This window comes from Streptomyces sp. RLB3-17 (genome assembly GCF_007113425.2).
GTDB classification, from domain to species: domain Bacteria; phylum Actinomycetota; class Actinomycetes; order Streptomycetales; family Streptomycetaceae; genus Streptomyces; species Streptomyces mirabilis_D.
This window is the reverse complement of sequence record NZ_CP041610.2, coordinates 7,370,560-8,293,305: the sequence shown is the minus strand read 5'-3', so window position 1 is coordinate 8,293,305 and position 922,746 is coordinate 7,370,560. Positions and strand designations below refer to the sequence as shown.

The window sequence follows — 922,746 nt, the reverse complement described above, 5'->3', positions numbered from 1 at the left end:
GACGACCGCGAGCGCGATCCAGGGGCTGAAGTGGTAGGCCGACACGCCCGCGATGGAGAGGACCAGAAGCACTTCCCCAGGTGCGTAGGCCACGGAGGAGAGCGGGTCGGATGCGAAGACGGGGAGTGCGATGCGCTTCGGCAGCAGGGTTTCCCCGAGCCGGTCACTGCGCAGTGCGCGCCCGATCAAGATCCGTTTGGGCACGTCGGTCAGTTTGGACACGCAGAGGATCGTAAGCGTTCGAACGGGGGGTCGCCCACCCGCCGCTCGACATCTGCTCTCCGAGTGAAAACGGGGAGGGGCCCCGTTGCGGATTCCGCGGCCTCGCACTTCCGCATGCCTATATGACAAAGCCCCTGTTTATCCCACTATGGAGGTTCCATGCACGTGACCGCTGAGCTCATCGGCGCCACCGCAGGACTCGTCGGCCTCGGAATCCTGACTCTTCTCAGCGTGCGCAGCTTCAATCGCCACTGATCCCCGAGAACGCACAGGCGAACGTGCACAAGGGGTGCCCCTGATCGACCGCGCGTGTGTAGCTTGGGCGGCGGTCTGAGACCCTGTTTAGCCTGAGCCGTAACCATTTACATTCGGAAGGACGGTCGTGCACATCGTCATCATGGGCTGCGGAAGAGTGGGTTCCGCCCTGGCCCAGACCCTGGAGCAACAGGGGCACACGGTCGCTGTGATCGATCAGGACCCCACCGCCTTCCGACGACTGGGCTCCGGCTTCGGCGGCCGTCGTGTCACCGGAGTCGGCTTCGACCAGGACACCCTGCGCGAGGCGGGCATCGAGGAGGCAGGCGCCTTCGCCGCCGTCTCCAGCGGTGACAACTCGAACATCATCGCCGCCCGGGTGGCCCGCGAGATGTTCGGCATCGAGAACGTCGCGGCGCGCATCTACGACCCGCGCCGCGCCGAGGTCTACCAGCGTCTGGGCATCCCGACCGTCGCCACCGTCCGCTGGACGGCCGACCAGATGCTGCGGCGGCTGCTCCCCTCGGGTGCCGAGCCGCTGTGGCGCGACCCCACCGGCGGGGTGCAGCTCGCCGAGGTGCACGCCTCCGCCGCCTGGGTCGGCCACAAGATCAGCCGCCTCCAGGACGAGACCGGGGTGCGTGTGGCCTTCCTCACGCGGCTGGGCGAGGCGATCCTGCCCACCTCTCAGACGGTGCTGCAGGAGGGCGACCTGGTGCACGTGATGATGCGCACGGACGACGTCGAGAAGGTCGAGGCGTCGTTCGCCGAGGGCCCCGAAGAGGAGAGCGGTCACTGATGAGGGTCGCCATTGCCGGTGCCGGTGCCGTCGGTCGCTCCATCGCGGGCGAGCTCCTGGAGAACGGGCACGAGATTCTGCTGATCGACAAGGCGCCGACCGCCATCTCGGTCGAGCGCGTCCCGCAGGCGGAGTGGCTGCTCGCCGACGCCTGCGAGATCACCTCGCTGGACGAGGCGGCGCTGCAGCGCTGCAACGTGGTCATCGCGGCCACCGGCGACGACAAGGTCAACCTGGTCGTCTCACTGCTCGCGAAGACCGAGTACGGCGTCCCGCGCGTCGTCGCCCGTGTGAACAACCCGAAGAACGAGTGGCTGTTCAACGAGGCCTGGGGCGTGGACGTGGCGGTCTCCACCCCGCGTCTGATGTCGGCCCTGGTCGAGGAGGCCGTGAGCGTCGGCGACCTGGTCCGGCTGCTGCGCTTCAGCCACGGCGACGCGAACCTGGTCGAGCTGACCCTCCCGCCGGAGTCGGCCCTGGCCGGCACGCAGGTCGGCGACGTGGAGTGGCCCGAGGACACCTCCCTGGTCACGATCATCCGCGGCACCCGCGTCCTCACGCCCTCCCAGGAGGACTCCCTGGAGGCGGGCGACGAACTTCTCTTCGTCGCCGCCCAGGCCCGCGAGGAACAGCTCGAGGACCTGCTCTCGGTCCGCCGCGACGACGCGACGAGCTAGTCGGCTCCGACAGCTCCGATACGACGTCGGGGGCGCCCGGAGATCTCCGGGCGCCCCCGACGTCGTACGGGGAACCACGTGGTGCGGGGAACCATGTGGTGCAGGGAACCACGTCGTACGGGAAACCCCTACGCGTCGCGGCGGTGACGGCCGGCGGTGGCCTCGTCACCGGACTCGTTCCCGAGGGCGGCCTTGCGCTCCTTCTCGGCCTGCTCCTCCGCCTCCATCTCGGCGAACACGTCGATCGGGGCGGGGGCCTTGGCCAGGAACACCCAGGTCAGCCAGACGGCGAGGAGGAAGGGCGGGATCTTCAGCGTGATCAGGACCCAGCCCAGTTGCGCCGTGTTGGCCCACCAGTAGAGCGGGAAGAGGATCGCGCACTTGGCGAGCAGGATCAGGCCCCAGGCCCAACTGGCCTTCGCGTACGCCTTCTTGCGGCCGGGGTTGCGGGTGCGCCAGGAGAGGTTCTCCTTGAACACCGGGCCGAGGATCAGACCGATCAGAGGCACGCCCGCGAGGGTCGTGACGATGTAGGCGATGGCCAGGCCGAGCGTGTAGAGCATGCCCGGCAGATAGAAGTCCTTGGCGTTGCCCGTCATCATCGCGAACACCACGCCGAAGGCGACGCCGAAGACGCCGCTGAAGGCGTGCTTGACGGTGTCCCGCATCGCGAGGCGGACCACGACCAGCAGCAGGGACACCCCGAGGGCGGCGATCGCCGACCAGTGCAGGTTCTTGTTGATCGTGAAGATGGTGACGAAGAGCAGGCCGGGCACCACCGTCTCGACCATGCCCCGCACGCCGCCGAACGCCTCGAAGAGTGCGGCCTCGGTCACCGCCCGCGCATCCTGCTGGGCGGCCTGGGCGTCTTCGGTCGGCTTGTCGAGCGACGTCACCGGCTACTCCCGTCCAAGGGGTCTGAGTTCGTACTTCGGATTGAACAGCACCCTACGGCCCCGGCTCATCGAGATCCGGCCCGAGGCGATCAACTTGCGTCCCGGCTCTATGCCCACGATGGAGCGCCTGCCGAGCCAGACCACGTCCAGGGCGGCCGAACCGTCGAACAGCTCGGCCTCCAGGGCCGGGACTCCGGCCCGTGGACGCAGAGTGACCGTGCGCAAGGTACCAGTAACCGTGACGATCTGTCGGTCGTGGCAGTCACCGATCCGGGTACAGCCCGCGGTCTCGGAGTCCTCGCGCAGCTCCTCGGACTCCAGGTCCTCCTGGGATGAGGAGAGCCGGTCGATCATGCGCCGGAACCGGCCCGCCGGCTTTTCGGAACGAGGAACAGCACTCATACCGAAAGCGTACCGGGGAGCACTGACGTCGGTTGAACGCGTGCGCCCACCAGTGCTCTTCCGCGCTGTCCTTCCTGCATCCCTACCCGCTGTGTACCCCTTCCCGCGAGGACTACTTCTCGAACCGGTATCCCATCCCCGGCTCCGTGATGAAGTGCCGAGGATGCGAGGGGTCCACCTCGAGCTTGCGGCGCAGCTGTGCCATGTAGACCCGCAGGTAGTTGGTCTCGGTGCCGTACGACGGTCCCCACACCTCCTGGAGCAGCTGCTTCTGGCTGACCAGGCGGCCGGTGTTGCGCACCAGCACCTCCAGCAGGTGCCACTCCGTGGGGGTGAGCCGTACGTCCCGTCCCTCCCGGTTGACCTTCTTGGCGGCCAGGTCGACCGTGAAGTCCTCGGTGTCGACGACGACGTCGTCCTCGCCGCCCCCGGTCGGCTCCGCGCGGCGCACCGCGGCGCGCAGCCGGGCCAGCAGTTCGTCCATGCCGAAGGGCTTGGTGACGTAGTCGTCGGCGCCCGCGTCGAGCGCCTCGACCTTCTCGTCCGAGGAGTGCCGGGCCGAGAGCACCAGGATCGGCACCCGGGTCCAGCCGCGCAGCCCCTTGATCACCTCTACGCCGTCCATGTCGGGCAGCCCGAGGTCGAGAACGACGACATCGGGATGGCGGGCGGCGGCGAGCTGGAGCGCGCCGGCGCCGTCGGCGGCCGCGTCGACCTCGTAGTGCCGTGCCTTCAGGTTGATCACGAGGGCACGTACGATCTGCGGCTCGTCGTCGACCACGAGCACCCTGGTCATGAAGCCTGCCTTTCTGCTGTTGCCGTGGCCAGGTCGGGCAGGCTGTCCACCGCCCGGACCGTGAGCACCATGGTGAGTCCGCCGCCAGGGGTGTCCTCGGCGTTCAGTGTGCCGCCCATCGCCTCGGCGAAGCCCCGCGCGACCGCGAGCCCGAGACCCACGCCCGCGCCGCGGGGAGCGTCGCCGTAGCGCTGGAAGGGCGCGAAGATGCGGTCCTTGGCCTCGTCGGGGACGCCTGGGCCGCGGTCCACCACGCGTACCTCCACCCGGTTCGCCATGGCGCTCGCGGACACCAGGACCGGTTCGTCGGTGGGGCTGTACTTGACGGCGTTCTCGACGAGGTTGGCGACCGCGCGCTCCAGCAGACCGGGGTCGACGGCGACCATGGGGAGCGTCTCGGGGATGTCCAGCTCGGCACTGTCCTCCGGTACGCCGCCCAGCGCCATCGGGACCACCTCGTCCAGGTCGATCTCGCGGATCAGCGGGGTGACCGTGCCGGTCTGCAGGCGGGACATGTCGAGCAGGTTGCCCACGAGGTGGTCGAGCCGGTCGGCGCCCTCCTCGATCGCCTCCAGGAGCTCCGCCTGGTCCTCCTCCGACCAGGCCACGTCGTCGGACCGCAGCGAGGACACGGCGGCCTTGATCGCGGCCAGCGGGGTCCGCAGGTCGTGGCTCACGGCGGCCAGCAGCGCGGTGCGGATGCGGTTGCCCTCGGCCAGCTCCTTGGCCTGGTCGGCCTCGTGCTGGAGGCGCTGGCGGTCCAGGACGACCGCGGCCTGGGCGGCGAAGGCGGCGAGCACCCGGCGGTCGGAGGCGGGCAGGACGCGTCCGGAGAGCGCGAGCGCCATGTGGTCGCCGACCGGCATGTCCACGTCCGCGTCCTCGGGCCGCTTCGGCGACCGGGGGCCCACACTGCCCGCGCACGTCCACGGGTCGACGTCGCCGGCCCGCTCCAGCAGGGCGACCGACTCCATGCCGAAGGTCTCCCGGACCCGCTCCAGCAGGGCCTCCAGGCTGGTCTCGCCGCGCAGCACGCTGCCCGCGAGGAAGGAGAGGATCTCCGACTCGGCGCGCAGCCGGGCCGCCTGGTGCGTACGCCGGGCGGCGAGGTCCACGACGGAGGCCACGGAGACGGCGACCCCGACGAAGATCGCGATGGCGACGATGTTCTTCGGGTCGGCGATCGTCAGCCGGTGCAGCGGCGGCGTGTAGAAGTAGTTCAGCAGCAGCGATCCGAAGGCCGCCGAGGCGAGAGCCGGGAAGAGCCCGCCGAGCAGCGCCGCCGCGACCGTCACCGTCAGGAACAGCAGCATGTCGTTGGCGAGGCCGAGGTCGATGGTGTTCAGCAGCAGGGCCAGCACCACCGGGCCGCCCACGCCGACCACCCAGCCCCAGATGATCCGGGAGCGGCCGAGCCGCGCACCCCGGGCGACCGGCAGGCCGCGCCCCTTGGCGACCTCGTCGTGGGTGACGATGTGGACGTCGAGGTCGGCGCCCGACTCCCGGGCGACGGTGGCGCCGACGCCGGGCCCGAAGACGTACTGCCAGGTCTTGCGGCGCGAGGAGCCGAGCACGATCTGGGTGGCGTTGACCCCGCGCGCGAAGTCGAGCAGCGCGACCGGTATGTCGTCCCCGACGACGTGGTGGAAGGTGCCGCCCAGGTCCTCCACCAGCGTGCGTTGGACCGCCAGTTCCTTGGGCGAGGCGGAGGTCAGTCCGTCGCTGCGGGCTATGTAGACGGCCATGACCTCGCCGCCCGCGCCCTTCTCCGCGAGCCGCGCGGCCCGGCGGATCAGTGTGCGCCCCTCGGGACCACCGGTCAGCCCGACCACGATCCGCTCCCGCGAACCCCAGATCTTCGAGACCCGGTGCTCACTGCGGTACTCGGTCAGGTACTCGTCGACCCGGTCGGCCACCCACAGCAGCGCCAGCTCGCGCAGCGCGGTCAGGTTGCCGGGCCGGAAGTAGTTGGACAGCGCCGCGTCGACCTTGTCGGACTTGTAGATGTTGCCGTGCGCCATACGACGGCGCAGCGCCTGTGGCGACATGTCGACCAGCTCGATCTGGTCCGCCCGCCGTACGACCTCGTCCGGGACGGTCTCGCGCTGCCGTACGCCCGTGATGGACTCCACGACGTCGCCCAGTGACTCCAGGTGCTGGATGTTGACGGTCGAGACGACGTCGATCCCCGCGGCGAGCAGCTCTTCCACGTCCTGCCAGCGCTTGGCGTTGCGGGAGCCGGGGACATTGGTGTGCGCGAGTTCGTCCACCAGGGCGACGGCCGGGGCACGGAGCAGCACGGCGTCCACGTCCATCTCGGTGAAGGCGGAGCCGCGGTAGTCGAGATGCTTGCGCGGAACCTGCTCCAGGCCGTGCAGCATCACCTCGGTGCGCGGCCGGTTGTGGTGTTCCACGAAGGCGACGACGCAGTCGGTGCCCCGCTCCACCCGGCGGTGCGCCTCCGAGAGCATCGCGTACGTCTTGCCGACGCCCGGTGCCGCACCGAGGTAGATCCGAAGCTTGCCGCGTCCCATGGCCCCATTGTCTTCCTGTCACCGCTGTATACGCAGCGTCGACCTTACGGCCAACAATCTCGACAAATGGGGTGGGAAGTCGGCGGACGGCCGTCTTTGACGCAACCCTGATGCGTCGCTCGACGCCACCCGGATGCGCCGGCCGACACCACCTTGATGCGCTGGTCCGGGCCCTGCTCGGCCCCGCACTCGGCCCCGCACTCGGCCCCGCACTCGGCTCAGTGCTCGGCTCAGTGCTCGGCTCAGTGCTCGACGATCTCTCCGTCGCAGAGCTCCAGGACCCGATCGGCCAGGTCGAGCGGGGTCGCCCGGGAGGGGGCGACCAGCGCCGTCACCTGTTCGCCGTGGACGAGTGTGTGCAGCAGCTCCATCAGGGCACGGCCGGTCGCCGCGTCGAGTCCGGCCGCGAACTCGTCGGCGACGAGGAGCGCGGGGTCGCCCGCGAGGGCGCGCGCGATCGCCACGCGCTGTTGCTGCCCGCCGGTGAGCTCCCCGGGTCGGCGCGCCGCGTGGTCGGTGAGCCCGACGAGGGAGAGCAGTCGCGTGATCCGCTCCTCGCGCGCGTGCTCCGCGATCCCGCGCAGCCGCAGCGGCACACCGATGTTCTCGGCGACGGTGAGCAGCGGGATGAGCCCGAGGGGCTGGAAGACGAAGCCGATCCGGTCCCGGCGCAGTTCCAGCAGGCCGTCCTCGCCGAGCCCCTCCAGTGCGAGCCCGTCGACGGTGATCCGCCCCGCGTCCGGTTCGTCGAGCCCGCCGACCAGGTTGAGGAGTGTGGTTCTGCCGGACCCGGGGCGGCCGGTGAGGGCGACGAGTTCGCCACGTGGCACGTCGAAGGAGACTCCGCGCAGGGCGGGTACGACGTCGGCTCCACCGCCGTACCAGCGATGCACGTTCTCGACGCGCACCATGGTCTTCGTGGCGACCTCGACCTGGCTCATGTCCCTCCCCGGTCAGCCGGGCGATTGCCTCCCCCGCCGTGCGGGCGTCCCGGTGACGGCACCGGGGCGCCCGGCCGGAGAGGGCGTCAGTTGGGGTTGTCCCCGTCGGTGAGAGTCTCCCAGGCGACGAAGAGGTTGTTGCTGCCGGACGGCCGGTTCTGCTCGGTCAGCTTCTGGGTGTTGGTCATGGCGATGCCCAGGCGGTTGTGCAGGGCGTTGTAGCCGGTCTCGGTCACCGGACCCAGCCCGAGGGTGAGGGAACCACCACACAGCCAGCTCGGCACCGCCTCGCCCAGCTGGTATTTCGACTGGAATCCGAGCGCCTGCCGCAGCCGCTCGCCGACATCGGTGCCGTACAGGTCCTCCCCCTGGATCCGGCTGGTCTCGGCGATGTGCGAGATGGCCGAGATGCCGTACCCGGTGTGCGTGAAGTCGCGGCAGGTCTCCTGAGTGAGGCCGGTGACGAAGGTGGACTGCCCCTGCCAGTAGTTGACGATCTTCGCGGTGGTGTCGAGGTTCTGGCTCGGCACGGTCTTGGGCAGCGCCCCGTCGGAGGAGAGGTAGACGTACGCGGCCGTACGGGTCCGGAACTTCGCGATGGCCTTGTCGTACGACGTCCGGTCCTCGAGGAAGACGGAGATGCCGACGGCGGCCTCCATCATCGACAGTTCCCAGTTCCCGTTGGAGTTGGAGCCGTTGATGACCTCGGGGAGGTAGACGGTGCGCAGCATGGTCGCGAAGCGGCCGGAGTTGGCCCAGGTGCCGGTGTAGGTGTACTTGATGAGCTCGGCGGCCTTGGGCCAGGAGGAGCCGGCCCAGCCGGTCTGCAGGGGCGCGTTGCTGTTGGTGTGCTCCTTGATCACGGCCGACCATGCGTCCATCAGAGCGATCGACTTCTTCGCGTACCGGTCGTCGCGGGTGATGTACCAGGCGAGGGCGTCGGTGTACGCGGCTATCGCGTCCTCGCGCTCGTCCGTGCAGCCGTAGTTGGGGTTGGAGTAGGAGCCGCACTCCACGGTCGCGCGGGGCTTCGGGACGCGGTTCAGGTCGGCGTACTTGCTCGCCATCATCTGGTCGTACGCGGCCTTCCAGGGCTGGGCCCCGGCGTTGACCTGGGTGCGGGCGAAGTCCAGCTGGCTCTTGGAGACCGTCACTCCGGGGTGCGCGAAGGTGACGGGGGCGGCGTCGGCCTGTCGGGCGGCGGGCCAGACGAGGGCGCCCGCGACGAGGGCGGTGACGGTGGCGAGGAGTGCGGTACGGCGCATGGTGGGGGGCCATCCGTTCTCGTATGTGAACGATGAACGCCTGCGTGAACATAGGCGCTGGGCCGAGACCATAGGTACAGACCAACTGCCCGTCAAGGGATCTCGCACGAGAACCCGCCGAAGGGTCCGCGCACACGAAAGGGCCGCAACCCCCGTCGAGGGATGCGGCCCTTTGAAGCCGTGTGGCTGTTCTGCCCGCGGAGTGAACCGGCGGACAGGCTCTAGCGGACCTCGGTGATCTCCGGTCCGCGCTGCAGTTGTCCCATGCCTCCGGAGAAGCGGGAACCGCTCTGCTCCTCCTGCTGGACACCCTCGGGCACCATCTGCGCGTCGTTCGGCAGCTTCAGGACGATCGGGTCGCGCGGGGCCATCGGACCCTCACCGCGTACGACGACCGTGTCCCGGAAGATCTGCTCCAGCAGGCCCGCGGCCTGCGGCTGCACGGCGCCCTGCCCGGAGATCACTCCACGCAGGAACCAGCGGGGCCCGTCCACGCCGACGAACCGCACGACCTGGAAACCACCCGTGCCGTCCGGCAGCTGCACCGGCACCTGCGCCCGCAGCTCCCAGCCCAGCGGGCCCTCGACCTCGTCGATGACACCGCCCTGCTGGGTGATGCCGGTGGCGATCTCCTCGCGCACCTCGCCCCAGATGCCCTCACGCTTGGGGGCGGCGAAGGCCTGCAACTGGATGGCGCTGTCCTTGAGGACGACGGTGGCCGCGACGATCGCGTCGCCCGCGACCTCGACCCGCAGCTCCATGCCGTCGACTCCGGGCACGAAGAGACCACCCAGGTCCACGCGGCCCTCGGCGGGGTCCCGCACCTCCGAGTCGTCCCAGGGTCCGTCGGGCCGCGGCTCCGGCTCGAGCCTCACGCGCTCCCGCTCCGCCTCGTCCGCCTCAGTGTCGACACTGTCGACGACCTGCTCGGCCTCGCCCGCCGCGTCCTCGGCGGCACTGCCCTTCTTGCGACGTCCGAACACGTCACTGTCCTTCCCGGTCGGATACGACCGAAGCGTATCGATTCCCACCCGTTGTGCCGCCCACAGCGGCATGACCGCCAGTGGACCCGAAGCCCCCTGCGGCCCGCGCCGAGTCGGGGAGTTCCGCGACCTCCTGGAAGCGGACCTTCTCGACCTGCTGGACGACCAGTTGAGCAATCCGGTCGAAGCGCTCGAACCGCACCGACTCGCGCGGGTCGAGATTCACCACGATCACCTTGATCTCCCCACGGTACCCGGCATCAACCGTCCCCGGGGCATTCACGAGGGCGACACCGCAGCGGGCGGCCAGCCCGGAACGCGGGTGCACGAAGGCCGCGTACCCCTCGGGCAGCGCGATGGACACACCCGTAGGCAGTACGGCGCGCTCGCCCGGCTTCAGTTCACGGCTCTCGGTGGTACGCAGATCGGCTCCCGCGTCACCGGGCTGCGCGTACTCGGGAAGCGGTACGTCCGGGTCGACACGGCGGATCAGCACGGCGAGTTCTTGACGGGGCTCGCGGGTCACGGGTTCACCTCGAAGGCACGGACACGGCGGATCTGGTCCGGTTCGTTCATGGCGGCCCGGATCTCCGCCGGGCGGCCGTTGTCGATGAAGTGGTCGACCTTGACCTCGACGAAGAGGGCGTCCGCGCGAACGGCGACGGGCCCGTCCGGGCCACCGATCCGACCGGTGGCGGTCGAGTAGATCTTGCGGCCGGCCACCGCCGTGACCTCGGCCTCCAGGTACAGCACCGTGTCCACGGGGACGGGCAGAACGAAGTCGGTCTCCAGACGGCCGGTGACCGCGATGGTGCGCAGCAGCCAGTTCAGCGAGCCGAGCGTCTCGTCGAGGGCGGTGGCGAGCACTCCGCCGTGCGCGAGCCCCGGGGCGCCCTGGTGGGCGGGCCGTACCGTGAACTCCGCCGTGACGGTGACGCCCTCCCCCGCGCGGGCCTCCAGGTGCAGTCCGTGCGACTGCTCCCCGCCACACCCGAAACACTGTTCGTAGTGGGCGCCGAGGAGCTCGCCGGGGGCGGGCGCGTCGGGGTGCCGCACCGGCGCGGCGGCGTCGGCGGGAGGCTGCAGAGCTGCGGAAGTACGACTCACAGCCGCAGACCTTACCCGCGCGTCCACCAAGTCTTCGCACCGTGCCAAGCTTGGCTTCATGCAGCTCTCCGCCTCCCCGTACGAAGAACGCCTCACCGCCCCCCGCAGCTGGTGGGCGATCTGCTTCCTGATCGGGATAGCGATGGCCCTGGTCTTCCTCCCCTTCGGCACGCTGCCGCTGCTGGGCGCGCTGGTCGGCGGCACCGCGGTCTCGGCGGTCGTGGCGAGTGCGTACGGGTCGATCCGCATCCGGGTCGTCGGTGACTCCCTGATCGCGGGCGAGGCGAAGATCCCGGTCGCGGCCCTGGGCGACGCGGAGATCATGGACCAGGAGGAGGCGCGCGCCTGGCGCACCTACAAGGCGGATCCGCGCGCCTTCATGCTCCTGCGGGCGTACATCCCCACGGCCCTCCGCGTCCAGGTCACCGACCCGGCCGACCCCACGCCGTACCTGTACCTGTCGACGAGGGAGCCGGAGCGCCTGATCGCGGCACTCGATGCGGCTCGGGCCACGGCGTAGCTGCGAAGAAGAAGTCGCGCCCCGCACCACCACGGCGCGCGACGGTGCGCCTTCGTGGAGCGGTTACGCACCGGCGCACACCGCTCCACGGGCAGTGTGCCTTCGCATCCATTGCTCCCGGCCACCACGAGCCGGTGACCCCTGCCCCACCGCTCGTCTCAACCAGGCGCGGGCGGGCGGTGCCGGGCGGGGCTCAGTGCCCCAGTTCCTTGGGGATCTCCCCCAACCGCAGGGGATCCGCCGGCTTCTCCAGGGGCGGCAGCTCCGCGAGTGCGTCCCACGGCACCTGGGACTTGCGCAGGTCCTTGCGGATACGCGCCGCCAGGCGTTTGGTGTCCCGGCGGTTCATGACCGCCCCCACCGCCGCGCCCACCATGAACGGCATCAGGTTCGGCAGATCCCGGACCATGCGTTTCATGATCTGCTGGCGCAGCTCGCGCTTCATCTGGCCGCCCAACGCGGCGTTGACCGTCGACGGTTTGGTCACGTCGATCCCGCGCTCGGAGGACCAGGAGTTCAGATACCCGGTACTGCGCTGTTTGAGGTTGCCCGGCGGCCGCAGGCCGTAGACCTCGTGGAGCTCGGCGATCAGCTTCAGCTCGATCGCGGCGACGCCGGTGATCTCCGCGGCCAGCTCGGTCGGCATCGCGGGCGGCACCGGCAGCATCGCGGCGGCACCGATCCCGGCGCCCACCGTGGACGTCGCGTTGGCCGCACCCGCAACGAGCTTGTCCGCGAGCTGTTCGGGGGTGAGTCCCGGGAACTGCCTGCGGAGGGTCGCGAGGTCCCGTACGGGGACGCGCGGCGCGATCTCGATGATCCGGTCGGCGAGGTGGGCCAGGCCCGCCTTGGCCCTGCTGCCGCCCTTCTGGACGCCCTTTCTGACCCCGTCCCGAAGGCCGGCCGCACGGCGGCCGGTGGCGGGAACGGCGACGTCCGCCGGAACCGAACCGTCGGACGGTTCCGGATCGTCGGCCGGCTTCACCTCACCGGCCCGCCCGAAGGCGCCTGTCGGCGCTGTGGCGGGCGCCCGCTCGAGCGAGGCTGATCCTGGTCGGGATGAGCCCCGCTCGTCGTCACGCACGCCTTCAGAGCCGTCTGAGGACCCTTCGTCCGCTGCCCGTGAGAGGAAGCGGCGCTTCCAAGGTGGGGTCGAGCCAGTCACGGCCGACCCTGCCTCAGTCGCAGTCGCGGCAGATCGGCTGACCGTTCTTCTCGCGGGCCAGCTGGCTGCGGTGGTGCACCAGGAAGCAGCTCATGCAAGTGAACTCGTCCTGCTGCTTGGGCAGCACCCGGACGGCCAGCTCCTCGTTCGAGAGGTCGGCTCCGGGCAGCTCCAGGCCTTCTGCGGCCTCGAACTCGTCTACATCGACCGACGACGTCGACTTGTCGTTCCGGCGAGCCTTCAGTTCTTCAAGGCTGTCCGAGTCGACGTCGTCGTCGGTCTTGCGTGGGGTGTCGTAATCCGTTGCCATGTCGCTCTCCCCCTCTGGGTGTCTGCGGTGTCTCAGCGCACGTAACGCGTGAGAGGCCGGACTTGTGCCCGACCTGAGGCGGAGATTTTGCCTCACATCAAGGTCTGTTACTCAATCGACACCCAACCGGACTCCTCATGAGTGATCGGCTTGGATGGCGATGCGGACCGTACACGGTCCGAAGGGCCCACTTCAAAGGCGTCCCACCGTGTACTTCCCGTGATCTAGACCCCCGAAAACCCGGATTTTCCCGGCTTTACGGCAGCCTGCGTGACCACGGAGAGTAGATGGCCAGAAATTCGCCCTTGTGATCGATCACACACGAGTCTCCCGGATGGGCGACCAGAAAATTCCGCGCAAAGCGAACATCGCCGCGTGTCCGCGACATGTTCTCAGATCGGCAGGGTGACGCGCATCACGAGCCCACCCCCCTCGCGCGGCTCTGCCGCGATATGGCCCCCGTGTGCGCGGGCCACCGACCGGGCGATGGAAAGGCCGAGGCCCACGCCCTTGTCGCTGCCGGTGCGCTCCGTGCGCAGCCGCCGGAAAGGCTCAAAAAGGTTGTCGATCTCGTACGCGGGAACCACCGGACCCGTGTTCGTGACCACCAGTACCGCCTGGCCGTGCTGGACCTGCGTCGTGACCTCGACCCAGCCGTCCTCTGGCACGTTGTACCGCACCGCGTTCTGGACGAGGTTCAGGGCGATCCGCTCCAGCAGGACGCCGTTGCCCTGGACCACCGCCGCGGCGCGCTCCCCGCGGATCGCCACACCCTTGGCCGCGGCCTCGGCGTGCACCTGGTCGACGGCCTGTGTGGCGACCTCGGCGAGGTCCACGGGCTTGCGCTCGACGATCTGGTTGTCGCTGCGGGCGAGCAGCAACAGTCCCTCGACGAGCTGCTCGCTGCGCTCGTTGGTGGCGAGCAGCGTCTTGCCGAGCTGCTGGAGCTCCACCGGGGCTCCGGGGTCGGACAGGTGCACTTCGAGGAGCGTGCGGTTGATCGCGAGCGGGGTGCGCAGTTCGTGCGAGGCGTTGCCGACGAACCGCTGCTGGGCGGTGAAGGCCCGCTGCAGCCGCTCCAGCATGTCGTCGAAGGTGTCGGCCAGCTCCTTCAGCTCGTCGTCGGGGCCGTCCAGCTCGATCCGCCGGGAGAGGTCCGAGCCCGCCACCGCGCGTGCGGTGCGGGTGATCCGGCCGAGCGGCGACAGGACGCGACCCGCCATCGCGTAGCCGAAGGCGAAGGCGATGATCGCGAGGCCGAGCAGGGCGAGCAGGGAGCGGCTGAGCAGGTCGTCCAGGGCCGTCTGACGCTGGTGGTCGATGCAGTTGCTGATCGCGACGTTGAACTCGTCGAGTGACAGGTTGCCCGCCTGGACGGCGGGGCAGTTGTCGCTGCTCACCTTGATCGACGTACCGCTGACGATCTTGAAGAGCGGCTCGGCGCCCGTGTTCAGGGCCTGCGCCGCGAGCAGATAGATGATCGACAGCAACATGATGCCGGCGATCAGGAACATGCCGCCGTACAGCAGCGTGAGCCGTATGCGGATGGTCGGGCGCAGCCAGGGGAACGGGGGCTCCGCCCTTCGGGGGTCCCAGGTGGGCTTCGGAGGCGCCGTGGGGGGCGCGGGCGTCGTGGCCACCGCGGATCAGATCCGGTAGCCGGAGCCGGGCACCGTGACGATGACCGGGGGTTCCCCGAGCTTGCGGCGCAAGGTCATGACAGTGACGCGGACGACGTTGGTGAAGGGGTCCGTGTTCTCGTCCCAGGCCTTCTCCAGGAGCTGCTCGGCGGAGACGACGGCGCCCTCGCTGCGCAGCAGCACCTCCAGGACGGCGAACTCCTTGGGCGCGAGCTGGACCTCCTTGCCGTCGCGGAAGACCTCGCGCCGGTTGGGGTCGAGCTTGATCCCGGCGCGCTCCAGGACGGGCGGCAGCGGCACGCTCGTCCGACGCCCGAGGGCACGCACGCGTGCCGTCAGCTCGCTGAACGCGAACGGCTTGGGGAGGTAGTCGTCGGCGCCGATCTCCAGGCCCTCGACACGGTCGCTGACGTCGCCGGAGGCGGTGAGCATCAGCACGCGCGTGGGCATGCCGAGCTCGACGATCTTGCGGCAGACGTCGTCGCCGTGCACGAGCGGGAGGTCGCGGTCGAGGACGACCACGTCGTAGTCGTTGACGCCGATGCGCTCCAGGGCGGCCGCACCGTCGTACACGACGTCGACGGCCATGGCCTCCCGGCGCAGTCCGGTGGCCACCGCATCGGCGAGCAGCTGCTCGTCCTCGACGACGAGTACGCGCACGTCGCTTGTCCTTCCTCTGTCCACCCGCGTAGCGCCTCTTCGGCACACGTGGGCAGGGGGGTCTGTCATGGGTAAGGCCTCCATCCTGCCCTTTTCGGCCGTAAACCGGCTGTAAGACGGGTGACGGGCGCCCGGTACGACGGTCTCGGGGCCCGGGAATGCGAGATTTTCTCGTCGGGTTGAGGTTTCTACGGAAGGGAGCGGGGGGAGGACGGCTTTACACCCCGCGATCACGCTCTGCATGTGGCAAGCCACCTTGTGGTACGTCCAACCGCTTCCGCAGAGCGGGCGTGGGTGTCCGGCACCGTCGCCGCCCAGCCCGGGCAGCGCTGGGCACCCTCTGGAGACGTGATCGCCCCTTCCCAACGGCACACCCCCGTGCCACCGACCCACGACCCAGGACGAGGGGGCGCAGCATGGACGCATTCACCGCAGGACTTCTGCAGCGCATAAGGGCGACCGAGTCCGACCTGACGCGGGCTCGCGAAACAGGCGACGACTTCCTCGCGGAGGTCGAGCAGGCCGAGCTCGAGGACCTGCGCCGCCTTGCCGCCGAGCACGGTGTGGAGGTCGGCGCGTCGCGCGTCTGAGCAGTTCGTACAAGAGCGGGGCCCCGGCATCGATCCAGTGCCGGGGCCCCGCTCCGTTGTTGTGCGTACCGAATTCCGTAGCCGCTGTACGCACAGGGTGCCGTACGCGGCGGGAACGGTGGGTGTCCTCAGTCGTGCCAGGCGCCGAACTCCTCCAGAAGCCGCTGGAGGGGCTCGAAGACGCCCGGGGAGGCCGCGACCGCCAGATCGCCTCCGGGGCGCTCTCCGGGGCGTCCACCGGTCAGGGCGCCCGCCTCACGGGCGATCAGGTCGCCCGCCGCGAGGTCCCAGGGGTGCAGACCGCGCTCGTAGTAGCCGTCGAGGCGGCCCGCGGCGACGTCGCACAGGTCGACGGCCGCCGAACCGCTGCGCCGGATGTCGCGCAGCAGGGGGATCAGCCGGTGGGCGACCTCGGCCTGGTGGACCTTGACCTCGGTCACGTAGTTGAAGCCGGTCGAGACCAGGGCCTGGTCCAGGGGCGGCGACGGGCGGCAGGCCAGCCGGCGCTCGCCGACCCAGGCCCCGGTGGCCCGGGCGCCCCTGCCGCGCACGGCGCTGTAGGTCTCGCCGCGCATCGGTGCCGCGACGACTCCGACGACGGTCTCGCCGTTCTGTTCGGCCGCGATGGACACCGCCCAGGTCGGCAGCCCGTAGAGGTAGTTCACCGTGCCGTCGAGCGGGTCGACGACCCAGCGGATGCCGCTGGTGCCTTCGCTGGAGGCGCCCTCCTCACCGAGGAAGCCGTCGTGGGGGCGGTGCTGGGAGATCAGGTCGGTGATCAGCTTCTCGGCGGCGATGTCCATCTCGGTGACGACGTCGATCGGGCTGGACTTGGTGGCGGCGACCGTGAGGTCCGCCGGGCGGCCGTCCCGCAGCAGCTCACCGGCACGGCGGGCGGCGTCGTGGGCGAGCTGGAGCAGTTCGGTGTGCAGGGGCTCGATCAAGGGGCTCCTCAGGCGTACGGGCTGTCGGCGCCCGCGGCGGCGGGCTTGGGGGCGCGGGCCGGGCAGCAGCCCACAGGGCACAGGCCGTGGCTCGCGCCGAGCGCGCCCAGGGCGCAGGGTGTCACCTGCAGCCCGTTCTCCGTAGCGGCGCGCTCCAGGACGAGGTCGCGGATCGCCGCGGCGAAGCGGGGGTCGGCGCCCACGGTGGCCGAGCGGCGCACGGGCAGCCCCAGCTCCTCCGCCTTGGCCGTCGCCTCCGTGTCGAGGTCGTACAGCACCTCCATGTGGTCCGAGACGAACCCGATGGGGGCCATCACGACGGCCGGGGCCCCGGCCCCGTGCAGCTCCTCCAGGTGGTCGCAGATATCGGGCTCGAGCCACGGGATGTGCGGGGCTCCGGAGCGCGACTGGTACACGAGCTGCCAGGGGTGCTCGATCCCGGTCTCCTCGCGCACCGCGTCGGCGATCAGCTTCGCCACGTCCAGGTGCTGCTTGACGTAGGCGCCGCCGTCGCCGTGGTCCTCGGCCGGGCCGGAGGTGTCGGCGGCCGCGGTGGGGATGGAGTGCGTGGTGAAGGCGAGGTGCGCGCCCGCCCGTACGTCCTCGGGGAGCTCGGCGAGGGACTTCAGGACGCCCTCGATCATGGGCTCCACGAAGCCGGGGTGGTTGAAGTAGTGCCGCAGCTTGTCGATCTTCGGCAGCTCCAGGCCCTCGGCCTCGAGGGCCGCCAGGGCGCCGGCGAGGTCCTCGCGGTACTGCCGGCAGCCCGAGTACGAGGCGTACGCGCTGGTGGCGAGGACGAGGACGCCGCGGCGGCCGTCGGCGACCATCTCGCGCAGGGTGTCGGTCAGGTACGGCGCCCAGTTGCGGTTGCCCCAGTACACCGGCAGGTCCAGGCCGTGGTCCGCGAAGTCCTTGCGGAGGGCATCGAGCAGGGCACGGTTCTGGTTGTTGATCGGGCTGACCCCGCCGAACAGGAAGTAGTGCTGCCCCACTTCCTTCAGCCGTTCCTTGGGGATGCCTCTCCCCCGCGTCACGTTCTCCAGGAACGGAACCACGTCGTCCGGGCCCTCGGGGCCGCCGAACGAGAGCAGGAGCAGGGCGTCGTAGGGGGTGGCGTCGAGCACATCTGGCATGTGTCCGATCCTGCCATCCGTCGCTGACTGCCGGACAACAGCCACATGACAAGCGGAATCGGGGAGTACGCGAAGGAGTGCGTTAGGGCCACCTAACCCGTAAGCTGTATCGGCCATCTACACGCCTTACCGGAGTCCGACCGCACGCGGTGACCGTGCGGCCGGGCCGAGCCCACCGGAGACCCTTCGTGCCCAGCCCGTACCGCGCCCTGTTCGCCGCCCCCGGCTCCAAGGGCTTCTCCGCCGCGGGCTTCCTCGGCCGGATGCCCCTGTCGATGATGGGCATCGGCGTGGTGACGATGATCTCCCAGCTCACCGGGCGCTACGGGCTCGCGGGCGCGCTGTCGGCGACCATGGCGCTCGCCGCCGCGGTGATGGGCCCACAGGTCTCCCGGATGGTGGACCGGCACGGCCAGCGGCGGGTGCTGCGCCCCGTCACCCTGTTCGCGCTCGCGGCGGCCGCCGGGCTGCTGCTGGCCGCGCGCTTCGAGTGGCCGGACTGGGTGCTGTTCCTCTGCGCGGCCGGGATCGGCTGTGTCCCGAGCATCGGCGCGATGATCCGGGCCCGCTGGGCGGCCCTCTACGGAGGCACCCCGAAGTTGCACACCGCGTACTCGTTCGAGTCCGTGGTGGACGAGATCTGCTTCATCTTCGGGCCGATCCTCTCCATCGGCCTGTCCACGGTGTGGTTCCCGGAGGCCGGCCCGCTGCTCGCCGCCTGCTTCCTGGCAGTGGGCGTCTTCTGGCTGACCTCCCAGCGCGCGACCGAGCCCGTGCCGCACCCGCGCGAGCACCACACCAGCGGTTCGGCGCTGCGCGCGGCCGGACTCCAGGTCCTGGTGGCCACGTTCGTGGCGACCGGAGCGATCTTCGGGGCCGTGGACGTGGTCACCGTGGCCTTCGCGGAGGAGCAGGGCCACAAGGGCGCCGCGAGCGTGGTCCTGGCCCTCTATGCGGCGGGTTCCTGCGCGGCGGGAGCCGTGTTCGGACTGCTGCACTTCAAGGGGGCGCCCGAACGTCGGTGGCTGCTGGGCATATGCGCCATGGCCGTGAGTATGATCCCCCTGCTACTGGTCGGAAACTTGCCGTTTCTGGCCGTGGCGCTGTTCGTTGCGGGCCTGTCCATCGCTCCCACGATGATCACGACGATGTCCCTCATCGAACAGCACGTACCACGCGCGAAACTGACCGAGGGCATGACCTGGGTGAGCACCGGACTCGCGGTCGGGGTCGCGCTCGGCTCCTCCGTGGCCGGCTGGGTGATCGACGCCGCCGGTGCGAAGGCCGGGTACGGGGTTCCGGCGGTGTCCGGAGCCGTCGCGGTCGCGGTCGGATTCCTCGGGTATCGCCGGCTGAGCAGGCCGGTTCCGCAGCGGGAGGGGACCCATGAGCACCACAGTGAGCGGGAAGAGCGGCACGTGGCGTAACTGGGCGGGGAACGTCACCGCCCGTCCCGTGCGGGAGGTCGCCCCCGCTTCGGTCGAGGAGCTCTCCGCGGCCGTACGCAAGGCGGCCGACGACGGTCTGAGGGTCAAGGCCGTCGGCACCGGGCACTCCTTCACCGCCGCCGCCGCGACCGACGGCGTGTTGATCCGCCCTCAACTGTTGACCGGCATCCGCAACATCGACCGCGAGGCCGGGACCGTCACCGTTGAGGCGGGCACCCCGCTCAAGCGCCTCAATGTGGCTCTCGCGCGCGAGGGGCTGTCGCTCACGAACATGGGCGACATCATGGAGCAGACGGTCTCGGGCGCGACCAGCACCGGAACGCACGGCACGGGCCGCGACTCGGCCTCGATCGCCGCGCAGATCAAGGGACTTGAGCTGGTCACCGCGGACGGTTCGCTCCTCAGCTGCTCCGAGGAGGAGAACCCCGACGTCTTCGCGGCGGCCCGGGTGGGCATCGGCGCCCTGGGGATCGTCACCGCGATCACCTTCTCCGTAGAGCCCATTTTTCTGCTCACGGCCCGCGAGGAGCCGATGACCTTCGACAAGGTCACCGCCGACTTCGACGAACTCTTCACCGAGAACGAGCACTTCGAGTTCTACTGGTTCCCGCACACCGGCAACTGCAACACCAAGCGCAACAACCGCAGCGCCGGCCCCGAGAAGCCGATCGGGCAGATCGGCGGCTGGATCGAGGACGAGTTCCTCTCCAACGGGGTCTTCCAGGTGGCCAATCTGGTCGGCCGCGCCGCGCCCGCCACCATCCCGACGATCGCCAAGATCTCCAGCCGGGCCCTGTCCGCGCGGACCTACACCGACATTCCCTACAAGGTCTTCACCTCCCCGCGCCGGGTGCGCTTCGTGGAGATGGAGTACGCCGTTCCGCGCGAGGCGCTCGTCGAGACGCTGCGCGAGCTGAAGACGATGGTCGACCGCTCGTCCCTGCGGGTCAGCTTCCCCGTCGAGGTGCGCACGGCCCCCGCGGACGACATCGCGCTCTCCACGGCGTCCGGGCGGGAGAGCGCCTACATCGCCGTCCACATGTTCAGGGGTACGCCCTATCAGGCGTACTTCACCGCGGCCGAGCGGATCTTCACGGCGCACGAGGGCCGCCCGCACTGGGGCAAGGTGCACACCCGCGACGCGGAGTACTTCTCGAAGGTGTATCCGCGCTTCGGCGAGTTCACGGCGCTGCGGGACCGCCTTGACCCGGATCGGCGCTTTGGGAACGACTACCTGCGTCGGGTGCTGGGCTCGTAGCGGAACCGTCCGTGGGCGCCGGGGAGTCGGCCGGCGCCTGCGAAGCGGCACTGGAACTCGGCGTCGGCGTAGGGGTCGCGGCACCGCCGTCACCCTGAGTGGCGCCGGTGCCGAAGCCGTCTCCGGTGCCGGGAGTGCTGTCGGTGACCGACGGCTCCCTGGACGAGGAACCGCTCGAAGGACTCGAAGGCGCCGTACCGGGCGTCGAGTGGGAGCCGGAGCCACTGCTCTTGAGCGCGTCACCGACCGTGGTGCTCGTGCCGTCGCCGCTGAAGCTCTGCCCCGACACCAGCTCGTACGTCGTGATCCCCGCCATCGTGACGCCGAAGACGAGCGCCGCCGCGACCACCGGCCGCTTCCAGCTCTTGACCCGGGCGCGATAGACGGTGCCCTCGGTGAACGCCCCCGGTACCGGAGCCTGCTCGGGCCTCGGCTTCGCCTGGACCGTGACATCGCGGAGCTGTTCGCCGGTGCGCTTGAAGAAGTGCTGGAAGACGGTGCCCCCACAGGTGGCGATCGCGCTGACCACTCCGGCGCCCAGGATCGTCCCGTACACCCCGAAGTAGGAGGCGAATTTGGCCGCCACCACCGCGGCCACGGCGCTGCCCGCGACTTGTGGAAGGCTCAGGTCCACCCGCTTCCTCCTCGGTGCCCCTTCCTTCGCCCCCGGTTCCTCGCCGGTATCCGACTTCTCACGCATCCCCGGACCTTGCCTGCCTTTCCCGTACTTCTCGACCGCTTGCACGAGAAAGGGACGGACGGGCGAAACGTTTAGTTCCATTTCCGGCGATTACGTGAAGTACGACACGTTTCAAGGTCACTAATACGGCACAGCGGACGGCCAACTAGCACCCCTCACTAGAAGTTGGGCGGCGTGCCGATCCACGCACATGGCCCGAATGGAGTACTGTTGCGAGCCCTGGGTCCGGACTCCCGCCAGGGTGTCCGGGGCCTGACAGGACCGCCGGGAGGGGGCTCGTTGCACAGGGTGATGGAGTTCGTCACTTAGCGTTGCGAATAGGTAACCGTGCCATAACGGCGACCCCGGGCCCGTGCCCGACACGCCGGGCAACTCGGCAAGGTTGTGGCAGGCTGCACCCGGGCAGGCCACACTCGACTAGCGGAAGCAGCGACGCACGTGACGTCGGCAGGCACCACCCGGGAGGTCCCCATGCCCGAACTGCGTGTCGTGGCCGTCTCTAACGACGGCACACGGCTGGTGCTGAAGGCTGCGGACAGCACGGAGTACACGCTTCCGATTGACGAGCGTCTGCGCGCCGCTGTTCGCGGCGACCGTCCCCGCCTCGGCCAGATCGAGATCGAGGTGGAGAGCCATCTCCGCCCCCGAGACATCCAGGCACGGATACGTGCCGGCGCCTCCGCGGAGGAAGTCGCCCAGCTCGCGGGAATCCCCGTCGACCGGGTGCGTCGCTTCGAGGGCCCCGTGCTCGCCGAGCGTGCCTTCATGGCCGAGCGGGCCCGGAAGACTCCTGTCCGCCGCCCCGGTGAGAACGCCGGACCCCAGCTCGGTGAGGCCGTCCAGGAACGGCTGCTGATCCGGGGTGCCGAGAAGGACACCGTCCAGTGGGACTCGTGGCGTCGTGACGACGGCACGTGGGAAGTGCTGTTGGTCTACCGGGTCGCGGGCGAGCCGCACTCGGCGAGCTGGACGTACGACCCGCCCCGGCGGCTCGTCCAGGCCGTCGACGACGAGGCGCGCTCGCTGATCGGCGAGTCCGACGACCTCGCGGCGCCCGAGCCGAGCTTCCCCTTCGTCCCGCGTATCGCACGGCTGCCGCGCGACCGCCCGCTGGACCGCGCCCTGGACCGGCAGATGGAGCGCCCGAGCCTGCCCGGACCCTCCCCCGAGCCGATCGAGGAGAGTGTGAGCGACCGCGACTCGCTCACCAGCCTCCTGGAAGCGGTGCCCAGCTTCCGGGGCGACATGGTGGTGCCCGAGCGGCCCGCCACCGCGGAGCTCCCGGCGACGGAGGAGCCACCCACCGAGCCCGAGGCGGAGGAGCCCCCGGCCCCCGCGGCCTCGGCCGGTGCCGGGTCCGCCTACGCGGACGTGCTCATGCCCCGCTCGGTCGGCAGCCACCGCGACCGTCTCGTCGGCGCGACCGACCGCCAGGCCGAAGCCGACGGCGTCCGCCCGGGCCGCAGAGCGGCGGTCCCGAGCTGGGACGAGATCGTCTTCGGGACGCGACGAAAGAAGCAGGACTAGTCAGTTGTACGGCAAAGGGGCCCGCGCCACGTTGGAGCGGGCCCCTTTGCCGTTACTCGGGGTCGGGGCCGGCCGCGACTTGCCGTTACTCGGGGTCGGGGCCCGCCGCGACTTTCCGTTACTCGGGGCCGGCCACGAGTTGTCGTTACTGGGGGTCGGGGCCCACCGCGATCGGACGGCCGCCGTCCCGCGACCACTCCGACCAGGAACCCACGTACAGCGCGGCCGGGATGCCCGCGACGGCGAGCGCCAGTACCTCGTGGGCGGCGGACACGCCCGAGCCGCAGTAGACGCCGACCTCCGAAGTGCCGGTCACGCCGAGGGACTTGAAGCGCTCCGCGAGCTCGCTCGATGGCCGGAACTCGCCGGTCTCCGTGACGTTCTCCGTGGTCGGCGCCGAGACCGCGCCCGGGATGTGCCCGCCCACGGGGTCGATCGGCTCGACCTCGCCCCGATAGCGCTCACCGGCCCGGGCGTCGAGCAGCAGCCCCGTACGGGCGAGCGCGGCGGCCCCGTCCGCGTCCAGCAGTGGCCGGGCGCCGGCGACCGGCTCGAAGGTTCCGCGGGCGGGCTCGGGGACCTCCGAGGACACCGGCCCGCTCCAGACGGCCAGCCCGCCGTCAAGCACGCGCACCGACGGATGCCCCGTCCAGCCCAGCAGCCACCAGGCCCGCGCGGCGGCCCACCCCACACCCCCGTCGTACACGACGACATCCCGGTCCGCGGACACCCCGGCGGCCCGCATCGCCTCGCCGAAGACCTCCAGGTCGGGCAGCGGATGGCGGCCGCCCTCGCCCGGCTCCCCGGCCAGTTCGGCATCCAGGTCGACGAAGACCGCGCCGGGGATGTGCCCTGCCGCGTAGGCGGCCCGGCCGTCGAAGGGGGCGGCCCCGGCGGCCGTCGCCGTGGAGAGCTGCCAGCGGATGTCGAGCACGACCGGCGGGTTCGGTCCCACCAGGTCGCTCGCGAGTTCGGATGCGGAGATGATGGCGTTCATGGCCACCATCCTTGCGAAGGGGTGGCCCCGGCGTCCAGGTCCGGCTACTCTGCTCGGCCGGGCAGGTCCGATCACCGGGCGTACGGGATCGGGCACATGCTGTACAACCGATGGACACTCCCCGGCAATCGCGCGGAAACGGATGGGAAACGGCTCATCGGGCATTCTCCGGCAGTGGACCACTACACGATGGCGCCGCCGGGGCGCGCAGGGTGACGGGTGGTGCGAGCATCGGCACGGGGCGTGCACGCGCGCGATTGCGATACGCGTGTTGGTAGGCGGAAGGTGAACGGCCACCGCGAGGGGCCGAGGAGAGAGTGACGATGACCGAGGCACGGGAGTCGGCCGGCCCGAACGGCACCACGAACGCTCGGCACGCACCCGGCGTGCCCTGCTGGGTGAGCCTGATGGTGCACGGGATGGCCACGACCCAGGAGTTCTACGGAGAGCTGTTCGGCTGGGAGTTCCAACCGGGCCCGCGGCAGCTCGGCCCGTATGCGCGGGCCCTGCTCGACGGCCACGAGGTGGCGGGAATCGGCCAGATGCCACCCGACCGGCATCTGCCGATCGCCTGGACGCCGTACTTCGCCTCGGAGGACGTGAACCACACCGCCGAGTCGGTACGGCACTGCGGCGGCACCGTGGGCGTGGGTCCCCTGGACGCCGGAGAGGCCGGGCGGCTGCTGATCGCCTCGGACCCCACGGGCGCCGTCTTCGGGGTCTGGCAGGCGGCGGCCCATCTGGGCACGGCGCTCCACGGGGTGCACGGCACCCCCGCCTGGATCGAGTTGGTGACCCGCGACACCGAGAGCGTCGTCAAGTTCTACCAGGGGGTCTTCGGACACGAGCCGGAGCCGGTGGTCTCGGCCGACTTCGACTACATGACCCTGCACATCGACGGCCGCCCGGTGGCAGGCATTCACGGCGTCGGCCACGGCCTGCCCCGCGACCGCGGCGCGCACTGGCTGACGTACTTCGAGGTCGCGGACGTGGACGAGGCCGTCGCCCAGGCCACCGACCTCGGCGGACACCTCCTCAAGGCGGCCCACGACTCGCCCTACGGACGGGTGGCCACGGTGGCGGACCCGGAAGGCGCGGTGTTCTCGGTGATCCGCACCGAGCGATGACCCACGCTGCGCGCTGAGCGTCAGGCGGAGGCGATCGGCAGTACGTCGGGCGAGAGGGCGCCCGCGCGGGCCGTCGCCGCCGTCATCCGGCGCCGGTGGTGTCGACGGCACAGGACCTCGTAACCGATGTCCTCCGCCTGATTGACGTCGCCGACGACCACCTGGGCGCCCTCGACGACCATTTCGCCGCCTATCGTGCGGGCGTTGTGGGTGGCACGGGCGCCGCACCAGCACAGGGCCTCGACCTGGAGGACCTCGACCCGGTCGGCGAGCTCCACGAGGCGCTGGGAGCCGGGGAAGAGCTTGGAGCGGAAGTCGGTGGTGATGCCGAACGCGAAGACGTCGACCCCCAGGTCGTCAACCACCCGGGCCAGTTGGTCGATCTGGCCGGGGGCCAGGAACTGCGCCTCGTCCGCGATCACGTAGTCCGCCCGGCCGCCCTGGGAGAGATGGTGGACGAGGTGCGCGTACAGGTCCTGGTCGTCCGCGACCTCCACGGCGTCCGTGACCAGGCCGAGGCGCGAGGAGAGCTTGCCCTCCCCCGCGCGGTCGTCACGCGTGAAGATCATGCCCTGCAGGCCCCGGGCCGAGCGGTTGTGCTCGATCTGGAGAGCCAGCGTCGACTTCCCGCAGTCCATCGTTCCGGAGAAGAACACCAGCTCGGGCATGGGGAGTTGAGCACCTTTCGACAAGAAGGGAGGCGGGCGGAGGAGCGACGGGCGGGGAGGGGTCAGGTACGTACTTCCAGGAGCGGAACGTGCTGCTCCACCGGTGCCATCGAACCGTGGTTGCCGACCATCGCCGACTCCTTCGGCTCCCGCTCGGTCGCGACGATCAGGACGTCGTCGCAGGCCGCCGCCACGACGTCGCCGATCCGGGCATACACCCGTTCGTCGACCTGAGGCCCGAACCAGCCCGCCGCGATCGCCTCGTCGCGTGAAGCCACCCAGAACTGCTCGCCGAGGACCTCGCGCCAGCAGGTCAGGACGTCCGCCTCGGCACCAGGGACGGCGTACACATGCCGGGCCCGGGCCTCGCCGCCCAGCAGGGCGACTCCCGCGCGCAGCTCCCAGTCCTCGTCGAAGTCGATGCGGTGCTGCTCGTCGAAGGGGATGTCGATCATGCCGTGGTCGGCGGTGATGTACAGCGCCGCGCGCGGCGGCAGTTGCTCCGCGAGGCGCTGGACCAGGCGGTCGACGTACATCAGCTGGCCGCGCCAGGGGTCCGAGTCGACGCCGAAGCGGTGGCCCTTGCCGTCCACCTCGGCGTAGTAGGTGTACACCAACGAGCGGTCGCCGACGGCCAGTTGTTCGGCCGCGAGGTCCATGCGCTCCTCGCCGGACAGCCGCCCGTGGAACGTTCCCCCGCTCAGGGCGATCTTCGTGAGCGGGGTGTTCTGGAAGGTCGGGGACGTGACCTGGGCCGTGTGCACGCCCGCCGCGTCCGCGAGCTGGAAGACGGTGGGGTACGGCTGCCAGGCGCGGGGTTCCGTCCAGGGACTCCAGCGCAGCTGGTTCATCAGCTCGCCGGTCCTCGGGTTGCGCACGGTGTAGCCGGGCAGGCCGTGCGCGCCGGGCGGCAGGCCCGTGCCGACGGAGGCCAGGGAACTCGCGGTGGTCGCCGGGTAGCCGGCGGTGATCGGGCGGCCGGTGCCGCCGCGTGAGCTTCCGAGGAGGGAGCTCATGAAGGGGGCCTCGTCCGGGTGCGCCTTCAGTTGCTCCCAGCCGAGACCGTCGATCAGGAAGACGCAGTTCCGGTCGGCCTCGGTCAGTTCCGGTATGGCGGTGGTCATGCCGGGAACGCCCATGCCGGCGGCGAGCGTGGGCAGCAGATCGGCGAGCGAGCCCGCGCCGTACTCGGGAACGGGCGCGGAATCGATGGCCAGCGGTTCCGGGTGGTCCCAGGTGGGCAGCGCCATCAGCGGGTGATGTCCGCGGTCGCCTCGGAGAGGGACTGCGCGAAGGCGAGGGCCTGGCGCACCGTCTCCGGGCCGTCCCCGGCCTCGCTGACGCGCAGGCTCAGGTCGTCGGCCGTCGAGTTGCCCGTGTAGCCGTGGTCCGCCTCGCAGTTGGGGTCGCCGCAGGCCGCGGGCTCCAGGTCGATGCGGGAGACCGCGCCCCAGCCGATGGTCAGGACGACCTCGCGGGGCAGCGTGCCCGGCGTGTACGACTCGGGGTTGGCGACGACCCGGCTGACGACGACCGACGAGATCCGGCCGAGTTTCACGGACTCGGTCGAGGTCGTGGCGTACGGCGTCGGTGAGGTCGTGTCCGCGTTCTGCTCGTCGGTGTGGCTCACGATGAAGCGGTTGCCGGTGAGGACGAGCACGGTCACGTGCCGGCGCACCTCGTTGGCGTCGAACGTCGTCTCCTGGTGGACCAGGTACGACCGGATGGTGTCGCCGCCGATCGCGGCCTCCACCGCCTCGGCCACGAGGGCCGGGTAGTAGCCGCTGCGCTCGATCGCCGCTCGCAGCCCCTGGGTCGTCGTACTGGTCTTGGCCATGACGTCCATCCTACGGTGGCCCACTGACTGCGAGGCACCGCTCGCGGGTGTCTGTCGTGGACGGATCAGAACGAATCCTCGACGGCGGCGGGCACCGGTACGGCTCGGACGACGGGCCGGCACGGCTCAGGCGACGGGACCGGTACGGCCAGACCACGGGACCGGTACGGCTCAGACCACGGGAAGCGTGCGGGGGCCGAGGTCGTCGCGGACGGGGGCGCGGGCCAGCCGCACGGTGGCGCCGAGCACGCTCAGGCCGCGCGGGGCGACCACCACCGGCTCCAGGGAGACGGCGACGACCTCCGGGTGGTCGTCGACCAGCCGCGAGACGCGCAGCATCAGCTCTTCGAGGGCCACGGTGTCGACCGGCGCCGAGCCGCGCCAGCCGAACAGGAGCGGCGCCGTCCGGATCGACCGGACCAGCGAGCTCGCGTCCCGGTCGGTGACCGGAACCAGCCGGTGTGCGGTGTCCCCGAGCAGCTCCGACGCGGCACCGGCCAGGCCGAACGAGAGCACCGCTCCGGCCGCCGGGTCGATGACGGCCCGTACGACCGTGTCGACCCCGCGCGGCGCCATGCCCTGCACGACCGGGCGCAGCACCTCCGGCGTTCCGAAGAGGTCGGTCAACTCCGTGTACGCCCTCCTCAGTTGCGCCTCGTCCGTCAGATCCAGGCGTACGCCGCCCAGGTCGGCGCGGTGTCTCAGGTGCGGTGCGGTGGTCTTGAGGGCCACGGGGTAACCGAGGGTGCGCGCGGCCGCCGCGGCCTCGTCGGGTGTCGGCGCGGGCAGTGCCCGGTGTACGTCGATGCCGTACCGCCCGAGCAGCACGCAGGCGTCCTCGGGGGCGAGCGTCAGTCCCGAGCCCCGGGACAGCAGCTCGTCGATCTGCTCGGCGGCGCCCTTCTCGTCGATGTCCTCGTACTCGGGGACCTTGCCGGGGTCGGCCACCTCGCGCCGCCACTGGGCGTACTTCACGGCCTCGCCGAGGGCGCGGACGGCGCGCTCGGCGGCGGGGTAGGCGGGGATGAGCCGGGGGCTCGCCTCCGAGGGGCCGCTCACCGCGGTGGCCGGGCGTTCGGCGGGACGGGGTGCCTGGCCCGCGCCGGGCGCCGTGGACGCCGCCTGTGGTGCGGTGCTGGCCGCCGCCGACAGGGCCTCCGCGAGCCCGCCGAGCTCGACGTGCACCACGAGCACCGGCTTCGCCGGGGCCGAGGCCGAGGCCGATCGGAGGGCCTTCGCCAGGGCCTCGTCCTGGGCCGACGTCTCCCCCACGGCCGGTATGGCGGTCACCACCACGGCGTCGCACCTGTCGTCGGCGAGGGCTTTCGTCAGCGCCCGGTGGAAGTCCTCCGCCGAGGCCGCCGTGGTCAGATCCAGCGGCGGAAGCGGTCGCAGTCCTTCGGCGAGGCACGCGTCGAACGTCAGCAGCCCCAGGGACTCCGAGTTGCCGAGGATCGCCACCCGGGGTCCGGCGGGGAGCGGCTGGCGGGCCAGCAGAAGCCCCGCGTCGACCAGCTCGGTGATCGTGTCGACCCGGATCACCCCGGCCTGCCGCAGCAGCGCGGACACGGTGGCGTGCGGCAGCCGGGTGGCCCGTACGGCATGCCCCTGGGGAGCGGCGGCGTGCCGCGCGCCCTGGACCACGACCAGCGGCTTGGCGGCCGCCGTCCGCCGGGCGAGCCGGGTGAACTTGCGCGGGTTGCCGATGGATTCGAGGTACATCAGGGCGACGTCGGTGTCCGGGTCGTCGTACCAGTACTGGAGTACGTCGTTGCCGGACACGTCCGCCCGGTTCCCGGAGGAGACGAAGGTGGACACTCCGGTCACGCCGGTGACGCCGCCGCCGCGCCGGTGCAGCCGGGAGAGCAGTGCGATCCCGATCGCGCCGGACTGGGCGAACAGGCCTATCCGCCCGGGGCGCGGCATCTCGGGCGCGAGCGAGGCGTTGAGGCGCACCTCGGGGGAGGTGTTGATGACCCCGAAGGCGTTCGGTCCGATGATGCGCATCCCGTACGTACGCGCCTGGCGGACGAGTGCGCGCTGGCGCTCGCGTCCGGCGGGGCCGCTCTCGGCGTACCCGGCGGAGACGACCACGAGGCCCTGTACCCCGTGCTCGCCGCACTCCGCGACGACTTCGGGGACGTACGGCGCGGGCACGGCGACGACCGCGAGGTCGACGGGCTCGGCGATGTCGCGGACGGAGCGGTGGGCCGGGACGCCGTCGAGCTCCTTCTCCTGGAGTGCCTTGTTCACGGCGTACAGCCGCCCGGTGAAACCGGCCGCGCGCAGGTTGTCGAGGACGCTGCGTCCCACCCCGCCGGGGTTGCGGCCCGCTCCGATGACGGCGACCGAGCCGGGCGCGAGCAGTCGCTGCACGGACCGCGCCTCGGCGCGCTGCTCCCGCGCGCGCTGCACGGCGAGCGAGCGGTCGGTGGGTTCGAGGTCGAACTCCAGGCGTACGACGCCGTCCTCGAAGTGCCGCTTCTGCTGGTACCCGGCGTCCGTGAACACCTTGATCATCTTGGTGTTGGCGGGCAGTACCTCGGCGGCGAAACGGCGGATGTCCCGCTCTCTGGCGACGGCCGCGATGTGCTCCAGGAGGGCCGAGGCGACGCCGCGGCCCTGGTGGGCGTCCTGCACGAGGAAGGCGACCTCGGCCTCGTCCGCGGGTGCCGAGGCGGGCCGACCATCGGCATTAATACGGTCATAGCGTACGGTGGCGATGAACTCGCCGCCGACCGTGGCCGCGAGTCCCACCCTGTCCACAAAGTCGTGGTGCGTGAAGCGGTGGACATCCTTGGCGGACAGGCGCGGGTAGGGCGCGAAGAAGCGGTAGTACTTCGACTCGTCCGAGACCTGCTCGTAGAAGCTCACCAGCCGCTCGGCGTCGTCGACGGTGATGGGCCTGATGCGGGCGGTGCCGCCGTCGCGCAGCACCACGTCGGCCTCCCAGTGGGAGGGGTACTCGTGCCGGTCCGACGAGGTCTGCATGGGCCCCAGAGTACGGCTCGCGTCCGACAACGGCGCGAGGCAGGCTAGGGGCACCGAAGTCGGATCCAGGCCGGGATCCGACGCGGAGTTCGGGACGGGAACAAGACCCTGCCCGGGCTCGCTTCACGTTGTGGAACACTGGTCTAGACAACCCTGAACACCTGAAGGGCAGCATCACATGGCTGAGCGCCGCGTCAACGTCGGCTGGGCCGAGGGCCTCCACGCCCGTCCCGCCTCCATCTTCGTCCGGGCGGCCACGGCCTCCGGTATCCCCGTGACGATCGCCAAGGCGGAGGGCAACCCCGTCAACGCGGCCTCCATGCTGGCGGTCCTCGGCCTGGGCGCCCAGGGCGGCGAGGAGATCGTCCTCGCCTCGGACGCCGAGGGTGCGGACGCCGCGCTCGACCGGCTGGCGAAGCTGGTGGCGGAGGGTCTCGAGGAGCTCCCCGAGACCGTCTGAGAAAGAGCCCCCGAGCGGGGTTCCTCAATTGATGGCGGGAGTGGTCTTCGCACCAAAAGACCCCGCCCCGCACGCATTCGAAGGGCTCGCCTGAAAACATCGGGCGGGCCCTTCGCTTTTCCAATTGCGGGCAGCAGAAATAATCCCCCGCGAATTACCCCTCTTTGTATACGGCGCCGGTGTTAATGACGCACGCCCGTCATGTTTACGGGATGTTGCGAAGTCCTCACACGCTCCGGACGATCTCCCCCGCCGGGAAAACGCAGCCGGTGTGCGACCGTCGCACGCTCGGCGTGCAGCGCCGTGACGGCCCGCGCCCGCTCGCTGTCGCCGCGCGCCACCGCGTCCACGATCCCGCCGTGCTCCGCCCAGGACTCCGCCGGATTGGCCGGCGCTTCGACCGCGTACATCCAGGCGATCTTGTGCCGCAGCTGGGCCAGCGTGGAGGTCAGCGCGGGGCTCCCGGAGGCCTGTGCGAGAGTCTCGTGGAACCAGCCGCCGAGCGAGCGCAGATCCTCGCTGTTCCCCCTCCTGGCCCGCTCCTGCCCCAGTCTGACCAGGCCTCGAAGCACCTTGAGGTGGGCCTCGGTGCGCCGCTGAGCGGCCCTCGCGGCGCCCAGCGGCTCCAGGAGCATGCGCATCTCGAGGAGGTCCGCGGCCTCCTGCTCGGTGGGCTCCGCGACGCACGCGCCCGCGTGCCGACGGGTGACGACGAAGCCCTCGGCCTCCAGCGTGCGCAGGGCCTCGCGCACGGGGACCCGCGAGACGCCGTAGCGTCGCGCGAGCAGTTCCTCGGTGAGCCGGCTGCCGCGCTCGTAGACACCCGCGACGATGTCGTCACGGATCGCCGTGCATACCGAGTGCGCGGGAATGCGCATGACCGGACCTCCGCCTTAATCCCCGCGAAACGCGGTCGATTGACGCTTGTTCAGTGACTCTATTGCAGAGAACCGGAATTTCCGATGGCGGGCCGGAATCCATGGATATTTTTTGGACAGACAGTCGTTCGAAACGACGAAGCCCCGGCTGGGGGGAGCCGGGGCTTCGGAAGTGTTGACGCCGGTCGTCAGACGTTCGGGGTGTGCGAGCGTCAGACGTTCACGCCGTGCGAGCGGAGATAGGCGACCGGGTCCATGTCGGAGCCGTACTCCGCCGTCGTACGGGCCTCGAAGTGGAGGTGCGGCCCGGTGGTGTTCCCGGTCGAGCCGGACAGGCCGATCTGCTGGCCCGGGGTGACCGTCTGCCCCACGGAGACACCGATGGACGACAGGTGGCCGTACATCGTGTAGGTGCCGTCGTGCATCTTCAGGACGATCTGGTTGCCGTACGCGCCACCCCAGCCGGCCGTGACGACCGTGCCGGAGCCGACCGCGTGGACCGAGGTCCCGGAGGCGGCGTGGAAGTCGACGCCCGTGTGGCTGCCGGAGGACCAGAGGCTGCCGCCGGTCTTGTAGCCGGTGGAGATGTACGAGCCGGTGATCGGCAGGACGAAGGTGTTGAGGCGCTTGCGCTCGGCGGCGCGGGCGGCACGCTCCTTGGCCTCGCGTTCCTTCTTCGCCTCCTCGGCGGCCCTCTTGCGCGCGGCTTCCTCGGCCTTCTTGCGCGCGGCGGCCTCGTCGGCGGCGCGCTTCTGGGCGACGGCCTGCGCGTCGATCTGGGCGGCGACGTTGTCGCCGAGGGTGATGGCCTGGGTCAGCCCGGTCTGCTCGACGGAGGCGTCCGCGGCGAGTGCCGGGGCGGCCAGGGTTCCGATGACACCGGTCGTGGTGAGCGCGGCGACGCCGACGGCGTTCGTGGTGGAGCGCTTCACGCGGCTCGGACGGCGGTGTTTCCCGGGGCCACAGGTGAACGCCATGTAGGGGCTGATCCTTTCCTTCCCTCTCGCCTACCGGGTTAGCTGACGGGTTCGGAGCAGGAAGGTCTCCTACGGACCCCCTCCAGGGAGGGCGTCCGATTCACCCCAGGGACTACGTGTGGGTCCCCGGCTCCCCTGGCTCGCGCCGTACGGGGACTCGGCGATGACTGTCCGGTGCCGCGGGCGCGGCGCACTGCCTGACGAACAGCCGCACCGACGCTAGACGGGGCGTCTTTCAAACAACAAACGGATCACGGCTTTTGTAGTGCATGCCACAGGGCAGACGGGCAACCTCCCTACCAATACGGACATCTTGGGGATGAAGTCCGAGCGAGAGCCCGAGCGGAAATCCGATCAAAAAGGGGCCCGGGCGACTCTTCAGTCACCCGGGCCCTGCGGAGTCACGCTCTTCCGCTCCGCGTGCGGCTCGGCTTACAGCCGGCCCCCACTGAGCCGCTGAACCTCCGCTCCGTGAACCTCTACTCCGCCGAAACTACGGTCACTTCACCGATTCCGAGGGCCTTGACGGGCTCCTGGATCTGCGCGGCGTCGCCGACGAGGACGGTCACCAGACGGTCCACCGGGAAGGCGCTCACGGCGGCCGCGGTGGCCTCCACGGTGCCGGTCGCGGCGAGCTGCTGGTACAGCGTCGCCTGGTAGTCGTCCGGCAGGTACTGCTCGACCTGGTCCGCGAGCGTGCCCGCGACGGCCGCCGCGGTCTCGAACTTGAGGGGCGCCACCCCCACCAGGTTCTGTACGGCGACGTCGCGCTCGGCGTCCGTCAGGCCCTCCGCGGCGAGGGTGCGCAGCACCTTCCAGAGGTCGTCGAGCGCAGGGCCGGTGTTCGGGGTGTCCACGGAGCCGCTGATGGCGAGCATCGCGATACCGGTTCCGTCCGGCGCGGCGCGCAGGACCTGGCCGAACGCCCGCACACCGTAGGTGTAGCCCTTTTCCTCGCGCAGGACGCGGTCCAGGCGCGAGGTGAGGGTGCCGCCGAGGCAGTACGTGCCGAGCACCTGGGCGGGCCACACACGGTCGTGCCGGTCGGCGCCGACACGGCCGATGAGCAGCTGCGTCTGGACCGCGCCGGGGCGGTCCACGATGATCACACGGCCGGTGTCGTCGGCGGCCACCGGCGGCACGGGGCGCGGCTCGGCGGACGAACCGGTCCAGTCGCCGAGCGTCTCGGCGATCAGCGCGTCGAGGTCGACGCCGGTCAGGTCGCCGACGATCACGGCGGTGGACGTGGCGGGACGTACGTGCTTGTCGAAGAAGGCGCGTACGGCGGTCGAGTCGATCTTCTGAACGGTCTCCTCGGTGCCCTGGCGCGGGCGCGACATGCGCGAGGTCGCCGGGAAGAGCTCCTTGGAGAGCTCCTTGGCGGCACGCCGGGCCGGGTTGGCCGTCTCGTGCGGGATCTCGTCGAGCCGGTTGCGCACCAGCCGCTCGACCTCGCTCTCCGCGAACGCCGGTGCCCTCAGGGCGTCGGCGAGCAGCCCGAGCGCCTTGGGCAGGCGCGAGACGGGCACTTCGAGCGACAGCCGTACGCCGGGGTGGTCGGCGTGCGCGTCGAGGGTGGCGCCGCAGCGCTCCAGCTCGGCGGCGAACTCCTCCGCGGAGAGCTTGTCGGTGCCCTCGGAGAAGGCGCGCGCCATGATCGTGGCGACGCCGTCGAGGCCCGCGGGCTCGGCCTCCAGCGGCGCGGCGAGCAGCACCTCGACGGCGACGACCTGCTGGCCGGGGCGGTGGCAGCGCAGCACGGTCAGGCCGTTGTCCAGCGTGCCGCGCTCGGGCGCCGGGAAGGCCCAGGGCTTGGGCTGACCCGCCTGGGGCTGCGGGTGGAAGTCCATGGTGGCGAGCTCGGTCACTTCGCCGCCTCCTCGTCCTCTTCGGTGGTGTCGGCAGCGACCGGCTCGTACACGAGCACCGCGCGGTTGTCGGGGCGCAGGCGGGCCTTGGCGACCTCCTGGACCTCCTCGGCCGTGATGTCCAGGACACGCTGTACGGCCGTCAGGGCGAGCTGCGGGTCGCCGAACAGGACGGCGTACCGGCACAGTTCGTCGGCGCGGCCGGCGACCGTGCCGAGCCGGTCCAGCCACTCACGCTCCAACTGGGCCTGGGCGCGCTCCATCTCCTCGTCCGTGGGGCCCTCCTCGGCGAACCGGGCGAGTTCCGCGTCGACGGCGGACTCGATCACCGGGACCTCGACGTCACCGGACGTCTTCACGTCCAGCCAGCCCAGGGAGGGCGCTCCGGCGAGCCGCAGCAGGCCGAACCCGGCCGCGACGGCGGTGCGGTCACGGCGTACGAGCCGGTTGTAGAGCCGGGACGACTCGCCGCCGCCGAGGATGGTGAGCGCCACGTCCGCCGCGTCGGCCGCGCGCGTGCCGTCCTCCGGGAGCCGGTAGGCGGCCATCAGGGCGCGCGCCGGGACCTCCTCCTCGACGACCTCGCGCAGCTGCTCGCCGATGACCTCGGGCAGCGAGCCGTCGCGCGGGGCGGGCTTGCCGTCGTGCCCGGGGATGGAGCCGAAATACTTCTCGATCCAGGCGAGCGTCTGCCGCGGGTCGATGTCCCCGACCACGGAGAGCACCGCATTGTTCGGCGCGTAGTAGGTGCGGAAGAAGGCGCGGGCGTCCTCCAGGGTCGCCGCGTCCAGGTCCGCCATCGACCCGATCGGGGTGTGGTGGTACGGGTGGCCCTCGGGGTAGGCGAGCGCGGTCAGCTTCTCGAAGGCGGTGCCGTAGGGCACGTTGTCGTAACGCTGGCGGCGCTCGTTCTTGACGACGTCCCGCTGGTTCTCCATGGACTCGTCGTCGAGCGCGGCCAGCAGCGAGCCCATGCGGTCGGCCTCCAGCCAGAGGGCGAGCTCCAGCTGGTGGGCGGGCATCGTCTCGAAGTAGTTGGTGCGCTCGAAGCTGGTCGTGCCGTTGAGCGAGCCGCCCGCGCCCTGCACCAGTTCGAAGTGGCCGTTGCCCTTCACCTGGCCGGAGCCCTGGAACATCAGGTGCTCGAAAAGGTGAGCAAGGCCGGTACGGCCCTTGACCTCGTGCCGTGAGCCGACGTCGTACCAGAGGCACACCGCCGCGACCGGGGTCAGATGGTCCTCGGAGAGCACCACGCGCAGGCCGTTGGCCAGGCGGTGCTCGGTCGCTGTCAGGCCGCCGGAGCCTGCCTCAGCTGTGGCCGTGTGACCCATGGGCATGTACGTCCCTTCGATCGCGGAAACTGCAGAATTCCTGCCGGTCCTGCCACTGTATGCAAGCGCGCCGACCGGTGGCGAAGTTCCCGCGCCTCGTACGCCGAGAGCGAGAATTCCTGAGGTGGGAGGCCGGACTTCCGTTCACCGTGAGCGAGCGGAACCGGGCTCCGCGGAGCCCCTATGGACGGGTCGCGGTCGGCGTTGTCAGTGCGGCGGTCCACAATGGTGCGCGTCAGAACCCGTTCATGCCCCGGCAGAGACTGTGAAGGAGCCGCAGCAGCGATGGCCCGCCGCAGCACGAAGACCCCGCCGCCCGACGACTCGTACGAGGAGAAGATCCTCGACATCGACGTCGTGGACGAGATGCAGGGCTCCTTCCTCGAATACGCGTACTCGGTCATCTATTCGCGAGCCCTGCCGGACGCCCGTGACGGCCTCAAGCCCGTGCACCGCCGCATCGTGTACCAGATGAACGAGATGGGGCTGCGCCCCGACCGCGGCTACGTCAAGTGCGCCCGCGTCGTCGGCGAGGTCATGGGTAAGCTCCACCCGCACGGCGACGCGTCGATCTACGACGCACTCGTGCGCCTGGCCCAGCCGTTCTCCATGCGCCTGCCGCTGGTCGACGGCCACGGCAACTTCGGTTCGCTCGGCAATGACGACCCGCCGGCCGCCATGCGTTACACCGAGTGCCGGATGGCCGACGCCACGTCACTGATGACCGAGTCCATCGACGAGGACACGGTCGATTTCACGCCGAACTACGACGGCCAGGAGCAGGAGCCCGACGTCCTCCCGGCGGCGTACCCGAACCTGCTGGTCAACGGCTCGTCCGGGATCGCCGTCGGCATGGCGACGAACATGCCGCCGCACAACCTCGGCGAGGTCATCGCGGCCGCCCGCCACCTGATCCGCTATCCGGGCGCCGACCTGGACACGCTGATGAAGTACGTGCCGGGCCCCGACCTGCCCACGGGCGGCCGGATCGTCGGCCTGACCGGGATCAGGGACGCCTACGAGTCGGGCCGCGGCACCTTCAAGATCCGCGCCACGGTGTCGGTGGAGGACGTCACGGCGCGCCGCAAGGGCCTCGTCGTCACCGAACTGCCCTTCACCGTCGGCCCGGAGAAGGTGATCAGCAAGATCAAGGACCTGGTCAACGCCAAGAAGCTCCAGGGCATCGCCGACGTCAAGGACCTCACCGACCGCTCGCACGGACTGCGCCTGGTCATCGAGATCAAGAACGGCTTCGTGCCGGAAGCGGTCCTGGAGCAGCTCTACAAGCTGACGCCGATGGAGGAGTCCTTCGGCATCAACAACGTGGCGTTGGTGGATGGTCAGCCGCTCACCCTGGGCCTCAAGGAGCTCCTCGAGGTCTATCTCGACCACCGCTTCAACGTCGTGCGCCGCCGCAGTGAGTTCCGCCGCAGCAAGAAGCGCGACCGTCTCCACCTGGTCGAGGGTCTCCTCGTCGCCCTCCTGGACATCGACGAGGTCATCCGCCTCATCCGCTCCAGCGACAACTCGGCGCAGGCGAAGGAACGCCTGATCGAGCACTTCTCTCTCTCCGAGATCCAGACGCAGTACATCCTGGACACGCCGCTGCGCCGCCTGACCAGGTTCGACCGCATCGAGCTGGAGTCGGAGCGCGACCGGCTCAACGGCGAGATCGACGAGCTGACCGGCATCCTCGACTCGGACGCCGAGCTGCGCAAGCTGGTCTCCGGCGAACTGGCCGCGGTCGCCAAGAAGTTCGGCACCGACCGGCGCACGGTGCTCCTGGAGTCCGCGGGCACCCCCGCCGCGACGGTCTCGCTCCAGGTGGCCGACGACCCGTGCCGGGTGCTCCTGTCCTCGACGGGCCTGCTGGCCCGTACGGCCAACGGCGACCCCTTCGGGGAGGCCGAGGACGCCAAGCGCACCAAGCACGACCTGATCGTCTCCGCGGTGCCGGCGACGGCCCGCGGCGAGATCGGGGCGGTCACGTCCTCGGGCCGCCTGCTCCGGCTGAGCGTGATCGACCTGCCGCAGCTGCCGGAGACGGCGTCGGCGCCCAACCTCTCCGGAGGCGCTCCGATCGCGGAGTTCCTGTCCTCCCTGGAGCCGGACGAGGCGGTGATCTGTCTGACGACGCTCGACGAGTCCTCGCCCGGCCTGGCGATCGGCACCGAACAGGGCGTCGTGAAGCGTGTGGTCCCCGACTACCCCTCGAACAAGGAGGAGTTGGAGGTCATCACCCTCAAGGACGGCGACCGGATCGTGGGCGCGGTCGAACTGCGCACCGGCGAGGAGGACCTGGTCTTCATCACCGACGACGCCCAGTTGCTGCGCTACCAGGCCTCGCAGGTCCGCCCGCAGGGCCGGGCGGCGGGCGGCATGACGGGCATCAAGCTCACCGAGGGCGCGAAGGTGATCTCCTTCACCGCGGTCGACCCGGCGGTGGACGCGGTGGTCTTCACGGTGGCGGGCTCGCGCGGCACGCTGGACGACTCCGTCCAGACCACGGCCAAGCTGACGCCCTTCGACCAGTACCCGCGCAAGGGCCGCGCCACGGGTGGCGTGCGCTGCCAGCGGTTCCTGAAGGGAGAGGACTGCCTCTCGCTGGCCTGGGCGGGCGCGCTTCCGGCCCGGGCCGCACAGAAGAACGGCACACCGGCCGAGCTGCCGGAGATCGACCCGCGCCGCGACGGCTCGGGAGTGTCGCTGGCGAAGACGGTGTCGGTGGTGGCGGGCCCGGTGTAGATCAGCCGGTCTCTTCGGGACCGTCGGGCTCCTCGTCCTGTACGTGGCTGCCCTGCAGGTAGCGGTCCTGTACGTGGCTGCCCTGCACGTAGCGAAGGACGCCCCACATGCTGTGTTCGTCGGCGTGTGGGGCGTCCTTTTCGCACGCCTCCAACTCCTTGGCCAGAGCCGAGGTGTCGATGCCGGAGCCGATCAGCACGAGCTGGGTGAGCCGCGCCTCGGCAGAAGCCCAGGGCTCCGGGTAGAAGCGCAGAAACCGCCCGACGGCATGCACGGCGTACCGGTTGTCCCTGTCCTGGACGCCGAAATCGACGTAGCCCTTGATGCGATAGAGCCCCTCGGGCCTGCTGTCGAGGAAGTCCATCAACTCCCGGGGACCGAGCGGCACCTCGGAGCTGAAGGAGAGGGATTCGTAGGCGGAGTGCAGGTGGTCGTGGTGTCCCTGGGGACCGCTCTCGTCGTGCCGGTGGAGGTCGTCGAAGGACAGCTGCCCGACGCGCTCCTCACTCGGCCTGCAGTCGAAGAGGAAGTCGGGATCGACGCGGCCGTAGGTGGCGGGCACGACGGCGGCCCGGTCGACAAGCCCGCGTACGGTGCGCAGCACGCGCTCGCCGTCCTCGGCTCGGTCGATCTTGTTGACGACGACGAGGTCGGCGAGGGCGAGATGCCGGTCGATCTCGGGATGCTTCTCGCGCGTACCGTCGAACTCGGCCGCGTCGACCACCTCGACGAGCCCGCCGTAGACGATCCGCGGATGCTCACTGGCCAGCACCATCCGCACGAGCTCCTGAGGCTCGGCGAGGCCGCTCGCCTCGATGACGATGACGTCGATACGGGCCGAGGGCCGGGTCAGCCGCCCGAGATACTCGTCGAGCTCACTGGCGTCGACGGCGCAGCACAGGCATCCGTTCCCCAGCGAGACGGTGGAGTCCCCCAGCGCCCCGGCCACGGCCATCGCATCGATCTCGATCGCCCCGAAGTCGTTGACGACGGCGCCGATGCGGCTGCCTCCGCTGCGGTGCAGGAGGTGGTTGAGCAGGGTGGTCTTGCCTGAGCCGAGAAAGCCGGCGAGGACGACGACCGGGATCTGCCGGGCGGAAGTTCCGTCGAGGTGGACCTGGTCACCGGCGGTCCGGTCGATGGGGACCTGACCTGAGGTCCGGTCGATCAGGACCCGACCTGAGGTCTGATCGATCGGGACCTGCTGCGGGCTGGGCTGGCTCAACGGGCGACCTCTTTCACACCGACGCGTGCTCCGGCTCATGAACCGGCTCTTGGACGAGGACGGCTCGTAAACCGGCGCTCGTACGGGAAATGGCTGCCGACCAAGGATACGAGTGGGAGGAATCCCCGCGAAGTGAACGATTGTTAGCGGCGCTCGCGGGGCACACGTTGGGCATGGCGCCGGGAAACGCAACCCGCACTTCCCTCCGTGCGCCTCCTCTCCGCCTCCCCGCCGATCAGAGCCGCTCGGCAAAACTGGGAGACGGCAAGCGCGCCGCCCACCGCTCGCCGGTCCGCTCCCTGTCGCCCCACAACCGACGACCGGCGGAACGGTCGCCTGATTCGGGGGTTGACATGGCCACACAGAATTCCGCGATACGGAGGCTTGGCTCAGGTGCCTGGGCCAAGCTCACCCTCGCGGCCAACGCCGTCGCGGAACGCAGCTCACGGCAGCGCAGGCGCGCCGTGCTCACCGAGCAGCACCGGCTCCATTTCGATCTGTTGTGCAAGGCCATGGACGATCCCGCCCTCGCCGCGGTCCTGAACACGTACGAGACGGAGATCAGCTCCGAGGAGCAGCGGCAGTACCTCTTCGCCAACGCGCTCTACATCAACGCCCTGTATTTCCACCGGATCGGGGCTCTGACGCGTGCGGAGCTGCACGGCCACTTCCGCATCATGTGCCAGAACCAGATCTTCCGGGCGTACTGGGAGGCGACGGAGCACCACCGCAAGAGCCTGCCCGACTCCTCCAAAGAGGCCGAACTGGGCCGGATGATGGACAGCCTGATCCAGGATCAGACGGATTCCGACACCGACGAATGGTGGGTCGTGGGCGAGCCCGACGAAGAGACGCCGTGACCCCTGGCGCGCCCCGCACACGGCTCTCGCATGCCGCCAACGGACGATGCCGACGTGCACTCCGCTGCCCAGTGTCACCTTGCGCACCGCGGGCAACAGGAGCCGATATGTTGTCGCCCGTCCGGACCTCCGGGCACTCCGACGAACACCCCTGCGCTCGGAGACACCTTGCCTCCGACGAGCATCTCCGCTCGGACTCAGCCACGCTCCGAGGACCCCACAACTCGGAGCCACCCAGCACTCCGAACCATGAGGTCGGTACCACTCCGTGGAGATCACGACATACGCCGTGGCAGTCGTGGAAAGGTGTTCCGGCATCGGACATGACGCCGCAGGCCACCACGCATCGATGGGAGGCGTGAGCCGGACACCCCGCACGCGCGGGGAGTGCGCCGCCCGTGATCTCGATGCGTACGTATCACCCCAATGCTACTTTTCGTCAAGGGGAGATGCCGAAGTTCACTCGACTGCTTGGTTGCTTTGCGCACCATGGGCAACAAGAAGCGCTAAATTGTCGCCTGCCCGGTCTACGGGCACTCCGACGAACACCCTGCGCTCGGAGACAGATCTCTTGCCTCCGACGAACATCTCCGCTCGGAGTCAGTCACGCTCCGAGGACCCGCGGCTCGGAGGCACCCATCAGTCCGAGCCATAAGGTTGGTACCACTCCGTGAAAATCGTGCGACGTGTCGGGGCTACACCACGCGAGCGCGGCAGCGCCACTGGCCAGTCGTGCCCCGACATCTTCGAACTCAGTGACGGCAGCTTCGCTGTCATTGGGCGCGAGGCCACCAAGGAACTCGACCCCGAGCTTCCGCCCGACGCCGCACGAGCCGACTATGAGCGGATCGTCATCATCACGCGCGAGACCCTGCTCCGCGCGAAGAAGGACATCCCTGATGCTTGACGTCACCGCCGCCGGGAACTCTTCCAGGAATTGATCCAGGCACGGCCCCAGGAACCGATCACGGGCAACTGAAGGTCGGATTTCCGCCCGGTACCCCTTGGGCCATGACGTCCAGGCCCGGCATCGACGTGATGCCGGGCCCTTCACGTGTCACGACACTGGATCGCGTCAGCCGGCCACCGGAACCGCCACCGGTGGAACCGGCCCCACATACCGTGCCGCCGGACGGATGATCTTCGGGTCCTCCGCCTGTTCCAGGATGTTGGCGCTCCAACCGACGACGCGGGCCGCGGCGAAGGTGGGGGTGAACATCTCCCGTGGGAGGCCGCAGAGTTCCATGACCACGCCCGCGTAGAACTCCACGTTGGTGTGGAGTTCTCGGCCGGGCTTCAGCTCGGCCAGGATCGCCTCCACCCGGTGTTCGACCTCGACGGCGAAATCGACCAGAGAACCGCCGAACTGCTGGGCGATACCGCGGAGCATGCGGGAGCGGGGGTCCTCGGTGCGGTACACCGCGTGTCCGAAGCCCATGATGCGATCGCCCGCGAGGACTCGTTCACGGATCCAGGAGTCGATGCGGTCGGAAGTACCGATCGCGTCGAGGGTGTCCAGGGCCCGGCTCGGCGCACCACCGTGCAGCGGGCCCGACAGCGCCCCGACCGCGCCCACCAGGCACGCCGCCACGTCCGCCCCTGTCGACGCGATCACCCGCGCGGTGAAGGTTGACGCATTGAATCCATGATCAATAGTTGATATCAGGTACTGCTCGACCGCCCGGGCCCGCGCCGGGTCCGGCTCCGAGCCCGTCAGCATGTAGAGGTAGTTCGCCGCGTACGGCAGGTCGTCACGCGGTTCCACCGGCTCCAGCCCCCGCCCGAGCCGATACAGCGCGGTGAGCAGCGTCGGCGCGGCCGCGCACGCCGCGAGCGTGTCCGCGCGACGCCGGTCGACGTCGATGTCGTACACGGGCCGGAACCCCAACGACGCCCCGAGCAGCGACAACGCGGTCCGCAGTCCCGCGAGCGGTCCGGACGGTCCGGTCGCCGCGGCGATCGCCGGCAGCGCCACGCGCACCTCCTCCGGCAGCCCACGCAGTGCCGCGGTCCGCGCGGCGAAGGCGGCACCGCGCGCCGCGTCCGGCAGTTCACCGTGGACCAGTAGATGCCAGACGTCCTCGAACCCGCGGGTCTGCGCGAGTTCGACGGCCGAGTACTGGCGGTAGTGGTAAAAGCCCTCTCGCCCCCTGACGTCACCCAGTGCGGTGTCGGTGACGACGACGCCCGAGAGTCCTCTCGGTACGTCGACAGGGGTGATGGACGGTGCGGTCGCGGCCGGGTTGTTCGGCATGCATTCCTCCCTGAACTTGATTCGACTGTCCATGCTTGACTGGATCGGTGTCAATATTGATTGGATCAATATGCCGATACACGGATACGGTGGCGTCCATGAGGGATCACGAACCGGCAGGGTCGACGCACGAAGGACGCGAGGGACACGAAGGACCGGGAGGACGCGGAGGCCACGAAGGCCGGCGGCTCAGCACCAGGGAGACCGCCGAGCTGCTCGGCGTGAAGCCCGAGACCGTGTACGCGTATGTGAGCCGCGGTCAGCTCGGCAGCCGACGCGACCCCGGAGGCCGGGGCAGCACCTTCGACGCCAAGGAGGTGGAGGCACTCGCCCGGCGCAACAGGCGGGACTCCAGCGGGAGTTCGAGCACCGGCGGCGAGCTGTCCGTCCGTACCCGCATCACTCTCATCGACAAGGACCGGTACTACTACCGAGGCGTCGACGCGACCGAACTGGCCGCGCGTCACTCCTACGAAGAGATCGCCGAATGGCTGTGGACCGGACAGCTGCGCCCCGGCGTCACGTTCACCGCCCCGGAGGCGTCCGTCACCGCCGCCCGCCGCGCCGTGGACGCGCTGCCCGAGCACAGCGGCCCCACGGATCGGCTCCGGGTCGCCGCGATCGCCTCCTCGGCCGCCGATCCACTGCGCTTCGACCTCTCGGAGAGCGCCGTCCTCGGCACCGCGCGCACCCTCATCCCCACCCTCGTCGCCGCCCTCCCGCCCCTGCGTCACGACCATCGCGACGAAGGCCCGCTGGCCCACCGGCTGTGGGGACGCCTCACCGGCAGGACTCCCGACGGGGCGTCACTGCGTGTGCTGGACACGGCACTCGGCCTGCTCGTCGACCACGATCTGGCCGCCTCGACGCTCGCGGTGCGGGTCGCCGCCTCGGCGCGGGCGCACCCGTACGCCGCCGTCTCGGCGGGCCTCGGCGTGCTCGAAGGCCCCCTGCACGGCGCGGCCAGCGGCCTCGCCCACCGGCTGCTCCTCGACGTCCTCGACCAGGGCACCGCGGTCCCCGTGGTCGCCGACGAGCTGCGCGCCGGACGCCGTGTCCCCGGGCTCGGCCACCGGCTCTACCCCGGCGAGGACCCACGCGCGCGTGCCCTGTTCGCCCTCCTGGAGGAGGTCCCGGGCGCGGCGCCCGCCCTGGCGGCGGCCCAGGACATCGTGACCACCACGGCCCGGCACACTCCCCTGCACGCCAATGTCGACCTGGCACTGGCCGTCCTCACGGTCTCCTCCGGCATGTCCGCCTCCGCCGGGGAGACGGTTTTCGCCGTCGCCCGAACAGCAGGATGGATCGCACACACCCTGGAGGAGTACGCGGAACGCCCGCTGCGCATGCGCCCGAGCGGTCACTACGTAGGAGCTCGGCCGCCGCAGCCACTCCCCGAGTGAGCCCCAGCGCGCCCCCACAGCACTCCGAATGCGCCCAAAGTGCGCCCCCACACTCACGGTCGGAAGTCGCCCTGGGCGAAGTCAGGTTAGGCTCACCTCTGTGAGTACGTGCACGACCGTGTCCCGCGACCTCGACGAGCCCCTCGCGGGGACCGCGGCGACCGCGAGGACATGGCTGCTCCTCGAACAGCCGGGCCCTTGGGGTGCCAAGGCGCTCACGTCGAGCCACCTGGACCCGGCGCTCGGCCGCGCGCTCGAAGACGCGGCCCAGGACACCGGGGTGCGGATCGCACTCATCCGCCGCCCCGGACGACACGCCGACTGCGGTGCGCACGCCGAGCGCCAGGTGTACGCGGCTCACACCACCCCGGGCAACGTGTGGCTGCACAGCGCCACCACGTGCGCTCCTGAGCAGTTGCTCGACCTGGACTTCACCGCGCTCGGCACGGGAGACCCGCGCACCTTCGACGCGGCTCTCCAGGGTCGGCGCCACACGGGCGACCCGCTCGCGCTCGTCTGCACCAACGGCAAGCGCGACCGCTGCTGCGCTCTCCTGGGCCGCCCCCTCGCGGCGGAACTCGCCGCCTCGGGCGTGGCGGGCGCGTGGGAGGTCACCCATCTCGGGGGCCACCGCTTCTCGCCCACCCTGCTCGTCCTGCCGTACGGATACGCCTATGGGCGGGCCGAGGCCCACGCGGTCAAGGAGATCCTCCAAGGCGTCCGGGAGGGCCGCGTCGTCACGGAGGGCTGCCGTGGCAACTCGGCGTGGGAGCGGCCCGGGCAGGCGGCGGAGCTGGCCGTGCGCAGGGCCTGCGGAGAGCACGCCGCGGAAGCCCTCGGCGTCGTCCGCACGGACGGCGCGGCGCCGCGCTGGGAGGTGACCGTCGCCCACACGGACGGGCGCCTGTGGCGCGTCATCGTCGCGCAGGGCGCCTCACTGCCGCCCCGCCCGGAGAGCTGCGGCTCGGCCCTGGGTTCCCCGGCCCGGATGGACGTGGTGGCCGTACGGGAGATGCCCCGGGCCACGATCCCCGTAGCCTGCTGACCAGGAGTCCTGAGCAGGCCGGCCCCCCTACCCGCCGACCACAGCTTCCCCACACCCCACTCGAGAGATCCACGCCACACTCCCTTCGGACCGGCGCGCGCTCCCCCGTACCGTCATGGGTATGAGCCCCACTCCCCCCGCACGACGACTGCGCCTCGGTCTGCCGCGGCGGGCGTTCTCTCAGGTGCTGCTGATGCAGGTGGCGATAGCCGCCGGGGTCGCCGTACTCGCGACGGGGCTGTTCCTCGCCCCGCTCAGCGCCCAGCTCGACAACGAGGCCATGCGCCGGGCGCTCGCGATCGCGCAGACCACGGCGGCCCAGCCGCAGATCGCCAGGGACCTGCAGACGACCCTGCCGTCCGTGAAGGGCCCCGTACAGGTCGCCGCGGAACGGATCCGCAAGGCCAGCGGGGCCGAGTACGTCGTGGTGATGAACACGCACTGGGTGCGCTGGTCGCACAAGGACACCTCGCAGATCGGCAGGGTCGTCTCGACCTCCCCCACGAAGGCCCTGGCCGGCGAGGACGTCATGGAGATCGACAGCGGCACGCTGGGGCGCTCGGCCCGCGGCAAGGTGCCGCTGCGCGACGCCGACGGGCACATCATCGGAGCGGTCTCGGTGGGCATCGAGTACGACAGTGTGCGCGCCCGGCTGATCCACTCGATCCCGGGACTCCTCGCGTACGCGGGCGGGGCCCTGGCCGTCGGCGCGTTCGCCGCGTACCTGCTCTCCCGACGGGTTCAGCGGCAGACCCGTGACCTGGCCTTCTCCGACATCTCGGCGTTGCTCGCGGAGCGCGAGGCGATGCTGCACGGCATTCGGGAGGGCGTCATCGCCCTGGACCGTGTCGGCCGCGTACGGCTCCTCAACGACGAGGCGCTGCGCCTGCTCGGGCTCGACGCGGAGGCCATCGGGCAGCCGCTCGACGACGTGCTCGGGCCGGGCCGCACGACCGATGTGCTGGCCGGAAGGGTCACCGGCACGGATCTGCTGACGGTGCGCGGTCAGCGCGTCCTGGTCGCCAACCGCATGCCGACCGACGACGGCGGCGCCGTGGCCACCCTGCGCGACCGCACGGAACTGGAGCAGCTGGGCCGTGAACTCGACTCGACCCACGGTCTGATCGACGCCCTGCGCGCGCAGGACCACGAGCACGCCAACCGGATGCACACGGTCCTGGGGCTGCTGGAGCTGGAGATGTACGACGACGCCGTGGAGTTCGTCGGCGAGGTGGTCGGCGACCACAGGGTCACCGCGGAACAGGTCACCGAGAAGATCCACGATCCGCTCCTGGCCGCCCTGCTGGTCGGCAAGGCCACGGTGGCGGCCGAGCGCGGGGTGGCTCTCTGGGTCGCGGACGGGACCCTGCTGCCCGACCGGCTGGTCGATCCGCGGGGGCTGGTCACCGTTGTGGGCAACCTGGTCGACAACGCACTCGACGCCGTCGCGGGCACCCCGCACGCGCGCGTGGAGGTCGAATTGCACGCCGAGGGACGCACGGCCGTGTTGCGCGTACGGGACACCGGGCCCGGCATTCCGACGGAGCGGCGGGAGCTGATCTTCACGGACGGGTGGTCCACGAAGAAGCCACCCGCGCACGGCAAACGCGGACTCGGGCTCTCCCTGGTGCGTCGGCTCGCCGAGCGGCAAGGAGGCAGCGCGGAGGCGGCGGAGGCCGACGGAGGGGGCGCGGAGTTCACGGTCGTACTGCCGGAAGCGCTCACGGAGGCCGGTCTCGGGCCGGCGGACAGCCTGGTTCCGGCGGAAGGCCTGGAGCCGGCGAAAGGTCTCATGCCGGGCCTGGAGGGCGAAGCCAGCCGCGGGCCCGCACCGGAACTCGTACGACAGCCGGACACGTTGTCCCAGAACACCACCGGCGCCACCGCCGCCACGACCGCCGAGGAGGAGTCGCGATGATCGAGGTTCTGGTCGTGGACGACGACACGCGGGTCGCGCGGGTCAACGCCGCGTACGTCGACAAGGTGCCCGGATTCCGTGTCGCCGGCGAGGCGCACAGCGCCGCCGAGGCGCTGCACGGGATAGAGACGCTGCCCCACCTGGACCTGGTCCTGATGGACCACTATCTGCCCGACGAGACGGGCCTCGCGGTCGTCCAGGAGATGCGCCGGCGCGGCCACCAGACCGACGTCATCATGGTGACCGCGGCCCGTGACATCTCGACCGTCCAGGCGGCGATGCGGCAGGGCGCCCTGCAGTACCTGGTCAAACCGTTCGCCTTCGCGGGCCTGCGCGCCAAGCTGGAGGCGTACGCGGGTCTGCGCCGCACGCTCGACGGCGGCGGCGAGGCCGAACAGGCCCAGGTGGACCGGATTTTCGGCGCCCTGTCGGCGAGTGTGGAGCCGGACCTGCCCAAAGGGCACTCCCCCACGACCGCGGAGCTCGTCCGGCGGGCCCTGCTGACCGCCGAGGGGCCGCTGTCCGCCCAGGAGATCGCCGAGGAGACCGGACTGAGCCGACAGACCGCCCAGCGCTATCTGAAGCTCCTGGAGCGCACGGGACGGGCCAGGCTGACCCTCAAATACGGCGACGCGGGCCGCCCGGAGCATCGCTACGTCTGGGCGACCCGCGCCTGAGGGCACGGCCGAAGAGGGGAAAATCCCGAAGGCAGGGCCACGGGGCGGGGGGAAGAGGCCGCGCCCCGCTCTGACCTGGACCAGTGGCGGCCGTCATTTCTCCGCCGGTGGTGGCCTCGGTGACCTTGGTGACCTTGGTGACCTCGGTGGCGTTCTTCCTCAGCCGGTGGCGGCCTTCTTCACGAACTCCGTGGTGTACGTCTTGCTCAGGTCCACCTTGGCGTTCTTGATGTTGGGGTTGAACGCCTTGAGCACCTTCTCGACAGTCGCGGGGCCGTCCACGGGCATCACGCCGTCCTTGGTGAACATCGGCAGCGTGCTCTGGATGGCGGTCGCGTAGAGCGTCTTGTTGCCCTGGGAGTAGTCGGCGGGCATCTTGGCGGCGATCTCGGAGGCGCTGTGCGTGGACATCCACTTGAGGGTCTTCACGAAGGCGTTGGCCAGCTTCTGGACCGTCTCCTTGTGGCCGTTCACCCAGTCCGTCTGCATGTAGAGGCTGGACGAGGGATACGGTCCGCCGAGCGCCTGCTGCGAACCACTCGGCGTCCGCATGTCGATGAGCACCTTGCCGAGGCCCTTCTGCAGGACCGTGGCGACGGTCGGGTCCGTCGTCATGCCGCCGTCGATGGCCCCCTTCTGGAGCGCCGAGACGAAGGTCGGACCCGCGCCGACGGCGACCGGCGCGAACTCGCTGACCTTCACACCGTTCTTGACCGCGAGGTACTTGGTGAGGAAGTCGGTGGAGGAACCGAGCCCGGTGACGCCGAGCTTCTTGCCCTTGAAGTCCTTGGGCGAGGTGATGTCGTCCGCTCGCTTGTTGGAGACGATCTCCACCTCACCGGGCGCGTGCGAGAACTGCACGACGGACTCCACGGCCTTGCCCTTGGTCTGCAGGTCGAGAGTGTGGTCGTAGAAGCCGACGGCTCCCTGGACCTGTCCGGACACGAGTGCGGTCTCCGCCTGCACACCGGCCGGCTCACTCAGGAGTTCGACATCCAAACCCTCGTCGTTGAAGTAGCCGAGCCGCTGCGTGAGCATCGCCGGCATGTAGATGACCTTGTCCAGGCCGCCGACCATGATCTTGACGTGCTCCCCCTTGCCGCCGCCCCCGTTGCTGCCGGAGTCGGCGGTGGTGGAGGCCGCGTCGTTGGCGCAGGCGGTGAGCGAGGAGAGGGCGAGCAGACCGGCGGCTGCCAGCGCGGAGTATCTGGCGGTCTTGCGCATGATGGGTCACGTCCTTGTGAGAGGGCAGTGCGGGAAAAGGGGTGCCCTGGGAAGCGTTGAGCGGAAAGGGAGCACCCTGGAGAGCGTTGAGAGGAAGTCGGGCACCTTGGAGAGCCTTGAAAAGTGGAAATCCGGCACCCTGGGCGGGTGTTGGCCGCCGATCAGCTCTCGGAGTCCGACGGCTTCCAGCAGAAGATGCGGCGCTCGGCGAAGGTGAGCAGCCCTTCGGCCAGCAGGGCGACGACGGCGAGGATGACCATCGCGGCGTACACACCGGCCGCGTTGAAAGTGCCCTGGGACTGGGCGACGAGCAGGCCGATGCCCTTGGTGGCGCCGATGTACTCGCCGACGATCGCACCGATGAGGGCGAAGCCGAAGCTGACGTGGAGGCTGGTGAAGATCCACGAGGTGGCGGAGGGGATGACGACCTGAAGCGTCACCCGGCGGTCGCTCGCCCCCAGGATCCGGGCGTTGGCGACGAGGTTGCGGTCGACCTCGCGGGCACCCTGGAACGCGTTGAAGAAGACCGGGAAGAAGACCAGGACCACGGCCGAGGCGACCTTGGAGGCCGGCCCTAGCCCGAACCAGATCACGAAGATCGGCGCGAGGACGATCCTGGGTATGGAGTTGAGCACCTTGATGTATGGACCAAGGACATCGGCGAGGAAGGCGATGCGGCCCAGCGCGATACCGAAGACCACACCGGCCACGACTCCGATGACCCAGCCGAGCAGTGCCTCTTGGAGCGTGTACCAGACCTGCTCGCCCAGTGAGCCGAGCGCCGTCCCGTGGGTCACCCAGGTATAGACCTGATCCCAGATCTTCGACGGCATGGAGAAGTTGAACGGGTCGATGATCTTGGCGCGTGCGAACACCTCCCACAGGCCGAGCACGGCGACCAGGAGCACCGCACGGGCGGCGGCGACGATCACCCTGCGTCTGCGGGCGGCACGAGCACGGGAGTGGGCGCGTCCCGGCTTGGCGGGCTCGGTGGCGGTCGCCGCGACGACGGTCTCGGGCATGACGTCAGGCGACATTCGCGGCGCCCCTCTCTCGGGTGATGCGGACCTCTTCACCGAGGGACTCCCAGATCTCACGGTAGATCTCGATGAACCGCGGCTCCAGGCGCACCGATTCGACCTTGCGCGGCCTCGGCAGATCGATGTCGAAGACCTGCTTCACGGTGGCGGGGCCCGCGGTCATCACGACGACCTTGTCGGCGAGCGCGATGGACTCCTCCAGGTCGTGGGTGACGAAGACGACCGAGGCGCCCGTGCCCTCCCACAGTTCCAGCAGCTCGTCCGACATCAGGGCCCTGGTCTGCACGTCGAGCGCCGAGAACGGCTCGTCCATCAGCAGGATCTCGGGGTCGTTGACGAAGGTCGCGGCGAGGGCGACGCGCTTGCGCTGACCGCCGGAGAGCTGGTGGGGATAACGGTCCTCGAAGGCCGACAACCCGACCCTGGCGAGCCATTCGCGGGCCCGCTGCTTGGCCTCCGTCTTCGGAACACCGCGAAAACGCGGGCCCGCCATGACATTGGACAGGACCGTCCGCCAGGGGAAGGTGGCGTCCTGCTGGAAGACGAAGCCGACCTTGTCGCCGACGCCCGCGACCGGCTCACCGGCCACCAGGACCTCGCCCTCGGTGGGCTCCTCCAGACCGCTCACCAGGGTCAAGGTCGTGGACTTCCCGCAGCCGGTGGGACCGACGACGGCCACGAACTCGCCACGGCCGATGGTCAGATCCAGTTCCCTGACCGCCGTGTGCAGACCCCCTGACGGGGTCTTGAAGATCTTGCTCGCGCCCCGCAGCTCAATGGCGGGGCTGGTGTCTGCGCTCATGGCCCGGGACCGTAGATGTGGCGCGGGCCACAGCATCAGTCTTCTGGGCGCAAGGCCTTCTTATGCTTGCAAGAGTCTGTTGTGCTCGTTTTGCTCGCGCTACAACAGCGGAGCCGAAACACGGGCTTAACGCTCGCCAGGCCTTGAGAGAAAGAGGCCCGATGATTGACGTCCTGGTCGTGGACGACGACTTCCGCGTCGCTGAGATCAACGCGAAGTACGTGGGGAAGGTTCCCGGATTCCGGGTGGCCGCCCGCGCGCACAGCGCTGCCCAGGCCCTGGCCGCCGTGGAGCGCGCGCCCGTCGACCTGGTCCTGCTCGACCACTATCTGCCCGACCAGACGGGCCTCGAACTGGTGCACCGCATGCGCGAACGCGGCCACGGCACCGACGTCATCATGATCACCGCGGCCAGCGACGTGACGACCGTGCAGGCCGCGATGCGTCTGGGCGCCCTGCACTATCTGGTCAAGCCGTTCACCTTCGCCGCGCTGCGCACCCGCCTCGACTCGTACGCGGCCCTGCGGCGCACCGTCGACCGGGTCGGCGGGCGCGGCGTGGCGGGTCAGGAGCAGGTCGACCGGATCTTCAGCGCCCTGCGCACCACGCCCGTCCCGTCGTCGCCGGGACTGCCCAGCGGCCACTCGGAACCCACCACGGACCTGATCTGCGGTGTCCTCCACCGCGCGAACCAGCCGCTGTCGGCCCACGAGGTCGCGGCCGAGACCGGGCTCAGCCGCTCCACCGCGCAGCGCTATCTGCGCCACCTCGAACAGGCGGGACGGCTGCGCCTCTCGCTCAAGTACGGCGACACGGGCCGCCCGGAACACCGGTACGCCTGGGTGGCGCCCTAGCCCCACGCCGTACGCCGAGCCCATGACATCGACCCGGCGCTCGACGTATGTCGTTGAGCCGTACGTCACTGGGGGCGCCCCCACTGCTGGAGGCGCCCCCGGACACTCAGCTGGGGCCGCCTCAGACCGCGCCGGCACCCGTCAGCGACCGCACCTCGGTCTCGGCGTGCTTGGCCTCGTCCGGCGGCTCCGCGGACGTGACCGTGCCCAGCCAGCCCGCCAGGAAGCCGAGCGGAATCGACACCAGGCCGGGGTTCTGCAACGGGAAGTACTGGAAGTCCACGCTCGGGAACAGCGAATCGGGACTCCCTGTCACCACAGGCGACAGCAGGACGAGCAGCAGCGCGGGCACCAGGCCGCCGTATACGGCCCACACGGCACCGCGGGTCGTGAAACTCCGCCAGAACAGCGAGTACAACAGCACCGGCAGGTTCGCGGACGCGGCGACCGCGAAGGCGAGGCCCACCAGGAAAGCCACGTTCAGATCACGGGCCAGCAGCCCGAGCGCGATCGCGACCACCCCGATACCCACCGCCGCCGTACGCGCCACGGCGACCTCGCTGCGGGGCTTCGCGTGCCGGCGGCGCATCGAGGCGTAGAGGTCGTGGGCCACGGACGCCGAGGACGCCAGGGTGATCCCGGCGACGACCGCGAGGATCGTTGCGAAGGCAATGGCCGCGACGACAGCAAAGAGAACCGTTCCTCCCGCGGAGTTCGCGCCGCCGCCCAGATCCAGCGCCAGCAGCGGAACCGCCGTGTTGCCCGCCGCGTTCGCTCCCCGCACCGTCTCCGGGCCGACGATCGCCGCCGCGCCGAAGCCCAGCACGATCGTCATGAGATAGAAGCCCCCCAGGAGCCCGATCGACCAGACCACCGAGCGCCGTGCTGCCCGTGCCGTGGGCACGGTGTAGAACCGCGACAGGATGTGCGGCAGCCCGGCCGTGCCAAGCACCAGCGCGAGGCCGAGACTGATGAAGTCGAAGCGCGCCGTCCAGTCCCCGCCGTACTTCAACCCGGGTGCGAGAAACGCGTCACCATGGCCGCTGCGCTCCGCCGCCGCACGCAGCAACTCATTCACGTCCCCGTGGAACCGCAGCAGGACGAGCACGGTCAAGGCGATGGAACCGCTCAGCAACAGGACCGCCTTGACGATCTGAATCCATGTGGTGGCCCGCATCCCTCCCAGCGACACATAGATCACCATGAGCGCGCCGACGCCGATCACCGTCCAGTTCCGCGCCGCCTCGCTCGAACCTCCCAGCAGTAGCGCGACCAGGCTGCCCGCCCCCACCATCTGCGCCACCAGATACAGAACGGACACGGTCACCGAAGAGGTTCCCGCCGCGATCCGCACCGGCCGTTCGTTCATCCGGGCCGCGACAACGTCGGCGAGCGTGAACCGCCCGCAGTTGCGCACCAGTTCGGCGACAAGGAACAGGACGACCAGCCAAGCGACGAGAAACCCGACGACATACAGCAGCCCGTCGTAGCCGTAGAGCGAGATGAGCCCCGTGACCCCCAGGAACGACGCCGCCGACATGTAGTCGCCCGAAATGGCAAAACCATTCTCCATCGGCGAGAACAACCGCCCGCCGGCATAGAACTCCTCAGCCGACCCGTGCCTGTTTCGACTCACCCACGTCGTGATCCCCAGCGTCACCGCCACGAACGCGCTGAACAGCAGCAACGCCAGTGTCTGATGGTTGCCCGTCACCGCTCACCACCTCGGACGCTCCGGGTCAGCTCCTGGGTGTCCCAGCGCAGATCCAGTGCGGCCCGGTCCCTGCGCAGCCGCGCATGCCGCGCGTACGCCCACGTGAACAGAAACGTGCTGAGGAACTGCCCGAGCCCCGCCACCATCGCCACGTTCACCGCGCCGGCGACGGGCTGGGCCATGAACCCGGGCGCCGTCGTCGCGGTCACCACATAGCCCACGTACCAGGTGAAGAACACGGCGACGCCCGGCACCACGAACCTCCGGTACCGGCTGCGCACTTCCTGGAAGGCCGCGCTGCGCTGCACCTCCAGATAGACGTCGGCCGTCCCGCCCGTGCGACCTTCGTGCTCCGGGCGCGCGAACGGCACGGCGGGTGCGCCCGTGCTGTCCAACTCACCCCAGCCGGAAGCGAGCGCGTCGTACCAGGGGTCATCGAACCGGACCTCCCCGGTATCGCGCCCGTCGTGCTTCTCCACCGAACTCTCCTTGTCCGCGACCCTTTTTCTGCCGCGTGCCCAAGGATGGACAGATCGGGAAGATCCCGGACTCTTCTCTCCGCGCTCTTCACCCCATCAGGTGACTCATCGCGTCGGTGGCCGTACGAGACCTTTCCCAAAGGCGTAACGCACCGCCTGAGCACGGTCCTTGAGGCCCGTCTTGGCGAAGAGGTTGTTGATGTGGGTCTTCACGGTGGCGGGGGAGACATGCAGTCTGCGGGCGATCTCCTGATTGGTGAGTCCCTCGGCGATCAGCAGCAGCACCTCGGTCTCCCGCGTGGTGAGCCCATCGGGCGGCTCCACGGGCGCAACGGCCGAGGGCGCCGGCTCCGACAGCCGCTCCAGCAGTCGCCGTTGGATGCTCGGCGAGAGTCCCGCGTCCCCGGACAGCACGCTTTCCACCGCGCGCACGATCTCGTCGCCGCCCGCGTCCTTCGTGAGATAGCCCCGGGCTCCCGCTCTGAGCGCGGGGAACAGCGACTCGTCGTCCGCGTACGTGGTGAGCACGACGACCTGTGTCCCCGGATGCTCGGCGCGAATACGCCGGGTCGCCTCGACGCCGTCGCAGCGCGGCATGCGCAGGTCCATCAGCACGACGTCAGGGGCGAGCTCGGCCACCAGCGCCACGGCCTCGTGCCCGTCCCCCGCCGCACCCACGACCTCGATCCCCGGCAGCAGGCCCAGCAGCATCACAATGCCTTCGCGCACCACGGTCTGGTCGTCAGCCACCACGACCCGAGCCGGCTTCCTGGTCCCCTCCTCCGTCATACGGGCACCCTCAGCGTCACCACGAACCCCTCCTCGTCCGGCCCGGCCTCCAACGAGCCGCCCAGCAGCTCAGCACGCTCCCGCATGCCCAGCAGACCGTACCCGGCCCCCGCACCGCTGAGTTCGCCCGGCGGTCCTCCCGAGTCCCGTACGCCCAGGGTCACTTCGTGCTCGCCGTACTCGAGCCGCAGGTGGACCTTGGCGCCCGGCGCATGCTTGCGGACGTTCGTCAGGGCTTCCTGCGCCACCCTGCGCACCGCCTGCGAGGCCTCGGCGGGCAGCGGCTGCCGTTCACCCGAGACGGTGATGTCGGCGCCGTCCGCCGTGGCGACCAGCTCGCTCAGGAAGTCCTCCACCGGGGACATCTCCCCCCGAAGGGCGGAGAGCGCCTGCCGGGTCTCGGCGAGCCCCTCACGGGCCATCCCACGTGCCGCCACGACCCGCTCGAGGATCTGCTCCCGGTCGCCGCCCCGCTCGATCAGCAGCCGGGCCGCCTCCAGATGCACCATCTGTGCCGAGAGACTGTGCGCCAGGACGTCATGGATCTCCCGCGCGATCCTGGCCCGCTCCGCCAGTGCCGCGGACTCCGCCTCGGCCACACGAGCCGCCCGCTCCTGAGCGAGCAACCGCTGGGCACTGCCGCGGGCCTCCGCGTCGAGGCGCAGCACGTATCCGGCCAGGGCGAGCCCCCCGGCGGTGGCGGCCGTGGTCAGCCAGACGTCGTTGTTGACCGCCGCGAACGCGCTCAGTGCCACGGAGGTGGCAGGCAGCGCCGCCGCCAGAGGCAACCTCTCTATGGCGCTGATGGCGCACCCGCACCACAGGACGATGGCCGGCACCCGGAATCCCGTGCTCGCTCCCACCGTCGCGATCGCGAGCAGCAGGGCGAGCAGCGCCAAGGACGGCAGCAGACGGTGTTCGAGCGTGGTCCGCCAGAAGGCCCACGCCGCCAGCCCGCAGACGAGGACCCCCAGAGCGCCCGCCACGATCTTCCAGGCGCCCAGATGGCCGCTCGTGAAGGTCGTCCACAGGAGCAGGCCGAGGGCGAAGAGGCGCGCGGCCCAGGCGAGCGCGCGCCTGGACTTGACCACTCCCGCTCGGGACAGCGCCTCGCGGGAGGGCCAGCGCTTCAAGGCGTTCTCCGTCACACGCGCTCCTTCCACGAGCCCTGGGGCACGTCGTCACCGTACGCCGTCGCCTGCGTGACGGCCGGGTGCAGAGACTGAGAACGCCAGGCCAGGATCCCGGAGCGGACCAGCAGAGTGGCCGCGAGGGCGAGCAGCAGGGCGGAGCTGTCCTGATGGACGCCCAGCAGGGCGCCGATGCCGAACAGTCCCAGCCGCAGGGCTATGCCCACGCCCCAGACGGCCGCGCCGGCCTTGGTGCTCTTGCTCCACACCGAGCCGTCCGGCTCCGCCCATATCCGTGTCGTCCACCCCCACGCGGCTCCGATGGCCAGCCCTATGAACAGCTCTGCCCCGAGCAGCAGAATCGCCTCGGTCCGATGGTGGATGTCGATCAGGCCCGGCTCCCGCAGAGCGATCACGACCAGGACGCCGGGCACGACCCACCAGCGCCTGTCCGTGCTGATCCTGCGCGTACGGAACTGGCGCGCGATGACCAGCACAACAACGGCAAGGATCACCAAGGCATTGACGAGCCCGGACATCACGACCTCCGTGGGCGAGGAAGAGCGGGTTCCGACAGCGAGCACTGTCGACGCCTTCGACGCTACGGAAATCGGCAGCTCAGCAGATCGGAGCCGGGGTGGATCGCGGGTGGATCCGCACCCACCCCATCCCTCCACCCACGGGTGGAGCCCCCCACGCCCCCACCGCGTGTCTCGCCCCCGCCGCCCCTACCCGTCCCATCCCTGGGGGCTGCGCCCCCAAAACTCCCCTGTCGGCCTGAACGACCTCGTCCTCAAACGCCGGACGGGCTGAAAGAGGCGCGCCAACGCTTCTCTCGGGCGCGGGGAACGGCACGCCCAGCCCCACAGCCGGGCCCCCACGGAAGGGGCCGTGGCGGTGCGTCGCAAGCCCGTCGCTCACGCCCGGATCGAGCAGCGGCTCCGTTGCCCGGCCCACGCCTGATCCAGCGGCGACGGGCTCGACGTACCGCCACGGCCCCGACCCACCACAGCCACCCGGCACCGCCGCCGCAGCGCCTACGCGTCGATACGCGACCGATCCAGCGTCGCCGCAGAGCTGGAGATGAACTCCTTACGGGGAGCGACATCGTTCCCCATCAGCAGGTCAAACACCTGCTCGGACGCCTCCAGGTCGGAGATATTGATCCGCCGCAGCGTCCGGTGGCGCGGGTCCATCGTCGTCTCCGCCAGCTGATCGGCGTCCATCTCGCCAAGACCCTTGTAACGCTGGATCGAGTCCTTGTAGCGCACGTTCTTGCGCTGCAGCTCCAGCAGCGTCTCGCGCAGCTCACGGTCCGAGTACGTGTAGACGTACTTGTCCTGGCCCTTCTTGGGCTGGCTCAGCTCGATGCGGTGCAGTGGCGGCACCGCCGCGAACACCCGCCCCGCCTCGACCATCGGCCGCATGTACCGCTGGAAGAGCGTCAGCAGCAGAATCCGGATGTGCGCACCGTCGACGTCGGCGTCGACGAGCAGGATGATCTTCCCGTACCGCGCCGCGTCGATGTCGAACGTCCGCCCGGACCCGGCCCCTATGACCTGGATGATCGCGCCGCACTCGGCGTTCTTGAGCATGTCCGTGACGGACGCCTTCTGGACGTTGAGGATCTTGCCGCGAATCGGCAGCAGCGCCTGGAACTCGGAGTTCCTGGCCAGCTTGGCGGTGCCGAGCGCGGAGTCTCCCTCGACGATGAACAGCTCGCTGCGCTCGACATCGTCGCTGCGGCAGTCCGCGAGCTTGGCGGGCAGCGAGGAGGACTCGAGGGCCGTCTTGCGACGCTGCGCGTCCTTGTGCTGACGGGCCGCGATCCGCGTACGCGCGGCAGCCACGGCCTTCTCCATCACGACCCGGGCCTGCGCGGCCGCGTCCCGCTTCGTGGTGGTCAGGAAGGCCTTGAGTTCGTTGGAGACCACGTTCGTCACGATCCGGCGGGCCGCCGAGGTGCCGAGGACCTCCTTGGTCTGCCCCTCGAACTGCGGCTCCGCGAGGCGCACGGTGACGACGGCGGTCAGGCCCTCCAGCGCGTCGTCCTTGACGATGTCGTCCTCGGCGACCCGCAGCAGCTTCTTGGCCCGCAGCACCTCGTTCATCGTCTTGGCGACGGCCTGCTCGAAGCCGGCGACGTGGGTGCCGCCCTTGGGCGTGGCGATGATGTTCACGAACGACTTGAGGTTCGTGTCGTAACCGGTGCCCCAGCGCAGCGCCACGTCGACGCCGAGCTCACGGGTGACCTCGGTGGGCGTCATCTGCCCGTGGTCGTCAAGGACCGGGACGGTCTCCTTGAAGGTGCCCTGCCCGGAGAAGCGGAGGACGTCACAGACAGGCTTGTCGGCGGCCAGGTACTCGCAGAATTCGCTGATGCCTCCGTCGAAGCGGAAGGACTCCTCGCCCTTGCTGCCGCCCTCGCCGAGCCCGTATTCGTCACGGACGACGATGGTCAGGCCGGGCACCAGGAACGCGGTCTGGCGGGCGCGCTGGTGCAGGTTCTCCAGGGAGAGCTTGGCGTCCTTGAGGAAGATCTGGCGGTCGGCCCAGTAGCGCACGCGCGTGCCGGTGCGGGTTTTGGGGATCCGCTTCAGCTTCCGCAGACCGCTGCTCGCGTCGAAGGCGGCCTCGGGACCGTCCGCCTTGAACGCTCCCGGGGTGCCGCGCCGGAAACTCACCGCATGGGTGTGGCCACTACGGTCCACCTCGACGTCCAGACGGGCGGAGAGCGCGTTCACCACGGAGGCGCCCACGCCGTGCAGACCGCCGGAGGCCGCGTACGAGCCGCCTCCGAACTTGCCGCCCGCGTGCAGCTTGGTCATCACGACCTCGACGCCCGACATGCCTGTCTTGGGCTCCACATCGACCGGGATGCCGCGGCCGTTGTCCCGCACCTCCACCGAGGCGTCGTCGTGCAGGATCACCTCGATGTGGTCACAGTAGCCCCCGAGGGCCTCGTCCACGGAGTTGTCGATGATCTCCCACAGGCAGTGCATCAGACCGCGGCTGTCGGTCGAGCCGATGTACATGCCGGGGCGCTTGCGTACGGCCTCGAGCCCCTCGAGGACGAGCAGGTGCCGCGCGGTGTAGTTGGAACCGTCCCGGTCTGCTCCGGTCAGCAACGCTGTGGACGGCACGGACGTGTCGGCGGTCACGCGGTTCGCTCCTCGCTGAATTTCAGATGGGACCCTTGTGGGTAAGGGGTCGGCTTCGGTCTCCGCTCAGAGGGTACCGAGGCCTGGTAGAGCCGTTGTAACGCCACCCTCGCATGAACTCAGACTAGTCCAGGCTCGCATGGGTGTTCGATCCCTCGATGGAGTGAAGTACATATCACGTTCCCTTCCAGGCATGAACCATTTAGGCTCCGGGCACGTCCTCATGAACAACCGGCAAGCCAGCCGGGGAGGACTGACCCTGACAGACAGCGCGAACCCGTAAGACACAAAGACACGTAATACGGCTCATTCGCCGCCACCCGGCAGCAGACAGCCGCCCCGGAAGAATTTTTCGAGGAAAAGCCACGAGCGGGAACGTTTTCGGCCTGGTTGGATGTTGACCCTGGTACGACAGCTCGTCGAGCTAGAGAAGAGGCGACGTGACTACTGTTCTGACCCCCGCGAGCCCGCTGACGGCCGCTGACCGCTGCGACCGTTGCGGCGCCCAGGCATATCTGCGCGTCGTCCTCCTCAGCGGCGGTGAACTGCTCTTCTGCGCCCACCACGGGCGCAAGTTTGAGCCGGAACTCAAGAAGATCGCCGCTGAGATACAGGACGAGACGGAGCGACTGACGTCGGTCCCGGCAACGTCCAACGACGAAGAGCACTGACACTTCGCGTCAACGACGACGAGCCAGCTCTGGCAATAGGCCGGTGTACGGGCGGTCACCCCTGCTACTCGGGGTGACCGCCCGTATGCGTACCGCTTCTTGGCGGTGCGCCACCGCCCGGAGCCTCACGGCCCCGTGCGGAGGCGACAGGCGCCGTGCTCAGGCACGTCAACGCGTCACACCCTTGCCGCGCACCTTCACGCGCCACCGGCCCGCTCCGGCGCACGTTGACGGGCCACCGGTCCGTACCGCTCCAGCGCACCTCCATTCGTCACCGGCGCGAATCAGTCCCCCCACGCGCCACCCGGTTCCTTTCACCCGGCGCCCCGTGATCCGCGACCCGGTGCGGTCCGTACCGCTTCCCCCCCACGCCCTCAGCGGCGCTTGCCGAGCGCCTTGACGACGTCCGAGACCCGTGTGTAGACCCCGGGGCTTCCGGCCTGCCCACAGCCGCTGCCCCACGACACAAGGCCGATCAGCCGCCCCTGGGCCACCAGCGGGCCACCGCTGTCCCCCTGGCAGGCGTCCCGCCCGCCCGCGGCCGCCCCGGCGCACACCATGGAAGTGGCTTGATAGGTTCCGTTCTCACTCCCCGGGTACGCCCGCTCGCAGACGGAGTCGGACAGTACGTTCACGCCCGCGGACCGCAGACCGTGCGCGTAGTTGCCGGTGCCCGTCGTATCGCCCCAGCCGTAGACCGTGGCGACCGTGCCGGGTGCGTACGCGGGATCCCCTGAGGAGGCCATACGGATGACCGAGCTCTGGGGCAGCGGGGAGGCGAGGGTGATCACGGCGAAGTCACCGGCGTTCGTGACGGCGTCGTACTGCGGATTGACCCAGGTGTCGCGCACCGGGATCTCCTTGCCCTTGTCGGACAGCAGGTCGGTGCGGTCCGCGATGATCTTCAAGTCGTGCATCTGCTGCGGCGGTACCCCCAGCACGAGCGGGCTCAGGCAGTGGGCCGCGGTCAGCACTTGCGACGGGCCGATCACCACGCCCCCGCAGAACTGCCCGGCCCGCGTTCCTCCGAACCGGTCACGGCTGGACAGTGCGACCGTCCACGGACTCTGGGCGATGTCGACCGGATGGCCCCCGATGACGATGTCGTCGGTCGCGGCCTGGGCGGGGGATGCCAGCGGTATGAGGGCCGCGGCGGCCGCAAGGGCCAGTACTGGGGCGAAAGGACGGCGCATGCGCGTTCCTCACTCTGGGATGGTCATGGAAAACCCAGAGTGATCCAGCGGACGGCAGCGCGCACTCCATGCGTGCGCCGAGGGCCCGGCTCCCCATCGGGAGTCGGGCCCTCGGCGACAGTACGGTCGAGACCTAGTCGAGGTAGTCGCGCAGCACCTGCGAACGCGACGGGTGGCGCAGTTTCGACATCGTCTTCGACTCGATCTGACGGATCCGCTCACGCGTGACGCCGTACACCTTGCCGATCTCGTCGAGGGTCTTCGGCTGACCGTCGGTGAGACCGAAACGCATGGAGACGACGCCCGCCTCGCGCTCGGACAGGGTGTCGAGGACGGAGTGCAGCTGCTCCTGGAGGAGCGTGAAGCTGACCGCGTCGGCCGGGACGACGGCCTCGGAGTCCTCGATGAGGTCACCGAACTCGCTGTCGCCGTCCTCGCCCAGCGGGGTGTGCAGCGAGATGGGCTCGCGGCCGTACTTCTGGACCTCGATGACCTTCTCAGGGGTCATGTCGAGTTCCTTCGCCAGCTCCTCCGGGGTGGGCTCGCGGCCCAGGTCCTGGAGCATCTGACGCTGCACGCGCGCGAGCTTGTTGATGACCTCGACCATGTGCACCGGGATACGGATGGTGCGGGCCTGGTCGGCCATGGCGCGGGTGATCGCCTGACGGATCCACCAGGTGGCGTACGTGGAGAACTTGTAGCCCTTGGTGTAGTCGAACTTCTCCACCGCGCGGATCAGACCGAGGTTGCCCTCCTGGATGAGGTCCAGGAACAGCATGCCGCGGCCGGTGTAGCGCTTGGCCAGGGAGACCACCAGACGGAGGTTGGCCTCCAGGAGGTGGTTCTTGGCCCGACGGCCGTCCTCGGCGATGATCTCCAGCTCGCGCTTGAGCTTGGGGGCGAGCTTGTCGGCGTTGGCCAGCTTGTCCTCGGCGAACAGGCCGGCCTCGATGCGCTTGGCGAGCTCGACCTCCTGCTCGGCGTTGAGCAGGGGGACCTTGCCGATCTGCTTGAGGTAGTCCTTGACCGGGTCGGCGGTGGCGCCGGCCGCGGCGACCTGCTGCGCGGGCGCGTCGTCCTCGTCCTCGTCGGACAGGACGAAGCCCTGGGCGCCGTCCTCGGCGGGCTCCTCGGCACCGGGCTTGCCCGGGGTCTCCTCGACCGCCTCGTCGTCGATCAGCTCGACGTCGTCCTTCTTGGCGGTGGTCTTCTTGGCGACGGCCTTCTTGGCGACCGTCTTCTTCGCGACGGCCTTCTTGGCGACCGTCTTCTTGGCGGCGACCTTCTTGGCGGACGCGTCCTCAGCCGGATCGTCGGCCATGGGCACCGCCGGGGCGGTGGTGGCGGTGGCCTTCTTGGTGGTCACCGTCTTCGCCGCGACCGTCTTGGTGGCGGTGCGCTTGGCCGGACTCTTCGCTGCGACGCTCTTTCGGGTGCGCTTGGGCTCCGCGGCACTGACCATCAGCGTCACACCCTCTTCCTCGAGGATCTGGTTGAGGCTGCGCAGTACGTTCTTCCACTGAGTGGCCGGAATCTGGTCAGCTTCGAAGGCCCGACGCACGTCATCGCCGGCGATCTGCCCCTCAGCCTTTCCCCGCTCAATGAGCGCCATGACAGAGACGGACTCGGCGATCTCCGGCGGGAGCGTACGGGATGTGCTGGCCGACACGAACAACCTCTCGGAACGTTGGAAAACGGCTTCCGGCCCCGTCCACTGCGGACAGGAGCCGACGACCGCCGACTTGGGGATGGGTCGACGGCGCGGGCGGGAGCCGGGAAGATGCACAGCGCCGCAAACGGCGTCTGTATTCCCTCCTCGGCTGTCACCTCTTAGGTCATCGCGCAGTTCCGAAGAGCGTTACGCCCAATCTGCGTGGCCCGAGTCACACCCCGTAAGTGCCCAAAAGCGGCCAGACACGTTCAGAGGAGGTCAGTCGATGGACTCATCACCTCAAACCGATGGGTTCATCACCTCAACCGATGGCTTGATCACCTTCATCACACCGCCGGATCCCGCCGGATCCCGGAAGGATCCGACGGGGTCCGGCGGGGGATGCTCCGCCGACCAAGCGATGCCACGAGAGGGCACACGCCCCCCGACCGCGCCGCCCTCGGGGCGCGATCAGTGCTCGCGCGGCGCGGGCACCACGCGCTCCACCTCGGGGTGAACGGCGAGCAACTGCCGCATGGCCGCCTCGGCCGCCGCGCCGTCAGCCTCGGCCAAGGCGTCGACGATCCGGCCGTGGTGCGTCAAGGAGGTCTCGTTCGGTCGGTCGCAGCCGGTGACGGGGCCTCCGGAGACCTGGAGCGCGGCCGAGACGATCCCGGAAAGGTGCTCCAGCATGCGATTGCCCGATACCTGGATGAGCAGCGAATGGAACTCCGCGTCGGCCCGCGAGAAGGTGAGCGAGTCACCCTGCGCCATGGCGTGGCCCATGATCTCGACCATGTCTCCGAGACGCTGCTGGACCTCCTCGCGCCCGTGCCCGGCGGCCAGACGCGCGGCGAGCGGCTCGATCGTCCAGCGCAGCTCGCTCAGCTCGCGCCGCTGGTCGTCGCGCTGCGGCCCGAAGGCCCGCCATTCGATGATGTCCGGGTCGAGAAGATTCCAGTCACTGACGGGACGCACGCGCGTGCCGACGTTGGGGCGGGCGCTGACCAGCCCCTTCGCCTCCAGGACGCGGAGCGACTCACGGACGACGGTACGGGAGACCTCGAACCGTTGTCCGATCTCCTCGGGGACGAGCGGACGGTCCGCGCCCAGGTCGCCGGAGACGATCATCTGACCCAGCTGCTGAACGAGTTGGCCGTGCAGTCCGCGTCCGCGGCTGCCCGCGGCGCGTCGGCCGACGCGGCCCAGTTCCGGGTCCGCGCCCTCCCACGCGGAGGCGCCGACGCGTTCGGCACCAGGGCCCTCGGCGTAGGGGTAGCGGTCGAGTCCGCCCGGGCCGGCCAGGCCGGAGTCTGAGGAGCGGGCGGCGGTCATCATGGTGTGCGCAAGGGTACTCACGGATCATTTGTCGGCGCTGTCTCCAACTCCCTTGAGGTCTTTGGTGAAAAGCACACGAAAGGGTGATCGCTCACCGCGTCGCAATTGACGCCTTATCGGAAAGAAATGGGCGTTCTCCGGGGAGTTGTGCGCACGGCGAGAACGGAAGGGTAAGGACGGTCGTCATCGCACCCTGCTTCGCAGGGTCGTGAGCAGATACGCGCAGAGCAGAGCGGTCAGCGACAACATCAGGGCACTGCCGACGGGTTGGGCGACAAGGCGCGCCCCGGCCGCGATATAGCGCGCTCCCCCGAACGGCCATTGCATCAGCAGGAGCTCGCGCAGTCGCTCGGAAAACCCGGCCGCTTTCCGCACGGACGGACCCGTCAAGGTCTTTTGTACGAGTGGTACGACCACGACCGGGACGGCGAGCACCGCCGCGAGCCCGGCGGTGGTGGACCGGAAGATGCCCGCCGCCAGTACTCCCGCCCAGGCGCAGCCCACCGTGAGGCCGATCCAACTCGCGCTCAGCGAAAGCCAGTCCGCGGGAACTCCGGCGAGGTCTCGCCCGTAGACGAGATAGAGCATTTCGAGGTCGCAGCCCACCGTGAGGACGGCCAGCGCCAGCGCGGTGACCGAGGCGACGAGGAGTTTGGCGGCGAGCAGTCCCAGGCGGCGGGGGACGGTGCCGCGGTCCGCGGCCAGGGCGGGGTGGCGGAACTCCTCGCCGAAGGCGAGCGCCCCGAGCAGTCCCGCCCCGAGCGCCGCGGGTGGCAGGGGGCAGTCCCGCGGCCAGGCGGCCAGGAGCCGCGGCTGGGGTGTGTGACCGATTCTGGCCAGGAGTACGGACAGCAGGGCTGAGGAGACCAGCACGGTGATCGAAGTGAGGTAGCCGGTGCCCACTCCGGTGGCGCGCCGCAGTTCGTAGCGCAGCGGACGCAGTGGGCTCGGTGCCTGGCGTACGGCGATGGGGGGCGGGAGCTGGGGCAGGTCGCGCGCGCCCGGCGAAGCGGCCGCACGGGTCCGCGACTCGGCCGTCGGCCCCGGCTCGTCGGGCGTGTGCGCCCCGGTCGCGGCTACGGCGGTGGCGGGTTCGTCGGTAGCGGGGGCGTCCTGCGTGGAGGCGTCGTCCGTGGGGGCGTCGTCCGTGAGGGCATCGTCCGTGAGGGCATCGTCCGTGAGGGCATCGTCCGTGAGGGTGGAGGTCGCGGAGGCAGAGGTCAGGAGGACAGAGGCGACTACGGTCGCGGAGGCGAGACCCTCGGCTGGGAGCGTGGCACGTGGCCCCATGTCGCCGGTCTCGTCGGCGAGTTGGTGTACGAGGATGCCGTGCCGGAAGGCGGTCTCGCCGATGTCGGCGCAGGTGCTGCCGTACACCGAGAGCCGGTTTCCGTCCTCGCGCACGACCTCGACGGAACGCTGCGCGGCGCGGGCCTCCTTGGCGAGCAGGGCTCCGAGGCGGGCGGCGTGCGGACTGCGGACGGCGACCCGGGGGCGGAGTCGGGTGCGGGCGAAGTCCGCGGCCTCCTGGTCGGCGACGAGCCGGCCTCCCTCCAGCGTGATGACCCGGTCGGCCGTCCGAGCGGCCTCCTTGGGGTCGTCCGTGCTGAACAGAACGGTGCCTCCGTGGGCCGCATGCGCCCGCAGAATCTCGTGCAGCCAACGACCTTCGGCGACGGAGAGCCCGCCGGCGGGATCATCGAGGACGAGGGCGTGCGGATCGGACAGCAGCGCACAGGCCAGGCCCAGACGGCGATCCATACCGCGCGACAGGGTGCCCAGCCGTTCGTCGCACAGGCTCACGAGCCCGACGACTTCGATCACTTCGTCGACGCGCCGAATCGGGACACCGACGGCCGCGCACACCATGCCGAGCTGTCCGCGGATCGTACGAGCGGGATGGCCCGGCACCTCGCTCAGGAGCACACCGGCTTCACGCGAGGGATGGGCGATCCGGTGCAGTGGACGGCCTCTGAAGTAGGTGATTCCACGGCCCCGCTGGAGTTCGAGCATGAGCCTCAGCGTCGTCGTCTTGCCCGCGCCGGGGGCTCCGAGGAGCGCTGTGACACGACCCGGGCGCGCCTCGAAGGACACGTCGTCGACGGCGGGGGGAAGCTCCTTGCGGGGGGTGCTGGTCAATCCGATGGCCTGGATCACTCACAGCAAGATAGCGTGACATTTACGGTTTTTCGGGCACCTTGCGGCTCATCCGAGGCAGCTCTCTCCACTCTTTCGGTGCGACGCGCCCCGTGAGCCGATCCGCCCTCGTCAGACCTCGGGGCGCAGCATCGGGGGATTGAGCAACGTGGCGCCGCCGGCGCGGAACAGCTGCGCGGGTCGGCCGCCCTGGCGCGTGGTCGTGCCGCCCGTGGGCACGAGGAACCCCGGAGTGCCCGTCACCTTGCGGTGGAAGTTGCGCGGGTCGAGTGCCACCCCCCACACAGCCTCGTACACGCGGCGCAGCTCTCCGACGGTGAACTCGGACGGGCAGAAGGCGGTGGCCAGCGACGAGTACTCGATTTTGGACCGGGCGCGTTCCACCCCGTCCGAGAGGATCTGGGCGTGGTCGAAGGCGAGGGGTGCCGCCTGCTCTCCGTCGCGGCCGTAACCGCCCTGTTGCAGCAACTCCTCCACGGGCGCCCAGCGCGCGCTGTTGGCGTCGCCTCCGGCCCTGGGCGCGGGCAGATCGGGGGCCAACGCGAGATGGGCGACGCTGACCACCCTCATCCGCGGGTCGCGCTTGGGGTCGCCGTAGGTCGCCAGCTGTTCCAGGTGCGCGCCGTTGTCCTGTGCCGGGGCCGACGGGTCGTGGGCGCGCAGTCCGGTCTCCTCGACCAGCTCGCGCGCGGCCGCCTGTGCCAGGTCCTCGTCGGGCCGTACGAAGCCGCCCGGGAGTGCCCATCGTCCCTGAAAAGGCTGTTCCCCCCTCCGTACCGCCAGCGCACACAGGGCATGGCGACGGACGGTCAGCACGACCAGGTCCACGGTCACGGCAAAGGGCGGGAAGGCCGACGGGTCGTAGGGCATGCCGCGATCATAGTCGTCTGCCTGACGATAAACACGCCCTTCGTCAGTCGCATCCACTGATGATCCACTTCCGTCCTGTACGGGTCCCACCGGCCGCCGCCGGTCGCCGTCCGAGGACGCGTCGCGCGAGGTCACACACCCAACTGCAGCCCGTCGGCCGCCTCCTCCACCATCGCGAGACCGAGTCTGCTGACACGCACGGAGAACGCGGCGCCCGCGATCCGCAGTCCCGTCAGTCCGATCTCGCCCAGCGGCGCGCTACCGACCGGGCGCAGTGTCACCGTCCGGGCCGGGGCGTCGGGGCGGATGCCCGCGAGGGAGGTGAGGAGCAGCACCCCGGCGGCCGCCGCCGTGGCCGCAGGCCGACAGGCAGCGGGGTGCGGGAGCGGGGCGCCGCCTTCCGTGCGCTGCTCTCCCGCGTACATCTCGGGCAGTCTGTTTCCGAAGGTCTCGGCGGCGGCCAGCAGCCCGCGGAGCAGAGCGCTCGCCTCCTTCTCGTAGCCGGCGGTGACCAGGCCGGTGACGGCGGTCGCGGTCTCCTGGACGCGCACGGCGCCGCCGCGATGTCCGAAGGGGTTGTACGCCGCCTCTCTGGCACCCAGGCTGCGCAGACCCCAGCCTGAGTCCATGGCCGGGCCGCCGAGCAGCCGTGCGAGCTGCTCGGTCTGCGCCTTGTCGAGGAGGCCGGGGGCGAACACGCCGGAGCCGAGCAGCCCCGTGTCGAGGAGGTGGGCGGTGCTCGCGCCGAGGTGGGGTACGAGGCGCCCGTCCGGGGCCCGGGCGGCCGCCGGTCTGCCGCCTCCCCGGTCCTCGGCCCAGAAGTCCCCGCGGAACGCGGTCCGCAGTTCCTGGGCCCACTGCACCAGTCCCTCGCCACCCGGCCGGCCGTACGTGTCGAGCAGATCGGCGCCCAGCAGTGCCGCGCGGTGGGCGTGCGCCTGCGTCTCGCAGCGGAACGGACCGCCGGGGTGCGGGTCGGGCAGATAGACGCCGTCACCGACGGTGGTACGCAGCCATGCGAGGCACCGCTCGGCCGCGGGCAGCAGTTCCTCGGTCTCCTGCTCCGGAAGTCCCCAGCGCCTGGCCTCCGCGAGCAGTACCGGGAACAGCAGGGTCGCCTCGGTGGCCGTGCAGCCCGGAGGCAGGTGCGGGCCGGCGTCCCGGCGCGGGCCGGGGATCAGGCCGGACTGCGCTCCGGGGCCCGCGATTTGGCTGCGAGCGAGGGTCCGCAGCGTGCCCGCGGCGAGCCGGGTGCCGAGTGGCAGTGTCATCCGGGCCGCGACCAGTGCCTCGGCCGGCGCCAGGCCGCATCGCCACGGCGCCCCCGCCGCGAGGTGCGTGTCCGACGGGTGGGCGGCATCGCGCAGCAGTAGCGCCCGGAGGTCCTCGACGCAGGTGTCCATGAGCGCCTGGACCCTGGGGTCGTCGCCGGTGGCCCGCGCGGCGGAGAGCGGGCTCGTGGCGACGCGGCCGACAGCTCTGGCCGGCCACGCACCGCCCGGTCGCACCCTCAACTCCACGCTCCGGGTGCCACCGGGTGGCAGTTCGAACTCCCAGCGGAGCAGTCCCGCGGAGGCCAGGGCGTCGGCGGGCGGTGGGTCGGCGGTGACGATCGAGCTACCGGTGGCACAGGACCATCGCAGGCCCGAGTCGTGGACGCTGGCGGGCAGTTCGGGCCCGGTTCGGCCCGAGGCGACGGAGCCGAGCTCCGCGAGATCCGTAGCGAGGGCGACCTCGACGGGCACGCGCAGGGCGCGGGGGGAGGCGCTGCGCAGCGTGATCCGTTCCGTGCCGTCCGCGTCGCGCGTCCGCTCCACGATCACGTCGGGATCCGGGCCGCCGTCGGCGGAGGCGCGCACCGTCCCGACGAAGCGGGCTCGGTATGCGGCGACCATCCGGGCCTGTACGGCGAGCGGTTCGCGCCCCGCCACTCGCACCTGGCAGCGGGACAGCGTCCGGCGGCCGGCGCGGTAGAACCCCTCCAGCCCGCGGCCGGTCAGCTGCCCCTGGTCCGTGGAGATCGCCAGTCCCGGCAGGGCGACGCAGATCAGGGCGTTGTGCACGGGTGGCAGGTCCGTGGTCCGGCGCGGCCCGGGAAGCGGGGTGTGGCGAGCCGCCGGACCGCCCGGGCCCGCGAAGGGGCTCAAAGTGCTCTCGACTCCTGCGAACGGGGTCTGTGAACCGGCGCGACGCGGGAAGGGTTGAGCGGGCCTGCGCGCCGGCGGGAGGGCGCCGTCGGGATCGGAGGGGGGAACGGGCAGGGGCATGTGGCTTCCTCGGTCAGTGCGCCTGGGGCACGCTCGGCGCCGGGTTGGGGGCTCCGGAGGGGCGAGGGTGTTCGGCGGCGCGGCCCAGCCACGGGTACCGCCGCACAGGTGAACGGAACGGCCCCGTCCAAGGTCACGCCCTGGGCCGGGCAAGCAGACCGAATGGCGGTGGGATGGTCGGCCGGGCATACCGCGGACGGCTGGTACGGATGCGGTGGGGGCCAAGGGTTCGGGCTTGGAGATCGCAGGCGCGCGCCGTCCGCCCGTGCCGCGCGGGTTGGGGTGTGCCGCCGCGCGCCGTCCGCCCGTGCCGCGCGCGCTGGGGTATGCCGTCGCGTCAAGTGGGGTGACATCCGGTGCCTGGGGCACCTCAGGTGTCACCCGACCCGATAATCGTCGATCCGCTCCGCTCACCCCGCTCACGTCTCCTCCCCCACAACCCGCCGACCGCCCTTGCGGTGGGCACGTGCCCTTTCGCTCGCCGCCTCAGGCGTGCGCCCAGGTCCCTCCCCGCCGGGCGCGGCCTCATCGGTGGGCCGACGCCGGCGGAGGCTGCCCGCCCCGGGGTGACGCCCGCTTCCGCGCGATGCCCCGGTCCCCGCCGTGCGTGCCCTGCGCCGACGTCGGTTCGAGGTGCCCGACGGCTCGGCGACATCGCGTGGCGTCGGGCGATCGGGACCCGATGGCTGTTCCGCTTCCGCCCCGCTCCGGCCGGTGCGCTCCGTGCGCAGGCAGCGGCGGATCGACTCCGGGTCGAGGCCCTCGTTGCACGCCTGGTGCAGAAGGCGGGCGAAGAGGTAGTCGGGATCGGCGCCGAGCGCCATGGCCAGGGCCTCGCGAGCCTCCAGTTCGTCACCGGTCGACCAGGCGACCCACCCGGCGAGGGTGAGGGGTGCCGCCGCGTGCTCGCCGTAGGGGCCGACGCAGCGGCGGGCCAGCGCCCGCCAGAGGCGCAGGGCGGGGCCGGCCTCGTCACCCTCCATCCACTCGGCGGCGCGGTCACGGGTTGCGCGGTCCTGGAGTCCGAGGATCAGGGTGGCGGCCTCGTCGTGCTCCAGGAGGCCGTCGTCGCGGAGGTCCGCCGGGCGTGTGCCGGACACGGGCGGGGCGTCGGCGAACCGCTTCACGATCTGCCGGGCCAGTCCGAGCGTCTCCTCGGCCACCTCCGCGCGGCCCTCGCCGTCGAGGATCCTGGGAACCAGGGCCATGCTCGCCGTGTCGAGCGCGGTCTGCTGATCCCGTGCGGCCGCGCCTTCCCACGGAATGAACCGAGCGGTGAACTCCCTCAGCGATCCGCGCACTTGGAGGCCGGCGTAGGTCGCGGCGGCGGCCAGGACGGAGGTGCCGGGCAGTCCCATCGGATGCCCTTCGGACGAACAGCACCCCTGGCCGGGGCAGCAGTACGACCAGAAGCGGCCGTCGGAGATGCACAGGGCCTCGATGACGGGGACGTCGAGGCGACCGCAGGCCGTGCGCAGAAACTGCGCGAGCGGCCGCAGACGTTCCATGACGTCCCGTCCCGATTCCCCGGTCCCCGGCTCCTGGCAGAGGTAGGCGACCATGCTCTCGGGCCGTGCCCCTCTGCGCTCGCTTCCCTTCACCAGTCCTTGCGCCAGCTGATCGGCGACGGACGGCCAGTCGTCCGCGTGGGCGGGGATGCCGAGCCGTGCCCGCCCGCCGAAGCGGCCGCGCCTCTCCCCGTCGTGCAGGGCCACCAGCACGATGCTGTCCTCGGGGCGGTAGCCGAGCAGGTAGGGCAGGGCATCGGCCAGTTCGGCCGGTGTGCGCAAGGTCACCTGGTGCTGACCGGGCAGGTCGCGCCCATCGTGCGCGCCCCGTCCGCCGCGCCCGCTCGGCGCGTGGCCCGCGCTGTCTCCCCCGTGCCGACCGCGCCCGCTGATGTCACGGTCACCGGACATGCCGGCCGCTTCGCTGTGATTCGTCATGCCGTGACCATCCCGCGGATCTTGAAATTCCGCTTTGCCCTGTGGATAACCCTGGCCATGACCACGACATGACTTGTCCACAACCAGGTGGCCTCGTTCGCGCTATGTCCGACCCATCGGGTTGCATGGGGCCATGAGCAACGACGACCCACTCCCCCCGACCCACACGGACCTGCCCAACGCCGACCTGCGCGCCGCGGCCGATGTCGTACTCGCCCGCCTTGTCGGCGCCCCGGCGGGCGAGGCCCGGCTGCGCGAGGACCAGTGGCGCGCCATCGAGGCCCTGGTGGCCGACAAGCGCAGAGCCCTCGTCGTGCAGCGCACGGGCTGGGGCAAGTCCGCCGTGTACTTCGTCGCCACCGCGCTGCTGCGCGAGCGGGGCGCCGGGCCCACGGTCATCGTCTCGCCGCTCCTCGCCCTCATGCGCAACCAGGTGGAGGCGGCCGCCCGTGCCGGCATCCACGCGCGGAGCATCAACTCGTCGAACACGGAGGAGTGGGAGACGATCCAGGCCGAGGTGGCCGCGAGCGAGGTCGACGTGCTCCTGGTGAGCCCGGAGCGGCTCAACAATCCCGACTTCCGCGATCAGGTGCTGCCCAAGCTGGCCGCGGCGACCGGCCTGCTCGTGGTGGACGAGGCCCACTGCATCTCCGACTGGGGACACGACTTCCGGCCGGACTACCGCAGGCTGCGCACGATGCTGGCCGATCTCCCGCCGGGCGTCCCCGTCCTGGCCACCACCGCGACCGCCAACGCGCGCGTGACGGCCGACGTGGCCGAACAGCTGGGCACCGGCGCCAGCACCGACGCACTCGTCCTGCGCGGACCGCTGGACCGGGAGAGCCTGAGCCTCGGTGTGCTGCGACTGCCGGACGCCGCCCACCGGATGGCCTGGCTCGCCGAGCACCTGAGCGACCTGCCGGGCTCGGGCATCATCTACACACTCACCGTGGCCGCCGCCGAGGAGGTCACCGCGTTCCTGCGCCAGAGCGGGCACACCGTCACCTCGTACACCGGAAAGACGGAGAACGCGGACCGTCAGCAGGCCGAGGAGGACCTCCTCGCCAACCGCGTCAAGGCCCTGGTCGCCACCTCCGCGCTGGGCATGGGCTTCGACAAGCCCGACCTCGGATTCGTGGTGCACCTGGGCTCCCCCTCCTCCCCCATCGCGTACTACCAGCAGGTGGGGCGCGCGGGCCGCGGGGTGAAGCACGCCGAGGTGCTTCTCCTGCCGGGCAAGGAGGACCAGGCGATCTGGGAGTACTTCGCGTCGATCGCCTTCCCTCCGGAGGAGCAGGTGCGCCGGACCCTGGACGTCCTGGCCCGCGCCGAGAGGCCGCTCTCGCTGCCCGCCCTCGAACCCCTGGTGGAGCTGCGCAGGTCCCGTCTGGAGACGATGCTCAAAGTGCTCGACGTGGACGGCGCGGTGCGGCGCGTCCAGGGCGGCTGGATCTCCACGGGCGTGCCCTGGACGTACGACACCGAGCGCTACGCCTGGGTCGCCAAGCAGCGGGCCGCCGAACAGCAGGCGATGCGCGACTACGTGTCGACCACCGGCTGCCGGATGGAGTTTCTGCGGCGCCAGCTCGACGACGAGTTGGCGAAGCCGTGCGGGCGCTGCGACGTCTGTGCGGGAACCCGGTTCGAGGCGTCCGTGTCCCCCACCGCACTCGACGCGGCCAACGGCGAGCTGGGCCGCGCCGGTGTCGACGTCGACCCCCGCAAGATGTGGCCCACGGGCCTGCCGGCCGTCGGCGTCGACCTGAAGGGGCGAATCCCGGCGGGCGAACAAGCGGCACCGGGGCGCGCCTTGGGGCGGCTCTCGGACATCGGCTGGGGCAACCGGCTGCGGCCGATGCTCACACCCCAGGCACCGGACGGACCCGTGCCGGACGATGTGGCGAAGGCCGTGGTCGGCGTCCTGACCGACTGGGCGAAGGGGCCCGGCGGCTGGGCCTCCGGGCAGCCCGACGCGCAGCCGCGCCCGGTCGGCGTCGTCACCATGGCCTCGCGCAGACGTCCACAGTTGATCCAGTCGCTGGGCGCACGGATCGCGGAGGTCGGCCGACTGCCGCTGCTGGGGTCCGTGGAGTACGTCGGCGAGGCCGTCGCACAGGTCTCCCGGAGCAACAGCGCCCAGCGGCTCAAGGCACTCGACGGGGCACTGGCCGTGCCGCCCGCGCTGGCAGCCGCCCTCAAGGAAGCGGGCGGTCCCGTGCTGCTCGTGGACGACGCCACCGAGACGGGCTGGACGCTCGCGGTCGCCGCGCGCATGCTGCGGCGATCCGGGGCGCAGGGGGTGTTGCCGCTGGTCCTGGCCGTGCAGGCGTGACCCACGTGTCGCGGACAAGAACAGTGGGCAGGGATATACACGACGTATAGCCGGAAAACGGTCGGTGGCCCCAATTGCTCGTTGCCGCAGCCAAGTTCGACAGGAAGAATTGAGGTCCGCTCCCCGCACGGCTCGCCCGTGATCCGGTAGGGCTCTGCTGCGGCGTGCGCTCCCCCAAGTCCGACCCCGCCCGCTGTGTGGGCGCGTAGCCGAAGGGAGGACCGTGACCTTCGGATTCGCTCCGTCCTCGGCGGCATCCATGTCGACGTCTGCCGATCTGTCCGCCGCTTCCGCCAACCCACTGACCCGTATGCTCGAACCCGCCGAATGGGCCGCTGCGGGGATTCCGCTGCTGCGCAATCCCCGGGAGGTCGTCAGCGGTTTGCACGCACGGCACCGGCCGAGACCCACGACCGCCGTCGTGGCCGTCCTCGACGCGGACGAACGGCTACGGGCGAGCGCCTCGTTCACCCGGCGGTCGGTGCCGGCCGACGGCTGGATGTTCCGCAACTCCCTGCTGGCGCAGCTGCGCCGGGTGATCCCGCACGACCTGCGGCGCCGCACCCCGGTACGCACGGCGGTGCTGCTCTACTGCCGCGAGGGCGACGCACGGTGGACCGAGGAGGACGGGGCGTGGATGTGGGGGCTGCGGGACGCCTGCACCCTCCACGGGCTGCGCTGCGGGGCCTACATCACGCTGACGCACGACGGCTGGCAGGTACTCGGCGAAGGCCGTGGCGGACGCCGTCCGAGCGCGGACTCCCCACCGGAGTCCTTCGCCCTGACCGAGGCACCGCCGCCGCTCCCGCGCACCGGGGGCGCCGCGTCGGAGGTGCTGCGCCGGGCGGCAGCCCGCTGAGTCGCCCGCGGCCGTGAGGCCTCGGCGCCCGCCCAGGCACCGACCCGCCTTGCAGGCCCCCTGAGGGGCACTCGTCCCCGGGGTCCGAGCGCGTCCGCCCGCGCCGTGGGGCCCCGCGGCGCGGCGGGACCGGGCAGGGGCAGTGCCATAGCGCTCGCGCCCGCTCCAGCGGCGTACACGCCCCTCCGGAACATGCGGACGACCACCGGGCCGTCCGACGCCGACGTGCGCCGGGGAGACACCCCGCCGTCAGAGACGGCACCGCCGTCACCACGACCTCGACGAGCAAGCACTCACTTCGGGCCATGAACCACAGGCACACTCACTGCAGGCACGCCAAAAAGACCGCCGTACAGGTGGTGCCGTAGTGGCACCACCATCACGCCCTGGGCATCACGCCCTAGGCATCGCCCCGAACCTCGCCCGAGCGAATCCCGGACGGTGTCCGGGATTCGTTCAGACCCCGGCGCCCAGCACCGAGTTGATCTGCTGCGGGTCGCCGCAGACGATCAGCAGGGCGCCGGCCCGGCCGAGGGCCAAGGGCAGGGCGGTGGCGGCGGCAGCGTCCGGACCGCCGTTGACGGCGACCACGACCACGGGACGGGACGCGGCCCGGCCCGCGACGGAGGCGTCGGCGTAGAAGACGTCGTCGCCCGCGTCGTGCTGCGCCCAGTAGGCGGCTTCGCCGAAGGAGAGTTCGTGCGCGGCCCACGGATGCGGTTCGCCGGTGGTGATCACCAGCACCTCACCGGGGGCTCGGCCCGACTCCAACAGCAGGTCGACCGCTTCTTCGGCGGCGTCCAGCGCACCCTCGACCGAGGCCGGGATCAGCTGGATCTGTGGGGTGGCGGCAGCGGGCGCGGCCGCCGAGGCGGATGACCCCGGCGTGGCCACGACCGGCTCACGCGGGGTGCGTTGGGCCGGCATCGGCCGGACAGGTCCCGGACGTCCGGGACGCGGCGGAGCCGCGGGACGGGGACCGGGTACGGGACGGGGGGTCGGCGCGGTGCGGCCACTGGCCGGAGTCGCGCGGGGACCCTGGGCACTCTCGTGAATCTGAGGCTCCTCGGGAATGAGAGGCATGAGCTGATATTTATCAAACGCCGGTGCGACTCGCGTCGGCGGGTGGCACATGAGTGCGAGCGGAACCGTCAGAAATCGAAGCCGAGCTGACCTTCGATCTCCGGACCGCTTCCGTCCGCCCAGCTGCGGACCTTCTTGAGGTGCCGCCACTGGGGCAGCGCATCAAGATACGCCCATGACAGCCGGTGGTACGGAGTGGGGCCCCGTTCCTCCAGTGCGGCCTTGTGCACCGGAGACGGATACCCGGCGTTGGCCGCAAACCCGAAGTCTGCATGGTCGACACCCAGTTCGGCCATCATTTTGTCGCGCTGAACCTTGGCGATCACCGAGGCCGCCGCGACGGCCACGCAGGACTGGTCACCCTTGATCACCGTGCGAACCCGCCACGGCGACCCGAGGTAGTCGTGCTTCCCATCGAGGATGACCGCGTCGGGGCGGACGGGCAAGGCCTCCAGGGCCCGCACCGCGGCCAGGCGCAGCGCGGCCGTCATCCCCAGGTCGTCGATCTCCTCAGGAGAGGCATGCCCCAGGGCGTACGACGTCACCCATTTCTCCAACTCCGCGGCCATCACGGTACGGCGCTTGACGGTGAGGAGTTTGGAGTCGGTGAGGCCCTCGGGCGGGCGGCGTAGTCCCGTGACGGCGGCGCAGACGGTGACCGGGCCGGCCCACGCACCACGGCCCACCTCGTCGACACCGGCAATGATCTTCGCTCCGGTCGTGGCGCGGAGGGAGCGCTCGACGGTGTGAGTCGGTGGTTCGTACGGCATGGCGCCCTCAGCCTACGCCGCCCCGAGCCTCTCGCGACACCCAGGTTTCGTCGTCGGTTCCTGGACCCTCGCGTCGTTGGTCCGCGGACGGTCGTGGGGCTGGTTCGTGCTGGTGGCGGGGCCGTGGTCGCTCAGGGCCCCGCCCGTCGCAGCAGCGGGACCATCAGCTGGTCGATCATCTCCTCCAGATCCCGCTCACCCCATTCGCTCGCGCACACCTTCGAGCGATACATCATCATCGCCGGAATGACGTCGAAGACGTAGGAGTTCGCGGCGTCCGGTCGCACCTCTTCCCGCTCGATTCCACGGTCGACGATCTCTCGCAGCAGATGCTTGGTCGGCTCGATGACCCCTCCGACGATCAGACTCTGAAAGCGTTCCGCCTGCGCCACATCGCATTCGTGAAGCACTGAGCGCAGCGCGAATCCGGGCTGCGAGTACATCGCCTCACGCACCTGTCGGCACAGTTCCAGCAGGTCGTCCCGGACGCTTCCGAGGTCGGGGGCCTCCGTCAGGCTCGGCAGTCCGGCCTTCAGCGCGTCCGCGACGAGGTCCTCCTTGGACGGCCAGCGGCGGTAGACCGCGGCCTTGCCGGTCTGGGCCCGGGCGGCGACACCTTCCATCGTGAGGCCGTTCCAGCCGACCGTACTGAGCTGCTCGAGCGCGGCGTCGAGGATCGCGCGTTCGAGCACGGCACCGCGTCGGCGCAGGGAGGCCGCCTGAGCGGGAGCGGCCGTCCAACGCGAAGTAACCATCTGAGTGTCTCCGTTGTGCATGGGGGAGCGGGGAGTTCGGGGAGAGCGGGCGGTCAAGTGGCGACACGGGGCAGCGACTTCAGTGAACGCTTGCGTTCACTGTCGGGGACTCACTACCGTTGCCGCAACAGTGAACGCGAGCGTTCACTAACGCACTTGTGGGGGAACCATAGTGACAACCTCTCAAACCTCTCAGTTGATCCAGGATCCAAAGCCAGGAGCGGCCCGCCGGGAGGGACACCCCGGCATCGCACTCGCCGTCATCGCGGCCTGCCAACTCATGGTGGTACTCGACTCGACGATTGTGAACATCGCCCTCCCGCACATTCAAGACGCGCTCAAATTCAGCACGACCGACCTGACCTGGGTGATCAGCGCGTACACCCTCACCTTCGGTGGCCTGCTCCTTCTCGGCGGCCGCGCGGGTGACATCCTCGGTCGGCGCCGGGTCTTCATGACCGGCATCATGCTGTTCACGCTCGCCTCGCTGCTCGGTGGACTCGCCCAGGAACCCTGGCAGTTGCTGGCCGCGCGGGCCCTCCAGGGCGTGGGTGGCGCGATAGCGTCGCCCACCGCGCTGGCGCTCATCACCACCACCTTCCCCGAGGGCCCGGAACGGAACCGGGCCTTCGCCGTCTTCGCCGCGGTCTCCGCGGGCGGCGGCGCCATCGGGCTGCTTGCGGGCGGCATGCTCACCGAGTGGCTCGACTGGCGCTGGGTGCTCTTCGTCAACGTGCCCATCGGTGTGCTGATCACCGTGCTCGCCCCGATGTACATCAACGAGTCCGAGCGCCATCCGGGACGTTTCGACGTGGCGGGCGCGCTCACCTCGACGGCCGGTATGGCCTCCCTGGTGTACGGGTTCATCCGCGCCGCGGAGGACGGCTGGCGCGACAGCCTCACGATCGGGTCGTTCGCCACGGCGCTGGTCCTGTTGCTGAGCTTCGCGTTCATCGAGACCCGGGCGAAGGAACCGATCACCCCGCTGAAGATGTTCGGCGACCGCAACCGCTCCGGCACGTACGTGATCATGCTCAGTCTGGCCGCGGCGATGTTCGGGATGTTCTTCTTCATCGTCCTGTTCGTACAGAACGTGCTGGGCTACAGCCCGATCCAGGCCGGTCTGGCATTCCTGCCCGTGACGGCGGCGATCGGCATCGGAGCGGGGCTTTCGCAGCGGTTCCTGCCGGTCCTCGGGCCCAAGCCGTTCATGGTCGTCGGCTCCGCCCTCGTCGCGCTCGGGCTCGGCTGGCTGACCTTCATGAGCCCGGACAGCACGTACGTCGGCGGGGTCCTCGGCCCGATGCTGCTCTTCGCCTTCGGCATGGGCCTGAACTTCGTGACACTGACCCTGACCGCGGTCTCCGGCGTCGCCCAGCACGAGGCGGGTGCCGCGTCCGGACTCCTCAACGTCACCCAGCAGGTGGGCGGTTCGCTCGGTCTGTCCATCCTGACCACGGTCTTCGGCTCGGCCAGCCGGGACGAGGCGGAGAAGCAGCTGCCGAAGTTCCTGGCCAACGGCTCGCCCGAGCAGAAGGCGGAGTTCGCCAAGACCCACCAGCTGCCCGCTCCGTGGGGCCACGACGTGCTCGCCCAGGGCATCTCGACCGCCTTCATCCCGGCCGTCGCGATGGCGGTACTGGCCCTGGCCACCGCCGCGCTGGTGATCCGGGTCCGCAAGAGCGACCTGGAGGCCCTCTCGGGCACGGCGGGGCCCGCCGCGGGCTGAGGCGGCCCGCCGAAGCTTGGCGGGGGGCTGCGGGGGCCGGTCCCCGGTCCGGGATACGGAAGGCGAGGACCACGGTCCGGCCATCCGCAGCGGAACGGCACCCCGGGGCCTGGCCTCGCGAGCAGCTGTACGGCGCCAGGGGCGGCCTTCGAGGTCTTACGGCATCGAGGGCGGCCCCTGCCGGAGGTACGGCAGGGGGTCCGGGCCTCGCAGTCAGCGGTACGGCAGGGGGTCCGGCCCCCGCAGCCAGCGGTACAGCAGCTTGTGCGGCCCCGCGAGCGGCACCACGGGACCGGGGTGAGCCCTATGGCTCGCGGCGCGGCACCAAGGGCGAGCCGTGCTGCGGGCGGGCCGACACCAAGGAAGGACCATCAGGCAGGGGTACGGCATCGCAGGCGGCCCAGCAGCGCACCGCTGTACGGCGCCGGCGATCGACCCGTGCGACGCGCTACCCCACGAGCCTCGGGACGCCCGGAGCCGCGTCCGTGCCGCACGACGCCCACCCCGGACCCTGCCCGGGCACCGCGTTCCGCAGGGGACTCTCCGGCGTCACCGAACCGTCCCCGCGGCCTACGCCCCCGCCCGCACCCAACCCGGCAGGCTCTCCGTCCGCTCCACCCACTCCCCCGGCGGCGCCCCCGCCTTGCCCGCGGCGATCACACCGCCGACGATGGCGCAGGTCGTGTCCATGTCGCCGCCCACCTGGGCGGTCGACCAGAAGCCCTCTTCGTAGTCGCCCAGGGCCCGGGCCGCGGACCAGAGCGCGAACGGCACCGTGTCGTGCGCCGTCGTACGCCGCCCGCAGCCCAGTACGGCGGCGACCGTCGCGGTGTCCCCGTAGTCGAGCATGTCGCGAGCGCGCCGCAGACCGGCTCCCACGGCGCTGCGCGGGACGAGCGCGACGACGCCGTCGAGCAGTGCCTCGGCACTCGGCGGGCTCGCCGGGTCGGCCGCCAGGGCGGCGGCCGCGGCGACGGCCATGGCGCCCACGACGGCCTCGCGGTGCTGGTGGGTGGTGTACGCCGAGATCTCCGCCTGGTGGACCGCCTGCTCCGGGTCGTCCGCGTACCAGGCGCCCAGGGGGGCGATCCGCATCGCGGCGCCGTTGCCCCACGAGCCCTGTCCCTTGAAGAGGGCAGACGCCAGCGCCCGCCAGTCGCCCCCCTCGCGGATCTGCCCCAGCAGCCGGTTGACCGCGGGACCGTAGCCCCGGTCGACATCGTGGTGCTCGGCGAAGGAGCCGGCCAGCGCGTCCTGGTCGATGCGGCGGTGCCGGGCCAGAACGGCCACTACGGAGGAGGCCATTTCGGTGTCGTCCGTCCACCGCCAGGGGCCGGACGGCAGCTCGCGTCGCTTGAGCAGCGGGTAGTTCACGGGCACGAAGAACCGCGAGCCCAGCGCGTCCCCCACCGCGAGTCCACGCAGGCTGGCCAGGGCGCGGTCCAGGCGTCCGCCGGGAGAGGAATCAGAGGTCATCGCCCTGCCACTCTATCCCGGGGTCCCCGTACGACTCGGGTACACACCAGCGTTCGAACGGACGGTCAAGCGTGTACTTCCCGTCGTCGCCGAGGACGAGCATTCGCATCTCGGCGTTCCCCGGATTCGACAGCGATTCGAACTCCGCGACCGTCCAGTGGAACCAGCGCATGCAGAACAGCCGCATGGCAAGGCCATGGGTCACCAGGAGCACGTTCGACGGGTGGTCGGGGGCCTCGAAGCTCCGGTAGAGGCTCTCCAGGAAGCCGCCGACCCGGTCGTAGACGTCGGCGCCGGACTCGCCCTGCGCGAAGCGGTAGAAGAAATGCCCGTACGCGTCCCGGTAGGCCTTCTGGAGGCGTACGTCGTCGCGGTCCTGCCAGTTGCCCCAGTCCTGCTCGCGCAGCCGCGGCTCCTCGCGCACCCGTATGAGCTCGGGGTCGAGGTGGAAGGCGCGGAGCGTCTCGTGCGTACGGCGGTACGGCGACACGTAAACGCTTACGCGCTCTCGCCCGAAGACCTCCCGCAACCGTTTTCCCGTCTCCTCCGCCTGCTGCCACCCCTTCTCGGTGAGCGCCAGAGCGTGGTCGGGCTCGCGTTCATAAACGGTGTCATCGGCGTTGCCCGCTGACTCGCCGTGCCGGACAAGGACGATACGCCGTGGTCGAACCATGCCAAGACCCTAAAACGGCTGACGGCCGATCGAGCACTCGTACGGGCTCCATACGGCGTAGGTCACATGTTCTCCGCGCGGATCACACCCGCGGACGGCACTCCGGTCAGACCGTCCACGAGGGCTCCAGCGCCACTATGTCGCCGGTCAGGGCCGCGACGTCGGCCTCCGTCTGGGCGCGCAGCGCGAGCCGTTCCACCCGCTCGGCCCGGTATTTACCGTGTTCGGCGGCCGACTGCCACATGGACAGGATCAGGAACTCATGGCCCGGCCCCTCACCGAACAGGCCCCGCACCATGCCGGGCGAGCCCGCCATCGCGGGATTCCAGACCTTCTCCTGCATCAGCGCGAAGTGTTCGGCCCGTTCCTCGTGGATGCGGCAGTGGGCCACCCGCAGCAGGTCGGCGTCCGTGAAGCGCGGCTCGAAGCCGGTCTTCACATCGAACCGGTGATCGAAGAGTTTGGCCTGCGCGTCCTTGAAGGTCCCCGACTGGGCAGCCGCGAGCCGGTCGTGCGAACGGGCCATGAAGGAGTCGTAGAAGGCACGGCTCTCCCAGAAGGCGAAGATGTGCGCCACCCCGGGCCGCCCTCGGCTCCAGCCCCCGCCCTGCCCCCGGAATCCCGGCTCACCCAGCAGCCCCGCCCACTTTCGCTGCCCCCGCTCGAAACCGCGGCGGTCCACCACGGTGCAGCGAATCCACTTGACCAGCACCGCGCCATCGTAAGGCCACGGAGCGTGGCGTCGGTCACGCTCCGGCGGAGTGCACCCGCGCGAGCGCCCCCGCGCGCGTGGCACGATGGACAACCGGCCTTGACAACAGAGCAGTTGAGGGCTGAAGAAGATGGGGAACGGGGAGGGGGAGATCCAATGACCGGTCTCAACAAGGGCATCCGCAAGGTCGAGCTCGCGGTGAAGTGGGACCCGAGTCCCGTCGGCGAGCCCGCGACCGACCTCGACATCATCGCGGCGACGTACGTGGCCGCCGATCCGTACGGCATTCCCGCCTATGTGGTGCACTTCGACAGCCGCTCCCCGGACGGCACCATCTATCTCAACCGGGACAGCAAGGACGGCAAGGGCTTCGGCTGGGACGAGGTCATGACGCTGGAACTCGACCGCCTCAACAGCGGCTACACGCGTGTGGTGGTGGGCGTACTCATCCAGCAGCGTTCCGGCCACAAGTCGTTCGTGGGCGTCCTCAACCCGGGCCTGCGCATGCGGGAGGGCTACACCGTGCTGGCCGAGGACAACTTCGGCGGCGTCCTGGGGGCCACGGCCGCGACCGTCGGCGAGTTCGTACGCGACGCCTCCGGAGAGTGGACCTTCCATCCGGGGATCCACGGCTACGACACCGACCCGGCCGAGTTCCCGCGCATCATGGGCACGCGCCACGACACCTGAAACAGCCCTCTCCGTAGGAGACGCCTGAAACAGCCTCCTCCGTAGCAGCGAGAGAACGCCGAAGGGCGGCACGACCGGTGGTCGTGCCGCCCTTCAGGGCTTCAGGACTTCGGTCAGCTGCAACCGCTGGTCGAGCCGCAGCCCTCGCAGATGTAGCAGGAACCGGCCCGCTGCATCTTCGTACCGCAGGAGAAGCACAGGGGGGCGTCCGCCTGGATGCCCAGCTGCATCTCCACCAGTTCGGCACTGGTGTGGGCCTGCTTCGGGGCCGGCTTCGCCGCCTCGACCTCGGCCTTCGGGGTGGCGACGGCCTTCAGCTCCTGCGCACGGGGCGCGGACTGGGCCAGGCCCTCGACGTCCATGTCGACATCGTCGGACGGCTCGTAGGAGCCCGTCTCCAGATGACGCTGACGCTCCTCGGCGGAGTGGATGCCGAGCGCGGAGCGCGTCTCGAAGGGCAGGAAGTCCAGCGCCAGGCGACGGAAGATGTAGTCGACGATCGACTGCGCCATCCGCACGTCCGGGTCGTCCGTCATGCCGGCCGGCTCGAAGCGCATGTTCGTGAACTTCGAGACGTACGTCTCGAGGGGCACGCCGTACTGCAGACCCACGGAGACCGCGATCGAGAAGGCGTCCATCATGCCCGCGAGGGTGGAGCCCTGCTTCGACATCTTCAGGAAGACCTCGCCGAGACCGTCGTCCGGGTAGGAGTTGGCGGTCATGTAGCCCTCGGCGCCGCCCACCGTGAAGGAGGTGGTGATGCCGGGACGACCCTTGGGGAGGCGCTTGCGGACCGGGCGGTACTCGACGACCTTCTCGACCGCGGTACGGATGGTCTCCTCAGCCTTCGCCGTGACAGCGTCCGTCGCGGACTTCTCCTTCTCCTTGGTCTTGGCGGAGAGGGGCTGGCCGACCTTGCAGTTGTCGCGGTAGATCGCGAGCGCCTTGACGCCCATCTTCCACGCCTCGAAGTAGACCTCTTCGACGTCCTCGACGGTCGCCGTCTCCGGCAGGTTGACCGTCTTGGAGAGCGCGCCGGAGATCCAGGGCTGGATCGCGGCCATCATGCGGACGTGGCCCATCGCGGAGATGGAGCGCTCGCCCATGGCGCAGTCGAAGACCTCGTAGTGCTCGTGCTTGAGGCTCGGGGCGTCGACGACATTGCCGTTCTCGGCGATGTGGGCGACGATCGCCTCGATCTGCTCCTCCTGGTAGCCCAGGCGGCGCAGGGCCTGCGGAACGGTGCCGTTGACGATCTGCATCGAGCCGCCGCCGACCAGCTTCTTGAACTTGACCAGCGCGAGGTCGGGCTCGAGGCCGGTGGTGTCGCAGGACATCGCGAGACCGATGGTGCCGGTCGGGGCGATGACCGAGGCCTGCGCGTTGCGGAAGCCGTTCTTCTCACCGAGGTGCAGCACGTCCTGCCAGGCCTCCGTGGCGGCGGCCCAGATCGGCGTGTCCAGGTCGTCCACCCGGACGGCCACGGCGTTGGCGTCGGAGTGCTGCTTCATGACGCGCTGGTGCGGCTGCGCGTTGCGGGCGTAGCCGTCGTACGGGCCGACGACCGCGGCGAGCTCGGCGGAACGCCGGTACGAGGTGCCGGTCATCAGCGAGGTGATGGCACCGGCGAGGGCGCGACCGCCGTCGGAGTCGTACGCGTGACCGGTCGCCATCAGGAGGGCGCCCAGGTTGGCGTAGCCGATGCCCAGCTGACGGAAGGCGCGGGTGTTCTCGCCGATCTTCTGGGTCGGGAAGTCCGCGAAGCAGATCGAGATGTCCATCGCGGTGATGACCAGCTCGACGACCTTGGCGAAGCGCTCGACCTCGAAGGACTGGTGGCCCTTGCCGTCGTCCTTGAGGAACTTCATCAGGTTCAGCGAGGCGAGGTTGCAGGACGTGTTGTCCAGGTGCATGTACTCGCTGCACGGGTTCGAGCCGTTGATACGACCGGACTCCGGGCACGTGTGCCAGTGGTTGATCGTGTCGTCGTACTGGATGCCCGGGTCGGCGCAGGCCCAGGCGGCCTCGGCCATCTTGCGGAAGAGCGTCTTGGCGTCGACCTCCTCGATGACCTCGCCGGTCATGCGGGAGGTGAGACCGAACTTGCCGCCCTCCTCGACCGCCTTCATGAACGTGTCGTTCACGCGGACCGAGTTGTTGGCGTTCTGGTACTGGACGGACGTGATGTCGTCGCCGCCCAGGTCCATGTCGAAGCCCGCGTCACGGAGGGCGCGGATCTTCTCCTCCTCCTTGACCTTGGTCTCGATGAAGTCCTCGATGTCGGGGTGGTCGACGTCGAGGATGACCATCTTGGCCGCGCGGCGCGTGGCGCCACCCGACTTGATCGTTCCTGCGGAGGCGTCGGCACCGCGCATGAAGGAGACGGGACCCGAGGCGTTGCCGCCCGAGGAGAGGAGCTCCTTGGAGGAGCGGATACGGGAGAGGTTCAGGCCGGCGCCGGAGCCGCCCTTGAAGATCATGCCCTCTTCCTTGTACCAGTCGAGGATCGACTCCATGGAGTCGTCGACGGACAGGATGAAGCAGGCCGAGACCTGCTGGGGCTGAGGCGTCCCGACGTTGAACCAGACCGGGCTGTTGAAGCTGAAGATCTGGTGCAGGAGCGCGTACGCCAGCTCGTGCTCGAAGATCTCGGCGTCGGCGGGCGAGGCGAAGTACTTGTGGTCCTCGCCGGCCTTCCGGTACGTCTTCACGATGCGGTCGATGAGCTGCCTGAGGCTCACCTCGCGCTGCGGGGTGCCCACGGCACCACGGAAGTACTTGCTGGTGACGATGTTGACCGCGTTCACCGACCAGAAGCCGGGGAACTCGACGCCACGCTGCTCGAAATTGATCGAGCCGTCGCGCCAGTTGGTCATGACGACGTCACGGCGCTCCCATTCCACCTCGTCGTACGGGTGCACGCCGGGGGTGGTGTGGATGCGCTCGATGCGCAGTCCCTTGCTGGCCTTGGTGCCCTTGGCGCGGGAACCTCGTGCCGGACCGCTCGCCGTCTCTGTCATGCCGCCTCCCTGTATCGGGCTAAAACGCCCTGAAGTGCCACGTTCTTCCCATGGCACGGTGTGTGTCTGGTGCTGCGGGTGCCACTACGCGGCCGCCCGCAACAGGTCTTTGGTCGCCACCGCTGGGGGCCGATCCGAGTCGGCCCTTCCGTCAGTCGGCGGCGTTGGCGGGCACGGGGACCTGGACGGTCCCTCCGGACCCGCGGTCGCTTTCCGGGCGCTCCGCTTCCGCGGCTGCCACGTCCGCATCCGCCTCGCCCGCGTCTTCCTCGTCCACGGCGGGGCGCTGCTTCGTCTCTTCCCTGAGTTCCACGATGGCGGCCTCGAAGTCCTCGAGCGAGTCGAACGCCCGGTACACGGACGCGAAGCGCAGATAGGCGACGAGGTCGAGTTCCTGCAACGGGCCGAGTATGGCCAGACCCACGTCGTGGGTGGTCAGCTCGGCGCTCCCGGTGGCCCGCACCGCCTCCTCGACCCGCTGGCCGAGCTGGGCGAGCGCGTCCTCGGTGACCGGCCGCCCCTGACACGCCTTGCGCACGCCATTGATGACCTTGGTACGACTGAAGGGTTCGGTCACGCCGGACCGCTTGACCACCATCAGCGAGCACGTCTCCACCGTCGTGAAACGACGGGAGCAGTCGGGGCACTGGCGGCGCCTGCGGATCGACGTGCCGTCATCGGTCGTACGGCTGTCGACGACACGGCTGTCGGGGTGCCTGCAGAAGGGGCAGTGCATGGCTCCAACCCTCCTTCACAGCACGACTCATAGACCTCGCGGGACCTCTCGGGCCCCTCGAAGCAGCCCCAAGCATAGGCGATGGCCGGAGGCTCGAAGACCCGGGGGACCACAACTTCTGGGCTGCTACAGCAATCCAACCACTAGATGTGGGGATCGACCCGTAAATTCACCCAGGACACGCGTGTCGCGCACGTAATGGCATGTGCCGCACGGCCATACCGATCCCGGACACACGGAGATACCGTGGTCAGCGCGCGGAAGGGGGCCGGTACCCGACTTACGGGGTGCCGGATGGCAGACTGGGCCGCGGCCCACATCTGTCGGCACGGTCATCGCCCTGGCGGTGAAGAGTACAGCAATGAGCCCTTTTGTCCGCCGGATGCATCGTTGGCTATACACCCAGACACATGATCACGACAGACAATCCGCGATTTTTCACTCGAACGTGTGTTTGGCGCAACCTTTCGAAAGCAACTACCGTTGTCCAGCAGGGAGACCATCGAGAGGGGCCGACGTGACCACCACCGCAGACAGTGCCACCATCACTGCCCAGGACCGCTCCCAGGGCCGACTCGAGCCGGTGCATGCGATGAACGAAGCCACGAATCATGAGGGGCCCAAGCGCTCCCTGCCAGGGCGACCTCCAGGCATCCGCGCCGACAGCTCGGGACTCACCGACAGGCAGCGCCGGGTGATCGAGGTCATCCGGGACTCCGTGCAGCGGCGCGGCTACCCGCCGTCGATGCGGGAGATCGGACAGGCGGTCGGCCTCTCCAGCACCTCGTCGGTCGCCCACCAGCTGATGGCACTGGAGCGCAAGGGCTTCCTGCGCCGCGATCCGCACCGTCCGCGGGCGTACGAGGTCCGGGGCTCCGACCAGTCCTCGGCACAGCCCACGGACACGGCGGGCAAGCCGGCCGCGTCGTACGTGCCGCTCGTCGGCCGTATCGCCGCCGGTGGCCCGATCCTGGCCGAGGAGTCGGTGGAGGACGTCTTCCCCCTCCCCCGGCAGCTGGTCGGTGACGGCGAGCTGTTCGTCCTGAAGGTCGTCGGCGACTCGATGATCGAGGCCGCCATCTGCGACGGGGACTGGGTGACGGTCCGGCGCCAGCCGGTCGCGGAGAACGGTGACATCGTGGCCGCGATGCTGGACGGCGAGGCCACGGTGAAGCGGTTCAAGCGTGAGGACGGCCATGTGTGGCTCCTCCCGCACAACGCCGCGTACCAGCCGATTCCCGGCGACGAGGCGACCATCCTGGGCAAGGTGGTGGCGGTGCTGCGGCGCGTGTGACGGCACACGCCGGGCGGGACACCCCGCCCCGCCCTTGACCGGGCCCCGGGACCACCTGCGCCGGTTCCGGGGCCCTGTGCGTTGCCCTCCGGGGGTCAGGCGGGGGAGTTGGCGGCGTGCGCGGTGTCCAGAGATGACCCGCCCCGACGAGACACGCCCCCGAGGGGATCTTGCTCCCGGGGGGCTTTTACTCGCTGGGGGCAGAAGAACCGTCCACAGGCTCCGAGGGAAATGCGCGGACGCCGAGCGATATGCGTAGGCGCCGGGCGACATGCCGGGCACCGGACGATGTGCGCGGGCGCCGAGCGATATGCGCGGGTGTCGGGCAATGCGCGCGGGCGCCGTCCGATACGGGCGGGCCCCGGTCGGCATGCTCGGGAGGCCAGCGACATGTGCGGGCGTCGTGCGGCATGCTCGGGTGTCGGGAGGGTCAGGGGCAGGATCGGGACGGAGATCCCGAGCCTGAGAGCACGCGCCGGCCCTGGGGCCGCCCGCAGGACCGGTAGGTCGGGTGTGGCCGTGTGGGTGGTGTTGTTTGGCCGACGGGGCATCCGAGGCGGAGCAACTCCGCCCGTAGGGGCACCGGGCAGGCCCGCCTTGGGCCAAGTGCGCGGGTTCCCTCAGCCTGTCGCCGGGAAGACCTACGCCTCGTCCGTCTCCCCCGCCCCCACCGTCTCCTCCGCCTTCCGGGCCGCCGCGTCGATCGCGGTGAGCGACCTGCGTACCTGGTTGCGGTCCGTGGTGTACCAGAAGTCGGGGAGGGACGCCTTGAGATAACTGCCGTAGCGCGCCGTCGCGAGGCGCTGGTCCAGTACGGCCACCACGCCCCGGTCACCCGTGGCCCGTACCAGGCGGCCGGCGCCCTGGGCCATCAGCAGCGCCGCGTGGGTCGCGGCGACGGCCATGAAGCCGTTGCCGCCGTTCTCCTCGACGGCCTTCTGGCGGGCGCTCATCAGCGGGTCGTCGGGGCGCGGGAAGGGGATCTTGTCCATGACGACGAGCTGGCAGCTGGGCCCGGGGACGTCGACACCCTGCCAGAGCGAGAGCGTGCCGAAGAGGCAGGTCTTGGGGTCGGCCGAGAAGTTCTTGATCAGCTCGCCGAGCGTCTCCTCGCCCTGCAGCAGGATGGGGTACTCGGGGATGCGCGAGCGCAGCTCCTCCGCAGCGAGCTGGGCGGCCCGCATCGAGGAGAACAACCCCAGCGTGCGACCCCCCGCGGCCTGGATCAGCTCGGTCAGCTCGTCCAGCATGTCCCCACGGTCGCCGTCGCGCGCGGGGCGGGACAGGTGCTTGGCCACGTACAGAATGCCCTGCTTGGGGTAGTCGAAGGGCGAGCCGACGTCGACGCCCTTCCACTGCGGGAGGTCATCGCCCTCGGTGCCCTCCGGGGCGAGTCCCAGCGACGCCCCCACTCCGTTGAAGTCACCACCGAGCTTCAGGGTGGCGGACGTCAGGACGACGGAACGGTCCGCGAAGAGCTTCTCCCTGAGGAGGCCGGAGACGGACATGGGGGCGACGCGGAGCGAGGCGCCGAAGCGGTCATGCCGCTCGTACCAGACGACGTCCCACTCGGAGCCGTTGGTGATCCGCTCCGCCACGTCGTGCACCGACTCCACCGAGGCGAGAGCCTGCTTGCGGACGGAGTCCTCGTCCTGGACGGACTTGTCGCGGGTGGAGCCGATCGCCGAGATCACCGTACGAGCGGCGTCGCGCAGTGCCATCAGCGCGTATCCGAGATCCTCCGGGATCTCCTCCAGGCGGCCCGGAAGCGCGAGCTCCATCAGCCGCTCGAAGCCCTCGGCGGCGGTCTGGAGCTGATCGGCCGCCTTCTCGTTGACAAGCTTCGCGGCGCGGCGCACCGCGCGGTTGACCTGGCCGGGCGTGAGCTCGCCGGTCGCGACACCGGTGACCCGGGAGACCAGCTCATGGGCCTCGTCGACGATCAGCACCTCGTGCTGCGGGAGGACCGGCGCGCCCTCGATGGCGTCGATCGCGAGCAGCGCGTGATTGGTGACGACGACCCCGGCGAGCTTGGCGCGCTCGCGGGCCATCTCGGCGAAGCACTCCGCTCCGTAGGCACATTTGGTGGCACCCAGGCACTCCCGGGACGAAACGGACACCTGAGCCCACGCGCGGTCGGAGACGCCGGGCGTGAGGTCGTCGCGGTCGCCGGTCTCGGTCTCGTCCGACCAGTCCCGCAGACGCAGCAGGTCCTGGCCCAGCTTGCTGGTGGGCGCGGCCGCCTCGAACTGGTCGAAGAGGCCGTCCTCCTCGTCCTGCGGCACTCCCTCGTGCAGCCGGTGCAGACACAAGTAGTTCGACCGGCCCTTGAGCATCGCGAACTCCGGGCGGCGGCGCAGCAGCGGGTGCAGCGCGTCGACGGTCCGCGGAAGATCACGTTCCACGAGCTGCCGCTGGAGCGCCAGGGTGGCGGTCGCCACGACCACCCGCTCCCCGTGGGCGAGCGCGGGCACGAGGTAGCCGAGCGACTTTCCGGTGCCGGTGCCCGCCTGGACCAGCAGGTGGGAGCTGTCGTCGATGGCACCCGCGACGGCTTCGGCCATGGTCACCTGGCCAGGGCGCTCCGTGCCGCCGACAGCAGTGACGGCAGCATGCAGGAGTTCGGGGAGTGAGGGCTCTGTCATAGCGTTGCCAGCCTACGGGGCGCCACTGACAATCGGGCGATCAAGGCCCGGCCTGCGGACGCGATCAAGACGAGAACGAGTACGGGGCGGATGATCAAGGCCGGTGGAGGGGGTTCGGGACCGTGCCGTGCACCGCGGCGTGCGGGCGCTCGGGACGGTCGCGGTAGCCGTCGAGGTGCAGTCGGTTGCGGTTGAGGCACAGGCGCTCGATACGCGGAGTGAGCAGGTCGAACATCTCGTAGCGCTCCTTGAGCTCGGGAAAGCGCGCCTGGTGGCGGACGATCTCCGCCCGGACGAGCGCCCAGAACTCGGCCTCCGGAACGCCCAGTTGTTCCTCGCAGAGCGGTGCGAGATAGCGGAAGACCCCCACGAAGAGCCCGGAGTGGATGAACTGGGTCAGGAACGCCGGCGGCTCGGTCAGCAGTACGTTCCGTACGTCGTCCGGCATGGTCGCGTGCTCGGGCAGGGGGTCCGCGCTCACGTTGACGTCGTCCACGAAGTCCTTCACCGCGAGGCGGACGGGGACGTCGTGGTCGTCGAAGACGACGATCGCGTTCTCTCCATGGGGGCTGAACACCGTGCCGTACCGATAGAGGAAGTGCAGCAGCGGCGGCAGGAGCGCGGCGAAGAGGCGACGGAGCCAGACGTTGGGGGCGAGGCCCGAGCGGGCGACGAGCTCCGCGGTGAAGGCGCGGCCGTCCGGGTCGGTGTGCAGGAGCGCGGCCAGGGTGCGCGCGCGTTCACCGGGCGCCAGATGGCGCGACACCGGCTCGCGCCAGATCGCGCCGAGCAACTCCTTGTACTGATAGGGCACTTCGGGGAGGGCGTCGTACACGGGGTGGTTCACGGTCACCGAGGCGACCTCGCCGAGCAGGATCACCCCGCAGGTGTCCCGCAAAAAGGGGTCGGCATCTCTCAGGGCGTGCATCCAGGCGGTGACGGCGGGCGCCGCGAGCGTGCGTTCCGTCGGCAGGCCGCGCCAGACCAGGGTGTTGAGCACGGACAGCGGCAGTTTCACCGTGTGCCGGTCGGGGTGCGAGACGTTGAGGAACGTACGAATCGACTGCTGCGGAAGCCGGAGGTCACCGTCGGAGGGCAGCGGCACGATCGCTCCCGCGGCCACGGAGGGCGCGAACAGCGGCAGCACGACGTCGTCCCACTGCCAGGGGTGCACGGGCAGATAGAGGTACGACTCCGGAGTGAGCCCACGCGCGCGTAGTACCCCGTCGAAGGACTCCCTCGTGGCGGGGGCGAGTTCGCGCGCGTAGAGCTGTTCGGCGGAGTGGAGGCTCGGGACGCCTCGGTAGGTGGCGAGCGTGGTGTGCACCGCAATCCAGGGAATCGGCGTCGCTCTGCGGGCCTCCGGTGCCCAGTCGGCGGCGTCCGTCGCGGAGAAGCCGAGGCGGCCCTTGTTCAGCACGATCCAGGGGTGGCCGGTCTGGTGGCCCTCCAGTTCGGCGTAGCCGAGGTCGGCCAGTTCGGCCACCGTACGGGCGTCGCGGTGGAGGCGGGCGTCCGCGGCGAGCGTCGTGCTCAGTTCACGGACCACGTGGCCGAGCGTCGCGCCGTCGATCTCCAGCGTGCCGCGGGCCCGGGTGAGGAAGCCGAGCGGGTCGGTGAAGGGGCACGGCTCAGCCCCCTCCTCGGTGAGGGTGAGCGAGGCGGGGTCGACGCGCCAGCTGTCGTACGAGGCGCGACGGGCGCGGAAGGAGAGGCTGCCGCCGGCGTCGAGGCGCAGGGCGTAGGGACGGAGGGTGTCGGTGTGCCCGGTGTTCTCGCGCCCGGTGTTCTCGCGCGGGGTGTCCCGGTACGGGGTGTCGTGGTGGGCGGAGGCGGGGCGTGGTGAGGGTCGCGAGGAGGCCGCTCCGGCGGAGGTATCGAGGCCGGTCGCCGGATTGTGCTCACTGCGGAGGGGGGCCACTTTTCCCTCCGCGCCCCGCCGAGCCTCCGAACCCGGCTCCGGCTCCGACCCCGAACCTGGCTCCGCCCCCGGATCCAGATCTGACTCCGGTTCCGGTCTGACGATCTCCTCGTGGGCGAACTCGCCGATCATTTTCGCGAGGAGTCGGCGGCCGACCTGGTCCCATCGGTCTTTGCGCAGCTCGGGCGGGTCGTACAAGGCGGGCAGCTCTCCGGATGCCGGGGTGGCGGATGGATGCGGCACGGGGACTCCTTGACAGGGAACCGGATCGGAACGAGCGGTGCGGTGAGGGCAGGGCGCTACAACAGATCGCGCAGGCTCCGGTCCCGGACCATGAGGGCGGCCCGTTTGCCGGGCAGGTCGACCTCGGCGGAGAACCGGAAGCCCGCGCTCAGGAAGGCGGCGACGGAGGGCATGTTGCGGAGGTCGGGTTCCGCGACGACGCGGGCGCAGGCCGGTCGCCTGTCCAGTACGAGGTCGGCGACGGCGCGGAGCAGGGCGGAGCCGAGGCCTCGTCCGCGGTTGGCGACACCGCCGACGAGGAGGTGAAGGCCGGTGTCGTGCGGGCGGGCGGGATAGTGACGGGCCAGGAGGTCGAGGTCCGCGCGGTAGATCTCCCAGTAGCTCATCGGGGCGCCGTCCAGCACGCCGAGGCAGGGCACACTGCGGCCGTCGCCGTCGAGCTGGCGGCGCAGATGTTCTTCCGCGACCGACTCGGGCCCTGCCAGCTCCCAGAACTCCGCGACGGCGGGGTCGTTCATCCAGCGGGAGACGAGCGGGAGATCACGCTCCACTCGGACGGGGACCAGGTGGAAGGTGCCCACGGGAGTGGCGATCGGGCCCCAGCCACCGATGCGGTCGAGCAGGTCGTCTCCCCCGGCCGACTCGACCTCGGAGCCGAGGAGCGCGAGGAGCTCGTCGGGCAGGCGCAGGTCGAGGGTGTCCTCGTTGTCCGTGCCCGGCCCGGGGCCCGGGTCGGTGCCGAGGTCGGTGACGGGGGCGGTACCGGCGTCGGTGCTCGCATCGGTGGGAGGCACGGCGACGCTCCTCTCAGGAGACGGGGTGGGACATGTTCCTCAGGGCCGGCAGGGGGTTGGCGAGGATGGCTTCGTCAGGAATGGCAGGGGGTCGGTGAGGGCGGCTTCGTCAGGAATGGCAGGGCGTCGGTGAGGGCGGCTTCCTCAGGAATGGAGCGGGTTGTCGAGGGTGACGTAGACGGACTGGGTGTCGACCGGGCCGACGAGTTCGTCGAGGCCGTGCAGCCGGGTCAGCAGGTTGGCCTTGCAGCGCAGGACGGGCGAGTCGAGGAGGTGGGCGGGCAGGGGCGTACGCAGTCGGGCCGGGCCGTAGGCCACGTCGGTGAGGAAACGGCGGAAGGCGGCGAGCAGCAGTTGTTCGTCGGCGAGGTGCTGGGAGCCGAACGCGCCGATGAGGCCGAGCACGTTGTTGATCGCCAGGTAGTAGGCGAAGCGTTCGTCGGTGACCTCGTCGGAGACGAAGGTGTCGCTGTGTTCGCCGATGCCGGGCAGCCGGGCGTCCAGCTCGGCGCGCCGGGACGCGCGGAAGTAGTAACCCTGGTTGTCGCGGTAGCGGCCACCCGTGGGCCAGCCCTCGGGGTCCAGCAGGAGCAGGGTGTTCTGCTGGTGTGCTTCCAGCGCGATGCCCGCCTCGCTGTCGAGCCAGAGCACGGGGCGTACGACGTGCTCGAGGTAGCGCAGGAACCACTCGGCGGCGACGGCGCCACGGGGCCTGCTGGTGCGTCCGGCGAGGCGGGTGACGATCTCGGCGAGCCGGGATCGCATCACGGGCCGGTCCTCGGATCCGCTGCGTGCGCCGGGTCGGGCGTGGGGCCGGGGAGAGACGAGCCCCGCGACACAGCCGGCGTCGTCGGTCGGCCCGAACGGGTTGTGGCGGATCATCACGTCGAGCCCGGCCAGGGGGGTGCCGTCCGGGGCGTTGACGGCGAGCCAGGCCGGGTCGCGGACGATGTCGAAGCCCGGGTGGGCGGACTGCCACTGCTTGGACAGGCCGCCGCGCAGCAGACGGTGGACCTCCACGCCGCGGTGGAGCTCCTTGCGGAGGTTCTCACGGCGGGAGTTGGTGATGCGCAGGCCCAGCGACTGCTTGAGCATCGCGGGGGCGCCGGAGCGGTAGAGGGTGCGGACGGAGGAGGTCGGATGCCAGGCGGAGCCGTGCGGGCCGAGGTCCCGGAGCAGTCCGGCGTCGAGCAGGGCCGCGGTCTCGGGTCGGTGCCGGACGTCGGCCAGCTGCCAGGGGTGCAGCGGCAGGGCGGCGTACCCGTCGGGCAGGGACAGCCCGGCTCCGGCCAGCCGCGCGGTGATCTGCTGCGCGGGGACGGGTCGGCCGCGCTCCGTCCACGCCGAGTCGGCCGCCAGGACCGCGGGGGCGACCGCCATCCAGTGCAGCGGGAAGGAGCCGCGCAACTCGGGTGAGTACAGCCGCGCTTCGGCGTCGGAGAGCCCTTCCCGGCTCTTCGGGGTGGGGTGCCACGGGTGCCCCAGCACGAGTGCTTGTTCGGCGGCGAGGAAGAAGTCGGGGGTGTCGGCGGGCCGTTCCCTGCGGTCGTTGATGAACACGACGGTCCGCCGCACCGAGTCGGCGACACGGCCGACCAGGTCGGCACCGTCCCCGGCGGGGCCGGTTTCGGAAACGGGCGTCGACGTCACCTCGGCCGTGCTCGTCGTCCCCTGGCCCATCGCCGCCTGGCGCGCGAGCAGCGCCGCCACGGTGACGGCGTCGGCGGGCGGTGCACCCTCGGGAGCGTCGGCGAGGTGCGGGAGGCCGAAGCGGTGCCAGCCGGTCGGGGACCAGTGGTGGACCGGCGTCAGGAGGGAGGTGCCGCTGGCCGGGAGGGGGATGCGGAGGGTGCCGTCGGTGGGGGCGGGCAGGTTGTTCTCCCGTACCCAGCAGCGCAACAGGTTCTCGACCGCCGCCGCCTGGGCCGCGGTGTGGGCGGCGGGGTGCTCCAGCAGGTCGGCGGTGGCGCCGCGCAGCCGCTCGGTCTCCCGGGCCCCTCCCTTCTGCCGGGGGACCGCGTCGGCTCCCGGAGCCGGGGGGGTCTGCGTGCCACAGGCCGCTCGCTCGTGGGTGTCGGGACGGCCGTCGGGTGTGGGGGTGGCGTTCAAGAGAGTTCCTCGGGGTCGTTCAGGCTCGTGCGGCGACGAACCGGGGCGGTACTGGCGTGCGTGGGGCGTGGGGCGTTCCAGGTCGGTCCGGGTGGGCGGACGGTGGTCCGGTCGAGTGGGGGGCAAGTGGGGCGGTCCGAATGGGGTGGTCCGAGTGGGGTGGTCCGAGTGGGGTGGTCCGAGTGGGGTGGTCCGAGTGGGGTGGTCCGAGTGGGGTCTGCGTCCCGCCCGGGCGCGGGGCCCGTCGAGGGGACCGCCATAGGGGCCGCCCGCGGCGGTCGCAGGCCCTATCCGGCGTGCTCACCGGACGCGGAACCCCGACCGTGCCCGGCCGCCCCGCCCAGTCCCGCTCGCGCCGCAGCCACCGTCGCCACCGCGTCCGCCAGTCGATCGAGCACCGCGGTCGCCTGTTCGTCGCTGATCGTCAAGGGCGGGAGGAGTCGCACCACGCTCGCGCGGCGCCCGCCCAGCTCCACGATCAGACCGCGGCGCAGGCACTCGCGCTGCACGGCGGCGGCGAGTTCGGGGGCGGCGGGCCGGGGGCCGTCGGTGGGGGTGTCCGGGGCTGTCTCGGGATCCACCAGCTCGACGCCGATCATCAACCCGCGGCCCCGTACGTCACCGATGCACGGGAACTCCTCGGCGAGTCCGCGGAGTTGAGCGAGCATGCGGGAGCCCAGGGTCGCCGCGCGCTCGGCCAGTCCGTTCTCGCGGACGTACGCGAGGGTCGCCGTGCCCGCGGCCATGGCCAGTTGGTTGCCGCGGAACGTGCCCGCGTGGGCGCCCGGTTGCCAGACGTCGAGGTCGTCGCGGTAGACGACGACGGCCAGCGGCAGACTGCCTCCGATGGCCTTGGACAGAACCATCACGTCCGGGGTGATCCCGCTGTGTTCCACGGCCCAGAAGGCTCCGGTGCGCCCGACGCCGGTCTGGACCTCGTCCGCGATCAGGGGAATGGAGCGCGCCGCGGTGATCTCGCGCATCCGGCGCATCCAGTCGTCGGGCGCGGGAATCACCCCGCCCTCGCCCTGGACGGGTTCGAGGATCATCCCGGCGGGGCGTGGCACGCCGGACTTGGTGTCGTCGAGCAGGGACTCGGTCCAGCGCGCGGCGAGTTCGGCACCCCGCTCACCGCCGATGCCGAACGGGCAGCGGTAGTCCTGGGGGTAGGGCAGGCGCGCGACCCGTACCTCGGTCGCGCCCCCGGATGCTTCGAGCGCCCCCGCGGTCATCCCGTGATAGGCACCGGTGAAGGCGAGCATTCCGGTGCGTCCGGTCGCCGCGCGCACCAGTTTGAACGCGGCCTCGACGGCGTCCGTCCCAGCGGGCCCGCAGAACTGCACCCGCGCGCGGGCGGCGAACTCCGGGGGCAGCGTGCGGAACAGCTCGGTGGTGAAGGCGTCCTTGACGGGTGTGGCCAGGTCGAGGACGTGCAGTGGCGCCCCGGAGTCGAGGACTTTTCTGATCGCCTCCAGGACCACCGGGTGGTTGTGTCCCAGGGCCAGGGTGCCCGCGCCGGAGAGACAGTCGAGGTAGCGGCGCCCGTCCGCGCCCTCGATGGTCAGCCCCCGCGCCCGCACGGGGACGATCGGCAGGGCGCGCGCGTAGGTGCGGGCCGCCGACTCGCGCGCCGACTGACGCCGCAGAATCCCCTCGTGCGCCGCGCGCGCCCCCTCGGACACTCCGGGCACCGTCTCTCGCACCCTCTCGGACACTCCGGAAACGACCTCCCGCGTCTCCTCGGGCTCGCGCCCCACCGGTACCACCGCAGACTCGGTCACGGCCACGACTTCAGGTCCTCCCGCTGTCCAGAGGCGAGTTGGCAGGGGGCTCTGAGCGCAGGCGGCAGGCCCCCGTACGTACCAACGACGCGACTGGCTCGGGGAAGCGGGTGGGTCGAAGATCCTTGCCGTGACGGAACCGTTGCCGTTCCGTGGGATGTCCCCCACAGCGAGCGCATAGTGTGTGGTGCCGTTCAGAACACCGAACGATGCACCTGTGTCCCGTACCGAGGGACTTCGGATCGGCGGATCCTGACAGGTTCTCTTACGTCCAGGGGGAGTTACACCATGCGATCCATACGCCCGCCCTTCGCCGCTCGTCGAGGGAGGAGCGCGCGCCGCAGAACCTCCCCCGTACTGGCCGCCGTCGGCCTGACGGCGGCGCTGGCGCTGACCGCCACCGCCTGCGACTCGGGCAACAGCAACGCGAGCGGCCAGGCCGGCGCGTCGGCGTCCCAGAGTGGCGACGACAAGATCAAGATCCCGGACGACATCAAGAACAAGCTCAAAGAGCACGGGATCGACATCGACAAGTGGAAGAACGGCGCCTGGAAGAACTGGAACAAGGACGACTGGCTGCGCGAGGCCAACGACTTCGTCAACCCCATCATCAAGGGGCTGTGGGACCCGGACCGGATGCGCGGCGCCAACGACCCGGACAAGAACAAGGGCGTCGACGAGAACGACCTCTCCGGTGACCAGGGCGTCACCGACGCCACTCCGGCGCCCGTGTCGGCGAAGGCCGTGAGCGCCGCCTACCACGACAACGTGCCCGAGGCGGGCAAGGTGTTCTTCGACTCCCCCGAGGGCACGATGGTCTGCTCGGCGACCGTGGTCGAGGACCCCGCGCACCCGGGCAAGTCGAACCTCGTGTGGACCGCGGGCCACTGTGTGCACGCCGGCAAGAAGGGCGGCTGGTACCGCAACATCGCCTTCGTGCCCTCGTACAACAACGCCGGCAGGACGTCCGCCCAGCTGCAGAACGCGGCGCGGACGGAGGTCGCTCCGTACGGTGTCTGGTGGAGCGACTGGGCGCAGACCTCGGACCAGTGGATCGCGCAGGGCGGCTCCACCGGCGGCCAGGGCGCGTCGTACGACTACGCGGTCCTGCATGTGACGCCGGAGAAGGGCAGCAACGGCAAGTCGCTTGAGGAGACGGTCGGTTCGGCGCTCCCGGTGAACTTCAACGCTCCGGCCGTACCCAAGGTCGCGAGCATCACGGCGACCGGTTACCCGGCGGCGGCGCCGTTCGACGGGCAGAAGCTGTACCAGTGCACCGACAGGCCCGGCCGTCTGTCGATCGCCAAGGCGGACCCGACGATGTACCGCATCGGGTGCACCATGACCGGTGGTTCGTCCGGCGGCGGCTGGGTGGCGACCGGGTCGGACGGCAAGCCCGCCCTGGTGTCCAACACCTCGATCGGCCCGGTCAGCGCGGGCTGGCTGGCCGGTCCGCACCTGGGTGCGGTCGCCAAGGGTGTGTACGACTCGGTGAGCAAGAAATTCGCGAGCCAGTGAGACAAGGGACCAGTGAGACAAGGGACCAGTGGGACAAGGGACCAGTGAGGCAAGGGGTCAGTGGGACCACGGGCCCGTGAGACGACGATGCGCAGGCCGGTGACCTGACGGGCCTGACAGGAATCGCCCACGGGCCGCACGGGCGGCGGTGGGGTGGCGCACGGAAACCTTCACCACTCCACCGCCGTACGCCCCCAATGGCCCGGGCGCCACCGCCTGCAACTCGGGCGACGACAAGGCGAGCGGGCCCAGCGCCTCCTCGTCGCGGAACGGCGACGACAAGATCAGGATCCCGGACGCCGTCAGGAGCAAGCTCAAAGAGCACGGCATCGACATCGACCAGTGGAAGAACGGCGCCTGGAAGAACTGGGACAAGGACAAGTGGCTCAGTGAGGCCAAGGACTTCGTCAACCCGGTGATCGCGGGGCTGTGGAAGCCCGAGCGCATGAAGTCCGCCAAGGACCCGGACAAGACGATCTCGGCGAAGGACGCGGCGGCCGACCAGGGCGTCAGCGACCCGGAGCCGGCGCCGGTCGAGGCCACGGCGGAGAAGGCCCCGTACCACGACCACGCCGCCCCGGTCGGGAAGGTCTTCTTCGACTCCCCCAAGGGCTCGATGGTCTGCTCCGGGACCGTCGTCAAGGACGTCAACCACCCGGGCAAGTCCAACCTGGTGTGGACGGCGGGCCACTGTGTGCACGCCGGCGGCAAGGGCGGCTGGTACCGCAACATCGCCTTCGTGCCCGCGTACAACGACCAGGGCAGGTCCGAGTCCGAGCTGAGGAACGCCTCCGCCGCGCAGATCGCGCCGTACGGCGAGTGGTGGGCCGACTGGGCCTCCACCTCGAACGAGTGGATCGCGGGCGGCGACGAGACGGGCGGCGCGGGCGCCCCGTACGACTACGCGCTCCTGCACGTGAAGTCGGCGCAGGGCTCGAAGTCTCTGGAGGAGACGGTCGGCAACGCGCTGGACGTGGACTTCTCGGCGCCCTCCGCCCGGGACGTCAGCACCATGGGCGCCTGGGGATACCCGGCCGCGCCGCCGTACAACGGTCTGAAGATGTTCACGTGCGTCGACCGGCCGGGGCGGCTGTCGCTGAGCCCGAGCCTGCCGACGATGTACCGCATCGGCTGCACGATGACCGGCGGTTCCTCCGGCGGCGGCTGGTTCAGGGTCGTCGGCGGCAAGACCGAGCTGGTCTCGAACACCTCGATCGGCCCGGCCGACAACACCTGGCTCGCGGGGCCGCAGCTCGGCAGGGGCGCGCAGGCGCTCTACGAGAACATGAGCAAGCGGTTCGGCGGACAGTAGGCGCCGCGCTCACCCGGCCACGGCGAAGGCCCGCCCCCTGCGAGAGGGTGCGGGCCTTCGTACGTCGTCCCTGCGGAAGCGGGCGGCTAGAGCGCGACGGGCGCCGGAACGTACGGCGCGAGGTCGGCCGCCAGTTCCTCGTGCACCCGCACCTTGAGCAGGGTGCCCTCCGGGGTGTGCTCCTCGGAGATCACCTCGCCCTCGGAGTGGGCGCGCGCGACCAGCCTGCCGTGCGTGTACGGCACGAGCGCCTCGATCTCGACCGAGGGGCGGGGCAGCTCGTTGTCGATGAGCGCGAGCAGCTGGTCCATGTTCATCCCGGTGCGGGCCGAGACCGCGATGGAACGCTTCTCGATCCGCATCAGCCGCTGGAGGACCAGCGGGTCGGCCGCGTCCGCCTTGTTGATCACCACGATCTCGGGCACGTCCGTCGCGCCGACGTCGCGGATGACCTCGCGCACGGCGGCCAGCTGCTCCTCCGGCGCCGGGTGCGAGCCGTCCACCACGTGCAGGATCAGGTCGGAGTCGCCGACCTCCTCCATCGTGGAGCGGAACGCCTCGACGAGGTGGTGCGGCAGGTGACGTACGAACCCGACCGTGTCGGCCAGGGTGTACAGCCGCCCGCTCGGGGTCTCGGCCCGGCGCACGGTCGGGTCGAGGGTCGCGAACAGCGCGTTCTCGACGAGCACGCCCGCGCCGGTGAGGCGGTTGAGCAGGGAGGACTTGCCCGCGTTGGTGTAGCCGGCGATGGCGACCGAGGGCACCTTGTTCCTGCGGCGCTCCTGGCGCTTGATCTCGCGGCCGGTCTTCATGTCCGCGATCTCCCGGCGCATCTTCGCCATCTTCTCGCGGATACGACGCCGGTCCGTCTCGATCTTGGTCTCACCGGGACCACGGGTGGCGAGGCCGCCGCCCTTGCCGCCGCCCATCTGACGGGACAGCGACTGACCCCAGCCGCGCAGCCTCGGCAGCATGTACTGCATCTGCGCGAGCGCGACCTGCGCCTTGCCCTCTCGGGACTTGGCGTGCTGGGCGAAGATGTCGAGGATCAGTGCCGTACGGTCGATGACCTTGACCTTGACGACGTCCTCGAGGTGGATCAGCTGGCCGGGGCTCAGCTCACCGTCGCAGATCACGGTGTCGGCGCCGGTCTCCAGGACGATGTCCCGCAGCTCGTTGGCCTTGCCGGATCCGATGTACGTGGCCGCGTCGGGCTTGTCCCGGCGCTGGACGACGCCGTCGAGCACGAGCGCACCCGCGGTCTCCGCGAGGGCTGCCAGCTCGGCGAGCGAGTTGTCCGCGTCCTGAATCGTTCCCGTGGTCCACACACCGACGAGGACGACGCGCTCCAGACGGAGCTGTCGGTACTCGACCTCGGTGACGTCCTCGAGCTCGGTGGAGAGGCCCGCCACACGGCGCAGGGCCGCGCGCTCGGAGCGATCGAACTGTTCGCCGTCCCGCTCTCCGTCGATCTCGTGGCTCCAGGCGACGTCCTCTTCCATCAGGGCATCGGCCCGAAGACCTTCGGGGTAGTTCTGCGCGAGGCTCTGCGCGTCCTGGGAAGGGGAAGAAGAGGAGGTCATTGGATCCTTACGTCGATGGGGACACCGATACGTCACTGGTGGTATCGATGGCGTCACTGGTGAAACCTGTTCGGCGACGGACACCGCCCGTCACAAGCAAGAACGTCCGGGACCACCGGGAGATTCCCGGATTCCGCCGGGCCAACCCTCCGCGGGGCCGCGCCGCCGACCTGAAGATGGTCGCACGGCACGTCCCGTCTCGTCATCCGAGTTCTCAGGCGCCCTTACGTGCCTTCGGGGCGTCGCTCTTCCAGTCCGGGTGACCGGGCATCGGCGGCGTCTTCGTGCCGTGGAGCCAGGCCCGGAAGAACCCGCTCAGGTCACGGTTCGCGAGGTCGGACGCGAGCCGCTCGAAGTCCGCGGTGGTGGCCGTGCCGTCCCGATGGAGGGCGACCCAGGTGCGCTCCAGGCGCTCGAAGGTGGGGTGTCCGATCTCCTGGCGCAGCGCGTACAGGGCGAGCGCGGCCCCGTCGTAGACGCTCGGCCGGAAGATGCTGATCTTCCGTCCCGGAGCGGGCTCCTTGGGCGCCGCGGGCGGACCTCCGGCGGCCCGCCAGGAGTCGGAGGCGCGGTAGGCCGTCTTCATACGGGTCTCCATGGGCTTGTCCGCCTTCTCCTCGGCGTACAGGGCCTCGTACCAGGTCGCGTGGCCCTCGTTGAGCCACAGGTCGGACCAGACGCGGGGGCTGACGCTGTCGCCGAACCACTGGTGCGACAGCTCGTGCACCATGATCGACTCGACGTACCACTTGGGCAGCGCGGGCTCCGTGAAGAGCTCTCTCTCGAAGAGAGAGAGTGTCTGTGTCTCCAACTCGAAGCCGGTCTGCGCCTGGGCCATCAGCAGCCCGTAGGTCTCGAAGGGGTACGGGCCGACCTTGCTCTCCATCCAGGCGATCTGGTCGGGCGTCTTCTTGAGCCACGGTTCGAGCAGCTCGCGGTCCTTGGTGGGCACGACGTCGCGGAGCGGCAGGCCGTGCGGACCCTCGCGGTGCGCCACGCTGGAGCGGCCGATGGACACCTGGGTGAGCTCCGTGGCCATGGGGTGCCTGGTGCGGTACGTCCACGTGGTAGACCCGCCGGCCCGGTGCACCCCGGCGGGCAGGCCGTTGGCCACGGCGGTGTACCCGTCGGGCGCGGTGACGTGGATGGTGAACATCGCCTTGTCCGAGGGGTGGTCGTTGCACGGGAAGACCATGTGCGCGGCGTCGGCCTGGTTGGCCATGGCGAGGCCGTCCTTCGTCCGCACCCAGCCGCCGTCCCCGTTCCCGGTGGTGACCGGATCGCTCGAGTGCCGCACGGTGATCCGCATCCAGCCGCCCGCGGGTACCGGCTCCCCGGGCGTCACCACCAGGTCCTCCCCGGCGCTCGTGAACGTCGCCGGCGCGCCGTTGACCTCGACCGATTCCACCGTGCCGTGCGTGTAGTCCAGATTGACGCGCTCGAGCCGCTGGGACGTCACGGCGTCGATCGTGGTGACGGCCGCCAGCGGTTTGTCGTTGACGCCGGGGTAGGTGAAGGAGAGGTCGTACGACTTGACGTCGTACCCGGGATTGCCCAGGTGCGGGAAGAGGCGGTCACCGATACCTAGGGGCGTGGCCGGGGACGGGGCGCTCGCGGCGACGAGACAGACCGAGACGGCGGAGGCGAGGAGCGCCCCCTGGATACGACGTTTCCTGGTGCGGGGGGTGAGCAGCATGGACCACGGCTACCAGCGCGCACCCGCCCCGCGGCGACGACTCGCACCGGGCCCACCCGATCGGGTGCTACTGCGTGGCAGCCGCCGCGTGCTGCGCCCGGCTCACGTCGTACACGCCCGGCACGTTCCGCATCGCGCGCATCAGCCCGGGAAGGCGGGCCGCGTCCGGGAGTTGCAGCGTGTACGTGTGGCGTACGCGCTGCTGGCTGGGGGGTTCGACGGTGGCCGAGACGATCGCGACGCCCTCCAGGGCGATGGCTTCGGTGAGGTCGGCGAGCAGATGCGGGCGTCCGAAGGACTCGGCGACCAGCGTGACCCGGCACTCGGTGGTGTCGCCCCAGCGCACCTCCACCTCCGCGCGCCCCGAGCTCTTCATGCGCGCCACTCCGGCGCACTCCACGCGGTGGACGGTCACCACTCCCCCGCGTACGGCGAAGCCGGTCACCTCGTCGGGCGGTACGGGCGTGCAGCAGCCCGCGAGGCGTACGGAGGCGCCGGGCTGGTCGACGACGACGTTCGCGGTGGCGGGGCGGGCGGCAAGGGCGTCGGTGGGGCGGGCGGCGGACGCGTCCGTGGGGCGGGCCGCGGGCGCCTCGGCGGACGGCCTGCGGGCCGCGGCCGGGGTCTCGCTGGTCTCCGGGGCCTCCCGGGCCACCGGTTCCTCCGTGGCGACGGGTGAGGGGTGTGCGGCCAGCCAGCGCTGGATGGCGATCCGCGCGGCGGGCGTGTGCGCGTGCTCCAGCCACTCTCTGGAGGGCTCCGAGGCGGGGTCCTGACCCATGAGGAGCTGCACGGTGTCGCCGTCCTTCAGGACCGTACTGAGCGTCGCCAGGCGGCCGTTGACGCGGGCGCCGATGCAGGCGTGCGCGTCCTCGCCGTACTGCGCGTAGGCGGCGTCCACACAACTGGCGCCCTCCGGAAGGCCCAACGAGCCGCCGTCGGCGCGGAAGACGGTGATCTCGCGGTCCTGGGCGAGGTCTTCGCGCAGCGTGGACCAGAACGTGTCCGGGTCCGGGGCGCCCTCCTGCCAGTCGAGGAGCCGGGAGAGCCAGCCGGGGCGGGTGGGGTCCACCCGCTCGCCGTCCACCGGGCGCCCGCCGACACCCGGCCGGCCCTCGGACTGCTCGTCCGACTGCTCCTCCGAAGGAGGAGCGTAGGGATTGCCGAGGGCGATGACCCCGGCCTCGGCGACCTTGTGCATCTGGTGGGTGCGGATGAGGACTTCGGCGATCTCGCCGTCGCCGCTCGCGACTGCCGTGTGCAGCGACTGGTACAGGTTGAACTTGGGGACCGCGATGAAGTCCTTGAACTCCGAGACGACCGGGGTGAGACAGGTGTGCAGTTCGCCGAGGACCCCGTAGCAGTCCGCGTCCTCGTTCACGAGCACCAGGAGACGTCCGAAGTCGGCACCGCGCATGGGCCCGCGTTTGCGTGACACGCGATGCACGGAGACGAAGTGCCGTGGCCTGATGAGGACTTCGGCCGGGATCCCGGCCTCGCGCAGGACCGTGCGCACCTCCTCGGCGATCTCGGCGAGCGGGTCGCTCGCGCGAGAGGCGTTGTCGACGATCAGTTCCCTGGTGTGCTCGTACTCCTCGGGGTGCAGGATCGCGAAGACGAGGTCCTCCAGCTCGGTCTTGAGCGCCTGGACGCCGAGCCGTTCGGCGAGCGGGATCAGCACGTCCCTGGTGACCTTGGCGATGCGCGCCTGTTTCTCGGGGCGCATGACGCCGAGCGTGCGCATGTTGTGCAGCCGGTCGGCGAGTTTGATCGACATCACGCGGACGTCGTTGCCGGTGGCGACGAGCATCTTGCGGAACGTCTCGGGCTCGGCGGCCGCCCCGTAGTCCACCTTTTCCAGCTTGGTGACGCCGTCCACGAGATAGCAGACCTCGTCGCCGAACTCCTCGCGCACCTGATCGAGGGTCACTTCCGTGTCCTCGACGGTGTCGTGGAGCAGGGAGGCGGTCAACGTCGTGGTCTCCGCGCCGAGTTCGGCGAGGATCAGGGTCACGGCGAGCGGGTGGGTGATGTACGGCTCACCGCTCTTGCGCATCTGGCCGCGGTGCGAGGACTCCGCCAGTACGTAGGCCCGGCGCAGCGGTTCCATGTTCGCGTCGGGGTGGTGCGCGCGATGTGCCTCGGCCACGTGACCGATCGCGTCGGGCAGCCGGTCGCGGGGCGTCGTGCCGAGCAGCGCGGCGCGGCCGAGGCGGCGCAGGTCGATCCGGGGACGGCTCTTCCTGCGGTGCGATGGGGGTGCCCCCTGCTCATGGGGGTCCCCCCGCTCGAGCGAAGTCGAGAGTGGGGGAGAGGCCGAGAGCTCGGGGGAGGGCGTTGCAGGGGCTGGCGTCGCGGGGTTCGTCGCCTCCGCACTCATGGGCACCTCCGGCTGCGTAGACCGGCGGACGGGGTGCCCCATGGCGTACACGGCTCAGGGGTTGGTCCCGATTCCCCCGTCCGGGCCGGTGCTTGATGCTACCGAGCCCACCACGCCCGGCTGACCGCCTCTCGCCGAGCGTGAAACGGATCACCCATTCGAGCGAAGGTTCAGGGGGTTTACGGACGCGAGGTTTTGGAAGGAACCGAGGTTACGACATCGTCCGGAACGTCCATTCGGAAGACGTCCGTTCAGAAGACGTCCGTTCAGAACTGGACGGTGCCCAGCCACTCCGCGTCGAACTCGCCCTCGGCGACGATCACCGCGGGGCCGGTCATCTCGATCTCGCCGTCCGGGCGCTCGGTGATCACCAGACGGCCGCCGGGCACGTCGACGGTGTACGTCGACGCGGTCCCCGTCACGGCCGGGTCGGCTCCGTCACGGCGGGCCGCCGCGACGGCCACGGCGCACGCGCCCGTACCGCACGACCGGGTCTCCCCGGAGCCGCGCTCGTGGACGCGCACGGCGACGTGCTGCGGTCCCCGGTCCACCACGAATTCGACGTTCACCCCGTCCGGGTAGGCCGCGGCCGGAGCGAACGGCGGCGGCGTGAACAGGTTGCCGGCGTGCGCGAGGTCGTCCACGAAGGCGACGGCGTGCGGGTTGCCCATATTGACGTTGCGCGCGGGCCAGCTGCGCTCGCCGACGCTCACGGTGACGTCCCCTTCGGGGAGGACCGCCTTGCCCATGCCGACGGTGACGGCTCCGTCCTTGGCGAGGTGCACGCTCTTCACGCCCCCGCGCGTGGCGACCGCGATGTCTCCCTCGGCCACGTGTCCGGCACGCTGGAGGTAGCGCGCGAACACCCGCACTCCGTTGCCGCACATCTCCGCGACCGAGCCGTCGCCGTTGCGGTAGTCCATGAACCACTCCGCTTCGGCCGCCATCTCCTTGGCCTCGGGGTGCGCGGCGGACCGAACGACATGCAGCAGACCGTCGCCGCCGATGCCCGCGCGGCGGTCGCACAGGGCGGCCACGGCGGTCGGGGGCAGGTCGATGGCGTTCTCCGGGTCCGGGACGATCACGAAGTCGTTCTCGGTCCCGTGCCCCTTGAGGAAGGCGATCCGCGTGCTCATCCCTCGATCCTAAGGGGTCGGTCCGACACACCCCGGTCCCGGCAGGGGACCCAGGTGAAGGAGGACCTCAGCGGAGGCGGGCGACGCGCCCGACGGCGAGTACCGCCACCGCCGCGACCACCACGACGTACGCGAGCACGACACGCCAGTCCAGACGGCGGCCGGTGCCCCGCGGCGGCAGGCCCGGCCAGACGTAGCCGACCCGGCGGGCGGCCATCATGCCCCAGCCCGCGGCGCACGAGCAGATCAGCAGGCCGAGCATGGCGACCACCGCACCGCCGTCACCGAACTCGAAGGCGAGCGGGAAGGCGAACATCAGGGAGCCCGTCGCGGCCAGGATGACGATCGGCGCGAGCTGCCAGATCCGCAGTCGACGCTGCGGGCGCAGCTCGACCTCGACCTCGGGCGGCACCATCTCGTCCGGTGCCGGCCCGTCGGCGCTCACACCGCCGGAAGGCTCGTCGGGCCCGTCGGAGCTCAGCGGAGCGGCGCCGCCACCGAGCAGCTCACCGTCGCCGCCCAGCAGGTCCCCGTCAGGGCCCAGTCGACCTCCGACGAAATCCTGACGTTCCAGCGGTTCCAGCGGTTCCAGCCGTTCGTGCGGTTTCTGCTGCTCCTGCGCGGTGTCGTGCTCCGCGTCCTGTGCGGTGTCGCGAGGGCCGGCCTCCATCGCCACGCGCCCTCCCAACTCGGACTCCACTTGGTCGATCGAAGCTCGATGATGGCACGGCGCCGAAGGCCCGGACGGCGGCCGGAGCGTCCCGATGCCATGACGTGATCAGGCTGTGACCGGTCGTTCGACCAACGCCAGGGCGAGCTGCGGGAGTTCTGTGAGATCCGCCGCAGCGCCGCTCAGCCAGTGCACCCGGGGATCGCGCCGGAACCAGGAGTCCTGACGCCGCGCGAAGCGTTTGGTGGCGCGTACGGTCTCGGCGCGCGCCTCTGCGTCGGTGCACTCCCCGGCGAGCGCCGCGAGCACCTGCTGATACCCGAGCGCCCGCGATGCCGTACGCCCCTCACGCAGTCCGTGCGCCTCCAGCGCACGCACCTCCTCGACGAGCCCCGCCTCCCACATTCGGTCGACGCGGCGCGCGATGCGGTCGTCGAGCTCGGGGCGCGTGACGTCGACGCCGATCTGCAGGGTGTCGTAGACGGAGTCGTGGCCGGGGAGGTTCGCGGTGAAGGGCTTTCCGGTGATCTCAATGACCTCGAGGGCGCGGACGATACGGCGGCCGTTGCTGGGCAGGATCGCGTGCGCGGCCTCCGGATCGGCCGTGGCCAGACGCGCGTGCAGCGCTCCGGAGCCACGCAGCGTGAGCTCCTCCTCCAGCCGGGCTCGCACCTCGGGGTCCGTGCCGGGGAACTCCAGATTGTCCACGGCCCCACGGACGTACAGCCCGGAGCCGCCCACCAGGATCGGCCAGCGGCCGTCGGCGAGCAGCGCGTCGATGCGGGCGCGAGCGAGCCGCTGGTACTCGGCGACGCTGGCCGTGACGGTCACGTCCCAGATGTCCAGGAGGTGGTGCGGGATCCCGCCGCGTTCCTGCGGCGTCAGTTTGGCGGTACCGATGTCCATCCCTCGGTACAACTGCATGGAGTCGGCGTTGACGACCTCGCCGCCGAGCCGTTGGGCGAGGTAAACGCCCAGATCGGACTTACCAGCGGCGGTCGGTCCTACGACGGCGATGACCCGGGGGGCGGGGGGTGCGCTACTCACCGCCCTAGTCTCGCAAACCTCGGGGCCTCTCCTCGAACGAGCTACGTGACGCCACGGGCCCGGGGTCGTTGCCTGTTGCGAGGTTCCAGCCGCCGGTTTTCGAGAGCCGGTGACCCGTGCGACGCAATGGGACGCACCGGGTGACGCGGAATTTCGCCCTCACGAGTAACGTATGGAGTGGATATGGGCGTTTTTGCACGACTTCTTGGAAGGTCGAAGGCTACGGAGGAGGCGTCAACCGCCGCGGTGCAGGCCGACACACAAACGGCCGATACCGAGGTGGAGGTGACGGAGGAGGCGAAGGGTTCGTCCGAGAAGTCCGAAGGCTCCGAGAGGCCGGGAGGCTCCGAGAGCGAAGGCGGGGCTGCGGCGACCGAGCCCGCGGAGGCCACCGCCAAGGATGACGTCGAGATCCCCCAGCAGCAGACCGCCGAAAAGGCCGCGGACAACGAGGCCGGCGAAAGCGCCCGCACGTAACTGTCCCGCGAGGGAAGGTGGACCATGAGTCTCCTGGACAATTTGAAAGCCAAGCTGGCACCCGCCAAGGACAAGGTCTCGGACCTCGCGCAACAGCACGGGGACAAGGTCACGCACGGTCTGGACAAGGCCGCGAAGGTGGTCGACGAAAAGACCAAGGGCAAGTACAGCGACAAGATCCAGACGGGCACGGGCAAGGCCAAGGGCGCCATGGACCGACTCGCGCACAAGGAATCCGACGGCGCCACGCCGCCGCCGGACGTGCCCCCACCGCCTCCGACGCCCTGACGGGCACACATCGGCACATATCGGCACACATCGGCGGACGGCCGCGGAGCACATCGAGCTCCCGGCCGTCCGCCGTGTCCGGGCTACCGTGTCCGGGCCGCTGTATCAGGGCCACCGAGTCCAGCCGGCCGTATCGAGGCTCGGCTCTGCCGGCTGGCGGCCTTCTCGGCCGCAGCCCCAGGACCGCTAGGCCCCCCCCCGTTATCTTCTTCGCGGTTCCGCAACGGGACCGCTGGCCTCCGGGCCCGGCATGGCTGTTCCCCCCTGTCGAACGGATGACCTGGGGGGTGGTGTCACCGGGCCCACGAGGCGCCGTTGGAGACGCTGATGAGAGGTCCGACTACCGCCTGGCCGAGCGCAATGCCCGGCCGTTTTCGGGCGGCAGGTCTGCATAACGTGGATGCGCGCATACGACGCCGAAGCCCTGGCCAGCACCGCACGAACCCCGTTCGGGAGGACGGCTTGTACGACATCGACGACGTGGGCGTCTTCCTCGGCCTGGACGTAGGCAAGAGCGCCCATCACGGGCACGGCCTCACCCCGGCCGGCAAGAAGGTCTTCGACAAGCAGCTGCCCAACAGCGAGCCGAAGCTGCGGGCCGTCTTCGACAAGCTGGCCGCGAAGTTCGGCACCGTGCTGGTGATCGTGGACCAGCCCGCCTCGATCGGAGCCCTGCCTCTGACGGTCGCCCGGGACGCTGGCTGCAAGGTCGCCTACCTGCCCGGACTCGCGATGCGCCGGATCGCCGACCTCTACCCGGGCGAGGCGAAGACCGACGCGAAGGACGCCGCGGTCATCGCGGACGCCGCCCGGACCATGCCGCACACCCTGCGCTCGCTTGAGCTCACCGACGAGATCACCGCCGAACTGACCGTGTTGGTGGGCTTCGACCAGGACCTGGCAGCCGAGGCCACCCGCACCTCCAACCGGATACGCGGCCTGCTCACCCAGTTCCACCCCTCGCTGGAACGCGTCCTTGGCCCACGCCTGGACCACCCCGCGGTGACCTGGCTGCTGGAACGCTACGGCTCTCCGGCCGCGCTGCGAAAAGCCGGACGCCGCAAGCTCGTCGAGGTCACCAGACCCAGAGCTCCACGCATGGCCGAGCGGCTGATCGACGAGGTCTTCGATGCCCTGGACGAACAAACCGTCGTCGTTCCAGGCACGGGCACCCTCGACATCGTCATCCCCTCCCTTGCCCGTTCGCTCGCCGCCGTCCATGAACAGCGACGAGCCCTTGAAGCGCAGATCGGGCAGTTGCTGGAGGCTCACCCTCTTTCCCCGGTCCTGACCTCGATGCCCGGGGTTGCGGTCAGGACCGCCGCCACCTTGCTGGTCACCGTCGGCGACGCAACCAGCTTCCCCACCGCCGCCCATCTGGCCTCCTACGCCGGGCTCGCCCCGACGACGAAGTCTTCGGGAACCTCGATCCACGGCGAACACGCGCCCAGAGGCGGCAACCGGCAGCTCAAACGGGCGATGTTCCTGTCCGCGTTCGCCGCCCTGCACGATCCCGCCTCCCGTTCCTACTACGACCGCTGCCGAGCTCGCGGAAAGACCCACACGCAGGCCCTCCTCCGCCTTGCCCGACAGCGGATCAGCGTGCTGTTCGCGATGCTCCGCGACGGCACCTTCTACGAACCCAGAACCCCACGCCTCGCTTGACGAAGGACATAGAGGCACCCCCCCCGGGACCGCTAGGACCCTAGGACTCCCAGAACCTCGACGACCCCTAGGACCCCTAGGCCCCTTAGGACCAGGCCGCCACCAGGTACCCCACCCCGTAGGGCGCGTCCTCGTACAGCAGGGCGCCGCCCAGGTCCGCACCCTCGGCCGCGCCCGCGAGGACCTGCCAGGGGGCCCGCCCGGAGACCTTCAGTTCGTACGCCAGCTCGGCGTCCAGCGCCTTCAGGGCCGCCAGGTCCGCCGCACCCAGCGCCCGCGCGACCTCCGCGTCGAAGCCCGTCGCGCGTTCGTCGAGATATCCGGGTGCCTTGAGCGTCCGGCACGCGCTGGCGTCGCCCATCACCAGCAGGGCCACCCGGTCGGCCCGCGCGACGATCCCCGCCCCGGCCTGGACGCACCGCTCGACCTCGAGAGGTTCCCCCACTCCAAGGCCTTCGACGGGGGCGTCGGACCAGCCCGTGCGCTCCAGCAGCCAGGCGGCGACGGCGAGCGAGGGCGGAAGCGGACGCTCCGGCGCCCCGGCAGGCGACGCCCCTCCCCCGAGGCGCACGTCGAGGTCCACACCGAACCCGCGGAACGAGCCCGGCGCCCCCTCCGGGAACGGCCCGCGCCCGCTCTCATCGGCCGGCCCGACGACGACCAGCAGGTCGGGGCGCGAGGCTGCCAGCACCCCCAGAGCGTCCGTGCAGGCCGCGCGCGCGGCGGCCAGTTCCGGTGCCGCACCGGCGGCGACCTCGGGGACGAGCAGCGGCGGACAGGGGCAGACTGCGGCGGCTACAAGCATGATCGGCAGCGTAACCCCGCGCGGCCGGTCCAGGAGCCCCCCGTCCCGGGGTCAGTCGCAGCCGCACCCACTGCCGGTGGCGACCGGCAGCGGCTCCGGGGCACCGATCTTCGGCAGCCCCAGCATCACACCGGCGGGCTTCGGCGCCTCGGCCGCGTTGCGCTTCTCCCAGGCGTCCCCCGCGCGCGTGCGGCGCACGTCCAGGACGGCGCCTTCGGCGAGCAGGTGGTGCGGGGCGGCGTAGGTGACCTCGACGGTGACCACGTCGCCGGGGCGTACTTCCTGGTCGGGCTTGGTGAAGTGGACCAGGCGGTTGTCGGGGGCACGGCCGGAGAGGCGGTGGGTGGCGCCGTCCTTGCGGCCCTCCCCCTCGGCGACCATCAGCTCCAGGGTGCGGCCGACCTGCTTCTTGTTCTCGTCCCAGGAAATCTGCTCCTGGAGGGCGACGAGACGCTCGTAGCGCGCCTGGACGACCTCCTTGGGGACCTGGTTCTCCATGGTGGCGGCCGGGGTGCCGGGGCGCTTGGAGTACTGGAACGTGAACGCCGCCGAGAAGCGGGCCTCCCGCGCCACGTGCATGGTCTGCTCGAAGTCCTCCTCGGTCTCGCCGGGGAAGCCCACGATGATGTCGGTGGTGATGGCGGCGTGCGGAATGGCGGCGCGCACCTTCTCGATGATCCCGAGGTAGCGGTCCTGCCGGTAGGACCGACGCATCGCCTTCAGGACCGGGTCCGAACCGGACTGCAGCGGCATGTGCAGCTGCGGCATCACGTTCGGAGTCTCGGCCATGGCGGCGATCACGTCGTCGGTGAAGTCACGGGGGTGCGGGGAGGTGAACCGGACCCGCTCCAGGCCCTCGATCTGCCCGCAGGCCCGCAGCAGCTTGCTGAACGCCTCGCGGTCGCCGATGTCGCTGCCGTACGCGTTGACGTTCTGCCCGAGCAGGGTGATCTCGGAGACGCCCTCGCCGACCAGTGCCTCGATCTCGGCGAGGATGTCGCCGGTCCTGCGGTCCTTCTCCTTGCCGCGCAGCGCCGGGACGATACAGAAGGTGCAGGTGTTGTTGCAGCCCACGGAGATGGAGACCCAGGCCGCGTACGCGCTCTCGCGGCGGGTCGGCAGCGTGGACGGGAACGCTTCCAGCGACTCGGCGATCTCGACCTGCGCCTCTTCCTGCACGCGGGCGCGCTCCAGGAGGACCGGCAGCTTGCCGATGTTGTGCGTACCGAAGACGACGTCCACCCAGGGCGCCTTCTTCACGATGGTGTCGCGGTCCTTCTGGGCCAGGCAGCCGCCGACGGCGATCTGCATCCCGGGGCGCTTCGTCTTCATCGGCGCGAGGCGGCCGAGGTTGCCGTACAGCCTGTTGTCGGCGTTCTCCCGGACGGCGCAGGTGTTGAAGACGACGACGTCCGCGTCCCCGTCGGACCCGTCGGGCGCGCGCACGTAACCGGCGCCTTCGAGGAGCCCGGAGAGCCGTTCGGAGTCGTGGACGTTCATCTGGCACCCGTAGGTGCGCACCTCATAGGTCTTGGGTTCCTGAACGTCCACTGCCTGACTCCGGTCGCTGCTGCTGGTCATGCCTCCAAGGGTAGGCGGTTTCGGGAGAGCCCCCGTCCGAGGGTTTCGAGGAGCGGGCCGAGCCCGACCACGAGGTCGGCGGCCGTCCCCACCGGGCCGAGGGGGCCCGTGATGCAATGGGGCACCACAGAACTGATCTCGGGGTGGAGTGAGGCGTGTTGAGCGACGGTGGGGCCGATGTGGAGAGTTTCCAGCCTCTGGAGGACGGCGATCCCCGGGTCGTCGGCGGCTACCGGCTGGTGGCACGGCTCGGGTCCGGGGGCATGGGACGGGTCTATCTCTCGCACACGCCGGGCGGGCGGGCCGTCGCGGTCAAGGTGATCCGGCCGGAGCTGGCCGAGAACGCCGAGTTCAGGAAGCGGTTCCAGGCCGAGGTGGCCGCCGCGAGCCGGGTGCACGGGCTCTACACGGCTCCGGTCGTCGACAGCGACACCGGAGGGTCGATGCCGTGGTGCGCGACCGCCTATGTGCCGGGGCCCTCCCTCGCCGACGCGGTACGCGATCACGGGCCGCTGCCCCTCGACACCGTGCTGCGGCTGATCGCCGGTGTCGCGGAGGCCCTGCAGGCGGTGCACCGCGAGGGCATCGTGCACCGGGACCTCAAGCCGTCGAACGTGCTGCTCGCCGCCGACGGCCCGCGGGTCATCGACTTCGGTGTCGCGCGGGCCGCGGACGCCACGTCGGTGACGATGAGCGGCACGGCCCTCGGAACCGTCGCCTACATGGCGCCGGAGCAGGTGCTCGGCGGGGATGCCATGCCGTCGGCCGACGTGTTCGCGCTGGGGCAGACCGCGGTGTTCGCGGCGACGGGCGGCGCCGCCTTCGGGGACGGGGATCCGCACGCGGTGCTCTACCGGGTGGTCCACGAGGAGCCCGATCTCAGCCGCGTGCCGGTGGAGATACGGGAGCTGGTGGCGCTGTGTCTGCGCAAGCCCGCCGCCGAGCGGCCTTCCGTCGAGGAGGTCATACGCTCCGTCCAGACCATCCAGGCGAATCTCGGTGCCGAAGCGCGGTCCGCGTCCGGGGCGTGGCTGTCGGGTGAGCTGGCGGCGGGTATCGCGGCTCGGGCCGAAGGCGCCGATCGGGCCCGGGTGGAGGCGGCTGCGGACGCTCACGCTTCGGGGACCTCCGGGGCTGCGGAGGCTGCGGGAGCTGCGGGGGCTTTCGGACCCGCTGGATCCGGCGCCTTCGGTCCCGCCGGTCCCGGTGGTCCCGGTGGTCCCGGCGCTTTCGGGCCTCCGATGGCCTACTCCCCCGCCGCGCCGTCCCATGCCGCGCTGCCCGGACCCTTCGTGATGGGGCCGGGGGCCGCGCCGGGCCCGTACGCTCCGCACCCCTGGCAGCAGCCGCAGGAACCGGACGCCGCACAGACCTCCTCGGTGGGCACGGGCGGCAAGGGCCGCAAGGCCCGGGGCTGGGTATGGGCGGTAGCCGCGGTCGTACTCGTCGCCGGTGGGGCGGCCGCCGCGCTGCTGCTCGTCCCGCGGGACGGCGGCAAGAACGACAACCGGGCTCAGGACGTCGCCGCGTCGCACTCGGCCACGTCCGCGGAGGCTTCGCCGTCGGCGTCCGGCTCCCCGTCACCCCGGGCCTCGAAGAAGCCCAAGACGGCCAAGTCCGCTCTGCCGCCCAGCCCTTCGGGGCCCCCGACGCCCACGCGGACCGCTGCCTCGGCTCCTCCGACCGTCGCGTCCAGCAAGCCCGCGGCACCGACGGCCCCCGTCCCGGTGACGTACTCCGGGATCCGGATGACCGCGAGCCACGACCTGTATCTCGCGGACACTCCGGTGCGGTCCAAGGCGGACACCGGGACCTCCGACGAGGATCTGACGTATGCCGTCTACTCCTCGGGGGCGGTCCTCGCCCCCGGCACCGACTCCGGCAGCTCCCTCGCCCTGCTGCCCGTGGGGCGGCAGGGAAGCCTGGACGCGTGCAAGGCGGCGACCGGCTACAAGAGCTACATCTGGGTCAGGGACCTCACCGTCGGCCAGCAGATGTGCGTGGTCAGCGGGACGGGGCACGTGGGGCTCGTGACGTATCGGGGTTCGTCCGGGACGACGTACGCCACCTTGGACGTGAAGGTCTGGCGCAACGCGGCCTAGGAGCGGACCTCTTCATCCCGCACCCGGTCGTCGCACCATGAAGACGTCGATCGGGTCCTGAACCTCCACGGTGAACCCGTGGCGCTCGTACAGTCGCCGGGCGGCGCTGCCCTGCAGGACGTTCAGACGGACGGGCAGGCCGTCGGTGTCGGTGCGGTCCAGCAGGGCGCGCAGGACGGCTGAACCGAGCCCCCGGCCCTGCAAGTCCGGGACGAGATAGAAGTGCTCCAGCCACAGCCCGTCCTCGGCCGGCCTCAGCGTGACACAGCCCGCGAAGTCGCCGTCGACGATGACGACCGACGTGTGCCCCGGGGAGAAGGACTCCCGCAGCCGCCGGCGGACCCGGCGCTCGTCGAACCGGCCCAACCGCTCCAGGTCCGGGCGCATCACCGTCGCCCGCAGCTCGGCGATCACCTCGACGTCCGCCTGCTCCGCGGAGCGCAGCGCCCATTCCATGGAACGGCCCGATCCTCGAACCACCGCTTGGCCTGACCCGTTCCCGGGCAGCGCCCGCCCGGGCCTTGTCAGGTCCGCCCCCGCACTCGTGTCCATGGTGGGAGTCTCTCAGTGGCCTGCCGAGACGTTGAATCCTCATCCCGAAGGGGCCGAAGTGACCGAAGTACCCGGAGTACCCGAAGCGCTCGAAGTTCCCGAAGAGACCGGCGACGGTGACGCGTCCCGGTGGTCGCGTGCCGAAGCCTTCCTGCGTGCGCGGGGAACCGCCGAGATGCCGCATCCGGGCGGCACGCTGCTGGAGCACCTCGGCCGTGTCCGACGGCTCCTGGCCGACTGGGGCGGTGACCCCGCGATCCAGGCGGCGGGGCTGTGCCATGCCGCGTACGGAACCGACGGCTTCGACCCGTACCTGCTGCCGGTCGCCGAGCGGGCGACCCTGGCGGAGCTGATCGGCGACCGGGCCGAGGCACTGGTGTACCTGTACGCGAGTTGCGACCGCGGCGCCGTCCTTCCCCGGATCGGGGGAGATCGGCCCGTGGTCTTCCGTGATCGCTTCACCGGCCGCGAGCACATCCCCGCGGACGACGACCTGCGAGCGTTCTTGGAGATCACCGCCGCCAACGAGCTCGACGTACTGGCCCACAACGCGGAACTGGCGGAGCGGTACGGCCCGTCCCTGTACCGGCTGTTCACCGGAGCGGGCGACCTGCTGTCCGCCCCGGCCCGGGACGCCTGCGCCCGGCAGCTCGGCCCGCACGCCGCGCTCCCGGATCACTGATCGCTCAGGCACTCAGCGCTCAACCTCATCGCTCATCGCTCATCGCTCATCAGTGATCGCTGATCGCTGATCGCTGATCGCTCATCACTGATCACCGAGTTCGACCGACTCGTACCGACCACGGCCGCGGGCGGAGCCCGAACACTTCAGGTCAGCGAACACTTTTACCCGTCACTGATGGCATGCCCCGGTCAAATCTGCCAGGCTTCCCGCAGCCGTAGCCCTGACCACAGGGAGACGCAACGGAAATCTCACCCCAGCGATCGCGCAAGCGATGCGCGCAGCCCCCGGTTGCCCCCGGCGCACCCAGGCCGTCAGGGCGGCCACCGAGCAGGCCGGAATCCCGGCCGCCTCAAAGGAGTTTCGTGTGAGACCGACCCCCCACAAGGCCCTCGCCGCGACCGCACTGGGCATCGCCGCGTTGGCCGCAGCCCTGCTCCCCATCACCCCGGCGGCAGCCGCGCCGCCCACGGCACCACTGGCCGCCGACTGCACTCCGGCCCAGGTGGTCACCAACGGTGGTTTCGAGAGCGGGACTTCACCCTGGACCCAGTCGTCGTCGACCGTGATCACCAGCCGTTCCGGTCAGAGCGCCCACGGCGGCACCAGCTTCGCCTGGCTGAACGGTGTCGGCAGTACGCACACCGACACCCTCTCGCAGAGCGTCACGATCCCGTCCGGGTGCAGCAGCGCCACGCTCACCTTCTGGCTGCACATCGACACCGCCGAGACGACCTCGTCGACCGCGTACGACAAGCTGACGGCGAAGATCGGCAGTACGACACTGGCGACGTACTCGAACCTCAACAAGGCCACCGGCTACGTACAGAAGTCGTTCGACGTGTCGGCGTTCGCGGGCCAGACCGTGAGCCTCGCCTTCACCGGGACCGAGGACTCCAGCCTCCAGACGAGCTTCGTCCTCGACGACATCGCCCTCGACACCTCCGGCGGCACGACCCCGCCGGCGGACTCCACGCGCACGCCGGCCGCCCCCTCGTACACCGTCAGCCTGAGCAGCAACACGAGCGGCACGGTCTGGACGGGCCACGAGAGCGCGACGTTCACCAACGCCTCCTCCACCGCGCTCAGCGAGGTGTACCTGAGGCTGTGGGACAACTACCACGGCACCTGCTCCGCGATGCCGATCGCGGTCAGCAACGTCACCGGGGGCACCGCGGGCGCCCTGTCGGTCGGTTGCACCGCGCTCCGGATCGCCCTCCCGACCCCGCTGGCGCAGGGCCAGTCGACCACGATCGGCTTCGACCTGGGGATCACCGTCCCCAGCGGCGCCGACCGGTTCGGCTACGACGGCGCGTTCAGCATGATCGGCAACGCGCTGCCGGTTCTCGCCATCAAGGACGGCTCGGGCTGGCACCTGGACCCGTACACCAACAACGGCGAGTCGTTCTACTCCCTGGCCGCCGACTTCAAGGTGACCCTCGACCACCCGACCACCCTGCTGGTCCCGGCCACGGGCACCTCGGTGGACACCCCCGGCTCCAGCGGACGCACGGTCACCACGGCCACCGCCTCCAAGGTCCGTGACTTCGCGTGGGCGGCGGGCCCGTTCAGCAAGATCTCGGGTACGTCGGCGGCGGGCACCCCGATCAACATCTACTCCGTTTCGGGGATCAGTTCGTCCAGCGCACAGTCCATGCTCACCACCGCGAAGAGCGCGGTGGACGCCCACGCGGGACGCTTCGGCGCCTACCCGTACGGCGAGTTGGACGCCGTGATCGACAACAACTTCTGGTTCGGCGGCATGGAGTACCCGGGGTTCGTCCTCGACCTGGTCTCCACCACGGCACTCACCCATGAGATCGGGCACCAGTGGTTCTACGGGATCGTCGGCGACGACGAGTACAACAGCCCGTGGCTGGACGAGGCGTTCACCGACTACGCCACCGACCTGGCGCTGGGCAGTACCGGCACCAACTGCTGGAACAGCGTCTCCTGGGCCTCGACGGCGGAGAAGATCACCAACTCGATGGCCTACTGGGACGCCCACTCGTCCCGGTACTCCACCGTCGTCTACGGCTACGGCAAGTGCGCCCTGCACGATCTGCGGCGCGTCCTCGGTGACACCGTCATGGCGAAGTTGCTGAAGGACTACGCCACTTCGCACTGGTACGGCGTCTCGACCACGGCCGAGTTCAAGGCGGCCGCCCAGGCCGCCACGACCACGGACCTGACCTCGTTCTGGACCCAGCACCGCATCGACGGCTGATTCGGCGTCGGTTCGCCGCGGTCGACCCCTTGGGATGTCATCCGCGGCGAACCGACGACCGGGCCGGCGAACGGGCGGTCCGGGGACTCCGCCGAGTCCCCGGCGAGCCGGATCGTCGTCCCGGACTACCGCACGCACGGTGTACGGCGCGGACATGTGCCCTCGCTCCTGACGTCCGCGGACGTTCGGGGACTCGTCGGCCAAGGCGACGGGGTGGGGGCGCTGCTCGGAGCGATCGCATCGGAGCGATCGCCATGGACGCTGGGTAAGAAGTTGGTAACCCTCCGCAAGCCCCGCCGACCAGGCGTTTTTGTCCGATAGTGAGGGTTTTTTGACGCTTTTCGCACAGGAATAACACCCTCGTCCGGTCGCAGGCTCGGCCCTGACGTGGATAACCTCAAAAGCGAACATTTCGCCCATATGGGCGTGATCCGTTTGTGGGGGGACCCGCCACGTCAGGAGTCACACGTGAATTCCACACTCCGCAGCCGCTGTGCCAAGGCGATCGGCGCCGGCGCGCTCTCCGTCGCTCTGCTGTCGGCCGGGACGGCGGGCGCCTTCGCCGCGTCCCCGAGCGCGGCCTCACCGAGGCCGAAGCCGATCATGACTAGCAGCGCGAAGCCGACCGGGACCGAAACCGCCAAGCCCACCAGGACTGGCACCGCGAAGCCGACCAGGACCGGCACGCCCATGGCCAACGGTTCGATCACCGCCAGGGTGAGCAAGGCCCAGGTGAAGGCCGGCCAGTCGGTGACGTTCACCGGACGCGCCAAGGGAGTGAAGGTCGGCACCAAGGTGGTGCTGCTGCGCATGCACAACGGCAAGTGGACCGCTCTGAAGTCCAGCACCGTGCTCAAGAACGGCAGCAGCTACTCCCTGGTCACCAAGTTCAACAACAAGGGCCAGGAGCAGCTGCGGGTCATGGCGGGCAAGGTCGTCTCGCCCACCGTCGTCGTGACGGTGAAGTGATCCGGCGGCACCACCAAGAGAGGGCCGACCCGTGCACGGGTCGGCCCTTTCCGTGTCCAGTGCCTGTCCAGTCCCTGTCCGGTGCCTGTCCGGTCCCTGTCCGGCCCGGGTCACGGCTCGATGAGCCCGGCCCGGATCGCGTACCGGGTGAGTTCGAGGCGGTCGCGCAGGCCGAGCTTCTGCAGCAGGTTCGCCCGGTGGCTCTCCACGGTCTTGGCGCTGATGTAGAGCAGTTCGGCGATCTCCTTCGTCGTATGGCCCTCGGCGACCAGCTTGAGCACCTCCTCCTCGCGGTCGGTGACGGTCCGCACGGGCAGGGCCTCGCCGCGCCGCATCCGCTCCAGATAGGTGCGTACGAGCGCGGTCTCGGCGCCGGGATAGATGAACGGCTCGTCGCGCATCGCCGCCCGGCACGCCTCGACCAGATCGCGGTCGGCGACCGACTTCAGTACGTAACCGCAGGCCCCGGCCTTGAGCGCCTCGAAGAAGTACTGCTCGTTGTCGTACATCGTCAGGATGAGGATGCGCAGGTCGGGAAGGCGGCGGGAGAGTTCGCGGGCCGCCTGGAGTCCGGTCATCCGGGGCATCGCGATGTCGAGGACGGCGAGGTCCACGTCCGTGTCGCGGGCCCGCGCGACCGCTTCGGCACCGTCACCGGCCTCGGCCACGACGCTCAGGTCCGGTTCGCCGTCCAGGATGAGCCGTACGCCACGGCGCACGAGCGTGTGGTCGTCGGCGAGCAGAACCCGGGTGGGCCGGCCCCCGCCGGGCCGCCGGTCGGGCACGGAGGACGTGGCCGGAACGGACGACATGGGCGGCACGGACGTCATCGGTCTCCCTCGAAAGCGGTCGCGGCGCGGAGCTGCGGCGGTACGCCGGTCTTCGGCGCGCCTGTCGTGGATGCGCCGGTCTTCGATGCCCCGGTCTTCGATGCGCCTGTCTTCGATACGCCCGTCTCCGTCGAGATGCGCAGCCGTACGTCGGTGCCCGACCCCGGCCCGGCTCCGACCGAGAGCGCGGCGCCGATCAGCAGGGCCCGCTCCCGCATACCGCTGATCCCCGCCCCCTCCCGCAGCCGGCCGGGGCCCTTGCCGTTGTCCCGCACGAGGAGCTCGACGCCGTCGCCACCGTCCACATCCACGACCCGCCGCAAGCGCAGTTCGGCGCGATCGGCGCCCGCGTGCCGGGCCGTGTTGGTGAGCCCTTCCTGAGCCACCCGGTAGACCACGAGTTCCGTCTCCTCGGTCAGCGGCGGCAGATCTCCGTCGAGGTGGTGGCGTACGGACAGGCCGTGCGTGGTGAACTCGGCCGCCAGCGACCGCAGCGCGCTGTGCAGACCGAGTTCCTCCAGGACCCCGGGGCGCAGCCGACGGGCGATGCGGCGGATCTCGTCCAGGCTGCCGCGGGTCGCCTCCTGCGCCTGCCGCACCTCCTCCCGCAGCTCCCCGGGCACCTGGTCGGCGACCCGCTTGAGCTGCAGCAGCACGGCGGTCAGGGTCTGGCCCACCTCGTCGTGGAGCTCCTGGGAGATACGTCGGCGCTCGCCCTCCTGCGCGGAGAGCGCGCGGGCCGAGCTGGTGGCGCGCTCGGTCTCCAGCCGGTCGAGCATGGTGTTGTACGTGGTGATCAGCCCGGCGACCTCCGCGGGGCCGGTGACGGGTGCCCGGGCCCCGGGATGCATCAGGTCGGCGGTGGCCATGGCCCGGCCGAGCCGTTGCAGCGGGGCCAGTCCTATCCGCAGCACGAGCGCGTTGACGACGAGCAGCACCGCGAGCCCCGCGACGACGACCAGCACCTCGCCCGGCAGTATCGGCGTCGACACGGTGACCGGGCCCAGCAGCAGCGCGGTGGCCACGGTCAGGCCCGCGGCATTGAGCAGGAAGATCCGCCGGAACAGCGACACGTTCTTCTGTCCGTCCCTTCCTGTCCCTCCGGCCCTTCCGAGCTGCGGCGACGCCGCTGTCCCGGTCAGCTTCGCGCCTGTCGAGCGGTCGTGTCCATCCGTGCCAACACCCATGTCGCCACCGTACGGGGAATGGCAGCATGACCGTTTTGCACGGGAACGCAGGACCGCGACTCGACACGACGCGACTCGACTCGACACGACACGACGCGATGAGCAACCGACTCGATGAACAAGGGGAGATCATGTCCACGCCACGCCTTCGGGCGACGCCACTGCCGGGCATCGGGGTCCAGTACGACCTCATGACGCGCGAACAGCGCCACCTGTCGGTGGTGGCGCACCGCGACGGCGCCCGCACCGTGAGCGTGTACCGCGCCGACGACCCCGACTCCTGCGCCCAGTCGCTGCGGCTGACGAGCGGCGAGGCGGCCTCGCTGATCGACGCGCTGAAGCCCTCCCACCACAGCCCGAGCCTGCTCTACACCACCGACCTCGGGCTGATCGCCGAGCGCATCGAGATCGCCGCGACCTCCCGCTGGAACGGCCGGGTGCTGGGCGAGACCCGGATGCGGACCGAGACCGGCGCGTCGGTGGTGGCGGTGCTGCGCCGCGCCGAGGCCATCCCCTCGCCGACGCCGGACTTCCGGCTGGCGGGCGGGGACACCCTGATCGTCGTCGGGACCCGCGAAGGCGTCGACGGCGCCGCGGCGATACTCGGACGGGAGTGAGCGCGTGCACTCTGCTGTTCTGCTGATCGAGTTCGGCGCCATCATCCTCTGTCTCGGGCTGCTGGGGCGGGCCGCCGCCCGGCTGCGGTTCTCCCCCATCCCGCTGTATCTGCTGGCCGGCCTCGCCTTCGGCGAGGGCGGGCTGCTCCCGCTCGGCGCGAGCGAGGAGTTCGTCGCCACCGGCGCCGAGATCGGCGTCATCCTGCTCCTGCTGATGCTCGGCCTGGAGTACACGGCCAGCGATCTGGTCTCCAACCTCAAGGCCCACTACCCCTCGGGCCTGGTCGACTGCACCCTCAACGCCCTGCCCGGCGCTGCCGCCGCGCTGCTGCTCGGCTGGGGTCCGGTGGCCGCCGTGGTCCTGGCGGGCGTCACCTGGATCTCCTCGTCCGGTGTCATCGCCAAGGTGCTGGGCGACCTGGGGCGGGTGGGCAACCGGGAGACCCCGGTGATCCTCAGCATCCTCGTCCTGGAGGACCTGGCGATGGCGGTCTACCTGCCCATCGTCACCGCGCTGGTGGCCGGGGTCGGGCTGGCCGCGGGCAGTGTGACACTCGCGATCGCCCTGGGAGCCGCCGGACTCGTCCTGTTCGTGGCCGTCCGCTACGGCCGTGTCATCTCCCGCTTCGTCTCCAGCGACGACCCCGAGAAGCTGCTGCTCGTCGTGCTGGGCCTGACGATCCTCGTCGCGGGCATCGCGCAGCAGCTCCAGGTCTCCGCCGCCGTCGGGGCGTTCCTGGTCGGCATCGCCCTGTCCGGCGAGGTCGCGGAGGGCGCGCACACGCTGCTCAGCCCGTTGCGGGATCTCTTCGCGGCGATCTTCTTCGTCTTCTTCGGGCTGCACACCGACCCGGCGAGCATCCCGCCGGTCCTGCTGCCCGCGCTCGCGCTGGCCGTCGTCACGGCTCTGACGAAGATCGCCACCGGGTACTGGGCGGCGCGCCGGGCCGGTATCTCCGTGGGTGGCCGGTGGCGAGCGGGCGGTGCGCTGGTCGCGCGCGGCGAGTTCTCCATCGTCATCGCCGGGCTCGCGGTCACGGCCGGCATCGAACCCTCGCTCGGCCCGCTGGCCACGGCGTACGTGCTGATCCTGGTCGTACTCGGCCCGCTCACCGCCCGCTACACCCAGCCGCTGGCCGAACGGCTCACCGCCCGGTTCGGTCTCCCCGAGCGTCGGGGCCCCGCGGCACAACCCGAGGGGGCGGAACCGGAACGGCCCGAGGCGGAGGATGAGGCACGACAGCAGACCGCCGTCGGGGACTGAGCCGGGCCGATCGAGCCGCGGGGTCTACGCGTCCACGCCCCTCCACCCCTGCCCCCGCAGCACCTCCGACACGTCCGGCGCCCGGTAGTGCTCCCCCTTGAGGACCTTGCCGTCGGCCCGGCGGGCGACGCGGCCGTCGGGGCCCAGCTTCGTCATGTTGGAGCGGTGAACCTCGGCGATCACCGCGTCGAGGTCGATGCCGTGGACGAGCGCGGTGCCGTACGCCACGTACACGACGTCGGCCAGCTCGTGCGCCAGCCGGTCCAGCGGGCCCGAGACCGAGACCTCGGCGACTTCGGCGGCCTCCTCGGCGAGCAGTTCACCACGGTGGGCGGCGAGCGCCGGGGAGACCTCCGTCGGCGTGCTGCGCGCGTCGAGCCCGAAGGCGAGGTGGAACTCACGGACCAGGGAAGCGGGGGACGGAGACGCGGGGCAGCGATCGGGAGACGCGGAAGAAGTGACCGGGGAGTCGGGCGAGGTCTGCATCCGCCGACCATACCGAGCCCGGTTTCCACGCCCTCGCCGACCAATCCGAGCCCGGTTCCACGCCCCCGCCGCCCCTCTCGCCCCCTCGCGCCCTCTCTCGACCCCTCTCGTCCCCCTCTCGACCCCTCTCGTCCCCTCTCAGCCCCGCCCTGGTCAGGACTGCCCCCGGCTGGCAGGATCGCGCGCATGTTCCTGCCACTCCCCCGTATCGACCGGCGCCGCGCGCTGTTCGGCTCGGCCGCCGCGCTCGTGGTGTTCGGGCTGCTGTTGTGGTGGCTGCTGCCGCTGGGCGAGGAGTCGCCGGGCGGCAGGATCACGTTCAGCACGGGCACCCCGACCGGGGTGTACCAGAAGTACGGCACGCTCCTGCAGACCGCGCTCGCCAAGGACATGCCGCGCCTGGACGTCCGGCTGAAGAACAGCGACGGCTCGCAGGAGAACGTCCGCCGGGTGGCCACGGGCCAGGCCGACTTCACCATCGCGGCGGCCGACGCGGTGGAGACGTACATCCTGGAGAACAAGCCTGGGGCGGGCCAACTGCGCGGCTGCGCCCGGCTGTACGACGACTATGTGCACCTGGTCGTCCCGCGCTCCTCGTCCGTCCAGTCGGTGGCAGACCTGCGGGGCAAGAGGGTCGCCGTGGGGCCGGACGGTTCCGGGGTACGGCTGATAGCGGAGCATGTTCTGCAGGCGGCCGGGCTCGACTCCGCGAAGGACATCAAGCCGTTTCCGGACGGCATCGGCACCATGCCGGACCTGCTCGAACAACACAAGATCGACGCCTTCTTCTGGTCGGGCGGCCTGCCGACGAGCGCGGTGCAGCAGCTCTCGAAGCGCTTCGCCGTCAGGCTGGTGCCGATCACCGGCGACCTCGTCGCGAAACTGCACGAGCAGGGCGGCGCGGCCCGCTACTACCGGTCCGCGGTGATGCCCGCCGACGCCTACCCCGAGGCCCAGCAGGGCTCGTCCGTGCAGACGCTGGCGGTGGCGAACTTCCTGATCACCCGGGAGAACTCGGACGCCCGGCTCACCGAGGAGCTCACCCGTACGGTGATCAACAGCCGCGACGGCATCGGCCGTCAGGTGCACGCGGCCCAGCTGGTGGACCTGCGCACGGCCATCTACACGGATCCGCTGCCCCTGCACGAGGGCGCCCGGCGCTACTACCGCTCGGTCAAGCCGTAGCGCCGACCACCACGTCGGCCCCGGTGGCCCTGGTCGCCCCGCTCACGACTCGGGCCGCGACCTCGGCACCGTCACCGTCACCTTGAGGCCGTGCGGCTCGTGACGGGCGTACGCGATGGAGCCGCCGCCCGCCGAGAGCAGCACCCGCGAGATGGACAGGCCGAGGCCCGAGCCCTTGATGTTCTGGTGCCCCGCGCTGCGCCAGAAGCGGTCGCCGATGCGGGCCAGTTCCTCGTCGCTGAGACCCGGACCGCGGTCGGTGACGATCACCGTCGAGACCTCGCCGTTCGACGCGACCGCCACCTCGACGTCCTCGCCCTCGGGCGTGAACTTCAGCGCGTTGTCGATCACCGCGTCCAGAGCGCTGGACAGGGTGACCGGGTCGGCCCAGGCGGTGGTGGCCGGGCAGGTGCCGGTCAGGCGTACGCCCCTGCTGTCGGCCAGTGGCGACCAGGACGCGACGCGCTCGGCCGCCAGCTCACCGATGTCGGTCAGCCGCAGGTCCGCCTCGGCGTGCTCGGCGAGCGCCAGGTCGAGCAGGTCGTCCAGGACCTCGGCGAGGCGCTTGCCCTCGGTGCGGACCGACGCGATCTCCTCATTGTCCTCCGGCAGTTCCAGCGCGAGCAGTTCGATGCGCAGCAGCAGCGCCGAGAGCGGGTTGCGCAACTGGTGCGAGGCGTCGGCGACGAAGGCGCGCTGCTGCTCCAGGACGTCTTCGACGTTGTCCGCCATCTCGTTGAACGACCGGGCCAGGCGTCTGAGTTCCGGCGGACCGCCCGCGACCGCGACCCGCGACTTCAGCCGCCCGGTGGCGATGTCGTGGGTGGTGGCGTCGAGGACACGTACGGGCCTGAGCACCCAGCCGGTCAGCCGCAGCGCCGCGCCGAGGGCGAGGAGCATCGCGGCGACCTCGCCCGCGCCGATGATCACCCAGCCGTGCAGGATCTTCGAACGCATCTGTCCGGTGGGCGAGTCGGTGACCACGACCGCGATGACGTCACCGTCCCGGATGACCGGGGACGCGACGACGAGCCGGTTGCGCTGCCACGGCCAGACCTGCTCCGGGTCGTGGCTGCGGCGGCCCAGGAGCGCCTCGTTGAAGGCCTCGCGCCCCTCGCCCTTCGCGACCACGTACCAGTTCTCGGGTGCATTGGCCATGGGCGCGAGGTCGCGGTAGAAGACGCCGACACGGATGCCGTACACCTCGTAGTACGCGACGAGTTCCTTGCGCAGGGTCTCCCCGCGCTCGTCCGTCGTGCCCACTCGGGAGCCGCCGGCCGGCTGGTCGGTGACGAACTGCGCGAGGGCGGCGAAGCGTGCCGTGTCGTCGATGCGGTCGACGACCACACGCTGTTGCTCGGCGGCCGCGACGCTCACGGCGAGCGGGACGCCGAGCGCGAGCAGCACGGCTGCCATCAGGACGATGAGCAGCGGAAGGAGGCGGGTGCGCACCGGTGCACGCTACGCCGTGGGAGCGACGAGCCGGTACCCCACGCCGCGCACGGTCTCGATCAGCGCCGGCATGCGCAGCTTGGAACGCAGGGACGCTACATGCACCTCCAGGGTGCGCCCGGTCCCCTCCCAACTGGTGCGCCACACCTCGCTGATGATCTGCTCCCGGCGGAAGACCACCCCGGGCCGCTGGGCGAGCAGCGCGAGCAGGTCGAACTCCTTGCGGGTCAGTTGGACCACCGAACCGTCGACGCTGACCTGGCGGGTGGGCAGTTCGATGCGGACCGGCCCGAGCCGCAGCGCGGTGTCCCCGGAGCCGCCGGCGTCGTCGGGGACGCTGCGCCGGCTGACGGCGTGGATACGGGCGAGCAGTTCCCCGGTGTCGTAGGGCTTCACCACGTAGTCGTCGGCGCCGAGGTTGAGGCCGTGGATCCGCGACCGTACGTCGGAGCGGGCGGTGACCATGATCACCGGAGTGCTGGTGCGTTTGCGGATCTTGCCGCAGACCTCGTAGCCGTCCTGGTCGGGCAGGCCCAGGTCGAGCAGGACCACACCGAAGCCGTCGCTCTCCGGAACCAGTGCCTGCAGGGCCTCCTCGCCGCTGCGGGCGTGCGTGACGTCGAAGCCGTGTCGCGCCAGCACCGCGGACAGGGCCGCCGCGACGTGGTTGTCGTCCTCGACGAGCAGCAGTCTCATTCCGGCCCCCTCCGGTTCATCGGTCGTACGGTCCGATCCTGTTGGATCGCGGCGCACACGCGTGTGCACCAAGGAAGTCACGCCGATGGATCACGACCGCGTCAAGAGGCTTCGGGTCGGGGAGGGCTTCCGTTACCCAGCCGGTACGCGGCCGGTACGCCGTCGCACAGCGGCTGCTACGACTCGTGTCCGATTGCTACCGGATCGTGATGCTCAAGTTCCCCTCAGATGTAATGACGCTGGTCGCACGGGGTCACTACTGTCCACCGAAACCGAGGAGGACGGAGCCCCAGAGCGATGACCGAAGTATCGGTGGCCAAGGATGCCGTGGCCGCGACCGAGGACCTGGTCGTCCTGAAGAGCGTCAACAAGCACTTCGGCGCGTTGCACGTGCTCCAGGACATCGACCTGACGATCGCTCGTGGCGAGGTCGTCGTGGTCATCGGGCCCTCCGGGTCCGGGAAGTCCACCCTGTGCCGCACCATCAACCGCCTGGAGACGATCGATTCGGGCGACATCACCATCGACGGCAAGCCGCTGCCCGACGAGGGCAAGGCGCTGGCCCGGTTGCGGGCCGACGTGGGCATGGTCTTCCAGTCCTTCAACCTCTTCGCGCACAAGACGGTGCTCGAGAACGTGATGCTGGGTCAGATCAAGGTCCGCAAGGCCGACAAGAAGGCGGCCGAGGAGAAGGCCCGCGGACTGCTGGACCGGGTGGGCGTGGGCACCCAGGCGGACAAGTACCCCGCGCAGTTGTCGGGCGGTCAGCAGCAGCGGGTCGCGATCGCGCGGGCGCTGGCGATGGACCCCAAGGTCATGCTCTTCGACGAGCCGACCTCGGCGCTCGACCCCGAGATGATCAACGAGGTCCTGGAGGTCATGCAGCAGCTCGCGAGCGACGGCATGACGATGATCGTCGTCACGCATGAGATGGGCTTCGCTCGCTCGGCTGCCAACCGGGTGGTCTTCATGGCCGACGGTCGCATCGTCGAAGAGGCCGCGCCGGACCAGTTCTTCAGCAATCCCCGCAGCGACCGGGCCAAGGACTTCCTGTCGAAGATCCTGCACCACTGACGGCCTGCGCTTCGTCATCACTGAAGTTCGTTCCTGAACCGAGGTTCTTGAACCGGCATTCATCGCTGACGTTGATCGCTTGCGTTCATCGCTGACGTTCATCGCTTGCGTTCAACGCTGACGTTCATCGCTTGCGTTCATCACTGAAGCCCATGTCTGAAGCCCATGCCTGAAGACCTGCATCTCCTCCCCACCCAAAGGATGTTCACCATGAAGCTCCGCAAGGTCACCGCCGCCTCGGCCGTCGTGCTCGCGCTCGCCGTGACCGCCACGGCGTGCGGCTCCGACAACAAGAAGGACAGCGGCTCCTCGGGCAGTGGCGGCGGCAAGATCACCGTCGGCATCAAGTTCGACCAGCCGGGCATCGGCCAGAAGACCCCGCAGGGTTACGCGGGCTTCGACGTCGACGTCGCCACGTACGTCGCCGGGAAGCTCGGCTACAAGCCCGACCAGATCCAGTGGAAGGAGACGAAGAGCGCCGAGCGCGAGAACGCGCTCTCGCGCGGTGACGTCGACTTCATCGCCGCCTCCTACTCGATCACCCCCGCGCGTCAGCAGAAGGTCGACTTCGCCGGCCCTTACCTGCTCGCCCACCAGGACGTGCTGATCCGCGCCGACGACGCCGCCATCAAGTCGCCGTCGGACCTCAACAGCAAGAAGCTGTGTTCCGTGACCGGTTCGACCTCGGCGCAGAACGTGCACGACAAGCTGGCGCCCAAGGCCCAGCTCCAGCAGTACCCGACGTACTCGGCCTGCCTGACGGGTCTGCAGAACAAGGCGATCGACGCCCTGACGACGGACGACTCGATCCTCGCCGGCTACGCCTCGCAGGCCGCCTTCAAGGGCAAGTTCAAGCTCGGCGGCTTCAAGATGACCAACGAGAACTACGGCATCGGCGTCAAGAAGGGCAGCGACCTCAAGGCCAAGATCAACACGGCTCTCGAGGCGATGGTGTCCGACGGTTCCTGGCAGAAGGCCGTGGACAAGAACTTCGGTCCGGCGGGATACAAGAACGAGCCCGCTCCGAAGATCGGCAACATCGTCAGCTGATGTAGGGCCCGCCGGTGCGCCGCCCTCGGGGGGCGGCGCACCCGGGCATCACCACACGCGGAAGCGCGGGGAATCGTGTTCGACTTTCTTCAAGGTTACGACCTGCTGGGAGCGTTCTGGATGACGGTGAAGCTCGCCGTCCTCTCAGCCGTCGGCTCCCTGATATGGGGAACCATGCTGGCCGCCATGCGGGTCGGTCCGGTGCCTCTCATGCGCGGATTCGGCACCGCCTACGTGAACATCGTGCGGAACATCCCGCTGACCGTGATCATCCTGTTCACGTCGCTGGGCCTCAACCAGACCCTGCAGGTGAGTCTCGGCTCGGACCAGGTCGAGACGGTCAACTTCCGGCTGGCCGTGCTCGGTCTGATCGCCTACACCTCGGCCTTCGTCTGCGAGGCGCTGCGCTCCGGCATCAACACCGTGCCCGTCGGGCAGGCGGAGGCGGCCCGCGCCATCGGTCTGAACTTCACCCAGGTCCTGACCCTGATCGTGCTTCCCCAGGCGTTCCGTTCGGTCGTCGGTCCGCTGACGAACGTGCTGATCGCCCTGACGAAGAACACCACGGTGGCGGCCGCGATCGGTGTCGCCGAAGCGGCCACCCTGATGAAGTCCATGATCGAGAACGAGGCCCAACTCATCGCGATCTCGGCCGTCTTCGCCTTCGGGTTCATGTGCCTGACGCTGCCGACCGGCCTCCTCCTCGGCTGGGTGGGCAAGAAGGTGGCGGTGAAGCGATGACGTCCGTCCTGTACGACGCCCAGGGCCCCCGTGCCAAGCGGCGCAACATCCTCTACTCGGCGCTGTTCCTGGTCGCCTTCGCGGCCCTGTTGTGGTGGGTGATCACCAGCCTCAACGACAAGGACCAGCTCGCCTGGGAGAAGTGGAAGCCCTTCGTCCATGGCGAGGCCTGGAGCACGTACCTCTGGCCGGGGCTGCAGAACACCCTGAAGGCCGCGGCCCTCTCCATGGTCATCGCCCTGCCGCTCGGCGCCTTCTTCGGCATCGCCCGGCTCTCCGACCACGCCTGGATCCGGATACCCGCGGCCGCGATCGTGGAGTTCTTCCGCGCCATCCCGGTGCTGGTCCTCATGATCTTCGCCGACGCCGCGTACTCCACTTACTCGAACATCAGCTCGGACGACCGTCCGCTCTACGCGGTCTTCACGGGACTGGTGCTCTACAACTCCTCGGTCCTCGCGGAGATCGTCCGCGCGGGCATCCTGTCGCTGCCCAAGGGGCAGTCCGAGGCGGCCATGGCCGTCGGTCTGCGCAAGAACCAGGTCATGCGGTTCATCCTGCTGCCGCAGGCGGTCACCGCGATGCTGCCGGCGATCGTCAGCCAGCTCGTCGTGATCGTGAAGGACACCGCGCTCGGCGGCGCGGTCCTCACCTTCCCCGAGCTGCTCGCCTCTGTCGGCCCGATGAGCGCGTACTACGGCGCGAACACCATCGCCAGCTTCACCGTCGTGGCCCTGATCTACATCGCGCTCAACTTCAGCCTCACCAGCTTCGCGAGCTGGCTGGAGGGACGACTGCGGCGCGGCAAGAAGTCGACGGGCGTCGTGCTTGCGCCGGCCGCGGTCGGGGGCACGGAGTCGACCGGCGCGGGCGGTGCGGGCGGCGGCATCTCCATCTGACGGATCCTCACCCTTCGTCGATGTCAACGGGGGCAGTGGCATGATCGCCACTGCCCCCGTCACTTGACGCAAGCACCGGCAATGGGTTGCATACGTTCTGTGATCGTGCACCCCGTTCCAACTGCCTGTTCCCGACCGTTCCTCAGGACACCGCTCCGGGCAGGGGGCCGCGCGCCGTGGACCCGGTGATCATCGTCGGCGCGGGGCCCGTGGGCCTCACGCTGGCCCTTGCGCTGGCCCGCCAGGAGGTTCCCTGCGTGGTCCTCGACGAGGGGCCGGGCAAGGACGAACAACGGCTCGCGCGGACGGTGGTGCTGCGCGAGGACACGGCCGCGCTCGTCGAGCGCCTGACGGGCCTGCCCCTCACCGATGCCGGTTTCCGTTGGGCCGGATGGCGGTCGATGCGGCGCAAGCAGGTGATGCGCGAGATCGACTTCGCTGCCCGGGCGTCCGACACGCACTCGCCGGACTTCGAAGCCGACGCGCACGACCCCGGGGGCGCGGCGCACGGCGCGGGAGGCGGCGCGCACGGCGCGCTGAGCGGCACCCAGGCCTTCGGGGGCGGCGCGCACGCCGCGGGGAGCGGCGCCCAGCGTTCCGGGGGAAGCGCACGGGACCCGAAGGGGAGCACGCAGAGCCTGAAAAGCGCCGGGCTCGGCCCGAGTACGGACGCGCAGGACTCCGACGGCGCCCACGCGCCCGCCCCGATGCACCTCGCCCAGCACGCGCTGACCGGCGCCCTGCGCGAGGCCATCATCCACGAGCGGCTGATCAAGGTCGCCGTGGGAAGCCGCCTCGACTCGATCGAGCAGGAGTCCTCGGGCGTCACGGCGCACACCCGCGGCCCCAACGGCACATGGTGGCGCGGCAGTTACCTGGTCGGCTGCGACGGACCACGCTCGACCGTGCGCAAGCTCCAGGACATCCGCTTCCCCGGACGTACAGCCGTCGAACGATACGCCGTGGCGGCGCTGCGTACGGAACTTCCCTGGCCCGGCCAGGCGTTGCTGCACCGGATGCCGCCATGGCGGACGTCGGGCCCCGCGAGCGGGGAGGTGACCGCGCGCCCCCTCGCCGACGACGTGTGGCGGCTGGACTGGCTGCTGCCGCCCGGCAAGGACCTGGTCACGCCCGACCTGCTGGTGGCGCGCATCCGCGAGACCCTCGCGGGCTGGAACGCGGGCTCCACACCCCCGTACGAGCTGCTCGACACCGGAGTCCACACCGTCCACCACCGCCTCGCCCGCCGCTGGCGGTCCGGCCGGGTCTTCCTCGCCGGGGACGCCGCGCACCTGCTCGGCGCGCTCGGCACCCAGGGCCTGGACGAGGGCCTGCGGGACGCCGACAACCTCGCCTGGAAACTGGCGCTCGCCTGGCACCACGGCCCGCACGAGGCACTGCTCGACAGCTACCAGGCGGAGCGGCGGGCCGTCGTCGCCGCCCGGCTGCGCGCCGCCGACCAGGCGCTGCCACTGCTGCGCAGCGGCGGAGGCCTGCGCTCGTACGTCCCCGGGTCGGCCCGTGGCCACGACGCGCTGCTCACGGACGGCCACCTGGGACGCGGCCCACTGGGTGCGCCGGGGGTGTACGCCGACTCGCCGCTCACGCCCGCGCACACCGAATCGGAGACGCCGGTGGACACGGCTCCCGGTGCGCCGGTCGTCGACGTACGCGTGACCGCGGAGGACGGCTCGTTCGTACAGCTGCGGGAGCGGCTCGGTCGCGGGGTGCTGCTCGTCGTACTGATCGCTCCGGGTACGGGCGTGTGGGCGCGCAAGCACTGGGTCACGGCCGGGATCATGCCCCGGCTCGCGGCCGCCGTGACCGCGCTGCCGCACCGCGCCGAGCTGCTGGTCGCCGAGAGCTATCCCGGCGCGGCGGCACACACCGTGCTCCTGGTGCGCCCCGACGGCCACCTGGTCACCGCGCTGAGCGGGGTGCGCCCGGCCGACCTGTACGCGGCGGCCGAGACGACACTGGGCGGCCCCGCCACGGCGGAGGCGGAAGCGGAGACCGCGGCCAGTAGGACCTGACGACCCCGGTGGTCCGGCCCGCCCCGGACCACCAGGCTCAGGTAGCCGAACCCGTCCGGGGCGCGGAGCCACGGCCAGCGCGGCACCCTCGGTCACCAGAGGGTCCACATGGTGACAGTGAGTTGACCGGCCCGGACCGCCATGGTGTACTCCGGATCGTGACCGACACCTGTGTGCGCCTGTGGCGGAGGGTCCATATGGACCTCGTCCGCTACGCGGGCTGCGTGTGTCGCCCGTCCTGCTGAATTCGCAGCTGTTCTCTCCCCGCGCGCCGCCCCTCCCTGTCGGCTGCCGCGCGCACCCACGCGAACGCCCAGGACGGTACCCGTGTCTGTGTCCACCCCCTCCACCACGCCTTCCGCCTCCGCACCGGTCCACGCCCCCACCCAGTCCGACCTGTTCGACTTCGTGCGCCGCACCGCCGCCGACGCCGAACTGATCGCTTCCCTCCCCCTCGACCCCGAGGGCCGCACCTGGGTGCGCCTGGAGGGCCCCGGCGGCAGCGAGGCCTGGCTCATCGGCTGGCCCCCCGGCACCGGGACCGGCTGGCACGACCACGCCGACTCGGTCGGCGCCTTCGTCGCCGCCGCGGGCGAACTCAAGGAGTACTCGCTCGCCGCCCGCCTGCCCACCGACGGCTGGAAGACCCTCGAACTCTCCGAGGACGTCGACCGCGAACGTCGGCTGCCGGCCGGCCAGGGTCGCTCCTTCAGCCGCCACCACGTGCACGAGGTGCTCAACGAGTCCACCGAGGAGCACGCGATCTCCGTCCACGCGTACTACCCGCCGCTGCCCCGGATCCGCCGCTACAGCCGCACGGGGCAGGTGCTGCGCCTGGAGCACGTCGAGCGTCCGGAGGACTGGCAGTGAGCGCACCCCGCCCGGTGGGCATCGACACGTTGCTGGCACGGGTCCGCGAGGGACTCGACCGGGTGGAGGCCGAGGAGGCCTACTCCGCCGCACAGGCCGGCGAAGCCCTCCTCGTCGACATCCGGTACTCCGCCCTGCGCGAGCGCGACGGACTGATCCCCGGCGCCCTCGTCGTCGAGCGCAACGAACTGGAGTGGCGGCTCGACCCCCACGGCAACCACCGCGCCCCGGAGGCCACGAGCCATGATCTGCGGGTCGTGGTGGTCTGCAACGAGGGGTACGCGTCCAGCCTCGCCGCCGTCTCCCTCCACCAGCTCGGACTGCACCGGGCGACCGACCTGGTCGGCGGCTTCCAGGCGTGGAAGGCGGCCGGTCTCCCGGTGACGGCCTAGCTCCGGGCTCACGATCACCGTGTGGCGGCACGTAGTTGGTCGCGGTACGTACTTGGTCGCGGTACGCAGGTGGTCGCGGTACGTACTTGGTGGGCGCCCCCTGATGTAAGGGGCGCCCACCATTGCGTACAGCTCCTTACTCCTACGCGTACCGTCCCCTACTCCTTGGCCGTGGCCACCGTGACCGGGCGCACCCGCAACGCCACCCGGCCCGGCAGCGCGGTGGCGACGAGCGCGAGCAGCCCGGCGAGCGCGACCACGGCGACGTACACCAGGGGTGTGACCGCCGGAGCCGCCTCGCCCGTCATGCCGACGCTGAACGCGGTGAGGACGGCGAGCGCGATTCCACTGCCGAGCGCGGTGGCGAGCAGCAGGACCGAGAGCGCCTCCGTGCGCAGCATCCCCAACACCTGGCGCCGGGTCGCCCCGGCGAGGCGCAGCAGCGCGAACTCGCGGACACGCTCCGAGACCGACATGGCCAGCGTGTTGACGACGGCGATGGCGGTGAAGGCCAGGACGAGTCCCATGGCGAGGTAGTTGACCTCGGCGTTCGCCTGCTGCCGTGCGGCCTGGATCGAGTCGGCGGCGGCCGGGGCGAGGACGTGGATCCCCGGGAACTCACGGAGGGTAGTCGCGAGTTGTGTCTGTGTACGGCCGGTGCTGACGAGGACGGAGGTCGCGAGCGGGTCGTCCACATGGCGGGCGACCAGGTCATGGGCGAAGGTGAGGTCGCCGAAGCCGAGGCCCCTGGCGTAGACGGCCACGACGGTCGGCGTGGCGGGTGTTCCGTCGCCCAGCGTGAGTTTCAGCGGGCTGCCGGGCTTCAGGTGGAGCTGGTCGGCGGCGAGTTCGCTGACGGCGACGGTGTCCTCGGTGAGCTTCGTCAGGGAGCCGGCGGTGACGTCCGGGTCCCAGGTGCGGGTGAGGCCCCCGGGTGTGACGCCCTGCGCCGCGTACTTGTCGAGTCCCACACGGACGGTCGTGCGGACCACTTCGGTGACGGTGTCGTGCTGCGTACGCAGCCGCCGTGCGGCCTCGGCCGGTACGCCCGGGCCCTGGGCGGCCACCACCCAGTCGGCGCGGATGCCCTCGCGGGCCTGGGCGCGGGCCGCGTTGCCCAGGGTCGGCTGAACGAAGAGAACGGTGCAGGTCATGCCGATGAGGAGGGTCAGAGGGGTGACGACGGAGGCCATCCGGGCGGCATGGCCACGGAGGTTGGCACGCGCCAGCCGACTGCTGGGTCCGGTCAGCGCGAGCGGACCTCCGAGTACGGCCACGGCCGCCCTGACCAACAGCGGGCCGAGCAGCGCGACGGAGGAGGCGAGGACCACGACGGCCAGGAAGGTCACGGGAGTCGAGGCGGGTTCCGTGCGCAGAACGCTGAGCACGGCGACGAGGACGACACCGCCGGCGAGCAGGGCGAGACCCGCGAGGATCCGTCCCCACGCCGGGCGGGTGCGCTCGGCCCTGGCTTCGGCGAGCGCCTCGGCCGGGCGGATCCGGGCGATCCTGCGCGAGGAGATACGGGCGGCGGCCCACGCACCGAGCAGCGTCGCGGCGAGCGCGGCGAACGGCGGGAAGACGCTGACGGTGTGCTGAAGCGTGGCCGGCACGGCGCCCATGGCCACGAACCGGCCGTGCAGCCAACTGCCCAGCGGCAGCCCCGCGAGCGCGCCGGCGGTGCCCGCGGCGGCCCCGACGATCAGTGCCTCACGGCCGAGGAGCGCCCGGATCTGGCCCGGCGTTGCGGCGATGGCGCGCAGCAGGGCGAGTTCGCGATGGCGCTGCTGCACGGAGAGCGCGAAGGTCCCGACGACCACGAGGACGGCCACGAGCAGTGAGGTGCCGCCCATCGCACCGCCCATGCTGACCAGCTTCGTACGCGCGGCGGCCGCGTCCAGGAACTCCACGGGCCCTCGGCCGTCACCGGCGCTGACCTGCGCGGTCGTACCGTGCGGAGCCCTGGTTCCGTGCAGCGCCGAGCTGACCGACCGCTTCAGCACGGCCGCGTCCGTGCCCTTGGTGGGAAGCACCCCGAAGGCGGTGACCTGCCCGGGGTGGGCGGCGAGGCGGCGGGCCTCGGCGGTGGAGAAGAAGAGGGCGGTCTGGTGCCGCACCTCCTGGGCGGGGGCGGCGATTCCGGTCACCCGGTAGGTCCGCGGGCTCTGCGTCGACTGGACGGTGAGCCGGTCGCCGGGCTCGAGGTGGGCGCGCTCGGCGAGACGGCGGTCGATGACGAGATCGCCGTCTGCCTTGGGGGCGGTGCCGGTGGTGAGGGTGTACGGGGTCAGCGCGGCGGAGTCCCAGGCGTGCCCGTAGGCGGGCCGGTCCTTGTCGACGGCTCCCCCGGGTGCCAAGGGTTCGGCCAGGAAGGTCAGTTCGGGGATGACCTCACGTACGCCGGGCACCTTCCGGAGCTCGGTGGCGAGGTCGCCCGGGAGCCAGGCCCGTTCGGCGATCGGCTTGGCCTTGTGTTTGACCTTGGTCTTGCCCTTCTTGTGTTTGACGGTGGTCTGGTGGACGTTCTGGTCGGCGGAGACCACGACGGGCGTCGCTGCATACCGTTCGGTGGCGATCGTGCCGCGCAGGCCCGTCTCCAGGAGGGTGCCGCAGGCGGTGATGAGAGCGGCCGCGCACATCAAGGCGAAGAAGGCACCGAGGAAGCCACCTTTGCGGGCTCGGACGGTCCGCAGGGCGTAACGCAGCATCATGAGGGTTTGCTCCCTGGTCTGTCGTGGGGCGCTGGACGGTTCTCGGGCGCGGCGTCGGGGGCCGGGAAGGCGAGGAACCGGGTGAGTACCGTGCGCGCGCCGGGCGGGGTGTCGGCCTCGGGGCGCTTGTAACGGTTGAGGAGCGCGATGTACTCCTCGAAGAACGCGCGGAGTTCGGGGAGCGTCAGCCGGATGCTGCCGCGCGAGTAGGGGAAGGCGTCGACCCAGGGATCGGCTTCGGCCACCTCCCCGTCCGCCCCCCGCGTCCGTAGCTGCCTCTGCGCCTGCACCTGCATCTGCTCGAAGAGTTCGAGGTCGGCGGCGTACGCGTGGTGGTTCAGCTCGTCCATGACGAGCCGCATCTCGGCGCTCTGCCGACTGCGCGGCGGGAAGCGGCGGTCACCGGGGACGGCCCGCCACCAGCGCTCCCTGCCGTGGCCGCCCGCCTCGGCCGGTCGGTCGACTTCCTCCACGAAGCCGTACCGAGCGAGCTCACGCAGGTGGTAGCTGGTGGCTCCGGTGTTGAGCCCGAGCGCCCGGGCCAGTGTCGCCGAGGTGGCGGGGCCGTGCACGGTGAGGTGCTGAAGCATGCGCTGCCGACGGGGCTGCGCGAGGGCCTTGAGCGTGGCGAGGTCGGAGAGCTCGGTGGAGCCGCCCGAAGTCTCCTCGCCCCGCCTCACCAAGGGTTCCGCGCCGGGTTCCTGTGCCATGCGTACACAGTCCTCTGTGCACAGACACCTGTGCATTGCGGCAACCCGGCGTCTCCCTCCGGGGGTTAACCCCACCCTCACAAAGGGGAGTTGGACAGTCCTGGGTCGGGCGAGGGTGGGAAGACGGGAGAAGGGGAGGGTCAGGGGCCGGGTTCTGGGCCGGGTTCGGAGACCTGCCCCCCTGAATGCGATCGGCCCCCCGTGCGCCCACCGCATTCGGTCCCCGCCCCCACCCTCAAGGCTCAGAACCCCTCGTCCCCCAAGCCCTCCGTGTCCTCCCCCTCTTCCTCCAGCGCCTGGCGAACCACGCGCAGCGCCATCCCCTCGGAGTAGCCCTTGCGGGCGAGCATGCCCGCAAGGCGTCGCAGCCGCTTGTCGCGGTCGAGACCGCGCGTGGAACGGAGCTTGCGCGCGACGAGCTCACGCGCCGTCGCCTCTTCCTGCTCGGAGTCGAGCTGCCCGACGGCCTCGTCGATCAGCGTCGAGTCCACGCCCTTGGTCCGCAGCTCCCGCGCGAGCGCCCGCCGGGCCAGACCCCGGCCGTGGTGCCGGGACTCCACCCAGGCGTCCGCGAAGGCACCGTCGTTGATCAGCCCGACCTCCTCGAACCGTGACAGCACCTCGTCCGCCACATCGTCGGGGATCTCACGCTTGCGCAACGCGTCCGCGAGCTGTTTCCGCGTGCGCGGGGTCCCGGTGAGCAGGCGCAGACAGATCGCCCGCGCCCGCTCAGCCGGGTCCCCTGGGGGCTCCCCCTTCTCGGCCCTCGACGAGGAAGGAGTGCCTCCGTCCTGTGGGTCGTCGGACGGCTCACCGAAAGCGCCACGCCTCCGACGCCCTCGTCCACCTCGCGGCCCCCCGTCGCCGCGCCCCCTGTCGCCGCGCCGCCCACCGCCACGGCGCGATCCACCGTCCGGAGAACCGTGACCGTCCGTCAGGCCGTCACCTTCACCGTCGCCCACCGGACCGTCACCGCCGTACGGATCCCCGCCATGAAAGCCCTCGGGGCCGTACGTGCCACCGGAGTACGTGGAGGAGCCGCCGTGCGTCTCATCCCCGTACGGCCCGTCCCCGCCGTACGCTCTTTCACCGTCTCCGGCCGAGTCGCCGTTCCCCCCGTGCCCCTGCCCCCGCGGGGGGACGGGGTAGGCGTACTCGGCCCAGTCGGTTCGTCGCGTCATGGACTAGCTCTTGGCCGCCGCGGCCTTGGACTTGGTGGCCTTGGCCGCCGGAGCGGGCACCGTCTTCGCGGCCTCGTCCGAGGCGGTCGAGACCGCCGCGTCCGCGCCCGGCTCGGCGGTGGGCTCCGTCGGCCTCACACCGACGCCCAGCTTCTCCAGGATCTTCTTCTCGATCTCGTTGGCGAGGTCGGGGTTGTCCTTCAGGAAGTTGCGCGCGTTCTCCTTGCCCTGGCCGAGCTGGTCGCCCTCGTACGTGTACCAGGCGCCGGCCTTGCGGACGAAGCCGTGCTCCACGCCCATGTCGATCAGACCGCCCTCGCGGCTGATGCCGTGCCCGTAGAGGATGTCGAACTCGGCCTGCTTGAAGGGCGGCGCGACCTTGTTCTTGACGACCTTGACGCGGGTGCGGTTGCCGACCGCGTCGGTGCCGTCCTTCAGCGTCTCGATGCGGCGGATGTCGAGTCGCACCGAGGCGTAGAACTTGAGCGCCCGGCCACCCGTCGTGGTCTCCGGGGAGCCGAACATCACGCCGATCTTCTCGCGCAGCTGGTTGATGAAGATCGCGGTGGTCTTCGACTGGTTGAGCGCGCTGGTGATCTTCCGCAGGGCCTGGCTCATCAGACGGGCCTGCAGACCCACGTGCGAGTCGCCCATCTCGCCCTCGATCTCCGCGCGCGGCACCAGGGCGGCGACGGAGTCGATGACGATCAGGTCGAGCGCGCCGGAGCGGACGAGCATGTCCACGATTTCCAGCGCCTGCTCGCCGTTGTCCGGCTGGGACAGGATCAGGTTGTCGATGTCGACACCGAGCTTCTTCGCGTACTCGGGGTCGAGGGCGTGCTCGGCGTCCACGAAGGCCACCTGGCCGCCGGCCTTCTGCGCGTTCGCCACCGCGTGCAGCGTCAGCGTCGTCTTACCGGAGGACTCCGGGCCGTACACCTCCACCACTCGGCCGCGCGGCAGGCCGCCGACACCGAGGGCCACGTCGAGCGCGGTCGATCCGGTGGGGATGACCTCGATGGGCTCGTTCGGCCGCTCGCCCAGGCGCATCACCGCACCCTTGCCGAATTGCCGTTCAATCTGTGCGAGCGCGGCGTCGAGCGCCTTCTCGCGGTCCGTACCTGCCATGGGTTCCACCCGGTTTGCTTGAGTCGATCGCTTCACGTCAAAGACGCTAACGCCTGCCACTGACAATGCGCCCCGACGCCCGTCCAGCCTGTGGATAACTCGGGTACATCTCTGTGAAAACCCTGCCGAAATCCCCGCCGAGAGCCCAGCCGGAGATTCCATGAGAATGGATGTTCGATTTTGGTGTCAAGCGCACCATGCGGCACCTCCGAGCCTACGTTCGCGGACCGACAACGGCCGGGATCCCCGCCTACTCCACAGGGCGTACCACCGGAGTCTTCGGCCGGACGACGACCTCAGGGCCCTGGCCGCCGAAGCTTGGACCTCATGGAGAGCCGCAGCGGAACCCCCGCTCCCGCCGTGACCACCGCCGTCGCCCCACCGGCACGACCGTCTCCGGTGCGCTCCGGGTGGCGTGGAGCGTGGCACGGAGTGCGTCCCACCGAGCGGCTCTGCCATGTGACCGGCGCCGTGCTGGTGCTCTCCGGGCTGGCGCATCTGGCCGTCTTCGCCGTGGACGGCGGCCCCTGGGACGGGCCCGTCTCCTGGCGCAAGCCCGTCACGTTCGGGCTCTCCTTCGGGCTGACGCTGATCGCGATCACGTGGGTCACGTCGTATCTGCGGGTCGGAACGCGTCTGCGCTCGGCGCTGCTCGTCGTGTTCGCCGCCGACTGTGTCGTGGAGGTGGGCGGGATCACCCTTCAGGCGTGGCGCCGGGTGCCCTCGCACCTCAACATGGAGACCGGCTTCGACACGGCGGTGTCGATGACGCTCGCGGTGGGCGGCGGGGTTCTCGTGGTGCTGCTCACGGTGTTCGCGGTGGCCTCCTTCCAAAACCGGCCCACGGGCCCTCTGGGGATGCCGCTCGCGCTGCGCTCCGGGTTCGCGATCCTGCTCGTCGCGCTGGCGTCGGGCGCCGCGATGATCGCGCGCGGGGTCGTCCTCACCCGCACCGGTCACCAGGAGGCGGCGTACCACTCGACGGCCCCGCTCAAGCCGCTGCACGGAGTGAGCCTGCACGCCGTGCTGGTCCTGCCCGCGCTGGCCTGGCTGCTGTCGCACACACCATGGAGCGACCGGACACGGCGGCGGGTCATCCAGGCGGCGGTCGGTTGCTACGCGGCGGCGGTCCTGGGCGCCGGGGTGTGGGCGGCCCTCACCTGGTGAACCCTGGTGAACCTCATAGGCCTCATCGGCCGAGCAGCTCCCGCAGACGGGTGCGGAAGGAGGGCGCCCTCCTGGTCCGGTGGCCGTGCACCCGGGGGTCGTCCGTGACGTCGTACCGCTTCACATAGGCCCCCAAGAAGGCCTGGAGGGTGGCGACCGCGGGGATGGCGATCAGGGCGCCGACGGCCCCGAGGAGGGCGGTGCCCGCGATGACCGAGCCGAAGGCGACCGCGGGGTGGATGTCCACGGTCTTGGCGGTCAGCTTGGGCTGCAGTACGTAGTTCTCGAACTGCTGGTAGACCACGACGAAGATCAGCACCCACAGCGCGTACCAGGGGTCGATGGTGAAGGCGATCAGCATCGGCAGGGCGCCTGCGAGATACGTACCGATGGTGGGGATGAACTGCGAGACCAGACCCACCCAGACGGCGAGCACGGGCGCGTAGGGCACGCCCAGGGCCTGCAGCAGGATGTAGTGCGCGATGCCGGAGATCAGCGCCATCAGACCGCGCGAGTACAGATAGCCGCCGGTCTTGTCGACGGCTATCTCCCACGCGCGCAGCACCTCGGCCTGTCGCGCGGGTGGCAGCACCGAGCACAACGCGCGCCGCAGCCGGGGCCCGTCGGCCGCGAAGTAGAACGAGAACAGCGTGATCGTCAGCAGCTTGAAGAGACCGCCGAGCACCTGCGCGGACACGTCCAGGACGCCGGTCGCGCTGTTCTGCACGTACTTCCGCAGCCAGTCGGAGTGCACCAGGCTGTCCCGGACGTCCACCCGTCTCACGTGGGTGTGGAAGCTCGAGTTGATCCAGTTGATCACCGAGTCCAGGTACTCGGGGAAGCCCTCGATCATCTTGACGATCTGACCCGCGAGCATCGAGCCGAGCAGCGTGACGAATCCGGCCGTCGCGATCAGCAGACCGAAGAAGACGAGGAAGGTGGCCAGCCCCCGGCGCATACCGTACGAGGCCATCCAGCTCACCGCGGGCTCGATGGCGAGCGCCAGGAAGAACGCGATCAGAATGTTGATCAACAGCCCGATGAGCTGGTGGAACGCCCAACTGCCCAGTTGGAACAGGGCGACGAGGGTGAGCGCGAGCACCATCGCGCGCGGCAGCCAGCGCGGCATGCGCGCGCTCTGCCCGGGGGCGTCCCCGCCCGGGGGCGAAGTGGGCGGCGTCGTGCCGAAGGGGGATGTCTGCTGGTCGACCTGCGCGGTCTCGTCTGTCGGGGCCACGGGGCAAGTGTCGCCGACTCCACCGACATTCTGTGCCCCGCCCCGGATCTTCGGGGTCCGTCAGCGGTTTTCGTACGGAACGTTCATGGTCGCGCACACCACGCGCCATACGTCCTTGGCCTCCCAGCCGGCGTTCAGCGCCTCGTGCACGGTCCGTCCGCCTAGCTCCGTCATCACATGATCGCGCGCGAAGGTGTCGGCGTACGCCTCACCGAAGTGATCCGCCATCCGCTGCCAGAAGACCGTCAACCGCATGACTCCAGTATCCCGCCCCTGAGAGTGGGCCCGGGCCGAGGCCCCTCGCCGAGACCGCTTTCCGTCCTACGGTCTGAGACATGGCCGAATCAGGAGCATCCCCACTCCCCCCGACGCCCCCGGCGCACACCCCGCTCTCGCGCGCCGAGCACTTCATCTGGCTCACCGCACGCGTGCTGGAGCAGCGCCGTTTCGCGTACCACTTCCTGAACAGCGACGTCGGCGCCGCCGACGCGGTGGAGACCGCGCTGGCCGCCTACCGCAACGACGACGAGGGATACGGTCACGCGCTCGAACCCGATCTCCGCGGCCCGGTCAGCCAGCCGCTGCACACCGGGCACGCGCTGCGGGTCCTGGACTCGATCGGGCGGTGCGGCGGACAGCGCGTGGAGCGCGTGTGCCGCTACTTGACCTCGGTGTCGACGGCGGACGGCGCACTGCCGGCGATCCATCCCACTCAGCGTGGCTATCCGCACGCTCCTTTCGTGCCCGTCGTCGACGACCCGCCGAGCGAACTCCTCGCCACCGGGCCCGTGGTGGGCCTGCTGCACCGCAACGAGGTGTGGCACGCCTGGCTGTTCCGGGCCACCGACTTCTGCTGGCGGGCGGTCGAGTCCCTGGACAAGTCCCACCCGTACGAGATCGAGGCGGCCGTGGCCTTCCTGGACTCCGCCCCCGACCGCCCGCGCGCGGAGGCCGCCGCCGACCGGCTGGGCCGCCTGGTGCGCGAGCACCGGCTCGCGGCACTGGACCCGGCGCACCTGGAGGCGTTCCCGGTGGCGCCCGGATACGCGCCGGACGAGCACCACTTCCCGCACGACTACGCGAAGACCCCGGGGTCGCTCGCGCGCGCATGGTTCACCGACGAGGAGATGGCGCGCTCGCTCGACTTCCTGGTGGGCGAGCAGCGTGAGGACGGCGGCTGGCCGATCCGCTGGCGCCAGTGGGCACCGGGTACCGCCCTGGAGTGCCGCCCCATGGTGACGATCGAGGCCCTGCGCACCCTACGGGCGTACGGACGGCCCATCGGTTGAGCGCCCCCGACGGTTCCCGGCCCGCACACACGCGTGCGGGCCGTCCGCGTACCGGGCGTCAGCCTGTCAGCGCCCGCACTCCCGCCGTCACGACCACCGCCGCGCCGACCACGAGCAGGAAGGGGGCGCGCAGGAGCAGGGCGACGGCGGCCGCGGCGAGTCCTGCGACCTTCGCGTCCACGACCAGGACGCGCCCGTCGGCGAAGGTCTGCTGAGCCGTGAGCGCGGCCAGGAGGGCGACGGGCAGCAGAGCGGCGAGGCGCTTGACGAGCGGCCGCTCCAGGACGCCGTCGGGGACCAGCAGGCCGATGAGCTTGACGGCGTAGCAGCCGACGGCGGTCGCCCCGATCGCGATCCAGATGTTCAACGGTCGTCCCTCGGTGCGTCGTTGTCGGCCTTCATACGACCGCCGGACTTCGGAGCGCGTCGCCCCTCTATGTAGAGGGCGGCGGGAGCGGCCAGCGCCGCCACCAGGACGGGGACTCCGGCGGGCAGCACCGGCAGCAGACCGAGCCCCAGAAGAACCGCGGCACCGGCGACCGCGCGCTCCGTGGTGGTCTTCAGCATCGGTGCGAGCAGCGCGAGGAAGACGGCGGGCCCGGCGGCGTCCAGCCCCCACGCGTCGGTGTCCCCGATGGCCTCGGCCCCGACGGCGCCCAGCAGCGTCGTGAGGTTCCACAGCACGTACAGGGTGAGCCCGGTGACGGTGAAGCCGATCCGGACACTGCGGCGGGTGGGCTGGGCGAGCGCGACGGCCGTGGTCTCGTCGATGACCCACTGCGCGGCGAACGGACGCACCGCGCGCGGGAGGGCCAGCAGTTGTGACAGCCGCAGTCCGTAGAACGCGTTGCGCACCCCGAGGAAGAACGCGCCCGCGGCCGCCGTGAGCGGGTTGCCGCCGCCTGCGAGCGCGCCCACGAGCGCGAACTGCGAGGCACCGGTGAACACCAGGAGGCTGAGCGCGCAGGTCTGCAGCACGGTGAGCCCGCTGCCGGCCGAGGTCACTCCGAAGGCGAAACCGGACAGTCCGACGGCGACCCCGACTCCCAGGGCGTCCCGGACGACGGCCGCGTCGGGTTTTCCGCCGCCTTCTTCACTGCGTATGTCTGTGAGAGCTGTCTGTTCTGCCACACCCCTGACGGTAGGTACGGCCGCCCGTCGACGTCTTGTACGTTCTTGCGCTCGCGCTGGTAGGCGCCCGGAGGCACGCCCACGATCCGGGTGAAGTGACGGTTGAGATGGGGCTGGTCGGTGAAGCCGACGGCGACGGCCGCCTCGGCGGGCGCGGAACCGGCGTCCAGGAGGTGGCGTGCCCGGCGTACCCGGGCGTCGGTCAGCCAGGTGTGGGGCGGCATGCCGTAGGTCTCGCGGAACGCGCGCAGCAGGGCGAACGGGCTGGTGCCGAGGTCGGCGGCGAGCCGTTCCAGAGTCGGAGGCTCGGCCATCCGCTCCTCCAGCACGGCACGCGCGCGTGCGGCGACACGGGCGCCCGCGGTGTGCACACCGCGCTGCGGCAGCGGACCGCCGTTCAGGCGCAGCAGCCGGGTCACCGCAACCCGGAGCAGCGTGTCGGCCGCGAGCGCGTTGCCCTCCTCCGCGGCCCGAAGCACTTCGTGCACCAGACCCGCCGCGTACGGATCGTCGAGCACCGGGCTGACGAATCCGGGGGTTCCACGGATCGTGGTGGTCTCCGCGGCGATCTCCGCCACCAGCTCGGGCGAGGGGTACACCGCCCCGTACCGCCAGCCCTCGGGAACACCCGCCCGGCCCGTGTGCGGGGTGTCGGGGTTGACCAGCGCGAGCGCGCCCGGACCCGCGTACTGGTCGGCGCCGCCGTGGTGGAAGACCTCGACACCGTCGGAGATGGCGGCGATCACGAAGTTCTCGTGGGTGTGCCGCACAAAGATCTTCTCGACGAACCGCGCTCGCAGCAGATCGACACCCGGCAGCTCCGGGTACCGCCAGTGCCGCGCCCGCTCCTGCCCCGAACCTGCCACCCATTCATTCTCCGCCATGACACCGCGGGACCGGCTCGGGTGGTGCACCCCCACGCTGCCGTCGGCACGCCCACGGCGGGGTGAGGGGGCGTGTCGGGGGGTGTCCGCCCGCAGCGGCTGGCGCGTCAACGCCGCCAAGTCGGTGATCGACCGATTCCGCGCCTGACCGAGGACGGATCCCCCCCCCGGCGCGGCCCCGCCCCGTCACCGAGCCGCAGGCGTCCCACTAGGCCACCGGCCACATTTCCGCAGGTCAGAGTGATTGTCAGTGGCGGGGTGCAGGATGGACGCATGGTCAGCTCCGCACACCGAGCCCTGGACGGCTTCTCACCCGCGACCCGCGGCTGGTTCACGGGGGCCTTCTCCGCGCCCACCGCGGCCCAGGCCGGCGCGTGGAAGGCCATCGGCGAGGGCTCGGACGTGCTGGTGGTCGCCCCGACCGGCTCCGGCAAGACCCTGGCCGCGTTCCTCGCCGCACTCGACCAGCTGGCCTCCACCCCGCCCCCGGCCGACCCCAGGAAGCGCTGCCGGGTGCTGTACGTATCGCCGCTCAAGGCCCTCGCGGTGGACGTGGAGCGGAATCTGCGCAGCCCTCTGACCGGCATCCGGCAGGAGTCGGTGCGCCTCGGGCTGCCCGAGCCCGAGGTGAAGGTCGGCATCCGCTCCGGCGACACCCCCGCCGCCGAGCGCCGCGCGCTGGCCACCCGCCCGCCGGACATCCTGATCACGACCCCCGAATCGCTGTTCCTGATGCTGACGTCGGCGACGCGCGACGCGCTGACCGGTATCGAGACGGTGATCCTGGACGAGGTGCACGCGGTCGCGGGCACCAAGCGCGGCGCCCATCTCGCGCTCACCCTGGAGCGCCTCGACGAGCTGCTGCCCAGGCCGGCGCGCCGCATCGGCCTCTCCGCGACGGTGCGTCCGGTGGACGAGGTGGCGCGCTATCTCTCGCCCCGCCGCAAGGTGGAGATCGTCCAACCGCCGTCGGGCAAGGAATTCGACCTCTCCGTGGTCGTCCCGGTCGAGGACCTGGGCGAGCTCGGCGGCTCCCCGGTCGCCGACGGCGGCGAGGGCGCGGAGAAGCCCTCCATCTGGCCTCATGTCGAGGAGCGGATCGCCGACCTCGTCCAGTCCCACCGCTCCACGATCGTGTTCGCCAACTCCCGCCGCCTGGCGGAGCGCCTGTGCAACCGGCTGAATGAGATCGCGTACGAGCGGGCAACAGGCGAACCCCTCGCGGAGGCGCACGCCCCGGCCCAGCTGATGGGGGGCTCCGGCGCGGCCCAGGGGGCGCCGCCCGTCATCGCGCGGGCCCACCACGGCTCGGTCTCCAAGGAGCAGCGGGCCCTGGTCGAGGAGGACCTGAAGGCGGGACGCCTGCCCGCCGTGGTCGCCACCTCCAGCCTCGAACTCGGCATCGACATGGGCGCGGTCGACCTCGTCGTCCAGGTCGAGTCACCGCCTTCCGTGGCGTCCGGCCTCCAGCGCGTGGGCCGCGCGGGCCACCAGGTCGGCGCGGTGTCCACCGGCGTCGTCTTCCCCAAGTACCGCGGCGACCTGGTCCAGGCGGCGGTGGTCACCGAGCGGATGCGCACCGGCTCCATCGAGTCCCTGCGGGTCCCCGCCAACCCCTTGGACGTGCTGGCGCAGCAGCTCGTCGCCATGACCGCACTCGACACCTGGCAGGTCGACGACCTGCTCGCCACCGTCCGCAGGGCGGCGCCCTTCGCCTCGCTCCCCGAGTCGGCGTTCACGGCCGTGCTCGACATGCTCGCCGGCCGCTATCCGTCCGACGCCTTCGCGGAGCTCAGGCCCCGCGTGGTGTGGGACCGCGTCGCGGGTACGATCACGGGCCGCCCCGGCGCTCAGCGCCTCGCCGTCACCTCCGGCGGGACCATCCCCGACCGCGGGCTGTTCGGGGTCTTCCTCGCGGGATCCGACCCCAAGAAGGGCGGCGGCCGGGTCGGTGAGCTCGACGAGGAGATGGTCTACGAGTCCCGCGTCGGGGACGTCTTCACGCTCGGCACGAGTTCCTGGCGCATCGAGGACATCACCCGCGACCGCGTCCTGGTCTCCCCCGCCCCCGGTGTCCCGGGCCGGCTCCCCTTCTGGAAGGGCGACCAACTTGGCCGCCCTCTCGAACTCGGCCGGGCGGTCGGCGCGTTCCTCCGCGAAGTGGGCTCGCTCCCCAAGGACGACGCCCGCCTGCGGCTGCTCGCCGCGGGACTGGACGCCTGGGCCGCCGACAACGTGCTGTCGTACCTCACCGAACAGCGCGAGGCGTGCGGGCACGTCCCGGACGACCGCACGATCGTCGTCGAGCGGTTCCGTGACGAACTGGGCGACTGGCGGGTGGTCGTGCACTCTCCCTTCGGCGCCCAGGTGCACGCCCCCTGGGCCCTCGCGCTGGGCGCCCGCCTCTCCGAGCGCTACGGCATGGACGCCCAGGTCATGCACGCCGACGACGGCATCGTGCTGCGCCTGCCCGACGCCGACGTGATGGGCCTGGACCTGCTCGACCAGGAGCCCATGAAGCTGGGCACGGAGTACGACACGGAGCAGGCGCCCGTCGGCGCGGCGGACGTCGCCTTCGACAAGGGCGAGGTCGACCAGATCGTCACCGACCAGGTGGGCGGCTCGGCACTGTTCGCGGCCCGGTTCCGCGAGTGCGCGGCCCGCGCCCTGCTGCTGCCGCGCCGCAGCCCGGGAAAGCGCACCCCGCTGTGGCAGCAGCGGCAGCGCGCCGCCCAACTGCTCCAGGTGGCCAGCGAGTTCGGATCGTTCCCGATCGTCCTGGAGGCGGTCCGCGAATGCCTCCAGGACGTCTTCGACGTCCCCGGGCTCACCGAGCTGATGGGCGACATCGAGTCCCGCAAGGTGCGGCTCGTCGAGGTCACCACGCCCGAGCCCTCCCCCTTCGCCCGCTCGCTCCTGTTCGGATACGTCGCCCAGTTCCTGTACGAGGGCGACTCCCCGCTCGCCGAGCGGCGCGCCGCCGCCCTGTCCCTGGACTCCCGCCTGCTGGCCGAGCTCCTGGGCCAGGCCGAGCTGCGCGAGCTGCTCGACGCCGAGGTACTGACCGAGCTGGAGCGGGAACTCCAGTGGCGCACCGAGGACCGCCGGGTCAAGGACGCCGAAGGCGTCGCCGACCTGCTGCGCCTGCTGGGCCCGCTCACGGACGCCGACCTGGCCGAGCGCGGCGCCGAGCCGCAGTGGGCCAAGGAGCTGGCCTCCGCCCGCCGCGCCATCAAGGTCCGTATCGCCGGCGCCGACCACTGGGCGGCCATCGAGGACGCCGGCCGCCTGCGGGACGCTTTGGGCACGGCGCTGCCCGTCGGCGTCCCCGAGGCCTTCACGGAGCCGGTCAAGGACCCGCTCGGCGACCTCCTCGCGCGCTATGCCCGTACCCACGGCCCGTTCACCTCCACCACCGCCGCCGCCCGCTTCGGTCTCGGCACGGCCGTCACGGACGGAGCACTGCAACGCCTCGCGGCGAACGGCCGCGTCGTCCAGGGGGAGTTCCATCCGGCGGGCATCGGCCAGGAGTGGTGCGACGCGGCCGTGCTGCGCAGACTGCGGCGCCGTTCGCTCGCGGCCCTGCGCCACGAGTTGGAGCCTGTGCCGCCCGCCGCACTCGCACAGTTCCTGCCGCAGTGGCAGCACGTCGACAGCGGGCACGGGCTGCGCGGCATCGACGGACTGGTGCGCGCCATCGAGCAGTTGCAGGGCGCCTCGGTGCCCGCCTCCGCCCTGGAGAAGCTGGTCCTGCCCTCCCGCGTCTCCGGTTACGCCCCCGCGCTGCTCGACGAACTCACGGCCGCCGGAGAGGTGCTCTGGGCCGGGGCCGGGGCGCTGCCGGGCAAGGACGGCTGGGTCTCGCTCTATCTCGCGGACGCGGCCCCGCTGCTCCTCCCGGACCCGCACCCCCTGGAGCTGACCGCCCTGCACCAGTCGGTGCTGGACGCCCTCTCCGGGGGCTATGGCCTGTTCTTCCGCCAGATCACCGACCAGGTCCGCGCCACCACCCACCCCGACGCCACCGATCCCCAACTCGCCGACACGATCTGGGACCTGGCCTGGTCCGGTCGGCTCACGAACGACACGCTCGCACCGATGCGCGCGCTCCTGGGTTCGGGTCGCACCGCCGGGTCCACGGCACACCGCGCCAAACGCACGGTGCCGCGCGGCCGCTACGGCTCCCTGACCGGCGCCGCACGCCCCCAGTCCCGTACGGGCCCGCCGACGGTGGCCGGCCGCTGGTCGCTGCTCCCCGCCCGGGAGCCCGACGCCACCGTGCGCGCCCACGCCCTGGCCCGCACACTGCTCGACCGGCACGGCGTGGTGACCCGGGGCGCCGTCGCCGCGGAAGGGGTCGAGGGCGGCTTCTCCGCCGTGTACCGCATCCTGTCCGCCTTCGAGGACAGCGGCCAGGCCCGTCGGGGTTACGTGGTGGAAGGACTGGGTGCCGCCCAGTTCGCGATGGACGGAGCGGTGGACCGCCTGCGCGCGGCGGCGAACGCACGGGACCGGGGCGAATCCCTGACCGCCCAGGACCCCCGGGACAGCTTCCCGGGGGACGCCTTCCCGGCGCCGGCCGGTTTCCCGGACACCCCCGGCCGCTCCCACACCAACGGCTTCCCCGAAGGCCGCGACCCCGCGCACACCAACGGCTTCCCCGGCGGCCACGACGATCCCGCGCACACCCACGCCTTCCCCGACGACCTCGACCTCGACGCGACGAGCCCCCTGGGTTTCCCCGAGGCCGAGGACTCCGCCTTCGCCGGCCACCACGGCTTCGCGAGCGACCCCGCGCTCTCCCCCAACCGGTTCCGAGCCCGTTCCTCGTCCCGGGCCACCTCCCAGGCCGTGGTCCTGGCCGCCGCCGACCCCGCGAACGCCTACGGCGCGGCCCTTTCCTGGCCCGAGCCCCCCACCGGCGCCGGGCACAAGCCGGGCCGTAAGGCGGGCTCCCTGGTGGTGCTCGTCGACGGCGAGCTGACGCTGTACATGGAGCGCGGCGGCAAGACCCTGCTGGCCTGGCCCTCGGACCCGGACGGCTCGATCATGGAGGACGCCCGTCTGCGTGCCGCCGCCGAAGCCCTCGCCGCGGCCGCCCTCGCGGGCTCCCTCGGCACGGTCACGGTGGAGCGCGTCAACGGCGCCTCCGCCCTGACATCACCGTTCGGCACCCTCCTGGAAGGTGCCGGCTTCATCGCGACCCCCCGCGGCCTGCGCCTGCGCGCCTGAGCACCCCACCCACACGCACCCCACGTACCCGCATCCCACCCGACCCCGCCCCCACCCCGCCGCACCCCCCCCCCACTCGTGCCACCCTGGAACCCATGCCCGAAGGAGACACCGTCTGGCAAGCCGCGAGGCGGCTGCACACCGCCCTCGCGGGCAAGGTGCTGACCCGCTCCGATCTGCGGGTGCCCAAGTACGCCACCGCCGACCTCACCGGCCGCACCGTCCTGGACGTCACCCCGCGCGGCAAGCACCTCCTCACCCGGATCGAGGGCGGCCTGACCCTGCACTCGCATCTGCGGATGGACGGCTCCTGGAAGGTGTACGCGAACGGCCGGCGCTGGAGCGGCGGCCCCGCCCACCAGATCCGGGCCATCCTCGGCACCGCGGACCGCACGGCCGTCGGCTACCGGCTCCCCGTCCTGGAGTTGCTCCGCACCGCGGACGAGGACCGCGCCGTCGGCCACCTCGGCCCCGACCTCCTCGGCCCGGACTGGAACCCCGACAGCGCCTTGGAGAACCTCCTCCAAGACCCCGCCCGCTCCCTCGGCGAGGCCCTCCTCGACCAGCGCAACCTCGCCGGGATCGGCAATGTCTACAAGAGCGAGCTGTGCTTCCTCCTCCGGGTCACCCCCTGGCTGCCCATCGGTGAGCTTCCCGCCGACCGCGCCACCCTGCTCCCGGCCCTGGCCAAGAAGCTCCTGGAGACCAACCGCGACCGCCCGACCCGCATCACCACCGGCCGCCGCGACCAGAACCTCTTCGTGTACGGCCGCGCACCCCGCCCCTGTCTGCGCTGTGGCACCTCGATCCGCCGGGCCGACCAGGGCGACGGCTCCCGAGAGCGCCCCACGTACTGGTGCCCGACGTGCCAGACGGGCCCGACTCCGACCCCGGGCCGTATCCCGCCCTCCGAGCGCCGGACCCTCCCGTAGAACTACCCGCCGTACAACTCCCCGCCGCTCAACTATCTCCTCGCCGTACGACCAACTCCTTGCCGTACAACTAATTGACGGACCGTCAGAAACCCTCGTACCGTCCCTTCATGCCCGTCAAGGCGTACGACCTCACCGGACGCACCGCATTCGTCACCGGCGCCGCCAGCGGGATCGGCCGCGCGTCAGCCGTCCTGCTGGCGGAGGCGGGGGCCGCCGTCCACTGCGCGGACCGGGACCCGCAGGGCCTGCACGAGACGGCGACCCTCATCAAGGCCCAGGGCGGTACGGCCCACACACATCCGCTCGACGTCGGCGACCGTGCGCAGCTCCGACAGGCCGTCGCGTCCTGCGAACGGCTCGACGTCATGGCGGCGATCGCCGGGATCATGCACAGCAGCCCGGTCCTGGAGACCCGGGACGAGGACCTCGACCGCGTGCTGGGCGTCAACTTCAAGGGCGTGCTGTACGCCTGCCAGGAGGCCGCCCGCCTCATGATCGAGAAGAGCGTCCGCGGGAGCATCATCACGATGGCGTCCGGCGCCATCGACACCGGCGGCCCCGGCCTGCTCTGCTACGGCGCGTCGAAGGCGGCCGTCGTGCAGCTGACGAAGACCCTGGCGACCGAGATCGGCCCGCACGGCATCCGTGTCAACGCGGTCGCGCCCGGCTGGACACGCACGCCGATGACCGACCGTCACGGGGACGCCCAGGCGCGCACGGAAGCGGTCATGGCCCGGCTGTCGCCGCTCGGCCGGGTCGGCGAACCCGAGGACATCGCCCACGCCGTGCTGCACCTGGCCTCCGACGCCTCGGCGTTCACGACGGGGCAGATCCTGCGCCCGAACGGCGGCGTAGCGATGCCTTGGTAGCCCCCAGCAGCACCCCCACGCCGCCGCCCCGGGCATCCGCCCTGCGACATCTCCCCCATGCACCCGCCCCCGCTGAGCCCAGCCCCTCCCGCGCCGAGCCCCAGGCACCACGCGCCCCCAAACGCGCCGCACCCGCCCCCGCCCCCTGCCACCAAGCGCCCCGCCGCTACGAAGCCCCCGGCTCGCGCCCCCCACGCGCCCCACGCCGTAGCCACCCCTCCCGCCGCCCGTGCGCCCCGGCGCCGGCGCGCACGGCCTCCGCCTTCGGCACACAGTGCACCGGTAGCAGGCTCAACCCCCATCCCCCGGCCACGACCGCCCCTTCCAGCGCCCCGGCATCAGGCGCCAGCGCGAGCCGGAGGACACCCCACCACCACAGCGCACCGAGCCCCAGCGCTGCCCCCCAGCGCGCTATCCGCCCTGCCATGGTGTCCACCTCCAGCCCGAAGCTAGACCCGCGCTCTCACCCACCGACAGGGCGCACCAACGGCACAGAGGCGCACCCAAGGCACATCCGAAGCCGGCCATGGCGCCCCGCGGCCCCCACGGAGCGCCCGGCGGTCACCACCGTGAGCCGCCCACCTCCGGGCGTCACCCGTTCTCCGCCTGGAACATCCAGTGATGCTTCTCGAGGTCGGCGGTGATCTGGATGAAGATGTCCTGACTCACCGGATCGGCTTCGCCCGTCGCGTCCACCCGCACCCGCATCCGGCTGATCACCGCGCTCAGCGCGTCCACGAGCTCCCCCACGGCGTCGCTGTCCTTGATCCAGCCCTCGGGCGTCACACCGATGCCGCTGGTGGTGGCCACGGTCGCGGCCCGTCCGTCGGGCGGGACCCCGAGCGTCGAGGCGCGCTCCGCCACCGTGTCGGAGTGCAGCCGTGCGGTGTCCACGACCTCGTCGAGCTGGAGGTGGATGGAGCGGAAACGCGGTCCGACCACGTTCCAGTGGACCTGCTTCGCGACCAAGGAGAGATCCACCAGGTCGACCAGCGCTCCCTGGAGGGCGCCGGACACGGTCTTAAGATCCGCGTCGGACAACGGGCTCTTCACGACGTACATCGGGATTCTCCGATCCACTCGACCTCATCAACAACGGCCTCATCCATCACGACCTCATCAACCATGGCATAGACGCACAATTCGGGTCACCTGGAGCGAGTGGACCCGGACACAGCGAAAGCCCCGGCCGAAACCGCTCCAGGCTTCCCTGGAGCAGCCCCGGCCGGGGCTTTCACAAGCATGCTCAGCTCATGAGCGAGAACTCGTGAGCGTCAGGCGGCGACGACGTCGACCGCCTCGGCTGGCGCCTTGATGGTGACCCGTTCCGGTGGTACGCCGGTGACCGATACGGAATTCAGCATCGGACGGCGCACCGGTGTGGGCACCGGCTCGGTGGCCGCTGCAGACTGGGCCAGCTCGGCGAGAGCGAGCTCGTCGCTCACTTCCCGCATGAGCTCGGACATCCGTACGTCCAGCGCGTCGCAGATGGCGGAGAGCAGCTCGGAGGATGCCTCCTTCTGCCCCCGCTCCACCTCGGAGAGATAGCCGAGTGAAACTCGGGCGGACGAGGAGACTTCGCGCAGAGTACGGCCCTGGCGCTGGCGCTGCCGACGCAGCACGTCACCAAGCAGGCGACGGAGCAGAATCATCGGTGGCTCCCTCCTCGGACCGCGTAGCCGCATCCTTCACGCCCCACCGTACCGCCTTGCGCCGCGGCCGTGCGGGGAGCGATGTCGTGTTCACTCAGGGCTGCAAACATCAAAACCCCCCGTTCTGTTCCGTATCCTGTGCCCGCTCATTCCCGGTCTGTTCGCCCGCCAGCTCCTTCAGGAGCAGTGCGAGTACGCTCCGTACACTCTCCATACGGATTTCCGTCCGGTCGCCGTTCAACCGCAGCGGTATCACTTTCCCGCCGCCGGCAGCATGAAAAGATGCTCGGGACGGCCCGTCGACGGCCACGAAAACGGTCCCGACCGGCTGCCCGTCCTGGGGTTCGGGACCGGCGACACCGGTGGTCGCGATCCCCCAGTCCGCGCCGAGCGCCTTGCGCACCCCGGCCGCCATCTGGGCCGCGACCTGCGGATCCACCGCACCACGCTCGGCCAACAGAGTGACGTCGACTCCCAGCAGTTCGTGCTTGAGTTCGGTGGCGTACGCCGTCACGGAGCCTCGGAAGGCCTGGGAGGCCCCGGGCGTCGCGGTGATCTCCGCCGCCACCAGACCGCCGGTCAGCGACTCGGCGACGGCGAGCGTCTCGCCCCTCACCGTGAGTAGTCGCAGCACTTCGGCGGCCGTAGAACTCACCGTTCCGCCTCCTCGGCCGCCGCCTGTCGCTCGGCGATCCCGCTCCTGCGCAGCACAACGGCCTGTCTTACGTAGTCGAGCCCGGTGACGACGGTCAGGACGACCGCCACGGCCATCACCCAGAACCTCAGGGTGGCCAGCGGCCCCGTCAGCGCCAGGACGTACATCCCGACCGCGGTGCCCTGCGCGAGGGTCTTCAGCTTGCCGCCACGGCTGGCCGGAATGACCCCGTAGCGGATCACCAGGAAACGCATCAGAGTGATCCCGAGCTCGCGCCCGAGGATCACTCCCGTCACCCACCACGGCAGATCACCGAGGTAGGACAGGCAGACCAGCGCCGCACCCATGATCGCCTTGTCGGCGATGGGGTCAGCGATCTTCCCGAAGTCGGTGACCAGGTTGTACGTACGCGCCAGGTGCCCGTCGAAGATGTCGGTGATCATGGCGACGGCGAAGGCCGCCCACGCCCAGGCACGCCAAGCGGGGTCGTACCCGCCGTCGGCCAGCATCAGCGCCACGAAGCCCGGCACCAGAACGAGCCGGATCATGGTCAGGATGTTCGCGATGTTCCAGAGGCTGGCCTGATTGACGGCCACAGCGCCCAGCTTCCCGCCCCGCGCCGGCTTGGAGCCCCCGGGAACGCCGGGAGCGCCCGCCGCGCCGTTCGCGCTGGGGGAGCCGCCCGCCGCGGACGCCGGGGCTCCGGTCATCTGGCCGCCTCCTCAGTACACGGGAGCGAGCCCAGGAGCGGCTCGGCCACCAGGTCGACACCTTCCGTACCGACCACCTTGGCCTCGACGATACGGCCCACCGTCAGGCCTTCGCCGCTCGTGAACTGCACCTGACCGTCGGTCTCGGGCGCCTGGTGCGCGGCACGGCCGACCGCACCCCACTCCTCCCCGTCGACGGAGCCGACCGACTCGACGAGCACATGGACGGTCTCACCGACGCGCTCCTCGGCGCGCTGCGCGACCAGCTCCTCGGCGAGCCGGGACACGCGCGCGAGGCGCTCGTCGACCACGTCCTGGTCGAGCTTGTTCTCGTATGTCGCCGCCTCCGTGCCGTCCTCGTCGGAGTACCCGAAGACGCCGATGGCGTCGAGGCGCGCACCCGTGAGGAAGCGCTCCAGCTCCGCGAGGTCGGCCTCGGTCTCGCCGGGGAAGCCCACGATGAAGTTGGACCGCACGCCGGCCTGCGGGGCCTTGGAGCGGATGGTGTCGAGCAGCTCCAGGAAGCGGTCCGTGTCGCCGAAGCGCCGCATCGCGCGCAGCACGTCGGGCGCGGAGTGCTGGAAGGACAGGTCGAAGTAGGGCGCGATGTTCGGCGTGGAGGTCAGCACGTCGATGAGCCCGGGGCGCATCTCGGCGGGCTGGAGGTAGCTCACGCGCACGCGCTCGATGCCGTCGATCTCGGCGAGCTCGGGCAGCATGGTCTCCAGGAGGCGGATGTCGCCCAGGTCCTTGCCGTACGAGGTGTTGTTCTCGGAGACCAGCATGATCTCCTTGACGCCCTGCTCGGCCAGCCAGCGGGTCTCGTTCAGCACGTCGCTGGGGCGGCGCGAGATGAAGGAGCCGCGGAAGGACGGGATGGCGCAGAAGGAGCAGCGCCGGTCGCAGCCGGAGGCGAGCTTCACCGAGGCCACCGGGGAGCCGTCCAGGCGGCGGCGCAGAGGCGCACGCGGGCCGGAGACCGGGGCGACGCCCTCGGGGAGGTCCGAGGGGGCGCCGTGGCCGGGAAGGGCCACCTCCTCGCCCGCGCTCTGCCGCTCGGCGGGGCTGATCGGCAGCAGTTTGCGCCGGTCGCGGGGGGTGTGGGAGGCGTGGATGCCGCCGTTCAGGATGGTCTGGAGGCGGTCCGAGATGTCCGCGTAGTCGTCGAAGCCGAGCACACCGTCGGCCTCGGGGAGGGCCTCGGCGAGCTCCTTGCCGTACCGCTCGGCCATGCAGCCCACCGCCACGACGGCCTGGGTTCTGCCATGCCCCTTGAGGTCATTGGCTTCCAGGAGGGCGTCGACGGAGTCCTTCTTGGCGGCTTCGACGAAGCCACAGGTGTTGACGACGGCGACGTCCGCTTCTTCGGCGTCCTCCACGAGTTGCCAGCCGTCCGCCTCCAAGCGGCCTGCGAGCTCCTCCGAGTCCACCTCGTTACGGGCGCAGCCAAGGGTGACGAGTGCGACGGTACGGCGTTCAGGCATGGGCTCAAGACTACTTTGTCTCACTGACAGCCCACGTCGACGGGGTTGGCCGATCTTGGCCAACCCCGTACCCGCCTGTGCGGTGAGCCCTTTGTGCGCCCGCTTCGTGAGCCCGTTGTGCGACCCTCACGGCCGTCCGAAGTCATCCGACGACGGGGTCGCCCTTCGTGTACGTCAGTCGCTCGACCTGGCCGGGCTGGAACTGGTCTTCGATCTTCTTGCCGTTCACGTACAGCTTGATGGCGCCCGCGTCGCCGAGGACCAGGTCGATCTTCGTCTTGTCCTGGAAGGTCTTCGACTCGCCCTGCTTGAGCAGACCGTCGAAGAGGAGTCGGCCGTTGTGGTCCTTGGCGGAGATCCAGCTGCGCCCGTCGGGGGCGCTCACCTGGACGGTCACCTTGTCCTGCGGGGCCGCCGCGATGGCGCTGTCGGTGGGCTCGGGCTTCGGGTCGGCGGGCTTGCTGATCTTGGGGCTGGCCGAGGTGGTGGACGTACTGGCGGTCGGTGTGGAGCCTTCGGCGACCGACGACTTCGCGTCGCTCCCACCGTTGCCCTTGACCACGGTGAACCCGACGAAGCCGATCACGGCGACGATCGCCGCGACCATGGCGGCGGTCCAGTTCGGCCCGCGGCGCTCGGGACGGATGCGTTCCGCCTCGAACATCGGGGCGGCAGGGGTGGGCGCGGGTCGCCCGCCGTGTTCGGCGTCGTAGCGGGCGAGCAGCGGGGCCGGATCGATGTGCACCGCCCGGGCCAGCGTCCGGATGTGGCCGCGCGCGTACACATCACCGCCGCAGGGGGCGAAGTCGTCCTGCTCGATCGCGTGCACGATGGCGATACGGACCCGGGTGGCGTTGCTGACGTCGTCAACGGTCAGTCCTGCCTCGATGCGGGCCTGCCGCAGGGCACGACCGACCGAGAGGCCTTCTTCGCGGTGCTCTTCGAACGGGCGCTCGTCTTCAGGGGAGTTGCCGTCAGGGAAGTTGCCGATGGACACGGGGGCGCCTTTCGAGCGTGTAGCCACCTGTGCTGGAGGTTCAGTTTAGGGGGGGTACGAAAGGGTGGGGCAACCGGGCGGTGGGACTTTGTACGCCATCAGAATGGCCGGTCACCCTGATGTTGGGACAGGGACCTGTCCCCTCGCTCAACTTGACGTACGACGAAGGGAAACGGTTGCCCGTATTTCCCTTACGGGTGAGTCACGTTCGAATATCCACGTGTCACGGAGCGAACCGTCCGCGCCATGACCGAGCCGCCGAGATCTCACCCGTACGGTGACCGACCTGTCCCGTTTTCCTCCGCCAAAAGCTCTACGCTTCAGCTTCCCCACGAATCACGGCGAGCACTCCATCCAGCTCGTCGGCCTTCACCAGAACATCACGCGCCTTGGATCCCTCGCTGGGCCCGACGATGCCGCGGGACTCCATGAGGTCCATCAGCCGCCCTGCCTTGGCGAAGCCGACCCGCAGCTTGCGCTGGAGCATCGAGGTGGACCCGAACTGCGAGGTGACGACCAGTTCGGCGGCGGCGCACAGCAGGTCGAGGTCGTCGCCGATGTCCTCGTCGATCTCCTTCTTCTGCTTGGTGCCCACGGTGACGTCGTCCCGGAAGACCGGCGCCATCTGGTCCTTGCAGTGCTGCACGATGGCCGCGACCTCGTCCTCGGTGACGAAGGCACCCTGCATACGGGTGGGCTTGTTGGCCCCCATCGGCAGGAAGAGCCCGTCACCCTTGCCGATCAGCTTCTCGGCGCCCGGCTGGTCGAGGATGACGCGCGAGTCCGCCAGCGACGACGTGGCGAAGGCGAGCCGGGACGGCACGTTCGCCTTGATCAGACCGGTGACGACGTCCACGGACGGCCGCTGCGTGGCGAGCACCAGGTGGATGCCGGCGGCACGCGCGAGCTGCGTGATGCGCACGATCGCGTCCTCGACGTCGCGCGGGGCGACCATCATCAGGTCGGCGAGCTCGTCGACGATCACCAGCAGATACGGGTACGGAGTCAGCTCGCGCTCGCTGCCCTCGGGCAGCTTCACCTTGCCGTTCCTGATGGCCTCGTTGAAGTCGTCGATGTGCCGGTAGCCGAACGCCGCGAGGTCGTCGTAGCGCAGATCCATCTCCCGTACGACCCACTGCAGCGCCTCGGCGGCCCGCTTCGGGTTGGTGATGATCGGCGTGATCAGGTGCGGGATGCCCTCGTAGGCGGTCAGCTCGACCCGCTTGGGGTCGACGAGGACCATCCGGACGTCCTCGGGGGTCGCCCGCACCATGACGGACGTAATCAGGCAGTTAATGCACGAGGATTTACCGGAACCGGTGGCTCCGGCCACGAGCACGTGCGGCATCTTCGCCAGGTTGGCCATCACATAGCCGCCCTCGACGTCCTTGCCGAGCGCGACCAGCATCGGGTGGTCGTCCTCCGCCGCGTCCGCGAGGCGCAGCACGTCACCGAGGTTGACCATCTCGCGGTCGGTGTTGGGGATCTCGATGCCGACCGCCGACTTGCCGGGGATCGGACTGATGATTCGCACGTCGGGGCTTGCGACGGCGTACGCGATGTTCTTGGTGAGCGCCGTGATCCGCTCGACCTTCACGGCGGGGCCGAGCTCGACCTCGTAGCGCGTGACCGTCGGACCACGCGTGAAGCCGGTGACGGCGGCGTCGACCTTGAACTCCATGAAGACGTTCTGGAGCGAGGCGACCACGGCGTCATTGGCTGCGCTGCGCGTCTTGCCGGGGCCGCCGCGCTCCAGGAGGTCGAGCGACGGCAGGGAGTAGGTGATGTCGCCGGAGAGCTGGAGCTGCTCCGCGCGCGGGGGCAGGTCGCGGGGCGCGTCAGGCGCGGACTTGGTGAGGTCGGGCACGACGGACTCGACGGCCAGGGCCTCCTGCTTGGGCCGCTTGGCGCCCGGGACGACCTTGGCGCGCGCGGCCGGCACCGGGGTCGTCTCCTCGTAGCCGTCACGCTCCGCCGTGACGCCCTGCGTCAGATCGGCGACCAGCGGGGAGGGCGGCATCCCGTGCAGCACGGCGCCGTCGAGCGCGGCGGCGGCCGCCGCGGCGACGTCCACCGCGTCCATGGGCCGGTTCATGTCGGGCTGCTGCACGCCGGGCCGCCGGGGACGGCCGCGGCGCTTGGTGAGCGCCTCCTCCTCCGCGTCGTACCCCTCAGGGGCGCGTGAACGCCGCCGGGAGCGGGCGGGAAGGGCCTCACGCCACTGCTCGTCGTAGCGCTCGTCGTCCTCGCCGAAGGCGTCCTCGTCGGGGTCGGCCTGGACGACGCCCAGCTTCTGCCCGAGGAGCCGCAGCCGCTGCGGGATCGCGTTGACAGGGGTCGCCGTGACGACCAGCAGGCCGAAGATCGTGAGCAGCACGAGCAACGGCACCGCGAGGACGTCACCCATCATGTACGTCAGCGGCGTCGACGCCCCCCAGCCGATGAGCCCGCCCGCGTCCCTTATCGCCTGCATGCCGTCGCTGCGCGCGGGCGCCCCGCAGGCGATGTGGACCTGGCCGAGCACGCCGATGACGAGCGCGGACAGGCCGATCACGATGCGACCGTTGGCCTCCGGCTTCTCGGGATGCAGGATGAAGCGGGCGGCGATGACCGCGAGCAGTATCGGCACCAGCAGGTCGAGGCGGCCGAAGGCACCCGTCACCAGCATCTCGACGAGGTCGCCGACGGGACCGTGCAGGTTGGACCAGGTGCCCGCCGCGACGATCAGCGCGATCCCGATCAGCAGCAGCGCGAGCCCGTCCTTGCGATGCGCCGGGTCGAGCCCCTTCGCGCCCCGTCCTATGCCGCGGAACATCGCGCCGACGGCGTGCGCGAGTCCCAGCCACACGGCGCGCACGAGCTTGTACACACCCGCGGTGGGGTTGGGCGCCGACGCGGGTGGGGCCTTCTTCGCCGCGACCTTCTTGGCGGGCGCCTTCTTGGCGGCTGCCTTTTTCGCGGGGGCCTTCTTCGCCGGAGCCTTCGTCGGAGCGGCCGCCTTCTTCGCGGGCGGCTTCTTGGCTGCGGACTGACGTGAGGCCATGAGTGTGAGGTTACCGGTGGAGACGACAGCGGACACGTGTGCCTACTGCTTCACCCGTTCGTGTCGCCCGCACCAGGGAGCAGAACTGACGCGCGCTCACCGCGAACGGCGGACTCCTCGAAGGTCAGTTCTGCGACGGCACCGACGGTGCGCCGCTTCCCGTGCCCGGCTCCAACGCGTCCAGCGCCCGGCGCAGTCCCGTGAGTTTGCGTTCGAGATGGGCCGCGGTCGCCACCGCCGCCGCGTCCGCCGAGTCGTCGTCGAGCTGTTTGGACAGCGCCTCGGCCTGCTCCTCAACGGCCGCGAGCCGCGCGGAGAGTTCGGCGAGGAGACCGGCCGGCTCCTTGGCCGAGCCGAGCGCCGTCTTGCCGCCGCCCTCCAGCTGCAGACGCAGCAGCGCTGCCTGCTCGCGCAGTTGGCAGTTCTTCATGTAGAGCTCGACGAAGACGGAGACCTTCGCACGCAGCACCCATGGGTCGAACGGCTTGGAGATGTAGTCCACCGCACCCGCCGCGTACCCCCGGAAGGTGTGGTGCGGGCCGTGGTTGATCGCCGTGAGAAAGATGATCGGGATGTCCCGAGTCCGTTCACGCCGCTTGATGTGCGCCGCGGTTTCGAAACCGTCCATTCCAGGCATCTGGACGTCCAGCAGAATGACCGCGAAGTCGTCGGTCAGTAGCGCTTTGAGCGCTTCCTCTCCGGACGATGCCCGTACCAGTGTCTGATCGAGCGCGGAGAGGATCGCCTCCAGCGCCAGCAGATTCTCCGGCCGGTCATCGACCAGAAGGATCTTGGCCTTCTGCACCATGGCCCGCCCTCCTCGCCCCGGCAGTGCACCGGGCGCCGCCCCAGAGGACGACTCCCTTGCGTCGCCCGTCCTTGTGCCGGTCATGGTAGCCGCACCCCGCCTGTCGCCACACCCTGTCACCGCGATGTCACTGTGCACGTAGCAGAAACGTAGCGGGAGACCAGAAGGTTCCCCGAATCCCGCACTTCTACACGGCCTCGGCCACCGTCAGTTATACGACGTCGGGCGCCCCGCGCCGCCGGCTCGGCGCGCACAGCACGGCCTCCCGGCCGCCGACACCACCCGGCGACACCCATCCCGCTCACTCCTCGCGCATCCACTGCTCCATCACGGAGAGCAGATGGTCGGGATCGACCGGCTTGGTCACATAGTCGGACGCGCCGGACTCGATGGCCTTCTCCCGGTCGCCCTTCATCGCCTTCGCCGTGAGCGCGATGATCGGCAGACCGGCGAACTGCGGCATCCGGCGAATCGCCGTCGTCGTGGCGTAGCCGTCCATCTCGGGCATCATGATGTCCATCAGGACGACCGTCACGTCGTCGTGCTGCTCCAGCACCTCGATGCCCTCACGGCCGTTCTCCGCGTACAACACCGACAGGCCGTGCTGCTCCAGGACGCTGGTGAGCGCGAACACGTTGCGGATGTCGTCGTCGACGATCAGCACCTTCTCGCCCTCGAACCGGATGCCTCGGCGCGGCTGCGGCGCCGCCTCCTGCTGTGCCCCGGCCGCCCACTGCTCCTGAGCGGCACCCGCGGCCCCGTTCGGCCCCGGCAGCCCCGGGCGCTGCTCGGTCGAGGGCAGCGCCCTGCGGCGCCGCCTGAAGAGCGCGGCGGGCCCGTTCTGCGTCTCCTGATACGACTTCACCTCGGCGGGCGTCTCGATGTCGACCCCGGACAGCTCCGCCTCCGAGGCGAGCAAGTCCCCGGCCTCCAGGGCGGGCGCGAGCTGCCCGTAGCCCTGCGGGGGCAGTTCGCTCGGGTGCAGCGGCAAATACAGCGTGAACGTCGAACCGCGCCCCGGCTCGCTCTGGGCGTGGATCTCACCGCCCAGCAGACGCGCGATCTCCCGCGAGATGGACAGCCCCAGACCCGTACCGCCGTACTTCCTGCTCGTCGTACCGTCCGCCTGCTTGAAGGCCTCGAAAATCACCCGCATCTTGCTGGCGGCGATCCCGATGCCGGTGTCGGTCACCGAGAACGCGATCAGACCGGCGTCCGCGTCCTGCAGCGAACCCGCCTCCAGGAGCTGCTCCCGGATCGCCACCGGGACATCCGCGCCGGCGGGCCGGATCACCAATTCGACCGCTCCGGAGTCAGTGAACTTCACCGCGTTGGAGAGCAGGTTGCGCAGCACCTGAAGGAGGCGCTGCTCGTCGGTGTGCAGCGTGGCGGGCAGTTCCGGCGACACCCGCACGGAGAAGTCGAGGCCCTTCTCCGCGGTCAGCGGACGGAAAGTGGCCTCTACGTAGTCGACGAGTTGGACCAGCGCGATGCGGGTCGGCGACACGTCCATCTTGCCCGCCTCGACCTTCGACAGATCGAGGATGTCGTTGATCAGCTGGAGCAGGTCGGAACCCGCTCCGTGGATCGTTTCCGCGAACTCGACCTGCTTCGGCGTCAGGTTCGACTCGGCGTTGTCGGCGAGCAACTTCGCGAGAATCAGCAGGGAGTTGAGCGGCGTCCGCAGCTCGTGCGACATGTTCGCCAGGAACTCGCTCTTGTAGCGCATGGAGACCGCGAGCTGCTCGGCACGCTCCTCCAGGACCTGCCGCGCCTCCTCGATCTCGGTGTTCTTGACCTCGATGTCGCGGTTCTGCTGGGCCAGCAGCTCGGCCTTGTCCTCCAGTTCCGCGTTGGAGTCCTGAAGGGCCTTCTGCCGGTTCTCCAACTCCGCCGAGCGCTCCCGCAGCTGCTCGGTGAGCTCCTGCGACTGCTTGAGCAGCACCTCCGTCTTGGTGTTGACGGAGATGGTGTTGACGCTCGTCGCGATCATCTCGGCGATCTGGTTCAGGAAGTCCTTCTGGATCTGCGTGAACGGCGTGAAGGACGCCAGCTCGATCACACCCAGCACGGTCCCCTCGAAGAGCACCGGAAGCACGATCACCTGCGCCGGGGGCGCCTCGCCGAGCCCGGACGAGATCTTCAGGTAGCCGCTCGGCGCGTTCTCCACCAGGATCGTGCGCTTCTCCTGCGCGGCCGTCCCGATCAGCGCCTCACCGGGCCGGAACGACGTCGGCATGGAGCCCATCGAGTAGCCGTACGAGCCGAGCATGCGCAGCTCGTACGCGTCCTCGTCGTTGCCCGCCTCCTTGCCGTCGACCAGCGGCATGGAGAGGAAGAACGCGCCGTGCTGCGCCGAGACCACCGGCGTCAGCTCACTCATGATCAGCGAGGCCACGTCGTCGAGGTCGCGGCGCCCCTGCATCAGGGCGGAGATACGGGCGAGGTTGCCCTTGAGCCAGTCCTGTTCCTTGTTGGCGATGGTGGTGTCGCGCAGGTTGGCGATCATCTTGTTGATGTAGTCCTGAAGTTCCTGGATCTCGCCCGAGGCGTCCACGTCGATCTTCAGGTTCAGGTCGCCGCGGGTCACCGCGGTCGCCACGCGCGCGATGGCACGCACCTGCCGGGTCAGGTTCCCGGCCATCTCGTTCACCGACTCGGTGAGGTCGCGCCAGGTGCCGTCGACGTCACGCACGCGTGCCTGGCCGCCCAGTTGCCCCTCGGTACCCACCTCGCGGGCGACTCGGGTGACCTCCTCGGCGAAGGACGACAGCTGGTCGACCATCGTGTTGATGGTGGTCTTCAGCTCCAGGATCTCGCCGCGCGCGTCGATGTCGATCTTCTTGGTGAGGTCGCCCTTGGCGATGGCCGTCGTGACCATCGCGATGTTGCGCACCTGACCGGTCAGGTTGGACGCCATCCCGTTCACGGACTCGGTGAGGTCCTTCCACGTACCGGCCACACCCGGGACGTGCGCCTGCCCGCCGAGGATGCCGTCCGTGCCCACCTCCCGGGCCACCTTGGTGACCTGGTCGGCGAACGAACTCAGCGTCTTCACCATGGTGTTGAAGGTGTCGGCGAGCTGCGCGACCTCGCCGCGCGCCTCGATCGTCACCGTACGGGTCAGATCGCCGTTGGCGACGGCCGCGGCGACCTGGGAGATGTTGCGCACCTGCATGGTCAGGTTGTTGGCCATCAGGTTCACGTTGTTGCTGAGGTCCTTCCAGATGCCCGTGACACCGGGCACATGGGCCTGCCCGCCGAGGATGCCCTCGGTGCCCACCTCGCGGGCCACCCGGGTCACCTGCTCGGCGAAGGACGACAGCTGGTCCACCATCGTGTTGACGGTGGTGACGAGTTCGAGGATCTCGCCCTTGGCGTCGACGGTGATCTTCTTCGACAGGTCGCCCATGGCGACCGCCGTCGTGACCTCGGCGATGTTGCGGACCTGGATGGTCAGGTTGTTCGCCATGAAGTTCACGGACTGCGTGAGGTCCTTCCAGGTGCCGGAGACACCCTGCACCTCGGCCTGACCGCCGAGCATGCCCTCCGTGCCCACTTCACGGGCCACCCGCGTCACCTGCTCGGCGAAGTTCGAGAGCTGGTCCACCATCGTGTTGAGGGTGTTCTTCAGCTCCAGGATCTCGCCGCGCGCGTCCACGTCGATCTTCTGCGACAGGTCACCCCGCGCCACCGCGGTCGCGACCTGCGCGATGTTGCGCACCTGGGCGGTGAGGTTGCCCGCCATGCCGTTCACGGAGTCCGTCAGGTCGCGCCACACACCGGCGACGCCGGGCACCTGCGCCTGACCGCCGAGACGGCCCTCCGTACCCACCTCACGGGCCACCCGCGTCACCTGGTCCGCGAAGGCGGAGAGCTGGTCGACCATCGTGTTGATGGTGTTCTTCAGCTCCAGGATCTCGCCACGCGCGTCCACGTCGATCTTCTGCGACAGGTCACCCCGCGCCACCGCCGTGGTGACCTGGGCGATCTGCCGTACCTGCGAGGTCAGGTTCCCCGCCATGAAGTTGACGGAGTCGGTGAGTTCCTTCCACGTGCCGGACACGCCGTCCACGCGGGCCTGACCGCCGAGGCGGCCCTCCGTGCCCACGTCCCGGGCCATCCGCGTCACCTGGTCGGCGAACGAGGACAGCTGATCCACCATCGTGTTGACGGTGTTCTTCAGCTGGAGCATCTCTCCGGAGACGTCGACCGTCACCTTCTGCGACAGGTCACCGTTCGCGACCGCCGTCGTCACCTGCGCGATGTTGCGGACCTGGCCCGTCAGGTTCCGGAACGCCGTGTTGACGGAGTCGGTGAGGTCCTTCCACGTACCGGCCACACCCGGCACCTGCGCCTGGCCGCCCAGTTCACCCTCGACACCGACCTCGCGCGCCACGCGCGTGACCTCGACACCGAACGACGACAGCTGGTCGACCATCGTGTTGACGGTGTTCTTCAGCTCCAGCATCTCGCCGGCCACGTCGACGGTGACCTTCTGCGACAGATCACCGTTGGCCACCGCCGTCGTCACCGCGGCGATGTCGCGCACCTGGGTCGTGAGGTTCCGGAAGACCGTGTTGACGGAGTCCGTCAGGTCCTTCCACGTCCCCGCCGCGCCCGGCACGTTCGCCTGACCGCCGAGCCGCCCCTCGCCACCGACCTCGTTGGCCACACGCGTGACCTCGTCCGCGAACGTCCGCAGCGTCTCGGTCATCTGGTTGATCGTCTCGGCGAGCTGCGCGACCTCGCCGCGTGCGGAAACGGTCACCTTCTGCGAAAGGTCACCGCTCGCGACGGCCGTCGTCACCTGAGCGATCCCGCGCACCTGAGCCGTGAGGTTGCCGGCCATCAGGTTCACCGAATCGGTGAGGTCCTTCCACACTCCGGCCACACCGGGCACCTGCGCCTGGCCGCCGAGCTCGCCCTCGGTGCCCACCTCACGTGCGACACGCGTCACCTCGGAGGAGAACGAGGACAGCTGATCCACCATGGTGTTGACGGTGTTCTTCAGCTCCAGCATCTCGCCGGCCACATGAACCGTGACCTTCCGGGACAAGTCGCCCTTCGCGACCGCCGTCGTCACGAGAGCGATGTCACGTACCTGAGCCGTCAGCCGGTACGCCATGGTGTTGACCGAATCCGTGAGGTCCTTCCACGAACCGGACATTCCACGCACCCGGGCCTGCCCGCCCAGTTTGCCCTCGGTGCCCACCTCGCTGGCCACCCGCGTGACCTCGTCGGTGAACGTCGACAGCTGGTCGACCAGGTTGTTGACCGTCCGTCCGACCTTCAGGAACTCCCCGCGCAGAGGATGCCCGTTGCCGTCCGCCGCCTGCGCCCGCAGTTCCATACGCGGCGACAGATCGCCCTCCGCCACCGCGGACAGCACCCGGCCGACCTCGGAGACCGGTCGTACGAGGTCGTCGACGAGCGCGTTCGACGCGTCGATCGCGGCGCCCCAGGAACCCTCGCAGGCGCCCGACTCCAGCCGCTCCGTGAGCTTTCCCTCACGCCCGACCACCCGCCGCACCCGCGACAGCTCACCCGTCAGATGCAGATTCCGGTCCGCCACCTCGTTGAAGACAGCCGCGATCTCCGACATCACGCCATCACCGGAGACCGTGAGGCGCTTGCGGAAATTGCCGTCCCGCATCGACACCAGAGCCGTCAGCAGCCTGTTCAGGGCAGCCGTATCCACCTCGGTGGTGCCATTGCGTGGTGTGCGCCGGTTGTTCAGGGACTGTCCGTCTTCTGCGCGCGTCTTACCGCCCCGCGTCGCTGCGCCAGACTCCACTGTGTCCCTCCCGCAAGGGTCGACCATTACTGCTCGGCGTACTCGGGTACTGCTTGCTCGGGTACTACTGCTCGTGCTCAGGTACTACTTGCTCGGCGAACCGGCAGGCACTCGGCCTGTCCGACCTTCTCACTGGAGCTTGCCCAGTGTTTCACCCCGGCTGAACCAGGCCATAACAGTTCGGCAGCTTCGCACATCGTCCGCACACCTCCCGGAGGCGGGCACAGCCTCGTCAGGACGGAAACACAGGCACCTGTCCGAACGGAAACTCTGCCCCTCTCCCGACGGAAACACCGGTGACCGGCATCCGCATGGACGGCGAAGGTAAGTAACCTTGCATGCGGCTGTCCAGCCACACCGGTTTGTCCGGCCTGGGCGGTGGCACAAGAACGAGCGGGCAGGCATCGGAGGGGCACCGCACCATGACCACCGGACTGCATCCTGGGGGACAGCCCCAGGATCCTCGGCCGACGGGGAACCAGGCACTGCCCCGACAGGAGCGGGTCGGCCACGGGGCCCCGCACGCCGACAACCGGACAAGGAGTGCTGTGATCACCGCGCGCGCGGCCGCCAGTTTCGATCCCGTCGGGCGATCGGTCGCGACCGCCAGATCCTTCGTCCGCGACACCCTCCAGGGCTGGGGCTTCGCCGACATCGTCGACGACGCGGTCGTCCTGACCAGCGAACTCGTCACCAATGCTGTCGTGCATGCGGGCACCTCCGCGGACGTTCTGTGTCTGCGCAGCGACGAAGGCGTACGCATCGAGGTGGCGGACCGCTACCCGGAACGTGAAATTCCACTCCAGGCGACGGCTGTGAATATGGGCAGCCCCGACCGCGAGGGCGGGCGCGGACTCCAGTTGTGCGCCGCCCTGGCCGGCCGCTGGGGCGTCGACTACTCCCCCACGCACAAGCAGGTCTGGTTCCACCTCGACCTCCCCGATCGCCCGGTCGGCACCCGCACCGCGGGCCCCTCCCTCCCCGCCCACCTCCTCCCGCTCGCCGACGGCCGCGTCCGCGTCGCGGTGATCCAGATCGACCGCGTCGGCGCCATCTCGGCCTGGAACGAGGACGCGGAGGACCTCTTCGGGTACGCCGCCGAGCAGGTCATCGGCAAGCCCCTCACCGACCTCGCGGCCTGGCCGCACACCCCGGGCACCAGCACCGGCATCGTCGAGGCCCTCCAACTCTCGCGCTGGGAGGGCACTTACGGGCTCCGGGCCGCGAGCGGCCGCGTGACCCCGGTCTACGCCTCCCACCTCCGCGTCCGCGACACGGGCGGCGAACCCTCCACGGTCTGCCTCCTCGTACGCGACCACGAACGCGCCGTCCTGCAGACCCCGTTGCGGGCGTCGGCCACCGACACGACGACCAGCTCCGAGGGTCAGGCCACGGACCCCTTCGAGGTCTTCATCGGCTCCCCCGCCCCGGACGACCTGGACGGCCTCCTCCAGCGCACGGTGGAGCGCGCCCGCGACATGCTCGACGGCGACTCCGCCTTCCTGCTCCTCGCGACCGACGACGAGACGGAGTTGGAGGTACGCGCCTCGACGGGCCTGCCCTCCGCCCGCCAGCGCTTCGCCCGCGTCCCCGTCGAGGCGGGCCCCGGCCGCTACGGCTCGGCCCGCATGCCCGCCGTCCACGAGGACCTGACGGTCGTCCCCGGCGCCGTACCGCTGCTGGCCGGCACCGGTATGCGCTCGGTCGTCACCGTCCCGCTGAAGGTCGAGGGCCGCCTCACCGGCTCCCTCGGTGTCGCGGCCGAGGGACCCTCCCGCTACTCGAACGAGGAGGCACTGCGCCTCCAGTTCGCCGCCGACCGCATCGCGCTCGCGGTGGAATCGGCCCGCCTGGGCGAGCTGGAACGCCTGCGCCGCGGCTCGCTGAGCTTCCTGGTCGAGGCCTCCGACCTCCTCGCCGGCACCCTGGACCGCGACCAGACCCTCGCCCTCATGGCCCAGATGACGGTCCCGACCCTCGCCACCTGGTGCGCGGTCTACACGATCGCCGACCAGGCCTCGGACCCGTACCTCTCGTACGTCCTGCACGAGGACGAGGAACGCATCGACGGTCTCAAGGCCCTGCTCTCGAAGATCGCCCCACCGGACCCGGTCCCCACCCCCGGCGCCCGCGTCTGGGCGGCCCCGGGCGAGGCGGCCCACCAGGCGGCCCTGCGCACCTCCATGCGCAGCCTGGGCCTCGGCGAGCCCGCCTCGGTCACCTCCGGCATCGGTACGACCCTGGCGACGGCCGCGGCGGTCGGCGGCGAGACCGTCGTCCTGCCCCTGGTCGCCCGCAACCGCGTCATCGGCATGCTGACGCTCGGCAAGCCCTCCGACGAACACTTCCGCCAGGAAATCCTGGAACTGGCCGAGGACCTGTCCCGCAGGGCCGCCCTGGCCCTCGACAACGCCCGCCTGTACTCGGAGCGCACGGCCATCAGCCAGTCCCTCCAGCGCAGCCTCCTGCCGCCCGACCTCCCGCACATCGACGGCGTCGAGGTCGAGGTCATCTACCGCGCGGCCGGCGAGGGCAACGAGGTCGGCGGCGACTTCTACGACCTCTTCCCGATCCGTGACGGCGTCTACGGCTTCGCCATCGGCGACGTCTGCGGTACGGGCCCGGAGGCGGCGGCGGTCACGGGCCTCGCCCGGCACGCCCTGCGCCTCCTGGCCCGCGAGGGATTCGGCGGCCCCGCGGTCCTGGAGCGCCTGAACTCCGCGATCCTGGACGAGGGCGCCCGCAGCCGCTTCCTGACCCTGCTCTACGGCGAGTTGTGGCCCCAGGAGGACGGCAGCGCCATGCTGAAGGTGGTCTGCGCGGGCCACCCGCTCCCGCTCCGCCTGCGCCAGGACGGCACCGTAGAAGCGGCCGCCGAACCGCAGCCCCTCCTGGGTGTCATGGAGGACCTGGAGCTGTACGAGCAGACCATCACCCTCGACCCGGGCGACGTACTGCTGTGTGTGACGGACGGCGTCACCGAACGCCGTGAGGGCACCCGCATGTTGGGCGACGACGGCCTCGCGGACGTCCTCACCACGTGTACGGGCCTCACGGCGGGAGCGGTGGCCGCCCGCATCATGCGCGCGGTCGAGCGCTTCGCCTCCGACGCCCCGTCCGACGACATGGCGATTCTGGCGATGCGGGTGCCGGGCCTTCAGCGGGACTGAGGTCGGACTCGGCTCCGGGACACTCCCGGACATGCGAAAGGCCCCCGCCCGTAAGGGCGGAGGCCTTTTCTGCTGGAGCCCCCCAACGGAATCGAACCGTTGACCTTCTCCTTACCATGGAGACGCTCTGCCGACTGAGCTAGGGGGGCCGGTCGCCTTTTCGAGGTTTCCCTCGCGGCAACGAAATAGATCATACCCCGAACAGGAGCGTGCTCCCAACCAGTCCCGTCGGATCAGAAGGCGGGCTGCAGCAATCCCCCGAGCGCATTGCACGCGGAGACGATCCGCTGCATCTCCCGCTTCGTCAACGACGCGTCCACGGGCAGCGCGAGAGTCTCGTCGGCGGCCCGCTCCGTCTCGGGGAGGTGCATGTCCCGACGGAACCCGGGCAGCCGGTGCACAGGCGTCTTCACCGGCACCCGGCACTCAATTCCCTTGGCCCGTACGGCCCGTGCGAAGGCGTCCCGGTCCGGCCGGCCGTTGCCGGGCACGCGCACGACGTACTGCTGGTACGTGTGCCCGTCGCCGCCGTCCGGCGTGCGCACTCCGCTCAGCCGCCCGTCGAGATAGGCGGCCCGCTCCCTGCGCTGCGCGATCTCGTCGAACGGCGCCTCGGACTCGCCCAGTTCCAGCACCAGAAGCCCGTGCCGCTGCCCGACGTCCCGCAGCCGCGTCATGTCGGCCGACCGACCGAAGCGGTGTACGACGACGACAGCGGTCGACCGCGGGGTCACGGCCGCCTCGACAGCACCGGCGTCAAGGCAGTACGTCACCGGGTCTATGTCGGCGAAGACGGCCGCCGCACCGACCTGGGTCACGGCCTCCGCGACCTCGACGTTCCCGAACGCCGGCACGATGACCTCGTCGCCGACTCCGACGCCCGCGGCCCTGAGCATTGCAGCTGTACCCATGCCGCGGATGCTTGTCGCGCAAAGTGAACGCAAAGTGTCGGACAACAAAAAAGAGCTGGTCCCCGAACCGAAGTTCGGGGACCAGCTCTTTTAATATGAGTTCGGCGGCGTCCTACTCTCCCACAGGGTCCCCCCTGCAGTACCATCGGCGCTGTGAGGCTTAGCTTCCGGGTTCGGAATGTAACCGGGCGTTTCCCTCACGCTATGACCACCGAAACACTATGAAACTGTAACTACCGCACCATTGCCGTGGCCCGACAACGGGGTTGTTCGTGGTTTCAGAACCAACACAGTGGACGCGAGCAACTGAGGACAAGCCCTCGGCCTATTAGTACCGGTCACCTCCAGCGGTTACCCGCCTTCCAGATCCGGCCTATCAACCCAGTCGTCTACTGGGAGCCTTAACCCCTCAAAGGGGGTGGGAATACTCATCTCGAAGCAGGCTTCCCGCTTAGATGCTTTCAGCGGTTATCCCTCCCGAACGTAGCCAACCAGCCATGCCCTTGGCAGGACAACTGGCACACCAGAGGTTCGTCCGTCCCGGTCCTCTCGTACTAGGGACAGCCCTTCTCAATATTCCTACGCGCGCAGCGGATAGGGACCGAACTGTCTCACGACGTTCTAAACCCAGCTCGCGTACCGCTTTAATGGGCGAACAGCCCAACCCTTGGGACCGACTCCAGCCCCAGGATGCGACGAGCCGACATCGAGGTGCCAAACCATCCCGTCGATATGGACTCTTGGGGAAGATCAGCCTGTTATCCCCGGGGTACCTTTTATCCGTTGAGCGACGGCGCTTCCACAAGCCACCGCCGGATCACTAGTCCCGACTTTCGTCCCTGCTCGACCCGTCGGTCTCACAGTCAAGCTCCCTTGTGCACTTACACTCAACACCTGATTACCAACCAGGCTGAGGGAACCTTTGGGCGCCTCCGTTACTCTTTAGGAGGCAACCGCCCCAGTTAAACTACCCATCAGACACTGTCCCTGATCCGGATCACGGACCCAGGTTAGACATCCAGCACGACCAGAGTGGTATTTCAACGACGACTCCACAACAGCTGGCGCTGCCGCTTCAAAGTCTCCCACCTATCCTACACAAGCCGAACCGAACACCAATATCAAACTGTAGTAAAGGTCCCGGGGTCTTTCCGTCCTGCTGCGCGAAACGAGCATCTTTACTCGTAGTGCAATTTCACCGGGCCTATGGTTGAGACAGTCGAGAAGTCGTTACGCCATTCGTGCAGGTCGGAACTTACCCGACAAGGAATTTCGCTACCTTAGGATGGTTATAGTTACCACCGCCGTTTACTGGCGCTTAAGTTCTCAGCTTCGCCACCCCGAAGAGTGACTAACCGGTCCCCTTAACGTTCCAGCACCGGGCAGGCGTCAGTCCGTATACATCGCCTTACGGCTTCGCACGGACCTGTGTTTTTAGTAAACAGTCGCTTCTCGCTGGTCTCTGCGGCCACCCCCAGCTCAGAGTGCAAGACTCATCACCGGTGATGGCCCCCCTTCTCCCGAAGTTACGGGGGCATTTTGCCGAGTTCCTTAACCATAGTTCACCCGAACGCCTCGGTATTCTCTACCTGACCACCTGAGTCGGTTTAGGGTACGGGCCGCCATGAAACTCGCTAGAGGCTTTTCTCGACAGCATAGGATCATCCACTTCACCACAATCGGCTCGGCATCAGGTCTCAGCCTTGATGTGTGACGGATTTACCTATCACACGGCCTACACCCTTACCCCGGGACAACCACCGCCCGGGATGGACTACCTTCCTGCGTCACCCCATCACTCACCTACTGCAGGTCTGGTCCGTCGGCTCCACCACTCCCCTTTGCCCGAAGGCTCCGGGGCGGCTTCACGGACTTAGCATCGCCTGGTTCAATGTTTGACGCTTCACAGCGGGTACCGGAATATCAACCGGTTATCCATCGACTACGCCTGTCGGCCTCGCCTTAGGTCCCGACTTACCCTGGGCAGATCAGCTTGACCCAGGAACCCTTAGTCAATCGGCGCACACGTTTCTCACGTGTGTATCGCTACTCATGCCTGCATTCTCACTCGTGAACCGTCCACCACTGCCTTCCGGCGCGGCTTCACCCGGCACACGACGCTCCCCTACCCATCACAGCCGCCGTTGGGCGTATTGCTGCAATGACACGACTTCGGCGGTACGCTTGAGCCCCGCTACATTGTCGGCGCGGAATCACTAGACCAGTGAGCTATTACGCACTCTTTCAAGGGTGGCTGCTTCTAAGCCAACCTCCTGGTTGTCTCTGCGACTCCACATCCTTTCCCACTTAGCGTACGCTTAGGGGCCTTAGTCGATGCTCTGGGCTGTTTCCCTCTCGACCATGGAGCTTATCCCCCACAGTCTCACTGCCGCGCTCTCACTTACCGGCATTCGGAGTTTGGCTAAGGTCAGTAACCCGGTAGGGCCCATCGCCTATCCAGTGCTCTACCTCCGGCAAGAAACACACGACGCTGCACCTAAATGCATTTCGGGGAGAACCAGCTATCACGGAGTTTGATTGGCCTTTCACCCCTAACCACAGGTCATCCCCCAGGTTTTCAACCCTGGTGGGTTCGGTCCTCCACGACCTCTTACAGCCGCTTCAACCTGCCCATGGCTAGATCACTCCGCTTCGGGTCTTGAGCGCGCTACTAAATCGCCCTATTCGGACTCGCTTTCGCTACGGCTTCCCCACACGGGTTAACCTCGCAACACACCGCAAACTCGCAGGCTCATTCTTCAAAAGGCACGCAGTCACGAGGCAAGCACAAGTGCTTGCCCGACGCTCCCACGGCTTGTAGGCACACGGTTTCAGGTACTATTTCACTCCGCTCCCGCGGTACTTTTCACCATTCCCTCACGGTACTATCCGCTATCGGTCACCAGGGAATATTTAGGCTTAGCGGGTGGTCCCGCCAGATTCACACGGGATTTCTCGGGCCCCGTGCTACTTGGGTGTTTCTCAAACGAGCCGTTGACGTTTCGACTACGGGGGTCTTACCCTCTACGCCGGACCTTTCGCATGTCCTTCGCCTACATCAACGGTTTCTGACTCGTCTCACGGCCGGCAGACCGTGAAAGAGAAATCCCACAACCCCACATACGCAACCCCTGCCGGGTCTCACACGCATATGGTTTGGCCTCATCCAGTTTCGCTCGCCACTACTCCCGGAATCACGGTTGTTTTCTCTTCCTGCGGGTACTGAGATGTTTCACTTCCCCGCGTTCCCTCCACATACCCTATGTGTTCAGGTATGGGTGACAGCCCATGACGACTGCCGGGTTTCCCCATTCGGAAACCCCCGGATCAAAGCCTGGTTGACGACTCCCCGGGGACTATCGTGGCCTCCCACGTCCTTCATCGGTTCCTGGTGCCAAGGCATCCACCGTGCGCCCTTAAAAACTTGGCCACAGATGCTCGCGTCCACTGTGCAGTTCTCAAACAACGACCAACCACCCATCACCCCGAACCTTCCGGTTCGAGTGCACTGGGGCCGGCACTGAAGGCAGCCAACAATCGGCCGTGCCCTCAGACACCCAACAGCGTGCCCGGCACCCCCGCCACTCATGATCAGCTTTCCACGCCCCGAAGAGCAGTACTCACAGCCTGAGATGACTGAAGATGCCGAATAATCAACGTTCCACCCATGAGCAACCACCGTCGAACGTGTGCCGACGTAATGGCCCTGGACCACCGGGCAAGCCCGGCAGCCTAGATGCTCCTTAGAAAGGAGGTGATCCAGCCGCACCTTCCGGTACGGCTACCTTGTTACGACTTCGTCCCAATCGCCAGTCCCACCTTCGACAGCTCCCTCCCACAAGGGGTTGGGCCACCGGCTTCGGGTGTTACCGACTTTCGTGACGTGACGGGCGGTGTGTACAAGGCCCGGGAACGTATTCACCGCAGCAATGCTGATCTGCGATTACTAGCAACTCCGACTTCATGGGGTCGAGTTGCAGACCCCAATCCGAACTGAGACAGGCTTTTTGAGATTCGCTCCGCCTCACGGCTTCGCAGCTCATTGTACCTGCCATTGTAGCACGTGTGCAGCCCAAGACATAAGGGGCATGATGACTTGACGTCGTCCCCACCTTCCTCCGAGTTGACCCCGGCAGTCTCCTGTGAGTCCCCATCACCCCGAAGGGCATGCTGGCAACACAGAACAAGGGTTGCGCTCGTTGCGGGACTTAACCCAACATCTCACGACACGAGCTGACGACAGCCATGCACCACCTGTACACCGACCACAAGGGGGGCACTATCTCTAATGCTTTCCGGTGTATGTCAAGCCTTGGTAAGGTTCTTCGCGTTGCGTCGAATTAAGCCACATGCTCCGCTGCTTGTGCGGGCCCCCGTCAATTCCTTTGAGTTTTAGCCTTGCGGCCGTACTCCCCAGGCGGGGAACTTAATGCGTTAGCTGCGGCACCGACGACGTGGAATGTCGCCAACACCTAGTTCCCACCGTTTACGGCGTGGACTACCAGGGTATCTAATCCTGTTCGCTCCCCACGCTTTCGCTCCTCAGCGTCAGTAATGGCCCAGAGATCCGCCTTCGCCACCGGTGTTCCTCCTGATATCTGCGCATTTCACCGCTACACCAGGAATTCCGATCTCCCCTACCACACTCTAGCTAGCCCGTATCGAATGCAGACCCGGGGTTAAGCCCCGGGCTTTCACACCCGACGTGACAAGCCGCCTACGAGCTCTTTACGCCCAATAATTCCGGACAACGCTTGCGCCCTACGTATTACCGCGGCTGCTGGCACGTAGTTAGCCGGCGCTTCTTCTGCAGGTACCGTCACTTTCGCTTCTTCCCTGCTGAAAGAGGTTTACAACCCGAAGGCCGTCATCCCTCACGCGGCGTCGCTGCATCAGGCTTTCGCCCATTGTGCAATATTCCCCACTGCTGCCTCCCGTAGGAGTCTGGGCCGTGTCTCAGTCCCAGTGTGGCCGGTCGCCCTCTCAGGCCGGCTACCCGTCGTCGCCTTGGTGAGCCACTACCTCACCAACAAGCTGATAGGCCGCGGGCTCATCCTTCACCGCCGGAGCTTTTAACCCACCCGGATGCCCGGGCAGGTGTTATCCGGTATTAGACCCCGTTTCCAGGGCTTGTCCCAGAGTGAAGGGCAGATTGCCCACGTGTTACTCACCCGTTCGCCACTAATCCACCCCGAAGGGCTTCATCGTTCGACTTGCATGTGTTAAGCACGCCGCCAGCGTTCGTCCTGAGCCAGGATCAAACTCTCCGTGAATGTTTTCCCGTAATCGGGACGACACCACGAGAGCGGAACCAAGAGGAGGAATAATCCCCTCGGTTCACAGCGTCCTCGCTGTGCGCCCACCGAGACCATGCCCGGCAGGACTTTTTCAAAGGAACCTCGCCCCAGCCGATCGGCCGGAGACGGGGTATCAACATATCTGGCGTTGATTTTTGGCACGCTGTTGAGTTCTCAAGGAACGGACGCTTCCTTTGTACTCACCCTCTCGGGCTTTCCTCCGGGCGCTTCCCTTCGGTCCTGCTGTCCTGCTTTGTTCTTGCGTTTCCGACTCTATCAGACCGTTTCCCGATCCGATTTCCTCGGTGCTTTCCAGGTTTCCGCTTTCGCGTTTCCCTTTCCGGCGACTCCGACTTTATCAGAGATTCTGAGTCGGAATTTCCGTCCCGCTCGGGGTGGTTCCTGGCACACGGTCGTGCCGGGTTCCCGTTCAGGCGGAGCCGTAAACGTACTGGAGCGGGGCGCCCCGATGCAAATCGAGGGGCCCCGCTCCGGAGTTGGCGCGTGCGAGGGGTCAGACCTCGACGACGACCGGCAGGATCATCGGGCGGCGGCGGTAGTTGTCCGAGACCCACTTGCCCAGCGTGCGGCGGATGAGTTGCTGCATCTGGTGGGGCTCGACCACGCCGTCCTGGGCCGAGCGCTCCAGGACCTCCGTGACCCTCGGGATGACGTCCGCGAAGGCGGAGTCGTCGATGCCCGAACCACGCGCGTGGACGTGCGGACCGGCGGTGATCTTGCCCGTACTCGAGTCGATCACCACGAAGACCGAGATGATGCCCTCGTCGCCGAGGATCTTGCGGTCCTTGAGCGCCGGCTCGCCCACGTCACCGACCGAGAGGCCGTCGACGTACACGTAACCCGCCTGGACCTTGCCGGAGATCTTCGCCTTGCCCTCGATGAGGTCGACGACGATTCCGTCCTCGGCGATCACGATGCGGTCGTGCGGGACGCCGGTGAGGGCGCCGAGCTCGGCGTTGGCGCGCAGATGGCGCCATTCGCCGTGGACCGGCATCAGGTTCCGCGGCTTGCAGATGTTGTAGAAGTACAGCAGCTCGCCCGCGGAGGCGTGGCCGGAGACGTGCACCTTGGCGTTGCCCTTGTGGACGACGTTGGCGCCCCAGCGGGTGAGGCCGTTGATGACGCGGTAGACCGCGTTCTCGTTGCCCGGGATGAGCGACGAGGCCAGGATCACCGTGTCGCCCTGGACGATCCGGATCTGGTGGTCCCGGTTGGCCATCCTCGACAGGGCCGCCATCGGCTCGCCCTGCGAGCCCGTGCAGACGAGGACGATCTCGTGGTCCGGGAGGTCGTCGAGCGTCTTGACGTCCACCACGAGGCCCGGCGGGACCTTCAGATAGCCCAGGTCGCGTGCGATGCCCATGTTGCGGACCATCGAGCGGCCGACGAAGGCGACCCGGCGGCCGTACTCGTGGGCCGCGTCCAGGATCTGCTGGATGCGGTGCACGTGGCTGGCGAAGCTCGCCACGATGATCCGCTTGCGGGCGCTCGCGAAGACCGTGCGCAGTGCGTTCGAGATGTCGCGCTCGGGCGGGACGAAGCCCGGGACCTCGGCGTTCGTGGAGTCGGAGAGAAGAAGGTCGATGCCTTCCTCGCTCAGACGTGCGAACGCATGCAGGTCCGTGAGGCGGTTGTCCAGCGGGAGCTGGTCCATCTTGAAGTCGCCGGTGTGGACGACCATGCCCGCGGGAGTGCGGATGGCGACCGCGAGGGCGTCCGGGATGGAGTGGTTGACCGCCACGAACTCGCAGTCGAAGGGGCCGATGCGCTCGCGGTGGCCCTCCGCGACTTCGAGGGTGTACGGGCGGATGCGGTGCTCCTGGAGCTTCGCCTCGATGAGGGCGAGGGTCAGCTTGGAGCCGATCAGCGGGATGTCCGGCTTCTCGCGCAGGAGGAACGGGACAGCGCCGATGTGGTCCTCGTGGCCATGGGTGAGGACGATGCCCTCGATGTCGTCGAGGCGGTCCCTGATGGACGTGAAGTCCGGCAGGATCAGGTCGATTCCGGGCTGCTCCTCCTCGGGGAAGAGCACTCCGCAGTCGACGATCAGCAGTCGGCCGTCGTACTCGAAGACCGTCATGTTCCGGCCGATTTCGCCAAGGCCACCGAGCGGGGTGACCCGCAGGCCTCCCTTGGGGAGCTTCGGCGGCGGGCCAAGTTCAGGATGCGGATGACTCAAAAGACTCTCCTCACCACACGCGCCACGTACCTGGCAAGGCACGTGGCGCGCATGACGTTCGTGCAGTAGCAGTTGTCTGTGTGGGGTGCAGGCCCCTGGCCTGCGTTGTCGTGCATATTCAGTTGTGAAGTCCGTATTTAGAGTTCTACCCCGCCGGCGGCAAGATCGATCTTGAGCTGGGCGGTCTCCTCGGGCGACAGCTCGACCATCGGGGCGCGCAGCGGTCCGGCGGGCAGGCCCTGGAGGGCGAGCGCGGCCTTGGTCGTCATGACGCCCTGGGTGCGGAACATGCCGGTGAAGACGGGGAGCAGCTTCTGGTGGATCTCGGTGGCCTTCTGTACGTCGCCCGAGACGTACGCGTCCAGCATGGCGCGCAGCTCCGGGGTGACGACGTGGCCGACGACGGAGACGAAGCCGACCGCGCCCACGGAGAGCAGCGGCAGGTTCAGCATGTCGTCGCCGGAGTACCAGGCGAGTCCGGAGCGGGCGATGGCCCAGCTGGCTCGGCCGAGGTCTCCCTTGGCGTCCTTGTTCGCGACGATACGCGGGTGCTCGGCCAGCCGCACGAGGGTTTCGGTGCTGATCGGTACGCCACTGCGGCCGGGGATGTCGTACAGCATCACCGGCAGCTCGGTAGCGTCGGCGATGGCCGAGAAGTGACGGTACAGGCCCTCCTGCGGGGGCTTGTTGTAGTACGGCGTCACGGTCAGCAGGCCGTGCGCGCCGGCCTTCTCGGCGGCGCGGGCGAGCTCGATGCTGTGGTGGGTGTCGTTCGTCCCGACGCCCGCGACGATGTGGGCGCGGTCGCCGACCGCCTCGAGTACGGCTCGTACGAGATCCGATTTCTCCGCGTCACTGGTGGTCGGTGACTCACCGGTGGTGCCGTTGATGATCAGGCCGTCGTTGCCTGCGTCCACCAGGTGGGTGGCGAGCCGCTGTGCGCCGTCGAGGTCGAGTGCGCCGTCCGCCGTGAAGGGCGTGACCATGGCGGTGAGGACCCGCCCGAAGGGGGTCTGCGGAGTGGAGGTCGGAGCCATGGGTAACACGCTACTCGCTGCTCAGGGCGGGGTCTGCCCTCGGGGGACACGACAAAGCGCGACAAATGCGGAGCCCGGCACTGCCTGCTCGGGGGTTCAAGCAGTGCCGGGTCCGTTTGATCAGGCTAGATGAACTTCTCGAAATGCCGCAATACGGACACCTCGCTCGGTTGATCCGCACATCTGTGCCGAACGGCGCGCGGGAGCGCCTTACGGCGCCACGCGCCCGTTGGCATTGAAGGCCGCGTAGGTGAGCGGCATGAGCTTGGCCCACTCCGCCTCCATCTTCTCGCCGACCATCTCGATCTCCCGCTGCGGGAAGGACGGGACCTTGGCGAGCTCGTGCTGGGTGCGCAGACCGAGGAAGTGCATCAGGGAGCGTGCGTTGCAGGTGGCGTACATCGAGGAGAAGAGGCCGACGGGGAGGACGGCACGGGCCACCTCGCGGGCCACACCGGCGGCCAGCATCTCCTGGTACGCCTCGTACGCCTGTCGGTAGGAGTCCTCCATCACGCGGCCCGTGAGCTCCTGCTGCGCCTGGGTGCCCTCGACGAAGACGTACTTGCCGGGGCGGCCCTCCTGGACCAGCTTGCGGGACTCGTCCGGGACGTAGAAGACCGGCTCGAGCTCCCTGTACCTGCCCGACTCCTCGTTGTACGACCAGCCCACGCGGTGCCGCATGAACTCGCGGAAGACGAAGATCGGGGCGCTGACGAAGAAGGTCATCGAGTTGTGCTCGAAGGGGCTGCCGTGCCGGTCCCGCATCAGGTAGTTCAGCAGGCCCTTGGAGCGCTCCGGGTCCTTCTGGAGCTCGTCGAGGGACTGCTCACCGAGGGTCGAGACCCGGGCGGCGAACAGCACGTCCGAGTCGGACGCGGTGTGCTTGACCAGCTCGACGGTGACATCGCTGCGGAAACTGGGCTTGAGGTCGTCGGCGGGGGTGTCGGTCACGGTGCGGAGGGTCCTTCCCATCACATCTCTCGGGCGGCGCCCACTCTACGGCCCGCCACTGACAACGGGGCGTTCGGTGCCGTGCCGCGACATTCGTCGGCGAACTTCAGCGAATTCGGTGATTCCGGGCACCTCTTGGGGCAATCGCTCGTCTGTATTGGTGACAGTGATCCGTTCGAGCCTCCAGAGGAGAAGCAACCCCCATGTTCCGTCGGCGCGAGCCCGTACCGTTCGCCTTCATCGCAGAAGCCGACCAGTTCCGCAGCAATGTCGCTCCCCCACCCCGCCGACGCTCGTCGGCCGGCGAGATATTCGGCCGCTGGCTCCTGGGCCTCACCGTGGTCGCCGGGCTGGTGGGCGCGCTGATCATCGGGATGCCGGCCCTGTCGCTCGACCAGTCGTCCGCGACGACCCAGCATTCCGAGGCCTCCAACGGCCGCTGACCCTCCCCCGCTGCCCAATGGGCGTGGGGGCACCCCCATGGCCCCCCAAGGGTGGTGAGCGGGGACCCCGCTCGATAGCCTCACCGGGCACAGCCCATGCGTGGATTGAGTGAGGATCAGTCGTGCCCCTGCCCTTCCTGACGGCGGACCGTGACTTTGACGAGGCGGCGGACGAACTCGCCCTGCCCTTCGACGACCGCGGCCGCTGGCGGCGCCCCTACCGGCCCGGGCCCTGGCGGGTGGCCCTCGCCGCGCTCGTGCTGCTGCTCGCCTCCTACGTGCTCGTCGCGGCCGTGCTCGTCGCGCTCACGGGGAGCCGCTCCGCCGCCCTGGTCTGCTTCGGTGGGTCCGTGCTCGTGATCCTGTGCGCGTTGCGGCTGCTGCGGATGGGCGTCTGGGTGAGTGCGCGGGGGCTGCGCCGCGTGGGCTTCCTGAGCACGAGTACGGCGTCCTGGGAGCAGGTCGTCGCCGTACGCACCGTCCAGCAGCCGGTGCGCTGGCTCGGGCTGCCGCGCACCGTGCAGGGGCAGGCACTGATCCTCGTACGCAAGGGTCGGGCGGCGGACAGCGTGCCGCCGCTGCTCACCTCGCACAACTCCGACTTCCTGGCGCGCCCGGAGGCCTTCGACCGGGCGGCGGACGCCGTCGAGGTGTGGGCCGACGAATACCGGCGGGATTGAGCCCCAGCGGTCATGACGGGGTGCCGTGGCAGGGCGTCGTGGCCGGGCATCTCGTAGCAGGGCGAAGGGGCCGGTCCGCACTCCGCGGGCCGGCCCCTTCGACGTCCTTCTCGCCGTGCCGCTCGTCGCACTTCTCGTGTGCGTCGTGGCTCTCAGGCCTCGGCGGGGCGCCTGCCCTCGCGCAGGGCGATCGCCCGCTGCATCGCCTTGCGGGCACGCGGGGTGTCGCGGGCGTCGTGGTAGGCGACCGCGAGGCGGAACCAGCTGCGCCAGTCGTCCGGGGCGTCCTCGGTCTCGGCCTTGCGCCTGGCGAAGACCTCGTCGGCCGAGTCACGGTCGATGCGGCCGCCCGGGGTGCGCTTCAACTCGTCGACGGGCAGGCCGCCCTCGGCGTCGAGCTCGGCGGCGAGCCGGTTGGCCTTGCGGACGAACTGGGTGTTCTTCCACAGGAACCAGATGCCGATGACCGGCAGGATCAGCACCGCGACACCGAAGCTGACGGTGATCAGGGTGCCGTTCTCGATGAGCAGCACGCCTCGGCTGCCGACCAGGACGAAATAGACGACCAGGACGGCTGCCGTGACGGCGTAGGTGATCTTCGCACGCATGTCTGCCGACTATCTGTTGTACGTCCCTCGGCTCAGCCGAGGTCCAGGAAGTTTTCCAGGCCGAAGGTGAGGCCAGGGGCGGTCACCACGCGGCGGACGCCGAGCAGGATGCCCGGCATGAAGCTGCTGTGGTGGAGGGAGTCGTGGCGGATGGTGAGGGTCTCGCCCTCACCGCCCAGCAGGACCTCCTGGTGGGCGAGGAGCCCGCGCAGACGGACCGCGTGCACCGGTACGCCGTCGACGTTCGCGCCGCGGGCGCCGTCCAGGGCGGTCGCCGTGGCGTCGGGCTGCGGGGCGCTGCCCGCGCGCTCCCGGGCCGCGGCGATGAGCTGGGCGGTGCGCGTGGCGGTGCCGCTGGGGGCGTCCACCTTGTTCGGATGGTGCAGCTCGACGACCTCGACGGACTCGAAGTACGGCGCGGCGACCTCGGCGAACTTCATGGTCAGTACGGCCCCGATGGAGAAGTTGGGCGCGATGAGCACGCCCGTCTCGGGGGACGCCGCGAGCGAGGCGTTGAGCTGCGCGAGCCGCTCGTCGGTCCAGCCGGTCGTGCCGACCACGGCGTGGATGCCGTGCCGTACGCAGAAGTCGAGGTTGCCCATCACCGAGGCCGGGGTCGTCAGTTCGACCACGACCTGGGTGCCGGTGGCGACCAGCGCTTCCAGCTCGTCGCCGCGGCTCAGCGCGGCCACCAGCTCCAGGTCCTCGGCGGCCTCGACGGCTCGTACCGCCTCGGCCCCGATCCGGCCCTTGGCACCGAGGACCGCCACGCGCAGCTTGCTCATTGCTTCGTTCCTTACCGAGACGGGAATTACGCGACCGCGTCGTGCAGACGCGAGGCCTGCTTGTCCTTGAGCGGGCCGATGACCGACAGCGAGGGCCGCTGTCCCAGGATGTCGCGGGCGGCCGAACGGACCTCGTCCGGGGTGACCGACGCTATCCGGACCAGCATGTCGTCGACCGACATCTGCTCGCCCCAGCACAGCTCGCTCTTGCCGATACGGTTCATCAGCGCGCCGGTGTCCTCCAGGCCGAGGACGGTGGAGCCCTGGAGCTGACCGATGGCGCGGCCGATCTCGTCGTCCGAGAGGCCGTGCTCGGCGACGTGGTCGAGCTCGTCGCGGCAGATCTTGAGCACGTCGTGGACCTGGCTCGGCCTGCAGCCCGCGTACACGCCGAAGAGGCCGCAGTCGGCGAAGCCCGAGGTGTACGAGTACACGCTGTAGGCCAGGCCGCGCTTCTCGCGGACTTCCTGGAAGAGGCGGGAGGACATGCCACCGCCCAGGGCGGTGTTCAGGACGCCCAGGGCCCAGCGGCGCTCGTCGGTGCGGGCGAGGCCCGGCATGCCGAGGACGACATGGGCCTGCTCGGTCTTGCGGCCGAGGAGCTCGACGCGGCCCGCGGTGCGGATGGCGCGGCGGCCGTCGCGCGGGGCGATCGGCTCGACGGCGCTCTCCTTGAGGGAGCCGGCCTTCTCGAAGGCGGCGCGGACCTGGCGTACGACCTTGTTGTGGTCGACGTTGCCCGCGCAGGCGACCACGAGGTGCGTCGGGTCGTAGTGCTTCTTGTAGAAGCGGCGGATGCGGTCGGCGCTGAGGGCGTTGACCGTGTCGACCGTGCCGAGGACCGGGCGGCCGAGGGGGGTGTCGCCGAGCATGGTGTGCGCGAACAGGTCGTGCACGCAGTCGCCCGGGTCGTCCTCGGTCATCGCGATCTCTTCGAGGATCACGCCGCGCTCGGCGTCCACGTCGCCCTGCTCGATCAGTGAGCCGGTGAGCATGTCGCACACGACGTCGATGGCGAGCGGGAGGTCGGTGTCGAGCACACGCGCGTAGTAGCACGTGTACTCCTTGGCGGTGAACGCGTTCATCTCGCCGCCGACGGCGTCGATGGCGGAGGAGATGTCCAGGGCGCTGCGCCGGGAGGTGCCCTTGAAGAGCAGGTGCTCCAGGTAGTGCGTGGCGCCGTTCAGCGTCGGCGTCTCGTCGCGGGAGCCGACGTGCGCCCAGATCCCGAAGGTGGCCGAGCGTACGGAGGGGAGGGTCTCGGTGACGATGCGCAGGCCGCCGGGGAGGGTGGTCTTACGGACCGTACCGATGCCGTTCTCGCCCTTGATGAGAGTTTGGGTACGGGCGACGGCCCGCGCCTCCGAAGAGGTGCGGGCCGTCGCCGTGGAGCTACGAGACGTCACTGGTCGGTGTCGTCCTTCTTGTCGTCGTCGCCTTCGCCCTCGATCACGGGGATGAGGGAGAGCTTGCCGCGGGAGTCGATCTCGGCGATCTCGACCTGGACCTTCTGGCCCACACCGAGGACGTCCTCGACGTTCTCCACGCGCTTGCCGCCGGCGAGCTTGCGGATCTGCGAGATGTGCAGCAGACCGTCCTTGCCCGGGAGCAGCGACACGAACGCGCCGAAGGTCGTCGTCTTCACGACGGTGCCCAGGTAGCGCTCGCCGACCTCCGGCATGGTCGGGTTGGCGATGCCGTTGATCGTGGCGCGGGCGGCCTCGGCGGCCGGGCCGTCGGCGGCACCGATGTAGATGGTGCCGTCGTCCTCGATCGTGATCTCGGCGCCGGTGTCCTCCTGGATCTGGTTGATCATCTTGCCCTTGGGGCCGATGACCTCACCGATCTTGTCCACGGGGATCTTGACGGTGATGATCCGCGGGGCGTTCGGGGACATCTCGTCCGGCGTGTCGATCGCTTCCATCATCACGTCGAGGATGTGGAGGCGGGCGTCGCGGGCCTGCTTGAGGGCCGCGGCCAGGACGGAGGCCGGGATGCCGTCCAGCTTGGTGTCGAGCTGGAGGGCGGTCACGAACTCCTTGGTGCCGGCGACCTTGAAGTCCATGTCGCCGAAGGCGTCCTCCGCACCGAGGATGTCGGTGAGGGCGACGTAGTGCGTCTGGCCGTCGATCTCCTGGGAGATCAGACCCATGGCGATGCCGGCGACGGGGGCCTTCAGCGGCACACCGGCGTTCAGCAGCGACATGGTGGAGGCGCAGACCGAACCCATGGAGGTCGAGCCGTTGGAGCCGAGGGCCTCGGACACCTGACGGATCGCGTAGGGGAACTCCTCGCGGGTCGGCAGGACCGGCACGAGCGCGCGCTCGGCGAGGGCGCCGTGGCCGATCTCGCGGCGCTTCGGGGAGCCCACGCGGCCCGTCTCACCGACGGAGTACGGCGGGAAGTTGTAGTTGTGCATGTAGCGCTTGCGGGTCACCGGGGAGAGGGTGTCCAGCTGCTGCTCCATGCGGAGCATGTTGAGGGTGGTGACGCCCAGGATCTGGGTCTCGCCACGCTCGAACAGCGCCGAGCCGTGCACGCGCGGGATGGCCTCGACCTCGGCGGCGAGCGTACGGATGTCCGTGACGCCGCGGCCGTCGATGCGGACCTTGTCCTTGATGACGCGCTCGCGGACCAGCTTCTTGGTCAGCGCGCGGTACGCGGCGGAGATCTCCTTCTCGCGACCCTCGAACTGCGGGAGCAGCTTCTCGGCGGCGATGTCCTTGACGCGGTCCAGCTCGGCCTCGCGGTCCTGCTTGCCGGCGATGGTGAGCGCCTGGGCGAGCTCGCTCTTGACCGCGGCGGTCAGGGCCTCGAGGACGTCGTCCTCGTAGTCGAGGAAGATCGGGAACTCGGCGGTCGGCTTGGCGGCCTTCGCGGCGAGGTCCGACTGCGCCTTGCACAGGACCTTGATGAAGGGCTTCGCGGCGTCGAGGCCGGAGGCGACGACCTCCTCGGTCGGCGCCTCGGCGCCGCCCTTGACCAGCTGGATGGTCTTCTCGGTGGCCTCGGCCTCGACCATCATGATCGCGACGTCGCCGTCCTCCAGGACGCGACCGGCGACGACCATGTCGAAGACGGCGTCCTCGAGCTCGGTGTGCGTCGGGAACGCGACCCACTGGCCGTTGATCAGCGCGACGCGGACGCCGCCGACCGGGCCGGAGAAGGGCAGACCGGCCAGCTGCGTGGACGCGGAGGCGGCGTTGATCGCCACGACGTCGTACAGGTGGTCGGGGTTGAGGGCCATGATCGTGGCGACGACCTGGATCTCGTTGCGCAGGCCCTTCTTGAAGGACGGGCGCAGCGGGCGGTCGATCAGACGACAGGTGAGGACGGCGTCCTCGGAGGGACGACCCTCGCGGCGGAAGAAGCTGCCGGGAATCTTGCCTGCGGCGTACATCCGCTCCTCGACGTCCACCGTGAGGGGGAAGAAGTCGAGGTTGTCCTTGGGCTTCTTGGAAGCACTGGTGGCCGACAGCACCATGGTGTCGTCGTCCAGGTACGCCACGGCGGAGCCGGCGGCCTGCTTGGCCAGGCGGCCCGTCTCGAAGCGGATGGTGCGGGTGCCGAAGGAACCGTTGTCGATAACGGCCTCGGCGTAGTGGGTCTCGTTCTCCACTAGCGTTTTCTCCTCGTCTTCGTCCCGGCCTGCCCGTGTGGCAGGGGGACGGTGGCGGAGAAGCGCTCCGTCTGGTGCGGGCCGGTCTTCGATCGAAGCACCCGGGATCTCATTCCCCCGGGGGCCACTACCGAGGACCGGCGGCGGTGCGGTGCGCGTCTCCTCGTTCGTTGACGTGACGGTCCCTACCCGGCGGGTACGGAGTCATCACGCTGTGTCGTACGTGCTGTGTCCTGCGTATTGCGTTGTGCTACCACACTACAAAGCGTCGGTGACACTCCGCACGTACAGAGACGTACGGCAGTGCGTACGGCAGTGCGTACGGCAATACTCACGGCATCGGCACGTACAGCAAAAGGAGCGGCTCCCAAGAGGTGGGAACCGCTCCCTTCACGGCGTCTTACTTGGCGCCCGCCGCACCGCGGCGGATGCCCAGGCGGTCGACCAGCGCACGGAAGCGCTGGATGTCCTTCTTGGCCAGGTACTGCAGCAGCCGGCGGCGCTGACCGACCAGGATCAGCAGACCACGACGGGAGTGGTGGTCGTGCTTGTGGGTCTTGAGGTGCTCGGTCAGGTCCGAGATGCGGCGCGAGAGCATGGCGACCTGGACCTCGGGGGAGCCGGTGTCGCCCTCCTTCTGACCGAACTCGCTGATGATCTGCTTCTTCGTAGCGGCGTCGAGCGACACGCGTACTCCTCGTAGTCTCTGAGTAGCCACCGAGTGCCCCTGGTCCACATCTCAGGGGAGCTTCCGTTACTCGGGAGGCGGGGATCCGCTGGGCGCGGCCTCCAGAACGATGGGCTCCGGGGGTGCGTACACAAACGGCCGTCACACAGCGTACCAGCCTGGCCGGATGCGTCTGTCCGGGTCTCCGAACCTTCCTGGTGACGCGGGCCTGGCCACTAGGGTGACCGCACAGGTCATTCGTACGTGGGGAAGGGGCCGCTTGAACATGGCCGAGGCAGCGGACGCAGCGGGCGTAGCGGACAAGGACAGTGCGGCGGAGACGGCCGCCGACGTCAAGGCGCGCAAGGAGCGGGAGAAGGACGAGCTCTACGCCCTGGACATCTCCGACGTCGAATGGCACAGCGCGCCGGGCACGGAGGAACACGAGGAGCGGGTCGAGATCGCGCACCTGCCCGAGGGCGCGGTGGCCATGCGTTCGTCCCTCGACCCGGACACGGTCCTGCGGTACACGGAGGCGGAGTGGCGGGCCTTTGTGCTGGGGGCGCGCGACGGGGAGTTCGATCTGGAGCCGGCGCCGCACAGTGGCGGGCTCGCGGCGCAGTAGGCGACGCGCTGAGCGACAGAGACGGGGAGGGCGGTCGGCCGGTGAGTCGACCGCCCTCCCCGTTCTCGGCTCGGTGATCAGCTGGTCATGGACCGGGCCGCGCCGTACACGTCGAAGACGGCGAGGGCCAGCGGGATCAGGGTGAGCAGCACGAAGCCTTCGGCGACTTCCAGGAAGCGGCCCCAGAACGGGGTGAGGCCGCCGCGCGGCAGGATCAGGCCGAGTGAGGTGACCAGCGCTGCCGCCGCCGCGATCGCCGCGACGAGCCAGATCGTGCGGATGTCGAGGTCCGCACGGTCGCCGGTGAGGGCGTCGCGCATCAGAGCGTGCGGCGGGTTGAGCGCCAGGCCGAGGCCGAGCAGGACGAGAGCGCCGAGGCCCGCGGCCAGGACGGGCGCGACCTGGGTGGTGTAGCGGAAGAGGTGGGCGCGCATCAGCATGGCGACGCCGGTGGCGAAGGCGAGCAGCTGTCCCCAGACGTTGTCGGAGAAGCCGAGCACCACCGAGGCGCCGACGGCGAGCAGCGCGCAGCCGCCCACGAGCCCGACTAGGAGTTCGTGGCCGCGGCGGGCCTGCGCCTCGATGCGTTCGGCGTCGACCGGCTCCGGCGGGGCGGGATCGGCGGCGTACGCGCTGCGCGGAGTGGCGTTCGGCGGGTCGAAGCCGATCGGCAGGCGGGCAAAGCGCATGGACATGCCCGGCAGGAAGGCCAGTGCTCCCACGGCGACGGGCGCGCACAGCGCGGCGATCTCGGTGGGTGTCCAGTGCACGAGCAGTGCCACGAACACCACGACCAGGGCGATGGCGGAGGCGAACACGAAGGCGACGAACGGGCCGTCGCCGCGCGGCGAGCACAGGGTGAGAACCACCGAGGCCACCAGCACCGCGGCGCAGGCGAGCAGGAACTGCAGCTTGCCGATGCCCTCGCCGCCCGCCAGCGACAGCAGCCCGGAGCCCGCCACGCCCACGTTCGGGAGCGCGCCGAGTCCCAGCGCGACGGCGGAGGCCCGGTCGTCGTAGATCCGTGCACGGATCGCGGCGAGGACGACAAGAAGTACACCGGTGACGCCCGCGAGGATGCCGGGCAGGCTGTGCATGTCGTGGCGCGGATCGGCGGTCCAGGCAACGAACGCGAGCAGCGTCGGCAGGACGCCACCGCCGACGAGTCCCGCGGCGCGCGTCAGATCGCCGCTCCACAGGGTGCGTTCACGGGTGACCGCGGACGCGACCGCCTCTGACACGTCGTCGAAGACGGCGGGGGGCAGCGACTCGGAGAAGGGGCGCAGGGTGAGGAGTTCGCCGTCGAGAATCCGCTGCGCGGCGAAGGAGCGCGAGCTGTCGAGGACAGTGCCGTCGCGGCGTACGAGGTGGTAACCGACCGGAGCGCCCTGGGCGGGACTCTGCTGGGAGAGCCTGAGGATCTCCGGATAGATGTCGGCGACCGGGATGTCGTCGGGCAGCGCCACGTCGATCCGGCTGTCGGGCGCGACGATGGTGACCCGGCAGAAGCCGAGGCCCGTGCCCGCCCCGTGAGGGGCTCCGGGTCCCGGCCCTCCGGCTCCGGTGGTTGTCGCGGAGGCCGTCATGCTCACCTGCTGCTCCCCCTCAATGATGGTCCTGCGTCTGCGATTTCGGTCATGCTCGTGCGTCTGCGTCGGTTGCGCGGACGTAACGGCGCGCGCGGCCGCGGTGGTTCTGCGGCCATGGTGTGAAGGTCCTGCGTCTCTTTGTCCGGACCGCCCGGCCGACGGTGCGGCAAGGCGGCGGAAAGAGGTCCGTGCGGCCGGTTCCCGGGTTCCGCACACCACCACATCGCGCGGAATGCCCTGATTTTCCGGCCTCGTTCGCGTGTGCTCACGCGAACATCCGGCACCCTACCGCCCACCCGTCTCCCATGAAGTCAGTAGTAAGTCAGTAGGATCACGCGGCGGCCTGCGTCCGCCTGACACGGGGCGGCGGGCGGAAGACCCTGGGGCCGGCAAGGGAATTGGTGAGCAGTGAGCCAAATCATCGTCAAGCGCCCACCTCGGGCGCTGCCGTCCGAAGTGCCCACGGAAGAGGTCGTCCTTCAACCGCCGCCGGAGCTTCCGCGCGGGCACCAGGAGAGCGTCCTCATGCAGCTGCTGCCGACGCTCGGCATGGGCGGCTCGGTGGTCTTCTTCTTCACGAACGGGCAGCCGTTCATGAAGATCATGGGCATGGTGATGATCGCGTCGACGGTGGCCATGTCCATCGCGATGGTCGTCCGCTTCCGTCGCGGCTCCCAGGGCCAGCTCGCGGACTTGCGCCGCGACTATCTGAGCTATCTGTCGCAGACCCGGCGCACGGCCCTGGACACGGGGAAAGCACAGCGCGACGCCCAGTACTACCTGCATCCTTCTCCCGAGCAGTTGTGGGCGCTGGTCGCCGAGGGCAGCCGGGTGTGGGAACGGCGGCCGGGGGACGAGGACTTCGCCCAGGTGCGCATCGGCCTCGGTCCGCAGTCGCTGGCCACCCCGCTGGTCTCCCCCGAGACAGGTCCGGTCGACCAGCTGGAGCCGCTGACCGCGGGCGCGATGCAGCGTTTCGTGGCCACCCACGGCGTCCTGGACGCGCTGCCGATGGCCGTCTCACTGCGCGCCTTCTACCACGTCACGGTCAGCGGCGATCCGCAGTCCGTGCGTGCCTCTGCGCGTGCTCTGGCCGGTTCGCTGGCCTCGCTGCACTCGCCCGAGGACCTGGTGATCGTGGTCGCGGCCGGGCGTGCGGAGCTCTCGCACTGGGAGTGGGCCAAGTGGCTGCCGCACGTGCAGCTCTCCGACACGGTGGACGGCGCGGGCAGCCGCCGGCTGATCGGCAGCGACTCGCGCGAGCTGGAACAGCTGCTGGCCACCCGGCTGACGGGGCGCCCACGCTTCCACCCGAATGCCTCCCCGCTCCCGGACGAACCGCACATCGTCGTCGTACTCGATGGCCTGTCGCTACCACCGGACTCCGTCCTGGCCGCCCCCGAGGGACTGCAGGGGGTGACGGTCCTCGAGGTCGTCCCCGAGGAATTGTCCGGAGCGCGCGGTGACCTCTCCATCGTCGTGCAGCCGCACGCGCTGCATCTGGAGTCCGGGCACGGCATCGTCTACGAGGGCACACCGGATGCCCTCTCGTACGAGTCCGCGGAGGCGCTGGCGCGGCAGCTGGCGCCGCTGCGCATGGCCTCGGGCGGGGACGACGACGAACCGCTGCTCGCCAACCTGGAGTTCACGGATCTGCTGAACCTCGGAGACGCGGCCTCGGTGGACACCAAGCGCACCTGGCGGGCGCGTTCGCTCGCCGAGCGGCTGCGCGTGCCGATCGGCGTCGGCGAGGACGGGCGGCCCGTGATGCTGGACCTCAAGGAGGCCGCGCAGGAAGGCATGGGCCCGCACGGGCTGTGCGTGGGCGCGACGGGTTCGGGCAAGTCGGAGCTGCTGCGCACGCTGGTGCTGGGTCTGGCGGTGACGCACTCGTCGGAGACGCTGAACTTCGTCCTCGCGGACTTCAAGGGCGGTGCCACCTTTGCCGGGATGGCGCAGATGCCGCACGTGGCAGCCGTGATCACCAACCTCGCGGACGATCTGACGCTGGTCGACCGCATGGGCGACTCCATCCGCGGTGAGCTCAACCGCCGCCAGGAGATGCTGCGCGACGCGGGCAACTACGCGAACATCCACGACTACGAGAAGGCGCGCGCGGCCGGGGCGCCGCTCCAGCCGATACCGTCCCTCGTGCTGGTGATCGACGAGTTCAGCGAACTGCTGACCGCCAAGCCGGACTTCATCGAGATGTTCGTGCAGATCGGCCGCATCGGCCGTTCGCTGGGCGTGCATCTGCTGCTGGCCTCGCAGCGCCTGGAGGAGGGCCGGCTGCGCGGTCTGGAGACGTACCTCTCGTACCGGATCGGCCTGCGGACGTTCTCCGCCGCCGAGTCGCGTGCGGCGCTGGGCGTCCCCGACGCGTACGAACTGCCGAACGTGCCCGGTTCCGGCTTCCTGAAGTTCGGCACCGACGAGATGGTGCGTTTCAAGGCGGCGTACGTCTCCGGGGTGTACCGCACGGGTCCGACCCGGTCCGCGCTCGGCGGCGCGCTGCCGGTGGACCGGCGGCCGGTGCTGTTCACCGCGGCGGAGGTGCCGGTGCGGTACGCCGCCGTGCCCCAGCAGCGCGAGGAGACGCCGGAGACGGACGACGCCCTGGCCGACACCGTGCTCGATGTGATCGTGCGCCGTCTGGAGGCGCAGGGCCCGGCGGCCCACCAGGTGTGGCTGCCGCCGCTGGACAGCCCGCCGTCGCTAGACGGGCTGCTCCCGGGACTGGCCGCGGTGCAGGGGCGCGGGCTCACCCAGCCCGGCTACGAGGGGGCGGGGCGGCTCGTCGTACCCGTCGGTCTCGTCGACAAGCCGTACGAGCAGCGCCGCGACCCGCTGTGGGTCGACTTCTCGGGCGCGGCCGGCCATATGCAGATCGTCGGCGGTCCGCAGTCCGGCAAGTCGACGCTGCTGCGCAGCCTGATCGCCTCCTTCGCGCTCACCCACACCCCCCACGAGGTGCAGTTCTACGGTCTCGACTTCGGCGGTGGCGGCATGTCGGCCGTGGCCGGACTGCCGCACGTCGGCGGTGTGGCCTCGCGCCTCGACCCGGAGAAGGTGCGGCGTACGGTCGCCGAGGTGTACGGCGTCATGACGCGCCGCGAGGAGTACTTCCGCTCCTCCGGCATCTCGTCGATCGCCGAGTTCCGCACGAAGCGGGCGCGCGGCCAGATCTCCCTGACCGACCAGCCGTGGGGTGATGTCTTCCTGGTCATCGACGGCTGGGGCAACTTCCGCGCGGACTACGAGGCCGTGGAGAGCATCGTCCTGGACATCGCCGCACGGGGCCTCGGCTACGGCATCCACCTCGTCCTGACCGCGTCCAGGTCGATGGAGGTCCGGGCGAACCTCAAGGACCACCTGATGAACCGCCTGGAGTTGCGCCTCGGCGACACGATGGACTCCGAGCTGGACCGCAAGGTGGCGGTGAACGTCCCCACGGGCGTGCCCGGCCGCGGCCAGGCGCCGGGGAAGCTGCACTTCATGGGCGCCGTTCCGCGCATCGACGGTCTGATGTCGGACACGGACCTCGCCGACGCGACGGCTGCGCTGGCGACGGAGGTGTCCCGCCACTGGCAGGCGCCCGGCGCCCCCGAAGTCCGGCTGCTCCCCCGCGAGTTCCCGGCGCGGCAACTGCCTCCGGGTGACCACTCCCCGCACCGCGGCGTGGCCTTCGCGCTCGACGAGGACAACCTCGAACCCGTCTTCGTCGACTTCGAGCAGGACCCGTTCTTCCTCGTCTTCGGAGAGAGCGAGTCGGGCAAGTCGAACCTGCTGCGCCTGCTGATCAAGCAGCTGACGGAGCGCTACTCGGGCGACGACTGCAAGCTGTTCGTGGTCGACAACCGGCGCTCACTGCTGGACGTCACCCCGTCCACGCACCTCGCCGAGTACATCCCCATGTCCAACGCCATGGACCACCACATGAGCGCGCTGGCGGAGCTGATGCAACGCCGGACACCCACGGCGGACGTGACCGCGCAGCAGCTGCGGGAGCGGAGCTGGTGGCGCGGCCCGACGGTGTACGTCGTGGTCGACGACTACGACCTCGTGTCCACGTCGAGCGGGAACCCGCTGGGCGGTCTGACGGAACTGCTCCCATTCGCGCGGGATGTGGGCGTGCGCTTCATCATCGCCCGGTCGACCGCCGGCGCGGGACGCGCCTCGTACGAGCCGTTCATGCAGCGGATGAAGGAGCTGGGTGCGCAGGGTGTGGTGCTCGCCGGCGATCCGGGCGAGGGAGACGTCCTGGGCGGAGTGCGGCCTCGGGCGATGCCTGCGGGTCGGGGCGTCTTTGTCTCTCGTAAGCGGGGAAAGCCATTGGTTCAGACCGGGTTGATGAGTGTGGAGTACTGATGAGTGTGGAGTACTGATGAAGTGCGCGCGAAAGTCTTCGCACTCGACAGCTCCGCGGCGACAGATCTGTTCCATTGGTACGTTGAAGTAGCCCGGCGGCCGTCGGTCCGACGGCCGCGTACACGGGAACAACGGGGAGGATCCGTACGTGGCTTGGGACGAATGGGAGCAGCTGAAGAACCAAGCAGCGCAGAAACAATCCGCGCGCATGCAGCTCAATCAGCTGCCGGCCGACGGTGGCGGTGGCAGCACCCCGCAGGGTGATCTGACCGTTGACCAAAAAGATCTCGCCGCGATCGGCGACCGGGCGTTCAAGCTGTGGGAAGACTTGGGCCGGTATGGGCGTGACGCCTGGTCCAGCAGCCAGACAGCGGCGTCGGATCTCAAGACCCAGGGCTTCACACTGGGTGGAGCCATCGACCGCGTGCAGAGCCGCTGGGAAGAACAACTGACGTCGCTCCTCGACGCGTGCGCCCATATCTCCAACCATATGGACTTCACGAAGAAGGTCCATCAGGGCGACGAGTACTACATCGGCGGCCAGATCAGCAGCATCTCCACGCTCGACAAGGGCTTCGACGGGGGGAAGGGGCACTGATGGATCTGGATACGCTCCGTTTTGGGAACTTCGCGTCGCTCGGTACCGCCATAGCCGACTGGACTCGGGTTGTGGGGAACCTGGAGACCCTTGAGAAGAACGCCCGTGGGGGACTCAAAGGCCTGGCGGACAAGGCCAATTGGGCTGGCGTGAACGCCACTGTCTCGCGCGAGTTCATCACCAAGACGGCGGGCGAGTTCACTGACGCCCACACCGAGGCCAGCACCATCCGCAACATCCTCAAGGACACTCACGAGGAGCTCGTCAGCTACCACGAGCAGCTCAACGAGGCGATATCACGCGGGCTCAAGAAGAACCTCACAGTGATGGACACCGGCAACGGCTCCTTCACCGTCACCATGAACATCCATCCTGATCGTGCGGCCAGGGGAACCACGGTCCCTGATCACAGCGAACAGGATGTGACCGAGCTACGCGATGACGTCCAGCGCATTCTCGGCAGAGCCACGCACAGCGACGAGACCGCGTCCGAGGCGCTGCGCGTAATCGTCGAGCAAGCCGAGTACGGGTTCTCCGGCGCCTCCTACGGCGACAGGGATTCGGCGACCAAGGCCCTGGAGGACGCCGAGAAGTACGCGAATCTCATCAAGAACAAGGGAGATTCGATGTCTCCCCAGGAGTTTGACGAACTCAACCGGAATCTCGCCGGCTACAAGAACGACCCGCTCTTCCAGGAGAGGTTCGCCACCACCCTCGGCCCGAAGGGGACGTTGGATTTCTGGGCCGACCTCTCCGATCCCTCGGACGGCGGCGATCTGCAGCGGGCGCGCCTCGATCAGCTCGGCGAATTCCAGAAGAATCTCAGTCTCACTCTCGCAGGAGCGACACAGTCGGATTCCCCCGCGATGCGGCACTGGGAGGACGACATGGTCCAGTTGGGTGACGATCGCATCCAGACCCGTGGAACACAGGTCTACGGTTTCCAGCTGATGAGCAACCTCATGCGAGTCGGGGACTACAACGACTCGTTCTTGAACAAGTACGGTGACGCCCTGGTGTCGACCGAGAAGAAGATGAAGCTACCGGACCACTACTGGAACGGTGGCGTGGGCGGACCCGCCATGCCCAAGATGAACTTCATGGGCGACGAGTTCGGCCGGGATCCGATGACCGGATTCATGACGGCTCTCTCGAACAGCCCTGACGCGGCCACCGACTTCTTCAACAGGACGGATCCCCAGGACAACGCCGAGTGGGTCCTCAAGGATCGCCCCACATTCGACGACACCCCCCTGAACAGCAACGATGGAAACCAGTCGCGTGACGCGACAGGGAATGCCCTCGTCGCCGCCGCCACGGGCGTCAATCCCAACGACCCCCACGCCGTTCCCGTGGAGCACACGGCCGAGAACCGGCACGTCCTCGATCGCTCACTGAAGATCATCTCGGGTGTGGGCGACGACTTCGCTCCCGAGATGCGCGATGACATGGCCAAAGTGCTGGTGAACTACGGCGACGAGGTCAATCACACCGCGAGTTCCCTCGCGGACGATCACGGCGACCCGAGACAGCTCGATCGACATCAGCTGTTGGAAGTGACGAAGCAGGTGTCACGTGATCAGAACGCCTACGGAATACTCAACGACGGCCTGAACCGGGAGATGGTGCGCGACATCTACGCGGACCATCCGAGCGACCCGAAGGAAACGCTGCTCCGGGCAGGCCACACCGTCGGATTCCTCGAAGAGGCCCGCTATGAGGCCCTCAAGACGGACAAGCACGACCCTTCGTGGGACGCCAAGTGGCTGTATCACGGCTTCGGTGGTGCCGTGAACTTCATCCCGGTGGTCGGTGATGCCGCGCAGCGAGGCGTCGACGCCCTTGCCTACCAATGGCAATTGGACGAGCAGGCACGCATCAACGAGGAGACCGCCCGGCAGAACGGCGAGGTCTTCACCGCGCGGGAGAACCAACTGCAGAAGCTGGCCGACCTGTGGATGGACGCCAACCCGAACCACGGCAACAACAACAGGTACACGATTACATCGGAGATCAACGGCGCCGCCTTCGACGGCAATGGCCGTGCTCAGGGACTGGCAGGCGATCAGTGAACAACGGTACTTCTCTGCTTCCGGGTCGGCTCGCGGCACGTACGGGAGGATCTCAGCGCTGTACGCGAAGTGTCGCCGCCGCTGCTGTGACCGTGGTCCTTCTGACGGCGACGGCTTGTTCGGGATCTCGCGACTACGCGGTCCCGGACAAGGCATGCGGTGTGACCGTCGATTCCGACTCGCTGTCCCCCCTCCTTCCGAACGGGAAGAAACTCACCGAGAAGTCGTACGACGCCGGCCCGGAGAGTCCACGCTGCCGTCTGCTGGTGGACCAGAAGCTGGTCGTCTATCTTTCGGGAGATGTCGTTGCCGGCGACACCGATCCCATCAAGGTCCAGGATCGGGCACTCGTACGCCTGGGGAGTCCCGCGGCTGCCGACATCGGCGACGAGGCCGTGATCGCCGACCGTGGAGCAATGGCGGTCGCCGACTGCGCCTACAAGGGAAAGCAGCAAAAGTTCGCCGTGCTGGTTCAGCTGCAGAAGAACGTTCCTGAGAAGGTTTCGGAACGGCGCGATGCCCTGCGCTCCTTCCTCCGTTCCTATTTCCCGAAGGCCATGGAGAAGCAGGGCTGCCAGTAGCGCAGCGCGCGGAATGCCGCGAGTGTCCGGCCGTGTCCGTGTGAGCGCCCGTGGCTGCCGATGCGGGGGTCAGCGATAACGGATGACGTGCAGACCACGGATTCCGACCTGATCGAACGCCACGGCAGAATCCGTGGAACCGTCGACCAGCATCACGCCGTGCGCGGTGTGCACCGCGTTCAACAGTCGGCCGACAGACTCCCGGCCGCTCGCGTCGACGCGACGGACCCAGATCACGGCTCGGGCCTCGACCGGGTAACCCGAGAGTTCGTCCATCACCGTTGCCCAGTCCGCGTGTTCGGTCGCGGAGAGCACGGACCCCAGGCCGGACAGGGTGGGTTCGAACCATGCCGCGTGACCGGGAGGCGGCGAGACGGGGAATCCCGCGGATCCGGGAGTCCCGCCGGCGTCCCAGCGTTGCAGCCAGGTCCATGGGTCGGAGTTGGGAAGGCCGAACGGAGCGGTTGCTTCCCTGGGTACGACCAGCGTGGCGTCGAGCATGGCGTCCTGCCAGCGTCCGTCGCGCAGATGGCGTTTTGTGTTGCACGCGAAGACCCAGCCTCGCCGGATCTCGTCCTGCGGTGCGGGATCGACCAGTTCGGCCTCTCCGTGATACGCCTGGTCCAGCCAGAGTTGCGCCTTGCGGAGCGCGGACGAGTAGTCGTGTGCCTCCGCTTCCCAAGGCCGGCGCGGGGGCTGTGCCCGAGGTACGGCCCGCATGAGGACCAAGTCGCGCAGCGCGTCGGACGGGTCGAGCTTCGCCAGACCCCCTACCTGGGCGTCCAGGAACACGACCTGGCCCTTGTGGTTGTGCGCGTACAGCAGATTGCCGGTCGCCTCGGCGCCGCCCAGTTCCCGGCGGACCCAGACGAGGCCTCGGGTGTCCGGGCCCGGTTCGGCCACCGCCCTGATCACCGAGTCCCAGTCGCTCACCGCCACCTGCTCGAAGGCGGGGAAGTAGCGCCGCGTGAGCCTGGCCCACCAGCCGGGGGCCTCGTCCGACGGCTGCCAGGGCAACGGGGTCGACTGAGCACCGTCAATGGCGGAGTGCACGGTCACCACGCAACCGCGTGCGTTGATCCTGCGGGCCTGGTCGGTGACCCTCGCGGCCGCTTTCTGCCCGTCGGCCGGGTCCAGATCCGCGAGGGGATCGCTGGCCGACGGGTGGAACGGCGAACTCCCGTCCTTCGGGACCACGACCGAGGCCGCCAGCATGGGGGTGGCGGGGTAGCCCGGTTGGTTCAGGGTGCGGCAGGCGAACATCCAGGCGGTGGGGGTCTCGTGCACCGGATGGGGGACAGACAGTTCGACGAGGCCGCGGTAGGTGTGGGCCAGCCAGACCGCGGCCCGCTGGTCGGGGCGGTCCATGTCAGTAACCCCCGGAGCGCCGGTCGACGCTCGGCCAGTCGCCCACCTCGCGTCGGCGCATGTACTCCGCCACGGGAAGTGCGGTCGGCGGCCAATGCGCCGCCTCACCATCGTGTGGCACGACGACGACGGAGGTGAACGGCGCGTCCACGGGATTCCCGGTCTCGAGGTGCTCCTTCCAGTCGAACCGAATGGCCCAGCCGAAGCCGTATTCCTCGCACTTGTCCGGGAGCATCACCAAGGAAGCCACCTTGTCCGGGTACATCGCCCTGACGAATTCGGCGGCCAATTCGACTGCTTCGGACTTGCTCAACATTTACTTGACTCCGTCGCGATATGGAATATGGCCGATCGACGACACATTCTTTTCGAGTACTCCCAGGGTCCCGGACTGGCCGTCGAGGAAAACCACTCCGTGCGGGGTGTTCACCGCGTTGAACACATGCGCCGAACCATCGGGACGGCTGATGTACATGACGCTCCTCGAACCCTCGCCCCTGGCCTGCAGGTCGCGAATGACGTCATCGTAACTGTTGACCATGTCGTAGTGGCCCTTGGGCCTGTCCTTGAGCCCGAGCACCTCAGGCGGCACGTGATCGGGACTCTGCTTCGGGGCCGCGCCGACCTGTTCGCCGTCCAGGTTCCTGTTCACGGCATCCACATTGTGACTGCAGTTCTGGGTGTAGCCGGGATGTCCCGTCCGATTGACGTCCTTGAGCCAGGGAAACTGATCGTCGGTGAATTCCTGGGCGAGTTTCGGATCCACCGAGTCGGCGTGGATCGCCTTCTCGGACACATGGTCCGTGCTGCGGGCGAGATTGCTCCAGTCCTTCGGCGCGGCGGCGAGTTCGTCGCCGTACTTCAGCCCGTTGGTGGCCATGTTCGCCGCACCGGTCTCCACCCCCTCCCTGACCGCGGTCCGCAGACCTCCTACCGCCAGCCCCGCGCCGTCGGTGCCGATGAGCTGAGGAACGAGCCTGCCGAGCGCTTCCGAGGGGTCCTTCTTGAAGCTGTCGATGAGGGCTTCGGGAACGCGCTCCGGGTGCGCGGCCGTCGAGACCAGACCGGACAGGGTCATGCTGACGTGCTGCAGGTAATCGGCTGGGTGAGTGATGTTGTAAGGGTCTTGGGGGTTCAGACCGCGGACAAAGTTGATCAGCCCCGCGCTCCCCTTGATCACTCCGCCTGTGAAGTGGAGGACCTCGGTGTTGACCGCGCCGTAGCCGTCCAGCGCGTCGGACTCCAGCCGGTCGAGCGGCGGCGGCTCGGCCGGGGCGTGCTTCAGGGCCGCGGTGACCGCCTGCGTGGCGACACGACCGGCTTCGTCCCGCTGGCGGCGCGCGTCCGCCAGGATCTGGCGGGCGCTCTGGATGTCGCTGCGGCCGGGGTCCTTGAACTGCTCCAGAGGGGGTCCGGGGTCCTTGTCCGCTTTGATCGCGGCGTTGTACGCGTCGACGCGCTTGTTGTAGGCCTCCACCGCCTGCTCGGAGGCCTTCTTGCCCTTCTTGTAGAGGCCTATGGCCTCCTGGGCCCGACCCTGCGCCCACTTGACCGTGTCCGCGTAGCCGTCCAGCGCCTTGCCGGCGGCCTCGCAGGCGTCCGCGGCATGCAGCCACTTGGGGGGATGCATGGCGAACTTCTCGCGGAAGGTGTCGGCGGACTCGCCCTGCCAGTGCGAGGAGTCCAGCGAACGCATTCCCTGGCCGACCGAGTCGAAGGCGGTGTGAAAGCCCGTCAGGTGCTTGGCGGCGGCCCGGATGGACGCCGGATTGCCGTGCACCAGCTCGTTCGCCTGGTCGGTCTCACCGAGCTGCTGCTCTCCGACGCTCGCGCCCAGGTCGGAGGCGATGTTGTCGCCGAGGTCCTCGACCTTGTCGGCCCACCCGTCGGCCCCGACGGCCTGCAGACCGTCCCCGACCTTGTGGGCGCCCCACTCGACGCCCTCACCGACGAGCTTCTTGCCCGCGTCGACGCCGTCCTCAAGCTTGCCCAGCCCGGCGTTGACCAGATCCCCGAGCCCCATCAGCCGCCGCTCCCGCCCTGCTGTGCCTGCTGTTGAGCCGCCGCCTGGGCCCGTTCCTCGGGCGACGGGCCGAAGGTGTCGTCGAGCACCTGGTTGTACTCGCTGTCGCTCACCCCGAACGCGCCGTGCAGGTTCTCAGGATTCAGTCCCATCGGCCCCAGCGTGTGCGAGGTCATCACGTCCCGACCGGCGTCCTTCCAGCCCTGCTCGCTGTTCTGCAGGGCCCGATCGAAGGACTCCTTGCTGTAGTCGGCGTGCGCGAGCGCGTTGTTCTGGGCCAGCTCGCCCCAGCTCATCCGCGTGATCTCGTCCTCGGAGGCGTTCGGGTTGCCCATCAGCGAGTTCGCGCCGATCTTCAGCGTGCCCTCGACGTACTGGTCGGTCTCGTACAAGGTGCCGGCCGAAAGACCCACGGCCTGGGCGAAGTGGTTGCCCTCTCCCACCAACGCCCGCACACCCCATTCCCAACGCTCGCAGAACGACTTGAAGGCCGACGTCAGCCCGTCGTGGCCCAGTTCCAGACCGGACAGCTCGAGGTTGGAGAACCCTCGGCCGAACCCGGCCGCGCTGTCGATGCCTATTCCCTTGAGCTCGCTCAGGGTCAGCGTGATGCCCTGCGCGATCTCGTTCAGACCGGTCGCCTTGATGTCCTTGCCGCCGCCGTTGTTCACCACGGTCGCTCACCGCTTCCGTTCGCTTCGGCGTCCACCGCAGCCGCGTCCGGCACGATGCCCACCACCGGCGGCAGGAGCACGCCGTCGTCGCCGCTGCCCACGTCCAGGGCGACACCGCACGGCACGCCCATTGCCGGGATCACCACGTCCAGCAGGCGCCACCCCCGCACCGCCATGAAGTCTCGCCGGGCCTTCGGGGCGCCCTGCGCCTCGTCGAACCTGGCGGCGGCCGACTCGTCGGTGAAGACATGGATCCACCGCACGCCGCCGAAGTCGGCCGTGAGGAATCCCCGGCCGCCGCCGTCGAGCGGAACGAGGGGGACCAGGACGGTGGTGTCCTGGAAGCGGTCGATCGTGTGCCTGATCCGGTCCATCCGCCGCGCTGCCCCGAGTCCGTCGGGTGCGGCCGTGTCGGAGTCGACGGGGCCGGTGGCTGCCTCGGCCTCCGGGGAGTCGCCCGTGAGATGCACATCCGGCTGCCGCCGGGCGTCCCCGGGCTCTTCGGCGGTGCCTTTCCGCAGGGCGCCGGTCACATGGTCCGGGCCGGGTTCGGCGCGCTCAGCGGCTTGCTTCTTCAGTTGCTCCCACTCGTCCCAAACCACGTGTGGATCCTCATGACGTTTCGAAGGTGACGGTCTGTCTGGAAGGGGCCTCGATGACGCAACGCGGGGTGGGCACCTCCCGTGCGTGCCCACCCCGGTGCCTTTGAGCCGGCCCGCCTCATTCGAAGAAGCTGGCCGCCTTCTTGTCGCCGCCGCGGTAGTCGCCGCCGGCCTGGTGCACCTTTTGCGTGATGGAGAGCAGTGCCTGGTGGATGGCGCTGGTGTGGTTGTCCCACTCCCTCGACTTCCGCTGGAAGGCGTCGTAGGCGTCGCCGGCCCAGCCCTCTGCCGCGTTGTGTACGCCCTGCTTCAGCTCGATGAGATCGCTCTCGAGTTGCTTGGCCAGGCCGCCGAGTTCAGTGGCGAGCGCGTCCAGGACGCCGTACTTGACGGCAAGATCCTGGAGGTGTGGCGTGCCGGTCATATTTCCTCATCTCCTTGACGATGTGAGAGGGACCTCACGGTCCGGGGGCGCGACTCGGGGCCCGTCAGTAAAGGTTGAGCGCCGACGTCTTCGCACCGGCGTCCACTTCGATGCTGGAGATCGTGGAGTGGAGTTCGTCCTCGAGCTTGTTCTTGTCCTGCTTGGTGAGCTGGATTCCATTCAGGAAGTCGTCGAGCATGCGCCCGATCCCGGCCATGTGCTCGTTGATTTCGTGCTGCTTGGTCTTGAACGCGTTGGCGCCGAAGCCCGTCCAGTTGGCCTCGATCATGTCGATGCATCCCTGGAGCTTCTGCAGGTGCTTCTTGACGTTGTCGTACCGGTCGATGACGTTCGTCTGGAGCTTTTGTACGTGTGCGTCATCTAGCTTGCGGCCGTCAGTCATCTCGGCGCTGCCTTTCGTGAGAAGGATTGTGTTCCTGGCGCTACACCGGGTGGTGAGGCGCCCGTTCATCGCGCGGCCCGTTGTCCATCACGGGTGGTGGGCCGTGACAGTCATACGCCTCGCCGTGAGCGAATCACCGCGAAGGCCCCGCCGCCGATCACCACGACCGCCGCCGCGGCTCCGAGAGCGACCCACAGCGTGGTGTTGCCGGAGGAATCCGAGCTTGATCCTGCCGCTGAAGTCCGGGCGTTAGAAGTGGAGTTCGAGGCTTGTGACGAGGTTGATGCGGAAGCGGAGGGCGAAGCGCCGACGGACAGGCCGGGCGTCTTCTTGTTCGTGACGGGGTCGACGTCGGCGGCTCCGGGAACCCCCTTGCCCTTCAGGAGAACCTGCGCAGGGCGGATCGTGCCGTAGCCGAGGTACCGGCTCGGAGTGCTCTTGGGCCAGTCCCGGCCCGCGGTGTCGATCATCACGCGGAGGACCTGGTTGGCGGTCCACTTGGGGTGGGCGGCCCAGATGAGGGCTGCGGCACCGGAGGTGATGGCGGTGGCTTGGCTGGTGCCATTGCTCTGGGGGCAGTAGGACTTGAAGGTCTTGTCACACCAGGTCGGTACGTCCACGCCCGGCGAGGCAAGGTCCACGTACGCGCCGTCCTGCGAGAACTTGGCTACCTCGCCGTTTTCGTTGATCGCCGAGACTCCGACCACGCCGGGGTATTTGGCGGGATAGCCGATGTAGTTCTTTGCGATATCGGCGCTGTTACCCACACCGGCGATGAGCAGCTTTCCCTTGCTCTCCGCATACTGCACGGCCTCAAGTCCACCATCGAACGCGGAAAACGTTTCGAATGACATGCTGATGATCTTTGCGTCGGAATCAGCAGCCGCTCGGATGGCCTTCGCGGAAGTGTCGCCCTGCTCTTCGCCCTTCTTGCCGATGCCGAGGAGCACCGTACGGATCGGGATGATCTTGGCCCCGGGTGCGACGCCCTTGATCCCGTCGCCACTGCCAGTCCCTGCGATCAACTCGGCCATCGACGTGCCGTGACCGGTGTAGTCGTCCGTTTCATCACCGGTGCTTCCCGTGACGTCGACTCCGGGCAGCACCTGGCCCTTCAACGAATTCGTGTTCGGGTTCACGCCGGTGTCGACGACAGCGACCGAAATGCCCTTGCCCGTACTGACTTTCCACAGCCCCTGGGCGTTCATCGCGTCCAAGTACCACTGCTGCGACTGGACGCCGTCGGCAGCCGCGGCGGGGGCCGGCCCAAGGGACATGACGGCCAGAGCACCCAGCGTCGCGCCCACGGTGGTCACATGTCTCCGGGCATGCCTGGCCCACAGCGCGGCCCGCATTCGGCGTACGCCACTCCCTGACTTCATGCTTGTGTACGTCCTCGGTCGTTTCGGTCAGTCGGTCGCCGACGGCGCATCGCCGCGCCGCGCGTCATCACGTGAGCGCTTCTTGTCCTCGGCAGAGTGCTGCTGACGCTGCGTTCTCCCGCCGGCCGCACGATCAGGGCTGCGGCCCTCCGCGGAACCGGACACCAGGCCAGAACCACCGGACGCGGCTCCGTTGCCCCTGCCGCCGGCCCCACGCGCGGGCGCGCCGGCCACACTGTCCGCACTTCCTGGAGACCGGCGCTGAGACTGTCCCTGCCCCGTGCCCGACGCCGGGTTGTTCGCACCGATCACTCCGCGCTGCCCCGGTCTTTCACCCGCTGCGCGAGCGCCGGTCGTGCCCTCGCCGCCGATGACCGTGCCGCGTGGAACCCTGGCGCCAGTCGCCCTCGGGCCGACTTCAGAAGTGGGCCTGCCACCGACCACGCCGCCCGTACGCGCAGCGCCCGTGGCTCCGGGGCCGGTCCGTGCCGCAGGCTGACCGGGCACGCCGCCCACCCGCCCGCCCGGCGTGCCGCCGGTGCGTGAACCGGTCGTACCCGCGCTTCTGGGCATGCCGCCGGTGACACCCCGCCCCATGGGCGACCTGCCCGTCGCGGATGCGGGCCCACGGGCACCCTGCTGGCCAATCGCGGATGCGCGGCCGATCGGTCCCGCGGGGCCGCGTCCTGTGCGGCCTCCGGCAGTGGTTCCCTCAGAGGTGGTGACCCGTCCCTGAGCCGATGCGGAGGTCCTACTGCCCGTGGCCCCGCCAAATCCACCGGCGCGCCCGACCGGCCCTCCGAAGGCAGGAGGTACCGCACCGGTTCCCACGGGAGGAAGCGTTCCCCCAGAAGGTCCGTTGGGACCCGTCGCAGCAGAAGGAGGAACCACCGGCGCAGGCTTCGCAACTTCCGGCGGCAGCGTGCCAACACTGTTGATCTCTGTACCGACAGTGGGCCGATGCAGTTCGACGTGCGTGTCCGCAGCCGGATGTCCGGAGGACGGAAGGTTGTTCCTGGAGCTTTCTTGGGACACATCGACGTGTTTGGTCTCGCCGGCACTCGTCACGACGTGGTGACTCGAACCCGAGGTTGAGTCGACGACACCCTTGCGTGAGGCCCCACCAACGGTGGGGTCGTCGATCGGCACCCCCACGTTGGGCATCGGCTCAAAAGCTGGCGGGGCCTGCTTTTCCAGCTTCGCCAATTCGGACCCGGACACCGAATAGAAGGAGGCGAGGCGGTTCATCTGGTTGATCGCCTCTTGCCGGTCCTTCTCGACCTGGACCGCCTCGGCATACTGCTTGTTGCCCTCGAACTGCTGGAGTAGCGGGAGCTGCCCCGGCTTCTTCTGGTCGAGGGCGGGGCGGGTGTCCCGGGGCGGCAGCGAGCTGCGCACGGATGCGAGCCCCGTCGCGGCGGCCGTGACCTGCACCCCGGCGCCGTCGGCGTACGTGGCCAGGCTCTCGGTATGCGTGGCGAGGCTCTCTCCCCACTTCTGGAACGCCTGGCCGGCCTCGCCCTGCCAGTCCTCACCCGCATGCTTGAGGTGACGTCGGAGCTCCACGGCGGCTTCGTTGATCGCCTTGCTCGCCTTCGCCAACGTCTCGCCGGCATGCTCCAGGTCGGCGGGGTTCGCCTGATGGACCAGGTCGATCATGGCGTTGAGCTGATGGTCCTCGAAGTCCGTGACCTTCCCGTACGTCAGGAGGCGGACGCGCTTGAATCCGAACGCGTCGTGCATCACGTTCGACACTCCGGACACCGCGTCGACCTGGCCGACCTGAACGTCGACGCGCTGCTGGTCAGTCAGCTCCTTCGGCGCCTTGTCGTCCCCGCTCACTACTGGAGTCCCTTCGTGGACTTCTTCGCGTCGCTCAGCTTCTTCTCACCCTCGCCGGACTTCTCCTGCTGGGCTTCGCTGTACAGGCGGTCGGTCTCGATCTGGATCTCCCAGAAACGGCGTCGCTGGTCGTCGTCGAGGCCGTCGAAGCCGTTCTGCGCGCCCTGCGTCGCGATGCCCATGGCCTCGATCTGGAGCCCGAGCGTCTTGGAGAGCTGCGTGATGTGCTCGTGAACCTGTTCGTACTGAGTGAACAGGGCGTCAGCCTCATGGAAGGGGCTGCCGTGCCCGCTGAGAGAAGTGCGCGAGACGCGGTGCGCACCCACCTTGGACGCGCTGCCCGCCGAGTCCTCGAACTCGGACAAGAGCTTGTCGATGCGCTGCTTGAACGTCATCAGCACGTCGGCGCCGACCTTGAGGTCCGCCGCGGTGCTCGGCGACGCCCCGCCTGTCATGTCCGCAGGAAGCATGATGCCTTCCCTCCCCGTTTTCGTCGCTCGCTCCGGGCGACTGCACCCCTCAAGCGTTCATCTCCGCAACGAAATCACTCTAGTCGCTTCCTATGACAGTCCCAACTGCCATATGCAACAGGTGTGCTACCACTCAGCGAAGCTTCACTGCTTCTTCACCGCGCCCTCGCGCTCGCCCGAGCCCGTGCCGCCACTCGACACTACGTGGCCCACAGGGCGAAGGACCTGAGTACTCCTACTCATTCGGCGTTGCTGGGTAGCCATTGCGAACTCGCAAGGGAGGGGCACCCGCTCGACGATCTACCCCGCACTCCCCACCCCGAGAACCAGCCACTCCCACACCTTCTTCTTGCCAGTGCTCGGCCCGCTCGCCTGCTTCGTGCCGAAGAAGAGCCGTCCGTTCTGCACGATGACGTCGTTCAGCGTGGGGGCTGTGAGCGTCCAGGCTTCGGAGGGCAGATCGAAGTAGAGGTACGGGGTTTCCTTGCCGGTTCGCGGGTTCAGGCTGACGAGTCCCATGGGCGTGATGTGGTCGCTGCTCTCACGAAGTGCCAGGAGCTGGTCACCGCTCATCCGTAGGGGATACAGCAATTGGTCACGACCTGATTCGAACTTCTTGACCGTCTTCCCCGTCGCGAGGTCGAATCCGATGATCCAGTTGGAGTTGTTCACGATGGTTCCGTCGGGGTCCTCCCTGCTCATCAGGAAGACCTGGCCGTCTCCGACCACGATCGTCGGGCAGTTGTCCACCGCCCCGTCCTCCTCGCCGTCGACACAGTCGGCGACGTAGTGGCCCCCTTCGACGCGAATCGTGGCGCGGTACTTGCCGTGGCCGTCGAGGGAGATCAGGTCGGTGATCTCGACGTCGCCCGCCGCCACGGCGAGGACGGCGGGTTCGGCGGACACCAGGTAGACGCTCTGGACGCCCTCGGCGACCTGATACGTCCATGTGACCTTGCCCGTGCGGGGGTCCACGTTCCGGACCCGATACGACTCGGCGAGGCTCTTCTCGTCGAAGCAGTCGGTCCGGATGAGCAGGGCACGTCCGCCGGCCAGGCCCCCGTCCTTGCACTTAGGGGGAGGGGTACTCGTCCAGAGGAGTTTTCCCTGGTCCATGTCATACGCCTGCGAGCCCTTGCCCCACGCCACGACGACCGTGGCACGCGTCATGGTCACACTCGGCGTGTCGTAGAGGGCGTTCACCTTGGAGAACCGGGCCTCCCAAAGCTTCTTGCCCGTGTCGAGGTCGACGAAGGCCAGGTGGTCGCAGGGTGCATGGGTGTCGACACCGGACCGGAACAGGACAGCCGTGCGGTCCCCGACGGTCACATGACGCGTCGTACCGCAGATCGGTCCGGCGAGTCGGATGCGCCAGTTCTCGTCGCCCGTGGTGGCATCCTTGCCGATCTTGAAACCCACGAGGGTTCTGTTGATGCCCTTGGCAAGGATCTTGTCCGTCGCCCACATGCCCGGCATCGCGTGCGATTCACCGGCCTGCATGTCATCGGCGGAGAACCGGAAGGCCATGCGTCCAGCTATGTTCGCGGGTCGGTTCTCGACCGTCTCCCTGATGTCCAGGGGGCCTTGCTTCGCCAGGGCCGCCGCTTTGCCGGCCGCCCCGGCCGAGTGGTCGTCACCGCGCCAGAGGAGCCAACTGCCCACGCACAGCGCCCCGATCAGGAGGACTGCCACGCCACCGAACCGTTTCCAGCGGCGCTTCTTTCGTATGTCGTCCGCTGCCACAGCGGACTGTGTGTACATGGAAGGAGGTGGGCCGAAGCTCACGCGGAAAGGTCCTTTCGATGACCGCGATGAATGGGTGACAAGTCAGTGGCCAGGAAACGGAGATGTTGAGAACAGCCATGTCCCAGGCCGTCACTCCGCCCCCGCCACCCGCCGCTTCCTCCGCCGCGCGTCCCGCACCGCCACCGCCGTCCCGCTGAGCCCCGCCAGCAGAACCGCCGCCCCCACGGCCACATACGTCGCCAGTCGTGCGTTCCGTTCGTCCGGGGTTTCGCCCAGTTGCAGTTTTGCCGGGGTCGGGGCCTCGGCCTTCGAGAGGCCCTCGTGAGGGTCGGGGGACTCGATGGGGTGGTCGTCCTCCGTCAGGGCGCGGACCGGGTCGACCACTCCCCAACCGACCAGGCGGTCATGGCCCGCCACCGAGCGTTCGGCGGTCTGTTCGATCTGGGCCACGATCTGCTGTTGGGTCCAGTCGTGGTGCTTCGCCTTGATCAGAGCGGCGACTCCGGCGACGTACGGGGCCGAGAAGCTGGTGCCGTTGTCGGAGCAGTGGCCGCCCTTGGGGACGGTGGAGATCATGTCCACGCCGGGGGCCGCCACGCCCACGAAGTCGCCGGACTGCGAGAAGGAGGCGCGTTCGTTGTTTCGGTCCGAGGCGGCGACCGCCAGGACGCCGGGGTACGAGGCCGGATAGGTGTCCTTGTCGTTGCCGCCCAGGCCGTCGTTGCCCGCCGAGGCCACGACCACGATGTCGGCGGCCAGCGCCTCGTCCACCGCCCGTTGCAGGTCCGGGGCCGGTTTCACCGCGTTCGAGGTGTCCTGGGAGATGTTGATGACGTTGGCCTTGGCCCGGATCGCGTCGCGGATGGCCTCGGCCAAGGTTTTGGCCGTGCCGTGCCCCTCCGCGTCGTTCTGCTGGATGGGGATGATCGTCGACTCGGGAGCCAGGCCCACGAATCCGGTACCGGAGAGGGGCCGGGCCGCGATGATGCCCGCCACGCGGGTGCCATGGCCGACGGTGTCCGTCGTGCCGTTCTCCTTGCCGCGCGGGATCGGGTTTCCGCTGTCGTCCTTCAGTTTCTGCGGGAGGAGGTTCAGACCGGCCGCCGTGTCCACGGCACGGGTGAGCTGCGGGTTCTTCACGTCCACGCCCGTGTCGATCACGGCCACCCGTACGCCCTTGCCCTTTGACTGGCTCCACAGTTCGTCCAGCAGGACGCGTTGCAACGCCCAAGGGCGGCCCGCGTACTTCTTGTTCGGGAAGGTGCACTGGTCCGTGGACGTGTCCGCCGCCGCGAGCGGTGCGAGGGCGACGCCGGCAGTGGAAGCGAGCAGCGTCGCGGCCATGACGACCACGGTACGAAGAGGCCTTGCGGCCGGTGCGTACGACATGGACTCCCCCTACGAGCCCTGCGGCTGGCGTGCCGCCGATGTCGACAGACGGGGGCCGGTGGGCAGGAACTGGGACCAGGCGGCCGGGATGGGCGCCGGGTCCACGTCGGAGTAGCCCAGGCTGATCTGGGCCAGGCGGGCCTCCTGCTCGAGTTGCTTGCGCTCCTTGGCCGTGGTGCCGATGCCCGCGTCGTTCGTGGCGCTGTCGTCGTTGGACTGCATCGCGTAGCGCAGTCCGGTGTCGGTGACCAGGAAGACACCGCCCGCCGTGGTCTCCTCGCCCTGGAACTGGCGGTAGAGCTGCCCGGATCCAGGCGTGACGTACGCGCTGGAGGACCCGGTCGGGAGGGTGGCCGGGAATTCCGTGCCCGCCCAAGTGCTGAGCGTCGTCCTGCCCTTGCCCTTGTCCACGTCGCGCAGGACGTTGCAGACGGTGTTGCGATGCCCGTCCGACGCGTCCGCCTCGTTGACGGGGACGGGCATACGGCTCGGCCAGGTGTGGTCCGCGGCGAACCCGGCCGTACTGGGCACGAAGGCTCCGGCGCTGACGTCGAGAGCCGTGCCGGCCTGGCCGAGGCCGACCAGGTCACTGCTGTTCAGAAGCAGCTTGGCGGTGAAGTCCGAGACGGGAGCCACCTTGCCCTGCTCGACGAGGTAGTACTGCTCGCTCGCGCCGTTGGGCGCCTTGAGCACCATGCCGACCTTGTTCGCCTCGGCGGACAGGCTGCCCTGGACACCGGCGGCGGTGCCGATCTGCCCCTCGACCTTCGGGAAGGTGATGGGGTCGCCCTGGTGCAGGGTCTCCAGCCACTCCTTGGACACCCGCTGCGGTGCGCGGCCGGAGCCGACGAGCGTGCGCAGCAGCAACTCGTCGTTCTTGTCCACCTCGTACGACGTTCCGCTCGCGTCGACGATGTAGCGGGTCTTGTCCGGGCCTACGACGTACAGCAGTTCGCCGCCGGCCAGCTTCTGCTTGCTTCCTTCGGTCTTGTCCATGTCGCGTGAGGCCAGGACGAACGCGGCCTTCTGGATGGACCCGCCGCCCGCGCTCGGGCGTTCGCAGACGGCCCAGCGCTTCGCGGAGCCCGCCTCGGACGCGGCGGGAAGCCGGTCGGGGGCGTAGGGGATGCCGATGGTGACCCCGCGCGGGATGGTGCCCCTGTCGAGGATGGACTCGTCGACGGTGACGACGTCACCCTTGCCCGTCTTGAGCAGGAGCTTCGCGGAGGCCATGTTGAGGACCGGGTGCAGTTGGACCTTGCCGTCGGTCTTGAGCACCACGTAACGGGTGGTGGACTTGCTGGCGATGATCACCTTCTCGCCGACGGCGTTCCAGCCTTGCGGCGCGGTCGGTTTGAACATCCCCCACGCTCCGAACGCGGCCATGATGATCACGCCGACGAGGGCGCCCGGCAGCACGGCACGCAACGGGCGCGGTGCCCCTTCCTCCGAACCGTCGGGAGACGACTGGACGAAGGACGCCAGCATGCGTCGCTTCGCGAAGGTGTAGGCGTTGAGCTGGTCCCGCCGAGATGCCATGTGTGCCTGTTTCTCCCCGTGTATCGCCCGGCGGCGCTGGGGGGTACACCGTCCCCCGCCCTCCGTTGTCAGACCGGCCCCCTACTATGCCTGGTAAGGGATCGGTCTTGTGGAGCGGGTAGGGTATCGGGGCCCTCAAGGGCCCTGTGTGGTGGCGTTGTTCCAATGAGTTGTGAGGAAAACGGGGGGATGCAGTGATGGCTTCCGGAACGCGGTTCCGGTCGCGTGACCGGTCGCGGGAGCAGGGCTCCTCGGCACCCCGGTCGCAGCGGTCCGCGCCGCCCGCGCAGGCGCAGGGACAGACGGGGGCGCTGCATCTCAAGGTGCGTCCCGGGCAGTCGGGTTCGTTCCGGTTGCAACGGATCGTTCTGTTGGAAATCGCCGCCGCCGCACTGCTCGTCGGGTGGATCGTCGGTCCTTTCGCGCTGATGCCGGCCGCTGTCGTCGCGGTCGCACTCGTCCTCCTCGCCTTCGTACGGCGCCGGGGCCGCTCGTTGCCCGAATGGCTCGCCACGGCAAGGGCGTTGCGAGCGCGGCAGCGGCGCGCGGCGAGTACGCCGATACCGCCTGGGACGGAGCCCGGTCTCGCCCCCGCCGTGGAGTGCGATCCGGGCCTGCGGACCTCCGCGTACAGCGCGCGGGACCGACGGCCGGTCGGCGTGATCGGGGACGGTACGTTCGTGACCGCCGTCCTTCAAGTGGAGGCCGACGCGACCGCGTTGCGCGCCGAGCGGAGCCGACAGCCGCTCCCCCTGGGGCTGGTGCGGGACACGCTGGACGTGGACGACATCCATCTGGAGTCGGCGCAGATCGTGCTGCACACACAGCCCGCGCCCGCGCTGCACCTGCCCCAGCAGTCCGTGGCCGTCAGCAACTACGCGCCGCTCCAGGAGCAGACGGGGGCACCCGCCGTGCGCATCACCTGGATCGCGTTGAAGCTCGATCCGGAGCTGTGCCCGGAGGCCGTGGCCGCGCGCGGGGGTGGACTCGTCGGTGCGCAGAAGTGCGTCGTGCGCGCCGCGGACCACCTCGCGAGTCGGCTCACGGGGGCGGGTTTTCGTACCACGGTGCTCAATGAGGAGGAGTTGACGGCCGCGGTGGCGACCTCGGCGTGTGCCAACCCTCTGGTGACGGCCGAGGCGGGACGCACTGACCTGCCGGCGCGGCGGACCGAGGAGTCCGGCCGCAGCTGGCGCTGCGACAACCGCAGACACACGACGTACTGGGTGCGGCGCTGGCCCCAACTGGGCGGTGGCGGCGGGCCTTCCCTGCCGCAACTCGTCGCGCTGCTCACGGCCGTGCCCGCGCTGGCCACCACCTTCAGCCTGACGCTGCGGCGTGGAGAGCGCCAAGAAGTGTCGCTGTGCGGGCACATGCGGGTGACCGGCCGCAGCGACGACGAACTGGTCGCGGCGCGCCGCTCGTTGGAGCACGCCGCCCGCCAGGCCGGCACGGGGCTGGCCCGACTCGATCGCGAGCAGCTGCCCGGCGTGCTCGCCACGCTGCCTCTCGGGGGTGTTCGCTGATGGCCATGACCACAGGTGGAGCCACCGCCTCGGGGGCGTACGGGAACGGGAATTCGGGCGGGTTCGGGGCTTCGGGACCGCACGGGGCTTCGGGGGCTCGTGGAGCCGCGGGGGCCGGCTCGGCCGGCTCCCCCGGCTCGGCCCCGGAGCCAGGGCGTGGGCGTCTGCGCAGCGGGTTCGGGCTGCTCGGGCCTCGGCACGGGCGGCACTCGCTGTCCGTGGAGCAGGTCGACTCCCTCGCGCTGCCCATCGGGGACGACGGGGTCGTCATCGGGGTGGACGCCGAGGGGCAGCCCGCCGTGCTGGGGCTCAACCGGCCGACGCCGTACGACGTCGTCCTGATCGGCGGCCTCTGGACCGCGCAGGTGCTCGCCCTGAGAGCGGCGGCCACAGGAGCGCGCGTGGCCGTGGAGACGGGGCGCGCGCCGGCCTGGATGCAGATGGTGCACGCCATGGGCGGCGGGCAGAACGGCATGAGCGTGCACGACGTGGGGCGGGTTCCGCCGCAGGGCTCCTCGGCCGGCAACCCGGTGCTGGTGGTGCGCGACTGCGGGATGCGGCCGCCGCGCGGGCGTGTGGTCTCCGGCCCCTGGCAGTCGGTGCTGACGCTGTTGCCGTATCTCAGCCCGGTGGCCCCCCGGTTGCTGCGGCAGGCGCGGCTCGTCGGCGTGCAGCGGGTCTCACCGGACGAAGCCGCCGAAATAGGGCGGGCGTTGGCACTTCCCCGAGGCGATGTGGACTCACTGCCCACGCTCGCCGACGGGGTCACGCTCTGGTGCGCCGACCGCGACCGGCAGTACGTGATGACTCAGCCCACGGACGCCGAGACCGGATTGTTCGGTACGCCGCGCAGGATGGACTGACCGAGCGTCCCCGAGCGTCGCCACCTCAACATCGGTCCGTAATTGGACCTTTGGGAACGATTTCCCCCTGGTCGTGCCCGGTTCGTTCACCACGATTGCCCGGTTTGTCAACTCCCTTGATGCGTGCGCATTCCGCTTCTGGGCAAGGTGTGACGGAGCGGACCCGTGCGGAGGGGCGGACGGGCCTGCCGTCGTGGCGCTCGTGGTGATTAGGCTGGGACCGGGCGCGACCCGTATCCCTCGACCCACCCGTCGACGGACCCGCCCACGCTTCGCACGAAGAGACGCGAAGACGGACGCGAAGCGAACGGTCGCGTCAGCACGGCATTTGAGGGTGCTTGACCACACCAGGAGGAATTGTGAACAGCGATCGGGACGGGATCCGCGGGGGCTGGGCCACACCCGGCGATGACCAGTCCGACGCGGAGTCCGCCGTCGAGGCGACGGGCGAGTTCACCATCGACTACGCGCCGCCCGCCTGGTACACGCAGAACGCGTCGGGCCATTCGGCCCAGGCCTCGCCGACCCCACCTCCCCCGGCTCCTCCCGCGCCGTCCGCTCCGCCGGTGTCGTTCGACCCGGCCGCACCGGTTGCTCCGGCCGCGCACGTTCCGCCGGTGGCACCGGTGCCACCGGCCGTGCCCGCGTCCGGACCGCAGCCCGCCTGGACGCCGCCGACCGTACCGGCCGACGAGGCGGGTCTCGGGAACGGTGACATCGAGAGCGGCGCGACCATGCGGTTCTCCGCCGCCGCGCTCAAGCGTGAGTTCGCGGAGCGGGAGGCCGCGGCCCGACCCGCCGAGGAGACGTCCGCGGGCCCGACCGAGGACGCGGGTGTCGCCGAGGGCGCGCCGGTCGGTGACGGATCGGACGGCGAGGACACGACCGGCGGTGACTTCGAGTTGAGCGCGCCCGCCGTGCCGGCCGGGGAGCAGCAGTCCGCCGAGGCCTCCGGTGAGGTCGCGGCGGACGGCGAAGCGCCCTCGCCGGCGGAAGGCGTGAACGCGGGCACGAACGAGCACGACGGCACCGGCGCCGCCGCTGCGGGCGACGGTTCCGACAACAGCCCTGTGGGCAGCGGCTCCGACGCCACCTACTCCGCCGCGGGACACGGGCAGGAGGCCACGGACGTCGGGGCCGATGTGGCGGATCCGACCGCTGGTGAAGACGACCCGCACGGTGAGGTCGAGGCGTCGCAGGTTCCGGCCGACGCGGGCGACGACGACTCCGAGGACGCCACAACCGCAGCCGCAGCCGCCACCGCTGGTGGCCTCGAGGAGCCCGTCGGTGCCCCTGACGGTGACGTCGAGGGTGCCGAGGGTGCCTCCGACGCGGAGGGCGAGCCGCCCGTTGCCGCCGCGACGGCGGAGACCGCGGCTCAGGACTCCGCTCCCGAGGCCCCCGTATCCGAGGACGCGGCGCCGCACGAAGCCGATGACTTCGACGACTGGCCCCAGGACATCGCGCCGGACACCTCGCCGGGCGCCGGGACCGACGTACCGCAGGACGCGCGGACAGCCGCACCCGCCTGGGCTCCCCCGCCGCTGCCGCAGGGCGGACTGCCGCCACTGCCGCCCGCCTACCAGCCCGCAGCCCCGGCACCGGCGGCCCAGTGGCCCTCCCCCCAGCCGGTCGTGCCACCGCAGCCCGGGCCCCCTCAGCAGCCGCAACCGACGGCCGCGCAGGGTCAGGCACCCGTCCCGCCGCAGCCCTCGGCCGCGCAGGGACAGCCGACCGTCCCGCCGCAGCCGACCGCCGCGCAGGGACAGCCGCCCCTGCCGCCGCAGCGGGGTGGCTACGGCTTCCCGCATCAGCAGCCTCAGCAACCCCAGCAGCAGCCCTACCCGGGGCCGCCGCCCGCCCAGCCGACGGCCCAGCCGACCGTCCCGCCGCAACAGCCGGTTGCCCAGCCGCAGCCGCCGTTCCAGCCGCAGGCTCCGCAGCCCGCGCCCGCCGCCTGGCATCCGCAGGGCACGCCGCCCGCGCCGGGCCCCGTGGCCCCTCCGGTCGCCGACGCTCCCGTACCCGCGCCGCCCGCGCCGCCCGCGCCGCAGGACGGTTACGGCTTCCCGCACCCCGGGATTCCGGCTCCCGCCGCGCCCAACCCCCCGGCACCGCCTACCGGTTACGGGTTCCCGCAGACGGGCGCCCCCGCTCCCCAGCCGACCCCACCGCAGGCCGGCGCGCCCCAGCCGCCCGCACCGCAGGCCCCCGGCCCGCAGTCGGGCTACGGTTTCCCCCAGCCCCCGGCTCCGAACGCACCCCAGGAGGGCGGCTACGGCTTCCCGCAGCAGCCCCACCCGGGACCGCAGCCAGAAGCGCAGCAGGCGCAGCCCCAGCCGCCGGTGGACCCCCGTACCGGAGCCGGCTGGCCGCAGCCCATCCAGCACGACCAGCGTCAGCCCACCAACCCGGCCGCCGCCCCGCTCGGGTACACGGCCGCGGTGGAGTTGTCCTCCGACCGGCTGCTCAACAACAAGAAGCAGAAGGCCAAGAGCGGTCGCCCCTCCGGCGGCTCCTCGCGGTTCAAGCTCGGCGGCAAGAAGGAAGAGGCCGAGCGGCAGCGGAAGTTGGAGCTGATCCGGACGCCGGTGCTGTCGTGCTACCGGATCGCCGTCATCAGCCTCAAGGGCGGTGTCGGCAAGACGACGACCACCACCGCGCTCGGCTCCACGCTGGCCACCGAGCGACAGGACAAGATCCTGGCGATCGACGCCAACCCGGACGCGGGCACGCTCGGGCGCCGGGTGCGCCGCGAGACCGGGGCCACCATCCGCGACCTCGTGCAGGCGATCCCGTACCTGAACTCGTACATGGACATCCGGCGGTTCACCTCGCAGGCCGCCTCCGGTCTGGAGATCATCGCCAACGACGTCGACCCGGCCGTCTCCACGACCTTCAACGACGAGGACTACCGGCGCGCGATAGACGTGCTGGGCAAGCAGTACCCGATCATCCTGACCGACTCGGGCACCGGTCTGCTGTACAGCGCCATGCGCGGGGTGCTCGACCTCGCCGACCAGCTCATCATCATCTCCACGCCGTCCGTCGACGGTGCCAGCAGTGCCAGTACGACGCTGGACTGGCTGTCGGCGCACGGATACGCGGATCTGGTCTCGCGGTCCCTCACCGTCATCTCCGGGGTGCGCGAGACCGGCAAGACGATCAAGGTGGAGGACATCGTCAGCCACTTCGAGACGCGCTGCCGCGGTGTCGTGGTCGTGCCGTTCGACGAGCATCTGGCCGCGGGCGCCGAGGTCGACCTCGACATGATGCGGCCCAAGGTGCGGGAGGCGTACTTCAACCTGTCCGCGATGGTCGCCGAGGACATCGTGCGGCACCAGCAGTCGCACGGGCTGTGGACGAACGACGGCAACCCGCCGCCGGTGGCCGCCCCGCCGATGCCGGGTCAGTACCCCTACCCGCAGGGCCAGGGCGCGCCGGGAATGCCAGGAGCGCCGATGCCGGGGCAGCAGCCCCATCCCCAGCAGCCGGGCCAGCCGTACGCGGGGCCACCGCAGGCCGGCCAGCCCTATCCGGGGCCTCCCCAGCCGGGCCAGCAGTTCCACCCGGGTCAACCGGGTCAACCGGGCCAGCCCTATCCGCCGTACCAGGGCCAGCCCCCTCAGACCCCTCCCCCGCCCGCACCCCCACAGCAGTGACCGGACATCGAAGCCGGACGTCGACAACCGGACATCAGTAGCCCGATCGGGCCCTTCAGGGGCACCGTTTCTCGCCGAGGCCCGCGCCCTTCCCCCAGGGCGCGGGCCTTCGCGTGTCCAGGCAGGAAACAGGGCGTCACCCCCTGGCCAGGAGGGCTTCACCGGTCTGAACCAATGAGCGAATAATCCGCGCCAACTCGTTATTTCCGCAGGCCACACGGGGTTCACGCGCCGTTGACGCGCCGAGACCGCCGCTGATAGACACACACATCAATCCCGCCGGCGTCCCCCGATCACCCTGATCCAGTAGGTCAACCAGCCATCCCTGTGCGAGCGATGACGCGAGGTCACCGACCCATGAACAGACACGATCAGCCCAACAGAGGACGTCTGCGCCCCCGGCTCCTCGCCGCCGCAGCCGCCGCGCTCACCCTCACCGCCGGTCTCGCGACCCCGCTCAACCCGGTCCCGCAACAGGCCCAGGCCAAGGGGAGCCAGCAGGCCAAGGAGAGCAAGAAGGTCCTCACCGTCGCGGTCGCGCAGAGCGTCGACTCGCTGAGCCCCTTCCTGGCCTCGCGCCTGCTCAGTACGAGCGTCCACCGGCTCATGTACGAGTACCTGACCAACTACGACCCCGCGGACAACCACACGGTCCCGGGCCTTGCCACCAAGTGGGAGCCGTCCGCCGACAAGCTCACCTGGACCTACACGATCCGCTCGAACTCCAAGTGGTCGGACGGCCGACAGGCCACCGCCGCGGACGCGGCGTGGACGTTCAACAAGATGATGACGGACCAGGGCGCGGCCACCGCCAACGGCAGTTTCGTCACCAACTTCAAGAAGGTCACCGCCCCGAGCCCCACCCAGCTCGTCATCGAGCTGAAGAAGCCGCAGGCCACGATGGGCGCGCTCGATGTGCCGATCGTCCCCCAGCACATCTGGGAGAAGGTCAAGGACTTCTCGAAGTTCAACAACGACCAGAGCTTCCCGATCGTCGGCAACGGGCCGTTCGTCCTGACCGACTACAAGCCTGACAGCTATGTGCGGCTGAAGCCGAACAAGACCTTCTGGCGCGGCGCCCCCAAGTTCGACGAGCTGGTCTTCAAGTACTTCAAGGACCAGGACGCCGCGGTGGCCGCCCTGCGCAAGGGCGAGGTCTCCTTCGTCGCGGGCTCCCCCGCGCTGACCCCCGCCCAGGCGGCGTCCCTCAAGGGCGAGCCGAACATCAAGGTCAACGACGCTCCGGGCCGTCGCTTCTACGCCCTCGCCACCAACCCCGGCGCCCAGGCCAAGGACGGCAAGCACTTCGGTGACGGCGCCGAGTCGCTGCTGAACCAGAAGGTGCGCCAGGCGCTCTTCATGGCGATCGACCGCAAGACCCTCATCGACAAGGTCTTCCAGGGCCACGCCGTCGAGGGCGAGGGATACATCCCGCCGCGCTTCTCCACGTACCACTGGAAGCCGTCGGCGAGCCAGGAGCTCGCGTACGACCCGGCGAAGGCGGCCCAGCTCCTCGACGCGGCGGGCTACAAGAAGAACGCCGACGGCAAGCGCGTCGAGAAGAACGGCAAGCCGATCGACTACCGGATCCTCTGCCACGCCACCGACCCGAACGACAAGGCGGTCGGGCAGTACGTGAAGGAGTGGTTCGGCAAGCTCGGCATCGGTGTCACCCTCAACTGCCTCGACAACGTGACCGACCCCTGGCTGGCCGGCAAGTACGACCTGGCCTTCGACGGCTGGTCCGTCAACCCGGACCCGGACTTCGTGCTGTCCATCCACACCTGCGCGGCACTGCCCGCCACCGCCAAGGACACGGGCGCGACGGACAACTTCATCTGCGACAAGAAGTACGACGAGCTGTACGACCAGCAGCTCGCCGAGTACGACACCGCCAAGCGGGCGGACCTCGTCAAGCAGATGGAGTCGCGGCTCTACGACACCGGGTACATGAACGTCATGGCGTACCCGAACGCGGTCGAGGCCTACCGCACCGACCAGATCAAGTCGATCGAGACGATGCCCAAGGCCGCGGGCAACATCTACGGCCAGGACGGTTACTGGAGCTGGTGGTCGGCGGTTCCGGCCGACGCCTCCGGTGCGTCCTCCGACGGATCGAGCTCGACGGGCGTCATCATCGGCATCGTCGCGGGCGTCGTCGTTCTCGTGGGCGTCGGGGCGTTCTTCGCGATGCGACGCCGCGCCACGGCCGAGGACCGCGAGTAGACCTCCCCGTCCGCCGTCCCCGTACCCCGTCGCCCGACACCCACGGGGACCCCATGAACGTACGAGCGAATGAGTAGTTCATGACCGCTGAGGCAACACCCTCGCTGGTCGAGGCGACCGACGGTCCGGCCCAGGCCGGGCCGTCGGTCCGCGGGCCACGGGCGCGCACCACCACCGCGTATCTGCGTTACGTGGCGGGCAAGTTGGGCGGCGCGGCCGTCTCGCTGCTGGCCGTCCTCGTCACCAGCTTCTTCCTCTTCCGGCTCATCCCCGGCGATCCGGTGAAGTACATGACGGGCGGCCGTCAGGTCTCCGCCGGGCAACTCGCTCACTACCGCGAGGAGTTCGGGCTCGACCTGCCGCTGTGGCGGCAGTTCACCGACTACTGCGGCAAGGCCCTCACCGGCGACCTGGGCACCTCGTACCAGTTCCGGGCCCCCGTCATGGACAAGATCTCCGAAGCGCTGCCGAACACCCTCCTGCTCACCGGCACGGCGTTCGTCCTGTACACCGCGCTCGGCATCTTCCTCGGGACCCGCTCCGCCTGGCGCAACGGCGGCACGAGCGACCGCCTCAACACCGGTCTGGCCCTGACGCTGTACTCGATCCCGTCCTTCTGGCTCGGTCTGCTGCTCATCATCGTCTTCTCGGTGGGCATGGGGCCGATCCCCGGCCTGTTCCCGACCGGCGGCATGGAGTCGGGGGGCAAGGAGGGCTTCGCGTACGTCCTCGATGTCGCCCACCATCTGATCCTGCCGGTGGTGACGCTGGTCGCCGTCGAGTACGGGCAGACCCTGCTGGTCACGCGCTCGGCGCTGCTCGACGAGATGGGCAGCGACTATCTGACGACGGCGCGCGCGAAGGGCCTTCGGGACGATCTCGTCCGCCGTCGGCACGCCGTGCCGAACGCGCTGCTGCCGACCGTCACCCTCATCTTCATCAACCTCGGCCGGACGGTAGCGGGAGTGATCCTCGTCGAGACCGTCTTCTCCTGGCCGGGGCTGGGCGGGCTCTTCTACCAGGCGCTGAGCGTGCCCGATCTGCCACTGGTCCAAGGTCTGTTCTTCGTCTTCGCCTCGGCGGTGATCGTGATGAACACCCTGGCCGATCTGATCTATCCGCTGCTGGACCCACGGGTGGGCCGATGACCACGACCGAGTCGGACGGGCCGATGACAACCGAAGCAACCCCGCAGGTGGCCGCGGTCGGCCCGCGCGCCCTCGCCTGGCAGCGCCGCCGCCACTCCGCCGTCCGCTTCTGGCGGCAGTACCGCACCCACCGGGCGGGCGTCTTCGGACTGGCCGCCCTCTCCCTCTTCGGGCTGATCGCCCTGACCGCGCCGCTGACCGTCGGATCCGACGTGCAGAGTGTGACCGACGCGCCGGGCGGCCCGATGGAGAGCCCGAGCGCCCGATTCCCACTCGGCACCGACCAGTTCGGGCGCAACCTGCTCGGGCTCGTGGTGTGGGGTGCCCGGGTCTCGCTGCTCGTCGGGCTGCTCGCGGCCGTGCTCTCCGTCGCGATCGGCGCGCTCATCGGGATCACCGCGGGCCACTTCCGCGGCTGGTACGCGACCGTGATCATGCGGATCACGGACTGGTTCCTGGTGATGCCGACGCTGGTGCTCGCGATCGCACTGATGACCGTGATGTCGCGTTCGATCGGCACGATCATCCTGGCGATCGGCGTCACCACCTGGCCGACGACGGCCCGGCTGGTGCGGGCGCAGACCCTCGCCGTGGAGTCGCGGCCCTACATCGAGCGGGCGAAGGCGCTCGGGGGCGGGCACTGGCACATCATGTCCCGGCACGTGCTGCCCAACGTGATGCCGCTGGTGCTGGCGCAGACCACCCTGATCATCTCCTCCGCGATCCTCGCCGAGGCGACCCTCGCCTTCCTCGGCCTCGGAGATCCGACGGTCGTGTCCTGGGGCGGCCTGCTCCAGGACGCGCGGGAGGCGGGCGCGGTCAGCGCGGGCAAGTGGTGGTACCTGGTGCCGCCGGGCGTCGCGATCGCGGTGGTGGCGCTGGCGTTCACGCTGTGCGGACGCGCGGTCGAGTCGGTCCTCAACCCCAAGCTGGGGGTGACCCGATGAGCACTCCGGCGAAGCGGCGTCTGCTGGAGGTCAGGAACCTCAAGGTGACGTACGCGGGCGGGGCTGCCGCCGTGCGCGGCGTGGACCTCTCCCTGGACGCGGGCCAGAAGCTCGGTATCGCGGGCGAGTCCGGCTGCGGCAAGTCCACACTGGCGCTCGCGCTGCTGCGACTGCTGCCCACGGGCACCCGTACGAGCGGGGAGATCCTGCTCGACGGCGAGGACGTGCTGACGATGAAGTGGGGGCGGGTGCGGGCGGTCCGCTGGGCGGGCGCCTCGATCGTCTTCCAGGGCGCGATGCACTCCCTCAACGCCGTGCACCGCATCGGCGACCAGATCGCCGAGCCGATCCTGCTCCACAAGAAGGCGACCCCGGCGGGCGCGAAGAAGAAGACCGGCGAGCTGCTGGAGCACGTGGGTCTGCCCGCCGCCCGCGCGAACGCCTACCCGCACGAGCTGTCCGGCGGGCAGCGCCAACGCGTCATGATCGCCATGGCCCTGGCCTGCGACCCCCGGCTCGTCATCGCCGACGAACCGACCACCGCCCTCGACGTGATGATCCAGGCCCAGATCCTGCGCCTGATCGAACAGCTCGTCGCCGAGCAGGAGTTGGGCCTGATCATGATCAGTCACGACCTCGCCGTGCTCGCCGACACCTGCGACCGGCTCGCGGTGATGTACGCGGGCCGTGTCGTCGAGGAGGGCCCGGCCCGGCAGGTGTACGAGGCGGCCCGGCACCCGTACGGCAAGGCGTTGTCGGCGGCGTTCCCGCGCATCGGCGACGCCGCCTCGCGGTTCGCGCCGCGCGGACTGCCGGGCGATCCACCGGACCCGTCGGCGCTGCCGTCCGGCTGTACGTTCCACCCCCGCTGTGCGGTGGCGCTGGACAGCTGCGCCACCGAGGATCAGGCACTGCGGGAGGCGGGTGCGGGGCGGTGGGCCGCCTGTGTGCACGCCGGCGTGACCGTCCCCGAGCCGGGCACCCCGGCGGAAGAAGCCAGGAGCAGCGCCCCATGACCACCACCCCTGCGACCTCGCCCCCCGTGACCGCGGCTCCCCTGCTCCGGGCCGAGGGCCTGCACATCGCCTTCCCCGGACGTCACGGCGCCGCCCGCGCGCGTGCCGTCGACGGGGTCGACCTCGACATCCGCCCCGGCGAGATCGTCGCCCTGGTCGGCGAGTCCGGCTGCGGCAAGACGACGCTGGCCCGCTCCCTGCTCGGTCTGGTCCCGCCGACCGACGGCCGTGTCACCTTCGACGGGGCGCCGCTCGACTACTCCGCCCGCGCCCTCAAGGCCTACCGCAAGCGCGTCCAGCTGGTCCTGCAGGATCCCAGCGGCTCGCTCAACCCCCGGCACACGGTGTACGACGCGGTGGCCGAGGGGCTGCGCATCCACAGGTACGGCGGCGACGAACGGGCGGCGGTCGCCGAAGCCCTCTCCCGGGCCGGTCTGCGCCCGCCGGAGCGCTTCTTCCTGCGCTACCCGCACGAGCTGTCCGGCGGCCAGCGCCAGCGCGTCGTCATCGCGGGCGCGCTGGTCCTGGAGCCCGAACTCATCGTCGCCGACGAGCCGGTGGCCTCCCTCGACGCGTCGGTACGCGGCGAGATCCTCGCCCTGCTCCTGCGGCTGCGCACCGAACTCGGCCTGTCCGCCCTGGTGGTGACCCACGACCTGGGGCTGGCGTGGAACATCGCCGACCGGGTCGCGGTGATGTACCTGGGCCGGATCGTGGAGACCGGCGAGGTGGAGCAGGTCCTGACCGCGCCCCGGCACCCGTACACCCAGGCCCTGTTGTCCGTCCTCCCGGAGGCCCCGGGCGACCCCGTGGTCCTCACCGGCGAACCCCCGGACCCCTCCCGCATCCCCGCCGGCTGCCGCTTCCACGCGCGCTGCCAGATCCTGGCGAGCGGAGAGGCCGAACGGGCGGGCGTTGCGGACGCGTGCCGGGGCGAGGACCTGGAGGTACTGAACGGCGGCGGCGAGGCGCAGGTGGCGTGCCACTGGGCACGGCTCGGTACGTGAAGCGGACGGCGTGCGGACGGGCACTCAGTACGTGAACCAGGTGGAATGCCGCTGGACGCCCAGTACGTGAAAAGGGGCGCCCGGTGCCTTTGAGAGCACCGGCGCCCCTGTGCCGTACGACGAGTCACTCCCCGTCGTAGGCCTCGATCAGCTCGCGCGAGCGCTTCACATCGTCGGCGATGGCTTCCAGCAGCGCCTCGATGGAGTCGAACTTGGCCATGCCGCGGACGTAGGCGAGGAAGTCGACGGCGACGTGCAGGCCGTACAGGTCGAGGCCGACGCGGTCGATGGCGTACGCCTCCACCGTGCGCTCGGTGCCGTCGAACTGCGGGTTGGTGCCGACGGAGATCGCGGCGGGCATCGCCTCACCCTCGACGTGCAGCCAGCCGGCGTAGACGCCGTCGGCGGGGATCGCGGTGTGCGGGAGGGTCTCGACGTTGGCGGTGGGGAAGCCGAGCTCGCGGCCACGCTGAGCGCCGCGGACGACGATCCCCTCGACGCGGTGCGGGCGGCCCAGGATCTCGCGCGCGCCCTCCACATCGCCCTCGGCGACCAGCCGCCGGGTCAGGGTGGAGGAGAACGGCTGACCGCCCCCGGCGGAACCGCTCACGTACAGCTCCACCACCTCGACGTCGAAGTCGTACGTCTCGCCCTGCTCGCGCAGGAAGTCGACATTGCCGGCCGCCTTGTGGCCGAAACGGAAGTTCGGGCCCTCGACGACGGACTTGGCGTGCAGCTTGTCGACGAGGACCTTGGCCACGAAGTCGGCGGGCGACAGCTTCGAGAACTCGGTGGTGAAGGGGAGGATGAGCAGCGCGTCCACACCCAGATCGGCGCACAGCTCGGCGCGGCGGTGGTGCGGGGCGAGCAGCGGGGGGTGGCTGCCGGGGCGCACGACCTCGCTCGGGTGCGGGTCGAAGGTCACCACGACGGAGGGAACGCCCAGCTCACGGGCGCGGTCCACGGCATGCTTGATGATCAGCTGGTGTCCGCGGTGCACCCCGTCGTAGGAACCGATGGTGACGACGCTGCGCCCCCAGTCCTCGGGGATGTCCTCCAAGCCACGCCAGCGCTGCACTGTGACCGCTCCTTGTCGAACCCGTGTCCGTGATTGCCTCATTCGCAGCTCTAAGGGTGCCATGCCGAGTGCGCTCGGTTCGCATCGGCATCGGGGTGTGACGCATCGCGCACGGTTCAGGCCGGAACCCGTGGCCCGGCGAGGTTCTCGATCACGCGGCGGGTGCTCGGGCCGACGACCCCGGCCCACTCGTCGGGGGAGTCGGCCAGCCAACGCGCCATCAGAGTCGCGAAGCCGGGAACCCGGCGGGCCAGCTCGACCAGACCGCGGTCGAATCCGGTGGCTCCGGCCGGGGTGCGGACGAGGAGCAGGCCCGTGCGGTGCACCAGCTCCCGGGTGGGTTCCTCGCCCCGGCGGGCCGCGCCGTCCGCGGCGGCCCGCAGCAGGGTGTCGAGGACGGCCGGGTCCTGCTCGTGCGCGAGCAGCAGGTCCAGCAGCTCGCGCCGCAACGGGCCGCAGTCCCGGCTGCCCGGCGCCGCCAGGACGGCCGCGAGGGCCGCCCGCACCGGAGCCGGGCAGCCGACCAGCAGACCGCTGACCAGCGGGAAGAGGACGGATCGTGCCGCGGAACCGTGTTCGAGGCGCCGGTCGACATACGCGGCCACGTGCGCGGCGGCCTCGGGGCACAGCTCCACCACTTCCCCGACCAGCACGCCGACGCGGCGGGCGAGCGCGGGCGTGGTGACGTCGGCGAGCGTGCGCAGTGCCTCCGAGGTGTCCGCGCCCGGCCGTCGCAGCCGGACCCGGAAGGCTTCGAGCACCGGGTCGGGATGCGTGTTCAGGGCCGCGACCAGCGCGCCGGCGGGGAGCTGCGGATCGCCGGCGGCGAAGCGCTCCAGCGCCTGCGGCAGGTGCCGGGCCCGGGTCCACGGGTCCCGGACGAGCAGGCCGAGCGCGGCGCCGTGCAGCATGCGGTCGGCGGGGCGGGCGAGCAGGGTCAGCGCCGCGAAGCGCAGCAGCTCGCGGTCGGCCTCGGAGCGTGCGTGCGGCGCGGCGCGCAGCCCGTAGGCCATCGCCGCCACCCGCCGGGCCGGGCGCTCGTCGTGCGCCCACCGGTCCACCGCACGGCACACGGCCGAGGGCTCCTCCTCGGCGAGCGCGGCCAGCAGCTCGTCCCCGCGCCGGTGGGCACGGTCGATCAGGGCCTCCGTGAGGTCGTCCAGGGCGCGCCGCCGGTGTGCGTACAGCAGGGCCTGCGCGGCGGTCGCCACGGTCGCGTGGGGCGTCGCGGGCAGCGGCCGGTCGTCGTCGAACCAGGGGATGAGGTGGGGCTGTACGGCCGTGGGGTCGGCGGCGAGGAGTCGGGCGACGGCGTCCAGGTAGCGCGGGGCCTCCGTGGGACGGCGGCGGTGGGCGCCGGAGGCGGTGCGGGACCCCTCGGCCGGGCTCGCCTGTCGCGGCGCCCCGTCCGCCACGACCAGGCGCCTGAGCAGATCGAACCGCTCCGCCTCCGGCAACGGCAGCGCCTCCCAGAAGGAGGGCCCGAACTCCGCCGGCACCCCCCGGCCTTCGGTCCGCCACGCCACGATCCGCTCGGCGAGCAGCCTCAGCACCCGGGTGTACGGAGTCGCGTCGGGCACGCGCACCAGGACGTCCACGAGGAGGTGGGTCGCCCACCAGATGCCGTCCCCGGCCGGACCATCCTCCCCGGCCGGACCATCCTCCCCGGCCGGACCATCGTCCCCGGTCGGGGCGGACTCCTCCGCCAGCAGGTCGTCGACGGCCTCGACGAGGTCTGCGAGGCGGCGGGCCGGCGCACCGGCGCCCTGGTGCCGGGCCAGCAGGAGGAGGGCCTGCACGACGGGGCCGATGCGGTGGCGCGGGACGGGCACGGAACCGCTCTGGGCGGATGGGTCTACGGGGCTCCGCTGGGCCGGCACTCGCTCGGTACGCCAGGCTTCGCGGCGCCGGTGGACCAGGGCGTGCAGGGCCGGGTCCAGGTCCAGGTGGGTGCCCTGGATCCAGTCGGCGAGCTCCTCGTGGGCGAACCGGTAGCCGCTCCCGGCGGGGACCAGGAGGCCCTCGGTGAGGACGGCGGAGGCCCAGCCGGAGACACTCCCCGGGCGGCCTCCCGGGGCGGGCCCCCAGGGGAAGACGGCCTCGAAGGACACCCGGTCCAGCCGACCCTGTCCCGGCCCCAGACAGCGCCGCGCGGCCTCGTGCACCTGGCCGGAGACCTGGGCGGCGAGCCTTCGTACGGCCGTGCCACGCAGCCCGTTCGCCGCCGCGAGCCGGACCGCGACGCGCAGGCACATCAGGTCCAGATGGGCGGTGAAGACCTCCTCCCGGTCGAGTGGCCGGGTCGGCGGGTCCGGCAGCGCGGCGCGCAGCTCGGCCAGCAGCCGCAGCGTCAGCGGATGCCGTGCGTCGGCGGCCACCAGCGCGTCCTCGGGGATCCCGGACCGCGACCGCAGCCGCCGCGCCTCCTCCTCGGTCAAGTCGCCCAGCCTGACCCAGGGCGGAAGCTCCGGGTCGGCGCCGGCCCGGTGCAGCGACTCCGCCGGGAACCGGGTCCCCACCTGCTCCCAGTACTCGGCGCGGCAGGCGACGACGAGCCGCGCCCCGCTCGACCGCAGCCACTCGGCCGTGCCCGCGGTCCACTCGGGCAGCCGGTCGGCGAGGTCGGGCGGCATCTCCTCCGGTCCGTCGAGCAGGAGCAGCAGCGGCCGTCCGGCGGCCCCTGCCAGCCGGGCCAGCCGGTCGGGACCGATGTCGCCGAGCTCTCCGTCGTACCCGCCGGGCGGCAGTACCCCCGGCTCCCGGTGCGCCCCCTCCGCCGGGGCCGCCACCATCCGCCCCGCCCGCTCCAGCGCCCGGGTGGCCGCGTCGGCGACGGAGGTGTCCGTGGCGAGCAGGTCGGCGCCGCGCAGCCAGAGTGTGGGGGCCGGTTCGGTGCCCCGGGTGCGGCGGGCGGCGAGCGCCGCGAGCTCCGTCGTACGGCCGCTGCCGGGTGGGCCGACGAGTCCGAGGACGGCGGCCGGGCCACTCTCGAAGGCCGTGAACTCCCGTACGACGGCGGCCCGTTCGACGGTTACGTACGCCACGCCGTCGGTGCCCGGGGAGGTCGCGGCCCCGGGGCCGTCCGAGCCCACCGAGGTCGCCGTGAGTGCGAGTACGCCTGCCGGATTGAGATCGGCCCCGTACGCGGGAACGGTGGTGGCGTTGCGGTCGAGGAGTTCGGCGAGCGGACCCGTGACGCCGGGAGTGCGCAGGGGGACCGCGAAACCCGCGGCCCGGTGCTCGGTGTGCAGCGCGGTGCCGAGCACCCCGATCACCGCTCCGGTCGAGGCGTCGAAGACCGGTCCCCCGGCCGCCCCGCCGCCCAGCCGGAGCGCGTCCGCGCCGGCCGTGCCGATCGCCAACTCCAGTGCCTCGTCCAGGAGATGGAGGCGATCGGTCGCCGTGTACGTCACGGTGGTGCTGCCCAGCACCCGGGCCTCGCGCCAGCCGCCCGCGGGGATCAGGACATACGTGCCGGTCTCGACCCGCTCGCGCACGGTGACGGGAAGCGGGTCGAGGCCGAGGCCCTCGGTGCGTACGAGCGCCAGATCGGTTTCGGGGAGCGGGGTCACGGCGTCGGCGGTCACCACACAGCTGCGGCCGCCGGGCGCGTGCAGCACGAGGCGGGCCAGACCGTCGACGGCCTCGTGGCTGGTGATCACCGTGCCGTGGTGGTCGGCCACGAAACCCGTGCCGCGCGGACGTCCGGCCAGGTCGCAGACGCGCACCAGAGTCTCGTCCCGCGCGCGGCGGTCGTCGTCCGGTGTCTGCTCGTTCCCGGTCCGCAGGCCTCGTCCCGCCATGCTCGAGCCTCCCCGCCGTGATCCTTCCTCCGACGGTAGGCGCGAAATGATCAGCGGGACAGATCACGCGAGAAACGCGCCCCCTTCCGCTCCCTCGGTTCACTCCGAGCGCCTGCCCGAAGGGGTGAATAGGGCAGGGCGGATGGATACACCCTTGGGTGGGGGAACCGAGGGGGGACCGTGGAGCGGCGGGCACGAAACCCCGTGACCGCCGCTCCACGGGCTGGCGCCCGAGCATGAACGGGCCTCAGCCTGCGCCTCAGCCGCAGCCTCGGCCTCAGCCGAACACGGCGAGGCTCTTCGCCTTGCCCTTCTCTTCCTCCACCAACGCGAGGAACCTGCCCTCGGCGTCGAACACGGCCACCGCGCCCACCCCCGCGTACTCCTCGGGGATCTCCAGGCGTACGCCGTTGAGCAGCAGCCTGGCCCGCTTGGCGTCCACGTCCCAGCGCGGGAACGCGGCAGCGGCGGCCTCGGCGATCGGCATCACGGTCAGCTCCTCCTGGAGCTGGTCGAGGGTGCGCGCGGAGTCGAGCTTGTACGGGCCGACGCGGGTGCGGCGCAGGGCGGTGAGGTGACCGCCGACGCCCAGGTCCGCGCCCAGGTCCCGGGCGAGCGCCCGGATGTACGTCCCGGACGAGCAGACCACGGAGACGACCAGGTCGAGCACCGGAGTGCCGTCCTCGGCCACGGCGTCCCTGATGTCGTACACCGCGAAGGAGGAGACCGTCACCGGGCGGGCCGGGATCTCGAAGTCCTCGCCCTCGCGTGCCCGCTTGTACGAGCGCACGCCGTCGATCTTGATGGCGCTGACCTTGGACGGCACCTGCATGATCCGGCCGGTGAGCTTGGCGACCCCGGCGTCGATGGCCTCCCGGGTCACCCGAGAGGCGTCGGTGGACGAGGTGATGTCGCCCTCGGCGTCGTCCGTCAGCGTGTCCTGGCCGAGCCGGATGGTCCCCAGGTACTCCTTCTCGGTGAGCGCGAGGTGCCCGAGGAGCTTGGTCGCCTTCTCGACGCCGAGGACGAGCACGCCCGTCGCCATGGGGTCGAGGGTGCCGGCATGTCCGACGCGGCGGGTCCTGGCGATCCCGCGCATCTTGGCGACCACGTCGTGCGAAGTGAAGCCCGACGGCTTGTCGACGATGACAAGCCCGTCGGGCGTCTTGGTCTTCTGCGTCATTCCGCGGCGTCGCCGTCCGTCTCGTCGTCCTCGCCCGGCTTCTTGTACGGGTCCGCGTCACCGGCGAAGGTGGCACCGGCCGAGACCTCGCGCACCTTCGCGTCCGAGGCCCGCGCCTTGTCGAGCAGGTCCTCGATCGTCTTGGCGGTGTCCGGCAGGGCGTCCGCGACGAAGGTCAGCGTCGGTGTGAACTTCACGCCCGCCGCCGCGCCGACCGCCGAGCGGAGCACGCCCTTGGCGCTCTCCAGGCCCGCGGCCGCGGCCGCGCGCTCCTCGTCGTCCCCGTAGACCGTGTAGAAGACGGTCGCCTCCCGGAGGTCCCCGGTGACCCGGGTGTCCGTGATGGTGACATGGGTGCCGAGCCGCGGGTCCTTGATCCCACGCTGCAGCTTCTGGGCCACCACCTCTCGGATGAGGTCCGCCAGCCTCTTGGCACGCGCGTTGTCGGCCACTGGTCCGTCTCCTTCTTCGCCTTGCTTGTTCCGTCAGTCTTCGTCTGTATGAAGTCTGCGCCGTACCGACAGCAGCTCCACCTCCGGTCGCGCCGCGACGAACCGCTCGCACCGGTCCAGTACGTCGGTGAGGTGCTCGGTGTCTCCGGAGACCACCGCCAGGCCGATCTCGGCCCTGCGATGAAGGTCCTGGTTGCCCGTCTCCGCCACGCTCACCGGGTACTTCCGCTGGAGTTCAGCGACGATCGGCCGGACGAGAGAGCGTTTCTCCTTGAGCGAGTGCACATCGCCGAGGAGCAGATCGAAGGACAGCGTCCCCACATACATGTGTAACCGGATGTCCCGCCGGTACGGGATAGATGGCCTGCCAATGCGCTTGGCAGGGACATCAGAACCGTACAACGAACCCCTGGCTCGCTCGACGGAGTTTCGCCCGCGCACCGGCGAGGGCCGTTCACACAGTTCCCCGCGTCCCTGAAAGGGGCGCGGGGAACTGCGCGATCTTCCAAACGGCAAGCTGGCCGACGGTGACTTCTCACCGTCGGCCAGCTCGAGCCACTGCTTACGCCCGCGGCTTCTCGCGCATCTCGTACGTCGCGATGACGTCGTCGACCTTGATGTCGTTGAAGTTTCCGAGGTTGATACCACCCTCGAAGCCTTCGCGGATCTCGGTGACGTCGTCCTTGAAGCGACGCAGCCCGGAGATGTTGAGGTTCTCCGCGATGACCTTGCCGTCGCGGACGAGTCGCGCCTTGGTGTTGCGCTTGACCTCGCCCGAGCGGACCAGGACACCGGCGATGTTGCCCAGCTTGGACGACTTGAAGACCTCGCGGATCTCTGCCGTGCCGAGCTCGACCTCCTCGTACTCCGGCTTGAGCATGCCCTTGAGGGCCGCCTCGATCTCCTCGATGGCCTGGTAGATCACCGAGTAGTACCGGACGTCGACGCCCTCGCGCTCCGCCATCTGCGCCGCGCGGCCCGCAGCGCGGACGTTGAAGCCGATGACGATGGCGTCGGAGCCGGTCGCCAGGTTGATGTCGGACTCGGTGACCGCACCCACACCGCGGTGCAGGACACGGATGTCGACCTCGTCGCCGACGTCGAGCTGGAGCAGCGAGGACTCGAGAGCCTCCACCGAACCGGACGCGTCGCCCTTGATGATGAGGTTGAGTTCCTGCACCAGACCGGCCTTGAGGGCCTCGTCCAGGTTCTCCAGGGAGAACCGGACACCCCGGCGGGCGAAGTTGGCGTTGCGCTCACGCGCCGCGCGCTTCTCGGCGATCTGACGCGCCGTGCGGTCCTCGTCGACAACCAGGAAGTTGTCGCCGGCGCCCGGGACGTTGGTGAGACCCAGGACCAGGACGGGGGTCGACGGACCCGCTTCCTCGACGTTGTTGCCGTTGTCGTCGAGCATCGCCCGGACACGGCCGTACGCGTCGCCGACCACCATCGTGTCGCCGATGCGCAGCGTGCCGCGCTGGACCAGGACCGTCGAGACGGCACCACGGCCGCGGTCGAGGTGGGACTCGATCGCGATGCCCTGCGCGTCCTGCTCCGGGTTGGCCCGCAGGTCGAGCGAGGCGTCCGCGGTCAGGACCACGGCCTCCAGCAGCTGGTCGATGTTCAGACCCTGCTTGGCGGAGATGTCGACGAACATCGTGTCGCCGCCGTACTCCTCGGCCACCAGACCGAACTCGGTGAGCTGACCGCGCACCTTGACCGGGTCCGCGCCCTCGACGTCGATCTTGTTGACCGCGACCACGATCGGCACGTCGGCCGCCTTGGCGTGGTTCAGCGCCTCGATCGTCTGGGGCATCACACCGTCGTTGGCCGCCACCACGAGGATCGCGATGTCGGTCGACTTGGCACCACGGGCACGCATGGCGGTGAACGCCTCGTGACCCGGGGTGTCGATGAAGGTGATGCGACGCTCTTCTTCGTTGACCTCGGTCGTGACCTGGTACGCACCGATGTGCTGGGTGATACCGCCGGCCTCGCCCGCGACGACGTTCGTCTTGCGGATGGTGTCGAGAAGGCGGGTCTTACCGTGGTCGACGTGACCCATGACGGTCACGACCGGCGGACGCGCGACGAGGAACTCCTCGCCACCCTCGTCCTCGCCGAACTCGATGTCGAAGGACTCGAGCAGCTCGCGGTCCTCCTCCTCGGGGCTGACGATCTCGAGGACGAAGTTCATCTCGTCCGCGAGGAGCTTCAGCGTCTCGTCGGAGACGGACTGCGTGGCAGTGACCATCTCGCCGAGGTTCATCATCACGCCGACGAGCGACGCCGGGTTGGCGCCGATCTTCTCCGCGAAGTCGGTGAGGGACGCACCGCGCGACAGGCGGACGGACTGTCCGTTGCCGCGAGGCAGCATCACGCCGCCGACCGACGGGGCCTGCATGGCCTCGTACTCCTGGCGCCTCTGCCGCTTCGACTTGCGACCACGACGCGCCGGACCGCCGGGACGGCCGAACGCACCCTGCGTGCCACCACGGCCACCGGGACCACCCGGACGACCGCCGAAGCCGGGACGGCCACCGCCGCCACCGCCGGGACCACCGGGGCGACCGGCGAAACCGCCGCCGCCACCGCCGGGACCGGCCGGACGACCGGCGAAACCGCCACCGCCGCCACCGGGACGACCGGCGAAGCCGCCGCCACCGGGACGACCGCCGCCGCCACCGGGACCACCGGGACGACCGCCGCCGCCACCCGGACCGCGGCCGCCGGGGCCACCGCCGGGACGCGGACTGCCCGCAGCGGGACGCTGCGGCATCATGCCGGGGTTGGGACGGTTACCGGCGGGGCCACCGCCGGGACGCGGAGCGCCACCCTGCGGACGAGGCATGCCGCCCGGAGTCGGACGGGCACCGCCCGGACCGCCCTGCGGACGCGGAGCGCCGCCGGGACCGCCCTGGGGACGGGGACCACGGTCCTGACCCGCGCCCTGCGGACGCGGAGCGCCGCCGGGACGGTCACCACCGGGACGCGGGGCACCGCCCGGACGGGGCGCCTGCGGGCGCGCCATGCCGGTGGAGCCACCAGAGGTGAACGGGTTGTTGCCCGGACGCGGGCCGGCCGGACGAGCGCCGGGACGCGGGGCCTGGCCGCCGGGACGCGGAGCGCCCTGACGGTCGCCGCGCTCGGGACGGTCGCCGCGACCCTGACCACCCTGACCGGGACCACCGGCCGGACGGGCACCGCCCGGACGCGGAGCCTGGCCACTGGGACGCGGGGCGCCCGGACGGGGACCTGCGGCGGGAGCCGCGGGAGCCGACGGGGGCGCGGTGAACTCGGCCGCGACCGGAGCCGGAGCCGCCGGAGCGGGCTTCGGGGCGGGCTTGGGACCCGGGGTCGGGCGCGGACCCGCAGCAGCCGGGGTGACCGGAGCAGCCGGAGCTGCCGGAGTGACCGGAGCAGCGGCCGGGCGCTCGGCCACGGCCGGCTTCGGGGCCGGCGGGCGCGGGGCGGCCGGACGGGCAGCCTGCGCCGGAGAGGGGGCACCCGGCTTCGCCGGGGCAGCCTTACGTGCGGGGGCGGGCTTGCCGCCACCGCTGCCCTGCTGCAGGGCGTCAGTCAGTTTGCGTACAACGGGCGCCTCGATCGTCGAGGACGCCGAACGGACGAATTCACCGAGCTCCTGGAGCTTGGCCATGACGACCTTGCTCTCAACCCCGAACTCCTTGGCGAGTTCGTATACCCGGACCTTAGCCACTTCGCTCCTTTTAGGTCCGGGTTGCGTCCGGACCGTCGCTACTTCATGGGCGTACTCATCGCGTGCTCATCGAGTGCTCATCGCAATCTCGACCTACTTCCAACTCGCGGGGTACCAGGGCCGCACGGGGGTTCCGTACGACGCTCCTTACGGTGTTGCCTGCTCGACGTAGAGGCGCAACGCCGCTGTGTCGAGCGGTCCCGGGGCACGCAGCGCCCTTGGGAACGCCCGGCGGCGTACCGCCAGGTCGAAACAGACCAGGGCGGGGTGCACATAAGCGCCCCGGCCGGGCAGCGTACCGCGATGATCGGGGACGCATTCACCCTCGACCGCCACGGTCCGCAGCAGATCAGTCTTGGCCGCTCGCTCCCGGCACCCCACACAGGTGCGTTCAGGGCATGCGCGGGCTCGCGTCCGGCCAGACACTCTTAAGTCTACCTCCCCGCACCGACCTCACCCCTTTGGGGCAAGAATCGAACAGTTGCCGCGCATATAACTGACGTGATCTAAGCCACCTACGGCTCAGAACTATTCCCGGTGCTGGTCCGCGCCGCGCCGAGCGGTCTCGTCGGACGGCTGCTCGGTGTCCGGGCGGATGTCGATGCGCCAGCCGGTGAGGCGGGCCGCGAGGCGGGCGTTCTGGCCCTCCTTGCCGATCGCCAGCGACAGCTGGTAGTCCGGGACGGTCACGCGCGCGGAGCGGGCCGCGAGGTCCACGACCTCGACCTTGGAGACACGGGCCGGGGAGAGCGCGTTCGCCACCATCTCGGCCGGGTCGTCCGACCAGTCGACGATGTCGATCTTCTCGCCGTTCAGCTCGGCCATCACGTTGCGCACCCGGCCGCCCATGGGGCCGATGCAGGCGCCCTTGGCGTTCAGACCCGAACGGGTGGACCGGACGGCGATCTTCGTACGGTGACCGGCCTCGCGTGCGATCGCGGAGATCTCGACGGACCCGTCGGCGATCTCCGGAACCTCCAGCGCGAAGAGCTTCTTCACCAGATTGGGATGCGTACGCGACAGGGTGACGGACGGACCGCGTACGCCCTTCGCCACCCGAACGACGTACGAGCGCAGCCGCACCCCGTGCTGATACGTCTCTCCCGGGACCTGCTCCTGCACCGGCAGGATGGCCTCCAGCTTGCCGATGTCGACGAGCACGTTCTTGGGGTCGCGCCCCTGCTGCACGACACCCGTGACGATGTCGCCCTCACGCCCGGCGTACTCACCGAGCGTCGCGTCGTCCTCGGCGTCCCGCAGGCGCTGCAGGATGACCTGCTTGGCGGTGGTCGCGGCGATCCGGCCGAACCCCGACGGGGTGTCGTCGAACTCGCGCGCCTCCTGCCCCTCCTCCAGGTCCTCGGGGTCCTCCTTCGCCCACACGGTCACATGGCCGGTCTCCCGGTCGAGCTTGACGCGCGCGTGGCGGCGGCTTCCCTCGGTGCGGTGGTAGGCGATGAGGAGGGCCGACTCGATCGCCTCGACCAGCAGGTCGAAGGAGATCTCCTTCTCCCGCACCAAGCCCCGCAGGGCACTCATGTCGATGTCCACGGCTACGCCTCCTCTGCGTTCTCTTCGTTCTTGTTCTTACGGTTGAACTCGACCTGGACGCGGGCCTTGGCGATGTCCTGGAAGACGAGCCGCCTGGCGGTGGGCTTGCGCCCCTTCACGCCCGGCACCTCGACATCGACTCCCTCTTCGTCCACGTCGAGGATTCTCGCGACCAGTTCGCCGCCGTCCCCCAGCTGGAACTTCACCAGGCGGTCCATGGCGCGTACGTAGTGACGGTGCTCCTTGAGCTCGCGCTCGGCACCGGGGGTTCCGACCTCGAGGGTGTACTCGCCCTCGCCCATCGCGTCCGTCTCGTCGAGCTTCGCCGAGAGCGCGCGGCTCACATCGGCGATCGCGTCGAGGTCGGCGCCTTCGTCCGAATCGACGACTACACGCAGCACACGCTTGCGTCCGACCGAGTCCACTTCGACCTCTTCGAGGTCGAGTCCCTGAGAGCTGACGAGCGGTTCCAGCAGTACTCGCAGCCTCTCGCTCTGGGTGGTGCTCATCCGGGTGACTCCTCGGCCGCGTGTGCTGTTGTGGGTTGGTCGTGTGTCTGCTCAAAGGGTATCCGGTCGCGGAGGGTGTTGCCGTCCACCGTCCCCCGCCCCCGACGGGTCTCTCCCAAGGGGCGCGGGGAATGGCGCACCCGACGAGTCCGGGGCCGAACGACGGTGGCGAGCCCATGGGGGTCGATCGCGTGGGGCACGGGTACCGTGATCACGGGCGTGCCGCCCTCCCTTTCGTACGAGCCTTCCGAGGACGTCTGCCGTGCCGTTCACCCTGCCGCCGCGCACCCCCTCGGGGCCGCGCCGAAGGAGCCTGTTCGCCTCCGCCGCGGGCGCCTTCGTGCTCGTGGGCTGTTCCGCCCCCGAGCCCTCCACCGTCACCACGGTCCGGAGCCCCTCGGCCGCCGACCTGACACGCGCGCGTGCGGCCCGCGACAGCGAGTCGCTCGCGGCGCGCTACGCCGCCGTGATCACCGCCCATCCCCCATTGGCGGGCCGGCTGAAGCCACTGCGGGCGGAGGTCGTACGGCACGCGCAGGCGTTCGGGGGCAGCGGAACCGCCGGCAGTCGGCCCTCCGCCTCCGGCTCGCCCTCGGCCTCCGCCTCGGCGCACCCCAGCCCCTCCCCCACCGTGCCCGCCCAGGAGAAGGACGCCCTCGCCGACCTCGCGACCGCCGAGCGCACCTTGGCCGACCAGCGGACGAAGGCCCTGCTGACGGTCCCGGGCGAGCTGGCCAGGCTGCTCGCCTCGGTGGCCGCGGCCGGAGCAGCACACGCGTTCCTGCTGACGGAGGGTGCCAAGTGAGCACGACCGAGGACACGAAGAGCGCCAAGGCCGCCGAGCTCGGCGCGTTGCAGGCCGCGCTCGCCGCCGAGCACGCCGCCGTCTACGGGTACGGCGTCGTCGGCGGCAGGATCGACGAGGCTCGCCGGGGCGAGGCCCGGTCGGCGTACGACGCCCATCGGGCGCGGCGCGACGAACTCGCGCGCGCCGTACGGGACCTGGGCGGCAGGCCGGAGGTCTCGGCGGCGGCGTACGCGCTGCCGTTCGCCGTGAAGGACTCCGCCGCGGCCGTACAGCTCGCGGCCGACCTGGAGGAACGCGTGGCCGGGGTGTACTCCGACCTCGTACGCGCCTCCTCGGGCGATCGGCGGCGCTCGGCCGCCGAGGCGCTGCGGGAGGCGGCGGTGCGGGCGGTGCGCTGGCGCGGCGAGAGCGTAGCCTTCCCTGGTCTCGCCGAGCGGGCGGCCCCCTCGGCCACCCCTGCCGCGGCGACGCCGTCGCCCTCGTGACACGCCCCTGACGACCTGGACGAGACGACCCGGACGACTTGGACGACCTGGACCAGCTGGAAAGGAACACCTCGCGCAATGGACTCGCGCATGGCCTTCGAACCGCCGCGGCGCCTGGTACGGGCACTCGGCGAGACGCAGCGGAGCGGGTCCAACGGCTCCGGCGGGTCCAACGGGACGGGCGAGTGGCTGGACAAGCTGCCCGTGCTGGCGCAACAGGCGGTCGATCTACGCGAGTTGACGGTGGAGCGGGTGCAGGCACCCGGCGGTCGCAGCAGCCTCGTCCTGCTCGTCCGGCAGACCGACGGGACGCCCGCCGTGCTGAAGCTGGCGCCGCCGCGGGCCCGTCCGGAGAGCGAGCGGGCCGCGCTCGCCCACTGGGACGGACGGGGCGCCGTACAGCTCCTCAACCCCGCCGACGCGCAGGGCGACACCCACGGCGTACTGGTGCTGGAGCGCTTGCGTCCCGATCTGTCCGTGCGTTCGCTGCCGGAGGCGAAGGCCCTGCTGGAGGCCGCCGGGACGCTGCGGCGGCTGTGGGTCGAACCGCCCGCCACCCATGTCTTCGAGACCGTCGCCGAGCGGACCGGGCGGCAGGCCGAGGCGATGCGGGCGGCGGCGAGTGCCGACACCGAGGTCGCGCCACTGGTCGACGCGGCGCTCGCGGCCCGCGAGGAACTCCTCGCCGGACCGCCCGAGGAGCGGCTGCTGCACGGCACCTTCCGGCAGAGCAAGGTGCTCGCCGGTGAGCGCATGCCCTGGCTGGCCGTGGGCCCGGACCCGGTGGTCGGCGAGTGCGCCTTCGACCTGGCCCGGCTGGTCCGGGACCGGGTGGAGGACCTGATCGCGTCCCCTTCGGGGTCGTCGATCACACGGCGACGGGTGAAGCGGCTCGCCGAGTCCCTGGAGGTGGACCAGGATCGGCTGCGGGGCTGGACGTTGTTCCGGGCGGTCGAGTCCGGCGTACGGGCGGGGCGGGTCGGGCGTCCGCAGGACGCGGAGCTGTTGCTGGAGTTCGCGGGCTGGCTCTGACCGCCCCGACCCCTAACTTCCTTGTGCGGTGGCGAGTTTGAGGGCCAGTACCGGGCAGTCGGCGGCGGCTCTGCGGGCGCGTTTCAGGGTGGCGGGCGGAAGGGGGGCCTCGCCCAGGAGCGGGTAGCCCCACTCGTCGAGCGTGATGTGTTCGGGGAGGAGTTCCGCGCACAGGCCGTGGCCCCGGCAGGCGGTCCAGTCGACCTCCAGGCGGTGCGTGCGATCCAAACGGTCGGTGCGGTGGGCGTGGCGGGCCATGTCAGTTCCTGTTCGCGGGGACGGGCAGCAGCGGGGAGTGGTCGGTCGCCGTGCAGTGGCCCGCGGCGTGCGCGTCGAGTTCGGCGGCGAAGGTCGTGAGTGCGCTGCGCACCAGGCGGACCGTGCCGTCGGGGTGGTGGCAGGCGCCACGGCCCTCGCCGAGTCCGGCCCAACGCGCGATGTCCTCGCGGGTGCCGCCCTGCGGCCCCGGTGCGGCCAGGGTCTGGAAGGCGGCGGCGATACGGGGCAGCCCGTTGAGGCAGGGTCCGCACTGGCCGGCCGATTCGAGGGCCAGGTAGCGCAGCACACGGGCGGTCTCGGCGAGGCCGCAGCGGCTGGTGGGCAGCGCGGCGAGGACGCCCGCGCCGAGGTCGGCGACGGTCAGCGTGCGGGTCGCGGCCTCGGCGGCCGGGAGCCAGGTGCCGTGGTAGCCGCCGACCAGGACCGCGCCGATGCCATCGAGCGGAAGGAGACGGTGCAGCGGCATGCCGAAGGGGGCTTCGAGGACCCGTATCCCGCGACCGGGCACATGCACCGTGCACAAGGCGCTGCCCGGTTCGGCCGGGGTGCCCAGCGAGCGGAACCAGTCGGCGCCGTAGCGGGCGATCAGGGCGAGATGGGCGAGCGTCTCGACGTTCTGGACGAGCGTCGGCGCGCGGTGCGCGCCCTGCTCGCGGACCGGGGGCCGCTGGTGGCGCGGCAGGGCCGCGTGTCCGGAGACGTACTGGGTGAGGGCCGAGGACTGGCCGGACAGGAAGCGCTTCGGGACGCGTACGGTGCGCACCCGCAGCGGGTCGCGTCGCTCGGCGAGCGCCGCTTCGAGGGGCGTGGCGTGGTCCTCGACCGCGAGATACGCCTCCCCCGCGCCGACCAACTCGGCCACCAACTGCAGCCCGTCCAGGACGAGATGGGGCGACAGTCGCAGCAGGGTCTTGTCCTTCGCGCTCGCGGGCTCGCCCTCCGCGCCGTTGGCGACGACGACCGGGGTGCGACCGGTGCGGCGGCCCGCCTCGGCGACCGAGACCAGCTTGCGGTACGTGGGGAAGGCGGCGCCGCCGCGGCCCGTGAGCCCGGACTCGGCGAGCGTGCGCAGCAGTTGGGCCGGGTCGCCGTGCGCCACCGGGCCGTAGCGCTGCTCGTGGGTGCTGAAGCCGGCCGGGGCGCCGCCGGGGGCGAGCAGACGGGGTGGCATGTAGATGTCCGTAGAGGTGGTGGCCACGGTCGCCGTCGCCGTCGCGGTCACCGTCGTGGTCGTGGTCATGGGCGGGCTCCTTCGGGCGTACGGGATTCGGCCGTACGGAGCAGGGTGGACGGGGTACGGCCGGATGCTCGGGCCGCGTGGGCGACGCGGATGCCGAAGGCAGTGAGGACCGCGGCCAGACAGGAGAGCGTCAGCCACAACATCCAGCCGGCGCCGGTGTCCGTGCCGATGCCGATGCCGTGGATGAGCGCGATCGGCCAGGAGGCCCAGGCCAGCCAGTGGACGGCGCGCCAGGCGCGGTGCCCGATGCGGGCGCGGAGCAGGCTGGTGATCAGTACCGCGAGCATCAGATCGAGGGCCACCGTGCCGAGGCCCAGCCAGAGGGGTTGGTAGGTGGAGGCGAACGGGACGAGGACGTCGAGGAGGCTGATGCTCACATAGCTGTCGACGACGGCCGCCGTGATGTGCAGGGCCAGGAAGACGACGGCGGAGAGGGAGAGGGTGCGGTGCAGTCGGACCGTCCCGAACCTCGGGAGGCCGGGGAGTCTGCCGCGCAGGCGTACGGCGATGCCCAGGAGTACGACGACGGTGAACAGGACCAGGCTGACCGCGCCGGTGGCTCTGTTGGCGTACCAGAGAAGGCCGGAGTCGCTCATGCGGCGGCCTCGGGTCCCGACCAGGCCGGGGCGGAAGGCGGCCAGCCCGGTGTCGTCACCACGGTGCCGTCGTTCGCCACCAGACGTGCGGGCAGGCCGAGCCCTGCCAGCCACCGTTGCGCGCCCGCGCCCTTGACCAGGGCCGCCGTGCCGGCCGCGTTGGCGTCCGCGCAGGTCGCGGCGGCCACGGAGACCGTGCGCCAGGGGGTCTCGGCGGGCAGGCCGGTGTACGGGTCGACGATGTGGTGGAGGTCGTGGGCGCCCCGGCGCCAGCGGCGGGAGGTGGTACCGGAGGTCGCGAGACCGCCGCTCCGGATGGAGACCGTGGCGTACGTGCCCGGCGCGGGTGTCTCGTCGACCGGGCCCGTGGCGTCCTGGACGCGGACGCGCCAGCCGCCCGCCGGGGGTTCGCCGGCCACGGCCGTGTCACCGCCGAGGCTCACCAGGACTCCGCAGCCCGCCGCCTCGGCGAGCAGCGCGGCGGCCTTGTCGGCGGCCCAGGCCTTGGCCGTGGCGCCGAGGTCGAGGCGGACCCCGGCCGGGACGGTGACCGTGTCGGTCGCGCGGTCCAGGGTCACCGCGCGCCAGCCCGGGACCGGGCGGACGGTGAGCCGGATCGGGCGACCGTCGTCCTGGATCAGCCGGAAGTCGCGGTCGTAGCCGAGGGCGCCGATGGCCGACCCGACCGTGGGATCGACCGCCCCGTCGGTCGCGGCGGCGGCGCGCAGGGCGACGGCCAGCGCCTCGGCGAGCAGCGGGCTGACCCGGACCGGGCGGCCCCGCGCCTGGTCGAGGGCCACCAGCTCCGAGTCCTGACGGAACCGGCTGCACGCGGCGTCGACCTCGGCGAGGTGCCGGGCGAGCAGCAGGTTGCAGGAGTCCAGCAGGGCCGGGTCGGTGGTGACCAGGCGGACGCTGGTGCCGAGGGCGCGCCAGTCGGCGGCGGCCGTGGTGCGGCGGGCCGCAGTGGCCATCACGACGCCCCCGAGGTGGAGTCGGCGGAGCCGCTGCCGCTGGAGGAGGTGGGGTTGTCGGAGGGCGCCTGAAGGGTCGAGTCCGTACTGCCGCTCGAATCGCTGTCGCTGCCCGTGGTCGACAACCCCGAACCGGACGACTCCGTACTCGTCGCACTCGTCGCACTCGTCGCACTCGTCGTGCCGCTCGCAGCCGTGTCCGCGTCCGCCTGCATCGTGCCGACCAGGGCGAAGACCCCGGCCGCCGCCGCCAGCGTGACCGCCGCCGCGGCCGCCGCCGTACGCCGTGCTCCTCTGCGGACCGCCGCGGCGGCCCCCCGCTCGCTGCCTGTCATGGCTGCTCCCCTCCGAATGACGCTCTGTCACGTCCTACGGTCGGGGAGCAGCCTGAGAGAAGTCTGTGAGGCAGCCATACGCCTCGGAAGAAGTCTCTGAGAGACGTCTTTGAATGCAGACTTCAAGCAGTTTGGCTACTCGGCCGGTTCTGCTACTCGGCCGCCAGGCGGGCGATCGCCTCGTCCACGGTCAGTTCCTCGCGCTCGCCGGTGCGGCGGTCCTTCAGCTCGAGGACGCCCTCGGCCGAGCGGCGCCCGGCCACCAGGATCTTCGGCACGCCGATGAGCTCGGCGTCCGTGAACTTCACGCCCGGGGAGACCCCGGCGCGGTCGTCCACGAGGACGCGTACGCCCGCCGCGCCGAGCTTCTCCGACACGTCGAGGGCCAGCTCGGTCTGCAGGGCCTTGCCGGCGGCGACGACGTGGACGTCGGCGGGAGCGATCTCCTTGGGCCAGCACAGCCCCTGCTCGTCGGCCGACTGCTCGGCGAGCGCCGCGACCGCGCGGGAGACACCGATGCCGTACGAGCCCATGGTCACGCGGACCGGCTTGCCCTGCTGGCCGAGGACGTCGAGCTGGAAGGTGTCGGCGTACTTGCGGCCGAGCTGGAAGATGTGGCCGATCTCGATGGCGCGGTCCAGCTTGAGGCCGGTGCCGCACTTGGGGCACGGGTCGCCCTCTTCCACCACGACGACGTCCAGGTAGTCGTCGACCTCGAAGTCGCGGCCGGCGACGACGTTCTTCGCGTGCGTGTTGACCTTGTTGGCGCCGGTGATCCAGGCGGTGCCGGGGGCCACCCGCGGGTCGGCGATGTAGCGGACCTTCTCCAGGCCCTGCGGGCCGACGTAGCCGCGGACGAGGTCGCCGCGGCCCTCGAAGTCCTCGGCGGTGACGAGTTCGACGACGGCGGGGGCGAGGTGCTCGCCCAGCTTGCCGAGGTCGACCTCGCGGTTGCCGGGGACGCCTACGGCCACGATCTCGCCGTCGACCTTGACCAGGAGGTTCTTGAGGGTGGCGGAGGCGGGGACACCGAGGTGCTCGGCGAGCGTCTCGATGGTGGGGGTGTCGGGGGTGTCCAGCTCCTCGACCGGGCCGACGCCGGAACCGTCCACCGGCTTCAGGGCGAAGGTGACGGCCTCCGTGTTGGCCGCGTAGTCGCAGGACGGACAGTCCACGAAGGTGTCCTCACCGGCCGCGGCGGGGGCGAGGAACTCCTCCGACGCCGAGCCGCCCATGGCGCCCGAGACGGCCGACACGATGCGGTAGTCCAGGCCCAGGCGGGCGAAGATCTTCTGGTAGGCGGCGCGGTGCAGCGCGTACGAGTGCGCGAGGCCCTCGTCCGTCGTGTCGAAGGAGTACGAGTCCTTCATCTGGAACTCGCGGCCGCGCAGCACGCCGGAGCGCGGGCGGGCCTCGTCGCGGTACTTCGTCTGGATCTGGTACAGCATGACCGGCAGGTCCTTGTAGGACGCGACCTGGTCCTTCACGACGAGCGTGAAGATCTCCTCGTGGGTCGGGCCGAGCAGGTACTCGCCGCCCTTGCGGTCCTTCAGGCGGAAGAGGAGGTCGCCGTACTCCTCCCAGCGGGCCGAGGCCTCGTAGGGCTCCTTGGGCAGCAGGGCAGGCAGGAGGACCTCCTGCGCCCCGATGGCGTCCATCTCCTCGCGTACGACGCGGGAGATGTTGTCGAGGACCTTCTTGCCGAGCGGCAGCCAGGTCCAGATGCCGGCGGAGTTGCGGCGCACGTAGCCGGCGCGGACGAGCAGCTTGTGGCTGAGCGTCTCGGCGTCCGCCGGGTCGTCACGCAGTGTCTTGACCATCAAACGGGACATGCGCTGGACCTGGGCCATGGTTCTCGACTCCTGCTGCGTAAGGGTGATGGCTAGGAGGTTAGCCGGGCGGCCCATCCCGGTGGAAATCGGTTAGCGCCTGCGGAGGGGCAGAGGGGCGCCCATGACGGCGTACGGCTTGGGTGCGCTGGGGAAGAGAACCTGCCGCGCGAGGTCCTCGTATCCGAGCGAGCGGTAGAGGCCGCGGGCCGGGCTGTCGGTGTCGATGGCGGAGAGGATCGAGCGGGGTTCGGTGGCGCTGTCCGTGATGCCGGTGATCAGGGACCGGCCCACGCCGTGGTTCTGGTAGTGCGGGAGGACGTGCAGTTCGGTGATCACGAAGGAGTGGTCGAGCCAGGCGTCGCGTCCCTGGGCGCGCAGATACGGTTCCACGACGGTGGACCACCAGTGGGTGCGGTCGTTGGGCATGCCGTAGACGAAGCCGACGAGCCGTCCGTCGACCGTCGTCGCGCCGAGTGCGCGTGCTCCCGGGTAGGTGAGGTGACGCAGCACGATCTGCCGGCGTACGGCGACCTCGTCGGCGCCGAGCCCGAAGGCGAGGGCCTGCACGGCGAGCGCCTCGTCGACGCGCGCCGCGAGATCCAGCGGGCCGACGACCACGTCGTCGGGGTTGCGGGGGCCCTGACCGGGAAAGCGCAGCATGCCGGGGAGACTACCGGGGCGGTTCGCCGGATTGCGCCGGGACTACGGGAGGTTGTGTCGGGTGCGGCCGGGTCGGGGGCCGATCGGGAGTCGGCCTGGGGCCGGTCCGAGGTCGGTCGGGGGCCTTTCCGAGGTCGGTCGAGGGCCTTTCCGAGGTCGGTCGGGGGCCTTTCCGAGGTCGGTCGGGGAGTTCCCCGGGCCTCTGCGAGCGCTAGAACAGCACGCTCATGAACGCGCCGACCTCCTGGAAGCCGACACGGTGGTACGTCGCCCGGGCCGGGGTGTTGAAGTCGTTGACGTAGAGGCTGACGAGCGGGGCGATGTCGGCGAGGGCGTAGCGCATGACGGCCGCCATGCCCGGGGCCGCCAGCCCCTGTCCCCGGTACTCGGGGTCGACCCACACCCCCTGGACCTGGCAGGCCTGCCGGGTGGCGGCGCCGATCTCGGCCTTGAAGACGACCTTGCCGTTCTGGTCGAGACGGGCGAACGAACGGCCGGTGCCGACGAGTTCGGCCACCCGCGCCTGGTAGAGCAGGCCGCCGTCACCGGCGAGCGGTGAGACGCCCACTTCCTCGGTGAACATCGCCACGCACGCCGGCATGATCGTTTCCATCTCGTCCTTGCGGATGCGGCGGACGTACGGATCCGGGGCGATGTCGGCGGGGAGGCGGTCGGTGACCATCAGGGGCTGGTGGGCGCGGACCTCGCGGGCCGGGCCCCAGCTGGGTTCGAGCAGCCGCCACAGCTGGGCGGTGGCCTCGACGGGGCCGACGATCGAGGAGCAGCGGCGGCCGGCCCTTCGCGCCCGGTCCGCGAAGCCGCGGACGGCACGGGGGGTGGCGCAGATCGGGACCAGGTTGGCGCCCGCGTAGCAGAGGGACCGCAGCATGCCGTCCTCGTACCAGCCCCACATCTCGCCGCCGAGCCGCCAGGGGTCGAGGCCCGCGACCTGTACCCGGGACGCGACGAATGCGTTCGCGACCGGGTCGCGGTCGAGGACGGCGAGCGCGGCGTCCAGGTCACTCGGTTCGAGGACCCTGGTGGTGGTCTGGGTCAACACGTGCGGGGGCCTCACCATACGGTCTGCTGATCTCCGCACTGTACCTGGCGAGGTTGTGGCTCGCCGCCCCTTGTACCGGCCCGGGCTTCTTGTACCGGCCCGGGCTACGGCCGCGGGCCGGCGTGAACGGTGCGCGCAGTTTCCCGCGCCCCCTGGACCGGGGCTCCGCCCCGGATACCCGTTCGTCCGGGGTCGTTTGTCCGCGGCTGGGTGGGGGCTGGTCGCGCAGTTCCCCGCGCCCCTTGGGGCCGGGCTGCGCCCCGGATACGACGACGGCCCCGGATCGCTTGTCTGCGGGTGCGTGAGGGCTGGGCGCGCAGTTCCCCGCGCCCCTGAAAGCCCCGGGTCGCCCGGCGTTCGAGAGCGAGGGCCGCCCGCCGTCCACCCCGGCCCGCGCCCTTCAGCCCGGCCGGCGTGTGAGGACGAGGTCCTTCAGGCCGTTGCGGGGGTCCAAGGGGCGCAGCGCCCCTGGCGGGGTGGAAGGGGCGGAGCCTCTGGGGATGATGGGGGTCCCCCCTGCTCGAGCGAAGCCGAGAGCAGGGGGGAGGGTAGGGGCGGCGGAGGCGGGACGCGGTGGTTCCGCCCGTGGATCAGCCTGCCACCGACACCGAAGGCTCGCCGGAGGCGATGCCGTCGGCCTCCATCTGCTCGGCGAGCTTCATCGCTTCCTCGATGAGCGTCTCGACGATCTTCGACTCGGGGACGGTCTTGATGACCTCGCCCTTGACGAAGATCTGCCCCTTGCCGTTGCCGGAGGCGACGCCGAGGTCGGCCTCGCGGGCCTCGCCCGGACCGTTCACGACGCAGCCCATGACGGCGACGCGGAGGGGGACCTCCATGCCGGTGAGACCGGCGGTGACCTCTTCCGCCAGCTTGTACACGTCGACCTGGGCACGCCCGCAGGACGGGCAGGAGACGATCTCCAGGCCTCGCTGCTTGAGGTTCAGCGACTCCAGGATCTGGAGACCGACCTTGACCTCCTCGGCGGGCGGCGCCGACAGGGACACCCGGATCGTGTCGCCGATGCCCTCGGAGAGCAGCGCTCCGAACGCCACCGCCGACTTGATCGTGCCCTGGAAGGCGGGGCCCGCCTCCGTCACACCGAGGTGCAGGGGGTAGTCGCACGCCGCCGCCAGCTGGCGGTACGCGTTGACCATGACCACCGGGTCGTTGTGCTTGACCGAGATCTTGATGTCCCGGAAGTCGTGCTCCTCAAAGAGGGACGCCTCCCAGAGGGCGGACTCGACGAGCGCCTCGGGGGTCGCCTTGCCGTACTTCTGGAGGAGCCGCTTGTCGAGCGAGCCCGCGTTGACGCCGATCCGGATCGGGGTGCCGGTGTCCTTCGCGGCCCGCGCGATCTCCTTGACCTGGTCGTCGAACTGCTTGATGTTGCCGGGGTTCACACGGACGGCCGCGCAGCCCGCGTCGATCGCCGCGAAGACGTACTTCGGCTGGAAGTGGATGTCCGCGATGACCGGGATCTGGGACTTGCGGGCGATCGTGGCGAGCGCGTCGGCGTCGTCCTGGGTCGGGCAGGCCACCCGCACGATCTGGCAACCGGAGGCCGTCAGCTCGGCGATCTGCTGCAGCGTGGCGCCGATGTCCGACGTACGCGTGGTCGTCATCGACTGCACCGAGACGGGTGCGTCTCCACCCACGGCCACGGTTCCGACCTGGATCTGCCGGCTCTTCCGACGCTCGGCGAGCTTGGTCGGAACGGACGGCATGCCGAGAGAAATCGCAGTCATCTGCTGTGCAACCCCAAGTTGTGGATCAAGGTCCCGGAATCGTGGGCTCCAGGCTCCGAGATTACGGCACCGGCGCACGCCCGAGCACATCACGCCCCTAAACCCACCCAACGGATGGCGGCCGGGCACCCAGGGTGCCCGGCCGCCACGAACGGTGTCCTGCCAAGAGACCGTCTAGGAGATTTTCACCGGGTTAACAACGTCCGCGATCAGGACGAGGATCGTGAAGCAGACGAAGATTCCGGCCACCACATAGGCCACCGGCATCAGCTTGGCCACGTCGAACGGGCCCGGGTCCGGCCGCCTCAGCACCTTCGCCGCGTTCCGCCGCAGCGACTCCCACAGCGCGCCCGCGATGTGACCGCCGTCGAGCGGGAGCAGCGGGAGCATGTTGAACAGGAACAGGGAGAGGTTGAAGCCCGCGACCAGCAGCAGCATCATCGCGACCTGCTGCGATGCCGGGATGTCGAGGGTGAAGACATCACCGCCGATACGGGCCGCGCCGACCACGCCCATCGGGGAGTCCGCCTTGCGCGGTCCGTCGCCGAAGGCCGCGTTCCACAGGTCGGGGATCTTGCCGGGCAGCGAGACCAGCGACTCGACGCCGTTCTGCATCATGTCGCCCATACGGTTCACGGACTGGCCGAACGACTGCTGGACGATGCCGGAGGCGGGCGTGAAGCCGAGGAAGCCGGCGTACACGTACTTGCCCTCGACATAGCCGCCGTTGCCGTCGGTCTTGCTGACCTGGTTCTTGATCAGGTGAGCGGTCAGGTCGACCTTCTGGCCCCCCCGCTCAACGGTGAGCGTGACGTCCTTGCCGGGGTTGGAGCGGATGTCGGACTGCAGCGCCGCCCAGTCGTCGATCACCTTGCCGTTGAACGCGACGATCTTGTCGCCGCCCTTGAGCCCGGCGGCCTTGGCCGGCGCGGCCTGGTCGCTCGCCGCGCACTTCGACCGGTTCTCGCTCTGCTGGATGACACAGTCCGAGACCTTGCCGACCGTGGTGGTCTGGGTCTGCACCCCGAACGTCATCATCACGCCGAGGAAGATCGCGACGGCCAGGACGAGGTTCATGAACGGGCCCGCGAACATCACGATCACGCGCTTCCACGGCTTGCGCGTGTAGAAGAGGCGGGTCTCGTCGCCGGGCTGGAGCTCCTCGAAGGCGGCCGACCTGGCGTCCTCGATCATGCCCCGGAAGGGGGAGGTGGAGCGCGCCTCGATACGGCCGTCCGGGCCGGGCGGGAACATCCCGATCATGCGGATGTAGCCGCCGAGCGGAACCGCCTTCACCCCGTACTCGGTGTCGCCCTTCTTCCGTGACCAGATGGTCGGCCCGAAGCCGACCATGTACTGCGGCACCCGGATGCCGAAGAGCTTGGCCGTCGACAGATGTCCCAGCTCGTGCCAGGCGATCGAGATGAGCAGGCCGACCGCGAAGACGACTATGCCGAGGATCATCATCAGGGTCGTCATGCACGAGCCTCCGCGGTTGTCGTCTGTGCCATGGGCGCTGTCGGTGCCGTCTGTGCGGTCAGTTCACGGGCCCGGGCGCGCGCCCAGGTCTCCGCTTCGAGGACGTCCGCCACGGTCAGGGAAGTTCCCGTTCCGGGTGTGCCGTGTTCCTCGACCACCCGGGTGACGGTCTCCATGATCCCGTTGAACGGCAGGGCGCCGTTCAGGAACGCGTCCACGCACTCCTCGTTGGCGGCATTGAACACCGCCGGGGCCGTACCCGCGAGCTGCCCCACGTGCCGGGCGAGCCCGACGGAGGGGAACGCGTCGTTGTCGAGCGGGAAGAACTCCCAGCTCGACGCCTTGGTCCAGTCGAAGGCGGGCGCCGCGTCCGGGACGCGTTCGGGCCAGCCGAGACCGATGGCGATCGGTCCCCGCATGTCGGGGGGCGTCGCCTGGGCCAATGTCGATCCGTCTGTGTACTCAACCATCGAGTGGACATACGACTGCGGGTGCACGACCACCTCAATGCGATCGAAGGGAATGTCGTAGAGGAGGTGCGCCTCGATGACTTCCAGCCCCTTGTTGACCAAGGTCGCGGAGTTGATGGTGATCACCGGGCCCATGGCCCAGGTGGGGTGCGCGAGCGCCTCGGCGGGAGTGACGTTCGCCAGCTCCGCCTTCGTACGCCCCCGGAAGGGTCCGCCGGAGGCGGTCACGACCAGCTTGCGCACATCGGCGCGCGTGCCGGCCGCCAGTGCCTGGAAGAGCGCCGCGTGCTCGGAGTCGACCGGGATGATCTGACCGGGCTTGGCCAGCGCCTTCACCAGCGGGCCGCCGACGATGAGCGATTCCTTGTTGGCGAGCGCGAGGGTGCGGCCCGCTTCCAGGGCGGCGAGGGTGGGGGCGAGGCCGATGGAGCCGGTGATGCCGTTGAGGACGGTGTGGCAGTCGGAGGCGGCGAGCTGGGTGGCGGCGTCCGCGCCGGCCAGGATCTCGGGAAGGGTCTCGCCGGGTGCGTACTCGGCCGTGAGCGCCTCCCGCAGTGCCGGTACGACGTCCTCGCGCGCGACCGCGACCGTGCGTACGCGCAGCCGGTGGGCCTGCTCCGCGAGCAGTGCGACCCTGCCGCCGGCGGCGGAGAGCGCGGTGACCCGGAACCGGTCGGGGTTGCGCAGCACGAGGTCGATGGCCTGGGTGCCGATCGAGCCGGTGGAGCCGAGGATCACGACGTCCCGGACTCCGTCCACGGGGTCGAAGACGAGATGCGGATCAGCGAGGGGGGCTGGACTGTCGCTCATCCCCCCATTGTGGCCGCTGCGCGACCCGCGCAGGACAGGGCTCCCCACTTCTCCTCCCTTCTCCTCTCTTCTGGCCCCATTAGCACCCCGACGTACCGGAGGAAGTGAAATCACCCTTTGTGAAACCAGCGTGAAGATCATGTGATAGCACTTCATGCACGTCGTCACTCTCACTGGCCGGTGGACGACCGGCCGGGGGGCGACACCCTGGGGGGTTCTCATGCGGATACGCGCTGCCCTGCCCGCGCTCGCGGGCGCCGTGGCACTGACGGGCACGTTCCTTCTCAGCACTCCGGCACAGGCGGCCGGCGGTGTGACCATCTACCACGTCTGGTTCGACAGCCCCGGCTCGGACAACCGCTCCAACGCGAGCCTCAACGCCGAGTGGGTACAGATCAAGAACACCAGTTCGACAGCGATCTCGCTCAAGGGCTGGATCCTGAAGGACGTCTCGAACCACAGGTACACCTTCCCGAACGTGAAGATCGGGGCGCACAAGACCATGAAGGTGCACACGGGCAGCGGCCGGGACACCGCGGGGGACAAGTACCAGAACCGCCGCGCGTACGTCTGGAACAACACCAGCGACACCGCCACGCTCACCAAGGCGAACGGCGGCAAGGTCGACGCGTGCTCGTGGACGACGCGGGACCCCAGCGACAAGTACTGCTAGCCCCTGCCGTCGCCGCCGGCCCCCGCGCCCTCACCGCTTGCGGCGGCGCCGCGCCTTGGACCTGCCGGGGCGCGCGCCGCCGCGTGACGGCGCGGCGGCCGGCGCGGGGGCGGTCGCGGGCGCGTCGGCGTCCGCCGGGGCGAAGCCGCCCTCGACCACGCCCTCCGCCGTGTCCATGGTGGGGGCCGTGAAGTGCAGGTCCTCGACCCGGTCGCGGCGTTCGAGGGCCCCGGGCCCGCCGGAGGCGTCCAGGTTGAAGACGTAGCCGACGGACTCCTCCTTGATGGCGTCGGTCATCGCGCCGTACATGTCGAAGCCCTCACGCTCGTACTCGACGATGGGTTCCCGGCCGAGCGTCCAGCGCAGACCGATGCCGTCGCGGAGGTAGTCCATCTCGTAGAGGTGCTCGCGCCATTTGCGGTCGAGGACGTTGAGGACGACCAGGCGTTCGAGGTCGCGCAGGGCCTCGGCGCCGAGTTCGGCCTCGCGGTCCTCGTAGCGGTCGTGGATGTCCCGGGTCACGGCCTCGACCAGGTCCTCGGGGGTGAGGTTCGCGCGGTCGCCGGCCGCCTCCTCCAGGCCCTCGATCGTGACCCGCACCGGATAGAGCTGTGCGAAGGCGCCCCAGAGCCGCTCCAGGTCCCATTCCTCGGGGAAGCCCTCGCCGGTCTCCTGTCCGATGTACGCCCGCACGGTGTCGTCCATGAAGTGCAGGAGCTGTTCGCGCAGGTCCTCCCCCGCCAGGACGCGGCGGCGCTCGGCGTAGATGAGGGTGCGCTGCCGGTTGAGCACCTCGTCGAACTTCAGGACGTCCTTGCGGGACTCGAAGTGCTGCTGCTCGACCTGGGCCTGGGCGGAGGCGATGGCGCGGGTGACCATCTTGTTCTCGATGGGGATGTCGTCGGGGACGTTCGCCATGGCCATCACGCGGTCCACGACCTGGGCGCGGAACAGGCGCATCAGGTCGTCCTCCAGGGAGAGGTAGAAGCGGGAGGCCCCGTTGTCGCCCTGGCGCCCCGAGCGGCCGCGCAGCTGGTTGTCGATACGGCGGGACTCGTGGCGCTCGGTGCCCAGCACATAGAGCCCGCCGAGCTCCTTGACCTCCTCGTACGCCGCCCCGACCGCGGCGGTGACGCGCTCACGCACCTCGCGGCAGGCGTCGGGGTGCTCCTCCTCGGTGAGTTCGCTCTTCTCCAGCTCGGCGGCTATGAGGGACTCGGGATTGCCGCCGAGCATGATGTCGGTGCCGCGGCCCGCCATGTTGGTGGCCACGGTGACGGCGCCCTTGCGGCCCGCCTGAGCCACGATCTGGGCCTCGCGCTGGTGGTTCTTGGCGTTGAGCACCTCGTGCCGGATACCGCGTTTCCTGAGCAGCGCGGAGAGCAGTTCGGACTTCTCCACCGACGTGGTGCCGACGAGGATCGGCTGCCCCTGGGCGTGCCGCTCGGCGATGTCCTCCACGATCGCGGCGTACTTGGCGTCCGCGGTGCGGTAGATCTGGTCGGGGTCGTCGGCGCGCCTCGGGGGCCGGTTGGTCGGGATCGGCACGACCTGGAGCTGGTAGATCTGGTGGAACTCGGCCGCCTCCGTCATCGCCGTGCCGGTCATGCCGGCGAGCTTCTCGTAGAGGCGGAAGAAGTTCTGCAGGGTGATCGTGGCGAGGGTCTGGTTCTCGTCCTTGATCGTCACCCCTTCCTTCGCCTCTATCGCCTGGTGCAGCCCCTCGTTGTAGCGGCGGCCCGCGAGGATGCGGCCGGTGTGCTCGTCGACGATCAGCACCTCGCCGTCCACGACCACGTAGTCCTTGTCCCTCTTGAAGTGCTCCTTGGCCTTCAGGGCGTTGTTGAGGTGTCCGATGAGGGAGGTGTGGTCGGACTCGTACAGGCTCTCGATGCCGAGCTGGTCCTGGAGGTACTCGACGCCCCGGTCCAGGATCGCGACGGTGCGCTTCTTGGGGTCGTACTCGTAGTCGTACGTGGCCCGCAGCGCCGTCAGTTCCTCCTTCTCGGCCGGGCGGGTGAAGAGCTCCTCCTGGACGCGGACGCCCTTCATCCGTCGTACGAGCCCCGCGAACGCCTCGTACCACTGGGTGGGCTGGTCGGCGGGACCGGAGATGATCAGCGGGGTGCGGGCCTCGTCGATGAGGATGGAGTCGGCCTCGTCGACGATCGCGAAGTGGTGGCCGCGCTGCACGAGTTCGTCCCTCGACCAGGCCATGTTGTCGCGCAGGTAGTCGAAGCCGAACTCGGTGTTCGTACCGTAGGTGATGTCGCAGGCGTACTGGGCGCGGCGTGCGGCGGGCGTCGAATCGGACTTGATGACACCGACGGTCAGGCCCAGGAAGCGGTAGGCACGGCCCATCCACTCGGCGTCGCGCTCGGCGAGGTAGTCGTTGACCGTGACGAGGTGGACCCCCTTGCCTGCCAGCGCGTTCAGATAGACGGGGAGGGTGGCGACGAGGGTCTTGCCCTCCCCCGTCTGCATCTCCGCGATGTTGCCGAGGTGCAGCGCCGCGCCGCCCATCACCTGGACGTCGAAGTGACGCATGCCCAGGGTCCGCCGGGCCGCCTCGCGCATCGTGGCGAAGGCCTCCGGCAGCAGGTCGTCCAGGCTCTCGCCGTCGGCGTGGCGCTGTTGGAACTCCGGGGTGAGGGACTGGAGATCCTCGTCGGACAGGGCCCTGAACTCCTCGTCCAGGGAGTTGACCTGATCGACGACGCGCTGGAGCCTGCGCAGCACCCGGCCCTCGCCGGCCCGCATGATCCTGCCGGTGATGACGTCCAGACCTTTGCCCGGCATAGGAATTCCCCCAGAACTAAACGGCGTCCGCGAGCAGCCGAATCCAGTGATTGGCTCGTTGCAGAATGTGGACGCCCTGCTGATTCGCTTTGATCACCTCGCGCAGGACGGGATCGTCGACCACGTCGAGCGCGCTCTTGAAGAGTTGTTGGATGACGGGCCGTTCCCCCGGCCGTCCGGCGTCCAGCAGACCGTCGACGTCACGGAGGTCGATGCGCCGGATCCGTACGGCGTCGAAGGAGGGCACCGGCGGGCGCGGCTCCGTGTCGACCAGGGCGAGCGCGCAGTCGTTGAGGAGAACCGCGAGGGCGTCGCGGTGCGCCTCGAAGGTCTCGGGCGCGACTTCGCGCAGCTTCTGCGCCAGCGGCCGCACCTCTTTGCGGACGGTCCGCAGGGCCCGTACGAGATCCGGTTCGTCGAGCTGGAGCCGGGCCTCGGCGCGGGCGCGCGTCAGCTGCGCGGAAAGGCCGTGACCGTGTTCTTCCCCGATTCCTTGGCGCATCTGCCGTCCCCGTTCGCCATTCTCCTCATTGTTGACGCACATATTCGGTGCGGCAAGCGGCGGAATGGCGAACCGGGACGGGAGTGAATTCCTGGGGAAAAGGTCAGCGAATGGGGCGGTGGACGTTTTCCTTCCGGCTCGGGCCGGGCGTCGCGTCGGCGATCCAGGGGCCATCCCCGGACGGGTCGATCACGCCCTGCTCCAGCCATTCGTACGTGCCCGCCAGTACGCCCTTGACGACCTTGCGGTCGAGGTCGTCGGTGTTGCTCCACAGGCGGCCGAAGAGTTCGTCGACGCGGATGCGGGACTGGCGGCAGAAGGCGTCGGCGAGCTGGTAGGCCTCGCGGCCGTGCTGCCCGGTGAGACGCAGGTGCTCGGCGCGCACACAGGCCGCGCTCATCGCGAAGAGCTCGGCGCCGATGTCGACGATCCGGCCCAGGAAGCCCTGCTTGGTCTCCATCCGGCCCTGCCAGCGGGACATGGCGTAGAAGGTGGAGCGGGCGAGCTTGCGGGCGTTGCGCTCGACGTAGCGCAGGTGCGGGGAGAGATCCACGTGCCGGTTGAACTCGCCGTACGAGCGCGGGAGCTGCCCCGGGCCCGCGACCAGTTTCGGCAGCCACTTGGCGTAGAACACGCCCGCGTTCGCGCCTGCCTTCGCCTTGTCCGAGAGGGACTTGTCGGGGTCGATGAGGTCACCGGCCACGGAGAGGTGGGCGTCCACGGCCTCACGGGCGATCAGCAGGTGCATGATCTCCGTCGAGCCCTCGAAGATGCGGTTGATACGCAGGTCGCGCAGGATCTGCTCGGCGGGCACCGCCCGCTCGCCGCGGGCCGCGAGCGACGCGGCGGTCTCGAAGCCGCGGCCACCGCGGATCTGGACGAGTTCGTCGGCCATCAGGCAGCCCATCTCGGAGCCGTACAGCTTGGCGAGGGCGGCCTCGATGCGGATGTCGTTGCGGTTCTCGTCGGCCATCTGCGACGACAGGTCGACGACGGCCTCCAGCGCGAACGTCGTCGCCGCGATGAAGGAGATCTTCGCGCCGACGGCCTCGTGCAGGGCGACCGGCTTGCCCCACTGCTCGCGGGCCGCCGACCATTCGCGGGCGATCTTCAGACACCACTTGCCCGCGCCGACGCACATGGCGGGCAGCGAGAGGCGGCCGGTGTTGAGGGTGGTGAGGGCGATCTTCAGGCCCGCGCCCTCCGGGCCGATCCGGTTCGCCGCGGGGACCCGGACCTGGTGGAAGCGGGTGACGCCGTTCTCCAGGCCGCGCAGCCCCATGAAGGCGTTGCGGTTCTCGACGGTGATGCCCTCGGAGCCGGCCTCCACCACGAACGCCGTGATGCCGCCCTTGTGGCCCTCGGACTTCGGGACGCGCGCCATGACGACGAGCAGATCGGCGACGACTCCGTTGGTCGTCCAGAGCTTCACCCCGTCGAGGACGTAGTCGTCGCCGTCCGGAACGGCGCTCGTGGCGAGCCGCGCCGGGTCGGAACCCACGTCCGGCTCGGTGAGGAGGAAGGCCGAGATGTCGGTGCGGGCGCAGCGCGGCAGGAAGACGTCCTTCTGCTCCTGGGTGCCGAAGAGCTTCAGCGGTTGCGGTACGCCGATCGACTGGTGCGCGGACAGCAGGGCGCCGATCGCCGGGTTCGCGGAGCCGACGAGGGCGAGCGCCTTGTTGTAGTACACCTGGGTGAGGCCGAGGCCTCCGTACTTGGTGTCGATCTTCATGCCGAGGGCGCCGATGTCCTTGAGGCCGTCGATGACCTCGTCGGGAATCTGTGCCTCGCGCTCGATCCGGGCCGAGTCGATCTTCGTCTCGCAGAAGTCGCGCAGCTTGGCGAGGAACTCCTCGCCGCGCTGTACGTCGTCCTCGGCGGGCATGGGGTGCGGGTGGATCAGGTCGAGGCGGAAGCGGCCGAGGAACAGTTCCTTGGCGAAGCTGGGCTTGCGCCAGTCCTGCTCGCGGGCCGCCTCCGCGACCTGTCGTGCCTCACGTTCAGTGACGGTGGGCTGGTGGGGTGTTGCGGACATGAGGCTCACCTCGCCGCGCATAGGGATCTTGGGGACCTTCGTTACCGATCGGTGCTACTCGATCGTATTTACCCGAATACGGGTGACCCCACCAGTCCTCGCGCGCGTTCGCGTGAACGTGTACCCCATAGGTTTGAGCCGATGCCGGCCGATGCCGGCCGGTCTCAGCCGATGTCGACGGAGTACGCCTTGGTGTCCAGCCGTCCCGAACCCCGGAAGACCTCGCTGCCCGACTCGATGCCGGAGAGGTACTTGTCGTTGCCGAGCAGCTTGCGGCGGACCAGGGCCTGGGTGAAGTCGTCGAGGTCGAGGGAGGCCTTGGTGGTGTTGGCGCGGCGGACGAAGGAGTACACCTTCCAGCCGATGTCGCCCTGGTAGATGTCCCACATGGCGCCGTCGAGGCTCACACTGCCGTACTTGGTGCCGAGGGGGCCCGCGCCGCCCTGCCGGTTGAGCCAGACCATGACTTCGTCGGTGGGCCGGTCCTGCCAGTCCGCGTTGCCCTTGGCGTGCAGCCACAGGTCGTACGCGACGTTCATGGTGCCGGGGTCGGAACCGACCGAGAACTCCCAGCTGGTTCTGACCGGCTTGCGGTCGCCGACCCGGACCGGCAGTTCGGTGGCCGCCTTGTCGGTCTTCCAGCCCCAGTGCCAGCCGAGCACGGTACTAGCGTACGACTTGACGCTGTTCTCCTTGCCGGCCTTGCTGGTCCAGGTGTAGTTCGTGCCCCAGCCGACGGTGTCGCCGGAGCGCGAGGTGTCCCAGACGCACTGGGTGCCCGTGCCGTCGTCCTGCCCCCAGAGGTTGTTGTTGACGTAGTACTTGCCCATCGTGACGGTGTCGAAGGCGCCGCACTTCTTGTCGGCCTCGCCCGCCTGGGCGACGGTGACGCCCGCGGCGGCCGCGAGCGCCACCGTTCCCGCGAGCATCGTCTTCGCCTTCTTGGACAGGCGCGGTCGGCGGTGTTGCATCGGAGGTCCTTCCGGAAAACGGTCTGCGTACGCCTTCTCAGTGATCACCGGTCCTCAAAAGGTTGCCGCCGCGTGCAAAAGGTTGCCGCCGCGTGGCGAAGTCCGGCGCGGGAAACGCGCCGACGCACGACACTGGAGACACGCCTGAGCGCGGCACCGCGTACATGCCGCCGCGCGGCACGACAACGACTCCCGACCCGCACCGCAAGAATCCTGTCGAAGCGCTTCGACAACCTATGGACACCCACCACCCGTCGGGCTACTGTCGAGCCACCCTCACACGCCCTTATCCGCAATGCGCACTGTCGAAGCGCTTCACACAATGCTTGGAGAGCTGGATGGTCACCCTCGCCGAGGTCGCCCAGCACGCCGGAGTCTCGGCGAGCACGGTGAGCTATGTCCTCAGCGGCAAGCGGTCCATCTCCGCGGGCACCCGGCAGCGGGTCGAGCGGAGCATCCAGGAGCTCGGATACCACCCGAACGCGGGCGCCCGGGCCCTGGCGAGCAGCCGGTCCAACATCATCGCGCTGATGGTTCCGCTCCGTACCGACATGTACGTACCCGTGATGATGGAGATCGCCATCGCGGTGGCCACCCACGCCCGCACGCACGGCTACGACGTGCTCCTGCTCACCGGCGAGGAGGGTCCCGACGCCGTGCGCCGTGTCACCGGCAGCGGGCTCGCCGACGCGATGATCCTGATGGACGTGGAGCTCGACGACGAACGGCTCCCGCTGCTGCGCCAGACGGACCAGCCCTCCGTACTGATCGGCCTGCCCGCCGACACCTCCGGCCTGACCTGCGTCGATCTCGACTTCGGCGCGACGGGCGCGCTGTGCGCCGAGCACCTCGCGCTGCTGGGCCACCGTGACATCGCTGTCATCGGCGAGGCCCCCGCGGTCTACGAGCGGCACACCGGCTTCGCCGAGCGCACCCTCGACGGACTCCGGTCCCGTTCACGGGAGTTGGGCCTGCGCGTGCTGCACCGCCCCTGCGAGGGCGGGTACGACGCGATGGCCCTGACTCTCGCCCGCATCCTCGACGAGCGCCCCGGCACCACGGGCTTCGTCGTGCAGAACGAGTCCGCGGTCGAGCCGCTGCTCGCGCTGTTGCGTCAGCAGGGCCGGGCCGTCCCCGAGGATGTGTCGGTGATCGCGATCTGCCCGGACCAGGTCGCGACACAGGCCTCGGTGCGGCTGACCTCGGTCGCCATCCCGGCGCAGGAGATGGGCCGACTCGCCGTGGAGCATCTGATCGCCAAGCTGGAAGGGCACGGCAAGGACGAAGTCGTGCTCATCGCACCCGAGTTGACGGTACGGGCGAGCACGGGTCCGGCGCCGACCGCCGCCTGACCGGGGCCCGGCCACACCATTCCCCTGCCCGGCCTTCACCGCACCGCATCACACCGCACTGCACTGCACTGCACTGCACTGCCCCAGCCTCAGCCCCCCCGGCCCCAGCGTTGTGCCCTCCTCGCCGGGCACCCCCATGTCCGCATGCCTGCATTCCTCATGTCTGCATTCCTTCAGGAGCGCCCCCGTGAATCAGCCTGCCGAAAACCAGACCCAGTCAGGCGCGGTCAGCCTCGCGCAGTCCTCCCCGACCGTCGGCACGTTCCGTGAGCGGGACGGCGCGCTGGAGTGGAGCGGCCGTCAGGAGACCGTCCGTATCGAGCCCTGGGGCCCTGACGCGGTCCGGGTCCGCGCGCGCCTGGGCGGCGCGGTCCTCGAAGGCCTCCCCGGCGCGCTCCTCGACGAGCCGCAGGTGACCGAGAGCACCGTCAAGATCCAGGACGGCGAGGGCCGGTTGACGGTCGGCGCGCTGACCGTCGAGGTCGACGCCGAGGGCCAGGTCCGCTTCCTCCGCACGGCCGACGGCACGGAACTCCTCGCCGAGGAGCGCGCCCACTTCTGGTGGCCGGGCCCGCGCCTGTACACCCCGACGGGCAACGGCCACCACCGCCTGGAGCAGCGCTTCGCCGCGTACGAGGGCGAGAAGCTGTACGGCCTCGGCCAGCACCAGCACGGGCTGTTGGACCAGAAGGGCGCGGTCCTGGACCTGGTCCAGCGCAACGCCGAGGTCACCGTCCCGGTGCTCACCTCCAGCCGCGGCTACACCTTCCTGTGGAACTCCCCGGCGATCGGTCGGGTCGAGCTCGCGGGCAACGGCACCCGCTGGGTCGCCGACTCGGCCCGCCAGCTCGACTACTGGATCACCGCGGGCACCCCGGCCGACGCCCAGCGCCGCTACAGCGCCGCCACCGGCCGTACGCCGATGCTGCCCGAGTGGGCGGCCGGCTTCTGGCAGTGCAAGCTGCGCTACCGCACGCAGGACGAACTCCTCGACGTGGCACGGGAGTACAAGCGCCGGGGCCTGTCCCTGTCCGCCATCGTCTGCGACTTCTTCCACTGGACCCACCTGGGCGACTGGAAGTTCGACCCGGCCGAGTGGCCGGACCCGGCGGCGATGCAGCGCGAACTCGCCGAACTCGGCGTCAAGCTGGTCGTGTCCGTGTGGCCGTCGGTCTCCCCGCTGTCCGAGAACCACCCGCTCATGGAGCAGCGCGGCTACTTCATCGGCACCCAGTACGGCCCGATGGCCCACGCCGACTGGCCCGACAAGGAGGTCGCCTCCACCGTCCAGGTGGCGTTCTACGACGCGACGAACCCCGAGGCCCGTGACTTCCTGTGGTCACGTGTGAAGGACAACTACCTCGATCCGTACGGTATTTCGGCCTTCTGGCTGGACGCCTGCGAGCCGGAGCTGAAGCCGGGCTTCCAGGAGAACCTGCGCTACCACGCGGGTCCGGGTCTGGAGGTCGGCAACCTCTACCCCCGTGAGAACGCCCGCACCTTCTACGAAGGCATGCTCGCGGCGGGCGAGACCGAGGTCGTCACCCTCAACCGCTCGGCATGGGCGGGCAGTCAGCGCTACGGCGCCGCCCTGTGGTCCGGCGACATCGGCACCGACTTCGCGACCCTGCGCCGCCAGATCGCCGCGGGCCTCAACACCGCGCTCTCCGGCATCCCCTGGTGGAACACCGACATCGGCGGCTTCCACGGCGGCGACCCCGACGACCCGGCGTACCGCGAGGTGATGGTCCGCTGGTTCCAGTTCGGCGCGCTCTCCCCGCTGATGCGCCTGCACGGCTTCCGCGACCCCGGTATGCCGCTGGGCCCCGACATGACCGGCGGCCCCAACGAGGTCTGGTCGTACGGCGAGGAGGTCGGCGCGATCCTGGAGAAGTACCTGCGGCTGCGCGAGCGGCTGAAGCCCTATGTGCTGGACGTCATGCGGGAGGCCCACGAGGAGGGGCTGCCGGTGATGCGCCCCCTGTTCCTGGAGTTCCCCGAGGACCACGCGGCCTGGTCGGTCGACGACTCCTATCTCTTCGGCTCCGACCTCCTGGTCGCGCCGGTGCTCACGGCGGGCGCGACGGTGCGTACGGCGTACCTTCCGGCGGGCGCCCGGTGGACCGACGCGTGGACCGGTGAGACGTACGAGGGCGGCGCGGCCGTCACCGTCGACGCCCCGCTGGACCGCATCCCGCTGTTCCTGCGGGACGGGGCCCGACTGCCGGTGGCGGAGTAGCCACGCGCGTGTGGGGGAGGCCAGGCCGGCCTCCCCACACGCCCTGTGACCGCGCTGTTGCCGGAACTGTGGGCTCCATCACAGCCGAGGCGACCTTGGACTGCTGAAGTCACCGGATGGTGTACCTGCTCCTGCTACTCGTCCCCGGGGGACTGGTCGCGGCCTTCGCCTTCGTCGGGTACTGCTTCGGCACCCTCGGCCGGATCGGCCTGCGGCAGGCCGACCGCGTGGTGTGGCTGCGCGTCGTCGCCGCTCTCATGGGGGCCGCCACGGCCCTCCTGTACGTGTGGGGCCTGGCCCATCTGGTCGGCGCGGTCATGGACGCGGCGGAGAACGGCGCCGACTCGGCACCGCTGCGGCCCTGTCGCGCACCGGGCCGGGAGCAGCGGGCGCAGGACCCCGGCAGCGTCGACTACACGGTGCGCTACCTGCCCATCCGGTTCGTCTGCGAGACGGGGGACGGCGAAGGCCATGTCACCGACGCCGTCCCCGACTACCTGAACCCCGGCGTGCTGGGCTTCGCGCTGGCCGGCGCCGGGTGCGCCGGTGCCGCGCGGCTCATATCGCGACGGCCCGGCCCCCGCGCGACGCGGGAACCGAGCCACTGATGCCGCTGGGGCGTCGGTCAACTACTGCTGACCGAGAGGCTGTTGGTCACGAAGTCCAGGCCGCCGGACGAGGACGTAATCTCGAAGCCGAACTGGAGGTCGCCGATGGTCACGTTGCCGAACCAGCCCTTGGTGTCCTTGATCCACTTGAGGATCGGCAGGACGTCGACGGTGCCGGAGCTGGAGTTCGAGGTGCGCACGAAGGAGAACACGTCGTTGGATCCGTTGTTGCCCTTGTAGACGGTCCAGGTGTGGCCGCCGAGGGTGAGGGTGCCCTGCGAGGTGCCGAGCGGGCCGACGGCTCCGGTCTTGTTCACCCAGAGCATGATCTCGTACTTGTAGCCGGTGTCCCAGATGTCGTACGACGTGTTGTACGCGCCGGACGACGGGACCGTGACGTTGTAGCCGCTGGTGAGCGAGCCGAGCGAGGTGATCGACTTGTTGATCACCTTCTTGGCGTTGGGGTACGACTTGATGCCGCCGGTGTTGGGGTGGTTGGCCCACACTCCCCAGTTGGTGCCGGAGTTGGCCCAGATGCACTGGCTGCCCGCGCCGGAGCCCCAGATGTTGTTGTAGAGCGTGTACCCGTTGAGGCTGGTGTTCCCGTACTGCTCGCAGGAGTTCCAGACGGCCGCCTGGGCGGGGGCGGAGGCGAGGCCGACGGTGGCGCCGAGCGCGAGCGCGGGGGCCAGCAGGGCCTTGGCGGCCCTGCCGAGTGTCCGTGGTGCCATGGTGTCCCTTCCATGGGTGGGGGGAACTGCGGGTGCTACTGCGGCCCCAGGGTGAGGACGCAGTCTTCTCCGGCGCTCAGGGAGAGCGGTCGCGCGCCGGCGGAAGTCCTGAGATCGATCCGCGTGCTGCGGGTGGGGCGGATGACGGCCGTGCGCTCCTCCGGGCTCCAGGTCAGGTCGACCTCGGCGCCGAACCGGGTGCGGATGCCGTGGAGCCGGCCGCTCGGGTACGCCGTGGGGAGCGCGGGGAAGAGGACCAGCCGGCCGGGCGTGGAGTGGACGAGCGTCTCGATGAGCACGGCGGGCAGCGTGTGGGCGGCGTCCGCGTTGTAGACGTGCCGGTTCGGGTAGTGGCCGCTCATCAGGGAGACATGGAAGAAGTCCCCGGCCAGGACGTTGTCGAGGGCGCCCGCCACCCGCGCCGCGTCCCGTAGCCGGGCCGCCACCAGGGCGTGGTGGAGGTGGCCGTGCGCGGAGTCGTTCTCGGCGCCGCGCAGAACGAGGGCGCGGTGGGCCGCCGCGGCGAGCTCGGGGGTGTCGTACGGGTTGATCTCGTCGAGCGGCCAGACGCCGTAGAGGTGGCTGAGGTGCCGGTGGTCGTAGGTGTCGTCGAGGCCTGGCCAGGCCCACTCGGCGAGTGCTCCGTCGGCGTTGACGCGGTGCGGCGGCAGCCGGTCGGCGAGGGCGCGCCAGCGCTCGGCGTCGGGTCCGGGGTGGTGGTCGGCGGCCGTGCGCAGGGCGTGGCGCGCCGCGGAGAGGTCCATGGCGGCGTTGAGGGTGATCCAGCGCGCGGTGGCGGGCCGGTTCTCCGGCGAGTACGACGGCACGATCACGACGTGGCCGTTCTCGTCGGTCCGGGTGAGGAAGTCCTCGTAGAACCGGGCCACTTCGGCGAGCGCGGCGGCCAGGCGCGGGTCGCGTGCGCCGCGCGTCTCGTCGTGGTCCACGAGGGGTTTCAGCAGCCAGTCGGCGCCCGCGGTCCACACGTGCAGCGGGTACTCGCGGCTGAGGTGGTAGATGTGACCGGACTCGCCGTCGGTGTGCGCGGGGGCGACGACGCCCCGGGCGCCGAAGATCGCCCGGGCGTTGTCGCGCCAGTGCGGCAACTGTCCGTGGATCAGGGCGGCATGGGCCTCGGACACCTCCGGGAGCGCCGCCGCGGCGGCCGACGCCGTCTGGAGATTGACGTTGGCGTCGGTGGTGAAAGCCCCGGACCAAGCGGTGTCCCAGTCGCCGGTCCACAGCCCGGTCAGCCGTGGCGGCAGCATTCCGGCGGCGGACAGCAGGTGGTAGCGACCGGCCGCGAAGAGCCGTTCCAGCAGGGCGCGGCTCTTCGGACGGCGGACCAACTCCGATCCCGGGAGCGCCCGTTCGGCCGGGTCCGCGCCCAGCTCCAGGCCCGCCCGAAGGTAGGCGCGGCGGTGCAGGGCGGTGTGCCGGGCGAGGAGACGGTCGTACGCGTCCTCGTCGCCGTCGGGCAGCAGGGCGCGCAGCTCACGGGCCTCGGCGAGCGTGTCCCACTCCCCCTCGTGCCGCCGTACCCGCGTGAGCAGCAGCACCGAACGCGCTCCCTCGACCCGTATCCCGGGCGGCGCGGTGAGTGTCCGGCCCCCGGTGACCACGGCGAGCGTCACACCGGTGTACGCCCGCTCGCTGCCCGGATAGCGGGCCCGCAGGGTGAGGAGAGCGCCTTCGGGCGTGCGCACGCAACCGTGGCCCACCCCCAAGTCGACGGGTACGCCCGGCAGTCGGTGGTCGAGCGTCACGTCGACGGTGAGGTCGGCCTCCGTCACGTACTGGACGATGACGTCGTCCGCGCGCGACACGAAGACCTCGCCGCGCCGGCCCCCGCACTCGGCGCGGACGACGCCGGTGGTGAAGTCGACCTCGCGCCGGTACGCGCGCGACTCCCGTGGCGCCCGGCGCAGCCGCACCTGGAAGGCCGGGTGGAAGGGCTGTACCCACAGCAGGGGTCGCCCGTCGGTGAAGTCCTCCCCGGCGTCGACGTCACCGGCCAGCAACCGGTCCTGGACGCTCCTCAGCCGTTCGGCCAGCTCGGGCGGCCGGGCGTGTTCACTGCCGTTCGGGCGGACCAGGGAATGGTGGTTGACGATGACCCGGTCGTCGTTCGGATCACCGAACACCATGACGCCGTGTCGGCCGTTCCCGCTCAGGAAGGCGTCCTCCCAGCGGGCGGCGGGGGCGGGCTCCCAGGTGCCGTGGACGGGGGCGTCGATGGAGCCGTGGACGGGAGCGTCCGTGGGGCCGTCGGCGGGATCGTCGGTGGGGCCGCCCGCGGGTTCGCTCATGGCGCTGCCTCCAGTACGACGACGCCGTACCGCCCCAGCTCCACGGCATCGACGACGTCCTCGCCGGTCAGCAGGTCGCGGTGGCGTCCCGGCACCGGCACGGTCACCGTGTCCCGCCCGTGGTGGAGCAGGAACAGCAGTTCGCCCCGGCGTACCGCCTCCACGTCCGCCGGGAGGTGGTCGAGTGGCGGCCGTACGCCCGCGTCCTCGGCGATCCCGGCGAGCAGCGGCCACAGCGCCTCGGGCTCGGGAAGGGTGGACAGGTACCAGGCGCGGCCCTTGCGCAGTACGGCCGGAAGACCGTCCAGCTCACCGCCCTTGTACCGGACGACGGCGTAGGTGTCGTCCGCGGCCTCGATCTCCTCGGACCACAGCGTGCCGCGGAAGCCCTCGGCCTCGACCTTCTCGTCGGCGTCGAGCGGCCACCACTCGTGCAGGGTGCGGATGCCGAAGAGCGCGCGCAGCCGCTCGTCCATGCCGCCGGGCCGCACCCGGTCGTCCTGGTCGGCGACGCCGGTCAGGAAGCCGGAGACGAGGGTGCCACCGCCGCGTACGTACCCGACGAGGTTGTCGATCGCCCTGTCCGTCAGCAGGTACAGCTGTGGGACGACGACCAGCTTGTACCCGGACAGGTCGTGCTCGGGGTGGGCGAAGGAGGTGGTGGTGTTCGCCTCCCACAGGGCGCGGTGCCAGGCGCGTACGACGCTCTGGTGGTCGACCTCGCAGGACAGCCGCCCGTCCTGCTGACTCGCCCACCAGGCGTTCCAGTCCAGCAGTACGGCGACGTCGGCGCCGACGACCCGGGTGCCCGTCACCTTGTCGCTCAGCAGGGCGAGTTCGGCCCCGATCCGCTTGACCTCCTGGAAGGTGCGGCCCCGCTCCCCCGCGTGGCTGACCATCCCGGAGTGGAACTTCTCGGCGCCCTGCCGGGACTGCCGCCACTGGAAGTAGCAGACGGCGTCCGCGCCGCGCGCGACGGCCTGGAGGGACCAGAGCCGGTTGAGCCCACGGGGCTTCGGGTGGTTCACACCACGCCAGTTCACGGGCCCCGCCGCCTGCTCCATGACCATCCAGGGCCCGCCGTGGGCCTGTGAACGGGTCATGTCGTGGATGAGCGCGCCGTACTGGGCGCCGAGCGGGTCGCGCGGGTCCGGATAGATGTCGACGGAGACCACGTCTTCCCGCTCGGCCCACGCCCAGGCGTCCTGGCCCTGCCAGAACGGCATGAAGTTGGTGGTCACGGGGATGTGCGGGGTGTGCCGGGCGACGATGTCGCGTTCGGCGAGATAGCACTCCAGGAGGGCGTCGGAGGTGAAGCGCTTGAAGTCGAGGACCTGGGTGGGGTTGTTCATGTAGTGGGCGTGGCGCGGCGGGAGAACGCCTTCCCAGTCGTCGTAGCCCTGGCTCCAGAAGACGGTGCCCCAGGCGGTGTTGAGCGCGTCGAGCGTGCCGTACGTGTCCTGGAGCCAGCGGCGGAAGGCGGCGGCCGCCTCGTCGCCCCAGTCGTAGGTGCAGTACTCGTTGTTGATGTGCCACATCGTCAGGGCGGGATGGCCGCCGTAGCGGGCGGCGAGGTCCTCGGTGATGGCGGCGGCGTGGCGCCGGTAGGCGGCGCTGGAGTGGGCGAAGTGCTGGCGGCCGCCCCACCACTCGACACGGCCGTCCGCGTCGCGGGGCAGGGTCTCCGGGTGGAGCCGGCCCATCCAGGGCGGGGGCGAGGAGGTGGGGGTGGCGAGGACGACCCCGACGCCGTTCTCGTGCAGCAGGTCCATGAGCCGGTCGAGCCAGCCGAACTCCCTCGCCCCGGGCGTCGGTTCGAGCTTGGCCCAGGAGAAGACGCCGACGGTGACGGAGTTGACGCCGGCCTCCTTCATGAGCCGTACGTCCTCCCGCCAGAGCTCCTCCGGCCACTGCTCGGGGTTGTAGTCGCCGCCGAAGAGGATGCGGCCACGCGTGGCGTCTGCGAGCGTCGGCATCAGACCGGCTCCCCGTACTGGATGCCACGCCCGTTCGTACCGAGGTACACCCGGCCGTACACGCGCGGGTCCCCGGTGATGACCTCGCCGATCCAGCCCCACTGGTGGAACACGGTGTCGCCGTCGTCCCACCGGTTGTTGGTGGAGACGACGACCGTGCCCGCGCGGCGGGCGTCGACGGCGACACCGCCGCAGGCGAAGGTGTCGCTGCCGCCGGGCTGGACGGGGGTGACGTCAGTCCATCGGTCGGTGGCGGTGGCGAGCTTGTGCACGCTGCCGGCCGACTGACCTATGAGCCCGGGGGCGTCGGCATACGTCACGTACAACTCGCGGGTGTGGCGGTCGTGGGCGGCGCGGATCGGGACCTTGGCGGAGGTGCCGGTGGGCTGCCCGGGGACGGGCTCCCAGGTGGTGCCGTCCGTGGTGCGGTAGAGGTTGACGGCGGTCGCGGTCCCGTCGCCGTCACCCCACCCGGCGTAGACGGCACGGCCGACGGCGACGAGGAAGGTGACACCCTGACCGGAGGCGCTCGCGGTGGCCGGGAAGCCGCTCGCGACTGCCCAGGTGGCTCCCCGGTCGGACGACTTGAGCAGCCCGTCGTGCCGGGTGCCGAGCCAGAGGGTGCCACTGTCACGCGGGTCGACGAGCAGCCGTTCCCCCGCCCCGCGTCCGTCTTCGTTGCCGCCCAGCTTCACGGTGAGATCGGTGCGGGTCCAGGTGGCACCGCGGTCCTCGGAGCGCAGGACCGCGCCGTTGCCCGCCCATGCCTGGGCGTAGGTGCCGAGGGCGAGGTAGAGCCGGTCCGGGTGCGCGGGGTCGACGGCGAGCGACTCGACACGGAGCAGGTTCCAGTCGTCCCAGCCGAGGTGGTCGGTGATCGGGGTCCAGCGGGCGGCTCGCTCGTCCCAGCGGTAGGCGCCGCCGATGTCGGTCCGGGCGTAGGCGAGCCCTCGTACGGCCGGATGGAACAGCACGCCGGTGATGAATCCGGTGCCGCCGATGACGGCGTTGCGCCCGCGGTAGGAGGGGGTGGCGGTGACCCCTGCGGCGTGCGCGCGGCCCTGGAGGGGCGGCTCGGTGGTGAGCGCGGCGGCGGCCGCAGTCCCGGCGAGAACGGCCCGGCGGCGAAGTCGGGACGCGTGCATGACATACCTCGTTCTACGGAGAGACGGTCAGGGAAGTTACCTGGGGAGCGCGGGGCTGTATCGACATGCGGCTCCGCCGCGTGGGCGCGGCCGGCCATGAACAACCCGCGGTCGCCGAACAGCCGCAAAGCCCTCTTCAACAGGCGCCGGTCAGCCCTTCACCGCGCCCGTCAACATGCCCTTCTTGAAATGTCGCTGCACGAACGGCGACAACACGGCCACCGGCAGCAACGCCATCACCATGACCGCCATCTGCACCGCCAAGCCGGACAGTTGGCCGGTCTTGATGGCCTGGCCGAGGCCCACCGGGGCCTCCTGCTTCTGCACGAGCTGGATCATGACGTTCTGCAGCGGCATCATGTCCTGGTCGCTGAGGTAGAGCGAGGCGTTGAACCAGGCGCTCCAGTACCCGACGGCGTAGAACAGGGTGATCACCGCGAGGACCGCGCGGGAGAGCGGCATGACGATCTGCCACAGAATGCGGACGTCACCGGCGCCGTCGATGCGGGCGCTGTCGATGAGTTCCTGCGAGATGCCCATGAAGAAGCCGCGCAGCACCAGGATATTGAAGACGCTGATCGCGCTCGGGAGAATCAGCGCGAGATAGCTGTCGGTCAGGCCCAGCGACTGCACCAGCAGATAGGTCGGGATGAGGCCGGCGCTGAAGAACATGGTCGCCAGCAGCGCCAGCAGGATCCAGCGGTGGCCGAGCGAGCCGATGCGCGAGAGGCCGTAGGCGCACAGGACGGACACCGCCATGGAGAACAGCGTGCCGACGAGGGTGATCAGAATGCTGATGACCGAGGCGCGGGTGACCTGGCCGCCGCTGAGGAGTTCCTTGTAGGCGACGAAGGTGATGCCCTTGGGCACCATCACCAGGCCGCCGGCCTCGTCGATGGTCTTCCGTGAGGAGAGGCTGGTGACGATGACGATCCACAGCGGGAAGAAGATCCCCAGGCAGGCGAGGGTCAGCACGAGTCCCTTGCCCGCGAGGCCGGCCTTGCTGGGCTCCTCCTCCCACGTCGGTCGGGGCGGCGCCGCCCAACGACTGGGGCCCCGCACGGGTTTGTCGATGACTGCGGTCACTTCTTGTACACCCCCTGCTCGCCCATGAGATGGGCCACCTTGTTCGCGGCGAGGACCAGGCCGAGGCTGACCACGCCCTTGATCAGTCCGGCGGCCGCCGCGTAGCCGAAGTCCTGGTTGCGGACGCCGTTCCACCAGACGAAGGTGTCGAGGACCTCCGCCGCTCCTGGTCCGACGGCGTCGCGCTGGAGCAGGATCTGTTCGAAGCCGACGGTGAGGGCGTCACCGACGCGGAGCACCAACAGCAGGGCGATCACCGGGCGCAGCGCGGGCAGCGTGATGTGCCACATGCGGCGCCAGCGACCCGCGCCGTCCATCGCGGCGGCCTCGTACAGGTCCGGGCTGACCGAGGACAGCGCGGCGAGGAAGACGATGATCCCCCAGCCGGCGTCCTTCCACACGCTCTGCGCGGTGATCAGGAACTTGAAGGTGTTGGGGTCGGTCATGATGTCGAGACCGTCGTACCCGTGCTGCCGCAGCAGTTGCGAGAGGATTCCGGCGCCGCCGAAGAGCTGCTGGAAGACGGCGATGACCAGCACCCAGGAGAAGAAGTGCGGCAGGTAGAGGATCGCCTGTGAGAGCGCCCGGACCCTGGGCCTGACCACGCTGTTGATGAGCAGCGCGAGCGCGATCGGGATCGGGAAGTACAGGACGAGCTGGAGGAAGAACAGCACGAGGGTGTTCTGCACGGCATCCCAGAACGCCGAGTCCTCGAAGACCCGTTGGAAGTTCTCGATGCCCACCCAGGGGCTGTGCAGCATGGAGACGATGCCGTTGTCGCTGATGTACGGGTCGTAGTCCTGGAAGGCGACGATGTTGCCGAGGATCGGCACGTAGTTGAAGAGCAGGACCAGCAGGACCGCCGGCAGCGTCATCAGGAGCAGGACGCGGTCGCGTCTGAACCTGAGCCGCAGGCTCACCTTTCCGGAGGGGCGTTTCTCCCGGGAGCCGGTGGCGCCGCCGGATGCCACCGGGGTCTTCTCTGTCGTGTCGGCCTCGGTCCCGCTCCGAGGCACCGTGCTGTGGGACACGGCCGTTCTCCTTGCCTCGGTACCCGGTCAGCTCGCCGCCGGGCCGTTCTCGTCGAGCAGCTTCTTGTACCAGTCGCGCAGTTGGTCGCCGCCCTTGCTCTTCCAGTCGGAGACGGCCTGCTGCATGTCGCTGATCTTCTTGCGGCCGCGGACGATGTCGTCCTCCAGCTGCTCGAAGTCGTTGGAGAGGTTGGTGTAGCGGCTGGGTTCGGTGATCTGCATGCCGTAGAAGGAGGACTTCTTGGTGAAGGCGCCCATCCGCTGCTGCCACTCGACCTGCGCCTTGGCGACCTCGGGGAAGTCGGGGTGGGCGATGGTCGCGGTGGGGCTCGCGACCATGACGTAGGCGTTGATGACCTCGTTGTTGCCCTGGTCGGTCTTGGTGGGAACGCCGTTCTTGACGGTGTAGTGGGTACCCTCGACGCCGTAGTTGGTGAGCATGTACTCCTTGGTGCCGTACGGCGCGGCGGTGACGTTGGCGACGGCCAGCACGTCACGGATGACGGACTCCGAGGCCTTCTTGCTGACGAAGGCGAAGATGCCTGCCGGCTGTTCGGCCCAGAGGGTCGGTGAGCCGCCGTCGTGGCCGAAGATGTCCATGCCCCAGATCTTGTAGTCCGGGTTCTGGGTGGCCTGTTCGGCGGTGCGGCTCCACCACTGCGAGATGTTCTGGGCGTAGATGAGGAACTCGCCGGCCGCGAACTTGGGGCCCGGGTCGGTGGCCGCGCTCTTGCCCAGCTTGGCGTCCGGGTGGACGTATCCGGCGGCGAAGAGCTTGCGGGTCCACTCCAGCGCTTCGAGGTACTCCTGGGTCTCGATGCGGTAGACCAGCTTGCCGTCGACGAGGTTCCAGCCGAGCGGCTTCTCACTGCCCGAGAGCACACCGAAGGACTGGAAAGCGGTCCACTTCATGTCGAGGCAGGCCCACCGCTTGGCCTTGGCGTTGGTGATCTCCTTGCACAGCGCCATGAACTCGTCGGCCGAGGTGGGGACTTGGTACCCCTCCTTGTCGAAGATGTCCTTGCGGTACAGGGGCACGATGCCGGTGACGTACGGGGACGGCTGCGGCAGACCGCGCAACTTGCCGCCGAAGAGGGAGCGCTGCCAGGCGTCCGTCGGGATCGCCGCGAGGTTCGGGTACTGCTTGATCGCGTCCCCGGAGAGGTACGGGCCGAGGTCCGCGAACTTGCCGATGATGGCGCTGGGTATCTTGCCGCCCATGTTCCAGCCGGGGATGACCACGACGTCCGGGATGTCGCTGGAGGCCAGGACCGCGCCGAGCTTCTGGTCGTAGGTGTTGCCGTCCTGGTTCTGCCACTCGACGTCGACGCCGATCAGGTCGTTCATCGCCTTGTAGTAGGCGTTGTCCGACTTCGGCGGGGACCCCCAGAACGGGGACATGATGCTGACCTTGCCGCCCTTGCCGAGCTTCTTCGGCACCGAGGTCTTCAGGGAAGCGATGTCGAGCTTGCTGGTGAAGCCGACCGCGGAGCCGTTCTTGGCGGCGATGTCAGGGGTCACCACGTTGGTCGCGACGTAGGCCGGCAGCAGCTTCTTGGCGCTCTTGCCCGCCGACGTCCCCCCGCCCGAGCCGCTGTCCGAGCCGCCGCAGGCGGCGAGCAGCGGCATCCCTCCCGCGACCGCCGCGGCGGCGACCGCCGTGGAGGCGAGGAAGCTTCTCCGGCTGGGAGCGGAGGGGGCGGTGTTCGGCGTCATTGCGTCAACCCTTCGTGGCGCACAGCAGGACACCCGGCGGTGGAGCCGTCGGCTGCGGTGTCTCGAGTGGAACTGGCTGAGCTGAAGCGGTCCTCGGAGGACTACGTGGAAGACTGCGTGCCCCGAGGGAGCCGCTCCAGTAGTCGAAGCGCTTCGATGTTGCTGCGAGGTTAAGTGAACACCTGGGGGTGCACAAGAGCCGATTCCAAGATTCCTCGGAGGTGTGGGGGACGGGACCGGCCGCGTCGGGCGCCTGAAATGCCAATGAGGAAACGGAGTTGTTGCGTCGAGGTGTCTTGACACCTGCCCCTCGGGCCATCGAGCATCGAAGCGCTTCGAAAGCACCCCGTCGCACCACCGCAGAGGGATCACCACGTGACCGCACAAACGCCGCCTACGCCGCCTTTTCGCGATCCGCAGCTGCCGTTCGCGAAGCGCATCGACGATCTGCTGGCGCGGCTCACGCTCGACGAGCGCATCGCGTTCCTGCACCAGTTCGCGCCCGCCGTGGAGCGGCTCGGGGTGGCCGCGTTCCGCACCGGCCAGGAGGCGCTGCACGGTGTGGCCTGGATGGGGCCGGCGACGGTCTTCCCCCAGGCCGTCGGCCTCGGCGCGACCTGGAACGACGAACTCGTACGCCGCGTCGGTGAGGCGGTCTCCGCCGAGGTCCGCGCGATGCGCGCCCGCGACGACCGGGTGGGCCTCAACGTCTGGTCCCCCACGGTCAATCTGCTGCGTCACCCGCTGTGGGGCCGCAACGAGGAGGGCTACTCGGAGGACCCGAAGCTCACCTCCGCGATCGCCACGGCGTACACCCGGGGCCTGCGCGGCGACCACCCCGACTACTGGCGCACGGCCCCCGTCCTCAAGCACTGGCTCGCCCACAACAACGAGACGGACCGGGACACCACCTCCTCCTCGGTCCGTCCGCGCGTGCTGCACGAGTACGACCTGCGGGCCTTTCGCGCGACCGTGGAGGCGGGCGCGGTGGCGGGTGTGATGCCGGCGTACAACCTGGTCAACGGCCGCCCCAACCACGTCTCCCCGTACCTCGGGGAACACCTGCGCACCTGGACGGACCAGGACCTCCTGGTCTGCTCGGACGCGGGCGCCCCCTCCAACCTGGTCGACTCCGAGCACTACTTCGACACCCACGAGGAGGCGACCGCCGCCGCGATCCTGGCCGGGGTCGACAGCTTCACGGACCACGGCACGGACGGTTCGAAAATCGTGGACCGGGTCCGAGGGGCCTTGGAGAAGGGCCTGTTGAGCGAGGCGGACATCGACACGGCGGTCCGCCGCCAGCTCGCGATCCGCTTCCGGCTCGGCGAGTTCGACCCGCACACGGACCCCCACGGCGGCACCTCGGACTTCGACACCCCGGCCCACCGCGCGCTCGCCCGGGAGGCGGCCGAGCAGGCGATCGTCCTCCTCAAGAACGACGGCCTGCTGCCACTCGGTCCGGGCGTGCGCGTCGCCGTCGTGGGCCTCCTCGCCGACGAGTGCAAGCTCGACTGGTACAGCGGCACACTCATCCACCGCTCCACACCGCTGGAGGGCCTGTACGAGCGCTTCGGCGCCGAGCGCGTCGACTTCGCCGAGGGCGTGGACCACGTACGCCTGAGGACCTCCTCCGGTACGTATCTGTCGGTGCCCCTCGCCGGGGACGCGGACGACGAGGTGCGCGGCGCCGAGGGCGCGCTGGACCCGGCCCTGCTCGCGGGCCGCACGGACCTGCCGCCCCTCACCACCGACGCCACCGGCACCGACCTCGCGCTGATCGACTGGGGCGAGGGGCTGTTGACCCTGCGGGCCCCCGACGGGCGCTACCTCTCGGTCGCCGAGGACGGTTACCTCCGCGCGTCCGCCGACCAGCCGGGCGGCTGGGTCGTCCAGGAGACGTTCCGCCTCGAACCGGCGGGTTCCCGCTCCGGATCCCATGGGAGCGGCCACCTCCTGAGGCACGTCGGGACGGGTGGGCATCTCTCTGTCGCCGCCGACGGCGTCAGGGTTGCCGACGACGCCCCGGAGATTTTCGAGCTGGAGTTCGCCGAGCGCGGCGAGGACGCCGTGGCCCGGGTGGCGGAGGCGGCCGACGTCGTCGTGGTGGTGGCGGGCAACGACCCGCACATCAACGGCCGCGAGACGGAGGACCGCACCACCCTCCGGCTCCCCGCCCATCAGGAGCGCCTGCTGCGCGCCGCCCGCGCCGCGAACCCGGACACCGTCCTCGCCCTGGTCTCGGCGTATCCCTACGCGGTGGACCCCACCGACCTCCCCGCCGTCCTGTGGACCGCGCACGCCGGCCAGGCGGCGGGCACCGCCCTGGCCCGCGTCCTGGCCGGCGACGTCTCCCCCGCCGGCCGTCTCCCGCAGACCTGGTACGCCTCCGACGCGGACCTGCCCGACCTGCTCGACTACGACGTGATCGGCGGCCGCCAGACGTATCTGTACTTCGAGGGCAGCCCGCTGTTCCCGTTCGGCCACGGCCTCGCGTACACGACGTTCGCGTACGAGGATCTGGAGGTCACCGAGGCGCGGGCCGCGCTGAAGGTCTCCTTCACGGTCACCAACACGGGCGCGGCGCCGGCGGACGAGGTGGCCCAGCTCTACGCGCGCGCCGTGGACCCGTCGGTGCCGCGCCCCCGCCGCGAACTGCTGGCCCACCGGCGCCTCCACCTGACTCCCGGCGCCTCGGAGCGTCTGACCTTCGAACTCCCCCTCTCCGCGCTGGAGTTCTGGGACGTGGCGGTCGGCAGGACCCGTCTGGAGCCGGGCGCGTACGAACTCCTCGCGGGCGCGTCGAGCGAGGACATCCGGCTGCGCACCACGATCACCCTCACCGGCGAGCCCGCCACTCCCCGCCCGGTGCGCGAAACGGGCCTGAACGCGGCCGACTTCGACGAACAGCGGGACACCGAGATCGTCGACCGTACGAAGGTGTCGGGTGACGCGGTGTCGCCGAGGGCCGACGCGACGGGCGAACTCGTCCACCGCGGCTGTGATTTCGGAACCGGTGTCACGCGGGTCGAGGTCGAGGCGTCGGGCGAGGGAGTCGTCGAGGTGTCGCTGGACGGGGGCCCCTCACTCGCGACGGTCGCCTTCGACGGGACGAAGAGCCCGTACGACTACACCACCATCGGCGCCGAGTTCGCGGCCCACGGTGTGCACGACCTGCGTCTCAGGCTGCGCGGCCCACTGCGGCTCGCGCGGGTGGGCTTCTCCGGCTGAGGGTCCGGACAGGCCGACCACCAGGGGCCCGGCACCGGAAGGCATCGGTGCCGGGCCCCTTCGGGAGACTGTCTGAAAATGGTTGTCGTTAGCCAGAGGGTGACGCGGAACGCGCCACGCCCTTAGAGCGCGAGGCCCGTCAGGACGAGGACCCGCTCGTAGGTGTAGTCGTCCATCGCGAACTTGACGCCCTCGCGGCCGACACCGGACTGCTTCACACCGCCGTACGGCATCTGGTCGGCACGGTAGGACGGCACGTCGCCGACGACCACGCCACCGACCTCCAGCGCACGGTGGGCGCGGAAGGCGACCTGCAGGTCGTGCGTGAACACGCCCGCCTGGAGGCCGTACTTGGAGTCGTTGACGGCGGCGAAGGCCTCCGCCTCACCGTCCACCTTGCGCACGGTGAGAACCGGTCCGAAGACCTCCTCGCAGGAGATCGTCGCCTCGGCCGGTACGTCGGTGAGCACGGTCGGCGCGTAGGAGGCACCGTCGCGCTTGCCGCCGGCGAGGAGGGTGGCGCCGGACCGGACGGCCTCGTCGACCCAGGACTCCACGCGCTGGGCGGCGTCCTCGCTGACCAGCGGGCCGACGTCCGTCTTGTCGTCGGACGGGTCGCCGGTGACCTGGGCCTCGACGGCGGCGACGATGCGCGGCAGCAGCCGGTCGTACACCGACGCGTCCGCGATCACGCGCTGCACGGAGATGCAGGACTGGCCGCCCTGGTAGTTGGAGAAGGTCGCGATCCGCGTCGCGGCCCAGTCCAGGTCCTCGTCGCTCGCCCAGTCGGCGAGGACGACGGCCGCGCCGTTGCCGCCGAGCTCCAGGGTGCAGTGCTTGCGCGGCACCGAGTCCATGATCGCGTAGCCGACCTTCTCGGACCCGGTGAAGGAGATGACCGGGAGCCGCTCGTCCTGGACGAGGGCGGGCATCCGGTCGTTGGAGACCGGGAGGATCGACCAGGAGCCGGCCGGCAGCTCCGTCTCGGCGAGCAGGTCACCGATGATCAGGCCGGAGAGCGGGGTCGCGGGCGCCGGCTTCAGGATGATCGGCGCGCCGGCGGCGATGGCCGGGGCGATCTTGTGGGCGCACAGGTTGAGAGGGAAGTTGAAGGGCGCGATGCCGAGGACGACGCCCTTCGGGAAGCGGCGGGTGAGGGCCAGGCGGCCCTGGCCGCCGAGGTCGGTGTCGAGGCGCTGGGCCTCGCCGCCGTTGAAGCGGCGGGCCTCCTCGGCGGCGAACCGGAAGACGGACACCGCGCGGCCGACCTCGCCGCGGGCCCACTTGATCGGCTTGCCGTTCTCGGCGGAGATGAGCTGCGCGATCTCCTCGGTGCGCTCGACGAGGCGCTTGCTGACGTGGTCGAGGGCGGCGGCGCGGACGTGGGCGGGGGTGGCGGCGAACTCGTCGCGCACGGCGTACGCGGCGGCGACGGCCTCCTCGACCTGTGCCTCGGTCGGGACGCTGACCTGTCCGACGACCCGGCCGTCCCACGGCGAGGTGACATCGAAGGTGGTCTCACCGGTGGCCTGGCGGCCGGCGAGCCAGAAGGCGTGGGTGGAAGTCATGTCGAGTCCCGGCCCTTCCGAGGTTGAGGTGTCCTTGGCGTTCGTGGTCCACGGTAGGGCCGGGGCGACGGGAGGTCGTTTGTCCGGGACGTAGCAGTGGCGGGGCGGGGCACTCCGCTTTGGCACGATCGAGGTGACCGCCACGTTTCCCTCGCCCCCGCCGCCCCTACCCGTCCCACCCCCGGGGGCTACGCCCCCGGACCCCCAAAAGACCGCGCAGTTCCCCGCGCCCCTGATCCCGGGGCGGGGGGGGGGTGGGGGGGGGGCCACCCCCGCCCCAGCCGCCCCCCCCACCCGCAGCCGAACAAACGAGACCGAGCGGGAAATCCGGGGCGCAGCCCCGGCCCAAGGGGCGCGGGGAACTGCGCGACCAGCCACAGACACCCCGCAGCCGAACGAATCCGAGCCGGTGAGGCACTCGGGGCGCAGCCCCGGCCCAAGGGGCGCGGGGAACTGCGCGACCAGCGACAGACGGCCCGCAGCCGAAGAACCCACCGGGGGGTCCGGGGGCGGAGCCCCCGGGGCGGCAACAGTCACCACCGGCCCGCGGACGTGGAACCCACCCGGGGTTCCTACTCCCCCGCCGCCGCCGTCGCCTTCAGCGCCAGCCACAGTTCCATGCGGACGTCGGGATCGTCGAGGGAGCGTCCGAGGATCTCCTCGACGCGCCGCATCCGATAACGCAGGGTGTGCCGGTGCACACCCAGGTCGGCGGCCGCGGCGTCCCACTGACCGTGCCGGGACAGCCACGCCCGCAGCGAGGCGACCAGATCCCCCCGCCCGGTGGCGTCGTGCTCGTTCAGCGGGCGCAGCAACCCGTCCGCGAACGCCCGCACCGCGTCATCGGCGAGCAACGGCAGCACGGACCCCGCGGCCAGCTCCTCGTGCTCGACCAGCGACCGCCCCCGCCGCCGGGCCACGGACAGCGCCTGCTCGGCCTGCTTGTAGGCGGCGGCCGCGGCGATCGGCCCGGCGGGGGCCGACAGTCCGACGACCAGTTCGTCCTCCTCGCCCACGGGCTGCTCCCGGGTGGCGATCCGCGCGGCGTCCAGCGCGGCCGCGTACTCCCCGCACGCCGCCACCGCCGCGCCTCCGTCCACGGCGAGCACGACCAGCCGCTCCCCGTCGGGCACGACGAGCACGGACTCACCGGAGCGGGCGGCGGCGGACTCGACGATCTCGGCGAGCCCGCCGAGCGGGTCGCCGTTCGTCGGGTCCGGCACCACGACGGGGGCCTTGGACGGCTTCGCGGCGGCCACGCGCGCGTGCCCGTCCGCGTGCGCCCGCGCGGCCGAAGCGGACGCCGACTCGGCGAGGATCAGCCGGAAGGGCGCGTCGAGCAGTTCCCCGTAGAGGTCCCCGGCCACGGTGCGCGCGTGCTCGGGCTGCCCGGCGAGCAGCATGCGCAGCACCGCCGCCCCGATGCGCTGCTCGGCGGCGTGCAGCGACCGTGAGCGTTCGGTGGTGAGGGTCAGCAGTGCGATCGCGGAGTGCACGGCGTAGCGCTCGGCGGTGCCGAGGGCGGCGGCGGTTCCGACGGCGAGCGCGGCGCGGGGGCGACGGCCGGTGCCGAGGGAGTGGAGTTCCACGCGGTCCTCGCCGCCGACGACGGAGCTGGCGGGCGCGGGACGCTCGCGCAGCCGCTCCACGTCGGGGGTGATGCGTGCGGCCCGCCGTCCGGCCCACTCGGGCGCGGTGGCGACGACGGCGCCGGACGCGTCGTACAGGGCCGCCCAGCCGTCCACCTGTCCCGCGAGCGCCGACAGCAGCCCCTCGGGGCCGTCGTTCAGGGCCTGCTTCGTCAGTTCGCGCTGCGCGGCGAAGCCCGCCGTCACGGCCCTGTACTGGTCCGCGGCGATCGCGGCGGACACCGCCTTGCTGATGGCCAGGAAGGGGGTGCGGCGGGGGACCTCCAGGAGCGGCAGGCCCTCTTCCTCCGCCGCGTCGACCAGGGCCTTCGGGATCTCGTCGTAGTTGACCCCGACGGCGAAGCCGAGCCCGACGACGCCGGCTCCCACCAGCCGCTTCACATAGCGCCGCATGACGTCCGGATCCTCCGCGTCCAGCTGGAGCGCGGTGATCAGCAGCAGTTCCCCGCCCTCCATGTACGGCACGGGGTCGGCGAGCTCGCTGACGTGGGCCCAGCGGACGGGTACGTCCAGACGGTCCTCGCCCGCCCGCACGGTCAGTTTGAGCGCGGAGTGGTGGACGATCGAGGCGAGCGTGGGGCGCATGGGACCTTCAGGTCTTCACAGGATCTTCGACGGTCACGGGCAGTGTGATCTTTTGGCCGCAACGTATGAACGACCTATGTCGATTCTGCCTCACCGTACGGTCGGCCGGTGACCTTGTGTCCAGACACCCAGCTCCGTAGGTCCCACACCTAGCTCCGTAGGTCCACCAGCAACGGCGGCGCGTGTTCTCCCCCCACCGTGGTGAGCGACAGCACCGCGTGCCCCGGCGGCACCTCGTGCGCCAGCTCGGACGCCGACCACCGCTCCCGCTCGACCTTCCTTATGGTCACCGCGTCCGTGGTGACGGCCTTTCCGGTGACCAGCTTGCGCAGGGCGTGGATGGCCCGGGTCATCGGCTGGTCCGCGAAGACGGTGTGCTTGGCCACGTCACGGGTCTCGACCCACTCCGTTCCCCAGGCGTGGGCGAAGCGGCTGCCGTCCCAGGTCGTGACGCCGGAGAACGCCATCCGGCAGCCCACGGCCCCGTACAGCGGCCCGTGCAGCGCCTCGGGAATGTCGCCGATCGTGCGCAGGGCGAGCACCACCCCCGCGTTCTGGGAGCGCAGGCGCTGGATGCGGCGTACGGAGTCGGGGGTCAGCGTGCCGGTGGCGTCGTCGAGGACCAGGCAGACGAAGTGCGGGCGCTCGCCGCCGCGTACGACGGCGGTGAACTGGGCCAGTACGAGCCGGGTGAGCAGCCTGGCGGCCTCCTCGTGCCCGTGCTCGGGCAGGTCGATCCGTACCCGCAGCGGGTGGTGGGCCACGGCGCGCAGCGAGAAGGCGCGGGTGGTGCCGCCCGCGCCGAAGAAGTCGGCGAAGGCCGGCCGGTCCAGGAGCGCCAGCCGGTCGGCGAGAGCCGGGCCCGCGTCGGCCGGGCTGCCGACCTGCCGCATACGTGCTTCCAGTTCGCGGCGCATCCCGGCGTGCTGCGGCCCAGAAAGGGCTTCGTGCAGGGCGGTCAGGGCCTCCGGCACGCCTTCCAGGAGTTCCCGCAGGACGGACATCGGCGGGAACGTGCCGTGCACCGCCCGGTAGGGGCCGAGGAGTTGGGCGAGCGCGGTGGTGGCCCGCTGACCGGCCACCGCGTCGAGGTCCCCGGCCAGCCCTTCGGCGAGGAAGGAGGCCGCTTCGTCGGGGTCGTCGGAGTCCGCGTACAGATCGAGGTCGTGGACGGAGGCGGGGTCGCCGATCTTCACCACGACGTCGAAGGCCGAGTCCGGGCCGAGCGGCGTCCCGGCGGCGGCGACCGCGACGACGGCGCACCGCCCGGTGAGCGCCTGCAGGGCGAGCGACTCGACGACGGGTCCGACCAGGTGCCGGGTCTTCCCGGAGCCGGAGGGACCGACGGCGAGCAGGGAGGTGCCCAGGGCTTCAGGGTCGAGGGCCGCGCCCCCACCGTCGTAGGCCTCCGGGGTACGGTCCCCGGTCGTCCACCGCCCGATGCGCACCTGTCCCACGAGCACGTCGTGCGCCGCGGTGCGCGCGGGCAGGTCCCGGGCCCCGGAGGGGTGCGTCCAGGCCGCCCCGCCCCGCCGCAGCACGGTGTCGGCGAAGGCGGCCAGGCGCGTGGCGTCCCACTTCGCCGTGGTCCACGCGCGCCGCACCCGGGCGCAGTCCACGTCGTTCATCCGGCCGCCGAGCACTTCGGCGGTGAGCAGGTCCGCCGCCTCGTGCTGTCCGGCGTCACGGAGTTCGGGCCACTGGGCGGCGGGCAGGTCCGGCGCGAACTTCGCGGTGCCGGCCTCCTGTGCCTCGTTGCGCGCGGCTCGGGCGGCGAGCCACTCCCTGGCGTATCCGCGCCAGGCGCCGATCCGGGCGAACGGCCACAGGACGAGCAGGGTGATCAGCGTGTAGAGCCCGTCGGTGATCAGCTGCGACTGGAACAGGTCGTAGCCGCCGGAGACCAGGGCGACGAGGGAGAACAGCGGGGCGACGACCGGGAGGGCGTCCCAGCCGACCCCGGGGAAGGCGTCCGGGAAGACGAACGTCAGGGCGATCAGTGCGCCGAGCCCGGCGAGGGCGGCGCGCAGGGGCTGGGGCCGGGCGGTGACGTAGTGGCGGACGACCTCGGGCCAGCTCCCCAGCCGGCCCATGGTGTACACCAGCACGCCGAAGAAGACCCCGTTGTAGACCTCGATGGCCTCCACCCCCTGCCACACCTTGGGCGAGGTGGTGCCGCTCCACCACCAGCCGTCCGGTGTGAACACCTTCAGCACGACCCACATGTAGGGGACGCTGCCGTGGCGCCACAGCGACCAGACGACGAGTGCCACCACGAGCGGGACGGCGAGTCCGACGATCGTGACCGGCGAGAGCCGCTCCCGCCCCTTCGACGGGCGCCGCACCCGGTATCCGTACCGCCAGATCCCGGGTCCGGCGGCGGGTCGCGGCCTGTCGAGCCAGTCGGCGACGGTGGGCCGGGGGGCCGGGGACTGCTCCGGCACGGACGGCAGACCCGCGGGTCGGGGCGGTGTCCCCCTCAGCACCGGGGGTACTCCGGGTGGCGGAGACGCGGGTGCCCTGCCGGGTGGCGGCGGCACGGCGGGTCCCGGCACGGCACCGGTATGCCCGCCCCGTGCGTCCTGCGTCCCGTCGCTGTCCATCGCCCTGCCCCCTGACCAGCCGCTCCGCGCTTCGTCCGCGAGTCAATCTAGTGCCCCTGCGGGGGGAGTTCACCGTTTACGCGGCCGGGCCCGCGCCTTGCCCGGGCGGAGCGGCGGCGGACCGGCGACGGACCGGGACCATCGGTCCCTCGCCCCTCTATGTCCACCGCGGACAACGGAATCCTCCGACAACGCCCACATGGAGCATGCCGACCCTCCGTTCCCGGCCCTAGCCTGCGAAGAAAGAAGTCAAGAGTCCGAAAACACCCCGCCCGGCACACCCCGTCCGCCGCGGGGACCGTCCGGTTCGCAAGATCATCAGGGAGCCCCTCATGACCGCACTTCCGCAGGAGCGCCGCGTCGTCACCGCCATCCCCGGCCCGAAGTCGCAGGAACTGCAGGCCCGACGCATCGCCGCGGTCGCGGCCGGTGTGGGTTCGGTGCTCCCCGTCTTCACCACGCGCGCCGGCGGCGGCATCATCGAGGACGTCGACGGCAACCGTCTGATCGACTTCGGCTCCGGCATCGCCGTGACCTCCGTCGGCGCGAGCGCCGAGGCCGTCGTACGCCGCGCCTCCGCGCAGCTCCAGGACTTCACCCACACCTGTTTCATGGTCACCCCGTACGAGGGCTACGTCGCCGTCGCCGAGGCGCTGGCCGAGCTGACCCCGGGTGACCACGCCAAGAAGTCGGCCCTGTTCAACTCGGGCGCCGAGGCCGTCGAGAACGCCGTCAAGATCGCCCGTGCGTACACCAAGCGCCAGGCCGTCGTCGTCTTCGACCACGGCTACCACGGCCGTACGAACCTCACGATGGCGCTGACCGCCAAGAACATGCCGTACAAGCACGGCTTCGGCCCGTTCGCGCCCGAGGTCTACCGCGTGCCGGTGGCGTACGGCTACCGCTGGCTGACCGGCCCGGAGAACGCCGGCGCCGAGGCCTCCGCCCAGGCGATCGACATGATCAACAAGCAGATCGGCGCCGACAACGTCGCCGCGATCATCATCGAGCCGGTGCTCGGCGAGGGCGGCTTCATCGAGCCCGCGAAGGGCTTCCTCCCCGCGATCAGCAAGTTCGCCAAGGACAACGGCATCGTCTTCGTCGCGGACGAGATCCAGTCCGGCTTCTGCCGCACCGGCCAGTGGTTCGCGTGCGAGGACGAGGGCATCGTCCCGGACCTGATCACCACCGCCAAGGGCATCGCGGGCGGTCTGCCGCTCGCCGCCGTGACCGGCCGCGCCGAGATCATGGACGCCGCGCACGCGGGCGGCCTCGGCGGCACCTACGGCGGCAACCCGGTAGCCTGCGCGGGCGCGCTCGGCGCGATCGAGACGATGAAGGAGCTCGACCTCAACGCCAAGGCGAAGAACATCGAGGCCGTCATGAAGGCCCGCCTCGGCGCGATGGCCGAGAAGTTCGACGTCATCGGCGACGTCCGTGGCCGTGGCGCCATGATCGCCATCGAGCTGGTCAAGGACCGCGCCACCAAGGAGCCGAACCCCGAGGCGACCGCCGCGCTGGCCAAGGCCTGCCACCAGGAGGGCCTGCTGGTCCTGACCTGTGGCACTTACGGCAACGTCCTCCGCTTCCTGCCGCCGCTGGTCATCGGCGAGGACCTGCTGAACGAGGGCCTCGACATCATCGAGCAGGCCTTCGCCCGTATCTGACGCCCCACCCGCCCCAGCCCCGGACTCAAGACGACCGCCCCGAGCGGATTCCGCTTGGTTCCGGGGCCGCGGCGACCGGGGTCAGAGCGTGTGAAGAACGTGTGCGAGGTACATGACGGGACGCGATTGCGTCTGTCGGAGCCGGATCCCCTGCCGTAGGTTCTACCCAGATGAGAGATACACCCCGCCCACAGGGGACTGTGGGTGACACCGGGTCGAGGCCTCCCCAGCTTCGCCCTGGTCGTGCCCTCGCGCACACACCCGGAGCTTCCGGCTCCGGATCTCCTCACCGATCGGACAGTCGCTCGCCCCAAACCCCCCGGGGCGCGCGACGACCCGATCTGGACGGCCGCCTCGGAACTACCCCCCCTGTTCCGGGGCGGCCGACCTTCCTCCGCGGACGTCTCGGCCTCTTCGGACCTCTCGGCTTCCTCGGCCTTCCGGCCCTCCTCTTCGCGCTGATCACCTGGCAGGTCGCGGCCCACGGCCCCCTCGCCCGCGCGGACGAACACCTCAGCGACCGTCTCGTCCACCCCGACCGCGTCTCCGGACTCCTGGCCGACCTGGGCGATGTCACCGTCGCGGTGCCGGTCCTGGCCGTCGTGCTCGCGTACGTGGCGTGGCGGGCCCGCGCGGCCGGGCGGGAGCGCTGGTGGCTGCCGTCCCTCGCGACGGCCGCCTTGATGGCGGTCGTACCGGCATTGATCGTGCCTTTGAAAGAACTGGTCGCCCGGCCGGGCCCACCGGTCATGGGCCCAGGTACGGGCTTCTATCCCTCGGGCCACACCGCCACCGCCGTCATCGCCTACGGCGGTGCGGCCCTGGTGCTGATTCCGTGGCTGCGGGGCGCCGGGGCCCGCCGCGCCCTGCTCGTCGGCTGCCTCGCCCTCAACCTCGGTGTCGCCTTCGGCCTGGTCCGGCGGGGCTACCACTGGCCGCTGGACGTGGCGGCCAGTTGGTGCCTCTGCGCGGTGCTGCTGCTCTCGCTCCGGCTCCTCCTCGGCCGGAACGGCCGTCAGCCGAAATAGCCGTCGAAGGTCCGCTGGAACTCCCAGCTCCCGTAGCGGTCCCAGTTGATCGACCACGTCATCAGGCCGCGCAGTCCCGGCCAGGTGCCGCGGGTCGTGTACGAGCCGCAGTTGGTCTTCCTGGTCAGGCAGTCCAGGGTCTTGGTGACCTCGGACGGCGCCACGTAACCGTTGCCCGCGTTCGTCGACGCCGGCATGCCGATCGCCACCTGGTCGGGTCGCAGCGGCGGGAAGACGTTGTTCGCGTCGCCCGCGACGGGGAAGCCGGTCAGCAGCATGTCGGTCATCGCGATGTGGAAGTCCGCGCCGCCCATGGAGTGGTACTGGTTGTCGAGGCCCATGATCGAGCCGGAGTTGTAGTCCTGGACGTGCAGCAGGGTCAGGTCGTCGCGCAGGGCGTAGATGACGGGGAGATAGGCGCCGGCCCGCGGGTCCTGGCCGCCCCACTTGCCCGTGCCGTAGTACTGGTAGCCGAGTTGGACGAAGAAGGTCTCCGGGGCCATCGTCAGGACGAACGTGGATCCGTACTTGGCCTTCAGGGTCTTCAGGGCCGAGATCAGGTTCACGATCACCGGCGTGGTCGGGCTCTTGAAGTTCGTGTCGGCGGCGTCGAGCGAGAGCGAGTGGCCCTCGAAGTCGATGTCCAGGCCGTCCAGGCCGTAGGTGTCGATGATCTTCGAGACGGAGGACACGAAGGTGTCGCGGGCGGCCGTCGTCGTCAGCTGCACCTGGCCGTTCTGGCCGCCGATCGAGATCAGCACCTTCTTGCCCGCGGCCTGCTTGGCCTTGATCGCGGCCTTGAAGTCGGCGTCGCTCTCGACCGTCGGGCACTCGGTGACGGGGCAACGGGTGAAGCGGATGTCGCCGGAGGTGGTGGAGGTCGGCTCGCCGAAGGCCAGGTCGATGATGTCCCAGCTGTCGGGGACGTCGGACATGCGGGTGTAGCCGGAGCCGTTGGCGAAGCTCGCGTGGAGGTATCCGACGAGGGAGTGCCCGGTGGAGCCTCCCGAGCCCGTGGACGTCGTCGCCGTGACCGTCGCCGACTTCGCCGACTCCCCCGCGTCGTTCACCGCCGCGACCTGGAAGGCGTACGCCGTGGAGGGCGCGAGGCCGCTCACGGTGGTCGAGGTGCCGGTGGCCGTCTGCACTTTCACCCCGTCGCGGTAGACGGCGTAGCCCGTCGCACCGGTGACCGGTGACCAGGACAGGGCGACGGTGGAGGACGTGACCGTGCCGGTGGCCAGGCCGGTGGGCGCGGCCGGGGGCTGTCCCGGGTCGGCGCCGGGGCCCACGAGGGAGACGTCGTCGGCGTAGTACGCGCCGGTGCCGTACCAGCCGTGGGTGTAGAGGGTGACCTTGGTGGTGGACGGGCCGGTGCGGAAGGTGGTGGTGAGCTGCTGCCAGTCGGGGGCGGACTGGGTCCAGGTGGAGACGTCGGTGGTGCCGGTGCCGCTCGAGCCGAGGTAGACGTAGCTGCCCCGGACGTATCCGGCGAGGGTGTACTGGGAGTCGGGTTTGACGGTCACCGTCTGGGAGCACTGCGCGTTGTCGCTGCCGGCCGGGGTCGCCCGCAACGCCGAACTTCCACTGCGTACCGGTGAGTTGACGACGGCGCCCGCAGTGCAGGTCCAGCCGTCGAGGCCCGCCTCGAAGCCGCCGTTCCTGACCAGGTCCGCGTCGGCCGCACGGGCGGCCGACGAGAGTGCGGCGAGGCCGGGTACGGCCAGAACGGTGGCCGTGCACACGGCGAGCAGCCTTTGACGCGTGGACGGTCTGGTGCGTTCGGTGCGATCCACAACTGCCTCCGGGCATGGGGGGATTCAGGAGGGTGGAGCGCGCCCAACTTGGTCCAGACCAATTCTGTTGTCAAGACCTTTGACCGTCAACGGGGGCCGTGACCCGGGTCCGTTACCGGAGTCCGCCCCGTGGTGGCTGTCGACCCTCGTTCCCGGCGATGCCCGCCGCCGCCTCGTGCATGGCCAGTTCCAGCAGCGCCGGATCGGTGAGCGTGCCGGTGCCGTCCGGCGGGACCAGCCAGCGGACCCCGCCGTGGGTCCGTCCCGGGTACGGCACCACGATCCACGTACCGCGCCCCGCCGTGCGCACCCCCGTGCCGAGCCAGCGCGCAGCGGTGCCGGGCGGCACGAAGAAACCCATCCGGGCGTCGCCGAAGTCGACGAGCACCGGGCCGAGTCGGTCTATCACCCGGGTCAGCACGTCGAGCGTGGGATAGCCGAGCTCGCCCGGCAGGATCAGTACGTCCCAGAGCCTGCCGGCCGGCAGCAGCGCGACCCTCTGCGGATTGGTCTCCCATTCCCGGCGGCAGGCCTCGGGATCCGGCGCCACGGATGCCAGCCACTCGACCGCCGTCTTGGCCCCTGTCATGGCGGAACCGCCCTCTCTCCTCGTGTCGACGCTGGTCGCGTCACAGAGGGGAGGGAGGTTCGGCCCGGGCATTACGCGGGTTCCGCCATTTTTTGGTGGTGCGCCGCATCACAGTGGATGAGCTGGGCGTACGCCTGTGGATCAGCCACCGCGGCGCACGCCCCGCCGGCGCGGCTCAGCTGTCGAAGCCCAGTCCCAGCTTGTCCATCGTCCTCAGCCAGAGATTGCGCCGTCCGCCGTGCGCGTCCGCCCGCGCCAGCGACCACTTGGTGAGCGCGATGCCGGTCCAGGCGAAGGGCTCGGGCGGGAACGGCAGGGGCTTCTTGCGGACCATCTCCAGTTCCGTGCGCTCGGTGCGCTCCCCCGCCAGCAGGTCGAGCATCACGTCCGCGCCGAACCGGGTCGCGCCCACGCCCAGACCCGTGTAGCCGGCCGCGTACGCGACCTTTCCGTGGTGCGCCGTGCCGAAGAAGGCCGAGAAGCGCGAGCAGGTGTCGATCGCACCGCCCCAGGCGTGGGTGAAGCGGACGCCCTCCAACTGCGGGAAGCAGGTGAAGAAGTGCCCGGCGAGCTTCGCGTACGTCTCCGGGCGGTCGTCGTACTCGGCGCGCACCCGGCCGCCGTACGGGTAGATCGCGTCGTAACCGCCCCACAGGATGCGGTTGTCGGCGGAGAGCCGGAAGTAGTGGAACTGGTTCGCCGAGTCCCCGAGGCCCTGCCGGTTCTTCCAGCCGACGGACGCCAGCTGGTCGGCGGTCAGGGGTTCGGTCATCAGCGCGTAGTCGTAGACCGGGACGGTGTACGCGCGCACCCGCTTGACCAGGTTCGGGAAGATGTTGGTGGCGAGCGCCACCTTGCGGGCACGGACGGAACCGTACGGAGTGCGTACGGCCATGCCGGCGCCGTACGCCTTCAGGGCGAGCGCGGGCGTGTGCTCGTACACCCGCACCCCGAGCCGCAGGCAGGCCCGCTTGAGACCCCAGGCGAGTTTGGCGGGGTGGAGCATGGCGACGCCGCGGCGGTCGTGCAGGCCCGCGAGGAAGGTCGGCGAGTCGACCTGTTCGCGGACCGCGTCGGCGTCCAGGAACTCGATGCCGTCCGCCAGGCCCCGCTCCCGCAGTTCCTCGTGCCACTCGCGGAGTTCGGCCGCCTGGTGCGGCTCGGTGGCGACGTCGATCTCGCCGGAGCGCTCGAAGTCGCAGTCGAGGGAGTAGCGGGCGACGGCCGCCTCGATCTCGTCGAGGTTGCGGGCGCCCAGCTCCTCCAGCTTCCTGATCTCGTCCGGCCAGCGGGTGAGTCCGTTGGCCAGGCCGTGGGTCAGGGACGCGGCACAGAAGCCGCCGTTGCGGCCCGAGGCGGCCCAGCCCACCTCGCGGCCCTCCAGGAGCACCACCTCACGCTGCGGGTCGCGCTCCTTGGCGATCAGCGCGGTCCACAGTCCGCTGTAGCCACCGCCGACGACGAGCAGGTCGCAGGTCTCGGCGCCGGTGAGGGCGGGCTCGGGGTGGGGCTTGCCCGGGTCGTCCAGCCAGTACGGAACCGGCTGGGCTTCGGAAAGAGACGTGGTCCAACGGGTCATGGCGCTCGGGGCCATGATTTCAACTCCCTACAGCTGAATTACCCACCGAAATTTCTCTGTGGGTGATGCCGTCCGCGATGTCTTTTGCTATGCCTTTTGCTTGCTGCGACGGTTGCTGACGACCATTCCGGCCAGGACGAACAGTACGGCGACGATGAACATGGCCGTACCGATGACATTGATCTGAACGGGTGTTCCGCGCTGCGCCGAACCCCACACGAACATGGGGAAGGTGACGGTCGAACCCGCGTTGAAGTTGGTGATGATGAAGTCGTCGAAGGAGAGCGCGAAGGCGAGCAGCGCGCCCGCCGCGATGCCGGGGGCCGCGATGGGCAGGGTGACGCGCAGGAACGTCTGCACCGGGCCGGCGTAGAGGTCCTGTGCCGCCTGCTCCAGGCGCGGGTCCATCGACATCACACGCGCCTTGACGGCCGTCACGACGAAGCTGAGGCAGAACATGATGTGGGCGATCAGGATCGTCCAGAAACCCAACTGAGCACCCAGGTTGAGGAACAGGGTGAGCAGCGAGGCGGCCATGACGACCTCGGGCATCGCCATCGGCAGGAAGATCAGCGAGTTCACCGCGCCGCGCGCCCGGAAGCGGTAGCGGACGAGGGCGAAGGCGATCATCGTGCCGAGGATCGTGGCCCCGATGGTCGCCCAGACGGCGATCTGGAGGCTGATCGAGAGCGAGCCGCACATGTCGGCGACCCCGCACGGATCGCGCCAGGCGTCGAGGGAGAACTGCTGCCACTCGTAGTTGAAGCGCCCCTTCGGTTTGTTGAAGGAGAACACCGTGACGATGACATTGGGCAGCAGCAGATATCCCAGCGTCAGCAGTCCACCGATGACGACGAGATTCCGCTTGAACCAGCGTACGAAGGCCATTTAGACCAGATCCTCCGTCCCGGACTTGCGGATGTAGAGGGTGACCATGATGAGGATCGCGGCCATGAGGATGAAGGAGAGCGCGGCGGCCGTCGGATAGTCGAGGATTCGCAGGAACTGCGTCTGGATGACGTTGCCGACCATCCGGGTGTCCGTGGAGCCGAGCAGGTCGGCGTTCACGTAGTCACCGCTGGCCGGGATGAAGGTCAGCAGCGTGCCGGAGACAACGCCGGGCATCGACAGCGGGAAGGTGACCTTGCGGAAGGTCGTGAACGGCTTCGCGTACAGATCGCCCGCCGCCTCGTGGAGGCGTCCGTCGATCCGCTCCAGCGAGGTGTAGAGCGGCAGGATCATGAAGGGCAGGAAGTTGTACGTGAGGCCGCAGACCACCGCCAGTGGTGTGGCCAGGACGCGGTCGCCGGAGGTGAAGCCGAGCCAGTTGGTGACGTCCAGGACGTGCAGCGTGTTGAGGGCGCCGACGACCGGGCCGCCGTCCGCGAGGATCGTCTTCCAGGCCAGCGTGCGGATCAGGAAGCTGGTGAAGAACGGCGCGATGACCAGGATCAGCACGACGTTGCGCCAGCGGCCCGCGCGGAAGGCGATCAGATACGCCAGCGGGTAGCCGAGCACCAGGCACAGGATCGTCGCGGCGCCCGCGTACAGCACCGAGCGCAGGAACTGGGGCCAGTAGTCGGCCAGCGCGTTCCAGTACGTCTGGAAGTGCCAGGTGACCTTGAAGCCCTGCTCCAGGGAGCCCGTCTGCACGGACGTGGAGGCCTGGTAGACCATCGGCAGCGCGAAGAAGATCAGCAGCCAGAGGATGCCGGGCAGGAGCAGCCAGTACGGGACGAGACGGCCGCGCTTGCGGGGCGGCTTCTTGTCGGGCTGCGGCGCGAGGAGTGGCGCCTCGGTGACGCTGGCCATCAGGCGGCCACCCCCTCTTCTGGCTCCACCGTTTCCACGCCGGCGTCGATGTCCTGCGCCGCGTCGAGGCCGAAGGTGTGCGCAGGGCTCCAGTGCAGGACCACCTCGGCGCCGGGGGTGAGCCGGGCGTCGCGGTCGATGTTCTGGGAGTAGACCTCGAACTCGGGGCAGACGGCGCTGTCGACGACGTACTGAGTGGAGACGCCGATGAAGCTGGAGTCGGCGATCCTGCCGGTGATCCGGTTGCGGCCGGCCGGTATCTCGCCCGCGTCGTCGACGTGTGTGAGCGATATCTTCTCGGGGCGGACTCCGACCAGGACCTTGCCGCCGGTCGTCGTGGGCGCCGAACATCGCGCCTGCGGCAGGACCAGCTTGCCGCCGCCCGCCGCCAGGACGATGTCGTCGCCGTCCTTGCTGTCGACGGCGGCCTCGATGAGGTTCGAGGTGCCGAGGAAGTTGGCGACGAACGTGGTCTGCGGGTTCTCGTAGAGGTCGGCGGGGGCGCCGAGTTGCTCGACGCGGCCCGCGTTCATCACGGCGACCGTGTCGGCCATCGTCATGGCCTCCTCCTGGTCGTGCGTGACGTGTACGAAGGTGATGCCGACCTCGGTCTGGATGCGCTTGAGCTCCAGCTGCATCTGGCGGCGCAGCTTGAGGTCGAGGGCGCCGAGCGGTTCGTCGAGGAGCAGCACCTTGGGGTGGTTGATCAGGGCGCGGGCCACGGCGACGCGCTGCTGCTGGCCGCCGGAGAGCTGGTGCGGTTTCTTGCGGGCCTGCTCGCCGAGCTGGACGAGCTCCAGCATGTCCTCGACCTGCTTCTTCACCGACTTGATGCCGCGCCGGCGCAGACCGAAGGCGACGTTCTCGAAGATGTCGAGGTGCGGGAAGAGGGCGTAGGACTGGAAGACGGTGTTCACCGGCCGCTTGTACGGGGGCAGGTGGGTCACTTCCTGGTCGCCGAGGAAGACGGTGCCGGAGGAAGGTTCCTCCAGACCCGCGATCATCCGCAGGGTGGTGGTCTTGCCGCAGCCCGACGCCCCGAGAAGGGCGAAGAAGGAGCCTTCGGGGACGGTCAGGTCGAGGGGGTGGACGGCCGTGAAGGAGCCGTACGTCTTGCTGATCCCGGAGAGGCGGACGTCGCCGCCGTTGTCTGTCGTCATGGTGTGGTCCCTGGATGTCGGGGTCGTAGGGGTGTCCGGGGCGGACTACGGTCGCTGCGCCGGTCGGGGCCGCGCGGCGGAGCCGGCGCAGGTCTCCTCGGGCCCCGGGCAACCGCCCGGGCGGCCCGGCCGGACCACCGCCACCGCTCAGCCGCCGGAGGCGTCACGCCCCGGTGAGCTTGGCGAACTTCTCTTCGTAGGCCGTCTCTTCCTTCTGCGTCAGGGAGCGGAAGGCGTGGGACTTCGCGGCCATGGCCTTGTCGGGGAGGATCAGCGGGTTGTCCGCCGCCGACTTGTCGATCTTCGCAAGCTCGTCCTTGACCCCGTCGACGGGACAGACGTAGTTGATGTACGCGGCGAGCTGTGCGGCCGGACCGGGCTCGTAGTAGAAGTCCATGAGCCGTTCGGCATTCGTCTTGTGACGGGCCTTGTTGGGGATCAGCATGTTGTCCGTGGACGTCAGATAGCCGCTGTCCGGGATGATGAAGTCCACGTCCGGGCTGTCCGCCTTGAGTTGGACGATGTCGCCCGCCCAGGCGACACAGGCCGCGAGGTCGCCCTTGGTGAGGTCGGACGTGTAGTCGTTGCCGGTGAAGCGGCGTATCTGGCCCTTGTCGACGGCCTTCTGGAGGCGGGCGATCGCCGCGTCGAAGTCGTCGTCGGTGAACTTCTCCGGGTCCTTGCCCATGTCGAGCAGCGTCATGCCCATGCTGTCGCGCATCTCCGAGAGGAAGCCGACGCGCCCCTTGAGCTTGGGGTTGTCGAGGAGGTCGGAGACCGACTTCACCTCGATGCCGTTCAACGCCTTCTTGTTGAAGGCGACGACGGTCGAGATGCCCTGCCAGGGGTAGGAGTAGGCGCGTCCCGGGTCCCAGTCGGGGCTGCGGAACTGGGCGGACAGGTTGGCGTACGCGTGCGGCAGGTTGGAGGCGTTCAGCTTCTGCACCCAGCCGAAGCGGATCAGCCGGGCGGCCAGCCAGTCGGTGACCACGATCAGGTCGCGCCCGGTGTCCTGGCCCGCGGCGAGCTGCGGCTTGATCTTGCCGAAGAACTCGACGTTGTCGTTGATGTCCTCGGTGTACTTGACCGAGATGCCGGAGCGCTTGGTGAACGCGTCGAGCGTCGGGTGGTGCTTCCCGCTGTCGTCGACGTCCATGTACTCGGTCCAGTTGGAGAAGTTGATCGTCTTCTCCTTGGCCGAGTGGTCCTCGGCGGAGACGCCGCCCTGGGTCTGGCCCGCGGCCGGGATCCCGCAGCCGCTCAGCGCGCCGAGCCCGCCGACGGCGAGCGCGCCGCCCGCGGAGGCGCGCAGCAGCGAGCGGCGGCTGAGCGCGGCCCTGCCGTTCCTGAAACTGCGCCGCATGGCGGCCACTTGGGCCGGGGAGAGGCGGTCGGGCTCGTACTGCTCCATGCTCGTGATGCCCTTTCGGAAGGGTCGCGGCCGTGGTCTGGCGGCCTGGTCTGCCACTCGGCGATAGTCGGAAGCCGACGCGCGGCCGGCTCCGGATCGACTAGGGCCGGTCCCCGAAGATCGTGCGGTGCCAGTCCTTCCTGGCGACCGCGGTGTTGTCGAACATGACGTGCTTGATCTGGGTGTACTCCTCGAACGAGTACGCCGACATGTCCTTGCCGAAGCCGGACGCCTTGTAACCGCCGTGCGGCATCTCGCTGATGATCGGAATGTGGTCGTTGACCCACACGCAGCCCGCCTTGATCTCGCGGGTCGCACGGTTGGCCCGGTACACGTCCCGGCTCCACGCGGAGGCGGCGAGACCGTACGGGGTGTCGTTGGCGAGCCGGATTCCCTCGTCGTCGCTGTCGAAGGGGAGCACCACCAGGACGGGACCGAAGATCTCGGACTGCACGATCTCGCTGTCCTGAGGAGCGTCGGCGACGAGCGTGGGCCGGTAGTAGGCGCCGTCCTTGAGCTCTTCGGGGATCTCTCCGCCGGTCACCACGCGCGCGTAGCCGCGGGCCCGGTCGACGAATCCGGCCACGCGGTCGCGCTGGGCGTGCGAGATCAGCGGGCCGAGGTCGGTGCCGGACGCGAACGGGTCGCCGAGGCGGACGCTCGCCATCAGGGCGGCCGTCCTGGACACGAACTCTTCGTAGAGGGGCCTTTGTACGTACGCGCGTGTGGCGGCGGTGCAGTCCTGCCCACTGTTGATGAGCGAGCCCGCGACCGCGCCGTTCACGGCCGCGTCCAGGTCCGCGTCGTCGAAGACCACGAAGGGGGCCTTGCCGCCCAGTTCCAGATGGAGTCGCTTGACGGTCGAGGTGGCGATCTCGGCGACGCGCTTGCCGACCGCGGTGGACCCGGTGAAGGAGGTCATCGCCACGTCGGGGTGGCCGACGAGGTGCTCGCCGGCGTCCCTCCCGGCCCCGGTCACTATGTTGATCACGCCGTCCGGGATGCCCGCCGCGGTGGCGGCCTCGGCGAAGAGGAGCGAGGTCAGCGGGGTCAGCTCGGCGGGCTTCAGCACGATCGTGTTGCCCGCGGCGATCGCCGGGAGGATCTTCCAGGCGGCCATCTGGAGGGGGTAGTTCCAGGGCGCGATGGAGCCGACGACACCGATGGGCTCACGGCGTACGTACGAGGTGTGGTCGCCGGAGTACTCGCCCGCGGACTGCCCTTGCAGATGCCGGGCCGCGCCCGCGAAGAAGGCGATGTTGTCGATGGTGCCGGGCACGTCGAACTCGCGGGTCAGCTTGAGGGGCTTTCCGCACTGGAGCGACTCCGCCCGGGCGAACTCCTCGGCGCGGTCGGCGAGCACGGCGGCGAAGCGGTGCAGGGCGTCGGAGCGTTCGCCGGGGGTGGCGCCCGCCCAGCCGGGGAACGCGTCGAGGGCGGCGGCGACGGCCGCGTCCACGTCGACGGTGCTCGCCAGCTCGTACGTGTAGACCTCGTCGCCGGTGGCGGGGTCGACGACCGCGTGCGTACGGCCCGAGGTGCCCTTGGTCAGCCGGCCCGCGATGTACTGCGCGCCGTCCGCGAAGCAGTCCTGCGCCTGGAAGCGATGGCCCGGATTGTGCATGTCGCTCTCCTCCGCCGTTCTCCCCGCTGCCGCAGGGGTGGGCGTAGCTCCAGCTCGATTTGAGTGCCGATCCTGACAGAGCAAAGGGACTCCAACAAGTGATTCCGTTGTTGCCTTTTGGTTACGCGACGGAATCTGTCGACCAGGTGTCGAGTCCCCATGGAAAAGGCGGGACGGAATGTCAGTGGTGCGTGCCACAGTGGCGTGCATGGCGAAGATCGATTCTTGGGAAGCGCTGGTCAGCGCGGTCCGCTCGGGGGCAAGGGTCAAGTACCTGCACTTCTGGGGGCACCGCCCGCGACCGGACGGTCAGGTGAGTGCGAGCTGCCTGAGCCAGTGGTGGCCGTCACCGTTCGTGGTGGACGGTGTCTCCTACGCGACCGCCGAGCACTGGATGATGGCGGGCAAGGCACGGCTCTTCGGCGACGCGGAGGCGCAGCGGCGCGCGATCGAGGCGTCCAGCCCCGCGCTCGCCAAGAAGGTGGGGCGGCTCGTGCGCGGCTTCGACGAGGCGACCTGGGAGCGCGAGCGCTTCGGGATCGTCGTCGAGGGCAGCGTGCACAAGTTCGCCGCCCATCCCGAACTGCGCGCGTTCCTGCTGGGCACGGGCACGCGGGTGCTGGTCGAGGCCAGCCCCATGGACCGGGTCTGGGGCATAGGACTCGCGGCGGACGACGAGCGGGCGGCGGATCCCGAGCGGTGGCGGGGGCCGAACCTGCTGGGATTCGCCTTGATGGAGGCGCGGGAGCGACTCCTGGGGGACGACTAGTCGAGGCGCGGGAGCGGTTGGCGGTCTAGCCGAGGTGCGGCACGACGAGTGAAGTGGAGTAGCCGTCGTCTCCGCTGAACGGATCGCTGTTGCCGCTGTTGTCCGGGAGGACGAAGAAGACCACGATCATCGCGATGCCGAGCGCGATGCCGACCGCTCCGCAGATGATCCCGGCCAGCGCCTGACCGGGGTTGTTCGCCTCGCCGCGGCGCGCCCTGCGTCGCCCCAGCACGCCGAAGATCACCGCGAGGATCCCCAGGATGATCGCGATCGGCCACAGACAGAACACGACGGCCGAGATGATGCCGAGCACCAGCCCGGCGGTGCCCATGCCGTTGCTCGGCGCCGGGGGCATCATCGGCCAGCCGTAGCCGGCGGCGCCCGGGTAGCCGGGTCCCGGCGTGGGGTAGGCCGGGTAGCCGTATCCGTAGCCGTACGGGACCTGGCCGGGGCCCTCGGGAGCGATGGGCGGCGGGGGAACCGGCTCTCCGGGGGCGGGCCGCGGGTGGGGCGCGGGTGCGGCGGCGGGAGACGCGAAGGGGTTGTCCCAGGACTGGGGCGGGGACTGGGGGTGGGGCTGGGGGTGGCCGGGGGTGCCTGTTCCGGGGAGGGCGACGACCGTCGGCTGGTTGTGCACCGAGGGGGGTGTGGGGGCACCGGGCGCGTGGGAGGGTGCCTGGTCCACGGGCGGGGCCCAGGGGTTCGGCTCGGGGCGCGGTCCGGCGGCGTTGTCCGGGGAGCCGCCGGGCGGGGAAACCGGCTGGGGGTTCCCGCCGGGTATCGCGTCCTCGGGACCGACGGCCGACGGCATGTCGATCTGGGTCGGCGGCGGAGCCGACTGGTCCGGGGATGCCCACGGGGTCGCGGCGGCGTCCTGCGGCACCTGTGGCGCCTGCGCGTCGTCGGACATGCGTGAGGTCCCCTCCTCTGTCGTACCTGCCGTCATGCTACGGCCCGGGGCTTCACCCCGTGAGCGGCGGCCTACGATGATCCCCGAATCACCGATCAGCCGATCACCCGCGTCGCCCGACCACGGTCCGGGGACGCCGTTCCGGGGAGGAATCCTTGACCGACCAGCTCAGCACCCGCGAGGGCGTCCGCGACCTGCACGCCTTCATCGCCGGACTGCCCAAGGCCGAACTGCACGTGCACCACGTCGGATCCGCCTCCCCCCGCATCGTCTCCACCCTCGCCGCCCGCCACCCCGACTCCCAGGTGCCGACGGACCCCGAGGCCCTCGCGGACTACTTCACGTTCACCGACTTCGCCCACTTCATCCAGGTGTACCTGTCCGTCGTCGACCTGATCCGCACCCCCGAGGACGTACGGCTGCTGACGTACGAGGTCGCCCGGGACATGGCTCGGCAGCAGGTCCGTTACGCCGAGCTGACCATCACCCCGTGGTCCTCCACCCGCCGCGGCATCGACGAGCGCGCCTTCATGGACGCCATCGAGGACGCCCGCAAGGCGGCGGAGGCCGAGTTCGGCGTCGTCCTGCGCTGGTGCTTCGACATCCCCGGCGAGGCGGGGCTCGAGGCGGCCGAGGAGACCCTGCGGCTCGCGACCGACGACCGGCTGCGACCGGAGGGTCTGGTCTCCTTCGGACTCGGCGGGCCCGAAATCGGCGTACCGCGGCCGCAGTTCAAGCCGTACTTCGACCAGGCGATCGCGGCCGGACTGCGCTCGGTGCCGCACGCGGGTGAGACCACCGGGCCGGAGACCGTCTGGGACGCGCTGAACGAGCTGCGCGCCGAGCGCATCGGACACGGCACCAGCTCCGCGCGCGACCCGAAGCTGCTCGCCCACCTCGCCGAGAACCGCATCGCGCTGGAGGTCTGCCCGACTTCCAACATCGCCACCCGCGCGGTCCGCACCCTCGACGAGCACCCGATAAAGGAGTTCACCCGGGCCGGGGTCCTCGTCACGATCAACTCCGACGACCCGCCGATGTTCGGCACCGACCTCAACAACGAGTACGCGGTCGCCGCCCGTCTTCTCGACCTCGACGAACTCGGCCTCGCCGCGCTCGCCAAGAACGCGGTGGAGGCGTCCTTCCTCGACCCGGCCGGCAGGACGCGCCTCGCCGAGGAGATCGACACCTACGCCTCGGCGTGGCTCACGCCCTGAGCGACCAGCACAATGGGCCCATGCGCACCGTGACTGCCGTGGCCCACCGCGGCGACCCCTATCGCGTCCGCGAGAACACCATCGACTCGCTGCGTTCCGCGCTCCAACTGGGCGCGGACGCGGTCGAGATCGACGTACGGCTCACCCGCGACAAGGTGCCCGTGCTGCTGCACGACGAGACACTGAAACGGCTGTGGGAGTTGGAGCGGCCGCTCGGGTCGCTCTCCTCGGACGAGGTGCGCGGGCTCACGGGCGGCGGGGTGCCGACGCTCGCGGAGGCCCTCGATGCGACCAAGGACAGCCGGGTCCTGGTCGATCTGCCGGGAGAGCCCGACGGCCCGGCCGTACGCAGGATCGTCGAGGTCATCCGTGAGTGCGGAGCCCAGGACCGGGTGTACTACTGCGCGGGCGCCCCGGCCATGCTGGCCGTGCGCGCCACCGACCCCGCCGCCGAGATCGCGCTGACCTGGACGAGCGTCGCACCGCCACGCCCGGCGCTCCTCGAAGCCGTACGGCCGCGCTGGCTCAACTACCGCTTCAGCCTGGTCGACCGCGCCCTCACGGCCCGCGTCCACCGCGGCGGCCAGCTGCTCTCCGTCTGGACACCCGACACCCGCCGTTCCATGCGCCGGCTGCTGGACATGGGGGTGGATTCGATCACCACGAACCGTATCGACGCGCTGTGCGCGCTGCGCAGGGCCTGACGCGCGCTGCGCGAGGCCTGCGGGGGAGACGCGGGCGGCACGGTCAGGAGGTGACCTGCGAGCGCGGGCTCACCGTCGCCGGGTCGGCGGGGGTCGAGCGGGTCAGGTACTGCGGCACCGGGGCGGTGTCCTCGCCGTTGTCGCGGACGAGGCCGTAGCGGATCACGCCCTGGGCGGGACCGGTGCGGACGTCCTCGGTCACCTTGTCCCAGGTCGAGGTCTGGACGAAGAGGTTGTAGTCGGCGGGGCCCTCGTTCTGGTGGAGGGTGACGGTGCCGTCGATCCAGAAGTACTCGTTCTGCCACATCTGTTGGGTGCCGGAGGGCAGGACGGCGTAGCCCACGGACGGGCCGCCCATCCAGGTCGTGCCGTCCGTCGAGCCCGACTGCACGTCGTCCATGCGGTGACCGCCGCCCGAGGCGACGTGGAAGAGCTTGCCGCTCAGCCCGGTCCAGGTCGGCATGAGCAGGGCGCCGGTGCGCTGCTGGGGCAGGACCTGCCAGCGGACCCGGAAGTAGCCCTGCCCGCTGAGGGTGACCGTCTCCCCGCGGTGGGTGAGGCCGGTGGCGGGCGCCCCGGTCGCGGTGACGCCCTTCTCTGCGCGCCGGGGCAGCGCGGCCGGGAGCGCGCTCGCGGCGGGCGCGCTGTCGACGGCGTCGACGACGGTGCCGTACAGCTGGACGCGGGTCTTCGAGGGCGACGGCGAGGGCGACGGGGAGGCGGAGGGGGACGGTGAGGGGGTCGCGGAGGCGGAGGGCGCTCCCGTACGTCCCGACGGTGGACGTGCGGTGCTCGCCGCCGTGGGTGCGGCGAGGGCCGGGGGCGGGTCGTCGGGCGCCCGGGTGACGACGTACAGGCCGCCCGCCGCGAGGGTGGCGCCGGCCGTGACGGCGACGGCGGGCTTGGTGAGCAGTCCGAGGACCTTGGCGGACCAGCCGACGGAGGTGGCGGCGACCGCCGTCTTCCCGCCGAACGCGAGCGACAGCGTGAAGCCGACCGGCAGCGGGACGAGGGCGATCCCGACAAGGAGGCGTTCGGCCGGTACGACGGCCTCGCGGGCGCCCGAACAGTACGCGCAGCCCCGGATGTGCCGGGCCAGCCGCTTGCGCCACACCGAGTCGGGCCGCCCGTCCCAGCGGGCGGTCACCAACCGCAGGTCGGGGCAGGGGGAGTTGCCCGCGCCGGGGTGGTGGCCGTCGAGCGCCCGCACGATGTCCCGCGCGATCTCCAGCCGCTGCTTCATCCGCTGCACCCGTACCGCCGCGTGCTGTCTGCTGATCCCGACCGCCGCCGCCAGCTCGCGCCGGGTGAGTTCGCCCGCGACCTCCAGCCACCACAGCGAGAGCAGTTGGCGGTCCTCGTCGTCGAGCCAGCGCACCGCCTCCGCGACCTCTCGCCGCTGCCCCTCCAACTGGAGCCGCAGCACGGTCAGTTCGGCGAAGTCGGCGGCCTGTTCACCGGCGCCGTCGGCCAGCGGCTCGGCCGTCCGGCGGCGCGAGCGCTCCCGTATCTGCCGCATCGTGATGGCGACCAGCCAGGACCGGAAGCTGTCCGGGTCGCGCAGCGAGCCGAGGTGGTCGACGGCGCGCAGCATGGTCTCCTGCACGACGTCGTCGACGTCCGCGTGGCCGTTCAGGGCGCGGCCGACAATGTTGTAGACGAGCGGGAGCCAGCCCGCGACGAGTTCGTCGAGGGCGCGCCGGTCGCCGGCCTGCGCGCCCTCGATGATGGAGCGCCACTGCCGCCCGTCCACGTACGTCCCTCCGATGCCACGGTGACCGCCCGTGCCACTGGGCACACACGGGCGGGAGTGCAGGATCCCCCACCCCGGCGAGCCTGTCCGCGCGCTATGTCGCGGATCACAGCCGTTCGTCGGGTCCTGACACACAGGAGACGGAGGGCCGCCCTCCGCGATAACAGTTTTTTGTCCTTCCCTGCCTTCGAAACTTTCACCGCGCCCCACCTAAGGGGGATCCCCCACAACACCCTTACGCAGAAGTGCAGTTGGGCCGGGTCAGCGCCAGGGACCGGGCCGTCCCCGGGGAGGATCCGCCGACGGGTGGGCGACCTCAGGATGATCTCACCGTCCCGTCCGCACCAGGAGCCGCAGATGCCCGCCCGTACCCGAACCGTCACCGCCGTCGCCGCCGCCCTCGTGCTGGGCCTGGCGGCCGGCCCGCTGGCCGTGCCCGCCGTCGCCGCGTCCTCCACCGCGCCACGGACGGCCACGGCGGGCACGGTCACGACCGGACCGGACGCCGCCGCCCTGCGCGCCGCGCTCGCGGGACTGCCGGACGCCGACGCGACGGCCGCGCTCGTACGGGTCGGTGGCACCGACGGCCGCTGGCTCGGGAGCGGCGGAGTGCACGATCTGACGAGCGGCCGCGCGGCGGACCCGGACGCGCTCTTCCGGGCCGGTTCGACGACGAAGGTGGTCACGGCGGCGGTCGTGCTGCAGCTCGCGGCCGAGGGCAGGGTCGATCTGGGCGCGCCCGTACATCGCTATCTCCCCGGGCTGCTGTCGCCCGCCTTCAAGCCCGTCTCCATACGCCGGTTGCTGAACCACACCAGCGGGATCCAGGCGGGTGACGGCTTCGGCGACTCCTTCGAGGACGCGTACGCGCACCGCTTCGACACCCTCACACCCCGGCAGGTCGTCGCCTCCGCCGTGGCGAAGGGGCCGGAGTTCCGCCCCGGCGGGCGGCAGCACTACCTGAACATCAACTACACGATCCTCGGCATGCTGATCGAGAAGGTCACGGGGCACTCGTACGCCTCCGAGGCCACCCGGCGCGTACTGCGGCCCGCCGGGATGCTGCACACGTACTTTCCCGGTACCGATCCGCGTATCCGGGGTCCGCACAACCTCGGCTACCAGGCGGTGAAGCGGGCGGGCGGCACGACGGAGTTCGTCGACGTCACCGAGTGGAACCAGGCGGACCGCTGGGCGGCGGGCGACATGATCTCCACGACGGCGGACCTGGAGCGGCTGACCGTCCACCTCTTCCGTGGCGAGCTGGTCCCGGAGCCGCAGCTGAAGGAGATGTTCACGGTTCCGTCGGGCATCGACGGGGCCACCATGAGCGCCGGGCTCGAGCGCTTCGAGTACGGCGGGCGGGTCTACTGGCTCAAGTCGGGCGGGCGGTACGGATACACCACGGTCATGGCGGCCACCCGCGATCTCTCCCGCACGCTCGTCTACTCGGTCAACGCCACGGACGCGAAGGGCGAGGAGATGAACCCGGTCGCCCTGCGCATCGCGATGGCGGCGCTCAAGCAGTAGCGGTTCCGGCCGCCGGACGCGCCGCTGGATGCAATTCCGGACTCGCTGCCGCGTTCGCCGCCGAATGCGTCCTGGGACTCGCTGCCGCGTTCGCCGCCGGACGCGTCCTGGGACTCGCTGCCGGATTCGCCGTCAGATTCGTCGTCACGAGATGCACGTTCATGCCGCACGGGACGATCCCGTTCGGCGCCGTGAGCTTCTTCGCACCGGCGAGGAAGTCCACACGCAGGGACTCCACGGTGGCCGCGTCGAGCGGGCCGACGTCATAGACGCCCGCCAGGGCGTCCCACACCTGCTCGACCGGTCCGCTCAGGTCGATGGGGACGGTCTCCCAGTCGACCGGAGCGAATCCCGCCGGCGCGAGAACGCTGTCGAGTCCCGCACGGCTGCGGGTCCTCCGGTCCCCGAGAGCGGGGATGCGCTGCTCGGCGGGGGCCGTCCCGATCGCGGACCGCAACAGCCCGACGAACAGCTCGTACGCCTCACCACCCACGGCTCCGCCGCCGATCACGCAGGCCAGCATGCCTCCGGGGCGCAACACCCGGGCCACCTCCGCGGCCACCTGTTCCACCTCGCCCATCAGCATCAACGCCATGTGGGAGACACAGGCGTCGAAGGTGTCGTCGGCGAAGGGAAGGTGCTGGGCCCGGCTCTCCGACAGCGTCGTCCCGGCGGGCAGCGGTCGGCGTCGCGCCAGCGCCAGGGCTTCCGGGGAGAGGTCCACCCCGGCCGGCCGGCACCCCTCGGTCCGGGCGAGCAGTTCGAGCAACAGGCCGTCGCCGCAGCCGAGATCCAGTACCCGCCCGTGTCCGGCGACCCGGTCGCGCAAGATCTCGTAGCTGGACCGGCCGTCCGCGGCGCGGGCACCGGCGAACGCGTCCGCCGTCACCGCCGGCCGTTCGGCGTGGAAGGCCCGCAGGAAGGCTTCTTGCGATGTCGTCGTCATACCCGCGAACCTATCCGCCGCGCGGGTCGCCAGGTCGGCGGCCTCACACCTCCTGACAGCGATCACGGAAATCCCGGGAAACCGGGTGCGGAATGTCGAATTTCCCGGTTTCCCCCGCCGTGGCTGGCTCCGGCCCGCAGGCGGCCCCGAAGGTGAGCGCCGTATCAAGCGATCGCGGTGCGGTGCGCCGCAGGGGAGAGGGAGTTCCGTGAACGTCACGACAACGGCGCACGAGCCGCGGGAACGGCGGGCGGCCACGCTCGTCATGGCCTGCGTGGGCGTGTTCGTCGCGTATCTGCCGGTGACCACCGTCTCGGTGAGCCTGCCGGCCATCCAGCGGGCGCTGAACGCGTCGACCGCCCAACTGTCGTGGGTCTCGGACGCGTTCGTGCTGCCCATGGCCGCGCTGATCCTGACCGCCGGTGTCTTCGGCGACGTCCACGGCCGCAAGAAGGTCTTCCAGGCGGGCCTCGCGTTCAGCGCGGTGGGGGCGGCGATCGCGCTGTGCGCGCGGTCGATCGAGGTCCTGTGGGTGGGCCAGGCGTTCGCCGGACTGGGCGCCGCCGCGCTGCTGCCCACGACGCTGGCGCTGATCAGCCACGCCGTGCCCGACCACCGCGAGCGCGGCAAGTTCGTCGGGCTGTGGGCCACCGCCCTGATGGCGGCGCTGGCCGTCGGCCCGGTGATCGCGGGACTGATCCTGGAGCACTTCTCCTGGCGCTGGATATATCTGCTGCCCGTCCCCGCCTCGCTCCTCGCGACGGCCTTCGCGGCCCGGCTGGTGACCGACTCGCGCGCCCCCGGCTCACGACGTCTGGACTGGCCCGGCCAGATCACCGCCGCGGTGGCGATCACCGCGCTGGTCTACGGCGTCATCGAGGGCGGCGCCGGCTCCTTCACCGACGGGAAGGTGATCGTGGCCCTGGTGACGGCGGCGGTCGCGGCCGTCGCGTTCGTCCTGGCGGAGCGGCGCAGTGACAGCCCGATGCTGGACCTGACGCTCTTCCGCAGCCCCGCCTTCACCGCCACGACGCTCGTCGCCATGATCAGCTTCCTGGGCCTGATCGGCTTCTTCTTCGCCCTCAGCCTCTACTTTGGCATGGTGCAGCAGCTCAGCACCCTGGAGGCGGCGGCCCGGATGCTGGTGGTCACGCTGATGTGCATCCTCGTCGGGGCACCGGCCGGGCGGCTGATGCACAAGGTGTCGCCCCGCGTCCTGATCACCGGCGGGCTGCTGGTGACCGCGGCCTCGCTGCTGTCGTTGACATCCATCGACGCCGGTACGTCGTTCGGTTCGCTGGCCTGGCGGCTGGCCCTGCTGGGCCTCGGCCTGGGCTTCGTCATCACGCCGATGACGGCCGCGGCCGTCGCCTCCGTACCGTTCCGCCAGGCCGGTATGGCGGCTGCCGGGAACAGCGCGTTCCGGCAGGTCGGCGGCGCGCTCGGCCCGGCCGTCCTCGGCGCCGTGCTGTCCACCAAGGCCGGGCACACCCTGCCGGGTCACCTCACCGACGTCGGTCTGCCTGCGGCGACGGTCCGGAGCGTCACCTCCGTGGTGGACGCGAACGGCCTGGGCGCGGTCGCGGGCATGAACCTGGGCGCCGACCGGGGCCGCGCCCTGGGCGCCCTGTCCGAGGCCTTCCTCGACGGCCTCCACCTGTGCCTGATCATCGCCGCGGCACTGACGCTGGTCGCCGCGGCGGTCGGCGCCGTCCTGCTGCGCAGCCCGCGGCAGCCGGCCACCAGGCCGGTGGCCGGATCCGGCACCGCCCCGGCGGCGCCGCGGGAGACCGGGGCGGCGGAGCCCCGGCTGGGGCAGCGCGGCTGACCCCGGCGCCGGGGCGCGTCTGCGGCACGGTCCGCCGGACAGTCCCTGGGGGCGCCCTTTCGTGGGGACGGAACGGGCGCCCGTACGAGGCCCGGGACCACACTGGTCCCGGGCCTCACCGTCATGCTCGATCATTGACTCCGGGAGTCCGCATGGAGCGAGAGGAGGCGGAGCCGATGCCGTCCCGCGCGCTCGACGCACTCGACCTGAGACTGCTCCAGTGCCTCCAGATCGACGGACGGGCACCGCTCTCCCGGATCGCGGAGGTGCTCGGGGTCTCCGACCAGACCGTCGCCCGGCGGCTGCGGCGGTTGCGCACCACGGCACGGCTGCGGGTGCTCGGCGTGATCGACGAGAGCCGGCTCGGCCGCACCAACTGGATCGTCCGGCTGCGCTGCACCCCGGACGTGGCCGAACAGCTGGCGGGCGCGCTCGCCCGGCGCCCCGACACCTCGTACGTCTCGCTGATCTCCGGCGGCACCGAGGTGATGTGCGCGATGAAGCCGCGCAGCCGGCAGGCCCGGGACGAACTGCTCTTCGACCGGTTGCAGCGCACCCCCCGTGTCGTCTCGGTCAGCGCCCACTGCGTGCTGCACTCGTTCTACGGCGGACGGCTGGACTGGCTCAACAAGGCCAACGGGCTCGCCCCCGACCAGCAGGCGGCCCTGCGCCCACCGCCGGTCGAGCCCGTCACCGACCCCCTCACACTGGAGGCGGCCGACGAGGCGCTGCTGGCCGTACTCGTCCGGGACGGGCGCGCCACGCTCACCGAACTCCAGGCGGCCACCGGCCAGTCGGAGTCCGTGGTCAAACGGCGTCTGGAGCGCATGCGGACCACCGGGGTGCTCTACTTCGACGTCCAGTTCGACCAGGAACCCCTCGGCCACGAGGTGGAGGCCATGCTGTGGCTCACCGTGGCCCCGGCCGCCCTCGCCGACGTCGGACGGGCACTCGCCGCGCATCCCGAGGTGCGTTTCGCCGCGGCGATCACCGGCCAGGCCGGCATCGTCGCCTCGACCGTCCACCGCAACAGCGCGGAGCTGTACACGTATCTGAGCGAGAAGATCGGCGCCCTCGACGGCGTCCAGGCCGTCGAGACCGCCCTGACCCTGCGCCTGGTCAAGCAACTCGCCTACGACCCGGGCCGCTGACTTCGCCCAGGACGGGCACGGGGTACCGGGAGCGTCAGCCGCGGGCCGTGGCGCCGAGGGCCTCGGCCCGCTGGTCGAGACTCCTGAGGACCGTCTCGCCCCACTGGAGGTTCGCCTGCTCCAGGGCCATGCCGCCGAGCAGGGTGAGGTAGGGGCCCACGCGTTCGACGCTGACGAGGTACTCCTCCTCGCTGCGACCGGCCAGCATGCGTTCCTGCGCGCGCCGGTAGCGGGCCAGTTTGACGCCCGCCCGCTCCACACGCTCGACGACCCCGGCCCGTACGGCTTCGGCGTCTCCGATGTCGACGCAACTCACCTTGACCATCAGCTCGTCCCGGATCGCCGTCGGCTTGCTGGGGACCTCGGCCGTGTAGGCCCGCATCGCGTCGAGTCCGGCCTCGGTGAGCGAGAAGAGCCGCTTGTTGGGCCGACGTTCCTGCTGGACGACGCGGGCGGAGACGAGCCCTTCGCCCTCCATGCGCTCCAGCTCGCGGTAGATCTGCTGAGGGGTGGCCATCCAGAAGTTGGCGACCGAGGCCTCGAACCCCTTCGCGAGGTCGTATCCGGACGCCTCGCCCTCCAGAAGCGCGGCCATCACCGCGTTGCGCAGAGCCATTTCCCCAAATTAACACCCTGTATCGACACTCCATTGATTAGTCAACGGAGTGAAGGCCGTCCGGTCAGCGGCGGGGAGAGCCGCTCGGCGCGATCGACGGCTGGGCGACGGGCGTGGTCGGTGTCGCCGACGGCGTCGACGACGGTGCCGGGGTGGGGACGGCCGGCCGGGTCGTGGCGTGGCCGGTCGTCCGGGGCGCCTGGGTGGGAACGGGCGTCCGGTTCCCCGGGGTGGGAACGGCCGTCCGATGCTCCGGGGTGCGGCTGGGGTCGGCGGGCGCGGGGGACGCCGACGGGCTGGGGGGCACGGACGAAGGACGGCCCTCGGAGGGCGGGGCGAGCGGGACCGTCGGGGACGCGGGTGCCTGGGACGTCGACAGGCCGATCGGCAGCGCGACGAGGGCGGCGACGGCGCACACCGACCCGACCCCGACCGCGGTGCGCAGCAGCCGGCGGCGGGCCGCGCCGCGGCGGATCGCCTCGTAGTGTCCGGGCGGTGGGCCGAGGTAGTCGGAGGCGGGCCGCAGGATGACGGCGAGCGGATCGTCGGGTTCGAAGTCCGGACCCTCGTCAGAGTGTGTGATCAAGGCTTCTCCTCAGGTGGGCGCGGAGCAGTTCGCGGGCCGCGTGGAGGTCGGCCTTGATGGTTCCTTCCTTGCGTCCGGTCAGCACGGACACCTCCCGGATCGGCATGTCAGCGTAGTAGTGCAGGAGGATCGGGACGCGCAGTCGTTCCGGCAGCGACTGCACGAGCAGGCGTACGGACGGGTCGGACTGTTCGGTGTGCGGGCGGACGGCGGCCTCGGCGGTGGCACGGTGTACGGCTCTGCGTTCGCGCTCCAGCTTGCGCCAGTGGTCCCGGACGAGATTGGCCGCGGTGACGTAGAGGAACCCCCGGGGCTCCGCCACGGAGGTCCAGCGGGCCCAGAGCCGGGTGAACGCCTCGGAGGCGATCTCGTGGGCCGTCTCGTCGTCGTCGACGAGACGGCGGCACCAGCCGGCGAGGCGCGGATAGAGGGCGGCGAACAGCTCGGACGCGGCCTTCTCGCGGGACCGTTTCAAAGCTCTCCATGGTCGTGACGTCGTGCGGGCACTCGTGGGAAAGAGCCCGGGCCGACGGTGTGCGTTCCATCGGCCCGGGCTCGGACCCGGCGGGTCAGGGCGTCGCCGAGCTCAGTGCGGCGAAGACGATCACGTTGTCGAGGTAGCCCGTACCGGTACGGGCCCCACCGCACGTGATGAGCCGTAGCTCGGGACGGTCCACGTCCCCGTACACCTCGTCCGAGGGGAAGTCGGCCTTGGCGACCGTCCGTACGGCGTCGACCGTGAACTCCGCCGTCCTGCCGTTCTCCAGGCGCGCCACGATCCGGTCGCCCTTCCGCAACTGCGCGAGACGGCGGAAGACCCCGTCCCCGTAGGAACCGACCGTGACATGGCCGAGGATCACCGACGGACCGGTCTGACCCGGCGTCGGCGAGTTCCGGTACCAGCCCGCCCGGTCGTGCGCCGTGATCGGGGGCACCTGGACGCTGCCGTCCGCGGCCAGCCCCAGCTGCATGACCGGGGTGTCGACCCCGATGGCCGGGATCCGCAACCCGACCGGCACCGAACGCCCGAGAACGTGCGCGGCCTTCGCGGAGGTCCGCGAGGGCGCCGGCGTACTCCCGGGGTGTTCGGGTGGGGTCGAGTCGGTCCCGTGGCCGCCGCAGCTCACGAGCAGCGAGGCCATCGCCGCGGTGACGAACGCGCGCCTGGAGAGCGAGGTCATTCCCCGGTCGCCCGCCGGCGACGTACGACGAAGACCGCCGCGCCACCGATGGCGAACGCCGCGGCGGCACCCCCGCCGATCAGGCCGCCCTGGCCTCCGGACTTCGACGCCGTCGGCGCCACACCGGTGTCGGGCGCTCCCTTCGGCACGACGGCGACCTGCGCCGGGGACGGCGCCCGGGTCGGCCTGCCGACGCTCGGAACCGGGGACGGGGTGCCGGAGGCCGGACGGGTGGTCGGCACCGCGCTCGGGGCGGCACTCGGGGTGGCGCTGCCGGTCGGCGCCTGGGACGGGGCGGCGGTGGCGGTCGGACGGACCGTCGGGACCGGGCTCGCCCCACTGGCGAAGGCGGGCACCGTGCTCGCCAGCACGGCGGTACACGCGAGTGCCATGGTGCTGAGGACAGTTCGGCGCATGAATCGCTCTCTTTCGTCGGTCCGCCCGCCCGGTGACCCGGCGGGCTGAGTTACGGATCGTGCGAAGAGACGAGGCAGCGGGGGACCGGGTTGTAAAGAGATGGCAAAGCCGTCAGAGTCCCGCGATCGCGTTCCAGCGCTTGGCGAACTCCGAGCGTTCCGTGGACGTGATGTCGCGCGCGATGGCCAGCCGCTTGCGCATGGTGGCGTCGGGGAAGATCAGCGGGTTCTCGGCGAGGGCGGCGGTGTCCTCGTCCTTGGAGGAGGCGAGGACGTGCTGGGCGGCCGGGACCGGGCAGACGTAGTTGACCCAGGACGCCAGTTCGGCGGCGACCTCGGGCTCGTAGTAGTAGTCGACGAGCTTCTCGGCGTTGGCCTTGTGACGGGCCAGGTTGGGGATCATCAGCGAGTCGGACCACAGCTCGGCGCCCTCCTCGGGGACGACGAAGCGGATGTCCGGGTTGTCCGCCTGAAGCTGGATCACGTCGCCCGAGTAGGCCTGACAGGCCAGTACGTCACCGCTGACCAGGTCCTTGGTGTAGTCGTTGCCCGTGAAGCGGCGGATCTGGCCGCTGTGCACGTACTTCTCGACCTGGTCGCAGATCTTGTGGAAGTCGTCGGCCTTCCACCGGGTGATGTCGACGCCGTTGCCCTGCATGAGCAGCGCGAACGCCTCGTCGAGGCCGGAGAGCAGGGTGACCCTGCCCTTGAGGTCGGGGGCCCACAGGTCCGAGACGTGGTTGATCTCGCGGCCGAGCTTGCGGTGGTTGTACGCGATGCCGGTGATACCGGACTGCCACGGCACGGTGGACTTGCGGCCCGGGTCGAACGCGGGCCGACTCAGCAGCGGGTCGAGGTACTTGGCGACGTTCGGCTGCCCGGCACGGTCCATCTCCTGCACCCAGCCGAGCCGGACGAAGCGCGCGCACATCCAGTCGCTGATGACGATCAGGTCGCGGCCGGTCTGCTGGTGGTTCATCAGGGACGGGCTGATCTTGCCGAAGAACTCGTCGTTGTCGTTGATCTCCTCGATGTAGTCGACGGAGATCCCGGTGCGCTTGCGGAACGCGTCCAGCGTGGGCCGCTTCGTGTGGTCCTTGTCGTCGGTGTCTATGTAGAGCGGCCAGTTCGCCCAGGTCAGCTTCTTGTCACGGGCCGAGAGGTCGGCTCCGGCGCGGTCGCCGGGTGACACGTACGCGGCGGGCACCCCGCAGCCCGCGAGTGCCCCGAGCGCCGCACCCCCGCCCAAGGAGCGCAGCAGGGACCGGCGGGACAGCGGCGAGGTCTTCCGAATCTCTGGCACCCCGGCAGCATGCCTGCTGCGACTCGGCTCGAACAATGGACGCTGCGTCGAGCGGTCGCGCGCCGACCCGACACCCTGTCGATCGCCTCATTTCCGGGCGGTTGCCTCGGGCCGGCCCCGCAGCTCAAGGAGCGTCCGGTGGCCAACCTCGTCGACAACGCCGTACGCCACAACCAGCTGGACGGAGCGGGGACTTCGGGCCCTGGCACGTCCCCGCACATCGAGCCCGGAACCCCCGGCGACCCGGGCCTTTCGTCACTCACGACCAGCGGCATCAGGCACGCCCGACCACCACGAGGGGGGAACACCGCGGCCCCGGACGGGATCAACTCCCGTCCAGGGCCGCGCGGTTCACACCGTACGCACTACGCGTCCAGCGACGTCATCACATGCTTGATCCGCGTGTAGTCGTCGAAGCCGTACGCGGAGAGGTCCTTGCCGTAGCCGGACTTCTTGAAGCCGCCGTGCGGCATCTCGGCGACCAGCGGGATGTGGGTGTTGATCCACACGCAGCCGAAGTCGAGGGACTTCGACAGACGCATCGCGCGGCCGTGGTCCTTCGTCCAGACCGAGGAGGCCAGGGCGTAGTCGACGCCGTTGGCCCACTCGATGGCCTGGGCCTCGTCCGTGAAGGACTGGACGGTGATGACCGGCCCGAAGACCTCGTTCTGGATGATCTCGTCGTCCTGCTTGAGGCCGGAGACGACGGTCGCGGCGTAGAAGTAGCCCTTGTCGCCGACCTGCTGGCCGCCCGCCTCGACCTTGGCGTGCGCGGGCAGGCGCTCGATGAACCCGGCGACCTGCTTGAGCTGGTTCGGGTTGTTCAGCGGGCCGTAGAGCACGTCCTCGTCGTCCGGCTGACCGGTCTTCGTCTCGGCGGCGGCCTTGGCGAGCGCGGCGACGAACTCGTCGTGGATGGACTCCTGGACGAGGACGCGGGTGGCGGCCGTACAGTCCTGGCCCGCGTTGAAGAAGCCCGCGACCGAGATGTCCTCGACGGCCTTGGCGATGTCGGTGTCCTCGAAGACGACGACCGGGGCCTTGCCGCCCAGCTCCAGGTGGACCCGCTTGAGGTCCTTGGACGCCGACTCGGCGACGGACATGCCCGCGCGGACGGAGCCGGTGATGGAGGCCATCGCCGGGGTCGGGTGCTCGACCATCGCGCGGCCGGTCTCCCGGTCGCCGCAGATGACGTTGAAGACGCCCTTGGGCAGGATGCCGCCGATGATGTCGGCGATCAGGACGGTGGAGGCGGGGGTGGTGTCCGAGGGCTTCAGGACGACCGTGTTGCCGGCCGCGAGCGCCGGAGCGAACTTCCACACCGCCATCATCATCGGGTAGTTCCACGGCGCGACCTGCGCGCAGACGCCGATCGGCTCGCGGCGGATGATGGAGGTCATCCCCTCCATGTACTCGCCGGCCGAGCGGCCCTCGAGCATCCGCGCCGCGCCCGCGAAGAAGCGGATCTGGTCGACCATGGGCGGGATTTCCTCGGACCGGGTCAGTCCGATCGGCTTGCCGGTGTTCTCGACCTCGGCGGCGATCAGTTCCTCGGCCCGCTCCTCGAACGCGTCCGCGATCTTCAGGAGGGCCTTCTGGCGCTCGGCGGGGGTCTGGTCGCGCCAGGCCGGGAAGGCCGCGGCGGCGGCCGCCATGGCGGCGTCCACGTCGGCCTGACCGGACAGCGGCGCGGTCGCGTACGCCTCGCCGGTCGCGGGATTGACGACCTCGGTGGTCCGCCCGTCGGCGGCGTCCCGGAACTCACCGTCGATGTAATTGCGCAGACGACGCAGCTCGGTGCTCACTGCCGGCCCTCCAAGTTCAGGTGTCCAATCGCTGAGACACCCACCCTAATCCGTGGGCCCACGTTTTCAACACCCCCAGTCACCCCTTGACTGCGAAATCCGCAAGCTACGTCCTCGTAAACAACGAATTTCATCGCTACAGCCTTGCGGAACCGTCGAGACCTCGTGCACAGTGAGCTCGTGGCCAGTCGAAGCGCAGACCCCAGGGACTCCACCCGCGAGTCCAGGAACGGCAGTCCCCAGCTGGACTCCGTATCCCTCGCCATCATCGAGCAGCTCCAGCAGGACGGACGCCGTCCGTACGCCGCGATCGGCAAGGCCGTAGGCCTGTCGGAGGCGGCCGTGCGCCAGCGCGTCCAGAAGCTGCTCGACCAGGGCGTGATGCAGATCGTCGCCGTCACGGACCCGCTCACCGTGGGCTTCCGCCGGCAGGCGATGGTCGGCGTCAATGTCGAGGGCGACCTCGATCCGGTGGCCGACGCGCTGACCGCCATGTCGGAAGTCGAGTACGTGGTGATGACCGCGGGCTCGTTCGACATCCTCGCCGAGATCGTCTGCGAGGACGACGACCACCTGCTGGACGTCATCAACAAACGCATCCGGGCCCTGCCCGGGGTGCGCTCCACCGAGAGCTTCGTCTATCTGAAGCTCAAGAAGCAGACCTACATGTGGGGAACCCGATAGCCGTGAGCACACAGGACCTGAGCAAGACCGCGTACGACCACTTGTGGATGCACTTCACCCGCATGTCCTCGTACGAGAACGCGCCCGTTCCCACCATCGTCCGTGGTGAGGGCACCTACATCTACGACGACAAGGGCAAGCGCTACCTCGACGGTCTTGCGGGCCTGTTCGTGGTCCAGGCGGGCCACGGCCGCGTGGAGCTGGCCGAGACCGCCTTCAAGCAGGCGCAGGAACTGGCCTTCTTCCCGATCTGGTCCTACGCCCACCCGAAGGCCGTCGAACTCGCCGAGCGCCTCGCGCACTACGCTCCGGGCGACCTGAACAAGGTGTTCTTCTCCACGGGCGGCGGCGAGGCCGTCGAGACCGCGTGGAAGCTGGCGAAGCAGTACCACAAGCTCACCGGCAACCACACGAAGTACAAGGTCATCTCGCGTGCGGTCGCCTACCACGGCACCCCGCAGGGCGCCCTGTCCATCACCGGCCTGCCGGCCCTGAAGGCACCCTTCGAGCCGCTCGTCCCGGGTGCGCACAAGGTGCCGAACACCAACATCTACCGCGCCCCGATCCACGGCGACGACCCGGAGGCCTTCGGCCGCTGGGCCGCCGACCAGATCGAGCAGGAGATCCTCTTCGAGGGCCCCGAGACCGTCGCCGCGGTCTTCCTGGAGCCGGTGCAGAACGCCGGTGGCTGCTTCCCGCCGCCGCCCGGCTACTTCCAGCGCGTGCGCGAGATCTGCGACCAGTACAACGTGCTGCTCGTCTCGGACGAGGTCATCTGCGCCTTCGGCCGCCTCGGCACGATGTTCGCCTGTGACAAGTTCGACTACATCCCGGACATCATCACCTGCGCCAAGGGCATGACCTCGGGCTACTCCCCGATCGGTGCCACCATCGTCTCGGACCGGATCGCCGAGCCGTTCTACAAGGGCGACAACACCTTCCTGCACGGCTACACCTTCGGTGGTCACCCGGTCTCCGCGGCCGTGGCGCTCACCAACCTCGACATCTTCGAGCGCGAGGGCCTCAACCAGCACGTGCTGGACAACGAGGCGAACTTCCTGCAGACCCTGCAGAAGCTGCACGACCTGCCGATCGTCGGCGACGTCCGCGGCAACGGCTTCTTCTACGGCATCGAGCTCGTGAAGGACAAGGCCACCAAGGAGACCTTCACGGACGAGGAGTCGGAGCGCGTGCTCTACGGCTTCGTCTCCAAGAAGCTCTTCGAGTACGGCCTCTACTGCCGCGCCGACGACCGCGGTGACCCGGTCATCCAGCTGTCGCCGCCGCTGATCGCCGACCAGTCGACCTTCGACGAGATCGAGGGGATCATCCGTCAGGTGCTGACGGAGGCGTGGACGAAGCTCTGATCTTCCTCCGGGATGATCAACAACGGCCCCGGTGGCGCCCGTTCGAGTGAGAATGGGCGCCCCGGGGCCGCGTGCTGTCCGGCCTCCCGGCCCCGACTCCCTAGCGTGCCCAGTGACCGATCGGCCCTGCCTTCGTTCCCTCGTCCGGAGGATCGGCAGTGCAAATCAGATCTGAACCGAGGTGTACGCGATGGTGGCCCCGCCGGACAACGACGTGCTCTGGGCACGCGCCCTGCACGTCAAGCACAACGGCTCGCCCGCGCTCAGCGGTGTCTCGCTCGGCATCCGCGACGGCGAGATCCTCGCCGTCGGCGGCCCGCGCGGCAGCGGCAAGACGACCCTGCTCCGGTGTCTGTCGGGGCAGCTGCTGCCCCAGCAGGGCGAGGTCTGGTTCAACAGCACACCGGTGCACACCATGGACCCCGTCACCCGCGAACGGCTGCGCCGCGACCGCTTCGGCTGGATCGACCCCACGCCGGTCCTCGTACCGGAACTGAACGCCTGGGAGAACGCGGCGCTGCCCCTGATGCTGCGCGGCTGTGGCCGCCGGGCCGCCAAGACCGCCGCCCTCGAATGGCTGGAACGCCTCGACATCCGCGACTGCGCCCGCAAACGCCCGCACGCCCTGCTCCAGACCGAGCGGCAGCGCGTCGCCATCGCCCGGGCGCTCGCCCTCTCCCCCAAGGTGCTCTTCGCCGACGAACCGTCCGCCCCGCTGCACCGCGCCGACGGCGCCCACGTCCTGCGCACCCTCACCTCGGCGGCCCGCTCCCACGGCATCACGGTCGTCCTCGCCACGCACTACGCGGACACCGCGGCCCTCGCCGACCGCACCATCTCGCTGCTCGACGGACGGCGCGTGAACACTCTCCACCTGCCCCCGGTCGTCGAGGCGGAAGGCCGGGCCGCGTGCTCGCTCTCCGTCTAGCCCGCGGGGCCCACTCCCTCGTCCAGCTGCGCAGACTCCTGGTCGCCGCCGCCTCAGCGGGCACCGGCTTCCTGCTGCTGTGCACGCTGGGGTACGCGCTGGCGCACCCGGACCCCTCGGCCGGCGCGCTGCTCCGGCTCCTGTGGTGCCTCGCGCCCGCCGCCGCCACCGTGCACTTCGCGGTCGCCGTCGCCCGTACGGACCCGGGGACCCGGCCGCGCCCCGGGCTCTCGGCGGTCGGACTCGGCCCCGGCCAGCTGATGGCGATCTCGGCGGTCACCACCGCCCTGTCGACCACGCTCGGCTCGGTGCTCGCGCTGCTCGTCTTCCTGCACCTGCGCGGCGACCTCCCCGGCAGGCCCTTCGACGGCGACCCGGCGGCCTTCCTCGCCTCCGACCACGCGCTGCCCCTGCCCGCGGCCCTGACACTGCTGCTCCTGGTCCCGCTGGCCGCCTCCTCGGCGAGCGCGGTGGCGCTGCGACCGCGCGGTGCCCGGCCGAGCCGTCCCCGACGGCCGGGCGCCGACGGGGACTCCCCCCGTGAGCGGTCCCGTAGGCGCGCCGAGTCCGGCCCGTACGCCGACCAGGCGGGGCACCCGCTGGATCCGCAGCAGCCCGCCCCTCCGCTGCCCACCCCCGGGGGACTGCCCTGGGGCACCGCCGTCCTCGCGGCGGGCCTTGCCGTGGAGGCGTACGCGAGCCGTTCGGGACCCGGCCTTGTGCTGCCCGGCCGTTTCACGGGCGGCCCCGCCCGGGTGTTCGGCGGCTGGTCCCTGACCGCGCTCGGGCTGATGCTGGCCGCCCCCGCGATCACGCACCTGTGCGGGTGGCTGCTCCAGGCCGTACGCCCCGGCGTGCTGCGGCTGCTCGCCGGGCGCGTCCTGCAGGAGGAGGCCCGGCGCATCGGGCGCCCGCTCGGCGTGGTGTGCGCGGTCGCGTCCGGCGCGTACGCCATGGCGACGGTGTACTCGGGGGCGCGGCCCTCGTTCGGTCCGCTCAGCACGCTCGGGGCGCTGCTCGTGGCCGGGTGCACCGTCGCGACCCTGCTGACGGCGGCGGTCGAGGCCAAGCACGCGCGCGCCGACACCACGGCGGCGCTGCTGCGCATGGGGGCACCGACCACGGTGCTGCGAGGCGCCGCGCTGCTCCGCGCGGGCGCGCTGCTCGCCGCGTTCGGCCCGCTGACCTGGGTGGTCGCGGAACTGGCGGCGGTACCGCTGGTGCGCTGAGCAGGCGTACCCGCTTCCTCCTTGCTTCCTCCTTGCTTCCTCCTTGCTCCTCCTTGCTCCTCCTTGCTCCTCCTTGCTTACTTCCCGCTTCCTTCCGCTACTTTCCCGTTTCTTTCCCGCCGGGCGATGAGTTCCGCGCGCAGTGGCGGTCTACCTCTGCGAACGGCACCACATCACTTCACCCTCACCGGGAGAGACCCCTCATGTACCAGCAGATGATCTTCGTGAACCTCGCCGTGAACGACGTCGACACCTCGAAGAAGTTCTTCACCGAGCTCGGCTACACGATCAACCCGCAGTTCACGACGGACGACTGCGCCTGTGTCGTCATCAGCGACACGATCATCGCGATGCTGCTGAGCAAGCAGCGCTACGCGGACTTCACGAAGAAGGAGATCGCGGACGCGACGAAGACCAGCGAGGTGCTGCTGTGTCTGAGCGCCGAGAGCCGCGAGAAGGTCGACGAGCTCTGCGACAAGGCCCTCGCGGCGGGCGGCTCGGGGACTCGGGAGGCCCAGGACCACGGCTTCATGTACGGCCGCACCTTCGACGACCTGGACGGCCACACGTGGGAGGTCATGTGGATGGACCCGGCCGCGGTCCAGAGCTGAGCCCCCCCCGGGGGGCACCTACGCGCGTGTCCCCCTCAAAGGGGGGGGAGCCCCACTCCGGAGCGACAGCCCTCTCCGGAGCAGGAGACCGCCGCCCGCCGCCGAAGGACACACCCCTAGCATGGCCGCGTGCAGCCAACTCCCCTTCACTCCGCCCATGACCGCGAGATCGAGTCCCTCGCCGAGTTCGACAAGGTCGTCTCGGAGCACGGCTCGCTGGCCCGTTTCCGCGTCCAGGCCGTGGATCTGACGGACCGTACGGACACCCTGCTCGCCGTGGACACCACGGATGCCGTCTTCCTCGGCTGCCCGATGGACTCCGAGGCGGCGGCACGGGTACGGGTCACCGGCGCGCTCGTCTTCCCGCCCATACCCGGACTGCCCTTCGACCCCTACCGCGGGCTGCTCTACTCCCCAGACGAGCTCTTCGCGTCGCTCGACGACGGCTACGAGGCGACCCCGGACGCCCGCGCGTACACCTGGTTCCAGCAGACCAAGGCCGACGGCGACGTCTACGCGTCGATGCTGCGCGCGATCCACGACGACTCGGTGTCGGACGCGCTCGACGAACTCCTCGTCGGCACCCGAGTGGTGGGCGTGATGGGGGGTCACGCGATGGCACGCGGCACGGAGGCGTACGAGGGCGCCGCCCGCCTGGGGCGCGAACTGGCGCGTGCCGGGCTCACGGTCGCCACCGGCGGCGGCCCCGGCGCGATGGAGGCGGCGAACCTCGGCGCGTACGCCGCCCCGTTCGACGACGAGATGCTCACCGAGGCGCTCCGGCTCCTCGCCGAGGCACCCTCGTTCACCCCCTCCATCGGCGACTGGGCGCGCGCCGCCTTCGCCGTGCGCGAGCGCTGGCCGGACGGCGGCCCCTCCGTCGGCATCCCGACCTGGTTCTACGGCCACGAGCCGCCGAACGCCTTCGCCGCCCACATCGCCAAGTACTTCGCCAACGCGACCCGGGAGGACGGTCTGTTGGCCCGCTCGAACGCGGGTGTCGTCTTCCTGCCGGGCGCCGCCGGGACCGTACAGGAGATCTTCGACAACGCGACCCCGAACTACTACGAGTCGCGCGGTGAGCCCACCCCCATGGTTCTCGTGAACCGTGCGCATTGGACCGAGAAACACCCCACTTGGCCCCTTCTCCAATCCCTTGCCCACGAACGGTCGATGGCGTCCCGGATCGCACTGGTGGACCGGATCGAGGAGGCCCCGGAGGCGCTCAAACGCCTCGGCGGTTAATGACAAGGCAAAGCCGGTGACACGGCTAGGCATATGCATTGACAGTCCTTAGGTGGCACTTATAAACCTGTGAGGCCCGAGGGGGCCCTGTTGACACAGCAGAACCCCCCTTAAACCCCCCGCAGTTGCGCATTCTGTGAAGGGCAATCGTGTCCATATCTCGCCGTACCGCACGTTCCGTGCGAATCCTCGGTGTTGCCTCCGCCACGGCCGCGCTCGCGCTCGGCGCCGCGGGCAACGCCCTTGCTTGCAACATCAGTGAGTTCTCCGCCGAAGCCAAGTGCGACGGCACCAAGGGCATCATCTCCGTCACCGACGTGGATGCCTCCGGCACCAAGGCGACCGTCTCCGTGTTCCTGGAGTCCAACGGCGCCGACGCTAAGAAGGTCGGCGAGCAGGACGTCGAGGGCTCGCGCCAGGGTGTCACCATCACCTTCGCCGAGGACTGGAAGCCGAACGCCACGTACCGCGTCCACGTCAAGGCCGGAAACCAGGTCGACAAGGACATCCCGACGAACGTGACCGCTCCGTCCACGGCCTGCGCGACCGAGTCGCCTTCGCCGTCGACCTCGGAGACCCCGAAGCCGTCGGAGACCCCGTCGTCGCCCGCCTCCTCGGGGACGCCTTCCGCGAACCCGTCGGAGTCGGAGAGCAGCGCAGCGCCCGCGACGCCGGGCGACAACGCCCCGTCCCCCGCGGCCGGTAGCTCCAACCTCGCCGAGACCGGTGCGAACTCCAACACGCCGATGATCGCCGGTATCGCCGGTGCCCTCGTGGTGGTCGGCGGCGGAGCGGTGTTCCTCGGCATGCGTCGCCGCGGCGCCTCGAAGTCGAGCTGAACCGCACACCGTACGTCCGCGTGAAACGTGTGGCCCGTCCCTCTCGAAGGGGGCGGGCCACACGCCTGTCCGGGGGCGCCGGCTAGCCGAAGGTCGCCCGCTCCAGCCAGAAGTCCAGCAGCTCCCGCTCCCCCAGCACCTCCAACCGCCCGTCGTCCAGCGGCAGTCGGCGGTAGAAGGCGAGCAGGATGTCGGTGAGCGGGCCGCGCAGCGCGACGGTCGCCTTCTCGTGGTCCCGGCGCCAGAGGACACCCTCCTCGGTGAGCTCGACGACCCACTCGGCGTCGAGTTCGGGCGGGGTGTCGGTGGCGTGCAGGTGGATGCTGCGGCCCGGTCCGCGCAGTTCGGCCGCGGCGGCGTCGTGCGGCCGCGTCCGCTGCACGAACTCGATGATCCCCAGCCACTCGTCGATCGCGTCCGCGGCCACATCGGGCGCCACCTCGTACGGCAGCCCGGCCGCCAGCGTCGCGTCGGCCCGGTGGATCACCAGCTCGTGCGTCATCCGGCGGGCCCAGAAGCCGGAGCTGAGGTCCCCGGCCCAGGCCCACACCTTGGTGTCGGGCCCCGCCTCGCGCAGCGCGGCGACGAGCATCTCGCCGGTCTCGGCGAGCCAGGCGTCCAGCGCGGCGGGGTCGCCCTCGGCGGCCGGTCCCTCGAGGAGCGGCACCTGCTCGTCTGGGACGTTCTCCTGCGCCTTCGTGCGGACGATGAGCTCGACCCAGCGCAGCGCTCCGCCCGTGTGCCGCACGAGCCGCTCCAGCGACCAGTCCGGGCAGGTCGGCACGGTCGCCGACAGGTCGGCCCCGGACGTCACCACGTCCCTCAGCCGCCGCACCTCCAGCTCGATCGCGTCGCAGTAGCGGTCATGTGCGAGTAGCGTCATGATCCGCAGCCTATGGCGCCGGGCTCCCCGAGCATCACGATTTCGGCTGCCTCGAACGCCACACCGACCTCGTCACCGGGCGCGGGCGCCTCCCGCAGCGCGCACGCCGCCTCGATGAGCGGCGCGCCTTCCGGCTTCAGCTGTACGGCGACGTGGGTGCCCCGGAAGGTGCGTGCGGCCACGGTGCAGCGCAGCCCGTCCGCGGGGTCGACCAGCCGCACCCCAGCGGGCCGTACGAGAAGCGTGCCGGGGCCCTGCGCGGTGCCCTCCGGCACCGGGACCTTCCCCCACGGGGTGTCCGCGAGCCGATCGCGCACCGTCGCCGCGACCACGTTGTCGAAGCCGAGGAAACGGGCCACGAACTCGTCCGCCGGGTACTGCCAGACCTCAAGTGGCGTGCCGGACTGGGCGATCCGTCCCTCGCGCATCACCACGACCCGGTCGGCGAGCGCGAAGGCCTCGCCCTGGTCGTGGGTGACGGCGAGCACCGTCGTGCCCAACTCGCCGAAGAGCTGCCGGAGTTCGACGACCAGCCGTTCGCGCAGCGCACGGTCCAGCTGGCCGAGCGGCTCGTCGAGCATCAGCAGCCGGGGGCGCGGGGCGAGCGCACGGGCCAGCGCGACCCGCTGCTGCTCACCGCCGGAGAGGGCGGCGACGGCGCGTGCCCGGGCTCCGGGCAGCCCCACCAGCTCCAGCAACTCCTCTACCCGTGTGCCCTGTTGTTCCTTCGACGCGCCATGCATCCGCAGCCCGAAGGCGACATTGCCGCCCACGTCCCGCTGCGGGAAGAGCTGGTGGTCCTGGAACATCAGCCCGACACCCCGCTTGTGCGCGGGCACCCCGGCCTGGTCGCGTCCCGCCAGTAGCACGCGGCCCGTGTCGAGCGACTGCAGTCCGGCCACCGCCCGCAGCAGCGTGGACTTGCCGCTGCCGCTCGGTCCGAGCACACACACGATCTCGTGCTCGGCGACATCGAGGCCGACGGCGTCGAGCACCGGCCGACCGCCGAAGCGTACGGTCGCGGCCTCGACCCTCAGCAGGGCGCCGTGCGTCCGGGTCTGGGTCTCGGTCTCGGTCCAGGTACGGGTCCGGGTCCGGGTCCGGGGATGCTCCGTTGTCCCCTCCTGTGTCTCCTCCGTCGCCTGCTTCGCGAATCGCGCCATCAGAACTCCCCCGTCCGGTCGGTGCGGATGCGTTCCAACAACAGCAGGGCCACCGCGCACACCACCATCAAGATCGTCGAAAGGGCCATCGCCTGGCCGTAGTTGAGGTCACCCGCGCGCCCGAGCAGCCGGGCCACGGCGACCGGAAGGGTCGGGTTGTCGGGCCGCGCGATGAAGACCGTCGCCCCGAACTCGCCCAGCGACACGGCGAAGGCGAACCCCGCCGCGATCAACAGCGCCCGCCGCACCATCGGCAGATCGACCTCCCGCCACACCCGCCAGGGCGAGGCTCCGAGGACGGCGGCGGCCTCCCGGAGCCGTCCGTCCACCGCCCGCAGCACCGGCAGCATGGTGCGTACGACGAAGGGGACGCCCACCAGAGCCTGCGCGAGCGGCACGAGGATCCAGGAGGAGCGCAGATCCAGCGGCGGTTCGTCGAGCGCGATCAGGAAGCCGAACCCGACGGTCACGGCGGACACGCCGAGCGGCAGCATCAGCAGCGCGTCGAACCCCCGCACGAGACGCCCGGTCATGGAGGTCCCCCCGGTCGAGCGATGCCGAGACTGGGGGAGGGTGAGCGCGGCGGCCGCCAGACCGCCGATCACGACGGCGATGGCAGTGGCGGCCAGCGCGTACTCCAGCGAGTTGCCGATCGCCGCGATCGGCGCCACCAGGAAGATGCCGCTGTCGGCCGAGGTCAACGCCTTGTAGTACGCGAATCCGTAGCCGCCGGGTGCGTCCAGGGACCGCTGGACCAGTACCCCGAGCGGCAGGACGAGAAGAACGAGGATGCTCGCCAGGACTCCGCCCAGCAGCGCCCACTGGCCGGCACCGCGCGGCCTGCGCACGGTCGCCTCCGGAGCCACCAGGCGCAGGGCGGTCTCCCGGCGGCGTACGGTCCAGGCGTGCACGGCGAGGATCGCGCCGACCGCCACGAACTGGACGATCGTCAGCACCGCCGCGGTCGCGAGGTCGAAGATCTCCGAGGTCTGCCGGTAGATCTCGACCTCGAGGGTGGAGAAGGTCGGGCCGCCGAGGATCTGCACCACACCGAACGAGGTGAAGGTGAACAGGAAGACCATCAGCGCGGCGGCGGCCACGGCCGGGCTCAGCGCCGGCAGCGTCACCTTGCGCCAGGCCGCGAACCGCGAGGCACCCAGCATCCGCGCGGCCTCCTCCTGACGCGGGTCGAGCTGCGACCAGAGCCCGCCGACGGTCCGTACGACCACCGCGTAGTTGAAGAAGACGTGCGCGAGCAGAATCGCCCAGACGGTGGTGTCCAGCCGTACGCCCCACAGCTGGTCGAGGAGTCCGCCCCGGCCCACCAGGGCCAGGAACGCCGTACCGACCACGACCGTCGGCAGTACGAACGGGACGGTCACCACCGCCCGCAGCACCTGCTTGCCCCTGAAATCGAAGCGCGCGAAGACATACGCGCCGGGGAGCGCGATCAGCAGCGTGAGCGCCGTGGAGGCGAATGCCTGCCAGGTGGTGAACCACAGGACGTGCCGGATGTCGGACTGAGCGAGCACCTCACCGATCCGTCCGAACCGCCAGGCCCCGTCGGTCTTGAGGCCACGGGCGACGATCGCGGTGACGGGATAGGCGAAGAAGACGGCGAAGAACGCGACGGGCAGGGCCATCAGCCCCATCCGCGTCGCGCTCTCCTTGCGGCTCCTTCGAGGCGCTACTTCAGTACGAGCGAGGTCCACGACTTGACCCACTGGTCACGGTTGTCGGCGATCTTGGCGGGCGCCAGGGTCTCGGGGTCCTTGGCCTGCGGGCCGAACTTCACGAACTCCTCGGGCACCTGGGCGGTCTCGCGGACCGGGTACACGAACATGTTCAGCGGCATGTCGTCCTGGAACTTGACGCCGATGAGGAAGTCGAGAAGCGCCTTGCCGCCCTTCGTGTTCTTCGCGTTGCTCAGCAGCCCCGCGTACTCGACCTGGCGGAAGCAGGTGCCGCTCGCGACCCCGGTCGGCGCGGTCTTCGGCTTCGGGTTCGCGTAGATCACCTCGGCGGGCGGGGAGGAGGCGTACGAGACGACCAGCGGCCGGTCGGCCTTGGCCTTCTTGCCACCCGCGGACCCGGAGAACTCGTCGTTGTAGGCCTGCTCCCAGCCGTCGACCACCTTCACGCCGTTGGCCTTGAGCTTCTTCCAGTAGTCCGGCCAGCCGTCGTCCCCGTACCTCGCGGCGGTCCCGAGCAGGAAGCCGAGGCCGGGCGAGGACGTGGCCGCGTTCTCGGTGACGAGGAGGTTCTTGTACGCGGGCTTGATCAGGTCGTCGAAGGAAGCCGGCGGGGCCAGTTTGTGCTTGCTGAAGTAGGCCTTGTCGTAGTTGACGCAGATGTCACCGGAGTCGATGGGCGTGACCCGGTGCCTGTCCTGGTCGATCCGGTACTGCTGGACGATCTGGTCGGAGCCCTTGGCCTCGTACGACTGGAACAGCCCGTTGTCGAGCGCGCGGGACAGCAGGGTGTTGTCGACGCCGAAGAAGACGTCGCCCTGCGGGTTGTCCTTGGTGAGGATGGCCTTGTTGACGGCCTGCCCGGCGTCGCCGTCCTTGAGGACCCTGACCTTGTACCCGGACTGCTTCTCGAAGTCCTCCAGCACGCTCTTCGACACGGCCCACGAGTCGTGGCTGACGAGCGTGACGGTCTTGGAGTCCCCGGCACCGGCGCTGTCGGAGGACCCGCACGCGGACAGCGTGACGAGGCCCAGTCCGATGACGACGGCCGTGGTCGTCCTCTTGGTGATCACTGAATTCCTCCTGGGATGACCAGGAAGAGACGCGGCCCTGCCCGGGATCCTCGGAAGGTTCCCGGGCAGGGCGCAACAGCTTGAGTGATGCCCGAACTTCCTACCCAGAATGACCTGGGCAAGGTTCAGAGGGTCTGCGGTCCACCGGTGCTCCGGCTACCGCACTCTCAGCGCTGTGGCGCTCCCCTGTCGGAATATGAAGATGTGGTTGGACCTCGCCACATTACCGCTCGGTGGCGGCGAGCTGACCACAGGCTCCGTCGATCTCCTGGCCCCGGGTGTCCCGGACGGTCACCGGCACCCCGTGAGCCGCGATCGCCTCGACGAACGCCTTCTCGTCCTCGGGCCGCGAGGCGGTCCACTTCGAACCCGGTGTCGGGTTCAGCGGGATGAGGTTGACGTGCACGGGCTTGCCCCTGAGCAGCCGCCCGAGCCGGTCACCACGCCATGCCTGGTCGTTGATGTCCCGGATGAGGGCGTACTCGATGGACAGCCGACGCCCGGACTTGGCCGCGTACTCCCAGCCGGCGTCCAGCACCTCGCGCACCTTCCACCGCGTGTTGACGGGGACGAGGGTGTCGCGCAGCTCGTCGTCCGGGGCGTGCAGCGAGATCGCGAGGCGGCACTTGAAGCCCTCGTCGGAGAACCGGTGGATGGCGGGCACCAGCCCGACCGTCGACACGGTGATCCCGCGCTGCGAGAGCCCGAGCCCGTCCGGCTCGGGGTCGGTGAGCGCGCGGATGGCGCCCACGACCCGCTTGTAGTTGGCGAGCGGCTCACCCATGCCCATGAAGACGATGTTGCTCAGCCGCGCCGGGCCACCCGGGATCTCGCCGTCCCTGAGCGCCCGCATCCCGTCCACGATCTGGTGCACGATCTCGCCCGTGGACAGGTTCCGGTCCAGGCCGGCCTGTCCGGTGGCGCAGAACGGACAGTTCATCCCGCAGCCCGCCTGCGAGCTGATGCACATGGTCACGCGGTCCGGGTAGCGCATCAGCACGGACTCGACGAGTGTGCCGTCGAACAGGCGCCACAGCGTCTTGCGCGTGGTGTCCTGGTCGGTCGACAGATGCCGCACGACCGTCATCAGCTCGGGAAGCAGCGCCTCCTGGAGCTTGCCGCGCGCGGCGGCCGGGATGTCCGTCCACTCCGCGGGGTCGTGCGCGTACCGCGCGAAGTAGTGCTGCGAGAGCTGCTTGGCGCGAAACGGCTTCTCACCGATCGCGGCAACCGCCTCTTTGCGCTCGGCGGGCGTGAGGTCGGCGAGGTGCCGCGGCGGCTTCTTGGCTCCGCGGGGGGCGACGAATGTGAGTTCTCCGGGCTTAGGCATGGCCATACCAGTGTCGCAGATCGAATTGCGTGACCTGGGCCGCGAGCCGGGCAGGGGTCCGCCCTTGCGATCAGATCCACATTCCGCCGAGGACAGAGGCTTTCGTCTGATCACGCGTCCGGCCAGGCGTCCGGCGCGGTCGGGGCGGCTGTCGGCGTGGTCGAGGTGGCTGTCGGGGCGGTCGGTTCGTTGGGGAATTTGAGGGTATTTGCCTTATATGAGTACTGCATCGATGTATTTGGCGGAGCCCAGCGGTCTGATCAGCCTCGCGCTGTTCTTGATCGCCGTGGCACTCATCACACTCCTGGGCGGCAGCTTCTGGCTGAGCTGCCGTATGCGGACCCGCGCACCGCGTCTGCCACGCGCCGAGGAACAGCCGCATGTACCGCAGGGGGGTCCGGTCCGCGAGATGCGGGAGGTCCGGGAGCCCGCCGAGGTACCCAAGGTGGCCAAGGGCCAGCACGCTCTCACCCCGTACGAGCTGACCCACATGTCGACCCGTACGAGCCCGTCGCAGAAGCGCGAGCGCTGGCACGACGGCGGCAGCGGCTCGTTCGGCAGCGGTGGACTGGGTCACCACTGACCCGGGGCCGTCGGCCACCCGGCGAGAAGTCGTCCGGCCGCCCGACGAAAAGGGGCCCGCCGTCCTGTGGACGACGAGCCCCTCAGTAGCATGCGCGCAGGTCAGCCGGATCCCACGAAGAGCACCAGCAGCAGCCAGACCACCGGCGCCGTCGGCAGGAGCGAGTCCAGCCGGTCCATGATCCCGCCGTGGCCCGGCAACAGGGTGCCCATGTCCTTGATGCCCAGGTCCCGCTTGATCATGGACTCGCCGAGGTCGCCGAGCGTGGCGGTGGCCGCGACCGCGAAGCCCAGGATCAGCCCCTGCCACCACGTGCCGTCCTCGATCAGGTACTGCATGCACAGCGCGCCCCCGACCATCGCGAAGGTGACCGCACCGAACAGGCCCTCACGGGTCTTGCCGGGGCTGATGCGCGGCGCCAGCTTGTGCTTGCCGAAGCGCCAGCCGATCGCGTACGCGCCCGTGTCGCTGACGACCGTCAGCAGCAGGAACGTCAGGACGCGGCGGGGACCGTCGTCGGCGGTCAGCATCATGGCCACGAACGTCGCCAGGAACGGTACGTAGAAGGCCGCGAAGACGCCGGCCGTGACGTCCTTGAGATAGCCCTCGGGCGGTTCCGTCATCCGCCAGACCAGGACCGCCAGCGCGGTGAGCGCCATCGCCACCCACGCGCCCTCGGCGCCCCGGACGTAGCCGGAGACGACCATCGCCGCACCGCCCACCGCGAGCGGGACGAGCGGCGCCTTGATGCCCTTGCGCTCCTCGAGCCGTGACGTGAGCTCCCACAGGCCCACCACCACGGCGACCGCTATGACCCCGACGAACACGGCCTTGACGACGAACAACGACGCGACGATCACCGCGCCGAGCCCGACGCCGACCCCTATCGCGGCACCCAGATCGCGTCCCGCACTCTTCTTCTGCGGTGCGGGCGCGGGCTGTGGGACGGGGCTGGGCATGGGCTCCTGCGGCTTCTGCGACGGGGCCCCGAGGGATCCCGCCGACGGGGTGTCGTCGCGGAACAGGGGGCCGCTCAGCCGAGCGGCCCCCCGGTCGTCATCCTGGTCTCCGCCATGTGCGGGTACGTCGGGCACGATGGGCATGGGGCGAGTCTGCTGCGCGTTATGCGCATCGTATGCGGGACCCGCCGGGGCTGCCCCCTGGACAGGCCCCTGCTCGGACGGCCCCCAGTACCCGGCTTGTGGCGGCGCCCCCCAGGAAGAGTCGTTCATCAGACCTCGAGCAGCTCCGCTTCCTTGTGCTTCAGGAGCTCGTCCACCTGAGCGACGTACTTCGCGGTGGTGTCGTCGAGTTCCTTCTCCGCGCGACGGCCCTCGTCCTCGCCGACCTCGCCGTCCTTGATCAGCTTGTCGATGGCGTCCTTGGCCTTGCGGCGGACCGAGCGGATGGACACCTTGGCGTCCTCGCCCTTGGTCTTGGCGACCTTGATGTAGTCCTTGCGGCGCTCCTCGGTCAGCTCGGGGAACACCACTCGGATGATGTTGCCGTCGTTGCTCGGGTTGACGCCCAGGTCGGAGTCGCGGATCGCCTGCTCGATGTTGCGCATCGCGCTCTTGTCGAACGGGGTCACCACGGCCATGCGCGGCTCCGGCACCGAGAACGAGGCCAGCTGGTTGATCGGCGTCAGCGCGCCGTAGTAGTCGGCCACGATCTTGTTGAACATCGCCGGGTGCGCACGGCCGGTGCGGATCGCGGCGAAGTCCTCCTTGGCGACCACGACGGCCTTCTCCATCTTCTCCTCGGCCTCGAGGAGGGTCTCTTCGATCACCACTTGCTCCTGCGTGTCTTGAGTAGGCCCGGCAGCTGCTCCTCGTCGGGGTGGCGGCCGGCTGCGTCGCGTCTTATTCCTGCACGGTTCCGGACCGGCAGGACATTGTCCATCCCCCGGTCAGGGTCCATCCTCGGCCCGGACTTGTCCCCGGCCGAGGTCGGTCCCGGTCAGGCCCGGCCGCTTTGGTCACCCACGAGTGTGCCGATCTTCTCACCCTTGACGGCCCGAGCGATATTGCCCTCCGCCAGGAGCTCGAAGACCAGGATCGGCAGCTTGTTGTCGCGGCACAGCGTGATGGCGGTCATGTCGGCGACCTTGAGGTCGCGCGTGATGACCTCGCCGTAGCCGAGCGAGTCGAACTTGACGGCCTCGGGGTTGGTCTTGGGGTCGGAGTCGTAGACCCCGTCCACGCCGTTCTTGCCCATCAGCAGGGCCTCGGCGTCGATCTCCAGGGCGCGCTGGGCGGCGGTGGTGTCGGTGGAGAAGTACGGCATGCCCATACCGGCGCCGAAGATGACCACACGGCCCTTCTCCAGGTGCCGTACGGCGCGCAGCGGGATGTACGGCTCGGCGACCTGGCCCATGGTGATGGCGGTCTGCACACGGCTGTCGATGCCTTCCTTCTCCAGGAAGTCCTGGAGGGCGAGGCAGTTCATGACCGTGCCGAGCATGCCCATGTAGTCGGACCGGGCCCGGTCCATGCCGCGCTGCTGGAGCTCGGCGCCGCGGAAGAAGTTGCCGCCGCCGATGACGACGGCGATCTGGGCGCCGCCGCGCACGACGGCCGCGATCTCGCGGGCGATCTTGTGCACCACGTCGGGGTCGACGCCCAGTCCGCCGCCTCCGGCGAACGCCTCGCCGGAAAGCTTCAGCAGAAAGCGGCCCGCGCCTTTGCCGTCGTCGGTCTTCTCGCCCTTGTCGGCCTGGGTGGTGGTCATGGAGATCTCCTCATGGTGCACATACGAAGAAGGCCATTGCCGGTGGGGTGTTGTCTCCCATACGCGGCAATGGCCTCCTCGTCAGATCTGCTGTCGTCCGTCACGCACGCGCGCGTGTCGGCGTACGCGGACGACTGCTGCCGACCCTATAGGGGCCGCGCGTCGATCGCGGTACGGACTCAGATGCCGACCTTGATGCGCACGAAGCGCTTCAGGGTGACACCGGCCTCGTCCAGAACCTTCTGGACGGACTTCTTGTTGTCGAGCGCGTACGGCTGACCGAGGAGGGTGGCCTCCTTGAAGAAGCCGTTGACGCGACCCTCGACGATCTTCGGGAGGGCGGCCTCGGGCTTGCCCTCGGCGCGGGTGGTCTCCTCGGCGACGCGGCGCTCGGACTCGACGACCTCGGCCGGGACGTCCTCCTTGGAGAGGTACTTCGGCGCGAAGGCGGCGATGTGCTGCGCGACACCCTTGGCGAGGTCGGCGTCGGCCTTGTCCAGCTCGACCAGGACACCGATCTGCGGGGGCAGGTCGGGCATGGTGCGGTGCATGTACGCGGTCACGTAGGCACCGGAGAACTGGGCGAAGCGGTCCAGGACGATCTTCTCGCCCAGGTTCGCGTTGGCCTCGTCGACGAACGCCTGAACCGTCTTGCCGGGCTCGATCTCGGAGCCGAGCAGCGCCTCGAGGTCGGCCGGCGACGTCTTGACGACGTGCTGGGCGATCTCGTTGGCGACGGTCTGGAACTTCTCACCCTTGGCGACGAAGTCCGTCTCGCACTTCAGCTCGACCAGGACGCCGGAGGAGTTGTCGTCAGCGATGATGGAGACCACGGCGCCGTTCTCGGCGGAGCGGCCTTCGCGCTTGGCGACGCCCTTCTGGCCCTTGATGCGCAGCGCCTCGACGGCCTTGTCGACGTTGCCGTCGGCCTCGTCCAGCGCCTTCTTGCAGTCCATCATGCCGGCGCCGGTGAGCTCACGGAGCTTCTTGACGTCGGCGGCGGTGTAGTTCGCCATGATTCCTGGAATCTCTCTCGGAGTCTGAAGATCTACGGGCCGAACGGCGGGGGCTCGATGTGCCCCCGCCGTTCGTGACCCGAAGGGGTGAGGGGTCAGGCCTGCTCGGCGTCCGCGGCCGGGGCCTCGGCGACGGGGGCCTCGGCGGCCGGGGCCTCGACAACGGCCTCGGCCTCGGCCTCGGCGACAACCTCGGCCTGCTCGGCGTCGGCGACCTTCTCCGTCTCGGCGGAGGTCTGGACCTCGGCGTCGTCGGCCTTCTTCTCGCCCTCGAGCAGGTCGCGCTCCCACGCGGCGAGCGGCTCGCCCGCGGCCTTGTCACCCTCGGCCTTGCCGGCACCGGAGCGGGAGATGAGGCCCTCGGCGACGGCGTCGGCGATCACGCGGGTGAGCAGGGTGACGGAGCGGATCGCGTCGTCGTTGCCCGGGATCTTGTAGTCGACCTCGTCGGGGTCGCAGTTGGTGTCGAGGATGGCGACGACCGGGATGTTGAGCTTCCGGGCCTCACCGACCGCGATGTGCTCCTTCTTGGTGTCCACGATCCAGACGGCGCTGGGCACCTTCTGCATCTCGCGGATACCACCGAGGGTCTTCTCCAGCTTGGCCTTCTCGCGCGAGAGCACGAGAAGCTCCTTCTTGGTCAGACCGGAAGCGGCGACGTCCTCGAAGTCGATCTGCTCGAGCTCCTTGAGGCGCTGCAGACGCTTGTAGACGGTGGAGAAGTTGGTGAGCATGCCGCCCAGCCAGCGCTGGTTGACGTAGGGCATGCCGACGCGGGTGGCCTGCTCGGCGATGGCCTCCTGCGCCTGCTTCTTCGTGCCGACGAACATGACCGTGCCGCCGTGGGCGACGGTCTCCTTGACGAACTCGTAGGCGCGGTCGATGTACGACAGCGACTGGAGCAGGTCGATGATGTAGATGCCGTTGCGCTCCGTGAAGATGAAGCGCTTCATCTTCGGGTTCCAGCGACGGGTCTGGTGACCGAAGTGGACGCCGCTTTCCAGCAGCTCCCGCATCGTGACGACGGCCATGGCCGTTCTCCTTGGTGTTCTCGGTTGTGCCGCGCGTGCCGGACGGCACTCGCGCCTGACGCCCGCGATGCGCCTTGCCACGAGGGACCGAGGGGCGCTGACACCGGCTTTTGATGGCCGGGTGTCGGGGCGTGCGAAGTCGACCCGGTGACCCGGATCGCCACGAGAAGTGTACGGGACCCGGAAGGTGCAGGGTGACGCCGCTGTCCACAACCGGCCGGTGGTCCACAGATCCCGGCCATGATCCGTCAGATGCGGGACCGTTCTCGCATGCGAGCGAAACGATGTGTGCGTACGTGGCTGGGGTTGCTGTTGGGAATGGCGGTGACCGTGCTGGGTGCGCTGCCCCCCTCAGCCCTGGCCCGGGCGAACGGTCCGGCGCCGCCGTCCGCCGCCGGTCCACCGACGCCCGACGCGACAGTTCCGCCGCTCGCCCGCCTCTGGCCGGTGGGTCTGCGCCCATCGGTCCTGCGGGGTTGGGACCCGCCTGCGACGCCGTATGCCCGCGGCCATCGTGGGGTGGACCTCGTGGCAGCCCCGGGCGCCCCGGTCCGCTCCGTCGCGGCCGGCCGCGTCTCCTTCGCCGGGCGGGTCGCGGGGCGTGGCGCGATCGCCGTCGAACTGACGGGCACGGGCGCTCCGCCCCTGCGCACGACCTTCACCCCGGTACGGGCGACGGTGCACCAGGGTGACGAGGTGGCCGCGGGCGAGGTACTGGGCACGCTCGAACCGGGCGACGCCCACTGCGGGACGCCATGCCTGCACTGGGGCCTGCGAAGAGACAGAACCTACTTGAACCCGCTGTCCCTGCTCCCGCCCTGGCTCCTGCGCAGGGACCCGTCCCGGCTGCTCCCGGTGACGAACGCGCTGCCGTGAGAAACGCGAGAACCACGGGCCACGGCCACGCTTCAGGCCTGGCTGCCCGGCTTGCGCGGACTCAGCCCCGCGTCGGCATGTGCGACGAACCCCCGAAGCTCCGCCCGCCGGCCGGCACGTACGGGGTCAGGACACGCGTGTGTGGGGCCAGGACATGTGTGGGGCCAGGCGAGGCGTATCCACCCGCGGCAGGAGAGACACATCCATCCGCGGCAGGAGAGACATCTCCATCCGCACGGGGGAGCAACGCCTTCGCACAAAGCCCGCCGCCCGGGCCGGGCCGTCCGCCCCGTCGCCCCCGTCGGCGGGCACCCGATGCGCAGGGGCTCAGCCGCGTACGCCCCGTAGTGCCATACCCACCGCGGCGTCCGTGATCACGCCGGGCTCCTCCGCGGCCCCCAGTTCGATCCTCCGGACCGCCGCGTCGACCACGCCCTGAAGGAGCATCGCGGCCAGCCGGGGCTCGGCGTGGCCCATCTGCCGCAGCGCGTCGACGATCATCGCCACCAGCCCGCCGTGCGCCGCGCGGATCTTCTCCCGGGCCCCGGCGTCGAGCTCACTCGCGGAGATGGCCACGACAGCCCGGTGCCGCCGGTCCCCGACCAGGGCCAACTGCTGCCGAACGTACGCCTCGACCTTGCCCTCGGGTCCGTCCGCCGCGGCCATCGCCGCCGAGACCTCCGCAGCCCAGACCGGAAAGTCCACCTCGCACAGCTCTTCGACCACGGCCGCCCGGGACCGGAAGTACTCGTACACCGAGGACCGCGCGAGCCCCGTGCGCTCGGCGAGGGCCGGGAAGGTCAGCGCCTCCGTCCCGCCCTCGGACAGCAGGGACCGGGCCGCGTCCAGCAGGGCGGCTCGCTGCATCGACCGGTGCTCGGCCACGGAGGCCGCTCGAATCCTTGGCACGCCCTCCACTTTACGGACGGACCGCCCCGGACGGCAGTCACTCCCACCACCCGACAGGAACGCGCCAGCGAGGGGTGACGACCAGGCAGGGACGATTCAGCAGCTTGCCCCGCTCGAGCTCAGCGCCCGAAACTCGCCAGCTTGGCGCGCAACTGCAGCACCGACTTGGTGTGGATCTGGCTCACCCGGCTCTCCGTCACTCCCAGCACGTTCCCGATCTCCGCGAGCGTCAGGCCCTCGTAGTAGTAGAGCGTGACCACGGTCTTCTCCCGCTCCGGCAACGTGTTGATCGCCCGTGCCAGAAACCTCCGCAGCTCCCGGTCCTCGGCGACCTCCACCGGATTGTCCGCCGCGGTGTCCTCCAGCGTGTCCATCAGGCTCAGCCGGCCACCGCCCTCACCGCCGACGTGCAGCAGCTCCTCCAGCGCCACCACGTTGGCCAGCGACAACTGGCTGAAGATCGCATGGAGTTCCTCCACCCCGATCCCCATCTCGGAGGCCACCTCACCCTCCGACGGCGTCCGCCGCAGCCGCGCCTCGAGCGTCGCGTACGCACGCTCCACATTGCGCGCCTTCTGCCGCACCGACCGTGGGATCCAGTCCAGCGCCCGCAACTCGTCGATCATCGCGCCCCGGATCCGCGTGATCGCGTACGTCTCGAACTTGATCTCCCGCTCGATGTCGAACTTCTCGATCGCGTCGATCAGCCCGAACACCCCCGACGAGACGAAGTCGGCCTGCTCCACATTGGCCGGCAGACCCACGCTCACCCGCCCGGCGACGTACTTCACCAGCGGCGAGTAGTGCAGGATCAACTGCTCGCGCAGCCGCTCGTCCCCCGTCGCCTTGTACGACCGCCACAACTCGTCGAGCGTCGAGGGAGCGGGCGGGCGCACGCTACCGCCGTCGCGGGCGGCTGGGGGGATCGCCGCCCGATCGGACCCGGAGGTGTGCTGGGGCATTCGTCGCCTTGTGCCGTTCTGCCGTGAACTGGGGCTACCTGAGTGAGCTGTCGCGCTGATGTCGAGTTGCCTGTCCTGCGTCGGAATCCACGTGAGCGTAGCGTGACTGGAGCGTCGCAGTGCGCGAAGGGGAGCGGATCAACCGTGCGCAGATACGTTCCGCTGTGCGTCCCTCGGGGGCATGTTCGTCGCGCTCCGTGATCGCCGAGAGACATCAACTGCGGGAATTGCCAAGGCTGTCGGCGTTCGCCCGGACGGCCGAACACGCTCGGTCAACACCCGTGGCGATCGCCGCGGACCGAGATCATTGCCTGGCGTGTCAACTTCCAGCCGTCGCCGTGTCGTTCGACGAAACCAAGTGATCGGAGTTCGTACAGCCTCCCGACCGCGTCGTCCGTGGTGGTCCCCGCCCCGCGGGCGATGTCCTCCGCTCCCGCCAGACCGCGCGCCGGCAACGCGGCCAGCACACGTCCGGCGCCCGGATCCAGCAGGTCACGCGGCAGCACGGGCCCGCGCCGGTCCGGGGCCAGCTCACCGATGTCGCCCACCAGTTCGGCGACGTCCGCGGCGTCCGTGACCAGGACCGCTTCTCCGCGCAGCAGCTCGTGCACCCCGGCCGACAGCCCGCTGGTGACGGGGCCCGGCACCCCCATCGCGAACCGTCCCAGCCGCTGCGCCGCCCGCGCCGTGACCAGCGCGCCACTGCGGTACGCGGCCTCGACGACCACGGTCCCCCGGGTGAGCGCGGCGATGACCCGGTTCCTGAGGATGAATCTGCTCGGCGTGGGATGGTCACCTGGGGGCAACTCCCCCACGACCAGCCCCTGTTCGGCAATTCTGGTGATCAACTCGGTGTGTCCGCGCGGATAGGGCCGGTCGACTCCGCAGGCCAGCACGGCGACGGTGGCGCCGCCCGCCCCGAGGGCGCCCCGGTGCGCGGCGCCGTCCACCCCGTAGGCACCGCCCGACACCACCACCCAGCCCCGCTCGGCGAGCCCGGCGCCGAGCGTGGCCGCCATATGGGCCCCGTACTCGGTGCAGGCCCGGGCTCCGACCACGGCGACCGAGCGCAGCACCCATATCCGCAGGCTGGGCCGCCCCCGTACCCACAGGCCGATGGGACGTGTGTCGCCGAGGTCGTCGAGTTGCGCCGGCCACTCGGGGTCCCCGGGGCACACGAACCGGGTCCCGGCCTCCCGCGCCACCGCGAGGTCCCGCTCCGGATCCGCCCGCTCCGCCCGGGCCCGCAGTCCTGCCCAGCGCTTGTCCGTCACTCCCCGTGGTTGCTCGCCGCCCGCGACGAGCCGCCGGACCGCCTCCGCGGCACCGACCGCCCGCAACCAGCGCCCGCAGACCTCGTCGCCCGGTTCGATCACCCGCGCGAGGAAGGCCCGCTGGAGCCTCTCGTCCTCCTGGCTCACGACAGCGCGCCGATCGCCATCGGTACCCCACGGGGGACCCCGGTGCGCAGTTGCAGGGCGAGGGCGACGTCCGTCGCGCCGGGTCGGTCGTGTCCCACCAGGTCCGCGACGGTCCAGGCGACACGCAGCACCCGGTCGAGGCCCCGGGCGGTCAGGGCACCTCGCTCAAGGCTCCGCTCCGCCTCGTCCATCGCGCCCAGGGACGCGTACCAGCGGCTGCGCAGCTCCCGGCCCGGCACTTCGCTGTTCGTCCGCCAGGGCGTGCCCGCCAGCCGCACGGCGGCCCGCTCCCTGGCCGCCCGCACCCGGTCGGCGACCGTCTCGGTGGATTCGCCCCGCGCACCTCGCTCGGTCAGCTCGGACCGGGTGACGCGGTCCACCTCGACCCGCAGGTCGACGCGGTCGAGCAGCGGCCCGGAGAGCCTGGCCTGGTAGCGGCGGATCATGGAGGGCGGGCACTCGCACAGGTCGTCCCGCTGCGAGAAACGGCCGCAGGGACAGGGGTTCGCCGCCAGCTTATGGGGGTCCTTCATCTCTGTCCGTTGTCCGTTCTAGTCACAGCCCCACTCACCCGCAGCCCGCATACGTCGGTCCGTACTGACAGCCGACTCAGCTCGTCCTCTCGCTTCACCCATCACTCAGCGCGACCGCGATTCCCGGCGAGGCGTACAAATAGGACTAACTTCCCCAAGTGGGTGACCGTGATCATTAAAGGCCTCCAGAGGCTCGGGAGCGTCGATCGAATACGCGCCCACGTCACGGCCGGCGAGCCATGCACCACCGGTAGCCGCTGACGATGCCCTTCGCCGCAAGTACCCCCGGAGTGTCAGTGGCTGCGGATAGCCTTCGAACCGTCAGCTGGGCTAAGCAGAGGGGGAGTAGAGCTCTCGTGGTCGATCTTGATCCTCGTCGATTCTTCAGCTCGTCACAGCGGCAACGGCTATATGAGAACGCTGAAGGCCGCTGTCAGCGATGCCTCGAGCCTCTGAATGAGGGGTGGCACGCGGATCACCGCATCCCCTGGGCCGACGGCGGGCGGACAGAAGTAGAGAACGGGCAAGCCCTATGTAATCCCTGCAACCTGCTCAAAGGACGTGATATGCACTACCGCGACGCCTTCGTCCCCCGCCCGTTTCAGGCCAACCTGATCGACCGCGTCCTTGAACGGATCTCCGCCGGCGAGGACCGCACGGTGGTGCTCGCGTCCCCCGGATCAGGCAAGACCCTCGCCTACCAGTCGTTGGCTACCCGGCTGATCAGGGAGGGGATGATTGACTACATCGCGGTCTTCGCCCCTCGAACGGCACTGGCGGAGCAGTGTGAGATCGGCTGGATGACGACGGACACCAGCGGGAACGTCACCGGCGGCCTGTGCGAGCTATTCGACGCCACCAAGCGGCTCGGAAAGATTCGCCACGTTGTCAACGAGGTACCGCTCATCCCGAGCAACAAGCGCAACAGCGGCTTCGTCGCCACCTACAGCGCGCTGGTCACGAACGAGGAGACCTTCGCCCGGTGGGCCACCCGTCACCAAGGACGCTTCCTCTTGGTGGCCGATGAGGCCCAGTTCTGTGGGGACGACACCGACGGTGGCGGAACCCGCGCTGGCGAGCTGATCAAAAGGCTGCACGAGTACGCCCTGCACACCTTGCTGCTGACCGGTACACCCTACCGAGCCGACAATCAGAAGCTGATCCTCGCCGACTACGAGCCGCACCAGGACTCCGGAAAGGAACGGCTGGTCCGGCACGCGGAGGCTACCTATATCGACGGCATCGCCGAGAACTACCTCCGAACCTTCGAGATGAAGCTCACCGACGCGCGGATTTCCAAGCGCACCATGAGCGACCCTGAGACTGGCCGCGGCGACAGCCTCTTGGAGTTCAACCTGTCTGACGACGGCAGCGAGCTGAAGGCGGCACTGAAGGACGAGCGGACCTGGCAACCGCTGGTCGACCTGGTGGTCAAGTCAATCCGGGACAAGCAGAAGTTCAACCGGGCCTACCGCGGCCTGATCTCCTGCATGCAACAGGCCGAGGCGAAGAAGGTCCTCAAGTACCTGCAGGAGACCTATCCCGACCTACGGGTCGGCCTGGCGGTCTCGGCCGACGCTGGGGCTGCCGGCCAGGCCTTGACCGACTTCAAGTTCAAACCGATGGACCTCCTGGTGACCGTCCGCATGGCGTTCATCGGTTACGACTGCCCGGAGATCACCGTGGTTGGCGTGCTGACCAACTACCGCGACGAGGGGCACCTGCAGCAGTTGGTCGGCCGTGGCCTTCGGGTGTGGAAGGAGGGTCCGCGGGCTCGTCAGCAGTCGTGCATCATCGTCGCTCCCGACGACCCCAAGATGCAGAACTTCCTCAACGTTCTGCGCGACGAGGAGATGCAGGGCCTGCGAATCCTCCAAGAGCGAGGTGAGGCGCTGGACGAGCGGGAGCCGGGCGAACCCATCCAGGAGGCCTTCTCCTACGTGGAGTCCTCGGTCGCGACTACTACTCGAGCGGCCAGCAACGATACGGACGTTGAGGCGGACGACTTCCTCCTGATCGAGGGCTACAAGGTGATGGCGGACTCCGGCGAAGACGCCACCAAACTGAAGAAGATCCTTGAGTTCGCTGGGGTGAGCGTCCAAAACGAAACTGTTCCCCCACCTCGGTCTGAGCCTTCCGCCGCCACGCCGGCCGCAGCTCCGAAGACGGAGCGGGCCCAGATCGAGGTTCTCAAGTCGAAGGCTGCCGACGCGGTTAAGAGCGAACTCGCACGGCGCGGCGTGACACCGGACAAGCCCGGCTACGCAGATGCCATGACCAGGGCGAACTTCGCATTGAAGCAGGCCTGCGGATTTAGCGCGGACGAAACGAATACGCTCCAGAGGGCGGAGAAGCGGCTCCAGGTGGCTCTGAACATCAGCAAGCACCTGGCTTAGGAGACCTAGATGACCGTGCGAGTCGAGTCCAACAGCTATCTCACGGAGGAACAACAGCGGGTCTACCAGCTCCGCACCAGCCTTGAGCGCAATGGCGGGACCCCCGGCGGGTTCCTCGACTTGCTCGCGGCGGTCGTCGAGGAGGGTACCTGGCGGCAGGTTCCCTCCGGCGTCAATGTCGGCCAGCCTTTCGCCTCCTTCACGGAGTTCATCGAGGCCAAGCCGCCCTTCGGGCTGGGGCACAAACCTGAGTACGTGCTGAAAGTTCTCCAGGTTCCCCATCCCAATGAGGGTGTCCCTGAGATCCGTCGACGCATGGAAGCGATGCGGGGCGCGGTCCGCGCGATGCTCGCCGAGGACGGGATCACGGGATACAGCGAGGAGCAGCGGGACCGGGACATCAAGGCGTGGTCCGCCCTAGACCGGTCGGGCGGCTGGTGGCTTGCGTTTTTCGTGGCCTGTCAGGTGTCCAAGGGCGCGGACGGCAAGCAGCCTGCAGCCAGCCGCCCCGCGAAGATCTCCGCTGCCGAGTTTGCGCGCCGGTCGGGGACCTCACCGGAGCGTGTCCTGCGCTATCTGCAGGCCTGGGAGGCAGCAAGGGAAGGTGGTGTGGTCCAGTCCGGGACCGCTGACCTTTTCCCCGGGCACGAGCCAGTTGACCTTCCTGATGAGGACGTCTGGGGCCAGTTCTACAGCTCCCGCCGAAGCTCTACTTCGGAGCGGAGCGCCTTGGTTGCCGCAGCGGCCGAGGTAGCCGGCATCCGGCCCACCAAGGCGCTGGAGGTAAAGGAAAATCCCACGGCGCTGAAGGTAGCGATCATCGCCGATCAGCGGACCGCTGAGGCAGCGAAGCAAGCGTTGGAGGTACGAGCAGCCGAGACGCGGAAAGCCGAGCGCGTCGAGTACATTCGGCGGGTCGCAGATGAGGGCAAGGTCAAGTCTCCCGCTGGTCTATCAATGGACCTGCCCGCCCAAGCCAAGGAGAAAGCCGCCACCTACGTGGCGGTGGTCCAGGACGAGAAGGCCACTCCAGAGGCGGTCGCCGAGGCATATGAGGCAGTTCAGGCGCTCATCGTCGAGACGGTCGCCTCGGACCCGGAGATTTCGATCCGGGAGCAGCGGACGCGCTTCACCAAGGCGATCACTACCACTGTAAAGAACATCGAATCCATCGACCCTGATGACCTGATCGCGGTCGCTGACGACGATCTTCGGGCTGTCATTGCCGCCGCGCAGAAGCGGATCAACGACCTAGCCGCACTCATCTCACGCCCGTGAAAGAATCCAGCGGCAGCTAAGTGGCAAAGGCCGTGGATCCCGTGCGAGAGTCGCAGGATCCACGGCCGTCTCACGTCTGCGGTGCCTCTGGCCCCGATCAGCCAACTCCCGCAATGCGGCCGAAAACAATCTCGGCTATGCTCCGCCGGGTTTTCCAACGGCGCATCAGCTCTCAGCCGCCCGGACGAATCCGATTCTGCGTGAGACGGTTGATGACTTGACTCGGCAGGCACCCGTGTTCCGTCATCACCGACCGGACGTACTGTCGCAGCGTCTGCTCTGCCTGGATGCCTGACGCACCGGTGAGCAGATCACTCCACACGGTGGATATGTCGCCGGCGATCTGCTCGACGATCTCGGTCGAGGCGAGGTAGACGTTTGCGTTCGCGGCCGGGGCGTGCTCTGGATCAACAGTGAGGCGGTCCGACACGATGATTGCTGGACTGCCAGCGGGCGGGTGATCCATAGAGCGATCCGCCGCCAGCTGGTCGAGCTGGGTATTCGCCTGCCGGATATCGTGGAGCGGCAACAGGCCGTCGGAGTGCTGTTCGGACTTGGCCTCAATGGTCATCCATATTGCGGTGCCCCATACCCAAGCCGAGTCGCATCGCCCCTTTCCCTTGGGCTTGGACGCCTCAGCCCCGAGGAACAAGCCGAGGCTGGTAAGCCCGCCCTCGTAGACCGTTGAGTCGTCCTGCGCAAGCGCCTCACGCATCTTCTGCAGGTCATCATTGACGCGATTCGGGCGAAGCTGGCCGCGGAGGCGTGCCACGATCGCGTTCACGGCGACCACGTCCATGCTCACGAGCGGGACTTCCTCGGTCCCGGGTAGTGCGGGCATCTCTTTGAGCCAGGTGCCCCGCACGTTCGACGCGGCTGCCGCCTGGCGTACGAGCTCCCTCGCCCGCGCTCGCTGGATCTCATCCTCCGCGCCGAGATGCAGCCAGATGCCCGAGAGATACAGCAGGAGACCGCGATAGCCACGGGTGCTGTCACCGCCAGCACCGACCTGTCGCGCCGCCTCTTGAAGCTGCTCGCTGGCAGCGACCCACTCACCGCGGAAGGCCAGGTGCCACCCCTCGACCTCAGTAGCGGCCGAGGATCCCAGAGCGTCCGCACCCGGCGACTCGACTTTTGCGGCGTCCCGTCTGAACTCCGCCACGAGCGGCTCGCCGTCCTCACGCCAGGCGGCGTCGTGCTCAAGGAACATCTCAACGTTCTCGACGACCTCGTCGGGATCGGTACCGCGACTGTTCTGCCAACCGAACTCGACCTCAGCCTGCAACTCAGGCTCAAGAGCCTCACGGTTGTCCGGCCGACTGAAATACCTCGTGATGTCCGATCCCAGCACCACGACGACGGCGTAGTCGTTGGGGCCGCGGGTACACCGTCCCGCTCCCTGGACGATGCGTGTCCGAAGACGTTCGGCGAGCGCAGCGCTCGCTTCGGCACGCTCGCTGAGGAACTTATCCTGCAAACCGACCGCGTCCGGCTTCCCACCGAGCACTACAATCCGGCAGGCTCGACCGGGCAGGTCTAGGCCGTCGTAACGGTTCGCCAACCCGAGTACCCCCGTCGGCGCCTTGGCGAAAGCGTCGAGGCCTCGTTCGACGTCGTCCCGGCCCAGCACGGGAATGCTGTCGCCCGCGAATGCTGCTGCAGCCGCTTCTGTCTTCGCCGAAGTCTCTTGGCTCAGCACCAGAGCCTTATTCGTGACACCGACGATCCGTTTGGTCAGACCGAGCGCATCCCCACCCGCTGTGAGGTCGGGAAACACAAAGAGTCGACGTCCGGAGCGCGGTGGAGTCTTGGTGGGGAGCGGCATCCTGACGATCTGCGGACGACCAAACGCTCGCTCTAGTTCTCCCCCGGATCCTAGTGTCGCCGAGAGGTAGATCCGCTGCCCAGCGCGCGAGAAGATCCGATTCTCAAACGTCGGCGGGATCATCGGACGGATCTGTATCCCGCCGTACGACAGGTACACGCAGCACGACGCCAAGCCCGACCTGATCATCGCGAAATCGAACTTGTATGGCTCCGGAAGTGTCGCGAGCACGGCATCGAACTTTGCGAGCGCCTTCGGATTGATGGCGGGAAGGAGCAGTCGAACCTGGTGGTGTGCCCCTGGGTCAGGTTCGCCCCTCAGCCGCTGGAGCAGCAGCCCGGATAGGAACGGGGACAGCGCGGCGAGGACCACTTCGTAGGTTTCGGGGTCCTTGTAGCGGTGGATGGCGACGCCGTACTCTGCGCCGACGAACTGCTCGCCAGCGTGCGCGTCGTCGAGGACGATCAGACGGGGTTCTGGAAGCTTTGGGCTGCTGTTGAAGATCGTGCTGTAGGTGGTGATGCCGATCGCCTCGGCGCCTTCCACGTCACTCTGTTCGGCGGTGTCCCAGCCCTTGTGGCTCCCGATGAGCAGATGACTTGGCACGCCCTCGCGGCGCGCTGTCGCGAGCACCTGCCGCGCCAACTGCTTAGTCGGAGTTGCGAAGATGACGGGCCCTTCGCTCTTCTGACGCACCCACTCAGCGACCAGAAGTCCGGGAATCGTCTTGCCGGATCCCGTCGGGAGCTCAAGCGCGAGGTCTGGCGTCTTGTGATGGTGTTCGGCGTACGCCCGGATGACATCGCCTTGGTGCAACCACAGCCCATCGACCGCGGCGGTAGTCCGAGGCAGCGTGCCACTGAGGTAGAGCTCCTCCGGCGAAGGGAACTGTTGCTGGGCGCGCTTGGTCTTGCCTTGAAACGCCAAGGTCTGGCTCCCGTCTGTCGTTGTCGAGCCCTTGGTCCTATGGATGGTGGGTAGCTGGTCCTTGGAGCGGCTTCTGGGGCGCGAGTGCCAGCGTGGAGGGCTTTGTACTCAGAGGGCAGAGAGTGCCCCGGGCCCGCCGTGTGAGCGTCGCAGGTCGAACCAGTTTATGTACTGGGCAACGGCGATCGCTGAACTATTGGAGAAGACCCGCTTGCCCTTGCATCGTGACTGCCGGGTCGAACTCTGCCATGGCTTCCTCACCCGCCTAGCCTGCAGCCTCAATTGTTGGCGTCCGCCTCCGTTCTCCGCTCTGGCCCGGCGATGCACGGACTCTGTTCCCTCCGGATCGAAGCTCATAGCCTGACCGGCATGACGATCAACGACGTGTTCCTGGAGCATCACGACGGTGCGGAAACCGCTGCGCTGCTGGTGGAGTTGTGTGATGTGTACGCGGACGCGTACGGCGTGGAGCCGGGTGGGGAGAAGACGGCTGCGTTCCGTCGCCGGTCGGAGAAGCAGTTCGAGCGGCCAGGCTTTGGCCTGGTGACAGCGCGGGGCGGGGGCCGGCTGGTCGGGTTCGTCTTTGGCTACACGCTTCCGGCCGGGGATACGCACTGGTGGGGCGGGGTGCAGCCGGAGCCGTCGGTGGAGTTCTTAGAGGAGACGGGGTCACGGACGTGGGTGTTGTCGGAGATCGAGGTGCGGCGGGCCTGGCAGGGCAGGGGGGTGGGCCGGGCGCTGCATGACGCTGCGCTGGGCGCGCGGGGTGAGGAGCGGGCGACGCTGGCGACGGGCCCGGATGCTGCGGCGCAGCCGGTGTATGAGTCCTGGGGGTGGCGGCGGGTGGGCCGGATTCCCGGGGATGAGGGGGACTTTTACTCGGCTTACGACTTGTTCGTGCTGGAGTTGCCGGTCAGCCGGTAGTGGGCCAGGAGGTCGTCGAGTTTGCGGACGGCGCGGCTGCGCTGCCAGGGGGTGAGGGCGGTGCGGAGGTCGGCGATGCGCTGGGTGATGCGCGGGGAGCGGTTGACGCCGGAGATGTGGGCGATGTCGCCGACGATGGCGCTGGCCTCGGCGATATCGCCCTGCTGGAGGTGGGCTTGGCTCTGCAGGGCGAGGGTGTGGGCGTAGTTGTGCACGTTGGTGGGGTCGATCATCGGCAGTGAGGTGCGGGCCGCAGCGAGGGCCTTCTCGGGGGTGCCGAGGACGAGGGCGCATTCGGCGTTGGTGCCCCAGTAGAAGGACTCGTCGTAGAAGTACCACCAGGAGGCGAGCGGGGTGCTGGCGGCCATGCCGCGTACGGCGGCGTGTTCCTGTTCGAGGGCGCGGTGGGCCTTTTCGTTCTGCTGGGCGGCGGCGAAGGCGCGGGCGGCGACGTCGGCGGCGTAGCCGCGGGCGGCCGGGCTGTCGGTCTGGACGGCCCAGGCCTGGGCGGCGATGGCGTGGTCGATGCCGACGCGGGGCTTGTTCTGCCAGGTGGCCAACTGGCTCATGGTGCACAGGACGTAGGTGACGAGTTCGGTGTTCTCGGCATCGTGGGCGGCGGTGCGGGCGTCGTCGTAGTAGTACTGGGCGGCCCGGTAGTCGCCGAGGTTGTATAGCTGCCAGCCGACCATCTGACTGAGCTCGGCGTACACGGTCAGTACCCGGGGACGAAGGGCTTCGGGGGCGCTGGTGACGAGGTCGGAGATGACCTGGCGCTGGGCGAGGGCGGTCTGCAGGGCGATCTGCGGGCCGAGGACGTCGCCCTGGCGGCGGTAGTGCTGAAGGACGCGCTCAGCCTGGGTGATGGTGGCTAGGTCCAGGCGGCTGGGGTCGTCAAGGACGGCGGCGACGCGGTCGCGTTCGTCGGCGTCGGCGATGTCCAGCAGCGGCGCCGCGGCGGCCACGGTGAGCGCGGTGCTGATCTTCAGGAGCAGTTCGCGGCGGTTGAGCCCGGGGTTGGCCTGCTGTACCCACATGATCAATGCCTGTGCCAGTTCCTCGAAGCGTACGTCGTGCAGCCGGTGGACCAGGGTGCTGGCCAGCTGCGGGGTGAGCATGAGCGGTTCGGCGGCCAGGCCGTCCAGGAGGTCGGCGCCGGCCGCCGGGGCGGGTGCTGCTGGGGCCGGTGGCGAGTGTGGCGGCGGGTGGCCGTGGTTGGGGAGATCGGTGAGCAGGTCGGGGACGGCGCATTCGTAGAGCTGGGCGAGCCGGTCCAGGGTGTCGAGTGAGGGGGCGTGTCCGGTGCTGGACGGCCAGAGTTCCCAGGTGGAGATGTTCTTGAAGGTCTTGGGGTCGTCCGGCCAGTGCTGGTTCCACAGCTCGGCGACCTGGCGCTGGCTCAGGCCGCGGGCCAGTCGGGGCGCCACGCGGGCGTTGACCCGGTAGCGATGCCGGACGGCGGCGGCCACGTCGGGCCAGGTCTTGCCGGCCGCCCGCAGCTCGGTGGCGAACTGCACCTGTTCTTGCCTGCGGCTACGGGGTTTTGCTGGCACCCATCCCCCTCTCGGCCGTGTGGGGATCACACCTTGTTCAGCACGGTAGCGCGGCGCGGGGCGCGTCAACACGCCTGTGTTCTTTCCCGGTTGAACCGGGAGACCGTGGCCGCAAGTTGGCGGTCGGACGGGATGGCCCTGCATGCTGCGACAGCGCAACAGTAGGGGCCCGCTTCACTAGCGAACTTGGTTCGCGGTGTCGCCCGTTCCTGCCGATGTGCCTCGGGGTGATGCAGCGTCATGCACCTGACTACCCATACCGATCCTGGCCTGACACAGGCCGGTTCCTCCTCCGCCGCGGTCCGGGCCCTGGAGATAAGCATCGCTTCGGACAAGGCGCTGGTCGCCGAGGTGCGGCGGTCGGTGCGGGCGACGCTGGCGTCCTGGGGCGCAAGCGAGATCGCCGATGACATGGCGGTGGTGGCGTCCGAGCTGGCCTCCAATGCGCTCAGGCACGCCGGCGGTGAGGCCACCTTGCGGCTGCAGCTGGCGGAGGGCCGGGCGCTGCTGGAGGTCAATGACGGCTCCGCACAGTGGCCTGTCCCGCGCCGGGTCGGCGCGGAGGCAGAGGAGGGCCGCGGCCTGCTCCTGGTGCAGGCCCTAGCCGCGGAGTGGGGGTGGAGGCCCAGGGAGAGAGGCGGCAAGACGGTGTGGGCGTCGCTTCCTGCGCCTGCGGGGTGTGAGGCATGAGGGCGCCTTCCGACGGCAACGCGCTGCCGAGCACCGCCAGCACCCAGCCGGGGTTCTGGTGCGAGTGTCTGCTGACCTCCACGGAGTCGGACAGCACGGTGCTCGTCGGCTCTCTCGACGCCTATGCCGCCCTCGATGCCGTGCGCTGGATCCGCATCGCCGTACGCATGCTGGTCTCCGTGGCCGACGAGGCCGAGGCCGAGCCGGTCCACGAGTGGCTGCTGTTCGGTTCGAATCCCACCGCTGCCGCGCTGGAGCGCGGCAAGCCGTTCGCCATCGCTTTGCGGCACGAGCAGCTCCGGCTGGCCTGGAGTGCGCGACCCGTTTCCTTCCTGCCGTTGGCCCACCGTGCCGACCGTGCGCTGCCGCCGTGCGCCCAGGAGTGGTCCCAGCCCGCCACGCTGCGGGCGGCCCTGACGGCTTCGCAGAACACCCATCTGCCCGCACGCCGCTGACGCGGCCTGCCGAGCGCGAAGGAGTCATTCGTGAGCACAGCCGCAGTAAGCACGTCCCCGGGGCCGGTGCCGGACGTGGCCGAGGTCTTCGCCTTCGCCCGCGATGAGATCTGCTCGGCCGCCGCTGAACTCTGGCCTGGCGCCAGCGTGGAGTTGTCCTCTCACATCCCGAGTGTCACCGGCTACGTGCACCGCATCCGCGTGGGCGGCCGGGAGCTGTACGCCAAGCACTCCTTCCTGGGGATGTCGCTGGTGTCGATCCTGCGCGGCGTCGCCGGTGACTGGACCGAGGTGCAGCGCGCCCAGGCCGGGTATGTCCAGCGGCCAGATGCCCTGCTTGTACGGGAGGCCGCGCAACTGCGGCTGCTGGCCGACCTGGGACGGCCCCAGGTATGCGAGGTTGCCGGGCTTGCGCACGGGGTGCTGTTCACCGCGCCGGTACCCGGGCCGACGCTGGCCTCCCTGCTGTTACGCGACCCGGCGAGTACGGCCGGGCTGTTCGAGTCTGTCTTCGCCGACCTGCACCGGCTCCACCGCTCGCGCACCGCCCAGCGGCTGGCCCCGGCCGGGGCGATCTCCGAGCGGAGCGTGGCAGCCACGTTCCAGCGGAAGTTCAACGGGATCAGCGGCCAGACCTATCTGGGACGCCTGGGCGCTGAGCGGTGCACCGAGGCCGAGCGGGCCGAGGTGGCCGCGCTGCTGCGGGCGGTGGTCGCAGGGCTGCACCGGATGCGGCCGACCGTACTCGCGCCGGGCCAGGCCGTTCTGACGTACGGCGATCTCAAGCCCGAGCACCTGGTGTTTCCCGACGGGCCTGGCGGGCGGCCGGTCCTCATCGATCCCGGTCTGCTGCGGGCGAGGGCCTCGGTGGACGCCGCCAAGCTGACCAGCCGCACCGTGCTCCTGCTCGCCTCCGCCCGCCCCGGCGCTGCGGCGGTCGAGCAGATCGTGCAGGGGCTCGGGGCGTTCGCCGAGCAGCGGATGCGGCCGATGGCGCCCAAGGCGGCCCGCTCGTGGCTGCGCGAGGTGCTGATCGTGTGGCTGATGGACACCGTGAATATCCTCACCACCTTCCTGTCGGCCCCGGCGGTGCTGCCGCTGCCGCCGCGAGGGTGCCCGCTGGTAGAGCGGGCTGTGGCGGTGTGCACCATGGCCGACCGCATCAGCGCCGCTCTGGGTGGCGGTCTGGACGCGCACCGCGTGTGGGACACCGCGCTGGCCCAGGCCAAGACGGTGACCGGATGACCCCGACACCCGTCGTGGACGTGATCGGCCTCGTAGGGGCGGGGGCGGTCGGCCAGGCCGTGGCCACCACGCTGTGCTCGGCCGGCTTCTGCCGCCGCCTGCTGATCGCCAGCCGCACCCCGGAGCAGGCCGCCGCCCTGGCCGCGGACATCGACGACATGCGGCAGGCCACCGTCTCACCCCTGCATCCCCGCGCTGGTCGAGTGGTCGACCTGGCCGACTGCCAGGCAGTGGTCATCGCCGTGCGGGCGGCCTTCACCAACACCCATCGCGCCGACGTCCGCATGGGCGGTGCGGCGGCGAACGCGCCCGCCATCGGTCAGCTGGCAGCCGCGCTGCGCGGCTACACCGGGACGGTGCTGGTGGTGACCAACCCGGTCGACGTGATGACCCGGCTGTTCGCCGAACTCTCCGGCTGCGAGCAGGTGTTCGGTATCGGCTCGAACCTGGACAGCGCCCGCTACCGGGCCGCCCTCGCCCGCCACCTGCACGTCCCGGCCGCCGTGGTGTCCGGGCACGTGATCGGCGAGCACGGGGACGCCGCCGTGGTGTGCGCCTCGGCCACCACGGTCAACGACCAGCGGATCCCGCTGCCGCTGCAGCAGCTCCGTGACGAGCTCGCCACCAGGGCCAAGGGGATCAGCGCGGGCATCGGCCGCACCCGTTCCGGGCCCGCCGGCGCCGTGCTCTCCGCGCTGCGCAAGACCCTCTCGGTGGAGGACGGGATCGAGGAGCTGTCCGCCCCGTATGGAGGCGGCTGGCTGGGAATTCCGTTGCGTTTCACCCGAGGTCGGCCCGTAGCGTGCCTGCCCTCCCTCGACGCGGCCGAGCAGCGGCAGTTCACCGCGGCCGACACCAAGCTCCGCACCGTCTACCAGGCCGTGCGGTCCCTGCCCGAACTGGAATCTCCTGACAGAGAAAGGGCTTCATGAACACCCTCACCGCCACGCGGCTGCACGCCGCGGACGTCAATATCACGATGGTCAGCAACACCCCCGCGGTCACCGACTACGCGCGCCGCTACTTCGGCTCGTGGTGGAGCGCCTTCGAGGTGCCGCCCGCCAGTGTGTGCGCCGCACCGGTGGTCTTCGCCGACGTCGACGCCGACCAGTACGCCCAGCTCCAGGCCCTGGTGGAGACGTGCCCGCACGAGGAGACCACCTACGCCAAGGCGGCCACGCTCGTGGCCCGCGACTCCGAGGGCACAATCACCGCAGTCAGCCCCACGCAGCAGCTGGCCTACCGGCACGAGCCGGCCACTGGCCGCCTGTCCGTGATCGGCGTCGAGAGCGAGCCCGTGGCGCTGGCCGCAGCGCGGATCGCCCGGGATGCCATGCGCGGCCTGCTGCTGCAGGGCGGCTGGACCCTGCTGCACGCCTCCGCCGTGACCGACAACTGCCGCACCGTGCTCACCTTCGGCGAAAAGGGTGCAGGCAAGACCACCACCGCGCTCGCCCTAGCGAATCTGGGCTGGCAACTGCTGGCCAACGACCGGATCTTCGTCCGTCCGGACGACAAGGGCCAGCTGCGCGTCCTGCCCTGGCCGTCGGCCGCCGCGATCGGCCTCGGTCTGCTGGACGCGCTGGGCTGGTACAACGTCGCCCGCAAGCGCCTTGAGGCCGGCGAGGCCCTCCACCCCACCCAGCACCCAGACGTCACCGACGCAGTTCTGGCCGGGCGGCGCGAACCGCTGTGGGAGCCCGGTGGCAAGCGCGAGCGCAAGGTGCAGGTCTACCCCGACCAGTTCGCCAGCTGGTTCGGCCTCAAGCTGGCCACCGGCGGCCTCGCCCAGGCCCTGCTGTTCCCACGGATCCGGCACGACGCCGCCCCGGCCGTCGAAGGCTGCCGCCGCACGTTCAGCGACGCGGACTTCATGCACGGCGCGACCGAGGACCGCTACCCCGACATCCTCGGCCTCGCCCCGGCTGGCGGCAGCGGCAGCAGCGACGCCCGCAAGAGCGTCGCCGACCACCTCGCCAAGCTGCCCCAGCACACCGTGGCCCTCGGCCACGATCTGGCAGCCAACGCCGCCTTCCTCCACCAGCTGCTCACCGAGTAGCCCCAGGCCCCCGCCGAGCTCTGCCCTCCCCGCACCCGGCGGGACACGCTCCGCCGTCTCCCTAATCTTTGCGAAGAAGGGCAACGGGAGACGGCGGAACCAGGGGCGGGCGGCGAAGCCACCCCCGACTCCCCGCCCGCCCCGCTCACGCGCACAGACACCATCGTCGCGTCGCACAGCCGCCTGCCAGGACCGTCCTGGCGGGGCCGGCTGCCCGTACACCTGAAGGCGCTCAAGAAGGGCGGACACGTTCTCGCCCTGTCGGCGGTAGAACGGCCGCTCCGGAGACCCGGCCGTCGTGTAGTCGACGCCGGCGGGGGCAGCACTGCCGGCCATCGCCGGGCCGAGGGTCGGGGTCGTAGTGCGTGAAGACGCGCCCGCCCGAGACCGTGTTCCGCCACAGGTCGAGTTCCAGCATGTCGGGGTAGTGGCGGACTCATTGGGGATCTCGATCCATCCCTCCGCCTCACCGTGGATGTCGTCGGACGACTCGTCCGGGAAAATGCTGTAGCCGGTGGCCGGGATCCCGTCCTGCACTAACTGGGCGACGACAGCGGCCAGATAGGGCTCTGCCGCAGCCACGACGATCTTGCAGACGGCCAGCTCACTCCTCGCCACGGGACTGCTCCAGGTAGCGATTCGCCTCGGCCAGGACGTGTCCCTTGTCGCCGTACAGGGAGGCCAGCAGCACCGTGACGGCCGCCGTGTCACTGAGCCTGAGCTCTTGGCCCGTGACGCTGTCGGGGGCGAAGACCCACTCCTGAACATTCCTGGCGGCCTGGTCCCAGGGACCGGCGTCCCGGTCATGGAAGGCGACCGTGGCCAGGGCCGCTTCTCCGAACTACGAAGCGCTGGCTCCGGCTACGCACACACGACAGCCCTGACCAAAGTGCGCATATCGATGGACGCCCAACCTGCTCACGTGCTTCGATGCGATCAACGTCGCATGATGGGAGGCAGGCTTGAAGCAGTCGACGCGGGTGCTGAAGCGAAAGGCTCTGGCCTCGCTCAAGGGAATGACCGTCGCCTTCAACTCCGTTGACGACGAAGGTCGCACCTCAGCTGTCTTGCTAAGCCTCCAGCACTCCTTCGAGATGCTCTTGAAAGCGGCCCTCGTCCATAATGACGTGCAGGTTTTCGACAAGAGCCTTGGGCGGTCGATCGGCTTCGAGAAATGCCTCCAACTGTCTCGCCAGGAACCGAACATCAAGATCACGGATCCAGAGGCAGGAACGTTGCGGGCAATTGACGCCCTTAGAGATGACGAGCAGCACTGGTTTAATTCCGTCAGCGAGCCCATCTTGTTCGTTCACGCCCGCGCCGGCGTCACTCTTTTCGATGATCTCCTGACTAGGGTTTTTGGAGAGCGGCTGGCGGATAGCCTTCCACTGCGAGTCCTTCCTATTTCGACTGAACCTCCGATGGGGCTCGAGATTCTAATCGATCAGGAGTTCACTCAGATTCAGGACCTCCTACAGCCTGGGCGCAGGGCACGGAACGAGGCTCGGGCCAGGATTCGCACCCTCTTGGCGATCGAGGGGCACGCCTCCGAAGAAAGCCTCGTCAGCGAGAGGGACGTAGATCGAGTCGAGAAGGGGATATCTCAAGGGAAGTCTAGGGATGCCGTCTTCCCCGCTCTTGCGCAAATTTCTACCGAGTTTTCGGGAGAAGGGCCCACCTTGACTGTCCGATTCGATAAGAAGGGACCGCCAGTCAAGTTCGCCGACGACTCGTCGGATGCGGCAGCAATTCGAGAAGTTGACCTCCAGAAAAAGTTTCACTGGTCGGCAACTGAGCTATCCAAGAAGCTCAACATCTCGCCTCCTAAAGCGTTGGCTTTGCGGCAGCACCTAGGAATCGACGAGGACCCGAAATGCTTCTACGTTTTCGTCATGGGATCACAAAAGCATCCACGATTCTCTGATAACGCACTCAAGCGCATGCGGGATTCCATGAAGAATCTAAGCATGGATGACGTGTGGGAAGCACACAAGCCGATTGGCCGCGGGAAGAGTCCTCGTCAGTGCCCCATCGATGGGTGCGCCCAGGTCAGGGATAACGAGTCTTCTTGAATCAAGACTTCTTCTTGTCGGCTGCCGCCGGCCACGAGGCGTTATAAGCAATTGACTGCGGTGGGCGTTGGGAGGCTATCGGCTCCTTGACCTGCTGAGTGCGCAGATGGCCGCAGAGCCGGGCGCCGGCGGCGTCACTTGCTTTCAGCGCCCGCGGACGTCCTGGGCTGCCTCGTGCGCGCGGCGGAGCTGGTCGGCGAGGTTCGTGGCGGTGGTGGCGGCCTCGCCGATGGCGCGAGCCAGGCTGGTGGCATCATCCCGGTCGCGGGCCATCCGGTCCACTGCGGCGGAGGTCTGCAGCAGGATCTGAGGCAGGTGCTCGGCAAGCTCGTGAAGATCGCGCAGGACTCCGGCCGCGCTGCGCGGGCTGTCGTACTCGGCCTTGCCGCTATCGAGGTCCCGGGCGATCTCGCGCAGGGTTTTCGCGGCGTCCCGTGACAGGGGGCTGGGGTCGTACGGCACCGGTTATTTCCTCCCGCTCACGGTGGTCAGGGTTCCCAGTCTGCCGCCCCTGACCTGCCCGTACAGCCGGTTCGGCGAAGTTGGCGGCCTGGAGGGCAGGGCAGCACCCGAGGCACCCGCCCCAATGAATAGCACCTGGCGACAAGATAGTTTGCATGCGGGGCAGGCAGGCTGCCGATCACGCCGCGACGGCAGGATGCACCGCAGGCCGACAGCAGCAACGATCAGGGAGTCGTGTCGTGGCAGATGCCAAAGGACAGCAGCGTGTGATCACCACCCAGGAGTGGCGGGACGCGGAGCTGATCTGGGACTACCACCAGATGCACCACGAGCTGCGGCCGTGCTCCGCGGGAATCGGCCTGGGCAGCCACGATCTGGGCGTCGCCTCGCACACCGTGGACCTCTACCGCCAGGGCCTGTTCCCCGTGTTGGTGTTCACCGGCGGCAACAGTCCGACGACCAAGGCGCGCTTTCCGCGCGGCGAGGCGGTGCACTACCGCGAGCACGCGCTGCAGCTCGGCGTGCCGGAAAAGGTGGTGCTGGTGGAACCGAATGCGGCGAACACCGGGCAGAATGCCGTCTTCTCCCGCCAGGTGCTGGCCGCTGCCGGGATCGTTCCGGAGTCGGTGCTGGTGGTGTGCAAGCCGTACGAGGAGCGCCGCTCGTACGCGACATTCAAGAAGGTGTGGCCCGGGGTGGACGTGGTGTGTGCGTCGGAGCCGGTGGGGCTGGCCGCGTATGCCGAAGGTATCGGGGACGCGAAGCTGGTCATCGACATGCTGGTGGGCGCGCTGCAGCGGGTGATGGTGTATCCCGAGCAGGGCTTCACGATCCCCCAGGAGGTTCCGGGGGACGTGGCCGCAGCCTTCAAGCAGCTGGCGGACGGTGGCTTCGACAGCCGACTTCTACGGCGCTGACCTGCCCAGATAGGGCTGGAAGAGCGGGTTAACCGCTTCGTCGGAGTCGGTGAGGTCGCGTTCGGCGGCCCATACGTCGCGCGGAAGTGGATCACCGTTGAGGTGGCGGCGGGCCACGTTGCTGAAGATGGCCATGGCCCTGATGACCCGGGTATCAGCCTCCCTGCTGCCGAAGGCACCCAGGTTCATCTGCGCGAGTTCTTCGGCGTTGCCCGTGCCTATGACCGTGGCGTCATCGTGGACGGCGTGAGCGCGGCGGACGAGTTCGCTGGCCACGGCCGCCACTTGCTCCGGTCCTTCAAGGCCGACCACGATGCTCGCGAGGTGCAGAGGGCCGATGCTGACACCGACCCGGAGTTCAGCGGCGCGGCGATAGATGCCCTCGGCGTCCGACGACGTTCCGGATTCGGTTAACTCGCGTTCGACCCTGGCCACGCAGGACGGCCAGCGTGACGAGGTACTGAACGCGTACGCGGCTTCGAGGAACTGGGCGTATGCATCGCGTTGGGCCTGGCGTCGCACGGCGTCGAGACTGGCGCGCCCTTGTGCTTTCCCTGCGGCGTAGGCGGCTGCGGCGGCCAGGACGGCGGTCGGCGCGGAGACGAGTGCGGCGATGACGGCGGGATCCATGACGGCTGATCATGCCGCACGCCCGCAAATGGGCGGTGCCCCGTGGAGGAAGTATTACCTTCACGGGGCACCGGTACGTGCAGGGAGCGAGTGCTATCCGGCCAGGCGGAGAGCTTGTGCATGCTCGGGCTCGTCGAGGTCCGCCGCCCAAGCGATGTAGGCGGCCCTGGCCTGGTCGGCGGAGAGCCCGGCAGCTGTGCCAATCTCGCTCCAGGCGCGGCCGTGCCGCAGGGCCTCGCGGAACAGGAGCGGCTGCTCGTCTGCGAGTTGCACGGTGATCGCGGTGCCCAGGACCAGGGCCGCGATGGCGTCGGAGCCGTCCGCCGTGACGGTCTCCTCCGGGGGCAGGCCGCGGACGGTGCCCGCGAGGCGGTCCTGGTGCCGTCGGCGGCGGTGGGCCATCTCGACCACGTCGGCGGACGGCACGTCGCCCGGGGCGGTCAGTTCGGCCACATCGAGCGCGCGGGGCTTTCCTTCACTGGTCATGATTCCTGCCTTTCGGCCTGGTCACGGGCGGAGTCGGGCATCTGAAAGCTGTAGCTCCAGCTGAAGCGGCTGGCGGCATGGACGCCGAGGGCGTACTCGATCACGGTCTCGTCGGCGGTGTAGGTGGTGCGTTTGAGGATCACGACCGGTTCGCCGGGCGGCAGCTCCAGCTGCTCTATCTCGGCGGGGGTGGGCATGCGGGCCCGCAGTTCCTCGGTCATGTGGTCGGGTTCCAGACCGAGCTCGTAGAACACGCGGAAGCCCCCGCCCTTTCCGGCCGGGCCGGGGGTGGGGTCGACCAGCCGGGTGCCCTCCACGTGGCTGGGCCGGTAGTAGCTGGTCAGCGTGTGGGTGGGCTGGCCTTTCTCCTTCACCAGGCGGGCCCGCGCGTAGACCTCCGAGCCCTCCGGGATGCCCAGTGCGGCGGCGATCTCTCGGGTGGCTGGCACCCGGCTGACGGCCTGGGTCTGGTCGGTGCGGTTGTACTCACGGCCCGAGGCGACCCGATCGGCGATGAACGCCACCTCGTCGTTGTCGCGCCATTTCGCCTTGTCGTAGCGCTGGATCCCGAGCCGCTTGAGCGGCGGGCGGTCGCGGGCGTAGACGCCGCCGCCCTGCCTGCTGGTGACCAGTCCGGCGTTCTTCAGCCGGAGGATCGCCTGGCGGACGGTCTCGCCTGTCACCTGGTACTTCGCCACAAGCTCGCGCGTGGTCGGGAGCTTTTCTCCCGGCTCGATGGCGCCGGATTCGATCTCTGCTCTGAGATCGTCGGCGATCCGCTGCGCTCCGCGCGGCCTCGGGTCCTTTGCCGTCATGGGCTCAGAGTAGAGCACCTTCACTAGGCAAGTCACAAGCACTTCACTAGTGAACTCTTGACCGGGTTGCCGATCTCCGGTTACGGTCGATCTCACCAACTTCACTAGTGAAGTCGACGGGGTGTTGGGGCTGTTTTGCCCTGCGTCCGTACAGCACTGCCTTGCCCGAAACGCGCGAAGGACCCCCGATCTCCTTCCACCGATCTCAGGGGTCCTTGCGCGGAAAGCCCACCCGATTCGAGGAGTGACTTCCGCATGCCCAAGCGTACGAGTGCGCCTGCCGCCGCGGTACGGCGTTCGCCCGGTTCGTTACTGCGACTGCCGTTCGGCGCATCGCCCGTGGATGCCGGGGGCCGGCCGCAGGCTGCCTGCACGGGGCTGGACACACAGATCTTCTTCGCCCGCCCGTCCGAGCTGGACCAGCTGCCCAACAAGGGCGAGCGGTCGGCGCTGGCCGTGTGCGCGGTATGCCCGGCCCGGGTTCAAGCGGTGTGCCTGGAGCGGGACCTGGCCCAGTCGGAGATCACGCGCATCAACGGGGTCTTCGGCGGGGTGCGCCAGGAGGAGCGGCGGGAGATCTACCGGACCCGCCAGCAGGCGCGGAGCGGGGGTGCGGTGTGAACGCGTACAACCGCGAACTGCCGCAGCGCGCCCCCACGTTGACGGAGCCGGTGTTCCCTGAGCTGGCCGAGTACATGCGGATGGCGTGGAACGGCCTGGCCGCCGCGTCCCCGGCCGCACGCCGGGTCGAGGCCGCAGAAAGCGCCCGTGACCTGCTGTCGGAGGCCATCGCGCTGCCGCTGAAGGAGATGGACGCCGACGCACTGGTGATGGCGATCCTGCAACTGCGCGCGGGCCTGGCCCGGCTGCTGGCCGCCACCATCCCGGCCGCCGTCCCGCCCGCTCCGTCCGCCGGCACCGTGCTGGACGACGCCGACCTGGTCGCGCACCTGCTCGACCTGTTCAGCGACGCGGCCCCGCTGGACGCCGATGTCGCCGTGCATGTCGGCCGCCCGCTGCCCGCCCCGCTCATCTACACCCTCGCCCAGGCGATTCACGCCCCGGGGCTGCGGCCCAGCGGCGACTACCTGGAGGCCCGCGGCATCTGTGGCAGCTCCACCATCCACATCACCGCGATGACCTCGGGAGGTGCGTGATGGCGTTCTTCGGACTCATCGGCAACGACCGGCAGATGGCCGCCACCACCTACGCGGGCAAGGAGTCGGCCAGCCAAAAGCGGGAGCGCGCGGAAGCACAGCGGTCCGCGCGGCGCCGCGAGCGCCACCACCGCAGCGTCGTCGAGACCGACCGCAAGGGCTGGAAGTGGGCCGACCAGGAGCGCGAGCGGCAGGAAGGCCGCCAGGGAAGCCGGAGGCGGTCCTCGTGACCCGCGTGCGCACCTGGCAGGCGGCCATCGGCCGGGCCGAGCAGGCCCGCCAAGCCGCCACCGACGCCGAGCAGACCACCGCCCGCATGAAGCAGGCCCTGAGCAGGACGGATGCGGCCCAGGCCGCCGACCGACTCGCCGCCACCTGGACACAGCAGAAAGAAGACCCCCGGTGATCGAGCACCACCGCGTACCAAACATCCCGGGCGCCCACCGCGCCCACATCATCGACGCCCCGGCCCCGGAGCCGACGGCCGCCGACGTCCTGGAGGCGGCCCACGCCGAGGCGGCCGATCTGCTGGCCGGTGTCCACCGTGAGGCCCAGACCCTGCGGCGCGAAGCGGTCACCGCCGCCGCCCAGGCCGAGGCCGACGCCGAGGGTGCCGAGCAGCGCAAACTCGTCGCCGACCTGCACGTCCAGCAGTCGCACCGGGCGGCCGAGAAGCAGATCGCCGCCGCCCGGGCGGTCCTGTCCCAGGCCCGCGAGGCGGCCGAGGAGATCCTGGCCGACGCCCGCACCACGGCCGCACGCATGCGGGAGGCCGGCCAGGACGAGCTCCGCCGCATCGAGCAGCAGACCGATGCGGGGGCCCGCCGCCGCGAGGAGACTGCGGAATCCTTCCGCCAGGCCACCGAGGCGGAGGCCGCCCGGCTGCTTGAGGAGGCTCAGCGCCGGGCCGAGGCCCTGGTGACCGACGCCCAGCAGCAGGCCGAGGCCACCGGCCGGAAGGCGGACACGGCCCTGGCCCGGGCCCGCCAGGAGAAGGAAGAAGCGGACGCGCTGCTGGATCAGGCCCGCACGGAGGCCGACCAGCACCAGGAACGCGGCGAGAAGCTGACGAAGAAACTGCCGACGTTCGCCCTGTTCGCCGCGATCGGGCTGACCGCGTCGGGCGAGTGGTCGCTGGCGATGCTGGTCGGTTTCCCGGTGTGGGTGGCGCCGCTGCTGCCGATCGCGATCGACGTGTACGTGGTCGCCGCGTTCCGGCGCCACCGCGACGCCTTCACCGCCATCAGCCTGATGGTGATCGCGAACGTGCTGGTCCACCTCGCCGAGGCCGGACTGTTCGGTGTCACCGGCACCGGTGACGACATCAAGCCCACCTGGTGGCTGGTCGCTCTCGTCGTCTCCATCGGCCCGTTCGTGCTGTGGCGGGTCCACGCGCTGCGCGACCAACCCGCCACCGCTGCCACACCGGCGGCGACGGCACCGGCTGTGCCCGCCGCCGTACCGCCCGCGCTGCCGCCCGGTACCGGCACCGGTAACCCGAGCGGTAACAGCCCCGCTGTCGCCACCGGTATCGCGACCGGTGAAGCCCCCGCTACCGATATCGGTAACGCGAGCGATGACGGCCCGGCTACCGGTAGCGGTAACGCCGCACCGGCTACCGGCAGCGCGAGCGGTAACGGCAGCGGTAAGGACGCTGGGGCTCCAACCGGTAGGCCCGCCGCCACCGGTGGTGGCCCGTCCGGGAGGCCCGGTGCGGCGGCCGGTAGCCGCCAGCGCCGTACCGAGCGCCGGGCCTCCCGCAACGCCGGTACCCGTGCATCGCGAGGCACCGGGCGCGAGGAGCTGCGCGATGCGGTGCGGACACGGATCACCGCTCTGCTCGCCGACGGCGATACGCCGTCGCCCACCGAGCTCGGCCGCGAGTTCGATGCGGACGCGGAGTGGGTCCGCAACCAGATCCGCGCGGTGAAGAAGACCCTCCCGGCCGAGCCGGTCACCGTCCCCGCCCGCCCCGACACGGAAGAGGAAGCCTGATGTTCTTCCGCCGTTCCCACCGGCCCGCCGTCCGGCTGATCATCCCCCGCCACCGGTCCCGGCCGCAGCCCCCGCTGCCGCCGTTGCCCGAGGACTGGCAGCCCGGTCCGGTGGCCGGTGCCGAGCCGGACGAGGACGAGATCAAGGTGCGCGAGCGGCTGCTGGCCCTGCTCGGGGAGGTCGTGCGGTGGCCTCGCTGAACAAGGACACCAGTGCCGACGAGCCGTGGTGGGCCGGTGCCCAGGCGGCCGAGCCGACCCCGGTGGGCTGCTGCTCCCTCTGCCCGGTGGCCGCTGGCTGTCCGCTGCGTGCCGACAGCGCGGTGCGGTGCGCGGTCACCGGCGAGCAGCCGCCCCCGGCACCGCCCGTCATCGCCCCGGGCCTGGCCGAAGCCGTCAGCCAGGACCTGGCGGTGGCCGTCGCCGAGGCGGTCAACTGGGCGGACGTCACCGCGACCGCCGCCGAACGCGCCCCCAGCCGCGACGACGGCAACGACGTGGACTGGGGACGGCTCCAGCCCGTCCGCAACCTGCTGTCCATCGCGGTGGTCAGCTTCGCGCCCTTCGGCCACACCACCGCCGCCCTCTGGGTCGCCGACACCATCAGCCGCGGCGGGATCACCGCCCCGGTCTTCATCCCGCTCGGCGCCGTCCTCGCCGGCACGGGCGCCGTCCTCCTCGGCCGGATCGCCCCGGGCCTGCTCGGAGTCGTCTGCGAACTGGCCTGGAAGTCACTGACTCTCACCAGCCGGGGCCTGTGGCGCCTGGTGCGCTCGCCCCGCGGCTGGATCATCACCCGCCCCGCGCTGTGGGCCGCCGGAATCGGCGTCCTGATCGTCTCCTGGCGCGCTGTCACCCACTTCCTGACTGGAGCCTGACCATGTTCGACAACTCCCCCGCCAACGCCGGTTTCGGCGCCCTGGTCTTCGGCGCCGTCGCCACCGTCGCGATCATCGCCGGGTTCAAGTACAAGCTGCTCCGCAACAAGAAGACGCTGATCCTGGTGGGCTTCTTCATGCTGCTGATCACCGTCAACTCCGGCGGATTCCTCGGCGAGATCGCCGGGGCCCTGCGCCACGGCATGAACGTCGCCGGGCAGCAGGCCGTGGACAAGACCGCCGGGGCCTCGGTGACCGCCAACCCGCCCCGCACTGCGGTCACCCCGGTCTCCGCCGGCGGCGCGGCCATCGGCCTGACCGGCATCACCTGGTACGTCATCAAGCTCATCGCCGCCCGCGGCAAGCCCAAGGACTGGAAGGAAATGGTCGGCGGCACGCTCGTGGCCGTCTGCTACGGCACCAGCCTCGGGTTCATGGGCTGGATCGTCAGCGCCACCACGCTGACCGGCAACAACATCGGCCTGTACGTCTTCGGCGGCTGACCCGCGAAGGCGCCAACGGCCTCCCGGCCGTGCGCCCGCGACTCCTTCCTTCCTGCCCTCCTTGCCTACCCCGCCTTTCTGGAGTACCCCGCCATGACCAGCCACGACGACAGCGTTCTTCTGCCCGAAGTGATCGTGTACGAAGGCGAGTTCATCGACGACGATGAGCCGCAACCCGGCGCCGGACCGGCACCGGCGGCCCGCCGCCGAGCCGCCCGGCGCGTCGCCCACACGGCGGCCACCGCCGCCCGCTTCATCGCCGTCCGCACCCTGCCCGGCCTGCGCCACGCCTGGGCCCTGACCGTGCACTGGGCCGCACTGCGCTACATGACCGGCGACGAGATCCGCCGCCGCATCGTCAAGAAGCAACTCGACCACTACACCGAGCGCCGCGACGACGCCCGCACCGCCCGGGACACCACGCTCAAGCAGCTGTCGAAGCTGGTGGACAAGGCGGGCGAGGACGGCCTCACGAGTCCGGAGAAGAACCGGCTGCGCGACCTGGGGGCCGAGGCCGACCGCCGCCGCAACGGGCTGGCAGTCCTCAACGCCATGCCGTTCACCCCGGCCCAGCCCACCGCGGAGCAGATCACCCGGTGGCGCGGGACACTCGGAGCCGTCCGGTTCACCCTCGTCGTGGTGCCCGCCCTCGGCGCTCTTGTCACCGTCACCGCCACGGCACCCGTCTCCGGCTTGGTCACCGGCCCGGCCCTGCTCGGCGGCGGCTGGTGGCTCACCCGCCACCCAATCCCGCTCACCACCCGGCCCGCCCCCGCCGAGCTGCTCATCCCCGAACTCGACGCGCCCGCCGACTACCAGCTCGACGAACCCCGCACCGCCGCGCAGAAGGAGGACAGCCCGGCCGCGTCCGCCGATCCCCAGGCCGCGGCGGCCGAGGACCTCGCGGCCGGAAATGAGCAGGTCCCCGGCTCGCTTGCCGAGGCCAGCACGTCCGAGCAGGCCGCCGCCGTGCTCGCCGGGGCCGTCCGGGCCGAGGGCCGGGATCTCGCCGAGGTCGCCAGGGCGGTCGAGGAGCCGTGGGGCTGGTCGTTCTACGTGCGGTTTTCCACCGGCAGCCCGGACGAGCTGAACAAGGACGACATCTACAAGGCCCTGATCACCCGAATGCGACTGCGCCGCAACGGGCTGCTGATCGAAGGCGACCCGGACGCCGGGGACAGCGCGTTCGTCCGCGCGCTGCTGCGCGACCCCTTCTCGCCCGAGGCGGTCGGCCCGCTGCCGTACCGGCCGCCGCTGTCGATGTCGATCGTGGACGCGGCCGACTTCGGCGTGGCCATGGACGGCAACCCGCTCGTGTTCTCCCTGGCCGGGCTGATGCTGCTGATGGTCGCCGACTCCGGCGGCGGCAAGTCCGGCGTCATGCTCGCGCTCGCCGAAGCCGTCACCGCCTGCCGGGACGCCGTGGCGTTCAACCTCGACCCGGTCGGCACCGGCGTCGGCGCCCTGGGCGAGGCCATCACGCTGTCGGCCTGCATGGACGACGAGCTGATCCAGGCCGTCCTGGACTTCCTGCTGGAGCTGTGCTCGGCCCGCGCCCGCCAGCGCGCCCGCTACGGCTGGGGCAACAAGTGGCGCGTCAGCGAAGAGCACCCGGCCATCGTGGTGTTCACCGACGAGTGGCCGCAGCTGAGCGACGAGGCCAAGGCGAAGCTGGTGCGCGGGCTGCTGCTCGGCCGCAAGGAAGCCGTCTGGTTCGAGGCAGGCAGCCAGTTCGGCACCCGCGACTACCTCGGCCAGGCCATCGGCCCCAAGCTGTCCGCCCGCCTGCTGGGAGCCTGCCGCCGCGTCGACGTCACCGAACTCCTCGGCGGCGGCGCCATCGCCGAGGGCTACCGCGCCGACCTCCTCCAGGCCGCCACCCACACCCAGATCAACGACGCCGGCCAGATCTACGCCCAGGGCCTGCCCGGCATGCCCAACCGGCCCATCCGCTACCAGGTCCGCGAGGTCACCGACGCCCAGGCCGCCCTGCTCGGCACCGACCGCGCCGCCGCCGGACTGCCGGACCTCGCCCACACCCTCACCGAGGCCGGGCTGTGGCAGAAGTACCAGGACCTGCTCGCCCGCTGCCACGCCGACAGCACGCCACCGCCCGCCATCCTGCTCACGGTGCGCGAAGCCTTCCGCGCCGAACAGGACCCCGACGCCCTGACCGTCGCCCAGCTCGCCCAGCATCTGCATGCCGACGACGCGGACCGGTGGGGCCGCTGGGACAACCGCGCCGACCGGCTCGCCATGATCGGCCGCCACCTCCGCAAGGCCCTCACCGACGCCGGCGTGGAGCTGTCCTCCACCCGGCTGCGGCACCTGCCCGGCGAGCCCACCGGCTACCTCCTGGCCGACGTGAAAGCGGCCCAGGAGGCCTTCTCGTGACCTGCCCGTGGCCTGCCGCCCCAGCACACCTCCGGCAGGCCGACGGCAGGCCGTCGTACAGGCCTTGAACTGCTACGACAGGTCAGGCAGGCCGATTGCCCCCACCCACGTCCCCGGCCGGTTTCGACCCTCCCGGACCCGCATTCCGGGCTGGCCGTGACCGCCCGGCCACCCCGCCCGACTCGAACGAGCCCCCGCCGTCCACTGCGAGGAAACCGTGCCCGACCACGCCCACACCGACACCCCGTACGAGACGTGGAAGTCACTGCAACAACCCATCACCCGCCCCGGCGACGTCCCGTTCGCCACGCCCATCGCATGGATGGAAAACCGCCGCGGTGACCACTCCCTGGCACTCCTGCTCAGCCGCAGCGCCCCCGACCGGCACGGCCCCACCGACGCCCTGTCCTGCCTCGCCCTCGGTGAGGCCATCCGCACCGAGCTGGGCCACCACCGCGGCTCGCTCGTCCATGACGCCCGTCGCCTCGGCGCCGACTGGCAGCAGATCGCCGACGCGCTCGACACCGGCATCCCCGCCGTCCAGCAGCTCCTTCGCGACTGGGCCGACGGCCAGCGCCGCCTCCACCAGTCCTACGCCAGCGCCGACGGCTGCCGGATCGCCCTGACCGCCGCCGAGCACCAGGCCGCCCTGGACCTCATTCCCGACCACTGATCCCAGACGGAGAACGCCATGAACCCCAAGCCCCCGGCCGTCCCTGCGGCCCCTGGCCGTGCCCAGCCGGTCGACGTCCGGCTGATAGGCGACGACCAGGCCGTGCGCACGCTGGTCACCGCCCTCCAGCAGGCCGCCGCCTGCGGCCCGGCCACCTACAAGCCCATGCGCGACGGCACCGGCACCCGCGCCTACCTGTCGGTCATCGTCCCCGCCGACCCGGCCCGGTGACCCACAGTCCGCGCGCAGCTGGCGCCCAGTTCGTCCGGCGACCTTAACCGGACCCGACCGCTCACCCCCATCTGCGGCATTTGCCGCCCAACGGAAAGGTTCCCCATGTCCGAGAACTCGACCAGCCCCGTTGTCCGCTTCCGACCGGCTGTCGGACGCGAACGCACCTACGACTTCGCCCCGCTGCCGTGCCCGCCGCTGCACACGCCGCTTGCCGCCGCTCTGAAGGCCCGCCTCACACCGGCCACCGGTGACGGGCACACGCTCACGGCCGCGAGCGCGGACACCTACTTCGGCACCATCCGCCGCTTCCTGGCCTTCCTGAGCATGCAGGACAAGCCGCTGACCTGCCTCGGCGATGTGCACCCCGACCACCTGTACACCTTCCGGGACATCGAGGGGGCCACCCGCACTGCGGCGGGCATCGGACGTGAACTCGCCCAGCTGTGCCGCCTGCTGCAGGACGCCCCGTACGGCTCCCTCCACCCCGCCGTGTGGGACCTGGTCAAAGCACCCCGGAAGGTCATCGGCCCGCAGCCTCCCCGGAATGCGGTGCCGGTGTACTCCCACCGCGAGTACACCGCCTTGCTTCAGGCGGCCCGTACCGACGCAGCCCGGATCATCTCCCGTCTCACCGCCTCCGAGCGGCTCCTGGCCGCCTTCCGTGCCGCCCCGCACACGCTCAACGAGGAGGACCGGGACACGGCCCGGCTGCTGGACGTCATGGACCGCACCGGCCGCATCCCCCATGTCGAAGGCCAGCGCAAGCAGGACACCGCCCGGCTGCTCTTCCTCACCCCGGCCGACGCGGCCCCGCTGTTCATCCTGGCTCTGGCGCTCGGCCACCTGCGGGTCACCGAGACTGCCGAGTTGCCCGCCCATCACACCGTCACCCGCGATGGCTCTGTCGTCGTCCGGCTCGACGAGCACATGGACAGGAAGCGGGGCACCACACCGGTGAGGTGGGAACTCCGCGGCGAGGGCCACGACCCGCTGCGCTCCGCCGGCGACTTCTACCTCCTGCTGCACCGGCTCACCCAGCGCAGCCGTCACTTCTCCGGCACACCGCAGCTGTGGAACCTGTGGACCGGCCGCAGCGCCAACCTCAGCGGTCACGCCCCGCTCTCCCGCCACTCCGCCTCGCCGCTGCTGCACACCTGGGCCCACCGGCACCACCTGACCGAGGACGACGGCCGTCCGCTCACCGTCCAGATGCACCGTCTGCGGGCCACCGCACGTGCCCAGGCCCAGCACTGACCCGACCGATGCGCCCCGCGGGCCCACCCTGGGTCCGCTTCCCGACCAACCGACTACAGGAACCATGACCGAACGTGACTGGCGGGTGTTCTACACCCGCCGCGACCTGCCCCGGCCGCAGACCGCCGACCCGCTGATCGACACTCTGTGGGATCTGGACGAGTGGCTGGACGAGCACAAGGTGCTGGACGGCACGCCGTATCTGATCAGCCCCGACGGCCGCTACGACATCGAGCTGAACGAGTTCTTCACGCAGCTGGCCGCCGCGCCCGAGGGCACCCAGCGCGCCCACGCCTCAGACCTGAAGCTGTGGCTGTCCTTCCTGTGGCGCAGTCGCGGCCGCAAGGACTGGCGCCACGCGACCCCGCAGGACCGGGCGGCGTACAAGCAGTGGCGTACGGCGGACCCGCGCGGCCCGCACGTCGACTGGCAGACCTGGGACCGCGAGGTCGCCACCGTCAACTCCTTCTACAACTGGGCCATCCACCCCCGCCGGAAGTACGCGGCAGAAAACCCGATCCTGCAGCGCGAGAGCCGGGCCCGCGACAGCCACGGCCGCCGCCGCGGCGGCACGACGCCGGCCGAGGCCTCCCACACCGGGCCACGCAACCAGATCGTGTGGCTGACACCGGAGATGTACCGCGCCTGGCGGGACATCGGACTACGGGGCTACACGCACCAGGGGCTGCGCGACCGCTCGTTTCGGGGCCGGTTCGGCACCCGTAACGCCACCTATTCCGACCTGATGATCCGTACCGGGCTGCGGCTGTGCGAGCAGACCTCGCTGTCGCTGTTCGAGGTCCCACACCCGGTGCCGGGCAAGGCCAACCTGCGCAGCTGGCTGCCCTGGACGATCGCCAAGTACGGCTCGGCCCGCTGGGTGTACTTCCCGGCGTCCTCGCTGAAGGCGGTGTGGGACTACATCGAGGAGGAGCGGGCCGAGGCCGTCGAGTACGCCCAGGAAGACGGGGTGTACGAGCGCATCCGCAACCCGCTGATCATCACCGACCGGGCCAACCTGAAGGTCGTCGTCGACGGGGAGAGGCTGACCGTCGACCAACTCGGCCATGCCGAAAGGCGACGGCTGCTGATCGACACCCCGGACGGGTTGGAGCCCGCCGCGCTGTGGCTCAACGAGCGCGGGCTGCCCAGCGGCCGGTCCTGCTGGCAGGAAGTCTTCAAGGCCGCCAACCGGCGCTGCACCCGCCACGGGCAGCAACTGCGCTCTCACCCCCATGCCCTGCGTCACAGCTTTGCCGTGATCACCCTGGAACAGCTCTGGCGCGGCCACATCGAGGACATGGCCGCGATGAACCCCGGTCAGCGCATGACTCACCAGATGGTCTTCGGCGACCCGCTGAACTGGGTCCGCATCAGGCTCGGTCACCAGAGCGTGGTCACCACGATGCGCTACCTCCACGCCCTGGAGGAGCTGGAGATGGAGACCCGCCTGGCCCTGATCCCCACCGCGTGGGAGCCCGCCGGCGTCGACTCGTCCGAACTCAACAAGCCCGCTTCGGAGGCGAAGACCGCATGACCGCGCCCCTTGCCCACCCGTCCGACGCCCTGCATGCCGCGAGCGAGCCCGGCGTGCTGAAGGTGCTGTTCACCGCCGCCGACGGCACGCAGGAGGTCTTCTCGTTCGCCTCGCTGTCGATGCCCGCCTTCCATGCCGACCTGGCCGCCGCCTTCCGGGCCCGCTGCGAGGCTCTGCACTCGGTCAAGTCGGCCAGCAGCCTGTTCCGGTCGACCGCACGGTTCCTGTCCTTCCTCTCCGAGCAGGAGCAGCCCCTGGGCTCCGTCGGCGATCTGACGCCCGAGCACATGAGACAGCTGCTGCACTTCCGCGCTGCCAGCACGACCCTCACCACGGCCCGCACCGTCTTGTGGGACGTGTGCCGCCTGTTGCGGCACGTCCACCCCGGCGAGCGACTCACACCCGAGATGCGCGGCTACCTGGCGCTGTCGAGGAACGCGTCCGACTTCGGCGCCGGCGAGGCATGGCCGGGCCTGCAGGAGGAGCGCCGGGACAAGTACGCCTACCGGCGCCACGTGGACGACCCGGACAACCCGCTGATCGTTCCTTTGATCACCCCGGACGGCACCCGGCGCGCGTTTGACTTCACCCCGCTGCCGCTGCCCGCCCTGCACCGGGACATGGCGGCGGCCTTCCGGGCCGAACTCGGCCCCGCGGGCAACGGGGTGTCATTCACCATCGGCGCAACGATGTTCCTGGCCGTGCAGTCCTTTCTGGCACACCTGGCCGAGCACGACCAGCCCCCGCGTTCCATGGCCGAGCTGGTGCCCGCCAACCTCGATGCGTTCCACATCAGCCTGCAGCAGGCACGTGTCCGGAAGTGGGCGAACCGCCACCTGATGCTGGTCCGGCAGGTGCTGCAGCACGTCACCCCGTACGAGCAGCTCTCCGCGGAACTGCGAGCCCGGCTCGACGGTGTCCCCCCGTCGACCGACAAAGCCCCGTCGGGGCCCGTCGCGCCAGCGCGGCCCGGCAAGGGTCGCGCCTCGGCGATGCCCGACGGCCCCTACGAAGCCGAAACGGCCCGCGCCAGCGTCCCCACGACGCTGACCGTGCCGTTCACCGGCGAGGACGGCCGCCGCAGGCACTACTCCTTCGCCCAACTGCCCTTCCCGGCCTTCCACGCCGAGTTCGCAGCAGCGTTCGCAGTCCGCATCGGCCCGACGGGCACCCTGCGCACCGAGGCCAGCGCAAACCACGGCTTCGGCGCCATCAGGCGGTTCCTCACCTTCATGGACACCCTCGCCCGGCCCCCGAAGTCCCTGAGCGACCTCACGGTGCGGCACCTGGAGCGCTACCGCCTCCACCGGCTTCAGACCACCAAGGAACCCGCCGTACACTCCGAACTGACGAGCGTGCGCCAGCTCCTGCAGGAGGTCACTGCGTCCACGCTGCTGTCCCCGGAGCTACGCGACTACATCCGCCGCCCCGGCCACACGCGCCGCAGCACGCCTGCCCAGGGCGTCCCCGGCTACTCTGACCGTGAATTCCGCGACCTGATGGCCGCGGCCCGCAGCGACGTCGTGGCCATCCGCGACCGCATCCGCAAGGCCGAGCGGCTGCTGGAGACCTTCCGCACCACACCCGAGACACTCAGCCCGGACGAACGGCTCCTGGCCGAGCACCTGGACACCATGGACCGCACGGGACGGGTCCCGGCCGTGCGCACCCATCTGCGGCAGCACATCATCGCCGGGCGCATCGAGCTGGCCCGGCAGCTCTTCCTCACCGATGCCGACCTGGCCCCGCTGACCGTGCTCGCCGTGGGCCTGACCGGCCGCAACGTCGAAACCATCAAGGAACTCCCGCACGCCCACCGCATGCTGGACAACCGCGCCGTCGCCGTGAACCTGACCAAACGGCGCCGCTCCAAGGTCATCACGCGGGAGACCGTGCACTGGGAGACCGGCGGCAACGACAGCCGCCAGCTCCACGCACCCGGCGGCTGCTACCTCCTGCTGCACCAGCTCACCGCCCGCGGGCGCCGCTACTCGGGCGGCGAGCGGCTCTGGAGCATCTGGACCGGGGCCAGCGGCACCAAGGGCGTCGACTGGGAGACCAAAGCCGCCGCCTTCGGCCACATCGACCCCTACGCCGCCCGGCTCGGCCGCGCCCTGCGGCTGAGCCAGTGGGGACAGCGCCACGGCCTGCTGGATGACTCCGGCACCCCGCTGCCGATCGACATGAACCGGCTCAAGACCACCGTCGAGGTCCGCACCACCAAGGCGATGGGCGGGCACATGCCCTCTGCGTCCCGCACCAACACCCTCGACGTCTCCTTCGCCAACTACCTCAAGGGCGACCCCACGGTGCGGGAGTGGGCCGACGAGATCCTGACCACCGCCATCAACCAGGCCGAAGACAACGCCCGCGGCTTCAAACCCCACGTCCTGACCAGTGCCCAGACCCAGGCCATAGCCCACGCCCCCGAGCAGTCCGCCGCCGCCCTGGGCACCACGCCGCAAACCCTGCACCAAGCCCTGGACGGGCAGCTCGACACCGTCGCCAGCTCCTGCCTTGACATCAATCACAGCCCGTTCAGCGACGGCAACCGGTGCGACGTGTCGTTCCTGACCTGCCTGCGCTGCCCCAACGCACTGATCACCCACGACCACCTGCCCGTGCTCCTGGCCCTCGTCGACACCCTGGAGGCCACCCGGCAGTCCATGGACATCGACACGTGGGTGCACGAGCACGGCCGGACCTGGCTCGCGCTGACCCGCCTGATCCTCCCGCAGTTCACCGACGCCGAGCGCGACAAGGCCGCCCTGAACAAGCCGCAGGACCTCGGCCTGGACCTGCTCGACGTACCGAAGGACATCTGATGACCACCGCAACCGCCCGCGCCCTCATCCGGGGCATCCCCGACGACGCCCTGGTCCTGGCCAAGCGCCCACTGGTCGCCGGCGTCCGGCTGACCGACACCGCACACTTCGGCGGCGACAAGTGGGACCTGACCCCAGCCGTGCACCAGCAGCACCAGCAGGCCCTGAGCCTGAATTTCCTCACCCTGCCCGCCCAGTTCCGGCACACCGCCAAGGAATTCTTCTTCGCGCTCCTGCGCCACGACCATCCCGACGGACAACCCGAGCTCAGCATCGTCACCATCCGCGGCCGGTTCAGCCAGCTCAAGGAGTTCTTCCACTGGGCCGACCAGCGCGGCGTAACACGGCTGAGCGCCCTAACCCTTGAGGACTTCGAGGACTACCGCGCCTTCCTCGACGCCACCCGCAAGTCGCTGCTCAACCGATCCAACAAGCGCGGTGCGGTCCGCCAGCTGTGGGTGTACCGGACCAAGCTGACCGGCGACACCCTCTCCGTCGACCCGTACATCCTGTGGGACGACCCCACGACGTACGGGAACCGTGGACGCACCCGTCGCGGCGCCCGCGAGAACACCACCGACCGGATCCCTGAAGAAGTCATCGGGCCCCTGCTGACCTGGGCCCTGCGCTGGGTCGAGGACTTCGCTGACGACATCCTGCGCGGCCTCAACGACTGGCAGCAGTCCCGCTCCGCCAAGCTGTCCAAGGGCATGGTCGACGGCGAGTCGCCTCGCGAGCGGCTGCTCGTCGTCCTGGACCGCTACCGCCGTGAGGGCCGGCCGCTGCCCCGCACTACCTACGGTCCCAGGGCCGTCAAGGTGCCGGTGACCGTGAACTTGAAGCAGCTCGCCCGCGAGGCCCGCGTGCATACCAGCACCCTCAGCAAGCAGTCCGAACACCGGCAGCTCATCGACGATGTCATGGACGAACTCGGCCTCGATGACACGACGTACCTGCGCACCCCCATCCGCGGCACGCTGGACGGCCAGCCCTGGCTGCCCGCCCTGCGCTGGGACACCGCGGAGGACTACGCCCGGCTGCTCCAGGCCGCCTGCTACATCGTGATCGCCTACCTGTCCGGGATGCGCGACAGCGAGGTCAAGCACATGAAGCGCGGCTGCCTGAGTATCTGGCGCGATGAAGAGGGCCGCCCCGTCCGGTACCGGGCCACCAGCCAGGCCTTCAAGGGGGAGGGCACCCCCGAAGGCGTCGAGGCCACCTGGATCGTCAACGCCGCGGTAGCCAAGGCCATCAAGGTCCTGGAAGAACTCCAGCCCGCCGAGCAGCCGTTCCTGTTCGCCGTGCCGCCCTCCTCCCGCGCCCACCCCAAGACCAAGACCAACTCAGCCCAGACCAGTGAGACCACGCGGCGGAATCTCGCCTTCCTGGTCCAGTGGACCAACGACTACTGCGCCCGCCTCGGCCGCCCCGACGGCATCCCAGACGTCAACGGGCGCCCCTGGAAACCCCAGACCCGGCAGTTCCGCCGCACGCTGGCCTGGTGCATCGCGCGGCAGCCCGGCGGCACGATCGCCGGCGCCATCCAGTACCGCCACCACTCGATCCAAATGTTCGAGGGCTACGCAGGCACCTCCACCTCAGGCTTCCGCCCCGAGGTGGAGGCCGAGGAGGCCATCGCCCGTGGAGCAAAGCTCGGCGACATCATCCTCAGCCCCGCCCCGCAGAAGCTCACCGGGCCGGCCGCCGACGAAGCCGAAGCCCGCCTCGCCGCCCTTGAGGACGAAGTCGACTTCCTCGGCAAGGTCATCACCGACGACAAGCGGCTGGCCCGCCACATGCGCCGCCATGATCCGCACATCTACCCCGGCAAGTTCGTCACCTGTGTCTACAACCCCGACCGGGCCCTGTGCCGACGGGGCGACTCCGACGGGCCGTCCCTGCCGGACTGCCAGCCGCTCAAGTGCCGCAACGTCGCGCTGACAGCCGAGAACGCCGACGCCTTCATCGCCTGGCTCCAGCGGCTGGAACGCGCACTCGCCAACGGCGTCATCCTCGCGCCCTACGTACGCAACCGCATGGAACAGCGCCGCGCCGAGCTCGCCGAGTTCCTCGAAGCCAACAACATCCCCACCAGCACGACCAAGGAGACCGCACGGTGACCCGGCCGACCCTCACCGACGACGAAGTACAGCTCGCCATGGACCTGGTGCTCCGCGAGGCCCAGGAGTCCGGCCGACGCCCCACCATCACGGCCGTAGAGCGGCGGCTGGACGTCAAGCACGCCACCTTCTACCGGAACTTCCCCCACCTGATCGCCTCGTTCCAGGAGCGGGCCGACGCCCAGCGCAACATCCCCAAGCCGGAACAGGACACCAAGCACAAGAAGACCCCCGAAGACACCATCGCCGACCTGCGCCGCGAGAACGCTCAACTCCGCCGCACCCTCGGCGTCTACGCCGAGGCCCTGCGTCAGCTCACCCTCGACTACGCGGAAGTACGCAGCCAGGCCCAGCAGACTGCACACGTGACCGACCTCGCGGCCCACCGCAGCCGCCGGCCCTGAAACCGAGCCAAACCGAACAGCGCGGAGGCGCCGCCCAACGGTTAGGCGGCGCCTCCGCGCTATCGAGATCAGCGAGAACTGCTGACGGTGGCCGAGGACCGCCTTGTTCGCCGGGCACTTGAGGCGAAAAGATCAGAAGCCAGTGATCACACCATCAAGGGGGAAGAGCTCGGTGAGCACCTCACTGCTGTCACCGGCCGGATGGCTCGTGCTGGGGCTGCCCTGGCCGGCGGAGACCCGCGACGGCTGGGGGGAGTGCGCGGTCGCCATCGCGCCGCCGATGATTCCCCGCTCTCTCGTCAGCCAGGGCGCCGGCATCGCGCTCGACTCCGCCACCGGCCTGGCCCGTGACCCGAACCACGGCCCGGGCAAGGCCGTGTTCTTCTCCGACGTCACCCTGTGGCTCGACAAGCAGGGCAAGACCTGGTCCGATCTTGGCATCGACTACGAGGCCGTCATCGACGAGCTCCTGAACGCGCAGGTCCCGCAGCTCTACCTCACACTCACGAAGAAGGCCCACGCCATCCTGTGTGACGCCAGCCGCGAAGGCCTGCGCTTGCACTACCCCAACGGTGACGTCGAACACGTCACCCCGCAGGTCCGACGCGACGTCCACGACGGCATCGCCCAGAGCCTCACCCGGGACTGGCCGCCCTACATCCAGGGCCTCATCGACAGCGGCGCCCTGCAGACCCGGTGAACCTCATACACGCGGGCGGTCCCATCCTGGCCTTCCTGAGTGACGATCCCCGGCTTCGCTGGCCTGGCTGCGGTTTCCCTGGCGACCGCGGCGACTGCTTCGGTGTGCCGTGGGAGCCGTACGACCGGTGCCTGGCCCATCTGGAACCGGAGGAACGCAGGCAGGCGCTCGGGGCGTTATCGCCCGGCGCCGCGGTGGACTGCCGCGGCGTGCCCTTCACCCGCGAACTGCTGGAAGAGCTCAAAGCAGCGGTCGGCAACACCTTCGGTGAGGCAGACTTCGGCCGCGCCCGCTTCCCCGAGCTGGCCGACTTCACAGGCGTCACGTTCACCGGCGAGGCCTTCTTCTGGCTCGCCCACTTCGCCGATGACGCTCTCTTCTACGAGGTCACCTTCAACCGCGACGCTGTCTTCGAGGAAGCCGTCTTCGAGATGGGAGGCGCCTTCGAACACGCGGACTTCCAAGGCTCCGCGTGGTTCCAGGACACCCTCTTCGGCTCGGACGCCGCCTTCGAGCACGCCAGGTTCTCCAGCGGGGCCCTGTTCTCCCGCGCCCAGATGTTCGGCGAGGCTGCCTTCCTCGCCGTGACGTTCACCGACGGGATCGTCTTCGTCTCGGTACAGGTCGAAGAGAGGGCACGATTCAACGAGGTGACGTTCGGCCGTGACGCCGTCTTCGCCGGGGCCCGCTTCAAAGGCGACGTCGACCTCCCCGACACGACGTTCACCGGGCCCTTGGTGGGCCCCATCGTCTGCGGCGGTGTGCTGGACCTGAGCCGGGCCGTCCTGACCTGCCCGATCCGCATCCGGATCGCCGCCGCGCAAGTTCTCCTTCAGGCGGCGCAGATCAACACGGCGCTCACCCTCGACGTCCGCTACGCCGACGTCAATCTGCAGGACGCCGTGCTCTCCCAGCCCGTCGCCATCAACTTCCACCCCCGGCCGTTCTCCTTCAACGACGGCCCGCTCCCCGAAGACCCGCTGACCGGGCAAGACCCACGGCCGCTGATCGTCATGCTGGCGGGCGTGGACGCCGCCTTCCTGGCACTGTCCGGAGTGGACTTGTCCGCCTGCCTGTTCACCGGCGCCCATCACCTCGACCAGCTTCGCTTCGAAGGACACGTCCCCTTCGACGAACCGCCGGCCCCCTGGACCCGCCGCCGGACCATCGCCGAAGAGCACCACTGGCGCGCCCTGCCCCTCCCCGGCCGCCGTACCGCACAGACCCGGGGCTGGCAGCCCTGCCCCAACCACCCCGACCCCGCTACGACCCCCGGACCCAAGGACTTAGCCGCCACGTACCGGCAGCTGCGCAAGGCCCTGGAGGACGGCAAGAACGAGCCCGGCGCCGCGGACTTCTACTACGGCGAGATGGAGATGCGCCGCCTGGACCACGACACACCCTTCGGCGAACGCATCCTGCTGCACGCCTACTGGCTGGTCTCCGGCTACGGTCTGCGCGCCTCCCGGGCCCTGGCCGCCCTCGGGGTGGCGATGGCCCTGACCGTGTTCCTGATGATGCTGTGGGGCCTGCCCAATCCGACGCCGAAGCAGACAGCGACCGGAACCATGCCCACCCCCGGCAGCCGGATCCACCTGGTGATCGACAAGGACGACCCCGCCCTGTCCGGACCACTCAGCCAGCGGTGGACCGCCGACCGCGCGAAGGACGCCGGGCACGTCGTGCTCAACTCCGTCATCTTCCGCTCCAGCGACCAAGACCTCACCACCGCTGGCACTTGGATCGAGATGTTCAGCCGATTCAGCGAACCAGTCCTCCTCGGGCTGGCAGCACTGGCGGCCCGCGGCCGGATCAAACGCTGATGCCGGCCCCGTGCACCGCCGGCATCTGGGCCCTGGCCGCCTCTATTGCGGCTCGAGGTGGCCGTGGCGGCTCAGAAGGCGGTTGAAAAAGTCGGTGAGCATCGCTTCCGCAGCTACGTGGTGGCGCAGCTCGTGGCCGCCGATGCGGTAGACCTCGTAGCCCTGCAGCGTGAGTTGGCGGTCCTCCGCCACCATCGCGGCGTGGCGTACGGGGTCAGTCGGCCGGACGGGACGGTGACTGTCTGCTGCATCGCCGCGCGGTCAGGCTCGCGGGAGTAGTGCCAGTCGATCCCGCACCCACATCGCCGCCGTGCCCCGCGGGTTACTCGCCCTCGCCATCCGCACCGTCAACGGCGGGACCAACCGACCCCGGCCAGACCGCATTGCCACCGCGGCCACCCCTCCGACCGCTCGTTCTGCCCCGCTCCAACAAGGCCAGCACACAGACAGGACGATTAGCCGGACCACCGAAGAACTTCACTCAACAGAGCGAAGATCACCAACAGCATCCGAAACTGCGGACAGAGCCATTTTCGGGCATCCCCATCAGCAGTCAATGCCCGCGCACGGCGACGCCGGGCGCCAGGTCCGCCAACTGCACCCCGCCGACCGGACACTCCCTCACCCGTGGCGCTGCCAGTCCAGCCACCACTGCGGGTTCCAGTCCGGGTCGATTGCTGCCAACGCCTCCGCCCGCTCCGGGTAGCCAGCCAGCGCCCCGGGACGCCGCGGGCTGGACAGCCACGTACGGCACCGCTTGGAAGAGCAGTGCACCGACCTGACCAGCTTCCTCGAAGTCCACAACCTCCACATCGCCGAGAACGAGGACAAGCGCAGTGACCCGGCCAACACTCACTGACGATGAAGTACAGCTCGCCATGAAGACGGTGCTGCGCGTGGCCCAGGAGAACGGCCAGCGCCCGACCATCAGAAGTCGTATCTCAACCCAACGTGATCATTTGATTCTTGCTGGTCAGGCATGGTTTCTCTCCCTCCGTCCGCCTTCCAGCTGCCAGCCCTTGCCGATCAGGGCGTAGACCTGAATGTCACTCTGCAGCGTCAAATGAGATCTTCTTCGACCAGCAGGACGGCTGCGGGTGTGCCCGCGGCCGGGTCAGCCGGCTTAGCTACTCGGCTCGATCACGGGACGCACCCTCGATGTCGCATGCCACGTCCTCCATCGTGGACGCTGTCGACATGATGTACATGATTCGAACATAGGGGAATTGCTGTTCAAGACGGTCAAGATCCACGCCCTGATCCGTTGCCGCGCCTTTCAGCTTTTCCGGTGGGACGGAATTCTCGAGCCTCGCAAGCAGATCGGAGTCGCGATTTCTGCGTACCGCTGCTTTGAGAGCTCTCACGTCGGTGGAAATCTCTGCGAGATCGAGCAGCGCGTGTATCTGGAGTCCGACGTCGAGTGTCATACGGCAACGCACTGCAGCTGGAGAAGGCAGAAGGTCTTCCAGATCAGTGTCCCTAACATTTCCCTCACTCATCGCTGGCCTCCGGACTCTTTCCGCCGCTTGGTCGCCGCGAGCGAAGCCTTCGCTCCCATTCCTCCGCGAGGCCATAGCGTCCCAGGCTCACCGCAGCTCTCCTGCCGAGTTCCAGAATGTAGTTCTGCTCGTCGACATCTTCGTCGAGGATCGAGACGTCGTCCATGTCCCACAGCCACGAGCCCGGGTTTGTGGGAGTTCCCCGACGGTAATAGTCATCCCCAATGTCTAGCGCGAACTCCGCATCGCCCCTGAGCAGACGAAGCAACATGCGGTTGGCGACGTTTACGGCGAACGGCACCGCGAATAGCTCAGCCGCCCGGTCGAGTGTACGCAGCGCAAGATCCCGGTCCAGGGGGATCTGACAGAACCCAAGGTTGTTGATAAATCGGGCATTGTCTGGTGACTCTGCCACCGCCGCCTCGTAGACGGCAGCGGCAACGTCCGCCCGCCCTCTCTTCAGTTGTGTCGCAGCGATGTCCGCTAGTACCCACGACCACTTCGGGGTGCCCTGAAGTGACGGTGAGTCCAGCATCACCGGCGGCCAGGAGGTGAAGAGGGCATTGGCCCGGCGAGCGGCCACGGCGCGGGCGTGCTCCAGGCGCTCAGTGAGCGTCGGCGAGGCGTCGAACTGTCTCACAGCCTGCAGGAGTACAACCACCCGCATACAGCCCGACCACGACATAACCTGCTCGAACGCCTCGTCGCTGGCCAGGCCCGCGGCGATCCGCAGCCCGGCCACGTCCGCGGACGAGCGCATGTAAGCGGGAAGCATGTCGAGCAGCTGGGCGACGTGGGTGTAATCCTTGTTCGCTGCCGACAGCCAGGCAGACAGGACGACCCGGCTCCCCGCCGGGAGCGACTTCAGGTAGGAATCTACCTGCCGGTGCGTACTCCAGGTACGGCCGGAGGCGCCACCGGCAGCAAACAGGACTGACACTGCATCGGAGGTCGGACGCAGCCCCTCCGCCTGCCGTGCGCCGATGGACGCCAGCGCCATCGTCGCAGCCTCATCCAAGTCATTGGACAACAGAGCGGCCTCGGCCCGAGCGTCAAGTAGTTTGGCGCTGAACGTCGCCTGGGTGTGAACCACTTCTTCTTGTCGCTCCGGCCAGCGGGCGCGCAGTCGGGCCAATTCGATGTCTGTGAGCTGGTGCCGGATGGCGACCAACCGTGACTCGGCCAGTGGTGCCACGCGCGGCTGGACATCGATCCATGTGGTCACCGTCCCCACCGCGACGACGTTGGTCAGTGCGGCAGCGCGAATCCTGTCATCACCGTCCGCCGGTATGGCCCGGCGCAAAGCGCGCAGCAGTTGGTACTGAACAACTGATTCATGGTCCGAGTCGAGCACCTCGGCGATGGTGGGCATAGCCGCCGACTCGGCTCCCTGATCAGACATATTCGGGTTCGGCTGGTCCTTCGCCGCCCTGGTGTCCACCTGGCGCACAGTCTCCGGAGCCGGGCCGAAGGCGCCGTCCGGTTCTCCTAGCACCTGGACGAGCGGGCCGAATACACCCTGAGCGATGGCGGAGCGCAAGCGATCACCGAACTCCTTGGGCAACCGGTCTGCTTCCTCAACGAGGAACTGCCCAACACCCATCACATCGTTGTGGCTTAGGGGCCGCGCGAAGGATTCCCAGACGCCGACGACGGTCATTGTCTCGCCATCGTTGATCTCCCGGGCCAACCGCCAGCGCAAGTCGGGCCGACGGTCGGCGTCGAGGATGTAGCGGGCCAAGACGATGAGCAACGGATCGTGCCGGGCGACGGCGCGTACCCGTTCGACGGCGTCCGACAGTGCATCGACTGCCGCGCTCTTCGGTAGGCCCTGTACGAGAGCCTGCTCGCCGCGTTCGACGGTCCCCGGACCCGCCGTCAGAAGCAAGGCGGCACAATAGGGATCGGTTACGTGCAGGGTGCCCGCGACCAACTCCCCGGAGAGCGGCCGCGCGACATCAGTGCCCAGAAGGCGTTCAGTGAGCGCTCGCCGGCTCGTTCTTGAGTCCTCCTCCGTACCTTCCAGCAAATGCCGCATAGCCATGTCCGAATCGAAAGACCGCAAAGCGTGGGCGGCGGCGGCAGCCCGTACGACAGGTAGCATCTGCACATCGGCGGCCAGCAACTCCAGGGCGGTGAGCGCGCCATTTGCACCTGTCTCGGCCAGTGCTTCGACTGCCGCCTCACGCTCGTCCGGCGTGAAGTCGTCCCGGCGGGCACAGTCGATCAGGGCTTGCAGGGACTCCGCCGACGAGCCGCTCGCGATAGTGCGCATGGCGGCAGCGATCACATGAGAGGGGAGAGAGGGGTGCAAGAGATTGCGCACCAGCCCCGCCGTCTGCTGGTCCTGCAGTGAGGAGAGCAGCATCGCACTGCGGCTCCTGTCGATGGCGTCGTCGGAGCAGAGCAGGATCAGCAACTCATCGCGGATCGACTCACGCTTGTCCGCGCTCACCGCGCCACCTGCAGCGAGTACCAAGCCCGCCGTGAAACGGGCAGCGTTGAGGGGGTCGTCGGGGAAGCGGATCTCCAACTCCCGAACCAGCTTGTCTGGGTCGTCCAAGAATGCCCCAGTCGCCCCGATGACCTGTTCCCACTCGGGTTGCGACCATATCCGCCAGATCTCATCCGACCAGCTGTTATGTCGCGCCAGTAGCTTGGCCAGCAGGTGGTCGCGGATCGCGTCGTGCAGGAATGCAAGCGCATGGTGGTGTTTCCACTTGACCTTGCGCACCACTCCCGTTGCCACGAGATCGTCTATTACAGAAGCGCATGACGTTAGCTGCCGCAGTTCCTGCCAGGCCGGATCGCTAGCAAATTGGCGCTCAATGTCGGTAATCGGTACCTCGGCGAGGAGGCCCGTGTCACTTTGGAAGAGCGACGCGATCTCCTCCATGAGCTGTTTCCGTAGCCGCACCCGTTCGTCGTTGGCAGTCAGCTCCTCATCCCGGCCCTCGCCTCGGGTGAGCCGGTCTAGGGCAAGTTCCCACAGCTCGCGTTCGGTGCGCGGCGGGGCAGCATCGGGCGTGTCGGAGACCTTACACAGCAGTGCCAGCAGCAGCGGAGAACGGAGTAGTTCGAGCCGCCGTTCGATCACCCAACGTCGAACCCGGCGGGCCGGCTCTGGGCGGTCGGTGAACCAGGCACCGACGAAGTGGAGCTGTTCCGGCGTACCGAAGGGCTGCAGCTCGCAAAAGGCTGCGTACTTCGCGAAACGATGCTGCGGTATGGCCGACGGCCGGGTGGTCAGGACGAATCTGCTGTGTTTCGGGTTAAGCAGGCTGACGATCTCACCAAGCCTCTGGGCCAGCCGTGGCTGCTGGTTGCGCACCTCGTCGTAGCCATCGACCAGCAGCTCAACCGCTGCCTGCTCTTCCAGAAGCCTGAGGACCGTGGGCACTGCACCGGGCGCCCAAGCGACATCCGGCGGCAGCGATTCGGCCAGGGCCTTGGCGAGTTCGGACCGGTCACCTACCCGCGGCATGCCTTCGCCGAGGGTCGACTCCAGCTTCGGGGCAGTGATCAGAATCGGGATCCGCCCATCGGACTGACCCTCCAGCCGCTCCTGGGCGAGAGTCAGCGCACGCCCGCGCACCGCCCAGCTCTTACCCGATCCCGGTCCGCCGACGAGCAGCACCCGGCGGTACTGGTCAAGCGCGCTAGTCCACGGCACCCGCCGCGGCATGCCTGCGGTATCGCTCTTGTCCAACCACCTTAGCTCTGTGGCCTGTTGGTAGGACGTTTCACTCTCCGACTCGCCGGAGGCGGCCGGTGGTGTGACGGTCACTTCCTGCAAGAGGGTTGTGAAAGGGACTTGCGGAAACCAATTCGGCAACTCGGCGCAGTGGTCAGCGAGCTGTTCGAGATAGTCACGCAGCCCCTTGTCCTCCACATCGGCGCCCGGTCGCCCCTCCTCCGCCATCACCCACGACGCGATGCGAACTGTAGCCTCGCTCATCCAACGCGATCCGGTGCTTCCGTCGCGCGCGTCCTCGCCGTCTCCGAGTTGCCGCACCGCATCTGCGATGGTCATGCCGGCGAGCACACAACGCAGCACCTTCGACTGGTGAATGTCCAGGCCCAGTAGCTCGGCCAGCTCCCCATGCCTGTCGGGCAACTGCCGATAGAGGGCTGTCCGGATGGCCTTGCATGCTCGCCTGGCATCAGTGCCGTCCTGCACCTCGGGAACCCCGTCGAGCGCATCCTTCATGAGGCTGAACCGCCGGACGCCTGTCAGCGCTCTGACCAGCTCTTCGGGTGGCTGCTGCTTGCGCAGCACGACGGCCAGGACGGTTTCAAGTTCCCCACGTCCATCGTCGTACCTAGTGCCCACATCACCAACGTACTGGAAAGGAGCCGTCTTCGCCTGAATAGTCACGAAGTGTGACCGCCTACCGTCTGCGCACTCATGCAGAAATGCATACGGATGCATCGCAGCGTGCAGCGTCAGTGCACAGCGCTGGGATGAAGCTCATCCCGCTCGCCGAAAGACGGCGAGGCCCCGGTCGGTTCGGGAGAGTTCCGGGAAGGAGCCGCCCATGAGCGTCTTCATCATGTTTACGCTCATCGTCATCACCCCCCTCGTCCTCACCATGTCTTTCATCCTCATCCGCGGCTCGCTGAAGGCCAAGGATCCCGCACAGTATGCGATCGACGTGCTGAAGCGGATTCCGGCGCTGATCCGCGTGCTATGGGACGGGCTGCGCACACTCGGGCGCTGATACTGCCGAAGCTGCGGGTTCGAGAGCTGTTAGATGGAGGTGCTGGCCCTCCGCCGCCGCCGCAACGGGCAAGTACCCCAGAGAGGTGGCCAGCGCCACTGGCTGAATACTCGTCGACACATCAATCTTCAACGCTTGTCACCCCCAGCAGGCGCAACAGCGTCCTCAAATACGAAGCGTCACTTCTCGTTGCGTGGCAACACCCCCAGACAGGCCTTCTCAACGACCGTCATCGCTCGCTTGCGGAAGCCTCGCGCGGTGATGGACATGTCCGCCCCCGCATAAGCCAGCACCATCAGGAACCGCGCCGGAAACCGCACCACCCCCGCACTGCGCGCGATCACCACATGCCCCGCCTCCAGGGGCTGGCGCAGCGCGTCGAGGGCCTGGCTGCTAAATTCGGGCGTTTCGTCCAGAAAGAGCACCCCGCGGTGCGCCAGGGACACCGCGCCCGGCCGTGCGATTCCCTGGCCGCCGCCGACGAGGGCCTGCATGGTCGCCGAGTGGTGCGGGGCGCAGTAGGGAGCGATGTCGACCAGGGGTTTGCCCGGTGGCAGCAGGCCGGCGACCGAGTGGACGGCGGTGACCTCCAGGGATTCGCCCTTGGTGAGCCGCGGCAGGACGGCCGGCAGCCGCTCGGCGAGCATCGTCTTGCCCGCTCCCGGGGGACCCTCCAGGAAGAGGTGGTGACCGCCCGCCGCCGCGACCTCCACGGCGGTCCGTGCCGAGTGCTGGCCCACGACGTCGGCGAGGTCGTGACCGTGGTCGTGCTGGGCCGCGCCCATGCCGTGCATGCCGGTGGCGGCGCCCGTGCCCGGCATCCGCAGTCCCGCCATCAGCGGATCCGGTCGCCCCTGCTCGTCCGGATCCTCCTCGGGCACCGGCTCGTCCGTGAGCACCGCGATCAGCTGGCGCAGACTGCGCACCCCGAGCACCGAGATCCCCGGTACGAGCGAGGCCTCGGCGGCCGCGCACTCGGGCACCACCACCTGCTCGTACCCGGCGTCGGCTGCGGCCAGGACCGCCGGCAGCACGCCCCGCACCGGCCGCACACGTCCGTCCAGGCCCAGTTCGCCGATCATCACGATGTCGGAGAGCACCCGGGGATCGATGCGCTCGGCGGCTCCCAGCACCGCGCAGGCGACGGCCAGGTCGAAGCCGCTGCCGCCCTTGGGTACGGATGCCGGGCTCAGGCCGACCGTGAGCTTCTTCTGGGGCCACGCCGAGCCGGAGTTCACCACCGCCGCCCGGACCCGGTCCTTGCTCTCGGTCAGGCTCTTGTCGGGCAGGCCGACCAGGGTGAAGGCCGCGACGCCCGGCTCCAGGTCCGCCTGGACCTCGACGACCACGCCCTCGACGCCCACGAGGGCCACCGCACAGGTACGCGCGAATCCCATCAGGCCACCCCCCGCGCGTGCTCGACCACGGGCGCGCCGCGATCGGGGAGGACGACGCCGATCAGATCGATGCGGACGCCGCCGGGTGGTGCCCCGCCGTGTTCCTGGAGCCAGCGTTCGGCCAAGCCGCGCAGGCGCTGTGCCTTGGCCGGCGTGACGGCCGCCATCGGGTGCTCGAAGGCTCCCGCCTTGCGCGTCTTGACCTCGCAGACGACGAGCGCGTCGCCGTCCCGGGCCACGATGTCGATCTCGCCGGTCCTGCCGCCGCGCCAGTTGCGCGCCAGGACCGTCATCCCGGTCTCGGTCAGCCGTCGTGCGGCCAGATCCTCGCCGTACTTGCCCAGTGCGTTGCGTGCCTCGGGTGTGTTCATGTCGGCACCACCTCCGGCGCCAACACTGAGGCCACTTCGACCGGCTATTGGATCTTGGTGGACAAACGGCCGACTGTGGACAGCCCTCTCACCCACACGAGGGTTCCCGGCCCGCTATCGGTCGCTCGACCGGCCGCCCGTCGTCAACCGCCTGTCATCAACCGCCCGGCAGTTCCAGATCGCTCTTGTTCAGCTCCTCGATATTCACGTCCTTGAACGTGAGGACACGCACCTGCTTCACGAAACGAGCAGGTCGGTACATGTCCCACACCCAGGCATCCGCCATGGACACCTCAAAGAACACCTCGCCCTGGACCGAGTGCACCTGCATCTCGTAGTCGTTGGTGAGGTAAAAGCGCCGTTCGGTCTCGATCACATATTTGAACAGACCGACGACATCGCGGTACTCCCGATAGAGCTTCAGCTCCATCTCGGTCTCGTACTTCTCGAGGTCCTCGGCGCTCATGGCATGTTCCCCTTCAGCCGTGCGTCCCCCTATTGTGCGCCAGCCCCGCGAGCCTCTAGACGATTTCGGTGTCGAGGATCTCGGGCCTGGCCGGAGGACCCTCGTCGAGCAGCCTGCGCAGCAGCCCGGCGAGTCTGGTCGGATACACCGTCTCATGTGCCTCGGTCAGTTCCCGGCACGTCCACCAGCGTGCTCCGGCGACACTGCGCCGTTCCAGCTCCGTCAGCCCGGCGGCGACGGTTCCCTTCTGGCTCGTACGGGCCAGGAAGTACCACTCGTCCTGGTCCCAGCGCCGTCCCGCGAACGGGAACGAACAGCTCCGCCGCCACAGCACCGGGCCCAGCTCGACCTCGGTGATGCCGGTCTCCTCCACGAGTTCCCGCAGCGCGGCCTCCTCCCGCGTCTCGTCGCCCTCGAGGCCTCCGCCGGGTGTGAACCACCAGTCGTCCGCCGGATCGTCCGGCTCGTGGCCGTGCAGCAGCAGAATGCGGTCCTGCTCGTCGAGCAGCACGACCCTGGCCACCTTCCGGGGCCCGCCGTCGGAGTCCTCGATCGGACCCCCGTACGACGCCTCAGGCGGCACCGGCGAGCTCCGTACGCGTCCGGCCGCGACGCCTCAGCCGCGTGGCGATCGGCCCGTACGCCGCTCCGCCCAGCACCAGCACCGCGCCGACCACGATGGCGGTCAGGACCAGCCGCAGCGGCCCGGGCGACGAGATCCCGCCCAGCGTCTCGAAGCCCGTGGGGCGCGCCAGCATGCCGTCCATCGGCCAGGCGATGGCGTCCACCCGGCCCTTCACCGCGCTGCGCGCGACGGTGCCGTTGAAGGCCTCGGTGAGGTGGGCCGTGGAGTCCAGTGAGCCGCTGCGCTCGTCGCCGAGCAGGAAGAGCCGGTCCTTGGGCACCTCGACGGTCGGGATCTGGGTCGACTCCGCGGCCTGGCCCTTGGCGAGATACGGCTCGTCGATCTGCTTGCCGTTGACGGTCAGCTTGCCGTTCGTGCAGCACGCGACCGTGTCACCACCGACCGCGACGACCCGCTTGACGAGGAGCATGTCGCCCCAGCTCTTCTGCTTGAAGACGATGACATCGCCACGCTTGATGTCACCGCCGTCGATCCGCTGGGCCAGAATGCGATCGCCCGCCTTGATGGTCGGCACCATCGACTCGGTCGGCACGGTGTACGGCTGGTATTCGATCGCACCCCAGGCGAAGCCGCCGAGAAAGAGCACACAGCCGAGGGCCACGGCCAACCCCGACAGCACACTGCCGAGCCGCCCGCGGCCCTCGTCCGTACGACCTGACGTCCTGCTCATCCCAGTGCTCCCCCAACTCGGAGAATCGATCCCACGGCCCCACCTGCGGGCCGCGGAAGATCGGCGATCTGGGACGGCACCCTACCCGGCGGTACCCCGACCAGAAACCCTCGGGTTTCCGGCGGTAAGGCGACGCCTGCGCCACAGCACCAACGGCACCGCGCCGGCCAGCCCGAGCGCGCCCGGAGCGGCCGCGCTGAGGTTCTGGTCGAAGGTGTCGGGAATCGGCAGCGTGTCCCAGCGGGTGGGCGGCCAGGCGATCACGATGGCGCGGCCGACGACATTGCCCACCGGCACGAAGCCCTGGTGATCGTCCTGCTGGTGATAGCGCGAGTCCAGCGAGTTCTGCCGGTGGTCACCCATGACCCAGATTTTGCCCTTGGGTACCGTCACCTTGAACTGGCCGCCCTGGTCGTCGACGCTGCACGGGGTGTTCCCGGCGTAGACGTAGGAGTCCTCGTTCAGTGCCTTGCCGTTGACCGTCACCGGGCCGGTGCCCTTGCACTCGATCGTGTCACCGGCGACGCCGATGACACGCTTGATGAGGTCCTTCTCGTTGGCGGACGGCATCAGGCCGATCTTGCTGAGGAACGTCTGCACGGCGTTCGGGTTGGGCGTGGGCTCGCCCGCCAGCCAGTTGTCGGGGTCGTGGAAGACGACGACCTCGCCGCGCGAGGGCTCCGAACCGAACCACGGGGTGAGCTTGTCGACCAGAACCCGGTCGCCCTGCTGAAGGGTGTTCTGCATCGAGTCCGAGGGAATCGAGAACGCCTGGACCAGGAAGGTCTTGATCAGCAGCGCGAGAACGAGCGCGATACCGATGAGGAGCGGGAGTTCCTTCCAGAAGGAACGTGGCTTCTTGGGCTTCGGCTCCTGCTCGCCCTGCTCCTTCGTACTGCCGCCGCCGTCCCCGGAGTCACTCCCGGAGCCCGTGACGTCGGTCGTGGCCGGGGTGGCCGATCCGTCGGGTCGCTCCGGCTGCTCCTCGGGGCCATCGTGTCCGGATCGTGCGCCGACCGCCAAATCCCCCACATCCACTCCTCACTCCGTGCCGCCGCCTGCGCCGGATCCGGCGCAGGCCCACCACTCCCATAACGAGCGGGAGTTCCGCAGGGCTCGGGAGCGGGATCAATCGATTGAGATCCGCGGACGCCACCCTATGCGACGGGCCGAGGGCGGTTGCCGACCCGCTCGGTACGGACGCGAACGTGTCCGGTTCCTTCAGACGGGTCCAGTGCCCGAAGGGCCAGGCGATGACCATGGCTCTGCCGACGACCGAACTCTCGGAGACGGTACCGCCGTATTTCTCGGTGCGGTGGTAGCGGGAGTCGGCCGAGTTGGCTCGGTGGTCGCCCATCACCCAGAGACGGCCCTTGGGCACGGTCTCCTCGAACGGGAAGTCCGACGGCTTGTTCCCTGCCTGGATGTACGGCTCGTTGAGCGGCATGCCGTTGACGGTCACGCGCCCTTGGGTGTCGCAGCACTTCACGGTGTCGCCGCCGACCGCGACGACCCGCTTGATGAGGTCCTTGTCGTTGTCGGAGGGCAGCAGACCGATGGCCGTCAGGCCCTCTTTGACCTGCTTGACGACGACGGGGTCGTTCTTCTTGGTGGTCTTCTCCCCGGCCAGCCAGTTGCCGGGGTCCTTGAAGACGACGACGTCGCCACGCTGGGGCTTGGAGCCGAACCATGGCGTGAACTTGTCGACGAGCACACGGTCGCCGATCTGGATCGTGTTCTCCATGGAACCCGACGGGATCACGAAGGCTTGGACGAGGAAGGTCTTGAGGACCAGGGCTATGAGCACCGCGACGCCCACGAGGAGGGGTATCTCCTTGATGGCGGAGCGCCGTCGGCGCCGCTTGACCTTGCGCTGCAGCTTGCGGCGCTCGGCACGGCCGGGCCGTACGGCGCCGCCGGCGGCGCGCCGGGTGCCGGTGGGCAGCAGGTTGTCGGCGGCGTGGTCGGAGACCCCACGTGGCCTGCCGCGGTTACCCATGGACACCGTCCGCGGTGGGCACACGCGCGTAGGCGGCGGCACGCTGCAGCCGGGTCCAGTGACCCGCGGGCCAGGCGATCCAGTCGGCCCTGCCGATCACATCACCGACGGGGATCATGCCGCCGCCGGGAGACCCCAGGTGGTCGCGGGAGTCGCTCGAGGCGCTGCGGTGGTCTCCGAGGAGGAACAGGCTGCCGGTGGGCACCACGACGTCGAAGGAGACGTCGGACGGGCTGTCCCCCGGGTACAGAAACGTCGACTCGTCGACCGACCGGCCGTTCACCTCGAGCCTCCCCTCCTTGTCGCAGCAGACCACGTGGTCTCCCCCCACACCGACGACGCGTTTGACGTAGTCGGCGTTCCCGAAATACCCGGTGCCGTCGAACACGACGACATCGCCGCGCCGCGGCTCAGCACCAAAACGGTACGCCAACTTGTTTACGAGAACGCGGTCTCCGATCCTCAATCCGCGCTCCATCGAGCTGCTGGGAATCTCGAACGGCTGCATCACGAAGTTGCTGAACAGCACCAGGAACAGCAGACAGACCAGCACGGTCAGAGTGATCCGCCCACCTGGGAGCCAGTCGGCGGCCCGGTCCACCAACGCGAAACGCGACCGTCCCTCCGGCCCCTCGTCGTCCGAGATGTCCTCGGACTCGGTGGGGCGGGAGGAGCGGTCGCGCTCCGTGTGCTGTGCTTCGGTGTCCATCGGAGCCAGATGTTATCCGGCGTCCATGTGAACCCCTTCGCGAGCTCAGTTGTCGCGCTTCTCCTTGATCTTCGCGGCCTTGCCGCGCAGGTCACGCAGGTAGTACAGCTTCGCGCGACGCACGTCACCACGGGTGACGAGCTCGATCTTCTCGACGATCGGGGTGTGCACCGGGAAGGTACGCTCGACGCCGACCGAGAAGGAGACCTTGCGGACCGTGAAGGTCTCGCGGACACCGGCGCCCTGGCGGCGGATGACTACGCCCTTGAACTGCTGCACACGGGAGCGGTTGCCCTCGATGACGCGGACGTGGACGTTGACGGTGTCGCCCGGGCGGAAGGCCGGGATGTCGCTGCGCAGCGACGCGCTGTCGACGGAGTCGAGCAGGTGAGACATTTCGTCTGCTTTCTTCGCTGATGCCACAGGTCATCAACGGGAGCTAGTTTTCCAAGAGGGTGCCGCCGCGTCGGGACGGGCGTCGTGTCCCCCTGTGGCAGGGGCGCCCGGTCTACGCAGACAACAGCGGCCTATTCTTCCACGGCCTCTGGTCTGCGCCAAAATCGACCGTCGGGTTCCGGCTGCCAGCCCAGGATCGAGAGCATTTCGCGGTCCTTCTTGTCGAAGACGGAAGGGTCGCAGCGCTCGATGAGGTCGGGCCGGTTCGCCGCCGTACGGCGCAGGGCCTCGTCGCGGCGCCAGCGGGCGATCTTCCCGTGGTGACCGCTGACCAGCACGTCGGGGATCTCGCGGCCGCGCCACTCCGGGGGCTTGGTGTAGACGGGCCCCTCCAGGAGGTTGGCCATGGCGCCGGGGGCGAACGAGTCGTCACGATGGGACTCGGCGTTGCCGAGAACACCCGGCAGCAGCCGCGCCACGGCCTCCGTGACGACGAGTACGGCCGCCTCTCCGCCGGCGAGTACGTAGTCGCCGATGGACACCTCGTAGACGGGCATCCGGGTCGCGTATTCGTCGATGACCCTGCGGTCGATGCCCTCGTAGCGGGCGGGCGTGAAGACCAGCCAGGGGCGCTCGGAGAGTTCGACGGCGAGTTCCTGGGTGAAGGGGCGTCCGCTCGGCGTGGGTACGACCAGGACGGGCCCGTGGGAGCCGGTCTCGTAGCCGTCGGCCAGGACGGAGTCCAGGGCGTCGCCCCAGGGCCCGGTCTTCATGACCATGCCGGGGCCGCCGCCGTACGGGGTGTCGTCGACCGTGTTGTGGCGGTCGTACGTCCACTCCCGAAGGTCGTGCACGTGCACCTTCAGCTGCCCACGCGCGCGTGCCTTGCCGACGAGCGAGACGTTGAGGGGTTCCAGGTACTCGGGGAAGATCGTGACGACGTCGAGCCGCATCAGGCGTCGGCCCCCGAGGAGTCCTCGTCGTCCTTGGCGGAGGCGTTTTCCGTGTCCCTGGAGGAGACGATTTCCGCCTGGTCGTCGATCAGGCCCGGCGGCGGGTCGATGACGGCCCGCTGCTCCTCCAGGTCGATCTCGGTGACGATCTCCTCGACGAAGGGGATCAACACCTCGGTCCCGTCGGGCCGCTCGACGACGAACAGGTCCTGCGAGGGCAGATGGGAGATCTCCGTGATCCGTCCGACCTCCGTCCCGTCCTTGGTGACCACGTCCAGGTCCATCAGCTGGTGGTCGTAGTACTCATCCGGGTCCTCGGGCTGCTGGTCCGGGTCCACCTCGGCGATCAGGAGGGTGTTGCGCAGCGCCTCGGCGGCGTTCCGGTCGCGTACGCCTGCGAAGCGCAGCAGCAGACGGCCGCTGTGCACCCGGCCGGTCTCGATGGTCAGCGGTCCGGCGGAGGCCGGATCGGTGAGCAGGACGGCGCCGGGCCCGAGCCTGAGTTCCGGCTCGTCCGTACGGACCTCCACGGTGACCTCGCCCTTGATGCCGTGGGCGCGGCCGACGCGAGCGACTACCAGCTGCACTGTGCTTGATCTCCTGTCGATGTACCTACGGCATGGGGTTCGGGGACGACTACGGGCCGGGGACGGCTCGAAAGCCCTCCCCGGCCCGAGCCGGTGCTGCCTGTTACGTCAGCGGACGTGGTCCACGTCGACGAGATCGACGCGGACACCTCGGCCGCCGATGGCACCCACGACGGTCCGCAGAGCGCGGGCGGTACGGCCGTTGCGGCCGATCACCTTGCCGAGGTCGTCGGGGTGTACCCGGACCTCGAGAACGCGCCCACGGCGCAGGTCGCGCGAGGCGACCTGCACATCGTCGGGGTTGTCGACAATGCCCTTCACGAGGTGCTCGAGAGCCTCCTCGAGCATGCTCAGGCCTCGGTCGACTCAGACGAAGAGGACGCGGCCGGGGCCTCGTCCTTCTTCTCAGCCTTCTTCTTCTGGGTGATGGCCTCACCCTTGCCCTCGTCGTCGCCGCCCAGGGCGTCGAACGACGGGCGCGTCGCCTTCGGCTCGGCCACGAGCAGCGGAGCAGGGGCGGGCTCGCCCTTGAACTTCTGCCAGTCGCCGGTCAGCTTCAGGATGGCGAGCACGGGCTCGGTCGGCTGCGCGCCGACACCCAGCCAGTACTGCGCGCGGTCCGAGTCGACCTCGATGCGCGAGGGGTTCTGCACCGGGTGGTACAGACCGATCTCCTCGATGGCCCGACCATCACGGCGGGTACGGGAGTCGGCGACGACGATGCGGTAGTGAGGCGAACGGATCTTGCCCAGACGCTTCAGCTTGATCTTGACTGCCACGGAAGTGGTGTCTCCTGGTCTTGACGTGGTTGGGCACGGCGAGATGGCCGCGTGGGGTTGCGGTACCCGAGTGCCCGATGGACGCGTCAGCCGGAGGAGAGAGGGGTCCTGTGCGGCTGTCGAGTACAGCTAGCCATTGTGCCACACCCTGGCGGGTCGCCTTCACGGGGCAGCGTGCGGTGACCCCCGGCGCCGGATGCCCGGCACCGGGGGTCACCGCCGAGGTCGGCTGCGCACCCGGCTCGGACCGGGTGCCGCCGCGCGGGGCTGACTCCGACTGAGTACGGCTGCCACGAGCAGCCGTCCGCTCAGCTCGCCGCGGCGCCCACGACCTCGGGGATGCGGAACGGCTTCCCGCATCCTCCGCACACGATCGGCGCCTGCGCCAGCACGGACGGGACCACCCGTACGTTGCGGCCGCAGTCGCACACCGCCTTGACGCGGACGCCTCCCCCGGAGGAGCCGTGCCGGGCAGCCGGGCCCCGGAACGAGCGGGCCGTGTCCGCGGCGGTCGCGGCGGTGTGTGCCTTGAGGGCGCGTTGCAGCCGCTCGATCGTCGGGCGGTAGCGACGCTTCGCCTCGGGGTTGAGCGTGACCAGGGAGAAGCCACTGCTGGGGTGCGGCTCCTCCGGGTGGTCGAGGCCCAGCTCTTCGGCGATGGCGAGGAATCTGCGGTTGTGGTACCGGCCGGCGCGCGAAGTGTCGCGGACTCCGCGGGCGGCGGCGATGCCATGGACTGCCTCATGCAGCAGTCGTTCGAAGGAGAGTTCGTGCCCGCAGGCGGACGACGACTCTCCGATCAGGGACTCTGGCGCGGCAAGATCGGGCAGTTCGGGGTGGTGCCGCTGAATGTCGGCCCACGCCCCTGCCAGCTCTGCGGCGAGAACAGGTGGTGTCGTGCTCACGTAATGACAACGAGCCGGGGGGCCTCTGTGTTCCTATTCCGGGGCATCCCAAATAATTTGCACGTACCCGTCAGTTGCCGCTGATGCGTCCGGACGAGGGCGGGTGCGCTGATCTGCGGAGAAGCCTCACAGCTCACACCAAGCCGGTACGTAGTAACGCGTACGCCCCGGCGCGTAGAGGGTGTCCGCGCGCCGGGGCCCCTGTGGTCATCAGATGCGCAAGAGGCGTTTCGGCCTCCCTGCGGGCCTACTCAGTAAGCGCGCGCGACGACCGCGACGTTACCGGGTGCGTCGTCGGTGTCGGGCACCGACCCGTCCTCGGCGACCAGACACCGTACGGTCACGGAGTGCTCGGCGAGCTCGGCCTCGCCCTCTTCTCCGAGGTCGGCCCACGGAATGCGCGCCCAGCCGCCGGCGGTGGCCGTCTCGACGGCCTCCTGGATCGTCGACACCTCCGCGGTGCGGGACTCCCTGCGCTCACGCGACTGCTTCAGAAGCAGCGCCTGGTCCTCTTCGAGGACGGTGGGGAGCAGTTCCACCAGAGCGTCGATGGCGACCGGCTCCTTGCCGCCGGGGATACGGCGGGCCAGCATCGCGGTGCCGTTCTCCAGGTCACGGGGACCGACCTCGACGCGGACGGGGACGCCCTTGAGCTCCCAGTCGACGGCGCGCCGCCCGAACGGGACGTCGGTGCGGTCGTCCACGTGGACGCGTACACCCGCCGCCTTCAACCGGTCGCCGATTTCGCGGACCTTGGCCAGAACCGCCTCGTCGCCCTTGATCGCGAGGACGACGGCCTGAATCTGCGCGAGCCGCGGCGGGACGCGCAGTCCGTTGTCGTCGCCGTGCATCATCACCAGGGCGCCGATCATGCGGGTCGTCGAGCCCCAGGAGGTCTGCCAGACCAGTTCCTGCTTGCCTTCCTTCGACAGGTACTGGGTGTTGAAGGCCTTGGCGAAGTTCTGGCCCAGCTCGTGGCTGGTGGCCATCTGGAGGGCCTTGCCGTCGCCCATCATGCCTTCGAGCGTGAGGGTGTTGATGGCACCCGCGAAGCGCTCCTTGACCGTCTTGCGGCCGGGGACGACATCCATGCCGAGGACGTTCAGCATGAAGTCCTCGTACACCTGGCGGTGGATGTGCGCGGCGAAGTCGCGGGCGTCCTCGTACGTGGCGTGCGCGGTGTGGCCCTCCTGCCAGAGGAACTCGGACGTACGCAGGAAGAGGCGGGGCCGCAGCTCCCAACGGACCACGTTCGCCCACTGGTTGATCAGCAGCGGCAGGTCGCGGTAGCTCTGCACCCACTTCGAGAAGTATTCGTTGATGATCATCTCGGAGGTGGGTCGGACGACCGCGGGCTCCTCGAGCTCCTTGCCGCCGCCGTGCGTGACCACCGCGAGCTCCGGCGCGAAGCCCTCGACGTGGTCGGCCTCCTTGGTGAGGTACGACTGCGGGATCAGCAACGGGAAGTACGCGTTCTGGGTACCCGTCTCCTTGATGCGGGCGTCCATCTCCGCCTGCATCCGCTCCCACAGCCCGTACCCGTACGGTCGGATGACCATGGAGCCGCGCACCGGTCCGTTGTCGGCCAGTTCGGCCTTGGCGATCAGATCCTGGTACCAGCGCGGGAAGTCGTCCGCCTGGGGCGTGAGAACGGGTGCCTTTGCCATGGCGCGATGGTACGGGCACACGTTGCCGGCATGTGAATTCTTGTGCCGCGCGCGGACAGCGCGCAAGCAGCGCGCCACAACCCCTGGACGGCGCGACGAGTGCGGAGTTACCTGACATACGGGGGAAGAGCGAGCGCACTGCACGGGGGCAAGGGAAACGGGGCGCAGCGGCAACTCTCGGCGGATTGGGGCGCTTTCGATGACACCTACGCTCGTGCGGCATCACCTACCTCACGCGGCTGCGCCGCCCCGGGTGGATCCGTGTGCACGCGCGCGTGACTGGGCCGAGATCCAGGAGCGGATGCTGGTGCCGCTCTACGAAGCCGTCTACGAGCGGCTCGAAGTGGGCGCCGGGACGCGGGTCCTCGGCCTGCGCTGCGGTACGGGGCTGGCCCTTCTGATGGCGGCCTCCCGGGGAGCGGCGGTGACCGGCGTCGACTCCTCTTCGCCCGAACGGGTGGCGCTCGCGCGGGAACGGTTACTGCCGGACGGGTGGGGCACACGCGCGCGTGGCGACGCCCGGATCGTGGAGGGGTCCCCCTCGGACCTCGCCGACCCGACGGCGGCCGCGTACACCCTGGTGACCGCGTTCGAGCCGATCGGGTGCGCGCCCGGGGACGCCGAGGAACTCGGGGAGCTGCTGTCGGCGGCGACTCCGCTCGCCGAGCGGGGGGCGGCCGTGGTGCTGGTCGGATGGGGGCCGCCTGAGCGGTGTGCCACGTCCGCGGTGCTGCCGGGCCAGGGGTGCGGGCAGGCTCCTCGCCGGGACGACCTGGAGGAGGTGGCCCAGCGGGCCGGGCTCCGGCCGGACGGGTCCGGGCGGGTGGCGTGTCCGTTCGGGTACGCGGACGTGGAGAGCGCGGTGCGGGGGTTGTTGTCGACCGGGCTGTTCGACGCGGCGGTCGGTGCGACGGATGTGGTGCAGGTCGGCAAGGAGCTGACGGAGGCGCTGCATCCGTATCAGCGCGGGGACGGCACGGTGTGGATGCCGAACGTCTTCAGGTACCTGATCGCTCGCACGGGCTGAGGTCGCCGGGTCCACGCCCCCGCCACCCCTGCCCGTCCCATCCCTGGGGGCTGCGCTCCCAGACTCCCGCCAAAAGATCGCGTAGTTCCCCCCGCCCCTAACAAGGGGCGGGGAACTACGCGAGCAACCCGCGGCCGAACAGATCCGGGGCGGAGTCTCACACCTCCTCCTTCTTCACGCGTGTCACGCCCGCGATCCGGTACGCCTGTGCCTCCTCCAGCGTCTCGTTCGCGAGGAGGGCCTCCGCGAGGGCGTTCAGTTGGTCCCGGTGGTCGCGGAGCTTCTGGCACGCCTCCTCGTAGCACTCGTCGACGATGCGCCGCATCTCGTGGTCGATGGAGTCGAGCGTGGCCGGCGCGGCGGCGAGGCCGTAGGCCTGCTGGGCGTCGCTCGGGAGGGCGGAGAGGCGGCCGACCCGTTCGCTCATGCCCCAGCGGGCGACCATGCCGCGAACGACGTTGGTGACCTGTTCGAGGTCGTTCTCGGAGCCGGTCGTGACGACTCCGTAGACGACGTGTTCGGCGGCCATGCCCCCCAGGGCACCGATGATCCGACCGCGCAGGTACTCCTCGGTGTACGAGTACCGGTCGGTGTCCGGTGTCGAGAGCGTGACGCCCAGCGCGCGCCCGCGCGGGACGATGGTGATCTTGCGAACCGGGTCGGCACCCGGCTGCAGCATGCCGAGAAGGGCGTGGCCGCTCTCGTGGTACGCGGTCCGGCGGCGCTCCTCGTAGGGCATCACCAGGGAACGCTCCGCACCGAGCTGCACCTTCTCCAGCGCCTCGGAGAGGTCCGGCGGCGCCACCTCGGCCTGCTTGCGCTTGACGGCGAGCAGCGCCGCCTCGTTGGCGAGGTTGGCCAGATCCGCACCGGTCATGCCCGGCGTCGTGCGGGCCACCTGGGCCAGGTCCACTTCCGGGGACAGCGGGATCTCGCGGGTGTGGATCCGCAGGATCGCCTCACGGCCACGGCGGTCGGGGGGCGCGACGTTGACGATCCGGTCGAAGCGGCCGGGGCGGGTCAGCGCCGGGTCCAGGATGTCCGCACGGTTCGTCGCCGCGATGACGATGACGCCCTCGAAGCCCGAGAAGCCGTCCATCTCAGTGAGGATCTGGTTCAGGGTCTGCTCGCGCTCATCGTGACCGCCCATCGCCGAGCCGCCGGCCCGGGACCGCCCGATGGTGTCGATCTCGTCGATGAAGATGATCGAAGGGGCCACTTTTCGGGCCTCGGCGAAGAGTTCTCGGACCCGGGACGCGCCCACGCCCACGATCATCTCGATGAACTCCGATGCCGAGGCCGAGAAGAACGGAACGCCCGCCTCCCCCGCCACGGCGCGCGCGAGCAGGGTCTTTCCCGTGCCGGGCGCACCCGCGAGGAGCACACCGCGCGGCATCTTCGCGCCCATCTTGCGGTACTCGTCCGGATTCTTGAGGAAGTCGACGATGTCGTTCAGTTCGCCCTCGACCTCGTCGATTCCGGCCACGTCGGCGAAGGTCGTGCGCTGGGCGCCGGGCTGCAGTTCGACCGGTTTCGGGGGTGCCTTGCGGCCGAGCATGCCGCCCGGGCCTCCGAGGCCCGTCCGCAGCCGCCGGGCGAAGAACATCCACAGCACTACCAGGAGCACGATCGGGGCCAGGGAGATCAGCAGGTTGGAGAGGAAGCTGCGCTGCTGGACCACTGGTGAGGCGGTCACCGTGACCTGGTGTTTCTCCAGGTTCTGCCAGAGCTTGTCGTCCGCGAAGGACGGGCGCTGGGTCTTGAACTTGGTGTACTTCCCGCCGCCGTCCGGATTGGCCTGGGCCGTCTTGAGCTGGCCCTGGATCGCGTCGCCCTTGGAGTAGATCTTGGTGATGTTGTTGTTGTCGACCTGCTTGCTGAACTCCGTGTACGAGATCGTCGGCTCGGTGCCCTCGTTGAAGAAGGACAGCGCCAGGAGGGCGATCACGAACACGACCAGGACGGCGACGACGAGGCCGATCCAGCCCCCGGGCATCTTCCTTCTCCCGGAGGGCGGACCGGTCGAGTCCGGTGGCGTTCCCTCGGTACGCCACGGCTGGTCAGGGTCCTTGCGCGGCGGCACAGGGTTACTCATATGAGGACGTTACGACACGAAATACTCGCCAGCATGCGCAAAAAATGCCACTGGGGGCACTCCTCCGACGAGGGGTGCCCCCAGTGACGTATGAGAACGACCCCGTACCGAGGAAGCCGTACGGAAGCCCCCGTACGGAAACGAACCGTCAGCCCATGAACTTCTTGAACTCGTCCGGAAGCTCGAAGTCCTGAGCCTGCTGCCCGGCCGGCAGACCGAAGGCGCCGCCCGGCTGGGCACCGGCCTCACGGCGGGCCGCGGCCTCTTCCTCCTGCAGCTTGCGCTTCATCGGGTTGCCGGAACGCTGCTTGCCCTTGGCCACCTTCTGCTTCTTCTTGGCCCGGCCGGGGCCGCCACCCATGCCCGGGATTCCAGGCATGCCGGGCATGCCGCCGCCCTGGGCCATGCGGGACATCATCTTGCGGGCCTCGAAGAAGCGCTCGACCAGGTTCTTGACCGCGCTGACCTCGACACCCGAGCCCTTGGCGATACGGGCGCGGCGCGAGCCGTTGATGATCGTCGGCTCATGGCGCTCGCCCGGCGTCATCGACTTGATGATGGCGGCCGTGCGGTCGACGTCGCGCTCGTCGAGGTTGTTGATCTGGTCCTTGATCTGGCCCATGCCCGGGAGCATGCCGAGCAGCTTGCTGATGCTGCCCATCTTCCTGACCTGCTCCATCTGGGCCAGGAAGTCGTCCAGGGTGAAGTCCTGGCCCTTCTTGGACGCCAACTTGGAGGCCATTTTCTCGGCCTCTTCTTGGCTGAACGTCTTCTCCGCCTGCTCGATCAGGGTGAGCAGGTCACCCATGTCGAGGATGCGGGAGGCCATCCGGTCCGGGTGGAAGGCGTCGAAGTCGTCGAGCTTCTCGCCGTTCGACGCGAACATGATCGGCTTGCCGGTGACCGAGGCGATGGAGAGCGCGGCACCACCGCGGGCGTCACCGTCGAGCTTCGACAGGACGACGCCGTCGAAGCCGACGCCGTCGCGGAAGGCCTCGGCGGTGTTGACCGCGTCCTGACCGATCATCGCGTCGACGACGAAGAGGATCTCGTCCGGGGAGACGACGTCGCGGATGTCCGCGGCCTGCTTCATCATCTCCTGGTCGATGCCGAGGCGGCCGGCGGTGTCCACGATCACGATGTCGTGGACCTTGGTCTTCGCGAACTCCATGGAGTCCTTGGCGACCTTGACCGGGTCACCGACGCCGTTGCCCGGCTCGGGGGCGTAGACGGCCACACCGGCGCGCTCGGCGACGACGCTCAGCTGGTTCACGGCGTTCGGGCGCTGGAGGTCGGCGGCGACCAGCAGCGGGGAGTGGCCCTGGTCCTTGAGCCACTTGCCGAGCTTTCCGGCGAGCGTGGTCTTACCGGCACCCTGAAGACCCGCGAGCATGATCACGGTGGGCGGGTTCTTGGCGAACCGCAGGCGGCGGGTCTCGCCGCCGAGGATCGTGACGAGCTCGTCGTTCACGATCTTCAGGACCTGCTGGGCAGGGTTCAGCGCCTTGGAGACCTCGGAGCCGAGGGCGCGCTCCTTGACGTTCTTGATGAAGGTCCGCACGACCGGCAGGGCCACATCGGCTTCGAGGAGCGCGATACGGATCTCGCGGGCCGTGGCGTCGATGTCCGCCTCGGAGAGCCGGCCTTTCCCGCGGAGGTTTTTGAAAGTCGCGCTCAGGCGGTCTGAGAGGGTATCGAACACGGTGGCGTCGGTCCTCGGAGTCGGGGGCGGTTGGGTTGCCCTCCAGGGTATCTGCCCGAAAAGGGTTGGTGTCCCCTGCCCGGTGTGAATACCCGACAGGGACCACGCTCGATGGACGGAGAAAGGACCACGAGGTCACTCCCGCAGCATCTGCCACGAGGTCATCCCCGCAGCATCTCCTCCAGCCCACGCGCCACCGAAACCGCCTCCTCCGCCGGCAGGGGCGCGCCCTTGGGGCCGGTCACGTAGAAGGCGTCCACGGCGTTGGCGCCGAGGGTGGAGACATGCATGCTACGCACCCATACGCTCGCGTCCTCCAGGGCTCGCCCGATGCGGTGCAGCAGGCCGGGAGCGTCGTGGGCGCGGACCTCGATGACCGTCGCGTGGCGGGAGGCGGCGGAGGCGACCGTCACCCGGGGCGGCGGCGCGATCGTGCCCCGGCGGCGCGGATAGGCGGCGTCGCGCTCGGCGAGTCGGGCCGCGATGTCCAGGGAGCCGTCCAGGGAGCGCACCAGGTCGGCGCGCAGCCGGGCGGCCTGTGGCAGGGAGCCGTACTCCGCGGCGACCCGCCAGTTGAGCAGCAGCACCGAGCCCTCGACGCCGTCGGGGAGGTCCAGGGCGCGCAGCTCGGCCGTGCGCACGGTCAGGCGGTGCATCGCGAGGACACCGGCGACCGCGGGGAGCACTCCGGGCTGGTCGGGCACGGCGATGAGCAGTTCCACGCCCAGGGGCTCGGGATCGCCGGTGGGCTCCTCCTCGGTGGGCGGTTCGGTCTGCGCGCGCAGTGCCAGTACGGGGCCGCCGGTGCGGAACGCCTCGATGGCGAGCCGCTCCTGCTCGGCCGTGGGCGCGGCGGCCTCGGGCTCCTCGGGGGCGCCGCCGGCGAGCACGGCGGCGACCCGTTTGACCAGGTCGGCGACGAGGGACCCGCGCCAGGAGGACCAGGCCGCGGGCCCGGTGGCCAGCGCGTCCGCCTCGGTGAGGGCGTGCAGCAGTTCGAGGGTGCTCTGCGATCCGACGGCCTCGGCGACCGAGCGGACGGTCGCCGGGTCCTCCAGGTCGCGTCGCGTCGCGGTGTCGATGAGCAGCAGGTGGTGGCGTACGAGGGTGGCGAGCACCGCCACGTCGGCGCGGTCGAAGCCGATGCGGGCGGCCACGTCCCGGGCGATGATCTCGCCGGCCACGGAGTGGTCGCCGGGCCAGCCCTTGCCGATGTCGTGCAGCAGGGCGGAGACGAGGAGAAGGTCGGGGCGGCCCACACGGCGGGCCAGCTCGGAGGCGCGGACGGCCGTCTCGATGAGGTGGCGGTCGACGGTCCAGATGTGCACGGCGTTGCGCTGCGGGCGGCAGCGCACCCGCTCCCAGTCGGGCAGGAGCCGGGTGATCAGGCCCTCGGCCTCCAGTGCCTCCCAGACCTCGATGGTCGGGCGGCCCGAGCCGAGCAGCGTGACGAGCTGTTCCCGGGCCTCGGCGGGCCAGGGCGTGGGCAGTGGGCGCGCGACGGCGGCCATGCGCCGTACGGCGTGCAGGGAGAGCGGGAGCCCGGCCTGTGCGGCGGCGGCCGCGGCACGCAGCGGGAGTACGGGGTCGCGCTCGGGGCGTGCGGCGCGGGCGAGTACCACCTCGCCGTCCATCTCGACCACACCCTCGGCGAGCGGTGAGCGCTCCACGGCGGGCTTGGCACCGCCGCCGAGCATGGCGCGCAGCCGTGGCCGCACAGCGCGCGACTTGAGCACGCGCCCCACCTCGCGCCAGGTGACGTCACTGGCGTACGACACGACGCGCGCGGCCTCGTACACCTGGCGCAGCAGGGTGTCGGCGTCCAGGAGTCCGAGTTCGGCGGCGACCTGGTCCTGCTCCTGGAGCGCGAGGCGGTCGGTGGCACGGCCGGTGGTGAGGTGGAGGGCGTCGCGGACGTCCAGGAGCCTGCGGCGGGCGTCCGCGAGGCCCTCACGGGGCGCGTCCGCGAGCCAGGAGGCGGCGACGGCACGCAGGGCGGTGGCGTCGCGCAGGCCGCCGCGAGCCTCCTTCAGGTCCGGTTCCAGGAGGTACTGCAGCTCACCCTGGCGTTCGGCGCGCTCGGCGCACAGCTCCTGGAGTTCGGGGAGGCGTTTCGGCGCCTGGTTGCGCCAGTCGGCGAGGATGGCCGTACGCAATCCGGCGGTGAGGCCGAGGTCGCCCGCGATGTGGCGGGCGTCCAGCAGGCCGAGCTGCACCTTGAGGTCCCCGCCCGCGGTCTTGCGTGCCTCGCCGGGCGTACGCACCGAGTGGTCGAGGGCCAGGCCCAGGTCCCAGATGGGGTACCAGATGCGGTCGGCGAGCGCGGCGACCGTGCCGGAGTCGGCGCCGTCGTGCAGGAGCAGCAGGTCGAGATCGCTGCGTGGCGAGAGTTCTCCGCGGCCGTAGCCGCCGACGGCGACGAGCGAGACGCCGCGCAGTCCCTCGGCACCCGCGCCGAAGAGGCCGGTCAGCCATTCGTCCGTGAGTTCGGCGAGGGCGGCACGGCGCGGCGGCCCGGACTGCGCCCCCTCCTGGAGGAGGCGCAGCCGGGCCGCCGCATAGCCGCTGGGTCCCGAGTCCTCTGCTTCCGTACGCATCTCCGTACTCGTCACCCAGTGGCTCCTGTTCTGATCTTCTGTTTAGAGCGCGTCCGGGCCGCGCTCGCCGGTCCGGACCCGGACGGCCGTCTCGACCGGGATGGACCACACCTTGCCGTCACCGATCTTGCCGGTGCGGGCCGCCTTCACGACGACATCGATCAGCTGTTCGGCGTCGTCGTCCTCGGCCAGCACCTCGATGCGGATCTTGGGGACCAGGTCGACGGTGTACTCGGCACCACGGTAGACCTCGGTGTGTCCCCGCTGCCGACCGTAGCCGCTGGCCTCCGTGACCGTGAGACCGTGCACCCCGAAGGCCTGCAGGGCCTCCTTGATCTCGTCGAGCCGGTGGGGCTTCACGACGGCGGTGATGAGCTTCATGCGTCCACCTTCTTGCTCTCCGTACCCGCGAGGGCGGAAACCGAGCCGCCGACGATGCCGCCGCCCGCTCCACTGAAGTCGTATGCGGTCTCGGCGTGCTCGGCCTGGTCGATGCCTGCGATCTCCTCGTCCTCGGTGACCCGCATGCCCATCGTCTTGTCGATGATGAAGGCGAGGATCGCGGAGACGACCAGGGAGTAGCCGAGGACGGCGAAGACACCGGCGCACTGCTTCCAGAACTGGGTGAGTCCGCCGCCGTAGAAGAGGCCCTCGACGGTGGACTGGCCCTTGCCGCTGGCGAAGAAGCCGATCAGCAGGGAGCCGATGACACCGCCGACGAGGTGCACGCCGACCACGTCGAGGGAGTCGTCGTAGCCGAACTTGTACTTGAGGCCGACGGCCATGGCGCACACGACACCGGCGATGGCGCCGACGGCGATCGCGCCGAGCGGGGAGACCGCGCCACCGGACGGGGTGATGGCGACCAGACCGGCGACCGCGCCGGAGGCGGCGCCCAGCGTGGTGAACGCGCCGTGGCGGATCTTCTCGTAGATGAGCCAGGCCAGCATGGCGGCCGCGGTGGCGATCTGCGTGTTGACGAACATCAGCGCGCCGACGCCGTCGTCGTTGCCGAGCCACGAACCGGCGTTGAATCCGAACCAGCCGAACCACAGCAGACCGGAGCCGAGCATCACCAGCGGGAGGCTGTGCGGACGCATCGGGTCCTTCTTGAAGCCGACGCGCTTGCCGATGACCAGGATCACGCCGAGGGCCGCGGCACCCGCGTTGATGTGGACCGCCGTACCACCGGCGAAGTCGATCACGCCGAGGTCGAACGCCCAGCCGCCGGTGCCCCAGACCCAGTGCGCGACCGGGAAGTAGACGACCGTGGCCCACAGCGCGATGAACAGCGACCACGCCGTGAACTTCACCCGGTCCGCCAGCGCACCGCTTATCAGCGCGGGCGTGATGATGGCGAACATCAGCTGGAAGACCATGAAGACGAAGATCGGGATGGTGTAGCCCGGCCACAGCTCCGTCAGGCCGATGTTGCTGAGGCCGACCCAGTCCGAGGTCCAGCCGATGAACGAACCCTTGTCCGCGCCGAAGGCGAGCGAGAAGCCGTACAGCACCCACAGGATCGTGATGATCCCCATGCTGATGAAGCTCATCATCAGCATGTTCAGGGTGCTCTTGACACGGACCATGCCTCCGTAGAAGAAGGCGAGGCCGGGGGTCATGATCAGCACCAGGGCGGAAGCGATGAGCATGAACCCGGTGTTGGCGGCCGAGAGCTTGGGAGCTTCTGCGGCTAGCGTGATGGCTGGTGCCATCGGCGTCTCCTCGTCGTTGGTACGGCCCCGTGCGGGCGAAGCCTGAGCGGTCATGAGGGGTGGGCCGGTTATGCGCCATGAGATTGACGCAGCGCGGTTTCCGTCGACGCCCCTCGATGTTTCGCCGCAGTGACGAAGGCACCTCGTGTGTTACGCCTCCATGAACTGGCTGATACCGGGCGGAGCGATCGTTATCGTGGCGCAACCTTCCCAGAAGGCAAACGAACCGGCCACGGCTGGTCGTCCGATGACCTGGCATGGGGGAGCCGAGTCGGGCGGTTCGGGACGACCGGCCGTGGCCGGGGTACTGGGATCGGACCGCTTCCGCGGCCTGGGCTCAGACCGCTTCCGCGGTCTCGGGAAGGTCGGCGGCGAGCTGCTCGGTGAGGTCCACGACCTCGGCGAGGTCACCGAAGTCGCGGACGGCCGTGTCGACCGTCTTTCGGATACGAGTGTTGACGCGCTCGGAGCGCACCTTCTTGGCGATCGCCATCGCGTCCTTGGCCAATACCGCACTCTGCTCGGGCTCGCGCCGCAGCAGGTGCACGGTGGCCATGCCGATGAGATTGAGTGCGTACGAACGCTGGTGCTCGCCGTCCTTGGCGAAGAGGTCGACGGCCTGCTGCATCAGGGGCTCGGCGAGCGAGGCGTACGTGGGGCTGCGGCCCGCGACGTAGGCCAGGTCGCGGTAGGAGTGCGAGTTCTCGCCGTGCAGCTCGGCCAGCGAGAAGAAGCGGATCCAGTCGGGGTCCGGATCGTCCCAGTCGTGAACGTCCTCGAAGCTGTCCTCGGCCATCCGGACGGCCCGCTTGCACTTTCCGGGCTGGCCCATGTTCGCGTAGGCGCGGGCCTCCATCGCATACAGCATGGCCTGGGTGCGCGGGCTCGCGCAGTCACGGCTTCCGTACTGCGCCAGATGGATGAGTTCGAGCGCGTCGTCGGGCCGGCCGAGGTGGATCATCTGGCGGCTCATGCTGGAGAGGATGTACGAGCCCAGGGGCTTGTCTCCCGCCTCCTTGGCGGCGTGCAGGGCGAGCACGAAGTACTTCTGCGCGGTGGGCTGCAGCCCCACGTCGTAGCTCATCCAGCCCGCCAGCTCGGCCAGCTCGGCGGCGACCTTGAACAGGCGTTTGCTGGTCGCCCCGGGCTGCGGCTCCTGGAGCAGGTCGGTCACCTCGTGCAGCTGGCCGACGACCGCCTTGCGGCGCAGACCGCCGCCGCACTGGGCGTCCCACTGGCGGAACATCACCGTGGTGGACTCCAGGAGGTCCAGCTCGGGCTGGGAGAGCCGACCGGGGCGGCGCGCGGCGGCCGGGGACTCGGGCTCCTCCTGGGGCGCGGCGGGCGAGGGCACCAGCCAGCGCTGCATGGGCTCGATAAGGGCGGGGCCCGCGGCGAGGGCCAGCGAGCTGCCGAGGAAGCCACGCCGCGCCAGCATCAGGTCACTGCGCGAGTACTCGCTGATCAGCGCCACGGTCTGCGGGCCGGTCCAGGGCAGGTCGACACCCGACACGGACGGTGACTGGTGGGCGGCGCGCAGACCGAGGTCCTCGACGGCGACCACACAGCCGAACCGCTCGGAGAACAGCTCGGACAGGATCCGCGGAATCGGCTCGCGCGGATTCTCGCCGTCCAGCCAGCGGCGCACCCGCGAGGTGTCCGTGGAGATGTGATTGGCCCCCAACTGGCGGGCCCTTCGGTTCACTTGCCGTGCCAGCTCGCCCTTCGACCAGCCACTGCGCACGAACCACGAGCCCAACAGCTCATTCGGGCGCTTGTCAGCGTTCGTACCGCTTCCGCCGTTGCCGCCCACTGGAACGCCCCCATCCCTGAGACCACTTGTACGCTGCGTGCGCCAAGCCCTATCAGAATGCCGGTAAATACGGCCGCGCGTCCGGCAGTTCTCACCCTTCGAACGGGAAGCCGACTTGCCTCCGGCATACCCACGAGTGCATACGTCCCCAGGACTCGTGCACTCAAAGTAATCCTACGATCACGCGTCCAGCCATGGCGATCCCGGAAACGCCACCATTCGCCACCCCTTCGAATGAACTCCTGATCGCCTGTACGCGATTCACTTGACATAGGACAGCCAGAAGTGGCGAAACGATGCATTCGGGGGCGCACGCCGCCGGGTACACCACCCGGGACGCTTCCGGGCGCCGCCGGGACCACGTCGCCAACCACGTGACATCCGGGGACGGGAACACACTGAGTGATGTTCCGCGTTCATGGCGTAACCGTTGACGCGTTGGACCCGTTGGAGGGGGCATGGGCTTCACGATCGGCAGCAGTCGGGGAATGCGCGAAAGCCGGCCCGGCACCCGTCGCCGCGGCCGCTCGTCGGAGTGCACCGCGGTGGCCGAGTTCACCGGGCTGTGGGGCTGGGACGTGGTCCCCGGCGCCCGGGCCGCCGCGGGCGCGTGCTCCTGCGGCAAGGCCGGCTGCCCCACGCCGGGGGCGCATCCGCTGGACTTCGCGCCGTTGCTCGAAGCGGGCGCCACGCTCGACGAGGTCTCCGAGACCTGGGGCGAGTTCCCGGGTGCCGCGGTGATGCTGCCGGTCGGCCGCGCGTTCGACGTCATCGAGGTCGCCGAGGCCGCCGGGCGCCGCGCGCTCGTCCGCCTCGAGCGGATGGGACTGCCCACCGGGCCGGTCACCGCGACCCCGGACGGCCGCGCCCACTTCCTCGTCGCCCCCGGCGCCGCGGCCGAGCTCCCCGAGCTGCTCTACCGGATGGGCTGGGACGACGCCTCCCTCGACCTGCACGGCCTCGGCCCCGGTGCGTACATCACCGCCCCGCCCTCCGACCGCGCCGGCCTCGGTCCGGTCCGCTGGCTGCGCTCCCCCGCCCTGGACTCGGCGACGAAGCCGCCGCAGGCACGGTTGCTGCTGGGGACGCTGGCATACGTGGCACACCGGTCGCGGGCGTAGCGACACCGACACCTACACCGACGTCCACAGCAAAGCGCCCGCACCCCGAACTGCACCTCGGGGGCGGACGCTTCCTGGACCACCTACCAACTTCGGGAGGTGGGGGTCACTCTCCGATAAGGGCGTCAACGAACGCCTCCGGCTCGAACGGCGCCAGATCGTCCGCGCCCTCGCCCAGACCCACCAGCTTGACCGGCACCCCCAGCTCGCGCTGGACCGCGATCACGATGCCGCCCTTCGCGGTGCCGTCGAGCTTGGTCAGCACGATGCCGGTGATGTCGACGACCTCGGCGAAGACGCGGGCCTGCACCAGACCGTTCTGGCCGGTCGTGGCGTCGAGGACCAGCAGCACCTCGTCGAGCGGGGCGTGCTTCTCGACGACACGTTTGACCTTGCCGAGCTCGTCCATGAGCCCGGTCTTGGTGTGAAGTCGTCCGGCCGTGTCGATGAGGACGACGTCGGCGCCCTCCTCGATGCCCTCCTTGACCGCGTCGAAGGCGATCGAGGCGGGGTCGCCGCCCTCGGGGCCCCGCACGGTACGGGCGCCCACGCGCTCGCCCCAGGTCTGCAGCTGGTCGGCGGCGGCGGCACGGAAGGTGTCGGCGGCGCCGAGCACCACGTTCTTGCCGTCGGCGACGAGGACGCGGGCGAGCTTGCCGGTGGTGGTGGTCTTGCCGGTGCCGTTGACACCGACGACCATCACGATGCCCGGGGTGTCGAGGTTCGAGTCGGTCTTGACCGTACGGTCGAACTCGGGGACGAGAAGCTGCAGCAGCTCCTCGCGCAGCAGGGTGCGCAGCTCGTCGGGCGTCCGCGTACCGAGCACCTTCACGCGCTCGCGCAGCCGCTCGACCAGCTCCTGGGTGGGCTGCACGCCGACGTCGGCGGTCAGCAGCGTGTCCTCGATCTCCTCCCAGGTGTCCTCGTCGAGGTGCTCGCGCGAGAGGAGCGTGAGCAGCCCCTTGCCGAGCGCGTTCTGCGAGCGCGAGAGGCGGGCGCGCAGCCGCACCAGGCGTCCCGCGGTCGGCTCCGGGATCTCGATCGCGGGAGCTTCGACAACGGGTTCGGGTTCCTCGACGACGACCGGCACGGCCGAGCCGCCCGGGAGATCCACCTCCTCTATCGTCCGGCGCTCTTCGTCGTGCGGGATCTCGGCCTCGTCGCCGATGTGCGGCTCGGCGGGAGGGGCGGTGATGTCGGGCGTGGTGGGGGGCGCCGGGGGCAGCGGCTTCTTGCGGCGACTGCCGATGACGAGCCCGCCGAGTGCGCCGATCACGACCACGGCGATGACTACAGCAAGGATGACGGTTTCCATAACGCTCCCCAGTATCAGTCATCCCCCTCCCGGGAGGGGTTCTCCGTGTCATCGGAGGGATTCCGTGGCTTCCTCCGAGAACACGCTTCGCGAAAGAGTAAAAAACGACACAAAGTATGCTTAATTGCCATGAGGACCACCGACCGCTCCGATGGCACCCTCGACACATCCGCGCACCACGTTCTGGAAACCCGGGGCATCGAGCCCGTCCCCGACGCCGAGCGACACCCGAAGACCCGCGCACTGCTTCCCACCTGGATCGCCGCCAACATCACCGTCCTGCTGCTGACCATGGGCGCGGCCCTGGCCGTCTCCTACGGACTCAATTTCTGGCAGGCGCTGGCCGTCGGCCTCGCGGCGCCGGTCGTCTCGTACGGCCTGGTGGGTCTGGTCGGCATCGCGGGCAAGCGGGGCGGGGCGCCCGGCCTGACCCTGTCCCGCGCGGTCTTCGGCCAGCGCGGAAACCTCCTGCCGGGTTCACTGATCTGGATCGCCCGCTGGGGCTGGGAGACGATCAACGCGGTGACGGGCTCCTACGCCCTGCTCACCGTCCTGAACGTGCTCTTCGGCATCAGGAGCAACACGTTCCTGATCGTCGCGACGCTGCTGGCCTTCGTGGTCGCGACGTTCGCGATCTCGGGCCTCGGCATCAGTGCCGTCCGGACGTGCGGCACATGGGCGACGTGGCTCTTCGGCGGCTTCTCCGTGCTCGTCCTCGGGCACCTGGTCGCGGACACGGACTGGGGCAGGGTCTTCGGACAGCCCGCCGGCCCGACAGCCCTGATGATCACGGGGGTCGGACTGATCGCGGCGGGCGGCATCAGCTGGGCGCCGTCGGCGCCGGACTTCACACGCTATCTGCCGCGTACGGCCTCGTCGGCGGCGATCGTGCGCAATTCGGTGGTCGGCGCCGGCATCGTCGTACTCCCCCTGATCCTGATGGGCGCGGTGATGGCGGTCTCGACGCCGGAGCTGGCCACGGCGGCCGACCCGGTCTCCTTCGTCGGCGCGATCCTGCCGCTGTGGATCGCGGTGCCCTACCTGCTCATCGCTCTGGTCGGCATGCTGCTGATCAACGCGATGTCGATGTACTCGGCGGGCTTCACCGCGCAGACCCTCGGCATCAAGGTGTCGCGGCACCGGGCGGTCGCGGTCAACGCCGTGATCTCACTGATCCTCGGCGGCGTCCTGATGCTGGTGGCGACCTCCTTCATGGGCTCGTTCATCGCGTTCCTGTCGCTGCTCGCGGTCGCGTTCTCGGCCTGGGTCGGCGTCTTCGGCGCGGACATGCTGCGCCGCGAGGAGTACGACGCCGGGGCCCTGCTCGACACCACGCGCACCAGCGCCTACTGGTACCGGGGCGGCTTCAGCCCGGCCGCGGTCGCCGCGTGGGCGCTCGGGCTCGGCTCGGGCCTGCTGTTCAGCACGTCCGACTGGCTCACCGGTCCGCTGGCGTCGAACAACCCCGTCGGCGAGTACGGCCTCGGCTGGGTGGCGACCGTCGCGGTCTCCTTCCTGCTGTACGCGGTGCTGCCGAAGCCCGCGGTGGCGCCTGTGGCGCAACCCGCGAAAGGGTCCGCGACTATGGCTGTCTGACGTACCGTCAGCTACCGTCCCCCTCCACACCGAAGGGGGGCTTCCATGCCCGTAACCGTCGTGCGCTTCAACCTCGTCGACCCCGCCGCCACCCCCGCGTCGCTGAGCGCCCGCTACAAGGCGGCCATCGAGATGGCCGCCCACGCCGACGACCGCGGCATCACCACCGTGCAGACCGAGGAGCACCACGGGGTCGCCAACAACTGGCTGCCCTCGCCGTTCGCCTTCGCGGGCGCGGTCTTCGGAGCGACCCGGCACCTCGCGGTCACCGTCTCCGCGGTCATCGGCCCGCTGCACGATCCACTGCGCCTCGCCGAGGACATCGCCGTGCTCGACCTGCTCAGCGGCGGCCGCCTCGTGACCGTCGCGGGCATCGGCTACCGGCCCGAGGAGTACGCCCTCTTCGACGTCGACTGGAAGCGGCGCGGGGCACTCCAGGACGAGCTCCTGGAGACGGTGCTGAAGGCGTGGACCGGCGAGGAGTTCACCTACCGGGACCGTACGGTACGGGTCACACCGCGCCCGTTCTCCGACCCGCACCCGCTGCTGCTGGTCGGCGGCTCGTCCAGGGCCGCGGCCCGGCGCGCCGCCCGGCTCGGGCTCCCCTTCTTCCCCAGCGCGCACCTCCCCGACCTGGAGGCGTACTACAAGGAGCGGCTCGTCGAGTACGGCACCGAGGGCTGGACCATGATGCCCGCCGCCGAGACCCCGCTGCTGCACATCGCCGAGGACCCGGACCGGGCGTGGGCCGAGTACGGCGGGCACTTCCTGCACGAGGCACGGACGTACGCCTCCTGGCAGTCCGGTGACATCCGCTCGGCGGTGAAGTCGGCTGCCACGACGGTCGAGGAACTGCGCGCGGAGGGCGTGTACCGGATCCTGACCCCCGACCAGTGCGTGGCGCAGGGTCTCGACAACCACGTGCTGCACCCGCTGTCCGGCGGGATGCCGATCGACGAGGGCTGGCGCAGCCTGCACCTGTTCTGCGAAGACGTACTGCCCCGGCTCGGGGATTGAGCCGGGGCAGTACGTCTTACGGGTACGAGGAGAGGGGCAGCGGGGACTTGGCCCTTCTCCTCGAGTCTCGGGGCCTCTTCAGGAGGCTCAGCCCATTTCCTCCAGCGTCTTGCCCTTGGTCTCCTTGACGTACTTGAGCACGAAGGGGATGGAGAGCGCGGCGAAGATCGTGTAGATCACGTAGGTCGCGGAGAGGTTCCAGTCGGCCAGCGACGGGAAGCTCGCGGTGATGGCCCAGTTGGCGATCCACTGCGCGGAGGCGGCGACGCCGAGGGCGGCGGCGCGAATCCGGTTCGGGAACATCTCGCCGAGGAAGACCCAGACCACGACACCCCAGGACAGGGCGAAGAAGAGGACGAAGACATGCGCGGCGATGAGGGCGACCCAGCCCTGCGTCGCCGGCAGCTTGCCGTCCACGAGGTCGTACGAGAAGGCCCAGGCCTCCAGCGCGAGACCGATGGCCATGCCCACGGAGCCGATGAGCGCGAGCGGCCGACGGCCGATCCGGTCGACGAAGATCATGGCGATCACGGTGCCGATGATGTTGATGATCGACGTCGTGAACGAGTAGAAGAACGACTGCGAGGGGTCGACGCCGACCGACTGCCACAGCGTCGAGGAGTAGTAGAACGCGACGTTGATGCCGACGAACTGCTGGAAGACCGAGAGGCCGATGCCGACCCAGACGATCGGCTTGAAGAAGAAGCTGCCGCCGAGCAGGTCCTTGAAGGTCGACTTGTGCTCGCTCTTCATGGCGTGCTCGATCTCGGCGACGCGGGCCGTCAGATCGATCCTGTCGCCCTCGACCTCCTTGAGCACCTCACGGGCGCGGTCTTCCTTGCCCACGGAGATCAGGAAGCGCGGCGACTCGGGGATCGCGAAGGAGAGCAGACCGTAGAGGACGGCCGGGACGACCATGACACCGAGCATGACCTGCCAGGCCTCGAGGCCCATCAGCTTGCCGCGCTGGTCGCCGCCGGCGGCGTTCAGGATGCCCCAGTTGACCAGCTGCGAGATGGCGATGCCGATGACGATCGCGGCCTGCTGGAAGGAGCCCAGGCGTCCGCGGTACGCGGCCGGCGAGACCTCGGCGATGTAGGCGGGGCCGATGACGGAGGCCATACCGATGGCGAATCCGCCGATGATGCGCCAGAAGGCGAGGTCCCACAGCGCGAACGGCAGCGCGGAACCGACGGCGCTGACCGTGAAGAGGACGGCGGAGATCTGCATGCATCGGATGCGGCCGATGCGGTCGGCTATGCGGCCCGCGGTCGCCGCGCCGATGGCGCAGCCGATCAGCGCGATGGCGATGACCTGGGCCAGGGTCGCGGAGCCGATGTCGTATCGGCTTCGGATGGCCTCGACGGCACCGTTGATCACGGCGCTGTCGTAACCGAAGAGGAAGCCGCCCATCGCGGCCGCCGCAGCGATGAAGATGACATGCCCGAGATGTTCGGGGTGAGCCGTCTTGGCTCCTGGCAGGGGTGCCTGCGCGGTGCTGGTCACGTGTAACTCCTCGGGCCACCCGGCCTCGCTGCCGGGGGTGTGGGGGCAAGCCCTTCGGTGGTGGTACCAGTGGCGCACGACTTCGCAGCCCCCACCACCTGAAGGTAAAAGCAACGTTGCAGAGACTATGCCTTCAAGTTTCGAAGTCAACAGTTCGACTGCTGTGAATTTTTCGTACCCAAGCGGTCATCAGGTGTTCACTACTTGAACTCAGCTAGAAGCCCAGGTCATGACCGGTGTGCACTACACGCATCTAGCGCAGCCGCTGACTGATGACCTTCGACACACCGTCGCCCTGCATGGAGACGCCGTACAGCGCGTCGGCGACCTCCATCGTCCGCTTCTGGTGCGTGATCACGATCAGCTGCGAGGCCTCCTGCAGCTCCTGCATGATCCGGATCAGCCGCTGCAGGTTGGTGTCGTCGAGCGCCGCCTCCACCTCGTCCATCACATAGAACGGACTGGGCCGCGCCTTGAAGATCGACACAAGGAGCGCGACGGCGGTGAGAGACCTCTCCCCACCGGACAGCAGGGACAGCCGTTTCACCTTCTTGCCGGGGGGCCGTGCCTCGACGTCCACACCCGTGGTGAGCATGTTGTCGGGGTCGGTCAGGATCAGTCGCCCGTCCCCTCCCGGGAACAGCCTGCTGAAGACGCCCTCGAACTCACGCGCGGTGTCCCGGTACGCCTCGGTGAAGACCTGTTCGACGCGCTCGTCGACCTCCTTCACCACCTGCAACAGATCGGCCCGCGTCTTCTTGAGGTCCTCCAGCTGCTCGCTGAGGAACTTGTGACGCTCCTCCAACGCGGCGAACTCCTCCAACGCCAGCGGATTGACCTTCCCCAGCTGCGTGTAGGCCCGCTCGGCCGACTTGAGCCGTCGCTCCTGCTCGGCACGGTGGAAGGGCCGGGGCTGGTTGCGCGGGTGCTCCGGGTCCTCGGGCAGTTCCTCGCCCTCGGCGGGGAGCGAGGGCGGCACGAGCTGGCCCGGACCGTAGTCCGCGACAAGCCCAGCCGGTTCGACACCGAGCTCCTCCAGCGCCTTCGTCTCCAGCTGCTCTATCCGCAGCCGCTTCTCGGCGCCGAGTACCTCGCCGCGGTGAACCGAATCCGTGAGTTTGTCGAGCTCCGCCTTGAGATCGCGGCCTTCGTTGCGCGCGGCGACAAGATCCTGCTCACGGCGGGCCTTGGCGGTGTCGGCCGCGGTGCGCTCCTCCTCGGCCCGGCGCAGTGACACCTCGACATGCGCCAGGAGTTGCCGCGCTCCGGAGGCGACGGCCTCGGCGACCGCCGCCTCGTGCCGCAGCCGGGCCCGCCGCTGCTCCGCACGCGCGCGTGCCTCACGTTCCGCCCGCGCGGCCCGGTCGAGCCCGTCGGCCCGGCCCGCGAGCCCCTTCACCCGCTCCTCGTGCGTGCGCACCTGGAGCCGGGCCTCCATCTCGGTCTGCCGCGCGTTGGCGCCGTCCGCGGCGAGCCGGTCCCGTACAGCCGTGTCGGGCTCCTCCTCGACAGGCATCTCCTCGGCCACGGCGAGCCGCTCCGCCAGTTCCTCGGCCTCCTCCACGGCCCGGTCGAGCGCCTCCTGCGCCCGCGCCGCGGCGGCGGTGCTCCGCTCGGCCTCCCCGGCAGCGCCGCGCGCCTGCCCGGCCAGCCGCCCCAACTGCTGCGCCACGGACGACTTCTCGCGCTCGGCGGCCCGCCGCCGCTCCCCCAGCTCCTCGACGAGCGCGGCCCGCTCCCCCCGCTCCTCGGCGGCCCGGTGCTGCGCCGCGCCGAGTTCCTCGCACCGCACGGCGAGCTCCTCGAGCTCGGCAGCCGCCTCGTCTACGGACGCCTGCACCTCGAGGAGGCTGGGCGCCCCGGCGGACCCACCGTGCGCGAAGTGCGCTCCGAGCAGGTCCCCCTCCGCGGTGACCGCGGTCAACTCCGGCCGCGCGTAGACCAGGTCCTCGGCGTCCTCAAGGGTGCCGACCACGACGATCCCGCGCAGCAGCCGCCGGACGGCGGGCATGAGCTCGGCGGGACCACGGACGAGGTCGGCGGCGTACGGCGGCCCGGTGGGGGCCGTCCGCGGCGCTACGTCACCGGAGGCGGCGTTCGGAGGCAGAGCCCCGGAGGCTGCCCTTGGGGTCACGTCGTCCAGAGAGGCCACGGAGCGACCCGCGCCGCCGGATGCGTCACGCCCGTCGGGGTGACCGCCGATGGGCACCGCACCGGAAGCGCTGTCACCCGCCGCGCGGTGCTGGCCGGTGCCGTCGACGCCCTTGGCCTCGCGTGCCCCCGCGTCCTCCGGAGCCCCGGCCAGCAGCAGGGCCGCGCGGCCGGCGTCCTGCTTGCGCAGCAGGCGGATGGCTTCGGCGGCCGAGGCGGGAGTGGTGACCGCGATGGCGTCCGCCGCGGCGCCGAAGGCGGCGGCGAGCGCGACCTCGTGGCCGGGGGTGACGGACAGCAGCTCGGCCGCGGGGCCCAGGAGCCCCGTGAGGCGGTCCCTGGACCCCAGGAGCGCCCCCGTGCCGTCCTTGCGGCGCAGACCGAGGGCGAGGGCCTCGTGGCGGGCCTGGGTGGCGGCGCGCCTGCGTTCGGCCGCCGTGGCCGCCTCACGGGCGGCGCTCAGCGCGGCCTCCGCCTCGGACAGCGCCCGCTTGGCCGCCTCATGGCGCTCCGTCAGTTCCGCGTCGCCCGCGTCCAGGCCGTCGACCTCGGCCTTCAGCTGCTCGTACTCCTCCTGCGCGGCGAACGCCCGCTCCTGGGCCTCGTCCCGGGCGACGGCGAGCCGGTCGATCTCGGCCTGGGCGGAGGCGGCCCGCGAACGGGCGGCATTGACCTGGCCGTTGAGGCGGGCCAGTCCCTCACGGCGGTCGGCGATGGCGCGGGCCACGTCCTTGAGGCGGCGCTCCTCGACGGCGAGCTCGCGCTCCAGTTCGGCCCGGTGCGCGACCGTGTCCTCCAAGGCGTGCTCGGCCGCCTCCAGGGCCGCTTCGAGCTCGGCCTCCTGTTCACGGATCCGCGCCGCCTCGCGCTCCATGTCCTCGGGGTCCCGCCCGCGCCGCTCCTCGGCGGGCGCCGAAGTGGCGCTCTTCACCCGCGCGTCGGCCAGCGAGATCGTGCCGCGCACCCGCTCGGCGAGCTGCGAGAGCTCGTACCAGGTCTGCTGGGCGCGCTGGAGCCGGGGCGTGAGCTGCCGGACCTCCTCCTCCAGGAGCGCCTCCCGCTGGAGCGCCTTCTTCAGTTCGGCCTCGGCGCTTTCCTTGCGTTGCTTGAGCGCGGCCTCGTCGGCGATCTCGGACTGGAGCGCCTGCCGCAGTCGTACGAGATCGTCGGCGAGGAGGCGCAGGCGGGCGTCGCGCAGGTCGGCCTGGATGACGGCGGCGCGACGGGCGACGGCGGCCTGCCGGCCCAGTGGCTTGAGCTGGCGGCGCAGTTCGTCGGTGAGGTCCTGGACGCGGGCCAGGTTCGCCTGCATCGCGTCCAGTTTCCGCAGCGCCTTCTCCTTGCGCTTGCGGTGCTTGAGGACGCCCGCCGCCTCCTCGATGAACGCGCGGCGGCCCATCGGGTCGGCGTGCAGGACGGAGTCGAGCTGGCCCTGCCCGACGATGACGTGCATCTCGCGGCCGATGCCGGAGTCGGACAGCAGTTCCTGGATGTCGAGGAGACGGCAGGTGTCACCGTTGATCTGGTACTCGCTGCCGCCGTTGCGGAACATGATCCGCGTGATGGTGACCTCGGCGTACTCGATGGGCAGCGCGCCGTCGGAGTTGTCGATGGTCAGGGACACCTCGGCCCGGCCGAGCGGCGGCCGCCCGGTGGTGCCGGCGAAGATGACGTCCTCCATCTTGCCGCCGCGCAGCGACTTGGCCCCCTGCTCACCCATGACCCAGCTCAGGGCGTCCACGACATTGGACTTGCCCGAACCATTGGGGCCCACGACACAGGTGATGCCCGGCTCGAACCGCAGCGTGGTCGCCGAGGCGAACGACTTGAACCCGCGCAGGGTCAGGGCCTTGAGGTGCACGCCGCCGGACTCTACCTTTCGGGCCGGTCTCACTCCATGAACCCGCGGTTTCACCCATGAACGTGCAGGGCACACCAGACGTTAAAGAGGGCGGGAGGGCACACGGGGGAAAGAAGAAGGGACGCCGAAGAGGCGTCCCTTGCAATTCTGACAGCTGACAACTTAGCGGTTGACACGGGCAGCCCAACCACTGCTGTCGTAGTGCGGTGCAGTGATCAGGTGAGCGCAGGCTCCGCCTGGGGTACGTCGATGCTCTCGAGAAGCGAGTCGTGAGAAGCGGCAGCCGCGAGCGCGTCGTTCTCGGCCTGAATCCGTACGAGCTCGGATTCGAGGTCCTGTACACGCTGCTGGAGCCGTCGCATCTCGGCGATGAGTCGCGGGTCGGAACCGCCGACGTAACCGAGAAGCGCCTTTGCCATGATGGATGGTCCTCCACACTGAGTGACCGACCGAAGCGGTGTGGGTCGTGAGGGAATCGCACCCGCGATGCTTGACACTTACTAAATTTTTGCTGCGGTTCCACATGCCAAACAGCTAAGGTGCGCGGGGCTTTCAGCGTCTCACCAAAAAGTTTGACGGTCAACACGATCACGCCCCGTATTGGCGGGCAACCCGCTGTCGCGCGGCCCTTCGGACGGCTGCGCTGCGACTCCTGCGAGACCCGGGGGGCGTGGAGATCATCCTTCTCTGCGGAGCCTGCCACGCCGAGCCGTTCTTGGCAACCACCAGGTCATTTCTGCTTCTGGCAGGTGCCGGTGGCATGCCATACCGCTTCCGCCAGGGCCGTTGCGCACGTCGCCGTCACCGGATCGCGAAGCCGTCGTAGATCCCCCGGGGCGTGTCCCAGATCTCAGTGACTCCGTCCACACGCCCGGGTGTGTCGTCCCCCTGGAGCCAGTCGAGCAGACCCTGGCATCCGGCCCGGGTTCCTTCCGCGACCACCTGGACCCGTCCGTCGTCCAGATTGAGAGCAAAGCCACTCAGGCCGCCGATCTCCAGCGCCTTGGCCCGCGTGAACCAGCGGAAACCCACACCTTGGACACGTCCGCGTACCCAAACGACCAGCCGCACAACCTCGTTCATGGGTGCACGCTAACCGGACAAAGTCTCTCGCAGCACTTCCTCCCCTCCCGCCATGCGGTACCGTCCCGACCCAATGAGTCTCATATGAAACTCACTCTTTCGAGTGAGGGACGCTGACCAGGAACGAGGAAGGCCAGGAGATGGGACGCCACGGACGCTCCGCCGTCGGCCGCGCCGCCACGGGCCGCGCCGCGGGGGTTACGGAGAACCACGGACCGCTTACGGAAAGTTACGGTCCGGAGAACCTGTACGGCTACGCCGCCGTCGCCGACCTCCCGCCGACCGCCGCCGCCCGCTCGCACCGCAAGCGGAAGACCGCGACGCCGGTACGCACCGGTCTGCTCGGCGTCTCCGCGGCCGTGGCACTGGGCACCGTGGCCGTCGCGTCCGGCGTGCTGCCCGGCACCGAGAACTACTCGCTCGGTGGTGGCAGCAACAACTCCGACAGCGTGCAGGCCGTGGGGTCCCCGTCCAGCCAGGAGACCCAGCAGGGCGGTACGTCGGGCAGCGCGAGCGCGGACGGCCGCGAGGGCACCTCGACGAGCCGTGACGCCGACCGCACCGCGTCGCCCTCGGCTTCGGCACCGGCGTCGACCGCTCCCGTGACCTCGCCGGCCGCGCCGACGACGGCGCCCTCCCAGGCGCCCACCACCACCAAGCCGGGCAAGTCCGCCAACGGGAACAAGCCCGCGACTCCGCCCGGTCAGGCCTCGAAGACCAAGGCGCCCAAGACCACCGCCCCGGTCGACGTCTCCGCCGTAACGGCGGCCGAGACCGAGGTGCTCAAGCTGGTCAACGACGAGCGGGCCAAGGTCGGCTGCAGTCCGGTGGCGGCGAACAGCGCCCTGTCCGACCTCGCCCAGGCCTTCAGCGAGGACATGGCCGCGCGCGACTTCTTCGACCACACCGACCCGAGCGGGCTCAGCCCCTGGGACCGGGCGGCCAAGGCCGGGATCACCAGCCTCGGCGGCGAGAACATAGCCCGCGGCCAGGCCGACGCCGCCGCCGTCATGGAGGCCTGGATGAACAGCCCCGGCCACCGCGCCAACATTCTCAACTGCGACTTCAAGACCCTGGGCGTGGGTGTGCACCTCGGCACCGGCGGACCCTGGTGGACGCAGGACTTCGGCTACTGAGATAGCCGCAGGTCAGCGCCCTATTCACTGCCCTGGGCCGTCTCGGGGCCGTCATCCGCAGGTTCACCGTCTCTGAAGACGCGATCGACGGCGGCCCGGGTACGGGTCCCGCTCGACGGCATCAGATGCGTGTACGTACGCAGCGTGAAGCCGGGATCATGGTGTCCCAGGTACTCGCTGAGCGCCTTGATACTCTCCCCCGCATCAAGAAGGACTGAGGCGTAGAAGTGCCTCAGGGCGTGCATGCCGTTATCGCGTCCGGTCTCGACATCCACGGCTCGCAGGGCAGGCCGCCAGACGCGGTCATTGAAGCGATTGCGATCCAGCGCCAGGCCCATGGAGCCGGTGAAGAGCAGCGCTGCCGTGGCCGGCGGGCCGTCGAGGGTCTTCCACGGCAAGGTGATCTCGGTTGCCGGGAAGTTCTTCAGGTGCCCGGCCAGTGCGAAGGCGACGGATTCAGGCAGATGGACATCACGCTCCTTGCCGCCCTTCGGCGGGGCGAACACCGCCCGGTGGCGTTGGAGCAGCTTGACTTGCCGCACGACGTGCACCACCCCGCCGAGGAAGTCCACGTCTTCCACGGCCAGGCCGAATACCTCTCCCTGGCGCAGACCAAGGGCCCGCGCACGGCGCGGGCTGGCCCCCTGAGCCGAGACCTGAACGAACGCAGCCACGGCGAGAACGAGCCTCCGGCGGGGGCGCTCAGGCTCCGAGATGGCGGGGGCACCGTTCGCGAGTGCCGGCGGACAGTGGCGTGCGCGGGGGTGCTCCCATCCCGCCTGCCGTCGTCCCAGGCAGAGCCGAGCAGACGCGGCCCATGGCGTCCAGGTCGTTCGTACAGTGGCGCGCTCCACCTGGACGCCATGGACCACGCCCGCTCCACGGTGTGTGGGTCGATGGCAGACGGGTTGGGAGCTGGGAAGGGTTGTGGTTGAGGAGGTTGATCGGCTGCGGAACCGGCTTTGATCTGACAACTGGAAACGCCCACGTGATGGGCTTGATCGTTCGCGGCGTTAGCATCCCCGGATGGGTAACTCCGGGTGTCCGTGCATCCTGTGCACGAAGTCGTCAAACGAAGCCTCGTGGAATCCCCGCGACCAGTCTGTGGCCGCCAGCACAAGAGACTACGGCTGGCATGTGATGGGAGTTCACGCCGACAGCGAAGCCCCAGCAGGGTGGGCCTACTCCATAGGCATGTGGCACACGCTGCGCAGCCCGGAGGTGTGCATCTTTGGGCTGGACGTCGACGTCATGATGCCCCTGGTCAATGATGCGGGCGATGCCGTGCGCAACGGGCCTCCGCTCATGCCTGACCAGCGCCGGGACGATATCTACGACAATTACCCCGCTGTCATCCGGCCCGTTCACGAGAGCTGGTGCCACGACTTCTTCGGCGCGGGGCTGGACTTCTACCAGGTTTCACCACTGCCCATGGCGCAGCTCTTCTGGCCCGACCGGGAAGGCCGCTTTCCGTGGGAAGACGATGCAGCTGACTACTGTCGAGAGAATCAACCCCTGCTGTGGATCCCCAAGTCAGATACCGCCGGTCCTTGGGGAACGGTCTGAGGACCCGTAGCCCCCTCTGTACAGCAAAGAAGTACAGCAACCAGTACGACGGCATGGGAGACGACCCCGGCACCTGCTACCCGAGTGACCGGCCCAGCAGACCTCAGCGACCGCCCCGCCCATAGTTCCCATCGAGGGGCCCCGGGCCGTGCCACTTCCGTGCCAGAACGGACGGGGACTCACGGGGAGTCGAGATTCGCCAGGGTGTGGACCACCCCACGCTACCCAAGGTAGGGATTCCCAGGTCACGCCCGTGATCCACCAACCTCGCTCCTAAAGCGGTGCTCACTCTCTAGATCGCTCAGTACCCCGGCGTGAAGCCGGCGGACTGGTCGAGGCGGAATGCGGAGCCCGGAGCCGTCGGAGTCCAGCCCGCTCGCAGGGCGAACCGAACAGCCGCAGCAACACCGGACGGCAGTGCAGGCTCAGCCTCACGACCGATCCAGTTGCTCGGATGTGGCTGGTTGGTGGTGACCACAAGGGTCGTACCCGGGTTGTCCGCATGCTCGACCGCGAATGTGCACGGCGACCAGGCCAGGCCCTCGGAGTACGTCGGCCTGCCTCGCAGCCGCCAGCGATAGGCCCTGCCGTCGACAACGATCCGTCGTGATCCCCTGCGGACCAGCGCCATGACACCCCCTCCAACAGCGAAGATGCAAACGAGCCCAGCCCCGCCGTCCGTCTCAGTTTCCGTCTCATTCAGCGCCGTTCGCGGCCGTTCAGACAGGACCGGAGGCGGTAGCCGCCCAGATGACTGGCCGCCCATGAACGCAGGTGAACGGCCCCGAACGTTACGCACCACCCCACCACCACAGTTGGAAAGCGTGTTGGCCAGGTGATGAGGGGGGTGGGGTCTGGGGCCTGCAACATAGTCCCGAAGTGGCTCCCGGGGACCTTTATGCCCACCCCCCTTGACCGCGGACCTCGAAGGTTCTCTGACCGGTCTCACTCCGCCAGGCAAGCTAGCAGGGGGGACTGACAACGGGACGGCGGCCGGGAGTTGCGGTACAGCAGAGAAGTACAGCAACCCCAGCAACCGGCAGTACCCCGCAGCGGCCGCCATGGGCTTCCGGACAGCCTGTATGGCCTTCAATGACCGATCTCTGTAGAGCTACGGATCAGAAGGCGCCCGTGCCACACCCGTGCCAGATCCGGAGGGGAACCCCGGGGAACGGCAGTGGCCGGCGGGTGAGTGCCCCTCGATCGACCCACCTGGACAGTTCGCAGGCCAGAGCGGCACTCGCCTCACCTCGCTCCTTAAAGCGGCGGCCCGCGGGGCCCTCTCTACGCCTGTCGAAGAAACTCCAGGTCAGAGCGCTTCTTTCGACGGCGTGACCGGCTCGCCGGACTTACGTACTACAGGCAGCACTCCAACGAAGGTTCACCTATAGGTTGATGTAGATCCGGCGCTCTCCGGAAGCCTGGCGCTCACGGCATGACCCGAAAGACGGGGCCTGCGAGCCAGGACCGACTCACCGGGCGGCCGGCTCCGGGGCCGAGACGGCGGGGCTGCGGGAATCGGCGAGACGGGTCTTCAGAGTCTGGGCGCCGAGGGCGAGGCAGACCCCGAGCAGCAGGACGTAGAACACGCCGATCTTGCGCAGGTCGTCGAGGAAGTACCACACCGACGTCAGCCCCGTGAACCAGAACGCCATCAGTGCGAACCCGCCCGTGCGCTCGTCTCGGTAGCCGGCGGTCAGGCACGCCCCGGCGACGAGCCCCAGCAGCAGGGCGATGACGACGTACCGCGTCTCCCAGCCCATATTGGCGCGGGAGAACTCCGACCACACCGCCACGGCCTCCGCCACCGGAGCCCAGGCCACGGCACACGCCAGGCGGGCCGACCACAGCAGCAGTACACACCCCGCGAGGCCGCTGAGCAGCGCGACCAGAGGGAAGTGCTCAGTGGCGATCATCTCGGACCGCGACACCACCACCGCGAGGGTGCTTCCGAGGAGTGCGACCATCCCCTCCGGCGTGGGCTGGAACACCACCCGGCCCAGGGACCTGATCCCATCCGATCGCCTCGCAGCCCGGTCGTGTCGCGGAGCCTCCGCCGGCTCGGGCCGGTCCGCCTGAGCACGGGGATCCATGGCGGTCGGGGTCGGCATCGCGGGCGCCGTGGGTATCTGCGCGTACTCCGCGACTCGATCCAGTTCCGCCTTCATCTCCGCCGCGTCAGCGAACCGGTCCTCCCGGCGCTTGTGCAGCGCCCGCAGCACGACCGCGTCCACGCCTGGCGGCAGTCCCGGGCGCAGCCGCGACGGTGGTACAGGTTCCTGCGCCAGGTGCTGGTGCATCACCGAGAACGGCGACTCCCCGGTGTACGGAGGGCGGCCGGTCAGCAACTCGTACAGCAGGCAGCCCACCGCGTACAGGTCCGTCCGGTGGTCCGTGTCGCGGCCTTCGATCTGCTCCGGCGCCAGATAGGCGGGCGTACCGACTGCCACGCCCGTCCCGGTCAATCGGGTCGCCATCTCGCTGAGCGCCTTCGCGATACCGAAGTCGAGGACTTTGGCTATCCCGGCCCGGGTGAACATGACGTTCGCCGGCTTGATGTCCCGGTGCACTATGCCGTGGCCGTGGCTGTGCCGCAGGGCCTCAAGCACCTGCCCCGCCGCGTCGACCGCCTGCTCGGTCGGCAGCGGTCCGTCTCCCAGTACCTGGGCGAGGGTCCGACCCTCGACGTACTCCATGACCAGATACGGCACGGCGAAGCCGTCCACCGCGTCCTCGCCCACGTCGTACACGGTCGCTACGCCGGGATGGTTGAGCGCGGCGGCCGCGTGTGCCTCGCGCTGGAACCGGGCGAGGAACTGCGGCTGCCGCACCAGCTCGGCGGAGAGCGTCTTGACCGCGACGGTACGGCGCAGGCGGTGGTCAACGGCCCGGTGCACCGTGCCCATCCCACCCTGGCCAAGCTGCTCCACCAGCTCGTACCGCTGCCCCAGCGTCCTGTGCTCCACCGCGTTCCCCCAACGGGCCGTCCACGTCCTCTGCGTGTCGACGCCGGCAGTCCGCGGTTCGCAGATCGCGTTCGACACATGGAAGGAGACGCTGAACGCCGGGTACCGTTCCCATCGGATGACGTGATCAGAGCCTCATACGCAGGCGACCACGAGGCACAGGCCTCTTACAGCGCATCTTTCGATGGTGTGATCGGCGTGCCAGACTTACGGCATGGGGGCAAAACAGACCACGGGAAGTTGATCCACTCACCGTTTGGACAGCACCCCGCCCGCCTCGGACGACCGACTGACCTGCCGAGCAGATCCCAGACCGTCCAGCCCGTAGTTCGCATCGAGGGGCACGCACCACAGCACCCCCGCTCGGGCCGTCTCTGGGCCGTACGGGGGTGCTCGACAACAACCAACGCTGACAACCGTCGACAGCTAAGTCGCAGGTCGCGGCGTTGGTCGATTACATGACCGCAGGTCACAGACCCGGCTCGTCACTTCTTCGGCTACTAGCCGACGGCCCACCTCTCACGACACGACGAAGCCGCGCCCCTCGCTGAACGATGGGGGCGCGGCTTTGTCGTGCGGGCGTGTGGGCCTGTGCCGACGTGCGGGGGTACCGGCGGCTTCGTCGTGTGTGCACAGGAACGTGGTGCGGGGGCGTAAAGGCTTGCGTAAACGCTTACGCAAGCCTTTGCGCGAACGTCGACACGGGCTCACTCAAGCCCTTGCGCGACCGTTTGCACCGCGCCGCGCGCAAGCGTTTACGCAAACGATTACGCGAGCGCTTGCGCAAACGATTGCGTAAGCGTTTACGCCGCCGCCCCGGCCACCGCCGCGCGTCCCAGCGCGACCACCCGCGCCGCCTCCGCGACCCGGCGCCCGAGGTGCTCCGCCGTGGCGATGTCGGCCTTGTGAACCGTCTCCGGACCCTCGTCGACATTGGTCTGGGCGGCGGCGCCGGCGAAGACGCCGAGGCGGTTGAGGTCGTGCTCGGAGGCCGAGGAACTGTTCCAGCCCGGGTGCAGACCGAGGTTGACCCAGTTCATGCCGTGCTGGGCGGCCAGGATCTGGAAGAACTGCAGGGTGTGCAGCTTGTCGCCGCTCTTGGAGCCGGAGTTGGTGAATCCGGCGGCGAGCTTGTCGCGCCAGTCCTGTCCGAACCAGCGCTTCGAGGACGCCTCGGCGAAGACGTGGAAGGCGCCGGAAGCGGTGCCCATGTAGGTGGGCGAGCCGAACACGATCGCGTCCGAGGCGTCGAGCAGTTCCCACTGAGCGTCGGTGATCTCGTCGACGTTGATCAGGTGCGCCTGCGCACCGGCCTCGACGGCGCCGGAGCGAACGGCCTCGGCGAGGACGGCGGTGTGGCCGTAGCCGGAGTGGTAGGCGATGGAAACGACAGGGGTATTCGGGGTGCTCACGGTGGGGACTCCTCCAGGTGGTGACAACGAACCAAAGGAAAGCACTAACTTCTAGATAGTGCAACCCGCTGGTTAGCGCTGTGTCGGAGTATGGTGAGCGCATGGAACCCAGCGTGCAGACCGCCGAGCGCGGTGAGTGTCAGGATCTGCCGTACAACGTGTTCGCACGCAGCTGCCCGTCCCGGGGCACGCTGGAGCACGTCACCGGACGCTGGGGATCACTCACGCTCGGAGCGCTGCACGAGGGCACGTTCCGCTTCAACGAGCTGCGGCGCAGGGTCGACGGCGTCAGCGAGAAGATGCTCTCCCAGACACTGCACGCGCTGGAGCGCGACGGCCTGGTGCACCGCGAGGCACAGCCCACGAACCCCCCGCGCGTCGACTACACCCTCACCCCGCTCGGTCGCGAGGTCTCCACGCGCCTGCTGACCCTCATCCACTTCGTCGAGGGCCGCATGGACGATGTCCTGGAGGCCCGCGAGCGCTACGACGAGACCCGCGCGGCTACGGAGTGACGCGCGGCGGACGCTGGCAGCGCGGGCAGAAGTAGCTGGACCGGTTCATCCAGGCACGCCGTCGCATCGGCGTCCCGCACCGGCGGCAGGGCTCGCCCTCGCGGCCGTACGCGTCGAGCGAGCGGTCGAAGTAGCCGGACTCGCCGTTGACGTTGACGTACAGGCTGTCGAAGCTGGTGCCGCCGACGGCGAGGGCCTCGTTCATGACGTCGCGGATGTGTCCGAGGAGTTCGGCGGTGCGCGGCCGGGTGAAGCCGGCCACGGGGCGTTCGTAGTGCAGTTTGGCGCGCCAGAGCGCCTCGTCCGCGTAGATGTTGCCGACCCCGCTGATCAGCGACTGGTCGAGCAGGGCGCGCTTGATCGTCGTACGCCGGGCGCGCAGGGCCGTGTGGAAGGCCGCGTCGTCGAAGAGGGGGTCCAGCGGGTCGCGGGCGATGTGCGCGATGACGTCCGGCAGACCGTCCGGGGTGTTCTCGTGGAGGGAGAGCCCGCCGAAGGTGCGCTGGTCGACGAAGCGCAGCTCGGTGCCCTCCGCCCCGGCGGGGGCGGGCGTCCGGGTGTCGTCGAAGCGGATGCGGATGCGCAGGTGCTTCTCGTCCGGGGCGTCCTGTGGCTGCACCAGGAGCTGGCCGCTCATGCCGAGGTGCGCGAGGACGGAGAACGGGGAGTCGTCGAGGGGCAGCCAGAGGTACTTGCCGCGGCGCATGGCCGGTCCTACGCGGTGGCCCGCGAGCGCCTTCGCGAACCCCTCGGGTCCGGCGAGATGCCGCCGTACGGCGCGCGGGTGCCGTACCTCGACCGAGGTCACGGTCCGCCCGCTGACCCACCGCGCCAGGCCGCGCCGCACGACTTCGACCTCGGGCAACTCGGGCACGGGACTCCTCCGGAGGGGCGGGCGCGGGAACGACGCCCGAAGGTTACCTCGTGCTCGTGTCACCCGGACGGGGGCCCAGGACGCACGGACACCACACGCGTCAGGCCCCTGTCGCGGCGCGGACGCTGCGACAGGGGCCTGATGCTTACGAAGGTGCTGTTCGAAGGTGCTACGAAGGAATCAGGCCGTGGCCGAGTCGCTCGTCGGAGCCGAGGGGGCGTCGGTGGTCCCCTCGGCGGCCTGGGCTGCCTGCTCGGCGGCCTGAGCCGCTTCCTCGGCGGCCTGGGCCGACTTCGCGCGTTCGTCCGCGGCGGCGCGGATGGCACGCCACGCGGACTCCGCGGCCTGCTGCTCCGCTTCCTTCTTGCTGCGGCCGGTGCCGGTGCCGTACGAGACGCCTCCGACGCGGGCGGCAGCAGTAAAGGTCTTCTCGTGATCCGGGCCGGTCTCCGAGACCAGGTACTCGGGAACGCCGAGCCCCTCGGTCGCGGTGAGTTCCTGGAGACTGGTCTTCCAGTCCAGGCCCGCTCCCAGATTCGAGGACTTCTCGATCAGTGGGTCGAAGAGCCGGTGGACGAGTTCGCCCGCCGCGTCCAGACCCTGGTCGAGATAGACCGCGCCGATCACCGCTTCAAGGGTGTCGGCGAGGATGGATGCCTTGTCCCGGCCTCCCGTGCCTTCCTCGCCCCGGCCGAGCCGGATGAAGAGGCCGAGTTCGAGGCCGCGCCCCACTTCCGCCAGCGCACGCGAGTTGACCACCGCGGCCCGCAACTTGGCCAGCTGGCCTTCGGGCAGGTCGGGGTGGGTGCGGTACAGCGTGTCCGTGACCACGAGGCCGAGCACGGAGTCCCCGAGGAACTCCAGGCGCTCGTTGGTCGGCAGACCGCCGTTCTCGTACGCGTAGGAACGGTGGGTCAGCGCACGCACCAGAAGGGCGGACTCGAGCTTGTACCCGAGCCGCCCTTCCAGAAGCGTGTGGGACGAGGCTGTGTTGTCCGCCTTTTTCTTGGCGTTTGGGTCCGCCTTGGCGTCAGACATCAGACCTCTCACCAGCCGCTCAGACCTCGAGGACCTGGCGCTTGTTGTAGGTGCCACAAGCAGGGCACGCGATGTGCTGCAGCTTGGGCTCGTGGCAGCGCTCGCACGCAACCAGGGTGGGGACCGCAGCCTTCCACTGCGACCGGCGGTGGCGCGTGTTGCTGCGCGACATCTTCCGCTTCGGAACAGCCACGGCTACTTCTCCTGCTTCTCGTCGGCGTGCGCTGATGGAAGCGCGCCGCCGCTCATCTCGTCCTTCTCGCCATCTTCAAGTGAACCGGCGAGTCCCTGCAGTGCCGCCCAACGGATGTCGACGGCGTCGTGGTGGTGGTCCGGGTCGTCCGCGAGCCGGGCTCCGCATTCGGAGCACAGGCCGGGGCAGTCGTCCTGGCACACCGGCTGCATCGGCAGTGCGAGCACCACCGCATCCCGCAGCACGGGTTCGAGGTCGAACAGGCCGTCCTCGATGAAGAGCCTGTCCTCGTCTTCCTCGGCGTCGTCGGCCGGCTCCGCTTTCACACGGCCCCGGTCGTCGGCGTCAGGGTACGAGAACATCTCCTGGAATTCCGCTTCGAGCTGCTGCTCGAGCGGCTCCAGACACCTTACGCACTCCCCCTTGACCCGTGCACGGGCGGTGCCTGTGACGAGCACCCCTTCCATGACCGACTCAAGGCGGAGTTCGAGCTCCACCGGGGCGCCTTCCGGCACTCCGATGACTCCTTGGATCCCGAGATCCTTGGGGGCGTCGATCGTGCGGGTCAAGCGCTGCAGTGCACCAGGACGCCGCCCCAGCTCGTGTGTGTCGAACACAAGAGGGTTGCGGTGGTCGAGGTGGGTGTTCAGAGCCATTCCTGCTTTCGATCTTCGAAGCTCAAGGGGATGCCACCCCTGGAGTTCCGTGGGCAGCGTTAATCGCGGACGTACACGCGACCGAAGAGCCAGGATACTGGACCTTTCGCTCTCGGCCCAATCCGGTGCCCAGCCGATGCCCGGACAACGTCCGTCCGGCGTTCGTACGGGGTCAGCGACCCTGTTCGTACGCCCGCAGCTGCTCGGCGCTGATCATGGTGGTGTCGAAGAGGCTGGTCTCGTCCAAGGCGTTCGCCATCGGGTTCAGGGCCCCCGGCTGCTGCTGCGGATAGGCCTGCTGCCCGCTCTGGTCGTACGCCGCCTGCTGGTCGTAGCCCTGCTGCTGCGGGTAGGCGGCGTACGGGTCCGCCTGCTGGTAGCCGTACGCGTCCTGCTGGGCGTACTGCTGCTGGTAGCCGTAGGGGTCGGGCTGCTGCTGGTACGCGTAGGCGTCCTGCTGCTGTCCGTAGTTCGGCTGGGCCGGCACCTCGGGGGTCTGCGCGGGCCGCTCGGGTGTCTCCGAGAGCTCGGCGAGGCCGGCCAGGTAGTCGGAGTCGCTGGTGTGGTGGCCGGGCGTCCCGTCCTCCGCGAAGGTGCCCAGCTCGCCCAGGTCGTCGCTGGCGATACGGCCGTGCAGCTTCTGGCGCCCCTTGCCGACGGCCTCCAGGGTCTTGGCGAGGACCGCCTCGAAGGCGCCGAGCTTGACGTCCACGTACGCGTCGGCGTCCCGGCGCAGGGTCTCCGGGTCGTGGCTGCGCTCGGGGGCGTCCTCGTCCTCGTAGCCCTGCTCGTCGGTGCCGGGGCCGGTGCCGAGGAGCTTCTCGCGGCCACGGCCGACGGAGCCGAGGGTCTTGGTGAGGACGACCTCGAAGTTGGCGAGCTTGGAGTCGACGTAGTCGTCGGCCTCCGCACGGATCTCCTCGGCCTCCTGGCGGGCCTCGGCGAGGATGCGGTCCGCCTCGTTCTGGGAGCGACGGGCGACCTCGGTGTCGGAGATCAGCGAGCCGCGCTGGGCGTGCGCCGACTCGATGATCCGCTCGGCCTCCTGGCGGGCCTGCTCGACCATCTGCTCGCGGCCACCGATCAGCTCCTCGGCCTGCGCGAGGGAGCCGGGCAACGCCTGGCGCACCTCTTCGAGCATCGAGAGCAGCTCGGCGCGGTTGACCACGCACGAGGCCGACATGGGCATCGAACGGGCGCTGCCGACCGCCGCGACGATCTCATCGAGCTTCTTCTGCACGTCCACCGTGTGCTCGCCACTCTCTACAGCTGTGATGGAGACGGACGGGTCGACTGTACGACCACTCCCACCCCGCCCGACACCTGGTGACGCACTGTCAGGCCGTCAGCTCTTTCCGAGCCGTCCCTTGAGTGCCTCCAGGACGACCTCCGGCACCAGGTGGGAGATGTCGCCGCCCCACTGGGCGACCTCCTTCACGAGCGAGGAGGACAGGAAGCTGTAGGTGGGGCTGGTCGGGATGAACAGCGTCTCGACGCCCGAGAGGCCGTTGTTCATCTGGGCCATCTGCAGTTCGTAGTCGAAGTCGCTGACCGCCCGCAGACCCTTCACGATGGCGGGGATGTCGCGCTGCTTGCAGAAGTCGACGAGGAGGCCGTGGTAGGCCTCGACCTGGATGTTTCCGTACTCGGCGGTGACCTCGCGGATCAGCTCGATCCGCTCGTCGACGGTGAACAGGCCCTGCTTCGACTGATTGATCATCACCACGACGTGCACGACGTCGTAGAGCCTGGAAGCGCGGGCGATGATGTCGAGGTGTCCATTGGTGATGGGGTCGAATGACCCCGGACAGACGGCGCGGCGCAACTGTGGTCCCTCGCTCTCCGGTCCGGTCATCGTGCGTCTTCGCACGTAGAGGCGGCGCGACCGTACCAAAACGTCCCCTCGCCGTAACGACGGGCCCGGATCGCGTCGAAACCGTCCGGCCAGCTGAATTCGCCGCCCCTGGTGCTGCGCTCCACGGTGACGAGCGCTTCGGCCGCGAGCCAGCCCTGCGTCCGGAGTGTGAGCAGAATCTCGCGAAGATCGTCGTCGGACACGGCGTACGGGGGGTCGAGGAAGACCAGGTCGTACGGATCCGTCGGCGCCGATCCCTGGACGATCTGCTCCGCTTGGCCCGATCTGACCTCGGCGCCGGGCAGGCCCAGCGTTTTCACGTTCTCGCGGATGATCCGGGCCGCGCGGGCGTCGGCCTCGACGAGGAGGGCGTGCCCGGCGCCGCGGCTGAGCGCCTCCAGGCCGACGGCGCCCGAGCCCGCGTACAGGTCGAGGACCCGCTCGCCCTCCAGCGGGCCGCCGAGCAGGGACTGCCAGGTGGAGAAGAGGCCCTCGCGCGCCCGGTCGGAGGTGGGGCGGGTGCCGGTGCCCGGCGGGACGGCCAGACGGCGTCCGCCGGCCCGGCCGGCGATCACGCGGGTCATGAGGGTCCTTTGCGCTGGAGGTGTGTCGGGGCCAGTCTCTCAGCCCTTGTCCAGGTACTGCTCGCGCTCCTCGTCGAGAAGGGCCTCCAGGGCCGTGCGCAGGCCGGGGAGGGCGGTGAGCTCGGGGTCGGCGGCGACGACCCCGGCGGCCTCCTCGCGGGCCTCGGCGATGATCTCCTCGTCCTCGATGACGGCGAGCATGCGCAGCGAGGAGCGGACACCGGACTGGGCCTGGCCGAGCACGTCGCCCTCACGGCGCTGTTCGAGGTCGATGCGGGAGAGCTCGAAACCGTCGAGCGTGGACGCCACCGCGGTCAGCCGCTGGCGGGCCGGGCTCGCCTCCGGCATCTCGGTGACCAGGAGGCAGAGTCCGGCGGCGGAGCCACGACCGACACGGCCCCGCAGCTGGTGGAGCTGGGACACGCCGAACCGGTCGGCATCCATGATCACCATGGCCGTGGCGTTCGGCACGTTCACCCCGACCTCGATCACCGTCGTGGCGACCAGGACGTCCGTCTCGCCCGCGGCGAAGCGGCGCATCACGGCGTCCTTGTCGTCGGGCTGCATACGGCCGTGCAGGACCTCGACCTTGAGTCCTTGGAGAGGTCCCCCGGCGAGCTGCTCGGCGATGTCGAGGACGGCGAGGGGCGGGCGCTTCTCGGCCTCGTCCTCGGGGGACTTCTTCTTGGCCTTCTTCGGGTCGGCGGGTTCGTCGATGTCGTCGCCGATGCGGGGGCAGACCACGTACGCCTGATGGCCGTTCTCCACTTCTTCGCGCACGCGCTCCCACGCGCGCGTGAGGAAGTGCGGCTTGTCGGCGGCGGGGACGACGTGGCTGGCGATCGGCAAACGCCCGGCGGGAAGCTGGTCGAGGACCGAGGTCTCCAGGTCGCCGAAGACGGTCATCGCGACCGTGCGCGGAATGGGCGTGGCGGTCATCACCAGGAGGTGCGGCGGCTGCTTGCCCTTGCCGCGCAGGGCGTCCCGCTGCTCGACACCGAAGCGGTGCTGCTCGTCCACCACGACCAGTCCCAGGTCGTGGAACTGCACCTTGTCCTCGATCAGCGCGTGGGTGCCGATCACGATCCCGGCCTCACCGGTGACGAGGTCGAGCAGCGCCTGCCGCCGCCCCGCCGCCCCCATGGAACCGGTGAGCAGCACGACCTTGGTGGAGTGCTCGGACCCGCCGAGCATGCCGCCCTCGGCCAGCTCGCCCATCATCTCGGTGATCGACCGGTGGTGCTGCTGGGCGAGCACCTCGGTCGGCGCGAGCATCGCGGCCTGCCCGCCCGCGTCGACGACGGCGAGCATGGCGCGCAGGGCGACCATGGTGTTGTGAGTGACGGTGAAGTTGTCGGTGACGTAGGCGTGGCTCGGGTGAGCGACGCTGATGCACTGGACCTGCTTGCGCCCCACGTACTCGACTGCGCGAATCCCGCGTCGGAAAGTGGTGTATTTCGGCCGGGGGCGCATCCGGTCCGCCTTCCGGGCGAGCCGAAATGGGCCGTACTCCTCGGGCAAGGCGATCGATACGTTGAAGGCGGCCTGCTTCGGCAGGACCCGCGCACGTCCCCCGAGCGACCGGACGAGCCAGGCCACGTCATCGGCCAGCCGCCTGGAGACCGAGCGGAACGAGACGCTCATGCCCTCGGCGTCCACAGTCCCGTGCGTGTCCATCAGCCCCTGCAGTACGGCGAGACGGTCCTTGATCGAGGTGTTCTTGAAGACGGGAGGAAGGAATTTGTCGTGCGAACCCGCCCCCCAGAGCCCGAGCGCACGCAGCGCACTGATCACCGGATTCCTTCGTGTGCCCCCCTTTGGCCCCGAAAGCCTGAGGGTGTAATCACAGCGCGAGCCGGGCACCGCCACCAGTTCGCAGTCCGGAGGCGAGGCGAAGCGGACAGCCGCCAGAATCTCCTCGTCGTTTGTCGACATACGGAGGTTGTGCCTGAAGGATCCATCCCCCAGAAGCAGCCCGAAGAGATAGGGATCCAGAGGCGGCGTCGTTCCCTCGCCGAGATCCACTGGCGTGACCGCCGGGAGGTACCACTTCGACGAGCCGTTCGCCTCGTGGATGTCCGCTCTGATCTCCCGGGCAGTGAGCACCTTCGGCTCCTGACCTCGGTCCCAGGCGCTACTGGTGCCGACGATCCACAGATGCTCGTCATCGCACTCCACCGTGGAGTCGTCGGACAGGACGAGCTGCCAGACATCGCGTTCGCCCTGCGGAAAGACTCCGTCGACCAGGGCGATGTCACCCACGGGAGTGACAACAGCGTCCCCGACTGAGACATCCCCCATTCTCTTGAAGCCCGCAGGCGTCAGGACCAGGGAGTCAAGCGGCTGAGCCTTTCCCGAACCGACCTCTCCCTGGAGCAGCCGGTGCATCGGGTGCTCGGTGGCGAGGTCGTCGAAGATCTCCTTGGAGACCTTCTGCTGGCCCTCGGTGAGGGTGAAGGGCAGCTTGGCGTCGAAGGCGGTCAGCAGCCCGTCCGGCTTGGGGAGACGGGCCACGGCGGGGAGTTGGGCGTCGGCGTGGCGGCGGCGGGCCAGGGCGACCTGGAGGACGAAGGCCTCGTCCCACTTGAGACGGGCGCGGGCGTCGTGGATGTCCGCCTTGGTGTGCGGGCGGTGGATCTTCAGAAGGGCCTCGGGGAGGGAGACCAGGCCGCGGCCGTCCCGGAGGGAGTCCGGCAGCGGGTCGACGGCCTCCTGGGCGCTGAGCAGCACCGTCTGCACGGACTTGGCGATCTTCCAGGACTCCAGCTTGGCGGTGGCCGGGTAGATCGGGATGAGCGCGCCCGCCCAGGAGTCGACGGTCTCGGCGGCGTCGTCGCTGTCGGCGCGCAGCGGCTCGTACGCCGGATGGGCCAGCTGGAGGCGGTGATTGAAGACGGAGACCTTGCCCGAGAACATCGCGCGGGTGCCGGGCAGCAGGTCCTTGTGGGGTTTGTGCACACCGTTGCCGAAGAAGACCAGCTGGAGGCGGCCGCTGCCGTCGGTGATGGTCACTTCGAGGCGCTGGCCCTTGCCGCGGGGCGCCTTGGCGGAGGCGAAGGTGAGCAGGCGCGCGTCGGCGACCTGGGCGACCACCGTGACGTGCTCGTCCATGGGCAGGTCGGCGAGGTGGGTGAGCTGCCCGCGCTCCTCGTATCTGCGCGGGTAGTGGTGCAGCAGGTCACCGACGGTGTGCAGGCCGAGGTGCTCGGCCATCACCTTCGCGGTGGGGGGACCGAGCACCTTCTTCAGTGGTTCATCGAGCGCGGGCACGAGATCCATTGCACACCACACCACTGACATTGCCGTATACGTCCCGGAAATCCGCTGGTCAGACGGCTCGTTCCGGGCCTAGGATGACGCGCTCCGGCCCTCTTCGCGGTCACCGTCCCCCGGGACCGCCCGACCCCGCGCCGTCGCACGTCCCCCCACCCTCGGCGCAGCGACGATGGACTCCCAGACCTCACAGCCATCACAGGCATCCCAGTCACCTCACACCTTCCAGGTCGACCTGCGTGGTCTGGTGGACCTGCTCTCCCATCACCTCTACTCCAGCCCCAAGGTCTACCTGCGCGAACTGCTGCAGAACGCCGTGGACGCGATCACCGCCCGGCGGGCTGAGCAGCCGGACGCCCCGGCCGCCGTGCGCCTGTACGCCGAGGGCGGCACCCTGCGTGTGGAGGACTCCGGCATCGGGCTCACGGAGTCCGACGTGCACAGCCTCCTCGCCACGATCGGCCGCAGTTCCAAGCGGGAGGACGGCCTGCAGGCGGCGCGCTCCGACTTCCTGGGACAGTTCGGCATCGGGTTGCTGGCGTGTTTCGTGGTCGCCGAACGCATCCGCGTCGTCAGCCGCAGCGCGCGTACGCCCGACGCGGCGCCCGTGGAGTGGACGGCGACCGACGACGGCTCGTACACCGTGCGCACGCTGCCGCACGAGGCCCGTACCGAACCGGGTACCACCGTGCACCTGGTGGCGCGCGCCGGAGCCGGCGAATGGCTCACCGAGGAGCGGGTCCGCTCCCTGGCCCGGGACTTCGGCTCACTGCTGCCGTACGACGTACGCGTCGGCGACGAGGCGATCGCGGAGCTTCCCGCACCCTGGGACCGCGCCCATCCGAGCCCCGCCACCCGCAGGGTGGCCCTGGCCCGTCACTGCCACGACCTGTTCGGCTTCACCCCGCTGGACACGATCGACCTGAACGTGCCGCTCGCCGGAGTCCGCGGCGTGGCGTACGTCCTGCCGTCCGCGGTCAGCCCGGCCCAGCGCGCGAGCCACCGGGTGCACCTGAAGGGCATGCTGCTCACCGAGCGGGCCGAACAGCTGTTGCCCGACTGGGCGTTCTTCGTGCGCTGCGTCCTGGACACGGACAGCCTGCGGCCCACCGCCTCGCGCGAGTCTCTGTACGAGGACGAGACCCTGGCGGCCGTACGCGAGGCCCTGGGCGAGCGCATCCGGTCGTGGCTGACGGGGCTCGCGGCGGGCGACCCGGAGCGTCTGGCGGCCTTCCTGTCGGTGCACCACCTGGGCGTGAAGTCCCTGGCGCGGCACGACAACGAGATGCTGCGCACGATGCTGCCGTGGCTGCCCTTCGAGACGACCGACGGACGGTTGTCCCTGGAGGAGTTCGCGCTGCGTCACCCGGTGGTGCACTTCACGCGGACCGTGGAGGAGTACCGGCAGGTCGCGCCCATCGCCTCCGCGCAGGGCATCGGGGTGATCAACGGCGGCTACACGTACGACAGCGAACTGGTGGAGGCGCTGCCGTCGGTGCGTCCGGGGACGGTCGTCTCCGAGCTGGACGCCGACACCGTGACGGCGCACCTGGACGCCGTCGACCCGGCCGAGGAACTGGCCCTCTCGGGCTTCCTGATGGCCGCCCGGGCCAAGCTCGACCCCCTGGGCTGCGACGTGGTGCTGCGCGCCTTCCACCCGCTCTCCGTGCCCGCTCTGCACCTGGACGACCGGGCGGCCCGCCACGAGCAGGCCCGCGCGGAGGCCGAGGATCAGGCCGACGACCTGTGGGCGGGCATTCTCGGCTCGCTGCGCGGCAGCGCGCCCCGTGCCCGCCTGGTCCTCAACCACCTCAACCCGCTGATCCGAAGGATCAGTTCACTGCGCGACCCGGAGCTGATAGGCACCGCCACGGAGTCCCTCTACGGACAGGCCCTCCTCATGGCGCAGCGCCCGCTGCGGCCCGCCGACTCCGCGCTCCTCAACCGCGCGTTCATCGGCCTCCTGGAGTGGGCCACCCACACCGAGCCCGGGAAGGACGACCTCCGATGAGCCAGGCCATGGGCATGGACTTCGACACCCTGCGCCAGGCGATGGCGGACAACCAGGAGCAGCCGGAGGGTCCGGCACGCAACGCGCGCGCGGAGCAACTGCTCGTCGAGGCCGAGAAGCTGAACATCCCGCTCGCCGTGATCGAGGCGCTCGGACACCAGCTGAAGGTCTACAACTACAGCTCCGAGAAGGACAAGATGTTCGTCCCCTTCGCGCGTCTGCTGCGCATGTGGGACGAGCACCCCGAGGACTTCGACGAGTACGAGACCCACTCCCTGCACTGGGTCTTCAAGTGGATGTCGGCCGGCATGCTCGACCAGCCGCACATCCCGCTCGCCTCCATAGAGAAGTGGCTCGGCGAGATGGAGCACCGCTACCGGCTGGCCGGGCACTCCGAACGGGCCGTGCGCGGAGCCGAGTTCAGCGTCGCCGCGCACCTGGGCGACCTGGGGCGCGCCGAGCGGGCGTACACCGCCTGGCTGGCCGCCGACCGGGACACCATGGCCGACTGCCACGCGTGCGAACTCCACAGCCAGGGGTGGTGGCGGGCGGAGCGCGACGCCGACGAGGAGGCGCTGGAACTGTGGCGCCCGGTTCTGGAGGGCGAGTACACGTGCGCCCACGAGCCGCACACCGTCCTGGCGTCCTCCCTGGTCCCCCTGCTGCGTCTGGGCCGCCTGGACGAGGCCCGTGCCCATCACCTGCGGGGCTTCCGGCTGGTGCGCCCCATGGAGAGCATGCGCGGCGCGTACGCGGACCACGTGGAGTTCTGCGCGCTCTCCGGCAACGAGGCGCGCGCGCTGGAGCTGCTCGCGGAGCGGCCCGCCTACTTCACCGACTCCGGGGACCCGCGCAGCAAGCTCGACTTCATGGCCGTGACGGCCCTCCTCATGGACCGCCTGACCGGGCTCGGTCTCGGCGATCAGCCGGTGCCGGGACCGGCGGGCCGGGACTGGACCGCGAGCGGGCTCGCTGTCCACGCGCGCGAGGAGGCTCTTTCCCTGGCGGCGCTCTTCGACGCGCGCAACGGCACGTCGTACGTCAGTGAGCGGGCTCGTGGGCGGATGGATCAGCGGCCGTTGGTCGAGCGCTTGCCGCTGGGGGTGCGGTCCCGGTCCGCGCGACACTTGTCGCCTTCGGGTTCCGCTGCGGGTTCGGGTTCCGCGGCGGCTTCGGCTTCGGCTTCGGCTTCGGCCCGATCGTCGGCCGCCTTCGTGGAGTCGGATGCCGGCTCGGACCCGTCCTCGCTCCCGGCGCTGCTGGCCGAGGCGCGGCGGCTGTCCGCGACCCGGAGCCCGGACGCCGTCGAGGCGTGGGCGGCGGTCTCACGGGCCGCCGAGGGCCAGGAACTGGACGTCCGCGACCGCGCGGAGATCGCCGACCACGCGGCGATGGAACGCGGTCCCGAGGGCATCGAGCTCTTCCATGAGGCGGCCGCGCTCTACGCCGAGGCGGGCGACCCCGGCGAGGCGCTCGCGGCCCGCGCCCGTGCCGCGTACGTCCTCGCCCTGACCGGCGGGCCCGAGGATGCGCTCGCGACCGTCTCGGAGCTGTACGAGGGGGTGCTCGCCCTCCTCACGGACGGCGGGACGGGGGTGTCCCAGGCGGCGTCCGTGCTGGTGGGGCGGGCGCGGATATTGATGCTGTTGGTGCAGGAGGACGCGGACGAGGGCGAGTCGGGGGCGACGGCTTCCGAGGGGACGGCTTCCGGGACGGCCGGTTCCGGGACCGCCGATTCCGGGACCGCCGCGGACGAGGTCGTGGGCGCCGCCGAGGCCGCCGTGCGGGAGCTGCTGGCGCTGGCCGAGCCGCACCTCTCGGACGTGCGGATGGCCTCGCGGGCCGCGGAGGCGCGGGCGATGCTCGGGGAGCTCGCGGCGCGCGCCGGGGACGCCGAGGCCGCCGCGGAGCTGCTCGGACAGGCCGCGGCGGCGTTCGTGGCGGCGGGGTTGCCGTGGTTCGCCGTCGAGTACGAGTCCCGGCTCGCCGGGATCGCCCGGCACCTGGGCGACGCGGCGGAGGCCGAGCGGGCCGCACGCGCGGCGCTGGAGCACGGAGGGCCTCGCCTGGAGCCGATGGGCCACGCGCAGCTGCACCTGCAGCTCGCCGAGGTCCTGGGCGCCGCAGGGCAGTTCGGGCCCGCCTCCGAACACGCCCTGGAGGCCGCGCACTGGGCCGACGAGGCGGGCGAGGGGCCCACACTCGGCGCCTGGGCCCGGCACCAGCTCGGCGGGTTCCTGCTCCGTCAGGGGCGGTGGGCCGAGGCCGCGGAGATCCTGGAGTCGGCGCTGCCCGACCTGACCACAGACATGCACGGCGACGGTGCGATCGTGCAGACGCGGTGGTGGCTCGGCGACTGTCTCACCGAGCTCGGCGAACACCGTGCGGCGGCCGAGCACTGGTTGCGGGCCGCGGACGTCGCCCGGCACTGGCCCGAGCAGCGTGACCACGCGATGCTCGCCCATCTCGCCGCCGAGGCACTCGGCCACGCCGAACTGCCCGCGCAGGCCGAGCAGGCGTACGCGCGCGCCGGTGACCTGTGGCGTGACCTCGGCAACGTCCACGGTCTGATCCGGTCGCTGCGGGCCCGGGCGTGGGTCGCGTTGCATACGGACTCGGGGCTGGACGGGGCGCGGGAGTCGATGGCGGCGGCGGTGCGGGAGTGCGAGGAGGGGCTTCGGGCGGTGTCGTCCTCCGTTGGGGCCGAGGCTGTGGAGGCCTCGGCTGCCGTGGCGGGCTCCGATGCCCCGGGGGGCTCCGACGCCGCGGAGCGCCGTCATCGCCTTGTCGCCGAACTCGGTCACACCCATCGGCAGTTCGGTGACCTGGTCGCCCGTGCCGTTCCGGACGACGCACAGGAGGCTCTGGCCCACTACACGCGGGCCATCTCCGTCTTCGCGTCCCTCGGAGACGACGCCCTCGACGCGCGCACCGGGGCCGAGCTCGCGGCGGGGTGGCTGGAGGCCGATCTGCTCCGGCCCGCGGCTGCGGCCGCACGCGCGCGTGCGGTGCTTTCCGCGTACGCGGGTGTGGACGGGGAGGCCGCGCGGGCGCGTCGGGCCGAGGCGGAGAACATGCTGGGCATGACGGAGAAGGCGTGATGGAGAAGCAGCGGGACCAGTGACGGGGCGGGGCGAGTCGGGGGTTGCGCGGAGTTGTTCGGCCGCGGGTGGGTGGGGGCTGGTCGCGCAGTTCCCCGCGCCCCTGAGGCGGGGGCTTCGCCCCGCATTTCCCCCGCCGCCCCTCCCCGTTCCCGTCCCCCGGGGGCTACTCCACCCCGATCAGCAACAACGCGCCCTGTCGACCGCCCCGGTACGCCACCGTGTCCACGGCCAAGTACGACTCCCGGACCCGCGCTTCGAGGTGGGCGGCGATGGAGCCGGGAGCGTCGTCGCCCAGGACGAGGGTGACCATCTCCCCGCCGGCGGCGAGCATGCGGTCGAGGACGGTTTCGGCGGTGGCGGTGATGTCGGAGCCGATCACGGCGACATCGCCGTCGATGAGCCCGAGGACGTCGCCCGCCTGGCAGATGCCGGCCATGGTCCAGGACTGACGCTCGGCGACGGCGACCTCGGCGTAACGCGTGGCGCCCGCCGCCGAGGTCATGGCGACGACGTCCTCGTCGAAGCGGCGTTCGGGCTCGTGGACGGCGAGCGCGGCGATGCCCTGGACCGCGGAGCGGGTCGGGATCAGCGCGACCCGGACGCCTTCCGTACGGGCCTGCTCGGCGGCGGCCGCCGCGGTGTGCCGCAGGTCGGCGTCATTGGGCAGCAACACCACCTCGCGCGCGTGGGCCCGGCGTACGGCCTCGACGAGTTCCCCGCTCGCGGGCGGTTCCCCGGGCCGTGCGAGCACGGTGGTGGCCCCGGCCTCGGCGTACAGCCCGGCCAGCCCTTCGCCGGGCACGACCGCCACCACGGCCCGCTGCGCCCGCTCCCGGGGCGGCCGCCCCGCCGCGCCCGCCGTGTGGGCGTCGTCGAGCCCGAAGTGCGTGATCCGGATCCGGTACGGCCGCCCGGCCTCGACCCCCGCCTCCACGGCGGCACCGGCGTCGTCCGCGTGCACATGGACGTTCCACAGCCCGTCCCCGCCGACCACGACGAGCGAGTTGCCGAGGCGGTCGAGCCGGGCCCGCAACCGTGCCACGTCCGCGTCCTCCGCCTCCAGCAGGTAGGTCACCTCGAAGGCCGGGCCTTCTTCCCCCGGCCGGCTGTCCACGCACACGCCGTTCACATCCACACGGGCCACGCCATCCACACGGTCCACCCCACTCACGCCGTCCATGCCATTCACGCGCGTGTGGACCTCGCCCGCCACTCGTCCGGCGCCCGGGGACTCCCCCGTGAACGTCTCCGCCAGGGCCGCCAGCACCGCCAGCAGCCCCCGCCCACCCGCGTCGACCACACCGGCACGCTCCAGCACGGCCAGCTGGCCGGGGGTCGCCATGAGGGCCGCCCGTGCTCCCTCGTAGGCCGCGCACGCGACCGTGCCGCAGTCGCCCTCCGTGCCGGTGGCCGCCTCGGCGGCGGCCGTGGCGACCGTGAGGACCGTGCCCTCCACGGGGTGCGCGACGGCCTCGCGTGCGGAGTCTGCGGCCTGTCGCAGGGCCAGCCGGAGGGCCTGTCCGTCGGTGTGAGCGCTCTCACCATCGGTCGCACCGTCGGTCTCACCACCGGCCGCACCGTCGGCCTCACCGTCGGCGGCTAGGACCTGCGCCATGCCGCGCAGCAACTGCGCGAGGATCGTCCCGGAGTTCCCGCGGGCCCCGATCAGCGCCCCGTGCGCCATCGCCCGCACGGCGTCGGCGAGCGTGGGCAGACCAGCCCCCGTGACCTCCGTGGAAACCGCCCCGGAGGCAGCGGACCCCGTGGGGCCGAGGACCCCCGTCACGGTCTCGTAGCCCGCGAAAACCGCCTCCACCGCCGCTGCCGCCGACTCCACCGTCAGATACAGATTCGTTCCGGTGTCCCCGTCCGCGACCGGGTAGACATTGATGGCGTCGATCTCCTCGCGCGCCCGCCCCAGCGCCTCCAGCGCGAGGCCGCACCAGGTGCGCACCGCGAGAGCATCCAATGTCTGCGGCACCTGCGGCACCTGCGCCTCCTTGAGCATCTGGACGTGGCACGCAGCGTAGTACCCGAATGGGTTACTGGCGGTAGGGGACCCCAAGGAGGGCCGGGGTGAGCCCCGGGGCAGCCATGGTAGTTTCGTTCTCCGGACGCAGTCGTTGTATGCTGCTCCAGTTGCCCGATTCGATCGGGTCTTCCCCCTGGCACCGCCACTCAGATCCTAGATCTCGATTCCGGCATGCCGGGATCAACCGTAAGAGCATCTGAAGTCTTTGGAGTGACCCGTGGCTGCCAACTGCGACGTCTGCGGCAAGGGGCCGGGCTTCGGCAACAACATCTCGCACTCGCACCGCCGTACGTCCCGTCGCTGGAACCCCAACATCCAGCGCGTCCGTACCGTGGTGGGCGGGACGCCGAAGCGCGTGAACGCTTGCACCTCGTGCATCAAGGCCGGCAAGGTCTCGCGCTGACGCAACGCTAGCGCGCGGCCACTGCTGGTTCGCTTAAAAACCGGTCCACCTTCACGGTGGGCCGGTTTTTTGTTGTCTTCTTGCTTCCATCCGCTGTGCGGTATCGGCCATGGGGTGTCCCACGCGCGCGTAGCCCCCGAGCTCTCCTGGTTCTGGCGGTTGCTCGGTCTCTACGGAGAGCGGGCGGCCACGGCCCGGGAGCTGCTCGCGGCCGTGGGCGCCGAGCCGCCCGCGGGTCTCGCGGAGGAGTACGTCCTGTGCGTGATCAACGCGCTCTCGGGTCAGAGCGGCGATCCGGCCGACCAGCGGCGCCTGGCCCGTGTCGAGGACGTACTGGCCGGGCTGAGCCGACCCCTGCGGCAGGAGCAGTTCGCCGGGCGTCCGACGGCGTCCGAGGAGTCGTTCGCACCGTCTCTGGCGGGTTTTCGCGCGACCGGGGACCACTGGGACCTGGCGAACTGCCTCGACCCGCTGGGCATGTTCGCCGACTGGCGTGGGGACCACCGGCACGCTCTCGAACTGCTCGACGAAGGGCTCTCGTACGTTAGGGAGTTGGCCGCTCCCGAGGAGACCTCGGACCTCCTGCGCACCCGTGCGACCGTGCTGCTGCACCAGGAGCAACCGGTCGAGGCGAGGGAGCACTTCAGCCAGGCCCTGACGCCGGCCCGCACCGTGGGCCTCGCCGACAAGGTGGCGGGTGCCCTGCGGGGCCTGGGCGACGCCGCTCGGCTCGCCGGAGACACCGGCCACGCGCGCGTGCGCTACGAAAGCGCCCTGGAGGCCTGCGCCGCCAACTGGTTCAGCATGGGGGAGACCGTGCGCATCCTCATCGGTCTCGGCCGTTCCGCGGCCACGGAGGGGCGCCTCGACGAGGCGCGTGACGGGCCCCCTCCAGGCGGCCGACCTCGCCGTCGGGAGTCCCGGAGCACGGGAACCCGCCGAGTCCGCGGAGGCGTTGCCGGTCCTCGCCGACTCCCCCGAGCGCGCCACCGTCCCGCTGAGCGCCGCCGTCGGCCTGCGCGGGGACCGAGAAGGCGGCCACCGGCATGGAACTCCGCGCATACCCCGCCTGACGGGGTGGGCGGCTACGACTCGATGTCCCCGAAGTGGTCCCAACCGCCCTTGCTGGTCCAGGGCGCGCCGTCCACCGTGACCTGGGGCAGCGCCGAGGGGTTGAGGACCTCGCCGATCACCTTCCAGCGCGCGGGCAGCTTCACGTCCGGTGGGAAGGCAGCCACGATCGCGTGGTCCTCCCCGCCGGTCAGCACCCACTGGATGGGGTCGACGCCGACGGCCTGGCCGATGTCGTTCATCTGGGAGGGGATGTCGATCGCGCCCGAACGGATGTCGATCCGCACCTTGCTCGCCTCGGCGATGTGGCCCAGGTCGGCGATCAGCCCGTCGCTCACGTCGCACATCGCCGTCGCGCCGAGCCCGGCGGCGGCGGGACCCGCGTGGTACGGCGGCTCGGGGCGGCGGTGGGCCTCTACGAAGGCGCGCGGTGAGCGGAAGCCGCGGGAGAGCACCGCGTGCCCGGCCGCGGACCAGCCCAGCCAGCCCGTCACGGCGATCACGTCACCGGGCTGGGCGCCGCCCCGGGTGACCGGCTCGTGATTGCGCAGATCGCCGAGCGCGGTGATCGAGATCATGATGGTGTCGCCGCGCACGACATCGCCGCCGACCACGGACGCGCCCGCGACCTGGCACTCGTCGCGCAGCCCGTCCATCATCTCGGAGGGCCAGGTGGCCGGGAGTTCGGCCGGGACGACCAGACCGAGCAGCAGTGCGGTCGGTACGGCGCCCATCGCGGCGATGTCCGCGAGGTTCTGCGCGGCCGCCTTGCGCCCGACGTCGTACGCCGTGGACCAGTCACGGCGGAAGTGCCGCCCCTCCAGGAGGATGTCGGTGCTCGCCACCACCCTGCGGTCGGGCGCGGCCACCACCGCGGCGTCGTCGCCCGGGCCGACCCGGACCGCCGGGGTGGTGGTGAGACGCGAGGTGAGCTCCTTGATGAGCCCGAACTCCCCCAACTCGCCCACGGTGCCCTTCATGATCGTACTGCTCCCTCTGCCGCTACCCGTGCCCGGTCGCGAGCCGTCTCTGTACTCGGTACGGTCGAGTTGACCGTCAACTTGTGCAGTCCGTGCACCCCGGCGCGCAAGCCCCAGCCACCGCGGGTCTCCCCGTGGCGAGCGGCGACGCGATACCGTGGCGTTCCTTTTCCCCACATGATCCTCGTGGCCGCCCTGGAGGTTCCGTGGTACAGGCGTACATCCTGATCCAGACGGAGGTCGGCAAAGCGTCGACCGTCGCCGAGACGATCAGCAAGATCCCGGGGGTGATCCAGGCCGAGGACGTGACAGGACCGTACGACGTGATCGTGCGCGCCCAGGCCGACACGGTCGACGAACTCGGCCGCATGGTGGTCGCGAAAGTCCAGCAAGTGGACGGCATCACCCGTACGCTGACCTGCCCGGTGGTGCACCTCTAGCCCCCGTCTACCCTTGGCCGGTGAACTTCTCCCGTCACCGGCACACCGCTCTCTTCGGGCCGTCCGTTCTCGCCCTGTTGATCGCCGCCACAGGCTGCTCCTCAGCAGACGACGGCGGATCGGCCGCGGTTCCCAGCCCGGGGGCGAAGGTCACCGGGCTGTGTCAGAACCTGGACAAGGTGCTGCCGAAGAAGATCGACGGCCTCGACCGGAACGATCCCGAGCCCCGGTCCGCGCTGACCGCGGGCTGGGGAAGCCCGGCGATCATACTGCGCTGCGGTGTCGAACGACCCGCGAAGATGAGCGACCAGAACGCGCTCAGCGGCGAGGTGAACGGCGTCGGCTGGCTCATGGAGAAGCAGAACGACGGCTCGTACCGCTTCACCACGAGCCTGCGGCGCGCGTATGTCGAGGTCAGCCTGCCCAAGAAGTGGGTCCAGCGGGACGGGTCGAACGCGCTCGTCGACCTGGCCGCGCCCATCAAGAAGGCGATCCCCGAAGGGATCGCCGACTGACGTACACACGTGCGCGCGGGGGCGTGTGCCCTGGAGCGGAGCCCCGGTGTCCCAGGTCTACCGAAGCCCCGTCGGGCGGCGCAGCGCCGCCCCGATCAGGCGGTCCACCAGCTCCGGGTAGGCCACGCCGCTCGCCTCCCACATCTTCGGGTACATGGAGATGGGCGTGAAGCCCGGCATGGTGTTGATCTCGTTGATCACGAACTCGCCGTCCTCGGTGAGGAAGAAGTCCGCGCGCACCAGGCCCTCGCAGGAGGCGGCCTCGAACGCGTCGACCGCGAGCCGCTGGACCTCGGCGGTCTGCTCGGGGGTCAGCGGGGCGGGCACGAGACCGGGCGTCGAGTCGATGTACTTCGCCTCGAAGTCGTAGTACGCGTGCGACTGCACGGGCGGGATCTCCGCGGGCACGCTGGCACGCGGACCGTCCTCGAACTCCAGCACCCCGCACTCGATCTCGCGGCCGCGCAGCAGCGCCTCCACGATGATCTTCGGGTCGTGGCGCTGGGCCTCCTCGATCGCCTCGTCGAGGCCTTCGAGGGAGTCGACCTTGGTGATGCCGATCGAGGAGCCCGCGCGCGCGGGCTTGATGAACAGCGGCCAGCCGTGCTCACCCGCGAAGTCGATGATCTTCTTGCGGGCGGCGGACTCGTCGCGCTCCCACTCACGGGGCCGGATCACCACGTACGGGCCGACGGACAGCCCGAAGGAGGTGAACACCCGCTTCATGTACTCCTTGTCCTGGCCGACGGCCGAGGCGAGCACACCCGCACCGACGTACGGGACTCCGGAGAGTTCCAGGAGGCCCTGGAGGGTGCCGTCCTCGCCGTAGGGGCCGTGCAGCACGGGGAAGACGACGTCGACCTCGCCCAGGGCCTTGGGGACCGATCCGGGCTCGCTGTAGACGACTTCGCGGTTGGCCGGGTCGACGGGGAGGATCACGCCGCCCTCGCTCGACTCCGCGAGCTGCTCCACGTCCGGCTGACGCCGGTCGACGATGGCCATCCGGTCCGGTTCGTCGGCGGTGAGCGCCCAACGGCCGTCCCGGGTGATGCCGATCGGCAGGACGTCGTACTTCGTCCGGTCGATGGCGCGCAGGACGGCGCCGGCCGTGACCACGGAGATCCCGTGTTCGGAGCTGCGGCCGCCGAAGACGACGGCCACGCGCGGCTTGCGAGGCGGCTGCTCAGGGCTCTGGGGGAGGTTCTCGGTGCTCATATCGCGTTGAGAGTACCCGTTGGTACGGCGCTGAGTCAGCGCCCCACCGCGGCCGTTGTCCAACGTCGCACGGGTGGTCGCTCAGCGTCGTACGAGCCGTTGCGGAGCGTTGATTCCCGGCGCCGCGGCGCCGCTCCTCAGCGGCGCTCGGCCTTGGCGCTGCGCCCCATCAGCTCCTTGACCGCGACGACCGGCGACTTGCCCTCGTGGACGATGCCGACGACCGTCTCGGTGATGGGCATGTCGACGCCGTGCCTGCGGGCCAGATCCAGCACCGACTCACAGGACTTGACGCCCTCGGCGGTCTGCTTGGTGACCGCGATGGTCTCCTGGAGGGTCATGCCCCTGCCGAGGTTGGTGCCGAAGGTGTGGTTGCGTGACAGCGGCGAGGAGCAGGTGGCCACCAGGTCGCCGAGGCCCGCGAGTCCGGAGAAGGTCAGCGGGTCGGCGCCCATGACGACACCGAGTCGGGTGGTCTCGGCGAGTCCGCGCGTGATCAGCGAGCCCTTGGCGTTGTCGCCCAGGCCCATGCCGTCCGCGATGCCGACGGCCAGACCGATCACGTTCTTCACCGCGCCGCCCAGCTCGCAGCCCACCACGTCGGTGTTGGTGTACGGGCGGAAGTACGGGTTGTGGCTGGCGGCCTGGAGGCGCTGGGCGACCGCTTCGGAGGTGCAGGCGACCACGGCGGCGGCCGGCATCCGGGCGGCGATCTCACGGGCCAGGTTCGGTCCCGTGACCACGGCGATACGGTCGGCGCCGACCTTGGCGACGTCCTCGATGACCTCGCTCATCCGCATCGCGGAACCGAGTTCGACGCCCTTCATGAGGGAGACCAGGACCGTGTCGGGCTCCAGCAGCGGCGTCCACTCGGCGAGGTTCCCGCGCAGGGTCTGCGAGGGCACGGCGAGCACGGTGAAGTCGGCGTCACGCGCGGCCTCGGCGGCGTCGGTCGTCGCCCGCAGGTTCTCGGGGAGTTCGACGCCCGGCAGGTAGTCCGGGTTCGTACGCGTGGAGTTGACCGCCTCGGCGAGCTCGGTGCGCCGCGCCCACAGGGTGACCTCGCACCCCGCGTCGGCGAGCACCATGCCGAAGGCCGTACCCCACGATCCGGTCCCGAAGACGGCCGCCTTGACCGGCTTGCTCACGTGCTCTGCCCCTCTTCCTGCTGTGCCTGTGCCTGCTGCTGGGCCTGTGCCCGCTCCTGAGCCCTCTCCTGGGCCCGGGTACGCCTGCGCTGTTCGATCCGTACCTGGCGCGGGTCGTAGGGCGTCTCAGGGGCCTTCTCGCCGCGGAGCTCCTCCAGCTGCGCGGTGATGGCGGCCATGATGACCTCGGTGGCCTCCTTCAGGAGGTCCGGGCTCATCTCCTTGTCGTAGAAGCGCGACAGGTCCACCGGAGGGCCGGCGAGAACGTGGTGGGTCTTGCGCGGAAGGAGGTTGGGCTTCTTGGCGTACGGCGGCAGCAGTTCGTTGGCACCCCACTGGGCGACCGGAATCACCGGGCACTTGGTCTGCAGGGCGACCCGGGCGGCACCGGTCTTGCCGGTCATCGGCCAGCCGTCGGGGTCGCGGGTGAGCGTGCCCTCGGGGTAGAACGCGACGCACTCGCCGCGCTCCACGGCGTCGATCGCGGCCCGGAACGCGCTCAGCGCGTCGGTGCTCTCGCGGTACACGGGGATCTGTCCGGTGCCGCGCATCGCGGCCCCCACGAATCCCTTCCTGAAAAGCCCGGCCTTGGCCAGGAAACGCGGAACACGCCCGGTGTTGTACTGATAGTGGGCATACGCGAACGGGTCCACATGCGAATTGTGGTTCACCGCGGTGATAAATCCGCCCTCAGCCGGAATGTTCTCCATTCCGCGCCAGTCCCGCTTGATCAGAACCACCAGTGGCGGTTTGCAGAGGACCGCTGCGAAGCGGTACCAGAAGCCGATTCTGCGGCGGGGCACGCGGACACCTTCCTCTTAGGGCCTGGGGGGCCGCACAAGTGTCGCCCCAGGCCGCCTGTCTGTCGAGAACACCGTACGCCCCGACGTCCGGACCGCCAGGGGTGCCGGGTCACAATGGGCGCGACAAGGGAGGAACGGAGCGCTCGTGCAGTGGACCTTGGTCATCCCCCTCAAAGCCCTCTCCCGGGCCAAGAGCAGGCTCTCGGACACCGCCGCCGACGCGGTGCGCCCCGGACTCGCCCTCGCCTTCGCGCAGGACACCGTGGCGGCCGCGCTGGCCTGCGCGGCGGTCGGCGATGTGGCGGTCGTCACGGACGACGCGCTGGCCGGGCGGGAGCTCGCCGCACTGGGGGCGTGGATCGTGCCGGACGAGCCGGGAGGCGGTCTGAACGCCGCGCTGGCGCACGGAACGGCGGCCGTACGCTCGCGAAGTCCCGAATCCGCCGTGGCCGCCCTGAACGCCGATCTGCCCGCGTTGCGTCCCCTGGAATTGGCCCGGGTACTCGATGCCGCCGCCGAATTCCCGCGTGCTTTTCTCTCCGATGCGGCCGCAATCGGCACCACTCTGCTGGCCGCATCTCCCGGCCGGGAATTGCGTCCCGCCTTCGGCACCGATTCCCGAGCACGTCATCGCGCCTCGGGAGCCGCGGAACTCCTCCTCACCGCGGTGGATTCCGTACGCCAGGACGTGGACACCGGCGACGATCTGCGCGCCGCGCTCGCCCTGGGGGTGGGCCCGCGCACGGCCACACTGGCGGCGAAACTCCTGATCCCGGGCCAACCGGGCACCTGAACGCCCCTGGGGCCTGTCCGGCGGAGCACACCGGATACGCGGGCCCCAGCCGCGTGAATCTGCGTTCGCCGAAGCCCGGTCCGCCGGGCCCACCGGCGGCGTACACCGGCGCTGGATAGGCTTTCGGCATGCAGGCGACCGCGTACACGTACGACCCCGACACCCGTAGCGGACAGGTGCTGCTCGACGACGGCACGCCGGTGCCCTTCGACGGCGCGGCGTTCGACGCCGGCGGGCTCAGGCTGCTGCGCCCGGGACAGCGCGTGCGCATCGAGACCGAGGGCGACGGCGAGGCACGCCGGATCACGCTGGTGACGCTCCAGACCTTCTGACCAGGCCCTCCCACCAGGTCCCGGACACGCCGCGGGCCGGGCTCCCCGTGGGAGTCCGGCCCGGCGCGTGGGTTGCCCTGCGTCCCTGCTTCTAGCGGGCGGTGGCCTTCTTGGCGGTAGTCTTGCGAGCCGTCGACTTCTTGGCGGGGGCCTTCTTGGCGGTCGCCTTCTTCGCCGGGGCCTTCTTGGCCGTCGCCTTCTTGGCGGTGGTCTTCTTCGCCGCGGTCTTCTTGGCGGTCGCCGTGGTCTTCTTGGCGGTCGTCTTCTTGGCGGTCGCCGTGGTCTTCTTCGCCGCGGTGGTCGTCTTCTTCGCGGCCGTCTTCTTCACGGCGGCGGTGGTCTTCTTCGCGGCCGTCGCCCTCTTGGCGGTGGTGGCCTTCTTGGCCGCGGCCTTCTTCACGGTCGCCGCGGCGCCGCCGGTCAGGCTGCCCTTGGGCGCCTTCTTGACCGCGACCTCGCCACCACGCGGGAGCTTCTTCGAGCCGCTCACCAGGTCCTTGAAGCCCTGACCGGCGCGGAAGCGCGGCACAGAGGTCTTCTTGACCCGAACACGCTCACCGGTCTGCGGGTTGCGGGCGTAACGAGCCGGACGGTCTACCTTCTCGAAGGAACCGAAGCCGGTGACCGAGACCCGGTCCCCGCCGACAACTGCACGGACGATCGCGTCCAGTACGGCGTCGACCGCGTCGGCGGCCTGCTGACGCCCGCCGACCTTGTCGGCAATCGCTTCTACGAGCTGCGCCTTGTTCACGTCTTCCCCTTCGGAGACATTGCCCGAACGAATGCGTTCAAGCTTTTTCGCACGTTAGGCAGATATATACCGCAAATCAAACACGAAACGGGCTAATCACCCTTGTGCCGCAACGAACTCGGGCTGTCGCGGAGTTCCTCAGCGATCCCCTTCGAGGAATCGACCCTCGTCGAGGTCGGTGGTGAACCGCTCCAGCCGCCTTGTCGCGTCGGCGAGATCGTGCTTGGCCACGGCCGTAATGACCAGCAGCTTCCGGGTCAGCGCCATCCGTACGCCCTCCGGGACTTGCAGTGCGCGCACTCTTGTGTGCGCTTCCTTCAGTTGGGCCGCGACTGCCGCATAGAGCTCGAGTTGGCCGTCGTGTTCCATGCACAGATTGTGCCATCTGGGGCGAGTTGTCGCCTGCCCAGGGGGTAACTGCCGCCCCTGGAGAGGGTCCTGGGCGCCCCGGAGCACCGCGTCCCCAAGAGGCGCGTACCCAGGCAATCTCCTTTGTAACTAGGGGAGTTGGAGCCTCCCGAAGGGGCGTTCCGGAGGCGTCCGGGGGCAGACACAGCTGTACCCCCAACCGTCCACGATTGGGGGTACAGAGGGGTGTTGCGGTGGCTGAAATCAGCCCTGCCTCAGCCGCGAAGCGGCGCGGGCGTCAGACCTGGAGCGTCTTCGGCTTGTGCGACGGCCGCTTGGCCTCGTACTCCGCGATGTCGCCCTCGTTCTGGAGGGTGATGGAGATGTCATCCAGCCCGTTCAGCAGCCGCCAGCGGGCGTTCTCGTCGAGCTCGAAGGCGGCGGTGATGCCCTCGGCGCGCACTTCGCGGGCCTCCAGGTCGACCGTGATCTCGGCCTCGGGGTCCTTCTCCGTCAGCTCCTGCAGCGCGTCCACGATCTTCTGCTCCAGAACCACCGTGAGCAGGCCGTTCTTGAGCGAGTTGCCCCGGAAGATGTCCGCGAACCGGGACGAGATGACGGCCTTGAAACCGTAGTTCTGCAGCGCCCAGACGGCGTGCTCGCGGGAGGAGCCGGTGCCGAAGTCGGGGCCCGCGACCAGGACCGTGGCGCCCTTGCGCTCGGGCTGGTTGAGGATGAAGGACGAGTCCTTGCGCCAGGCCTCGAACAGCCCGTCCTCGAAGCCGTCCCTGGTCACCTTCTTGAGCCAGTGGGCGGGGATGATCTGGTCGGTGTCGACGTTGCTGCGGCGCAGCGGAACGGCCCGGCCGGTGTGCGTGGTGAATGCTTCCATGACTTCTCAGACTCCAGCGGGCGTGCGGGCGGCAGACGAGTCGGCGAGATCGGCCGGGGAGGCCAGGTGGCCGAGTACGGCGGTGGCGGCGGCGACCTGCGGCGACACCAGGTGCGTACGGCCGCCCTTGCCCTGCCTGCCCTCGAAGTTGCGGTTCGAGGTGGACGCGGAGCGCTCACCGGGGGCCAGCTGGTCGGGGTTCATGCCCAGACACATCGAGCAGCCCGCGTGCCGCCACTCGGCGCCGGCCTCCTTGAAGACCACGTCCAGGCCCTCGGAGACGGCCTGCAGACCGACCCGCGCGGAACCGGGGACCACCAGCATCCGTACGCCGTCGGCGACTTTGTGGCCCTCGACGATCGCGGCGGCGGCGCGCAGGTCCTCGATGCGGCCGTTGGTGCAGGAACCTACGAAGACGGTGTCGACCTTGATGGCGCGCAGCGGCTGTCCGGCGGTCAACCCCATGTACTCCAGGGCCTTTTCGGCGGCCATGCGCTCCGAAGCGTCTTCGTACGAAGCCGGGTCGGGGACGGACGCCGAAAGCGGCGCTCCCTGGCCGGGGTTGGTGCCCCAGGTGACGAACGGCGCCAGCGACGGGCCGTCGATGACCACCTCGGCGTCGAAGACCGCGTCCTCGTCCGACTTCAGGGTCTTCCAGTACGCGACCGCCGCGTCCCACTCCTCGCCCTCGGGGGCGTGCGCACGGCCCTTGAGGTACTCGAAGGTGGTCTCGTCGGGGGCGATCATGCCCGCGCGGGCGCCGGCCTCGATCGACATGTTGCAGATGGTCATCCGGGCTTCCATCGAGAGCTTCTCGATGGCGGAGCCGCGGTATTCCAGGATGTAGCCCTGGCCGCCACCCGTACCGATCTTGGCGATGATCGCCAGGATCAGGTCCTTGGCGGTGACGCCGTCGGGCAGCTCGCCGTCGACCGTGATGGCCATGGTCTTGGGGCGGGCCAGCGGCAGCGTCTGGGTGGCCAGCACGTGCTCGACCTGCGAGGTGCCGATGCCGAACGCCAGCGCGCCGAAGGCGCCGTGCGTGGAGGTGTGGGAGTCGCCGCAGACCACGGTGGTGCCGGGCTGGGTCAGACCCAGCTGCGGTCCCACCACGTGGACGACGCCCTGCTCGACGTCACCCAGCGAGTGCAGCCGTACACCGAAGTCGGCGCAGTTCTTGCGCAGGGTCTCCAGCTGGGCCCGGGAGACCGGGTCCGCGATGGGCTTGTCGATGTCGAGGGTCGGGGTGTTGTGATCCTCGGTGGCGATGGTGAGGTCGAGACGGCGCACGGGACGCCCCGCCTGGCGGAGGCCGTCGAAGGCCTGCGGGCTGGTCACCTCGTGCAGCAGGTGCAGATCGATGAAGAGGAGGTCGGGCTCGCCCTCGGCGCGCCGGACGACATGGTCGTCCCAGACCTTCTCCGCGAGTGTCCTACCCATCGCTTTCCCTCCGGCCGGCCTGTGTGGCGCCGGCCCAACTAGAGATTTCCGGGGCGGTGGCGTCCGCACCCCTCGTCCGGACGCCCTCCACCGGGCCCGTTGGTCCGCGGGCCGCTGTGTCTACAAGGGTGGCGCGTTCCACCGAAAATTGAACTTGCGTTTCACAGAGTGAGACGCGAGTATCGTTGCATGGACAACAGTAGCGGCGTCGGCGTTCTGGACAAGGCAGCCCTTGTCCTGAGCGCTCTGGAGTCCGGTCCGGCCACCCTCGCGGGACTGGTCGCGGCGACCGGACTGGCACGACCCACGGCACATCGCCTCGCCGTGGCACTTGAACACCACCGCATGGTGGCGCGTGACATGCAGGGCCGTTTCATTCTCGGCCCCCGCCTCGCCGAGCTGGCCGCGGCCGCGGGCGAGGACCGCCTCCTCGCGACGGCCGGCCCGGTGCTCACGCACCTGCGCGACGTCACGGGCGAGAGCGCCCAGCTCTACCGCCGCCAGGGCGACATGCGCATCTGCGTCGCCGCGGCCGAGCGTCTGTCCGGCCTTCGGGACACGGTCCCGGTCGGTTCGACGCTCACGATGAAGGCCGGTTCCTCGGCGCAGATCCTGATGGCCTGGGAGGAGCCGGAGCGTCTGCACCGCGGTCTCCAGGGCGCCCGCTTCACCGCCACGGCACTCTCGGGCGTACGGCGCCGGGGCTGGGCCCAGTCGATCGGCGAGCGCGAGCCGGGCGTCGCGTCGGTCTCCGCGCCGGTGCGCGGACCCTCGAACCGGGTGGTCGCCGCCGTCTCGGTCTCCGGTCCGATCGAGCGCCTGACCCGGCACCCTGGCCGTATGCACGCCCAGGCGGTCATCGACGCCGCCGCCCGCCTCTCCGAGGCCCTCCGCCGCACGGGCTGAGCCACACCTCCAGTACGACACCGGTCCAGCACGACACCGGGGGACGAGCCGGCCTCAACGCCGCGGCAGGCTCACCCCCCGAACACCTCCCCTCCCTGCGCCGCCCCCAGGGGCGCGAGGAACCGCGCGCTCAGCCACACACAACCCGCACAGCCCGACCGACGATCACCCCCCCCCCAGGGGCGTGGGGACCTGCGCAACCAGCCGCAGCCGGCCCGCACCATCCGATCAACCCGCCACTCCCCCGGCCTCCGCTCCCGCCTTGGGCGACCGATGAGCGAACCGGTCCGCCGCCCGCCGTCCCCGCTTCTCCACGGGCAACGCCCCGTACGCGGCCGCGAGCCCGAAGGGCGGCATGTCCGCGTAGATCGACTCGTACGACCCCTCCGGCACCACATACGCCTCGTGCCAGATCCCCACGTGCTGCCGCACCTTCCCCGCCCGTTCCTTGCGGTTGATGATCGCCCACACCTTGTGGTGGAACATGTCGGGCGCCGACGCGTAGGCGTACAGCTTCTCCTTGGACTCCCAGTACTGGACGACGTAGTACGTCCGTGGTGACGCCGTCAGCAGAACGCGGCCGAGCAGGCCCCGGCTGCCGTCCTTCTCCAGGTCCCGCACCATGCGCAACATGGCGAAGAACACCGGCACCCACTGGTGCACCGCCCAGAAGTGGTTGACGCGCATGCCGATCAGCAGGACGACCACGTCCCCCTCGGCTGCTGCGGTGGTACGGCCTGCGGTCACCCGGGTACCGGACATCTCGTCCCCTCCATTGGCGAGCGGCGCTATCCGATGGCGCCATGCTTGGATAGTGGCGCCACCCAAGGAAGGGCGCAAGAGATGCGGCTGTCGGAGTTGAGCGAGCGGAGCGGGGTGTCCACCGCGACGATCAAGTACTACCTGCGGGAAGGACTGTTGACTCCCGGGCGCCAGGTCAACGCGACGACGGCGGACTACGACGAGAGCCATCTGCGCCGGCTGCGGCTGGTGCGGGCGCTGATCCAGGTGGGCCGGGTGCCGGTGGCCACGGCCCGGGAGGTTCTCGGACACGTCGACGACGAGTCCCTGGGCCGGACGATCCGGCTGGGCGCGGCCCTGTGGGCGCTGCCGCAGGAGCCCGAACCGGACGATCAGGACCCGGCCGTCCGGTCCGCGCGCCGCGAGGTGGACCAACTGCTGGCTAACCTGGGCTGGGAGACCGCACGGGAGCTCGCGCCCCTCTCCCCCGTGCACCGTTCGCTGGTGGCGGCGGTGGCCACGCTGATCCGGCTCGGGTATTCCTGGGACGCCGAACTCCTCGCGCCGTACGCGGAGTTGATGCACCAGGTGGCGATGCGGGACCTGGACTACCTGGAGACGCACACGTCCGACGCGGAGCGGGTGGAGACCGCGGTCGCCTCGGCCGTGCTCTTCGAGCCGGTGCTGCGGGCGCTGCATCGGCTGGCGCAGGAGCAGGAGTCGGCGCGGCGGTACGGCATCGAGTGAGCAGTCGTACGGGCCGGGCGTGTCGGGCCCGTACGACGGGGCACGGGATCGGCCGGGAAACGCCTACGGACCCCCACCGAAGTGGAGGCCCGTAGGACTCTGTACCCCCGACCGGATTCGAACCGGCGCTACCGCCTTGAGAGGGCGGCGTGCTAGGCCGCTACACAACGGGGGCCTAGATCCTGCGTTTCCGCAGATCAAAGCTGGTCTACCAGGACTCGAACCTAGAATGACGGTACCAGAAACCGTAGTGTTGCCAATTACACCATAGACCAAGGTGATTCAAGGTAAAGCGTACCCCCGACCGGATTCGAACCGGCGCTACCGCCTTGAGAGGGCGGCGTGCTAGGCCGCTACACAACGGGGGCCCTAGCGATCCTGCATGAGAGACAGCGGGTGCGACCCGGACTGTCTTCCTGGGACGGATCTGTACCCCCGACCGGATTCGAACCGGCGCTACTGCCGTGAGAGGGCAGCGTGCTAGGCCGCTACACAACGGGGGCGTTGCGGAATTGATCTCCGCATGTGCAGATGAGCTCTGCGAGCTGGCCTACCAGGACTCGAACCTAGACTAACGGAACCAGAAACCGTCGTGCTGCCAATTACACCATAGGCCACTGAAACTCAATCCCTTGCGGGATCTTGTTTTAGCTAGCGCCTCCGAGTCCCGGCCTTTCGGCCCGCTCTCGGCGGCGCAGGAAGAACATTACCTGAAGGTGGACGACGCTCCAAAACGGGTATCGGCGCCGAGGATCGCGGGGAGTTCGGCCAGCGAGGCGATCCGGTGCGGACCCGTCGGCGGATCACCCGCGGCGGCGTGAGTGCCGTCCCGGTCGATCCAGACGGAGAACAGGCCGGCCTCGGCGGCGCCCCGTCCGTCGATCTCCGGGTGGTCACCGACGTAGGCGACCCGATGCGGCGGCAGTTCCAGGGCTTCGCAGGCCGCGTGGAAGGCGGCCGCGGCGGGCTTGGAGACGCCGAGCTCGGCGGCGCACAGGATCGCCTCGAAGCGGTCGTGCACACCGAGGACCCGCAGCTTGCGGTCCTGCACGAGGAGGCTGGAGTTGGACAGGACCGCGTGCCGGTGGCTGGTGACGAGGCTGTCCAGGACGGGCAGGACGTCCGGGAAAAGGCTCCAGGCGGACTCGTAGTGCGTGATGTAACGGTCGAACCAGGCGTCGGCCTCGGTGTCGCTCAGCGACTCCCCCAGGAACACCCTCACGCGTTCCCTGCGCTGGCCCTGCCAGTCCGTCTCACCCGCCGAGAACCGCGCCCACTGCGCGTCGGTGACCTCGCGCCAGCGCGCGAGGGCCTGCTCGACGGACGCGCCGCCGAGCAGGCCCTCGGCCGCCAGATGGTTCCGCATGCCCGCCCGGTCCGCGGCCGTGTAGTCGAAGATCGTGTCGTCGATGTCCCAGACCACCGCGTCGATGCTCATGCACCGAACCGTATCCCCGGGCGCGGGCGGCTGTCCCTCAGCCGGCCGTGGTCGTACCCGTCAGAGCGAGGGCCGGCCCCTGGCCGTCGCGCGGCTCGGCGGTCAGCTTCCAGGTGTAGGTGCCGGACGGAACGAAGGCGCCGGAGTCCGTACGGGCGTCCCAGGCGGGGCGGACCGCGGCGGCGGTGGAGGCGCCGGTGAGGGTGCGCACGACGGTGCCGGAGGCGTTGCTCAGGGTCAGCCGCCATGTGGAGGGCTTGTTCAGCTGCCACACGGGCCGCCAGGGGTTCGCGGTGGTGGGGCCGCCCGGCCGCGGGTCGGTCTGTGCCTCCATCTGGGCGAGCGCCGAGGTCGGCACGCCCGCCGTGACGATCGCCACCTGACGCCTGTCCGTGAGGTAGGCGACGTTGCCGCCGAACCGGTCGACCGCCCAGCGGCCGGTGCTGCCGCCGGTGTTCTGGTCCGCGGTGGGCAGCACGGCCACGGTCCGGGTGGTCGCCGTGCCGGTGTGGAAGTCGGTGAGCAGCAGCTCGTGCGTGGTGCGGTTCTCGCGGACGAGATAGCCGTCGGCGAGGCGGGCCTGCCCGGACGGAACGGTGACGGCGCGGTTCGCGGCACGGTCGTAGACGCCCGCGGGGCCGGCCGAGCCGCAGCTCCAGTACAGCCAGGCGTTGACGGCCTGGATCTCGCTGGGTGTGCAGGGGGCGCCGGTGTCGACGGTGGCGACGTTCTTCTTGGCCTTGAGGTCGTACGCCACGACGGTGCCCTGGGTGCTGCCGGGGGTCCACAGGCGCTGGCCCCAGACCGCGGCGGCGGTGCGGGTGCGGTCGAGCGCGGTCCCGCCGGAGGTGGCGTCGCGCGGGAAGTCGGCGGCCCGCTGGCTGCCGGGGGTGCCGCCGTTGTAGAGGACGTAGCGCCCGGTGCCGGTGCCGATGCGACCGCCCGCGTCGCCGGTGGGTTCGTCGGCGATGGTCGTCGCGTCGAGCCCGACGGCCAGGACGTGCTCCTCGCCCTGGGCGTCGGTCCACAGGTAGGCCACCCGGCCGTCGCCCAGTGCTTCGAGCTGCGGGCACGCGGCGTCGCCGCCCGGGCAGGTCGAGCCCTGGAGCGTCGGGCCGCGACGGGACTGCAGGCCGGTGGGCCTGCCGGCGGTGTCCAGCGGGATGTCGTAGAAGCCGTAGACGCCGCCGGTGTGCGTCGTGTTGCCGTACATCAGCAGCTCGCCCCCGGCGAGCGTCATGCCGTCCGGCGCGGCCTGCCAGGCGGGCAGGTCGAGCGCCTTCTCGGTGGTGGCGGAGCCGTCCTCGGCTGGGGTGACCCGGTACACGTGCCAGTCGACGCTCGACGGTCCGGCGGTGGCGAGGGCGCCGCCGTCCGGGGTGGCCAGGAAGGAGCCCTTGGAGTTGGCGAGCAGGGTGCGGGCCGTGTTGTCGGCGAGCGAGACGGCCGTGAGTTCGGGGATGGCGCCGCCGGGCAGGAACATCGCGTTGCCGGTGAGGAGTTGGTCGCCGACCACGGCCTGCGCCTCGCCCAGGAAGGACGCCGTGATGGTGCTGGGGGCGGTGCCGGGGGCGGAGTCCACACGGATCGCCTTGGTGCCGTTGACCAGCCAGCGGTCGTTGAAGACGATCCGGGGCGAGTTGCCGACGCCCGTGAGGTACGTACGGAAGGTCCCGTCCGCGAGGTCCACGAGCCCCACGTCGGTGGAGCCGTCGCGGGTGTAGACGACGGCGAGGCGGCGCACCGAGCCGCCGGTGACGAAGGTGCCGGTGAGCTGGGCACCGTCGGGGAGCCCGGTCACCGGAAGGTCGGTGGTGGTGCCGTCGGCGGCGGCACGCAGCACGTGCGGGGCTCCCGCGGCGTCCTGGGTGAGCACGCTCCAGCCGGAGGCGGCCCGGTACGTCTGGCCGGACGGGACGGTGACCGTGGCGGTCGCGCCGGTGGAGCGGTGCTGCTGGGTCACGGTGGCACCGGAGACGCCGGTGATGACGTCGGTGCCGGTGCTCAGGTCGTCCGGGCCCGCGTGTGCGGGCGGTGTGACACCCGGGTAGTCGGCCCACTGGAGCGTTCCCGAGCTCTCGGGGAGCCGGTAGCGGAACCCGGAGGATCCCGCCCAGGTGTAGTCGATCTCGGTCGGCAGCGTGCTGCTCAGCTGGACGGTGGCCACGGGTGTGTCGACGCTCGGCGCGGCGTGCGCGGGCGCGGTGAGCACGGCGCACGACAGGGCCACGGCCCCGCTGAGGGCCACTGCGGCAAGTCTTCGTGAACGGGTCACGTTCCCCTCCCCTGAAACATGGTGCACAGACGCATCATGAGCACGGGGGACATACAACTGGCCCGCCAGAGCGGGAGTTGACAGGAACGGTGAACTCCGGGTGACGGGTCGGCGCACACAAGGGGGGCGGCGTCCGAACCGGACACCGCCCCCCTGTGCGTACACCGTGTGCCTACGCGGCGAGCCGCTCCAGTGCGGCGTCGACCCGGGCCAGCGTCTTCTCCTTGCCCAGGATCTGCAGGGACTCGAAGAGCGGCAGGCCCACCGTGCGGCCGGTGACGGCGACGCGGACCGGCGCCTGGGCCTTGCCGAGCTTGAGGCCGTGCTCCTCACCGGCGGCCAGGACGGCCTCCTTGAGGGACTCCGGGGAGGACCAGTCGGCGGCGTCCAGCTTCTCGCGGGCCGTGCGGAGCAGGGCGTCGCTGCCCTCCTTCATGGCCTTCGTCCAGGAGGCCTCGTCGACGGCCGGCTCCGGCAGGAACAGGAAGTCGACGTTGTCCGTGATCTCGGAGAGGACCTTCATCCGCGACTGGGCGTACGGGGCGATCGCCTGCCACTTCGCCTCGTCGAAGTTCTCCGGCGCCCAGGGGGCGAACGGGGCCCGCAGCCAGGGGGCGCAGCGCTCGGTGAAGTCCTTCACGTCGAGCAGGCGGATGTGGTCGGCGTTGATCGCCTCGCACTTCTTCAGGTCGAAGCGGGCCGGGTTCGGGTTCACGTCCGTGACGTCGAAGGCGGCGACCATCTCCTCGATGGAGAAGATGTCGCGGTCCGCCGAGAGCGACCAGCCGAGCAGGGAGAGGTAGTTCAGCAGGCCCTCGGGGAGGAAACCGCGCTCCCTGTAGAGGTTGAGCGAGGACTCCGGGTCGCGCTTGGAGAGCTTCTTGTTGCCCTCGCCCATGACGTACGGCAGGTGGCCGAAGGCGGGGGTCTCCTTGGCGATGCCCAGCTCGATCAGCGCCTTGTAGAGGGCGATCTGCCGCGGGGTGGAGGAGAGCAGGTCCTCACCGCGCAGGACGTGGGTGATCTCCATCAGGGCGTCGTCGACCGGGTTGACCAGCGTGTAGAGCGGCGCGCCGTTCGCCCGGACGATGCCGTAGTCCGGAACGTTCTCCGGGAGGTAGGTGATCTCGCCGCGGACCAGGTCCGTGAAGGTGATCGCCTCGTCGGGCATCCGGAAGCGGACGATGGGCGTGCGGCCCTCGGCCACGTAGGCGGCCTTCTGCTCGTCGGTGAGGTCGCGGCAGTGGCCGTCGTAGCCGGAGGGCTTGCCGGCGGCGCGGGCGGCCTCGCGGCGGGTGTCCAGCTCCTCGGTGGAGCAGTAGCAGTGGTACGCGTGGCCGGCGTCCAGCAGCTTCTGGGCGACATCCTTGTAGATGTCCATGCGCTGCGACTGGCGGTACGGCGCGTGCGGGCCGCCGATCTCGGGGCCCTCGTCCCAGTCGAAGCCCAGCCAGCGCATCGAGTCGAGCAGCTGGTTGTACGACTCCTCGGAGTCGCGGGCCGCGTCGGTGTCCTCGATGCGGAAGACCAGAGTGCCTTCGTTGTGCCGGGCGAACGCCCAGTTGAACAGGGCGGTGCGGACCAGGCCCACGTGGGGGTTGCCGGTCGGGGACGGACAGAAACGTACGCGGACGGTCGCGTTAGCCACGCTTGATCACCTTGTTGGTGAGAGTGCCGATGCCTTCGATGGTGACGGCGACCTCGTCGCCGACGTTCAGGGGGCCGACCCCAGCCGGGGTGCCGGTGAGGATCACGTCGCCGGGGAGCAGCGTCATGGCCTCGGTGATGTTGACGATCAGGTCCTCGACGGAGTGGATCATCTCGCTGGTGCGGCCGAGCTGGCGCTGCGCGCCGTTGACCGTGCACTGGATCGTGATGCCCTCGGCGATCGCGGCGAGGTCGAGGTCCGTCTCCACCCAGGGGCCGAGCGGGCAGGAGTTGTCGAAGCCCTTGGCCCGGGCCCACTGCTTCTCGCGCTTCTGGACGTCACGCGCGGTGACGTCGTTGGCGCAGGTGTAACCGAGGATGACGTCCTTGACGCGCTCGCGCGGGACCTCACGGCACATGCGGCCGATGACCACGGCGAGTTCGGCCTCGTGGTGCAGCTCGCTGGAGAAGGAGGGGTACTGGATCTCGTCGCCGGTGCCGATCACCGAGGTCGACGGCTTGAAGAAGGCGAACGGGGCGTCGGGCACCTCGTTGCCGAGTTCCTTCGCGTGCTCCGCGTAGTTGCGGCCGAAGGCCACGACCTTGTTGGGGAGCACCGGCGGCAGTAGCCGCACCTTGCTCAGCGGGACCTTCGTACCGGAGAGCTCGAAGTCCGCGAACGGAATGCCCTTGATGATGTCGAGGACGAGCTCGTCCGGCTTGTCGCCCTCGACCGCGCCGAAAGCGACGTTGCCGTCGATGGAGAACCTGGCGATGCGCACGGGATCCTTGCGCCCCTCACTGAGCTGGCTGGAGTCTGACGCTCCAGGCTAACGCGGGGAAGGGGGCGAGCCTCGCGTATATCCGCCGGTGGGCCGCAAGCCGTGTGCGCTCCGGCGGCTGTCCACCATGTGTGCCGGTCGGCTGTCCGGCGCAGGTGGCCGCCGCCGGCCACCAGCGCCGGGGGTCATCCTCCACATCCCCCCGGCCATCGGCCGTATGTGGCGGTCGGTCGCCGCCCGTGCGCGCGGGGCGACCGGCGACCATCCGTGCCGTCCGTCGGCGATCGGCGCCTGGCGGCCCATCAGCCACCCGCGTCGCGCGACGCTCGGCCCTGCGCGGCGGCCGGCCCCGGCGCGGTGAGTCGGCGGCGGTCCGCGTGCGTACTACTCGGCGACGGCGGCCGCGACCGGGGCTTCCATGAGGATGGTGCGGCGGGGGTTGGCGGTCTGGGTGGGGAGGTCGACCGAGTGCTCCGGCTGCTCCGGCGTCTGCAGCGCGTCGGCGTCCTCGAGGTGCGCCAGCGTGGTGCGTCGCGGGTTGGCTATGTTGCGGAACATCATCGTCGTCTTCACTGTTGTCCTAGACCTCGTGGTGGTGGGCGCCGCGGGAGGTCAAGGACCGCCTGGTCGGCGCGGGTTGTCGGATTTGCCATCCATGTAAAGCGTCAGGCTAAACATGCAATTCCCGGTCGGAGCCGTGAAGACCTCATGATCGCCATGTGAGTTTGCTCACTTACTAGCAGGCAAACCGGTCAATTCAGGCCGCCAACTCACCTCGACGAAACGGACATTGCTCCACTGAACCCAACATTCCGCTCCTGATCATCGCGACTGGGACACCCCTCGCACGCCCATGGCTCGTAGGCATACGCCCCTTATGTACGAGATCACTTTCTACGTCTCGTAACGCATCCCTCACAAGGTGTCACGGTGGTCACAGCCTGGTACACGGGCCTTGTTGGAGATCCTGCACTGTGCTGGAATTCCACGGACCGCCGCGGGATCCAACCGGCGCACAGGGGGCGCGACTCAGCGCCGGGTGGCGGCGGGAAGGGGGAGCAGCGCCGGTCACTCACGACCACACCTGGGGGCGTATCTGCGCCCCTGAACGACGCCGACACCGTCCCGCCGTTTCCGCGGAGGGGCGCCTGGTCCAGAGGTTGCGACGCTAGTGCAGGGACGTTTCAAGAGGGATGGCAGCGCTTCGGCGGAGCCGGAGCCGCACGGCGGGACCGACCGCGGTTCCTCGCCCCAGCACGCCCAGAACCCGGGACAATCAGAACTCGGCGGCGGTGAGCGCTCCGCGCGCCCCGGCGCGACGGCTCCCGACCAACCACCCGCGAAGCCGAAGGGTCCCCCCGGCCCCGGCTCCCGAATAGCTCTGCGCAACTGGCGCATCTCCACGCGTCTGGTGTCGCTGCTCGCGCTCCCCGTGGTCGCCGCGACCACCCTGGGTGCCCTGCGCATCAACCAGTCGATGGACGACATCCAGCAGCTCGACAACATGAAGCTGCTGACCGACATGACCAAGCAGGCGACCGAGCTCGCCGCCGCCCTCCAGAAGGAGCGCGACCAGTCGGCCGGCCCGCTCGCGCACGGCGCGAAGCCCAACGACATCACGGTCAAGGGTGTCCGCGACGCGACGGACGTCGCCAAGCAGCAGTTCATCACGGGTACGCAGGAGATCGACACCGCCAGCGCGAACGGACAGCTCACCGGTGTCCGTGACAGCCTCGTGGCCATCGCCGGCGAGCTGAACAAGCTGAGCACCATCCGCAACGGCGCCTACAGCGACCCCAAGAACTCCTCGCAGACGGTCGACGGGTACCACCGCCTCATCACCCAGCTGATCAGCCTCTCCCAGGACATGGCCGAGGCGACCAGCAACCCGGAGATGATCTCGCGCACCCGCGCCCTGTCGGCCTTCTCCTCCGCCAAGGAGTACGCCTCCGTCCAGCGCGCCGTCATCGCCGCCGCGCTGCCCGCGGGCAACACGACCTTCGGCCAGCTCTCCGAGAACGACCGGCTGTACGCGAACTCCGCGCAGGACAGCGAGGCCTCCGAGCGCACCAGCTTCGCGAGCATCTACGGCTCCGGCGCGGAAGACCTCACCAAGCCGATCGACCAGGGCAACCCGACCATCCAGGCCGCCGACGCGTACTCCAACCGCGTACTCGGCTCGACGGGCGGTCTGAACACCCAGGACAAGCGCTCGTACAAGGACTGGGTCGACGACGACACGGCCAAGATCGAGCAGATGTCGAAGATCGAGCTGACGCTGCTCAACCAGATGGAGCAGAAGGCCCGTGAGCTGAAGAACGCCTCCCAGCAGGAAGCGATCATCTCCGGTGCGCTGATCCTGCTGGTCCTCGGCGTCTCGCTGGTCGGCGCCTTCGTCGTGGCCCGCTCCATGATCCGCTCGCTGCGCCGGCTCCAGGACACCGCGACCAAGGTCGCCCAGGACCGTCTGCCCGAGCTGGTCAAGCAGCTCTCCGAGTCCGACCCGCAGGACGTCGACACCTCCGTCGAGTCGGTCGGTGTGCACTCCCGGGACGAGATCGGCCAGGTGGCCGCGGCCTTCGACGACGTGCACCGCGAGGCCGTGCGACTGGCCGCCGAGCAGGCCCTCCTGCGAGGCAACGTCAACGCGATGTTCACCAACCTCTCGCGCCGCTCCCAGGGCCTCATCCAGCGTCAGCTCTCGCTCATCTCCGAGCTGGAGTCCCGCGAGGCCGACCCGGACCAGCTGTCCTCCCTCTTCAAGCTCGACCACCTCGCGACCCGCATGCGCCGTAACGGTGAGAACCTCCTCGTTCTCGCCGGTGAAGAGCCCGGCCGCCGCTGGACCCGCCCGGTCCCGCTGGTCGACGTGCTCCGCGCCGCCGCCTCCGAGGTGGAGCAGTACGAGCGCATCGAGCTGTCCTCGGTCCCGACGACGCAGGTCGCCGGCCGGGTCGTCAACGACCTCGTGCACCTGCTCGCCGAGCTCCTCGAGAACGCCACCTCGTTCTCCTCCCCGCAGACCAAGGTCAAGGTCACCGGTCACGCGCTGCCCGACGGCCGCGTACTGATCGAGATCCACGACACCGGTATCGGCCTCTCCCCCGAGGACCTGGCCGCGATCAACGAGCGGCTCGCCTCGCCGCCCACCGTGGACGTCTCCGTCTCCCGCCGCATGGGTCTGTTCGTGGTCGGTCGTCTGTCGCAGCGGCACGGCATCCGCATCCAGCTGCGTCCGTCCGACTCCGGTGGCACGACCGCGCTCGTCATGCTCCCCGTCGATGTCGCCCAGGGCGGCAAGAAGGCTCCGGGCAAGCCGGGTCCGGGTGGTTCCGGTGGTCCGGCCGCCGCACAGGCCTCGGCCGGTGTCGCGGCGGCCCGCCGCGGCGGCCAGGGCGGCGGTCCGTCCCTCGGGGCGGGTGCCCCCGCCGGTGGTGGCGGTCTGCTCGGTGCCCCGCCGCAGCGCGGACAGGTCGGCGCCGGTCAGGGTCAGCGGGCCGCGCTCCCCGGCAGCAACCAGGGCGGTCGCCCGGGTGGACCGCAGGGTCCCGGCAACCAGGGCCGGCCGGCCCCGGCCGGTGCGGGTGCCTTCGGTCAGGGCCCGCAGGGCCTGCAGGCCGCCGGAACCGGTGCCCCCCAGGGCTTCGGCGACGGACCCGCGACCCGCCAGGGCTTCGACTTCGGTGACAGCAGTGCCCCCGCGGCCACTCCTCCGCAGCAGCCCGCGGGCAACAAGGGCGGCGGCCGTCGCAGGCCGCAGCTGCCCGGACGCGGTGGTCCGCGCGCCGAGCTGCCCGGTGGCAGCCCGCAGCAGTCCCGGCCGAGCTGGAGCGACGACAACGCGCAGCCTCCGGTGCCGCGCGCGTCCCTCGACACCCCGCGTGGTCACGAGGAACCCGACTCCACTTCGCGCATGCCGCGGATCGACGACCGGCAGGACCCGGCCGCGACCTCGGAGATGCCGCGCATCGACGACCGCCAGGGTCCCGCAGCCACCGCGGGGTTCCCCCGTCCGGACTTCGACGCCCCACGCCCCGGCATGAACACGCCGCAGAACAACGGACAGAACAACGGTCAGTTCGTCCGCCCCGACGTGTACGGCTCCTCGGGCACGGCTCCGGCCGCCCCGAACCCGTCCGCCACGGGCCAGTTCGCCACCCCGGGCTACGGCGCCTCCCAGGGCCCCTCGTCCACGGGCCAGTTCGCGACGCCCGGCTACGGCGCCTCCCAGGACCCGTCGTCCACCGGCCAGTTCGCCCAGCCGGGTTACGGCAACGGCCAGGACCCCTCGTCCACCGGCCAGTTCGCGACGCCCGGCTACGGCAACCGCCAGGACCCCTCGTCCACCGGCCAGTTCGAGCGCCCGGCGCCCCCGCAGCAGCGGCCCACGCGTCCGCAGGAGCCCGAGGCGCTGCCGCCGGCGACGGGGCCCGGTGACGGACGTACGCCGCTGTACGACACGCTGGAGACCAACTGGTTCCACGGTCAGGCGAACGGCTCCCAGAACGGCTCCCCCAACGGAGCTCACAACGGCGCCCAGAACAACGGCGTCCACACCAACGGCTCGCAGCCCTCGCAGCAGCCGCCCCAGACCCCCACAGCACCACCGCAACGGCCGGCCGCCGCACCGGCCTCCGCCAACTGGCGCACCTCGCCGAACGACGACCTCGTCCGGCAGGCAGAACGCGTCCGTCAACCGTCGGCGGGCGGGGTCACCACCTCAGGCCTGCCGCGCCGCGTCCCGCGAGCCAACCTCGTCGCGGGCACGGCACAGCAGCAACAGCACCAAACTGGTCCGCAGGTCTCCCGTGCGCCTGATGACGTACGCGGCCGGCTGACCAATCTCCGTAGGGGCATTCAGCAGGGTCGACAGGCCGGTACCGGCCAGACCGGCAGCTTCCCCAGCCCCACTCACCAGCAGGAGCGTTAGTTGAGCCCGATGAGCCAGGCGGCACAGAACCTGAACTGGTTGATCACCAACTTTGTGGACAACACCCCCGGGGTGTCCCACACCGTCGTCGTGTCCGCCGACGGGCTCCTTCTGGCCATGTCCGAAGGATTCCCACGCGACCGCGCCGACCAGCTTGCGGCCGTCGCCTCCGGCCTGACCTCGTTGACCGCCGGGGCTTCCCGGATCTTCGAGGGCGGCACGGTGGCCCAGACGGTCGTCGAAATGGAGCGCGGCTTCCTCTTCCTCATGTCCGTCTCGGACGGCTCGTCCCTGGCGGTCCTCTCCCACCCGGAGTGCGACATCGGCCTTGTCGGCTACGAGATGGCGCTGCTCGTCGATCGGGCGGGTGCCGTACTCACGCCGGACCTGCGCGCTGAACTCCAGGGAAGTCTGCTCCACTAAAGGGCCCTGGTTCTAGAGACTGCACGAAATCACCGTCCGGCCGCCACAATCCCCCCACCGGCCCCAACAGACGGCACGAATGACCGACTTGCTGTCCCGCCCGGAGGATTCATGACCCCGCCCACCGCCTCTCATGATCCGTACGCACAGCCGTACGGGGACGAGGGCGACCAGCCGCTGGTACGTCCGTACGCGATGACCGGCGGCCGGACCCGGCCGCGGTACCAACTCGCCATCGAGGCGCTGATCAGCACTACGGCCGACCCCGCGCAGTTGATGGGGCTGCTCCCCGAGCACCAGCGGATCTGCCACCTTTGCCGTGAGGTCAAGTCGGTGGCCGAGGTGTCGGCCCTCCTGTCCATGCCGCTCGGCGTGGCCAGGATCCTCGTCGCGGACCTCGCGGAGGCCGGACTCGTCGCCATTCACCAGCCTGGCGGCGATGAGAACAACGGCGGCGCGCCGGACGTGACTTTGCTCGAAAGGGTGCTCAGTGGACTTCGCAAGCTCTGACGGAGGTCGGACGACCACCTCCGCGAAGATCGTGGTGGCGGGCGGCTTCGGCGTGGGCAAGACCACGTTCGTCGGCGCCGTCTCGGAGATCAACCCGCTGCGCACCGAGGCCGTCATGACGTCCGCGTCCGCCGGCATCGACGACCTCACGCACACCGGAGACAAGACGACGACCACCGTCGCCATGGACTTCGGCCGCATCACCCTGGACCAGGACCTGATCCTGTACCTCTTCGGTACGCCGGGTCAGGACCGCTTCTGGTTCATGTGGGACGACCTGGTCCGCGGCGCCATCGGTGCCGTCGTCCTGGTCGACACCCGCCGTCTCGCCGACTGCTTCCCCGCGGTCGACTACTTCGAGAACAGCGGCCTGCCGTTCGTCATCGCCCTCAACGGCTTCGACGGACATCAGCCGTACAACCCCGAAGAGGTGCGCGAGGCGCTCCAGATCGGACCGGACGCCCCGATCATCACGACGGACGCCCGGCACCGTGCGGATGCGAAGAGCGCGCTCATCACGCTCGTCGAGCACGCGCTCATGGCACGTCTGCGGTAGCACTCAAGTCGACAGCTTCATAAGACAGTTGTCGTAGGGACATTGGAGCCGGCTGTGTCGTTTGACACGGTCGGCCACAGTGTTCATAACGTTTCGACATGGAATTCGGTGGACACCGACACGCATCGCGGTCACTCGGTGTCGCTGCGCTCACAAAAGCCCCGTCTTTTGACGGGGCTCGCTCTTTATGACCGTTTTATCTAGGGGATACGTCACCCGGAACCAGCGGTTCCGAGTGTTTGGAAGGGCGCTGCCTGACGTGCTGGAATGCGCTGAACTGCCCAGTAGTCAAGGGCGCTGGAGACACCGCGGCACAACGTAGGTGCCGACGCCGAGAGGTTGTTGGTCGAGTGAGGCGAAGCAAGAACGGTCCCGAGCCGTCGGCACGGGGCAACTTCACCCCGCCGCCGCGCGGCGCGGCGCCCGCACAGGTGCCCGTCCCGGAGCCCACGCCGGCGCCCCCGCCGAGCGGCGGTCGTCTGTCCCCCCGTAACTGGCGTGTGCCCACCAGGCTGAACGCGATCCTGCTCATACCTGTGATCGTCGGCCTCATCATGGGCGGCTTCCAGGTGAAGAACTCGATCGACACCTGGCAGGAGGCCCGCGACGCCGAGAAGGTCGCCAAGATCGTGGCGGCCTCCAGCAACTACGCGGAGGCGCTGCTCAACGAGCGTGACGTGTCCGCCGAGCCGCTGCTCAAGGGCGACCGGAACAACGCCACGGTCAAGCAGGTCCGCGCGACCACCGACCAGATGGCCGACGCCTTCCACAAGGAAGTCGTCGGCATGCCGGCCAAGCAGGGTCTTGAGCGCCGGCTGAGCCTGGTGGTGAAGGCGGAGCCCCAGCTGGACCAGATCCGCAAGGCCGCCTTCACCAAGTCCATGGACCCGGTGAAGACCGAAGAGGGCTACGTCACCGTCGAGCACCTGCTGATGGAGTTCTCGAACGAGCTCGGCCTCGGCACGGGCAACATCACGAGCTACGGCCGTTCGGTGTACGCCATCGCGCTCGCCAAGGGCGCCGAGTCGCTGCAGCGCTCGATCGGCACCCACCTCCTGGTCAAGCCCAGCACCAACACGAAGAACCACGCCCTGCAGGTCACCTCCTTCACCTCGTACGCGTACCTGGAGAACATCGCTCTTCAGGAGTACGTCTCCGGTGGTACCGAGGCGGACGCCGCCCGGCTCACCACGGTGATGGAGCAGAAGACCGCCGAGGGCAAGAGCCAGCTGGCCGCGGCCAAGAGCAAGACCGAGGCCGCGGGCGGGACCTTCGTGGCGCCGCCCGACATGAATGGGATGATCCAGGCCATCGCCAGCGGCGCCACGCCCACCCAGCTCGCCGCCCAGGGCATCACTCCCGAGACGTGGATGGCCGCCGCCACCCTCAAGTTCCAGGGCTACAGCCAGGTCGAGAAGGAACTCATCGACCGGGCCGTCAACGACGCCGGAAGCATCGCCTCCGACGCCCAGCGCAAGGCCTACATCAACGGCGCCATCGTCGTGATCGCCCTGCTCGCCGCCTTCATCCTGGCCGGGCTCATGGCCCGCCAGATGAGCCGCGCGATGCGCCAGCTGCGCAACGCGGCCTTCAGTGTCGCCGAGCAGCGTCTGCCGATGCTGGTCGACCAGCTCTCGCGCACCGACCCGGGCCGCGTCGACACCCGTGTCACGCCCATCCCGATCACCACCACGGACGAGATCGGCGAAGTCGCCCGCGCCTTCGACCAGGTCCACCGCGAGGCCGTCCGGCTCGCCGCCGAGCAGGCCCTCCTGCGAGGCAACATCAACGCGATCTTCACCAACCTGTCGCGCCGCAACCAGTCCCTGATCGAGGGCCAGCTGACCCTGATCACCGACCTGGAGAACAACGAGGCCGACCCGGACCAGCTGGAGAACCTCTTCCGTCTGGACCACCTCGCGACCCGTATGCGCCGCAACGGCGAGAACCTCCTCGTCCTCGCCGGTGAGGAGCCGGGCCGCCGCTGGGACCAGCCGGTGCCCCTCGTGGACGTCCTGCGCGCCGCCTCCTCCGAGGTGGAGCAGTACGAGCGCATCGAGCTCTCCGGTGTCCCGGAGGCCGAGATCCACGGCCGCGCCGTGACCGACCTCGTGCACCTGCTCGCCGAGCTCCTGGAGAACGCCACCACGTTCTCCTCCCCGCAGACCAAGGTCCGCGTCACCGCGACCCGGCTGCCCGACGGCCGCATCATGGTCGAGATCCACGACAAGGGCATCGGCCTCACCGCCGAGGACTTCGCGGACATCAACCACAAGCTGGCCAACCCGCCGACCGTGGACGCCGCGATCTCGCAGCGCATGGGCCTGTTCGTGGTCGGCCGGCTGTCCGACCGGCACGGCATCCGCGTCCAGCTGCGCCCCTCCGGCGAGCAGGCCGGTACGACCTCGCTCGTCATGCTCCCCGACGCGATCACCCACGGTGGTGGCGGCGGCGAACAGCAGCTCCAGCGCGACGAGTTCACCGTCTCGCAGATCATCCCGGAGCCGCAGAGCTTCCAGCCGGAGCAGGCCTTCCAGTCCCAGGCCCAGCCGATGCGCACCGCCGCCGAACTCGGATTCGACGACAGCCGCTACACGGAGGTCCCCGACGACATCCGGGAGCTGGACCCCGTCGGGCGCTCGCTGATGCGTGAGGAGCGCCGTGCGGCCCTGGAAGCCCAGGCACAGGGCCAGCCGGAGGCCATCGAGCCGCCGAGGTACCAGGAGGACTTCGAGGCCCCCCAGCCCGCGTACGACGACGCTCAGGCCTCCTACGGCAACGGGCAGCCCGGGTACGACAACGGCCAGGGTGCCTTCGAGGAGCAGCAGGCCTCGTACGACCAGCAGACGGCGTACGAGGAGCCACGGCAGGGGACGTACGACGAGACGTACTTCCCGTCGAACGGCGGCTACCCGGAACCCGCGTATGCGGAGCCGGCCCAGGAGGAGCACACGGGAGCCCGGAGTTCCGCTTCGGACACGTTCCCGACCTTCGACGAGCCGTCCTACCAGGACGACTGGCCGCAGCAGGACTCGTACCGGAACGGCTACCCGTCCGAGTACGCTCCCGAAGCGGAATCTTCGCAGGCCGCTGACGTGGGTGAGCAGGACCGCGTAGGCTTCAGCCGTCCGGGACCGACCTCCTCCGCCCCCCATGCGCTGACCGACGCAGGGCTGCCGCGCCGCGGATCCACCGCGAGCGGCACCAACGGCCAGCGGCCCGTGGACCATGGCACCCAGGGGGTTCAGGCACCGCCCGCGGCCACCGCGAGCAACGGCGACGGCGACTGGCGTACGTCCAACGACAACCGCTGGCAGCGCGCCGAGCAGCTCAAGAAGCCCAAGGCGGGCGGGGTCACCTCGTCCGGTCTCCCCCGGCGGGTGCCCAAGGCCAATCTGGTCGAGGGAACCGCGGAAACGACCCCACAGGGCGGCCCCCAGGTCTCCCGCGCTCCCGAGGACATCCGGGGCAGGCTGAGCAACCTGCGCCGCGGCGTCCAGCAGGGACGCAATGCAGGTAGTGACACGAACGGCCAGGGCTTCGGTCCTGACAGCACCTACAACCAGGAGCGTTAGTGTGAGCCCGATGAGCCAGGCGGCGCAGAACCTCAACTGGTTGATCACCAACTTCGTGGACAACACCCCCGGGGTGTCCCACACGGTGGTGGTCTCCGCCGACGGACTCCTTCTGGCGATGTCCGAAGGCTTTCCCCGTGACCGCGCCGACCAGCTCGCGGCCGTCGCGTCCGGGCTGACCTCGTTGACCGCGGGCGCGTCCCGCATCTTCGAAGGCGGCGGCGTGAACCAGACAGTTGTGGAGATGGAGCGAGGATTCCTCTTCCTCATGTCCATTTCTGATGGTTCCTCGCTCGCGGTCCTTGCACATCCCGAAGCGGACATCGGTCTCATCGGGTACGAGATGGCCCTTCTGGTGGACCGTGCCGGTACGGTTCTGACCCCGGATCTTCGAGCGGAGCTCCAAGGGAGCCTTCTCAACTAACAGACAGACCGTGCGTTTTGGCGTCCCGGGGCCGTAAGGTTTCGGGACGCGGTCCCACAGTGATGGGTGCCCGGCACAGTCGGAGGAGGAGAAAGTGGCAACACCCCCAGGCGGTTCGTCTTCGGGCAACTGGTCGTACGGCCCCGGCCAGGGGCAGGGCCAGGGTGACGGTTCACAGAACCCGAACCGATACAACTTCCCCTCCGCGCCAAGCCACCGACGCCAGCAGCCGTACGCACCGCAGGGCCCCGGCCCCTCGCCGTACGACCAGCCGCCGGCGCCGCGCATTCAGCCGGTGCAGCCTCAGCGACGCACCCCCGAGGCGGCGCCCGCGGGATCGTCGAACAACCCTCTGGTGCGCCCGTACGCGATGACGGGCGGCCGCACCAGGCCCCGCTACCAGCTCGCCATCGAGGCGCTGGTGCACACCACCGCACAACCGCACCAGATGCAGGGCCAGTTGCCCGAACATCAGCGGATCTGCAACCTCTGCCGGGAGATCAAGTCGGTGGCCGAAATCTCGGCGCTGCTGACGATCCCTCTCGGTGTGGCCAGGATTCTCGTCGCCGACTTGGCGGAGGCGGGCCTGGTCGCCATCCATCAGCCCGGCGGCGACGAGAACGCCGGCGGCCAGCCAGACGTGACTTTGCTCGAAAGGGTGCTCAGTGGACTTCGCAAGCTCTAGCGGAGGGCCTTCCCGCTCCACCACGTCCGCGAAGATCGTGGTGGCGGGCGGCTTCGGCGTGGGCAAGACCACGTTCGTCGGGGCCGTCTCGGAGATCAACCCGCTGCGTACCGAGGCCGTCATGACGTCCGCGTCCGCGGGCATCGACGACCTCACGCACACCGGAGACAAGACGACGACCACCGTCGCCATGGACTTCGGCCGCATCACCCTGGACCAGGACCTGATCCTGTACCTGTTCGGCACCCCCGGTCAGGACCGCTTCTGGTTCATGTGGGACGACCTGGTCCGCGGCGCCATCGGCGCGATCGTCCTGGTCGACACCCGCCGTCTCGCCGACTGCTTCCCCGCGGTCGACTACTTCGAGAACAGCGGCCTGCCGTTCGTCATCGCCCTCAACGGCTTCGACGGCAACCAGCCCTACAACCCGGACGAGGTCCGTGAGGCGCTCCAGATCGGCCCCGACACGCCGATCATCACGACGGACGCCCGGCACCGCGCGGATGCGAAGTCGGCGTTGATCACGCTGGTCGAGCACGCGCTCATGGCACGTCTGCGGTAGCGCCTCCGCGCGGCGAAGCAAGAGAAGGGGCGCCCTCTCCACCGAGTGGAGAGGGCGCCCCTTCTCTTGCTCTGGGACAAAGACAAAGGGAAGGGCCCGCTCCTCACAGAGCGGGCCCTTCCCTTTGCTGAGGCGCCGGAGGCTAGCCGTGCCAGCTGTGCGGGGCGCGGAAGCCGGGCTCGCGCTCCAGGCGGCGCCAGCCGGCCTTCGCGCGGCCACGGTGGGTCGGAGTGGTGTCCGGCTGGGCTGCGGCGCGGGCCAGGAGGACGGCCGTGATGGCGGCGACTTCCTCGGGCTCGGCGTGGCCCTTCTCGACGCGGATGTCAGGGGTGTCCATAGGTGTCAGTCTCCGTGAGAGAGGTTTCCGCGGCGGTACCGCGGAGGATCCGCAGGGTTACTGCGGGGGGTTGCCGTGCTTGCGGGAAGGCAGGTCCGCGTGCTTGGACTGCAGCATGGCCAGGGAGCGGATGAGCACCTCGCGGGTCTCCGCCGGGTCGATGACGTCGTCGACCAGGCCCCGCTCGGCCGCGTAGTAGGGGTGCATGAGTTCGGCCTTGTACTCCTTGACCATGCGTACGCGCATGGCCTCGGGGTCGGCGGCCTCGGCGATCTGCCGGCGGAAGATGACGTTGGCCGCACCTTCCGCACCCATCACGGCGATCTCGTTGGTGGGCCAGGCGTAGGTGAGGTCGGCCCCGATGGACTGGCTGTCCATGACGATGTAGGCACCTCCGTACGCCTTGCGCAGGATGAGCGAGATCCGCGGCACGGTCGCGTTGCAGTACGCGTACAGCAGCTTGGCGCCGTGCCGGATGATCCCGCCGTGCTCCTGGTCAACCCCGGGCAGGAATCCGGGAACGTCCAGGAGGGTGACGATCGGAATATTAAAAGCGTCACACATCTGGACAAAGCGCGCAGCTTTTTCGGAGGCCTCGATGTCCAGCACGCCCGCGAGGGACTGCGGCTGGTTGGCGACGATGCCCACCACCTGGCCGTCCAGACGGGCCAGCGCGCAGATGATGTTGCGGGCCCAGCGCTCGTGGACCTCCAGGTAGTCGCCGTCGTCGACGAGTTCCTCGATGACCTTCGTCATGTCGTACGGCCGGTTGCCGTCCGCCGGGACCAGGTCCAGGAGGACGTCCGAGCGGCGGTCCGCGGGGTCCTGCGAGGTCGCGTGCGGCGGGTTCTCGCGGTTGTTCTGCGGAAGCATCGACAGGAGGTAGCGCACCTCCGCGATGCAGGTCTCCTCGTCGTCGTAGGCGAAGTGACAGACACCGGAGGTCTCCGCGTGGACGTCGGCGCCGCCGAGCCCGTTCTGGGTGATCTCCTCGCCGGTGACCGCCTTGACGACGTCGGGGCCGGTGATGAACATCTGCGAGGTCTCGCGGACCATGAACACGAAGTCCGTCAGGGCGGGCGAGTACGCCGCACCGCCCGCGCACGGGCCGAGCATCACGCTGATCTGCGGGATGACGCCGGACGCCTTCGTGTTGCGCTGGAAGATGCCGCCGTAGCCGGCGAGCGCGCTCACGCCCTCCTGGATGCGGGCGCCCGCGCCGTCGTTGAGGGAGACCAGCGGCGCGCCGGCCGCGATGGCCATGTCCATGATCTTGTGGATCTTCGTGGCGTGGGCCTCGCCCAGCGCGCCGCCGAAGATACGGAAGTCGTGCGCGTAGACGAAGACCGTACGGCCCTCCACCGTGCCCCAGCCGGTGACGACACCGTCGGTGTACGGCTTCCTGGCCTCCAGGCCGAACCCGGTCGCCCGGTGCCGGCGCAGCTGCTCGACCTCCTGGAAGGACCCGGGGTCGAGAAGCAGCTCGATGCGCTCCCGGGCGGTCAGCTTGCCCTTGGCGTGCTGCGCCTCGGTCGCCTTCTCGCTGGGTCCTCGCAGCGCCGCCGCACGAATCGCGTGCAGTTCGGCCACGCGCCCGCGTGCGTCCGTGGGTTCGCCTGAGGGTGCGGCCTCATCCAAAACGGTCATGTAGCGACCATACGAAGTCGAACAAGAAAACCGGGCCGTCGACTCCGTACAGTCTCCGGCCCGTTTTCCTGGTACCCCTGAACAGAACCGAGACGGCATGCAGGCGATCTGACTGCTCAGAGGGCATCTGGCTTGTAGAGGTCACACAAAGCCGCGGGCTGAGAGCCCGCTCACATTCGTGAGGGGCCCATGCCATCCCTAGAGTGACACGGAGCCTTGGACGAGACCCGTTCGGCGTACACCGCGCCGTCGGCCCGACCCCCGTCCAGGTGTAGCGAGGATACGCAGACCGCCGCGGGAAAGCGGAGAGTGACCGCCGGGAAGCGGGTCGACGAAGCGCGACGTAACGTCGTAAACACATGGCGGATGATGTTGAAACTTGAACGGAATAGGTCTACTGTCTCCCTTGTTGGCCTCGTTGAATCTTCAACAAACTCTCTGCCGCGGTTTTCGGCTTCCCGACGAATCCGCGACCCGTCCCCCTAGGAGCACGTCATGGGCATCTTCGGCCGCAAGACCACCGACACCCCCGCCGCGACCACGGCCCCCGCCGCTGTGAGCCCCGAACTCGCCGCGCTCACCGGCGAATACACGATCGACCCGTCCCACTCGGAGATCGGCTTCGTCGCCCGTCACGCCATGGTGACGAACGTCAAGGGCTACTTCAAGGACTTCGACGGCACCCTGCACCTGGACGGCACCGACCCGTCCAAGTCCACCGCCACGATCGACGTGAAGATGGAAAGCATCGAGACGGGCTCCGCGGACCGTGACGGCCACCTGAAGAGCTCCGACTTCTTCAAGATCGACGAGTTCCCGACGATGACCTTCCGCTCCACCAAGGCGGAGGCCCTCGGCGGCGACGACTACCGGATCACCGGCGACCTGTCGATCCTCGGCGTCACCAAGCCGCTCTCCATCGACCTGGAGTTCAACGGCTCCGCGAAGGACCCCTTCGGCAACGAGCGCGTCGGCTTCGAGGGCAAGGCGGAGATCCTGCGCTCCGAGTGGGGCCTCACCTGGAACGCGGCCCTGGAGACCGGTGGCGTCCTCGTCTCCGACAAGATCAAGCTGACCTTCGACATCTCGGCGATCAAGAACGCCTGAGCCCTCGACTCACGCCGGTGCCCTGAGCGCGCCCGCCCTCTGACTCCCCCAGCGGGAGGGCGGGCGCTCGGCATGCCCGGGTACGCCGCCCCGCCGCCTGGCTAGTCGGGTGGGTTCGGGTGGGCGAGGCCGAGGTCGTAGGCGAGGATGACCGCCTGGACGCGGTCGCGGGCTCCCACCTTCGCCAGGACCCGGCCGACATGGGTCTTCACGGTGGATTCCGCGACGACCAGACGCTCGGCGATCTCGCTGTTGCTCCAGCCCTGGCCCATGGCGACGAAGATCTCGTACTCCCGTTCGGTGAGAGCGCGCACCCGGGGGTCGTCCGCCGTCCTTGGGCCCGACGCGCCCGGTCGCCCGGGCGCGTCCCGGGGTAGGTGCTTGGCGTAGGCGTCGAGGAGGCGGCGGGTCAGTGCGGGGGCGATCACCGCGTCGCCCGCCGCGACCGCGCGGATGCCGGCCAGCAGCTCCTCGGGGTGGGCGTCCTTGAGGAGGAATCCGCTGGCTCCCGCGCGCAGCGCCGCGTGGGCGTATTCGTCCAGGTCGAACGTGGTCAGGATGAGGACGCGGGAGCGGTCACCGGAGGCGACCACGCGACGGGTGGCCTCGATGCCGTCCATGCCGGGCATCCGTACGTCCATGAGGATCACGTCCGGGCGCAGTTCGGCGGCCCTGCGCACGGCGTCGGCGCCGTGGGCGGCCTCGCCGACGACCTCGGTGTCGGGGGTGCTCTCCAGGAGCATCCGGAAGCCGAGGCGTTGCAGTGGCTGGTCGTCCACGATGAGCACGGTGGTCACACCGCACCGCCTGTGGCGGCCGGCGGGGTGACGTCGGTCTCGGCCGGGGTCTCGGCCGGGCTCTCGGCCAAGGTCTCGGCCAGGGGGGTGAGGTCGAGGGTGGCCCGCACCGTCCATCCCCCGCCGGGGGCGGGCCCAGCGGTGACGGTCCCGTTGTACAGGGCTGCGCGTTCTCTCATGCCGGCGAGTCCGTGTCCTTCCTCCTGGGACGGCCCGGGAGGGACGGTACCGCCGTCCCGGCCGGTGTCGTGGACGTCGATGTGCAGCCGCGTGTCCTTGACGCCGACCGCGAGCTCGACGCGGGTGTCGTGGCCCGCGTGCTTGAGGGCGTTGGTGAGTGCTTCCTGCACTATGCGGTACACCGTCAGCTGGACCCCGCGGTCCAGGGTGTCCAGCTCGCCGCCCGTGCGGTAGACGACCTGGGGACCGGCGGCGCGGATCCGGGCACACAGGGCGTCGATGTCCGCGATGCCCGGCTGGGGGCTGAGCCGGGGCGCGGCGGGGGTCTGGCTCTGCTCGCGCAGCACGCCGAGCATGCGGCGCAGTTCGCCCAGCGCCTGACGCCCGGTGTCACCGATGAGCAGCAGGGCCTGCTTGCCGCGTTCCGGTGCGATGTCGGTCGCGTACGCGCCACCGTCGGCGAGCGTGATGATGACGGAGAGGTTGTGGCCGACGATGTCGTGCATCTCGCGGGCCACCCGGGTGCGTTCGGCGGCGGCGGCGAGCTTGCTGCGCTGGTCGCGTTCGATCTCCAGGCGGGTCGCGCGGTCGCGCAGGACGGCGAGCTGGGCGCGCCGGATCCGTACGGCCAGACCGAGCGCGACCGCCGCGGTGATCGTGCTGAACAGGAAGAACAGCGCGTCCAGGACGGACACCGCGGACGGCAGCCGCAGGGCGACCAGGCCGAGGGCGGCCGCGGTGACCGCGCAGGCCACCGGCAGCCGCCGGAGCTGTCCGTGCAGCACCAGGCTGTAGAGGGCGATCAGCAGGGCGACATCCGCGCGCAGCCAGACTCCCAGCGCCACCTGGAGGAAGAGCACCGCGGCGATCACGGCGAAGGCGAGTGACGGCCTTCGCCGCCGCCACAGCAGCGGCAGGACCAGTCCGGCCTGCAGGGCGACGGTCACCGGCCAGGGCAGGTGGGTGACCTGGGTGTCGAAGGCGCGTCGTCGGCCGTCGTCGTCGTGCACCAGGTCCGGCACGCAGAACATCAGCGCCACGACCACGATCACGCCCGTGTCCAGGACCCACGGATGCTTCCGGTCGCCCTGCTTGAGCCGTCGGCCGAGCCGGGACAGCCCACGGGCCAGGGGGTGGTTCCACGGGAGCTCCGCCTCCGCGAAGGGCAGGTCGGAGGGTGCCCCGGGGTGGGTGTCGTCGATGCTCATGGGGGTCACTCGTCCGCGTTCATGGGTGTCACCTGTCCATTGTGTGTCCGGCCGCCTCCCCGTCCGCATGTCTCTCCGGGTGCTTCTCCATCAGGCGTCAGGCGTCGGTACGCAGGAGGCGGTAGGCGGCGCCCGCCAGGGCCAGCACGGTCCAGCCGAGGAAGACCAGGAGCCCGGCCGTGGGCGCGAGGGTCGTCGAGTCGTGGGTGAGCGCGAACATCGACTGACCCGCGTTGCTGGGCAGGTACGGGCTGATGTTGTCCTGCCACGAGGTGGGCAGCAGCGAGATCAGGCCGGGGACCAGCATCAGCGAGGCGACCAGGACCGATATGCCGCCGGCGACCGAGCGCAGCAGGGCGCCCAGGGCGGTGCCGATCACGCCCACCAGGCCGAGGTAGAGGCCCGCGCCCAGCAGGCTGCGCACGACACCGGAGTGGGAGATCGTGAGGGCGGCCGGGGTGCCGGAGACGATCCCGCTGGTGATCATGAACGCGATGAAGACGCCGATGGTGGAGACGACCAGGGCGACCAGGCCGAACACCACCGACTTGGACCACAGCACCGGCAGGCGGCGCGGGACGGCGGCCAGCGTGGAGCGGATCATGCCGGTGGAGTACTCGCCGGCGGTGACCAGCACGCCCAGGACACCGAGCGCCAGCTGGGCGAAGTTCGTGCCGAACACGGAGAGGCTGAGCGCGGTGGCCGTGGCGTCGTCCGGGCGCAGCCGCTCACCGGAGTTGATCTGGGACTTGTAGTGCGCGGCGGCGATCACGCCGAAGGCGACCAGGAAGAGCAGGCCCAGGCCGAGGGTGATCCAGGTGGAGCGCAGGGACCACAGCTTGGCCCACTCCGCGCGCAGCACGCGCCGGCCGGTGACCTTGTACTCGGGACGTGCGGTCCGCGCCGGTGCGGGCGCGGAACTGTCGGTGACGGTGATGGTGGTGCTCATGCCGCCCTCCCAGGGGCCTCGACGGTGGCGCTGGCGTGGTACTCGACGGCGTCCCGGGTCAGGTCCATGAAGGCCTGTTCCAGCGAGACGGTCCGGGAGCTGAGCTCGAACAGGGCGATGCCGTGCTCGGCGGCCTTGAGACCGATGGCCCGCGCGGACAGGCCCGTCACGTGCAGTTCCTCGGAGCCGACCTCGCCGGTGATCTCGACGCCGGGGCCGGCCAGCACCTCGCGCAGGCGGGCCGACTGGTCGGAGGCCACGGTCACGGTGTCGCCGCCGGCCCGCTGGACCAGCTCCTGCACGGTGGTGTCGGCGAGCAGGCGCCCGCGGCCGACGACGATCAGGTGGTCGGCGACCAGCGCCATCTCGCTCATCAGGTGCGAGGAGACGAAGACCGTACGGCCGTCCGCCGCGAGTCCGGTCAGCAGGTTGCGGATCCACAGCACGCCCTCGGGGTCCAGTCCGTTGACCGGCTCGTCGAGCATGATGGTGGCCGGGTCGCCGAGGAGCGCCGCGGCGATACCCAGCCGCTGGCCCATGCCGAGGGAGAAGGCGCCCGCGCGCTTCTTGGCCACGGACTGCAGACCGGTCAGCTCGATGACCTCCTCCACCCGGCGGCGCGGAATGCCGTGGGTGTAGGCCTGCGCCATCAGGTGGTCGAACGCGGAGCGGCCGGGGTGGATCGACTTGGCCTCCAGCAGCGCGCCGACCTCCTGGAGCGGCGCGGTGTGCTCGGCGTAGTGCTTGCCGTTGACCGTCACGCTGCCGCCGGACGGCGCGTCCAGCCCGACGATCATGCGCATGGTGGTGGACTTGCCCGCGCCGTTCGGGCCCAGGAAGCCGGTGACCGTGCCGGGCCTGACGACGAAGTCGAGCCGGTCGACCGCCGTCTTCTCCCCGTACCGCTTCGTCAGCTGATGTGCCTCGATCATCGTTCTTCCTTCACGCTCGGGGGGTCTGACCCCGCCAGACTGCTCACCCGCCACGCTAGGGGCCCGCGGACCGGGATCCGTGGTACCCGGGAGCTCAATGAGGTGCGGCCCGTAGTACCGAGGTACCACGGGGCCGTGCCTGGGGGATGACGTCACCTCCCGCATACGCCCTGGTGGTTACGGAGGTCATGGGCCCTCCCCTACAGTCGCCCGCGTGACTGATCTCGCCTACCTCGCCGCCGTTCGGGAGTCGTACGACAGGGTCGCCGCCGACTACGCCGAACAGGTCAAGACACCGGCGCAGCTGGATCCGCTGTCGCGCGCGATGCTCGTCGCGTTCGCCGAGATGGTGCGGACGGCCGACGTCGGCGCACTCGCGGACCTGGGATGCGGGCCCGGCCTGGTGACGGCTCATCTCGCCGACCTGGGGGTGTCCGCCTTCGGCATCGACCTCTCCCCCGCGATGGTCGAGCTGGCCCGTCGGGCCCACCCGGGTCTGCGTTTCACCGTCGGGTCGATGACCGAGCTTCCCGTCGAGGACGACGAGCTCGGCGGCATCCTCGCCTACTACTCCGTCCACCACACGCCACCGGAGTCGTTGCCCGTCGTGTTCGCCGAGTTCCGTCGCACGCTCGCGCCCGGCGGCCGTCTGATGATCGCCGGTTATGTGGGAGCCGGAGAACGTCTGCGTCCGACGCAGGCGTACGGCGGCCATCCGGTGTCCTACGAGTCCTACTTGTTGCCGCCGGACCGGGTTGCCGAGCTGTTGGAGCAGGCGGGGCTCGTCGTCACCGCGCGGCTGGTGCAGGAGCCCGACGGGGGAGCCAAGAGGACGGTCGCCACGTTCCTCGCCCGAAAGCCGCAACGGTCATGAGCTCGGATGCCGACAACACTCCGGCGCCACAGACCCAGCGCTTCAGCCGCTAGCCCTTCAGGCGTTCCCGCAGTTCCTCGACATCGGTGAGGAACCAGGTCTGCCGCCCCCGGTTGCACTCACGGACGAAGTCCCGCAGCGCCGAACTGGCCTCCGTGTGACGGGAGATGTCGCCGAGGACGACGAGTGCCATCCGGTAGTTGGCGAACTTCTGGACGATGCCACCGGCCACGCGGGTACGCAGCTGAAAGAACGTCTCGTCGAACCGCTCGGCGGGAATGACCACGCACTGGGCACCCTGGTAGGAGGCGTTGCCGATGAGATCCAGGACGTCGCCCTCGCCTTCGATGACCTCGCCGTCGGCGGCACACATCATCACGGGCACGTCATGGATCGTCTGCAGGGTGCTCATGAGGACCGAGGCTAGGCGTGAAGGCGCTGTGTGGGCCAGGGATTTCTCGGCTACGCGTCCCGGCGTGTGAATATCGCGCCGCCCACCAGCAGCACCCCCAGCGCGTATGCCGCCAGCACCCCCAGCCCCGGCCAGGGGCCGATCGGCAGACGGGCGAGGTCCTTCGTCGCGCGGATGGCGAGGCCCGCCGGTATGGGCGCCCAGCGTTCGAGGCGGTCCTTCCAGGTGGGTGAGCCCAGGAGGTCCGACATGAGCGGGACCACGTAGAGGACTCCCAGGCCCGTGGTGATCACGGCCGCGCTGTCGCGGAGCAGAGCCGCCAGCCCCAGGCCCAGGAGGGCTATGAGGATCAGGCAGAGGGTGGAACCGAGGGCGGCGCGGAGGGTGGGGGTGTCGGTGAGGGAGAGGAGGGGATAGCCCGCCTCGGGGGTGAAGCCGTTGCCCGGGAGGATCCAGCGGGCCGTGGCGAGGGAGGCGAGGATCGCCGTGCCGGCCGCGATGCCCGTCGCCGCGGCCAGCACCGCCGCCTTCGACGCCAGGACCGTCGCCCGGCGCGGGATAGCCGTCAGCGTCGTCCGCACGGTGCCCGTGCCGTACTCCGCCCCCATCGACAGGGCGCCCAGGACGAGGACGGTCGCCTGGCCGAGCCACACACCCGTCAGGGCGAGCTTCACCGTGTCCTCGTGGCAGGCCGCGGCGCTCGCGCACTCCCGGGTGCTGACCGAGGACACCGCGGCCGTGCCCACCGCGAAGGTCAGGGCCACCGTCGCGGCCAGCAGCAGCCAACTACTGGGCAGCGTGCGGAGTTTGGTCCACTCGGCGTGGAGTGCGCGAAGTGCGGGCCGTGTGCGGAGGACGGGGTGGGGTGCGGGGCGGGGTGCGGGGCGGGGTGCGCGCCCCGCGGGGTGGGCGCGGAGTGCCGGCCTCGAGCGCCTCATACGTCCCTCCTGCGCAAGCGCCAGGCCGCGAGGGCGAGCGCCACGGCCACGTACGCACACAGCACGGCGAAGCCGTTCCACGGGGCCATGGGGTAACAGCCGCTCTCCGGGAGGCAGTTGTGCGGCACCTGGGGGTAGTACGTTCTGCCCTGCTGGACCGCGAAGGCCGCCGCCGGGGTCGCGCGCAGCAGCCAGTGCGCGACCGGGAGCGGGAGGGCGAAGGCGAGGATCTGCGGCAGGATCACGAGGACCACGACGGCCGTGATCGCGCCCGCGCTGTTGCGGAGTATCGCTCCCAGGGCGAGGGCGAGGACCGCCACCAGCGACAGCAGCGCCGCGCTGCCCACCACCGCGCGCAGGGCGGGTGAGTCGAGGAGTGACAGGTCGGGGTAGGCGGGTGGTGCGAAGCCGTGGGAACGCATCGTGCTGTGGGCCAGGACGAAGGCGATCGCCGTGGCCGGAAGGCTGATGGCAAAGGTGACGCCCCCGATCACCAGGGCCTTCGCGGTGAGGACCCGCACGCGGCGCGGGGTCGCCGTGAACGTCGTACGGATCATGCCGCGCTTGTACTCGGTCGTGATGAACAGGGCCCCCAGGGCGACCATGAAGAGGACGGCCACGAAGACGCCCTGGAAGCTCATCTGGACGATGTCGCTGCCGGTCTCGTCGGGGGCGATGTCTCCCTGGCCGGTGAGGGTGTAGACACCGGACGCGGAGACGGTGGTGGTGCCCGGCTCGGCGCGGGCGGGGCCGGATTGCGGGGTGTCCGGGGCGTTCGGATCGGGGGCGCCCACGTCCGTGCTCGTCCAGGCCCCCGAGCCGGTCGCGGTGGCTCCGCTCAGGGCCAGGTGGTCGAAGGTCGCCCGGGCGGTCGCGCCGCCGGCCGTCTCCGACGTGCCGCCGAACGAGCGGCGCAGGTTGCTGTGCAGCGGTGAGGCGACGAACAGGCCCGCCTGTGCCGTGTTCGGCAGCTCCGGCAGGGTGACCGAGCCGACCTTCGTCCAGTGTGCGCCGTCGGAGGACTCGTATCCGGTCAGGCGGGTGCCCGAGCGGGTCATGCGCAGCCAGTGCGGGGCCGTGCCGGAGGCGGCGCTGCCCGCCTTGTCGTGCGTGAAGTTCCACTGGAGACGGACGCCGTGGTCGGGGGTGAGCATCAGGGCCGCGTACGGGCTGCCGGCCTTCGTGCTCGCCTTGACCAGCAGGCCGGCCTTCGCCCACGGCTCCGGGTCCCGGCCGCCGCCGCCCTTCAGGTCGGACACGCGGACCGTCACGGCGCCATCCGCCGGGAGGGACCGGTGGACGTAGTGGAAGCTGTCGTTGACGCGGGTGCCGTCGGGCCCGACGGTGACCGGGTGCTCGTTGGAATCGTCGACGGAGCCGCTCGCGGCGAGCTGGGAGATGGCGACCGTGACCGCCGCCGCCACGACGAGCGCCAGCACCCACACGCGCACCGTCCAGAACTTGCTCCATTCCGCGCGCAACAGGCGCCCGAATCCCTCACGGGCGGGCTTGAGCGGGGAACGGTAGGGAGTGAAGGTCGAGGTCATCGGGTCACCTCGCCGTCCGTCAGGTCCGGAGTCGACGTGAACTCCGCCGCGTCCCTGGTGAGCTCCATGTACGCCTCCTCCAGCGACGCCCGGTGCGCGCCGACCTCGGCGAAGGGGACGCCGGCCGCGGCGAGCAGCGCCACGATCCGCTCCGCGGGCAGACCGGTGACCGTGAGGGTGTCGGCGCCGGTGACCGCGACCGTGCCGCCCTCCCGGGTGAGCAGCTCCATCGCCTCCGTGCGGGCGCCCGTGCGCAGGGCCACGCGGTCGCCGGACGCGGCGGCCAGCAGGGTGGCGACGGAGGTGTCCGCGATGAGGCGGCCGCGGCCGACGACCAGCAGGTGGTGAGCGGTGTCCTCCAGCTCGCTCATGAGGTGGCTGGAGACCAGGACGGCGCGGCCCTCCCCGGCCAGCCGGCGCAGCAGGCCGCGGATCCACTGGATGCCCTCGGGGTCAAGGCCGTTGACCGGTTCGTCGAGCAGGAGCACCGGAGGGTCTCCGAGCAACGCGGCCGCTATGCCCAGCCGTTGGCGCATACCCAGTGAGTAGCCGCCCGCGCGGCGGCGGGCGGCCTGGTCCATGCCCACCTGTTCGAGCACCTCGTCGACCCGGCGCAGGGACAGCCCGTGCGAGTGCGCCAGCCAGCGCAGATGGTCGCGTCCGCGCCGACTGGGGTGCAGGGCGGCCGCGTCGAGGAGCGCACCGACCTCCAACAGCGGTGAGCGCAGGGCGTGGTAGGGACGGCCGCCGATGAGCGCGCGCCCCTCGTCGGGAGTGTCCAGGCCGAGCACGGCCCGCATGGTGGTGGACTTGCCCGCCCCGTTCGGACCCACGAAACCGGTCACCTGTCCCGGCCGGACGGTGAAGGTGAGTCCGTCGACCGCGACGGTCCGCCCGAACCGCTTGCGCAGGTCCTGGACTTCGATCGTTGCATCGCTCATGCCAGCGAGATTAGGGACGGGCGGGCCCCGACGTCGTCCCGCCACGGAGCCGTCTTCGACGCCCCTGTCACGAGGGACGGATCGTCGGCCGGGTCCCCCATGTGAGGGAGAAACCCCAGGGTGACGCGCCGCGGCTCGTCCGACGGCACAATGGCGGCATGGGCGAGGACACGGCGCGACGCGGCGAAGGAATCGCGGGGGTGCGGAAGTTGCTGCGGCACTTCCCGGCCTCCGTGACCTACCCGGTTGCCCTCGCGTTCCTCGCCTGCGCCGAGGTCCTGATCCGACTCGGGGGCCCGCACGAGAACCTGTCGCTCGCCCTGCTGCTCGGGGTCTGCACCACCCTTCCGCTCACCTTCGTGCTCGGCGCCGACCGGGCCCTGCCGGCGCGGGCCGGGGCCGCCGTGGCCGTGACCTCGGCGGGCGTGCTGGCGCTGGCGCCGTTCCGCACCCTCACGCTGGCGGGGGTGGCGGCCCAGCTGGCCTCGGTGTACTGGCTGGGACGGGCGGGGGCGCCCCGGCTCAGCGGAATACTCGTCGTGCCGTATGTCGTGCTGGCTCTCGTCAGTCAGGACGACCTCACCACCCGGGTGATGGCCGTGCTGGTGGCCACGCTCGCCTCGGCGGCGGCCGCGACGGGCATCACGCACCACGTCCGCAGCGCCGCGCTGGCCCACAGCGCGACGGAGCGGGCCTTCGCGGACACGCTCCTCGCCCACGCCGCACGGGGTGAACGGGCGCGCATCGCGAGGGAGTTGCACGACGTGGTCGCGCACCACATCTCGATGATCGCCGTGCAGGCCGAGACGGCCCGGCTGACCACAGCAGGGCTCCCGGCCGACGGCGCCACCCGACTGCTCGCCATCGGGGACACCGCGCGGACCGCGCTGACGGAGATGCGGCGCCTGCTGGGGGTGCTGCGGGAGGACGCCGACACAGCGGTCAACCGGCGTCCGCAGCCGGGGCTGCGCCAGCTCCTGGAGCTCGTCGACGAGTCCCGGGACGCCTCCGGCTCCCGTACGCGGCTGATCGTCAGCGGGCCGGTCGCCCCGCTCGACCCGGGCATCGAGGTCACCGCGTACCGGATCGTGCAGGAGGCCCTCACCAACGCCCGCCGGCATGCTCCGGGTGCCGCCGTCGACGTCGAACTTCGTTACGCGGAGGACGACTTGGCGATCCGTGTGCGTGACAACGGGCCGGGGCCCGCGTCCCCCACCGCCGGGCACGGCCTGCTCGGCATGCGCGAGCGGGCCGCCACGGTCGGCGGTACCCTGCGCACCGGTCCGGCGCATGGCGGAGGCTTCCTGGTCGAGGCGTGGCTGCCGGTGCGGGCGGAGGCTCTCGTATGACGACCGCCGTAGAGGCCTCGGAAGCCGAAGGGCGGGTCCCGGCCGTGCGGATCGTGGTGGCCGACGACCACGAGGTGGTGCGCGCCGGTTACGCCGGACTTCTCGCCACCCAGGCGGACTTCACCGTCGTCGGCACGGCGCGCGACGGCGCCGAGGCGGTGCGGGTCTGCCGGGAGCGGCGTCCCGACGTGGTCCTCATGGACGTACGGATGCCGGTCATGGACGGGATCCAGGCCACCGCCGAGCTGATGGGTCCGGAGGCCGGGGACGCGCCACGTGTACTTATCCTCACCACCTTCGATCTGGACGAGCATGTGTATGACGCGCTCGCGGCCGGGGCGAGCGGGTTCCTGCTGAAGGACGTGACGGCGGAGCGGCTGTTCGAGGCGGTACGGGTCGTGGCCGCCGGGGAGGCGCTGCTCGCGCCCGTCATCACCCGGCGGCTGATCGCCGAGTTCGCCCGGCTCAAGCCCAGGGCGCCGACGGGGACGGCGCTCGGCGTGCTCACCCCGCGCGAGACGGAGGTGTTGCGGCTGCTGGCGGAAGGGCTGTCCAACCCGGAGATCGCCGCGCGGCTTCAGGTGGGCGAGGAGACGGTGAAGACGCATGTCAGCCGGGTGCTGTCCAAGCTGGGGCTGCGCGACCGTACGCAGGCGGTCGTGACGGCGTACGAGACGGGACTGGTCGTGCCGCGTGCGGCGGCTCCGGAGGTGTTCGGGCGGCAGGATCCGCGGGGGGAGGGCGAGCGCGGGATGAGACCGAGCGGGGAGGGACTGCGTGGACAGGGGGCGCGGGGTTAGTCAGGCGGGGCTGGGGACCGGTGTGCGGCGGCGTGGGATCGGCAGAACGCAACAGGCCGGCGCGACCGCCAGGACGAGGACGGCCGTGTGCAGTGCGGCGGCGTCCTCCGGCCAGGGGGCGAGGGAGTAGGAGAGCAGCACGGCCGTCGTGGTCAGCGGTCCGAATCAGCTGGGGGTGCTGGGGGCACTTGCGTCGGCACGGGGCGGCGACGCCCGGCGAGGTCGCGGCGGCCGAGCGGCAGCGGCCGCAGTCGTTGACCCGGGTCTTCGCCGAGCTGGAGTCGGACGGGCTGATCGCCCGGACGGCCGACGGCGCGGACCGGCGCCAGTCCGTGCTGACGTTCACCGCGGAAGGGCTGCGGGCGCTGGAGCGGGACCTGGCTGAGCACGATGCCTGGCCGGCGGCTGCGCTCGGCACCTTGAACGAGACCGGGCGTGAGGTGTTGCGACTGGCGGCGGCGCTGATGGACCGCCTTGCGGACACCGAGCCTCGGGGGACGTCGTCCGGGACGGCCGATCTTCAGAAGCCGCCGCCGAAGTCTCCTCCGCCGCCACCGAAGTCGCCGCCACCGCCGTCCCCGAAACCGCCGCCGAAGTCGCCGGAGTCGAAGTCGGAGCCGGAGACGTCACCCCCGCTGTAACCGCCGAAGTCTCCGTAACCGGAGCCGTAGTCGGACGCGTAGGAGGGGGTGGCCATCATGCTGCCGAGCAGGGTGCCGACGAGGAGGCCGGGCAGCAGGCCGCCGCCGAAGTAGCCGCCCGCCCAGGGGCCGTAGGCCGGGCCGGCGTCCCAGTACGGGCGGCGGCCGTAGTCGGTGTCGACCTCGCGGACCGCCGGGGCGCGGCCGTCCACTAGACGGGCCTGGTCCGCCGCGCAGACCGGGACCTCGCGGGGAGCGCCGCCTGCCGGGGTCCACGTCGCGTCGGCGACCGACGGGCCGTGTCGCGGGTCGAAGAAGCAGGGGGCGCGTCGTTCGGGCAGGGGCCTGCCCTCCCGACGTGCGGACAGGAGCGCGAGGGAGAAGCGGCCGTCCTCCAGGGACTGGGTGACGGCGCGTACGTCCTCCGGGCGGCGGGCCGCCGCCATGGACGACTTCGCCTGTTCGTAGGCGTCGAGCGCGCGTTCGTAGTCGGCGCGCATCGCGTCGTCGGCGCCGGCCTCGGCGGGGTGGAAGTCGAGCCGGTCGAGTTCCTCGCCGAACGCGGTGATGTCCTCGTCGACGACCACACGGAGTTTGTCCAGTGCTTCCTGTTGTTCCTGCTCCTTGCGGCGGCGGTTGCGGCGTACGAGGGTGTAGGCGCCCGCGCCGCCGGCCGCGGCCACCGCGGCCACCGCGATGAGGGCGCTGGTGGAGACGCCGTTTCCGCCGGTCGAGCCCCAGCTCTTGGGGGCCGAGCCGTTGATGTTGGCCAGGGCACGGTCCGTGAAGTTGTTCAGCTGGGTCTTCGCGGGTTCGCCCTGGACGCTGGTGACGAGGTTCTGGACGGCGGTGCGGGGCATGACGGCGGCGTCGGCGCGGGCGTCGAAGCGGGTGCCCAGTCTGATGGCGTACAGGCCTGTGACGCCGGTGTCGGTGCGAAGGTTCTGGAAGAGGTTCTGGGTGGGGAAGTCCGCGGGGAGGACGGCCACGAAGACTGGCTTGTTCGCGTTCTTGATCTTCTTGGCCAGGGTGTCGGCGTCCGCCTTGGAGAGTTGCGCGGAGGCTGCTGGGTCCACGTAGACGGGGCTCTTGCGGAGGGCTGCCGCCACTGTTCCCACGTCTGTGGTCGCGTGGGCGGGGGGTGCGGTGAGAATGAGTGCCGTGAGGGCGGCGAGTGTCAGCGCGATCAGCAGTCCGGGGAGTCCTCGGATCAGTGCGGCCTTCATATCTCCGAAGCTACCTGAACGTGCGCAAAACCGGGCATTGGGGTTAGGGCTCGTCCTCGAACGCCGGACGGGCCGAAGATGCGCGCAGCGCCCCTGAAGGGGCGCGGGGAACTGTGTGATCAGTCCCCACGCCCCGTCGTACATCAGCCTCTGTCCGTCACCTGGCTCGGTAGGCCTCCAGGAGTTTGGTCAGTGCTTGGGTGTAGTGGGCGGTCAGGAGTAGGTGGTCGGCTTCCGCGAAGGGTTTCGCGAGGGCCGGGGTGATGGTTGAGCCTGTGCTCTGCTGGACCAGGAGGCGGGCCTTGGTGACCGCGGCGCGGCCCAGTTGCGCCGAGCCGGTCCGGTCTGCCGCCCGAGCGGCGAGAGTGAGGACCTTGAGTGTGGCCTCGCCGCCCCCGGGGACCTTCGTCAGCGTGGTCAGGCCCCAGCCGTAGGGGAACTGGGGATCGTAGGACGCGTCGCCGACGTTGATCGGGAGCTGGGTCTCCGACTTGGGCCAGGTGACGGGGAGCTGGCCGGTGAAGGCGCGCTTGCCGTACAGGACGTCGGCCACGCCGTCACCCTCCGTGCCGGGCAGCCACGAGGCCACCAGGGCGTCGATCTCACCCAGGCGGTCCCCGATGAGCTGCGGGCGGCCCGACACGATCAGGACCGCGCACTTCATGGCGGCGCACACCTTGTCCACGGCGGCCTGGTCGGCGGGGGTCAGAGCGAGGTCGTTGCCGTTGCCCACATCGCCGACGCCCTCCGCGTAGGGGGTCTCGCCCACGACGACCACACCCACGTCGTAGCCGGACGTCGGTGCCGAGGCGTCCTTCGAGTAGGTGACGTCACCGCCGGCGTTCCGCATGCCCTGCAGGATCGTCGTACCGTCCGTGTGCTTCCCGGACGCCCCCTGCCAGGTGATCGTCCAGCCGCCGGTCTGGTTGCCGAGGTCGTCGGCGTTCGAACCGGCCACGTACACCTTCTGGGACTTCTTCAGGGGCAGTACGCCGGTCGCGTTCTTCAGGAGGACCTGGGACTTGGCCGCCGCCTCACGGGCGACCGCCCGATGGCCGGCGGAGCCGATCTGTGCCGCGCCGCTCGTGTCCGCGTACGGCTTCTCGAAGAGGCCGAGTTTGAACTTCTGGGTGAGGATGCGGGACACGGCGTCGTTCACCCGCGCCTCGCTGACGCGGCCCGCCCGTACCTCGTCGACCAGCGTCGTACGGAAGTCCTTGTAGGCGTACGGGACCATGATCATGTCCAGGCCCGCGTTGATCGACGTACGGACGTCGGACGCGTAGTCGCCGGGGATCTGGTCGATGGCCTGCCAGTCGCTGATGACGAATCCGTCGAAGCCCATGCGGTCCTTGAGCACGCCGTTGATCATGTCCGCGCGGGCGTGCATCTTCACCGGGCCCTGGCCGTCGCCGAGGATGTCGAGGGAGGAGTAGGACGGCATGACCGAGCCGATGCCACGGTCGACCGCCGTCTGGTACGGCGCCAGGTGGACGGCCTCCAACTGTTGCCGGGTGACCTTCGTGACGCCCTGGTCGATGGTGTACGAGCCCGTCGTGGACGAGCCGTACTCCGTGCCGCCGTCGCCGACGAAGTGCTTGGCCGTGGCCAGCACCTTGTCGTTGTGCTTCAGGTCCTTGCCGTTCGCGGCGCCCTGGAGGCCCTGGATCATCGTCTCCATGGACTGGACGAGCGCGGGGTCCTCGCCGAAGGACTCGTAGGAGCGGCCCCAGCGTTCGTCGCGGGTGACGCAGAGGCAGGGGGCGAAGTCCCAGGGGATGCCGGTGGCACGCACCTCGGCCGCCGTCACGGCGCCTGTCCGCTCGGCCAGCTGGGGATCACGGGCCGCGCCGATGCCGATGTTGTGCGGCATGATCGTCGCGCCGGTGAGGTTGTTGTGGCCGTGCACCGCGTCCACGCCGTAGATCAGCGGGATCTGGAACCGTGTCGCCTGCGCCCGGAGCTGGAAGGCGTCGATCATCTTCGCCCAGGCCTCGGGGGTGTTGGGCGTCGGGGTCGAGCCGCCGCCGGACAGGAGCGAACCGAGGTCGTACGTCGCGATGTCGCCCTGCGCGGTGAGCGCGCCGCGTTCGGCCTGGGTCATCTGCCCGGCCTTCTCCTCCAGGGACATGCGGGACACGAGGTCGGCGACCCGTTTCTTCACGGGCAGTTTCGGGTCCAGGTACGGCAGGCCGTGGGCGTCGATGACGATCTGCGGGGTCTCGGCGGGGGCCTTCGCGCCGGTGACCGTGAGCTTCAGGGGGATCGTCTCGGCGGGTTCGGCGGACTTGTCGCGCAGCGTCGGGACCTGGATGGTGCGGGTGGTGCCGGAGGTGGTGCCCGCCGGGAAGGTGATCTCGCCCTTGACCGGTGTGTAGTCCTTGCCGGGCTCGGCGGTGCCCCCCGCGCTCTCGTAGGCGACGGTCACGGGCTCGTCGATCGGGGCGGCTCCGGTGGTGGCGACGGAGAGCTTCACCGTCGCCGTCGCTCCCTCCTTCACCGGGTGGACGGCGGAGTCGGCGGTGACGGAGGCCCGCAGGGACTGGTCGGCCTTGCCGTACAACTCGACGTCGTCCATGGCGAACGAGCCCTTGACGCCGACCGGGAGCGTGAGGGCGTACCCCCACATCTGGGTGAGGCCGAGGACCTGGTCGATGCCGCCGACGGGCTGGTAGTCCGTGCGATAGGCGAAGTCGGTGAAGGGGATCTCGATCTGCTTCCAGCCGCTGAAGTCGTCGGTGAAGGACGTCGTCCACAGCTCGGAGGCCTCGCCGTTGGCACCGCCGTCCTTGATCTCGAAGGCGACCTTCTTGGCGTTGTTCTGGCCGTCCCACCAGAAGCGGATGCCCTTGTGAGCCGACCAGTCGTGGGCCGGCTGGTCGAAGGCGAAGTCGTGGGTGAAGCCGCCGTAGCCGCTGATGTCGTAGGTGCCGGTGAGGACCTTGGTGCCCTCGGGGGCGTCGGTACGGGTGGTCAGGGCGAGCGCGGGCGGGTCGTCCGCGTCACCGCCCCAGGTGAACAGGCCCCCGGCGGGAGGATTGGCGAAGGGGACCTCGCCCTCGAAGTGGTCGACGGGGACGGGGGCCGGTTCGTCGGCCGTGGCCGCTCCGGCCGAAAGGAGCGGCAGCAGCCCCGTGAGCAAAGCGGCGGAGGCGAGCAGGGCGGTTCTTCGCATGGACCTTCCCTCGACTCTACGTAGTCCCTGGTGTTCCCTGACCGGGCGCCTGAGGGCATCTCCGGTTGGTCTCTTACGACTTAGATCACGGCGTGAGTTAACTGGCGTCCCGGGAGGCCGTCAAGACTTCACGTCAGAACCGGTACACGGGCAATGTGCGGCCGGATCAGGGCAGTTGTTCTTTCACGCCCTGAACGCGAGACCCCTTGACGTGGACCCGAAGCCGTCATTTACTCACGGCTCGCACGCCCCCTCCCCCACACCCAGAAGGGCGACGCGTCATGAGGAGATCCACTCGGGCGGTCCGGCTTCTTCTCGCCGGACTGCTCACCACCGCCGGACTGACCGCCGTCACGGCGGCGCCCGCGCACGCCGCGGGCGAACCCGTCACGGCCTGGCTGACCACGACGGACGACGACGGCGGACGCCATGTCGTGCGCGGGCTGCAGGCCCAGACGCCGTTCGCCTTCCAGGCCGGTACCGGTGGCAGCGGCGAGAACATCACCGTCGACGAGAACACGCGCTACCAGACCTTCACGGGCGGCGGCGCGTCCTTCACCGACACCGCGGCCTGGCTGATGAACAGCAGCGGGGCGCTGTCGGGAGCCACCCGGGACGCGACGATGCGGAAGCTGTTCTCTCCGACGGAGGGCATCGGGCTCTCGTTCCTGCGCAATCCGATGGGCGCGTCCGATCTCGCCCGGTACGGGTACACGTACGACGACGTGCCGGCCGGGCAGAGCGATCCGTCCCTCTCGTCGTTCTCGATCGCGCACGATCTGGCCGACGTGGTGCCGCTGACCAAGCAGGCGCTCCAGCTGAACCCCTCGCTCACCGTGATGGCCTCGCCGTGGACGGCGCCCGCCTGGATGAAGGACAGCGGGCAGCTCAACGGGGGCTGGCTGAAGGCGGAGGACTACGGGGCGTACGCCTCGTACTTCGTCAAGTACCTCCAGGCGTACCGGGACCAGGGGGTGCCGGTCTCCTACGTCACCGCGCAGAACGAGCCGACGTGCTGCTCGGGGTATCCGTCGATGAGCTGGAACGCGTCGGGGCTCGCGTACTTCACGAAGAGTGAGCTGCTGCCGAAGCTGCAGGCCGCGGGGCTGTCCACGAAGGTGCTGGCGCACGACTGGAACTGGGACGTGTACGACTCGTACGCCGCCCAGACCGTCGACGACGCGGCCGTGCGCGCGCATCCGAACTTCGGGGGGATCGCCTGGCACGGGTACGGCGGGGACGTGGGCAAGCAGACGAGCGTGCACAACCAGTACCCGGGGGTGGACGCCTTCGGGACCGAGCACTCCGGTGGCACCTGGATCGCCAACCAGCAGCGCGAGGACATGCTGAACATCGTCGACTACACGCGGAACTGGGCGAAGTCGGTGACGAAGTGGTCGCTGGCCGTCGATCAGAACCGGGGGCCGCACAACGGGGGGTGCGGGACGTGTTCCGGGCTGATCACCGTCCACAACGGGGACGGGGCGAGTGGGCAGGTCGACTACACGATCGAGTACTACACGATGGGGCAGTTGACGAAGTTCGTGCGGCCGGGGGCACAGCGGGTGGCGTCTACGGCGAGTACGTCCGTGCCGAACGTGGCGTGGCGCAATCCTGACGGTTCCAAGGCGCTGATCGCCTACAACGACTCCTCGTCCGCGAAGACCGTGACCATCAACTGGGGCTCGCAGCACGCGACGTACTCGCTGCCGGGGAAGACGTCCGCGACGTTCACCTGGGCCGGGGAGCAGGTCGGTGGGGGTGGGCAGACGGGCGCGTTCGTGGGGCTCGCGGGCAAGTGTCTTGATGTGGCCGGGGGGTCGTCGGCGAACGGTACGGCGGTTCAGCTGTACGACTGCAATGGCTCGGACGCGCAGCGGTGGACGGTGGCGGGGGACGGGTCGGTCCAGGCGCTGGGCAAGTGCCTCGACGTCACGTCGGCGTCCACGGCTGATGGGGCGAAGGTTCAGCTCTACGACTGCAATGGGACTGGGGCGCAGCGGTGGTCGTACAACGATTCGACGGGTGACGTGGTCAATGCGGCGGCGGGCAAGTGTCTGGATGTGACGGGCAACTCGTCGGTGAATGGGGCTCGGGCGCAGATCTGGTCCTGTACGGGGGCGGCCAATCAGAAGTGGGCGCTGCGCTGACAGGGTTCGCCCTCTTCCCTCGCCCCCGCCGCCCCTACCCGTCCCATCCCCAGGGGCTCCGCCCCTTCAACCCCGCCAGGGGCGCCGCGCCCCCTGGACCCCCGCATCGGCCTGAACGGCCTCGTCCTCAAACGCCGGACGGGCTGAGTGATACGGGCCGGGGTGGGGTGGGCGGGTGGACCGGGGGGTGGGTGGGGCATCGGCCCCGGCCTCAGCCTCAAACGCCGGACAGGCTGAGTGATACAGGCCCGGGTGGGCGGGCGGACCGGGGGCTGCGTGGGGCGTCGACCCCGGCCTCAGCCTCAAACGCCGGACAGGCTGAGTGATACAGGCCCGGGTGGGCGGGCGGACTGGGGGGGTGGGGCATCGGCCCCGGCCTCGTCCTCACACGCCGGACAGGCTGGAGGTGTGGACCGGGGTGGGTGGGTGCGCCGGACGGCCTGAAAGATGGCGCCAGCGCACCCGAGGGGCGCGGGGAACTGCGCGACCGGCCCCCACCGACCGCCGGACAAACGAAACGGGCAGGCCGGGGACGCGGGGCGCAGCCCCCGCCCTAGGGGCGCGGGGAACTGCGCGACCAGCCCCCACCGACCGCCGGACAAACGAAACGGGCAGGCCGGGGACGCGGGGCGCAGCCCCCGCCCTAGGGGCGCGGGGAACTGCGCGACCAGCCCCCACCGACCGCCGGACAAACGAATCGGCCGGGCCGGGGACGCGGGGCGCAGCCCCCGCCCTGGGGGCCTGGAGACGGAGCCCCGGGTTCCGACCCCGGTCGAACCCCGGATCGAAACCCAGGTCCGGACACGAATCGGACCCCAGGTCCGGACACGAATCGGACCCCAGGTCCGGACACGGGTCGGACCACAGGTCAAACCCGGGGTCCGGACCTGGACCCCAGGGTCGGGCCCCGGGGACGGGCCCCGGGTGGGGGCGGCGGCTACTCCGCTGGTTCTACGCCTGCGCGCAGCAGGCCGTACGTGTACGCGTCCTCCAGCGCCTGCCAGGACGCCGCGATCACGTTCTCCGCGACGCCCACCGTGGACCACTCCCCCGCGCCGTCGGACGTGGAGATGAGGACGCGGGTGGTGGACTGGGTACCGTGCTTGCCTTCGAGGATGCGGACCTTGTAGTCGACGAGCTCCAGCTTGGCGAGCTGGGGGTAGATCGTTTCGAGGGCGACCCGCAGGGCACGGTCGAGGGCGTTCACCGGCCCGTTGCCCTCCGCCGTGGCGACGATGCGCTCGCCCTTGGCGAAGAGTTTGACGGTGGCTTCGTTGGCGTGGGTGCCGTCGGGGCGGTCCTCGACGATCGCGCGCCAGGACTCGACCTGGAAGTACGTGCGGGCCCGTCCCTCCGCCTCCTCGCGGAGCAGGAGTTCGAAGGAGGCGTCCGCCGCCTCGTACGTGTAGCCCTTGAGCTCGCGTTCCTTGACGCGTTCCACGACCCGGCCCACCAGCTCACGGTCGCCGCCGAGGTCGATGCCGAGTTCCTTGCCCTTGAGCTCGATCGACGCGCGGCCCGCCATGTCGGAGACCAGCATCCGCATGGTGTTGCCGACCTGCTCGGGGTCGATGTGCTGGTAGAGGTCCGGGTCGACCTTGATCGCGGAAGCGTGCAGGCCCGCCTTGTGGGCGAAGGCCGAGACGCCGACGTACGGCTGGTGCGTGGAGGGGGTGAGGTTGACGACCTCGGCGATCGCGTGCGAGATGCGGGTCATCTCGCGCAGGGCGCCGTCGGGGAGGACCTTCTTGCCGTACTTCAGTTCCAGGGCGGCCACGACCGGGAACAGGTTCGAGTTGCCGACCCGTTCGCCGTAGCCGTTCGCGGTGCACTGGACGTGGGTCGCGCCCGCGTCGACGGCGGCCAGGGTGTTGGCGACCGCGCAGCCCGTGTCGTCCTGCGCGTGCATCCCGAGCCGGGCGCCGGTGTCGGCGAGGACCGTGGCGACGACCGCCTGGACCTGGGCGGGGAGCATGCCGCCGTTGGTGTCGCAGAGGACGACGACGTCGGCGCCCGCCTCCCAGGCCGCGCGGACGACCGCCTTCGCGTACTCGGGGTTCGCGCGGTAGCCGTCGAAGAAGTGCTCGCAGTCGACGAAGACCCGACGGCCTTGTGAGCACAGGTGGGAGACCGTGTCGCGGACCATCTCCAGGTTTTCGTCGAGGGTGGTGCGCAGTGCGAGTTCGACGTGGCGGTCGTGGGACTTGGCGACCAGGGTGATCACCTGGGCGCCGGAGTCGAGAAGGGCCTTGACCTGCGGGTCCTCGCTCGCCTTGCCGCCGGCGCGGCGGGTGGCGCCGAACGCGACCAGCTGGGCGTGCTTGAAGTCGATCTCCTGCTGGGCGCGGGCGAAGAACTCGGTGTCGCGCGGGTTGGCGCCGGGCCAGCCGCCCTCGATGAAGCCCACGCCGAAGTCGTCCAGGTGCCGTGCGATGGCCAGCTTGTCCGCCACGGTGAGGTTGATGCCCTCACGCTGCGCGCCGTCGCGCAGGGTCGTGTCGAAGACGTGGAACGAATCGTCGAGCTCGCTGGTTTCGGTCATGGTGTTCGGCTCCTGATGTCGGATCTCGGTCTGTACCGGAATGACCGGCTCCACCGTCCTCCAATGATCCCTCGCGCTCCCTTCCCGGCTTGAGGTGGGCCAGGAAAACGAAAAACCTCTCGCGGGTGCGAGAGGTCTGCGCGCGGGTCGAGGACGACGATGTCCGCCCGTACGTGGTGGTACGTGGCGGTCACTGCGGACCGGCGCGCCTGCTGCCAATAATCATGGCGAACGAGAGCACGGGGGCAGTCTGGCACATACCGCCCCCGTGCTCACGGGTTGTCTCAGGATGCGAGCCGCGCCTTGGGCTCCGAGGAGGGTTCCCGGCCGGAGCCGACCCGGTTGAGATCCAGGTCGCGGGTCTCCCGCATGGTGACGTAGACGACCAGCGACACCGCGGCGCACCCCGCCACGTACCAGGAGAAACCGGACTCGATGCCCGCGTCCTTGAACCACAGGGCGACGTATTCGGCCGTACCGCCGAAGAGGGCGTTGGCGATGGCGTACGGGAGGGCGACACCCAGCGCGCGGACGCCGGTCGGGAACAGCTCGGCCTTCACACAGGCGTTGATGGAGGTGTAGCCGGTGACCACCACCAGGGCGAGCAGGGCCAGCCCGAGAGCGGGCCAGAAGCTGCCCACGTGCCCCAGCATCGTCATGATCGGGACCGTCAGGAACGTCGAGCCCACCGCGAAGGTGATGAGCAGCGGCCGGCGGCCGACACGGTCGGAGAGGCGGCCCGCGAGCGGCTGGAGACAGGCGAAGACGATCAGCGCGGTGAAGGAGACGAGGGTCGCGGTCTCCTTGGACAGACCCGCCGAGTTGGAGAGGTACTTCGTCAGGTAGGTGGTGTACGTGTAGTAGGCGACCGTGCCGCCCATCGTGAGCGCGATGACCAGGAAGGCCTCCCTCCGGTGCCGCCACAGCGCGCGCATCGTGCCGCGCTCCTCGCCGGACGCGGCCTCCTCGTACACCTCGGTCTCCAGCATCGCGCGCCGCAGGTAGAAGACGACGGCGGCGCCGAGCGCGCCCACGACGAAGGGGATGCGCCAGCCCCAGCTGTGCAGCGCGTCGTCGGACAGGGTGCGCTGGAGGATGATCTGCAGGCCGAGGCCGAGGATCTGCCCTGCGGTCATCGACACGTACTGGAAGCTGGAGGCGAAGCCGCGCCGCTCGGGGGCGGAGGCCTCGGTGAGGTAGGTGGCGCTGGCCGCGTACTCGCCGCCCACCGAGAGTCCTTGCAGCAGGCGGGCGACGAGCAGGACGGCCGCGCCGCCGTAGCCCGCCACCGCGTAGGTCGGCGCGAAGGCGATGAGGAGCGCCGACAGCGACATCAGGGTGACGGTCAGCGTCAGGGCGGTCTTGCGGCCTCTGCGGTCGGCGATCCGGCCGAGCAGCCAGCCGCCGACCGGGCGCATGAAGAAGCCGACCGCGAAGATGCCCGCGGTGTTCATGAGCTGGGCGGTGGGGTTGTCGTCGGGGAAGAAGGCTCCGGCGAAGTAGGTGGCGAAGCTCGCGTACACGAACCAGTCGAACCACTCCACCATGTTGCCCGCCGAGCCGACCCAGATCTTCTTCCAGTGCTCTCGTCCCGTGAGTGCCATGAGCCGTAACGTGCCCGCTGATCACTGCCGCGACAAGGGCGCCTCACGTTTTGTTCATTGCGTTCATCACGTTCGGCCGAGTGACGGTCAGCTCAGGGATTCGTCCAGAAACTCCCTTACGTGGCGCAGGATCCGCTCTCTGTCGGTGCCGCGCAGTCCGATCGCCACATGGATGGAGAAACCGTCGAGCAGGGCCCGCAGCCGGGCGGCGCAGCGGTCCGGGTCGACCGGCCGGAACTCGCCGCGCGAGACACCCTCGGCGAGCAGCGCGACCAGGTCGCGGTGCCAGGCGCCCTCGATGGCGACCTGCCGCTCGCGGGCGGCGTCGTCGGCGTTCTGCGAGCGGTTCCAGACCTCCAGCCAGAGCGTCCAGTGCGGGTCGCGGTGGCCGTCGGGGACGTACAGGTCGACATACGCGTCGAGCCGCTCACGGGCGGTGCCCCGGGCGGCGAGCAACCGGCCGCGCTCGGCGCCGAGCCGCCCCTCGCTCCACTCCAGGGTCTGCAGCAGCAGCTCGTCCTTGGAGTGGAAGTAGTAGAGGAGATGACCGCTGCTCATGCCGACCTCGCGGCCGAGCGCCGCCATGGTGAGCTTCTCCAGACCGCGCTCGGCGATCATGTCCATGGCGGCTGCCAGCACGTCCTCGCGCGGAGGCGCGTTCTTCCTCCGCGGCGTGCTGTCCCCTGCCACGTGCGACTCCTGGTTCAGATCCTCGGCTGCTGCTGGGTGATGCAGTGGATGCCACCGCCTCCGGCAAAGATCGTACGTGCGTCCACCAGTGTCACCGTCCGCTCGGGGAAGAGCCGTCGGAAGATGCCGGCCGCGAGCTCGTCGCGCGGGTCGTCGAAGCCGCACAGGACCACGCCGCCGTTGCAGAGGTAGTGGTTGATGTAGGAGTAGTCGGCCCAGTGGCCGTCGGCCTCCAGGATCGTCGGGGCCTGGACCTCGACGACCTCCAGGCGGCGCCCGCGCGCGTCGGTCGCGGCCTGGAGCCGGCCGATGACCTCCTTGGTCACCTCGTGGTCGGGGTGCGCCGGGTCCGGCTGGGAGTGCGCGACCACGACTCCGGGGCGGGCGAAGGCAGCCACGATGTCGACATGGCCGAGCGTGCCGAAGCCGTACGGGGGGTAGTCGCCGGTCAGCCCGCGCGGCAGCCAAATCGCCTTGCGGGTGCCTAGGTGGGCGTGGATCTCCGCCTCCACCTGCTCGCGCGTCCAGTCGGGGTTGCGCTCGGGGCCGAGCTGCACGGTCTCGGTCAGGAGCACGGTTCCCTCGCCGTCGACGTGGATCGCACCTCCCTCGTTGACCAGCTTCGAGGCGTACGTCTTCGCCCCCGCGAGATCCGCGACATACGCGCCGATCTTGGCGTCGTGCTCCCAGCGGGCCCAGTCCTGGGCGCCCCAGCCGTTGAACGTCCAGTCCACGGCGGCCAGTTCGCCCTTCCCGTCGATGAGGAAGGTGGGGCCGATGTCACGCATCCAGGCGTCGTCGAGTTCACGTTCGACGGTGTCGACGTCCGGGCCGAGCAGTGCCCGGGCCGCCTGCGACTGGCCCGGCCCGCACACGACCGTCACCGGTTCGAACCGGCGGATCGCGCGCGCCACCGCCGCCCAGGCCGCGCGCGCCTCGGCGAGGTCGTCGGGGTTGTCGAAGGTCGGGTTGGGGCCCGGCCACGCCATCCAGGTGCGCTCGTGCGGGGTCCACTCGGCGGGCATCCGGAAACCGTCGGCGGCAGGGGTCATGACGTGCACCTTCATCACAGGAAGTAGAGGCGGTTGAGGGAGACCGAGTCGGCGGGTTCGGAGCGCAGCGGGTCACCGTCGAGGGTGACCAGGCCCGTGCGCTGGTCGACGTCGACGGATCCGGTACGGGAGTTGAGGCGCAGGTCGGCGGGGCCGATCCCGCGGGTGCCGCGCACGGCGACCCGGCGCCGGCGGGTCGGCATGAGGTCGTTGCCCTGGTCGAGCGCGGCCTGGGCGACGAAGGCGACCGAGATCTCGGCGGGCGTCGCGCCGTGCGCCCCGAACTGCGGCCCCAGGACGAGGGGTTCGCAGGTGTCGGTGGCGGCGTTCGGGTCGCCGACGACGCCGTACGCCGGGAAGCCGGACTTGAGGACGAGCTGCGGCTTGGCGCCGAAGAACTCCGGGCGCCACAGGACGATGTCGGCGAGCTTGCCGACCTCGATCGAGCCGACCTCGTGGGCGAGGCCGTGCGCGATGGCCGGGTTGATGGTGAGCTTGGCCATGTAGCGCAGGACGCGCTCGTTGTCGTGGTCCACGTCCGCCGGTGCGCCGCGCTCGGCCTTCATCTTTCCGGCCATCGCGAAGGTGCGGCGTACGGTCTCGCCCGCGCGTCCCATGCCCTGCGCGTCCGAGGAGGTGATCCCGATCGCGCCCAGGTCGTGCAGCACGTCCTCGGCGCCCATGGTTCCGGCGCGGATCCGGTCGCGGGCCATGGCCGCGTCGCCGGGCAGGTCGGTCTTCAGGTCGTGGACGGAGACGATCATGCCGTAGTGCTCGGCGACCGCGTCCCGGCCGAAGGGCAGGGTGGGGTTGGTGGAGGAACCGATGACGTTCGGGACCCCCGCCATCTTCAGGACGTTCGGCACGTGACCGCCGCCGCAGCCCTCGATGTGGAAGGCGTGGATGGTCCGGCCTTCGAGGACGCGCAGGGTGTCCTCGACGGACAGGCATTCGTTCAGCCCGTCGCTGTGCAGGGCGACCTGGACGTCGTGTTCCTCGGCGACGCGCAGCGCGGTGTCGAGGGCGCGGGTGTGGGCGCCCATGTCCTCGTGCACCTTGAAGCCGCTCGCGCCGCCCTCGGCCAGGGCCTCGACGAGGGGGGCGGCGTCGGAGGACGAACCCCGGCCCAGGAAGCCGATGTTGACCGGCCAGGCGTCGAAGGCGCTGAAGGCGTGGCGCAACGCCCAGGGCGAGTTGACGCCGACGCCCCACACCGGCCCGAACTCCTGGCCGATGATCGTGGTGACGCCGGAGGCGAGCGAGGCCTCCATGATGCGCGGCGACAGCAGGTGCACGTGGGTGTCGACGGCTCCGGCGGTCGCGATCAGTCCCTCGCCCGAGACGATCGACGTCCCCGTACCGACCACCACGTCGACCCCGTCGAGGGTGTCGGGGTTCCCGGCCCGCCCGATCGCGCAGATCCGCCCCTCGCGGATGCCGATGGAGACCTTGCGGATTCCCTGGGCCGCGTCGATCACCACTACGTTGCTGATGACGACGTCGCAGGTCTCGCGGACGGCGGCGGCCTTGAGGTGCAGTCCGTCGCGGGCGGTCTTGCCGAAGCCGGCGAGGAACTCGTCGCCGTAGCGCTGGGCGTCGGACTCGACGCGGATGGTCAGCCCGGAGTCACCGAGGCGGACGCGGTCGCCGGCGCGGGGGCCGTGGGTGGCCGCGTACTCGTAAGGATTCATCGCGGCTCAGCTCCCTGGATTTCGCCGGTCTCCCCGGAGTCCCCGCCATCTCCGGCGCCCTCGCCATCTCCGGCTTCCCCGGCTCCGAGGTATCCGCAGGCGGCGGCCCTGCGCAGGGCCTCTTCCCTGGCCCCGGGCGCGTCCAGCGGCCCGTCGACCAGTCCCGCGAAGCCGATGGCGATCCGCTCACCGCCGATGGGCAGCAGTCCGACCTCGGCGCTCTCGCCCGGTCCGAAGCGCACGGAGGACCCGGCGGGGACCGCGAGCCGCATCCCGTAGGCCGCCGCCCGCGGGAAGTCGAGCCGCGGGTTGGTCTCGAAGAAGTGGAAGTGCGAGGTGACCGAGACGGGCACGGTCGCGGTGTTGGTGACCGTCAGCCGGACGACCGCGGCGGGCTCGGCGTGCGCCGGCCCCGGCAGCAGCGCGCCCGGCGCCCGCTCCCCCAGCCCGCCCCCGAGGGGGTCGCTGACGACCGCGAGCCGGGACCCGTCGTCGAAGACGGCCTCGACGTGCACCTCGGTGACGACGTCGGCGACGCCCGGCAGGACGTCGTCCGGGCCCAGCACCGCCCGGGCCGCCGCGATCGCCTCGGCGAGCCGGCGCCCGTCCCGGGCCGCCTCGCACACGGTGTCCGCGATGAGGGCGGTCGCCTCGGGAACGTTCAGCCTGAGGCCCCGGGCCCGGCGAGCACGGGCCAGCTCGGCGGCCCCGAAGAGCAGCAGCCGGTCACGTTCCGTGGGGGTCAGTCTCATGTCCGGGCACCTCCTTGCCTTCCTCGATTTAGAGCACCACTCTAAACGCGAGATTCATGGAACGGAAACATTGACATCCAGAATCTGGTCACAGACATTGAACGTCGCTCTAACTCTCAGGCGGCCGTCGAAGGAGACCAGCCATGCCGATCGAACAGCGCGGAGTCGACACCATCCCCGACGAGGAACGGACCAGCGGGCCGGGGGACCTCGTCTCGATCCTGCTGGGGTCGAACCTCTGCCTCGGCGTGATCATCTTCGGCTGGCTGCCACCCTCCTTCGGGCTCGACTGGTGGTCGTCGGTGAGCGCGATCGTGGCGGGCACGGTGATCGGCACGGCGCTCACCGCGCCGCTCGCGCTGGTGTCGCTGCGCACGGCGACGAACCTCTCCACCTCCTCCGGCGCCCAGTTCGGGGTGCGCGGACGGCTGGTCGGCTCGGTCGTCGGGCTGCTGCTCGCCCTCGGCTACACCGCGCTGACCGTCTGGATCGGCGGCGATGTGATGGTGAGCGTGCTCGGCCGCCTGTTCGGGTTGCCGGCGGACGGGCTGTCGTACGCCGTCGTGTACGCCGTCCTCGCCGCCGCCACCGTCGCGGGCGCGGTGTACGGCTACCGCGTGCTGCTCGCGATGTCCCGGGTCCTCGCGGTCGGCATGACCGCGCTCCTCGCGCTCGGTGTGCTCGCCTACGCGCCGCACTTCACCACCGCCGCGCTCCCGGAGACCGGCGGCTATCTGCTGGGCTCGTTCTGGCCGACCTGGCTGCTGGCGGCGGTCGCGGCGGGCCTGTCCGGACCGATCGCGTTCATCACCCTGCTCGGCGACTACACGCGCTACATCTCCCCGTCCCGGCACTCCTCCCGTACGGTTCTGCACGCCACGTGGCTTGGCCTGATCGCCGGGCTGCTGGTCCCGCAGCTCTTCGGCACCTTCACGGCGTACGCCGCCCGCGCGGCCCTCGACTACGCGGGGCCGCTGGTCTCCGCCTCCCCCACCTGGTACCTGGTCCCGCTGCTGCTCGCCGCCTCCGCGGGGTCGGTCGGCAACGCGGGCCTGATGCTGTACTCCATGGGCCTGGACCTGGACGCGATCCTGCCGAAGGCCTCGCGCGCCCGGGCCACACTCACGGTCGCCGTCGTCGCCACCGTCTGTGTCTTCGTCGGCCACTACGCCTGGAACGCGCAGTCCGCGATGACGTCCTTCGTCCTTCTCCTGACCGCCATCGGCACCCCGTGGGCGGTCATCACCCTCATCGGCTTCGCCCGCTGCCGCGGAATCTACGACCCGGACGCCCTCCAGGTCTTCAACCGCCGCTCCCGGGGCGGCATCTACTGGTACCGCGCCGGCTGGAACATCCAGGCGACGGTGGCCTGGGCACTGGGCGCGTTCGCCGGCCTCCTCGCCGTCTCCCTCCCGTCGTACCAGGGACCGCTGCTGTCCCTCACCGGTGGAGTGGACTGCAGCTTCGTCCTGTCGGGCCTGGTCGGGGGCCTCGTCTATGTGGCCCTCTCGCCGAAGCGGGCGTCACACCGGGTCGAGGCCGGGCAGGAACTGGCTCGCGCCGAAAGCGGGCTTTAGGTCGCTGAACCAGGTGGCGTTCTCGTCGTACGCGGCGAAGAACGGGCGGCCCACCAGCTCCGGGTCGCGGGCCTGGATGAGGTGGAGCACGAAGACCTTCTCACCGGCCACCTCCGTGATCCCGTCCACGCACACCTTGCCCGGCATCGCCGACATGACCGGGCCGCGCACGGTCCGCGCGAGGCCGGACACCTGGGCGTAGGCGTCGCGGAAGATCTGGTGACCGCGGGCGAGCGGCACCCCGAAGTAGCCCTGCGGACCGGTGTCCCGCTCCACGAACTGGTAGTACGGCACCGCCCCCAGCGCGGTCGTCTCGTTCCACAGCCCGGCCCACGCCTCGGCACTGTCGTTGATGCCCCTGACCAGCGGCCCCTGACAGCGGATCACGGCACCCGTGTCACGCACCCGGCGCATCGCCTCCCGCACCACCGGGGGCCGCAGCTCCTGCGGATGGGTGAAGTGGGCCATCAGCGCGAGGTGGCGGCCGCTCGCGACGACCTTCTCGAACAGACGCAGCACGTCGTCGGCGTCGCGGTCGGTGAGGAAACGGTACGGCCAGAAGGCGAGCGACTTGGTGCCGATGCGGATCGACTGCACCGACTCGATCTCCAGGAGCGGTTCGACGTAGCGGCGCAGCACCTCGGTGCTCATCACCATCGGGTCGCCGCCCGTGATGAGCGCGCTGGTGACCTCCGGGTGGGCGCGCAGATAGGCGGATGTGGTGGCGATGTCGTCGGTGGCGATGCGCAGGTCGGACTCGCCGACGAACTGGGGCCAGCGGAAGCAGTACGTGCAGTAGGCGTGGCAGGTCTGGCCCTGACGCGGGAAGATCAGCACCGTCTCCGGGTACTTGTGCTGGAGACCGGTGAGGCGCCGCCCCTCGTGCACGGGGACGTTGGCGTCGAGCTGGCCGGAGGGATGCGGGTTGAGCTTCATCCGGATCTCGTGGGCCGCGCGCAGGACGTCGGCCTTCGGCGCGTCCCGCGCCAGCAGCTCCGCCATCTGCTTGAGGTCGGGCTCGGGCAACATCTCGGCCTGCGGAAACGTCAGCCGGAAGATCGGGTCGTCGGGCACGGCCGACCAGTCGATCAACTCGTCGACCACGTAGGTGTTCGTACGGAACGGCAGGACGGCCGCCACGGCCCGCAGGGCGAGTCGCTCGGCGGGCGGCAGGGACACGCGCCGCAGCAGGCCGTCCAGGTCACGGGGCGTGAAGGCGCGAAAGCGGGGGCTCGGGTGCGAAGACCGGGAGCTGGTGTCCGGAGATCGGAGACTCAGGTGCGCGGATCCGGGTCTCGCGGGCTGAGCGGGGTGGAGCGCTGAACTCATGTGTGCCGGGGCCTCTATTCCCTGACCAGGACCAACGGCCGCAACTCGACGAAGGCGCCCGCCGACGCATCGTACTTCTCCGCGAAGCGCTGCAGGAGCAGCCCGTGCAGCTCGCTCTCGTCGTCCACGACGATCAGCTCGTGCGCGCCGGTGGCGGTCAAGGCATCGCTGTAGGCGGAGAGTTGGTCGAGGCGGTGGCGGGCCATGTACGACACGAGGCCGTGTCCGGCGACGTACAGGCAGTCGTCCACGTAGACGAAGCGACAGCTGAACGCCCGGCGGCCGTCGGTCGCGTCGACCAGGGTCAGCGGCAGATGGGTGAATCGCTCCATCGGCTTGCTCTGCTGCCACAGTTCGTCGAAGCGTTGTTCGACGAAGGTGCCGAGCGGGGAGTGGACGGCGACCTCCAGCTGGACTCCCTCGCCGGACAGGCGCCCGACGGTCAGGAAGGAGACCAGGGAGCGCTCGTCCCAGCGGTAGAGGGTCACGCCGGGGGAGGTGGAGCAGAGGCGTACTTCGAGGAGCTGACGGGAGTTCTCGTCGAGCCGGAGCGCGAACCGGTCCAGCGTGCGCAGGTTGCGCATGATGTCGCGGCGGATGTCGGCGCTCTGCTCGCCCAGTTCACGGCCGCGCAGGATGACCGCGAGGGAGTCGGGGTCGAGGAGGAGGATCTGCACGCGGGCGCCGTGCCCGGTGGCCGCCTTGATGCCGCGGAAGAGGCGCTCGGAGAACTGCGGCCCGAACACGTTGGAGAAGGTGTCGAGGACCTTCACGTTCGAGGTCGAGCCGTAGACCTGAGCGCTGAACCACTCGTAGTCCAGCCGGGTGTGTTCGCGGACCCGGCCCTCCTGGGCGCGGCTGATCAGCGGGCCGATCACGAAGACGGTGACGACGACGCCGACGATGTCGGTGCCGAGGTTGAGGGTGAGGTTCTCCTCGTAGTTGTCCATCCGCGAGCTGCTCCAGAGGAGGAGGGCTGCGACGGCGGCGAGCAGGACGAGGACGGTGAGGCTCTGGGGGCGGCGTGGGGTGCGTAAGGTGCGCAGCAGCCAGCGCAGTCGTGGTATCGGCGACCCTGCGCTCACCTGCGCTCCCTCCGTGGCCGTGCGGGCACACGGGAGGGCGGCACGCTCCCCCCGTGGAATCTGTGGATACCCGTGTCACGGAGCCGCTACGCGTCGAACGAACCGCCGGTCCCCGCACTCCTGTTGGGGAGAGAGGGACCGGCGGGAGGTGTGGGTTGCCGTGGACCCACGGGCGCGCGGGGCGCGAGGGTCGCGGGGAACGTCCTAGCCCAGCGGGTGCATCCAGCCGTGCTTGTCCTCGCTGATGCCGCGCTGGATGTCGAGGAGCGCCTCGCGCAGCTTCACCGTGACCTCGCCGGGCTCACCGCCGGACTGCTGCCACTCGGCACCGGTGCGCTTGACCGTGCCGACGGGGGTGATGACCGCGGCCGTGCCGCAGGCGAAGACCTCCGTCAGGGTGCCGTTCTCCGCGTCGCGCTGCCACTGGTCGATGGAGACGCGGCCCTCCTCGGAGGTGTAGCCGAGGTCGCGGGCGACGGTGAGGAGGGAGTCGCGGGTGACGCCCTCCAGGATGGAGCCGGTGAGGGAGGGGGTGATGATCCTGTCCCCGTACACGAAGTACAGGTTCATGCCGCCGAGCTCCTCGATCCACTTGTGCTCGACCGCGTCGAGGTAGCAGACCTGGGCGCAGCCCTGCTCGGCGGCCTCGGCCTGGGCGAGGAGGGAGGCCGCGTAGTTGCCGCCGGTCTTGGCGTCGCCCATGCCGCCGGGGACGGCGCGGACGTGGTCCTCGGAGACCCAGATGGAGACGGGCTTGACGCCGCCGGGGAAGTAGGCGCCGGCCGGGGAGGCGATGACCAGGAAGAGGTACTCGTTGGCGGGCTTCACGCCCAGGCCGACCTCGGTCGCGATCATGAACGGGCGCAGGTAGAGGGATTCTTCGCCGCCGTGCGCCGGGACCCAGGCGCAGTCCTGCTGGACCAGCACGTCACAGGCCTCGATGAACGTCTCCACGGGCAGCTCCGGCATGCCGAGCCGACGGGCGGAGGCCTGGAAGCGCCGGGCGTTCTTGTCCGGGCGGAAGGTGGCGACGGAGCCGTCGGGCTGGCGGTAGGCCTTGAGGCCCTCGAAGATCTCCTGCGCGTAGTGCAGGGTCATGTTCGCGGGGTCGAGCGAGAGCGGGCCGTACGGGACGAGCTGGCCGTCGTGCCAGCCGCGGCCCTCGGTCCACTTGATCGTCACCATGTGGTCGGTGAAGTGGCGGCCGAACCCGGGGTTGGCGAGGATCGCCTCGCGCTCCGCCGCGGAGCGGGGCTGCGAAGAGGGCTTGAGCTCGATCGTGGGCGTCGTCATGTGGTTGTCCTTCACCGGTTGTGTGTGACGGGCCGCGCTCACGCCTGTACTGCCAGTGGCCAGTACTAGGACGTCCGAGCATTCCCTCATTCCCGCGGCTCCGCGTTCGATTATCGCGCGCGCGAAGCCGTGGACGAAACGGGGTGAAGACGGCCCAGGGGTTGCCCAGGGGTTGTTGATGGTGGCACCCGGCGAGGGCATAGGAAAAGCCGCCGGGTGCGGATGCGACCCGGCGGCTCCTACGAGACGTAAGTGGCGCGGCGGGTCAGCCGGCTACTCGTACGGCGAGCGCGTCGCCGATTTCCTCGGTGCTGCGGGCGGGCTTGCCCACGCGCTCGGCGAGGTCGGCCGAGACGGCGTCCTCGATGCGGGCGGCCTCGGCCTCGTAGCCGAGGTGGCGCAGCAGGAGGGCGACGGACAGGACGGTGGCACTGGGGTCGGCCTTGCCCTGGCCCGCGATGTCGGGCGCCGAGCCGTGCACGGGCTCGAACATCGAGGGGAATTCGCCGGAGGGGTTGATGTTCCCGCTCGCGGCGACGCCGATGCCGCCGGAGACGGCCGCGGCGAGGTCGGTGATGATGTCGCCGAAGAGGTTGTCGGTGACGATCACGTCGAAGCGCGCGGGGTCCGTGACGAGGTAGATCGTCGCGGCGTCCACGTGGATGTAGTCCGTGGTGACCTCGGGGAACTCCTCGGCCACCTTGTTGAAGACGTTCGTCCAGAGGTGACCCGCGAAGGTCAGCACGTTGTTCTTGTGGACCAGCGTCAGCTTCTTGCGCGGGCGGGCCTGGGCGCGGGCGAAGGCGTCACGGACGACACGCTCGACACCGAAGGCCGTGTTGACGGAGACCTCGGTGGCGACCTCGTGCTCGGTGCCCTTGCGGATCGTGCCGCCGTTGCCCGTGTACGGACCTTCGGTACCCTCGCGGACCACGACGAAGTCGATCTCCGGCTGGCCCGCCAGCGGGGTGGCGACACCCGGAAGGAGCTTCGACGGACGCAGGTTGACGTGGTGGTCGAAGGCGAAGCGGAGCTTGAGCAGGAAGCCGCGCTCCAGGACGCCGGACGGGACCGAGGGGTCGCCGATCGCGCCGAGCAGGATCGCGTCGTGCTGCTTGAGGGCGTCGAGGTCGGCCTCGGTGAGGGTCTCCCCCGTGGCGTGGTAGCGCTTGGCCCCGAAGTCGAACTCCTTGGTCTCCAGCTTCACATCCTGCGGAAGGACGGCGGAGAGCACCTTCAGTCCCTGGGCCACGACCTCCTGGCCGATGCCGTCACCGGGGATCACTGCGAGATTGATGCTGCGAGACATGAAGGCACCGTACTCCGTGTCCCATGGAATGACACGAGGTGTCCGCCATCCGGACATCCTCGGGGTGTCGCGAACCGTTTCGTCGACGTGCGTTCACCCGTACGTATGGCGGGCGTTGGGACTTGCTGGGAAGTTCACCAGCATGGACCTTCCCGACTTCGGCATTCCGGAGCAGCTCGCGAGCCGGATGAGCATGGCGGAGCAGTACGAGTACCTGCGTACGAAGCTCACGCGGCGCCGCGCCCTGGTGTCGGCGGGTGCGTTCGCGGGCGGCGGGCTGCTGGCCGGCTGCTCGTCGCCGTCGGGAACGGTGAGGCGCGGCTCCGCCCCGAGCCCGAGCGTCACCGGGCAGGTGCACGGTTCCGTCGTCACCCCCTTCGGCCGTCACCTCGCCTTCGGCGCCGACCCGAAGACCCAGATGCGGGTCTCCTGGCAGGTGCCGCTCGCGGTCCGGAGGCCGTATCTGCGGGTGGGCACGCATCCCGGACAGCTGAGCCGGAAGGTCGGGGCCGAGGTCCGCGCCCTGCACACGCCGGGGGTCACGGGCGTACGGCCGACACTGGAGCAGTACTACGTGCACGCGGCCCTGGACGGTCTGCGGCCCGGCACGACGTACTACTACGGCGTCGGCCACGACGGCTTCGACCCGGCCTCACCGGCGCACGGGTCGACCGTCGGCTCCTTCCGCACGGCGCCCGCGAACCCGGAGAAGTTCGTGTTCACCGCCTTCGGCGACCAGGGCGTCAGCTCGGCCGCGCTCGCCAACGACAAGGTGCTGCTGCGCCAGAACCCCGCCTTCCACCTCCACGCGGGTGACATCTGCTACGCGGACGGGACCGGGAGCGGCAAGAAGTCGGACGGGTTCGACCCCGGGTACTGGGACCTGTTCCTCAAGCAGACCGAGCCGGTGGCGAAGTCGGTGCCGTGGATGGTGACGACCGGCAACCACGACATGGAGGCCTGGTACTCGCCGGACGGCTACGGCGGTCAGGCGGCCCGCTTCTCCCTCCCGGACAGCGGCTTCGACCCACGGACGGCACCGGGCGTCTACTCCTTCACCTACGGCAACGTCGGCGTCGTGGCACTGGACGCGAACGACGTGTCGTACGAGATTCCCGCCAACCAGGGCTACTCGGGCGGGCAGCAGACGAAGTGGCTGGACAGGAAGCTGGGCGAGCTGCGCTCCTCGGCGGCGGTGGACTTCATCGTGGTCTTCTTCCACCACTGCGCCTATTCGACGTCCGCGCACGCCTCCGACGGCGGGGTGCGCGCGGAGTGGCTGCCGCTGTTCGACAAGCACCAGGTGGATCTGGTGATCAACGGGCACAACCACGTGTACGAGCGGACGGACGCCGTCAAGATGGGTGCGGTGGGCCGTGCGGTGCCGGTGGGCGGCTCGACGGATCCGACACGGGACGGGATCGTCTACGTCACCGCGGGCGGCGGCGGCAAGGATCTGTACGGCTTCCCGTCGGGCGTGCAGGACAGTTACGAGGGGCACGTCGGCCGCCACGAGTCGGTGAGCAGCTTCCAATGGACCAAGTCGCAGGACCAGCAGCGGGAGACGGTGGAGTGGTCCCGGGTGCGGTACGCCGGCTTCTCCTTCCTCTCGGTGGAGGCGGAGGCGGGCACGACGCCCCGGCTCACGGTGTCGGCGCTCGCGGAGAGCGGCGGGCTCATCGACCACTTCGAGGTGCGGCGCGGTCGCTGAGCACACGGGGGCGGCCGAGCACTCCGAGGTGCGGCGCGGGGCGTGGACCCCGCGCCGCACCCCGTGCGGGTGCGGCTCCCGGTATGGGGGTGGTGCGGGCGGGTCAGTGACCCGTCTCGCCGCCGTTGTCCCTGCGGTCGAGGGCGCGCTGGAGGGCGGCGGCCGCGTTCTTGCGGTCGGACTCGCTCGTGCGGGACACGTGGCGGACTCGGCGGACGGTCGTCTCGGCCATGATGAATCGACTCCTTGCCTCCGGAAAGCGGCCCGGAACGGACCACCGGAAGTGCGATGAGGGAGGGATACGAGACGCCGGGGGCGGGGAGCGGTGCCGCAGGGGTTGCCTGCCAGGGGCTCCGGCTCACGACCGCCATTCGCTTGGTCTAGCGAGACGTTCGGCTCCTACAAAACTAAGCGAGGAAGGGGCATCTGTCTCCACAGTTAGTCGGACTTCCTACTATCTGAGACGGTGGATTGGGTCACACGGCCCTGAGCTGGGACAACAGTGCGCGCGGCATCGCCCGCCGCCGGGTGCAGCCGCAGGGCGCCCGCGGTCGGAACGAGACACAGCACGCCGAGCACCACGAACGCGACGGCATACGCCGAGCGCGTCCCGTCCGTCAGCGCCGCGCCCCCGCGAAGCGCGACGGCGGTGACGGCCACGCCCAGCCCCGCGGCCAGTTGGTGGGAGGTCGCGAACAGGGCGTTGGCGTCGCGCAGCCGCTCCGGCGGGGTCTCGCTGAAGGCGATGGTCGCGTAGCCGCTCAGGCCGACCGAACGGGCGACACCGGAGAGCACCGCGACGACCGCGATCACCGCGACCGGCGTCCCCCGAGTGAACAGCGCGCAGGCCGCGGTGGTGACCGCGAGCCCGAGCGTGGAGACGATCAGCAGCGGACGGAAGCCGAAGCGGTTGATCAGATACGTGGTCGCGGGCTTGACCCCGATGTTCCCGACGAAGACGAACAGCACCACCGCGCCCGACTTCACCGCGCTCCAGCCGAACACCTCCTGGAAGAGCAGCGGGAGGAGGAAGGGCAGGGCGGCGACGACCGCCATGTAGAGCGAGCCGTCGAGCGCCGACGCGCGGAAGGACTGGACGTCCAGGGTGCGCAGGTTGACCAGCGGGTGCGGGGTGCGCAGCAGATGCCGCACGGCCGCGGCGAGCGCCACGGCGGCGAGCGCGCCGACCGCCACCGTCCGCGCCCGAGCACCTCCGGCCGGGTCGGAGAGCAGGTGCGCGGTCCAGGTCAGGGCGGCGAGGCCGGTGCAGGTGAGCAGGGTGCCGACGAGGTCCAGCGGGGGTGTCTCGTCCCGTGGGGCCGGTGCGATGAGGCGGTGCGCGACGAGCAGGGCGACCACGCCGAGGGGCACGTTCAGCAGGAAGATCCAGTGCCACGAGGCGTACGTGGTGATCAGGCCCCCGAGCAGGGGCGCGAGCACCGGGGCGACGAGGCCGGGCCACACGATGTACGCGACCATGCGCGGCAGTTCCCGCTTGGCGGTGCCGGTCAGGACGATCAGCCGGCCGACGGGCACCATCATGGCGCCGCCGACGCCCTGCAGCACACGGGTTCCGACGAGCGCGCCGAGGTTCGGGGCGAACGCGCAGGCCAGGGAGGCGAGGGTGAAGACCGTGATCGCGGTGAGGAAGACCCGGCGCGGGCCGAAGCGGGCGGTGAGCCAGCCGGAGAGGGGGATGAGGACGGCGAGGGTGACGAGGTAGGCGGTGATGACCAGGCCCACGGAAGTGGGGGCGGTGTGCAGGTCCCGGGCTATCTGCGGAGCCGCGGTCGACACGATCGTGCCGTCCAGCATCTCCATGAAGAAGCAGCCCGCGACGAGGAGCGCGGTCGCGGTGCCGCGCCGGTGAGAATCCGTCATGGGTCCAGGTTCAGGGCGCCCATTGCTGCACACAAGGTCCGATTGCTTCACGTAGCCTTGCGTCCCATGCAGCATTCAGCGCATGCGTCGTCCGGGTCCGGGCTGACCGCTCCCCTTCCCGACATGAACCTCCTGCCCGCCCTCGACGCCCTGCTGCGCGCGGGCGGCGTGGCGGGTGCGGCGGCCGAACTGAACGTCTCCCCCTCGGCGATGAGCCGCACCCTGGGCCGGCTGCGCCGGGTGGTCGGCGACCCGCTCCTCGTCCCGTCGGGGCGGGGGCTGACCCTGACACCCCGCGCGCGGGAGATGCAGCCTCGGGTGCAGGCCGCGCTGGCGGGCGCGGTGGCGGCGCTGCGACCGCCGACCGATGTCGAACTCTCCTCCCTGCGCAGGGAGTTCAGAATCCGTGCCAACGACGGGGTCGCCCTGTCCCTCGGCGCCCCGTTGCTGGAACTGGTGGCCCGGGAGGCACCCGGCGTACGGCTGCGACTGCTGCCCGAGGGCGAGGAGGACCCGGCGGATCTGCGCACCCATGTCGATCTGGACGTGGGCGAGTTGCCGGACCCGCTGCCGCACGACGTGCGCGCCTCGACGCTGCGGGAACACCGGATGGTGGCGGTGGCGCGGGCCGGCGCGGAGTTCGCGGGCGGGCCGCTGACGCCGGAGCGGTTCGCCGCGCTGCCGCACATCACGGTGACACGGCGCGGCCGGGCGCACAGCGTGGTGGACGAACACCTCGCCGGGCTCGGCCTGCGCCGCGACGTCCTGGCGACGGCCCCCACCTTCGGCGCGGCCTGCTTCTTCGTCCTGCGCACCGACGCCCTGGCGCTCGTCCCGGCGGAGGTCGCGAGGGAGGCGGCACGCTGGATGCCGCTGGCGGTGCTGGAGATTCCGCTGGACCTGCCGGGGTTCTCGTCGGGCCAGGCATGGCACGTACGGCTGGACACGGATCCGGCGCACCGGTGGCTGCGGGGGGCGCTGGCGCGGGTGGCGGAGGAGGTCAGGCGCGACCTCGAAAATTGATCCTATCTCTGATGCGGTCGGACGCCTTGACAGGCCCATCGCGCACCTTCACTCTCACAATCATCGGATGACTACAGGTGATGACTGCGAGAAGGAGGGTTCCTGATGTCGGTCCAGTTACGGGCCCGCACCATCGTGTTGACGCTCTGCTCCACCCTGCTCGCCACGGCGGTGGCGGCGCTCCCCGCCCGCGCCGAGGGGACGGCGCGGGCCGCCTGGGAGGTGAAGGGGCCGCACGGCTCCCCGACGGCGGTCGTCGCGCTCGATCGGTCCGACGGACGTCCCACGCTCGCCGTCAGACGCGAGGGCAGAACGGTCCTGGAGCCCTCCCCCCTCGGCCTGGTCACCGAACAGACCGACTTCTCCCGGGGGTTGAGCCTCACCGGACGCTCCGAACGCACGATCACCGAGCACTACACGAGCCCGACCGGCAAGTCCCGCGACCGCGTCGCCCGCATGACCGAGGCCCGCTTCCGCTTCCGCACCGCCGACGGAGCCCGGCTCGACCTGGTGACACGAGTCGCCCGCGACGGCGTCGCCTACCGCTACGTCCTGCCGCAGAACCACGGCAACGTACTGCGCGAGGCCTCCGCCTTCACCCTCCCCACCGGCGCGAACGCCCTCCTCGGCGGCTACCGCGCCGACAACGAGCTCCGCTTCACCCGCTACGACTCCGCGGCGGCGGCGCCGGCGGGCGCGTACATGATGCAGGGCCTGTTCAGGACGGACGGGGGCAACGGCGCCGCCACCGACGGCGACTACGCCCTGATCGCCGAGTCGGACGTCAACGGCACCTACGCGGGGGCCCACCTGACGCACACCGCGGACTCGTCGACGTACGGGCTGAGTCTCTGGAACGACGAGCCGATCCTGACGACCGGCCCGCTCACCACCCCCTGGCGCGCGATCGTCACCGGTGATCTCGCCACCGTCACCGAGTCGACGTTCACCGACGACCTCGCCCCGGCGTCCCGGGTCCACGACACCTCCTGGATCAAGCCGGGCCCGGCGCTGTGGACCTGGCTGGCGGGCGGCAAGGAGGCGGGGCAGAGCCTGGCCGCGCAGGAGAAGTACGTGGACTACGCGGCCGAGCGCGGTTGGCGTTACGAAGTGGTGGACGCGGGCTGGTACTTCAAGACCGGCGACTGGGAGGTGATCGATCCCCGGTGGCAGACGGACAGCTGGATGCCGGAGCTGGTGCGCTACGCGGCGGCCAAGGGCGTGGGCATCCACGTCTGGCTGCACTACAGCCTGCTGACCGATCCCGTCGAGCGCGAGAAGTGGCTTTCCACGCTGGCGGGTTGGGGCGTCAAGGGCGTGAAGATCGACTTCATGGACTCGGAGTCCCAGGAGCGGATGCGCTGGTACGACGACGTGCTGGAGTCCACGGCCCGCCACCACCTCATGGTGAACTTCCACGGCTCAACAATCCCCAAGGGCATCCAGCGCACCTGGCCGCAGGTCATGTCGATGGAGGGTGTCGGCGGCGAGGAGAAGCGCAACAACACCGCGGAGCAGCTGGCCTCGCTCCCCTTCACCCGCAATGTCATCGGCTCCATGGACTTCACCCCGGGCGCCTTCCACCGCCCGTACCGCCCGAACGTCGCCTCGGACGCGGGTGAGCTGGGCCTGAGCGTCCTGTACGAGTCCGGGATCCAGAACCTCTCCGGCACCCCGGAGTCGTACGACGCGCGGCCCGAGGCCCGCCGCTATCTGGAGCAGCTTCCCGCCCGCTGGGAGGAGACCCGGCTGCTGACCGGTGATCCGGGCCGCTCGGCGGTCCTCGCCCGGCGCGCCGCCGACGGCCGGTGGTTCCTCGGCGGCACGTTCACGGGCGCGGCCCGCACGGTCGACGTACCGCTGCGGCTGGGCGCGGGCCGCTGGCTGGTGGAGACCCTGACGGACGGTCCGTCGGGCCTGGTGCGCGAGACGCACGTCGTCCGGGGCGGCGGCACGCTGACCGTACCGGTGGTGGCGGACGGCGGCTTCGCGGCGCTCGCCTGTCGCGCGCGCGAAGGCCGTACGACCTGTGAGAACTGACCCACCGAAGCGACCCGCGGCTCCCCCTGCCCCGAACGGGGTCGGGGGAGCCGTTCGTGCGCGGCGACCGCCGACGGCCGAGCGGCGGCTCGCCCACACGACTGATCCTCCGCGCGGCATGCGACATCGGGCTCCGGCAGGGGGAACGGTGACGTCATGAGCGACACGACCAAAGCACTGCTCGAGGGCGGCCCGGACGATCTGCCCGAGCGGATCGTCCCGGTCCCGCCTCCTGGAACGGACGTGAAGATCGAGCTGCGCGGTGGATACGAACACTTCAGGGCGACCCCACGGCAGGCGGACACGCCGGAGGGCAGGCTGCCCGTGTACGAGTGGTGGGAGCGGACGGAGTTCGCCGGGTAACGCCACCTCCGCCGCGGCGGGGACGGCGGCTCACCGCAGGGCCGCCGTCCCCGCCCCCCGAAAGCCCCTCGGATCCTCGACCCACGGCAGGTGCCCGGCCTCCGGCACGATCACCTGGCGCACCCGGGGCAGCGCCCGCTCCAGCGAGCCGACCGTCTCCGCCTCGGAGCGAACCGGACGGTCCGTCAACTCCTGTCGGCGGGGCAGGCGTTCGGGGCGCCCGCCCATGTCCCCCAGGCCGGGGCCGCCGTGGCACAGCACGAGCGGGGGGCCTTCACCCGACCACTCCGCAGACGGAGACGGGCCGGACATGGAGACGGGCCGGGAAGCCTGCTCGGAGGTCGGGCTTCCCGGCCCGGGTTCGGAAGGGCTGATCAGCCCATGTGCGGGTACGTGTAGTCGGTCGGCGGGACCAGGGTCTCCTTGATGGCGCGGGTCAGCGTCCAGCGCATCAGGTTCTGCGGGGCGCCCGCCTTGTCGTTGGTGCCGGAGGAACGGCCGCCGCCGAAGGGCTGCTGGCCGACGACGGCGCCGGTCGACTTGTCGTTGATGTAGAAGTTGCCCGCGGCGTAGCGGAGCTTCTCCATCGTGTACGCGGCGGCCGCACGGTCACCCGAGACGACCGAGCCGGTCAGCGCGTAGTCGGACGCCGACTCCATCTGGGTCAGCATCTCGTCGTAGCCTTCATCGGTCTCGTCCTCGTAGACGTGCACGGCGAGGAACGGGCCGAAGTACTCCGTCTTGAAGACCTCGTTCTCCGGGTCCGAGCACTCCACGACGGTCGGGCGCACGAAGTAGCCGACCGAGTCGTCGTACGAACCGCCCGCGACGATCGTGCAGGCCGGGTCGGTCTTCGCCCGGTCGATCGCCGCCTTGTTCTTGGCGAACGCGCGCTCGTCGATGACCGCGCCGACGAAGTTCGCGAGGTCGGTGACGTCACCCATGGTCAGGTAGTCGACCTCGGCCGCGAACTCCTCCTTGAACCCGGAGTTCCAGATGGACGCCGGGATGTACGCGCGGGAGGTGGCCGAGCACTTCTGGCCCTGGTACTCGAAGGCACCACGGGTCAGGGCGGTCTTCAGGACCGCGCGGTCGGCGCTGGGGTGCGCGACCAGGAAGTCCTTGCCGCCGGTCTCGCCGACCAGACGCGGGTACGAGCGGTACTTCTCGATGTTGTTGCCGACCGTCTTCCACAGGTACTGGAAGGTCTTGGTCGACCCGGTGAAGTGGATGCCCGCGAGGTCGCGGTGCTCCAGGGCGATCTTGGAGACCTCGATGCCGTCTCCGGTGACGAGGTTGATGACGCCCTTGGGGAGACCGGCCTCCTCCAGGAGCCGCATGAGCAGCACGGCGGCGTGGGTCTGCGTCGGGGACGGCTTCCAGACCACGACGTTGCCCATCAGCGCGGGCGCGGTCGGCAGGTTGCCCGCGATCGCCGAGAAGTTGAACGGCGTGATCGCGTAGACGAAGCCTTCGAGCGGGCGGTGGTCGAGGCGGTTCCAGACGCCCGGCGAGTTGGCCGGGGGCTGCTCGGCGAGGATCTGGCGGGCGTAGGCGACGTTGAAGCGCCAGAAGTCGACGAGCTCGCAGGGGCAGTCGATCTCGGCCTGCTGGGCGGTCTTCGACTGGCCGAGCATGGTGGAGGCGGCCAGCGTCTCGCGCCAGGGGCCGGCCAGCAGCTCGGCGGCGCGCAGGATGATCGCGGCGCGGTCGTCGAAGGACATCGCGCGCCAGGCGGGCGCGGCGGCGAGGGCCGCGTCGATGGCGTCCTGCGCGTCCTGCTGGGTGGCGTGCGCGCCGGTGCCGATGACGGCCTTGTGGTTGTGCGGCTGCACGACCTCGAAGCGCTCACCGCCGCCGAGCCGCTTCTCGCCGCCGATGGTCATCGGCAGCTCGATCGGGTTCTCCGCCAGCTCCTTGAGCTTGGCCTCCAGGCGGGCGCGCTCGGGCGAACCGGGGGCGTAGCCGTGCACCGGCTCGTTGACGGGGGTGGGGACCTGGGTCACAGCGTCCATGGTTTCCGTAACTCCTTTATGAGCGGGTGGTTCGGGCTCGGCCCGTGGATCAGCCCTTGGTCAGAATCGAGCGTGCGAAGAAGAGGAGGTTGGCCGGCTTCTCGGCCAGGCGGCGCATGAAGTAGCCGTACCAGTCGGTGCCGTACGCGGTGTACACCCGCATGCGGTGGCCCTCGGCGGCGAGCCGCAGGTGCTCCTCGCTGCGGATGCCGTACAGCATCTGGAACTCGTACTCGTCCAGCTTGCGCCCGGCCTTGCGCGCCAGCTCCTGGGCGATGGAGATGAGGCGCGGGTCGTGGGACCCGATCATCGGGTACCCCTCGCCCTCCATCAGGACGCGCAGGACGCGGACGTACGCCTTGTCGGTCTCGGCCTTGTCCTGGTACGCGACCTCGGCGGGCTCCTTGTAGGCGCCCTTCACCAGGCGGACGCGGCTGCCGCTCGCGGCGAGGCGGCGGGCGTCGGCCTCGGTGCGGTACAGGTAGGCCTGGATGACGCAGCCGGTCCGGGGGAAGTCCTTCCGCAGCTCCTCGTGGATGGCGAACATCGAGTCGAGGGTGGTGTGGTCCTCGGCGTCCAGGGTGACGGTGGTGCCGATGGCGGCGGCGGCCTCGACGACGGGGCGCACGTTGGCGAGGGCCAGCTCGTGGCCGCCCTCCAGCGCCTGTCCGAACATCGACAGCTTGATCGACATCTCGGCCTTGGTGCCGAGGTCCAGCTCCTTCAGGTGCTCGATGAGCTCCAGGTACGCGTCCCGGGCGGCGAAGGCCTGCTCGCGGGTGGTGATGTCCTCGCCGACGACGTCGAGGGTGACTTCCAGACCCTTGGCAACGGCGTCCTGGACGACCGGAACGACCTGGTCGACGCTCTCACCGGCGATGAAGCGGGCGACCACCTGCTTGGTGCCGGGAGCCGCCGACACGAAGCGGCGCATCCGGTCGCTGCGCGACGCGGCGAGAATCACGGGACCCAGCACGGGGCACCTCCACAACAAGGCGAGCAGAAGGCCGTATCCCGACCATTCGGGTACGGCACGGAGAACCACCGTGAAACCTAAGGATCCCTCCGATCCTGAGCCATCGACAGCTGTCACGCATCCGTGCCCTGGATCTCAGACAGATGTATGAAGGGCTGCGGAATTGCGGGAGAATGCCCGGGTGAGCGACGAACACAGGGATCACAGAGAGCACCGGGACCACCGGGAGCACCGAGATCACCGTGGCGACCACGGCGGCTATCAGGAGCTGGTCGACGAGATCTCGGCGCTCCTCGGCGTGCCCGCGACGCTGGAGAACCGGGACTTCGAGCTGATCGCCTTCGGCGCCTACGACAGCGAGGGCGAGCTCGACCCGTCGGCCCTGGACCCCGTACGGACCCGCTCGATCCTCACCCGTCGCTCCACGGCGGCGGTCCGTACCTGGTTCGAGGGCTTCGGCATCACACGCGCGACGGCCCCCGTGCACATCCCGCCCACCCCGGAGGCGGGCGTGTACCGGGGCCGGATCTGTCTGCCGGTACGCCATCGGGGTGTCGTCCTCGGCTATGTCTGGCTGCTGGAGGACGACCCCGGCCCGTCCGAGGCACAGCTCTCCGCGGCGATGGAGGTCGCCGCCCGCATCGGCGACCTGCTCGCGGACGAGGCACAGGCGGGCGCGGACCTCACCCGCGAGCTGCGGGCGGTCCTCACCGCCGAGCGCGGCTGGCAGCGGGACATGGCGGTGGCCGAGCTGCGCACCGCCCTCGGCCCGCGCGGCGACGGCCTGCACGCGGTGGTGTGCGTCGCCCCCTGGCCCTCCGCCGACCCTGACGACGCCCCTTCGGTCCGTACGGTGCCGGGCGCGACCGCGCTGTGCACGGTGCCGTGGGGGGCCACCGGCCAGAGCCTGGCCCTTCTCGTACGGCTGCGCTCGGCGGACGTCCTGACTCCGGCGCTCACGGCGGCGACACGCTTCGTACGGGAGGCGGACGGGGAGCGCGGGGGCGGGCAGGGAACGGCGGCGCCCCGGCCTTCGTCGACTCCCGGGACTTCCGGAACGACGAAGGGCGCCGGGACGACCGTGGCCGCCGGAGTCGCCGGTGCCCGGGTGGGCCTCGCCGAGCTGGGGGCGGCCTGGCAGGAGGCGTCCGCCGCCGCCCGCGCGGTCCTCGCGGAACCCCGCCTCGGTCCGGTCGCCGAGTGGGCCTCCATCGGCCCGTTCCGCCTCCTCACGGCCCTCCCCCCGGAGGCGGCCCACGACCCGGCCGTCCGCACCCTCCTCTCCCCCGCGCACCGCGAACTCGCCCGCACCGCCGAGGTGTTCCTCGACTGCGCGGGCCAGGCGGGGCGTACGGCGGCGGAGTTGGGCATCCACCGGCAGACCCTCTACTACCGCCTGTCCCGCGTCGAGCAGCTGACCGGCCTCGACCTGGACGACGGCGAGGACCGCCTGCTGCTGCACATGGCGTTGAAGGGGGCGCGACTGTGATGCCCGCGCGCGGCGATCAGCCGTAGGGTGTGCCGTCGAAACGCTCGCCCCGGGCTCGGGCGACGGTGCGCCGCGCAGGGAGTAGGGAGACCCGGGAATGCCCACGTCTCAGCAGAAGTTGACCATCAGTCAGGTGGAGGCGCGTCGGCTCGCGCTGTCGCGGCAGTGGCTCGGCGGGGTGCGTCCGTCGGGTGACGGGGAGGGGCTGCGGGCCGTTCTGCGGTCGTTGCGCTATCTGCAGTTGGACCCCATCAGCGTCGTGGCGCCGAGTCATGAGCTCGTGGTGTGGAGCCGCCTCGGGGCGGGGGCCGGTTCGCATCTCGGCGCGTTGTGGTGGGAGGAGCGGTGGCTGTTCGAGTACTGGGCGCACGCAGCGGCCCTGGTGCTCACCGAGGACTATCCGATCCACCGGGTGTCGATGGACGGCTATCCCCCGAAGAACCTGTCGTTGACCAAGGTCTGGATGGAGGCCAACGAAGGGCTCCTGGCGCACATCCTCACCCGGCTCGCCGAAGGCACCCCACTGCCCACCGACGCCTTCGAGGACCGCTCGGTCATGGAGTGGCCCTCCAGCGGCTGGACCGCGGGCCGCAACGTCGAGCGGATGCTGACGTTCCTGTGGCTTCAGGGCCGGATCATGGTCGCGGGGCGCGAGGCGGGCCGGCGGTTGTGGGGCCTCCCGGACGCCTGTCTGCCGCCCGGCGCCGACCGGGTCGCGGTGTCGGCGCGGGAGATGGTGACCACGGCCGCGGAGCACACGCTGCGCGCCCTCGGCGTCGCCCGTCCCCTGGACATCAAGCAGTACTTCCTGCGGGGCAAGTACGACGGCCTGGCCGAGGTGCTGCGTACTCTCACGAGGGAGGGTCGCGTCCTACCCGTACGGGTGGAGGGGGCGACCTCGACCACCGAGACGTGGTACGTGCACGTCGACGCGATGGCCGAGCTGGAGGCGATCCGCGCCGGTGACTGGCACGGGCGCACCGCGCTGCTCTCCCCCTTCGACAACCTCGTGGGCGACCGGCGCCTGACCGAACGCCTGTGGGGCTTCGCCTTCCGCAACGAGATGTACGTGCCCAAGGCCAAACGGGAGTACGGCTACTACCTGCTGCCGATCCTGCACGAGGACCGCCTGGTCGGCCGCATCTCGCCCCGCCGCGACCGGAACCGGGGCACCCTGCTGGTCGAGGGCCTGTACCTGGAGCCCGACGTCAGACCGACGGTGGCCCTGCGCAAGGCCGTCACCGGGCAACTCGCCGACCTGGCGACCCTCGTGGGAGCCACCGACGTCGAGTACGGCGAGACGGTACCCGAACCCTGGCGCGCGGCCCTGCGCCGGTCCTAGGACAGGTCCTCGGTCCAGGTCCTCGGTGCTAGGACCGGTCCGGGCCGGCCACGAGCCGTCCGGGCCGACGAGCGCCGGCGAGCAGGTCGCCGATCTTCGCGATGCCCTCCGTGATCGCGCGTTCCCCCACGTCACCGAAGCCCAGGACGAGTTGGGGCGGCGCCGTCGCCCGGTTCGAGCGGCAGGCGCTCATCCCGTACAGGCCGACGGACCGTGCGCGCGCCCCGTCGACGACGGCCCGTTCGGCGTCCGCGTCCGTGCCGGGCAGGTGCGCGACGGCGTGGAACCCGGCCGCGAGACCCGTCAGCCGGACCTCCGGGGCGTGTGCGGCGAGGGCCGTGACCAGGGCCGTACGCCGGGCCGCGTAGGTCGCGCGCATGCGCCGCAGATGGCGGTCGTAGCGGCCGGACTCGACGAGGCGGGCGAGGGCGAGCTGGTCGAGGGTCGGGGAGCCGCGGTCGGTGCGCAGCTTGGTCGCCGTGATCGGGGCGGTGAGCGCGGGCGGGCAGAGCAGCCAGCCGATGCGCAGCGCCGGGGCGAGGGACTTGCTGACGGTGCCGATGGAGACGACCCGGTCGGCGGCCAGTCCCTGTAGGGCTCCGACGGGTTCACGGTCGTAGCGGAACTCCGCGTCGTAGTCGTCCTCGACGACGTACGCGTCCCGCCGCGTCGCCCACTCGATCAGCGCGAGCCGGCGTTCGGGCGCGAGGACGACGCCGGTGGGCCACTGGTGGGCGGGGGTGACGACGACGGCCCGTGCCCCGGTCGCCTCCAGCGCCCGTACGTCGATGCCCTGCTCGTCGACCGGGACGGGCACCGCCGTCAGACCCGCCGCGGTCGTGGCCGCCGTCACCGTGGCGGGGGCGCCCGGGTCCTCGTACGCCACCACTCGCACCCCCGCCCCGGCCAGGCTCTCCAGGGCGAGGCCCAGGCCCTGCGCGTAGCCGGAGCAGACGACGATCCGCTCCGGGTCGGCCGCGGCGGCACGCACCCGGCGCAGATATCCGGCGACGACCTCGCGCAGCACGCGACTCCCGCGCGGATCCCCGTAGTCGAGGTCCGCGGTCGGCAGGGTGCGGCCCGCCTCGCGCAGCGCCCAGAGCCAGTCGGAGAGCGGGAAGCCGGTCAGGTCCGGCACGCCGTGCCGGAAGTCGGCGATCAGCGGCTCGGGCGCGCTCCGGTGCGGTGCGGGCGCGGGCGGAACGTGGGCGCACGCCGCGACCCGGGTCGCCGAGCCGACGCGCGTCACGAGGTAGCCCTCGGACTGGAGTTGGGCGTAGCAGTCCTGGACGAGGCCCCTGGACAGCCCCATCTCGCGGGCGAGTTCACGCGAGGAGGGCAGCCGCTCGCCGGCGCCGAGGCGGCCCGTGCGGATCGCGTCCCGCAGCTGCCGCTCGAGCTGGGCGCGCAGCTGCTCGCCGCTCTCCCGGTCGACGGACAGGAGCAGTTCGGGTGACAGACCGGCCCACTGCAACAGCATGGAATTGGAGCTTACCGGGGGTCCGGCAGCTGCCTACCGTCGTTCCCATGACAACGACCAGGCCCCGCGTCCCGGCGGCAGCTTCAAGGCCCCCTCTCCTCACCCGCCCCCTGCTGCTCCGTTTCGTGAGCATGGTCGGCGCCTCGGCGAGCTTCTTCCTGCTCCTGTCGGTCGTGCCCCGCTACGCCACGGAGTCGGGCGCGGGCCTGGCCACCGGCGCCCTGATGCTCTCCACGGTCCTGGGTGAACTGGCCGCTCCCCGCCTGGTCGCCCGCTACGGCTACCGGGTCGCGCTGATCGCCGGGCTCACCCTGCTCGGCGCTCCCGCGCTGGTCCTGACCGTCTCCGACGGCATGGCATGGATCGTGACGGTCTGTCTCGTCCGCGGCCTCGGCTTCGCGCTCACGCTCGTCGCGGGCGGCGCGCTCACCGCGTCGCTCATTCCGGCCGAGCGGCGCGGGGAGGGTCTCGCGCTGGTGGGCGTGGTCTCCGGAGTGCCGTCGCTGATCGCGTTGCCGCTCGGTGTGTGGCTCGCCGCGCACGCCGGGTACGGGCCGGTCGCCGTGGCCGCGGGCGTGGCGGCGCTGGCCGCGATCGTCGCCGTACCGGGCCTGCCGGACCGGGAGCCGACGTCCGGGAAACCGGTGGGGGTGCTGGCCGGGCTGCGCACCGGTGGTCTGATGCGGCCCGGGGCCGTCTTCGCAACCACCGCCCTCGCCGCCGGGATCGTCGTCACGTTCCTGCCGCTGGCGGTCCCTGCCGCGTACGGCACGGTCGTCGCCGTGGCCCTCTTCGTGCAGCCGGCCGCGTCGACCGCGGCCCGGTGGGCGGCGGGCCGGTACGGCGACCGGCACGGGCCCGCGCGGCTCCTCGTGCCCGGCCTGGTCCTCTCGGCCGGGGGCCTGTCGATCACGGCGGTGACCGGCAGTCCCGTCGCGGTCCTCGTCGGGGTCGCGGTCTTCGGCACCGGCTTCGGCATCGCCCAGAACGCCACGCTGACCCTGATGTACGCGCGCGTCCCTGCCACCGGATACGGCACCGTCACCGCGCTGTGGAACATCGCTTACGACGGTGGCATGGGCGTCGGCGCGGCGGGTTTCGGCGTGCTGGCCGGGGTGACGGGGTATCCGTCGGCGCTCGCCGTCACCGCCGCACTGATGCTGGTTGCGCTGATCCCGGCGTACCGCGATGCGCGAGCCGATCGCGGGTCCGGCACCTCGCCGACCGGAGTCGTGGCCGGGTGACGCCTCAGTCCCGCGGCCCGGTCGCCCCCTCGATCACCCGTCGCAGCCCCTCCGTGAGGTCGTCCGCCGTGGAGGCGCTCGCCGGGTCGAAGAGCCACTGCACCATCAGACCGTTGAGCAGCGCCTGGTAGAAGCCGCCGAGGGACTGGACGGTGCGCTCGTCGAGCGTCTCCTCGTCCAGGCCCGTGAGCATCGCGACGAGCCCGGACCGTCCCTCGATCTGCGCCTTCGCCATCAGTTTCCGCAGCTCCGGAACCCGCTCCCCCTGCGTCACGATCTCCATGCTGGCGGCCCAGACGGGCCGGAACTCCTCGAAGGACTCCAGCATCCGCGTCCACACGCTGTGGAACCGCTCCACGGAACCCCCGGGCGCGCCCTCGTGCTCCGGGTGGGGGGCGAACTTCTCGCCCCACTCCTGCACCAGCTCCACGAAGGCCTGCGTCAGCAGCGCGTCCTTCGACCCGTAGTGGTAGCCGATGGACGCCAGGTTCGTCCCGGACTCCTTCACGATGTCGCGCGCCGTGGTGCGCACGAACCCCTTCTCCAGCAGGCAGCGCTTGGCGCCTTCGAGCAGATCCTCACGGTGTCCCATGCCGGTCAGCGTACCCCCGATACAGACAAACGTCCCAGACGCTCGTTTTAAACAAGCGTACTAGACAAGCGTTTAAGACGTCCGTACAGTCCCTGTCATGACGAACTCGAAGCACTCGACGAGCACCACCCCCGCACCCGGCGGAGGCCTCGCCGGCCGCCGCGAATGGACCGCCCTCGGCGTCCTGATGCTTCCGCTGCTGCTGGTCTCGATGGACGTCTCGGTCCTCTACTTCGCGATCCCCGCGATCAGCGCGGACCTGGAGCCGAGCGGCACCCAGCAGCTGTGGATCTTCGACATCTACGCGTTCGTGCTCGCCGGACTGCTGATGACGATGGGCTCGCTCGGCGACCGCATAGGCCGCCGCAAGCTCCTCCTCGTCGGCGCCGCCGCCTTCGGCACGGCCTCGGTCATGGCCGCCTACGCCGACAGCGCCGAGATGCTGATCGCGGCCCGCGCGGTCCTCGGCATCGGTGGCGCCACCCTCATGCCGTCGACGATGGCGATCATCCGCACGATGTTCACCGACCCCGGGCAGCGCGCGAAGGCGATCGGTCTGTGGTCCGGCGTCATGACCGGCGGCATCGCGCTCGGTTCGGTGATGAGCGGTGTCCTCGTCGAGTACTTCTGGTGGGGCTCGGTCTTCCTCGTCAACCTGCCCGCGATGGTGCTGCTGCTGGTCCTCGGCCCGATCCTGCTCCCCGAGTCCAAGAACCCGGAACCGGGCCGTTTCGACCTGCTCAGCGTGCCGCTGTCGATGGCCGCCGTGCTGCCCGTCATCTACGGCGTGAAGGAAATCCCGTCCGAGGGCTGGAAGTTCGAGTACGGCGCCTCGATCGTCGTCGGTCTCATCTTCGCCGCGCTCTTCGTCCAGCGGCAGCGCACCGCCAAGTCCCCGCTGATCTCACCCGAGTTGTTCCGTGGCCGGGGCTTCGCGGCCGCCGTCGTGCTCAACCTGGTCTCCGCGTTCGGGATGTTGGGGTCGGCTTACTTCACCACGCAGTACCTGCAGTCGGTCCTCGGCAAGAGCTCCATGGAGGCCGCGCTGTGGTCACTGCTGCCGACGGTCCTGGTCGGGGTCGCCGCGCCGGTCGCCGCGCAGCTGGTGCAGAAGGGTGTCCACCGCGCCCACGTCGTCTCCGGCGGTTTCGTCCTCGGCGCCTGCGGCTACGGTCTGCTGGCCTTCACCCGGACCGACTCGATGTGGCTGGTCCTCGCCGGGGCCGGTGTCCTCGCCTCGGGGATCGTCACCGTGATGTCCCAGATGATGGATCTGGCGCTGGGCACCGTCCCCGTCGGCAACGCGGGCGCCGCGTCGTCGCTGCTGGAGACGGGTGCCGAGTTCGGCGGGGCGCTCGGTATGGCGGTTCTCGGGTCCATCGGTACGGCCGTCTACCGCCACGAGATTCCGTCCGGCGCCCCGGCGCCGGCCCAGGAGACCCTCGGCGGCGCGCTGGCGGTCGCCCACGGGTTGCCGGGCGGCGCGGGGGATGCGCTGGTGCGGGCCGCGCGGGAGGCGTTCACCAGTGGGATGCAGGCGGCGGCGATCGCGGGGGCGGTGTTGTTGCTGGGGGCGGCGGGGGTCGCGTCCGCGACGTTGCGGCGCGTGCGGGTGCGGGAGATCGGCGCCGAGGCCCCCCACCCCGAACAGGCTCCCGCCTGACACCCCTTCACCAGGGCTACGCCCTTGGAACCCCGGCTGTGCGCTCCGACTACGGGGGGCGGGGTCCGGTCGCGCAGTTCCCCGCGCCCCTCGGGCCGGGCTGCGCCCCGGACCCCCGCCCTCCCAACGTGCTTTGCCTGCGGGCCGGTGGGGGCCGATCGCGCCGTTCCCCGCGCCCCTCAGACGGGGCTACGCCCCGAAACCCCACCCACCCGAAGTGCCTTGCCTGCGGGCCGGTGGGGGACGGTCGCGCAGTTCCCCGCGCCCCTAAAAGCCCCGGGCCCGGCCCCCTCCATCCAGCCGGTCCGACGCTTGAGGACAAGGCCGAAGGGCGATGCCCCACCCACCCCGCTCAACCCACCCACCCCCGAGCCACACCACCCAGCCCGTCCGACGCTTGAGGACAAGGCCGTTCAGGCCGTGCGGGGGTCCAGGGGGCGGAGCGTCCCTGGCGGGGTTGAAGGGGCGGAGCTCCTGGGGATGGGACGGGTAGGGGCGGCGGGGGCGAGGACAAAGGGGCGGGACCGTGTCGGTGGGGCGTGTCAGGATGGGCGGCGTGGCACAGACATCCGGTACGCCGTTCATCGGCCGGGACGACGAACTCGCCCGGCTCACCGGCGTGCTGGACCGCGCCCGAGCAGGCACCCCCCGCGCCGTCGTCCTCTCCGGAGACGCCGGCGTCGGCAAGACCCGCGTCCTGACGGAAGCCGCCGCACACGCCACGCGCACCGGCATGACGGTGCTCACCGGCCACTGCGTGGACCTCGGCGACGTGGGCCTGCCCTATCTGCCGTTCACGGAGATCCTCGGCGTGCTCGGCGCAGACGAACGCTTCGCCGACGCCCTCGCGGCACACCCGGCGGTCGAGCGCCTGCTGGGCTCCGGCAGCGGGACCGACACGGACACCGGCAGCCGGCTGCGACTCTTCGAGGGCGTGGCCGGCCTGCTGGCGGACGCCGCCGACATCACCCCCCTCCTCCTCGTCCTCGAAGACCTCCACTGGGCCGACCAGTCATCGAGGGACCTCCTGCGCTTCCTCCTCAGCCGAGGCGTCCTGCAGAACCCGACCCCCGGCTCCCCCACCCACCACCTCGCCCTCTTCGCCTCGTACCGCTCGGACGACCTGCACCGCCGCCACCCCCTGCGCCCCCTGCTCGCCGAACTGGCCCGGCTCCCCTCCGTGGACCGGCTCGAACTGCGCCCCATGGCCGACGCCGAAGTGGCCCGCCTGGTCCGCGCCCTGCGGACCGACGCCCTCTCCGACACCACCGTCCGCCGCATCGTCGACCGCGCCGAGGGCAACGCCTTCTACGCGGAGGAGCTGCTCGCCGCGCTGCCGGGCGACCTCGGCCCGGCGGCGCCCGCCATGCCGAGCGGCCTCGCCGACCTCCTCCTCATCCGGATCGAGCAACTCTCCGACACCGCCCAGCAGGTGCTGCGCACGGCCGCGGTCGCCGGGCGGCGCGTCGAGCACGACCTGCTGCGTGACGCCGTACAACTGCCCGAGGAAGAGCTGGAGTCGGCGTTGCGGGAGGCCGTGGGACGGCAGCTGCTGGTCCCCGGCGACGACGCCACGTACTCCTTCCGGCACGCCCTCGCCCGTGAGGCCGTCTACGCCGATCTGCTGCCCGGCGAGCGGGTCCGGCTGCACGGCGCGTTCGCCAAACTCCTCGCCGGACGCGGTCACACGGCGGAGAGCGCGGCCGAGCGCGCCCATCACTCGCGGGAGAGCCACGATCTCGCGGACGCGCTGACCGCCTCGCTGGAAGCGGCCGACCACGCCCACCGGGTCGGCGCGCCCGCCGAGGAGCTGCACCACGTGGAGGCCGCGCTCGAACTGTGGCCCGCCGTGGACCCCGGCGCCCGCCCCCGCAAGGGCGACCCGGTCACGCTCACCCTGCGCGCCTCCGCCGCCGCCGCGCACGCCGGGGAGACCCATCGGGCGGTCTCCCTCACCCGCGCCGCCCTCGCCAGGGCGGGGTCGGACGCGGACTCGGAGCTCGCCGCCCGCGTCCGCTACACCCTCGCGGGCAATCTGATGCGCGTCGACAGTCTGAAGGCCGCCTTCACCTACAGCAGCGAGGCACTGGCCATGATCCCGGCCGAGCCCCCGTCGCACACCTGGGTGTGGGCGGCGGCCACCCATGTCATGGCCGCGCGGTACATGGGCCACGACGAGGACGCCGAGCGCGTCGCCCGGCAGGCGCTGCGCACCGCCGAGGAGCTCCGACTCGCCGACGCCCAAGCCGACTTGATCATCTCCCTGGTCGGTCTGGAGGACCACAACCGGCGTACGGCCGAGGGCCGGGAACGGCTTCGGCAGGCCCGTGACCTGGCCCGGCGCGCCGGCAATGTCTCCGTCGAGATGCGCGCGCTGTTCAACCTCGCCATCGGGGCCTACGAGTCCGGGGCCCTGGACGAGTGCCTGACGTGGCTCGCCGAGGGACTCGAGCGGGCGAACCGCTCCGGCCTCGTCTCCTCCCCGTACGCGCTGGAGCTGCGCTACCTCCAGTCCCTGATCCTCTACACCCTGGGCCGCTGGGACGAGTGCGCGCGGGCGGCCGCCGTCGACGCCGAACGGCTGCCACCGGCGGGCGGCTTCGCCGTCGGGCCCGCGTTGTACGTCGCCCTGGCACGCGGTGAGGAAGGGGCCGCCGAGCGGGCCCGCGCGCTGCTCGACGGACCGTTCGACTGGATGGCCACACTCGTCGCGGGCATCGTGCTGACCGACGCCGCCGCCCTGCGCGGCGACCCCGAGGGCGCCGTCGCCTCCGTACGTGCGACGCTCGCATCGCTCAGCGACGGCTCCGGCAACGGGCGGCCCGACATCGGTGTGCGGCTCGCGGCGCTGGCTCTGTCGGCGGTCGCGGACGCCGCCGTCGAGCTGCGCCTGACCGGCGACGGAGCGGGCGCCCGGCGCTGGGCGGACCTCGCGACCGAGCTGGTGGAGGTGGCCCGGAGCACGGCCGCGAAGGGGGAGGACGGCTCGCGGCAGGGACCGGAGGGGCTGGCCTGGCTCGCCCGCGCCGAGGCGGAGTGGCTGCGCGCGCACTCGGGTCCCGAGGTGGCCGCCTGGGAGCAGGCGGTCGCCGCGTTCGACTACGGCGATCCCTATGAACTGGCCCGCTGCGAAAGACGGTTGGCCGAGGCACTGCTCGTGGCGGACCGGCGGGAGGAAGCCGCCGAGCGGGCCCGCGCGGCGCGCGACACCGCCGTCCGGCTCGGCGCCGTACCGCTGCGCGAGGAGCTGGGCACCCTGATCCGGCGCGGTCGGCTCGCCGACTCACCGTCCGCCGCGGACCGTGTCCCGGCGCTGACCGCCCGCGAGGGCGATGTCCTGAGGCTGCTGGCGCGCGGCCGTACCAACCGTCAGATCGGCGAGGAGCTGTTCATCACGGGGAAGACGGCGAGCGTGCACGTCTCCAACATCCTCGCCAAGCTGGGCGCCTCGGGCCGCACCGAGGCCGTGGCCATCGCCTACCGGGAGGGGCTGGTCGAGCCTCCCCGGAACTCCCGCGCATGACCGACCCCCGCGCACGACCGGGGCCCGGTCACCTGAGGTGACCGGGCCCCGGCCCGCGTACTGCGCCCGCGTACTGCGAAGGTCAGACGAGGTTCACCGAGCGCGCCGAGGTGGCGCCGATCTCCTCGGCCACCTCGCTCAGCACGTTCTGCGGGACCGTGTCGTCGACGGTGAGGACCGCGAGGGCCTCGCCGCCCGCGGCGGCACGCGCGACCTGCATGCCGGCGATGTTGATGCCCGCCTCGCCGAGGATGCGGCCGACGGTGCCGACGACACCGGGACGGTCCTCGTAGCTCAGCACGACCATGTGCGCGGCGAGCGCGAGGTCCACGTCGTAATCACCGACGGCGACGATCTTCTGCAGGTGCTTGGGGCCGGCCAGCGTGCCGGAGACCGAGACCTCCTGGCCGTCGCCGAGCGTGCCGCGCACGGTGACCACGTTGCGGTGGTCGGGGGACTCCGAGCTCGTCGTCAGACGGACCTCGACGCCGCGCTCCTGCGCGAACAGCGGGGCGTTGACGTACGACACCGTCTCGTCGACGACGTCCTCGAACACGCCCTTGAGCGCGGAGAGTTCGAGCACCTTGACGTCGTGCTGGGTGATCTCGCCGTACACCTCGACGTCGAGGCGGACCGCGACCTCGCCCGCGAGGGCGGTGAAGATGCGGCCGAGCTTCTCGGCGAGCGGCAGACCGGGCTTGACGTCCTCGGCGATGACACCGCCCTGCACGTTCACCGCGTCCGGGACGAGCTCACCGGCGAGGGCGAGGCGCACCGAGCGGGCGACGGAGACACCGGCCTTCTCCTGCGCCTCGTCCGTGGAGGCGCCGAGGTGCGGGGTGCAGACGACCTGGTCGAGCTCGAAGAGCGGGGAGTCCGTGCAGGGCTCCTTCGCGTACACGTCGAGGCCGGCGCCGGCGACGCGGCCCTCCTTGAGCGCCGAGAACAGCGCCTCCTCGTCGACGATCCCGCCGCGCGCGGCGTTGACGATCCGCACCGACGGCTTGACCTTGTGCAGCGCCTCGTCGCCGATGAGACCGACCGTCTCGGGGGTCTTCGGCAGGTGCACGGTGATGAAGTCCGAGACCTCGAGCAGCTCGTCGAGGGAGAGGACCTTGACGCCCATCTGCGCGGCCCGGGCAGGCTGGACGTAGGGGTCGTAGGCGACGACCTTCATGCCGAACGCGGACATGCGCTGGGCGACCAGCGCGCCGATGCGGCCGAGGCCGACGACACCGAGGGTCTTCTCGGCGAGCTCGACGCCGGTGTACTTCGAGCGCTTCCACTCGCCGTTCTTCAGCGCCGAGTTGGCCTGCGGGATGTGGCGCGCGGTGGCGAGGAGGAGGCCGCAGGCCAGCTCGGCCGCGGTCACGATGTTCGAGGTGGGGGCGTTGACGACCATCACGCCGGCCTTGGTGGCGGCGGAGACGTCGACGTTGTCCAGGCCGACGCCGGCTCGTGCGACGACCTTGAGCTTCTTCGCGGCGGCGACGGCCTCCGCGTCGACCTTGGTGGCCGAACGGATCAGGATCGCGTCGACGTCGGCGATCGCGGGCAGCAGCTCGGCGCGGTCCGCGCCGTTGCAGTGCCGGATCTCGAAGTCCGGGCCCAGGGCGTCAACAGTCGCGGGCGACAGCTCTTCAGCGATGAGTACGACAGGTTTCGAGCTCACGTGAGTCCTCACAGGTCCAATGCGGACGGCCGTCCCGACGGCCGCATGCGGTGGAGGGTTGTAGCGGCCCCGGGGAAGTCTAGGTGCGTTCCCGCGTCGTTCGGTGCCTGCTGTCGGCGTGCCGGACGAAGGTCCTCGTAGCGGAGCTACTTGGGCCTTTGGCCGGTGCGGCGAGAGTGCGTGCCGGGCGGCGTGGGGGCGGGCCTACATTTCTTCGGGGTCGCTCGAGCCGCGTGGAAGACGCACGACGCTGTGGGCCTGACGCGTATGTTGTGCAGCAGTGTAGTGCCGCTACGGGGGCCTTCTTGCGCCTCCGTGGAAGGATCACCCGTCCGTGGCTGGACGGGGTGTCGCGCTCCCGGGCGTTACCCAGGGTTGACCGAAGGGGCCGGAGCGGATGCTCCGGCCCCTCGGCCGTACGGCTTACGCCTCGTCGTTGACCCACGACATGAGCTTGCGGAGCTCCTTGCCGGTGGTCTCCAGGAGGCTGTTCTCGTCCTGCGTCTTGTACTCGTTGTACTTCTTCAGGCCGGAGTGGTACTCCTCCATCCAGTTCTTGGCGAAGGTGCCGTCCTGGATCTCCGCGAGGACCTTCTTCATCTCGGCCTTGGTGGCGTCCGTGATGATCCGCGGGCCGGTCACGTAGTCGCCCCACTCGGCGGTCTCGGAGACCGACCAGCGCATCTTCTCCAGGCCGCCCTCGTACATGAGGTCGACGATGAGCTTCAGCTCGTGGAGGCACTCGAAGTACGCGATCTCCGGCTGGTAGCCGGCCTCGGTCAGCGTCTCGAAGCCCGCCTTGACCAGCGCCGCGGTGCCACCGCAGAGAACGGCCTGCTCACCGAACAGGTCGGTCTCGGTCTCCTCCGTGAAGGTCGTCTTGATGACGCCCGCGCGGGTGCCGCCGATGCCCTTGGCGTAGGAGAGGGCGAGCGGGAAGGCGCTGCCCGTGGAGTCCTGCTCGACGGCCGCGATGCAGGGAACGCCGCGACCCTCCTCGTACTGGCGGCGCACCAGGTGGCCCGGGCCCTTGGGGGCGACCATGCACACGTCGATGCCGGCCGGGGGCTTGATGAAGCCGAAGCGGATGTTCAGACCGTGGCCGAAGAACAGCGCGTCGCCGTCCTTCAGGTTGTCCTTGATGGACTCCTCGTAGACCTGGGCCTGGATCGGGTCCGGCACCAGGATCATGATGACGTCGGCCTCGGCCGCGGCCTCCGACGGCGTCACCACGCGAAGGCCCTGCTCCTCGGCCTTGGCCTTGGACTTGGAGCCCTCGTGCAGACCGACGCGGACGTCGACACCCGAGTCGCGCAGCGACAGCGCGTGGGCGTGGCCCTGGCTGCCGTAGCCGATGACCGCGACCTTGCGGCCCTGGATGATGGACAGGTCGGCGTCGTCGTCGTAGAACAGCTCGGCCACTGGGGTTCTCCTTGGTGTGCGGTGTTGCGTCCCACCGTACGGCGGGCGGGGGAAGGGAAGTTTTCGGGTCTCGGTATACGGGCGGTCGGTGATCGCCGACCGCCCCTACCAAGGATCAGGCTGATCGGTCGAGCGCGCGAAGCGAGCGGTCCGTGATCGAACGCGCCCCGCGTCCGATCGCGATCGTGCCGGACTGGACGAGCTCCTTGATGCCGAACGGCTCCAGCATCTTGAGCATGGCCTCCAGCTTGTCGCTGCCGCCGGTGGCCTCGATGGTGACGGCCTCCGGTGAGACGTCCACGGTCTTGGCGCGGAACAGCTGGACGATCTCGACGATCTGGGAGCGCGTCTCGTTGTCGGCGCGCACCTTCACCAGAACGAGTTCGCGCTGCACCGCCGAGCCGGGTTCCAGTTCGACGATCTTCAGCACGTTGACGAGCTTGTTGAGCTGCTTGGTGACCTGTTCGAGCGGCAGCGCCTCGATCACGTTCACCACGATGGTGATGCGCGAGATGTCGGGGTGCTCGGTGACACCGACGGCGAGCGAGTCGATGTTGAAGCCGCGGCGGGAGAACAGGGCGGTGATCCGGGCGAGGACACCCGGCTTGTTCTCGACGAGGACGGAGAGGGTGTGCTTGGTGCTCATGGTGGTGGACTCGGCTCTCTCTCGGTCTCAGTCGTCTTCGTTGTCGCCGAAGTCGGGGCGGACGTCCCGGGCGGCCATGATCTCGTCGTTCGAGGTGCCGGCGGCGACCATCGGCCACACCATGGCGTCCTCGTGCACGATGAAGTCGACCACGACCGGGCGGTCGTTGATCGAGTTCGCCTCCGCGATGACCTTGTCGAGGTCCTCGGGGGACTCACAGCGGATCGCGTGGCAGCCCATGGCCTCCGACAGCTTCACGAAGTCGGGGACGCGGGTGCCGGCGCTCGGCTGCTTGCCGTCCGCGTCCGGGCCGGAGTGCAGCACGGTGTTGGAGTAGCGCTGGTTGTAGAAGAGGGTCTGCCACTGGCGGACCATCCCGAGGGCGCCGTTGTTGATGATGGCGACCTTGATCGGGATGTTGTTCAGGGCGCAGGTGGTGAGCTCCTGATTGGTCATCTGGAAGCAGCCGTCACCGTCGATCGCCCAGACCGTCCTGTCCGGCTGACCGGCCTTGGCGCCCATCGCGGCCGGGACCGCGTAGCCCATCGTTCCGGCGCCGCCGGAGTTCAGCCAGGTCGCGGGCTGCTCGTACTGGACGTAGTGCGCGGCCCACATCTGGTGCTGGCCGACGCCCGCCGCGAAGATGGTGCCCTCGGGGGCGAGCTGTCCGATGCGCTCGATGACCTGCTGCGGGGACAGGGAGCCGTTGTCCGGCTGCTCGTAGCCCAGCGGGTAGGTCTCGCGCCAGCGGTTGAGGTCCTTCCACCAGGCGGCGTAGTCGCCGGCGTGGCCCTCGCTGTGCTCCTTCTGCACGGCCTGGACCAGGTCGGCGATGACCTCGCGGGCGTCACCGACGATCGGCACGTCCGCGGCGCGGTTCTTGCCGATCTCGGCCGGGTCGATGTCGGCGTGGACGATCTTGGCGTACGGGGCGAAGCTGTCCAGCTTGCCGGTGACGCGGTCGTCGAAGCGGGCTCCGAGGGCGACGATCAGGTCGGCCTTCTGCAGCGCGGTGACGGCGGTGACCGCACCGTGCATGCCCGGCATTCCCACGTGCAGCGGGTGGCTGTCGGGGAATGCGCCGAGCGCCATCAGGGTGGTGGTGACGGGCGCTCCGGTGAGTTCCGCGAGGACCTTCAGCTCGGCGGTGGCCTTGGCCTTGAGGACGCCGCCGCCGACGTAGAGGACGGGCCGCTTGGCCTGGGTGATCAGCTTGGCGGCCTCGCGGATCTGCTTGGCGTGCGGCTTGGTCACCGGGCGGTAGCCGGGCAGGTCCTGGGTGGGCGGCCACTGGAAGGTGGTCTGCGCCTGGAGGGCGTCCTTGGCGATGTCGACGAGGACGGGGCCCGGGCGGCCGGTGGAGGCGATGTGGAAGGCCTCCGCGATCGTCCTCGGGATGTCCTCGGCCTTGGTCACCAGGAAGTTGTGCTTGGTGATCGGCATGGTGATGCCGACGATGTCCGCCTCCTGGAAGGCGTCCGTGCCGATCGCCTTGGACGCGACCTGCCCGGTGATCGCCACGAGCGGCACCGAGTCCATGTGCGCGTCCGCGATCGGCGTCACCAGGTTGGTGGCACCCGGGCCGCTGGTCGCCATGCAGACGCCGACCTTGCCGGTGGCCTGCGCGTAACCGGTGGCCGCGTGACCCGCGCCCTGCTCGTGCCGCACGAGCACGTGCCGCACACGCGTGGAGTCCATCAGCGGGTCGTACGCCGGAAGGATCGCGCCGCCGGGAATGCCGAATACCGTCTCGGCCCCGACCTCCTCAAGCGAGCGGATGAGGGACTGCGCTCCCGTGACGTGCTCGGGGGCGGACTGCTGTCCTCCGGAACGGGGCCGCGGCTGCGGGTGATGGGCCCCGGTGGCCTGCTCGGTCATCGGCATTCTCTTCTCGATGCTGAGGGTTTTTGCGAGTTTTGTGCGATGTACGACTGGTGCCTGTGCAACAAAAAACCCCTCGTGCCGTGAGGCAAGCGAGGGGAGCGCGCCGGGTGCGGTCGCTGGGTGTTCCGGGTCCGTCCGGTGGCCACCAGCTTCAGCCGACGCGCTTTCCAAGTACGAGAATTCGGGTGCGCATGGCATTGACCCTCCCCCCGGCACGCACTGACTGTCAAGTGGGTGGGACGGGAGTCTCATTATGTGAGCGGAGGGCCGTACCGCCCCCGAAAACTGCGGGCACACCACTCGTATACACCCCCGCGCCGCCGCCCGCGAACGCGGGCTCGGCCGGGCCGTGCGGCACCGGGTAGTGGCCGCAGGACAGCGCTCTGCGCAGCCGGTACTCGTCGAGCGGACCGGAGAAGGCCATGCCCTGTCCGTGCGTGCAGCCCATCGCGCGCAGGGCGACGACCTGCTCGGGCAGGTCCACACCGTCGGCCACGGACTGCAGCCCGAGGTCGGTGGCGATCCGCAGCAGCCCGCTGGTGATCTTGTGCAGCCGGGCGGACTCGACGACACCCTCCACGAGGCCCCGGTCGAGCTTCAGTACGTCGACGGGCAGCCTTCTGAGCGTAGTGATGGCCGCGTAACCACTGCCGAATCCGTCCAGGGCGATCCGGACGCCGAGCCGTCGCAGCGCGTTCAGCCGCCGCTCCAGCTCGTCCAGGGAGACCCTGGGGTCGGTGTCGGCCAGCTCGACGATCAGGGAGCCGGAGGCGAGCCCGTGCCGGGTCAGCAGGGCCTCCACGGAGCCGAGAGGCATCGAGCGGTCCAGCAGACGCCGGGCGCTCATCCGCACGGCGACGGGCACCGTGACACCCGCGGCGGCCCGCTCGACGGCCTGCTCGACCGCTTCCTCGAGCATCCATCGGCCCAGCTCGGCGGTCTTGTCGCTGTCCTCGGCGACGCGCAGGAACTCCGCCGGTGTGAAGAGCACCCCTTGGGAGGAACGCCAGCGGGCCTGGGCGGTGACCGTCACGATCCGGCCGTTCCCTAGGCAGACCACGGGCTGGTGGAGCAGTGCGAACTCGCCGTCCTGGAGCGCGGAGCGCAGCCGGGTGGCCAGCTCCGCCTTCCGTACGACGTCCTGCTGCATCTGGGGCGCGTACAGCTCGACGCGGCCCTTTCCCGCCGCCTTGGCCCGGTACATGGCGAGGTCGGCGTTGCGCAGCAACTCGCCCGCCCCCAGGCCCGGTTCGGCGAAGCCGACGCCGATGGACGCGGCGACGCGGACATCGTTGCCGCCGATGGCGTACGGCTGGGAGAGCTTGATCCGCAGCCGGTCGGCGAGCTCCAGGATCTGCTGTTCGCGCGCGCCCCGGTCGCCGCTGCCGTCGCCGACGATGAGCGCCGCGAACTCGTCGCCGCCGAGGCGGGCGGCGGTGTCGCCCTGCCGCACCGAGTCCTGGAGTCTGCGGGCGGCCTGGACGAGGAGCTCGTCGCCGGCCTGGTGCCCGATCGTGTCGTTGACGGCCTTGAAGCCGTCGAGGTCGATGAAGAGGACGGCCGTGCCGCGCAGCGCGGCGCCGCGGTCGGTGGAACGGCGGCCGGACAGGGCCTGCTGGACGCGCCGGGTGAACAGCGCGCGGTTGGGCAGGTCGGTGAGCGGATCGTGTTCGGCGTTGTGCTGGAGCTGCGCCTGGAGCCGGACCCGCTCGGTCACGTCACGGCTGTTGAAGATGAGGCCGCCGTGGTGTCGGTTGACGGTGGACTCCACATTGAGCCAGCCGCCGTCGCCGGACTTGAAGCGGCACTCGATGCGGGTGGTGGGCTCCTCCAGGTGGCTTGCGGCCAGGAAGCGGCGCACCTCGTGCACCACGCAGCCGAGGTCCTCGGGGTGGATGAGGGAGGCGAGCTCGGAGCCGACGAGCTCCTCGGCGTTGCGGCCGTAGACCCCGGCGGCGGCCGGGCTGACGTACCGCAGGATGCCGTTCGGTGCGGCGATCATGATGACGTCGCTGGAGCCCTGCACCAGGGAGCGGAAGTGGTTCTCCTGCTGGGCCAGCTCCTGGGTGAGGGTGATGTTGTCGAGCAGCATGATGCCCTGGCGCACCACGAGGGCGAGGACGACGAGGCCGGCCGTGATGAGCACGACGCGGTCGACGCTGCGGCCGTTCAGGACGTTGTAGAGAATGCCCAGCGTGCACACGGCGGCGGCCAGGTAGGGCGTGAGTGCGGCCAGTGATCCGGCGATCGGACGGGTGGTCGGGTATCGGTTGTGGCCACCGTCCTGGGGTTCCTGAGCCCCCTGAGGTTCCTGATGCCCTTGAGATCCCTGAGACCCCTGAGGAGATCCCTGAGACCCCTGAGATCCCTGGGTGATCCCTGGTCCGCCCTGGCGGGGCCCCGGGATGTGCTCGTGCACCACGCGCGCGTGCCCGTCCCTACGGGGCTCCTCCGTGCCGTGGCCGTCGGCGACCGGCTGCCCGGGCCGGGGACCGACCCACGGGGCGTACGCGAGGAGCAGTGACCCGGCGAACCAGCCCGCGTCGAGGAGCTGCCCGGAGTGGTAGTTGTTGTGCAGGAGGGGCGAGGTGAACAGGGCGTCGCACATCACGGTCAGGGCGAGCGCGCCGATCGCGGTGTTCACCGCCGAGCGGTTCACCGACGAGCGCCTGAAGTGCAGCGCGAGCACCATGCTGACCAGGGCGATGTCCAGCAGCGGGTACGCCAGCGAGAGCGCGGTGTGCGCGACGCTCGGCCCGTCGAACTTCGCCGCCTGGGCGAGCGCGAGGCTCCAGGACAGCGTGAGCAGGGAACCGCCGATCAGCCAGGAGTCGAGCGCCAGGCAGACCCAACCCGCCTTGGTCACGGGCCTCTTGGCTAGCACGAGCAGTCCTACGATGGCGGGCGGAGCGAAACAGAGGAAGAAGAGATCGGCGTAGCTGGGACTCGGGACCTGGCGGTCGAGGACGACCTCGTACCACCCCCAGACTCCGTTGCCCAGCGAGGCCATGGTGGAGGAGAGCGCGAACAGCAGCCACGCGGGTCGAAAGCGGCTGCGGCGGCTGCGGGCGTAGAGGAAGCAGGAGACCGCGGCGGTCCCCGCGGCGGCGCTCAGCCCGAAGTCGCCCATGAACAGCGCGAGGCCCGCGGAGCCCCAGCCGAGCGCGGAACCGAAGGCGTAGCCCGCGCACACCAGGGCCAGCACCAGTTGCGGAATCAGGCCCGTCCCAGCGCCGTACAACTGCCGACGGGACAGCAGCGCCCCGGGGGAGCTCACCGGGTCCACCCGGTCCGCGCGGTGTGCGCTGGGTGCGCATGCCTTCTGCGGCCGCTGTGCCCGCGGTGGTGATGGCCACCGTGACCACCATGGCCGCTGTGGCCGCGTCTGCGCGTGGCCGCGCGCCAGGGTCGTCGGCGGCCCCGCCGCGTCGGATCGTTGGTCCATAGGCCGTGCATCGCCCGTCGCCCCCCTCGCAGTCCGAATGTCCATCCCCGGCGCCGAACGGTGCGCGGCGCAGCCCCTGTCGGGACGATACACCAGTCTCGTCACTCAGGGACATAGTGCCTCTACGCTCCGTGACGATCAGCGGCGGCGCGGACACCGCCCGCATCCGCCGGACTGCGGAGGGTGTCCGAAGCCGGCTACGCGCCCGTCGTAAGGACCACGTTGCCCAGGGGTTCCCGGTTCACGAAACGATTCAACTGCGCGGTCAGAAGCCGCTTGGCGCGCGGCAGGAACGCGGAGGTGGGGCCGCCGACATGGGGGCTGATGAGCGCGCCGGGCGTCTGCCACAAGGGATGTCCCTGGGGCAGCGGCTCCGGATCGGTCACGTCGAGGGCCGCGGTGAGGCGCCCACTGTCCAGCTCGGCGAGCAGCGCCTTGGTGTCGACGACGGGTCCGCGGGCGACGTTCACCAGCAGTGCGCCGTCCTTCATCCCGGCCAGGAACTCGGCGTTCACCAGGCCCCGTGTGCTGTCGGTGAGGGGCGTGGAGAGCACCACGATGTCGGCCTCGGGGAGCAGTGCGGGCAGTTCCGTGAGTGGGTGCACCGGACCGCGCGCCGTGGTGCGCTCGGAGCGCGCGACGCGCGCCACCCGCGCTACTTCGAAGGGCGTGAGCCGGTCCTCGATCGCGGATCCGATCGAGCCATAGCCCACGATCAGTACGGACTTGTCGGCCAGCGCCGGATGGAATCCGGCGTGCCACTCCCCCTTGTCCTGCGCCCGTACGAAGCCGGGGACGCCCCGCAGCGAGGCGAGGATCAGCGTGAGCGCGAGCTCGGCCGTGCTCGCCTCGTGCACTCCGCGTGCGTTGCACAACTGCACACCCGCGGGCAGGGACTGCACGCCCTGCAGAACGTGGTCGACCCCGGCGGAGAGAGTCTGCACGACCCGCAGGGAGGTCATTTCGGCCAGCGGCCGCTGCCCGACGCCGGGCGCCTTCATATAGGGGACGACGTAGAACTCGCAGTGCGCGGGGTCCGCGGGAAACTCCTGGTCGCCGTCCCAGAAGCGGTAGCTCAGGCCCTCGGGGAGGCCCTCGATCTCGTCGGCGTGAAAGGGAAGCCACACATCGGAAGTCATGCTCAGGAGGCTATGCCAGGCGCCTGGTCGCGCAGAGGTTAGGTTGGGGTGCCGGAAGAAGGAGGGTCAGGGCCAGGTGGAGCGCAGGACGATCGGCGCGGCAACGCTCGATGTGGGGGCGATCGGGCTCGGGTGCATGCCGATGAGCTGGGCGTACACCTGTTCGCGACAGCGCGGTGAGGAGTCGCTGCGCGCGGTGCACGCGGCGCTCGACCGGGGGTCGACGCTGCTCGACACGGCCGACATGTACGGGCCGTTCACCAACGAGCTGCTGGTGGGGCGGGTGTTGAAGGAGCGGCGCTCCGAGGCCTTCGTGTCGACGAAGGTGGGGCTGCTGGTGGGCGAGCAGCACATCGTGGCCAATGGGCGCCCCGGCTATGTGCGGCGGGCGTGCGACGCTTCTCTGCGCCGCCTCCAGACCGATGTGATCGACCTGTACCAACTGCACCGCGCGGACCCGGAGGTTCCGGTCGAGGAGACGTGGGGCGCGATGGCCGACCTGGTGTCGGCCGGAAAGGTGCGCTCGCTCGGGCTGTGCGCGGTGGGCGCCAGGTCCGCCCGTCGCGCGGGGGCGCGGCTGCACGACGGAACGATCCGGCAACTGGAGCGGGTGCAGCAGGTGTTCCCGGTGAGCGCGGTGGAGGCGGAGCTGTCGGTGTGGTCGACGGAGGCGCTGGACGCGCTGCTGCCGTGGTGCGCGGCGCGCGGGGTGGGCTTCCTGGCGGCGATGCCCCTGGGCAACGGCTTTCTGACCGGCACGCTCACCCCCGGCGAGGGGTTCGAGCCCGATGACCTGCGCGCCCGCCACCCCCGCTTCACGGCCGAGATGATGGCCGCGAACCAGCCCATCGTCGTCGGGCTGCGGCGCGTCGCCCGGCGCCACGGCCTGCTCGGGAACACGGTCACGCCGGCCCAGGTGGCCCTGGCCTGGGTGCTGGCCCAGGGACGGCACGTGGTCCCGGTGCCGGGGGCCAAGCGGGAACGGTGGGTCACGGAGAACGCCGGGGCGGCGGAGCTGCGGCTGACGGCGGAGGACCTGGCGGAGGTGGCGGCGCTGCCGGGGGCCCGGGGATCCTGGGACTGAGGCCGCCCCGCTCCGGAGGGACCGGGTGTTCGGGTTCGGGAACCCCTGGGACTCGCGCGGTGTATGAACAGTAGGACCGCCGCGTCGAAGGGACCTCTGATCGTGCAACGTCGAGTGATGAAGGCCGTGTTGGCCGCGGCAGCGCTGGTGGTGACGGCCGGCTGTTCCTCCGGTGGCGGAGGAGGGGCGCCGATCGGCGGCCTGAGCCCGTCGTCGAGCGGTGGTACGGGGACGGGGGCGTCGTCCGCCCCGCGGGCCACCGAGACGGCCGCGCCCGCCAAGGGCTCGGTGAAGGTGCTGCGCACCGTCACCGAGAACCTCAAGTCGCCCTGGGGCCTGGCGCCGCTGCCGGAGGGCGGCCTGCTGGTGTCCTCGCGGGACGAGGGGACGATCACCCGGGTCGACGAGAAGACCGGCAAGAAGACCGAGCTGGGCCAGGTGCCCGGCGTGGCCCCCGCCGGCGAGGGCGGCCTCCTCGGCATCGCGCTCTCCCCCGCGTACGCCTCCGACCACATGATCTACGCGTACTTCACGACGGCCTCGGACAACCGCATCGTCCGCATGCTGTACGACGAGAAGAAGCCGTCCGGGGAGCAGCTCGGGGCGCCGGACACGATCTTCAAGGGCATCCCCAAGGGGATGATCCACAACGGTGGGCGGATCGCCTTCGGCCCCGACCGGATGCTGTACGCGGGAGCGGGCGAGACGGGTGACCGGGGGCAGGCCCAGGACACGAAGGCGCTCGGCGGCAAGATCCTGCGGATGACGCCGGACGGCGATCCGGCACCCGGCAACCCCTTCGACAACTCGGTGGTCTACTCGTACGGCCATCGCAATGTGCAGGGCCTCGCCTGGGACGACAAGCAGCGGCTGTGGGCGTCCGAGTTCGGCCAGGACACCTGGGACGAGCTGAACCAGATCAAGCCGGGCGACAACTACGGCTGGCCGGTGGTCGAGGGCAGGAGCGACGACCCGAAGTACCACAACCCGGTCGCCCAGTGGCACACGGACCAGGCCTCCCCGAGCGGTATCGCCTACGCCGAGGGCTCCATCTGGATGGCGGGGCTGCGCGGCCAACGGCTGTGGCGCATCCCGTTGAAGGGCACGGAGGCCGCCGCCGCCCCGCAGGCCTTCCTGAAGGGCGAGTACGGCCGGCTGCGCACGGTGGTCCCGGCGGGCGGCGACAAGCTCTGGCTCGTGACGAGCGAGACGGACGGCCGCGGCAGCCCCGGCAAGGGCGACGACAGGATTCTGGAGCTGGAGGTGAAGTAGGCGCCCGGCCTCAGGACCCACCCGGCCTCAGGACTCGTCCGGCTCCGACACGGGTTCCTCCCCCGTGTCGCCCTGCCCGCCCTCCCGCTCCTGGTCTCGCTCCTGCTTGGGCAGCCGTACGACCACCTTGCCGGAGGTCAGGTCTATGGGGCCGCGGCCCGGGTCACCGTCGTTCAGGTCCACACGGCTCAGTTCGAGCCGCTTGCGTTCGTCGTTGGTGTGCTTGCGGCCTGGTGCGAAGAGCTCCTCGAACATGTTGAACACGGCGCCTCCCTCGGCCCGGGTCCCTGCCAGCGTATGCCTCAGCCCGCCGTCCGGGCCGTGGGGGCCTCCAGGGGGAACAACCGCAGTCGGTGCGCCAGCGCCGCCGCCTCCCCCCGGCCCGAGACGTCCAGCTTGGCCAGGATGTTCGAGACATGGACGCTGGCGGTCTTCGGGGAGATGAAGAGTTGCTCGGCGATCTGGCGGTTGCTGCGGCCGGCGGCGACCAGGCGCAGGACGTCGCGCTCACGGCTGGTGAGGCCGAGGGCCTCGGCGGGGTCGGCGGGAGCCGGGGCCGACGGCTCGGGAGCGCGGCCCAGGGCGAGGCGGGCCCGCTGGGCGAGGAGCGCGACGGTGTCGGCGAGCGGGCGGGCGCCGAGGTGGCCGGCCGCCGCCCCGGCCAGCCGCAGAAGCTCCGTGGCGCGGGCCCGGCCGTCCTCGTCGGCGCCCGCGATCAGCAGGGACTCGGCCAGACGGTACCGGACACGGGCGAGGTCGTAGGGGCGCTCCAGCGGTTCGAAGGCGGTGACCGCCTCGGACCACTCGTGCGGGTCGGCCGTGCCCTCGGCTCGGCGGAGCTCGGCGCGTACCCACTGTTCGTGGGCGAGCCAGACGGGCGCTCCGGTGGCCAGGGACTTGGCGGCCGTGCGCAGCCGCTCCAGGGTCCCGGCGCGGCCCGCCTCGGCGACGGGCAGTCCGCGGGCGTCGGCCTCCGCGGTGGCGGCGGCGAGCAGCAGCGGCCAGCCGTCGCGCTGGGTGCCGGGTGGGAAGCCCGCGTCGAGGGCGTCCTCCAGGGCGGCGCGGGCGTCGAGGAGGCGGCCCTCTCCGGCGGCGATGCCGATCGCGGTGCGGACCAGGGGCAGCGAGTGCTGCGGCATGGGGTCGTGGGTGCCGAAGTGGGCGCGGGCGGCGGCGAGTTGGCGTGCCGCTTCGGCGAGGTCGCCGCGGGCGAGCGCGAGGTCCGCGAGGCGCATGGCACCGCTGCCGGACGGTTTGCCGCTGAGCCCGACACCCAGCGCGTTGCGCGCGGCTTCGACGGCCTCGTCCCACTGGCCGAGCGCGTAGAGCGACTCCGAGAGGTTGCCCCACACCCAGGCCTCGGTGTCCAACAGCCCGGATTTTCTGGCGAGTTCGATGCCCTCGCGCAGGACCGTGACCGCTTCCCGGGAGCGGCCGACGGACTCCAGGTGGGAGGGCAGGTTGATGTGGACGCGCCCCGTGACCATGGAGGGGGCGTGCCGGAGCACCCGCTCCTTGACCACGTACATCTCCGCGATGCCCGTCTCCACGTCGCCCGCGTCGACCATCAGGCCGCCGAGCGTGAGCCGGGCGTTCAGCTCGATGTCCCGGGCGCCCACCATCCGCGCGTACTCCACGGCGCGCTCGGCGGCCGAGAGGGCGCCGGGACCCGGTTCGTGCAGGCTGCACCAGGCGGCGACCATGGAGAGCACCTCGGCGTGCACCTCCGACGGCGGCAGGCCGCGCACCAGGTCCTGGGCGGTGGCGAGTTCCGTCCAGCCGTCCCCGCGGGCCTGTGCCTGCACCAGGCGGGAGCGCTGGATCCAGAACCAGGCGGCACGGAGGGGGTCGTCCTCGTCCTCCAGGACGCGCAGCGCCCGCTTGGTGATCTTCAGGGCGCGCTCGCGCTCCCCGCACAGCCGGCCCGCGACGGCGGCCTCGGCCATCAGGTCGAGGTAGCGCAGGGGGGTGGTGGCCGGGTCGCAGCCACAGGGTGGGAAGACCTCCACGTAGTCGATGGGGCGCAGCTCGTCCCGTACGGCTTCGGGGGTGGCCTCCCACAGCTCCATCGCGCGCTCCAGGAGCCTGAGTTGCTCGGAGTGGGCGTGTCGGCGGCGGGCCTCGACAGAGGCGTCGAGGACGGCGGGGAGGGCCTTGGCGGCGTCGTGCGCGTGGTACCAGTAACTGGCCAGGCGGGTGGCGCGCTCGTCGGCCGGGACGAGGGTGGGGTCGGCCTCCAGGGCTTCGGCGTAGCGGCGGTTGAAACGGGAGCGCTCACCGGGGAGCAGGTCGTCGCTGACGGCCTCGCGGACCAGGGAGTGGCGGAATCGGTATCCGTCGCCGCCGGGTGAGGCGTGCAGGATGTTGGCGCCGACGGCGACGCGCAGCGCCTCGATGAGGTCGTCCTCGGCGAGCCGGGCGACGGCGGCGAGCAGCGGGTACTCGACGGTGGAGCCGCCCTCGGCGACGATCCGGGCGATGCGCTGGGCGCTCTCGGGAAGGCCTTCGACGCGGACGAGGAGCAGGTCGCGCAGGGAGTCGGTGAGCCCGGTGCGGCAGCCCTGGTGGGCGGCGACGGCGAGCTCCTCCACGAAGAACGCGTTGCCGTCGGAGCGTTCGAAGATGTCGTCGACCTGGGCGGGGTCGGGTTCGTGGGCGAGGATGCCGGCGATCTGCCGGCCGACCTCGGCGCGGCTGAAGCGGCCGAGTTCGATGCGGCGGACCGTGCGGAGGCGGTCGAGTTCGGCCAGCAGGGGGCGCAGGGGGTGGCGGCGGTGGATGTCGTCGGCGCGGTAGGTGGCGATGACGACGAGGCGGCCGCTGCGCAGGGTGCGGAAGAGGTAGGCCAGCAGGTGGCGGGTGGAGGCGTCGGCCCAGTGCAGGTCTTCGAGCGCGACGACGACGGTGCGGTCGGCGGCGACGCGCTCCAGGAGGCGGGCGGTGAGTTCGAAGAGGCGGGCCATGCCCTCCTCGTCGGGTCGGCCGCCGCGGCCGGTCTCGCCCAGCTCGGGCAGCAGCCGGGCCAGCTCGTCCTCCTGCCCGGCGGCCGCGGCGGCGAGCTCGTCGGGGAGCAGCCGGCGCAGGGCGCGCAGGGCGGTGGAGAACGGGGCGAAGGGCAGCCCGTCGGCGCCGATCTCCACACAGCCGCCGCTCACGAAGACGGCGCCCTCGCGGACCGCCGCGGTGGCGAACTCCTCGAGCAGGCGGGTCTTCCCGACCCCGGCCTCACCGCCGAGCAGCAACGCCTGCGGCTCTCCCCCAGTGCTCAAGGCCTGGGAGGCACCCCCGGTGACCGCACGGGCGAGCGCGTCGTGCAGGACGCCGAGTTCGTCGGTGCGGCCGACGAACACCGGGCTGACGGACCTGGTTTCCACAGGCCCGAGCATCGCACAGGGGTCTGACAGTGCGGCACTGGTTATCGAGCGGGCGACCGTCGCCCCCTTCGTGTGACGGGCGATCGCCGCCGGGTCGCGGCCGTCACCGCTCGCCGGGAGGCGGCCGACCCCCGTACGGCCGCCCCCCGCCCCCGCGCTCATGCGGCACGGGCGAACCGGTGCCGGCGGGGACGCGGGCTATGCGCCTGCCCCTCCGAGTCGTTCTGCCCGGACTCGCGCACGGCGGCGCGGCGGGCGGCGCGACGGCCACGGAGGGCTTCCTGCGCCTGGCGGTGGTCCTGTGCCTCGCGGATCAGCTCGTTGGATCGCATCTGCTGGAGCTCGTACTCGAACATGTCGTGTCCCTCGTGAGGAGTCGGTGTCGTCATCGCTTTCCGCGATGCCTCAACCTTCGTCTCCCAGGGGGGTGCGTCACATCGGGAGAGTTCCGCATCTTGCGCACGCGAAGGGCCTTAGGGCCGCCGTAAGTGGCTTACGGCGGCCCTAAGGCCCCTCAGAGGTACGGAGATCCAGCCGTGGTTCAGCCGGGGAATCGGCCGGGGATTCAGCCGTGGTTTCAGCTGGTGGACGGCAGTCCGAGAATGATGTCGGAGTACTTGGCGACGGCGAGGACCAGGCCGATCACGCCGAGCGAGACGCCGGCCCAGGCGACCGACTTGATCCAGGCGGCCTGCGGCTTGCCGGGGGCCCCGAAGGCAGGCCGGACCAGGACCACGACGCCGACGATCAACGCGGCGAGCGCGAAGAGGCCGCCGACCAGCGCGGTGGTCGCCCACGCGTCGCCGTAGACCTCCTTGACCTGCTTGGCGACGCTCGCGGTCGAGGAGGTCCCCAGCTGACCGACGAGGGTCTCGCGGGCGGCGGCCACGGTGGCGACCCAGCTGCCGGTGAGGGACACGACGCCAAGGCCCGCGGAGACGACGGCGGCGGCGCCCTGGCCGACGCCGGGGGTGCCCTTCTCGGCCTCGGGGGTGTCCTCGCCCTCCAGGGCCTCGGCGTCGAGGTCGTCCCGGTCCTCGGCGTCCTCGGCTTCGGCGTTGCCGGTCTCCTCGACCTCGGCGTCCGGCGCCTCCTCGGTCTTGGTGGCGTTCACGGTCTCCTCGTCGCTCTTTGCCTCGGTGCCGTTCGCGTCCACGGCTTCGTCAACTGTCTTGGTTCCCATGACCCGCACCGTACGGACGGAGTCTGAGAAGTCTCTTAATGATCGTTGCGAGCGGTGGCCAAGATCATCGTTGCTCACGCGCGCGTGCCGCCCGCCACTCGGGCGCGAGTACCGACCAGACCTCCATGTCGAGGCGTACGCCGCGGTGGGGGTAGCTCTCCCGCAGCACCGCGTCCCGGGTCATCCCGAGCCGCCGGGCGCCGTTCACACTCGGTACGTTCGCGGAGGCGGCGATCCACTCCACACGATGGATCCCGCGCTCCTCGACCGCCCAGTCGATGAGGATCCGCATCGCCCGGGTGACCAGACCGCGTCCGGTGCCGGCGGGTTCCAGCCAGCAGCCGACCTCGCAGTTGCCGTGCTCGGCGTCGAAGTTCAGGAAGAGCACCCCGCCGACGAGTTTCCCCTCCAGCCACAGGCCGTGCAGGGACCCGGTGTCGGCGGCGCGCATGTCGGCGTACCGCTGGAGTGTCTCCCGCGCGGAGGGCACGTCCGTGGCCTTGGACCCGAAGGGGATGTACTGCCCGATGAACTCCCTCCCCCGGTCCAGGTGCGCGAGGAACTCCTCCGCGTGCCAGGGCTCCAGGGGCCGCAGTTCCGCGCCGTCGTCACCCAGGGATATCGCGTACATCCCGTTGCCGCTCCTTCTCCAGCTCGTCCTCCAGTACGTCCGCCACCTCGGCGTCCGTCGCAGCGGCCAGCCTCTCATGGGCGGCGCGGCACTCGGGCGGTTCGACGCTGATGCGCGGCAGCCACCGGTCGAGCCGGCGGGGCAGCCACCAGTTGGCGCCGCCGAGCAGATGCATGAGGGCGGGGACCAGGAGGGTGCGCAGGACGAAGGCGTCGAGAGCGACGGCGGAGGCGAGGGCGATGCCGAACATCGCGATGACGCGGTCGCCGCTGAGCACGAAGGCGAGGAAGACCGAGATCATGATGACGGCGGCGGAGTTGATCACCCTGCTGGTCTCGGCGAGCCCGACCCGGACGGCACGCCGGTTGTCCCCGGTTTCCAGCCACTCCTCGTACATCCGGCTGACCAGGAAGACCTGGTAGTCCATGGAGAGCCCGAAGAGGACCGACACCATGATCACGGGAAGGAAGGGCTCGATCGGACCCGCGCGGCCGAGGCCCAGCAGCTCGCTCCCCCAGCCCCACTGGAAGATCGCGACGACCACCCCGAACGCGGCGGCCACGGCGGCGATGTTCATCACGGCTGCCTTCAGCGGGATGCCGAGCGAGCGGAAGGCGAGCAGGAGCAGGACGCAGCCGAGACCGATCACGACGCCCACGAAGAGGGGCAGTCTGCCGACGATGACGGCGGCGAAGTCGTCGTAGCTCGCCGTCACCCCGCCGACGCGCACGTCGAGCCCGCTGCCCGCCTCGACGCGTGGCAGCACCTCGGTGCGCAGCCGGTCCACGAGGTCGCTGGTCGTCTGGGACTGCGGCGCGGAGTCCGGGACGACGGTGAGGTACGCGGTGTCGCCCCCGGTGTCGTACGCCGCCGGGGTCACCGAGGCGACCCCGGCGGTCGCCCGGAGCGTGCCGTCCAGGCTGTCGAGGGCGAGTCTGTCCTCGGCGCCGCCGACGTGGGTGACCAGGGTCAGCGGCCCGTTCACGCCCGGCCCGAAGCCCTTGGCGAGGAGGTCGTACGCCTGCCGGGTGGTCGCCGACCTGGGGTTGTTGCCCTGGTCGGAGGTGCCGAGGTGGAGCGAGAGCGTGGGCAGCGCGAGCAGCGCCATGACGACCACGGCGACCGCGCCGAGCAGCTTGGGGTGGCGCTCCACGAACACCGACCAGCGGGCGGCGAGTCCGGTGGGGAGCTCCGGCTGGGGCCCGTGCTCGTACAGCCTGCGCCGCTCGCGTCGACTGAGGGCGCGCGGGCCGATGAAGGACAGCAGGGCGGGCAGCAGGGTCACGGAGGCCGCGACGGTGAGGACCACGGTCAAGGAGGCCGCGATCGCGACACCGTTCAGGAAGCTGAGCCGCAGGATGAGCATGCCGAGCAGGGCGATACAGACGGTGGCGCCCGCGAAGACGACCGCGCGGCCGGTGGTGGCGACGGCGTTGCGGGCCGCCTCGGCCACGGCCAGCCCGCGTTTCAGCCCGCGCCGGTGCCGGGTCACGATGAACAGCGCGTAGTCGATGCCGACGCCGAGGCCGATCAGCATGCCGAGCATGGGCGCGAAGTCGGCGACCGTCATCGCGTGCCCCAGGAGCACGATCGAGGCGTACGCCGTCCCGACGCCGACCAGGGCGGTGGCGATGGGCAGCAGGGAGGCGGCGAGCGAGCCGAAGGCGAGGAAGAGCACCACGGCGGCCACGACCACGCCGACGACCTCGGCGAGGTGCCCGCCGGAGGACTCCGTGAGCCCGATGGCGCTGCCGCCCAACTCCACCTGGAGCCCGTCGGTCTCGGCGGCCTTGGCGACGTCGACGACGGCCTGTGCCTCGCTCCTGGAGAGGTTGTCGGCCTGGTCGTCGAAGGTGACGGTGGCGTACGCCGTACGTCCGTCGCCGCTGATCCGGCCCGCGCCCTGCCCTTCGTAGGGGCTGACGACGGAGGCCACGCCGGGCAGCGCGGCGATCTCGTCGAGGGCGCGGGTCATGGTCTGTTCGACGGCGGCGGAGCGGACGGTGCCGGGGCCGGTGCGCCAGACGACGGTGTCGCTGTCGCCGCCGAGACCGGGGAAGCCCTGCCGCAGAAGCCGGTCGGCGCGGCCCGATTCGGTGCCGGGCACCTCGTAGTTGTTCGAGTACGCGGAGCCCGCGACGGCCGCGGCGGCGCTCACCCCGCCGAGGGCGAGGAGCCACAGCAGAACGGTGACGAGGCGGTGCCGTACACACCAGCGTGCAAGGGCTGCCAACGGACGAGCTCCCTGAGTGATTTATTGATCTTTACCGGGAGTTGCCCGCAAAGAACGCATGACGAATACGTCATCACTCTTGCAGCCAGAAGCGACCGTTCATCTCATTCGTGGGCCTGCTCACGAGAGTGCGAGTTAGTTCACACGACAATCCGATGAACTCTGTCGCACCAAGAGGCCCCGGGCACGCCTGGGGGGATGCATCGGAGCCGATGCATCCCCCCAGGTGGGTACTTGACGGGTACTCAGCCCTCGCTGACGCCCAGCTTCTCCAGGATGAGTTCCTTGACGCGGGCCGCGTCAGCCTGGCCACGGGTGGCCTTCATGACCGCGCCGACCAGGGCGCCGACCGCGGCCACCTTGCCGCCGCGGATCTTGTCCGCGACGCCCGGGTTGCCGGCGATGGCCTCGTCGACGGCGGCGGTCAGCGCACCCTCGTCCGAGACGACCTTCAGACCGCGCTTGTCGACGACCTCGTCCGGGGTTCCCTCGCCCGCGAGCACGCCCTCGATGACCTGGCGGGCGAGCTTGTCGTTCAGATCTCCGGAGGCCACGAGCTGCGCCACCCGGGCGACCTGCGCCGCGGTGATGGGCAGGTCCTCCAGGGCCTTGCCCGACTCGTTGGCGCTGCGCGCCAGTTCACCCATCCACCACTTGCGGGCGGACGCGGCGTCCGCACCGGCCTCGATCGTGGCGACGATCGGGTCGATGGCACCGGCGTTCAGGATCGACTGCATGTCGTGCGCCGAGACACCCCACTCCTCACGGAGGCGGTTGCGACGCGCGAGCGGCTGCTCGGGCAGGCCCGCGCGCAGCTCCTCGACCCACTCGCGGGACGGGGCGACGGGGACGAGGTCGGGCTCCGGGAAGTACCGGTAGTCCTCGGCCTCCTCCTTCACGCGGCCCGAGGTCGTGGATCCGGTGTCCTCGTGGAAGTGGCGGGTCTCCTGGATGATCGTGCCGCCGCTGTTGAGAACCGCGGCGTGCCGCTGGATCTCGAAGCGGGCCGCACGCTCCACGGAGCGCAGCGAGTTGACGTTCTTCGTCTCGGAGCGCGTGCCGAACTTCTCGCGGCCGTGCGGGCGCAGCGACAGGTTCACGTCGCAGCGCATCTGGCCCTGCTCCATGCGGGCCTCGGAGACGCCGAGCGCCTTGATGAGCTCGCGCAGCTCGGCGACGTACGCCTTGGCGACCTCGGGAGCGCGCTCGCCCGCACCCTCGATCGGCTTGGTGACGATCTCGATGAGGGGGATGCCCGCGCGGTTGTAGTCGAGCAGGGAGTGCGAGGCGCCGTGGATTCGGCCGGTGGCGCCGCCGACGTGCAGCGACTTGCCGGTGTCCTCCTCCATGTGGGCGCGCTCGATCTCCACGCGGAAGACCTCGCCGTCCTCCAGCTGTACGTCGAGATAGCCGTTGAAGGCGATCGGCTCGTCGTACTGGGAGGTCTGGAAGTTCTTCGGCATGTCCGGATAGAAGTAATTCTTCCGGGCGAAGCGGCACCACTCGGCGATCTCGCAGTGCAGCGCGAGGCCGATCTTGATGGCGGACTCGACGCCGGTCGCGTTGACGACGGGCAGCGAGCCGGGCATGCCGAGGCAGGTCGGGCAGGTCTGCGAGTTGGGCGCGGCGCCCAGCTCGGTGGAACACCCGCAGAACATCTTGGTCTTGGTGCCGAGCTCGACATGGACTTCGAGGCCCATGACGGGGTCGTACGTCGCGAGAGCGTCCTCGTACGACACCAGCTCGTCGGTCGTGGTGGTCACGGTGAAAACTTCCCTCTCAGCCCAGCAGGACGTCGTCGTCGCCCAGGCGCCTGAGCTCCCGGTAGAGGATGGCGAGGCCGGTGACGATGGCGGCGGCGGACACGGCCGCGTCGATGAGGCGCAGCGTGTCGTGCTCCGTACGGGCCTTCTTGGCCTGCTTGGCGACGCCGATCGCACCGAACGCGGTGCTCGCGATGGACAGGTACGTGCCGGACTTGGACTTCTTGAAGCCCTTGGCCTTGGACAGAGCCTTACTCACAACGACGGAGCCTCCTCGAGCAGCGGGTGGCCCCACTTTTCCACGAAGGCGGCCTCGACGGCGGCGCCGACCTTGTACAGCCGGTCGTCCTTCATCGCGGGGGCGATGATCTGCAGGCCGACCGGGAGGTTGTCCTCCGGGGCGAGACCGCAGGGCAGCGACATGGCGGCGTTGCCCGCCAGGTTGGTCGGGATGGTGCACAGGTCCGCGAGGTACATCGCCATCGGGTCGTCGGCGCGCTCGCCGATCGGGAAGGCGGTGGTGGGCGTCGTCGGGGAGACGATGACGTCGACCTTCTCGAACGACTTCTCGAAGTCGCGCGTGATGAGCGTACGGACCTTCTGGGCGCTGCCGTAGTACGCGTCGTAGTAGCCGGAGCTGAGCGCGTACGTGCCGAGCATGATGCGGCGCTTGACCTCGGGGCCGAAGCCCGCCTCACGGGTGAGGGAGGTGACCTCCTCGGCCGACTTCGTGCCGTCGTCGCCGACCCTGAGGCCGTAGCGCATGGCGTCGAAGCGGGCGAGGTTCGACGAGCACTCGGACGGGGCGATGAGGTAGTACGCCGCCAGCGCCAGGTCGAAGGACGGGCAGTCCAGCTCGACGATCTCGGCGCCGAGCTCCCCCAGCAGGGCGACGGCCTCGTCGAAGCGCTGCACGACACCGGCCTGGTAGCCCTCGCCGCGGAACTGCTTGACGACACCGACGCGCATGCCGGCGACGGAGCCGTTGCGGGCCGCCTCGACGACCGGCGGGACCGGGGCGTCGATGGAGGTGGAGTCGAGCGGGTCGTGGCCCGCGATGACCTCGTGCAGCAGCGCGGCGTCCAGGACCGTACGGGCGCAGGGGCCGCCCTGGTCGAGGGAGGAGGAGAACGCGACCATGCCGTACCGCGACACGCCGCCGTACGTCGGCTTGACGCCGACCGTGCCGGTGACGGCGGCGGGCTGGCGGATGGAGCCGCCCGTGTCCGTGCCGATGGCGAGGGGCGCCTCGAACGAGGCCAGCGCGGCGCTCGACCCGCCGCCGGAGCCGCCGGGGATACGGGTGAGGTCCCAGGGGTTGCCGGTGGGGCCGTAGGCGCTGTTCTCGGTGGAGGACCCCATGGCGAACTCGTCCATGTTGGTCTTGCCGAGGATGACGACGTCGGCGGCCTTCAGCTTCTTGGTGAGGGTCGCGTCGTACGGCGGGATCCAGCCCTCGAGGATCTTCGAACCGACGGTCGTCGGGATGCCCTCGGTGGTGAAGATGTCCTTGAGCGCGAGCGGCACACCGGCGAGGGGGCCGAGCTTCTCGCCCCGCTCCCGCTTGGCGTCGACGGCGCGGGCCTGCGCGAGGGCGCCCTCGCGGTCGACGTGCAGGAAGGCGTGCACCTTCTCGTCGACGGCCTCGATCCGGGCGAGGTGGGCCTCGGTGACCGCGACGGCCGTGAGCTCGCCCGCGGCGATCTTCGCGGCGATCTCGGCCGCCGTCAGCTTGATGATGTTGACGTTGGTGTCCGTCATGGTGATTAGTCCTCCCCCAGGATCTGCGGCACCTTGAAACGCTGCTGCTCCTGGGCCGGGGCGCCGGAGAGCGCCTGCTCGGGGGTGAGCGACGGACGGACCTCGTCCGCGCGCATGACGTTCGTCAGCGGCAGCGGGTGAGAGGTCGGCGGTACGTCTTGGTCGGCGACCTCGCTGACGCGGGCGACCGCGCCGATGATGTCGTCGAGCTGGCCGGCGAAGTGGTCGAGCTCTTCGGCCTTCAGCTCCAGACGCGCCAGCCGTGCGAGGTGGGCGACCTCCTCGCGCGTGATGCCAGGCATGCAGCGATCCTCTGGGTGAGAGTGTGTGGTTTGGCCCAATCCTATGGGTCCGGGGCCGATGCCCGCGCCCGGGTTTGCCTCCGCCCCTGGCGGACGGGACCGCGGCGCGCCGTCAGAGGCGCCGGGAACTGCGCGGCCCGCCACGACGGACAAACGGACACCGACGGCGACGAAGCCCCACGAACCGCCGGAACTACTCGGCGGCCGGCAGCGCGGCACGCGGCCGCTGCCAGCCGCGCGACCCCCGCGCCAGCAGCCACGCGGTCGCCTCCTCCGGAGGCATCGCCGCCGCGACCAGCCAGCCCTGCACCGCGTCACACCCGAGATCCCGCAACCGCTCCCACGTCTCGTCGTCCTCGACACCCTCCGCCACGACGAGCAGCCCCAGCGAATGCGCGAGATCGACGGTGCAGCGCACGATCTCCGCGTCCTCGTTGTCCACGGCGAGCCGCGCGACGAAGGACCGGTCGATCTTCAGCTCGCTGACCGGCAGCCGCCGCAGATGCACCAGCGAGGAGTACCCCGTACCGAAGTCGTCCAGCGACATCTTCACGCCGTGCCCGGTCAGCCCGGCCAGCGTGTCCGCGGCCCGCTGCGGGTCCTCGAGGAGCACATGCTCCGTTATCTCCAGCTGCAACGACCCCGCCGGGACCCCGTGCCGGGCGAGCCGCGCGGCGACCGAGCCCGCGAAACCGGGGGTGTGGACGTCCCGCGGGGACACGTTCACCGCGACCGGGACGTGCAGTCCCTGCGCCCGCCACCGCGCGACCTGCGCGAGCGCCGTCTCCAGCACGTACTCGGTGAGGTGCGGCATCAGTCCGGACGACTCGGCGATCGCGATGAACTCGTCCGGCGGCACCTTCCCCCGCTCGGGATGCACCCAGCGGACCAGCGCCTCGAGCCCGGCCACCTGTCCGTCGAAGCGGACCTTGGGCTGGTAGTGCAGTTCGACGTCACCGGCGTCCAGCGCCCGCCGCAGATCCCCCAGCAGACCGAGCCGGTCCGGTGTGTTCGAGTCCCGCTTGGACTCGTAGACCTCCACCCCCGTGCGGTCCCGCTTGGCCTGGTACATCGCCACGTCCGCCCGCCGCAGCAGCCCCTCCGCGTCCAGCGCGTGGTCGGGGAAGACGGCGAGCCCGGCGCTGGCCTCCAGGACGAGGGTGAGTCCGTCGAGGTCGAGCGGCGAGCCGAGGGCGGCGACGAGATTGCGGGCGACCCGCGTGGCCGACGTGGTGGAGTCGGCGACGGGGAGTAACACGGCGAACTCGTCCCCGCCGAGCCGCGCGGCCTCCGCCCCGCGCGGCAGCGCCAGCCGCAGCCGGTCGGCTATCTGAAGGAGCAGCCGGTCACCGGCGAGGTGCCCCAACGTGTCGTTCACGGAACGGAAGCGGTCGAGGTCGATCAGCATCAGGGCGGCACGCGCGCCGATGCGCTCGGCGTCGTCCAGAGCCGTCCAGGTCCGTTCGAGCAGCCACTGGCGGTTGGGCAGCCCGGTCAGCGGGTCGCGCAGTTGCTCCTCGGCCCGGACGCGGGCGATCCACAGGGTGGAGTCGAGTGCGATGAGGGGGATCGAGAACAGCGGGAGCAGCATCGGCTGGGCGATCGCGACCACGCAGATCAGCGGTGCGATACCGAGCAGCGCGACGGCGACCAGGCCCTGCCGGACCAGCGCCGTGCGGGTGGCGGTCGGCAGTCCGCCGGTGCCCGGCGCGTGCAGGTACCAGAGCAGGACGCGGGTGACCGCGAGATAGGCGGTCGCGACCAGCACCACCTCGGGTGCGGCGTAGAAGTTCCAGCTCTCCGGGTTCCAGGGCGTCTCCACGGACGGCACCCGACCGAACATGGCGAGGACCAGCGCTCCGGCGCCGATGCCGAGGATGTCGACCGCGCCGTGCAACACCCCCTGGCGCCAGCGGCCTCGGCGCGCGGCGCCGACCAGCACGACGACGGTCAGACTGACCATCCCGGCGGCCACCCAGCCGTACAGCAGCAGGACCGCGAGGGTGAGCGCGGCGCCGGAGCCCGTGCCGCCCCACCAGCGGGCGCGGCCGAGGGCGACCAGATGGCCGACGATGATGCCGGCCAGTACCGCCAGCGACCAGCCGACCGCGCCGGACGGGAAGAGGGCGTGGTGGCCGCCGAACGCCCGGTAGAAGCCAGCGCCGAGGACGAACGCGGCCACCCCGACGACCGCCGCGGGCAGCGTGGGCCAGGAGATGTGCCGTTCGGGTTCGTGACCGGACGGGCCTCCGCCACGCCCCGCGGCGAGCCTGCCGGCGCCCGGGGCGGGGGCGGCTACGGTGAGGGGTGGTGCGGAGCCCTGCCCGCCCGTGCCGGGGCGCTCCGACGAACGCCCCGTCCGGAGGCCGGCCATCCACGCGCCGGTCATCCGGCGCAGGCGCAGCCGTGAGTCCGGGGCGGCGCTCTCGGTCGGTTCCATTCCCGTCCCTCTCACAGCCGGCGGTGCCCACGCCACGCGGCCCGTTGCCGGCGACAACTGCCAACGGCACCGCGTCTGAAAACCCTTCCCCAGACTCTCGCGGAGCAGGGGATGCCCCAACCGCAGCTGGGCACGGCAGGCGCACACCTCAACAGTAGGCCGCAGAAGGCTTCTACGGGCAGCGGTCGACGACGGTTGCCCGAATGCGACCCGGCCACCCGTATGCATCTGATATGCACCGAACGGGTGGCCTTCAACCGCTACTCCTCGATCGGGAGGGCGACTTCCGCGGCGGCCTCCGGTCCCTGTTCGAGCAGAACGGCGAAGCCGTCCTCGTTCAGAACCGGCACCTTCAGCTGCATCGCCTTGTCGTACTTGGATCCTGGATTGTCGCCCACCACCACGAAAGACGTCTTCTTCGAGACCGAACCGGTCACCTTCGCTCCCCGGCTCTGAAGGGCCTCCTTCGCGCCGTCCCGCGTGTGGTGTTCGAGCGTGCCGGTGACGACGACGGTGAGTCCTTCGAGCGGCCGCGGGCCCTCGTCCTCGCCGGAACCCTCGTCCTCCATACGGACGCCCGCCGCCCGCCACTTGCGGAGGATCTCGCGGTGCCAGTCCTCCGCGAACCACTCCTTGAGCGAGGCGGCGATGATCGGGCCGACTCCCTCGGTGGTGGCGAGCTCCTCCTCGGTGGCCTGCTCGATGCGGTCGATGGAGCGGAACTCCCGCGCCAGCGCCTCCGCCGCGACCGGCCCGACATGACGGATCGACAGGCCGGTCAGGATCCGGGCGAGCGGGCGCTCCTTGGCCGCCGCGATGTTGTCCAGCATCGCGATCGCGTTCTTCTTGGGCTCGCCCTGCTGGTTGGCGAAGACCGTGGCGATCTTCTCCTCGCCGGTCTTCGGGTCACGCTTGGGCAGGCCGCTGTCCTGGTCGAGGACGTACGCCTTGATGGGCAGCAGCCGCTCGATGGTGAGGTCGAAGAGGTCGCCCTCGTCGGCCAGCGGCGGTTCGGCCGGCTCCAGCGGCTTGGTGAGGGCCGCCGCCGCCACATACCCGAATTGCTCGATGTCGAGTGCCTTGCGGCCCGCGAGGTAGAAGAGCCGCTCACGCAACTGGGCCGGGCACGAGCGCGCGTTCGGACAGCGCAGGTCGACGTCGGCCTCCTTCATCGGCCGCAGCGGCGTACCGCACTCGGGGCACTCGGCCGGCATCACGAACTCGCGCTCGCTGCCGTCCCGCAGGTCGACGACCGGGCCGAGGATCTCGGGGATGACGTCACCGGCCTTGCGCAGCACCACCGTGTCCCCGATGAGGACGCCCTTGGCCTTCACCACGTCCTGGTTGTGCAGGGTGGCGAACTCGACCTCCGAGCCGGCCACCGTGACCGGCTCGACCTGCGCGTACGGCGTGACGCGGCCCGTGCGGCCGACGCCGACCCGGATGTTGACGAGCTTGGTGTTGACCTCCTCGGGCGCGTACTTCCAGGCGATGGCCCAGCGCGGCGCGCGCGAGGTGGAGCCGAGGCGGCCCTGCAGCGGGATCTCGTCGAGTTTGACGACGACCCCGTCGATCTCGTGCTCCACGGAGTGCCGGTTCTCGCCGTAGTACGCGATGAACTCCCGTACGCCGTCGAGGTCGTCGACCACCTTCGCGTACCGCGTGGTCGGCAGGCCCCAGGAGTGCAGCAGCGCGTACGCCTCGGAGAGACGGGAGAGTCCCTCGAAGCCCTCCAGGGCGCCGATTCCGTGGACCACCATGTGCAGCGGGCGGCTCGCGGTGACGCGGGGGTCCTTCTGACGCAGTGAACCCGCCGCCGCGTTGCGCGGGTTGGCGAAGGGCTTGTCGCCGGCCTCCACCAGGCGGGCGTTGAGCTCCTCGAACTTCTCCATCGGGAAGTAGACCTCGCCGCGGATCTCCACCAGGTCCGGGACGTGGTCGCCCTTGAGGCGGTCCGGGATCTCCGCGATCGTGCGCACATTGGGCGTGATGTCCTCGCCCGTGCGGCCGTCACCGCGGGTCGCGGCGCGGGTGAGGCGGCCGTGCTCGTACGTCAGGTTGACCGCGAGGCCGTCGACCTTCAGCTCGCACAGGAAGTGGTGGTCCGAGGTGCCCACGTCCTTGGCGACGCGCTCGGCCCAGGCCGCCAGCTCCAGGTCGCTGAAGGCGTTGTCCAGCGAGAGCATCCGCGAGCGGTGCTGGACGGAGGTGAACTCGGTCGCGTACGCGCCCGCGACCTTCTGGGTCGGGGAGTCGGGGGTGCGCAGCTCGGGATACCGCTCCTCCAGGGCCTCCAGCGAGCGCAGCAACTGGTCGAACTCCGCGTCGCTGACGACCGGCTGGTCCTTCACGTAGTACCGGAAGCGGTGCTCCTCGATCTGCTCAGCGAGCTGCGCGTGCTGCTCCCGTGCCTCGGCGGGCAGGGAATTGGGCTGTGCGTCCTTGTCGCCGGCCACCGTGTTGTCCTCCCGTTACTCTGGGTTGTCCGCGAGGGATCTCGCCGCCCGGGCGCAGTGGGCGAGTGCCCGGCGCGCGTACTCCGGGGAAGCGCCCGCGAGTCCGCACGTCGGGGTGACCGTGACCGCCTCCGCGAGAAGACCCGGATGCAGCCCCAGCCTGCGCCACAGCGTCCTGACACCCATGACGCTACCGGCAGGGTCTGACAATGGTCCGTCCGTGCCCGGCACGACACCGGCGAACAGCCGGGTGCCGCCCTCCACCGCCTCGCCGATGGCATCGTCGTCACGCTCGGTGAGCAACGAGAAGTCGAACGAGATGGCGGCGGCCCCCGCCCTGCGCAGCAGCGCGAACGGTACGTCGGGTGCGCACGAGTGCACCACGACCGGGCCGTCGGTGTGCACCCCGACGACGTCCCGCAGCGTCGCCTCCACCCGTTGCCGGTCGACGGCGCGGTGGGTGCGGTAGCCGCTGGCGGACCTCACCTGGCCGCGCAGCACCGCGATGAGCGAGGGCTCGTCGAGCTGCAGCACGATCTGGGCGCCGGGCACCCGCCGCCGTACCTCGTCGAGGTGCGTGCGCAGCCCCTCGGCGAGCGATCCGGCGAGGTCCCGGCAGGCGCCGAGGTCGGAGAGCGCCGCCTCGCCGCCCCGCAGCTCCAGCGCGGCGGCCAGCGTCCAGGGGCCCACGGCCTGCACCTTGAGCGGCCCCTCGTAGCCCTGGGTGAACTCCTCCAGCGCGTCGAGGTCCTCGCCGAGCCAGGACCTGGCCCGCTTGGTGTCGCGTCCCGGCCGGTCCCCGATCCGCCAGCCGCTGGGCTCCACGCGCGCGTAGAGCTCGACCAGCATCCCGGCGGTCCGTCCGATCATGTCCGCGCCGGGACCCCGGGCGGGCAGTTCGGGCAGGAACGGGAAGTCCTCGAAGGACCCGGTCACGGCCTTGGCGGCCTCGCGGGCGTCGTCGCCGGGCATGGATCCGACCCCGGTGGCGGGGCCCCAGGTGAAGCTCATCGTCCCGGCCGCACGGTCAGGTCGTTGACCTCCGCGTCGCGCGGCAGGTCGACGGCCATCAGGATCGTCGCCGCGACGGACTCCGGGGCGATCCACTTCGAGGCGTCGTACTCCTTGCCCTCCTGCTGGTGGACCTTCACCTGCATGGGGCTCGCCGTCCGGCCGGGGTAGACGGAGGTCACCCGGACGCCGTTCGCGTGCTCCTCGTGGCGCAGGGAGTCCGCGAGGGCCTTCAGGCCGTGCTTGGAGGCTGCGTACGCGGACCAGTCGGCGTGCGCGGCGAGTCCGGCGCCGGAGTTCACGAACACGACGTGGCCCTGGGCGACGCGGAGTTGCGGCAGGAAGTGGCGGGTCAGTTCGGCGGGGGCGATCAGGTTGACGTTGAGCTGGTGACGCCAGGACTTGGGGGTCAGCTCCCCGACGGGGCCGAGGTCGACCACGCCCGCGATGTGCAGGAGCGAGTCGACGCGCTCGGGCAGGGACTGGTGCGAGAACGCCCAGGAGAGCTTGTCCGGGTCCGCCAGGTCGCCGACCAGGGTCCGGGCCCCGGGGAACTCGGCCGCCAGTTCCTTCGCGCGGCCCGCGTCGCGCGCGTGGAGCACGAGGTCGTCCCCGCGCGCGTGCAGACGGCGGGCGACGGCCGCGCCGATGCCGGAGCCCGCCCCGGTGATCACATGTGTAGCCATGGACGCCATGCTCGCATCACCGGGTGCCCACGCTCTCCTCCAGGTAGGCCAGCGCGCCCACCGGCTCCTCGGCGAAGAAGACCAGGTCGGTGAGCGGGCACGGCAGGAAGCCCTCGGCCTCCATACGGCGGAACTGCTCCTTCAGGCCGTCGTAGAAGCCCGCCGTGTTGAGCAGGACGACCGGCTTCTCGGTCTTCCCGTGCTTCTTCAGCTCCAGGATCTCGGTCGCCTCGTCGAGGGTCCCGGTACCGCCCACCATGATCACGACGGCGTCGGCCTTGGCCAGGAGCAGCGCCTTGCGCTCGGCGAGGTCCCGGGCGATCACCATCTCGTCGGCGCCCGCCCGTGCCGTGGCCGCCAGGAAGTCCACGGAGACGCCCAGCAGCCGACCGCCCGCCTCCTGCACCCCGTCGGCGACCACCTTCATCAGTCCGACATCGGAGCCGCCCCACACCAGCGAGTGGCCGCCCTTGCCGAGGAGTTCGGCGAACTCCCGGGCGGGACGGGTGTAGCGGTCGTCGAGGTCGGCGGCGGAGAGGAAGACGCAGATGTTCATGTGCCTACGGTACGAGGGAAGAACCCGGGTCCCACGCGCGCTGTACGGGTATGGCCAATGGACACACGATCACCATCGAACAGGGCACGGAGCGGGTACGCGTCGTGCACGGCGACCAGGTGCTGGCGGAGAGCGACCGGCCCCTGGTGCTGCGCGAGACCGGCTGTCCCGTGCGCTACTACCTACCGGCCGAGGACGTCCGCCTCGACCTGCTGACGACCTCCGACACCCACACGCACTGCCCCTTCAAGGGCGACGCGTCCTACTGGTCCCTGCCCGACGCCCCCGACCTCGTCTGGTCCTACCCCGACCCCAAGCCGGACGTCGCCCGGATCAAGGACCACTTCTGCTTCTACGAAGTCGAAGTGGCGTAACCGCACCGGCGCACGCCGACGGCCCGGGTGTTCCCGGGCCGCTTCGGTGGTCAGCGGGTTCGCCGTCCACGACGGGCCCGGATCGGCCCCAGGACCCGTCGTTCGGATCAGGCCTGGGCCGCGGGGTCTGGCACGCACACCGGCACCGACCGAGCCCCGCCTCCTGAAACGACCTGGTCCAAACGACAGTCCCTAGACGCTGGCCGTCGCGCGGGTGGTCGTCGCGATCGTCGCGGAGCCCACCACGCGCGTGCCGTCGTACAGGACGATCGCCTGGCCGGGAGCGACGCCGCGGACCGGCTCGGTGAACGTGACCTCGAGTCCGCCGTCGACCAGCTCGGCCGCGACCTCCGTCTCGCCTCCGTGGGCGCGGAGTTGGGCGGTGTAGGTGCCAGGGCCGGTGGGGGCGGCGCCGCACCACCGGGGCTTGATGGCGGTCAGCCCGCTGACATCGAGGGATGCCGCCGGACCCACGGTCACCGTGTTGTTCACCGGCGAGATGTCCAGGACGTAGCGCGGCTTGCCGTCCGCGGCCGGGGTCCCGATGCGCAGCCCCTTGCGCTGCCCGATCGTGAAGCCGAACGCGCCCTCGTGGGAGCCGATGACCGACCCGGACTCGTCGACGATGTCGCCCTCCGCCTTGCCCAGGCGGTTCGCCAGGAAGCCCTGGGTGTCGCCGTCGGCGATGAAGCAGATGTCGTGCGAGTCGGGCTTCTTGGCGACGGCCAGGCCCCGGCGCTCCGCCTCCGCGCGGATCTCGTCCTTCGTCGTCACCGTGTCACCCAACGGGAACAGCGCGTGGGCGAGCTGGCGGTCGTCGAGGACACCGAGGACGTACGACTGGTCCTTGGCCATGTCCGAGGCCCGGTGCAGCTCGCGCGTGCCGTCCTCGTTCACGATCACCTGGGCGTAGTGGCCCGTGCAGACCGCGTCGAAGCCGAGGGCGAGCGCCTTGTCGAGCAGGGCGGCGAACTTGATCTTCTCGTTGCAGCGCAGGCACGGGTTGGGGGTGCGCCCGGCCTCGTACTCGGCGATGAAGTCCTCGACCACGTCCTCACGGAAGCGCTCGGCGAGGTCCCACACGTAGAACGGGATGCCGATGACGTCCGCGGCGCGGCGGGCGTCGCGCGAGTCCTCGATGGTGCAACAGCCTCGCGCGCCCGTGCGGAACGATTGGGGGTTGGCGGAGAGCGCGAGGTGCACGCCCGTCACGTCGTGACCGGCTTCCGCCGCGCGGGCGGCGGCGACGGCGGAGTCCACGCCGCCGGACATGGCGGCGAGGACGCGGAGGGGGCGGGGGCTCTGCGAGGTCTCAGTCATAGCCCCTCCAGAGTACGGGGCCGCGGGAACCGAAGCCCGCGGGTATCCGTTGATGATCGCAACGGGGACCGCTGACGGACGGGCGGGTACGGAGCACGGGGGGCGGCGCGATGGGTGAGGACGCGGAGAACACGGGAACCACCGGAGCCACGGGAACCGCCAGGACCACGGGAGCGCCACAAGCCCCTGAGGGTGCCGGGCGCACGGACGGCGTCGAGGAGGGGCGCGTCGGCCGGGACCGTGACCGGCGGATCGGACGGCGGACGCTGCTGATCGGTGGCGCCGCGGCCGCCGTGGGCACGGCGGTGCTCGCACGCGGTGAGCTCGGCCACCTGTGGTGGCGGCTGCCCGGCGTCGAGAAGCCCCGGGTGGCGGGAGCCGTCGACTTCCGGGGCGCGCAGTGGGTGGCCGCCTCGTCGGCGAACTGGCGGCGGGCGGACCGGCCCGACGACTACGGGATAGACCGGGTCGTCATCCACGTCACCCAGGGCAGCTACCGAAGCGCCGTGAAGGTCTTCCAGGACCCGGCACACGGCGCAGCCGCGCACTACATCGTGCGCGAGGACGGACACATCACGCAGATGATCCGCGAGCTGGACGTGGCCTTCCACGCGGGCAACCGGGGGTACAACGAGCGGAGCGTCGGCATCGAGCACGAGGGCTTCGTGGAGCGCGCCTCGTCGTTCACGGACGCCATGTACGCGGCCTCGGCGCGGCTGACGGCCGCCGTCTGCGGGCGGTACGGCATTCCCGTCGACCGTGCGCACATCATCGGACACGTCGAGGTGCCGGGTACCGACCACACCGACCCCGGGCGGTTCTGGGACTGGGACCGGTACATACGGCTGGTACGGCAGGCCCGCACGGCGGCGGAGCCGACGCGCACAGCCGGGGCGTAGCCGCCGGAGAGCGCTTTCGATGCGCGCTCACAGACAGCGGCGCACAGGGCTCCAGTCACCCAATCGTGATGCTGTGAGGCACCGGCGGGACGGGGCTGTCCCTTGCGTCCCCTGCTGCCGATGTGACCAGCGACACGTCAATTCTCGCTGTTTCCAGGGGAGTTGATCCTGACTTTAAGTCATCGGATTTCACAGCGACGACGGCGTTCTCCTAACTCCGGCCCAGTCTTCACATAGCCCTTAGGCCGAGAGTCCACCGCTATGACTCACACCACGGGCAAGACCCCGGGCAAGGGCACGGGCAAGGGCATGCACCGCCGCAAGTTCCTCGGCGGGATGGCCGGAGCGGGCATCGCGGCGGTGACCGCCGGCGGCACGGCCATCGCCTTACTGACGAACGCGACGCAGAACAAGGCGCACGCCGCGGGCACCACGCTGACCATCCCCGACCTCCTGGAGGGGACCACCACGGACGGCACCACGACGTACACCCTGGAGGCGAAGACCGGCACCAGCGAGGTGCTCAGCGGAGTGACCAGCACGACCGCGGGCTACAACCAGTCGTTCCTCGGCCCCACCATGAAGTGGACCTCGGGCGACACCGTCCTGCTGAACATCACCAACAGCCTCACCGAGGCCACTACCGTCCACTTCCACGGCGCGCACGTCCCGCCCAGCATGGACGGCGGCCCGCAGAACGCCTTCGCCGCGGGGAAGACCTGGTCGCCCACCTTCACGGTCAAGGACGAGGCGAAGACGCTCTGGTACCACCCGCACGCCCTGGGCACCACGGCGGAGCAGGCCACCCACGGCCTCGCGGGCATGATCATCGTCGAGGACGCCTCGGACGCGTCCGCGGCCCTGCCCAGCACCTACGGCACCGACGACATCCCGATCATCCTGCAGTGTCTGGCCACGGACAGCGCGGGAGACATCAAGTACAACCTGAGCGGCTACCTCGGCAACGGTCTCAGCTTCCCGCTGCTGTGCAACGGCACGAACGTCGACGACACCACGCTCTCCTTCACCGCCACCAAGAAGCGCACCCGCTTCCGGCTGCTCAACGCCTCACCGTCCGACATCATCACCATCCAGCGCAGCGACGGCGCGACGCTCACCCAGATCGCCACCGACCAGGGCTATCTGACCGAGGCCACCGAGGTGGCGTCGATCCGGCTGGTGGCGGGCGCGCGGGCCGAGTTCGTCATGGAGCTCAGCGACGCGGTGACGTTGGAGGCCGTGGTGACGACGGGCTGGGTGCGCGGCGGCAGCGGGACGTACGAGTTCCTGACCGTCACCCCCGACGCCTCGGACACTCCGGAGACCCTGCCGACCCTCAACACCATCACCCGCTACGACACCAGCGACTTCACCGCCCGGACGATCACGCTCGGTCAGAGCGGCGCGACGATGACGATCAACGGCTCCGCCGGGACGAGCATGTCCTCGATGGCGATGATCAGCACCACCCTGGGCGCCGAGGAGGTGTGGACGGTCAAGAACAGCACGCAGCTTGAACACTCGTTCCATCTGCATGATGTGCCGTTCCAGCTGATCTCCATCAACGGGGAGGATCCGACGGGCGTCCAGCTGGGCTGGTACGACACGTTCGAGGTCGTCGGCGGCGGCTCCATCGAGATCGCGATGAAGTTCACCGACTTCTCGGACGACACCTATATGTACATGCTCCACTGCCATCTGCTGCAACACGAGGACGAGGGCATGATGGCCTCCCTCATGGTGACGGACAGCTAGGACGACAGCCGGTACCAGGACCTGACCCCGCGTCTCCGCCGTGATAGGCCGGACAGGTCCTGGGTGAGCGAGCGCGGTGGTGTCAGGTCAGGCCTGCCGTCCGCGCCCGCTCCACCGCCGGGCCGATCGCCTTGGCCACCGCCTCGACGTCCGCCTCCGTGGAGGTGTGGCCGAGGGAGAAGCGCAGGGTGCCGCGGGCCAGGTCGGGGTCGGCGCCGGTGGCCAGCAGGACATGGCTGGGCTGGGCGACGCCCGCCGTGCACGCGGAGCCCGTGGAGCACTCGATGCCCTGGGCGTCCAGCAGAAGCAGCAGGGAGTCGCCCTCGCAGCCCGGGAACGTGAAGTGCGCGTTGGCGGGCAGCCGGCCCCCGGTCGCGGGGTCACCGCCGAGGATCGCGTCGGGCACGGCAGCGCGTACGGCGTCGACCAGGTCGTCGCGCAGGGCGCCGATCTCCCGGGCGAACCACTCGCGCTGCTCGGCGGCGAGCCGCCCGGCGACCGCGAACGAGGCGATGGCGGGTACGTCGAGGGTGCCGGAGCGCACATGCCGCTCCTGGCCACCGCCGTGCAGCACGGGTACGGGTGTGTACTCGCGGCCCAGCAACAGGGCGCCGATGCCGTACGGGCCGCCGATCTTGTGGCCGGAGACGGTCATCGCGGCGAGGCCGGAGGCGGTGAAGTCGACGGGCACCTGGCCGAAGGCCTGGACCGCGTCGGCGTGCAGCGGGATCCCGAACTCGGCCGTGACGTCGGCCAGTTCGCGGACCGCCATCACCGTGCCGATCTCGTTGTTGGCCCACATGACGGTGACGAGGGCGACGTCGTCGGGGTTTCGGGCGATGGCCCCGCGCAGGACGTCCGGGTGGACGCGGCCGTAGGAGTCGACGGGCAGGTACTCGACCGTGGCGCCCTCGTGTTCGCCGAGCCAGTGGACGGCGTCGAGGACGGCGTGGTGTTCGACCGGGCTCGCGAGGACCCGGGTGCGGGCCGGGTCGGCGTCGCGGCGGGCCCAGTACAGGCCCTTCACGGCGAGGTTGTCGGCCTCGGTGCCGCCGGAGGTGAAGACGACCTCGCTGGGGCGGGCGCCGAGGGCCTCCGCCAGGGTTTCCCGGGCTTCCTCGACCGTCCGCCGGGCGCGGCGGCCGGCGGCGTGGAGGGAGGAGGCGTTGCCCGTGACGCTCAGCTGGGCGGTCAGCGCCTCTACCGCCTCGGGGAGCATCGGTGTGGTCGCGGCGTGGTCGAGGTAAGCCATGATGGGCCCGATTCTACGGGCCGTCCGTCCGCGGCCTCGGCCCCCGTCCGGGTAGCCGCCCGTCCGCCCCTCGTTCCGCCGTGGATCGAACGCCTCGTTCGGCGGCGGCTCAGAAGTTCCAGGACACCGTGCTGTCGAACTGCATGAACGCCACCAGCACCAGCAGGTCGGCGATGCCGAGGCCCAGGCCGAGGAAGGCGCGGCCACGGCGGGCGGTGCCGCGCCAGAGGGCGACGGAGGCCAGGGCGATGGCGATCGGGCCCAGGAAGACGTTCAGGACCAGCAGGCCGAGGAGGCCGAGGATGAAGGAGGCGACGGCCATGCCGTCGGCGTCCTTGGTGCCGGTCGCGCGGGTGGGCGCGCCGGGCGCGGTCGCGCTGGACGCGGTCGCGGCGGGCTTGGTCGCGGCGGCGAGGTGGGTTCGCTCGGTGAGTTCCATGACGTGAGTCAGCTCCCAACGATCAGTTGGTGGAGGTGTGGCGCCGGCGGGCGTTGCGCTCGCGGACCGCGAAGACGGCCAGCCAGACGCCGATGACGACCGCGGCGACGAGGGTGACGGGCAGCGGGGCGTGGGCTATGGAGCCCATCACGACACCCAGCAGCAGGAGGGCGGCGACGAGGAACAGCATGAGGTGCCTCTCGACAGTGAACCCCGATTGTTTCGGGGACTTGACGACTCAGTGAACGGTTGTAGTAACACTTGTTCACTGACTCCAGAGTCTAGCGCGTCGCCCGGCTTTTCAATTACAGAGAACAGTTGTTAACTGCATGGTATGAGTCACACTCTCGGCATCCGGCAGGCCCAGAAGCAGAAGACCCGTCAGGCGCTCCTGGACGCCGCGTTGGAACTGCTGGAGGAGCAGAGCCTGAGCAGCCTGGGTCTGCGCGAGGTCACCCGCGCCGTCGGAGTCGCACCGACCGCCTTCTACCGGCACTTCCGCTCGACGGAGGACCTCGGCGTGGCTCTGGTCGAGGAGGCGCTCGGCAGTCTGCACCCGATGATCGGGGACACGGTCTCCGCGGCCGGCGACAGCGCCGGACGCATCGAGCGCGCGGTCGACCTGATCGCCCACCATGTCGAATCCCATCCCGCGCACGTCCGTTTCATCGCGCGCGAGCGGCACGGCGGCGTCCAGCGGGTGCGTCGGGCGATCAGGGAGCAACTGGAGCGGTTCGCCGAGGAGGTGAAGGTCGAGCTGGCCAAGCACCCCGAGTCGGAGGGGTGGAGCGACGACGACCTGCTGATGCTCGCGGGGCTGTACGTCGACCAGATGCTGATGACGGCCTCGCTCTATCTGGAGGCGCTGGAGGCGTCCGAGGAGGAGCGGGAGCGGGTGGCCCGTGTCGCGACCCGCCAGATGCGCCTGATCGCCATCGGCCGCCGCAACTGGCTGGGATGACACGCCCGTTCCTGAAGGACGGGGTGACGGCACCCGTTCGCCGAAGGGCGAGGTGACGCACCCGGGTTTCGAGTACGCCACCCCTGAGAGAACCGGGACGGGCTCAGCCCTGTGCCGCCTGCCCGCTGGGCTGCCCGCTCGGCCGGCCCCCGCCTCCCGGGCCGCCGCCGCAGCCGCCCTGACCCCCGCCCTGGCCACCACCCGGACCGCCGGACGGCATGCCCGAGGGACCGCCGGAGGGCATCTTGCCGGTAGGCATGTTCGAGGGTGTCCCGGAGGGCGAGCCCGTGGGCATCCCGGAGCGCCCGCCGCTCGGCATGCCCGACGGACCTCCGCTCGGCATTCCGGAGGGCCGCTGACAGTTCTGGCTCGCGTTGCCGCTGTTCGAGGAGGACGAGTCGCCCGAGCCGCAGGCCGCCAGCAACGGCGAGAGCGCCAGCAGGGCGACGGCGGGGACGAGTCGGGCACGACGGTTCATGGGGTAACTCCCAGTCAAGTCACGTGGACCGGTTTATGAAGGCCGGATGAGTGCGGGATGAGCGGTGGACAGAGGACCAGATCCACGTAGGGCCGCGCTGTGCCGAACCTGTGGTTACCTGTGGGTCAACTTCCCCCGCGCGGGGCACGATCCCCGCCGTACACCGCGCCGATCGCGGCCGCCGCCCCGGCCAGTTCCGCCCGCGCCTCCGGCGGCGACAGCACCTCCACCGTGTCCACGAAGGCCAGCAGCGTGCGGGCCTCGCGGACGACGCCGTACGACAGGTGCGCGAGGACCCACTCGCTCTCGCCGTCGTCCTCCGGAAGCGCCGTGAGGGAGGCCGCGTTGAGCCTGAGGAACATGTCGAGGCGGGAACGCCGTACCCGAACTGTGACATCGAGACCGCCCGGCCGCTCCTCGACCTGGCGTCGCAACACCTCCCAGACGTCGCCGAGTTCGACGCCCGGGCGCCGCTTCACGGGATCGTCCAGGAGCGTCGCCGAGCGCACCCGGTCCGCCCGGAACAGCTGTGGCCGCCCGCGCCGGTCGGCCACGAGGTACCAGACGCCCGCCTTGGACACGAGCCCGTACGGGTCGACGGTGTAGGTGCTGGGCTCGCTGTGCCCGCCGTGCCGGTAGCTGAGCCGCAGCCTGCGGTCGGCGAAGACCGCGTCCTGGAGCACCTCAAGGTCCACGGCCCGCTGGGGGCCGCCCTTCCAGCGCGTCGCGTCGACGAGGATCCGGCGGCTGGTCACCTCGGCGGCCGGACGGTGCGGGGCCGGCAGCGCCGCCATCACCTTGCGCAGCGCGGAACCGAGCGCCGCGTCCAGGCCGAGCGCGGCGTGCGCGCCCTGCGCGGCCAGGATGAACAGCGCGCGGGACTCGTCGGCGGTCAGTCCCGTGACGTCCGTACGGAATCCGGCGAGCAGTTCGATGCCGCCGTGCCGCCCGCGCTCGGCGTACACCGGGACGCCGGAGGCCGAAAGGGCCTCGATGTCGCGGTAGATGGTGCGCACCGACACCTCGAGCCGGTCGGCGAGTTCGTGTGCGGGGACGCGGCCGCGGGTCTGCAGCAGCAGAAGGATCGAGAGCAGGCGGTCGGACTTCACGCGCACCAGGATCGCGCACCGCGGATCACGTCCGCCGATGCCCGCGGACGCTCGTCCGAAGCCCGTCGTGGAACCCGTCCTAAATGCTGACGGAAACTGTCAGGTTATCCGGCGAACCTGAGGCGCAACGGCACGACAACGCAACGCCGACACGCGCTGTCCGATACGCGCCACCACCACACCTACGCCGACAGAGGTCCGCCATGAACATCGATCCCCGCCCCCTCTACACCCGCGCCACCGAGCAGATCGCCGCTCTGGTCGCGACGGTTCGCCCGGAGCAGCTCGCCGGTCCCACCCCGTGCGCCGAGTTCGACGTACGGACCCTGCTGTCGCACATCGCGGGCGGTACCCGCCGGATCGCCGTGGTCGGCGCGGGCGGTGACGGAATGGCCGTACGACCCTTCCTCGACGGCGTCGAGGACGACCGCTGGAGCGCGGCGTACGACGAGGTCAGGACGGAGGTCCGGAAGTCCTGGGCGGACGACGCGCGCCTGGACGCCCTCGTCACCGTGCCGTGGGGCGAGGCCCCCGGACGTATCGCCCTGTCCGGCTATGTGATGGAGGCCGTCACCCACACGTGGGACCTCTCCGAGTCCCTCGGACGGCCGCTCGTACTCGATCCGGAGCTGGCCGAGTTCGCGCTCGGGATCGCCCGGCGCGTGCTGCCGGACGAACGGCGCGACGACGAGGAGTTGCCGTTCGACTCGGCGGTGCCGGCCCCCGAAGGGGCCGACGCCTACGGACGGCTCGCGGCCTACCTGGGCCGGCGACCGCTCAGCTGAGCCGGACCCGGGCGAGCTGTCGGGACTGCGCGACCAGCCGGTCCGCGCTGTCCCACACCTCGGCGTCCTCCTCCAGGAAGCCGCCGGCGAGGTTGCGGGTGGTGATCGACACCCGCAGCGGGCCCGGCGCCGGACGGCAGCGCACATGGACCGTCAGTTCGACCGTCGGTACCCAGCCGGAGATGCCGAGTTCGAAGGCGGTGGGCGGCAGCGCGTCCACCGCGAGGAGCAGCGAGAGGGGGTCGGGGTCGCGGCCGTCGGCGAGCCCGAACCAGGAGCGCATCTCGCCCTTCCCGGACGGCGCCCCCAGGGCCCAGCCGAGGGTCGCGGGGTCGAGCTTGAGCATCAGCCGCTCGGTGATGGCGGAGCTGCCGTCGACGGGCGCCGGCCCGTCCTCCGGCCCGAAGCAGTGCTCCATGGGCGGGATCGCGGGAGGTGTCGCCGTGGTGCGGACGTCGTCGGGCAGGGCGTCGAGATCGCCGTACGAGGCGAGTACGCGGATGCGTTCGACCTCGCGGCCCTCGTCGTCGTACTGGAAGAGCGAGGCCTGACCGGTCGACAGGGTCCGCCCGGTCCGTACGACGTCCGTTCGGACCACCGCCGGGCCGGGTTGCGACGCGGTCAGATAGTGGGCGGAGACGGTGAACGGGTCCCTGTGCGGCAGGGCGTCGGAGAGGGCGCGGCCCAGGACGGCGAGCAGATAGCCGCCGTTGACGGCGCTGATGATGGTCCATCCGGCGGACAGGTCGATGTCGTAGACGCCGGGTTCGCGCAGGGTGACCGCGGTGTCGCGGTCGAACTCGCTGTCACCGATCGCGGCGCGCGCGGCCTGTGCGGTAGCTGCTTCTGACATGCCTGAACGGTACAACAGGTGATTACTAAGCGGTAGCTTTTACTGTTTCGGGGATGTGAACCCCGTCACCCGAGAGTGAGGTTTCGGCAATTTCTTAGTAAGTGTCCGAACTCTTCCGTGAACCAACGGCATCGGATCCCCCTCTCCAAGGACATAGAACCCGATGCAGCTGCAGACCGTTGATCCAGCCCGTCACAGGAAGAGCCGCACACACCGTGAGCCTCACCGGAACGCCGTTCCTCCTCACCGCCATCGTCCTGGTCGCGGTCGCCCTGATCCTTCCCCTCGTACTGTGGTCGCGCATTCCCGGCCCCAAGGTGCTGCGCAGCGCGGCCCGGATGGTGATGCTGCTGTTCGCCCAAGGCACCGCGATCACCCTCGTGTTCGTGCTCGTGAACAACGCCAACAGCCTGTACGACAACTGGTCCGACCTGCTCGGCACGGGCAACCATGTGCGGGCGGCCGCCAACCTCGGCCGTGACGGCACCGGCGGCATCTCGCTGCACAACCTCCCCAAGGTCCGCCAGTCGTTCGCGGCGGCCGACGGCCCCGGTATGTCCCAGGCGGGTGGGGTGAAGGTCACCCAGCTGCACGGCCAGGTGTCGGGTGTGGACGCGGAGGTCTACGTCTGGCTGCCGCCGCAGTACAACGAGCCCGCCTATCGCAACCGGAAGTTCCCCGTCGTGGAGCTGCTGCCCGGCTACCCGGGCTCGGCGAAGGCGTGGTTCGGTTCGCTGAAGGTGCATGAGCAGTTGCTGCCGCTGATGCGCGACGGGCAGGTCGCGCCGTTCATCCTGGTGGCGCCGCGCACGAATCTGCTGGCCAAGACCGACACCGGTTGCGCGAACGTGCCCGGCAAGGTGAACGCCGACACCTGGCTCAGCATCGACGTGCCGAAGATGGTGATGGACAACTTCCGGGCGAAGTCCGCGCCGGACGGGTGGGGCGTGGCCGGCTACTCGGCCGGGGCGCACTGCGCGACCAAGCTCGCCGTCGCCCACCCCGACCGCTACCGGGCCGCGGTGAGCATGTCCGGGTACAACGACCCGATCGGCGAACGCAACTCGCTCGCGGCGCGGAGCCTGACACTGCGCCGGGAGAACAACCCCTACCTGCTGCTCAAGGCCTACCGCACGCCGCCCCACGTCTCCCTCTACATCTCCGGCGAGGCGCACGACGGCTACGAGGCCGGCGCGGCGCTCCAGTCGATCGCGAAGGCGCCGACGAGCGTGCAACTGGTGCTGCTGCCGCGGAGCGCGGGCGGCCACAACATGGCCCTGTGGCGGCCGCAGATCCCGGAGACCTTCCGTTGGCTGACCCTGCAGATCGGGCCGGGGGCGCACGCTAAGGAGTCTCCGACTCCGTCGCCGTCGACCGGCGGTGCCAAGCACGCGGCGCTCGCCAGTGGTAGCGCATCGCGAGCAACCGCAGGACGAAAGCGGTGACGGCGGCGAGCCCGCTGGTGAACGGGGACAGCGCGTCGAAGCGGATGCACAGGACCACCATCGTGGCGCCGACGATCGCCGGGACCGCGTACAGATCGCGGTCCCAGCGCAGCAGTGAGGGCACCTCGTTGGCGAGGACGTCGCGCAGCACACCGCCGCCGACCGCGGTGGCCAGGCCCAGGGCGGCGGACGGGGTGAGGCCGAGGCCGTACTCGTACGCCTTCGTGGTGCCCGCGACGCAGAACAGGCCGAGTCCGGCCGCGTCGAAGACGTTGACCGCGACCTGGATGCGCTCCACCTCCGGGTGAAGGAAGAACACCAGCAGGGCGGCGAGCAGCGGGGTGCTGAAGTAGCCGAGGTCGGTGAACGCGGCCGGGGGTACGGCCCCGATGACCATGTCGCGGAACAGCCCTCCGCCCAGTGCGGTGACCTCGGCGAGGACGGCGATGCCGAAGACGTCGAAGTTCTTGCGGACGGCCAGCAGAGCGCCGGAGATCGCGAAGACGAAGATCCCCACGAGGTCGAGCACATGCTGGACGGAGGGGGTGAACAGTTCCTGAAGCACCCGGACATTCTCACCCGTCGCGGGGCTCGCACCTTACAAAGAAAGGCCTACAGGGTTGGTTTCCCTGTGGTGAACAGCCAGGTCCGGAAAAGGTCGTCGAGCTGTCGTCCCGAGATCCTCTCGGCGAGGTGGATGAAGTCGGCGGTGTCGGCGTTGCCGTACTTGTGGAGCCTCGTCCAGGCGGGCAGCAGTTTGAAGAACGCGGTGTCGCCGATGCGCTCGCGCAGCATCTGGAGGGTCATCGCGCCGCGCTGGTAGACCGCCGAGGCGAACATGGTGTCGCGCTGCGGGTCGGCGACGACGGTCCCCCAGAAGGCGGAGTCCGCGGGCCGCGCGTTGTACCCGGCGAGGAACGAGTCGTGCGCCGAGCGGATCCCCTTGTGCTCGGACCACAGCCACTGGGCGTAGGTCGCGAAGCCCTCGTTCAGCCAGATGTCCTTCCAGCGTTCCACCGACACGGAGTCGCCGAACCACTGGTGGGCCAGCTCGTGCACGATGGTCGACTCCGAGCGCACGGCGGAGTACGCGGGCTTCGACTGCACCTCCAGCGAGAACCCCGCCTGCGGCATGTCGTCGACGATCGCGCCGGTCTCCTCGAAGGGGTAGGGGCCGAAGACCTGCGACCAGTAGTCGGTCGCCTCGGCCGTCACGGCGTACACGTCGACGCTGTTGCTGTTGGTGAGCACCGGGTCGATGGCCACGTAGATCGGCGTCCCGGCCGGGGTCGTCCCCGTCCTCACGTCGAACTTCCCGATGGTCGCCGTCGCGAGGTAGGTCGCCATCGGCCTGCTCTCGCGCCAGTGCGCGACCGTGCTGTCGCCCTGGTCGTACGTCGATATCAGCCGCCCGTTGGAGACGCCCGTCAGGCCCTTGGGCGCCTTGATCCGGATGTCGTAGGTGGCCTTGTCGGAGGGGTGGTCGCTGGAGGGGAACCAGGTGGAGGCGGCGTTGGGCTCACAGGCGACGAAGACTCCGTCGGTGGTCTTCATCCACCCGTAGTCGGAGCCGAAGACGATGGGACCGTTGAGGGCTTCGGGGACGCCGCCGTAGGTGACCGTGACGGTGAAGGTCCTGCCCTTGTGGATCGCCCCGTGCGGGGTGATGTGGATCTCGTCGCCGTCGCGGGTGAAGTCGGCGCGTCTGCCGTCCACTTCGACGCGCGTGACCTCCAGTCTCTGGAGGTCGAGGTCGAAGGAGGAGAGGGACTGGGTGGCGCGGGCCGTGAGCGTCGTACGGCCGTCCAGGCGGTCGGTGTCCGGGTTGTACGCCACGTTGAGGTCGTAGTGGCGGGCGTCGAAGCCGCCGTTGCCGAGCTGGGGGAAGTAGGAGTCGCCGATGCCGTCGGCGCCCGGGGTCGGGGCGGAGGAGGCGGCGATGACGAGGAAGGAGGCCGCCGCGGTCGCGAGGGCTCCTAAACGTGCCGAACGGGAGAGTGCCATGAGCGTCCCTTTCGTACGTGTTCCGATCGTTCCCGATCAGTTGGACACGCGAGACTCTGCACTCTTCCCTTCGGGCATGCTCATGACTTTGCCCAATCGTCACGGCCTACCCGCCGGTTGACTCCTGACGATCGACTTCCGGTCTCCCCGAACGCGGGGAACCAGTCCGCCATTTGACCACACGAAGACCCTGGCATTTCCGAGTCTTTACCGCCCGAAGCGGCAGGCTCAATTGTTGCTCAACTCCACAGAATGTGATTGACCGGTCTCGGTCAACTTCATAGTCTCATTCCAGCTTGACGGGCTCCGCCGAAACGGAGGCCGGACCACTTGCATGGGGGAAATTCATGCGTAAGAGAACCAAGCTGGCCACACTCGTCGTCGCCGGAGTAATGCCGCTCGTCGCGGGTGCGGCGCCGGCCTCGGCGGTCGTCACCCCGAAGAGGTCGTGCCCGGTCGATTACGGGGTCCTGATCACCTCGCACTCGGCCTATCGGATTCCCGCCTCGGGGGCCTACTTCAAGGACGGACCCGGCGGCACCATCACCGCCTCCGTCACCAGGGCGTCCACCATCACGTACAGCCTCTCCGCCTCCCTGGAGGTGAGCGCGAGCTACCTCTTCGCCTCGGCCAAGGCGTCGGTGAGCGGCAGCATCACCAAGTCCGTGGCGATCACGACCGGCCACACGTACTCGCACAACATCCACTCCAACAAGTACGGGAACCTGCAGTACGGCTCCAACGGCTTCAAGGTCGGATGGGAGTCGAACCGCACGAACCCGAACTGTTCGGTGACGACGCTCGCGAGGGGAACGGCGAAGCTTCCGGCGACTTCGGTCGGCTGGCACTACTGGGAAACCAGTTCCTGATAATTCTTCAAAACAAATGCCCCGGTAACCATGTATCTGGTTACCGGGGCATTTGTTTCGGTGAATTCACACCGCCCTGCTCACTTCTGGCTGTCGGTTCCCGACTCCTCCGACGAGTCCGACTCGTCGACGGCGGCCGTTTCGGAAGCCTCTTCGGCAGCGGCCTCGTCGGTGGCGGCCTCCTCAGCGGCGGCCTCCTCAGCGGCGGCCTCCTCAGCGGCGGCCTCCTCGGCGGGCTCGGTGGTCGTCTCCGCGGCGGGCTCCGGAGTCTCCTCCGTGGATCCCAGTTCCGCGGCCACCGCAGCCGACGTCTCCGCCGACTCCGCCAGCACCTCGTCGGCCACGAGCGCCGCGGCCTCCTTCGCCGCGGACAGCAGCACCGTGTCCTGCGGCGCCTGGTCCTCGAAGTTCTCCGGGTGGTGGCAGGCGACCTGCTGGCCGGGCTTCAGCTCCAGGAGCGGCGGCTCGGTCGTCTTGCAGATCTCTGTGGCCTTCCAGCACCGCGTGTGGAAGCGGCAGCCGCTCGGCGGCGAGATCGGCGAGGGCACGTCGCCCTTGAGCAGGATGCGCTCGCTCTTCACGTTCCGGCGCTTGGGGTCCGGGATCGGCACCGCGGACATCAGCGCCTTGGTGTACGGGTGCATCGGCGCCTTGTAGAGCGAGTCGCGGTCGGCGAGCTCCACGATCTTGCCGAGGTACATCACCGCGATCCGGTCCGAGACGTGCCGGACCACCGACAGGTCGTGCGCGATGATCACGTACGTCAGGCCGAGCTCCTGCTGAAGGTCGTCGAGGAGGTTGACGACCTGCGCCTGGATCGACACGTCGAGCGCCGAGACCGGCTCGTCCGCCACGACCAGCTTCGGGTTGAGCGCGAGCGCACGGGCGATGCCGATGCGCTGGCGCTGGCCGCCGGAGAACTCGTGCGGATAGCGGTTGTAGTGCTCGGGGTTGAGGCCGACGACCGACAGCAGTCGCTGGACCTCCTTCTTGACGCCGCCCTCGGGAGTGACGCCCTGCAGCTTGAACGGGGCACTGATGATCGTGCCGACCGTGTGCCGGGGGTTCAGCGACGAGTACGGGTCCTGGAAGATCATCTGGACGTCACGGCGCATCGGGCGCATAGCGCTCACACCGAGGTGCGTGATGTCCCTGCCCTCGAACTCGACCTTGCCCGCGGTCGGTTCGAGCAGCCGCGTGATCAGCCGGCCCATCGTGGACTTGCCGCAGCCGGACTCGCCCACGACGCCCAGGGTCTCCCCGGAACGCACCTCGAAGTCGAGGCCGTCGACGGCCCGCACCGCGCCGACCTGACGCTGCAGCAGGCCCTTGCGGATGGGGAAGTGCTTCTGCAGCCCGGTCACCTTCAGCAGGACCTCACCGGGGGCGGCGTCCTTGGTGAGGGTGGCGCCGCCTTCGTCCTGTGCCTGTGCGGGAATGGTCACTTCCGCGTCCTTGGCTTTCTCGCTCACAGCTTCGGCGCAATCTCTTCGGTCCAGATGCGTTCCCGCTGCTCCTGGGTCATGTGGCAGGCGGCCCAGTGCCGTCCGCCGACCTCGGTCAGCTCGGGGCGGACCGTGCGGGTCACGTTGTCCTTGGGAACGTCCGCGTACGGGCAGCGCGGGTTGAAGGCGCAGCCGGACGGGAGGTTGATCAGCGAGGGCGGGGAGCCCTTGACGGGGATGAGGCGCTCGGTCTGCTCACGGTCCAGGCGCGGCATCGAGCCGAGCAGCCCCCAGGTGTAGGGGTGCCGGGGCTCGTAGAACACCTTCTCGGCCGGACCGCGCTCGATGCAACGGCCGCCGTACATCACCAGGATGTCGTCGGAAAGCTCCGCGACGACGCCCAGGTCGTGGGTGATGATGATGACCGCGGAGCCGAACTCCTTCTGCAGGTCCCGCATCAGGTCCAGGATCTGCGCCTGGACGGTCACGTCCAGGGCGGTCGTCGGCTCGTCCGCGATGAGCAGCTCGGGGTTGTTGACCAGCGACATCGCGATCATCGCGCGCTGGCGCATACCGCCGGAGAACTCGTGCGGGTAGCTGTCGACGCGCTTGTCCGGCTGCGGGATGCCCACCCGGTCGAGCATCTCGACCGCGCGGCGCTTCGCCGTCTTCTTGTCCACGTTGTTGTGGATGCGGTACGCCTCCACGATCTGCTGACCGATCGTGTAGTACGGGTGCAGCGCGGACAGCGGATCCTGGAAGATCATCGCCATCTCGCGGCCGCGCAGCTTGCGTACGTAGTCCTGGTCGGCGGACAGCAGTTCGGTGCCGTTCAGCCAGATCTCGCCGGAGATCTGCGCCTTGCGCTTGCCGTACTGGCCGGCCGTGTGCAGGCCCATGATGCCGAGCGAGGTCACCGACTTGCCGGAGCCGGACTCGCCCACGATCCCGAGGGTCTTGCCCTTCTCCAGCTGGAAGCTGAGCCCGTCGACGGACTTGACCAGACCGTCGTCGGTCGGGAAGTGCACCTTCAGGTCGCGTACTTCGAGGAAGGCGGAGGGCGCGGGCGAGTCCTTGACGGGCTCGGCCACCGCTCCGCTCTTGCTGAGTTCGGTCATGACAGCCTCACTCGGGGGTCGATCACGGCGTACAGGACGTCCACCACGAGGTTGGCGATCAGCACCGCGAGAGAAGTGATCAGGGTGACGCCCAGGATGATGGGCAGGTCCTGGTTCCGGATGGCGTCGAGCACCGCGCGGCCGAGGCCGGGCAGGTTGAACGTCGACTCCGTCAGGATGGCGCCGCCGATGAGGGCGCCGAGGTCCATGCCCAGCATGGTGAGGATGGGGGTCATCGTGGAACGCATGGCGTGCTTGCCGATGACGACCTGCTCCTTGAGGCCCTTGGCACGTGCCGTGCGGATGTAGTCCTCGCCGAGGATCTCCAGCATGGTGGCGCGGGTGATCCGGGCGTACATCGCCGCGTAGAGGAACGCGAGGGTGATCCAGGGCAGGATCATGCCGCCGAACCAGCCGCTGATGCTCTGGTCGAAAGGCACGTACTGCGCGTTGATCCATTTCAGGCCGAAGGCGAAGATCGCCAGGCTGAGCAGACCGGTGAAGTAGATGGGGAGGGAGACACCCGCCAGGGCGACGACCATCGCGCCGCGGTCCCAGATGGTGCCCCGCTTGAGGGCGGAGAGCACACCGGCCGCGACACCGAAGACCAGCCACAGCACGGCGGCACCGAGCGCGAGTCCCAGGGTCACCGGGAAGCGGTCGGTGAGCACCGGCCAGACGGCCTGCTCGCTGCGGAAGGAATAACCGAAACAGGGCGCGGCGCAGTGCGTGACGTCGCCACCGCCCGAGTAGGTGCGTCCGGCGAAGATGCCCTTGAAGAACTCCCAGACCTGGGAGTAGATCGGGTCGCTCAGGCCCAGCTTCTGCCGTACGGCCTCGACAGCGGCCGGGTCGGCCTGCTTGCCCACGAAGCTCGAGGCGATGTCCACGCCCGCCCACTTGGGGACGAGGAAGAAGATGCCGAAGACCACCATGACGATGACCACGAGCATCACTGCGGCGGCGAACAGCCGCCTGATGAGGTAAGCGAGCACAGCTTACGGCCCGCCGCGGGGCCGCGGGCCACCGGAGGTCATCCGATGGCCCGCGACCACGCCGCGCCGGCCTTCACCTGCCTTTCGTGCCTGTACGGCGGGTGTGCCGGTTTACTTCTTCGGGTTCTTCAGGCCGAGGTTGACGAAGTCGTACGTACCGCTGTAGTTGTCCGTCGTGTAGACGTTCGCGAGGTTGTCGCCGCGCCAGTTGATGAACTTCTCGAAGGTGAAGGGCAGGTAGTACGCGCCCTCCATGACCTTGTGGTTGATCTCGGTCGAGAGCTTGGTCTTGCCCGCGTCGTCCAGCGTGGTGACGTACTGGTCGAACAGACCGTCGATGGTCTTGTCGTTGATCAGGGCGAAGTTGTTGTTACCGCTCGGCGCGATGTACTTGCTGTCCCACAGCGGCAGACCGAAGCCCTGGACGGTCGGGAAGTCCGGACCCCAGCCCATGATGATGATGCCGTAGCCCTTCTTCTTCACGTTCTCGGGGCTGCCGATGATGCCGGTGGTCTGCGAACCGTCGAACTGGTCGATCTGGGCGTTGATGCCGATCTTCTTCAGCGACGCCTGGAGCGACTGGGCCGTGGCCACCTCGACCGGCTTGTTGTTGCGCACCGCGATGGTGGTGGAGAAGCCGTTCGGCTTGCCGCACGCCTTCAGCGCCGCCTTGGCCTTCTCGACGTTGCCGTTCTTGTCGGCGCCGGAGATGCTGTACGGGTCGTACTTCTGGCCCTCGGCGCCCGGGACGGACGGCGGGAGCATGTTGGTGCCGATGTCGCCACCGGCGACCGGGCCACCGCGCGCGGTCTGCAGCGAGACGTGGTCCGCGCCGAGGATCACGGCCTTGCGGCACTCGACGTTGTCGAACGGCTTCACGCTCTGCGGGAAGGCCGCGTACCGGATGTAACCCGAGATCGGGTTGTCCAGGTTGGCCTTGTGCTCCTTCAGGGCGGTGGTGCGGCCCTGCGGGGACATGCCGGTCTGGTTGATGTCCAGGTCCAGGTCACCGTTGAGCAGGCGCTGGTCCAGCTGGTTGGCGTCCGAGAAGAACTGGACGGTGATCTTGTCCGGGTACGCCTTGCGGACCGGGTCCGAGGACTGCTTCCAGTTCGTGTTGCGCACCAGCGTCAGGCTCTTGCCCGGGCTGTACGACTCGAACTTGTACGGGCCGGAGGAGAACGGCTTCAGGCTGTACTTGGACTTGGTGTCCATGTCCTGGCGGACCGGGGAGGCCGAGACCAGACCCAGCACCTCCTGGAAGTCCGAGTTGGCCTTCGGGAGGTGGAAGACGATCGTCTTGTCGTCCGGCGTGGTGATGGCCTTCAGGCCCAGCTTGTCCTTGGACGTGTCCTTGTAGGGACCCTTGTACTCGCCCTTGGGGTCCAGGAAGTCCTTGAGGTACGTCGGACCGCCGGACAGCACGTCCTGCGCCCACACGCGCTCGATGCCGTACTTCACGTCCTTGGACGTGATCGCCTTGCCGTCCTCCCACGTGATGCCGTCACGCAGGGTGTACGTGTAGGTCTTGCCGTCGTCAGTGACCTTGGCGAGACCGGTGGCGAGGTCCGGGGTCAGCTCGGCGCCGGCCTTGCCCGGCTCCGCCTTGCCCGTGACCAGCTGGCGGCTGTAGTAGCGCGCGAAGTCCCACATGAAGCCGTAGTAGCCACGCGTGGTGTCCCACGAGTCCGCGTCCTGGGCACCGCCGAACCGCAGCGTGCCGCCCTTCTTGACCAGGGAGGCCTGGGCGACCTTGTTGTTGGCGGCGTCGAAGCCGGCGGCGCCGGTCTTCGAACCGTTGTTGTCGCTGCCTCCACCGCCGCACGCCGCAGTGGTCAGCAGTGCGGCGACCGCAGCAGCGGCGGCAAACGCCTGCTTACGCCGCCCTGAGGTGCGTTGGGTAGTCACGATCTCGGATCCTCCGGATTTGATGAGAGACCCCGTGTCGATGCCACGGGACGCTTGGGGTGTGGCAGGTTCAGCGGGAGGCCTTCGGGTCCAGCGCGTCCCGCACGCCGTCGCCGAAAAGATTGAAGGCTAGGACGGTGATGAAGATCGCCACACCAGGGACCACCATGTACATGGGGTCGGACTCGTAGTAGTCGATCGCGCTCGACAGCATCTGTCCCCAGGACGAGGTCGGCGGCTTGACGCCCACACCCAGGAAGCTGAGTGCCGCCTCGGTGAGGATGTTCGTGGGGATCATCATCGTCGTGTAGACGATGATCGGTGCGACCAGGTTGGGCAGCAGTTCCTTGAACAGGATGTAGAAGCGCCCGGCGCCCAGCGACCGCGCGGCCTCGACGTACTCGCGCTCACGCATCGAGAGCGTCTGGCCGCGCACCACGCGTCCGATGTAGGGCCAGCCGAAGAAGCCGATGACCAGGATCATCACGAACACGCGCACGTTGGAGCCGGACAGGCCCAGCATGTTGTTCGGCATCACCGAGACCAGGGCGATCGTGAACAGGAGTTGCGGGAAGGCCAGCAGGCCGTCCATCACGCGGCTGATGAGCGAGTCCACCCAGCCTCCGAAGAAGCCCGCCAGGATGCCGAGCACGGTGCCGAGGACTACCGCGACGACGGCGGAGAGGAAGCCCACCAGGAGCGAGACGCGGGCACCGTAGAGGATGCGGGCGAGGATGTCGCGGCCGTTGACGGGCTCGACGCCCAGCAGGTGGTCGCCGCTGATGCCGCCCAAAGACCCGGTGGGAGTGCCGAACAGAGGGTCGATCAGCTTCTCGTTGAAGGTGTCCGGGTCCTGACCGAGCAGGTTGGTGATCACTGGCGCGAGCAGGGCGATCACGATGAGGACGAGCACGACGATGCCGCCGGTCAGGGCGAGCTTGTCCCTCTTCAGGCGCTCCCAGGCGATCCGGCCCAGGGAACGTCCCTGCACGACCTTTTCGCCGGCGGCGGCAGCCGCCGCTTCTTCGGCCGCACTCGGGGCCGCTTCCGCGGTCGGCTCGTGCAATGGTGCCGTCATCTGGCAGGGACCCCTCTCAACCGGCGGTAGCCGGCCCACACGTGCCGCTTGTAGCGGCGTGATCAGTCCGTCGTACACAGGGGCTAAACCCCCTGGAGCGGGAGTCTTCAACGCCTCGGCGATCTGTAGCCAGACTTGACGGTGAATGGATGCGTAAACGTGATGCTGTCAGGGGGGTTCCGTTATCCGGACGTCGGGTAACGGGGGTCGGACACGGGGCAGTTGGGACGCCGGGGGTTAATACGGGCATTACCCGGACGATCCCTAGTCATCTACGCGCGAAGACATGCAGAGCCGCGGTGAAGGACCCGTGCCGATCCTTCACGGTTCGCCGGACCGCGGATCAGTATCCGCCGGGTGCCGGTGGATAGCCGTACCCACCCGCCATCGGAGCCTGGGCGGGGGCCGCGGGGGCCGCGTGGGCCTCGCGGTCGTAGAACGGCCGCGCGTTGGCGCGCAGCCACATCGCCACCGGGTCGTACTCGTCCGACATCGCGACGGTCGACACGGGCAGCCCGTCCGGAACCGCACCGATGGACTGCTGCATCATCGCCCGCACCGAGTCGACGGCGGGCGGCGACGTGTCGTAGACGTCCAGTCCGATGGCCAGGTACGGCGCCCCGAGCGCCGGCTGCACCCAGGCGCGGCGCAGCGAGCGCACGGCGGTGGTGCGATGGGCGTTCTGCGTGAGCAGGGCGTAGAACTGCGGGATCTCGATGCCGGGTTCGGACAGTCGCAGCGGGCCGGCGGGCTGGCGCTCCAGACCCGCCGCGATTCTGCGCAGATCGAGCCAGGGAATACCGAGCCCGCCGCCCGGGGCGTGCGGATTGAGCCAGAGCCCGAAGTGGTCGGGGTAGAGGGTGCGGGCCACGTCGAGACCGTCGACGACCTCGTACGACCGGTTCCAGCCGCTGGCCGAGAGCTCCTGGGCGGAGGTGACGCACGGCGCGTAGCCGAAGCCCTCCACCTCCATGTTCCCGTACTGGGCGTCCGGGGAGCCCGCCTGGCCGTGCCAGAGCAGCATCCACACCTGACCGGACGACGGGGTCGCGAGCGCGCGAAGGAGCGCCTCGTAGGCGTCGTAACGCCCGGGCGTCACCTGGCGCAGCATGTGCTCGACCTGACCGGCCGCGGCCGTGCCCGACGCGCTCACCTTCAACCGCCCCTTCGCGAAGAAATCATGACGTCGACCAACACCTCGGCCGAACCCCGGCCGAGCCATGGAACCAGCTTAAGCGGCGAATGCGCTCCGCCGGGGAAGCCGTTGGGAGCTCGGGGCTCGCTGCGTTTGGGCCGCGGCACGTCCGTTGTGGCTGCTCGCACAGTTCCCCGCGCCCCTGACGGGGCGCTTCTACTGGCCTTGCTGATAAAAGGGCCGTACCTGGGCTCGCATCCAGTCGGCCACCGGGTCCTGGGCGACGTCGAGGAGGACGAGGTTCACCGGCCACTTGACCGCGACGCGGGCGAGGGCACGGGAGAGGGCGTCCATGGGGAGTGCCCGGAGGTCTCCCTCCCACACGGAGAGTTCGACCCCGACGAACATGACCGGGTCGTCGCCCTCGATGCTGGCCAGACAGCGGCGGGCGGTCAGGACGACTCCCGTCGCCGCGAACTCGGCCGAGGCGGCGGCGAAGAAGTCCACCGGGTCGTCCTGCCAGTCGGGCTCGTAGAGTTTCACCCGGCCACCGCTCGTGGGCCCGTCCAGCGGGGTGCGCCCGGTCCGGCACAGCTCGGCGACCGCGAGGGGCGGCAGCGGCACACCGACCACCCCGTCCGGGTTGATCGCGATGCCGACCTGCGGGGGCAGCCCGCGGGCGAACTCGACCGCGGGCGCGATCGTGTACGCCAGATGGCCGCCGGCGACCTGGCGGAACTGCTCCTCGGAGCTGAAGACCGGCACGTACGCCTGGCCCTCGATCTCCAGGGTGGGCAGGTCGAGGGATCCCGCGTGCGGTCCGCCGCCGTTGGGCAGCGGCACCCAGACGAAGCTGCGGCCGAGGACCTCGACGATGCGGCCGCCGGCCGAGGGCACTCCGAGGGACGCGGAGAGCACCTCCTCCAGTTCGTTGCCCGGCCAGCCGCCGTGCGAGTGGGGGTGGGGGCCGGGTTGCGGGTACGCCGGTGCCGAGAAGTCCGGGAAGTCGGGGATGTCCATCTGTCTACCTGTCTACCGCCTGCGGTGAACCACTGTTCTGGTGTTCTGGCTGGAAAGGTTAGTGGGCCCATATGACTTCCCGACCGCTCTCGGCCACTCGCGGCCGTTTCTCAGTCACCGAAGCCGATCCGCCGCAGTACGTCCGCCGCGTCCCGGTCGAGGAGCACCGCCGAGCCGCAGCCCTCCGGCAGGTCGCCGCGCTCGACAGAGCGCAGCAGTCGGGCGACCGCGCCCCGGTGACGGGCGAACGCGTACCGCGACACGCCCCGGCCGCGCTCGCGCTGGCCCTCCAGCGCCGTGCCGGGCGTGACGTCGAGCAGCAGCAGGTGGAGGGTGCCGCCACGGCGCTGGGCCTCGCGGGCGAGCCAGCGGCGCACCCAGGCCTGCGTACCGCAGTCGTGCACGACGAGCCCGGCGCCGGAGCGCAGGGAGCGGCGCAGGCCCGCGTAGTGCGCGAGGCGGACGAGGGGCCGGTAGACGGCGTACGGCAGCCGGCCGCCCGTCCACTCGTCCCAGCGGTCCCGGGTGTCCTGGGAGTCGATGCGCGGGCCCTCGACGGCGCGGCGCATCAGGGTCGACTTGCCGCTGCCCGGCAACCCGGTGACCACGACGACGTCGGGCGCCGCGAAGTGCAGACCGTGCGGAGAGTGTCCCGCGCGCTCCCTGAGGTCCCGGACGACGGCTGTCGGCAGCGCTCCGCACGCCTCCCGGGTCCTGGCCGGGGCACCGGGCTGCTCGGGCAGCGCGAGGCCCGAGGTCGTGGCGTACGCCGTGGTCCTGTTCACCGTGATCGTCCTCCCCTTGGGTGTGGAGTCCCATCCCCGTCGAGTGTAAAGAGAAGGTAATGCGCGGTGTCTCTCGTTTCCGTACGCGGACTGCCACAGGCCGGTTACAGATGCGGACTGCCGTGATCGGACGGCGCGTGCGATGATGTGCCCGCCAACTGCATACCGGCCGCTTGAATCCGCGCGGGAGAGTTCCGGGGACCTTCGGGTACCCGGGCGCCGAAGGAGCAAGTCCCTCCCTTGAATCTCTCAGGCCCCGTTACCGCGCGGGCGAGGCACATCTGAAAAGCGGGCCGCTGTCCAGTGGCTCCACCCAAGGTGCAAGTCAGGACCTCCGTTCGCGGGGTCGTGATGAACCTCTCAGGTTCCGATGACAGATGGGGAGGAACGACCTCGCCGTCATGCCTTGGGAGCCCCACCGATGAGCAGTAACGCACCCCGTCTCACCGCGCTCGATGCCCTGCATCGCTCGCTCGGCGCGACGATGACCGACTTCGCGGGCTGGGACATGCCCCTGCGCTACGGCTCCGAGCGCGACGAGCACCTCGCCGTGCGCACCCGGGCCGGCCTCTTCGACCTGTCGCACATGGGCGAGATCACGGTCACCGGGCCGCAGGCCGCCGGCCTGCTCAACCACGCGCTGGTCGGCAACATCGCCTCCGTCGGCGTCGGCCGCGCCCGCTACACGATGATCTGCCGGGAGGACGGCGGCATCCTGGACGACCTGATCGTCTACCGACTGGCCGAGAACGAGTACATGGTCGTCGCGAACGCCTCCAACGCCCAGGTGGTGCTGGACGCGCTCGCCGAGCGTGCCGCCGGCTTCGACGCCCTCGTGCGCGACGACCGGGACGCGTACGCGCTGATCGCCGTGCAGGGCCCCGAGTCCCCCGGCATCCTCAAGTCGCTGACCGACGCCGACCTGGACGGGCTGAAGTACTACGCCGGTCTGCCGGGCACCGTCGCGGGCGTCCCGGCGCTGATCGCCCGCACGGGCTACACGGGCGAGGACGGCTTCGAGCTGTTCGTGGCCCCGTCCGACGCCGAGAAGCTGTGGCAGGCGCTGACGGACGCGGGCGCGCCCGTCGGGCTCGTCCCCTGCGGCCTCTCCTGCCGCGACACGCTGCGCCTGGAGGCGGGCATGCCGCTGTACGGGCACGAGCTGACCACCTCGCTCACCCCCTTCGACGCGGGGCTCGGGCGGGTCGTGAAGTTCGAGAAGGAGGGGGACTTCGTGGGACGTGCCGCGCTCCAGGAGGCCGCCTCCCGCGCCGAGGAGAACCCCCCGCGGGTACTCGTCGGGCTCGTCGCCGAGGGCCGTCGCGTGCCGCGCGCCGGGTACCCGGTCGTCGCCGACGGCAAGGTGATCGGCGAGGTCACCTCCGGCGCGCCCTCCCCCACGCTGGGCAAGCCGATCGCGATGGCGTACGTCGACGCCGCGCACGCCGCTCCGGGCACGGCCGGGGTCGGCGTGGACATCCGGGGCAGCCATGAGCCGTACGAGGTCGTGGCGCTGCCGTTCTACAAGCGCCAGAAGTAGCCTCGGGGCCGAAAGGGCCCCGTCCAGCGCGCCCACGTGACGCACGCCGCTGTGTCACGTCTCGTATCCCAAGACCACTCGGTCATCCCGTTCATCCGCACTCCCCCGCGTACAGGAGAATTCAGGCCATGAGCAACCCCCAGCAGCTGCGCTACAGCAAGGAGCACGAGTGGCTGTCGGTCGCCGAGGACGGCGTCTCGACGGTCGGCATCACCGAGTTCGCGGCCAACGCGCTCGGCGATGTCGTCTACGCCCAGCTTCCGGAGGTCGGTGACACGGTGACCGCGGGCGAGACCTGCGGCGAGCTGGAGTCGACCAAGTCGGTCAGCGACCTGTACGCGCCGGTCACCGGCGAGGTCGTGGAGGCCAACCAGGACGTGGTCGACGACCCGTCGCTGGTGAACTCCGCCCCCTTCGAGGGCGGCTGGCTGTTCAAGGTACGCGTCACGGACGAGCCGGCCGACCTGCTCTCCGCCGACGAGTACACCGAGTTCTCCGGCTCTTAAGGACTTCTGACTGATGTCGCTTCTGAACACCCCCCTGCACGAGCTGGACCCGGACGTCGCCGCCGCCGTCGACGCCGAGCTGCACCGCCAGCAGTCCACCCTGGAGATGATCGCCTCGGAGAACTTCGCTCCGGTCGCGGTCATGGAGGCCCAGGGCTCGGTCCTGACCAACAAGTACGCCGAGGGCTACCCGGGCCGCCGCTACTACGGCGGCTGCGAGCACGTCGACGTGGTCGAGCAGATCGCCATCGACCGCGTCAAGGCGCTCTTCGGCGCCGAGCACGCGAACGTGCAGCCCCACTCGGGCGCCCAGGCCAACGCGGCGGCGATGTTCGCGCTGCTGAAGCCGGGCGACACGATCATGGGTCTGAACCTCGCGCACGGCGGGCACCTCACCCACGGCATGAAGATCAACTTCTCCGGCAAGCTGTACAACGTGGTCGCGTACCACGTGAACGACGAGACCGGCCAGGTCGACATGGACGAGGTCGAGCGCCTCGCCAAGGAGTCCAGGCCGCAGCTGATCGTGGCGGGCTGGTCGGCCTACCCGCGTCAGCTGGACTTCGCCGCGTTCCGCCGGATCGCGGACGAGGTCGGCGCGTACCTGATGGTCGACATGGCGCACTTCGCGGGCCTCGTGGCCGCGGGCCTGCACCCGAACCCGGTGCCGCACGCCCACGTGGTCACGACCACGACCCACAAGACGCTGGGCGGCCCGCGCGGTGGCGTGATCCTGTCCACCGCCGAGCTGGCGAAGAAGATCAACTCCGCGGTCTTCCCCGGTCAGCAGGGCGGTCCGCTGGAGCACGTGATCGCCGCGAAGGCCGTCTCCTTCAAGGTCGCCGCCTCCGACGACTTCAAGGAGCGCCAGCAGCGCACGCTGGACGGCGCGCGGATCCTGGCCGAGCGCCTGGTCCAGGACGACGTCAAGGCCGTGGGCGTGGACGTCCTGTCCGGGGGCACGGACGTGCACCTGGTCCTGGTCGACCTGCGCAACTCCGAGCTGGACGGTCAGCAGGCCGAGGACCGTCTCCACGAGGTCGGCATCACGGTCAACCGCAACGCCATCCCGAACGACCCGCGCCCCCCGATGGTCACGTCCGGCCTGCGCATCGGCACGCCCGCCCTCGCCACCCGCGGCTTCCAGGCCGAGGACTTCACCGAGGTCGCGGACATCATCGCCGAGGCGCTGAAGCCCTCCTACGACGCGGAGTCCCTGAAGACCCGCGTGTCCGCCCTGGCCGACAAGCACCCGCTGTACCCCGGCCTGAAGTAGTACCGCCTGAAGCAGTACGACCTGAAGTAGTACAGAACCAGTTCCTGCGAAAGTTCACTTTCGTACAGAAATTCGCATGGAACGTACGATTCACCGGGACGCCGCGCACACTGGAACCGGAGGTGTGCGCGGCGCCCGCCCCCATGCACCACCCCCGTTGTGAGGAGTCCCCGTGGCCATCTCGGTCTTCGACCTGTTCTCGATCGGCATAGGCCCATCAAGCTCCCACACGGTGGGCCCGATGCGTGCGGCGCGCATGTTCGCCCGCCGGCTGCGCAACGAGGAGCTGCTGGACTCGGTGGTCTCCGTCCGGGCCGAGCTGTACGGCTCCCTGGGCGCGACCGGTCACGGCCACGGCACCCCCAAGGCGGTGCTGCTGGGCCTGGAGGGCGCGTCGCCGCGAACCGTGGACGTGGAGGGCGCCGACGACCGCGTGGAGCAGATCAAGTCGTCGGGCCGCCTCTCGCTCCTCGGCACGCACGAGATCTCCTTCTCCTTCGCCGACGACCTGGTCCTGCACCGCCGCAAGGCCCTGCCGTACCACGCGAACGGCATGACGGTCTTCGCGTACGACGCCTCCGGCGCGCTCATCCTGGAGAAGACGTACTACTCGGTCGGCGGCGGCTTCGTGGTCGACGAGGACGCGGTGGGCGAGGACCGCATCAAGCTCGACGACACGGTGCTCAAGTACCCGTTCCGCTCGGGCGACGAACTGCTGCGGCTGACGAAGGAAACCGGCCTGTCGATCTCCGCCCTGATGCTGGAGAACGAGCGGGCCTGGCGCACCGACGAGGAGATCCACGAGGGCCTGCTCGCCATCTGGCGTGTGATGCAGGCGTGCGTCTCCCGGGGCATGTCCCGCGAGGGCATCCTGCCGGGCGGGCTCAAGGTCCGCCGCCGCGCCGCCGTCTCGGCCCGCCAGCTGCGGGCGGAGGGCGACCCGCTGGCCCACGCGATGGAGTGGATCACGCTCTACGCCATGGCGGTGAACGAGGAGAACGCGGCGGGCGGCCGGGTGGTCACGGCCCCCACGAACGGCGCCGCGGGCATCATCCCGGCGGTCCTCCACTACTACATCAACTTCATCCCGGGCGCGGACGAGGACGGCGTCGTGCGCTTCCTGCTGGCCGCCGGCGCCATCGGGATGCTCTTCAAGGAGAACGCCTCCATCTCCGGCGCCGAGGTCGGCTGCCAGGGCGAGGTCGGCTCGGCCTGCTCGATGGCCGCGGGCGCCCTCGCCGAGGTCCTCGGCGGCAGCCCCGAACAGGTCGAGAACGCCGCCGAGATCGGCATGGAACACAACCTCGGCCTCACCTGCGACCCGGTCGGCGGCCTCGTCCAGATCCCCTGCATCGAACGCAACGGCATGGCGGCGGTCAAGGCGGTCACCGCCGCCCGCATGGCCATGCGCGGCGACGGCTCCCACAAGGTCTCCCTCGACAAGGTCATCAAGACCATGAAGGAGACGGGCGCGGACATGAGCGTCAAGTACAAGGAGACGGCGCGGGGCGGGCTCGCGGTCAACATCATCGAGTGCTAGGCGAACAGGCCCTGACCAGCGGATTCTGACCTGTGGGTGCGTAGCACGTACGCAACGTCGAATGCCCCTCGGGCGCAGCCGCCCCGGCGGTTCGTCACAGCGAACCCCTCCCGTTCTCCGGTGCCGTGGTCGGCCGGGGCAAGATCGTGCTGCCGGGTGACCCCGGACGGGGCGCGTGCCCGCGCCCCGACAGCGAGAACACCTGGGAGAAATGACGTGCAATTCCGCTGCGCCGTACTCGACGACTTCCAGAACGTGGCGAGCGCATGTGCCGACTGGTCGACGCTGAGCGATCGGGTCGAGGTCGTCTCCTTCGCCGAGCACTTCGCCACCGAGGACGAACTCGCCGCGGCCCTCGCCGACTTCGACTTCGTGGTCACCCTGCGCGAGCGGGTGGCCTTCCCGGAATCGCTGCTGAGCCGGCTGCCCCGCCTGAAGCTGCTGATCGCCTCCGGCATGCGCAACTCGGTGATCGACTACGCGGCCGCGAAGGCGGGCGGCGTCACCGTGTGCGGCACCCAGAGCTCCTCGACGCCGCCGGTCGAACTCACCTGGGCCCTGCTGCTCGGACTCGCCCGCGGCATCGTCCAGGAGAACAACGCCCTGCGCGACGGCGGCCCCTGGCAGTCCACCGTCGGCGCCGACCTGCACAGCCGCACGCTCGGCCTGCTCGGTCTCGGCAAGATCGGCAGCCGGGTGGCCCAGGTCGGACTCGCCTTCGGCATGGAGGTCACCGCCTGGAGCCGGCACCTCACCAAGGAACGCGCGGACGAGGTCGGCGTCGAACTCGCCTCCTCCAAGGAGGAGTTGCTCGCAAGCAGCGACTACGTCTCCGTCCACCTCGCGCTGAGCGACCGCACCCGGGGCCTGCTCGGCGCCGCCGAGCTCGCCCTGCTCAAGCCCACCGCCTACCTGATCAACACCTCGCGGTCCGCGATCGTCGACCAGGAGGCCCTGCTCGCCGCGCTGCACGAGGGCCGTATCGCCGGCGCCGGCGTCGACGTCTTCGACGTCGAACCGCTGCCGGGCAACCATCCGATGCGCACCGCACCGCGGCTGCTCGCCACCCCGCATCTCGGCTATGTGTCCCGCGCCAACTACGCGCGCTACTACGGCCAGGCCCTGGAGGACATCCAGGCCTACCTCGACGGCGACCCGGTCCGGGTCCTCGGCTGACGTGCCGTCGTGAATCCCGCGGCAACGGTGGGATGGAGCTGCCGCATGTCCGGGTGAGGCCGCACCTGCCGAACGGCCTACCTGAGTGGCTTTCAGCAGGCGCGGGCCCCTCTTGCTGCATACCGTCACCAGAGGAACAGCTCCCGGTCTTGATCGTCATGGGTCGGAGGGGTGAACCGAACACGACGTTCGAGGACGAGCGGCACCGCCGTCGGAGAAGGGTTCCGGGTGCCAAGGAGGTCGGCCATGGTGACGCGAGAGCCGCGGGTCCGCCGGACACGGAGAAGGACCCGTCGCACCGTCGGAGCATGCGTGCTCGCCGCAGGGTGTGTCTTCGCAAACTCCGTGCCGTCGGCCACGGCGAGTCCCCAAGGGGGCGCGTCCCGCCGGTGCGCGACGAAACCCTTCCCCCCGTCGGAAAGTACTCCACCCCCGATCCTGTCGGGCAGCGACGTGTGGAGTTTCGTCTCCGAACCGGGCCTTCACCCCATGCGGGTGACCGTGACCGCGAACAAACCGGGAACGGCTCGCGGAGACATCTTCGTCGCCCCGTTCAGCGCGGACCAGATGGTCGGCCAGACGGGGGCACTGGTCAACGACAACTCGGGTGATCCGGTCTGGTTCCGCCCACTGCCTTCCACGAACCTCCAGAACGCCGACTTCAAGGTCCAGACCTATTACGACGGCCGCGGGGGCCGGGGACAACCGGTGCTGACCTGGTGGCAGGGGACTCTCGCCCTTCCCCCGGCGTATACGAACCTGCCGGCCGGTGCCCCGGAACCGGGCGGGTGCTACTACATCTACGACTCCCACTACCGCCTGCTCAAAACGGTCTTCGCGCATCACGGCTACTACCCGGACGAGCACGAGTTCACCCTGACCCGCAGGGGCACCGCCCTGTTCATCGCCTCCAGACCGGTGCCCATGGATCTCACGCCCTATGGGGGTCCGAAGAACGGAGCGATCGAGAACAGCGAGATCCAGGAGGTCGACCTCGCCACGGGGAGACTCCTCTATTCATGGAACGCCCTGGACCATATCGACCCCGCCGATTCCGAGGAGGCGGCCTCCAGCGCGTCGTCGTCCGGCGGAGTGTGGGACGCCTTTCACATCAACTCCGTCGACGAGGGCCCTGACGGCCGGCTGTTGATCTCGGCCCGGAACATGTGGGCGATCTACGACGTCACCAAGAAATCAGGGAAGGTCCGTTATCAGATCGGGGGAAAGAAAAGCGACTTCACCTTCGGTCCGAACGCGGACTTCTACTGGCAGCATGACGCCCGATTCCGGCCAGGAAACCGGATCAGCATGTTCGACGACGGCTGCTGCGACCTGCCCGACGGCGCCCCCGAGCAGCGCTCGCACGGCCTGATCCTCAGCCTTGATTTCCGCAGCCACAGGGCGACGGCGGTCAAGACCTACTACCACCAGCCGCCGTTGGAGTCACCAACCCAGGGAAACACCCAGGCCCTCTCCAACGGCAACGAATTCATCGGGTGGGGTCAGAGCCCGTACTACTCGGAGTACGCGGGTGCGGGGAACACCGAGGGCAACGCCTCGCGGAACCTGCTCTACGACGCGAAGCTGCCGGGCTCCGACATCTCTTACCGAGCCTTCCGGAACAAATGGATCGGCACGCCCTACTACCCACCGAGTGCGGCGGCACGGTCCGACGCCGGGCACAACGTCGTCTACGCCTCCTGGAACGGCTCGACGCAGACCGCAGCATGGCAGGTACTCGCCGGATCCGACCCCGATTCCCTGTCGGTCGTCGTCCGACACGCCCCACGGTCCGGATTCGAGACCGCCGTCACCACGCCCGAACCAGGACCGTACTTCAAGGTCAGGGCGCTGGACGCGAAGGGCAGGGTCAGCGGGGACTCCCGCGTGGTGAAACTCTCCGGCTGACCGTTGGTGGGGGCACCATGAGGGAGTCACAGCATGACCGAAGTGAGAGAACCGCGCCCGGACCCCGCCCGCCGGCCCCACCTGGGAATGCACCCCGGCGAACTCGACGGCAAGTGGTACGCCAAGTACTGGAACCCGGTGATGGCACCCATGCCGGAGCACATCAAGGAGGCGATCGGTCTTGGCCCGCAGCCGCCCCCTTTGTGCCTGAGCCCGGATGACGCGGCAACGCTGAGCGACACCGGCTATGGGGAGTTCGAGAACGGATACAGCCTCTTCAGCGACGGATCCGCGCACATCGCCACACTGACCCTTATGCCGAGAGTGTCTCCGGTCATGGTGGACTGGTGGTTCTGGTGGCATGCCATGGAGACCGAACGGTACAAGCTGTGGTATCCGCGTGCCCACCTGTACGCGGAATGGTCTGGAGGCACGGTGGACCGGAGTGCTCCCCACCGCGACAGGTATATCGGGGGTACATCGTTCGTCGACGAGTACGTCGGCAGTTCGCTCGGCGAGCTCGCCATCCAGTTCGTCCATCCCGACAAGCTGGGATTCAGCGACAACAGCGCCGATCCGGACGAAGCCACCGCGATCTGCGCCACGGTCGGGTTGTCCCGCGTTCCGCTCGACTGGGGCCACCTGGTCCACCACGTACGCCGAGTGAAGGGCGGCGCCGAGATGCGTTCGCGCTTTTGGATGGGCGGGAAATACGTCGCCCCGCGCGCAGGGGCCACCCTGACCGACGAACTCGAAACAGTCGCGGAAGGTCTGCGGCGTCTCGGAGACGGGCACGCCCGCGCCATGGTCGTGCATTGCTCGCAGGAGATGAACCATCTCGCAGCGTTTCTCCCGGATATTTTCGACGAGTTCCAACGGTCTGAATAGGCTCGCCGGTCGCCGGGGCCCGTTCTGCCGCCCGTCGGTGTTCGGCCGGGCGGGTCAAACCGTCGGCGTCCGCTTCTCGTCCGAGTTCACTCCGTCACGGTTGCGCCGGTGCACGTAGATTCCTGAAAGGAGAGGGCATGTCGACCCGGATCGAGGGCAGGGTGCTGCGGCGCGGTGACTACCGTTACGAGAGTCGGCGCCGTGAGGCGTGCTGGCACGCGGGGGTGCCGGACCGCTACCCAGAGGTGATCGTGCTGGCGAACAACGAGGACGATGTCGTCGCAGCGGTGCGGCTCGCCAGGGAGGAGGGCCTGCAGATCGCGGTGCGGTCCGGTGGCCACAGCTGGTCCGGATCACACCTGCGTGACGGCACGGTGCTCATCGACCTGTCGAACCTGCGGCACGTGACGGTCGACAGGGAGGCGATGACCGGCACCGCCCAGCCCGGAATCAAGGGGTCGGAGCTCAATGCGATGGTGGCCGAGCAGAACCTGTTCTTTCCTACCGGCCACTGCACGGGTGTCTCCATCGGCGGGTACCTGCTGCAAGGCGGGTTCGGCTGGGCCGGCCGGGACTACGGACCGGCGTGCATGTCGGTGACCGGTATCGACGTGGTCACGGCGAACGGCGAACGGATCCACGCCGACGAGACGCAGAACGCCGACCTGTTCTGGGCCGCCCGCGGCGCCGGCCCCGGCTTCTTCGCCGTGGTGACCAGGTTCTACGTCAAGCTGTATCCGCGCATGCGGGTCACGATGAACAGCGGCTACTTCTGGCCGGCCTCGGCCGCACAAGACGTCTACCGCTTCGTCCACGAGATCGGTCGTCAGACCCCGACCGAGATCAATCTCTTGTGCTGCCGCGACCCGATGACGGACGGCGCGCCTCTCATCTCGCTCAATGCGACGGCCTTCACCGATACGGAGGAGGAGGCCAGGGAACAACTGTCGATCTACGAGTCCTGTCCCGCACGCCCTCACGTGATCACGACTCGGCTCAACGAGCTGACGGACACCGAAACCCTCAGCCGATACGGCACTGATCCGCATTACGACGAGACCAAGCGCTATCTGGCCGACAGCATGTGGACCCATGCCTCCTTCGATGACCTGTGGCCCAACTTCGAGGCCATGCTGAAGACCTGGCCGCCGGCGCCGTCGCACCTGGTGGTGTCCAACTGGGGAGGATACGAGGGACAGCCCGAACGCCCGTCGATGGCGTACTCGGTGGAAGACGAGCTGTACTACGGGCTGTACGCGGCCTGGACCAATCCGGCCGACAGCCGGACTTACACGAACTGGGTGACCAACCACATGCGAGCGTGGGAGCCGTATGCCAGCGGCATCCAGCTGGCTGACGAGAACCTGATCAACCGCCCGTACCGCTTCGTGACCGACGAGAACCTCCAGCGGCTCGACGTCCTCCGCGCCGGATGGGATCCCGACGGGCTGTTCGTGTCCTGGCTGGGGCGGCCTGAACCGCGTACCGCTGCCGTGGACACCAAGGACAGCCCGGTGGCCGGCCCGAGCGAATGATCGGAGCGGAGGCCGAAGGGTCGCCGACAGCTGCGACCCCGGGTCGATCGGCCCCACCCACTTCGCGAGCGTCAAGGGGCGCAGACCTCAACAGCCGTGACCGCGACCACGCGACCCCTATCGCCTGCCATCAAACGCTCATTCGGCCGCCGCCGCCCACCGCAGCCCGTCGGCCGAGGGCACCAGTCCGCCCGGAAAGAGCGCGGCCTCCGGATCGAGGTCGCCTCCGAGCACGGCTTGGACCTGGATCTGGGTGCCCTGCTCCATCACGCTACCCATGATGTCCGACTGGTACATGGGGGTGGAATCGTCTCCGCGGGTCCGGTCGACCTGGGACACCGACCGCTCGAGTTCGCCGGCGGTGTGCTTGAACCGTGCCCGGGCCGACTCGGCGTCGACGAAGGTGCCGTCCAGGGAGGCGACGCCGCCCACCAGCTCGACGAACGCCTCGAGCTCCGACTCCGCGAAGGCGGTGACCTTCTTCGCCTGCCAGAAGTACGACTCGTGGTCGCTGTTCATGTCGTAGAACGAGACCAGGAACTCGTAGAAGAGGCCGTACTCGTGACGGTACCGCGCTTCGAACTCGGCGAAGCTCTCGTCTTCGCCGAGGTCGCCCGCCAGTACGGTGTTGATGGACCGCGCGGCGAGCAGGGCGCTGTAGGTCGCGAGGTGCACCCCCGAGGAGAAGACCGGGTCGACGAAGCACGCGGCGTCTCCGACCAGGACCATTCCCGGGCGCCAGTACCGGCTGTTGCTGTACGAGTAGTCCTTGCGAACGCGCACCTGTCCGTACACGCCTTCGGTGACGCGCTCGGCGTCGGCCAGCATGTCGTCGATCCGGGGGCACTTCGCGATGAGCCGCGAGAGCGCATCGGCGGGATCGCCCTGCACCGAGTCCGCGAACTCGCGGCTCACCACCGCACCCACGCTGGTGATCCGGTCGCTCAACGGGATGTACCAGAACCAGCCTTCGTCGAAGGCGGCGCAGAAGATGTTGCCGTCCCTCGGCGCGGGCAGCCGCTTGCCGCCCTCGAAGTAGCCGAAGATGGCGATGTTGCGGAAGAAGTCCGAGTAGATGCGATCGCCGCCGGCATCGCGGTGGATCCGGCTCTTGTTCCCGGACGCGTCGACGACGAACCGCGCGCCGACCGTGTGCCGGGCGCCGGTGGAGTCGGTGTAGACGAGCCCTCGGACCCGTTCCTCGTCCTCGGTCACCTCGACCACGGAGCACTCCTCCCGCACCTCCACCCCGAGCTTGCGGGAGTGCTTGAGCAGGATGTCGTCGAACTTCATCCGCTCGACCTGGTAGGCGTGCGAGGTCGGGCCCGCCATCCGCGGCGAGATGGCGAACGCGAACGACCACGGCTCGGGGCTGCTGCCCCAGCGGAAGGTGCCACCGTGCTTGCGCATGAAGCCGGCCCGCTCGATCTCCTCGGAGACGCCCAGCAGCCCGCAGATTCCGTGCACGGTCGCCGGCAGCAGCGACTCTCCGATCTGGTACCGCGGGAACGACTCCTTCTCGAGCAGGAGCACCCGATGCCCCTGCATGGCGACGAACGACGCAACGGTCGAGCCGCTCGGGCCGCCGCCGACCACCACGACGTCGAACTCTTCTCCGGTTGACACGGTCGTTCTCCTTCTCTGCTGGTCAAGAGCGGGACGGTGCGGGCGGCGACCGCACCGGGGCGGGGCGGGGCGGGGCAGGCCGGGATCGGACGGTCAGTCACCCTTCGGACGGGCACGCGGCCGCAGTACCGGCCGCTCGCGCCTGCGCGCCACGGCCAGTCGGCGCGAGAGCTGCTCGACGGTGGGCGCGCTGAACAGGTCGGGGATGGCCAGTTCGACTCCCAGCGTGGCCCGGATACGGGACACCAAACGCGTCGCCAGGAGGGAGTGCCCGCCGAGGTCGAAGAAGTCGTCGTCGATGCCGACCTGCGGAAGGCCGAGCAGTTCGGCGAACAGGCGGCACAGCACTTCCTCGCACTCGTTCCGCGGGCCCCGGCCGGTCCCGGCGCCGGCGAAGTCCGGAGCGGGCAACCCGCGCCGGTCCACCTTCCCGTTCGGTGTGAGCGGCAGCTTCTCCAGCACGACCAGGGCCGTCGGGACCATGTGGTCCGGCAACGAGTCCTGCGCGTGTGCCTTCACCGCGGCGACCAGGGACGCGGCGGCGGCGGACCGGGACGGGTCGTTGGTCAAGGGCCGCGGTACCGAGCGCGGCGGCTCGGCCGGCCGGTACCCGCTCGTCGGCACCCCCGTCGCCGCCCGGTCCACGAACAGGACGTCGAACAGTCCGCTCTCACCCGTCGGCAGCACCATCGCCCGGTAGCCGGCCCGATCGGCCGGCTCATGGAAGGCCTCGGGGTCGGGGACGGCCGCGTCCCGTTCCGTCAACCTGGTCCGGGCGGCCACCGGGCTGCCGCCGTCGGCCAGGATCCGGGCCGCCGCGAGCTCGTGGTCCACCCTCAGGTCGGGGACGCCGCGGAGCCGCACGGGCGCCGGGTGCGCCGACGCCAGTTCGGCGCTCAGTGCACCCAGCTCGGTCACCTCGGCGCCCCAACCGAACTCGCGGATGGCCTCGGTGTCGATCCGCTCGCACGGCTCCTTGTGGAGGACGACGTCGTACCGGTGCGCGGTCATCTCGTTGTGGAAGCTCGCCCGCTTGCCCCGCAGGTCCACCGCGGCGGGCAGTGTGGTGAAGAAGGCCGGGTCGATCAGCAGTTCCTTCTCCAGGGCCACGGCCTGCCCGACCGCCTCCCGTACCGCCTCGGGATCCGCCGTGTCGTCCGTTCTGCCCAGCTCGACGGCCGTCCGCAGTGCCTTCAGCAGGTGCAGGTTGCGGACGTCGCCCACGAGCACCCTGCCGCCCGGGGCGAGCAGCCCGAGGACGCCTTCCAGGACCTTCTCCAGGTAGGCGGCGTTCGGGAAGTACTGCACGACGGAGTTCAGCACCACGGTGTCGAAGAACCCCGACGGCAGTTCGTCGAGGACGTGGGCGGGCTGGACCCGCAGTTCGACGCGGTCCGCCAGGCTCGGGTCCCGGGCCACCTGGGCGCGGACTCCGTCGACGACCCGGGCCGAGATGTCGGTCCCCCAGTAGGTCGCGCACTGCGGCGCGACCTTCGCCAGGATCAGTCCGGTGCCGATGCCGATCTCGAGCACCCGCTTCGGCCGCAGCTCGAGAATCCGGTCGACGGTCGCGTCGCGCCACTCACGCATCTGCTCAACGGGAATCGGCAGTCCGCTGTAGCTGCTGTTCCAGCCGGAGAAGTCCTCGCCGAATTCGGCCGCGCCGGCAGCGGAGTCGGCGTGGAGCGAGTCGGAGGTGACCCTCCACTCCCCCACCTGCCGCTCGTCCCGGTCCCGGTCGACAGCCGGGTCGCCCCCGCCCGGCACGAGATAGCCGACCAGCCGTTTGCCGCCCGGCTGGTCGTCCCTGGCCACCACGACCGCCTGGTCCACGCCGGGGTGGGCGGTCAGTACCGCCTCGACCTCACCGAGCTCGATCCGGAAGCCGCGGACCTTCACCTGGTCGTCGGCGCGGCCGACGAACTCGAGTTGACCGTCGGCGCGCCACCGGACCACATCCCCGGTCCGGTACATCCGCTCGCCGGGGGCGCCGAACGGGCAGGCGACGAACCGGCCGGCCGTCAGTCCGGGACGCCGGAGATAGCCGCGCGCGAGTGCCTCGCCTGCGATGTACAGCTCCCCCGCGACGCTCGGCGGCGTGGGCCTCAGCCGGTCGTCGAGGACGTAGAGCCGGGTGTTGTCCAACGGCCGTCCGATGGGAGGCAGTTCGCCGACGACCAGCCGGTCGCTGATGGTCGCGCACACGGTGGCCTCGGTAGGACCGTAGGCGTTGACCATCCTGCGGCCGGGCGCCCAGCGGGCGACGACGTCGGCCGAGCACGCGTCACCGGCGGCGATCAGCATCATCCCGGCCGGCAGGCCGTCGTCGGCCAGGGCCGCCAGCACCGGTGGCGGCAGGGTCACGTGGGTGATGCCCTGCTCGTACATCAGCGTGCTCAGCGCCGGTCCTGGCATGGTCCTCGCACTGGGCGCGACGACCAGCGCCGCACCGGCCAGCAACGCCATGCACATGTCGGAGAACGCGCCGTCGAAGCTGGGGGACGCGAACTGCAGCACCCGGCTGTCCGGCACGACCTCCAGCCGCTCGATCTCACAGCCCATCCGGCCGGCGATCCCTGCGTGAGAGACCACGACGCCCTTCGGGACACCGGTGGAGCCGGAGGTGTAGACGACGTAGACGGCGTGACCCGGCCGCAAGGGGGCCACTCGGTCGCCGTCCGTCAGGTCCGCGTCGGACAGTCCGGACACGGCGGACCACATGTCGTCGTCGAGGACGATCCGGTCGAGCCCGGCGGGCAGCGCAACCGCGACGCGTTCGCCGGTCATCACGCATCGCGGCGCGGCGTCGGCGAGCATGAACTCGATGCGCTCCGAGGGGTAGTCGGGATCGATGGGCAGGTAGGCGGCGCCGGCCTTCAGCACCGCCAGCATGGCCGTGATCAGCTCGACCGACCGGGGAAGCGCGAGCGCGACGAACTGGTCCGGCCCCAGACCGCGGGCGACCAGCAGCCGGGCCAGCCGGTTGGCGTTCCCGTTCAGCTCCCGGTAGGTGAGCGAGGTGCCCTCGTAGCGCACCGCGATCGCCTCGGGGGTCGCCGCCACCTGGGCCTCGAAGAGCGCGGGGAAGGTCGACACGGCGATGTCCCGGTCGGTGTCGTTCCACTCGTGCAGCACCAACTGCCGCTCGGCGGGGTCGAGCAGGTCGATCTCACCGAGCCGCGCCTCGGGATTCGCCACCATCGTCTCGAAGACCTGCACCAGTCGAGACAGCATCCGGTCCACGGTGGCCGGGTCGAACAGTTCGACCGCGAACTCGACCACACCGGACAGACCGCTCGGCGCGCCCTGCTCGTCGAAGCTCTCGAAGACACTGAACGCCAGGTCGAACTTGGCCGTCTCGGTGTAGAGCTGCTCGGCCTCCACCGCCAGCCCGGGGAGCCGGAACTCCACGTCGGCCAGGTTCTGGAACGCCAGCATCACCTGGAACAGCGGGTGGCGCGAAGCCGACCGGCTCGGGTTGAGGATCTCCACCAGGCGCTCGAACGGCAGGTCCTGGTTGGCGTAGGCGCTGAGGTCCGTTTCCCGCACCCGTGCGATGACCTCCCGCATCGACGGGTCGCCGCTGAGGTCGGTGCGCAGCACCAGGGTGTTGACGAAGAACCCGACAAGGTCGTCCAGGTTCTCGTCGGTACGGCCCGCGATGGCCGAACCGATGGGGATGTCCGTGCCCGCGCCCAGCCGGCTCAGCAGCGCGGAAAGTCCCGCCTGCACCACCATGAACAGGCTCGCGTCGCTCTGCCTGGCCAGCTCGGTGAGCCGGGCGTGGAGGCTCGCACCGATCTCGAACGGAATGGTCGAGCCTCGGTAGCTGGAGACCGCCGGCCGCTGCCGGTCCACTGGCAGCGGCAGCTCGTCCGGCAGTCCGGCCAGCGCTGCCGACCAGTAGTGGATCTGACCGTTGATCAGGCTGTCCGAGTCGTCCTCGACGCCGAACAGCCGGTGCTGCCACAGCGTGTAGTCCGCGTACTGGACCGGCAGTTCCGCCGCGCCGGATTCGAGCCCGGCGCACCGCGCCTCGTAGGCCACGGCGAGGTCGTCCGCCAGCGGCGCCATCGACCAGCCGTCTCCGGCGATGTGGTGGATCACCAGGGCCAGCACGTGCTCGGTCGGGGAGAGGGCGAAGAGCCGGGCCCGCAGCGGCGGTTCGACGGCGAGGTCGAACTCCCGGCCGCAGAACTCGGCGATCTCGGCGGCCAGTCCGTCCGGGGTGACATCGGTGCACAGAAGTTCGGGCCGGACGTCGAGCACGCGCTGGAAGGGCACTCCGTCGAACTCACGGAACACTGTCCGTAGCGCTTCGTGCCGGTCGCTCACGTCGCCGAGCGCGGCCGCCAGCGCCGCCCGGTCGAGTTCACCCGAGAGTCGGAGCACGGCCGGCATGTTGTACGTCGCGCTCCGGCCCTCCATCTGGCTGAGGAACCACAGACGGCGCTGGGCGAAGGAGAGGGGCACCCGTTCGGGCCGCGTCGTACGGGCCACGGGAGGGCGCGGCGATCCGCCGACCTCGTCCAGTCGCCGCGCGAGCTCCGCCACGGTGGGCGCGCCGAAGACGTCACGGACGGTGAGTTCCACACCGAACGCCGGCCTGATCCGGGCGACCAGTCGGGTGGCGAGCAGCGAGTGTCCGCCGAGGTCGAAGAAGTTGTCGTCGATCCGGACCTTCGGCGCGCCGGTGACGTCCGCGAACAGACCGCAGAGGATCTCCTCGCGCGGACTCCGCGGGGCCCGGCTCGCTCCGGCGCCGGTGAACCTGGCGGCGGGCAGGGCTCGGCGGTCGAGCTTCCCGTTGGGGGTCAGCGGAAGCCGGTCGAGGACGACGACCGCCGCGGGCACCATGTACCGGGGCAGGACCTCACCGGCCGACCGCCGGGCCGACACCGGGTCGACCGTCCGCCCCTCGTGCGGGACGACATAGGCGATCAGGCGCTTGTCCCCGGGGGCGTCCTCCCGGACGACCACGGCGACCTCTCGCACGGCCTCGTCGCGGGCCAGCACTGCTTCGATCTCGCCGGGTTCGATCCGGAAGCCGCGGATCTTGACCTGGTCGTCGGCGCGGCCGAGGAACTCCAGTTGACCGTCGGCGCGCCGGCGGACGAGGTCGCCGGTCCGGTACATCCGCGCCCCCGGCGCCAGTCCGGCCTCGGACGGGCAGGCGAGGAACCGCTCCGCGGTCAGGGCCGGGCGTCCCTGGTAGCCGCGTGCCAGGCCCGGGCCCGCCAGGTAGAGCTCGCCGGTGACGCCCACCGGCACCGGTCGCAGCGCGCCGTCCAGGACGAACGCGCGCATGTTGTCGATCGGGCGGCCGATCGGCGGACTCTCCGTGCCGGACAAGGGGTCCGACATCGTCGCGCAGACCGTGGTCTCGGTCGGGCCGTACGCGTTCAGCAGGCGACGGCCCGGCGACCAGACCGCCACGGTCTCGGCCGGGCATGCCTCTCCTGCGACGTTGAGGGTCAGGTCCGCGGGCAGTTCGCCGGGCCGCATCGTGGCGAGGACCGCCGGTGGGAGGGTGACGTGGGTCAGGGCGTGTTTGACGGCCAGTTCGGTCAGGGCGACGCCCGGGACGAGCTGGTCGGCACCCGCGAGCACCAGTGCGGCGCCCGAGAGGAGCGCCATCGACACCTCGGAGAACGCCGCGTCGAAGCTCGGGGACGCGAACTGCAGTACCCGGCTGTGCTCGTCCACTCCGAGCCGGGCGATCTGTGCGAACGCGAGCGCCGCCACACCGGTGTGGGTGACGACGACGCCCTTGGGCACGCCGGAGGAGCCGGACGTGTAGACGACGTAGGCAGGGTGGTCCGGTCGCAGGGGGGCGAGCCGGTCGGCGTCGGTCAGATCGTCGTCGGCCAGATCGTCGTCGTGGCTGTCCTGCGGTCCGTCGAGCACGATCCTCGGGATGGTGCCGGGCAGTCCCGCCGGGGTGTCCGTACCGGTGATGACGCAGGCGGGCGCGGTGTCGGAGAGCATGAACGCCAGGCGCTCAGCCGGGTGTTCCAGATCGAGCGGCAGATACGCGCCGCCCGCCTTGGACACCGCGAGCATGGCGATGACCAGATCGATCGAGCGGGGCAGGCCCAGGGCCACCACCCGCTCGGGGCCGATGCCCGACTCGACCAGCGACCGGGCGAGCCGGTTGGCGCGAGAGTTCAATTGGGCGTAACTCAGAGCGGTGTCCTCGAAGACCGCCGCGACCGCGTCGGGGGTCCTGGCGGCCTGAGCCTCGAACAGCTCGGGCCACGTGGCCGCCGGATGCGTACGGTCCGTGTCGTTCCACTCGTGCAGAACACGCCTGCGCTCGGCGGCATCCAGCAGCTCGATCCGGCCGACCTGCGCGGCCGGGTCGTCCGCCATCGCCTCCAACACCCGCAGGAAGCCGCGCTGATGGGTGTGCAGATCCTCCCCCCGGTACAACGACGCGTTGGCGTCGAAGTCGATGCGGAGCCCCTGCCCCTCGCCCCGGTCGTAGACCGTGATCGACAGATCCTCGGCCAGTCCGCCCGCCAGGTTGTGGGAGGTCATCGGGTGGCCGCCGAAGCCGTGGTCGTAGCTGAACGGCACTACGTTGACCACCGGTCCGACGAGTGGTTCGTCCTCCAGGGCCAGCCGTTGGTCGCGGCGTATGTCCTCGTAGCGGTAGCGCTGGTGGCGCAGGGCCTCGCGGGTCCGGGACAGCACATGCCGGGCCAGCTCGGCGCAGGTCTGCTCGCCCGTCACGGTCAACCGCAGCGGCAGCAGGTTGGACACCATTCCGGCGGTTCCGGCGGTGGCGGATCCCGCCCGTGCCGTGACGGGCAGACCGAGCACGAGGTCGCGCGCGCCGGTCAGCCGGTGCAGATAGGCGGCCACGGCCGTGAGCATGACGGTGGGCAGTGCCCGCCCGGTGGACTCGGAGAGCCGGCGCTGTTCGTCCGTGCCGAGCTGTGCCGAGGAACGCACCAGTCCGTCGGCGTCGGCGGACACCCGGTCGGCCAACGTCGCGGGCTCCGCCCGGTCGGCCAACCGGGACCCCCAGTACTCCTGGTCGAGGAGGAAGGCGTCGGACACGCGATAGGCGAGATCCTCGTCGAGGAGGTCACGCAGCGGGCGGGGGTCCGGCTGGACGACCGGCGCGCCGGTGACGAGGGCCGAGTACACCTCGGCGACCCGCCGCACCACCATGGCCCCGCTGTAGCCGTCCAGGATGACGTGGTGGAACTGGAAGTACCAGAAGTAGCGGTCCTGGGCCAGCCTGAACAGCAGCACGGTGTGCAGAGGGTCTCGGGTCAGCTCGAGCCGCCGGTCGAGGTCGGCGCGCATCCGTTCCAGCGCCGCGCCCTCGGGGTCCGGCCGGCGGGAGACGTCCACCAGTTCGACGGCGGTGGTCTCGACGGGTCCGACGTACTGCCGGGGCCCGTCGGCCTCTTCGACGAACCGGACGCGCAGCGCCTCGGTCTCGCCGACGACCTGGCGCCAGGCCGCGTCGAACACCACGGGATCCACCGGGCCGCGAATGTCGAAGTACTCCGCGATCCGGTAGCGCCGGCCACCGGGGTCGAGTTGACATCCGAACCAGATTCCGCGCTGCGCGGCGGAGAGCGGCAGCGTGTCACCGCCGACGTTGCTCATTGTGTTCCCCCGGGGTAGTTGTCGGTGGACCGGCGGAACGTGTCAGGAGGCTTCGCTCAAGCTCTTCGGCCGCATGTCCGTCCAGTGCTCCTCGATGTACGCCAGGCAGGCCTCACGATCTGCCTCGACGAGCTCCGCGGTCCAGCCCGCAGGAATGTCGGCGAATGCCGGCCACAGCGAATACTGGCCCTCGTCGTTGACGAGAACCGAATAGACCGCATCCGCATCCTCAAACGGATTCGTCATTGATCTCCCCTTGTCGAATGTGGAGTGCTCACCGCAGGCTCGCCCGCGCGACGCTGTCCCAGCAAGGGGGCGGACGCCATGGGACGGAACGAGACAGCGGGCATACGTCTGCCGGAAAGGGCGGTTCCTTTTTGTTCAGGGCGTGGTTGACGACCCACAGGCCGACTTGTAGCCTCCAAATGGATCGACACCAAATGATTTCGCGCTGCCAGTGAATCCGCGTAGGAAATACCACGGGAATCGCCATCACTCGGCACTCATTGCGCGGCTGTCGACCATTCACCCCCCATCCTGAATTGGAGCCAGCACCTTGATTTCCAAGAAGAGGATCGCGCTCATTTCGAAGGCCGGTCTCACCGGCGCCGCGGCCGTCGCGGCCATGCTGGCCGTGTCGGTTCCCGCCACGGCCGCGGCCACGGCGGTCGGCGTGACGGTCACCCCCTCGACCGGTCTCTCCGACGGCGCGAGCGTCACCGTGAACGTCACGGGCTTCGGCGCCGCCGAGGCCGTCTCCGCGACCGAGTGCGCCGGCGACCCCGCGGCCGGGACGCTGGTGTGCGACGTCGCCGGAATCAAGCAGCTCACCACCGACGCCACCGGCGCCGGCTCGACGGCGTTCACCGTGAAGAAGACGTTCCAGGGCCAGGACCAGTCCGGGGCCGCGGTGGACGTCAACTGCGCCACCGTCGCCGGTGGCTGCTTCATCGGTGCGTCCAACGAGGCCCAGAACCGCGACACCGCGGCGATCTCCTTCGCCTGAGCAACACCGCCCGAGGGGCGGTCGCTCCGTATGACCGTGCCGCTGCCCGAGGTGTTCCGGACACCTCGGGCAGCGGCACACTTCGTCGATGGCCGACCGAGTGACGTACACAATCCCGGTGACGGGTGTCAGCGGCGAGCGGCACGCCGGAAGCGGTCGACCGCCAACGGCAGGAAGACGGCCAGGATCACCGCGATCCAGGCCAGCGAGACCAGCGCGGGATGCTCGGCGGGCACGCCGGCGCCACGGGCCGGGCCGGCCGGGGCGTTGCCCCACAGATCGCGCAGCGCGAGCGTGACCGTGCTGATCGGGTTCCAGTCGGCCACCGGTCGCAGCCCGGACGGAAGTGTGTCGCCTGCGACGAACACGTTGGACACGAAGGTCAGCGGGAACAGCAGGAGGAAACCGGCGGTCTGGGCGACTTCGGGGCTGCGCACGGTCAGCCCGATCGTGGCCGAGATCCAGCTCATCGCGTAGGCGAACAGCAGGAGCAGGCCCAGTCCTGCGGCCACCTGACCGAGGCCGGTGTGTGTCCGCCATCCGACGAGCAGCCCGCACAACGCCATGGCCAGCACGGTGACCAGATTGCCCAGCAGGTCGCTCGTGGTGCGACCGAGCAGCACCGCCGCCCGGGACATCGGCATGGACCGGAACCGGTCCATCACTCCGGTCTGCAGGTCGGCGGCCAGTCCCGCGCCCGTCATCGACGAGCCGAACGCCACCGTCTGGACGAAGATCCCGGCCATCAGGTACTCGCGGTAGTTCACCCCCGGCACCTTGATGGAGCCACCGAACACGTACGCGAACAGCAGCACGAACATGACGGGTTGGAGCAGGGTCAGAAGCAGTACGTCCGGCGCCCGTCGCGTCCGGATGACGTTGCGGCGCGCGATGATCCATCCATCGGCCAGCCCGTCGGTCAGCGCGGTCATGCCGTACCCCTCCGTCCCGTCCGCCCGGGTCGGGACGGCCCGGTCCCGGTCCCTGCTCCCGTCAGCTGAAGGAAGACGTCGTCCAGCGTGGGACGCCGCAGCCCGATGTCGACCGGCCGCACTCCCGCCGTGTCGAGTGCGCGGACTCCGGCCGTCAGCGCGTCGGTTCCCCCGGACACGGGGACCGCGATCGTGTGCCGTTCCTCGTCGACGACCGGCGCTCCGATCCCGATTCCGCGCAGCGCACGCGCGACCAACGAGGTCTCCTCGCGGTTCGCCAGCGTGACGTGCAGACTCTCCTCGCCGACGGCCCGCTTCAGCTCGGTCGGCGAGCCCTCCGCGACGATCCGGCCGTTGTCGATCACCACGATGTTCGAGGCGAGCTGATCGGCCTCTTCCAGGTACTGGGTGGTGAGCACCACCGTGGTGCCGCCGTCGACCATCTCGCGAACCAGCTCCCACATGCCGATCCGGCTGGACGGGTCGAGTCCTGCGGTCGGCTCGTCGAGGAAGACCACCGGCGGTGCGGCCACCAGGGCCCCCGCCAGGTCCAACCGCCGACGCATTCCCCCGGAGTAGGTCCGGGCCGGGCGCCGGCCCGCTTCGACCAGGTCGAAGCGTTCCAGCAGTTCCCGCGCCCGTGCCCGCGCCCGCGTTTTCCCCAACCGGTGGAGTCTGCCGACCATTTCGAGGTTCTCGTATCCCGTCAGGAACTCGTCGACGGCCGCGTACTGCCCGGACAGGCCCAGCAGCTTCCTCGCCTTCTGCGGGTGGCGGACGATGTCGACTCCGGCGATCGTGCACTCTCCCGCGTCGGGTGCCTGGAGAGTGGACAGCATCCGGACGGTCGTGGTCTTCCCCGCGCCGTTCGGGCCCAGCAGACCGAGCACCGTGCCCTCGGGAACCGCGAGATCGAGCCCGGCCACGGCGGTCGTCCCGCCGTACCTCTTGACCAGACCCGTTGCGAGCACCCCCTGGCTCATACGTGCCTCCCCTTCGTCGCGACGGTCGAAAGCGTGGCACGCTCCGCCGCGCACCCGGGCGAATCCGGTTGTCTCGTTCCGTCCCGTGCCGTCCTCGCGCTTGCGGGACGCGCGCCGCGATTCGGATGCTGAATCGGCCGACGGCAATGAGAGGACGAGCATTTCGTGACTGGACGCCCAACGACGAGAGTCGGCCGACGGGTGGTGCTCACCGGGGCCGGCGCAATTTCGAGCATCGGCGTGGGAATCACCGAATTCCTCGCCGGTCTTCGAGCCGGCCGCAGCGAAGTCCGCCCCATCTCCGCGTTCGACACCGCGGGATTCGAGTACGCCAACGGCTGCGAGGTGACCGGATTCGAGCCGAAGCGCTGGATCGAGCGGCTCGACCCCGAACATCTCGGCCGGGCGGCCCAGTTCACCGTGGCCGCCGCCAGAATGGCCGCCACCGACGCCGGGTTGCGCCAGGACACCCTGGCCAGGGGCCGCGTCCTGATCGCCGTCGGAACGACCGACGGCGAGACCCGCGACCTCGACCTGCTGGTCGAGCAGGACGCGGCGGAGCAGGGCGCGATGGACCCGGTGATCGCACGCCGGGCCTCGGCCTCCCGGCTGGCGACCTCCGTCGCCCGCGAGTTCGCGCTCACCGACGTCGAAGCGGTGACCATCCCGACCGCGTGCGCCGCCGGCAACTACGCGATCGGCTACGGCCTGGACGCGATCCGTTCGGGAGAGGTGGACCTGGCCTTCTGCGGTGGCGGGGACGCGATCTGCCGGAAGACGTTCGCCGGGTTCTACCGGCTCGGCACCATCGCCCCCGAACAGTGCCAGCCCTTCGACCTGAACCGGAAGGGCATCCTCACAGGCGAGGGCGCGGGGGTGCTGGTCCTGGAGAGCCTCGACTCGGCCCTCGCCCGTGGAGCCCGGATCCACGCCGAGATCCTCGGGTACGGGCTCAACTGCGACGCGTACCACCAGGTCGCGCCGCTCGGTGAGAGCGTCGCCGACTGCATGCGGCTGGCGGTCGCGGACGCGGGCATCGAACCGCGGGACGTGGACCTGATCTCGGCGCACGGCACCGGGACGAAGGCCAACGACAGTACGGAAGCCAAGGCGATCCACGCGGTCTTCGGCGATCGGCCGCCCCGCACGGTCTCGATGAAGTCGATGCTCGGGCACACCATGGGCGCGGCCAGCGCACTGGCCGCGATCGGCTGCGCGATGGCCTTGGAACATGGGTTCATCCCACCGACCGTCAACCACGTCGAGACCGATCCCGAATGCGACCTCGACTGCGTGCCCAACGAGTCGGTGGCCGCGGATCTGCGGATCGTGCAGAACAACGGGCTCGCCTTCGGCGGCAACAACGCCGTGGTCATCCTCGGCCGGTACGACAGGGGAGCAGCATGAGAATCGCGAACCCCGTCATCACGGCATGGTCGGCGATCTCCCCGTTCGGATTCGGCGCGGAGGCGTTCCGGACCGGGCTGCGGGCCGGTGTTCCGGCACCGACCTCGGCCGCCGAGCCCGCACCCGACGCACGCAGCCGGCTGGTACCGGACTTCGACGCCCGGACCGTCCTCGGCAAGAAGGGCACCCGCTCGATGGACCGGGTCACCGCGCTGTCGGTGGCGGCGGTCGGCGAGCTGGCCGGACCGCAGGACCCGCCCGCCACGCCGGGCGCGGGCCCCGCCACCGGCCTGGTGCTCGGCACCTCCGGCAGCGTCCGCTCCACGATGGACTTCACCCGGAGCTCGATCGACGGCGACCGGCCGTTCTACGTCGACCCGGCCCAATTCCCCAACACGGTGATGAACTGTGCGGCGGGCCAGTGCGCGATCTGGCACGGGCTCAAGGGCCCCAACGCGACCATCGCGGGCGGCAACGCGGCCGGCCTGCTCGCGCTGAACTACGCGCGGCGACTGCAGGCGGGCGGCCGCGCCGGCACGCTGCTCTGCGGCGGCGCCGAGGAGTACTCCGCAGCGCGGGCGTGGCTGCGCCACCACGGCGGTGACGGTCCGGACTCCGCGGTCCTCGGTGAGGGGGCAGCGGTGCTGCGCCTCGAACCGTCGGGCTCCGAGGCCGCCGAACGGGACGGCCTGGCCGAAGTCGTCGCGATGGAGTTCGGCGTGCACCAGGACACCGGGGAGATCCGCTCGGTCCTGCTCTCCTGTCTGCGCCGGGCGCTGGACACGGCCGGAGCGCGCCCCGGGGACATCGGGCTCGTCGCGCCGGGTGACCCGGCCGGCGAAGCCGAACAGGCCGCGCTCGCCGATCTGCTCGGCACCGGCTCACCCGCGCGGATCGACTGCGCCGGACTGATCGGGGACGCGGCCGCCGCGGCCGCCGCCTTCCAGGTGCTCGCCGTGCTCGTCACAGCCGAGCACGATCCCGCGCTCGCGAACCGCCTGGCGCTGGTGACCGCGGTCGACAGCTCCGGCGCGCTCGGCTGCGCCCTGCTGCGGCTGCGCCCCGCACGATGACCCCGACCGACCACTGCGAGGACGCGTTGACCAGGACCAGCACCGAGGAGCAGTGGGATGCCATCGTCGTGGGCGGCGGCCTGGGCGGGCTGACCTGCGCGGCCTACCTCGCCGTGGCCGGACGGCGGGTGCTCGTGCTCGAACAGCACGACTGGGCGGGCGGCAACAGCCATGTGTTCCGACGCCGTCGCGCCTACGAGTTCGATGTCGGCGTCCACTACCTGGGCGACTGCGGGTCCGACGGCGTCATCCCGGCGGTCCTGGCCGGTCTGGGCGCCGGTGACCGGGTGCCGTTCCGCGAGCTGGACCCCGACTGCTTCGACCAGATCGTGATTCCCGGGCTCACGCTCGACGTTCCCGCCGACTGGGACGAGTACCTGGCCCGGCTGGAGAGCGTCCTGCCGGATGACGTCGAGGGCCTGCGCACCTTCACCGCGATCTGCCGGGCCGTCGGGAGCGAGCAGCGCTGGGCCATGCTCACCGACGCGGAACTGCCGGAGATCGTCGCCGGCACCGCTCATGTACAGGCCTGGAGCCGTCGACGCCTGTCCGAGCTGTTCGACCACTGCGGGCTGTCCACGAGGGCCCGGACGGTGCTCGCCGCTCAGTCGCCGAACTACGGCATGGGACCGGACGTCGCGACGGTGACCACGCATGCGATGGTGACCGACCACTATCTCCGAGGCGCCTACGTCCCGGTCGGCGGAGGGCAGATGCTGGCCGCGACGCTGATCGAGGTCCTGGAGGCGCACGGCGGTGAACTGCGTACCCGCAGCCGGGTCGCCTCGATCGACATCGCCGACCGGGTGGCCACCGGTGTCCGGCTGACGGACGGGACCTCGCTCACCGCGCCGTTGGTGATCTCCAACGCCGACTACCGGCGCACGGTGCTGGATCTGGCCGGAGCGGAACACTTCAACCCGCGGATCGGCCGCACCACCCGCGAGGCGACGATGGGCCTGCCGTTCGCGACCGTCTACGTCGCGCTCGACCGGGAGTTGACGCGGCGGGCCGAGGCGAACATCTGGTGGTACGACCACGAGGACATCGACGAGCTCTACCGAGGGCTGTACGCCGGCGAGCAGCCGGAGGACGTGCGGTTCCTGTTCGTCTCGGTCGCCTCGCTCAAGAATCCCGGCGCGAGGCACCTCTGTCCGCCCGGACACACGAACATCCAGCTGATGACGATGTGCCCGCCCGGTTACCGGCACTGGGGCGTCGAGCAGGGGCCGGCCGAAGGCGGCCGGTACCGTCGCGAACCCACCTATCTGGCTGAGAAGCAACGGTTCACCGATGCGGTGGTGCGCGCCGGCGAGCGCGTGCTGGGGCCGTTCCGGGACAGCATCACGCATCTGGAACTGGCCTCTCCGCTCGCCCAGGAGCGCTACACGCTCTCCACCGGCGGCACTCCGTTCGGCCTCGCCACCTGGGGTGGAACCGGCGCCCGGCCGGACACCGCGACCGGCGTCCGGGGCCTGTACGTCGTCGGCCAGAGCACCCGCTACGGCAGCGGGGTGACCGGCGTGATGGTCAGCGGGATCGCCTGCGCGGCCCAGATCCTGGGGCGGCCGCTGCTGGCCGAAGCCCACGGCGGCACGGTGTTCGGCGATCCCGGCCGGCTGCCCGCGCGCGGCGCCGGCTGGGACCCGCTCGCGGTCTCCCGAGGTGCGGCACGGCGGAACGCGCGCGGACTGGCCAGGGTGGACTGAACCCCGAAGGCAGGGGGTCCGGTCAGCGCTTCACGGCGAGGGTCAGACCATCGGCGAACGGCAGCATGGACAGGTGCACGCGGTCGTCCTCGTAGAGTTTCGTGTTGAAGGCGCGCAGCGCGCGGGTCTCGTCGTCCTGCACCGACTCGTCGATCACCAGGCCCGACCAGAGCACGTTGTCCGCGACCAGGAGGCCGCCGGGCCGCAGCAGGGTCAGTCCGTACTCGTAGTAGGTCTCGTAGCCTTCCTTGTCCGCGTCGAGGAACACGAAGTCGAACGAGCCGGCCGCGCCCTCCTCCTGGACGAGGGCGGCCAGGGTCTCCCGGGCGTCGCCGACCCGGAGGTCCACCTTGTCCGCGACCCCGGCCCGCTCGCAGTGCCCGAGCGCGACCTCGGCCCACTTCGCGCTGATGTCGCAGGCCGTGACGCGGCCGTCCGCCGGCAGGGTCAGGGCCGTGCGCAGCAGGCTGTAGCCGGTGAAGACCCCGACCTCCAGCGTCCGCTTCGCCCCGATCGCGCGCAGCAGCACGGACAGGAACTGCCCCTGCTCGGGCGAGATCTGCATATTGCGCTCGGCGAGCAGCGAGGTCTCCTCGCGCAGCTCACGCAGCGGCGGCGGTTCGGACAGGGACACGTCCGCGACGTAGTTCTGGAGCTTCTCGGTCAGGTTGACCTGAATGCGCATATCTCCGCTCTCCGTGTGAGGTCGCCCGGCACGAGGTTCACAGCCGGGTCAGGAATCGGTTCAGCTCGGTGACCAGGTGGTCGACCGACTCGACGGCGAAGAGCACCGGCATGCAGTGCATGTCGTCGAAGTTCTGGGAGACGATCTCGGCGATGTCGAACGGCCGCAGGTCCACCTGCGACAGCGACTCCATCTCCGCGACCGAGGACAACAGGGCCGCGCCGTAGACCCGCGGCCGGCCTCCTTCGAGCACGACGCCGACCTCCAGGGTGAACCAGAACACCTGGATCAGGGCCCGCAGAACGTCCGGTGAGGAGACCCGCTTGGCGGTCTGCCCGAAGCGCCGGTACAGGTCCGCGAAGACCGGGTCGCCGAGCATCACGGCGTGGCCGACCAGTTCGTGGAGGACGTCCGGCTCGGGGGAGTGGTAGGGCGATTCGGGTCGCCGCAGGTACTGCGTCGCGTAGAACCCGTCCTCCTCGAAGGCGCCGAGGAACCGCTCGACGGGAACAGTGCCTTCGGCCGGTCGCAGGTGGAATCCGGTCAACGCGGTCAGCACGGGCGAGACCTCGGCCAGCTGTGGCACCCGCTCCCGTTCCAGGACGACGGACTCGCAGGCGCGCCGGTAGTGCGCACACGCCACGCCCTCGTGCAGCGACCGAAGCTTGGCGGTCACCGTCTCCCAGAGAGCGTCCTCCTCGGGCGTGTACGCGATGGTCGGCAACGGCTCGCCGAGCCGCCATTCCCTGGCCTGTCGCTGCCGCCTGGCCTTCTCCTGCTCGTATTCATCATTCATCGCAATTCTCTTTCGCTGATCCGTTCGCAGCGGCGGAGCGGCCTCGGGAGTTTTCACTCGAACCAGGCGCGCTTAATTCTCCGGGCCAGCCGCGGAAGCGCCCCCATAATCGCTTTTCGATATTAGCCCGCGACCCTGCGGCGAGGACACCGTGAACAGCCGTCTCATTCCGTCCCGTAGCGTCCATGATCTTGCGGGACACCGCCCGCGCAGGTGAAATCTGATTACTGAATCGATGCTCTACGCCCATACCGGAGAACGGGGTTCCGACAGTGGTCAACATCGCGGAGAAGAATTTCGAGAAGATTAAAGAAATCGTCTGCGACATCCTTGAGCTCGAAGAGGACGAAGTCACGGACGAGGGCCTGTTCAAGGAGGAGTACGGCGCGGACTCGCTGCGCGCCATCGAGATCCTGGGGTCACTGGAGCGCGAGTTCGGCGTCGTCATCGACCAGGCCGATCTCGAGCGGATGACGAATCTTCGGGGCGTCTACGACGTCGTGGCCGGATCCGCGGGCTGGACGAAGTAGCGACCGGCTCGCACAGGGAAGGTGGAGCTGATGGCGTCATCCGACAGGCGGGTCGTCCTGACCGGCCTCGGCGTGCTGTCGAGCATCGGTACCGGGGTCGACGAGTTCGTCGCCGGCCTACGAGCCGGACGCAGCGGTGCCAAACCGATCACGGCGTTCGACACCGTCGGCTTCGAGCACTCCACCGGCTGCGGGCTCGGTGAGTTCGACACGGAGGAGTGGATCCGCGATCTTCCCGTCGGCTCGCTGGGACCGGCGAGCCGGTTCTCGGTGTCGGCGGCGCGGATGGCCGTCCAGGACGCCGGGCTGGATCTCGATGTGCTGCGCGGGCAGCCCGGCCTGATCTCCATCGGCACCACCGACGGCGAGTCGCGCGACCTCGACGAACTGGTCGAGACCGAACTGGCGGACGGCTCCGCGGCCATGGACCCGCGGGTCGCGGCCCGGCTGCGGGCCGGCCGGCTCTCCTCGGCCGTCGCCTTGGAGCTCGGACTGTCCGACGTCGAGGCAGTGACCATCCCGACGGCCTGCGCCGCCGGGAACTACGCCATCGGCTACGGCTACGACGCGGTCCGCTCCGGCGACGTCGACTTCGCACTCTGCGGCGGCGCGGACGCCATGTGCCGGAAGACCTTCGCCGGTTTCTACCGGCTGGGCACCATCGCCCCCGACTGCTGCCGTCCCTTCGACATCGAGCGCAAGGGCATCCTCACCGGCGAAGGCGCCGGCGTGCTGGTGCTGGAGAGCCTGGACTCGGCGCTCGCCCGTGGAGCCCGGATCTACGCGGAGGTGCTCGGCTACGGCCTCAACTGCGACGCCTATCACCAGGTCGCGCCGGACCGGTCCAGCGTGGCCCGGGTGATGGCGCTCGCCCTGGAGAACGCGAAGGTGAAGCCGCACGAGGTCGACCTCATCTCGGCGCACGGCACCGGCACCAAGGCCAACGACGTCACCGAGTCCCAGGCGATCCGGGAGATCTACGGCGACCGTCCGCCGCGCGCGGTGTCGGTCAAGTCGATGCTGGGGCACACCATGGGCGCCGCGAGCGCGCTGGCCGCGATCGCCTGCGCGCTGGCGATCACCCACCGGTTCATCCCCCCGACCATCAACCACAACCGCACCGACCCGGAGTGCCGTATCGACTGTGTGCCCAACCACGCCGTCGAGGCCGATCTGCGGATCGTGCAGAACAACGGACTCGGCTTCGGGGGCAACAACGCGGTCGCGGTCCTGGGCCGGTACGAGGAGTCCGTGTGAGCGAGCATCCAGGCTGGCCGATCGCCGGCGCCGGCGCGGTGGCCGCCATCGGTCGGTCCCCCGCCGAGATCTTCGACGCCCTGTGCGCGGGCACGTCCGGGCTGCACCCCATGCGCGGCTTCGACCGGTCGCACTACACCGGCGACCGATTGTTCGAGATCGACGACCGCGTGGGCTCCGGCGATGTCCCGGGCCGGGCTTCCGCCTTCCTCCTCGACGCGATCGGACAGGCACTCGCAGACGCCGGGATGGGCGAACAGCTGGGAGACACCCCCGTCCTGGTCGGCACGGGGCTGCGTGAACTGCGCTCGGTCGAGCTGTGGGCACGCGAGGGCATCCCGTGGTCCGCCGACCGGCTGCACTTCGGTCACGCGCTACGGGAACGCTTCGGCGCGACGGTGACGTACACCTTCTCGAATGCCTGTTCAGCCTCGCTCTACGCGCTCTCGATGGCCTGCGACCTGCTGGCCGGCGGTGCCGAGACCGTGGTCGTGGCGGGCGTCGATGTCGTCACCGAGAGCATGGTCGGGGTCGCCGACCGCCTGCAGTCGGTGGCGCCGGACACCGTGCGACCGTTCGACCGCAACCGGCGGGGCACGATCCTCGGCGAAGGCGCCTCGGCCGTGGTGCTGCGCCGCACCGGCGAGCCGGGCCGTCCGTACCTCGGCCGGGTGCGCGGCGTCGCCGTCAACTGCGACGCCCACCATGCCACCGCGCCGCACGCCGGGAACATCGCCGCCGCCGTCCACGACGCGCACCGGCGGGCCGGCACCGGACCGAAGGACGTCGATCTGGTGATGCTCCACGGCACCGGAACCCACGCCAACGACGTCGCCGAGGCACAGGCCATGCGTGCGGTGTTCGGAACCACCCCGGAGAAGACCCTGATGACGGCGATGAAATCGATGACCGGTCACACCTCCGGCGCCTCCGGTCTGCACAGCCTGATCATCGCGCTCAGAGCCATGGCGGACGGGCTCGTTCCCCCGACTCTGGGCCTCGACGAACCGATCGACGAGGTCGCGGACTTCAGGATCGTGCGGGGCGCGCCCGCACCGGCGGACCTGGCGCTGGCACAGGTCAACGCCTTCGGTTTCGGCGGGATCAACGCCGTCGCGCTCGTGGCCGGTGGCCGATGAACGCGGTCGTGACCGGAATCGGCCTGGCGATGCCCGGTGCCCTCATACCCTCCGACCTGACGACCGGGACCGCCGTCGGCGCGGCGCCGTTCGACCCGGCGTCCCGGATCGGCAAGAAGGGCCTGCGCCATCAGGACCGCGCGACCCAACTCGCGCTCTGCGCCGCCCGGGACGCGCTGAACTCCGCCGGGCTGATGCTCGGCGACGCCCGGATGAGCACCCAGCGCGGCGGCGCGCCGGTCGTCGACGCCGAACTGCTGGTGCCCGCCGAGTCGGTCGCAGTCGTCGTCAGCTCGAACTTCGGCAACCTCGACTCGGTGTGCGAGGTCGTCGCCGCCATCTCGGCGGACCGCGGCACCCGGCTCATCAGCCCGGTCCTCGCACCGCGGCTGTCGAGCAACGTCACCGCTTCCGAGCTCGCGATCAGGTTCGGGCTGCGCGGCCCGAACGTGATGGTGTGCAATGGAGCGACCTCCGGTCTCGACGCCGTGCACTGGGCGACGATCTGGCTGTCGAGCGGCCGCGCCCGCCATGTCCTGGTGGTCGGTGTCGAGCCGGCCAACGACGTCGTCCGGCAACTCGTCGGACACGACCAGCCGTTGGACGGCGCCGCCGCTCTGCTGCTGGAGACCGCGAAAGCCGCGGCCGGGCGCAACGCCCCCGCCCTCGCCGGAGTGGACGGCTATCTCCGCACCGGCGGGCTGGCCGACTGCGTGTCCGCGCTCGCAGGCTCCGCGCGCGCGTGGTTCGCGCCGCGGAACGCACCGGCCTCGACCCTCGCCGGTGTGCTCCGGCACGATCTCGAAGACCGCTGGGGGCCGGCCTCGGGCGCACTGGGGGTCCTTCAATGCGCCGCCGCCGTCGGCCACTTCGCCGTCGGCGGGGACGGTCCGGTGTACGCGGTGTCCGGCACGGATGCCGACGACGCCGTCGCGGGGCTCGTCCTCACAGCACCGGTTCACACCGCGGCCGGGGACACGGTGGGCCGCCCATGATGCCTACGCACCCGTCCCACCGGGCCGAGCGAGTGGCCCCGGTCCTGCTCCAGCAACGCACGACCGCCGATGCCGGCGAGGCAGGGCCTCGGGTGCTGCTGCTGCACGGCATGGCGGACAGCAGCGCCGTCTGGGACAGGCTGTGCGCGCTCGCGCCGCACCACGACGCCCTGCGGCGAGCCCGGCTTCACTCGGCCGCACTGCCCTGGCGCGGCACCGGACCGTCCGACTGGGCGCACCGTCCCGAGCCCACCACGTGGATCTCCGACACACTGGACCAGATGGCCGACACAGCCGGCCCGGCCGATGTCGTGGTGGCGCACTCGTTCTCCGCCATGCTGCTGCTCGACCTGCTCTGCGGACCGTCAGCACCCGCCGGACACCGCATCGGGGGAATCGTGCTGGTGTCCCCCTTCTTCCGGCCCCGGCCCGAGGACTTCGACTGGGACACCCTGAAGGGACTGCCCGAGCAGTTCGTCCGCACCATGGAGGAGGGCATTCGCGTCGCGGCCGGGTCGCGGGCGAAGCCCGAACTGCACCGCGCCATGGCGGAACGGCTGTGCGAGACGATCGGCCCCTACGGCTGGTCGCGGTTCCTCGAGACGTACCTCCGTACACCGTGGCTGCGCACGGCGGAGCTGCGGACCACCACGCTGGTCGTGTCCGGCGCCGACGACCGCATCGCTGTGCCCGCGGAAGCGGAGACCCTGGTCGCGCGGACGCCCTCGGCGGCCCTGCACACGATCGAGGGGACCGGGCACTTCCCGATGTCCGAGCGGCCCGCGCAGTTCGCGGCCGTGCTCGACGGGTTCCTGCGCCGGATCACCGCCCACCCCGAAACGGCCCGGATGCGGCCCCTTTCAACGCTAGTGGAGCGCACCTGATGACTGACACCGAGACCGCGGTCAAGAACGTCCTGACGGAGACCACCACCGTTGCGCTCACGCCCGGGTACGAGGGCGCGAACATCGGAACGTACATCGGTTTCAAGCACGTCAACTACCTTGTCGAGAAGGCGGTGATCGAGCACTTCCGGCGCTCCGGGCTGCCGGTCGGAGAGCTCTATGAGCGCTATGGGCTCGGCTTCGACCTCGTCGACCTGGAGGCCCGGCTGCGCGGCGGGCTGTTCGTCGACGACGAGGCCTCGCTCCAGGTGCGGCCGGTGACCGAGCACCACGACACCGTGTTCCGGTTCAAGATCGCGATCACCGTGCTGCGTGACGGGGAGCCGAAGAAGGTCGTCACCGCCTCGGTGTCGGCCGTCCTGCGCCGGGACGAGGACGACCGGCGGCTGCCGGGCCGAGTGCCCTCCCCCGCCGTGCTCGACCGCTTCACCGTTGCCGTCATCGGCACCCCGGAGCCCGGCGAAGGGGTTCCCGCCGCCGGTACGGACCAGCTGGTGTCCGGCGGCTCCACCGACCGGGACCCGGTGCTCGAACACCTCCTGGCCGGCCGCAACGGCTACGGCTGGAAGTTCAGGATCCCCTACCCGTACGTGCACTTCTTCAGCCGGATGCACATGTCGTCCTATCTCCGGCAGATGGAGGAGGCCAAGCACCGCTTCGTCGACGCCCGCGGCATCTCCATCGGAGCGCAGCTCGCCGAACGCAACTGGATCCCCGCGGTGACCCACTCGCGGATCGAGATCCTCGGCGAGGCCCTGCTCGAAGAGGATCTCTACACCGTCTACACGGTCGAGGACATCTTCAAGAACCTGCTCTACACCGCGCGGATGGACTGCTACGTGGTGCGTGACGGCCGACCGGTGCAGGTGGCCACCGGTGTCATCACGCACGGCTACGGTGTCGTGGAGAACGGCAACCGGGCGAAGGTCGTCGCCTGGGACGAGCGGATCGACAGCGCCCTGCGGAACCTGCCCGGCGAGGGCGCATGACCACGCCGGTCATCTCCGCCTGGTCGGCGATCTCGCCGTACGGCGTCGGCCGAGAGACGTTCGTGAACGGAGTCGCGGCGGGGACGCCCGCGGTGACCCGGCTCAGCCCCGACCGGTGGCCGGTCCCGCAGCGCCAGGCCGCCCGGGTGCCCGGCTTCGTCACCGAGGAAGTGCTCGGGCGCAAGGGCACCCGGTCGATGGACCGGGTCTCGGCGCTGGCCGTCGCAGCGGTCGGCGAGCTGCTCGACTCGGCCGGTCGCCATCGCACGGTCGCCACCGGCGAGCACGCGGCGCTCGTGCTCGGCACCACCGCCGGCAGCGCCAGGAGCATGATGGAGATCACCCGGGACACACTCACCCGGGCACGGCCGTACCACATCGACACGGCGCGGATCCCCAACGCGATCATGAACAGCTCGGCCGCGCAGTGCGCCATCCGGCACGACCTCAAGGGCCCCAACACGACCGTCGCGGGCGGCCGGGCGGCCGGACTGTTCGCCCTGCGCTACGCCCTCCGGCTGCTCTCCTCGGGCCGCGCCCGCTCGGTGCTCTGCGGCGGCGCGGAGGAACTCACGCCCGAACGGGCTTGGCTGGAGTACCACTCCGGCGACCCCGCACGGCCGGCCGTACTCGGCGAGGGCTGCTCACTGCTGCTGCTCGAACCCGAGGCACCCGCCGACGCGCCAGTGCTCGCCGAGGTCCTCGGGGTCACGCTGGGGGTGTTCCGGGACGGCGATCTGGCTGCCTCACTGACGCGCTGCCTGTCCCGCTCGCTGGCACAGGCCGGGGCAACGGCAGCGGATCTGTGGGCCGTCTCCCCCTCGGCCGGGCAGGACCCGGTCCCCTTCGACGGGGCCGACCCGCTGACACTGCCCGGTGAGGACGTCTGGGGGGACGCCGGTGCCGCGGCCGCCCCGTTCCAGATCGCCTCGGTGCTGGCAGCGGCCGAACGAGACCCCGCCGCCCGGGGCCGGATCGCGGCGGTGCTGTCGGCCGACCGCGACAACGTGCTCGGCTGCGCACTGTTCCGGCTGCGATGAGGAGCAGGACAGCGATGCCGTCCGCCGAACCCCGCTGCCCCACGCCGACTCTTGACGAACTCGCGAAGGAATATGGGAGCGCGCATGTCTGAAACACCGTCACCGGTCGCGCTGGTGAGCGGCGGGTCCCGCGGCATCGGCCGTGCGATCGTGCACCGCCTGGCGCACGACGGCTACGACGTCGCGTTCTGCTACCGCAGCAGCGAGGATTCGGCCCGGGAGTTGGAGAAGGAGGTCGCCCGGCTGGGAAGGCGGGCGGTCCCCACCCGCGTCGACGTCGCGGACGCCGACGGCGTGCGGGCGTGGGTCCGCGGCACCGAGGACGAACTCGGCCCCATCGACGCCGTCGTGACCTCCGCGGGCGTGACCAAGGACGGCGCGCTGGCCCTGATGCCGGACGAGAACTGGCACAGCGTCCTCGACGTCAACCTCGATGGCATGTACAACGTCTGCCGTTCCGCGATCTTCGAGATGATGAAGAGCAAGTCCGGGGTGATCGTCAATCTGTCCTCGGTCGCCGGTGTGCACGGCCACGCCCGGCAGACCAACTACGCGGCGGCCAAGGCGGGGATCATCGGCTTCACCCGGTCGCTGGCCAAGGAGGTCGGCCCGTACGGGATCCGCGCGAACGTCGTGGCCCCCGGGTACATCGACACCGACATGACCGCCGTCCTCAGTCCGAAGGTCACCGAGGACGCCGTCGGGCGGACGGCACTGCGGCGGATGGGTCGGGCCGGGGAGGTGGCCGACCTGGTGTCGTTCCTCGTCTCCCCCCGCGCGGCCTACATCACCGGGACGGTGCTGGAGATCGACGGCGGCATCTCGCTCTGAACCCCACCGGAAAGGAGGCCACCCGACATGGCCAGGAAACCACCCCGCTGGTACTTCTCCCTGCGCAGCCCCTACTCGTGGTTCGCCTACCACGACCTGCTGAGCCGCTACCCCGACGTGGCGGACACGATCGAGTGGATCCCGTTCTGGGAACCGGACGAGCAGACCCAGGAGCTGCTGGACGCGGACGGCGTCCGGCTGTCGATCGTGGAGATGTCGCGGGCGAAGAACTTCTACATCCTCCAGGACACGCGCCGGCTGGCCGAGGCCCGCGGACTCGCCGTCACCTGGCCGGTGGACCGGGACCCCAACTGGGAAGTCGCCCACCTCGGCTATCTGGTGGCGGAGGAGGCCGGGCTGGGCCGGGAGTACGTGGCGCTCGCCTACCGTGCCCGCTGGCAGCAGAGCCGGGACATCACCGACCGTGCCACCATCGCCGAACTCGCGGTCGAACTCGGCCTGGACCCGGGCCCGGTGGCCGACGCCTCGGATGATCCGGCCGTACGGCGCCGGGGCGCGGACACCCTGATCCGCTCGCACAAGGACGGTCTGTTCGGCGTCCCGTTCTTCATCCACGGCCACGACAAGTACTTCGGCGTGGATCGGCTGCGCGCCTACGTCGCGAAGGCCCGGGGCCAGGAGCCGGGCGAGGAGGTCGAACTCGGCTGGCTGGACGAGGCCGGTCCGCTGCCCGAAACGATCCGCGCCGGCGGGGACGCCGGCCACGCGGGCGGCTGCGGCTGACCTTTCGGTCGGCCCGGAGACGAACAACGGAGGGGAATCCCATGAGTGTCGAGGCCACCTTCGACGTGGACGAGCTGCGCGAGATGATCGCCGATGTGCTGGAGGTCGACGGGGAGTCGATCACACAGGAGATCGATTTCATCCGCGACCTCGGCGTCGACTCACTCCTGGCCATGGAGCTGGCGGTCACGCTGGAACGCCACTATCGGGTCAAGATCGAATCGCATGAGATAGCGGATGTGCGGACGCTTCCGGACATCTGCGCGCTGCTGAACCGGAAACTGCGGAAGGCGACGTGAGCCAGGACCCTGCGGCCACGTCGTACCTGCTCGTCGAAACCCGCTTCGACGGCACCGCGGAACGCTTTCTCGCCGACGCCGCCACGCTGGTACACACCGGCGGTCGGGTGCGCCTGTTTCTCGCGGCCGACGCCGTCGCACTCGGCATCCGGGGGGCGAGCGCGGAGCTGCGCGAGTTCCTCGACGCCGGTGGGCGGGTCTGGATCGACGAGTTCACTCTCGGCCACCGGACCCTGCGCGCCGCACCGCTCGAGGCGGGCGTGACGTCCGCCGGTGTGGCCGACGTGGCCCGGTTGCTCCTGGACTCCGGCACCCGGGTGGTGTGGCACTGACCATGAGTCCGATCGTCGAACGCCGCACCTGGGACGTGCTTGTCATCCTCACCGCGCCGCCCCACACCACCGACACCCTGACCACCGTGCTCCGACTGGCACAGGCCGTACTGGACCAGGAGCACACCATCCGGGTCTGGGCATGCGGGTACAACACGATGCTGACGCAGAGTTCGCTGGGCGACGTCAAGCCGGCCGACCTGCGGGACCCCACGAAGTCGGCGCCGACGGCCGCCGCACTGATCCGGGGCCTGCTCACCGCGTACAAGGGCCGTTTCAGCTGGATCGTCTGCACGGCGTGCAGCGCGGAACGGGGAGCCCGGGACCACATCGCCGCGGTCCGGCTGCGCTCCGACGCCCGGCTGGCGGCCACGATCGCCGCGGCCCACCGGACCGTCTACATCGGAGGTGCGTAGATGGCCTATCTGGTCATCGTCGACCGCGGTTACCGCGGAAGCGCGGAAGCGCAGTTCTTCGACGCGCTCTACGGAGTCCAGATGCTCGGCGACCAACTCGGCGGCATGGATGTCGTCCTGCGCGGGACGACGGTCACCGCCGCGTTGGCCGATGCCGGCCCCCTGCCCGAACTCCGCGTGGGTCCGACGGTGTTGGACTCCCTGCCGGACCCGCGACGGTCCGTGCGCGCACTGGTGGACAAGGGGGCCGCCGTCTTCGTCGACCAGCCGGGACTGGCGGCCTTCGGCCTGGACGACGCCGCCCTGCTGCCCGGGATCACGCGGCTGGACACCGCCCAACTCGCGCATCGCTGGGGGGACTACGACGGGGTGTGGTTCCTGTGAGAGGGGAACGGACCTACGCCCGGCCGCTCGATGCCACCGACCGGATCACCGCGCGGGCCGACGCGGACGCGCTCCTGATCGAGGCGGCCAAGACCGTCCGGGCGACCGATCCCTATCTCGCCGGTCACTTTCCGGGGATCACGCTGTACCCGGCGATCTTCCTCCTCGACGGCATCCGGCAGGCGGTCGGCGCCGAACTGCACCGCTCCCCCGTGCTCGCCGCCCATCTCGGCCGGGGCGGCCCGCACGGCGACTGGCTCGAACTGGGGACGCTCGGGTCGGCGCGGGTGCTCAGGCCCATGCTCGAGGGGGACGAACTCCTCCTGCGCATCAAGGTCACAGCGGGGCCGCCGGGAGCCCTGCGGGCCGTGCTCGACTGCCGGCGCGCCGACGACACACAGGTCGCGAAGATGACCACCGAGCTCGTTCGGGGAGGGATCGCATGAGGTCCGGATACGGGCAGATCCTCGCGTCCCTCCCGGTCCGTCACCCGATGGTGCTGGTGGATCGGATCACGGAGTTCGACGCGGACCGCAGCATCGAGACCGCGAAGGCGGTCGCGGGCAGCGAACCGTGCTACCAGGCCATGGCCGACGATCTCCCGCCCGAGCGGTACGCCTATCCCCGGTCGATGATCCTCGAGTCGTTCGGACAGTCCGCGGCACTGCTCTGGCTCGGCAGCCGCGGTGGCCCGGACGCCGCCGGGGGCGGCCTGCCGATGGTGGGTCGCCTCCGGAACTGCCGGTTCACCGGCTCCGCTTTCCCCGGCGACGTGATCCGGCACCGTGTCCGCATCGACCGGCTGGTGGACGACAACGCGTTCATGTCCGGCGAGAGCCTCGTCGGCGACCGTGTCGTCCTCACCGTCGGATCGCTGATCGCCGTGGCACGCCCGTTGTCCGTCGTGACCGGGGGTGGGGCAGCGGCATCCATCACCGCTGCCCCACCCGCGCCACGTCGCCCGGGAAACCCACGGAAGTAAGGAGGTGGGCGTACCGCTCACCCCGCCAGCATCGTCCGGCTCTCGCAGGTCGCGCGCCTCATGGTCCGGGCGAAGGCCTGGAGCACTCGGTCCATGGTGAAGCGGCTTCTGCCCACCCCCGCCACGAAGTGTTCCGACTCCAGCAGCCCGGTCAGCCGGTCGGCCTCGGCGACCGAGATCCCGGCGAGCGCCGCGCTGCTTTCCAGGGTGAACTCCGCATCCTCGGCGAGCGCGAGCGTGCGGAAGAAATACCTCGCGTCGAGGTCGAGCATCCAGTAGGAGGACTCCAGTGCCGCGCGGACCGAGCTGTCCCGGTCGTCGTCGAGTTTCAGCGAGAGCAACTGGTCGTTGTCACGCAACGCGCTGACGAAGTTCTTGAAGCCCTGACCGGGCCGGTCGGCGAACTTGACCGCGGCCAGCCGCAGCACGAGCGGCAGGTACGCACACAGCTCGGCCAGTTCCTCGAGCTCGGCCCGTGCGTCACGCACGTACTGCTCACCGATGATGGCGGTCAGGACCGTGCAGGCGGACTCGGCGCTGAGCACGTCGAGGACCAGTCGGCGCGCGCCCTCCCTGGCCACCAGTCCCGACATCCGGTTGCGGCTGGTGACGATGGTCCGGCAGCGCCCACCGGTCGCGAGCAACGGGCGCACCTGTTCGGTGTCGCAGGCGTTGTCGAGGACGACGAGCATCCGGTGATCGGCTATCAGAGACCGGTAGCACTCCACTCGCCGCCACGGATCCGCCGGCCAGTCGTCCTCGTGCAGGCCCAGGCCGCCCAGCAGCACCCCGAGGGCACTCTCCGTGGTCAGCAGGCCGTCGGCACCACGCAGATCGACATACAACTGGCCGTCCGGAAAGTCGTTGATCAGCCGGTGCGCCCACCGGATCGCGAACGCGGACTTCCCGACGCCGACCGGGCCCGAAACGAGGACGACGTTGTCAGGCGCCTGCAGTCGGCTCACCTCGTCGGCCGCCTTGAGCTCTGCCTCACGGCCGACCAGGAACCCTACGTCGAGGGGGAGATGCCGTGGCACGTTCACGGCTCTCGACGGCTCGACGGTCATCTCGCCGTCCGTGGTCTCCCCCACCTCGCCTTCCGCCGCTTCCGCCGCGTAGAGCGTCCGCCAGCGAGCCAGCCAGCGCTCGGTGGTCTCCGCCACCTTGTCGGGCGGATGATTTCCGTGTACCAGACAAGCTGTCACGAATGCGGAGACGAACTCCGCACGCGGCAGTTTGCTGCCCCGCAGGATCGTCGAAATCGTACTTCGCGGCAACGCGTCCACCACGTCACCACTGGGCGCGGTGGTCTGCCCGCCCAGTTGCTGCAGACGCCGCATGGAAGGCTGCCCAGCCCTCAGACGAAGCTCTCGCAAATTCTGAACAAATTCCGTCACACTGTCAGACGTTGCCCAAGACAACTAATCCCCCGTAGTGCCGAATGCTCACCTGGACCAGGCCCGGTGAATTCACCCTTCCCTCAGTGAGCCGTTATGCTTCTCAATTCAACTTCTCCGGTCATTCCTTTCCCGAAGCTCCGCGCCGCCAGCCCGAACAGCACTCCGCCGAGAATGAACCAGGGGTTCCACAAGACGAGTGTCCAGAATTTCTGCGCGGAGCTGACTCCGTCGACTTCCGCCACACCCGTGATGAGCAGCACCTCTACGAGGATCCCCCGGAAGAGCAACAGCCCGCCGATACCCCAGCCGAGCACCTTGAGAAATGCCCACGGGCGCCCGTCGACACCACGTCGACGCAGGCCCAGCGCCACCGAGGCGCCGATCAGACAGAGGCAGCCGACTCCCCACAGGCCGCCGGCCACGAACCAGCCCGGCCGCTCGTCCGCGAGCCGCTGTCCCGCGGAGATGTCCAGCCCGACTTTCCCCCCGAGCGCCCAGAAGAAATGCGCACTCGCGAAAATCGTCGCCCAGCCGGCGGCGAGATACCCATACCACCGCGAACTCTTCAATCGCAATCCGTCACCATCCCCCGATTTGTGACTGTTCTGCGTACGGCCTGAAATGCACGATGCCGCACACCCGGCAACGGTGCAATATCCCGACAACGCTCCGTCAGTGACATGCGCCACGTTGACAGACCCTCGGCGCCATTACCATACGATCACCCGGAAACCCTTGCAATGGCATTTTTTGCACGGCCCGGCCGATGGATCGAAAGGATTGGCGGAGCAAGCCCGGCAGGCTCCGCGTCCCGCAAGGGACAGCTCGGTCGGCGCGGGATGTCGGCCAGGCGGCTCCGGCACGTCCGCTGATCCGCCCGGTCCGCGGCGACCTACGCGGGTGACTCCTCCTGCGGACCCTGCCCACGTCCGGACTCGGATTCCCCTCCGGCGCCGGACGGGGCCGCCGACCGCGGACCGGTCCGCCCTCCCGCGGGCAGGATGACTATGCGGGCCGTGCCGGAGGCCAGGTCGATGCGCGTGCGTGGCGGAGCACCGTCGCCCTCCTCCTCGCGGCGTCCTTCATCCTGTTGCTGCTGTTCGATCTCGATCGACTTGTTGCCGTTGAACATCAGGCCGAACTCGTCGAACGCGGAACCTGTCAGGGGGCGTCTCGCGGGCCCCCGCCGGGAGCGCAGGACACTGCGCCCCCTGAAGCCCCGCATCGCCAACTCCGCCCCGCAGCAGACGAACAACAGTAACGCCAGCGCGGGGAGTGCAGCCTCTGCCCACATGCCTGTCATGTGATGTAAAACGCGTTTCCTGTCCGGAAGGTTCCATCCCCCGGTCCGGGTCCGGCGGTCGGAGTGGCTCGAACTCGCCCAAAAGTAGAGGCACTTCAGGTCCGAACTTGCCCTCCGCGTTGTCTCGTTCCGTCCGGTGCTGTCCCGAAGCTTGCAACGACAAGCCGACGCGACAGAGTCTGCAGTTGTCCGCACGGTGCACGTATGCCGTCCCCCGTGGCCATCCGGCGAGGGGAGCCGAGCGGGGAATCCGGGGAAACCGCCCGCGCCGTCATCCCGGGCGCGGTGGGCACGGGCCGGATGGAGCCTGCGCGAGGCGTGCTTGCCACGGTTGCGGGCCGGATCGCCGGACACGCCGCCGGCGAAGGTGACGAAGTAGCCGCGAACGTGCTGCGACCACGGGCGCAGACTGAGGAGATTCGATGATCCCGCTCTCGCACGCACAGCAGCGACTGTGGTTCCTCAACCGGTTGGAAGGTCCCAGCGCCACCTACAACATGCCGGCGGTGCTGCGGCTGACAGGCGCGCTCGACCGGACCGCGCTCGCCGTGGCGCTCCAGGACCTGGTCGACCGGCACGAGCCGTTGCGCACGGTCTTCGTCGACCAGGAGGACGTGCCCTACCAGCGCTTCATCGAGCCGGGCGACGCCCGGCTCGACGTGCCCGTCACCGAGGTCGGGTCCGCGGACTTCACCGACCGGATTGCCGAGCTGGCCGCTCGCCCGTTCGACCTGGCATCCGAGATCCCCATACGGGCCGAGCTGTTCGCGGTCTCCGACCGTGAACACGTTCTGGCTCTGGTGATCCATCACATCGCCGCGGACGGCTGGTCGATGGCCCCGTTGGCCCGTGATCTCACCGCGGCGTACGAGGCCCGCCGTGCCGGGCGGGCGCCGGACTGGCCGGACCTGCCGATCCAGTACGCGGACTACACCCTGTGGCAGCAGGAGCTGCTCGGCGGAGAGGACGACCCGGAGAGCCTGATCAGCGAGCAGATCGAGTACTGGCGCAAGGCGCTGGCCGATCTGCCGGACGAGCTGCGGCTTCCGGTGGACCGGCAGCGGCCGGCCACGTCGAGCAACGAGGGCGGCAACGTCCCGTTCCACGTCGACGCGACGCTGCACCGGAAACTGTCCGAGCTGGCCGTCCGGTCGGACGCGAGCCTGTTCATGGTGGTGCAGGCGGGGCTGGCCGCCCTGCTCAGCCGGTTGGGCGCCGGCACGGACATCCCGATCGGCTCGGCCATCGCCGGCCGTACCGACGAGGCGCTCCACGAACTCGTCGGGTTCTTTGTCAACACCCTCGTTCTGCGCGTCGACACCGCCGGGAACCCCACGTTCCGCGAGCTCATCGCCCGGTCCCGGGAAACGGCTCTGTCTGCCTACGCGCACCAGGACCTCCCGTTCGAGCGGCTGGTCGACATCCTCCGGCCGGACCGGAGCCTGGGCAGGCACCCCCTGTTCCAGGTGATGCTCGCGTTCCAGAACAACACGCTGCCGCAGCTGCGGCTGCCGGGGCTGGTGGTGGAGGGCGAGCAGCTGTACACCGCCACATCGAAGTTCGACCTGGCGTTCAGCATGGGCGAACAGTTCGACCAGGAGGGCGGGCCCGGCGGCCTGGCCGGCACCATCGAGTTCGCCACCGACCTGTTCGACCGGGCGAGCGTGGACCGACTGGGCGCCCGCCTTGTCCAGGTGTTCGAAGCCATGGTCGGCGACCCCGACCGGCCGCTCGGCTCTCTGGACGTGCTGGCGCCGGACGAGCGGCAGCGGGTGCTGGACACATGGAACCGGACCGCGCACGAGGTCGACGCGGCCGGGTTCGCGGAGATCTTCCGGTCCAACGCCCTCGCGCACCCGGACGCGCCCGCACTGGCGTCCGACACGGTCACGCTGACCTACGGTGAGCTCAACACCGCCGCGAACCGGCTGGCGCGGCTGCTCACCGAGCAGGGTGCCGGACCGGGGCAGCTGGTGGCGCTGGCGATGCCCAGGTCACCCGAGCTGATCACCGCGATGCTCGCCGTGGCCAAGATCGGGGCGGCCTATCTGCCGGTCGATCCCGACTACCCGGCCGAACGCATCGCGTTCATGCTCGACGATTCCCGTCCCGCGCTGGCGGTGACCGTCCGGGAACTGGCCGAGCGCCTCCCGGCCGGCATCCCGCGCCTGGTGCTCGACGAGGAGGGCACCCGCGCCGAACTCGACCGGCAGAGCGCGGACGACCTGCCACCGAACCGGTCGCTCGACAACCCTCTGTACGTGATCTACACCTCGGGGTCCACCGGGACCCCGAAGGGCGTCGTGGTCTCGGACGCCGGAGTGGCCAGCCTGGCCCGCAGCCAGCAGGAACGCTTCGGCGCGGGGCCGGGCAGCCGGGTGCTCCAGTTCGCCTCGCCGAGTTTCGACGCGGCCTTCTGGGACTGCTGCCTGGCGCTGCTCTCCGGGGGCACGCTGGTCATCGGATCCGCCGAGCAGGTCACGCCCGGGCCGCAGTTGGCCGCGTTCGTCCGGGCCATGCGCGTCACGCACCTCACCATGCCGCCGTCGGTGCTGGCGGCACTGCCTTCCGACGCCCTGCCGTCCGGTACGACCGTGGTGGTGGCCAGTGAAGCGTGCCCCGGCCCCCTGGTGGCGCGATGGGCTCCGGGCAACCGGATGTTCAACGCCTACGGCCCCACCGAGTCGACCGTCTGCGCGACGGTGAGCGAGCCGCTGTCCGGCTCCGACGGCCCCCCGATCGGCAGGCCGCTGGACAACACCCGCGTCTACGTGCTGGACGAGGCCCTGCGTCCGGTGCCGGTGGGCGTGGTGGGAGAGCTGTACATCGCGGGCGCGGGCCTGGCCCTCGGCTACCTGCACCGTCCCGGGGTGACCGCGGAGCGGTTCGTGGCCTGCCCGTTCGGCGGGCCCGGGGAGCGCATGTACCGCACCGGCGACCTGGCCCGCTGGCGGGCCGACGGGCAGGTCGACTTCGCCGGGCGCGCCGACCAGCAGGTGAAGATCCGCGGCTTCCGGATCGAACCGGGCGAGGTCGAGGCGGTGCTGACCGGGCATTCCGCGGTACGGCAGGCGGCCGTGGTGGCGCGCGAGGACCGCCCGGGCGACCTGCAGTTGACCGCGTACCTCGTCCCGGCCGAGGACGACGGCCGCCGTGACCAGGCGGGGGAACAGCAGCAGCTCGGCAGCTGGCAGGCGACCTACGATGCCCACCACGCGGGCTTGTCCGCCGGACTGGGCGAGGACTTCTCCGGCTGGAACAGCAGCTACACCGGCCAGGCCATTCCGGTCGAGGAGATGCGGCGGTGGCGCGACGCCACCGTGGACCGGGTGCGGGAGCTCGACCCCCGACGGGTGCTGGAGATCGGGGTCGGCAGCGGTCTGATCCTCGCGCCGCTGGCGCCGCACTGCGACGCCTACTGGGGCACCGACATCTCCGAGGTGGTCATCGACCGGGTCCGCGGCCAGCTCGCCGACAGGCCCGAACTGGACGGCCGGGTCGAACTGAGGGCGCAGGCGGCCCACATCTTCGACGGCCTGCCCACCGGGTTCTTCGACACGATCATTCTGAACTCCGTCGTCCAGTACTTCCCCAGCTCCGGCTATCTGACCGACGTACTCACCCGGGCGCTTGACCTGGTCGTTCCCGGTGGCGCCGTGTTCGTCGGGGACGTACGCAACCTGCGGCTGCACCGCGCCCTGCGGACCGCCGTCGAACTCCGCTCGGCCGATGCCGCGGACGGTGACGCCGCCGAGCTGCGCAAGGCCGTCGACCTGGCGGTCTCCCGGGAGACGGAACTGCTCGTCGATCCGGACTACTTCGCCACCGTGGCCCCGTCCTTCGACCTGAGGATCAAGCCCGGCACGGACCGCAACGAGCTCACGGGCCACCGCTACGACGTGGTGCTGCGCGCGGAGCCGACCCCGGCACCGGCTGTCGGCCGGGAAGCCGTGTGGGGCCGGGACGTCACCGACGTGGACGCCTTGCGGGCATTGCTGGCCACCCGGCCGGCCGGCCTGCGTGTCACGGGCATACCCAACCGCCGGGTCGCCGGTGAGATCGCCGCCGTGCGGGCCCTCGAAGCGGGCGATCTCGCGGCCGCCCTGGCCGTGCTGACGGAACCCGATCCCGAACTGCCCGATCCCCAACTGCTCGCCGGGCTGGGCGCCGAGAGCGGCTACCGGACCGACCTGACCTGGTCGGGCGCCGACCATCGGGGCGGCGGGCTGGAGGCCGTGTTCAGCGCGCCAGGGACGACGGGCGGCGCCTACCGCCCAAGCCCGTCACCGACCCCCGACTCCCGTTCGTACACCAACGCCCCGGCCACCACCCTGACCTCGGCGGCGATGGTCGAGTCGGTGCGGGAGCACCTTCGGAACGTGCTGCCGGACTACCTGATACCGACGGCGTTCGTGGTGCTGGACCGGATGCCGTTGACGCCGAACGGCAAGGTGGACCGGCGCGCCCTGCCGGCGCCCAGCGTCTCCGCCCGGGCCTCCAGCCGTGGCCCGCGCAACGAGCGGGAAGAGGTCCTCTGCCGGATCCTCGCCGAGGTGCTCGGCCTGCCCCGGGTGGGGATCGACGACGGGTTCTTCGACCTCGGCGGCCATTCGCTGCTGGCGACCCGGCTGATCTCCCGGGTGCGGGCCGCTCTGGGAGTGGACCTGTCCATCCGCGACCTCTTCGCCGCGCCGACGGTGGCCGGGCTCGCCCAGGTGCTGGACCGGGTCGGCGGCACCCGGCGACGGCCGGTGGTGCGGGCACGGCGCCCGGAGCGGACCCCGCTCTCGCACGCGCAACAGCGGCTGTGGTTCCTGAACCGGCTGGAGGGCCCGAGCGCCACCTACAACATGCCGATCGCCGTGCGGCTGAAGGGCAGCCTCGACCGTGCCGCACTCACCGCGGCGATCCAGGACCTGTCGGACCGGCACGAATCGCTCCGCACCACCTACCCGGACGTCGACGGCACCCCCTACCAGCGCATCGTGCCGCCGGAGCAGGCCCAGGTCGAGCTCCGGGTCACCGGGACCACGGAGACCGAACTGGCCGAGCGTCTCGCCCTCGCCGCCGGCCGCGCCTTCGACCTCGCCGACGAGCTGCCGCTGTGGGCGCACCTGTTCGCGGTGTCGGCGGACGACCACGTGCTGATGCTGGTGCTGCACCACATCGCGGGTGACGGATGGTCGATGGGGCCGCTGACGCGTGACCTCACGGATGCGTACGCCGCCCGGCTCGACGGCCGTCGGCCGCGGTGGACGGAACTGCCAGTCCAGTACGCGGACTACGCGCTGTGGCAGCGGGAGCTTCTCGGCCGCGAGGACGAGCCGGACAGCCTGATCAGCGAACAGATCGCGTTCTGGCGCGAGACGCTGGCCGACCTGCCCGAGGACCTGCGGCTGCCCTACAGCCGGCCTCGAAGCACGAGCGGCGAGTACCACGGTTCCACCTTCTCGTTCCGGATCGGGGCGGAGACCCATCGTCGCCTCGCGGCCCTGGCCAACGACTCCGGCACCAGCCTGTACATGGTCAGCCAGGCCGGGCTCACCGCCCTGCTCACCCGGCTCGGCTCCGGCACCGACATCCCCATCGGCACCCCGGTCGCCGGACGCACCGACCAAGCCCTCGACGAGCTCATCGGCGTCTTCCTCAACACCCTGGTGCTGCGGACCGACACCAGCGGAAATCCCACGTGGCACGAGCTGCTCGGCCGCATCAGCGAGACCAATCTCAACGCCTACGCGAACCAGGACCTGCCGTTCGAGCGACTCGTCGAGATCCTGAACCCCAGCCGATCCAACGGGCGCCTGCCGCTGTTCCAGATCCTGCTGTCGCTGCACGGCGCCACACCGGAGCCGGCGTTCCCCGGCCTGGTCGCCCGGGGCGAAGCGCTCGACCGGATCGTGCAGAACAAGTTCGACCTGGCCATCCACCTCCGCGAGGCCTTCGACGAGGACGGTGCCCCGGCAGGCCTGGACGGCATGGTCGAGTACTCGACCGACCTGTTCGACGAGGCGGCCGTCGAGCAGCTGTCCGACCACCTGGTGCGCCTGCTCTCCGCGATGGCCACCGATCCAGGGCAGCGGATCGGTGCGGCCGAACTGCTCGATCCGGCCGGTCGCGAGCGGGTCGTACGGACCTGGAACGACACGGCGCACGAGGTGCCGCGCACGACTCTGCCCGAGCTGTTCGCCGCGCAGGCGGCCCGGACGCCCGACCGGACAGCGGTGGAGTTCGAGGACGCCTCACTGACCTACAGCCAACTGGACCTGCGGGCGGGCCGACTCGCCCGGCTGCTGGCCGAACACGGTGCCGGCCCCGAACAGTGCGTCGCGGTCGTGCTGCCGCGCTCCGAAGCCCTGGTCGTCACGCTGCTGGCCGTGCTGAAAACCGGTGCCGCGTACCTGCCGATCGACCCCGGCTATCCGGCCGAGCGGATTCAGTACCTGCTCGACGACGCCCGACCGGTGCTCACACTCACCGAGGACCATCCGGTCTTCGGCGTCGAGCCGGCGGGCCCCGTACTCGGCCGCGACGAGGTCGCATGCGTTCCGGAGCACCCCGCCTACGTGATCTACACCTCGGGATCGACCGGGCGGCCCAAGGGCGTGGTGGTGTCCCACGCGAGCATCGTCAACCGACTGCTGTGGATGCAGGACCGGTACGGGCTCGACGAGACCGACCGGGTGCTGCAGAAAACCCCCGCCGGGTTCGACGTCTCGGTCTGGGAGTTCTTCTGGCCGCTGATCACCGGCGCCACGCTGCTGGTGGCCAAGCCCGACGGGCACAAGGATCCGGCGTACCTGGCCGAACTGATCCGCGAACAGCGGGTCACCACAGCGCACTTCGTACCGTCGATGCTGGCCGCGTTCGTCGCGGAGCCGGGTGCGGCACGGCTGCCGGACCTGCGCCGGCTGATCAGCAGCGGAGAAGCGCTGCCGGTCGAGCTGGCTCAGCGGGCCCGCGCGACGATCGGGGTCCCGATGCACAACCTGTACGGGCCGACCGAGGCGTCGGTCGACGTGAGCGCCTGGGAGTACCGGGACGAGCCCGGCGCCGTCTCCGTGCCGATCGGCCGTCCGGTGTGGAACACCGCGCTGTACGTGCTCGACGCCGCGCTGCGTCCGGCGCCGGCCGGGGTGGTCGGCGAGCTGTATGTCGCCGGTGCCCAGCTGGCCCGCGGGTATCTGCGCCGCCCGGCCCTGACCGCCGAGCGGTTCGTGGCCTGCCCCTTCGGCGAAGCCGGTGAACGGATGTACCGAACCGGCGACTTGGCGATCTGGCGCGCCGACGGGCAGCTCGAGTTCGTCGGCCGCGCCGACGACCAGGTCAAGGTGCGCGGCTTCCGGGTCGAGCCCGTCGAGATCGAGGCGGCCCTGGCGAGGCACGACGGCGTCGCGCAGGCCGCGGTCGTGCCCCGCACGGACGACTCCGGGGACACCCGGCTCTTCGCCTATGTCGTCCCGGCCCGGCAGCCGGAGACCGACCAGGACACCGCGGACCGCCCCGAGCCCGCGGCGTTGCGCGAGTTCCTCCTCCGTTCCCTGCCGGAGCATCTGGTCCCGGCTGCGTTCGTGGTGCTGGACGCACTGCCTGTCACACCGAACGGGAAGCTGGACCGACGGGCACTGCCGGCGCCCGACTTCGCCGGCCGGGAGGCGGGACGGGGGCCGCGCGATCCGCGCGAGGCCGCGCTCTGCCGGATCTTCGCGGAGGTCCTCGGTCTGCCCGGAGTGGGGATCGACGACGGGTTCTTCGACCTCGGCGGCCACTCCTTGATGGCGACCCGGCTGATCTCCCGAGTACGGGCCACGTTCGGCGTCGATCTGGCGATCCGCGACCTGTTCGGCACACCGACCGTGGCCGGGCTCGTCCGGGTGCTCGACCGGGCCGGCGACACCCGACGGCAACCGGTCGTGCGGACGCGGCGGCCGGAGCGGGTGCCGTTGTCGCACGCGCAGCAGCGGCTGTGGTTCCTGAACCGGCTGGAAGGCCCGAATGCCGCCTACAACCTACCGATGGCGGTGCGGCTGATCGGTTCGCTGGACCGGTCGGCGCTGGCCGCCGCGATCGCCGACGTCATCGCGCGGCACGAGACGCTGCGCACGGTCTTCCCGGACGTCGACGGCGTTCCCTACCAGCTCATCCTCGACCCCGACCGGGCACAGGTGGAACTCGTGGTGACCGAGGTCGGCCGGGACGAGCTGGCCGCGGCGATCGCGGAGACCGCCGAACGGGGCTTCGACCTCCAGAGGGACCTGCCGCTGCGCGTTCGGGTGCTCACCGTGTCCCCGACCGAGCACGTGCTGGTGCTGGTCGTGCACCACGTCGCCGGCGACGGCTGGTCCCTGGTCCCGCTCACCCGCGACCTGAGCACCGCGTACGCGGACCGCTGCGCGGCCCGAGCGCCCCGGTGGACCGAACTGCCCGTGCAGTACGCGGACTACGCGTTGTGGCAGCGAGAGTTGCTGGGCCGCGAGGACGATCCGTCGAGCCTCATCAACGAGCAGGTCCTGTACTGGCGTGACGCGCTGGCCGGGATTCCGGACGAGCTGCCGTTGCCGACGGATCGTGCGCGGCCGAAGACGCCGAGCTACGCCGGCGGCAGTGTCGCCTTCGGCTACGGCCCGGAGCTGCACGCCCGGATCAACAAGCTGGCTGTCGACTGCCACGCGACCGCGTTCATGGTCGTCCAGACGGCGCTCGCGTCCCTGCTGACCCGGCTCGGCGCCGGCACCGACATCCCGATCGGCTCGCCCATCGCCGGGCGTACGGACGAAGCCTTCGACGAGCTCGTCGGGTTCTTCGTCAACACGCTGGTGCTACGCACCGACACCAGCGGCGAACCGACGTTCCGCGAGGTCATCGACCGGGTGCGGGAGGCCAACCTCAACGCCTACGCTCACCAGGATCTGCCGTTCGAGTACCTCGTCGAGGCTCTCAACCCGGACCGGTCGGTGGCCCGGCATCCGCTGTTCCAGGTGATGTTCGCCTTCCAGAACACCCGGGACACCGAGCTGCGGCTGCCCGGCCTCGCCGCCGAGGGCGCTCCGGTCGGCGTCGAGGCCGCCATGTTCGACCTGTCCGTCCACCTGGAAGCCAGGTACCACGCGGACGGCCGGGAGGGCGGTGCGCGCGGCGCGCTCGTCTACAGCACTGACCTGTTCGACCGGGAGACCGCTGAGGCGATCGTCGCCCGCCTGCTGCTGATGCTTGAGGCGATCACTGCCGATCCGGGGCAGCGGATCAGCCAGGTCGAGCTGCTCGAACCGGCCGAGCGGACGCGGATCCTGCGGGAGTGGAACGGCGAGACCGCAGAGGTCCCGGCAACGACCCTGCCGCGGCTGTTCGCCGCCGCGGCCTCCCGTGACGGCACCGCCACCGCGGTCCGCGCGGCCGGCGCGCGGTTGAGCTACGACGAGCTGCGGGCCGCCGCGAACCGGTTGGCACGGCTGCTGGTGGCGTACGGCTGCGGCCCGGATCAGCGGGTCGCGCTGGCCCTGCCGAGGGACGAGCGGCTGCCGATCGCGATGTGGGCGGTGCTGAACTCCGGTGCCGCTTACCTGCCGATCGACCCCGGTCATCCGGCCGAGCGCGTGCGGTATCTGATCGAGGACGCCCGGCCGGTGCTGGTGCTGACGGACAGCGCCGGCGCGGCTGTCCTCCCCGACGACCAGGCCCGGATCGTGCTCGACGACCCGGCGACCGAAGCCGCGCTGGCCCGGCTCGACCCCACCGATCTGGGCGACGCGGACCGACTGGCGCCGCTGCACCCGGACGACGCGGCCTACGTGATCTACACCTCGGGGTCGACCGGGCGGCCCAAGGGCGTGGTGGTCACGCACCGGTCGGTGGCGAACCTGGCGGCGTGGGCACGGGACACCTTCCCCGAGGACGTGTTCGGCGCCGCGCTCGCCTCGACCTCGGCGAGCTTCGACGTCTCGGTGTCGGACATGATCCTGCCGCTGCTGGGCGGTGGATGCATCGAGGTGGTGCGGGACGTGCTCGCTCTCGCCGGGGAGGACCGTCCGGAGGCGAGCCTGGTGTGCACGGCGCCGTCCGCGATGTCGGCGGCCCTCGCCCCGGGCGGTGAGCTCCGGATCGGCACCCTCATCCTGGTGGGCGAGGCGGTCTCGCCGCGGTTGGTGCACGAGCTGCGGGCCGCCGCACCCGGTGTGCGGATCGCAAACCTCTACGGCCCGACGGAGGCCTGCGTCTACGCCACCGCGTGGTTCGACGACGGGAACGCCGCAGGGGTGGCGCCCATCGGCCGGGCGATCACCAACTACCGGACGTACGTGCTGGACGACGGCCTCCGTCCGGTGCCGCCCGGCGTCGCCGGGGAGCTGTATCTGGCCGGGGCGGGTCTTGCCCGGGGCTATTTCGGGCGGCCCGCGATGACCGCGGAACGGTTCGTCGCCTGCCCGTTCGGCCATGCGGGGGAACGCATGTACCGGACCGGTGACCTGGTGCGGTGGCGCTTCGACGGCCAGTTGGAGTTCATCGGCCGGGTCGACGACCAGGTCAAGATCCGCGGTCACCGGGCCGAACCCGCCGAGACCGAGGCCGTGCTCGCCCGGCACGGGTCCGTGGCCCAGGTCGCGGTGCTCGCCCGGCGGGACCGGCGGGGGGACACCACCCTGGTCGCGTACGCCGTCCCTGCCGACGGCCACGAGGTCCGGCCTGCCGAGATGATCGAGTTCGCCCGCCGTGAGCTGCCGGGGCATCTGGTCCCGTCGGCGGTCGTGTCGCTCCCGCGCCTCCCGTTGAACGCAAGCGGAAAGCTGGACCGGCGCATGCTGCCGACACCCGAGACCGCGAAGGCCATCAGCAGCAGGGAACCACGCGATGCGCGGGAACGGGCGCTGTGTGAACTGTTCGCCGAGGTGATCGGTGTGCCGGCGGTCGGGATCGACGACAGCTTCTTCGAACTGGGCGGGCACTCCCTGCTCGCCACTCGGCTCGTCGCGAAGGCACGGGCCCGGCTCGGCGTCGAGTTCGCCGTGCGCACCCTGTTCGAGGCGCCGACCGTGGCCGGCCTGGCCGAACGCCTCGACTCCGACAGCCCGGCCACCTCGCTGGAGGTCCTGCTGCCGCTGCGTGCCGAAGGCGGCCGGCCCCCGCTGTTCTGCGTGCATCCGGCGACCGGGCTCGGCTGGGTGTACGCGGGCCTGCTACAGCATCTCGACCGGGAGCAGCCGATCTACGCGCTTCAGGCCCGCGGTCTGGCCGGGCAGGTCGAGTTCGCCGAGTCCCTCGACGACATGGCGGCCGACTACGTCGCCCAGATCCGCGCGGTACAACCACACGGGCCCTATCACCTGCTCGGCTGGTCGTCCGGTGGCGCGGTGGCCCACGCCATCGCCGAGTTGCTGCGCGCCGATGGCGAACCGGTGCGCCTGCTCGCCATGCTGGACACCACGGTTCCCGGGCACGGGTACCGGCAACCGGACACCGACGTGCTGTTCAGGGCCCTGCGGGACCTCGGTCTGGATCTGGCGCCGACGGCGGAGGGGGAGCTCGACTTCGCCCGGGTGCACTCGTTCCTGCGCGAAGTCGACCACCCGCTGGCCGGTCTCGGCGAACGCAGCCTGGCCGCGCTGTCGGAGGTCTACGGCCGGCAGACCTCGATGCTGCACGAGCCGTTCAGTCGCACGGTCGACGCCGACCTGCTGTTCTTCACCGCGTCCCGCAGCCATCCGGACGATCCGGACTTCGCGATGGCCTGGCAGCCGCTGATCGCGGGCCGGATCACGGAAATCGAGATCGACTGCGAACACAACCAGATGACCGAAGCGGCGGCACTGTCCCGGATCGCGCCGGTTCTTCGGGCGAAGCTCTCGGCAGCCGATGAGTGAGGAATACCGAATGAGGAGAGCTCCGGTGTCGTCGGCGGTAGGCAGGTCACCTTGACCTGAACCGCGTCGCCCTGCGCGGCGTCGGCAACGGCGAACGCACGGCGGCGTCCGCCTGGCCGCTCTCGCCCTCGCCCCCTTGAGCCGCGGTGTCCACCCCCGCCACCCGTACGACGGCGACGGCCTTTTCTGCACCGCTTCCTCCGGCACCCACCTCGGCGTCCCGTCAGTAACGGCTTCGTACGGAAAGTCGAAACATTGGAATCCCATGCCCCTGTTGCCGCCGCGTACGCGCCGTCAGGAAGCTTGCTGGGCGCACTGGCCCTGATCCTCGCGACCGCTTACGTCTTCGCCTGGCTGGCGCGACGGGTACGGCAGCCCATCGTCGTCGGCGAGATCGTCGCCGGCATTGCGCTCGGCCCCAGCGTGCTGGGGCTGTTCCCGGGCGACTTGGTCGACCTCGCGTTTCCCGCGGACGTCCGGCCGTGTCTGCAAGTCCTTGCCCAGCTCGGACTCGTTCTCTTCATGTTCGGTGTCGGCTACCACTTCGACAGCTCGCGGCTGAAAGGCCACGGACGCCGGGTGATGGCGGTGTCCCTCAGTTCGGTCGCGCTGCCCTTCGCGCTCGGAGCGGGACTGGCCTGCGCGACAGCCCCCTGGTTCGACCGCTCCGCGATGACGGCGGACGGCCTGCTGGTGCCCGCCCTGTTCCTGGGCGCGGCCATGTCCATCACGGCGTTTCCGGTGCTCGCGCGGATCATCGGCGAGCGGGGCCTGCAGCAGGACCGCATCGGAGCCATGGCTTTGGCGTGCGCCGCCATCCAGGACTTCCTGGCCTGGACTGTGCTGGCGGTGGTCGTCGCGCTCGCGAACAGCACGGGTGCCGGACCGCTGCTCCGCATGGCCGTCGCTTCGGTTGCGCTGTTGGTCGGTCTGCACTACGTGGTCCGCCCCGCGTTGACCTGGTTGTTCGCTCCAGAGCGCCGACGGGCGGGCAGCGCCCTCACCCAGGCGGTACTGGTCGTCGGCCTCCTGCTGAGCGCCTGGACCACCGAGGCGATCGGCCTGCACGCGGTGTTCGGCGCATTCGCCTTCGGCGCGATCGTCCCGCGGGCGCGGATCGACGCCACGGCTCCTCAGGTCCCTGAACGCCTTGAGCAGATCAGCCTCTTCCTGCTGCCCGTGTTCTTCATCGTCACCGGTCTGTCGGTGAACCTCGGCGGACTCGGCGGACCGGGACTGCTCCTACTCCTGGCCGTACTCCTCGTGGCCTGCTTCGGGAAGTTCGTCGGCGCTGCGAGCGCCGCACGACTCACCGGCGCCACCCAACGGGAGGCGGCTGCTCTCGGTGTGCTGCTCAACGCCCGCGGCCTCACGGAACTCGTCATCCTCAACGTCGGACTCGCGCTCGGCGTCCTCGACAGCCGGATGTTCACCGCCATGGTCGTGATGGCGGTCGTGACCACGATCATGACCGGACCGCTGCTGGACCGCTTCCACCCGACGGCAGGGACCCTGTCGGTGCACAGCGTGGAGGCCACTCGTACCCGCACGGCCAAGACCGACCGCGGTCTCGTACCGTCGAAGGACGACACCACCTGAGCGCCGAAAGCCGGTGACGGGCGGGCCGTGACGGAACGACGGCGGTAGCAAAGGTTCCGCGTCCGGGCCGGTGTTCGAGGGTGTGGTGGGGGAAGCAGGGGCATCTGACAAGTAGTCGGTCCCCGCACGTATCAGGCAGGACGGTACGTGTACATCCCCCCACGCACGGAGGAGTCGCCCATGCTGCGCGGCATCGACGTCAGCGCCTACCAGTCGTCCGCTTTCTCCACCGACGGTCTCTCGTTCGTCTTCGTCAAGGCGACGGAGGGCCACACGTACGTCAATCCGAAACTCACGGCACAGGTGAAGACGGCCCGGGACGCCGGGTGCGTGGTCGGGTTCTACCACTTCCTGTGGCCCGGCAACATCACCGCCCAGGCCGAGTACTTCGTCGGCAGGGCCCCCGAGAAGGCCGGGGACCTGCTCGCCGTCGACTGGGAGGCCACCGGTGACGGCACCCACGCGAGCAACGCCGAGAAAGACCGTTTCATCCGGATGGTGAAGCAGCTTCGGCCGAACCACCGGGTCCTCCTCTACACCAACCGCGACTACTGGCTCACCGTCGACACCACCTCGTACGCCGGAGACGGACTGTGGATCGCCGACTACGTGACCGCGGGCCAGCCCCGTATCAAAGCCTCATGGCGATTCCACCAGTTCACCGACCAACCCCTGGACAGGGACGTCGCGAACTTCGACAGCAAGGCCGCGCTGAAGGACTGGGCGACGGGACCCTGACGGGCCGACCGCCGCGCCGCCCCGACTGCCTGAGCAGCCGATCTTCTATCCGGTGCTCGACGAGGACTACGCGATCAGGATCGCGCGGGACTGGAACGTCGTCGGAGAGATTCGGCTGACCCATGGGTTCTCCTGACGCATACGCGTCGACGCGTAGGCTCTGACCTGCGGCTCGGTGGGAGTTGTCGAAGAGAGGGGAGCTCACGCCCCCAACGCAATGGGTAACTCGGGCATGAGTCACCCTCCGTAGCGTCTCGATCTTGATGTCGGTCGTCGGGGGCATGTTCACGGACGGGGATGCGGTGCCGGATGGTGATCTTCTCGGGGCCGACGAGGACGTCCTTGACGAGGAGCCGCAGGACGCGCTGGCGCTCGGGGATCTCGGCTGTCTGGGCGTTGTCGCGGAGCTGGGCGAGGAAGCCTTCGAGGTCGTCGGCAAGCTTGAGGTAGGCATCACGGTCGGCGAGCTGGGCGTCCAGCGCGTCGAGTTGGCCGCGCAGGTTGCTCTCCCGGGCCCGCAGGCCGGGCATCCGGGCCCGCAGTTCATCGATGGTGACCAGCTGTTCCTGGAACGCTTCGATCATGCGGGTGATCGCTGCCGTGGCCTTGGCCAGGGCCAGTTCGAGTCGGCTGCGCTGGCGGGTGGCGGGGTCGCTGGTGCGGGCGCGGTCCAGCCGCTTGTCGATCTCGGACCGGATCAGGTGCGGGTCGGCGATCATGCCGATGATGTGGTCCCAGACGAGGGTGTCGAGGTAGTCGGCGCGGACGGGCTTGTTGGTGCAGACCCGGCCTCCCTCGTAACGGTAGTCGTCGGAGCCCAGGCACCGGTAGTAGTAGATCTTCTTGCCTGAGGTGGTGGTGGTCGAGGTGCGGTAGTAGCCGTATCCGCAGTTCACGCAGGCCGACAGGCCCTGGAGCAGGGAGGGGACCTTGCTGTTGCGCGAGGCGAAGCGCTTGTTGTCGGCGAGTCGCTGGGCGGCGCGTTCGAAGGTGGCCGGGCTGACGAGCGCGGGGACGGGGATGGTGATCCACTCCTCGCGGGGCCGGTCCTCGTACTTGACAGCGCGTGGGGTGGTGCGGCCCTCCAGCCTCGCGCGGCGGTTCAGCCCCGGGGACTCGTGGACGGTCCGGGTCTTGCCGAAGGCGGCCTGACCTTGGTAGACGGGGTTGCGGAGCATGCCCCAGACCACGCTTCGGTCCCAGCGGGTCTTCCCGGTGCGGGTGGGGGTGCTGCTGCTGGTGAGCCAGCGGGTCAGGTCCGCGATGGAGGCTCCGTCGTCGGTGTAGCGGCGGAACAGCTCCACCACCAGCGCCGCTTCGGACTCGACGATCTCGTAAGTGGCCCCGCATTCAGGGGTTTTGCGCAGGTATCGGTAGCCGAACGGGGCGCCGCCCAGCACGTTGATGGACCCCGAGCGGGCCCGGTAGGTCTTCCCCCGCCGGTAGCGCTCCATCAGCTGGGCTTTCTCGTACTCGGCGAACATGCCCTGGAACTGGACCATCAGCTGGTCCTCGGGAGTGTCGCCGCGCGGGCCCCGTACGAACTCCACCCGGGTGCCGGCGCGGGCGAACTCCTCGATCAGCAGGGCCTGGTAGGCGAACTTGCGGGCCAGGCGGTCGGGTGCATAACACAGCACCACATCAACGCCGACCTGGGCGACAAGATCTCGCAGCCGCTCCAGCGCGGGCCGCACCAACGTCGCCCCGGAGTGCCCCTCGTCCTCGAACACCCACTCCTCGGGCAGCTCAAGATGCTGTCCGGCGGCGTGTGCCCGCAGGGCCGCGGTCTGCGAGCCGATCGTCTGGTCTTTCTTCTGCCGGGCGGACGACACCCGGGCGTAGATCGCCGCGCTGGTCATCGGCTCCTCCTGCCTGATCGGGGCCGGCCCGCACTCGGGCCTGGCGCTGCGGCACCAACACCGCGTAGGCCGCGGACAAGTCCGCCGCCGCATGACGGTCGAAGACCGCCTCCACCTCCACCCGCCGGCCGGTCACCTGCGAGGCCGGCCCTCCGGGGCACCCCGTTCAAGGAACTCGGCCAGGGCCTGGGCCACCACCGCGGAGATCGCCCGGTCACTCTCGTGGGCACGGCTGCGAATCCGTCCTGCCAGAGATTCCGGCAGCTTGACGGTGAACACCACGCTCGACTCGGGGACTTCGACTCGGCCAGCAGCCATGGCCTGCTCCAGATACCGGCGTGCCTGACGCACCGACACCCCGTACCTACTCGCCAACGTGCGAGCGGCTGCGGCCGCGGGCACCCCCGCCCCGGCCAGATCCGCGGCGGCGTTGACCCGCCGGGCGTACTCGACGCTATCGACACGATCACCACGCACCATGTCACAAACCTACTACCCATTGTGACGACCCTTACCCTCCGTGCGAGGGAGGAGTTCCAAGCGCCGGTAGCCGATCGTCACCTCGAAGCAGAAGTTGCCCATTGCGTTGGGGGCGTGCTCTCGCGGATGGGCGGGGCGGTCATGGCGGTCAGCAGTAACGGGACGTATTCCTTCACCAAGCCCAACCGGGAGAGCATCACGCTGCTCGCCGGGCTCGGGGTGGAGGGTGATGTGCACGCGGGAACCACCGTGAAGCACCGGTTCCGGATGGCGAAGGACCCGTCGCAGGTGAACCTTCGGCAGGTGCACCTCATGCACGAGGAGCTGTTCGACGAGCTGCGCGAGAGCGGCTTCACCGTCGCTCCCGGGGAGCTCGGGGAGAACGTCACCACCCGGGGTGTCGATCTGCTGGGCCTGCCGGTGGGCACGCTGCTGCGTCTCGGGGACGAGGCGGTCGTGGAGATCACCGGGCTGCGCAATCCCTGCGCGCAGATCGACGACTTCCAGAAGGGGCTGCTCAAGCAGGTCGTCGGGAGGGACGAGGACGGCGGCGTCGTCTACAAGTCCGGAGTCATGAGCGTCGTACGGGAAGGCGGTGTGGTGCGGCCCGGGGACCCCGTCGAGGTCGAGTTGCCGGTCGGGCCGCACCGTCCGCTGCGGATCGTCTGACGTTACGCGCGGAAGTCCGCGGAGCGCTCCCGGGGCGCCTGGGCCAGCGCCTTGGTCACCTCGTCGACGCCCTTCTGGAGGCCGTAGACCGGGGTGCCGGGCTGCTGGCGCCAGGAGTCGTCGAGGCCGCCCGTGTCGACCGTGTCGAAGCCGAGTTCGTCGATGAGCTCACGTACGACCCGCTTGGCGGCCTCGTCGTCACCGGCCACCGGCAGCGCCAGGCGGTCGGGGGCGCCGGCCGGGCGGTGCCGGTCCAGGATGTCCTGGGCGTACGTGCCGTTGAACGCCTTGACGACGGTGTGGCCGATCTGCCGGGCCGTCCAGCCGCTCTCGGTCAGGCCCTCGTCCTCGATCGCGGCGATCCTGCCGTCGCGCTGTTTGGGGTAGTAGTTGCCGGTGTCGATGACGGCGACACCCTCGGCGGCCTGGTCCACAAGCCCGTGCGGCAGGTTCGGGACCGCCTTCAGGGGAACCGTCACGACGACGACCTCGGCGTCGCGCGCCGCGTCCTCGACCTTGACGGGGGTCGCCCCGGTCTCCTCGGCGAGCGCGGTGAGGGTCCCCGGACCGCGGGAGTTCGCGACCGAGACGTCGTGTCCGAGGGCGGTGAGCCGTCGGGTGAGGTTGCCGCCGATGTTGCCCGCTCCGATGATGCCGATCTTCATGATGGACAGGCCCTTCCGGGGTTGACGCCACTGGACTGACGGTGATCATCAACCGTGGTACAGGCGCGCCTATTCCGGGACGTACGGCGTTCGGGTGACGGGCCGCCGCGACAGGGCGAGCGCCTCCTCCAGCTCCTCTCGGAGCACCCTCCCCACTGTGTCCGCGTCCCCGTCCGCGACGGCCCGCACCAGCGCCGCGTGGACGTCGTCGCCCGTGTTGGGGTCGTGCCCCCGCATCCCCACCAGGTCCAGCATCTCGATCAGGACCGCGGCGCGGCGCAGCCGGCCTTCGCGGAGGCGCTGGAGGCCGGGCGCCGCTGATGCCCGGAGGGCGGCCACGCTTGCGGCGACCGTGGTGCGGTTACGGCTCCTGCGCACCGCGCGCGGCATGACGAAGGGGCGCCCGCCGGATGGTCGGCGGGCGCCCCTGTGTCCGGGTCACCTGGTCAGGGCCCGGGTCACTTGTTCAGGTGGGTCCAGAACTCGTCGAACGAGAGGACCTTGTCCCCGTTGAGGTCGCGGGTGGCGATGATGGCCTCCGCCACCGAGTCGGTGACGTTCCAGTCGCCGCCCTGGGCGAGGGCGCTCTTGAACTCGGCCGCGGTGATGAAACCGTCACCGTCCGAATCGATCCGCTCGAACTGCTTGCGTGCTTCCTCGATGTCCGCCACCGATCCGCCCCTTCGTAGTGCATGACAGCTGTATTGACGGAGGTCAGATTAACGGTCCGCGCCGGCCCTCAGTGCGGCGACCACCCAGCCGAACTCCGCACGGTGCGCGGACGGGGTCCCCGCGCCCTTCACCGTGGACAGCAACTCCCGGTACCGGGCGAGCCGGTCGTTGGACGCCGACTCCATGCGTTCGAGAACGGCGGCCGGGTCGCCGTCCCCCAGCACCTCCCGCAGGAGCGCCGCCGCCTCCGGCGACTCGGGGGCGATTCCCCGGGCGCGGGCCTCGGTCCCCAACCGGAGCAGGCGCATGGGGAACCACACGGATCGCCCGGCGGCCGCGGCGTGGTCCCGGTCGGCCGCGTTGAACTCGACCACCTCGCGCATCTGCGCCCGGAACTCCGGATCCTGGACCATCTCCGCCAGCTCCACCCAGGCGTCCACCTGCTCGGGGGTCGGATCCTGAGGCAGGTCCACCGCGGTGGAGCGCATCCGCTCCTGGATGGCCGGATCCACGGAGTCGAGCCCGTGGAACAGCTCCTCCACGAACTCCTCCATGATCCGTTTCCGTTCGGCGGCCGACAGCCGCGCCAGCTTGTTCATGAGCGTCATCTCCTCCGCGGTCGAACCGCGTCGCGCCACGGACGACAGCACCGCCCTCGTCACCTTCAGCGAGCTGATCTGCGCGTCCAGCGCCGTCACATGGGCGGCTGCCACCTCCGCGACCGTCGTCTCGCCGGCCAGCACCTTGCGTACGGCGTCCAGACCGAGGCCCAGTTCGCGCAGGGTGCGGATCAGTTCGAGGCGGGCCACGGACCCGGCGTCGTACAGCCGGTAGCCGCCCGAGGAGCGGGCCACCGGGGGCAGGGCGCCCTCGTCCGACCAGTAGCGGATGGTGCGCACGGTCAGTCCGGTGGCCCGGGCCAGCTCGCCGATGGTGAGAAGTCCGGTGCCGTCGTCGATCATGTCTGCGAGTCTGGGCCTTCCAGTGGGTGGAGACTCAAGGAGCGCGGTGGTGGAGACTCTTCGGGACATTCTCGACGCGGCCGCACGGGGCGTCTTCCCACCGCCGGACGGTCGTACGACCGTCGTGGCGCAGGCGTCCCACCGGGACGCGGGTGTGCTCGCCTTCACCGCGCACGCGGTGGTCTTCACGGACGAGGATCCGCGGTGGGTGTACGACACGCTGGCCGCCGTACCGTGCGACGCCCTCGCCGCGCCGATGAACGCGCGGTTCCTGGCGGCCTTCCTCGAGCGGACGGGGCGTACGTCCGAGACGATCGACGCGATGCTCGTGGGCTCTCCCCTGCCGGGCGAGCCGGCGCTCCCGCTGCAGGAGATCACGGACGGCGAGCATCCGCGGATCGTGTACGCCCGTAGGCGCCGTGCCGACGTGCGCGCGTGGACGACGGAGGGCGGTGTACTGGTGCTGGGGCGAGGGATCGCGGGGCGGCTCGAGGTCTCCGTCGAGGTGGACGACGGAGTACGGCACCGGGGGCTGGGCCGGGCCCTGGTGACGGCGGCCCGGCAGCTCGCCCCGGAGCCGCTGTGGGCCCAGGTCGCGCCGGGGAACGCCCGCAGCATGCGGGCGTTCCAGGCGGCCGGTTACCGTCCCGTGGGCTCGGAGGCGCTGCTCATCGCCGGATAGGCGTCAGTGCCAGGGCTCGTAGTGCGGGTTGCTCTCGCAGTCGCTCATGATCTCGGTCTTGGTCTTCTTGTCGACCGGGCAGACGCCGATGATGTACTGGCGCGCGATACCGCCGGGGAAGGCGACCTCGACCTGGTCGGCCCACTTGTGGGTGTCACCGATGGTCTTGTTGACGTCGACGCCGCCGGGCGCGTCGATGTAGTAGTTGAAGCCCGACTTGTACCAGGTCTTGTACAGGTCGTGGTCGTACGTCGTCGACACGTACGGCGAGGGCTGGTTGACCAGGACGTACTGCTCGATGTCGTACTGCCCGTTGATGACGTCCTTGGGGTGGAAGCCCTGCTCGAAGACGGTGGCGGGGCCCCGGCTGTCGCTGCGGTACAGCGTGCCGCAGGTCTTGCGCCAGACCGGCTCGGGGGTGATGCGGTCGACCTGCACGCGGTGGTCGGCGGCGGCCTTGACCGGGTCGTCGAACTGGGGACAGGCGGGCGCGACGGCCTTGGTGGGCGGGGCGGCGGGGGTCGCGGGGAGCGTCGCGGCGGAGGTCGCGAAGACGGCCGAGAGGGAGACGACGACGGCTGCGGCCCGCCGCCGCAGGCGAGTTGTGATCATGGGGAGCACGATCTCGGTTCTGCGGCGGCGGGCCGGGGATCATCACCCGTACGGCGGCGTGTCACCGCCTTCGGGTCGACCGGGCGTGGATCAGCGGAAGATGCCGGTGTGGCCGAGCGAGTAGCGGCCCGGCTGCGGGTAGACGGCCAGGCCGTGCGGGCCGCTGCCGACCGGGATGCGGGCCAGCTGGACGCCGGTGCGGGTGTCGATGGCGTACACCTCGGAGTTGTAGCGGCCCGACAGCCACAGGACCTTGCCGTCGGCGGAGACGCCGCCCATGTCGGGGCTGCCGCCGTGCGGCAGGCGCCACTTCTTGGTCAGCCTGTTCCGGGTGAAGTCGAAGACGGAGATGGTGCCCTCGCCCCGGTTGGAGATGTACATCTCGCGCGAGTCACGGCTGACGTACAGCCCGTGGCAGCCCTTGCCGGTCGGGAGGAAGGACGGCTTCGTGAACTTGTCCCCGTCGAGGACCCACACGCCGTTGGCCACCATGTCGGCGATGTAGTACCGCTTGCCGTCGGGGGAGATCTTGACGTCCTGCGGCATGGCGCCGCGGAAGGGCAGCTTCTGCTGGGCGACCACCTTCATCCGCGCGGTGTCGACCTTCAGCAGTTCACCGCTGAACTCGCAGGAGACGATGAAGTAGCGGCCGTCGAGGGAGAAGTCGGCGTGGTTGACGCCGTAGCAGCTGACCGGCTCGGTCTTCACGCGATCCATGGTGTGCGCGTCGCGGAAGACCAGCTGGCGGTCGAGGGAGGCCATGACGATCGCGTACTTGCCGTCGGGCGTGAAGTACAGGTTGTACGGGTCGTGCACGTCGACGGTCTTGCCCGCCTTGCCGGTCCTCGGGTCGATGGGGGTGAGGGTGTTGCCCCGGTCGTTGTTGACCCAGAGCGTCTTCATGTCCCAGGAGGGGACGACGTGCTGGGGCTGCGTGCCGACCCGGATCGTCTCGATGACCTCGTACGTCTTCGGGTCGATCACGGAAACCGTGTTGGAGTTGGTGTTGGGGACGTACACGCGGGACGGGAAGTCCTTGACGACCGGAGAGAGCTTGTTCGGCCGGTCGGCGGCGTAAACGTCCTTCGGGTCGAGCACGGGCGGCATGCCGGGCAGGCCGTCGGGCTGGGCCGGTTTGACGGCGGCCTGGGTGCCGACGGCCTCGTGCGCGGTGTTCTTGGACTCGCCGTCGCAGCCCGGAAGTACGGCGAGTGCGGCGAGTACCGCGCCCGTGAGCAGGGCGCGCTTCGTGAGGTTCCGGTTGCGGTGCATCAGCTCAGCAGCTCCGTGGTGGTGACCGCGCGCAGACCGCGGCGGCCGAGTTCTTCCAGGACGGCGGGGAGCGCGGCGACCGTGTCCGCGTACCCGAAGTGCAGGCTCACCACGGATCCTTCGCGGACCCCGCCGATGACCTGGCGGGTGACGGCGGGGGCGCCCGGCGAGGTGTAGTCGAGCGAGTCGACGTCGTAGGAGAGGACGTGCGGGTAGCCCACGCGGCGGGCCACGCCCGCCACGAGGGCGGAGGCGGTCGGGGTGCGGGAGGGCCTGAACCAGGTGCCGATGGACCCGGTCAGCCGCCGCAGCCGGTCCGCGCAGCCCCGGATCTCGGCCTCCGCGTCCGCCTCGGACATCGCGTTGATGGCGAGGTGGCGCAGGGTGTGGTTGCCGAGGTCGTGGCCGCCGTCGAGGATGCGGCGGGCGATGTCGGGGTGCTCGTCGAGCCAACTGCCCACCGCGAGCACGGTGACCCGGGCGCCGGCCTTCTCCGCCTCGCCGAGCAGTGCCTTGGCGACGGCGGGGTCGCCCTGGCCGTGGAAGGTGAGGGCGACCCGGGGACGGTCGCGAGGGCCGTGGGTGATCTCGGCGGGCTGCTGCGGGAAGTGGCGGGGCGCGGGCGCGGCGGCGGGCTTGGCGGAGAGATGCGCGGAGGGGGAGGCGGCCGTGCGGGACACGGCGACCGGGTGGGCGACGACGCCGGTCGTGGAACACCCCGCGGCGAGTGTCCCGGCGGCGAGCGCGACACCCGAGCGCAGCGCCGCACGCCGATCCGGAACCGTACGAGGATCCGGCGCCGCGCGCGCGACGCTTCCGTCGAGGCTGCCGTCGGGGCTTCTGTCGAGGGACGGCTGAGGGGGACGAGCGGGCGTGATCACCCGCACCATTTAAGGGTGTAATGGCAAGAAAACGGGCGATTGGTCCGATTGATGAGGGCGCGGGTCGCGGTGCGGACCCTGGGGACGAGCGGTCAGCGATCGGCGACGCGCATCTCGAACCAGGTGGTCTTGCCGCGGGGCAGGAGGTCGACCCCCCAGCGGTCGGAGAGCTTGTCGACGAGAAAGAGACCGCGGCCGCTCAGGTCCATCTCCTGGACCGGCATCAGACAGGGAAGACCGCGGGAGGGGTCACGGACCTCAACGCGGATCCAGCCCCGGCGGCGACGCATCCGGAGTCCGAAGACGCGGGCGCCCGTGTGCCGTACGGCATTTCCGACGAGTTCGGACACCAGTAACACGGCGTCCTCGGTCATCTTCGGGGAGAGTCCCCAGTGCCGCAGGACGATGACCTGGGTGAGCCGCCGCGCGGTGGCGGCGGACTCGGGGCGGGACGGCAGCGGGACCTCGCCCTCCGTCGGGTTGCCGAACAACTCGAGCGCCTTGAGTGCCCGCTCGTCCTCGACCGCAGGCGACCAGCGCGCCGCGGTCGCACTCCCGTGCCGCCGCGGCTGTTCGATACCCTCCAGCCCCGCCATGCCCCCCATCATGGCCGCCCAGAGCCCGCTTCGGGGCCGTTCCGGAGGAATACGCCCCCCGGAACCGCCCATTCCGCGACATCCTGTAGGCATATGCCCCCGGCAGTTCGGGGCTCATCAGGGCCCACCTGACCTGCCGGAATGCCCCAGTTGACGGCAATCGCCAGTCGCCCCCGACAAGGCAGACTTAAGGTTCCCTTAAGGCTGGCATAAACAAGCCCTTCGGGGGACAACGGGTAAGACGTCGCGTCAACTGCAAGGGGATCAGAGGAACTTCGCCTTCCCCGGCCCCTCCTCCACGAAGCTGCGCATGCCGCGCTCTCGGTCCTCGGTCGCGAACAGCCCCGCGAACCAGTTCCGTTCAATCGCGAGCCCCGTCTCGAGATCGGTCTCCAGACCCGCGTCGATGGACTCCTTGGCGGCACGCAGCGCGAGCGCGGGACCCTGCGCCAGCTTCGCGGCCCACGCGTGTGCCTGGGCGTACACCTCGTCGGCCGGGACGACCCGGTCCACGAGACCGAGCGACAGCGCCTCGTCGGCCTTCACCATCCGCCCCGTGAAGATGAGGTCCTTCGCCTTGGAGGGGCCGATCAGACGGGACAGGCGCTGGGTGCCGCCGGCGCCGGGGATCAGGCCCAGCAGGATCTCCGGCTGGCCGAGCTTGGCGTTGTCCGCGGCGATACGGAAGTCCGCGCAGAGCGCCAACTCGCAGCCACCGCCCAGCGCGTACCCGGTGACGGCGGCGACGACCGGCTTGGGGATACGGGCCACGGCGCTGAAGGAGTCCTGCAGACCACGGGACCGCACGACCATCGCCGCGTGGTCCATGGCCTGCATCTCCTTGATGTCCGCGCCCGCCGCGAACACCTTCTCGCCGCCGTAGATGACCACGGCGCGCACGTCCTCGCGGCGGGTGGCCTCCTCGGCGAGCTCCTTGAGCCGGTCCTGTGTGGCGACGTCCAGCGCGTTCATGGGCGGGCGGTCCAGGCGGAGGGTGCCGACGCCTTCGGCCACTTCGAGATGCACAGTCATGAAGGCACCGTATCGGGGGTCTGGGGGGTTGTCCCCCGGGGCAGGTGCAGTACGGGGACCAACGACAACGGGCCCGGTGCACTCGGTCACGGAGGTGACCTGGCACAGCGGGCCCGTCGAGGCGAAAAGGTCAGGCGGTCCAGGCCGACCAGGACATGTTCCAGCCGTTGAGGCCGTTGTCCGGGGCGACCGTCTGGTCGTGGGAGTTCTTCACGATCACCACGTCACCGGTGATGGAGTGGTCGAAGAACCAGGCGGCGGGCGCACTGCGGTCGCCGCCGCCGCGCACGTCACGCAGGCCCACGCAGCCGTGGCTGGCGTTGTAGTTACCGAAGGCGTCGCCGCCCCAGTAGTTGCCGTGGATGAAGGTGCCGGAGTCGGTCAGGCGCTGGGCGTCGGGCACGTCCTTGATGTCGTACTCGCCGCCGTAGCCGACCGTCTCACCGTTCATACGGGTCACCCGGAGCTGCTCGCTGATGACCATCTGGCCGTTCCAGGTGTCGTAGCCCGGCTTGCCCGTGGTGATCGGGATGGTCTTGATGACCTTGCCGTCACGCTTGACGACCATCTTGTGGGTCTTGGCGTCGACCGTGGAGACCTGGCTGCGGCCGATCGTGAAGGTCACGGTCTTGGCCTGCTTGCCGTAGACCCCGGGCCGGCCCTCGACGCCGTCGAGGTTGAGGGAGACGGTGACCTTCGTGCCGGCCTTCCAGTACTGCTCGGGGCGGAAGTCGAGGCGGTCGTTGCCGAACCAGTGGCCCTGGACGTCGACGGCCGGCTCGGTCTTGATCTTGATGGCCTTCTCGACGGCGTCCGGGTGCGTGATGCCCCGGGTGAAGCGGACCGAGAAGGGCATGCCGACGCCGACCTTGGAACCGTCCTCGGGCGTGAACATACCGACGAAGGTGTTCTTCGGGGTCAGCGTGGTGAAGGCGGACTCCTCGGCGGCCTCACGGCCGTCGGCGTCCTTGGCCACCGCGTGGACCTTGTACTTGGTGGCGGAGGCGAGGTGGGTCGAGGGCGTCCAGGTGGCACCCCCGCCGGATATCGCGCCGTCGACCGCGTTGCCCCTGCCGTCCTTGACCGTGACCTCGGTCAGCTTGCCCTTGGCCGCGGTGACCTTGAGAGCCCCGCTGGTGGCCACGCCGTTCGTGCCGTCCTTCGGGGCGATGGTCACCACGGCCTGCGAGACCTTGGTGTCGGCCTTGGTGGAGCTGCCCGTGCTCTTGCCCTTGCCGTTCCCGGAATCCGAGCCCCCTCCCCCGCCGCACGCGGTCACGGCGAGCAGCAGCACGCCCAGCAGCAGCGCCAGGATCCCCTTGCTCCCCCGTGCCCGCGTTCCAACCGACGCCCCCGATATCGGTCGCCCGTTCAAGTCTGTTCTCCCCTCGCACGGCCTGATCAGGCCCGCACCCCAGCGCGTCGCCGCGCGTATCGCGCTAATTAATCACACGGCTCTGAGAGATGGCTCCCCGGGATTGTCACCGTTCAGTCCCAAGTTCGGCCGTGTGGGGGCGCGCTGGAGTCCCCTGCCCTTCGACACGTACGTACCCCTTTGACCGGGCCGCTTCGCCGGGCTACTTCACCGCGCTGCCCGCCCTCCACTCCTTCCAGTCCATGTTCCAGCCTCCGAGGCCGTTGTCGGGGGCGACTTCCTTGTCGTCGCTGTTGACGACCTCGATGACGTCGCCGATGAGACTGCGGTCGAAGAACCAGCCCGCGGGGGAGTCGGAGCTGCCGCCCTTCACGTCCTGGAGACCGACGCAGCCGTGGCTGACGTTGCTGGTGCCGAAGACGCCCGAGGCCCAGTAGTTGCCGTGCACGAAGGTCCCGGAGTCGGTGAGGCGCATCGCGTGCGGGACGTCCGGGATGTCGTACTCGCCGCCGAAGCCGACCGTGCGGCTGTTCATCCGGGTCACGTCCAGCATCTCCATGACGACCATCTTCCCGTTGTACGTCGTCCTCTTGGGGGCGCCCGCCGTGATCGGCACCGTGGCGAGGAGGTCGCCGTCGCGGCGTACCTGCATGGTGTGCGCGGCGGCGTCCACCAGCGAGACCTGGCTGCGTCCGATGGTGAACGAGAACGTCCTGTACTGGAGTCCGTAGACACCCTTCGCCCCCTCGACGTCGCGCAGCCGCAGCCCGACGGTGACCTTCGTGCCCGGTTTCCAGTACTTCTCGGGCCGGAAGTCGAGGCGGCTCTTGCCGAACCAGTGCGGGCGGACCTCGACCGCGGGGCTGGCCTCGATGTGGATCGCGCGCTCGACGGCGGACCGGTTCTCGATCTCCCGGTTGAACGCGAGGGAGACGATCATGCCGGTGCCGACGGTGGAGCGGTTCTCCGGCGTCACGTATCCGATGAACCGCTCCTCGGGCACGTACGTCGTGAACGTCGTGTGCCGCGCCGAGCGCCGCCCCTGCCCGTCGAGGGCCACCACGTCCACGGTGTACTTGGCGGCGAGCGCGAGCCGCGGATCGTCGGGGGCCCAGGTCAGGCCGTCGGCGGAGATGTGCCCGGGCACCGCGGACTCCTGCGCGTCCTGGTCCTTGACGACCTGCACGGACTCCAGACGCCCGTCGGGCACCCGCACCCGCAGCGCCTGTCGCGGGCGTACGCCCTTGCTGTTGTCGTCGGGAGAGATCCGGATGACGTCCTCGGCGGCGGGGGGTTTGCCGAGGACCTCCTCCAACCCGTGCGAGGTGCAGCCGGCGGCTCCGGCGAGCAGGCCGGCCCAGGTCAGTACGGCGGCCAGCGCGGCCCCTGCGTGCCGCGCGCGTGTCTGTTCGTGCTTCACAGCGGGCCCAACGAGTGTGCACCTCTGGGGAAACGTGAGTGCGAGCCAAGCGCTGGGCAGAACAGTGGGGAGGACGACGCGAAGGGGAGCCGCGCCCGTGAGCCGCAGGGGCGTACCGGCGTCGGGAGGTCGAGCGCGCGGAGGCCCGAAGGGCTGAGCACGGTCGGCCTCCCGACACCGGCTGTGCCGCCCCGGAGGCGAACGGGCCGACAAGAGGTGCCGGGACGCCGCACGCTCCTCTTCCGGCCGTCCACCGAGCCGCAGGAGGCTGAACGGTGTCGAGCGCAGCCGAGCAGGAGGCAGTGCCGGAGGGGCGGGCCACGGGTGAGAAGCTGCCCGCGCAGTCGTCTCCCGTACTGAACGGGGCCCAGAGGGCGCCGTCGCCCGCCGTGTCCGTGTGGCCGGGCGCCCCGACCCCGCTCGGGGCGCGCTTCCGCGTCGGCCCCGACGGCGCGGCGGGCACCAACTTCGCCCTGTGGGCGGGCGGGGCGGAGGCCGTCGACCTCTGTCTCTTCGACGAGCGGGACGGCGAGGTCCACGAGACACGCGTACCGCTCACCGAGCTGACCCACGAGATCTGGCACGGCTTCGTCCCCGGCGTGCTGCCCGGCCGTCGCTACGGCTACCGCGTGCACGGCCGCTGGGACCCGTGGACCGGCGCCCGCTGGAACCCGGCGAAGCTGCTCCTCGACCCGTACGCCCGTGCGGTGGACGGCGACTTCAGTCTGCCGCCCGAGGTGTACGGGCATGTCCGGGACTGGCCCCAGCAGCAGGTCGCGGACACCGTGCGCGACGACCGGGACTCGGCGCCGTACGTCCCCAAGGGCGTCGTCGTCCACGATGACGACGACTGGTCGGACGACCACCGCCCGAAGACCCCGTGGGCGGACTCGGTGATCTACGAGCTGCACGTCCGCGGCTTCACACGGCTGCACCCCGGGATCCCGGAGGAACTGCGCGGGACCTACGCCGGGCTCGCCCACCCGGCGGCGATCGAGCACCTGGTCGGGCTGGGCGTCACGGCCGTGGAACTCCTGCCCGTCCATCAGTTCGCCCACGAGGACCACCTCCTGCGGCGCGGCATGAAGAACTACTGGGGCTACAACTCGATCGGCTACTTCGCCCCGCACGCGGGCTACGCGTCCTCCGGGACGACGGGACAGCAGGTCGGCGAGTTCAAGCGGATGGTGCGGGCGCTGCACACGGCCGGTATCGAGGTGATCCTCGACGTGGTCTACAACCACACGGCGGAGGCCGGTGAGTTGGGCCCGATGCTGTCCCTTCGCGGCATAGACAACCGGGGCTATTACCGGCTCCAGTCGGACGCCCGCCGGTACGCCGACTACACGGGCTGCGGCAACACGCTGCACGTGGTGCAGCCGCACGTCCTGCGCCTGATCACGGACTCGCTGCGGTACTGGGTGACGGAGATGGGGGTGGACGGCTTCCGCTTCGACCTGGCGGCGGCGCTGGCCCGCTCGATGCACGACGTCGACATGCTCTCCCCCTTCCTCGCGGTCATCGCCCAGGACCCGGTCCTGCGTCGGGTGAAGCTGATCGCCGAACCGTGGGACGTCGGTTCCGGCGGCTACCAGGTGGGCGCCTTCCCGCCCCTGTGGACGGAGTGGAACGACCGCTATCGCAACGCGGTCCGGGACTTCTGGCGGGGCGCGCTGCCGGACGTACGGGACCTGGGGTACCGCCTCTCGGGGTCGAGCGACCTGTACGCGTGGGGCGGCCGGCGCCCCTATGCCTCGGTGAACTTCGTGACCGCCCACGACGGCTTCACGCTGCGCGACCTCGTCTCCTACGAGCGCAAGCACAACGAGGCCAACGGGGAGGGGAACCGGGACGGCACGAACGACAACCGGGCCTGGAACTGCGGGGCGGAGGGGGAGACGGACGAAGAGCGGGTACGGGGGTTGCGGCGGCGCCAGTTGCGGAACCTGCTGACGACGTTGCTGCTGTCCACCGGGGTGCCGATGCTCGTCGCGGGGGACGAGTTCGGACGCACCCAGCGCGGCAACAACAACGCGTACTGCCAGGACAACGAGATCAGCTGGGTCGACTGGAGCCTGCTGGAGGAACCGGGCTGGCGGGCCCTGTTCGACCTCACCTCACGTCTGATCGCGCTGCGGCACCGGCACCCCGTGCTGCGGCGCCGCGCGTTCTTCTCCGGCCGGGCCCATTCCGTGGACGGGTTGCGCGACCTGGCGTGGTTCACCCCCCGCGGGACGGAGATGACGGAACGGGACTGGTACGCACCGGCCGCGACGCTGGGGATGTACCTCTCCGGCCGGGACATCCCCGGACGCGACGCCCGCGGAGCGCCGATCGTGGACGACAGCTTCCTCGCGGTGCTGCACGCCGGGGACCGTCCGGTGAGCTTCGTCCTGCCGGGGCCTCCGTGGGCCTCGCGCTACGAACTCGTGGTCGACACCTCGACGGAGGATCAGGCGCGGGCGCCGGGCGTGATCCACCGCGCGGGCGGCACGGTCACCGTGCCGGCGCGGGCGGTGCTGTTGCTACGGGTGGTGGGCTGAGGCCTTCAGGGGCGCGGGGCGTCAGCCCAGGATGCCCCGGTCGTACGCGACCGCCACCGCCGCCGCGCGGTCGTTGACACCCAGCTTGGCGTACAGGTGGGTGAGGTGGGTCTTGACCGTGGCCTCGCTGATGAACAGGACGCGGGCGATCTCACGGTTCGAGGTGCCCTTGGCCACCAGGGCCAGGACCTCGCGCTCGCGGGCCGAGAGGGAGTCCTGGGTCGAGGCGGGCGCGCGGACCGCCGAGACCAGGCGGGAGGCGACCGCCGGGGAGAGCACCGTACGGCCCTGCGCCGCCGCGCGGACGGCGGTGAACAGCTCCTCCCGCGGGGCGTCCTTCAGCAGATAGCCCGTCGCGCCCGCCTCGATCGCGGGGAGGGTGTCGGAGTCGGTGTCGTACGTGGTGAGGACGAGCACCTTGGCGCGGGCGCCGCGGCGGGTGAGTTCCGCGATCGCCTCGACGCCGTTGCCGCCGGGCATGCGGAGGTCCATCAGGACGACGTCCGGGTCGAGGGAGGCGGTGAGGGCGACGGCCTCGACGCCGTTCGCGGCCTCGCCGAGGACCGTGAATCCCGGCGCGGACTCGAACATGCCGCGCAGACCGTCCCGTACGACGGGATGGTCGTCGACGATCAGCAGGGTGATCACAGCGTCATCGGTCATCGCGGACCAACGGTACGCGCGCCGAGACCGCCGTACCGCGGCCGGGTTCGGACTCCAGGGTGAGGGAGCCCGCGACGCGTTCGGCGCGGGCCCGCATGCCGTCCAGGCCGAAGCCGCCGTTGCCGGTGCGTCCGGGGACGGCGGCGGGGTCGAAGCCGCGGCCGTCGTCGCGTACGTCCAGGGTCACCTCGTCGCCCATGAAGGAGAGGGTGACGCCGAGCCGGGCCGCGCGCGCGTGCCGGGACGCGTTGGACAGGGCCTCCTGGGCGATACGCAGGAGCGTCGCCGAGATCTCCTCGTGGAGGTGTTCCGCCGTGCCGGTGAGGGTGAAGTCCGCGCGGACGCCGGTGCGTCGGGCCCAGTCCGCGACCGTCTTCTTCAGCGCCTCGGGAAGGCCGTCGTGTTCCAGGGCGACCGGAGCGAGGTTGTGCACCGAACGGCGCGCCTCACCCAGGCTCTGGCGGGCCAGCTCCGACGCGCGGCCCAGATGTACGCGGGCGGCCTCCGGATCGGGGGTGTTCGCGACGACCTGGAGCTGCGCGATGATGCCGGTCAGGCCCTGGGCGATGGTGTCGTGGATCTCGGCCGCCAGCCGGCGGCGTTCGTCGGCGACGCCGGCTTCCCTCGCCTGGACGAGGAGTTGGGCGTGCAGGGCGGCGTTCTCGTCGAGGGCCTGTTGCAGGGCGGCGTTGGTGCGTTCGAGTTCGGTGATGGTCTCGGTGCGCTCCCGGGAGCGCTGGGCCTCCTGCTGGGTGAGGTGGGCGACCACCATCTGCAGGCCGGAGTTGGCGACCAGGAGCGCGGCGAAGAGGATCCACTGGACGCCGCTCCCGAACGGCAGCCCGCCGGCCTGCGCAGCGGCCACGGTGACCGCGCTCGCGAACAGTCCGAGCCGCTGCCACCTGCCCGGGATCAGCTCGTCGGCGTCCATGTAGCCGGCGGCGGCGTAGAACGCGAAGAACGGGTCGATCCAGGTGAGGGCGAAGCCGATGGCCCAGCGGACGACGTAGTACGCCGTCCCCGCCCGGGACGGGATCCGGCCGCGGCCGGCCCGGCGGGCGCGGGTGCCGTGCCACCACAGCTGGAGGGCGACCGCGGCGACGACCAGGGCCCAGGCGGCGTACCACTCGCCGGAACGGTCGATCACGCCGGCAGAGGCGAGCGCGAGGACGACACTGACGCCGAGCAGACCGTACGGCCCCCAGGTGTGCAGCTGCTCCCAACGCCGCTCGATCTGCCGGTCCTTGGTGGTCATCTCCCCAGTCTGCACGGCCCCTCGCCTACTCCCATCGGAACCAGCGGGAGGCACCCGCCGTGAGCAGCACCGTCCAGGCCGCGAGCACCCCCAGGTGCGCCCAGCCCGGCCAGTCGCCCGCCGCCGCCCGGTTCAGCGCCTGCGCGGCGGCGCCGAACGGGGTGCAGCCGATGACCCGGGCGAGTCCGTGCGGCATGGCCTGCACCGGCAGCCACACGCCCGCGCAGAACATCATCGGGAAGAACACCGCCGACCCGATCGCGCCCGCGATCTTCGTCGTCCGCGACAGCGCGGAGACCACCGCGCCCAGCGCGAGCGCGGCCAGGATCGCGAGGAGCAGGGCGAGGAGATAGCCGTACGGCTGCTCGGGCAGTCGTACGTCGAAGGCGAGTCGGCCCACCGCGAGCGCGCACAGCGCCGAGACGAGCGCCGCCGCGCCGTAGACCAGCATCTGCGCGGACAGCAGGGCGGACGGGCGTACCGGAGTGGTGGACATGCGGCGCAGGATGCCGCGCTCGCGGTAGCCGGTGATGTTCTGCGGCATCGACTGCAGCGCGCCGACGATCATGCCGAGGAGCACGGCGACCGGGACGTACACGTCGACCGTGCGCAGGCCCCCCAGGTCGGCGTGGTGTTGGCGGAAGGAGGGGATGGAGCCCAGGATCACCAGCAGCAGGGTGGGGAACGCCAGGATCCAGAAGAGGGCGCCCGGTTCGCGGCGGAAGAGGCGCAGCTCGGTGCGCAGGACTGCGGTGTTCATGGGGTGACCTCCGTCAGGTCCAGGAACGCGTCGTCCAACGTGGCGTCGGAGACCCGGAGTTGGTGGGCGGTGATGTGGCCCCGGGCGAGCAGGGTGATGACCGCGTTGACGGTCTCGTCGGTGCCGGACAGCGTGATCCGGCCGTCCTTGTGCTCGACCGACGCGAGCGCGGGCAACGCGTTCAGGTCACCCTCGTCCAGCGGCGCGGACGGCGTGAAGCTGATGACGGTGGAGCCCGCCGAGCGCCGGATCAGCCCTGACGGGGTGTCCAGGGCTGCCACCCGGCCCTTGTCGATCACGGCGATCCGGTCGCACAGGCGCTGCGCCTCCTCCATGAAGTGCGTGACGAGCAGGACGGTGACCCCGCTCGCCCGGACGTCCTCGATGAGCTGCCAGGTGTCGCGGCGGGCGCGCGGGTCGAGCCCGGTGGTCAGTTCGTCGAGGACGACGACCCGGGGGTTGCCGATGAGGGCGAGCGCGATGAACAGGCGCTGTTTCTGGCCGCCGGAGAGCTTCGCGAAGCGGGTGGTGAGCTTGGCGGTCAGGCCGAGGCGTTCGGCGAGGGGCCGCCAGTCGGCGGGGCGCGGATAGAAGGCCGCGTACAGCTCCAGGGCTTCGCGGACGGTGAGCTTGGCCTGGAGCTCGCTCTCCTGGAGCTGGGCGCCGAGGACGCGGGCGACCTGTTCGTGGTCGGCGACGGGGTCGAGCCCGGTGACCCGGACGCGGCCCGCGTCGGGGATCCGCAGGCCCTCGACGCACTCGACGGTGGTGGTCTTGCCGGCGCCGTTCGGGCCGAGGATCCCGAAGATCTCGCCCTCCTCGACGGCGAAGGAGACACCGTCGACGACGGGCCGGCCGCCGTAGGACTTGCGCAGTCCGGTGACTTCGATGACTGACATGTCCCGAGGATCCCGGCGGGACGGGAGCGGGCACATCGTCCATCGCGCTCGAAGCGGCATCAACCGATCGGTTGATGCGGCGATACGACCGAGCCCCGGACCCGGGGCACCGGTCCCGGATCCGTGGAACGATTCAGGTCGGGCCAAAACTCGGTGGGCTCTGTCAGTGCCGAACCGTAGGCTCGCTCCTGATGTCCACTTCAGATGCGGTGACCCCGGGCCGAGCCGACCATTCGACCGTACGCAGCCTGCTGCGCCTGTGGCCGTACGTGCGGCCGGTGCGCACGCGGCTGTTCAGTGCCGCCTTCGTCGCGGTCCTCGCCTCCTGTACGGGGCTGGTGTTCCCGCTCGTCCTGAAGTGGATGGTGGACGGTCCCGTGGCCGAGCACGACGCGGCGGGCATCTGGCTCGGCGCGCTGTATCTGCTGCTGCTCGGGATCGCGGAGGCGGTGCTGTTCGGGCTGCGGCGGTGGCTGGTGGCACGGCCCCTGTCGGGGGTCGAGGCCGACATGCGGGCGGATCTGTACCGGCATCTGCAACGGCTCCCGGTCGCCTTCCACGACCGCTGGGCCTCCGGTCAGCTGCTGTCCCGGGGCACCACGGACCTGATGCTGGTGCGCCAGTTCCTCGCCTTCCCACTGACGTTCCTGCTGGTCAACTCCGTGACGATCCTCGTCGGCGTCATGATCATGCTGGCCCAGGAGTGGACCCTCGGCCTGGTGCTGCTGGCTCCCGCGGTGCCTCTGATGGTGGTCTGCTGGCTCTTCGAGCGGCACTACTCGCTGGTGGCGCGGCGGGCCCAGGACCAGGTGGGCGATCTGACGACGGTCGTCGAGGAGAGCGTGCTCGGCATCCGCATCATCAAGGGCTTCGGACGCCACCGCAGCCAGGCCCTCGCCTTCCGGGAGCTGTCCCGCACCCTGCGCGGCACGGAGCTGGCCAAGGCGCGCCTCCTCGCCGCCATCCTGACGGTCATCGTCACGCTCCCCGAACTCGCCATCGGCGCGGCCCTCGTGCTCGGCACGGTCCAGGTCGCCGACGGACACCTGTCCGCCGGCACGCTGGTGGCGTTCCTGTCCACGGCGCTCGCGCTGCGCTGGCCCGTCGAGTCCATCGGCTTCCTCCTCGCGATGAGCCAGGAGGCGGCGACGGCGACGGAGCGGTACTTCGAGGTGATGGACGAGCAGCCGGAGTCCACCGGGACGTCCGCGGTCTCCGCCGGGACGTCCGCGGTCTCCGACGGATCGTCCGCGGTCGCCGCCGGGAAGGGCGAGGGCGGACTCCGCTTCCACGGCGTCCAGTTCCGCTATCCCGACGCCCCGGCGGACGCGCCCCCCGTCCTCGACCGCATCGATCTGCACATCCGTCCGGGTGAGTCGATGGCCCTGGTCGGCGCGACCGGCACCGGGAAGACCACCCTCACCGCCCTCGTCCCACGGCTGCACGAGGTGACGGCCGGGCGGATCACGCTGGACGGCGAGGACATCACGGCGATGCCCCGCGAGGAGCTTCGCGCGCGCGTGGCCGTGGCCTTCGAGGAGCCCACGCTCTTCTCGGCCGGCGTCGGGGAGAACGTGCTCATGGGCGCCCCGGACACCGCGGGCGAAGCGGACCTGGACCGTGCCCTCGCCGTCGCCCAGGCCGACTTCGCGCACGCGCTCCCGCAGGGCACCCGGACCCAGGTCGGCGAGCAGGGCCTGAGCCTGTCCGGCGGCCAGCGCCAGCGCCTCGCCCTCGCGCGGGCCGTCGTCGGCCGCCCCGGCTTCCTCGTCCTCGACGACCCCCTGTCGGCGCTGGACGTCCACACGGAGGCCGCGGTCGAGGCCGCGCTGCGCCGCGTACTGGCGGAGACGACCGCGCTGATCGTGGCGCACCGCCCGTCCACGGTCCTGCTCGCCGACCGCGTGGCCCTGCTCTCCGGCGGCCGTATCACCGCGGTCGGCACCCACCACGAACTGCTGCGCAGCAACGCCGAGTACGCCCATCTGATGTCAGGTGACGAGGAGGCCGACCGATGACGGCGCCCACGACGACCGCGCCGAACAAGGAACCGGACCGGGAACCGGGCAGGGAAGCGGGCACGGCACCCGACGGCGGGGAGCCCGGCACGGACCGTCCGGACGCGCGGGAGTCCCACGAGCACCAGGACCCCTTCGACCGCGACGCCCTGCCCACTCCCCCGGACGCCACCGCGGCGCTCCTGCGTTCCCTCCTCGCCCCGCTCAAGGCCCGTGTGGTGGTGACGATGGTGCTGCTCCTGCTCCAGCAGGCCGCGATCCAGGCGGGCCCACTGATCGTCGCGTACGCCATCGACCGTGCCGTACCGGCCTTCCGCGCGCACGACCACGGCCCGCTGATCGCGGTGGGTGTCGGCTATCTGCTGTGCGCGCTGGCCGCCGGCGGACTCCAGTACGCCTTCACCCAGGCGTCCGCCCGCGTCAACCAGGACGTGCTGCTCGACCTGCGCGGCCGGATCTTCCGCCACGCACAGGCGCTCAGCATCGACTTCCACGAGCGCTACACCTCGGGCCGGCTGATCTCCCGCTCCACGACGGACGTCGAGTCGCTGCGCGAACTGCTCAGCGAGGGCCTGCAGGAACTCATCACGGTGATCCTGTCCTTCGTCTACATCTCGGCGATGCTGCTCTGGCTGGACCTGGGTCTGGGCGCCGTGGCGGTGGCGTCCTTCGTACCGCTCTATCTCCTCGTACGGCAGTACCGGCGCCGCGCGGGCCGTATCTACCGCCTCCGCTCGACCGCGATCGCCGCCGTCATCGTGAAGTTCGCGGAGACGATGAACGGGATCCGGCCGGTGCGCGCGTTCCGCCGCGAGCACGCCAACGACGCCGAGTTCCGGGTGCTCAACAAGCGCCACGAACGCACCAACGGCGACGCCCTGCTGGAGATGGCCCGCTATGTCGTCGGCTCCCGGCTGGTCGCCAACACGGCGGTCGCGGGGATCGTGCTGTGGGGCGCGTACCGGGTGGCCGGGGGTTCGCTGGCGCTGGGCGTGCTGGCCGCCTCGGTGCTTTATCTGCGCCGCCTGTACGACCCGATCGACCGGCTGGGCATGTTCCTCAACGCCTACCAGTCCGCGGCGGCCTCGCTGGAGAAGATCGCGGGCCTGCTGGCCCAGACACCGTCGGTGCCGGAGCCGGCCGAACCGAGGCGGCTGCCCGCGCTCGCCTCCGCGCAGCCGGGCCGCGAGGTCGTCTTCGAGGACGTCCGCTTCGCCTACCGCACCGGCGGCGAGGTGCTGCCCACCTTCTCGCTCACGATCCCCGCGGGGCAGACGGTGGCCGTGGTCGGCTCGACGGGCGCGGGCAAGTCGACGCTCGCCAAGCTGCTGGCCCGCTTCTACGACCCCACGGACGGCCGGGTCCTGCTCGACGGCGTCGACCTGCGCGAGCTGTCCGTGCCCGAACTGCGGCGCGGGGTGGTGATGGTGACCCAGGAGGCCTTCCTGTTCTCCGGCACGGTCGCCGAGAACATCGCCATCGGCCGCTCCGACGCGAGTCGCGAGGAGATCGAGCGGGCCGCCAAGGCGATCGGCGCCCACGACTTCATCAGCGCGCTGCCCGAGGGCTACGACACGGACGTACGCAAACGGGGCGGCCGTATCTCCGCCGGGCAGCGCCAACTCGTCGCCTTCGCACGAGCGTTGCTCGCCGACCCGGCCGTCCTCATCCTCGACGAGGCGACCAGTTCCCTCGACATCCCGGGGGAACGGGCGGTGCAGCGCGCCATGTCGACGGTCCTGCGCGGCCGGACGGCGGTGGTCATCGCCCACCGTCTGTCCACGGTGGAGATCGCCGACCGGGTGCTGGTGATGGAGCACGGGCGGGTGGTCGAGGACGGCAGCCCGGCCGAGCTCGTCGCGTCCACCGGCAGGTTCGCGGATCTGCACCAGGCATGGCGCGACAGCCTCGTGTAGCCGACGGCGAGCGACTCGTACAGCGGACGGCGAGTGAAAGGCATGAGGGCTGGATGATCGACGCTCACGAGGACCCGGGGACGCCCGACTGCCGGGGCGGGTGGCGGTATCTGTGGTGGCTGGTCACCCGGCAGTCGGGGCGCAGCGCGGCCGGCGCGCTGCTCGCCACGGTGTGGATGACGCTCCTGGCGCTGCCGCCGTATCTGCTGTCCCGTGCGATCGACGACGGCCTGGAGCCGGACGACCGGGGCGCGCTGTTCGGCTGGACGGCCGCCGTACTGGGCATCGGCGTGTTCAACGCCTGGCTGGGCATCATGCGGCACCGCACCATGACCAAGGTCCGGATGGACGCCAACTTCCGCACGGTCAAGGTCGTGGTGGGGCAGTCGGCGCGGCTGGGTGCCGCGCTGGGCCGCCAGGTCGGCGCCGGGGAGGTCGTCACGATCGGCGTCGGTGACGTCCAGACGATCAGCCAGTCGCTGACCGTCGTCGGTCCCGGCATCGCCGCGATCGTCACCTACGGCGTGGTGGCCGCGCTGCTGATGTCGGTCTCGCTCCAGCTGTCGGTGGTGATACTCCTCGGGGTGCCGCTGATCGCCGGGCTCGTCGGCCCGCTGATGGGTCGGTTGCAGGGTGCGGAGACCGAGTACCGCGAGCGGCAGGGCGTGCTGACCGCGCGGATCGGCGACCTCGCGGGCGGCCTGCGCGTCCTCAACGGCCTGGGTGGCAAGGGGCTGTTCGCGGACACCTTCCGCCGCGACTCGCAGCAGCTGCGGGCGCAGGGGTACCGGGTCGGGGCCGCGACCAGCTGGATCCAGGCACTGGGCACGGGACTGCCGACCCTCTTCCTCGCCCTCGTGACCTGGCTCGCGGCCCGACTCGCCGCCCAGGGCGAGATCTCCATCGGCCAGTTGGTGTCCGTGTACGGCTATGTCGCGGTCCTGGTGATGCCGGTGTACTTCTTCATCGAGAGCGGCTACCAGCTCAGCCGGGCCGTCGTCGCCGCCCGGCGTGTCGTACGGTTCCTGTCCCTGGAGCCCGTCGCCGACCACCCCGACGCCCGGGACGCGCCCGCCTCCCCGGCGGTGCTGCACGATCCGGACTCCGGGGTACGGGTGCTGCCGGGGCGGCTCACCGCGCTGGTCGGAGCCGTTCCCGTGGAGTCCGAGGCCGTCGTCGACCGCCTCGGCCGGTACGCGGAGTCGGCGGTCACGTGGGGTGGCGTACGGCTCGACGAGATCGCCCTGGCGCAGGTGCGCGAGCGGATCCTGGTCGCGGACAACGAGGCCGACCTGTTCGCGGGCACCCTGCGCGAGCTGGTCTCCGGTCGCCGGGAGCACGACGAGGAGGCGATCGCCCGGGCGGTGCGCGCGGCGGCGGCGGACGACATCGTGCTCGGTCTCCCCGACGGTCTCGACTCGGACGTCGCCGCCCAGGGCCGCAGCCTCTCCGGCGGCCAGCGACAGCGCGTACGTCTGGCGCGGGCGCTGCTCGCCGACCCCGAGGTACTGCTCGCCGTCGAACCCACCTCGGCGCTCGACGCGCACACCGAGGCGGCGGTGGCGGCCCGGCTGCGGGCCGCACGCTCGGGCCGTACGACCGTCGTCACCAGCACCTCGCCGCTGATGCTCGACCAGGTGGACACCGTGCACTTCCTGGTCGACGGCAAGGTCGCGGCGAGCGGCAGCCATCACGAACTCCTCGACGGGGAGCCGGCGTACCGGGCACTGGTGGCCCGCGACACGGAAGAGGTCCTGCGATGAGCGCGCATCTGCCGGTCGCCGAACCCGTCGAGGTGCGCCGGGCGGCACTGCGGCTGATCCGGGCGGACGGGCGGTCCTTCGCCGCCGTGCTCGGCCTCAACTCGCTGGCCGCGGCGGCCGGTCTGGTCGGACCCTGGCTGCTCGGGCGGATCATCGACGACGTACGGGCCGGGGACGGTGTGGACGTCGTGGACCGGCTGGCGTCGGTCATCCTGGTGTGCTCGCTGGCGCAGCTGCTGCTGGCGCGGTGGGCACGGTACGTGGGGCACCGCTTCGGGGAGCGGACGCTGGCCCGGGTGCGGGAGCAGTTCGTGGAGCGGGCGCTGAGTCTGCCCGCCTCGGTCGTGGAGCGGGCCGGCACCGGCGACCTGACCGCGCGCGGCACCGCCGATGTCACCGTGGTGGGCAACACCCTGCGCGACGCCGGGCCCGAACTGCTCATCTCGTGCGCCCAGGCGTTGTTCATCCTCGGCGCGGTCTTCGTCATCGCCCCGCTGCTCGGCGCCTGCGGGGTGCTCGGGCTCGTCGGGATCTGGTTCGCCCTGCGCTGGTATCTGCGCCGTGCGCGCACCGCGTATCTCGCCGAGGGCACCGCCACCTCGGACGTCGCCGAGATCCTCGCGGCCACCGCGTCCGGTGCCCGTACGGTGGAGGCGTTCGGGCTGCAGCGCGGCCGGATCGCCGCGAGCCGTCGGACGCTGGAGACGTCCCGCGTCAGGCGGATGCGGACCCTGTTCCTGCGCAGCGTGTTCTTCCCGGCCGTGGAGGTGTCGTACGTCGTTCCCGTGGTCGCCGTCCTGCTGGTGGGCGGTGCCCTGCACGCGAGGGGGGCGATGAGCCTGGGTGCGGTGGTCGCCGCGACCCTGTATCTGCGCCAGCTCGCGGAGCCGCTCGACCAGATCCTGATGCAGGTCGAGCAGCTGCAGAGCAGCGGCGCCTCGTTCGCCCGCGTCGAGGGGCTGGCCCGCGCGCCACGGGCCGTGCCGTCGGGCTCGCCGACCCCGGTCGACGACCGGATCGACGTGACCGATGTCCGCTACTCCTACGACCGCGGGGGCGAGGTGCTGCGCGGAGTCGACCTGACCGTGCGGCCCGGGGAACGGCTGGCCGTCGTCGGGCCCTCCGGCGCCGGGAAGACCACTCTGAGCCGACTGCTCGCGGGCATCGACGCGCCGCGGTCCGGGTCGGTGACGGTGGGGGGCGTACCGATCGCCGACCTCGATCCCGAGCAGTTGCGCCGCCAGGTCGTCCTCGTCACCCAGGAGCACCACGTGTTCCTGGGCACCGTTCGGGACAATCTGCTGATCGCCGAACCCGCCGCCGACGACGCGGCGTTGTGGGCGGCGCTGGCCGCCGTCGGTGCCGACGGCTGGGTACGGGAGCTGCCGGACGGCCTGGACACCGAGCTCGGCACCGGCGGCCGCCGGACGGACGGGTCGCGGGCCCAGCAGCTCGCCCTGGCCCGGGTGGTGCTGGCCGACCCGCACACCCTCATCCTCGACGAGGCGACCGCCCTGCTCGATCCGACGACCGCGCGCCACACCGAGCGTGCGCTCGCCGCCGTGCTGGAGGGGCGCACGGTGATCGCCATCGCGCACCGGTTGCACACCGCGCACGACGCGGACCGGGTCGCCGTGATGGAGGACGGGCTGCTCACCGAACTCGGCACGCATGACGAGCTGGTGGCGGCCGAGGGGGCGTACGCGGCACTTTGGCGGACGTGGCACGGGGACTGAGGCGGGGGCCGAGCGGGGACCAGGACGGGGGCCCGAGCGGGGTCGGGGCGGGGCTCCGAGCGGGGTCGGGGCGAGGCCCTGAGCGGGGGTCAGGGCCGGGTGCGTCGGGGCTCGTCCGGCCGCTCCGGGCGAGGTGCGGCAGGGCCCTCGCGCCTCGCCCCGCCACGGACCGGACACGCTCCGGCGAACAGTCCGCATGCCGAACATGAACACCCGGACAACGGACGAATTCCGGCCAAGTTCCTGACGCGGTCCTGACAGAAAGCGAAATCTCCTGCCACTCTTCCCACGGCAACTTCACAGCAACCTCACAGCACCATCGCCGTGTCGTGGCCGTGGATCCCCAGGCAACTGGTTCCGCGTTCCATCCTGTTCTGCCCTGTTCTGCCCTGTTCTGCCCGGACGGGTACCCACCCCGACCGGATCCCCACTGGCCGCGCGAGCCGTGGCCACGCAGAAGGAGTCAGTGTGTTGAGCAGCCGTTCCTCCCACAGACGCACCTCCCACACCCAGCGCCGTGTCGCGGCCGTCGCCCTCGTCGGCGTCTCCGCCCTGCTGGCCGCGGCCGTCCAGTCGGGCGCCGCGAGCGCGGCCCCCCAGAAATCCTCCCTCGGCAAGATCAACCGTGGTTCTCTCGCCGTCCAGCTCACGCCTTCGCAGCGCGCGGAGCTGATACGCGACGCGAACGCCGCCAAGGCGGCCACCGCCAAGGACCTGGGCCTCGGGGCCAAGGAGAAACTCGTCGCCCGCGACGTCATCAAGGACGCGGACGGCACGGTTCACACCCGCTACGAGCGCACGTACGCGGGACTCCCGGTCCTCGGCGGCGACCTGGTGGTCGACACCACCAAGGCAGGGAAGACCGAGCGGGTCATCAAGGCGACGCGGGCCACCCTCAAGGTCGCCTCGCTCACGCCCGCCATCGCCGCCTCCACGGCGGAGAAGCAGGCCCTGTCCGTCGCCAAGGCCGACGGTTCGAAGAAGACCGACGCCGACCGGGCGCCCCGCAAGGTGATCTGGGCGGCGAACGGCACACCGACCCTGGCGTACGAGACGGTCGTCGGCGGCTTCCAGGACGACGGCACCCCGAACCAGCTGCACGTCATCACCGACGCGGCCACCGGCAAGAAGCTCTACGAGTACCAGGGCATCGAGACCGGTATCGGCAACACCCAGTACAGCGGCCAGGTGACGCTGACGACCACGCAGTCGGGCTCCAACTACACGCTCACCGACGGCGCGCGCGGCGGCCACAAGACGTACAACCTCAACCGCGGTACGTCCGGCACCGGCACCCTGTTCTCCCAGACCAGCGACACCTGGGGCAACGGCACCACGTCGAACGCCGCGACCGCGGGCGCCGACGCGCACTACGGCGCCGCCGAGACCTGGGACTTCTACAAGAACACCTTCGGCCGCAGCGGCATCAAGAACAACGGCGTGGGTGCGTACTCCCGGGTCCACTACGGCAACGCGTACATCAACGCGTTCTGGGACGACACCTGCTTCTGCATGACGTACGGCGACGGGGCCGGCAACGCGGACCCGCTGACCGCGCTGGACGTGGCCGGGCACGAGATGAGCCACGGCGTCACCGCCAACACCGCGGGTCTCAACTACTCGGGCGAGTCCGGCGGCCTGAACGAGGCGACCTCCGACATCTTCGGCACCGGCGTCGAGTTCTACGCCAACAACGCCTCCGACCCCGGTGACTACCTCATCGGCGAGAAGATCAACATCAACGGCGACGGCACCCCGCTGCGCTACATGGACAAGCCCAGCAAGGACGGCGGCTCGGCGGACAACTGGTCCTCCAGCGTGGGCGGTCTCGACGTCCACTACTCGTCCGGCGTCGCCAACCACTTCTTCTACCTGCTGAGCGAGGGCAGCGGCGCCAAGGTCATCAACGGCGTCAGCTACAACTCGCCGACCGCCGACGGCCTTCCGGTCACCGGCATCGGCCGGGACAAGGCCCTGCAGATCTGGTACCGGGCGCTCACCACCAAGTTCACCTCGACCACCAACTACGCGGCGGCCCGCACCGGCACGCTCGCGGCGACGGGCGAGCTGTACGGCACGACGAGCGCCGAGTACACGGCGGTGCAGAACGCCTGGGCGGCCGTGAAGGTCGGCTCGCGTCCGGGCGGTGGCGGCGGCACCGGTACGTCGTTCGAGAACACCAGCGACGTATCGATTCCGGACAACGGGCCGGCCGTGACGTCGTCGATCGCGGTCACCGGCCGTACCGGCAACGCCCCGTCGAACCTTCTGGTCGACGTGGACATCGTGCACACCTGGCGCGGCGACCTGGTCGTGGATCTGCTGGCCCCGGACGGCACGGTGTACCCCCTGAAGGCCTTCAGCTCCTCCGACTCGGCGGACAACGTCCAGGAGACCTACACCGTCAACGCGTCCTCCGAAGTCGCCAACGGCACCTGGAAGTTGCGGGTCCAGGACAAGGCCGCGCAGGACACCGGCTACATCAACAGCTGGAAGCTGACGTTCCCGTAGACCGCACCTGAACACTCGGCATCGAGAGGGCGCCGCCCCGGGGTTCGACTCCCCGGGGCGGCGCCCTCTTTGCCGTGCCATGACCCTGCTTTTGTTGCCGCTTGACCAAGATCGAAATCCGCGTAACGAACAGCGATCTTCACCCAACGGACGCTTTTCGGCCAAGATTTCATTGCCCTCCTGACATGTACGCGCCCTGGATGTCACTCTTCCACCGCACGGCTCACCCGCACCGCAACTTCGCACCTTCCGTACGGCCACCCCACGCCGTCCGGTCGCCCCCACAAGAGGAGATTGCGTGACCCCCCTCTACGCGCGTCACAAGCGCACCACTCTGGCCATCGCCACCGCTGTCGCTGCCGGAGCCCTGCTCACCACCGGTCTGACCACCGGTGCCTCCGCCCAGACCGAGTCGGCCGCCGCCAAGGCGAAGCTCCCCGGCGCCACGGTCCAGCTCTCCGCCGCCGCACGCACGAGCCTCATCCAGCAGGCCGACGCGGCCGCGTCCGAGACCGCCCAGCAGATAGGCCTCGGCGCCAAGGAGAAGCTCGTCGTCAGAGACGTCCTCAAGGACGCGGACGGCACCGTGCACACCCGCTACGAGCGCACGTACAACGGCCTTCCGGTCCTCGGCGGCGACCTGGTCGTCCACGAGTCCAAGGCCGGCAAGACCGAGGGCGTCACCAAGGCCGTGAAGACGGCCATCAAGGTCGCCTCGCTGAAGCCGCAGGTCACCACCGCGAAGGCCGAGAAGCAGGCTCTCACCGCGGCGAAGGCCGCCGGTTCGGAGAAGACCGCGGCCGACCGCGCCCCCCGCAAGGTGATCTGGGCCGCCACCGGCAAGCCCACCCTCGCCTACGAGACGGTCGTCGGCGGTCTCCAGGACGACGGCACCCCGAACGAGCTGCACGTCATCACCGACGCGGCCACCGGCAAGAAGCTCTACGAGTACCAGGGCATCGAGACCGGCACCGGCAAGACCCTCTACTCGGGCACGGTCAGCCTCAACACCACCCTGTCGGGCTCGACGTACCAGCTGACCGACGGCACCCGCGGCGGCCACAAGACGTACAACAAGTCGCACACCACCTCCTCCTCCGCGGGCACCCTGTTCACCGACGCGGACGACACCTGGGGCACCGGCACGGCCTCCAGCTCCACCACCGACCAGACCGCGGCCGCCGACGCCGCGTACGGCGCGCAGGAGACGTGGGACTTCTACAAGAACACCTTCGGCCGCAGCGGCATCAAGAACAACGGGGTCGGCGCGTACTCCCGCGTCCACTACGGCAACGCGTACGTCAACGCGTTCTGGGACGACAGCTGCTTCTGCATGACGTACGGCGACGGCTCCGGGAACACCCACCCGCTGACCTCGCTGGACGTGGCCGGCCACGAGATGAGCCACGGCGTCACCGCCAACACGGCCGGTCTCAACTACTCCGGCGAGTCCGGCGGTCTGAACGAGGCGACCTCCGACATCTTCGGCACCGGCGTCGAGTTCTACGCCAACAACGCCTCCGACCCCGGTGACTACCTCATCGGCGAGAAGATCAACATCAACGGCGACGGCACCCCGCTGCGCTACATGGACAAGCCCAGCAAGGACGGCGGCTCCGCCGACTACTGGTCCTCCAGCGTCGGCAACCTGGACGTGCACTACTCGTCCGGTGTCGCCAACCACTTCTTCTACCTGCTGAGCGAGGGCAGCGGCGCCAAGACCATCAACGGCGTCAGCTACAACTCGCCCACGTACAACGGCACGGCCGTCACCGGCATCGGCCGGGACAAGGCCCTGCAGATCTGGTACAAGGCGCTGACGACGTACTTCACGTCGACGACCAACTACAAGTCGGCCCGCACGGGGACGCTCTCCGCGGCGTCCGCCCTGTACGGCTCGACCAGCGCCGAGTACAAGGCGGTGGCCGCGGCCTGGACCGCGGTCAACGTGAGCTAGTGCCCACGGGGTCCTCGGGACCCCCTCAGGCACCTTGGGCGGTACCCGGAGAGAAGGCACCTCCGGGTACCGCCCTACGCTGTCCCCCATGGTCTCCCCGGACAACCCCTTCACATACGAGGACGTGGGCGCGACGCGCGACGGCCGCTGCCCGCCGGGGTTCCACCCCCTGCACCTGCGCACCCGCGTCGGCGAGGGCGAGGCCGTCTTCCGCGCGGCCTCCGAAGCGCTGATGACCTGGGAGATGCACCGCGCCATGGGCGTGGGCATCACCGCCACCGCCGACAAGGCGGCCCCCGGAGTCGACGTCACCGTCGGACTCGGCCCCCTCAAGGCCCCCTGCCGTGTGGTCTGGACGGTCGAGGAGTACCGCCGGGCCGGCTGGGCCTACGGCACCCTGCCCGGCCACCCCGAGCACGGCGAGGAGGCCTTCGTGGTCGACCGCACGGGCGACGGCACGGTCTGGCTGACCGTGACCGCCTTCAGCCGTGCGGCCAAGTGGTACACCCGCGCGGGAGGACCGGCGACCCGGGGGCTCCAGCACGCCTACGCACGGCGCTGCGGGACCGTACTGCGCCGGCTGTGCGCGGGTTTCGAACCGTAGGCCCGCAGTCCGCCTTCCGCTTTCGGGCCGCTCAGCGCATCAGGACCCCGGCCTCCTCCCCCACCTCCTCCGAAGGCATCGTGACCAGGCCCAGCTCGGCGCCGGACGCGAGCAGTCGGTGCGTGGGGAGAATACGGACCGTGTAGCCGAACGGGCCGGTGCGGTCCAGGGAGAGCGGCCCCTCGTACACCCAGCGCCCTTCCAGGTCCGGACCGCCCGCCGGTTTCAGCGGGACGCAGCTCGCGTCCGCGATGCGGTCCTGCGAGTCGACGCGGCCCGAGACCGCCTGGACCTCGACGTCGTCCGGGGCGAGGTCGGCCAGCGCCACCCGCACGCGCAGGGAGAGGGTGGTGCCCAGTTCGGCGGTCGTGGTGGCGGCGGATGCCTCCAGATGGTCCACCGTGACCCGGGGCCAGGCCGCCCGGACGCGGGACTTCCAGGCGGCCAGTTCGCGGGCCGCCTCCGGGGCCAGGGCGCGGTGGGCGCGGGCCGCGGGGGCGTAGAGGCGCTCCACGTACTCGCGCACCATCCGGCCCGCCAGGACCTTCGGGCCGAGATGGGTCAGCGTCTGGCGGACCATCTCGATCCACCGGTCGGGCAGACCGTGCTGACCCCGCTCGTAGAAGCGGGGCGCCACGCGCTGTTCCAGCAGCTCGTAGAGGGCCGCCGCCTCCAGGTCGTCGCGGCGGTCGTCGTCCGTCGCCGTGCCGTCCGCCGTCGGGATCGCCCAGCCGAAGTCCGGCTGGAACCACTCGTCCCACCAGCCGTCCAGGACGGAGAGGTTCAGACAGCCGTTGAGTGCCGCCTTCATCCCGGACGTGCCGCAGGCCTCCAGCGGGCGGAGCGGGTTGTTCAGCCAGATGTCGCAGCCCGGGTACAGCTTCTGCGCCATCGCCATCCCGTAGTCCGGGAGAAAGACGATCCGGTGGCGTACGCGCGGGTCGTCCGCGAAGCGGACCAGTTCCTGCACGAGTCGCTTGCCGCCGTCGTCCGCGGGGTGCGCCTTGCCCGCGACCACGATCTGGATCGGGCGTTCGGCGTGCAGGAGGAGGTCCATCAGGCGGTCGCGGTCGCGCAGCATCAGGGTCAGGCGTTTGTAGGAAGGGACGCGGCGGGCGAAGCCGATCGTGAGGACGTCCGGGTCCAGCACCCCGTCGATCCAGCCGAGTTCGGCCGTTCCGGCGCCGCGCTGGCGCCAGGAGGCGTGCAGGCGTTCCCGTACCTCCAGGACGAGTTGCTCGCGCAGTACCCGGCGCAGGTCCCAGATCTCCTGGTCGGCGATGTCCGCCACCGCGTCCCAGCGGTCCGAGCCGCCGACCGTCATCGCGTCCTCGGTGCGCTGGGCGCCGATCTGGCGGGCGCCGAGACGGAAGACCTCCGGTGCCACCCAGGTCGGTGCGTGCACGCCGTTGGTGACCGAGGTGATCGGGACCTCGTCCGGGTCGAAACCCGGCCACAGCCCGGAGAACATCTCGCGGCTGACGTGACCGTGGAGCAGCGACACCCCGTTGGCCCGCTGACCGAGCCTGAGCCCCATCACGGCCATGTTGAAGAGGTTCGGCTCACCGCCCGGATAGGTCTCCATGCCGAGGCCGAGGATGCGCTCGACGTCGATACGGGGGAGTTCGGCGTCCGGGCCGAAGTGGTGGGCGACCAGTTCACGGTCGAAGCGGTCGATGCCGGCGGGGACGGGGGTGTGGGTGGTGAAGACGGTACCGGCGCGGACGGATTCGAGAGCGGCCTCGAAGTCCAGCCCGCCGTTGCCGTCGTCCCCGTCCTGTCCGTCCTGCCCCTCGGCGAGTTCGGCGATGCGTTCCAGGCCGAGGAAGCCCGCGTGGCCCTCGTTGGTGTGGAACACCTCGGGCTGAGCGTGGCCGGTCAGCCGGCAGTACGTCCGTACGGCGCGCACCCCGCCGATGCCGAGCAGCATCTCCTGCAGCAGCCGGTGCTCGCTGCCGCCGCCGTACAGCCGGTCGGTCACCCCGCGTTCGCCGAGGTCGTTCTCCTCGACGTCGGAGTCGAGCATGAGGAGGGGCACGCGACCGACCTGGGCCAGCCAGATGCGGGCGCGCAGGGCGCGGGCGCCGGGGAGGGCGAGGGAGACCTGGGCCGGGGTGCCGTCGGATTCGCGCAGGGGTACGAGAGGGAGTTCGTTCGGGTCGAGGACGGGATAGTGCTCCTGCTGCCAGCCGTCTCGGGAGAGGGACTGCCGGAAGTAGCCGTGCCGGTAGAGGAGGCCTACGCCGATGAGGGGTACGCCGAGGTCGCTGGCGGCCTTGAGGTGGTCGCCGGCGAGGATGCCGAGGCCGCCGGAGTACTGCGGCAGGGCCGCGGTGATGCCGAACTCGGGTGAGAAGTAGGCGATGGCGGCGGGGAGGTCGGGAATCTGGGTCTGGGTCTGATACCAGCGATCGCCGGTGACGTAGTCGCGCAGGTCGTCGGCGACGGCGGCGAGGCGGCGCAGGAAGCGGCGGTCCTCGGCGAGTTCCGCGAGGCGGTGGGGAGGGACGCTGCCGAGCATGCGTACGGGGTCGCCGTCGGAGGCGGTCCAGCGTTCGGGGTCGACGGACTGGAAGAGGTCGCGGGTCTCGGCGTGCCAGGACCAGCGCAGGTTGCGGGCGAGGTCGCTGAGCGGGTGAAGGGCGTCGGGCAGTACGGGGCGAACGGTGAATCTGCGGATTGCCTTCACAAGTTCCACCTTCACAAAAGACGTATGCGGCGGGATGTACGTCACCGACGACGGTAGCGGCGAGGGTGTTTCCACGACACGGCGCATCGATGAACTCCGGCGTCGTGGGTGGCGGGGGCGTGGGTGGGTCGGGGCGTGGGTGGGTGGCGGGCGCGTGAGTGGGTCGGGGAGCGCGTGGGTGGGTCGGGGGCGTGGGGTGCGTCGAGCCCGTCGCCGCCGGATCAGACGTGGGCCGGGCAAGCGAGCCGCTGCTCGATCCGAACGTAAGCGACGGGCTTGCGACACACCCCCACGCCCCCTTCCGCAGTCCGACAGCTGCGGGTGAGTGGAACACCCCCTCAAAAGCGCCCCGTCAGGGGCGCGGGGAACTGCGCGACCAGCCCCCACCGGCCCGCAGTCGACGGACTCGGCCGAGCGGGGGATCGGGGCGCAGCCCCGCCCTAGGGGCGCGGGGAACGGCGCGACCAGCCCCCACCGGCCGCGAGTCGAACGAATCACCCGAGCGGGGATGCGGGGCGCAGCCCCCGCCTCAGGGGCGCGGGGAACTGCGCGACCAGCCCCCACCGGTCGGCAGCCGAGGGACCGCGCTGAGGCGTCGACGAGAGGAACCGTCGACCGGGAATCGACGCGACCATTCCGCCCCACCCCCGGAGGGTATGGCCGATTCCGCCCGCATGGGCGGCCTTGTGGTGCTTCACACCACACGAGAGGCTGCCAAGTGGCGTACGCGCGACCCCGGTCGCACACCGGTCGGTCCCGGTCGGCGTACGCCGACTTGAGGAGGGGAACTCACGTCATGGCACAGACGAGACAGCGGCGTCTGCGCTGGGCAGGATGCCTCACCGCGGTCACGACGACCGCGGTGCTTTCGGCCATCACCCTGCCCGCGCACGCCGCCCCGGAGGGGCGGATACTCGGCGCCGGCGAACCCGGTTCCGTCAGCGGTAGTTACATCGTGACACTCAAGGGGGGTACGAGGGCTCCGTCATCGGTGGGTAAGGGCATCGCCGAGAAGTACGGAGCGCGAATCAGCCACACGTACGGCACAGCGCTCAACGGGTACGCGGTTCAGGTGGGCGAGAAGCAGGCGCGGCGGCTCGCGGCGGACTCCCGTGTGGCCTCCGTCGTCCAGGACACCCGGGTGACACTCGACCACTTCGAGAAGAACCCGCCGTCCTGGGGGCTGGACCGGATCGACCAGCCCGCTCTGCCGCTCGACAAGGGCTACTCGTGGCCGGAGTCGGCGGGCGCGGGCGTGACGGCGTACGTCATCGACACGGGGATCCGGATCACGCACAAGGACTTCGGGGGGCGGGCCGGTTACGGCTGGGACTTCGTGGGCAACGACAAGGCGGCGGGGGACGGGAACGGGCACGGGACGCATGTCGCCGGGATCATCGCGGGGACGACCTACGGTGTGGCGAAGAAGGCCAAGGTCGTGTCCGTGCGAGTGCTCGACAACGCCGGATCCGGCACCACCGCGCAGGTCATCGCCGGTATCGACTGGGTGACCCGGCACGCGCACAAGCCCGCGGTCGCCAATCTGAGCCTGGGCGGCCACGCGAACGCCCAGTTGGACGCCGCCGTACGCAACTCCATCGCCTCCGGAGTGACCTACTCGGTCGCGGCGGGCAACGACGGACTGGCAGCCGGGCTGTACTCCCCCGCCCGGGTCAAGGAGGCGCTGACGGTCGGGGCGAGCGACAGGGCCGACGCCCGGGCGAGCTTCTCCAACTTCGGGGCGGCGCTCGACCTGTTCGCGCCCGGCGTGGCGATCACGTCGGCGTCGTACGCGAGCGACACAGGGAAGGCGACCTTCTCCGGTACGTCGATGGCGAGCCCGCATGTCGCGGGCGCGGCGGCGCTCTATCTCGCCGGCCACCCGAAGGCGACCCCGGCCCAAGTGGGCAAAGCGTTGGTCGGGCGGGCGGTGTACGGGAAGGTCGGCGGTGCGGGGCTCGGTTCGCCGAACAGGCTTCTGCAGGTCGACTCTTCGTAAAGAACCGCCGCAGCAGGCACCGGCCTCGCCCGTCGGACGAGGCCGGTCTTGTGTGTAGACATACGCGTAAGTAGTTAGCAACCTGCCGGATTGCTCACCCGAATAGGGTGGGAAGGCTCCCCCGGTACGCCCCGCAGGCCCCACCTCCCCACACCGTCATCCGCCCACCCACGTTGACGCGGACAGGAGCGGTCATGCCCGCCACGCACCACACGTCGCCACCCCCGACGACCACCTCCGACACACCCCCCATACACAAGGTCGACGCCGTCCCCCGCGCCCCGGAGCAACCCTCCGAACAGGCAGGTGAAGGCGGCGAGAGCGTCGGACGCATTCCCGTCGTCGACGTTCGGCCCCTCGTCCTGCAAGGCCGTCGCCCCGCCAAGGCGGTCGTCGGCGAGGTCTTCGACGTCACGGCCACCGTCTTCCGCGAAGGTCATGACGCCGTCGCCGCGAACGTCGTCCTGCGCGATCCGGAGGGCCGCACCGGCCCCTGGAGCCCGATGCGCGAACTCGCCCCCGGCACCGACCGCTGGGGCGCCACCGTCTGTGCCGGGACGACCGGCCACTGGACGTACACCGTGGAGGCCTGGAGCGATCCGGTCTCCACCTGGCGCCACCACGCGGGGATCAAGATCCCGGCGGGCATCGACACGGAACTGGTCCTGGAGGAGGGCGCCCGGCTGTACGAGCGCGCTGCCGCCGGAGTGCCGAAGAGCAAGGGCAGAAGGGATGTCGTCCTCGCCGCGGCGGACGCGCTGCGGGACACCGGCCGTTCCTCGGCGGCCCGCCTCGCCGCCGCCCGTACCCCCGAAGTCGACAGGGTCCTCACTCGTCATCCGCTGCGTGAGCTGGTCAGCAGTTCGGAGCCGCTGCCCCTGCTGGTGGAGCGCGAGCGGGCGCTGTACGGCTCCTGGTACGAGTTCTTTCCGCGTTCGGAGAGCGGGCATCTCGATCCGCCGGTGCACGGCACCTTCCGCAGCGCCGCCGAGCGGCTGCCCGCCATCGCGCGGATGGGATTCGATGTCGTGTATCTGCCGCCGATTCATCCCATCGGGACCACTTATCGCAAGGGGCCCAACAACACTCTTTCTGCGGGGGCGTACGACGTCGGTGTGCCGTGGGCGATCGGCTCCCCGGAGGGCGGGCACGACGCCGTTCATCCGGATCTCGGCACGATCGACGACTTCGACGCCTTCGTGAGGCGGGCGGAGCGGGAGGGCCTGGAGATCGCGCTCGACTTCGCGCTCCAGTGCTCGCCGGATCATCCGTGGGTGCAGAAGCATCCCGAGTGGTTCCACCACCGGGCGGACGGGTCGATCGCGTACGCGGAGAATCCGCCGAAGAAGTACCAGGACATCTATCCGATCGCCTTCGATAAGGACATGCCGGGGCTGATCCAGGAGACGGTGCGGGTGCTGCGGCACTGGATGAGCCACGGTGTACGGATCTTCCGCGTCGACAACCCGCACACCAAGCCGGTCGTCTTCTGGGAGCGGGTCATCGCGGACATCAACCGCACCGATCCGGACGTGATCTTCCTGGCCGAGGCGTTCACCCGGCCCGCGATGATGCGCACGCTGGGGGCGGTCGGCTTCCAGCAGTCGTACACCTATTTCACCTGGCGCAACACCAAGCAGGAGCTGACCGAGTACCTCGGTGAGCTGTCGGGGGAGGCGGCCGCCTACATGCGGCCCAATTTCTTCGTGAACACCCCGGACATCCTGCACGAGTTCCTTCAGCACGGCGGGCGGCCGGCCTTCGAACTGCGTGCGGTGCTCGCCGCGACGCTGTCTCCGACCTGGGGCGTCTACAGCGGATTCGAGCTCTGTGAGCACACCCCCCTGCGTGCGGGCAGCGAAGAGTACCTGAACTCCGAGAAGTACCAACTGCGTCCGCGGGATTGGGAGTCGGCGGAGCGGGAGGGTCGTAGCATCGCGCCATTGCTGAGGGCGCTCAACGCCATCCGCCGGCGCAGTCCGGCACTGCGCCAGTTGCGCGGCCTCCACTTCCACCACACGGACAAGGACGCGGTGATCGCCTACTCGAAGTCGGTCACGGACGGGAGCGGATCGAACACGGTTGTGGTGGTGGTCAACCTCGACCCCCACCACACCCAGGAGGCGACGGTCTCGTTGGACATGCCGCAACTCGGCCTGGACTGGCACGAGTCCGTGCCGGTGCGCGACGAGCTCACCGGCGAGACCTACAACTGGGGCAGGGCCAACTATGTGCGTCTTGAGCCAGGGCATAGCCCCGCGCACATCCTCACCGTCCTGCGACCGTCCTCACCGCAGATCGGAGGGTCACCCACCACATGATCGTCAACGAGCCCGTCCCGGACACTTTCGAGGACACCCCGGCCAGGGACCGCGACCCCGACTGGTTCAAACGCGCCGTCTTCTACGAGGTCCTGGTCCGCTCCTTCCAGGACAGCAACGGCGACGGCGTCGGCGACCTCAAGGGCCTCACCGCGAAACTCGACTACCTGCAATGGCTGGGCATCGACTGCCTGTGGCTGCCCCCGTTCTTCAAATCACCCCTCAGGGACGGCGGCTACGACGTCTCCGACTACACCGCCGTCCTGCCCGAGTTCGGTGACCTCGCCGACTTCGTCGAGTTCGTCGACGCCGCCCACCAGCGCGGCATGCGCGTCATCATCGACTTCGTCATGAACCACACCAGCGACCAGCACCCGTGGTTCCAGGAGTCCCGCACCAACCCCGACGGACCCTACGGCGACTACTACGTCTGGGCCGACGACGACAAACAGTACGAGGACGCCCGGATCATCTTCGTCGACACCGAGGCCTCCAACTGGACCTTCGACCCGGTCCGCAAGCAGTACTTCTGGCACCGCTTCTTCTCCCACCAGCCCGACCTCAACTACGAGAACCCCGCCGTCCAGGAAGAGATCATCTCCGCGCTGCGGTTCTGGCTGGACCTGGGCATCGACGGGTTCCGGCTGGACGCGGTGCCGTACCTGTACCAGGTCGAGGGAACGAACTGCGAAAACCTTCCGGCAACGCACGAGTTCCTGAAGCGGGTGCGCAAGGAGATCGACACGCACTATCCGGACACGGTGTTGCTGGCGGAGGCGAACCAGTGGCCCGAGGACGTCGTCGACTACTTCGGCGACTTCCCCTCCGGCGGCGACGAGTGCCACATGGCGTTCCACTTCCCCGTCATGCCGCGGATCTTCATGGCGGTACGCAGGGAATCCCGGTACCCGGTCTCGGAAATCCTGTCGAAGACCCCGGCGATCCCGTCCGGCTGCCAGTGGGGCATCTTCCTGCGCAACCACGACGAACTCACCCTCGAAATGGTCACCGACGAGGAACGCGACTACATGTACGCGGAGTACGCCAAGGACCCGCGGATGCGCGCCAACATCGGCATCCGGCGGCGGCTCGCCCCACTGCTCGACAACGACCGCAACCAGATCGAGCTGTTCACCGCCCTGCTGCTGTCCCTGCCCGGCTCGCCGATCCTCTACTACGGCGACGAGATCGGAATGGGCGACAACATCTGGCTCGGCGACCGCGACGCGGTCCGCACCCCGATGCAGTGGACACCCGACCGCAACGCGGGCTTCTCCTCCTCGGATCCCGGCCGGCTGTTCCTGCCCACGATCATGGACCCCGTCTACGGCTACCAGGTGACCAACGTCGAGGCCTCCATGTCCTCGCCCTCGTCCCTGCTGCACTGGACCCGCCGCATGATCGAGATCCGCAAGCAGAACCAGGCCTTCGGCCTCGGCTCCTACACGGAACTCCAGTCCTCCAACCCCGCCGTCATCGCGTTCCTGCGCGAGGCCCCCTCCACCGAGGGCAAAGAGGACGACCTCGTCCTGTGCGTGCACAACTTCTCCCGCTTCGCCCAGCCCACCGAACTGGACCTGCGGGCCTTCAACGGCCGCCACCCGGTCGAACTCATCGGCGGGGTGCGATTCCCGGCCATCGGAGAGCTGCCGTACTTGCTCACCCTCGCGGGCCACGGCTTCTACTGGTTCCGGCTCCGCAAGGACGCCGTCTGATCCAAGGACAGACTCCAGAACCCGGTCGGCGGGGCGGTTTCCTCCGTCCCGCCCTGGGCACGCATCAGTAACACCCCGACTCCCCCGGTCTCCGGGCCCCTGGGGAAAGGACGCGACGTCATGTCGGAAGCCGCAATCCACTCTGTCACGGCCCCCGTCGCACGCCCCGAGTTGCTCGCGTCGCTCGATCCGCTCCTACGGGAATGGCTGCCACGGCAGCGCTGGTTCGCGGGCAAGGGCCGTCCGGTGACCGGGTTCTCCCTGGTGACGGCCAACGAACTGCTGCCCTCGACGGCTCAGCTGGGCCTGCTCCACCTGCTGGTCCGGGCGCACCAGCCGCTCACCCCCGCCCAGGGAGCCGGCACCCGGCCCGGCGACTGCTACCAACTGCTCATCGGCGTACGCGAGGCACTCCCGCCGCACCTCGCGCCCGCGCTGATCGGGCACGTGGAGGAAGGACCGCTGGCGGGACACACGGTCTACGAGGCACTGCACGACCCGCGCCCCGCCGACGTACTCCTGGAGGCCCTGCGCACCCGGGCCCGCGTCGGCGAGCTGCGCTTCGAACGGGACCTACGCCAGGAGATACGGGGCGATCTGATACCGCGCCTGATCACCGCGGAACAGTCCAACTCGTCCCTGGTCTTCGGAGATACGTTCATCCTGAAGCTGTTGCGCCGCATCGTCCCGGGGGTGAACCCCGATCTGGAGCTGCCACTGACGCTCGCCCGGGAGGGCTGCCCACGGGTGCCGGCACCGACGGCGTGGATGGCCGCCGACCTGGACGGGGAGACGTACACACTGGGGGTGCTGCAACCCTATGTCCAGGGCGCGGTGGACGGCTGGGAGCTGGCCCTGAGCGAACTGGCCAAGGAGAGCGAACTGGCGAAGGACGGCTGTCGCGACGGCGAGGGCTTCACCGGGGAGGCGCGAGCGCTGGGCCGGGCCACCGCCGAGGTGCACACGGCCCTCGCCCGGGCCCTGCCCACGGTCACCCTGGGGCACGTGCAGATGGAACTGCTCGTCGACGGCATGACCGAGCGGCTGGCCACGGCGGCGCAGGCGGTGCCCGCGCTGCGGCCGTACGCCGCCGGTCTGCGCACCGCCTTCGAGGCGCTGGCCGACCTGGCCTCCGAGGGGCGGACCTGGACCGCCCAGCGCATACACGGGGATCTGCACCTCGGCCAGTGCCTGCGCGCACCCTCCGGGGAGTGGTCGCTCATAGACTTCGAGGGCGAGCCCTCGAAACCGCTCGCCGAGCGCCGCATGCCCCAGCCGCCCCTGCGGGACATAGCGGGGATGCTCCGCTCCTTCGACTACGCGGCCCACGCCGTCCCCGGGGCCCTCGGCTCCCCTCGGGCGGGGGGCACCCCCGTCCCGGCGGTGCCCGACTGGGCCGACATCTGCCGGGCCGCGTACTGCGCCGGATACGCGGAGGTCGCCGGCCGCGACCCGCGCGCCGATCCCGTACTCCTGCGCGCCTACGAGACGGACAAGGCGATCTACGAAGTCCTGTACGAGGCCCGGCACCGGCCCGACTGGCTGCCGGTACCGATGGCGGCGATACGCCGACTCGCCGCGTCCCCCTGACCTTCCCCACCTCACCCCGCCGAGGAGGCCCTGCCCGTGACGCCCCGCCCCCCGTCCGACGACAGTCCGAAGAAGAACGGTGCCAAGAAGCCGGCTGCCGCCAAGAAGGCGGCGGTGAAGAAAGCGACGGTCGAGAAAGCGGCGGTCGAGAAGGCGGCGGTCAAGAAGGCCGCCGTCAAGAAGATCGCCGCTCAGAAGCCTGCCGGGAGCAAGGACGCCAAGGTCTCGACGGTCTCCAAGGTCTCGAAGAAGGGGGCCGCTGCGAGGGTTCCCGAACCGCGCGCCGCGGAGCCGAAGGGCGCCGAGCCCGTGGTCGGGGTTTCCGAGCCCGCCGACAGCGCTCCCGTCTTCGCCGGGGTCGATCCCGGTGACCGCCAGCGACTGCTCTCCGGCACGCACCACGATCCGCACGGGGTGCTCGGCGCCCATCCGGTGCCCGGCGGTGTGGCCTTCCTGGCCTTCCGTCCGTACGCGCTCGGGGTGACCGTCGTGACGGACGACCTGCGGGCCGAGCTGCACGACGACGGGGACGGGTTCTTCTCGGCACTGGTGCCACTGCGCGCGGTCCCGGAGGCGTACCGGCTGCTCGTCGCGTACGAGGGGACGGTTCAGGACACCGAGGACGCGTACCGCTTCCTGCCCGCGCTCGGGGAGTTCGATCTCCATCTGCTCGGCGAGGGACGCCACGAGGAACTGTGGCGCGCCCTGGGCGCGGAGCCGATGGTGCACCAGGGGGTGACCGGCACCCGTTTCACGGTCTGGGCGCCGAACGCGCGCGGTGTCCGTCTCGCCGGCACCTTCAACTTCTGGGACGGCACCGGGTTTCCGATGCGGTCGCTCGGCTCCTCCGGGGTGTGGGAGCTGTTCGTGCCGGCGATCGGCGAGGGCGAGCTCTACAAGTTCGAGATCACCCGCCCGGACGGCTCCCGCACCCTGCGGGCCGACCCGATGGCCCGGCGGACCGAGGTCCCGCCACGCACGTCGTCGATCGTGCACGCCTCGCACCACGTGTGGAGGGACGAGGAGTGGATGGCGGAGCGGGGGGCCCGTCCCGTGCACGAGGCACCGCTGTCGGTGTACGAGGTCCACCTGCCCTCGTGGCGCCCGGGCCTGACCTACCGCCAACTGGCCGAGCAACTGCCCGCCTACGTCTCCGACCTGGGCTTCACCCATGTCGAGCTGATGCCGGTCGCCGAACACCCCTTCGGCGGTTCCTGGGGCTACCAGGTCACCGGCTTCTACGCCCCCACCGCACGACTGGGCACCCCCGACGACTTCAAGCACCTCGTCGACGCCCTGCACCGGGCCGGGATCGGCGTCCTCATGGACTGGGTACCGGCCCACTTCCCGCGCGACGCATGGGCCCTCGCCGAATTCGACGGACGCCCCCTCTACGAACACGCGGACCCCCAGCGGGCCGCCCACCCCGACTGGGGCACCCTCGAATTCGACTTCGGGCGCCGCGAGGTACGCAACTTCCTCGTCGCCAACGCCGTGTACTGGTGCGAGGAGTTCCACATCGACGGCCTGCGCGTCGACGCCGTCGCCTCGATGCTCTACCTCGACTACTCGCGCGAACCGGGACAGTGGACCCCCAACGAACACGGCGGCCGGGAGAACCTCGACGCCGTCGCCTTCCTCCAGGAGATGAACGCCACCGTCTACCGCCGCGCACCCGGCGTCGTGACGATCGCCGAGGAGTCCACGGCCTGGGACGGCGTCACGCGGGCCACCCATCACACCGGGCCCGGCGGGTTCGGGGGGCTGGGATTCGGGCTGAAGTGGAACATGGGGTGGATGCACGACTCGCTGAGCTATGTGCAGCACGAGCCGGTCCATCGCAAGTACCACCACAACGAGATGACGTTCTCGATGGTGTACGCCTACAGCGAGAACTACGTCCTGCCCATCTCCCACGACGAGGTCGTCCACGGCAAACGCTCACTCGTGTCGAAGATGCCCGGCGACTGGTGGCAACAACGCGCCACCACCCGCGCCTACCTCGGCTTCATGTGGGCCCACCCCGGCAAACAACTCCTCTTCATGGGCCAGGAATTCGCCCAGGGCGCCGAATGGTCCGAAACCCACGGCCCCGACTGGTGGCTCCTGGACCCCGCCTACCCCGCCGAACCCGACCACCGCGGCGTCCGCGACCTCGTCCGCGACCTCAACACCGTCTACCGCCACGAACCCGCCCTCTGGCAACGCGACACCGACCCCGCCGGCTTCACCTGGATCGCCGGCGACGCCGCCGACGACAACGTCCTCGCCTTCCTCCGCCACGACACCGACGGCACCCCCCTCCTCGCCGTCTCCCACTTCTCCCCCGTCGTCCGCCACGACTACCGCCTCGGCATCCCCGAAGACATCCCCGCCTGGCACGAAGTCCTCAACACCGACGCCGCCCGCTACGGCGGCAGCGACATCCACAACCCCCACCCCGTCAAACCCGAGCCCCACCCCGCCCACGCCCATCCCACCAGCCTGCGCCTGACCCTGCCTCCGCTGGCCACCATCTGGCTCCGCCCCGCCTGAGGGCTTCGGCGGCCACGACGAGGGGCGGGGCGAAGGAGCGTGAACTCCTCGCCCCGCCCGGTGGTCAGACCGTCGCCGCCCGCAGCGCCTGCGGCAGCTCGCCCTCGTACACGATCCCGAGCGCCTGCGTCGCCCGCGTCAGCGCCACGTACAGGTCGCTCGTGCCGTATCGCGCCGGTTCGACCACGAGGACGGAGTCGAATTCCAGCCCCTTGGCCTGACGGGGGTCGAGGAGGACGACCGTCCGGGTCAGGTCGGGCTCCTCCCCCGCCGTCACGTCCTCCAGCCGGGCCGCGAGCGAGGTGTGCAGTTCGCGGGGCGCGATCACCGCGAGCCGTCCCTCGGCGGGGGTCAGTTCGGCGACGGCCTTCGCGACGGTGCCGGGCAGGTCGTCCCCGGCGGCGCGTGCCCACGGCCGTACGCCCGTCGAACGCACCGAACGCGGCGGCTCGAAGTCCGGGTGCCGCGCGCGCAGGACGCCCGCCGCCACGTCCATGATCTCGGACGGGGTGCGGTAGTTGACGGCGAGGCGCTTGTGCTCCCAGCGGTCCTCGACATAGGGGGAGAGGATCTCCGACCAGGAGCCCACTCCGGCCGCCTCCGCGGTCTGCGCGGGGTCGCCGACCAGGGTCATCGAGCGGGTCGGGCTGCGCCGCATCAGCAGGCGCCAGGCCATCGGCGAGAGCTCCTGCGCCTCGTCGACGATGATGTGGCCGAACGCCCAGGTCCGGTCGGCCGCCGCGCGTTCGGCGGCGCTGCGGTGGTCGTCCTCCTCGTGCCGCTCGGCCATCCGCTCGGCGTCGATGATGTTGTGCGCGGACAGGACCTCGGAGTCCTCCTCGTCCTTGTCCTCGAACTCGTAGGTGCGGGAGGCGTAGGACACGTCCAGCACGCCCTGCGCGTAGGCCACCTGGGCGCGGCGTTCCTGGTCGGCGAGCGCGCGGGCCACGCGGTCGTCCTCGCCGAGCAGTTCGGCGGCCTCGTCGAGGAGGGGGACGTCGGCGGTGGTCCAGGCCCGGGTGACCGGGCGGCGGATCGCGGCCGCGTCCTCGTCGGAGACGTATCCCTCGGGGTCCGCGAGGAAGTCGGCGACCAGGCGCTGCGGGGTCAGCCGCGGCCACAGCTGGTCGATGGCCGACCAGACCTCGGGGTTCTCGGCGAGGTCGTCGCGGATCTGGGTGATGTCGCTCGGGTCGAGCAGGTTCGAACCGTCGAAGGGGTCGGTGCCGATGCGCTCGGCCAGCATGTCGGTGAGCGTGTTGAGGATGTGGCCCTCGAAGTACTCGCGGGCCACGTTGTGCGGCAGCTGCGCCTCACGGGTGCGCTCGCGGGCGACCTGGACGAGCCCGGCGTCGAGCATCAGGATGTCCCGGTCGTGCTCGATCGCGATGACCGGGTCGGGCAGCGTCTGGCGGCCCTGGACCACGGCGGCGAGCACCTCGGCCATGTCGGCGCGGCCCTTCACCGCGGCGGCCCGCGGGGCGTCGGTGGCGGTCGCCCGGACGCCGGGGAACAGTTCGCCGACGGTCGCGAGCAGCACGCCCGTCTCGCCGAGCGAGGGCAGTACCTCGCCGATGTATCCGAGGAAGGCGGGGTTCGGTCCGACGATCAGGACGGCGCGCTTCGCCAGCAGTTCCCGGTACTCGTACAACAGGTACGCGGCCCGGTGCAGCGCCACGGCCGTCTTTCCGGTGCCGGGGCCGCCCTCGACGACCATCACGCCCTTGTGCGGGGCGCGGATGATCCGGTCCTGTTCGGCCTGGATGGTCTGCACGATGTCGCTCATGCGGCCGGTGCGCGCCGAGTTCAGCGCGGCCAGCAGTACGGCGTCGCCGGTCGGGTCCTCGTGGCCGGTGCGCTCGTGGTCGCCGAGGTCGAGGATCTCGTCGTGCAGGTCGGTCACCCGGCGGCCGTCGGTGGTGATGTGCCGGCGGCGGCGCAGGTCCATCGGCGTGTGGCCGGTGGCGAGGTAGAAGGGGCGGGCGACCGGGGCCCGCCAGTCGATGAGGATGGGGGTGTGCTCGGTGTCGTCGGCGCGGACGCCGATACGGCCGATGTGATGGCTGACGCCGGAGGTGAGGTCGATCCGGCCGAAGCAGAGCGAGCCGTCCACGGCGTTCAGCGCGGCGAGCAGGCCCGAGCGCTCGGCGACGAGCACGTCCCGTTCGAGCCTGGCCTGCATGGGTGTGTTGCCCTGCGCGAGGGCGTCGCCGACGGAGGCCTCGGTGTCGCCCCGCAGCACGTCCACGCGTGCGTACAACCCGTCGATGAATTCCTGCTCGTGCAGCAATTCATCGTCGGGAAATCCTGTGGTGCCCTCTGCGTTTGCGCCCCTGTTTGACAATTCCGCTCCCGGCCGGATATACTGTGCCCAGTGAACTTCTCCGCGACTCAATTCTTCTGAAGTCGCGAATCATTCAATATACGCAGGGAAATCCCCCGAGCGCAATTGCTCGGGGGATTTCTTGTAGTTCTGCTGTATATCGTGTATCTCGGCGAGGTCGGCGCACGCCGGACCGTCAGAGCACCTCGGACAGCTCCTCCAGCAGCCGGCGCTTCGGCCGGGCGCCCACCATCGACTTCACCGGCTCGCCACCGCGGAACACCATGAACGTGGGCATCGACAGCACCCGGTAGGCGTTCGTCGTCAGCGGGTTGGTGTCCACGTCCAGCTGGACCACCTTGAGCCGCTCGCCCTCCTCGGCCGCCAGGGCACCGAGCACCGGCCCCATCTGCCGGCACGGCGGGCACCAGTCGGCCGTGAACTCCACCAGCACCGGGAGCTCGGCGCCGATCACCTCCGTCTCGAAGTCCGCGTCCGTCACCGAAGCCACGCCAGCCACCTTGATCACCGTGTCCGCCCTTCCAGTTCGCATACGGGTTCCGGGCCGCCCGGAACCTCCGCCTCGGCCGCCAGCTCGTCACGCGCCCGCTCGGCCCGCGCCAGCTGCGCGCCGACCTCGGCCCGTACGGCCTGCAACTCGTCGATCAGCGAGTCGAGCTCGCCCAGCTTGCGCCGGTAGACCGCGAGCGAGGCCGGACAGGAGTCCCCCTCCGGGTGCCCCGCCCGCAGACACTCCACGAAGGGCCGGGTCTCCTCCAGGTCGAACCCGAAGTCCTGCAGCGTCCTGATCTGCCGCAGCAGCCGCAGGTCGTGCTCGTCGTACGTCCGGTACCCGTTCTCGCCCCGTCGCGCGGGCAGCAGCCCCCGCGACTCGTAGTACCGAAGAGTCCGCGTGGTGGTCCCGGCCCGCGCCGCCAGCTCGCCGATTCGCATGCCCCGACGGTATTCCTTGACGCCGACGTCAACGCAAGGGCAGCAGTGGCTTTCGCGGCACCGGTGAGGACAGGACGATCGAGGTCGTCGTGCGCCCCAGTGCGGAGGTCTGTTCCAGGACGTCCTCCAGGTGGAGTGTGTCCGCGACGGCGACCTTGAGGATCCAGCAGTCCTCGCCGACGACATGGTGGACCTCGATGATCTCCGGGCGGGAGATCAGCTCCAGGGTCCTGGGGTGGCGCAGGGTGTATCCGCCGTGCGGGTCGACGCGGACGAAGGCCTGGATGCCGTAACCGAGGAGGGGTGGTGAGACATGGGCGCCGTAGCCGGTGACGGCTCCCGTGGACTCCAGCCGGCGCACGCGTTCGGCGACGGCCGCCGGGCTCAGCCGGACGCGCCGGCCGAGCTCGCTGAGCTTGATCCGGCCGTCGCTCTGCAGCAGTTCCAGGATCTGCCGGTCCACCGCGTCGAAGGCCACCGACGTTTCGTCGGCGGCGGCGCGCGGTTGCCGTGGTTCCTTCGGTGCAGCGGCCGGATCTCCCATGTCTCCCCCTTCAGACGTGACGCGTACGCCGGGAGAATTATGACCACAGAAGCCCGGTGGGTGCGGGAAGTGCGAGGGGGAGGAACGCCGTGCGCGAGATTGGTGTCATTGGCGGAAACCGCTATTTCGGAAAGCGACTGATTGCCCGGCTGCTGGCCGCCGGAGACCACGTCACCGTCATCAATCGCGGTTCCTCCGCACCGCCCGCCGGGGCGGTCCATCTCGTCGCGGACCGCAATGACGGGAATTCCCTGGAGAAGGCGCTGGGTTCACGCGCCTTCGATGTCGTGGTCGACCAGGTCTGCTACACACCGCGGCAGGCGGAGATCGCCCGACGGGTCTTCGCGGGACGCACCCGGCGGTACGTCATGACCTCCACCGTCGAGGTGTACGAGTACGAGGACTCGGCGGATCTCGTGCGGGAGGACGCCGTGGACCCGCGTACCGTGCCCGTCGACCTCGGGCTCCCCTGGGACGAGCCGGAGTTCCTCGAGGGCCACTACGGGGAGGGCAAGCGCCAGGCCGAGGCGGTGTTCGCGGCCGACCCCGCGTTTCCGTACACGGCCGTCCGGGTGGCCCACGTCCTGGGCGGGGACGACGACTTCACCGGCCGCCTCCAGCACTACGCGGAGCGCATCCGCGCGGGCGAGGCGATCGCCGTACCGCCCGTGAACCGCCCGGCGACGTACATCCACGTCGAGGAGATCGCCGACTTCCTGCTCTGGGCGGCGGGCGAGGACTTCACGGGCCCGGTCAACGCGGCCTCCCACGGGCCGCTGACCACGCAGGAGCTGTGCGAGGCGATCGCCGCGCACCTCCCGGACGGCAAGACCCTCCTGCGGCCCGTCGAGGTCGGCGCGGTCTCCCCCTTCTCCTTCAGCCGTTCCTACGGCATGGACAACTCCCGGGCCACCCTGCTCGGGTTCACCTTCGGCGACGCACGGACGTGGCTGCCGCGCGCCGTGGCCGAGACCCTGGGCCCCGACCACCCGTAGACGATCCTCGCCGGCGCCGTGTGGTGCGGGGGCATCAGGCGTGCGCGGCCACGCCCGCCGATTCCTCGACCTCCAGCAGCGACGCGCTGTGCCGCTCCTCCTCGAACGCCTTGCGTCCGCCGCGCAGCCCGAAGAGGCGTTTGGCGAGGGCGATGTAGAGGACGGCGAGGATGTTGAGGACCAGGGTGGCGATCTTCAAGTAGCTGACGTGCTCGGTGAGTTCGTAGATCTCCAGGGGCAGGAAGGCGGCGGTGGCGACCACCGTCAGATACTCCGCCCAGCGCTTGGCGTACCAGAGGCCGCCCGCCTCGACGAGTTCGATCAGCGCATACGCCAGCAGCAGCGCGGCCACCAGGGCCAGCGTGGAGTGCTTGTAGCCGAAGGACTTCTGGATGGTGCCGACGACCGGCGAGTGGTCGAGGTCGTAGTGGAAGTGCTTGAAGACCGGCCGGAAGACGTCGAGGTTCTCGTCGAAGAGCCGGCGCACCGAGTCCTGGCTGTTGCTGAACTTCCACACCGCGGCCGCGACCAGCACGATGAACACCCCGCGCACGGCCCGTTCGACCGCCAGGAAGCGCAGGATGAACAGATCACGCAGCACCTTGCCGCGCGGCACCAGGGGTGCGTCCTCCGCGGGGCCCGAGCCATGCGGTTCGCCCAGCACGAAGTCGCCGCAGCGCAGACAGCGCCAGGCCTCGCCGAGGCTCGTCTCGGCGCGCAGCCGCCGGCGCAGTTCCGGCTCGTCGGGCGCGTACGTCACATGACTTTTGCGCGCGCACGTCCGCCGGTCCCAGTCGATCTTCATACTCCGTGTCCTCCGCAGAACATGCCGTGCCGTGCCGGTCAGTCCGGCACGGCACGGTAGTGCATGTTCTACGAGACGGCGGCCCGAGGGTCACGGTTCCGAGGCGGCCGGGGGTGCGCTCAGCGCGTCGCCGCGCCGGTGAGTTCCGGCTGTTCCTCCGCCGCCCGCTCCGGGGCCTCCCCCGGGTGCCCGTTGCCCTTCCTGGGCAGCAGGAAGGCGACCAGCACGGTTCCCACGCCCAGGATCACCGCGCCGATCAGGCTGGTGTGCGCCACCGCGTCCGAGAAGGACGAACCGACGGCGTCCGCCATCCGCTGCGCCCCGTGGGCGAGTTGGTCGGCCTGCGCCTTCAGCTGCGCGGCCTTCTCGGTGTTCCCGGCCTGCCCCGCCCGCGCGGCCTGCTCGCCGAGCTGCCGGGCCTTGTCACCGATGCCCTGGGCGACCGCGTAGCCCGCGCCGACCGAGTCCTGCGCCGTGGACAGGGCGCCCGCCGGGAGCTTGCTGCCCGCGGTCGCGTCCGAGAGGTGCGCGGAGTACGAACTCGCCAGCACGGAACCGAGGATCGCGATGCCGAGCGAGCCGCCGAGCTCCAGCGAGGTGTCGTTGACGGCTCCGCCGACGCCGAGTTCGGCCTCGGGGAACGCGCCCATGATGGCGTCCGTGCAGGGCGAGAGCGCGAGCCCGATCGCGAGGCCCAGGATGGCGAGGGGCAGCACGAGATCGCCGTACGAGGATGCCGCGTCGACCCGGGTGAGCAGCGCGAGCGCCGCCGTGCCGCCGACCATGCCCGCGGTCACCGTGATCTTCATGCCGATGCGCGGGGTGAGGTATCCGGTGAGCGCCGAGCCGACGAACACGGCCCCGGCGAGCGGCAGCATCCGCACCCCGGTGTCCAGCGCGTCGTAGCCGAGGACGAACTGGAGGTGCTGGGTGAGGTAGTAGAAGGCGCCGAAGACGGCCAGGAAGAAGAGGGCGACGGCGAGGTTCGAGCCCGCGAACCGGCGGTGGGCGAAGCGGCGTACGTCGACGACCGGGCGCGGGTGGCGCAGCTCCCACACCACGAAGGCCACCAGGCCGGCACCCGCGACGACCGCGGCGGTCACGGCTTTGACGCCCCATCCGAAGTGCGGCCCCTCGATGATCATGTAGACCAGCGAACCGATCCAGATCACGGACAGCAGGCCGCCGACGTGGTCGATGCGGTGGTGGTGCGCGGCCCTGGACGGCGGTACGAGGACGAGGGCGCCGACGATCGCGAGCGCGGCGATGGGGACGTTGATCAGGAACGTGGACGACCAGCCGTGGTGCTCGAGCAGCGCACCGGCGACCAGTGGCCCGGCCGCGATGGCGAGTCCGGCGGTGGCGGTCCACAGGGTGATCGCCTTCGCCCGCTCCTCGCGCGGGAAGGTCGCGGCGAGCAGGGAGAGCGTCGCGGGCATGATCAGGGCGGCGCCGACGCCCATCACGGCACGGGCCGCGATGACCCCGGTGGAGCTGCCGACGAGCGAGCCCGCGATCGCGCCCCCGCCGAACACGACGAGCCCGAGGATGAGCGCCCCGCGCCGGCTGTACTTGTCGCCGATCGCGCCGAGCAGCAGCATCAGCGCGGCGTACGGGACGGTGTAGCCGTCGATGACCCACTGCAGGTCCGCGCTGGACAGGCCCAGATCCTGGGTCATGTCCGGGGCCGCGACGGTGAGGGCGGTGTTCGCCATCACGATGATCAGCAGGCTCAGGCAGAGCACCAGCAGCGCCCACCAGCGCCGGGCGTAGGGCCGGTCCATCCCCTCGACCGGTTCGTTCATGACGAGACGCATGACTACGGTCGCCCCTTCCCTTCGCTCCATTTGCACACTGGCGTGCAGTTGCACAACCATGTGCAATGTATCGAGATGCACAACCATGTGCAAATCAAGGAGGTGGAGCCCTTGTGGAGGGCGCGAGTGATCACCTCGCGCGGATCCGGGGGCGTGCAGAATGGCAGCCATGACCACGGGTAGTGCCAGCCGCGCGGATGCGAACCGCCGCCGCATCCTCGACGTCGCGCTCGCCGAGCTGCTGCGCGACCCCGACGCGTCCATGGACCAGATCGCACGGGCCGCGGGCGTCGTACGGCGCACGGTGTACGGGCACTTCCCCAGCCGCGAGGTGCTGATCAGCACGTTGACCGACGGCGCGGTGGAGGCGGTGGCCGCGGCGCACGCGGCGGGCCGGGAGAGCGGCCGGGACCCGGCGGAATCACTGGTCCGTTCGACGCTCGCCGTCTGGGAGATCGCCGACCGCTACCGGCTGCTGGTGGCCCTCGCCCAGCGCAGCGTCACGGTCCAGGGCATCCGCGAGCGGCTCACCCCGGTGCGCGAGGCCTGCGCGGAGCTGCTGCGGCGCGGCCTCGACGAGGGCGTGTTCGAGTCTCCGCTGCCGGCGCCCGCACTGGCGTACGTGCACGAGCAGATGCTGTTCGCCCTCATGGAGGCGGTGAACGACGGCCTGCTGGCACCGCAAGAGGCGGGCCGCTCCGCCGCGATCACCATGCTGACCGCGGCGGGCGTACCCGCCTCCAGAGCCACCGAACTGGTGACCAAGCTGAGCGATTGAGCTGTTGCGGTTCCTCTTCGAACCTCTGCGGCAAAACACCGGGCGGCCAGGTCTACGGGGGGAGAACCTGGCCGCCCGGCGGCTTGGGGCGCCCCGAAGGGGCGCGAGGAACTGCGCGACCAGCCACAACGGACCCGCAGCTCCAAACGACGCTTACGCCTTCGCCAACTCCTTCTCGCCGCCCTGCTCCGGCACCTCCGGGGCGACGTCGACCGCGTCGTCCTCGTCGCTGTCCAGCAGAGTCTTCTCGTCGAACGGCAGCTCCCCGGCGAGAACCCGGTTCACCCGCTCCTTGTCGACCTCACCGGTCCACGTACCGATGAGCAGCGTGGCGACCGCGTTGCCCGCGAAGTTGGTGACCGCGCGCGCCTCGCTCATGAACCGGTCGATACCGATGATCAGACCGACACCGTCCACCAGCGCGGGCTTGTGCGACTGCAGACCACTGGCCAGGACGGCGATACCGGAGCCGGAGACACCCGCCGCGCCCTTCGAGGCGACCATCATGAAGAGCAGCAGACCGATCTGCTGACCGATGCTCATCGGCTGGTCCATCGCGTCGGCGATGAACAGCGAGGCCATGGTCAGGTAGATCATCGTGCCGTCGAGGTTGAAGGAGTAGCCGGTCGGCACGGTGATGCCGACGACCGGGCGGCTGACACCCAGGTGCTCCATCTTGGCGATGAGCCGCGGCAGCGCGGACTCGGACGACGAGGTGGAGACGATCAGCAGGAACTCCCGGCCGAGGTACTTCAGCAGCTGGAAGAGGCTGACCTTGGCGACGAGCTTCGTCAGCGTGCCGAGCACGATGACGATGAAGAGCGCACAGGTGATGTAGAAGCCGAGCATGATCGTGCCCAGCGCCTTCAGCGCGTCCATACCGGTCTCGCCGATGACGGCCGCCATGGCACCGAAGGCACCGACGGGCGCGGCCCACATGATCATGCCCAGGATGCGGAAGACCAGCTTCTGGATGTGCTCGACACCCTTCAGCACCGGCTGCCCCGCACGGCCCATGGCCTGCAGCGCGAAGCCCACGAGGAGGGCGATCAGCAGGGTCTGGAGCACCTGGCCCTCGGTGAAGGCCGAGACGAAGGTGGTCGGGATGATCCCGAGGATGAAGTCGACGGGGCCCTCGGCGGCGGCCTCGGCCTGCGTGTGCCCGACGCCCTTCACGGCCTCGGTCAGGTGCATCCCGCTGCCCGGGTGGATGATGTTGCCGACGACCAGGCCGATGGCCAGCGCCACGAAGGACATACAGATGAAGTAGCCGAGCGCGAGACCGCCGACCTTGCCGACCTTGGCGGCCTTGCGTACCGAGCCGACGCCGAGCACGATCGTGCAGAAGATGATCGGGGAGATCATCATCTTGATCAGGCTCACGAAGCCCGTGCCGATCGGCTTGAGCTCCTTGGCGAAGTCCGGCGCGGCGAACCCGACGGCGATGCCGAGCACGACCGCGATGATCACCGCGATGTACAGATAGTGGGTGCGGTCCCGCTTGGCGGCGGGTGCGGCAGGTGCCGTTGGGGTGCTGGCCACGGCTGCCCTCCTTGACGACGTCATCGGCATCATCCGGCGTGCGGCTCACGTCCGGCGGAACCCGGGGTGCGGCCTGCTCCGGGGGATCCCGGGGTGCGGCTCACTCGCGGGGATCCCGGGTGCGGCTCACTCCGGGGGATGCGGTGACTATCTCCCGCCCTGTGAGGGCGGTCACCCTTCCGTTCATTTAGTTCACACTTATAAGCAGAGGCAGACTGAACGACATGCGCTTCCTCCCCGTCCGGCGACCCCGCAGCCTGGCCGGCCAGCTCTTCGCCATGCAGGCCGTGCTCATCGCGGTGCTCGTCGCCGGGTACGCGCTGTTCAGCTATGTCAGCGACCGCAGCCAGGCCGAGGACGCGGCGGGCCGCCAGGCCATGGCCGTGGCCCGTTCGATCGCCGACGCACCCTCCGTCCGGGACGCCATCCGCACCACGAACCCCACCAAGGACCTCCAGCCGTACGCGCTCCAGGTGCAGCGGGACACCGGAGTGGACTTCGTGACGATCATGAACCCGCAGGGCATCCGCTGGACCCACCCCGACGAGACGCTGATCGGCAAGCACTTCCTCGGGCACATCGGGCCCGCCCTGCACGGCAAGTCCTTCACGGAGACGTACACGGGCAGCCTCGGGGCGTCCGTCCGTGCCGTCACCCCGGTCCTGGACAACGGCCACATCGTCGGCCTGGTCAGCGCGGGCATCAGGGTCGAGGCGATCACCCAGCGCGTGCAGGACCAGGTGACCGCCCTCATCGGCGTCGCGGGCAGCGCACTCGTGCTCGGCGGCATCGGCACCTACGTCATCAACGCCCGGCTGCGCCGCTCCACGCACGGCATGAACGCGGCCGAGCTGAGCCGGATGCACGACTACCACCAGGCCGCGCTGCACGCCGTGCGCGAGGGGCTGCTGATGCTGGACGGGCAGTACAGGGTGGCGCTGATGAACGACGGCGGGCGGGAGCTGCTGGGGGTGACGGACGAGGTCGTCGGACACTCCGTGGCGGAACTCGGGCTGCCCGCACCGCTCACGGGCGCCCTGCTGTCGGCGGAGCCGCGGGTGGACGAGGTGCATCTGACGGCGTCGCGCGTGCTGGTGGTCAACACCTCCCCGGTGTCCGGCGGGGAGCGGCGCGGCACGGTGGTCACCCTGCGCGATGTGACCGAACTCCAGTCCGTGATGGGTGAGTTGGACTCCGAGCGCGGCTTCACCCAGGCGCTGCGCTCGCAGGCGCACGAGGCCGCGAACCGGCTGCACACGGTGGTCTCGCTGATCGAGCTCGGTCGCGCCGAGGAGGCCGTCGAGTTCGCCACCGCCGAGCTCGAACTCGCCCAGACGCTCACCGACGAGGTGATCTCGGCGGTCAGCGAGCCGGTCCTCGCCGCCCTGCTGCTGGGCAAGGCGGCCCAGGCGAACGAGCGGGGCGTGGAGCTGGTGGTGTCGGAGGAGAGCGGTATCGACGACGGGCTGCTCCAGACCGGCCTGCCGGCCCGTGACCTGGTCACCGTGCTGGGCAATCTGATCGACAACGCGATGGACGCGGCGCAGGGGACGGTGGGGGCGCGGGTGACCGTCACGGCCTTCACGGACGACTCCGGCCTGGTCCTGCGGGTCGCGGACACGGGCGCGGGAGTCGCCCCCGCCCACGCGGAGGCGGTCTTCCAGCGCGGCTGGTCCACCAAACCGGCGGGGCCCGGCGGCCGGGGCCTCGGGCTGGCCCTCGTACGCCAGGCGGTGAGCCGGCACGACGGCACGCTGACGGTGGCGGAGGCGCGCGGGGGCGGGGCGGAGTTCGAGGCGCGGCTGCCGTTGCCTACGGTGGCCCCGGGCGCCCCTGCCGCACCCGTGCCGGAGGCCGCCGAGGAACCGGCCCCGGCCACCACCGAAAGGGCCGCCGCCGAAGGGGCGGCCGCCGAGCCCGAGTCCGCCCAGCACACCCTGCCTGGAGGCGACGTATGACCGCCGACCCCATCCGCGTACTCGTCGTCGAGGACGACCCGGTCGCCGCCGACGCGCACGTCATGTATGTGGGCCGGGTGCCCGGCTTCACCGCCGTCGGCAAGGCGCACACGGGCGCGGAGGCGCGGCGCGCGCTGGACCGTACGCCGGTGGACCTGCTGCTGCTCGACCTGCACCTGCCGGACGTGCACGGACTGCAGCTGGCCCGCTCCCTGCGTGCCGCCGGCTATCACGCGGACGTGATCGCGGTGACGTCCGCGCGGGACCTCGCGGTCGTACGGGAAGGGGTCTCGCTCGGGGTCGTCCAGTACGTCCTGAAGCCCTTCACCTTCGCCACCCTGCGCGACCGCCTCGTGCGGTACGCCGAGTTCCACGCGGCGGTGGGCGAGGCGAGCGGCCAGGACGAGGTGGACCGCGCCCTGGCCACCCTGCGCGCCCCTGGCCCGGCCGCCCTCCCCAAGGGCCTCAGCGCGCCGACGCTGGAGCGGGTCACCCGGACGCTGCGGGACAGCGCCGAGGGCCTGACGGCGGCCGGGGTCGCGGAGTCGGTCGGCATCTCCCGGATCACGGCCCGGCGTTATCTGGAGCACCTGGTGGAGGCGGGACGGGCGGCGCGGGCTCCGCAGTACGGGCAGGTGGGGCGGCCGGAGCTGCAGTACCGGTGGGTCAAGGGCTGATCGCGCGGGGCGTCAGCCGTTCGGCAGGATCACGGCACGGCCGTTCACCTTCCCGGCGTGCAGCCGCTCGTACGCGAGGGGTGCCTCGTCGAGCGAGTACGTCTCGGTGTGCACGGAGACGGCTCCGGTGCGGGCGAGGTCGAGGACCTCGATCAGCTCGCCGCGGGAGCCCCAGTAGGGGGCGTGGACCGACACCTCGAAGGGCAGCGCGCCGAAGCCGACGGGCAGGGCGCCCCCGCCGATGCCGACGATGCTGATCTCGCCCTCCACCGCGGCGAGCGCCCCGGCGGTCCGCACGGTCGGCTCCGCGCCGACGAAGTCGAACACGGCCTGGGCGCCGATGCCGCCGGTGAGTTCCCGTACCTTCGCGGCGGCCCCGGCGTCGGACAGGACGCTCTCGTGCGCCCCGACGCTCCGGGCGAGCGCGAGCTTGTCCTCGTTGACGTCGAGGGCGATCACCCGGGCCGCGGTCATGGCCCGCAGCAACTGGATGGCGACGTGGCCGAGTCCGCCCGTGCCGATGACGACGGCGGTGGACCCGGGCAGCAGCTTGGGCAGCGCCCGCTTGATCGCGTGGTACGGCGTCAGCCTGGCGTCCGTCAGGGGCACCGCGGCGACCGGGTCGAGACCGTCGAGCGGTACGAGGTGACGGGCGTCGTCGACGATCAGGTACTCGGCCATCGCACCGGGCGCGCCGAGCCCCGGCGGGCGGATGCCGAGCTCGTCGGCGCGCAGACAGTAGTTCTCCTTGCCCTCGGCGCACTTGGCGCAGAGGCCGCAGCCCCACGGCCCGTAGACGGCGACCGGGTCGCCCTCCTTCAGTCCGCTCACTCCGTCGCCGAGCGCGGCGACCGTGCCCGCGCCCTCGTGCCCGAGGGTCAGCGGCAGTGCGTACGGGAAACTCTCGGCCGGCCAGCTCATCACGGCGATGTCCGAGTGGCAGACGCCCGCCGCGGAGACCTTCAACAGGACCTGTCCGGGGCCGGGTTCGGGATCGGGGACGGTGACGACCTGGGGGGCGGCGCCGATGGTGCGGTACTGGAGTGCCTTCATTCTTCCAACTCCTTCGAGGGGGGCCGCTGGTGACTCAGACGGCCGTGTAGGCGCCGTCGACCAGGTGGTAGCTGCCGTGGACGAAGGAGGCGCGCTCGGAGAGCAGGAAGGTGACCAGCTCGGCGACCTCCTCGGGGCGGCCGAGGCGGCCTGCCGGGTGCAGCGCGACCAGGCCGTCGTACTGGGCCTTCTCCATCTCCTTCAGCAGCGGGGTGTCGATGAAGCCGGGGCCGACCGCGTTGACGCGGATGCCCTTCGGGGCGTACTCGGCGGCCGCGGCCTTCGTCAGTCCCACCACGCCGTGCTTGGCGGCGACGTACGCGGACGAGCCGGCCGAGGCGACCGAGCCGAGGATCGAGGAGACGTTGACGATCGCGCCGCCCGTGCCCGCCGCCTCGATGGCCGGAAGCTCGTAGCGCAGGGAGTGGAAGACCCCGTCGAGGTTCGTGCGCACCACCCGGTTGTAGGCGTCGATGTCGTACGCGCCGGTGGGCACGACGGGTCCGCCGACGCCCGCGTTGTTCACGGCGAGGTGCAGGCCGCCGAAGGTGTCGACGGCGAAGGCGACGGCCGCCTCGACGGACTCGGGCCGGGTGACGTCGACCGCGACGGCGGCGGCGTGGATGCCCTCGGCCCGGAGTTCGGCGGCGGCCTTCTCGGCGCCCTCGGCGTTGTGGTCGGCGATGACGACGCCCGCACCGCCGGCGCCGAGGCGGCGGGCGGTGGCGAGGCCGATGCCGGAGGCGGCGCCGGTGACGAGGGCGGCCTTGCCGGAGAACTCGGTGGAGTAGTCGGGGACGAGGGCGCTGGGGGTGGTGAGGGCCATGTCGCTGATCACTTTCCTGATACGGGGGTGGTGCGGTGGGAGGCCGCGAGGGCGGCCTCTCCCATCAGGGCGTCGTAGGCCTGCTCCACGAGAGCGGCGAGGTCGACGGCGTCCGGGTCGTGGTGGTCTTCGGGGCGGTCCCCGGGGTGCGCGTCGGGGTCCGCGTCGGAGTGGTCCGCCTGTATGCCGCGCGCCCAGGCGCGCAGCGCGGCGGTGAGGACGCCCGCGGCGGCGTCGACGACGACGGCCGGGCGCAGATCGCGGACGTCGTCGACGGCGAGCCGGTCGGCGATGATGCGGATCGACTCCTCCTGGGCGTCGACCCGGATGCGCTCGTACGCGGCGAACAGCGCGGGTTCGGTGTCGACGAGGGCGAGCAGCGCGCGCATGCGCGGCCGTATGTGCGAGGCCGGGTTCTCCCGGTCGGCGAGCCAGTCGGCGACGGCCCTGCGGTAGGCGAGGAGCGGGGGTTCGTCGGCGGGCCGGGCCCGCAGGAGGGCGTTGATGCGGTCCCCGTCGCCCCGGACGAAGTCGAGGGCGGCGTCCTCCTTGCCCACGAAGTGGCGGCTGAAGGTGCGGCGGGTGACGTCGGCGCGGTCGGCGACGGCCCCGACGGTGACGTCGGCGAGGCCGCGCTCCAGGATCAGGTCGAGCGCGGCGGCGGCCAGGGCGTTGCGGGTCTGCCGGGCCTTGCGCTGCCGACGGTCCTCGACTCCGTCCTGAGCCGGGACGGGGTCGGGAAAGGTGTCCTCGTTGACCTTCATGTCCCCGACCGTACCGCACAGATGTCTCAGTGGGACATGAGACCCGGTGAGACTCATGTCCCACTGGGACATCACACGCCTGCCGCCCTCCGTGGGCCGCCGCAAGGTCACGAGCCGCTGCAAGGTCATTGACGTGGACTAGTCCACGCTCTTACGTTCACCGGGCAGACAACTCGGCCACCAATGACGTCGGCCAGTAGGAGGTCGTGCCCGTGCGCCCCACCGCCGCCCCGCTACTCCTCGCCACTCTGCTCACCGCGACCGCGCTCAGCGCCTGCGGATCGGGCTCCGGAAGCGATCCGGACACCGTGAAGGTCTCCTTCAAGCAGTCCACGGACAACTCGATCCGCGTCATGGACACCTACTTGGGGGAGATGAAGAAGGAGTTCGAGAAGGCCAACCCCGGCAAGAAGGTCGAACTCGTCCCGATCAAGGCCCCGGACTCCGAGTACTACACCAAGCTCCAGCAGATGCTGAGATCCCCCAAGACGGCCCCCGACCTGGTCTACGAGGACACCTTCCTCATCAACTCGGACATCACGAGCGGGTACTTGAAACCCCTGGACCCCTACCTCGACAAGTGGCCCGACTGGAACCAGTTCGTCGACACGGCGCAGTCGGCCGCGAAGGCGCAGGACGGCAAGACGTACGGCGTCCCGGACGGCACGGACACCCGGGGCCTCTGGTTCGACAAGGGCATCTTCAAGAAGGCGGGCCTGCCCGCGGACTGGCAGCCGAAGACGTGGGACGAGGTGCTGGCCGCCGCACGCACCATCAAGGCGAAGGTCCCCGGCGTCACCCCGCTCAACGTCTACACGGGCAAGCCGGCGGGCGAGGCGGCCACCATGCAGGGCTTCGAGATGCTGCTGTACGGGACGGGTGACGGCACGTCGGACCCTCTGTACGACACGGCGTCGAAGAAGTGGATCGCGGGCAGTCGGGCCTTCAAGGACGCGCTCACCTTCGTGCACACGGTCTACAAGGAGAAGCTGGGCCCCGATGTCTCGGACGCCCTGGACCCGAACTTCCCCACGAACGTCCGCGGCGAACTGATGCCCAAGGGCAAGCTCGGCATCAACCTGGACGGCAGCTGGCTGCCGCAGGACTGGCTGAAGGGCGCGGGGCACGAGTGGCCCGAGTGGTCGCAGAAACTCGGCCTCGCCTACATGCCGACGCAGACCGGCCAGGCTCCCGGCAAGGTGAGCATGTCCGGCGGCTGGACCTGGTCGATCCCCGCCAAGGCGTCCAACCCGGATCTCGCCTTCAAGTTCATCGAGACGATGCAGACCAAGGCGAACGCGCAGAAGTGGTACATCGCCAACTCCGGCATCGCGGTGCGCAAGGACGTGGCCTCCGACCCCGGGTACGTGAAGGCGCAGCCCGGCATCAAGTTCTTCACGGACCTGGTCGCGAGCACGCACTACCGCCCCGCGTACCCGGCCTATCCCAAGGTCTCGACGGCCATCCAGGAGGCCATGGAGGGCGTGACGACGGGTGACAGCTCGGTCGACAAGGCGGCGAGCGGGTACGACGAGGAACTCAAGACGGCCACCGACAACCAGGTGATCAGGAAGTGAGGCTGCGCCGCACCCTGACCCGCGCCCTCCCCCTCACCCCCGCCGTCGCCCTCCTGCTCCTCTTCCTGGCGGGCCCGATCGCGTACTGCGCGTACATCGCCTTCACCGACCTCCAGCTCACCGGCCAGGCGCACTCGTCCTTCGTCGGCTTCGAGAACTTCCGGGCGGCGTTCAAGGACGACGCGTTCCTGAACGCGGTCTGGCTGACGCTGGTGTTCACGGTCCTGTCGTCACTGGTCGGCCAGAACACGCTGGGCCTGGCGCTGGCTTCGCTGATGCAGCGGGCGTCGAAGCCGGTGCGGACGGTCGTGGGCGGGATCGTGGTCACGGCGTGGGTGCTGCCGGAGGTGGTGGCGGGGTTCCTGCTGTACGCGTTCTTCCGACGGGAAGGCACGCTGAACGCGATCCTGGACTGGCTCCACCTGCCCACCCAGAACTGGCTGTTCACGCTGCCGATCCTGGCGGTGTCGTTCGCGAACGTCTGGCGGGGGACGGCCTTCTCCATGCTGGTGTACTCGGCGGCCCTGAACGAGATACCGAAGGAGATCACCGAGGCGGCGGAGGTGGACGGGGCGGGTGGCTGGCGCCGCATGTGGCACATCACGCTGCCGATGATCCGCCGCTCGATCGGCACGAACCTGATGCTCAACACCCTTCAGACGCTGTCGGTGTTCGGGCTGATCTGGGTGATGACGAGGGGCGGCCCGGGGAACAGGAGCCAGACGCTGCCGCTCTTCATGTACGAGCAGGCCTTCCAGAAGAGCATGATCGGATACGGCACCGCGGTGGCACTGCTCCTGCTGGTGGTCGGCTCACTGTTCTCGCTGGTGTACATGCGGCTGCTGCGGACGGAGGTCTGAGATGCCGGTCCGCAGGACACCGAGGTCCCGCCGCACCGGCCGCCGGCTGGCCGCCGACGCGGGCCTGCTGGTGGTGGCCGCCACCTTCGCCCTCCCGCTCGCCTGGGTGGTCCTGTCCGCCCTCGACCCGCACGCGGGCCTCAGGGTGCAGGTCCCGGACGGTCTCACGCTGGACAACTTCGACGCGGTCCTGAAACCGGACATCACCTACACACCGCTGCTCAACAGCCTGATCCTGTGCGGGGGCGGGACGCTGCTCACGGTGGTGTGCGCGGCGCTGGCCGCGTATCCGCTGTCGCGGTTCCGCTCGCGACTGAACCGTCCCTTCCTTCTGACGATCCTCTTCGCGACGTGCCTGCCGATCACGGCGATCATGGTCCCGGTGTACGCGTTGTTCGTACGGGTGAACCTCATCGACACCGTGCAGGGCACGATCTTCTTCTTCGCCGCGTCCCAACTCCCCTTCGCCATCTGGCTGATGAAGAACTTCATGGACGGCGTGCCGAAGGAACTGGAGGAGGCGGCGTGGACGGACGGGGCGTCGTCGCTCCAGTCCCTGGTACGGATCGTGCTGCCGCTGATGGGTCCGGGGGTGGCGGTGGTGACGGTCTTCTCGTTCGTGATGATGTGGGGGAACTTCTTCGTCCCGTTCATGCTCCTGCTGACACCGGACCAGATGCCGGCGTCCGTGAGCATCAACGACTTCTTCGGAAACCGGGGAACGGTGGTCTACGGACAGCTGGCCGCGTTCTCGGTCATCTACTCGACGCCGGTGATCCTGCTGTACGTACTGGTGGCCAGGCGATTGGGCGGGGGGTTCGCGCTGGGCGGCGCGGTCAAGGGGTGAGGGCCGGGCCTGCCCCTACCCGCCGAGGCCAAGGCCGAGGCCTACTCCTCCTCCCACTCCAGCACCCCCACCGTCTGCCCCCCGCTCGTCTCTCCGGTCAGCTTGAATCCCAGCCCGAGATAGAAGCCCTCCGGGCCGGTCTCACCGGGATGCCAGGTGACCGTGAGACGGGTGCCGCCGCGGCGCCTGATCTCGGCGGCCACGGCCTCGACCGCGAAGCGGCCGTACCCCCTGCCCTGCTCCCCGGCCGCGATGTTCAGACGCCACAGCCCGGAGCGGAGGTCCGTGCCCGACTCGCCTCCGTCCCAGTTGATGTCGAAGAAGGCCATCAGAAACCCGACGGTCCGCTCCCCGTCCACGATGAGGCGGGGCCCGGCGACACCGGGATACACATAGGCCTCGGCCAGCGACTTCACGACGGGCGCGACCAGGTGCTCCTGATCGGGGCGGACCTTCAGTCCGATCGCGGTGTCGAAATTGCCGGGGGTGATCTTCTCGAGGCGCGGTGCGGTCGTCATGTCTTCACCCTAGGTGACCGAATCAAACGATTTTTCGACGCACCCTCAGGGGCACGGGGAACCGCGCGACCAGCCATCACCCGCCCGCAGGCCGCATCCCGGCCCCGAACCCCTGGGAGGATCGAACAGGAAGGGGCGGTGAGGGCAGAGCCGTATGTTCGTACGATCCGTGATTGTGGCCGAACAGACCGTAGTCACCATCGCCGCGGCCCCATACTTTGTGCGCGTGCAGCGACCGCAGGCCCATCAGCCCACCCCGCCCTTCAACGCTCCGGCCGCCCGCAGACTGCGGGCTGCCCTCGGCATGGGCCCCGAACACGTCGCGTACGGGATGAGAGCCTCGTACGGGCTGCCGTACGTCACCCCCGACCTCGTCCTGGCCTGGGAGAGAGGGATGACCACCCCCAGCGGGCCCGAACTCACCGCGCTCGCGAGCGTGTTGTGGTGTTCGCCGGGTGAACTCATCGGCGCGCCGCGGACGTTGCGCGAGCACCGCGTGTCACGCGGGCTGGCCCAGGAGGACGTCGCCCGTACCGTCGGCCTCGAACTCCTCGCCTACCAGCGGATGGAGGAGGCCGACGAGTGGCGCGGCAACGACCGGCAGTCGGTCGTCCTCGCCGACACCCTCGAACTGTCGCTGCGGGACTTCATCACCGTCACGGGACGCGACGACAAGCTGGCCGAGCTGTTGCGCAGCGCGGTGACCACGCGCTGGCAGGCGTACGTCCGTCCGGTCGGGAAGATGATCCCGCTGGACCGGCGCCTCCTGGAGGACGTCCTCCAGGCGATGCACACGGAGTACCAGGGGCAGATGGTGGCCACGCTCAGCTGGAGCGGCGGATCGGCCGCCGCCGACGCCGACGACTCCGGCCGAGACTTCCTCGACCGGATCGTCGATCACTTCTGGGCGATGGTCCAGAGAACCACGTACTGAGTCCGCTCGAACCGAACCCGTGCGACCCCAGGCCGTACGACGACCCGGCCGTGCGACTCCAGGCCGTACGACCTAGAAGACCGACTCCGCCTCGTCCATCCGGTCCTTCGGCACCGTCTTCAGCTCCGTGACCGCCTCCGCCAGCGGCACCATCAGCACGTCCGTCCCCCGCAGCGCCGTCATCCGGCCGAATTCACCCCGGTGCGCCGCCTCCACCGCGTGCCAGCCGAACCGCGTGGCGAGCACCCGGTCGTACGCGGTCGGGGTGCCGCCCCGCTGCACATGGCCGAGGATGACCGGCTTGGCCTCCTTGCCCAGGCGCCGCTCCAGCTCGTACGCCAGCGCCGTACCGATGCCCTGGAAGCGCTCGTGGCCGAACTGGTCGATGGCGCCGTGGCCGTAGTCCATGGTGCCCTCGACGGGGTGGGCGCCCTCGGCGACGCAGATGACCGCGAACTTCTTGCCGCGGGCGAAACGCTCCTCGACCATCGCCATCACGTCGGACGGGTCGAAGGGACGCTCGGGCAGACAGATGCCGTGGGCGCCGGCCGCCATGCCGGACTCCAGGGCGATCCAGCCCGCGTGCCGGCCCATGACCTCGACGACCATCACGCGCTGGTGGGACTCGGCGGTGGTCTTCAGGCGGTCCATGGCCTCCGTGGCCACTCCCACCGCCGTGTCGAAGCCGAAGGTCCGGTCGGTCGACGAGATGTCGTTGTCGATCGTCTTGGGGACACCGACCACCGGCAGCCCCGCGTCCGACAGCATCCGGGCGGCCGTCAGCGTGCCCTCGCCGCCGATCGGGATCAGCACGTCGATGCCGAACTCGCGGGCCATGTCCTGCGCGTTCTCGCAGGCCTCGCGGAGCCGGTCGCGCTGCAGTCGCGAGGAGCCGAGAATCGTGCCGCCACGGGCGAGGATGCCGCTGACCGCGTTGAGGTCGAGGGTGCGGTAGCGGCCGTCGAGCAAGCCCGCGTAGCCGTCCTCGAAGCCGATGACCTCGTCCCCGAAATTGGTGACCGCTCGGTGCACGACCGACCGGATCACGGCGTTCAGGCCCGGGCAGTCGCCGCCTGCGGTGAGAACTCCGATACGCATCGTGCTGTGTCTCCTGCTCGCTGCTGGTACGTGTGAGCCGGTCCGATTGTTTCATGAGCCGAAGGCCACCGACGATTCCCTCCTTCCCACCAGGACGTTTGTCCTGGCGGGCGCCTTAGCTACCCTCAGAGGTATTGTCAAGAGGGTTCCGCTCACCCCAGTGGGCCATTTTTCCGAGCCCCGAAACCACCCAGCGCCGCAACGGATGGAGAGCACGCGTGACCCGCAGCGTCTACGTGACCGGGATCGACCGCGGCGACGGCCGCCAGGTCGTCGAGCTGGGGGTCATGGAGCTCCTGACTCGCCAGGTCGACCGGGTGGGCGTCTTCCGTCCACTCGTCCACGACGGCCCGGACCGGCTCTTCGAGCTGCTGCGTGCCCGCTACCGGCTGACCCAGGACCCGGCGAGCGTGTACGGAATGGACTACCACGAGGCGTCCACGCTCCAGGCCGAGCAGGGCGCGGACGAGCTGGTCTCCTCCCTCGTCGACCGCTTCCACCTCGTCGCCCGTGACTACGACGTCGTCCTCGTCCTGGGCACCGACTTCGCCGACACCCAGTTCCCGGACGAGCTGGCGCTGAACGCGCGGCTCGCGAACGAGTTCGGCGCCTCCGTGATCCCCGTGGTCGGCGGACGCGGGCAGACCGCCGAGTCCGTGCGCGCCGAGACGCGCAACGCCTACCGCGCGTACGACGGTCTGGGCTGCGACGTCCTCGCCATGGTCGTGAACCGGGTGGCCCCGGCCGACCGCGCCGACATCAGCGAGCGGATCGACCACCGTCTGCCCGTCCCCTGTTACGTGCTGCCAGACGAGCCCGCCCTCTCCGCGCCCACCGTCGCGCAGATCACCCACGCCCTCGGCGGCAAGGTGCTCCTCGGCGACGACGCGGGCCTCGCCCGGGACGCGCTCGACTTCGTCTTCGGCGGCGCCATGCTGCCGAACTTCCTGAACGCCCTGACCCCGGGATGCCTCGTGGTCACCCCGGGCGATCGCGCCGACCTGGTCGTCGGCTCGCTCGCCGCGCACAGCGCCGGCACCCCACCCATAGCCGGCGTGCTCCTGACCCTGAACGAACGGCCCAGCGACGAGGTCCTCACCCTCGCCGCCCGCCTCGCCCCCGGCACCCCGGTGATCTCGGTGGCCGGCAACTCCTTCCCCACCGCGGCCGAACTCTTCTCCCTGGAGGGGAAGTTGAACGCCGCCACCCCCCGCAAGGCGGAGACCGCCCTCGGCCTCTTCGAGCGGTACGTCGACACCAGCGATCTCCTCAGGCGCGTCTCCGCGCCGAGCAGCGACCGCGTCACCCCGATGATGTTCGAGCACAAGCTCCTCGAACAGGCCCGCTCCGACAAGCGCCGCGTCGTGCTCCCCGAGGGCACCGAGGCCCGCGTCCTGCACGCCGCGGAGGTGCTGCTGCGCCGGGGCGTGTGCGACCTGACGCTGCTCGGTCCGGTCGACCAGATCCGCAAGAAGGCCGCCGACCTCGGCATCGACCTGGGCGACAGCCAGCTGATCGACCCGGTCACCTCCGAGCTGCGCGAGCGCTTCGCCGAGAAGTACGCCGCCCTGCGCGCCCACAAGGGCGTCACCGTCGAGCTGGCCTACGACGTCGTCGCCGACGTGAACTACTTCGGGACGCTGATGGTGCAGGAGGGGCTCGCCGACGGCATGGTCTCCGGCTCCGTGCACTCCACCGCCGCGACCATCCGGCCCGCCTTCGAGATCATCAAGACCAAGCCGGACACCAAGATCGTCTCGTCCGTCTTCTTCATGTGCCTCGCCGACAAGGTCCTGGTCTACGGCGACTGCGCGGTGAACCCCGACCCGGACGCCGAGCAGCTCTGCGACATCGCCATCCAGTCGGCCGTCACGGCCGAACAGTTCGGCGTCGAACCCCGGATCGCGATGCTGTCGTACTCCACGGGGACGTCCGGTTCGGGCGCCGACGTCGACAAGGTGCGCGAGGCCACCGACCTGGTGCGGCTGCGCCGCGACGACCTGAAGATCGAGGGGCCGATCCAGTACGACGCCGCGGTCGAACCGACCGTCGCGGCGACCAAGCTGCCGGACTCGGAGGTCGCCGGGCAGGCGTCCGTGCTGATCTTCCCCGACCTGAACACCGGCAACAACACCTACAAGGCCGTACAGCGCTCGGCCGGCGCGATCGCCGTCGGCCCGGTCCTGCAGGGCCTGCGCAAGCCCGTCAACGACCTGTCCCGCGGGGCGCTGGTACAGGACATTGTCAACACGGTCGTGATCACGGCGATCCAGGCCCAGACTTCGAGCAGGGCATGACCACCACCAACCTCGACCCAGAAGGCACCCCCGCAGTGACCGCCACCCGCGTCCTCGTCCTCAACTCCGGCTCCTCGTCGGTGAAGTACCAGCTGCTCGACATGCGCGACAGCGGCCGTCTCGCCATGGGCCTCGTCGAGCGCATCGGCGAGGGCACCTCCCGGCTGAAGCACACGGCGCTCACCACGGGCGAGACCCGCGAGACGATCGGCCCCATCGCCGACCACGCCGCCGCGCTCAAGGCCGTCGCCGAGGAGCTGACCAGGGACGGCCTCGGCCTGGACTCCCCCGAGCTGGCCGCGATCGGCCACCGGGTGGTGCACGGCGGGCAGCAGTTCACCGCGCCCACGGTCATCGACGAGACCGTGCTCGCCGAGATCGAGCGGCTGATCCCGGTCGCCCCGCTGCACAACCCGGCGAACCTGATCGGTGTCCGTACGGCCCAGGCGCTGCGCCCCGACCTGCCCCAGGTCGCCGTCTTCGACACCGCCTTCCACACGACGATGCCGGAGTCGGCGGCGCGCTACGCGATCGACGTGAAGACCGCAGACGAGTACCGCATCCGGCGCTACGGCTTCCACGGCACCTCGCACGCGTATGTGTCCCGGGCGACGGCCGAGCTCCTGGGCAGGGCCCCCGAGGACGTGAACGTCATCGTGCTGCACCTCGGCAACGGCGCGTCCGCCTCCGCCGTCCGGGGCGGCCGTTGCGTGGACACCTCGATGGGGCTCACGCCGCTGGAGGGACTGGTCATGGGCACGCGGTCGGGCGACGTGGACCCCGCGGTCATCTTCCATTTGATGCGCGTTGGCGGGATGTCCACGGACGAGATCGACACTTTGCTGAACAAGAAGAGCGGCCTGATCGGTCTGTGCGGCGACAACGACATGCGGGAGATCCGTCGCCGTGTCGACGAGGGTGACGAGCAGGCGCGGCTCGCCTTCGACATCTACATCCACCGCCTGAAGAAGTACATCGGCGCCTACTACGCGGTACTGGGCCGGGTGGACGCGATCGCCTTCACCGCCGGAGTGGGCGAGAACGCCGCTCCGGTGCGCGAGGCCGCGGTGGCCGGTCTGGAGGAACTCGGCCTGGCGGTCGACGCCGACCTGAACGCGGCTCGAGGGGACGGGCCCAGACTCGTCTCCCCCGAGGGCGCACGGGTCGCGGTGGCCGTGGTGCCGACCGACGAGGAACTGGAGATCGCCACGCAGACCTACGCACTCGTGGGCGCGTCCCACGACCTCATTTGAGCGGCACCACGCCACCTCGAACGGGGGGGCAGGTGCCACCTCAGCTGAGCGGCAGCGCGCCCCTTTGTATCTTCCGCCAGACGGAATATTCCGTAGCGAAACAAACCGATAGGATCGCCCTATGCGCCGTTCGAAAATCGTCTGTACTCTCGGCCCCGCGGTCGACTCCCACGAGCAGCTCGTCGCGCTGATCGAAGCCGGCATGAACGTGGCCCGCTTCAACTTCAGCCACGGCACGCAGGCAGAGCACCAGAGCCGCTACGACCGGGTCCGGGCCGCCGCGGCCGAGACCGGCAGGGCCATCGGTGTCCTCGCCGACCTGCAGGGCCCGAAGATCCGTCTGGAGACCTTCGCCGAGGGACCCGTCGAGCTGGTGCGCGGTGACGAGTTCACCATCACCATCGAGGACGTGCCCGGCGACAAGCACATCTGCGGCACGACCTACAAGGGCCTGCCCGGTGACGTCTCCAAGGGCGACCCGATCCTCATCAACGACGGCAACGTCGAGCTGAAGGTCGTCGAGGTCGACGGTTCCCGCGTCAAGACGGTCGTCATCGAGGGCGGTGTGATCTCGGACCACAAGGGCATCAACCTGCCCGGCACGGCCGTGAACGTGCCGGCGCTGTCCGAGAAGGACGTCGAGGACCTGCGCTTCGCGCTGCGGATGGGCTGCGACATGGTCGCCCTGTCCTTCGTGCGTGACGCCAACGACGTGAACGACGTGCACAAGGTGATGGACGAGGAGGGCCGCCGGGTCCCCGTCATCGCCAAGGTCGAGAAGCCGCAGGCGGTCGAGAACATGGAGGCCGTCGTCGCGGCGTTCGACGCCGTCATGGTGGCCCGTGGCGACCTGGCCGTCGAGTACCCGCTCGAGAAGGTCCCGATGGTGCAGAAGCGCCTCGTGGAGCTGTGCCGGCGCAACGCCAAGCCGGTGATCGTCGCGACCCAGATGATGGAGTCGATGATCACCAACTCCCGGCCGACCCGCGCCGAGGCCTCCGACGTCGCCAACGCGATCCTCGACGGCGCCGACGCGGTCATGCTCTCGGCCGAATCGAGCGTGGGCGCGTACCCGATCGAGACGGTCAAGACGATGTCGAAGATCGTCGTGGCGGCGGAGGAAGAGCTCCTCTCCAAGGGTCTGCAGCCCCTGGTCCCCGGCAAGAAGCCGCGCACGCAGGGTGGTTCGGTCGCCCGTGCCGCCTGCGAGATCGCCGACTTCCTCGGTGGCAAGGGCCTGGTCGCCTTCACCAAGTCCGGTGACACCGCCCGCCGGCTCTCCCGCTATCGCGCGGCCCAGCCGATCCTGGCCTTCACCACCGACGAGGGCACCCGCAACCAGCTCGCGCTGAGCTGGGGCGTCGAGTCGCACGTCGTGCCGTTCGTGAAGAGCACCGACGAGATGGTCGACCTCGTCGACCACGAGCTCCAGAAGCTCAAGCGGTTCAACGACGGCGACATCGTCGTGATGACCGCCGGCTCGCCCCCCGGCGTCCCCGGCACCACCAACATGGTCCGGGTGCACCACCTGGGCGAGAGCGGTCGCACCGCCTGACCCGCGGCCCCCGTACGCCACTGAGGGCGCCTCCTGTGACAGGGGGCGCCCTCGGTGTTCGATGCTGCGCACAGGCGTTCACGGCAGCTCGCCGGCCAACCGCGACTGTGGCCCGGCCCTCCGCGTGAGCGGAGGAACCGGGCCACAGTCCTGTGTGCGGCTCCCGAACGGGTCTTGGTCGCGACCGGCCGTCAGCCGGTCACGTACTGGTGCAGCCCGGGGATGGTCAGCGTGCCGCCGAACTGACCGGCCTGGACGACCTTCACCTTGGTGAAGTAGATCAGCGGTATGTTCAGCGGCGGCGGGTTGTCCGGGCTGAACGTGATCGGGATCAGGCCGAGCAGGTTGCCGGAGATGCTTTCGGTGTACATCACCGTCTTGCCGTCACGGATGGTGGACGTCGTACCGCTGCCGGCCTGCACGTGGTACGTCTTGCCGGACTGCTTGTCGTTCACCGTCTGGTGCAGGTCGCCGATGTCGGTGCCGTCGGAGATGACGTACTTCAGGACCTTCTTGACAGTGCCGTTGGCGGTCTTCACCTTCACGATGCCCTGGTAGTCCGCGCCCTTGAGGAGCAGCGAACTGGCGTTCAGGTACCAGGGGTCGTCGGGCAGGGTCACCGGGTTGTCGACGCCGCCCTCGGCGTCGGTGGCGACCGGGCAGTCCGCCGCGTTGGTGGTGGAGCTCGCGGACGGGCTGGGCGAGGTGACCGCGCCGGTCGCGTCCTTGACCGCCTTGGTGGTGTCCTCGGCCGCCTTCGTCGCCGCGTCGGTCGTGTCCTTCACGGTGTTCTTGACCGTGTCGGCGACCTTGCCGGTGGTGTCCTTGAGCGTGCCGGACGTGGTCGTGTCGCCGGTGCCCTTGGTCGCGCTCGCCGAGGCGGACGCGGAGGCCGACGGCGTGGGGCTCGCGGTGGCGCTCGCCGTGGAGCCGCTGCCGCCGGTGAAGATGCCCGTGATCGCGTCGCCGATGGTGCCCAGCAGGTCGCCCCCGCTGCTCGCGGAGGCCGACGGGGTCGCCGTCGAAGCGCTGCCACCGCCACTGCTCTGCGCCGACTTGCTCGCGGACGGCGTCGGCGTGGACCCGGCCTTGTCGTCGGAACCTGAATCCGACGAAGAGGTCTTGTCCGGCGACGAGGGCGTGCTCGCCGAGGGCGTCGGATCCGGCTTGTCGGCGGACGCGGAGGCGCTCGGCGAGGAAGAGGAGGAGGCCGAAGCGGAGGGAGTCGGGCTGGCCGACGTGTCCTTGCCGTTCACAGCCTCGACGCACTTCTGGTACTCGTCGGCGGTCAGGCTCTTGGCGGGCGAGTGGTCGTCGGCCCGGGCGAGTGTCGGCGTGAACCCCATCCCCATGAGAACCGCGGTCGGCATCGCCGCGATGGCGACGGCCTTGCCCGCGGGCACATGGAACCTGGTGAACAGCGGCTTCCTCGGGGCCGCGTGGCGCGGCCCGGTTCTCACCCGGGACTCGTCCACCTCGGTCCCGCGGGTCACCTCGTCAGCCGGCACTGTGCCTCCCGTTCGCCCCGTGAGCGGAGCTCATTCCTGACAGGTCCCTCGGCTCGCCCGACTCGTCGGCGACCGCGGGGCCCGCGCTGTCGGCACCGTGCTGGAGGCCCGTGGACTCCGGGCTCTGCGGCAGGTGCGGGGTATTCGGGGTGTTCGGGGTGGTGTCGGGGGCGCCCGGGGCGCCGCCCTCGCTCTTGTGCGCCGGCGCGCGCTGCTCCTCGCCGGGCTCTCCAGGAACCCAGGAGACCGCCATCGCACCGCCGGTCATGGCGAAGAGGAAGCCGATGAGGAAGCCACCGAGGTTGGACACCGGGATGGAGACCAGCGCGAGCAGGATCGCCGCGACCCCGGCGAAGGTCCGTACGTGCTTCTGGAACCAGAGACTGATGCCCAGGACCCAGAGCAGCACGCCGATGATCAGGGAGCCTGCGCCAGCGGTGGTGGACATCGCCAGCGTCAGATGGCCGATCTGAAGGTTCGCGTACGGGAAGTAGGCGATGGGGAAGCCGCCGAGCAGGATGAACAAGCCGGCCCAGAACGGGCGATCGCCCCTCCAGGTACGGAAGTTCCGCCGGAAGACTTGGAGATAGTGCTCGCTCTGCCCGGGTGACTCGGCGCTCATGGAAACGGCTCCCTGGAACGGCTTTACTGTGTGGCGTACGCGCTTGAGTAGTTCACGTACTGCGGGAAAAGGTGGGGCGGGCGGGGCAGCTGCCGGCTCCCCCGCCCGCCCCTGGAGTGCCTAGTAGCACTCCTTGACGCCCTTGGACAGCGACATCTTCAGGCCGCTGAGCTTGAACGTACCGGCGGTGGTCGCCCACGCCGTCTGCTTCACATCGGTAAGGTCGGCCGAATCGGCCTGCTGGGCGAATCCGTACGGGTTCGCCTGGTCACCCTTGGCAATGCCCGGACCCTTGCTGGCGTCCTTGGCCGCAACACCGATGTCGATGTTGTGGAACGTCGCGTCAGCCTGCAGGTCCTCGACGTCGATGTACAGGTTTTCGGCCTGGACCGGCGTGCCACCGCCGCCCGCCTTCAGGACCAGACTGACCGATCCGAGCAGCGGGATGTTCGGGGTGACCACGGACTGGCACATGTTGGTGATCGACGCGGACTTGAACGCCGAGACCGCGACGGGGTGAGCCGTCTTCTGGCCGTCGAGGGTGTACCCCGAGTCGATGGCTCCGTACTGCGAGAAGCCTTCTCCGTGGAGCGAGTCCGCCGTCACCTTGAACGACTGACCCGACACGCTGAACGACGCGGCGAGAGCGCCCTGCGCGAGGGCGACACCTATCGCTGCCGTGGCGGCCACGCTGGGCACCATCACGACCGCGAACCGCTTCCATCTGGTCCCGCCACGCACCTGGGACTCCATATTTCCTCCTTCTCGGACGTACATCTCCTGGCCCTGACTGACCCAATGTCGGCGGCTCAGCCGGGCAGGGATGGGAGAAGTGCTACGTCCTCGGGAAGGAGAGCGCCCGTACTCGTCGAGTGCCAACTGCGCCCGACATCACCGGCGATCACCCCCGAGCGACAACCACTGGTCGCGCCTGACACGCATCACGCACAACCTGCTGGACAGGCTCCGCCGAACGGCAGAGACCCCCCTGTCCAAGGGCCGGCGCCACTGCCGCCGCCCCTACTCGGTGGGGACCCAGAAAACCCCTTGACCCGATTGGCTGTCGGGGTAGGGGGAATGGACCGAGCGTCGCCGATCGTGGTGCATTCTGGCCGCCCGCACAAGGGGGTTCGTTACTGGCTAGTAACGGCCGGATAACCGAACAACGACCCGGCGGTATCGGTCGGCGACTCTGGGTGGCACCAAGGGGGACGCCAAAACAGTTGATCCTCGGACAGAATCCGACAGATCAACGCCCCTGACTTACTCCCAGTAACAGCGGCCGCGTTTACCAAGTTTTGGTAAAGCGCGGCCACCTGCCGCTCTCTCGGCAAATCTTTCACCTGGGCATCACACGCCCCGGCGTTTAGGAACAGGTCAGCACACCGGGCGGAGCCCGGTCCGGGAGCCGATCAGAACAGCGCCCGCGCCAGCGCCCGGCGCGCCGCGATCACCCGCGGATCGTCGCCGCCCACGACCTCGAAGAGCTCCAACAGCCTCAGCCGTACGGCATCCCGGTCGTCGCCCGCCGTGCGCTGCACCGTGTCGATGAGCCGCCCGAGCGCGTCTTCGACGTGCCCGCCCACCAGGTCGAGGTCCGCGGCCGCGATCTGCGCCGATACGTCCTTGGGCTTCTCGGCGGCGTCCTTGCGCACCTGGAGCGGGTCGGCGCCCTGCACGCGCTGCAGCAACTCGGCCTGCGCGAGGCCGAGCTTGGCCTCCGTGTTGCCGGGGTCGTCGCTCAGCACGTTCTTGTACGCCTGTACGGCACCGCCGAAGTCACCCGCGTCCAGGGCCTGCACAGCGGCCTCCAGGAGCGCGTCGTAGGGCCCTGCCGGCACCTCGTGCACCGCCGGGGCGCTGTCGGGCTCGGCGTCGGGGTCGACCGTCAGGCCGGTCAGGCCGAAGCGCTGCTCGGCGACCTCGACGAGCTGGTCCAGGGTCCCGCGGATCTGCGCCTCTCCGGCCGCACCCTGGAAGAGCGGCAGTGCCTGCCCCGCCACGACGGCGAACACGGCCGGGATCCCCTGGATCCCGAACTGCTGCATCAACATCTGGTTGGCGTCGACGTCGATCTTGGCAAGGACGAAGCGTCCATTGTACTCGACGGCCAGCCGTTCGAGTACCGGGCTCAACTGCTTACAGGGCTCGCACCACTCGGCCCAGAAGTCGATGACGACCGGAACCTCGGTGGACCGCTGAAGGACATCTCGCTCGAATCCCGCCTCGTCGACATCGATGACGAGGCCGGCGGGAGACACGGCCCCGCCTCCGCCGCCCTCCCTGGCCGCTTCGGCGCGCGCCTGCTCCGCCTTCGCCTTGGCCTCCTGGGCCGCCTTCACCGCGGCGAGGTCGACGACTCCGCTCATGGACATGTTCCGTGGCTGCATGAGTACATCCTCCCCCTTCCTCGCGCACGTGTGAAAAGCGCTGTGAAAGCCGGGCCGCTTTACGACGCGACCCGACTCGATCCGTGCTGTCGGGCGCCGGGTCCCCACCTGGCGCCCATGGTTGTCGCCCGTCCACGAGTCACCGCGTACGAGCTTTCGCTACGGCTCGTAGCGTAACTGTCCCGCTGCCCCCCTGTCCGCCATACCCCGGTGATCTCCCTCACGACTTCACACAACCGCCTGATTTGGCCGGCCGGGGCGGCGGATAAGGTCCTGACATGCAGAGTCGCGCCACCACCCCCCGCACGGGACGCCCGCGCAGCGCTGCCGCGGACGCCGCGATCCTGCAGGCGACGCGGGCGGCGCTGGTCGAACTGGGCTGGTCCAAACTGACGTTGGGGGACGTGGCGACGCGGGCCGGGGTCGCCAAGACGACCCTCTACCGTCGCTGGGCGGGCAAGAACGAGCTCGTGGTCGACGCGGTGGCCGTCCTCTTCGACGAACTGGAACTCCCCGACCGCGGGAGCCTGGCCGCCGACATCGAGGGCGTGGTGCTTCAGTTCGCGGCGCTCCTGAACCGGCCCGAGACCGCGACGGCCCTGATGGCGGTGGTGGCCGAGTCGACCCGCGACGAGCCGCTGCGCGAACGCATCCGCACGTCCATCGTCGACCGCCAGAAACGGCTCGTCGTGGAGGGGCGGGCCCGGGCCACCGCGCGCGGCGAACTCCCTCCGGAGTCCGACCCCGAGGTCGCCGCGCGTACGGCGGACCTCATCTTCGACGTGGTCGCGGGGGCGGTGGTGCATCGTACACTGGTCAGCGCGGAGCCCGCGGACGAGGAGTGGGTCCGCGCGTTCACCCAGGTCCTCCTCCTGGGCCTGACGGGCACGCCTCCCACCCCCTGAGCTGCCTCGCCCTCGACTCACACTCAAACGACGGGCGAGTCGGGGTAGGTGGGGCGCGGTGAGTGGCCTCGCCATCGAACACCGGGCGGCCCGAGGCTCCCAGGGGCGCGGGGAACTGCGCGGCCGGCCCCCACCCGCCCGCGGTCGAAGAAGGGTGCCCGGGGTCCGGGGTGGAGCCCCAGGGGGTCAGAAGCCCGCCGGTTCCGTGTACACCCCCCACTCGTCCCGGAGCACGTCACAGATCTCGCCGAGCGTGGCCTCGGCCCGCACCGCCTCCAGCATGGGCACGATCATGTTCGACCCGTCCCGCGCGGCGGCGAGCATCGCGTCCAGCGAGGCCCGTACGCGCGCGTCGTCGCGCCCACCGCGCCGCACCCCCAACTCCCGTACCTGCTCCCGCTCCACTTCGTGACTGACGCGCAGGATCTCCAGATCCCCGGTCACGGAACCGTGATGGACGTTCACGCCCACCACCCGCTTGTCACCCTTCTCCAACGCCCGCTGGTACTGGAACGCCGACTCGGCGATCTCCCCGGTGAACCAGCCGTCCTCGATCCCCCGAAGGATGCCGGAGGTGATGGGACCGATCGGGTGCTGCCCGTCGGGATGCGCCCGCAGCCCCCGCTCCCTGATCTGCTCGAAGATCTTCTCCGCGTCGGCCTCGATCCGGTCGGTGAGCTGCTCGACGTACCAGGAACCGCCCAGCGGGTCGGCGACGTTGGCGACGCCTGTCTCCTCCATCAGCACCTGCTGCGTCCGCAGGGCGATCTCGGCGGCCTGCTCGGACGGCAGCGCGAGCGTCTCGTCCAGCGCGTTGGTGTGAAGGGAGTTCGTGCCGCCCAGAACGGCCGCGAGCGCCTCCACCGCCGTACGGACGACGTTGTTGTACGGCTGCTGCGCCGTCAGCGAGACACCCGCGGTCTGCGTGTGGAAGCGCAGCCACTGCGCCTTGTCCGACTTCGCCCCGTACACGTCCCGCATCCACCGCGCCCAGATCCGCCGCGCCGCCCGGAACTTGGCGATCTCCTCGAAGAAGTCGAGGTGCGCGTCGAAGAAGAAGGAGAGGCCGGGGGCGAAGACGTCCACGTCGAGGCCGCGCGAGAGCCCCAGCTCGACGTAGCCGAACCCGTCCGCCAGCGTGTACGCCAGCTCCTGCGCGGCCGTGGAGCCGGCTTCCCGGATGTGGTAGCCGGAGACGGACAGTGGCTTGTACGCGGGGATCTTCGCGGCGCAGTGCTCCATCAGGTCGCCGATGAGGCGCAGGTGCGGCTCGGGCTGGAAGAGCCACTCCTTCTGGGCGATGTACTCCTTGAAGATGTCGGTCTGGAGGGTGCCGTTCAGGACCGACGGGTCGATCCCCTGCCGTTCCGCCGCGACCAGGTACATGCAGAAGACGGGTACGGCCGGTCCGCTGATCGTCATCGACGTCGTGACGTCACCCAGCGGGATGTCCTTGAACAGGACCTCCATGTCGGCCGCCGAGTCGATCGCGACCCCGCAGTGCCCGACCTCGCCGAGGGAGCGCGGATCGTCGGAGTCGCGCCCCATGAGCGTCGGCATGTCGAAGGCGACCGACAGTCCTCCGCCGCCCGCGGCGAGGATCATCTTGTAGCGCTCGTTCGTCTGCTCCGCGTTCCCGAACCCGGCGAACTGGCGGATCGTCCACGTACGCCCTCGGTAGCCGGTCGGGTACAGGCCGCGGGTGAAGGGGTACTCGCCGGGCCAGCCGATCCGCTCGAAGCCGTCGTACCTGTCCCCCGGCCGTGGCCCGTACACCGGCTCCACCGGGTCCCCGGAGAGCGTGGTGAAGTCGGCCTCACGCTTGCGCGAGGTGTCGTACCGGGCCTGCCAGCGTCGGCGGCCCTCTTCGATGGCGTCAGCGTCCATGCTTCGAATTTACTAGGACGTCCTAGTAAATGTCGATGGGGAACCGCCACGGACCACTCCCGTGGCGGTAAGGGTTACGCCTTGGCGACCACGGGAGAGTCCTCCGCGATCTTCGACTCCAGCTCCTGGGTGACCTTCCGCTCCACGAAGAACGCGGCCGTCGGAATGGTGCCCGCGAGCAGCACCCACAGCTGCTTGCCGACCGGCCACTTCGCCTTGGCGCCCAGGTCGAAGGCGAAGACCAGGTAGACGACGTAGAGCCAGCCGTGCGCGATGGCGACGACGCGGGTGAAGTCCACGGCACCGTTCATGTCGAGCACGTACTTGGCGATCACACCGAGGGTCAGCAGGACCAGCAGCACACCGGTGACGTAGGCCATCACGCGGTAGCGGGTCAGCACGCTCTTCTTCATGGGGATGAGCGTAACGACCCCTTTTGCGCGATCTACGAGCACCCCCGCCCCGGCGCGCCTGCGTACCTCTGTTCCCCTGTTCCTCTTCTATTCCTCGTCGAAGTCGCTCGCGGCGATGCGCAGGGGCCGCAGCATCGCGAAGATCTCCGCGCACTCCTCGGAGTCGTAGGCCCCGAGCCCGAAGTCCATCGCCATCAGGTCGCGGGTCGCCGCGTCGCAGACCTCACGGCCCTTCTCGGTGATGGAGGCGAGCGTGCCGCGCCCGTCGTTGGGGTTGGGCCGCTTGTCGACGAGCCCGGACCTCACCAGTCGGTCCACGGTGTTCGTGACGGAGGTCGGGTGCACCATGAGGCGCTCGCCGATCTTGGACATCGGAAGCTCGCCGGCCTTGGAGAAGGTGAGCAGGACCAGTGCCTCGTAGCGCGCGAAGGTGAGCCCGTACGGCTTGACGACCGCGTCGACCTCGGCGAGCAGGATCTGGTGCGCGCGCATGATCGAGGTGATCGCGGCCATGGACGGCACGGATCCCCAGCGCTGCTTCCACAGTTCGTCGGCGCGGGCGATGGGATCGAAGGCAAGGCTGAGCGGCTTCGGCACGGCATAAGACCTTACCCGCCGGTCATATGCTGGTCAGCCCCGTCTCGCCTTTCGGTCCCGGCCCCCTCCACGACGGGGGTCGCGGCCCCTTCCGTACGCCGCGCCTCCACCGCCAGCAGTACGCAGCAGACGGTGCCGAGCACCCCCGCGCCCGCGACGGTCGCCCGCACCCCGGCGAACTCCGCCGCCACCCCCGACAGCGCCATCCCCACCCCCTGGACGGTCATCAGACCGGCGGTGTTCAGCGTCATCGCCCGCCCTCGCAGCTCCTCGGGCACGGCCCGCACGAACCACTGGTCCAGGCCGAGCGAGTACGCGGATCCGGTGCCCGCGAGCAGCAGCAGGGCCAGCGACCAGCCGAGGTCCGGCCGCAGGACGTAGCCGACGTACGGCAGCAGCGTGACGCAGACGAGCGGGAGGGCGAGCCGGGTGCGGGTGGCGGGCCGCAGCCTCGAACCCGCGTACAGCTCCCCCGCGATCGTGCCGACCGGAAGGGCGCACATCAGCAGGCCGAGCCCGGCCGATCCGGCGCCGAGCCCGTCGGCGTAGGGCGCGGCCAGCGCCTCCGGCGCGACGGCGAACATCGGCGGCACCCAGAACAGCAGGAGCAGGGCCCGTACCCGCCGGTCGGCGAGGATCCGGCGGGTTCCGTGGAGCGAGTCCCGCACCAGCGCGCCTTCGTGGCGGGCCCGCGCGGGCCGTCGTCGGGTGCCGAAGCGCAGCAGCGCGGCGGAGGTCAGGAAGGTGCACACCGTGATGAGCAGCGCGCCGCGCGGTGACACGACGGTGAGCAGCACGCCGCCGAGCCCGAACCCGGCGAGCAGCGCGCCCTGCGAGACGATCCGCAGCAGCGAGCGGCCCAGTACGAACAGGTCGCCGTCGCCGAGGACGTCGGTCAGCGTCGCCGTCCGCGCCCCCTGGAAGAGCGGTGAGACGACGGCGAGCGAGCAGCGCATGGCCAGCAGTACGGCGATGGGCGCGCCCGGCACCACCATGACGGCCACGCAGCCCGCGCACACCAGGTCGCACACCACGAGGACCCGGCGGGCCGGGAAGCGGTCGGCGGCGCCGGCGAGGAGGGTGCCGCCGACGAGGTAGGGGAGGAAGCCGAGCGCGAACGTCAGGGCGCTCATCAGGGGCGAGCCCGTCAGGTCGTAGACCAGGACGGACAGGGCGAGTTCGCTGACCACGAGCCCGAGCAACGAGAACGCGTGGGCGGCGAAGACGGCGCGGAACTCCCGTACGGCGAAGACTCGGCCGTAGCCCGTGGCTTCGGGCACGTTCGGTGGGGTGGGCGGCGTCGTTGTGGCCTTCGTCTCCGCCATCTCTGCTTCCGGCATGGGCACCAGCGTGCTCACCGGTCGGGCCGGCCCGTAGAGTTTCGGCTCCAGCCGAATCTTCAGGGGTGCCTTTCCTTGCCTTCCCTTCTGCACTTCGGGGAGGACGACCTCCTCAACTGCCGTTTCGCGGTATCGCCCCTGTGGGAGACGCAGGAGGCGGTCCGCACGCTCAACCGTCCCGCGCGGCACGGCTACCACGCGCACTGGCTGCGCCGTATCCGCGCGGCGGCCGACGGACTGGACCTCGCACCGCTGTGGCTGCTGATGCCCCAGCGCGGCTACTGCCCCGACTGGCTCTGCCCGCCCCCGATCGGTCCTGCGGCCACCTTCGAGGAGGAGATCGCGGCGGTCCGCGCGGCCGACCCCGAGGCGGCCCGCGAGGAGGCCGCGAGGTCACTCGCGGACACTCCGGGCGCCCTCGAGTCGTCCCGCGGCCGATCGCTGTTGAAGGATCCGACGCGCATGGTCCAGGAACTGGCCGACCTGATGGAGACGGCCTGGCACGCGCTCGTGGAGCCGGACTGGCCGCGGCTGCGCGCCCTGCTGGAGGCGGACATCGCGTTCCACTCGCGGCGGCTCGCGGAGGTCGGTCTGGGCGGGCTGCTGCCGGAGATCGACCGTCGGTTCGGCTGGCGCTCCCACACGCTGACCATCGAGTGGAAGGGCCGGCACGAGCGCGACCTCGCGGGCCAGGGCCTGATTCTGGTGCCCAGCGTCTTCATCTGGCCGGAGGTGGTCAGTTCCTTCGATCCGCCCTGGCAGCCCACGCTCGCCTACCCCGCCCGCGGCATCGGCGGTCTGTGGGCCGAACCGACGGACCACACCCCCGACGCCCTCGTGCGACTCCTGGGACGGGGTAGGGCCACCGTCCTCACGGCCCTGGACGAACCCACCACCACGACGGCCCTCGCCCACCGCCTCCGCCTCGCCCCCTCGTCCGTCTCCGCCCACCTCACGGTCCTGCGCGCCGGAGGCCTGCTCACCTCACGCCGCTACGGCCACCAGGTGCTGTACGAACGCACCCCCCTGGGGATGGCGCTGGCGTCGGGTCCGGAGCAATAGGCCGCCCCGCGTCGCCCCGGTCAGCCGCGCGTGGTGCGGCGCAGGTGGTGGCGGATGGCTCGTTGGGCGACCGGGCCGAGGGTGTCGAGGGCGGTGACCAGGGCGGCCAGTTGTTCCAGGGCGTCGAGGGCGGCCCGGGAACCCTCGGGGTCGACCCCCTCGTACAGCTCGATGCCGACGAAGGACGCGGCGACGGCACGCGCCAGCCCGGCCGGATCGGCGAACTCGCCGAGCGGGGTCGGCGCGAGGACCCGGACCAGGACGCGCTCGATCTCGGTGATCCACAGATCGAGCCCCGCCGAGGTCGCGGGCGCCAGACGCGCGTCCGTCTGCGCCCCGGCGAGGAGCTGCCCCAGGACGGCGACATGCCCCTCGGCCCGCTCGACCTCGTGCATCTCCCGCCCGAACGCCAGGAGTTCCGCCAGCGACCCGACCTCGGCGAGCCGTTCCCGGTAGTTCGCGACCCGCTGCTCCGCCCCGTGGCGGACCGCGGCCGACAGCAATTCGTCCACGGACCCGAAGTGGTAGAAGACGAGTGCCTGGTTGACCCCGGCGGTCGCCGCGATCGTACGGGCCGAGGCCTTCGCGATCCCCTGCTCGGTGAGCGTCCGCAGGGCGCCCTCCAGCAGTTTCGCCCGGGTCGCCTCGCTCACGCGCGCGCCTCCTCGCGGACGGGCCGCAGCCCGGGCCGCACCCCGCGGGTACGGACGTCGGTGTACGTCGCCCGGAAGCTGCCCTCGTAACCGAAGAGCGGACCGAAGTGGCGGTTCACGACCCGGACCCGGATGTGGAAGCGGCCCGTGGAGTCGTCGAAGGACTCGCGTACCTCGGCGTCGGCGCCGATGAGTTCGGGGACGCGGACGTCCACCGGGCCCTCCCGGAAGCGGTGTTCCCCGGAGCGGATCAGCAGGGAACCGTCGGGCTCGGCGCGCAGGTGCAGGTCGCTGGCGAGGTGTTGATGCGTGCCGAGGTAGTCGAGGACACGGTCGCCCTTGGGGCTCAGCACCATCTGGGCGTCGAAGCGGCGGGAGCGGCCGGGCAGGTCGAAGGTGCGCACGAAGCTCACCGTCTCACGGCCGAAGGTGTCGGCGTAGGGCACATTCTCGATCATGAAGGGGACGTTCCGGCCCGCACGCGGGACGAGGATGTTGCGGGTGCCGCCGAGGACCAGGAACGGCTTCACGAAGCCCCTCCCGTGCCAGACGCGGTCCATGACGCCGTGGCCGGTGCACGCCTCGCCGCCGGCCAGGCCCACGGAGAAGCGTCGCCTCAGCTCGGGGTGGAGGCGGTCGAAGTCGGCGCCCATCGCGGTGCGGAAGATGGAGGGGGTCACCGCTGCTCCAGGGTGGCGAGGACGCGGGGGGCGCGGGCCTGCGCGATCGGGGTGCGCAGGCAGCGGCGGGCGGCCGGGGTGCCGGGCAGCGGTGGCGCGAAGAGCGCCAGGAGGGCGGCGACAACCGCCAGTACGGGGGTCGAGTAGAGGGCGAGCGGCGCCAGCGGGCCCGCCGCGTCCACGAGCGCGCCGTACACCGTGCCCGAGCAGGCGGCCAGCAGGACGAAGCCGCGCACGGCGCACTCGGCGAGCCAGTGGCGCAGCGCCCGCTCCGGTGTGACGCCCCGCTCCAGCCAGATCCGCAGCCGGTCGAAGGACCAGGCCGTGGCCCAGCCGATGAGGGGGCGGAAGAGGAGCCGGTCGGCCACGGCTCCGAAGCGGCCCCAGCGCGGGCGGTAGTCGTACCCGGTGAGGAAGCGGACGCCGTCGGCGTCGGGGACGTAGCGCCAGTAGCCGCTGCCCTCGGCGAGGAGGGAGAGGGGGTGCGGGGAGGCGAAGCGCAGGGCGGAGGTGCGGGTGCCGTCGGGGCGCTCCTTCTCCCCGGCGCAGGCGCCCGTCCCGGCGACGGTCAGGAAGGGCAGCACCCGGGTGGCGTACCGGAAGCCCTGCGGCTCGCCCTCGACGCGCGGGAGGTAGTCGATGGAGGTGAACCTCAGGTCCCAGCGCTGGTGCTGTGCGGGGTCCTGCGTCCGTGCCCACAGGTCGTCGAGATCGCCTCGTACATGTGCCTCTACGTAGAGCCCCATTTACCGAACCCCCAGATCAGTGACCACTTTTGAGCGATCGCTCAATCGATCGTGCCTGAGATTACCGGGGTTTGAGCGATCGCTCAAACAATCGGGCGCGAAAAACCCCGGCCCACTGGACCGGGGTTTCGGGTCTTCCCGCCGGAGGCCTACGAGGACAGGTGCCGTTCCACCGTCTCCACCTTGGAGGTCAGACCGTCCGTCACACCGGGGCGGATGTCCGCCTTCAGGACGACGGAGACGCGGGGCGCCCGCGCCTCGACGGCGGCGACGGCGCGCTTGACCACATCCATCACCTCGTCCCACTCCCCTTCGACGGAGGTGAACATGGCGTCGGTGCGGTTCGGCAGCCCCGATTCACGCACGACCCGGACGGCGTCGGCGACGTACTCCCCCACGTCCTCGCCGACACCCAGGGGCGTCACGGAGAAGGCGACGATCACGAGGACTCCACGACTCCCTCGCGGCGGGCACGGGAGGCGATGACCGCGTCCTCGCTCTCGCGCCGCAGCTTGCGCTCGGCGAAGAAACCGCCGGTGGGCAGCACGGACAGGACGAAGTAGAGGGCCGCCGTCTTCTTGCTCCACTTGGTGCGGCTCCAGGCGTCCGCCCAGAAGACCACGTACAGGACGAAGAGGATCCCGTGGATGGAGCCCATGACGGGCACCCCGTTGAAGTCCGTGGTCCGCTTCAGCACCGAGCAGAGGAGCAGCAGCAGGAAGGAGACGGCCTCGGGGGCCGAGACCAGGCGGAGGCGGCGGAGGGCGGTGGCGGTCTTTATGTCCACGGGTCACCTTCGGTGGGAGATTCGCTTTCGGCGGGGAGCCGCTTTGTGAACGTAAGCACAAGCGTCGACCATTGTGGCACTCGAGCCGGGGCGCCCCCGCCCCGGGGTGCGGGGCGGGGATGTCCGCTTGGCCCCTAAGGGTCCGCTCAGGGGTGAGATCCACCCGTGGGCCCTGTCCGCGTTCGCGCCCTGCCGCTACCTTCACCACGTGGCGATGTTCCGACTTCAAGGCAGCAAGGTGCTGGCCGTCGACATGACCGGGGACGCCGTGAAGGCGAAGAACGGCTCGATGGTCGCGTACGACGGTCAGATGGCGTTCAAGAAGCTGAGCGGCGGTGGGGAGGGGATCCGCGGGATGGTGACCCGACGCATCACCGGTGAGCAGATGACGGTGATGGAGGTGAAGGGGCAAGGGACCTGCTGGTTCGCGGACCGGGCCTCCGAGATCAACCTGGTGAACCTCCAGGGGGACAAGCTGTACGTCGAGTCGAGCAACCTGCTCGCGACCGACGCGGGCCTGCGGACGGGCACGTCCTTCACGGGCCTCAGAGGCGCCTCCCAGGGCAACGGGTTGTTCACGACCACCGTCGAGGGCCACGGCCAGGCGGCGATCACGTCCGACGGCCCGGCGGTGGTGCTGCGGGTCAGCTCCCAGTACCCGCTGACGGTCGACCCGGGGGCGTACATCGCGCACCAGGGCAATGTCCGGCAGTCCTTCCAGGCCGGCGTGACCTTCCGCACGTTCCTGGGCGAGGGCGGCGGCGAGGCCTTCCAGATCCGCTTCGAGGGCGACGGACTGGTCTACGTTCAGCCCAGTGAGCGCAACACGATCGCGGGGGACCTGTGACATGCCGTTCCGCGAAGTGAACTCCAAGATGATCGAGGCGACGGTCCTGCCCGGCCAGCGCCTGTTCAGTCAGCGCGGCGCGATGCTCGCCTACAAGGGTGAGGTCTCCTTCACGCCCAACGTCCAGGGCGGCCAGGGCGGGATCATGTCGATGATCGGCCGCCGGGTCGCCAATGAGGCCACCCCGCTGATGACCGTCGAGGGCAGCGGCACGGTCTTCTTCGGGCACGGCGGCCATCACATCCAGGTGATCAACCTCGCGGGTGACACCCTGTACGTCGAGGCGGACCGGCTGCTGGCCTTCGACGGCACCCTCCAGCAGGGCACGATGTTCCTCGGCTCGCAGGGCGGGGTCATGGGCATGGTCCGCGGCCAGGTGACGGGCCAGGGGCTCTTCACGACCACGCTCAAGGGGCACGGCGCGGTGGCCGTGATGGCCCACGGGGGCGTGATCGAGGTTCCCATCTCCCCCCAGCGCCCCATTCATGTCGACCCCCAGGCGTACGTGGCGCACCACGGCGACGTACGCAACAAGCTGTCCACGGCGCTCGGCTGGCGCGACATGGTGGGCCGCGGCTCGGGCGAGGCGTTCCAGCTGGAGCTGAGCGGCAGTGGTGCGGTGTACGTCCAGGCCTCGGAGGAGAAGCTGTGAGCGCGTACGGGACCCCGGGCGGCCCGGTGATCTACGACCCGATGACCCTGCCGGTCGACGACAACGTGAACAAGTACACCTTCTGCGTGGAGCTCAAGGGGAGCCAGTGGTTCCTGCAGAAGGGCAAGATGATCGCCTACTACGGGTCGATGGATTTCAACGGCATCGGGCACGGCCGACTGGACCGTCTCGTGCGCACGTCTTTCCATTCGCCTCTGCACGCGAGCGACTGGGTGGTGGCGGAGGGCTCGGGCAAGATGCTCCTCGCCGACCGGGCCTTCGACGTGAATTCGTATGACTTGGACGAGGGCAACCTGACCATTCGCTCTGGCAACCTGCTCGCTTTTCAGCCAAGTCTCGCGCTCAAGCAATCGATCGTGCCGGGCTTTTTGACGCTGATCGGAACCGGCAAGTTCGTGGCGGCCTCTAACGGTCCGGTGGTGTTCATGGAGCCTCCCATCCGGGTGGATCCGCAAGCGCTTGTCGGCTGGGCCGACTGCCCGTCCCCGTGCCATCACTACGACCACGGGTACATGACAGGCCTCATGGGCGGTCTACGTGCACTGACAGGCCTCGGCGGGGCCTCTGGAGAGGAGCACCAGTTCGAGTTCGTAGGGGCCGGCACGGTCCTGCTGCAGTCCACGGAGGTCCTCATGGCCGAGCAGGCCACGGGGGCCGTTCCGCATGAGCCGGGCGTGCCCGGCGGTGGCGGGGTACCCGGTCACCAGGGGCAGCACGGTCAGCAAGCCGGCGCACCGCGTCTTCCCGGACAGCTCGGGGACCTCCAGCGTCGCTTCGGTCTGTGAGCGGTAGTCTGCGGAGTGTGACGTCGAACGCGTGCGCGTAGTCACACCACCCTCACTAGTTCGCCTTTCAACATTTTAGGTAGACTTCATTCATGGAGACCGAGACGGCCACGCGCTGGCTGACCGATGCGGAGCAGTGCGCCTGGCGCACCCACCTGGAGGTCAACAGGCTGTTGACGTACCAGCTCGAAAGGGATCTGCAGCCGTTCGGGCTGACGATGAACGACTACGAGATCCTGGTGAACCTCTCCGAGTCGGAGGGCTTCCGGCTGCGGATGAGCGACCTCGCGGCCGCCACCCTTCAGTCCAAGAGCCGGCTCTCGCACCAGATCACCCGTATGGAGAACGCGGACCTGGTCCGGCGCGAGAACTGCGAGTCCGACCGCCGGGGACTGTTCGCCGTCCTCACCGAGCACGGCATGGAGACGATGAAGAAGGTCGCCCCGCACCACGTGGCGTCCGTGCGCAGGCACTTCATGGATCTGCTGTCCCCGGAGGCCCTGGAGGAGCTGCACAAGTCGTTGCGGCCGATCGCGGAGCATTTGCGGGGGCAGCGAGGCAAGCCGTAACGCTCCGCTCAGCGCGTGAGAGGCGGCGAGCCGTCCTACCCGTGTTGGCTGCTGCGCTGCGCCTGCGGGCCGCTGTGCGACTGCGGGCCGTCGGGGGCTGGTCGCGCAGTTCCCCGCGCCCCTCTGGGGCGCGGGCCCGCCTGGCGCACGGAGAGGAGTCCCGCCGCCACCGCCACCGTCCCCGACAGGGCGAAGCACAGGCCCAGGGGTAGGTGGCCCACCAGAAGGCCTACTCCCGCGGTGCCGCTCGCGCTTCCGGCGTTCACCGCGGTGTTGACCCAGGCTCCGGCCTGGGTACGGCGGCCCGGCGGGGCCGCCTCGTCGGCGATCAGATACGACGTCGTGAGGGCCGGGGCGACGAAGAAACCGGCGCAGGCCACGGCGACGGTCAGGGTGCCGAGGCCGGGAGCGAGACCCGCGGCCGCCAGGGCGAGGCCCAGGCCGCCCGCCAGCAGCGGAAGCCGCGCCCGTGCGGGCGTACGCCAGTCGACGGCGCCGTTCAGGAGGCCGCCCAGGGCGCTGCCCAGCGACAGGGCGGCGAGCACCCAGGCCACCACGTCGTTCCCGTGATGGTGCCGTGTGGCGTAGGCCATCACCAGAAGGTCGACGGCTCCCACCGACAGGCCGACGCCCGCCGCGACGACGACGGGCTGCAGGAGCGCGCGTCCGTCGCGGAAACGGCGCCCTGGGCGTGCGACGGGCTTCGTGACGGCCGGACGTACGCCCGCCACGGCCGGCGACAGGACGAAGGCGAGGGTTCCGGCCCACACCAGCAGGGCGCAGAGCGCGAGCGCGGCGGCCGGGGGTGCGAACTGGACGACCGCGCCCACCAGCAGTGGACCCGAGACGAAGAGGATCTCCTCGGCGATCCCGTCCAGGCTGTACGCCCGCTGCAGGACCCGGTTGTCCTCGATGACCTCGCCCCACAGGGCGCGCACCGTGGGGCCGAGGGGCGGCGTGCAGGCGCCCGCGGTGACGGCGAGGGCGCCGAGGGCGGGTGCGGGTGTTCCGGGCCGCCAGGCCGCTGTCGCGAGGGTCGCGAGCAGGGTGGCGTAGAGAGAGGCCATCGGGATGAGGGCGCGGCGGGGGCCGTGGCGGTCGATCAGGGCCGCCCTGACGGGTGACAGGAGCACGCTGGTCGCGCCGAACAGTGCCATGACCGTGCCGGCGGCGGCGTACGAGCCGGTGGCCTCGGTCACGCTGAGCATCACGGCCAGCGAGACCATGCCGTAGGAGAGTCTGCCGATGAGGGCGGCGGTGAAGGTGTGGCGGGTGTGGGGGATGCGGAAGAACGCGGCGTACGAGGGCCGCGGCGCGGGCGCAGACATGTTGGGGTTCCTCGAGCGGGAGGCGGAAAGGGGTCGCCTGAGTGCCGCGACGGCGCACCCACCGGTGTTCGTCGCGGGCCTGGGCGGGCCCTATGCCAAGAGGAGGAACATGCGCCTTAACGTAACAGCGGGCGCCGAGAGTTGACAGCTACCCGTGTCCTCGCCCCCGCCGCCCCTACCCGTCCCATCCCCAGGGGCTCCGCCCCTTCGACCCCGAACCCCCGCGGGGCTCCGCCCCCGCACCCCACCGGGGGCTACCGCATCGCTCTGACAGCCTCACCCTGGAACGCCGGACGGCCCCAAAAACGCGCGCCACCGCCCTCAAGGGCCGCGAGGAACTAGCACGACAAACCCCCACCGCCCCGCAGCCAAAGCACTCCCCCGCGGACACGATCCGGGGCGCAGCCCCGCCCCAGGGGCGCGAGGAACGGCGCGACCAGCCCCCACCGTCCCGCAGCCAAAGCACTTCCAGCGGATGGGGGATTCGGGGCGCAGCCCCGACCCGGGGGCGCGAGGAACTGCGCGACAAGCCCCCACCCGCTCGCAGGCAAGGAACTTGCGGTGGACGGGGGATCGGGGCGCAGCCCCGCCCCAGGGGCGCGGGGAACTGCGCGACCAGCCCCCACCGCCCCGCAGCCAAACGAAAACGGGCAGGCGCGAAATCGGGGCGAAGCCCCGTCCAAGGGGCGCGGGGAACGGCGCGACCAGCCCCCACCCGCCCGCAGGCAAGGAACTCGCAGTGGACGGGGGATCGGGGCGCAGCCCCGGCCCCAGGGGCGCGGGGAACGGCGCGACCAGCCCCCACCCACCCGCACGCGAAGAAACCGCCCGGGGGTCCGGGGGCGGAGCACCCGGGGGCGGGGTGGGACGGGTGGGAAACCCTGGCTCAGCTCTCTGTCAGGCCCTCCACGAGCGAGTCCGCCGCCCGGTAGGGATCCAGCTCCCCCGCCACGATCCGCTCCGCGAGCGCACTCAGGCGGCGGTCACCATGAAGGTCACCGATACGTTGACGCAGCGCCGTGACGGCGATCGTCTCGACCTCCTGGGACGCCCGGGCGAGGCGGCGCTCGGCGAGGACACCGTGCTCCTCCATCCAGGCGTGGTGCTTCTCCAGTGCCTCGACGACCTCGTCGATGCCCTCACCCCGCGCCGCCACCGTCTTGACGATCGGCGGCCGCCAGTCCCCGGGACCTCGGGACTCGCCGAGCCCGAGCATGTGGTTCAGCTCACGCGCGGTCGCGTCGGCACCGTCCCGGTCGGCCTTGTTCACCACGTACACGTCGCCGATCTCCAGGATTCCGGCCTTCGCCGCCTGGATGCCGTCACCCATGCCGGGGGCGAGCAGGACCACCGAGGTGTCCGCCTGGGAGGCGATCTCCACCTCCGACTGGCCCACACCGACCGTCTCCACCAGGATCACGTCACAGCCCGCCGCGTCCAGGACGCGGATGGCCTGGGGGGCCGCCCAGGCCAGACCGCCCAGATGGCCTCGCGTGGCCATCGAGCGGATGTAGACGCCGGGGTCGGAGGCGTGCTCGGACATCCGCACACGGTCGCCGAGCAGGGCGCCTCCGGAGAACGGCGAGGACGGGTCGACGGCCAGGACCCCGACCCGCTTGCCCTGCCGCCGGTACGCCGTCACCAGCGCCGAGGTCAAGGTCGACTTGCCCACGCCCGGAGAGCCGGTGAGCCCGACGACGTACGCGTTGCCGGTCAGCGGGGCCAGCGCCGCCATGACCTCGCGCAACTGCGGGGACGCCCCCTCCACCAGGGAGATCAGCCGGGCCACGGCCCGCGGCCTGCCTTCCCTGGCCTGGGCCACCAGCGAGGAGACGTCCTGCATCACAGCTCCGTTCAGATCCGTTCAGAGTCGTACGCACCGAGGTCGTTCAGAGTCGTACGCACCAGGGTCGTACGGAAAGAGACAACGGCCTCAGGCCTTGGGTACCCGCACGATCAGCGCGTCACCCTGCCCGCCACCACCGCACAGCGCCGCCGCGCCGACCCCGCCGCCGCGCCGCCTGAGCTCCAGGGCGAGGTGCAGCACGAGGCGGGCGCCGGACATCCCGATCGGGTGACCGAGGGCGATGGCACCACCGTTGACGTTCACCTTTTCCGTGGATACGCCGAGGTCCTTCATTGACTGCACGGCGACCGCGGCGAACGCCTCGTTGATCTCGATCAGGTCGAGATCGGAGACGTCGAGGCCCTCCTTCTTCAGAGCGTGCAGGATCGCGTTCGACGGCTGGGACTGGAGGGAGTTGTCCGGACCCGCGACGTTCCCGTGCGCGCCGATCTCGGCGATCCACTGGAGGCCGAGCTCCTGCGCCTTGGTCTTGCTCATCACGACCACGGCCGCGGCGCCGTCGGAGATCTGCGAGGAGGTGCCCGCCGTGATCGTGCCGTCCCGGGTGAAGGCGGGGCGCAGCTTGGCCAGCGACTCCACCGTGGTCTCGGCGCGGATGCCCTCGTCCTTGCTGAAGACGACGGGCTCGCCCTTGCGCTGCGGAATCTCCACGGGCGTGATCTCCGCCTCGAAGATGCCGTTCTTCTGGGCGGTGGCCGCGCGCTGGTGGGAGAGGGCCGCGATCTCGTCCTGCTCCGGGCGGGCGATGCCCAGGCGTGTGTTGTGCTTCTCCGTCGACTCGCCCATGGCGATGTTCTCGAAGGCGTCGGTGAGACCGTCGTACGCCATCGCGTCGAGCATCTCGATCGCGCCGTACTTGAAGCCCTCACGGGACTTGGGGAGCAGGTGGGGCGCGTTCGTCATGGACTCCTGGCCGCCCGCGACCACGATGTCGAATTCACCCGCGCGGATCAGCTGGTCCGCGAGCGCGATGGCGTCGAGACCGGACAGACACACCTTGTTGATCGTGAGCGCCGGGACGCTCATCGGGATGCCCGCCTTGACCGCGGCCTGGCGCGCCGGGATCTGGCCCGCCCCGGCCTGCAGCACCTGACCCATGATCACGTACTGCACCTGGTCGCCACCGATCCCCGCACGGTCGAGGGCGGCCTTGATCGCGAAGCCTCCGAGGTCGGCCCCGGAGAAGGACTTCAGCGAGCCCAGCAACCGTCCCATGGGCGTTCGGGCGCCCGCGACGATCACCGAGGTACTGCTGTTCGTTCCAGACATGAGGTGCGATCCCCTTACCGGCTGCACAGCCGAGGAGTGAACGAGGGTTTACTTGAATGTACTGAGCGGTAGGCCACCCGTCATCCGGCAGTCAGTGTGATCGCGCGCACGTTGCGTAACCGCCGTATGAGCGCTGCACTGACTCCATGCTGACGCGAATCGACCACATCGGTATCGCCTGCTTCGACCTCGACGCGACTGTCGAGTTCTACCGGGCGACGTACGGCTTCGAGGTCTTCCACTCCGAGGTCAACGAGGAGCAGGGCGTCCGCGAGGCCATGCTCAAGATCAATGAGACGTCCGACGGCGGCGCCTCCTACCTCCAGCTCCTGGAGCCGACCCGCGAGGACTCGGCCGTCGGGAAGTGGCTGGCGAAGAACGGCGAAGGTGTCCATCACATCGCGTTCGGTACGGCGGACGTCGACGCCGATGCCGCCGATATCAGGGAGAAAGGCGTACGAGTCCTCTACGACGAGCCCCGACGCGGCTCCATGGGGTCACGAATCACGTTCCTTCACCCAAAGGATTGCCATGGTGTCCTGACAGAACTGGTCACTTCGGCGGCTGTTGAGTCACCTGAGCACTGACCTCCGTATATCTGGGCCGGTAGGGTTGGGGGTGGCCGCTGCCGTTTCGGGGCGGCCCAGGGTCTGTCCGGCGACGGGCCCTGAGGTCATGCCGTCCGAAGGACGGCGTGGTCAAGGGCCGGGGTCCAGGTTTCGGGGGACGAGCGTCGGGGCGACAGCCCGTGCTCCGCTGTTGATCTGACACCATTCCCCGGGGGCCCCGTTCGGCGGATGGACGGGGTTCGTTTGGAGAGACTTGCGACCAGGGGACGGATGGGACCGCGCAGTGCGGGGCTACGAACGCCAGGAGCGAGAGCCGGCGGCTGACGTCGACCACCTCTCTCGGTTCGAGGCCGAGATGGAACGGCTGAAGACCGAGCGGGAGAAGGCCGTCCAGCACGCCGAGGACCTCGGCTATCAGGTCGAGGTGCTGCGCGCCAAGCTGCACGAGGCGCGCCGCAGTCTGGCGACCCGGCCTGCCTACGACAGCGGTGGCGACCTCGGCTATCAGGCCGAGCAATTGCTCCGTAATGCCCAGATCCAGGCCGATCAGCTGCGCGCCGACGCCGAGCGCGAGATGAGCCAGGCCCGGGCCCAGACGCAGCGCATCCTCCAGGAGCACGCCGAGCAGGCCGCCCGCTTGCAGGCGGAGCTGCACCAGGAGGCGGTCGCGCGCCGCCAGCAGCTCGATCAGGAGCTGGCCGAGCGCCGTCAGACCGTCGAGTCGCACGTCAACGAGAACGTGGCGTGGGCCGAGCAGCTGCGCGCCCGCAGCGAGCAGCAGGCCCGCCGGCTCCTGGAGGAGTCGCGCGCGGAGGCGGACCAGGCGCTGAGTGCCGCCCGCACGGAGGCCGAGCGGATCGCCGCCGAGGCCCGCCAGCGGCTGACGAACGACGCCGAGTCGGCCCGCGCCGAGGCCGAGGCGCTGCTGCGCCGGGCCCGCACGGACGCCGAGCGGCTGCTGAACGCCGCGTCGATGCAGGCCCAGGAGGCCACCGACCACGCCGAGCAGCTGCGCAGCTCCACGGCGAACGAGTCGGACAGCGCGCGCCGCCAGGCCACCGAGCTGAGCCGGGCCGCCGAGCAGCGCATGACGGAGGCCGAGTCGGCGCTGCGCGAGGCGCGGACCGAGGCGGACAAGGTCGTCGCCGAGGCGAAGGAGGCCGCGGCCAAGGCCCTGGCGAGCGCCGAGTCGGCGAACGAGCAGCGCACGCGGACGGCGAAGGAACAGGTCGCCCGGCTGGTCAGCGAGGCCACCAAGGAGGCCGAGACCACCAAGTCCGACGCCGAGCAGGCCGTCGCGGACGCCAAGGCCAAGGCCGAGAAGATCGTCGCGGAGGCCGAGGAGACCGCGCGCAGCCTCACCGCCGAGGAGACCGCCTCCCAGCTCTCCAAGGCGGCCCGTACCGCCGAGGACGTCCTGGACAAGGCGTCCGAGGACGCCAAGGCGACCAGGAAGGCGGCGGCCGAGGAGGCCGAGCGGATCCGCACCGAGGCGGAGTCCGAGGCGGACCGGCTGCGTGCCGAGGCGCACGACATCGCCGAGCAGCTCAAGGGCACGGCGAAGGACGACACCAAGGAGTACCGCGCCAAGACGGTCGAGCTGCAGGAGGAGGCGCGCCGGCTGCGCGGCGAGGCCGAGCAGCTGCGCTCCGACGCCAACGCCGAGGGCGAGCGGATCCGCTCCGAGGCCCGGCGCGAGGCCGTCCAGCAGATCGAGGAGGCGGCCAAGACCGCCGAAGAGCTGCTCGCGAAGGCCAAGGCGGACGCGGACGAGCTGCGGAACACGGCCACCGGCGACAGCGAGCGGGTGCGCACCGAGGCCATCGAGCGCGCCACGACGCTGCGCCGTCAGGCCGAGGAGACCCTGGAGCGCACGCGCAAGGAGGCCGAGCGCAACCGCGAGGAGGCCGTCGAGCTCTCCGACACGATCAAGGCGGAGGCCGAGCGGGCCGCCGAGACGCTGCGCGAGGAGACCGAGCGCGCCATAGCGGCCCGTCGGACGGAGGCCGCCGAGGAGCTGACCCGGCTGCACACCGAGGCCGAGCAGCGGCTCGCCTCGGCCGAGCAGGCGCTGAGCGACGCACGGGCGGACGCCGAGCGGATCCGCCGCGAGGCCGCCGAGGAGAGCGACCGGCTGCGTTCGGAGGCCGCCGAGCGGATCCGTACGCTTCAGGCGCAGGCCGAGGCGGAGGCGGAGCGGCTGCGCAACGAGGCCGCCGCGGACGCCTCCACGTCGCGCGCCGAGGGCGAGAACATCGCCGTACGACTGCGGTCGGAGGCAGCGGCGGAGGCCGAGCGGCTGAAGTCGGAGGCCCAGGACACCGCCGACCGGGTACGGGCGGAGGCCCAGGCCGCGGCCGAGCGGCTGGCCACCGAGGGCGCGGAGACGCTGGCCGCCGCCCAGGAGGAGGCCGCCCGGCGCCGCCGCGAGGCCGAGGAACTCCTCGGTTCCGCGCGCCAGGAGGCGGACCAGGAGCGCGAGCGGGCCCGCGAGCAGAGCGAGGAGCTCCTCGCCTCCGCGCGCAACCGTGTCGACGAGGCCCAGGCCGAGGCCGTACGGCTGGTCGAGGAGGCCGACCGGCGCGCGACCGAGATGGTCTCCAGCGCCGAGCAGACCGCGCAGCAGGTGCGCGACGCCGTGGCGGGGCTGCACGAGCAGGCCCAGGAGGAGATCACCGGCCTGCGCAGCGCCGCCGAGCACGCGGCGGACCGGACCAGGACCGAGGCGCAGGAGGAGGCGGACCGGGTCCGCGCCGACGCGTACGCGGAGCGGGAGCGGGCCTCCGAGGACGCGAGCCGTATCCGGCGTGAGGCGGCCGAGGAGACGGACGCCGCCAAGTCGCTCGCGGAGCGTACGGTTTCGGAGGCGATCGCCGAGTCCGAGCGGCTGCGTTCGGAAGCCGCCGAGCACGCCGAGCGGGTGCGCACCGAGGCCTCCGACACCATCGCGAACGCCGAGCAGGACGCTTCGCGCAGCCGTGCCGAGGCCCGGGAGGACGCGAACCGGATCCGTTCGGACGCGGCCACGCAGGTCGACACGCTCATCACCGAGGCGCGCTCCGAGGCGGAGCGGCTGACGAACGAGACGAACGCCGAGGCCGAGCGCGTGCGCGCGGAGTCCGTGGCCAAGGCCGAGCGGCTGGTCTCGGACGCGACCGGGGACGCGGAGCGGCTGCGCGCCGAGGCCGCCGAGACGGTCGGTTCCGCGCAGCAGCACGCCGAGCGGATCCGCAGCGAGTCCGAGCGCGTCAAGGCCGAGGCGGCGGCGGAGGCCGAGCGGCTCACGTCCGAGGCCCGCGAGGAGGCCGACCGGACGCTGGACGCGGCGCGCCGGGAGGCCAACAAGCGGCGCTCCGAGGCGGCCGAGCAGGTCGACACCCTCATCTCGGAGACGGCGTCCGAGGCGGACAAGCTGCTCGCCGAGGCGCAGCAGAGCGCGCAGAAGACCACGGCGGACGCCGAGTCGCAGGCCGACACGATGGTGGGCGCGGCACGCAACGAGGCCGAGCGGCTGGTCTCCGAGGCGACCGTCGAGGGCAACACCCTGGTGGAGCGGTCCCGTACGGACGCGGACGAGCTGCTGGTCGGCGCGCGCCGGGACGCGACCGCCATAAGGGAGCGGGCGGAGGAGCTGCGCGACCGCGTCACCACCGAGATCGAGGAACTGCACGAGCGGGCCAGGCGTGAGTCGGCCGAGGCGATGAAGACGGCCGGCGAGCGCTGCGACACGCTGGTGCGGGCCGCCGAGGACCAGCTCGCCGAGGCCGAGGCGAAGGCGAAGGACCTGGTCTCGGAGGCCAACTCCGAGGCGAGCAAGGTCCGTATCGCCGCGGTCAAGAAGGCCGAGGGGCTCCTCAAGGAGGCCGAGCAGAAGAAGAGCTCGCTCATCGCGGAGGCGACGGAGATCAAGGCCGAGGCCATCCGCGAGGCGCGGGCCGCGGTCGAGGAGGGCAAGCGCGAGCTGGAGGTGCTGATCCGCCGGCGCGAGGACATCAACGCCGAGATCTCCCGTGTCCAGGATGTCCTGGAGGCGTTGGAGTCCTTTGAGGCCCCGTCCGCAGGCAAGGACGGTGGGGTCAAAGCGGGCGCTGCCGCCGGCGCAACTCGTTCGAGTGGCAAGTCGTCAGAAGGCTAGCCATAACCACCCATTCCGTGCTTTGCACGGACCTTTGCCACAGGTTCTGGCAAGCCGTCTGACAGTTAGCCACCCAAAAGGAGTCTCATTCTCCAGATCAAACACGCATCCGCTCGATGACACACCGCTTTGGCCCCTAGGATTCCACCTATCACCTCACCGGTCTCATTCGACAGGAACCCCATGAGCGACACTTCCCCCTACGGCTTCGAGCTTGTGCGGCGTGGGTACGACCGCGCTCAGGTGGACGAACGCATTTCGAAGCTCGTCTCCGACCGTGACAGCGCTCTGGCCCGTATCACTGCTCTCGAAAAGCGCATCGAGGAGCTCCACCTCGAGACGCAGAACGCCCAGGCCCAGGTCAGCGACGCGGAGCCGTCGTACGCGGGTCTCGGCGCGCGTGTCGAGAAGATCCTCCGCCTCGCCGAGGAGGAGGCGAAGGATCTGCGCGAGGAGGCCCGTCGCGCGTCCGAGCAGCACCGTGAGCTCGCCGAGTCGGCCGCCCAGCAGGTCCGCAACGACGCAGAATCGTTCGCTGCGGACCGCAAGTCCAAGGCCGAGGACGAGGGCGTCCGGATCGTCGAGAAGGCCAAGAGCGACGCCTCCCAGCTGCGCCAGGAGGCGCAGAAGGACGCGCAGTCCAAGCGCGAGGAGGCGGACGCCCTCTTCGAGGAGACCCGTGCCAAGGCCGCACAGGCCGCCGCCGACTTCGAGACGAACCTCGCCAAGCGCCGCGAGCAGTCCGAGCGCGACCTGGCGTCGCGTCAGGCCAAGGCCGAGAAGCGCCTCGCGGAGATCGAGCACCGCGCGGAGCAGCTCCGCCTGGAGGCCGAGAAGCTGCGCACGGACGCCGAGCGCCGCGCCCGCCAGACGGTGGAGACGGCCCAGCGCCAGGCCGAGGACATCGTGGCCGACGCGAACGCCAAGGCCGACCGCATCCGCTCGGAATCCGAGCGCGAGCTGGCGGCGCTGACGAACCGTCGCGACTCGATCAACGCTCAGCTCACGAACGTCCGCGAGATGCTCGCGACGCTCACGGGCGCCGCGGTGGCCGCCGCGACCACGCCGGCCGAGGACGAGCCGATCTCCCGCGGGGTTCCGGCCCAGCAGTCCCGGTAGGTTCGGGCGGTTTCCGGCAGCACTCCGGCCCGCGCTCTCTTCTCGGGAGCGCGGGCCGTCGGCGTCCCCCGCGAGGGGCGCGGGACGGTGACGTTTCGCCGCTCCGCCGCGTGGGCGCGACAAGCCACGATGACGCGGCGGTCGGAGACGGTGAACATGCGGCAAACACACCGCCGCCCAAGTGGCACGGCCCCAGACCGCGTCCTACCGTGTCCGCATGATCGAGCTAGAGGGGCTGACCAAGCGGTACGGCGAGAAGGTGGCGGTCAACCATCTGACCTTCACCGTCAGACCCGGTATCGTCACGGGGTTCCTCGGTCCGAACGGTGCGGGCAAGTCCACGACGATGCGGATGATGCTCGGCCTCGACCGCCCCACCGCGGGCGACGTACGCATCGACGGGAAGCACTACGACCACCTCAAGGACCCGCTGAAGTACATCGGCGCCCTGCTGGACGCCAAGGCCATGCACGGCGGCCGCAGCGCCTTCAACCACCTCCTCTGTCTCGCCCAGAGCAACGGGATCCCCAAGGCGCGGGTGGACGAGGTCCTGGACACCGTGGGCCTCACCTCGGTGGCCAGGAAGAAGGCCAAGGGCTTCTCGCTCGGCATGGGCCAACGACTCGGCATCGCGGGCGCGCTGCTCGGCGACCCGCGGATCCTGATGTTCGACGAGCCGGTCAACGGCCTCGACCCCGAGGGCATCCACTGGATCCGCAACCTGATGAAGTCCCTGGCCGGCCAGGGCCGTACGGTCTTCGTGTCGAGTCACCTCATGAGCGAGATGGCGCTGACCGCGGATCACCTCGTCGTCATCGGCCAGGGCCGCCTCCTCGCGGACACCTCCATGGCCGACTTCATCGCGCAGAACTCGCGGTCGTACGTCCGTATCCGCTCCCCCCAGCGTGAGCGGCTGCTCGACGTCCTGCACGGGGCGGGGATCACCGTCGTCGAGAGCGGCAGCGGGACGTTGGAGGTGGACGGCGCGAAGTCGGAGCAGATCGGTGAGCTGGCCGCGCAGCACCAGATCGTGCTGCACGAGCTGAGCCCCCAGCAGGCCTCCCTGGAGGAGGCGTTCATGCGGCTGACCGCGGAGTCGGTGGAGTACCACGCGCACACCGATGCCCCGCCCCAGCAGTGGGGCGGCGGCTGGAACAAGGAGACCTGAGCATGGCGGCGACCCAGGTCCTCAAGTCCGAGTGGACCAAGATCCGGTCGGTCGCGTCCACCGTCTGGACGCTCAGTCTCGCCGCGGTGGTCACGATCGCGCTGGGCATCCTGATCTCGCTGCTGTCGAACAACGAGTTCGACAAGATGGGCGAGAGGGACCGGCTCTCCTTCGACCCGACGTTCATCAGCTTCGCGGGGATGACCCTCGGTCAGCTCGCGATGATCGTGTTCGGGGTGCTCGTGGTCGGCAACGAGTACAGCACCGGCATGATCCGCACCTCGCTGGCCGCGGTCCCGCAGCGCGCCACGTTCCTCTTCAGCAAGATCGCGGTGGCGGCGGGGCTCGCCCTCGTCGTCGGCATGATCACCAGCTTCATCGCCTTCTTCCTCGGACAGGCGGCGCTCGGCACGCACAGCGCGTCGATCAGCGACTCCGGGGTGCTGCGCGCGGTGATCGGCGGCGGCCTCTACATGACGCTGATCGCGGTCTTCTCGATGGGCGTCGCGACGATGCTGCGCAGCCCGATGCTCTCGCTCGGCATCCTCATGCCGTTCTTCTTCCTGATCTCCAACATCCTCGGCGCGGTGTCCGCGACCAAGAAGATCGGCCGCTATCTGCCCGACCAGGCCGGCAGCAAGATCATGCGGGTGGTGACCCCGATCGGCGACGACACCCCGTACGGACCCTGGGGCGGCCTGGTGATCATGGTCCTGTGGGTGGTCGCGGCGCTCCTCGGCGGCTATCTGCTGCTGAAGAGGCGGGACGCGTAGACGACCTTCAGGGCCTGGGGTCCTCGCCGTTCGGGTGGGGTTCCAGGGCGTCGAAGTCCGTCCAGCCCTCCCAGCGCCACACGTCCTTGTCGAGGTCCGGCTGGAGCGGCACGAAGCGGCCGAGTTCGAAGTCGCCCGCCTCCAGGTCGAACCAGCGCTCGTCGGCGACCTCGGTGCCCAGGCCCACCGTCCGTGCCGTCAGCCGGACGAGGAGCTTGACGCCGTACGAGCCGGACAGCTCCTTGCCCTGGATACGCCGGAACGGCAGTTCGGCCACCGGTGCCTCGACCGGTATCCACACGGTGAAGGGCGCCCCGCGCTCGACCGCGAGCCAGTACCGCTCGTCGGCCGGTTCGCCCTGCGCGTCCAGGACCTTCAGCCACTGCTTGTAGATGACCAGGCTGCCGTCGTGCGGGGAGCGCTCCAGGTAGCGCAGATGGGCACGGGCGCGCAGATCCACGACGGACAGGTTGTCGAAGCGGTTGTAGAAGCGGACGGCGATGATCGCGTCCTCGCTGTCGGCGTGGCGCCTCGAGTAGCCGGGGAAGTCCGCGGTCCAGGCCTGCGAGATGCTGGCCCGCTGCCGCCAGACGAACGGCCGCAGCGCGAACATCTTGATCAGGACGATGCCCAGCAGCACCGCGGGCACCAGGGAGCCCGTGACGGAGGCGACCGTGGCGAGCAACTGGTGCGCGGTGCTGTCCGGCTCGGGGCTGAGATTGTCCGTACCGACACTCGCCCGCAGCACCGCGAGACTCAGGTCGAAGAGCCGCTCCCCGTTCGAGAACCGCTCCGCCATCGACCGCGACGAGTGCTCGGTGAGCGTCCACGCGGTCGCGATGACGACGGAGAGCCCGGCCAGCGCGCCCAGCGTCATCAGAAGGAGGGCGTGGACGGTACGTCCGGCGATCCACCAGCGAACGGACGTACGGAAGCGCGGATGGGCCCGGCCCCGCCCCGAGGACCCCACCCGACTCCACCCGCGTCTCATCAACCTCAACTCACTTCCCCCGTAACCCACTTCGCCCCCACTCGTACAATGGGACGGCATGATTCCCGGTGTCCGTTCCGGCCAACCCCGTCCGGACGGGGAGACCGGGCCCCGCCCCGGGTACATCTCGCGTGGAAGGCTGTTGCCCCTATCGCGCGACCACCCCCGAAGGGCGTCACCGTGACGACGAAGGACCGAAGCCTGCAGGCGCTGGGCCTGGACGACGTGCCCGCGAAGCAGCCGCTCACCTATCCCGGCCGTCCCACCACCGAGCCCTCGCTGCTCACCGGTGGCGAACTGCTCCAGCTCGACGTGCGGCCGCTGCGGCTCGGCGAGTGGTACGTGGAGGAGCGCCAGGAGCAGCAGCGGCTCGACGAGGCGCTCGCCGACCTCGGCCAGGTCGGCACCGGGCACCGCCACCCGGTGATCGCCGTCGGCTCCAACGCCTCCCCCGGCCAGGTCGCCCACAAGCTGACCCGGCTCGGCATCCAGGCGACCGTGCCGATGGTGCCGGTGCGGGTGCACGGCATCGGGGTGGGCTGCTCGGGGCACATCAGTCCGGCGGGGTACGTGGCGGGGACGCCGTACGTCGACCCGCGCGCCGAGACCACGCTCGTCGTCACCTGGCTGGACTCGACGCAGCTGAAGGCGGTCGACGACACCGAGTTCCCGGACTACCGGCGGGCGATACTCCCGGGCGACGCGTTCGCGATGACGATGCCCTCCGGCGAGCGGCTCGGCGGCGCGTACATCTACTTCAGCGCGCACGGGGTGCTCGCCGATCCGGCCACCGGGCAGCCGCGTCCGGGCGGCGGCGACCAGGCGCAGCTGCTCGCCGCGCTGCTGGCCGGCTCCGCCCGGCTGCGCGAACTGCTCGGTCCCGACCCGGCCACCTGGGTGCGGCGCGCGGGAGCCGACCGCGCGCTGCGCGAGCGGGGCACGCTGGTCTTCGGTGAGGAGGGCTGGGTACTGCCGCAGACGGACTTCCTGCCGTACGTCGACGACGCGTCCGAGCTGCGGCTGTACGACGACCTGCCACCGCTGGACGACTCGCTTCCCCGTCGGGCGTGAGGCGTGCTCCGTATCGGCTGCGGTATCGGGTGCGGAGGTTCCGTTTCCAGCCTGACCAGGCAGGACGGGTACCTGACAAAGGTAGGGTGCGGGTAAGGCCCCAGGTAAGACCGTTCTCCCGCCCGCCCCCCGCGTGACCTGCACATTTTTACTTACTCTTGAGTGGAACCGTCAGCGCCCCGATATCCTCCTAACCCTTACGGGGGCGTGCGCCCCGACGTCCTGAACCTTTCGATGGGTGCGGAGCATGATCGAGGCAGTCGGCCTGACGAAGCGCTACGGCGCCAAGACGGCCGTGTACAACCTTTCCTTCCAGGTGCGGCCGGGTGCCGTCACCGGCTTCCTCGGGCCCAACGGCTCGGGCAAGTCGACGACGATGCGGATGATCCTCGGCCTCGACAACCCCACCTCGGGGCAGGTCACCATCGGCGGCTTCCCCTACCGCAAGCTGCCCAACGCGCCCCGCCAGGTCGGCGCGCTCCTCGACGCCAAGGCCGTGCACGGCGGCCGGCACGCCCGCAACCACCTGCTCTGCCTCGCCCAGCTGTCGGGCATCCCGGCCCGCCGGGTCGACGAGGTACTCGGCGTGGTCGGGCTGCAGGACGTGGCCAAGAAGCGCTCCAAGGGCTTCTCGCTCGGCATGGGACAGCGGCTCGGCATCGCCGCCGCGCTCCTCGGCGACCCTCAGGTGCTGCTCTTCGACGAGCCGGTCAACGGCCTCGACCCCGAGGGCATCCTCTGGGTCCGCAACCTGATGAAGGCGCTCGCGGCGGAGGGCCGCACGGTCTTCGTCTCCTCGCACCTGATGAGCGAGATGGCGCTGACCGCCGACCACCTGATCGTGATCGGGCGCGGTCAGCTGCTCGCCGACCAGAACATCAAGGACTTCATCTCGCACAACTCGGCCGACTTCGCCCGGGTCCGCACCCCGGAGACCGAGCCGCAGCAGCGCGAGAAGCTGACCGCCGCGCTCACCGAGGCGGGCGGCCAGGTGCTGCCCGAGCAGGACGGCGCGCTGCGCGTGATGGGCCTGCCGCTGCCCCGCATCAGCGACCTCGCGCACTCCGCCGACGTACGCCTGTGGGAGCTCTCTCCGCACCAGGCCTCGCTGGAGGAGGCGTACATGCGGATGACACAGGGCGCCGTCGACTACCGCTCGACCATCGACCAGAAGGCCGGGCTCCAGCAGGAGCTGCCGCCGGGTGCCATACCGCCGCCGCAGCTGCCGGTCGCGGGCCAGGGCCAGCCGGGCTGGTACGCACCGCCGCCGCCCCAGCAGGGCGGGCAGCCGTTCGCGATGCCGCAGGGCGCCCCGCAGGCGGGTCCCTACGGCGCTCCGGGCACCCCGGGTGCGCCGGGTACCGCGGACGTCAACCCGTACGCCCAGCCCGCTCCCCAGGCCCCCGCGCAGCCGCCCGTCGCGCCCCCGGCGCCCGCCGCTCCCGCCACCCCCGACCTGACCAAGCCCGAGGACGCCCGATGAGCACGCCCCCGCCCCCGATGCCGCAGCAGGCCGCCGCTGCCCCCACCTGGCAGGCGGCGCCCGGCACTTCGTACAGCTCGCCGATCCCGGTCACCCCCACCCACCTCGGCCACGCGCTCACCTCCGAGTGGACGAAGATCAAGTCGGTGCGCTCGACGCTCTGGACGCTCGGCATCTTCCTGCTCCTGGTGGTCGGCATCGGCTTCCTGGTCGCCGCGCAGACCCAGGACTCCGACTTCGGCGACGTGCCGTACACGATCCCGGCCTTCTTCGGGCTGATACTGGGCCAGATCTGCCTGATCACGCTGGGCGTCCTGGTCGTCTCCTCCGAGTACGGCACGGGCATGATCCGCACGACCTTCACGGCCTCGCCGCAGCGCCACCGGGTGCTCACCGCCAAGTTGATCATCTTCTTCGCGGTGGCGTTCACCGTCTCGGTGTTCTCCATCGGCCTGGTCGGCCTCATGACCTCGGCCATGCACAGCGGTTCCTCGCACGTCTCGTGGGGCGGCACGGTCGTCAAGGGTGCGCTGTACGTCTCGCTGCTCGGCGTCCTGTCCCTCGCGGTGGGCTCGATGCTGCGGCACTCGGCGGGCGCGATCACCACGATGCTCGGTGTCGTGCTGGTGCCCGCGATCCTGCCCGCGTTCCTGATGATGTCGCAGAGCATGCGCACGATCGGCGAGAAGATGCAGGAGTACGCCGCTCCCAACGCCCTCGCCAGGGTCTTCGCCCTGAACAACGAGAACGGCAGCGGCGTCGCGCAGCTCGGTCTGCTCGCCGGGGTGACGGCGGCGGCGATCGCCGGCGCGTACGTGCTGCTGGAGCGCCGCGACGTGTGAGTCCGCTCCGGCCCGAAGGGGCCTAGAACCTGGGCGCGTTACGGGACCGCTGCACCCTTGAGGTGCGGCGGTCCTTCGCGTTCCAGCAGGCCTTGTGCCAGTGGCGGCGCTCGTCGACGCCCGAGTGCTCGGGCCAGGCCACCACGTGCGGGACGCCGGAGGGGATCATCTGGTCGCAGCCCGGGCAGCGGTAGGTCTTGCCCTCGGCGCTGGCGCCCGCCACATGGCGCACGCTCCACTCCTCGCCCTGCCAGCTCTCCGTGGACTGCCAGCCGCCGTACCGCCCGGAGCGGTCGTCCTCCGCGCTCCGGTCGGAGGGGTCGGAACCCTTGGGGCGGTTGCGACGCGGGGACACAGGACACCTCACGGAGCTATACAGGGAGCAGGGTCTGCTCCAGCCTACGCGGAGCGGACTGGGGTAGCCGTACCCCACCAACCCCCTCAGATCGCCCTCCCGTCGGCTCATTCTGCAGACAATCCGCAAATCTCTCCGACAGGCCGTGTCCTCGGCACGTGTCGGGCGGTTATGCCGGTGGGGGAGCTCCGCGTCGGAGCCGAGGAAGCAGGAAAGCACCATGCACGTTGGAAGTTTTGTACTGGCGGCCCAGTTCCCGGGACAGGGCCAGGGGGAGGCCCTGCACCGCGCGGTGCGCACGGCCGAGGTCGCCGAAGAGGCCGGGCTCGACGCGGTGTGGCTGGCCGAGCACCACTTCGTGCCGTACGGGACGTGCCCGTCGGCGGTGACCCTGGCCGCCCTGCTGCTGGGCCGCACCAGCCGCATCCGCGTGGGTACTGCGGTGAGCGTACTGCCCACCGTCCACCCCGTCGCACTCGGCGAGCAGGCCGCGCTGCTGCACGTGACGTCCGGCGGCCGTTTCACGCTGGGCGTGGGGCGCGGCGGGCCCTGGGTGGACCTGGAGGTCTTCGGCGCGGGCCTGGAGGCGTACGAGAAGGGGTTCCCGGAATCACTCGATCTGCTGGTGCGCTGGCTGCGCGAGCCGTCCGTGGAAGGACGGGGCGAGCGGTTCAGGTTCCGCGAAGTGCCCGTCGTGCCCCGGCCGTCGGAGTCACTGAGCGGCTCCCCCGGCCCCGAGGTCGTCGTCGCCTGCACCTCGCCGGCGAGCGTGCGTCTCGCCGCCGAGCGGGGGCTGCCGATGCTCCTCGGTATGCACGTCGGTGACGAGGAGAAGGCCGAAATGGTGTCCCTGTGGCGACAGTTGGCGCGTGTGGCGGGCCGTTCGACGGACGAGATCCTCGGCGCGGCCCATGTGTCGGCCGGCGTCTGCCAGATCGCGGACCGTCGCACCGACGCCGTCGAGACACTCCTCAAGGCGATGCCCGGCTGGCTGAGGCAGGGACTGGACGCGCATGTGACGGTCGACGGCCGCGCCCGCGCGATGCGGGACCCGCTGGCGTACACGGAACTCCTGTGCGGGCTGCACCCGGTGGGCACGCCGCGCCTGTGCGCCGACCGTCTCGCGGCCACCTCGGAGCGCACCGGCATCTCCCGCTTCGCCCTCCTCGTCGAGGGCTCCGGCGACCTGGCGGCGACAGAGGAGAACGTCCAACGACTCGGCTCCGAGGTACTCCCCCACCTCGGCTGAGACAGGTCACCGCGGACGGCGTGGGCCCGGGAGAGGGTGCGGGCGCCCTGGGCCCACCAAGGGTCTCCAGGGCCCCACAACCGACTTGTCCCGCCCCGCGGCCCGGACAACTCGGTCTCCCTGACCCGACGCACACACCCACCCACCCACGATCCGCGTCCCGCTGTCGGCCCGGGGACCCGGGGGAGCCTGCCGCCCCGTACAGATGCACCTCCCGCGTACGGAGCGGCAAGCAATGCGGCATCAAGGCGTCACGTCAGCAGTCTCGGAACTCCGGCGACTGATTCAGCAGCTGACTGCGCACCGAGGTGAAGCGTGCCAGCGTGTCGTCCACTGAGCTGTCCAGTGGGAACACCGCCACCCGATGGCAGTTCTGGAAGGCCAGCCGCACACCGAAGTGCCGCTGCAGCGCGCCGCGTATCGCGTCACTCGCGAGCGCACGCAGCAGCTGGCCACGCGCCTGCTCGTCCGGCGGAGGCGTCTGGTTGTCGGCGAAGTTGCCGCCGTCCACCTTCAGCTGAGCCACCAGGGAGCTGATCATCTCCCATGCGTAGGGCAGGGAGGTCCGGACGCAGTCGACGAATTCTGCTTCGTCGACCTCGCCTCGCTCGGCCTTCTCGAGTAGGGCCGGTGAGACGTCGAGCGACATGGGTTCTCCTCTCGCACCCCCAGACCTCGGGGGTTGCCGGACAGGTAAGGGACATTCGCGATATCGAACACTCTGAGTACACGCATCGCGACCTCCCGTTTATACGGTAAGCAACGTACGGTGACGGCACCAGGAGAATGCGCACATAGCGAACTCCCAGTAGGCCCACAATCAGCCACGACCGAACAGGCGTCTTCCAGGGCGAATCGCGTGGACCTCCGCCCGTCGAGTAGCGTTGCGGACCATGCGTCTCGTCATTGCCCGCTGCTCCGTTGACTACGCGGGCCGGCTCACCGCCCATCTCCCGTCGGCCCCCCGTCTCATCCTGGTGAAGGCGGACGGCAGCGTCTCGATCCACGCTGACGACCGGGCCTACAAGCCCCTCAACTGGATGTCGCCGCCCTGCACCCTGAAGGAGGGCTCCGGCGACGAGGAGGGCGTCTGGACCGTCATCAACAAGGCGGGCGAGAAGCTCATCATCACGATGGAGGAAGTCCTCCACGACTCCTCGCACGAACTCGGCGTGGACCCCGGCCTGATCAAGGACGGCGTGGAAGCGCACCTCCAGGAGCTCCTCGCCGACCGCATCGAAACGCTCGGCGAGGGCTACACGCTCATCCGCCGCGAGTACATGACGGCCATCGGCCCCGTCGACATCCTGTGCCGCGACGGCGAGGGCCAGACCGTCGCCATCGAGATCAAGCGCCGCGGCGAGATCGACGGCGTGGAGCAGCTCACCCGCTACCTGGAGCTGCTCAACCGCGACCCGCACCTCGCGCCGGTCCGTGGCGTCTTCGCCGCCCAGGAGATCAAGCCGCAGGCCCGCGTCCTCGCCACGGACCGCGGCATCGGCTGCACGGTCCTGGACTACGACGCGCTGCGGGGCATCGAGGACGACAAGCTGCGGTTGTTCTGATTCGAACGACTTTGACTCAATCGGCCATGTAGTTCGCCGGTCAGAAGTGAGGGCCGGGTCCGATGTCGGACCCGGCCCTCACTTCTGTCGTGGTGCTCAGATCACCGAACCGTTCGGCGACCCGGCGGCGCTGCTGCTCGCGGGCACGCTCACCGCACTGCTCTGCGGAGCGCTGGCGGTGGTGCTCGCGGGGACGCTGGAGGCGGGGCCGCTGGCGGTGTCGGTGGTGGACGGCGTCGTCGACGGGGTGGGTGTCGGAGTGGGTGTCGGGGTGGGTGTCGGAGTGGGTGTCGGCGTCTGGCTCGGCGTCTTGGTCGGCGTCTGCGAGGGCGTCTTGGTCGGCGTCTTCGACGGGCTCTTGGACGGCGACTTGGACGGCGACGTACCCCCGCCCCCCTTCGTCCCACTCGGGCTGTCCGAAGGCCGCCCGCTCGTGCTCGTCGGCGGAGTCGGGTCGTCCGAGGTCCCGTACGTGCCGTCGGGGCCCGGGTTCGTCGGCGTGGACACCACGCCCGCGTCGCTGCCGCCGCCCTTCTTCGCCTTGTCGGCGCCGAGGCTGTCGTCCTGGCCGCCCTGGCTGGCCGAGGGGTTGACGCCGACCTTCTCGGACGGGTTGTCGGTGTTGTTGTTCGAGGTCGCGCCGAGCGTCACCACGGTGCCCAGCACCGCGACGAGCAGCGCGCCCGCGCCCGCGGCCACCAGATTGCGCCGGGTGCCGGCCACCAGACGGCTGCCCACGCCCACGCGCTTCGACGCCGGACCCGGTTCGGCCCGGTTGGTGACCAGCGTCGAGGGCTCCCCGAGCGGAGCGGAGAGCACGAACGCGGCCGGTACGCCGCCGGGCGGCGACGCCGACTCCTCGTGCCGTGCGTCGGGCACCTCCTCGCCCGCCGCCGTGCGCCCGCCGGGCAGTACGGCCACACCGGGCAGTACGGCCCCGGAGCGGTCGGCGACCAGCGCGAGGGCCCGGCGGCCCGCGACGGTGCCGCGCTTGTCGGCGAGGGCACCGCGCAGCCCGATGGAGGACTCCAGCTCGGCGCGGGCCCGGTCCAGCTGACCGCCGCAGAGCGCGAGGATGCCCAACTCGTGGTGGAAGTAGGCCTGTTCGCCGACCTCGCCGGCGAGCCGGGAGGCCTCCGCGCCGGAGCGCAGGGCGCGCTCCCAGGCGTTCCAGTTCAGTCCCGCGGCGAAGGCGGGCGCGGCCGTGCGGGCCAGCCGCACGGCGACGCTCTCGTCCTGCTCGTCGGCCGGGGCCGTGGTGAGCGGGACCAGGACGGTGAGGGCGGCGAGCACGGCGTCGGCCTCGGCGCTGACCCGTTCCGGGGTGACCGAGGGGTGTCCGGCCCACCAGGTGTAGTGCTGGGCCGCGGCGCGGGCCTGCTCCTCCAGCCCGTCGGCGTATCCGGCGGCCTCCAGCTGGGCCTGCACGCCGGCGGCGAGCCGGTAGCGGGAGCCGACCGGGGAGACCAGCGCGCAGCCCGCCAGTTCGGCGAGCGCGGCGTCGGCGTGGGTGTCGTCCACGAGGGCCGGCAGATGCGTCTGGTGCGGCACCTCACCGCCGAGCGCGATGGCGAAGCGCAGGGTGGCACGGGCCGACCCGCTCAGGCGGGAGGCGAGCAGCGCGGCGGGCGCGGCCCCCTCGGCGAGCGAGGGCAGCGGTACCTCGTGGCCGTCGGCGGCCTCGAAGGGCGCGTCGACCGGCAGGTCGACCGGGGCGTCCTGGAAGACGCCGAAGTCGTCGAAGGCGTTCTCCTTGGCCTGCAACTGGTCGCGCTGTCGCAGCAGGGCGCCGGCCTGCATGAAGCGCAGCGGCAGACCCTCGGACTCGAACCAGAGGTCGCCCGCCCAGTTCGCCTCCTCCTCGGTCAGCACGCGTCCGACGGTCCGCTCCAGGAGCTCGAGGCCGCCGCTGCGGTCGAGTCCGCCGAGGAAGACCTCTTCGAGGAGGGAGTCGGCGGAGGGCGCGGGGACGTCGGGGGTCGCGGCGATGGCGAAGGCGCACTCGGGGGTGGCGTCGAGGAGTTCGTCGAGCGCGGTGCCGCCGATCTCCACGTCGTCGAGGACGACGACCGCGCCGATCCCGTGGACGAGTTCGAGCAGTTCGTCCCGTTCGGGACGGTACAGGGGCGCGCTGTAGACGGCGGCGCACAGGTCGTACAGCAGGTCGGTCGCCGTGCGCCGGTATCCGGAGAGGCGGACGACGCCGTCGGGGGCGAGGTCCGCGCAGTCGTCGGCGACGGCGTCGAGCAGGCTGGTGCGGCCGGAGCCGGCGGGGCCGGTGAGACGTACGGAGCGCCCGCGCGCCAGCAGACGGACGAGCCGCTCGCGCTCCTCCTGGCGCTCCAGGAGCGGCAGTCGGGGCTGGGCCGGGCCCGGCGGTACGGGCGGCAGGGCGGCGCGGGCCAGATCGGCTCGCTCGGCGGCGCTGAACTTCGTGGGCCGCTGCGGTCGCTCTCCCGGCGGGCAGACCTCTATCTCGCTGCCGTCGACGGGGTTGACCGTGAGCAGGAAGTCGCCCGAGACGAGTTGGACGGTGCGGGCGAGTGCGGGTGTGTGCTGACCCAGGTCGGCGGTGAGCGCATCACGCGGTGGGCGCGAGCGAGGCGCCTGGCCGTCGTCGTCATGGCCGTACTCTTCGGGTCCCCGGTTGTTCGGGTCCATGTTCCAAGCCCCCCAAAAGCGTCGTGTGCGGATCTTGTCGCCGGGAGTCCGGTGACAAGGACCCAGGCCCCTCCCGGCCTTGCTGCACACCGCGCTGTCGCTTCTGGTCCGGTGCCCGCTCGTAGGGTTTCGGGTGGCGGGCAGCCGAACCCTAAACCTTCGCACAGTATCTCCGACAGGCCGGGGTACCGCGCGGTCCGAGACGTCACAGTCTCGTGAGGATTGTGCGCGAGGTGCGTTTCGTACGCCGCTCAGGAGGCGTACGCCGGGTCACACCCGGGGCAGTGACTCGACTCCGATGCCGCCCTCGATCGCGAGGATCCGGTGCAGCCGGGTGGCCACCAGCAGGCGCTGCATCTGTGGTGGTACACGGCGCAGCACGAGCCGTCGGCCGCACCGCCCGGCCCTTCGGTGGGCCCCCATGATGACACCGAGCCCGGTGGCGTCCCAGGAGTCCAGCTCGGACAGGTCCAGCACCAGGTCGCCGACTCCGTCGTCGACGGCCGAGTGCAGGACCGTACGGGCGTCCGCCGCGCTGCGTACGTCGAGGCGGCCCCCGACGACCAGCTCGGCGTGGTCGCCCCTGATGTACATATGCGCTCCCCGAGAGTGCGTCTCGTCCTCTGCGTCAGTCTCTCTGCGTCGGTGTCGGTCCGCGTTTTGCGTGTGCACCGTCTGACTGGCTTGAGGCCGCAGAGGTTGCCGTCTGTAAGCGAACCGATACCGAATTCACCTCATGGGGTGACACCCCAGAGGCACGTGCGGTTTCCGTGACGGGTGATGCTGGATGACTCGCTTGATTCAGTGCTTGTAGAAGCCCTGCCCGCTCTTGCGCCCGATGTCACCGGCGTCAACCATCCGGCGCATCAGCTCCGGCGGAGCGAACTTCTCGTCCTGGGTCTCGGTGTAGATGTTGCCGGTGGCGTGCAGGAGGATGTCGACGCCCGTGAGGTCCGCCGTGGCGAGCGGGCCCATGGCATGGCCGAAGCCCAGTTTGCAGGCGAGGTCGATGTCCTCGGCGGTGGCCACGCCGGACTCGTACAGCTTGGTGGCCTCGACGACGAGCGCCGAGATGAGACGGGTCGTCACGAAGCCGGCCACGTCACGGTTGACGACGATGCAGGTCTTGCCGACGGACTCGGCGAACTCCCGTGCGGTGGCGAGGGTTTCGTCGCTCGTCTTGTAGCCGCGCACCAGTTCGCACAGCTGCATCATCGGTACGGGTGAGAAGAAGTGGACGCCGACGACCCGCTCCGGGCGCTCGGTGGCCGCGGCGATCTTGGTGATCGGGATGGCGGAGGTGTTCGAGGCGAGCACGGTGTCGTCCCGCACGATCTTGTCGAGCGCGCGGAAGATGTCGTGCTTGACCTCGAGCTTCTCGAAGACGGCCTCGACGACGATGTCCGCGTCCGCGGCGGCGTCGAGATCGGTGGTCGCGGTGATCCGGCCGAGCGCGGCATCGGCGTCGTGCGCCTCCAGCCTGCCCTTGCTCACGAACTTGTCGTAGGAGGCCTTGATGCCGTCGATGCCTCGCGTGAGCGCCTCGTCGGTGACATCGCGCAGAACGACGTCCCAGCCCGCCTGCGCGGACACCTGGGCGATACCGGACCCCATGAGCCCGGCTCCGATGACGGCGAGCTTCCCTGCCACTGTGCGACTCCCCTGACGCGGTGTTTATGTCTGCCTCTCGGGCGGACACTAGCGCTCGTGAGGGCCTGTGTGACCGGTAAGTAACGCGTGTCACGGTCTCACGCCGTGAGACGGTCGTCACGTCTCAACTGACGGACTTGGCGATCCTCCCCCGACCGAAGTCAAGGGGATTCCGACCCAGGCGGTCGGTGCGTTAATTCCTTGCGGTTTCACGCTCGTTGGCGCTTCACGGACCGGCTGAAGCCGAGGTCTCCACGCCCTGTGACCCACCTGCCCGCGGGCCAGTGTGTTCTTCGCGCCGACTGTGTCAGCGTGCTCCTTGTGACCGCCGGCGGTGCACACGAACCTCGCACGGCTCCTGCCATTGTCTGGATGCACATGCGCACAATCAGGGCACGTCGTCGACGTATGAGCGGGATTCACCGTGCGACCCGTGGCGCCGGTACGTCGGACAGGGTTGCGAACCGCCAACTCGAAGGAATGCCATCCTTTGTCCAGGATGGCACGGTTGAGTCCTGACTTCTGCCGAACTCTGACACCGGGCTCCGCCACGGATCCCCTGGCAGTGGCGGTCATGGCCGCGGTGTTGAGGTCTTCGAGGACCACGAGGGCATTGCCGTCCACAATCTGACGGGCGCTCTGCGCAGGGAAGCCCTGGCGCCGGTCATGGACCCTGCGCCTGGCGACCCACATCTTCGCCCGGCACGCCCTTCGCCTCTCGGACGTATCAGTGCGCACGGAATCGAACGCCTGAGAGGAACGGTGCAGAGGCGCCGAAGCAGTGCTCGGTCACACGTCGGCTCCCCTCGCGAGACCGTCTAAATTGGCCCCATGGTCAATCTGACGCGCATCTACACCAGGACCGGCGACCAGGGCACCACCGCTCTCGGGGACATGAGCCGGGTCGCCAAGACCGATCCCCGGATCTCGGCCTACGCGGACGCCAACGAGGCGAACGCGGTCCTCGGGACGGCGATCGCACTGGGCGGCCTCGACGAGGAGGTCGTCGCGGTCCTCACCCGGGTGCAGAACGACCTCTTCGACGTCGGCGCGGACCTGTCGACCCCGGTGGTCGAGGACCCGAAGTTCCCGCCCCTGCGGGTCGAGCAGTTCTACATCGACAAGCTGGAGGCGGACTGCGACCGCTTCAACGACGAGCTGGAGAAGCTGCGCTCCTTCATCCTGCCCGGCGGCACCCCGGGCGCGGCACTGCTGCACCAGGCGTGCACGGTCGTACGCCGCGCCGAGCGGTCGACATGGGCGGCGCTGGAGGTCCACGGCGACGTCATGAACCCGCTGACCGCCACCTATCTGAACCGGCTCTCCGACCTGCTGTTCATCCTCGCCCGCACGGCGAACAAGGAGACCGGGGACGTGCTGTGGGTCCCGGGCGGCGAGCGCTAGGGCCTGTCGTTTGGATCAGGCCCTAGCCGTCGGACCGGCCCTGGGTGACCGGGGCCCGTTTGGGCCGGAGGACATACGTCAGGGCGATCAGGCCGTGGATCCCCACCGCCCGGAGCGCCACCCACTGGAAGGCGCGCAGCGACGAGGTGTCGCCGACGCCCACGAACCAGATCGCGCCCTGGAGGAGGGCGCACGCGACGGCCGCCGCGAGGAGGGTGCGGAGCCAGAGGCGGCCCTCGTGGGCGGCCCGGGGCATGCCGAAGCGCGGGGGCTTCGGCGGGGGCGGGCCACCGGCCAGGCGGTGGGCGGCGTGGCCGTCCAACCAACGGATGGTGTAGTGGCCGTACGCGACGGTGAAGCCGATGTAGAGCGCCGCCAGGCCGTGTTCCCAGCTCGGCTCGGCGCCGTTCCTGAGGTCGATCGCCGTCACCACGAAGAGCACCACCTCCAGCAGCGGCTCGCACAGCAGCAGGGCCACGCTCGTACGGCGCAGCCTCAGCAGATAGCGGACGGCGAGGCCCGCGGCCAGCAGCAGCCAGAAACCGGCCTCGCACGCGATGATCAACCCGACGATCACGGTTCGCTCCTCTCGGTCACCCCTCCAGGCTCGCGTCCGGGGCGGCTCGGATCGTCATCGGCGGTGACGAGGTCCCGGTACATCGAAAGTTGCAGTTCCGGACCCTTCCCGGGCATCAGGCGGTGAGCCGTTGCGCCGTGTTGGATGGAGTCATGGATGGAGTCATGGCCGGGCGACCTGCCCGCCCCCACCGCGACGACGTGGGCATCGCGGCCGGCGGACTGCTCGGCGGGCTCTTCCTGTGGAGCGTCGGTCTCTACAGCCGTACGCCGGACGATCCGATGTCCCGTGCGGACCAGGGCTGGGCCGTCCTGGTGCCGCTGGCCGTGATGGCCTGCTGCGAACTGCTGCGCCGGACACGACCGCGCACCGCCCTGCTCGTGGGCACACTCGCGCTCGTCGCCGACCTGCTGACCCGCGGCAGCCTGGCCACGGTCGTGATGTTCACGGACCTGGTCTACGCGGCCGTCCTGTACGGCTCCCCCGGCGCGGCCCGCCGCATCCCCTGGATCACCGGGCTGATCACGGTGATCGCGACCGTGTGGCCGGTCGCGGCCTGGCACAAGCCGCAGGGGCTGTTGATCGGCGCGTTCACCGGCCTGGTGACGTTCACTCCCGCCGCCACCGGCTGGATCGTCCGCAACCACCGCGACACCGCCGTCGCCGAACGGCTGCGCGCCGAACAGACGGCCCTGCTCGCCGAGATGGACCGCGCCCACGCCGTCACCGCCGAACGAGCCCGAATGGCACGGGAGTTGCACGACATGGTGGCCAACCATCTCTCCGCGATCGCGATCCACTCCACGGCCGCGCTCTCCATCGACGACCCGAACACGTCCAGGGACGCGCTCACCGTCATCCGTGAGAACAGCGTCGAGGGGCTCGCGGAGATGCGCCGGCTGATCGGGCTCCTGCGCGACGGCAGCGACGACCGCGAGCCGTCCGCCGCACCCACCCTCGACGGACTCGGCGCCCTGGTGGCCGGCGCCCGCACCAACGGACTCGACGTCACGCTCACCACCGAGCACGGCAAGGTGCCCGCCCCGGTCGAGCTCGCCGCGTACCGCATCGTCCAGGAGTCGCTGACCAACGCCCTCAAGCACGCGCCCGAGGGCCGTGTCACGGTGACGCTCACCCAGCGGGACGGCTCGCTCGCCATCGCGGTGACCAGTCCGTACACCGGTCCGAGCGGCCCCCGCGCCCCCGGTTCCGGCGCCGGGCTCGTGGGCATGCGGGAGCGGGCCGACCTGCTGGGCGGCAGTTTCGAGGCGGGGCCCGAGCCCTCCCCCGACAGCGGGAACGTCAAGAACGGCAAGGGTGGAAAAGACGGCGAGGACGGCGCGATCTGGGCCGTACGCGCCACCCTGCCCCTCGTCCGAGGAGAGTCCGAATGATCCGCGTGCTCGTCGCCGAGGACCAGTCCGCCGTACGGGCCGGGCTCGTCCTCATCCTGCGCAGCGCACCCGACATCGAGGTGGTCGGCGAGGCCGCGGACGGCGAGCAGGCGGTCGCGCTCGCCCGCGAACTCCGCCCGGACCTGGTCCTGATGGATGTGCAGATGCCCCGGCTCGACGGGGTGTCCGCCACCCGTCAGGTCGTCGCCGAGCGGCTCGCCGACGTGCTCGTGCTCACCACCTTCGACCTCGACGAGTACGTCTTCGGGGCGCTGCGCGCGGGCGCCTCCGGGTTTCTGCTGAAGAACACGGAGGCGAGGGACCTGCTGGTGGCGGTGCGGACGGTGGCGAGCGGCGAGGGGCTGATCGCCCCGGCCGTGACGCGTCGGCTGATCGCCGAGTTCGCCGCGAAGCCGGTACGGGAGCCGAGCGCCGACCCGGCCGTGCTCGACGCGCTGACGCGGCGGGAGCGGGAAGTGCTGTCCTGCCTGGGCGAGGGGCTCTCCAACGCGGAGATCGCGGGCCGGCTGGAGATGGCGGAGGCGACGGTGAAGACCCACGTCAGCCGTCTGCTGGGGAAGCTGGAGCTGCGCAGCAGGGTCCAAGCGGCCGTGCTGGCACAGGAGTTGGGGGTCTGACTCACCGCGCGGGCGCACTGGTCCAGACCTATTGACCTATGGTCCAGACCTTTCTATTCTCGCCGCACTGCGCTTAGCCATGCCCACGACATCCCCGAGGAGAGGCATCATGCGCTTCAGAACCAGAGTCCGACAGCGAACCGTGGCAGGACTCACCACCCTGCTGCTTCCGCTCGCCGCCCTCGTCGGGCTCGCGAGCCCCGCCTCGGCAGCCGCCTCCGCCACCGCCACGTACACCAAGACCCAGGACTGGGGTACGGGCTTCGAAGGCAAGTGGACGGTCACCAACACCGGTACCACCAGCATCAGTTCCTGGACGATCGACTGGGACTTCCCCTCCGGTACGTCCGTCACCTCGGCCTGGGACGCGGACGTCACCTCGTCCGGCACCCACTGGACGGCCAAGAACAAGTCCTACAACGGCACCCTCGCCGCGGGCGCCTCCGTCTCCTTCGGCTTCAACGGCGCCGGCACCGGATCTCCGTCCAACTGCACGCTCAACGGCGGCAGTTGTGACGGTGGCACCACCGTCCCCGGTGACAACCCGCCCGGCGCGCCCGGCACCCCCACCGCCTCCGCGATCACCGACACCTCGGTGAAGCTCTCCTGGAGCGCGGCCACCGACGACAAGGGCGTCAAGAACTACGACGTCCTGCGCGGCGGCACCAAGGTCGCCACCGTGACCACGACCTCGTACACGGACACCGGTCTGACCGCCGGCACCGACTACTCATACACCGTCCAGGCCCGCGACACCGCCGACCAGACCGGTCCGGTCAGCGGCGCGGTCGCCGTGCACACCACCGGTGGCGGCACCACCCCGCCGCCCACCGGCAACGCCGTCAAGCTCGGCTACTTCACCGAGTGGGGCATCTACGGCCGCAACTACAACGTCAAGAACCTGGTGACGTCCGGCTCGGCCGCCAAGATCACGCACATCAACTACGCCTTCGGCAACGTCACCAACGGCCAGTGCGCGATCGGCGACTCCTACGCCGACTACGACAAGGCCTTCACCGCCGACCAGTCGGTCAGCGGCGTCGCCGACACCTGGGACCAGCCGCTGCGCGGCAACTTCAACCAGCTGCGCGAGCTGAAGGCCAAGTACCCGAACATCAAGATCCTCTGGTCCTTCGGCGGCTGGACCTGGTCCGGCGGCTTCGCCCAGGCCGCGGCCAACCCGACCGCGTTCGCCCAGTCCTGCTACAACCTGGTCGAGGACCCGCGCTGGGCCGACGTCTTCGACGGCATCGACATCGACTGGGAGTACCCGAACGCCTGCGGCCTGTCCTGCGACACCAGCGGCGCCGCGGCCTACAAGAACCTGATGCAGGCCCTGCGCGCCAAGTTCGGCACGAACAACCTGGTCACCGCTGCCACCACGGCGGACGGCACCTCCGGCGGCAAGATCGACGCCGCCGACTACGCGGGCGCCTCGCAGTACGTCGACTGGTACAACGTGATGTCGTACGACTTCTTCGGAGCGTTCAACGCGCAGGGCCCGACGGCCCCGCACTCCCCGCTCACCTCGTACAGCGGCATCCCGACGCCCGGCTTCACCACGGCCGACGCGATCGCCAAGTTCAAGGCGAAGGGCGTGCCCGCGAGCAAGCTGCTGATCGGCATCGGCTTCTACGGCCGCGGCTGGACGGGCGTCACCCAGGACGCGCCGGGCGGCACGGCCACGGGGCCGGCGCCGGGAACGTACGAGCAGGGCATCGAGGACTACAAGGTACTCAAGACGTCCTGCCCGGCCACCGGCACGATCGCCGGGACGGCGTACGCGCACTGCGGCACCAACTGGTGGTCCTACGACACCCCGGCGACCATCGGCACGAAGATGGCCTGGGCCAAGAGTCAGGGCCTGGGCGGCGCGTTCTTCTGGGAGTTCAGCGGAGACACCAGCAACGGCGAACTGGTGAGCGCCCTCACCAGCGGGCTCGGATAGCCGCCGAGCAACATGGACGCTCCCCCGGACTTCGTCCGGGGGACCCCCACCCAGCGAGTGAGTGTGGCCTCTCAGGCCACATTCACTCGCTGTCCGGGCGGGGCCGCCTCCAGCCACGCGAGGAAACCGGTCAGCGCGTCCTCGCTCATCGCCAGTTCCAGCCGGGTACCCCGGTGCACACAGGCCAGGATGATCGCGTCGGAGAGCAGGGCGAGCTCCTCCTCGCCGTCCGGGGTGCGGCGGCCGGCCACCTCGATCGCCGAGCGTTCCAGGACGCGGCGCGGGCGGGGGGAGTACGAGAAGACGCGGTACCACTCGATGCGGTCGCCGTTGTAGCGGGCGACGCCGTAGCCCCAGCCTTTTCCGTTGGGGTCGCTCTTCTCCGGGACGTCCCAGCGCAGGCTGCAGTCGAAGGTGCCTCCGGAGCGCTGGATCAGCCGGCGGCGGAGGCCGAAGACGAACAGCCCCACCACCACGAGCGCCACTACCAATCCGCACACAGTCAGAGCGAGGACCATCGACACCGACCTCCTCGTCTCCTAGGTAACGGAAAAGAAAAAACCTCCGCATTTGCCTCAGCCGCGGCGGGGTCCGGAGTGATCCGGTCCCCGCCGCGGCTGAGGCAAAGCATCACACAGCGCGGCGACTCAGCGCGCCGACACCGCCCGCAGACGGACGTCCGCGCGGCGCTCGGCGGAGGCATCGCCCTCCGCCTTCGCGCGCTCGAGCTCCCGCTCCACGCGCTGGACGTCGATCTCGTCCGACAGCTCGGCGATCTCGGCCAGCAGTGACAGCTTGTTGTCGGCGAACGAGATGAAACCGCCGTGCACCGCGGCGACGACCGTTCCACCATCACTCGTACGGATGGTCACCGGGCCCGACTCCAGCACACCGAGCAGCGGCTGGTGACCGGGCATGACGCCGATGTCGCCGGACGCGGTACGCGCGACGACCAGGGTGGCCTCGCCGGACCAGACACTGCGGTCCGCGGCGACGAGCTCGACGTGCAGCTCAGCAGCCAAGGTGGGCTCCTCGGGTCACCACCCGGCATGGCCGCCGGGTGTTGGGTCAAAGTCTAATGGGCGTACGGAGGGGGACGGGACGCGCCCCGCGAGGTGCGGTCCCGTCCCCCTCCTTCACGAACACGAGTTCCTCAGGAACCGGAGTCCCTCAGGCACGCGAGATTCAGGAGACGCCGAGCTCCTTGGCGTTGGCCTTGAGGTCCTCAATGCCACCGCACAGGAAGAACGCCTGCTCCGGGAAGTGGTCGTACTCACCGTCGATGATCGCGTTGAAGGCCGCGATCGACTCGTCCAGCGGGACGTCCGACCCGTCGACGCCGGTGAACTGCTTGGCGACGTGGGTGTTCTGGGACAGGAAGCGCTCCACGCGACGGGCGCGGTGGACAGTGAGCTTGTCCTCCTCGCCGAGCTCGTCGATACCGAGGATCGCGATGATGTCCTGGAGGTCCTTGTACTTCTGCAGGACCGACTTGACCCGCATCGCGGCGGCGTAGTGATCCGCCGCGATGTAGCGCGGGTCCAGGATGCGGGACGTGGAGTCCAGCGGGTCCACGGCCGGGTAGATACCCTTCTCGGAGATCGGACGGGAGAGCACCGTCGTCGCGTCGAGGTGGGCGAACGTGGTGGCCGGGGCCGGGTCGGTCAGGTCGTCCGCGGGGACGTAGATCGCCTGCATCGAGGTGATCGAGTGACCACGGGTCGAGGTGATGCGCTCCTGGAGGAGACCCATCTCGTCGGCCAGGTTCGGCTGGTAGCCCACCGCGGAGGGCATACGGCCGAGCAGGGTCGAGACCTCGGAACCGGCCTGCGTGAAGCGGAAGATGTTGTCGATGAAGAACAGCACGTCCTGGTTCTGGACGTCACGGAAGTACTCCGCCATCGTCAGACCCGCGAGAGCCACGCGCAGACGGGTGCCCGGGGGCTCGTCCATCTGACCGAAGACAAGCGCGGTCTTGTCGATGACGCCCGAGTCCGACATCTCCTCGATGAGGTCGTTGCCCTCACGGGTGCGCTCACCGACACCGGCGAACACGGAGACACCGTCGTGGTTGTTGGCGACGCGGTAGATCATCTCCTGGATGAGCACCGTCTTGCCGACACCGGCACCACCGAACAGACCGATCTTTCCACCCTTGACGTACGGGGTGAGAAGGTCGATGACCTTGACGCCGGTCTCGAACATCTCGGTCTTCGACTCGAGCTCGTCGAAGCGAGGGGCCTTGCGGTGGATGGACCAGCGCTCGCCCTCGTACTTCTCGTCGGAGTTCAGCACCTCACCGAGGGTGTTGAACACCTTGCCCTTGGTGAAGTCACCGACCGGGACGGTGATGCCCGTGCCGGTGTCGGTGACCGCGGCCTGGCGGACCAGACCGTCGGTGGGCTGCATGGAGATCGTGCGGACCAGGCCGTCACCCAGGTGCTGGGCGACTTCCAGGGTCAGCGTCTTCTTCTCGCCGGCGTTGGCCGGGTCGGCCACCTCGACGTGAAGGGCGTTGTAGATGTCCGGCATCGCGTCGACGGGGAACTCCACGTCGACGACCGGGCCGATGACCCGGGCGACGCGGCCCGTGGCAACGGCCGTCTCAGAAGTCGTCGTCATTACTTGTCACTCCCCGCGGTCGCGTCGGCAAGGGCTGCGGAGCCACCGACGATCTCGCTGATTTCCTGGGTGATTTCGGCCTGGCGGGCCGCATTGGCAAGACGGGAGAGCGTGGTGATCAGGTCTCCCGCGTTGTCGGTCGCCGACTTCATCGCGCGGCGGGTGGCGGCGTGCTTGGAGGCAGCCGACTGGAGCAGCGCGTTGTAGATACGGCTCTCGACGTACCGGGGCAGCAGGGCGTCGAGGACGTCCTCCGCCGACGGCTCGAACTCGTACAGCGGAAGGATCTCGCCCTTGGGCGCCTCTTCCGCGACCTCTTCGAGGCGCAGTGGCAGCAGGCGGCCGTCGACCGCGTTCTGCGTCATCATCGACACGAACTCGGTGTAGACGATGTGGAGTTCATCCACGCCGCCGTCCGCCGTCGCCGTTTCGATGGCCTCGATGAGCGGAGCCGCGACCTTCTTGGCGTCCGCGTAGGTGGGCTCGTCGGTGAAACCCGACCACGACTCCACGACCTTGCGCTCGCGGAAGTTGTAGTGGGCCAGACCGCGGCGGCCGACGATGTACGTGTCGACCTCCTTGCCCTCCGCCTCAAGACGGGCGGTCAACAGCTCCGCCGCCTTGATGGCGTTGGAGTTGAAGGCGCCGGCCAGTCCGCGGTCGCTCGTGAGGAGCAGCACCGCGGAACGGGTCGCCGTCTCCGCCTCCGTGGTCAGCGGGTGCTTGGTGTTCGAGCCGGTGCCGACCGCCGTGACCGCGCGGGTGAGCTCGGTCGCGTACGGCGCGGAGGCCGCCACCTTGCGCTGCGCCTTGACGACGCGCGAGGCGGCGATCATCTCCATCGCCTTGGTGATCTTCTTGGTCGCGGTGACGGATCGGATGCGACGCTTGTAGACCCGGAGCTGGGCTCCCATGAGTCAGGTCCCTTCCTTACGTCACTTGGCCGCGGCCGGAACGTCTTCGCCGAGAAGCTTGCCGTCCGAGGTCTCGAACTGCTTCTTGAAGTCCGCGATGGCGTCCGCGATGGCCGTGAGGGTGTCGTCCGACATCTTGCCGCCCTCCTTGATGGAGGTCATGAGTCCCTGCTCCTTGCGGTGCAGGTACTCGAGGAGCTCCTTCTCGAAGCGGCGGATGTCGGCGACCGGTACCTCGTCCATCTTGCCGGTGGTACCGGCCCACACGGAGACGACCTGGTCCTCGGTGGCCATCGGCTGGTACTGAGCCTGCTTGAGCAGCTCCACCAACCGCTGACCGCGCTCCAGCTGGGACTTCGACGCGGCGTCCAGGTCGGAACCGAAGGCGGCGAACGCCTCCAGCTCGCGGTACTGGGCGAGGTCCAGGCGGAGTCGGCCGGAAACCTGCTTCATCGCCTTGTGCTGGGCGGAGCCACCGACGCGGGAGACCGAGATACCGACGTTCAGGGCCGGACGCTGGCCGGCGTTGAACAGGTCGGACTCCAGGAAGCACTGGCCGTCGGTGATGGAGATGACGTTGGTCGGGATGAACGCCGACACGTCGTTCGCCTTGGTCTCGACGATCGGCAGACCCGTCATCGAACCGGCGCCCAGGTCGTCGGAGAGCTTCGCGCAGCGCTCCAGCAGACGGGAGTGCAGGTAGAAGACGTCACCGGGGTAGGCCTCGCGCCCCGGCGGACGGCGGAGCAGCAGGGACACGGCGCGGTAGGCGTCGGCCTGCTTCGAGAGGTCGTCGAAGATGATGAGGACGTGCTTGCCCTCGTACATCCACTGCTGGCCGATGGCCGAACCGGTGTACGGCGCAAGGTACTTGAAGCCGGCCGGGTCGGACGCCGGGGCGGCGACGATGGTCGTGTACTCCAGCGCGCCGGCCTCTTCGAGGGCGCCACGCACGGAGGCGATGGTCGAACCCTTCTGACCGATGGCGACGTAGATGCAGCGGACCTGCTTCTTGGTGTCGCCCGAGCGCCAGTTGTCGCGCTGGTTGATGATCGTGTCGACAGCCAGCGCGGTCTTGCCGGTCTGACGGTCGCCGATGACCAGCTGGCGCTGGCCACGGCCGATCGGGGTCATCGCGTCGACGGCCTTGTAGCCGGTTTCCATCGGCTCGTGCACCGACTTGCGGACCATGACGCCCGGGGCCTGCAGCTCGAGGGCGCGGCGGCCGGTGGTCTCGATCTCGCCGAGGCCGTCGATCGGGTTGCCGAGCGGGTCGACGACGCGGCCGAGGTAGCCCTCGCCCACGGCGACGGACAGCACCTCACCGGTGCGCTGCACCGGCTGGCCCTCCTCGATACCGCTGAACTCGCCGAGGACGACCGCACCGATCTCGCGCTCTTCCAGGTTCAGCGCGAGACCGAGGGTTCCGTCCTCGAACTTCAGCAGCTCGTTCGCCATCGCCGAGGGAAGGCCCTCGATCTTGGCGATACCGTCGCCGGCGACGGTGACCGTACCGACCTCCTCGCGCGAGGCCGCGTCCGGCTTGTACGACTGGACAAAGTTCTCCAGCGCGTCCCGGATCTCCTCCGGCCGGATCGTGAGCTCCGCCATCTGGGTTCCCTGCTCTCCTTGTTGGGCCCGAAGTTTTCTTGGGGGGTCTGGGGTCAGCCCCCAGGAATCCTCTGCACGGCCCAACCAGGGCCGTAAGTACTACGTGGTTACGCGTATTGAGTTGCTACTGGCCGACGATGCGGCGGCGCGCGTCCTCGAGTCGGTCCGCGACGGCACCGTCGATGATCTCGTCGCCGACCTGCACCCGGATCCCGCCGACGACCTCGGGGTCCACGTCGAGGTTGAGGTGCATCGGGCGGCCGTAGAGCTTCGCCAGAGCGGCGCCGAGGCGCTGCTTCTGTCCGTCGCTCAGCGGGACCGCCGAGGTGACGACGGCGACCATGCGGTTGCGGCGATCGGCGGCGAGCTTGGACAGGGACTCGAGTCCCGCCTCCAGGCTACGTCCCCGGGGCGCGGCCACAAGGCGCGTCACCAGGCGTTCGGTGGTCGGGTTGGCCCGACCGCCGAGCAGGCTGTGCAGCAGCTCGCTCTTGGCCGCCTTCGAGGCGGTGCGGTCGGTCAGCGCGGCGCGCAGCTCGGTGTTCGAAGAGACGATCCGACCGAAGCGGAACAGTTCGTCCTCGACGTCGTCGAGCGCGTTCGCCCGCTGGGCGGCCGTGAGGTCGGCGATGCTCGCCAGCTCCTCCAGCGTGTCCACCAGGTCACGCGGCTGCGACCAGCGCGAGCGCACCAGGCCGGCCACCAGGTCCGCGGTCGGCCCGCCGACCTGGCCGCCGAGCAGGCGCTGGGCCAGCTCGGCCTTGGCCTCGCCGGACTGCGCCGGGTCGGTCAGGACCCGACGCAGCGACACCTCGCGGCTGAGCAGCGTGGTGACGGCGGCCAGCTCGTCGGCGAGCTGGACCGCGTCCACGGACGTCGAGTCCGTCAGCGCATCGAGACGCTCACGAGCTGCAGCGAGAGCCTCGCGGCTTGCTCCGTGTGCGGTCATCGAGTCGCCTCGGCCTTCTCCTCGAGGTCGTCGAGGAAGCGGTCGATGACGCGGCTCTGCCGGGCGTGGTCCTCGAGGGACTCACCGACGAGCTTGCCGGCCAGGTCGGTGGCGAGCTTGCCCACGTCCTGTCGCAGCGCCTGCGAGGCGGCCTTGCGGTCGGCCTCCAGCTGCGAGTGACCGGCGGCGATGATCTCCTCGCGCTGCCGTTGGCCTTCCGCACGCATGTCGGCGATGAGCGTGGCGCCCTGCTCCTGCGCCTCCTGGCGCAGCCGCGCGGCCTCGTGCCGTGCCTCGGCGAGCTGGGCCTTGTACTGCTCCAGCACGCTCTGGGCTTCGACCTTCATGGCGTCGGCCTCTTCGATACCGCCTTCGATCGCCGCGCGGCGCTCTTCCAGAACCTTGTTGATGTTCGGGAGGAGCTTCTTCCAGAAGAAGAAGAACACGATGGCGAAGGCGATGGCGCCGACGAGCAGCTCGGGGCCGGCCGGGATGAGCGGGTTCTGCTTCTCCTCGGCCGCCAGCTGTACCAGGTTGGCGATCACATCAGTGCCTTTCGTCGATTCGTGTCAGTAAGGGGTGAATTACTGACCGAAAACGAACGGCATGACGATGCCGATGAGGGCGAGCGCCTCACAGAAGGCGAAGCCGAGGATCTGGTTGGCGCGGATCAGGCCGGCAGCTTCGGGCTGACGGGCCAGGGCCTGGGTGCCGTTACCGAAGATGATGCCGACGCCGACACCGGGGCCGATGGCGGCGAGGCCGTAGCCGACGGAACCGATCGAACCGGAGAGAGCGGCGAGGGTCTCAGTGGCAGCCATGCTGATTCTTCCTTCTCTTTCTTGGACCGGCGGGGGTTGGCCACCGGACGTTCTGGGGCTTTCGGGGGGCGATGACTCAGTGGTGCTCGGCGAGCGCGCCCTGGAGGTACGAGCAGGCCAGCAGCACGAAGACGTACGCCTGGACGGCCTGCACGAAAAGCTCGAAGAGGATCATGATGACGGTCATCACGAACGAGACACCGGCCGCGGGGATCATGTAGCTGTTCAGCAGGTACCAGGAGGCGACCGTGAACATGACCAGCATCAGGTGGCCGGCGAACATGTTGGCGAAGAGTCGGACCGCGTGCGTGAAGGGCCGGACGATCAGGTTCGAGAAGAACTCGATGACCATGACGAGGGGCAGCACGCCGCCGAGCGACTTGTCGTAGCCGGTGATGTTCTTGAAGAAGCCGACGAAGCCGTGGCGCTTGAACGTGACCGAGACCCACATGATCCAGACGATCGCGGCGAGCACCACCGGGAAGGCGAAGACCGACGAGACCGGGAACTGCGCCAGCGGGATCACGGACCAGATGTTCATGATCCAGATGAAGAAGAACAGCGAGACCATGATCGGGACGTACTTCTCGCCCTCGCGCTTGCCGAGCGTCTCGTAGACGATGCCGCGGCGCACGAAGTCGTATCCGGCCTCACCGACCATCTGCAGCTTGCCCGGGATCACCTTGGCCTTGCCGAAGGCCGCCCAGAAGAAGGCGACGACGACGATCGAGGTGAGCAGGGCGAGCAGCATCACCTTGTTGAACTCGAACCCTCCCACCGTGGCGATCGGCTTGAAGAGGAACGAGTGCAGGCCCGGAGCCGGAAAGCCACACCCGTTGTCGGACATGATCCGACAGCTCCAGTCAAAGGCGAGCTGGGTCTGGTCAGCACTCACCACGGGCTCCTTCGGCGTGACGCATAGGTACGGCAACCTCGTTGTGTCGGCGCGGCGCGCAGCCGCGGTTCGGCACTGGACTGGTGTAACGAATGTGGGGGCGGCTGTGGGGCATCAAGCCTCGCGATTGAGCAGGCGTCAGCTCAGATGCCCGCGCCCGCGATGCCGCAGTTGGCACCGGACGATAGCAGGATCTCCCACATGGCTTTATCCCACCCCTACCCCTCACGACGAGGACCCTGATTTCTCGGGCTTCTCGCTCTTCTTCTCGGGTTCGGGGTCGACATAGAAGATCTTGGCCTTCATGTGTGCCCGCGCCTGCGCCGCCATCCACACGACGGTCGCGAGGACGAGACCGACCGCGAACGCCTTGGGGTTGAACAGAGACGTGTTCTTGAAGAGTGCCACGAAGATCAGGAGCAGCAGGAGTTGGGCCACGTAGAGCATCAGGCCCATGGCCTGGAACAGCTGCGGGAGCGTTTTTGCCGTCCACTGCAGGACGTAGAGGCCGATCCCCATGAAGAGGATGGCCAGCAGTGTGCCGATGCCCGCACCGAGCGCACCCTTGCCACCCGCGACCACGCCACTGACGGCGACGGCGATCACGCCGACAGCCGCCGTGGGGACAGCGGTGTGCAATAGGTTCCGGGCGTCATTGGACGGCATGGCGGCAACTCCGCTTGCTTCGGGGGCAGGGTGTCGTCATGGACGAGCGTAGTCCCGGGCTGAGAGAGAACCTCACGCCAAGGGGCCGCCTCACGACGGTCCTTCGGCTCTATCCCGGGTTCTCGTGAACCGTATCACAAACTATTTGATGCGGTCTTTACCTAGAAGGTGTGCTCGCTGTCACACATGAGAGTGAACCCGCGCGTTTGTGCAATATCGAGGGTGACTTGTCTGGTATTGACGCGGTTTGCCGATGATCCCTCTTGCAGGATTCTTACTTTGCGTCAGCGTGAAGATTCGGCTTTGCGCCCTTCAACGAAGCGCGCACGGGGCCCAATGGCCGTCGCTCCGTTGACTCCTGAGACACCCGTGGTGACCGGGGAACGGTGCTCGCGGACGCCCTCTTCCCGCTCCTGGGCCGCCTTCTCGTGGGACGTCGGCTCCTCGTACCCGACGGAGGCCATGGCCGCCTGCGCCTCGGCCGCCAGGGCGACCCTGCGCCGGCGGCGGTAGCGCGGCGGCACCAGGTGCTCGGCCCAGCGCGGGGCACGCGGCGTGAAGCGCGGCAGCAGGAGCAGTACGAGGCCCACCGCGCTGAGCGCCGCGATGCCGAGCACGATCCACATGGACGCCGAGTTCACCGAGAAGGCGAGCGCTCCGAAGGCGATCAGCGCCGACCAGAAGTACATGATCAGGACGGCCCTGCTGTGCGAGTGGCCGACCTCCAGGAGGCGGTGGTGCAGGTGGCCGCGGTCGGCGGCGAAGGGCGACTGACCACGCCAGGTGCGCCGCACGATGGCGAGCACCAGGTCGGCGGCCGGGACCGCGATGATCGTCAGCGGCAGCAGCAGCGGGATGTAGACCGGCACCGTCTGGTGCACGGTGTTGCGCTCCGAACCGGAGAACAGGTTCATCGCGTCCGGGTCGATCTGCCCGGTGATGGAGATCGCGCCTGCGGCCAGCACCAGGCCGATCAGCATCGAGCCGGAGTCACCCATGAAGATCCGGGCGGGGTGCATGTTGTGCGGCAGGAAGCCCAGACACATGCCCATGAGGATCGACGCGAAGAGGGTCGCCGGGGCGGCGGCCTCGATGCCGTAGCTGTACCAGATGCGGTACGCGTACAGGAAGAACGCGGCGGAGGCGATGCACACCATGCCGGCGGCGAGACCGTCGAGGCCGTCGACGAAGTTCACCGCGTTGATGGTGATGACGACCAGCGCCACGGTGAGCAGGGTGCCCTGCCACTGGGTCAGCGCGACCAGGCCGACGCCGGGGATGGGCAGCCACAGGATCGTCAGACCCTGCATGACCATCACACCCGCGGCGATCATCTGGCCGCCCAGCTTGATCAGGGCGTCGATCTCGAACTTGTCGTCCAGGACACCGATCAGCCAGATCAGCGCGGCACCGGAGAGCAGTGCGCGGGGCTCGTTGGAGTCCGAGAAGACCGCGTTGAGGTTCCGCAGATGGTCGGCGACCAGCAGACCGGCGCACAGACCGAAGAACATCGCGATGCCGCCGAGCCGTGGCGTGGGTTCCCGGTGCACGTCACGTGCCCGGATCTGCGGCATGGCTCCGGCCACGATCGCGAACTTCCGTACCGGCCCTGTCAGCAGATACGTCACCGCGGCCGTGATGCAGAGCGTCAGCAGATATTCACGCACGGGCTTCCCCACAGGTCTCGCTGGCCATCTCAGCCCCACACCCTAGCGATGCGCGCATATGGTTGGGGACTTCCGGGTAGCGACGATGGTTGCACGAGTGGCTGTGCACACGTGTGCGTGTACCCCTCACTCGTCCGGATAGGGCGGAAATCTCCCGGCCAGATCCCGTACTTCTTCACGTGCCCGCTTGCTGTCGGCCTCGTCCCGCAGCACCGCCGCGAACAACTTCGCGACCTGCGACATCTCCGCCTCGCCCATCCCCTGCGTGGTCAGCGCGGCCGTGCCCAGGCGCAGGCCGCGGGCGTCGCCGTGGGGCAGCGCGCAGGTGTCGAGGACCATTCCGGCGGCGGCCAGACGGCCTCGTGCGCTGCGTCCGTCGAGACCGAGCGGAGCGGTGTCCGCGGTGAGCATGTGGGTGTCGGTCCCCCCGGTGGTGAGGGCGAGCCCCTCCGCGGCCAGCCCCTCGGCCAGCACCTTCGCGTTGGCGACCACCTGATGCGCGTACGCCGCGAACGCGGGCGTCGCGGCCTCGCCGAACGCGACGGCCTTGGCGGCGATGGTGTGCATCTGGGCGCCGCCCTGGGTGAAGGGGAACACGGCCCGGTCGACCCGCTCGGCCAGCTGGCCGCCACAGAGGATCATGCCGCCGCGGGGGCCGCGCAGGACCTTGTGCGTGGTGGCGCAGACGACATCGGCGTACGGCACCGGACTGGGCGCCGCTCCCCCGGCGACCAGGCCGATGGGGTGGGCGGCGTCGGCGATGAGATAGGCGCCGACCTCGTCGGCGATCGCCCGGAAGAGCGCGTAGTCGATGTGCCGGGGGTAGGAGATCGCCCCGCACACGATGGCCTTCGGCCGGTGCGAACGGGCCAGTGCGCGCACCTGGTCGTAGTCGATGAGCCCGCTCTCCGCCTCCACCCCGTACCCGACGAAGTCGAACCAGCGGCCGGAGAAGTTCGCGGGCGACCCGTGCGTGAGGTGGCCGCCGAACGGCAGCCCCATGGCCAGGACGGTGTCCCCCGGCCGCAGCAGGGCGGCGTACGTGGCGAGGACGGCCGAGGATCCGGAGTGGGACTGCACGTTGGCGTGCTCGGCGCCGAAGAGGGCCTTGGCGCGCTCGACCGCGAGGCGCTCGGCGACGTCGACGATCTCGCAGCCGCCGTGGTGGCGGGCGCCGGGATACCCCTCGGCGTATTTGTTCGCCAGCGGCGACCCGAGGGCGGTCAGCACCGCCCTAGAGGTGAAGTTCTCGGCCGCGATCAGCTGGAGCGTCGTCGACTGCCGCGCCAGCTCCCCCATCAGGATCTCGGCGAGCTCCGGGTCCTGCAGACGCAGAACATCCGCTTCCAGCGTTTGTGTGACCGGCATGGTGGACTCCGGGCCTCGGCGGGGTGCGCTACGTCCAATGTAGAACCGGGACCGGTGGGACGCCCGGTATTACGGCCTATCGGGCGCTCCGCAAGAAAACGCCCACACCGACCTACGCGCGCGCCCGCACCCCCGTCAACGCCGTCACCACCGGATCCAGAGCCTCGTTGATCTCGTCGCCGATCGAACGGAAGAACGGCAGAGGCGCACCGTACGGGTCGAACACCTCGTCCGCCTCCGCCGTCGGGGCCGGCAGCCACCCGCGTAGAGCGGCCGCGGCCCGCACCAGAGCACGGGCACGTTCGACCACACCGTCCTCCAGGGGAGGAAGCGTGGCCGGGACCCAATCCCGCACGCGCCCCTCGCACCGCTCGGCCCTGGCGGGCCTCCCGGGCTTCGGGTCGCTGCGCCGGACTCCGTCCGTCGAACCCCCACCGCGGAGCGGATCAGGCGCGCGCCCGCACCCCCGTCAAAGCCGTCACCACCGGATCCAGAGCCTCGTTGATCTCGTCGCCGATCGAACGGAAGAACGGCAGAGGCGCACCATACGGGTCGAACACCTCGTCCGCCTCCGCCGTCGGGGCCAGCAGCCACCCGCGTAGAGCAGCCGCGGCCCGCACCAGAGCACGGGCACGTTCGACCACACCATCCTCCAGGGGAGGAAGCGTGGCCGGGTCTATGGCGCGGACCAGCCTGGTGAACTCCTTCAGGGTGAAGGTGCGCAGGCCCGCCGAGTGGCCCATGGAGATGACCTGGGCGCGGTGGTCGCGGGTCGCGGTGAGGACCAGGTCGGCCCTGATGACGTGGTCGTCGAGGAGCTCGCGGCCGACGAAGCCGGAGGGGTCCGCTCCGAAGTCCGCGAGGACCGTCTCGGCGTTGGCCTCCATGGGGGCGCCCTCGTGCCCCCAGGTGCCGGCGCTCTCGACGATGAGGCCGCCCCACAGGGGGTCGCCCAGCCGGTCCGCGAGGGCATGGCGGGTCAGCCGCTCGGTGATCGGCGAGCGGCACACGTTGCCGGTGCTGACGTGGAGGATGCGGAAGGACCCCCTGGGGGACCCATTGGTCCCCGTGATCCCCGTGCCTATGCCACGCCCCGCGTCAGGGGCTGTCAATTCGCCACCTCGAGGTCGGGTACGACCTTCCGGAGCTCCTCCGCCGACAGCGCACCCGCACGCAGCAGGACCGGCACCTTGCCGGTGACGTCGACGATCGAGGAGGGAACGTTGCCCGGGGTCGGACCGCCGTCGAGGTACACGGAGACGGAGTCGCCGAGCATCTCCTGCGCGGCGTCACAGTCCTCCGGCGCCGGGTGGCCCGTGAGGTTCGCGGAGGAGACGGCCATCGGGCCGACCTCCGTCAGCAGTTCGATGGCGACCGGGTGCAGCGGCATACGGATGGCCACCGTGCCCCGGGTGTCGCCCAAGTCCCACTGCAGGGACGGCTGGTGCTTGGCGACGAGGGTGAGCGCACCCGGCCAGAACGCGTCGACGAGCTCCCAGGCCATCTCGGAGAAGTCCGTGACAAGGCCGTGCAGGGTGTTCGGGGAGCCGATGAGGACAGGGGTGGGCATGTTGCGGCCCCGGCCCTTGGCCTCGAGGAGGTCGGCGACGGCTTCCGAGGTGAACGCGTCGGCGCCGATGCCGTACACCGTGTCCGTCGGGAGGACCACCAGCTCGCCACGGCGAACGGCGGACGCGGCCTCACGCAGACCGGTGATGCGGTCGGTCGCGTCGTTGGTGTCGTATCGCCGTGCCATTTAGCGGGCCTCCTCGTACACGTACTGCTGGCTGGGGGTCACGATGCGCGCGCTCACGGCATCGCCTTGCGGGCGGTCGCGAACCGCGGCCGGTTGTTGAGGTCCGGGTGATCGGCCGCGTCGGCCCAGCCCCGCTCCTCGGTGAAGATCCACGGCACCTGCCCGCCCTGGGTGTCGGCGTGCTCGATGACGACGACGCCGCCGGGGCGCAGCAGTCGGTGCGCCGTGCGCTCGATGCCACGGATGAGGTCCAGTCCGTCCTCGCCCGAGAACAGGGCGAGTTCGGGATCGTAGTCCCGGGCCTCCGGCGCCACGTACTCCCATTCCGTGAGCGGGATGTACGGCGGGTTGGAGATCACCAGGTCCACCTGGCCGTCGAGGTCCCTGAAGGCCTCCAGGGCGTCTCCCTGGCGCAGGTCGACCCTGGACCCCTCGACGTTCTTGCGCGTCCACTGGAGGGCGTCCTCGGACAGCTCCACGGCGTGTACGCGGGAGCGCGGGACCTCCTGCGCGAGCGCGAGCGCGATGGCGCCCGAGCCGGTGCACAGGTCGACGATCAGCGGCTCGACGACATCCATCGCGCGGACGGCGTCTATGGCCCAGCCGACGACGGACTCCGTCTCCGGACGTGGGACGAACACCCCGGGGCCCACCTGGAGTTCCAGATAGCGGAAGTAGGCGTGCCCGGTGATGTGCTGGAGCGGCTCGCGCGCCTCGCGGCGCGCGGTCACCTCCCAGTAGCGGGCGTCGAAGTCCACGTCCTTGACGGTGTGCAGCTCGCCCCGCTTCACGCCGTGCACGAAGGCGGCGAGCTCCTCCGCGTCGTTGCGCGGCGAGGGCACGCCGGCGTCGGCCAGCCGCTGGGTGGCCTGGGCCACTTCCGCGAGCAGCAGGTTCACGCTGGTCCTCCGGGGCTGAGCTGTTGTCGTACGGCTTGACGAGCAGGGCTTACGGGTAGGGCCTCACAAAGCTGCGTCCGGCCGTCCGGCCGTTGCGCCGTTCGGCCGTCCGCCGTTCCGCCTTACGCGGCCGCGAGCTTCGCGGCCGAGTCGGCGTCGACGCACGCCTGGATCATCGCGTCGAGGTCCCCGTCGAGCACCTGGTCCAAGTTGTACGCCTTGAATCCGACGCGGTGGTCCGAGATGCGGTTCTCCGGGAAGTTGTACGTGCGGATCTTCTCGGAGCGGTCGACGGTGCGGACCTGGCTGCGGCGGGCGTCCGCGGCCTCACGCTCCGCTTCCTCCTGCGCCGCGGCGAGGAGCCTGGAGCGCAGGATACGCATCGCCTGCTCCTTGTTCTGCAGCTGGCTCTTCTCGTTCTGGCAGGAGGCGACGACTCCGGTCGGAATGTGCGTGATGCGCACCGCGGAGTCGGTCGTGTTGACGGACTGGCCGCCGGGGCCCGACGAGCGGTAGACGTCGATGCGCAGGTCGTTCGCGTGGATCTCGACGTCGACCTCCTCGGCCTCGGGCGTGACCAGCACACCGGCCGCGGAGGTGTGGATACGGCCCTGCGACTCGGTCGAGGGCACCCGCTGCACGCGGTGCACCCCGCCCTCGTACTTCAGGCGCGCCCAGACACCCTGACCGGGCTCGGTGGCACCCTGGCCGCCCTTGGTCTTCACCGCGACCTGGACGTCCTTGTAGCCGCCGAGCTCGGACTCGGTGGAGTCGATGATCTCGGTCTTCCAGCCGACGCGCTCGGCGTAGCGCAGGTACATGCGCAGCAGGTCGCCGGCGAACAGGGCCGACTCGTCGCCGCCCGCGCCCGCCTTGATCTCGAGGATGACGTCCTTGTCGTCGCTGGGGTCGCGCGGGACCAGCAGCAGGCGGAGCTTCTCGGTGAGCTCCTCGCGCTGCTTCTCCAGTTCCTTGACCTCGGCCGCGAAGTCGGGATCGTCGGCGGCGAACTCCTTCGCCGTGCCGATGTCGTCCCCGGTCTGCTTCCAGGAGCGGTACGTCGCGACGATCGGGGTCAGCTCGGCGTAGCGCTTGTTCAGCTTGCGCGCGTTGGCCTGGTCGGCGTGGACCGACGGGTCAGCGAGCTTCTTCTCCAGATCGGCGTGCTCGCCGATCAGTTCCTCGACCGCCTCGAACATCTCCGGCTCCAATGGACTGTCCCCGGCTCCATCATGGGCTCAGGGACGTAGGTAAGACGAATGTGGGGGCTGCACCGCAAAGCGCCGGTCCCGGCGCCCCCGTGCCGGGGACGCCGAAGACCGGCGCTGTGGGCTCGCTACTTCTTGGCAGCGGCAGCCTTGCCGAAGCGGGCCTCGAAGCGGGCCACGCGGCCACCGGTGTCGAGGATCTTCTGCTTGCCCGTGTAGAACGGGTGGCACTCGGAGCAGACCTCGGCGCGGATGGAGCCGCTGGAGATCGTGCTACGGGTGGTGAACGACGCGCCACAGGTGCAGCTGACCTGCGTCTCGACGTACTCGGGGTGGATGTCGCGCTTCAAGGTGTCTCCTAGTTTCGGGAGGGCGCCGGGTCGCCACCGCGGGATGCGGGTGCGTGAACCGGAGCCGACGTACCAGTCTGCCAGGACTGGCGCCATCCCCCAAAACCGGGGGCTTGGACGATCTATTCCCGAGCCTGTGTACGGGGCTCGTACGGCTCTCGCCGCGGCTTCCGTACCGGCGGCAGCTACGAGCTGACGACGCCCTTCGCGGTGCCCGTGGCCGTGCCCTTCGTGGCCGCCTTCGGGATCGCGCGGTCGTTCTTCAGGGCGGTCCACACCAGCTGCGCCTTGGCCTTGTCGACGAGGACGCGGTTGGCGTCCGCGCTGTCGTACTGGACCGGCATCGTCACCATGTTCATGTTCGACGAGCTGATGCCCTTGAGGCCGTTGGCGAAGGACGCGAGGTTCTTGACCGTGCCGAGGTCGGAGTCGGTCGTGACGGTCTTGGTCGCGGTGTCGGCGAGGTCGTACAGCTTCGTGGGGCTGGACAGCACGCCGATGTGCTTGACCTGGTTGACCAGGGCCTTGATGAACGCCTGCTGGAGCTGGATGCGGCCGAGGTCGGAGCCGTCGCCGACGCCGTGCCGGGTGCGGACGAGGCCGAGCGCCTGCTGTCCGTCGAGGGTGTGCGTGCCGGCGGTCAGGTTCAGATGGCTGTCGGGGTCCTTGATGTTCTTGGTGGTGGTCACCCGAACACCGTCGAGGTCGTCGATGAGCTTCTGGAAGCCGCTGAAGTCGACCTCGATGTAGTGGTCCATGCGGATACCGGACATGGATTCGACGGTCTTCACCGCGCAGGCGGCCCCACCGGTGGAGTACGCGGAGTTGAACATCACGCCGGTCGCGGCGGCGTGGGTGACACCCTTGGCGTCGGTGCAGGAGGGGCGCGGGACGAGGGTGTCGCGGGGTATGGAGACCACGCTGGCCTTCCTGTGGCCCTCGTATATGTGCACGATCATCGCCGTGTCCGAGCGGGCGCTGCCGTCGTCGGTGCCGCCGCCCAGCTTCTTGTTGCTGCCGGAGCGGGTGTCGGAGCCCAGGACCAGGATGTTCTCGGAGCCGTTGTCGACCTTCAGCGGCCGGTCGGTACCGAGGGCCTGGTTGATGTCGACGGTCTTGATGTTGCCGTTGAGCTTGAAGTACAGGTACCCGGCGCCTGCGCCCCCCAGCACCACGATGCCCGCCGCGGTCCAGGCCGTGATGAGCAGGGCCTTGCTGCGCGTGCTGCGCGGCTTGCGGCGGCTGCCCTTCACGCGGCCACGCGGGGCGCTCGTTCCGGGATCACCCGGTGTGCCGGGTTCCGGCATGCTCTCGGCAGACATGGGCTCCTCTTGTCCTCGTCGCGGTCGGTTACCCCCTGTTTTCAGGGCCAAGCCCGGTCCGGTGCGCCATGTAGTGCCTCATGGTCGCTCCGTACGGTCAGACGGGGAAACTCGGGCAAGGGTTGCACAACGCACTGTGCCCACCGCGTGGCGCGATGGGCACAGTGCGTGACGGGCGAGTTCGGGGAAACCCCGCTCACCTGCGATTTCAGCCGAAGATGTCGTACTGCTTGAAGTCAGTGCCGATCTTGATGGCTGTGGCAAAGATCTCGCTGGTCGCCTTGCCCGTACCGGGGTAGAGGTAGAGCGTGCCGGCGGGCGTACGGGCCAGGAAGTCGGCCTTGCCGTCACCGGTCACGTCGCCCACCGCGTCGAAGGCGTTGTAGCCGGCCCAGGTGCGCACCTTGATCCGGCTGGAGAACGCGCCGGGGCCCGCGTTGCCGGTGCCCTTGAAGAGATAGACGTACGAGCCGGTGTTGCTGCGCGCGATCAGGTCGGCCTTGCCGTCGCCGGTGAAGTCGCCATGGGCGCGCAGGGAGTTGTACTGGTTCCAGCCGGAGCTCACCTTGACGCGGGCCGAGAAGGTGCCGTTGCCCTTGCCCGGGTAGATCCACAGGACACCGCCGGAGTCGACCGAGAGCAGGTCGGGCAGGGCGTCACCGGTGACGTCGCCCGGGGCGACGACGCGGGTGCGGGTCCTCCAGTCGCTGAAGAGCTTGGTGTCGGCCCACTTGCCCGTGGACGGCAGGTAGTGCCACCAGTGGATGTCGCCGTTGGAGGTGCGGCGCTCGACGACGTCCTGGTAGCCGTCCCGGTCGAGGTCCGTCTGCAGGACGACGTTCGACGTGCTCCAGGCGCCCCACGACTGCCGGGCGCCGAACGAGGTGCCGCTCGAGTCCTTCTCGTACAGCGTCTTGGTGGAGGAGTTGCGGACGAACAGGTCGGCCTTGTGGTCACCGCTCAGGTTCGTGTCGTCGACGCGCGGGTAGGCGGCACCGACGTACGTGCTGACCTTGGTGAAGACGCTGTACGCGCCCTTCTGGACGCAGTCCACCACGCCCCAGGAGACGACGCCCACGATGCGGCCGCCGACGATCAGCGGGCCGCCGGAGTCGCCGTTGCAGGCGGAGGTGGTGCCGGTGTCGCTGCCGGTCGCGGGGTTGCCCGCGCAGACCATGTGGCCCTTGATGAACTCGGCCTTGTAGTAGCCGCCGCACGTGGCGTCGGACTTGATGGGCAGCGTGGCCGTCTTCAGGGTCCCGGAGATGTCCTGCGTGGCGGAGGAGGTGCGGCCCCAGCCGTAGAGCGTCGCCTTGGTGCCGGAGGCGTACGAGGCGGTGTCGCCCGACGTCGTCATCCGGATCGGCTTGGCCTTGACGGGTCCGTCCAGCGTGAGGACCGCGATGTCGTTGTCGATGGTCGCCGGGTTGTAGGAGGGGTGGTTCCACTGCCGCAGGACGGAAGTGGCGGTCCCGCCGTGCAGATCGGTTCCACCTGCCGAGGGAAGCTGAGAAGTGCCGGTCACGACGGCGCCGTGGGCCTTCCAGTCGTAGCTCTTGCCGTGCTCGTCCTTGACACAGTGCGCGGCGGTGAGGATCTTCGTCGGCGAGACGACGGAGCCGCCGCAGAAGAAGCCGAAGTCGTCACTGGTGTTGCTGGTGCCCTTGTCGTCGAGGTACCAGAGCTGGGCCATCCACGGGGCCGTGGTGATGGTGGTCGTGGTGCCGCCGATGATCTTCGGGTCGACGGAGGCGCCGCTCGTGTTCGCGCTCGTGCCTGTGCTCGTACCGGTGGTCGCGGTCTTGCCCGAGCCGGTACCTGTCGTACCCGTACTCGTACTCGTACTCGTACCCGTACCCGTGCTCGCGCTCGCGCTCGCGCTCGGCGAGGACTTCCTCGTCGGCCGTCCGGCCGTGCCGTCACTCGCCATGGCCCCGCCGATCCGCTTCTCCAGCGTGGCCAGGCTCGGCGAGGTGCCGCTCGTCTTGGCGAGCGGAGCCGGCTGCGCGGTGGCGGCGTTCGCCGACGACATCAGGAGCGCACCCCCGACGGCCGCCGCCAGTGCCGCCGCCGCGACGGGCACGGCGATGCGTATCCGGCGTCTGTGACGACCGCGCCCGGACATGGACGTATCCACTCAAGTCCCCCCTGAGACTCATACGTTGAAAGAGAGCGCGATCGTACATGTGTCCCAGGCAGCACAAAGGGCCGCCCCCGTCACGGGGAGCGGCCCTCAGCTGTGCGGATGTCGTCAGTCGTTGCCCGGCATCGGCGTCGTCTTCTGGATCTGCAGCAGGAACTCGGCGTTCGACTTCGTCTGCTTCATCTTGTCGAGCAGCAGCTCGATCGCCTGCTGCTGGTCGAGCGCGTGCAGCACGCGACGCAGCTTCCAGGTGATGGCGAGCTCGTCGCTGCCGAGCAGGATCTCTTCCTTACGGGTACCGGACGCGTCGACGTCCACCGCCGGGAAGATGCGCTTGTCGGCGAGCTTCCGGTCGAGCTTGAGCTCGGCGTTGCCGGTGCCCTTGAACTCCTCGAAGATGACCTCGTCCATGCGGGACCCGGTGTCGACGAGCGCGGTCGCGAGGATGGTCAGCGAGCCGCCGTCCTCGATGTTGCGCGCGGCACCGAAGAAGCGCTTCGGCGGGTAGAGGGCCGTCGAGTCGACACCACCGGACAGGATGCGGCCGGAGGCCGGGGCGGCGAGGTTGTACGCACGGCCCAGACGGGTGATCGAGTCGAGCAGGACGACGACGTCGTGGCCCAGCTCCACGAGGCGCTTGGCACGCTCGATGGCGAGCTCGGCGACCGTGGTGTGGTCCTCGGCCGGGCGGTCGAAGGTCGAGGAGATGACCTCGCCCTTCACCGACCGCTGCATGTCGGTGACCTCTTCCGGACGCTCGTCGACCAGGACGACCATCAGGTGGCACTCGGGGTTGTTGTGCGTGATCGCGTTGGCGATCGCCTGCATGATCATGGTCTTGCCGGTCTTCGGCGGGGCCACGATCAGACCACGCTGGCCCTTGCCGATCGGTGCGACGAGGTCGATGATGCGGGTCGTCAGCACGCCCGGGTCCGTCTCCAGGCGGAGGCGGTCCTGCGGGTAGAGCGGCGTCAGCTTGTTGAACTCCGGGCGGCCGCGGCCGTGTTCGGGCGCCATGCCGTTGACGGAGTCCAGGCGCACGAGCGCGTTGAACTTCTCGCGGCGCTCGCCCTCCTTGGGCTGGCGGACCGCGCCGGTGACGTGGTCACCCTTGCGCAGACCGTTCTTGCGGACCTGGGCGAGGGAGACGTACACGTCGTTCGGGCCCGGCAGGTAGCCGGACGTACGGATGAACGCGTAGTTGTCGAGGATGTCCAGGATGCCCGCGACGGGGATCAGGACGTCGTCGTCGGCGAGCTGCGGCTCGTTGGTGGCGAACTCGTCGCGGCCACGACGGCCCCGACGGTCGCGGTAGCGCCCGCGACGGCCGCGGCGGCCGCCCTCGAAGTCGTCGTCGTCCTGCGGGCCGTTGTCACGCTGCTGGCGGTCCTGGCGGTCCTGACGGCCGCCGCCCTGCTGCTGACGGTCCTGACGGTCCTGGCGCTGCTGACCGGCGCCGCCCTGGCCCTGGCCCTGGCCCTGCTGCTGCTCGTCGCCCTTGCCACCGCGGCGGTCACGGTCACGGCCGCCCCGCTCGCGGTCGCCACGCTCGCCGCGGTCACGGCGGTCCCGGCGGCCCTGCCGACCGTCGACGCCGTCACCGGCATCGGACCTGGTCTCGGCGGGGGCCTCGACGGCGACGGCCTTCGGCTCGCTCTTCGCCTCGGCGGTGACCGTCTCGGGGCTGCCGGCCTCGGCCACGGCCCGGCGACGGCGGCGCTCACCCGCGGGGGCGTCGTCGCTGGCCGGCTGGCCGGGGATCTCGATCTGCTGCTGGGCCACGGCCTTCTCGGCCGCGGGCTTCTCGGCGGCCTTCTTCTCGGCGGCCGGAGCGGCGTCGTCGCCGGTACGGGCCTTGGAGGTGGCCCGGCGCTTCGGCTTGGTCTCGGTGGCGGCCTCGGCGGTCTTCGCCGGGGCACCCCCGCCCGCCTGCGCCTCCTTGATGACCTCGATCAGCTGGCTCTTGCGCATCCGCGCGGTGCCCCTGATACCGAGGCCGGACGCGACCTGCTGCAGCTCGGCCAGCACCATGCCCTCAAGGCCGGTACCGCGGCGCCGCCGGGAGCCGGCACCGGAGGCAGGCGAGGCAGAGGCGTCCGTGGCGGGCGCGGCAGCGGTCTCCTCGACACGTGCGCCCATCAGATCGGTGGTGTCGCTCACGAAGGGTCCTTCCCTGGAGCGGACGTCGGCCTGTCTGGCTCGGCGACCGGTTGTGCTGTCCGGCATTGGTCCTTGCTGTGTGGACCGTGCCGGGGCGGTGGTCCGCCAAAGAGGCGGAAGACATATCTGGTGATGACGATTCCGGAGCCGTGGCACTGAATTGCGGTGTCATCGGCACGGTCACGCCGGTTCCGGAGCGTGCTCAGCACTGCTCAGCGCATAGCACCCAATGCATGGCACAAAGCAGTTTGGGAGGCTCCCGGAAGAATGGTTGTCCCGGACGGGGACACGAAGCACCTCGCCATGGTGGGGTCGGGTGCAGACTTGAGGTTAACACTACCGGATCCAACAAACATTCCCCCTCTCCAAATCCGGCAACCGCGCGCTTTTAATGGACGCCCGCCGGGGCGAGCGGCAGAACGCACGCCCCCGCCTCGTCGAGGTCCAGCCGATTGGCGGCCCAGCCCTGACCTGCGAGATGAGCGACCTTGTCGGCGGATTCCTCGTCGGCCAGCGCGAGGACTGTGGGGCCCGCGCCGGAGATCACCGCGGGGATGCCGTCGGCCCGCAGCCGCTCCACCAGCGCCGCGCTCTCCGGCATGGCCGGGGCGCGGTACTCCTGGTGCAGCCGGTCCTCGGTGGCGGGCAGCAGCAGCTCGGGGCGCCGGCTGAGGGCCTCGACGAGCAGTGCGGCCCGGCCCGCGTTGGCGGCGGCGTCGACGTGCGGAACGGTGCGCGGCAGCAGACCGCGCGCGGTCTCGGTGAGAACCGGCTTTCCGGGAACGAAAACCACCGGAACGATGGAATCGGCAGGGTCCATCCTGATCGCCCGCGCGGCTCCGGCCTCCATCCAGGAGAGCGTGAATCCGCCGAGCAGACAGGCCGCGACATTGTCGGGATGGCCCTCGATCTCCGTGGCGAGCTCAAGAAGCGCGGTGTCGTCGAGTTTGCTGTCGCCGCCTATGGTCACGGCGCGCGCGGCGACGATTCCGGCGCAGATGGCGGCCGAGGAGGAGCCGAGGCCCCGCCCGTGCGGAATGCGATTGGCGCAGACGATCTCGAGGCCGCGCGGTTGTCCGCCCAGCAGATCGAAGGCGGTGCGCAGGGAGCGTACGAGGAGGTGATTCTCGTCGCGGGGCAGCGTCTCGCTGCCCTCACCTGCGATGTCGATGTGCAGCCCGGAGTCGGCCACCCGGACGACCACGTCGTCGTACAGCCCCAGTGACAGGCCGAAGGCGTCGAAGCCCGGCCCGAGGTTGGCGCTGGTGGCGGGGACGCGCACCCGGACGGCGGCGGCGCGGAACGCTGGACCGGCCATCGCTCGATGACTCTCCTTGAGCTGCGTGATGTACGAGATTTTCGATGTGCTGCGAGAGGGACTGCGTGTTTCGGATGAACTCGGATGAACTGAGAGAGGGACTGCGATACGTACGGAAGACCCGGAGACCGCAGTGACTGTCCTGACTGCACCGACGGCGCGGCACCGCGGCATATGCGGCGGGCGGGTTCGGTACAGCCTATCGAAGGAAGGTTCTGTGGCGACATAGGGCGCACAGGAGGCGCACGATGCGTGTCGTAAGCCCCCCGTGCACCCCCTGTCGGGTTGCGGTAGGGGTGGCCTCGGCAGGGGCCGGATTCCGCCAACTTCTGGCGAATTCCGCCCGCCGCTGATGGCCTCTGACAGGCTCCGACGGCATTTGGCGGATGTACGCCAGGCGGCTTCACGCCACTCTGCCCACCCCGCCGTCCGCCGGTCCGAGCCCCTTTGCCTTACGGCCCTTTTGCCTTACGCCAGTCCGAGCCGCTCCGCCGCCGCGGCCGCGTCCACAGGAACGGTAACCGGCTGCGGGGCGCCCGCAACGGCCCAGTCCGGATCCTTGAGCCCGTTTCCAGTGACCGTGCAGACGATCCGCTGGCCGGGGTCGACCTTGCCCTGCTCGGCGGCCTTCAGCAGACCGGCGACCGACGCGGCGGACGCGGGCTCGACGAAAACGCCCTCCTGTGCGGCCAACAGCCGGTAGGCGCGCAGGATCTCACGGTCCGTCACCTCGTCGATGAAGCCGCCGGACTCGTCCCGAGCAGCCAGCGCGAACTTCCACGAGGCAGGGTTGCCGATGCGGATCGCCGTGGCGATCGTCGACGGGTCCTTGACGACCTCGCCGCGCACGATGGGCGCGGAACCGGAGGCCTGGAAGCCCCACATGCGCGGGGTGCGCCCGGCGATGCCGTCGGCGGCGTACTCCGTGTAGCCCTTCCAGTACGCGGTGATGTTGCCCGCGTTGCCCACCGGCAGGACGTGGATGTCGGGCGCGTCGCCGAGCATGTCCACGATCTCGAAGGCGGCGGTCTTCTGGCCCTCGATGCGCACCGGGTTGACCGAATTGACCAGCGCCACCGGGTAGTTGTCGGACAGCGAGCGTGCGAGCGTCAGGCAGTCGTCGAAGTTGCCGTCGACCTGGAGGATCTTCGCCCCGTGCACGAGGGCCTGGCCCATCTTGCCGATGGCGATCTTGCCCTGCGGGACGAGCACGGCACACACCATGCCCGCGCGCACGGCGTACGCGGCGGCGGAGGCGGACGTGTTGCCCGTGGAGGCGCAGATGACGGCCTTCGCGCCCTCCTCCTTGGCCCGCGTGATGGCCATGGTCATACCGCGGTCCTTGAAGGACCCGGTCGGGTTGGCGCCCTCCACCTTCAGGTGGACCTCGCAGCCCGTGCGCTCGGAGAGCACCTGCGCGGGCACGAGCGGCGTACCGCCCTCACGGAGCGTCACGACCGGCGTGCTGTCGGACACCGGAAGCCGGTCCCGGTACTCCTCGATGATTCCGCGCCACTGGTGGGTCATTGCTGGTTACTCTCCTTCAACCCGCATGATGCTGGCGACACCCCGCACGGTGTCGAGGCTGCGCAGCGCCTGCACGGTCCCGTTCAGGGACGCGTCGGACGCTCGGTGGGTGACGACGACGAGAGAGGCCTCGCCGTCCTTGCCCTGCTGGCGCACCGTATCGATCGATACGCCGTGCTCGGCGAAAACGGTGGCCACCTGGGCGAGAACACCAGGTTTGTCCGCCACGTCGAGGCTGATGTGGTAGCGCGTCACGACCTCACCCATGGGCGAGACGGGCAGCTGGGTGTACGCGGAGTCGCCGGGCCCGGTCGCGCCGCTGAGCCTGTTGCGGCAGACGGCGACGAGGTCACCGAGCACGGCGGAAGCGGTCGGGGCGCCGCCGGCGCCCGGCCCGTAGAACATGAGCTGCCCGGCGGCATCCGACTCGACGAACACCGCGTTGTACGCGCCGCGCACGGAGGCGAGGGGGTGGCTCAGCGGAATCATCGCCGGATGCACGCGCGCCGTCACCGATCCCCCGTCCGCCGCCCGCTCGCAGATGGCGAGCAGCTTGATGGTGCAGCCCATCTCCTTCGCCGAGGCGAAGTCGGCGGCGGTGACCTCGGTCATGCCCTCGCGGTACACGTCGTCGAGGCGCACACGCGTGTGGAAGGCGATTCCGGCGAGGATGGCGGCCTTGGCGGCCGCGTCGAACGCCTCGACGTCGGCGGTCGGGTCGGCTTCGGCGTACCCGAGCGCGGTGGCCTCGTCGAGGGCTTCCTGATAGCCGGCCCCGGTGGAGTCCATCTTGTCGAGGATGAAGTTCGTCGTCCCGTTGACGATCCCCATCACGCGGTTGATCTTGTCACCGGCGAGGGACTCGCGCAGCGGCCGGATCAGCGGGATGGCGCCGGCGACGGCGGCCTCGTAGTAGAGGTCCCGGTCGTTCGCCTCCGCCGCCGCGTGCAGGGCCGCCCCGTCCTGGGCGAGGAGCGCCTTGTTGGCGGAGACGACGGAGGCGCCGTGCTCGAAGGCGGTGGTGATGAGGGAGCGGGCGGGCTCGATACCGCCGATGACCTCGACGACGACGTCGATGTCCCCGCGTTTGACGAGGGCGGTGGCGTCGGTGGTGACGAGCTCGGGGTCGATGCCCTCGCGCACCTTGGAGGGCCGGCGGACGGCCACGCCCGCCAGCTCGACGGGGGCCCCAATCCTGGCCGCGAGGTCGTCGGCGTGCGTCGTCATGATGCGCGCCACCTCTGAGCCGACAACCCCACAGCCCAGCAGCGCCACCTTCAGCGGACGCGTACGCATCATCCGACCTCGTTTCCTCATACCGTCTACGGTTGGACCAGTCTCACTCACCGGACGGGAGTTTCTATCCCTGGTCCGGATCGTGAGACATCTATTTCATTTTTCCGACAGGCGGCGGCAGGAGATCTTCCACCTGCGCCGACCGTCCGTTCCGACGTCGATCAGCCGGTCGTTCCGACCTCGACCGGCGACGGACATTCCGGCCGCGACCGGCCACGGTCATTCCTCCCTCGACCAGCCACGGACACCCCGGCCTCGACCAGCCACAGCCATTCCTCCCTCGACCCGCCACGGACACTCCTCCTCGACCGGCCGGTCATCCGACGTCGAGGCGCAGGAGGTCCTCCTCCGTCTCCCGGCGGACGATCACCCGGGCCTCGCCGTCGCGCACGGCGACGACCGGCGGGCGCAGGGCGTGGTTGTAGTTGCTGGCCATGGACCGGCAGTAGGCACCGGTGGCGGGTACGGCGATGAGATCGCCGGGGGCCAGGTCGGAGGGCAGGAAGGCGTCCTTGACCACGATGTCGCCACTCTCACAGTGCTTGCCGACGACACGGACGAGCATGGGCTCGGCGTCGGAGGTGCGCGAGACGAGGGCGACGCTGTACTCGGCGTCGTACAGCGCGGTCCGGATGTTGTCGGACATTCCCCCGTCGACGGAGACGTACGTCCGCAGCCCATCGAGCGGCTTGATGGTGCCGACCTCGTAGAGCGTGAAGGCGGTGGGCCCGACGATGGCCCGCCCCGGCTCGACCGAGATCCGGGGCGTCCGCAGCTTCGCGGCCTCGCACTCCCGCGTGACGATCTCGCCCAGCGCCTTCGCGATCTCGTGCGGCTCGCGGGGATCGTCGTCACTCGTGTACGCGATGCCGAGACCACCACCGAGGTCGATCTCGGGCAGCTCGACCCCGTGCTCGTCACGAACGGCGGCCAGCAGCGACACCACCCGCCGGGCGGCGACCTCGAACCCGGCCATGTCGAAGATCTGCGAACCGATGTGCGAGTGGATGCCCACGAGCTCGAGCCCGTCGAGCGCGAGCGCCCGCCGCACCGCCTCCGCGGCCTGCCCGTCGGCCAGCGCGATCCCGAACTTCTGGTCCTCGTGGGCGGTGGCGATGAACTCGTGGGTGTGCGCCTCGACCCCCACGGTCACGCGGATCTGCACCCGCTGCCGCTTGCCGAGGGACTGCGCGATGTGGGCGACGCGGACGATCTCCTGGAAGGAGTCGAGAACGATCCGCCCGATCCCGCTCACGATGGCGGTGGTGATCTCTTCCTCGGACTTGTTGTTGCCGTGGAAGGCGATGCGGTCGGCGGGCATCCCGGCGGAGAGGGCGGTGGCGAGCTCACCGCCGGAGCACACGTCGAGGTTGAGCCCCTCCTCGTGCAGCCACCGCACGACGGCGCGCGAGAGGAAGGCCTTCCCGGCGTAGAAGACGTCGGCGTCGTGCCCGAAGGCGGTCCGCCAGGCACGGGCGCGCTCGCGGAAGTCGGTCTCGTCGATGAAGTAGGCGGGGGTGCCGAACTCCTCGGCGAGCCTGGTCACTTCCATCCCGCCGACGCTGACGACGCCGTCGTCCGTACGGCTGACGGTGTGCGCCCAGACCTTGGGGTCGAGGGCGTTGAGGTCGGCGGGTGGCGCGCTGTAGTGGCCCTCGGTGAGGACATCGGCGTGACGGGGCCCGGCGGGGTGTGCGGAACGGCTCATTTTTCTCTCACAGACGGTCACAGATAGTCAGGGGCGCTGATGCCGAGCAGGGACAGGCCGCCGGCCAGCACCGTCCCGGCGGCTTCGGCGAGCGCGAGCCGGGCGCGGTGGGCGGCCGAGGGTTTCTCGTCGCCGAGCGGCAGCACGGTGTGCTGGAAGGCGAGGAGGGCGTCGGCGGTGGTGACGAGGTGCCGGGCGAGCCGGTCGGGCGCGCGGTGCAGGGCCGCCTGCGTCAGCACGGCCGGATACCCGGCGAGCGCCCCGACGAGCTCGCCGCCGCCGGGTACGTCTTCGGGTACGTCACCGGGGTCGCCGGTGCAGCCGAGCGCGGCGGCGTTGCGGATGAGGGCCCGGGTGCGGGCGTGGGCGTACCGGACCCGGAAGAGGGGGTTGCTCTCCCGCTGCAGCAGGTGATCGGCACTGATCCGCGGCCGGTCGTGGGACGCGGGGTGCAGCAGGGCCCACCGGGCGGCGTCGGGGCCGAGGGGGGTGGGGTCTTCCGGGGCGGGGGTGGGGCGCAGGGTTGTGATCTGGGGGCGCGGGCGGTGGAGACGGTGGGGGCGCGCGGGATCGGCCTGCGGCGCGTTGGTGCGTGGGGGCTCGGCGGGCGAGGGGTCATTGCCCGCTGTCTTGGCCTGCGAGGGGTCGGTGCCGGCGGGCTCGGCGCGCGAGAGGTCGGTGCCCGCGGGCTCGGCGCGCGAGGGATGGATATGGATGTGGTGCACCTCCGCACGGCCGCCCTGGGTGGCCACGATCCGTACGAGCGTGTCGGCGACGACTTCGGCCCTGATGTCGTACGGGATCCGGAGCGGGACGATCTGCCCGGCGAGGATGTCGCCGTGCCCATAGGCGTCACGTCGGCGCTGGATCTCCCGTACGAGTGAGGCGCCCGCGCCACCCCCCAGCCGAATGTTGAGGAACCCCGGCCCGGTGATCGCGACGTCGGCGACACCTTCGCTGCGGGTGAGGTGGGGCCGCAGGATCTCCGCGACCTGCCGAGCCGGCCTCCCGGCGGGCCGCGCCAACTGCAACGCGATGTTCGTGGCGTAGTCCCCACACCCACCCGGCCCCGGCGGCGTCACCACCGCCCGCACCGGCACGACCACGCTCAGCTCACCCTCGTCCACGGCACGACGCACCGCGCGCAGCACGGTACGGGAGAGCTCGACGGGGGTCACGGGACAAGCGTAGGGGAGGAGGGGGGTGGGTAGGCGACTCCATTTGGCAAGGGTCCGGGATGTGGACGGGGCACGGAGGGCGAGGGTGTTCTCACTGACAGAGGGGTCGCCGTCCACGTCGTTGAGCGTCGGCCGTGGTGTCGGAGGACGCGCGACGGCATGGACGGAGTAAGGGGTACGGCAACACGGACGGAGTGCGGGAAGGCCGGCGAAGTGGCGCCGGAACGCAGGACGGCCGCATCCGGGCGACGGACACCCGACCACTCTCACGCAACACCGATCACAGACACACGGATCACCGACACATGGACGGACACGCGCTCGCACGGGAGCCCACCGCCGACTCCTCGCCCTCAGCGGCGCGGCGCCCGCTCAATGACCGGCGCGCTGGGCCTCCTCGGCCCCGAGTTCCTCGGCGCCAAGCGCATCGGGACCGAACGCTTCTCCACCAAAGGCACCGCCACCACCGCCCCCGCTCCCCCTCCGCTCCATCAACTCCCTTACGACCCGCACGAGTTCGGCAGGCTCAAAGGGCTTGGCGAGAAAGGCGTCAACGCCGACGTCGAGCCCGCTCTCGACCTCGTACTGCGTACAGGCACTGACGATGGCGAGGGGAAGGTTCCGGGTCCGGGGGTCGGCACGCAGCCGGGCGGCGGTACGCAACCCGTCGAGCCGAGGCATGACCACATCCAGGGTCACCACATCGGGCCGCACGTGATGCACGACGTCCAGGCATTCGGCACCGTCGGCCGCGGTCACGACCTCGATGCCCTCCAGCTCGAGGTTGACCCTGATCAGCTGCCGGATGACCTTGTTGTCGTCCACAACAAGCACCCGGCCGGACGCGCCTGGCACAACTCGAGAGTAGGTCCGCGCCCACCGCGCCGTCCGGGTTTTCCCCACTTCCACCCCCGTGCGGGGGTCCCGACCACCCCCAGGACACCCCTCGCGGACGCCTCCACTCCCCCTCCCTCGAACACCGCCCCGCCCCCACATAAACCCATGCCAGTCCCCCACGAAAGAGCTGGTAGGGTTCTACCCGTCGCCGCGAACACCGCGCCCGACACGCCCCCGTAGCTCAGGGGATAGAGCAACGGCCTCCGGAGCCGTGTGCGCAGGTTCGAATCCTGCCGGGGGCACTTCGCCTCAACCAGCACAATGATGCGGTTGACCAGCGCAGATGCCGTGCATGAAGAGCGGGAGCCAGTCTCACTGGGTCCCGCTCTTTGTCGTTGCTGCGCACTGATCGCGATAGACCTGCGATAGAGCGGGCCGGTCCCACCACAGCGTGATCGCAGAACCCTACGCCTCACCCGTGGACCACCCCTACGATGTGGTCCTCACAGAGACAGGGAGTGAGCTCATGATGATGCTGCACCTCGCAGCCAACCAGGGTCTTTCAGATCTGCAACAGAAGTTCGTGGTCGCCCTGGTCAGCGCAATCATCGGAGCAAGCACAACCCTTCTTGTCCATTTCCTTAAAGCCAGGTCCGAGCCACGAAAGAGAATTTCTTGGGACTCCAGTACCGATCCGGGATTCGCGGCGATCGACGATCCGGAGATCCGAGATAAGTTGAGCATCACATACGGGCACGTGGCCGTGAAGAACATCTTTTCAATCAAATATAAAATCTCAAATACGGGCAACCGAGTCATCAAGGACCAGCAGGTCCGATTCTCTTTCCCGGAAGATACTCAAGTACTCGAAGCATACCTGTCACCGACCCCAGAGCCGGAACTCAAAGTCGAGCGCACATCCTCCCCAAACCCTCGCGACGTGATCTATAAAATTGGCCACCTGGAACGCGAACAAGAAGTGCAGTTCAGGTTCGTGGCAGCCGGAGAAACCGCGAATAAATGGAAGGCCGTGCCCTCGAACGAAGAGGGCGACGTAGACGTACAGAAAAGGGGAGTCGCAGAGAAAAAAGAAGACAGGACGCATGTAAAGCCGTTTGTAATCTCTGTTTTCCTTTTCTTGACCGTTCCCTATGCCTTCAGTTCATCCTTGATTGATGAGCCGATCGCAGAATCCCTTGCAACGATTACGCGATTCACCTTCCTCGCCTATTCACTCTTCCATCTCTCACCTGTAGCACGGACAGTTCGAGACATGCTAAATAAAGCGGACGTAACTCCGAGTCAAAATACGTTCAACGCCTCGGCTCACGACACTGGAACCATCGTTTTGGTCGGCACAGGGGACATCAACGGCGGCGTTGACTTCCATGGTCAACCTAAGCCATCAAACAAGAAGCAGAATGCGGGCGAGGAATAAGCAGCTACCATTCCCCACCCGCATCAACTGCCACTATGAGCCCGAACCTCCTTCTGGCCAGTCGAGTTCCCTTTCGATCTTCTTGTTCATGGCCTCCTCCTGGCCGTAGATGCACCCCTCGTAGACGCGGTGGATCACCTCGGGCGAGTTGCCCACCCGACGGGCGACCTCGGCCACGGGCACGCCGGCGTTCAGCCACGTCGTAATGCAGGTGTGCCGCAGGTCGTACGGCCGCCCCCCGAGGATGGACGCCTGAAGGTCCGGCGAAAGCGCGTACTCCCGAGCGTCCCGCCACACACGCCAATAGGTGCTGCTGCCCACGAGACCGCCCCGCTCGTTCGTGAAGAGCCGCCCGTCCTTGGCCGTGCCGAATTCCTTCAGGTGGGCGCGGAGCATGGCCACGAGCGGCGGGGGGATCGGGACTGGCCGGTCTTCCTTGGCCTCCCTCGACTTCAGGCCGCGCTTGTCGTGGCGCTCTCCGCTGTCTGTCCACTGCTTGCCAGACACGGGGTGCGTGTCGTGGAGCGTCAGAACGCCCCACCCCTTCTCTGGGAGGAAGCAATCAGCCTTCCTGAGTCCCACAGCCTCACTCGGGCGGAGCCCGGCGAAGTACATGACCGCGTAGAAGCCCACCAGACGCCGGCCCTTCTTGCGGTCCCATGTCCCGACGTAGGAGACCCCGGCGAGGAGTTGAGCAGCCTGCGTCTTGTTCACGAGAACACGGGGGTCCACACGGTCCGATGAGGAACTCTTCACCTTTTTGATGGCGGTGAGTGGGTTCTCCGTCAGAAGCTTGCGTTCGATCGCGTATTCAACCGCCGTGTTGAGCGCGCGCCGACGGCGACGAGAGGTCTCCCCCGCCGCGGGGGTACCGTCCAGTTTGAAGGAGATCCGATACTGAACGTCGCGAAGAATCTTCGGGTCTTCCAGTGAGGAGACGAGAAGCGATTTCTTGGAGATCCACCCGTAGGCGTCTTCAAGTTCCTCCGACGGGTCAAGTTCGGCGTTCTTGGGAATGACCGCCCACCGAAAGGCGAGACGGAGTTCTTCCGGTGACGGCATTTTCTGTTCCTGCTCCACCATTGCCAGCGTCACCGCTGCAAGCCCGTCGGCGATGCCCTCACGGGTCTTGGCCGCGGCGGTTGGCCAACGCATCGCCATGTACTCGCGGCAGAATGCGAACCAGGGAAGTTCCTCACGGGCTTGCTCCGCAGTGGCCTCGGCCCGAACCTCGGATTCAGGAAGTCCGTCGGTGATGCGGAATGCCTCACCACGGCGCATTGCTTGCCACAGTTCAGATCTGCGGCTCTCTGCGAGAGCCACCGTGGCGAAGGTGGCGCTACTGACCTTTCCTCCGACTTTCCAACGGAGTTGGTGGGGACGGGTCTTGCTCTGCGCCTTGGTCACCTTCCATAGGCGCACGTCGAGCGAAAACCCGTCCGGGGCCGGGCTGTTGTTCTGCTCGGCCCCGTTGCCGGTGTCTTTCGTCACGCGCTCTCCTCCAGCGTCTGGAGCCACCGACTCAGTTCGGACCGGCGGATGCGCACCGCGCCGTTCGGGAGCTTGATGGACTTCGGGCCCTTCTTGTACTGCCGCCAGCGGTAGAACGTCGCTCGGGGTACGCCTATCTCTTCGATCACTTCGGGGATGGTCAGCATCTCGTCGCGGGGCTTGGCCACGACTCCTCCTTGGGCGAGAGGGCAAGGGAAGGTGGTGGGACCAGCCGAGAGCCGCCACAGAAACCACGAAAACCACAGAAACCCTGTATTGGCGGGCTGACCTGCGGTGATGCCGCGCGGTGGGGGCTGCCACAGAAATCGCGGAAAGTTCCACAGAAATAGGCGGCCGCTCCGGCCGGGGTCGGTGCCGGGTTATTTCTGTGGCTTCTCGGTTGGTTTCTGTGGCAGCGCTCCGCGAGCCCCTGACAGGGCTGTCTGTGCTGGTCAGAGGCTTGCCGGGGTTATTTCTGTGATTCTGTGGTTTCTGTGGCGGGGGTCAGGCGGTCGGGTCGGTCAGGCGGGGGTGGATGAGGTAGCGAGGGGAGGGCGGCCGGCCGCGTCCTCCGCTGCGCTGGACGGCTTGGGCGCGCACGTAGCCGTGGTCTTCCAGCAGGGCCAGCACCGGATCGAGGTCGTTGGCGGTGCGGAACTCGGAGCGGGAGAGCTTGACCATCAGGTCCCGCTTGCTGACCTCACGCCACCCGTGGGTGTGGAGTACTTCCAGCACGGTGCGGGCTCGCTCGACGATGCGGTCGGCGCCCATGGAATCGAACGCGGCGAGGCTGTGGCTGATGAAGTACTCGGCCAGCGCGATCGCGTCGCGCATGGTCCCTTCCACCACGGGCACCGTGTGCCCTTTGGTGAGGTGTTCGGCGAGGTGGAGCAGGGCGGCCATGCGCGCGGTGGCGCCGACCAGCTTGCCGCCCCAATCGCCGATCTGGCCCATGATGCCGCCGCGGGCTTCCAGCATCGGTTCCACCCGTGCCTGAAAGGCTTTCAGAGCGGCGACCGCCTCGGGGGTGAGCTGGATGAGGGCCGGATCGGTCCACTCTGCGAGGAACAGCGTCAGGTCGAGGACGTGACGCCGGTAGGTCTCCATCACCTGCTCGGGGATGGGGTCCGGCTCGATCTTGCGGCGGCCGACCAGCGACTCAGGAACCGAGTAGAGGAACCTGCCGAGCAGGCCGCGGCCCTTGAACCCGTCCTGGCGCCCGATGTCGTCCAAGACCTGCGGCTGCACGCACAACCCCATGGTGAGGGCGGGGTGTTCGATGTACTCCTCTCGGGTCTGCCGGTCGACCTTGAGGCGGTCGCCGGCGTGGCCTTTGAGGAAGACACCCATGTTGGGCTTGCCGGAGTAGCGTCCGGCGATGATGTCGAAGATGTCGCCCTCCGCGGACATGACGGAGATCCGGCCGCCCTGCTCCGCCATGCGGGAGGTGACCGTCTCGGCGGTGGTGTCGTCGGCGAGCAACTGCGGTTTGGCCGGCACGGTGACGCTGTCCGCGGTCTGCGCCAGCGCGATCGCCGTGGCCACCAACTGATCCCGCTCGTCCGAACTCGCGGATGCCGCCTTGGCGGTGGCCTTGTCGGCTGCCTCCTTGGCGAGACGGGCAGTCATCTCGGCTTCCACGATGGCCGGTTGGACCAGCGTGCGGAGCTGCTGTTCAGCCTCATACAGCGGGTCGGTGAGCAGGCCGAACACGGCGGACTTGCGGTTGGCGGGCGGCAGCGAGACGACGACGTAGAGGTTGGTGGGCTCGCGCCAGTGTCCGCGCACCTGCACCACTGCCCTGCCGCCGGCCGCGGTGGCGAGCACGGACAGGGCGATGCATCCGGCGAGGTCGACGGGGGTCTGTGTCTCCTCGGCGACCGCGGCCACGAACTCCCGCAGCCACCCCGGAAGGGAGGCGGTGGGGAAGGGGGCGAGCTTGCGGGGTCCGGCGAGGGGAACGGGGTCCTCCCACACGGGGGCGGGCGGCTCGTCGAGGGTGGGCAGTCCGGCCCACAGGTCGGTGCTGTCCACAGGCTGTGCGGTCATGAGGCTGCCCTCCCTTCGGTGGGATCGCCGTGCGAGTCAGAGCCAAGGGCAGTGCGGACGCCTTCGGCGACGTTCCTTCGGTCGCCTACGGTGGCCCGTGGTGCGGCCTGTATGACGTTCTGAGGCTGTTTCAGGGGATTGAATGGCTTATAGGTCATGCGGCGTCCCTCTCGGCCGCGCTGAGGCCGTTGGTGACCGCGCGGCGGGCGTAGGTCTCGGGGACGCCTACCGAGACGGCGGCGGCCACGATCTCTCCCCCGATGGCGTCCAGTCCGCACGGGCCGGGGCACGCGGTGTGCTGGGCGGCGAGGAACCGGGCCACGCCGAACGCCTGTGATCCGGCACCGGATTCGACGCGGGCGCGCACGAGAGTGAGGCCCCGTTCCAGGCCGGTGCGGACGTAGCCCTCGGTGTGGCGGCATCCGGTGGCAACCGTCCGGTCCCACGTGGCGCGCTCGGGGAGGGAAGAGACCACCTCCCCGCGGGCGGGGGTGGTCTCTTCCTTCACCACCAAGGCGCGGACGGCAGACGGCAGATCGTCCATGTGGCCCGTACCCGGACCGAGCCAACGGGCGTACGACATCAGGGACTTGATGTCGACTCCCGCCCGGACCGCGTTGTGCGACCCCATGACGCCCCGGTAGATCCAGTGCTCACCGCGCGTCGTCGGCACGGTTCGGGTGGCGGGCAGGGTCTCGCGGGCCCATGCGACGGCCGCCGCGTTGTCGAGGTCGACCACGGTCAGCCTCGCCCCGCCGGGGTGGTAGCCGACGCACACCGCACGCTCCCATGCCGCCACCCACAGAGGGGAGACGACGACGTTCCGGTCGGTGGTGGCGGCAGCCCAGGCGTGGCAGGGGGCAGGGCAGCGGCAGGTACCCGCGCGCTTCATGTTCGGCCGCCCGCCGCACGCGTTCTTGGCGCACGCGCGGCAGTTCCCGAACGGCACCTTCCCGTCCCGCAGAGGCAGCACCGGCACACCGGCCGCCGCAAGGTACAGCGCGGTGCGCAGATGACTACGGTCCTGGTGGTCCGCGCCGTGGGGGCGCGGGGTCTTGCGGTCAGGTGTCATGCTGAAGGTCTCCTGTTCTGTCGAAGGGACGGAGAACCGGGGCGGTCGCGGTCTTTGGCGAGAGGCGACCGCCCCAGCCACAGCTAGAGGTCGGTGAGCGCGTCGGTGGGGATCTCGTAGACGTTGATGACCTCGTTGACGCCGGTCCAGTAGCCGGGCGTGTAGCGGACGTAGCCGACGTGCAGCGGCGTGCCGTCGTAGGCGCTGGTGGCGTACACGTGCACGGCGTCCACGACCTTGCTGGGCTGCTTGCGGGCGCTGCGGATGGAGGCGGCGGCCTCGTGCGCGGTCAGCCGGATTCCGCCGCTGCGACGGTCGTCGATGTGGGTGTACTGGGTGGCGCGGCGGGCGATGGTGCTGCGTGCCATGGCGGTTGCCTTCCTTCGGGTCAGTGCTGAGTGGGGCTGTCGACGGAGGGGAGTTCGGGCAGGCCTGCGGTCTCCAGCGCCATGGGGTCGAAGCCGGGCAGCGTGGAGCGGATGACGAGTGCCTGTGCGAGCTGTTCGGCGAAGGCGGCGCCGGTGCGGGCGACCTCGATCTGTGTCGTGGCGCGGAGGGTTTCGACGCGTTCGACGTGGGCGTACTCCTCGCGTCGCTCGCTCGTCTGTCGCTCGTACGCGACGGTCTCGCGGCGGTCGTGGCGCCAGTAGCGGGCGGCGAGGCCGTAGGCGCCGGCGGTGGCGAGCGACCACAGCAGCAGGGGCAGTGAGAGCCCGTCGGCGTATCCGGCGACTCCGGCGAAGGCGAGCGCGCCGGAAGCGGCGAACGCGGTCCCCACGAGCAAGGAGTCGCCGGTGCTGTTGCCCGCAGCCACGCCCGCGGCGGCAGCCCCGAGGGACAGCGCGCCCATCAGGACGGCGTTGCCGACGGAGTGTTCGGCGCCGTTGGCGTTCCAGATCCGGGCCAGGGCGAGCACGGTCGTGGTGGCGATGGCGGGCGCGGCCTTGGGCGCGGCGATGGCAAGCCAGTGCCGCGCGACGATGGGTTCGTTCACGGGGTGGTCTCCTCTCACTTGCCGAGCGCGGAGAGGGCGTCGGCGGACGCTTGCACGAGGTTGTGGATGGGCTCGTACGCGCCGGTCCCGGCGACGAAGAACCCGAACAGGAACAGCACCAGGGCGGCACCGCCCCCGGCGGACTTCGTCTTGACGGCGAGGGCGGACGCGGCGCCGAACAACAGCACGGCGGAGATGTTCAGGACCATCAGGAGTCCTCCGGGCGGGCGAGGTTGGTGAACCGGGCGCGCATCTCGGCCAGTACGCGGTGCAGGTCGGCGAGGCTGACCGGATCGGTGCGGAACCGGTCCTGGACTTCGGCGAAGGGCAGGAAGTCGCTCGTCTCGTCGTGGCAGACGATGACGGGCGGCCGACGGTGCTCAGGGCTGTGAGTCATGGGTCCTCTCCCGTGGTCAGTCGGCGGTGCCGGCGCGGTAGATGCGGGCCCAGCGGTTGTAGAGCCAGCGGCCGACGCGTATGCGCTTGCCGGTGGCGTGGCAGCGGCGGCAGTCCTTGCCGCGCTTGAGCTGTCCCTTGCGGTTGGTCTTGAGCTTGTGGCCCATGCCGCGGCACTTGCGGCAGTTGCCGAACGGCGAGGCCGCACACACAGCGACGTAACACAGAGTCACGCCAAGGAACAGGGTGATAGCGAGCAGGGTGAAGGTCATGAAGCGCCCTTCCAGGCGGGTTTCAGGGGTTTCCGCAGGTGGGCCGCTATGCGCTAGCGACCTGATCGGAGCGGGTTTGAGGCGCTATCGGGGCCGCTATCGATAGCAGGGTGTGGCGCTATCGATAGCGGCCCCCAAGGCTCAGCCCGCGTCCCGCTTTCCGTCACGCTCCGCAATCGCAGCGGTGACGTGGGAGCGGTCGATGCCCCGCTTGTTGGTGAACTTGCCCTCGATGCGGCGGCCCACCTGGACCGTGGAGACGCCGCGCGGCTTCAGGGCCGCGGCGAGCGCGTCGGAGTCCCATCCGTCGTAGACCTCGGGGCGCAGTTCGGCGAGCCGCACGACGACGGTCTCGGACCACGCCTTGGTCTCCTTGGCGGGGACGACGGCGAGGATGTCGGCGAGCAGGTCGTAGCCGGTGCTCGCGTCCGTCTCCGGCTCTTCCCCGAGCGCGTGCCCGGACAGCAGTCCGGCCTGTTCACGGGCCTTGCGGGCGCGGGCGGCGATGCTGTCGGCGCCGGGGCCGTCGACGTACACCGAACCCACGATCCGGGCGTCGGAGCCTTCACCCACGAAGTAGTGAATGCCCTTGTCGCCCCAGGCGAACATGGTCGCCCGCACGCCCCGCTTGTAGGCGGACGTGCCGAGCACCATGTCGTTTTCCAACTGCCCCATGACCTTCAGGCACCAACGGGCCGAAGCGTTCGCGGAAATGCCCGTGGGAAGCGCCTTCGCGTCCGGCCGCTGCGTGGCGAGCAGGAGCACGATGCCGGTGGCCGGACCGCGCTTGACCAGGTCGGTTGCGATCTCCTCGAACTCGTCCTTGTGCTTGGGGTGCTCGAACAGCACCTGGCACTCGTCCACCCCGATCACGATGGGGTGCAGCCCAAGGGAGCGCTTGTCTGCGAGTTCGCTGGTCACCTTCGACTCCGGGCAGATGTCCCGCGGAAGCGAGCGGATCACCTTGGTACGCCGGCGCAGCTCCTCGCGCAGCGCCCGGAAGTCGTTCAGCGCGTACTCGATGGCCTCGTCATCGTCGCCCGCGGCGTGCCGGTGCGAGACCGCGTTGCCGACCGGGTCCAGGTCACCCGTGCCCTTCATGTCGTAGGTGTGCAGCTCCGCCCGCGGGTCCAGCGCGGCGATCAGCAGCAGAAGGCGGAGCAGGAACGTCTTGCCCATGCGCGGGATGGCGCCGATGATGCCCGCGATGTACATCAGGGTGACCTCGACCCAGCGTCCGCGCTGGTCGGTGCCGTAGGCGACGGGCTTGAACAGGTTGACCGAACCGCCGTTCATGAGCGGCCACTTGGGCTTGCGGGAGGTCGACATGTCCTGATCGCCGACCCACAGCACCAGGTGCCCGGTGTGCTCGTTCGGTACCGCCTCGGGCCACACGCAGCCCAGTGGCCGGCGCAGACCGGAGGCGAGCCGGTCGCGCCGCTCGATGACGTCCGTGACCGTCACGCCGTAGGGGAGGTTGCCCTCCGCACGCCAGCCCGGACCATCCCGCGTGATCGGGGCGGTGAACTCGAACCCGTCCCGTCCCTTGCCCTGTGCCTGGTTGATGGCGGGGATGCCGAGCGAGCCGAGTGCACGCAGCACGATGTCACTGGTGAGCTTGACCGCCTTGGGCAGCTCCACCGCGCGGTGGATGACCGGGTCGTCCGCCTTGCGTCCGGTGAACCCGAGCGCCATCACGACCGCCCCGACCGAGACGGCCTGAAGCCAGTCGGGGGCGAGCACGTAGATGGCGAGCGCGGAGCCGAGCCCGATGAACATCGCGAGCACGGCCACCAGGGTCCGGAGTCGGACCCGTCCGTCGCGCTGCCGTGACAGCTTCAGGTACTCGGCCGCATCCTCGCGGCGGACCGCGGCGAGTCGGACCGGTTCGCCCTCGCGGTCGGCCACCCACCGCATGGTGCCGCCCAGGAACTTCGCGGCCCCGGACGGAGCCTGAAGAGTGAGCCGCGCGGCGTAGACCGGCGTGCGAAGCGCGTGGTAGCCGACCGAGTGGGCGTAGTGCCGGGCCACCCATCCGGTGGCGGTCTTCAGCTCCGCCGTGGACTTCAGCCACGCCGGAACGACGTCACGGCGCTGGGCACCGAGCAGCCGACCGAGGTAGCCCGGACCGGCCGCCTTGGCGGCCGGAAGGTCGACCAACCGGCGGGCGGTCGGGTCGTCCGACTCGGCAGCCAACCGGTCCGGCGCGGAGTCGGCCGACGGGTCGGAGTCGGGTCGGGTGGTCGGGTCGGCCGACTCGCTGCGGGCCGATCGGGCCTTGTCGAGGTCGACCACCTCGCCCCCGGAGTCGGCCATTTCGGCTTCCAGCCGGTTGAAGAGTTCGTTGTCGTCGTCGGGGTGCTTCACTGAGATTCCTTCCACTTCCGGGTGTGAGGGAGAGCGGGCCTGGCCGACGCTGTAGGAGGTGGGCGGCCAGGCCCGTGGTGCGATGGGGATCGCCGTGGAGAACATGACGGGGGCGCATTCCTGCCCCCGCCAGCGCGGGTCAGCAGCCGTGCCGCTCGCGGTTCTCCGCGTGGCTGAGCTGGGACGGCACGGAACGCGGGCCGTCGACCCAGCAGAACGGGCGGATGCCGTCGGCGGCCGTGAAGACGCGGATGGCGGCACCGTGCGGGGCGGTGGGCAGGGGGTAGACCCGGCCACCGTCCAGGGAGGCCAGCAGTCGGACGCCGTGATGCTCGCAGCCGTCCGCACCGGCACTGACCGCGTCGAGCACGGTCACCACGACCGGACCGACACAGGGCGTGGGGTCGTCCGGGTGGGCGGCGGGGCAGCGACGGTCCATTCTCACCACCACCCCGAGGACTTCTTCGCGGCCTTGGCGGTGGCGGCCTCGTTCACGATCCGCTGCCGCTCGGTCTGCAACGCGGTCAGCTCCGCGGTGAGTCGGGACTGCACCGACTGCCACAGCGTCTCCAGCTTCCGTTCCGCGCGGCCGGTGCTCTTGCCTCGGACGACCTTGTACGAGCCGCCGACAAGGGCCCGCATCACCGCCCGCCGCTCCTGGCCGGTGAGGGGCCACATCTCTTCCTTGCGGACCGCTTCGAGCTTGCGTTCCGTCTGCCGGATCTCGCGGTCCAAGCGGCTGGTGTTGGGCTTGGCCATGTTCAACCCCTCCTCGGGGTGTCGTGGACGGGAGCGGGGGTGGAGGTGTCGGGGAAGGCGCAGGGCACGCACATGCCGATCGAGGTCGGGATGACGTATCCCGCGTCGTTGCGGCACTGCGGGCAGGTGCGGCGGGCGCACATCGCCTTGGCGAGCGCGGCCCGCTTGCCGGGCGTCATCGGCCGCACGGGCTGGGCCCGGTCGATGCGGTAGAGGTAGGCGACCAGCGGGCCGCGGCGGTAGCGCGGGCGCAGCACCTGAGCCGCGATCGGCTGACCGCCCGGACGTAAGCCGCGGGCGCGCAGTTGGCGGCGCGTGGCGAGCCCGTCGGGGGCGTAGCGCCACGGGTAGGTGGGGATGCCGTACTGGCTGCCGGCCGGGTCGTAGCACTTGGCGAATGCTGCGGGCATCAGGCGGCCTCAGCCTCGGTCGGCTCGCCCTCCGCGTCGTCCACGGAGTGCAGCGGGCGGCCGTCGGCACGCTCGGAACGCTCGGACTTCAACGCGTCGCGCAGCGTGCGGGCGTTGGTTGCGGAGCAGTGCACTGCGGTGCGGATGCGGTCTGCGGTCAGCTCCGCCTCGGTCCATTCCGCGGTGACCGTGCGCGTCTCGGTCAGCAGCTCCTCGAAGGTGCGCTGTGCCTTCGCCTTGGCCTTGGTGGCGGGCTGCCGGCGGGCGCGCGGCTTGGGGTCGGCCGCAGGCGCCGGCGGCTCAGCCGGGGCGGGGGTGGTCTCTTCGGTGGCGGGGGCGAGGTCGCCCATGCGCAGCATCACGCGTTCGCGACGCGGGGTCTTGGAACGCCACTTGCGGCCGTACTGCTCGCGCAGGTCGGCGCGGGCCAGCTGCCGTTCCTTCTCGCGCGCCAGGGCCTCGGCGTAGGAGGTGACCTCCCACAGCGTCATCCGGCGCCACAGCGCGAAGGTGGAGGGGAAGGCGAGCAGCCAGCGGGAGAACCGGATTTTCTCCATCCGTCGGCCGGTGGCAGCGCCGATCCGTACGGCGTAGATGTGCGCGCCGATCTCGGAAAAGACCACCCACAGCAGCGGCATGGTGCCGTGCGCGACCTTGGCCGACAGGGAGTGTCCGGCCGCGATGTTCAGCCCGCACGTGATGAGCGTCAGCAGCCAGGGCACGAACCGCACCCACGCGAGCGCCATATCCATGCGGATCAGCAGCAGGTTGGCGACGGTGAACACGGGGATGGCCACGTCGATCCCGACCGGCAGCATCCACGGCGAGTGGAAACCCCAGCTCACCGCAGCGGCGGACACCGCGTCGAAGGAGGAAATCAGACCCAGCGCGCCGACCGCGGCAGCAGCGAGCGCGCCGACTCCGGCAAGCCCCATCTCCGGGCGGGTCAGCGGCGGCACCCCGGACGCGGGCGTCTCGGGGGTGGTCGTCGTGGTGGTCATGCTGCGGCCTCCGTTCCGCCGGACGTGCCTGGGCGACCGGCGCGGCGGTTGTTGACCGTCCCTGCCTGCGGGGTGAGGTCCAGGGCGGTCAACCAGTCGGCGCCGGAGCGCTTGGCCGCGTACATCTGCTCATCGGCCAACCGCAGCAGCGTGGACAGGTCCACGTCGTCGGTGGCCGGGTCGTAGGCGACGGCACCGATGGAGGCACCCACGGCGAGCGCGCGGCCGTCGACGGGCACCGGCTGCTCGATGGCTCGGGTCAGCTCGCTGAGCGTCCAGGACAGATCCGCGAGGCTCAAAACCCGGGCGACGGCGGCGAATTCGTCGCCACCGAGGCGGACCACCGTGGCCAGGTTGACGGCTGCCCACTCGGCCAGCCGTCGGCCGGTGGCCTCGATGATGGCGTCTCCGGCCGCGTGCCCGTAGGTGTCATTGATCTCCTTGAACTTGTTGAGGTCGATGACATAGACCGCGCTGCGGCCACCCGCCAGCACCTTCGCGGCACGCTCCGCGAACGCGTCCCGGGTCAACAGGCCGGTGAGCGGGTCACGGCGGGCGGCCTCGACGCGGTGGCGCAGGCGCAGCGCGTGCAGGGACCATCCGGCCGCCATCGGCACTCCGGCCACGGCGGCGAACAGCAGCTCACTCATGCCGCAACCCCCTTGCGTGCCGTGCGCCGACGGGCGGGGCGGACCAGGGGGACGACGTCGAACAGGTCCGGGTTCTCCTCGATGACCTGCGCCGCGATGCGGACCAGGTCATCGGGAAAGTTCGGGTTGTCGGCGAGGATGTCGCGCGCCGCGTCCTCGCGAGCCGCGCGCTCCTCGTCCGTCTCGCCCTCGACCCCGAGCCACAGCTCAACCGGGGTACCGAGGGCAAGTTCCGCGAAGTCTTCGGCAGAGATGGCCTGTTGGCGGCCAATGTACGTACGCATGGCAGTTCTCCTGACATCGAAGGGACGCCGGGACGGTCGCGGTCTTTGGCGAGAAGCGACCGCCCCGGAAGACGAGACCCACACCGCAGACGCGGGCGGGGTGGTGCGGGAAGCGGGGAGGGTCAGACCGTGGCGATGATGAGCGCGGCGACCAGCAGCCACAGGTGATGGAAGGACTGGTCAAGCGCGTACGCGCCGGTCCCGATGTGCGGGTTGTCGCCCATGCCGGCGCGCGGGGCACCAAGCCGGTAGAACTCCCCCTTGCCGGTCACCTTGGCCAGCCACGCCAGCGTGGTGCGACGGTCCGCCCACCAGTGCGTGACCGCGTCGATGCCGAGCCCGACGACGATGCCGAGCACCGACAGGCGCAGGTCCAGCAGCCAGACAACCGGCAGCAGAACCGCGACCTTGGTCGCGGTCAGGGTGGCGACGTGCCGAGCGCCGGCGAGGCGGCCGGCCCAGCCGGGGCGGCCCTTGTGCGCAGACTGGTGAGAGGTCTGCACCCAGTGGTCGCCCACGCTGTGGGCGACGTACAGGGCGACGAACGCGGCGGCGAAGGTGGCGGCATTCACGGCGGTCACCGGCTCTCGTCGCGGGCCTGAACGAGCTGAATGGCCAGCCGGGCGAAGTGGGCAACGGCGTCGAAGTCCGCGAACGTCACGCCGTAGGTCTCGGCCGCCTGAAGCATGCCGTGCAGGATCGAAGCGGCATCGGCCACCTGAGCGGCCGTCGGCCGGTGACCGGGGGCGAACTCCATGGCGGCCGAACCGATGCGGTGGGCGATGTTGTCGAGGTCGCGCTGATTCACGGATCTTCTCCTGGTGTCGAGGGACTTGAAGCCGATGCGGTCGCGGTCCTTGGCGAGAGGCGACCGCCTCGCAGGGCGGAGCGGCGGGGTCAGATGTCCGAGACGATCCCGGCTCCCCTCAGCGCTGCTCGTACGAGACGAGCAGCGGAGGCAACCGGCCGCCGCGCGAGAGCGCGGCGGTGAGATGAGGTGGTGCGTTGTCTCCTTCATCGCGACCGCGCTCCCGTGTCAGGTAGAGCTGTCCGGCCTCGAAGTAGGCGTATGGAGACGTGACCTTGCGGTCTAAGCCCTCCGGTTAATGCCAAGGCGCCGGGTCGCCTCCCCCCGTCCGATGCGGGGCTCCTGGTCGTGCACTCGTTCGGGGCGCTGACACGACCCGAACGAGAGGAACATGTATTACGTGTTCCTCATCTTGCAGAGAGAGGTTCACCCCGTCAAGCCCTTCGGCTGTTGGAGGTCTGGGAGTCCCTCGCGCTCGATGTACCTACAGACTGGCGTCGACAGCGACGACGTTCGACTTCGCGGTTGCGCGGCTCAGGTCGTTCTTAGCTACCGTGAAGTCGAACCAAGTCGTCCCAGGAAGGCGGAGGTTGGCATGGCGAACGAGCGACTGCGCGGCGCGATAGTGGACTTGGGCCTGACGCTCGATGAGGTCGCCGAACGACTCGGGGTCGCGGCCAAGACGGTCGAACGATGGATCAACGAACCTGAGCGCAAGCCATATCGCCGCTTCCAGTTCGCAACGGCCTCGCTGTTGAAGTGCGAAGTGTCGTACCTGTGGCCGGACGAGCGCACGTCAGCTGAGGTCGCGGCCGCCGGCAATGCGGAGTTGGTTAGGCTCTATCCGCACCGGTCCGTCGTGATGCAAACCCTCTGGACGAACCTCTACTCCAAGGCGACGCGTCAGTTTGACCTGTTGGTGTACTCCGGGTTCTGGCTCACGGAAGACGCGTCGTTCCACCGCATCGTGAAAGAGAAGTCAGCGGACGGAGTGCCCATCCGCTTCATCCTGGGAGAGCCCACGTCGCCAGCCGTGGCAGTGCGGGGCGAGGACGAAGGGATCGGCGCGGCGATGGCAGGCAAGATCCGGAACGCCCTCATCAACTACAGCCCGCTCTTCGGTCTCCCCGGAGTGGAGTTCCGGCTGCACAGTACGACCCTCTACAACTCGATCTACCGGGCCGATGACGAGATGCTGGCGAACGGACACCTCTACGGCGTCGGCGCCTACATGGCCCCCGTGCTGCACCTGCAACGCGTGCCCGGCGGTGAACTCTTCGACGCCTACGCTGAGAGCGTTGAGAAGGTCTGGGAATCCGCCCGCCCGATCTCTTCACCTGCCGATTGGGAAGGCACTGCCTGATGAGCCGTATCGACTACTTCCGCGACCCGAACGCCCCTCAGGCCAACTCGGTGGTGCCCTCGGTCACTGCGGTCGTCCGAGACGACGGGGGGCGGTTGCTGCTCATCCACAAGACGGACAACGATCTGTGGGCACTGCCGGGCGGTGGCCACGACATCGGCGAGCGCATCGGTGACACCGTCGTCCGTGAGGTCGCGGAAGAGACCGGCATTGACGTTGAGGTCGACAGCATCATAGGGCTCTACACCGACCCCGAACACGTGCTGGCGTACGACGACGGAGAGGTCCGGCAACAGTTCTCCATCTGCTTCCGAGCCCACCCCATCGGGGGCTCCTTGCGTACGAGCAGCGAGTCAAAAGAGGTCCGCTGGGTTAACCCAGCGGACCTTGACGGATTGGACATCCACCCGTCGATGATGCTGCGCATCCGCCACGGTCTCGACGACTCGCGGCGAGAGCCCTACATCGGCTGATCGTCGGCAGAGACCTCCGCCAAGCGGCCCTCAACACGCTTCGCGGCTGCATGGATCTCGGGGGCCGCGCGCTGAATGAACCGCCCGACGATCGTGTCCGGACCGTACCGCTGCACGATCTCGTCCAGCCGCTCAGCCGACGTGGTCTGCGTCCCGTCGGGCGTCGTGGTCATGTCGCAGAACAGCAGGGCGTCGACCAGGTCCGGACGCTCTAGCTCGAACTCCCCCTCCAGCTCCTGCCTCAGTCCGCGTTCCTCGGCTTCCAACAGGGCGCAGGAGTGGTGAGCCACGAGACGAACGACCCGCTCGTCTGCCTTTTCCTGGTACCGGAGGAAGCGTGCGCCGTCCAGCGGGTGAAAGCCGGTCGTGGCGATGGCCGGCGAGTACCCGATGTCATGCAACACCGCGGCGGCTTCCAGCAACTCGGCATCGTCGCCCATGACTGGGCCCAAGGAGCGGGCGCGTTTGGCGACCCCCAGCGAGTGCGCCCACCGGCGCGGGAGCGGATCGGACAGCAGCGATTCGGAGAGCGAGTACGCCCACTCAGTCAGTCCCATGGCGGCCAAGACTACGGCCGGACGGTGGGCGTCGGGAGAGCGCGCACGGTTCGCCCCTTGCCGTGAACGGTGGCGAGCAGGCCATTTCCCTCCATCTGAGCAAGGACACGGCGCACGGCCGTACGGGAGGCCCCGAACCTCTCGCACAATTTCGCTTCGGACGGGTAGGTGTCGCCCACTGAGAGCGCGTCCTCCGCGATCACATCGGTCATCCGCTCGGCAAGAGACCGACGATCGCCACCCCGAGCGACGCGCCACCCGATCCCGGGGGCAGGCTCAACAAGACCGTCGGCTTCGAGAGCCTTGAGCGCGCGACGGATCGTGTTGCGGGATACGCCATGCGAACGCATGAGGGCGGCCTCCGACGGCAACTGGGCCTCGTCGTCGCCCGATTCGATCTGCCGACGCAACGACTCAGAGACCTGCAAGTATGTACCTCTCGGGCTCGCTTGTGGCACTCAGAACTCCCCTTCAGTCACGTAGGTTCCACGCCCTCTCAAACTGGCCTATGACATGCAGTCTCGCACGCCCGTCTGTCGAGCATCCTATTCGGGAGGCAAGGCAGCCATGATTGCGGTTGGCAGCGAGTGTTGGCGCAGGTAGAAGCTCATAAAACGCGCCTCTTCCTGGTGTTCACGCAGAAGCGACGCAACCAACAGGATGTCCTCAGCTTCCTTCATTTTCGAGACAATCGAAGCGAACATCTCGCCAATGAAAAATCGATTGTGACTCGCCCCAACTATGAGGATCCGGCGAAGCACTAGCCGCCGAATCGTATAGTCATCATCAGAGGCAACGAATGCCACGTTGCGGAAAAATTTCGCAATAGCGTCAGTGTAGCTGAACGGGTGGCTACCCTCGGAAAATTGATCGAAAGCAGAGACTATTTGCCGAAACTCCTGCGGCGCACACTTCTGAATCTCGCTCAGTGTTTCGACGGAGAGGGCAGGAACAAAGTCTCTGTAGAAAACCTCGTCGTCCGCCTTCTCGACCAGGAGCCTGGCCAGCGAGAGTGTGGCTTCCGAATCTCCCTCAAGAGACTCCGCGTTGAGGGCGCGCGCCCTCTCCATCGGCGGGGTTAGATCAGGTACGCCAGTAACCAGCAGCTCAAGCTCTTGTCGGAACTCGCTCACCGTCTGATACCTGTCAGAGGGCTCGTCAGCCACAGACCTGGTTATCAGGTACCGAAACCTTGCGGGTACCAGCTCCCGCCGAAAGTAGGGAAACGGGACCTTACCCGTAAGGCAGTGGTAGAATATCCGCCCAATGGACAGAATATCCGCACTCTCAGTTACCTCGTGCGCATCGTCGTACTGTTCAGGCGCCATGTAGGCGACACTGCCAACGACGGTCTTGGATTGGGTAATGGTGACACTATCGGAGTTCACGTCTCTGCATAGGCCAAAGTCGGAAACAACCCACCTGCCGTTCAAAAATAGAATATTGGCAGGCTTAAGATCACGATGCAAAACACCTTCACTGTGCGCAAACTCCACAGCGTCAGCAATCGTAAGAATTATGTCAACGCTTTCCGTCTCCGTTAGCGGTCCGTTGGCAAGCTTCTGCTCCAGAGACATTTCCGCGTAGGGCATCGTGAAGAGCGGACCGGTAGGGCTTTTATATATGCGCAGGATCGGCATAATGCCGTCATGACGGAGAGTCGACTGTATTCGAACTTCGCGCTCGAATCTTGCGCGATCGGCGCTGCCCTCGCTGACGTCGAGGGTATCCAGCGGGCGCTTTAGAACGACGATCTCCTGTGTCTGGCCTTCGCGAGCAAGCCATACCTCTCCTTGTCCTCCTGCGCCGAGCTTGCGGATCTTGAAAAGCTTGACACCGGCCACGAGGAGTCCCCGTTCTCACAGTTGGCTTCGTCGCCCACACTGGCTGATAGCCGCATTTTAGCGGCAGCAAGGACGGTGACACGGCTCCAACTGCGAGATCTCTGGGGCCCATGCGCGGGTGGGACGCCCGCGCCCACAGACGTCCGATGCGCTCAGAGTTGAGCGTCTATCTGCGTGGCAACGGCCGCGCATGTCCAGGGAAGGTCGGCGCAGGTCAGCGCTGCGCTCCCCCCTGCCCCGACGGCGACCAAGGTTGCTTCGGGACGAAGGGTCGTGGTGCGCACGGCCACATCACGGGCACTCCCACAGTCGACCAACTCCAAGACTCTGCGCACGGTATGCGATAGAGATCCCGCATCAGGTCGGCGGCCTCCGACATACGTGCAGGTCAAGGCAGCTTTCGGCGGCGCTCTAGTCATGCCCTCCGGAGCCGTGTGCGCAGGTTCGAATCCTGCCGGGGGCACCCTGTATGAGGTGCCCAAAGACCCCGTCACCAGCGGAAACGCTGAGGCCGGGGTCTTCGCGTATGTGCAGGCAGATGCAGCCCGAGGCGGCTCTATGTCGGGGTCTGTGGACGAGACGTGGACGGGATCTTGGAGCATTCCCGCAGGTGACACCCCAAAGTCGAGCAGACTGCCGCACGAGCAGTTCCATGGACGAGTTGGGGGATCTCGTGGACGTGACCACGCTTGCCGTCGCGCTGATTAGCGTCGGGGGAACGCTGGGCGGGACTCTGGGCGGAGCGGTGCTCAGCCAGCGCGCCAGTCGTGACCAAGCCGCGGAGCAGAACCAGCGCACCGACCGTGAACGGGCACAGGAGCGCACTGATCAAGCGCTGCAAGCCAAGCGCGATCTCTATGCCCAGCTGAACACTGCGGCTCGCGCCTACCGGGTCGCCGCCCGAGACGCCGTCCGAGCAGCCGAGCGCGGTGAAAGCAGCGAGCTGGCAGCACTTGACGCCGCCAAGGACGCTTGGGGCGACCATTACTCACAGGCGCAGATGGCGCTGTCGAAGGACGTTCTGGAAGTGGCTTCGACCCTGAACAGGGCGCTCGGCGTCGGGTACTCAGTCGTCAAGCAGCTACCGATCAGCTCCGACCTTGACGGGGCATACGAGCGGGCAAAGACATGGTTCAGCCGTCCGCTGTCCGATGGCGTGTACCTGTTGAGGGTCACACTGCGACATGATCTCGGCGTCGAGGTCGACCCGAATTTCGACCAAGCTCGTACACAGATGCTCAATACGCTCGACAGCTCGCGCAAACACCTGGAGCGGCTACTCGCCGCAGAGGGAGTTCAGGCCCCCAGGGCAAACTGAAGGACCACTCAAAAGGCGAGGCCCCTGGCCAAGATGCCAGGGGCCTCGCACGTGTGCACAGTGATCACACTTGGATCTCCCGAACCAGGGTCTCGTCTCCCTCGTAGAGCTCCAGGGAGTAGCTCAACCCGAGGCCCTGGAGTACTCCGCCGAGCTCGTCAAAACGCTGTGGGTCTACGACACCGTTCAGCAGAATGTCTGGACCGTCGATCGGGTCGATCTCCAGCTGACACCAGCTGGTTTCCACTTCGTAGCCGTGCCAGGAAGACGACCTCGAACGCCATCCGGCGCGCACGAAGTGCTGGGCTACCTCAGAGGCATCCCGGCAACCGCGCAGGACACCACATGCGTTGTTGCCGACCTCCACCCATTCAGGGGCGAGCTCTCGGCCATCTTCGGATTTGTCCACGCCGGAAGTATGAGTCCCAGGTCCCATGCGATCACTCGTATTCGCGAAGCAGGTCCTCGATACGCCGGTTGGCTACGTCCTGCCGCCCATCAAGGCACTTCGCGTAGCGGGTCAGCAGGACCTCAACGCTGTTGCCAGCACGCTCGGCGACCTCGGTGGGGTCGACGCCAGCGTTGAGCCACGTCGACAGCGCCGAGTGCCGAAGGTCGTACGGACGACTTGCGAGCGGCGAGGCCGCGGCGGCCGGCGGGAGAGCCAGGAGCCGAGCCTCCTGCCAGACCCGGTAGTAGGTGGAGGACGGGACGACCGAGCCCTTCTCGCTGAAGAAAAGCCGCCCGTCATCCGCCGTGCCGAAAGTGGCCAGGTGCTCGCGGAACACGGCTACGAGGTGAGGCGGGATAGGCACCCGCCTGACGTCCTCGATCGGTCGATTCTTGAGCCCGCGGTCGTCGTGGGTCTCCCCCGATTCGGTCCACTGCTTGCCGACCGACGGACGAGTCCGATGGAGCAAAGCCGATGGGTGCGGATCCTCTGAAGTGACGGTCGGGATCAAGCGGTGAGGCTGTAGTTCCGCTGGTCAGGGCTGGGGTAGAGACGTTGATGTTCGCGGGCCGAGTGGAAGTTCCAGTAGTCCTCGAAGTCGTTGTTCGTGATCAGTGCGCGGAGTTGGAGGACGGCTTCGGCGCCGTTGAGTCCCCAGCGGGCGCCGGTGATGTCGAGGCGGTCGGCGATCAGGTGGCGGCAGGCGCCTTCGACGGCGCCGGTGGCGATCGGCCAGCCGGCTGTGAGGGCGGTGTCGTAGTGGAGCTGGTCGAGGTGGCCGGTGAGGTAGCGGTGGCAGGTGGTGACTGCGTCGCGGCGGGCGGCGGGAAGCTGTTCGGCTGCGGCCTGCGCGGTCATCTCGGTCGCGGCGCGGTCGGCGTGTCCGGCGAGGATCGCGGTGAGTTTGTCCGCGGCCCAGGTTTCGGCCTCGCGGCTGCCGGGTGGATGAAAGGCGTGCGCGGCCGTCCAGCAGTATTCGGCGACGTGCACGAAGTCGAGCAGGACGTTCAGACGGATGCCGCGGCGGGCGGCTTCGGTGTGGATCAGGTCGAGTTGGTGGCGGGCGCCGTCGACGAGCACGATCCAGTCCCGCAGATGCTGCGGGTCGCGGGCCTCGGCCTGGGCGAAGGCGTCGGAGACGACCTGTTCCGGAGGGCGGATCACCGAGGCGGTGCACCATTTCCGCTCTGCTTTCGGACCTGGCCTCGGCTGCCGGGTCTCGCTGCGGCCGCCGGGTGGATGGACGATGTCGTGTGGCCGACGCGGGGCGGGCGCGGTGTCGAAGACGCAGGCCACCGTCGCCATGCGCTTGCGGTTGGGTTTCTCACCCGGGGCCAAGCGCCCGCGCCGCCCGGCCGCCGCGCTTTGGGCCGCGGCCCGGCGGGTGGCCTCGCGCAGTGCTTCGGGGCGCATCACCACGCCTTTGCCGTCAACCTGGATGACCAGCGGCATCTCGCGGGTGCACGGGGTGGGGATCTTCACCGTGTAGTAGGCGGCGATGTCGACGGCCGCGGCGACCACCAGTTCTTCGAGGCGGCGCTTGCCGAGCACTCTTCCGCACCGTCGCTCGATCGCAGCGGCGGCCTGGTCGAACGAGCCGCGGACCGCTTCCAGGACCGCGAGCCGGGCCAGACCGCGGGAGTGCCGGCCGGCGGGCAGCGACAGGTCCGCATCCGCCGGGTGCACGTTGGACACGCCGCGGCCGCGATAAGCGATCCTGGTCACCCGCACCGGCCCGAACACGCAGGTCAGCCAGCGACGATGGCCCTTCTCCCGCCAGGTCCGCTCCTGTCCTTCCGGCCCACGCACCACCGGCTGCCCTCCGCCCGTGCGCACCGCGTCCTCTTCGTTCCTCGCCCGCATATCGAGGTGATCCTGTATCAACTGCCGCAACAGCTCGCGTCCCTGCCGCTCAAGCAGCAGCTCCAGCTCGTCGTGGGCCATACTCCGCGCCGGGGCACCGGCCAGCGTCGAGACGAGGCATTCGAAGGCATCACGGGAGGCGACGTACGGATCAGGCTCGGATAAGGCGTCGTACTGTTCCATCTGGGGCTCTTCTTCTGCTCTTCTGCGATTCGTTTGGTTGGCACCTTCGAATCTACGGAGAAGAGCCCCTTGGTCACTGGGAGTTGACCCGGTCGGCGTCCGGCCCATGGCGGGCGAGGGTAAACCGTCCCGGCGCGTCCTCGTCCAGCCAGCCCCGCTCCACCAGACGCTTCAGCTTCCCCCGTGTCCCCTCGATCTTTGCTGTCGTGGCCTCCAGCCCGATCCGCGGCACGATCTGCTTGGCCTGCAGTGGACCTGGAGCATCAGCGACAATCTCCACGATGTCCCGGTACACGTCCGGCAACACCTGAGCGACCAGGCCCTCCCGCCACGGCGGCACCGCCATCACCCCGATGCCGTGAGGTGCCGACGTCTCCTCGGACTCCGGCACATCGTGCGCCGGCCCGTCCGGCGCTGCCTCCGCGGCCGACAAGTCCGCCAGCACCTGCGCGACGGTCTCCCGCGTGATCTCCAACCGCGACAGATCCTCCCGGGCCCTCTCCAACCGGACGGCCAACTCCGCCGCTTCAGCCTGGAGTTCCTCCACCCGCTGTCGAGCCGCGGCCTCCCGCGCCTGAAGCTCTTCCGGCAACGACACCATGGCGCCCCACCTCCACCCCGCCACGGTAGAAGCACGACGGCACCGACCACACCCCAATCAGCGTCTTCCCAGCTCAGCTATCCCTCGAAAGGAACTACACCCAAAGCCGATCCCCAGCCTTGCTCGGGAAGGCCTAGATCCGTCTCAGCGAGGCCGACCGCCTCAGCCGGCCGGAGCCCGCCGAAGTACATGGCCGCGAACAGACCCACGAGGCGCCGGCCACGAGCACGCCGGTAACCACCCACGTAGGAAACGGCCGCCAGGAGATTGCGAGCCTGCTCCGGGTTGGCGACAACCCGGGGATCGACCTGGTTGGACACCTTCGGCTTCTGCCAGCGGACGGCCGTGATCGGGTTCTCCCGCAGCTCCCCCAGGTCAACGGCATAATTTGCAGCGTTGACGAGCGTCCGCCGCTTACGCCGCACGGTCTCAGCTGCCGCGGCCGTGCCGTCGAGCTTGAGCTTCAGCGAGTCCAGCACGCCACGGGCCGTGGCTGGCTCAGCGAGATCGGCAAGCGGCCGCGACGCCTTCGACACCCAGTGCAGGACGTTCCGCACATCGTCCGGGACCTCTCGGTCATCAGGCCCCGGCAACACGAAGGCCCAGTTGCGAAGCGCTTTACGGATGGCCTGGTCGGACGGCCGTCCAGGCCGCTCGTCGAGGAGCTCCACGGTCACGCTGGTGAGCGATTCGTTGATGCCGTCCCGCGTATTGGGGGCGGCATGCGGCCACTTCATCGCCAGGTACTTGAGGGCGAAGTCGTACCAAGAGACGGCCGACTTCTTCTGTTCCATCGAGGCCGGGAGGCCGGACTCCTTATCGAACTCCTCTCCGTCGCGCATCGCGCGCATGAGCTTCGTGCGGTAGTGATCGGCAAGCGCCTTGGTGCGGAAGGAGTCGGAGAAGACGTTGCCCGCCACGGACCAGCGGACGCCGTATGAGGGCGTTTTGGTATCGCGCTTGCGCACAGCCCAGACCTTCACGTCGAGAGACTTCACGCTGCGGCCTCCAGCTGTCGCAGCCACGTGGTGAAGTCACTCCGCCACACTCGGAGCTCCCCGTTGGGCAGCTTGAACGCGGCCGGCCCGTATCCCAACTCACGCCAGCGGTAGAACGTCCGGCGAGAGACGCCGCCCAGCTCATCCAAGACTTGGCGAACGGTCATCAGCTCGTCGCGACGCGGGTCCACGTCGGTTCTCCTTCCGTGCCGGGGGCGGGGTCTAGGGATGCGGCAAGCCAGGCTTCGGCACTGCTGAGGCCGGTACCGGCGAACACCCAGTGCGAGAGAACGAGGGTCGTCATTTCGGTCTCGCCCTCGGTGGCTGCTGCGGCTTGGGCGCGGCGCCATTCGGCGCGGGCGGTGCGGAGTGCGCCGAGGGTGGTGGAGTAGCGGCGGGATTTGGTGGAGAAGTGGCCGCGGAAGCCGAGCATGTGTGCCCAGGCGCGGAGCCGGAGGTCTTCCAGTTCCTTGCGGGCGCCGAGGGTCCAGGCGGTGCGGATCATCCGGCGGGCGTGGTCGGTGATGTCGAGCTGGGCGAGTTCGGCGAGGAACTTCAGCGGGCGGTCGAGAGCTCCCGTGGCGGTCTCGGCGCCCTTGGTGGCGTACTTGGCGATGTAGGAGGCGACGGCCCGTTCGGTCAGTTCCTGGTCGCCGTCGAAGTCGGCGGATCGGATGGTACGGACGTCGATCTGACGGCCGAAGGTGAAGGAGTGGACGCGTCCGTCGATGACCGGGCCGTCCACGCGGACGTGGGCAGCGGCGGCGCGTATGGCGTCGGTGAGCAGCTCGGCGGTGGCCCAGACCGGGGGCGGGGTGTCGCCGCCCTCGGGGCCGTCAATGCGGATGACGGCGTGGAAGTGGACGGCGCCGCGCTTCTGGTATTCGGCGACCTTGGCGAAGGAGACCCGGGCGTACTGGCGGAATGCGCGTTGTGAGAGTCCGGCTCGCTTGGCGACCTCCCGGCGGAGGTAGGTGGAGAAGCGGCGCCACAGCGGACCGGCGTGCGCGTTCCAGAGGACGGCCGCGTCGTAGTCGTAGGTGTCTGGGTTGAGCGGAGTACCGAGCGCGGCGTCGTCCTGGTCGTGGCGGACGCCGCAGCGGCAGCGGCGGACTGAACCGGCCGGGCCGGAGGGGCGGTTGTGGACGGGGCCGAAGCTGGGCGCGGTGAAGGTGGCGAAGACGCGAGGGTGGGCGGCGACGCGTTCCGGGACGCCCTTGCCACCCCGCAGGCCGGAGGTGATCAGGTGGAAGGTGTCTCGGCGGTAGACCTCCGCGCAGGCAGCGCAGCGGGTCGTACGTCGGTTGTTGCAGCGGACCAGGAGATGACCGGCCGGGAGGGCGGCAGAGTCGAGGCGGTGGAGGACGTTGCCGATCTCGCCGGTACGGGTGTCGACGTCGTACTCGGTGCGGTGGCCGTCGAGGCGGATCGGGTGGGTGCAGCCGCCGAGTCCGGAGAGCTGGCGGAGGATACCGGGCAGGGTGCCGTGCTGGGCGAGCTTGGCGAGTTCGGGCAGTGGGGGCGGGGTAGGGCGGGTGAAGATGGCGTTCTCCTTCTGGCTGGCTTGCTGCGCTGGTCAGGAGGGATGAGCCCCGGGGCGGTGGATGCTTGGCCGTGTCGAACCGCCCCGGGGCATCAGGCGCCGTTCAGCGCCGGTGGTGGTCGCGAAGCATCGAGCGCAGGACCACGGCCGCGATGGCGACCGAGATGGCCGTGACGGCGACGGCGGCCAGGAGCGCGGTCAGCACGGCTCCGCCGACGAGGACGGCCGCGACCGCTCCGGGACTGATGGAGATCTGCGGGAGCGTGCGTCGTACGGGTGCCGGATCGGCCGGGGCGTGGGTGTGTGCGGGCGGCGGGGTCGGGTTGTCGGGGTACTTGGGCAGGAACACAGCGAAGTCTCCTTATCTACTCGTCTAGTCATGTGAGCCGTTGACAATGCCCACCCCGGAACGCGTGCCGGAGTCGATGGCGGGGGCCATGAAGGTGCGCGAGAGCAGGAAGCCGAACAGGGCGATCACGACGACGATCCAGGTACGGACGCCGAGGAACTTGACCGCTCCCCAGGCGATGAAGCCGAGGACGACGACGAGGGGGAGGCTGACGGTCACGTGGTGCGGGTCCTTTCAGCGGACGGGGCAGCGGTGGGTGCGGGCGGCGAGTTCGGCTGCGGCGCGGCTGTCGTAGTCGGCGGAGAAGCCGCAGCGCGGGGCGGTGCAGGCGGCGGTGTGCTTCTCACGGCCCCGGTTGTCGTACGACGTACCGACCCGGACGGGGCCGATGCGGGTGACGTCACGGAAGCGCCGGTCAGGGGACATGTGGGACTCCTTTCAGAGGTGGGCGGCGATGGCTTCGGCCATGGGTGCGGGGACGCCGAGCCGGGCGCGGAGGGTCGGGGTGTCGATGACCGTTCCAGTGCGGGTGTGGTGTTCGGCGGCGACCTTGCGGGCGTGTTCGACCAGGGCAGCCGGGACAGTCACGGCAGGCGGAGCGGGGGTCGGCTCGGGAGCCGGTTGCGCAGGGAGCTCCGGGGCAGGATCAGGCGCGTCCTCCTGGTCCTGCCGGTCCTCGGTGTCCTCGTGCGGAGCCGGGGTCGAGTGGGCGAGAAGTGTTCCGCCGAGGAAGGCAACCGCGGGCCAGCCCGCGACGAGGATGCGCAGCCATGCCGGCACCTGCTCTAGGTCGAGGAGCCCGGCGGTAGCGACGTTGGCCCCGAGGGACGCGGTGAGCGCGATGACGAACCAGCACCACCCAGCCGCTTTCGCGTCGCCGGTCCGCAGTCGGCGCCAGGCGGCGACGAGCAGCAGGTCGACCGAGACGGGATACGCCCAGGCCTTCCATCCGTCCTGACCGGCCGCCGAGGCGACGTCGTGCAGGTGGGCGAAGGACAGCGCGGCGGCGATGAGGGCCTGTACGAGTACCGCGTCGATACGGGCCAGTTGGGCGCGCATGCTGCGGCTCCTTCCGGATTCAGGCATGGCAGGGGTAGGGAGTTGGCGCGAGGCAGTCACGCCGACCGGGGTGGGGAGGGGGGCGAGTGTCAGTCGGCCACGGGGCGCGGCTGGAGTACCGGGCCCGTCGCCGTCTCGACGAGCCGTACGGGAACGTCGGGCCGGAAGCGCTTGAGCGCGGGCAGGTCGGGCACCAGGTGGGCCGACTCGCGGCAGATCTCGGCGGCATCGCCGAGGGAGAGATACGGGGTGCGGATGCGGGACCAGCCGCCGGAGGTGTCACCGGCCACGGCCAGGCCAGGCCGTTCGGGAGCGATGGCGCACGCGGCGGAGACGGCTTCGGGGGCGATGTCGCCGAGCGCCATCTTGGCGGAGGCTTCGTCGTTGACGCGGTGGCAGACACGGCCGGTGAGCTGGGCCCGGAGCATGGTCGCCCCCTTGCCCAGTTCGGCGCCGAAGCGCTGCCCGCAGACCTCCAGATAGATGCCGGCGGCGCGGCCGAGCTGGGCGAGGCGGATGAGCTGGGTGACCATCTCGTCGCGCCGGTCCTCGTCCTTGCGGGTGGCGACGAGGAAGAGTTCGGCCACCTCGTCGACGAACAGCACGATGGGTACGGGGCGTTCGTGCTCGGGCAGGCCCCAGATGTCCGAGGTGATCTCCTCGTCGGGGGCGTCCGGCGCGATCCCCTGCCGGGCCTTGATCAGGTCGTATCGGTCCTCCATTTCCTTGACGAGCACCGGCAGCAGCTCGGCCGCCTGTTCCGGGTCGGTGGCCAGTGCCGAAAGCCGGGCCGCGAACGGCGACAGCTCCACACCGCGCTTGCAGTCGATGCCGACCAGGGCGACGGGCTGCGGCGCGAGTCCGGCGACGAGATGCCGCAGGTACATGGACTTTCCCGACAGCGTTGCACCGAGGGTCACTTGATGAGGCACGGTCCGGTAGTCCCGCACGAAGGGAGTCGCGTCCTCCCGCAGCGCGACCGGCACCTTGAGGAACCCGCCATCGACCTTGCGCGGCATCCGGACCCGCCGCAGCACGTCGAAGCCGACGAGCCGCAGTTCGACCACACCGGGCTTGACGGTCGTGACGTATACGGCGTGAACGCCCCAGGCATGCCGCAGCCGTTCGGCCGAGGCGGCGACGTCGGCGGGTTCCTGCCCGGGAGCGAGCCGCAGACGAAGCCGTAACCCGGTCGAAGTCGGCCGGATGATGCCCCGACGAGGCGGCACGGGGCGTATCTCCCGTCGGGTGGTGGCCTTGACTGCCAGGACCCGCAGCCGGGAGGGAGCCACGGTCAGGCCGCAGGCCTCCATGACGGAGCTGTAGGAGCTGAGCAGCCGGGCCGTGGATATCGGGAGGCCGACCGTGGACCAGTAGACCCCGGGGTGCTTGGCCCGGGTGTAGGCAGCCCCGCCGCCGAGCGCGACGAGGGGACCACCCACCTCCAGAAGCGTTGCCAGATCGGTCATCAGGCCGTGGCCCCCATGACCGCCGGGAACGCGGCCGGAGTGACGGCGGCGGAGCGGTAGGCGATGCCGTGCCGCTGCTGCCCGTTGAACACGCTCTCCCAGGGCCGGGCCACGAGCCCCGGCAGCGAGACCGGAGCGCCGAGCGCGAGCCCCTCGGACACCCCGCTCTCCGGAACCGTGACCTTGATCAGGGACGACTCCCCTTCCTCGATGTAGACGACGCCGATCGTCATCAGGGCCTCACCGCTGTTGATGTCCTTGGCGATCTCGCCGGTCTGCCGGTCGCGGACCTTGGGCTCGGGTGCCTCGGTCAGCAAGATCGTTGCGGCCGAGGTCTCCACACGGATGGTGCGCAAGAGTTCTTCCTATCTACTCGTCTATATAAGATGCAGCCTTCGAACCCGATCTCCGGGAACGACGACCACCCTGCCACGCAACTTGCCCACTCGTCTATACGAGTATGCCTGTTGGCGTGTACGAGTTCCGGGAAGCGGCCTCGCGCACCACCGCGGATCACCCGCTCCTCACGCCGATCACGTCGCCGGGAGCTGGTACGACAGGACGTACGCGTCCGCCGCCATGACCGTGTCGCAGACCTCCACGGCCCTCCCCTCTGTGTCGTACGCGGTGCGGATCAGGTGGATCACGGGCACGCCGGAGGCCAGCCGGAGCGTCTTGACCTCGGACGGCGAGGGCATCCGGGCCCGGATCTCTTCCTCGAAGTGGTCGAGCCGATGACCCAGTTCCTCAAGACGGGCATAGATGCCGCCCGGGCCGGGATTGGGCTCGGCGATCGGGGTGTCCCGGGCGATGTCGAGCGGGAGGTACGAGGTGGCGAACTCGACCGGACGCCCGTCGAGGAGATACCGGCGCCGGCGGGCGAGCACGCGCCGTACGGAGCCGAGCCGGGTGGAGATGTCCTGACTGGCCTTCTCCTCCTTCACCTCCAGGCTGTCCACCTGCGGGTGACTTCCGGCGGCGTCGGCCTCGACGATGAACGCGGACTTCCCCTGTTCGCGGTGGCGCCGGGCGAACCGGTCGGAGGCGAGCCGCCGCACGGGTGGCCGTGGTCGGACGAAGACGCCCTTCCCGTGCTCGGCATGGACGAGCCCCTCACCCTGGAGGATGGAGAAGGAGTTCCGGACGGTCATCCGGGACACTCCGTAGTGCTCAACGAGCTCAGCTTCCGAGGGGAGCTTTTCGCCCTCCTTGAATCGCCCACGGTCGATGGCCTCGCGCAGCTGGTCGGCGATCTGCCGGAACACCGCACGATCGCTCGTGGGGTCCAGGTCGCCAAGCAGACTGGTCGGGAGTGAGGTCACGAGTACTCCTTTAGGTATCTAGACGAGTGGGCGAGTGTTGTTGCTACGGTGGAGAGCCTAGCCATCCGAGAAGGCCGAGGAACGTGACCACTGACCGCCCGCACTCCGTGAGCGTTGCCGGAGTCATTGTCGACGACCAGGGCCGAGCCCTGCTGATCAAGCGTCGCGACAACGGTCACTGGGAACCCCCGGGTGGCATCGTCGAGCGGGAGGAAACTCTCCCCGAGGCCCTCCAGCGCGAAGTCCTCGAAGAAACCGGAATCAAGATCGCGCTTCCCGCCACACTCACCGGCGTCTACAAGAACATGACGGGCCTGATCGTCTCTCTGGTCTTCCGCTGCGAGGCCGCCGACGGCACACCCACCACCGGGGACGAGACCTACGCACTGCGCTGGGCCACCCGCGAAGAAGTCACCGAACTCGCCGACGAGGCGTACGCGATCCGCGTCCTTGACGCACTCGACGCGGCGTCCCCGCCGGCCATCCGCGCCCACGACGGCGTGAAACTCGTCTAGCCCGAACCCGCTGCACATGGCGGCCTACCAGCACGAAGGAACTTGTATGCACGAGTATACGAGCACTGCGCGGGTCTGGGGACTCACTTGCCCAGGTTTCCCCGAAGAGGTCAGCAGGGCCCGCCGCTGGACCCGCGACATCCTGCGCGGCTCACCGTTGGCCGAGGACGCCGAACTGATCGTGAGCGAGCTGAGCGCGAACGCGATCCTCCACACCACCAGCGGACAGCAGTCGGGCAGCTTCCATCTGGCACTCGCGGTCTCTTCTCAGGTGGTTGCTCTGTCGGTCACCGACGACGGCGGCACTGGGACGGCGCCGAAGGCCGAGCACGCCGACCAGAACGCCACACACGGGCGAGGCCTCGGCATGGTCAGCGCGATCGCCCACCGAGTCGTGATCCACGACAACCAGGCCGGCCACACGGTCACAGCGGAACTCTTCACGAGCGTCCGCCCGGGAGGCCACCCGTGCTGACGTCACCCACTCCCGAGGACTTAGCCGCGGAAGGACAGGGCGGCACGTACCGCTGCTGGGCCACGGCCTATCCACTGCACGAGACCAGCTCCATCCCCCTGGGATCACACGAGGCGACGAGCCCACGCCTGGCGCTGCGATGGCTCCGAGAGCGCACGAGGAACGTCACGGACCAACTCGACATGGCGTACGCCCAGTCGGGCCGCTACTGGCTCAGGGACGAGACCGAACACGAACGAGCCCTCGCCTACCTGACCACAGGCACGGCCTACCAACTCGCCCTGCACGACGAGAACACGCGCTACGCCCTCGTGGCCTACCCGCCGGGAGCGACCCCGTGAACGGATACATCCGCGGCTTCTGGTGCGAGTGCTGGACCGAAGACCTCACCGAGGCGCAACAGCCGACCCTCCGCGGCTCCTTCGACGCCCACTCGGCCGGACAGGCAGACCGCTGGATAGCGATCGCACTGCGCACCATCACACCAGCACTGGACTCCAGAGCCTCCGACGAAGCCTGGGACTGGCTCTACGAGGGCCGCATCGAAACGAGAAGAGCTCTCCTGTGCTCGGAATCCTGCACGGTCACGATCAACCAGAGCGGCACACGCATCACTTGGACGGCCCAACCAGTGCTCTTCCTACCCCTGGCACACCGGCAAGGTTTCGAACTCCCCACCTGTGCACACGACTTCAAGCCCCACACCAGGTACTGAGTTACAACTTTCTCTACTGGTTCAAGTCGGCTCGCATCCGCTCGCCGCGCGGCCCGGCCCCCGGCCGGGCCTGCGCTCCTGTCTCCGCCCCGCTCCAGCCCGACCGGCGCCCGTGCCGCGCGCACGTCAATCAGCCGCATGACGTTTGAGAAGAGGCACGTCATGGCTGGGGCGGTCGGCTCCATTGCTCTAGCCCACCTCCCCGGTCAGGGTCCTGCGTTGAGCGAGACCAGGGGACCACTCGTGTTAATTGCGGTCAGGCCCAAAGCCTGTCCGAGTTGCCAACCGGCGCGCGGCCTCCCGGCCATGCTCAGCCCAAGGCCACAAGGCCAAGCAGGCCACGGACCAAACCCGATCCACCGACCTTCGCGTACACCAACCGGCGTCTGCCAGCTGGAGGTAGGTTGCCAACTGGACGCGCACAGCGACACAGCAACGGGCGCCTCTGCGAGGGCGAAGGAGGCACGATGTCGGCGGATGAGGCTGGCCTTGATAAAAGCACCGAGCAGCTCGAGCTGCAGGTCGAAGAGGCACAGGATGAAGAGGAGCGTGACGTTGCTATCCCCGATCTCGAACCTCTCTCATACTTCGGCACGGACTTTGATGTCCATGGCCTAGTTCGACGACTAAACCAGAAGGACATCGTAGTCCCCAGTTTCGACCCAGTAACTGACTCAGAATCTGAACTATCGGGATTCCAGAGAAAATTCGTCTGGAAGAAGACCCAGATGGACCGATTTATTGAGTCGCTCCTACTCGGATTCCCCATTCCAGGGATCTTCCTCGTACAGCAACCCAATAAGCAACTGCTAGTTCTCGATGGACAGCAACGACTGCGTACGCTTCAAAAATTCTTCAGCGGCGAGTACGCCTCAGGGGAAGAATTCCGCTTGGACAATGTCGGAAAAGAAATGAAAGGACTCACGTACGGGACGCTAGAAGACGAACAGAGGAGACTGCTGGACAACACCTTCATTCACGCCACAGTCGTAAAATACAATCGATCACTCGGGGGCGACGAAAGCGTCTACTCCTTGTTCGAAAGGCTGAATACGGGCGGAACGAATCTCTATCCGCAGGAAATTCGCGTGGCGCTGTTCCATGGCGAACTCGTAGAACTCTTGAGAGAATTGAATGGCTATAGTGGCTGGCGCAGCATCTACGGCCCTCTTTCTGAGAGACTGAAGGACCAGGAGCTAATCCTCCGCTTCCTTGCTTTCTTCGAGGATGAAGCAAGCTATAAACGACCACTTAAGGTTTTTCTGAACGAGTTCCTCTCCGCGCATCGCGATTTGGAAGGTCTCTCTAAGGACGATCTTCGGAAAACATTCCACGACACCTGCGACGCCGCTAGTGCTGCACTTGGCAGACGTGCTCTGCGGGCCGAAAGTCAAGTCAACGCGGCCTTCGCGGACGCCATGCTTGTTGGCCTGGCTCATCGCCTGAAGCGAGGCCCAATCCAGGATCTATCCGCCCTGGAGCAGGTGCGAACGGAACTACTCGGGAATGCCGATTTCACCAGCGCCGTCGCTAGGGCCACCGCTGACGAAGAGCGGGTTTCACGCCGCCTATCGATGGCTAAAGAGGCTTTCGGGAAAGTCCAGTGACAAGAAAGAAGGCGAGCCACTCTCAAGCTGCGCGAGTACAAGTGGACAGGCTCAAAAAATCAGTTGAGGACCTTTACATTCGCGCAGACCCCAGAAATATTGAGGACCTCGAGATCGCCAGCGATCTCGGCAGATATCTATGTGTGAGGGTTTCTGGATTCCTGGAGCAGGCAACCCAGGTGATCTTGCATGACTACTGCTCGCGAAACGCCTGGGGTGAAGTTCAAACCTTCGCTCACTCATGGCTTGATCGAATGCCAAATCTAAGTGCAGACGCCCTGATTAAGCTCGTTAAGAGATTTAGTAATTCATGGGCATTTGAACTTGAAGAATTGCTGTCGAAGGAGGAGAGGCGGGCTAGCCTCAATGCTCTTATCGGGATTCGAAATGACGTCGCACACGGTAAGCAGCAGGGCATGTCTCGACAGCAGGCATGGGAATATTTCGAGCTAGCCGAGATGATAGTCGATTGGCTATTGGACCGATTTGGCGAGGTGACCCCTAACGGCGTTCGCCAGTAAGCCGAATGAAGAAACCCGGCGCTGGCACTGCCCCGAGGGCCGCGCCAGACGCGCGCCAAATCGTGCCGGGCTCCATGAGTCAGCACGAAAGTCAGCCTTCGATACCTCAACTCCCTAAGCTAAGGGCTCCGACGTTTTCGTCACGGGTCGGCCGTCACGGTTTGGTCTGGTCGACGAACACACCTCGACAGCGTGGCTTAGGCCGGCGGGGGTGCAGCGAGACACACGCGCGCCTGGTCGGTTGGCGCACCCGCCGTCGTGGCTGGCTGTCGTCGGTTGAGGCACAGACGAACCCGTGTTCAACTCTGCGCGGATGTGCCCGGTCACCCTCCTGCGGTCAGCGTTGTGAGGCTGGGCATCCTTGGCAGCATGACGAATCCCGACGGCGGCCCGTACGTGAAGGTGCACTTCCGGCTTGAGGTTGAAGACGACTGGCCCCCGGCATCGGTGGAGAGTTTGTGGGCCGTCGACCAGGGCGACGGCACTGTACGGCTCGACAACACCCCCTGGTTTGTTGAGGAAATCGCCTGCGGCGACATCGTGGAGGTCGAGCCCGATGAAGAGGACGTGTGGTGGGCCGGCGCGGTGGTTCGTCGCTCGGGGAACTGCACCATTCGCCTCATCGTACTGCGTGAGGGTGGCTCGGGAGCGGCACGGCAGGGCGTGATCAACGCGTTTCAGGAACTCGGCGTCGGAGGCGAGGGCATTGAACATTTCGGCATGGTCGCTCTGAACGTCCCGCCCACCGCCGACCTTGCCAAGGTGCAACGACTGCTGGATCACGGCGTCGCCCAGGAGTGGTGGTACATGGAAGAGGGGTGCATCACTGACCAATGGCGGGCCGCCGCCGACTGATGCCGCCCATGTACTCCATGGCTGGGCCGTCCGAGGTCGCTCGGCAGCAGCCAACGACGACCAATGATGACTCCCCAGGCGCCCACGACCTACGGCCTGAACAGCAAAGACCCAGCTCCCCAAGATCCCCGACAAGACCCAGGGCAAGACGACATACATTAGCCGCCGGGTGCGAAGTCGCTCACGTTGTTCTCCAGGGGGTCGGCGAGCGCCGGAAGCGTAGAACATCCGGTCACCAGGTGCGGATCCGGCTCCCGAGGGTGCGCCCGTACCGGGATACGGCCCGCGCGGCGCCCTGGCCAGCATGCGGCGGAGCGGATTGACGAACCCACGCTCCCCGTCACGGGTGGGGTTCTCGACGCGGCGGCCCCCAGTTCGCACGCAGCGGAAACTCGCCTGCCCAACGTTGTAGCTCCTGTGAGACAGACCCCGTTGACAGAGGCTCCCCCTAGCTGGCTACGTTGCGGCTCCTGCACTCGCCGGCGCGCATCAAGTACTGCGTGTACTCGCGACAGTGGGTCAAGTGGACTTACTCTTGGGTCCACTGGTAGCCAAGGCATGCAGCTAACAGGCCTATACGCGACGGGGGTTGGTCTTCATGGGTACAGAGATCGCACAATGGGTCCAGCAAGCTAGCCCCGCGGTGACAGCCGCAGTGAGCGCCTACGGGGTGACGGTCCTGACTCAAGCTCAGAACACGGCAGCAGATGCCACAGTTCGTCTCGGCCAACGAATTCTGCAAGCGGTCTGGCGACGTCAGGACACTGCTAATCAAACCGAAATGCAACGTGTCGTCGAGGAGGCAGCCGACGAACGGGACGACGCGTACACTGCAGCCGTTCTGACTAGGCTTCTCAAGCGGTCACTGCAGAACGATCCCGAGCTGTGGACGGAATTGGCCACAGTATTGCCTGCCCCACCTACGTTCGCTATCACGGCTTCCGGAGAACGTTCAATCGCCGCTCAAAACATCAGCACCGCTATCACCGGTGATGCACACAGCGCGCCGCAGCGATGAGCACATCGAACGAAACACCCAGGCCTCAGGTCCAAGCATTGGGCCAGAGATCGATAGCCGCCAGCCAAATAGTGAACGCCTACACGGGCGACATACTTCTACCCGTCGGCGCATTGAATGCGCCGGAACGAGTCGTCGCAGCTCCAGGTACATCTAACCTACCGCCGGCTACACTCTGCCTCGGGCGGGAGGCAGAAGTCACCCAACTACGTGGCATACTCACCAGACAACATGAGACTGCAATTACGCAAAGCGGAGCTGTCCATGGCCTGGGGGGAATTGGTAAAAGCACCCTCGCCCTACACTACTCCCACCGCTACCGCAGCGAGTACACGCTGATTTGGTGGGTCAATGCTGCTTCTCCAGAGGAAATCGAATCCTCTCTGACCGGCCTTACCCGTTCGCTGGTTCCCGCGTGGGCTGACTCAGCTAGCCGCACGGCGCAGGTGGCATGGGCAAAACAGTGGCTTACTTGGCACCCCGGATGGCTCCTGGTCTATGACAATGTCGAGAATCCCGACGACCTCACCCCTTACACCGGGGCGCTTCACAAAGGACACCATCTGGCTACCAGCCGTCTCATCGCTGGATGGCCCGATGGCGCTGTGACCCTGACTCTGGGCAATCTCAATGCCGATGACTCCACCACGCTGCTGTGCCAACTTGTTTTCAAAGACATTAGCCCGACGCCTCAGCACCGGGCCGAAGCTCGCGCCCTCGTCAAAGAACTTGGCCAATTCCCTCTGGCTATTAAGCAGGCTGGCGCCTATCTTTCCCAGAACCGCGGCATCAGCCTCGACTCGTACCGCCGTCGCCTAACCACCAAGCTCGGCAAAACAACTCACGGCATCCCTGCAGAACGCACTATCGCTCGCATATGGGATGTCACTCTCCATACCTTGCAGCAGGTTGACCCTCTTGCCGTTGAACTGCTTCACACAGCTGCTTGGCTGGCCCCTGACGATATTCCCCACAGTCTGCTTACACCGCCCGACACCGATCCGGATGACGTCGCAGAAGCAATCGGCACCTTGGCCGCTTACAGCATGGTCATCGACTCCGGCAGAGCGTTCAGCGTCCACCGCCTGGTGCAGACCGTACTACGCACTGCAGCAGTCAGGGAAAGCAGTGCCACACCCGCCGGTAGACGCGATGCCGAACGGGCCATCGAATGCATTCTATATCCGGAGGACTCCAAGGTCGCAGCGCCGCCACAGCAGTGGATTCACTTAATTCCGCACGTAACGGCTCTCGCTGCTAGCGCACCGCCTGAACAAGAAATTGAGCAGGCGCCGAGCGTATACGAACTCGTCTCTCAATACCTCCAGGATCAAGGCCAATCTGCGCGAGCTCTCCCGATTTACGAGTACATACAAAACCAATTCAAGAAGACCTTGGGAGACACTCACCCCGCGAGTTTGATGAGTAGTGCCAACTTGGCCTGCTCCTACATGGCAGCTGGAAATCTGCAGCAGGCAATATCACTGTTCAAAGCCACCCTTACCCAAAGTGAAAAATCATTGGGTGACACCCACTTTACGACGTTGACAATTTGCAACAACCTCGCCAGCGCATATGCGGAAGCCGGCGACCACAAGCAGTCCATCCCTCTCCTTGAGCAGACCCTTGCGAATCGCGTCCAAACCTTGGGCGAGAACCACATTGACACTTTGACGAGCCGCAATAACCTTGCCCACGGATACGAGAGCGCCGGGGAAGCATCACGAGCAATCCCTCTATTTGAGACTAATCTGGCGAAATTCCGAGAGGCCTTCGGCGAAAACCACCCAAAGACGCTGTATAGCCAAAGCAACCTGAGCTATGCCTACGAAAAATCAGGCGATCTTTCACGGGCAATCTCGCTGCACGAGATCACCCTCGCCAAGAGATTAGAAGTATTGGGCGACAGTCACCCTGAAACTCTCCAAAGCAAGAATCACCTTGGCCGCGCCTACCACGCAGCAGGGGATCTAGAGCGCGCAATTCCACTACTCAAAGCAACGCTGCTGCAACGAATAGAAGTGCTCGGAGAGGATCACCCGGATACCCTCATTAGTCAAAACAACCTCGCCCTCGCCTATAAAGACAATAGCGAACACAAGCAAGCCATTCGCCTGTTTGAGACCACTTTGGCACAAGAGGAAAGAATTCTTGGCCAAATCCATCCAGGAACACTGATCACGCGAAACAATCTCGCTCTTGCTTATTCCGAGGCGGGAAATTTGAGGCGCGCGATCCAACTCCATGAGGTCACACTCGCTCAACAGGAGCAGCTGCTGGGAGAACTGCACCCTGGCACGCTGACCAGTCAACACAACCTGGCAGGCGCGTACCGTGAAGCAGGAGACATCGATCGCGCCATCGACCTGCTTAAGAAGTCCTCGGCTCGGCATGAGCAGATCCATGGTGACACTCACCCCGAGACGCTGAACTGCCGGAGCAGTCTCGCCTACGCATATAAGAAGGCAGGCGCCTTCAATCTAGCCATTAATCTGTACGAAGCAACACTCAAGCAATGCATCGATAATCTTGGAGATGAACACCAGCTTACGGTGCTTTGTCGGCGCCACCTTGGCGAGTCGCACTGTGCAGCAGGAAATTACGTGCGAGCCATTTCGCTGTTTAAAACATCCCTAGCCGAGTGCGAAAAACTATTGGGCACCACGCATCCACAAACACTTATCCGTCGACACAACCTCGCTGCGGCATATATGGCCGTAGGTAATTTCGGACGAGCAATTCCATTGTATAAGCTCACGATTTCCCAATGCGAACAGACCCTCGGGCGCGAACATCCACAAACCTTGTTGAGTAAATCTCACCTTGCTCGAATACAGAGAGAGCAGCAGTCGGCAAAGAAAATGGGTAACCGTCATCGACCCTACCTATAGCCGAGCTGGATCTACCGCATGTCTGGATCGTCCTGCACGCACAGCGCATGCCGATCAACGGCCAGCGCCCCGAAGAGACACCTCTGGCGTGAAGTGATCAGGGCAGGCGCGCACGCGGGACTACGCTCAGACGCCAAGACCGCGAGTGCAGGGGGCGGCGATGTACGGCCGAAGCAATGAGGCATGGGAGCAGTTGACCAGCGCCGGCTTGAAGTTCCTTGTTGAGCGGGCACAGCTCCGCAAGGTCACGACCTACACGGAGATGAACTCCGTGCTGGCCCGGCGGACTGGGCTTCCCCGCTTCGACTTCGAGCAGGCGGACGAACGTGCAGCGATGGGGTACCTGCTTGGACTGATAGTGGAACAGGACTACCCAAAGGGCAGGCTCGTGATCTCTGCACTGGTTCACTACCTCGGCGCGAACGACGCCGGGCCTGGTTTCTACACCCTCGCGCAGCAGCTCGGCCTGCTGCCCAAAGGCTCCTCCTCAACGGCGAGACTCGAGTTCTGGATTGAGCAGGTCAACTCACTCCACAAGCTTCACTCCGCCCCTGGCCGATAGACGTTCGGAACCCCCTCGGTCGAATACGTGTCGAATAGGCCGAACTCTTGCGCCTAGGCACCCGGAAACACCAGGTCAGAGGTGATACGGCAGTGATCACACCTAGCGCCGTCTAAGCGCTGTTGCTCTGCTCGTGAAATGATCACTCCCTCGCGAGGCATGGAGAGGGGCCGCCATGGGAGAGCCACTTCGAGTCGGACAAGTGCTGCGCTACTCGAGCGCCAAGGACCCAACCGATCCTGTGCTCGGCGGCTACACGAACTTCCACTACGTAACCGACGTCCCTGGCCACAAGAAGGCGCTGCTCGAGGCAGGCATCAACGGGATGGCCAAGGTCTCAGTGGCCGGACAGCAGCGACGGCCAGCGATCCTGATCCGTTCCAGCCCGTGGAAGGCCGGCAGCGAACAGACGCCGTGGCACGACGTGTTCGACTTGGACAACGGGCATGTGCGGTACTTCGGTGACCACAAGGCCGGGATGACCAAGCCCCCCGGAACGACCAAGGGAAACGCTGCCCTTCTCGACGCTTTCAACGAGCATCAGGCACCAACGCCCGAGGGCAGGGCCGGCGCAGCCCCACTTCTGCTGTTCCGTGCTGTGTCCCGTGATGGCAGGGTCAAGGGCTTCGTCGAGTTCTGCGGGCTGGGAGTCATAGAGCGAGCCGAGCGGATCGTTCAGTGGGCGGGTCACGAGCACGCCACGTTCACCAACTACGTGTACGACATCGCCCTGATCGACCTGACCGCCGAGAACGATCAGGTCGATTGGGACTGGATCACGGCTCGACGCACCTCGAAGGTCTCTGATCGGGAAGCCCTCACCAAGGCGCCCCGTGCCTGGCGAGAGTGGGTGAAGCGGGGGCACTCAGCGCTCCCCCGGGTTCGCCGGCGCGTAGCCCGGGCCCGCATCACCAAAGTACGTGATCAGCGTCCCGTGGCTGGCAGCAAGCGACACGACGACCTCCAGCTCATCTACGAGCAGTTCGATGGACGCAAGCACGACTTCGAAGCAGTCGCTTCGGCTGTTGCCGCTCGACTACTGAAAGGTTCCGGGCACAACTACCGCGAGGGATGGATCACCCAGCGCTCAGGGGACGGCGGAGCGGACTTCGTCGGGCGTATCGACCTCGGCGCGGGACTCGCCGGAACCAGCCTCGTCGTCTTGGGCCAGGCCAAGTGCATACGTCCCGACAGTCTCGTGTCCGCGGAACAGATCGCACGGGTGGTCGCACGTCTGCGCCGCGGCTGGATTGGCATTTACGTCACCACCGGAGCCTTCTCGGAGCCTGCTCAACTCGAGATGGTGGAAGACCAGTACCCCATCGTCTTAGTCAGTGGGTTGGACTTGGCTCGCGAGTTGCGCAGCATGGCCCGAGACGACCATGGCGATGATCTCGCTGCGTGCTTGGATCACATCCTGTACGCACAGGGCGTGCCGATCACCAGCCGGCGCCCCGAGGAAATCCTTCTGGAGTGAAGCGCGTCAAGGCAGCCTCGTCTACGGGACGGCGTATTCGCGGGGTGTCGAAGGGCGCCAACAGGCTCCATCGACTCTGAGCAGCGAAGATGATGTATCCAACCACGGCCTTCGGACCCGTGGACCATGCGTGGACAGGTTGCTGGCTTCTGGGCTGTGGCAGATCGCTGGCCAGGAGAAATGCGGCCATCAGAAGGGCCCTCCGGAACTGTTGCAGCAGTGCAGCGCAGTAGACCGAACCCTTCGACTGGCGAAAACCATAGGGTCTTCCGCGAGCAGGCTGATCAGCGCCTCGGTGTCTGGGAGCAGCGACGGTTACAGACCCCGCACGGCAGGGACCGAGGATGGCCGCTCTGCGGCCCCAAGCATGTGCTACGGAACCGCAGAGCTTTGAAGGTCGTCACCTGGGCCGTCGGACGTCCGTCAGAACGTCGTCCAGCAGTCCTCTCACGTCGCTTCCGCCCAGGACCAGCTGTCGATCCAGCAGCCGGTTTCCGGTCTCACAGGAGGTCTCACTCACCAGGGAACAACCGTGGCAGGCCGAGAGGTTCAGCTGTGAGGCTCCCTGACGGTCGCTTTCGATGCAGACCGGGTCGTTGGAGCAGAAGTCCGCATCATCCAGGGCTGCCACCAGGAGCGGGATCAACTTCTTGGGATCCCCGAGCCTGACGAGGCCACCGAGGGTTCCCTGAGCGTCCCCTGCTGCGGTGTAGATCAGGATCCCGGCGGTCTTGTCCGTCCGGTCGGAGTTCGCGTAGATCCTTTCCTGCAGTGAGGCAGACGCGTATCCGCTGGCAAACGCCAGCCGTCGGATGAGCAGGTGCGCCAGCGTGTGCAGGGCGATGTACCTGGGTTCCGGCACGTCGAGGCGGCCGGCCCAGGGAGAGTCGGTCCTCCGCCCCTTGAGGATGCCGGCGCGTGCCTGCACCTCCGGCTGCGCCTCCCAAGCGGCGAGCTTCTCCTCGTCGAACCGCAGGAAGATCCCTTCCCCGAACAGCTCGATCGCCGGGTAGGTGGGCCGATACGCCCGGTCCGACCCCAGATCGACGTTGATCAGAACCGCTTCCGCATCATGGCGCCGGAACCCCCGCAAAGCACGAACCTCTCGTACCCGGCGTACCTGACCGATACCGCTGATCTTGTCGAGCAGGCTCTGCGGTGCCGCGAGCCCTTCGAGGCTTCGCCCGTCGACGACAAAGTCGCTTCCCGTGCGGTCGCGCCCTTCGCCGAGTTTCTTCAGAAATGCCGACCACTCGCCGTCCTTCAGGTCGAGCAGCAGCTCGCCCGCAGGGCCTTCTTCTCCTGCCGCGACTCCGAGGACGGTTTCCGCCGTCACACCAAGGTCGTCGGCGATCAACTGCGCCAGCACTTCCGACTGGGGTCCGCCGTTGTCAGTCACGACTTTCCCGAAGAGCATGTGCCCGCGGATCTTGTCGGCTGCCTCCACGGACTGCGGACGTTCCTCCGGAATGTCGAGAGCCGAGATCCTCTCGGCGATGTAGTTGCCCGTGGCACCACGTTGCACGGCGACCAACTCGTACGGACAAGGCTTCTTGACGGAGTCTTCCGACTCCCAGGGCTGTCGTCCCTCGCAGCGGATCCCGTTCTGGTGCAGGGCCCCCTTCGTCACGAGTTCCGCGAGCTTGCGCTCGTTCTTGCATCCGTAGCACTTCACCACCAGTGCCGCGAGGCCTTCGCCGCGGGTGGCCAGCTTGTGGAACCTGAGCGCCTTGTAGTCACGGCAGACGCGGACCGCTTCGTTCAGGTTCGCCGCACGCCCACGATGCGCCCACTTGAACCAGTTGACGTCCTGGATATGGCTGCCCTTTTCGCAGACCGCGACATATCGCATCGGCACGAGCGCGCCGCCGCAGTCGCAGGTGTTGCTCCACTTGCCCTTTTTCCTCCCGGTCAGCTTCGAGAGCTTGTCGCAGCGCTCGCAGAACCGCCAAGCAGGAAAGCGCCAGTACGGCAGCGCGGGAGTCTCCTTGGCGGCACGACCTGCATGCGCCGGCGGTTGCCTCAGGACACCGGCACCGAGGCGGGCCATCAGACGCTCACAGCTGATCTCGTGGGCGAACTTCTTGTCCCACCATGACGTGTCCGGCGCCATGAGCGACTCGCCTCGCACGTCGACGATCGCTCCCACACCGAACGGTGAGATCGTCTCGGAGAGGCGCAGGTCATGCCTGATCTTCTCCATGGTGCACCTCCTCCTGCGGTTCCTGGACCTCGACCGCCACGTTGGGCTCCACGGACCTCATCGAGTCTCCGACGAGCCACCCTTCCCCGGGCTGGCCGAACTTCTTCAACAAAGCTGCCTGGTCTTTCGTCGTCCGCTGGTAGTACAGAGACTCGTCCGACTCGCGTGCCTGCGCTGCCCGTCGGTCCCAGTCCCTCAGGAGGCTCCATACCGCGGCGCGTGTTTCCGGGGCTTCGAGATCGTCGGCGCGCGTCACGTAGCCGAGGAACCGGTCCACGAGTCGATCGACCGCTTCGCGGATCCTGTCGTCCCCGAGGTCGAACCGACCTGCCGCGTCGTTCGGGGCGAGTGCGGTGAACGACTGCCGCAGCAGCGCCACGAGGGCGCCGGCGAGCGATCGCTCGCGCGAGGCCAACGACCACGGCGTGACGCTCGTGGGCTCCACGCTCCGGTAGAGGGCCTCGTGGTAGCCACGGAAGGTCTCGAAGTGCGACCGATCACGGGCCCTGCCCGACCGAAACAGCGTGACGACGACGCCCTTCGTGTCTCCACGTCCGACGCGGCTCGTGGCCTGGATGTACTCGGCCGTGGTCTTCGGCTGCCCCACCATGAGCATCAGCGCGAGCCGCGGAATGTCGATGCCCACGGAGAGCATGTTCGACGAGAGGACCACGTCGACGGCCTCCGGCGACTCGTCGGCCCTGATCCTGAGCGCGCGGAGATCGTTCGGCAGCTCCTCGGCTCCGCGACGGCTCGTCAGTTCCAGGACCTTCCCCGCCCTGACGGGCCGCAACGGGAAGCCGAGCCTCTCGGCTCGGGGCTCCAGACGACCGTTGACGTCATCGACGACCAGCGTCCCGGTACGCCCGAGCTCACGAAGACTGTTGTGGTACATGACCAGCGTCCAGTACGCGTCCCGTGACGGGGCGGACGGGGCGCGGGCGGCGAGCGCCTCCGGCATCTCCACCATGGGAGTGACGGCGGCGATGACGGCCGACGGCTGCGAGACCGACTGCGGCATCAGGCCGACGTAGAGACGTCCTTCCCCGCTCTCCACCGGGCGGGAGAAGAAGGTCCGGTCGTCGTCGAGTCCCGATGGGGGATACAGGGCGACTTCACGCCCGTACAGTCCCTCCACCTGCTCCTCGGACGCGCGGATGGTGGCCGTCGAGGCCACGATCTTGGGACTGGAGCCCGACCGGCTCAGCAGGAGCTGGATCACCGCGTCGAAGACGGCGACGGTGGTCCCGAGCGGTCCCGAGAGCAGGTGCAGCTCGTCCTGGATGATCATGGACGGTTGCTTGAAGGTGGTCCCGAGACCGAGCAGCCTGCCCGCTTCCGGCCTGAACTGCAGACGCGCGAACTTGTCGACGGTGGCCAGGAGGATCGTGGGCGGTTCCTCGTACAGCATCTCGTCGACGACCGCGAGCGGAAGCTCGCTGGCGAACCCGCACGACTCGTCGACACAGTGGAGCACGACGTCCGCGCCCACCAGGCGCATGCCGTAGTCCTGTGGCTTGTCGCTCCTGAGCTTCGGCACCAACGGCGTCAGACACCACGGGCAGCTCTCGACCTGGAACTCGTTCGCCTCTTCCGGACGCGCGGCCTTCTGGAGCCGCTTGAGTGCTTCACGTGCCTCTGCACGCGTGCCGGGAGTGACTTCGTTGCCCACCCACAGACCGATCGAGAACGGCACCATGCCCTTCGCCCGGTCGTCCGTGGCCCGCAACTTCTCCATCGCACAGACCAGCGCCGCGGCCCGTTGGAACTGCTGAGAGGTCAGGAGCCTCAGGGTGTAGCGGGTGATGACGGCGGTTCCCCCGCCGGCCGTGCCGTGGGCGAGCCGTCGGCGGAAGACCTCGATCGCAGCGAGACCCAGGTACGCCTCGGTCTTGCCGCCACCGGTCGGGAACCAGATGAGGTCGACGAGGTCCCGGTCCTCGTGCCTCTCGTCGACGGTGGAGGCCAGCGACACGAGCAGGAAGCCGAGTTGGAAGGGGCGCCACTGCGGCTCTGGCACCTGCTCCTCGGTCTTCCCCTGGTTGATCGACGCCTGTCGCATCTGAAGACGCATGGCCGCCATGCCGAGCGAGAAAGCCGTTCGAAGGTCCTGTTGTCCCGACGTCCGGAGGAGGTCGATGCCTTCCTTCATCCTGTCGACGGCGTCCTGCGAACGCCCGGCGATTCGGACGGCCACGGTCCTGTCGTCGCCGAACGCCTCCGCCCGTTCCATCTGTCGGGACGCCCAACCGGCGAACGCCTCGACGAAGGCGTCCAGCGATCGAAGGACCGCTTCGGGATCCCTGTCGATCTGCTGGAGGTGTCCCAGCTCCAGGGCCTTGGCCTCGGCCGTCCCCTCGTCGAAGCCCGTGGTCTCGACGGCGGGCACCACGAAGGCCGGTACGGGGTCGAGGAAGACCTTGATGCAACGGTCCGTCGTGAACTCCCAGTCCGCGGCCATTCCGTGCCCGACCGCGTAGACCTTTCGGTTGCGGTATCGCAGGCGCAGTTCGGCGGCTTCCGGATCGGTGTCGATCGAGCGCGTCGTGTCGTACTCCAGGATCTCCGCCCCGGCGGAGGGAGCGGCGGCCAGGTGGACCTGGAACAGCGTCCGGGGGATGTCGAGTCGGTCGTCACCCGTGGATTCGGTCAGGACTCGTACGTGGACGGTGACCAACGAGTCGCCCTGGAAGTCGCGCCAACGCGACCCGATCTCGACCGAGACACCGCCCGCGGAAAGGCGCTCGGGCCCCTTCCCCCGCCGGAGATCGAGGCCGTCCACAGAAAACGGGGTACGCCGCCACCTGGGCGGCCCGTCCCCCTCGACAGCGGCGTACGTACCGCACGAGAAGTCGACGTCGACGGAGTCACTGTCGGTGACAAAGGAGAGCGCGACGGACGAGGGCTTCCAGTCCTCGGCCAGAGGGACCCCGTCCCCTTTCTCCTCGACATCGCCCTCGGGGACGTCGGCGGAGACCTCTTCGTCCGTGTCCCCGCTGCCGTGAGGTCCGCGTGCCTCGGCCTCGACCGGGAACAACATGCCGACGGCGTACTGCCGGTGAGGCAGGTTCGCCGTGACCTCCTCATCTCCCGCCTCGGGCCCCACGTAGGAGGCTCGGAGATGGTGGAGGGCCTCCTCCTGGGCCGCTGTGAGGTTCACTTGCCAACCTGCTTTCGAAGAAGATCTTGGAGCCGCTTCTTGTCGTCCTTCGACGCAACCACGTGGAGCGTGACCCGCGCCCTCGTGACAGCCACGTAGAACGCGGCGAGACCCCGGTCGTCGTATTCCCGGGGCAGGTCGCAGACGATGACGTGCTCTGCTTCCAGCCCCTTGGCAAAGCGGGGGTTCGTCACGAGGAACCCGGCCTCGCTCCTACGCGGCTCGGCATCATCGGAGACGCTGATGATCCAGATGTCCTGGCGGCGGGCCCCGTTTGCGACGAGGTCGCGAGCCACGGTCTCGGCCGCGGAGACGCCGGCCATCCCGTCGGACCACCGCCATTCCACTCGGTCGCCGTGGACGATGCCCGGGTCCCCGACATCGGCGCCGAGGTACTCCTGCACGACGTGAACGATGGCACGGGTGTTGCGGACGTTCCGGTCCAGGTCGTACTGGAGCGCCTCCTGCTGGACCAGCTCGCAGACGTCCGGGTCGAACTCGCCGTCGACGCGTGCCTGGTTGTTGGGATCGAGGAACATCCTCCACCGGCCGCCTTCGCGACCTCCGCTGATCACGGCGTCCAGGGAGTCCATGCCCTCGGCGTTCATGAGGTCCTGTGCCTCGTCGACGAAGACGACGTCGTACTGCTTGTCACCGGACAGGTCCGCGAACGGAAGGAGATCGATGTCTCTGCCCTCGATCCGCGGGCCGAAGAAGTCGACCAGGGCGGGCGAGTGAAAGGTGATGAGGACCGACTTCCCTTCGCCCGCCTCCTGCTTCGCGCCTTCCGCCAGCACCAGGGACTTCCCGGTGCCCGCGCCGCCGAAGACGAGCATCCTCGGGTTACGGGAGAGCGCGGCCAGGACCCGTGCCTGTCCCTCGGTCGCCCGGTTCTGCTCCTCTATGACGGCACCCCGCTGTGCATCGATGACGGGCATCCGCGTGAACTCGCCGAAGAGACGCGACCGGAGAGTCTCGGACCGGGCGACTTTGACCCCGAAGGGTGCTGTCCTGGCCTCGCTGGCGACCTTCTCGAAGGCTTCCGTCAGCGCGGCGATGCTCATCTGCTCCTTGGCCCACCAGTGACTTCCCTTCCACTCGACGGCAGCCGGAGGCGCATCTATGTCGGGGGTAAGGGCGACGGCCTCGGTCGCGAACCAACCAACGCCTTCCTCCTGGAGGATGTCGCGCAAGGCGTACATCGCCGACTGCGCCTGGTCCATCGGAGACTCACGCAACTTTTTCCAGTCACCGTGACGGTCGATGGAGTACCAGACACCGTCGTACTTCCTGACACCCCCACCCTTGACCTCGACGATGATGACGACGCCGTCCCAGAGCACTACGAAGTCCGCTTCCCCCTGCTGCTTGACCGCGTGACTCCGCAGCTTCACAGAGTGGAAGGCCACCGCGTCGTGAGGGCCGTCGACCGCCCGTAGCAGTCGGGCCACCCGCCGTTCGGCGTTGCTGGTGGTCGTCGTCTCGATGTCGGCAAGGTCCGGTATGAGGATCATGATCCCTGCTTTCGCCAAAGGGCTTCGTAAGCGCGGTATCCAAGGAAGTCGTTGACCGCACCGAAGTTGTCGGCGACGTCCACAATGAGGCACTCCGGCTTGCCGCCGTTCGCGGGGCCACGCAGACCGCGGCCGGCCATCTGGATGTATGCGCTGGGGCTGAACGTCGGTCTGGCGATGTACAGGGCCCGGACACCCGGTGCGTCGAAGCCCTGGATCAACAGATCGCAGTTGGCCAGGACCCGGATCTCCCCCTTCTTGAACTTCTCGATGACGTCACGGCGCGCCTGCCGTCCTGTCTGACCGCTGACCGCCTCGGCCGCGACCTTCCGATAACGAAGTGTCGCGGCGAGGACCTGGGCGGACAGGACGTTCGGCGTGAACACGAGGATCGGCCATTCCGGATCCCGCTTCAGGATGTCCTCCACAAGGATCCTCATGCGGGCCTGGTCCCCGCCGATACGGTCGAGGACCTGGGGCTCGAGCCTGCGCAGGGACTGCACCTGGGCAAGTTCGTCCGGCTCTAGCGCGACTTCCATACCGTCCAACACCTCGTGCCGGACACGGGCTAGGACACCTCTCTTCGACAGCTCCTGGTAGGCGTTGCCGTCGAAGGCGCTCATCTTGTGTTGACCGAAGCGGGCCGCCAGTTCCTTCGTCGGCTCGGTCACATCGCCGCTCCCCTTGAACGGCGTCGCCGAGATGCCCACCAGGGGCCGTTCCCAACTACGACCGTCGACTCCGAGCCATCTGAGGATCTTTGTGTACATCTTCGACCCGCCGGCCCGATGTGCCTCGTCGATGAAGACCGCGGAGGCCCGGCTCAGCCACTCGTACTCAGGAGTGCCGGCCAACCGGTCGAGCTTGGCGTCGGTGGCCACGACCACGCTGAACTCGGTGTCGGGTTCGTGGACGACGTTGTTGTTCCAGAGCCGACCGATCGTCAACGGACGCTCGTCCCCGAGCCAACGCCAGACGGTGCTGAACGTCTGCACCGCCTGCTCGCAGAGCTCCTCCGACTGCGCGATCCAGAGCACGGTTCCGCTCACGCCACCGTCGACGAACAGCTGTAGCACGGTTTCGGTGGCCACCCGGGTCTTCCCGGCTCCCGTCGGAAGCTCCACCATGCCCTTGCGCGCGCGGCCGTCGGCACCTCGGGACGTCAGGACCTCCTGCAGTTCCTCCCTGATCCTCTCCTGGAAGTCGTGCAGGGGCTTGAGCTTCACGGCACCAGGCACGACGAACTCGTTGTCCCGGTGCCGGGTGCGACGCCCGGCGTACTTGGCTCCGAACCCCATCTTCCGGAGCCAGTCGACGGTCGACGCTCCACCAGCCCATGTCGTGGGAACGTCCGTGTACCCCTCGGCGCTGAACCCCTCCTCGAGGAGCTTGATCGAGTCGCTGCCGTAAACGGTCAGGAAGAGCTCCGCGACGGACGTGGAGTCGTCCACCAAGCCTTGGCCCTCGAGTGCCTGCCAGAGTCCCTTCGGCAAGTTCTCCTTCAGCGTGTCGTCACCGATGAAGATCGCCAGCCGCTCCGCGTCACTGGACGCAGCCCGGGCGTCCTGCCTTTGGGTCTCGAGTTGTTGGTTGACTCGTGCCTGGAGGATGTCGCTCAGCTCGGCATTCGACAGGCGCAGGTCGAACGCCCCGTTGACGATCTGCAGGACACGACGTTCGTCAAGATCCGCTTGAACCACGAGGGTCAGTCCCTGGAGGTGCCATTCGAGCGACTGGTCCTCGACCCCGTCCTCGGTGGTCACACGCTTCGTGATCTGAATGGCCTTCGCCACGGTCACGTTCGTGACCTTGTCCTCGACGAACGTCGAACGCAGTCCGGTGTACAGGTCGATGATGCGCTCCTCGACCTGTCGGCCGTCGACCAGCAGGTCGAAGGAGAAGCTCTCCTCGAACCGGCGGCATCCGACCACTTCGACGAACTGCTCCGCTTCGTCCTCATCCACCTTGAGATACGGCTTCTGCTTGGTACTGAGGAGCTCCCGTTCCTCCTCCGTCGTCGCCAAGTACACCGCGTCGGGCCGCCTCCTCTCGATGGCGCGTCCCACCCGGGCGGGGATGAAGACCGGACGCCCCTCCGGGAACGCGAACAGACTCGCGGTGAGGACGAACCCCGTCAGCGCCGTGTTGCTGATCGGCGAGGTGACCTCCGCCTCAAGCGCTTCCCGCAGGACCTCCGCAGGAACCTCGCCCAGATCCTTGGGCAGTGCCAGAGCGGCCTCGACGTGGCGCGGTCCTCGGAAGAGAGGCAGCAGGGCCTCGTACTCGACGAGCGACGCAGAGACGACGCGATCGGGAGCCCGGTAGCCGCGAGTCGACTTCAGCAGGCCGGCCCGACCCGCCGCCCAGCGAACGGGAGAGAGGACCCGGTGACTGAGCCCCGTGTCGATGTCCGTGCAGAGCCAGCTGCCTTCCTGGTCAAGCCTGATCAGTCCTTCCGTCCACCGCTCGCGTATGAGTTCGGACGCGCCCGCCTCCTGCAACATCAGGAGTGCCGAGAAAGGACCGGGGCCGTCTCCCCTGTCGAACTCGACCTGCTCGACGGGGCGCTCTCCGGGCCCAAGCCTCCGGTTCACCTCGTCCAGCACGTAATGGCAGTAGTCCTCGAAGTGGACCTCGTCCTCGAGCGAGTACGAACCCACTGGCTCGGTAATGACGCCTGCCGCGTGTGCGAGCTGGGGCACGCACCTCGTCCCGTCCAGGACTCGATCGGGTGCACTGTCGCCGAGGCCGTCGATATCCAGCACATACGCGGGCAAGGCCCAACCACCGTCGCGCGTCGGAACCCTGAGGGCACCCGCCTTGTTGCCAGCCACGACCTTCTGCGCCTGCGCCATAGGCGCCTCGGTTGCCGCCTTCCAGAACTTCGGAAGTTCGTCATCCTCCGACTCCGATGACAGCATGGCCATCCTGGCCTCGAACTTCGCGAGCGAGTCCAAGTCCCGGAACCCTCTGTCGGAGAGCTTCCTTTCCACGCCTGGAATCGCAAGGAATCTCGGTTCGACGAAGCAAGCCCCTTCTACGTCGATACCGTCCGCTCGATGGAGGTAGACCTGTCCACGGTCTCTGATGGACCGCATACCGTCGGTCGTCGGTACAACCTTTGCAGAGTCGAGGCCGCTCGGATTACGCACGACGAAATCGAGAGCCTTACCAGCAGAGTCCATGTCCGTTCCCTCTGCCCACTCACGCAACCACGACAAGATTCCCCTCTTGTTGCGAATGCTCTCCAACGCCTTCTTTTCGTCCCTGGGCCGCGAGTCGGAGAAAGCGGGAGAGACGCTGCACAAGTAGATAGTCCTCAGTCGCGTCACCCGCTGAGAGCTGGCATAGCAGCGCCAGTGTGGCACGTCATCATCGGTGTTGGGTGACTTGATCCACTCTTCGTGATCGCGCTCAGATGCGCTGTTGACACCGAAGTCAAGGGGACGAAGCTCCGGCGGTGTGCGCAGCGCACCGTTCGCGTCGGGAATCAGCGCTTTCTCGCATCCGAGCTGCGGGACATGGACACAGAGGATTTCGTCGCCGAAGGAGTGGGCCTCACGGCCACGCGCCGGCATGTAGTCCAAGTGTGCTGCCGGATCATCGACGGAAGAGATCTTCGGCAAAGCGTCGAGGAACATCTCGGAGAGAGTCACAAGGATCTCTCGGTTGTATCTGTTCGCGAGCAGGGTGGTGCGGTCGTCGTTGACGCTCCAGGGGGCATTGAAGAGGGCGGAGGCCGATGTCCTGTCCTGGAGCGGGAAGTATGACCAGAACTCGCCCGTTCTCAGTTGAGCGAAGCGCGCTGGCATCGCAACCGTGACCTTCATTCGGTCACGTGACACCGCTTCACCCACCTCAATCCGAGCCTCGGGACTGGGTGCATGCATTCGGTTCTCGACGTACCACTCGGCATGGTCACCATCGGGACGCTCAATCCGGAACCTGCCGTCGCCCAGGTCACGCGACACATGGCTCGTCACGAAGTTCGCGTCGGCTCCGACGACCCGGAGTCGGATTTCACGCACTGAGTTGACAAAGAGGAGGAACTCGGAGCGGAATTCCTCGATCTCCTTCTTGAGGTTCTCCAGCCTCGTCGCATGCGGCAGTCTCACGATCGTAACCGCCCACTCCGCCAGCTCGGCCAGGATCGGGTCCTTTACAAACTCGGCCTCTGCATTGGTCCGGGTCAGGGTCCTCAGGACCGGGAGTCTCTTGGGCGCAGGGGCGATCGTCGCGATCGCCGCCTTTGCCTTTGAGGAGTTGAACTCGAAGGAAACCGATCGGCTGAACACCTGCGGGGTGTCGGTGACCGCGAGTACCGACTTGAAACCGAGCCCGAAGCGCCCGATCTCGTCGCCTCGCTTACCGCTGAGATGCGCGTGAGCGAGCGTGGTGAGGCCGCTTCGGGAGAACGGACGGCCAGCGTTCGCGCAGTACAGTGTCTGGCGGTCGAGGTCGAGGACGATCTCAACCCGCCCCGCTCCCTCCTCGTGCTCGTCAGCCCCCGACATCGCGTCAGCCGCGTTCTGCACCAATTCCAGGAGCGTGCGGTTCGAGTAACCGCCAACCCGGATGGATTCCTCTTGGTTGGCGTGCTCCGTAATCAGGTTCGAATTCGCGCGATACGAGTTGATCGCCCGCTCGAAGAGTTCATCAACCTCGCGGGCCAAGCCCGCGTCGGGCACCCAATCGGCATTCTTCCTCATCACGGCTTCGCCGCCCCCACTCCCGATACCACAATTTGCCAATGTCGGACCTGTGCCTATGCGGTTCCTGAACATCGATTGCCGATGTTGGGACAGGGCGCGATGTCTCACACTGTCGAACCGCCGCGGACGGTAAGCCCAGCCAACGACATCCCGCCCCCGCGGGATGCTCAGGTGGCGGTTGACACGCGGGCGCCAGAACGCCCAAATTGCCGCAGGAAGCGGACTCGCCGCCCTTGATGCAAGGTGTTCCGACCGCAGGTCGATACGAGCACCGTCGATCCACCCCATGGTCCGGCACCGTTCGACCGACTTCGGCGCCCCTTGTCGTCAGAGGCAGGTCGCCGTCACCCCGCCCCGACACGCAGATGTACATGGCTCCTCTTGCGTCAACGCGAGGTCAACGACCGACCCAGGCACTCCGCCTGAACGCGCACCAGACACACAGCAATCTTCACAGTTCCCCCGCATTCGTGAAGCTCAAGAGTTCAACAAATCGCCGCCGCGGGGAACCCCCCGTTACCGATTCGCAATCCGGAGATCGGCTACAGAATGCAGCCCAGAACCAGCACGTCGTCAAGGGTTTTGCCTGCCAGGCAAAGCGCACCCACCTGGGAACCCCGTCGACCGCGCGCAACTGGATGCCCCAACAGCAACCAGACGCCTTTGGCTCAGTGCACATGAACCGGTCTTCACAAGTCTCCCTGCTCGCGCTTCGTAAAGGCTCCAGCAACTCCTGGACAAGTGGAAGCTCTTCTGCCGAATCGGGCTACGTCGATCGGGGCACAACAGTGGTGGAGTGCGCCTATCGTGCGCCCCCGTACCACCACACTGCGCCCCGGTCAGCTACAGGTCAGATGGCGATGGTCACCCCAACCCCACACTGCCGTAGGTGCCTTCACCTCGGCTTCACGGACGCGGCTTCATGTAGCTTGTCGACACTCCCACCACGGAGCAGGCGTTGCCCCCGTGTGCCGAGTCATGACGACCGAGGTGACGACCTCCGTCGTCCGACGAACGCAACGAACACCCCTGCGGAGCGGTGGATCATACGTGGACACGGAACCGTCCACTGCCAGTCCATACGTCCATGACCTGTGGAATTTCCACATCGGGAAGGGGCCTCCGGAGCGTCGCCTTGACCGAACAGCACCCTGTCGGTCGTCAGTGATGCGGGTGCTCCTTGCGGCTTGGTCCAAGGTAGGACGCGTGCGTCGCAGTCCTCCAGGAAGATCTCCGCATCGTCCCGAATCACGCAAGGACCTTCCACGAGGCGCTGAGGCAGTCACCACGATGACGAGCCGCTTAGGGCACTATCCGATTGTGTAGGCGGTGCCTGTCGGGGTTGCCAGCTAGCGTCGGGCCGCACGGAAGCTGCCTCTCAGCTGCAGCTGCTCGTCCCTGCCATGGAGCCATGCAGCTGTGTCGAGGACCCTCAGCACGCCGATGTCCTCACCGAGGCCTGCCAGGCCGCGGACGTCTTCGAGATGGGCTACCAGCATCCGGCCGTCAGCGCGAAGTGCGCGGCGCACGTCAGACCAAAAGCTCAAGTCTGTTGAGGGGCGCTCGAAGACCTTTTTGATCACCGAATCGTAGATAGGCAGCAAGCGAGGGCGCTTGCGAGCAAGTAGTTTCCCAGCGCCGACTGAGCCTATGCCGTCGACATCGCGCAGACTCTGCCACAGGTTCCACGCTGGGCTGTCCTTGGCAACGTGCCGCTCCTCCGCTGCCGCGAGCTCAAGGTCCACGGGAATCTGTGAGAGTAGACGGCTGTAAGGGTTGGGACCCGTCGGCTCGAGCACGTGGAGTACTGCCCGTACTGGCACGTCAACGCTCAACGTGTCAACGGCAATGAAGTCCGCCGGCGTGAAGTGGTTCGCCACCTCCGGCTGGTCTCCGCCGCCTGTCAACCGCTCGAACCGCGCACCGGTATAGGCAGGCGTACCGTTGGGGAGGACCGCCCAGTAACGACGCAGCAGGCCAGCCACATATAGTCGATCCCACAGGACTGCCGGGATCTTCAGCGTCATGGGGCCTCCTGGCGCTGTGCCGCTGCATTGATACGCGGCCGCACCGCCCTCCTACTCAACAGGGTCACCAAGGCGGTGGCGGTTGTCAGCGCCGCCTCGGCCGCCTCCTGGGACACGGGGACCTCCCGCAGACCGCCTGCGTGCCGGTCACTGTGCCCTTCCCACAGGTCCGTGAGCATGGCGACCACCCCGCCGGTGTTGCCCGGCTTCCCGGACTTGTCCGTCAGCACGTATTCGTACTTCGCGTCCGCGTTCCGGAGGTGATCGCGGACCTTGCCGAGGGTGGGCAGCTGGTCACGTGGCAGGAACATCGGACAAGCAACAGCCTCAACCGCGCGGATCAAGTCAACGTAGGCACCGCTTGGGTCGGTGTGCACCGCCATCAGCTTGTCGCGTGCCCGCTCAAGGTAGTGCCGAGCCGCAAGGTAGCCGCTGCTCTCAGCGGCATTCGCTGCCACGTTCAGCGCCTCGCTGAGACCCGCCTCCATCCTCCGCTGGAGGCCGCGCTGATCCGGGGTTACCTCGTATACCGACCGTGACTCAACCAGCAAGCGGTTCAGCGGCTCGACGATACGCTTGGTCCGTCTGACACTGCCGCTGAACCAGGTAACAAACGGCGACTTCTCCGGGGCCGGCGGTTCGCTGCACAGCAAGAAGAGCAAGTCGTCAACGACGTCCCACAGGACTTCCCGCTCCGTTCCCCAGGCCAGGAAGAGCACGTATGGGTCAGGAGGCAGCGGCACAACTGGCGCTAGGTCAGCACGAGTGCTCTCCGTCCTCGTTGCCTGCTCCGCCTCCCAGCGCGCATCGAGCCGTGCCTGCTCCATCTCGCACTTTCGCAGCTGGCGTTCGTATCTGTCCCAATCCGCCTGCGGTAGAACGAGATCCAACCGCACCATCACATGGTGTGCTTCGTCGGGATCCAGTGCCGCCGTCTCCTGGATCCAAGCGCGGAGCGCAGGTTCGAGGGACGCTGGCATGCCCTCCATGAGAGCAGGCACAGGAGCCGTGCCCATGCGAACGGACAGGCGGTGACGGCTGGTTGATCTCATAGGCCGACGATAGCGCCCTGAAGGTACACGCCACCTTCCCAATTTCCACACACAGGGTCCTGGTCACGAAGCGGGCCGTAGGCCTACGGAAGAGGACACAGTTCGACTAATTCTTGCGGACTGCGGACTATACGTGGACAAGGACGGCTAGTGAGGGGCTGCACAACCCGCTGACCAGGAGTAATAGGCGATTCGCAGGGGCCCTCCGGAGCCGTGTGCGCAGGTTCGAATCCTGCCGGGGGCACTCGCCATTCAGCCAGAAAGAATCAAGCTCTGACCAGCGCGAATGCCGATATGAGAGAGCGGGAGTCAGTCTCACTGACTCCCGCTCTTTCTTGCTGTCTCTCAGTGTCCACGCACCATCTGCGATACACGCGACACACTCACGTGTGGACGCCACGCGGCGGCGGAAGGATGCGGATATGCCCACGCCGAAGAGCTTCACTGCGTGGTTGAAGACCCACGCCGATCAAGACAACGCCATTGGTGATCTCGCCCGGGACGTCTCGCGCGATCCCGAGTGGCCCTCACGCAAGGGCCTGCCGGGTCAGCACACCTACCTTGAAGAGCGTGGCGCCATTTCGGCCGCCATAGAGACACTCGAACGTGCCTGGACTCAGTACGAGCAGTACAAAGCCGTTCAAGACAAATGACGGCGGCCCGCCCCTTCACGTCTAGCCTCGATCTTTCGTGACGGCTCATTGGTCCATCTGGCGGGCCGTTTCGGCTTGTTGGGCTGGAAGTGGGCAGGGTGAGGGCCCGGCTGTCCCGTCGGGTGGGCGCCGGGTTCCACGGTTCCGGTGGGGTGATCCAGGTTCGTCGGGACGGGTGGATCTGCTGGTCAGTCGGGGTTCGGGAGGGCGTGCAGCCGTTCGATCGCGTCCGTGATGAGGTCGGTCCAGGGCCAGTGGGCCGCGAACCTCAGCTACTGTCGGCGGGCGGTGGTGACGAGTTGGGCCGCGGCGGAGAACAGCCGCAGGCGCAGGTGACGAGGCTCCCACCTGCGGGCAAGGCTTGACCGACGGGCCTCACGCCAAACTGAACGGCGTTGCTACCTGGGCGCCAGCACTACACCATTTTTCCCTTTTCTTCCGTGACGCCCCATCCTCCCATCGGGCCCGTCGTCCCCATCGATCCCGTCTCTCCCGGCCCGCCCGTCCGTCCCCTTTCTGCCCGGCGGGCCGGTGGGGCCGAGCGGACCGGGGGGACCGGAGCGGCCTGGCGGACCGGAAGGGCCCACCTCGACGCCGTGCGTCTGGAGCTCGACATTCCGTGCCCACATATCGTCGATCTGCATTTGATGGGCGACGAGCGCGCCCGACTGTCCGACAAGCGCGACGAGCAGGGCGGCGCCAAGCACGAGGGGGCGCCACTTAAGCAGTTTCTCTTTTACGTTTCTCACATGATCCCTCACGCTACGCGATGGAAAGGTGTAAATGGCAAGGAGTGGACAAGGCTGTCCTCCTCGTCGCGCGCCTGCCCCAGAGCGACCCCGAACGCCGCGAGCTTGTCGATCACCGCACGAGGCGCTGAAGCCCGTCATCGAGGCGAAGCGCGAGCGAGGGTGAGCGCCGCCCAAGGCCCCGAGGCGGCACTAGAGGCTGCTCGACCGAGGGCCATCCTGCGGAAGTTGATGGAGAAAGGGCGACTCGCACCACTAGCGCACCAGATCCCGCGGGGGACGGTGGAACGGTAGGGGCCAAGGGGCTCGCGGACGCGTTCCCGACGCGCGGCATACGCGCTCGTCCGCGGGGTACTGGTGCTGGTTCCGCGCGGTTCGTCGTGTATTGCCAGCCGCAACCGCAAGTTCCCCCGTCCGGTTACACGTCCCCACTGTGACCGTGGGGCTCAGCTGTGCTGGGTGACGGTGACGGTAGGCCTTGGAGTGGCAACAGCGTCCTTGCCGTCCTTGCCGTCCTTGCCGTCCCTGCCGTCCCTGCCGGGCCTCCCCTCCTGCCCGTTCCTCCCCTCCTGCCCGTTCCTCCCATCCTGCCCGTTTCTCCCTGCCGGGCCAGCAGGACCGGCCGGACCCGACGGGCCTGGCGGGCCGGAGGGGCCGGCTACGACGCTTTGTGTCTCGAGGTCGACGTGCTGCGCCCGCAGATTGTCGATCTGCGCGTCCTGGGCGATGAGCACAGCCGACTGCGCGACGAGCGTGGTGATAAGCACCGCACGGAGCACAAGGGGGCGTGGGGGCCTACGCATACGCATACGCAGCATTTCGTTTATCTTTCTCACGTCATCTCTCACGCTGTGTGACGGCGAAAGTGTAAAAGGCCAGGCGTCGGAGAAGGTGAACCTCCTCGTCGCGTGTCCGTTCCGGGACGACCCCTAGCTAGGCCGTATCGCCGTCTTCTTCCAGCGCCTTTGTGATCTTCGCGTTGGCCGCTTCTTCGTGGCCATCGATGCAGCCGTGGTAGCGGCGGTGGATCACCTCGGGAGAGTTGCCGGCCCGCCGGGCTACCTCGGCGATCGGCACCCCCGCATTCAGCCTCCGTGTGATGCAGGCGTGGCGCAGGTCGTACGGGCGCCCGGCCAACTGCGAGCCGACGCGGTCAGGTGGGAGTGCGTACTCCCGCGCTTCCTCCCACAACCGCCAGTAGGTAGAAGAGCCGACCACGCCCCCACGTTCGTTGCCGAACACTCGCCCTTCCTTGGCCGTGCCGAACGCGTCCAGGTGAGCCCGCAGGATTGCCACGAGGACAGGCGGGATGGGGACCGGTCGGTCACTCTTGGCCTCCCTCGCCTTCAGCCCGCGGCGGTCGTGACGCTCCCCCGAATCGGTCCACTGCTTCCCGGAGACAGGACGCGTCTCCCGGAGCGTCAGCGTGCCCCATCCTTCGTCCGGGAGATGGCAGTCAGAGCGCCTCAGTCCGACCGCCTCAGCCGGGCGCAGGCCCGCGTAGTACAGGACCGCGTAGAAGGCCACCAGGCGCCTCCCACGGCACCGATCCCACGACCCAACGTAGGAGACTGCCGCGAGCAACTGGCGGGCCTGTAGGGCGTTCACGAGGACACGCCGGTCTACCACGTCATTCGAGCCGACGCGCTTGCGGCGGGCGCCTGAAGCGGGTTCTCCGAGAGATCGCCCGCGATCACCGCGTGTTCGAGTGCGGTGTTGAGTGCTCGACGGCGCCGCCTGTACGTGTCGCCCGCCGCCGGGGTGCCGTCCAGCTTGTACCCGAGGCGGTAGAGCACGTCCTCGAACACCGCAGCGTCGGCCACGTCGCCGACCTGACGGTCCGTCGTCGTGAGCCAGTGATAGGCAGCTTTGAGTTCGGCCGGCGGGTCCTCCCCCGCATTCGCGGGAACGATCCCCCACCGGAAGGCCAACCGCAATTGCTCATCCGACGGAGCGCCGTTCCCGCGCTTGACCATGGCGAGCGTCACGGCTGCAAGCCCGTCCGCCATGCCCTCTCGGGTCTTGGCTGCACTCGTACGCCACCGCCCGGCGACGTAGTTGCGGCAGAACTCGAACCACCGCAACGGCGGTACTTCTTCCGAGGCTTTCGCCGCTTTCGCTGCCGCGCGGACTTCGGACTCAGGCTGTCCGCTTGCGATCTCGAAAGCCTCGCCCCGGCGCATTGCTTGCCGCAACTCCGAGCTTCGGTTTTCGGCGAGTGCCGACGTGGCGAACGTCGCGCTATTTACCTTCCCACCTACGACCCATCGCAGTTGGTACGGGCGCGCTTTCCGATTGACCTTCGTGACTTTCCACAGTCGGATATCGAGGGAATACCCCGGCTTGGCCTCTCCGTGCGGCCGGAGAACAGGAGCGTTGTCATCCGTGCTCACGCAGCCTCCTCCCGCTCCGTCAGCCAACGCTCGTACTCCGAACGCCGGATCCGTACGTCCCCGTTGGGGAGCTTGATTGCGCGGGGTCCTTTGCCGAGTTGGCGCCACCGATAGAAGGTCGACGGGGCGACCTTCAGATCGGTGATGACCTCTTGGACGGTCATCTTTTCGTCCTGCGTACGGGCGCTCACTCCGCCTCCCCTTCGGCTTCGGTCGCCCCGGACAGTCCGGACAGCTCCAATTCGGACTGTCCGGGGTGTTCGTGCTGGTCAGACGGTGTAACCGGACACCCGGACAGTGCGGACACCTCTTGCGCGGCCTGTGTCCAGGTGTCGGTGTCCGGGTAGTACCGGCCGCCGGCGTCCTTGGTGAGCTGTCCGGCGTCGGCCATGCGGTTGCAGGTGCGCCGGATCGTGTCCAGGTCGACGTTCGGCAGCTCGCCCGCCATGTCCTTCGGCTTGGCGCCGGGGTGAGCGCGCACGTAGCGCAGGATCGTGGCGCGGGTGTCGCCCACGGTGTGGTCGCTCACGGGGCCGTCCAGCAAGTGCCAGGCTCCGGAGGCGGGTTGGAAGCTGAGGGCGTACTCGGCTTCGTCCACGTCGCGGCCGGTGACGTGCAGGATGCTGTCCGCCTGCCCGCGCGCCCGCTTCAGGACGAGCGTGGCGTCGGCGGCGCCCGCGATGCCGTTGGTCCCGGAGACCTCCGTCAGGAAGTCGTCCGAGCCTGCCTTGCGGACGTGGTGCACGAGCACGACGGCGATGCCGTAGTGATCCGCGAGCCGCTTCGCGTAGCCCACGGAGACGTAATCCGCGTCGTACGCGGACACCCCCTGTGGTGCTTGGCCGCGCATCTTGGCGAACACGTCGATGACGACCATGCGGGCGTCAGGATTGCGGTCCAGCCACTGGGCGATGGCTTCGGTGCCGCCCTGGGGGAAGGGCGGGCATTCGGTGACGAGGGTCAGCCCGGCGGGCGCCCGCTGGCTTCCCAGGAGTTTGCCCATGCGGGTCTGGAGACGGCGCGGGGTGTCCTCCAAGGCGAGGTAGAGCACCGGGCCGCCCTGAACGGGCACGGAGTCGAAGGCCTGACCTCCGGCCGCGACCGCGAGAGCGAGCCCCAGGGACAGCCAGGACTTGCCGACCTTGGGCGGTCCGGCGAGCAGGCTGACGCCTTCGGCGAGGATGCCGGGCACGGCCCCATTTCGGCTCGGGGAAGTCCGCGGCCATGAGCTGATCGGCCGTCCACGCGGTCCGCGGGCGCTCGCGCTTCGGCGGCGGCGCCGGGGCCGACGCCGGGTCGCTGGGGCCGGAGTACAGGTGCAGGGGCGGGATGGGGTTGGCGCTCATGCCGCGACCGTCCGCGGCCGGCGCGCCCCGGCCCGGAGCCCAGAGGCGATGGTGCGCTGGGCCTTGCGCTCGCCCTGGCCGACCTGGAGGGCGGCAGTGAGGAGCCAGCCGGTCACGTCGGCTTCGCTCAGTTCTCCCCCGGCAACGAGCTGGCCGAGGGCGACGGAGGCGATGTAGAGCGCGTTGTTGTGCTGGTCCTCCCCGGAACCGGTGACTCGCTCCACTTCCCCGTTGACCGCGCACCGCAGGAAGGTCGAGCGCCGTCCGCGACCGGAGAGCGCAACTCGGATGGGCTTCTGTGGGGGCAGCGGGGCGGGGCGCAGGAGTTCGGCGAGCCAGCCCGGCAGGGGCGCCGCGGGGGCGTCGTGGGTGACCTTGTAGGGGCGTCCGTTGAAGGTGCTGTCCGCCTAGCGCTTGGCAGGTGTGACTCGAGATCGTGAGCGTGGTTTCAGCGGACACTGAGGTGATCGGTGGGAACGCAGATCAAGGACTCACGCCAGATCGGGACCGATGCTTCTGGGCCGTCCCTGGGCCGTGGGAGGGCGCCCGTCGTCGATCGACGACGACCGTCAGTGACAGACGAGCTACAGGCCCCCAGCGGTGAATTCTCATGTCATAGCCCCCGACCAGACGGTTTCCCTTCCCCAAACCTAGCCTCGATCGTTCATAAGCCCTCGTCGGCTTCTTGATGAGGGCTCTGTGCCTGTGTGGTGCGGTTTTTCCGGAGTCGGGGCAGGTCGGCGGCCCGACTGTCGCGTCGGGGCAGCGCCGGGTTCCATGCAGCAGGAAAACCGTGGTGCCTGAGATGCCGACACAGCTGGGCGGCTGCTCGCCGTCCGTCGGTGAGATCGGTGAGATCGGAGAGATCGCCTCGTACGGGGGCAGCCACCCCCCTTAGTGGAACCGGCGCCCAGTCAGCGAGCACTGTCTGCCAAGACACGGCCGCGACCAGGTAGTTGGCCCCCGCGCGGCCCGCCGTCCCGGAACTGGCGGGCCAACGCCTCGAAAGGCGCCGTCGCGGGGTAAACGGAACCTACGCCTCCGCCAGTCAAAGCGGAAGCCCCCTGTTTCCGTAACGATCGGGCCTCCCACTCGTGGGCAGCTGGGCCGGGGCCTCAGCAGAGTTCTCCAAGCTCGCACGTCACTAGCCCCGGGCCTGGCTGCCCCACACCTGAACCGGCCTCTCACGCCACAGCCTCGCGCCGGGTCGTGTGCCCGCGAAGCCATCCGCCCCGGCCCTGGTAGCCGGGGGCGGTTCGGTACTACCAGTAGATGACGGCCGCGCCTCTCTGCCGCGCGAATTGGCGCGGTATGTCTTAACCGGCGTGGACCGCACGCGCATCACGGACGTTCGGGGCGAACCGCCCTGAGAGCGCCCGACACACCTCCGACACAGTCCGTGCCGCTGACGCCCTCTGACGAACTCCGCCGCAGGTCAGAGAGCTATGCGGGGGGATCGGCGCAATCACTCCAGGGCCGTGTGCGCAGGTTCGAATTCTGCCGGGGGCACAGAAGCCGGAGCAGCGTGGTCAACCCGCTGACCAGGCAAAGTGCCAGATGTTAAGAGCCGGGCCCAGTCCTACTGGGTCCGGCTCTTTGTCATTGTCACGCACTGATCGCGCGTGAGCAGCGAGTGGGTTTCAGGAACCTGAAGGCCGGTAGCGGACGGCGGGGCACGGGCGTGCCCTGGGTGTCCGAGTTCAGGGCGGTGGAGTGGTCCAGAACATCAGGCGGCTTTGGCTCAGCTCTTGCACCCGCTGTCGTCCCGACAGCCGATCTCGGGATCGTCGGCTTGGCGTCTCTTGCTTCGACAGGCCCTGCACGTGCCCGGAACTGTGGCTTCCATCATGGCGGATGTGATCTTGTCCTGGTGAGATCGCCGGATGCTCGGTTTCCTCCTCCGTCTCCTGCCGTTCTGGGTCCGCGAGCCCCTGCTCATCGCGGTCGGGTCCGTTCTCGGCGTACGCATCATGTATCTCGCCGTCCGCGATCACGATCGGGTCGCGGCCGGTCTCGGCGTGGTGTTCCTCGTGTTCACCGCAATACGCGTCCACGCGGTGATCCGGGCCCTGCGCGCACGCCGGAACCCGAGTCCGACAGCCTCCGCAGACGGGGCGGCAGTCGATGCTGCGCCCCAGCCTCAGGCCCAGGCCCAGGCCCAGCCCCAGGCCGTAACCGGGTCGCGTCCCAGGCCGGACACTCCGGAGAAGGAGCACAACGCATGGGGCCAGGCCGTCGCGGCCGTGGCCGTGTTCGGGGCGCTCGGGGCCGCGCTGTGGGTGGCCCCACGCTTCATGCCGTCCGACGACAACGCCGCGCAGCTCGCCTCGTGTTCGGGCGGGGCACACGAGGAGCTTCCGAAGGCCTACAAGGACACGCCCCGGCCGGTGACCGGTGAAGAGCTGTGCAAGGCGCTCAACCGGCCGGACCTGGCCGAGCTCCTTGGAACGCCTGAAGAGACCGCGACCACTGCTTCCAGCACCAACAACACCGCTCCTCTGACTGATGGGAAGGTCGCCCAACCGGAGGCCGAGGTCACGTTCGACACGTACACCGTGAATGTCTCGGCCACTTACAACGAGCTGTCGACCGGCCAGTACGTGAAGCTGATGAAGTTCGGGGACGAGAAGGACGTCAAGACGCTTACGGTTCTCGGTCGGCCCGCGGTCCTCTCCTCGGATCACACCATGAAGCTCGAGATCAATCTCGGGAGTGGCGGATCCGGCGGACCGGTCGGAGAAGGCCCCATGGCCAGGACACTGTCCGTGGCCCTGGACCGTAAGGACCGAGGCGGCTACTGCGACATCACCGTGTGGAGCACGTCCGGAGCCCTCCCGAACGACAGTGCTCTCCTCAACATCGCCGAGAAGGTTCTTCCGAGGATCCCCGAACGACCTGCCCGATGAGACGCCGAAAACATCTCGGCGAAGAGATCGGTCCAGTCGCGCCGCCGGCGACGGCATCAGTCCTGTGCAACGCGCCGGTGGTGAGTGGCCTCACCTGGGCGAAATGGAGTCGACCCGGGTGAAGATCCTCAGCTTGATCGTGGTGCAGAATCCGACGTGCTTCGGTGCCGGGACTCGTGCGACAGCGGCGCATCTGCAGCAACACCGATCCGAGGGCGAACAGGACGCCGGCGGGTGTGAACTCGCCGACCTCCCCTCCAAGGACTGCACGATCGCGGTTGGCTGAAGCGGGCGTCCGCTCGTTGCGTTCCCGATCAGAGGGCCGCATCCGTGGCGAGCCTCTTCTACGGCCTCGCTGTTGTACAGCAGTGAGGTACAGCAACTATCGAGACCGGAGTCAACCGTCAGCAGTCCCGCATGACCGCATGGCCGTCTGGCCGTCTGGCCGTCTGGCCGTCTGGCCGTCTGGCCGTCTGGCCGTCTGGCCGTCTGGCCGTCTGGCCGTCTGGCCGTCTGGCCGTCTGGCCGTCTGGCCAGGCGATCAGACCTCAGTGACCGTCGCGCCCGTATTTCGCATCTGGGGGCGCTGGCCAGTTGGAAGGTTGCTCAGCCGTGCCACACGGCTCGGACCTCTTCGGCGTACTCGGCCGCCTGGCGTAGGCCTGCCTGGGCCGCGCCCGGAATGCGGGACGCGTCCAGCGCGTTGCGGCCGAACGCGCGGCGGGCCGCTCGGTCCGGGACCAGCAGGGCGGCCCGGGTACCGCCCGCCTCGAGAGAGGCCACCTGATCGAAGGCGCTCGGGGTCGCGCCCGGCACGTCGGGGATCGGGGCCAAAGCCACAACCCGTCGGCAGTCGCGCACCAAGTCGGCGTTGGTCGTGGAACGCACGCCCCCGTCCATCCAGCGGCCCGCCCCGATCGTGATCGGAGGGAACAGCGGTGGCAGTGCGCACGTGGCCGACATCGCCGTCACCAGGTCGACGCCGCTGTCGGCGCTGAAGCCGGTCGGTTCGCCGGTGAGCGCATCCACCGCGAACAGCCGCACGGGCCGCTCCGGCCAGTCCTGAACCGGCAGTTGGGGACGGATCGCGTCGAACACGTCGGTCTCCGTCACGTCGCGCACGTTCAGGGAGAGCCTGCCCAGTCGCTTGACCACGGTCGCCGGATCGCGCGAACCGAGCGCCGCCCACAGGTACTTGACCGTCATGAAGAAGGTGAAGTCCACCTCCATCATGGCTCGCTTCCGGGCGACCTGTACCTCGTACAAGTCGGCGGGCGCCGCTCCTGCGGCCAGTTCCACGGCGAGCAGCGAGCCGGCCGACGTGCCGGCGAGCACGTCGGCGCCGCCGAGGTCCAGCCCCGCGTCGGCCAGCCCCGCCAGCATGCCGACCTGCCATGCGTACGCGGTCAGGCCGCCCCCGCCCAACACCAGCGCCGTATCCGCCACGTCCGCCCTCCCCACCAACGGGGACTGATCCCCGTTTCTTGCCTCGACGCTAGCACGTAACCGGGGAGCAATCCCCGTTTTGGATCTCAAGGCCCAATCGCAGGACCCGATCGCAGTACCCAATCGCGGTACCCAATCGCAGCACCCACACGGGGTGGCCGACCCTGAAGTGACCGACACGGATGCGCCCCGAAATAAGCAGTTATGGGCTGATCCTGCTGACATAGTGCGGCCATGGAGATCCACGACCCCCGGCAGCCGAATCAGTTCCGTGGCCCGCGCGCCCTCCGTGGTCTCCGTGGCCTCCGCAGCCTCCGTGGTCCCCATGGTCTCCGTCGTCTCCCGGGACTCCGTGGTCTCCCAGTCCCCCGTTCCCGCCGTACGGCCCTCCTCCTCACCCTCACCGGCACCGTCGGAATCGGCGGTGCCGTCGTCCTCGTCGGCGCCCTCCCCCACGGAGACCACCCCTCCCCCGCCCGCCCAGGCACCCTCGCCACCACCGCCCCCTCCAGCACCACCCCGTCCGCCGGATCACCCGGCGCGGCCCCCTCCCCCGGTGCCCCGGGTATCGGCGACCCGCTTCTGCCGCTCGACGGCAACGGGGGGTACACGGTGAGCCGCTACACGCTCGCCTTCGACTGGCGGGCGCCCAGGACGCGCTTCGACGCCAGTACGACCATCAGTGCGAGCGCCACGCAGGCCCTGTCCCGCTTCGACCTCGACTTCGCGGGCAACTCGCTGCACTCGGTCACCGTGGACGACGTACCGGCAAGGACCGTGCGCGACGGAGACGAACTCGTCGTCACGCCCGCGAAGCCGATCCCCCAAGGCGGCGCGTTCACCGTGCGGGTCGCCTACACGGCCGACCCGACACAGCGAAGGCACCGCGGCGACGCGATCGGAGACTACGGCTGGGTGCCCACGCCCGACGGCACCGTGCTCTATCCGCAGCCCGACGGGGCCAAGATGATCTTCCCGACGAACGACCATCCGAGCCTGCGGGCGCCGATCACCTTCCTCATCACCACTCCACCGGGTGTCAGCGCGGTGGCCAACGGGCGGCTCGTCGAGCGCGCCCCACGGCCCGACGGACGGGTCCTGTGGACGTACGACTCCGAGCAACCGGTCGCGGCGCAGCTGGTGCAGATGGCGATCGGGAAGTTCACGTTCGTCGAGAGCACCGGTCCGCACGGGCTGCCCGTCCGGGACGTGGTCCCCGGGGACCTGGTCACCGAGACCAAGGCCTATCGCTCGCTCACGCCCGAGCACCTGACCTGGCTGGAACAGCGGCTCGGCCCGTACCCGTTTCGCCGTTACGGCGTGCTGGTGGGGGACACGGACCTGCCGGTGGCGCTGGAGACGCAGTCGCTGTCCCTTGTGCCGAAGGGCGACCTCCAGGGTGGCCGGGTCGACGCCGAGCGCGACCTCGTGCACGAGCTGACGCATCAGTGGACCGGCGACAGCGTGGCCATCCGGCGGTGGTCCGACCTGTGGCTGAGCGAGGGGCACGCCCGTTTCTACGAGCGTCTCTACTCCGAGGCGCACGGCGGCGACAGCATCGAGTCCGCGATGCGGGCGGCGTACGAGCAGCACGACCAGTGGCGTCACGACGACGGGGCGCCCGCCGAACCCCGCACCGAGGCCGCCCTGTTCAAGCAGGTGCGGTACGACGGCTCGGCGCTCGTGCTCTACGCCCTCCGGGAGAAGGTCGGCGAGGGGGCCTTCGAGAGGATCGAACGGTCCTGGGTGACGAAGTACCAGGGGCGGGCGGCCGGTACCCAGGACTTCGTCGCGCTCGCGTCCGAGGTCGCGGGCGAGGACCTGAAGCCGTTCCTGACGCCGTGGCTGTTCGGGGACCGCACCCCGCCCATGCCGGGACACCCCGACTGGCAGGTGGACCCGGTCCAGGACTGAGACGTCACCTCCCCCGTACGAGGGAACTCCCGCGCGCCCGTACGACGGCACTCCCGCGGCCGGTACGACGGCACTTCCACGCGCCCGTACGACGGCACTCCGGCACGCTCGCACGACGGCACTCCCGCGCGCCGCGGAGCGCTCGCGCCGACTCCCCGCCGGGGCGGACGTTCTGCCGCCGACCGGGTGGCCTCTGCCGGGTGGCTGGGCCACACCAGTGACGCTTGGCGCGACGGGGCGTGTCGGGCACGGAAACGTACGGGGGGTGATGCAGAGGGCAACTCCTTTGTCCTGATTGCGACGAGCATGATTGGAGACCCTTGCGATGAGAAGACGTGTCGCCCCCCGTGTCCCCAACTCCCCACGTGAGCACCGTCGTACAGTCCGCATGACCGCCTCCGCGGCGCTCCTGATGCCGCTGCTGGCAGGCCCGGCGGCGTGCGCCGGCGGGACTTCGGCCGACCGCCAGCTTCAGAACGTCTTCACAGACGCCGCGAACGAATACCACGTGCCGCGCAGTGTGCTTCTGGGCGTGTCCTACCTGCAGTCGAGATGGGACGCCCGGCCGGGCACCCCGAGCGTCGTCGGCGGCTACGGGCCGATGCACCTGGTCGACGGCCGCCGGGCCGACGCCAGGGGCAAGTCCCCGACACCGGCTCCGTCGAAGTCGCACCGCGGAGGTGCTCAGCCGCCCGCGGCCGCGGCGGGACCCTCGGCCTCGCCCGGGGCGGCGGGCTCCCCGGGCGGACACTCCGCGCAGCCCGCGGACCTGCGCCGGGCCGCCGGCCTGATCGGAGCCCCTGTGGCACGGCTTCGCACCGACGCCGCCGCGAACGTACGCGGAGGTGCGGCGCTCCTCGCGGAGACGCAACGGCAGCTCGGCAAGCCGCTCAGCGCCAACCCGGCGGACTGGTGGGAGGCGGTGGCACGCTTCCCGGGGACGGGCGACACCGCGTCGGCGGCGGAGTACGCGAACAACGTCTTCGCGCTGATCCGCAAGGGCGCGCACCGCACCACCGACTCCGGACAGCAGGTCACCCTCCCCGCCAGCCCGGGCGTACACCCCCGCACCCCTCACCCCCAGGCGGCCCGGCGGCCCAAGGAGGTCGAGTGTCCCGCGGCGCTGACCTGCGACTGGCTCGCCGCGCCGTACGTCGAGTACAACGACAACGGCGACTACGGCAATCACGACCTGGCCGACCGGCCCAGGGACCAGAAGATCGAGTACATCGTCATCCACGACACGGAGGCGGACCTGCCGTCCATGCGTCAGACCGTGCAGGATCCGACGGAGGCGTCCTGGCACTACTCGATCCGCTCCAAGGACGGCCACGTCACCCAGCACATCAGGACCAAGGACGTGGCCTGGCACTCCGGGAACCAGTTCGTGAACGCCCGCTCGATCGGCATCGAGCACGAAGGGTTCCTCAGACAGCCCGACGCCTGGTACACGGAGCAGATGTACCAGTCCTCGGCCAAACTGGTGCGTTACCTGGCGAAGAAGTACGACATCCCGCTCGACCGGCAGCACATCTTCGGGCATGACAACGTGGCGTCTCCGACCACCTCGAGCATCCCCGACATGCACGACGACCCCGGCCCCTTCTGGGACTGGCGGCACTACTTCGATCTCCTCGGCGCGCCCCTGCGTGCCACGGCCGGGCCCGACAGCGACCTGGTGACCGTGCTGCCGGACTTCACCACCCACAAGCCGCTGTTCACGGGGTGCACCAAGAGCGGTGTGAAGTGCGCGCCGCACGGCTCCAGCGCCGTCCGCCTGCACACCCAGCCGGACGAGCACGCGCCACTGATCCAGGACCCGGGCCGGCGCCCCGACGGCGAGGACTCCACCAAGGACGTCAACGACCTGGGGTCGCGGGTCTCCGCCGGCCAGACCTACGCGGTCGCCGGACGCAGTGGCGACTGGACGGCGATCTGGTACCTGGGCCACAAGGCGTGGTTCAAGAACCCGAAGAACCATCCGACGGCCGTCGGAGCGAGCGGCCGGTTCGTGACTCCGAAGGAGGGCCTGAGTGAGATCCCGGTGTTCGGGCGTGCCCTCCCGGAGGAGGAGGCCTACCCGGAGGGAGTGGAACAGCAGTCCGAGTCCCCGCTCCCCTACAGCCTCCTCGCGGGCCAGCGGTACGTGGCACAGTCCCGGCCCGTCGGTTCCTACATCGACAGGTCGACCTTCAGCGACACACCGAGCCTGGTGGTGACGGGGCGCGAGGAGTACTACGAGATCCAGTTCGGCCACCGGATCGCCTACGTCCGCGCGAGCGACGTGGACCTGGTGCGTGTACCCGGCACGGAGAAGGCGCCGTCGGGACACGCGGCGCCCCCTGCTGGGCAATAACGGGGTCCATGCCTGAGCCGGAGGCGCCCACGCGACCGCGTGGGCGCCTCCGGCTCAGGCATGTATGGGGAACTGGGCGGCCCAGGCATGACAGGGTGCCGGACGGCCCAGGCATGACAGGGTGCCGGACGGCTCAGGCACGACAGGGTGCCGGGCGGCTCGGGCGTGTTGGGGTGCCCGGCGGCAGTTCTCTTCGTGGACGCCCCCGCACCCTCTCCTCACGCCCGTGAGCGGCCGGAGGCCCGGCTCCTCACGCCCGTGAGCGGCCGGAGGCCCGGCCGCCCGCCGCGCCGCGCCTCTCCTCCACGCCTCCACAGACCTCCACGTCCCTGCAGATCACCCCGTCCCTGCAGATCTCCCCGTCCCTGCGGACCTCCCCGTCCCCACAGACCTCCCCGTCCCCACAGGTCTCCGACTACCCAGAGTCCTCCACGTCCGCGTCGCGTCCGCGACCCCGTCGACGGCGTCCGCCCGCCGTTCCGGAACAGATACACGCCACTCGTACGCAGTAAGGCGAATCCCGTGCGCAACTCCTCGCCGACCCGTCGGGCTGGACCGTGGACGAGGAGTGAAAACAGGCGGCGACCGCTCTGCGCCGCGGGCATCGGGCGTCAGCGGCGAGGACCCCCTGACGCCGTCGAAGGCCAGTGCCATACCGACACGATCCGGTTCGAGTGGCAGCCCCACGGATGGGCGGCTAAGACTGAGTCAACGGTCTTGTGACCGGGCCGGTTTCGTGACCGGACAACAGATTGATCCCGATCTCATGGCTTCCGGATTACTCGCTCCGGCCATCGAAAAGCGCGCGTGCAGGGCGTCGACCGAATTGGCAGGCGGCGTTCGAAAGTTCCTCAAGGAGCTCGTATGGAGGAGAAGTCCGTCGAAGTCCTGACGCCCGGTCCGGGTGAATCCGCACTCGACAAGCGTGGGTACACCGGACCGAAGAGCGGCATCGAGAAGGAGCTCGCCGAGGTGTTGGCCGGCGTCATCGACGTCGAACGAGTATCGGTCGAGAGTCACTTCTTCAACGACCTCGGCGCCAACTCATTGGTGATGGCCCAGTTCTGCGCACGGATCAGGAAGCGGCCGGATCTCCCCTCGGCGTCGATGAAGGACATCTACCGGCACCCGACGATCCGAAGCCTCGCGACGGGTCTCGCGGACGCCGAACCGCTTCCGGCCGAGTCGTCGGTTCCGGCACCGGCCACGGTGGTGACGCGGGCCGGGACGGCGCGGTACGTCCTCTGCGGAGTGCTTCAGTTCTTGTTCTTCATGGGATATTCATTCCTCGCCGGAATTGTCGCCGACCGGGGATACGGATGGGTTTCCGCCGGCTCGAACGCGATCGGAATCTATCTGCGATCGCTCGTCTTCGGCTCCATCGGTTTCGTCGCTCTGTGCACCTTCCCGATCGTGGCCAAATGGATTCTCGTCGGCCGGTGGAAACCGCGTGAATTCCCGATCTGGGGACTGACGTATCTGCGCTTCTGGACGGTCAAGGCGCTGATCCACGCCAACCCGATGATCTTCTTCGTCGGCAATCCCCTGTACGTGCTGTACCTGCGCGCCCTGGGCGCCCGGATCGGCAAGGGGGTCACGATCCTCTCCCGCCAGACTCCGGCCTGCCCCGACCTGCTCACGATCGGCGCCGGAACGGTGATCCGCAAGGACTCGTTCTTCCACTGCTACCGGGCGCACGCAGGTCGTATCCAGACCGGCCGGGTCACTCTGGGCCGGGACGTGTTCATCGGCGAGAAGACCGTGCTCGACATCGACACGGCGATGGGCGACGGGGCGCAGCTCGGCCACACGTCCACGCTGTACAGCGGCCAGACGGTCCCGGACGGCCAGCAGTGGCACGGATCCCCGGCACAGCCCACCGACCACGACTACGTGAGGGTCGAGTCCGTCGCGTGCGGCACACTGCGTCGGGTCGGCTTCGGTTTCGTCACCCTGCTTCAGGTGTTCTTCCTCTACGTGCCGCTGATGGTCGGGGGCGCGTACATGCTGATCGATCTGATTCCGGCGCTGCACAACCGACTGGGCCCGGGTTCGGTGGGGTTCACCTCACCGGGTCTCTACGGCGACGCCCTGGTGCTGTCCTTCGTGCTGTTCTTCGGCTTCGTCGTCTTCGGCGTGGCCCTGCTGTTCACCGTTCCGCGCCTGCTGAACCTGGTCATCAAGCCGGACAAGGTCTATCCGCTGTACGGCTTCCACTACTCGACGTTCCGCGCGATCGGGCGCATGACCAACATCAAGTTCTTCAAATGGCTGCTCGGTGACAGCTCCTACATCGTCTACTATCTGCGCGGCCTCGGATACGACTTGTCCCGGATCGAACAGACCGGGTCGAACTTCGGCACGGAAGTGCAGCACGAGTCGCCGTATCTGTGCTCGGTCGGCAGCGGCACGATGGTCGCCGACGGGCTCTCCATCGTCAACGCGGACTATTCGAACTCCTCTTTCCGGGTGTCCAGGGCCTCGATCGGACCACGCAACTTCATCGGGAACAACATCGCCTATCCGTCGGGGGCCAGGACGGGCGAGAACTGCCTCCTCGCGACGAAGGTGATGATTCCGCTCGAAGGCGAGGTGCGCGAGGGGGTGGGCCTGTTGGGCTCGCCGTGTTTCGAGATTCCCCGGTCGGTCGAGCGCGACTCACGGTTCGACCATCTCCGCAGCGGCGAGGAGTTCCGTCGCAGTCTCGCCGCGAAGAATCGATACAACCTCCGCTCGATGGTCCTGTTCCTGACGGTGCGGTGGATCTACTTCTTCGTCCTGACGGTGGTCGCTCTCGCCGATGTCGATCTGTACGACTCCTACGGTCATGTGCTGATCGCCGCGTTCCTGATGTTCAGCCTTGCTTTCACGCCTCTCTACTTCGTGATGGTGGAGCGCTGCATCGCCGCATTCCGCGGGCTGCAACCGCAGTTGTGCTCCATCTACGAACCGTACTTCTGGTGGCACGAGCGCCTCTGGAAGGTGCCCGAGAACTACCTCAACATCTTCAACGGGACCCCTTTCAAGAACCTGATCTGGCGGATGCTGGGCGTTCGGATCGGCAGCAGGGTCTTCGACGACGGCTGCCACCTGACGGAGCGGATGCTCACCACCATCGGGAACGACTGCACGCTCAACGCGGGAAGCAAGATCCAGTGCCATTCGCAGGAGGACGGCACCTTCAAGTCCGACCGCAGCACGATCGGCGCCGGCTCCACGCTCGGTGTCGGCGCCCATGTCCACTACGGCGTGACGATGGGCGACGGCGCGGAACTCGCCCCGGACTCCTTCCTCATGAAGGGCGAGGAAGTCCCGGAGCACGCCCGGTGGGGCGGAAATCCGGCGGCCGAAATGCGCGAGGCCCCCTATCAGCCTGCCGCGCTGACGTACGAGGCGCAGCGTGACCGCTCCGGCCTGCAGGCCCAGTCAAACGGGAAGATGCGATGAGAGTGCAAGTGGAAGCCGATCGGGAGTTCTGGCGCGGTCAGCTCGTGGCCGGTGGGTTCACCGCGGTGCCGCGGTGGACGCCGCGGCCGGTGGCGGGCGTCGCCGACCACGAGACGACGGTCCCGGAAGACGTCGCGGGACCGCTGCGCGGGCTGGCGCAGGACCTGGCGGTACCGCTCGACTCGGTGCTGCTGGCCGCGCACGCCAAGGTGCTCGCCGCGTTGTCCGGTGAGCGCGAGGTCGTGTCCGGCTACGTCCCCGCCGACGGCGGCCGGCCGTTGCCCTGCCGGCTGACGACCGAACCCCCGACGTGGCGGACGCTCCTGCTGAACGCCCATCGGGCCGCGTCGGAGCTGTTGGCGCACCAGGACTTCCCGGTCGACGACCTCAGGCGCGAACTGGGCCTGACCGAACCGCCGTTCGAGGCCGTCTTCGATCCGGGCGGTGTGGGCGGCGACCTGGCCGAGGACACCGTGATGCGGATCGGGTTCTCGTGGCGGGACGACCGGCTCGTGCTGCGGCTGCGCTACCGGACCGACGTACTCGACGCGGACTGCGCCGCCCGGATCGCCGGTTACCACGTCACCGCGCTCGCCCTGATCACCGTCGGTCCGGACGCCGAGCACGGACGGCAGGGCCTGCTCTCCGCCGAGGAACTCCACTTCCAGCTCGAAGGGCTCGCCGGACCCCGCCGGGAGCTGCCCGACCGCCGGATGCACGAGCTGTTCGAACAGCGGGTGCGGGAACACCCGGACGCCGTCGCGGCCGTACACGGTGAACGCCGGTGGACCTACCGCGAGCTCAACGCCCGGGCCAACCGGCTGGCACGCGCGCTGCTGGCGCGCGGGCTGCGCCGGGAGGGCGTGGTCGCGGTGGTGACCGAACGCAACCTGGACTGGCCGGCCGCCGTGCTGGCGGTCTTCAAGGCCGGGGGCGTGTACCTGCCCATCGAGCCGCACTTCCCGGCCGGCCGCATCGCCACCACCCTCACGCGCGCCGGGTGCGCCCTCGTGCTGACCGAGCACGGCAGCACCACCACCCTCGACCAGGCCCTGGAGGACCTGCCCGGGATCGGGAAGGTCCTCATCGACGCGGCCTACGCGGAGGACCACGCCGACGACGATCCGGGCGTGCCCGTCGCACCGGACCAACTCGCCTACATCTACTTCACCTCCGGCTCCACGGGTGAGCCGAAGGGCGCGATGTGCGAGCACGCGGGGATGCTCAACCACCTCTACGCCAAGATCGACGACCTGGAACTCGGCGAGGGACAGGTGGTCGCGCAGACCGCGCCCCAGTGCTTCGACATCTCCCTGTGGCAACTGGTGTCCGGGCTCCTGGTCGGCGGGCAGACCCTGCTGGTGGAGCAGGAGGTGATCCTCGACGTCCAGCGGTTCGTCGACAGGATCGTCGAGGGCCGGGTCGCCGTCCTCCAGGTCGTGCCCTCGTACCTGGACGTCGTCGTGTCCTGTCTGCGGCAGCACCCCCGCGAGCTGCCGGACCTGCGATGTGTGTCGGTCACCGGCGAGGCGTTGAAGAAGGAGCTCACGGAGCGCTGGTTCGCCGTCCAGCCCGGGATCAAGCTGGTCAACGCCTACGGGCTGACCGAGACCTCGGACGACACCAACCACGAGGTCATGGACCGGGCGCCGGACCGCATCCTGCTCGGCCGCGCGGTCAACAACGTACGCGTCTACGTCGTCGACGAACACCTCACCCCGGTGCCGCTCGGCGCCCCCGGTCTGATCGTGTTCTCCGGCGTCTGCGTCGGCCGCGGCTACATCAACGACCCCGAGCGCACCCGGCAGGCCTATCTGACCGATCCACACTGTGAGGGCGCCCGGCTCTACCGGGGCGGCGACTACGGCCGCTGGCAGCCCGGGGGCAAGCTGGAGTTCCTCGGCCGCCGGGACACCCAGGTCAAGATCCGCGGCTTCCGGATCGAGATCGGCGAGATCGAGAACACCCTGTTGCGGGTGCCGGGGGTGCGCGACGGCGCGGTGGTCGTCGCCGAGCGGGCCGACCAGAGCAAGCACCTGGTGGCGTTCTACTCGGGCCCGCAAGCCCTCGACGACGACGTCCTGCCGGCCCGGCTCGCCGAGTCGCTGCCCGAGTACATGGTCCCGTCGGCCTTCCACTGGCGTGAAAGCCTGCCACTGACCGCCAACAGCAAGATCGACAGGAAGACCCTGCAGGCGCTCGCCGGAGAGCTCGACGTCGTCCAGGACGACTACCACGCGCCGAACACACCGACCGAACACCGGCTGGCGGCCGCCTGGGCGAAGGTCCTCGGCGTCCCGCAGGACCGGATCGGACGCCGCGACCACTTCTTCGACCGCGGCGGCACCTCCCTCTCGGCGGTGAAGCTCGCCATCACCCTGGACCGCGCGGTGTCCCTCAAGGACGTCACCGCACACCCGGTCCTCGCCGACCTGGCCGCGCTGGTCGACGGCAGGTCCGAGCGGCGCCCCGGGCTGCTGCACCCGCTGACGGCATCGGACGATGCGCGGGGCGGGGCCCTGGTGTGCTTCCCGTACGCCGGCGGCAACGCGGTGAACTTCCAGCCGCTGGCCAGGGCGCTGCCGCCCGGCGGGCCCGCCGTCTACGCCGTCGAGCTGCCCGGTCACGACGTGGCCGCCGACCGCGAACCGTTCGCACCGATGACACAGGTGGTCGAACAGGTCGTCGACGAGATCGTCCGGCGTGGCCTGACCAGGATCCTGCTGTGGGGCCACTCCTCGGGCGCCGCGCCGGCCGTGGAGACGGCCAGACGGCTCCAGGAGCGCGGGGTGGACGTCCAGCGGGTGTTCCTCGGCGCGCAACTGCTCGGCGACGCCGCCCGACGGCGCGCCGCCATCGACGAGCTGACGGCACTGAGCGACGCCGAGATCGCCGCGCGACTGAGCGCGGCCGGCGGCTACACCGAACTCGGCGAGCTGGACGCGGGTCACGCCGAGCACGTGGGTGCCGCCTACCGGCACGACTGCGTGTCCGCACACCGCTGTTTCGCCGACCTCCTGGACAATCCGCCGACGCCGAAGCTGTCCGCTCCGGTCACCGTGGTCGTCGCCGCCGACGACCCGAGCACGGCGGACCACCCGCAGCGCTACCGCGACTGGCAGCTGCTGGCCGAACAGGTCGATCTGCACGAGCTCGCCGACGGCGGCCACTACTTCCCACGCACCCGTCCGGTCGAAGCGGCACAGGCCGTTCTGCGCGCCGCCGAACTGTTCGCTCCTTCCTGAGTGACAACTGACCAGTGACAACCGACCAATGACAACTGACGGATGACAACCGACGAATGACAACCGACGAGTGACTGACCCGAGTGACAACCGACTGAGTGGCTACGGAAAGGAAATCGAGATGTCGTCCACTTCCACGGCGTCGATGGTCGACGTGGAACTGCAGCCCGGCAGACCTCCGCTCCTGCGGGCCGAGGTCACCGGTGGCGCGGCGGGCTGGGCAGCCGCGCACCGGGACGCGCTGCGCGCCGTCGTCGCCGAGCACGGCTGCGTCCTGGTCCGCGGTCTCGGGCTGCGTGACGCGGCCGAGACCGGTGCCGTCTTCTCGAAGCTCGCCACCGGTCTGATGACCGAGAAAGAGGTCTTCGCACCCCGACGGACCTACTCCGACGGCGTGTACTCCTCGACGAAGTGGCCGCCGAACCAGCCGATGTGCATGCACCACGAACTGAGCTACACGCTCGAGTTCCCCAGCCTGATGATGTTCGCCTGTCTGAGCGCGCCCACCGACGGCGGGGCGACCGCGGTGGCCGACGCGCCGACCGTGCTCGACGCGCTGCCCGCCGGGATGACCGAGCGGTTCGAACGCGAGGGCTGGCTGCTCACCCGCAGCTACAACGACGAGATCGGGGCGTCCGTGGCCGAGGCGTTCGGCACCGAGGACCGTGCTGCCGTCGAGAGCTACTGCCGCGCCAACGAGATCGCGTTCGAGTGGCAGCCGGACGGTGGGCTGCGCACCCGACAGCGCCGCAGCGCCGTGGTGCGCCACCCGGTCACCGGCCGCCGCTGCTGGTTCAACCAGATCGCGTTCCTCAACGAGTGGACGATGGCCCCCGAGGTGCGTGAGTACCTGATGGACGTCTACGGGGCCGACGGACTGCCGTTCAACACCCGCTTCGGCAACGGCGACCCGATCGGCGAGGACGTCGTGGAGCTGCTCAACAGCGTCTACGAGGCCCACACCGCACGTGAGCCGTGGCAGGCCGGCGACCTGATGCTCGTCGACAACATCCGCACCGCGCACAGCAGGGAGCCCTTCGAGGGACCACGCGAAGTGCTCGTGGCCCTGGCCGACCCGGTGCGTCTGACCGCCTGCTCCCCGACCGTCGAGGTGACCGCGTCATGACCACCACCCGTTCCACCACGTCGGAATCCGCCCCGGAATCCGCGCCGAAGTCCACTCCGGCCGCGCCGATCACCGTGCCGCCCTTCGCGGTGATCCCCGGCGCCCAGGTCCAGCGCGCGCTGCGCGGACGCGAGAAGCAGATCGTGGAGTTGGTCGAGGCCACCTACCGGGTGCACGGCGCCGGTGACTCGGTGAACCCGCCGTCGTACTTCCTGCGGTTCCCCGACCGTCCGTCCTCCCGGATCATCGCGCTGCCCGCCTCGATCGGCGGGGAGGTACGGGTGGACGGCCTGAAATGGATCTCCAGCTTCCCGGAGAACGTGGCGGCCGGTATCCCGAGGGCCTCGGCCGTACTGATCCTCAACGACCATGACACCGGCTACCCGTTCGCCTGTCTGGAGAGCTCGATCATCAGCGCCACCAGGACGGCCGCGTCGGCCGCGGCGGCCGCCGACCGGCTCAGCCGTGACCGGCCGCGACCGACGCGGGTCGGCTTCTTCGGGGTCGGCCTGATCGCCCGGTACATCCACACGTTCCTTGTCGGCACCGGCTGGTCGTTCGACGAGATCGGCGTGCACGACCTGTCCACCGACAGCGCGGCGGGTTTCCGGTGCTACCTGGAGCAGTCGGGCGCCACCGGCCGGATCACCGTGCACGACAACGCCGAGCAGTTGATCCGCAACAGCGACCTGGTGGTCTTCGCCACTGTCGCCGGGCAGCCGCACGTCGGCGATTTGTCGTGGTTCGAACACAATCCTGTGGTACTGCATGTGTCGCTGCGCGACCTCACGCCGGAGATCCTGCTCGCCTCGACCAACATCGTCGACGACATCGAGCACTGCCTGAAGGCCGACACCTCGCCCCATCTGGCCGAGCAGCTCACGGGCAACCGGAACTTCGTGCACGGCACGTTGGACGACGTGATGGCCGGGCGGGTGACCGTGCCGGCGGACCGGCCGGTGGTGTTCTCGCCCTTCGGCCTCGGGGTGCTCGACCTCGCGGTCGGCAAGTACGTCTACGACGAAGTGGCCCGCTGCGGCGAACTGCACGTCGTCGACGACTTCTTCCACGAACTGAGCCGGTACGGATGAGCCGGCCTCGACCCCGGGCCGCAGAAAACAGCGGCCTCTGACGCAGGGCCCTGTCCGACCCGGATGGACACGGCCTCCCGCCCGAAAAAGCGAAGAAGCCCGCCCACGGTCGGACGGACATTCCGAAAGTGCTCTGCTCCAGATTGAGGAGACCGTCGTGCCCGTCATTTCCGTTCCCCAGGCCTTCAACGAAGAGGATCTCTATGTCGACCTCCGGGCGATCATCGGGCACTCGCTCTTCCTGAAGTGCGAGGGCTTCAACTTCGCCGGCTCCATCAAGATGAAGGCCGCCCTCGAGATGGTGGAGGCCGCCGAGCGGGATGGGGCTCTGAAGCCGGATTCGATCCTGGTCGAGTCCTCGTCCGGGAACCTCGGCGTGGCGCTGAGCATGATCGCGGCGAGCAAGGGTTATCGGTTCCTGTGCGTGACGGACTCCCGCGGCAACCTGTCGACCAGGATGATGATGGAGGCCCTGGGCAGCCAGGTGCACATGATCGCCGGTCAGCAGGAGAGCAACGGCGGTTATCTCGGCGCGCGGATCGAGTACGTGCGTGCGCTGTGCGCCTCCGACGACCGGTATGTGTGGCTCAGTCAGTACACCAACCCGAGCAACTGGAAGGCGCACTACCGCAGGACGGCGCCGGAGATCGCCCGTCAGTTCCCGCAGCTGGACGTGCTGTTCGTCGGCGCCGGCACCACCGGCACCCTGATGGGCTGCGCGCGCTACTTCCGGGAGTGGCACCGGCCGGTGCGGGTCGTCGCGGTGGACAGCGTGGGCTCGGTGTCCTTCGGAGGTCCGCCCGGCCGCCGAATGATCCCGGGCCTCGGGATGAGCATGCGCCCGCCGCTGCTCGACGAGTCCTACGTCGACGAAGTGATACGAGTCGAGGAGAGGGACACCGTCCGTACCTGCCACCGGCTGGCCAGGAGCGGGTTCGTGTTCGGCGGCTCCACCGGCACGGTGGTCAGCGGCGCGTCGGACTGGTTGAGCCGGCACGACGCACACGAACTCACCGCCGTGGCCATCGGTCCGGACCTCGGCGAGCGCTACCTCGACACCATCTACCAGGCCAGCTGGTTGCGGGATCTCTACGGCGACGACGTGCTCAACTCCGAAGAGATCGCCGCCGAATCCTGGGCGCCCTCCCCCACGCCACCGACACGGTGGGGCCGGGCGGACGACCTCCAGAACGGCGAGCGCAACAAGAGCCAACGCCCTCAGCTCCAGGACCGTAAGAGCTAGGGCCCGTCTTCGCGGGTGGGCGGGGTCCGGTACGCGCCGGGCCCCGCGGCCCGGGCCGCCCACAGCGGGGCGGCACTTCGACGAACTCGGCGGCCACGGGATTCGGTTGTGCGACCAGGGGAGGTATGGGAGGTACGGGAGCGAAATACTGCTCACTGTTTTCGGTGACGTTGCCCACTATGCGATGGGGACATCTAGGCAATTCCTACTTTGTCATCGAAAGTTGGGGACGGAAATCCCCACAGAAAGCAATCGCTCCCCATGCACCGTTCGTCCGACGTTCCCGTACAGCCCCACGCCGTCACCGTCGCCGAAGTGATCCCCGGTGATCTGGTCGCCCTGTCCGAACAGGATGTGGCGGAGAACACCTGGTACGTGGTGATGCACACCCTGCCCGAGACCCCCCACACCATTCGCCTGACATTGCGGCCACCGCTCGGCGGAATTGATCACGACGAGGTATTCGAACGCGGTCACCAAGTGACCACGGCCTGCCGTCGAATGGATGTCCGGGCAATTCCCGAGATCACCTCCACCGACCTCGGCCCGGTGGAATTCCGGGACGGCGACCGCATCACCTCACTGCGCGCCGTGGACCCCCGGGCGATCGAGGAGTCGTACACCCGCAGATGGGGCCACTGGCATCGGGACCTGGACCGCCGGGCCGAGGATCCCGTCCCCGACGAGGAACTGCGGAGCCTGGCCGAACAAGCCACCCAAAAGGGACATGTCGTACGGCATTACCCGCGCCCTCGACGGGCCGCCGAGGCGTACGCATCCCGCCGGGTCGTCGTCACCGGGCTCGGTGCCGTGACGCCGCTCGGTGTCGGGGTCGAGGAGCTGTGGCGGGGCCTGGTCGAGGGCCGGTGCGGGATAAGCGAGTTGGAGGGCGAGGAGTTCGCCGAACTGCCCGTGCGGATCGCGGGCAGCGTGCCCGTGGACCCCGTCGGACTGCTGCCCCGGCCGCAGGCGCGGCGGATGAACCGGTCCGCCCAGTTCGCGGTGCTCGCCGCCCGTGAGGCCTGGCAGGACGCCGGGCTGGACCCGGCCGGTACGACGGAGAGCGGGCTGGCGCCCGAGCGGGTCGGCGTCTCGGTCGGGGCCATCCTCGGTGACGCCTCCGTGCTCGTCGGCGCCGACCGCAAGCTGCGGGACAAGGGTCCGCGCGCGGTCTCCCCGCTCACCACTCCGATGACCGTGCCCTCGCAGGCCGCCTCCCAGGTGTCGCTCGCGCTGCGCATCACCGGCGAGGCCCGCACCGTGACCAGCGCGTGCGCCTCCGGCACCGAGGCCATCGGACAGGCCATCGACCGCATCCGGTACGGCCGGGTGGACGTCGCCCTCGCCGGGGGCGCCGAAGCCGTCGTCACCCCCGCGATCATGGCCTCGTTCGCCGCCATGCGCGCGCTCTCCACCCACGAACTCGGATCCACCAGCCCCTCCCGGCCGTTCGCCAGCGACCGCGACGGCTTCGTGAACGGCGAGGGCGCGGGCTTCCTGCTCCTGGAGGCCGAGGAGCACGCCCGGGCACGCGGCGCGCGCATCTACTGCGAGGCCGCGGGCTGGGGACTGTCCGCCGACGCCCACCACATGGCCGCGCCCGACCCGTCCGGCAGCGGCGTGGCGCTGGCACTGCGCCGGGCCGTCCACGACGCCGGTGCCCATGTCGTGGACGTCGTCCACGTCAACGCCCATGCCACCGCCACCGTCGACGGCGACCTCGCCGAGGCGAGCGCGCTGCGCGCCGTGCTCGGCGGGAGCGTGCCCGTGACCGCGCTGAAGGGCCACCTCGGCCATCTCCAGGGAGCCGCGGGCGGTGTGGAGGCCGTCGCCACGGTGCTCACCCTCCACCACGGCCTCATCCCGCCCACCATCGGCTGCGACGACCAGGACGACGCGATCGACCTGGACGTGGTGACCAAGCGCCCCCGCCGGCTACCCGCGCTCGGCGACCTCGCCCTGAGCAACTCGTTCGGGTTCGGCGGCCACAATGCGGTGCTGGCCCTGCGGCGTACGGGGTGAGTCGTACGAGGTGGAGTCGTACGAGGTGGAGTCGTACGAGGTGAGCCTTACGAGGTGACGGGGCTCCGGGGCCCGCGGGGCCCCGCGGCGGTCAGGCCGAGGCGCGTCCCCGCGGGGTGGCCTTCTTCGCGGCCGTCTTCTTCCCCGTCGCCTTCTTGGCGGTCGTCTTCTTGGCCGCCGTCTTCTTCGCGGTGGACTTGGTCGCCGTCGCCTTGCCGGCCGCCTGGCCCGTCGACTTCGCCGTGGACTTCGCCGTGGACTTCGCGACCGTCTTCTTCGCCGCCGTCTTCCTCGCGGTCGACGTGGACTTCTTCCCGCCGACCTCCTTGGGTGCCGTACGGGCCGACCTGCGGGAGGGCAGCGGGGTGACCTCGGCGGATTCGCCGGTCCGCGCCCCTGCTTCCTCGCCCGTCTCCTCGCCCGCCTCCTCGCCCCGGGACACCTTGGCCGCGCGCACGCTCTTCTCCAGGGCGGCCATCAGGTCGAGCACCTTGCCGCCGGCCCGCTCCCCGGCGGGAGGCGCGGCCGGTAGTTCGCCGGAGGCCTTGGCTGCGACGAGTTCCTCGACGGCCTCGCGGTAGTCGTCGTGCAGTTCGGTGAGCTCGACCTCGCCGAGGGTGTCCATGAGGGCGTCGGCCAGGTCGAGTTCCTTGTCCCGTACGGTCACGCTCGCGTCCGGGGCGACCTCCTCCGTGGACCGGATCTCGTCCGGCCACAGCAGCCCGTGCATGGCGATCACGTCGTCCACCACGCGCAGCATGCCGAGCCGCTCCCGCCCGCGCAGTGCGAACTTCGCGACGGCGACCTTCTGGCTGCGCTTGAGCGCCTCGCGCAGCAGGACGTACGGCTTGGTGGCGGGGACGCCGTTCGCGGCCAGGTAGTACGCCGTGTCCATCTGGAGCGGGTCGATCCGCTCGGCCGGCACGAACGCCACGATCTCGATCGTCCTCGCGGTGGGGATCGGCAGCGCGGACAGCTCCTCGTCCGTGATCGGGATCAGCGTGCCGTCCGCGTCCTCGTACGCCTTGCCGATCTCACCGGTGGTGACCTCGCGGTCCTCCAGTTCGCAGAACTTGCGGTACCGGATGCGGCCGCCGTCGTCCAGGTGGACCTGACGGAAGGAGATCGAGTGGCTCTCCGTCGCGTTCACGACCTTGATCGGGATGCTGACCAGACCGAAGGAGATGGCGCCGTTCCAGATGGATCGCACGTGCGGCACCTTCCTGGTGGTTCCTGCTGACACGGGTTCTCAGTGACGCGGGTTCTCGCTGACACGGGCTCGCGGGGTGCGGTTGAAAGCCAGGCTAGACGGGTGTGCGCGACCTCACATCCGCAAGGGAGCGGCGGGGCGATCTGGGCGCCTTGATGGCGATTTCATGCGACTCTCGTCGTATGACGCCGATCACGGAAGTGGAGGGACGGCGGCTCGCGCTCACCAATCTGGACAAGGTGCTGTACCCCGCGACCGGCTTCACCAAGGGTGAGGTCCTGCACTACTACGCGACGGTCGCGGAACCCCTGCTGGCGCACCTCCACGACCGGCCGGTCTCCTTCCTCCGCTACCCCGACGGGCCGGACGGACAGGTCTTCTTCACCAAGAACGTGCCGCCCGGCACCCCCGACTGGGTCCGGACCGCCGAGGTCCCCCGGACGGAGGGCCCCGCCCGGATGGTGCTGGTCCAGGACCTCCCCTCGCTGATGTGGGCGGCGAACCTCGTCACCGAGTTCCACACGCCGCAGTGGCAGGTGGACGCGCCCGGTCTGGCCGACCGGCTCGTGTTCGACCTCGACCCGGGGGCGCCGGCGACGGTCGTCGAGTGCTGCGAGGTCGCGTTGTGGCTGCGGGAGCGGCTGGCTGGGGACGGGATCGAGGCGTATGCGAAGACGTCCGGGTCGAAGGGGCTGCATCTGCTGGCGGCGGTGGTGCGGATGCCGTCCTCGGACGTGAGCGCGTATGCGAAGGAGCTGGCCGTGGAGGCGGAGCGGGCGTTGCCGGCGCTCGTCACGCACCGGATGACCAAGAGTCTGCGGCCCGGGAAGGTGTTCGTCGACCACAGTCAGAACGCCGCGCGAAAGACGACGGCCACGCCGTACACGCTGCGTGCGCGGTCCGCGCCCACCGTGTCCGCCCCCGTCACCTGGGACGAGGTCGCGTCCTGCGGGGGCCCGTCCCGGCTCGTGTTCCACGCCGACGACATCGCTCCGCGTCTGCACCGACACGGCGACCTCCTCGCCCCCCTCCTCACCCCGTCCCCCTGACCCGACCCGTCCCTCGCCCCCGCCGCCCCTACCCGTCCCATCCCCAGGGGCTCCGCCCCTTCCACCCCGCTAGGGGCGCTGCGCCCCCTGGACCCCCGCACGGCCTGAACGGCCTCGTCCTCAAACGCCGGACCGGCTGAGTGATACGGGCCGGGGTAGGCGGGTGGTCCGGGGGGTGGGTGGGGCATCGGCCCCGACCTCAGCCTCAAACGCCGGACGGGCTGAGTGATACGGGCCCGGGTGGGCGGGTGGACCGGGGGGTGGGTGGGGCATCGGCCCCGACCTCAGCCTCAAACGCCAGCCGAGCTGAAAGGCGCGGGCCGGGATGGGCGGGCCGCGGCCCCGGCCTCACACGCCGGACGGGCTCAAAGATGCGGGGTGGGGTGGGTGGGTCGTTGGCCCCGCGGCCACGGCCTCGCACACCGGACGGGCTGGAGGGTGCGGGTCCGGGTCGGTTCGGTGGGACCTCGCCCTCGAACGCCGGCCGAGCCGAGGCCCTCAGGGGCGCGAGGAACTGCGCGACCAGCCCCCACCGACCCGCAGCCAAACGAAATCGGGCAGGCGGGGATTCGGGGCGCAGCCCCGTCCAAGGGGCGCGGGGAACTGCGCGACCAACCCCCACCCACCCGCAGCCGAACAGATACCGGCCCTACAGGGTCACGTTCGTAGCCATGTGTGGCGGTCGCGGGCCATCGCGTGCAGGGCTTCGACGTCCGCCGGCTTCAGGACACCCCCGAGGCGGGCCAGCGAGGACAGGTCGGTGTCCTGCAGGACGCGGACCTCGCGGAGGGGGGCGAGGACATCGAGGTCGGCGGGGCCGGCCACGGCCAGGACGGCGTGGACCTCGGCGGTCAGCGCGTAGGAGGCCCGGTCGGCGTCGGCTCGGACCCGGCGCACAAGCGGATACGGCTCCCGGCGGCCGACGGTCACCATGGGGTCGGCGACGAGCACCCGCTGCTTGCGGGCGTACAGGGAGCGCAGGGCGAAGATGCCGCCGGGGCCGATCAGCAAGTGGTGGACGCGGTCGCCGCCAGGGAGCGGGATGGAGTGGACGGTGTGCCAGCCCGCGCCCTCCAGACGGTCCAGGGCCTCCCCGACCGCCTGCTCGGCGGCGAGCGCGCGGCGCCGCGGGTCGGGCCGCAGACGGCGCGCCGGTCCCGGGTCGCGGTCGAGGTCGATCACCAGCGCCTCGCCGGGCCGGTTCGGCGCGAGGTCGTCGTCCGGGTGGAGGGTCAGTCGGGCCAGTTCCGCGGGGGTCGGGACCGGTGGGGGCCCCACCGTCACCCGGCCGGTCAGGAACGGGCCGAGCACGTCGAGCACGTCCTCCCGCCGCTCCTCGCTGAGCAGATTGACGCGGGCTGCGTCACGGTCGTACCAGGCGACGTTCCTCCCGTCGGTCAGGCACACGTACAGGCGCTCCTGCCCGTGGCGCCAGGTCGGTATGACGCGCAGTCCGTTCATGCACCATCACCCCATGACCATGGGACCAGGCGGGGTGCTCCAGGGGCAAGAACCCGGTTACCTTTGTGAGCAGTTGGGGGAGTTGTGGGAGGCGCTGTTGCGGACTCGCAGAAAGCAACCCGATGTGCCCGCTCCGGACAGCCCGTGGAGCGAGATCGTGCCTGGCCTGTGGATGGGCGGACACGCGTTCGCGGGGCGTGCCGGCGAGCCGGAATTCGCGGTCGTGAGGAATGAGTTCGACCTGGTCCTGACGCTACTGCGGCTGCCGGGGCACGGCCCCGACCCGGGCGTCGAGCACCATGTGTGGCCGATTCCGGACGGTCCCCTGGACGGGACACAGCTCGCGGGGGTGATCCGGCTCGCGCGGGCCGCGGACGACGCGCTGGAGGACGGGCGCCGGGTCCTGGTGCGCTGCTACCACGGCTACAACCGCTCGGGGCTCGTGGTCGCGCACGCGCTGGTCCTCGCGGGACACACCTCCGACGAGGCGATCCGCCTGATCCGCAGCCGCCGCTCGCCCTGGGCCCTGCACAACGAACTGTTCGTGGAGTACCTGCGCGCCGGTCTGCCCACGGCCCGCCTCCTGGAGGAACTGGCGGAGTAACCCCCCGGCCCCTGGGCCCCCCGCCCCTGGATCTCCGGCCTCCGCCGCCCGCGCGTCCGGCGCCCCATGGCCTCACGCCGTCGCGCCCCCATGGCCTCACGCCCCCCGCCGGCCCGCCCTCACCAGCCCCACCGACCCCACCCGCGAACAAAAAGGACTTCCCTACGAATATGGTGTAGGGCGTTGGTTCCGTCGATTTCACGCCGACCTCGCGCACCGAGCCGTCCCCCTGGCCCCGGGTCGAGGCCGGCCCGGACGCAGGAGCGCAGTGACCCCCACCCGGCCCAGCCGTCTCGTGCTCGCAGCCCTCGCCGCCCTGCTGGCGGCGGCCGTGGCGGGCTGTGGCGACTCCGGTGCCCTGCGGGGCGCGGGAGCGACGCCCACCGCCGTCGGCCCGGCCAGGCTCTGGCCCGAGCTGCCGCCCGCGTCGACGGCCGCCCTCGACTACGGCGAGGCGGACACCGAGACGGTGACGGGCATCACGGCGCCGGGCGACGACATCCACAAGGTGGACCCGATCGCCGTGTTCCGTGCCGAGGTCGGCCGCCACCCTGACGAGTACAGCGCCGTCCACGCCCCGTACCGTGAGACGGCCCAGCAGCTCAAGTACTGCACCGGCAAGGACACGCTCGGCGGGAAGTGCCCGATCCTCCAGGCGTACTACCGAGATCTCACGGGTGACCGGAAGGACGACCTGGTGCTCGGCATCCGCTTTCCGCAGAACCAGCTGGCGGTGCGTGTGTACACCTTCGAGCACCACAAGCTGGTCCAGATCATGGGCACCGCGGACAGCACGATCAGCGTCGAGGTCGCGGGCCGTGACGTGATCATCCGCTCGCCCTCGACCCTGCCGGGCTACGAGTACCGCACGGTGTGGACCTGGGACCCGCACCAGCACGCGATGCTGGCGACCCGGGACGAGATCCTCCGGGTGGGCACGCCCCGCCCCACCAGGCGCGGCGGCACCATCGGGCCCGTCCCCTCGGCACCCCCCGCCCCACCGGTCTCGCCCTCAGCCTCTCCGTCGGCCTCTCCGTCCGCCTCGCAGTTCGTCTCCCCCTCCGCCTCCCCCGCGCCGTCGACCGCCGCGAGCACCCCATGAGGCTGCCCTCGCGCCGCTTCCGGCCGCCCCGCCGTCTCCCCCACTGGGCCGGCACCCTCACCTGGAAGGCAGCGGCCTTCATCACGGTGATGTGCTGCGGTCTCGCCGCCCTGCTCGGCGTCCTCGTGCATGTCTCGGTGACCAACCAGACCGTCGGCGAGGCCCGCGGCCGGGCGCTCGACCGGCTGGCGGAGGTGACGGCGGACTACGAGGCGGGCGACCGGCTGCCGCCGGGCGCGGGGCTGGATCTCCCGGGTCTGCCGGCGCCGCTGCGCGAGCTGGCGACGGACGGGCGCCGCGGCACGATGGTCGGGGAAAACGACCCGCACCCCACCATGTGGGCGGCCGGACCCGCGAGCGGCGGGCGGGCGCTCGCCGTGCAGTTCGACTACTCGCAGGGCGCGCACGCCATCGACGCCCTGGACCGGTCGATCGTGTGGTCCTCCGCGCTGGCGATCGGCGCGACGCTGCTGGTGGGAGTGTTCGCGGTGACGCGGGTGACCCGTCGGCTGCACGCGACGGCACAGGTGGCCCGGCGGATCAGCGCGGGCGACCTGGACGCGCGCGTCAACGATCCCCGTACGGCCGTGGACCCCCGTACGCGGTACCCGGCCGGCCCCCAGGACGAGGTGGCGGCGGTCGCCGGGGCCCTCGACACGATGGCGTCCTCGCTGCAGAGCAAGCTGACGAGCGAGCAGCGCTTCACCGCGGACGTGGCACACGAACTGCGCACCCCGCTGACCGGGCTGCACGCGGCGGCGGAGCTGCTGCCGCCGGGCCGGCCGACGGAGCTGGTCCGCGACCGGGTGGCCACGCTGCGGACGCTCACCGAGGACCTGCTGGAGATCTCCCGACTGGACGCCGGGCGGGAGTTGCTGGAGCTGGACTCGGAGCCGCTGGCCCCGCTGGCCGAGCGGGTGGTGCGGGCGTCGGGCACCGAGACCGAGGTGCGGGTCGTGGATGACGTCCGGGTGGAGACCGACCGGCGCCGTCTGGAGCGGGTGCTCGGCAATCTGGTGGCCAACGCGCACAAGCACGGGGAGGGCCCGGTGGTACTGACCGTCGACGGCCCGGTGGTGACGGTGCGGGACCACGGCGGCGGCTATCCGGAGTACCTGCTGGAGCACGGGCCGCAGCGGTTCCGTACGGAGGGCGGCTCGAAGGGCCATGGGCTGGGGTTGACGATCGCGCTCGGCCAGGCGGAGGTGCTGGGCGCGCGGTTGGTCTTCGCCAACGCTCCCGAGGGCGGTGCGATCGCGACACTGACGCTTCCTCAGGACGAGCGGGGCGCGCCCGGACCGACCGGTGGGGAAGGGCCGACCGGGGCACGCTGAGCGTCCTCGCGTCCCCGATGGCTCAGTGCGGCCTGCGCGTGCCCGAGCTCACTCCTAATGTGGCGATTAGTCAGATTTACCACCTTTCCGGAGGAGCCCCCATGTCCCTGCGCCACACCCTTGCCCGCACCGGGATGGTGCTCGCCGTCGGCACGCTCATCGCGGCCGCGGGCGCCGGACCCGCCCTCGCCGCCGGCAAGCCCACCGTGACCACGGGCATCGGGCCCGGCCTCATCGACGACACCGGGTCCCTCGCCCGCGACTGGGACAGCCCCGACTGGGACAACGGCGACTGGAACTACGGCGACGACCCCTACTTCGACGAAGACGGTCTGGGCGACTTCAGCTTCGAAGACCCGTTCCACGACGGACGGCCCGACGACCACCGCCGCTTCGAGGGCCGGATCCTCTCCCGCGACGGCCTCGCGCTGCACAACCGGCCCGACCGTCGCAGCCGGATCATCCGTATCGCGCCGCACGACGAGCGGGTCCACATCTACTGCAAGACCAGGGGGGAGCGCGTCGGCGGCAACCCGATCTGGTACCTGATCACCGACGGCACCTGGTCCTGGGGCCCGGCGCAGCACATCGCCAACACCGGCCCGTCCCCGCGCTGGTGCTGACGCCGGGTCGCGCCCGCCGGATCCGCCCGTTTGTCATCACCTAACGGGACATCAGGTTCGGCGCTTGCTACGTTCCGGACATGATTCAGCCCGGAATGCCCGGAATTCCCGGTACGCGGGGAACCACCGTGGCAGCGGACCCGCCCACCCCCGCCGTCCGCCTGCCCCGGCGCCGTGGCATCGAGTTCACCCTGATCGTCATGGCCGTACTGCTGTCCGTGTTCGGCTACTGCGCGGTCGGATACGCCCGGCACAGCACGCTCCCGCCCGGCGCCGCGGTGTACGGCGCCGGGCTCGGTGTGCTCGCACTCCTCGCGCATGTCGCGGTGCGGTTGCGGGCGCCGTACGCCGATCCGCTGCTGCTGCCCATCGCCGTCCTGCTCAACGGCCTGGGCCTGGTACTGATCTACCGCCTGGACCTGGAGACCCCGGGCGACCGGGCCGCCCCCACCCAGCTCATCTGGTCGACGCTCGGCGTCGCGCTCTTCATCGCGGCCGTCCTCCTCCTGCGCGACCACCGCGTCCTGCAGCGTTACACCTACGTCTCGGTCGTCACGGCGCTGGGCCTGTTGGTCCTGCCCATCCTCTTCCCCGCCGTGAACGGCGCCCGGATCTGGATCCGGATCGCCGGGTTCTCCATTCAGCCGGGCGAGTTCGCGAAGGTGCTGCTCGCGGTCTTCTTCGCCGGCTACCTCGCGGCCAACCGCAACGCGCTCGCCTACGCGGGGCGCCCCGTCTGGCGGTTCAAGCGGCTCCAGCTCCCCACCGGCCGGGTCCTCGGCCCGATCGTCGCGATCTGGCTGCTGAGCGTGCTGGTCCTGGTCCTGGAGCGGGACCTCGGCACCTCGTTGCTGTTCTTCGGCCTCTTCGTGATCATGCTGTACGTCGCCACCGGCCGCACCGGCTGGATCGCGGTGGGCCTGCTGCTCGCCTGCGTGGGCGCGGTCGCCGTCGGCTGGCTGGAACCGCACGTCCACAGCCGGGTGCAGGACTGGCTGCACCCCTTCGCGACGATCGAGGCGGGCCAGGGGCCGAACCAGCTCGCCCAGTCCCTGTTCGCGTTCGCCGCGGGCGGGATGCTGGGCACCGGCCTCGGGCTCGGCCACTCCATCCTCATCGGATTCGCCGCCAAGTCGGACTTCATCCTGGCCACCGCGGGCGAGGAACTGGGCCTCTTCGGGCTCTGTGCGATCTTCCTCCTCTACGGCCTCCTCGTGGAACGCGGCTACCGCGCCGGCCTCGCCCTGCGCGACCCCTTCGGACGGCTCCTCGCCATCGGCCTCGCCTCGATCGTGGCGCTCCAGGTCTTCGTGATCGCGGGCGGCGTGACCGGTCTGATCCCGCTGACCGGGATGGCGATGCCGTTCCTCGCCCAGGGCGGCTCCTCGGTCGTCACCAACTGGATCATCGTGGCGCTGCTGATCCGCGTCAGTGACTCGGCACGCAGCCAGTACGACGGGACGGCGGCGCCATGACCAAGTACATCCGCCGGGCCGCCGCGCTCTGCGCCGTGCTGCTGCTGGCGCTCCTCGTCAACGCCACCCGCGTCCAGGTCTTCCAGGCCGGGGCGTACGACGACAACCCGGCCAACCGCCGCCAGACGATCGCCCGTTACGGCCAGCCGCGCGGTGACATCCTCGTCGGGGGCCGGCCGGTCACCGGCTCCAGGGACAGCGGCCAGCAGCTCCGCTACGAACGGACCTACACGGACGGACCGTTGTACGCGCCCGTGACCGGCTTCGCCTCGCAGGTGTACGGGGCGACGTTCCTGGAGAACTCCGAGGACGGCATCCTCTCCGGCAGCGACCCGCTGCTCTCGCGTTTCCCCCTGTGGAACGACGCCACCCGCGCCCAGAACCCCGCCGGCAAGGTGGTCACGACGATCGCCCCCGCCGCACAGCGCGCCGCGTACCGGGGTCTCGGTTCGCGGCGCGGGGCGGTGGCCGCCATCGAGCCGTCCACCGGCAGGATCCTCGCGCTGGTCTCCACCCCGTCGTACGACCCCGGGGAGCTGTCCGGGACGGGGAAGGCGGTCACGCACGCCTGGAAGCGGCTGAACGGGGCGGCGGACAAGCCGATGCTCAACCGGGCGATCCGGCAGACCTATCCGCCCGGGTCGACGTTCAAGGTGGTGACGGCCGCGGCGGCCCTCGACTCGGGGGTGGTGACGGACCTCGACACGTCGACCACCTCCCCGGACCCGTACCGGCTGCCCGGCACCACGACCCGGCTGACGAACGAGAGCGAGGGCTGCGAGGACGCCTCGCTGCGGTACGCCTTCGAGTGGTCCTGCAACACGGTCTTCGCCAAGCTGGGCGTGGACGTGGGGCTGAGCGACATGACCCGCACGGCGGTGGACTTCGGTTTCAACGACCGCCTGCGGATCCCCTTCTCCGTCGCCCCCAGCAACTTCGACACGACCCTCGACAAGGCGCAGCTCGCGCTCTCCTCCATCGGTCAGTTCAACACCCGGGCCACTCCCCTCCAGATGGCGATGATCTCGGCGGCCGTCGCGGGCGGCGGGTCCGTCAAAACGCCCTATCTGGTGGAGAGGACGACCACCCGGAACGACAGCACGGTGTCGACGACCGGTTCCCGCACGCTCCACCAGGCGATGAACCCGGCGACCGCCATGCGGATGCGGGAGCTGATGACGGACGTGGTGACGGAGGGCACCGGCGCCAACGCCGCGATCCCCGGAGCGACGGTCGGCGGCAAGACCGGGACCGCCCAGCACGGCATCGACAACCTGGGGATGCCGTACGCCTGGTTCATCTCCTGGGCCCAGGCGGACGGCGCGATGGAGCCCGCGGTGGCGGTCGCGGTCGTCGTCGAGGACGCGGCGGCCGACCGCGGGGACATCAGCGGGGGCGGGGACGCGGCGCCGATCGCGAAGGCGGTGATGAAGGCGGTACTCGGGTTCTGAGCCGGGAGTCGGGGCCGCCTTGCGGGAATGAACACCCCCGCCTGAACGGACGTACCGATACGGGCGTATTTATGGGGAGGGGAACCCACCCACGAGATTCCAGCCCGTGCCCTGCCGGAGGTACCTCGCCCGTGAGCATCACCAAAGCGGCCCCGCCCGGGGCCGACCACCGCGACGCGGACGCACCGGACGGTCCACGGGAACAGACGGACGCACCGGACGGTCCGAGGGAGCAGACGGACGCACCGGACGGTCCAAGGGAGCAGGCAGCCGCACCGGACGGTCCGAGGGAGCAGGCGGCCGCGTCCCAGGGCTGGCAGTTCAACTCGCCGCTCGTGCTGGTCATGCTGCTGCTCGTCCTGGTGGTGGCGCAGGGGCCGATCCGCCGGGCGCTGTCGGCACCGGTGATGCAGAGCTGGATGACCGTGTTCGTCGCGGTGGTGTGCCAGGCGCTGCCCTTCCTCGTCCTCGGTGTGCTGCTGTCGGCGGCCATCGCGGTGTTCGTGCCGCCGGCTTTCTTCGCCCGGGCGCTGCCGAAGCGGCCCGCGCTGGCCGTGCCGGTCGCCGGGATGGCCGGCGCGGTGCTGCCCGGCTGCGAGTGCGCGTCGGTGCCGGTGGCGGGGGCGCTGGTACGGCGGGGGGTCACGCCCGCGGCGGCGCTGGCGTTCCTGCTGTCGGCGCCCGCGATCAACCCGATCGTGCTGACGGCCACCGCCGTCGCGTTCCCCCGCAACCCCGAGATGGTCGTCGCCCGGTTCGTGGCGAGTCTGCTCGTGGCCTGCGTGATGGGGTGGCTGTGGCAGCGGCTGGGGCGGGCGGACTGGATGCGGCCGCCGGCCCGGCCCTCGCACGAGGGGCTCGCGAAGGGTGCCGCGTTCTGGGATTCCGTACGGCACGACGTGATGCACGCCGGCGGGTTCCTCGTCATCGGGGCGATGGCGGCGGCCACGCTGAAGGCCGTCGTCCCGGCGACCTGGCTGCACGCCGCGGCCGCCAACCCCGTGGTGGCGATCCTCGCCCTCGCGGTCCTCGCCGTGCTGCTGTCCATCTGCTCCGAGGCCGACGCGTTCGTCGTCTCCTCGCTGACCCAGTTCTCGCTGACCGCGCGGCTGGCCTTCCTCGTGGTGGGACCGATGATCGACCTGAAGCTCTTCGCCATGCAGGCGGGGACGTTCGGCCGCGGGTTCGCCCTGCGGTTCGCGCCCGCCACCTTCGCCCTCGCCATCCTCGGCTCGGTCCTCGTCGGGACGGTGCTGCTGTGAACCGGCAGGCACAGGCGGCGGTCCTGTTCCTCGTCGGCGCGGCGGTCCTGCACGCCGGACTCACCGACCTCTACCTGCGCTACGTCAAGGCAGGGTTGCGGCCGTTGTTGCTGGCCGCCGGGGTCGTGCTGATCATGGCGGCGGTGGCGACGGTCTGGTACGAGCGACGGGGCCGGGGTGAAACCGGCGACGGTGACGGGCACGGACACGTCCACCGCGAACCCCGGGTCGCCTGGCTCCTCGTCCTCCCCCTCCTCGCCCTGATCCTGGTCTCCCCGCCCTCGCTGGGCTCCTACAGCGCCATGCACGCCGGTACGGCCCTGCAGGCGCCCCTCGCCTACCCGTCCCTGCCGGCCACCGACCCGCTCCCGCTCGGCGTCGTCGACTACGCGGGCCGCGCCGCCTACGACCACGGCCGCACCCTGGCCCACCGTCGGGTCCAAGTCACCGGCTTCGTCGCCCTCGCCAAGGACGGCACCCCGTACCTGGTCCGGATGGCCCTCAACTGCTGTGCCGCCGACGCCCAACCGGTCAAGATCGGCCTGACCGGCACCATCCCGCCCGTCCTTCAGCCCGACACCTGGCTCCAGGTCACCGGTACCTACACCGCCAAGCAGACCAAGGACCCCGTCAACGACGGCCGCATCCCGTTCCTCGACGTCACCGCGGCCAAACCGGTCCCGACCCCGCACGACCCGTACGACGAGAGCTGGAACAACTGACGCGGTGCCCGGCGCGGCCTATGCGGCGCCGGGTACCGCCTCGCGGCGGCTCAGCCATTCCTCGGGTACGTTCCCCACTCCCGTACGGGCGCCCACGATGCCGCCCGTGATGGCGCAGGTCGTGTCGACGTCGCCGAAGCCCTCCGCCGTGCTCCACAGGGCCGAGGTCAGGTCGTCGGGGTGGCGGGCGGCACACCAGACGGCGAAGGGGACGGTGTCGTCGGCGCGGATGCGCTGGCCGTTGCCGAGGATGTCAGCGGCCTTCCAGGGTTCGGTGGTGAAGGGAAGGCTCGCGGCGCGCCGCAGCCCCTCGCGGACGGCGCTGTCGGGCGTGGCCTCGACGACCGTGCCGATATTGAGGTTCCAACGAGTCGACAACGCCGCCGCGACGGCGACCGCCACCGCGCCCGCGATGCCCTCCGGGTGGGCGTGGGTCACCTCCGCCGACAGCGTCGCCTGTGCGATCACCAGGCGCAGGTCGCGCCGGAACCAGGCGCCCAACGGGGCCACCCGCATCGCCGCACCGTTGCCGAGGCTGCCCTCGCCGTCGAAGAGTCCGCGTGCCAGTTCCGCCCAGCGGTCCGGCTCCTGGAGGAGGCGCGGGAGCAGTTGGTGCATGCCGTAGCCGTAGCCCCGGGCCGGATCGGCGTCGTAGCCGAGGGCGAAGGCCTGGGCCAGTTCCGGTTGCCGGATCTCGCCGTGTTCGTCGAGGACACGGAAGATGCCGAGTGCCATCGCCGTGTCGTCCGTCCAGTGCCAGTCCGGTTCCTCGGGGGTGCGCCGGGCGCGGATCTCCTCGTACGCCTGGGGGCGGTCCCGGAAGAGGGGGAACCAGCGTTCGCCGAAGGCGTCACCCAGGGCCAGACTCTCCAGACTGCGGCGGGCCAGGACGCGTGGCGTGAAATGGGGGTTCGGGGCGGATGTCATGATGTGCGCATGCCGGTCCGAGTGGACCGGCGCACGCACGTTTGGGCAGGCCGTCTCTGGCGGTTCGTCCTACGAGCCCTCGCCCTTCTCGATCATCTCCGTCACCTCCGCCACCCGTTCCCTCTCCTCCGCCGCGAACCGCTCCGCGTCCAACCGCTCGGCCACCTCCTCGTCCTGGGCCATCAGGAGGTCGAGGTTGGAGTCGCCCATCTCGAAGACGCCCATGTCGACGTACGCCCGCTGGAGGCGTTCGCCCCACAGGCCGATGTCCTTGACGCACGGGACGATGCGACTGAAGAGCAACTGGCGGAAGAGGCGCAGGAATTCGGACTGTTCGCTGTATTCCTCGGCCTCGGCCTTGGGAATGCCGAAGTTCTCCAGGACCTCGACGCCGCGCAGCCGGTCCCGCATCAAGTAGCAGCCCTCGATGACGAATTCCTCGCGTTCGCGGAGTTCGGCGTCGGAGAGTTGTGTGTAGTAGTCGCGCAGCGCCATCCGGCCGAAGGCGACATGGCGGGCCTCGTCCTGCATCACGTAGGCGAGGATCTGCTTGGGGAGGGGCTTGTCGGTGGTGTCCCTGATCATGCCGAAGGCCGCCAGGGCCAGGCCCTCTATGAGGACCTGCATCCCGAGGTACGGCATGTCCCAGCGGGAGTCCCGGAGGGTGTCGCCGAGGAGCGACCGCAGGTTGTCGTTGATCGGGTAGAGCATCCCGATCTTCTCCTGCAGGAAGCGGGCGTAGATCTCGGCGTGGCGGGCCTCGTCCATGGTCTGGGTGGCCGAGTAGAACTTCGCGTCCAGGTCGGGGACCGACTCGACGATGCGCGCGGCGCAGACCATGGCCCCCTGCTCACCGTGCAGGAACTGGCTGAACTGCCAGGACGCGTAGTGCTTGCGCAGCTCGCCCTTGTCCCGGTCGGTCATCTTCGCCCAGTACGGGGTCCCGTAGAGGGTCATCGCCTCGTCGGGGGTACCGAGAGCGTCGTGGGGGTCGACCTCCAGGTCCCAGTCGATTCTCTTCTGGCCGTCCCACTGTTTGTCCTTGCCCTTCTGGTACAGGGCGAGGAGTCGGTCGCGACCGTCGTCGTACTCCCAGCTGAAGCGTGCCGCCCCTGAGGCCGGTACCTGCCAGAGGGGGTCTCCCGGGTCCTTGGCGTACAGCTCGTGCGTCGGCATACATCGCAGGCTCACACGAGGTAGACGCGTCGTCAACAAGTCGCGCGCAAGGGATTGACGAGCTTGCTGACAAGCAGTCTCATAAGTCGTGACCGCCGGTAACCCGGATGGATCCCGTACTGGACGCCGTACGACGAGGTGGGAACAGCCATGACGACCGTGACGGAAGTGGACGTGCTGCGCGATGCGCTCGGTCTGCTCAAGGACCGGGAGCAGGTCGCCGAGCGGCTGCTCGACTCCTCCGCCAAGCACTCCTTCGACCCGGACAAGGAGCTGGACTGGGACGCGCCCTTCGAGGAGGGCAAGTGGTTCTGGCCGCCGGAGCTGGTGTCGCTGTACGACACCCCGCTGTGGAAGCGGATGGGCGAGGAGCAGCGGGTGCTGCTCTCGCACCACGAGGCCGCCGCGCTGGCTTCGCTGGGGATCTGGTTCGAGATCATTCTGATGCAGTTGCTGGTGCGGCACATTTACGACAAGGCGGCGACGAGTGCGCATGTGCGCTATGCGCTGACCGAGATCGAGGACGAGTGCCGGCACTCGAAGATGTTCGCCCGGCTGATCTCGCACGGTGGAACGCCGTACTACCCGGTGAGCCGGACGCATCTGAATCTGGGGCGGGTCTTCAAGACCATCTCGACCACGCCCGGGTCCTTCACGGCGACCCTGCTCGGCGAGGAGATCCTCGACTGGATGCAGCGGCTGACCTTTCCGGACGAGCGGGTGCAGAGCCTGATACGCGGGGTCACCCGCATCCACGTGGTGGAGGAGGCGCGGCACGTGCGGTACGCGCGGGAGGAGCTGCGACGGCAGATGGTGACGGCGCCGCGGTGGTCGCAGGAGTTCACGCGGGTGACGTCGGGGGAGTTCGCCCGGATCTTCTCCGTCGCCTTCGTCAATCCCGAGGTCTACACGAACGTCGGCCTCGACCAGCGGGAGGCCATGGCGCAGGTACGGGCGAGCGGGCACCGGCGGGAGGTCATGCAGACCGGCGCCAAGCGGCTGACCGACTTCCTGGACGACATCGGGGTGCTGCGGGGAGTCGGACGGCGGCTGTGGAAGGCGTCGGGACTGCTGGCCTGACGGCGGAGCGCCCGGTGGCTGTGGTGGGTCGGGGCCGTGGCGGTACGTCGAGCCCGTCGCCGCCGGATCAGACGTGGGCCGGGCAAGGGAGCCGCTGCTCGATCCGAACGTAAGCGACGGGCTTGCGACGCACCGCCACGGCCCCTCGCGCAGTCCGGCGGCCGCGGGTGAGTGGGGGCTCGTGTCCTGGCCGTTACGCTGCCGATATGACCTCGCAGGCTCCCACCCCCGCATACCGTCGGCTGAGTGTCGAGGAGCGGCGCTCGCAGCTCCTCGAAGCGGCACTGTCCCTCTTCGCGCACCGGGCACCCGAGGAGGTCTCGCTCGACGACGTGGCGGAGGCGGCGGGCGTGTCACGGCCTCTGGTGTACCGGTACTTCCCGGGCGGCAAGCAGCAGCTGTACGAGGCTGCCCTGCGGTCCGCCGCGGAGGATCTGGAGCACTGTTTCGCGGAGCCCCCCGAGGGGCCGTTGAGCGAGCGGCTGGCCCGGGCCCTGGATCGGTACCTGGCGTTCGTGGACCAGCACGACGCCGGGTTCACCGCGTTGCTTCAGGGAGGCAGTGTCGTCGAGACCTCCAGGACGACGGCCATAGTGGACGGCGTGCGGCGGGCGGCGGCAGAGCACATTCTGGATCATCTGGGCGTGAAGGATCCGGGGCGACGGCTGCGCATGACCGTGCGGATGTGGATCACGGCGGTGGAGGGCGCCTCGCTGAGCTGGCTGGACGGGGGCAAGGAGCCGCCGCTGGACGAGCTGCGGGACTGGCTCGTGGAGCAGTTCGTGGCGATGCTCGTGGTCAGTGCCGCACGTGATCCGCAGACCGCCCGCGTGGTGCGGGCCGCGCTCGTCCTGGAGGGGCGGGAAGGTGCCCTGGGGAAGCTGGCCCGGGCGGTTCTTCCGGTGATCGGTGATGCCGCGCGGCTGTTGTGACGGGTGCGTTTGTGACACTGGTGCCGTGAAGAGCGAAGACACCCCCTTCGAGGGCGGCCCCCTGGACGGGCGTGTGCTGCCCGTCCTGCTCGGTCTGACCGGACACCCGCCGAAGGTGTACCGCGTTCCCGTTCCGGACGCCGACGGCGGCCCGCCGACCGTGCTCGTCTACCGGCGCGTCCAAGCGCGGGTGAGCAAGCGACTGGGGCTGCATCAGGCGTGGAAGTACGAGTACGACCCCTCGGGCGACGCGGGGAGCGGGCGCAAGTGGCCCTGGTCCAAGCCCGGCGGCAAGAGCGCGGGAGCCACGCCGGAGTCCCACGCCGACGAGTGAGGTTCTTGGGCCGAACCGGCCAGTCGGCGCGCGCTCGGGATGCGCCTCCCTGATCCTGCGGGTGCGAGGTGGAGGTACCACCTCGGCACCGGAGGTGATGAAGTGTCAGGAAGGCTTGTACGTCTGGCCTGTACGGCCGCGATGGCGTCGGGGGTGCTGCTGGCCTCCGCGCCGGCGGTGGTGGCCGCGCCGGACCCCGGGGCCGAAGAGCGTTCCGTGACTCACCTACTGACGGATCTTCAGCAGCTCTACCAGGACGCCGAGCGCGCCACCGAGACGTACAACGCCACCGCGGAGAAGCTGAAGAAGCAGAAGGCCGAGGTCGCCCGGCTCGACGGGAACCTCGCCAAGGCCCGCCTCTCGCTGCACGACAGCCGCACGGCGGCGGGGCGGCTCGCCCGGCAGGAGTACCAGAACAGCGGCGAGATCTCGTCGTACGTACGGCTGCTGCTCGCCCGTGATCCGCAGCACGCCCTGGACGAGGGGCATGTGATCGGGCAGCTTGCGCAGGAGCGGATCGAGACCGTCGACCGACTGCAGGAGACGGAGCGCAGGACCGACGGTCTCGCACGGAAGGCGCGCAAGGCGCTCGACGGTCAACTCTCCCTCGCCGAACGGCAGAAGACGGAGCGCGACGAGGTGCGGGGGCGACTCAAGGACGTCGAGGTGCTGCTCGCCTCGCTCAGCCCCGGTCAGCTCGCCAAGCTCGCCCGGCTGGAGAAGTCGGGAGTCACCGAGGCGCAGCAGAAGTTCGTGGCGTCAGGGGCGCTCAGCAGTGCGCGGCCGCCCACGCGGGAGGGCGAGAAGGCGGTGCGGTACGCCGTGGAGCAGATCGGCAAGCCGTACGTGTGGGGGGCCGTGGGTCCCGGGGCGTACGACTGCTCGGGGCTCACTTCGCAGGCCTGGGGGCACGCCGGGCGGCCCATCCCCCGGACCAGCCAGGAGCAGTGGGCCCAGTTGCCCCACATTCCGCTGAGCGAGCTCCGCCCCGGGGATCTGGTGATCTACTTCCCCGAGGCCACCCATGTCGCCCTGTACCTGGGGGACGGCCTTGTCGTACAGGCCCCGAGACCGGGAACCGACGTCAAGGTCTCCCCCATCGCCGCCAACCCGCTGCTCGGAGCCGTCCGCCCGGACCCGGACGGAAAGCTCCTGCGGCACTACACACCGCCAAGAGTCGCGTCCCGATAGGGGCGCGCCCCTGAGGGGTGCGGGGAACCGCGCGACCAGCCACGGACTCCCCGCACCCGAAAGGAACGGTCAGGCCCCCGTCACGGAAGCGAGGTACGCCTCCGTCTTCGCCGGCTCATAGAAGAAGTTCTCGAAGTCCGCCGGGTCGTTGAACCCATTGGCGAAACGATGCGCCACCGCCGGAATCTGACCCCCGGCCCCGATCAGGTTGAGGACGTGCTCCGGCGGCACGCCCAGCATGGCGTTCGTCCACTTCGTCACGTGCTGGGCCGTGTCCCAGTACCGGTCGAACGCGGACCGCATCCACGCCTCGTCGAACTCCTTGTCCTCGTGCTCGAGGATCGCGCCGAGGTACGCCGCCGCGCACTTGGAGGCGGAGTTGGAGCCCTGGCCGGTGATCGGGTCGTTGGCGACGACCACGTCGGCGACGCCCAGGACCAGGCCGCCGCCGGGGAGGCGGCCGATCGGGTTGCGGACGGTGGGGGCGTAGCGTCCGGACAGTGTTCCGTTGGCGTCGGTGAGTTCGACCTTGGTGGCCCGGGCGTACTCCCACGGCACGAACTTCTCCATGAGTTCCAGGGTCAGGGAGAGGTGTTCGGCGGGGTCCTTGATGCCGTTGAAGGCGTCGACCGGGCCGCCGGGTATGCCCTCCCAGAAGAGGATGTCCGCACGGCCGGAGGTGGTGAGGGTCGGCATGACGAAGAGCTCGCCGACGCCGGGGACCAGGTTGCAGCGGACCGCGTCGTAGTCGGGGTGCTCGGGGCGCGGGCCCAGACCGTGGACGTAGGCGACGGCGAGGGCGCGCTGCGGCTGCGCGTAGGGGGAACGGGCGGCGTCCCGGCCGAACATGGAGACCAGCTCGCCCTTGCCGGCCGACACCAGGACCAGGTCGTACGTACGGGAGAAGTAGTCCAGGTCGGAGACCGCCGCGCCGTGGATGACCAGTTGGCCGCCGCGCTGGGCGAAGGTCTCCATCCAGCCGGCCATCTTCACCCGCTGGTCGACCGACTGCGCGTAGCCGTCGAGCCTGCCCACCCAGTCGATCGCCCGCTGGGTCGGACCGGGGTCGTGCGAGCCGGGGGCGGCGACCGAGACGCCGAGTCCTTCGATCTTCGGGGCCTGGGACTCCCAGAAGTTCAGCTGGAGATCGCGCTCGTGCTGGAGTGCCGTGTGGAACATGCACTGCGTCGACATGACGCGGCCGGTGCGGATCTCGTCCGCCGTCCGGTTCGACATCAGGGTGACCTCGTACCCGTGCGACTGGAGGCCGAGGGCAAGCTGGAGTCCGGACTGACCGGCTCCGACGACGAGTATCTTCCGCATGCGCGTCCTAACTCCGTGTACGTCTTATTCGGGGCTCGCGTCGAGCGCGTGCCCCACCAGCGCGAGCAGGGTCTCGACGACCGAGATCCGGCGCCTGGCATCCATGATCATGACAGGTATGTGTGGGGGCACCGTGAGGGCCTCGCGCACGTCGTCGGCGTCGAACCGCTCGCTGCCGTCGAAGTGGTTGACCGCGACGACGTACGGCAGTCCGCAGCTCTCGAAGTAGTCGAGCGCCGGGAAGCAGTCCTTGAGGCGGCGGGTGTCGGCGAGGACCACGGCGCCTATCGCGCCGCGCACCAGGTCGTCCCACATGAACCAGAACCGCTGCTGGCCCGGCGTCCCGAAGAGGTACAGGACCAGGTCGTCGTCGAGTGTGATGCGGCCGAAGTCCATGGCCACGGTCGTGGTCACTTTGTCCGGGGTGCCGGTGAGGTCGTCCGTCTCCTCGCTGGCCTGGGTCATCAGCGCCTCCGTCTGGAGAGGCGTGATCTCGGAGACCGCGGTCACCAGCGTGGTCTTGCCCACGCCGAAGCCGCCCGCCACCACGATCTTCGTCGCGATCGGGGCGCGGGTGCGGTCGGTCTGCCAGGCCTGGAGGTTCTCGTCGGACTCGGGCAGCGGCACCGGGGCCAGAGGCATCGGAGCCGAGGCGGGGGCGGCCGTTCTCGGCGCACCCTCAGAGACGACGGAGTCCATTCAGCACCCTTTCCAGCAGAGCGCGGTCCGGCTGTCCCGGGCCGTGACCTGTTCCGTACACACGGATCTTTCCCTGGTCCGCCAGGTCGCTCAGGAGCACGCGGACCACGCCCAGCGGCATCCTGAGGAGGGCGGCGATCTCGGCCACCGTACGCATCCGGCGGCAGAGTTCGACGATGGCCCGCATCTCGGGCATCACCCGGGTCGCGAGGGAGCCGTTGGTCAGCTCCTTGCGCTCCTCGGGGGCCTCGAGCGCCGCCACGAACGTCTCGACCAGCAGCACGTGCCCGAAACGGGTACGGCCGCCGGTGAGCGAGTACGGGCGCACGCGGGCCGGTTTGCGGTCCCCGCCACGTATGGGGAGCTTGGGCGCGGAGGAAGAACTCACTGGGCACTCCCCGTCGGCTTGGCTTCGAGTGACTGGCGTAGCTCGCTGCGGAGCTCGGGCGTCAGGACGTGCCCGGCGCGGCCGACGAACAGCGCCATGTGGTACGCCACCACGCTCATGTCGCAGTCCGGGGCGCCGTGCACCCCGAGCAGCGAGCCGTCGCTGATCGACATGACGAAGAGGCTGCCCTCGTCCATCGCGACCATCGTCTGTTTCACCCCGCCCGCGTCCATCAGCTTGGCGGCGCCGATGGTGAGGCTGCCGATGCCGGAGACGATGGTGGCGAGGTCCGCGGAGGATCCCTTGGGGCCGGTGGGGCGCGCCTCCGCCCCGGTGCGGGCCTCCGCGTTCCTCCCGGGGTCGGAGGACAGCAGCAGCAGACCGTCGGAGGAGACGACCGCGACCGACTGGAGGCCCGGCACCTCCTCGACGAGGTTCGTCAACAGCCAGTGCAGATTGCGAGCTTCACTGCTCAGGCCGAAGGTACTGGGCGCGGTCAACTGCTTGCCTCCTCGACTGTGCCCCCCGATGCGTCTACTGCGTCCTGCCGGCGCACCGCGTCCTGCGCTTGGTCCTGCGCGGTGTTCCGTCCGGTGTGGTGCGGGGTGGGCGTCTGGGCCGTCTGTTCGGCGATCTCGGCCTCCACGTCGCGGCGGCCCTCCGTCGCGCCCCGGTGGAAGCCGCCGAGCCTGCGCCGCAGCGCCTCGGCGTCCACACCACCGGCGCGCGGCCGGGGAACCGGTGCGGGCGCCGAGATCTTCGGCGTCCGCTTGGGCAGTCCCTTGTCGGTGACCCGCTCCGTCTCCTCGTCCGACACCCGTTCGTGGGAGTCGGGGCCGATGGCGTAGGGGTCGGCCGTGGGGGCGGACACCGCGGGCTCGTGCGCCGGAGCCACCGGCTCGTCCGGCGGGACCAGCGGTGCCAGCAGTTCCATGGTGGTCTCGGAGGGCGTCGGCTCGGGGGCGTATGCCGCCTGCTGCGCGGCGGCGTCCGACCGTACGGCCTCCTCCGCGGCGGCGTCCGCGCGTACGGCCTCCTCCGCGGCGGCGATCAGCGGGTCCTCGTCACCGGCGGGGGCGGTCGGCACGGCCGGGCTCGCCTGGCCCCGTGCCGTGAGGGCCGAACGGCCACGCATCACGTTCGAGTTGGCCTCCGCGTCGGCGCCCGGGAGGACGACCGAGGGGGCGGCTCCGGCGACCGGGGAGGCCGAGGGGACCGTGACCGCGGGGGCGGTCGCGAGCAGCGTCCTGGGGAGGACGACCACGGCCGCGGTGCCGCCCTGCTTCTGTTCCCGCAGCTGTACGCGGACACCGTGCCGATGGGCGAGCCGGGCCACCACGTACAGGCCGAGCCCGAGTCCCTCGCCGCTCTCCTGGTCGTAGGCGTCCTCCGGGTCGAACGCGGAGAGGCGGGCGTTGAGCTGGGCCATCCGGTCGGCGGCCATGCCGATGCCCTCGTCCTGCACGGAGAGCATCACCTCGCCGTTCTCCAGCAGCCAGCCGGAGACCTCGACGGGCAGGTCGGGTGGAGAGAACGAGGAGGCGTTCTCCAGGAGTTCGGCCACCAGGTGCGAGAGGTCGTCCGCGGCGAACCCGGCGAGGTGCGCGTGCGGCGGCAACACGGCGATACGGACGCGCTCGTACCGCTCGATCTCGCTGACCGCGGCCCGTACGACGTCGACCAGCGGGACGGGGCCCGCGTGGTGCTGGACGTGCTCGTGGCCGGCGAGGACGAGCAGGTTCTCGCTGTGGCGCCGCATGACGGTCGCGAAGTGGTCCAGCTTGAAGAGCGTGCCGAGGCGGTCCGGGTCCTGCTCGCGCTCCTCCAGGCCCTCGATGACCCCGAGCTGCCGCTCGACCAGGCCGAGGGTGCGCAGCGCGAGGTTGACGAAGGTGCCGTGGATGGTGCCGCGCACCTGCTCCAGGTGGGCCGCCGCGTCGGCGAGTTCCGCGCGCAGCCTGTCGCGCTCATCGGCCATCAGCTGGCGCTGCCCGATGAGGTGCCTGCGGTCCGCCTCGAGGGTGGTCAGCCGTTCGTGGAGCGCGGCGGCGTGCGCGTGCAGCGCGTTGACGGAGCGGACCACCTGGGCGAACTCGTCGTTGCGGCCGGTGAACTTGACCGGCTCCTGCGCTCCCGGGTCCGCGGCGAGGCGGGCCGAGCCCAGGCGCAGCACGGCCAGCGGGCGGGTGAGCGTGCGGGCCATGGCCATCGAGACGCCGACCGCGACCAGCAGCAGGGTGCCGATGAGGGCGATCCGGATCTCCAGCGCGGTGACGTCGTCGTCCCGCAGCCGCTCCAGGTCCTTGGTGCGGTGGTCGTTGAGCGAGGACTCGGCGCCGCGCATCAGCTCGACGCGGGCGGAGAGCGCCGCGTCCACCTTGTTCGTGCTGGAGTCGAGCTCGGAGTCGGAGAGCGTCGGCTGGTCGGTGAGGTCGGTGAGGTACTTGTCCGCGGTCGTGACGTCGGGTCCGGTGACCGTGGAGTCGTACGAGTCCTTGGCGTCCTTGGGGGCCGTCTCGCGGAAGTCCGCGAGGGCCGCGTCCGAGCGGAGCCGGGCCTGCTGGGCGGCGGCGCTGAGCGCGTCGCGCTGCTTTGCGCCGGCGGGGGACGAACTGCTGATGGTGGACGCCAGGCCGGTGACGGGGTTGATGACCGTCTGGGTGGTGCGCGGGATGTTGAGGGCCGCGAGGAGCAGTCCGCGGGCGGCGGCGGACTGCTGGACCGCGGAGTCCAGCTCGGCGAGGGCGTGCGCGCCGGAGCCCGCGCGGGGCGGCAGCTGCTCGGCCAGGTCCTCGGCGAGGGCGTGGAGTTCGGTGATGACGTCGGAGTACGCCTCGTGCGCTTCGAGAGCGGTGCTCTTGCCGGTGAGCGCCGCTCTGCGGGCGGTGCCGATGCCGTCCAGGTCCTTCAGGAGGACGGCGGGCGCGTCCGCGTCCGCCCGCACCTCGTCGACCTGCCGGTCGACCCGGGCGCTGCGCTGCTCGGAGGGCGCCTTGGACTTCGGCCGGCCCGCGGCGATGTACGAGGTGACCTCGTCGCGCTCGTCGGCCAGCGAGTGGGCGAGCGTCAGCGCCTGCTGGGTCCGCCCGGCGAGCGTCACCAGGTTCTGGGAGTCGTTCAGCTGCTCGGAGGCCGCGAGGACCGTGGGGGCTCCGGCGCCGACGATGGCGGCCGCGACGACCGCCACGGCGACGATCAGCCGATTGCGCACGTGAGCGGAGCGGCCCTTGCCCGCAGGGGTCTGCCCCGCGGCACCCGGCGTGCGCTCCGCGCCCCCTTCGGAGGCCGACTGCCCGGCTCCGGAGGCCGCCTGCTTGCCTGTGCGCCGAGACCGCATCTTCTGCACCGGTGCTCGCATTCCTGACTCGTGTACCCGAGGTCCCGGGTGACGTTCCGTCAACTGGGCGTCCGCCCTCCCCAAGCTCTCGACTTCGCTCGAGCAGGGGGTGTCCCATCGGCTCCCGACCCTCCCAGTGCCGGTGGGCAGTGGTCCCGCATCATCCGGCCCGCCACCCGAAGGAGTGAACCTCGGACGGGAGTTGGCGGGCAAGTTCCTGTGGCGCGTGCGACCCCCCTGCGCGGCGGGCCGGTTGGACGTCTGCGGCGCGCTTTGGCAGTATTCGCCGCCACGCCTTGCCGGAGTCGATCATTCCATGCCAAACCCGGCGGCTGAGCTGCTGGTCCGCACCGGTCCTGCGACCGTTGCCAGCCTTTCGTGGGCCTTGTGAAGGGCTCGTGCAGACTGGCTGAATGCGCACCGAACTCGTCTCAGAGCCGGGCGACCCGGCCCGCCCCAATGAGGACTTCGCATCGGTCGGCCTTCCGGCGTCAGGACAAGGAGGATCACTGGTCGTCCTCGACGGCGTGACTCCCCCGCCGGGCGACGACGGCTGTCTGCATTCCGTCCACTGGTTCTCCGCACACCTCGGCGGAGCCCTGACCGAACTGTCCGTTTCCCGCCGGGATCTGACCTTGGCGGAGATCCTTTCCCGGTCCATCCGGCGCACTTCCGAGGCCCACTCCGACACCTGTGACCTTTCTCACCCGCGCACGCCCCAGGCAACCGTGGTCCTCGCCCGCTGGTCAGCCGACCTCGTCGAGTACCTGGTCCTCTCGGACTCCGCCCTTTTGCTGGAGTCCCCCGCGGGCGAGGTGACACCGGTCCTGGACGACCGCCTCACCCGTGTCCCCCGCGCCTCTCTCGCCTCCGACGCGATCGCCGACGCGACCGTCCGCAACAAGGAGGGGGGCTTCTTCACGGCCGCCGCCGATCCCTCGGTCGCGGCCCGGGCGGTGACGGGGACCGTGCCCCGGGCCGAGGTCCGTGCCCTGGCCGCCCTGACGGACGGGGCGACCCGTTGGGTGGAGAAGTTCGGGGAGGGCGACTGGGGCGGCCTGTTCACCGTCGTCCGCAAGGAGGGCGCCCAGGCCCTCGTGGACCGCGTACGGACCCTGGAGCGCGCCGACGCCGAGGCGCGGGCACGGTTGAGGCGGAGCAAGACGCACGACGACGCGACGGTGGTCTTCGTGGAGTGGTGAGCGGGGCGGATCGGAGTGTTACTTCTCCATGCCCCGGTTCAGCTGGTGGAGCAAGCGGGCCAGTTCGGCGACCTCGCGCGGGTCCCAGCCCGCGAGTTCACGGACGTACCGTGCCCGGCGCGCCTCCCGCACCGTACGGAACCGGTGCCGGCCCTCGTCCGTGAGACGGACGAGCCAGGCACGCCCGTCGACGGGATCGGGCTCACGGGCGACCAGACCGAGCTCCTCCAGGGCATGGAGCTGACGGGACATCGTGGCCTTGCCGACGCCGATGTACGCGGCCAGTTCGGTGGCGCGCTGGCGGCCGCACTCGTCGAGGCGGAAGAGGAGCCCGTACGCGGAGGCCTCCAGGTCGGGGTGGACCTCGCGGGCCATCTCGCCGGAACTGGCCCGGGCGCGCCGCAACAGCAGGGTCAGCTCCCGCTCCAGCGCGGGGAATTCCTGGTCCACGCCCGCCTCCTCCTACTTCTCCATGCCGCGGTTCAGCTGGTGCAGCAGCCGCGCCAGTTCCGCGACCTCGCGAGGATCCCAGTGGGCGAGCTCGCTCACGTACCGGGCGCGCCGCGCTTCGCGCACCTGGCCGACCCGGCCGCGGCCCTCCTCGGTGAGGTGGACGAGCCAGGCACGGCCGTCGGCGGGGTCGGGCTCACGGGCGACGAGGCCGAGCTCCTCCAGGGCGCGCAGCTGGCGGGACATGGTGGCCTTGCCGACGCCGATGTAGGCGGCCAGTTCGGTGGCGCGCTGGCGGCCCCACTCGTCGAGGCGTACGAGGAGTCCGTACGCGGCGGACTCCAGGTCCGGATGGACCTCACGGGCCATCTCGCCCTGGTTGGCGCGGGCACGGCGCAGGAACACGGTCAACTCGCGCTCCAGGGAGAGGAACTCCGGGTCCGGGCCGCCGTGCGCGGCGGGCTGGTCCACACCCCTGCCCGGCCCGTCGAGGCCGGCCGGACGCCGACCTCCGTTCCTGTCCTCGCGCACGTCTGCCCCTCACCCGGTTTCCCGACTCTGAAAGTTTCCGCCAAAGGTGGCCATAGCCACAGCTCCGTAAGTATTTCTCAGGCGTAGACCAACGGCAGCCCACGGCCCCTCTTCCCAGCGCGTTCCCCCCGTGCGTAGCTTCGTGAACAGGCACCCAATGGCATGCCCATGCCGCCAGGTCGACGAGGACCTGACCCCCACTCACGGCACACATGCCCGCACCACTCACGGCACGGATGTCCGCACCATTCCCCCCACCTGGCTCCATCGAGCCCTTCGGAGGCACGTCATGCCCGTGCACAGATCCGGCACGCCGCACCGCCCGCGCCTGCTCGCGCTGGGAACCCTGCTCGCCGCCTTCTCCCTCCTCTCCGCCCTCTCCGCCCCGCCCTCCTCGGCCGCCGACACACCCGCCCGGGGCTCCGCCCGCCTGGGCATGGGCGTCCTCGCGCACGACGGCCAGGCCGGCACGCCCACCACCGGTGACGCCACCCAGCCGGAAGGCGTGGACGTCAGCGGCTACCAGGGCAACGTCGCCTGGTCGACCCTGTGGAGCAGTGGGGTCAAGTGGGCCTACACCAAGGCCACCGAGGGGACGTACTACACGAACCCCTACTTCGCCCAGCAGTACAACGGCTCGTACAACGTCGGCATGATCCGCGGCGCGTACCACTTCGCGACCCCCGACACGACGAGCGGCGCCACCCAGGCCAACTACTTCGTGGATCACGGCGGCGGCTGGTCCGGCGATGGCAGGACGCTGCCGGGCACGCTCGACATCGAGTGGAACCCGTACGGGGCCGCCTGCTACGGCAAGACCCAGAGCGCGATGGTCAGCTGGATCAGCAGCTTCCTCGCCCAGTACAAGGCGCGCACCGGCCGGGACGCCGTGATCTACACGGCGACCAGCTGGTGGAGCGACTGCACCGGCAACTACGGGGGCTTCGCCTCCGCCAACCCCCTGTGGATCGCGCGTTACGCCGCCGACCCCGGCACGCTGCCGGCCGGCTGGGCGTACTACACGATGTGGCAGTACACCTCGTCCGGACCGACGGTTGGTGACCACGACAAGTTCAACGGCGGGCTGGACCGGGTGCGGGCGCTGGCCAACGGCTGACCGATGGCCGATGACCGATGACAGATGGCGGCTGACACCTGACACCTGACACCTGACGGCTGACGGCTGACGGCTGACGGCTGACAGATTTCAGATTTCAGATTTCAGTCGACCGATGTCGGCCGACAGCCGACACAAACGGCTGACGGCACGGCGAAGGCCCGGGCCTCCCTCACGGGACCCGGGCCTTCCCTTCCGGCAGCGTCCGTCACGCCGCTACCGGAACCTCCGACGTCGCGCCGTTCATCGCCGGCGACAGCGCCAGTTCCAGGACCTGGCGGACGTCCGTGACGGCGTGGACGTCCAGCTTCTCCAGCACCTCGGCCGGGACATCGTCCAGGTCGGCCTCGTTGCGCTTCGGGATGATGACCGTGGTGACACCCGCCCGGTGCGCGGCGAGCAGCTTCTGCTTCACCCCGCCGATGGGCAGGACACGGCCGGTCAGTGAGACCTCACCCGTCATCGCCACGTCCGTGCGGACCAGTCGGCCGGACAGGAGCGAGGCCAGCGCCGTCGTCATGGTGACGCCCGCGCTCGGACCGTCCTTGGGGACCGCGCCCGCCGGGAAGTGGATGTGCACGCCCCGGTCCTTCAGGTCGCCGACCGGCAGTTCCAGCTCGGCGCCGTGCGAGCGGAGGAAGGAGAGCGCGATCTGCGCCGACTCCTTCATCACGTCACCCAGCTGACCGGTCAGGGTCAGACCGGCCGCGCCGGTCTCCGGGTCGGCCAGCGACGCCTCCACGAAGAGGACGTCACCGCCCGCGCCCGTCACGGCCAGACCGGTGGCGACACCGGGCACCGCGGTACGGCGCTCGGCCGGGTCCTGGGCGGACTCGGGCACGTGGTGCGGCCGTCCGATGAGCCCGCGCAGATCGGCGTCGGTCACCGTGAAGGGCAGCTGCCGCTCGCCGAGTTCGTGCTGCGCCGCGACCTTGCGGAGCAGGCGTGCGACGGCCCGCTCCAGGTTGCGTACGCCCGCTTCCCGGGTGTACTCCCCGGCGAGCTTGCGCAGCGCGCTCTCGTCGAGCGCGACCTCCTCCTTCTCCAGACCGGCCCGCTCCAGCTGACGCGGCAGCAGGTGGTCACGGGCGATGACGACCTTCTCGTCCTCGGTGTACCCGTCGAGCCGGACCAGTTCCATACGGTCGAGCAGCGCCTCCGGGATGGCTTCGAGCACGTTGGCCGTCGCCAGGAACACCACGTCGCTGAGGTCGAGCTCGACCTCCAGGTAGTGGTCCCGGAAGGTGTGGTTCTGGGCGGGGTCTAGGACTTCGAGCAGCGCCGCGGCGGGGTCGCCGCGGAAGTCGGAGCCGACCTTGTCGATCTCGTCCAGCAGGACCACCGGGTTCATGGACCCGGCCTCCTTGATGGCGCGGACGATACGGCCGGGCAGCGCGCCGACGTACGTACGCCGGTGGCCGCGGATCTCGGCCTCGTCCCGTACGCCGCCGAGCGCGACCCGGACGAACTTGCGGCCCATGGCGTGCGCGACGGACTCGCCGAGCGAGGTCTTGCCGACACCGGGCGGACCGACGAGCGCGAGCACGGCACCGCCGCGCCGCCCGCCGACGACGCCGAGACCACGCTCGGAACGCCGCTTGCGCACGGCCAGGTACTCGGTGATGCGCTCCTTCACGTCCTCCAGACCGGCGTGCTCGGCGTCCAGGATGCTCTTGGCGCCCTGGATGTCGTACTCGTCCTCGGTCCGCTCATTCCACGGCAGTTCCAGGACGGTGTCGAGCCAGGTCCGGATCCAGCCGCCCTCGGGCGACTGGTCGCTGGACCGCTCCAGCTTGTCGACTTCCTTGAGCGCGGCCTCGCGGACGTTCTCGGGGAGGTCGGCGGCCTCGACGCGGGTCCGGTAGTCGTCGGACTCCTCGCCCTCCTTGGCGTCGCCGTTCAGCTCGCGCAGCTCCTTGCGGACGGCTTCGAGCTGGCGCCGCAGCAGGAACTCGCGCTGCTGCTTGTCGACGCCTTCCTGGACGTCCTTCGCGATGGACTCGGCGACATCCTGCTCGGCGAGGTGCTCACGCAGCTGCTCGGTGGCGAGCTTCAGCCGGGCGACCGGGTCGGCGGTCTCCAGCAGCGTGACCTTCTGCTCGGTGCTCAGGAACGGGGAGTAACCGGAATTGTCGGCAAGGGTGGACACGTCGTCGATGGCCTGCACGCGGTCCACGACCTGCCAGGCGCCGCGCTTGCGCAGCCAGCTGGTGGCGAGGGCCTTGTACTCCTTGACCAGCTCGGCGACGTGGCCGGGCAGCGGGTCGGGCACGGTCTCGTCGACCCGGGTGCCCTCGACCCACAGGGCGGCACCAGGACCGGTCGTCCCGGCGCCGATCTTCACGCGCCCACGGCCGCGGATCAGCGCGCCCGGGTCGCCGTCGGCCAGTCGGCCGACCTGCTCGACGGTGCCGAGCACGCCCGTGCTCGGGTACGCCCCGTCGATGCGTGGCACCAGCAGCACCTTCGGCTTGCCGGGCTCCGACCGCGCGGCGGCCTGGGCGGCCTCCACCGCGGCGCGCACATCGGCGTCGTTCAGGTCCAGCGGAACCACCATCCCGGGCAGCACGACCTCGTCATCGAGCGGCAACACGGGCAGGGTGAGCGGTGTGGACGTCGAAGCCATTATCTCTCCCTAGGCAGTCAAGTTGAGCTATGCCGACTCAATGCACGTGAGCCCCGGATTGTTCCCCAGGGTCTGTTCGCTGTGAGCGATCGCTCTCTCGACTCCGCGCCACGGAGACATTCGCGCAGGTCAGCGTGGTATCCGCCCCGCTTCCCTCTTGGTCGGCGCCGCTCCGCCGCAGATCCGCGGCGAACGCCTGTGGTGCGGTCAACGCCGTCGGCCCGCCGTCCCTTCCCGTGAGGGCAGGAACGACCGACGACCGCCTCACGGCGCACGGCGCACGTCGAGGACAAGCAGCCGATCCACAGCTGGGCGACGTACATCGGCAAGACCGAGCAGGACACGGAGTACTTCGGCCTCCGCCTGGACCGGCAGCGCCGGCTGCCCGGCGGGGTGAACGGCGGCGAGGTCCCCTTCCGCGAGTACTACGACCTGTGCGCCGACCCGTACCGGCTCACGACCTGCGCGCCGACCCGTACCAGCTCACCAGCAGGCTCCACGGGGCGAGTGCGGAACAGGAGCGCCGACCCGGCGTACCGGAGCCGGCCCGACGGCTGACGGCGGCCCGGGCCACCTGACCCGACCGGACCGGGCCCGCCCCGAACACCCCGACCACCCGCGGTGCTAGGCGGCGACGGTGCCGGGCGTCTGAGCGGTGTGTACGGCGGCGGGGGTGGCGGGGCCGGAGGCCGCCTCCGTACGGGCGCGGCGCCAGCCCCGAACCAGCGGCCAGGTCGACACCCCGATCGCCAGGGACATCACATGCCCCCAGTCCGTCATCGGGTCGGCGAATTCGAGCAGGTCCCCGACGACCATCGAGCCGAACACGACCAGCATCGGCCAGCGCAGCCAGGGCCTCAGCAGCCCGGCGAGCGCGCCGACGCTCGTGGCGACGCCGAAGCTGATGCCGTAGTCGAGGCGGTGCAGGGAACTGTCGGGGAGGTCTCCCACCAGCACGGAAAGGCCGACGGGCACCTCGGTGGCCAGGGTGGCCACGACGTGCCCGAGCAGAAAGACTCCGGCGGCCCGCAGGCCGCCTATCCGCCGCTCCAGCGCGGTCAGCACCAGCACGAACCCGATGGCGTACGGCGAGGTGATCCCGCCCGCCATCCACAGCGCGCTGGCCAGCAGCACCAGCACCGGTTCGCGTACGAGGTGCGCGACATCGGTGCTGGACCCCTGCTGCAAGGCGTGGACGAGGGAGGGGTCCGCGTAGTCGGTGACCATCGCGGTGACGGTGAGCACGACCGCGTAACCGAAGGTGAACGGCGTTCCGGTGGGGGTGGGCAGCAGCCGCCAGGGACGGAGTGACCGGAGCCGGGCGAGGGCGCGGGAGACGGGTGGAGCGGATGGGGCGGATGGGGCGGGAGGGGCGAGTACAGGGCGTGTCGTCGCCGGGCGGGGGCCGGGCAACACGGCCGTGGCGCCGCGTTGTCGCGGCACCCCGTCCAGGAGAAGCCTGCCCGTCTGTGGGTCCTTGAGCGCGGCATCGGCCGAGGAGGCCGTCGGGGCCGTGGTCGTCGCCACTGCCGTCGCCGTCGCGGTCGTGCTCCGGTCCAAGGTGAGGGGCTCCTTCCGTCCCGCCCCACCTTTGGGGGCTCGCGGCGCCGCTGTCTATGACCGACGCCACGTGGGAGGCGATTCATAGCAACCTGATAAGCGTGTACGGCGTCCGGGGTCGCCGTCTCCGCACACGCGTCCGAGTCAGTCCGTGCGCGCGTCCGAGTCGGTCCCTGCGTGCGAACAAGTCAGTCCCGTATGTGCGTCCGAGGGCAGCCCCGCGCCCGAGACGGTGATCGAGCGCAGCAGCCGGTCGAGGTAGGCCCGCATCCGGGCGGCCGTGTCGACGTCCGTGGGGTCGAGGGCCCACTGCAGCTGGATGCCGTCCATGACGGCGGCGAACTCCTCGGCGAGGGTCTCTGCCTCTCCGTCGACATGGCGCTCGCCACCGCGGTACTGCCCGACCCCGACGAGTCGGCCAAGGACATGGGTGTCCTCAACATCGGCAACGCCCTGCCCCAGTCCCTCGTCCCGATCGCCGCCCCCGCGCTCCTGGCGACCGGCGGGGGCGGCAACTACGGGGCGCTGTTCCTCTTCGGCGCGATCGCCGCCGTGCTGGGCGCACTCGCCGTCCAGTTCATCCGCTCCGTCAGGTAAGCCCTCCCCTTCAAACAGCCCCCTTCTTTAAGAAGTAAGAAGCCCGTCAAGAAGCCGCCTCGAGCAAGGCAAGAAGGAAGCAAGGAAACCGCTTCGACGGCATCGTCTGCACCGACTGGGGCCTGCTCACCGACGCGCCCGTGCTCGGCGAGCAGTGCCCCGAGGTGATCGTGGAACTGGTCCGCTCGGGCCGTGTCACGGAGGAACGCATCGATGAATCCGTACGTCGACTCCTGCGCGAGAAATTCACACTCGGCCTGTTCGAGAACCCGTACGTGGACCCCGACCGGGCGGAGGAGACCGTCGGGGCGGGCGAGTTCACCGCGCTCGGCGAGGCCGCCCGGCGCCGCTCGCTGACCGTCCTGACCAACCACGGACTGCTGCCCCTCGAAGGCCGCCCGAACCTGTACGTGCGGGTGATCTCCGAGCAAGTGGCCGCCGCGTATGTCAATGTCGTCGCCGATCCCGTCGACGCGGACCTCGCGGTCCTGCGGCTGCGCACGCCCCACGAGGAGCGCCCCGCTCTCTTCGAGTCCTTCTTCCACTCGGGGTCGCCGGCCTTCCCGGAGGACGAGCTCAAGGAGATCCTGCGACTGCTGGACGCGGTGCCCACGCTGGTGTGCGTCAACCTCGAACGGCCCGCCGTCCTCCCCGAGATCGCCGCGACGGCGGCCGCGCTGGTCGCCGACTACGGCACGAGCGACACGGCACTCCTGGACGTCGCCTTCGGACGGGCACGGGCCCAGGGGCGACTGCCGTTCGAACTGCCGCGCTCCATGGCGGCGGTCGAGGCGTCACGGCCGGACGCCCCCGACGACACCGAAGACCCCGTGTTCCCCTACGGGCACGGACTGAACCTCTGACCGCCCGAGGGTTAATTCGGCTGCCCATTCTGGTGAAAGTGCCAGGATGGGAGCCATGACTGCCTCGTACGACATCCCTGTAGTCATCGATCGCCGGGAAGGCCCCTACGGCGAGGTCGTGTTGCGGCGCCACGGCGCGCTGCTGCAGATCATCGCCAACGGGTGCTTCCTGATGGACACCTCCGACGGCCGCTCGGAACGGCTGCTCGTCGACGCCGCGCTGGACGCCCTGGACGGACGGGCGGAGCCCAAGGTGCTGATCGGGGGGCTCGGTGTCGGGTTCTCCCTCGCGCACGCCGCCGCCGACCCGCGCTGGGGGCACATCACGGTCGTCGAACGCGAAGGGGCCATCATCGACTGGCACCGTGACGGACCGCTGGCGGAACTCTCCGCGACGGCGCTCGCCGACCCCCGGACCGAGATCGTGAGATCCGATCTGCTCGCTCACGTCAATGAGACTTCCGACACGTACGACGCGCTGTGCCTCGACATCGACAACGGGCCCGACTGGACCGTCACCGAGGACAACACCGGGCTGTACGGACCGGCCGGACTGGCAAGCTGCGCAAGGGTGTTGAAGCCGGGCGGGGTGCTCGCCGTGTGGTCGGCGCAGCCCTCTCCGGAATTTGAAGGAACGCTGCGGAATGCCGGATTCCACCAGGTGCGTACCGAAGAGATCCCCGTTGCCCGGGGCGTTCCGGACGTCGTCCACCTCGCGGTCGGGCCTGGATAGCCGAGCGAAGGTGACTGCCCGTACCCTGCTTCCCTGGCGCAGATCATTCAAGCGTCAAGCGCAGTCATGGGATCACCCCACGGATTCCGGAAAGCACACCTCAGGGGCGGGCGATGGAGCAGACACACACCTCGCACAACGGCACGGCGGCCACGCCAGGCGCTCAGCGCCGGGTGCTGGTGGTCGAGGACGACCCGACGATTGTCGACGCCATCGCGGCCCGCCTGCGAGCCGAGGGATTCCTCGTGCAAACCGCGGGCGACGGACCGGCCGCCGTCGACACAGCAGAGGCCTGGCAGCCCGACCTGCTGATCCTCGACATCATGCTGCCCGGCTTCGACGGCCTGGAGGTCTGCCGACGCGTGCAGGCCCAGCGCCCGGTGCCGGTGCTGATGCTCACCGCGCGCGACGACGAGACCGACATGCTGGTCGGGCTCGGCGTCGGCGCCGACGACTACATGACCAAGCCGTTCTCGATGCGCGAGCTGGCCGCGCGCGTGCACGTCCTGCTGCGCCGGGTCGAGCGGGCCGTGGTGGCCGCCTCGACGCCGCGCAGCGGGATCCTGCGCCTCGGCGAGCTGGAGATCGACCACGCGCAGCGCCGGGTGCGGGTGCGCTCGGAGGACGTGCACCTCACGCCCACCGAATTCGACCTCCTGGTATGCCTCGCCAACACTCCGCGCGCGGTACTCTCCCGCGAGCAGTTGCTGGCCGAGGTCTGGGACTGGGCGGACGCCTCGGGCACTCGGACCGTGGACAGCCACATCAAGGCGCTGCGCCGGAAGATCGGTGCCGAGCGGATCCGAACCGTCCACGGTGTGGGCTACGCCCTGGAGACCCCGACTCCCTGAGCCGGGTCTCCGCAGGGGCCAGGAACCTCATGTAGGGGGCTGATGTCATGAGCGGGCTCGGTGAATCGGGCAGAACCACGGGCGTCGTGAGCGGTCCCGGTGAGCCGGGCCGCGGCGAGGGGTTCTGGGGCTCCGTACGCCCCTTCTCGATCAAGACCAAGCTGGGCGCTCTGGTCGTCATCTCCGTGCTCATCACCACGGGCCTGTCGATGATCGCGGTGCACACCAAGACGGAGCTCCGCTTCATCACGGTCTTCTCGATGATCGCCACACTGCTGATAACGCAGTTCGTGGCCCATTCGCTCACGGCTCCGCTGGACGAGATGAACACGGTCGCCCGCTCCATCTCGCACGGCGACTACACCCGCCGGGTGCGTGACGACCGGCGGGACGAGCTGGGCGACCTGGCCCAGACGATCAACCTCATGGCCGACGAACTGGAGGCCCAGGACCGCCAGCGCAAGGAACTCGTGGCGAATGTCTCGCACGAGCTGCGCACCCCCATCGCGGGCCTGCGCGCGGTCCTGGAGAACGTCGTGGACGGCGTCTCCGCCGCCGATCCCGAGACGATGCGTACGGCCCTGAAGCAGACGGAGCGGCTGGGCCGGCTGGTCGAGACGCTGCTGGACCTCTCCAGGCTGGACAACGGCGTCGTACCCCTGCGCAGGCGCCGTTTCGAGGTGTGGCCGTACCTGTCCGGCGTGCTCAAGGAGGCCAACATGGTCGCCTCCGTGCGCGCGGGCATCGCCTCGGGCTCCGGCAGTCACACCCGCACCGACGTCCACCTGCACCTGGACGTGTCCCCGCCGGAGCTGACCGCGCACGCGGACCCGGAGCGGATCCACCAGGTCGTGGCGAACCTCATCGACAACGCGGTCAAGCACAGCCCGCCGCATGGCCGGGTGACGGTCAAGGCGCGGCGCGGCGACTACCCGGAGTCACTCGCCCTGGAGGTCCTGGACGAGGGCCCCGGCATTCCGCAGTCGGAGTGGCACCGGGTCTTCGAGCGCTTCAACCGCGGCGGGGTGCCCTCGCCGCACGGGCCGGGCAGCGACGGCGGTACGGGCCTCGGGCTCGCCATCGCCCGTTGGGCGGTCGATCTGCACGGCGGTCGGATCGGCGTGGCCGAATCCCAGCGGGGCTGCCGGATTCAGGTCATCCTTCCAGGGCTTCCTTCTCTGCCAAGTTGACGTAAAGTTCGAACCGGAGCCACAAGATCCACCGTCGTCCCGTGCTCGTGGACACGTGTGATCAGGCACAGGGCCGTGTGAGTCGTACCGCGACCCTGGATCGACGTACCCATTCCGGACCGAAACCCCGCTTGTTTCCCGCCATTTCCTTCCCCGAAACACGCTTTCCGATGTGACTTACACGACGTTGGACCGGCCCGGCCTGACCTTCTCGGCCATGGGGGCGTAGCCTTAATTCCCGCTGTCCATCACCTTGTGAAGCGGAAGAGGGCGGTTGCCGCCGTGTCGCCACAGTCCCCCAGTAACTCGAGCATCTCGACCGATGACCAAGCCGCCGGGAAGAACCCCGCGGCCGCGTTCGGTGCGAACGAATGGCTCGTCGACGAGATCTATCAGCAGTACCTCCAGGACCCGAATTCGGTAGACCGAGCCTGGTGGGACTTCTTCGCCGACTACAAGCCGGGGGCTCCTGCCGCCTCGGCTTCGGCGGGTACTGCGGCCGCGGGGGCCGCAGGGACCACCACCCCGTCAGCGACGCCTCAGGCCGCGCCTGCCGCTCCGGCGGCCCCGGCCGCACCCGCGGCGCCCGCAGCCCCGGCTCAGGCCGCTCCTGCGCCCGTCCAGGCCGCCGCTCCCGCCGCCGCTCCGGCGGCGCCGAAGCCCGCTGCCGCCGCCCCGGCCCCCGTGAAGGCCGCTCCGGCCGCCGCGAAGCCGAAGGCCGAGCCCGCGACCGAGGCCCCCGAGGGTCCCGAGTACGTGACGCTGCGTGGTCCCGCCGGTGCCGTCGCGAAGAACATGAACGCCTCCCTGGAGCTGCCCACGGCCACGTCCGTGCGCGCGGTCCCGGTGAAGCTGCTCTTCGACAACCGCATCGTCATCAACAACCACCTGAAGCGCGCCCGGGGCGGGAAGATCTCCTTCACCCACCTCATCGGCTACGCGATGGTGCAGGCCATCAAGGCCATGCCGTCGATGAACTGGCACTACGCGGAGAAGGACGGGAAGCCCACCCTCGTCAAGCCCGCGCACGTGAACTTCGGCCTCGCCATCGACCTGGTGAAGCCGAACGGCGACCGCCAGCTCGTCGTCGCCGGCATCAAGAAGGCCGAGACGCTGAACTTCTTCGAGTTCTGGCAGGCCTACGAGGACATCGTCCGCCGCGCCCGCGACGGCAAGCTGACGATGGACGACTTCACCGGTGTCACGGTCTCCCTGACCAACCCCGGCGGCCTCGGCACCGTCCACTCCGTCCCGCGTCTGATGCCCGGCCAGTCGGTCATCATGGGCGTCGGCTCCATGGACTACCCGGCGGAGTTCCAGGGCACCTCCCAGGACACCCTGAACAAGCTCGGCATCTCGAAGGTCATGACGCTCACGTCGACCTACGACCACCGGGTGATCCAGGGCGCCGCCTCCGGCGAGTTCCTCAGGATCGTCGCGAACCTCCTCCTCGGCGAGAACGGCTTCTTCGACGAGATCTTCGAGGCCCTGCGCATCCCCTACGAGCCGGTCCGCTGGCTCAAGGACATCGACGCGAGCCACGACGACGACGTCACGAAGGCCGCCCGCGTCTTCGAGCTGATCCACTCCTACCGGGTCCGCGGCCACGTCATGGCCGACACCGACCCGCTGGAGTACCGCCAGCGCAAGCACCCCGACCTCGACATCACCGAGCACGGCCTCACCCTGTGGGACCTGGAGCGCGAGTTCGCGGTCGGCGGCTTCTCCGGCAAGTCGATGATGAAGCTGCGCGACATCCTCGGCGTGCTGCGCGACTCGTACTGCCGCACCACCGGCATCGAGTTCATGCACATCCAGGACCCGAAGCAGCGCAAGTGGATCCAGGACCGCGTCGAGCGCCCGCACTCCAAGCCGGAGCGCGAGGAGCAGCTGCGCATCCTGCGCCGCCTGAACGCGGCGGAGGCCTTCGAGACCTTCCTGCAGACGAAGTACGTCGGCCAGAAGCGCTTCTCCCTGGAGGGCGGCGAGTCCGTCATCCCGCTCCTCGACGCCGTCATCGACAGCGCCGCGGAGTCCCGCCTGGACGAGGTCGTCATCGGCATGGCCCACCGCGGCCGCCTGAACGTCCTCGCCAACATCGTCGGCAAGTCGTACGCGCAGATCTTCCGCGAGTTCGAGGGCAACCTCGACCCGAAGTCGATGCACGGCTCCGGCGACGTGAAGTACCACCTGGGTGCCGAGGGCACCTTCACAGGCCTCGACGGCGAGCAGATCAAGGTCTCGCTGGCCGCGAACCCCTCCCACCTGGAGACGGTCGACCCGGTCATCGAGGGCATCGCCCGCGCCAAGCAGGACATCATCAACAAGGGCGGCACGGACTTCACCGTCCTGCCGGTCGCCCTGCACGGTGACGCGGCCTTCGCGGGCCAGGGTGTGGTCGCCGAGACGCTGAACATGTCGCAGCTGCGTGGCTACCGCACCGGCGGCACGGTCCACATCGTCATCAACAACCAGGTCGGCTTCACCGCCGCCCCGGAGTCCTCGCGCTCCTCCATGTACGCCACCGACGTGGCCCGCATGATCGAGGCGCCGATCTTCCACGTGAACGGCGACGACCCCGAGGCCGTCGTCCGCGTCGCTCGCCTGGCCTTCGAGTTCCGCCAGGCGTTCAACAAGGACGTCGTGATCGACCTCATCTGCTACCGCCGTCGCGGACACAACGAGTCGGACAACCCGGCGTTCACGCAGCCGCTGATGTACGACCTGATCGACAAGAAGCGCTCGGTGCGCAAGCTCTACACCGAGTCCCTGATCGGCCGCGGCGACATCACCCTCGAAGAGGCCGAGCAGGCGCTGCAGGACTTCCAGGGCCAGCTGGAGAAGGTCTTCACCGAGGTCCGCGAGGCCGTCTCGCAGGGGGCCGAGGTGCAGATCTCGGACCCGCAGGCGCAGTTCCCGGTGGCCGTGCAGACCGCGGTCTCCCAGGAGGTCGTCAAGCGGATCGCCGAGTCCCAGGTCAACATCCCCGACAACGTCACCGTCCACCCGCGTCTGCTGCCGCAGCTGCAGCGCCGGGCGGCGATGATCGAGGACGGCACGATCGACTGGGGCATGGGCGAGACCCTCGCCATCGGCTCCCTCCTCCTGGAGGGCACCCCGGTCCGGCTGTCGGGCCAGGACTCCCGCCGCGGCACCTTCGGCCAGCGCCACGCGGTCCTGATCGACCGGGTCACGGGCGAGGACTTCACCCCGCTCCAGTACCTCTCCGACGACCAGGCCCGCTACAACGTCTACGACTCCCTGCTCTCCGAGTACGCGGTCATGGGCTTCGAGTACGGCTACTCGCTGGCCCGCCCGGACGCCCTCGTGATGTGGGAGGCGCAGTTCGGCGACTTCGTCAACGGCGCGCAGACGGTCGTCGACGAGTACATCTCGGCCGCGGAGCAGAAGTGGGGCCAGACGTCCGGCGTCACCCTCCTCCTCCCGCACGGCTACGAGGGCCAGGGCCCGGACCACTCCTCGGCCCGCATCGAGCGCTTCCTCCAGCTGTGCGCGCAGAACAACATGACGGTCGCCCAGCCGACGCTCCCGTCGAACTACTTCCACCTCCTGCGGTGGCAGGTGCACAACCCGCACCACAAGCCGCTGGTCGTCTTCACCCCGAAGTCGATGCTGCGCCTCAAGGCCGCCGCGTCGAAGACGGAGGAGTTCACCACGGGCGCCTTCCGCCCCGTCATCGGCGACGACTCGGTCGAGGCCGCGGCGGTGCGCAAGGTCGTCTTCTGCGCCGGCAAGCTGTACTACGACCTCGAGGCCGAGCGGCAGAAGCGCGGCGTCACGGACACCGCGATCATCCGCATCGAGCGCCTGTACCCGCTCGCGGGTGCCGAGCTCCAGGCGGAGATCGCCAAGTACCCGAACGCCGAGAAGTACCTGTGGGCCCAGGAGGAGCCGGCGAACCAGGGCGCGTGGCCCTTCATCGCCCTCAACCTGATCGACCACCTGGACCTGGCCGTCGGCGCCGACATCCCGGGCGCCGAGCGGCTGCGCCGCATCTCCCGCCCGGCGGGTTCGTCCCCGGCCGTGGGCTCGGCGAAGCGGCACCAGGCCGAGCAGGAGCAGCTGGTGCGTGAGGTGTTCGAGGCGTAGCCCTCGACGCGTTCACGTCCGGGGAAGGGCCCGGCCTCCGAGAACACCGGAGGCCGGGCCCTTCCCCGTGCCACCGTTCCGGCGGTGCTACGGGGTCCGAGGCCCTCCGGGCGCCCGGTGCGCCCACTTATCCTTTTCTCAGCGTTCCCCTTCACTTTCACCGACGGAGCACCATCCATGTACTTCACCGACCGTGGCATCGAGGAACTGGAGAAGCGGCGCGGCGAGGAGGAGGTCACCTTCGAGTGGCTCGCCGAGCAGCTGCGTACGTTCGTCGACCTCAATCCGGACTTCGAGGTGCCGGTGGAGCGGCTGGCGACGTGGCTGGCGCGGCTGGACGACGAGGACGACGAGGAGTAGGCGCCCCCGACGTCGGGAGCGGGTGGGCGTCAGTCGAAGGCGCGCAGCCGGTCGTACGCGAGGCCGAGCGCCCCGTGGAGCATCAGGAGCGTCCCCGCGACGATCCAGCCTGCGCTGTGGCGCCGTACGCCCCACACGGTGAGCGGCAGCCCGGCGGCCAGCTGCCCGGTCGCGAGGACACGGGCCCGGCGCCCGCGCAGCCAGGAACCCCCACCGGCGCCTTCCTCCGCCTCCAGCTCCGCCCGGACCGCCGCCCGCCACCCGTTCCACTCGATCTGCTCGGCACCGGGCTGGGTCCGGGCCACCTCCAGGAGCCGGTCGGCCGGCTCCCCGGGTCCGAGCCCGGCCGGCAGCAGCACCCCCGCGCGCGTGAGGACGGCGAGCAGTCCCCGCAGGCGCGCGCGGGCGTCCGCCCCGGACACCGGCCTGGTCAGCGGGTCGAGCGCCTGCATGTCGAGGACCGGGTCGAGGCCGAGCCGCGCGGCGAAGGTGCGCATCGCCTCGTCCTCACCGACCGGGGTGCCGTTCGCCAGCCATTCGTAGCCCACGGTGCGCCGGAAGCCCGCCGCGAGGGTGAGGCCGCTGCGGTCCGCGTCCCACCACAGGGCCAGTACGGGCCAGGGGGCGCTGACGGCCAGGGCGGTGGCCCACCCCGTGACCACGCGGTCGACGGGCTCGGCGCCGTGCAGCCAGGGCTCCCCCTCGGGAACGAGCACGCTCCACTCGGGTCCCGCCCCGGTGAGCAGCATCCGCTCCCGCAACAGCTGGGCGGCCAGACCGACGGACTCGTGCCCTGCCCGGCAGAGCAGCAGGGCGCCGGCGGCCTTGGCCTGGGACGGGTCGGGCGTCGTGGGCATGGGCACACCGTAGATCGACGACGACCGGAATTGCCCGTTTTGCCCGCCAAGTTCCCACCACTCACCCGCAAGCCCCGGCGGCGAGGGCGCCACTTCCCCCAAACGAGTGCCTTGACTTTCCGCATCCGCGATATATCGTGAATAGCGGAAGACGCGATATGGCGCGTCGAGTCCAGATTACGTCGAGTCCAGACGCGCGCCCGGTCTGGTCGGGTCGTTGGGAGGTCTGCACCATGTCCGAGTGGTCCGTCGCAGAGCCGAGGAAGCTCACCTTCGACGACCCCGTGACGGCACTTCATGTGCGCGTCGTCAACGGAACGGTGAACGTCGTGGGGACCGACGAGGGTTCCGCCCGCCTGGAAGTCTCCGAGCTGGAGGGCCCGCCACTGCTCGTGACCCAGCAGGACGGCACGCTCACGGTGGCGTACGAGGACCTGCCCTGGAAGGGCTTCCTCAAGTGGCTCGACCGCAAGGGCTGGCGCCGCAGCGCCGTCGTCACGCTGGCCGTCCCGGCCGGCACCTCCGTCGAGGTGGGCGTCGTCGGCGCCGCCGCCGTGGTCTCCGGGATGGAGAACCGGGTGGCGGTCAAGGGCGTCACGGGCGACACGACCCTCGTGCGGATCGCCGGCCCCGTCCGCGTGGAGACCGTCTCCGGGAGCCTGGAGGCCCAGGCCGTCACCGGCGACCTCCGCTTCAACTCCGTCTCCGGCGACCTGACCGTGGTCGAGGCCTCGGGCTGCTCCGTGCGCGCCGAATCGGTGAGCGGCTCGATGATCGTGGACCTCGATCCCAGGGGCACCCCCACCGACGTCCAGCTGTCGAACGTCTCGGGGGAGATCGCCATCCGCCTCCCGCACCCCGCGGACGCCGAGGTGGAGGCCAACACCGCCAGCGGCACGGTCTCCAGTGCCTTCGAGGACCTCCGGGTCAGCGGCCAGTGGGGCGCCAAGAAGATCACCGGCCGACTGGGCGCGGGCAACGGCAAGTTGAAGGCGATGACCGTCTCCGGCTCCATCGCCATGCTCCGCAGGCCGACGGCGGAGGACGAGCCCCACGAGGACGGGTCGTCCGCTTCTCCGGAGACCCCGACCGACAAGAAGGTGCTCTGACATGCCTCCCGTCTTCGCCCACGGCCGCCTGCGCCTCTACCTGCTGAAGCTGCTGGACGAGGCCCCCCGCCACGGGTACGAGGTCATCCGGCTCCTGGAGGAGCGCTTCCAGGGGCTGTACGCGCCCTCGGCGGGCACCGTCTACCCCCGGCTGGCGAAGCTGGAGGCGGAAGGGCTGGTCACCCACACCACCGAGGGCGGCCGCAAGGTGTACGCGATCACGGACGCGGGCCGCGCCGAACTGGCCGACCGCAGCGGCGAACTGGCCGACCTGGAGCTGGAGATCCGCGATTCGGTCGCGGAGCTCGCCGCGGAGATCCGCGCCGATGTGCGGGGCGCGGCGGGCGATCTGCGCCGAGAGATGCGGGCCGCTGCCACCGAGGCGAGGCGCACCGGCAAGGGCGGCACCGGCACCGGTAACGGAGAACACGAAGGTCCCGCGGGCGAGTTCGGGGACTTCGGAGACTCCCGTGACAAGGAGTCGTGGCGGGTCGCCAAGGAGGAGATGCGGCGGGTCAAGCAGGAGTGGAAGGAGCAGAACCGGCGCGCGAAGGACGAGAGTCGCCGGGCCCGCGACGAGGCGCAGCGCGCGCGGCGCCAGGCCAAGGAGGCGCAGGAGGAGATGCAGCGCATGGCCAAGCGGGTCCAGGAGCAGGTCCAGGACCGCTTCGCGCGCGGCGACTGGCCGAACGGGGTCCGTGAGGGCCTGAGCGAACTGGCCAAGGAGTTCGGCGACTTCGGGAAGACCTTCGGCAAGGACTTCGGCAAGGACTTCGGCTTCGGCCGCGCGGGTGCGGCGGCCACCGGGTCGGCGAAGCCCGAGTACGCCGAGTACACGGACACTCCGGAGGACTTCCCCGCCGACTACGCACCCTCCTGGGCCCACGAGGACTCCACCGGCGACCCGGCCCGTGACCTCGAACGCCTCCTTGACCGCTTCCGCGACGACATCCGCGACGCCGCCCGCGACCACGGGGTGACGGAGGACCAACTCCGCTCGGCCCGCCGCCACTTGTCGACGGCTGCGGCGCACATCGGGGCCGCGTTGCGCACGTCGAAGAGCTGACACCCATCGCCGCCCCGGGGCTTTCCGAGCCCCGAGGGGATCCCCCCGGCTCCGGCCGGGGACCTCGGAGAAGCCCCCGGCGATGCCCCCGGTGCCGACCGCTCACTCACCCCGCCTTGGCCTCCCCGCCGCCGTACAGCACGCGCGTGACCGCCTCATAGGTGACCCCGTGGTCGGCGAGCACCTCCGCCGGCACACCGGGCCGAGCGGTCAGGGCCATCAGCAGATGCTCGTCGCCGATGTGCCGGTCATGACGGGCGAGCGCCGCACGAAGGGAACGCGTCAGCACGTCCTTGGCCCCCGGGGCGAACGGCCGACGCCTGGAACGGCGGCCGCCGCCACCTCCGTTCCCCGATCCCAGCGCCCCGACCCCGTGGGCCTCCTCCACCCGGGAGACGATCTCCGAGAGGTCGATCCCGAGCCCGGAGAGCGCCTCCGTGTCGGCGCGGGAGAGCCCGCCGCGCCGGCGCGCCTCGGCGAGCGACCGTTCCATGGAGTCGCGACGACCGGCCGCCCCGAGTGAAGCCAGCGCGAACGAGCCGCGGCTGCCCTCCCGATCGAGGAGGGCGAGAAGCATGTGCTCCTCGTCCACCGCCTCGGCACCCGTGCGTTCGGCGTGCCCGACCGCTCCCGCGACCACGGCCCGGGCGTCCTTCGTGAACCGCTCGAACATCACTGCCTCCCGTATTTCTTGTGCACGGCCTGCCTGCTCACTCCGAGTTCCGCGGCGATCTCCTGCCACGACCAGCCCTGATTGCGCGCACTGCGCACCTGTACCGCTTCCAACTGCTCCAGCAGCCTCCGCAGCGCGGAGACCGCCCGCAGTCCGATCCGCGGATCGCGATCACCCGCACGCTCGGCGAGATCCGTTGCTTCGGTCATGCTGTCAATCTAAGTTGACAACAGGGTGAGCGTCAACCCCAGTTGACAAGGGGCACGCGAAACGGCGGGCCCGAATCCTCCCGAGCCCGCCGCGACCACCTGCACTGCACCTCGGCCGGAACGGCCGAGGCTTCCCTCAATCCTTCATCCCACCGTAAGAACGATCTTCCCGAACTGATCGCCCGCCGCCAGCCGCTCGAACCCTTCCCGGGCCCGGTCCAGCGGAAGCACCTCGTCGATGACGGGTCGCACACCCGTGGCGGCGCAGAAGGAGAGCAGATCCTCCAGCTCGTCCTTGGTGCCCATCGTGGAGCCGACGACCTTGAGTTCCAGGAAGAAGATGCGGGTGAGCTCGGCGTGCGAGGGGCGGTCGCCGCTCGTAGCGCCCGAGATGACCAGCGTGCCGCCGGGACGCAGCGACTTGACGCTGTGCGACCAGGTGGCAGCGCCGACCGTCTCGATGACCGCGTCCACGCGCTGCGGCAGCCGTGCGCCGGACTCCAGGGCCTCCACGGCGCCCAGCTCGACCGCCCGCTTGCGCTTGGCCTCGTCGCGGCTGGTGGCGAAGACGCGAAGACCGGCGGCCTTGCCGAGCACGATCGCGGCGGTCGCCACGCCTCCGCCGGCGCCCTGGACGAGGACGGAGTCGCCGGGCCGTACTCCGGCGTTGGTGAAGAGCATGCGGTACGCCGTCAGCCATGCGGTCGGCAGACAGGCGGCTTCCTCGAAGGAGAGTTCCTTGGGCTTGGGAATGACGTTCCACGTCGGGACGGAGACCTGTTCGGCGAACGTGCCCTGGTAGCGCTCGGTGAGGATGGAGCGGGGCTCCTTCGGGCCGACCCCGTGCCCCGTCTGTCCGATGACCGAGTGCAGCACGACTTCGTTGCCGTCCTCGTCGACGCCGGCCGCGTCGCATCCGAGGATCATCGGCAGCTTGTCCTCGGCGAGACCGACGCCGCGCAGGGACCAGAGGTCATGGTGGTTCAGGGACGCTGCCCTGACGTTCACGGTGGTCCAGCCCGGCCTCTGCTCGGGGGCCGGGCGCTCCCCCAACTCCAGGCCGGTGAGGGGCTGGTCACGGTCAATGCGGGCGGCGTAGGCAGCGAACATGACCTTGACGATAGGCTCCGCCCCCGCCCGGTGGAACCACGTCCCCCTGTGACACACGTCCCGCCACCCCCACGCTCCACGTCACACCGGTCGGCGCCGACCACTAGCGGAAACGACCGCCGACCTCCCGCCCGGGGCTCCGCCCCGAATCCCCGGCCATCCGCATGCATTCGACTGCGGGTGAGCGGTGGCTGGTCGCGCAGTTCCCCGCGCCCCTGAGGTGGGGCTCCGCCCCGAATCCCCACCCGCCCGCACACACTCGACCGCGGGTAGGTGGGGGCTGATCGCGCAGTTCCCCGCGCCCCTCAGGCGGGGCTCCGCCCCATCCCCCGGCTCCCCGCCCTCCCCTGCCGCGCCCCGCCGGGGCGGCGAGGGGCGGACAAGGGCACCGCACCCGTAGGGACCAGTCCGGGACACAAAGCAGGGCCCCGCCGGGAGCACCCCGGCGAGGCCCTGAAATCACGCGGCCGCGTCAGCGACGGGCAACGCCCTCGGCCCGAGCAGCCGCGGCCACCGCCGCGGTCACCGCAGGAGCCACCCGCTCGTCGAACGGCGACGGAATCACGTAGTCCGCGGCAAGGTCGTCCCCGACGACCGCGGCCAACGCCTCCGCCGCCGCGATCTTCATCCCCTCGGTGATCCGAGAGGCCCGCACCTGCAGCGCCCCCGCGAAGATCCCGGGAAACGCCAGCACGTTGTTGATCTGGTTCGGGAAGTCCGACCGCCCGGTGGCGACCACGGCCGCGTACTTGTGGGCGATCTCGGGGTGCACCTCGGGGTTCGGGTTGGCCATGGCGAAGACGAAGGCCCCCTCGGCCATCGACGCCACCGCCGGCTCCGGCACCGTACCCCCGGACACGCCGATGAAGACGTCCGCACCCGCGAGCGCCGACTCCAGCGACCCCGTGAGCCCCGCCTTGTTGGTGATCCCGGCGAGCTCCCGCTTGACGTCGGTCAGATCGTCCCGGTCCGCGGAGACGATGCCCTTGCGGTCCGCGACCGCGACGTCACCGATCCCCGCCTCCAGCAGGAACTTGGCGATGGCGACCCCGGCCGCCCCCGCCCCCGAGATCACCGCACGCAGATCACCCAGCGTCCGCCCGGTCAGCTTCGCGGCATTCCGCAGCGCCGCCAGCGTCACGATCGCGGTCCCGTGCTGGTCGTCGTGGAAGACGGGAATGTCGAGCCGCTCCTGGAGCTTGCGCTCGATCTCGAAGCACCGCGGCGCCGAGATGTCCTCCAGGTTGACGCCCCCGAACGAGGGAGCGAGCCGGACCACGGTCTCCACGATCTCGTCGACGCCCGTGCAGTCCAGCGCGATCGGCACGGCATCCACCCCGCCGAACTGCTTGAACAGGATGGCCTTGCCCTCCATCACGGGAAGGGAGGCCTCCGGGCCGATGTCACCGAGTCCCAGCACCGCCGTACCGTCCGTCACCACAGCGACGACGGACGACTTCCACGTGTAGTCGTGGACGAGCTCGGGCTGCTCGGCGATGGCGCTGCACACCTTCGCCACGCCGGGCGTGTACGCCAGGGACAGGTCGTCCTTGTCACGGACGGGCACGGTGGCCTGCACGGCCATCTTGCCGCCACGGTGCAGCGCAAAGGCAGGGTCGAAGTCGAGGGAGTCGACGGAACCGTCGGAACCGACGGTGTCGACGGAGCCGGCGGAATTGACCGGCTCCACGTCGCCTTCAAGACCCGTACTGCTGTCGCTGCGAGGATTGACGATCTCCGCTGCCACTTTGTTTTACCCCTTAAGTCTTCATTGATTTGAGGGTGACCACTCCTGGTTGAGGGGTGGGCGGGCACCGCGTAACCCTGCCGCCGTGGTGGTGCGTACGGGCGGATACGCGACGGGCGCGCCGCACACGCGCCCTGAGCCCCGGATGAGGGGTGTTGAGAACCTTCTTACCGGACGGACCAGGTCGGCGACGAGTCCATACCGCGAAGCTCACACGCCGGTGACATGACTCATACCTGGATATGTGGACAAGTCCCAGACATGACCTAAAGACACTACAAGTGCGGAGTAGTGGCGGCCCGCATCATGAGATGCGCCGAAGATCTTCCGGCCGGAAGGAGGGATTCCCGCACAAGGTCCGGCCCTGATGGAGCCGTCCGTGGCGGTTCGGGGATCACCCGTTATCCGATTTTGACATAGCGAGTCCCTCGAAGCGCGCAGTCCGAATGGCAAGATGCCGTCATCACACGAGGTCGCGACACCCAAAGGTGTGTGTTCTCGTCGACCCATCGGCAACTCCCTCATCCGCCGGAGGCACCCACCATGACCGCTAGCACCACCCGTCGTACGACCGCCGCGCAGTCCCGGATAGCAGCGGTCGGTGCGATCGCGGTCGCCGGGGCCCTGGTCCTCACCGGCTGCGGTGACCAGACCAAGAAGGACTCCAACAGCTCCTCCTCGAGCGCCGCCTCAGCTCCGCTGGCCTCGAAGCTGCCCGCGTCGATCCGTGACGCGGGTGTCATCAAGGTCGGCTCGGACATCGCGTACGCGCCGGTCGAGTTCAAGGACAGCTCCGGCAAGACCGTGGGTATCGACCCCGATCTCGCGGACGCGATGGGCAAGCAGCTCGGTGTGAAGTTCGATTTCCAGAACGGCACCTTCGACACCCTGATCACGGGTCTGCGCTCCAAGCGGTACGACATGGCGATGTCCGCGATGACGGACACCGCGGACCGCCAGAACGGTGTCGACGCCGACACCGGCAAGAAGGTCGGCGAGGGCGTCGACTTCGTCGACTACTTCACCGCGGGTGTCTCGATCTACACCCCCAAGGGCAAGACCCAGAACATCAAGACCTGGGCCGACCTCTGCGGCAAGAAGATCGCGGTGCAGCGCGGCACGGTCTCGGAGGACCTCGCCAAGTCCGAGTCGAAGAAGTGCACGGGCGGCAAGAAGATCGCCATCGAGTCCTACGACAACGACCAGCAGGCCCAGACCCGGGTGCGCGCCGGTGGCGCCGACGCCGGTTCCTCGGACTTCCCGGTCGCCGCGTACGCGGTGAAGACCTCGGGCGGCGGCAAGGACTTCGAGCTCGTCGGCGAGCAGGTCGAGGCGGCGCCGTACGGCATCGCGGTCGCCAAGTCCAACACCCAGCTCCGCGACGCACTGCAGGCCGCGCTCGACGCGATCATCAAGAACGGCGAGTACGACAAGGTGATAGCGAAGTGGGGCGTCGAGGCCGGCGCCGTCAAGACGGCCGCGGTCAACGGAGGAAAGTGACCGCGGGCGCGAGCGGGCACTGAAAGGCAACAACACCCGTGACTGTTGACATCGACAAGACGGCAGGGCCGGAGGACACTCCTCCGGCCGGGCCGGAGGCCATCAAGGCCATCCCCGTCCGGCACTACGGACGCTATCTCTCGGCCGTCATCGCGATCGCCGTGCTCGTCGCGATCATCTACGCGTTCGGCCAGGGCAAGATCAACTGGCATGCCGTGCCGGACTACTTCTTCGACCACCGCATCATCAAGGGCGTCGGCCAGACGCTGCTGCTGACGGTGCTCTCGATGGCGATCGGCATCCTCGGCGGCATCCTGCTCGCGGTGATGCGCCTGTCGAAGAACCCTGTGACCTCGTCCATCGCGTGGTTCTACATCTGGTTCTTCCGCGGCACCCCGGTCCTCGTCCAGCTGTTCGTCTGGTTCAACCTGGGTCTGGTCTTCGAGTACATCAACCTCGGGCCGATCTACAAGGACTACTGGTCCAGCTTCATGACGCCGTTCCTGACGGCGCTGCTGGGCCTGGGCCTGAACGAGGCCGCGTACATGGCCGAGATCTGCCGTGCCGGTCTGCTCTCGGTCGACGAGGGCCAGACCGAGGCCTCGCACGCGCTGGGCATGAGCCACGGCAAGACGCTGCGGCGGATCATCATCCCGCAGGCGATGCGCGTGATCGTGCCGCCCACGGGCAACGAGGTCATCAACATGCTCAAGACGACCTCCCTCGTGTCGGCGGTGCAGTACTACGAGCTCCTGCGGTACGCCCAGGACATCGGACAGACCTCCGGCGCCCCGGTGGAGATGCTCTTCCTGGCCGCCGCCTGGTACCTGATCATGACCTCGGTCCTGAGCGTGGGCCAGTACTACGTCGAGCGGTACTACGCCCGCGGTTCGAGCCGTCAGCTGCCGCCCACCCCGTGGCAGAAGATCAAGGCCAATCTGACGTCCCTGTCGAGCCGGAAGGGGGCGACGGCATGACCGAGAAGGAAACCGGCAAAGACATTTCCGGTACGCCGATGGTGAAGTCCGAAGGCGTCCACAAGTCCTTCGGCGCGGTCGAGGTCCTCAAGGGCATCGACCTGGAGGTCAAACCCGGCGAGGTCTTCTGCCTCATCGGCCCCTCCGGCTCCGGCAAGTCGACGTTCCTGAGGTGCATCAACCACCTGGAGAAGATCAACGCCGGCCGGCTGTACGTCGACGGGGAGCTGGTCGGCTACCGCCAGAAGGGCGACAAGCTGTACGAGCTCAAGGACAGCGAGGTCGCGCTGAAGCGCCGGGACATCGGCATGGTCTTCCAGCGCTTCAACCTGTTCCCGCACATGACGGCGCTCGAGAACGTCATGGAGGCCCCGGTCCAGGTCAAGAGCATCAGCAGGACCCAGGCCCGGGCGCGTGCGGAGCAGCTCCTGGAGCGCGTCGGCCTGGCCGACAAGGCGGCCAGCTACCCCTCGCAGCTCTCCGGCGGTCAGCAGCAGCGTGTCGCCATCGCCCGCGCGCTGGCGATGGACCCGAAGCTGATGCTCTTCGACGAGCCGACCTCGGCGCTCGACCCGGAGCTGGTCGGTGACGTCCTCGACGTCATGCGCGACCTCGCCGAGTCCGGCATGACGATGATCGTCGTCACCCACGAGATGGGCTTCGCCCGCGAGGTGGGCGACTCGCTGGTCTTCATGGACGGCGGTGTGGTGGTCGAGTCCGGCCACCCGCGTGACGTACTGACGAACCCGCAGCACGAGCGGACGCAGTCGTTCCTGTCCAAGGTGCTCTGAGCCACGGACAAGAGTGAAGGGGCGGTACGGGATTCCCGTACCGCCCCTTCTTCGTCCGGTCCGCGCCCGGACTCCTCGTCCGGACCCCCGCGGCCCGCTTACTTCACCGCCAGCACCAGCGCGTCGGACGGCGACCGCCACACCGCCCGCGCCTCCCCGAAGCCCTTTTCGCGCAGCACGCGCGTGTGCCAGTCGACGGACGGCATGTCGCCGTCGGCGTGCTCCCCGTAGATCTCGAAGCGGCGGGCGGTCGGCGCGGCGAGGGCGGGGTCCTGGGCCGCCAGCTCCCACCAGGCGGCCCAGTCGAGCACCCCGTGCGCCCTGGCCTGGTCCATCCGGGCGTGCCGCTGGGCGCGCTCGGCCTCGTTGATCCGGGGCGTGGACTCGTCGATCATGTGGTCGGCGTTCATGAAGACGCCGCCGTCGCGGACGAGCTGTGCGACCTGGCCGTAGAGGACCGCGAGGGGTTCGCTGTGCAGCCAGTGGAGCGCGGTGGCGGTCAGGACGGCGTCGTACGAGTCGTACGGCAGCCGGGTCGCCCAGTGCGGGTCCTTGAGGTCGGCCGTGACGAAGGAGACCCTCGCGTCGCCCGCGAAGGTGCCCTCGGCGATGGTGAGCAGCGCCGGGTCGAGGTCGACGCCGGTGCTGGTGGCCTTCGGGAAGCGGTCGAGAAGCCGGGCCGTGATGGTGCCGGTGCCGCAGGCCAGGTCGAGGACGCGCGGCTCCGGGCCGCACAGGGCCTCGACCATGTCGAGCATCACCCGGAAGCGCTCCTCGCGGTCCGGCATGTACCACTCCTGTTGCCGGTCCCAGCTCTCCTGCCAGGCGTGCCAGTCGGTGCCGTTGCCATGGATCTCGTCGCTGTCGATTCCCGTGCCGACGGTCATGGAAGCCTCTTCTCCGTTCGTCTTCACTCGCCCGCGTAATACCCTGGAAGCGCAATCAGCCGTTACCTGACCGCACGCACGACGATAGAGCGCCTCCGTAAGGACTACAAGTGGAACTGGCCTATTACTCGGATTACGCGGTACGCCTCGTCAACACCGAGGAGCCGACCCGGGGCAAGGACTCGCTCACCTCGGTCGAGGCGGTCCGGGACCTCTTCGAAGGGAACTCCTCCGCGGCCCGCCGCGCCACGGACGCGGACGTCACCCGCTTCCGGTCGGTCCGCGCCCGGCTGCGCGCCGTCTTCGAGGCGGCCGACGGCGGCGACGAGACCCTGTCCGTGGACCTGCTGAACTCACTCCTCCTGGAGTTCCCCGTCAGCCCGCAGATCTCCGGGCACGACCACCGGGACGACGACGGGCGCCCGCTGTGGCACATGCACCTGGCGGACCACCCGTCGAACGCGACCGCGGGCTACGCGGCGATCGCCGCCATGGGACTCGCCTTCCACCTCACCGCCTACGGCGTGGACCGCCTCGGCCTCTGCGAGGCGGCCCCTTGCCGCAACGCGTACCTGGACACGTCGACGAACCGCTCCCGGCGCTACTGCTCGGACCGTTGCGCGACGCGCGCCAACGTGGCGGCCTACCGGGCCCGCAAACGCCTGGAGGCCGACCGGTCGGAGAGCACCGGCCTGGCGGCGCCGAGGGCCCAGCGGACGACCGCGAGCGGCGAGCGCTGACCCGGCAGGTGGGGCCGGTAGCGGAAACGCACCTTCCCGAGGACGAGGTCCTCGGGCACGGTCCCGTAGTCGGTGCTGTCCCCACCCGCGTAGGCGTTGTCCCCGAGCACCCACCAACCCCCCTCGCGCCGCTCCGCGATCCGCTTCACGACCAGCAGGTCCTGCTGGAACGGATGGCGCAGGACGACCACGTCACCGGGCCCGACCCGGGCCCCGTACTGCACGACGAGCCGATCCCCGTGCTGGAGCGTGGGCACCATGGAGGGCCCCGTCACCTCGGCCGCCCCGAACGGCAGCACGGCCCTCCCACGCTCGGTCTCCTGCGACAGCTCCGGCATCACCGGCACCTCCCCGGTCCATCCTCCACCAGTCCCAGTCTCACCCTGGACTTTTGTCCTAAGCCCATGGGGGCACTCGAGAAAAGACGTCTCCTACGGAGTAATGTCCCACCTGAGAAGACGATCACGAGGAAGGACAGCTCAATGCTCTCCCGCCTGTTTGCCCCCAAGGTCAAGGTCAGCGCGCACTGCGACCTGCCCTGCGGCGTGTACGACCCGGCCCAGGCCCGCATCGAGGCGGAGTCGGTGAAGGCCGTCCAGGAAAAGATGGCCGGCAACGACGACCCGCACTTCCAGGCTCGCGCCACGGTCATCAAGGAGCAGCGCGCCGAGCTCGCCAAGCACCACGTGTCGGTGCTCTGGAGCGACTACTTCAAGCCCCCGCACTTCGAGAAGTACCCGGAGCTGCACCAGCTGGTCAACGACACCCTGAAGGCCCTCTCGGCCGCCAAGGCGTCCACGGACCCGGCCACGGGCCAGAAGGCGCTGGACTACATCGCCCAGATCGACAAGATCTTCTGGGAGACCAAGAAGGCCTGACCTTTGGTCATACGGCTCGACCCGCGACCTGTTCGGTTTCTCCGGTCGCACGGTCCCTCTGCCCGCACCCGGCCCGCGGGACGCCGAACTCGGCGTTCCTGACGGTCCGGGTGCGGTCTTCTTTCGCCGGTCTTCTTTCGCCGGGCTTCTTCCGCCGGCGTCTCGTTCGTCCTTCGTCGGGGCTTCGTTGGTCCTTCCTCGGAGCCGTTGGTCCTGCGTCGGGACTTCGTTCGTCCGACGTCATTCGGACACGGCGACCACGTGCTTGCCGACGACGCCGCCGCGTTCGAACGCCTGGTGCGCCGCGGCGATGTCCGCGAGTGGGTGCACGCTGTTCACCACCGGGCGCAGCGCTCCCGAGGTGACGTGGTCGGCCAGGGCGCGCAGCACGGTGGCGTCGGGGTTGGCGCTGAAGGTGCGGACGCGACGGGCGCCGTACACGCTGGACACCGCGATCGCGGCCAGGGCGGGGGCCGACAGTCCGACGGTGACCATCCGGCCGCCCTTGGCCAACCGGCTCCGGTAGCAGTTAAGTTCCGTGCCGACCGTGTCGACGACGACGTCGAAGGGGCCGATCCGGTCCGAGGTGGTGGAGCCGTGGTCGAGGACCTCGTCGGCGCCGAGGTCGGTGAGGGCGGGGGCGTGACGGGCGCGGGCCAGCGCGGTCACGTGGCAGCCCAGGGCGTGGGCGAGTTGGACGGCGGCCGTGCCGACGCCGCCCGCCGCGCCGCGGACCAGGACCTTCTCTCCGGGCGCGAGGCGTACGGTGTCCCGCACCGCGATCAGCGCCGTCGCACCGGCGACGACCAGGGAGGCCGCTTCGGCCGCGGAGAGCGCCGTCGGGGCGGGGGCGAGCCGGTCCGCGGGGACGACGACGTACTCGGCCGCCCCGCCGATGATGTGTCGCTGCCGGGGGTGAACCGTGCCCCACACCCGCTCCCCGACCCGCGAACCCTCGACGCCGGTGCCGGATCCGGTGACGACGCCGGCGAAGTCCAGCCCCGTGCCGAGCGGGAACCGGCGCCCCGAGACGATCTTCATCTCCCCGGAACGGACGATCACGTCGTGGCCGTTCACGCTGGACGCCTCGACGCGGACCAGTACTTCACCCGCGCCGGGGGCGGGCCGGTCGACGTCGTTGATCCGCAGCACGTCCACCGCGTCGCCGTAACTCGTGATCTGAGCGGCCTTCATGGCGCTGTTCCCTTCCGCGGTCGGCTGTTGCGGTTCAGATCCTGGTAGCGGGCCGCGGCATCACGGTCGTTCGCCTTTTCCCCGGTTCGGCTTTCCTGGGTCCGGCAGACCCACCCTCGCGGGCCGCCCCGCGGGCATACTGAAGCCGTGACCGACGAGCCCGTCGCGGTGAGCGACGATCCCCGACACGAGCTCGGGGAGTTCCTCCGGACTCGCCGCACCCGGCTGCGGCCGCAGGACGTCGGTCTGGAACCCGGTCCGCGGCGGCGCGTCGCCGGGCTGCGGCGCGAGGAACTGGCCCTGCTGGCCGGGGTCAGTTCGGACTACTACCAGCGCATGGAGCAGGGCCGCGACGTACGCCCCTCCGAGCAGGTCCTCGACGCCCTCGCGCGCGCCCTCAACTTCACCGCCGAGGAGACCCGGCATCTGCACAGCCTCGCCGCCGCCGCGCGCACGCCCGCGAGGCGCCCGCGCCCCCACGCGCCCGAGGAGGTGCCGCCCACCACCCTGCGGCTGCTGCGCACGATGACCTCGCCCTCCGTGGTCGTCGGCCGCTTCCTGGACGTACTGGCGTGGAACCCGCTCGCCGGTGCCCTGCTCGGCGAGTTCACCCAGCGCCCGCGGAGCGAACGCAATCTGCTCTCGCTGCTGCTGCACCCCGAGGCCGACCGGACGTGCCCGGAGCGGGCCGCCACCGTCGCCGAGCTGGTCGCGATGCTGCGCTCGCAGGTCGCGGCCGAGCCCGGACATCCGCGCGCCGTCGAGCTGGTCGGTGAACTCGCCGTTCGCAGCGACGAGTTCGCGGGCCTGTGGGCGCGTCATGACGTGGCGGAGACCACGCGCGGCCGGATGCGCGTCCGGCACCCGCTGGTCGGGGAGCTGAACCTGGACTGGGACGCGTACCCGATGCCGGACGCCACCGGCCCCGTACTCATCGCCTTCACCGCCGAGGAGGGCGGGCGCGACGCCGAGCGTCTCCAGCTGCTCGCCGGCCTGCTCGTCGCCCCCGGCCCGGTGGCAGCGTCCCCTCCCCGTCCTTGACCCACCGCCCTCTGTCAGTGGCGCGTGCCATCCTGAAGAAATGACTCTGGAGGATCTGGTCCGGCTGCGCCGGGCACGCGACCGGATGGACCGCGAGTACGCGGAGCCGCTGGACGTCGCCGCGCTCGCGCGCACCGCGCTGATGTCACCCGGGCACTTCCAGCGGAGCTTCCGGGCGGCGTACGGGGAGACGCCGTACAGCTATCTCATGACCCGCCGAATAGAGCGGGCCAAGGCCCTGCTGCGGCGGGGTGACCTGACGGTCACGGAGGTCTGCCTCGCCGTGGGCTGTACGTCGCTCGGTTCGTTCAGCTCCCGCTTCACGGAGCTGGTCGGCGAGACCCCGAGCGCGTACCGGGCCCGGCCGCACGACCACGGCGCCCCGATCCCGCCGTGCGTGGCCCAGCGCCTGACCCGCCCGACCCGCCACCGCAACCCGGAAGCGGAACCGGGTACACGCCTCTAGGACCTGTCCGGCCGATCACAGTGGAGGAAAGCCGCGGCGCCTCGTCGATACCGGCCATGATCGGCCGGACAGGTCCTAGCGTGGGGCCATGGACCTGAAACTCTCACAATGCTTCATCGCCGTGGACGACCACGACAAAGCGCTCGCCTTCTACCGGGACGTCCTCGGTCTGGAGGTCCGGGGTGACGTCGCCTTCGAGGGGATGCGCTGGGTGACGGTCGGCTCCCCGCTCCAGCCGGACGTCCAGATCGTCCTGGAGCCCCCCGCCGCGAGCCCGGACATCTCCCCCGCCGACAAGCAGGCCATGGCAGAGCTCCTCGCCAAGGGCGTCCTGCGCGGTGTCATCTTCTCCACCGCCGACTGCGACGCCCTCTACGAACGCGTCCGCGCCTCCGGCGCCGACGTCCTCCAGGAGCCGATGGACCAGCCGTACGGCGTCCGCGACTGCGCCTTCCGTGACCCGGCGGGCAACCTCCTGCGCTTCACCGAGCGCCCCGATGCCTGACCCCGGCCACCCCGGCCACCCCCGCCTCGGCCGGCGGGAGGCAGACTACGTCCGTGTGTTCCCTGGGAACGGGTCGCCCAGGGAACGGAACGTCTGAAGTCCCGCAGTCCGAGGAGTCATCGATGCCGTCCGCGCGCCCCCGCGTCCTCTACGTCAGTGACCTGGCCTACCCGGCCAAGGGGCGGCGGTACTGCGACGAGGACATCTTCCTCACCTCCCGGCTGCGTGAGGAGTTCGACCTGGCCGTGTGCCACCCCCTGGACGCGGCCGCGCTGATGACCGGCTTCGACGCCGTGGTCGTGCGGAACAGCGGGCCCGTGCTGCACTACCAGGCGCAGTACGACGCGTTCCGGAAGCAGGCGGTCACGGAAGGTGTCCGCGTGTACAACCAGCTGTCCGGCAAGGGGGACATGGCGGGGAAGGGGTACCTGCTGGACCTCACCGCGGCGGGGTTCCCGGTCATCCCGACCATCGACCGCGCGGACGACCTCGACCGGCTTCCGGACGTGGACACCTACGTCGTGAAGCCCAAACTGGGAGCGGATTCCATCGGCCTGGAGTTCGTACCGCGCGACCGGCTGCCCGAACTGCCGTACGGCAACATCCTCGTCCAGCCACGCATCGACTTCCGCTACGAGGTGTCCTTCTACTTCGTCGACCACACCTTCCAGTACGCCCTGTACGCCCCCCGCCCGGAGGAGCGCTGGGCCCTGGAACCGTACGCGCCGACCGAGCGGGACCGGGAGTTCGCGCAGCGGTTCGTCGACTGGAACGACATCGCGTACGGCATCCAGCGCGTCGACGCCTGCCGGGCCCCCGACGGCGAACTGCTCCTCGTGGAGCTGGAGGACCTGAACCCCTACCTGTCCCTGGACGTCCTCTCCCCCGACGCGCGGGACGCCTTCGTCTCACGGGTGAAAACATCGTTGCGCGGGCTGATCGGACAGGAGAGGGTACGAGCCGCACCCGGCGTCTGAGAGGGAACGGGAAACGACCCATGGCTGACCCCATTCGATGGACCTACGCCTTCGTCGACCGCCCCATGAAGGACTTCGGTCGCGCCTGCGGCTTCTGGACCGCGGTCACGGCGACGGAGCTGTCCGAACCGCGCGGTGAGCAGGGCGAGTTCGTGACCCTGCTGCCCGACGGCACCGACGCCTGCGTCAAGGCCCAGGGCGTCGACGCGGGCGAGGGCGGCGCCCATCTCGACCTCGCCGTCGAGGACGTACCGGCGCTGGCGGAGTCGGCCCGGCGGCTCGGCGCCGAGATCGTCACCGCCGAAGAGGACCTGGTCGTCCTGCGCTCCCCCGGCGGTCAGCCGTTCTGCGCGGTCCGTTGGCACGGCGAGTCGGCGCGGCCTCCGGTCGTCCCGGGCCCCACCGGCACCACCAGCCGCCTCGACCAGGTGTGCCTGGACGTGGCGCCCACCCGCTTCGAGGCCGAAGTCGCCTTCTGGAGCGCCCTGACCGGATGGGACTCACACCCCAGCGCGCTCCCGGAGTTCCACCTGCTCAGGCCACCCGCCGGGCTCCCCTTCCGCATCCTCCTGCAACGCCTCGACACCGCCCGCCCCGCCGCCGCCCACCTCGACATCGCCTGCTCGGACATCGAGGCGGTACGCGCCCACCACGAGCGGCTCGGTGCCGTGCTCGTCGGCCACGGCGCCCGCTGGACCGTCATGCGCGACCCGGTCGGCGGCACGTACTGCCTGACCGGCCGGGACCCGGCGACGGGCAGCCTCCCGGCTCCGGCCTGATCCGAGGAACGACCCGAAGCGGACGCCCCGGAGCGGACGGCCGCGGACAGCCCTACGCGGACTCCCACACCTCCACGTCCACCACGGCCGCCACCGGAATCGGCCCATAGATGTGCGGGAACTCCTCGCCCCCGGGCTTGACCGCCTCGTAGCGCACCGGCACGTCCAGCCGTTCGGGATCGATGACCAGGAGCACCAGCTCGTCGGGGCCGTCGTACCCGCCGTACAGGAAGGAGGCGACCCCGGGGACCTGGTGCCGCAGCGAGCAGTGGATGAAGCCCTCCTCCTGGAGGGTGCGGCCACGGGTGGACATCTCGTACGCGCCGGACGCGCGCGCCGCGTCCCACAGGGAGCGCTCGGTGAGGTGCAACAAGGGTTCGGACATGCCGCCACGCTACGGCCTCGGCCGGGCCGCCCGCGTCTCCAAGTAGCGCCGCTCGGGGAGCCCGAGGGTCCCGCGGGCGCATCCCGCTCAGATGTCTGCGGCGCCGTCCAGGATGGGGCGGATGACCACCGGGTAGTTCGTGGCGCCCTCGGGTCCTGGGCAGCGGGTGACGCGCTCGGCGATCTCGGTGACCCGCTCCAGGCTCGCGCACTCCAGGACCCAGTAGCCGGCGATCAGCTCCTTGGCCTCGCCGTACGGCCCGTCGGAGATGACGGCCTTCCCGTCCTGCCCTGCCGTGACCAGGCGGGTCCGTGCCGGTTCGGCCAGCCCCTGCCCGTCGACGAGCTCACCGGACTTCGAGAGGTCGTCGTTGATCGCGCCCATGTACGCGTACATCGCCTGCAGCTCCTGCTCGCTCCAGGCCGGGGCGTGCGCGGAGCCCTTGCCCCGCATGCCCTCATAGTCCGCCTGCGTGCCCTGCACCATCACCAGGTACTTCATGAGTCGGCTCCCTCGGCTTCCTCATTTTTCCGCGACGGACTCCCCGGGATGCTCCCGGGGCTCCCCGGTGTCCCTGGTGTCCCTGCCGGGTTCGACTCCGGTCCCGGGTACGGACCGGGACCCCGCGCCGCCTCCGCCTCCGGCTTTGGCGCCGCCGCCGGACCTGGCTCCGACTCCGGCGCCGGGCTCGCCGACGTATGCCTCGCACTCCGGGTTGTGGCAGGGGCCGGGACCCCACACGGGAACGAACGCGCCCAGCGTCTTGTGGCGCCGCACGACGGTGCTGACCGGCTGCCGGCAGGCGGGGCAGACATGCTCATCGGTGCCCATGCATTCAGGGTAGGGCGGGAGACGCTTCAGCGCTTCCCGCTGTACGTCCGCACGAAGACGCCGCTCTTGAACGCGCGCACCTCGGTCGAGCAGCGCTCCCGCGAGCCGCGCACCGCCGCCAGACGGATGCCGAACCCGCCGTCCTCCGGCTTGCCCGATCAGACCCCCCGCCCGGGCTGCGGCTCGCGCCACATCGGCCACATCCGCGGACCGTCCGGCAGGTCGAGAGGGCGACCCGTGAGGGCGAAGCCGAGACGCTCGTAGAGCCGGCGGCTATCGGCGTTGCTCGCCTCCAGATAGGCGGGCAGACCCTCGCGGTCGCAGCGGTCGAGGACCGACCGGACGAGCGCGGTGCCGAGGCCCTCGCCCTGGCGCTCCGGCGCCACGCCGATCATCCACAGGTACTCGTGGGCGCGGCCCGCGGGATGGATCCCGGCCGTCAGGCGGCCGATCAGCTCGACGCGCTCGTTGTCCGGGTCGACGGCCTCACGCAGCCGTACGGGACCGTCGTCCTCCTCGTCGGCGTGGCCCGCGTCGGCGGGCACGGGCAGCCACAGCGCGCACGCCGTGCCGTCCTCCGTGACGTCCACGCGGCCCTCGGCGAGCACGACCTCGGTGAACATCCCCATCAGCCCGGGGTGCTTGGCGCGGCGGTGCGCCGCGTCCGGAAAGACCCAGACACTCACCGGGTCGTCCTGGAACGCCTCGTCGAGCAGCCGGGTGACCAGCTCCCGATCGCCCTCGTCCGCCGTCCGGATCACCACGCCCATGTCCCACCCTCTCGCCTCAACCGCCGCTGATCGTACGGCTGTTGCAGCCTAGGGCCTGTCGGGCCTGTCCGGGCCTGAGAGGGGCGGGCCCCGCACACCGTGGGGATGCGCGGGACCCGCTCCGGCCGGAGCCCGGTGCCGTACGGAGGTCAGGTGCCGTACGGTCCCGGAGGCCCCGGGGTCTTCAACCGCCCTTCTGAAGGGTCGAACGGGTCATCCGGAGGGTCGAACACGTCAGTTGCTGCGCCGCGTCACGAACTCCGCGAGCGCGAGGAGGCCGCCCGCCGCCTCCGGGTCGGGGATCGCCCGGGACAGCTCGTGCATCGCCCGGGACATCCGGTCGGCCGCCTGGAGCTGCGCCCAGTCACGGCCGCCCGCCCGCTCGACGGCCAGGACCGTGCGCTCCAACTCCCCTTCCTCGTAGGGAACCCCGTACAGCTCGGCGAGTTCCGTCGCCGCCGGGGTGCCGGAGGCGAGCGCCGCGACCACGGGCAGCGACTTCTTGCGGGCGATGAGGTCCGCCCCGGCCGGCTTGCCGGTGCGGCTCGGGTCCCCCCAGATCCCGATCACGTCGTCGATCAGCTGGAAGGCGAGGCCGGCCTCCCGGCCGAACGCGTCCAGCGCGTCGACGTCCTCCTCGTCCGCCCCCGCGTACAGCCCGCCGAGCGCACACGCGCAGCCGAGCAGCGCGCCGGTCTTGGCCTCGGCCATGGCGAGTACTTCGTCGAGGGTGACCTCGGCGGGTCCGCGCTTCTCCATGGCCGTGTCCGCGTGCTGCCCCTCGCACAGCTCGACGACGCAGGAAGCGAGCCGGGCGGCGGCGGCCTGGGACGCCGGGTGTGAGTCCTCGGCGAGCAGCCGCTGGGCGAGCGCCTGCATGGCGTCCCCGGCGAGGATCGCGTCGGCGTCGCCGAACACGGTCCACGCGGTGGGGCGGTGTCTGCGGGTGGTGTCCCGGTCCATGACGTCGTCGTGCAACAGCGTGAAGTTGTGGATCAACTCCACGGCGGCCGCCGCCTGCACGGCGGCCGCGTGCTGACCGCCGAGCGCTCCCGTGGCGGTGAGCACCAGGGCCGGGCGGATCGCCTTGCCCGCGTTGCCCGCCGCCGGGGTGCCGTCCGCGTGCTCCCAGCCGAAGTGGTAGAGCGCGATCCGGCGCATGGATCCCGGCAGCGAGTCGACGGCTCTGCGGAGCGCGGGGTCGACGGACGCCCGGGCGTACTCCAGGATGCCCGTCGCCTCCTGTCCGTCCACCGGGCCGGGCGCGACCTGCCGGTCCATGGGCCTCCCGTCCGCGGAACCGCCGTCCGAGGGCCTGCCTTCCGTGGGCTTGCCGATGCGGCCCCGCCTGTCCAGGGTCTCGGCCGGACTCCGCCTCGTCCCCGGTGTTCCCGCCTGGTCGGGCGGGAACACGGCGGCGGGCGTCGGGAAGGTCACCGCCAGCGGCCGATCTCGACGTTCTCCAGGATGCCGAGGGCGTCCGGCACGAGAACCGCCGCCGAGTAGTACGCCGTCACCAGGTAGGAGATGATCGCCTGTTCGTTGATGCCCATGAAGCGCACCGACAGGCTCGGCTCGATCTCGTCGGGGATGCCCGCCTGCTGGAGGCCGATGACACCCTGCTCGGCCTCGCCGGTACGCATGGCGATGATCGAGGTCGTACGGGCGTCGCTGACGGGGATCTTGTTGCACGGGAACAGCGGCACACCACGCCAGGTCGGGATCCGGTTGCCCGCGATCTCGACGCTCTCGGGGACCAGCCCACGCTTGTTGCACTCGCGGCCGAACGCGGAGATCGCGCGCGGGTGGGCGAGGAACAGCTTGGTGCCACGCCGGCGGCTGAGCAGCTCGTCCAGGTCGTCGGGGCTGGGCACGCCGTCGTGCGGCTGGAGCCGCTGGTCGTACTCGCAGTTGTTGAGCAGTCCGAACTCCCGGTTGTTGATGAGCTCGTGCTCCTGGC

Annotated in this window: 769 protein-coding genes, 7 tRNA genes, 3 rRNA genes, 10 pseudogenes and 3 riboswitches (2 of these 792 cut by a window edge); of the genes and pseudogenes, 305 read left to right on the top strand and 484 right to left on the bottom strand. The window is 69.9% G+C overall.

Going from position 1 to position 922,746, the window contains the following annotated elements; genetic code table 11:
* Nucleotides 1-222 carry the beginning of an APC family permease gene (locus FNV62_RS37360; protein WP_097286546.1) on the bottom strand. 1,830 nt of this gene lie to the left of the window's left edge, so the window shows 222 of its 2,052 coding nt (coding positions 1-222); it begins with the start codon at nucleotides 220-222; the stop codon falls past the left edge of the window.
* 382 nt (nucleotides 223-604) lie between these two features.
* On the opposite strand from FNV62_RS37360, the gene FNV62_RS37355 reads away from it, so the two are divergent.
* Together FNV62_RS37355 and FNV62_RS37350 are read left to right on the top strand one after the other, a co-directional pair.
* Nucleotides 605-1,276 (top strand): potassium channel family protein, encoded by a 672-nt coding sequence (locus tag FNV62_RS37355; RefSeq protein WP_054237133.1) that lies wholly within the window; start codon nucleotides 605-607, stop codon nucleotides 1,274-1,276.
* Nucleotides 1,276-1,953, top strand: a complete 678-nt coding sequence (locus FNV62_RS37350; protein ID WP_054237132.1) for a potassium channel family protein — start codon at nucleotides 1,276-1,278, stop codon at nucleotides 1,951-1,953. The genes FNV62_RS37355 and FNV62_RS37350 overlap by 1 nt, the downstream gene beginning before the upstream one ends.
* A gap of 128 nt (nucleotides 1,954-2,081) precedes the next feature.
* Here FNV62_RS37350 and FNV62_RS37345 read toward each other — a convergent pair whose 3' ends face one another.
* The 9 genes from FNV62_RS37345 to FNV62_RS37305 form a co-directional block, all read right to left on the bottom strand.
* Nucleotides 2,082-2,849 (bottom strand): DUF3159 domain-containing protein, encoded by a 768-nt coding sequence (locus FNV62_RS37345; protein WP_060900258.1) that lies wholly within the window; start codon nucleotides 2,847-2,849, stop codon nucleotides 2,082-2,084.
* A 3-nt stretch (nucleotides 2,850-2,852) separates the two neighbouring features.
* Entirely contained in the window at nucleotides 2,853-3,251 is a 399-nt protein-coding gene (locus FNV62_RS37340; protein ID WP_079090087.1) for an OB-fold nucleic acid binding domain-containing protein, read from the bottom strand.
* 112 nt (nucleotides 3,252-3,363) lie between these two features.
* Nucleotides 3,364-4,047, bottom strand: a complete 684-nt coding sequence (locus FNV62_RS37335; RefSeq protein WP_054237129.1) for a response regulator — start codon at nucleotides 4,045-4,047, stop codon at nucleotides 3,364-3,366.
* Complete coding sequence (locus tag FNV62_RS37330; RefSeq protein ID WP_143603153.1) at nucleotides 4,044-6,581, bottom strand: sensor histidine kinase; 2,538 nt, start codon at nucleotides 6,579-6,581, stop codon at nucleotides 4,044-4,046. Before FNV62_RS37330 ends, FNV62_RS37335 begins: the two co-directional genes overlap by 4 nt.
* 242 nt (nucleotides 6,582-6,823) lie before the next feature.
* Entirely contained in the window at nucleotides 6,824-7,522 is a 699-nt protein-coding gene (locus tag FNV62_RS37325; RefSeq protein ID WP_143603152.1) for an ABC transporter ATP-binding protein, read from the bottom strand.
* 86 nt (nucleotides 7,523-7,608) lie between these two features.
* The gene (locus FNV62_RS37320; RefSeq protein ID WP_054229933.1) at nucleotides 7,609-8,787 is read right to left on the bottom strand and encodes an alginate lyase family protein; all 1,179 of its coding nucleotides are present in this window, start codon (nucleotides 8,785-8,787) and stop codon (nucleotides 7,609-7,611) included.
* A 221-nt stretch (nucleotides 8,788-9,008) separates the two neighbouring features.
* Nucleotides 9,009-9,770: a DUF3710 domain-containing protein gene (locus FNV62_RS37315; RefSeq protein ID WP_054229932.1), complete on the bottom strand. Its 762-nt coding sequence runs from the start codon at nucleotides 9,768-9,770 to the stop codon at nucleotides 9,009-9,011.
* 1 nt (nucleotide 9,771) lies between these two features.
* The gene (gene dut, locus FNV62_RS37310; RefSeq protein WP_054229931.1) at nucleotides 9,772-10,296 is read right to left on the bottom strand and encodes a dUTP diphosphatase; all 525 of its coding nucleotides are present in this window, start codon (nucleotides 10,294-10,296) and stop codon (nucleotides 9,772-9,774) included.
* Nucleotides 10,293-10,877, bottom strand: coding sequence for a PaaI family thioesterase (locus FNV62_RS37305; protein ID WP_060901124.1), 585 nt, complete (start codon nucleotides 10,875-10,877; stop codon nucleotides 10,293-10,295). The genes dut and FNV62_RS37305 overlap by 4 nt, the downstream gene beginning before the upstream one ends.
* A gap of 58 nt (nucleotides 10,878-10,935) precedes the next feature.
* Between FNV62_RS37305 and FNV62_RS37300 the strand changes: the two genes are divergently transcribed.
* Entirely contained in the window at nucleotides 10,936-11,397 is a 462-nt protein-coding gene (locus FNV62_RS37300) for a DUF3093 domain-containing protein (RefSeq protein WP_054229929.1), read from the top strand.
* Nucleotides 11,398-11,590: 193 nt separating this feature from the next.
* Here FNV62_RS37300 and FNV62_RS37295 read toward each other — a convergent pair whose 3' ends face one another.
* The 4 genes from FNV62_RS37295 to FNV62_RS37280 form a co-directional block, all read right to left on the bottom strand.
* Nucleotides 11,591-12,562, bottom strand: a complete 972-nt coding sequence (locus FNV62_RS37295; protein WP_164331823.1) for a hypothetical protein — start codon at nucleotides 12,560-12,562, stop codon at nucleotides 11,591-11,593.
* A 13-nt stretch (nucleotides 12,563-12,575) separates the two neighbouring features.
* Entirely contained in the window at nucleotides 12,576-12,872 is a 297-nt protein-coding gene (locus tag FNV62_RS37290) for a DUF4193 domain-containing protein (protein WP_003997302.1), read from the bottom strand.
* Between the two features lie 392 nt (nucleotides 12,873-13,264).
* Nucleotides 13,265-14,512, bottom strand: coding sequence for a sensor histidine kinase (locus FNV62_RS37285; protein ID WP_060901125.1), 1,248 nt, complete (start codon nucleotides 14,510-14,512; stop codon nucleotides 13,265-13,267).
* Between the two features lie 6 nt (nucleotides 14,513-14,518).
* Nucleotides 14,519-15,172, bottom strand: a complete 654-nt coding sequence (locus tag FNV62_RS37280) for a response regulator transcription factor (protein ID WP_010983842.1) — start codon at nucleotides 15,170-15,172, stop codon at nucleotides 14,519-14,521.
* Nucleotides 15,173-15,588: 416 nt separating this feature from the next.
* On the opposite strand from FNV62_RS37280, the gene FNV62_RS54735 reads away from it, so the two are divergent.
* A complete protein-coding gene (locus FNV62_RS54735; RefSeq protein ID WP_165854003.1) occupies nucleotides 15,589-15,762 on the top strand; it encodes a hypothetical protein in 174 nt (57 codons plus the stop codon).
* A gap of 128 nt (nucleotides 15,763-15,890) precedes the next feature.
* Here the strand turns inward: FNV62_RS54735 and FNV62_RS37275 are convergent, their stop codons facing one another.
* Together FNV62_RS37275 and FNV62_RS37270 are read right to left on the bottom strand one after the other, a co-directional pair.
* The gene (locus FNV62_RS37275; RefSeq protein WP_060901126.1) at nucleotides 15,891-16,706 is read right to left on the bottom strand and encodes an inositol monophosphatase family protein; all 816 of its coding nucleotides are present in this window, start codon (nucleotides 16,704-16,706) and stop codon (nucleotides 15,891-15,893) included.
* Nucleotides 16,707-16,714: 8 nt separating this feature from the next.
* Complete coding sequence (locus tag FNV62_RS37270) at nucleotides 16,715-17,842, bottom strand: ferrochelatase (RefSeq protein WP_143628409.1); 1,128 nt, start codon at nucleotides 17,840-17,842, stop codon at nucleotides 16,715-16,717.
* 188 nt (nucleotides 17,843-18,030) lie between these two features.
* On the opposite strand from FNV62_RS37270, the gene FNV62_RS37265 reads away from it, so the two are divergent.
* Nucleotides 18,031-19,269, top strand: coding sequence for an MFS transporter (locus FNV62_RS37265; RefSeq protein WP_054229924.1), 1,239 nt, complete (start codon nucleotides 18,031-18,033; stop codon nucleotides 19,267-19,269).
* Complete coding sequence (locus FNV62_RS37260) at nucleotides 19,229-20,548, top strand: D-arabinono-1,4-lactone oxidase (protein ID WP_097286539.1); 1,320 nt, start codon at nucleotides 19,229-19,231, stop codon at nucleotides 20,546-20,548. Before FNV62_RS37265 ends, FNV62_RS37260 begins: the two co-directional genes overlap by 41 nt.
* Here the strand turns inward: FNV62_RS37260 and FNV62_RS37255 are convergent.
* Complete coding sequence (locus tag FNV62_RS37255; RefSeq protein ID WP_143609393.1) at nucleotides 20,472-21,248, bottom strand: hypothetical protein; 777 nt, start codon at nucleotides 21,246-21,248, stop codon at nucleotides 20,472-20,474. The genes FNV62_RS37260 and FNV62_RS37255 overlap by 77 nt on opposite strands.
* A gap of 471 nt (nucleotides 21,249-21,719) precedes the next feature.
* Between FNV62_RS37255 and sepH the strand changes: the two genes are divergently transcribed.
* Nucleotides 21,720-22,775 (top strand): septation protein SepH, encoded by a 1,056-nt coding sequence (gene sepH, locus FNV62_RS37250; RefSeq protein ID WP_097224578.1) that lies wholly within the window; start codon nucleotides 21,720-21,722, stop codon nucleotides 22,773-22,775.
* A gap of 145 nt (nucleotides 22,776-22,920) precedes the next feature.
* Here the strand turns inward: sepH and FNV62_RS37245 are convergent, their stop codons facing one another.
* Entirely contained in the window at nucleotides 22,921-23,772 is an 852-nt protein-coding gene (locus FNV62_RS37245; protein WP_143603148.1) for a sulfurtransferase, read from the bottom strand.
* Between the two features lie 323 nt (nucleotides 23,773-24,095).
* Between FNV62_RS37245 and FNV62_RS37240 the strand changes: the two genes are divergently transcribed.
* Nucleotides 24,096-24,899, top strand: a complete 804-nt coding sequence (locus FNV62_RS37240) for a VOC family protein (RefSeq protein ID WP_054229919.1) — start codon at nucleotides 24,096-24,098, stop codon at nucleotides 24,897-24,899.
* 20 nt (nucleotides 24,900-24,919) lie between these two features.
* On the opposite strand, the gene FNV62_RS37235 is transcribed toward FNV62_RS37240, so the two are convergent.
* The 4 genes from FNV62_RS37235 to FNV62_RS37220 all read right to left on the bottom strand — a co-directional run bounded on the left by FNV62_RS37235 (nucleotide 24,920) and on the right by FNV62_RS37220 (nucleotide 30,395).
* The gene (locus tag FNV62_RS37235) at nucleotides 24,920-25,567 is read right to left on the bottom strand and encodes a thymidine kinase (protein ID WP_054229918.1); all 648 of its coding nucleotides are present in this window, start codon (nucleotides 25,565-25,567) and stop codon (nucleotides 24,920-24,922) included.
* Nucleotides 25,568-25,629: 62 nt separating this feature from the next.
* The gene (locus FNV62_RS37230; RefSeq protein ID WP_143603147.1) at nucleotides 25,630-26,817 is read right to left on the bottom strand and encodes an alkaline phosphatase family protein; all 1,188 of its coding nucleotides are present in this window, start codon (nucleotides 26,815-26,817) and stop codon (nucleotides 25,630-25,632) included.
* Nucleotides 26,817-27,404, bottom strand: a complete 588-nt coding sequence (locus FNV62_RS37225) for a DUF5998 family protein (protein ID WP_054229916.1) — start codon at nucleotides 27,402-27,404, stop codon at nucleotides 26,817-26,819. The genes FNV62_RS37230 and FNV62_RS37225 overlap by 1 nt, the downstream gene beginning before the upstream one ends.
* Nucleotides 27,405-27,575: 171 nt before the next feature.
* Entirely contained in the window at nucleotides 27,576-30,395 is a 2,820-nt protein-coding gene (locus FNV62_RS37220; RefSeq protein WP_143628407.1) for a bifunctional GNAT family N-acetyltransferase/acetate--CoA ligase family protein, read from the bottom strand.
* Nucleotides 30,396-30,573: 178 nt separating this feature from the next.
* Between FNV62_RS37220 and FNV62_RS37210 the strand changes: the two genes are divergently transcribed.
* The gene (locus tag FNV62_RS37210; RefSeq protein WP_054229914.1) at nucleotides 30,574-30,855 is read left to right on the top strand and encodes an HPr family phosphocarrier protein; all 282 of its coding nucleotides are present in this window, start codon (nucleotides 30,574-30,576) and stop codon (nucleotides 30,853-30,855) included.
* 182 nt (nucleotides 30,856-31,037) lie between these two features.
* On the opposite strand, the gene FNV62_RS37205 is transcribed toward FNV62_RS37210, so the two are convergent.
* The 4 genes from FNV62_RS37205 to FNV62_RS37190 all read right to left on the bottom strand — a co-directional run bounded on the left by FNV62_RS37205 (nucleotide 31,038) and on the right by FNV62_RS37190 (nucleotide 35,915).
* Nucleotides 31,038-31,733, bottom strand: coding sequence for a GntR family transcriptional regulator (locus FNV62_RS37205; RefSeq protein ID WP_060901134.1), 696 nt, complete (start codon nucleotides 31,731-31,733; stop codon nucleotides 31,038-31,040).
* Between the two features lie 212 nt (nucleotides 31,734-31,945).
* Complete coding sequence (locus tag FNV62_RS37200; protein WP_054229912.1) at nucleotides 31,946-32,710, bottom strand: M23 family metallopeptidase; 765 nt, start codon at nucleotides 32,708-32,710, stop codon at nucleotides 31,946-31,948.
* A 12-nt stretch (nucleotides 32,711-32,722) separates the two neighbouring features.
* Nucleotides 32,723-32,883, bottom strand: a riboswitch (cyclic di-AMP (ydaO/yuaA leader).
* A gap of 306 nt (nucleotides 32,884-33,189) precedes the next feature.
* Nucleotides 33,190-34,578, bottom strand: a complete 1,389-nt coding sequence (locus tag FNV62_RS37195) for a M16 family metallopeptidase (protein ID WP_060901135.1) — start codon at nucleotides 34,576-34,578, stop codon at nucleotides 33,190-33,192.
* Nucleotides 34,575-35,915: a M16 family metallopeptidase gene (locus tag FNV62_RS37190; protein ID WP_063818518.1), complete on the bottom strand. Its 1,341-nt coding sequence runs from the start codon at nucleotides 35,913-35,915 to the stop codon at nucleotides 34,575-34,577. Before FNV62_RS37190 ends, FNV62_RS37195 begins: the two co-directional genes overlap by 4 nt.
* A 279-nt stretch (nucleotides 35,916-36,194) precedes the next feature.
* Here FNV62_RS37190 and FNV62_RS37185 point away from each other — a divergent pair, with 279 nt between their 5' ends.
* The gene (locus FNV62_RS37185) at nucleotides 36,195-38,654 is read left to right on the top strand and encodes a DNA topoisomerase (ATP-hydrolyzing) subunit A (RefSeq protein WP_097286534.1); all 2,460 of its coding nucleotides are present in this window, start codon (nucleotides 36,195-36,197) and stop codon (nucleotides 38,652-38,654) included.
* 1 nt (nucleotide 38,655) lies between these two features.
* Here the strand turns inward: FNV62_RS37185 and FNV62_RS37180 are convergent, their stop codons facing one another.
* On the bottom strand, nucleotides 38,656-39,795 hold the full coding sequence (locus tag FNV62_RS37180) for a CobW family GTP-binding protein (RefSeq protein WP_225900899.1): 1,140 nt from the start codon (nucleotides 39,793-39,795) through the stop codon (nucleotides 38,656-38,658).
* Nucleotides 39,796-40,232: 437 nt separating this feature from the next.
* Here FNV62_RS37180 and FNV62_RS37175 point away from each other — a divergent pair, with 437 nt between their 5' ends.
* Nucleotides 40,233-40,739 (top strand): DUF6082 family protein, encoded by a 507-nt coding sequence (locus FNV62_RS37175; RefSeq protein ID WP_097286532.1) that lies wholly within the window; start codon nucleotides 40,233-40,235, stop codon nucleotides 40,737-40,739.
* A gap of 670 nt (nucleotides 40,740-41,409) precedes the next feature.
* Nucleotides 41,410-41,646: a hypothetical protein gene (locus FNV62_RS37170; protein WP_054229908.1), complete on the top strand. Its 237-nt coding sequence runs from the start codon at nucleotides 41,410-41,412 to the stop codon at nucleotides 41,644-41,646.
* Between the two features lie 168 nt (nucleotides 41,647-41,814).
* Here FNV62_RS37170 and FNV62_RS37165 read toward each other — a convergent pair whose 3' ends face one another.
* Entirely contained in the window at nucleotides 41,815-42,993 is a 1,179-nt protein-coding gene (locus FNV62_RS37165; RefSeq protein WP_054229907.1) for a citrate synthase/methylcitrate synthase, read from the bottom strand.
* A 98-nt stretch (nucleotides 42,994-43,091) separates the two neighbouring features.
* Here FNV62_RS37165 and FNV62_RS37160 point away from each other — a divergent pair, with 98 nt between their 5' ends.
* The 4 genes from FNV62_RS37160 to FNV62_RS37145 all read left to right on the top strand — a co-directional run bounded on the left by FNV62_RS37160 (nucleotide 43,092) and on the right by FNV62_RS37145 (nucleotide 48,036).
* Complete coding sequence (locus FNV62_RS37160) at nucleotides 43,092-44,396, top strand: citrate synthase (RefSeq protein WP_225900491.1); 1,305 nt, start codon at nucleotides 43,092-43,094, stop codon at nucleotides 44,394-44,396.
* Nucleotides 44,397-44,496: 100 nt separating this feature from the next.
* A complete protein-coding gene (locus FNV62_RS37155; protein ID WP_143628403.1) occupies nucleotides 44,497-45,441 on the top strand; it encodes a sucrase ferredoxin in 945 nt (314 codons plus the stop codon).
* A 121-nt stretch (nucleotides 45,442-45,562) separates the two neighbouring features.
* Nucleotides 45,563-47,359 carry a sensor histidine kinase gene (locus tag FNV62_RS37150; RefSeq protein ID WP_143628401.1) on the top strand — a complete coding sequence of 599 codons (1,797 nt, stop codon included), beginning with the start codon at nucleotides 45,563-45,565 and terminating at the stop codon, nucleotides 47,357-47,359.
* A complete protein-coding gene (locus tag FNV62_RS37145) occupies nucleotides 47,356-48,036 on the top strand; it encodes a response regulator (protein WP_097286530.1) in 681 nt (226 codons plus the stop codon). The genes FNV62_RS37150 and FNV62_RS37145 overlap by 4 nt, the downstream gene beginning before the upstream one ends.
* 159 nt (nucleotides 48,037-48,195) lie before the next feature.
* Here FNV62_RS37145 and FNV62_RS37140 read toward each other — a convergent pair whose 3' ends face one another.
* From FNV62_RS37140 to FNV62_RS37130, 3 genes are all read right to left on the bottom strand, one after another.
* On the bottom strand, nucleotides 48,196-49,260 hold the full coding sequence (locus tag FNV62_RS37140) for an ABC transporter substrate-binding protein (protein ID WP_054229904.1): 1,065 nt from the start codon (nucleotides 49,258-49,260) through the stop codon (nucleotides 48,196-48,198).
* A 161-nt stretch (nucleotides 49,261-49,421) separates the two neighbouring features.
* Nucleotides 49,422-50,297, bottom strand: a complete 876-nt coding sequence (locus tag FNV62_RS37135) for an ABC transporter permease (RefSeq protein WP_143628399.1) — start codon at nucleotides 50,295-50,297, stop codon at nucleotides 49,422-49,424.
* Nucleotides 50,287-51,102, bottom strand: coding sequence for an ABC transporter ATP-binding protein (locus FNV62_RS37130; RefSeq protein ID WP_054229902.1), 816 nt, complete (start codon nucleotides 51,100-51,102; stop codon nucleotides 50,287-50,289). Before FNV62_RS37130 ends, FNV62_RS37135 begins: the two co-directional genes overlap by 11 nt.
* 161 nt (nucleotides 51,103-51,263) lie before the next feature.
* Between FNV62_RS37130 and FNV62_RS37125 the strand changes: the two genes are divergently transcribed.
* The gene (locus FNV62_RS37125; protein WP_054229901.1) at nucleotides 51,264-51,956 is read left to right on the top strand and encodes a response regulator; all 693 of its coding nucleotides are present in this window, start codon (nucleotides 51,264-51,266) and stop codon (nucleotides 51,954-51,956) included.
* Nucleotides 51,957-52,077: 121 nt separating this feature from the next.
* On the opposite strand, the gene FNV62_RS37120 is transcribed toward FNV62_RS37125, so the two are convergent.
* The 6 genes from FNV62_RS37120 to FNV62_RS37095 all read right to left on the bottom strand — a co-directional run bounded on the left by FNV62_RS37120 (nucleotide 52,078) and on the right by FNV62_RS37095 (nucleotide 59,229).
* The gene (locus FNV62_RS37120; protein ID WP_054229900.1) at nucleotides 52,078-53,670 is read right to left on the bottom strand and encodes a cation acetate symporter; all 1,593 of its coding nucleotides are present in this window, start codon (nucleotides 53,668-53,670) and stop codon (nucleotides 52,078-52,080) included.
* Nucleotides 53,667-54,149 carry a DUF485 domain-containing protein gene (locus FNV62_RS37115; protein WP_143628397.1) on the bottom strand — a complete coding sequence of 161 codons (483 nt, stop codon included), beginning with the start codon at nucleotides 54,147-54,149 and terminating at the stop codon, nucleotides 53,667-53,669. The genes FNV62_RS37120 and FNV62_RS37115 overlap by 4 nt, the downstream gene beginning before the upstream one ends.
* A 105-nt stretch (nucleotides 54,150-54,254) precedes the next feature.
* Nucleotides 54,255-54,938 carry a response regulator transcription factor gene (locus FNV62_RS37110; protein ID WP_097286527.1) on the bottom strand — a complete coding sequence of 228 codons (684 nt, stop codon included), beginning with the start codon at nucleotides 54,936-54,938 and terminating at the stop codon, nucleotides 54,255-54,257.
* On the bottom strand, nucleotides 54,935-56,086 hold the full coding sequence (locus FNV62_RS37105) for a sensor histidine kinase (protein WP_143609385.1): 1,152 nt from the start codon (nucleotides 56,084-56,086) through the stop codon (nucleotides 54,935-54,937). The genes FNV62_RS37110 and FNV62_RS37105 overlap by 4 nt, the downstream gene beginning before the upstream one ends.
* Nucleotides 56,083-56,607, bottom strand: a complete 525-nt coding sequence (locus tag FNV62_RS37100) for a DUF1453 domain-containing protein (protein ID WP_097286525.1) — start codon at nucleotides 56,605-56,607, stop codon at nucleotides 56,083-56,085. Before FNV62_RS37100 ends, FNV62_RS37105 begins: the two co-directional genes overlap by 4 nt.
* A gap of 498 nt (nucleotides 56,608-57,105) precedes the next feature.
* A complete protein-coding gene (locus FNV62_RS37095) occupies nucleotides 57,106-59,229 on the bottom strand; it encodes a DNA gyrase/topoisomerase IV subunit B (protein WP_054229895.1) in 2,124 nt (707 codons plus the stop codon).
* A 440-nt stretch (nucleotides 59,230-59,669) separates the two neighbouring features.
* Here FNV62_RS37095 and FNV62_RS37090 point away from each other — a divergent pair, with 440 nt between their 5' ends.
* A complete protein-coding gene (locus tag FNV62_RS37090) occupies nucleotides 59,670-59,900 on the top strand; it encodes a hypothetical protein (RefSeq protein WP_054229894.1) in 231 nt (76 codons plus the stop codon).
* A gap of 374 nt (nucleotides 59,901-60,274) precedes the next feature.
* Here the strand turns inward: FNV62_RS37090 and FNV62_RS37085 are convergent, their stop codons facing one another.
* The 7 genes from FNV62_RS37085 to FNV62_RS37055 all read right to left on the bottom strand — a co-directional run bounded on the left by FNV62_RS37085 (nucleotide 60,275) and on the right by FNV62_RS37055 (nucleotide 71,322).
* Nucleotides 60,275-61,093, bottom strand: coding sequence for a S1 family peptidase (locus FNV62_RS37085; protein WP_143603135.1), 819 nt, complete (start codon nucleotides 61,091-61,093; stop codon nucleotides 60,275-60,277).
* A gap of 133 nt (nucleotides 61,094-61,226) precedes the next feature.
* Nucleotides 61,227-62,762, bottom strand: coding sequence for an RNA polymerase sigma factor (locus FNV62_RS37080; RefSeq protein WP_060894398.1), 1,536 nt, complete (start codon nucleotides 62,760-62,762; stop codon nucleotides 61,227-61,229).
* 453 nt (nucleotides 62,763-63,215) lie between these two features.
* On the bottom strand, nucleotides 63,216-64,103 hold the full coding sequence (locus FNV62_RS37075; RefSeq protein WP_159064415.1) for a FadR/GntR family transcriptional regulator: 888 nt from the start codon (nucleotides 64,101-64,103) through the stop codon (nucleotides 63,216-63,218).
* Nucleotides 64,104-64,265: 162 nt separating this feature from the next.
* Nucleotides 64,266-66,239: an ATP-binding cassette domain-containing protein gene (locus FNV62_RS37070; protein ID WP_143628395.1), complete on the bottom strand. Its 1,974-nt coding sequence runs from the start codon at nucleotides 66,237-66,239 to the stop codon at nucleotides 64,266-64,268.
* 111 nt (nucleotides 66,240-66,350) lie between these two features.
* A complete protein-coding gene (locus FNV62_RS37065) occupies nucleotides 66,351-67,109 on the bottom strand; it encodes an NUDIX hydrolase (RefSeq protein WP_054229890.1) in 759 nt (252 codons plus the stop codon).
* A 131-nt stretch (nucleotides 67,110-67,240) separates the two neighbouring features.
* Entirely contained in the window at nucleotides 67,241-69,256 is a 2,016-nt protein-coding gene (locus FNV62_RS37060; protein ID WP_399223009.1) for a glycogen debranching N-terminal domain-containing protein, read from the bottom strand.
* A 539-nt stretch (nucleotides 69,257-69,795) separates the two neighbouring features.
* The gene (locus FNV62_RS37055; RefSeq protein ID WP_143603133.1) at nucleotides 69,796-71,322 is read right to left on the bottom strand and encodes a DUF4192 domain-containing protein; all 1,527 of its coding nucleotides are present in this window, start codon (nucleotides 71,320-71,322) and stop codon (nucleotides 69,796-69,798) included.
* A 133-nt stretch (nucleotides 71,323-71,455) separates the two neighbouring features.
* Here FNV62_RS37055 and FNV62_RS37050 point away from each other — a divergent pair, with 133 nt between their 5' ends.
* Complete coding sequence (locus FNV62_RS37050; protein WP_143603132.1) at nucleotides 71,456-73,654, top strand: RecQ family ATP-dependent DNA helicase; 2,199 nt, start codon at nucleotides 71,456-71,458, stop codon at nucleotides 73,652-73,654.
* 223 nt (nucleotides 73,655-73,877) lie between these two features.
* Nucleotides 73,878-74,513 carry a hypothetical protein gene (locus tag FNV62_RS37045; RefSeq protein WP_143628393.1) on the top strand — a complete coding sequence of 212 codons (636 nt, stop codon included), beginning with the start codon at nucleotides 73,878-73,880 and terminating at the stop codon, nucleotides 74,511-74,513.
* 456 nt (nucleotides 74,514-74,969) lie between these two features.
* Here FNV62_RS37045 and FNV62_RS37040 read toward each other — a convergent pair whose 3' ends face one another.
* The 3 genes from FNV62_RS37040 to FNV62_RS37030 form a co-directional block, all read right to left on the bottom strand.
* Complete coding sequence (locus FNV62_RS37040) at nucleotides 74,970-75,596, bottom strand: hypothetical protein (protein ID WP_143628391.1); 627 nt, start codon at nucleotides 75,594-75,596, stop codon at nucleotides 74,970-74,972.
* A gap of 68 nt (nucleotides 75,597-75,664) precedes the next feature.
* Nucleotides 75,665-76,366, bottom strand: a complete 702-nt coding sequence (locus FNV62_RS37035; RefSeq protein ID WP_054229885.1) for a ribonuclease HII — start codon at nucleotides 76,364-76,366, stop codon at nucleotides 75,665-75,667.
* Between the two features lie 131 nt (nucleotides 76,367-76,497).
* A complete protein-coding gene (locus FNV62_RS37030) occupies nucleotides 76,498-77,121 on the bottom strand; it encodes a TetR/AcrR family transcriptional regulator (protein ID WP_079090248.1) in 624 nt (207 codons plus the stop codon).
* A 172-nt stretch (nucleotides 77,122-77,293) separates the two neighbouring features.
* Between FNV62_RS37030 and FNV62_RS37025 the strand changes: the two genes are divergently transcribed.
* A complete protein-coding gene (locus FNV62_RS37025; protein WP_143628389.1) occupies nucleotides 77,294-78,850 on the top strand; it encodes an MFS transporter in 1,557 nt (518 codons plus the stop codon).
* Nucleotides 78,851-79,420: 570 nt separating this feature from the next.
* Here FNV62_RS37025 and FNV62_RS37020 read toward each other — a convergent pair.
* The 3 genes from FNV62_RS37020 to FNV62_RS37010 form a co-directional block, all read right to left on the bottom strand.
* Nucleotides 79,421-80,326, bottom strand: coding sequence for an ADP-ribosylglycohydrolase family protein (locus tag FNV62_RS37020; RefSeq protein ID WP_054229882.1), 906 nt, complete (start codon nucleotides 80,324-80,326; stop codon nucleotides 79,421-79,423).
* Nucleotides 80,316-80,999 (bottom strand): histidine phosphatase family protein, encoded by a 684-nt coding sequence (locus FNV62_RS37015; RefSeq protein ID WP_067375240.1) that lies wholly within the window; start codon nucleotides 80,997-80,999, stop codon nucleotides 80,316-80,318. Before FNV62_RS37015 ends, FNV62_RS37020 begins: the two co-directional genes overlap by 11 nt.
* A 106-nt stretch (nucleotides 81,000-81,105) precedes the next feature.
* Complete coding sequence (locus tag FNV62_RS37010; RefSeq protein WP_054229881.1) at nucleotides 81,106-81,711, bottom strand: YdbC family protein; 606 nt, start codon at nucleotides 81,709-81,711, stop codon at nucleotides 81,106-81,108.
* Nucleotides 81,712-81,867: 156 nt separating this feature from the next.
* Between FNV62_RS37010 and FNV62_RS37005 the strand changes: the two genes are divergently transcribed.
* Complete coding sequence (locus FNV62_RS37005; RefSeq protein ID WP_143603130.1) at nucleotides 81,868-82,401, top strand: TerD family protein; 534 nt, start codon at nucleotides 81,868-81,870, stop codon at nucleotides 82,399-82,401.
* A 113-nt stretch (nucleotides 82,402-82,514) separates the two neighbouring features.
* Here FNV62_RS37005 and FNV62_RS37000 read toward each other — a convergent pair whose 3' ends face one another.
* The gene (locus tag FNV62_RS37000; protein WP_054229879.1) at nucleotides 82,515-85,421 is read right to left on the bottom strand and encodes a vitamin B12-dependent ribonucleotide reductase; all 2,907 of its coding nucleotides are present in this window, start codon (nucleotides 85,419-85,421) and stop codon (nucleotides 82,515-82,517) included.
* A 151-nt stretch (nucleotides 85,422-85,572) separates the two neighbouring features.
* Complete coding sequence (gene nrdR, locus FNV62_RS36995) at nucleotides 85,573-86,157, bottom strand: transcriptional regulator NrdR (protein WP_143628387.1); 585 nt, start codon at nucleotides 86,155-86,157, stop codon at nucleotides 85,573-85,575.
* A gap of 517 nt (nucleotides 86,158-86,674) precedes the next feature.
* Between nrdR and lexA the strand changes: the two genes are divergently transcribed.
* Nucleotides 86,675-87,451 carry a transcriptional repressor LexA gene (gene lexA, locus FNV62_RS36990; protein WP_054229877.1) on the top strand — a complete coding sequence of 259 codons (777 nt, stop codon included), beginning with the start codon at nucleotides 86,675-86,677 and terminating at the stop codon, nucleotides 87,449-87,451.
* A 641-nt stretch (nucleotides 87,452-88,092) separates the two neighbouring features.
* Here the strand turns inward: lexA and FNV62_RS36985 are convergent.
* The 5 genes from FNV62_RS36985 to FNV62_RS36965 all read right to left on the bottom strand — a co-directional run bounded on the left by FNV62_RS36985 (nucleotide 88,093) and on the right by FNV62_RS36965 (nucleotide 96,950).
* Nucleotides 88,093-90,096: an ATP-dependent DNA helicase gene (locus FNV62_RS36985; RefSeq protein WP_143628386.1), complete on the bottom strand. Its 2,004-nt coding sequence runs from the start codon at nucleotides 90,094-90,096 to the stop codon at nucleotides 88,093-88,095.
* Between the two features lie 94 nt (nucleotides 90,097-90,190).
* A complete protein-coding gene (locus FNV62_RS36980) occupies nucleotides 90,191-92,260 on the bottom strand; it encodes an IucA/IucC family protein (RefSeq protein ID WP_225900490.1) in 2,070 nt (689 codons plus the stop codon).
* Nucleotides 92,261-92,316: 56 nt separating this feature from the next.
* Nucleotides 92,317-93,054, bottom strand: coding sequence for a GNAT family N-acetyltransferase (locus tag FNV62_RS36975; protein ID WP_097286514.1), 738 nt, complete (start codon nucleotides 93,052-93,054; stop codon nucleotides 92,317-92,319).
* A gap of 144 nt (nucleotides 93,055-93,198) precedes the next feature.
* Nucleotides 93,199-95,163: an IucA/IucC family protein gene (locus FNV62_RS36970; RefSeq protein ID WP_143628384.1), complete on the bottom strand. Its 1,965-nt coding sequence runs from the start codon at nucleotides 95,161-95,163 to the stop codon at nucleotides 93,199-93,201.
* Nucleotides 95,164-95,450: 287 nt separating this feature from the next.
* Nucleotides 95,451-96,950 carry a diaminobutyrate--2-oxoglutarate transaminase family protein gene (locus FNV62_RS36965; protein ID WP_382142984.1) on the bottom strand — a complete coding sequence of 500 codons (1,500 nt, stop codon included), beginning with the start codon at nucleotides 96,948-96,950 and terminating at the stop codon, nucleotides 95,451-95,453.
* A gap of 282 nt (nucleotides 96,951-97,232) precedes the next feature.
* On the opposite strand from FNV62_RS36965, the gene FNV62_RS36960 reads away from it, so the two are divergent.
* Nucleotides 97,233-98,462: a trypsin-like serine peptidase gene (locus FNV62_RS36960; protein ID WP_143609379.1), complete on the top strand. Its 1,230-nt coding sequence runs from the start codon at nucleotides 97,233-97,235 to the stop codon at nucleotides 98,460-98,462.
* Nucleotides 98,463-98,610: 148 nt separating this feature from the next.
* Nucleotides 98,611-99,774, top strand: a complete 1,164-nt coding sequence (locus tag FNV62_RS36955) for a trypsin-like serine peptidase (protein ID WP_143609378.1) — start codon at nucleotides 98,611-98,613, stop codon at nucleotides 99,772-99,774.
* A gap of 86 nt (nucleotides 99,775-99,860) precedes the next feature.
* On the opposite strand, the gene hflX is transcribed toward FNV62_RS36955, so the two are convergent.
* The 6 genes from hflX to miaA form a co-directional block, all read right to left on the bottom strand.
* Nucleotides 99,861-101,357 (bottom strand): GTPase HflX, encoded by a 1,497-nt coding sequence (gene hflX / locus FNV62_RS36950; protein WP_054229870.1) that lies wholly within the window; start codon nucleotides 101,355-101,357, stop codon nucleotides 99,861-99,863.
* A 214-nt stretch (nucleotides 101,358-101,571) separates the two neighbouring features.
* Nucleotides 101,572-103,053, bottom strand: coding sequence for a M1 family metallopeptidase (locus FNV62_RS36945; RefSeq protein ID WP_143603127.1), 1,482 nt, complete (start codon nucleotides 103,051-103,053; stop codon nucleotides 101,572-101,574).
* Between the two features lie 67 nt (nucleotides 103,054-103,120).
* Nucleotides 103,121-105,433, bottom strand: coding sequence for a RelA/SpoT family protein (locus FNV62_RS36940; RefSeq protein ID WP_143609377.1), 2,313 nt, complete (start codon nucleotides 105,431-105,433; stop codon nucleotides 103,121-103,123).
* 266 nt (nucleotides 105,434-105,699) lie between these two features.
* Nucleotides 105,700-106,569 carry a diaminopimelate epimerase gene (gene dapF, locus FNV62_RS36935; protein WP_143603125.1) on the bottom strand — a complete coding sequence of 290 codons (870 nt, stop codon included), beginning with the start codon at nucleotides 106,567-106,569 and terminating at the stop codon, nucleotides 105,700-105,702.
* Nucleotides 106,570-106,636: 67 nt separating this feature from the next.
* Nucleotides 106,637-107,239: a hypothetical protein gene (locus tag FNV62_RS36930; protein ID WP_186003233.1), complete on the bottom strand. Its 603-nt coding sequence runs from the start codon at nucleotides 107,237-107,239 to the stop codon at nucleotides 106,637-106,639.
* Between the two features lie 108 nt (nucleotides 107,240-107,347).
* Nucleotides 107,348-108,286 (bottom strand): tRNA (adenosine(37)-N6)-dimethylallyltransferase MiaA, encoded by a 939-nt coding sequence (gene miaA, locus FNV62_RS36925; RefSeq protein ID WP_143603124.1) that lies wholly within the window; start codon nucleotides 108,284-108,286, stop codon nucleotides 107,348-107,350.
* Nucleotides 108,287-108,469: 183 nt separating this feature from the next.
* On the opposite strand from miaA, the gene FNV62_RS36920 reads away from it, so the two are divergent.
* The 3 genes from FNV62_RS36920 to FNV62_RS36910 all read left to right on the top strand — a co-directional run bounded on the left by FNV62_RS36920 (nucleotide 108,470) and on the right by FNV62_RS36910 (nucleotide 110,716).
* Nucleotides 108,470-108,763, top strand: coding sequence for a hypothetical protein (locus FNV62_RS36920; protein WP_143609375.1), 294 nt, complete (start codon nucleotides 108,470-108,472; stop codon nucleotides 108,761-108,763).
* Nucleotides 108,764-108,787: 24 nt separating this feature from the next.
* Nucleotides 108,788-109,051 carry an antitoxin gene (locus FNV62_RS36915; RefSeq protein ID WP_097286505.1) on the top strand — a complete coding sequence of 88 codons (264 nt, stop codon included), beginning with the start codon at nucleotides 108,788-108,790 and terminating at the stop codon, nucleotides 109,049-109,051.
* Between the two features lie 462 nt (nucleotides 109,052-109,513).
* On the top strand, nucleotides 109,514-110,716 hold the full coding sequence (locus tag FNV62_RS36910; RefSeq protein WP_143608937.1) for an IS110 family transposase: 1,203 nt from the start codon (nucleotides 109,514-109,516) through the stop codon (nucleotides 110,714-110,716).
* 85 nt (nucleotides 110,717-110,801) lie between these two features.
* Here FNV62_RS36910 and FNV62_RS36905 read toward each other — a convergent pair whose 3' ends face one another.
* Nucleotides 110,802-111,521 (bottom strand): class III extradiol dioxygenase subunit B-like domain-containing protein, encoded by a 720-nt coding sequence (locus tag FNV62_RS36905; RefSeq protein ID WP_143628382.1) that lies wholly within the window; start codon nucleotides 111,519-111,521, stop codon nucleotides 110,802-110,804.
* A gap of 51 nt (nucleotides 111,522-111,572) precedes the next feature.
* Complete coding sequence (gene miaB / locus FNV62_RS36900) at nucleotides 111,573-113,102, bottom strand: tRNA (N6-isopentenyl adenosine(37)-C2)-methylthiotransferase MiaB (RefSeq protein WP_097286503.1); 1,530 nt, start codon at nucleotides 113,100-113,102, stop codon at nucleotides 111,573-111,575.
* 155 nt (nucleotides 113,103-113,257) lie between these two features.
* Here miaB and FNV62_RS36895 point away from each other — a divergent pair, with 155 nt between their 5' ends.
* Nucleotides 113,258-115,204 (top strand): serine/threonine-protein kinase, encoded by a 1,947-nt coding sequence (locus FNV62_RS36895; protein WP_143609373.1) that lies wholly within the window; start codon nucleotides 113,258-113,260, stop codon nucleotides 115,202-115,204.
* A 12-nt stretch (nucleotides 115,205-115,216) separates the two neighbouring features.
* Here the strand turns inward: FNV62_RS36895 and FNV62_RS36890 are convergent, their stop codons facing one another.
* Nucleotides 115,217-115,660, bottom strand: a complete 444-nt coding sequence (locus FNV62_RS36890; RefSeq protein WP_143603121.1) for a GNAT family N-acetyltransferase — start codon at nucleotides 115,658-115,660, stop codon at nucleotides 115,217-115,219.
* 154 nt (nucleotides 115,661-115,814) lie between these two features.
* Here FNV62_RS36890 and FNV62_RS36885 point away from each other — a divergent pair, with 154 nt between their 5' ends.
* From FNV62_RS36885 to FNV62_RS36875, 3 genes are all read left to right on the top strand, one after another.
* Complete coding sequence (locus FNV62_RS36885) at nucleotides 115,815-116,438, top strand: DUF6817 domain-containing protein (protein ID WP_205521772.1); 624 nt, start codon at nucleotides 115,815-115,817, stop codon at nucleotides 116,436-116,438.
* A gap of 367 nt (nucleotides 116,439-116,805) precedes the next feature.
* Nucleotides 116,806-118,665: a M1 family metallopeptidase gene (locus tag FNV62_RS36880; RefSeq protein WP_143609372.1), complete on the top strand. Its 1,860-nt coding sequence runs from the start codon at nucleotides 116,806-116,808 to the stop codon at nucleotides 118,663-118,665.
* A gap of 468 nt (nucleotides 118,666-119,133) precedes the next feature.
* Nucleotides 119,134-119,634, top strand: a complete 501-nt coding sequence (locus FNV62_RS36875) for a hypothetical protein (protein ID WP_143603119.1) — start codon at nucleotides 119,134-119,136, stop codon at nucleotides 119,632-119,634.
* Between the two features lie 110 nt (nucleotides 119,635-119,744).
* Here the strand turns inward: FNV62_RS36875 and FNV62_RS36870 are convergent, their stop codons facing one another.
* Both FNV62_RS36870 and FNV62_RS36865 read right to left on the bottom strand, forming a co-directional pair.
* Entirely contained in the window at nucleotides 119,745-120,446 is a 702-nt protein-coding gene (locus FNV62_RS36870) for a response regulator (protein WP_225900896.1), read from the bottom strand.
* A 14-nt stretch (nucleotides 120,447-120,460) separates the two neighbouring features.
* Nucleotides 120,461-121,537 carry a HAMP domain-containing sensor histidine kinase gene (locus FNV62_RS36865; RefSeq protein WP_225900489.1) on the bottom strand — a complete coding sequence of 359 codons (1,077 nt, stop codon included), beginning with the start codon at nucleotides 121,535-121,537 and terminating at the stop codon, nucleotides 120,461-120,463.
* Between the two features lie 245 nt (nucleotides 121,538-121,782).
* On the opposite strand from FNV62_RS36865, the gene FNV62_RS36860 reads away from it, so the two are divergent.
* Both FNV62_RS36860 and FNV62_RS36855 read left to right on the top strand, forming a co-directional pair.
* Nucleotides 121,783-122,268 carry a cation:proton antiporter regulatory subunit gene (locus FNV62_RS36860; RefSeq protein WP_054229957.1) on the top strand — a complete coding sequence of 162 codons (486 nt, stop codon included), beginning with the start codon at nucleotides 121,783-121,785 and terminating at the stop codon, nucleotides 122,266-122,268.
* 4 nt (nucleotides 122,269-122,272) lie between these two features.
* Nucleotides 122,273-123,532 (top strand): cation:proton antiporter, encoded by a 1,260-nt coding sequence (locus FNV62_RS36855; RefSeq protein ID WP_143628380.1) that lies wholly within the window; start codon nucleotides 122,273-122,275, stop codon nucleotides 123,530-123,532.
* A 24-nt stretch (nucleotides 123,533-123,556) separates the two neighbouring features.
* Here the strand turns inward: FNV62_RS36855 and FNV62_RS36850 are convergent, their stop codons facing one another.
* Nucleotides 123,557-124,018, bottom strand: a complete 462-nt coding sequence (locus FNV62_RS36850; RefSeq protein ID WP_060897141.1) for a MazG nucleotide pyrophosphohydrolase domain-containing protein — start codon at nucleotides 124,016-124,018, stop codon at nucleotides 123,557-123,559.
* A gap of 186 nt (nucleotides 124,019-124,204) precedes the next feature.
* On the opposite strand from FNV62_RS36850, the gene FNV62_RS36845 reads away from it, so the two are divergent.
* The gene (locus FNV62_RS36845) at nucleotides 124,205-125,203 is read left to right on the top strand and encodes a TAXI family TRAP transporter solute-binding subunit (protein WP_143603116.1); all 999 of its coding nucleotides are present in this window, start codon (nucleotides 124,205-124,207) and stop codon (nucleotides 125,201-125,203) included.
* Between the two features lie 42 nt (nucleotides 125,204-125,245).
* Here the strand turns inward: FNV62_RS36845 and FNV62_RS36840 are convergent, their stop codons facing one another.
* Together FNV62_RS36840 and FNV62_RS36835 are read right to left on the bottom strand one after the other, a co-directional pair.
* The gene (locus FNV62_RS36840; RefSeq protein ID WP_097286495.1) at nucleotides 125,246-126,655 is read right to left on the bottom strand and encodes a sensor histidine kinase; all 1,410 of its coding nucleotides are present in this window, start codon (nucleotides 126,653-126,655) and stop codon (nucleotides 125,246-125,248) included.
* Nucleotides 126,656-126,664: 9 nt separating this feature from the next.
* Nucleotides 126,665-127,351, bottom strand: coding sequence for a response regulator transcription factor (locus FNV62_RS36835; RefSeq protein WP_060897140.1), 687 nt, complete (start codon nucleotides 127,349-127,351; stop codon nucleotides 126,665-126,667).
* Nucleotides 127,352-127,648: 297 nt separating this feature from the next.
* On the opposite strand from FNV62_RS36835, the gene FNV62_RS36830 reads away from it, so the two are divergent.
* From FNV62_RS36830 to FNV62_RS36800, 8 genes are all read left to right on the top strand, one after another.
* Entirely contained in the window at nucleotides 127,649-128,425 is a 777-nt protein-coding gene (locus FNV62_RS36830; RefSeq protein ID WP_097286494.1) for an amino acid ABC transporter ATP-binding protein, read from the top strand.
* A gap of 210 nt (nucleotides 128,426-128,635) precedes the next feature.
* Nucleotides 128,636-129,475 (top strand): glutamate ABC transporter substrate-binding protein, encoded by an 840-nt coding sequence (locus FNV62_RS36825; protein WP_143603115.1) that lies wholly within the window; start codon nucleotides 128,636-128,638, stop codon nucleotides 129,473-129,475.
* Between the two features lie 75 nt (nucleotides 129,476-129,550).
* Nucleotides 129,551-130,216, top strand: coding sequence for an amino acid ABC transporter permease (locus FNV62_RS36820; protein WP_054229850.1), 666 nt, complete (start codon nucleotides 129,551-129,553; stop codon nucleotides 130,214-130,216).
* Nucleotides 130,213-131,115 (top strand): amino acid ABC transporter permease, encoded by a 903-nt coding sequence (locus FNV62_RS36815; RefSeq protein WP_054229849.1) that lies wholly within the window; start codon nucleotides 130,213-130,215, stop codon nucleotides 131,113-131,115. Before FNV62_RS36820 ends, FNV62_RS36815 begins: the two co-directional genes overlap by 4 nt.
* 176 nt (nucleotides 131,116-131,291) lie before the next feature.
* The gene (locus tag FNV62_RS36810; protein WP_164331821.1) at nucleotides 131,292-133,148 is read left to right on the top strand and encodes an FAD-dependent monooxygenase; all 1,857 of its coding nucleotides are present in this window, start codon (nucleotides 131,292-131,294) and stop codon (nucleotides 133,146-133,148) included.
* A gap of 8 nt (nucleotides 133,149-133,156) precedes the next feature.
* Nucleotides 133,157-133,393: a putative leader peptide gene (locus FNV62_RS58075; protein WP_351755080.1), complete on the top strand. Its 237-nt coding sequence runs from the start codon at nucleotides 133,157-133,159 to the stop codon at nucleotides 133,391-133,393.
* Nucleotides 133,394-133,481: 88 nt separating this feature from the next.
* Nucleotides 133,482-134,018 carry a cysteine dioxygenase gene (locus FNV62_RS36805; protein WP_143652232.1) on the top strand — a complete coding sequence of 179 codons (537 nt, stop codon included), beginning with the start codon at nucleotides 133,482-133,484 and terminating at the stop codon, nucleotides 134,016-134,018.
* Nucleotides 134,015-134,410, top strand: a complete 396-nt coding sequence (locus FNV62_RS36800; RefSeq protein WP_399223000.1) for a rhodanese-like domain-containing protein — start codon at nucleotides 134,015-134,017, stop codon at nucleotides 134,408-134,410. Before FNV62_RS36805 ends, FNV62_RS36800 begins: the two co-directional genes overlap by 4 nt.
* Before the next feature lie 158 nt (nucleotides 134,411-134,568).
* On the opposite strand, the gene FNV62_RS36795 is transcribed toward FNV62_RS36800, so the two are convergent.
* The 4 genes from FNV62_RS36795 to recA form a co-directional block, all read right to left on the bottom strand.
* A complete protein-coding gene (locus tag FNV62_RS36795; protein ID WP_143628375.1) occupies nucleotides 134,569-137,121 on the bottom strand; it encodes an ABC transporter permease in 2,553 nt (850 codons plus the stop codon).
* A complete protein-coding gene (locus FNV62_RS36790; protein WP_143628374.1) occupies nucleotides 137,118-137,831 on the bottom strand; it encodes a helix-turn-helix domain-containing protein in 714 nt (237 codons plus the stop codon). The genes FNV62_RS36795 and FNV62_RS36790 overlap by 4 nt, the downstream gene beginning before the upstream one ends.
* A 242-nt stretch (nucleotides 137,832-138,073) precedes the next feature.
* Nucleotides 138,074-139,012 carry a recombination regulator RecX gene (gene recX / locus FNV62_RS36785; protein ID WP_143628373.1) on the bottom strand — a complete coding sequence of 313 codons (939 nt, stop codon included), beginning with the start codon at nucleotides 139,010-139,012 and terminating at the stop codon, nucleotides 138,074-138,076.
* Between the two features lie 3 nt (nucleotides 139,013-139,015).
* Entirely contained in the window at nucleotides 139,016-140,140 is a 1,125-nt protein-coding gene (recA, locus tag FNV62_RS36780) for a recombinase RecA (protein WP_060897132.1), read from the bottom strand.
* 327 nt (nucleotides 140,141-140,467) lie between these two features.
* Between recA and FNV62_RS36775 the strand changes: the two genes are divergently transcribed.
* On the top strand, nucleotides 140,468-141,307 hold the full coding sequence (locus FNV62_RS36775) for a hypothetical protein (RefSeq protein WP_399222998.1): 840 nt from the start codon (nucleotides 140,468-140,470) through the stop codon (nucleotides 141,305-141,307).
* A gap of 22 nt (nucleotides 141,308-141,329) precedes the next feature.
* Here the strand turns inward: FNV62_RS36775 and FNV62_RS36770 are convergent, their stop codons facing one another.
* Nucleotides 141,330-142,544, bottom strand: a complete 1,215-nt coding sequence (locus FNV62_RS36770; RefSeq protein WP_143628371.1) for an AI-2E family transporter — start codon at nucleotides 142,542-142,544, stop codon at nucleotides 141,330-141,332.
* A 60-nt stretch (nucleotides 142,545-142,604) separates the two neighbouring features.
* A complete protein-coding gene (locus tag FNV62_RS36765; RefSeq protein WP_054229842.1) occupies nucleotides 142,605-142,799 on the bottom strand; it encodes a DUF3046 domain-containing protein in 195 nt (64 codons plus the stop codon).
* 80 nt (nucleotides 142,800-142,879) lie between these two features.
* Here FNV62_RS36765 and FNV62_RS36760 point away from each other — a divergent pair, with 80 nt between their 5' ends.
* Nucleotides 142,880-143,833, top strand: a complete 954-nt coding sequence (locus FNV62_RS36760) for a hypothetical protein (protein ID WP_143628369.1) — start codon at nucleotides 142,880-142,882, stop codon at nucleotides 143,831-143,833.
* A gap of 58 nt (nucleotides 143,834-143,891) precedes the next feature.
* Here the strand turns inward: FNV62_RS36760 and FNV62_RS36755 are convergent, their stop codons facing one another.
* The 3 genes from FNV62_RS36755 to FNV62_RS36745 are packed head-to-tail and all read right to left on the bottom strand — an operon-like array spanning nucleotide 143,892 to nucleotide 145,830.
* Nucleotides 143,892-144,200 carry an AzlD domain-containing protein gene (locus FNV62_RS36755; protein WP_054229840.1) on the bottom strand — a complete coding sequence of 103 codons (309 nt, stop codon included), beginning with the start codon at nucleotides 144,198-144,200 and terminating at the stop codon, nucleotides 143,892-143,894.
* On the bottom strand, nucleotides 144,197-144,937 hold the full coding sequence (locus FNV62_RS36750) for an AzlC family ABC transporter permease (RefSeq protein WP_164331960.1): 741 nt from the start codon (nucleotides 144,935-144,937) through the stop codon (nucleotides 144,197-144,199). The genes FNV62_RS36755 and FNV62_RS36750 overlap by 4 nt, the downstream gene beginning before the upstream one ends.
* Entirely contained in the window at nucleotides 144,835-145,830 is a 996-nt protein-coding gene (locus tag FNV62_RS36745) for an AraC family transcriptional regulator (RefSeq protein ID WP_164331820.1), read from the bottom strand. The genes FNV62_RS36750 and FNV62_RS36745 overlap by 103 nt, the downstream gene beginning before the upstream one ends.
* A gap of 291 nt (nucleotides 145,831-146,121) precedes the next feature.
* On the opposite strand from FNV62_RS36745, the gene FNV62_RS36740 reads away from it, so the two are divergent.
* The 3 genes from FNV62_RS36740 (at nucleotide 146,122) to FNV62_RS36730 (ending at nucleotide 152,884) form a co-directional block, all read left to right on the top strand.
* The gene (locus FNV62_RS36740) at nucleotides 146,122-151,080 is read left to right on the top strand and encodes an ATP-dependent helicase (protein ID WP_143628367.1); all 4,959 of its coding nucleotides are present in this window, start codon (nucleotides 146,122-146,124) and stop codon (nucleotides 151,078-151,080) included.
* Between the two features lie 95 nt (nucleotides 151,081-151,175).
* Nucleotides 151,176-152,012, top strand: a complete 837-nt coding sequence (locus FNV62_RS36735) for a DNA-formamidopyrimidine glycosylase family protein (RefSeq protein ID WP_097286483.1) — start codon at nucleotides 151,176-151,178, stop codon at nucleotides 152,010-152,012.
* Between the two features lie 110 nt (nucleotides 152,013-152,122).
* The gene (locus FNV62_RS36730; RefSeq protein ID WP_060901153.1) at nucleotides 152,123-152,884 is read left to right on the top strand and encodes an SDR family NAD(P)-dependent oxidoreductase; all 762 of its coding nucleotides are present in this window, start codon (nucleotides 152,123-152,125) and stop codon (nucleotides 152,882-152,884) included.
* Between the two features lie 166 nt (nucleotides 152,885-153,050).
* Here FNV62_RS36730 and FNV62_RS56000 read toward each other — a convergent pair whose 3' ends face one another.
* The 10 genes from FNV62_RS56000 to FNV62_RS36685 all read right to left on the bottom strand — a co-directional run bounded on the left by FNV62_RS56000 (nucleotide 153,051) and on the right by FNV62_RS36685 (nucleotide 168,030).
* Nucleotides 153,051-153,311, bottom strand: coding sequence for a hypothetical protein (locus FNV62_RS56000; protein ID WP_097286482.1), 261 nt, complete (start codon nucleotides 153,309-153,311; stop codon nucleotides 153,051-153,053).
* A gap of 164 nt (nucleotides 153,312-153,475) precedes the next feature.
* Complete coding sequence (locus FNV62_RS36725; RefSeq protein WP_097286481.1) at nucleotides 153,476-153,946, bottom strand: Dps family protein; 471 nt, start codon at nucleotides 153,944-153,946, stop codon at nucleotides 153,476-153,478.
* 212 nt (nucleotides 153,947-154,158) lie between these two features.
* Nucleotides 154,159-154,536, bottom strand: coding sequence for a helix-turn-helix domain-containing protein (locus FNV62_RS36720; protein ID WP_054228608.1), 378 nt, complete (start codon nucleotides 154,534-154,536; stop codon nucleotides 154,159-154,161).
* A gap of 109 nt (nucleotides 154,537-154,645) precedes the next feature.
* Entirely contained in the window at nucleotides 154,646-155,191 is a 546-nt protein-coding gene (locus FNV62_RS36715) for a CinA family protein (RefSeq protein ID WP_143603104.1), read from the bottom strand.
* Nucleotides 155,188-155,901: a CDP-diacylglycerol--glycerol-3-phosphate 3-phosphatidyltransferase gene (pgsA, locus tag FNV62_RS36710; protein WP_097286479.1), complete on the bottom strand. Its 714-nt coding sequence runs from the start codon at nucleotides 155,899-155,901 to the stop codon at nucleotides 155,188-155,190. The genes FNV62_RS36715 and pgsA overlap by 4 nt, the downstream gene beginning before the upstream one ends.
* Complete coding sequence (rimO, locus tag FNV62_RS36705; RefSeq protein ID WP_097286478.1) at nucleotides 155,898-157,385, bottom strand: 30S ribosomal protein S12 methylthiotransferase RimO; 1,488 nt, start codon at nucleotides 157,383-157,385, stop codon at nucleotides 155,898-155,900. Before rimO ends, pgsA begins: the two co-directional genes overlap by 4 nt.
* A gap of 142 nt (nucleotides 157,386-157,527) precedes the next feature.
* Entirely contained in the window at nucleotides 157,528-158,382 is an 855-nt protein-coding gene (locus tag FNV62_RS36700) for a helix-turn-helix domain-containing protein (RefSeq protein WP_054228612.1), read from the bottom strand.
* Nucleotides 158,383-158,695: 313 nt separating this feature from the next.
* Nucleotides 158,696-161,425 carry a DNA translocase FtsK gene (locus tag FNV62_RS36695; RefSeq protein WP_143603103.1) on the bottom strand — a complete coding sequence of 910 codons (2,730 nt, stop codon included), beginning with the start codon at nucleotides 161,423-161,425 and terminating at the stop codon, nucleotides 158,696-158,698.
* Between the two features lie 124 nt (nucleotides 161,426-161,549).
* The gene (locus FNV62_RS36690) at nucleotides 161,550-162,233 is read right to left on the bottom strand and encodes a two-component system response regulator (protein ID WP_054228614.1); all 684 of its coding nucleotides are present in this window, start codon (nucleotides 162,231-162,233) and stop codon (nucleotides 161,550-161,552) included.
* Between the two features lie 301 nt (nucleotides 162,234-162,534).
* On the bottom strand, nucleotides 162,535-168,030 hold the full coding sequence (locus FNV62_RS36685; RefSeq protein WP_107309081.1) for a HAMP domain-containing protein: 5,496 nt from the start codon (nucleotides 168,028-168,030) through the stop codon (nucleotides 162,535-162,537).
* Nucleotides 168,031-168,452: 422 nt separating this feature from the next.
* Between FNV62_RS36685 and FNV62_RS36675 the strand changes: the two genes are divergently transcribed.
* The gene (locus FNV62_RS36675; protein ID WP_143603102.1) at nucleotides 168,453-171,200 is read left to right on the top strand and encodes a SpoIIE family protein phosphatase; all 2,748 of its coding nucleotides are present in this window, start codon (nucleotides 168,453-168,455) and stop codon (nucleotides 171,198-171,200) included.
* A 73-nt stretch (nucleotides 171,201-171,273) separates the two neighbouring features.
* On the opposite strand, the gene FNV62_RS36670 is transcribed toward FNV62_RS36675, so the two are convergent.
* From FNV62_RS36670 to thyX, 8 genes are all read right to left on the bottom strand, one after another.
* A tRNA-Thr gene (locus FNV62_RS36670) sits at nucleotides 171,274-171,349 on the bottom strand.
* 84 nt (nucleotides 171,350-171,433) lie between these two features.
* Nucleotides 171,434-172,096 carry a DegT/DnrJ/EryC1/StrS family aminotransferase gene (locus FNV62_RS36665; protein WP_143652230.1) on the bottom strand — a complete coding sequence of 221 codons (663 nt, stop codon included), beginning with the start codon at nucleotides 172,094-172,096 and terminating at the stop codon, nucleotides 171,434-171,436.
* A 114-nt stretch (nucleotides 172,097-172,210) separates the two neighbouring features.
* Nucleotides 172,211-172,327 (bottom strand): 5S ribosomal RNA (gene rrf, locus FNV62_RS36660).
* Between the two features lie 92 nt (nucleotides 172,328-172,419).
* A 23S ribosomal RNA gene (locus FNV62_RS36655) occupies nucleotides 172,420-175,541 on the bottom strand.
* Nucleotides 175,542-175,858: 317 nt separating this feature from the next.
* Nucleotides 175,859-177,384, bottom strand: a 16S ribosomal RNA gene (locus FNV62_RS36650).
* Together the 16S, 23S and 5S rRNA genes form the textbook arrangement of a ribosomal RNA operon.
* Nucleotides 177,385-177,922: 538 nt before the next feature.
* Nucleotides 177,923-179,608 (bottom strand): ribonuclease J, encoded by a 1,686-nt coding sequence (locus tag FNV62_RS36645; RefSeq protein WP_054232797.1) that lies wholly within the window; start codon nucleotides 179,606-179,608, stop codon nucleotides 177,923-177,925.
* A gap of 137 nt (nucleotides 179,609-179,745) precedes the next feature.
* The gene (dapA, locus tag FNV62_RS36640) at nucleotides 179,746-180,645 is read right to left on the bottom strand and encodes a 4-hydroxy-tetrahydrodipicolinate synthase (RefSeq protein ID WP_054232798.1); all 900 of its coding nucleotides are present in this window, start codon (nucleotides 180,643-180,645) and stop codon (nucleotides 179,746-179,748) included.
* Nucleotides 180,646-180,855: 210 nt separating this feature from the next.
* Nucleotides 180,856-181,596 (bottom strand): FAD-dependent thymidylate synthase, encoded by a 741-nt coding sequence (gene thyX / locus FNV62_RS36635; RefSeq protein WP_054232799.1) that lies wholly within the window; start codon nucleotides 181,594-181,596, stop codon nucleotides 180,856-180,858.
* A gap of 203 nt (nucleotides 181,597-181,799) precedes the next feature.
* Here thyX and FNV62_RS36630 point away from each other — a divergent pair, with 203 nt between their 5' ends.
* Both FNV62_RS36630 and FNV62_RS36625 read left to right on the top strand, forming a co-directional pair.
* Nucleotides 181,800-182,039, top strand: a complete 240-nt coding sequence (locus FNV62_RS36630) for a hypothetical protein (protein ID WP_143628365.1) — start codon at nucleotides 181,800-181,802, stop codon at nucleotides 182,037-182,039.
* Nucleotides 182,040-182,161: 122 nt separating this feature from the next.
* Nucleotides 182,162-182,719 carry a hypothetical protein gene (locus tag FNV62_RS36625; protein ID WP_143609367.1) on the top strand — a complete coding sequence of 186 codons (558 nt, stop codon included), beginning with the start codon at nucleotides 182,162-182,164 and terminating at the stop codon, nucleotides 182,717-182,719.
* 152 nt (nucleotides 182,720-182,871) lie between these two features.
* Here the strand turns inward: FNV62_RS36625 and FNV62_RS36620 are convergent, their stop codons facing one another.
* The 5 genes from FNV62_RS36620 to rpsO form a co-directional block, all read right to left on the bottom strand.
* Nucleotides 182,872-183,327, bottom strand: a complete 456-nt coding sequence (locus FNV62_RS36620; RefSeq protein ID WP_143628363.1) for a hypothetical protein — start codon at nucleotides 183,325-183,327, stop codon at nucleotides 182,872-182,874.
* Nucleotides 183,328-183,359: 32 nt separating this feature from the next.
* Nucleotides 183,360-184,112, bottom strand: coding sequence for a 4-hydroxy-tetrahydrodipicolinate reductase (dapB, locus tag FNV62_RS36615; RefSeq protein WP_097286473.1), 753 nt, complete (start codon nucleotides 184,110-184,112; stop codon nucleotides 183,360-183,362).
* Nucleotides 184,113-184,138: 26 nt separating this feature from the next.
* Nucleotides 184,139-185,518 carry a M16 family metallopeptidase gene (locus FNV62_RS36610; protein WP_097286472.1) on the bottom strand — a complete coding sequence of 460 codons (1,380 nt, stop codon included), beginning with the start codon at nucleotides 185,516-185,518 and terminating at the stop codon, nucleotides 184,139-184,141.
* A complete protein-coding gene (locus FNV62_RS36605) occupies nucleotides 185,515-187,731 on the bottom strand; it encodes a polyribonucleotide nucleotidyltransferase (protein ID WP_054232805.1) in 2,217 nt (738 codons plus the stop codon). Before FNV62_RS36605 ends, FNV62_RS36610 begins: the two co-directional genes overlap by 4 nt.
* 400 nt (nucleotides 187,732-188,131) lie before the next feature.
* Nucleotides 188,132-188,419, bottom strand: a complete 288-nt coding sequence (rpsO, locus tag FNV62_RS36600) for a 30S ribosomal protein S15 (protein WP_037741887.1) — start codon at nucleotides 188,417-188,419, stop codon at nucleotides 188,132-188,134.
* A gap of 265 nt (nucleotides 188,420-188,684) precedes the next feature.
* Here rpsO and FNV62_RS36595 point away from each other — a divergent pair, with 265 nt between their 5' ends.
* Nucleotides 188,685-189,023, top strand: coding sequence for a DUF397 domain-containing protein (locus tag FNV62_RS36595; protein WP_143603101.1), 339 nt, complete (start codon nucleotides 188,685-188,687; stop codon nucleotides 189,021-189,023).
* Nucleotides 189,024-189,100: 77 nt separating this feature from the next.
* Here the strand turns inward: FNV62_RS36595 and eccD are convergent, their stop codons facing one another.
* Nucleotides 189,101-190,609 carry a type VII secretion integral membrane protein EccD gene (eccD, locus tag FNV62_RS36590; RefSeq protein WP_211180227.1) on the bottom strand — a complete coding sequence of 503 codons (1,509 nt, stop codon included), beginning with the start codon at nucleotides 190,607-190,609 and terminating at the stop codon, nucleotides 189,101-189,103.
* Nucleotides 190,610-191,020: 411 nt separating this feature from the next.
* Here eccD and eccCa point away from each other — a divergent pair, with 411 nt between their 5' ends.
* From eccCa to FNV62_RS36570, 4 genes are all read left to right on the top strand, one after another.
* Nucleotides 191,021-194,980 carry a type VII secretion protein EccCa gene (gene eccCa, locus FNV62_RS36585; protein ID WP_143609365.1) on the top strand — a complete coding sequence of 1,320 codons (3,960 nt, stop codon included), beginning with the start codon at nucleotides 191,021-191,023 and terminating at the stop codon, nucleotides 194,978-194,980.
* 148 nt (nucleotides 194,981-195,128) lie between these two features.
* Nucleotides 195,129-195,578, top strand: coding sequence for a hypothetical protein (locus FNV62_RS36580; RefSeq protein ID WP_143628361.1), 450 nt, complete (start codon nucleotides 195,129-195,131; stop codon nucleotides 195,576-195,578).
* On the top strand, nucleotides 195,578-197,650 hold the full coding sequence (locus FNV62_RS36575) for a DUF6571 family protein (RefSeq protein WP_143628359.1): 2,073 nt from the start codon (nucleotides 195,578-195,580) through the stop codon (nucleotides 197,648-197,650). Before FNV62_RS36580 ends, FNV62_RS36575 begins: the two co-directional genes overlap by 1 nt.
* Before the next feature lie 161 nt (nucleotides 197,651-197,811).
* Nucleotides 197,812-198,231 carry a hypothetical protein gene (locus FNV62_RS36570; protein WP_143603098.1) on the top strand — a complete coding sequence of 140 codons (420 nt, stop codon included), beginning with the start codon at nucleotides 197,812-197,814 and terminating at the stop codon, nucleotides 198,229-198,231.
* Between the two features lie 69 nt (nucleotides 198,232-198,300).
* Here the strand turns inward: FNV62_RS36570 and FNV62_RS36565 are convergent, their stop codons facing one another.
* The 13 genes from FNV62_RS36565 to eccB form a co-directional block, all read right to left on the bottom strand.
* The gene (locus FNV62_RS36565; protein WP_164331819.1) at nucleotides 198,301-199,599 is read right to left on the bottom strand and encodes a YrhB domain-containing protein; all 1,299 of its coding nucleotides are present in this window, start codon (nucleotides 199,597-199,599) and stop codon (nucleotides 198,301-198,303) included.
* Between the two features lies 1 nt (nucleotide 199,600).
* Nucleotides 199,601-199,915, bottom strand: a complete 315-nt coding sequence (locus FNV62_RS36560; protein ID WP_143628355.1) for a YrhB domain-containing protein — start codon at nucleotides 199,913-199,915, stop codon at nucleotides 199,601-199,603.
* The gene (locus tag FNV62_RS36555; RefSeq protein WP_143603095.1) at nucleotides 199,916-201,622 is read right to left on the bottom strand and encodes a putative T7SS-secreted protein; all 1,707 of its coding nucleotides are present in this window, start codon (nucleotides 201,620-201,622) and stop codon (nucleotides 199,916-199,918) included.
* The gene (locus FNV62_RS36550; RefSeq protein WP_306459593.1) at nucleotides 201,622-202,296 is read right to left on the bottom strand and encodes a hypothetical protein; all 675 of its coding nucleotides are present in this window, start codon (nucleotides 202,294-202,296) and stop codon (nucleotides 201,622-201,624) included. The genes FNV62_RS36555 and FNV62_RS36550 overlap by 1 nt, the downstream gene beginning before the upstream one ends.
* A complete protein-coding gene (locus FNV62_RS36545) occupies nucleotides 202,290-202,898 on the bottom strand; it encodes a hypothetical protein (protein WP_225900488.1) in 609 nt (202 codons plus the stop codon). The genes FNV62_RS36550 and FNV62_RS36545 overlap by 7 nt, the downstream gene beginning before the upstream one ends.
* A gap of 118 nt (nucleotides 202,899-203,016) precedes the next feature.
* Entirely contained in the window at nucleotides 203,017-203,322 is a 306-nt protein-coding gene (locus FNV62_RS36540) for a WXG100 family type VII secretion target (protein WP_097286466.1), read from the bottom strand.
* Between the two features lie 64 nt (nucleotides 203,323-203,386).
* Nucleotides 203,387-203,725: a WXG100 family type VII secretion target gene (locus tag FNV62_RS36535; RefSeq protein ID WP_097289238.1), complete on the bottom strand. Its 339-nt coding sequence runs from the start codon at nucleotides 203,723-203,725 to the stop codon at nucleotides 203,387-203,389.
* Nucleotides 203,726-203,835: 110 nt separating this feature from the next.
* A complete protein-coding gene (locus FNV62_RS36530; RefSeq protein ID WP_313905048.1) occupies nucleotides 203,836-205,041 on the bottom strand; it encodes a S8 family serine peptidase in 1,206 nt (401 codons plus the stop codon).
* A 93-nt stretch (nucleotides 205,042-205,134) separates the two neighbouring features.
* Complete coding sequence (locus FNV62_RS36525; RefSeq protein ID WP_143609360.1) at nucleotides 205,135-206,949, bottom strand: hypothetical protein; 1,815 nt, start codon at nucleotides 206,947-206,949, stop codon at nucleotides 205,135-205,137.
* Complete coding sequence (locus tag FNV62_RS36520) at nucleotides 206,949-207,419, bottom strand: hypothetical protein (protein WP_181360932.1); 471 nt, start codon at nucleotides 207,417-207,419, stop codon at nucleotides 206,949-206,951. Before FNV62_RS36520 ends, FNV62_RS36525 begins: the two co-directional genes overlap by 1 nt.
* 300 nt (nucleotides 207,420-207,719) lie before the next feature.
* Nucleotides 207,720-209,111 (bottom strand): PQQ-binding-like beta-propeller repeat protein, encoded by a 1,392-nt coding sequence (locus tag FNV62_RS36515; protein WP_225900487.1) that lies wholly within the window; start codon nucleotides 209,109-209,111, stop codon nucleotides 207,720-207,722.
* A gap of 183 nt (nucleotides 209,112-209,294) precedes the next feature.
* Nucleotides 209,295-210,509: a type VII secretion-associated serine protease mycosin gene (gene mycP / locus FNV62_RS36510; RefSeq protein WP_225900486.1), complete on the bottom strand. Its 1,215-nt coding sequence runs from the start codon at nucleotides 210,507-210,509 to the stop codon at nucleotides 209,295-209,297.
* A gap of 54 nt (nucleotides 210,510-210,563) precedes the next feature.
* Complete coding sequence (gene eccB, locus FNV62_RS36505; RefSeq protein WP_097286460.1) at nucleotides 210,564-212,093, bottom strand: type VII secretion protein EccB; 1,530 nt, start codon at nucleotides 212,091-212,093, stop codon at nucleotides 210,564-210,566.
* 197 nt (nucleotides 212,094-212,290) lie between these two features.
* Between eccB and eccE the strand changes: the two genes are divergently transcribed.
* The 8 genes from eccE (at nucleotide 212,291) to FNV62_RS36465 (ending at nucleotide 224,488) form a co-directional block, all read left to right on the top strand.
* A complete protein-coding gene (gene eccE, locus FNV62_RS36500; protein ID WP_164331817.1) occupies nucleotides 212,291-213,619 on the top strand; it encodes a type VII secretion protein EccE in 1,329 nt (442 codons plus the stop codon).
* A gap of 5 nt (nucleotides 213,620-213,624) precedes the next feature.
* Entirely contained in the window at nucleotides 213,625-214,482 is an 858-nt protein-coding gene (locus tag FNV62_RS36495) for a hypothetical protein (RefSeq protein ID WP_225900485.1), read from the top strand.
* 359 nt (nucleotides 214,483-214,841) lie between these two features.
* A complete protein-coding gene (locus FNV62_RS36490) occupies nucleotides 214,842-218,144 on the top strand; it encodes an SCO5717 family growth-regulating ATPase (RefSeq protein ID WP_143628352.1) in 3,303 nt (1,100 codons plus the stop codon).
* Between the two features lie 357 nt (nucleotides 218,145-218,501).
* Nucleotides 218,502-220,370, top strand: coding sequence for an ABC transporter substrate-binding protein (locus FNV62_RS36485; protein WP_143628350.1), 1,869 nt, complete (start codon nucleotides 218,502-218,504; stop codon nucleotides 220,368-220,370).
* An 80-nt stretch (nucleotides 220,371-220,450) separates the two neighbouring features.
* Entirely contained in the window at nucleotides 220,451-221,518 is a 1,068-nt protein-coding gene (locus tag FNV62_RS36480) for an ABC transporter permease (RefSeq protein ID WP_181360931.1), read from the top strand.
* Between the two features lie 23 nt (nucleotides 221,519-221,541).
* Nucleotides 221,542-222,465, top strand: a complete 924-nt coding sequence (locus FNV62_RS36475; protein ID WP_060898392.1) for an ABC transporter permease — start codon at nucleotides 221,542-221,544, stop codon at nucleotides 222,463-222,465.
* Complete coding sequence (locus tag FNV62_RS36470; protein WP_143603088.1) at nucleotides 222,462-223,481, top strand: ABC transporter ATP-binding protein; 1,020 nt, start codon at nucleotides 222,462-222,464, stop codon at nucleotides 223,479-223,481. The genes FNV62_RS36475 and FNV62_RS36470 overlap by 4 nt, the downstream gene beginning before the upstream one ends.
* Complete coding sequence (locus FNV62_RS36465) at nucleotides 223,478-224,488, top strand: ABC transporter ATP-binding protein (RefSeq protein WP_097286456.1); 1,011 nt, start codon at nucleotides 223,478-223,480, stop codon at nucleotides 224,486-224,488. The genes FNV62_RS36470 and FNV62_RS36465 overlap by 4 nt, the downstream gene beginning before the upstream one ends.
* 124 nt (nucleotides 224,489-224,612) lie before the next feature.
* Here FNV62_RS36465 and FNV62_RS36460 read toward each other — a convergent pair whose 3' ends face one another.
* From FNV62_RS36460 to rimP, 9 genes are all read right to left on the bottom strand, one after another.
* Nucleotides 224,613-225,566, bottom strand: a complete 954-nt coding sequence (locus FNV62_RS36460; RefSeq protein WP_054232824.1) for a bifunctional riboflavin kinase/FAD synthetase — start codon at nucleotides 225,564-225,566, stop codon at nucleotides 224,613-224,615.
* Nucleotides 225,567-225,682: 116 nt separating this feature from the next.
* Nucleotides 225,683-229,369, bottom strand: a complete 3,687-nt coding sequence (locus tag FNV62_RS36455) for a trypsin-like peptidase domain-containing protein (RefSeq protein ID WP_143628348.1) — start codon at nucleotides 229,367-229,369, stop codon at nucleotides 225,683-225,685.
* A 277-nt stretch (nucleotides 229,370-229,646) separates the two neighbouring features.
* Nucleotides 229,647-230,552, bottom strand: a complete 906-nt coding sequence (gene truB, locus FNV62_RS36450) for a tRNA pseudouridine(55) synthase TruB (protein ID WP_054232826.1) — start codon at nucleotides 230,550-230,552, stop codon at nucleotides 229,647-229,649.
* Nucleotides 230,549-231,004, bottom strand: coding sequence for a 30S ribosome-binding factor RbfA (gene rbfA, locus FNV62_RS36445; protein WP_054232827.1), 456 nt, complete (start codon nucleotides 231,002-231,004; stop codon nucleotides 230,549-230,551). Before rbfA ends, truB begins: the two co-directional genes overlap by 4 nt.
* Nucleotides 231,005-231,037: 33 nt before the next feature.
* Nucleotides 231,038-231,331 carry a DUF503 domain-containing protein gene (locus FNV62_RS36440; RefSeq protein WP_060901164.1) on the bottom strand — a complete coding sequence of 98 codons (294 nt, stop codon included), beginning with the start codon at nucleotides 231,329-231,331 and terminating at the stop codon, nucleotides 231,038-231,040.
* A 235-nt stretch (nucleotides 231,332-231,566) separates the two neighbouring features.
* Entirely contained in the window at nucleotides 231,567-234,722 is a 3,156-nt protein-coding gene (gene infB, locus FNV62_RS36435; RefSeq protein ID WP_143603085.1) for a translation initiation factor IF-2, read from the bottom strand.
* A gap of 147 nt (nucleotides 234,723-234,869) precedes the next feature.
* Nucleotides 234,870-235,148: a YlxR family protein gene (locus FNV62_RS36430; RefSeq protein WP_082417223.1), complete on the bottom strand. Its 279-nt coding sequence runs from the start codon at nucleotides 235,146-235,148 to the stop codon at nucleotides 234,870-234,872.
* Between the two features lie 102 nt (nucleotides 235,149-235,250).
* The gene (nusA, locus tag FNV62_RS36425) at nucleotides 235,251-236,273 is read right to left on the bottom strand and encodes a transcription termination factor NusA (RefSeq protein WP_054232831.1); all 1,023 of its coding nucleotides are present in this window, start codon (nucleotides 236,271-236,273) and stop codon (nucleotides 235,251-235,253) included.
* A 2-nt stretch (nucleotides 236,274-236,275) separates the two neighbouring features.
* A complete protein-coding gene (rimP, locus tag FNV62_RS36420) occupies nucleotides 236,276-236,782 on the bottom strand; it encodes a ribosome maturation factor RimP (RefSeq protein WP_060901166.1) in 507 nt (168 codons plus the stop codon).
* 262 nt (nucleotides 236,783-237,044) lie between these two features.
* Between rimP and FNV62_RS36415 the strand changes: the two genes are divergently transcribed.
* The 3 genes from FNV62_RS36415 to FNV62_RS36405 all read left to right on the top strand — a co-directional run bounded on the left by FNV62_RS36415 (nucleotide 237,045) and on the right by FNV62_RS36405 (nucleotide 239,107).
* Nucleotides 237,045-237,587 carry a hypothetical protein gene (locus FNV62_RS36415; protein WP_143603084.1) on the top strand — a complete coding sequence of 181 codons (543 nt, stop codon included), beginning with the start codon at nucleotides 237,045-237,047 and terminating at the stop codon, nucleotides 237,585-237,587.
* On the top strand, nucleotides 237,584-238,075 hold the full coding sequence (locus FNV62_RS36410) for a ferritin-like domain-containing protein (protein WP_097286451.1): 492 nt from the start codon (nucleotides 237,584-237,586) through the stop codon (nucleotides 238,073-238,075). Before FNV62_RS36415 ends, FNV62_RS36410 begins: the two co-directional genes overlap by 4 nt.
* Nucleotides 238,076-238,165: 90 nt before the next feature.
* Nucleotides 238,166-239,107, top strand: coding sequence for an aminoglycoside phosphotransferase family protein (locus FNV62_RS36405; protein ID WP_143657155.1), 942 nt, complete (start codon nucleotides 238,166-238,168; stop codon nucleotides 239,105-239,107).
* A 12-nt stretch (nucleotides 239,108-239,119) separates the two neighbouring features.
* On the opposite strand, the gene FNV62_RS36400 is transcribed toward FNV62_RS36405, so the two are convergent.
* The 11 genes from FNV62_RS36400 to dxr all read right to left on the bottom strand — a co-directional run bounded on the left by FNV62_RS36400 (nucleotide 239,120) and on the right by dxr (nucleotide 250,590).
* Nucleotides 239,120-239,365 (bottom strand): ferredoxin, encoded by a 246-nt coding sequence (locus FNV62_RS36400; protein WP_143628346.1) that lies wholly within the window; start codon nucleotides 239,363-239,365, stop codon nucleotides 239,120-239,122.
* Nucleotide 239,366: 1 nt separating this feature from the next.
* On the bottom strand, nucleotides 239,367-240,626 hold the full coding sequence (locus tag FNV62_RS36395; protein WP_144315829.1) for an NADH-ubiquinone oxidoreductase-F iron-sulfur binding region domain-containing protein: 1,260 nt from the start codon (nucleotides 240,624-240,626) through the stop codon (nucleotides 239,367-239,369).
* A complete protein-coding gene (locus FNV62_RS36390; protein ID WP_143628342.1) occupies nucleotides 240,623-241,222 on the bottom strand; it encodes a ferric reductase-like transmembrane domain-containing protein in 600 nt (199 codons plus the stop codon). The genes FNV62_RS36395 and FNV62_RS36390 overlap by 4 nt, the downstream gene beginning before the upstream one ends.
* Nucleotides 241,219-242,196, bottom strand: coding sequence for an FAD:protein FMN transferase (locus FNV62_RS36385; RefSeq protein WP_143609351.1), 978 nt, complete (start codon nucleotides 242,194-242,196; stop codon nucleotides 241,219-241,221). Before FNV62_RS36385 ends, FNV62_RS36390 begins: the two co-directional genes overlap by 4 nt.
* Nucleotides 242,196-242,531, bottom strand: coding sequence for a hypothetical protein (locus FNV62_RS36380; RefSeq protein WP_164331816.1), 336 nt, complete (start codon nucleotides 242,529-242,531; stop codon nucleotides 242,196-242,198). The genes FNV62_RS36385 and FNV62_RS36380 overlap by 1 nt, the downstream gene beginning before the upstream one ends.
* Nucleotides 242,532-242,683: 152 nt before the next feature.
* Entirely contained in the window at nucleotides 242,684-244,381 is a 1,698-nt protein-coding gene (locus FNV62_RS36375) for a proline--tRNA ligase (RefSeq protein WP_054232840.1), read from the bottom strand.
* Nucleotides 244,382-244,453: 72 nt separating this feature from the next.
* Nucleotides 244,454-245,023 (bottom strand): GNAT family N-acetyltransferase, encoded by a 570-nt coding sequence (locus FNV62_RS36370; RefSeq protein ID WP_143628340.1) that lies wholly within the window; start codon nucleotides 245,021-245,023, stop codon nucleotides 244,454-244,456.
* 211 nt (nucleotides 245,024-245,234) lie between these two features.
* Nucleotides 245,235-246,083: a GNAT family N-acetyltransferase gene (locus FNV62_RS36365; protein WP_097289235.1), complete on the bottom strand. Its 849-nt coding sequence runs from the start codon at nucleotides 246,081-246,083 to the stop codon at nucleotides 245,235-245,237.
* 590 nt (nucleotides 246,084-246,673) lie between these two features.
* The gene (ispG, locus tag FNV62_RS36360; protein WP_097286446.1) at nucleotides 246,674-247,831 is read right to left on the bottom strand and encodes a flavodoxin-dependent (E)-4-hydroxy-3-methylbut-2-enyl-diphosphate synthase; all 1,158 of its coding nucleotides are present in this window, start codon (nucleotides 247,829-247,831) and stop codon (nucleotides 246,674-246,676) included.
* Nucleotides 247,832-248,005: 174 nt separating this feature from the next.
* Nucleotides 248,006-249,310 carry a M50 family metallopeptidase gene (locus FNV62_RS36355; protein ID WP_054235298.1) on the bottom strand — a complete coding sequence of 435 codons (1,305 nt, stop codon included), beginning with the start codon at nucleotides 249,308-249,310 and terminating at the stop codon, nucleotides 248,006-248,008.
* Nucleotides 249,307-250,590, bottom strand: a complete 1,284-nt coding sequence (gene dxr, locus FNV62_RS36350; RefSeq protein ID WP_054235299.1) for a 1-deoxy-D-xylulose-5-phosphate reductoisomerase — start codon at nucleotides 250,588-250,590, stop codon at nucleotides 249,307-249,309. The genes FNV62_RS36355 and dxr overlap by 4 nt, the downstream gene beginning before the upstream one ends.
* A 220-nt stretch (nucleotides 250,591-250,810) precedes the next feature.
* Here dxr and FNV62_RS36345 point away from each other — a divergent pair, with 220 nt between their 5' ends.
* Nucleotides 250,811-251,263 (top strand): lamin tail domain-containing protein, encoded by a 453-nt coding sequence (locus FNV62_RS36345; protein ID WP_054235300.1) that lies wholly within the window; start codon nucleotides 250,811-250,813, stop codon nucleotides 251,261-251,263.
* Nucleotides 251,264-251,293: 30 nt separating this feature from the next.
* On the opposite strand, the gene secA is transcribed toward FNV62_RS36345, so the two are convergent.
* From secA to FNV62_RS36325, 4 genes are all read right to left on the bottom strand, one after another.
* Entirely contained in the window at nucleotides 251,294-254,062 is a 2,769-nt protein-coding gene (gene secA / locus FNV62_RS36340) for a preprotein translocase subunit SecA (RefSeq protein ID WP_186003135.1), read from the bottom strand.
* A 16-nt stretch (nucleotides 254,063-254,078) separates the two neighbouring features.
* Nucleotides 254,079-254,564: a hypothetical protein gene (locus tag FNV62_RS36335; protein WP_054235302.1), complete on the bottom strand. Its 486-nt coding sequence runs from the start codon at nucleotides 254,562-254,564 to the stop codon at nucleotides 254,079-254,081.
* A gap of 103 nt (nucleotides 254,565-254,667) precedes the next feature.
* Nucleotides 254,668-256,599 carry an acyl-CoA dehydrogenase family protein gene (locus FNV62_RS36330; protein WP_054235427.1) on the bottom strand — a complete coding sequence of 644 codons (1,932 nt, stop codon included), beginning with the start codon at nucleotides 256,597-256,599 and terminating at the stop codon, nucleotides 254,668-254,670.
* Between the two features lie 164 nt (nucleotides 256,600-256,763).
* On the bottom strand, nucleotides 256,764-257,570 hold the full coding sequence (locus FNV62_RS36325; RefSeq protein ID WP_143603077.1) for a GH12 family glycosyl hydrolase domain-containing protein: 807 nt from the start codon (nucleotides 257,568-257,570) through the stop codon (nucleotides 256,764-256,766).
* Nucleotides 257,571-257,908: 338 nt separating this feature from the next.
* Between FNV62_RS36325 and FNV62_RS36320 the strand changes: the two genes are divergently transcribed.
* The 3 genes from FNV62_RS36320 to FNV62_RS36310 all read left to right on the top strand — a co-directional run bounded on the left by FNV62_RS36320 (nucleotide 257,909) and on the right by FNV62_RS36310 (nucleotide 261,769).
* Nucleotides 257,909-258,922 (top strand): LacI family DNA-binding transcriptional regulator, encoded by a 1,014-nt coding sequence (locus tag FNV62_RS36320; protein WP_060901179.1) that lies wholly within the window; start codon nucleotides 257,909-257,911, stop codon nucleotides 258,920-258,922.
* Nucleotides 258,923-259,109: 187 nt separating this feature from the next.
* Nucleotides 259,110-261,161, top strand: a complete 2,052-nt coding sequence (locus tag FNV62_RS36315) for a TIM-barrel domain-containing protein (protein ID WP_143603076.1) — start codon at nucleotides 259,110-259,112, stop codon at nucleotides 261,159-261,161.
* Between the two features lie 116 nt (nucleotides 261,162-261,277).
* Nucleotides 261,278-261,769, top strand: a complete 492-nt coding sequence (locus tag FNV62_RS36310; protein WP_143603075.1) for a hypothetical protein — start codon at nucleotides 261,278-261,280, stop codon at nucleotides 261,767-261,769.
* Nucleotides 261,770-261,786: 17 nt separating this feature from the next.
* Here FNV62_RS36310 and FNV62_RS36305 read toward each other — a convergent pair whose 3' ends face one another.
* From FNV62_RS36305 to FNV62_RS36275, 7 genes and pseudogenes are all read right to left on the bottom strand, one after another.
* Nucleotides 261,787-262,500, bottom strand: coding sequence for a glycoside hydrolase family 12 protein (locus FNV62_RS36305; protein WP_143603074.1), 714 nt, complete (start codon nucleotides 262,498-262,500; stop codon nucleotides 261,787-261,789).
* Between the two features lie 35 nt (nucleotides 262,501-262,535).
* Nucleotides 262,536-264,809 carry a glycosyl hydrolase family 95 catalytic domain-containing protein gene (locus FNV62_RS36300; protein ID WP_143603073.1) on the bottom strand — a complete coding sequence of 758 codons (2,274 nt, stop codon included), beginning with the start codon at nucleotides 264,807-264,809 and terminating at the stop codon, nucleotides 262,536-262,538.
* Entirely contained in the window at nucleotides 264,806-266,785 is a 1,980-nt protein-coding gene (locus FNV62_RS36295) for a beta-galactosidase (protein ID WP_143628338.1), read from the bottom strand. Before FNV62_RS36295 ends, FNV62_RS36300 begins: the two co-directional genes overlap by 4 nt.
* Nucleotides 266,786-266,892: 107 nt before the next feature.
* Nucleotides 266,893-267,930, bottom strand: a pseudogene (locus FNV62_RS36290) (WD40/YVTN/BNR-like repeat-containing protein); the annotation flags it as partial.
* 150 nt (nucleotides 267,931-268,080) lie between these two features.
* On the bottom strand, nucleotides 268,081-269,016 hold the full coding sequence (locus FNV62_RS36285) for a carbohydrate ABC transporter permease (RefSeq protein ID WP_054235310.1): 936 nt from the start codon (nucleotides 269,014-269,016) through the stop codon (nucleotides 268,081-268,083).
* Entirely contained in the window at nucleotides 269,013-270,047 is a 1,035-nt protein-coding gene (locus FNV62_RS36280) for an ABC transporter permease (RefSeq protein WP_054235311.1), read from the bottom strand. Before FNV62_RS36280 ends, FNV62_RS36285 begins: the two co-directional genes overlap by 4 nt.
* A gap of 27 nt (nucleotides 270,048-270,074) precedes the next feature.
* Nucleotides 270,075-271,763: an extracellular solute-binding protein gene (locus tag FNV62_RS36275; RefSeq protein ID WP_143628335.1), complete on the bottom strand. Its 1,689-nt coding sequence runs from the start codon at nucleotides 271,761-271,763 to the stop codon at nucleotides 270,075-270,077.
* Between the two features lie 375 nt (nucleotides 271,764-272,138).
* Here FNV62_RS36275 and FNV62_RS36270 point away from each other — a divergent pair, with 375 nt between their 5' ends.
* A complete protein-coding gene (locus tag FNV62_RS36270) occupies nucleotides 272,139-274,994 on the top strand; it encodes a glycoside hydrolase family 3 C-terminal domain-containing protein (RefSeq protein ID WP_143628333.1) in 2,856 nt (951 codons plus the stop codon).
* Nucleotides 274,995-275,116: 122 nt separating this feature from the next.
* On the opposite strand, the gene FNV62_RS36265 is transcribed toward FNV62_RS36270, so the two are convergent.
* From FNV62_RS36265 to FNV62_RS36255, 3 genes are all read right to left on the bottom strand, one after another.
* The gene (locus FNV62_RS36265) at nucleotides 275,117-276,562 is read right to left on the bottom strand and encodes an aldehyde dehydrogenase family protein (protein WP_143609341.1); all 1,446 of its coding nucleotides are present in this window, start codon (nucleotides 276,560-276,562) and stop codon (nucleotides 275,117-275,119) included.
* Between the two features lie 572 nt (nucleotides 276,563-277,134).
* Nucleotides 277,135-278,796, bottom strand: coding sequence for a PucR family transcriptional regulator (locus tag FNV62_RS36260; RefSeq protein WP_143628331.1), 1,662 nt, complete (start codon nucleotides 278,794-278,796; stop codon nucleotides 277,135-277,137).
* 149 nt (nucleotides 278,797-278,945) lie between these two features.
* Nucleotides 278,946-281,399 (bottom strand): ATP/GTP-binding protein, encoded by a 2,454-nt coding sequence (locus FNV62_RS36255; RefSeq protein WP_143628329.1) that lies wholly within the window; start codon nucleotides 281,397-281,399, stop codon nucleotides 278,946-278,948.
* Between the two features lie 332 nt (nucleotides 281,400-281,731).
* Here FNV62_RS36255 and gabT point away from each other — a divergent pair, with 332 nt between their 5' ends.
* Both gabT and FNV62_RS36245 read left to right on the top strand, forming a co-directional pair.
* A complete protein-coding gene (gene gabT, locus FNV62_RS36250) occupies nucleotides 281,732-283,066 on the top strand; it encodes a 4-aminobutyrate--2-oxoglutarate transaminase (protein ID WP_060901190.1) in 1,335 nt (444 codons plus the stop codon).
* A gap of 170 nt (nucleotides 283,067-283,236) precedes the next feature.
* Nucleotides 283,237-284,094: a phosphatase PAP2 family protein gene (locus tag FNV62_RS36245; RefSeq protein WP_143628327.1), complete on the top strand. Its 858-nt coding sequence runs from the start codon at nucleotides 283,237-283,239 to the stop codon at nucleotides 284,092-284,094.
* On the opposite strand, the gene FNV62_RS36240 is transcribed toward FNV62_RS36245, so the two are convergent.
* The 8 genes from FNV62_RS36240 to FNV62_RS36205 all read right to left on the bottom strand — a co-directional run bounded on the left by FNV62_RS36240 (nucleotide 284,082) and on the right by FNV62_RS36205 (nucleotide 294,065).
* Nucleotides 284,082-285,890: a chitinase gene (locus FNV62_RS36240; protein WP_164331815.1), complete on the bottom strand. Its 1,809-nt coding sequence runs from the start codon at nucleotides 285,888-285,890 to the stop codon at nucleotides 284,082-284,084. The two genes, FNV62_RS36245 and FNV62_RS36240, sit on opposite strands and share 13 nt — an antisense overlap.
* A gap of 112 nt (nucleotides 285,891-286,002) precedes the next feature.
* Nucleotides 286,003-286,479, bottom strand: a complete 477-nt coding sequence (locus FNV62_RS36235) for a hypothetical protein (RefSeq protein WP_143609336.1) — start codon at nucleotides 286,477-286,479, stop codon at nucleotides 286,003-286,005.
* A gap of 175 nt (nucleotides 286,480-286,654) precedes the next feature.
* Nucleotides 286,655-288,073: an NAD(P)/FAD-dependent oxidoreductase gene (locus tag FNV62_RS36230; RefSeq protein WP_097286428.1), complete on the bottom strand. Its 1,419-nt coding sequence runs from the start codon at nucleotides 288,071-288,073 to the stop codon at nucleotides 286,655-286,657.
* 72 nt (nucleotides 288,074-288,145) lie between these two features.
* Nucleotides 288,146-288,946: an ABC transporter permease gene (locus tag FNV62_RS36225; RefSeq protein ID WP_054235321.1), complete on the bottom strand. Its 801-nt coding sequence runs from the start codon at nucleotides 288,944-288,946 to the stop codon at nucleotides 288,146-288,148.
* Nucleotides 288,947-289,870 (bottom strand): ABC transporter permease, encoded by a 924-nt coding sequence (locus tag FNV62_RS36220; RefSeq protein WP_054235322.1) that lies wholly within the window; start codon nucleotides 289,868-289,870, stop codon nucleotides 288,947-288,949. It abuts the gene before it with no gap.
* Nucleotides 289,870-291,030, bottom strand: a complete 1,161-nt coding sequence (locus FNV62_RS36215; RefSeq protein WP_054235323.1) for an ABC transporter ATP-binding protein — start codon at nucleotides 291,028-291,030, stop codon at nucleotides 289,870-289,872. The genes FNV62_RS36220 and FNV62_RS36215 overlap by 1 nt, the downstream gene beginning before the upstream one ends.
* 163 nt (nucleotides 291,031-291,193) lie before the next feature.
* Nucleotides 291,194-292,441: a spermidine/putrescine ABC transporter substrate-binding protein gene (locus FNV62_RS36210; protein ID WP_054235324.1), complete on the bottom strand. Its 1,248-nt coding sequence runs from the start codon at nucleotides 292,439-292,441 to the stop codon at nucleotides 291,194-291,196.
* Nucleotides 292,442-292,541: 100 nt separating this feature from the next.
* Nucleotides 292,542-294,065 carry a gamma-aminobutyraldehyde dehydrogenase gene (locus tag FNV62_RS36205; RefSeq protein ID WP_144315828.1) on the bottom strand — a complete coding sequence of 508 codons (1,524 nt, stop codon included), beginning with the start codon at nucleotides 294,063-294,065 and terminating at the stop codon, nucleotides 292,542-292,544.
* Nucleotides 294,066-294,243: 178 nt separating this feature from the next.
* On the opposite strand from FNV62_RS36205, the gene FNV62_RS36200 reads away from it, so the two are divergent.
* Nucleotides 294,244-294,834 (top strand): NADAR family protein, encoded by a 591-nt coding sequence (locus tag FNV62_RS36200; RefSeq protein ID WP_097286427.1) that lies wholly within the window; start codon nucleotides 294,244-294,246, stop codon nucleotides 294,832-294,834.
* Nucleotides 294,835-294,859: 25 nt separating this feature from the next.
* Here the strand turns inward: FNV62_RS36200 and FNV62_RS36195 are convergent, their stop codons facing one another.
* The gene (locus FNV62_RS36195) at nucleotides 294,860-295,744 is read right to left on the bottom strand and encodes a DUF4190 domain-containing protein (protein WP_225900484.1); all 885 of its coding nucleotides are present in this window, start codon (nucleotides 295,742-295,744) and stop codon (nucleotides 294,860-294,862) included.
* Nucleotides 295,745-295,831: 87 nt separating this feature from the next.
* Here FNV62_RS36195 and FNV62_RS36190 point away from each other — a divergent pair.
* A pseudogene (locus FNV62_RS36190) lies at nucleotides 295,832-296,961 on the top strand (adenosine deaminase).
* Nucleotides 296,962-296,981: 20 nt separating this feature from the next.
* On the top strand, nucleotides 296,982-297,665 hold the full coding sequence (locus FNV62_RS36185) for a glycerophosphodiester phosphodiesterase (protein ID WP_143628323.1): 684 nt from the start codon (nucleotides 296,982-296,984) through the stop codon (nucleotides 297,663-297,665).
* A 43-nt stretch (nucleotides 297,666-297,708) separates the two neighbouring features.
* Here FNV62_RS36185 and FNV62_RS36180 read toward each other — a convergent pair whose 3' ends face one another.
* Complete coding sequence (locus tag FNV62_RS36180; protein WP_376326114.1) at nucleotides 297,709-299,463, bottom strand: RNA polymerase sigma factor; 1,755 nt, start codon at nucleotides 299,461-299,463, stop codon at nucleotides 297,709-297,711.
* A 312-nt stretch (nucleotides 299,464-299,775) separates the two neighbouring features.
* Between FNV62_RS36180 and FNV62_RS36175 the strand changes: the two genes are divergently transcribed.
* A complete protein-coding gene (locus FNV62_RS36175; RefSeq protein ID WP_143628321.1) occupies nucleotides 299,776-300,948 on the top strand; it encodes a serine hydrolase domain-containing protein in 1,173 nt (390 codons plus the stop codon).
* On the opposite strand, the gene FNV62_RS36170 is transcribed toward FNV62_RS36175, so the two are convergent.
* Nucleotides 300,938-301,894, bottom strand: a complete 957-nt coding sequence (locus FNV62_RS36170; protein ID WP_143609332.1) for a class I SAM-dependent methyltransferase — start codon at nucleotides 301,892-301,894, stop codon at nucleotides 300,938-300,940. The two genes, FNV62_RS36175 and FNV62_RS36170, sit on opposite strands and share 11 nt — an antisense overlap.
* 208 nt (nucleotides 301,895-302,102) lie before the next feature.
* Between FNV62_RS36170 and FNV62_RS36165 the strand changes: the two genes are divergently transcribed.
* Together FNV62_RS36165 and FNV62_RS36160 are read left to right on the top strand one after the other, a co-directional pair.
* Complete coding sequence (locus FNV62_RS36165; RefSeq protein ID WP_225900483.1) at nucleotides 302,103-303,722, top strand: MFS transporter; 1,620 nt, start codon at nucleotides 302,103-302,105, stop codon at nucleotides 303,720-303,722.
* Nucleotides 303,723-303,874: 152 nt separating this feature from the next.
* On the top strand, nucleotides 303,875-304,873 hold the full coding sequence (locus FNV62_RS36160) for an Lrp/AsnC family transcriptional regulator (RefSeq protein ID WP_225900482.1): 999 nt from the start codon (nucleotides 303,875-303,877) through the stop codon (nucleotides 304,871-304,873).
* Between the two features lie 34 nt (nucleotides 304,874-304,907).
* On the opposite strand, the gene FNV62_RS36155 is transcribed toward FNV62_RS36160, so the two are convergent.
* The 7 genes from FNV62_RS36155 to FNV62_RS36125 form a co-directional block, all read right to left on the bottom strand.
* Complete coding sequence (locus FNV62_RS36155; RefSeq protein WP_143609331.1) at nucleotides 304,908-305,489, bottom strand: PadR family transcriptional regulator; 582 nt, start codon at nucleotides 305,487-305,489, stop codon at nucleotides 304,908-304,910.
* 64 nt (nucleotides 305,490-305,553) lie between these two features.
* Nucleotides 305,554-306,075, bottom strand: a complete 522-nt coding sequence (locus FNV62_RS36150) for a hypothetical protein (RefSeq protein ID WP_097286421.1) — start codon at nucleotides 306,073-306,075, stop codon at nucleotides 305,554-305,556.
* Nucleotides 306,059-306,550: an RNA polymerase sigma factor gene (locus FNV62_RS36145; protein ID WP_054235333.1), complete on the bottom strand. Its 492-nt coding sequence runs from the start codon at nucleotides 306,548-306,550 to the stop codon at nucleotides 306,059-306,061. Before FNV62_RS36145 ends, FNV62_RS36150 begins: the two co-directional genes overlap by 17 nt.
* A 94-nt stretch (nucleotides 306,551-306,644) precedes the next feature.
* The gene (locus tag FNV62_RS36140; protein WP_143628319.1) at nucleotides 306,645-307,256 is read right to left on the bottom strand and encodes a class F sortase; all 612 of its coding nucleotides are present in this window, start codon (nucleotides 307,254-307,256) and stop codon (nucleotides 306,645-306,647) included.
* Entirely contained in the window at nucleotides 307,253-307,672 is a 420-nt protein-coding gene (locus FNV62_RS36135; RefSeq protein WP_143628317.1) for a Tat pathway signal sequence domain protein, read from the bottom strand. Before FNV62_RS36135 ends, FNV62_RS36140 begins: the two co-directional genes overlap by 4 nt.
* Nucleotides 307,673-307,784: 112 nt before the next feature.
* The gene (locus FNV62_RS36130) at nucleotides 307,785-308,975 is read right to left on the bottom strand and encodes an ABC transporter substrate-binding protein (protein WP_143628315.1); all 1,191 of its coding nucleotides are present in this window, start codon (nucleotides 308,973-308,975) and stop codon (nucleotides 307,785-307,787) included.
* A gap of 365 nt (nucleotides 308,976-309,340) precedes the next feature.
* Nucleotides 309,341-310,780: a gamma-aminobutyraldehyde dehydrogenase gene (locus FNV62_RS36125; protein ID WP_054235337.1), complete on the bottom strand. Its 1,440-nt coding sequence runs from the start codon at nucleotides 310,778-310,780 to the stop codon at nucleotides 309,341-309,343.
* A 165-nt stretch (nucleotides 310,781-310,945) separates the two neighbouring features.
* Between FNV62_RS36125 and FNV62_RS36120 the strand changes: the two genes are divergently transcribed.
* The 7 genes from FNV62_RS36120 to FNV62_RS36090 all read left to right on the top strand — a co-directional run bounded on the left by FNV62_RS36120 (nucleotide 310,946) and on the right by FNV62_RS36090 (nucleotide 317,683).
* Nucleotides 310,946-311,464, top strand: coding sequence for an Lrp/AsnC family transcriptional regulator (locus tag FNV62_RS36120; RefSeq protein ID WP_054235338.1), 519 nt, complete (start codon nucleotides 310,946-310,948; stop codon nucleotides 311,462-311,464).
* A complete protein-coding gene (locus FNV62_RS36115; RefSeq protein ID WP_079090256.1) occupies nucleotides 311,449-312,831 on the top strand; it encodes an aspartate aminotransferase family protein in 1,383 nt (460 codons plus the stop codon). Before FNV62_RS36120 ends, FNV62_RS36115 begins: the two co-directional genes overlap by 16 nt.
* Before the next feature lie 190 nt (nucleotides 312,832-313,021).
* On the top strand, nucleotides 313,022-313,759 hold the full coding sequence (locus FNV62_RS36110) for an ABC transporter ATP-binding protein (protein ID WP_054235433.1): 738 nt from the start codon (nucleotides 313,022-313,024) through the stop codon (nucleotides 313,757-313,759).
* Nucleotides 313,741-314,988, top strand: a complete 1,248-nt coding sequence (locus FNV62_RS36105; protein ID WP_144315827.1) for a hypothetical protein — start codon at nucleotides 313,741-313,743, stop codon at nucleotides 314,986-314,988. The genes FNV62_RS36110 and FNV62_RS36105 overlap by 19 nt, the downstream gene beginning before the upstream one ends.
* A 203-nt stretch (nucleotides 314,989-315,191) precedes the next feature.
* Entirely contained in the window at nucleotides 315,192-315,599 is a 408-nt protein-coding gene (locus FNV62_RS36100; protein ID WP_054235341.1) for a VOC family protein, read from the top strand.
* Nucleotides 315,600-315,728: 129 nt separating this feature from the next.
* Nucleotides 315,729-316,844, top strand: coding sequence for an LOG family protein (locus tag FNV62_RS36095; RefSeq protein ID WP_143628311.1), 1,116 nt, complete (start codon nucleotides 315,729-315,731; stop codon nucleotides 316,842-316,844).
* A gap of 149 nt (nucleotides 316,845-316,993) precedes the next feature.
* Nucleotides 316,994-317,683: an LAETG motif-containing sortase-dependent surface protein gene (locus FNV62_RS36090; protein ID WP_079090258.1), complete on the top strand. Its 690-nt coding sequence runs from the start codon at nucleotides 316,994-316,996 to the stop codon at nucleotides 317,681-317,683.
* Nucleotides 317,684-317,765: 82 nt separating this feature from the next.
* Here FNV62_RS36090 and FNV62_RS36085 read toward each other — a convergent pair whose 3' ends face one another.
* From FNV62_RS36085 to rlmN, 5 genes are all read right to left on the bottom strand, one after another.
* Nucleotides 317,766-318,566 carry a maleylpyruvate isomerase family mycothiol-dependent enzyme gene (locus tag FNV62_RS36085; RefSeq protein ID WP_143628309.1) on the bottom strand — a complete coding sequence of 267 codons (801 nt, stop codon included), beginning with the start codon at nucleotides 318,564-318,566 and terminating at the stop codon, nucleotides 317,766-317,768.
* The gene (locus FNV62_RS36080) at nucleotides 318,563-319,729 is read right to left on the bottom strand and encodes an ABC transporter ATP-binding protein (protein WP_144315826.1); all 1,167 of its coding nucleotides are present in this window, start codon (nucleotides 319,727-319,729) and stop codon (nucleotides 318,563-318,565) included. The genes FNV62_RS36085 and FNV62_RS36080 overlap by 4 nt, the downstream gene beginning before the upstream one ends.
* Nucleotides 319,729-321,381 (bottom strand): ABC transporter permease, encoded by a 1,653-nt coding sequence (locus tag FNV62_RS36075; RefSeq protein WP_225900481.1) that lies wholly within the window; start codon nucleotides 321,379-321,381, stop codon nucleotides 319,729-319,731. Before FNV62_RS36075 ends, FNV62_RS36080 begins: the two co-directional genes overlap by 1 nt.
* 35 nt (nucleotides 321,382-321,416) lie before the next feature.
* Nucleotides 321,417-322,490, bottom strand: coding sequence for a thiamine ABC transporter substrate binding subunit (locus tag FNV62_RS36070; RefSeq protein WP_143652222.1), 1,074 nt, complete (start codon nucleotides 322,488-322,490; stop codon nucleotides 321,417-321,419).
* Nucleotides 322,491-322,572: 82 nt separating this feature from the next.
* Nucleotides 322,573-322,691: riboswitch (TPP riboswitch) on the bottom strand.
* A gap of 25 nt (nucleotides 322,692-322,716) precedes the next feature.
* Entirely contained in the window at nucleotides 322,717-323,823 is a 1,107-nt protein-coding gene (gene rlmN / locus FNV62_RS36065) for a 23S rRNA (adenine(2503)-C(2))-methyltransferase RlmN (RefSeq protein ID WP_054235438.1), read from the bottom strand.
* Between the two features lie 217 nt (nucleotides 323,824-324,040).
* Between rlmN and FNV62_RS36060 the strand changes: the two genes are divergently transcribed.
* Nucleotides 324,041-324,406, top strand: a complete 366-nt coding sequence (locus tag FNV62_RS36060) for a DUF6479 family protein (protein WP_097286414.1) — start codon at nucleotides 324,041-324,043, stop codon at nucleotides 324,404-324,406.
* A 101-nt stretch (nucleotides 324,407-324,507) separates the two neighbouring features.
* Here the strand turns inward: FNV62_RS36060 and FNV62_RS36055 are convergent, their stop codons facing one another.
* From FNV62_RS36055 to rpsB, 5 genes are all read right to left on the bottom strand, one after another.
* Nucleotides 324,508-325,638 carry a phosphatidate cytidylyltransferase gene (locus tag FNV62_RS36055; RefSeq protein WP_097286413.1) on the bottom strand — a complete coding sequence of 377 codons (1,131 nt, stop codon included), beginning with the start codon at nucleotides 325,636-325,638 and terminating at the stop codon, nucleotides 324,508-324,510.
* Nucleotides 325,638-326,195 (bottom strand): ribosome recycling factor, encoded by a 558-nt coding sequence (gene frr, locus FNV62_RS36050; protein WP_054235439.1) that lies wholly within the window; start codon nucleotides 326,193-326,195, stop codon nucleotides 325,638-325,640. The genes FNV62_RS36055 and frr overlap by 1 nt, the downstream gene beginning before the upstream one ends.
* A 170-nt stretch (nucleotides 326,196-326,365) precedes the next feature.
* A complete protein-coding gene (gene pyrH, locus FNV62_RS36045) occupies nucleotides 326,366-327,136 on the bottom strand; it encodes a UMP kinase (RefSeq protein ID WP_054235346.1) in 771 nt (256 codons plus the stop codon).
* Between the two features lie 179 nt (nucleotides 327,137-327,315).
* The gene (gene tsf, locus FNV62_RS36040) at nucleotides 327,316-328,152 is read right to left on the bottom strand and encodes a translation elongation factor Ts (RefSeq protein WP_054235347.1); all 837 of its coding nucleotides are present in this window, start codon (nucleotides 328,150-328,152) and stop codon (nucleotides 327,316-327,318) included.
* A 95-nt stretch (nucleotides 328,153-328,247) separates the two neighbouring features.
* A complete protein-coding gene (gene rpsB, locus FNV62_RS36035) occupies nucleotides 328,248-329,183 on the bottom strand; it encodes a 30S ribosomal protein S2 (protein ID WP_054235348.1) in 936 nt (311 codons plus the stop codon).
* A gap of 270 nt (nucleotides 329,184-329,453) precedes the next feature.
* Here rpsB and FNV62_RS36030 point away from each other — a divergent pair, with 270 nt between their 5' ends.
* Nucleotides 329,454-330,059, top strand: coding sequence for a peptidoglycan DD-metalloendopeptidase family protein (locus tag FNV62_RS36030; RefSeq protein WP_399222968.1), 606 nt, complete (start codon nucleotides 329,454-329,456; stop codon nucleotides 330,057-330,059).
* A 327-nt stretch (nucleotides 330,060-330,386) separates the two neighbouring features.
* Here the strand turns inward: FNV62_RS36030 and FNV62_RS36025 are convergent, their stop codons facing one another.
* The 4 genes and pseudogenes from FNV62_RS36025 to FNV62_RS36010 form a co-directional block, all read right to left on the bottom strand.
* Nucleotides 330,387-330,944: a TetR/AcrR family transcriptional regulator gene (locus tag FNV62_RS36025; RefSeq protein ID WP_054235350.1), complete on the bottom strand. Its 558-nt coding sequence runs from the start codon at nucleotides 330,942-330,944 to the stop codon at nucleotides 330,387-330,389.
* A gap of 143 nt (nucleotides 330,945-331,087) precedes the next feature.
* On the bottom strand, nucleotides 331,088-331,930 hold the full coding sequence (gene whiG / locus FNV62_RS36020; protein WP_054235351.1) for an RNA polymerase sigma factor WhiG: 843 nt from the start codon (nucleotides 331,928-331,930) through the stop codon (nucleotides 331,088-331,090).
* A 272-nt stretch (nucleotides 331,931-332,202) separates the two neighbouring features.
* The gene (gene dprA, locus FNV62_RS36015) at nucleotides 332,203-333,351 is read right to left on the bottom strand and encodes a DNA-processing protein DprA (RefSeq protein ID WP_143628260.1); all 1,149 of its coding nucleotides are present in this window, start codon (nucleotides 333,349-333,351) and stop codon (nucleotides 332,203-332,205) included.
* Nucleotides 333,348-333,866, bottom strand: a pseudogene (locus tag FNV62_RS36010) (ATP-binding protein); the annotation flags it as partial. The gene dprA and the pseudogene FNV62_RS36010, both read right to left, overlap by 4 nt.
* A gap of 314 nt (nucleotides 333,867-334,180) precedes the next feature.
* Here FNV62_RS36010 and FNV62_RS36005 point away from each other — a divergent pair.
* Nucleotides 334,181-336,280, top strand: a complete 2,100-nt coding sequence (locus FNV62_RS36005) for a DEAD/DEAH box helicase (RefSeq protein ID WP_318658476.1) — start codon at nucleotides 334,181-334,183, stop codon at nucleotides 336,278-336,280.
* Between the two features lie 9 nt (nucleotides 336,281-336,289).
* Nucleotides 336,290-337,558: a hypothetical protein gene (locus FNV62_RS36000; protein ID WP_144315824.1), complete on the top strand. Its 1,269-nt coding sequence runs from the start codon at nucleotides 336,290-336,292 to the stop codon at nucleotides 337,556-337,558.
* 172 nt (nucleotides 337,559-337,730) lie between these two features.
* Here the strand turns inward: FNV62_RS36000 and FNV62_RS35995 are convergent, their stop codons facing one another.
* The gene (locus FNV62_RS35995; protein ID WP_164657649.1) at nucleotides 337,731-340,310 is read right to left on the bottom strand and encodes a DEAD/DEAH box helicase; all 2,580 of its coding nucleotides are present in this window, start codon (nucleotides 340,308-340,310) and stop codon (nucleotides 337,731-337,733) included.
* Nucleotides 340,311-340,679: 369 nt separating this feature from the next.
* Here FNV62_RS35995 and FNV62_RS35990 point away from each other — a divergent pair, with 369 nt between their 5' ends.
* Nucleotides 340,680-341,234, top strand: coding sequence for a GNAT family N-acetyltransferase (locus FNV62_RS35990; RefSeq protein WP_144315822.1), 555 nt, complete (start codon nucleotides 340,680-340,682; stop codon nucleotides 341,232-341,234).
* On the opposite strand, the gene FNV62_RS35985 is transcribed toward FNV62_RS35990, so the two are convergent.
* The gene (locus tag FNV62_RS35985; protein WP_144315821.1) at nucleotides 341,195-342,751 is read right to left on the bottom strand and encodes a hypothetical protein; all 1,557 of its coding nucleotides are present in this window, start codon (nucleotides 342,749-342,751) and stop codon (nucleotides 341,195-341,197) included. The two genes, FNV62_RS35990 and FNV62_RS35985, sit on opposite strands and share 40 nt — an antisense overlap.
* A gap of 276 nt (nucleotides 342,752-343,027) precedes the next feature.
* Between FNV62_RS35985 and FNV62_RS35980 the strand changes: the two genes are divergently transcribed.
* From FNV62_RS35980 to FNV62_RS35955, 6 genes are all read left to right on the top strand, one after another.
* Nucleotides 343,028-343,477: an ATP-binding protein gene (locus tag FNV62_RS35980; protein ID WP_144315820.1), complete on the top strand. Its 450-nt coding sequence runs from the start codon at nucleotides 343,028-343,030 to the stop codon at nucleotides 343,475-343,477.
* On the top strand, nucleotides 343,474-343,932 hold the full coding sequence (locus tag FNV62_RS35975) for a hypothetical protein (protein ID WP_144315819.1): 459 nt from the start codon (nucleotides 343,474-343,476) through the stop codon (nucleotides 343,930-343,932). Before FNV62_RS35980 ends, FNV62_RS35975 begins: the two co-directional genes overlap by 4 nt.
* A 30-nt stretch (nucleotides 343,933-343,962) precedes the next feature.
* The gene (locus FNV62_RS35970; protein ID WP_144315818.1) at nucleotides 343,963-345,177 is read left to right on the top strand and encodes a phosphotransferase; all 1,215 of its coding nucleotides are present in this window, start codon (nucleotides 343,963-343,965) and stop codon (nucleotides 345,175-345,177) included.
* Entirely contained in the window at nucleotides 345,174-346,109 is a 936-nt protein-coding gene (locus FNV62_RS35965; protein ID WP_144315817.1) for a lactate/malate family dehydrogenase, read from the top strand. The genes FNV62_RS35970 and FNV62_RS35965 overlap by 4 nt, the downstream gene beginning before the upstream one ends.
* Complete coding sequence (locus FNV62_RS35960; RefSeq protein WP_144315816.1) at nucleotides 346,106-347,236, top strand: hypothetical protein; 1,131 nt, start codon at nucleotides 346,106-346,108, stop codon at nucleotides 347,234-347,236. The genes FNV62_RS35965 and FNV62_RS35960 overlap by 4 nt, the downstream gene beginning before the upstream one ends.
* A 962-nt stretch (nucleotides 347,237-348,198) precedes the next feature.
* Nucleotides 348,199-349,308, top strand: a complete 1,110-nt coding sequence (locus FNV62_RS35955) for a hypothetical protein (protein WP_205523173.1) — start codon at nucleotides 348,199-348,201, stop codon at nucleotides 349,306-349,308.
* A 144-nt stretch (nucleotides 349,309-349,452) separates the two neighbouring features.
* On the opposite strand, the gene FNV62_RS35950 is transcribed toward FNV62_RS35955, so the two are convergent.
* Nucleotides 349,453-349,770, bottom strand: coding sequence for a hypothetical protein (locus tag FNV62_RS35950; RefSeq protein ID WP_144315815.1), 318 nt, complete (start codon nucleotides 349,768-349,770; stop codon nucleotides 349,453-349,455).
* 239 nt (nucleotides 349,771-350,009) lie between these two features.
* On the opposite strand from FNV62_RS35950, the gene FNV62_RS35945 reads away from it, so the two are divergent.
* On the top strand, nucleotides 350,010-350,687 hold the full coding sequence (locus FNV62_RS35945; protein ID WP_225900480.1) for a YdcF family protein: 678 nt from the start codon (nucleotides 350,010-350,012) through the stop codon (nucleotides 350,685-350,687).
* Here the strand turns inward: FNV62_RS35945 and FNV62_RS35940 are convergent.
* From FNV62_RS35940 to FNV62_RS35930, 3 genes are all read right to left on the bottom strand, one after another.
* Nucleotides 350,676-351,317, bottom strand: a complete 642-nt coding sequence (locus tag FNV62_RS35940) for a hypothetical protein (protein WP_144315813.1) — start codon at nucleotides 351,315-351,317, stop codon at nucleotides 350,676-350,678. The two genes, FNV62_RS35945 and FNV62_RS35940, sit on opposite strands and share 12 nt — an antisense overlap.
* 93 nt (nucleotides 351,318-351,410) lie before the next feature.
* The gene (locus tag FNV62_RS35935) at nucleotides 351,411-351,803 is read right to left on the bottom strand and encodes a hypothetical protein (protein ID WP_144315812.1); all 393 of its coding nucleotides are present in this window, start codon (nucleotides 351,801-351,803) and stop codon (nucleotides 351,411-351,413) included.
* Complete coding sequence (locus FNV62_RS35930) at nucleotides 351,800-352,618, bottom strand: GntR family transcriptional regulator (protein WP_144315811.1); 819 nt, start codon at nucleotides 352,616-352,618, stop codon at nucleotides 351,800-351,802. Before FNV62_RS35930 ends, FNV62_RS35935 begins: the two co-directional genes overlap by 4 nt.
* Nucleotides 352,619-352,873: 255 nt before the next feature.
* Between FNV62_RS35930 and FNV62_RS35925 the strand changes: the two genes are divergently transcribed.
* From FNV62_RS35925 to FNV62_RS35840, 18 genes are all read left to right on the top strand, one after another.
* Nucleotides 352,874-353,239: a WhiB family transcriptional regulator gene (locus FNV62_RS35925; protein WP_144315810.1), complete on the top strand. Its 366-nt coding sequence runs from the start codon at nucleotides 352,874-352,876 to the stop codon at nucleotides 353,237-353,239.
* Nucleotides 353,236-353,775 carry a hypothetical protein gene (locus tag FNV62_RS35920; RefSeq protein WP_144315809.1) on the top strand — a complete coding sequence of 180 codons (540 nt, stop codon included), beginning with the start codon at nucleotides 353,236-353,238 and terminating at the stop codon, nucleotides 353,773-353,775. The genes FNV62_RS35925 and FNV62_RS35920 overlap by 4 nt, the downstream gene beginning before the upstream one ends.
* Nucleotides 353,775-354,005 carry a hypothetical protein gene (locus FNV62_RS35915; protein ID WP_144315808.1) on the top strand — a complete coding sequence of 77 codons (231 nt, stop codon included), beginning with the start codon at nucleotides 353,775-353,777 and terminating at the stop codon, nucleotides 354,003-354,005. The genes FNV62_RS35920 and FNV62_RS35915 overlap by 1 nt, the downstream gene beginning before the upstream one ends.
* Nucleotides 354,002-354,181: a hypothetical protein gene (locus tag FNV62_RS35910; protein ID WP_144315807.1), complete on the top strand. Its 180-nt coding sequence runs from the start codon at nucleotides 354,002-354,004 to the stop codon at nucleotides 354,179-354,181. The genes FNV62_RS35915 and FNV62_RS35910 overlap by 4 nt, the downstream gene beginning before the upstream one ends.
* Nucleotides 354,178-355,770 carry a hypothetical protein gene (locus FNV62_RS35905; protein ID WP_144315806.1) on the top strand — a complete coding sequence of 531 codons (1,593 nt, stop codon included), beginning with the start codon at nucleotides 354,178-354,180 and terminating at the stop codon, nucleotides 355,768-355,770. Before FNV62_RS35910 ends, FNV62_RS35905 begins: the two co-directional genes overlap by 4 nt.
* On the top strand, nucleotides 355,770-355,970 hold the full coding sequence (locus tag FNV62_RS35900) for a hypothetical protein (protein WP_144315805.1): 201 nt from the start codon (nucleotides 355,770-355,772) through the stop codon (nucleotides 355,968-355,970). Before FNV62_RS35905 ends, FNV62_RS35900 begins: the two co-directional genes overlap by 1 nt.
* On the top strand, nucleotides 355,958-356,647 hold the full coding sequence (locus tag FNV62_RS35895; protein WP_144315804.1) for a hypothetical protein: 690 nt from the start codon (nucleotides 355,958-355,960) through the stop codon (nucleotides 356,645-356,647). Before FNV62_RS35900 ends, FNV62_RS35895 begins: the two co-directional genes overlap by 13 nt.
* Before the next feature lie 2 nt (nucleotides 356,648-356,649).
* Nucleotides 356,650-357,150 carry a hypothetical protein gene (locus FNV62_RS35890; RefSeq protein WP_144315803.1) on the top strand — a complete coding sequence of 167 codons (501 nt, stop codon included), beginning with the start codon at nucleotides 356,650-356,652 and terminating at the stop codon, nucleotides 357,148-357,150.
* 93 nt (nucleotides 357,151-357,243) lie between these two features.
* On the top strand, nucleotides 357,244-359,544 hold the full coding sequence (locus tag FNV62_RS35885) for a hypothetical protein (RefSeq protein WP_144315802.1): 2,301 nt from the start codon (nucleotides 357,244-357,246) through the stop codon (nucleotides 359,542-359,544).
* 217 nt (nucleotides 359,545-359,761) lie between these two features.
* Nucleotides 359,762-360,217, top strand: a complete 456-nt coding sequence (locus FNV62_RS35880; RefSeq protein ID WP_144315801.1) for a hypothetical protein — start codon at nucleotides 359,762-359,764, stop codon at nucleotides 360,215-360,217.
* An 18-nt stretch (nucleotides 360,218-360,235) separates the two neighbouring features.
* Complete coding sequence (locus FNV62_RS35875) at nucleotides 360,236-360,448, top strand: hypothetical protein (protein ID WP_144315800.1); 213 nt, start codon at nucleotides 360,236-360,238, stop codon at nucleotides 360,446-360,448.
* A 105-nt stretch (nucleotides 360,449-360,553) separates the two neighbouring features.
* Entirely contained in the window at nucleotides 360,554-361,705 is a 1,152-nt protein-coding gene (locus FNV62_RS35870; RefSeq protein WP_144315799.1) for a hypothetical protein, read from the top strand.
* Nucleotides 361,706-361,769: 64 nt separating this feature from the next.
* A complete protein-coding gene (locus FNV62_RS35865) occupies nucleotides 361,770-363,242 on the top strand; it encodes a tyrosine-type recombinase/integrase (protein WP_144315798.1) in 1,473 nt (490 codons plus the stop codon).
* Nucleotides 363,239-366,067 carry a hypothetical protein gene (locus FNV62_RS35860; RefSeq protein WP_144315797.1) on the top strand — a complete coding sequence of 943 codons (2,829 nt, stop codon included), beginning with the start codon at nucleotides 363,239-363,241 and terminating at the stop codon, nucleotides 366,065-366,067. The genes FNV62_RS35865 and FNV62_RS35860 overlap by 4 nt, the downstream gene beginning before the upstream one ends.
* Nucleotides 366,067-368,187, top strand: a complete 2,121-nt coding sequence (locus FNV62_RS35855; protein ID WP_144315796.1) for a hypothetical protein — start codon at nucleotides 366,067-366,069, stop codon at nucleotides 368,185-368,187. Before FNV62_RS35860 ends, FNV62_RS35855 begins: the two co-directional genes overlap by 1 nt.
* Nucleotides 368,184-368,591, top strand: coding sequence for a hypothetical protein (locus FNV62_RS35850; RefSeq protein ID WP_144315795.1), 408 nt, complete (start codon nucleotides 368,184-368,186; stop codon nucleotides 368,589-368,591). Before FNV62_RS35855 ends, FNV62_RS35850 begins: the two co-directional genes overlap by 4 nt.
* A 172-nt stretch (nucleotides 368,592-368,763) precedes the next feature.
* Nucleotides 368,764-369,291 (top strand): hypothetical protein, encoded by a 528-nt coding sequence (locus tag FNV62_RS35845; protein WP_144315794.1) that lies wholly within the window; start codon nucleotides 368,764-368,766, stop codon nucleotides 369,289-369,291.
* Nucleotides 369,288-371,114, top strand: a complete 1,827-nt coding sequence (locus tag FNV62_RS35840) for a pentapeptide repeat-containing protein (RefSeq protein ID WP_144315793.1) — start codon at nucleotides 369,288-369,290, stop codon at nucleotides 371,112-371,114. Before FNV62_RS35845 ends, FNV62_RS35840 begins: the two co-directional genes overlap by 4 nt.
* A gap of 42 nt (nucleotides 371,115-371,156) precedes the next feature.
* Here FNV62_RS35840 and FNV62_RS35835 read toward each other — a convergent pair whose 3' ends face one another.
* The 3 genes from FNV62_RS35835 to FNV62_RS35825 all read right to left on the bottom strand — a co-directional run bounded on the left by FNV62_RS35835 (nucleotide 371,157) and on the right by FNV62_RS35825 (nucleotide 376,991).
* Nucleotides 371,157-371,309 carry a hypothetical protein gene (locus tag FNV62_RS35835; RefSeq protein WP_164657648.1) on the bottom strand — a complete coding sequence of 51 codons (153 nt, stop codon included), beginning with the start codon at nucleotides 371,307-371,309 and terminating at the stop codon, nucleotides 371,157-371,159.
* A gap of 932 nt (nucleotides 371,310-372,241) precedes the next feature.
* A complete protein-coding gene (locus FNV62_RS35830) occupies nucleotides 372,242-372,541 on the bottom strand; it encodes a hypothetical protein (RefSeq protein WP_144315792.1) in 300 nt (99 codons plus the stop codon).
* Nucleotides 372,542-372,605: 64 nt separating this feature from the next.
* Complete coding sequence (locus FNV62_RS35825; protein WP_205523172.1) at nucleotides 372,606-376,991, bottom strand: NACHT domain-containing protein; 4,386 nt, start codon at nucleotides 376,989-376,991, stop codon at nucleotides 372,606-372,608.
* 160 nt (nucleotides 376,992-377,151) lie between these two features.
* Here FNV62_RS35825 and FNV62_RS35820 point away from each other — a divergent pair, with 160 nt between their 5' ends.
* Nucleotides 377,152-377,334, top strand: a complete 183-nt coding sequence (locus FNV62_RS35820) for a hypothetical protein (RefSeq protein WP_144315790.1) — start codon at nucleotides 377,152-377,154, stop codon at nucleotides 377,332-377,334.
* A 284-nt stretch (nucleotides 377,335-377,618) separates the two neighbouring features.
* On the opposite strand, the pseudogene FNV62_RS35815 reads toward FNV62_RS35820, so the two are convergent.
* The 15 genes and pseudogenes from FNV62_RS35815 to proS form a co-directional block, all read right to left on the bottom strand.
* Nucleotides 377,619-378,731: pseudogene (locus FNV62_RS35815) on the bottom strand (YifB family Mg chelatase-like AAA ATPase); the annotation flags it as partial.
* On the bottom strand, nucleotides 378,731-379,102 hold the full coding sequence (locus tag FNV62_RS35810; protein ID WP_095852379.1) for a YraN family protein: 372 nt from the start codon (nucleotides 379,100-379,102) through the stop codon (nucleotides 378,731-378,733). The pseudogene FNV62_RS35815 and the gene FNV62_RS35810, both read right to left, overlap by 1 nt.
* Before the next feature lie 157 nt (nucleotides 379,103-379,259).
* Nucleotides 379,260-379,568, bottom strand: a complete 309-nt coding sequence (locus tag FNV62_RS35805; protein WP_003965949.1) for a DUF2469 domain-containing protein — start codon at nucleotides 379,566-379,568, stop codon at nucleotides 379,260-379,262.
* A 55-nt stretch (nucleotides 379,569-379,623) separates the two neighbouring features.
* Nucleotides 379,624-380,151, bottom strand: a complete 528-nt coding sequence (locus FNV62_RS35800; RefSeq protein ID WP_143628258.1) for an NUDIX hydrolase — start codon at nucleotides 380,149-380,151, stop codon at nucleotides 379,624-379,626.
* Entirely contained in the window at nucleotides 380,141-380,884 is a 744-nt protein-coding gene (lepB, locus tag FNV62_RS35795; RefSeq protein ID WP_097286410.1) for a signal peptidase I, read from the bottom strand. Before lepB (FNV62_RS35795) ends, FNV62_RS35800 begins: the two co-directional genes overlap by 11 nt.
* Before the next feature lie 81 nt (nucleotides 380,885-380,965).
* Entirely contained in the window at nucleotides 380,966-381,916 is a 951-nt protein-coding gene (gene lepB / locus FNV62_RS35790; RefSeq protein ID WP_097286409.1) for a signal peptidase I, read from the bottom strand.
* Nucleotides 381,801-382,883 carry a signal peptidase I gene (gene lepB / locus FNV62_RS35785; protein ID WP_054235357.1) on the bottom strand — a complete coding sequence of 361 codons (1,083 nt, stop codon included), beginning with the start codon at nucleotides 382,881-382,883 and terminating at the stop codon, nucleotides 381,801-381,803. Before lepB (FNV62_RS35785) ends, lepB (FNV62_RS35790) begins: the two co-directional genes overlap by 116 nt.
* Complete coding sequence (lepB, locus tag FNV62_RS35780; RefSeq protein ID WP_054235358.1) at nucleotides 382,876-383,592, bottom strand: signal peptidase I; 717 nt, start codon at nucleotides 383,590-383,592, stop codon at nucleotides 382,876-382,878. Before lepB (FNV62_RS35780) ends, lepB (FNV62_RS35785) begins: the two co-directional genes overlap by 8 nt.
* 45 nt (nucleotides 383,593-383,637) lie before the next feature.
* The gene (gene rplS / locus FNV62_RS35775; protein WP_054235359.1) at nucleotides 383,638-383,988 is read right to left on the bottom strand and encodes a 50S ribosomal protein L19; all 351 of its coding nucleotides are present in this window, start codon (nucleotides 383,986-383,988) and stop codon (nucleotides 383,638-383,640) included.
* A gap of 131 nt (nucleotides 383,989-384,119) precedes the next feature.
* Complete coding sequence (trmD, locus tag FNV62_RS35770; protein ID WP_097286408.1) at nucleotides 384,120-384,941, bottom strand: tRNA (guanosine(37)-N1)-methyltransferase TrmD; 822 nt, start codon at nucleotides 384,939-384,941, stop codon at nucleotides 384,120-384,122.
* On the bottom strand, nucleotides 384,941-385,528 hold the full coding sequence (gene rimM, locus FNV62_RS35765; protein WP_097286407.1) for a ribosome maturation factor RimM: 588 nt from the start codon (nucleotides 385,526-385,528) through the stop codon (nucleotides 384,941-384,943). Before rimM ends, trmD begins: the two co-directional genes overlap by 1 nt.
* Before the next feature lie 108 nt (nucleotides 385,529-385,636).
* Complete coding sequence (locus FNV62_RS35760) at nucleotides 385,637-385,876, bottom strand: RNA-binding protein (RefSeq protein ID WP_005479813.1); 240 nt, start codon at nucleotides 385,874-385,876, stop codon at nucleotides 385,637-385,639.
* 2 nt (nucleotides 385,877-385,878) lie between these two features.
* On the bottom strand, nucleotides 385,879-386,307 hold the full coding sequence (rpsP, locus tag FNV62_RS35755; RefSeq protein WP_060901212.1) for a 30S ribosomal protein S16: 429 nt from the start codon (nucleotides 386,305-386,307) through the stop codon (nucleotides 385,879-385,881).
* Nucleotides 386,308-386,615: 308 nt separating this feature from the next.
* Nucleotides 386,616-387,212, bottom strand: a complete 597-nt coding sequence (locus tag FNV62_RS35750; RefSeq protein WP_054235363.1) for a hypothetical protein — start codon at nucleotides 387,210-387,212, stop codon at nucleotides 386,616-386,618.
* Nucleotides 387,213-387,463: 251 nt separating this feature from the next.
* Nucleotides 387,464-388,879, bottom strand: coding sequence for a proline--tRNA ligase (proS, locus tag FNV62_RS35745; protein ID WP_097289227.1), 1,416 nt, complete (start codon nucleotides 388,877-388,879; stop codon nucleotides 387,464-387,466).
* Between the two features lie 199 nt (nucleotides 388,880-389,078).
* On the opposite strand from proS, the gene FNV62_RS35740 reads away from it, so the two are divergent.
* Nucleotides 389,079-389,906 (top strand): class I SAM-dependent methyltransferase, encoded by an 828-nt coding sequence (locus FNV62_RS35740; protein WP_143628257.1) that lies wholly within the window; start codon nucleotides 389,079-389,081, stop codon nucleotides 389,904-389,906.
* A 157-nt stretch (nucleotides 389,907-390,063) separates the two neighbouring features.
* Here the strand turns inward: FNV62_RS35740 and ftsH are convergent, their stop codons facing one another.
* The 6 genes from ftsH to FNV62_RS35710 all read right to left on the bottom strand — a co-directional run bounded on the left by ftsH (nucleotide 390,064) and on the right by FNV62_RS35710 (nucleotide 399,828).
* Entirely contained in the window at nucleotides 390,064-392,001 is a 1,938-nt protein-coding gene (ftsH, locus tag FNV62_RS35735; RefSeq protein ID WP_097286405.1) for an ATP-dependent zinc metalloprotease FtsH, read from the bottom strand.
* A gap of 148 nt (nucleotides 392,002-392,149) precedes the next feature.
* Nucleotides 392,150-393,703, bottom strand: a complete 1,554-nt coding sequence (gene ffh / locus FNV62_RS35730) for a signal recognition particle protein (RefSeq protein WP_143603048.1) — start codon at nucleotides 393,701-393,703, stop codon at nucleotides 392,150-392,152.
* A 161-nt stretch (nucleotides 393,704-393,864) separates the two neighbouring features.
* Entirely contained in the window at nucleotides 393,865-396,315 is a 2,451-nt protein-coding gene (locus FNV62_RS35725) for a [protein-PII] uridylyltransferase (protein ID WP_054235368.1), read from the bottom strand.
* 27 nt (nucleotides 396,316-396,342) lie between these two features.
* Nucleotides 396,343-396,681: a P-II family nitrogen regulator gene (locus FNV62_RS35720; protein WP_054235369.1), complete on the bottom strand. Its 339-nt coding sequence runs from the start codon at nucleotides 396,679-396,681 to the stop codon at nucleotides 396,343-396,345.
* A complete protein-coding gene (locus FNV62_RS35715; RefSeq protein ID WP_060901219.1) occupies nucleotides 396,678-398,015 on the bottom strand; it encodes an ammonium transporter in 1,338 nt (445 codons plus the stop codon). The genes FNV62_RS35720 and FNV62_RS35715 overlap by 4 nt, the downstream gene beginning before the upstream one ends.
* A 337-nt stretch (nucleotides 398,016-398,352) precedes the next feature.
* A complete protein-coding gene (locus tag FNV62_RS35710) occupies nucleotides 398,353-399,828 on the bottom strand; it encodes an NsdA (RefSeq protein WP_054235371.1) in 1,476 nt (491 codons plus the stop codon).
* 458 nt (nucleotides 399,829-400,286) lie between these two features.
* On the opposite strand from FNV62_RS35710, the gene FNV62_RS35705 reads away from it, so the two are divergent.
* Nucleotides 400,287-400,949, top strand: a complete 663-nt coding sequence (locus tag FNV62_RS35705; RefSeq protein ID WP_143628255.1) for a bifunctional DNA primase/polymerase — start codon at nucleotides 400,287-400,289, stop codon at nucleotides 400,947-400,949.
* Nucleotides 400,950-401,055: 106 nt separating this feature from the next.
* Here the strand turns inward: FNV62_RS35705 and ftsY are convergent, their stop codons facing one another.
* Nucleotides 401,056-402,264, bottom strand: coding sequence for a signal recognition particle-docking protein FtsY (gene ftsY, locus FNV62_RS35700; protein WP_143628253.1), 1,209 nt, complete (start codon nucleotides 402,262-402,264; stop codon nucleotides 401,056-401,058).
* Between the two features lie 129 nt (nucleotides 402,265-402,393).
* Between ftsY and FNV62_RS35695 the strand changes: the two genes are divergently transcribed.
* Nucleotides 402,394-403,860: a cytosine permease gene (locus tag FNV62_RS35695; RefSeq protein WP_144315789.1), complete on the top strand. Its 1,467-nt coding sequence runs from the start codon at nucleotides 402,394-402,396 to the stop codon at nucleotides 403,858-403,860.
* A 45-nt stretch (nucleotides 403,861-403,905) separates the two neighbouring features.
* Nucleotides 403,906-404,877 carry an LLM class flavin-dependent oxidoreductase gene (locus tag FNV62_RS35690; protein ID WP_143628249.1) on the top strand — a complete coding sequence of 324 codons (972 nt, stop codon included), beginning with the start codon at nucleotides 403,906-403,908 and terminating at the stop codon, nucleotides 404,875-404,877.
* Between the two features lie 87 nt (nucleotides 404,878-404,964).
* On the opposite strand, the gene FNV62_RS35685 is transcribed toward FNV62_RS35690, so the two are convergent.
* The 4 genes from FNV62_RS35685 to FNV62_RS35670 form a co-directional block, all read right to left on the bottom strand.
* On the bottom strand, nucleotides 404,965-406,383 hold the full coding sequence (locus FNV62_RS35685) for a sugar porter family MFS transporter (protein WP_097286400.1): 1,419 nt from the start codon (nucleotides 406,381-406,383) through the stop codon (nucleotides 404,965-404,967).
* Between the two features lie 253 nt (nucleotides 406,384-406,636).
* Nucleotides 406,637-410,395 (bottom strand): AAA family ATPase, encoded by a 3,759-nt coding sequence (locus FNV62_RS35680; RefSeq protein ID WP_143628247.1) that lies wholly within the window; start codon nucleotides 410,393-410,395, stop codon nucleotides 406,637-406,639.
* Nucleotides 410,396-410,610: 215 nt separating this feature from the next.
* The gene (locus FNV62_RS35675; protein WP_028802434.1) at nucleotides 410,611-410,814 is read right to left on the bottom strand and encodes a hypothetical protein; all 204 of its coding nucleotides are present in this window, start codon (nucleotides 410,812-410,814) and stop codon (nucleotides 410,611-410,613) included.
* 382 nt (nucleotides 410,815-411,196) lie between these two features.
* Complete coding sequence (locus FNV62_RS35670; RefSeq protein WP_054235378.1) at nucleotides 411,197-411,478, bottom strand: acylphosphatase; 282 nt, start codon at nucleotides 411,476-411,478, stop codon at nucleotides 411,197-411,199.
* Nucleotides 411,479-411,618: 140 nt separating this feature from the next.
* On the opposite strand from FNV62_RS35670, the gene FNV62_RS35665 reads away from it, so the two are divergent.
* On the top strand, nucleotides 411,619-412,614 hold the full coding sequence (locus FNV62_RS35665; protein ID WP_143628245.1) for a CAP domain-containing protein: 996 nt from the start codon (nucleotides 411,619-411,621) through the stop codon (nucleotides 412,612-412,614).
* A gap of 20 nt (nucleotides 412,615-412,634) precedes the next feature.
* Here FNV62_RS35665 and FNV62_RS55995 read toward each other — a convergent pair whose 3' ends face one another.
* Complete coding sequence (locus FNV62_RS55995) at nucleotides 412,635-413,288, bottom strand: tyrosine-type recombinase/integrase (protein ID WP_375336791.1); 654 nt, start codon at nucleotides 413,286-413,288, stop codon at nucleotides 412,635-412,637.
* A 352-nt stretch (nucleotides 413,289-413,640) separates the two neighbouring features.
* Between FNV62_RS55995 and FNV62_RS35655 the strand changes: the two genes are divergently transcribed.
* The gene (locus FNV62_RS35655; protein WP_143603043.1) at nucleotides 413,641-414,180 is read left to right on the top strand and encodes a DUF4262 domain-containing protein; all 540 of its coding nucleotides are present in this window, start codon (nucleotides 413,641-413,643) and stop codon (nucleotides 414,178-414,180) included.
* A 1,472-nt stretch (nucleotides 414,181-415,652) separates the two neighbouring features.
* On the opposite strand, the gene FNV62_RS35650 is transcribed toward FNV62_RS35655, so the two are convergent.
* On the bottom strand, nucleotides 415,653-417,146 hold the full coding sequence (locus FNV62_RS35650) for a protein kinase domain-containing protein (RefSeq protein ID WP_143603041.1): 1,494 nt from the start codon (nucleotides 417,144-417,146) through the stop codon (nucleotides 415,653-415,655).
* Between the two features lie 803 nt (nucleotides 417,147-417,949).
* Entirely contained in the window at nucleotides 417,950-418,558 is a 609-nt protein-coding gene (locus FNV62_RS35640) for a flavodoxin family protein (protein ID WP_097286393.1), read from the bottom strand.
* A 101-nt stretch (nucleotides 418,559-418,659) separates the two neighbouring features.
* Between FNV62_RS35640 and FNV62_RS35635 the strand changes: the two genes are divergently transcribed.
* Nucleotides 418,660-419,073: a winged helix-turn-helix transcriptional regulator gene (locus FNV62_RS35635; RefSeq protein WP_097286392.1), complete on the top strand. Its 414-nt coding sequence runs from the start codon at nucleotides 418,660-418,662 to the stop codon at nucleotides 419,071-419,073.
* Here FNV62_RS35635 and mutM read toward each other — a convergent pair.
* The 8 genes and pseudogenes from mutM to FNV62_RS35595 form a co-directional block, all read right to left on the bottom strand.
* Complete coding sequence (gene mutM, locus FNV62_RS35630; protein ID WP_075031190.1) at nucleotides 419,063-419,947, bottom strand: bifunctional DNA-formamidopyrimidine glycosylase/DNA-(apurinic or apyrimidinic site) lyase; 885 nt, start codon at nucleotides 419,945-419,947, stop codon at nucleotides 419,063-419,065. The genes FNV62_RS35635 and mutM overlap by 11 nt on opposite strands.
* Nucleotides 419,948-420,127: 180 nt before the next feature.
* Nucleotides 420,128-420,985, bottom strand: coding sequence for a ribonuclease III (gene rnc, locus FNV62_RS35625; RefSeq protein ID WP_060895408.1), 858 nt, complete (start codon nucleotides 420,983-420,985; stop codon nucleotides 420,128-420,130).
* A gap of 19 nt (nucleotides 420,986-421,004) precedes the next feature.
* Entirely contained in the window at nucleotides 421,005-421,178 is a 174-nt protein-coding gene (gene rpmF, locus FNV62_RS35620; protein ID WP_006139588.1) for a 50S ribosomal protein L32, read from the bottom strand.
* 2 nt (nucleotides 421,179-421,180) lie between these two features.
* Complete coding sequence (locus FNV62_RS35615) at nucleotides 421,181-421,834, bottom strand: YceD family protein (protein ID WP_054235384.1); 654 nt, start codon at nucleotides 421,832-421,834, stop codon at nucleotides 421,181-421,183.
* 172 nt (nucleotides 421,835-422,006) lie between these two features.
* Nucleotides 422,007-423,080: an ATP synthase F0 subunit B gene (locus tag FNV62_RS35610; RefSeq protein WP_143603039.1), complete on the bottom strand. Its 1,074-nt coding sequence runs from the start codon at nucleotides 423,078-423,080 to the stop codon at nucleotides 422,007-422,009.
* A 99-nt stretch (nucleotides 423,081-423,179) separates the two neighbouring features.
* On the bottom strand, nucleotides 423,180-423,689 hold the full coding sequence (coaD, locus tag FNV62_RS35605; protein WP_054235386.1) for a pantetheine-phosphate adenylyltransferase: 510 nt from the start codon (nucleotides 423,687-423,689) through the stop codon (nucleotides 423,180-423,182).
* Nucleotides 423,686-424,276: pseudogene (gene rsmD, locus FNV62_RS35600) on the bottom strand (16S rRNA (guanine(966)-N(2))-methyltransferase RsmD); the annotation flags it as partial. The gene coaD and the pseudogene rsmD, both read right to left, overlap by 4 nt.
* A 36-nt stretch (nucleotides 424,277-424,312) precedes the next feature.
* Nucleotides 424,313-427,552, bottom strand: coding sequence for a helicase-related protein (locus FNV62_RS35595; RefSeq protein WP_143628243.1), 3,240 nt, complete (start codon nucleotides 427,550-427,552; stop codon nucleotides 424,313-424,315).
* A gap of 166 nt (nucleotides 427,553-427,718) precedes the next feature.
* Between FNV62_RS35595 and FNV62_RS35590 the strand changes: the two genes are divergently transcribed.
* Nucleotides 427,719-429,557, top strand: coding sequence for an HSP90 family protein (locus FNV62_RS35590; protein WP_054235389.1), 1,839 nt, complete (start codon nucleotides 427,719-427,721; stop codon nucleotides 429,555-429,557).
* Nucleotides 429,554-432,658, top strand: a complete 3,105-nt coding sequence (locus FNV62_RS35585; protein ID WP_225900479.1) for a tetratricopeptide repeat protein — start codon at nucleotides 429,554-429,556, stop codon at nucleotides 432,656-432,658. The genes FNV62_RS35590 and FNV62_RS35585 overlap by 4 nt, the downstream gene beginning before the upstream one ends.
* A 166-nt stretch (nucleotides 432,659-432,824) precedes the next feature.
* Here FNV62_RS35585 and FNV62_RS35580 read toward each other — a convergent pair whose 3' ends face one another.
* Complete coding sequence (locus FNV62_RS35580) at nucleotides 432,825-434,651, bottom strand: DAK2 domain-containing protein (protein ID WP_143628241.1); 1,827 nt, start codon at nucleotides 434,649-434,651, stop codon at nucleotides 432,825-432,827.
* A 259-nt stretch (nucleotides 434,652-434,910) separates the two neighbouring features.
* Here FNV62_RS35580 and rpmB point away from each other — a divergent pair, with 259 nt between their 5' ends.
* Nucleotides 434,911-435,096: a 50S ribosomal protein L28 gene (gene rpmB / locus FNV62_RS35575; RefSeq protein WP_003993230.1), complete on the top strand. Its 186-nt coding sequence runs from the start codon at nucleotides 434,911-434,913 to the stop codon at nucleotides 435,094-435,096.
* Between the two features lie 477 nt (nucleotides 435,097-435,573).
* Nucleotides 435,574-435,822: pseudogene (locus tag FNV62_RS55985) on the top strand (hypothetical protein); the annotation flags it as partial.
* A gap of 359 nt (nucleotides 435,823-436,181) precedes the next feature.
* Here the strand turns inward: FNV62_RS55985 and FNV62_RS35565 are convergent.
* On the bottom strand, nucleotides 436,182-437,147 hold the full coding sequence (locus FNV62_RS35565) for a thiamine-phosphate kinase (RefSeq protein WP_054235392.1): 966 nt from the start codon (nucleotides 437,145-437,147) through the stop codon (nucleotides 436,182-436,184).
* A gap of 206 nt (nucleotides 437,148-437,353) precedes the next feature.
* Here FNV62_RS35565 and FNV62_RS35560 point away from each other — a divergent pair, with 206 nt between their 5' ends.
* Together FNV62_RS35560 and FNV62_RS35555 are read left to right on the top strand one after the other, a co-directional pair.
* The gene (locus FNV62_RS35560; protein ID WP_028802415.1) at nucleotides 437,354-437,587 is read left to right on the top strand and encodes an Lrp/AsnC family transcriptional regulator; all 234 of its coding nucleotides are present in this window, start codon (nucleotides 437,354-437,356) and stop codon (nucleotides 437,585-437,587) included.
* A gap of 20 nt (nucleotides 437,588-437,607) precedes the next feature.
* The gene (locus FNV62_RS35555; protein WP_097286388.1) at nucleotides 437,608-438,102 is read left to right on the top strand and encodes a DUF3515 domain-containing protein; all 495 of its coding nucleotides are present in this window, start codon (nucleotides 437,608-437,610) and stop codon (nucleotides 438,100-438,102) included.
* 57 nt (nucleotides 438,103-438,159) lie between these two features.
* On the opposite strand, the gene FNV62_RS35550 is transcribed toward FNV62_RS35555, so the two are convergent.
* The 3 genes from FNV62_RS35550 to FNV62_RS35540 form a co-directional block, all read right to left on the bottom strand.
* Complete coding sequence (locus tag FNV62_RS35550; protein WP_054235394.1) at nucleotides 438,160-439,317, bottom strand: D-alanine--D-alanine ligase family protein; 1,158 nt, start codon at nucleotides 439,315-439,317, stop codon at nucleotides 438,160-438,162.
* A 137-nt stretch (nucleotides 439,318-439,454) separates the two neighbouring features.
* On the bottom strand, nucleotides 439,455-440,465 hold the full coding sequence (locus tag FNV62_RS35545; RefSeq protein ID WP_097286386.1) for an NAD(P)H-dependent glycerol-3-phosphate dehydrogenase: 1,011 nt from the start codon (nucleotides 440,463-440,465) through the stop codon (nucleotides 439,455-439,457).
* Entirely contained in the window at nucleotides 440,462-441,268 is an 807-nt protein-coding gene (locus tag FNV62_RS35540) for a lysophospholipid acyltransferase family protein (protein ID WP_054235396.1), read from the bottom strand. Before FNV62_RS35540 ends, FNV62_RS35545 begins: the two co-directional genes overlap by 4 nt.
* Before the next feature lie 145 nt (nucleotides 441,269-441,413).
* On the opposite strand from FNV62_RS35540, the gene cofC reads away from it, so the two are divergent.
* Nucleotides 441,414-442,061 (top strand): 2-phospho-L-lactate guanylyltransferase, encoded by a 648-nt coding sequence (cofC, locus tag FNV62_RS35535; RefSeq protein ID WP_097286385.1) that lies wholly within the window; start codon nucleotides 441,414-441,416, stop codon nucleotides 442,059-442,061.
* Nucleotides 442,062-442,189: 128 nt separating this feature from the next.
* Entirely contained in the window at nucleotides 442,190-442,393 is a 204-nt protein-coding gene (locus FNV62_RS35530; protein ID WP_054235398.1) for a hypothetical protein, read from the top strand.
* Nucleotides 442,394-442,484: 91 nt separating this feature from the next.
* Here FNV62_RS35530 and FNV62_RS35525 read toward each other — a convergent pair whose 3' ends face one another.
* The 4 genes from FNV62_RS35525 to leuC form a co-directional block, all read right to left on the bottom strand.
* Complete coding sequence (locus tag FNV62_RS35525) at nucleotides 442,485-443,144, bottom strand: HU family DNA-binding protein (protein ID WP_054235399.1); 660 nt, start codon at nucleotides 443,142-443,144, stop codon at nucleotides 442,485-442,487.
* A gap of 138 nt (nucleotides 443,145-443,282) precedes the next feature.
* Entirely contained in the window at nucleotides 443,283-443,513 is a 231-nt protein-coding gene (locus FNV62_RS35520; RefSeq protein ID WP_054235400.1) for a hypothetical protein, read from the bottom strand.
* Between the two features lie 277 nt (nucleotides 443,514-443,790).
* Nucleotides 443,791-444,384 carry a 3-isopropylmalate dehydratase small subunit gene (leuD, locus tag FNV62_RS35515; protein WP_054235401.1) on the bottom strand — a complete coding sequence of 198 codons (594 nt, stop codon included), beginning with the start codon at nucleotides 444,382-444,384 and terminating at the stop codon, nucleotides 443,791-443,793.
* Nucleotides 444,385-444,390: 6 nt separating this feature from the next.
* A complete protein-coding gene (gene leuC / locus FNV62_RS35510) occupies nucleotides 444,391-445,824 on the bottom strand; it encodes a 3-isopropylmalate dehydratase large subunit (RefSeq protein WP_143603034.1) in 1,434 nt (477 codons plus the stop codon).
* A 189-nt stretch (nucleotides 445,825-446,013) separates the two neighbouring features.
* On the opposite strand from leuC, the gene ndgR reads away from it, so the two are divergent.
* Complete coding sequence (ndgR, locus tag FNV62_RS35505) at nucleotides 446,014-446,730, top strand: IclR family transcriptional regulator NdgR (protein WP_015036427.1); 717 nt, start codon at nucleotides 446,014-446,016, stop codon at nucleotides 446,728-446,730.
* A gap of 228 nt (nucleotides 446,731-446,958) precedes the next feature.
* Here the strand turns inward: ndgR and FNV62_RS35500 are convergent, their stop codons facing one another.
* Nucleotides 446,959-447,492 carry a DUF4188 domain-containing protein gene (locus FNV62_RS35500; RefSeq protein WP_054235403.1) on the bottom strand — a complete coding sequence of 178 codons (534 nt, stop codon included), beginning with the start codon at nucleotides 447,490-447,492 and terminating at the stop codon, nucleotides 446,959-446,961.
* An 81-nt stretch (nucleotides 447,493-447,573) separates the two neighbouring features.
* On the opposite strand from FNV62_RS35500, the gene FNV62_RS35495 reads away from it, so the two are divergent.
* The gene (locus FNV62_RS35495) at nucleotides 447,574-448,218 is read left to right on the top strand and encodes a MerR family transcriptional regulator (protein ID WP_143628239.1); all 645 of its coding nucleotides are present in this window, start codon (nucleotides 447,574-447,576) and stop codon (nucleotides 448,216-448,218) included.
* Between the two features lie 102 nt (nucleotides 448,219-448,320).
* Here the strand turns inward: FNV62_RS35495 and FNV62_RS35490 are convergent.
* From FNV62_RS35490 to FNV62_RS35445, 10 genes are all read right to left on the bottom strand, one after another.
* A tRNA-Glu gene (locus tag FNV62_RS35490) sits at nucleotides 448,321-448,393 on the bottom strand.
* A 28-nt stretch (nucleotides 448,394-448,421) separates the two neighbouring features.
* Nucleotides 448,422-448,493 (bottom strand) — tRNA-Gln (locus tag FNV62_RS35485).
* A gap of 20 nt (nucleotides 448,494-448,513) precedes the next feature.
* A tRNA-Glu gene (locus FNV62_RS35480) sits at nucleotides 448,514-448,586 on the bottom strand.
* 62 nt (nucleotides 448,587-448,648) lie between these two features.
* Nucleotides 448,649-448,721: transfer RNA gene (locus FNV62_RS35475), tRNA-Glu, on the bottom strand.
* Between the two features lie 42 nt (nucleotides 448,722-448,763).
* Nucleotides 448,764-448,835, bottom strand: a tRNA-Gln gene (locus FNV62_RS35470).
* An 89-nt stretch (nucleotides 448,836-448,924) separates the two neighbouring features.
* Nucleotides 448,925-449,656, bottom strand: a complete 732-nt coding sequence (locus tag FNV62_RS35465; RefSeq protein WP_143609314.1) for an HAD family hydrolase — start codon at nucleotides 449,654-449,656, stop codon at nucleotides 448,925-448,927.
* A gap of 37 nt (nucleotides 449,657-449,693) precedes the next feature.
* Nucleotides 449,694-451,931 (bottom strand): FlgD immunoglobulin-like domain containing protein, encoded by a 2,238-nt coding sequence (locus FNV62_RS35460; protein ID WP_143628237.1) that lies wholly within the window; start codon nucleotides 451,929-451,931, stop codon nucleotides 449,694-449,696.
* Between the two features lie 172 nt (nucleotides 451,932-452,103).
* Nucleotides 452,104-453,579, bottom strand: coding sequence for a glutamate--tRNA ligase (gltX, locus tag FNV62_RS35455; RefSeq protein WP_060901231.1), 1,476 nt, complete (start codon nucleotides 453,577-453,579; stop codon nucleotides 452,104-452,106).
* A complete protein-coding gene (locus tag FNV62_RS35450) occupies nucleotides 453,572-454,360 on the bottom strand; it encodes a fumarylacetoacetate hydrolase family protein (protein WP_054235408.1) in 789 nt (262 codons plus the stop codon). The genes gltX and FNV62_RS35450 overlap by 8 nt, the downstream gene beginning before the upstream one ends.
* Before the next feature lie 384 nt (nucleotides 454,361-454,744).
* On the bottom strand, nucleotides 454,745-454,933 hold the full coding sequence (locus FNV62_RS35445) for a hypothetical protein (protein ID WP_097286380.1): 189 nt from the start codon (nucleotides 454,931-454,933) through the stop codon (nucleotides 454,745-454,747).
* Between the two features lie 598 nt (nucleotides 454,934-455,531).
* Between FNV62_RS35445 and FNV62_RS35440 the strand changes: the two genes are divergently transcribed.
* From FNV62_RS35440 to FNV62_RS35405, 8 genes are all read left to right on the top strand, one after another.
* A complete protein-coding gene (locus tag FNV62_RS35440; RefSeq protein ID WP_143603030.1) occupies nucleotides 455,532-459,290 on the top strand; it encodes a nitrate- and nitrite sensing domain-containing protein in 3,759 nt (1,252 codons plus the stop codon).
* 9 nt (nucleotides 459,291-459,299) lie between these two features.
* Nucleotides 459,300-459,713 carry a roadblock/LC7 domain-containing protein gene (locus FNV62_RS35435; RefSeq protein WP_010984127.1) on the top strand — a complete coding sequence of 138 codons (414 nt, stop codon included), beginning with the start codon at nucleotides 459,300-459,302 and terminating at the stop codon, nucleotides 459,711-459,713.
* A 111-nt stretch (nucleotides 459,714-459,824) separates the two neighbouring features.
* The gene (locus FNV62_RS35430; RefSeq protein ID WP_054235411.1) at nucleotides 459,825-460,223 is read left to right on the top strand and encodes a DUF742 domain-containing protein; all 399 of its coding nucleotides are present in this window, start codon (nucleotides 459,825-459,827) and stop codon (nucleotides 460,221-460,223) included.
* Nucleotides 460,204-460,779 (top strand): GTP-binding protein, encoded by a 576-nt coding sequence (locus FNV62_RS35425; RefSeq protein WP_054235412.1) that lies wholly within the window; start codon nucleotides 460,204-460,206, stop codon nucleotides 460,777-460,779. The genes FNV62_RS35430 and FNV62_RS35425 overlap by 20 nt, the downstream gene beginning before the upstream one ends.
* Nucleotides 460,780-461,129: 350 nt before the next feature.
* Complete coding sequence (locus FNV62_RS35420) at nucleotides 461,130-464,354, top strand: nitrate- and nitrite sensing domain-containing protein (RefSeq protein WP_179858289.1); 3,225 nt, start codon at nucleotides 461,130-461,132, stop codon at nucleotides 464,352-464,354.
* Between the two features lie 10 nt (nucleotides 464,355-464,364).
* Complete coding sequence (locus FNV62_RS35415; RefSeq protein WP_054235443.1) at nucleotides 464,365-464,778, top strand: roadblock/LC7 domain-containing protein; 414 nt, start codon at nucleotides 464,365-464,367, stop codon at nucleotides 464,776-464,778.
* Nucleotides 464,779-464,872: 94 nt separating this feature from the next.
* The gene (locus FNV62_RS35410) at nucleotides 464,873-465,463 is read left to right on the top strand and encodes a DUF742 domain-containing protein (protein ID WP_054235413.1); all 591 of its coding nucleotides are present in this window, start codon (nucleotides 464,873-464,875) and stop codon (nucleotides 465,461-465,463) included.
* On the top strand, nucleotides 465,444-466,025 hold the full coding sequence (locus tag FNV62_RS35405) for a GTP-binding protein (RefSeq protein WP_026248371.1): 582 nt from the start codon (nucleotides 465,444-465,446) through the stop codon (nucleotides 466,023-466,025). The genes FNV62_RS35410 and FNV62_RS35405 overlap by 20 nt, the downstream gene beginning before the upstream one ends.
* Before the next feature lie 142 nt (nucleotides 466,026-466,167).
* Here FNV62_RS35405 and FNV62_RS35400 read toward each other — a convergent pair whose 3' ends face one another.
* Entirely contained in the window at nucleotides 466,168-466,362 is a 195-nt protein-coding gene (locus FNV62_RS35400; protein WP_054235414.1) for an acyl-CoA carboxylase subunit epsilon, read from the bottom strand.
* A gap of 57 nt (nucleotides 466,363-466,419) precedes the next feature.
* Nucleotides 466,420-468,009 (bottom strand): acyl-CoA carboxylase subunit beta, encoded by a 1,590-nt coding sequence (locus FNV62_RS35395; RefSeq protein WP_060895513.1) that lies wholly within the window; start codon nucleotides 468,007-468,009, stop codon nucleotides 466,420-466,422.
* Nucleotides 468,010-468,504: 495 nt separating this feature from the next.
* On the opposite strand from FNV62_RS35395, the gene FNV62_RS35390 reads away from it, so the two are divergent.
* Nucleotides 468,505-469,116 (top strand): YceI family protein, encoded by a 612-nt coding sequence (locus FNV62_RS35390; protein ID WP_054235416.1) that lies wholly within the window; start codon nucleotides 468,505-468,507, stop codon nucleotides 469,114-469,116.
* Between the two features lie 101 nt (nucleotides 469,117-469,217).
* Here the strand turns inward: FNV62_RS35390 and FNV62_RS35385 are convergent, their stop codons facing one another.
* The 4 genes from FNV62_RS35385 to FNV62_RS35370 all read right to left on the bottom strand — a co-directional run bounded on the left by FNV62_RS35385 (nucleotide 469,218) and on the right by FNV62_RS35370 (nucleotide 473,182).
* A complete protein-coding gene (locus tag FNV62_RS35385) occupies nucleotides 469,218-469,913 on the bottom strand; it encodes a response regulator (RefSeq protein ID WP_143603028.1) in 696 nt (231 codons plus the stop codon).
* Nucleotides 469,910-471,301 carry a sensor histidine kinase gene (locus FNV62_RS35380; RefSeq protein ID WP_143628235.1) on the bottom strand — a complete coding sequence of 464 codons (1,392 nt, stop codon included), beginning with the start codon at nucleotides 471,299-471,301 and terminating at the stop codon, nucleotides 469,910-469,912. The genes FNV62_RS35385 and FNV62_RS35380 overlap by 4 nt, the downstream gene beginning before the upstream one ends.
* A gap of 97 nt (nucleotides 471,302-471,398) precedes the next feature.
* Nucleotides 471,399-472,250, bottom strand: a complete 852-nt coding sequence (locus FNV62_RS35375) for a hypothetical protein (RefSeq protein WP_097286376.1) — start codon at nucleotides 472,248-472,250, stop codon at nucleotides 471,399-471,401.
* Complete coding sequence (locus tag FNV62_RS35370) at nucleotides 472,247-473,182, bottom strand: ABC transporter ATP-binding protein (protein WP_097286375.1); 936 nt, start codon at nucleotides 473,180-473,182, stop codon at nucleotides 472,247-472,249. The genes FNV62_RS35375 and FNV62_RS35370 overlap by 4 nt, the downstream gene beginning before the upstream one ends.
* Before the next feature lie 214 nt (nucleotides 473,183-473,396).
* On the opposite strand from FNV62_RS35370, the gene FNV62_RS35365 reads away from it, so the two are divergent.
* Complete coding sequence (locus FNV62_RS35365) at nucleotides 473,397-474,056, top strand: class I SAM-dependent methyltransferase (RefSeq protein WP_143628233.1); 660 nt, start codon at nucleotides 473,397-473,399, stop codon at nucleotides 474,054-474,056.
* 49 nt (nucleotides 474,057-474,105) lie between these two features.
* Here the strand turns inward: FNV62_RS35365 and FNV62_RS35360 are convergent, their stop codons facing one another.
* From FNV62_RS35360 to FNV62_RS35345, 4 genes are read right to left on the bottom strand one after another with little or no spacing between them, the layout of a single operon-like run.
* Nucleotides 474,106-474,468 (bottom strand): DUF4180 domain-containing protein, encoded by a 363-nt coding sequence (locus FNV62_RS35360; RefSeq protein ID WP_097286373.1) that lies wholly within the window; start codon nucleotides 474,466-474,468, stop codon nucleotides 474,106-474,108.
* 50 nt (nucleotides 474,469-474,518) lie between these two features.
* Complete coding sequence (locus FNV62_RS35355; protein ID WP_225900478.1) at nucleotides 474,519-475,406, bottom strand: ABC transporter permease; 888 nt, start codon at nucleotides 475,404-475,406, stop codon at nucleotides 474,519-474,521.
* Complete coding sequence (locus tag FNV62_RS35350) at nucleotides 475,403-476,953, bottom strand: ABC transporter permease subunit (RefSeq protein ID WP_143628231.1); 1,551 nt, start codon at nucleotides 476,951-476,953, stop codon at nucleotides 475,403-475,405. Before FNV62_RS35350 ends, FNV62_RS35355 begins: the two co-directional genes overlap by 4 nt.
* Nucleotides 476,950-477,894: an ABC transporter ATP-binding protein gene (locus FNV62_RS35345; RefSeq protein WP_097286371.1), complete on the bottom strand. Its 945-nt coding sequence runs from the start codon at nucleotides 477,892-477,894 to the stop codon at nucleotides 476,950-476,952. The genes FNV62_RS35350 and FNV62_RS35345 overlap by 4 nt, the downstream gene beginning before the upstream one ends.
* A 158-nt stretch (nucleotides 477,895-478,052) precedes the next feature.
* On the opposite strand from FNV62_RS35345, the gene FNV62_RS35340 reads away from it, so the two are divergent.
* Together FNV62_RS35340 and FNV62_RS35335 are read left to right on the top strand one after the other, a co-directional pair.
* Nucleotides 478,053-479,243, top strand: coding sequence for a sensor histidine kinase (locus tag FNV62_RS35340; RefSeq protein WP_143628229.1), 1,191 nt, complete (start codon nucleotides 478,053-478,055; stop codon nucleotides 479,241-479,243).
* Nucleotides 479,240-480,043, top strand: coding sequence for a response regulator (locus FNV62_RS35335; protein ID WP_143628227.1), 804 nt, complete (start codon nucleotides 479,240-479,242; stop codon nucleotides 480,041-480,043). The genes FNV62_RS35340 and FNV62_RS35335 overlap by 4 nt, the downstream gene beginning before the upstream one ends.
* Here the strand turns inward: FNV62_RS35335 and FNV62_RS35330 are convergent, their stop codons facing one another.
* The gene (locus tag FNV62_RS35330; protein WP_164331394.1) at nucleotides 480,044-480,184 is read right to left on the bottom strand and encodes a hypothetical protein; all 141 of its coding nucleotides are present in this window, start codon (nucleotides 480,182-480,184) and stop codon (nucleotides 480,044-480,046) included.
* Between FNV62_RS35330 and FNV62_RS55980 the strand changes: the two are divergent.
* Nucleotides 480,136-480,312: pseudogene (locus tag FNV62_RS55980) on the top strand (MarR family transcriptional regulator); the annotation flags it as partial. The gene FNV62_RS35330 and the pseudogene FNV62_RS55980 sit on opposite strands and share 49 nt — an antisense overlap.
* 251 nt (nucleotides 480,313-480,563) lie before the next feature.
* On the opposite strand, the gene FNV62_RS35320 reads toward FNV62_RS55980, so the two are convergent.
* Together FNV62_RS35320 and FNV62_RS35315 are read right to left on the bottom strand one after the other, a co-directional pair.
* Entirely contained in the window at nucleotides 480,564-481,910 is a 1,347-nt protein-coding gene (locus FNV62_RS35320) for a hypothetical protein (protein ID WP_143628223.1), read from the bottom strand.
* A gap of 157 nt (nucleotides 481,911-482,067) precedes the next feature.
* Nucleotides 482,068-485,085, bottom strand: a complete 3,018-nt coding sequence (locus FNV62_RS35315; protein ID WP_143628221.1) for a glycoside hydrolase family 3 protein — start codon at nucleotides 485,083-485,085, stop codon at nucleotides 482,068-482,070.
* Nucleotides 485,086-485,366: 281 nt separating this feature from the next.
* On the opposite strand from FNV62_RS35315, the gene FNV62_RS35310 reads away from it, so the two are divergent.
* Nucleotides 485,367-487,235: a ricin-type beta-trefoil lectin domain protein gene (locus FNV62_RS35310; protein WP_143628219.1), complete on the top strand. Its 1,869-nt coding sequence runs from the start codon at nucleotides 485,367-485,369 to the stop codon at nucleotides 487,233-487,235.
* Nucleotides 487,236-488,172: 937 nt separating this feature from the next.
* Here the strand turns inward: FNV62_RS35310 and cimA are convergent.
* The 6 genes from cimA to ureA all read right to left on the bottom strand — a co-directional run bounded on the left by cimA (nucleotide 488,173) and on the right by ureA (nucleotide 495,566).
* Nucleotides 488,173-489,777: a citramalate synthase gene (gene cimA / locus FNV62_RS35305; RefSeq protein ID WP_054234674.1), complete on the bottom strand. Its 1,605-nt coding sequence runs from the start codon at nucleotides 489,775-489,777 to the stop codon at nucleotides 488,173-488,175.
* A gap of 284 nt (nucleotides 489,778-490,061) precedes the next feature.
* Nucleotides 490,062-491,381 (bottom strand): MFS transporter, encoded by a 1,320-nt coding sequence (locus FNV62_RS35300; RefSeq protein ID WP_143603020.1) that lies wholly within the window; start codon nucleotides 491,379-491,381, stop codon nucleotides 490,062-490,064.
* An 87-nt stretch (nucleotides 491,382-491,468) separates the two neighbouring features.
* Nucleotides 491,469-492,005, bottom strand: a complete 537-nt coding sequence (locus FNV62_RS35295) for a TetR/AcrR family transcriptional regulator (protein ID WP_079065152.1) — start codon at nucleotides 492,003-492,005, stop codon at nucleotides 491,469-491,471.
* A gap of 80 nt (nucleotides 492,006-492,085) precedes the next feature.
* Entirely contained in the window at nucleotides 492,086-493,123 is a 1,038-nt protein-coding gene (locus FNV62_RS35290) for an agmatine/peptidylarginine deiminase (RefSeq protein WP_179858288.1), read from the bottom strand.
* Between the two features lie 14 nt (nucleotides 493,124-493,137).
* Nucleotides 493,138-494,814, bottom strand: a complete 1,677-nt coding sequence (locus tag FNV62_RS35285) for an urease subunit alpha (RefSeq protein WP_097286362.1) — start codon at nucleotides 494,812-494,814, stop codon at nucleotides 493,138-493,140.
* Nucleotides 494,811-495,566, bottom strand: coding sequence for an urease subunit gamma (gene ureA / locus FNV62_RS35280; RefSeq protein ID WP_097286361.1), 756 nt, complete (start codon nucleotides 495,564-495,566; stop codon nucleotides 494,811-494,813). Before ureA ends, FNV62_RS35285 begins: the two co-directional genes overlap by 4 nt.
* 143 nt (nucleotides 495,567-495,709) lie before the next feature.
* Between ureA and FNV62_RS35275 the strand changes: the two genes are divergently transcribed.
* Nucleotides 495,710-497,143 carry a cytosine permease gene (locus tag FNV62_RS35275; RefSeq protein ID WP_143603019.1) on the top strand — a complete coding sequence of 478 codons (1,434 nt, stop codon included), beginning with the start codon at nucleotides 495,710-495,712 and terminating at the stop codon, nucleotides 497,141-497,143.
* Here the strand turns inward: FNV62_RS35275 and FNV62_RS35270 are convergent.
* From FNV62_RS35270 to FNV62_RS35255, 4 genes are all read right to left on the bottom strand, one after another.
* Nucleotides 497,090-498,322 carry a KamA family radical SAM protein gene (locus tag FNV62_RS35270; protein ID WP_225900477.1) on the bottom strand — a complete coding sequence of 411 codons (1,233 nt, stop codon included), beginning with the start codon at nucleotides 498,320-498,322 and terminating at the stop codon, nucleotides 497,090-497,092. The two genes, FNV62_RS35275 and FNV62_RS35270, sit on opposite strands and share 54 nt — an antisense overlap.
* A gap of 164 nt (nucleotides 498,323-498,486) precedes the next feature.
* The gene (locus FNV62_RS35265) at nucleotides 498,487-499,557 is read right to left on the bottom strand and encodes a hypothetical protein (protein ID WP_143628215.1); all 1,071 of its coding nucleotides are present in this window, start codon (nucleotides 499,555-499,557) and stop codon (nucleotides 498,487-498,489) included.
* 204 nt (nucleotides 499,558-499,761) lie between these two features.
* A complete protein-coding gene (locus tag FNV62_RS35260; protein WP_054234559.1) occupies nucleotides 499,762-500,850 on the bottom strand; it encodes a branched-chain amino acid aminotransferase in 1,089 nt (362 codons plus the stop codon).
* A gap of 265 nt (nucleotides 500,851-501,115) precedes the next feature.
* Nucleotides 501,116-502,159: a 3-isopropylmalate dehydrogenase gene (locus tag FNV62_RS35255; RefSeq protein WP_054234560.1), complete on the bottom strand. Its 1,044-nt coding sequence runs from the start codon at nucleotides 502,157-502,159 to the stop codon at nucleotides 501,116-501,118.
* A gap of 142 nt (nucleotides 502,160-502,301) precedes the next feature.
* On the opposite strand from FNV62_RS35255, the gene FNV62_RS35250 reads away from it, so the two are divergent.
* On the top strand, nucleotides 502,302-503,870 hold the full coding sequence (locus FNV62_RS35250; RefSeq protein ID WP_143628211.1) for a purple acid phosphatase family protein: 1,569 nt from the start codon (nucleotides 502,302-502,304) through the stop codon (nucleotides 503,868-503,870).
* A gap of 103 nt (nucleotides 503,871-503,973) precedes the next feature.
* Here the strand turns inward: FNV62_RS35250 and FNV62_RS57195 are convergent, their stop codons facing one another.
* Complete coding sequence (locus FNV62_RS57195; protein WP_097286358.1) at nucleotides 503,974-504,102, bottom strand: hypothetical protein; 129 nt, start codon at nucleotides 504,100-504,102, stop codon at nucleotides 503,974-503,976.
* 206 nt (nucleotides 504,103-504,308) lie between these two features.
* Nucleotides 504,309-505,751, bottom strand: a complete 1,443-nt coding sequence (locus FNV62_RS35245) for a DHA2 family efflux MFS transporter permease subunit (protein ID WP_097286357.1) — start codon at nucleotides 505,749-505,751, stop codon at nucleotides 504,309-504,311.
* Between the two features lie 66 nt (nucleotides 505,752-505,817).
* On the opposite strand from FNV62_RS35245, the gene FNV62_RS35240 reads away from it, so the two are divergent.
* From FNV62_RS35240 to FNV62_RS35230, 3 genes are all read left to right on the top strand, one after another.
* Nucleotides 505,818-506,774, top strand: a complete 957-nt coding sequence (locus FNV62_RS35240; protein ID WP_097286356.1) for a LysR family transcriptional regulator — start codon at nucleotides 505,818-505,820, stop codon at nucleotides 506,772-506,774.
* 105 nt (nucleotides 506,775-506,879) lie between these two features.
* Entirely contained in the window at nucleotides 506,880-508,814 is a 1,935-nt protein-coding gene (locus FNV62_RS35235; protein ID WP_143628207.1) for a glycoside hydrolase family 97 protein, read from the top strand.
* A gap of 156 nt (nucleotides 508,815-508,970) precedes the next feature.
* The gene (locus FNV62_RS35230; RefSeq protein WP_054234564.1) at nucleotides 508,971-509,177 is read left to right on the top strand and encodes a DUF5988 family protein; all 207 of its coding nucleotides are present in this window, start codon (nucleotides 508,971-508,973) and stop codon (nucleotides 509,175-509,177) included.
* A gap of 30 nt (nucleotides 509,178-509,207) precedes the next feature.
* Here FNV62_RS35230 and FNV62_RS54730 read toward each other — a convergent pair whose 3' ends face one another.
* The 3 genes from FNV62_RS54730 to FNV62_RS35215 all read right to left on the bottom strand — a co-directional run bounded on the left by FNV62_RS54730 (nucleotide 509,208) and on the right by FNV62_RS35215 (nucleotide 512,168).
* Nucleotides 509,208-509,438 (bottom strand): hypothetical protein, encoded by a 231-nt coding sequence (locus tag FNV62_RS54730; protein WP_186003132.1) that lies wholly within the window; start codon nucleotides 509,436-509,438, stop codon nucleotides 509,208-509,210.
* 113 nt (nucleotides 509,439-509,551) lie between these two features.
* On the bottom strand, nucleotides 509,552-511,192 hold the full coding sequence (gene pruA, locus FNV62_RS35220) for an L-glutamate gamma-semialdehyde dehydrogenase (RefSeq protein ID WP_143628205.1): 1,641 nt from the start codon (nucleotides 511,190-511,192) through the stop codon (nucleotides 509,552-509,554).
* Nucleotides 511,193-511,241: 49 nt separating this feature from the next.
* Nucleotides 511,242-512,168 carry a proline dehydrogenase family protein gene (locus tag FNV62_RS35215; RefSeq protein ID WP_054234566.1) on the bottom strand — a complete coding sequence of 309 codons (927 nt, stop codon included), beginning with the start codon at nucleotides 512,166-512,168 and terminating at the stop codon, nucleotides 511,242-511,244.
* 163 nt (nucleotides 512,169-512,331) lie between these two features.
* Between FNV62_RS35215 and FNV62_RS35210 the strand changes: the two genes are divergently transcribed.
* Nucleotides 512,332-513,657, top strand: a complete 1,326-nt coding sequence (locus tag FNV62_RS35210; RefSeq protein ID WP_376227260.1) for a PucR family transcriptional regulator — start codon at nucleotides 512,332-512,334, stop codon at nucleotides 513,655-513,657.
* Nucleotides 513,658-513,754: 97 nt separating this feature from the next.
* Nucleotides 513,755-514,999, top strand: coding sequence for a winged helix-turn-helix domain-containing protein (locus FNV62_RS35205; protein ID WP_143609296.1), 1,245 nt, complete (start codon nucleotides 513,755-513,757; stop codon nucleotides 514,997-514,999).
* Between the two features lie 28 nt (nucleotides 515,000-515,027).
* Here FNV62_RS35205 and FNV62_RS35200 read toward each other — a convergent pair whose 3' ends face one another.
* Nucleotides 515,028-516,479, bottom strand: a complete 1,452-nt coding sequence (locus tag FNV62_RS35200) for a PLP-dependent aminotransferase family protein (protein ID WP_143609295.1) — start codon at nucleotides 516,477-516,479, stop codon at nucleotides 515,028-515,030.
* A 47-nt stretch (nucleotides 516,480-516,526) separates the two neighbouring features.
* Here FNV62_RS35200 and FNV62_RS35195 point away from each other — a divergent pair, with 47 nt between their 5' ends.
* Nucleotides 516,527-517,723: an MFS transporter gene (locus tag FNV62_RS35195; RefSeq protein WP_143603011.1), complete on the top strand. Its 1,197-nt coding sequence runs from the start codon at nucleotides 516,527-516,529 to the stop codon at nucleotides 517,721-517,723.
* Nucleotides 517,724-517,727: 4 nt separating this feature from the next.
* Here FNV62_RS35195 and FNV62_RS35190 read toward each other — a convergent pair whose 3' ends face one another.
* Complete coding sequence (locus FNV62_RS35190) at nucleotides 517,728-518,315, bottom strand: TetR/AcrR family transcriptional regulator (protein WP_143609294.1); 588 nt, start codon at nucleotides 518,313-518,315, stop codon at nucleotides 517,728-517,730.
* A 97-nt stretch (nucleotides 518,316-518,412) separates the two neighbouring features.
* Here FNV62_RS35190 and FNV62_RS35185 point away from each other — a divergent pair, with 97 nt between their 5' ends.
* Complete coding sequence (locus FNV62_RS35185) at nucleotides 518,413-519,978, top strand: MFS transporter (RefSeq protein WP_143603009.1); 1,566 nt, start codon at nucleotides 518,413-518,415, stop codon at nucleotides 519,976-519,978.
* Between the two features lie 556 nt (nucleotides 519,979-520,534).
* Complete coding sequence (locus tag FNV62_RS35180; protein ID WP_143628203.1) at nucleotides 520,535-523,501, top strand: helix-turn-helix transcriptional regulator; 2,967 nt, start codon at nucleotides 520,535-520,537, stop codon at nucleotides 523,499-523,501.
* An 82-nt stretch (nucleotides 523,502-523,583) separates the two neighbouring features.
* Here FNV62_RS35180 and serA read toward each other — a convergent pair whose 3' ends face one another.
* The 6 genes from serA to FNV62_RS35150 form a co-directional block, all read right to left on the bottom strand.
* Nucleotides 523,584-525,173 carry a phosphoglycerate dehydrogenase gene (gene serA, locus FNV62_RS35175; protein WP_054234573.1) on the bottom strand — a complete coding sequence of 530 codons (1,590 nt, stop codon included), beginning with the start codon at nucleotides 525,171-525,173 and terminating at the stop codon, nucleotides 523,584-523,586.
* Between the two features lie 423 nt (nucleotides 525,174-525,596).
* Nucleotides 525,597-526,595 (bottom strand): ketol-acid reductoisomerase, encoded by a 999-nt coding sequence (gene ilvC, locus FNV62_RS35170; RefSeq protein ID WP_054234574.1) that lies wholly within the window; start codon nucleotides 526,593-526,595, stop codon nucleotides 525,597-525,599.
* A 115-nt stretch (nucleotides 526,596-526,710) separates the two neighbouring features.
* Complete coding sequence (gene ilvN / locus FNV62_RS35165; RefSeq protein ID WP_054234575.1) at nucleotides 526,711-527,241, bottom strand: acetolactate synthase small subunit; 531 nt, start codon at nucleotides 527,239-527,241, stop codon at nucleotides 526,711-526,713.
* Nucleotides 527,242-527,268: 27 nt separating this feature from the next.
* A complete protein-coding gene (locus FNV62_RS35160) occupies nucleotides 527,269-529,125 on the bottom strand; it encodes an acetolactate synthase large subunit (protein WP_054234576.1) in 1,857 nt (618 codons plus the stop codon).
* 226 nt (nucleotides 529,126-529,351) lie between these two features.
* Nucleotides 529,352-532,402, bottom strand: a complete 3,051-nt coding sequence (locus tag FNV62_RS35155; protein WP_179858286.1) for a putative bifunctional diguanylate cyclase/phosphodiesterase — start codon at nucleotides 532,400-532,402, stop codon at nucleotides 529,352-529,354.
* 365 nt (nucleotides 532,403-532,767) lie between these two features.
* On the bottom strand, nucleotides 532,768-533,709 hold the full coding sequence (locus FNV62_RS35150; protein WP_143603006.1) for a 2-hydroxyacid dehydrogenase: 942 nt from the start codon (nucleotides 533,707-533,709) through the stop codon (nucleotides 532,768-532,770).
* 76 nt (nucleotides 533,710-533,785) lie between these two features.
* Here FNV62_RS35150 and FNV62_RS35145 point away from each other — a divergent pair, with 76 nt between their 5' ends.
* Nucleotides 533,786-534,793 (top strand): aldo/keto reductase, encoded by a 1,008-nt coding sequence (locus FNV62_RS35145; protein ID WP_143603005.1) that lies wholly within the window; start codon nucleotides 533,786-533,788, stop codon nucleotides 534,791-534,793.
* Between the two features lie 117 nt (nucleotides 534,794-534,910).
* Nucleotides 534,911-536,065 carry a PQQ-dependent sugar dehydrogenase gene (locus tag FNV62_RS35140; protein ID WP_351758385.1) on the top strand — a complete coding sequence of 385 codons (1,155 nt, stop codon included), beginning with the start codon at nucleotides 534,911-534,913 and terminating at the stop codon, nucleotides 536,063-536,065.
* A gap of 27 nt (nucleotides 536,066-536,092) precedes the next feature.
* Here FNV62_RS35140 and FNV62_RS35135 read toward each other — a convergent pair whose 3' ends face one another.
* The 15 genes from FNV62_RS35135 to FNV62_RS35065 all read right to left on the bottom strand — a co-directional run bounded on the left by FNV62_RS35135 (nucleotide 536,093) and on the right by FNV62_RS35065 (nucleotide 554,461).
* A complete protein-coding gene (locus FNV62_RS35135; RefSeq protein WP_054234580.1) occupies nucleotides 536,093-536,329 on the bottom strand; it encodes a DUF6191 domain-containing protein in 237 nt (78 codons plus the stop codon).
* Between the two features lie 38 nt (nucleotides 536,330-536,367).
* Nucleotides 536,368-539,451, bottom strand: coding sequence for a helix-turn-helix transcriptional regulator (locus tag FNV62_RS35130; RefSeq protein WP_164331814.1), 3,084 nt, complete (start codon nucleotides 539,449-539,451; stop codon nucleotides 536,368-536,370).
* Between the two features lie 146 nt (nucleotides 539,452-539,597).
* Complete coding sequence (locus FNV62_RS35125) at nucleotides 539,598-539,795, bottom strand: hypothetical protein (RefSeq protein WP_143603003.1); 198 nt, start codon at nucleotides 539,793-539,795, stop codon at nucleotides 539,598-539,600.
* 221 nt (nucleotides 539,796-540,016) lie between these two features.
* The gene (locus tag FNV62_RS35120) at nucleotides 540,017-540,622 is read right to left on the bottom strand and encodes a hypothetical protein (protein ID WP_143603002.1); all 606 of its coding nucleotides are present in this window, start codon (nucleotides 540,620-540,622) and stop codon (nucleotides 540,017-540,019) included.
* A 64-nt stretch (nucleotides 540,623-540,686) separates the two neighbouring features.
* Nucleotides 540,687-541,253, bottom strand: coding sequence for a GNAT family N-acetyltransferase (locus tag FNV62_RS35115; RefSeq protein WP_054234584.1), 567 nt, complete (start codon nucleotides 541,251-541,253; stop codon nucleotides 540,687-540,689).
* Nucleotides 541,231-543,486 carry an MMPL family transporter gene (locus FNV62_RS35110; protein ID WP_143609287.1) on the bottom strand — a complete coding sequence of 752 codons (2,256 nt, stop codon included), beginning with the start codon at nucleotides 543,484-543,486 and terminating at the stop codon, nucleotides 541,231-541,233. Before FNV62_RS35110 ends, FNV62_RS35115 begins: the two co-directional genes overlap by 23 nt.
* 245 nt (nucleotides 543,487-543,731) lie before the next feature.
* Complete coding sequence (gene gatB / locus FNV62_RS35105) at nucleotides 543,732-545,249, bottom strand: Asp-tRNA(Asn)/Glu-tRNA(Gln) amidotransferase subunit GatB (RefSeq protein ID WP_060901245.1); 1,518 nt, start codon at nucleotides 545,247-545,249, stop codon at nucleotides 543,732-543,734.
* 16 nt (nucleotides 545,250-545,265) lie between these two features.
* A complete protein-coding gene (locus tag FNV62_RS35100) occupies nucleotides 545,266-545,508 on the bottom strand; it encodes a hypothetical protein (protein WP_143603000.1) in 243 nt (80 codons plus the stop codon).
* Complete coding sequence (gatA, locus tag FNV62_RS35095; RefSeq protein ID WP_054234588.1) at nucleotides 545,505-547,010, bottom strand: Asp-tRNA(Asn)/Glu-tRNA(Gln) amidotransferase subunit GatA; 1,506 nt, start codon at nucleotides 547,008-547,010, stop codon at nucleotides 545,505-545,507. Before gatA ends, FNV62_RS35100 begins: the two co-directional genes overlap by 4 nt.
* A gap of 5 nt (nucleotides 547,011-547,015) precedes the next feature.
* Complete coding sequence (gatC, locus tag FNV62_RS35090; protein ID WP_010984178.1) at nucleotides 547,016-547,312, bottom strand: Asp-tRNA(Asn)/Glu-tRNA(Gln) amidotransferase subunit GatC; 297 nt, start codon at nucleotides 547,310-547,312, stop codon at nucleotides 547,016-547,018.
* A gap of 193 nt (nucleotides 547,313-547,505) precedes the next feature.
* Nucleotides 547,506-549,752 (bottom strand): putative bifunctional diguanylate cyclase/phosphodiesterase, encoded by a 2,247-nt coding sequence (locus tag FNV62_RS35085; RefSeq protein ID WP_097286342.1) that lies wholly within the window; start codon nucleotides 549,750-549,752, stop codon nucleotides 547,506-547,508.
* Between the two features lie 260 nt (nucleotides 549,753-550,012).
* Nucleotides 550,013-552,208, bottom strand: coding sequence for an NAD-dependent DNA ligase LigA (gene ligA / locus FNV62_RS35080; protein ID WP_060901247.1), 2,196 nt, complete (start codon nucleotides 552,206-552,208; stop codon nucleotides 550,013-550,015).
* Nucleotides 552,209-552,223: 15 nt separating this feature from the next.
* A complete protein-coding gene (locus tag FNV62_RS35075) occupies nucleotides 552,224-553,219 on the bottom strand; it encodes a methionine synthase (RefSeq protein WP_143609286.1) in 996 nt (331 codons plus the stop codon).
* Entirely contained in the window at nucleotides 553,216-553,914 is a 699-nt protein-coding gene (locus FNV62_RS35070) for an SDR family oxidoreductase (RefSeq protein ID WP_097286340.1), read from the bottom strand. The genes FNV62_RS35075 and FNV62_RS35070 overlap by 4 nt, the downstream gene beginning before the upstream one ends.
* A 7-nt stretch (nucleotides 553,915-553,921) precedes the next feature.
* Entirely contained in the window at nucleotides 553,922-554,461 is a 540-nt protein-coding gene (locus FNV62_RS35065; RefSeq protein WP_095852476.1) for a TIGR00730 family Rossman fold protein, read from the bottom strand.
* A 50-nt stretch (nucleotides 554,462-554,511) separates the two neighbouring features.
* Between FNV62_RS35065 and FNV62_RS35060 the strand changes: the two genes are divergently transcribed.
* On the top strand, nucleotides 554,512-554,835 hold the full coding sequence (locus FNV62_RS35060; protein WP_060901251.1) for a DUF427 domain-containing protein: 324 nt from the start codon (nucleotides 554,512-554,514) through the stop codon (nucleotides 554,833-554,835).
* A 192-nt stretch (nucleotides 554,836-555,027) separates the two neighbouring features.
* On the opposite strand, the gene mnmA is transcribed toward FNV62_RS35060, so the two are convergent.
* Nucleotides 555,028-556,155, bottom strand: coding sequence for a tRNA 2-thiouridine(34) synthase MnmA (gene mnmA / locus FNV62_RS35055; RefSeq protein ID WP_060901252.1), 1,128 nt, complete (start codon nucleotides 556,153-556,155; stop codon nucleotides 555,028-555,030).
* A 110-nt stretch (nucleotides 556,156-556,265) separates the two neighbouring features.
* On the opposite strand from mnmA, the gene FNV62_RS35050 reads away from it, so the two are divergent.
* Together FNV62_RS35050 and FNV62_RS35045 are read left to right on the top strand one after the other, a co-directional pair.
* Nucleotides 556,266-557,054, top strand: a complete 789-nt coding sequence (locus FNV62_RS35050; RefSeq protein ID WP_225900476.1) for an N-acetylmuramoyl-L-alanine amidase — start codon at nucleotides 556,266-556,268, stop codon at nucleotides 557,052-557,054.
* A 261-nt stretch (nucleotides 557,055-557,315) separates the two neighbouring features.
* Nucleotides 557,316-558,809: a multicopper oxidase family protein gene (locus FNV62_RS35045; RefSeq protein ID WP_225900475.1), complete on the top strand. Its 1,494-nt coding sequence runs from the start codon at nucleotides 557,316-557,318 to the stop codon at nucleotides 558,807-558,809.
* 82 nt (nucleotides 558,810-558,891) lie between these two features.
* On the opposite strand, the gene FNV62_RS35040 is transcribed toward FNV62_RS35045, so the two are convergent.
* The 3 genes from FNV62_RS35040 to FNV62_RS54725 all read right to left on the bottom strand — a co-directional run bounded on the left by FNV62_RS35040 (nucleotide 558,892) and on the right by FNV62_RS54725 (nucleotide 560,690).
* Nucleotides 558,892-560,061 carry a cysteine desulfurase family protein gene (locus FNV62_RS35040; RefSeq protein ID WP_054234596.1) on the bottom strand — a complete coding sequence of 390 codons (1,170 nt, stop codon included), beginning with the start codon at nucleotides 560,059-560,061 and terminating at the stop codon, nucleotides 558,892-558,894.
* Nucleotides 560,062-560,170: 109 nt separating this feature from the next.
* Nucleotides 560,171-560,500, bottom strand: a complete 330-nt coding sequence (locus FNV62_RS55975; RefSeq protein WP_225900474.1) for a DUF4190 domain-containing protein — start codon at nucleotides 560,498-560,500, stop codon at nucleotides 560,171-560,173.
* Between the two features lie 22 nt (nucleotides 560,501-560,522).
* Complete coding sequence (locus FNV62_RS54725) at nucleotides 560,523-560,690, bottom strand: hypothetical protein (RefSeq protein ID WP_097286339.1); 168 nt, start codon at nucleotides 560,688-560,690, stop codon at nucleotides 560,523-560,525.
* Nucleotides 560,691-560,834: 144 nt separating this feature from the next.
* Between FNV62_RS54725 and FNV62_RS35030 the strand changes: the two genes are divergently transcribed.
* The gene (locus FNV62_RS35030; protein WP_054234597.1) at nucleotides 560,835-561,461 is read left to right on the top strand and encodes a TetR family transcriptional regulator; all 627 of its coding nucleotides are present in this window, start codon (nucleotides 560,835-560,837) and stop codon (nucleotides 561,459-561,461) included.
* Between the two features lie 103 nt (nucleotides 561,462-561,564).
* Here FNV62_RS35030 and FNV62_RS57190 read toward each other — a convergent pair whose 3' ends face one another.
* Both FNV62_RS57190 and FNV62_RS35020 read right to left on the bottom strand, forming a co-directional pair.
* Nucleotides 561,565-561,939 carry a hypothetical protein gene (locus FNV62_RS57190; protein WP_097286338.1) on the bottom strand — a complete coding sequence of 125 codons (375 nt, stop codon included), beginning with the start codon at nucleotides 561,937-561,939 and terminating at the stop codon, nucleotides 561,565-561,567.
* 125 nt (nucleotides 561,940-562,064) lie between these two features.
* Nucleotides 562,065-563,048, bottom strand: coding sequence for a helix-turn-helix transcriptional regulator (locus tag FNV62_RS35020; protein ID WP_097289219.1), 984 nt, complete (start codon nucleotides 563,046-563,048; stop codon nucleotides 562,065-562,067).
* Nucleotides 563,049-563,251: 203 nt separating this feature from the next.
* Here FNV62_RS35020 and FNV62_RS35015 point away from each other — a divergent pair, with 203 nt between their 5' ends.
* On the top strand, nucleotides 563,252-563,833 hold the full coding sequence (locus FNV62_RS35015; RefSeq protein WP_143602993.1) for a TIGR03086 family metal-binding protein: 582 nt from the start codon (nucleotides 563,252-563,254) through the stop codon (nucleotides 563,831-563,833).
* Here the strand turns inward: FNV62_RS35015 and FNV62_RS35010 are convergent.
* A complete protein-coding gene (locus FNV62_RS35010) occupies nucleotides 563,826-564,686 on the bottom strand; it encodes a thioesterase family protein (protein WP_143628199.1) in 861 nt (286 codons plus the stop codon). The genes FNV62_RS35015 and FNV62_RS35010 overlap by 8 nt on opposite strands.
* A 215-nt stretch (nucleotides 564,687-564,901) precedes the next feature.
* On the opposite strand from FNV62_RS35010, the gene FNV62_RS35005 reads away from it, so the two are divergent.
* Complete coding sequence (locus FNV62_RS35005) at nucleotides 564,902-566,131, top strand: alpha/beta hydrolase (RefSeq protein WP_054234600.1); 1,230 nt, start codon at nucleotides 564,902-564,904, stop codon at nucleotides 566,129-566,131.
* Here FNV62_RS35005 and FNV62_RS35000 read toward each other — a convergent pair.
* Together FNV62_RS35000 and FNV62_RS34995 are read right to left on the bottom strand one after the other, a co-directional pair.
* The gene (locus FNV62_RS35000; protein WP_097286335.1) at nucleotides 566,031-566,696 is read right to left on the bottom strand and encodes a trimeric intracellular cation channel family protein; all 666 of its coding nucleotides are present in this window, start codon (nucleotides 566,694-566,696) and stop codon (nucleotides 566,031-566,033) included. The genes FNV62_RS35005 and FNV62_RS35000 overlap by 101 nt on opposite strands.
* A 47-nt stretch (nucleotides 566,697-566,743) precedes the next feature.
* Nucleotides 566,744-568,135, bottom strand: coding sequence for a M1 family metallopeptidase (locus tag FNV62_RS34995; RefSeq protein ID WP_143628197.1), 1,392 nt, complete (start codon nucleotides 568,133-568,135; stop codon nucleotides 566,744-566,746).
* Between the two features lie 347 nt (nucleotides 568,136-568,482).
* Here FNV62_RS34995 and FNV62_RS34990 point away from each other — a divergent pair, with 347 nt between their 5' ends.
* Entirely contained in the window at nucleotides 568,483-569,004 is a 522-nt protein-coding gene (locus FNV62_RS34990) for a hypothetical protein (RefSeq protein ID WP_060896609.1), read from the top strand.
* Nucleotides 569,005-569,084: 80 nt separating this feature from the next.
* Here the strand turns inward: FNV62_RS34990 and FNV62_RS34985 are convergent, their stop codons facing one another.
* The 8 genes from FNV62_RS34985 to FNV62_RS34950 form a co-directional block, all read right to left on the bottom strand.
* Nucleotides 569,085-570,449: an ABC transporter ATP-binding protein gene (locus tag FNV62_RS34985; RefSeq protein ID WP_164657646.1), complete on the bottom strand. Its 1,365-nt coding sequence runs from the start codon at nucleotides 570,447-570,449 to the stop codon at nucleotides 569,085-569,087.
* A 23-nt stretch (nucleotides 570,450-570,472) separates the two neighbouring features.
* Entirely contained in the window at nucleotides 570,473-571,567 is a 1,095-nt protein-coding gene (locus FNV62_RS34980; protein WP_060896607.1) for an ABC transporter ATP-binding protein, read from the bottom strand.
* Entirely contained in the window at nucleotides 571,564-572,562 is a 999-nt protein-coding gene (locus FNV62_RS34975) for an ABC transporter permease (protein ID WP_060896606.1), read from the bottom strand. Before FNV62_RS34975 ends, FNV62_RS34980 begins: the two co-directional genes overlap by 4 nt.
* Nucleotides 572,563-572,673: 111 nt before the next feature.
* Complete coding sequence (locus FNV62_RS34970; protein WP_143628194.1) at nucleotides 572,674-574,470, bottom strand: ABC transporter substrate-binding protein; 1,797 nt, start codon at nucleotides 574,468-574,470, stop codon at nucleotides 572,674-572,676.
* Between the two features lie 70 nt (nucleotides 574,471-574,540).
* Nucleotides 574,541-575,548 (bottom strand): ABC transporter permease, encoded by a 1,008-nt coding sequence (locus FNV62_RS34965; RefSeq protein ID WP_054234607.1) that lies wholly within the window; start codon nucleotides 575,546-575,548, stop codon nucleotides 574,541-574,543.
* Between the two features lie 343 nt (nucleotides 575,549-575,891).
* On the bottom strand, nucleotides 575,892-576,701 hold the full coding sequence (locus FNV62_RS34960; RefSeq protein WP_054234683.1) for an enhanced serine sensitivity protein SseB C-terminal domain-containing protein: 810 nt from the start codon (nucleotides 576,699-576,701) through the stop codon (nucleotides 575,892-575,894).
* A 198-nt stretch (nucleotides 576,702-576,899) separates the two neighbouring features.
* Complete coding sequence (locus tag FNV62_RS34955; protein WP_143602990.1) at nucleotides 576,900-577,703, bottom strand: enhanced serine sensitivity protein SseB; 804 nt, start codon at nucleotides 577,701-577,703, stop codon at nucleotides 576,900-576,902.
* A 110-nt stretch (nucleotides 577,704-577,813) separates the two neighbouring features.
* Nucleotides 577,814-578,494, bottom strand: a complete 681-nt coding sequence (locus FNV62_RS34950) for an AAA family ATPase (protein ID WP_097289218.1) — start codon at nucleotides 578,492-578,494, stop codon at nucleotides 577,814-577,816.
* 168 nt (nucleotides 578,495-578,662) lie between these two features.
* Nucleotides 578,663-578,763: riboswitch (glycine riboswitch) on the top strand.
* Nucleotides 578,764-578,909: 146 nt separating this feature from the next.
* On the opposite strand from FNV62_RS34950, the gene gcvT reads away from it, so the two are divergent.
* The 8 genes from gcvT to FNV62_RS34910 all read left to right on the top strand — a co-directional run bounded on the left by gcvT (nucleotide 578,910) and on the right by FNV62_RS34910 (nucleotide 588,857).
* Nucleotides 578,910-580,028, top strand: a complete 1,119-nt coding sequence (gcvT, locus tag FNV62_RS34945) for a glycine cleavage system aminomethyltransferase GcvT (protein WP_143609281.1) — start codon at nucleotides 578,910-578,912, stop codon at nucleotides 580,026-580,028.
* Between the two features lie 128 nt (nucleotides 580,029-580,156).
* Nucleotides 580,157-580,534, top strand: coding sequence for a glycine cleavage system protein GcvH (gene gcvH, locus FNV62_RS34940; RefSeq protein ID WP_054234610.1), 378 nt, complete (start codon nucleotides 580,157-580,159; stop codon nucleotides 580,532-580,534).
* Between the two features lie 13 nt (nucleotides 580,535-580,547).
* Nucleotides 580,548-581,810: a serine hydroxymethyltransferase gene (gene glyA / locus FNV62_RS34935; RefSeq protein WP_054234611.1), complete on the top strand. Its 1,263-nt coding sequence runs from the start codon at nucleotides 580,548-580,550 to the stop codon at nucleotides 581,808-581,810.
* 172 nt (nucleotides 581,811-581,982) lie between these two features.
* Entirely contained in the window at nucleotides 581,983-583,350 is a 1,368-nt protein-coding gene (locus FNV62_RS34930) for an L-serine ammonia-lyase (RefSeq protein WP_143628192.1), read from the top strand.
* A gap of 216 nt (nucleotides 583,351-583,566) precedes the next feature.
* On the top strand, nucleotides 583,567-584,526 hold the full coding sequence (locus FNV62_RS34925; protein WP_143628190.1) for a D-2-hydroxyacid dehydrogenase family protein: 960 nt from the start codon (nucleotides 583,567-583,569) through the stop codon (nucleotides 584,524-584,526).
* Nucleotides 584,527-585,027: 501 nt separating this feature from the next.
* Nucleotides 585,028-586,434, top strand: a complete 1,407-nt coding sequence (locus FNV62_RS34920) for an arylsulfotransferase family protein (protein ID WP_225900473.1) — start codon at nucleotides 585,028-585,030, stop codon at nucleotides 586,432-586,434.
* Between the two features lie 33 nt (nucleotides 586,435-586,467).
* Nucleotides 586,468-587,322, top strand: coding sequence for a DAPG hydrolase family protein (locus FNV62_RS34915; protein WP_143609278.1), 855 nt, complete (start codon nucleotides 586,468-586,470; stop codon nucleotides 587,320-587,322).
* 137 nt (nucleotides 587,323-587,459) lie between these two features.
* Nucleotides 587,460-588,857 (top strand): FAD-binding oxidoreductase, encoded by a 1,398-nt coding sequence (locus FNV62_RS34910; protein WP_143609277.1) that lies wholly within the window; start codon nucleotides 587,460-587,462, stop codon nucleotides 588,855-588,857.
* A gap of 138 nt (nucleotides 588,858-588,995) precedes the next feature.
* Here the strand turns inward: FNV62_RS34910 and FNV62_RS34905 are convergent, their stop codons facing one another.
* From FNV62_RS34905 to FNV62_RS34895, 3 genes are all read right to left on the bottom strand, one after another.
* Entirely contained in the window at nucleotides 588,996-590,483 is a 1,488-nt protein-coding gene (locus tag FNV62_RS34905; RefSeq protein ID WP_143609276.1) for a tryptophan 7-halogenase, read from the bottom strand.
* Between the two features lie 93 nt (nucleotides 590,484-590,576).
* Nucleotides 590,577-598,109 (bottom strand): non-ribosomal peptide synthetase, encoded by a 7,533-nt coding sequence (locus FNV62_RS34900; protein WP_143628186.1) that lies wholly within the window; start codon nucleotides 598,107-598,109, stop codon nucleotides 590,577-590,579.
* Nucleotides 598,110-598,151: 42 nt separating this feature from the next.
* Nucleotides 598,152-598,355 carry an MbtH family protein gene (locus FNV62_RS34895; protein WP_054234618.1) on the bottom strand — a complete coding sequence of 68 codons (204 nt, stop codon included), beginning with the start codon at nucleotides 598,353-598,355 and terminating at the stop codon, nucleotides 598,152-598,154.
* A 310-nt stretch (nucleotides 598,356-598,665) separates the two neighbouring features.
* Here FNV62_RS34895 and FNV62_RS34890 point away from each other — a divergent pair, with 310 nt between their 5' ends.
* On the top strand, nucleotides 598,666-599,115 hold the full coding sequence (locus tag FNV62_RS34890; protein ID WP_143602983.1) for an enediyne antibiotic chromoprotein: 450 nt from the start codon (nucleotides 598,666-598,668) through the stop codon (nucleotides 599,113-599,115).
* A gap of 128 nt (nucleotides 599,116-599,243) precedes the next feature.
* Here FNV62_RS34890 and FNV62_RS34885 read toward each other — a convergent pair whose 3' ends face one another.
* Together FNV62_RS34885 and FNV62_RS34880 are read right to left on the bottom strand one after the other, a co-directional pair.
* The gene (locus tag FNV62_RS34885; protein ID WP_097286322.1) at nucleotides 599,244-600,047 is read right to left on the bottom strand and encodes an ABC transporter permease; all 804 of its coding nucleotides are present in this window, start codon (nucleotides 600,045-600,047) and stop codon (nucleotides 599,244-599,246) included.
* The gene (locus tag FNV62_RS34880) at nucleotides 600,044-601,030 is read right to left on the bottom strand and encodes an ATP-binding cassette domain-containing protein (protein WP_097286321.1); all 987 of its coding nucleotides are present in this window, start codon (nucleotides 601,028-601,030) and stop codon (nucleotides 600,044-600,046) included. The genes FNV62_RS34885 and FNV62_RS34880 overlap by 4 nt, the downstream gene beginning before the upstream one ends.
* A 165-nt stretch (nucleotides 601,031-601,195) precedes the next feature.
* Here FNV62_RS34880 and FNV62_RS34875 point away from each other — a divergent pair, with 165 nt between their 5' ends.
* Genes FNV62_RS34875 through FNV62_RS34865 form a run of 3 tightly spaced genes read left to right on the top strand, consistent with a single transcriptional unit; the run spans nucleotide 601,196 to nucleotide 605,219 of the window.
* Entirely contained in the window at nucleotides 601,196-602,437 is a 1,242-nt protein-coding gene (locus FNV62_RS34875) for a beta-ketoacyl-[acyl-carrier-protein] synthase family protein (protein WP_060895538.1), read from the top strand.
* Nucleotides 602,434-603,510, top strand: a complete 1,077-nt coding sequence (locus FNV62_RS34870) for a beta-ketoacyl synthase N-terminal-like domain-containing protein (RefSeq protein WP_143609274.1) — start codon at nucleotides 602,434-602,436, stop codon at nucleotides 603,508-603,510. Before FNV62_RS34875 ends, FNV62_RS34870 begins: the two co-directional genes overlap by 4 nt.
* Nucleotides 603,507-605,219: a phytoene desaturase family protein gene (locus FNV62_RS34865; RefSeq protein ID WP_143609273.1), complete on the top strand. Its 1,713-nt coding sequence runs from the start codon at nucleotides 603,507-603,509 to the stop codon at nucleotides 605,217-605,219. The genes FNV62_RS34870 and FNV62_RS34865 overlap by 4 nt, the downstream gene beginning before the upstream one ends.
* Before the next feature lie 22 nt (nucleotides 605,220-605,241).
* Here FNV62_RS34865 and FNV62_RS34860 read toward each other — a convergent pair whose 3' ends face one another.
* Nucleotides 605,242-605,904, bottom strand: coding sequence for an O-methyltransferase (locus FNV62_RS34860; protein ID WP_054234625.1), 663 nt, complete (start codon nucleotides 605,902-605,904; stop codon nucleotides 605,242-605,244).
* 37 nt (nucleotides 605,905-605,941) lie between these two features.
* Nucleotides 605,942-606,700, bottom strand: coding sequence for an amino acid hydroxylase (locus FNV62_RS34855; protein ID WP_097286318.1), 759 nt, complete (start codon nucleotides 606,698-606,700; stop codon nucleotides 605,942-605,944).
* Nucleotides 606,701-606,972: 272 nt separating this feature from the next.
* Here FNV62_RS34855 and FNV62_RS34850 point away from each other — a divergent pair, with 272 nt between their 5' ends.
* The 15 genes from FNV62_RS34850 to FNV62_RS34780 all read left to right on the top strand — a co-directional run bounded on the left by FNV62_RS34850 (nucleotide 606,973) and on the right by FNV62_RS34780 (nucleotide 617,543).
* Complete coding sequence (locus FNV62_RS34850) at nucleotides 606,973-607,230, top strand: acyl carrier protein (RefSeq protein WP_054234627.1); 258 nt, start codon at nucleotides 606,973-606,975, stop codon at nucleotides 607,228-607,230.
* Nucleotides 607,231-607,260: 30 nt separating this feature from the next.
* The gene (locus FNV62_RS34845; RefSeq protein WP_097289216.1) at nucleotides 607,261-608,487 is read left to right on the top strand and encodes a beta-ketoacyl-[acyl-carrier-protein] synthase family protein; all 1,227 of its coding nucleotides are present in this window, start codon (nucleotides 607,261-607,263) and stop codon (nucleotides 608,485-608,487) included.
* Entirely contained in the window at nucleotides 608,484-609,626 is a 1,143-nt protein-coding gene (locus FNV62_RS34840) for a beta-ketoacyl synthase N-terminal-like domain-containing protein (RefSeq protein WP_097286317.1), read from the top strand. Before FNV62_RS34845 ends, FNV62_RS34840 begins: the two co-directional genes overlap by 4 nt.
* An 8-nt stretch (nucleotides 609,627-609,634) precedes the next feature.
* Nucleotides 609,635-610,621, top strand: a complete 987-nt coding sequence (locus FNV62_RS34835) for a beta-ketoacyl synthase N-terminal-like domain-containing protein (RefSeq protein ID WP_313905045.1) — start codon at nucleotides 609,635-609,637, stop codon at nucleotides 610,619-610,621.
* Nucleotides 610,618-611,505: an alpha/beta fold hydrolase gene (locus FNV62_RS34830; RefSeq protein WP_164331813.1), complete on the top strand. Its 888-nt coding sequence runs from the start codon at nucleotides 610,618-610,620 to the stop codon at nucleotides 611,503-611,505. Before FNV62_RS34835 ends, FNV62_RS34830 begins: the two co-directional genes overlap by 4 nt.
* Nucleotides 611,505-612,515 carry a hypothetical protein gene (locus FNV62_RS34825; RefSeq protein ID WP_143609270.1) on the top strand — a complete coding sequence of 337 codons (1,011 nt, stop codon included), beginning with the start codon at nucleotides 611,505-611,507 and terminating at the stop codon, nucleotides 612,513-612,515. The genes FNV62_RS34830 and FNV62_RS34825 overlap by 1 nt, the downstream gene beginning before the upstream one ends.
* The gene (locus FNV62_RS34820) at nucleotides 612,512-613,555 is read left to right on the top strand and encodes a beta-ketoacyl synthase N-terminal-like domain-containing protein (RefSeq protein WP_143609269.1); all 1,044 of its coding nucleotides are present in this window, start codon (nucleotides 612,512-612,514) and stop codon (nucleotides 613,553-613,555) included. Before FNV62_RS34825 ends, FNV62_RS34820 begins: the two co-directional genes overlap by 4 nt.
* Nucleotides 613,556-613,639: 84 nt before the next feature.
* Entirely contained in the window at nucleotides 613,640-614,386 is a 747-nt protein-coding gene (fabG, locus tag FNV62_RS34815; protein ID WP_054234634.1) for a 3-oxoacyl-ACP reductase FabG, read from the top strand.
* A 27-nt stretch (nucleotides 614,387-614,413) separates the two neighbouring features.
* Nucleotides 614,414-615,130 (top strand): 2-hydroxychromene-2-carboxylate isomerase, encoded by a 717-nt coding sequence (locus tag FNV62_RS34810; protein WP_097286312.1) that lies wholly within the window; start codon nucleotides 614,414-614,416, stop codon nucleotides 615,128-615,130.
* 41 nt (nucleotides 615,131-615,171) lie between these two features.
* Entirely contained in the window at nucleotides 615,172-615,429 is a 258-nt protein-coding gene (locus FNV62_RS34805) for an acyl carrier protein (protein ID WP_054234636.1), read from the top strand.
* Nucleotides 615,426-615,761 (top strand): hypothetical protein, encoded by a 336-nt coding sequence (locus tag FNV62_RS34800; protein ID WP_143609268.1) that lies wholly within the window; start codon nucleotides 615,426-615,428, stop codon nucleotides 615,759-615,761. The genes FNV62_RS34805 and FNV62_RS34800 overlap by 4 nt, the downstream gene beginning before the upstream one ends.
* 2 nt (nucleotides 615,762-615,763) lie before the next feature.
* A complete protein-coding gene (locus FNV62_RS34795; RefSeq protein ID WP_060894791.1) occupies nucleotides 615,764-616,177 on the top strand; it encodes a DsrE family protein in 414 nt (137 codons plus the stop codon).
* A complete protein-coding gene (locus FNV62_RS34790) occupies nucleotides 616,178-616,561 on the top strand; it encodes a DsrE family protein (protein WP_097286310.1) in 384 nt (127 codons plus the stop codon). It begins immediately after the preceding gene.
* A complete protein-coding gene (locus FNV62_RS34785) occupies nucleotides 616,558-617,007 on the top strand; it encodes a hypothetical protein (protein WP_054234640.1) in 450 nt (149 codons plus the stop codon). The genes FNV62_RS34790 and FNV62_RS34785 overlap by 4 nt, the downstream gene beginning before the upstream one ends.
* Nucleotides 617,004-617,543 (top strand): 3-hydroxyacyl-ACP dehydratase FabZ family protein, encoded by a 540-nt coding sequence (locus FNV62_RS34780; RefSeq protein WP_143609267.1) that lies wholly within the window; start codon nucleotides 617,004-617,006, stop codon nucleotides 617,541-617,543. Before FNV62_RS34785 ends, FNV62_RS34780 begins: the two co-directional genes overlap by 4 nt.
* 17 nt (nucleotides 617,544-617,560) lie before the next feature.
* On the opposite strand, the gene FNV62_RS34775 is transcribed toward FNV62_RS34780, so the two are convergent.
* From FNV62_RS34775 to FNV62_RS34765, 3 genes are all read right to left on the bottom strand, one after another.
* Nucleotides 617,561-618,883, bottom strand: a complete 1,323-nt coding sequence (locus FNV62_RS34775; protein ID WP_060894794.1) for an NB-ARC domain-containing protein — start codon at nucleotides 618,881-618,883, stop codon at nucleotides 617,561-617,563.
* Nucleotides 618,884-619,023: 140 nt separating this feature from the next.
* Nucleotides 619,024-619,512 carry a DUF3995 domain-containing protein gene (locus FNV62_RS34770; RefSeq protein ID WP_205521768.1) on the bottom strand — a complete coding sequence of 163 codons (489 nt, stop codon included), beginning with the start codon at nucleotides 619,510-619,512 and terminating at the stop codon, nucleotides 619,024-619,026.
* A 323-nt stretch (nucleotides 619,513-619,835) separates the two neighbouring features.
* On the bottom strand, nucleotides 619,836-620,237 hold the full coding sequence (locus FNV62_RS34765; RefSeq protein ID WP_143609266.1) for a DUF6191 domain-containing protein: 402 nt from the start codon (nucleotides 620,235-620,237) through the stop codon (nucleotides 619,836-619,838).
* Nucleotides 620,238-620,668: 431 nt separating this feature from the next.
* On the opposite strand from FNV62_RS34765, the gene FNV62_RS34760 reads away from it, so the two are divergent.
* The 3 genes from FNV62_RS34760 to FNV62_RS34750 all read left to right on the top strand — a co-directional run bounded on the left by FNV62_RS34760 (nucleotide 620,669) and on the right by FNV62_RS34750 (nucleotide 634,438).
* Nucleotides 620,669-632,101, top strand: a complete 11,433-nt coding sequence (locus FNV62_RS34760) for an amino acid adenylation domain-containing protein (RefSeq protein ID WP_143628182.1) — start codon at nucleotides 620,669-620,671, stop codon at nucleotides 632,099-632,101.
* 303 nt (nucleotides 632,102-632,404) lie between these two features.
* The gene (locus tag FNV62_RS34755) at nucleotides 632,405-633,700 is read left to right on the top strand and encodes a cation:proton antiporter (protein ID WP_225900472.1); all 1,296 of its coding nucleotides are present in this window, start codon (nucleotides 632,405-632,407) and stop codon (nucleotides 633,698-633,700) included.
* A gap of 180 nt (nucleotides 633,701-633,880) precedes the next feature.
* A complete protein-coding gene (locus tag FNV62_RS34750) occupies nucleotides 633,881-634,438 on the top strand; it encodes a glycoside hydrolase family 25 protein (protein ID WP_143605656.1) in 558 nt (185 codons plus the stop codon).
* Nucleotides 634,439-634,512: 74 nt separating this feature from the next.
* Here FNV62_RS34750 and FNV62_RS34745 read toward each other — a convergent pair whose 3' ends face one another.
* Both FNV62_RS34745 and FNV62_RS34740 read right to left on the bottom strand, forming a co-directional pair.
* Nucleotides 634,513-636,297 (bottom strand): recombinase family protein, encoded by a 1,785-nt coding sequence (locus FNV62_RS34745; RefSeq protein ID WP_143628178.1) that lies wholly within the window; start codon nucleotides 636,295-636,297, stop codon nucleotides 634,513-634,515.
* Between the two features lie 132 nt (nucleotides 636,298-636,429).
* The gene (locus FNV62_RS34740) at nucleotides 636,430-636,777 is read right to left on the bottom strand and encodes a ribbon-helix-helix protein, CopG family (RefSeq protein WP_101408544.1); all 348 of its coding nucleotides are present in this window, start codon (nucleotides 636,775-636,777) and stop codon (nucleotides 636,430-636,432) included.
* A 126-nt stretch (nucleotides 636,778-636,903) separates the two neighbouring features.
* Between FNV62_RS34740 and FNV62_RS34735 the strand changes: the two genes are divergently transcribed.
* Entirely contained in the window at nucleotides 636,904-637,446 is a 543-nt protein-coding gene (locus FNV62_RS34735) for an MOSC domain-containing protein (RefSeq protein ID WP_143652214.1), read from the top strand.
* Between the two features lie 2 nt (nucleotides 637,447-637,448).
* On the opposite strand, the gene FNV62_RS34730 is transcribed toward FNV62_RS34735, so the two are convergent.
* The 4 genes from FNV62_RS34730 to FNV62_RS34715 all read right to left on the bottom strand — a co-directional run bounded on the left by FNV62_RS34730 (nucleotide 637,449) and on the right by FNV62_RS34715 (nucleotide 639,745).
* Complete coding sequence (locus FNV62_RS34730) at nucleotides 637,449-638,120, bottom strand: NADPH-dependent F420 reductase (RefSeq protein ID WP_225900893.1); 672 nt, start codon at nucleotides 638,118-638,120, stop codon at nucleotides 637,449-637,451.
* Between the two features lie 60 nt (nucleotides 638,121-638,180).
* Nucleotides 638,181-638,489, bottom strand: a complete 309-nt coding sequence (locus FNV62_RS34725; protein ID WP_143628176.1) for a hypothetical protein — start codon at nucleotides 638,487-638,489, stop codon at nucleotides 638,181-638,183.
* An 80-nt stretch (nucleotides 638,490-638,569) separates the two neighbouring features.
* A complete protein-coding gene (locus FNV62_RS34720) occupies nucleotides 638,570-638,782 on the bottom strand; it encodes an EF-hand domain-containing protein (protein WP_054234650.1) in 213 nt (70 codons plus the stop codon).
* 48 nt (nucleotides 638,783-638,830) lie between these two features.
* Nucleotides 638,831-639,745 carry a MerR family transcriptional regulator gene (locus FNV62_RS34715; protein ID WP_143628174.1) on the bottom strand — a complete coding sequence of 305 codons (915 nt, stop codon included), beginning with the start codon at nucleotides 639,743-639,745 and terminating at the stop codon, nucleotides 638,831-638,833.
* A 49-nt stretch (nucleotides 639,746-639,794) separates the two neighbouring features.
* On the opposite strand from FNV62_RS34715, the gene FNV62_RS34710 reads away from it, so the two are divergent.
* Entirely contained in the window at nucleotides 639,795-640,427 is a 633-nt protein-coding gene (locus FNV62_RS34710) for a GNAT family N-acetyltransferase (protein ID WP_177324352.1), read from the top strand.
* Nucleotides 640,428-640,430: 3 nt separating this feature from the next.
* Here FNV62_RS34710 and FNV62_RS34705 read toward each other — a convergent pair whose 3' ends face one another.
* From FNV62_RS34705 to FNV62_RS34675, 7 genes are all read right to left on the bottom strand, one after another.
* Nucleotides 640,431-641,039, bottom strand: a complete 609-nt coding sequence (locus FNV62_RS34705; RefSeq protein ID WP_097286301.1) for an ADP-ribosyltransferase — start codon at nucleotides 641,037-641,039, stop codon at nucleotides 640,431-640,433.
* A gap of 90 nt (nucleotides 641,040-641,129) precedes the next feature.
* Nucleotides 641,130-642,311: a YncE family protein gene (locus FNV62_RS34700; RefSeq protein WP_097286300.1), complete on the bottom strand. Its 1,182-nt coding sequence runs from the start codon at nucleotides 642,309-642,311 to the stop codon at nucleotides 641,130-641,132.
* Nucleotides 642,311-643,201 (bottom strand): polysaccharide deacetylase family protein, encoded by an 891-nt coding sequence (locus tag FNV62_RS34695; protein WP_143628172.1) that lies wholly within the window; start codon nucleotides 643,199-643,201, stop codon nucleotides 642,311-642,313. Before FNV62_RS34695 ends, FNV62_RS34700 begins: the two co-directional genes overlap by 1 nt.
* An 83-nt stretch (nucleotides 643,202-643,284) precedes the next feature.
* A complete protein-coding gene (locus FNV62_RS34690) occupies nucleotides 643,285-643,788 on the bottom strand; it encodes an ATP-binding protein (protein ID WP_054234655.1) in 504 nt (167 codons plus the stop codon).
* Nucleotides 643,789-644,052: 264 nt separating this feature from the next.
* Nucleotides 644,053-644,820 carry an enoyl-CoA hydratase/isomerase family protein gene (locus FNV62_RS34685; protein ID WP_054234656.1) on the bottom strand — a complete coding sequence of 256 codons (768 nt, stop codon included), beginning with the start codon at nucleotides 644,818-644,820 and terminating at the stop codon, nucleotides 644,053-644,055.
* A 130-nt stretch (nucleotides 644,821-644,950) separates the two neighbouring features.
* On the bottom strand, nucleotides 644,951-646,195 hold the full coding sequence (locus FNV62_RS34680) for a L,D-transpeptidase (RefSeq protein ID WP_097286298.1): 1,245 nt from the start codon (nucleotides 646,193-646,195) through the stop codon (nucleotides 644,951-644,953).
* A 202-nt stretch (nucleotides 646,196-646,397) separates the two neighbouring features.
* Entirely contained in the window at nucleotides 646,398-647,615 is a 1,218-nt protein-coding gene (locus FNV62_RS34675; protein ID WP_097286297.1) for a L,D-transpeptidase, read from the bottom strand.
* 275 nt (nucleotides 647,616-647,890) lie between these two features.
* Between FNV62_RS34675 and glgX the strand changes: the two genes are divergently transcribed.
* Nucleotides 647,891-650,158: a glycogen debranching protein GlgX gene (gene glgX, locus FNV62_RS34670; RefSeq protein WP_143628170.1), complete on the top strand. Its 2,268-nt coding sequence runs from the start codon at nucleotides 647,891-647,893 to the stop codon at nucleotides 650,156-650,158.
* 21 nt (nucleotides 650,159-650,179) lie between these two features.
* Here the strand turns inward: glgX and FNV62_RS34665 are convergent, their stop codons facing one another.
* Genes FNV62_RS34665 through FNV62_RS34650 form a run of 4 tightly spaced genes read right to left on the bottom strand, consistent with a single transcriptional unit; the run spans nucleotide 650,180 to nucleotide 653,735 of the window.
* Nucleotides 650,180-650,821 carry a response regulator gene (locus tag FNV62_RS34665; RefSeq protein WP_143628168.1) on the bottom strand — a complete coding sequence of 214 codons (642 nt, stop codon included), beginning with the start codon at nucleotides 650,819-650,821 and terminating at the stop codon, nucleotides 650,180-650,182.
* Nucleotides 650,811-652,076: a sensor histidine kinase gene (locus FNV62_RS34660; protein WP_097286295.1), complete on the bottom strand. Its 1,266-nt coding sequence runs from the start codon at nucleotides 652,074-652,076 to the stop codon at nucleotides 650,811-650,813. The genes FNV62_RS34665 and FNV62_RS34660 overlap by 11 nt, the downstream gene beginning before the upstream one ends.
* Before the next feature lie 25 nt (nucleotides 652,077-652,101).
* Nucleotides 652,102-652,836 (bottom strand): ABC transporter permease, encoded by a 735-nt coding sequence (locus FNV62_RS34655; RefSeq protein ID WP_097286294.1) that lies wholly within the window; start codon nucleotides 652,834-652,836, stop codon nucleotides 652,102-652,104.
* The gene (locus FNV62_RS34650) at nucleotides 652,833-653,735 is read right to left on the bottom strand and encodes an ABC transporter ATP-binding protein (RefSeq protein WP_164331812.1); all 903 of its coding nucleotides are present in this window, start codon (nucleotides 653,733-653,735) and stop codon (nucleotides 652,833-652,835) included. Before FNV62_RS34650 ends, FNV62_RS34655 begins: the two co-directional genes overlap by 4 nt.
* Nucleotides 653,736-653,926: 191 nt before the next feature.
* Between FNV62_RS34650 and FNV62_RS34645 the strand changes: the two genes are divergently transcribed.
* The 7 genes from FNV62_RS34645 to FNV62_RS34615 all read left to right on the top strand — a co-directional run bounded on the left by FNV62_RS34645 (nucleotide 653,927) and on the right by FNV62_RS34615 (nucleotide 666,240).
* Entirely contained in the window at nucleotides 653,927-655,753 is a 1,827-nt protein-coding gene (locus FNV62_RS34645; protein WP_143628166.1) for an ABC transporter ATP-binding protein, read from the top strand.
* Nucleotides 655,750-657,669 carry an ABC transporter ATP-binding protein gene (locus FNV62_RS34640; protein WP_143628164.1) on the top strand — a complete coding sequence of 640 codons (1,920 nt, stop codon included), beginning with the start codon at nucleotides 655,750-655,752 and terminating at the stop codon, nucleotides 657,667-657,669. Before FNV62_RS34645 ends, FNV62_RS34640 begins: the two co-directional genes overlap by 4 nt.
* Nucleotides 657,670-657,722: 53 nt before the next feature.
* On the top strand, nucleotides 657,723-659,432 hold the full coding sequence (locus tag FNV62_RS34635) for an ABC transporter transmembrane domain-containing protein (protein WP_143602963.1): 1,710 nt from the start codon (nucleotides 657,723-657,725) through the stop codon (nucleotides 659,430-659,432).
* Entirely contained in the window at nucleotides 659,429-661,168 is a 1,740-nt protein-coding gene (locus FNV62_RS34630; RefSeq protein WP_143602962.1) for an ABC transporter ATP-binding protein, read from the top strand. Before FNV62_RS34635 ends, FNV62_RS34630 begins: the two co-directional genes overlap by 4 nt.
* A gap of 471 nt (nucleotides 661,169-661,639) precedes the next feature.
* A complete protein-coding gene (locus tag FNV62_RS34625; protein WP_097289213.1) occupies nucleotides 661,640-663,679 on the top strand; it encodes a M4 family metallopeptidase in 2,040 nt (679 codons plus the stop codon).
* 298 nt (nucleotides 663,680-663,977) lie between these two features.
* Nucleotides 663,978-665,636 (top strand): M4 family metallopeptidase, encoded by a 1,659-nt coding sequence (locus tag FNV62_RS34620; RefSeq protein WP_143602961.1) that lies wholly within the window; start codon nucleotides 663,978-663,980, stop codon nucleotides 665,634-665,636.
* Between the two features lie 88 nt (nucleotides 665,637-665,724).
* Complete coding sequence (locus FNV62_RS34615) at nucleotides 665,725-666,240, top strand: DUF1990 family protein (RefSeq protein WP_054234669.1); 516 nt, start codon at nucleotides 665,725-665,727, stop codon at nucleotides 666,238-666,240.
* Between the two features lie 31 nt (nucleotides 666,241-666,271).
* Here the strand turns inward: FNV62_RS34615 and glgP are convergent, their stop codons facing one another.
* A complete protein-coding gene (gene glgP / locus FNV62_RS34610) occupies nucleotides 666,272-668,929 on the bottom strand; it encodes an alpha-glucan family phosphorylase (protein WP_097286287.1) in 2,658 nt (885 codons plus the stop codon).
* Nucleotides 668,930-669,725: 796 nt separating this feature from the next.
* Between glgP and FNV62_RS34605 the strand changes: the two genes are divergently transcribed.
* From FNV62_RS34605 to glgB, 5 genes are all read left to right on the top strand, one after another.
* Nucleotides 669,726-670,928, top strand: a complete 1,203-nt coding sequence (locus FNV62_RS34605; RefSeq protein WP_143628160.1) for a S8 family peptidase — start codon at nucleotides 669,726-669,728, stop codon at nucleotides 670,926-670,928.
* A 194-nt stretch (nucleotides 670,929-671,122) separates the two neighbouring features.
* Nucleotides 671,123-673,249, top strand: coding sequence for an alpha-1,4-glucan--maltose-1-phosphate maltosyltransferase (locus FNV62_RS34600; RefSeq protein ID WP_143628158.1), 2,127 nt, complete (start codon nucleotides 671,123-671,125; stop codon nucleotides 673,247-673,249).
* A complete protein-coding gene (treS, locus tag FNV62_RS34595) occupies nucleotides 673,246-674,964 on the top strand; it encodes a maltose alpha-D-glucosyltransferase (RefSeq protein WP_143628156.1) in 1,719 nt (572 codons plus the stop codon). Before FNV62_RS34600 ends, treS begins: the two co-directional genes overlap by 4 nt.
* A 120-nt stretch (nucleotides 674,965-675,084) precedes the next feature.
* Nucleotides 675,085-676,554: a maltokinase N-terminal cap-like domain-containing protein gene (locus tag FNV62_RS34590; RefSeq protein ID WP_143628154.1), complete on the top strand. Its 1,470-nt coding sequence runs from the start codon at nucleotides 675,085-675,087 to the stop codon at nucleotides 676,552-676,554.
* 36 nt (nucleotides 676,555-676,590) lie between these two features.
* Nucleotides 676,591-679,089 carry a 1,4-alpha-glucan branching enzyme gene (gene glgB, locus FNV62_RS34585; protein WP_143628152.1) on the top strand — a complete coding sequence of 833 codons (2,499 nt, stop codon included), beginning with the start codon at nucleotides 676,591-676,593 and terminating at the stop codon, nucleotides 679,087-679,089.
* A gap of 64 nt (nucleotides 679,090-679,153) precedes the next feature.
* Here the strand turns inward: glgB and FNV62_RS34580 are convergent, their stop codons facing one another.
* The 4 genes from FNV62_RS34580 to FNV62_RS34565 form a co-directional block, all read right to left on the bottom strand.
* On the bottom strand, nucleotides 679,154-681,451 hold the full coding sequence (locus FNV62_RS34580; protein ID WP_375336845.1) for a HelD family protein: 2,298 nt from the start codon (nucleotides 681,449-681,451) through the stop codon (nucleotides 679,154-679,156).
* A gap of 157 nt (nucleotides 681,452-681,608) precedes the next feature.
* Nucleotides 681,609-681,965 carry a thioredoxin family protein gene (locus FNV62_RS34575; RefSeq protein ID WP_079089666.1) on the bottom strand — a complete coding sequence of 119 codons (357 nt, stop codon included), beginning with the start codon at nucleotides 681,963-681,965 and terminating at the stop codon, nucleotides 681,609-681,611.
* Nucleotides 681,938-682,366: a MerR family transcriptional regulator gene (locus tag FNV62_RS34570; protein WP_054233164.1), complete on the bottom strand. Its 429-nt coding sequence runs from the start codon at nucleotides 682,364-682,366 to the stop codon at nucleotides 681,938-681,940. Before FNV62_RS34570 ends, FNV62_RS34575 begins: the two co-directional genes overlap by 28 nt.
* A 28-nt stretch (nucleotides 682,367-682,394) precedes the next feature.
* The gene (locus tag FNV62_RS34565) at nucleotides 682,395-682,910 is read right to left on the bottom strand and encodes an Lrp/AsnC family transcriptional regulator (protein WP_181360927.1); all 516 of its coding nucleotides are present in this window, start codon (nucleotides 682,908-682,910) and stop codon (nucleotides 682,395-682,397) included.
* Nucleotides 682,911-682,999: 89 nt separating this feature from the next.
* On the opposite strand from FNV62_RS34565, the gene FNV62_RS34560 reads away from it, so the two are divergent.
* Entirely contained in the window at nucleotides 683,000-683,905 is a 906-nt protein-coding gene (locus FNV62_RS34560) for an NAD-dependent epimerase/dehydratase family protein (protein WP_143628150.1), read from the top strand.
* Between the two features lie 34 nt (nucleotides 683,906-683,939).
* On the opposite strand, the gene FNV62_RS34555 is transcribed toward FNV62_RS34560, so the two are convergent.
* Nucleotides 683,940-684,710: a DUF2127 domain-containing protein gene (locus tag FNV62_RS34555; RefSeq protein WP_060897602.1), complete on the bottom strand. Its 771-nt coding sequence runs from the start codon at nucleotides 684,708-684,710 to the stop codon at nucleotides 683,940-683,942.
* 119 nt (nucleotides 684,711-684,829) lie between these two features.
* Nucleotides 684,830-686,527, bottom strand: coding sequence for an MFS transporter (locus FNV62_RS34550; protein ID WP_143628148.1), 1,698 nt, complete (start codon nucleotides 686,525-686,527; stop codon nucleotides 684,830-684,832).
* Between the two features lie 160 nt (nucleotides 686,528-686,687).
* On the opposite strand from FNV62_RS34550, the gene FNV62_RS34545 reads away from it, so the two are divergent.
* Nucleotides 686,688-687,305, top strand: a complete 618-nt coding sequence (locus tag FNV62_RS34545) for a TetR/AcrR family transcriptional regulator (protein ID WP_097286278.1) — start codon at nucleotides 686,688-686,690, stop codon at nucleotides 687,303-687,305.
* Nucleotides 687,306-687,458: 153 nt separating this feature from the next.
* Here FNV62_RS34545 and FNV62_RS34540 read toward each other — a convergent pair whose 3' ends face one another.
* Nucleotides 687,459-688,880 (bottom strand): cation:dicarboxylate symporter family transporter, encoded by a 1,422-nt coding sequence (locus FNV62_RS34540; RefSeq protein WP_373559518.1) that lies wholly within the window; start codon nucleotides 688,878-688,880, stop codon nucleotides 687,459-687,461.
* A 191-nt stretch (nucleotides 688,881-689,071) separates the two neighbouring features.
* Between FNV62_RS34540 and FNV62_RS34535 the strand changes: the two genes are divergently transcribed.
* On the top strand, nucleotides 689,072-690,805 hold the full coding sequence (locus tag FNV62_RS34535) for a sensor histidine kinase (RefSeq protein WP_143628146.1): 1,734 nt from the start codon (nucleotides 689,072-689,074) through the stop codon (nucleotides 690,803-690,805).
* Entirely contained in the window at nucleotides 690,802-691,482 is a 681-nt protein-coding gene (locus FNV62_RS34530) for a response regulator (protein ID WP_054233170.1), read from the top strand. The genes FNV62_RS34535 and FNV62_RS34530 overlap by 4 nt, the downstream gene beginning before the upstream one ends.
* Nucleotides 691,483-691,494: 12 nt before the next feature.
* On the opposite strand, the gene FNV62_RS34525 is transcribed toward FNV62_RS34530, so the two are convergent.
* From FNV62_RS34525 to FNV62_RS34515, 3 genes are read right to left on the bottom strand one after another with little or no spacing between them, the layout of a single operon-like run.
* On the bottom strand, nucleotides 691,495-692,535 hold the full coding sequence (locus FNV62_RS34525) for an NAD(P)-dependent alcohol dehydrogenase (RefSeq protein WP_143628144.1): 1,041 nt from the start codon (nucleotides 692,533-692,535) through the stop codon (nucleotides 691,495-691,497).
* A gap of 34 nt (nucleotides 692,536-692,569) precedes the next feature.
* Entirely contained in the window at nucleotides 692,570-693,361 is a 792-nt protein-coding gene (locus FNV62_RS34520; protein ID WP_143602951.1) for an SDR family NAD(P)-dependent oxidoreductase, read from the bottom strand.
* An 8-nt stretch (nucleotides 693,362-693,369) separates the two neighbouring features.
* Nucleotides 693,370-694,125: a TetR/AcrR family transcriptional regulator gene (locus FNV62_RS34515; RefSeq protein WP_143628142.1), complete on the bottom strand. Its 756-nt coding sequence runs from the start codon at nucleotides 694,123-694,125 to the stop codon at nucleotides 693,370-693,372.
* A gap of 206 nt (nucleotides 694,126-694,331) precedes the next feature.
* On the opposite strand from FNV62_RS34515, the gene FNV62_RS34510 reads away from it, so the two are divergent.
* The 3 genes from FNV62_RS34510 to FNV62_RS34500 are packed head-to-tail and all read left to right on the top strand — an operon-like array spanning nucleotide 694,332 to nucleotide 697,409.
* A complete protein-coding gene (locus tag FNV62_RS34510; protein ID WP_143628140.1) occupies nucleotides 694,332-695,702 on the top strand; it encodes an extracellular solute-binding protein in 1,371 nt (456 codons plus the stop codon).
* On the top strand, nucleotides 695,699-696,562 hold the full coding sequence (locus FNV62_RS34505) for a carbohydrate ABC transporter permease (protein WP_143602948.1): 864 nt from the start codon (nucleotides 695,699-695,701) through the stop codon (nucleotides 696,560-696,562). Before FNV62_RS34510 ends, FNV62_RS34505 begins: the two co-directional genes overlap by 4 nt.
* A gap of 1 nt (nucleotide 696,563) precedes the next feature.
* The gene (locus FNV62_RS34500) at nucleotides 696,564-697,409 is read left to right on the top strand and encodes a carbohydrate ABC transporter permease (RefSeq protein WP_143628138.1); all 846 of its coding nucleotides are present in this window, start codon (nucleotides 696,564-696,566) and stop codon (nucleotides 697,407-697,409) included.
* Between the two features lie 41 nt (nucleotides 697,410-697,450).
* Here the strand turns inward: FNV62_RS34500 and FNV62_RS34495 are convergent, their stop codons facing one another.
* Nucleotides 697,451-697,927, bottom strand: a complete 477-nt coding sequence (locus FNV62_RS34495; RefSeq protein ID WP_144315785.1) for a GNAT family N-acetyltransferase — start codon at nucleotides 697,925-697,927, stop codon at nucleotides 697,451-697,453.
* Nucleotides 697,928-698,231: 304 nt separating this feature from the next.
* Here FNV62_RS34495 and FNV62_RS34490 point away from each other — a divergent pair, with 304 nt between their 5' ends.
* Nucleotides 698,232-698,861, top strand: coding sequence for an XRE family transcriptional regulator (locus FNV62_RS34490; protein ID WP_143652211.1), 630 nt, complete (start codon nucleotides 698,232-698,234; stop codon nucleotides 698,859-698,861).
* A 72-nt stretch (nucleotides 698,862-698,933) separates the two neighbouring features.
* Here the strand turns inward: FNV62_RS34490 and FNV62_RS34485 are convergent, their stop codons facing one another.
* On the bottom strand, nucleotides 698,934-699,959 hold the full coding sequence (locus tag FNV62_RS34485) for an ATP-dependent 6-phosphofructokinase (protein WP_097286272.1): 1,026 nt from the start codon (nucleotides 699,957-699,959) through the stop codon (nucleotides 698,934-698,936).
* 218 nt (nucleotides 699,960-700,177) lie between these two features.
* Between FNV62_RS34485 and pta the strand changes: the two genes are divergently transcribed.
* The 3 genes from pta to pyk all read left to right on the top strand — a co-directional run bounded on the left by pta (nucleotide 700,178) and on the right by pyk (nucleotide 705,064).
* A complete protein-coding gene (pta, locus tag FNV62_RS34480) occupies nucleotides 700,178-702,256 on the top strand; it encodes a phosphate acetyltransferase (RefSeq protein ID WP_097286271.1) in 2,079 nt (692 codons plus the stop codon).
* A 35-nt stretch (nucleotides 702,257-702,291) separates the two neighbouring features.
* A complete protein-coding gene (locus FNV62_RS34475; protein ID WP_143605655.1) occupies nucleotides 702,292-703,509 on the top strand; it encodes an acetate kinase in 1,218 nt (405 codons plus the stop codon).
* 121 nt (nucleotides 703,510-703,630) lie between these two features.
* Nucleotides 703,631-705,064, top strand: coding sequence for a pyruvate kinase (gene pyk, locus FNV62_RS34470; RefSeq protein WP_054233178.1), 1,434 nt, complete (start codon nucleotides 703,631-703,633; stop codon nucleotides 705,062-705,064).
* Nucleotides 705,065-705,255: 191 nt separating this feature from the next.
* On the opposite strand, the gene FNV62_RS34465 is transcribed toward pyk, so the two are convergent.
* The 4 genes from FNV62_RS34465 to FNV62_RS34450 form a co-directional block, all read right to left on the bottom strand.
* Nucleotides 705,256-706,572, bottom strand: coding sequence for a hypothetical protein (locus FNV62_RS34465; protein WP_143602947.1), 1,317 nt, complete (start codon nucleotides 706,570-706,572; stop codon nucleotides 705,256-705,258).
* Nucleotides 706,562-707,194 (bottom strand): DUF6114 domain-containing protein, encoded by a 633-nt coding sequence (locus FNV62_RS34460; RefSeq protein ID WP_060900276.1) that lies wholly within the window; start codon nucleotides 707,192-707,194, stop codon nucleotides 706,562-706,564. The genes FNV62_RS34465 and FNV62_RS34460 overlap by 11 nt, the downstream gene beginning before the upstream one ends.
* A 120-nt stretch (nucleotides 707,195-707,314) precedes the next feature.
* Nucleotides 707,315-707,947 (bottom strand): DUF6230 family protein, encoded by a 633-nt coding sequence (locus FNV62_RS34455; protein ID WP_054233181.1) that lies wholly within the window; start codon nucleotides 707,945-707,947, stop codon nucleotides 707,315-707,317.
* Nucleotides 707,948-708,606: 659 nt separating this feature from the next.
* Nucleotides 708,607-709,584 (bottom strand): tetratricopeptide repeat protein, encoded by a 978-nt coding sequence (locus FNV62_RS34450; protein ID WP_143602946.1) that lies wholly within the window; start codon nucleotides 709,582-709,584, stop codon nucleotides 708,607-708,609.
* A 278-nt stretch (nucleotides 709,585-709,862) separates the two neighbouring features.
* Here FNV62_RS34450 and FNV62_RS34445 point away from each other — a divergent pair, with 278 nt between their 5' ends.
* Nucleotides 709,863-710,489 carry a TetR/AcrR family transcriptional regulator gene (locus tag FNV62_RS34445; RefSeq protein ID WP_054233183.1) on the top strand — a complete coding sequence of 209 codons (627 nt, stop codon included), beginning with the start codon at nucleotides 709,863-709,865 and terminating at the stop codon, nucleotides 710,487-710,489.
* A 186-nt stretch (nucleotides 710,490-710,675) separates the two neighbouring features.
* Here the strand turns inward: FNV62_RS34445 and FNV62_RS34440 are convergent, their stop codons facing one another.
* The 4 genes from FNV62_RS34440 to FNV62_RS34425 all read right to left on the bottom strand — a co-directional run bounded on the left by FNV62_RS34440 (nucleotide 710,676) and on the right by FNV62_RS34425 (nucleotide 714,726).
* On the bottom strand, nucleotides 710,676-712,376 hold the full coding sequence (locus FNV62_RS34440; protein WP_054233184.1) for a methylmalonyl-CoA mutase: 1,701 nt from the start codon (nucleotides 712,374-712,376) through the stop codon (nucleotides 710,676-710,678).
* Nucleotides 712,377-712,450: 74 nt separating this feature from the next.
* The gene (locus tag FNV62_RS34435) at nucleotides 712,451-712,789 is read right to left on the bottom strand and encodes a DUF3817 domain-containing protein (RefSeq protein WP_054233185.1); all 339 of its coding nucleotides are present in this window, start codon (nucleotides 712,787-712,789) and stop codon (nucleotides 712,451-712,453) included.
* Between the two features lie 87 nt (nucleotides 712,790-712,876).
* Nucleotides 712,877-713,386 (bottom strand): MarR family winged helix-turn-helix transcriptional regulator, encoded by a 510-nt coding sequence (locus FNV62_RS34430; protein ID WP_054233186.1) that lies wholly within the window; start codon nucleotides 713,384-713,386, stop codon nucleotides 712,877-712,879.
* Nucleotides 713,387-713,397: 11 nt separating this feature from the next.
* On the bottom strand, nucleotides 713,398-714,726 hold the full coding sequence (locus FNV62_RS34425; RefSeq protein WP_373559517.1) for an MFS transporter: 1,329 nt from the start codon (nucleotides 714,724-714,726) through the stop codon (nucleotides 713,398-713,400).
* Between the two features lie 75 nt (nucleotides 714,727-714,801).
* Here FNV62_RS34425 and FNV62_RS34420 point away from each other — a divergent pair, with 75 nt between their 5' ends.
* Nucleotides 714,802-715,788 (top strand): ArsR/SmtB family transcription factor, encoded by a 987-nt coding sequence (locus tag FNV62_RS34420; protein WP_097286265.1) that lies wholly within the window; start codon nucleotides 714,802-714,804, stop codon nucleotides 715,786-715,788.
* A gap of 20 nt (nucleotides 715,789-715,808) precedes the next feature.
* Here the strand turns inward: FNV62_RS34420 and FNV62_RS34415 are convergent, their stop codons facing one another.
* From FNV62_RS34415 to FNV62_RS34395, 5 genes are all read right to left on the bottom strand, one after another.
* Nucleotides 715,809-716,441, bottom strand: coding sequence for a TetR/AcrR family transcriptional regulator (locus FNV62_RS34415; protein WP_097286264.1), 633 nt, complete (start codon nucleotides 716,439-716,441; stop codon nucleotides 715,809-715,811).
* The gene (locus tag FNV62_RS34410; RefSeq protein WP_097289207.1) at nucleotides 716,438-717,094 is read right to left on the bottom strand and encodes a DUF4166 domain-containing protein; all 657 of its coding nucleotides are present in this window, start codon (nucleotides 717,092-717,094) and stop codon (nucleotides 716,438-716,440) included. Before FNV62_RS34410 ends, FNV62_RS34415 begins: the two co-directional genes overlap by 4 nt.
* Before the next feature lie 23 nt (nucleotides 717,095-717,117).
* Nucleotides 717,118-717,867: a hypothetical protein gene (locus FNV62_RS34405; RefSeq protein ID WP_097286263.1), complete on the bottom strand. Its 750-nt coding sequence runs from the start codon at nucleotides 717,865-717,867 to the stop codon at nucleotides 717,118-717,120.
* A 149-nt stretch (nucleotides 717,868-718,016) separates the two neighbouring features.
* A complete protein-coding gene (locus FNV62_RS34400) occupies nucleotides 718,017-718,310 on the bottom strand; it encodes an MTH1187 family thiamine-binding protein (protein ID WP_097286262.1) in 294 nt (97 codons plus the stop codon).
* Nucleotides 718,307-718,654: a DUF3817 domain-containing protein gene (locus FNV62_RS34395; RefSeq protein WP_097286261.1), complete on the bottom strand. Its 348-nt coding sequence runs from the start codon at nucleotides 718,652-718,654 to the stop codon at nucleotides 718,307-718,309. The genes FNV62_RS34400 and FNV62_RS34395 overlap by 4 nt, the downstream gene beginning before the upstream one ends.
* A gap of 214 nt (nucleotides 718,655-718,868) precedes the next feature.
* Between FNV62_RS34395 and FNV62_RS34390 the strand changes: the two genes are divergently transcribed.
* From FNV62_RS34390 to FNV62_RS34375, 4 genes are all read left to right on the top strand, one after another.
* Entirely contained in the window at nucleotides 718,869-719,501 is a 633-nt protein-coding gene (locus FNV62_RS34390; protein WP_054233193.1) for an AIM24 family protein, read from the top strand.
* A gap of 1 nt (nucleotide 719,502) precedes the next feature.
* A complete protein-coding gene (locus FNV62_RS34385) occupies nucleotides 719,503-720,153 on the top strand; it encodes an AIM24 family protein (RefSeq protein WP_060900269.1) in 651 nt (216 codons plus the stop codon).
* Nucleotides 720,150-720,959, top strand: a complete 810-nt coding sequence (locus FNV62_RS34380) for an AIM24 family protein (RefSeq protein WP_097286260.1) — start codon at nucleotides 720,150-720,152, stop codon at nucleotides 720,957-720,959. The genes FNV62_RS34385 and FNV62_RS34380 overlap by 4 nt, the downstream gene beginning before the upstream one ends.
* Nucleotides 720,960-721,051: 92 nt before the next feature.
* A complete protein-coding gene (locus tag FNV62_RS34375) occupies nucleotides 721,052-721,528 on the top strand; it encodes a MarR family winged helix-turn-helix transcriptional regulator (protein ID WP_054233196.1) in 477 nt (158 codons plus the stop codon).
* Between the two features lie 35 nt (nucleotides 721,529-721,563).
* Here the strand turns inward: FNV62_RS34375 and FNV62_RS34370 are convergent, their stop codons facing one another.
* The 3 genes from FNV62_RS34370 to FNV62_RS34360 form a co-directional block, all read right to left on the bottom strand.
* Nucleotides 721,564-722,856 carry an MFS transporter gene (locus FNV62_RS34370; protein ID WP_143628136.1) on the bottom strand — a complete coding sequence of 431 codons (1,293 nt, stop codon included), beginning with the start codon at nucleotides 722,854-722,856 and terminating at the stop codon, nucleotides 721,564-721,566.
* Between the two features lie 886 nt (nucleotides 722,857-723,742).
* Nucleotides 723,743-724,699, bottom strand: a complete 957-nt coding sequence (gene meaB, locus FNV62_RS34365) for a methylmalonyl Co-A mutase-associated GTPase MeaB (RefSeq protein ID WP_143628134.1) — start codon at nucleotides 724,697-724,699, stop codon at nucleotides 723,743-723,745.
* Nucleotides 724,700-724,789: 90 nt separating this feature from the next.
* Nucleotides 724,790-725,992, bottom strand: a complete 1,203-nt coding sequence (locus FNV62_RS34360; protein WP_054233199.1) for an acetyl-CoA C-acetyltransferase — start codon at nucleotides 725,990-725,992, stop codon at nucleotides 724,790-724,792.
* Nucleotides 725,993-726,138: 146 nt separating this feature from the next.
* On the opposite strand from FNV62_RS34360, the gene mce reads away from it, so the two are divergent.
* The 5 genes from mce to FNV62_RS34335 all read left to right on the top strand — a co-directional run bounded on the left by mce (nucleotide 726,139) and on the right by FNV62_RS34335 (nucleotide 733,756).
* Nucleotides 726,139-726,579: a methylmalonyl-CoA epimerase gene (mce, locus tag FNV62_RS34355; RefSeq protein WP_054233200.1), complete on the top strand. Its 441-nt coding sequence runs from the start codon at nucleotides 726,139-726,141 to the stop codon at nucleotides 726,577-726,579.
* Nucleotides 726,580-726,844: 265 nt separating this feature from the next.
* Complete coding sequence (scy, locus tag FNV62_RS34350) at nucleotides 726,845-730,696, top strand: polarized growth protein Scy (protein ID WP_054233201.1); 3,852 nt, start codon at nucleotides 726,845-726,847, stop codon at nucleotides 730,694-730,696.
* A 183-nt stretch (nucleotides 730,697-730,879) separates the two neighbouring features.
* Entirely contained in the window at nucleotides 730,880-731,815 is a 936-nt protein-coding gene (locus FNV62_RS34345; RefSeq protein WP_060901293.1) for a hypothetical protein, read from the top strand.
* A 217-nt stretch (nucleotides 731,816-732,032) separates the two neighbouring features.
* Nucleotides 732,033-732,983, top strand: a complete 951-nt coding sequence (locus FNV62_RS34340; RefSeq protein ID WP_097289206.1) for an ABC transporter ATP-binding protein — start codon at nucleotides 732,033-732,035, stop codon at nucleotides 732,981-732,983.
* Between the two features lie 2 nt (nucleotides 732,984-732,985).
* Nucleotides 732,986-733,756 (top strand): ABC transporter permease, encoded by a 771-nt coding sequence (locus tag FNV62_RS34335; RefSeq protein WP_143609240.1) that lies wholly within the window; start codon nucleotides 732,986-732,988, stop codon nucleotides 733,754-733,756.
* Between the two features lie 7 nt (nucleotides 733,757-733,763).
* Here FNV62_RS34335 and FNV62_RS34330 read toward each other — a convergent pair whose 3' ends face one another.
* Nucleotides 733,764-734,726 carry a hypothetical protein gene (locus FNV62_RS34330; RefSeq protein WP_143602941.1) on the bottom strand — a complete coding sequence of 321 codons (963 nt, stop codon included), beginning with the start codon at nucleotides 734,724-734,726 and terminating at the stop codon, nucleotides 733,764-733,766.
* Nucleotides 734,727-734,927: 201 nt separating this feature from the next.
* On the opposite strand from FNV62_RS34330, the gene FNV62_RS34325 reads away from it, so the two are divergent.
* From FNV62_RS34325 to FNV62_RS34315, 3 genes are all read left to right on the top strand, one after another.
* On the top strand, nucleotides 734,928-735,818 hold the full coding sequence (locus tag FNV62_RS34325; RefSeq protein ID WP_225900471.1) for a hypothetical protein: 891 nt from the start codon (nucleotides 734,928-734,930) through the stop codon (nucleotides 735,816-735,818).
* A gap of 247 nt (nucleotides 735,819-736,065) precedes the next feature.
* Nucleotides 736,066-737,301, top strand: a complete 1,236-nt coding sequence (locus FNV62_RS34320; protein WP_143628130.1) for an ABC transporter ATP-binding protein — start codon at nucleotides 736,066-736,068, stop codon at nucleotides 737,299-737,301.
* Nucleotides 737,298-738,143, top strand: coding sequence for an ABC transporter permease subunit (locus FNV62_RS34315; protein ID WP_097286255.1), 846 nt, complete (start codon nucleotides 737,298-737,300; stop codon nucleotides 738,141-738,143). Before FNV62_RS34320 ends, FNV62_RS34315 begins: the two co-directional genes overlap by 4 nt.
* Before the next feature lie 22 nt (nucleotides 738,144-738,165).
* On the opposite strand, the gene FNV62_RS34310 is transcribed toward FNV62_RS34315, so the two are convergent.
* A complete protein-coding gene (locus tag FNV62_RS34310; protein WP_054233208.1) occupies nucleotides 738,166-738,498 on the bottom strand; it encodes a hypothetical protein in 333 nt (110 codons plus the stop codon).
* Between the two features lie 220 nt (nucleotides 738,499-738,718).
* On the opposite strand from FNV62_RS34310, the gene FNV62_RS34305 reads away from it, so the two are divergent.
* Nucleotides 738,719-739,747, top strand: a complete 1,029-nt coding sequence (locus FNV62_RS34305; RefSeq protein WP_143628128.1) for an LLM class flavin-dependent oxidoreductase — start codon at nucleotides 738,719-738,721, stop codon at nucleotides 739,745-739,747.
* 256 nt (nucleotides 739,748-740,003) lie between these two features.
* Here FNV62_RS34305 and FNV62_RS34300 read toward each other — a convergent pair whose 3' ends face one another.
* On the bottom strand, nucleotides 740,004-740,396 hold the full coding sequence (locus FNV62_RS34300; protein ID WP_054233210.1) for an SCO5389 family protein: 393 nt from the start codon (nucleotides 740,394-740,396) through the stop codon (nucleotides 740,004-740,006).
* 244 nt (nucleotides 740,397-740,640) lie between these two features.
* On the opposite strand from FNV62_RS34300, the gene nucS reads away from it, so the two are divergent.
* Nucleotides 740,641-741,312, top strand: coding sequence for an endonuclease NucS (gene nucS / locus FNV62_RS34295; protein ID WP_060901300.1), 672 nt, complete (start codon nucleotides 740,641-740,643; stop codon nucleotides 741,310-741,312).
* Nucleotides 741,313-741,408: 96 nt separating this feature from the next.
* On the opposite strand, the gene FNV62_RS34290 is transcribed toward nucS, so the two are convergent.
* From FNV62_RS34290 to FNV62_RS58070, 4 genes are all read right to left on the bottom strand, one after another.
* A complete protein-coding gene (locus FNV62_RS34290; protein ID WP_143609237.1) occupies nucleotides 741,409-743,973 on the bottom strand; it encodes an ATP-binding protein in 2,565 nt (854 codons plus the stop codon).
* A 270-nt stretch (nucleotides 743,974-744,243) separates the two neighbouring features.
* Entirely contained in the window at nucleotides 744,244-744,567 is a 324-nt protein-coding gene (locus FNV62_RS34285) for an STAS domain-containing protein (RefSeq protein ID WP_030596935.1), read from the bottom strand.
* Nucleotides 744,568-744,774: 207 nt separating this feature from the next.
* Nucleotides 744,775-745,623 carry a 3-hydroxyacyl-CoA dehydrogenase family protein gene (locus FNV62_RS34280; RefSeq protein WP_054233213.1) on the bottom strand — a complete coding sequence of 283 codons (849 nt, stop codon included), beginning with the start codon at nucleotides 745,621-745,623 and terminating at the stop codon, nucleotides 744,775-744,777.
* A 117-nt stretch (nucleotides 745,624-745,740) separates the two neighbouring features.
* On the bottom strand, nucleotides 745,741-746,199 hold the full coding sequence (locus FNV62_RS58070; protein WP_225900892.1) for a zinc ribbon domain-containing protein: 459 nt from the start codon (nucleotides 746,197-746,199) through the stop codon (nucleotides 745,741-745,743).
* Between the two features lie 255 nt (nucleotides 746,200-746,454).
* Here FNV62_RS58070 and FNV62_RS34270 point away from each other — a divergent pair, with 255 nt between their 5' ends.
* Nucleotides 746,455-747,027 (top strand): cob(I)yrinic acid a,c-diamide adenosyltransferase, encoded by a 573-nt coding sequence (locus FNV62_RS34270; RefSeq protein ID WP_054233214.1) that lies wholly within the window; start codon nucleotides 746,455-746,457, stop codon nucleotides 747,025-747,027.
* A gap of 22 nt (nucleotides 747,028-747,049) precedes the next feature.
* On the opposite strand, the gene FNV62_RS34265 is transcribed toward FNV62_RS34270, so the two are convergent.
* Complete coding sequence (locus FNV62_RS34265) at nucleotides 747,050-747,604, bottom strand: hypothetical protein (protein WP_097286251.1); 555 nt, start codon at nucleotides 747,602-747,604, stop codon at nucleotides 747,050-747,052.
* A gap of 164 nt (nucleotides 747,605-747,768) precedes the next feature.
* Here FNV62_RS34265 and FNV62_RS34260 point away from each other — a divergent pair, with 164 nt between their 5' ends.
* The 3 genes from FNV62_RS34260 to FNV62_RS34250 all read left to right on the top strand — a co-directional run bounded on the left by FNV62_RS34260 (nucleotide 747,769) and on the right by FNV62_RS34250 (nucleotide 751,584).
* Nucleotides 747,769-748,998: a sensor histidine kinase gene (locus FNV62_RS34260; protein WP_143628123.1), complete on the top strand. Its 1,230-nt coding sequence runs from the start codon at nucleotides 747,769-747,771 to the stop codon at nucleotides 748,996-748,998.
* Complete coding sequence (locus FNV62_RS34255; RefSeq protein WP_054233217.1) at nucleotides 748,995-749,636, top strand: response regulator; 642 nt, start codon at nucleotides 748,995-748,997, stop codon at nucleotides 749,634-749,636. The genes FNV62_RS34260 and FNV62_RS34255 overlap by 4 nt, the downstream gene beginning before the upstream one ends.
* Nucleotides 749,637-749,745: 109 nt before the next feature.
* On the top strand, nucleotides 749,746-751,584 hold the full coding sequence (locus tag FNV62_RS34250) for a glycoside hydrolase family 18 chitinase (RefSeq protein WP_143602934.1): 1,839 nt from the start codon (nucleotides 749,746-749,748) through the stop codon (nucleotides 751,582-751,584).
* A gap of 71 nt (nucleotides 751,585-751,655) precedes the next feature.
* Here FNV62_RS34250 and FNV62_RS34245 read toward each other — a convergent pair whose 3' ends face one another.
* The 27 genes and pseudogenes from FNV62_RS34245 to FNV62_RS34115 all read right to left on the bottom strand — a co-directional run bounded on the left by FNV62_RS34245 (nucleotide 751,656) and on the right by FNV62_RS34115 (nucleotide 780,871).
* A complete protein-coding gene (locus FNV62_RS34245) occupies nucleotides 751,656-752,102 on the bottom strand; it encodes a DUF2550 domain-containing protein (RefSeq protein ID WP_054233219.1) in 447 nt (148 codons plus the stop codon).
* Between the two features lie 129 nt (nucleotides 752,103-752,231).
* A complete protein-coding gene (locus tag FNV62_RS34240; protein WP_054233220.1) occupies nucleotides 752,232-752,606 on the bottom strand; it encodes a F0F1 ATP synthase subunit epsilon in 375 nt (124 codons plus the stop codon).
* A gap of 163 nt (nucleotides 752,607-752,769) precedes the next feature.
* Nucleotides 752,770-754,206, bottom strand: coding sequence for a F0F1 ATP synthase subunit beta (gene atpD / locus FNV62_RS34235; protein WP_054233221.1), 1,437 nt, complete (start codon nucleotides 754,204-754,206; stop codon nucleotides 752,770-752,772).
* Entirely contained in the window at nucleotides 754,206-755,120 is a 915-nt protein-coding gene (locus FNV62_RS34230; RefSeq protein WP_054233222.1) for a F0F1 ATP synthase subunit gamma, read from the bottom strand. The genes atpD and FNV62_RS34230 overlap by 1 nt, the downstream gene beginning before the upstream one ends.
* Before the next feature lie 21 nt (nucleotides 755,121-755,141).
* Nucleotides 755,142-756,731 carry a F0F1 ATP synthase subunit alpha gene (atpA, locus tag FNV62_RS34225; RefSeq protein WP_054233223.1) on the bottom strand — a complete coding sequence of 530 codons (1,590 nt, stop codon included), beginning with the start codon at nucleotides 756,729-756,731 and terminating at the stop codon, nucleotides 755,142-755,144.
* 124 nt (nucleotides 756,732-756,855) lie between these two features.
* Complete coding sequence (locus FNV62_RS34220; RefSeq protein ID WP_143602933.1) at nucleotides 756,856-757,680, bottom strand: F0F1 ATP synthase subunit delta; 825 nt, start codon at nucleotides 757,678-757,680, stop codon at nucleotides 756,856-756,858.
* Nucleotides 757,677-758,225 (bottom strand): F0F1 ATP synthase subunit B, encoded by a 549-nt coding sequence (locus FNV62_RS34215; protein ID WP_143628121.1) that lies wholly within the window; start codon nucleotides 758,223-758,225, stop codon nucleotides 757,677-757,679. The genes FNV62_RS34220 and FNV62_RS34215 overlap by 4 nt, the downstream gene beginning before the upstream one ends.
* A gap of 39 nt (nucleotides 758,226-758,264) precedes the next feature.
* Nucleotides 758,265-758,501 (bottom strand): F0F1 ATP synthase subunit C, encoded by a 237-nt coding sequence (locus tag FNV62_RS34210; protein WP_143628119.1) that lies wholly within the window; start codon nucleotides 758,499-758,501, stop codon nucleotides 758,265-758,267.
* Nucleotides 758,502-758,577: 76 nt separating this feature from the next.
* Entirely contained in the window at nucleotides 758,578-759,348 is a 771-nt protein-coding gene (gene atpB, locus FNV62_RS34205; RefSeq protein ID WP_143652209.1) for a F0F1 ATP synthase subunit A, read from the bottom strand.
* 273 nt (nucleotides 759,349-759,621) lie between these two features.
* Nucleotides 759,622-760,062, bottom strand: coding sequence for a hypothetical protein (locus FNV62_RS34200; RefSeq protein ID WP_143602932.1), 441 nt, complete (start codon nucleotides 760,060-760,062; stop codon nucleotides 759,622-759,624).
* Between the two features lie 284 nt (nucleotides 760,063-760,346).
* Nucleotides 760,347-761,729, bottom strand: a complete 1,383-nt coding sequence (locus FNV62_RS34195; protein WP_054233228.1) for an MraY family glycosyltransferase — start codon at nucleotides 761,727-761,729, stop codon at nucleotides 760,347-760,349.
* Nucleotides 761,730-761,855: 126 nt separating this feature from the next.
* Nucleotides 761,856-763,097 (bottom strand): serine hydroxymethyltransferase, encoded by a 1,242-nt coding sequence (glyA, locus tag FNV62_RS34190; RefSeq protein ID WP_143602931.1) that lies wholly within the window; start codon nucleotides 763,095-763,097, stop codon nucleotides 761,856-761,858.
* Nucleotides 763,098-763,209: 112 nt separating this feature from the next.
* Nucleotides 763,210-763,437: pseudogene (locus FNV62_RS34185) on the bottom strand (protein-tyrosine-phosphatase); the annotation flags it as partial.
* 106 nt (nucleotides 763,438-763,543) lie between these two features.
* On the bottom strand, nucleotides 763,544-764,209 hold the full coding sequence (locus FNV62_RS34180) for a low molecular weight phosphatase family protein (protein WP_054233230.1): 666 nt from the start codon (nucleotides 764,207-764,209) through the stop codon (nucleotides 763,544-763,546).
* Nucleotides 764,206-764,853 carry an L-threonylcarbamoyladenylate synthase gene (locus FNV62_RS34175; RefSeq protein ID WP_054233231.1) on the bottom strand — a complete coding sequence of 216 codons (648 nt, stop codon included), beginning with the start codon at nucleotides 764,851-764,853 and terminating at the stop codon, nucleotides 764,206-764,208. Before FNV62_RS34175 ends, FNV62_RS34180 begins: the two co-directional genes overlap by 4 nt.
* Before the next feature lie 53 nt (nucleotides 764,854-764,906).
* Nucleotides 764,907-765,752 carry a peptide chain release factor N(5)-glutamine methyltransferase gene (prmC, locus tag FNV62_RS34170; protein ID WP_054233232.1) on the bottom strand — a complete coding sequence of 282 codons (846 nt, stop codon included), beginning with the start codon at nucleotides 765,750-765,752 and terminating at the stop codon, nucleotides 764,907-764,909.
* Nucleotides 765,753-765,874: 122 nt separating this feature from the next.
* Complete coding sequence (gene prfA / locus FNV62_RS34165; RefSeq protein WP_054233261.1) at nucleotides 765,875-766,951, bottom strand: peptide chain release factor 1; 1,077 nt, start codon at nucleotides 766,949-766,951, stop codon at nucleotides 765,875-765,877.
* A gap of 137 nt (nucleotides 766,952-767,088) precedes the next feature.
* Nucleotides 767,089-767,310, bottom strand: coding sequence for a 50S ribosomal protein L31 (gene rpmE, locus FNV62_RS34160; protein ID WP_033323852.1), 222 nt, complete (start codon nucleotides 767,308-767,310; stop codon nucleotides 767,089-767,091).
* 185 nt (nucleotides 767,311-767,495) lie between these two features.
* Nucleotides 767,496-768,632 carry an LCP family protein gene (locus tag FNV62_RS34155; RefSeq protein ID WP_143628117.1) on the bottom strand — a complete coding sequence of 379 codons (1,137 nt, stop codon included), beginning with the start codon at nucleotides 768,630-768,632 and terminating at the stop codon, nucleotides 767,496-767,498.
* A gap of 208 nt (nucleotides 768,633-768,840) precedes the next feature.
* The gene (locus FNV62_RS34150; protein ID WP_143651743.1) at nucleotides 768,841-770,757 is read right to left on the bottom strand and encodes a trypsin-like serine protease; all 1,917 of its coding nucleotides are present in this window, start codon (nucleotides 770,755-770,757) and stop codon (nucleotides 768,841-768,843) included.
* Nucleotides 770,758-770,883: 126 nt separating this feature from the next.
* Nucleotides 770,884-772,935 (bottom strand): transcription termination factor Rho, encoded by a 2,052-nt coding sequence (gene rho, locus FNV62_RS34145; protein WP_054233235.1) that lies wholly within the window; start codon nucleotides 772,933-772,935, stop codon nucleotides 770,884-770,886.
* Between the two features lie 388 nt (nucleotides 772,936-773,323).
* The gene (thrB, locus tag FNV62_RS34140) at nucleotides 773,324-774,253 is read right to left on the bottom strand and encodes a homoserine kinase (RefSeq protein ID WP_054233236.1); all 930 of its coding nucleotides are present in this window, start codon (nucleotides 774,251-774,253) and stop codon (nucleotides 773,324-773,326) included.
* Nucleotides 774,254-774,721: 468 nt separating this feature from the next.
* Nucleotides 774,722-775,780: a threonine synthase gene (thrC, locus tag FNV62_RS34135; RefSeq protein ID WP_054233237.1), complete on the bottom strand. Its 1,059-nt coding sequence runs from the start codon at nucleotides 775,778-775,780 to the stop codon at nucleotides 774,722-774,724.
* Between the two features lie 6 nt (nucleotides 775,781-775,786).
* Complete coding sequence (locus tag FNV62_RS34130) at nucleotides 775,787-777,076, bottom strand: homoserine dehydrogenase (RefSeq protein WP_054233262.1); 1,290 nt, start codon at nucleotides 777,074-777,076, stop codon at nucleotides 775,787-775,789.
* 316 nt (nucleotides 777,077-777,392) lie between these two features.
* On the bottom strand, nucleotides 777,393-778,784 hold the full coding sequence (gene lysA, locus FNV62_RS34125; protein WP_143602927.1) for a diaminopimelate decarboxylase: 1,392 nt from the start codon (nucleotides 778,782-778,784) through the stop codon (nucleotides 777,393-777,395).
* Between the two features lie 17 nt (nucleotides 778,785-778,801).
* Nucleotides 778,802-779,962: an ArgS-related anticodon-binding protein NrtL gene (gene nrtL / locus FNV62_RS34120; protein WP_143628113.1), complete on the bottom strand. Its 1,161-nt coding sequence runs from the start codon at nucleotides 779,960-779,962 to the stop codon at nucleotides 778,802-778,804.
* 372 nt (nucleotides 779,963-780,334) lie between these two features.
* Nucleotides 780,335-780,871 carry a response regulator gene (locus FNV62_RS34115; protein WP_079090160.1) on the bottom strand — a complete coding sequence of 179 codons (537 nt, stop codon included), beginning with the start codon at nucleotides 780,869-780,871 and terminating at the stop codon, nucleotides 780,335-780,337.
* Nucleotides 780,872-781,029: 158 nt separating this feature from the next.
* Here FNV62_RS34115 and FNV62_RS34110 point away from each other — a divergent pair.
* Both FNV62_RS34110 and FNV62_RS34105 read left to right on the top strand, forming a co-directional pair.
* Nucleotides 781,030-781,101 (top strand) — tRNA-Arg (locus FNV62_RS34110).
* A 224-nt stretch (nucleotides 781,102-781,325) separates the two neighbouring features.
* Nucleotides 781,326-782,237, top strand: a complete 912-nt coding sequence (locus tag FNV62_RS34105; RefSeq protein ID WP_144315784.1) for a hypothetical protein — start codon at nucleotides 781,326-781,328, stop codon at nucleotides 782,235-782,237.
* A gap of 33 nt (nucleotides 782,238-782,270) precedes the next feature.
* Here the strand turns inward: FNV62_RS34105 and FNV62_RS34100 are convergent, their stop codons facing one another.
* The 18 genes from FNV62_RS34100 to FNV62_RS34015 all read right to left on the bottom strand — a co-directional run bounded on the left by FNV62_RS34100 (nucleotide 782,271) and on the right by FNV62_RS34015 (nucleotide 794,790).
* Entirely contained in the window at nucleotides 782,271-783,728 is a 1,458-nt protein-coding gene (locus FNV62_RS34100) for a tyrosine-type recombinase/integrase (protein WP_144315783.1), read from the bottom strand.
* Complete coding sequence (locus tag FNV62_RS34095) at nucleotides 783,725-783,916, bottom strand: helix-turn-helix transcriptional regulator (protein WP_101400676.1); 192 nt, start codon at nucleotides 783,914-783,916, stop codon at nucleotides 783,725-783,727. The genes FNV62_RS34100 and FNV62_RS34095 overlap by 4 nt, the downstream gene beginning before the upstream one ends.
* Nucleotides 783,917-784,232: 316 nt before the next feature.
* The gene (locus FNV62_RS34090; RefSeq protein ID WP_225900470.1) at nucleotides 784,233-785,777 is read right to left on the bottom strand and encodes a YfjI family protein; all 1,545 of its coding nucleotides are present in this window, start codon (nucleotides 785,775-785,777) and stop codon (nucleotides 784,233-784,235) included.
* A gap of 154 nt (nucleotides 785,778-785,931) precedes the next feature.
* A complete protein-coding gene (locus tag FNV62_RS34085) occupies nucleotides 785,932-786,849 on the bottom strand; it encodes a bifunctional DNA primase/polymerase (RefSeq protein WP_144315782.1) in 918 nt (305 codons plus the stop codon).
* An 83-nt stretch (nucleotides 786,850-786,932) separates the two neighbouring features.
* Entirely contained in the window at nucleotides 786,933-787,217 is a 285-nt protein-coding gene (locus FNV62_RS34080; protein WP_144315781.1) for a hypothetical protein, read from the bottom strand.
* A gap of 20 nt (nucleotides 787,218-787,237) precedes the next feature.
* On the bottom strand, nucleotides 787,238-787,843 hold the full coding sequence (locus FNV62_RS34075) for a hypothetical protein (protein ID WP_144315780.1): 606 nt from the start codon (nucleotides 787,841-787,843) through the stop codon (nucleotides 787,238-787,240).
* 14 nt (nucleotides 787,844-787,857) lie between these two features.
* Nucleotides 787,858-788,052, bottom strand: a complete 195-nt coding sequence (locus FNV62_RS34070) for a hypothetical protein (RefSeq protein WP_144315779.1) — start codon at nucleotides 788,050-788,052, stop codon at nucleotides 787,858-787,860.
* On the bottom strand, nucleotides 788,052-788,240 hold the full coding sequence (locus FNV62_RS34065) for a hypothetical protein (protein ID WP_144315778.1): 189 nt from the start codon (nucleotides 788,238-788,240) through the stop codon (nucleotides 788,052-788,054). The genes FNV62_RS34070 and FNV62_RS34065 overlap by 1 nt, the downstream gene beginning before the upstream one ends.
* A 16-nt stretch (nucleotides 788,241-788,256) precedes the next feature.
* A complete protein-coding gene (locus FNV62_RS34060) occupies nucleotides 788,257-788,511 on the bottom strand; it encodes a hypothetical protein (RefSeq protein ID WP_144315777.1) in 255 nt (84 codons plus the stop codon).
* 141 nt (nucleotides 788,512-788,652) lie between these two features.
* Complete coding sequence (locus FNV62_RS34055; RefSeq protein WP_205523171.1) at nucleotides 788,653-790,878, bottom strand: cell division protein FtsK; 2,226 nt, start codon at nucleotides 790,876-790,878, stop codon at nucleotides 788,653-788,655.
* A gap of 139 nt (nucleotides 790,879-791,017) precedes the next feature.
* Nucleotides 791,018-791,317, bottom strand: a complete 300-nt coding sequence (locus FNV62_RS34050; protein WP_144315776.1) for a hypothetical protein — start codon at nucleotides 791,315-791,317, stop codon at nucleotides 791,018-791,020.
* A 2-nt stretch (nucleotides 791,318-791,319) separates the two neighbouring features.
* Nucleotides 791,320-791,637 carry a hypothetical protein gene (locus FNV62_RS34045; protein WP_144315775.1) on the bottom strand — a complete coding sequence of 106 codons (318 nt, stop codon included), beginning with the start codon at nucleotides 791,635-791,637 and terminating at the stop codon, nucleotides 791,320-791,322.
* Nucleotides 791,638-791,639: 2 nt separating this feature from the next.
* Nucleotides 791,640-792,047 (bottom strand): RRQRL motif-containing zinc-binding protein, encoded by a 408-nt coding sequence (locus FNV62_RS34040; RefSeq protein WP_144315774.1) that lies wholly within the window; start codon nucleotides 792,045-792,047, stop codon nucleotides 791,640-791,642.
* Complete coding sequence (locus FNV62_RS34035; protein ID WP_144315773.1) at nucleotides 792,047-793,048, bottom strand: DUF2637 domain-containing protein; 1,002 nt, start codon at nucleotides 793,046-793,048, stop codon at nucleotides 792,047-792,049. Before FNV62_RS34035 ends, FNV62_RS34040 begins: the two co-directional genes overlap by 1 nt.
* Nucleotides 793,045-793,698 (bottom strand): GGDEF domain-containing protein, encoded by a 654-nt coding sequence (locus FNV62_RS34030; protein WP_144315772.1) that lies wholly within the window; start codon nucleotides 793,696-793,698, stop codon nucleotides 793,045-793,047. Before FNV62_RS34030 ends, FNV62_RS34035 begins: the two co-directional genes overlap by 4 nt.
* Entirely contained in the window at nucleotides 793,695-793,982 is a 288-nt protein-coding gene (locus tag FNV62_RS34025) for a hypothetical protein (RefSeq protein ID WP_144315771.1), read from the bottom strand. The genes FNV62_RS34030 and FNV62_RS34025 overlap by 4 nt, the downstream gene beginning before the upstream one ends.
* A 122-nt stretch (nucleotides 793,983-794,104) precedes the next feature.
* Nucleotides 794,105-794,554, bottom strand: a complete 450-nt coding sequence (locus tag FNV62_RS34020) for a DUF3307 domain-containing protein (protein WP_144316534.1) — start codon at nucleotides 794,552-794,554, stop codon at nucleotides 794,105-794,107.
* 5 nt (nucleotides 794,555-794,559) lie between these two features.
* Nucleotides 794,560-794,790 (bottom strand): hypothetical protein, encoded by a 231-nt coding sequence (locus tag FNV62_RS34015; protein WP_144315770.1) that lies wholly within the window; start codon nucleotides 794,788-794,790, stop codon nucleotides 794,560-794,562.
* Between the two features lie 595 nt (nucleotides 794,791-795,385).
* Here FNV62_RS34015 and FNV62_RS34010 point away from each other — a divergent pair.
* Complete coding sequence (locus tag FNV62_RS34010; RefSeq protein ID WP_144315769.1) at nucleotides 795,386-796,153, top strand: helix-turn-helix domain-containing protein; 768 nt, start codon at nucleotides 795,386-795,388, stop codon at nucleotides 796,151-796,153.
* Nucleotides 796,153-796,626: an NUDIX domain-containing protein gene (locus FNV62_RS34005; RefSeq protein WP_144315768.1), complete on the top strand. Its 474-nt coding sequence runs from the start codon at nucleotides 796,153-796,155 to the stop codon at nucleotides 796,624-796,626. Before FNV62_RS34010 ends, FNV62_RS34005 begins: the two co-directional genes overlap by 1 nt.
* Here the strand turns inward: FNV62_RS34005 and FNV62_RS34000 are convergent.
* The 3 genes from FNV62_RS34000 to FNV62_RS33990 form a co-directional block, all read right to left on the bottom strand.
* Nucleotides 796,614-797,183 carry an HD domain-containing protein gene (locus FNV62_RS34000; RefSeq protein ID WP_205523170.1) on the bottom strand — a complete coding sequence of 190 codons (570 nt, stop codon included), beginning with the start codon at nucleotides 797,181-797,183 and terminating at the stop codon, nucleotides 796,614-796,616. The two genes, FNV62_RS34005 and FNV62_RS34000, sit on opposite strands and share 13 nt — an antisense overlap.
* Before the next feature lie 11 nt (nucleotides 797,184-797,194).
* Complete coding sequence (locus FNV62_RS33995) at nucleotides 797,195-797,641, bottom strand: GntR family transcriptional regulator (RefSeq protein WP_144315766.1); 447 nt, start codon at nucleotides 797,639-797,641, stop codon at nucleotides 797,195-797,197.
* Between the two features lie 87 nt (nucleotides 797,642-797,728).
* The gene (locus tag FNV62_RS33990; RefSeq protein ID WP_144315765.1) at nucleotides 797,729-799,027 is read right to left on the bottom strand and encodes a serine/threonine-protein kinase; all 1,299 of its coding nucleotides are present in this window, start codon (nucleotides 799,025-799,027) and stop codon (nucleotides 797,729-797,731) included.
* Nucleotides 799,028-799,679: 652 nt separating this feature from the next.
* On the opposite strand from FNV62_RS33990, the gene FNV62_RS33985 reads away from it, so the two are divergent.
* Nucleotides 799,680-800,345, top strand: a complete 666-nt coding sequence (locus FNV62_RS33985) for a hypothetical protein (protein WP_205523169.1) — start codon at nucleotides 799,680-799,682, stop codon at nucleotides 800,343-800,345.
* A gap of 64 nt (nucleotides 800,346-800,409) precedes the next feature.
* Here the strand turns inward: FNV62_RS33985 and FNV62_RS33980 are convergent, their stop codons facing one another.
* The 14 genes and pseudogenes from FNV62_RS33980 to FNV62_RS33915 form a co-directional block, all read right to left on the bottom strand.
* On the bottom strand, nucleotides 800,410-800,754 hold the full coding sequence (locus tag FNV62_RS33980) for a hypothetical protein (protein ID WP_144315764.1): 345 nt from the start codon (nucleotides 800,752-800,754) through the stop codon (nucleotides 800,410-800,412).
* A 31-nt stretch (nucleotides 800,755-800,785) separates the two neighbouring features.
* A pseudogene (locus FNV62_RS33975) lies at nucleotides 800,786-801,271 on the bottom strand (site-specific integrase); the annotation flags it as partial.
* A gap of 32 nt (nucleotides 801,272-801,303) precedes the next feature.
* Complete coding sequence (locus tag FNV62_RS33970; protein WP_143600152.1) at nucleotides 801,304-802,842, bottom strand: ISKra4 family transposase; 1,539 nt, start codon at nucleotides 802,840-802,842, stop codon at nucleotides 801,304-801,306.
* A 73-nt stretch (nucleotides 802,843-802,915) separates the two neighbouring features.
* Nucleotides 802,916-803,443 (bottom strand): hypothetical protein, encoded by a 528-nt coding sequence (locus tag FNV62_RS33965; protein WP_143600153.1) that lies wholly within the window; start codon nucleotides 803,441-803,443, stop codon nucleotides 802,916-802,918.
* A gap of 101 nt (nucleotides 803,444-803,544) precedes the next feature.
* Nucleotides 803,545-804,441, bottom strand: a pseudogene (locus tag FNV62_RS33960) (site-specific integrase); the annotation flags it as partial.
* On the bottom strand, nucleotides 804,438-804,608 hold the full coding sequence (locus FNV62_RS33955) for a helix-turn-helix transcriptional regulator (RefSeq protein WP_060900682.1): 171 nt from the start codon (nucleotides 804,606-804,608) through the stop codon (nucleotides 804,438-804,440). The gene FNV62_RS33955 and the pseudogene FNV62_RS33960, both read right to left, overlap by 4 nt.
* Nucleotides 804,608-805,921: a replication initiator gene (locus tag FNV62_RS33950; protein ID WP_144315763.1), complete on the bottom strand. Its 1,314-nt coding sequence runs from the start codon at nucleotides 805,919-805,921 to the stop codon at nucleotides 804,608-804,610. Before FNV62_RS33950 ends, FNV62_RS33955 begins: the two co-directional genes overlap by 1 nt.
* A 166-nt stretch (nucleotides 805,922-806,087) precedes the next feature.
* Nucleotides 806,088-806,333: a SpdD protein gene (locus FNV62_RS33945; RefSeq protein ID WP_144315762.1), complete on the bottom strand. Its 246-nt coding sequence runs from the start codon at nucleotides 806,331-806,333 to the stop codon at nucleotides 806,088-806,090.
* A gap of 24 nt (nucleotides 806,334-806,357) precedes the next feature.
* On the bottom strand, nucleotides 806,358-806,552 hold the full coding sequence (locus FNV62_RS33940; RefSeq protein WP_144315761.1) for a hypothetical protein: 195 nt from the start codon (nucleotides 806,550-806,552) through the stop codon (nucleotides 806,358-806,360).
* A gap of 15 nt (nucleotides 806,553-806,567) precedes the next feature.
* On the bottom strand, nucleotides 806,568-806,759 hold the full coding sequence (locus FNV62_RS33935) for a mobile element transfer protein (protein ID WP_144315760.1): 192 nt from the start codon (nucleotides 806,757-806,759) through the stop codon (nucleotides 806,568-806,570).
* 12 nt (nucleotides 806,760-806,771) lie between these two features.
* The gene (locus FNV62_RS33930) at nucleotides 806,772-807,392 is read right to left on the bottom strand and encodes a DUF2637 domain-containing protein (protein ID WP_144315759.1); all 621 of its coding nucleotides are present in this window, start codon (nucleotides 807,390-807,392) and stop codon (nucleotides 806,772-806,774) included.
* Between the two features lie 89 nt (nucleotides 807,393-807,481).
* Nucleotides 807,482-808,861 carry an FtsK/SpoIIIE domain-containing protein gene (locus tag FNV62_RS33925; RefSeq protein ID WP_144315758.1) on the bottom strand — a complete coding sequence of 460 codons (1,380 nt, stop codon included), beginning with the start codon at nucleotides 808,859-808,861 and terminating at the stop codon, nucleotides 807,482-807,484.
* Nucleotides 808,861-809,217 (bottom strand): hypothetical protein, encoded by a 357-nt coding sequence (locus tag FNV62_RS33920; protein ID WP_144315757.1) that lies wholly within the window; start codon nucleotides 809,215-809,217, stop codon nucleotides 808,861-808,863. The genes FNV62_RS33925 and FNV62_RS33920 overlap by 1 nt, the downstream gene beginning before the upstream one ends.
* Nucleotides 809,218-809,394: 177 nt before the next feature.
* Nucleotides 809,395-810,183 carry a GntR family transcriptional regulator gene (locus tag FNV62_RS33915; RefSeq protein WP_010985167.1) on the bottom strand — a complete coding sequence of 263 codons (789 nt, stop codon included), beginning with the start codon at nucleotides 810,181-810,183 and terminating at the stop codon, nucleotides 809,395-809,397.
* Between the two features lie 107 nt (nucleotides 810,184-810,290).
* Here FNV62_RS33915 and FNV62_RS33910 point away from each other — a divergent pair, with 107 nt between their 5' ends.
* From FNV62_RS33910 to FNV62_RS33860, 11 genes are all read left to right on the top strand, one after another.
* A complete protein-coding gene (locus tag FNV62_RS33910) occupies nucleotides 810,291-810,698 on the top strand; it encodes an NUDIX hydrolase (protein WP_037644753.1) in 408 nt (135 codons plus the stop codon).
* A 46-nt stretch (nucleotides 810,699-810,744) separates the two neighbouring features.
* Nucleotides 810,745-811,173, top strand: a complete 429-nt coding sequence (locus FNV62_RS33905) for an ATP-binding protein (protein WP_144315756.1) — start codon at nucleotides 810,745-810,747, stop codon at nucleotides 811,171-811,173.
* Complete coding sequence (locus FNV62_RS33900; RefSeq protein ID WP_144315755.1) at nucleotides 811,167-811,514, top strand: hypothetical protein; 348 nt, start codon at nucleotides 811,167-811,169, stop codon at nucleotides 811,512-811,514. The genes FNV62_RS33905 and FNV62_RS33900 overlap by 7 nt, the downstream gene beginning before the upstream one ends.
* Entirely contained in the window at nucleotides 811,511-811,888 is a 378-nt protein-coding gene (locus FNV62_RS33895) for a hypothetical protein (RefSeq protein WP_144315754.1), read from the top strand. Before FNV62_RS33900 ends, FNV62_RS33895 begins: the two co-directional genes overlap by 4 nt.
* A gap of 467 nt (nucleotides 811,889-812,355) precedes the next feature.
* A complete protein-coding gene (locus tag FNV62_RS33890) occupies nucleotides 812,356-813,495 on the top strand; it encodes a DUF262 domain-containing protein (protein WP_144315753.1) in 1,140 nt (379 codons plus the stop codon).
* A complete protein-coding gene (locus tag FNV62_RS33885; RefSeq protein WP_144315752.1) occupies nucleotides 813,492-814,016 on the top strand; it encodes a HEPN domain-containing protein in 525 nt (174 codons plus the stop codon). The genes FNV62_RS33890 and FNV62_RS33885 overlap by 4 nt, the downstream gene beginning before the upstream one ends.
* Nucleotides 814,017-814,385: 369 nt before the next feature.
* On the top strand, nucleotides 814,386-814,871 hold the full coding sequence (locus tag FNV62_RS33880) for a DUF4265 domain-containing protein (RefSeq protein ID WP_144315751.1): 486 nt from the start codon (nucleotides 814,386-814,388) through the stop codon (nucleotides 814,869-814,871).
* A gap of 598 nt (nucleotides 814,872-815,469) precedes the next feature.
* Nucleotides 815,470-815,889 (top strand): hypothetical protein, encoded by a 420-nt coding sequence (locus FNV62_RS33875; RefSeq protein ID WP_144315750.1) that lies wholly within the window; start codon nucleotides 815,470-815,472, stop codon nucleotides 815,887-815,889.
* Between the two features lie 71 nt (nucleotides 815,890-815,960).
* Nucleotides 815,961-818,780: a tetratricopeptide repeat protein gene (locus tag FNV62_RS33870; RefSeq protein ID WP_164657645.1), complete on the top strand. Its 2,820-nt coding sequence runs from the start codon at nucleotides 815,961-815,963 to the stop codon at nucleotides 818,778-818,780.
* A gap of 160 nt (nucleotides 818,781-818,940) precedes the next feature.
* Nucleotides 818,941-819,342: a hypothetical protein gene (locus tag FNV62_RS33865; protein WP_205523168.1), complete on the top strand. Its 402-nt coding sequence runs from the start codon at nucleotides 818,941-818,943 to the stop codon at nucleotides 819,340-819,342.
* Between the two features lie 202 nt (nucleotides 819,343-819,544).
* On the top strand, nucleotides 819,545-820,819 hold the full coding sequence (locus FNV62_RS33860; protein ID WP_225900469.1) for a restriction endonuclease: 1,275 nt from the start codon (nucleotides 819,545-819,547) through the stop codon (nucleotides 820,817-820,819).
* A 400-nt stretch (nucleotides 820,820-821,219) separates the two neighbouring features.
* Here the strand turns inward: FNV62_RS33860 and drmB are convergent, their stop codons facing one another.
* The 6 genes from drmB to FNV62_RS33830 all read right to left on the bottom strand — a co-directional run bounded on the left by drmB (nucleotide 821,220) and on the right by FNV62_RS33830 (nucleotide 835,415).
* Complete coding sequence (drmB, locus tag FNV62_RS33855) at nucleotides 821,220-823,022, bottom strand: DUF1998 domain-containing protein (RefSeq protein ID WP_144315747.1); 1,803 nt, start codon at nucleotides 823,020-823,022, stop codon at nucleotides 821,220-821,222.
* Nucleotides 823,003-826,182, bottom strand: coding sequence for a helicase-related protein (locus tag FNV62_RS33850; protein ID WP_144315746.1), 3,180 nt, complete (start codon nucleotides 826,180-826,182; stop codon nucleotides 823,003-823,005). The genes drmB and FNV62_RS33850 overlap by 20 nt, the downstream gene beginning before the upstream one ends.
* Nucleotides 826,179-827,696 (bottom strand): nuclease-related domain-containing DEAD/DEAH box helicase, encoded by a 1,518-nt coding sequence (locus FNV62_RS33845; RefSeq protein WP_144315745.1) that lies wholly within the window; start codon nucleotides 827,694-827,696, stop codon nucleotides 826,179-826,181. Before FNV62_RS33845 ends, FNV62_RS33850 begins: the two co-directional genes overlap by 4 nt.
* On the bottom strand, nucleotides 827,693-832,405 hold the full coding sequence (locus FNV62_RS33840; protein ID WP_144315744.1) for a DEAD/DEAH box helicase: 4,713 nt from the start codon (nucleotides 832,403-832,405) through the stop codon (nucleotides 827,693-827,695). Before FNV62_RS33840 ends, FNV62_RS33845 begins: the two co-directional genes overlap by 4 nt.
* Before the next feature lie 1,352 nt (nucleotides 832,406-833,757).
* Entirely contained in the window at nucleotides 833,758-834,435 is a 678-nt protein-coding gene (locus tag FNV62_RS33835) for a DUF6308 family protein (RefSeq protein ID WP_144315743.1), read from the bottom strand.
* Nucleotides 834,432-835,415 (bottom strand): hypothetical protein, encoded by a 984-nt coding sequence (locus FNV62_RS33830; RefSeq protein ID WP_144315742.1) that lies wholly within the window; start codon nucleotides 835,413-835,415, stop codon nucleotides 834,432-834,434. The genes FNV62_RS33835 and FNV62_RS33830 overlap by 4 nt, the downstream gene beginning before the upstream one ends.
* A gap of 494 nt (nucleotides 835,416-835,909) precedes the next feature.
* Here FNV62_RS33830 and FNV62_RS33825 point away from each other — a divergent pair, with 494 nt between their 5' ends.
* Nucleotides 835,910-836,140: a YozE family protein gene (locus FNV62_RS33825; protein ID WP_143602889.1), complete on the top strand. Its 231-nt coding sequence runs from the start codon at nucleotides 835,910-835,912 to the stop codon at nucleotides 836,138-836,140.
* Nucleotides 836,141-837,335: 1,195 nt separating this feature from the next.
* Here FNV62_RS33825 and FNV62_RS57185 read toward each other — a convergent pair.
* From FNV62_RS57185 to FNV62_RS55945, 6 genes are all read right to left on the bottom strand, one after another.
* On the bottom strand, nucleotides 837,336-837,656 hold the full coding sequence (locus FNV62_RS57185; protein WP_143609204.1) for a hypothetical protein: 321 nt from the start codon (nucleotides 837,654-837,656) through the stop codon (nucleotides 837,336-837,338).
* A 166-nt stretch (nucleotides 837,657-837,822) separates the two neighbouring features.
* Complete coding sequence (locus tag FNV62_RS55955; RefSeq protein WP_413083875.1) at nucleotides 837,823-838,416, bottom strand: tyrosine-type recombinase/integrase; 594 nt, start codon at nucleotides 838,414-838,416, stop codon at nucleotides 837,823-837,825.
* Nucleotides 838,417-838,511: 95 nt separating this feature from the next.
* Nucleotides 838,512-839,282: a hypothetical protein gene (locus FNV62_RS55950; RefSeq protein WP_225900467.1), complete on the bottom strand. Its 771-nt coding sequence runs from the start codon at nucleotides 839,280-839,282 to the stop codon at nucleotides 838,512-838,514.
* Nucleotides 839,279-839,473: a helix-turn-helix transcriptional regulator gene (locus FNV62_RS33805; protein ID WP_097286239.1), complete on the bottom strand. Its 195-nt coding sequence runs from the start codon at nucleotides 839,471-839,473 to the stop codon at nucleotides 839,279-839,281. The genes FNV62_RS55950 and FNV62_RS33805 overlap by 4 nt, the downstream gene beginning before the upstream one ends.
* The gene (locus tag FNV62_RS33800; protein WP_240362910.1) at nucleotides 839,470-840,474 is read right to left on the bottom strand and encodes an AAA family ATPase; all 1,005 of its coding nucleotides are present in this window, start codon (nucleotides 840,472-840,474) and stop codon (nucleotides 839,470-839,472) included. The genes FNV62_RS33805 and FNV62_RS33800 overlap by 4 nt, the downstream gene beginning before the upstream one ends.
* A gap of 150 nt (nucleotides 840,475-840,624) precedes the next feature.
* Nucleotides 840,625-840,852: a hypothetical protein gene (locus tag FNV62_RS55945; RefSeq protein WP_225900466.1), complete on the bottom strand. Its 228-nt coding sequence runs from the start codon at nucleotides 840,850-840,852 to the stop codon at nucleotides 840,625-840,627.
* Nucleotides 840,853-842,511: 1,659 nt separating this feature from the next.
* Here FNV62_RS55945 and FNV62_RS33790 point away from each other — a divergent pair.
* Complete coding sequence (locus FNV62_RS33790; protein ID WP_144315741.1) at nucleotides 842,512-843,534, top strand: DUF6215 domain-containing protein; 1,023 nt, start codon at nucleotides 842,512-842,514, stop codon at nucleotides 843,532-843,534.
* A gap of 118 nt (nucleotides 843,535-843,652) precedes the next feature.
* Nucleotides 843,653-843,820: a hypothetical protein gene (locus FNV62_RS33785; RefSeq protein WP_164405991.1), complete on the top strand. Its 168-nt coding sequence runs from the start codon at nucleotides 843,653-843,655 to the stop codon at nucleotides 843,818-843,820.
* A 320-nt stretch (nucleotides 843,821-844,140) separates the two neighbouring features.
* Here the strand turns inward: FNV62_RS33785 and FNV62_RS33780 are convergent, their stop codons facing one another.
* Nucleotides 844,141-844,980 (bottom strand): patatin-like phospholipase family protein, encoded by an 840-nt coding sequence (locus tag FNV62_RS33780; protein ID WP_225900465.1) that lies wholly within the window; start codon nucleotides 844,978-844,980, stop codon nucleotides 844,141-844,143.
* Between the two features lie 234 nt (nucleotides 844,981-845,214).
* Here FNV62_RS33780 and FNV62_RS33775 point away from each other — a divergent pair, with 234 nt between their 5' ends.
* From FNV62_RS33775 to FNV62_RS33740, 8 genes are all read left to right on the top strand, one after another.
* Nucleotides 845,215-846,894 (top strand): M1 family metallopeptidase, encoded by a 1,680-nt coding sequence (locus FNV62_RS33775; RefSeq protein WP_225900464.1) that lies wholly within the window; start codon nucleotides 845,215-845,217, stop codon nucleotides 846,892-846,894.
* A gap of 388 nt (nucleotides 846,895-847,282) precedes the next feature.
* Nucleotides 847,283-849,250, top strand: coding sequence for a peptidoglycan recognition family protein (locus FNV62_RS33770; RefSeq protein ID WP_143602887.1), 1,968 nt, complete (start codon nucleotides 847,283-847,285; stop codon nucleotides 849,248-849,250).
* A gap of 864 nt (nucleotides 849,251-850,114) precedes the next feature.
* Nucleotides 850,115-852,697, top strand: a complete 2,583-nt coding sequence (locus FNV62_RS33765; protein ID WP_143602886.1) for a Pls/PosA family non-ribosomal peptide synthetase — start codon at nucleotides 850,115-850,117, stop codon at nucleotides 852,695-852,697.
* Nucleotides 852,694-855,942 carry a non-ribosomal peptide synthetase gene (locus FNV62_RS33760; protein WP_144315739.1) on the top strand — a complete coding sequence of 1,083 codons (3,249 nt, stop codon included), beginning with the start codon at nucleotides 852,694-852,696 and terminating at the stop codon, nucleotides 855,940-855,942. Before FNV62_RS33765 ends, FNV62_RS33760 begins: the two co-directional genes overlap by 4 nt.
* A gap of 121 nt (nucleotides 855,943-856,063) precedes the next feature.
* Nucleotides 856,064-857,068 carry a TauD/TfdA family dioxygenase gene (locus tag FNV62_RS33755; RefSeq protein WP_144315738.1) on the top strand — a complete coding sequence of 335 codons (1,005 nt, stop codon included), beginning with the start codon at nucleotides 856,064-856,066 and terminating at the stop codon, nucleotides 857,066-857,068.
* Nucleotides 857,065-858,159, top strand: coding sequence for a 2,3-diaminopropionate biosynthesis protein SbnB (sbnB, locus tag FNV62_RS33750; protein WP_143602883.1), 1,095 nt, complete (start codon nucleotides 857,065-857,067; stop codon nucleotides 858,157-858,159). Before FNV62_RS33755 ends, sbnB begins: the two co-directional genes overlap by 4 nt.
* A gap of 157 nt (nucleotides 858,160-858,316) precedes the next feature.
* Nucleotides 858,317-859,402, top strand: a complete 1,086-nt coding sequence (gene sbnA / locus FNV62_RS33745; RefSeq protein ID WP_143602882.1) for a 2,3-diaminopropionate biosynthesis protein SbnA — start codon at nucleotides 858,317-858,319, stop codon at nucleotides 859,400-859,402.
* Nucleotides 859,403-859,663: 261 nt separating this feature from the next.
* A complete protein-coding gene (locus tag FNV62_RS33740) occupies nucleotides 859,664-861,424 on the top strand; it encodes a beta-ketoacyl-[acyl-carrier-protein] synthase family protein (RefSeq protein ID WP_143602881.1) in 1,761 nt (586 codons plus the stop codon).
* 91 nt (nucleotides 861,425-861,515) lie between these two features.
* Here the strand turns inward: FNV62_RS33740 and FNV62_RS33735 are convergent, their stop codons facing one another.
* Nucleotides 861,516-862,643 (bottom strand): Ku protein, encoded by a 1,128-nt coding sequence (locus FNV62_RS33735; RefSeq protein ID WP_144315737.1) that lies wholly within the window; start codon nucleotides 862,641-862,643, stop codon nucleotides 861,516-861,518.
* A gap of 173 nt (nucleotides 862,644-862,816) precedes the next feature.
* Between FNV62_RS33735 and ligD the strand changes: the two genes are divergently transcribed.
* Nucleotides 862,817-863,683 (top strand): non-homologous end-joining DNA ligase, encoded by an 867-nt coding sequence (ligD, locus tag FNV62_RS33730; protein WP_060895845.1) that lies wholly within the window; start codon nucleotides 862,817-862,819, stop codon nucleotides 863,681-863,683.
* 657 nt (nucleotides 863,684-864,340) lie between these two features.
* Here the strand turns inward: ligD and FNV62_RS33725 are convergent.
* Nucleotides 864,341-865,144, bottom strand: coding sequence for a nuclease-related domain-containing protein (locus FNV62_RS33725; RefSeq protein WP_097286228.1), 804 nt, complete (start codon nucleotides 865,142-865,144; stop codon nucleotides 864,341-864,343).
* 97 nt (nucleotides 865,145-865,241) lie between these two features.
* Here FNV62_RS33725 and FNV62_RS33720 point away from each other — a divergent pair, with 97 nt between their 5' ends.
* The 8 genes from FNV62_RS33720 (at nucleotide 865,242) to FNV62_RS33685 (ending at nucleotide 873,717) form a co-directional block, all read left to right on the top strand.
* Nucleotides 865,242-865,748, top strand: a complete 507-nt coding sequence (locus FNV62_RS33720) for a dual specificity protein phosphatase family protein (RefSeq protein ID WP_079090273.1) — start codon at nucleotides 865,242-865,244, stop codon at nucleotides 865,746-865,748.
* Between the two features lie 268 nt (nucleotides 865,749-866,016).
* Nucleotides 866,017-866,850, top strand: a complete 834-nt coding sequence (locus FNV62_RS33715; protein ID WP_144315735.1) for a hypothetical protein — start codon at nucleotides 866,017-866,019, stop codon at nucleotides 866,848-866,850.
* Nucleotides 866,847-868,184 carry a sensor histidine kinase gene (locus FNV62_RS33710; RefSeq protein WP_143602877.1) on the top strand — a complete coding sequence of 446 codons (1,338 nt, stop codon included), beginning with the start codon at nucleotides 866,847-866,849 and terminating at the stop codon, nucleotides 868,182-868,184. Before FNV62_RS33715 ends, FNV62_RS33710 begins: the two co-directional genes overlap by 4 nt.
* A 101-nt stretch (nucleotides 868,185-868,285) precedes the next feature.
* The gene (locus FNV62_RS33705) at nucleotides 868,286-868,807 is read left to right on the top strand and encodes an SH3 domain-containing protein (protein WP_143602876.1); all 522 of its coding nucleotides are present in this window, start codon (nucleotides 868,286-868,288) and stop codon (nucleotides 868,805-868,807) included.
* A gap of 80 nt (nucleotides 868,808-868,887) precedes the next feature.
* Complete coding sequence (locus FNV62_RS33700) at nucleotides 868,888-870,282, top strand: FtsW/RodA/SpoVE family cell cycle protein (RefSeq protein WP_097286224.1); 1,395 nt, start codon at nucleotides 868,888-868,890, stop codon at nucleotides 870,280-870,282.
* Nucleotides 870,279-871,733 (top strand): penicillin-binding transpeptidase domain-containing protein, encoded by a 1,455-nt coding sequence (locus FNV62_RS33695; RefSeq protein WP_143602875.1) that lies wholly within the window; start codon nucleotides 870,279-870,281, stop codon nucleotides 871,731-871,733. Before FNV62_RS33700 ends, FNV62_RS33695 begins: the two co-directional genes overlap by 4 nt.
* Before the next feature lie 131 nt (nucleotides 871,734-871,864).
* Nucleotides 871,865-872,995 (top strand): permease, encoded by a 1,131-nt coding sequence (locus FNV62_RS33690; RefSeq protein WP_225900463.1) that lies wholly within the window; start codon nucleotides 871,865-871,867, stop codon nucleotides 872,993-872,995.
* A complete protein-coding gene (locus FNV62_RS33685; protein WP_143602874.1) occupies nucleotides 872,992-873,717 on the top strand; it encodes a TIGR03943 family putative permease subunit in 726 nt (241 codons plus the stop codon). The genes FNV62_RS33690 and FNV62_RS33685 overlap by 4 nt, the downstream gene beginning before the upstream one ends.
* Nucleotides 873,718-873,735: 18 nt before the next feature.
* Here the strand turns inward: FNV62_RS33685 and FNV62_RS33680 are convergent, their stop codons facing one another.
* Nucleotides 873,736-874,644, bottom strand: a complete 909-nt coding sequence (locus FNV62_RS33680) for an ADP-ribosylglycohydrolase family protein (RefSeq protein WP_144315734.1) — start codon at nucleotides 874,642-874,644, stop codon at nucleotides 873,736-873,738.
* 69 nt (nucleotides 874,645-874,713) lie between these two features.
* On the bottom strand, nucleotides 874,714-875,820 hold the full coding sequence (locus tag FNV62_RS33675; RefSeq protein ID WP_054236691.1) for a ferritin-like domain-containing protein: 1,107 nt from the start codon (nucleotides 875,818-875,820) through the stop codon (nucleotides 874,714-874,716).
* Between the two features lie 150 nt (nucleotides 875,821-875,970).
* Here FNV62_RS33675 and FNV62_RS33670 point away from each other — a divergent pair, with 150 nt between their 5' ends.
* The 4 genes from FNV62_RS33670 (at nucleotide 875,971) to FNV62_RS33655 (ending at nucleotide 879,357) form a co-directional block, all read left to right on the top strand.
* Nucleotides 875,971-876,900 (top strand): AurF N-oxygenase family protein, encoded by a 930-nt coding sequence (locus FNV62_RS33670; RefSeq protein WP_097286221.1) that lies wholly within the window; start codon nucleotides 875,971-875,973, stop codon nucleotides 876,898-876,900.
* A 206-nt stretch (nucleotides 876,901-877,106) separates the two neighbouring features.
* On the top strand, nucleotides 877,107-877,832 hold the full coding sequence (locus FNV62_RS33665) for a TetR/AcrR family transcriptional regulator (RefSeq protein ID WP_097286220.1): 726 nt from the start codon (nucleotides 877,107-877,109) through the stop codon (nucleotides 877,830-877,832).
* A 25-nt stretch (nucleotides 877,833-877,857) separates the two neighbouring features.
* Nucleotides 877,858-878,166 (top strand): hypothetical protein, encoded by a 309-nt coding sequence (locus FNV62_RS33660; protein ID WP_054236694.1) that lies wholly within the window; start codon nucleotides 877,858-877,860, stop codon nucleotides 878,164-878,166.
* A gap of 102 nt (nucleotides 878,167-878,268) precedes the next feature.
* The gene (locus tag FNV62_RS33655; RefSeq protein ID WP_143602872.1) at nucleotides 878,269-879,357 is read left to right on the top strand and encodes a C40 family peptidase; all 1,089 of its coding nucleotides are present in this window, start codon (nucleotides 878,269-878,271) and stop codon (nucleotides 879,355-879,357) included.
* Nucleotides 879,358-879,426: 69 nt separating this feature from the next.
* Here the strand turns inward: FNV62_RS33655 and FNV62_RS33650 are convergent, their stop codons facing one another.
* The 5 genes from FNV62_RS33650 to FNV62_RS33630 are packed head-to-tail and all read right to left on the bottom strand — an operon-like array spanning nucleotide 879,427 to nucleotide 885,104.
* Nucleotides 879,427-880,680: a styrene monooxygenase/indole monooxygenase family protein gene (locus FNV62_RS33650; RefSeq protein WP_054236696.1), complete on the bottom strand. Its 1,254-nt coding sequence runs from the start codon at nucleotides 880,678-880,680 to the stop codon at nucleotides 879,427-879,429.
* Nucleotides 880,681-880,704: 24 nt separating this feature from the next.
* Entirely contained in the window at nucleotides 880,705-881,379 is a 675-nt protein-coding gene (locus FNV62_RS33645) for a GTP-binding protein (RefSeq protein WP_373559516.1), read from the bottom strand.
* A complete protein-coding gene (locus FNV62_RS33640) occupies nucleotides 881,360-881,767 on the bottom strand; it encodes a DUF742 domain-containing protein (RefSeq protein WP_054236698.1) in 408 nt (135 codons plus the stop codon). The genes FNV62_RS33645 and FNV62_RS33640 overlap by 20 nt, the downstream gene beginning before the upstream one ends.
* Nucleotides 881,764-882,267, bottom strand: a complete 504-nt coding sequence (locus FNV62_RS33635) for a roadblock/LC7 domain-containing protein (RefSeq protein WP_054236699.1) — start codon at nucleotides 882,265-882,267, stop codon at nucleotides 881,764-881,766. The genes FNV62_RS33640 and FNV62_RS33635 overlap by 4 nt, the downstream gene beginning before the upstream one ends.
* Nucleotides 882,264-885,104 carry a nitrate- and nitrite sensing domain-containing protein gene (locus FNV62_RS33630; RefSeq protein WP_225900462.1) on the bottom strand — a complete coding sequence of 947 codons (2,841 nt, stop codon included), beginning with the start codon at nucleotides 885,102-885,104 and terminating at the stop codon, nucleotides 882,264-882,266. Before FNV62_RS33630 ends, FNV62_RS33635 begins: the two co-directional genes overlap by 4 nt.
* A 413-nt stretch (nucleotides 885,105-885,517) precedes the next feature.
* On the opposite strand from FNV62_RS33630, the gene FNV62_RS33625 reads away from it, so the two are divergent.
* Nucleotides 885,518-886,306: a protein phosphatase 2C domain-containing protein gene (locus FNV62_RS33625; RefSeq protein ID WP_143628036.1), complete on the top strand. Its 789-nt coding sequence runs from the start codon at nucleotides 885,518-885,520 to the stop codon at nucleotides 886,304-886,306.
* 18 nt (nucleotides 886,307-886,324) lie between these two features.
* Here the strand turns inward: FNV62_RS33625 and FNV62_RS33620 are convergent, their stop codons facing one another.
* Together FNV62_RS33620 and FNV62_RS33615 are read right to left on the bottom strand one after the other, a co-directional pair.
* Nucleotides 886,325-886,756, bottom strand: a complete 432-nt coding sequence (locus FNV62_RS33620; RefSeq protein WP_054236702.1) for a MarR family winged helix-turn-helix transcriptional regulator — start codon at nucleotides 886,754-886,756, stop codon at nucleotides 886,325-886,327.
* 12 nt (nucleotides 886,757-886,768) lie between these two features.
* On the bottom strand, nucleotides 886,769-887,287 hold the full coding sequence (locus FNV62_RS33615; RefSeq protein ID WP_054236703.1) for a MarR family winged helix-turn-helix transcriptional regulator: 519 nt from the start codon (nucleotides 887,285-887,287) through the stop codon (nucleotides 886,769-886,771).
* Between the two features lie 289 nt (nucleotides 887,288-887,576).
* Here FNV62_RS33615 and FNV62_RS33610 point away from each other — a divergent pair, with 289 nt between their 5' ends.
* Nucleotides 887,577-888,404 (top strand): lysozyme, encoded by an 828-nt coding sequence (locus FNV62_RS33610; protein ID WP_144315732.1) that lies wholly within the window; start codon nucleotides 887,577-887,579, stop codon nucleotides 888,402-888,404.
* Between the two features lie 208 nt (nucleotides 888,405-888,612).
* On the opposite strand, the gene lon is transcribed toward FNV62_RS33610, so the two are convergent.
* The 3 genes from lon to FNV62_RS58065 all read right to left on the bottom strand — a co-directional run bounded on the left by lon (nucleotide 888,613) and on the right by FNV62_RS58065 (nucleotide 892,920).
* Nucleotides 888,613-891,030 carry an endopeptidase La gene (gene lon / locus FNV62_RS33605; protein ID WP_054236705.1) on the bottom strand — a complete coding sequence of 806 codons (2,418 nt, stop codon included), beginning with the start codon at nucleotides 891,028-891,030 and terminating at the stop codon, nucleotides 888,613-888,615.
* Between the two features lie 624 nt (nucleotides 891,031-891,654).
* On the bottom strand, nucleotides 891,655-892,590 hold the full coding sequence (locus FNV62_RS33600) for a rhomboid-like protein (protein WP_248282369.1): 936 nt from the start codon (nucleotides 892,588-892,590) through the stop codon (nucleotides 891,655-891,657).
* Nucleotides 892,591-892,734: 144 nt separating this feature from the next.
* A complete protein-coding gene (locus FNV62_RS58065) occupies nucleotides 892,735-892,920 on the bottom strand; it encodes a hypothetical protein (protein ID WP_388341335.1) in 186 nt (61 codons plus the stop codon).
* 45 nt (nucleotides 892,921-892,965) lie between these two features.
* Between FNV62_RS58065 and FNV62_RS55940 the strand changes: the two genes are divergently transcribed.
* The 7 genes from FNV62_RS55940 to FNV62_RS33565 all read left to right on the top strand — a co-directional run bounded on the left by FNV62_RS55940 (nucleotide 892,966) and on the right by FNV62_RS33565 (nucleotide 901,294).
* On the top strand, nucleotides 892,966-893,187 hold the full coding sequence (locus tag FNV62_RS55940; protein WP_225900461.1) for a hypothetical protein: 222 nt from the start codon (nucleotides 892,966-892,968) through the stop codon (nucleotides 893,185-893,187).
* A 140-nt stretch (nucleotides 893,188-893,327) separates the two neighbouring features.
* Nucleotides 893,328-894,050: a glycoside hydrolase family 3 C-terminal domain-containing protein gene (locus FNV62_RS33590; RefSeq protein WP_225900460.1), complete on the top strand. Its 723-nt coding sequence runs from the start codon at nucleotides 893,328-893,330 to the stop codon at nucleotides 894,048-894,050.
* 55 nt (nucleotides 894,051-894,105) lie between these two features.
* A complete protein-coding gene (locus tag FNV62_RS33585) occupies nucleotides 894,106-894,783 on the top strand; it encodes a spermidine synthase (RefSeq protein ID WP_097289199.1) in 678 nt (225 codons plus the stop codon).
* Nucleotides 894,784-894,896: 113 nt separating this feature from the next.
* Nucleotides 894,897-895,634: a response regulator transcription factor gene (locus FNV62_RS33580; RefSeq protein ID WP_054236710.1), complete on the top strand. Its 738-nt coding sequence runs from the start codon at nucleotides 894,897-894,899 to the stop codon at nucleotides 895,632-895,634.
* A gap of 47 nt (nucleotides 895,635-895,681) precedes the next feature.
* Nucleotides 895,682-896,824 (top strand): sensor histidine kinase, encoded by a 1,143-nt coding sequence (locus tag FNV62_RS33575; protein WP_225900459.1) that lies wholly within the window; start codon nucleotides 895,682-895,684, stop codon nucleotides 896,822-896,824.
* A 282-nt stretch (nucleotides 896,825-897,106) separates the two neighbouring features.
* The gene (locus tag FNV62_RS33570; protein WP_143628027.1) at nucleotides 897,107-900,934 is read left to right on the top strand and encodes a multifunctional oxoglutarate decarboxylase/oxoglutarate dehydrogenase thiamine pyrophosphate-binding subunit/dihydrolipoyllysine-residue succinyltransferase subunit; all 3,828 of its coding nucleotides are present in this window, start codon (nucleotides 897,107-897,109) and stop codon (nucleotides 900,932-900,934) included.
* Nucleotides 900,935-901,111: 177 nt separating this feature from the next.
* Nucleotides 901,112-901,294: a DUF6104 family protein gene (locus FNV62_RS33565; RefSeq protein WP_005312030.1), complete on the top strand. Its 183-nt coding sequence runs from the start codon at nucleotides 901,112-901,114 to the stop codon at nucleotides 901,292-901,294.
* Nucleotides 901,295-901,323: 29 nt separating this feature from the next.
* On the opposite strand, the gene FNV62_RS33560 is transcribed toward FNV62_RS33565, so the two are convergent.
* Complete coding sequence (locus tag FNV62_RS33560) at nucleotides 901,324-902,151, bottom strand: hypothetical protein (RefSeq protein ID WP_143628025.1); 828 nt, start codon at nucleotides 902,149-902,151, stop codon at nucleotides 901,324-901,326.
* 233 nt (nucleotides 902,152-902,384) lie between these two features.
* Between FNV62_RS33560 and FNV62_RS33555 the strand changes: the two genes are divergently transcribed.
* Both FNV62_RS33555 and FNV62_RS33550 read left to right on the top strand, forming a co-directional pair.
* The gene (locus FNV62_RS33555; RefSeq protein WP_054236714.1) at nucleotides 902,385-903,260 is read left to right on the top strand and encodes a DUF4097 family beta strand repeat-containing protein; all 876 of its coding nucleotides are present in this window, start codon (nucleotides 902,385-902,387) and stop codon (nucleotides 903,258-903,260) included.
* A gap of 1 nt (nucleotide 903,261) precedes the next feature.
* On the top strand, nucleotides 903,262-904,326 hold the full coding sequence (locus FNV62_RS33550; protein ID WP_143609185.1) for a PadR family transcriptional regulator: 1,065 nt from the start codon (nucleotides 903,262-903,264) through the stop codon (nucleotides 904,324-904,326).
* A gap of 106 nt (nucleotides 904,327-904,432) precedes the next feature.
* Here the strand turns inward: FNV62_RS33550 and FNV62_RS33545 are convergent, their stop codons facing one another.
* The 4 genes from FNV62_RS33545 to FNV62_RS33530 all read right to left on the bottom strand — a co-directional run bounded on the left by FNV62_RS33545 (nucleotide 904,433) and on the right by FNV62_RS33530 (nucleotide 908,065).
* Nucleotides 904,433-904,999 (bottom strand): Clp protease N-terminal domain-containing protein, encoded by a 567-nt coding sequence (locus FNV62_RS33545; RefSeq protein WP_054236716.1) that lies wholly within the window; start codon nucleotides 904,997-904,999, stop codon nucleotides 904,433-904,435.
* Nucleotides 904,999-905,208 carry a helix-turn-helix domain-containing protein gene (locus FNV62_RS33540; RefSeq protein WP_010984411.1) on the bottom strand — a complete coding sequence of 70 codons (210 nt, stop codon included), beginning with the start codon at nucleotides 905,206-905,208 and terminating at the stop codon, nucleotides 904,999-905,001. Before FNV62_RS33540 ends, FNV62_RS33545 begins: the two co-directional genes overlap by 1 nt.
* A gap of 144 nt (nucleotides 905,209-905,352) precedes the next feature.
* A complete protein-coding gene (locus FNV62_RS33535; protein ID WP_144315730.1) occupies nucleotides 905,353-906,318 on the bottom strand; it encodes a zinc-binding dehydrogenase in 966 nt (321 codons plus the stop codon).
* Nucleotides 906,319-906,790: 472 nt separating this feature from the next.
* Nucleotides 906,791-908,065 carry an NADP-dependent malic enzyme gene (locus FNV62_RS33530; protein WP_054228111.1) on the bottom strand — a complete coding sequence of 425 codons (1,275 nt, stop codon included), beginning with the start codon at nucleotides 908,063-908,065 and terminating at the stop codon, nucleotides 906,791-906,793.
* 543 nt (nucleotides 908,066-908,608) lie between these two features.
* Between FNV62_RS33530 and FNV62_RS33525 the strand changes: the two genes are divergently transcribed.
* Genes FNV62_RS33525 through FNV62_RS33515 form a run of 3 tightly spaced genes read left to right on the top strand, consistent with a single transcriptional unit; the run spans nucleotide 908,609 to nucleotide 911,333 of the window.
* Complete coding sequence (locus FNV62_RS33525; protein WP_054228112.1) at nucleotides 908,609-909,565, top strand: ABC transporter substrate-binding protein; 957 nt, start codon at nucleotides 908,609-908,611, stop codon at nucleotides 909,563-909,565.
* Nucleotides 909,566-909,603: 38 nt separating this feature from the next.
* Complete coding sequence (locus tag FNV62_RS33520) at nucleotides 909,604-910,542, top strand: amino acid ABC transporter permease (protein WP_054228113.1); 939 nt, start codon at nucleotides 909,604-909,606, stop codon at nucleotides 910,540-910,542.
* On the top strand, nucleotides 910,539-911,333 hold the full coding sequence (locus tag FNV62_RS33515) for an amino acid ABC transporter ATP-binding protein (RefSeq protein ID WP_097286206.1): 795 nt from the start codon (nucleotides 910,539-910,541) through the stop codon (nucleotides 911,331-911,333). The genes FNV62_RS33520 and FNV62_RS33515 overlap by 4 nt, the downstream gene beginning before the upstream one ends.
* Nucleotides 911,334-911,431: 98 nt before the next feature.
* Here the strand turns inward: FNV62_RS33515 and FNV62_RS33510 are convergent, their stop codons facing one another.
* Complete coding sequence (locus FNV62_RS33510; protein WP_144315729.1) at nucleotides 911,432-912,220, bottom strand: class I SAM-dependent methyltransferase; 789 nt, start codon at nucleotides 912,218-912,220, stop codon at nucleotides 911,432-911,434.
* 110 nt (nucleotides 912,221-912,330) lie between these two features.
* On the opposite strand from FNV62_RS33510, the gene FNV62_RS33505 reads away from it, so the two are divergent.
* Nucleotides 912,331-912,960: a CGNR zinc finger domain-containing protein gene (locus FNV62_RS33505; protein WP_143602863.1), complete on the top strand. Its 630-nt coding sequence runs from the start codon at nucleotides 912,331-912,333 to the stop codon at nucleotides 912,958-912,960.
* Here FNV62_RS33505 and sodX read toward each other — a convergent pair.
* Complete coding sequence (sodX, locus tag FNV62_RS33500; RefSeq protein ID WP_054228272.1) at nucleotides 912,864-913,298, bottom strand: nickel-type superoxide dismutase maturation protease; 435 nt, start codon at nucleotides 913,296-913,298, stop codon at nucleotides 912,864-912,866. The genes FNV62_RS33505 and sodX overlap by 97 nt on opposite strands.
* Nucleotides 913,299-913,442: 144 nt before the next feature.
* Between sodX and sodN the strand changes: the two genes are divergently transcribed.
* The gene (gene sodN / locus FNV62_RS33495; RefSeq protein WP_004983535.1) at nucleotides 913,443-913,838 is read left to right on the top strand and encodes a superoxide dismutase, Ni; all 396 of its coding nucleotides are present in this window, start codon (nucleotides 913,443-913,445) and stop codon (nucleotides 913,836-913,838) included.
* 240 nt (nucleotides 913,839-914,078) lie between these two features.
* Here sodN and FNV62_RS33490 read toward each other — a convergent pair whose 3' ends face one another.
* Nucleotides 914,079-915,032, bottom strand: a complete 954-nt coding sequence (locus FNV62_RS33490) for an NAD(P)-dependent alcohol dehydrogenase (protein ID WP_144315728.1) — start codon at nucleotides 915,030-915,032, stop codon at nucleotides 914,079-914,081.
* Nucleotides 915,033-915,179: 147 nt separating this feature from the next.
* Between FNV62_RS33490 and FNV62_RS33485 the strand changes: the two genes are divergently transcribed.
* The 5 genes from FNV62_RS33485 (at nucleotide 915,180) to FNV62_RS33465 (ending at nucleotide 918,800) form a co-directional block, all read left to right on the top strand.
* Nucleotides 915,180-916,073: a helix-turn-helix transcriptional regulator gene (locus FNV62_RS33485; protein WP_205523167.1), complete on the top strand. Its 894-nt coding sequence runs from the start codon at nucleotides 915,180-915,182 to the stop codon at nucleotides 916,071-916,073.
* A 40-nt stretch (nucleotides 916,074-916,113) separates the two neighbouring features.
* Entirely contained in the window at nucleotides 916,114-916,539 is a 426-nt protein-coding gene (locus tag FNV62_RS33480) for a helix-turn-helix transcriptional regulator (RefSeq protein WP_054228117.1), read from the top strand.
* Nucleotides 916,540-916,627: 88 nt separating this feature from the next.
* On the top strand, nucleotides 916,628-917,044 hold the full coding sequence (locus tag FNV62_RS33475) for a VOC family protein (RefSeq protein WP_060898644.1): 417 nt from the start codon (nucleotides 916,628-916,630) through the stop codon (nucleotides 917,042-917,044).
* 122 nt (nucleotides 917,045-917,166) lie between these two features.
* The gene (locus tag FNV62_RS33470) at nucleotides 917,167-918,021 is read left to right on the top strand and encodes a hypothetical protein (RefSeq protein ID WP_144315727.1); all 855 of its coding nucleotides are present in this window, start codon (nucleotides 917,167-917,169) and stop codon (nucleotides 918,019-918,021) included.
* Nucleotides 918,022-918,041: 20 nt separating this feature from the next.
* A complete protein-coding gene (locus FNV62_RS33465; RefSeq protein ID WP_144315726.1) occupies nucleotides 918,042-918,800 on the top strand; it encodes a VOC family protein in 759 nt (252 codons plus the stop codon).
* A gap of 52 nt (nucleotides 918,801-918,852) precedes the next feature.
* Here FNV62_RS33465 and FNV62_RS33460 read toward each other — a convergent pair whose 3' ends face one another.
* The 6 genes from FNV62_RS33460 to FNV62_RS33435 all read right to left on the bottom strand — a co-directional run.
* Entirely contained in the window at nucleotides 918,853-919,185 is a 333-nt protein-coding gene (locus FNV62_RS33460) for a DUF952 domain-containing protein (protein WP_060898647.1), read from the bottom strand.
* Between the two features lie 87 nt (nucleotides 919,186-919,272).
* A complete protein-coding gene (locus tag FNV62_RS33455) occupies nucleotides 919,273-919,686 on the bottom strand; it encodes a YciI family protein (RefSeq protein ID WP_143602859.1) in 414 nt (137 codons plus the stop codon).
* Nucleotides 919,687-919,707: 21 nt separating this feature from the next.
* Nucleotides 919,708-920,016, bottom strand: a complete 309-nt coding sequence (locus FNV62_RS54720) for a hypothetical protein (protein ID WP_181361041.1) — start codon at nucleotides 920,014-920,016, stop codon at nucleotides 919,708-919,710.
* A 158-nt stretch (nucleotides 920,017-920,174) separates the two neighbouring features.
* The gene (locus FNV62_RS33445; protein WP_143602858.1) at nucleotides 920,175-920,786 is read right to left on the bottom strand and encodes a GNAT family N-acetyltransferase; all 612 of its coding nucleotides are present in this window, start codon (nucleotides 920,784-920,786) and stop codon (nucleotides 920,175-920,177) included.
* Between the two features lie 234 nt (nucleotides 920,787-921,020).
* On the bottom strand, nucleotides 921,021-922,067 hold the full coding sequence (locus FNV62_RS33440) for a family 2 encapsulin nanocompartment cargo protein polyprenyl transferase (RefSeq protein WP_060898659.1): 1,047 nt from the start codon (nucleotides 922,065-922,067) through the stop codon (nucleotides 921,021-921,023).
* Nucleotides 922,068-922,219: 152 nt separating this feature from the next.
* Nucleotides 922,220-922,746, bottom strand: the 3' portion of a protein-coding gene (locus FNV62_RS33435) for a family 2B encapsulin nanocompartment shell protein (protein ID WP_060898651.1). The gene runs 880 nt beyond the window's last position; only the last 527 of its 1,407 coding nucleotides appear in the window; its start codon lies beyond the right edge, outside the window; it ends in the stop codon at nucleotides 922,220-922,222.

Excerpts from the sequence above, each read along its gene's own strand:
- FNV62_RS33760 (WP_144315739.1), top strand. The coding sequence starts at position 852,694 with ATGAGAGTGCAAGTGGAAGCCGATCGGGAGTTCTGGCGCGGTCAGCTC.
- FNV62_RS34305 (WP_143628128.1), top strand. The coding sequence starts at position 738,719 with ATGCACGTTGGAAGTTTTGTACTGGCGGCCCAGTTCCCGGGACAGGGC.
- miaB (WP_097286503.1), bottom strand. The coding sequence starts at position 113,102 with ATGACCAGCAGCAGCGACCGGAGTCAGGCAGTGGACGTTCAGGAACCC.
- FNV62_RS35185 (WP_143603009.1), top strand. The coding sequence starts at position 518,413 with ATGACGAACTCGAAGCACTCGACGAGCACCACCCCCGCACCCGGCGGA.
- FNV62_RS36345 (WP_054235300.1), top strand. The coding sequence starts at position 250,811 with ATGCGGATACGCGCTGCCCTGCCCGCGCTCGCGGGCGCCGTGGCACTG.
- FNV62_RS34550 (WP_143628148.1), bottom strand. The coding sequence starts at position 686,527 with ATGCGTCTCGTCATGAACGAACCGGTCGAGGGGATGGACCGGCCCTAC.
- FNV62_RS33775 (WP_225900464.1), top strand. The coding sequence starts at position 845,215 with ATGGAGATCCACGACCCCCGGCAGCCGAATCAGTTCCGTGGCCCGCGC.
- FNV62_RS34735 (WP_143652214.1), top strand. The coding sequence starts at position 636,904 with ATGGGCGGGGCGGTCATGGCGGTCAGCAGTAACGGGACGTATTCCTTC.
- FNV62_RS34900 (WP_143628186.1), bottom strand. The coding sequence starts at position 598,109 with ATGAGCAACGTCGGCGGTGACACGCTGCCGCTCTCCGCCGCGCAGCGC.
- FNV62_RS35255 (WP_054234560.1), bottom strand. The coding sequence starts at position 502,159 with ATGTCTCGCAGCATCAATCTCGCAGTGATCCCCGGTGACGGCATCGGC.
- FNV62_RS35075 (WP_143609286.1), bottom strand. The coding sequence starts at position 553,219 with ATGAGCTTCACCTGGGGCCCCGCCACCGGGGTCGGATCCATGCCCGGC.
- FNV62_RS35195 (WP_143603011.1), top strand. The coding sequence starts at position 516,527 with ATGACAACGACCAGGCCCCGCGTCCCGGCGGCAGCTTCAAGGCCCCCT.
- FNV62_RS36920 (WP_143609375.1), top strand. The coding sequence starts at position 108,470 with ATGGGCGTTTTTGCACGACTTCTTGGAAGGTCGAAGGCTACGGAGGAG.
- dapF (WP_143603125.1), bottom strand. The coding sequence starts at position 106,569 with ATGAGCACGCGGATCGCCTTCCTCAAGGGGCACGGGACCGAGAACGAC.
- FNV62_RS36475 (WP_060898392.1), top strand. The coding sequence starts at position 221,542 with ATGACAACCGAAGCAACCCCGCAGGTGGCCGCGGTCGGCCCGCGCGCC.
- secA (WP_186003135.1), bottom strand. The coding sequence starts at position 254,062 with ATGCCGGGCAAAGGTCTGGACGTCATCACCGGCAGGATCATGCGGGCC.
- FNV62_RS37020 (WP_054229882.1), bottom strand. The coding sequence starts at position 80,326 with ATGACCTCTGATTCCTCTCCCGGCGGACGCCTGGACCGCGCCCTGGCC.
- FNV62_RS37135 (WP_143628399.1), bottom strand. The coding sequence starts at position 50,297 with ATGTCGCCTGACGTCATGCCCGAGACCGTCGTCGCGGCGACCGCCACC.
- FNV62_RS35130 (WP_164331814.1), bottom strand. The coding sequence starts at position 539,451 with ATGCTCGGGCCTGTGGAAACCAGGTCCGTCAGCCCGGTGTTCGTCGGC.
- FNV62_RS36100 (WP_054235341.1), top strand. The coding sequence starts at position 315,192 with ATGTACCAGCAGATGATCTTCGTGAACCTCGCCGTGAACGACGTCGAC.
- FNV62_RS33580 (WP_054236710.1), top strand. The coding sequence starts at position 894,897 with ATGGAGCAGACACACACCTCGCACAACGGCACGGCGGCCACGCCAGGC.
- sepH (WP_097224578.1), top strand. The coding sequence starts at position 21,720 with ATGCCCGAACTGCGTGTCGTGGCCGTCTCTAACGACGGCACACGGCTG.
- FNV62_RS35720 (WP_054235369.1), bottom strand. The coding sequence starts at position 396,681 with ATGAAGCTCATCACCGCCGTCGTGAAGCCCCACCGGCTCGACGAGATC.
- FNV62_RS34445 (WP_054233183.1), top strand. The coding sequence starts at position 709,863 with ATGCAGAGTCGCGCCACCACCCCCCGCACGGGACGCCCGCGCAGCGCT.
- truB (WP_054232826.1), bottom strand. The coding sequence starts at position 230,552 with ATGACGCAGAAGACCAAGACGCCCGACGGGCTTGTCATCGTCGACAAG.
- coaD (WP_054235386.1), bottom strand. The coding sequence starts at position 423,689 with ATGACCGGACCGGAGAGCGAGGGACCACAGTTGCGCCGCGCCGTCTGT.
- FNV62_RS54735 (WP_165854003.1), top strand. The coding sequence starts at position 15,589 with ATGGACGCATTCACCGCAGGACTTCTGCAGCGCATAAGGGCGACCGAG.
- FNV62_RS33630 (WP_225900462.1), bottom strand. The coding sequence starts at position 885,104 with ATGCGGTCTCGGCGCACAGGCAAGCAGGCGGCCTCCGGAGCCGGGCAG.
- trmD (WP_097286408.1), bottom strand. The coding sequence starts at position 384,941 with ATGCGGCTCGACGTCGTCACGATCTTCCCCGAGTACCTGGAACCCCTC.
- FNV62_RS33610 (WP_144315732.1), top strand. The coding sequence starts at position 887,577 with ATGCCCGTGCACAGATCCGGCACGCCGCACCGCCCGCGCCTGCTCGCG.
- rpsB (WP_054235348.1), bottom strand. The coding sequence starts at position 329,183 with ATGGCCGTCGTCACGATGCGGGAGCTGCTGGAAAGCGGCGTCCACTTC.
- FNV62_RS34910 (WP_143609277.1), top strand. The coding sequence starts at position 587,460 with ATGTCGACCCGGATCGAGGGCAGGGTGCTGCGGCGCGGTGACTACCGT.
- FNV62_RS34590 (WP_143628154.1), top strand. The coding sequence starts at position 675,085 with ATGTCGGAAGCCGCAATCCACTCTGTCACGGCCCCCGTCGCACGCCCC.
- FNV62_RS33440 (WP_060898659.1), bottom strand. The coding sequence starts at position 922,067 with ATGGACCGGCAGGTCGCGCCCGGCCCGGTGGACGGACAGGAGGCGACG.
- FNV62_RS36560 (WP_143628355.1), bottom strand. The coding sequence starts at position 199,915 with ATGTTGAGCAAGTCCGAAGCAGTCGAATTGGCCGCCGAATTCGTCAGG.
- FNV62_RS35320 (WP_143628223.1), bottom strand. The coding sequence starts at position 481,910 with ATGAAGGCCGCACTGATCCGAGGACTCCCCGGACTGCTGATCGCGCTG.
- FNV62_RS37130 (WP_054229902.1), bottom strand. The coding sequence starts at position 51,102 with ATGAGCGCAGACACCAGCCCCGCCATTGAGCTGCGGGGCGCGAGCAAG.
- FNV62_RS58070 (WP_225900892.1), bottom strand. The coding sequence starts at position 746,199 with ATGACCGCCACTGCCAGGGGATCCGTGGCGGAGCCCGGTGTCAGAGTT.
- FNV62_RS34065 (WP_144315778.1), bottom strand. The coding sequence starts at position 788,240 with ATGACTCACAGCCCTGAGCACCGTCGGCCGCCCGTCATCGTCTGCCAC.
- FNV62_RS33555 (WP_054236714.1), top strand. The coding sequence starts at position 902,385 with ATGTCCGAGTGGTCCGTCGCAGAGCCGAGGAAGCTCACCTTCGACGAC.
- FNV62_RS35690 (WP_143628249.1), top strand. The coding sequence starts at position 403,906 with ATGCCCGTAACCGTCGTGCGCTTCAACCTCGTCGACCCCGCCGCCACC.
- FNV62_RS36305 (WP_143603074.1), bottom strand. The coding sequence starts at position 262,500 with ATGGCACCACGGACACTCGGCAGGGCCGCCAAGGCCCTGCTGGCCCCC.
- FNV62_RS35315 (WP_143628221.1), bottom strand. The coding sequence starts at position 485,085 with ATGCGAAGAACCGCCCTGCTCGCCTCCGCCGCTTTGCTCACGGGGCTG.
- FNV62_RS34700 (WP_097286300.1), bottom strand. The coding sequence starts at position 642,311 with ATGCACCGCAACCGGAACCTCACGAAGCGCGCCCTGCTCACGGGCGCG.
- FNV62_RS37185 (WP_097286534.1), top strand. The coding sequence starts at position 36,195 with ATGGCCCGCCGCAGCACGAAGACCCCGCCGCCCGACGACTCGTACGAG.
- FNV62_RS35300 (WP_143603020.1), bottom strand. The coding sequence starts at position 491,381 with ATGGCACTCACGGGACGAGAGCACTGGAAGAAGATCTGGGTCGGCTCG.
- FNV62_RS34155 (WP_143628117.1), bottom strand. The coding sequence starts at position 768,632 with ATGTCTGCCGAGAGCATGCCGGAACCCGGCACACCGGGTGATCCCGGA.
- FNV62_RS33680 (WP_144315734.1), bottom strand. The coding sequence starts at position 874,644 with ATGACATCCGCCCCGAACCCCCATTTCACGCCACGCGTCCTGGCCCGC.
- FNV62_RS35230 (WP_054234564.1), top strand. The coding sequence starts at position 508,971 with ATGAGCGACACGACCAAAGCACTGCTCGAGGGCGGCCCGGACGATCTG.
- FNV62_RS36540 (WP_097286466.1), bottom strand. The coding sequence starts at position 203,322 with ATGACCGGCACGCCACACCTCCAGGATCTTGCCGTCAAGTACGGCGTC.
- FNV62_RS35235 (WP_143628207.1), top strand. The coding sequence starts at position 506,880 with ATGTCGGTCCAGTTACGGGCCCGCACCATCGTGTTGACGCTCTGCTCC.
- FNV62_RS35295 (WP_079065152.1), bottom strand. The coding sequence starts at position 492,005 with ATGGACATGATCGCCGAGCGCGGTCTGGAGAAGCTCACCATGGCGGCG.
- FNV62_RS33445 (WP_143602858.1), bottom strand. The coding sequence starts at position 920,786 with ATGGGCGTGGTGATCCGGACGGCGGACGAGGGCGATCGGGAGCTGGTC.
- FNV62_RS34495 (WP_144315785.1), bottom strand. The coding sequence starts at position 697,927 with ATGACGACCGCACCGCGCCTCGAGAAGATCACCCCCGGCAATTTCGAC.
- FNV62_RS37255 (WP_143609393.1), bottom strand. The coding sequence starts at position 21,248 with ATGCGTGAGAAGTCGGATACCGGCGAGGAACCGGGGGCGAAGGAAGGG.
- FNV62_RS35335 (WP_143628227.1), top strand. The coding sequence starts at position 479,240 with ATGACGACCGCCGTAGAGGCCTCGGAAGCCGAAGGGCGGGTCCCGGCC.
- FNV62_RS36455 (WP_143628348.1), bottom strand. The coding sequence starts at position 229,369 with ATGGCGGGACGAGGCCTGCGGACCGGGAACGAGCAGACACCGGACGAC.
- rplS (WP_054235359.1), bottom strand. The coding sequence starts at position 383,988 with ATGTCTCACCTGCTCGACTCCGTCGACAGCGCGTCGCTGCGCAGCGAC.
- FNV62_RS36565 (WP_164331819.1), bottom strand. The coding sequence starts at position 199,599 with ATGGACCGCCCCGACCAGCGGGCCGCGGTCTGGCTGGCCCACACCTAC.
- FNV62_RS35400 (WP_054235414.1), bottom strand. The coding sequence starts at position 466,362 with ATGGACACCCCTGACATCCGCGTCGAGAAGGGCCACGCCGAGCCCGAG.
- FNV62_RS36225 (WP_054235321.1), bottom strand. The coding sequence starts at position 288,946 with ATGGCCTTCGTACGCTGGTTCAAGCGGAATCTCGTCGTCATCGGTGGA.
- nucS (WP_060901300.1), top strand. The coding sequence starts at position 740,641 with ATGCGTCTCGTCATTGCCCGCTGCTCCGTTGACTACGCGGGCCGGCTC.
- FNV62_RS37165 (WP_054229907.1), bottom strand. The coding sequence starts at position 42,993 with ATGCCGAACAACCCGGCCGCGACCGCACCGTCCATCACCCCTGTCGAC.
- FNV62_RS33725 (WP_097286228.1), bottom strand. The coding sequence starts at position 865,144 with ATGAACGGACTGCGCGTCATACCGACCTGGCGCCACGGGCAGGAGCGC.
- FNV62_RS35885 (WP_144315802.1), top strand. The coding sequence starts at position 357,244 with ATGACCAGCCACGACGACAGCGTTCTTCTGCCCGAAGTGATCGTGTAC.
- FNV62_RS34805 (WP_054234636.1), top strand. The coding sequence starts at position 615,172 with ATGAGTGTCGAGGCCACCTTCGACGTGGACGAGCTGCGCGAGATGATC.
- FNV62_RS34270 (WP_054233214.1), top strand. The coding sequence starts at position 746,455 with ATGGTCAATCTGACGCGCATCTACACCAGGACCGGCGACCAGGGCACC.
- FNV62_RS34390 (WP_054233193.1), top strand. The coding sequence starts at position 718,869 with ATGTTCCGACTTCAAGGCAGCAAGGTGCTGGCCGTCGACATGACCGGG.
- ligD (WP_060895845.1), top strand. The coding sequence starts at position 862,817 with ATGACGCCGATCACGGAAGTGGAGGGACGGCGGCTCGCGCTCACCAAT.
- rnc (WP_060895408.1), bottom strand. The coding sequence starts at position 420,985 with ATGTCTGACGCCAAGGCGGACCCAAACGCCAAGAAAAAGGCGGACAAC.
- FNV62_RS36320 (WP_060901179.1), top strand. The coding sequence starts at position 257,909 with ATGGTCACCCTCGCCGAGGTCGCCCAGCACGCCGGAGTCTCGGCGAGC.
- FNV62_RS34760 (WP_143628182.1), top strand. The coding sequence starts at position 620,669 with ATGATCCCGCTCTCGCACGCACAGCAGCGACTGTGGTTCCTCAACCGG.
- FNV62_RS37260 (WP_097286539.1), top strand. The coding sequence starts at position 19,229 with ATGAGCACCACAGTGAGCGGGAAGAGCGGCACGTGGCGTAACTGGGCG.
- FNV62_RS33455 (WP_143602859.1), bottom strand. The coding sequence starts at position 919,686 with ATGAAGTACCTGGTGATGGTGCAGGGCACGCAGGCGGACTATGAGGGC.
- FNV62_RS37150 (WP_143628401.1), top strand. The coding sequence starts at position 45,563 with ATGAGCCCCACTCCCCCCGCACGACGACTGCGCCTCGGTCTGCCGCGG.
- leuC (WP_143603034.1), bottom strand. The coding sequence starts at position 445,824 with ATGGGTAGGACACTCGCGGAGAAGGTCTGGGACGACCATGTCGTCCGG.
- FNV62_RS37230 (WP_143603147.1), bottom strand. The coding sequence starts at position 26,817 with ATGGCGCTGCCCACCTGGGACCACCCGGAACCGCTGGCCATCGATTCC.
- FNV62_RS33675 (WP_054236691.1), bottom strand. The coding sequence starts at position 875,820 with ATGCCGACGCACGAGCTGTACGCCAAGGACCCGGGAGACCCCCTCTGG.
- FNV62_RS33790 (WP_144315741.1), top strand. The coding sequence starts at position 842,512 with ATGCTCGGTTTCCTCCTCCGTCTCCTGCCGTTCTGGGTCCGCGAGCCC.
- FNV62_RS36915 (WP_097286505.1), top strand. The coding sequence starts at position 108,788 with ATGAGTCTCCTGGACAATTTGAAAGCCAAGCTGGCACCCGCCAAGGAC.
- FNV62_RS34820 (WP_143609269.1), top strand. The coding sequence starts at position 612,512 with ATGACCACGCCGGTCATCTCCGCCTGGTCGGCGATCTCGCCGTACGGC.
- FNV62_RS33765 (WP_143602886.1), top strand. The coding sequence starts at position 850,115 with ATGGAGGAGAAGTCCGTCGAAGTCCTGACGCCCGGTCCGGGTGAATCC.
- FNV62_RS34885 (WP_097286322.1), bottom strand. The coding sequence starts at position 600,047 with ATGACCGCGCTGACCGACGGGCTGGCCGATGGATGGATCATCGCGCGC.
- FNV62_RS36220 (WP_054235322.1), bottom strand. The coding sequence starts at position 289,870 with ATGGCCAGCGTCACCGAGGCGCCACTCCTCGCGCCGCAGCCCGACAAG.
- FNV62_RS34660 (WP_097286295.1), bottom strand. The coding sequence starts at position 652,076 with ATGACCACCAAGGACCGGCAGATCGAGCGGCGTTGGGAGCAGCTGCAC.
- FNV62_RS35290 (WP_179858288.1), bottom strand. The coding sequence starts at position 493,123 with ATGACCCCTGCCGCCGACGGTTTCCGGATGCCCGCCGAGTGGACCCCG.
- FNV62_RS34260 (WP_143628123.1), top strand. The coding sequence starts at position 747,769 with ATGGCCGGGCGACCTGCCCGCCCCCACCGCGACGACGTGGGCATCGCG.
- FNV62_RS34555 (WP_060897602.1), bottom strand. The coding sequence starts at position 684,710 with ATGAAGATCGACTGGGACCGGCGGACGTGCGCGCGCAAAAGTCATGTG.
- FNV62_RS36815 (WP_054229849.1), top strand. The coding sequence starts at position 130,213 with ATGACGTCCGTCCTGTACGACGCCCAGGGCCCCCGTGCCAAGCGGCGC.
- FNV62_RS34655 (WP_097286294.1), bottom strand. The coding sequence starts at position 652,836 with ATGAACACCGCAGTCCTGCGCACCGAGCTGCGCCTCTTCCGCCGCGAA.
- FNV62_RS35990 (WP_144315822.1), top strand. The coding sequence starts at position 340,680 with ATGACGATCAACGACGTGTTCCTGGAGCATCACGACGGTGCGGAAACC.
- FNV62_RS36905 (WP_143628382.1), bottom strand. The coding sequence starts at position 111,521 with ATGCTTGTAGCCGCCGCAGTCTGCCCCTGTCCGCCGCTGCTCGTCCCC.
- gatC (WP_010984178.1), bottom strand. The coding sequence starts at position 547,312 with ATGCCTGGCATCACGCGCGAGGAGGTCGCCCACCTCGCACGGCTGGCG.
- FNV62_RS33825 (WP_143602889.1), top strand. The coding sequence starts at position 835,910 with ATGCCCACGCCGAAGAGCTTCACTGCGTGGTTGAAGACCCACGCCGAT.
- FNV62_RS35060 (WP_060901251.1), top strand. The coding sequence starts at position 554,512 with ATGGCCAATGGACACACGATCACCATCGAACAGGGCACGGAGCGGGTA.
- FNV62_RS35115 (WP_054234584.1), bottom strand. The coding sequence starts at position 541,253 with ATGTACGCGATATCCCTGGGTGACGACGGCGCGGAACTGCGGCCCCTG.
- FNV62_RS34025 (WP_144315771.1), bottom strand. The coding sequence starts at position 793,982 with ATGCGTACGTACATTGGCCGCCAACAGGCCATCTCTGCCGAAGACTTC.
- FNV62_RS34705 (WP_097286301.1), bottom strand. The coding sequence starts at position 641,039 with ATGATCACAACTCGCCTGCGGCGGCGGGCCGCAGCCGTCGTCGTCTCC.
- FNV62_RS34250 (WP_143602934.1), top strand. The coding sequence starts at position 749,746 with ATGCGCTTCAGAACCAGAGTCCGACAGCGAACCGTGGCAGGACTCACC.
- FNV62_RS35125 (WP_143603003.1), bottom strand. The coding sequence starts at position 539,795 with ATGTTCGAGTACGAGCTCCAGCAGATGCGATCCAACGAGCTGATCCGC.
- FNV62_RS34485 (WP_097286272.1), bottom strand. The coding sequence starts at position 699,959 with ATGCGTATCGGAGTTCTCACCGCAGGCGGCGACTGCCCGGGCCTGAAC.
- FNV62_RS35050 (WP_225900476.1), top strand. The coding sequence starts at position 556,266 with ATGGGTGAGGACGCGGAGAACACGGGAACCACCGGAGCCACGGGAACC.
- tsf (WP_054235347.1), bottom strand. The coding sequence starts at position 328,152 with ATGGCGAACTACACCGCCGCCGACGTCAAGAAGCTCCGTGAGCTCACC.
- FNV62_RS36940 (WP_143609377.1), bottom strand. The coding sequence starts at position 105,433 with ATGAGTGCGGAGGCGACGAACCCCGCGACGCCAGCCCCTGCAACGCCC.
- FNV62_RS34685 (WP_054234656.1), bottom strand. The coding sequence starts at position 644,820 with ATGACTGTGCATCTCGAAGTGGCCGAAGGCGTCGGCACCCTCCGCCTG.
- FNV62_RS33770 (WP_143602887.1), top strand. The coding sequence starts at position 847,283 with ATGACCGCCTCCGCGGCGCTCCTGATGCCGCTGCTGGCAGGCCCGGCG.
- pyrH (WP_054235346.1), bottom strand. The coding sequence starts at position 327,136 with ATGACCACCACCCAGGCCGACAAGGGCGAGAAGACCGACGACGGCAAA.
- FNV62_RS36385 (WP_143609351.1), bottom strand. The coding sequence starts at position 242,196 with ATGGCCACTGCGGCCCGCCGCACCACGGCCGCCGCCGACTGGCGCGCC.
- FNV62_RS34130 (WP_054233262.1), bottom strand. The coding sequence starts at position 777,076 with ATGCGTACGCGTCCGCTGAAGGTGGCGCTGCTGGGCTGTGGGGTTGTC.
- FNV62_RS36845 (WP_143603116.1), top strand. The coding sequence starts at position 124,205 with ATGTTCCTGCCACTCCCCCGTATCGACCGGCGCCGCGCGCTGTTCGGC.
- FNV62_RS37035 (WP_054229885.1), bottom strand. The coding sequence starts at position 76,366 with ATGCCGTACGAACCACCGACTCACACCGTCGAGCGCTCCCTCCGCGCC.
- FNV62_RS33955 (WP_060900682.1), bottom strand. The coding sequence starts at position 804,608 with ATGACCGTTCGCCAAGTCTTGGATGAGCTGGGCGGCGTCTCTCGCCGG.
- FNV62_RS34200 (WP_143602932.1), bottom strand. The coding sequence starts at position 760,062 with ATGCCGTCCAATGACGCCCGGAACCTATTGCACACCGCTGTCCCCACG.
- FNV62_RS37065 (WP_054229890.1), bottom strand. The coding sequence starts at position 67,109 with ATGCCCTACGACCCGTCGGCCTTCCCGCCCTTTGCCGTGACCGTGGAC.
- FNV62_RS34150 (WP_143651743.1), bottom strand. The coding sequence starts at position 770,757 with ATGTCCGGGCGCGGTCGTCACAGACGCCGGATACGCATCGCCGTGCCC.
- rlmN (WP_054235438.1), bottom strand. The coding sequence starts at position 323,823 with ATGCCTAAGCCCGGAGAACTCACATTCGTCGCCCCCCGCGGAGCCAAG.
- FNV62_RS34860 (WP_054234625.1), bottom strand. The coding sequence starts at position 605,904 with ATGCGCATTCAGGTCAACCTGACCGAGAAGCTCCAGAACTACGTCGCG.
- FNV62_RS34220 (WP_143602933.1), bottom strand. The coding sequence starts at position 757,680 with ATGACCGCACACGGAGCAAGCCGCGAGGCTCTCGCTGCAGCTCGTGAG.
- recX (WP_143628373.1), bottom strand. The coding sequence starts at position 139,012 with ATGACGCGACGAACCGACTGGGCCGAGTACGCCTACCCCGTCCCCCCG.
- FNV62_RS34440 (WP_054233184.1), bottom strand. The coding sequence starts at position 712,376 with ATGGACGCTGACGCCATCGAAGAGGGCCGCCGACGCTGGCAGGCCCGG.
- FNV62_RS36030 (WP_399222968.1), top strand. The coding sequence starts at position 329,454 with ATGCGAGCGAAACGATGTGTGCGTACGTGGCTGGGGTTGCTGTTGGGA.
- FNV62_RS34515 (WP_143628142.1), bottom strand. The coding sequence starts at position 694,125 with ATGAAGGTCAACGAGGACACCTTTCCCGACCCCGTCCCGGCTCAGGAC.
- FNV62_RS34460 (WP_060900276.1), bottom strand. The coding sequence starts at position 707,194 with ATGAGCGCCGAGTCACCCGGGCAGAGCGAGCACTATCTCCAAGTCTTC.
- FNV62_RS36535 (WP_097289238.1), bottom strand. The coding sequence starts at position 203,725 with ATGACTGACGGCCGCAAGCTAGATGACGCACACGTACAAAAGCTCCAG.
- FNV62_RS36075 (WP_225900481.1), bottom strand. The coding sequence starts at position 321,381 with ATGGGGCTGATGGCCCTGCCCGTCGCGTTCTTCGCCGTCTTCTTCGCC.
- FNV62_RS57195 (WP_097286358.1), bottom strand. The coding sequence starts at position 504,102 with ATGGCCGAGACGACCGTCCGCCGAGTCCGCCACGTGTCCCGCACGAGC.
- FNV62_RS33575 (WP_225900459.1), top strand. The coding sequence starts at position 895,682 with ATGAGCGGGCTCGGTGAATCGGGCAGAACCACGGGCGTCGTGAGCGGT.
- FNV62_RS35980 (WP_144315820.1), top strand. The coding sequence starts at position 343,028 with ATGCACCTGACTACCCATACCGATCCTGGCCTGACACAGGCCGGTTCC.
- FNV62_RS34315 (WP_097286255.1), top strand. The coding sequence starts at position 737,298 with ATGAGCACGCCCCCGCCCCCGATGCCGCAGCAGGCCGCCGCTGCCCCC.
- hflX (WP_054229870.1), bottom strand. The coding sequence starts at position 101,357 with ATGACCTCCTCTTCTTCCCCTTCCCAGGACGCGCAGAGCCTCGCGCAG.
- FNV62_RS36380 (WP_164331816.1), bottom strand. The coding sequence starts at position 242,531 with ATGACAGGCAGCGAGCGGGGGGCCGCCGCGGCGGTCCGCAGAGGAGCA.
- FNV62_RS36775 (WP_399222998.1), top strand. The coding sequence starts at position 140,468 with ATGGAGAGCCGCAGCGGAACCCCCGCTCCCGCCGTGACCACCGCCGTC.
- meaB (WP_143628134.1), bottom strand. The coding sequence starts at position 724,699 with ATGCAGGACGTCTCCTCGCTGGTGGCCCAGGCCAGGGAAGGCAGGCCG.
- FNV62_RS35275 (WP_143603019.1), top strand. The coding sequence starts at position 495,710 with ATGCCGATCGAACAGCGCGGAGTCGACACCATCCCCGACGAGGAACGG.
- FNV62_RS35500 (WP_054235403.1), bottom strand. The coding sequence starts at position 447,492 with ATGTCCGGTACCCGGGTGACCGCAGGCCGTACCACCGCAGCAGCCGAG.
- ndgR (WP_015036427.1), top strand. The coding sequence starts at position 446,014 with ATGGACAACAGTAGCGGCGTCGGCGTTCTGGACAAGGCAGCCCTTGTC.
- FNV62_RS36265 (WP_143609341.1), bottom strand. The coding sequence starts at position 276,562 with ATGACTTCCACCCACGCCTTCTGGCTCGCCGGCCGCCAGGCCACCGGT.
- FNV62_RS35375 (WP_097286376.1), bottom strand. The coding sequence starts at position 472,250 with ATGAGCACCACCATCACCGTCACCGACAGTTCCGCGCCCGCACCGGCG.
- FNV62_RS36060 (WP_097286414.1), top strand. The coding sequence starts at position 324,041 with ATGAGTACTGCATCGATGTATTTGGCGGAGCCCAGCGGTCTGATCAGC.
- FNV62_RS34865 (WP_143609273.1), top strand. The coding sequence starts at position 603,507 with ATGACCCCGACCGACCACTGCGAGGACGCGTTGACCAGGACCAGCACC.
- FNV62_RS36295 (WP_143628338.1), bottom strand. The coding sequence starts at position 266,785 with ATGCCGACGCTCGCAGACGCCACGCGTGGCCGCATCCTCTTCGGCGGC.
- FNV62_RS36620 (WP_143628363.1), bottom strand. The coding sequence starts at position 183,327 with ATGCGTGCGAAGATCACCTACGCCGTCACGGCAGCCGTCCTGGTCGTC.
- FNV62_RS35935 (WP_144315812.1), bottom strand. The coding sequence starts at position 351,803 with ATGACCAGTGAAGGAAAGCCCCGCGCGCTCGATGTGGCCGAACTGACC.
- FNV62_RS33985 (WP_205523169.1), top strand. The coding sequence starts at position 799,680 with ATGGACGAGTTGGGGGATCTCGTGGACGTGACCACGCTTGCCGTCGCG.
- FNV62_RS36260 (WP_143628331.1), bottom strand. The coding sequence starts at position 278,796 with ATGCGCCCCACGCTCGCCTCGATCGTCCACCACTCCGCGCTCAAACTG.
- FNV62_RS35915 (WP_144315808.1), top strand. The coding sequence starts at position 353,775 with ATGGCGTTCTTCGGACTCATCGGCAACGACCGGCAGATGGCCGCCACC.
- FNV62_RS34520 (WP_143602951.1), bottom strand. The coding sequence starts at position 693,361 with ATGGCCCTCACCACCCCCAGCGCCCTCGTCCCCGACTACTCCACCGAG.
- FNV62_RS34300 (WP_054233210.1), bottom strand. The coding sequence starts at position 740,396 with ATGTCGCTCGACGTCTCACCGGCCCTACTCGAGAAGGCCGAGCGAGGC.
- FNV62_RS34750 (WP_143605656.1), top strand. The coding sequence starts at position 633,881 with ATGCTGCGCGGCATCGACGTCAGCGCCTACCAGTCGTCCGCTTTCTCC.
- FNV62_RS35380 (WP_143628235.1), bottom strand. The coding sequence starts at position 471,301 with ATGAGCATCGACGACACCCACCCCGGGGCACCCTCCGACCTGCCCTTC.
- FNV62_RS54725 (WP_097286339.1), bottom strand. The coding sequence starts at position 560,690 with ATGCTGTTCCTCGTCGCCGCCCTCCTGCTGCTGGGTGTCGTGATGGGC.
- FNV62_RS37290 (WP_003997302.1), bottom strand. The coding sequence starts at position 12,872 with ATGGCAACGGATTACGACACCCCACGCAAGACCGACGACGACGTCGAC.
- FNV62_RS35855 (WP_144315796.1), top strand. The coding sequence starts at position 366,067 with ATGACCACCGCAACCGCCCGCGCCCTCATCCGGGGCATCCCCGACGAC.
- FNV62_RS34605 (WP_143628160.1), top strand. The coding sequence starts at position 669,726 with ATGGCACAGACGAGACAGCGGCGTCTGCGCTGGGCAGGATGCCTCACC.
- FNV62_RS35465 (WP_143609314.1), bottom strand. The coding sequence starts at position 449,656 with ATGAGCATCGACGCGGTGGTCTGGGACATCGACGACACGATCTTCGAC.
- glyA (WP_054234611.1), top strand. The coding sequence starts at position 580,548 with ATGTCGCTTCTGAACACCCCCCTGCACGAGCTGGACCCGGACGTCGCC.
- FNV62_RS34320 (WP_143628130.1), top strand. The coding sequence starts at position 736,066 with ATGATCGAGGCAGTCGGCCTGACGAAGCGCTACGGCGCCAAGACGGCC.
- FNV62_RS36725 (WP_097286481.1), bottom strand. The coding sequence starts at position 153,946 with ATGTACGTCGTGAAGAGCCCGTTGTCCGACGCGGATCTTAAGACCGTG.
- FNV62_RS33880 (WP_144315751.1), top strand. The coding sequence starts at position 814,386 with ATGACGAATCCCGACGGCGGCCCGTACGTGAAGGTGCACTTCCGGCTT.
- FNV62_RS35085 (WP_097286342.1), bottom strand. The coding sequence starts at position 549,752 with ATGGAACCGACCGAGAGCGCCGCCCCGGACTCACGGCTGCGCCTGCGC.
- FNV62_RS33905 (WP_144315756.1), top strand. The coding sequence starts at position 810,745 with ATGCACGAGTATACGAGCACTGCGCGGGTCTGGGGACTCACTTGCCCA.
- lepB (WP_054235358.1), bottom strand. The coding sequence starts at position 383,592 with ATGGACACCGAAGCACAGCACACGGAGCGCGACCGCTCCTCCCGCCCC.
- FNV62_RS34090 (WP_225900470.1), bottom strand. The coding sequence starts at position 785,777 with ATGACCGCACAGCCTGTGGACAGCACCGACCTGTGGGCCGGACTGCCC.
- FNV62_RS36930 (WP_186003233.1), bottom strand. The coding sequence starts at position 107,239 with ATGGAGGCCGGCCCTCGCGACACCGCACAGGACGCGGAGCACGACACC.
- FNV62_RS36160 (WP_225900482.1), top strand. The coding sequence starts at position 303,875 with ATGGAGCGAGAGGAGGCGGAGCCGATGCCGTCCCGCGCGCTCGACGCA.
- FNV62_RS34575 (WP_079089666.1), bottom strand. The coding sequence starts at position 681,965 with ATGCGAACTGGAAGGGCGGACACGGTGATCAAGGTGGCTGGCGTGGCT.
- FNV62_RS35875 (WP_144315800.1), top strand. The coding sequence starts at position 360,236 with ATGAACCCCAAGCCCCCGGCCGTCCCTGCGGCCCCTGGCCGTGCCCAG.
- FNV62_RS37145 (WP_097286530.1), top strand. The coding sequence starts at position 47,356 with ATGATCGAGGTTCTGGTCGTGGACGACGACACGCGGGTCGCGCGGGTC.
- FNV62_RS35260 (WP_054234559.1), bottom strand. The coding sequence starts at position 500,850 with ATGACGACGCCCACGATCGAGCTCAAGCCCTCTTCGCAGCCCCGCTCC.
- FNV62_RS36310 (WP_143603075.1), top strand. The coding sequence starts at position 261,278 with ATGGTGTACCTGCTCCTGCTACTCGTCCCCGGGGGACTGGTCGCGGCC.
- drmB (WP_144315747.1), bottom strand. The coding sequence starts at position 823,022 with ATGGAGAAGATCAGGCATGACCTGCGCCTCTCCGAGACGATCTCACCG.
- FNV62_RS36555 (WP_143603095.1), bottom strand. The coding sequence starts at position 201,622 with ATGGGGCTCGGGGATCTGGTCAACGCCGGGCTGGGCAAGCTTGAGGAC.
- FNV62_RS35250 (WP_143628211.1), top strand. The coding sequence starts at position 502,302 with ATGGACCTTCCCGACTTCGGCATTCCGGAGCAGCTCGCGAGCCGGATG.
- FNV62_RS36480 (WP_181360931.1), top strand. The coding sequence starts at position 220,451 with ATGACCGCTGAGGCAACACCCTCGCTGGTCGAGGCGACCGACGGTCCG.
- FNV62_RS35360 (WP_097286373.1), bottom strand. The coding sequence starts at position 474,468 with ATGAGCACCCTGCAGACGATCCATGACGTGCCCGTGATGATGTGTGCC.
- FNV62_RS34795 (WP_060894791.1), top strand. The coding sequence starts at position 615,764 with ATGAGTCCGATCGTCGAACGCCGCACCTGGGACGTGCTTGTCATCCTC.
- FNV62_RS35370 (WP_097286375.1), bottom strand. The coding sequence starts at position 473,182 with ATGATCGAGGCACATCAGCTGACGAAGCGGTACGGGGAGAAGACGGCG.
- FNV62_RS36275 (WP_143628335.1), bottom strand. The coding sequence starts at position 271,763 with ATGACGCCGAACACCGCCCCCTCCGCTCCCAGCCGGAGAAGCTTCCTC.
- FNV62_RS34825 (WP_143609270.1), top strand. The coding sequence starts at position 611,505 with ATGACTGACACCGAGACCGCGGTCAAGAACGTCCTGACGGAGACCACC.
- FNV62_RS34715 (WP_143628174.1), bottom strand. The coding sequence starts at position 639,745 with ATGATCGACGACGGCACCGGACTTCTCACCATCGGCGAGCTGGCCCGG.
- gabT (WP_060901190.1), top strand. The coding sequence starts at position 281,732 with ATGACCGCACTTCCGCAGGAGCGCCGCGTCGTCACCGCCATCCCCGGC.
- FNV62_RS33650 (WP_054236696.1), bottom strand. The coding sequence starts at position 880,680 with ATGCGGAAGATACTCGTCGTCGGAGCCGGTCAGTCCGGACTCCAGCTT.
- FNV62_RS37175 (WP_097286532.1), top strand. The coding sequence starts at position 40,233 with ATGGCCACACAGAATTCCGCGATACGGAGGCTTGGCTCAGGTGCCTGG.
- FNV62_RS36335 (WP_054235302.1), bottom strand. The coding sequence starts at position 254,564 with ATGCGCCAAGGAATCGGGGAAGAACACGGTCACGGCCTTTCCGCGCAG.
- lepB (WP_054235357.1), bottom strand. The coding sequence starts at position 382,883 with ATGGGTAACCGCGGCAGGCCACGTGGGGTCTCCGACCACGCCGCCGAC.
- FNV62_RS35310 (WP_143628219.1), top strand. The coding sequence starts at position 485,367 with ATGAGGAGATCCACTCGGGCGGTCCGGCTTCTTCTCGCCGGACTGCTC.
- FNV62_RS33700 (WP_097286224.1), top strand. The coding sequence starts at position 868,888 with ATGATTCAGCCCGGAATGCCCGGAATTCCCGGTACGCGGGGAACCACC.
- FNV62_RS36255 (WP_143628329.1), bottom strand. The coding sequence starts at position 281,399 with ATGGACAGCGACGGGACGCAGGACGCACGGGGCGGGCATACCGGTGCC.
- FNV62_RS34035 (WP_144315773.1), bottom strand. The coding sequence starts at position 793,048 with ATGACCACCACGACGACCACCCCCGAGACGCCCGCGTCCGGGGTGCCG.
- gatA (WP_054234588.1), bottom strand. The coding sequence starts at position 547,010 with ATGACGGACACCAACGTCAACATCATCAAGCTGACGGCGGCCGAGATC.
- FNV62_RS37190 (WP_063818518.1), bottom strand. The coding sequence starts at position 35,915 with ATGCCCATGGGTCACACGGCCACAGCTGAGGCAGGCTCCGGCGGCCTG.
- FNV62_RS33845 (WP_144315745.1), bottom strand. The coding sequence starts at position 827,696 with ATGATCCTCATACCGGACCTTGCCGACATCGAGACGACGACCACCAGC.
- FNV62_RS58065 (WP_388341335.1), bottom strand. The coding sequence starts at position 892,920 with ATGGACGGCATCCAGCTGCAGTGGGCCCTCGACCCCACGGACGTCGAC.
- FNV62_RS34915 (WP_143609278.1), top strand. The coding sequence starts at position 586,468 with ATGACCGAAGTGAGAGAACCGCGCCCGGACCCCGCCCGCCGGCCCCAC.
- FNV62_RS34340 (WP_097289206.1), top strand. The coding sequence starts at position 732,033 with ATGATCGAGCTAGAGGGGCTGACCAAGCGGTACGGCGAGAAGGTGGCG.
- FNV62_RS34830 (WP_164331813.1), top strand. The coding sequence starts at position 610,618 with ATGATGCCTACGCACCCGTCCCACCGGGCCGAGCGAGTGGCCCCGGTC.
- FNV62_RS35595 (WP_143628243.1), bottom strand. The coding sequence starts at position 427,552 with ATGGATCTCGTGCCCGCGCTCGATGAACCACTGAAGAAGGTGCTCGGT.
- FNV62_RS33965 (WP_143600153.1), bottom strand. The coding sequence starts at position 803,443 with ATGGTGTCGTTGCCGGAAGAGCTTCAGGCGCGGGAGGCCGCGGCTCGA.
- FNV62_RS35495 (WP_143628239.1), top strand. The coding sequence starts at position 447,574 with ATGCGGCTGTCGGAGTTGAGCGAGCGGAGCGGGGTGTCCACCGCGACG.
- FNV62_RS36740 (WP_143628367.1), top strand. The coding sequence starts at position 146,122 with ATGGTCAGCTCCGCACACCGAGCCCTGGACGGCTTCTCACCCGCGACC.
- FNV62_RS34370 (WP_143628136.1), bottom strand. The coding sequence starts at position 722,856 with ATGTCTGCGCCCGCGCCGCGGCCCTCGTACGCCGCGTTCTTCCGCATC.
- FNV62_RS36355 (WP_054235298.1), bottom strand. The coding sequence starts at position 249,310 with ATGACGACCCTGATGATGATCCTCGGCATAGTCGTCTTCGCGGTCGGC.
- FNV62_RS36200 (WP_097286427.1), top strand. The coding sequence starts at position 294,244 with ATGTCAGTGGTGCGTGCCACAGTGGCGTGCATGGCGAAGATCGATTCT.
- FNV62_RS36595 (WP_143603101.1), top strand. The coding sequence starts at position 188,685 with ATGGCCGAGGCAGCGGACGCAGCGGGCGTAGCGGACAAGGACAGTGCG.
- FNV62_RS36695 (WP_143603103.1), bottom strand. The coding sequence starts at position 161,425 with ATGGCCTCACGTCAGTCCGCAGCCAAGAAGCCGCCCGCGAAGAAGGCG.
- FNV62_RS33645 (WP_373559516.1), bottom strand. The coding sequence starts at position 881,379 with ATGGACTCCGTCGTCTCTGAGGGTGCGCCGAGAACGGCCGCCCCCGCC.
- FNV62_RS36170 (WP_143609332.1), bottom strand. The coding sequence starts at position 301,894 with ATGACGACGACATCGCAAGAAGCCTTCCTGCGGGCCTTCCACGCCGAA.
- FNV62_RS36195 (WP_225900484.1), bottom strand. The coding sequence starts at position 295,744 with ATGTCCGACGACGCGCAGGCGCCACAGGTGCCGCAGGACGCCGCCGCG.
- FNV62_RS37205 (WP_060901134.1), bottom strand. The coding sequence starts at position 31,733 with ATGCGCATTCCCGCGCACTCGGTATGCACGGCGATCCGTGACGACATC.
- FNV62_RS34500 (WP_143628138.1), top strand. The coding sequence starts at position 696,564 with ATGCCGGTCCGCAGGACACCGAGGTCCCGCCGCACCGGCCGCCGGCTG.
- FNV62_RS34790 (WP_097286310.1), top strand. The coding sequence starts at position 616,178 with ATGGCCTATCTGGTCATCGTCGACCGCGGTTACCGCGGAAGCGCGGAA.
- FNV62_RS34030 (WP_144315772.1), bottom strand. The coding sequence starts at position 793,698 with ATGAGTGAGCTGCTGTTCGCCGCCGTGGCCGGAGTGCCGATGGCGGCC.
- FNV62_RS33470 (WP_144315727.1), top strand. The coding sequence starts at position 917,167 with ATGCCGTCCGCGCGCCCCCGCGTCCTCTACGTCAGTGACCTGGCCTAC.
- FNV62_RS33465 (WP_144315726.1), top strand. The coding sequence starts at position 918,042 with ATGGCTGACCCCATTCGATGGACCTACGCCTTCGTCGACCGCCCCATG.
- FNV62_RS35930 (WP_144315811.1), bottom strand. The coding sequence starts at position 352,618 with ATGACGGCAAAGGACCCGAGGCCGCGCGGAGCGCAGCGGATCGCCGAC.
- FNV62_RS34565 (WP_181360927.1), bottom strand. The coding sequence starts at position 682,910 with ATGGGAGATCCGGCCGCTGCACCGAAGGAACCACGGCAACCGCGCGCC.
- FNV62_RS36675 (WP_143603102.1), top strand. The coding sequence starts at position 168,453 with ATGACCACCGGACTGCATCCTGGGGGACAGCCCCAGGATCCTCGGCCG.
- atpD (WP_054233221.1), bottom strand. The coding sequence starts at position 754,206 with ATGACGACGACTTCTGAGACGGCCGTTGCCACGGGCCGCGTCGCCCGG.
- FNV62_RS35550 (WP_054235394.1), bottom strand. The coding sequence starts at position 439,317 with ATGAGCACCGAGAACCTCCCCCAGAGCCCTGAGCAGCCGCCTCGCAAG.
- FNV62_RS34530 (WP_054233170.1), top strand. The coding sequence starts at position 690,802 with ATGACCGCCGACCCCATCCGCGTACTCGTCGTCGAGGACGACCCGGTC.
- FNV62_RS33475 (WP_060898644.1), top strand. The coding sequence starts at position 916,628 with ATGGACCTGAAACTCTCACAATGCTTCATCGCCGTGGACGACCACGAC.
- FNV62_RS33890 (WP_144315753.1), top strand. The coding sequence starts at position 812,356 with ATGTCGGCGGATGAGGCTGGCCTTGATAAAAGCACCGAGCAGCTCGAG.
- FNV62_RS36870 (WP_225900896.1), bottom strand. The coding sequence starts at position 120,446 with ATGTCGTCCGTTCCGGCCACGTCCTCCGTGCCCGACCGGCGGCCCGGC.
- FNV62_RS36330 (WP_054235427.1), bottom strand. The coding sequence starts at position 256,599 with ATGTCCGCAACACCCCACCAGCCCACCGTCACTGAACGTGAGGCACGA.
- FNV62_RS37235 (WP_054229918.1), bottom strand. The coding sequence starts at position 25,567 with ATGCCCGAGCTGGTGTTCTTCTCCGGAACGATGGACTGCGGGAAGTCG.
- FNV62_RS36960 (WP_143609379.1), top strand. The coding sequence starts at position 97,233 with ATGCGATCCATACGCCCGCCCTTCGCCGCTCGTCGAGGGAGGAGCGCG.
- FNV62_RS34290 (WP_143609237.1), bottom strand. The coding sequence starts at position 743,973 with ATGGACCCGAACAACCGGGGACCCGAAGAGTACGGCCATGACGACGAC.
- FNV62_RS33545 (WP_054236716.1), bottom strand. The coding sequence starts at position 904,999 with ATGTTCGAGCGGTTCACGAAGGACGCCCGGGCCGTGGTCGCGGGAGCG.
- FNV62_RS34005 (WP_144315768.1), top strand. The coding sequence starts at position 796,153 with ATGAGCCGTATCGACTACTTCCGCGACCCGAACGCCCCTCAGGCCAAC.
- treS (WP_143628156.1), top strand. The coding sequence starts at position 673,246 with ATGATCGTCAACGAGCCCGTCCCGGACACTTTCGAGGACACCCCGGCC.
- FNV62_RS37330 (WP_143603153.1), bottom strand. The coding sequence starts at position 6,581 with ATGGGACGCGGCAAGCTTCGGATCTACCTCGGTGCGGCACCGGGCGTC.
- FNV62_RS37210 (WP_054229914.1), top strand. The coding sequence starts at position 30,574 with ATGGCTGAGCGCCGCGTCAACGTCGGCTGGGCCGAGGGCCTCCACGCC.
- FNV62_RS36370 (WP_143628340.1), bottom strand. The coding sequence starts at position 245,023 with ATGCTGCGCTTTCCCGGTCAGGGCCCCCGCAACCCCGACGACGTGGTC.
- FNV62_RS36230 (WP_097286428.1), bottom strand. The coding sequence starts at position 288,073 with ATGGCCCCGAGCGCCATGACCCGTTGGACCACGTCTCTTTCCGAAGCC.
- whiG (WP_054235351.1), bottom strand. The coding sequence starts at position 331,930 with ATGCCCCAGCACACCTCCGGGTCCGATCGGGCGGCGATCCCCCCAGCC.
- FNV62_RS33840 (WP_144315744.1), bottom strand. The coding sequence starts at position 832,405 with ATGAGGAAGAATGCCGATTGGGTGCCCGACGCGGGCTTGGCCCGCGAG.
- FNV62_RS34385 (WP_060900269.1), top strand. The coding sequence starts at position 719,503 with ATGCCGTTCCGCGAAGTGAACTCCAAGATGATCGAGGCGACGGTCCTG.
- FNV62_RS36735 (WP_097286483.1), top strand. The coding sequence starts at position 151,176 with ATGCCCGAAGGAGACACCGTCTGGCAAGCCGCGAGGCGGCTGCACACC.
- FNV62_RS36985 (WP_143628386.1), bottom strand. The coding sequence starts at position 90,096 with ATGACAGAGCCCTCACTCCCCGAACTCCTGCATGCTGCCGTCACTGCT.
- rimP (WP_060901166.1), bottom strand. The coding sequence starts at position 236,782 with ATGAGCACCACCCAGAGCGAGAGGCTGCGAGTACTGCTGGAACCGCTC.
- FNV62_RS54720 (WP_181361041.1), bottom strand. The coding sequence starts at position 920,016 with ATGGGCACCGATGAGCATGTCTGCCCCGCCTGCCGGCAGCCGGTCAGC.
- FNV62_RS35900 (WP_144315805.1), top strand. The coding sequence starts at position 355,770 with ATGTTCTTCCGCCGTTCCCACCGGCCCGCCGTCCGGCTGATCATCCCC.
- FNV62_RS37200 (WP_054229912.1), bottom strand. The coding sequence starts at position 32,710 with ATGGCGTTCACCTGTGGCCCCGGGAAACACCGCCGTCCGAGCCGCGTG.
- FNV62_RS36665 (WP_143652230.1), bottom strand. The coding sequence starts at position 172,096 with ATGCTCAGGGCCGCGGGCGTCGGAGTCGGCGACGAGGTCATCGTGCCG.
- FNV62_RS36790 (WP_143628374.1), bottom strand. The coding sequence starts at position 137,831 with ATGGCACAGGAACCCGGCGCGGAACCCTTGGTGAGGCGGGGCGAGGAG.
- FNV62_RS33525 (WP_054228112.1), top strand. The coding sequence starts at position 908,609 with ATGACCGCTAGCACCACCCGTCGTACGACCGCCGCGCAGTCCCGGATA.
- FNV62_RS35665 (WP_143628245.1), top strand. The coding sequence starts at position 411,619 with ATGGGACGCCACGGACGCTCCGCCGTCGGCCGCGCCGCCACGGGCCGC.
- FNV62_RS35890 (WP_144315803.1), top strand. The coding sequence starts at position 356,650 with ATGTTCGACAACTCCCCCGCCAACGCCGGTTTCGGCGCCCTGGTCTTC.
- FNV62_RS34345 (WP_060901293.1), top strand. The coding sequence starts at position 730,880 with ATGAGCGACACTTCCCCCTACGGCTTCGAGCTTGTGCGGCGTGGGTAC.
- FNV62_RS35520 (WP_054235400.1), bottom strand. The coding sequence starts at position 443,513 with ATGGAACACGACGGCCAACTCGAGCTCTATGCGGCAGTCGCGGCCCAA.
- sbnB (WP_143602883.1), top strand. The coding sequence starts at position 857,065 with ATGACCACCACCCGTTCCACCACGTCGGAATCCGCCCCGGAATCCGCG.
- FNV62_RS55940 (WP_225900461.1), top strand. The coding sequence starts at position 892,966 with ATGGCGCTCGCCACCGCGGTACTGCCCGACCCCGACGAGTCGGCCAAG.
- FNV62_RS36175 (WP_143628321.1), top strand. The coding sequence starts at position 299,776 with ATGCCCGCCCGTACCCGAACCGTCACCGCCGTCGCCGCCGCCCTCGTG.
- FNV62_RS36720 (WP_054228608.1), bottom strand. The coding sequence starts at position 154,536 with ATGATTCTGCTCCGTCGCCTGCTTGGTGACGTGCTGCGTCGGCAGCGC.
- ispG (WP_097286446.1), bottom strand. The coding sequence starts at position 247,831 with ATGACTGCGATTTCTCTCGGCATGCCGTCCGTTCCGACCAAGCTCGCC.
- FNV62_RS35240 (WP_097286356.1), top strand. The coding sequence starts at position 505,818 with ATGCAGCATTCAGCGCATGCGTCGTCCGGGTCCGGGCTGACCGCTCCC.
- FNV62_RS33535 (WP_144315730.1), bottom strand. The coding sequence starts at position 906,318 with ATGTTCGCTGCCTACGCCGCCCGCATTGACCGTGACCAGCCCCTCACC.
- FNV62_RS36890 (WP_143603121.1), bottom strand. The coding sequence starts at position 115,660 with ATGGAATGGGCGCTGCGCTCCGCGGAGCAGGCGGACGTCGAGGTGATC.
- FNV62_RS34645 (WP_143628166.1), top strand. The coding sequence starts at position 653,927 with ATGTCCACTTCAGATGCGGTGACCCCGGGCCGAGCCGACCATTCGACC.
- FNV62_RS35960 (WP_144315816.1), top strand. The coding sequence starts at position 346,106 with ATGAACACCCTCACCGCCACGCGGCTGCACGCCGCGGACGTCAATATC.
- FNV62_RS36690 (WP_054228614.1), bottom strand. The coding sequence starts at position 162,233 with ATGGTGCAGAAGGCCAAGATCCTTCTGGTCGATGACCGGCCGGAGAAT.
- FNV62_RS35925 (WP_144315810.1), top strand. The coding sequence starts at position 352,874 with ATGCCCAAGCGTACGAGTGCGCCTGCCGCCGCGGTACGGCGTTCGCCC.
- FNV62_RS37245 (WP_143603148.1), bottom strand. The coding sequence starts at position 23,772 with ATGAACGCCATCATCTCCGCATCCGAACTCGCGAGCGACCTGGTGGGA.
- FNV62_RS35635 (WP_097286392.1), top strand. The coding sequence starts at position 418,660 with ATGGAACCCAGCGTGCAGACCGCCGAGCGCGGTGAGTGTCAGGATCTG.
- FNV62_RS35835 (WP_164657648.1), bottom strand. The coding sequence starts at position 371,309 with ATGGTGGCGGAGGACCGCCAACTCACGCTGCAGGGCTACGAGGTCTAC.
- FNV62_RS34060 (WP_144315777.1), bottom strand. The coding sequence starts at position 788,511 with ATGACCTTCACCCTGCTCGCTATCACCCTGTTCCTTGGCGTGACTCTG.
- FNV62_RS36850 (WP_060897141.1), bottom strand. The coding sequence starts at position 124,018 with ATGCAGACCTCGCCCGACTCCCCGGTCACTTCTTCCGCGTCTCCCGAT.
- FNV62_RS36470 (WP_143603088.1), top strand. The coding sequence starts at position 222,462 with ATGAGCACTCCGGCGAAGCGGCGTCTGCTGGAGGTCAGGAACCTCAAG.
- FNV62_RS33970 (WP_143600152.1), bottom strand. The coding sequence starts at position 802,842 with ATGGAACAGTACGACGCCTTATCCGAGCCTGATCCGTACGTCGCCTCC.
- FNV62_RS33835 (WP_144315743.1), bottom strand. The coding sequence starts at position 834,435 with ATGACGCTGAAGATCCCGGCAGTCCTGTGGGATCGACTATATGTGGCT.
- FNV62_RS55975 (WP_225900474.1), bottom strand. The coding sequence starts at position 560,500 with ATGGAACTCACCGAGCGAACCCACCTCGCCGCCGCGACCAAGCCCGCC.
- FNV62_RS34810 (WP_097286312.1), top strand. The coding sequence starts at position 614,414 with ATGGCCAGGAAACCACCCCGCTGGTACTTCTCCCTGCGCAGCCCCTAC.
- FNV62_RS34045 (WP_144315775.1), bottom strand. The coding sequence starts at position 791,637 with ATGGCCAAGCCCAACACCAGCCGCTTGGACCGCGAGATCCGGCAGACG.
- FNV62_RS35740 (WP_143628257.1), top strand. The coding sequence starts at position 389,079 with ATGACACCTACGCTCGTGCGGCATCACCTACCTCACGCGGCTGCGCCG.
- FNV62_RS35350 (WP_143628231.1), bottom strand. The coding sequence starts at position 476,953 with ATGACCTCGACCTTCACTCCCTACCGTTCCCCGCTCAAGCCCGCCCGT.
- FNV62_RS34000 (WP_205523170.1), bottom strand. The coding sequence starts at position 797,183 with ATGGGACTGACTGAGTGGGCGTACTCGCTCTCCGAATCGCTGCTGTCC.
- FNV62_RS34080 (WP_144315781.1), bottom strand. The coding sequence starts at position 787,217 with ATGGCACGCAGCACCATCGCCCGCCGCGCCACCCAGTACACCCACATC.
- FNV62_RS34040 (WP_144315774.1), bottom strand. The coding sequence starts at position 792,047 with ATGCCCGCAGCATTCGCCAAGTGCTACGACCCGGCCGGCAGCCAGTAC.
- FNV62_RS34955 (WP_143602990.1), bottom strand. The coding sequence starts at position 577,703 with ATGGACATCCCCGACTTCCCGGACTTCTCGGCACCGGCGTACCCGCAA.
- FNV62_RS36575 (WP_143628359.1), top strand. The coding sequence starts at position 195,578 with ATGGATCTGGATACGCTCCGTTTTGGGAACTTCGCGTCGCTCGGTACC.
- FNV62_RS36245 (WP_143628327.1), top strand. The coding sequence starts at position 283,237 with ATGAGAGATACACCCCGCCCACAGGGGACTGTGGGTGACACCGGGTCG.
- FNV62_RS33540 (WP_010984411.1), bottom strand. The coding sequence starts at position 905,208 with ATGACCGAAGCAACGGATCTCGCCGAGCGTGCGGGTGATCGCGATCCG.
- atpB (WP_143652209.1), bottom strand. The coding sequence starts at position 759,348 with ATGTCCGACAACGGGTGTGGCTTTCCGGCTCCGGGCCTGCACTCGTTC.
- FNV62_RS34650 (WP_164331812.1), bottom strand. The coding sequence starts at position 653,735 with ATGTCAGTCATCGAAGTCACCGGACTGCGCAAGTCCTACGGCGGCCGG.
- FNV62_RS34360 (WP_054233199.1), bottom strand. The coding sequence starts at position 725,992 with ATGTCTGGAACGAACAGCAGTACCTCGGTGATCGTCGCGGGCGCCCGA.
- FNV62_RS33740 (WP_143602881.1), top strand. The coding sequence starts at position 859,664 with ATGCACCGTTCGTCCGACGTTCCCGTACAGCCCCACGCCGTCACCGTC.
- FNV62_RS34895 (WP_054234618.1), bottom strand. The coding sequence starts at position 598,355 with ATGACGAATCCGTTTGAGGATGCGGATGCGGTCTATTCGGTTCTCGTC.
- FNV62_RS34535 (WP_143628146.1), top strand. The coding sequence starts at position 689,072 with ATGCGCTTCCTCCCCGTCCGGCGACCCCGCAGCCTGGCCGGCCAGCTC.
- FNV62_RS34990 (WP_060896609.1), top strand. The coding sequence starts at position 568,483 with ATGCGTAAGAGAACCAAGCTGGCCACACTCGTCGTCGCCGGAGTAATG.
- FNV62_RS35965 (WP_144315817.1), top strand. The coding sequence starts at position 345,174 with ATGACCCCGACACCCGTCGTGGACGTGATCGGCCTCGTAGGGGCGGGG.
- FNV62_RS35395 (WP_060895513.1), bottom strand. The coding sequence starts at position 468,009 with ATGACCGTTTTGGATGAGGCCGCACCCTCAGGCGAACCCACGGACGCA.
- FNV62_RS35940 (WP_144315813.1), bottom strand. The coding sequence starts at position 351,317 with ATGGATCCCGCCGTCATCGCCGCACTCGTCTCCGCGCCGACCGCCGTC.
- FNV62_RS34880 (WP_097286321.1), bottom strand. The coding sequence starts at position 601,030 with ATGAGCCAGGGGGTGCTCGCAACGGGTCTGGTCAAGAGGTACGGCGGG.
- ftsY (WP_143628253.1), bottom strand. The coding sequence starts at position 402,264 with ATGGAAACCGTCATCCTTGCTGTAGTCATCGCCGTGGTCGTGATCGGC.
- FNV62_RS35415 (WP_054235443.1), top strand. The coding sequence starts at position 464,365 with ATGAGCCAGGCGGCGCAGAACCTCAACTGGTTGATCACCAACTTCGTG.
- FNV62_RS36000 (WP_144315824.1), top strand. The coding sequence starts at position 336,290 with ATGACCGTGCGAGTCGAGTCCAACAGCTATCTCACGGAGGAACAACAG.
- FNV62_RS36835 (WP_060897140.1), bottom strand. The coding sequence starts at position 127,351 with ATGAGACTGCTGCTCGTCGAGGACGACAACCACGTCGCGGCGGCCCTG.
- mycP (WP_225900486.1), bottom strand. The coding sequence starts at position 210,509 with ATGGCCGCGACGCTGCTCGCTTCCACTGCCGGCGTCGCCCTCGCACCG.
- FNV62_RS37335 (WP_054237129.1), bottom strand. The coding sequence starts at position 4,047 with ATGACCAGGGTGCTCGTGGTCGACGACGAGCCGCAGATCGTACGTGCC.
- FNV62_RS33565 (WP_005312030.1), top strand. The coding sequence starts at position 901,112 with ATGTACTTCACCGACCGTGGCATCGAGGAACTGGAGAAGCGGCGCGGC.
- FNV62_RS35200 (WP_143609295.1), bottom strand. The coding sequence starts at position 516,479 with ATGCTGTTGCAGTGGGCCGGTCTGTCACCCGAACTGCTCCTGTCCGTC.
- FNV62_RS33865 (WP_205523168.1), top strand. The coding sequence starts at position 818,941 with ATGTACGGCCGAAGCAATGAGGCATGGGAGCAGTTGACCAGCGCCGGC.
- FNV62_RS35045 (WP_225900475.1), top strand. The coding sequence starts at position 557,316 with ATGACTCACACCACGGGCAAGACCCCGGGCAAGGGCACGGGCAAGGGC.
- FNV62_RS36300 (WP_143603073.1), bottom strand. The coding sequence starts at position 264,809 with ATGAGCGAACCCGCGGGCGGCCCCACCGACGATCCCGCCGACGGCCCC.
- FNV62_RS35590 (WP_054235389.1), top strand. The coding sequence starts at position 427,719 with ATGGACTCCCAGACCTCACAGCCATCACAGGCATCCCAGTCACCTCAC.
- FNV62_RS34230 (WP_054233222.1), bottom strand. The coding sequence starts at position 755,120 with ATGGGAGCCCAGCTCCGGGTCTACAAGCGTCGCATCCGATCCGTCACC.
- FNV62_RS36825 (WP_143603115.1), top strand. The coding sequence starts at position 128,636 with ATGAAGCTCCGCAAGGTCACCGCCGCCTCGGCCGTCGTGCTCGCGCTC.
- FNV62_RS36375 (WP_054232840.1), bottom strand. The coding sequence starts at position 244,381 with ATGGCCCAGGTCCAGCGCATGTCCCGTTTGATGGTCAAGACACTGCGT.
- FNV62_RS34635 (WP_143602963.1), top strand. The coding sequence starts at position 657,723 with ATGATCGACGCTCACGAGGACCCGGGGACGCCCGACTGCCGGGGCGGG.
- FNV62_RS56000 (WP_097286482.1), bottom strand. The coding sequence starts at position 153,311 with ATGGCAGGGCGGATAGCGCGCTGGGGGGCAGCGCTGGGGCTCGGTGCG.
- FNV62_RS33550 (WP_143609185.1), top strand. The coding sequence starts at position 903,262 with ATGCCTCCCGTCTTCGCCCACGGCCGCCTGCGCCTCTACCTGCTGAAG.
- FNV62_RS34105 (WP_144315784.1), top strand. The coding sequence starts at position 781,326 with ATGATGATGCTGCACCTCGCAGCCAACCAGGGTCTTTCAGATCTGCAA.
- FNV62_RS36765 (WP_054229842.1), bottom strand. The coding sequence starts at position 142,799 with ATGCGGTTGACGGTCTTCTGGCAGCGGATGGCGGATCACTTCGGTGAG.
- sodX (WP_054228272.1), bottom strand. The coding sequence starts at position 913,298 with ATGCCGGAGCTGTCGCAGGAGACCGAGCGTGGGAGGGCCGTGCTGCCG.
- mnmA (WP_060901252.1), bottom strand. The coding sequence starts at position 556,155 with ATGACTGAGACCTCGCAGAGCCCCCGCCCCCTCCGCGTCCTCGCCGCC.
- FNV62_RS36495 (WP_225900485.1), top strand. The coding sequence starts at position 213,625 with ATGACCACAGGTGGAGCCACCGCCTCGGGGGCGTACGGGAACGGGAAT.
- FNV62_RS36630 (WP_143628365.1), top strand. The coding sequence starts at position 181,800 with ATGTTCCGTCGGCGCGAGCCCGTACCGTTCGCCTTCATCGCAGAAGCC.
- eccE (WP_164331817.1), top strand. The coding sequence starts at position 212,291 with ATGGCTTCCGGAACGCGGTTCCGGTCGCGTGACCGGTCGCGGGAGCAG.
- FNV62_RS36140 (WP_143628319.1), bottom strand. The coding sequence starts at position 307,256 with ATGACCTCGCTCTCCAGGCGCGCGTTCGTCACCGCGGCGATGGCCTCG.
- FNV62_RS35615 (WP_054235384.1), bottom strand. The coding sequence starts at position 421,834 with ATGGCTCTGAACACCCACCTCGACCACCGCAACCCTCTTGTGTTCGAC.
- FNV62_RS35015 (WP_143602993.1), top strand. The coding sequence starts at position 563,252 with ATGAACATCGATCCCCGCCCCCTCTACACCCGCGCCACCGAGCAGATC.
- FNV62_RS33490 (WP_144315728.1), bottom strand. The coding sequence starts at position 915,032 with ATGAAGGCCGCTCAGATCACGAGTTACGGCGACGCGGTGGACGTGCTG.
- fabG (WP_054234634.1), top strand. The coding sequence starts at position 613,640 with ATGTCTGAAACACCGTCACCGGTCGCGCTGGTGAGCGGCGGGTCCCGC.
- FNV62_RS36405 (WP_143657155.1), top strand. The coding sequence starts at position 238,166 with ATGGCCTTCGAACCGCCGCGGCGCCTGGTACGGGCACTCGGCGAGACG.
- FNV62_RS33755 (WP_144315738.1), top strand. The coding sequence starts at position 856,064 with ATGTCGTCCACTTCCACGGCGTCGATGGTCGACGTGGAACTGCAGCCC.
- FNV62_RS35585 (WP_225900479.1), top strand. The coding sequence starts at position 429,554 with ATGAGCCAGGCCATGGGCATGGACTTCGACACCCTGCGCCAGGCGATG.
- FNV62_RS36110 (WP_054235433.1), top strand. The coding sequence starts at position 313,022 with ATGGTGGCCCCGCCGGACAACGACGTGCTCTGGGCACGCGCCCTGCAC.
- FNV62_RS36205 (WP_144315828.1), bottom strand. The coding sequence starts at position 294,065 with ATGCACAATCCGGGCCATCGCTTCCAGGCGCAGGACTGCTTCGCGGAC.
- FNV62_RS35150 (WP_143603006.1), bottom strand. The coding sequence starts at position 533,709 with ATGACTTCCGATGTGTGGCTTCCCTTTCACGCCGACGAGATCGAGGGC.
- glyA (WP_143602931.1), bottom strand. The coding sequence starts at position 763,097 with ATGCCGGTCACACAAACGCTGGAAGCGGATGTTCTGCGTCTGCAGGAC.
- FNV62_RS37325 (WP_143603152.1), bottom strand. The coding sequence starts at position 7,522 with ATGAGCCAGGTCGAGGTCGCCACGAAGACCATGGTGCGCGTCGAGAAC.
- FNV62_RS37300 (WP_054229929.1), top strand. The coding sequence starts at position 10,936 with ATGCAGCTCTCCGCCTCCCCGTACGAAGAACGCCTCACCGCCCCCCGC.
- gcvH (WP_054234610.1), top strand. The coding sequence starts at position 580,157 with ATGAGCAACCCCCAGCAGCTGCGCTACAGCAAGGAGCACGAGTGGCTG.
- ilvN (WP_054234575.1), bottom strand. The coding sequence starts at position 527,241 with ATGAGCACCAAGCACACCCTCTCCGTCCTCGTCGAGAACAAGCCGGGT.
- prfA (WP_054233261.1), bottom strand. The coding sequence starts at position 766,951 with ATGTTCGAGGCGGTCGAGGAACTGATCGGCGAGCACGCCGATCTGGAG.
- sodN (WP_004983535.1), top strand. The coding sequence starts at position 913,443 with ATGCTCTCCCGCCTGTTTGCCCCCAAGGTCAAGGTCAGCGCGCACTGC.
- FNV62_RS35245 (WP_097286357.1), bottom strand. The coding sequence starts at position 505,751 with ATGACGGATTCTCACCGGCGCGGCACCGCGACCGCGCTCCTCGTCGCG.
- FNV62_RS35865 (WP_144315798.1), top strand. The coding sequence starts at position 361,770 with ATGACCGAACGTGACTGGCGGGTGTTCTACACCCGCCGCGACCTGCCC.
- FNV62_RS37110 (WP_097286527.1), bottom strand. The coding sequence starts at position 54,938 with ATGACGGAGGAGGGGACCAGGAAGCCGGCTCGGGTCGTGGTGGCTGAC.
- FNV62_RS34775 (WP_060894794.1), bottom strand. The coding sequence starts at position 618,883 with ATGCGGCGTCTGCAGCAACTGGGCGGGCAGACCACCGCGCCCAGTGGT.
- FNV62_RS35355 (WP_225900478.1), bottom strand. The coding sequence starts at position 475,406 with ATGAGGCGCTCGAGGCCGGCACTCCGCGCCCACCCCGCGGGGCGCGCA.
- FNV62_RS35670 (WP_054235378.1), bottom strand. The coding sequence starts at position 411,478 with ATGAACGAGGTTGTGCGGCTGGTCGTTTGGGTACGCGGACGTGTCCAA.
- FNV62_RS35140 (WP_351758385.1), top strand. The coding sequence starts at position 534,911 with ATGAAGGCCGTGTTGGCCGCGGCAGCGCTGGTGGTGACGGCCGGCTGT.
- FNV62_RS35205 (WP_143609296.1), top strand. The coding sequence starts at position 513,755 with ATGCCCACGTCTCAGCAGAAGTTGACCATCAGTCAGGTGGAGGCGCGT.
- FNV62_RS33585 (WP_097289199.1), top strand. The coding sequence starts at position 894,106 with ATGACTGCCTCGTACGACATCCCTGTAGTCATCGATCGCCGGGAAGGC.
- FNV62_RS33625 (WP_143628036.1), top strand. The coding sequence starts at position 885,518 with ATGCGCACCGAACTCGTCTCAGAGCCGGGCGACCCGGCCCGCCCCAAT.
- dxr (WP_054235299.1), bottom strand. The coding sequence starts at position 250,590 with ATGAGCGACAGTCCAGCCCCCCTCGCTGATCCGCATCTCGTCTTCGAC.
- FNV62_RS37140 (WP_054229904.1), bottom strand. The coding sequence starts at position 49,260 with ATGCGCAAGACCGCCAGATACTCCGCGCTGGCAGCCGCCGGTCTGCTC.
- FNV62_RS35860 (WP_144315797.1), top strand. The coding sequence starts at position 363,239 with ATGACCGCGCCCCTTGCCCACCCGTCCGACGCCCTGCATGCCGCGAGC.
- FNV62_RS36155 (WP_143609331.1), bottom strand. The coding sequence starts at position 305,489 with ATGGCTCTGCGCAACGCGGTGATGGCCGCGCTTCTGGAGGGCGAGGCG.
- FNV62_RS34245 (WP_054233219.1), bottom strand. The coding sequence starts at position 752,102 with ATGGTCCTCGCTCTGACTGTGTGCGGATTGGTAGTGGCGCTCGTGGTG.
- FNV62_RS34615 (WP_054234669.1), top strand. The coding sequence starts at position 665,725 with ATGGTCTCCCCGGACAACCCCTTCACATACGAGGACGTGGGCGCGACG.
- FNV62_RS36395 (WP_144315829.1), bottom strand. The coding sequence starts at position 240,626 with ATGACCACGACCACGACGGTGACCGCGACGGCGACGGCGACCGTGGCC.
- FNV62_RS36945 (WP_143603127.1), bottom strand. The coding sequence starts at position 103,053 with ATGCTGCTCACCCCCCGCACCAGGAAACGTCGTATCCAGGGGGCGCTC.
- FNV62_RS36400 (WP_143628346.1), bottom strand. The coding sequence starts at position 239,365 with ATGGCCCGCCACGCCCACCGCACCGACCGTTTGGATCGCACGCACCGC.
- FNV62_RS34525 (WP_143628144.1), bottom strand. The coding sequence starts at position 692,535 with ATGAAGGCACTCCAGTACCGCACCATCGGCGCCGCCCCCCAGGTCGTC.
- FNV62_RS35070 (WP_097286340.1), bottom strand. The coding sequence starts at position 553,914 with ATGGCGTCCATGGCTACACATGTGATCACCGGGGCGGGCTCCGGCATC.
- FNV62_RS36135 (WP_143628317.1), bottom strand. The coding sequence starts at position 307,672 with ATGCGCCGAACTGTCCTCAGCACCATGGCACTCGCGTGTACCGCCGTG.
- FNV62_RS36485 (WP_143628350.1), top strand. The coding sequence starts at position 218,502 with ATGAACAGACACGATCAGCCCAACAGAGGACGTCTGCGCCCCCGGCTC.
- FNV62_RS37240 (WP_054229919.1), top strand. The coding sequence starts at position 24,096 with ATGACCGAGGCACGGGAGTCGGCCGGCCCGAACGGCACCACGAACGCT.
- FNV62_RS36080 (WP_144315826.1), bottom strand. The coding sequence starts at position 319,729 with ATGGCGCGATTCGCGAAGCAGGCGACGGAGGAGACACAGGAGGGGACA.
- thrB (WP_054233236.1), bottom strand. The coding sequence starts at position 774,253 with ATGGCCGGTCCAGCGTTCCGCGCCGCCGCCGTCCGGGTGCGCGTCCCC.
- FNV62_RS33515 (WP_097286206.1), top strand. The coding sequence starts at position 910,539 with ATGACCGAGAAGGAAACCGGCAAAGACATTTCCGGTACGCCGATGGTG.
- FNV62_RS37000 (WP_054229879.1), bottom strand. The coding sequence starts at position 85,421 with ATGACAGAGACGGCGAGCGGTCCGGCACGAGGTTCCCGCGCCAAGGGC.
- FNV62_RS35010 (WP_143628199.1), bottom strand. The coding sequence starts at position 564,686 with ATGTCAGAAGCAGCTACCGCACAGGCCGCGCGCGCCGCGATCGGTGAC.
- cimA (WP_054234674.1), bottom strand. The coding sequence starts at position 489,777 with ATGACCGAAACCAGCGAGCTCGACGATTCGTTCCACGTCTTCGACACG.
- FNV62_RS36440 (WP_060901164.1), bottom strand. The coding sequence starts at position 231,331 with ATGTATGTGGGGACGCTGTCCTTCGATCTGCTCCTCGGCGATGTGCAC.
- FNV62_RS35345 (WP_097286371.1), bottom strand. The coding sequence starts at position 477,894 with ATGAGCGATGCAACGATCGAAGTCCAGGACCTGCGCAAGCGGTTCGGG.
- FNV62_RS37125 (WP_054229901.1), top strand. The coding sequence starts at position 51,264 with ATGATTGACGTCCTGGTCGTGGACGACGACTTCCGCGTCGCTGAGATC.
- FNV62_RS34745 (WP_143628178.1), bottom strand. The coding sequence starts at position 636,297 with ATGACCAGCGCGGCGATCTACGCCCGGGTGTCGTCCGCCCGGCAGAAG.
- FNV62_RS34010 (WP_144315769.1), top strand. The coding sequence starts at position 795,386 with ATGGCGAACGAGCGACTGCGCGGCGCGATAGTGGACTTGGGCCTGACG.
- pruA (WP_143628205.1), bottom strand. The coding sequence starts at position 511,192 with ATGGACGCTGTGACCCAGGTCCCCACCCCCGTCAACGAGCCGGTGCAC.
- FNV62_RS35760 (WP_005479813.1), bottom strand. The coding sequence starts at position 385,876 with ATGCTCGAGGAGGCTCTCGAGCACCTCGTGAAGGGCATTGTCGACAAC.
- FNV62_RS35715 (WP_060901219.1), bottom strand. The coding sequence starts at position 398,015 with ATGGCACCAGCCATCACGCTAGCCGCAGAAGCTCCCAAGCTCTCGGCC.
- FNV62_RS37320 (WP_054229933.1), bottom strand. The coding sequence starts at position 8,787 with ATGCGCCGTACCGCACTCCTCGCCACCGTCACCGCCCTCGTCGCGGGC.
- FNV62_RS35435 (WP_010984127.1), top strand. The coding sequence starts at position 459,300 with ATGAGCCAGGCGGCACAGAACCTGAACTGGTTGATCACCAACTTTGTG.
- FNV62_RS37050 (WP_143603132.1), top strand. The coding sequence starts at position 71,456 with ATGAGCAACGACGACCCACTCCCCCCGACCCACACGGACCTGCCCAAC.
- FNV62_RS34540 (WP_373559518.1), bottom strand. The coding sequence starts at position 688,880 with ATGATGCCGATGACGTCGTCAAGGAGGGCAGCCGTGGCCAGCACCCCA.
- FNV62_RS36390 (WP_143628342.1), bottom strand. The coding sequence starts at position 241,222 with ATGAGCGACTCCGGCCTTCTCTGGTACGCCAACAGAGCCACCGGCGCG.
- FNV62_RS36760 (WP_143628369.1), top strand. The coding sequence starts at position 142,880 with ATGGCCGAATCAGGAGCATCCCCACTCCCCCCGACGCCCCCGGCGCAC.
- FNV62_RS36085 (WP_143628309.1), bottom strand. The coding sequence starts at position 318,566 with ATGACGCTACTCGCACATGACCGCTACTGCGACGCGATCGAGCTGGAG.
- FNV62_RS35705 (WP_143628255.1), top strand. The coding sequence starts at position 400,287 with ATGGGCTTCACGATCGGCAGCAGTCGGGGAATGCGCGAAAGCCGGCCC.
- FNV62_RS34855 (WP_097286318.1), bottom strand. The coding sequence starts at position 606,700 with ATGAATGATGAATACGAGCAGGAGAAGGCCAGGCGGCAGCGACAGGCC.
- FNV62_RS35565 (WP_054235392.1), bottom strand. The coding sequence starts at position 437,147 with ATGAAGGGCACCGTGGGCGAGTTGGGGGAGTTCGGGCTCATCAAGGAG.
- FNV62_RS34285 (WP_030596935.1), bottom strand. The coding sequence starts at position 744,567 with ATGTACATCAGGGGCGACCACGCCGAGCTGGTCGTCGGGGGCCGCCTC.
- FNV62_RS36860 (WP_054229957.1), top strand. The coding sequence starts at position 121,783 with ATGTCCACGCCACGCCTTCGGGCGACGCCACTGCCGGGCATCGGGGTC.
- FNV62_RS37225 (WP_054229916.1), bottom strand. The coding sequence starts at position 27,404 with ATGGCCAAGACCAGTACGACGACCCAGGGGCTGCGAGCGGCGATCGAG.
- FNV62_RS36465 (WP_097286456.1), top strand. The coding sequence starts at position 223,478 with ATGACCACCACCCCTGCGACCTCGCCCCCCGTGACCGCGGCTCCCCTG.
- FNV62_RS35675 (WP_028802434.1), bottom strand. The coding sequence starts at position 410,814 with ATGGCAAAGGCGCTTCTCGGTTACGTCGGCGGTTCCGACCCGCGACTC.
- FNV62_RS36325 (WP_143603077.1), bottom strand. The coding sequence starts at position 257,570 with ATGCAACACCGCCGACCGCGCCTGTCCAAGAAGGCGAAGACGATGCTC.
- FNV62_RS34740 (WP_101408544.1), bottom strand. The coding sequence starts at position 636,777 with ATGGTGCGTGGTGATCGTGTCGATAGCGTCGAGTACGCCCGGCGGGTC.
- FNV62_RS33705 (WP_143602876.1), top strand. The coding sequence starts at position 868,286 with ATGTCCCTGCGCCACACCCTTGCCCGCACCGGGATGGTGCTCGCCGTC.
- FNV62_RS33510 (WP_144315729.1), bottom strand. The coding sequence starts at position 912,220 with ATGACCGTCGGCACGGGAATCGACAGCGACGAGATCCATGGCAACGGC.
- FNV62_RS35805 (WP_003965949.1), bottom strand. The coding sequence starts at position 379,568 with ATGAGCGCCGAGGACCTCGAGAAGTACGAGACCGAGATGGAGCTGAAG.
- recA (WP_060897132.1), bottom strand. The coding sequence starts at position 140,140 with ATGGCAGGTACGGACCGCGAGAAGGCGCTCGACGCCGCGCTCGCACAG.
- FNV62_RS34545 (WP_097286278.1), top strand. The coding sequence starts at position 686,688 with ATGGCAGCCATGACCACGGGTAGTGCCAGCCGCGCGGATGCGAACCGC.
- FNV62_RS35530 (WP_054235398.1), top strand. The coding sequence starts at position 442,190 with ATGCAGGCGACCGCGTACACGTACGACCCCGACACCCGTAGCGGACAG.
- FNV62_RS35030 (WP_054234597.1), top strand. The coding sequence starts at position 560,835 with ATGAGTCACACTCTCGGCATCCGGCAGGCCCAGAAGCAGAAGACCCGT.
- FNV62_RS33670 (WP_097286221.1), top strand. The coding sequence starts at position 875,971 with ATGACGACCGTGACGGAAGTGGACGTGCTGCGCGATGCGCTCGGTCTG.
- FNV62_RS34600 (WP_143628158.1), top strand. The coding sequence starts at position 671,123 with ATGCCCGCCACGCACCACACGTCGCCACCCCCGACGACCACCTCCGAC.
- FNV62_RS34450 (WP_143602946.1), bottom strand. The coding sequence starts at position 709,584 with ATGCAGCCACGGAACATGTCCATGAGCGGAGTCGTCGACCTCGCCGCG.
- FNV62_RS37015 (WP_067375240.1), bottom strand. The coding sequence starts at position 80,999 with ATGGTTCGACCACGGCGTATCGTCCTTGTCCGGCACGGCGAGTCAGCG.
- FNV62_RS37005 (WP_143603130.1), top strand. The coding sequence starts at position 81,868 with ATGACCGGTCTCAACAAGGGCATCCGCAAGGTCGAGCTCGCGGTGAAG.
- FNV62_RS37340 (WP_079090087.1), bottom strand. The coding sequence starts at position 3,251 with ATGAGTGCTGTTCCTCGTTCCGAAAAGCCGGCGGGCCGGTTCCGGCGC.
- FNV62_RS35285 (WP_097286362.1), bottom strand. The coding sequence starts at position 494,814 with ATGAATCCTTACGAGTACGCGGCCACCCACGGCCCCCGCGCCGGCGAC.
- FNV62_RS35160 (WP_054234576.1), bottom strand. The coding sequence starts at position 529,125 with ATGCCGATGACCGAGCAGGCCACCGGGGCCCATCACCCGCAGCCGCGG.
- FNV62_RS35065 (WP_095852476.1), bottom strand. The coding sequence starts at position 554,461 with ATGAACATCTGCGTCTTCCTCTCCGCCGCCGACCTCGACGACCGCTAC.
- FNV62_RS35820 (WP_144315790.1), top strand. The coding sequence starts at position 377,152 with ATGAGCGTCTTCATCATGTTTACGCTCATCGTCATCACCCCCCTCGTC.
- FNV62_RS35390 (WP_054235416.1), top strand. The coding sequence starts at position 468,505 with ATGGGCATCTTCGGCCGCAAGACCACCGACACCCCCGCCGCGACCACG.
- FNV62_RS33935 (WP_144315760.1), bottom strand. The coding sequence starts at position 806,759 with ATGTCCCCTGACCGGCGCTTCCGTGACGTCACCCGCATCGGCCCCGTC.
- dapB (WP_097286473.1), bottom strand. The coding sequence starts at position 184,112 with ATGAGCAAGCTGCGCGTGGCGGTCCTCGGTGCCAAGGGCCGGATCGGG.
- FNV62_RS34870 (WP_143609274.1), top strand. The coding sequence starts at position 602,434 with ATGAGAATCGCGAACCCCGTCATCACGGCATGGTCGGCGATCTCCCCG.
- FNV62_RS34255 (WP_054233217.1), top strand. The coding sequence starts at position 748,995 with ATGATCCGCGTGCTCGTCGCCGAGGACCAGTCCGCCGTACGGGCCGGG.
- FNV62_RS37100 (WP_097286525.1), bottom strand. The coding sequence starts at position 56,607 with ATGTCCGGGCTCGTCAATGCCTTGGTGATCCTTGCCGTTGTTGTGCTG.
- FNV62_RS57190 (WP_097286338.1), bottom strand. The coding sequence starts at position 561,939 with ATGAACCGTCGTGCCCGACTCGTCCCCGCCGTCGCCCTGCTGGCGCTC.
- FNV62_RS35830 (WP_144315792.1), bottom strand. The coding sequence starts at position 372,541 with ATGACACTCGACGTCGGACTCCAGATACACGCGCTGCTCGATCTCGCA.
- FNV62_RS34630 (WP_143602962.1), top strand. The coding sequence starts at position 659,429 with ATGAGCGCGCATCTGCCGGTCGCCGAACCCGTCGAGGTGCGCCGGGCG.
- FNV62_RS37270 (WP_143628409.1), bottom strand. The coding sequence starts at position 17,842 with ATGCCAGATGTGCTCGACGCCACCCCCTACGACGCCCTGCTCCTGCTC.
- mce (WP_054233200.1), top strand. The coding sequence starts at position 726,139 with ATGCTGACGCGAATCGACCACATCGGTATCGCCTGCTTCGACCTCGAC.
- thrC (WP_054233237.1), bottom strand. The coding sequence starts at position 775,780 with ATGACCCACCAGTGGCGCGGAATCATCGAGGAGTACCGGGACCGGCTT.
- FNV62_RS37350 (WP_054237132.1), top strand. The coding sequence starts at position 1,276 with ATGAGGGTCGCCATTGCCGGTGCCGGTGCCGTCGGTCGCTCCATCGCG.
- FNV62_RS34085 (WP_144315782.1), bottom strand. The coding sequence starts at position 786,849 with ATGACACCTGACCGCAAGACCCCGCGCCCCCACGGCGCGGACCACCAG.
- FNV62_RS37030 (WP_079090248.1), bottom strand. The coding sequence starts at position 77,121 with ATGGTTACTTCGCGTTGGACGGCCGCTCCCGCTCAGGCGGCCTCCCTG.
- FNV62_RS36215 (WP_054235323.1), bottom strand. The coding sequence starts at position 291,030 with ATGACGACAGACAACGGCGGCGACGTCCGCCTCTCCGGGATCAGCAAG.
- lysA (WP_143602927.1), bottom strand. The coding sequence starts at position 778,784 with ATGAGCCGTTCCGCACACCCCGCCGGGCCCCGTCACGCCGATGTCCTC.
- FNV62_RS34375 (WP_054233196.1), top strand. The coding sequence starts at position 721,052 with ATGGAGACCGAGACGGCCACGCGCTGGCTGACCGATGCGGAGCAGTGC.
- FNV62_RS34070 (WP_144315779.1), bottom strand. The coding sequence starts at position 788,052 with ATGGTCCTGAACATCTCCGCCGTGCTGTTGTTCGGCGCCGCGTCCGCC.
- FNV62_RS34435 (WP_054233185.1), bottom strand. The coding sequence starts at position 712,789 with ATGAAGAAGAGCGTGCTGACCCGCTACCGCGTGATGGCCTACGTCACC.
- FNV62_RS35040 (WP_054234596.1), bottom strand. The coding sequence starts at position 560,061 with ATGGCTTACCTCGACCACGCCGCGACCACACCGATGCTCCCCGAGGCG.
- FNV62_RS34410 (WP_097289207.1), bottom strand. The coding sequence starts at position 717,094 with ATGGGCGCCGACTTCGACCGCCTCCACCCCGAGCTGAGGCGACGCTTC.
- FNV62_RS33930 (WP_144315759.1), bottom strand. The coding sequence starts at position 807,392 with ATGCGCGCCCAACTGGCCCGTATCGACGCGGTACTCGTACAGGCCCTC.
- FNV62_RS34425 (WP_373559517.1), bottom strand. The coding sequence starts at position 714,726 with ATGCCGGAAGCAGAGATGGCGGAGACGAAGGCCACAACGACGCCGCCC.
- eccB (WP_097286460.1), bottom strand. The coding sequence starts at position 212,093 with ATGGCATCTCGGCGGGACCAGCTCAACGCCTACACCTTCGCGAAGCGA.
- FNV62_RS33830 (WP_144315742.1), bottom strand. The coding sequence starts at position 835,415 with ATGCCAGCGTCCCTCGAACCTGCGCTCCGCGCTTGGATCCAGGAGACG.
- FNV62_RS34980 (WP_060896607.1), bottom strand. The coding sequence starts at position 571,567 with ATGACCGAACTCAGCAAGAGCGGAGCGGTGGCCGAGCCCGTCAAGGAC.
- FNV62_RS36795 (WP_143628375.1), bottom strand. The coding sequence starts at position 137,121 with ATGATGCTGCGTTACGCCCTGCGGACCGTCCGAGCCCGCAAAGGTGGC.
- FNV62_RS33460 (WP_060898647.1), bottom strand. The coding sequence starts at position 919,185 with ATGTCCGAACCCTTGTTGCACCTCACCGAGCGCTCCCTGTGGGACGCG.
- pyk (WP_054233178.1), top strand. The coding sequence starts at position 703,631 with ATGCGCCGTTCGAAAATCGTCTGTACTCTCGGCCCCGCGGTCGACTCC.
- gcvT (WP_143609281.1), top strand. The coding sequence starts at position 578,910 with ATGAGCAGTAACGCACCCCGTCTCACCGCGCTCGATGCCCTGCATCGC.
- FNV62_RS37085 (WP_143603135.1), bottom strand. The coding sequence starts at position 61,093 with ATGCGCCGTCCTTTCGCCCCAGTACTGGCCCTTGCGGCCGCCGCGGCC.
- FNV62_RS34845 (WP_097289216.1), top strand. The coding sequence starts at position 607,261 with ATGGCGTCATCCGACAGGCGGGTCGTCCTGACCGGCCTCGGCGTGCTG.
- FNV62_RS35655 (WP_143603043.1), top strand. The coding sequence starts at position 413,641 with ATGGGTAACTCCGGGTGTCCGTGCATCCTGTGCACGAAGTCGTCAAAC.
- FNV62_RS33480 (WP_054228117.1), top strand. The coding sequence starts at position 916,114 with ATGACTCTGGAGGATCTGGTCCGGCTGCGCCGGGCACGCGACCGGATG.
- FNV62_RS34965 (WP_054234607.1), bottom strand. The coding sequence starts at position 575,548 with ATGACGGCACCATTGCACGAGCCGACCGCGGAAGCGGCCCCGAGTGCG.
- FNV62_RS36235 (WP_143609336.1), bottom strand. The coding sequence starts at position 286,479 with ATGACAGGGGCCAAGACGGCGGTCGAGTGGCTGGCATCCGTGGCGCCG.
- pgsA (WP_097286479.1), bottom strand. The coding sequence starts at position 155,901 with ATGACCGGAGCCCCGGCGTCCGCGGCGGGCGGCTCCCCCAGCGCGAAC.
- FNV62_RS34690 (WP_054234655.1), bottom strand. The coding sequence starts at position 643,788 with ATGGCGGGGCTGGAGGGTATCGAACAGCCGCGGCGGCACGGGAGTGCG.
- rimO (WP_097286478.1), bottom strand. The coding sequence starts at position 157,385 with ATGCCTGAACGCCGTACCGTCGCACTCGTCACCCTTGGCTGCGCCCGT.
- FNV62_RS33560 (WP_143628025.1), bottom strand. The coding sequence starts at position 902,151 with ATGCCCACGACGCCCGACCCGTCCCAGGCCAAGGCCGCCGGCGCCCTG.
- FNV62_RS35870 (WP_144315799.1), top strand. The coding sequence starts at position 360,554 with ATGTCCGAGAACTCGACCAGCCCCGTTGTCCGCTTCCGACCGGCTGTC.
- atpA (WP_054233223.1), bottom strand. The coding sequence starts at position 756,731 with ATGGCGGAGCTCACGATCCGGCCGGAGGAGATCCGGGACGCGCTGGAG.
- FNV62_RS37055 (WP_143603133.1), bottom strand. The coding sequence starts at position 71,322 with ATGACGAATCACAGCGAAGCGGCCGGCATGTCCGGTGACCGTGACATC.
- FNV62_RS35695 (WP_144315789.1), top strand. The coding sequence starts at position 402,394 with ATGAGGACCACCGACCGCTCCGATGGCACCCTCGACACATCCGCGCAC.
- FNV62_RS35340 (WP_143628229.1), top strand. The coding sequence starts at position 478,053 with ATGGGCGAGGACACGGCGCGACGCGGCGAAGGAATCGCGGGGGTGCGG.
- FNV62_RS33925 (WP_144315758.1), bottom strand. The coding sequence starts at position 808,861 with ATGACCGATCTGGCAACGCTTCTGGAGGTGGGTGGTCCCCTCGTCGCG.
- FNV62_RS37160 (WP_225900491.1), top strand. The coding sequence starts at position 43,092 with ATGAGGGATCACGAACCGGCAGGGTCGACGCACGAAGGACGCGAGGGA.
- FNV62_RS34490 (WP_143652211.1), top strand. The coding sequence starts at position 698,232 with ATGGGCCCCGAACACGTCGCGTACGGGATGAGAGCCTCGTACGGGCTG.
- eccD (WP_211180227.1), bottom strand. The coding sequence starts at position 190,609 with ATGACGGCCTCCGCGACAACCACCGGAGCCGGAGGGCCGGGACCCGGA.
- FNV62_RS35190 (WP_143609294.1), bottom strand. The coding sequence starts at position 518,315 with ATGGGACACCGTGAGGATCTGCTCGAAGGCGCCAAGCGCTGCCTGCTG.
- FNV62_RS34405 (WP_097286263.1), bottom strand. The coding sequence starts at position 717,867 with ATGGGGCTCTACGTAGAGGCACATGTACGAGGCGATCTCGACGACCTG.
- FNV62_RS33695 (WP_143602875.1), top strand. The coding sequence starts at position 870,279 with ATGACCAAGTACATCCGCCGGGCCGCCGCGCTCTGCGCCGTGCTGCTG.
- FNV62_RS34570 (WP_054233164.1), bottom strand. The coding sequence starts at position 682,366 with ATGCGAATCGGCGAGCTGGCGGCGCGGGCCGGGACCACCACGCGGACT.
- nrdR (WP_143628387.1), bottom strand. The coding sequence starts at position 86,157 with ATGCACTGCCCCTTCTGCAGGCACCCCGACAGCCGTGTCGTCGACAGC.
- lepB (WP_097286410.1), bottom strand. The coding sequence starts at position 380,884 with ATGAGCAGGACGTCAGGTCGTACGGACGAGGGCCGCGGGCGGCTCGGC.
- FNV62_RS34995 (WP_143628197.1), bottom strand. The coding sequence starts at position 568,135 with ATGGCACTCTCCCGTTCGGCACGTTTAGGAGCCCTCGCGACCGCGGCG.
- FNV62_RS36185 (WP_143628323.1), top strand. The coding sequence starts at position 296,982 with ATGCGCACCGTGACTGCCGTGGCCCACCGCGGCGACCCCTATCGCGTC.
- FNV62_RS35430 (WP_054235411.1), top strand. The coding sequence starts at position 459,825 with ATGACCCCGCCCACCGCCTCTCATGATCCGTACGCACAGCCGTACGGG.
- FNV62_RS34455 (WP_054233181.1), bottom strand. The coding sequence starts at position 707,947 with ATGGAGTCCCAGGTGCGTGGCGGGACCAGATGGAAGCGGTTCGCGGTC.
- FNV62_RS35975 (WP_144315819.1), top strand. The coding sequence starts at position 343,474 with ATGAGGGCGCCTTCCGACGGCAACGCGCTGCCGAGCACCGCCAGCACC.
- FNV62_RS36210 (WP_054235324.1), bottom strand. The coding sequence starts at position 292,441 with ATGGAGCAGTACGAGCCCGACCGCCTCTCCCCGGCCCAAGTGGCCGCC.
- ureA (WP_097286361.1), bottom strand. The coding sequence starts at position 495,566 with ATGAGACTGACCCCCACGGAACGTGACCGGCTGCTGCTCTTCGGGGCC.
- FNV62_RS35120 (WP_143603002.1), bottom strand. The coding sequence starts at position 540,622 with ATGGGAACCAAGACAGTTGACGAAGCCGTGGACGCGAACGGCACCGAG.
- dapA (WP_054232798.1), bottom strand. The coding sequence starts at position 180,645 with ATGGCTCCGACCTCCACTCCGCAGACCCCCTTCGGGCGGGTCCTCACC.
- FNV62_RS34665 (WP_143628168.1), bottom strand. The coding sequence starts at position 650,821 with ATGACCGATGACGCTGTGATCACCCTGCTGATCGTCGACGACCATCCC.
- FNV62_RS34050 (WP_144315776.1), bottom strand. The coding sequence starts at position 791,317 with ATGGACCGTCGCTGCCCCGCCGCCCACCCGGACGACCCCACGCCCTGT.
- FNV62_RS34210 (WP_143628119.1), bottom strand. The coding sequence starts at position 758,501 with ATGGCTGCCACTGAGACCCTCGCCGCTCTCTCCGGTTCGATCGGTTCC.
- FNV62_RS35810 (WP_095852379.1), bottom strand. The coding sequence starts at position 379,102 with ATGAACACACCCGAGGCACGCAACGCACTGGGCAAGTACGGCGAGGAT.
- FNV62_RS34780 (WP_143609267.1), top strand. The coding sequence starts at position 617,004 with ATGAGGTCCGGATACGGGCAGATCCTCGCGTCCCTCCCGGTCCGTCAC.
- FNV62_RS34640 (WP_143628164.1), top strand. The coding sequence starts at position 655,750 with ATGACGGCGCCCACGACGACCGCGCCGAACAAGGAACCGGACCGGGAA.
- FNV62_RS33665 (WP_097286220.1), top strand. The coding sequence starts at position 877,107 with ATGACCTCGCAGGCTCCCACCCCCGCATACCGTCGGCTGAGTGTCGAG.
- FNV62_RS36730 (WP_060901153.1), top strand. The coding sequence starts at position 152,123 with ATGCCCGTCAAGGCGTACGACCTCACCGGACGCACCGCATTCGTCACC.
- FNV62_RS34765 (WP_143609266.1), bottom strand. The coding sequence starts at position 620,237 with ATGTGGGCAGAGGCTGCACTCCCCGCGCTGGCGTTACTGTTGTTCGTC.
- leuD (WP_054235401.1), bottom strand. The coding sequence starts at position 444,384 with ATGGAAGCATTCACCACGCACACCGGCCGGGCCGTTCCGCTGCGCCGC.
- lon (WP_054236705.1), bottom strand. The coding sequence starts at position 891,030 with ATGGCTTCGACGTCCACACCGCTCACCCTGCCCGTGTTGCCGCTCGAT.
- FNV62_RS36520 (WP_181360932.1), bottom strand. The coding sequence starts at position 207,419 with ATGCTTCCTGCGGACATGACAGGCGGGGCGTCGCCGAGCACCGCGGCG.
- FNV62_RS34335 (WP_143609240.1), top strand. The coding sequence starts at position 732,986 with ATGGCGGCGACCCAGGTCCTCAAGTCCGAGTGGACCAAGATCCGGTCG.
- ftsH (WP_097286405.1), bottom strand. The coding sequence starts at position 392,001 with ATGAGTAACCCTGTGCCGCCGCGCAAGGACCCTGACCAGCCGTGGCGT.
- FNV62_RS33875 (WP_144315750.1), top strand. The coding sequence starts at position 815,470 with ATGGGTACAGAGATCGCACAATGGGTCCAGCAAGCTAGCCCCGCGGTG.
- proS (WP_097289227.1), bottom strand. The coding sequence starts at position 388,879 with ATGGCAAAGGCACCCGTTCTCACGCCCCAGGCGGACGACTTCCCGCGC.
- FNV62_RS37220 (WP_143628407.1), bottom strand. The coding sequence starts at position 30,395 with ATGCAGACCTCGTCGGACCGGCACGAGTACCCCTCCCACTGGGAGGCC.
- FNV62_RS34695 (WP_143628172.1), bottom strand. The coding sequence starts at position 643,201 with ATGGTGCGGGTGATCACGCCCGCTCGTCCCCCTCAGCCGTCCCTCGAC.
- FNV62_RS34175 (WP_054233231.1), bottom strand. The coding sequence starts at position 764,853 with ATGGCACGGCGATACGACACCAACGACGCGACCGACCGCATCACCGGT.
- FNV62_RS36830 (WP_097286494.1), top strand. The coding sequence starts at position 127,649 with ATGACCGAAGTATCGGTGGCCAAGGATGCCGTGGCCGCGACCGAGGAC.
- FNV62_RS36055 (WP_097286413.1), bottom strand. The coding sequence starts at position 325,638 with ATGAACGACTCTTCCTGGGGGGCGCCGCCACAAGCCGGGTACTGGGGG.
- FNV62_RS37040 (WP_143628391.1), bottom strand. The coding sequence starts at position 75,596 with ATGCCTCTCATTCCCGAGGAGCCTCAGATTCACGAGAGTGCCCAGGGT.
- FNV62_RS33710 (WP_143602877.1), top strand. The coding sequence starts at position 866,847 with ATGAGGCTGCCCTCGCGCCGCTTCCGGCCGCCCCGCCGTCTCCCCCAC.